The following is a 904,640-nucleotide window of genomic DNA, read 5'->3' as shown; positions in this document are numbered from 1 at the left end:
CCTGGCAGAACGTCGGCACCGATTTCAAGTTCGGCACCGACGGCCAGATGCAGCCGGTGATCGGCCAGATCACGTTGAGCGGCCTGACGGTCAGCGGCGTCAGCCTCGGCAACGTCACGATGGCGTTCGGCACCGGCGGCCTGACCCAGTTCGCCGACACCAATGGCAACGCCCAGGTCAACCAGTTGCAGCAGGACGGCTACGCCGCCGGCCAGTTGAAGAGCGTCTCGGTCAGCAACCAAGGCCGCGTCGTCGGCAGCTACTCCAACGGCCGCAACATCGATCTGGCCGAAGTCAGCGTCGCGACCTTCAACGGCGCCGACTTCCTGAAGCGCATCGACGGCGGCGCGTTCGAAGTCACCAACGAATCCGGCCAGCCGCTGTACGGCAAGGGCGGCAGCATCTCCGGCGCGTCGCTGGAATCGTCGAACACCGACATCGCCGACGAATTCACCAAGCTGATCGTCACCCAGCAGGCTTATTCAGCCAATACCAAGGTGATCACGACGGCGAACACGATGGTGCAGGATCTCCTGAACGTGATGCGATAATCCGCGCGGCATTCGCCCGCGGTTTTTGAGAGCGGTAGTCAGTCATGAGTCTAAACGACGCACTCTCCATAGCAATGGCCGGCCTGCGTGCGAACCAGGCCGCGATGTCGCTCGTCTCGTCGAACGTCGCCAATGCGGAGACGCCCGGCTACGTCAAGAAGACCATCAACCAGGTCGCGACCAATGCCGGCTATGGCAGCAGCGTCACCATCGTCGGCGTCAACCGCGAACTCGACCAGTACATCCAGGCGCAGTTGCGCACCGAAACATCCGGCGCGGGCTATGCCTCGCTGCGGTCGAACTTCCTGCAGCAGTTGCAGGGCATGTATGGCAATCCGGGCTCGACCGGGACGCTGGAGGCGGCCTTTGCAGGCCTGACTACCGCGGTGCAGGCGCTGGCGACCAGCGCCGACAGCCAGTCGGCGCGGATCGGCGTCGTCAACGCAGCCGCGGTGCTGTCGCAACAGCTCAATTCGATGACACAGGGTATCCAGAGCCTGCGCGGCGCGGCCGAGACCGACATCCGCGGCTCCGTCGACGACGCCAACGCGCTGATGAAGCAGATTGCGACCATCAACAACTCGCTGGCAGCCAATCCGGCCGGTGGTACCTCGACGGATTCATCCACGGCGGCACTGCTCGACCAGCGCGACCAGTATATCACGAAGCTGTCCGGTTTGATGGACATCCGCGTCACCACCAACGGTGCCAACCAGGTCACGGTATTCACCGGCTCCGGAGTGCAGCTGGTCGGCCAGGAAGCCGCGACGTTGTCGTTCAACGCGCAAGGCACGGTGACGCCGAACACCGAGTGGAGCGCCGATCCGTCGAAGAGCAAGCTCGGTTCGGTGATCGTGTCGTTCGCCAATGGCGGATCGATCGACCTCACGGCCACCGGCGCGATCAAGTCGGGCAAGATCGCCGCCTATACCGAACTGCGCGACAAGACGCTGGTCGAGGCGCAGGACCAACTCGACCAGTTCGCGGCGCAGATTTCCAGCGCGCTGTCGGACAAGACCACGGCGGCCACGATCACGATTCCGACGGCCGGCTCGCAGACGGCGACGCTCGACGTGTCGGGGATGCAATCCGGCAACGTCGCCCATCTGTCGTATACGGACGCCAGTAACGTCAAGCACCAGATTTCGCTGATGCGGGTCGACAATCCCAGCGTACTGCCGTTGTCGAATAATGTGACGGCGGACCCGTCCGACGAAGTGTACGGCATCGACTTTTCGGCTAGTCCGGCGTCGATCGTGGCGCAGATCAATACCGCGCTGAACGGCCGGCTGACAGTGACCGGCGCGTCGCTGTCCGCGCTGACGGTCCAGAACAACCCGACGCTGACCACGCTGACGGCGGCGTCGGTGACCACCACGGCGTTGCCGGGGTCGCTCACCTCAGGCAACCCGCAGGTGGCGCTGTTCACCGATACCGGCTCTTCCTACACCGGCGCAATCAGCGGTTCGGGATCGCAGATTACCGGCCTTGCCGGACGTCTCACGGTCAACAGCGCGCTGTTGGCGGATCCGTCCAAGCTGGTGCTGTACGGCCCGACCACGGCCGCCGGCGATACGACGCGCGTCGATTTCATCATGTCGCGGCTGACCAAGGCGACGTTCCAGTACACGCCGTCCGACGGTGTGGGCAGCGCCAGCGCGCCTTTCAAGGGCACGCTGCTGAGCTACATGCAGCAGTTCACCAGCGCGCAGGGCGCCCAGGCCAGCGCGGCGAAGCAACTGGCCAGCGGCCAGGATGTGGTTCTTGCAACGCTGCAGGGAAAGATGACGACCACCTCGGGCGTCAATATCGACGACGAGATGGCGCACCTGCTTTCGCTGCAGAACGCCTACTCTGCCAATGCGCGCGTGATGTCGACCGTGAACGACATGTACAAAACCCTGATGCAGGCTTTCTGAGGTAACAGTCATGACCATTAGCGGCGTCAGCGGACGGACATCCTACATCGGCTCGGGCATTCTCGACCTGCGCAGCCAGCTCGATACGCTCACCCTGCAGCTGTCGAGCGGCAAGGTGTCCACCACCTATGAGGGGCAGGGCAGTGGCCGTAGCCTCGCCATCACCCTGCGTTCGCAGATCACCGCGATCGCCGGCTATTCCGATACGGCCGTGAACCTGAACACCCGGATCGGCGTCGCCAACCTGTCGCTGCAGCGGCTCGCGCAAATCGGGTCGACCGTCAAGGGTGCGGCGGTCAGCGCCGGCACGACGCTGGACAATACCGGCCAGACCGCCGGGCAGAAGACCGCGAACCTATCCTTCGTCGACTCGGTCGACATGCTGAACACCAAGTCCGGCGACCGCTACCTGTTCTCGGGCCGCGCCACCGACACGGCGCCTGTGGCTTCGTCCACCGATATCATGGACGGCGACGGCATCAAGGATGGCCTGAAAACCGTCATCGCCCAACGCAAGACGGCGGATCTCGGCACCGGGCTGGGGCGCCTGGCGATCGCGCCTCAGGCCGTTGGTTCGACGGCGGTAGCGATTTCCGAGGAGACGCCGGCAACCGTGTTCGGCATGAAGCTGACCAATGTCGCCTCGACGTTGACCGGCGCGACCGTGACCGGACCGACCGGGACCCCGGCGGCGATCTCGGTCAATCTCGGCGCCACTAATCCGAACCCCGGCGACAAGGTCAAGTTCACCTTGACGCTGCCGGACCAAACCCTCGAGACCATCGAGATGACAGCGGTCGCCGCGGGCACGACGCCGCTGCCATCCAACAGCTTCGAGCTCGGCGCCACCACCGACATCACCGCCAGCAATCTCAACGCCGCGCTGACCACATCGGTCGGAGGTCTCGCGAAGGGCACGATGGTGGCGGCCTCGGCGATCGCGGCCGGGGACAGTTTCTTCGACACGCCGCCGATGCGAGTCGGCGCGGGCGGAGCCTCGGCCACCGCGCTGGTCGATGGCTCGGCCGACACCGTGAGCTGGTACAAGGGTGAACCCGACATTCCGGCCAACGGCTCGGCCCGCGGCTCGGCCGTCGCCCAGGTCGACCAATCGATCACCGTGAATTACGGCGCCCGTGCCGACGAGCAGGCGCTGCGCTCGCAGCTGCAGACGGTCGCCGTCTATGCGGCGTTCTCGATCGACGTTACCAATCTGACCAATCCGGCCATCGCCAAGGCCGCCAATGCCCAGGTCGCCGCGCTGAACCAGCGGGTAGCGCTGAACCTGGCCCCGGTGGCGGGCACGCAATCGATCCAGGACATCCAGGCCGACTTCGCTGGCGCGTCAGTATCAATCAAGGCGACGACGGACCGTCAGACCCAGACCAAGGCGCTCAGCGAGACGCTGCTGAATTCCATCGAAGGCATCGATGATAACGAGGTCGCCGCCAAGATCCTGGCCCTGCAGACCGCGCTGCAGGCCTCGTATAAGACGACCTCGACGCTGTACCAGATGAGCCTGGTCAAGTTCCTCTAGGCGTTAGTCTCGTCATTGCCGGCGTCGCGTCACATGGATGCATCACAGGTCCGGCTACGCCGCAGCCTGGCTGTCGCACCAAATGCGCCACATCTCGCGATAGGCGGTCTCGATATCCCGGGCGAAGCCCGAAAAATCCATCATCGGGCTGCGCGCCATCATCTGCCGCAGGTCTCGTCGCAAGGCTCGCCGCCGGTCGAGATCGGCCGCCAGCGCCACGGCGCGCGCGACATAACCTTCTTCGTCGGTCGCGATCAATTCGGGCAGCCCGATGTTTTCCAGGATAGAGGCGCATAGCCGGGCGGTGAAATACCCACCGGCCAGCGCCACCACCGGAACGTTCATCCACAACGCATCGAGCGTCGTGGTGCCGCCGTTGAACGGAAACGGGTCCAGCGCGATATCAATCCTGTCGTACAGCACATACTGGTTCGAACGCTTGCGGGGTTCGAGGATGACGCGGTCGACGGGCAGGCCCAGGCGCGCCAGCCTGGTCAACGTCTGTGCTTTGAAGTCGGTGCCGTCGATGCCAATGATTTCCAGCAGCAGTCGCGAATCCGACACGCGCTCAAGAATCTCCGCCCATCGCTCCAGCGTGCGATCGGTGACTTTCGAGAAATTATTGAAGCAACCGAAGGTGACGTGAACGTTGTCATCGCTGGGAACATGATCGATCGGGGCGGAGATATCCCGGCGCGGCTCGTAGCAACAGAACGATTTCGGCAGCCGCCAGAGCGTTTCGGTATTGTACCGCTCCGTCATGCCGACCGGATCCGTGTGGGGGTCGGTGATCCGGTAGTCGATCGCGCTCACCCCGGTGGTGGTGGTGAAGCCCAGCCATGTGGCCTGCACCGGCGCTGGCTTGCGGGCAAACACCAGCAGCCGATTGGCAGCCATATGGCCAGACATGTCGATCAGGATATCGATCGCATCGCTCTCGATCAGATCGGCTGCGGCATCGTCATCGAGATAGCGTATATTTTGCCAGCGATCGAAATGCGGCTTCAGGCGAGCCGTCACCTCGTCCTCTTCGGAGATCGTGGTGTAGGCAAAAATCTCGAAATGGCGTTTGTCGTGGTGCGTCAGTAATGGTTCGAAGAAGTAGTTCACGGCATGGCTGCGGAAGTCGCCGGAAACATAGCCGATCCGCAGCTTGCGGTCAGGGTCTATGGCGTTGCCGAAGGGACGATGGCGGAGCAGGGCGGCTGATATGTCGCGGTCGAACAGACGGGCCTGATCGACCACCACTTCGTGCGGAACATCGGCGTAGCCCAGCATCATGATCAGGTTGTTATGCGCGCTGACAAGGTCAGGCTTGGTGGCGACCGCCGCGCGGTAGTTTTCAATCGCCTCGTCATTGCGACCCTGGCCCTTCAGGTTTCCGGCAAGGTTGTTCATGGCTTCCGCATAGTCGGGCCTGATCGACAGCGCGTGCCGATAAGCTGTTTCCGCCTGCTCGATTTCACCGAGATCGGAGTGGGCGTTGCCCTTGTTGTTGTAAGCTTCGACCAGTTGCGGATCGAGGCGAATGGCTTCGGAAAATCGTGCGATCGCCTGCGGAATCTTGCGTTGCTCGAGCAGAATGGCGCCGATGTTGTTGTTCGCCTTGGCCATATCGACCCCGAGCGCGATCACCCGGTCGTAACACGCGATCGCCTGGTCGAGCCGGCCGGCGTCCTTGTGCAGATTGCCGAGATTGATGAACGGGTTCGCAAAGCCCGGCTTGAGTTCAACGGCTCGCTCGAAATGACGCAGCGCCTCATCGCGCCGGCCGATACCGAGCAGCGTCGTTCCCAGATTGTAATGCGCTTCAGCGAAATCAGGATGGATTTCCAACGCGCGCTGAAAGCTTTCGATAGCGGCAGTCGTCCGCCCATTGTCGCGCAGCAGCGTGCCCAAATTGTTATGGGCGAGCGCCAAACCAGGGTCGAGTACGATGGCGCGCTCGTAACACTCTGTCAACTTGGTGATGTCCGATGTCTTGCGGAAGAAATTGCCGAGATTGTTGTGGGCCACGGCGTGCCCGGGCATTCGCCTGATATTGTCCTGGTGCTGTGCCAGCGCAGCATCCAACTGGCCGTCTTCCATCAAGACGTTGGCAAGATTGTTTCGGGCATCGAAATAGTCGGGGTCCAGTTCGATCGCGCGGCGCAACGAGCGAATGGCTTCCTGGTGACGTCCCAGGCCGGCAAAGGCGCTACCAAGATTGCTGTGGAACGACGCAATAGCGTCGTTCTGGGCCATGGCGCGGTTGATCCATTCGACAGCGGCTTCCATCCGCTCGTCCTGGATCGCCAGCACCCCCATCATGTGCAGCGCATCGATGTGGTCGGGCGCTTCGGCGAGAACCAGCTGCAGGATTCTGAGCGCTTCCGCCAGCCGCCCGGCCTTCTGGCACGCCACCGCTTGCTGGATCGCTTCGGCGTGTCCGATCCGGGCTCGCAGTTCCATCGCCTCCGGACCGTTCAGGCCGCGGCTGGCGGCGCGGTCCAGAATGTTTCGGGCATCGCTGCTGGCGCCGGTGAGCAACAGGGCCTCGGCAAAGGAAAACCAGTACTGGCCTTCGGCGGGGTTGGCCTGCAGCGCCGCCGTCAGGAGCTTCAGCGCATCGTGGGGTCTGCCGCGCCGAAGGCTGATGAGGCCGAGCCCATGATTGGCAGCGGCGTCGTCGGGATTCGAGCTGAGAACGCTGCGAAACAGCCGTTCGGCGTCGGCAAACCGGCCGGCGCCAACATGCGCCAGCGCCTTGCGAATCGCCTTGTTATCGGACCGCAGCGTTACATTCATGAGAAGACCAGCAAGCGAGAGAGATGGCGCAGCATAGGCGATTCTCTCGCAAAGCGTGCTGCCTGCGTCATATCTCAATACCGCAGGTTTGAAGCGTGCCGCGCTCGAGGCGTGCCGCTCGTCCGTTTCGCGCCGTCCCTGCACACGGCGGTCATGCGATCCTGAAGGATTTTGTCGCAGTCGCTGAAGTCGATTTGTAGTATTCACGTACTGCCCGCTCAAAAAAAGAGAATGAGCGGTGAAATTTATTTTTCGCAGGCGCCGTCATGCCTACCGTCAATTTGGTCATGAGATACCACAAAACCCCAATCCGCATGAGAGACGCGAATGGGCAGGCCGGTTGATTCAATTGCAGAAAAGACGTCCGTCGATGAGGTCGGGGTACCCTGATCCGTAAAATGTGTAGTTGAGTTGCCCGCGCGGAGCGTGACAAACTTGCGCGGTCCGTTTTACGCATTGTTAGAGTCTGACGATCATCTTCCGTGCAGCGATCAAGAAGATCGTAGTTCAGTTTACCAGGAAGGTATCTAACATGGCCGGCATTACCCTTACGTCTGCAGTCCGTCAGAATTTGCTCTCGCTGCAGTCCACTGCATCGCTTCTGTCAGAAACCCAGAACCGCCTCTCGACCGGTAACAAGGTCAACTCGGCGCTCGACAACCCCACCAATTTCTTCACCGCCTCGTCCTTGAATTCGCGTTCGAGCGACATCAACAATCTGCTCGATGGTATCGGCAACGGCGTGCAGATCCTGCAGGCCGCCAACACCGGCATCACCTCGATCCAGAAGCTCGTGGACTCCGCCAAGTCGATCGCCAACCAGGCGCTGCAGACCACGGTGGGCTACACCAAGTCCTCGATCACCAGCCTCGCCACCACCGGCGCGACTGCTTCCAACCTGCTCGGCCCCTCTGGCGCTCCGACGACTGCCGCTTTCACCGGCGCAGCCGCCGTCAACAACCTGACCACTCCCGGTACGCTGACCGGTGCGACCAAGTTGTCCGGCGGTGCCAACTCCGACTCGTTGACGACCAGTTTCGCCGCCAACGACACGCTGACCGTCAACGGCCAGACGCTGACCTTCAAGGCTTCGGGTGCTTCCGGTGCCAATGAAATCAACATCACCGACGACGTGACTGCGCTGCTCGGAAAGATCGACGGTCTGACCGGCGCAACGGGTTCGACCGTGACGGCTGGCAAGCTGGTCATCAACACCGGCACCGCTTCGGACCTGACGATCACCAGTTCCGCTGCAGCGCCGCTGGCTGCTCTTGGTCTCAGCACCGGTGTTACGCAGGCCCGTACGGCTGGTTCTGCTCCGGCTCTGCAGGGCAAGGTCCTGACAATCGGTGCAACGGGCGGCGGTACCGCTTCCTCGATCACCTTCGGCACGTCCGCCGGCCAGGTCGATACGCTTGACAAGCTCAACACCGCTCTGTCGACGAACAACCTGCAGGCCAGCATCGATACGACCGGCAAGCTGACCATCACCACCACGAACGATGCGGCTTCGGCCAACATCGGCACCGTCGGCGGTACTGCGTCGACCACTTCCACTGTCGGCTTCAACGGCCAGAGCGTCGTCAACGCCGTCAAGGATCCGACCTCGCAGGCGACGCGCGCCAGCCTGATCGCCCAGTACAACCAGGTGATCGATCAGATTGAAACGACGGCGAAGGACTCGTCCTTCAACGGCGTCAACCTGCTCAACAACGACACCCTGAAGCTGACCTTCAACGAAACCGGCACTTCGAAGCTCAGCATCTCCGGCGTCTCGTTCGGCCCCGGCGGTCTCGGCCTGTCGAAGCTGACGGCGGGTACCGACTTCACCGACAACGCGGCGGCAAACAAGACCCTTGCCTCGCTGACCACCGCCTCCACCACGCTGCGCTCGCAGGCCTCGAGCTTCGGTTCGAACCTGTCGGTCGTGCAGATCCGTCAGGACTTCTCGAAGAGCCTGATCAACGTGCTGCAGACCGGTGCGTCGAACCTGACGCTCGCCGACACCAACGAGGAAGCGGCCAACAGCCAGGCGCTGTCGACCCGCCAGTCGATCGCGGTGTCCGCGCTGTCGCTCGCCAACACCGCCCAGCAGGGCGTGTTGCAGCTGCTGCGCTGATCTCGGCGAACAATATCAACGAAGACCGGGCGGCGGGGGAAACCCCGCCGCTTTTTCGTGAGGTGTTCGTGCCGGACCAGAGAAGCCGCGGCCGAATTAGGGTTCTGTTAACTACGTTACTCCGATGGAGAAAAACCCGACAGGCTATTCTACAGATCGAATTACCTACTAAGCTACTGCTCTACCTGCGTATTCGCTAATCGGCCCGGAACAGGGGGCGCGCAATGCCGACAAAGCCCGCGTCGGATTTTACGCTGCGTTAATTTTTGTAGTCGCATCGTACCTTCAGTGCCCAAGAAGGGCGCGTTTCGAATACCAGGAAGGTACTCAATTATGTCCGGCATTACCCTTACGTCTGCAGTCCGCCAGAACCTGCTCTCGCTGCAGTCCACTGCATCGCTTCTGTCAGAAACCCAGAACCGCCTCTCGACCGGTAACAAGGTCAACTCGGCGCTCGACAACCCCACCAATTTCTTCACCGCCTCGTCCTTGAATTCGCGTTCGAGCGACATCAACAATCTGCTCGATGGTATCGGCAACGGCGTGCAGATCCTGCAGGCCGCCAACACCGGCATCACCTCGATCCAGAAGCTCGTGGACTCCGCCAAGTCGATCGCCAACCAGGCGCTGCAGACCACGGTGGGCTACACCAAGTCCTCGATCACCAGCCTCGCCACCACCGGCGCGACTGCTTCCAACCTGCTCGGCCCCTCTGGCGCTCCGACGACTGCCGCTTTCACCGGCGCAGCCGCCGTCAACAACCTGACCACTCCCGGTACGCTGACCGGTGCGACCAAGTTGTCCGGCGGTGCCAACTCCGACTCGTTGACGACCAGTTTCGCCGCCAACGACACGCTGACCGTCAACGGCCAGACGCTGACCTTCAAGGCTTCGGGTGCTTCCGGTGCCAATGAAATCAACATCACCGACGACGTGACTGCGCTGCTCGGAAAGATCGACGGTCTGACCGGCGCAACGGGTTCGACCGTGACGGCTGGCAAGCTGGTCATCAACACCGGCACCGCTTCGGACCTGACGATCACCAGTTCCGCTGCAGCGCCGCTGGCTGCTCTTGGTCTCAGCACCGGTGTTACGCAGGCCCGTACGGCTGGTTCTGCTCCGGCTCTGCAGGGCAAGGTCCTGACAATCGGTGCAACGGGCGGCGGTACCGCTTCCTCGATCACCTTCGGCACGTCCGCCGGCCAGGTCGATACGCTTGACAAGCTCAACACCGCTCTGTCGACGAACAACCTGCAGGCCAGCATCGATACGACCGGCAAGCTGACCATCACCACCACGAACGATGCGGCTTCGGCCAACATCGGCACCGTCGGCGGTACTGCGTCGACCACTTCCACTGTCGGCTTCAACGGCCAGAGCGTCGTCAACGCCGTCAAGGATCCGACCTCGCAGGCGACGCGCGCCAGCCTGATCGCCCAGTACAACCAGGTGATCGATCAGATTGAAACGACGGCGAAGGACTCGTCCTTCAACGGCGTCAACCTGCTCAACAACGACACCCTGAAGCTGACCTTCAACGAAACCGGCACTTCGAAGCTCAGCATCTCCGGCGTCTCGTTCGGCCCCGGCGGTCTCGGCCTGTCGAAGCTGACGGCGGGTACCGACTTCACCGACAACGCGGCGGCAAACAAGACCCTTGCCTCGCTGACCACCGCCTCCACCACGCTGCGCTCGCAGGCCTCGAGCTTCGGTTCGAACCTGTCGGTCGTGCAGATCCGTCAGGACTTCTCGAAGAGCCTGATCAACGTGCTGCAGACCGGTGCGTCGAACCTGACGCTCGCCGACACCAACGAGGAAGCGGCCAACAGCCAGGCGCTGTCGACCCGCCAGTCGATCGCGGTGTCCGCGCTGTCGCTCGCCAACACCGCCCAGCAGGGCGTGTTGCAGCTGCTGCGCTGATCTCGGCGACTCAGACCAACCAAGACCAGGCGGCAGGGGAAACCCTGCCGCCTTTTTCGTAGCGATATACCGCTGAGAGGCCCGGAAAGCTCAATGCTTTCCGGGCTTTTGCCGTTTTGGGACAGTATCTGCGGGCGCTTAAGGAGCTGTTAACCATAAATTAAAGGGTGCCTGCTCATAGTCGGGCTAAGTAGGAAGCAGGCAGGCCGAGAATCGGCCGCGTTTGATCCGGTGACATCCCCCAGGGATGCGTCGAGATCCCTCTTCCAGAAGGGCGTCAACATCACCGGCTGCGTCGTGGCGATCTCCTTCGCCTTGGACGTTTGCAAGCGTCGCGCGACTGAAGGTCGACGTGCCGCGAGGATCAGGAAGGTTACAACATGTCAGGCATCGTTCTCTCGGCGTCCGTTCGTCAGAATTTGCTCGCGTTGCAAAACACGGCAGAACTGTTGTCGACCACCCAGAACCGGCTATCGACGGGCAAGAAGGTCAACAGCGCCCTCGACAATCCCACGAATTTCTTCACCGCAGCCGCGCTCGACAGCCGCTCCGGTGACATCAACAATCTGCTCGACGGTATCGGCAACGGCGTCCAGGTGCTGCAGGCGGCCAACACCGGCATCACCTCGCTGCAGAAGCTGGTAGATACCGCCAAGTCGATCGCAAACCAGACGCTGCAGATTCCGGTCGGCTATGGCGCCAAGTCGACCATCACGACGCCGATCAATCCCGGCGCGACGGCTGACAACATTCTGGGAACGTCCGCCAAGCTCGACAACACCTATGTCGGCACCGCCGCCAACAACAAGCTAACGGTGCCCGCCGCCATCACCGGTGCGACGCTGCTGTCCGGGGGCGCCAACACCGACTCGGTCGCGAACAGCTTTGCAGCGGGCGATACCATCACCGTGAACGGCCAGAGCCTGACTTTCAAGGCTTCGGCGGCCTCGGGCAACAATGAGATCAACATCACCGACAGCGTTACCACGCTGCTGGCAAAGATCGATACGCTGTCGGGCGGCACCGGCTCGGGCGTCACTGCCGGCGCCATCACGTTGCACACCGGTACGGCGTCGGATTTGACGATCACGAGTTCGAATACAACCGCGCTGGCCGGGCTTGGACTGGGCACGTCGGTGTCCCGCGCACGAACCGCAGGCCCGACCGCGCTCGGCGGGCCGCCGGCGCTGACGCTGTCGATCGCGGCAACCAACTCGTCCAGTGTGGCGAGCAACATCACGTTCGGCACCGCCAGCGGCCAGGTCTCGACGCTCGCGCAGCTCAACGCCGCGCTGGCCCCGAACAACCTGCAGGCTGTCATCGATCCGACCGGCTACATGACCATCACCACGTCGAACGATGCGGCGTCATCGACGATCGGCGCCATCACCGGCACCGCCGCCGGCGTCGGCAAGCTGTTCAACGGCCTCGCCGGGTCCGCGCCGGTGACCGACTATGCCTCGCAGACTTCGCGCGCCAATCTGGTCGCGCAGTACAACAACATCATCGATCAGATCACCACGACCTCGCAGGACGCCTCGTTCAACGGCATCAACCTGCTGGCGGGCGATCAGCTCAAGCTGGTGTTCAACGAGACCGGCAAATCGACGCTGAACATCGCCGGCACCACGCTGACGCCGGCCGGCCTCGGCCTGCGCGCGATGACCAAGGGCACCGACTTCCTCGACAACACCTCGGCCAACAGCACGCTCAACGCGCTGAACATCGCCAGCAGCGTGCTGCGCTCGCAGGCCTCGGCACTCGGCTCCAACCTGTCGATCGTGCAGATCCGTCAGGACTTTGCCAAGAACCTGATCAACGTGCTCGGCACCGGCTCGTCGAACCTGACGCTGGCCGACACCAATGAGGAAGCGGCCAACAGCCAGGCGCTGTCGACGCGGCAGTCGATCGCGACCTCCGCGCTGGCGCTTGCCAACACCGCGCAACAGGGCGTGCTGCAGCTGCTGCGGTAACGCAAGACGTGCCGCGACAGGCGCGCGCCGCATAGAGGCTCGCCGTCGTCGCGCGGCGGGCACGCGCGGCACCACCGTCTTCCACTTTTGGCTTCAACTGTACGTCTGATCGATGGTACAAGGATGCACCGCCGTGCGGTGCCCATCATCGATCCGCCGTGCTTCGAATCCCGGAGGTCGCGCGGGAGAAGGAGACCGGAATGCCCTTGCGAGTCGAACTGAAACCATTCGAACGAATTGTCATCGGGCAAAGCGTCATTACCAATTCGGATACCCGCACCGCATTCCTGATCGATGGCGATGCGCCGATCCTGCGCGAGAAGGATATCCTCACGCCGGAGACGGCGAATACGCCGGTGAAGCGGATCTATCTCTGCGTTCAGATGATGTATCTAGAGAACGACATCCCGAAGTACCAGGATCTTTATTTTGGTTTCATCGGCGAATTGATCGAGGCGGTTCCGAGCTTTCGCGAGCAAATCGAGGAAGTGAGTAAGCTAATTTTAAGTGGCGCTCTTTACAAGGCTCTTAGAGAATTGCGCGGGCTTATGAAGCGCGAAGACGACCTCCTGAGGTAATTCATGTCGACAGGTGCCAACGCCTACGCTCGTACCGCCCAGACCACAGCTTCTCCCCGGGACATCGAGGCGCAGGCGCTGCTGATGGCGGCACGCAAGCTTCAGGAAGTCATGGCCAACTGGGCCACGACCGACGAGGGTCTCGACGACGCCCTGATGTTCAACCGCAAGCTCTGGTCGATCTTTCTCGGCGAAGCGATGGATAACGCCAGCCCGCAATCGGTCGAGGTTCGCCAGAACATCGCCAACATCGGCATCTTCGTCCTCAGCCAATGCGCCGCCCTCAAGGTGAAGCGCGAGGTCGAGAGCCTGCAGCCACTGATCGACATCAACCGCAATATCGCCGCCGGCCTCAGCGGTCGCGGCTAACTCTCGCGCCACGCACGACAGATGAACCGACCGTTAACGGTCCGTATTGCTTAGTGTGTGCTGGTATTTCTTGCGACGATTTCGATCGTTGCGCATCGGCAGGACAACGCGATGGCCGACATCATGAGCATCCTCTCCGCGGGCTACAAGACGGCCGTGCCGACGACGACCGGCAAATACGTCGCCGTCGATCCCGACAAGTTCAAGGGAAGCTGGGAAGGCACCTACGCCAATAAGAAGACCTTCAAGGTCGATGTGCTGCAGGTCGACGGGTTTCGCGCTCAGGTGAAATATAGCAGCGCCGGAACGGTCAAATTTCAGCAGGTGCTGATCAAGGACAATGCGTTCCGGATCGGTGATACGAAGGTTCAGGTGACGGGCACCAACAAGGCGACTATCAAGAACGCCGTGACGGATCCGGTGACCGGCAGCACCTTCCTCGATACGGCTTACGCCAAGCGAAGCTAGGCCGGCGCTTCACGCCGTGCGATCGGTCTCGATCCGCCGGTCCTGCTGTTTGGAATCCATCTCGCGCAGATAGGCGCGAGCGCGCAGTCGGGACTGTTCCGGGTACTGGTTGATGACCTGGTTGGTCGTCTTGTCGATCGACACGAAAACGATCGCTGCAGCGTCTTTGTCGATGATGACGCCTTGCGAGATTCGATTGCTGTCGACCTGCCGGTTGCTGCTCGGAGACACTCCGGGACGCGGTAAAGCATCCGATGCGCCGACGGTCCTGTCCGGCGGGAGTTCGGTAGGCACGGCTGCGCGTACCGCCTCGGGAGCAGGTCTAACCAGCGGCGCTGCCACCGGCGCCCCCGCCGGTTTGATGCTAAAGTCGGTACCCATGTCAGCCCTCCTGGCCTCAATAGATCAATCCCGACCCCTATCCCAGCGGGCAGTATGTAGCAATCACGTAAATCGAGCGATGCTGAAATCCAGAAGATTTTAGTCAGTATAAAGGTATTCCGGCATCCATAAGGTGTTCTTTTTCGATACTACATGGTGCGGTTGACGACGATCGGCGTGCGGTTGACGCGGCCCGGTTGCGCGTTGCGGCCCATGGCCGTGTAGGTCTGCGGAATGTTGCGCTTCTGGATTTCGGTGTTGACGCCGCGCACGATTCCTTCCGACACGGCATGCGCGGTGGCCAGCACGGTGAGATTGACCTGCAGCATGGCCCGGAACACGTCATGGTGGCGATGCAGCGCCGACAACAGATCGGGCGTGGTCTGCGCCAGGTATTTCTGGCTCGCCTTCAGCAGCGTGATCATGGCGATGTAGCGTCGCGAAAGCTCGTTCTTGTTCTGCTCGAGCTTCAGGGCCTCGCGCACCTTGCCGGCACGCACCAGCTCGGTCTCGCGCTCGATCACGGCGAGCAGGGCGTTCATCACTTCCATCATCGCTTCGGCAAGCTTGCGGGCCTCGGCGGGGGTCGCTGCCGGCGGCGGCGGTGCGGCGATGGCGACGGGTTCGGGCTGGCGTTGGGCGTTGTTCATGGCGGTGTCCTTCGGCGTTCCTGGATCAGGCGGCGCGGTTGGCTTGCTGCAGGATGAGGGTGCGGAACACGTCGTTGGAAATGCCGACGCCGCCGGCCTTGGCGAAATTTTTCGAATATTGCTCGGTCAGCATCGAGCGCCACGGGCCGGTGCCGGCCGTGTTGCCGAACGGGCCGTCGGCCTTGATGCCCGATGTCATCTGCGAAAACATCGAATTCAGGAACATCGCCTCGAAATCCTGCGCCTGCGCCTTGGCCTTCTTCTGCACCTCCGGCGATACTTTCGTCAGCGCGTCGGTGAGCGTCAGGTCAGGCCGGCCATTGATGGTCGGATGCGCGGTCGTGTAGGGGCTGAAGTTGTTGGCGAGCATCACATCACCTCGATGTCGGCCTGGATCGCGCCGGCGGCCTTGATGGCCTGCAGGATGCCGATCAGGTCGCGGGGACCGATGCCGAGGCCGTTGAGGCCGTCGACGAGTTGCTGCAGCGACACGCCGTCCTTGACCAGCGCCAGCTTCTTGCCGTCCTCGCTGACGCCGACGCGGGTGCTCGGGGTTGTGACGGTGCGGCCGTTCGACAGCGGCGCGGGCTGGCTGACATTGGCGCCTTCCGAGATCGTCACGGTGAGGTTGCCCTGTGCCACCGCCACGGTGGCGACCCGGACGTCGCGGCCCATCACGATGATCCCGGAGCGCTCGTCGATGATGATCTTGGCGGCCAGATCCGGATCGACCTGCAACTGCTCGATCTCGGTCAGCATGGCGACGACGTTGCCCTTGAATTCCGGCGGGATGGTCAACTGCACGGTCGAGGGATCGATCGGCTCGGCGCTCTTGGAGCCAAGAAAATCGTTGACGGCGGCGGCGATCCGCTTGGCGGTGGTGAAGTCAGGGTTGCGCAGCGCCAGCCGCACTGTGGGCAGGCGGTTCAGCGCGAATTCGATCTCGCGTTCGATGATGGCGCCGTTGGCGATGCGGCCGACGGTCGGCACACCGCGGGTGACGGAGGCGGCGGCGCCTTCGGCGGCAAAGCCGCCGATCGCGACCGAGCCCTGGCCGACCGCGTAGACATTGCCGTCGGCGCCGAGCAGGGGGGTGACGAGCAGGGTGCCGCCCATCAGGTTCTTGGCGTCGCCGAGGGCGGAGACGGTGACGTCCATCCTTGTACCCTGGGTGCCGAAGGCGGGCAGGTTGCCGGTGACCATCACGGCGGCGACGTTGCCGGTGCGGATGGTGGCGCCGCGGATGTTGACGCCCATGCGCTCCAGCATCGCCTGCAGCGACTGCTTGGTGAACGGGATGTTGTTGAGGGTGTCCCCGGTGCCGTTGAGGCCGACGACCAGGCCGTAGCCGATCAGCTGGTTCTGGCGGACGCCTTCGATATTGGCGAGATCCTTGATCCGCGAGGTCGCCCCCGCCGAGCCGACGGCCAGCGCCAGCGCAAGAAGCGCCGAAACGGCTGTCCAACAGAATCGCACCGAACGTAAGATAGGCATCCTCTGCTCCCCGCTGAGGTTTGGGCCGGACCTGTCGCCACTCCCATGACGACGATCCAGCATTAACTATGCGAGCGCCGTGCCAGTCCCTCGGGAGTGGTCAAGCGATTGATAATGCTGATTATTAGCTGAATTGGCGCGTGCGTTCGGCCGTCTGGGCCGCGGCGAAACTGCCGCCGACGGCAGATTTTGCCGGGTCGTTCATGATTGATTAACCATAAAAGACGACCTTTCCGGAGCGGGTTCCGTTTACGCTGCCGAGTCATGATCCCGGCGTGCAAACCGCTCCGCGCGGCCAACCCGGCCTTTCATTCGCTGGATATGTCGATGCGCATTTATGGTCCGAACGGCACCACCCTGGGTTCGCCTTCGTCGAGCACGAAGCGCACCGGCTCGACCGGATTCTCGCTGCCTGATACGGCGGCGGCGTCCGAGACCCGCCCCGCCGTGGCGCCGCGTCCGGCCAACAGCCTTGATGCGCTTTTGGCCATGCAGGGCGTCGAGGACGCCACCGAGCGGCGCAAAAAGTCGGTCGCCCGCGGTCGCGGCGCGCTGGATGTGCTCGACGAACTGAAACTCGCCATGCTCACCGGTTCGTTCGACGCCAATACCGTCGCCAGGCTTCGCGCCGCGGCGGCGGACCTCAAGACATCGTCCGGCGATGCCGGACTTGATTCGGTGCTGTCAGAGATCGAACTACGGGTCGAGGTCGAACTCGCCAAGGCCGGCCAGGTCTGATCGGCGGCACGCCTAAAGTAGCAGGCGCTTGCGTGGTTCCCTCCCGGAAAGCGGGGGCGGACGGTAAATAGGTGCTCCGGACGATATTGTCTGTCACATGGCGGAGCTATATAAGCTGCGGCGCGGCAGATCCTTTCCGCCGCCTAGCACGGAAATGGATTGGCCTTGGACAAGTTGAAAAGCTATCGCCCCTCCGAAAAAGAGCCCTTCATGAATGATCGGCAGCGCGAATATTTTCGCGGCAAGCTGCTGGCCTGGAAGGAAGAGATTCTGCGTGAGTCGCGCGTGACCCTGCAGACGCTGCAGGAAGAAAACGTCAATCACCCAGACCTCGCGGACCGTGCCTCCTCGGAGACCGACCGCGCCATCGAGCTCCGCGCCCGCGATCGCCAGCGCAAGCTGATCTCCAAGATCGATGCTGCGATGCAGCGGATCGACGATAATACCTACGGCTATTGCGAGGAGACCGGCGAGCCGATCTCGCTGAAGCGCCTCGAGGCCCGCCCGATCGCCACGCTGTCGGTCGAAGCGCAGGAGCGCCACGAGAAGCGCGAAAAGGTCTATCGCGACGAATAGTTTTCTTTCTTCAACGGCCGCCCATCGGGCGGCCGTTTTTCGTTGGGCCGGCCGTCGTGGCGGAGCGCGACGTCGCTCAGGTGGCGCGTTTCAGCAACTCATACACCACCGGATTGTCGGCACAGCTCTTGAACCCGCATTCGAGCAGGGTGGAGAGGACATTCGCGGCGGTCAGCGCGATCACCAGCCAGACCGCCACGGTCGCGAAACGGCCGGTCGAGGGCGGCGAAGCGTCATGCGCGAATTGTCGGTCGGACAGCAGGATGGTGGCCAATAGCGCAATGGCCAGACCGAACCCGATGAAGGCCCACGTGTAATAGTGATAACCGAGCAATGCCGTGCCGTAGCCGGCGTCGCCGGGCAGGATGTGCAGCAAGATCTGGCGGCCCGAGACGACGGCGCCGATCACCGCGGCGAGCATCGACAGGGCGTAATGACTGGTTCGCAGGCCAAAGCGGATGTTGAGGATCGGACCCACGGCGAGCAGCGCGATCATCACGCGCTGCAGCAGGCAGAGCGGGCAAGGCAGCTCGTGCAACACCAGTTGCGCAGCGAACGCCCCTGCCAGCATCAGCGCCACGCCATAGAGGCTCAGGACATTGAGGGCGACGGCGCGGGCGGGTGTAAGCTGCATCAGAATGACAGTTTCAGGACATCGGTCGCATGATGGAGATAGACCGCACCACAGGCGATCAGCACGGCGCCAAACAGCGGCAGCGCCACGGCACGAGCGCCACGCCACGCAGCCAGCATGACGACGGTAATGGCGAGAAACAGCGCGGTGAATTCCATGATGGCTCCAGGTAACAATCTTTATGACCGATTCGCGCCGCTTGCTGTGCGGCTATGAAGCCGCAAGCGGCCGCTGCAACGGCGTCGCGCTCGATGCGCGACGGCGAGCCGTTTCGATCCGGATGTGCGGAATCGTGTCGGGGGCAGCGCAGGCGATCTAGTGACCCGGCTTCGCGGCCTTGCCGCGCAGCCGGCTCCACACCGGTGCGATGACATAGTTGGCGACCGGGATAAGGGCGGTGCCGAGCAGCAGGCCCACTACGCCCGAGCCCGCCGCGGTAACGATCCAGTGGACCGCTGCCGACGCGGCAGGTACCGCTGCCGCTGCAGGGGCCGCGAGCCCTTTGATGACATGCTCGATCTGCGGCAGGCCGTATTCCATGAGGCCGTGGACGATGATGCCGCCACCGACCCAGATCATCGCGGCGGTGCCGACCACGCCCAGCGCGCGCAGGAAGTAGGGCATGCCAAGCACAAGCGCGCGGCCGAAGCCGGCCTTGGCGAGGCTCCAGGCCGACGCCTTGTCGCTCTTGGCCAGCGCCAGGCCGACGTCATCGGCTTTAACGATCAGCGCGACGCCGCCATAGACAACCAGCGTGATGCCGATGCCGACGAGGGCGAGGACCACGGCGCGGGTCAGGAACGGTCCGGCGGGAATCGCCGCCAGCGTGATCGCCATGATCTCCGCCGACAGGATGAAATCGGTCTTGATGGCGCCGGCCACCTTGTCGTCCTCCATCGTCTTGGGATCGATCGCCAGCGTCCGCACCTCGCCGGCAGGCGCCTCGTGCGGCATCACGGCTTCGACCACCTTCTCGGCGCCCTCGAAGCACAGATAGGCGCCGCCGAGCATCAGCAGGGGCGTGATCGCCCATGGCGCGAACAGGCTCATCAAGAGGGCGGCGGGCAGCAGGAACAGCAGCTTGTTACGTAGCGAGCCGATCGCGATTTTCTTCACGATCGGCAATTCGCGTGAGGCATCGAAACCGGTGACATAGCGCGGCGTCACCGCGGCGTCGTCGATTACCACGCCGGCCGCCTTGGCGCCGGCCTTGGCAGCCTGGCCGGCGATGTCGTCCACCGAGGCCGCCGCCACTTTGGCAAGGCCTGCGATGTCATCGAGGAGGGCGATCAGTCCAATGCTCATGGAAACCTCTGGCTGGGATCGTCCGCAACATGCATCGAGCGCCCGCTATCAAACGCCTTAGCTCGCGACCTGTTCAATGAAAACCGCGGAGGCCGGCCAAGTTGTCGCAACCGCGGGCTCGGTCCGGCGCTGCCGCCGCTCTCGGCGGGGCGGCCCCATGTGCTGGAATGAGGCTTGCTTCTTGCCCGGCGGGCTGCAATCTGGCTGCCTCATTCCCTGCCACTCCCAAGAGATCATCCCCTATGAGCCAGCTCCTTGTCCACGTCGGCGCCTTCACCTTCAACGCCAAATTCGAGGAGGAACTGGCGCCGAAAACCGTCGCCGCCTTCAAGAAGGCGATGCCGTTCGTCAGCCAGGCGATCCACGTGCGCTGGAGCGGCGAGGGCGTCTGGATGCCGCTCGGCGACCTCGATTTCGGCGTCGGCTACGAAAATCACACCAGCTACCCCGCGCCCGGCCATATCATCCTGTATCCCGGCGGCATCAGCGAGACCGAGATCCTGCTCGCCTATAGCGGCGTGCACTTCGCCAGCAAGATGGGCCAGCTCGCCGGCAACCATTTCATCACCTTGACCTCCAACCTCGATAAACTCCCGGAAATGGGCAAGACCGTGCTGTGGAAGGGCGCGCAGGACGTGCGTTTCGAGCTGGTGTGATGACCACGGAATACCCCCGCGATCTGCGCGGCTACGGCCGCAATCCGCCCGATCCGAAATGGCCGGGCGGCGCCCGCATCGCCGTGCAGTTCGTGGTCAATTTCGAGGAAGGCGGCGAGAACAACATCCTGCACGGTGACCCTGCCTCGGAGGCGTTTTTGTCCGACGTGCTCGGCGCGCAGCCATGGCCGGGGCAGCGCCACGCCAATATCGAATCGATGTTCGAATATGGCTCGCGCGCCGGCTTCTGGCGGCTGTGGCGGATGTTCGGCGAGCGCAAGCTGCCGACCACGGTGTTCGGCGTCGCCACCGCACTTCTGCGCAATCCCGAGATCGTCGCGGCGATGCAGGAGTCGCACTGGGACATCGCCAGCCACAGCCTGAAGTGGATCGAGCACAGGAATATGTCCGAGGTCGAGGAACGGCACGAGATTGCCGAGGCGATCCGGGTGCACAGGCAGGCCACCGGCGCCGCGCCGCTCGGCTGGTACACCGGGCGCGGCTCGATCAACACCATGCGCCTGCTGATGGAAGCCGGCGGGCTGAAGTATCTCTGCGATTCCTATGCCGACGACCTGCCGTACTGGATCAAGGGACCGAACGAGCCGCATCTGGTGATCCCGTACAGTCTCGACGCCAATGACATGCGCTTCATCAACCCGCAGGGCTTTGGCGGCGGCGACGAGTTCTACACCTACCTGAAGGACTCGTTCGACGTCTTGTACGCCGAAGGCCAGACCTCGCCGAAGATGATGACCGTGGGCCTGCATTGCCGCGTCGTTGGTCGGCCGGGCCGTGCGGCGTCGCTGGCGCGGTTTCTCGATTACATCATGAGTCACGACAAGGTCTGGGTGCCGACGCGCCTTGATATCGCCGAGCACTGGCACACCCATCTGAAACATCTCGCCGCGGACGCCCGCGCCATCGGATAACACCATGACCGAGACAACGCTCGCCGAGCTGAACACCTGCAGCAAGCCGGATTTCGTCGCGGCGCTGGCGAATATCTTTGAGTACTCGCCGTGGATAGCCGAAAAGGCAGCGGAGCGTCGGCCGTTCGCCGGCGTGACCGAACTATTCGCGGCGATGCGCGAGGTGGTCGAGCAGGCCGCGCCCGGTCAGCGGCTGGCTCTGATCAAGGCGCATCCCGATCTTGCCGACAAGACCAAGCAGGGCGACATGCTGACGGCGGAATCCAGCGCAGAGCAGAACAGCGTCGGGCTCGATCGCCTGTCGGAGGCGGAATATCAGGCGTTCGACCGGGTCAACAAGGCCTACCGTGAGAAATTCGGCTTTCCCTATATCGTCTGCGTGCGTCGCCACACCAAGGATTCCATCCTGCGTGATTTTGCGCGTCGGCTGCCGAACGATGCGGCGATCGAGATCGCGGCTTCGATTGCGGAGATCTGCAAGATCGCGGCGCTGCGCACCGACCTTTTGGTGTCCGGCGAGCATCCGCTGAAAGTGCATGGCCGGCTAACGACCCATGTGTTGGATACGCACAGCGGCAAGCCTGCCGCGGGAATCGCGGTCGACTTAGTCGAACTGTCCGACCTCGGCACGAGCCGCATCATCGCGCGGACCGTCACCAACCATGACGGCCGCACCGATGCGCCGCTGATCGGCGGCCGCCCGGTGCCGATCGGTCGCTATGAGCTGCGCTTCAGCACGGCGAGCTACTTTGCGGACAGGAACGTCCCGCTGTCCGATCCGCCATTCCTCGACGTTATCCCGCTGCAATTTTCGGTGTATGACCCGGAAGGCCATCTACACGTGCCGCTGCTGGTCACGCCGTGGAGCTACGGGACGTATCGGGGGAGCTGATCGCGGCGCAGTCTTTTCCCTCAATGCGTCGCTGCCGCCGCCACGCCCGCGGCTTCCGCCTCGGCCTGCTCCTTGCTGCCGATGCCGTTGAAGAAGGCGTTCAGCAGCACGGCGACCAGCGCGCACAGCAAGATGCCGGCTTCCAGCAGCGGGTGCAGGTCGTGTGGCAGGTTCTTGAAGAAGTTCGGTGCCACTAGCGGGATCAGGCCGAAGCCGACCGAGATGGCGACGATGAACAGGTTGCGCTGGTTGGTCTTGAAATCCACGGCCGTGAGGATCCGCGCGCCAGTGGCCGCCACCATGCCGAACATCACCAGACCGGCACCGCCGAGCACGACCAGCGGCACCGATTCCACCAGCGCGGCCATTTTCGGCAGCAAGCCGAGCAGCAGCATGATGACGCCGCCGGCGATGGTCACCCAGCGCGAGCGTACGCCGGTGATGCCGACCAGGCTGACGTTCTGCGAGAACGACGTGTAGGGAAAGGTGTTGAAGATGCCGCCCAGCACGGTGCCGACGCCGTCGGCGCGCAAGCCCTTGGTCAGGGCGTCACGGTCGATGGTCTTGCCGGTGATCTCGCCGAGCGCCAGGAACATGCCGAGCGATTCGATCATCACCACGATCATCACGATGCACATGGTGATCACCGGAATCACATGAAAGGTCGGCATGCCGAAGTGGAACGGCAGCACGCCAACGGCCCAAGGCGCGGTCGCCACCTTGTCGAGATGCATGACGCCGAGGGCGCTGGCGAGCACGGGCCGGCGATGATGCCGAGCAGCACCGAGACGTTGGCCAGAAAGCCGGTGCCCCATTTGATCAGTGCCAGGATCACGCACAGCACTCCTCGTGCCAGATCGGTTGCGCAACTCGCCGAGGGCTGGCACGAAGGTTGCTGGTCGCTGACCATTGCCACGGACGTGTCCATTCACGCTTAATGGCTTCGTCGCCGATTTTTCTGGAGGTTCCCCGCGTGCCGCTGATCAAGAACACATATGGCAAAGGCCGCGTCCGTGTGATGCGCGTTCACCGTGACGGCGACCGGCACGAGGTCAGCCAGCTTTCGATCAAGGCGATGATCGAGGGCGACTTCGGCCGAGCCTTTACCGACGCCGACAATTCGACCTCGACCTCCACCGACACCATCAAGAACATCGTCAACGTCACTGCGCGCGAGAATCTCGGGCTTTGCACCGAGGAATTCTGCCTGGTGCTGGCGCAGCGTTACCTGGACCTCTATCCGCAGGTCACCGGCGTCTCCGTCACGGCGCATGAAACCAAATGGAGCCGGCTGTCGATCGACGGCACGCCGCATCCGCACAGCTTCGTGCTCGACAGCAACGGCAAGCCGACCGTGGAGGTGACCGGCAATCGCGACGGGCTGGCGATCAGTTCCGGGCTCGACGGCTTCACCTTCATGAAATCGACGCAGTCGGGCTGGGAGAATTACTACACCGACAAATATTCGACGATCCAGCCGACTGACGACCGGATCTGCGCAACCTCGATGGTGGCGACGTGGAAATGGTCTGGCACGCCGGCGAGCTATGCGGCAGCCAATGCGAAAATCCTCGAGACGCTGCTCAAGGTGTTCTCGACCACCTATAGCCCGAGTGTGCAGAACAGCCTGTTTCATATGGGGGAGGCGGCGCTGGCCGCGGTGCCGGAGATCTCCGAGATCAGCATGTCATGCCCGAACATCCACTACCTCTTGATGAACCTGCAGCCATTCGGGCTGGACAACAACAACGACGTGTTCCTGCCGACCGACGAGCCGCACGGCCAGATCGAATGTACGGTGGAGCGGTAGGATCTTTCTTCCCTCTCCCCTTGTGGGAGAGGGTGGCCGCGCGCCAGCGCGGACGGGTGAGGGGTAAACACAAACTCCGAGCCCAATAACCCCTCATCCGACGCGGACTTCGTGCGCGCCACCTTCTCCCACAAGGGGAGAAGGAAGAGGCCACCTGGTTTGGCGTTCCAGCTACTTCCCATACTTCGCATGTAATGCCTGAAAGATCCTGTCCGGCTTGAACGGGACCTGGGTGAAGCGGATCCCTGTCGCATCCGCCAGCGCATTGCCCATCGCGGGCGCCACCGGATTGTACGGGCTCTCGCTCATCGACTTGGCGCCCAGCGGGCCGATCGAATCATAGGTCTGCGCGAAGTACACATCGGTGCGCGGCACGTCGGCGAACGATGGCAAATGATAGTCGCGGAATTTCGGGTTCACCACCCGGCCGCCATCGTCGATCACCATCTCCTCGTACAGCGCCGCACCGAGCGCCTGCGCGACGCCGCCTTCGATCTGGCCGCGCAGCTGCATCGGATTGGCGACGGCGCCAGCGTCCGCTGCCTGGACGCTCTTGAGAATCCTGATCTCGCCGGTGCCTTTGTTCACAGCGACGCGAAAGCCCTGGACGTTGAAGGCGACCGAGCGCGGCGTGCCGCCGGAGGTGCCATCGGCGCGGCGCGTGCCGTCGTTGGCCTGGATCGCGACGGCCAGTTTTCGCGCTGCATCCAGCGTGGCGTTTCCCGCGACAAACGTGCCGGCGCTGCCATAGGCGCCGGTGTCGTGGCCGCCATGGGCCGTGTCGGATTGCCGGAGGTGGATCTGCTCGACCGTGCAGCCCAGCGCGGTGGCGGCAATCTGGCGGTGCACGGTGGCCGTGCCGTTGCCGAATTCGGCGGTGCCCACGGTGAGGTCGAAATCGCCGTCGTCGCGGATCTCGATCGTCACGTCGGCGATATGGCCGCCGGGCGGCACGGTGTCGATCATGGTGAGCGCGATGCCGTCGCCGGTCAGCCAGTCCGACGAGAGATCGTGCGCGGTCGGTTCCTGCATGGCGTGTTCGACGAGGTCGAGGCACTGGTCGAGTCCGTAGCTGCCGTACAATACATCGGCATGCTGCGGGCCTGTCGCCGAGATCATCGGATCGCCCGGTTTGACGACGTTACGACGACGGAATTCATACGGGCTGAGGCCAAGCTGGCGCGCCAGTTCGTCGATCACCGATTCCACCGCAAACTGCGTCTGCGGCAGGCCGTAGCCGCGAAATGCGCCGGACGGCAGGGTGTTGGTGTAGGCTGCGACGCCATCGACTTTCTTGTTGTCGCACTTGTAGACGCTGATGCATTCGCTGCAGGCGTGAAACAGAACGGGGCCGGCATGGTTGCCATAGGCGCCGGTGTTGCTGAGCACATCGAGATGCAAGGCGGTCAGCTTGCCATCGGCGTCGGCGCCGGCGCGAATCCTGACGCGCATCGGATGCCGCGTGGCGGTACCGATGAACTGTTCCTCGCGGGTCAGCTCCCACTTCACCTTGCGTCCGGTCTTCAGCGCGCACAGCGCCAGAATGTCCTCGACGAACATTTCCTGTTTGCCGCCGAAGCCGCCGCCGACGCGCTCGCAGAACACCCTGATTTTTTCGGTCGGCAGATCGAACAATCCTGCCAGCGCGCGCCGCGTCAGGAACGGCACCTGCGTGCTGGAGCGGATGTTGAGCAGGCCGGTATCGTCGACCCAGGCCATGCCGCCATGGGTTTCGAGGTGGCCGTGCTGGACGCGCTGGGTGACGAAAATGTTTTCGTAGGTGACCGCGGACGCCGCCAGAGCTGCTGCGACATCGCCGACCTCGGCATGGGTCTGCGCCACGATATTGCGCGCGGACTCGGCTACGCGGTGCGCAGGCGTCTTGTCGGGATGGATCAGCGGCGCGCCGTCGGCAATCGCCAGTTCGGGATCGAACACCGCGGGCAAAATGTCGTAGACCACCTTGATGCGGCGGCAGGCCTCCTCGGCGATCGCCTCGCTGTCGGCGACGACGGCGGCGACTTTCTGGCCGATGAAGCGCACGACATGGTCGAGGATGCGAGTGTCCTCGGGGTCCACCTCGGTGACCTCGTGCCGCGCGGTCGAGAACAGTCTGGTCGGCGCGTCCTCATGCGTCAGCACGGCGTGGACGCCCGGCATGGCCAGGGCCTCGCTCGCGTCGATCGTGACGATGTTGGCATGCGGGTGTGGCGAGCGCAGGATCCTGATCTGCAAGACGTCGTCCATCGCGATATCGAAGGTGTAGCGCGCCGCGCCTTTCACCACGAGCGGACCGGCGGGCGCCGGCAGGCTGCGGCCGAAGGCGGTGCCGGGCTCGGCGTGCTCGACATAGGTCTTGCCATCAAGCGCATCCGCAATCGCGCGATAGCCGGTGCAGCGGCATAAATTGCCTTTCAGCGCGTGACCCAGGTCCTGGCGCTGCGCCTGGTTCAGCGAGACGCAGGTCATGATCATGCCCGCGGTGCAGAAGCCGCACTGGAACGCCTGCGCGTCAAGAAACGCCTGCTGCATCGGATGGGTGTCGCCGTCGGGCGCAAGGCCCTCGATGGTGGTGACGGCGTGGCCGTCGGCGCGAAACGCCGGGATCAGGCAGGAATGTACCGGCTCGCCGTCGATCAGCACCGTGCAGGCGCCGCAGTCGCCGGCATCGCAGCCCTTCTTGACGCCGTAATGGCCGAGCTCGCGCAAAAAGGTGCGCAGGCACTGGCCGGCGCGGGGCTGCTCTGTGAAGTCGTGGTCGTTGATCCGGTAGCTCATGGCGTGCCGCCGAGTTCGGCACGGATCTCTTCGGCAAAACGCAGCGTCATGTGCTTGCGCCAGGCCGGCTTGCCGTGGACATCGGTGTGATAGAGATTGTCGGGAATGGCATTCAGGATCGCTTCGTGCAGTTGCTCCGTTCGAGGCATTGTCGCGAATCCGAGCTGGACTGGCCGCACGGTCGAGCCCGTCACGGTAAGCAGCAAGCCGTTTTCCTTGACGGCGCCGATCAGCAGCGCGGCGGAGCGACCGACCGGGGTGAGCGCGATCTGCCGGAACGCGGAGCGGCGCCGCAGGGCGGCAAGCGGGATGTCGAGGCTGCGCAACAGGTCGCCCGGCGCCAGCGCATTGCGCTGGTCGCCCAAAATGAAATCGGTGACGGGCAGCCGGGTCTCGCTGCCATCGGCATTCCAGATCGTGCACTGGCCTTCGAGCGCCGCGGTCAGCGAGATCATCGGGCCGGCCGGCAGCGAGCAGCACAGATTGCCGCCGATCGTCGCCGTCTTCCAGATCTTGAACGACGCCAGAAAAGCGCGGCAGCACTGGTTGATGAGCGGCGCCGCGATCCAGTCCGGCGGGCAGGCCAGCGCATCGAGCTGGGCGACGGTGCAGGTCGCGGCGATCTGTAGATGGCTGTCGGTGATGGTCAGCGCGGGCCAGTTGAGGTCGGCAAGGTCGATCAGTCGCGTGAGATGGGCCTGCGGTTCGGAGAACAGCCAGGTGCCGCCCGCCAGCCACGCGTCGCCGGCCGTCCATTGGGGCAACTGTTCCCGCGCTTGCGGGCGCGCCACCGACGTGACCGTGTTCAGATCCATGGATAGGTTCGCGCTTTCACTTCAGGGCCGCTTTTGCACGACGTCGGCTTGATGGGCTAAGTCTTTGCAAGACCGACGCCAACTCGAGCCGATCCATTGAGTATTCTTGGCCGGACTGTGAATTGCAAGGCGGCCGGCTACGGCGCCGAGGAAGAGGACGAACGCATGACGGCGACCTGGATCAAAAACCCGCTGGCCATTCTCGCCGAGGGCGCCGAAGGCGGCCTCGTCGTCAGCGGCGGGCGAATCGTCGAAATGGTTCCGGCGGGCGGCACGCCGAAGATGCCGGGTGTCACGATGTTCGATGCCTCCGAACATGTCGTACTGCCGGGGCTGATTAACACCCACCACCATTTCTACCAGACGCTGACGCGGGCGCTGCCGGCGGCGCTCGACCGCGAACTGTTCCCATGGCTGCAGGCGCTCTATCCGGTGTGGGCACGGCTGACCCCCGAATCGCTCGAACTCGGCGTCACCGTGGCGATGACCGAATTGCTGCTGTCGGGCTGCACCACCACCACGGACCATCATTACGTCTTCCCCGCCGGGCTGGAACAATCCGTCGACATCGAGGTCGGCGTTGCGCGGAGGCTCGGCATGCGCGTGCTGCTGACGCGCGGATCGATGAACCGCTCGGTGAAGGATGGCGGGCTGCCGCCGGACAGCGTGGTGCAGGACGAAGATACGATACTGGCCGACAGCGAGCGCGTGGTGGCGAAGTTCCACGAGCGCGGCGAGGACGCCATGGTGCAGATCGCGCTGGCGCCGTGCTCGCCATTCTCGGTGACGACCTCGCTGATGCGATCGACCGCCGCGCTGGCGGAACGGCTCGACGTGCGGCTGCACACCCATCTCGGCGAGACGCAGGACGAGAACCGCTATTGCGAGGAGATCTACGGCTGCCGGCCGCTGGATTATCTCGAACAGACCGGCTGGCTCAACCATCGCACCTGGCTGGCGCATGGCATCCATTTCGATGCGCCGGAGATGGTGCGGCTCGGCAAGGCGAAGACGAGCATCAGCCATTGCTCGTGCAGCAACCAGCTATTGGCTTCGGGCGGCTGCCCGGTCTGCGAGATGGAAGATGCCGGCGTGTCGATCGGGCTCGGCGTCGACGGTTCGGCGTCGAATGATGGCTCCAATTTGATGCAGGAGGTGCGTACCGCCTTCCTGCTGCAGCGCGCCCGCTACGGCGTCGGCCGCGTCAGCCACAAGGACGCGCTGCGCTGGGCGACCAAGGGCTCGGCTGCCTGTGTCGGCCGGCCGGAACTGGGCGAGATCGCGGTCGGCAAGATGGCGGACCTCGCGTTGTTCAAGCTCGACGAGTTGCGCTTCTCCGGCCACGGCGACGCGCTGGCGGCCTTGGTGCTGTGCGGGGCGTATCGCGCGGACAGGGTAATGGTCGGCGGGGCGTGGCGGGTGATCGATGGCGCGATTCCGGGGATGGACGTGGGCGATCTAATCCGACGGCATAGTGCTGCGGCAAAGGCGATGCAGGCGGGGTAGGGGCTCTTTTTTCTTCCTTCTCCCCTTGTGGGAGAAGGTGGCACGGCCGAAGGCCGTGACGGATGAGGGGGCTTTGGCTCGGAGTTCGCTGTTACCCCTCACCCGTCTCGACCGCTACGCGGTCGATCCACCCTCTCCCACCTAGCGAAGCTTCGCTTCGCGCAGGGGAGAGGGGGGACTGCAGCTTGAGTGGCTGGTATCGAAAGTGCGCCGTTATTTCCCCGGCACCTTGTCGTCGATGCCCTTGACGTAGAAGTTCATGCCGAGCACCTGGCCGTCGGCGAGATGGTCGCCGCCCTTGCATTCCACTTCCTTGCCGTCCTGGCCCATGATCGGGCATTTGAACGGATTCAGCGTGCCGGCGACGATCGCGGCCTCGGTCTCAATCGCCAGCTTCTTTACGTCGTCGGGCATGTTGGTGTAGGGCGCCATCACTACCATTACCTCCTTCAAGCCGTGCCAGGTGTTTTCCGACTTCCAGCTGCCGTCGAGCTCGGCCTTGACGCGCTGGATGTAGTACGGCGCCCAGTTGTTCATGATCGAGGTCAATTGCGTCTTCGGGCCGAACTTGATCATTTCGGAATCCTGCCCGAAGGCCAGCTTGCCGCGCTCGGCAGCGATCTGCATCGCGGCGGGGCTGTCGGTGTGCTGCATGATCACGTCGGCGCCCTGGTCGATCAGCGCCTTGGCGGCGTCGGCTTCCTTGCCCGGGTCGAACCAGGTATTGGCCCAGATGATCTTGACCTTGATGTTCGGGTTGACGGTCTGCGCGCCCAGAATCGTGGCGTTGATGCCGGCGATAACTTCGGGGATCGGGAACGAGCCAATATAGCCGAGCGTGCCGGATTTCGACATCTTGCCGGCGATCACGCCCTGAATATAGCGACCTTCATGGAACTTGCCGGAATAGGTCGACATGTTCTTGTCGCGCTTGTAGCCGGTGGCGTGCTCGAAATGCACATTGGGATGCCGCTTGGCGACCTTCAGTGTCGGCTCCATGTAGCCGAACGACGTGGTGAAGATCAGCTTGTTGCCGGCGCGCGCGAGCTGCTCGATCGAGCGCTCGGAGTCCGGGCCCTCGCTGACGTTTTCGAGATAGGTGGTTTCGACCTTGTCGCCGAATTCCTTGATCATCGCGAGGCGGGCGAGATCATGCTGGTAGGTCCAGCCGAGATCGCCGATCGGGCCGAGATAGATGAAGCCGACCTTGAGTTTTTCGGCGGCCTGCGCGCCGTAGATGCTGGCGGCGCCGGCCAGCAGGGCGGCTGTTGCAGCAAGGATAAACTTTTTCATGCGTTTCTCCGATGACCGAGGGTTTGTTGTTGGTACGAAGTGCGCGTCCCCACCGCGCGCGCTTCGGGTTTATCGATCGGGAACGAACACCGTCCCCAAGGCTGCGGGCGCGGTCGAACCGCCGGTTCGCGCCCGTGAGATCAGAACCAGCACGATGATGGTGGCGAGATAGGGCATCGCCGACATCAATTGCGACGGCACGCCGACGCCCCAGCCCTGCGCGTGCAATTGCAGGATCGTCACCGCGCCGAACAGATAGGCGCCGATCAGCAGCCGGCCCGGCCGCCATGACGAGAACACTACCAGCGCCAGCGCGATCCAGCCGCGGCCGGCGGTCATGCCGGGAATGAAGAACGGCGTATAGGCCAGCGGCAGATAGGCGCCGGCGAGGCCCGCGCAGCCGCCGCCAAACATCACCGCATAGAGCCGGATGGTGAGCACGGGATAGCCCAGCGCATGCGCGGAGGCGTGGTTGTCGCCGGCCGCGCGCAGGATCAGCCCGGCGCGGGTGCGGTACAGGAACCACCAGACGGCGATCACCAGCAGCAGCGAGAGGTAGACGAAGGCGTCCTCGCCGAACAGGATCCGGCCGACGAAGGGGATGTCGGTGAGGCCCGGGATGTAGAGCTTGGGTGCCGGCGTGATGCGCTCGCCGACGAAGCCGGCGCCGATCAGGCCGGAGGTGCCGACGCCGAGAATGGTCAGCGCCAGCCCGGTGGCGACCTGGTTGACGGCGAGGCCCAGCGCCATCAACGCGAACACCAGCGATAGTGCGACGCCGGCGGCGATGCCGCACAGCGCGCCAATGAGGATCGAGCCCGAATACAGCGCGCCGCCGAAGCCGCAGGCCGCACCCATGATCATCATGCCCTCGACGCCGAGATTGAGCACGCCGGCGCGTTCGGTGATCAGTTCGCCGGTGGCAGCCAGCAGCAGCGGCGTCGACGCCGCCAGCACCGCCAATATGATGGCCTCAAGCAATCCCATCGGCGGCCTTTCGCTGCGGCATGACGAGCTTGATCCGGTACAGGATGAGCGAGTCACAGGCCAGCACGTAGAACAGCAGGATGCCCTGGAACACCTTGGTCATGTCGAGCGGGATCTTCATCGCAATCTGCGCCTGTTCGCCGCCGATGAAGGTCAGGGCCAGGAACAGTCCAGCAATTAATATTCCAACCGGGTTTAGTCGCCCGAGAAACGCGACGATGATCGCGGTGAAGCCGTAGCCCGGCGAGATGCCCGGCTGCAGGTGTCCGATCGGGCCGGCGACCTCGATGATCCCGGCGAGGCCGGCCAGCGCGCCGGAGATCGCGAAGGTCAGCAAGATCAGCCGGTTCGACCGGAAGCCGCCGAACCGCGCGGCGCGCGGGGCGGCGCCGACGACGCGGATCTCGAAGCCCTTGATGGTGCGGCCGAGCAGCACGGCCGCGGCGGCGACGACGACCAGCGTGATGACGACGCCGAGATGCAGTCGCCCGCCCTCGAAGATCAGCGGCACGGTGGCTACGGGGTCGAATTCAGCGGTCGTCGGGAAGTTGAAGCCATTGGGATCCCGCCACGGCCCGCGCACCAGATAATCGAGAAACAATTCGGCGACATAGACCAGCATCAGGCTGACGAGGATTTCGCTGGCGCCGAACCGCACCCTGCAGATTGCCGGGATCAGCGCATAGAGCGCGCCGGCGGCCGCGCCGATCAGCAGCATCATGGGCATCACCCAGATTCCGGCATCGGTGCCCTGCGTCTTCACCGCGAGCCAACTGCCGGCGACCGCGCCGATCAGGAGCTGGCCCTCGGCGCCGATGTTCCAGACATTGGCCAGGTAACACATCGACAGGCCGATCGCGATCATCGCCAGCGGCGCGGCTTTCACCGCGATCTCCTGCAATGAGTAGCTGTCGGTCAGTGGCGTCACAAAATACACGCCGAGCGCGGTGATCGGATTTTTGCCAAGCAGTAGAAACAGCACGCTCATTGTTACGATCGTCAGGCCGATCGCGATGACAGGCGACACCAGCGCGATGGCGGTGGATCGCTCGCTGCGCTTCTCAAGCACCAATTGCATCAACGGGCTCCTTCGGTGCAAGCGTACTGCCGCCCATCAACAGGCCGAGCATTTCGCGGCTGGCGTCCGCAGCCACCAGCGGCTCGGAGAGGCGGCCGTGGAACATCACCGCGATACGGTCGGCGATCTCGGCGAGTTCGTCGAGGTCCTGGCTGGTAACGAGAATGGCGCAGCCGGCGCCGGCGAGATCGAGCAGCGCCTGGCGGATCACCGCGGCGGCACCCGCGTCGACGCCCCAGGTCGGCTGGCTCACCACCAGCAAAACCGGATTGCGCAGGATCTCGCGGCCAACGATGAATTTCTGCAAATTGCCGCCGGACAATGATGCGGCTTCCGGATCGCGCTTGGCCTTGCGGACATCGAATGCCTCGGTCGCGCGATCGACAGCGGACAGCGTGGCGCCGATATTGATGAAGCCGAGCTGCACCATGCCGGACGCCGCATGGCCGGTGAGCAGGGCATTTTCCGAAAGCCGCATCCGCGGCGCGGTGCCGTGGCCGAGCCGCTCTTCCGGCACGAAGGCCGCGCCGAGTTGGCGCCGGCTGGTGATCGAGAGATGGCCGGCGGCGTGTCCGTCGATCACGATGGTGCCGGGGTCCTTGGTCTGCCGCTCGCCGGAGAGGGCGGCAAACAACTCGTCCTGGCCGTTGCCGGCGACGCCGGCAATCCCCAGGATTTCGCCGCCCTTCAATTCAAGTGAGATGTTCTCGAGGTACACGCCATGCGGTTCGTCGGGCGCGAGGTTGAGATCGTTGACGACCAGGCGCGGCACCGTGGTCGTGCGGCCGGCGGCGGCGCGCACCTGCTTGATCTCGGCGCCGACCATCATCCTCGCCAGTGACGCCGCGGTTTCTTCGCGCGGGTTGCAGGTGGAGATCTTCTTGCCACCGCGCAGGATGGTGGCGGTGTCGCACAGCCGCTTCACCTCGTCCAGCTTGTGACTGATGTAGAGGATCGAGCGGCCCTCCGACTTCAGACGATCCAGCACCACGAACAACTGGTCCGCTTCCTGCGGCGTCAGCACCGCGGTGGGTTCGTCCAGGATCAGGAATTTCGGGTTTTGCATCAGCACGCGGACGATCTCGATGCGCTGGCGCTCGCCGACCGAGAGTTGCCAGACCTCGCGCTTGGGATCGAGCGGCAGGCCGTAGGTGCGGGAGACCTCCTCCAGCCGCGCCGACATCGCCTTGAAGGATTCCCGGCCGTCGAGCCCGAGCGCGACGTTCTCCGCCACGGTCAGATTGTCGAACAGTGAAAAGTGCTGGAACACCATGCCGATGCCGCGGGCGCGGGCATCATGCGGACCGGTCAGCACCATCTTCTCACCCTGCCAGAGCATCTCGCCTTCGCTAGGCTGGATCAGGCCGTAGATGGTTTTCACGAATGTCGATTTGCCTGCGCCGTTCTCGCCAAGCAGCGCGTGGATCTGCTGCGGCCAGATCTCGATGTCGATCGCATCGTTGGCGAGGAAACTGCCATAGCGCTTGGTCAGACCGACGGTCTGCAGCAGCGGCGTTTGTCCGGTCCACAGATGGGAAGGCATCGGATCGAGCATGCACAACCAGGCGTTGGAGAAGCGAGTGGGTAATTGTGTGCTAAACCGGAATGCAGCGTAAATCTCTAAAAAGCGTCATCATGTGCACAGCGTTTCAGCAAATCTCACGTTCTGCATCAATTGTCGGCGTCAAACCCGCACAGGGTGTGTCAAGCGGCGGGGTCCGTGCCTCAGTCCTTGCTGCAGCAGGCGTGGTGCCGCGCGGACGGCGACGCCGCTAGCTAGTCCTGCGTCGCCCAGAAACCTTCATGCTGGGCTGCGGCTTCGTCCTCCAGCAGCGGGCCGATCACCTCGATCGTCTTCTGGCCCGCCGCGAACACCGTGCGGCAGGGCAGGTCGAGCGTGGGGTTTTCCGGATGCGCCCCGGTGATGGCTTTCAATCTGGATTCGCCCAGGCCAAACACGACGCGGCCGATGCCCACCCAGTAGATTGCACCAGCACACATCGCGCACGGTTCGGCCGATGAATAAAGCGTGCTGCCCGCCAGCACCGCGGCCGACAGGCTGGTCGCTGCGGCCGAGCACAACAGCCTTTCTGCATGGGCGGTGCCGTCATGCGAGGGCATGAAGCCGTTCTCTGTTTCCAGCAGCAACTGGCCTTCGGAATCGACCAGCACGGCACCGAACGGGTGGTTGCCGTTGGCCACCGCGCGGTGGCTGGCGTCGAAGGCGCGGCGGAGATAGAACTCGTCACGCGTGGACTGATCGTTCATTGTCTCTCCTGTCCTCTGTTCGCTGAAAGGCGCTCGGACACTGCGGATTGGCCTGAGCCAATAGCCGAATTATACTGAAACGTCCCTCACCGCGGCAATGTCGCGGGCCACCAAAGAAGCATGATTGCCATGGAAGCGAAAGTCGCCCCGATCGTGTCGCTCGGCGCCGAGATCGTCGAACGCATCCATAGGCTGGCGGCGATTTCGGAGACGGCGGACGTTATCACGCGCGTCTTCCTCACGGCCGAGCACCGGGCCGCGGCGGAGCTGCTGATGGGCTGGATGCGCGACGCGGGAATGACCGCACAGCTCGACGCAATCGGCAATGTCTGCGGACGCTACGAAGGCGACCGGCCGGGCCTGCCGTGCCTGATGATCGGCTCGCATTTCGACACCGTCCGCGACGCCGGCCGCTGGGACGGGCCGCTCGGGGTGATCGCCGCCATCGCCTGCGTCGGCGACCTCAACCGGCGCGGCAAGCGGTTGCCCTTCGCGCTGGAAGTGACCGGCTTTGCCGATGAGGAGGGCGTGAGATTCGCCTCGACGCTGCTCGGCAGCCGCGCCGTCGCCGGCACCTTCAATGAAAGTGCGCTGGGCAGCAAGGACCGCTCGGGCCTCACCATGCGTGAGGCGATGGTCGCGTTCGGGCTCGACCCCGAGCACATCGGTGCCGCGGCGCGGGCGCGCAGCGAACTGCTGGGTTATGTCGAGCTGCATATCGAGCAGGGGCCGGTGCTGGAAGCCAAGCAGCTTCCGGTCGGCGTGGTCACCGCGATTGCCGGGGCGACGCGGCTGGCGGTGGAGCTGCGCGGCATGGCCGGCCACGCCGGCACCGTGCCGATGGCGCTGCGTCGCGACGCGCTGGCGGGGGCGGCGGAATGCATCGTGGCGATCGAGGAATTCTGCGCCAGCGACCGGGACGGGCTGGTCGGCACGGTCGGCTACATCAACGCGATGCCGGGCGCGACCAATGTGATTCCAGGCATGGTGTCGTTCACCATCGACATGCGCAGCCCGCGCGATTCCTTTCGCAAGCTGGCGGTCGCCGACGTGGTGCGCCAGATCGAGGAGATCGCCAGGCGCCGGCATCTGGCGCTGGAGATCAACGTCACCCATGAGAACCGCACCGTGCCTTGCGCGGCTTGGTTGCAGCAGCAGGTCGCCGAGGCGGTGAAGGACGAGGGCTACCCGGTGTTCGAATTGCCGAGCGGGGCAGGCCATGACGGCATGGCGATGATCGACATCGCTGACGTGGCGATGCTGTTCGTGTGCTGCCGCGGCGGTATCAGCCACCATCCCGCCGAGCACGTCGAGCCGGCGGATGTCGAAGCCGGCGCGCGCGTGCTGCTGCGGCTGATCGAGAATTTCCGGGCGAACGCCTGACACCACTATCCTCCGCGCGTCGTCGACGCAGGCTCGTGCCCGTTGACATTCGCGCGGCGGCTCCCGAAGCTGGTCTTAACGAGTAAAAAAATCAGGAGGATGCGGTGGGCGACAGCGAGTTTTTCAAACAGGGCCTCGAGGTCCGGCGCGACGTGCTGGGCAAGGACTATGTCGATGGCAGCCGTGCGAAGGCCGACGATTTCATGATGGCGTTTCAGGACATCACGACGTCGTGGTGCTGGGGCTATGCCTGGACACGGCCGGGGCTCGATCGCAAGACCCGCAGTATGCTCAATCTGGCGATGCTCACGGCTCTCAAGGCCCCGAACGAGCTGAAGCTGCATGTCAAGGGCGCGCTGACCAACGGCGTCACCGTCGAGGAGATCAAGGAGATCCTGCTGCATGCCACGGTGTATTCCGGCATTCCCGCAGGGCTTGAGGCGTTCAAGGCCGCACATGAGGTGCTGAAGGCGGAAGGCGTGTTGAAGGACGCCGGGTGAGCGCCGCTTTCCACGGCGTCTTTCCGTATCTGGTCTCGCCCACGGACGCCGACGGAAGGATCCGCACCGAGGTGCTCGGCCGGTTGTGCGATGAACTGATCGGGGCCGGCGTGCACGGCCTCACGCCACTCGGCTCGACCGGCGAGATCGCCTATCTTGGCCGCGAGCAGCGCCGCACGGTGGTGCAGGCGACGATCGAAGCCGCGCAGGGGCGCGTGCCGGTGGTGGCCGGTGTTGCCTCGACATCGACGGTGGACGCCGTGGCGCAGGCGAAATCGTACCAGAAACTCGGAGCCGACGGCATTCTCGCGATTCTAGAGGCGTATTTCCCGCTCAAGGACGCCCAGGTCGAATCCTATTTTCGCGCCATTGCGGATGCCGTCGATATCCCTGTCGTGATCTACACCAATCCGCAATTCCAGCGTTCCGATCTGACGCTCGACGTCGTCGCGCGGCTCGCCGAACATCCGCGGATTCGCTACATCAAGGACGCCTCGACCAATACCGGGCGGCTGCTGTCGATCATCAACCGCTGCGGCAGCGAGCTGCAGGTGTTTGCGGCCTCCGCGCACATTCCCGCGGCTGTGATGCTGATCGGCGGCGTCGGCTGGATGGCCGGTCCGGCCTGCGTGGCGCCGAAGCAGAGCGTGGAATTGTACGACCTGTGCAAGGCGCAGCGCTGGAACGAGGCGATGGCGCTGCAACGCCGGATGTGGCGGCTCAACGAAGCCTTCGCACGTTACAATCTGGCCGCCTGCATCAAGACCGGGCTGTCGATCCAGGGCTATGAGGTCGGCGATCCCCTCGCGCCGCAGGCGGCGCTCACGGCGGATGAACGCCGGGTCATCGAAGCGGTGCTGCGGGAGCTCGGCTGACCTGCGGCGGGGATGTTGGCTGCCGCGCGGCTTATGGGTTAGAACGCAGTGCAGCCTGTCTGCCAAAGGACCTCCTGATGAACATTCTGCCCGGTAATCTGCGTTTCGGCGCTGGCCTCTCGCCCAAGCGCCTTGAGGACAAGCGACTTCTCACCGGGAAGGGCCTTTTCATCGACGACAAGCCGGAAGACGGCGCGTTGTGGCTGCATGTGCTGCGCTCGCCGCATGCCCACGCGAAAATCATCTCGATCGATTGCGCCGCTGCGAAAGCGATGCCCGGCGTCACCGCCATCTACACCGGCGCGGACCTGGTCGCCGAAGACGTAGGCACGCTGCCGACGCTGCCGATCTTCAAGCGGCCCGACGGCTCGCCGGCGACCTTTCCGCCGCGCCGTTTGCTGGCGCACGAGATCGTGCGCTATGCCGGCGAAACGGTCGCCGCCATCGTCGCAACCTCGCGCACGGCCGCGCAACTCGCCGCCGAAGCGATCGACGTGCAATATGAGGTTATGCCGGCGGTGGTAGATCTTGCCACGGCGACCGAGCCCGGCGCGCCGAAGGTGTGGCCGGATGCCCCGGACAATATCGTCGCCGTGATGAGCTATGGCGACGCCGCCAATGTAGATGCCGCCTTCGCTGCGGCGAAGCACGTCGTCTCGCTCGACGTCACCAGCCAGCGCCTGGTCCCCTCGGCGATGGAGCCGCGCAGCACGATTGCCGAAGTCGACAAGAAGTCCGGCAAACTCACGCTGTTCGTGCAGAGTCAGACGCCGGCCTCGACCCGCGACATCCTGGCGGATTCGATCCTGAAGCGGCCGAAGGACAGCATCCGCGTGGTGGTCGGTGATATCGGTGGCGGCTTCGGCCAGAAGACCAGCCTGTATCCGGAAGACGGCATCGTCGCCTATGCGGCGGTCAAGCTCGGCCGCACCATTCGCTGGCGCGGTGACCGCACCGACGATTTCGTCGGCGGCACGCATGGCCGCGACCTCACCTCGATCGCCGCCATCGCACTCGATGCGAAAGGCCGCATCCAGGCCTATCGCGTCAAGTCGGTCGGCGGCACCGGCGCCTACATGTCCGGCACCGGCGTGATCATTCCGCTGGTGCTCGGACCCTTCGTGCAGACGAGCGTCTACGATTTGCAGAACGTGCATTACGACATCAAGGCGGTGATGACGCATACCGCGCCGGTCGGCGCCTATCGCGGCGCCGGGCGACCCGAGGCAGTGTTCATCATGGAGCGGCTGATGGACGCCGCGGCACGGCAGATCGGCATGGATCCGCGCACGATCCGCAAGGTCAACTACATCAAGCCGGCGCAGTTTCCCTACAAGAACGCGGTCGGCCAGACCTATGACAGCGGCGCTTTCGCGCATATGCTGGAGCGGGCGTCCGAACTGTCCGACTGGGATGGTTTTGCCGCCCGCAAGAAGGCGGCGAAGAAGAAGGGCCTGCTCTACGGCCGCGGCCTGACCAGCTACATCGAATGGACCGGCGGCCCCGGCACCAAGGAAACCGTGAAACTGCGCGCGACCGCCGAGGGCCGCGTCATCCTGCATTCCGGAACGCAGGCGATGGGGCAGGGGCTGCAGACCGCCTATTCGCAGCTGGTCGCGGAATCGCTAGGCATCGGCATGGACAAGATCGACGTGATCCAAGGGGATACCGACGTCATCGTCGGCATGGGCAGCGTCGGTTCGCGCTCGCTGTTCGTCGGCGGCACCGCGGCGGTCGTCTCGGCGCAGGACATGATCGCCAAGGCGCGCGAGAAGGCGTCGCATTTGCTGGAAGCCTCCGTCGACGACATCGAATATGCCGGCGGCTACCTCACCGTGGTCGGCACCGACAAGAAGATCGGCCTGTTCGAGATCGCCAAGGCCGAGAGCGGCGCCGAGCTCAGCGTCGAATCCACCGGCGTGGCCGACGGCCCGACCTGGCCGAACGGCACGCATATCTGCGAAGTCGAGATCGATCCGGAGACCGGCATCACCAATGTGGTGAAGTATACCACGGTCGACGATGTCGGCGTCGCGGTGAACCCGATGCTCGTCATCGGCCAGGTGCATGGCGGCGTCGTGCAGGGCATTGGCCAGGCGCTGTATGAAGGCGTGCATTACGATGCGGAAGGTCAGTTGCTCACTGCGACCTATCAGGACTACTGCATCCCGCGCGCCGCCGACGTGCCGCCGCTGTCGGTTACGCTCGATGGCTCGGCGCCCTGCGTGACCAATCCCCTGGGTTCGAAAGGCTGCGGCGAGTCTGGCGCGATCGGCGGGCCGCCCTGCATCACCAACGGCGTGCTCGATGCGCTGAGCGGCTATGGCATCACCCAGCTCGACACGCCGCTATCGCCGCTGAAAATCTGGGACGCGATCCGGAGCGCCGGCCCCCAAGCTTAAAAAAATACAACAAGAAACCACCGGAGAGGAACACCATGAAGAGCTATCAGGTCGCTGAATTCGAGGCACCGCTGGTGCTTGCCGAGATCGACACGCCGCAGCCGACCGGCACGCAGGTGCTGGTTCGCGTCAAGGCCGCGGGCGTATGCCACAGCGACCTGCATATCTGGGAGGGCGGCTATGAGCTCGGCCACGGCCGCAAGAGGCTGTCGCTGAAGGACCGCGGCATTTCGCTGCCGCGGACGATGGGCCATGAAACGGTCGGCGAGGTCGTGGCGTTCGGCCCGGACGCGCAGAACGAGCCGGGCGTGAAGATCGGCGACATCGCGCTGGTCTATCCCTGGATCGGCTGCGGCAAGTGCGCGGTGTGTCTGGCCGGCGACGAGAACATGTGCCTGAAGCCGAACTGTCTCGGCGTGCATTGCGACGGCGGCTATTCCGACCACATCCTGGTGCCGCATCCGCGCTATCTGCTCGATCTGCAGGGGCTCGATCCCGTCACCGCCGCGCCCTATGCCTGCTCCGGCGTCACGACCTACAGTGCGTTGAAGAAAGTCGAAAGCGATCTCGGCAATCCGATCGTGATTTTCGGCGCCGGCGGCCTCGGCCTGATGGCACTCGCGCTGCTCAAGGCGATGGGCGGCAAGGGCGCCATCGTCGTCGATATCGACGCCCGCAAGCGCGAGGCTGCGATCAAGGCTGGCGCGCTGGGTGCTGTCGATGGCAACGCGCCGGACGCGCTGGAGCAACTCGCCAAAGCCGCAGGCGGGCCTATCCTGTCGGTGATCGATCTGGTCGGTACGCCCTCGACGACGCAACTCGGCTTCGATGCGCTGTCGAAAGGCGGCAAATTGATCATGGTCGGGCTGTTCGGTGGCGGCGCCACCTGGGCGCTGCCCTTGATCGCGATGAAGGCGTTGACCATCCAGGGCAGCTATGTCGGCAATCTGCGTGAAACCCGTGAATTGCTCGAACTGGTGCGGACCAGGCACGTCGCGCCGATCCCGGTGATCCCGCTGCCGTTTGCGCAGGCCAACGCAGCGCTGGACGATCTTCGGGCCGGCAGACTTATCGGCCGCGCCGTGCTGACGCCGTAATTCTCACTGGATGGAAAATGCGCCGGCGGCGCGCCGGTCACTCATTCCTGTGATCGCAAGGAAGGCCGGCCCGCCGCCGCGCGTGTCAGCGCGCGCGGGGCACAGCGCAGAACTTCTCAGTGGCTGAGAAAGCTATCCAATTTAGCGAATCAGAGAAGATAGCCTGCGGCTTAGGCGGGCAATTTCTCTTCGTCCGCGATCGACTCCATCAAAGCGACCATCTGGCGCTGAACGGTCTGGCTCTTGATTCGGCTATACGCGCGCAGCAGGCGCAGGCTGAAGGCGCTGTCGAGAAACAGCAGGCTTTCGACTTCGCGCGTCTTGCCGTCGCCGTCGTAGAAGAACGTCACCGGGACGTCGAGCGCGGTCGCAATTTGCTGCAAACGTGCTGCACCAACGCGATTCACGCCTTTTTCGTACTTCTGGACCTGCTGGAAACTGACGCCCAATTGCTCGCCCAAATCCGCCTGCGAGATTTTCTGCTCGACACGACGAAGGCGGATTCTTTTGCCCATCTCGATGTCGGGTTTGCCGGCGCTGCGCTGCTTCATTCGTCACCATTCAGTTTGTTGATACGGAAAATCTGATATTTTCTTGTTTGCTTTTTTTGTCGCCTGGTCCTCAACCTTCGGCCAATCGCCCATCCTTATACACAGCCTGAGCGCGAGGGGATGGAAGAATTCATCTTTCAACCACCGAAATTCAACAGGGTAAAGGATTCGACGATCAACAAGATCATGTCGTAACTCGGAGGTAACGGGTTGCAGCGTCAAAACCGCAGATAGGTCGATGTGAATCACTATGCCGAATGCCAGAATTCCCGCTCACTGCGAAATGTAGCCCGGAAGCAATTCCAGTCCTGTCCTTTTTGACACAGTCCAGACTACCGATGTGTCTCACCCCACGCGCATGGATTCAGCTGGAGCATCGCCGGAACCGTCACGTTTATCCTTAGCGTCTGGCGGGCAGCCTGCTACATCACGTTCTCGTGCATTCGGTTCCGTTCAAGCTAGCCGCGACCGGTTGGTTTCAAATTATGTCCGCGCGCAACCGAGCACCGCAGGCGATTATGCCACCACTGATAGCAGCGGCATTGTGCTGGCAGTCTGCGGTATCCAGCATGAGACCGTACCAATTCACTCGGCGTCGCAATTTTGCCCAAAGAACTTATTGCATACCGATGCTGTCAAAATCACGGCGTCGTCACGGTCGTCAAATATTACTGTCGGTGATGGCTGCATAAATCATGCTGCGCAGTTCGCGGCGCACCTGAGTGGCGCTGGATGGTAGTAACTGGGTCATCAGGATCGCGATCATGTCTTCGGCTGGATCGATCCAGAACGCGGTGCCCGCGGCGCCGCCCCAGGCATACTCGCCGGCGCTGCCGGCGATCATCGCCCGGGCTGGATCCATAGTTACCGAAAGGCCGAGGCCAAAACCGATCCCGGCATAGTTGGCTTCTGAGAACATCGACGTCGACATCTCCGTAAGATCACGGTGTCCTGGCAGATGGTTAGCCGTCATCAGCGCCAGCGTCTTCGGGCCGATCAGGCGCACGCCGTCCAGTTCGCCGCGATTCAGCAAGGCGCGGCAGAAGGTGAGATAGTCGGCCATGGTCGAGCACAGCCCGCCGCCGCCGGAGATGAACGATGGCGGCGTCAGGAATGAACTGGTGGCGGGATCGTCCTGAAGCACCTTGCCGCCGCGGCCATCGACGGCGTAGCAGGCCGCCAGCCGGTGCGCCTTTTCGGCAGGCACATGAAAACCTGTATCGGCCATGCCCAGCGGATCGAAGATGCGCTGCTGCAGGAATTGGTCGAATGGCTGCCCCGCAATCTTCTCGATGAGATAACCAAGCACGTCGGTGGATACCGAATAATTCCAGGCGTCGCCCGGCGAGAATTCCAGCGGGATGGTCGCAAGGTCGGCGACCATCGAGGCCATGGTGCCGGCCTTCTCGATCTCGCCGATCTTGAGCGCGCGGTAGGCGGCATCGACATTGGTGCGCTGCTGGAAGCCGTAGGTCAGCCCCGACGTATGGCGCAACAGGTCGATCACCAGCATCGGCCGCGCCGGTGGCCGGGTCAGAAACGGCGCCGTTACGCCGCTGCGGTACACGCCGAGATCTTTCCATTGCGGAATGTACTTGTGCACGGGCTCGTCGAGCGCGACGCGGCCTTCCTCCACCAGCATCATGAAGGCCACCGAGGTGATCGGCTTGGTCATCGAATAGATCCGGAAGATGCTGTCCTCACCCAACGGGATGTTGCGCTCGACATCGGCGAGGCCCTGCACGGCATGGTGCGCGATGCAGCCGCGTCGCCAGACCAGGAGCTGCGTGCCGGCAAAGCGACCGGCGTCGATGTAGTTGCGCTTCAGATGGGCATCGACGCTAGCCAACGCTGCGCCGGACATGCCGGCCTGTTCGGGCGAAGACGCGGAGAGCGAGTTTCGGGACTGCATCGCAATATCACTCCAGTATGTTGTCGAGCCCGAGCGCGGGACAGGGGACATGAACGAGCGGATTGGCCTTGCGATCTTACGCGTTGGCCACGATTACCATACTGTCTGGCGCTTTTCGCCGCGTCGGCGACATCGCCTGACCCGTCGCTCAGGCTCCCTCGCTCCAGTCGCGCTGGCCGAGGTCGTGCATGCTCTCCAGGAAGAATTGGTCGAATTGAAACGGCGGTTCGGGCGCCTGGCCGGCTTTTGCCATCACCGCATTCAGCTCCGCCCCGAGTTCGCCGACGCGCTCGGCGAAAATTGCCAGGCCGTCACGCTCGGGGCTTCCGACCACTTCGAACAGGCTCGCCTTGGTGACGTCGATTCGCCGGGCGACGACGCCGATGCCCGCATTGAGCGCATCGGTGCGCAGCGCGTCGAGTTTTCGCCCGAGCATGTCGAAATGTTGGATCGCCGCGGCGGCGTTGGCCTTTAGGTCGGCCTCGGCCTGCGACAGGATGGCGGCTGCCGATACCGCGAGCGCAGCCTTCAGCGTGGTCGCGGCGTCTCGCAGTGCTGCGGGAATCGGATCGGGATATGGGGCGGATAGGGGCATTCGCGGGTCCGTTCGATCGGGAGTTCGCTCTCTCTTAGCACCGATGCCGGTCTCCTGTGGCGGCGCATCACGGCATCGTGCCGCCGCCTGCCTGCTTCGGGTGCGTCGCACAAGAATTGAGCGTTGCGCAAGTTTTGGGTGCGCCGGCGCCTGGCACTGTTCTTCGGCCGAATACCTAAGCTTATGTAAAAAATCAGCTTTCAACGCGTATCCATTGTGGCACGAAGTTTGAATAGTTCTTACTGACGCCATTGTAGCCGTCACCATCCATCACACGCCGCACTGCCATCATGGGGGCGTCCCCCAGACGCGCCGCTATGTCTGTTCGCCTTCCGGTCCGAAGCGCGCTGCGACGTAACGGGGTGGAAATGGCGATGCTGGCCTTCAGGCTTGAAAGGACGATCGCGACGATGACGAAGTCAGTGACCCCATTGCCCCGCAAGTTGAGCCGCCGCCAATTGCTGAAGGCCGGCGCCGGGACCGCAGCCCTGCTGGCCGCCGTGAAGCTGAATTTCCCCGCCGGCGCCTTCGCGCAGGGCGCAGGCCCCGAAGTGAAGGGCGCCAAGCTAGGCTTCATCGCGCTGACCGATGCGGCCCCGCTGTTCATTGCCAAGGAGAAGGGCATTTTCGCCAAATACGGCCTGCCGGAAACCGAAGTCCTGAAGCAGGCGTCGTGGGGCACCACGCGCGACAATCTGGTGCTCGGCTCCGAAGGCAACGGTATCGACGGCGCCCATATCCTGACGCCGATGCCCTATTTGATTTCCGCCGGCAAGGTCACGCAGAATAACGTGCCGACGCCGATGTACATCCTGGCGCGCCTCAATCTGAACGGCCAGAGCATCTCGGTCGGCAAGGAATATGCCGAGCTCAAGATCGGCCTCGACACCGCGCCGTTCAAGGCGGCGATCGAGAAGAAGAAAGCCACCGGCAAGTCGGTCAAGGCGGCGATGACCTTCCCCGGCGGTACGCATGATTTGTGGATCCGCTATTGGCTGGCTGCCGGCGGCATCGATCCCGACAAGGACATCGAAACCATCGTGGTGCCGCCGCCTCAGATGGTCGCCAACATGAAGGTCGGCACGATGGACTGCTTCTGCGTCTGCGAGCCGTGGAACCTGCAGTTGATCCACCAGAACATCGGCTACACCGCGCTGACCACCGGCGAACTCTGGAACAAGCATCCGGAGAAGTCGCTCGGCATGCGCGCCGCCTGGGTCGACAAGAACCCCAGGGCCGCCAAGGCGCTGCTGATGGCGGTGATGGAAGCGCAGCAATTCTGCGAGAAGTCGGAAAACCGCGACGAGGTCGCCGCGATCAACGCCAAGCGGCAGTGGATCAACTGCCCGGTGGAAGACGTCACCGACCGCGTCAGGGGCAAGTTCGACTACGGCACCGGCCGCGTCGTCGAGAATTCGCCGCACATCATGAAGTTCTGGGACGACTTCGCCTCCTACCCCTACCAGAGCCATGACCTGTGGTTCATGACCGAGGACATCCGCTGGGGCAAGTACGACGCCGGCTTCGACTCCAAGGCGCTGATCGCCAAGGTCAACCGCGAAGACCTCTGGAAGGAAGCCGCCAAGGAGATGGGCGTCACTGCGATGCCGACCTCGACCTCGCGCGGCAAGGAGACCTTCTTCGACGGCAAGGTGTTCGATCCGGAGAACCCCGCAGCCTACCTGAAGTCGCTCGCCATCAAGCGCGTCGAGGTCTGAACCGTTCAGCCGCGACTTGCCCGACGATGAACTGAGCACGGAGACATTGCGATGAACATGCAAGCCATCAACACCGAAACCGCGGCAGCTTTGGCAAACCCGAAATCCGGTGCGGCCATCGCCGCACCGAAGGCGGGTTTGCCGGTCGTCGCGATGTCTCCGGCGAGACCTGCCGGTCCCGGCAAATTCCGCAAGATGGCCGGCGAGGTCGCGGTTCGCGTGATCCCGCCGCTGGTGGTTTTCGTGCTGCTGATGGTGTTCTGGGAGCTGGTGTGCCGGCGCGCGGGATCGACCCTGCCGCCGCCGTCAAAGGTCTATGCCGACACCAAGGAGTTGATCTTCGATCCGTTCTTCGACCGGGGCGGCATCGACAAGGGCCTGTTCTGGCATCTCTCCGCCAGCCTGCTGCGCGTCGCCTACGGCTATTCGCTGGCCGCTATCGCCGGCATCGCCTTGGGCACGCTGGTCGGCCAGTCGGTCTGGGCGATGCGCGGGCTCGATCCGATCTTCCAGGTGCTGCGCACCATCCCGCCTTTGGCCTGGCTGCCGCTGGCGCTTGCCGCGTTCCGCGACGGCCAGCCGTCGGCGATCTTCGTGATCTTCATCACCTCGATCTGGCCGATCATCATCAATACTGCGGTCGGCATCCGCAACATTCCGCAGGACTATCGCAACGTCGCGGCCGTGGTGCAGCTCAACCCGATCGAGTTCTTCACCAAGGTGATGCTGCCGGCGGCGGCGCCCTATATCTTCACCGGCCTGCGTATCGGCATCGGGCTTTCCTGGCTGGCGATCATCGCGGCAGAAATGTTGATCGGCGGCGTCGGCATCGGCTTTTTCATCTGGGACGCCTGGAATTCTTCGCATATCAGCGAAATCATCCTGTCGCTGTTCTACGTCGGCATCATCGGCTTCATTCTCGACCGCATGATCGCCGGCTTAGGCAACCTCGTCACCCACGGCACTTCAGTCAGTTGAAATTTGGGTCAGCCAAGGAAACGATCATGAAGCCCTATCTGAAGCTCGATCACATCGACAAGGTTTTTACCCGCGGCAACGTATCGTCCGAGGTGCTGAAGGACATCAACCTGACGCTGGCCAAGGGCGAATACGTCTCGATCATCGGCCACTCCGGCTGCGGCAAGTCGACGATGCTCAACATCATCGCCGGCCTGACCACCGCGACGATGGGCGGCGTACTGCTGGAGGACCGCGAGGTCAATTCGCCGGGGCCGGACCGCGCCGTGGTGTTTCAGAACCACAGCCTGCTGCCGTGGCTCACCGTCTATCAGAACGTTCAGCTCGGCGTCGACAAGGTGTTCGCCCGGTCGAAGAGCAAGAAGGAACGCGAGGCCTGGATCGTGCATAATCTCAACCTCGTGCAGATGACCCACGCCAAGGACAAGCGGCCTTCGGAGATCTCCGGCGGCATGAAGCAGCGCGTCGGCATTGCGCGCGCGCTGGCGATGGAGCCGAAGGTGTTGCTGCTCGACGAGCCCTTTGGTGCGCTGGACGCGCTGACCCGCGCGCATCTGCAGGATTCGGTGATGGCGCTGCACCAGAAGCTAGGCAACACCATCGTCATGATCACCCATGACGTCGACGAGGCGGTGTTGCTATCGGACCGCATCGTGATGATGACGAACGGCCCCAGCGCCACGATCGGCGAAGTGCTCGACGTGCCGCTGGCGCGGCCGCGCAGGCGGCTCGAGCTCGCGACCGATCCTGTCTATCTGAGCTGCCGCAAGCGCGTGCTGGAATTTCTGTACGAGCGCCACAAATTCGTCGAGGCGGCGTAGGGGCGCTCCACGCAATGGCATCTCCCCGTCATTGCGAGGAGCGAAGCGGCGCGGCAATCCAGAGAGCCGCAAACTAGGCAAGGCTGGATCGCTTCCTCGCCAAGAGGTTCCTCGCAATGACGGTGAAAGCGACAGAGCCGCGTTTCATTCTTGCTTCCTGAGGGTATGGGTCCCCGCTTTCGCGGGGACGACAGTGGAGAGAGGGAGACCACCATGACGCCGCAGCAGACCGAATTGATACAGCAGAGCTTCGCCAAAGTCGTCCCGATCGCCGATCAAGCGGCGGTGCTGTTCTACGATCGCCTGTTCGAGATCGCGCCTGATGTGAAGCCGATGTTTCACGATGCCGATATGGCCGAGCAGCGTCGCAAGCTGATGGAGACGCTCGGCATCGTGGTGACCGGGCTGTCGCGGCTGGAAACCGTGCTGCCCGCCGCTAGCGCGCTGGCCAAACGGCACGTCGGCTACGGCGCCAAGGACGAGCACTATCCGATCGTCGGATCTGCCTTGCCATGGACGCTGGAGAAGGGTCTCAGCGAGGCCTGGAACCCCGAACTCGCAGACGCCTGGACGACCGCCTACGGCACGCTGTCGGGCTACATGATTTCCGAGGCGCATGGTGCGCAGGCGGCCGAGTAAGGAAAAAACGTGAGCGAAGCGCTGGTCATCATCGGCAACGGCATGGCGGCGGCAAAGCTGGTCGACGAGCTCGCACAATGCGCGCTCGGCCGCTATGCCATCGCGGTGATCGGCGACGAGCCGCGGCTGGCCTATAACCGCGTGCTGCTGTCCTCGGTGCTGGCCGGCGAGGCGACCCATGACGAGATCGAGCTGCGCCCGGCATCATGGTGGCGCGACCGCGGCGTCACGCTGAAATACGGCGCAACGGCAGTTTCGATCGACATGACCGCACGCGAAGTCCGGACCTCGACCGGCAAGCCTGTGCCGTTCTCGAAGCTGGTGTTTGCCACCGGCTCCTCGGCGCTGCGGCTGCCGGTGCCCGGCGCCGAGCTCGCCGGCGTGCACACGTTTCGTGACAGCCACGATGTCGATGGGCTGCTCGACCTTGCCGCACAGAACAAGCGCGTCGTGGTGGTGGGTGGCGGGCTGCTCGGGCTGGAGGCGGCATACGGCCTCGCCAAGGCCGGCGCGAGCGTGACGCTGATCCATTTGATGGACCGTTTGATGGAGCGACAGCTCGATGCCGCTGCCGCCGCGCTGCTGAGAACACTTGTGGAGCGCAAGGGCGTCACGGTGCTGCTTGAGGCCAACACGGCCCGGATCTGTGGCGATGGATCCGTGCAAGGGGTTGAACTGACGGACGGTCGCCGGCTTGAGACCGATGCCGTGATCTTCGCGGCGGGCATCCGGCCCAATGCGTCGCTGGCGAGAGAGGCCGGCGTGCCAGTCAATCGCGGCATCGTGGTCGATGACCGGATGGCGACCGGAACCGAGAACATCTTTGCGCTCGGCGAATGTGCCGAGCATCGCGGCACTTGTTACGGGCTGGTCGCGCCGGCCTATGAACAGGCCAAAGTGTTGGCGCAGCATCTCGCAGGCGGCAGCGCTGCCTATGAAGGCAGCGTGCTCGCCACCAACTTGAAAGTGTCCGGCGTCAGCGTGTTCTCGGCCGGTGACTTTGTGGCGGCCGCAGGCAGCGAGACATTGCTGCTCAACGACATCCGCCACGGCATCTACAAGAAGCTGGTGATCGCCGAAGGCCGGCTGACGGGCGCGGTGCTCGTCGGTGATACCCACGATGCGTTGTGGTATCTCGAATTGATCCGCAGCGGTGCCGATGTCGCCCGGCTTAGAACGAACCTGATGTTCGGCCGCTCGCTCGCCGAGGCCGCGTGATGACGGCGATGGACCCGAACCTTCGCGCCACCAAGACGAGTTGTCCCTATTGCGGCGTCGGCTGCGGCGTGCTGGCCACGCCCGACGGGACCGGTGGTGCGGTGATCGCCGGTGATCCCGAGCATCCCGCCAATTTCGGCCGGCTGTGCTCGAAGGGCTCCGCGCTCGGCGAGACGCTAGGTCAGAGCGAACGACTGCTGCATCCGATGATTCGTGGTGAATCCGGCGCAATGCAGCAGGTGGCGTGGGGCACCGCGCTGGACCATGCGGCGGATCGCTTTCGTGCCATCATCAGGCAACACGGTCCGGACTCGGTGGCGTTCTATCTGTCCGGGCAATTGCTGACCGAGGATTATTACGTCGCCAACAAGCTGATGAAGGGATTCATCGGCAGCGCCAATGTCGATACCAATTCGCGGCTCTGCATGGCGTCGTCGGTCGCCGGCCACAAGCGCGCGTTCGGCGCCGACACCGTGCCGGGTTGCTATGAAGATCTCGACGAGGCCGACCTGCTGGTGCTGGCCGGCTCCAACGCCGCGTGGTGCCATCCGGTCTTGTACCAGCGCATGCTCGCCAATAAGCAGGCGCGCGGCGCCCGCATCGTGGTGATCGATCCGCGCCGCACCGGTACGGCGGGCGACGACGACCTGTTCCTCGGCCTGAAGCCCGGCACCGACACGGCATTGTTCAGTGGATTGCTGGCATACCTCGCGGACAACGGCGCCCTCGATCAGGACTATATCGACGCACATACGATGGGCTTCGACGCGGCACTGGCCCGCGCGCGAAACATCGCCGGCAGCGTGGCGGCAACGGCGTTGGCGACCGGCCTGCCGGAGACCGATGTCGCAGCCTTCTTTCACCTGTTCCGCAATACGCCGCGCGTCGTCACGCTGTATTCGCAGGGCGTCAACCAGTCGGCGCAGGGCACCGACAAGGTCAACGCCATCCTCAACTGCCATCTGGCGACGGGGCGGATCGGGCGGATCGGCATGGGCCCGTTCTCGCTGACCGGGCAGCCGAACGCGATGGGCGGCCGCGAGGTCGGCGGCCTTGCCAACCAGCTCGCCGCGCATATGGGGTTTACCCCGCCGGAAATCGATCGCGTCCGCCGGTTCTGGAAGGCGCCGCGCGTCGCCACGCACGAAGGCCTCAAGGCGGTGCAGATGTTCGAGGCGATCGCCCGCGGCGGAATTAAGGCGCTCTGGGTGATCGGCACCAACCCCGTCGTGTCACTGCCCAACGCGGATGCCGTGCGCGCGGCCGTCGGCACGCTCGACCTGTTCGTGGTGTCGGAGAATGTGCGGTCCAACGACACCGTGAACGCCGGCGCGCATGTGCTGCTGCCGGCTCACGCTTGGGGTGAGAAGTCCGGCACCGTTACCAATTCGGAACGCCGGATATCGCGGCAGCGCTCGTTCCTGAAGCCGGCCGGCGAGGCGATGCCGGACTGGTGGATTTTAAGCGAGGTCGCCAGACGTCTCGGCTTCGGCGCGGGCTTCAACTACAGCTCGGCGGCAGACATCTTTCGCGAACATGCCGCGCTGTCGGCGTTCGAGAACAATGGCCGCCGCGATTTCGATATCGGCGGGCTGGCCAAAGTCTCCGACGACGGCTTCGACAGCATGGCGCCGGTGCTGTGGCCGCTACGCGAAGGCACCACGCAGCCGCAGCCGCGCTTTTTCGCCGAAGGCGGATTCTACGCCAAGGATTTTCGCGCGCGCTTTATCGCCGTGGAGATGCCCGCGCTGCGCAGCGCGACTTCGGCGACACGGCCGTTGCGATTGAACACCGGCCGCATCCGCGACCAGTGGCACACCATGACCCGCACCGGCCTCAGCCCGCGGCTAGGCCAACATCTGCCGGAGCCGTTTGTCGAGATCCATCCGGATGATGCCGTGCCGGCCGGAGTCAGCGAGGGCGGCTATGCGAATCTCACGACCGATTACGGCACCTGCGTCCTGAAGGTGGTCATCAGCCCGCGCCAGCAGCGCGGCCTGCTGTTCGCGCCGATCCACTGGAATGACGAAACCGCGTCCTTTGCGCGAGTCGGCGCACTGGTGGCGCCGTTCGTCGATCCGTTCTCCGGCCAGCCCGAAAACAAGGCAACGCCGGTGTCGATCGCGCCAATGGCCTATGCGCAGCGCGGCTTCGTGCTGTCACGCAGGCCGCTGGACTTGCCTGAGCAAGCGCTGTGGACGCGGATCGCCGTCGCGGGCGGCGTCGGCTATGTCATCGCGCACAATTCCGATGTCGCGACGTGGAAGGAATGGCTTCAGCCCTTGCGCGGCGACGACGTTGCCGAGTTCGAGGACACCGCCCGCGGCGTGTTCCGTGCGGCGTCGTTCGTCGATGACAGGATCGAGACCTGCCTCTTCATCGGTCCTGCAATGGATGGCGTGGACTGGGATTCGGTCAAGACGCTGTTCGCCGCGGAGGCGGTCAGCGACGACCAGCGCCGCATGCTGCTGTCCGGCAAATCCGTCGATGGCCATGCCAGCGCCGGCCCCATCGTCTGCGCGTGCTTCGGCGTCGGTCGCACCACGATCTGCGATGCCATCGCCGCGGGGGCAGGCAGTGCCGCAGAGATCGGGGCGCAGCTCAAGGCCGGCACCAATTGCGGCTCGTGCATTCCGGAACTGAACCGGCTGATTGCGGGGGTGGCTAAGCCAAAGCAGTTGGTGGCGGTGAACTGAAAGAAATTGTCATTCCGGGGCGCGAGGGCGCAGCCCGAGCGAACCCGGAAGCCCGAGATGCCTTGATGAACATGTCGAGATCCCGGGTTCGTTCGCGGCTGGCGCCGCGCCCGCCCCGGGATGACGACGCCAAGAGCGCCGTCACTTCACCGCGCCCGCCGTCAATCCTGCCACGATCTGGCGTTGCGCGAACACCGTCAGCAACAGCACAGGAAAGGTGACGATCAGTGCCGCCGCTGCCAGCGGGCCCCAGCTCAATTGGTCGAACGAGATCATGTTGTAGACCGCCACCGGCAGCGTGCGGGTCTCGCGGCCGGCCAGCACGATGCCGAAGACGAAGTTGTTCCATGAGAAGATCACCGCCAGAATAAAGGCCACGGCGATGCCAGGCCGCGCAATCGGCAAGGCGACGTGGCGAAACACCTGCCAGCGGGTGGCGCCGTCGATGATCGCCGATTCCTCGAGCTCCATCGGCGTGGTCTCGAAATAGCCGATCATGATCCAGATGACGATCGGAACGGTCACCACGAGGTGGATGATGATCTGCGGCCAAAGCGTGCCCAGCAGGCCCAGCCACTGGAACAGCAGGAACAGTGGAATGAGATAGGAAAGCCCGGGTGTGATGCGCGCGATCAGGATGACCACCGCCGCTTTGCGGGCGCGCATGCGAGCGATGCCGTAACCCGCGGGCACGCCGACGATCAGTGCGAACAATGTCGCGGCGCCGGTGACGATCAGCGTGTTGAAGAAATACGTCGCGAACCTTTTTGACTCCAGCACTGCGGCGTAGTTGCCCCAGTTGAAGCGGTCGGGGATGAACACCGGCGGATAGGATGCGTTGTCGATCTCGAACTTGATCGACAGCGAGAACATCCAGAGGAAGAACAGTATCGCCGGCGACACGATGACGAAGATTGCGAACGTCAGGCCGATTCGGTGTAGAAGGGTTCTCATCAACCGCTGCCCCCGGTGTCGTTCCAGTGGGTGCGCTGGCGCAAATGCAACAGCGCGCCGGCCAGCACCACGATCAGCGCGAAGAAAACTACCACGATCGCCGAGGCGTAGCCGACGTCGTAATAGACGAAGGCGACGCTGTAGAGATAAAGGTTGATGGTCTCCGACGCGCTGCCGGGTCCACCTTGCGTAATGGCAAAGATGATATCGAAGCTTTTCACGGCATCGATCATTCGGATCATCGCCGCGATGAACAGGAAAGGCATGATCATCGGCAGCGAAATGTAGCGAAAGGTCTGCCACGGCGTGGCGCCGTCGATCTGCGCACTTTCATAAGGCTCTGACGGGATTGCGGACAGGCCACCCAGCACGATCAGCATCACCAGCGGCGTCCACTGCCACGTTTCCACCAGCACCAGGGACGGGATCGCGGTCGCCGGGTGGAACACCCACAGCGATGGCGGCAGCCCGACCAGCGACAGCAGATAGTTGAGAATGCCGAGCTGCGGGTGGAACATCATGGTCCATACCAGAGCGATAGCCACCGGGGTCGCCATCATCGGCAGGATGAACAGCCCGCGGAAGAAGCCGCGCAGCGGAAACTTTGTATTGAAGATGACCGCCGCCATTGTGCCGAGAATGAGCGGTAACGCCACCGATAGCGCAGTATAGACCAGCGTGTGCCAGACCGACTCGACGAACCGTGCATCGGTCGGCAAGCGCAGGTAGTTTGCAAAGCCGACGAAGGCAGGCTGCGAGCCGACTTTCCATTCGTGCAGGCTCATCCAGATCGTGTAGATCCAGGGAAAGATGATCACGGCCAGTACGACGATCATCGCCGGGATGACGAACGGCCAATAAGAGATCGGCCGCCACTGCTCAGTTGTCAACTTGGCCTCGACCGCGGCCGGCCGGACGGCTGTCAGTTCGCTCACGTTTTTTCGCTGCGCTCCAGAATCGGCCTGAACTGGTCGTGGGCCTTCTTCAACTCGGTCGCCGGGTCTGCTCCGGACAACGTGGCGGTGACTGCAGCCCCGACCAGATCCCGAAATTCGGCGACAGGTACGATCACGGGAAGGCCGAGCTTGCTGATCTTGGCCGAGGCGATCACCGAATCCAGCCACTCCTGGTTCTTGACGCCCTTGCGCACGGTCTCGTCGTTGAGGATCGAGTTGCGGAACGGCACGCCGCCGCCACTCTGCAGCAAACGGGCCCCCATGGTCTTGGAGACCGCCCACTGGCAATACAGGTAGGCGGCTTCCTTCTTCGTGCTGGTCTTGGCAATGCCGATGCCGTCGCCATAGGCAGCAGAGAACTGGCCCTTGGGGCCGGCTGGAACGACGGTGTATCCGATCTTGCCGACCACGCGCGATGCATTCGGATCCTCGATCGGCGGCGCCCAGCCGACGCCGTCGATCCACATCGCGGCGCGGCCCTGGGTCAGCGTGGCCATGGACTCCATCCAGTTGAATCCGGCGACCCCGGGAGGCGCGGTCTTGGTGAGCAGCCGCTGATACATTTTGGTGGCCTCGATGGCCTCCGAGCCATCGGTCAGAATGTTGCCCTTGGCGTCGAGGAATTCGCCGCCGTAATTCAGGAAAAAATTGGTCCACAGCGTCATGTTGGCATTGCGCAACCCGCGGCCGGTGAAGCCATAGACGCCGTTCGCGGGATCGTTGAGTTTTTCGGCAGCGGCCGCCATCTCGTCGAAGGTCTTTGGTACGGCAATGTTCTTTTTGGCGAACATCTCCTTGTTGTAGTACAGGATGAAATAATCCACCGACCACGGCAGCGAGTGCATCTCGCCCTTTTCGTTCTGCGCGAATTGCAGGCCGCCGGCGGAAAAGTCATCCACCCGCAGGTCCGGCGCGGTCAGGTTCGGATCCTTCAGGAAGCTACTGAGGTCTGCGAGCCAGCCGGCCTTTTCGAACTGCCGCTTCTGCACGTGATAGCTGACGTGGACGACGTCGAAGCTGGGTTTGCCGGAGGTGAGCTCTATGACGGCCTTCTGGCGCTGCTGCTGCTCGGGGATGACTTCCGATTCGACCTTTATGCCGGTCAGCTCGGTAAACTCTCCTGCATATTTTTGAAGCAGGTCGCCGCGCGGCCCCTTGATCAGGTTGGCCTCGATCGTGGTGCCGGCGTATTTCTTCCAGGCGGGATCGGCGAAGGCTGGAATTCCGGTGAGACCGAGCGCGCCGGTGGCGAGCGTCCCCTGCACAAAGGCACGACGGGTCGGGCCGTGAAAAGCCATGTGTCATCCTCCCTGGACTGCCGGACCCGGCGTCAATGTTGGGTCGCTCCTCGTTGCCCGAGGATGCGCCGGAAGGATTCATAGCACGATGGAGTAGGGGAGCAAGGTCGAGATGGAGAGACGGCGCGTGTCGTTGCGCGCTCAACTCAAACGAAAACCTGCGGTCCGACATTAAACCACTCGGACAGCCATTTAATCTGCCGGACGTTGAGGTCGCGCTTTCCACTGAGGATTTCTGATAGCACGCCCTGGCTTCCCACTTCCGGGAGATCGCGCTGGCTGAGCCCGTGCTGATTCATCAGAAGCCGCAACGTATCGGGCGGCGAAGCCTGCGCAGGAGCCATATGGACATCCTCGTAGTCGCCGATCCGCTCGCCGAGCAGCGCGACGAGGGAGGACAGCGGATCCTTTTCATCGGCGCCGCCCGCATCGAGCAATGCGTTCAACGCGGACAAAGCCGCCTTGTAGTCGCGCTTGGTCTTGATGGGATGCAACGGGATACGGGCAGAGATTGCGTTCAGATGCCCGGTAATGTCGGCGACCTCATCGAGGGTCAGTATCAAGGCGTCCATGAATCGTACTACTTGTGGGTGAAGACATACCTCACGTAGAGCCGCTGCTTGTCAAAATGAAGCGCGGCGACGATCCGGTATTTATTGCCGCCGATATCGAAGACGTAGAAATTTTCAACGCGGTCGACGGAGTTGAACGTCTTCCTGATGTCGGAAAATCCTGCGAAAGCCCGCGACTCGATGATGCGGCGCCAGACCTGTAGCGGCATTCCCGCAGCCGGATGCCTAGCCGTGAAGGCGACAAGAGCGCTGGTCGAAATAAACCTTATTTCAAAGCGTATCTCAAATTGAGATAGACGCAAGGGTCCTCCGAAGAATCTACGCCTTCCTGTGACTAGCGTTCACTGCGATCGCGGCCGCTGCCGTACGGTTCTCAACGCGGAGCTTGGCGCAGATCTGTTCCAGATGTTCATCGACCTTACGCGGGCTAAGGCCCAGGATCTGGGCGATATCACGGTTGCTCTTGCCCTTGCTGAGCCATGACAACACCTCGCCTTCGCGACCGGTGAGGCCGAGGTCGCGGCTGAACTCCGACGGCAGATAGGCAGCATTGTCCTTAACCCGACCCGCGTGCCCGGCCTCGCTAACCCGCCGTTCGGCCCGACCGCCCATATGGGCCGGCTGAAAGGCGACGCCCGCGACAAGGCCGCGGCCGAGGGCGCCCGCACCGTGCCGCCGCGCGAGCATGGCGGCAATTGCGACATCCAGGATCTGTCGCGCGGCTCCAAGGTGTACCTCCCGGTCTATGTGCCGGGTGGCGGTCTCTCGATGGGAGACCTGCACTTCAGTCAGGGCGATGGCGAGATCACCTTCTGCGGCGCCATCGAGATGGCCGGCTGGCTTCACATCAAGGTCGATGTCATCAAGTACGGCGCGTCGAAATACGCTATCAAGAATCCGGTGTTCAAGCCGTCGCCGATGACGCCGAACTACAATGACTACCTGATCTTCGAAGGCATCTCGGTCGACGAGGCCGGCAAGCAGCATTACCTCGACGTCCACATCGCCTATCGCCAGGCGTGTCTGAACGCCATCGAATATCTGAAGAAGTTCGGCTATCCCGGCGCCCAGGCCTATTCGATTCTCGGCACGGCGCCGGTGCACGGCCATATCTCCGGTGTCCTCGACGTGCCCAACGCCTGCGCCACACTATGGTTGCCGACGCAGATCTTCGACTTTGATATCAACCCGTCGTCAGCCGGACCCATCAAGCACATCGACGGAAAAATCCAGATGCCGCTGTCGCCGGACAAATAGCACCTTGGGCTGCGGGACACTTGTCGCCGTCTCGTAGCCTCTTTTTTCACCGCACTATCCGCGTCATTGCGAGGAGCCCTTGCGACGAAGCAATCCAGTCTTTGCGTGCTGAAGCAAAGAACTGGATTGCCGCGTCGCTTCGCTCCTCGCAATGACGGGGATAGGTCCTTGCTTCAGCGTTGGATACTCACATGCCGGTCTATGAATATCTTTGCAATGATTGCGGCCCGTTCACCGAGATGCGGCCGATGGCCGAATGCGAAGAGCCGCATGACTGCCCGCAATGCGCTGCCGAAGCGCCGCGGGTGATGCTGATGGCGCCGGCGTTCTTCTGCATGCCCGCGGACAAACGCAAGGCCCACGCCACCAACGAACGCAGCCGCCATGCGCCGAAGAGTTCCGCGGAATACAAGGCCGCGCATGGCGCCGGCTGTGGCTGCTGCTCCGGCAAGAAGCCGTCGCGGCTGGTCAAGCAGACGTGATCGGGAGCGAAAAGCTCCCGACGGCGCGGCCGTGGATGATCAGCCACTGAGCCCCAAATGTCGTCCCGGCGAACGCCGGGACCCATAACCCCCGTCCTTCGTGAGGTGCGATGGCCTCAGCGTTTCGGCAAAGCAGGCCTGCACGGCGTTTGGATCCCGGATATGCGTTCGCTGACGCTCACTTATCCGGGATGACAGGGGAGATGGCGGCGACACGTATGGCAGAATCCGCTAGATACTGGTCCCCGTCGTCGAACATCGGACGCACGGTGCAGCGGAGGCGTGCGTGCGGCAGCAGAAATTCGGCAACGGCCCCAACGTCTCCGTCATCGGGCAGGGCACCTGGTACATCGACCGCGGCGATCTCGCCGCCGCGACGGCGGCGTTGCGTCACGGCCTCGACCTCGGCATGACCCATATCGATACCGCCGAGATGTATGACGACGCCGAACTGGTCGTGGCCGATGCCATCCAGGGCCGGCGCGACGACGTGTTCCTGGTTTCCAAGGTGCTGCCAAGCAACGCTTCTAAGCGCGGTACGATCCAGGCGTGCGAGCGTTCGCTGCAACGTCTTGGCACCGACCACCTCGATTGCTATTTGCTGCACTGGCGAGGCCAGACGCCGCTCGCCGAGACGGTCGCCGCCTTCGAGGAACTGAAAGCCGCCGGCAAGATCCGCTCTTGGGGCGTCAGCAATTTCGACGCCGACGATCTTGCCGCCGTGGCAAAGGTCGCGGACAAGGGCGCGATCGCCTGCAACCAGGTGCTGTATCACCTGCAGGAACGCGCCATCGAGCACCGCGTCATTCCATGGTGCGAACAGCATGGTGTGGCCGTCGTCGCCTATTCGCCGTTCGGTCACAATGAGTTCCCGAGCCCGCGTTCGCCGGCGGGACAAGTGCTGGCCAGCATCGCTGCCGCGCATCAGGCGACGCCGCGCCAGGTCGCGCTGGCGTTCCTGACGCGGCAACCTGCGCTATTCGCGATCCCGAAAGCCTCCTCGGCCGCGCATGCCGCCGATAATGCCGCGGCTGGCGAACTGCAGCTCAGTGCCGGAGAACAGGCCGAGATTGACAAAGCCTTTCCGCTCGGTCGCGAGCCGTCGAGCCTGCCGATGCTGTGATGGCCGCCGGTTGGTCTGTTGCGGGGCGGCGGTAACCGCGAATGGGCAGCCGGGTGCATATTAGCTGCCTGATATCGGCAGTTGTCGCGAAACCGGGATCGTCGTCTGGTGCTCTGGCATCTGATTCGGGCTGGCGCTGTGCGGCGAGCCCGCAGCCCACGATTGGTTTCCCGTGACCACCCATGTTCCGCCGCCAAAGTCCGTTGTCCGCGCCGGGGTGAAGGGCCATGCCGATCGGCCGTTCCGCGGTATCGCGATGGTGATGGGCTCGACCATCTTCCTGGCGTCATCGGACGCCATGGCGAAATATTTGTCGCGCGATCTGCCGGCGATCGAGATCGCTTGGCTGCGCTTCACGGTCTTCGTGCTGATCATGCTGCCGGTCGTGCTGGTCACGCCGGGCGCGATGCGCTCGACGCGGCCGGTGTTCCAGGTGCTACGCGGCGTAGCGATGCTGTCGTCCTCCATCTTCTTCATCCTCGCGCTCGGCGCGCTGCCGATCGCCGAAGCCACCGCCACGGCCTTCGTCGCGCCGATCTTCGTCACCGGCCTGTCGATCGTCTTTCTCGGCGAGAAGGTCGGGCCGCGGCGCTGGGCGGCGACCATTGTCGGGCTGATCGGCGTGCTGGTGATCGTGCGTCCGGGCAGCGCGGCATTCCAGACGACGGCGATCCTGCCGATCCTGTCGGCGCTGGGATGGGCCGGTGCGCTGGTGCTGACGCGGCGCATTACCGGACATGACAGCGCCGTCACCACGATGGCCTTCGCGGCATTGGTCGGTTTCCTGATCCTGTCGGTGTTCGTGCCGCTGGTCTGGGTCAATCCGGGCTGGCGCGAACTCGGCATCGGTTGCGCGATCGGCGTGTCGTCGACCATCGGCCACTGGATCGTGGTGCGCGCCTTCCGCTATGCCGACGCCTCGGTGCTGGCGCCGTTCTCCTACAGCCAGCTGCTGTGGGTCTCCATCCTTGGCTTCCTGATCTTCGGCGAGCTACCGGACCTGTGGACGCTGGGCGGTGCGGCGATCATCATCTCCAGCGGCGTCTATACCGCGCACCGCGAACGCGTCCGCCGCGCCGCCATCGCGATGCCGGCGGAGCCCTATCCAGGCGCGTAGCCGGCCGTCCCCCGAAGCCCCGCACTCAGACCGGCAGGGCGATCGTGTACTTCACCTGACTGAGCGCGAAGCTGGATTCGATCGAGGCGATGCCGTCGAGCCGCGTCAGCCTAGTCTTCAGGAAGGTCTCGTAGGACGCCAGGTCGGCGGCGACCACGCGCAGCAAATAGTCGCGGTTGCCGGTCATCAGGTAACACTCCAGCACTTCCTCCCAGCCCGAAATCGCCCTGGCGAAACGCTCGAGGTCTTCTTCCTTCTGCCGCACCAGCTTGATCGAGATGAACACGCTGACGTGAAGGCCCAGCGACTTCTGGTCGACCAGCGCCATGTAGCGGCTGATCACGCCGCGCTGCTCGAGCAGCTTGACCCGGCGGTGGCAGGGCGAGACCGACAGCCCGACCTGTTCGGCAAGGTCCTGCATGGTGGTCCGGCCATCGGCCTGCAACACCCCGAGAATCTTGCGGTCGATGGCGTCGAGCGAAGTCATGGAAAGAATTCCCGAGATTGAGGGTTGTGGCGCCCAGTTTATCCCAATTTACTGCCACTTGTCGCCGATAATTGAGAAGTTTCGCGCGGGCGCGCTGCTAGACTGGCAGCAACAACACCCACCAAGCGAGAGCGCCATGCCGATCGAGCCCCGCCGGCTGCAGACCCTGACCGCGCTGGCGCGCAAGGTGCTGTGGCTGTCGTCCTGGACCATTCACAACGCCAACCACATCCGCCCCAACGCCGATGGCCTCAAGGTCGGCGGCCATCAGGCCTCGTCCGCGTCCCTGGCGACGATCATGTCGGCGCTGTACTTCGCGGTGCTCAAGCCAGAAGACCGCGTCGCGGTGAAGCCGCACGCCTCGCCGGTGTTCCATGCCATCCAGTATCTGTTCGATCACCAGACGCGGGACAAGCTGGAGAGTTTCCGCGGCTTCAAGGGCGCGCAAAGCTATCCGTCGCGCACCAAGGACATCGACGACGTCGACTTCTCCACCGGCTCGGTCGGGCTCGGCGTGGCGCAGACGCTGTTCTCGTCATTGGTGCAGGACTACGTCAGCGCGCATGGCTGGCTGAAGGACCGCCGCGAAGGCCGCATGATCGCATTGGTCGGCGATGCCGAGATGGACGAGGGCAATATCTTCGAGGCGCTGCTGGAAGGCTGGAAACATGGCCTGCGCAACACCTGGTGGATCGTCGACTACAACCGCCAGAGTCTGGATGCCGTGGTCCGCGAGGGGCTGTGGGAAAAATTCGAATCCATGTTCCGCAATTTCGGTTGGGACGTGGTGATCGTGAAATACGGCCGGCTGATGCAGACGGCGTTCGCGGAGCCCGGCGGCGAGGCGCTGCGCCATTGGATCGATAACTGTCCGAACCAGATGTATGCGGCCTTGTGTTTTCAGGGCGGCGCCGCATTTCGCAAGCGCCTCAGTGACGAGATCGGCGATCAGGGTCCAGTGTCACGGCTGATCGAGGCGCGCTCCGATGAGGAGTTATTGGCGCTGATGTCCAATCTCGGCGGCCACGACATGGCCAGCATGGTGGAGGCCTTCGAGGCGATCGATCATGACCGCCCGGTGTGCTTCATCGCCTACACCATCAAGGGCGTCGGCCTTCCGTTCCAGGGCCACAAGGACAACCATGCCGGCCTGATGACGCCGACCCAGATGGAGAAGTGGCGCGAGACGCAGCACATCCGGCCCGGGCATGAGTGGGACAAATATGAGGGGCTGACTCAGGATGCGAGCCTGCTCGACGCGTTCCTGAAAGACGTGCCGTTCATCCAGCAGGGCAAGCGCCGCCTGAACGCGCCGGCGATCGAGGTGCCCGCGCAGCTCGCCTTCAAGCCGGCGCCGTCGATGTCGACGCAGCAGGGCTTCGGCCTAGTGCTGCATGAACTGGCGCGCGGCGACACGGAGTTGGCGTCGCGCATCGTCACGGCGTCGCCGGACGTCACCGTCTCGACCAATCTCGGTGCCTGGGTCAATCGCCGCGGGCTGTTTGCGCGCGCGGAGAAGGCCGACCTGTTCCGCAGCGAAAAGATCCCCTCGACTTTCAACTGGGATTTTTCGCCGAAGGGCCAGCATCTCGAACTCGGCATCGCCGAGAGCAACCTGTTCCTGCTGATGTCGGCATTGGGCTTGTCGTCGTCGATCAACGGCGTCAGGCTGCTGCCGATCGCGACCTTGTACGATCCGTTCATCAGCCGCGCGCTCGATCAGCTCAACTACGCCTGTTATCAGGACGCCCGCTTCATGGTGGCGGCGACGCCGTCCGGCGTGACGCTGGCGCCGGAAGGCGGCGCGCACCAGTCGATCGTCACGCCGCTGATCGGCCTCGCGCAGGATGGGCTGGCCGCGTTCGAGCCGGCCTTTGTCGATGAGTTGGCGGTGATCATGGGCTGGGGCTTTGCGCATATGCAGGCGGATGACGGCGGCGCGGTCTATTTGCGGCTGTCGACGCGGACGATCGAGCAGCCGCAGCGGATGATGACGCCGGAATTGCAGCAGGGCATCACCGACGGCGCTTACTGGCTGCGCAAGCCTGGCGCCAATTGCGATCTGGTGATTGCCTATACCGGCGCGGTGGCACCGGAGGCGATCGAGGCCACGGGCCTGCTCGGCGACAGCCACCGCGACATCGGCCTGCTGGCGATCACCTCGGCCGACCGGCTGCAGGCCGGCTGGACGGCCGCGCGAAAAATCCGCCGCGGCCGGCGCGACAAATCGCATCTCAGCCATATCGAGAAACTGCTGGCGCCGCTGCCGCGCGATTGCGGCATCGTCAGCGTGATCGATGGCCATCCGGCGACGCTGGGCTGGCTCGGCAGCGTCGGCGGCCACCGGCTCGAAGCGCTGGGGGTCGAGAGCTTCGGCCAGACCGGCACCATCGGCGATCTCTACCGCCACCACGGCATCGACGCCAATGCGATCATCGATGCGGCCGAAGGCCTCAGCGGCGTTCCGGTGCTGCACCGGAAGATGGCGGTGTAGGCGAGACGGCTGATGCTCAGCGCACCTCTCCCATAGGGAGAGGTCGGATGGCGGAGCGTAGCGAAGACATCCGGGTGAGGGGTTACGGACTATCGATGGCGCGGCGCCCCCTCACCCGGCGCTTCGCGCCGACCTCTCCCCGGCGGGGAGAGGTGAAGAGACCGTCTCAGAACGCCTTGAACGTGATGATCGTGTGGGTGTCCTGGATGCCCGGGATGGTCTGCACCTTTTCGTTGACGAAATGGCCGATGTCGGTGGCGTTATCGACGTAGAATTTCACCAGCAGATCGTAATGCCCGGCCGTCGAGTAAATCTCCGAGGCGATCTCGGCTTCGGCCAGCGCATTGGCGACGGCGTAGGACTGGCCAAGCTTGCACTTGAACTGGACAAAGAAGGGGACCATCGGGATTCTCCGCAACGTATTCGATTTCGCCGCCATCAAGCCCAAAACGGGGGGCCGTGGCAAGCCGCGGCGGCGCCCGGTTGCCGCTCCGGGCTCGCCGGGCTAGGACTCATGGATCAGGCGGTATCCGCCGGCTTTCAAGCGAGTTTCCATGCCCACGCCCGTAGCATTGACGATTGCCGGTTCGGATTCCTCGGGCGGCGCCGGCATTCAGGCCGATCTAAAGACCTTTGCCGCCTGCGGCGTCTATGGCGCCTCGGCGATCACGGCGCTGACGGCGCAGAATACACGCGGCGTCACCGGCGTGTTCCCGGTGCCGGCGGGGTTCGTCACCGAGCAGATCGATGCGGTGTTCGGTGATCTCGAGGTCGGCGCCGTCAAGATCGGCATGGTGTCGCAGCAGGACGTGATCGCTGCGATCGCCGCCGGGATCGTGCGCTGGACGCCGAAGCATGTGGTGCTCGATCCAGTGATGGTCGCCACCTCCGGCGATCGCCTGCTGGCGCCCGAGGCCGTCGAGGCGCTGCGCGCACAGCTCATTCCGCTCGCCGATCTCATCACGCCCAATCTGCCGGAGGCCGCCGCTTTGCTCGACGCGGCGATCGCGGTGAGCGAGACGGAGATCGAGGCGCAGGGAAGGCGGCTGCTGACGCTCGGTTGCAAGGCGGTGCTGATCAAGGGTGGCCACGGCACGGGTGCGCAGAGCATCGATTATTTCGTCACATCCGATGCCACGCTGGCGCTGCCGGCGCCGCGCGTCGAGACGCGAAACACCCACGGCACCGGATGCTCGCTGTCCTCGGCCATCGCTGCGGCGCTGGCGAAGGGGAAGTCGCTGGAGCGCGCGGTGCGGTTCGGCAAGGCCTATGTCAGCGCGGCGATCGAGGCCGCGGATCGCTTCACGGTCGGGCACGGCCACGGGCCGGTGCACCATTTTCACAAGTATTATTAGCGCTCTTTTGTAGCCCGGATGAGCGGAGCGACATCCGGGGAAAGCGCTTCTACCAGACTGTCGACCCCGGATTTCGCTGCGCTCCATCCGGGCTACGAAGGTGCGCTGCGACATCCTGTCGTCGCTTTGTCGCACTCGCTTGATACCACCCGGTCAGCCAACGAGGTGTCCGATTCTCCCGGACCCGCTGAACGGATGGGCGCATGACGACGCTGGATCTAGATACGTCGGTAGTCGCGAACGCCTATGCGAAGTGGGCGCCGATCTATGATGCGGTGTGCGGTCCGGTGATGCTGAAGGGCCGTCGCGCGGCGGCTGCGGCGGCTCGCAGCGTCGGCGGCAAGATCCTCGAGGTCGGCGTCGGCACCGGCCTGTCGTTCGACGACTACGATGCCACGACCGAAATCACCGGCATCGACCTCAGCGCGCCGATGCTCGACAAGGCCCGTGCCAAAATGGCCAGCGGGCGCTATCCGTGGGTCCGCTCGGTGCAGCAGATGGATGCGCATGCGATGGAATTCGCTGACGCGACGTTCGAATGCGTCGTCGCCCAATTCGTCATCACGCTGGTGGAAAATCCCGAGCAGGTGCTGTCGGAGTGCCATCGCGTGGTGAAGCCGGGCGGTCGCATCATTCTGGTCAACCATCTGTATTCCGAGACCGGCCTGGCCGCCGCGGTCGAGCGCTGGGCGGCGGTAAAGACCCGCGCGATGGGGCTGCGCCCGGAATTTCCCTTCGCGCGGCTGCAGGCGTGGTCGCAGGCCACCTCGCAATCCATCCTGGTCGAGCGGCGCAGACTGGCGCCGTTCGGCATCTACACCCTGGTAACGTTCGAACGCGAGGAACAAGCGGCCTAGCGTCACCATGGTGTCATGAGACTCCGCTAGTCGCTCTTTATGGAAACAGACGTGATGAGTGAAGGCAACGAACGACGCTTTCGCACCTTGTTTATCTCCGACGTCCATCTGGGCGCACGGGGATCGCAGGCCGACCGGCTACTGGATTTTCTGCGCACCCACGACGCCGACACCATCTATCTCGTTGGCGACATCGTCGATGGCTGGGCGCTGAAGTCCGGCTGGCACTGGCCGCAATCGCATAATGACTTCGTGCAGAAGATGCTGCGCAAGGCCCGCAAGGGCGCCAAGATCATCTATGTGCCCGGCAATCACGACGAATTCCTGCGCAATTACTACGGCACCCATTTCGGCGGCATCGACGTGGTCGAGACCGCGATTCACACCGGCGTCGACGGCAAGCGCTATCTGGTGATCCACGGCGATATCTTCGATCTCGTGGTGCAGAATGCACGCTGGCTCGCCCATCTCGGCGACAAGGCCTATGATTTCGCGATCCAGATGAACCGGCTGGTCAACGCCTTCCGGCGCTGGTTCGGCGTTCCCTACTGGTCGCTGTCGCAATGGGCCAAGCTGAAGGTCAAGAACGCCGTCAACTTCATCGGCGCGTTCGAGGAGACGCTGGCGACGGAAGCCCGCCGGCAGGGCGCCGACGGCGTGATCTGCGGCCACATCCACACCGCCGCCATCCGCGACAATCACGGCGTCCGCTATATGAATTGCGGCGACTGGGTCGAGAGCTGCACCGCGCTTGCCGAGCATGAAGACGGCCGCTTCGAGATCATCACCTGGACCGATCCGCTGCGGCGCGCCGTGCCGGTGCGTGCGGTCGCCACCAGGGCGGCGTGATGCGCGTCCTCGTCGCCACCGACGCCTGGCACCCGCAAGTCAACGGCGTCGTGCGGACGTTGACGATGATGGCGGAAGCCGCGAAGGGCCTCGGCGTCGAAGTGAGTTTTCTGACGCCAAAATCGTTTCGTACCTTCGCGCTGCCGAGCTACGCCGATTTGCGCGTCGCCTTTCCGGGACGTCGCAAGATTGCGCGGCTGATCGAGGAGGCTCGGCCCGACAACATTCACATCGCCACCGAAGGCCCGATTGGATTTGCCGTGCGGGCCTATTGCCGGCGCCGCCGCATTCCCTTCACCACGAGTTTCCACACCCGCTTTCCGGAATATATTTCGGCGCGGCTGCCGATCCCGGAATCCTGGATCTGGGCGGGGTTGCGTCGCTTCCATGGCGCCAGTTCCGCGGTAATGGCCGCGACGCCGGCGCTGGCCAACGAGTTGCGCGGCCGCGGCTTTCGCAACGTCGTGCTGTGGTCGCGCGGCGTCGATGCCACGCTGTTCCATCCCCGCCCGGTCGATCTCGGATTTCCGAAGCCGATCTTCCTGTCGGTCGGCCGCGTCGCCGTCGAGAAGAATCTCGAAGCCTTCCTCGACCTCGATCTGCCGGGCAGCAAGGTTGTTGTCGGCGACGGCCCGGCGCGAGCCATGCTGGAAGCAAAATATCCCAAGGCGATCTTCCTCGGCGCGCTGCAGGGCGAGGCGCTGGCCGCGGCCTATGCCGGCGCCGACGTCTTCGTGTTTCCCAGCAAGACCGACACCTTCGGGCTGGTGCTGCTCGAAGCATTGGCGAGCGGCGTGCCGGTCGCGGCATTCCCGGTGACGGGACCGCGCGACGTGATCGGCGCCGCCCCGGTCGGCGTCCTCAGCGACGACCTGCGGGAGGCCTGCCTCGGCGCCTTGCAATTGCTGCCGCAGGCCTGCCTGCGGTTTGCCGCTTCTCACACCTGGGAGGCCTCGGCCCGGGCCTTCATCGGCAATATCAGCCGGGTCCGCGCCGAGCCGGGCGGAAATGCCAAACCGTCGCCGGAGCATCCCGCGATCGCGACTTGATCGCCTGCGACGGCGCGCGATACAAAGCGGCATGACACATGCCCCAATGCCGATCTCCGTCGCCGATATCGATGCCGCAGCCGAGGTGATTGCGCCCTATGCGGTGCGGACGCCGTTGCTGACCTCGCCTGCGCTCGATGCGCTGACCGGCGGGCGCATCTTCATCAAGCCCGAAGTGCTGCAGCGGACCGGCTCGTTCAAGTTTCGCGGCGCCTTTAACAAGCTGGCCTCGATCCCGCAGGCCGCGCGCGGCGGCGGCGTGGTGGCGTTCTCGTCTGGCAACCACGCGCAGGGCGTCGCCGCGGCGGCGCAGATCCTGGGCATGCAGGCGACCATCGTGATGCCCGCCGATTCGCCCGCCTCCAAGCGCGAACGAACCCGCGGCTATGGCGCCGAGGTCGTGTTGTACGATCGCTATACCGAGGACCGCGAAGCCATCGCCAGCGCGATCGCTGGCAAGCGCGGCGCGACGCTGGTGCCGCCCTATGACGATCTGTTTGTGATGGCCGGGCAGGGCACCGTCGGCCGCGAGATCGCCGAAGACCTGGCGGTCTTGGGCGTGGCGCCGGATATCGTCTCGGCGCAAGCATCGGGTGGCGGGCTGATCGCCGGCATTGCCCTATCGGTGAAGGCGAAGTTTCCGGAGACGTCGATCATTGTTGCGGAGCCGGCCGGCTTCGACGACCACACGCTGTCGCTGCGTGCCGGCCAGCGCGTGGCGCATCCCAATGATGGCAAGACGTTCTGCGACGCGCTGATGGCCATGATGCCCGGCGAATTGACGTTTGCAGTCAACAGCCAGCTGCTTGCCGGCGGCGTCAGTGCGACGGATGAAGAAGTTGCCAAGGCGATGGCCTTCGCGTTCCGCGATCTCAAGCTGGTGGTCGAGCCCGGCGGCGCGGTGGCGCTGGCGGCCTTGATGACCGGCAAGATCGATGCTCGCGGCAAGGTCGCGGTGATCGTATTATCCGGCGGCAATGTCGATGCGGATCTGTATGCGAATGTGATCAACGCGAATTGGCCAGGCAATTGATCTTCTGGATCTAATTTCGCCGTTAGGCAGCACGGCCGACATGGACGGAGTTGCGCAGGGGGAAGTGCTGCGATTGCCCCGCAACGGACGTGCGGGCAGAGACAGCCCTGCATCGACTTCTTGAGACAGCCGGCCAGAGTTATTGCGGTCTCTTATGGTTTGCTAAGCGGGATAGCTCGGCGAAGTCCCTCAATCAGATTAGCTAGATTCGGGTCGGGTGGCCCGACCGTCGCGAGTTGTTCCGCGTAGCCGAGCGCCGCAGCTGCATCCCCGGCGTTGCGGCTGAACGAGACGAGGGCCTGAAGGACCTCGCGATCGGTCGGATGGTTGCGCAGCGCTTCCTTCAAGACGGTCATCGCTTCCTCATAACGGCCAGCGGAATGCAGCGCGACGGCATAGACGTAGCCATAGCGCGGCTGGTTCGGCTCGAGTTCCCTGGCTTGACGCAACTCGTCGAGCGCACTTTCGGGCCGTTTCAGTCGTGTCAGTACCAGGCCCAGCGCATGGTGGAGGGCTGCGTCGCGCGGTGAGACCGCGAGCGCCGTGTTCAGGACTATTTCGCCTTCACCGTCCCGGCCGCGTTGCCGATAGAGATCTGCGAGGTTGATCGCCGCCGTGGTATGGAGCGGACTGAGCCTGAGGGCAGCCCTGTATTCGTCCTCGGCTTCCTGCATCCTGGCCCGCCGCACAAGAAAATCCCCGAGCGTGGTCCGGGCTTCCGGTCTCATCGCGTTGGCGCGCTGATCGGCGATGAATTCGGCCGCGGCCTTATCAAAGCCTGCACGATCCGGTGGAGGCTGGCTTGCGGAAGCGACGCCCGCGAGCAAAGAAACCGCTCTGATGCGAACGCCCCGGACGGGATCTGACAACAGCGGTGCCACAAGCGACCAGACCGGCTCACCGGGCAAGTTTTGCAGCATGTTAAGGGCGCTGATCCGCACCATTGGATCGGGATCGACGAGCGCCGTGCGGGCCGTCGCGACGGTCTTCGGTGTAGCGCGCGAGGCCAGTTCGTCGAGTGCGCTGGAGCGCGCCACGGCCGGCGCCTGGCGATCTGCCGCCAACACCGAGAGCAGCGCGGCGGCGTCGGCCTGGTCGCTGCGGGCGGCGTGAAATGCCGCACCAAAAGCCTGGAATCCCTTGCGGTCTGGCCCGAACCATCGTTCGACGGCAGCAGCCGACCATTGCGGTGACTTGTCACGGTGGCAGTCGTTGCAGGCGTTCGGCGTTCCCAGCGTGACCGAAAGATCGGGGCGAGGGACCCTGAAGCTGTGATCGTGTCTGGTATCGACCACCATGTATGTTCGGACCGGCATGTGGCAGGAAATGCAAGTCGGCGCCGCGTCGCCCGCGGCGTGACGGCGATGTTTCAAGTCGGAATATTTGTCGGGCGCGTGACATTGCAGACAGACAGCCTCGCCCGACAGCCGAAGCTTTGCGCTGTGCGGATCGTGGCAGTCGCTGCAGGTGACGCCGGCAGCAAACATCTTGCCTTGCTTGAACGGCGTATAATTATACGGCTCCTCGATGTCGCGGATCTGCCCGTCGGCATGATAGGTGCCGCGCGCGAGCGGCTCAACCACGTGGGTTTGCGAGAGCCATTCACCGGGTATCCAGTCCTCATGAGACCCGGCCCGCCGGGCGTGACAGAGGCCACAGGTCTCGACTTCCTTGCGGAGCGTCGCCGGCTCCGCGGAGCGCCGTGCGTTTCCGGTCCGGTGATCGATTGGCCAAGTGATGCCGGATCGCTCGTCAAAACGAACCAGCAGTCCCTTGCTAGGGTCCTGGCGCTGGCGAAATACCCACCGGCTGCTTTGCTCGCGCGCCCAGGCGGCGTGGCGCGAGCCCTGCCCATGACAGGCCTCGCAACCCACGCTGATCTCCGCCCACGTCGTGGCAAAGCGGTCCGTCCGGGCATCGTAATTCTTGCGCAGGCCGGTCGAGTGACATTCCGCGCACATGAAATTCCAGTTCTGGTTCAGCCTGGTCCAATGCAGAACATCGTCGTGCTTGATTTCCTCGGCCGGAGACAGGTGCAACCAGCGTTGTCCACCGCTGTCCTTGGACCGACTGTCCCAAGCGATCGGAAGCGCCTGAATGCGACCGTCAGGGAATTCAACAAGATATTGCTGCAGCGGATCGACGCCAAAGGTGTATTTCGCCTCGAAGATGGCAAGCTTGCCATCGGGGCCGTCGGTCTCGACCAGGAATTTGTTGTCCTTGCGAAAGAAGCGCGAGCGAATTCCGTAGTGGTCGAAGCTTACATCGTTGAAATTTCCGAGCACAGTAGCGTCGGTCGCATGTTGCATCGCCGCCTTATATTGCGATGCATTCCACAGCTTGGCCTCCCCCTGGTGACAGCCAGCGCATGTCTCACTCCCGACGAAGGTCGCGACCGAAGACTCTTTTCGGTTCAAGGCCCATTCGCTGCCGCCGAGGAAATAGAGAACAGCGCAGAAGGCGAACCCAACCGCCGCAATGACTGTCACCGCAGTCCATATCGCGCGCTTCGGCATCAACTCGCCATCTGAGTTCACTGGAGCTCGCGCTGACGCCAATACCACCGGCGACGGCTCTCCAGACGGCCCTCTCTCCGATCCAGATTTAGAGACTGATCTGCGTTTTCTGCGTGCCACGACACCGCCTAGCGCTGAGAACGGAAGGCTATGACCAAGCCGTTCCCACGAAGATCGTCCGTATCATCGGCTAACTCGGCTTCAAGTCAAGCATCGGCGCAGAGCGCTCGCGCCGGATCGTTGACACACGTCAATGTTAGGTCGTTCGGATCGTAGCAGTTTGAGAAAAAATGAAACTGGAGGTACCCAAGATGAAGCTATCAGTCGCATTTTCGGCATTTCTAACGACTGTGGTCGTCACGGGATTTGTAGCAGCGAGCACGGTAGACGCGCATGCAGTAGTATATTGCCAGTACGTTGCATACCCCGTCGGATGCATTGTGAGACCCGGCGTCGTGCTAGGGCCGCGACCGGTGGCGCGCGCTGTCGTCACTCCCGGCGTTGCGGTGCGGCGAACGCCGATGAATCGCGGCGGTCCCGTCAATCGCATTGGCCGTCGCTGATTGCTGATTCCGGTCAGTGTGTCCGTTGCCGAACTGACGAGACGCGCGAATGCGCATACTATTACTGCATATTGCGAAAAAACTTTTTGTTTATCTACATTCTGGAGGTCGCTGATATGAGACGTATTTTTATCACGTCTATCGTCGCGCTGCCCTTGCTCGCGCCATTGGGAATTCCTGCGAATGCGCAGCAAACAAAATCTCCAAGTGTCGTGTATCCGACCGATCGAACCGTGCTCCCGATTCCGGAGCCGCAGTATCCGCACTCCACTGAGTTCGACGCCCGAAATGCAACGCCGCCGCCCCGGTTCGAAGTAAAGCCACCTGCAGCAGCGCCCAACGTTCTCATCGTTCTGATCGACGATATGGGCTTTGGGCAATCCAGTGCTTTCGGCGGTCCGATCAGCATGCCGACGGTAGATCGTCTGGCTGGTGAGGGTCTTCGCTACAACGAGTTTCATACCACGGCGCTCTGTTCGCCGACCCGATCGGCGCTGCTGAGCGGCCGTAACCATCACATGAACAATTTTGGATCGATTGCCGAAACTGCGACGACCTTTCCGGGCCAGACCGGGCAGCGCCCGAACAGCGTAGCCACTGTTGCAGAGATGTTGAGGCTCAATGGCTACAGCACCGCTCATTTCGGAAAAAACCACGAAACCGCGGCATGGGAAGTAAGCCCATCCGGCCCGACCGACCGGTGGCCCACCCGTCAGGGCTTCGACAAGTTTTACGGATTCATGGGCGGCGAGACCAACCAATGGGCGCCGCTGATCTATGACGGAATGACCCAGGTCGAGCCGTCGAAAGATCCCAAGTACAACTTCATGACTGACATGACAAACAAGGCGATCGACTGGATGCAGTACCAGAAGTCGCTGACACCCGATAAGCCGTTCTTCATGTACTTTGCGCCCGGCGCTACCCATGCCCCCCACCACGTGCCGAGGGAATGGATCACCAAGTACAAGGGAAAATTCGACCAGGGCTGGGACAAACTCCGCGAGGAAACGTTGGCCCGTCAGATACGTCTCGGCGTGGTTCCGGCTGGTACCAAGCTCGCTCCCAAACCCGAAGCCATCAAGGATTGGGTGACGTTAAGCCCTGACGAGAAAAAACTCTTCGCGCGCCAGATGGAAGTGTTCGCCGGCTTTGCCGAATATGCCGATACCGAAATCGGACGGCTGGTCAATGCCATCCAGGCGACTGGGCAACTCGATAACACGCTGGTGTTCTACATCCTCGGCGACAACGGCGCGAGTGCGGAAGGCGGCATGAACGGGTTGTTCAACGAGATGACCTATTTCAACGGTGTACAGGAGACGGTCCAAGACATCCTCAAGCACTACGATGAACTCGGCAGCCCGATGACCTACAGCCATTACGCGGCCGGATGGGCGGTCGCTGGTGACACGCCCTTCACATGGACCAAACAGATCGCCTCAAGCTACGGCGGGACCCGCAACGGCATGGTGGTTCATTGGCCGAAGGGAATCGCGGCGAAGGGTGAGGTGCGGTCGCAATGGCATCATGTCATAGACATTGTACCGACCATCCTCGAAGCCGCGAAGCTGCCGGAGCCGAAGAGCGTGAACGGAACGGTGCAAACGCCGATTGAAGGCGTGAGCATGGCCTATAGCTTTGCCAACGCCAGGGAACCGAGCACGCACACTACCCAGTATTTCGAGATTTTCGGCAATCGCGCCATCTACAGCGATGGTTGGCTCGCCGGCACAATCCACCGGGCGGCGTGGGAAACCAAGAATCGCAGGCCGCTCGAGCAAGATGTCTGGGAATTGTACGACACGCGGTCGGACTTCAGCCTTGCGAACGATCTGGCCGCCAGGAATCCCGACAAGCTCAAGGAGCTTCAGGAGCTCTTTCTGAAAGAAGCGGTCAAGTATTCGGTGCTGCCGCTCGACGATAGAACCTTGGAGCGTCTTAATCCGGCTCTTGTCGGACGGCCCGACCTGATGGCCGGCCGCACCTCGCTGACGGTGCACGACGGCATGCTCGGAATGTCCGAGAATGTCTTCATGAATACGAAGAACCGCTCGCACACGATCACCGCCGATGTGGAAATTCCGAAGGCAGGAGCTAGCGGGGCCATCCTTGCGCAGGCCGGCCGGTTCGGCGGCTGGAGCCTTTATATCAAGGACGGCAAGCCGACATACACTTACAATTTCCTCGGTTTGCAGCGATTTACGGTAGCAGCCAAGCAGGCGTTGCCTGCAGGGAAAGCCACGATCCGCTTTGAGTTTGCCTATGACGGCGGCGGCATCGGTAAAGGCGGGATCGGTTCGCTGTTTGTCAACGGCAAGCGTGTCGCCACCGGACGTATCGAACGTACCCAATGCTGTGGATTCTCCGCCGATGAAGGCGCCGATGTTGGCGCCGATGAAGGCACGCCGGTCACCGAAGCCTACAAGGTGCCTTTCAAATTCACCGGCAAGATCAGCCAGGTGACGATCGAGTTGAAGGAAATGAAAAAGGCCGATGGGGAAGAAGCCGTGCGGGCCGGAAAGGAAGCCGTCTTGAAGAAGGGGTTGTCCGATTGATGAGACGCGCAGCGTGCCCTGACCGGATTCTTGGCGCCGCGCATACCTTTTAGAATTGGGAGTTGGCTGGCGTTTGAAAGGCAGGATGGCGATGAAATCGATTGGACTGACATTCTCCGTACTATCGTTGATGGCGCTCTCCGGATTTCCTGTACATGGCCAGCAGTACAAGATGCAAACGCCGGTCCCTCCAGGCGTCGCTATTCCCGACAAAGTGGAAACCCGCCTTGGGACTCTGAGTTTCTTCGGCGGCTTCCCTGACGCGGCGACCGTCGACAAGCTATACGATAATCTCGACTTCCAGCGAGCTGTCCAGGCCTATCTGCTCGCGCTTCCCGTGGTGAATCAGGTCGCCAACCGCGACAACATTCTGCAGCTCGGCCCCGCCAACAGGACTGTGCCGATCTGGGAGAAGCTGGTCGACTCTCGTACCACTGAACTCACTGCCAACAACAACACACCCTATACCTGGTTCTGGCTGAACCTTCGTGACGGGCCTGTTGTCGTCGAAGCGCCCCCCAAGGTGCTCGGGCTGGCTGATGACATTTGGTATAACTGGAATGGTGACATCGGCCTCACCGGTCCGGATCGCGGAGCAGGTGGGAAATATCTCTTCCTGCCGCCGGGCTACAAGGGTGAGGTGCCGAAAGGCTACTTCATCATTCGTCCAAACTCGTTCAGCGTCTGGACGGCATGGCGGACTTTCCTGGTGAATGGCGATCCGAAGCCGGGTGTAGAGGCCGTCAAGAAATTCACGAAGATTTACCCGCTCAAGCAGGCGGCCAATCCGCCAAAGCTGACTTTCATCGATATGTCCGGCAAGCCGTTCAACATGGTCGGACCCGCGGACTATCGGTTCTGGGAGCTTCTCAACAAGGTCGTGCAGGACGAGCCAACTGACAGCGTCGATGCGACGACGCTCGGATTCTGGGCGTCAATCGGTATTGCGAAAGGCAAGCCGTTTGCGCCCGATGACCGCATGAAGAAAATGCTGACGGAAGCCGCAGTCGTTGGCGACGCTACAGCGCGCACCATCATGTACAAGTGGCGCGGGCCAGACGGCTATTATTACCCTGACAGCAAGAGCAATTGGCGGCTTGGCTTCATTGGCGGCTATAAGTTCGCGGAAAAAGGTGCCCGCCAATTGAACGGCTACTCGGGCTTTTTCTTTTACGCCACAGGGGTCACACCAGCGATGGATTCAAGAACCGTTGGTGAAGGATCGCAATACATGGCGGCGTTCGTCGATTCGAAGGGCGATGCGCTTGATGGCGGCAAGTCGTACAAGTTGCATTTGCCGCCGAACATTCCGATCAAGAACTTTTGGTCGGTGATCCTCTACGACAACCAGACCCGGTCGATGATCCAGATCGACCAGCAATTCCCGACAGTCGGCAGCCAGACCGAAGGCCTCAAGGTGAACGCCGACAGTTCGGTTGACGTCTTCTTCGGCCCGACGGCTCCCGCGGGACTGGAAAAGAACTGGGTGCAGACGGCCCCTGGGACGAGCTGGAATACCCTTCTGCGCCTCTATGGGCCGACACAGCCGTGGTTCGACAAGACTTGGCGGCCCGGAGAAATTGAGTTGCAGAAGTAGCTTCGTCTTCGCTGACAAGGGTTAAAAGGTGGCGCTGAAGCAGAGGCCGATCCGATTGATCGCACAGAGTCTGAAAGCAGTTGATTGTGTACCAAAGGGATTAGCTAAGACCGTTAAATCTGAAAGGCGATAACCATGAAACGCGACCTTCTTAGCTGGCCACGGCTGATTGGCGCTGTTGCCGCCGCACTTGCCTTGCTTGCTCCGAAAATGTCTGTCGCCGACGAGAACGGCATTTCGTTCTGGTTGCCGGGGCTGTACGGCAGCCTTGCTGCAACACCGACGACGCCAGGATGGTCCATAGGCGCGATCTACTACCATGCGAGCCTGGATGCATCGGGCGCCACTGCGGCGTCGCGGCAATTCCAGGCCGGACGGCTTTCGCCGAACGTCAATATCAATCTGAATGTGGCATTGGGCGCTCAGGCCGACCTCGTGCTCCTTGCGCCGACCTACACCTTCGCGACCCCGATTCTCGGCGGCCAGTTGTCGGCAACGCTCGCCAGCGTCTACGGCAGGAACGCTGCCAGTCTCTCGGGTACCCTGACGTCTGCCGTTGGCCCCATCGTGACCACGCGAAATGGATTTCTGGAAGACGATCTCACATCCTATGGAGACCTCTTTCCGACCCTGAAGCTGAAATGGAATAACGGCGTTCACAACTATATGGCCTACGCTGCTGGCGGCATACCGGTCGGAGACTACAGTCCCGGCCGTCTCTCCAATATCGGTCTCGGTCACGGTGCGCTCGACCTCGGCGGAGGTTACACCTACTTCAATCCCGCAACCGGGATCGAGTTTTCCGGCGTCGGCGGCTTGACCTACAACTTCAAGAACCCGGATACGCAGTACCAGAGCGGCGTCGATTTCCATTTCGACTGGGGAGCGTCGCAATTTTTGTCGAAGCAGGTCTTCGTCGGCCTCGTCGGCTACGCCTATCAGCAGATTACGGACGACTCAGGACAGCCGGCCATTCTCGGCAGCTTCCGCTCCCGGGTTTTCGGTGTCGGCCCGCAAGTCGGCTATATTTTCCCGATCGCAAGTAATCAAGCGTTTCTCGGACTGAAAGGATATGGCGAGTTTGCCGCCGAAAACCGGCCATCCGGCTGGAACACCTGGCTGACGTTCGCGATCTCGGAGGCCGTCCCCGCCACCACAGTGACGCCGACCAAACATCTGGTGCGGAAGTAGTCCACCGCAGCCCGTGCACTTCCGACCGACTATGAAAAGAACGCGATCTTTTCGGACTGGCTCATGCGGCGGATCGCGGCCAGCGGATCGGCGGCCGGCGCGTTGGGGTTGGAGATCACGCCACTGGCGATCAGCGCCGCACCCAGCGAGGGATGATAGGCAGGCTCGGCCTGAGGCTTTGGCTGAGGCGCGGGCTCCGGGATCGGTTCGGGCGCCGGCGCCAAGGATACGATTGCGGGGATTGGTGTCGGCATGACGGCCGGCAGTCTGGCGGCAACGGCTGTGGGGGGCGCAATTTCCGGCTCGTCGATCTGCAACTCGTCGATCTCCGGAGCATCCATCTCCGGCTCGAGCGTATCGAGCTCCGAGGTTTCCGGCTCGCTCGGGTCCTGCACGGCCATTTCCATCGCTACCCGGTCGAGCACCGCGAGATCATAGGCATCGGCTTCGAGCGCCGTCTCCAACGCCGTCTCGGCTTCGGCGACGGCACTTTCACCGGCCAGTTCTGCCCGCGACGTTTCGGCGATGCTCACGGCTAGCTCGGCCGTCGATTCCGCGATCGGTGCGATGGCGGCCGGGGCCATTTCAACGGCCGGCGCGATCATCCGCTCGACCGCCGGCTCGGGCATGGCCGCCTGCTCGATGACAGACTCCGGCAGCTCCGCGGCTTCGGCGACAAGATCGGGCGCCGGCGCCTTGAACAGCGGGGTGACCGAGGCCCGCGCTTCTTCCGGCGTCGGCATCTCGGCGGCGGGTGGGGTATCGGCTTCTGCGCCCGCGGCCGTCGTGCGGCCGTCAGCGAGCTGTTCGATCGTCTGCATCAAGACGTCGTAGCTCGCCAGCACCGCTTCGCGGCCGTCGTCGCCGGCATTTGGCTGGCCGGCCTCGATCGCCGTAACCTGGGTGTCCAGCAGATCGCAGATCCGCACATCGGCGCCGCATTCGCGCAGCGTCCAGGCGATCTCGCGCACGATGCGCGCGCCGTTGCGGGCGGCCGTCAGCGTGTCGTCGATGTCATGGCGCGGCAGCGACTCGATCGCGGTGGCCTTGGCCTGGCGCAGGGCGGAACGGATGCTGCCCAGCGCCTGGCTCAGGCTGAGGCCGGCGGGCGTCTGCTTCTGCGCCTTGAGGCCGGCCTCGATCCGGGCCACGGCTTCGAGCACCATGCCGGTGTCGGCGTGGCGGTTGCGCTTGGCGTATTCATTGAGAAACCAGCGGCCCCGCGCGGTCTCCATGAAGGCCTCGCGGATCGCATCGTAATCCGCCTCGCCCGGGACGTTGGGTCGGGCGGAAATCGGCGACAGGGCAAATGCTTCTTCGGCCATGGATCAACTCGCGGCGCAGAACTTTACGCGATATGTAACGATCACCACGATCCCTAGCGAATCGCAATGGACTGATGATAGCCGAATCCGCGCCCCCGATCGCTTCGCAAATGGCTGGCCGGCGCTTCGCCACGCGGCTGGCACTGTTCTACGGCGCGGTGTTCGGCTCCGTCGGCACTTACCTGCCATTCTTTCCGGTCTGGTTGAAGGCAGTCGGCATCGATCCGTCCTGGATCGGGCTGATCACCGCGGTGCCCTCCGTGACCCGCTTTACGGTGCTGCCGTTCATCACCGGGCTGGCCGAGCGACATCGCGCGTTGCGCGGCGCCATGATCGGCACGGCATTCCTCACCGCGCTGGGTTTTTCGGTGGTCGGCCTGCTCGAGACGCCGATCCTGATCCTGATCGCCTTTGCGCTCACCGCCTGCGCCTGGACGCCGCTGGTGCCGCTCACCGACGGCTACGCGCTCAAGGGCGTCGCGCGCTATGGCCTGGATTACGGGCCGATGCGTCTGTGGGGCTCGGCGGCCTTCGTGGTCGGCGCGCTGGCCTGCGGCCTGCTGGTCGAGGTGATTGCGGCCAGACATCTGATCTGGATCATCGCCGGCATGGCCATGCTGGGCGCGCTGGCCAGTCTGCGGCTCGAGCCGGTCTCGACACCCGGCCCGGCGCGAACGGCGGTCTCGTCCAGGTCGCTGCTGCGCGAACGTGGCTTTCTCACCATCATGGCGGCCTCGGCGATGATCCAGGGCAGCCATGCTGCCTATTACACTTTCGCCTCGATCACCTGGCAAAGCACCGGGGTAGGCGGACTGACCATCGCCGGCCTGTGGTCGCTCGGTGTGCTGGCCGAGATCGTGGTGTTCGCGGCCTCGCCGCGCTTTACTTGGGCCCCGCCGCTGCTGGTGGTGCTGGGCGGCCTGTGCGGCCTGATCCGCTGGGTGATCACCGCGCAGCAGCCGGACATCGCAGTGCTCGCGGCCGTTCAGGCGATGCACGGCCTGACCTTCGGGCTGACCCAGGTCGGCATCATGGGGCTCTTGGTGCGGCATGTGCCGGGCCACTTCACCGCCACCGCGCAGGGTTATCTCACCGCCTGCACGGGCATCGTGATGAGTTCGGCGGCGATCGTCTCCGGCCTCATCTATGCGCGCTACGGGCAGGGCGCCTATTACGCGATGGCGGCGCTGGCGCTGGCGGGGGCCGCTGCGATGTGGTTCGGGCGGCACCGCGCCGATGCGCCCTATGTCGCCCGCGATCAGCCCCAGAGTGCAGCGTCGGGCGGATAGACGGTGCTTTCCTCGTAGCGCAGCCCGTCGTCACGGTCGGCGGCGAGTAGCAGCGGACCGTCGAGATCGACGAACCGCGCCTGCGGCGCCAGCAGCATGGCCGGCGCCATCGACAGCGAGGTCGCGACCATGCAACCGACCATGATCTCGAAGCCCAGCGCTTCTGCCGCATCCGCCATCGACAGCGCCTGGGTCAGGCCGCCGGCCTTGTCGAGCTTGATATTGATGGCATCGTAGCGCCCGCGCAGCCCGGCCAGCGACGACAATTCATGCACGCTTTCGTCGGCGCAAACCGCCATCGGCCGGCGAACATGCGCGAGTGCGTCATCCTGTCCGGCCGGCAGCGGCTGCTCGACCAGCGTGACGCCGGCTTCCTCGCAGGCGGCGAGATTGCGTTCGAGGTTCTCCGGGGTCCAGGCCTCGTTGGCATCGACGATCAGCTGGCTCTCGTGCGCTTCGCGACGCACAGCCTTGATGCGGGCGGCATCATCGTCGCTGCCGAGCTTGATCTTGAGCAGCGGGCGATACGCCGCTTTGGCGGTCGCCGCCGCCATCGCGTCGGGGGTGCCGAGCGAAATCGTATAGGCGGAGGTGCAGGGGTGCGGTTCGTTCCGGCCCAGCACGTCCCAAATCCGCCTTCCGGCCGTCTTGGCTTCGAGGTCGAGCAAGGCGCAATCCAGCGCGTTGCGGGCGGCGCCGGCTGGCATGACGGTCTGCATCGCCAGCCGGTCCAGCCCGGCGCCGAACCGGTCCTGCATCGCCAGGATCGCGGCCAGCGTCGCCTCCGGCGTCTCGCCGTAGCGCGCATAGGGCACGCATTCGCCGCGCCCGGTCACATCGCCGCGGCGGATCTCGGCGACCACGGTGACCGCCTCGGTCTTGGCGCCGCGGCTGATGGTGAAGGCACCGGCGATCGGCCAGTGTTCGATCCGGGCGGTGAGAAGGGTGAGGTTCGGCATGTCGATACCAGGCAAGGTGTGGTCTCCGAAGGAGCCCTATCGGATCACCTTTAACGTTAACAAAATAGAACTATCCATTGCGTATAGGTATGTCTGGACCGGCCGTGAACTTGTTTGGGACGCATTATCCGTGTCTGTCAGGGCGGAACCGGCCCCAGCGGCTTGAAAATCGCGGGTGCGGACGAAATCCAGGAGCAAAGTGTGAGCGGCGGGCCGAACCTTGAACAGATCGCCAGGGGCGATGGGCTGGCGCTGTGCGCTTCGGGATCGTGGACGGCGCGGTTCGCGCCGGATCTCGAGCAGATCGTCTCCGACGCCGAAAAGCTCACCGGCAGCCGCCCCAATATCTTCATCGACGTCTCGGAGGTGTCCAAGCTCGACACCTTCGGCGCTTGGCTGATCGAGCGCCTGCGCCGCAGCCTCACCAATGGCGGGGCCGAGGCGGAGATCGCCGGGCTGTCGGCGAACTATTCCAGCCTGGTCGACGAAGTCCGCCGCGTCCAGCCGGCCGGCGCCCCGGAGCCGACGCCGTCGGCGCTGACCGCCATGCTCGACCGCATCGGCCGTGCCGTGTACGGCGTCGGCGCCACGGTGATCGCGCTGGTCGGGATGATCGGCGCGGTGCTGGCTGCGCTGACGCGGGTCACCCTGCATCCGTCGCGGTTCCGCTTCACCTCGATGATCCACCACCTCGAACAGGTGTGCTGGAACGCGGTGCCGATCGTGGTGCTGATCACCTTCCTGATCGGCTGCATCGTCGCGCAGCAGGGCATCTTCCACTTCCGCCAGTTCGGCGCCGACGTGTTCGTCGTCGACATGCTCGGCGTCCTGGTGCTGCGCGAACTCGGCGTGCTGCTGGTGGCCATCATGGTCGCCGGCCGCTCCGGCAGCGCCTACACCGCCGAACTCGGCTCGATGAAAATGCGCGAGGAAATCGATGCGTTGCGCACCATGGGGTTCGATCCGATCGAGGTCCTGATCCTGCCGCGCATGATCGCGCTGGTGATCGGCCTGCCGATCCTGACCTTCCTCGGCGGCATTGCCGCTTTGTACGGCGGCGGGCTGGTGGCGTGGGCCTATGGCGGCGTCGATCCGGAAGCGTTTCTCGCCCGGCTGCGCGATGCGATCTCGATCAACCATTTCACCGTCGGCATGCTGAAGGCGCCGGTGATGGCCGCCGTGATCGGCATCGTCGCCTGCGTCGAGGGTCTCACCGTGCAGGGCAGCGCGGAGTCGCTCGGTCAGCACACCACCTCGTCGGTGGTGAAGGGTATCTTCTTCGTGATCGTGATGGACGGCGTTTTCGCGATCTTCTTTGCCGCGATCGGGATCTGACATGCCGGCTGCGACACACGAACCCATCATTCGCGTCAACGGCCTCACGGTGAAGTTCGGCGAGCGCCGCGTGCTGGATGGCCTCGACCTCGACGTGGCCCGCGGCGAGATCCTCGGCTTCGTCGGCGCCTCCGGCGCCGGCAAGTCGGTCCTGATGCGGACCATCATCGGGTTGGTGCCGAAGCTGTCCGGCCAGATCGACGTGTTCGGCATCGACCTCGACGGCGCCGATACCAAGGAGCGCCGCGGCGTCGAGCGGCGCTGGGGCATCCTGTTCCAGCATGGCGCGCTGTTCTCGTCGCTCAGCGTGCGGCAGAACGTGCAGTTCCCGATCCGCGAATACCTCAAAGTATCGGAGCGCCTGCTCGACGAGATCACCATCGCCAAGCTGGCGATGGTGGGTCTCAAGCCGGAGGTCGCCGACCGGATGCCGTCGGAACTGTCCGGCGGCATGATCAAGCGCGTCGCGCTGGCCCGCGCGCTCGCGCTAGATCCGGAGATCGTGTTCCTCGACGAGCCGACCTCGGGCCTCGATCCGATCGGTGCCGGTGAGTTCGACGAACTGGTGCGGACGCTGCAACGAACTTTGGGCCTGACCGTATTCATGGTAACCCATGATCTGGACAGCCTGCATACCGCTTGCGACCGCATCGCGGTTCTCGGCGACGGCAAGATCATCGCGCACGGCACGATGAACGACATGCTGGCGTCGGAGCATCCCTGGCTGCGTGAATATTTTCACGGCAAGCGCGCACGCGCTGTCCTCGTTTAGTTACTGGAGTTGGTTTGATGGAAACGCGGGCGAACTTCGTCCTGATCGGAACATTCACGCTGGCGGTGATTGCCGCGGCGTTCGGCTTCGTGCTGTGGTTCCAGAATCTGCACTCGACCAAGCTGCGCACCCCGCTGCGGATCGTGTTCGAAGGCGCGGCCTCGGGCCTGCGCAACGGCGGCAGCGTCAATTTCAACGGCATCCGGGTCGGCGAGGTCGTATCGGTCAAGCTGGACAATCCTAGGCGCGTGGTCGCGCTGACGATGGTCGAGAACAACGCCCCGATCCGCAAGGACACGCTGGTCGGCCTGGAATTCCAGGGCCTCACCGGCGTGGCCGCGATCTCGCTGAAGGGCGGCGACGAAGCGGCGCCCGCCGTGCCGACCGACACCGATGGCGTCCGCGTGCTCACGGCGGATCCGGATTCGGTGCAGGACATCTCGCAGGCCATCAAGGCGACGCTGCAGAACGTCAACCGCATGGTCAACGAGAACCAGGAATCGCTGAAGAACTCGCTGCGCAACGTCGAGACCTTCACCGCCACGCTGGCGCGCAACTCCGAAGTGATCGACGGCATCATGCTGAAGATCGACAGCGTGATGGGCAAGACCGACGGCATCATGAGCAAGGCGGACGGCGTCGTCGCGCGCACCGACAACATCCTGCTCGGCCTCGATACGCTGGCCGGCGGCAAGGATGGCGGCCAGCTGACGGCGGCGGTGAAGTCGTTCTACGAGCTGACGGAAAATCTCGACAAGCGCTCCGGCGCGCTGATCCTCGACGGCCGCCGCACGCTCGCCGACATCAGCCGCGCGGTGAACAATCTCGACCGCAATCCGACGCGCCTGCTGTTCGGTGCCAGTACCGGTTCTGGCACCCAGCCTGCGCCGGCCGCGGCGCCGCCGTCGCAGGCGGCTGAACCTGCTCCGCCAAGAAGGCGGCGACAATAATTTGGGGTGACGCATGGATGAGATGGACCGATACACCATCAGTAACGGCCGTGTCACCGCGACCATCAAGGCCAATGGCGCCGAACTCTGCTCACTGAAGAACATCAACGGTTTTGAAGTTCTGTGGCAGGCCGGTCCGGAATGGCCGCGCCACGCGCCGATCCTGTTTCCGATCGTCGGCCGCCTCAACGGCGACGTGCTGCGCCACCGCGGCCAGACCTATGCGATGACCCAGCACGGCTTCGCCCGCGACCAGCGCTTCGCCTGGGCCGGGCAGGGACGTACCTCCTGCTCGCTGGTGCTGCGCGACAACGAGGCCAGCCGCGCCAAATACCCTTTCGCGTTTCAGTTCGACGTCACTTACGCGATCGAGGGCGACTATCTCGTCATCACTTACGCGATCACCAACTCCGGCCACGAGATGATGCCGGCCTCGATCGGCACTCATCCGGCGTTCAACTGGCCGCTGATGGCGGGCGCCGACAAGGAGGATCATTGCATCACCTTCGGCACCGCCGAGCCGGCGCCGATCCGTCGCCTCACGGACGGGCTGCTGCGCGCCAGGTCTGAGCCGACGCCGGTGCAGGGCGGCGCGCTGGCGCTGTCGGAAGCGCTGTTTGCGCAGGACGCGGTGATCATCGACCAGCTTGCCTCGACCTCGCTGAGCTATAGCGGGCCGGGCGGCCCGACCATCCTGATGGACTGGCAGGGTTTCCACGAGCTCGGCATCTGGTCGAAGCCGTCGGGCGCGCCGTTCATCTGCATCGAGCCGTGGCAGGGCTGGGCGAGCCCGGTGGACTTCGACGGCGAGTTCGCCGACAAGCCCGGCGTGATGCACATCGCGGTGGGCCAGACGCGGAATTTCACCCAGCGCATCGGGTTTTTGTAGGCGCGATTGCTTCGGCAATTGGAGCGCGAACGACTCCGCGAGCGCGGATCTTTTCCCATCCCCCTTGCGGGGAGGGTGGCGCGTTGAGATCCACCGGGTCCGGCTTCGCCGGCCCGATGATAAATTCCGCGAACAAACGTGACGGGTGGGGGTAGCCACAAGCTCTGTCGCCCCGTGGCACCCCCACCCCGGCCTCCACTCTCGATGATGCTATTGCATCATCGCTCGTTCGGCCGACCCTCCCCGCGAGGGGGAGGGGGACCATGCGCCGCGGCGCGTTCCATGTTTTCGAATGTCTACGACACAAAAAAGCGGAGGCATCGCTGCCTCCGCTTTTGCATTTGATAGTTGCGCCGAACTTAGCCCAGCCGGCCCGCGGAATGCGCGAGCAGCGTGTAGACGAGCCCGGTTTCCGAGGTCAGGTGGCTGCGCAGCGCCGCCGGGCCGCGTTCGTCGCGGGCGACTTCGTCGAGCAGGCGTTCGAACTCGGTGATGTAGCGGTCCACCGTCTGCTTGAATGGGCGGTCGGCGCGGTACTTGCGGCTGACTTCGTCGAACGCCTTCTGGCCGGCCGGCGTGTAGAGCCGCTTGCTAAACGCCTTGCGCTCACCGCGCTGGTAGCGATCCCACATCTCGGCCGCCAGCGTACGGTCCATCAGCCGGCCGATGTCGAGCGACAATGAATCCAGCGGATTGGCAGAGGCGGCGGGCTGCGGCGCCGGCGCGCGACGCGGCGGCTCGCGGTCTTCCTCGCCATGGTCGGCGCGGCCAAGCAGGTCCGACAGCCAGCCGTCACGGCCCTCGTCGGAGCCTGAGGGGGCGACCGGCGGCGCTTCGGTGCGGCGCGGCGCGGGGCCGCCGATATCCGGCATCGGCAGGCTCGAAGAGCTTCCCATCGCCGGCCGCGGCGCCGGACGCGGGGCCGGCTCGTTGCGGGCCACCGGCTCGCTGCGCGCGTTGGCGATAGCCATCACCGGCTCTTCTTCTCGCATCACGCTGGCCCGATTGGTCTGCACAACATCGGCGCCGCGGCCGTGGCGGGCGACGATCCGGTTCAGTTCGGCCAATGCCTCGATCTGGTCGACTATCACCTTGCGCATCTGCGCGGTGCTTTCGGCGGCCTCCTGCGGCATCTCGAACACGCCGCGGCGCAATTCGCTGCGGGTGTTCTCCAGCTCGTTATGCATTTCGGCGGCCATCGACTTCATGCTCGCCACCATCGAGGCGAACTTGTCGGCCGACTGCTTGAACATCGCATCGGCTTCCTGGGTGCCTTGCTGGTAGATCTCGGCCATCGCCTGCGAGGTCAGGCGACGCTCTTCCTCGGCGGCGCTGCGCACGGCCTCGAACTGGCGGTTGATCGCGGTCGAGCCGGCGCCGGCGGTTTCGGCGACGACGCGGGCGATGTCACGGGCGCGCTCCTCGGCGGCGGCCAGCGATTCATCGAGCAGGCCGGTGAAGCGGGTCAGGCGCTGATCGAGGTCGTTGGTGCGGGCGTCGATGGTGGTGACCAGCGATTCCAGCGCCGCCTTGCGCTCGTTTACCGAGACCGAAGTGGTGCGGTTGCTCTGCTCGACCAGGCTCGAGGCATCGACCAGCGCGCGGCCGTGGCTTTCGAACTCGGTCGACAGCGAACTCAGATCTTCCAGCGCGCGCGAGGTCTTCGCGGTGAAGGTGGTGAGTTGATCGTCCAGCATCTGCGTCGCCACGCCATTGCGCGAGGTGACGTCGTTCATGGTCGAGACGAAGTCGGCGACGCGGGTGACCAGCGCACGCTCCAGCGAGTTGAGGTTGTCGTGCGCGCCGGTCAGGACTTCCTGCAGCAGGATGTTGCCCTCGCGCAGCCGCTCGAACAGCGCAACGGTATCGGTGCGCAGGATCTTGCTGGTTTCCTGCATCTCGGTCACGGCCGCGATCGACACCTGGCGGGACTGCTCGATCGCCGCACGCGAACTGGACTCGAGGTCCTTCAGCGACTTGTTGACGGCGCCGGAGGCCAGTTCGCCGGCAGTGGTGATGCTGCGCGCGACATCCGAGGAGTTCGTCACCATCGATTGCGCAAAGGTGTGGCCGCGGCTCTCGATCGCCTTCAGCGCATCGGCGGTGACGCGATCGATATCGATCGTGAGCTGATTGGCCTTGGAGCCGAGCGCCTCGACCAGCGAGCCGCGCTTGGCATCGACCATCTGCGACAGCCGGTCGGTCTGCTGCTGCACGTAAGAGACGATCTCGTCGGTCTTGCCGGTCATCGTGGTGCCGAAGCTGCCCGAGGCGGCGAACACCGAACGCTCGATCTCCGACGAGGTGGTCTTGATCTTGGTGCTGATCTCGTTGGAAGCGGCGACCAGCGAGGTCTGCGCGGCGAGGGCGCTGGCCTGGATGTTTTCCGTCGTGCTGGCGGTGGTGGCCGAAAGCAGACGCTGCATCTCGGCGGAGATTGCCTTCATCTGTTCGGCGGTATCGGCGGAAGAGGTGGTCAACGAGGATTGCGCGTCGCGGGCGCTGCCGACGATCGAGGCGGCAGCATCCGCGCCTGCGGCGGCGAGGCTGCGCTCGACGTCGATCGCCAGCGACCGGACCTGGGTGGTGGCGTCCGAGGAGGCATTGACCAGCGTGGTCTGCGCTTCGCGGGCACCGGCAACGATGGACTCCGCGGTGGCGTTGCCGGCCGCGGTGAGGCTGCGTTCGACGTCCGCGGCGAGGTTGCGAACGTGGTCGGCGGCTTCGGTGGAGACCTCGGCCAGCACCGACTGCGCTTGGCGGGCGCTGGCGATGATTGCATCGGCGGTGGTGCTGCCGGCGCCGGTCAGGCTGCGCTCGATGTCGGCGGCGAGGTTGCGGACGTGGTTGGTAGCTTCCGACGAGGCGTCGATCAGCGACGTCTGCACATTGCGGGTGCTGGCGAGGATCGACTCCGCGCTGGCGTTGCCGGCAGCGATCAGCGTGCGTTCGACATCGGCGGCCAGTGTCCGGACCTGCTGCGAGGTGTCGGTCGAGGCGGTGACCAGGGTGCTCTGCGCGGCGCGGGCGCCGGCGAGGATGGAGTCGGCGGTCGCGGAGCCGGCGGCGGTCAGGGTGCGCTCGACGTCGGCCGACAGCGACTGGATCTGCTGGGCGACCTCGGTGGTGGTGGCCAGCAGGGTAGACTGCGCGTCGCGGGCGCCGCTGGTGACGGACATCGCGGTGGCGGCGCCGGCCGCGGTCAGGGTGCGCTCGACATCGGCCGACAGCGACTTGATCTGCGCCGACGCCTCGGACGAGGAGTCGATCAGCGTGGCCTGCGCTTCGCGGGCGCTGGACAGGATCGAGCTCGCAGCATTGGCGCTGACGGTCGATAGCGTGGTCTCGACATCGGTCGCCGTCAGGCGGAGCTGGGAGCCTACATCGCCGGCCACCGACAGCAGCGAATCCTGCGCGGCGCGGGTACCGGCCTGGATGGTTTCGCTGGTCGATACCACGAGCTGCGTGAGCGAGCGTTCGGCGCTCTCGACATGGCTCTTGATCCCCGTCGAGAGTTCTTCGGCGCGGGCCATGAGCTGGTCGCTCGCGGTGCGGCCGGAGGTTTCGATGCGTCCGGCGACCGCCTCGATGCGCGAGCCGAGCAGCTCCTCGAACTGGCCGACGCGGGTATCGATCTCGGTGGCGACGACGCCGATCCGGCCCTCGAAGCCGTGGTGGATCGCCTGGAAGCGCGCCGTGACGCTGTCGGTCAGGTGATTGCTGCGATCGTCGATCGTCTCGCTGACGCTGGCGATGCGTCGGTCGATGGCTTCGATCGCCTGCGTGGTGCCTTCGGTCAGGGTCGTGGTGAAGTAGCTGAGACGATCGTCGATCGCATGGATCGCATGCACGGCGCCTTCGGTCAGCGACGACGTCAGATGGGTGAGGCGGGCATCGACGGTGCTGACGGCGTGGTTGGTGCCTTCGGTCAGCGTCGAAGTGAGGTGGGTCAGGCGGGCATCGATCGAATTGACGGCCTGGACCGCGCCATCCGACAGCGACACCGAGAGATTCTCAAGGCGGTTGTCGATGGTCTCGGTCACCGACTGCGCGCGGGCATCGAAGGCCTGTTCGAGGTTCTTGAGGCGGCCATCGACGGTCTCGTCGAAGGTCCGGATCTTGTCGTCGAGCGAGGCGTCGAGCGTGGTGACGCGCGAACCGAACACGGTCTCGAACTCCACGAGGCGGGCATCGAGCGTCGCGGAGAGCGCGCCGCTGTTCGAGGTGACGCGGGTGTCGAAGGTGTCGACATAGGTCTTCAGCGTTTCGTTGATGTCCTGGGTGCGCTGGCCCAGGCGATCGACGACTTCGCCGCCGAAGGTTTTGACGGTGCGGTCGAATTCGGAGATGTGGCGGGTGATCAACGCACCCAGCGTGCCCGAGTCGCGCGAGAACTTCTCGGCGAGTTCGGAGCCCTGGTCGCGCACCAGTCCGTCGAACGCGCTCATCTGCAAAGCCAGCGAGTCGTGCGCGGTTTCGGTCTGGCTGACGACCTTGGCGACCAGCGCGTTGACGGTGACGTCGAGCGCTTCGGAAGCCTTGTCGCCGCTGTTGAGGACCTGGGTCGCCAGCCGGTTGCCGGCCTCGTCGATCTTGCTGACCAGATCGCCGCTGCGCAGCTCCAGTTCCAGTAGCAGCGAGTCGCTCGAATTACGCAGCGAATCGTGCATGAGTTCGGTGCGGTCGGAGACGCGATCGACGATGCCGGTGGAGCGTGCCTCGAAATCGCTGGTGATGCGGTCCAGGCGCTCGTTCAGCATGTCGTGGACGCGATCGGCAAGGTCGACGAATTCGTCGTGGACGTGGCCGGTCTTGAAGTTGAGGCTGGAGGTCAGGCGTTCGCTGGCATCGAGCACGGCGCGCGTGGTTTCCGCGCTGGCTTCCTCGAGCCGGTCGAGGAGGTCGCCGCCGCGCTCGCCGAGCGCCAGGATCATGTTGTCGCCGGCGTGGCTCAGCGCCTGGGTGATGTGGGTGCCGCGCTCTTCCAGCGCGCCGGTGATCGACTTGGCGACCTCATCGACGCGCGAGGCGATGGCGTCCGAGATCAGCGCGATGTCGTGGCGCAGATCGATCTGCACGCCGGAAATCGCCGAGCGCACCTGCTCGGCCTGGCCGACCAGGTTGTCGCGTTGATGCGCGATGTCCTGCAGCAGCGCGCGGATGCGGACTTCATTGTCGGAGTAAGCGCGTTCCAGCGCGGAGACTTCGTTGGTGACAAGCGCTTCGAGTTCGCCGGCGCGCGCGATCGCGCGTTCGACGCCGTCGCCCATGGCGGCTACTTCGCGGCGGATCGCCTGGCCGACGGTGACCATCGAATCGCTGGCGGCCCCTTCGGGTTCGGAGAACCGGATTGCGACCTGCGCCATCGACTGCGCGATCATGCGCAGTTCCTGGCCGCGCCACGCCAGACTGGCGAGGAAGTAGAACAGCAGGACCGGCGCGAAGAACAAGACGGCAAGGCCGGCCAGCGCCAGCGTGCCGCCGGAACCCTGGCCGATGAAGGCCTGCAGCGACGGCAGGAACGCGACGGTGAGCAACCCGGCGCCGGCCACCCAGACGCCGGCAAACAACGTCGCCAGCGTGTAGACGTTGCGGGCGGGGCGGCCCTTCTGGATCGCCTGCAGGATCTGGCCGATGGTCTCGCGATCGTCATTGGCCGGGCGGCGCGAAAACCGCGCCTCGTCGGGCGCGTCGAAACTCGGCCGGTCGGTGATGCGCGGCTCAAAGGCGCTCTCGTCGTAGGCGGAACTGGAAATCGGACTGTCGTGGCGAACCGCCGGAGCATCGCGATCGACCGGCGCGTCGCTGATGTTCAAGGCTTCCTGAATGGCAGACAGCGCAACTTCCGTCGGATCCTTGGCCTTCTTTGTGTTGTTTGCCATCTTCGTCCCACGCCCCTTGTTTACGCATCCGGAACACCGCGCAATTCTCGCTACACAAGGGAACTTGCCCCATGTACCCCGCGAGAGATTGCCGCGAACGGCCGGTCGCTCGGCTTGTCCGCTATTCCCGCAAACATCCTATTGGCTTGGTCGCGCGAATGAAATGGATTCGGTTAAGACATTCTTAATCATCGTTAACAGGACAGACCGGTAACGCATTGCCGCCGCTGGATTAACGCCGATCCAAGCGCAATCGTGGCGAGTTTTCGGCAAAACCGCGTCCAAGCTGCGGCATGTACGTGAAACGTTCCGTTAACCAATTCCGTGGTTCGCTGCCAAAATCGCAGCGCGTGTGCGCCGCGGCGGATCATCCGGGGCATAACATGGCGTTGCACATCGAACAGGTCCAATGGATGCCGTCGCCGCCGCTCGCCCCCGATGATGGTCCGATCGACCTTGCGCACCTGCGCCGCATGACGCTCAGCGACGCCAGCCTCGAGCGCGAAGTGCTGGCGCTGTTCGCCGCGCAGTCCGTCGGCCTGATGCGGGAATTGTCCGGCATGCCCGGCAATGTCGGCGAACTCGCGCACAAGCTCAAAGGTTCGGCGCGCGCAATTGGCGCGTCACGGGTGGCGGACGCCGCCGAGTGGCTGGAAACCGCCGGCCATGATGCCGCGCAGGCGCTGCGGGCGCTGGACGAGGCGGTTTACGAGGCGCGGGCGGCGATCGACGGTATTCTCAAGCGCTCCTGAACGCACAGCAGCTTTTCGCGCAGGCCCGCTGGCGCGATCCGGATCGAGCCGTTATACGACAATCGTATCTTCCTTCCGGCAGCGCGAGCATCATGGCCAAGATAAACTTCATCGACCATTCCGGCGAAACCCGCAGCGTTGACGCCGAAGTCGGCTCCACGGTGATGGAGGTGGCGATCCGCAATTCGATCCCGGGTATCGAAGCCGAATGCGGCGGCGCCTGCGCCTGTGCGACTTGTCACGTCTATGTCGATGAAGCCTGGCGCGAGAAGGTCGGCGCGCCGACGCCGATGGAAGAGGACATGCTGGACTTCGGCTACGACATCAAGCCGAACTCGCGGCTGTCGTGCCAGATCAAGGTCACCGATGCGCTCGATGGCCTCGTCGTCATCACGCCGGAGCGTCAGGCCTAGTTTCATTTGACGGAATGCCGCGGCGATCAGGTCGCCGTGGAATGATGCAGCATCCAGGGTTGGAAACGCGCGATCACCGCATCGGGGATCGGCGTCGGCTGCCGGCTCTCGAGACCGACCATCACGGTGGTCGATGTCGCCGAGGCCACGCATTTGCCTTCCGAGAACACCACTTGCGAAAACGTCGCCGAGGTCCGGCCGAGCTTGCTGACGCCGAGGCCGAGTTCGATCGTGCCCGGCCAGTGCAGTTCCGCACGATAGTGGATGTCCAGCCGGACCAGTACCCAGCTCAACCCCGACGGCATCAGCCCGTGGCGCGGATCCTTTACCAGCATCACCCGGCTGGTCTCGAAGTAGCTGGCATAGACCGCGTTGTTGACGTGCTGGTTGGGATCGAGATCGGCGAAGCGCACATTGTCGCTGAGGCGGTAAGGAAAGTCCTCGAGCAGAGGTTGCGGCGCGCGGGCAGGTGCATTCACGAAAACGTCTCCAGTCTATAGTTCTTCAGATCCCGTTCGAGCGGGGATGAGACCGGATCCGCCGCATGATGTGGCGAAGCCGTGGCATGTCACAATTGGAAATATGCGGTAATCTTGTAAAAGCCATTAAATCCCTCCACCCTGCTACCAGCATTGATAGTGGATGTAACCGCTTGGACGTGGTTACGCTTTCCAAGGGGATGATTATGATACGAGTTCAATCCCGGCTGGCCGTCACGGTCGCTTCCGGTATCGCCGTTCTGGCCACCCTCGCCAGCCCGTTGAAAGCTGCCGAACCGACCGCTGCGGGTCTCTGGCAGAAGGTCGAAAAAGGCAAGCCGGTGGCATGGTTTCTCATGATCGACCGCGGCGGCGTCTTCGAAGGGGCGATTGCCAAGACGTTTCCGAAGCCCGAAGAGCCCGCCAACCTCACCTGCGTCAAGTGCGTGGACGACCGCAAGGATGCGCCGGTGCTCGGCATCTCCTTCATTCGCGACATGAAGCAGGACGGGCTGAAATACGAGAACGGCAACATTCTCGATCCGCGCGATGGCAAGATCTACAAGGCCAAGATGAGCGTCAGCGAAGATGGCCAGGAGCTGACCGTGCGTGGCTTCTGGGGTATTTCGTTGCTGGGCAAGAACGAGGTCTGGTTTCGGCTGCCCGACACCATGACCGCGCAGCTCGATCCCGCCGTGATTGCAAAATACCTGCCGGCCCAGGCCGCTGCGATGAAGCCGGTCGCTCCGACCAAGCCGACGGTGGCTGTCGTCAAGAAGAACGTGGCGCCCGCTGCCCCGCACTGAGTCCGTTGCCCCCGCTGTGCTAGCCCGCGCCTGCGCCGAAGCCGTAGCCCGGATGCCAATCCGTGGCCGACTCATCCACCATGAAAGCTGTGCCCCGGATTACGTCGCCCCGCCGCAGGGCGGCGGGACTACTTCATCCGGGCTAGGCCTTTAATACTACCGGGTCTGCACCGGCTCGCCGAGCGGCTCGCTGGTGACTTCGGCCTCCGCGCCGAGCCTCAGCACGGCGGCGGCGGCGGGCAAAGCGGCGTCGGCCATGGCCGCGTGGCCTTCGGCGGTCGGATGGATCGCGCCGCCATAGACTGCCGACAGGATGCCCCAGGTGGCGTCGTGGATATCCGCCGGCTGGATCGTCGCCGAGATGCCCTGCGGATATGTCATCGCCGCGAAGTAGCTGTCATTGGCGTCGCGGATCCAGCGGGCGCGCGGCAGATAGGCGCGGAACTGGCTGGCGCCCAGGCCGCACAGCATCGGCTGCGAAGATGCGGCCACGATGTCCGGATCGAAGCTCTGGCCCTTCGGAGAGAAACAGGCGCGGTCGAATTCCGGATCGGTCGATGCGCGGGCGCAGAAACCGTGCGTCGCAAAGGCTTGCTGGTGCGCATCGACATAGGTCATGCGATCGGCTTGCGGGTTGCGGCACAGCACGCCGCCCTGGCACAGCGCAATGGCCTTGAGCTGTGGCAGAAACTCGCTCTCGACGAAATTGGCGACGTTGGCGAGCCGCCGCGGATTGGCATTGAACGCGGGGTGCACGTCGAAGCCGGCAGGGCCGCCGGGGCAGGGCGCCCCATTCGAGAACGTCGGGTTGGCATAGGCCGTGAAGATCACGCGCGACAGGTCGCCGGACAACAGCGGCTTCAGCGCCTCGCGCAGCTTGCCGAATCCGGCCGGCAGTTCGCGCACCAGCGCGCTGCGGGAATCGTCGACCGATCCAAGGATGCCGCCGCGCTTGAACAGTGCGCGCTCGGTATCGTTTTCGACGATGACGTCAGCGACGAGATTGGAGAAGCCAATGTCATTGGCGCCGATCGACAGCAGTACGAGATCGAGCTTGCGGCCGGGCTGGCGTTTCTTAACGGCCGCCATCGCCTCGCGCAATTCCGTCATCTGCGCGGCGACACTGCCCTGGCAATTGGTCGATGTCTTGGTGGTCAGGCATTCCTTGGCCTGCTGCTTGCCGAGCAGCCCTTCGGCAATCGTTGCACCGGAGCAGGCGAGCGGCAGATAGGTCACGGCGATGTGCGGGTATTGCACCGCCATCGCGATCGCGGTGCGGGTCTGGTAGCTGTATAGCGAGCGATGGCACGGCGCGCTCAGCCACTGCGCGCCCTGGGCCTGCCAGGCCTGTAGCGATTCATAGCTTTCACAGGCGCGTCCGCCCTTGAATCCGGCGCGGCTCGGCCGATAATATTGTCCCGTGTCGGAACCGATATAGGAACGGTAGCAGAAGCCTTCGTCCGACAGCGCCACCGGGCGGTCCGGATTGCCTTCGCCGGAGGCGATGGAATCGCCAAGGCCGGCGATCAATACGTCGCGCACCGTGATGTCGGTGGTGACGCGCTGCGGCGCCTCGGCGCCGGAGGTGACATCGACGATCGCCACCGTGCGCTTGCCGTAGACAGCGCGGAAGTTCACCGGCTCGGCGCAGTCGAAATTGGATTGCCGGGGGCCGTCGCCATCATCGAACGTCCAAGCGCACACCGCGCCGACCGGCACTTCGCCGGTGAGCCGCACCGTGACCGGATGCTCGGTCGGCGTCAGGTAGCTTTCCTTGACGCTGTCGCGGGTGCAGGGCTCGCTGAACTTGCCGGCCATGTCGACACACAGCCGACCCACCGTATTGCGCGCCCAGCCGCGGCCGTCGCTCTGGACGCCCAGCGTCTGTTCGGACGCCAGGATGGTCTGGTTGCGCAGCGTGTCGGCGTGGAGCTGGAAATCGCGCTCCTCGCGGAACAGCCGAAAACGATTGCGGACTTCCCAACTGATCTGCATCGAGCCCGTGGTCCCCTGTGCGGCGGCCCATTCGACCGGCAGGGCTGCGCAGGCGGCTAGCAACAGAAGGGAGTGGAGCACGAGACGTCGGATGCGAACAAAGGTCATAACGCGTTTCAACGTCACATATGGGGCGGAAGTAAGAGGCGCTGACCAGTGAGTGATATCGAGCCGGGTTTCAGAGCTGAGCCTGGCGTTTCGTCGGCCGGGTCGGAACCGTGGCCGCTGCCGTGGTGGCGAGCGCTTCGGCCTGTGCGACGGCGCGGCCCCGTTGCCATGGGAGCACGACGTTCAGCCAGAGCTCGCGGGTTCCCATGATGGCGATCGCAACGGCGAACGGAATCATGAAATACAGGATCCGGAACATCACCAGGGTCGCCACCAGTTGTTCCCTGCCGAACTGCGGCAGCGCCACCAGCATCGCGGCGTCGAACACGCCAAGGCTTCCCGGCGCATGGCTGGCAAAGCCGAGCAGGGTGGCCAGGATGAACACCACCGCCAGCGAGACGAAATCGATGCCGGGCTCGTTCGGCATCAGCAGGTACATCGCCAGCGCACAAAATCCGAGATCGACGACGCCGATCAGGATCTGCAGCAGCGTGACCCGCGCCGAGGGCAGCACGACCTTCCAGCCGTTCTGGCCGAGTTCGCGGCGCTGCTTGCCGACCGACAGCCAGACCATGTAGGCGGCGATGCCGGCGAGGCCGGCGGCGCCGATCAGCCGGTTCACGGCATCCGGCAGCATGTTCATCGCCGACGCCGCCGCCGGATGCCAGATCATGCCGATGCCCAGCACGAATGTATTGCCGAGCCAGAACGTCAGGCCGGAGATGAAGCAGATCTTGGCGACGTCGATGGCGCTGAGCCCGTAATCCGAATAGATCCGGAACCGGATTGCGCCGCCGGTAAAGACGGTGGCGCCGAGGTTGTGGCCGATCGTGTAACTGGTGAAGGAGGACAGCGCCGCGATCCGGTAGGGGACGTGATTCTTGCCGAGCGTCCGCAAGGCGAAGAAGTCGTAGAACGTCAGGGTGCCGAAGGCGCCAAGCACGCACAAGGCGGCGAGCGCGATCTGGAGCGGCGGCTTTTCAGCCATCGCCGCCAGGATCACCGCCAAGTCCACGCCCTTCAGCGTGCGTACCAGATGCGTAATCGCCAGGCCGATAATGATGACGCTCGCCACCACACCGAGCCGTTTCCAGCCGATGTGCTGCCTGAAGCCGCGCCCGAACGCGGTCAGCATACGTTGCATTCGTCCTCCCGGCGGAGCGCGAACAGGTGGAAAGCTGATCGGGTCAGAAGATGGCAATGGGCGACCAGTTCACTCATACGCGACGTTCATTCATGTCCGGAAACCCTTACGGCAAAAACGGCGCGTTGTGCAGTCCTTGACAAGCCGGGTTGGTGTCCGCTGCCGCGCCATCTTGCCGCTGCCGGCGATCCGGTTCGTCATATAGGCCCGAAAAGCGCTATTCCCTGCCGCAAATCAAAGCCCGCCAGGAACATCGATCGGTTCCGATCGCACGGACGAACGGCCGCGATCTTTTGTTACGCCTTGCGCAAGGCGAAGTGTGCGCCGCAAAACGCCATCAGGCCGCCGAGTAGCAGAGCAGCGAGACCGGCCACCACGCCCGCAACGGTCGGCACCGGGCTCGGCGCCGAGGCTGCCTGTCCGGCACCGGCAAGGACCAGGACACCGACCGTAATCAGAAACTGGCGCATCCGCGGCGGGATCGCGCCGCCCGCGGCGCTGTGCAGCAGCGTGGCGGTCACGTAGCCACCGACAAAGCCCATCGCGGCGATCAGCCACCAGGCGACCGCGGCGCCGGCCGGCATGAAGTCGCGGGCATCGCTGCGCCACAACCCGCCGAGGTCGAGCCCGAACCGCTGACCCAGCATGTGCACGGCCAGCGCCAGCAGCAGTCCTGACATCATTGCGCCGGCGAGGATCAGGTGGCGCGGAAAGGGGCTGGTCTCGGCCATCGGGGAACCCTGCTGCGGGGCGCGTCGCCTTGCGCGCACGGCCCTCTCCATGGCTTGTAAGGGACGTCGTGGCGCACAGGCAAGCGCCCCCCGGCGGCGACGATAGGACAGGCTCTGTTCAGGACGCTTTTCACGGCAAGGAACGCGCCGGTGGCCGAGGCTGCCGAGCCGGGCCATGCCTATGCCTACAAGGCGTCGCTGATCGGCGCCGCGCATCGCTATGAGCTGACCGCTGACGGGCTGTCGTGGCGCACCGGCCGCCGGACCGGGCTGTGGCGCTATGGCGACATCGCGGAGGTGCGGCTGTCGTACCGGCCGATGGGGATGCAGGTGAAGCGGTTCCGCGCAGACCTGCGCCACGACGATGGCAGCCGGATCGTGATCATGTCGACCTCGAAGCAGACGGTGGCCCTGATGCAACCGCAGGCCGAATACCGCGATTTCATCTTTGAATTGCACCGGCAAATGGCGGCGGCAGCAAGCACGGCGTCGCTGCGCGCCGGACTGCGGCCGGTTCTGTACCGGGCGATCGTGGCTGCGTTGGTGCTGGTCGCTTTGGCCATGGCGGCGTTGCTGGTGCGCGCGCTCGTGACCGGCGAATTCGCGGGCGCGGCGTTCCTCATCGGCTTCTGTATATATGCGGGTTGGCAGCTCCGCGGCGTGCTCCGCCGCAACCGGCCGCGGGACTACACGTTTGCAGATGTGCCTGTTGATCTGCTGCCGTGAGCTGCTATCTGCTGGTTCAAGCGCGTGCGGCCTGGATGTAGTGGGTGAAGTTCGTGGAGCTGTAGCCTGCTTTGAGAGCTGCGACATGCAGGGCAACGTCCGCTGTGAGAAGATGGACGTCATGTTTTGCGAATTCTAGAAGCGCGCAGTCGGTCAACCCAAGCCATTTGAACTCCGGGCGTCTCGCGGCGTCGGCACTGACGATGTACTTTTCTTTGGCGCGCGACAGGAAGATGGAGAATTTATTCAGAATACTGCGCGCGTGTTCATCACCCTCAAAGCTGAGTAGGTTGGAAGCTTCGGAAAGTGCATTTGGGATGACGGCGACTTCAGGGATACTCCGAGATAAATTCCGTCAACAACCTGAAGTCATCGATTGTGTAAGCCCGTGTTCTCTTGTGATTGATCACAGCTTTCTCGTCAGCCAGTCCTACGACAAGCAATACGATCAGGTTTGTATCGATCAGCAGAGTTGAACTCATCTAATCCTCGGAAACGGCCTTCCGCTGCATGGCTTTGACTTCGCCGTTTCGATCGTCAACGACAATCGTGCGATAGGCGCGCTTGTGAAGGGGGGGGCTCCGTAGCAGCAATGGCGAGCAGATTATTGAGTGGGCTTCTAGGGGAATTCCAGGGCCTCGAGAAGCCAAGGGTAATCTTCCAGACGCGCTTCTCGTCGTTGTATTCGACCTCTTCCAGACCGAGGTTTGAGGGATGCTCATCCTCCATCACATCCATTATCCAGGTCTTGGCGGCCCTGACGGCCTCTTTCACATCCATGACGCTCTCCGGAACCGAGCTATTTAAGACTTACAATAGCTCACCTGTAAAAGACGGGAAGTCTATTTTCCCTGTTGTTTAGTGCCGTCAGGCCGCCCCGCGTCCGACGCCTTCATACACAAACCCCGCCGCCGCCATTTCCTCCGGCCGGTACACATTGCGCAGGTCGACGATGACAGGCTGCTTCATGGTCGCCTTCAGCCGGGGCAGATCGAGCGCGCGGAATTGGACCCATTCGGTGACGATCACCAGCGCGTCGGCACCTTTGGCGCAGTCATAGGCGTCCTCGCAATAGGTGATATCGGGCAACTCGCTTTTCGCCGGCTCCATGCCGACCGGATCGTAGGCGCGCACGTTCGCGCCCATGTCGAGCAGGCCGGTGACCAGCGGGATCGACGGCGCCTCGCGCATGTCGTCGGTGTCCGGCTTGAAGGTGAGACCCAGCACCGCGACGGTCTTGCCGCGCAAATGGCCGCCCAGCGCATGCGAGACTTTTCGCGCCATCGCGCGCTTGCGGTTGTCGTTGACGGATAGCACCGCCTCGACGATGCGCAGCGGCGCGTCATGGTCGAGCGCGATCTTGACCAGCGCGCGGGTATCCTTGGGAAAGCATGAGCCGCCGAACCCCGGGCCGGCATGCAGAAATTTCGAGCCGATGCGATTGTCCATGCCGATGCCGCGGGCGACGTCCTGGACGTCGGCGCCGACCTTTTCTGCGAGATCCGCGATCTCGTTGATGAAGGTGATCTTGGTGGCGAGGAAGGCATTCGCCGCGTATTTTATCAGTTCGGCGGTGCGGCGCGCGGTGTACATCACCGGCGCCTGGTTCAGCGACAGCGGCCGGTAGATCTCGCCAATCGCCTTGCGCGCGCGATCGTCGGAGGTGCCGACGACGATGCGGTCGGGAAACTTGAAGTCGCGGATCGCCGCGCCCTCGCGCAGGAATTCGGGATTGGAGGCGACGGCCACGTCGGCGTCGGGGTTGGCCTCGCGGATCAGCCGCTCGACTTCGTCGCCGGTGCCGACCGGCACGGTGGATTTGGTGATGACCACCGTAAAGCCTCTGACCGCCGCGGCGATTTCCTTGGCTGCCGCGTAGACATAGGACAGATCCGCATGGTCGTCGCCGCGCCGCGACGGGGTGCCGACGGCGATGAACACGGCGTCCGCTTCGGCGACCGGTTTGGTGAGGTCGGTGGTGAAATCGAGCCGGCCGGCCTTCACATTGGCGGCGACCAGCGCATCCAGGCCGGGCTCGAAGATCGGGATCAGGCCGCGATGCAGCGCCTCGATCTTGGAGGCATCCTTGTCGACGCAGGTCACATGATGGCCGAAATCGGCAAAACAGGCGCCAGACACCAGGCCGACATAGCCGGTGCCAATCATCGCGATACGCATAAGAAGACCTGAATCTGGAGGTGTCGGGCAGGGTCGATGCGTCGGGTCTTAGCAGATGCGGAAGTCTGTCACACGACGCTGCATCAAAATAACGGCGGATATCATCAGTGGGCAGGACGTGCTAGAGAGTGGGCCAGACCTCTTTCTGCCCACTCCCGTCTCTTTGAGAATTCCGCGCCATGAAACACGACCAGCTGCTCGGCCAGATTCAGGACTATTGCCGCCAGGTCGATATGGCGGAATCGACGTTTGGCCGCCGCGCCGTCAATGACGGCAAGCTGGTCAACCGGCTGCGCGAGGGCAAGCGCATTACCATCGACACGCTCGACCGTATCCACGCCTTCATTGCCGCCTCGCTGCCGGAAGGTCTGACGCCGCCGCGGCGGCCCGATCTTCCGCTGGAAAGGCGCGATCCGCGCAGCAATTTCCGCTTCTTCGAAAACCGGCAGAAATATCTGCTGTTCGTCCATACCTGCTCGGAAAAGCGGGTGATTGCCGAGCGGGTCGGGCTGGAACTCGGCAATATCCACCCGCGCCCGCCGGCGCTGCGGGTGTTCGATGCCGGCGTCGGCGACGGCACCGTATTGGCACGGGTGATGCGAACCATGCACGGCCGTTTCCCGCACATGCCGTTCTATATCGCCGGCAAGGAATTGAGCCTGGAGGACGTCCGGCTGACGCTGGACAAGGTGCCCGACCGGTTGTTCGAGCATCCCGCCACGGTATTCGTGCTGACCAATATGCATTACGCCGAGGCGCCCTGGCTGACGCCGGCGTCGCCTGCGGCGGCGGCCGGCATGATCTGGCATGAAGTGGCGCTTCGCGGGGCGTCGTCCGGCGAATTCGAGACGCAGATTGCCGAACTCGGCGGGTTTCTGGAGGATAATTGGCGCGCCAGCATCAATCCGCGCTCGGGCATGCCGACCTATGAGCGGCCGGTGGCGCTGGTGGTCTACCGCGAGGATCACCGCTTCCTGCTCGATTCGATCATCCCGCGCGCCGGTCGCACCGAGGCGAATTTCGACCTGATCATTGCCTCGCAGCCCTATCGGGCCAAATCATCCGTGACCTTTCGGGCCAAGCGGATCATTGCCCCCCTGGCCCGGGCGTTGCGCGCCGGGGGACGGCTGATCGGCATCCATTCGCATGGGCAGGACCCAGGTATGGAGATCGTGCAAGCCGTCTGGCCCAAAGAAAACCCTTTCGCTGTGAGCCGTCATGAGCTATTGCGCGCAGTGAAATACGAGCTGGGCTCCGCGGGGCGCGATTTGAACTTCAATGCCTATTCCGACCACCGGTCGATTTTTCGCTACGCAATGGAAGCATTGCCGAACGAGGTCACCGGCCTGATCGGAACATCGACGGCTTTTGCAGCATGGAACGCGGCGGTCTACGTGGCCCAGATCGAAGACGACCGCTTGACGGAAGTCACCCAGAGCGGCCGCTACCTCGATGCGACACGAGAGGTTCTGCGCAAGCATAACGGGCTCTGGTTCTACGACGAATCCTACGTCATCTCGCGGCGTCGCGACTGACATTTCTGGACAATTTGACGAAAGGCCGCCGATGCATGGCGGAACAAAGGGGTTAGTTGATGCGCGCGTCTTATCTCTTCACCAGTGAATCCGTCTCCGAAGGTCATCCGGACAAGATTTGCGACCGGATTTCCGACGAAATCGTCGACCTGTTCTTCCGCGAAGGCGCGAAGGCCGGCATGGATCCCTGGGCGATCCGGGCCGCCTGCGAAACGCTGGCCACCACCAACAAGGTCGTGATCGCCGGCGAGACCCGCGGTCCCGCCTCGGTCACCAACGAGCACATCGAGGCCGTGGTGCGCGCCGCGATCAAGGACATCGGCTACGAGCAGGCCGGCTTCCACTGGAAGACCGCCGACATTGAGATCCTGCTGCATCCGCAGTCGGCCGACATCGCGCAGGGCGTCGACGCGCTGCAGCCCGGTACCAACCAGGAAGAGGGCGCCGGCGACCAGGGCATCATGTTCGGCTACGCCACCAACGAGACCGCCGAGCTGATGCCGGCCCCGATCTTCTACGCGCACAAGATCCTGCGCCTGATCTCGGAAGCCCGTCACGCCGGTATCGAGAAGGTGCTCGGCCCGGACTCCAAGAGCCAGGTCACCGTGCAGTACGAGAACGGCAAGCCGGTCGGCGTGCGCGAGATCGTCGTCTCGCACCAGCATTTGGTGGAAGACATGACTTCGAGCCAGGTGCGTGACTGCGTCGAGCCCTACGTCCGCAAGGCGCTGCCGGAAGGCTGGATCTCCGACAAGACGATCTGGCACATCAACCCGACCGGCAAGTTCTTCATCGGCGGTCCCGATGGTGACGCCGGCCTGACCGGTCGCAAGATCATCGTCGATACCTACGGCGGTGCTGCCCCGCACGGCGGCGGCGCGTTCTCCGGCAAGGATTCCACCAAGGTCGATCGCTCGGCCGCCTATGCCGCACGCTACGTCGCCAAGAACATCGTTGCCGCCGGCCTCGCCGACAAGGCGACGCTGCAGCTCGCTTACGCCATCGGCGTGGCGCGTCCGCTGTCGATCTACGTCGATACCCACGGCACCGGCAAGGTCGCCGATGAATTGATCGAAAAGGCCGTCGCCGAATCGATGGACCTGACGCCGCGCGGCATCCGCAAGCACCTCGACCTCAACAAGCCGATCTACGCCCGCACCGCGGCCTATGGCCATTTCGGCCGTACGCCGGATGCGGATGGCGGCTTCTCGTGGGAGAAGACCGACCTTGTCGACAAGCTGAAGGCTGCGGTTTAACGCGACTGCTTCATCATACGCCGATGCGTTAGCGTAACGTTCAGGGTGTTTGGAAGTTGAAGTAAGCTTTGGCGTCACGACCATGTACGACGCGCTCTCCCCCTGTTGCGGGGGAGGGCTGACGCGGACGACCACCGCAACGACCGCAGCGATTTCGGTATCTGCCTCCTCCGCCGAAGGGGAGCGGCCAGACCGCCACGAACTGCCCCAATTCGCTACCTATTGATAAGTCCAGATAACTCCGTTCCAGGAACAGATCACATGACCACCGCGCCCAAGGGTTTCACCGACTACATCGTCAAGGACATCGCGCTCGCGCCGTTCGGCCGCAAGGAAATTTCGATCGCCGAGACCGAGATGCCGGGCCTGATGGCCACCCGCGAGGAGTTCGGCCCGCAGCAGGTGCTGAAGGGCGCCCGCATCGCCGGCTCGCTGCACATGACGATCCAGACCGCCGTGCTGATCGAGACGCTGGCTGCGCTCGGCGCCGACGTGCGCTGGGTATCATGCAATATCTATTCGACGCAGGATCACGCCGCCGCGGCGATCGCCGCCGCCGGCATTCCGGTGTTCGCCATCAAGGGCGAGAGCCTGGAAGATTACTGGGACTACACCGCACGGATGTTCGACTGGCATGGCGGCGGTCATCCCAACATGATCCTCGATGACGGCGGCGACGCCACGATGTACGTCCACCTCGGCCTGCGCGCCGAGAACGGCGACACCGCCTTCCTCGACAAGCCGGAATCGGACGAAGAAGTGATCTTCTTCGCGCTGCTCAAGAAGCAGCTCAAGGAGAAGCCGAAGGGCTACTTCAAGGGCATTGCCGAGAGCATCAAGGGCGTCTCCGAAGAGACCACCACGGGCGTTCATCGCCTGTACGACATGCAGAAGTCCGGCAAGCTGCTGTTCCCGGCCATCAACGTCAATGACAGCGTCACCAAGTCGAAGTTCGACAATCTGTACGGCTGCCGTGAATCGCTGGTCGACGGCATCCGCCGCGGCACCGACGTCATGATGTCCGGCAAGGTTGCGATGGTCGCCGGCTTCGGCGACGTCGGCAAGGGTTCGGCGGCGTCGCTGCGCCAGGCCGGCGCCCGCGTCATGGTGTCCGAAGTCGATCCGATCTGCGCGTTGCAGGCGGCGATGGAAGGCTATCAGGTCGTGACCATGGAAGACGCGGCGCCGATCGCCGACATCTTCGTCACCGCCACCGGCAACAAGGACATCATCACCATCGAGCACATGCGCGCGATGAAGGATCGTGCCATCGTCTGCAACATCGGCCACTTCGACAACGAGATTCAGATCGCGCATCTGAAGAACATGAAGTGGGACAACATCAAGCCGCAGGTCGACGAGATCACCTTCCCGGACGGCAAGCGGATGATCCTTTTGTCGGAAGGCCGCCTGGTGAACCTCGGCAACGCGACCGGCCACCCGTCCTTCGTGATGTCGGCCTCCTTCACCAACCAGACGCTGGCGCAGATCGAACTCTACGCCAACAACAAGGACGGCAAGTACAAGAAGGAAGTCTACGTGCTGCCGAAGGCGCTGGACGAGAAGGTTGCGCGCCTGCATCTCGCCAAGATCGGCGTGAAGCTCTCCGAACTCAGCCCCGAGCAGGCCGCCTATATCGGCGTCAAGCAGCAGGGCCCGTTCAAGACCGACCAGTACCGCTACTGAGTCCAATCGCTTCGGCGATGGATCACTGAACGACAAAGCCCCGGAGCGATCCGGGGCTTTTTGTTGGCTCGTACTATCCCAGAGCTCCCATGTCGTCCCTGCGAACGCAGGGACCCATAGCCTCCGGGTTTCGGCTTCTGCCGAGCTATTGCCGGCTGAGATCGATCAAGGCGACAGCGTGTATGGGTCCCTGCGTTCGCAGGGACGACACGGAGTGTCAGCGCACGATGCGCGGCTTCAACGCGGCCACGGCCTTCGCGGCAGGGGCTACGGACAGCTCCGCGCCCTCAGCCGCATAGGGCGCCAGCACATCCAGCAGATCGCGGCCGCGCGCCGGCGTCGGCGTCACCAGCGCGCGGGTCGCGACCTGGTCGAGATGCGAGTGCATCAGCGCCATGGCGCCGGCGGCGTCGCTGCGCTCCAGCGCGTCGATGATGCCGATATGCTCGTTGACGCCGCATTCCGACGAATGCGGCCGGCTGTACAGCGACAGCGTGAGGCAGCAGCGATAGGCGATCTCGCTGACATAGCGCACCATGACCGGGCTGTTGGTCATGGTCGCCAGCAGCACATGGAATTCGGTGGCCAGGCGAATTGAGACAGCGTCTGGGCCCTCGCGTGCGGCGCTCTCGGCCTCGACATGGGCTTTGAGGCGCGCCACCTGCGCCCTGCTGAGCCGGCCAGCGAGCTGGCGCATCACCAGCCGTTCTAGCTCCATGCGGATGTCGAAGGTGTCGCGGGCGTCCTGCCAGCTCGGCGTCACCACCACGGCGATGCGGTTGCGGCGCAGTTCGACCAGGCCCTCGGAGGCGAGCTGGCCGAGCGCATGGCGGGCGATGGTGCGGCTGACGCCGAAGCGTTCGCCGAGCGCGTCCTCGGGCAGCTTGGCACCGGGCTCGAGCGCCTGTTCGATGATCGCGCGCCGCAGCGCGCGACAGATCGTCCCGACTTTGTCCGATGATTTCAATGGCTTCGCCGTATCCAACGCCATAGGCTCCAAGGTGAGCGCGACAGCCGGCAGGCCGGTGCCCGAATTGCATGCACGTTGTCGAGGCACTGCCCAACAAACTTCCAGCGGTATCAGCGATAATCCGAAACGATCCGGAATTCCAGCGGAAGCAGGCTGGCATCGCAATTGCATGCACTTTAAGCCATGAACAGTATGCAAACTGCCGTGGCGCCTGCCGCGCCCGTCAAATCCGGACCGATCGCCGTCGAACTATCGGCGACTTCCGTGACCTTCGGCCGCGGCCCGACCGCGACCCCGGCGCTGGCCGAAACCAACATGATCATCCCTGACGGCGAGTTCCTCGCGCTGGTCGGGCCGTCCGGCTGCGGCAAGTCGACGATCCTGCGGCTGGTCTCAGGCCTGGTACGGCCGACCTCCGGCGTGGTGATCGTCGGTGGGCGTGAAGTGGCGGCGCGGGCGCTGCGGGTCGGCATGGCATTCCAGAACCCGACCATGCTGCCGTGGCTGACCATCGAGCAGAACATCATGCTGCCGCTGAAGATCGTCGAGCCGTTTCGCTCGCAGTTCAAGAAGCAGCGCAAGCTGGCGTTTCGCGACAAAGCGCATGCGCTGCTGGCGCAGGTCGGGCTCAAGGGCTTCGCCAACAAGTTTCCCTGGCAATTGTCCGGCGGCATGCTGCAGCGGGCCAATCTGTGCCGTGCGCTGATCCACGAGCCGCGCATGCTGCTGCTCGACGAGCCCTTCGGCGCGCTCGACCAGTTCACCAAGGAAGAGCTGTGGACCATCCTGCAGAACCTCTGGCTGGCCCATAAGCCCACCGTATTGCTGGTGACGCATGATTTGCGCGAGGCGGCGTTCCTGGCCAGCCGGATCTGCGTGATGAGCCCGCGGCCGGGGAGGGTGATCGACGACAGCAAGGTCGATTTTGCGCGTCCCCGCACCATCAAGATGACCTTCGAGCCGGACTTCGTGGCGCTGAACCAGCGGCTGCGCGACCTGATCGTCGTCGCTCGCGCCGACCCGGCGGATGAAACCTCGGAGGCGACGTCATGAATCTCGCATTGCGCCAGAAAGTCTCGTCCTTCGCGCTGATCGCGATCTTCTTCATCGGCTGGCAGTTGTTCTGCATGGCCTCGGGCATCTCCGACCTCGTGCTGCCGAAGCCGACCGAGATCGTCACCACGCTGATCGCCAAGTTCCCGATCTTGTGGCCGCACATTCTGCAGACGCTGGGCACCACGATGGCCGGCTTCGTGCTCGGCGTCGGCCTCGGCGTCGCGCTCGGCGCCATCATCGGCGTGTCGAAGGTGGCCTACGACACCGCCTATCCGCTGCTGGTCGGGTTCTCGTCGATCCCGAAGGTCGCTGTGGTGCCGATCTTCGTGCTGTGGTTCGGCTCCGGCAGCGTGCCGGCGATCCTCACCGCGCTGTCGATCTGCTTCTTCCCGATCGTCGTCAACATCGCGACGGGGCTTGCTACCACCGAGCCTGAACTGGAAGACGTGTTGAAAGCGCTCGGCGCCAGCAAGCTCGATATCCTGTGGAATGTCGGCCTGCCGCGCACCATGCCGTTCTTCTTCGCCTCCTTGAAGGTCGCGGTCAGCTACGCCTTCGTCGGCGCGGTACTGGCGGAGACCGTGGCCTCCAACCGCGGCATCGGCAATGTGATGATGAGCGCGTCGTCGAACTTCAACGTGCCACTGGTGTTCGCCTGCCTGTTCATTCTCGCGGTGCTCGGCGTCGCGCTCTACGTCGTCTTCTCCCTGATCGAGGCCCGTGTCACCGGCTGGGCCACGCGTAAGAACGATCTCGTCGTCACCTAACTCACCACCACAACCCAGGAGAATGTCATGTTGAAGCGATTGAGTGCGGTTCTGGTCGGCAGCGTTCTGCTCACGAGTGCTGCGTCTGCCCAGGAGACCACGATCAAGTTCACGCTCGGCTGGAAGACCCAGGGCTCTGACGCCGCGTTCTTCTACGCCAAGGACAAGGGCTACTTCAAAGAAGAAGGCCTCAACGTCGTCATCGACCAGGGCGAAGGCTCCGGCGCCACCGTGACCCGCATCATGTCGGGCGCGTGGGACGCCGGCTTCGGCGACGTCAACGCCATCATCCAGAATGCCTCGACGCGGCCGGCCGACGCGCCGGTCATGGTCTACATGATCTGGAACCAGCCTCCCTTCGCGATCGTCGCCAAGAAGACCAGCAACATCAACTCGATCAAGGATTTCGAGGGCCGCACGCTGGGCGGCGCGCAGGGCACCCCGACGACGCGTCTGCTGCCGGTATTCATCCAGAAGAACAGACTGGAGGCCGACAAGATCAAGGTCACTAACATGGCGCCTAACCTGCAGGAGCCGATGCTGATCAAGGGCGACATCGACGCCGCTTTGGTGTTCAACATCACCAGCTACTTCAACCTGGTGCTGAACCGCCAGGATCCCGACAAGGACTTCAAGTGGTTCTCGTTCGGCGACTACGGCATGGACCTGTATTCCAACGGCGTCATCGTGTCGCAGAAGATGATCGCGCAGAATCCGAAGGCCGTCGCTGGCCTGGTGCGCGCCATCAACAAGGGCATGATCGCGGTCGCCAAGGACCAGAACGCGGCGATGGCCTCGGTGGTCGCCTTCGACAATCTGATCGATGCGCCGGTCGAGAAGCGCCGCCTGCAGTACTCGTTCGACAAGCTGATCGTCTCGCCGGAGATGAAGGAAATCGGCGTCGGCGACATCAAGGACGACCGCATGACCCGCGCCATCGGCATGGTGGTCGAAGGCTACGACCTCAAGCGCACGCCGGTGGTCAAGGAAGTGTTTTCGCGCGAATTCCTGCCGCCGCGCGCCGAGCGTGAGCTGACCTACACCGCGAACTGAGACGGCGCTCGGGAATGACCACGCGCCTGCTCGCGACGAATATCTTCACCGGCACCGATCGCGGCGTCGTGTCATCTGCAGCCGTCTGCTACGACGGCGGGATGATTACGGACGTCGCGGCCGATGCCGGGGAGGCGTCGGGCAATACGCTGGTCATTCCGGCGCTGATCAACGCCCACGACCATGCCCGGCCGTCGATCACCTCGTTCGGTGCGTCGGGCATGCCGCTGGAAACCTGGATCGCGCGCTCCGCCTTCGGCACCCCGCCGGATCCCTATCTCGCGGCGGCGGTGTCGCTGGCGCGCTCGGCGCGGGCGGGCTGCGGCGGCGTGATGATCCACTACACGCGGCCGAGCGGCACGATGCCGATCGTCGATGAGGCGGTCGCCATCGCGAAAGCCGCTTCCGATGTCGGCGTGCGGCTGGCTTTCGCGCTGGCAGTGCGGGACCAGAACCCGATCGTCTATGGCGACGAGACCGACGTGCTGGCGACATTGCCGGCAGCGGCGCGAAGCACGATCGAGGAGATGTTCGTCCGGCCCGCTACGAAGCCATCGGACTATATCGAGCGTGTCGAAGCCATCGATGCCGCGATTGCCGGGCCGATGGTCGACGTGCAGTTCGGCCCGGCCGGTGTGCAATGGTGCTCGCGCATGCTGCTGGAGGCGATCGCGGAGCGTTCCGCGGCCACCGGGCGGCGCGTCCACATGCATTTGCTGGAGACCATCTACCAGCGCGCCTGGGCGGATCGCGCCTTTCCGGACGGCATGGTGCGCTATCTGCGCGACATCGGCCTGTTGTCGCCGCGGCTGACGCTGGCGCATGGCATTCACGCCCGGCCCGACGAACTCGACATGATCGCGGAATCCGGCGCGACCCTCGTCACCAATTTTTCGTCCAACCTCCACCTGCGCTCCGGCCGCGCACCTATCGCCGATGCGTATCGTCGCGGCTGCGCCGTCACCTTCGGCATCGACGGCGTGGCGCTCGACGAGGATGACGACGCGATCCGCGAGATGCGATTGGTACGGATGTTCCACGATGGCGAAGGGTTCGAGCGCACCTGGAGCAATGCCGGGTTTCTCGAGCTGGCGGTGCGCAACGGTCGCCGCGCGATCGGCGCGCCGGGCAGCGGCGCGCTGCAGTCGGGCAACGCGGCGGACTTTGTCGTGCTCGACATCGGCCAGCTCGACCGCGACGCCATCCTGCCGGTCGATCCGCTCGCCATGCTGTTTGCGCGCGGCAATACGGGCTGCGTGCGCGACGTCGTGGTCAATGGCTGCGTCATCAGCCGCAACGGCCAGCCGACCGGGGTCGATCTTGACGCGATGGAAACCGAACTGCGAAAGATGTACCGCGCCAATGTGCCGCGTTACCGCGAATTCGAGCAGGCGTGGACGCCGTTCGAAGGCGTGGTATCGCAGTGGTTTCGCAGCCAGGGCTGCTGCTAGATTAGCTTTTTGAGGAGATTCGACATGGCCGACCCGATCGACGAAACCGCGCAGGCCGCCGATATTGTGGAGCGCTATCTCGTGGCGTCGATGATCCCCGACCCGGAGACAGCAGCGACCTTCATGAGTGACGACGTTCGCATCACCTTTACCGGCGGACGGAAAATGTCGCATCCGCGCGAGACCGCGGGCTTCAATGCCAAGCGCTACAAATGGGTGAAGAAGAAGATCGAGCGCAGCGACGTCTCCCCCGGCGTCAGCGAGACCATCGTCTACAATATCGGCACGCTATATGGCGAATGGCCGGACGGCACGCCGTTCGAGGGCAATCGCTACGTCGATCGCTTCGTGGTTCGCGGCGGCAAGATCGTCGAGACCGATGTCTGGAACGACAGCGCCGAACGCATTCTGACCCGTCACGGCATCGACGGCTGACGCTTCACCACCACAGATAGGTTTTTCATGTTGTTCGACTACGTGCTGCGCAATGGGCGCATCGCCGGTGCTGGCGCCGATCCCGTCGATATCGCGGTTGCTGACGGCCGCATTGCCGCGATCGAGGTGCACTCCACGATGGCGGCGCGCGACGCCTCGCGCGACATCGCGCTAAATGGCCGGTTGCTGGTGCCGGGCTTCATCGAGACGCATATCCATCTCGACAAGTCCTGCATCTCGGAGCGCTGTACCTGCCGTACCAATACGGTTTCGGAGGTGATCGCTTCGGTGGCCGCCGCCAAACGCGATTTCACCGAGGAAGACATTTACGAGCGCGGCAGCCGCACTCTGCAGAAGGCGATCGTGCAGGGCACGACGCGGATGCGGACCCATGTCGAGGTCGATCCGCGCATTGGTCTCATGGGCTTTCACGCCGTCGCAAAATTGAAACGCGATTTCGCCTGGGCAATCGATCTCGAACTCTGCGTGTTTCCGCAGGAGGGCCTGCTCAACGATCCCGGCTGCGACGAACTGCTGGTCGAGGCCTGCGAGACCGGCGCCGGTTCGATCGGCGGCGCGCCCTATATCGACAGCGATCCCAACGGCCAGATCGCGCGCATCTTCGAACTCGCCAAGCGCTACAATCTCGACATCGATTTCCATCTCGATTTCGATCTCGATCCCTCCTGGATGCATCTCGACGACGTCTGCCGGCAGGCCGACGCCTATGGCTGGGGCGGCCGCGTCGCGATCGGCCATGTCAGCAAGCTCTCGGCGCTGGCTGCGCCGGCGCTGAAGCAGGTCAGCTTGAAACTGGCGCGCTCCGGCGTCGCTTTGACGGTGCTGCCGGCGACCGATCTCTATCTGATGGGCAGGGGCTCCGACCACCTTGTGCCGCGCGGCGTGGCGCCGGCGCATCTCCTGCTGGCGGACGGCGTGACCTGTTCGATCTCCACCAACAACGTGCTGAACCCGTTCACGCCGTTCGGCGATTGCTCCTTGGTGCGGATGGCCAATCTCTATGCCAACGTCGCGCAGGCCGGCCAGGCGGATGAACTCGCGGCCTGCCTCGACATGGTGACGTCGGGGCCGGCGAAGCTGATGAATTTGACGGACTACGGAATCGTGGTCGGCAATCCGGCTGACATCGTCGTACTGGACTCGATGAGTGCCTCGGCCGCCATAGCCGAACTCGCGCAGCCGCTGATGGCCATGAAAAACGGCCGCATGAGTTTCACGCGGCCGGTGCCGGAAATTTACTGGCCGCAGTAGATCGCTTAGTGCAGCGACGCGCCGGCTTCGCGCTCCCTCTCCCCGTCGGGGAGAGGGCTGGGGTGAGGGGGCGCCGGCCCATCATTGGAAACGAAGAGCCCTCACCCGACCGGCTACGCCGGTCGACCTCTCCCCAACGGGGAGAGGTGAACGGAGTGCTGTCGCTAAAGTAAGTTTATACAGCGTTCTACTTCGCGGCTGTGATCTCGAACTTCAGCGTGCCGATGCCATCGACGCCGCATTCGACCTTGTCGCCGGGCTGCAAGGCGGCGACGCCGGCCGGGGTCCCGGTGAGAATCACGTCGCCGGCGCCGAGTTCGACCTGCAGCGACAGCTTCGCGATGATCTCGGCGATGTTCCAGATCATCTCGGAGAGATCACCCTTCTGCCGCTCGGTGCCGTTCACCGACAGCCAGATCTTGCCCGCGGAGGGATGGCCGACCTTGGCGGCCGGCACCAGCGCGCCTGTGGGCGCCGACATGTCGAACGACTTGCCGATCTCCCAGGGCTGCTCTTTCTTGCGCGAGATGGTCTGCAGGTCGCGGCGGGTGAGATCGACGCTGACGCCGTAGCCCCAGACATGGTCAAGCGCCTTGTCGGCGGAAATGTTGAGCCCGCCGCTCTTCAGCGCGACCACCAGCTCGACCTCGTGCTGCATGTCCTTCGTCAGGGTCGGGTAAGGGATGCTGCTGCCATCCGGCACGACCATGTCGGCATGTTTGGCGAAGAAGAAGGGAGGGTTGCGCTCGTCATTGCCGAGTTCGCGAATGTGCTCGAGATAATTGCGACCGACGCACCAGACGCGGCGGACCGGAAACTTCTTGTCGTCGCCCTGAATGGCGATGGCGGCCTGCGGCGGCGGATCGATCACGAAGGATGTCGTCATGGACGGTCTTTCACAGATTTGAACAGGGGAGTTACGTTACGTCGGCGCGTCGAGCGGGGCCAGCGAACTGGCATCCCGATGCTGCAATCGGAAGAACGAGGCGTAGCGGCCATTCTTCCTCAGCAGATCATCATGCCGGCCGCTCTCGACGATCTCGCCGCCTTCGACCACCAGGATGGCGTCGGCGTGCATGATGGTGTGCAGCCGATGCGCGATCACGATGGTGGTGCGGTTGCGGCAGAGATGCTCGATGGCTTCCTGCACCGACTTCTCCGATTCCGAATCGAGTGCCGCGGTGGCCTCGTCGAGCAGGATGATCGGCGCGTTCTTCACCAGTGCGCGGGCAATGGCAACGCGCTGGCGCTGGCCGCCGGAAAGCTGCGCGCCGTGCTCGCCGACCGGTGTCTGGTAGCCCAGCGGAAAGCCCATGATGAAATCATGCGCGCAGGCGGCCTTGGCCGCGGAGATGATCTCGTCTTCGGTGGCGCCGTCGCGGCCGAACGCGATGTTCTCGTAGATCGTGCCGCGGAACAGATAGACGTCCTGGCCGACATAGGCGGTCTGCTGCCTGAGAGAGCGCCGCGACACCGTGGAGATCGACTGGCCGTCGATGGTGATGTCGCCCTCGTTGAGGTCGTAGAGCCGCAGCACCAGCGCCAGCACGGTCGACTTGCCGCCGCCGGAGGGGCCGACCAGCGCCGTGACGCGGCCGGGCTCGGCGACGAAGCTCATGCGGTTGAGCACGATCTCGTTGGGACGATAGCGGAAGGTGACGTCGTGCAGCTCGACGCGGGCCTCGTTGAGCTTCAGCGCCGGCTTGTGGTCGTCATTCGGCTCCGAGGCCGGGCTGTCGACGATCTCGAGCAGCATCTGCGCGCCGATCAGGCTGGAATTCAGATCGATGTTGAGCCGCGCCAGCCGCTTGGCCGGCTCGTAAGCGAGCAGGAAGGCGGTGAGGAACGAGAAGAACTGGCCCGGCGTGGCGCCCATCGCCACCACGCGGTAGCCGCCATACATCAGCGATCCCGCAATCGCAAAGCCGCCGAGCGTCTCCATCAGCGGGCTGGAGCGGTTGGAGACCTGCGCCATCTTGTTGGCGTTCTTTTCCACCGCGGTGATGCTGGCTTCCATGCGCTCCTGCATGGTCTGCTCCAGCGTGAACGCCTTGACGGTGCGGATGCCCTGCAGCGATTCCTGCATCGTCTCCATGATGTCGGCGGTCCCGGTGAACTGGGTGCGGGCGAGGCCCTTGATGCGGCGCACCAGCTTGCGCAGGATCAGCATCGCCGGCGGCGCGATCAGGAAGCCGAACAGCGCCATATAGGGATCCTGCATCAGCATCACGCTGACCAGCGCGATCAGCGACAAGAGATCGCGGCCGATGGCATTGATCAGCAGGCTGAGCACCTGCGTCACCGACGCGGCGCCGGCATTGAGCCGGTTGAGGAATTCCGAGGAGTGCCGCTCCGAGAAGAAGCCGATGCTCTCGCTCATCAGCTTGGCGAACAGCCGGCGCTGGTTGTTGGCGAGAATAGCGTTCGAGATTTGCGACAGGATCACGGTATGGCCGTAGGTCGCAGCCCCCTTCAGGATGAAGATCAGCAGCGTGACGCCGGACAGGATCGCGATGCCGCGGACATTCTTGTCGACATAGGCCTGGTTGATGACCTCGCCGAGCAGATAGGCCGCGCCCGCCGTGGTGGCGGCCGAGACGCCCATCAGCGCGAAAGCGAGCAGATAGCGGCGCCAGTAGGCGGTCGCCTGTTCCATGACCAGGCGGCGAATCAGGATCAGCGCGCCATACGGGTCGTCGGTAATTTTCTTGCGAGAGATGGTGGCCATCCGCGTTCCAGCGACGGGCGCGGGCAGGGATTTGCCGGGGCGCCGGAGCAGGCTCTGAAGCAGCCGTCTCATTGCCCGCTAAATCGGTGACTTTCAAGCCGAAACCCGTCGGGGGGACCCGGCGGACGCGGCCAATCAGGCGGATTTCGCCAATCTTTCAACGCCATGGCGGTCCTGGTGGAGCTTTTCCTCCCATGCCAGCGCGTGCCGGGCGATGGTCGCAAGATCGTCGTAGCGCGGCGTCCAGTCCAGCGTGGCGCGGATCCGGCTTGTGTCGGCGATCATGGTGACGATGTCGCCGTCGCGGCGCGGCGCGTATTGCACGGCAAAGTTTCGGCCCGAGGCCCGGCGCACCGCCTCGATCGTTTCCAGCACGGAATGGCCGCGGCCGTAGCCGCAGTTCAGGGTGGTCGAGGGGCCGCCCTGGCGCAGGTAATCCAGCGCCGCGCGATGCGCCTCGACAAGGTCGCTGACATGGATGAAATCGCGGATACAACTGCCGTCCGGGGTCGGGTAATCGGTGCCGAACACGTCGATCTTGCTGCGCTGGCCGGTGGCGGCCTCGACCGCCATCTTCAGCAGATGCGTGGCGCCAACGGTGGCCAGCCCGGTGCGGCCGAGCGGATCGGCACCGGCGACGTTGAAATAGCGCAGCACGACGAAATCCATGCCATAGGCCGGCGCGATGTCGTGCAGCATGATCTCGGTCATCAGCTTGGACGAGCCATAGGGCGACAGCGGCCGGGTCGGCGCATCCTCGGCGACCGGGGTCTTATCGGGGTTGCCATAGACCGCCGCGGTCGAGGAAAAGATGAAGCGGCGCACGCCGGTCTTGACGGCGACGTTGAGCAAATTGCGCGTCGTCATGGTGTTGTTGCGGTAATAGCTGAGCGGATCGCGCATCGATTCCGGCACCACGATCGAGCCGGCGAAATGGATGATGGCATCGACGCCATGCGCGGCGATCACGCCCTCGACCAGGTTCTCGTCGGCGACGTCACCGATGAACAGCGGCACGCCTTCCGGGAGGTACTGCGAGAAGCCGGTCGACAGATTGTCGATCACGATCACGCTCTCGCCGGCTTCCACCAGCGTGTGAACCATGTGACTTCCGATGTAGCCGGCGCCGCCGGTGACAAGAATGGTCATTGCTCGTTCCCACTTTTCAATGTCGGACGCAGGCTAGCCATTCCCGGGTGAAGAGTGGGTTTCGACGGATGGTAACTGGCGGCTATGCTTAAGGATGGGTATAGCGGGTGCGTCGAAATGGAGTGATGTGTGCCGATCGCGAGCAAAATGGCCGACAGGCTGCAGGTGGTTGTCACCAACCTGCACTGGCGCTATTCCGGCGTGACCGCCACCAACCGGATGGTGGCCCCGCATCTGGCGAGCCTGATCCGCGCCGACTGGCTCGGTTCCGACGCGCCCGAGGGCATTGCGCGGCTAGGCTGGCGCGATCTGCTGCGGCTGTGGCTGCGCCGCCAGCCCTTGATCTGGCACGCAAGGCGCAATGACGAGATGATCGCGGGCGTCCTGTTGAAGGCGCTGGGCTGGCCCTTCAAGCTGCTGTTCACCTCGGCTGCGCAGCGCCATCATAGCTGGATCACGCGCTGGCTGATCCGGCAGATGGACGCCATCATCGCGACATCAGAGATTTCGGCGTCCTATCTGAAGCGGCCGGCGACCGTCATAACCCACGGCGTCGATACGCAGACCTATGCGCCGGCCCCCGACCGCGCTGCGGCCTTTGCACAGGCCGGTCTGCCGGGCCGCTACGCGATCGGCTGCTTCGGCCGCGTTCGCGCGCAGAAGGGCACCGATCTGTTCGTGGACGCGATGTGCCGGCTGTTGCCGCTGTACCCGGATTTCACGGCGGTGATCGTCGGCGAGATCACGCCGGAGCACAGCGGCTTCGCCAATGGTCTGCGGCAGCGCATCGCCGCGGCAGGCCTGCAGTCGCGCATCATCATCCTCGGCGAGTTGCCGATCGCCGACGTCCAGCGCTGGTACCAGCGGCTGACGATCTACGCCTTCACCTCGCGCAACGAAGGCTTTGGCCTGACGCTGATCGAGGCGATGGCCGCTGGCGCCGCGCTGGTGGCGACGCGGGCGGGCGCTGCGGAGATCGTGGTGGAAGACGGCGTCAGCGGCGTGCTGGTGCCGATCGACGATGCCGCAGCACTGGCGCAGGCGATCGAACCCTTGATGCGCGAGCCTGCGGCCGCCGAGGCGATGGGGGCGCGCGCGCGAACGCGCGTTCTGGAGCAGTTCAGCGTCGAGGCGGAAGCAAAGGCGATCGCCGAGGTCTACAAGACGTTGATCTAGGCGCGGTCCGTTCCCCGGACGCGATGCGATACGAAGTATCGCCTCGCAGATCCGGGGCCACGCTTGGCGCGGAAGCAACCGGGATCCCGGATCTGCGCAGCAGCGTGAAGAACGCTGCAGCGCGTCCGGGAAACGAGACGCAGGCTAAACCTTCGCCAGTATCTCCGCGACGAACGCATCCAGATCGCCGCCGGCGAACAGGTAGCCCGGCAGCTTCGCCGCTAAGGCCGCCTCGATGTCCGTGTCGCGGTCGCCTATCACGAAGCTGCCGGCGTGCTGCACCGGCCAGTGCTGCATCAGGTCGAGGATCATGCCCGGGCTCGGCTTGCGCCAGGGGTGGTCTTCGAGATAGCCGGCGACCGAACCGCCGGGATAATGCGGGCAGTAGCGGACGTCGTCGATGCGGGCGCCCTGCGTGAGCAGCTCGGCGCGCATCCAGTCGTGCAGCCTGTGCAGGTCCGCTTCAGTGAACAGGCCGCGCGCGATGCCGGACTGGTTGGTGAACACGAACACATGGTAGCCGGACTCGTTCAGGCGGCGGATCGCCCGGGCCGCATTGGGCATCCAGCGGATCGCTTCCGCCTGGAAGACATGATGGTCGTCGTGATTGATGACGCCGTCGCGGTCGAGGAAGGCGGCGGGTTTGGCTTGACTCATTGCTCGCCCATTCCATTCGGGAAGTCGGCCAGCACGCGCGCGGTGATGTCAGCGACATCGGTCGCCGGAATGTCGCGCATGCAGGCGTGGTTGTTGGCGGTGCAGACCGGGCGGTGGCACGGCTGGCACGGCACGAAGGTTTTGGTCTGGACCGTCGCCGCCAGCGGATTGAGCGGCCCCCAGAGCTGCGGCGAGGTCGGCCCGAAAATGCCGATGGTCGGCGTGCCCAGCGCAGCCGCGATATGCATCAGCCCGGAATCATTGGTGACGGCGACGCCGGCGGCGGCCATCGCCACCACGCCGTTGCGCAGGTCGGTGCCGGTAAGATCGCGCACTTTCGGGCCGCCCGCGGCCGAAATCTCATCGGCCAGGCCTTTTTCGCCGGGGCCGCCGATCACCCAGACGTCGAGCCCGCGTTCGACCAGCAGTTTTGCGGCCTCGGCATAATAGCTCCAGCGCTTGGAGGGGCCGACCGAGCCCGGGCCCAGCGCCACCGCGGGGGCGGTGCCAAGGCCGTGCGCCTCGCGCCAGCGGGCGATCTCCTCGGCCGGCACGCGCAGCTGCGGCACCGGCCATTCCGGTGGCAGCCTGGTGCCTTCCGGCAACGCCAGCGCGCATTTCTTGTCGATCATGCGCGGCAGCTTCTTCTCGCCCCAGCGCCACTGGTTGATCAGCCCGAACCGGACCTCGCCGACAAAGCCGACGCGCTCGGGAATCCCCGCCAGCGCTGGCGCCAGCGCCGATTTCCAGGTCCGCGGCATCACCAGCACGGTGCCGTAGTTTTCCGCGCGCAGCTTCGCCGCCAGTTCCCACTGCTTCGCCAGCGCCAGCCGGCGGCGCGGCAGGTCCCACAACACGCCACGGCGCACGCCGGGCATGTAATCGACCAGCGACTGCACCTGCTTGTTGACGAGAATATCGACCGGCCGGTTCGGCCAGCGCTCCTTGAGCACCCTCACCACCGTATGGCCGCGGACGAAATCGCCGATCCACATATAGGGAATGATCAGGATCGGATTTGTGTCGTCCGGATCCACCCTCACGCCATCATATTGTGAATTCTGATTCATGAAATCAACTGCGCTGTCGCAAATGTTGCCAAAGTCGGTAGCTTTTCCGGTCCCGCAGGACAAGCCACCCGGAGAATGCTTCCCGAAGTGTCGCCTATCGTCACCCCCATGGCCGCCGGGACGTTGCCTGCGGGCCGGTACTGGGGCAAAGGTGGCGGCGCAAAACAGAGGCGGGGATTTCATGCTGCTGGTGACCGGAGGGGCCGGTTTTATCGGATCGAACGTCGTGGCCGCGCTCAATGACGCCGGCCGGGCGGACGTCGCGGTGTGCGATTTTCTCGGCCATGATGGCAAATGGCGCAACCTCGCCAAGCGCCAGCTCGCCGATGTGGTGCCGCCGGGCGAGCTGATGGCCTGGCTGGCCGGCCGCAAGCTTGATGCCGTCATCCACCTCGGCGCCATTTCCGAGACCACCGCCACCGACGGCGACCTCGTCATCGAAACCAACTTCCGCCTCTCGATGCGGTTGCTGGACTGGTGCACGCAGAACGCCGTGCCCTTCATCTACGCCTCCTCGGCATCGACCTATGGCGATGGCGCGCAGGGTTTTCGCGACGACGACAGCGTCGAGGCGCTGAAGGCGCTGCGGCCGATGAACCTGTACGGCTGGAGCAAGCATCTGTTCGACATGGCGATCGCCGAGCGCGCGGCGCGCGGCGAAAAGCTGCCGCCGCAATGGGCCGGGCTGAAATTCTTCAACGTGTTCGGGCCGAACGAGTACCACAAGGGCTCGATGATGTCGGTGCTGACGCGGCGCTTCGATGACATCAAGGCCGGCCGCGGCATCCAATTGTTCAAGTCGCACCGCGACGGCATTGCCGATGGCGACCAGCGCCGCGACTTCATCTCAGTCGAGGACGTCGTCCGCGTCATGATGTGGCTCTTGGCATCGCCGCACATCAGCGGCATCTTCAATGTCGGCACCGGTGAGGCACGCAGCTTCAAGGACCTGATGCAGGCCGCCTATGCCGCGCTCGGTACGGCGCCGCTGATCAGCTACATCGACATGCCCGAGCAGATTCGCGACAGCTACCAGTATTTTACGCAAAGCGAAGGCGACCGGTTGCGCGAGGCCGGCTATAATGGCGGCTTCACGTCGCTGGAGGATGCGGTCGGCGCTTATGTCAGGGGCTATCTCGATCAGCCCGATCGCTTCCGCTGAACGCAACAGGTACCCGTTTGATGTTCGATTTCGACGCCCTGTCGCATGCGATTGCCCGCCAGACCGTCCTGTGCGTCGGCGATCTGATGCTCGACGAATTCGTCTATGGCGAGGTGTCGCGGATTTCGCCGGAAGCGCCCGCACCGGTGATCGCGGTCCAGCGCAGCGAGATCACGATCGGCGGCGCCGGCAATGTCGCGCGCAACATCGCGGCGCTCGGCGCCACCTGCATTTTTGTCGGCCTGATCGGCGACGACGAGGCCGGGCGGGTGCTCACGGACAAGCTCAAGCAGGAGGACCGCATCGAGGCGCTGCTGGTCACCGATCCCTCGCGGCCGACGACGCGAAAAGTGCGCTTCGTGTCGGAGCATTTCTCCACCCATATGCTGCGCGCCGACTGGGAGCAGGCCTCGCCAGCCTCGGCCGCGATCGAGCAGCGGCTGATCGACACCATCCTGCCGCAGCTTGCGCGCGCCGACATCGTGCTGCTGTCGGACTACGCCAAGGGCGTGCTGACCGCGCGGGTGCTGCGCAATGTCATCGACGCGGCCAGGAAGCTCGGCAAGCGCGTCATCGTCGATCCCAAGAGCGCGAATCTGGCGATCTACCGCGGCGCCACGCTGCTGACGCCGAATCGCAAGGAATTTGCCGAAGCCACCCGCAGCCGCGCCGACACCGATGCCGGCATCGCGACCGCCGCGCAGGAGGCGATGATCCTTGCGGATTGCGAGGCGATGCTGATCACCCGCAGCGAGCACGGCATGACCTTGGTGCCGCGCGACGGTGCTGCGATCCACGTGCCCGCATTGCCGGTGAAGGTGCGCGACGTGTCCGGCGCCGGCGACACCGTGGCGGCGATGCTGGCGGTGGCGCTGGCCGCAGGCGCGGATTTCGAGACGGCGTTGCGCGCGGCCACCGCGGCTGCCGCCGTCGCCGTCGGCAAGACGGGCACCGCGGTGGTGACGCCCGGCGAATGGCGCCGCAAGATCCTGCCGCATGCGTTTCTGGCCGCCGAGGAAAAGATCGTCGCCGCCGCCGATCTCGACGCGCAACTGGCGGAATGGCGGGCGCAGCAATTGCGCATCGGTTTCACCAATGGCTGTTTCGACATATTGCATCCCGGCCACGTCAAGGTGCTGACCGCGGCGCGCGCGACCTGCGACCGGCTGATCGTGGGCCTCAACTCCGACGCCTCGGTGAAGCGGCTGAAAGGCCCCGAACGCCCGGTGCAGGACGAGCGCGCCCGCGCCGAAGTTCTGGCGGCGCTGGAGGCGGTCGATCTCGTCGTGATTTTCGAAGACGACACGCCGCTCGCGCTCATTACGCAGATCGCCCCGGCCACCCTGGTCAAGGGCGGCGATTACACCCGCGAGCAGGTGGTCGGCCACGAAGTCGTCGCCGCCAATGGCGGCGAGGTCATCCTGGTCGATATCCTCAAGGGTTTCAGCACGACCTCGCTGGTCGAGCGCGCCCGCGGAGGGCAGCGATGAACGACAATCACTTGTTAGATCGGTTTGCGTCCTGATGTCCCGGATTTTCAACTTCACCTGGCGTAACTGGATCATCGCGCTGCATGACGCGCTGGTCACGGCACTCGCCGTGATCCTCAGCTTCGTGCTGCGCTTCGACGGCGAGAACCTGTGGGACCGGCTGCCATTGCTGCTGACGATCCTGCCGTACTTCCTGATCTTCAGCTTTTTCGTCTGCTACATGTTCAGTCTGACGACAACGAAATGGCGGTTCATTTCGCTGCCGGACCTGTTGAACATCCTTCGCGCGGCTTCCGTGCTGTCGGTGGCGCTCTTGGTGCTCGACTACATTTTCCTGGCGCCGAACGTCTACGGCACCTTCTTCCTCGGCAAGACGACCATCGTCATCTACTGGTTCATCGAGGTCGCCTTTCTCTCGGGGCCGCGGCTGGCCTATCGCTATTTCCGCTACACCCGCACCCGCAATCTGGCGCGGACCATGGACGCGGCGCCGACGCTGCTGATCGGCCGCGCCGCCGATGTCGAAGTGTTTCTGCGCGGCGTCGAGAGCGGCGCGGTGAAGCGACTGTGGCCGGTCGGCATCCTGTCGCCGTCGCCATCGGACCGCGGCCAGACGTTGCGCGGCGTGCCCGTGCTGGGCGGCATCGACGACCTGCCCAACGTGGTCGAAGACTTCAACGGCCGCGACCGGCCCATCGAGCGCGTGGTGATGACGCCGTCGGCGTTCGAGACCGATGCGCAGCCGGAATCGGTGTTGATGCGAGCGCGCAAGCTGGGCCTGATCGTCAGCCGGCTGCCGTCGCTGGAAGAGAGCCGCGACACGCCGCAGCTGGCGCCGGTCGCGGTCGAAGACCTGCTGCTGCGCCCCAGTGTCAAGATCGACTATGCCCGGCTGGAAAACTTCGTGCGCGGCAAGGCGATCGTCGTGACCGGCGGCGGCGGCTCGATCGGCTTTGAAATCTGTGACCGCGTCATCACCTTCGGCGCGGCACGCCTGCTGATCATCGAGAATTCCGAGCCGGCGCTGCACGCCGCCACCGAAAAGCTCGCCGCCAAGGTGACGCATGCGGTGATCGAGGGCCGGATTGCCGATGTCCGCGACCGCGAGCGCATCCACGCGTTGATGCTGGCGTTCAAGCCGGAAGTCGTGTTTCACGCCGCGGCGCTGAAACACGTGCCGATCCTCGAGCGCGACTGGGGCGAGGGCGTCAAGACCAACATCTTCGGCTCGGTCAATGTCGCCGACGCCGCGCTGGCGTCTGGCGCTGATGCCATGGTGATGATCTCGACAGACAAGGCGATCGAGCCGGTGTCGATGCTCGGCCTGACGAAGCGCTTTGCCGAGATGTACTGCCAGGCGCTCGACGGCGATGCCTCCAGCGGCAGCGAAGCCAAGTCGCCGATGCGGCTGATCTCGGTGCGGTTCGGCAATGTGCTGGCGTCCAATGGCTCGGTGGTGCCGAAGTTCAAGGCGCAGATCGAGGCCGGCGGCCCGGTGACCGTCACGCATCCCGACATGGTGCGCTACTTCATGACCATCCGCGAAGCCTGCGACCTCGTGGTGACGGCGGCGACGCACGCCATGAACGCGCAGCATTCGGACGCCTCTGTCTATGTGCTCAGCATGGGGCAACCGGTGAAGATCGTCGATCTCGCCGACCGCATGATCCGGCTGTCCGGCCTGCAGCCGGGCTACGACATCGACATCGTGTTTACCGGCGTGAGGCCGGGCGAACGGCTCAACGAAATTCTATTCGCCAAGCAGGAGCCGACATCGGAAATCGGCATCGCCGGCATTCTGGCGGCGCGGCCGCACGAACTGCCGCTGGATACGCTGAAGACCTGGCTGGCGACGCTGCGCACGGCCATCGACGCCGACCAGCACGAGGCCGCCGTGGCGATCCTCAAGGACGCCGTGCCGGAATATCAGGCGGGGGCGGAGTAGCTGGGTAGCCCGGATGACAATCCGGGGCCGGCCTGTCCGTCGTTGGCGTTTTACCCGGATTGCATCGCCTTACGCTCCGCGTACGCCGATTTCATCCGGTCTATAGGTTAACGTGGCGTCAAAAACGCCCGCAGAACCATAGCAACCGCAATGGCGCCCAGCGCCAGCAGGATCACGTTCGCCATGGTCGACGTGAAAGACACCGAAAACCCCGCCAGCACCGCCAGAGCGATGTTCAGCCCGAACACCGTTCGCACCACCTCGATCACCGCAAAGCCGTTATCCGTCGCGCGCTGATAGAAGTGCGAGCGATGGGCCATCCATACCGCCTCGCGCCTGGCTGCCCGGCGCAACAGCGTCAAGGTCGCGTCGGCAAGATAATACAGCGGCAGCAGGATCGCCGCGACGAGGTGGCCGGCAAAGGCCAGTTCGACGAAGCACCAAGCCAGCAGCAGCCCGATCGGCAGACTGCCGACATCGCCGAGAAAAATCTTCGCCACCGGCCGGTTGAACGGCGCGAAGCCGAGCATGGCCCCGCCAAGCGCGCCCGCCACCAGCGCGGCCGCCGGCGACAGCGCGCCGAACAGGCCGAACAGCGCCAGCGCCGCCGTGACCGGGATCACTTCGGCGGCCGTGATCCAGTCCAGCCCGTCCATGAAGTTGACGAGGTTGACGAACCACAGGCCGGCGACCAGCAGCACGAGGCGTTCCAGCCATAGCGGGCAGGCCGGTACGATCTGCAGACCGGTGGGCAGGGCGTAGAGTACCGCGCCGACCGCCGCGGCCTGCAGCAGCAGTCGCGGCGCCACCGGAATTGGCCGGATATCGTCGATCGCGCCGATGACCGCCATCAGCACCGTGGCGGCAAACAGAACGCCCAGCGACGGCAGCGCCTCAGGCAAGGCCATGGCGATGGTTGAGCCGGCCACGGCCAGCGCCGCGGCGATCACGGCCACGCCGCCGCCCTGCGGGGTCGGGATCCTGTGCGAAGAACGCGCATTCGGCCGGGCCAGCGCATAGCGCGCCAGCAGCGGGCGGATCGCGATCAGGATCACCGCCGACAGCAGGGCCGCAGCGACCACGGCGCCCGCAAGCGCGATCATGACAAGTGAAGACATCGGGACATACACAGGCGAAGAATGAGATGGATCGGCAGGCTGCCGCTGTTCTATCGCGTTTTGCCGGGATAGCCACTGCCCGGGAGCCGCCTTGGGGCCGTCGCATTGCCAACATCTCCGCCGGCTACCTCTTGCAGTGTCGCCGATCGCGGCTAGAAGGACGGGGGGCCGTTCTGCCGACCGTTGCCGGTCGAGGCGCATTCTCTGGAGAATCGATGTCGGACTCATCCATCCTCGTCACCGGTGCCGCGGGCTTCATCGGCTTCCACGTCGCCCGCCAGTTGCTGGCGGAGGGGCATCGCATCGTCGGGCTCGACAGCCTCAATGATTATTACGATCCGGCGCTGAAGCTGGCGCGGCTCAAGCTGCTGCAGGACCATTCGCAGTTCGAATTCATCAAGGCCAACCTCGCCGACCGCCCGGCGATGGCCTCGCTGTTCGCCGAGCGAAAATTCCCGGTGGTGATCCATCTCGCAGCCCAGGCCGGCGTGCGCTATTCGATCGACCAGCCGCATGCCTATGCCGACGCCAACCTCGAAGGCTTCCTGAACGTGCTGGAGGGCTGCCGGCACAATGAATGCCAGCATTTGATCTATGCATCGTCATCGTCGGTGTATGGCGCCAACAAGAAGAAACCGTTTGCGGTCACCGACCGCGTCGACAACCCGATCAGCCTGTACGCCGCGACCAAGAAGGCCAACGAACTGATGGCGCATTCCTACAGCCATCTGTACCGGCTGCCGACCACGGGCTTGCGCTTCTTCACGGTGTACGGCCCGTGGGGCCGGCCGGACATGGCGATCTTTCTGTTCACCAAGGCGATCCTCGACGGCGTGCCGATAAAACTGTTCAACCACGGCCACATGCGCCGCGATTTCACTTACGTCGATGACGTCGCCGCGGTGATCGGGCGGTTGATCGGGCATGTGCCGACGGGCAGCGACGATGCCGCGCCGGCGCGGCTCTACAATGTCGGTAACCACAGCCCGGAAGACCTGTTGCATGTCGTCACGGTTCTGGAGAAGCAACTGGGGCGCGAGGCGTTGAAGACCATGCTGCCGATGCAGCCCGGCGACGTGCCCGAGACCTTTGCCGACGTCGACGATCTGATGCGCGACGTCGGCTTCAAGCCGGACACCTCGATCGAGGACGGCATCCGGCATTTCGTGACGTGGTATCGCGGCCATTACGGCATCTAGCAGGGGACTGGTCAGGCCATGAACAAGCGTATCATTCCGTTAATCATGTGCGGCGGCGCCGGCACGCGGTTGTGGCCGTCGTCGCGCGAGGGCCGGCCGAAGCAGTTTCTGCCGCTGTTCGGGCCGCGCTCGACCTTCCAGGACACCATGCGGCGGGTCTCGGACGCGGAGCTGTTCGAGCGGCCGATCGTCATCACCAGCGCCGCCTATCGTTTCATGGTGCGCGAGCAGCTCGCCGAGATCGGGCTGGAGGCCGACGTGCTGCTGGAGCCGATGCGGCGCGATTCCGGTCCGGCGATCGCGGCGGGTGCCGCCTTCGCGCAGACCCGCGACGAGCAGGCTGTGGTGCTGGCGCTGGCCGCCGACCACGTCGTCAAGGATACGCCCGCTTTCGTCGCGGCCTGCCGGCAGGGGCTCGCCGTGGCAGACGAGGGTCATATCGTGACCTTCGGCGTCAAGCCGGAACGGCCCGCCACCGAATACGGCTATATCAGCCCCGGCGCGGCGATCGCCGGCGAGGTCCACAAGGTCGCAAAATTCGTCGAGAAGCCGGATCTGGCGACCGCGACAGAATACATCGCCAGTGGCTATCTGTGGAACAGCGGCAACTTCATGTTTCGCGCCGCGATGCTGCTGGAGGAATACGCCCGCGTCGATGCCGACAGCGTGCAGACAATTACTGAGGCGGTCGCCCGGGCCGGCCGCGATCTCGGCTTCGTCACGCTGGACAATGAGGCGTTCGGCCGAGCCCGGTCGATCTCGATCGACTATGCCGTGATGGAAAAGACGAAGCACGCCGCCGTGGTCCCGGTGTCCTGCGGCTGGTCGGATGTCGGCTCGTGGCTGGCGGTATGGGAATTGTCCGACAAGGACGGCTCGGGCAATGCTGCGCAGGGCACCGCGGTGTTCGAGGATTCGCGCAACTGCAACGTGGCGACCGACGGCGTCGTGGTGGCACTGGAGGGGGTCGATGACCTCGTCGTGGTGGCGACGCAGGATGCCGTGCTGGTATCGCGGCAGAAGGACGCCAACGGCCTGAAGCGGCTGGTGGCCAAGCTGAAGCTCACGGCGCCCAAGGTCACCGAGGATCACCTCAAGGTGCATCGTCCCTGGGGCTCGATCCAGGCGCTGGAAGACGGCGAGCGCTATCAGGTGAAGCGCCTCGTCGTGCGCCCCGGCGAACGATTGTCGCTGCAGATGCACCACCACCGCTCCGAGCACTGGATCGTGGTCCGCGGCACGGCAAAGGTGACGCTCAACGACGCCGAGAAGATCGTGCACGAAAACGAGTCGATCTATATCCCGCTCGGCGCCACGCACCGTCTGGAAAACCCCGGCAAGATCCAGCTCGAGCTGATCGAGGTGCAGACCGGCAGCTATCTCGGCGAGGACGACATTGTGCGTATCGAGGACGACTACAAGCGGGTCTAGTTAGGCGTGGCTGGCAGCAACGGCCGGCAGCCACGTCAGGCGCGATAGCCTTCCGGATTGGTGCGTTGCCAGTTCCAGGCATCGCGGCACATGTCGTCCAGACCGCGCGTGGCCTGCCAGCCCAGAACGTCGGACGCCAGCTTTGGACAGGCGTGATAGCTGGCGATGTCGCCCTCGCGCCGCGGCGCGAACTCCACCGGAATTGCGCGCCCGCTCGCTTTGGCGAAGGCTTCGACCATCTCGAGAACGCTGCTGCCGCGGCCGGTGCCGAGATTGAGTCGGACGAGCTCCTGCGTCTCGAGGCACTGCAGCGCCTGCAAATGTCCTGTTGCCAGGTCCATGACATGGACGTAATCGCGGATGCCGGTGCCGTCCGGCGTGTCGTAGTCGTTTCCGAATATCTTGAGCGACGGGCGGCGCCCGACCGCGACCTGCGCAATGAACGGCATCAAATTGTTGGGCACGCCATTTGGATCTTCGCCGATCAGGCCGCTCTCATGGGCGCCGACCGGATTGAAATAGCGCAGGATTGCGACCCGCAGCGCCGCGGAAGAAGCGGCGATGTCGCCCAACATGTCCTCGGCCATTTTCTTCGTTCGGCCATACGTGTTGAACGGCGCGAGCGGGTGGTCTTCCTGCAGCGGCAGCGATTGCGGTTCGCCGTACACCGTCGCGGATGAGGAAAACACCAGGTTGCGGACATTGGCGATCCGCATGGCTTCGACAAGATGCAAGGTACCGGCGACATTGGTGTCGTAATACAGCGCCGGCTGGCTCGCCGACTCGGCAACCGATTTCAGGCCGGCAAAGTGAATGACGGCGTAACAGCGATGGCCGGTCAGTGCGGCGACCAGCGCCTCGCGGTCCCGCACGTCGCCGGTCACCAGCGCCGGCGTGACGCCGGTGATGCGCCGGATCCGGTTCAGGACCTCGGGATGGCTGTTGCAGAAATTGTCGTAAATGACGACGGCATGGCCATGCCGGATCAATTCCACGCAGGTGTGCGATCCGATGAAACCGGCTCCGCCTGTGATCATCACGGTCATCGCTGCAGTCTAGAGCAAGCCGTCCTCATTGGTACAATTTGAGGATTTTAACCTTACTGTTTGCGGGGCTGAGCTGGTTGTTAGGGGAGCGTCTGCGTGGCTGGCCTCCATTCGGATGGCGGGATCCGCCTGCATCAGCGCGCCGCCAGCAGCCGTTTCTCCCTGTAATTCTTTGAATCAAAACGTGTTTGGATGATTGACGGGCACCATCGCCACATTTGTGGCACCATGCTAGGAGATCCCGTGCGCCGAAGGGCGCTTCTGTTCGGGGTTTGAGCGATGGTTTCCAAGATCGGCGACAAGTTAACGGCTGCGGGTTCACATGGCCTCGATGCGGACCGCGTGCTGCGTGTCGGCGTCGTCGGTGCCGGCGTGATGGGCACCAACCACGGCCGCGTCATGGCCGGGTTGCCGGGCATCGAGCTGGTCGGCATCGTCGATCCCCTTGCCGAGCATCGCGCCCGCGCCGCCAAGATGATCGGCTGCCCGACCTTCACGGATCTCGATCAACTGCTCGAGGCCGGCGTCGATGCGGTGACGATCGCCGCGCCGACCCATCTGCACCATCAGGTGGCGCTGGCCTGCATCGCCCGCGGTATTCATGTGCTGGTCGAAAAGCCGATTGCCTCCACCGTGGCCGAGGGCCGTGAAATCGTCGAGGCCGCCCGCCAGGCCGGCGTGACGTTGATGGTCGGCCATGTCGAGCGCTTCAATCCCGCGGTCGCCGCCGTCAAGCAGGCGATCAAGGGCGAGGACATTCTGTCGATTGCGATTACCCGCGTCGGACCGTTTCCGCCGCGGATGTCGGACGTCGGCGTCGTCATCGATCTTGCCGTGCATGACATCGACCTGATCCGCTGGTTCACCGAATCCGACATCGTCGATGTGCAGTCGCAGCTTGCCTCCGCCATCGCCGAGCGCGAGGACATTGCGCTGCTGCAGTTCCGCACCGAGTCCGGCGTGCTGGCGCATATCAACACCAACTGGCTGACGCCATTCAAGGCGCGCACCGTCACCGTGGCGACGCGCGGCAAATATGTCATGGGCGATCTCCTGACCCGTCAGGTTACCGAATGCTTCGGCTTCCAGACCGATGGCTCCTACTCGATGCGGCATCTGCCGGTCGCACAGGACGAGCCGCTGCGTGCCGAATTGACGGCGTTCCTCGGCGCCATCCGTACCGGTGGCGTGCCCGCCGTGACCGGCGAAGAGGGCGTCGCCTCGCTCGAAATCGCGATCCAGTGCCTGGACGCGCCTAAGAAGCCCGCCGCCACCGCGGCCCGCCCGGCGCCTCGCAAGGTCGTCGGCTAGCCATCCCGTCCGGCGCGCCCGCGCGCCGCTGTCCACCGTAAATTTCTGCAGGCCTCCCATGAACCAGCATACCCGCGTCACTCCCGTCCCGTTCATCGACATCGGCGCGCAGCGCCGCCGGCTTGGCCCGGCGATCGACGAGGCGGTGGGTCGCGTCCTGACGCATTGCCAGTTCATCGGCGGCCCGGAAGTCACCCAGCTCGAAGCTGCACTCGCCGCCTATAGCGGCGCCAAGCATGTGATCAGCTGCGCCAGCGGCACCGATGCGCTCTTGATGGTGCTGATGGCCAAGGGGGTGGGCCCCGGCGACGCGGTGTTGTGCCCGTCCTTCACCTATTGCGCCACCGGCGAGGCCGTGGCGCTGACCGGCGCGACGCCGGTCTTCGTCGATGTCGACGAGGCTACCTACAATATCGACATCGCCTCGCTGAAGCGCGCCGTCGTCACCGCCAGACAGCTCGGCCTTAAGCCCAGGGCAATCATTCCCGTCGATCTGTTCGGCCAGCCTGCCGATCACGATGCCGTCGCAGATGTCGCCCGGGCAGAGGGCCTGTTCGTGCTCGACGATGCCGCGCAGGCATTCGGCGCGACCTACAAGGGCAAACGCCTCGGCACGGCGGCGCTCGCCACCGCCACCAGCTTCTTTCCTGCCAAGCCGCTCGGTTGCTATGGCGATGGCGGCGCCATCTTAACCGATGACGATCAGCTGGCCGACGTCCTGCGCAGCATCCGCGTGCACGGTCAGGGCACCGACAAATACGACAATGTCCGCCTCGGCCTCACCGGTCGCCTCGACACCATCCAGGCCGCGGTGCTGCTGGAGAAGCTGAAAATCTTCGACGACGAGATCGCCGCGCGCAACAAGGTGGCCGAGCGCTACGCCCGCAGCCTCGGCAACATCGTCACCGTGCCCCGCGTCACCGAAGGCAACACCTCGATCTGGGCCTGCTACACCATCCGCCTGCCGAAGGGCACCGACCGTGCCGCCTTCGCCGCCGCGCTGCAGGCGCAGGGCGTGCCGTCCGCGATCTATTACGTGAAATCCGTGCACATGCAGACCGCCTATGCCGGCTATCCGGTCGCCGACGGCGGCCTGCCGGTCTGCGAGGCACTGTCGTCGGACGTCATCAGCTTGCCGGTGCACGCCTATCTCGACGAGCCGACCCAGGAGCGGGTCATCAAGGCCGTGCGCGACGCGCTGGCGTAACGCGACCGAGCGTCGCTGCGAGAGTCCCCACCCCGGCCCTCTCCCGCTTGCGGGGGAGGGCCGGGGTGGGGGCCGCCACATACTCAGCAAATTCATTTGGCCTCCGCGCCGCATGCTGTAGAAGCGGCTGATGCTCGGACGTATTTTCACCGTTGGCGGATACACGCTGCTGTCGCGGATCACCGGATTCGCGCGCGATATCCTGCTTGCGGCGATCCTCGGCGCCGGCCCCGTCGCCGACGCCTTCTTCGTGGCGCTGCGGCTGCCGAATCATTTTCGCGCGATCTTTGCCGAAGGCGCCTTCAACGCCGCCTTCGTGCCTGCCTATGCCCACGTCCATGGTGAAGGCGGCCCGGCTTCGGCGCGGTTGTTTGCCAACCGCATCTTCACGTTGCTGTTCGTCTCGCAGGTCGTGCTCCTCGCGATCGCACTGGCATTCATGCCGCAGGCGATGAGCCTTCTCGCGCCGGGCTTTTCCGACGAGCCCGAGCAGCGACGGCTGGCGATCGAACTGACGCGCATCACTTTTCCCTATCTGCTCCTGATCACTTTGGTGACGCTGTATGGCGGCATGCTCAACGTCGTGAACCGCTTCGCCAGTGCCGCCGCCGCCTCGATCTTCCTCAACATTTCGATGATGGCCACGCTGGCGCTCGCCGTGTTCTTTCCGACCGCCGGTCATGCCGCCGCGTGGGGCGTGCTGATCTCCGGCTTTCTGCAGTATTTTCTGCTGGCCGGCGATCTCTCCCGCCATGGCGGCCTGCCGCGCTTCGCACCATTGCGGCTCGATGAAGACGTCCGTGCCTTCTTCCGCGCGCTGGGACCTGCGACCCTGGGCTCGATGGGCACGCAGGTGGCGCTGTTCGCCGACACCATCATCGCCACCTTTCTGCCGGTCGGTGCGCTGTCAGCGCTGTATTATGCCGACCGCCTCAACCAGTTGCCGATCGGCGTGATCGGCATCGCGATCGGCACCGTGCTGCTGCCGGAAATGTCGCGGCGGATCACCTCCGGCGATCATGCCGGTGCGATGGCCTCGCAGCGCCGCGCCTTCGAATTCACGCTGTTGTTCTCGGTGCCGTTCGTCGCCGCCTTCCTGGTGGTGCCCGACGTGATCATGCGGGCGATGTTCGCCCGCGGCGCCTTCACCAAGGCCGATGCGGTGGCGGCCGGCGCCACGCTGGCGGCCTATGCGATTGCGCTGATCCCGTTCGTGCTGATCCGCAGCGCGGTGGCAACGTTCTATGCCCGCAAGGATACCGCGACGCCGGTGAAGGCGTCGCTGACCGGCATTGCCGTCAACGTGCTGTTGAAGATCCTGCTGATGGGATCGCTGGCGCAGGTCGGGCTGGCGCTGGCCACCGCGGTCGGGGCTTGGGTCAACCTGCTGCTGGTGATCGGCTTTGCGGTCCGCGCCGGCTATCTCGAGTTCGATCGCGGCTTCATTGTGTCGCTGGTCAAATTCCTGCTGATCGGCCTCGCGCTGGCGGCTGCGCTGTGGGGGGCCGCGCGATATGCCGCGCTGCAACTCGCTTCCTGGACGACGTTGCGCGACGAGGCGGCGCTCGGCGTGTTGATCACCGTCGCCGTGGTCGTCTATGCCACGCTGGTGCTGCTGCTTTTCGGTCGCAAATGGCTACGGTCGCTGGTGCGAAGCTAGGCCGCAATTGCGCTATGCTGATTTCGGCTGCACAATAGAACAAATCTAAGTGCAGTCGGAGGAAGTATGGCTCCCATCAAGTTCGGCGTCGGCCAAAGCGTGTTGCGCAAGGAAGACGATGCGCTGATCCGCGGCCATGGCCGCTACACCGACGACCATGCGCCGCAGACCCTGCATGCCTTGATGCTGCGCTCGCCGCACGCGCACGCAAGCTTTACGCTCGACGCCACGCGCGCCCGCGCGCTACCCGGCGTCGCCGCGATCCTCACGGCCGACGACGTCAAGGATCTGGGCGGATTGCCGTGCCTGTTCAATCTGCCGGACACGCCCTTCACCGGCCCGGACTATCCGATCCTCGCCGCCCGGGAAGTGCGCCATGTCGGCGACGCCGTGGCCTTTGTGGTCGCCGATACCATCGATCAGGCGCGCGACGCCGTCGAGGCGATCGAGGTCGATTGGACGCCGCTGCCGTCGGTCAACGGTCTCGCCCATGCCGTGAAGAAGGATGCGCCGCAGGTATGGAAAAAACATCCCGGCAATGTGCTGTTCGACGTGCCGATCGGCGACAAGAAGGCCGTCGATGCGGTGTTCGCCAAGGCGCCGCTCACGGCCGAGGTCAGGATCGTCAATCCGCGCGTGATCATCAACTACATGGAGACCCGCGCCGCGGTCTGCGAATATGACGCCAAACGCGATCACATGACGCTGACGATCGGCAGCCAGGGCAGCCATCGGCTGCGCGACATCCTGTGCGATAACATCCTCAAGATCCCGCATGACAAGATGCGGGTGATATGTCCGGATGTCGGCGGCGGTTTCGGCACGCGGCTGTTTCCGTACCGCGAATATGCGCTGGTGGCGGTGGCGGCAAAGAAGCTGCGCAAGAACGTCAAATGGGCCGCGGACCGTGCCGATCATTTCGTCGGCGACGCGCAGGGCCGCGACAACGTCACTTATGCCCGCATGGCGCTGTCCGAGGACGGCAAATTCCTGGCGATGGATGTCGATCTGATGGCCGACATGGGCGCCTATCTCTCGACCTTCGGGCCCTACATCCCGCATGGCGGCGCCGGCATGCTGCCGGGGCTCTATGACATCCAGAAATTCCACTGCCGGGTTCGCACCGTGTTCACCCATTCGGTGCCGGTGGACGCCTATCGCGGCGCCGGGCGGCCCGAGGCGGCCTATGTGGTCGAGCGTCTGGTCGATGCCTGCGCGCGCAAATTGGGCATGACGCCGGATGCGATCCGCCGCAAGAATTTCATTTCGCCCAAGGCGATGCCGTACACGACCGCCACGGGCAAGGTCTACGACTCCGGCGACTTCACCGCGCATATGAAGCGGGCGATGGACGTCGCCAACTGGAAAGAGTTTCCGAAGCGCGCCAAGGCGGCGAAGAAGCTCGGCCTGGTGCGCGGCATCGGCATGGCGACCTATGTTGAGGTCTGCGGCACGATGGGCGACGAGACCGCCAATGTCGCGCTCGACCAAAGCGGTGACATCACCATCCTGATCGGCACGCAATCGACCGGGCAGGGACATCACACCGCTTATGCGCAGATCGTCGCCGAACAATTCGGCGTGCCCCCCGACCGCGTCCATATCATTCAGGGCGATACCGCCAAGGTGGCCACCGGCCTCGGCACCGGCGGCTCGGCCTCGATCCCGACCGGCGGCGTCAGCGTGCAGCGCGCCACGCGCAAACTCGGCGACTATCTCAAGGAACTGGCCGCCGACGTGCTGGAGACCAGCCTCGGGGATATCGAAATTTCCGACGGCACCGCCCGCGTCGCCGGCACCGACCGCGCGATCAGCTTCACCGACCTCGCCAAAAAGGCCGACCCGTCGAAGCTCAATGCCTCCGAAACCTTTTCCAGCGCCGACGGCACCTTTCCGAACGGCACCCATCTGGTCGAGGTCAAGATCGATCCCGCGACTGGCAAGATTGCCATCGTCAATTACGTGATCGTCGATGATTTCGGCGTCACGCTGAACCCTCTGCTCTTGGCCGGGCAGGTTCACGGCGGCACCATGCAGGGGATCGGCCAGGCGCTGATGGAGCAGGCGGTCTATGATCCGAACGACGGGCAGCTGGTCACCGGCAGCTTCATGGATTATGCCCTGCCGCGTGCGGCGGATGGCGCCTCGATCTCGTTCGAGACGCACAACATTCCCTGCACCACCAATCCGCTGGGCGTAAAGGGGGCCGGCGAGGCCGGCGCGATCGGCTCCTGTCCCGCGGTGATGAACGCCATCATCGAGGGCCTGCACCGCGAATACGGCATCTCCCATATCGACATGCCCGCCACGCCGGAACGTGTCTGGATGGCGATCCGCGAGCACGACCGGCTGCATAATCTTTGAAAAGCTCGCCGGGAATAGACGCCCGGCGGCGGTGTTTGGTTGTCAGTTGCGCCTTCGTCTTAATCGAATTCCAATGGGGATAAACGCATGAAACGCTCGATCATCGTTCTCGGGGCTATGTTGCTGGGTGCCAGCGCCGTCATGGCGCAGCAGGATATCGTCAAGGATCGTCAGGCCACGATGAAGGCCAACGGCCGCGCGCTCGGCGGCACGCTCAGCGCCATGGCCAAGGGCGACAAGCCCTACGACCAGGCCGCGGTCGACGCCGCGCTCGTCGTGCTGGACGATACCGCCAAGAAGCTCCCGGCGCTGTTTCCGGAAAGCACCAAGGGCATGAAGGCGGAAGGCGACTACAGCACCTCGCCGAAGCTGTGGGAAGACAAGGCCGGCTTCGACGCCAAGGTCGCGAGCTTCACCAAGGTCGTCACCGAAGCCAAGGCCAAGATCAAGGATCTCGACAGCCTGAAGGCGAATGTCGGCGGCATCGGCAAGGAATGCGGCAGCTGCCACGAGGCGTTCCGGCTGAAGATCTGAGACCGATCTCCATAGACAGACAAACGCAACTGTCGTCCCGGACAAGTTCGCGTTAGCGAACGCAAATCCGGGACCCATGCCCTCCGAAGTCATTCGGCAACAACAGTTTAGTCTCTCTGCTCTCAATCGATGAGATGAAGGCTATGCATCCCGGCTTGCGCTCACAAGCTCGCTTGCCGGGATGACATAGTTATTACTGTTACTTCGTCACCTGGCCGCGGATCTCGCCGCCTTTGTTGGCCTCGGTGTGCACGTTGACGTAGTACTTGCCGGCGACGAGGTCGGCGGCCTGTGCGTCTGTCAGCGTCACGCTGCCTTCGCTCGGGCTGGTGGCGGGCGCGATCGGCACCGCGACGCCGGCGTTCTTGCCGGGCTCGGCGGGGCCATGAAAATGCGCCATCGTCGCCGGACCGGTCAGGCCCGAATAGCTCAGCTTCCAGGTCAGCTTCTTGGTGGCCGGGTCGAAATCGATGTCGGCGGTGCCAGTACCGGTGCTGGTATTGGCCGGCACCTCGCTGGCGCTGTTCAGCGTGGCTTTCATTTTGTCGGCAAAGGCCGGTGCGGATATCGCGATGGTCGTCAGCGCGAGCGTGGCGAACATGGTCTTGGCAATGGACATGGTTTTCTCCCTGTAGATGTCGTTATAGGAACGTCCGCCCTTCGGTTTTATTCCCACGATATAAGAGTCGCGGATCACGATTTCGTTCCGCACATCGCCGCCGCGTTCGGCATAATAGGGAATCGTGATCATGGGGGCGGACCGGTCGTGCTGAAACGGATTTTCGCAGTTGCGGCAGCCGCCATCGCGATCGGCCTTGCGCTGTTCTGGTGGCTGACGATTCCCGCCACCGTCGCCGCCAGCGCGCTGGGGTCGTACACGCCGGATCCCGCCAAGGGCCAGGCCGTGTTCTACGCCGGCGGCTGTGCATCGTGTCACGCCACGCCGGCGCAGCCCGACCGGCTGCGGCTCGGCGGCGGCCTGCCGATCGGCTCGCCATTCGGCACCTTTCACGTGCCGAACATTTCGTCGGATCCGCAAGACGGCATAGGGAACTGGAGCGAGGCGCAGTTCGTGACGGCGATGCAGAAGGGCACCTCGCCGGACGGCGCGCACTACTTCCCGGCGTTTCCCTACGCCGCCTATCAGCACGCCAAAGTCGAGGACATCCGCGACCTGTTTGCCTACCTCAAGACATTGGCCCCGGTCGCCGGCCGTGCGCAGCCGCATACCGTTCCGTTCCCGTTCAACATCCGCCGCAATATCGGCGTCTGGAAGCTGCTGTTCCTCGACGCCGATCGCCGGATTGCGGACGCCGCGCGCAGTCCGCAGTGGAACCGGGGCTCCTATCTGGTCAATGCGCTCGGCCACTGCGCGGAGTGCCACAGCCCGCGCAACGCGCTGGGCGGCATCGTCGCGAAGCAGCGCTTTGCCGGCGGTCCCAATACCGAGGGCGAAGGCTGGGTGCCGAACATCACCCAGAAGGGCCTCGCCGACTGGAGCGAGAAGGACATCGCCTACCTCCTGGAAACCGGCCAGACGCCGGAAGGCGACACCGTCGGTGGCTCGATGGCCCCGGTGATCCGCAACACCTCGAAGCTTTCGGCCGAAGATCGCCTGGCGATGGCGACCTACCTGAAGTCGCTGCCGGCCGTGGAAGGGCCGCCCCGGCCGAAGAAGAAGGGGTAGGGCAGAACAGCATCCTTCGAGGCTCGCCAAAGACGGCGAGCGCCTCAGGACGACGGCGCTGGAGCCTGCGCATGGATTCGCCGCGAGCCATGCTGCATCGGTAGTTTTCCCGGCGGCGCTCGCGTGGTTCTGTAGAAATACATTCCACGATCCCCGAATCCCCGATCCCATGAACATCCTCAAGGCCGTGTCGCTGAAGATTGCCAGCACGCTGGCCTTTGCGCTGATGGGCGCGCAGGCCCGCTATCTTGGCTCGACGCTGCCGGTCGGCGAGATCGTGTTCGCCCGCGGCCTGTTCGCGCTGATCCCGATCGTGCTGTTCTTCGGCTGGCGTGGCCAGTTGCGCGGCGCCCTGAAAACCGAACGGCGCAAGGCGCATCTGGTGCGCGGCGCCTTCAGCGTGGTCGGCACGTTCTGCACCTTCGGCGCGCTGGCGCGGCTGCCGATCGCCGACGTCACCGCGATCGCCTTCATCGCGCCGCTGATCACCGTGGTGTTCGCGGCGGTGATCCTGAAGGAGCACGTCCACGCCTATCGCTGGTCGGCAGTCGGCGTCGGCTTCTGCGGCGTGATCCTGATGCTGTCGCCGTATTTCGGCAACCATGCCGCGTTGACGACATCGATGATGATCGGGCTGTCGCTGGCGCTGCTCAATGCCGTGTCGTCCGGCGGCGCGACGATTCAGATCAGGCGCCTGACCGCGACGGAATCCTCCGCCGCGATCGTGATCTTCATGACGCTGACGGTGATGGCGGTATCGCTGCTGACGGCGCCGTTCGGCTGGCGGATGCCAGCCACGGGCCCGGAGATCGGATTGCTAATCGGCATCGGCATCGCCGGCGGGCTTGGCCAGATGCTGTTCACCGAGAGCTATCGCTTCGCCCCGGCCTCGTTCCTGGCACCGTTCGATTACACCGCGATGCTGTGGGCGTTCCTGCTGGGGTTCTGGATGTTCGGCGAGGTGCCGACACCCTACGTCGTCGGTGGCGCGGTGATCGTGGCCGCAGCCGGCATTTTCGTCATCCTGCGCGAGCGCCATCTCGGCCTGAAGCGGCTGCGCGACACGCCGATGTCGCCGATCTCCACGATGGCCGACGACGAAATCGACCCGGACGCGCCGGTGAACCGACCGTTGAAGACGATCCGCGAAGTCGCCTGACGGAATATGCTGCATTGCACCGCGCGATGCGGTCGCAAGCGCCCCTGCGGCATGGCAGAAGCGGGGTTGCCGGGCCTTGCTCCGGCCACGCCGCTGCTTTTATATGCGCCGTCGCGCTCACGCGGCGCCCCGCGTATGGCGGGTCCAATTCGCGCGACGACGGGCAAGGTGCTTGCCCGATGTCACGTGCCTTCCGACGACGCTTCCGACAATCAAAGAGGTTACCAATGGTCAACCGCCTGCAGTTCTACATCGACGGCGCCTGGGTCGACCCCGTCGTCCCGAAGACGACCGATGTCATCAATCCGGCGACCGAAGACGCGCTGTACCAGATTTCGCTGGGCTCCAAGGCCGACGTCGACAAGGCGGTGATCGCCGCGCGTCGTGCTTTCGAGACGTTCTCCGTCACCACCCGCGAGGAGCGCATCGCGCTGTTCGAGAAGATCATCGCTGCCTACAAGGCGCGCATGAAGGACATCGCGGTCGCGGTCTCCGACGAGATGGGCGCGCCGCTGCCGATGGCCGAGAAACTCCAGGCCGGCGCCGGCCTCGGCCATCTGGTCGCCACGCTCGACGTGCTGAAGACCTACAAGTTCGACGAGATGCACAATGCCGCGATGATCACCCGCGAGGCGATCGGCGTCGTCGGCATGATCACGCCGTGGAACTGGCCGCTGAACCAGATCGCCTGCAAGGTCGCGCCCGCACTCGCCGCCGGCTGCACCATGATCCTGAAGCCGTCGGAATTCACCCCGTCCTCGGCGCTGATCTTCGCGGAAATCCTGCATGAAGCGGGCGTGCCGAAGGGCGTGTTCAATGTCATCAACGGCATGGGCACCGACGTCGGCGTGGCAATGTCCGAGCATCCCGACATCGACATGATTTCGTTCACCGGCTCGACCCGCGCCGGCATCGACGTCGCCAAGCGTGCTGCCAACACCGTCAAGCGCGTCAGCCAGGAACTCGGCGGCAAGTCTCCGAACGTGATCCTCGATGGCGCCGACTTCGTGAAGGCCGTCACCGGCGGCGTCGCGCACATGTTCAACAACTCCGGACAGTCCTGCAACGCGCCGTCGCGGATGATCGTGCCGCAGGCCAAGATGAAAGAGATCGCGGCCATCGCCAAGGCGCAGGCCGACAAGACCAAAGCCGGCGATCCCCGTGCCGACGGCACCGTGATCGGCCCGGTGGTCAATCGCGGCCAGTGGGAGAAGATCCAGGGCCTGATCCAGAAGGGCATCGAGGAAGGCGCCACGCTGGTCGCCGGCGGCCCCGGCCTGCCGGAAGGCGTCAACAAGGGTTTTTACGTCCGCCCGACCATTTTTGCGGATGTCACTGAAAACATGACCATCGCGCGCGAGGAGATCTTCGGGCCGGTGCTGGTGATCATGGGCGCCAAGGACGAGTCCGAGGCGCTGCGCATCGCCAACGACACGCCCTATGGTCTGGCCGGCTACGTTTCCGCCGACACCATCGAGCATGCCCGCAGCTTCGGCCGCAAGATCCGCGCCGGCAACGTCAACCTGCAGGGCGCCCCCAACGACCGCACCGCGCCGTTCGGCGGCTACAAGCAGTCCGGCAATGGCCGCGAATGGGGCAAATACGGCCTCGAGGACTTCCTCGAGGTCAAGGCGATTGCCGGCTACGACGCCGCGTAAGCCGAGCCACTAACGAAACGCCGGCGCGGAGCAGTCCACGCCGGCGTTTTTGTTTTTATTCTGCGAGAGAATCTCACCTGTCATCCCGGACAAGTGAGCGAAGCGAACGCAGATCCGGGATCCATACCCTCCGAGCTTGAGGCGAAGAAGCAGGCGGCTGTCACAGCGTCTCATTACGTCGGCACGGCGTATGGGTCGCGGCTCGCGCTCGCAAGGGCTCGCTTGGCCGGGACTACAGCGGAGATCATCCTCCCACCGCCCCCTGGGTGTTGACATAGAGCGCGTAGATCGACTGGCTCGACGCCATGAACAGCCGGTTGCGCTTGAGCCCGCCGAAACACAGATTGGCGCAGCGTTCGGGCAGGCTGATGCGGCCGATCAGATCGCCGTCGGGCGCGAACACGAAGACGCCGTCGAGCTCGGCATTGCCCATGCCCCAGCCGCACCACAAATTGCCATCGATGTCGCAACGCATGCCGTCCGGCGTGCCTGGGCCCGCATCGATCAGCACGCGCTTGTTCGTGATCGTGGTACCGTCCGCGCTGACGTCATAGGCCAGAATCTTGCGGTTCGGCGCGCCGCGAGATTCGACGACGTACAGCAGCTTTTCATCGGGCGAGAAGCACAGCCCGTTGGGGCCGAGCACGTCGTCGGCGACGATGGTCGGCTGCAACGTCTCGCCATCGATCCGATAGACGTTCTGCCCGATCTCGGACGGCGCCTTGTGGCCTTCGTAATCGCTCATCAGGCCGAATGGCGGATCGGTGAACCAGATCGAGCCGTCCGATTTCACCACCACGTCGTTCGGCGAGTTGAGCCGCTTGCCCTCGAAGCGGTCCATCAGCACGGTAATGCTTCCGTCATATTCGGTGCGGATCACGCGGCGGCCGCCGTGCTCGCAATGGATCAGCCGGCCCTGGCGGTCGCGGGTGGCGCCGTTGGCGTAGTCGGAGGGTTTTCGATAGTTGCTGACCGCGCCGGTCTCCTCATCCCACCGGATGATACGGTTGTTGGGAATATCGCTGCAGAGCAGATAGCGGCCATCGCCAACCCATACCGGTCCCTCCGCCCAGCGCAGCCCGGTGGCGATGCGCTCGATGGCGGCGAGCTTGATCCAGTATTTCTCGAAACGCGGATCGACCGCCTGGATTGCGGGGTCGGGATAGTAACTGGCCGGCTGCCAGCCGCGGCACGGTTTTATATCGGACATCATTGGTCCTTCGTTGTCTTTCCTCGCCTGGCGCTTGCTACCATTGGCGTGTTTGCGCGGCAAGCAAGTCTCCGCCATACTTGCCGTAACGTTGCAAGCAACGAGGAACGGGAATGCCAAGGATTTTGATGACGGGCGCGTCGGGCGGCATCGGCACGCGGCTGCGCGAGTTGCTGCCGAAGATCTATCCGGATCTGGTGCTCAGCGACCTCACCGAGCCCGCCAACTTGTCATCTAACGAGACCTTCAAACAGGCCGATCTTGCCGACCTCGCGGCCGTGGAATCAATCTGCGAAGGCGTCGACGGCATCCTGCATTTCGGTGGCTTCTCGGTCGAGGGCCCGTGGGACACCATCCTGCAGGCCAATATCATCGGCACCTATAATCTGTTCGAATCCGCGCGAAGACAGGGTGTCAAGCGCGTGGTGTTCGCATCGTCGAACCACACGATGGGCTTCTATCCGCGCCATAGCCGGATCGGCACCGACGTCACGCCGCGGCCGGACAGCCGCTACGGCGTCAGCAAGGTGTTCGGCGAAGCCGTCGGCGCGCTCTATGCGGACAAGCATGGATTGGGCGTGACCTGCCTGCGGATCGGCAATTTCGGCGATCGACCGCTCGATCAGCGCCGGCTATCGATCTTCCTGACGCCGGAGGATCTGGTGCAGCTGTGCCAGATCGGGCTGGAACATCCCGGTATCCATTTCGAGGTATTTTACGGCGCTTCCTACAATGAGCGGGCCTGGTGGGATAATTCCCGCGCCTATGAATTCGGCTATCGTCCATCCGGCCGCGCCGAAGACTTTCGGGAGCACGCGACGGCGGAGCAGGCGAAGCTGCCCGCCGATCCGGTCGGCGATTTCTATCAGGGCGGGGCGTTCTGCAGCACCGAATTCGACGGCGACGCCAGCCGCGTCTGGAAGCCGTAGGGGGCAAAGGCGCTGTTGCGCCGTGCCCACCTTTGATCGCCAAGCGCGCGGTGGTGGGCACGCTACGCTTTGCCCACCCTGCGGCCATGCGTTGACTTCTCTCTCTGCGGCTTCATAACAAGCGTTCAAAACAACAGGCGGGAAACGCGATATGGCCGATGGATTGCGCAAGGGTCTCACCAGCTATGGTGATGCAGGTTTCTCTCTGTTCCTGCGCAAGGCCTTCATCAAGGCGATGGGCTATTCCGACGACGCGCTGGATCGCCCGATCGTCGGCATCACCAACACCCACAGCGACTACAATCCCTGCCATGGCAACGTCCCGCAGATTATCGAAGCTGCCAAGCGCGGCGTGATGCTCGCCGGCGCGCTGCCGATGGTGTTCCCGACCATCTCGATCGGCGAAAGTTTCGCGCATCCGACCTCGATGTATCTGCGCAACCTGATGGCGATGGACACCGAGGAGATGATTCGCGCCCAGCCGATGGATGCGGTGATCGTGATCGGCGGCTGCGACAAGACGCTGCCGGCGCAGATCATGGCAGCGCTCTCCGTCGATCTGCCGACGGTGGTGATCCCGGTGGGACCGATGGTGGTCGGCCATCACAAGGGCGAGGTGCTGGGCGCCTGTACCGACTGCCGTCGGATGTGGGGCAAGTTCCGCGCCGGAGAGATCGACCAGCAGGAGATCGATGCGGTGAATGCGCGGCTGGCGCCCTCGGTCGGCACCTGCATGGTGATGGGCACGGCCTCGACGATGGCCTGCATTACCGAGGCGATGGGGCTGTCGCTGCCGATGAGCGCCACCATTCCCGCGCCGCATGCCGAGCGGTTTCGTTCGGCGGAAGCCAGCGGCCGGGTCGCGGCGGAACTCGCGAAAAACAAGGGGCCGAAGCCGAGCGAGGTGCTGACGCCGGCTTCGTTCCGCAATGCGCAGGTCGTGCTGCAGGCGATCGGCGGTTCCACCAACGGGCTGATCCACCTCACCGCGATGGCCAACCGCTCGGTGCACCGCATCGACCTCGCCGCCTTCGACGAACTCAGCCGCGAAGTGCCCGTCCTGATCGATCTCAAACCGTCGGGCGATCACTACATGGAGCATTTTCATCACGCCGGCGGCGTGCCGAAGCTGATGGCGCAGCTTGGCGATCTGATCGATCTCGACGCCAGCACGGTGTCAGGCGCGATCTTGCGCGAGATCGTGGCGCAGGCGGAGGATGTGCCGGGACAGAACGTCATCCGTTCGCGCGACAATCCGATCAAGCCGGAAGGCGCGATGGCGGTGCTGCACGGCAACCTCGCGCCGCGCGGCGCGGTCATCAAGCATTCGGCGGCGTCGCCGAAACTATTGCAGCACACCGGGCGCGCCGTGGTGTTTGAATCCGTGGAAGACATGACGCTGCGCTGTGACAGCGCCGATCTCGACGTCACGGCCGACGACGTGCTGGTGCTGCGCAACGCCGGGCCGAAGGGCGCGCCGGGCATGCCGGAGGCGGGCTACCTGCCGATCCCGATGAAGCTGGCGCGGGCAGGGGTCAAGGACATGGTGCGGATTTCGGACGCGCGGATGAGCGGCACCGCGTTCGGCACCATCGTGCTGCACATCACGCCGGAGAGCGCGGTCGGCGGGCCACTGGCGCTGGTCCAGAATGGCGATTTGATCCGGCTGGATGTCGCCGCGCGCCGCATCGATCTGTTGATCGACGACGCCGAGATGGCGAAGCGCCAGGCCGCGCTGCCGGCGGCGGTAACACCGGACTGGGCGAAGCGCGGCTACGCGCAGCTATTTTACAACACGATCCTGCAGGCCGACGATGGCTGCGATTTCGACTTCATGACGCGGGAAGGGAAGAGCGAGGGCTAGCGCGCGTCTCTCCCCTTGTGGGAGAGGGTGGATCGAACCGCAAAGCGGTTCGAGACGGGTGAGGGGTGCCACAAGCGCGGAGCCCGCCATCACCCCTCATCCGTCGCGGACTTCGTCCGCGCCACCTTCTCCCACAAGGGGAGAAGGAAGTAAGAAAAAAGCTACACCGCCGCGGCGAATTCCTGCCTGACGGCGGCGATATCCGGCAGCGTCGGCAGGCCGGCTTCGTTGCCGAGCCGCTGGATCTTGTAGGTCGAAGCCGCGCGCGCGAAGTCGAAGTGCTCGGCCCAGCTCTGGCCGGGATTGGCGAGATAGGAATACACATAGGCGCCATGAAATACGTCGCCGGCGCCGTTGGTATCGATCACGCGGTCGCGTGGGATCGATAGCGCCGGCAGCGTGCGCACCGTGCCGCTCTCGTCGTACCACAGCAGTCCGCGCTCGCCCTGGGTGATGCCGCCGACGCGGCAGCCGCGGCTCTTCAAATAGTCCAGCATTCGCTCCGGCGTGAGGTCCATCTGTTCGCACAACCGCTCGGCGACGATCGCGACGTCGATGAATTCCAGCAGCTCATGGGTATTGGTGCGCATGCCGCCGCCATCCAGCGACGTCAAAATGCCAGCCTCGCGGCACAGCTTGGCGTAATGAATCGCTGCGTCGGGCTGGTGGCCGTCGACATGCAGCGCGCGGCATTTGCCGAGGTTGAGCAGCGGAAACGGATGGATATGTTCGTCGTCGCGGCAGCGCACGATAGCGCGTTTGCCATCCTTCGGCATAATGAACGACAGTGACGAGCTGGCGACCTTGCGCGGGTGAATCTCGATGGCATATTTCGCGCTCATGTCCATGAACATGCGGCCGAGCCAGTCATTGGCCACGGTGGCGATCAGGTCGGGCACGATGCCGAGCTTGGCGCAGCAGAACGCGGCGGTGACGGCATTGCCGCCAAACGACACTGCATAGTCGGATGCCACGTGCTTCTCGTCGCCGGTCGGCATATGGTCGGTGATGAAAGTGACGTCGATATAGGTCTGGCCGATGAAGAGCGCCTGCATGTCGTGTCCGTCTCCCGAGAGGGTCGTCCGACCCATCGTCGTCATGAGTCATCGCCATGCCACTTTAGCAGCCGACAGCATGACGGCCACTCAATTGTGCGTTGCAGGATTTCGCTGGATGCGCGGTTTCGAGCGCCTTACCCTGCCATTCTGGCCCAGGCGACCCCGATAGGCAGAACGGCCCCCCGAGGGAGATAGTCATGACGGTTTATTCCGGCCCGGTTTTCGAGATGGCGGTCAACCAGTTCGGCGTCATCGCCGACCATCTGGAGATTCCGCTGGACGAGCGCGACCGGCTGTTGCTGCCGAAGCGGGCCATCGTTGTGTCGTGCCCGATCCACCGCGACGATGGCACCGTCGCTGTCTATGAAGGATACCGGGTGCAGCACCACCTGACGCTGGGCCCCACCAAGGGCGGCACGCGCTTTGCCAGAAGCGTCGATCTCGGCGAGGTTGCGGCATTGGCGATCTGGATGAGCTGGAAATGCGCGCTTGTCGGTCTGCCCTATGGCGGCGCCAAGGGCGGCATTGCAGTCGATCCCTCCGCGATCTCCAGGCGTGAGCTGGAAGCGCTGTCACGGCGCTATATGCAGGAGATGATCCCGTTCGTCGGCCCGCACACCGACGTGATGGCGCCGGACATGGGCACCAACGAGCAAGTGATGGCCTGGTTCATGGACACCTATTCGATGTATCAGGGCCGCACCGTGACCGAGATCGTCACCGGCAAGCCGGTGGCATCCGGCGGCACGCTGGGGCGGCGCGAAGCTACCGGGCGCGGCGTCGCGCATCTCGCCCGGCGCGTGCTCAGGGAGCTGGCGATCGATCTAGACGGCGCCACCGCCGTGATTCAGGGATTCGGCAATGTCGGCTCCTATGCCGCGCTGGAGCTGCATCGCTTTGGTCTGAAGATCATCGCCGTCAGCGACCACACCGGCGCACTGTACAACCATTCCGGGCTCGATATCGCCGCCTTGATGCGCCACACCGCGGCACATGGCAGCCTCAAGGGCTATTCCAGCGAGCTGCAATACGACCCTGCCGACATCTTCACGCTGCCCTGCGACGTGTTGGTACCGGCCGCGATGGAGCGCGCCATCGATGGGCCGATGGCCGAGAAGTTGCGCTGCCGGGTGCTGGCGGAGGGCGCCAACGGCCCGACCACGCCGGAGGCCGATCTGGTGCTGGAGAAACGTCAGGACGAGATTTTCCTGCTGCCCGATATTCTCTGCAACTCAGGAGGCGTGGTCGTCAGCTATTTCGAATGGGTGCAGGACCTGCAGCAATTGTTCTGGGAGGAAGAGGAGGTGATGCGGCGGGAATATCAGATCCTCGACCGCGCCTTCGACGCGATGGTGATGCGAGCCCGGGTCGACTGCATCCCGCACCGGACCGCCGCGATGGCGATCGGCGTCGAGAAGGTGCGCGCCGCCAAGAATACGCGCGGACTGTTTCCGTGAGGTAGCCCGGATGGAGCGAAGCGCAATCCGGGGCCGGCCTGTTGTCACGATCGCTTTCCCCGGATGTCGCTGCGCTCATCCGGGCTACACGTGGTCGGGCGCGCGTGCTACATTAGAATCTAATCATCGCGCGACAGGTCACCGCATTGCCCAAAGTAACAGCCGGATCGAGCAAGAAAGTATTGAAGTGGCAGCGCGATCCCGAGGGCATGCGGATCCGCATCCTGGAGGCTGCGAAAAAGGAATTCGCCGCGCACGGACTGGCCGGCGCGCGCGTCGATCGTATCGCCGCGGAGGCGGGCGCCAACAAGCGCATGCTGTATTATCACGTCGGCAAGAAGGACGATCTGTATCTGGCGGTGCTGGAAGCCAGCTATGAGAAGATCCGCAATGAGGAGCGCACGCTCGATCTCGAACACCTCGCGCCGCCCGATGCCATCGAGAGCCTGATCGCCTTCACCTGGAATTACTTCATCCGCAACCCGGAGTTCCTGGCGTTGCTCAATACCGAGAACCTCGAACAGGCCAAGCACCTGAAACGCTCCGACAAGGTGAAGTCGATGCACTCGCCGTTCGTTGAGATGATCCGCACGGTGGTCAATCGCGGCGTCGCGTCCGGCGACTTCAAGGTCGCGATGGACCCGGTGCAACTCTATATCTCGATCGCCGCCCTGAGCTTCTTCTACCTCGCCAACAACGCCACGCTGAGCGTGATTTTCGGCCGCGATTTGCTGGCGCAGCCGGCAAAGGACGAGCGACTCGCCCACATGGTGGCGCTGGTCCTGGCGGCGCTGACCGGCCGCTCGGTGGCCGAATTCCTGGCGCCGACGCCGCCGGCCGCATTGCCGCCCTCCCGGAAAACCGCCTGATTTCATTCAATAATCTGGTTTAACGGGCGGCCCAATTGACATTGGGAAAGGTCTGGATAGTATTTATCCAACAAGTTAATTGTTCCGCAAAAACGGTATCAGGGAGAGGCATGTGAGTGAAACCAAGGGCCGAGGCGCCGCAGCCCGCGTGCTGAATGCCGCCTGGCTGCGCCCGTTCATTCTGCTTGTCATGATCATCGTGGCCTGGGATCTGGCGATCCGCCTGTTCAACATTCCCGCCTATCAGATCCCGGCGCCCGGCGATGTGGTCAAGGTGCTGTGGACCGACTGGCCGGAGCTGCTGAGCCAGACCTGGCCGACGACCTACGCGACCATCGCCGGCTTCCTGTTGTCGGCGCTGTTCGGCATTCCCATCGCGATGCTGATCGCCGGCTCGCGCACGGTGGAAAGCTACGTCTATCCGCTGCTGGTATTCTCGCAATCGATCCCCAAGGTCGCGATCGCGCCGTTGTTCGTGGTGTGGTTCGGCTTCGGCATCGTGCCGAAGATCATCGCGGCCTTCCTGCTCGGCTTCTTTCCCGTCGTTGTCTCCGCCGTGCAGGGCTTCAAGTCGGTCGATCCCGACATGGTCGATCTGGCGCGCGCCATGAAGGGCAGCCGTTTCAGCGTGTTCTGCGCCGTCAACCTGCCGCACGCGCTGCCGGCGATCTTCTCCGGCCTCAAAGTCTCGGTGACGCTCGCCGTCGTCGGTGCGGTAGTCGGCGAATTCGTCGGCTCCAATTCCGGCATCGGCTATGTGCTGCAGCGCTCGATCGGCACCTTCGATCTGCCGACCATGTTTGCGGCGCTCGTCATTCTTGCGCTGCTCGGCGTCCTGTTGTTCTGGATCGTCGATCGCATCGAACGTTTTACGATTCCCTGGCATGTCAGCCAGCGCGCGGACGTCTTCATCGCCGCTTAGGGGCGGCGCCAAACTGTCAAACAAGCGGCCCGCTCAAGGGCTGCATTTTCAAGGGAGGCTAACATGCTGAAATGGATTACGACCTGCTCGACCGCGCTGATCTGGACCGCGATCGCCACCGCAACGCCGGCGGCCGCCGCCGACAAGGTGACGCTGATGCTGAACTGGTACGTCTACGGCGAGCACGCGCCCTTCTATTATGGCAAGGCCAAGGGCATCTATGAGGCCGAGGGCATCGATCTCGACATCCAGGAAGGCCGCGGTTCGGCCGCGACCGTGCAGGCTGTCGCCGCCAAGTCCGTGAACTTCGGCTATGCCGACGTCCCCACCATGATGCGCGCCGCCGTCAAGGGCGCCCCGGTGATCGCCACCGGCGTGCTGCTGCAGACCACCGCGATGTCGGTGATGGGTTTTGTCGACAAGAACATCAAGAAGCCGGACGACATCAAGGGCAAGACCGTGGCGATCACGCCGGCGGATTCGATGACCCAGATCTGGCCGCTGTTCCTCAAGAAGGCCGGCCTGAAGGAATCCGATTTCAAGACCGTGGCGGGCGACGGCCAGACCAAGCTCAACGCCGTCATCAACGGCCAGGCCGATCTGCTGCTCGGTTACGTGATGGACCAGTCGATGAAGATCAAGGACGCCACCGGCAAGGACGTCTATCCGATCAAGTTCGCCGACTACGGCATTCATCTCGTGTCGTCGGGCATCGTCACCAACACCGATTACGCCAAGGCCAATGCGGATCTCGTCAAGCGCTTCATGTCGGCCACCACCAAGGCCGTCGAAGCCGCGTCGAAGGAGCCGAAGGCCGCCGCGCAGTCGATCCTCGATGCCAACCCGAAGGGCGGCAAGATCGAGACCCTGACCCAAGGATTCGAGCTGACCATCCCGTTCTACTCGACACCGGAAACCAAGGGTAAGCGCCCGTTCCAGGTCACCGACCAGAACATGAAGGATTCGGTCGAGCTGATGGTCGAATATGGCGGCCTGGAAGCCAAGGCCAAGGAAAATCCGAGGGCGTTCTACACCAACGATTACCTGCCGAAGTAAACGCAGGCCGTCATTGCGAGGAGCGAAGCAATCCAGAAGCCACAAGCAAGAACTGGATTGCTTCGTCGCAAGGGCTCCTCGCAATGACGAACACGATGACGTGCCAAGGACCGATTTTGATGACTGCAGCGACGATGAAGGCCAAAGGGTTGGATATGAGCGTGGATCCAGCGACCGCACATCTTCGCGTGGTGTCAGAGCAGCCCGTCAACACGGCGTCGGGGATCAATCTCTCCGGCGTCTCCAAGACCTACGGGACCGGCGACGGCCGCGTGCAGTCGCTGCGTCCGCTGGACTTTCACATCGACGAGGGCAAGTTCTTCGTTGTTGTGGGCCCGTCCGGCTGCGGCAAGTCCACGCTGCTCAAGCTGATCTCGGGGCTGCTGCCGCCGACCACCGGGGAAATCCTGGTCGACGGCAAGAAGGTTACCGAGCCGCATGGCGACGTCGGCATCGTGTTCCAGAATGCGCTGCTGCTGCCGTGGCGCAACATCCTGTCGAACGTGATGCTGCCGATCGACATGAAGAAACTGCCGCGCGAGAAATTTCTCGAGCGGGCAAAATCGCTGCTGAAGATGGTCGGACTCGAGGGCTTCGAGAACAAGCTGCCGTGGCAATTGTCCGGCGGCATGCAGCAGCGCGCCTCGATCTGCCGCGCGCTGGTGCACGATCCGAAGATCATGATGATGGACGAGCCGTTCGGCGCGCTCGATGCCATGACACGCGAGAAGATGAATGTCGAGCTGTCGCGGATCCAGCGGCAGACCGGCAAGACCATCCTGCTGATCACCCATTCGATCCCGGAAGCGGTTTTCCTCGCCGACAAGGTGCTGGTGATGACCGAGCGGCCGGGCGGCATCGAGGCGATCTACGACGTGCCGCTTGGCCGCGATCGCAACCTCGACACCATGGCCAACCCGGTGTTCACCGAACTGGTGGCGCGCGTTCGCAAGCATTTCTTCACCCAGAGCGCGCTGGACTAAGGCTGCTCAAGATGACCGCTCCCCGCATCGCCTTGCGCGAGATCGCGCTGTATGAACGCCCGGTTGCGTTCGTGCGGCCGTTTCGTTTTGGCGCGGTGACGGTCAATGCCGCGCCGCAGGCCTTTGTGTGCGTCGTCATCGAGCTGGAAGGAAAAGGTGTCTTCACCGGCGCCAGCGCCGAGCTGATGGTGCCAAAGTGGTTCGACAAGCGCCCGCATCTGGCGATCGCCGACACCGTCGATGAGCTCCGGCGGTCGCTGGCAATCGCCCGCGATTTGTATTTGGCTCACACCGGGTTTCACACTGCGTTCGACTTTCACGCGGCCTGCATAGGCGACCAGCTCAAGGCCTGCGCCGAGGCCGACATTCCGCCGCTCGCCGCCGCCTTCGGTCCTGCCGAAATCGACAAGGCGATCTGCGATGCGCTGCTGCGCGCGCTGGATCTGAATTTCTTCGACGGCATGGCGGCCAATGTCGCCGGCCTTGACGCTCGGCTGGCGCCGGATGTCGCAAGCGATGACGTCACGGCGTTCCTCGCCGGCCGCACGCCGCTGGGGCGCGTCGCGCTGCGCCACACGGTCGGTCTCGACGACGCCATCGACGGTCAGGGTGGTGTCGCCGACGCAAATGAAAACAGCGGCGCGCGCTATTTCAAGCTGAAGATGAACGGCGATCCCGAAGCCGACGCCGCACGGCTGACGAAGATCGGGAACGCGCTCGCTACGCTGCCCTACGACTACAAGCTGTCGCTCGACGCCAATGAGCAATATGCGGACCTCAGCGCGCTCGGTGCGCTGGTCGATCGCCTCGACCATGACGCGGCACTGAAGCCGATCGCGTCAAAGCTGCTCTATATCGAGCAACCGATGCCGCGCGATATCACGCGGGCGTCGCCGCTCGGCGCGTTGTCTAAGCGCAACTTCATCATCGACGAGGCCGACGATAGCTGGGATGCATTTCCGGCCGCGAAGGCGCTCGGCTATCGCGGCATCTCGTCAAAATCCTGCAAGGGGTTCTACAAGTCGATCGTCAATGCCGCGCGCGCGGCGAAGTGGAGCGAAGGCGGCAACGCCTACTTCATCACCGGCGAGGATCTGACCTGCCAAGCCGGGCTCGGCGTGCAGCAGGATCTCGCACTGGGCGCGCTGATCGGCGTGACCCATGCCGAGCGCAACGGCCATCATTACGTCGATGGGTTTGGCACGGCGCCCGTCGCGGAAGCTGAAGCATTCCTCGAAGCCCATCCCGACCTCTATCGCCGCGATGGCGATGTCATCCGGCTTCGCATTCACGACGGCGATCTCCTGACGGGATCGCTGACCTCTGCCGGATTCGCATCCGGCGCCCATCCGGACTGGGCGGCGCTGTCGCCGCTTGCGCGTCCGACTACCAAAATGCTCCTGGAGAACTGACTATGGCTGTCCACCGTCTCGGCATCATCATGAACGGCGTCACCGGCCGCATGGGCCTCAACCAGCATCTGGTGCGCTCGATCGTCGCGATCCGCGCGCAGGGCGGCGTGACCCTCAAGAATGGCGACCGCATGATGCCGGATCCGATCCTGGTCGGCCGCAACGCTGAGAAGATCGAGGGCCTCGCGAAGAAGTACGGCATCGATCGCTGGACCACCGATCTCGACAAGGCGCTGGAGAACAAGGATGACACCATCTTCTTCGACGCCGCGACGACGCAGGCGCGGCCCGGCCAGCTCAACAAGGCGATTGCCGCCGGCAAGCACATCTATTGCGAGAAGCCGATTGCGACCAATCTCGCGGCGGCGCTCGACGTGATCCAGAAGGCCAATGCCAAGGGGCTCAAGCACGGCACCGTGCAGGACAAGCTGTTCCTGCCCGGCCTGAAGAAGCTGGCGATGCTGCGCGACTCGGGCTTCTTCGGCAAGATGCTCTCGGTGCGTGGCGAGTTCGGCTACTGGGTGTTTGAGGGCGACTGGCAGGAAGCGCAGCGCCCCTCGTGGAACTACCGCGCCGAAGACGGCGGCGGCATGATTTTGGACATGGTCTGCCACTGGCGCTACGTGCTCGACAATCTGTTCGGCGAGGTCGAGAGCCTGACCTGTCTCGGCACCACCGACATTCCGGCGCGCTGGGACGAGCAGGGCAAGAAGTACAAGGCCACGGCTGACGACTCCGCCTACGCCACCTTCAAGCTGAAGGACGGCGTCATCGCGCATATGAACATGTCGTGGGCGACGCGCGTCTATCGCGACGATCTCGTCACCTTCCAGGTCGACGGCACGCATGGTTCGGCGGTCGCTGGCCTCACCGAATGCATGATCCAGGCCCGCCAGGCGACGCCGCGGCCGGTGTGGAATCCCGACGAGAAGCGCACCCACGATTTCTACGCCGACTGGCAGAAGGTGCCGGACAACGCCGTCTACGACAACGGCTTCAAGGAACAGTGGGAGATGTTCATCCGCCACGTCTGCGAGGATGCGCCGTACAAGTATACGCTGCTGGAAGGCGCCAAGGGCGTGCAGCTCGTCGAATGCGCGCTGGAAAGCTGGAAAGAACGCCGCTGGGTCGATGTGCCCAAGCTCTCGGTCTGAGGTTACGCCATGAACAAGCCAGTCCAACCGATGTCTACCTTGTCGCTGAAACTGCCGAAGGCCGATCGTTCGATCGAGACCTATAGGCTTGCTGCCTCGCGGGCATTCCCGTCCAAGCTCGAGGGCTCGCTGAATCGCATCGCGTTCTCGGCCGCCCATGTGGTCGCCGATCCGCTCGCGGAGTGCGATCCCTGGGTGTCCGGCAAGATCGACTGGGACCGCACCATCGCGTTTCGCGAACACGTCTGGGACCTCGGTCTCGGCGTTGCCGAGGCGATGGACACTGCGCAACGCGGCATGGGCATGGACTGGCCGACCTCGCTCGAACTGATCCAGCGCTCGGTGGCGGCCGCGAAGCCGCGCAATGCGCTGGTATTCTCCGGGGCGGGGACCGACCATCTCGCGGTAGAAGATGCCAAAACACTGGACGACGTGATCCACGCCTATGAAGAGCAGATCGCGGCGATCGAGAAGGCCGGCGGCCGCATCATCCTGATGGCGTCGCGCGCGCTGGCCAAGCTCGGCAAGAGCGCCGAGGACTATGGCAAAGTGTACGACCGCGTGCTGTCGCATTGCAGCCAGCCGGTGATCATCCATTGGCTCGGCGACATGTTCGATCCGGCGCTGGCGAATTACTGGGGCACGACCAGCCTCATTGAGGCGATGGACATCGCGGTCGACGTCATCAACCGCAACGCCGCCAAGGTCGATGGCGTGAAAGTCTCGCTGCTCGATGCGCAGCGCGAAATCGACATGCGGCGCCGGCTCAAGCCGGAAGTGAAGATGTATACCGGCGACGACTTCAACTACGCCGAACTGATCGCCGGCGACGACAAGGGCTTTTCGCACGCGCTGCTCGGCATTTTTGATGCCATCGCGCCTGCGGCGTCCTACGCGCTGTCGCGGCTCGCGGCCGGCGACGAGAAGGGCTTTCATGACGTGCTCGGACCCACGGTGCCGCTGTCGCGCCACATCTTCAAGGCGCCGACGCGGTTCTACAAGACCGGCATCGTGTTCATGGCCTATCTCAACGGCCACCAGGACCACTTCACCATGATCGGCGGGCAGGAGAGCACGCGCTCGACGCTGCATCTGGCCGAATTGTTCCGGCTGGCCGATCGAGCCGGTTTGTTGGCGAACCCCGAACAGGCGACGCAGCGCATGAAGGCGATTCTTTCGGTGCGCGGGGTCGAGGCCTGATGCGCGATTTCTCGGGGGATCATCGCTGGCTGTCGCTGAACACGGCGACGGTACGCAAGCAGGGCGACTTCGTGGCGATCGCGCAGGCTTGCGCGAAGCACGGCATCCGCGGCGTCAGTCCGTGGCGCGACCAGGTCGCGACCGTCGGGCTCGACAATGCCGTTAAGGCGGTCCGCGACAATGACCTCGAACTGTCCGGCTATTGCCGCGGAGGGATGTTTGTCGGCGATGCCTCGCGCCATGCCGAGATCCGCGACGATAACCGCCGCTGCGTCGACGAGGCGGTGGCGCTGGGTGCGCCCTGCATCGTGCTGGTGGTCGGCGGCCTGCCGCAATATTCGCGGCCGGGAAGCGCGCCGTCGAAGGACATCATCAATGCGCGGGCGCAGGTCGATGACGGCATTGCCGAGATGATGGAATATGCAAAGCAAGCGAAAATGCCGCTGGCGATCGAGCCGCTGCATCCGGCCTATGCAGCGGACCGCGCTTGCGTGAACACCACCGAGCAGGCGCTCGACATCTGCGACCGGCTCGATCCGAACCGCACCGGCATGCTCGGTGTGGCGCTCGACGTCTATCACATCTGGTGGGACCCGCAGCTGCTGCCGCAGATCGCCCGCGCTGGCCGGGACCGCCTGCTGGCGTTCCACGTCTGCGATTGGCTGGTGCCGACCACGGATATCCTGAACGACCGCGGCATGATGGGCGACGGCGTCATCGATATCAGATCGGTGCGCGCCGCTGTGGAAGCGGAGGGCTTTGCCGGCTATTCGGAGATCGAGATCTTCTCGCACGATTGGTGGGAAAGACCGATCGACGAGGTGCTGGCCACCTGCATCGAACGGCACAAGAGCGTGGTGTAGTTCTTTCTTACTTCCCTCTCCCCTTGTGGGAGAGGGTGGCCGCGCGAAGCGCGGACGGGTGAGGGGTGCCGCAAGCTCCGCACGCTATAACCCCTCATCCGACTCCGACTGCGTCGGCGCCACCTTCTCCCACAAGGGGAGAAGGAAGAAGTACAGCGCGCGGTGCTATTACCTTACATCTTCGCGCCGATCTCGGCGTAGTTGCCCTTGGCGTCCCATTTGTAGACGACGTAGTCGATCGCCTTGATGTCGCCCTTGGCGTCGAAGGCCATCTTGCCGAGTACGGTGTCCCACTCGCCGGCCTTGATCGCATCGACGACCTTCTTCGGGTCCGTCGAGCCGACCTTGGCGACCGCCTGCGACCACACCTGGAACGCGGCGTAGGTGTACATCGTGTAGCCTTCGGGATCGATGTTCTTGGCCTTGAACTTCTCGACGATCGCTTTGGCGGTCGGCTTGTTGCGGGGGTCGGGGCCGAAGGTGAACAGCGTGCCTTCGGCGGCCGGGCCGGTGATCGAGGCAAATTCCTTGTCGTTCATGGCGTCGCCGGCCATCATCGCGGTCTTGAGGCCCTGGTCGCGCATCTGGCGCAGGATCAGGCCTGCTTCCTGATGGTAGCCGCCGATATAGACCAGATCGATATTGTCGCGCTTCAGGCGCGAGACGATCGAATTGAAATCCTTGTCGCCCTTGTTGTAGCTCTCGAACATCTTCTCGGTGACGCCGGCCTTGTTGAGCGCCTTCTTGGTCTCGTCGGCGAGACCCTTGCCGTAGGTGGTCTTGTCGTTGAGGATCGCAACGTTCTTGCCGGCGAAATTCTTGGCGATGTAGTCGGCGGCAATCAAGCCCTGCTGGTCGTCGCGGCCGCAGACGCGCAGCACATTCCACAGCTTGCGCTCGGTGAACAGCGGGTTGGTCGAGGCCGGCGTGATCTGCAACACGTTGCCGTCGGCATAGGCTTCCGAGGCTGGGATCGAGGACGACGAGCAGAAATGTCCGGCGACGAATGGCACGCCGCCCGAGGCGATCTTTTCGGCCACCGAGCGCGCCTGCTTGGGATCGCAGGCATCGTCGGAGACCTGCAGAGCCAGCTTCTTGCCGAGCACGCCGCCGGCGGCGTTGAGATCGACCACGGCCTGTTCGGCGCCGTTCTTCATCTGCCGGCCGAAGGCGGATTCGCCGCCGGTCATCGGGCCGGCGACGGCGACGTTGATGGCCTGCGCGAAAGCGCCCTGCGATAGCAGCGCTGTTGAAAGTAATGAGGCGGCGAAGGCCAGGCCAAGGAGCTTGATGGGTTTCATGATGATCCTCGCGAGGTGGGTCGGCCGGGGCCGGGGCAATTGCGCTGGTATTGTCCGCTGAATTCGCGGGTGTGTCATCGGCAAAGTTCGTATAGTGCGGCGCTTGGCCGCGCATTTCGTAACAAAGGCGGATCAGGCCTTCCGCCCGCCTTCGAGATAGGCCGAGCGGATTTCCGGCGCCTGCAGCAATTCGGCGCCGGTGCCTGACAAGGTAATCAGTCCGTTGACCATGACGTAGCCGCGATGCGCCAGGCGCAGCGCATGGTTGGCGTTCTGCTCGACGATCAGCACCGTCAGATCGCCGGTCTTGTTGAGCACGCGGATCGCCTCGAAAATCTGTTTGGCGATCAAGGGCGCCAGCCCGAGCGAGGGCTCATCCAGCAGCAGCAGGCGGGGCCGGCTCATCAGCGCGCGGCCGATCGCCAGCATCTGCTGTTCGCCGCCGGAGAGTGTGCCGCCGCGCTGGAACAGGCGTTCCTTGAGCCGCGGAAACAGCGTCAGCACTTTCTCCAGGCTTTCGGCGCGCTCCGCCGGGCTGCCCTCGATGACGTCGGCGCCCATCTGCAGGTTTTCCGCCACGCTCATGCGCGGGAAGATGCGGCGCCCTTCCGGCGACTGCGCGATACGCATTCGCGCGATCTCATGGGTCGGCAGGCCGGTGATATCATGGCCGTCCACTTCGATGGTGCCGGCGCGGGCGCGCGGCCGGCCGAAGATGGTCATCATCAGGGTCGACTTGCCAGCACCGTTGGCGCCGATCAGCGCCACGATCTCGCCCTTGGCAATTGTGAGATCGATGCCGCGCAAGGCTTCGATCTTGCCGTAGGAGGCGTAAAGGCCGCGGATATCGAGCATGGGGGTCGTCACGCGCCGCCCTCCATCATTGCGATGGCTTCGTCCTCGTCGGAGCCAAGATAGGCGGCGATCACCTTGGGGTCGTCGCGGATCTGCTGCGGCGTGCCGTCGGCGATCTTGACGCCGTAGTCCAGCACGACGATGTGGTCGGAAATTTCCATCACCACCGACATGTCGTGCTCGATCAAGAGGATCGAGGTGCCGTGCTCGGCGCGGATCCTCAGCAGCAAGTCGCTCAGCGCCGCGCTTTCGCGGGCGTTGAGGCCGGCAGCGGGTTCGTCGAGGCAGAGTAGCGCCGGCTCCGTACACATGGCGCGTGCGATCTCAAGGCGGCGCTGGTCGCCGTAAGGTAGTTCGCCGGCGGCGTCGTCCGCGCGGGCCAAGAGGCCGATCTGGTCGAGCCAGTAGCGCGCCAGGTCCATCGCCGCTTTCTCCGCAGCACGGTAGGACTGCGCTCCGAACAGGCCGAGGAACGTATAGCCGGACGCTTTCATCAGCGCGTTGTGCTGCGCCACCATCAGGTTCTCCAGCGCGGTCATGCCGGGAAACAACCGGATGTTCTGGAAGGTGCGTGCGACCTTGGCCAGCTTGGAAATGCGAAAGTCGTTAAGCTTCTCCAGCCGCATCTCCTGGCCGGCATGGTTGAGCCGCATGGTGCCGGCGGAGGGTTTGTAGAAACCGGTGATGCAGTTGAAAACGGTGGTCTTGCCGGCGCCGTTCGGGCCGATCAGCGCGGTGATCTTGCCGCGCTCGGCGCTGAAAGAAAGATCCTTGACGGCGACGATTCCGCCGAAGCGCATCGCCAGGTTCTCGACGCGGAGGATGTCGTCGCGGCTCATGCGCGGGCATCCTCGACGAGTTCGGCGGAGATCACCTTTTCCTGCTGCAGAAACATGGTAGGGGCGCGGTGGCCGATCAGGCCGCGCGGCCGCCAGATCATCAGCAGCACCATCGCGACGCCGAACACCAGCATGCGGTACTGGTCGAGGCCGCGGAATAATTCGAAGCCGCCGATCAGCGCCACGGCCGCGAGCGCCACGCCGAGCTGCGAACCCATGCCGCCCAGCACGACGATCGCCAGCACCAGGGCCGATTCCTGAAACGTAAAGCTCTCCGGGCTGATGAAGCCCTGCCGCGTCGCAAAGAACGCCCCCGCAAAGCCGGCGAACATCGCGCCGGTGGCAAAGGCGGTGAGCTTGGTCGTGGTGGTGTTGATCCCCAGCGCACGGCAGGCGACCTCGTCCTCGCGCAGCGCCTCCCAGGCACGGCCGATCGGCAGCCGGCGCAGCCGGATCGTGACCCAGTTGGTCACCAGCGCCAGCGCGAGAATGACGTAGAACAGGAACACGATGCGGTGCGTCGGCGAGAACGCGATGCCGAGCAGGGCGGCGAGGCCGTCGGGGCCGGGCGTCAGCGGGATGCCGAAGAAGCTCGGGCGCGGGATGCCGCTGATCCCGTTGGGACCGCCGGTGAGATGCTGCCAGTTGATGATGACGAGGCGGATGATCTCGCCAAAGGCCAGCGTGACGATGGCGAGATAGTCGCCGCGCAGCCGCAGCACTGGAAAGCCGAGCAGCACGCCGAAGAACGCCGCCAGGATGCCCGCCAGCGGCAGGCAGATCCAGAACGACAGGCCATAGGTGGTCGCCAGCAAAGCGTAGGAATAGGCGCCGACGGCGTAGAAGGCGACATAGCCGAGGTCGAGCAGGCCGGCGAGGCCGACCACGATATTGAGGCCCCAGCCGAGCATCACATAAGTGAGGACCAGGATACCGAGATCGAGAATGTAGCGCTGGTCGTAGAAGATCACCGGGACCAGCAAGGTGAACACCAGCAGCACCGGCACAATGGCGCGGCGGCCGATCGCCAGCGCCCTTGTCGCGCCATCAGGCACGATGCGAATCGTCTCGACCGGCCCCCACCAATAGCGCAGCAGCTCGACCACGATCGAGCCACCGAACACTCCGGCGACCATCAGGCCGAGATCGCCGAACCGCGTCCACCAGATCAACTGCCCGGAGGGGCCGGCCTCGGTGCGGATGCCGATCATCAGCGAGAACAGCACCAAGGCGACGATCGCCGAGATCAGCGCCTTCTTGAAGATGAACGCGACATCCGGGCCGCGCGTGGCTTGGGCTGTGGGCACGGTTGCTGCCACGTTGCCCATCAAACTTTTTCGACTTCCGGCCGGCCGAGCAGGCCGGTGGGAAGGAAGATCAGTACCACGATCAGGATCGAGAACGCCGCGACGTCTTTATATTCCGTGGAGAAGTACGCCGCCCACATCGTCTCGATCAGGCCGATCAGCAACCCGCCGAGCATCGCGCCGGGCAATGATCCGATGCCGCCCAGCACCGCGGCGGTGAACGCCTTGATGCCGGCGACGAAACCCATGAAGAAATCGACCAGGCCGTAATACAGCAGGTACATCATGCCGGCGACGGCGGCGAGCGCCGCGCCGATCACGAAGGTCATCGAGATGGTGCGGTCGACATCGACACCGAGCAAAGCGGCCATGGTCTGGTCCTGCTCGCAGGCGCGCATGTCGCGGCCGAGCCGCGTCTTCGCCACCAGCCAGGTGAAGATGCCGAGCAAAATCACGGTGGTGACGACGACGACGATCTGCACGTTGGAAAGTTGCACCGCGAAGCCGCCGGCGCCTTCATGCAGCGTGTAGCCGCCGGTGATGATCGGCGGCACCGGCTTGACGCGCGCGCCCTGCGCGATCTGCGAATAGTTGATCAGCACGAACGACATGCCGATAGCCGACAGCATCGGCGCGAGGCGAAACGAATGCCGCAGCGGGCGGTAGGCGATGCGCTCGATGGTCCAGCCATAGAGCGCCGTGACGGCCATCGACACCAGCAGCACCAGCAACAGGATCACCGGGACGGCGGTCAGGCCGATCGAGACCAGAATCAGGAAGGTGATCAGGGCAATGAAACCGCCGATCATGAAGATGTCGCCATGGGCGAAATTGATCATGCCGACGATGCCGTAGACCATCGTGTAACCGATCGCGATCAGGCCGTAGATCGAGCCGAGCACGAGGCCGTTGATCATTTGCTGGGCGAAATAATCCATGCGCTGCCGTGTTCGCGTGAGGGCGAGATCCGTCTCCGATGCCGGAGACGTTGCGTCGCCGATCAATTTCTAACAGTGCGATGGGAGGCGGGCAACCGGCCCGGCTGCGGCTAAGTAGATCTGTACATGACGATTTTCGCGCCGGCCGGGCTGATTTCCGGGGCCGCGGGAGGGGAACGGGCTCCAGTTAGGGTTAACAAATGGTTTAGATTGTCGGTCGAATGCCGCCGGCCTTATGTTCCGCTGCGGCCTGTCGCCGCCCAGGACGGCGGCCCGCGACATGATCCAGAACTGGCGAATCTCGAGTTTCAACGGCGCGCTGCTGGCGTGTTATTTCATCCCGACCTGGACCATCGCCGCCTTTCGCATCATGATCTCGCCGCTGCAGGGCGTCTATGAGCGCCCCAACGTCGCTCTGGTGCTGTTCCTCAATGACCACCTGCAGCTCGGCACCATGAGCACGGTGCGCTACGCTTGGCTGATGGCGCTGGGCAAGCTGACCGTGGTGGCGTTCTTTGCGGTGTTCCTGATGTTCACGACGCGCGCCTCGATCCGCCAGAGCGGCGGTTGCGACGAGGCGCTGTCGATGGCGCTCGGGCTTGGCAGCTTCGTCAGCTTCGCCAGCATGATCATGGCCGCCAAGGTCGGTCAGGCTGCCGTGGTGCAACTGCACGCCACCGAGCTGCTGCTGATGCTCGGCACCGTCGTGCTGATCGTGTTCGAGCCGCCGCTGCTGCGCCTGCCCGCGGCCGGGGGCCGCGCGCAGCCGGCGCGCGACACCGGTTTCTATGGCTTGAGCAGCCCGAGTTCCTGAATGATGCTGGCGGCTTCCTTGGTGGCGTGGTTGGCCGCCGGCACGCCGCAATAGATCGCCTGCTGCAGCAGGATCTCCTTGATGTCGTCCGGCGTGAAGCCGCCTTCGGCCAACGCCGCACGGACGTGCAGCCGGAACTCGTCCCATTGCCCGAGCGCCACCATGGTGCCGATCACCAGCACCCGCCGCGTCCGTTCCTCGAAATGCGGCCGCGTCCATATCTCGCCCCAGGCGTAGCGGCTGATCAGATCGAGAAAGTCGGCGTTGAAGGCATTCTTGCCGGCCGCCGATTTGTCGACCCAGGCATTGCCGAGAACTTTGCGGCGTTGGGCGGTGCCGTTGTCGGCGCGTTGTTTGTCGTCCATGTCATTTTCCGTTTTGATCCTGGGATAACACGCCGGCGTTGCGCCCCCTCTCGCCGTTGGGGAGAGGGCTGGGGTGAGGGGACACCGGCCTGTCGATGGCGCCCAACCCCCTCACCCGACCGGCTTCGCCGGTCGACCTCTCCCCGGCGGGGAGAGGTGAGAGCGCGCGCGCCGCGAACGATTCATCGCTGCGTGAGGAACCCGACCACGGCGTCGGTGAAGGCATGCGATTGCTCGACGTTGGAGATGTGCGCGGCATCCAGGATGGTCAGGCTGGCGCCGGGGATCTGGCTGCGGATGTATTCGCCCGCGGCGACCGGCGTCGCCATGTCCTGGCGGCCGGCGATCACCAGCGTCGGGCTTTTGATTTTGGGTAGCAACGAGCGCTGGTCGAGCGTGCTGAGCGCCTCGCAGGCGGCGAGGTAGCCCTCGACCGGCGAGGCCAGCAGCATCGCCTTGAGATGCGCGGTGACGGCCGGTTCGCGCTCGCGGAAATCGGCGGTCAGCCAGCCCGCGATGACGGCGTCGGCGACCCCGGCCAGGCCGCCTTCGCGAACCGCCTTGATGCGGTTGTGCCAGTTGGTCGGGTCCGGATAATAGCTCGACGTGTTCGACAGGATGATGCGGTCGAAGCGCTCCGGCGCGTTGGCGCCGAGCCATTGCCCGACCATGCCGCCCATCGACAAGCCGCACCAGTGCACGCGGTCAATGTTGAGGTCGTCGAGGATCGCCAGCACATCCTTGCCATAGCGCTCCATCGAGGTGGTGCCGGCCGGGCCGGACTTGCCGTGGCCGCGACGGTCGTAGCGCACCACGCGGAACAATTTGGTCAGCGTCGCCATCTGCGGCTCCCACATCTGCATCGTCGTGCCGAGGGAGTTCGACAGCATCAAGGTCGGGCCGCCGTCGCGGCCTTCGACCGATACGTTGAGCAGGCATCCGTCGGCGTCGATCATAGGCATGGGGCGTCTCCGTATTTTTTAATGGTTGAGCGAGGCGAGCAGGCGGTCGATCAGGGCCTGCGAGGCACCCTGATAGGACATAGGCTCGAAGAGTTTGGCGAGTTGCGCCGCGTCGAGTTGCGCGCAGACAAGGGCGTCCTCGATCAGGACGTCGCGCAAATGTTTCTTGTCCGCGAGCGCCCGCCGGGTGGCGGCCTCGACCACATGATGGGCGTCGCTCTTGCCGAGCTTTTCGGCGAGCGCGAAGGTCACGGCTTCGGCCATGATCAGCCCGTGGGTGGCATCGAGATTGCGCCGCATCCTGTCGGCATCGACCTCAAGCCCCTCGGCGATATCGACGATGGCGGCGAGCGCGCCGGAGGTGACCAGCAGCAGCGTCGGCAGCGTCGGCCATTCGGCGTGCCAGGGGCCGGCGCTGCGCTCATGGTCCTGCACCTGCGCCGCCAGAATCGTGGCGACGAGATTCGGCGCCATGGTCGCGGCGGACAGCGCGATCGCGGAGGCCACCGGGTTGCGCTTGTGCGGTAGCGTCGAGGAGCCGCCGCGGCCTTCGCCGGCGGGCTCGAATGCCTCGCCGACATCGGTCTGCATCAGCAACGACACGTCGCGGGCGATCTTGCCGCAAGTGCCGGAGAGAATCGCCATGACGGACGCGATCTCGGCGATGCGGTCGCGGTGGGTGTGCCACGGCGCTTCCGGCAGCGGCAAATTGAGCTCCTGCGCCAGCCGGTCGGCGACGGCGAGGCCGTGGTCGCCCAGCGCGGCCAGCGTACCGGCGGCGCCACCGAACTGCAGCGCCAGGCCTTCATGGCGCAGCCGCCGCAGGCGCAGCCGGGTGCGGTGCAACGCGGCGGCATATTCGGCGAGCTTGAGGCCGAACGGCATCGGCAGCGCGTGTTGCAGCCAGGTGCGGGCGACCGCGGCGGTGTCGCGGTGCTTTTGCGCGAGCACCGCGAAGCCGGCGACGGCGCGGTCGAGATCCGCCAGCAACGCGTCGATCGCCGCGCGCAGGCCGAGCATGGTGGCGGTATCGATGACGTCCTGGGAGGTCGCACCCCAATGCACGTAGCGGGCGGCGTCCTTGTCGGCTTTCGCAACTTCGGCGGTCAGCGCCTTTACCAGCGGGATCGCCAGATTTCCGGCGCGGGTCGCGGCCAAGGCTAAGTCGGCGATGTCGAATCGGGAGGCCGAGCAGGCGGCTTCGATGGCCGCCACGGCGCTGCCGGGAATGACGCCAGTGGCTGCCTCGGCCCGCGCCAGTGCGGCCTCGAAATCGAGCATGTGCGTGAGCGTGGCAGCGTCATCGCAGACGGCGCGCATCGCGGAGCTGGACAACAGCGGGGCCAATAAAGGGGAGAGGGAGGTGCTCATTTGCGCGCGACCTAATCATCCCCGGCCGCCGCTGCCAAGTGCGCCGCATGTTGCGGTGCGATGATGCATTGCTTCTGCGCAGGAGGTACCCTTTCCTTTGTGCCGCCCGTGGTTTACTTGGGATCACCCGTCAGTTTGGGACGGCGACAATTCAGGAGATGTCCGATGGCCATGACGATGTCAGGCGAAGTGCAACTCGCTGCACCGCGCGAAGTGGTTTGGGCCAAGCTCAACGATCCCGCCGTGCTGAAGGCCTGCATCCCCGGTTGCGAGGAGCTCGAGACCACCGAAGAGGGCGGCTTTCGCGCGACGGCCAAGATCAAGGTCGGGCCGGTATCGGCGCGGTTCAAGGGCAAGGTGACGCTCAGCGACCTCGATCCGCCGAACGGCTACAAGATCACGGGCGAAGGCGAGGGCGGCGTCGCCGGCTTCGCCAAGGGCGGCGCCGTGGTCGGCCTCACCGACCAGGATGGCGGGACGCTCCTGACCTACAATGTCGAGGCACAGATCGGCGGCAAGCTGGCCCAGCTCGGTCAGCGCCTGATCAACGGCTCGGCCAAGAAGATCGCCGACGAGTTCTTTTCCAACTTTGCCAAGGCCGTTCAGGGCGAAGCCGAAGCTTAGCTCACGCCATCAGCAACGGAGGATCACCTCTCCCCGTTGGGGAGAGGTCGGCATCGCGCGCAAGCGCGTTGCCGGGTGAGGGGGCGGCGCTCCGTCGATGGATCGTGACCCCTCATCCGGATGTCTTCGCTGCGCTTCGCCATCCGACCTCTCCCTATGGGAGAGGTGAAGAAGGTCCGAGTTTACGTTCGCCAAAACACATAGCTCGCCATCCCGGCATGAGGTTGCTCATTGCCGGGATGGGCCATAATATGCCTTTGGAATGGTTTTAATGACGCGAGGCCACGCGATGGCGGCGCGGATGAAGAGAGTGCATATGGCCAAAGTATCCATGATCGTGAACGGCAATCCCGTCACCGGAAACATCGACCCGCGCACGCTGCTGGTGCAGTTCCTGCGCGAGAATCTGCGCCTGACCGGGACGCATGTCGGCTGCGACACCTCGCAATGCGGCGCCTGCGTCGTGCATCTCGACGGCAAGGCCGTGAAGTCCTGCACCACGCTCGCCGTGATGTGCGAGGGCCAGGAGGTCAGGACCATCGAAGGTCTGGCCGCCGACGGCGCGCCGCTGCACCCGATGCAGGAAGCGTTTCGTGAGCATCATGGCCTGCAGTGCGGCTTCTGCACGCCCGGCATGATCATGACCGCGGTCGATCTGGTGCATCGCAAGGGCCACGACCTCTCGGATCATTTGATCCGCGATGAGCTCGAAGGCAATCTCTGCCGCTGCACCGGCTACCAGAACATCGTCGAATCGATCGCTGCCGGCGCGAAAGCGATGGCGAATTCCGACCTCGCCTAACCGTACGACGATCAGGGACACCCCAGGGAAACCTCATGTACGAATTCAAATATCATCGTCCGGAAACCGTGCGTCAGGCCGCCAATCTCCTGCTCAAGAATGAAGACGCCAAGCTGGTCGCCGGCGGCCACACGCTGATCCCGGTGATGAAGCAGCGCCTCGCCGCGCCGCCGCACATCGTCGATCTCTCGCGCGTCCCCGGTCTCGACGGCATCGAGATGCAGGGCCGTTCGCTGGTGATCGGCGCGCTCGCCAAGCATGCCGCCGTGGCCGACTCCGCGCTCGTTCAGGAAGCCTTCCCGGCGCTCGCCGAACTGGCCGCGCTGATCGGCGATCCCGCCGTGCGCCACAAGGGCACCATCGGCGGCTCGCTCGCCAATAATGATCCGACCGCGGACTATCCCGCCGCCGTGCTCGCGATGGGGGCCACCATCGTCACCAACAAGCGCAAGCTGAAGCCGGAGGAATTCCTGCAGGGCCTGTTCACCACGGCGCTGGAGCCCGACGAGATCATTACCAAGGTGCAGTTTCCGCTGCCGAAGAAGGCCGCCTATATCAAGTTTCGCAACCAGGCCTCGCGCTACGCGCTGGTCGGCGTGTTCGTCGCCAAGCGTCCGTCGGACGTCCGCGTCACCGTGACCGGAGCCGGCTCCGATGGCGTGTTTCGGGTCGAGGCGTTCGAACAGGCGCTGCAGAAGCGGTTCTCGCCGAAGGCGCTGGACGGGATCACGGTGCCCGCCGAAGGCCTCAACAGCGATCTGCACGGTAGCGCGGAATATCGCGCCCACCTGATCGGCGTGCTGGCCAGGCGCGCGGTCGAAGCCGCCAACGCCCGGACCTGATCCGTCAGGTCCGTCCTACCCCGACTATTTCTGCGAGATCGGTTTTCCCATGACGGCGACAGCGGCGATCCCTACCTCCGTCGATGCGACGCTCGAGATGCTGACCTCGCGCGGCTACCTCGCCGAGCGCTCGCTGGCGACGGTGGTGTTTCTGGCGCTGAAGATGGGCCGGCCGCTGTTCCTGGAAGGCGAGGCCGGCGTCGGCAAGACCGAGATCGCCAAGGTGCTGTCAGCTGCACTCGGTCGCAAGCTGATCCGGCTGCAGTGCTATGAGGGCCTCGACGTCGCCTCCGCGGTCTATGAGTGGAACAGCGCGGCGCAGATGATCGCGATCCGGCTGGCCGAAGCCGCCGGCGATACCGACCGCGACCAGCTCTCCAGCGACATCTTTGCCGAGCGCTATCTGATCAAGCGCCCGCTGCTGCAGGCGCTGGAGCCCGACGTGGGCGGTGCGCCGGTGCTCCTGATCGACGAACTCGACCGCGCCGACGAGGCGTTCGAGGCCTATCTCCTGGAAATCCTCAGCGACTTCCAGGTCACGATCCCCGAATTCGGCACCGTGAAGGCGCCGGCGCCGCCGATCGTGATCGTCACCTCGAACCGCACCCGCGAGATCCACGACGCCCTGAAGCGTCGCTGTCTGTATCACTGGGTCGATTATCCCACCGCCGAACGCGAATTGGCGATCGTGAAGTCGCGGGTGCCGAACATTTCCGCCAAGCTGTCCGCGCAGGTGGTGAAGTTCGTGCAGGCGCTGCGCAATCAGGATTTCTACAAGTCGCCCGGCGTCGCCGAAACGCTGGACTGGGCGACGGCGTTGACCGAACTCGACGCGCGCTCGCTGACACCGGAAGTGGTCGGCGACACGCTGGGCGCGCTGCTGAAGTATCAGGATGACATCCAGCGGATGCAGGGCGACAATCTGCAGAAGGTGCTGAAGGAAGCCACCAGCGATTGATACAACTGTCATTCCGGGGCGCGGGCGGCGCGAGCCGAACGCGAACCCGGAAACCTGAGATGTTCTGCAGCAAAACATTCCGGGATCCCGGGTTTGCTCGCAGCTTGCGCTGCTCGCGCCCCGGGATGACAATGGACAGGCCATGACCATCGATCACCTCAACCCGCCGACGGGCCTGATGGCCGACAATATCACCGGCTTTGCGCGCGCACTGCGCGCCGCCGGCCTGCCGGTCGGACCGGGCGCGGTGATCGATGCGCTGAACGCGCTGCAGGTGATCGAGATCGGCAACCGCGCCGACGTGTTCGCGACGCTGCAGGCGATCTTCGTCAAGCGCCACGAACATGCGTTGATCTTCGCGCAGGCCTTCGACCTTTTCTTCCGCGCTGCCGAGGAATGGAAGCACTTGCTCGATTCCGTGCCGCTGCCCGACCAGGCGAAGAAGCCGCCGCCGCCGGCCTCGCGCCGCGTCCAGGAGGCGATGGCCAAGCCGGCGATGCGCGACGCCGAGGAGCAGCCGCCGCAGGAGCAGGAGATCAAGCTGTCGGTGTCCGACCGCGAGGTCCTGCAGAAGAAGGATTTTGCGCAGATGTCTGCGGCCGAGATCGCGCAGGTCACCCGCGCCATCGCGCAGATGAGCCTGCCGCAGGCCGAGCTGCGCACGCGACGCACGCAGCCGGACAAACGCGGCCTCAAGCTCGATTTGCGCCGCACGTTGCGCAGCAGTCTGCGAACCGGCGGCGACATCGTCGAGATCCGTCGCCTCGGCCTGATCGACCGACCCGCGCCGATCGTGGCGCTGCTCGATATCTCCGGCTCGATGAGCGAATATACAAGGCTGTTCCTGCATTTTCTGCATGCCATCACCGACGCCCGCAAGCGCGTCTCGGTGTTCCTGTTCGGCACGCGGCTGACCAATGTCACACGCTCGCTGAAGGCGCGCGATCCGGACGAGGCGCTGGCGAGCTGCTCGTCCTCGGTCGAGGACTGGGCCGGCGGCACGCGGATCTCGGAGTCGTTGCACACGTTCAACAAGCTCTGGGGCCGCCGCGTGCTGGGCCAGGGCGCCATCGTGCTGCTGATCTCCGACGGGCTGGAGCGTGAGGCGGATGCCCGCCTGACCTTCGAGATGGACCGGCTGCACCGTTCCTGCCGGCGGCTGATCTGGCTCAACCCGCTGCTGCGCTTCGACGGCTTCGAGGCCAAGGCGCAGGGCATTAAAATGATGCTGCCGCACGTTGACGAATTGCGTCCCGTACATAATTTGAGTTCGATCGAGGGCCTGATCAAGGCGCTGGCCTCCCCGCCATCGGCGCACCATCGCAGCCTGATCCGCCCCGCTGCTTGAAAGAGGCCACCATGCTCAACCGCGACGAAGACATTTTGCAGGCCGCAGAGGCCTGGCAGAAGGCGGGCCACGGCGTAGCGCTGGCCACTGTGGTCGAGACCTGGGGCTCCGCGCCGCGCCCGGCCGGATCCAGTCTGGTGATCAACGATGACGGCACGTTTCTGGGCTCGGTGTCCGGCGGCTGCGTCGAGGGCGCCGTCGTGACGGAAGCGCTCGACGTGATCGCCTCCGGCGCGCCCAAGCTGCTGGAATTCGGCGTCGCCGACGAGACGGCCTGGAATGTCGGCCTGTCCTGCGGCGGCACGATCCGGGTGTTCGTCGAGAAAGTCGGCCAGTCGTGAAGCTCGAGACCTTAAGTGCCGTCAACGCCGAGCGCGCCGCGCGCCGCCCGGTGATGGTGATTACCGATGTCGCCAATGGCGACCAGCGGCTGGTGAAGGCGGCCGACTTCGCCGCCGATCCGCTGCATGCCGAACTCGACAAGCAATTGCGCATGGGCAAGAGTGCGATGGTGGAGGTGGACGGCAAGAAGCTGTTCCTCAACGTCTACGCGCCGACCGCGCGGCTGATCATCATCGGCGCCGTCCATATCAGCCAGGCTTTGGCGCCGCTGGCGCGGTCGCTGGATTACGATGTCACCGTGATCGACCCGCGCACGGCGTTCGCCAGCCCGGAGCGCTTTCCGGACGTGTCGCTGGTGGCGGAATGGCCGGACGTGGCGCTGCCGCCGCTCAACGTCGATCACTACACCGCGTTCGTCGCCGTCACCCACGATCCGAAGATCGACGATCCCGCGCTGCTGCACGCATTCGAGCGCAATTGCTTTTATATCGGCGCGCTCGGCTCGCGAAAGACGCATGCCAAGCGCGGCGACCGCCTGAAGGCGCAGGGCGTGTCGGAGGCCGACTTTGCGCGCATCAAGGCGCCGATCGGCCTCAACATCGGCGCGGTGTCGCCATCGGAGATTGCGGTCGCGATCATGGCCGAAATCACTGCCGAACTGCGGCTGCCGAAGGGGAATCCAACGGATTCCCCTCAAACGAGCGCGGCGTGAAGTTCGGGCCGGCCAGCCCGGATGAGGCCCTGGGCGGCGTTACGGTCCATACGTTGCGGCAAGGCGACCTTGTCCTCAAGAAAGGCACCACCGTCGGTCCCGTTGAGGTCGCTGCGCTGAAGCGCGCCGGCGTCAGCGAAGTCGTCGTCGTGCGATTGGAGGACGGCGATGTCTCCGAGGACACAGCGGCTGCCTCCGTCGCGCAGGCGGTGGCGGGCGAGGGCGTCCATGTCGAGCGCGCCTTTACCGGCCGCGCCAATCTGTTCGCCGAACATGCCGGCGTGCTGGTTGTCGACCGTGCCATCGTCGACCGCATCAACGCCGTTGACGAGGCGATCACGTTTGCCACGCTCGCCGCTTACAAGCCGGTCGTGGAAGGCGAGATGATCGCCACGGTGAAGCTGATTCCCTTCGGCACCGCCGGCGCGTTGCGTGACGCCGCCGTGAAGGCGGCGTCGGGCGGCGCGTTGCGGGTCGCGCCCTACACGGTCCACAAGGTCGGCGTGGTTTCGACGCTGCTACCCGGCCTATCGCCCAAGGTCATCGACAAGACCCTGCGCGTCACCGCTGAGCGCCTCGCGCCGGCCGGCGCCAAGATCGTCGCCGAGCGCCGTGTCGCGCACGATAAGCGTTTGCTGGCAAATTCGATTCAGGAACTGCTCGGCCTTGGCGCCGAACTGGTGATCGTGTTCGGCGCCTCCGCCATCGCCGACCGTCGCGATGTGATCCCGGTCGCGATCGAGCGGGTCGGCGGCGCGATCGAGCATTTCGGCATGCCGGTCGATCCCGGAAATCTCCTGCTGATCGGCAGGATCGGCGCCGTGCCGGTGCTGGGCGCGCCGGGCTGCGCGCGTTCGCCGGTGGAGAACGGGTTCGACTGGGTGCTGATGCGGCTGCTTGCCGGCATCCCGGTGACGCGCGCCGATCTGACCGGCATGGGCGTGGGAGGATTGCTGATGGAAATCATCACCCGGCCGCAGCCGCGCCTGCCGGTGAGCAGCGACGGCAGCCGCAACGTCGCCGCCATCGTTCTGGCCGCCGGCCGCTCGACCCGGATGGGCGGACCCAACAAGCTGCTGGCCGAACTGAATGGCAAGACGCTGGTGCGGATCGTCGCCGAGCAGGTGGCGGCTTCGAAGGCCAGCAGCGTCACGGTGGTGACCGGCCATCAGGCCTCAGAGGTCGAGACGGCGCTGGCCGGGCTCACGGTCAAGTTCGTGCACAATCCGGATTTCGCCGAAGGCCTCGCCAGTTCGGTGAAAGCTGGTATCGCCGCGCTTCCGGCGGATGCCGACGGCGCCGTGATCTGCCTGGGCGACATGCCGCTGATCGACACCCGCCTGATCGACCGGCTGATCGAGGCCTTCGCGCCCGACCAGGGCCATCTGATCGCGGTGCCGGTCAACGAGGGGCGCCGCGGCAATCCGGTGCTGTGGTCGCGCCGCTTCTTTGCCGAGCTGATGACGCTGGATGGCGACATCGGCGCGCGCCATCTGATCATGAAGCATGCGGAGGTCGTGGCTGAAGTGCCGGTCGAGGGCCATGGCGCCTTCCTCGATATCGACACGCCGCAGGCATTGGCCGACGCGCGGCGCGGCTGATCGGCATTGGCGATCCGTTCACCAAGTTGAAACGCCTGTTGTGTAGCTTGTAGCGATATTGAACCTCGGGGGAGGGATATTTGTCGTATCGGGCTGCGCGGTTTCGCGCGTTTTTTGTCGCTGCTATCATGGTCATGCTGACGCCGCAGGCCTCATTCGCCGCGGGTGCGCTCGCCGTCGGCCAATGTGGCGCCTATGGTCAGGCCTTCGATTTTGCCGGCCAGGCCGCGGCCACGGCTGCCGCGAAAAAGCAGTGCAAAGGCGATTGTACCACCGTCAACATGAGCCGGGCCTGTGCGGCGTTTGCCGTCGACATGGCAAATCCCTGCGGCGCGCATGCCTATGCGGTGGCGCCGAAGATCTCGGCTTCGCTCAATGCGGCCACCAAGAAGTGCTACGAGTTCGGCGGCAAGGAATGCGTCATCCGCGCCTGGGCGTGCGACGCCAAGGGCTAGGTCTTTCAGTGGCCGGCCTGATCAGTTCTCGTGCAGCAGCGCCCGCGGCGGGCGCAGCAGCAGGGAGATCCGCGCATAGACGCCGTCGCGCTGAAAACTGTCCGCGATGTGACCGGCCGCGATCGTCCATTCATAGTCACCGGTGCGCAGTCCCGTGAGATGCGCGCCGATGCGGGTTTGCCGGCTGTAATGATCGCGCGATCGTGCCGCTTCCGGCCCGATCCAGAACCGGTCGAACAGCCGCCATCCGGCCGCGGCCCGCGCGCTGATGGCGTCGTCGATCGACGAGCCGGACAGCGAGCCTTGAAGCATCAGCAAGGTCGTCGGCTCCCACCAGACGTCGGTGGTGAAGCGCGTGCCGAGGCGGGCGCGGGGTGTCGCCAGGCGGCCATTGACTAGCAGGAAGTCGGCCTGGACTTCATAACCGACGAGGAATTGAACATCGGCGTGGTTGCCGCTAAATTTCAGGCCGGCCATCAGCGAGCCGCGCGTGATCTCGGTCACGTAACGCTGTGTCGGTGTGGTGTAGCGATCGAGATTGTCCGACAAGGCCGCCCGCAGGATGAAGCCGTCTCTGTGGATGCCCATCGGCGCCCATTGGAAACCGGCAAACCCACCCAGGCCGTTGCGCCAGATATCGAAGCCGGCGAAGTAGATCAGCCGGTCCGGCATCCCGCCGGTCAGGAAATCGAGCCGGCTTGTGCCGGACAGCACGGGGGCAAGAAAGCTTTGCCAGGCCGGCTTGCTTGGCTCGGCCAACTCGATCTCTTCCTCATCGTCGTTGTCGGCGGCCTCCTGCGCGGAAATTCTCGGCACGCAAAGGCTCAGGGCAGCAACGCAGACGCCGACGGCGCATAACGTTGCTCTCCGGAACATCCACCGTACCCCACGCCACAAAAATGCAACCAGAGGTTATTAAAGCTGTGGACAAGTGAGGCGTCTACCGCCGCCATGCGAACGATGCAGGAACGTCGGTAAAAATATCCGAATCGGGCGCGTCAGGTCAGCCGGTCGATCAGCGCCATGGCGCCGGCGGGGGCGCGGACTTTGGCCTCGTGGATCACATAGGTGAAGACGTCGCGCGGCTGTTTCTTTGGCGTGGCGTCGGTGATCCGGGGCAGGTCGGTCGGCTCGCCGCCGGAGGCCCAGGTCTCCAGACGCTTCGCCCAGGCATCGAGAGCCTTCGGCGGATAGCAGGTTTCGATGCTGTCATCGCCCTTTTGCAGTCTCGAATAGACGAAGTCACCGGTGACATCGGCGATGGCGGGGTAGGTGGCGTGTTCGGAGAACACGACCGGGGTGTTGAACTGGCGCAGCAGCGCAATGAATTCCGGTACGCAAAAACTGTCGTGCCGGACCTCGACGACACGGCGCAGACGGCGGCCGTCGATCTGGCGCGGCAGCAGGTCGAGGAAGGCGCCGAAGTCGCTCGGATCGAACTTCTTGGTCGGCGCGAATTGCCAGAGCACCGGGCCGAGCTTGTCACCGAGCTCGAGCACGCCGGAATCGTAGAACCGCTGCACGCTTTCGCCGGCCTCGGCGAGCACGCGGCGATTGGTGGCGAAGCGCGGCCCCTTCAGCGAGAATACGAAATCATCCGGCACTTCGCTTGCCCATTTGCGAAAGCTCTCCGGCTTCTGCGAGCCGTAAAAGGTGCCGTTGATCTCGATCGAGGTAAGTTTCGAGGCGGCGTAACTGAGCTCCTTGGCCTGGGTCAGCTTCTCCGGGTAGAACACGCCGCGCCACGGCGCGAAGGTCCAGCCGCCGATGCCGATGCGGATGGTGCCGGCCTTGCCGGCCGACTTGACCGCTGACTTAGCTGCGGTCTTGGCTCCAGCCGTGGCCGGGGGGACGACGTTCGGACTGCGCTTCAAGGCGCTCTTGCCGGGAGTCTTAGGTTCGGTCTTCGTCTTGGTCTCTGATTTTGCTGGCTTTTTCGCTGTTTTTTTTGCCACGTCGATTGCCCCTTGCGCAATGCCCCACCAACCCCTATCTTGTTTTTAACGGCGACGTCGATGCTTTAACAAGCCTCCGGCGCTGGGACGACCCTAGGATAGCTCGGTAGCGCCGGATGTACGCGCACCATGTTGTTCGGGGTCGTTGGCATTTCTGGGCTAGTTTTTAGCCTTCCCCACCTCCCTTCATTCGGCCTGACCTGCATCAAGTTCCGGTGCGCTATCTCGTCCTCGCCTTGGCACGGTCCGGCGTGGCGGATATAGGCTGTGTTATGAATGAAGCCATCAGACCGGAACCCGGACAGCTCCTGCAGGCGGGGGCTCCGCTGCAGCTGTCCGTCATCGTTCCCACCTTCAACGAGAGCGGCAATGTCGCGGTGCTGGTGCAGCGCCTCGGCGTTGCGCTGGCCGGCATCGCCTGGGAGGTCATCTTCGTCGATGACAACTCGCCGGACGGCACCGCCGACGTGGTGCGCGGGCTGTCGCAGCGCGATCCGCGCGTTCGCTGCATCCGGCGGATCGGCCGCCGCGGCCTGTCCGGCGCCTGCATCGAGGGCATGCTGGCTTCCAGCGCGCCCTGCGCGGCCGTGATCGACGGCGACCTGCAGCATGACGAAACGCAACTGCCGAAAATGCTCGGCCTGATCGAATCGGGTGCCGCCGAACTGGTGATCGGCAGCCGTTACATCGACGGCGGCAGCGCCGACAGTTTCAACAGCCAGCGGCTCGGCGCCAGCAAGTTCGCCACCGCCGTGGCGCAGCGCGTGCTGCGCGTCAAGATCGCCGACCCGATGAGCGGCTTCTTCATGATCCGCCGCGATCGTTTCGAACAACTGGCGCCGCAGCTCTCGATCCAAGGCTTCAAGATCCTGCTCGACGTGGTAGCGACGGCGCGCGGCGATCTGCGGATCATCGAGGTGCCCTACACCTTCGGCTCGCGGCTGCATGGCGAGAGCAAGCTGGATTCGATGGTCGCCCTGGACTTCCTTGGCCTGGTGCTGGCCAAGCTCACCAACGACGTAGTGTCATTGCGCTTCTTGCTGTTCGCGCTGGTCGGTTCGATCGGCCTGTGCGTGCATTTTGCCGCATTGTATGTCGCGCTCGAAGTGTTCCTGCTGCCATTTGCCGAAGCGCAGGCCTGCGGCGCGCTGCTGGCGATGACCAGCAACTTCCTGCTCAACAATTTCCTGACCTATCGCGACCAGCGGCTGAAGGGCTTTGGCATCCTGCGCGGATTGCTGCTGTTCTATCTCGTCTGCTCGGTCGGCCTCCTCGCCAATGTCGGCGTCGCCTTCTCGGTCTATGACCAGGAGCCGATCTGGTGGCTGGCGGGGGCGGCCGGCGCGCTGATGGGCGTGGTGTGGAATTACGCCATGTCGGGCCTGTTCGTCTGGCGCAAGCGGTGATGGTGAGATGACGCCGGCGGAAACGCGGCTGGTGCGTGGCACGGCTGCGGTGGTCGCGGGTCTCGTGCTGCTGCGCCTGATCGCGGCGGCATGGACGCCGCTGACCTTCGACGAAGCCTATTACTGGATGTGGTCGAAGCACCTCGCCGGCGGCTATTATGACCATCCGCCGATGGTCGCGATCGTCATCCGGCTCGGCACGCTGCTGGCCGGCAATACCGAATTCGGCGTGCGGCTGGTGTCCGTGCTGCTGACTTTGCCGATGAGCTGGGCGGTGTACCGCACGGCCGAGCTATTGTTCGGCGGCACGCGGATCGCCGCCAGCGCCGTGCTGCTGCTCAACGCCACCATGATCGTATCGGTCGGCACCATGATCGTGACGCCGGACGCGCCCTTGTTGGTCGCCTCGAGTTTCGTCTTGCTGACGCTGGCGAAGGTGCTGGCGACCGGTCGCGGCCTCTGGTGGCTTGGCGTGGGCCTGGCGGTCGGTGCCGCCCTGCTGTCGAAATACACCGCGATGTTTTTCGGGCCGGCGATCCTCATCTGGCTGGTCGCGGTGCCGAAGCTGCGCCGCTGGCTGGTCTCGCCATGGCCCTATCTCGGCGGGCTGGTCGCGCTTGCGGTGTTCTCGCCGGTGATCTTGTGGAACGCGGACCACCAGTGGGTGTCGTTCATCAAGCAACTTGGACGCGCCCGCATTGACAGCTTCAGTGCGGCCTATGTGGCAGAACTGATCCCGACGCAATTCATGTTCGCCTCACCGCTGGTCTTCATCCTCGGCGCGATGGGACTCTACGCGCTGATGCGGCGCGATGGCGGGGCGTGGCCGTCACGGCTGCTGATCAGCGCAACGCTGTGGACCATCGTGCTGTATTTCGTCTGGCACGCCTTCCACGCCCGGGTCGAGGCAAACTGGTTCGCGCCGGTCTATCCGTCGGTCGCGATCGCGGCCGCGGTTGCGGCGCATCTGGCGATCTGGCAGCCACGCGAGCGCCGCACGGTGGATTTCTGCCTGCGCTGGGCAGGCCCCGTCGGCGTGGTGATGTTCACCGCTTTGGTGGTGCAGGCCAACACCGGGCTGCTGTCGGGCTATCGCCGCGACGCCAGCGTGCGCAGCATTGGCGTCGGCTTCAAGGAACTGGCCGGCGAGATCGACGCGGCGCGCCTCCGCACCGGCGCGACCTGCGTGCTGGCGCCCGATTACGGCACCGTCGGCTGGCTTAGTTTCTATCTGCCGGAGGGAACCTGCGTTGTTCAGTCAGGTCAGCGGATTCGCTGGGTCAACATGCCGGAGCCTTCGCCCGCGCAGCTTGCGGGGCCGCTGCTGCTGGTCGGCGAAGCGAATGCGGCGCAGCAGCCGGAATGGCAGGCGCGTTTCAGCCAGATCGAGAAGATCGCCACGCTGACCCGCAAGCGCGGTGCGTTGGTCATCGAGGATGTCGACCTCCATGTGCTGGCGGGTGCCCGCGGCGATCCGCTGGATCGATCGCTTCCGCCGGAACTGGAATTGCCAGCCGCGCGATAAAAGTCGCGCCGATGATGAACCTTTTGCGATGTTCCCGGCGACTAATCCCCGCGATGACACTCATTGGGGCGGGCATTGGAATGGAAAACTCAAATTTCGAAACAAGTCATTTTGCCGCGAACAGCGACCGCGAGACGACGGCAAGCGCGGACGTCGCGGAAGTCGGAGGCCTGCGCGGCGCGCGTATTGCCAGCGTGCTGGCGCAGATCAATGACGGCTTTGCCGACCAGCAATTCTCGACCCGCACGGTTGCAGAACGGCTCGGGCTCTCGGTGCGCTATGTTCAGGACCTGCTGCAGGGGTCCGGCCTCAGCATCACCGACCGTATCATGCAGCTCCGTCTCGACAAGGCACGCACCATGCTGACCGACGATCGCAACTGCAGCCTCAAGATCAGCGATGTCGCGACCAGTTGCGGCTTCAACGAGCTGTCGTATTTTCACCGCAGCTTCCGCCGCCGCTTCGGGGCCTCGCCGGCCAGGTTCCGCGTCCAGTCGATGAACGGCTAGGCACGTCGCCGTCACTTTTCCCCGGATGCGACGCTGCATCGATGTGGCATCGCATCCGTTGCCAGCAACCGTTCTCCCAAGAGCGGTCCGATCCCGCGGCGCAGTTCCGTTTCGGCAGTTCGCCGGGCGCGCGCGATCTGATGCGGTCCCGCCCCCCGACCGCGCGCCCAGGCCCGCGGCGCCCCCGATCTGCGGAGCCTGATCATCGATCGGGCAGGGTGGTGGACGACCCTCAAAGCCGATTTCAGAACCCATCCGGTCCGGATTATTACAGTCCAGCCATGACTCCGCCCGGATTGTCCGGCATTCGGTGAATGGTTCCGGGAATTTGAGATTTCGGAGCACGACGCTGCCGAGGATCTGCCGAGACTTCATAAGCCTTTAACTAAAATTCGACCTAATGACGCTGCGACCTCGGGTGACTGTCTGCTGACTTCGGTCCGGCAATGCACGCAGGGAAGCCTATGAAATTGCCCTGGACGACCTGCGTATGAACACCCGAACTGCTGCCTTCTACGGAGTCACGGCCGTCCGCGGCCAGCGTTCCCGGAAATCCAAGGCAAAAATTCGCCCGCTCAGCTTTCTCAGCGGTGTCACGCTGGCGCTGGTCGCCCTCGGCGGCGCCTGGTCGCTGCAGGCGCGACTCTCGGGCGCCAACGTGCCTGTAATCGCTGCGGCGGCCGATCTCGGCGATGCCGCAACCCAATCATCCTTCGCCGAACGCTTCGACCAAACAACCTTTGTCGAGCGCTTTTCGCCGGTCATCACGGCGGCGGCTCCGGCCGCACCGACCAAGGCCGAGCGCAAGGTCGCCTGGTTCGATCCCACCTATTCGCTCGGCGCCCCGCCGGAACGCTTTGCCCGCCCGGCGCCCGTCGAGCCGCAGGTCGCAACGGCCGCTCCCTCGCCGAAGGAAGTGGTTTCGCCGGCGCCGACCGTGAAGCAGCTGGTCGCCAGCATTCCCATGCCGTCGCAGCGCCCCTCGGAATTGCGCACGGCGCCGGTGCCGGCCGTCTCCGGGCATGAGTCGCTGGTGGCGCGCGCCCGGGCCGCCGTACTCGCCAGTGGCGCGGCGCGTAACCCGACGATGTTCGAGAAATTGTTCGGCGTGGGCTCGCCCGAGAAGGCGACCGGCACCCAGCTCGCCTTCGCCGGCTCCGATGGTGGCATCACCAGCGACGGCAAGGACGCCGTGGCCGCCGCCCCCTCGTCCGACCGCCAGACTGCCGTCTATGATATCTCGGCCAAGAAGGTCTACATGCCGGACGGCAGCAGGCTGGAAGCGCATTCCGGCCTCGGCGGCCGGCTCGACGATCCGTCGGGCGTCCGCGAAAAAATGCGCGGTGCCACTCCACCGCACGTCTACGACCTGAAGCCGCGCGAAGCCCTGTTTCATGGCGTGGCGGCGCTTCGCCTGACCCCGGTCGGCGGTGAAGCCGCGATCTTTGGTCGCACCGGCCTGCTGGCGCACACTTACATGCTCGGTCCCAACGGCGACAGCAACGGCTGTGTCTCGTTCAAGGACTATGCTGCTTTCCTGAAGGCCTATCGCAACGGCGAGGTAAGGCGGCTGATCGTGGTCGCGAGCCTGAACTGAACCGGCGGCCCTGTCTTTCGCCGTGCTCGGTCCAATGGATGACTTGCTGGGCGCGTGGCATCCTGAATACAATCCCGGGTAACGATGCGCTGGATGTGGATATTCGCATCCGGTGACATGCATGGCGCCGCCAACGAGCGGCACCGCACCGGGAGGAACCGCCGTGATCCTGAAATCCGTTCGCACCTTGATGTTCGCCGCCGTGGCGGGCCTGGCCGCGCTGTCGCAGGCCCAGGCGCAATGGCCGCAGAAACCGGTCACCTTCATCGTGCCGTTCGCGGCCGGCGGCGGCACTGACGCCTTCGCGCGGCCGCTGGCGCAGCAACTCGACATCCAGCTAGGCAAGCGCGTACTGATCGAGAACCGCGCCGGCGCCGGCGGCACCGTGGGCGCTTCGCTAGCCTCCAAGGCCGCGCCTGACGGCTACACCTTCTTCATGGGCGCCGCGCACCACGCCATCGCGCCGTCGCTGTATCCCAACCTCGATTACGACATCGAGAAGGACTTCATCCCGCTGGCGCTGATCGCCCGCCCGCCGCAGGTGATCGTCGTCAACCCGGAAAAGGTGGCGGCCAAGACGCTGGCCGAATTCATCACCTATCTGAAAGCCAACCCCGACAAGGTGAACTACGGTTCGGCCGGCGCCGGCACCACGCATCACCTTGCCGGTGAGCTGTTCAAGAGCCTGACGGGCACCAAGCTGCTGCACGTGCCGTATCGCGGCGCGGGGCCGGCGATGCAGGACCTCATCGCCGGACACGTCCCGGTGGTGTTCGACGGACTCGGTTCCTCGGCCCCGCAGATCAAGAGCGGGCAGTTGCGCGCGCTGGCGATCGCCGCGCCCAAGCGCGTCGCCGCGTTCCCCGATATTCCGACGGCCGAGGAAGCCGGCCTGCCGGGCTACGAAGTCGCAACCTGGTACGGCCTGTTCGCACCGAAAGGCACACCGCCGGAGATCGTCGATCGGATGAAGAAGGAGCTGGCCACCGCACTGCAGGCGCCCATGATCAAGGACGCCTGGGAGCGCAACGGGTCCGACGTGCCGGACGTCTCCGGCGCGGCGTTCGGCAAGATGGTGTCGAGCGAAGTGACGCGCTGGCGCAAGGTGGTGACGGACGCCGGCGTCAAGCTGGACTGAGCGGCAGGCAGCGCGACCCGATCATTTGTAGTGTGGCAAATAAACCGCGCCGCCGCGCGTGAGACGCACGGTCAAGCCTATCATCGTGGCGTCGGATTGCCCCAGGCGGGGCGAATAACCTAGTGATCGCGTACCTACTCGATCACTGGGGAACACCATGAACAAGCTTCTTCTTGCTACCACTGCCATCTTCGCTCTGGCCGTCACAAACGCATCGGCGGCCGATCTGGCTCCGCGCTCCTATACCAAGGCGCCGGCACCGGTCGCCGTCGGCTACAACTGGTCCGGCTTTTACGCCGGTGTGATGGGCGGCTACGGCTGGTCGGATCGCGTTCGCCTCGACGGCTTCGCCGTCAGCACCAACGAGATCAACGGCGGCTTTGGCGGCGGCACGATCGGCTATAACTGGCAGACCCCCGGCAGCATGTGGCTGTGGGGCCTCGAAGTCGATGCCGCTGGCAGCGCGATCAAATATCGTGAAGCCCTGCTGCCGAACCTGATCTTCGAGGACAAGGTGCGCGCCTTCGGCAGCGTCACCGGTCGCGTCGGCATCACCGCCGGAGCCGCGCTGTTCTACGCCAAGGGCGGCTATGCCTGGGCCAACAACCAGGTGTCGCTGAGCATCCCGGGCGTCGCGAGCGCCTCCGAGAGCAAGACCCTGTCGGGTTGGACCATCGGCGGTGGCCTCGAATACATGGTCGCACGGAACTGGTCGGTGAAGGGCGAATACATGTATGCCGACTACGGCAACGGCCGCTACGGCAAAGCCGCGACCGGCTTCACCGATCTCGGCCTCTCCACCCACACCGTCAAGGGTGGCATCAACTACCACTTCAACTAGCGTTTTCTTCACTACGCGATAGCCGCGACACGGGAGCGTCGCGGCGATCGTCAGGACTACTCCAGAAAACTTCAGCCCGGCCGCGTCATCAGCGGTCGGGCTTTTTTTTCGCTGGCGCCGGGCCTGGATCGCAGGCCCGGCGTCTAACCGTCAGCGGCAGACGCGGGTCTTGGTGACGACGCGGCGGCCCATCGGCCCGCGGCGCACCACTGTGCGCATGGTGCAGACCGGCCCGCGGCGAATCACGGTGCGACGCATGTAGCGCGCGGCCGAGATATCCGTGCTGCTCGAGATCCCGGTCGGCGTGGGCGTGGCAGCGGATGCCGGCGCGACCAACGATGCAAGGCCGAGGGCCATGGCCGCGGCGAATCCAAAGGCGATTTTCTTCAAGAGCGTTCTCCTCAGTTAAAACCCGGTGCCGTTCGGCGCGAACGGCCGCAGCCCTCTATTGCGGCTGGCGGATGAATCATTGCTGAACGCTTCATGGCAGGAAAAAGTTGCAATGGTCGCGGTCGGTCTTGGCCGGCACGGACTTCAGACGTAAATTTTGATGCAACCGCTTTGCGTTGGGTCATGACAGCCACATGGCCTGGAAGTAATATCGCCGCACTCAAATCTACTGTCGCACTCGCTGCGACGAGTCAGCCGCGCTAAAGTCGCGAAAGGTTCGTCCAGCCGTTGGAGGTCAGATGAAGGAACCCAGATCAGCAGCCGAACTCGAGGCAACGATCCTCAGTCAGATGACGCCGCATGAGGCTCCGGAAGGCGCCATCGTCAGCATCGTGCGCGACGGCGACAGCTGGCGCCCGGCCGTGCAACTCGGCCATGACGTGCCGGAGCACGCCGAGTGGATCGCCAAACTGGTGCAGGTCGCGGATCATCTGAAGGCGAAGTATGATTTGATGGATTAGGTGGCCCGGGCGCGTAGCCCGGATGAAGCGAAGCGAAATACGGGATCCAGACGTGACGGTCAGGCCAGCTCGATTTGCATCCAGGTCACGGATTACCAAGCTGGAGCAGAAAACTTGCGATGGTACACTATCGCCGAAACTGGATCCCGGGCGGGACGTTCTTCTTGACGGTTGCATTGGCCGACCGGCGCTCCTCTGTGCTGGCAGATCATATCGCACTGCTACAGATGGCGTTTCGCAACACAAAGAACCTCAAGCCGTTTGCCATCGATGCCGTCGTGATTCTGCCCGAGCATCTCCATGCGATCCTGATCTTGCCGCCGAGCGACGCCGATTATTCAGGACGTTGGAAGAGCATCAAGGCCTGGTTTACGCGCGGCGTTGTAGCCATTGGCGAGGCGCCGCCGCGCGATCATCGCGGCGAGTATCTGCTGTGGCAGCGGCGGTTCTGGGAGCACACGATCCGGGACGATCAGGATCTGGAGCGCTGCACGAGCTACATTGACTATAGCCCGGTCAAGCATGGCTTGGTCTCGACGCCGGCGGCATGGCCCTATTCATCGCTGCATCGCTATGTCCGGGCGGGGCTGTTGCCTGCCGATTTGGGCGGACTCGGAGGCGATGACAGCGGCCATTTTGGCGAGCGAGAGGATTAGCCGCTAGCCCGGATGAAGCGCAGCAAAATCCGGGATTCGGAGGCTGCGGGAGGGCCGGCCCCGGATTGTCAGCCGGGCTACAAAAAACCCCGGCATCGCTGCCGGGGTTTCGTCGTCGATCTCGCCGCACTCACAGGCCCATGCGGGCAGCTCCGATCGGTCTGTCGCGGCTCACCGCGGAGGCGGGCATGGCTGGCCGTTCGGCAGCGTGCATGGCTTGCCGGCAGGCGAAGCCGGGCGGGCCGCAGCCGGTGGAGGCGGCGGTGCCGGCCGCGCCACGGGAGGTGGCGGTGGCGGCGGTGCCGGCCGCACCACGGGAGGTGGTGGCGGCGGAGGCGGTGCAGGTCGCGCCACCGGAGGCGGCGGTGGTGCCGGTCTTGCCACGGGTGGTGGCGGCGGCGCAGGCCGTGCAACCGGGGGCGCTGGCGGCGGTGGTCGCACCACAGGCGGTGGCGGTGCCGACGGTCGCGCCGCAACCGGGGGCGGTGGTGGCGGTGCTGCCGGTCGCGCCGCAGCCGGAGGAGGCGGTGGCGTTGGGCGTGTTGCCGGTGGCGGTGGCGGTGTCGGGCGCGCTGCCGCTGGAGGCGGCGCGATTGGGCGGGCGGCTGCCGGCGGAGCCGGTGGCGCCGCGGGCGGGGTAGGCTTTGGAGCGGCCGATGGTGCCGCCGGAGCCGGCGGCGAAGCGGCCGGCGGCAGCGGTTGGCCGTTGGCGCCGGGCAAGGCCGATCCCGGTCTTGCGGCGTTCAGCGGAGCGGCAGGCGTCACAGGCGACGGGGCTCCGGCCTGGCCGGGTCTTGCGCCACCTGCCGGCGCCGCCGGAGCCGGCGGCGAACCGGGCACGGGCGGCAGCGGACGGCCGTTGGCACCGGGCAAGGTCGACCCCGGTTTTGCGGCATCCGGCGTTGCGGCAGGTGTACCGGCGGCCGGGCGAGGCTGGCCGTTTGCACCGGGCGGCGGTGGCGTTGCAGGCGACGGTCCACCCGGCACGGGGCGTGCGCCCGGCGCTGCGCCGGGGACGGGCGGAAGCGGCTGTCCGTTGGCGCCGGGGAGCGCGGTGTTTGGGGCGTTGCCATTCGGCGTTGCCGGAGCCGGGCCGCCCGCTTTCGCGCCAGGCGGCGTTGCACCGGGCGCGCCAGGGGCGGGCGGAAGCGGCTGGCCGTTGGCCCCCGGCAAGGTCTGCGCCGCCGGCCTGCCATTGGCAGGGGGCACGCCCGGCGCGCCGGGCGGATTGGCCGGATTGGCGCCGGATAGCGGCGTTGCTCCGGCCGGTGCCATCCTGGAACCGGTGGGTGGCACAGCGCCGGGCGCGGGCTTGCCGTCCGGCGTGGTCGCGCCGGGTGCGGGTGTCGTCTGCGCCTGCGCCGGCACCGGTTGTGCCGACAGCGCCGGTTTGAACATCTGGGCCGGGGGCGGATTGGGGGCCAGCGCCGCCTTGGTCGCGACCGACGGTGGCAGCGACGGCGCGAGCAAGGCCGCGGCGCCGACACCGGCAACACCGGCCGCGAGCACGCCGGCCGCAACCGGCGCGGCCGGCGACCCGGCCGGAGCGGGCGCCTGTGCGGCCGCCGCTACCGGGGCTGCCGGCGGCGTCAAGACCTGAGCCTGTCCGGCGGGATTGGTGATCGTCACCGCTTGGGTGGTGTTGTTGATCACCACGGCGTTGTGGATGTTGTTGTAGATGATGTTGCTCGGCGGCGGCGCGATGTCGCGCGGCGGCCGGACCCAGACCGGCACCGGCTGATAGTTCGGCACCGGCAGGACATAGGCGTAGACCGGCGGCGGCGGCGGTGGCAGATCGTCGAAATAGACCGGGCGTCGCGGCAGGAAGAACACCGGCGGCGGCGGGGGCGGCGCAAAACCGAAATCCGGATCGTCGAACATCAGCACCGGCCGCTGGATGTAGATGACTTCTTCCGGCGGCGGCGGCGGAATGTCGTAGGCCATCACTGTGAAACTGGGCGGCGGATCGTATGCCGCCGAGAGATAGCTCAGCCGGCGCCGTGCATCGTCGGAATGCGCGCCGCGCGGGTAGCGCCGCAGATAGGACCAGTAGGCCGGCGGCGTGTTGACGTTGCGGGTGCGGCGCCAGGTGATCGCCTCGCGGCGTGCGGCGACGATGGCGCGCACGCGCCGTGCCATCGGATCGCGGGGATAGGCGTCGAGAAAGGCTTCGTAGTCCTCCAGCGTGTCGCGATCGACCGCGGCGAGATAGGCCTCCTGGGCGCTGAAATCGCGCACCGGGCGGGAGCGCACCATTATGGCCTGCTCGCGCGACACCGTCGGCGGCGGCGCGTCGGGGGCGCGTTCGAAGAAGAAGAACGGCGCCGGCAGCTTCGACACGTTCCACGGCACCTGCGCGCCCTTGGTGGTCTCGTTGACGCGCAGCCGGATGCGGCTGAACAGATCGTCGCTGCTCAGGCCGCCTTCGCGCATCATCTCGGCCAGCGCCTGGGCATAGGCCGAATAGGGGCCGGGCTCGGCGGGCGCCACGGTGCCGGGCGCGGCGTTGAACGCCACCAGCATGCCCGGCTCGGGATCGACCAGCGCCAGTCCGCCGGACAGCGGATTGCCGGTCCTGGCGAAGGGATTGGCGCGCGCCAGATCGAGCACCACCATGCTGGCCTTCAGCTTCAGCGCCGCCAGCGGCACCATATAGTCGGACAGTCGGATGGCTTCCGCCGAGACATTGACGTCACGGGTGATTTTGGCGTCGATCGGCGCGAAGTAGTTCTCGCCTTCGAGCTGCAGACCGTAACCGCCGAGATAGACGAAGGCGACGGCGTCAGGTCCGGCCGAGGCGGCCTTGTCGAGGAATTCCCGGAAGGTGCGGCGCAGCGTGTCCTGGTCGAGGTCGCGCGCGCCGGTGACGTCAAAGCCGGCGGCCTGCAGCGTCTGCGCGATCAGGCCGGCATCATTGGCCGGCGTCGGCAGCGCGCCGGCCTGATAGTTGGCATTGCCGATCACCAGCGCGATGCGCCGTTCGGCGGGGGCGGCCCGCGAGGGGCTCTCCGAGGCCACGATCAAGGCCAGCACGACAGCAAGGAATTTCAGCATCCACGTCATGGCGGCTCCGCGCGTTCTGGAATCGTGCCTCTAGTCTCTAAGGAATGCGTTGAATGATTACTGAATGCAACAGGTCGAAACTATGGCTGGCGCGGGGAGCGGGGTGAATGGGCGGATGTGGCGGGCCATTGCGCCGCTGCCGCCCATTGAACCTCGCTCCTGCTCGGCGCGCGGGTCGCGCTTTGGATCGTGAACCGGTGGCAATCGTCCCCGAAGCCGCAGGACGCGCGGCCGTTGTTGGCGTGAGGCTGGTGGTGGATGAGCTTGCAGGCTCGATCGTAGCCCGGATGAAGCGAAGCGAAATCCGGGACGCACAAATTATGTCCACGCGGGTCCCGGATTGCGCTTCGCTCCATCCGGGCTACGGACGACTAACAAGACGCGACGCCGCCTTTCTGTCGCTTTTGCGAAATCCAGGATATGCTCCTGTCATGGTGCTCTACCGGCGAAACTTGATCCCTGGCGGGACGTTTTTCTTTACGGTGACGCTGGCCGACCGGCGATCATCGGCCTTGGTTAATCATGTCGGCATTCTCCGGGCCGCATTCCGCAACGCCCGCAGTCTCAAGTCGTTCGCCATCGACGCCGTCGTGATCCTTCCCGATCATCTGCATGCGATTCTGACATTGCCCGAAGGCGATGCCGACTTCCCCGGACGCTGGAAAAGCATCAAGGCCGGGTTTACGCGCTGTGTCGCTGCGTCCGGCGTCTCTGTGCCGCGAAATCGTCATGGCGAATACCGGTTGTGGCAGTCCCGCTTCTGGGAGCACACAGTCCGCGACGACGCTGATTTCGAGCGCTGTGCCAACTACATTCATTTCAATCCCGTCAAGCACGGCCTCGTGACGGCACCGGTGGCTTGGCCATATTCGTCGTTGCACCATTATGTCCGCAAAGGCCTGTTGCCGGCAGACTGGGCCGGCGATGGATGCAACGATGGCGCCGGCTTCGGAGAGCGCGCCGAATAATATGCCGGGCTGTAGCTGTAGCCCGGATGAAGCGCAGCGAAATCCGGGTTCACAGGTCGCGGTCACCGCTCCCGGATTGCGCTGCGCTCCATCCGGGCTACCGACAAACAAAAACCCCGGCATCGCTGCCGGGGTTTTCTTAATTGTCAGTTGCCTGGTTGGCTTGGACTTAGAAGTCCATGCCGCCCATGCCGCCGCCCGGGGGCATGCCGCCGCCGGCGCCGCCCTTCTTGGGCAGTTCGGCGACCATGGCTTCCGTGGTGATCAGGAGACCCGCAACCGAAGCTGCGTTCTGGATCGCGGCACGGACCACCTTGGTCGGATCGATGATGCCCTTCTTGAGCATGTCGCCGTAGGTGCCGGTCTGCGAGTCGAAGCCGAACGCGTAGGTCGCGTTCTCGAGCACCTTGCCGACGATGACGGAGCCGTCTTCGCCTGCATTGAGCGCGATCTGGCGAGCCGGGGCCGAGAGAGCGCGACGCACGATTTCAACGCCGGTCTTCTGGTCGTCGTTCGCGGTCTTGATCTTCTTCAGCTGTTCCGAAGCGCGCAGCAGAGCGACGCCGCCGCCGGGGACGATGCCTTCCTCAACCGCAGCGCGGGTCGCATGCATCGCGTCGTCGACGCGGTCCTTGCGCTCCTTGACTTCGATCTCGGTCGCGCCGCCGACGCGGATGACGGCAACGCCGCCGGCCAGCTTGGCGAGACGCTCCTGCAGCTTCTCACGGTCGTAGTCCGAAGTGGTCTCTTCGATCTGCGCCTTGATCTGCGACACGCGGGCTTCGATGTCGGCCTTCTTGCCGGAACCGTTGACGATCGTCGTGTTCTCCTTGTCGATCATCACCTTCTTGGCGCGACCGAGCATGGCGAGCGTGACGTTCTCCATCTTGATGCCGAGATCTTCCGAGATCGCCTGGCCGCCGGTCAGGATCGCGATGTCCTGCAGCATGGCCTTGCGGCGATCGCCGAAGCCCGGAGCCTTGACGGCTGCAACCTTCAGGCCGCCACGCAGACGGTTGACGACGAGGGTGGCGAGAGCTTCGCCTTCGACGTCTTCCGCGACGATCACGAGCGGCTTGCCGGTCTGCACGACGGCTTCGAGCAGCGGCAGCATCTCGTTGAGGTTGGAGAGCTTCTTCTCGTTGATCAGGATGTAGGCGTCATCGAATTCGACGCGCATCTTGTCGGCGTTGGTGACGAAGTAGGGCGAGATGTAGCCGCGGTCGAACTGCATGCCTTCGACGACGTCGAGTTCGGTCTCGAGCGACTTGGCTTCTTCAACCGTGATGACGCCCTCGTTGCCGACCTTCTTCATGGCGTCGGCAAGGAACTTGCCGATTTCGCTGTCGCCGTTGGCGGAGATGGTGCCGACCTGGGCGATCTCTTCGTTCGAGGTGACCTTCTTGGAGTTCTTGACGAGGTCGGCAACCACGGCTTCCACAGCCAGGTCGATGCCGCGCTTCAGATCCATCGGGTTCATGCCGGCGGCAACCGACTTGGCGCCTTCACGGACGATCGCCTGGGCGAGCACGGTCGCGGTGGTGGTGCCGTCGCCGGCGAGATCGGCCGACTTCGACGCGACTTCACGGACCATCTGAGCGCCCATGTTCTCGAACTTGTCTTCAAGCTCGATTTCCTTGGCGACGGTGACGCCGTCCTTGGTGATGCGGGGCGCGCCGAACGACTTGTCGAGCACGACGTTGCGGCCCTTGGGGCCGAGCGTCACCTTGACGGCGTTGGCGAGAATGTCGACGCCGCGCAGCATCTTGTCGCGGGCATCAACGCCGAATTTGACTTCTTTAGCTGACATGTTTTGCTTCCTTGGAAATTAGGGGGAGAAGGCGGGAGGCGCTGATTAAGCGACCTTCTTCTTGGCGGCGGGGGCGGCGATGTCGGTCAGCACGCCCATGATGTCGCTTTCCTTCATGATCAGCAGGTCCTGGCCATCGATCTTGACCTCGGTGCCCGACCACTTGCCGAACAGGACGCGCTCGCCGACCTTGAGGTCGATCGGGATCAGCTTGCCGGCTTCGTCGCGGCCGCCGGGACCGACGGAAACGATCTCGCCCTGCGAGGGCTTCTCTTTGGCGCTATCCGGGATGATGATGCCGCCAGCGGACTTCTCTTCAGCGTCGATGCGCTTGACTACAACGCGATCGTGCAGCGGACGGAATTTCATGCAGTCCTCCTAAGTTTCTGTAAAAGTTCGATATTTCGGAATTTTGGCAGTCGAGGCCGACAAGTGCCAGCACGACTGTTCCGGACATAGGCCGAACGTTCCCGCTCGGCAAGGCCTTCTAGCAGTTTTTTTGGCACTCAAATATGACGGCTGCCAATTTGCCCCAACGCCGTTAATGGGGCGCCAGAGGGCTGCTAGCACTCGCGGTAAGTCATTGCTAACATTGAGGCTTTCAACGCATTGTTAAACTTTTAAGCTTGTGATGGGGTTGTTGTGTGCGTCACACTTCAGACATCGCGTCGTCAGGGCGAAGTGGAATCCGGTTCGCGGTCGGGCGTTGCGGTCACAGGAGAGCAGAGCGTCGAGGTCCTACCGGAAGCCACTGAGGCCGAATGCGCTCTGTCTTTGGAGGTTGCAATGGGTTCGCGAAGTGCAGTTTCTGACGATTTCAGGAAGCAGGTGCTCGGCTATGGACTGACGACCGCGCAGATCCTGTACCGGATGCCCGACCATCCCGCTTTGCTGCAGAGCTACGTCTGGCAGGATTACGACCTGTTTCCGAAATTCCCGGCCCTGAAGGATTTTCTGGCGTTCTGGGAGGAGAAGCTGGATGGCCCCTTGTTCGCCGTCACCGTCGCGCATTCCAAGCTGATCAAGCCGGCCGAACTGCGCGCCATCGACGGCGTGTTCCGGCTGCATTGACGCTGCGGCGCAAGGCCCGAGCGCAGCTGCGCGCGCTTCGGTCTATTCCGGGGCCGTGGCTCGGCGGTTGCGACATGATGCGAATTACCGCTGTGATCAACTGCGGCTAACCTCCTGCGAAGGGCGCGAGGCGCATTGGCGCAGCGTTGTTCAACAGGGGGTTCGCAATGGCGAAGCAGGCGATGTCAAAGGCTTCAAGTCTCAAGACCGCGGCGCGAACCGCCACGACGAAAAAACCGGGCGCATCCACGCGTGCGGTGTCCGCGAAAAGCGCGTCGCGCAAGCCGCTGAAAGCCAAAGCCGCCGCTGCGAAATCAACCCTGCGACGTTCGAAGCAGCGGGTTGCCGTCAGCCATTATCGCGAAGACGATTTTCAGACCAATGGCCTGCGCGCCTACGTCAGGTATCGCGACCTCGGCATCGCCGCCGCCACCCACGGCCTGGCGCAGGCACATGTGATCCGCCTGATTGGTCCCTGCAATCCGGACGAAGTCTCCAAGCTGCATTTTCACGACATCGAATTTCAGATGGTCTATGTGCTGAACGGCTGGGTGAAGACCTATCTCGAAGGGCAGGGCGAGACGCTGATGCAGCAGGGCAGCTGCTGGACACAGCCGCCGAAAATCAAGCACCTGATCCGCGATTACTCCGATAATTGCGAACTGCTTGAGATCATCCTGCCGGCGGAATTCAGGACCACTGAGATCACGCGCTGACGTCGTCGTTGCGCCGCATCACGTTCAGACGTGCCGCGGCAGGCGCTGGCCGGGCATCAAATCGTATGGCGCACGCCAGCCGGGTAGCTCCGCAACACGGCCGAGCCACGCTTGCACCGCCGGATGCGTGCTTGCAAAATCGTAGCCGGTTTCTTCCTTGGGAAAGAACAGATAGCCGATCATCGACAGGTCGGCGATCGTCGGCTTGTTGCCGACCATGAAGTCGCGATGCCGCAGATGCGCATCGACGATCGCCAGGAAACCGTCGAGCCGGCTGCGCAGAAACTTGAGCACTTGCGGGTCGGCATTCGGCATGAAGGCGCGCATGAAGCGATAAGTCGCCATGAAGCTGGTGAGCTTGTGGTTGTCCCAGAACAGCCAGCGCAGGATTTTGAAACGCTCTTCATCGCTGTTGCCGCCGAAGCAGCCATAGCGTTCGGCCAGCGTCAGCAGGATCGGCGCGGTCTGGGTCAGGCGCGTTTCGAAATCTTCGAGCACGGGAATTTCGCCCATCTCGTTGACCTCAGCGCGCCATTCCGGCGTGCGGGTGACGCCGCCGCCGAAGTCAGTCCACACCAGTTCAAAGTCTGCGCGCACAGCGTCAGCATCAGCGCGAGCTTGTAGCTGTTGCCGGACTCCGGGAAGTAATGCAGCCGGTATTTAGTCACTGTCGTTCTCCAGCATAGCAGCGCGACGTTGTCGATGAAGCTGAGCGGCGACACCGTCTTCGATGCTCTGTCGCGGACCGGCGCGGCGATGGCGACGATGAGCGCCGGATCGTTGGCGGTTCACTTCGCCAATTGGTTGCCTTAGCGGGTCAACTTTCACCGAGGTTTAAGGAGTTGATGGGAAGATAATCAGAATGCGCATCCATTTCCGGAGAGGCCGGGCCGGACGCCCTGCCGGTTCCACCGCTTCGATTTCGACTTCCACAACCAGGACCCACCGATGTTAGTTTTAGATTCCCCGATATCCTGGCGTGCGGAAGGACGCGGCACTGTCGATCACGCCGAGCGATCAGGCGCATTGCCATTGCGCCCGAAACTTGCGTTTGCCGGCGCCGAATATGAACTGAATTTTATTCGATATTACCACGCCTTTTACTATCGCTACGCGCAGGCCAGCCTCATCGTCGGTATGGTTTTGATCTTCGGCGATTTTCTGGTGGACCATCTGGCGTTCCAGAATGCATCCGCAAATACCTATCGCCTTCAGCTGTGCCTGCCGATCCTCGGCATTGGAATCGCCTATTCCTTTACGTCCACGGCCAAACGGCATTGGCAATTCGTCATGTGCGCCTTCATCGCGGTGGTCGCCTGCAGCCTGTTTTGGGTCCTGCTGGAAATCGACAGCCAGGGCGGCATGGGTCTCAGCTCCTGGGTTGGCATCCTCAATTTCGTCTTTCTTGAGTTCTATTGCTTCGTCATTCTTGGCGTCCAGTTCCGATACGCGCTTGCGGCGGGACTCATCATTCTCCTGATGTTTGAATGCGCGCTGCTGCTGGCGTCCGGTAAAGACCTGAGCACGCTCTTCTACTGGTCCTATCACGTCGTCACCGCCTTCATTCTGGCGGCGGGCATCGGCTGGTGGCGCGAATTCCTGTTGCGTAAGGATTTTTCGGCGCAAACGGCCCTGACGGCGGCGAAGGATTTCCTGAAGAACCAGAACGGGCTTCTCGAAATCGAAGTTGAAAAACGCACCCGCAAGATTCTCGATACGCAGGATGTGACCATCGAAATCCTGGCGTCGCTGGCCGAGACCCGCGACAACGAAACCGGCAACCACATTCGTCGCACCCAGCATTATGTCAGGGCGCTGGCTCGGCAATTGCAATTTCACCCTTCCTTCGCCGACTATCTGGTCGATCATCAGATCGATACGCTCTTCAAATATGCTCCGCTCCATGACATCGGTAAGGTTGGCATTCCCGACAGCATCCTGCTGAAGCCGGGTAAGCTTGACCCGGACGAATTCAAGATCATGCAGACCCATACGACGCTCGGCCACAACGCCATTGAAAATGCCGAAAAGCGACTTGGGACGAAGATTGAGTTTCTCGCCTGCGCAAAGGAAATTGCGCTGTTTCATCATGAAAAATGGGACGGCAGCGGTTATCCGAACGGGCTGGAGGGTCACGCCATTCCCATCTCTGCGCGCCTGATGGCGGTGGCCGATGTTTACGACGCATTGACCTCCAGCCGTGTCTACAAGGACGCCATGCCGCATGACCAGGCGATCGCGATCGTCGTGGAGGGCAGGGGCAGGCACTTCGACCCGGATATCGTCGATGCCTTTATTCAGATCACCGATCAATTCAAGGATATTGCAGTTCGTTACGCGGATTGAGAGCGCCTACGTAGGCGGGCTCACGGCGGCTAGCTGAGCACGCCGACGACGGCGCCGATCAGGCATGTCGTCAGCGTCCCCGAGACAACCGACTTGAGGCCGAGCGCGGCGATTTCGTCGCGCCGCTCCGGTGCCATCGTGCCAAGTCCGCCGATCATGATCCCGAGGCTGGCGAAATTGGCGAAACCGCACAGCGCATAAAGCATGATCAGCCGCGAGCGCGGATCGAATGTGGTGGGCGGCAGCTTTGACAGCTCCACATAGGCGATCAGTTCGTTGAGGATGGTCTTGATGCCCATCAGGCTGCCTGCGGTCATCGCCTGATCCCACGGCAGGCCCATCAGCCAGCACACCGGCGCCATCACGATGCCGAGCATGCGCTGCAGCGTGATGGCGGCGCCGCCGACATTCGGCAGCAGGCCGAGCGCGGCGTTGGTGAGATAGACCAGCGCCACCAGCACCAGCAGCAGCGCGACGATGTTGAGCAGCAGCTCAAGTCCCGCGACCGTGCCCCTGACGATGGCGTCCATGGTGCCGGAGGCGGTGGCGGTGGGATTTTCCAGCGCGCCGCCGGTCCGCCTGTCGGCGGTTTCGGGCACCATGATCAGGCTGATCACGATGGCCGCCGGCGCACCGAGCACCGAGGCGATGACGAAATGCGCCGGTGCGTCCGGGATCAGCGGCGCCAGCAGCGTGGCATAGAGCACCAGCACGGTGCCGGCGATCCCCGCCATGCCGCCGGTCATCACCAGAAACAGCTCGCTGCGCGTAAGCTGGGCGAGATACGGCCGGATGAACAAGGGCGTCTCGACCATGCCGAGAAAGATATTGGCGGCGGTCGACAATCCGACCGCACCGCCGACGCCGAGCGTGCGTTCCAACAGCCACGCCATGCCGCGCACGATTGGCGGCAGCACACGCCAATAGAATAGCAGCGTGGTCAGAACGCTCATGACCAGCACGATCGGCAGCGCCTGCAGCGCGAGGATGAAATCCGACCCCGGCGTCTTGGGATCGAACGGCAGCACGCCGCCGCCGAGATAGCCGAACACGAAGGAGGTGCCGGCGCGCGTCGCCGACGAGATTACGTTGACAGCGTTGTTGATGGCACCGAAGGCGTGCGCGACGATCGGCAGCTTGAGCAGGATGACGGCGGTGAGAAATGTGGCGACAAGGCCGATGGTGGCCTGCCTGAGCGACACCGCGCGGCGGTTCTCACCCAGCACCCATGCGAGCATGAGCAGCGCGAACACGCCGAACGCCGATTGCAATTGCAGCATGACACCCCCGAAGCCGCAACGATTATGGCCGCAGCGGCCTCAGGTGTGCAATGGCAAGGCCGGCTGAGGCCTAACCGCGCCCGACGAACGGCATCTTGGTCGCCATCACGGTCATGAACAGCACGTTGGCGTCGAGCGGCAGGCCGGCCATGTAGGCGACCGCGTCGCCGACGGCCTTGGCGTCCATGCGCGGCTCCTGCTTGGAGGTGCCGTCGGGCTGCAGCACGCCGGGGCCGTTGACCATGCGGTCGGTCATCGGTGTGGCGGCATTGCCGATGTCGATCTGGCCGACCGCGATGTCATAGGCACGGCCGTCGAGGTTGGTGGCCTTGGTGAGGCCGGTGATGGCGTGCTTGGTCGAGGTGTAGGCCGCCGACAACGGTCGCGGCGCATGCGCGGAGATCGAGCCGTTGTTGATGATGCGGCCGCCATGCGGAGTCTGGTCCTTCATGATGCGGAAGGCGTGCTGGGTGCACAGGAACGGTCCGGTGAGGTTGGTGTTCACCACCGCCTGCCAATGGGCGAAGCCGAGATCTTCGAACGGTACGGCCGGTGCGCCCATGCCGGCATTGTTGAACAGCAGGTCGAGCCGGCCGTAAGTGTCCCTGATTTTGGCGAACAGCACCGCGATCGAGGTGGGGTCCGCCATGTCGGCGGTGACCGGCAGGCTCTGGCCGCCCTCGGCTTCGCCGAGCTTTTGTGTTTCCTGCAGCAATTCCAGGCGGCGCCCGGCGAGCACGACGGTGAAGCCGATCTTCATCAGCGCGAGCGAGGCGGCGCGGCCGACGCCGGTGCCGGCACCGGTCACGAGTGCAATCTTGTGGGTCATAGTGTCTTCCCTTATCGTTTTTTCTGGATTAGTTCGCGGCGCATGAAGCGGGCCTGCGCATCGTAGCTGCGCAATTGCCCGTCGAGCTCGGGATCGACGACGATATCAAAACCCTGCCGGCGCCAAAAATGAACCGAATTGTTGACGGCAACAAGCGTCATGTTCGGTAACTGCAACGCGCTCGCGTGAGCCGCAAGCGTCGCGACGATCGCGGCGGCCGCGCCGGATTTTCGTGAGGCGGGAAGCAGTGCCAGATCATGGATATAATAGGTCGAGGCGGCCGTGGCTGGATGGCGGAGGACCGCGTTCAGCTGCGGCGGCTGTCCATCGTACCAGGGATGGCTGAGCACGTACCCGACCGCGCCGGCGTCGCCATGCAGCGTGAAGCAGCCGGCCGGATGCAGCGCCAGGCGATCGGCAAACACCGCAGCCTCTTCCGGAAAGTCCGGATGAATGACATCGGCCAACGCCAGCACGGCCGGCAGGTCGGCCGCCGTCATCGCGCGCCAGTGCGACGTGGTTACCGGCGTCAATGCGTTCAGCCTTCCTTCTTGTAGGGCGGGCGCGGGATGTTGTGGTGCGCCTGGCGCAACGCGGCCGACCAGCGCGACCGCAGGTCGTGGAAATAGGGCTCGCCGGCCTCGATGCGATGGTTGAGGTCGGCCTCGCAGGTGTCGGTGCGCACGACCAGCACGTCGATCGGCATGCCGACGCCGATGTTGGAGCGCATCGTCGAATCCATCGAGATCAGGCTGGTCTTCAGCGCCTCATAGAGTTCGACCTCGTAATGCACGGCGCGGTCGAGCACCGGCTTGCCATATTTGTGCTCGCCGATCTGCAGATAGGGCGTATCGGTGGTGCATTCGATGAAGTTGCCGGCCGGGTAGATCATGAACATCCGCATCTTGCCGCCCTTGATCTGACCGCCGAACAGGAACGAGACGTTGAACTTGATTTCCTCGGCCTCCAGCGCCTCGCCTTCAGTGGCGTTGACATGGCGGATGGCACGGCCGATCCGCTGCGCGGCCTGGAACATGGTCGGCGCATTGAGCAGCGTCTCGTGCTCGCCGGTCTTGGGATTCTCGAACCCCTCGCTGAGCGTGGACAGCACCGACTGGCTGATCGCCAGGTTGCCCGCAGAGGCCACCGCCATCACGCGGTCGCCGGGCTGGTCGAAGATGTGCAGCTTGCGGAAGGTCGAGACGTTGTCGAGCCCGGCATTGGTGCGCGTGTCGGCGATCATCACCAACCCGTCCCGCACCAGGATTCCGCAACAATAGGTCATCGAATGTCCTTGCCCGACCAGAGGGTCGACAGAACACTGATAGGTCATTCAGACGGCGCGTAAAACCCCGGAATGCTGGCTTCCTTCCGCTTTACGGCGTCCCGAGCCGCGCGAAATCCCGATCCAGCTCGGCGAGCGCGCCGTCGATGCGCTGCCGCCTTGCCTGGATCCATTGATCCTGCTCGGCCAGCGACTGCTTCGCTTCGGCCACCATCCGCGCCATCTCGGCGGGCTGCGGCCCGCCGGCGGTCGCGCGATGGCGGATGATCGCCACGGGGTCCAGGGCTGCGCGGAATTCCGCCTCGCTCAAGGGCAGTTCGCCGCCGGCCACCTTCATCTCCGTCAGCGTCGTGGAAAAGATCCGCCGGGCCTCCTGATAGGGGAAATCGCTCGGTCGGATGTCGTGCGCCTTTGCGTAGTCGACGACCTCGGAGGCGAAATGATGCCCGACGCGGAACGGCAGCTTGTACTGCCGCATCAGCACGTCGGCCACTTCCTGGGATGCGGTCCAGTCGCTGTTAAGTTCTTCCAGCGCGCGCTCCGGATTGACCGCGAGGGCGCCGAGGATGCGGTCCCAGCCGGCCAGCACGCGCGTGGCGCCGCCGACCACTACGGCATTGTCACCGACGTTCTTGGCATCGTTCATGCCCGGCGGGATGTTGTGCGCCTGGATGGCGCGACCGATCCCCAGCGATACGACGCTGGATGCTTGCCCGCGCACGTCGTTCAGCAGCCCGGGATTGCGCTTCTGCGGCATGGCGCTGGAGACATAGGTGTTGCCGCCGCCTTCCTGCAGCAGAATCCAAGGGCGCGGCTGGGCGTATTGCACCATGACGTCCTGGATGTAGGCGCCGGCGTGGAGGGCGATCGCGGTGGTCACCGCGCCGAGCTCGACCGGGATCTCGGTGGCCGAGATCTGCGCGGCGTCATAGGCGTTGTCCACGGTCGCGGCAAAGCCGAGGTAGTTGGCCATGCGGGGGCGGTTGAGCGGCCAGCTCGTCCCGTTCAGCACGGTTGTGCCCATCGGCGAACGGTCAAGCCGGGCGTAGAACTGGCGCAGCCGCTCGGCATCGCGCTGCAGGCCCGCCACATGGCCGAGCAGGTAGTGCCCGTAGCTGTTGGGCTGGGCAGCGACGCCATTGGTGTAATTGGGAACGATTGTTCCGGCGTGCTTTTCGGCGAGCGCCACCATGGTGGCTGTCGTCTTGCGCAGCTGTTCGGCCAGCGTCAGCACTTCGTCGCGAATGATGGCGGCGCGCACCGTGGCCAGCATGTCCTGACTGGAACGGCCGGCATGCAGCAGCGTCGCCTCGACGCCGGCAGCCTCGATCAGCAACGGCTCGAAGGTGATGACCAGGGTGGGCCGCTTGCCGCCCGGCTTCTCGCCAGCGTGCAGCACCGTGCGCAGGCCGGCCGCGATGCGCGGCGCCACCGCGCGATCCAGCAGGCCTTCGTCGGTATTGATGACGGCGCTGGCCTTGTTGATCTCGCCCAGCCAGAAGAACTCGTCACGCCTGGGTCCGGATTGTGCCTCGGCCCCGACAGTTGTGAGCGAGATCAATAGTGCTCCAAGGCAGATTGCCGTCTTCTGCATGTTTCCTCGCTTGTGACGGCACTTGGGCGCGCCGTTCATGCGACAGTCGCGACTCCCGGCGCGGCTGCGCCCAGGCATCGATCAACCGTCAGGTTAACGATTGTATCAAGACTGGCTCTGCCACTGTCCCTGTCGGCCGGCCTGATCGACCTTGACGGAGACCATCAGGGTTTCCATGCCGCCGCCATAGCGGGTGCCGCGCACCGGGGCGGCGCCGAGATAATCCAGGCCGATGGCGACGCGGGCATGCGCGTCGGTGGTGCAGATCGCATTCGCCGGATCGAAGCCGACCCAGCCCAGATCGGGCACAAAGGCTTCCGCCCAGGCGTGGCCGGCCTGCTGCTCGACCATGCCGTCGCTGCGCAGAAAATGCCCGGCGACGAAGCGGCAGGGTACGCCGCCGGTGCGGGCGCAGGCGATGAAGATGTGGGCGTAATCCTGGCAGACGCCGCGCTTGCCGGTGAAGGCCTCGATCGCCGAGGTGCCGGTATTGGTGGGGTCGCCGTCGAACGTCATGTGCTCGTTGATCGCCATCATCAGCGCGTGCAGGTAACCCAGCACGTCGGTGTCGGGCTGCGGATCGAGCTCGCGGGCGAAGGCGGCCATCGCCGGGTTGGCCTTGGTGAGGCTGGTCTGGCGCAGGAAGAAGCTCGGCGGAAAGCGCTCGTCGGTACCCTTCAATACGCCGCCGGTGTCCTGGGTTTCGATCAGGCCTTCGCAATGGATGGTCAGGTCGGCGATCGGCCCGTGCGTCAGCACGTGGGTGACGTTGCCGTAAGCGTCTTCATGCAGGTCGAGCCGCGAATCGGTGGAGACGTCGATCTGCCATTCCGCGACGTATTGACCGTCATGGCTGCCCGGCGTCATGCGCAGGATCTGTATCACGCCCGATGCCGGCGGCTCGTAGCGATAGGTCGTCGTATGGGCGATACGCAGGCGCATGATGTTTACTCGTCATTCCGGGGCGAGAGCGCGAAGCGCGATCGAACCCGGAATCTGCATTGATCTATTTGCTCGGGATTCCGGGCTCGCGGTCGGCTGGCGCCGCCCGCGCCCCGGAATGACAATCAATCATATCAGATATTGCTTGGCGATGATCTCGCCGAGCCGGCTGTTGTCCGCAATGAATTCCTGGATGAATTCATGCAACCCGTGCTGGAAGATATCGTCCATGTTGCTGTGTTCGAGCCGGTTGCGCACGCCGCGGGCATGGCGCTGCGCGGCGCCCTGGCGGCCGTAGGAGACGCCGATCTGGTCGAGGTTACGTACCAGATTGCCGTAGCAGGAGGCGAGCGAGCGCGGCAGCGTGTCGTTGAGGATCAACAGGTCCGCGATCAGCCAGGGTTTCAGCGTTTCGCGATAGACCCAGTGATAGGCGGTCAGCGCCGATACCGAGCGCAGGATCGATGTCCACTGGTAATAGTCCAGCGGGCCGCCGACGTGTTCTTCTTCGGGCAGTAGCAAGTGATATTTGACGTCCAGGATTCGTGCAGTGTTGTCGGCGCGCTCCAGATGCAGGCCAAGGCGTGAGAACCAGTAGGCATCGTTGCGCAGCATGGTGCGATAGGCCGAGCCATCGAAGCGCAAGGAGGTTTCCTGCACGAAGCGCAGGAAGCGCGCCAGTTGCTCGCGGGTCTTGGCACCATTGCTCCAGATCTCCTGCAGTTCGATCCAGGCACCATTAATGGTGTCCCACATCTCGCCGGTCAGGGCGGTCCGCACCGAGCGCGAATTCAGCCGGGCATTCTCGATGCAGTTGCGGATCGAGGACGGGTTGGCGGTGGAGAAGGAGAGATATTCGACGACGTTCTTCTCGTCGGCTTCCTCGTAGATCTCGTAGAACGCCGCCGAGACGCCGGCGGTGAGCAGGGCCGAATCCCATTCGTTGGTCTGGCCGACATAGGCATTGGGCAGCGCGGTGACGCGCAGCGTCGCCTCGATGGTCCGCGCGAGATATTCGGCGCGTTCGACGTAGCGGGCTAGCCAGTACAGGTTCTCGGCGGTGCGCGACAGCATGCGGGGTAATACTCGTCTGAAATCGGTTTGCGCGTTTGGTGTCGAAGTCGCTCGGTGGGACGAATTACTCGTCGAGAATCCAGGTGTCCTTGGTGCCGCCGCCCTGGCTGGAATTGACCACCAGCGAGCCTTCCTTCAGAGCCACGCGGGTGAGGCCGCCGGGCACGATGGTGACGCGGTCGCGGCCGGTCAGCACGAACGGCCGCAGGTCGACGTGGCGCGGCGCCAGGCCCGAGGCGGTGCAGGTCGGGCAGGTCGACAGCGCCAGCGTCGGCTGGGCGATGAAGCCTTCCGGCTCGCGCTTGAGCTTGTCGCGGAACGCCTCGATGGTCGCCTTGCTGGAGGCAGGTCCGATCAGCATGCCATAGCCGCCGGAACCGTGGACTTCCTTGACGACGAGGTCAGCGAGGTTGTCCAGCACATAAGCGAGGTCCTTCGGCTCGCGGCAGCGCCAGGTCGGCACGTTCTTCAGGATCGGCTCCTCGCCGAGGTAGAATTTCACGATCTCCGGCATGTAGCTGTAGATCGCCTTGTCGTCGGCGATGCCGGTGCCGACGGCATTGGCCAGCGTGACGTTGCCGGCCATATACGCCGACATCAGGCCGGGCACGCCGAGCGCTGAATCCGGGCGGAACGACAAAGGATCGAGGAAGTCGTCGTCGACGCGGCGGTAGATCACGTCGACGCGCTTGAGGCCCTCGGTGGTCCGCATGAACACTTCGTCGTTCTTGACGATCAGGTCGCGGCCCTCGACCAGCTCGACGCCGAGCTTGTCGGCCAGGAATGAGTGTTCGTAATAGGCGGAATTGTAGACGCCGGGCGTCATCAGGGCCACGGTCGGCTCCGAATTGGCGCTATCAGGAGCCACCGAGCGCAGGCAGGACAGCAACTCGTCCGGATATTTCTCGACCGGGGCGACGCGGTGCCGGGCGAACAGGTCGGGGAACAGCCGCATCATGATTTCGCGGTTTTCCAGCATGTAGGACACGCCGGACGGGGTGCGGGCATTGTCCTCCAGCACGAAGAACTCGTCCGGATTGGTGCGGACGATGTCGATGCCGGCGATGTGGACATAGACGTCGTGCGGCACCTGCTGGCCGTTCATTTCCGGGCGAAAGACCTCGTTCTGGAAGATCAAATCGTCCGGGATCAGCCCGGCGCGCAAGATGTCGCGGCCGTGGTAAATGTCGCGCAGGAACATGTTGATGGCGCGGGTGCGTTGCTTCAGGCCTCTTTCCAGCAGCGTCCATTCCTTGCCGGAGATGATCCGCGGGATCACGTCGAACGGAATCAGACGTTCGGTCGATTCGGAATCGCCATAGACGGCAAAGGTAATGCCGATCCGGCGGAACAATAGTTCCGCCTCCTGCCGGCGATATTCCAGGGCGTCTGGCGGCGTCTCCTTCAACCAGCGCGAGAGTTCTGCATAGGCTGGGCGGAGATCGCCGAGCGGGCCATTCATTTCGTCGAACGCAACTGCCATGAATCCTGACTGCTTTTCGAGTTCATGCCGGAGAATGCATGATGAAACAGGATGCTAGCAAGGGCCGGGCCAGCGCGATATGCATTCGAGCTGGGCAATTCGTAGCAGGGCACCAGTGAGGTGCCTGAAAAATCGGCGGGAAGCTGCACGTTTCGGCAGCAAAAGCCCGTGACATCAAGGCCTTGCCTGCGCATGGTCGCGGGGAACGGTGAGGAAATATCGATGAGCGACATAGTCACGGCAGGCATTCTGGTGATCGGCGACGAAATTCTGTCGGGCCGGACCAAGGACAAGAATATCGGTTTTATTGCCGAATACCTGACCAATATCGGCATCGACCTCAAGGAGGTCAGGGTGGTCTCCGACGATGAGCCGGAGATCATTGCCGCGCTCAACGCGCTGCGCCAACGCTATGATTACGTATTCACCACCGGCGGCATCGGGCCGACCCATGACGACATCACCGCCGACGCGGTGGCCAAGGCGTTCGGCGTCAAGATCGACCACCATCCCGAGGTGGTCGCCCGCTTCAAGGAGCGGTTCGGCGACGATCTCAACGAAGCCCGCCTGCGGATGGCGCGAATCCCTGATGGTGCCGACCTGATCCAGAGCGCCACCATCCTGGCGCCGGGGTTCAAGATCGAGAATGTCATCGTGATGGCTGGCGTGCCTTCGATCATGCAGGCGATGATGGACATCGTGTCGCCGAAGTTGAGATCCGGCGTGCGGATGCTGTCAGACACGGTGCGTGCCGACGCCCGCGAAGGCGATCTCGGCGGTCCCCTGGGCGAGATCGCCAAGGCGCATCCGGATGCGATCATCGGCAGCTATCCGTTCATCGACGACGCGCAAAAGCCGAACGTCAATCTGGTGGTGCGCTCGCGCGACCAGGCCAAGTTGGATGCGGCGATGGCGGCGGTGAAAGAGATGCTGGTGGCGCTGCATGCACCGAAGATCGGAAATTGAGGAACTGACATGGCTGAACATCCGGAAATGAGCGCCCAGGAGCGCGCCGGCAAGGCGTTTCCGGTCTCGTGGGATCAATTCCACCGCGACTGCCGGGCGCTGACCTGGCGCCTCAACAGCGCCGGTCCGTTTCATGCGATCATCGCCATCACCCGCGGGGGCCTGGTGCCGGCCGCGATCGTGGCGCGCGAACTTGGCGTCCGCATCATCGATACCGTCTGCATCGCCAGCTATGAGCACACCACGCGTGGCGAACTCCAGGTGCTGAAAGGCATCTCCGCCGATGCGGCAAAGCTCGGCGGCGGCACCGGCAAGGGGCTCTTGATCATCGACGACCTCGTCGATACCGGCAAGACTGCGCGCATCGTGCGCGACATGCTGCCCGACGCCCATTTCGCCACGATCTACGCCAAGCCGATGGGCCGGCCGCTGGTCGACACCTTCATCACCGAAGTGTCGCAGGACACCTGGATCTTCTTTCCGTGGGACCTCGGCCTGTCTTTCCAGCCGCCGATGCGGGACGGCGCGGCGTAAGCCTTTCACCTCTCCCCGTTGGGGAGAGGTCGAGCGGGCGAAGCCCGGTCGGGTGAGGGGGCCTATCGATAGGCCGGTACCCCCTCACCCCAACCCTCACCCCAACGGGGAGAGGGGGCGCAGCAGCGTTTGCCTGATAGTTAGAGTTTCAACTGTCGGCATTGCGGAGTGATTGACCATGCCGCTGCAAAACCGCGTCACGCCGTTTGGCGACATCGTCGCGACACCTGAGCGCGGGATGTTCACCGGCAACCGCGGCATCATCCACGATCCCTCAACAAAAACACTGCTCAATAAACGCTGGAGCAATCCGGCGTGGATCACCTGCGTCTGTGAGTTCCGCGGCCGCCGCCGCGAGGTGATGGCGACGCGAAGCTGGACCGAGCTGTTCTTCCTCGACGAGGCCACCGCGCTCGCCGCCGGCCACCGTCCGTGCTTTTATTGCCGCCGCGACGAGGCGAATGCGTTCCGCGCTGCATGGGAAGAGGGCAACGGCATCAGCCGCGTGCGGGCGAGCGAGATCGATGCGGTGCTGCATGTGGAGCGATTGGATGGCCGCAAGAAGCGATTGCATGCGCTGCCATGTGCGATCGACGCGTTGCCCGACGGCGCGATGCTGGCTATGAACGGCGAAATTTACATGATCTTGCAGGGCAGGCAGCTGCGATGGACATTCGTCGGCTATCATGCCGTTGACATCAAACTGGTTGATGCACCTCTGTTGACGCCGCCGTCGACGCTGAAAGCGCTTCGCGCCGGCTATCGCCCGCTGCTGCATGCGAGCGCGCAACCATAGAACTCGTCATTCCGGGGCGCGGACGGCGTGAGCCGGCCGCGAACCCGGAATCCCGAACTGTTTTGAACATGCCGAGGTTCCGGGTTCGCTCGCGCTGGTGCGCTCGCGCCCCGGAACGACAGTCTGGGGCTTACCCCAACCGCTCCCGCGCGAGCTTCGCGCCCGCACCCAGCGCACGCAGCTTCGCTTCCGCGATGTCGCGATGCATCGGCGCCATGCCGCAATTGGTCGTGGCGACGATGTTCGCCTTCGGCACATGCTTCATCACCGCCTCGATGGTGGCCACCACATCCCCCGGCGTCTCGACCGCGTCGCTGGCGACGTCGATGACGCCGGCCTGCACGATCTTGCCCTTCAGCAGGGACAGCAATTCCAGCGGCACCCGCGAGTTGCGACATTCGATCGCGACCTGCTGGATCGGACTGGCGTCAATCGCCGGAAAGATCTGCTCGTACTGCCGCCACTCGCTGCCCAGCGTGTCCTTCCAGTCGGTATTGGCCTTGATGCCGTAGCCGTAGCAGATGTGCACGGCGGTCTGGCAGGTCAGTCCCTGGGCCGCGCGCTCCAGCGCCTTGACGCCCCAGTCGGCCGCTTCGTCCATGAACACGTTGAAGGCCGGCTCGTCGAACTGGATCATGTCGACGCCGTCGGCCTGCAGCGCCAGCGCTTCCTGGTTGAGCAGCTCGGCGAAGGCGAAGGCCATTTTCACGCGGTCGCCGTAGTAACTGTCCGAGAGCGTATCGATGATGGTCATCGGACCGGGCAGGGTGAACTTCAACTTGTTCTTGGTATGCGCGCGCGCCGCCTGTGCTTCGAAGGCATGGACGCGGCCCTTCAGTTGCAAGGGCGCGACCACCTGCGGCACCATCGCCTTGTAGCGGTCCTTGCGGATGCCCATCTCGACCTTGTTGGCGAAGTCGATGCCACCGACCTTTTCCAGGAAGCCATGGACGAAATGCTGCCGCGCCTGCTCGCCTTCGGTGACGATGTCGATGCCGGCGTCCTCCTGCACCTTGACCGCCAGCAGGGTCGCGTCGCGCTTGGCGCGCGCCAGTTCGTCACCGGAAGAACGCCAGGTCGGCCACAGCTTGTTGGGCTCGGCCAGCCATTCGGGCTTCGGCAGCGAGCCGGCGATCGTGGTCGGGAACAGCATGGCGTCTCCTCATGGTTTCTATTTGCCACCTATCTGCCATGTCCAGCCCGGCGCGTATAGGCATTGGCGCGCCGGCCAAGCGGCGCTAGGATCGATGAAAACAAGATGGGGAAACCATGATCGACCTGCATTACGCACCGACGCCGAACGGCTGGAAGATCTCCATCATGCTGGAGGAATGCGGGCTGCCCTATACGTTGGTGCCGATGCAGCTCGGCCGCGGCGACCAGCTCCAGCCGGAATTTCTCAAGCTCAGTCCCAACGGCCGGATGCCGGCGATAACAGACCATGCGCCCGCCGACGGCGGCGATGCGGTGAGCATTTTCGAGAGCGGGGCGATCCTGATCTATCTGGCGGAAAAAACCGGCCGTTTCCTGCCGACCGATTTGCGCGGGCGCCTCGAGGTGCTGCAATGGCTGATGTGGCAGATGGCCGGGCTCGGCCCGATGCTCGGCCAGAACGGCCACTTCCTGCTCTATGCGCCGGAGAAGATTCCCTATGCGATCGATCGCTACACGCGCGAGGCAAAGCGATTGTACGGCGTCCTGGACGCGCATCTCGAGGGCCGGGACTATATCGCGGCGGACTATTCCATCGCCGACATGGCGTGTTTTCCCTGGATCATGACCCACAAGGCGCAGAGCCTGACGCTGGACGACTATCCGAACATCAAGCGCTGGTACGCGGGTTTGCGTGCGCGGCCGGCGCTGCAGGCGGGCCTCGCGGTCGGCAAGCAGGCGCGGCAGCCGATGGACGAGCAAGCGCGCAAGATCATGTTCGGCGTCGACGCGCCGGCGCACGCGCAGCAGCAGCAATCTTAGCTGTCATTCCGGGGCGCATCGCGCGCGAGCGCGACGGCGAACCCGGAATCCCGAGATGTTTTGAACACGTCGAGATTCCGGGTTCGCGTTCGGCTGACGCCGCCCGCGCCCCGGAATGACAACACCGAGGAAACCCCGATGATCGAATTCTTCTTCGACTGCTCCAGTCCCTGGACCTATCTCGCGTTCCACAATATCCAGCCGTTGGCCAAAGAGTTCGGTGAGGACATCGTCTGGCGCCCGATCCTGGTGGGCGGCATCTTCAATTCCGTCAATCCAACCGTCTATGAATCCCGCAAGACGCCGGTGCCGGCCAAGGCGCGCTACATGAAGAAGGACCTCGCCGATTGGGCGCGCTCGTCGGGTCTGGCGATCAAGATGCCGCCCACGGTGTTTCCGGTGAACAGCGTCAAAGCGATGCGCGGCTGCATCTTCATGGCACCGGACATGGTGCCGTTTGCAAAGGCGGTATTCGAGGCCTATTGGGCCGACGACCGCGACATTTCGCAGGACGAAGTGCTCGGCGACATCTGCACGCGCGTGGGAATCGATCCCGCCAAATTCTTCGTCGGTATTGCGGATCAGGCGATCAAGGATCAGCTCAAGGCCAATACCGACGAGGTGATCGCGCGTGGCGGCTTCGGTTCGCCGACGATCTATCTCGACAAGACGGATATGTACTTCGGCAATGACCGGCTGCCGCTGATCCGCGAGGCGCTGCAGCGCCGACGCGCCGGCGCATCAGGCTCTGAAAGCGCCGCTTGATGCCGAGAGCCGTCGTTTGCCGCGCGCTCGGTCCGCCCCAAGATTTGCGCATTGAGGAATTTACCTCGTCGCCATTGCAGGGCGGGCAGGTTCGCGTCGCGGTGCGCGCTGCCGGCATTAACTTTCCGGACATCCTGATGACGGCCGGCGCGTATCAGCTCAAGCCGGATCTGCCGTTCACGCCGGGCATGGAAGCGGCGGGCGATGTCAGTGAGGTGTCTGGCGACGTCACCGGCGTGAAGCCCGGCGATCGCGTCATCGTCAAGCTGCGCCATGGCGGCTATGCCGACCAGGTGATCGCGACCCCGTCGCAAATCACGCCGCTGCCATCGACTTTTGATTATGCGGAAGGCGCCACGTTTCTTGCCGCCCATGGTACGGCCTATCATGCGCTGGTCGATCGCGCCCAGATAGGGCCAAGCGAAGTCTTGTTGGTCCACGGCGCGGGCGGCGGCGTCGGTCTCGCCGCAGTGGAGATAGGCAGGCTGCTTGGCGCAACGGTCATTGCGGCTGCTTCATCGGAGGACAAGCTCGCGGTCGCGAGGACGCGTGGATCGGATCACAGCGTGCTCTACGGCATTGAGCCGTTTCGCGATGCCGTGAAGCGGATCACCGGTGGCCGCGGCGTCGATGTGGTGTTCGATCCGGTCGGCGGCGAGGTGTTCGAGCAGAGCCTGCGCTGCATCAACTGGGGCGCGCGGCTGCTGGTGATCGGCTTCACCGGCGGGATCGGCATGGCGAAGACCAATCTGGTGCTGATCAAGGGCGCCAGCGTGCTCGGCGTGCGCGCCGGCGAGGCCGCGCGGCGCAATCCGGCAGTGGGCGAGGCACGCATCAAGGCGCTGCTGCAATGGGCGGAGCAGGGCAAGGTTCGGCCCAACGTCTCGCATCGGCTGCCACTGGAAGATGTGGCGCATGCGATGCGGCTGCTGATGAATCGCAAGGCGATCGGGCGCGTGGCGCTGATGATGTGAACGCTCGTCGTTCCGGGGCGCGAGCGCACCAGCGCGCGCGAACCCGGAACCTCTACATGGGACGATGAGCATCCCGGGATTCCGGGTTCGCTCGGGCTGCGCCCTCGCGCCCCGGAACGACAGGCGAGGGCTACTTGTATTCCCGCTCTTCCCACCACGGGAAATAGTCGGGCATGTCCGTGCTGACCTTGTTCCTGAAGTCCGCCGGGCGCTTCTCCAGAAACGCGATCACGCCTTCCTTGACGTCCTCGGAACGACCTCGTGCATAGATGCCGCGGCTGTCGATCTTGTGGGCCTCCATCGGATCGTCGGCGCCCATCATGCGCCACATCATCTGGCGGATCAGCGCCACGGACACCGGCGCCGTCTTGTCGATGAACGTTCGCGCCAGCGCGCGCGCCGTCGGCAGCAACTCGTCGGGCGGCACCACCTGGCTGACGAGGCGGCCTTCGAGGGCTTCGGCGGCGGGAAACACCCGGCCGGAAAAACACCATTCCAGCGCCTGCGAAATGCCGACCAGCCGCGGCAGGAACCAGCTCGAGGCGGCTTCCGGCACGATGCCGCGCTGCGAGAACACGAAGCCGAAGCGGGCATTCTCCGAGGCGATGCGGATGTCCATCGCCAGCTGCATGGTGGCGCCGATGCCGACCGCGGGGCCGTTGACCGCGGCAATCACCGGTTTCAGGCATTTGAAGATGCGCAACGTGACCTGGCCGCCGCCATCGCGCACTTTGTCGTCGCTGTAATCGACGCTGCCGTCGGCATGGCGTTTGACGGGGCCTTTGCGGGCATCACGGTCGAACGTGTCGGCGCCGGACGACAGATCCGCGCCGGCGCAAAAACCGCGGCCGGCGCCGGTAACGATGATGGCGCGGACGTTGTCGTCGGCGTCGGCGGCATCGAACGCCGCGATCAGCTCGGCCTGCATGGTGGCATTGTAGGCGTTGAGTTTGTCCGGCCGGTTCAGCGTGATGGTGAGGATCTGGTCGGCGACGTCATAGAGAATGGTCTCATAGGCCATGCTGGTTTCGCTCCCGGTATATTTTTGTTTTTAGTTTGTCATTCCGGAGCGCGAGGGCGAAGTCCGGGCGAACCCGGAATCCCGAGATGTTTTGCGTTGAACATGTCGAGATTCCGGGTTCGCTCGCGCTGGTGCGCTCGCGCCCCGGAATGACAGCTTGGGAAGAGTTGTAGCAGACGACGGGTGATGTGCCAGCCGCGTGCGACCTGGTCGCAGGCGGCGAGCTGGCAAGCGCGGCGGCGCTGCGATCGTACGGTGCCGCCGTTTGTGCAGGTCGCCAGCCTTAGACCGCGACCGGCAGCCGGGTTTCGATCAGGCGGGCGAACATGCTGGCGCCGATCGGCAGGATCTTGTCGTCGAGATAATAGCCGGGATTGTGCACCGGCACCGAGCCTTCCTGGCCGAGCCAGAAATACGCGCCGGGCACCGCCTGCAGCATGTCGGCAAAATCTTCCGAACCCATCTTCGGCCGCACCTTGGTGAAGACGTTGTCGTCGCCGACGATGGTGCGCGCGACCTCCTCGATTGCCTTGGCCTGTTCTTCCTGGTTGATCAGCACGCTGAAGCCGTCGCGGATATCGACCTTGATCTCGACATCGAAGGCGGTCGCCATGCCGGCGGCCAACGTACGCATCCGCTCGCGGATCTGCAGGCGGATCTTCTCGTCGAAGGTTCGCACGGTGCCGCACAGTTTGGCGTCGCCGGGGATCACGTTGTAGGCTGAGCCGGAGTGAATCTGGGTGATCGACAGCACCGCCGACTTCAGCGGATCGACATTGCGGCTGACGATGGTCTGCATGGCCTGGCCGAGGGTCATCGCGATGACCACCGGATCCTTGGAGCGCTCCGGCATCGCGCCATGCGCGCCGTAGCCGGTGATGGTGATGTCGAAGAAGTCGGCGGCGGCCATGCCGGGGCCGGGGAAGATCGCGATCTCGCCGTGGTTCATATCGGGCGCGTTGTGCAGGCCATAGATCTCGTCGCAAGGAAACTTGTCGAACAGCCCGTCCTTGATCATCGCGCGCGCGCCGCCGAGGCCTTCTTCGGCGGGCTGGAAGATGAAGTGCACGGTGCCGTCGAAATTGCGGGTCTCGGCGAGGTAGCGCGCGGTACCGAGCAGCATGGTGGTGTGGCCGTCATGGCCGCAGCCGTGGAAGCGGCCGGGAATCGTCGAGCGCCATTTCAGGTTGGTGTTTTCTTCCATTGGCAGCGCGTCCATGTCGGCGCGCAGGCCGATGCGCTTGGTGCCGGAGCCGTTGCCGCGGAGCACGCCGACGACGCCGGTGGTGCCGAGGCCGCGGTGCACCTCGACGCCCCAGCTCTCGAGCTTCTCGGCGACGATGCCGGAGGTGCGGACTTCCTCGAAGCCGATCTCCGGATGCGCGTGCAGGTCGCGGCGGATCGCGGTGAGTTCGTCGGCGAAACCTTCGATGCGGTCGAGTGTGGGCATGGGACTATCCGTTTGCAGGCGCGAGGGCGGGCGAGGGGGTGGTCGGCGTAAAGGGCTGGCCGTTGGGCTTGAGACGAATGCCCGGACGCAACCGGGTCCACGGCAGCACCGAGGTATCCGCCGGCATCGCGCCTGGCGCGGCGCAGATCAGCAGGGAGCCTGCGATCGGCTCGAAATCGGCGCGGAAATGCACCGAACTCTTGTTGACCAGGATGGATTCGGTGGTCGGCTCGATGCCGACGAAGCGGTACATCGCCTGGTCGGCGAGCTGCGCCTTGTGCGAGGAGATCACGACGCGGACATCGTCGATGCGCAGGCAGGCCGAGGGGCCCATGTCCATGTCGCGCCCGCCGTAATAGGGACCATTGGCGACGAAGATGCCGTCGGACAGTTTCTCGACCGTGAAGGTCGCTTCATAGGGCGCGTCGCCGGGAATGCCGGACTTGCCGCCGAGCGACAGCGTCACGCTGGCGCCTTCGCCGGCGGCGTGCGCGGCCGCAGCCGAGACGGGATCGTAGATCACGCCGATCGAGGCCTTGGTCGCCTTGTTGCGTACCAAAGCGGCGAGCATGCCGGTGGTGTCGGAATCGCCACCGGCGCCGGGATTGTCCTGGGTGTCGGCGATCACGATCGGCTTGCTCGCCGTCTTCGCCAGTTCCATCGCATGCCGCACGCCTTCGTCGGGCGTGTAGATCCTGCCGTCGAAATCATCCTCGTGGCCGCTGACCAGACGCACCACGGTATCGGCGGCGGCGTCGGCATCGGCTTGCGTCACGCCATAGGCGAACACGCTCGGGCAGCAATGCGGGAAGTCGGCGGCCGGAAAGCCCGGGCAGAACGACAGCGTCGGGACCTGATCGTCCTCGAGGACTGTGAGCATTTCGTAGATGCCCTTGGTCGGCTGGTCGTTGGTGCACTGCCAGCTGATCGGAATCAGGAACGGCAGCTGCCGGAACGCCTTGGCGAACTTGTTGCCGGCGAGCAGCAGGGCCATGTGGCGCGCGGCGGCGCGGCCGGTGTCGGCCATGTCGACATGCGGATAGGTGCGATAGGCGATCAGCGCGTCGGTGTTCTCGACCAGTTCGGGCGAGATGTTGCCATGCAGGTCGAGGCTGACGACGAAGGGAACGTCGGGGCCGATCACGGCGCGGACGCGGGCCGCGATCTCGCTCTCGCCGTCGTCGAGATGTTCGGTGACCATCGCGCCGTGCAGGTCGAGATAGACGGCGTCGAGCGGCAGCGCCGCCTGGATGCCGTCGACCATCTCGGTGACGATGCGCTCATAGGCGTCTTTCGTCACATGCGCCGACGGGCTGGCGCCGCAGGCGATGGTCGGCACCAGCTCCCAGCCGCGCGTCTCCGCGTCCTCGACAAAACCGGCGAGGCCGACATTGATGCCGCGCATCACGCGCAGCACGTCGGAGCCGTGCGTCATCGCCGGCCAGCCGCCGCCGTGTACGAAGGAATCATACGTCGCCTTGGTCGGCGCGAAGGTGTTGGTCTCGTGCAGGAAGCCGCCGACAGCGATACGGGTCATGAATGTCCAATCTAGGTCATCATTCCGGGGCGCAGCAGACGGCGTAGCCGGCTGATGCGAACCCGGAATCTCGGAGTGTTCATCGTCCCACGTCGAGGTTCCGGGTTCGCTCGCGCTGGTGCGCTCACGCCCCGGAATGACAGAGTGGGGTTAGATCGCCGCGGCCACCGACTCGACCGCGACCGGCCGGAAGTTGGCGAAATCCCATCCCCGTCCGGGCGCCGCGTCAAGCAGCTGTCGGGTATAGGCCTGTTGCGGATTTGTGAGGACTTCGCCGGCCGGACCCTGTTCCACCACGACGCCGTGCTGCATCACGGCGACATCGTCACAAATTTGCGCTGCGACGCGCAGATCGTGGGTAATGAACAGGATGCCGATGCCGAGCCGGGTCTGGATGTCGTCGAGCAGCCGCAGCACCTGGGCCTGCACGGATACGTCGAGCGCGGAACACGCCTCGTCCGCCACCAGCACGTCGGGCTCCAGCGCCAGCGCACGCGCGATCGCGATGCGCTGGCGCTGGCCGCCGGAGAACTGGTGCGGATAGCGCGACACGGCGTCGGCCGGCAGATCGACCAGTTCGAGCAGTTCGCGCGCGCGCGCCATCGCGACCTTGTGCGACGTGCCGTAATTGATCGGGCCCTCCGCAATCGATTCGCCGATGGTGATGCGCGGATTGAGCGAGCGGTACGGATCCTGGAAAATGATCTGGATCTTCTTGCGGTGCGGACGCAGCGCGGACCGCGACAGGTCGGAGATCTCGCGGCCGGCGAGGCGGATGCCGCCGGAGGTCGGATCGATCAGCCGCACCAGGCAGCGCGCCACCGTGGACTTGCCGGAGCCGCTCTCGCCGACGATGCCGAGCGTGCGGCCCTTGCGCAGCGTCAGCGTGACGTCCTTGGCGGCCGCGACTTCGCGGGCTTTGCCGAAGAAACCACGCTCGCGATAGACCTTGCCGAGTTCGTTGGCTTCCAGCACGATCGGGTTGAAGCCCGCTTCGACGCGCGCGTGGCGCGGCACCAGGCTCGGCACCGCCTGCAGCAGGTTGCGGGTATATTCCTCCGTCGGCGCGCGCAGGATGCCGTCGAGCGTGCCGGTTTCGACCAGCCGGCCCTGGCGCATCACGGCGACGCGATCGGCGATCTCGGCGACCACGCCCATGTCGTGGGTGATGAACAGCACGGCGGTGCCATGGTCCTTCTGCAAATCGCGCATCAAGGACAGGATCTGCTTCTGCGTGGTGACGTCGAGCGCGGTGGTCGGCTCGTCGGCGATCAGCAGCTTGGGCTCCAGCACCAGGGCCATTGCGATCATGATGCGCTGGCGCTGGCCGCCGGACAGGCGGTGCGGATAGGATTTGAAAATCCGGGTCACGTCGGGCAGGCGGACCTGGTCCATCATGTCGAGGATGCGCTTCTTGCGCGCCGTCGAATTCAGGTCGGTATGGGTGCGCAGCACCTCGTCGATCTGGTTGCCGACCGGGACGACGGGATTGAGCGCCGTCATCGGCTCCTGGAAGATCATCGCCATCGTGGTGGCGCGCAACTGCCGCAGCCGTCGGTCGCTGGCCTGCAATACATCCTCGCCGACCAGCTTGATGCTGCCGCCGGTCGCCTTCAGCGAATCCCGGGGCAGCAGGCCCATCGTCGCCAGCGAAGTCACCGACTTGCCGGAGCCGCTCTCGCCCACCACGCACAGTGTTTCGCCCTGGCGGACCTGCAGCGAGATGCCGTCGATGATCCTTTTGCCTTTGCCGTCCTTGCCGACGCCGACAATGAGATTGTCGACTTCGAGCACCAGCGGGCTGGTGTTGACGGCCTTGCCGAGCTGTTGGGTCAGTTGATCGTTCATCGGTGCGTTCACGTGGTCGTTCACTTGCCGGCCTCCCGCTGCTTCATGCGGGGATCGAGCGCATCGCGCGCCGCGTCGCCGATCAGGTTGACGGAGAGGATCGCGATCGACAGCAGCAGGCCCGGCCAGAAGATCAGCGACGGCTTGATCTGGAAGAAGGCGCGGCCCTCGGCCATGATGTTGCCCCAGGTCGGCGTTTCCGGGCTGATGCCGGCGCCGAGGAACGACAGGATCGCTTCGGTGAGAATGGCGGAGGCCGCGATGTAGGTACCCTGGACGATCAAGGGCGCCACGGTGTTCGGCATCAGATGCCGCCACATGATCTTCGGCAGGCTGGAGCCGAGCGAGATCGCGGCTTCCACATAGGGCTCCTCGCGCGCCGACAGCACGACGGAGCGTACCAGGCGCGCGACGCGCGGGATTTCCGGGATCGTGATCGCGATCATCACGGTGGTCAGGCTGGCGCCGGACAGCGACACCACGGCGATGGCGAGCAGCACGCTCGGCATCGCCATCAAGCCGTCCATCACGCGCATCAGGATGGCATCGACCCATTTGAAGAAGCCGGACACCAGGCCGATCACCAGACCGATGGCGACGCTGATGCCCGCGGCGCCGAGGCCGATCAGGAGCGAGATGCGGCCGCCATAGAGAATGCGCGCCAGCACGTCGCGGCCGTAGGCGTCGGTGCCGAGCAGGTATTTGGAGCTCGACGGCTTCAGCCGCTCTGCCGGCAGCAGCAATTGGGGATCATGCGAGGTCAGCCACGGCGCGAAGATCGCCGACAGGATCACCAGCGCAAGGCATGCCGTCGCCACCGCGATGATCGGCGTCGAGGTGAGGAAGCCGAGGGACGGCCCGGCGCGCGTCGGCAGGGCCGTGTTGGGAAGTGTTTCGGTCGCCATTGACGGATTCCTAGTAACGAATTCTGGGATCGAGCAGCGAATACGCAAGATCGATCAGCAAATTGACCAGGACGTAAATGCCGGAGGTCAGCAGGATCATCGCCTGGATCACGGGGAAGTCCCGCGCCAGGACCGCGTCCACCGTCAGCCGCCCGACGCCGGGCAGGTTGAACACGCTCTCGGTGACGACGACGCCGGAGATTAGCAGCGCAAAGCCGGTGCCGATCACGGTGATGACGGGCACGGCCGCATTGCGCAGCGCATGGCGCAGCAGAACGCCGGACTCGTTGATGCCCTTGGCGCGCGCGGTGCGGACATAGTCCTCATTGAGCACGCCGAGCATCGCGGCGCGGGTCATGCGGGCGATCAGCGCGACATAGATAAAGGACAGAGCGATCGTCGGCAGGACGATGCGTTCGAAGAACGGCCCGAATCCCTTGAAGATACTCCGGAAGCCCTGCACGGGGACCCAGCGCAATTCGATCGCGAAAATCTGGATCAGCACATACCCGATCACGAACACCGGGACCGAGAAGCCGATCACCGACAGTGCCATCACGAAGCGGTCGATCCAGGTGCCGTGCTTCCACGCCGCGATGACGCCGAGCGGCACGGCGACAAGAATCGATACCAGCATGACGCTCAATGCGACTGATATCGAGGGTTCGACGCGCTGGCCGATCATCTGCATCACCGGCACGTTGGAGATCAGCGAGGTGCCGAGATCGCCGTGCAGCAGCCGGCCGATCCAGGAAAAGAACTGTGTATAGAGCGGCTCGTTGAGGCCGAGCTGGGTGCGGATGCGATCGAGCTGTTCCGCCGTCGCATTATCGCCAGCGAGAATCGCTGCGGGATCGCCGGGCGTCAGCCGCAGCAACAGGAACACGAACAGCGCGACCACGCCCATGACGGGAATGGCGGCGAGAACGCGACGAATGAGGTAGCCAAGCATGGACGTTCCTAACAGGCGCAGGCCGACGTCGACGACGTCTGGCAGCGCGGGTTCGGAAGCGATTTGGGCTCGTTGCAGATATTTTTCATGGTTCTCACTGTCGAAACGGACTTTATGCAGCGGAGCAAGAGCTGTGCCAGTGTTTTAGCCTTGGATTGCCGTCCGTGCACCGCCTATGGCGCGCAGACTGCCTTTTCCTTGTGCATCAATCCAGCGTCGCCAGCAAACCGGCCATCAGGCGACCGCGCTGCACAAGGCTGTCGATTTCGATGTATTCGCCAAGCGTGTGCATGTCGGCGCCGACCACGCCCAGGCCGTCGAGTGTGGGGATACCCATCGCGCCGGTGAAATTACCGTCGGAGCCACCACCAGAGCTCTCATGGCCGAGATCGATTCCGAGATCCCGGCCGATGGCACGGGCTTTTTCGTACAGCGCCATCGTGCCGGCGTCGGGCTCCCAGACCGGGCGGGTCACGCCGCGCGTCACCTTGAAGGTCACGTCGTTGGTGGTGCCGTTCAGCGCCATCATGCGCTCGATGCCTTTGTCGAGATCGGCCTGGCGCTTGGCCATGCTCAGCGCCTCGCCGGTGCAGGACGAGGCAACGCAATTGACCCATCGTCCGCCATGCACGACGCCGACGCTGAAGGTACAATCCGGCCCGGTCATCTCGTCGATGGCGATGATCTGGCGGGCCATCTCGCGAATCGCGGAGCGTCCGTTGGACAACGTCGCGCCGGAATGGCTGGGCTTGCCGATGGCCTCGAGATTGAAGCGCGCGATCGCATAGCGGCCGGTGACGACGCCGCGGCCGCCGCGGCCGGCGGGCTCCGGCACCAACACATATTTGTTGCGCGCGGCTTCCGCCTCGATGATGTCGCGGGTCGACGGCGTGCCGACTTCCTCGTCCGGCGTGAACAGCACGGTGATCGGCAGCGGCGTGGTGAAGGACGCGCGGGCGAGCTGGCGGATCGCTTCGAGCGAGAGGTAATTGCCGCCCTTCATGTCGCAGATCGCGGGGCCGTAGCACTTCGATCCTTCGCGGCGCCAGTTCAGCTTCTCGATGGTGCCGACCGGATGCACGGTGTCCATGTGCCCCGCGATCAGAATGCCCGGCTCGCCGAATTTCGGATGCGGAAAGCGCGCGCGAACGCAGCCGCCGAATCCCTGGCGCCCTGCGATGCGCTCAACGGTCGCACCCATGATCGCCATGTCGCGCGCGGCAAGATCGAGCATGCTGTTGACGGCATTGGCGTCCCACGTCGGGCTTTCGCACTCGACCCAGACGCGCAGCCCTTGCAGCATCGCATCGACATCGAACGGCAGGTTGGCGGGATTCATCGGCAACTTCCTTGTGGATGAGAATATCACGCGTCGTCGCACGGGTTCGCGCGAAGCCGCACGCGAAGCCGTACGGCGAGGTCTAGCAGCACTGGATTTGAATTGGCAAATCGGCGGCGCGCGTGTGAAGTGCATTGCATCAATACCGCATTGACGTGCCGCGTGCTTGATGCAAGTCTTTGATGTCTAAAAGATAAAGACAGCGTGCCAACGCCGCCTAAAAATCTATCGCGTTGCATAATGAATCATCCACCGATGATGAGTTTCCAATCAGGAGAGACCGATGTCTTACATCTCACGCTGGCGGCAGTCCGCAGCGTTTTCCAAAGTGACGCTGTCCGGCGTGCTCGTCGCGGCTGCATTGGCACTGCCGGCGTTCTCGCTGCCGGCGCTGGCAGCCGGCAAGACCATCACCGCGGTGATGCATTCCGATCTGCGGGTCATCGATCCGGGCATCACCACGGCGTACATCACGCGCGATCATGGCTACATGGTTTACGACACCTTGCTGGCGATGGACGCGAACTTCAAAGTTCAGCCGCAGATGGCGAGCTTCAAGGTCTCTGACGACAAGCTGGTCTACACCTTCACGCTGCGCGATGGCCTGAAGTGGCATGACGGTCCGCCGGTTACGGGAGAAGATTGTGTTGCCTCGCTGAAGCGCTGGGGCAAGAATGACGGCATGGGCCAGAAGCTCATGGACTTCACCAAGAGCATCGAGGCGCCCGACGCCAAGACCATCGTGCTCACGCTCAAGGAACCCTACGGCCTGGTGATCGACTCGATTGCCAAGCCGTCGTCCCTGGTGCCCTTCATGATGCCGAAGCGTCTGGCCGAAACGCCCGCCGGCAAGTCGATCGCCGAGCAGATCGGCTCCGGTCCGTTCAAGTTCGTGCAGGCTGAATTCCAGCCCGGCGTGAAAGCGGTCTATGAGAAGAACAAGGACTACGTGCCGCGCTCCGAGCCCGCGAGCTGGGCCGCCGGCGGCAAGGTGGTCAAGGTCGATCGCGTCGAGTGGATCACGATGCCCGACGCGCAGACCGCGGTGAACGCCCTGCAGTCCGGCGACATCGACTTCATGGAGAACGGCCCCTACGATCTGCTGCCGGTTCTGTCCAAGGACAAGGAGCTCAAGATCGAGGTCCTCAATACGCTCGGATACCAGACGCTTGGCCGGATGAATTTCATTTATCCCCCGTTCGATAACGTCAAGGTTCGCCGCGCCGCGTTCCTGGCGATGAACCAGAAACCGGTGCTCGACGCGCTGGTGGGCAATCCCGAATACTACAAGATCTGCGGCGCGATGTTCGGCTGCGGCACGCCGAATGCGACGGACGCCGGTATGGAAACCGGAATCAAGGGCAGCGGCATGGCGGAAGCCAAGAAGGCGCTGGCCGAGTCCGGTTATGACGGAACCCCCGTCGTGATTATGGCGCCAACGGACGTCACGACGCTGAAGGCGCAGCCGATCGTGGCAGCCCAGCTGCTGCGCGATGCTGGCTTCAAGGTCGAGGTGCAGGCCACGGACTGGCAGACGGTGGTCACCCGCCGCGCCAGCCAGAAGCCCGTCAAGGAGGGCGGCTGGAACATGTTCTTCACCAACTGGGTCGTCGCGGACATTCTGAACCCGGTCTCCAACGTCTCGACGCAGGGCCGCGGCAAGACCGGCGGCTGGTTCGGCTGGTATGACGACGCCAAGATGGAAGAGCTGCGCGACAAGTACGCCCGCGCCGCGACGCCGGAAGAACAGAAAGCCGCCGCTGCGGAAGTGCAGGCCCGGGCGCTTGAACAGGTCGCGTATCTTCCGCTCGGCGAGTATCAGGTGCCGAGCGTATGGCGCACCTCGCTGACCGGCGTGTTGCCGGGCGCCGCTACCCCGGTGTTCTGGAACATCGACAAAAAGGACTGATCCGCGCCGCTTCGGCGGAGGATTGATCCTGCGGCTGCGCCGGCCCGAGCGATCGGGCCGGCGCAGTGCGTTTGGGACATGCGATGGAGCTATTTGCGGCGTCGCGGATTGGCTGTAGAAGCGTTGCCAAGATCGGGCATCGCTTTCCTCTGGTCCCGCACGAGACATCACATGACGAACAGCGGCAGCAAATACACCGCCACCACCTATGGCGAGCGCGTCGAACAGGCGATCGGGGCGGGCGACGTCGATGCCTTGATCGAATTCGCCTATGGCTATCCGTGCCGTTGCACCAAGCTGAAGGGCGAGCCGCTCTGCGTCTGCCAGATGCAGGCCAAGGCCTTGCGCGAAAAGGTCGTGCCGTTGCCGCTGTTCAGCGGCAAGATCGAGCGCACGTAAGGCTCGGCCGCCAGCAATTGAAAAACATGCGTTGACCCCGCTGCCGAAAAACGTGAAGTAGGCCCGGCGCGGACGTGGCGGAATTGGTAGACGCAAGGGACTTAAAATCCCTCGATGGCAACGTCGTGCGGGTTCGATTCCCGCCGTCCGCACCAAGCACCACCCCGGCCTCAATCCGGTCACCGGCCGGTGCTTTACGCAACCTCAACGTTGTCGGGGTACCAAACTGGATGATCGATTTACATTCCCCCTGGGTCGCACGCGCGGCCATCGTGGCGCTGGGCATCGGCCTGGCCGGATGTGCCGGCATTGGTGACAGCTTCATCTCCGGAGCCTTCGTCGATCCCGCCAAATATGAGCTTTACGACTGCAGCCAGCTCGACACCGAGCGCAAGACGATGGCCAGGCGCACCGCGGAGCTGCAGGGGCTGATCGACAAGGCGCGGACCGGCGCCGCAGGAACGGTGGTCGGCGAGGCGGTGTATCGCAATGATTACATCTCGGCGCGGGCGTCGGCGAAGCTGGCGGAAGAGGCCTGGCAGCGCAGCAAATGCACGGAGACCGCGCCGCCGATCCTGTCGCCGGCAGCCGCCGCGAAGCCGACACGGCCTCGCTAACGCCAGCAAACTCTTTCCTTCACGGCACCCAGTCATAGATCCAGTTCTGCCGGGCCTGCAGCGCCGGCGCGCCGAGCGCCCGCATCGCCAGATCGCGCGCCAGCGCCATCGGTCCCTGCAGATGATAGATCTGGCCGGATTGCCGCGCGGTGCGCTGCACCCTTCCGACCCGCGGCGCGCGCAGCGCCGCATAGCGCGCCAGCGCGGCCGGAACGGTCTCGGGCTCTCGAGCGGCATCCGCCAGGCATTGCGCCAGCACGGCGGCATCCTCGATCGCCATGCCGGCGCCCTGGGCGGCGAACGGCAGCATGGCATGGGCGGCGTCGCCGAGCAGGGCCACGGGGCCTGCGTTCCAGACGCCGCCATCGGGCAGTGTCGACAGCGGCCAGCGCCGCCATTCGGCGACGGCGCCGATCAAAGCCAGCGCCGGCGCCGGCCAGCGCGAAGCCCGGAAATGGTCCGCGATCTTGGTCGCGCTTGAGTCGGCGTCGTCGAGCCGGCCGGGCATGATGACGACCACATTGACCTGCTCGCCGGAGGACATCGGGTAGGCCACCAGATGCGCCCGCGGCCCCATCCACAATTGCACGCGGCGTGGCGGGAAGGCGCAGGGCAGGCGGCTGTTCTCGATAGAGCCGCGCCAGGCGACCTGTCCGGAGAAGGTCGGCTGCACGGCGGGAAACAATAGCTGCCGCACCTGTGAGCGGACCCCGTCGGCGCCGATCAGCGCCAGCCCCGGCGCCTCGCCGGGAATTTCCACGGAGCCGTCGTCAGCGATGCTGAAACCGCTGAACGGGTGGGCGAGTTGCAATTCAATCTGCGAATGATCCTGCACGGCGGCCAGTAAGGCGGCCTGCAGGTCGGCGCGGTGCATGACCCAATAGGATGCCGTGTCAGACGCGGCGAAGGGCAGGCGGCTCACTTCACCGCCGCTGCGCGCCGTCATGATGCTGACGGCCTCCGGCCTCGTTGCAACCCCCGCAAGGCGGGGGCCGAGGCCGAGCCCGATCAGCACGCGGCTGGCATTGGGCGACAATTGCAGCCCGGCACCGACCTCCTGCAGCCGCTCAGCCTTTTCGTGGATGCAGACCGAAAAGCCCCGCTCGGCCAGCGCCAGTGCGGCGGTCAGCCCGCCGATGCCGGCACCGGCGATGACGATGCGGCGCGATCCTGACACCGACCGGGATCAGGCGACCTTGTCTTTCAGCACGCATTCCGGCGGGCGAGCCTCGCCGGCGCCAAGGTCCGCTGCGAAGCGGTACAGGGTCGAGCAATAAGGGCAGATGATCTCGTTGTCGTTGCCGAGGTCGAGGAAGACGTGCGGATGGTCGAATGGCGGGTTGGCGCCGACGCACATGAATTCCTTCGAACCGATCTCGATGATCGGGACGCCGGCATCATTGTGGAAGTGCGGAACGACGTGGTCGGCCATCTTGATCTACCTCTGCTCGCAATGGCGGCGAACCAGTTGCCGCGCGCCATTCAGTGCGACGCACCATAGTGTCCCCCGAAGATGATTCCTAGGGAGCCGGAAGCAGCCCTGACCGTCGCCTGCGGGCCGACTGCAAGTCGGTGCGATGGAGCAAATTCGACACAATCCCGTTGGGTTAGAGAAGCCCTTCTTTCGTCGGGGCGGTTGTGTCTAAAAAACGGCATACCATCTCTGCTCGGGATGCATGATCAGGACTGGCGGATGCGATACCGGCTCGACACGGCACTGACGGGGGTTGCGGTCTGCGCGACCATCGGCCTGTTGCTGTTGCCGCAGGCCCGCGACGCCGGCGCCGTGCTGGTGGCGCAGGACGATCCCGTCGCGCTGGCCGACGCGCAGGTTTCGGCAGCCATGCGGACCGATCCCGGCGTGCTGGCTCGCAATATCGAAGAAGCGTTGGCCGCCAAGGATGCCGATCTGGCCAATAGCTTCGTCGAGCTCGCCGCCGCCAGGCAGGTACCTCTGTCCGCAGATGTGACCAAGCGTGTCGCTGACGCCGTCACCGAGCAGAACTCCGCGTCGAATTTCGCCGCCAAATTCGCCAGTGGTTTCGTGACCGGGCAGGCCGACGATATTGGCAGCATGTCCGGCACGGTCGCCGGCGACCTGTTCGTCTACGGCGACATTCGCGACGTCGTCCGCGAGGGCAAGCATCTGGCGATGGGCGAGGACGCCGATCATCTGATTCTCGGGCTGGCTGCCGCGGGGCTCGCCGTCACCGCGGCGACTTACGCCACCGTGGGCGGCGCCACGCCGGTGCGGGCAGGGCTGTCGCTGGTGAAGGACGCCCGCAAGGTCGGCCGGCTCGGCGAAGGACTGACGGCCTGGGTGGGACGCTCGGCTCGCACTATCGTCGATACGCCGGCGTTAACCGGTGCGCTGGCCGATGCCTCGATGCTGCGGCCGGGCAAGACCATCACCGCGGTCAAGGCCGCCTTTCGCGGCGACAAGGCCGGCGATCTGGTCAAGCTGGCGCAGGATGCCGGCCGCGTCGGCGAAAAAGCCGGCGTGCGCGGCGCGATGGATACGCTGCGCATCGCGCAGGGGCCGAAAGATGTCGCGCGCATCGCCAAGCTGGCCGAGAAAAATGGCGGCCAGACCCGCGCGATACTCAAGATGTTCGGTCGCGGCGCCATCCTGCTGGCGGTCGGCGCCTTCAACATGACGATGTGGGTATTCTGGGCATTGCTGACGCTGTTCGGCTTCGTCTGCTCGATCAAGGCGGCGACCGAGCGCGTCACTTGGTCGTGGCTGCAACGCTCCCGAGCACGCAAGGCGCGCCGCGTGCTGCAATCGCGCCATGAAATGGCCTTGCGACCGACTCTGGCGGCGGCCTCGCTGCACGGCTAAACTGTGCCTCCCGCCGACCACCCAACACCCTCACCATCATAAACGGAATATTGGATGCCGAGTTTTCACAACGGCGCTGTTGAGATTGCCTATCTCGATGAAGGCGAAGGCGAGCCGATCGTCCTCGTGCACGGCTTTGCCTCCAGCAAGAACGTCAACTGGGTGTATCCGACCTGGGTCTCCGAGCTGAAGAAACACGGCAAGCGGGTCATCGCGCTGGATCATCGCGGCCATGGCGAGTCCACCAAACTGTATGACCCCGAAGACTATCATCTCGGACTCATGGCCGGTGACGTCCGCGCGCTGATGGCGCATCTGGGGATCTACCGCGCCGACATGATGGGCTATTCGATGGGCGCGCGCATCACCGCGCTGCTGGCCGCGAACAATCCGGAACTGATCCGCAGCGCCATCATCGCCGGTCTGGGCATCGGCCTGGTGATCGGCGGCGGTCCCGGCGAGAATGTCGCGATAGCGTTGGAAGCCGATTCGCTCGACGACGTCAGCGATCCCGTCGGCCGCACCTTTCGCGCCTTCGCCGACCAGACCCGTTCCGATCGGCTGGCGCTCGCCGCCTGCATGCGCGGCTCGCGCCGGCTGATGACAAGGGAAGAAGCCGCCGACATCAAGGTACCGACCCTGATCGCGGTTGGCACCATCGACGAGATCGCCGGCTCCGCGCAGGAGCTGCAACAGTTGATCCCGGGCTCCGAAGTGCTCGACATCCCGAACCGCGACCACATGCGCGCGGTCGGCGACCGCGTCTACAAGGAAGGTGTGCTGGCGTTTCTGTCGCGCCGGCCCTGAGGCTGGCCGGCCACCCTTGAATTGGCCGGCCGACAGCCCATTTCGGAGGCAGGCCTTGCACGCAGGCAATTCGTGTCCGATTAGGGAATGCCTGCAGAGTCAACGGCTTGGAAGGTGTTCTCGGGTTGACTGATGTTTCATCCGGCCGCCTTGCGCTTCGCGACAGCGCCGCTGGTTGTGCTATACTGCACGACCAAAGACAGAGATTTGCGAGTCCATCATGGCCGTGCAGAGCGTTAATTCGCAGACGACGAAACTGGCAACGCTGGATCCGATCTGGGATCGGATCCGCGCCGAAGCTGAAGACATCGTGCAGCGTGAGCCGGAGCTGGCGTCGTTTTTGTATTCGACGGTGCTCAACCATACGCGCCTGGAAGACTCGGTGGTGCATCGTGTCGCCGAGCGGCTCGATCACTCTGCGCTGTCGGGCGACCTGATCCGCCAGACCTTCGACGAGGCGCTGCGCGACGAGCCGGATATCGGCAATGCGTTTCGTGCCGATCTGGTCGCGGTGTTCGACCGCGATCCGGCAACCACGCGCTTCATCGATCCGCTTTTGTACTTCAAGGGCTTTCACGCCATCCAGTGCCATCGCCTTGCGCACTGGCTGCTGAACAAGGGCCGCAAGGACTTTGCCTGGTACCTGCAGAGCCGGGCGTCCGCGGTGTTCCAGACCGACATCAATCCGGCCGCGAAGATCGGCCGCGGCATCTTCCTCGATCATGCCACCGGCTTCGTCGTCGGCGAGACCGCGGTGATCGAGGACGATGTCTCGATCTTGCACGGCGTCACGCTCGGCGGCACCGGCAAGGAGAACGAGGATCGCCATCCGAAGATTCGCCGCGGCGTGCTGATCGGTGCCGGCGCCAAGATTCTCGGCAATATCGAGGTCGGCCATTGCGCGCGCATCGCCGCGGGCTCGGTGGTCGTGAAGCCGGTGCCGCACAACGTCACCGTGGCCGGGGTGCCCGCCAAGATCGTCGGCGAGGCCGGCTGTGCCGAGCCGTCGCGCACCATGAACCAGATGCTCAACGCGACCGGGCTGTGATTTTCGCGCCGCCTTGAACGGCGCTGGTGATTTCTCGACAAACAGCCTAGCCGCGGGCGTCGTCTCGCATTAAAGCTTCGCCATCAGCCCACCCCCCATCAATTGCATTGGAGACACCTGTGGACGTTCAGGAAGTCAGAAAGCTCGACGCCTATCTCAAGCGCGTGTTCGGCAACCAGAAGCTCCGCGTCGTGCCGCGGCCCAAAAAGGACGACTCGGCCGAAGTTTATATCGGCGAGGAGTTCATCGGCGTGCTGTTCGTCGATGACGAGGACGAAGATCGCTCGTTTCAGTTCCAGATGGCGATCCTGGAAGAAGACCTCGTCGACAACGGCTGAGCCTTTTCCCCTCCCCCTTGCGGGGAGGGTGGCCGCGCGTAGCGCGGTCGGGTGGGGGTAGCCCCACGGAAAACCGGTGCGTGGGGCTACCCCCACCCCGGCCTCCACTTCCAACGATGCTGCGCATCGTTGTCGTTCGGCCGACACTCCCCGCAAGGGGGAGGGATGTTACGACCGCCGTCCGTTCCCCCAATGCTACCCCCGCGGACCCGCCAGCTGCGTCGTCAGCGTGTCCATCGCTTCGCCGACGTCGCGCCATTGCGCCAGCCATGCGCGCGGGAAGCGGAAGCTGAGATCGGCGCCGTTGATGCGGCGTTCGCTCAGGCACATGCCGGGCGTCTTGCCGTCGCGGGTGCAACGCGCCACCAGAGCGGACTCATTCCCGATAAACAGGTCTTCGTTGCTGTAGGGCGTGGCATCGCGAAATGGCCGCGTCGCCAGTCCGTCCTGCGGCGCCATGACCTGATCGCTGTAGCGCGGATAGATCGTGCGCAGCCGCGTCTCCGGCGACATCACGTCATGATGTGCCGAGATCGACAGGAAGATGCGGTCGATCGGCTGCGGTGCCTCCTCGAACGCCTCGACGCTGACATGGCGTGGCACGTCGGTGGCCTGCAGCGACGGATACAGATAGCTCAGATCGACGCGTTCCTGCGGGCCCGAGTGCTTCTGCACCTTGCGGCGAAACGCGTGGCTGTCGACGTTGAACAGCGTGCCGCCGACGCTGACCGGGATCCGGTCGGGATCGCCGGCGCGAGCGCTCTGCCAGGTCGGCCACAAGAGATAGCCGATCAGCGCGATCGCGCCGAACGCCAGTGCCGCGCCGATCATGACCGGAACGAGGTGGCTGCGGGACTTGCGGCGGCGTCGCCGTATCGGGGATTGGGTCGGATAGGTGAGGGTCATGGGTACGCAGGTAAGAGACAGAACCTGGCGCCAATCAACCGCAAAACCCCCAGCACAGGGTTAACGCCGGGGCGATTTATTCGCCAGGAGTGGTAGCCATGGATTGCACCAAGGTCGCGCATTAACCTTCCATTAAGGATGTCGTGGCGCAGAACCCTGGATTTTGCGATCAAGGCGCGTTGTCGTGTGTAGGAAAGATCCTCGATGTCGCCGCAAGCGTTGAATTCCCTGTTTGAGCTGTGCATCGGCTTCGCACTGGCGGGCCTGCTGACCAGCGGATATCAGGCGCTGCTTCAGCGCCCCGCCGGCTTCGCGCTGCTGCAGCATCGCGCCAGGCCCACGGCCTTCGCCGCCGTGCCATTCCTGGTGTTCGCCGCGCCCTTCATCATCATGCGCAACACGCTGCTCGGCCGCCGCGTGGTCCAGCAATATCGCATCCGGTTCGTGATGATGGCGACCGTGCTGGCCGGCTTCTGGAGCCTGATGTCCGGCACGTTCGTGGTCATGACGCTGCGGGCCCTGGGCCTGCTGGCATAATCGCTGCAATCCATGCCAAGGTCTCCCGAAAGGGAGAACAAGAAACCATGGCGATCTACGAACTCGACGGGCAGGGCCCCGAACTTCCCGCCGACGGCAATTTTTTTATCGCCGACAGCGCAGAGGTGATCGGCAAGATCCGTCTGAAAGCTGCCGCCAGCGTCTGGTTCGGCGCCGTACTGCGCGGCGACAATGAATGGATCGAGATCGGCGAGGGCTCCAACGTGCAGGACAACTGCACCTGCCACACCGACAAGGGATTCCCGCTGACCATCGGCACCAACTGCACGATCGGGCACAACGTCATCCTGCATGGCTGCACCATCGAGGACGGCGCGTTGATCGGCATGGGGTCGATCGTGATGAACGGCGCGGTGATCGGCCGCAACAGCGTGGTCGGTGCGGGCGCGGTGATCACCGAAGGAAAGCAGTTTCCGGAAAATTCGCTGATCATCGGCGCGCCCGCACGCGTCGTTCGTACGCTGTCGCCCGAGCAGATCGCTGCGATGGGCAGCGCCGCGAAATTCTACGCGGCGAATGGCCCGCGGTTCAAACAGGGCATGAAGAAAATCGGCTGACGGGATTTCTTATCATCGCCACGCGACAGGCGCGCTGCCGCGTGGCGACCGCATGATGAAGAAGCATGAGGGCTACGTGCCCTCCGACTCCTGAGCTTCCATGGCGACGGCTATGCGTTCGTGGCCGGCGCTCCATAATGCATGTTCCTGGCTGCCATCCTGATATGGATTGGCCTCGGCCGGAATTCCGTCGCGGGCGGCGCGCTCGCCTTCGTCAGTGGGGTCTCGTTCGGGATCGGTCATGGGATGCCTTCCTGTCACTCGGGTGGTCGGATCATTCTTTCGCGCAAACGGATGTCTTACATACGGGGCGACTGTCGCCAATGCGGCTGTTTTCTCGACTTATCATAGACCTTATCGACACGACGGTTCAGCGCCTGCGCCACGCCGAGCCTGGCAAAACTGACCGGACCCCCGTGATCGGCCGCCTCGATCAGGCAGTGCATCGCGGTCTGCCATTCCTCCGCCTCATGCTCGGCTGCCGGCAGCCGCGTGATGTAGGCGCCTGCGTCGCGCAGACTGACCAGCACGGCGCCATCCGGCACCTCGATCGGCTCTCGAAACTGCTTGTCCCACGACATCGGGAAACTCCACGCAACGCTTTACACACTGAGTTCAAACCCTTCGGCAAGATTTTGTTCCGATCGGGAACCTGCGCCCGATGACGCGGTTGGCGTGCAAAGGAGATTCCGATGTTCAAAGCCTCCAAGCCAATGATTTTCGCCGCTGTTGCCGTTCTACTGTCGTCCATGGCGGCTTTTGCCCAGACCGGTGGGGGCGCCGGTGGCGCATCGGGAGGCGCGACGGGTGGTGCGGCGGGCACCAACAGCGCCGGCACGGCGAATTCGAGCGGCGGCATGGGCCGGACGACCGGCGCGGGGCCCGGGGGGGCGCCTGCGGTGGACGGCAAGCCGGCCACGGGCGACGCCAACGTCGATGCCCAGGACCGTGCCGTCGATCGCAAGGTGAAAAGCATCTGCAAGGGCTGTTGAACGGCGACGGCCGTCGAGCGCAGCGCGGTAGCGCGGATGTGAGCGGCCCGCGGCCCGATCGCATAGCTATTCGTCGCAACGATCCTATCTAACCGATACAAATCTACCGTAGCGGATGTGTTGGAGAATGGTGATGTTGCGCAAGATGGTGTTTGGGATGATGGCCGCGGCGGTTCTTGCCTTGGCGGCGCCGACCGAGGCTTCCGCGCGCGGTGGATATGGCGGCCACGGTTTTCACGGTGGAGGTTTCCACGGTGGCGGATTCAGGGGCGGCGGCTGGGGCGGTCGCGGCGTCGGCATCGGGCTGGGTCTGGGGCTTGCCGGCGCGGGCCTGTACGGCGGCTACGGCTACGGCCGCTACGGATATGGCGGCTATCCCTATGCCATTGGCGGCTATGATGACGAAGGTGGCTGCTATCTCGTGCGCCGTCGGATCATGACTCCGGCGGGCTACCGCGTGCGGCGGGTCGAAGTGTGCGAGTGATCGCTCTCCAGACACGCTGATGTGATCTTGCAACGGCTCCGGCATACCTCTGCCGGCGCCGTTTTGCGTCGGGCCTTGTCGGCTTGTGTTAGAATGGCCGGATGCTGGCGAACCTCGACGCACCCCATCTGACCCTGATGTTCTGCGGCATTGTATTGGCGCTTACGCTGGCGCTGGTCTGGCTGCTGTTCGAACTCGATCGCCGGTTCGGCAAACGCATCTCCGCCAGCGCGCTGGCGCGGTTTGGCTATTTGCCGGACGGCCGCCGGAAGCGCTGACCCAGCAGCGCGAGCCCGCGTCGCGCTTATCGGACGTCCCCCCCAAAAAAAGTTGCGGCCAGCCTTGGGGGAAGGCTGGCCGCACGCGATCCGGTCTGGGACGGGGAGGGGTGGGGAAGTGACCGGGTCGCGTATCTCGAAAAATTCGATATCAGCGGGCGCTGGCGGTGGCGACGGCAGGACGGTTGTCTCCGAGCGAAACCCAGACGTTCGGGTTGGACTGCGACTGCCGCTTGACGAAGCGGTAGCCGGTCTCGGTCCACGACACGACGTTCTCATTCTGGTTGTCGAGCACGTATTCGCCCTTGTCGGTCTTCACCGTCAGCACCGCATGTCCGTCGCCCTTCTTGTCGCGTACCACGGTGATCAGCAGTGCCTCGCGCGGCCAGCCCGCATCGATCAGCATCTTGCGCTTCAACAGCACGTAGTCTTCGCAATCGCCGTAGCCGTCGTCTGGCAGCGACCACTTCTCGACCACGCCCCAATGATCCTGATCGGTCATCGGCTTGATGGTCTCGTTGACCCAGCGGTTGACGCGCAGCAAATCCTTCCACGCCGTCTGCGTGATAACGATGTCGCGCGCTTGGGTAGCAGCCCCGCGGCAATCAGCGGGATTGTCCGCGCAGAATTCGATCCAGCCGATCGGCGAGCGCGTCGTGTCGCCCAGGCTTGCATAGCGTGCGTCGCCGGCATTCGCCGTAACTGAAAATCCGATCAGGAAAGCAGCAATCGCCATTCCTGTAGTTCGCCCCGTGATACCAAACATTGTGGCCCCCGTTTCTTGTTGGGACCATGTTTTGCACAGAGGCTTTGCGGCGCCGCTAAATCGGCCAACTACAATTGAGACGAATACGCTTCAAACACGCTACGTTTTCGAAACTATAGTTCGGGCTTTCTGGAGCCGAATTTAACCTTGCCGATTTGATTCAAACTTTACGCATTAAGCACGCCGCGCCGGGAAATGGCGGCTTTGCGGCGCAACCGTGGCTCGGCGTTAACGGGTAAGGCAGTTGTCAAACATGAAGAAGGCGGTATCCCGGGACAGGGATACCGCCTTTCAATCGCAACCAGATTGGGGTCAGGGAGGCTTGGTCGTTTACCCGGCGTTGACGCTGTCTTCCAGTGTCTCGGCGAGCTGCTCGTGAATGAACTCGATCGCGAAGCCTTCCTCGAGATGGCGGACGACGCGGGACTGCACCCGGCCGAGCGACACATGGCTGTGCAGCGGCGGACGCTTCTCCGCCGCGATGGCGGCGCCGGACAGCGACAGGTCGATGATCCGGCAGGTCATCTGGGTGCTGTCCTCGAGCGTGAGGACGCAGATCGGGTTGCGCGGCACGATACGGTCGTGGCGGCGGTCTTCCGGCAGGTTGAGGATGTCGCGGTTGGCAAGCCAGGTCAGCTGCGCCGCCAGCTTGTCGCGCTTGCGCGGGGTGGCGCCGACGGTCATCGCAAAGCCATTGTCGATGATGCGGGTCACCTTGCCTTCGACGCGGCCGATATGATCGAGATAGGCGATCACGCGATCGCCGATATTGCCGATGCCGGGGCCGAGCAGGGCCAGGCCGCCAGGCGACATATTGATCACCTGGCAGGGAAACTCGCGGCGGTCCGGCAGCATGTAGCGGCCGAGAAGGTGGACCTTCACGCGCTGGAAACGTCGCTTTTCTTCTGCCGCGGGCAGAATCGATCGTGGTTGCGCGAGCGCCATATGCCGTGCCGGTCAGCGGGTCGAGGGTAACACAACTCTACGTGGCTCAGGGTTAATGATGCGTTAGCAATCACGTCGTTTCATCGCCGATGGGTGTGAAGACGGCGCGCGACGCCAGACCGGATCGCTCAACGCAGCCCCTCATAGATCATCAGTCCGTGGGCGACCTTCAGCTTGCGCAGCGCGCGCGGTGCGAAGCGTTGCGGCGGGTGGGCGAGATAGCGGAACGAGGTCAGGCTGAAATAGCCGAGCCGGCCGCCGGCCTCGCCGAGCGGCGCCAGCAGGCCGGTCAGGCTGGTCGGGGTGTGGGCGCGCATGTTGAACGGCAGTAGCAGCAGTTCCAGTTGCACCTTGCGGCCGTCGTCGGTCACCGCGGTGACGCCGGCCACGGCCGCCAGCAGTTCCTCGGCCACCACGGTGACGATCTCTTCAATGTCGCGACGGTTGTCCGGCGCAAACAGCATCGGGAACGCCTGGCCCTTGAGGTCGCGGTCGAGCAGGGCGCAGACCCGCGTGCCGGCGACGCGGAACGGGAAACCGGCCGGCTTGTCGTAAGACAACACGAAAATATCGCCGAGCAGTTCGCGCACCGGACCGGGCTCGATGTCGCTGCGCTCCGGGGCGCGCGCGTCGCCGCGCTTGTCGTCCCAATAGGCAAAGAACTCTTTGCTGGATGGATGCTTCATCAACGCTCGCCTTGACCGGCAAATGGTCCGTGCGGGACATTTCTGTCCCGAATCCAGGCACCTCGTGCCCGCTACATCTTGTGCAGGTCAGACATTGCATCGTCCATGCCGCAGCCGCGTTTTCCACGGCGTTAACTTTAATTGCAGATGTTAACGTTTATTTAAGCATGATGGTGGCGTAGCGCTGGTGTTCGCGTAGTATGGTCGCGTACTACACATCGGCGCGGTACCTTGATGAGGCGCCGCGGTTGATACCAGGGTGGCTGACAACAGGTTTGGTCATCGCGCGCGATGCCTGGGACGGGGCAATTCGGATCCCGGGCAGGCATCCGCGGAAAGATCGATCCAGGTGAAGGGGGGGCGTCTCAGCGCTCTCCCTTTTTCTTTTTGGCGTTTGGTCGCTGAACCGGCGATGCGTATCGTATCCGGATTCAGCGTCGCAATGCATCGGGCCGCTCGTGCGCTGCCGCAGATATCACTATAATAGAAGATGCTAGAAATACTATTTACAATCTCTGATTGTAAATCCATGATTGACGTGCGGCGATCGAACCGGGGAGCGCGCATGACAACGGCAGACACCAGCCAGTCAAAGTATGCCGGGCCTGTCTGGCGCGGGGTTGATTACAGCCCGACCTGGACGGCATGGGTGGTGGGGGCCGGAGCGACGCAGACCGGCGATTCGGATTTCGCCAACGATGCCTTTCAGTCGCTATGGGCGGCCAATTTCATGGCCGCTCCAGGCGGCGACACCAGCCTCCCGACCGACAACGGCAACAACTATCGCAACGATCTGCAAATCATCGCTGATGCGGGGCTCAACCTCGTTCGCCTGTATAACTGGGATATGGCCCGGGGCACGACAGCAACATCCAATGTCGGACTGGACCACATCAACTTCCTCGATGCCGCTGCCGGCTTTGGCCTCAAGGTCGTTGTACCGGTGTCCGACTGGTTTCTATCGGATGATCCCAATGCCTGGAATTTTACCCCGGCGCCGCTTCCGTCGAACTACGATTTTGCGAATGCACCTGCAGCCATTCAGACGGATTTCAGCCAGTTCGTCGCCAGCGTGACGGACCCGACGACCGGCAAGATACATTCTGCCGTTCATTCCATTGATGTCGGAAATGAGGGCGATATTGGCCAGGGTTTGAACGGCCAGACCACGCCATCCAGCTTCTTGTACCGCACCATCTGGTGGATCGTGAATTTGCACCAGCAGATCAACGGCGGCAGCCCCGGTCCGGACGGCAGCCCGGCGGTGAATGGTGCAACGCCGGTGGTGCCTTCGACCGCCACCTTCTCCAATGGCGACCAGGGCCTGGGCATCGGGAGCTGGTTCAACTGCCTCATCGCCGGCGTGGCCGCCAACCAGCAGACGCCCACGGAAATGGATGGCCACAGCAGTTTCGACGTGGCCGTGACCGGGCTCAAGGCTGCGGATCCCGCCTGGGAGCAGTATTACTATAACAGCACGAATATCAGCCAGGTCTCGACGGCAACTCCTTTCGGCAACACCCTGGCCGCGACGCTGGCGCTGTACGATTCCGGCGCTTCCCCTTGGCCTGGCGCGGATTGCACGGTTCCGTTGCTGCTGATGGAGTTGTTCACCCCCAACCGTACCGCTTTTCCCGAGCCTGCGGATCAGGCGGTTGCGGCGGTGGGGCAGGTGACCGATCTTGAAAGCTATCTGGCCCAGAACAGCGCCGGCACAGCGAGCAGCAGCACCTATCTGATGGGCTACAATTATTTTGAATTCAATGATGAGCAGCAGGTCAAGCTGACCGGGCTCTACCAATACGGGGCCACTTTCAATCCGGCGGCAACGGGGACGACGAGTGTCTTCTACAGCCCCTATCAATTCCCCATCATGGCATTTCCGGTCTATTCCCTCGTCGCCACGCCCGGGCCGAATGGCAGCGGCACGCTGATCGATGCTTTGACCCAATGTGTGCCGGGAAACATCGTCGCTGTTTTCGGCGAGACGGGCAATTGGCAGGCGACCTTCTATACCGGTGCGCCGATCCCCTCCTGGGTGACCACGGGCATGAGCGTGTGGGGCGCCAACATTCCCGCCAGCACCACCGTCAACGTGCCGACACCAGGCCCGGGCGCGGTGGACATGACGGTCGTATTGGTCTGTGCCGGGTCGCAGGCCAGCAACCCGTTCACGGTCGAGACGGTGACGCTGAGCTTCTATTGAACGCTTGTGCGCCACAGCCGGCATTGCTGACATGCGATCCGTCCCGGCCCGCTGCGGCCATCGCGCGCTTGCTTCGCCGGCGTAAACCCGCCTATTTGGGCGATCGCTCGCATGAGCCCGCTGACCAGGCCCTTGACCGTTGGAATCCACCGTCCCCCCGCGTGAGCCCATCCTGACCCTGCCGGGGGCGCTGACCGCCTATGTGGCGCTGCTGGCGCTGATCCATGTCGGCCGGCTGTTGCTGCCCCCGGAACTCGACGACCTCGTCATCGAAATGTTCGGTTTCATCCCCAAGCGTTACGACCAGACGCTGCTGGCGATGCCATTTCCGGGCGGCGCCGGCGCCAAGATCTGGACCTTCGTCAGCTACTCGCTGCTGCACGCCAATCTCAGCCATATCGGCTTCAACGTGCTGTGGCTGCTGCCGTTCGGCAGCGCGCTGGCGCGGCGCTTCGGCGCGGTCCGGTTCTTCGTCTTCATGGCGGTGACGGCCGTCGGCGGCGCGGCCGCGCATCTGCTCACGCATGAGCACGAGCTGGCGCCGATGATCGGCGCTTCGGCCTCGGTGTCCGGCGCGATGGCCGCCGCGATCCGCTTCGCCTTCGTGCGCGGCAGCTTCCTGTCGTTCAACCGCGGCGATGCCGACGAGGCCGCGCGCGTCCCGGCGCAGCCGCTGCTGCGCGCGCTGCGCGATCCGCGCGTGCTGGGATTTCTGGGCGTCTGGTTCGCGGTCAATATCATCTTCGGGGTCGGCGCGATCGCGATCGGGGCCGAAGGCGCCAGCGTCGCCTGGCAGGCGCATATCGGCGGCTTCTTTGCCGGGCTGCTGCTGTTCTCGCTGTTTGACCCGATCCCGCGCAGAAGGCCTGGCGCCGGCGTTGCGGCCCCAGACAGGCCTGACCTGCGCTGAGCGCAGGCCGCCGCCTTGCGGGGTCGGCAGGATTGATCCACATTGCCGAAGGGACAGGTGACCTTGGCGGGGCGATGTTACGCTTTTCCGCGGCGTTGTTCTTTGACTGCCCGGGATCTTGAGTGCCCAAGAATAAGAGACGCCCACCCAAGGGCGAATTCGACTTCAGGAGGCGGCGATGACGGTACGTGCAATCCTCGATTCCAAAGGCCACCAGATTATCCACGTCGGGCCGGACGACACATTGTCGGTGGCCATCAAGCTGCTGTCGGAGCGCAAGATCGGTGCGGTCTTGGTGATGTCCGGGCAGCACCTCGACGGCATCCTGTCGGAACGCGACATCGTCCGCGTGATCGGCGAGCGCGGCGCCTCTGCGCTGGACGAACCGGTACAGGCGGTGATGACGCGCAAGGTCATCAGTTGCAAGGCGACCGACACCGTGGGCGCGCTGATGGAGATGATGACTTCCGGCAAGTTCAGGCATCTGCCCGTCATGGACGGCGACAAGATGGTCGGGCTGATCTCGATCGGCGACGTCGTCAAATGGCGGCTGCGCGAATTCGAGCATGAGCAGGAAGCGCTGCGTGACTATATCGCGACGGCCTGATTGCACGTGGGGACGGCTTGAATTGAACGGCGCATGCGTCTGCGCTAGGGTTGGATCCTCCATCCCAGCATGAGCCGACTGAAATGGCGTTTGCGTCCGTCGATCCTATACTTGGCCTTTCTCCTTCGGACCGCGACCATCGAGAGTAGCCGCGGCAAAACCCGGACGTTCAGGTTTCGATCAGCGCCTCGTGCGTGGACTGGGGGGCGACTTCCCCGATCGCTTCGCGGATCGAATCGATCGCGCGTTCGGCGGCGCGGGAGCCGTGCGCGATCAATTCGTCGGCACGGTGGAAGTCGAACCAGCCGATATGACCGATGCGGGGCGCGATCAGCATGTCCGGCGGATCGCCGGCAAGGCGCGCCCGGGTGATGCGGTCCTGCATGATGTTGAAGGCATCGACCATCACCGAGGAAATGCCGGGCCGGCCGCGGCTGCCGAAGAACTCGCGTTTCATGGTGCGCTCGGCGGAGAACAGCCGGCTGAAGCCGCGCTTCGGCGGCTCCTCCGGCTCGATCTCCGGTTCGATCGGACGCGCGTGGGCGCCGTGCGAAAAGATCGTCGTACTATGGCCGAACACGTCGTTGCTGAGGTTGACGGCAATCATGATTTCCGCGCCGAGCGCGCGCGCCGCCGATACCGGCACCGGATTGACCAACGCGCCGTCCACCAGCCAGCGGTCGCCGACCAGCATCGGCGAGAAGATGCCGGGCAGGGCGTAAGACGCGCGCATCGCGTCGACCAGCCGGCCATGCGTCAGCCAGATCTCGTGGCCGGTGCGGACTTCGGTCGCCACGCTGGCGAATTTCAGCGGCAGGTCCTCAATCACGGTGTCGCCGAGCGAGGCCTCGAGCTGGGCGGCCAGCTTGTTGCCGCCGATCAGGCCGGAGCCGTTGAGGCGGATGTCGAGGTAGCCGAGGATGTTGCGCGGCTGCAGGCCGCGCGCCCATTCTTCCAGCGTGTCGAGCTGGCCCGCCGCGTAGGCGCCACCGACCACGGCGCCGATCGAGGTGCCGACCACGACGTTGGGGACGATGCCGTGGGCCAAAAGGGTGCGCAGCACGCCGATATGGGCAAAGCCGCGCGCAGCCCCGCCACCCAGCGCCAGCCCGATCACGGGGCGGCGGACGCTGCCGAGACCTGGTCTGCCGAGACTTGGTCTGCCGAGACCTGGGCTGCCAATTCCCGGCTTGTCACGGCCATTCGCGCCGTTTTCGTTGCGCCCCATCAGATTCTCCAGCACGAACTCACTCCTCAGCCGGCCTGATTCAGTCGACGGCCGCATATTTATTCGGCCCGGCCGAATGACGCCAGACGGTACCGCATTCATGATTTATGCCGCCGAACATCGCCTTAGGCAGTAAATACGACGCCGTGGCGACACGTCCGCCGGACGGCGTACATTGCCGGTGGATCTCGCGGCATTGTGTAGGGTGCCAAGTGCAGGCTTGAATTTGCCGCGTTTTCGGTGAAAAGCAGGGCGATGATGGCACTGGGCGATGATTTGGTAAGAGCCGGAAGGGGCCAACGCTTGGCATGCGCGCTGGCGCTGGCCTTGCTGTCGACTTTTCCAGCCGGTCCTGCCTTGGCCCAGTTTTTCAGCGATCGTCCGCCGCCGGTGCCGCCGGGCTCGATCCCGGGCGTCGAGTCCGGCCCGGCCATCAGCTTGGCACCACCTTCGGGGCCGGCTTCCGCGCCTTTGCTGCCGGCGCCTTTGACCCAGCCGCCGGTCGCCGCCGTGACGCCGCCGGTGCCGTCGCCGCTCCCCGTCAGCCCGGCTGCGCCCGCGCAGGGCGTGCTGGCGCTGACCGCTCGCTACGGCAAGGACATGTCGGTGATCGGCAACGGGCTGGTGTGGCGGGTCTATTCCGACCGGCCGGACGAAACCGGCGCCTTCAAGCTGATCCGCGAAGACCGTGGCGCGACCCCCAATATCGTGCTGCCGCCCGGCAGCTACGTGGTGCATGTCGCGATGGGGCTGGTCAGCGCAGTGCGCCCGGTGACGATCAAGACCGACACCGATCGCGAATCCTTCGTGCTGCCCGCCGGGGGCCTGCGCATCGAGGGCCGCGTTGGCTCCTCTAAAATTCCGCAGAACCAGATCTCGTTCAGTATCTACAAGGGCAGCCAGTTCGAGGCCGGCGAACGCGCGCCCTTGCTGCCGAGCGTGCCCGCCGGCGACGTCGTGCTGCTGCAGGAAGGCACCTACTACATCGTCTCCAACTACGGCGACGCCAATTCGACGGTGCGCTCCGACATTCGCGTCCAGGCCAGCAAGCTGACCGACGTCACCATCTCGCACCGTGCGGCCGTGATCACGCTGAAGCTGGTCGGCGACAAGGGCGGCGAGGCGCTGGCCAACACCGCGTGGTCGGTGATCACCCCGGCCGGCGACGTCATCAAGGAATCGATCGGCGCCTTCCCGCGCGTCGTGCTTTCCGAAGGCGAGTACCGGGCCATCGCCAAGAACGAAGGCAAGGTGTTCGAGCGCCCGTTCAAGGTGGTCAATGGCGTCGACGGCGAAATCGAAGTCGTCGCGCGCTAGCGCAGAAGAACGACAACAAGTATCAATAGCCGTCGATATGTCATGCTACTGTCATGGTTCTGAATTCGTCCTAACCATCACGCGACTTTAAAAATTCATAATGCTGGATTGCGCGTCACGGCGGCGGATCGTTTACATCACGTTAAGCAGCATGACCCGAATACCGTCTGCACCACAAGGATGCAGAAAGGAACGTCGTGACTGCGGTCAGACAATACGCCGGGCAACCGGATAGCAAGTTGCAGGGTGACGTTCCGGTGCTGCAGCGCAAGTGGCACGCCGCAGTTCGGCCTGGCCAGAATTTGCCGGGCTATGAAGAGGTGATGCTCGGCAGCCTCGGGCGCCTGGCCGATCACATCGTACTGCTGGTGGGCGACGGCGCGTCATGGCGGGTGTCGCGGAGCGGCCGTTACGTGCAGCACTGGCTCGGCGACGAGCGCTGGGACATCCCGCTCGATACGCTTTCGCCGGATTGCGCCACGGCCCTTTCGGAGGCTGCAGGCTGCGCGCTACAGACCGGTCGGCCGCGCATCTCCTCGGTGCATTGCGTCCGTAACGGACTGGTACAGACCTACGAAATGCTCGCGCTGCCGACCGCGTCGCGCTGGGGCAGTACGCTGATCGGAGTCTACGTCAATGAGCACGGGCCGCGCTACAATCTCGTCGATGCGATCTTTTCGGCCACCAATGAAGGCATCGTGACGCTGGCGGCGATCCGCAACTCTGCGAGCCAGGCTTTCGACTTCCAGATCGTGCACCTGAACGATGGCGCGGCAAGACTGTTGAAGGCGCCCTCGACCGGGCTGCAATGGTGCAGGTTGAGTGCTGGCGGCCACGCGCTGTGCCTGCCGGACGTGCTGCAATGGCTGCTATCGATGATCTCGCGCGGGACCAGCGACCAGTTCGAGATCGACAGCGCCGACCGCAACCTGCGGCTCAGCGCTACCGCGTTCGGCGATCTGTTATCGCTGACGATCACGGACGTCACCGACATCAAGCGCCGCGAGGAATCGTTCCGGCTGCTGTTCGATGCCAACCCGATGCCGATGTGGGTGTTCGATGCGGAGACGTTGCACTTTCTTGGCGTCAATGACGCTGCAATTGCGCATTATGGCTATGATCGCGCCACCTTTCTTACCATGGAGCTCCGGCAGATCTGGCCGGAGGATGAATGGGACGCGCATACGAGGTCGCTGCAGGAGATCGGCGATGCCTATCAGTCTGAGCGCAACTGGCGGCACATCAGGGCGAATGGCAGCGAGATCCAGGTTCTGACCTACGGCCGCCGGGTGTCGTTCGAGGGCCGCGACGGCTTTCTCGTCGCCGTGGTGGACATCACCGAGCGTCGCAAGGCGGAGGCCCGCGTCGCGCACATGGCGCATCACGACGGCCTGACGGGCCTCGCCAACCGCGTGATGTATCAGGAGCGGCTGAACCAGGCGCTGCAGCAGGCGCGCTCGGATGCCGAAGGCGGCATCGCGGTGCTGTGCATCGACCTCGATCTGTTCAAGAACGTCAACGATTCCTTCGGTCACCCGATGGGCGACCGGCTGCTGACCATGGTGGCCGCGCGGATGCGCGCCAATGTCCGCGGCAGCGATCTGGTGGCGCGGCTCGGCGGCGACGAATTTGCGATCGTGCTGGCCGGCGAGATTGCGCCCAACGACGCCAATGATTTCGCGCTCCGGCTGATCCATACGCTGAGCGAACCCTATGACATGGACGGCATCGAGATCGTGATTGGCGCCAGCGTCGGCATCGCGCTGTCGCCCGGCGACGGCGACAACAGCGAAGAGCTGATGCGCAACGCCGACATGGCGCTGTACCGCGCCAAGAACGACGGCGGCGGCGTGCATCATTTCTTCGAGCGCGAGATGGATCTCCAGGCGCAGAAGCGCCGTGACATGGAGATCGACCTGCGGCGCGCCTTTGCCAATGGCGAGTTCGAGTTACACTACCAGCCTTTGGTCGATCTCGCCGCGGACCGCATCACCGGCTTCGAGGCGCTGTTGCGCTGGAAGCACCCGGACAAGGGCATGATCTCGCCGGCGGACTTCATCCCGGTCGCCGAGGACATCGGCCTGATCGTCACGCTCGGCGAATGGGTGCTGCGCAAGGCCTGCGTCGAGGCCGCGAAATGGCCGGACGATATCAAGATCGCCGTGAATCTCTCACCGGTGCAATTCCGCAACCGCAATCTGGTGCAGGTGGTGATCGCGGCGCTGGCCTATTCCGGCCTGTCGCCGCTTCGGCTGGAACTGGAGATTACCGAGTCGCTGTTCCTCGCCGAAACCGAAGCCAATCTAGCGGTGCTTCACCAGTTGCGCGCGCTCGGCGTCCGCATCTCGATGGACGATTTCGGCACCGGCTATTCGTCGCTCAGCTATCTCCGGAGTTTTCCGTTCGACAAGATCAAGATCGATCGCTCCTTCATCAAGGATCTGGTCGGTCGCTCCGATTGCATCGCCATCGTGCGAGCGATTTCCGGGCTCGGCCGCAGCCTCAACATCACCACGACCGCCGAAGGCGTCGAGACCGTCGACCAGCTCGACTGGCTGCGCGCCGAGGGCTGCACCGAGGTGCAGGGCTTCCTGTTCAGCGCCGCGAAGCCGGCGTCCGAGGTGGAAGAGTTGTTGCGCCGGTTCGGCGCGCGGGCGTCGGAAGCGGCGTAGCGCCCGACATTGTCGTTCCGGGGCGCCAGCGCGGCAGCGCGAGCGAACCCGGAACCTCGATGTGTTTTGCGATGAACATTTCAGGATTCCGGGTTCGGTCGCAGCTCGCGCTCCTCCCGCCCCGGAATGACAGCTAGAATCTGGTGACCAACTTCGCCAGCTCCGGCCGAGGCCGGTCTTCGTTCGGCTTGGTCGGCTTGCCGATGTGGATGAAGCCGGCAATCTTTTCGTGGGCACCAAGGCCGAGGCCATCGAGCATGGCACGGTCGTAGGAATACCAGCCGGTCAGCCAGTTGGCCCCGAAGCCGAGCGCGGTGGCGGCGGTGACGAGGTTCATGCAGCTCGCGCCGGCCGACAGCTCCTGCTCCCACGGCGGCACCTTTGGATGCGGCTTGATGCTGGAGACCACCGCGATCACCAGCGGCGCTTCCATCAGGCTGTTCCTGGCGCCGTCGAGATCGGCGGCCGAGGCCTCCGGTTTACTGCGCGACAGCGCTGCGGCGATGACGTCGCCGGCGCGCGCACGCGCATCGCCCTCGAATACGATGAAGCGCCACGGCGCCAGCTTGCCGTGATCCGGCACCCGCGCGCCGATCGTCAGGATGGTGTCGATTTCGGCGGGGGAGGGGCCGGGGCCGCTCATCTCGCGCGGCTTGACGGAACGGCGGGTCTTCAGGAAGTCGATGATGTCGGGCACGGCGATCTCTTCGGCAATGGGACTGCCGATACCAATACCACGCGAAACTGCCCGCGTTGAGGCGGGCCGCGATCATTTAGATCGAATGTGACCGCGCGATCGCGTGATCGCCCGGCCGTTCAATCGCTTAGCCCCTGGCCGGCATCTTGCCGGCGCGGTCGAGCAGATCCTTCGCGAGATCCTCCAGGATCTCGCGCGTCGCCAGAAACAGGCTGTGGCCCTGGTCGGTCTCGAACGCCAGCGCCACGACATGCGGGCGGTTGGGATCCGGGATCAACTGATAGGCCAGGATCGGGTAGGCGGGGATTTCCTGTTCGTCGGTCATGCCGCGTCCCTCGCCCGCTTGACGTCCGGCGGCGTGGCTTCCTCGACCAGTGAGGCCAGCGCGTCGGTCAGCGACATCACGGTCTGCTTTTCGCTGCCGAAGCGGCGGATCGAGACCTGGCCGGTTTCGGCTTCCTTCTTGCCGACCACCAGCATCACCGGGATCTTCATCAGCGAGTGCTCGCGGACCTTGTAGTTGATCTTCTCGTTGCGCAGGTCGATCTCGACGCGCAGCCCGGCTTTTCGCGCGGCGGCGGCGACGGTCGTCGCGTAGTCGTCGCCTTCCGAGGTGATCGTGGTGACCACGATCTGGGTCGGGGCCAGCCACAGCGGGAAGTTGCCGGCAAAATGCTCGATCAGGATGCCGATGTAGCGCTCCATCGAGCCGCAGATCGCGCGATGCACCATCACCGGCGCCTTTTTCGAACCGTCGGCATCGATGTAGAACGCGCCAAAGCGTTCCGGCAGGTTGAAATCGACCTGCGTGGTGCCGCACTGCCAGTCGCGGCCGATCGCGTCGCGCAGCACATACTCGAACTTCGGCCCGTAGAACGCGCCTTCGCCGGGCGAGATTTCGGTCTTGATGCGGTTGCCGCCCTGCGCCGCGATCTCCGACAGCACGGTGGCCATCACGCGCTCGGCGTGGTCCCACATCTCCTCGGTGCCGACGCGCTTTTCCGGTCGCGTCGAGAGCTTGACCGTGAGGTCGCCGTCGAAGCCGAAATCGGCATAGGTCGACAGAATGAGCTCGTTGATCTTCATGCATTCGTCAGCGAGCTGCTGCTCGGTGCAGAACACATGCGCGTCGTCCTGCGTGAAGCCGCGCACGCGCATCAGCCCGTGCATGGCGCCCGACGGCTCGTAGCGATGCACCACGCCGAATTCGGCGATGCGCAGCGGCAGGTCGCGGTAGCTCTTCAGGCCGTGCTTGAAGATCTGCACGTGGCCCGGGCAGTTCATCGGCTTCAGTGCGAACCAGCGCTTGTCTTCCGCCTCGTCGCCGGCGGACTGCGCCGCGAACATGTTTTCGCGGTACCACTCCCAGTGGCCGGAGGTCTCCCACAGCGACTTGTCGAGAATTTGCGGCGCGTTGACTTCCTGATAGTCGCTGCCGAGCCGGCGGCGCATATAGGCGACCAGCGCCTGGAAGATGGTCCAGCCCTTGGCGTGCCAGAACACGACACCGGGGCCTTCCTCCTGGAAGTGGAACAGGTCGAGCTCGCGGCCGAGCTTGCGGTGGTCGCGCTTCTCGGCCTCCTCGATCTGGTGCAAATAGGCGTCGAGATCTTCCTGCTTCGCGAACGCCGTGCCGTAGATTCGCGTCAGCATCGGGTTGTTGCTGTCGCCGCGCCAATAGGCGCCGGCCACCTTCATCAGTTTGAAGGCGGTGCCGACCTTGCCGACCGAGGTCATGTGCGGGCCGCGGCAGAGGTCGAACCAGTCGCCCTGCTTGTAGACCTTGATGGTCTGGTCGGCCGGGATCATGTCGACCAGCTCGACCTTGAACATCTCGCCGTTGTCCGAGAACACCTGCTTGATGTCGTCGCGCGACCAGATTTCCTTGGTGAAGGGTTTGTCGCGCTGGATGATCTCGCGCATCTTCTTCTCGATCGCGGCAAAGTCTTCCGGCGTGAACGGGTCGTTGCGGAAGAAGTCGTAATAGAAGCCGTTCTCGATCACCGGGCCGATGGTGACCTGGGTGCCCGGCCACAGCGCCTGCACGGCTTCCGCCAGCACATGGGCTGCGTCATGCCGGATCAGCTCCAGCGCGCGCGGGTCGTCGCGGTTGACGAATTCGATCTTGGCGTCGCGCTCGATCGGGTCGGAAAGGTCGGTCACCACGCCGTCCAGCGCCATCGCGACGGTGCGTTTGGCGAGCGAGGGCGAGATCCCCTTGGCGATCTCGAAGCCGGTGATGCCGGCGGCGAATTCGCGCGCGGCGCCATCCGGGAAGGTGACGGTGATCTGGGCGGCGGGCGGCGCCGGCGGGGTGAGGTTGGCGAGGCCGAATACGAATCCGGGCGGGTTGCTGTCGGGCATTTTCATCTCCTGTGGCTCACTCCTGCACACGGGCGCAGGTAAGCAGAAGCGCGGTATAGCAGCCGAATGTGGCGTTGCAACAGGGGTTGGAGCGCCTGATTTGACTTGGATGCGGCTGCATCCTTAGACTAGCACATCTTGCCCGCGCCTCGCCCCTACGCCCCCACCGCCCTCATGATCGGCAATTTCGTCACCGGCATCGCTTTGCTGGCGCCGACGGCGATGTTGCACGAATTGTCCGACGGGCTCGGCGTCACCATTCGCGAGGCCGGGCTGCTGATTACCTTCGGCGCGATCGTGCTGTGCGTGGGTTCGCCGGTGACCGCGTGGCTGACCAGCCGGATCGAGCGGCGGCATTTGTTGATGGGCGCGGTGGCGGTGATTGCGGCGGCGGATTTCGCCTCCGCCTTCGCGCCGAATTATGCCGTGCTGCTCGTGATCCGGCTTTTGATGGCCGCGGTGGCGGCGCTGTACACGCCGCAGGCCGCCGGCACGGTGGCGCTGATCGTGCCGCCCGGGAAACGCGGCGGCAGCATCGCCTATGTGTTTCTCGGCTGGACGCTGGCTGCCGCCATCGGCCTGCCGCTGGTGACCTTCATCGCCAGCCGCTATGGCTGGCGCGAGGTCTATGCCGGCATCGGCGCGCTGAGCGTTCTCAGTCTGCTGCTGCTGGCCTGGCGGCTGCCGCGCGGGCTTTACGGCACGCCGGTCGATCTTGCGACCTGGACCGAACTGGCGCGCAACCGCCTCGTCGTGTTGCTGCTGCTGATCACCACGCTGCAGATTTCAGGACAATTCGTGATCTTCACCTTTCTCGCGCCGCTGCTCGGACAATTGACCGGGGCAGGGCCCGACGCGGCCAGCGCGGTGTTCGCGATCTACGGCCTCAGCGGCCTCGTCGGCATCCTGACCGCGACACGCATCGTCGATGGCTGGGGGGCGTTCAACTCCTCGCTGCTGGCGACGGCGCTGGTGCTGTCCGGCATGACGGTATGGTCGTTCGGCGCGGGCTCGCTTGCCGTGATGGCGGTCGGCGTCGCGATCTGGGGCATGGGTTTTGGCGCCACCAATTCGATGCAGCAGGTGCGCCTGGTTGGCGCCGCGCCGGCCGCTGCCAGCGCGTCGGTGTCGCTCAACACGTCGGTGCTCTATGTCGGGCAGGCGATCGGCTCGGCGATCGGCGGGATGCTGTTTGCCGGGGGACAGTTTCGTGCCGCCGGTTTTGTCGCGATGGGGTTCATGACGACGGCGCTGATCGCCGTGATCGTCAGTCGTCGCGTGGTGGCGACGGCGCAATCCTAGTCACTCGCGCACATCATGCACGCCGCGCCAGCGCGCATAGCGCCACGGCAGATACCACCGCGCCGTGGCTGGCGCTTGCGCCGGCACGTTGTCGATGCCGTGGGTGCCCCACGGATTACAGCGCAGCAGCCGCGCCAGCGTCATCCAGCCGCCGGCCCACAGCCCGAACCGCCCGATCGCCTCATCGCCATAGACCGAGCAGGTCGGCAGATGCCGGCAATGGTAGCCGACCAGCGGCGATAGCGTGTGGCGATAGATCCAGATCGCGCCGCGACCGGCGTTGCGCGGCAGGCGCATCAAAGTACCCGCGCAATGCGCGCAATCCGCTGAATGTTTCATAGGCGCATTGCTATCAGATTGGACGCGTTTTGCACGGTGCATCGGCACGCGCTCGAGCGGGCTATGCAAACGGGACACACTTGCCAGCAATCCGATCGCGATGCGGCAATTGAACTGGACGCCGGTAAGGGACCGGTTACGTTTTTGCATAACAATGATGTGACAGAATCGTAAACGTTGTTTGGGGCCCGTACCACTGCTCGGTAGAGCGCAGGGAAGGAACCGATGTGAGACACGTGACGTCGCTTCGCTCGGGCCGTCTGGCACTGTTTCGTGCCGCCGCCTTTTGCCTCGCTCTTCCCGGCCTGCTGGCCGTGGTCGGCGCTCCCGCTTATGCCGGCGCCGTCATGGAAGAACGCAAGCTGCCGATGCGCTTCACCTGGATTGCCTGTGAGCCGGACTGCCGCGGCTGGATCGGCGCGGTCGGAATCATCACCGGTGACACCGTCAAGGATTTCGAGGAATTCGCCCGCGGACGCGAACTGGCCGGCGCCACCGTGGTGCTGGATTCCAGCGGCGGCTCCGTCAATGACGCGATCCGGATGGGCCGGCGCTGGCGCAGGATGGGCCTGCTGACCACGGTCGGCACTACGGTCGAACTGCAGACGCTGTCCGGCCTCAAGCCGGCGGTGGTGCCGCAGGCCTATTGCGAGTCGATGTGCGTGTTCCTGCTGCTCGCCGGCAAGACGCGTTTCGTGCCCGACCAGGCGCATGTCCGTGTCCACCAGATCTGGATGGGCGACCGCGCCGACGATCCGCGCGCGGCGACCTATACGGCGCAGGACCTGATGATCGTCGAGCGCGATATCGGGCGGCTGGCGAAGTACACCTTCGACATGGGCGGCACCGACGATTTGCTGTCGCTGTCGCTGAACGTGCCGCCGTGGGAAGAGCTGCATGAATTGACGCCGGATGAATTGCTGACGACCAACCTGGTCACCACGCATGACGTGGCGGCGGTGCTGCCGCCCGGCAAGCCCGACGTGCCGATGGCCTCGCTGACGCCGAAGGTGGTACAGGACCGCTTCGTCAGCGCCATCGACGACTCGAAGACGCCGGTGGCGTCGATCGAGCCCGTAACGTCCAGGCCGACCAAGACCGCTGAGGCGACGGTACCGACCGGAGGCGCGGCGGTCACGCCGGCGAGGTAAGGATTCAGGCCGGCGCGTTGCTGGCGGCCTTGGCTTCGATCTGGCCGATCGCGTCGACCACAGCATCGAAGGTCAGCAGCGTCGAGGCGTGGCGGGCCTTGTAGTCGCGCACCGGCTCGAGCAGCGCGATATCCGCCCATTTGCCGTCCGGCGGCGCGCCGTTTTCCTTCAGCATTTTTCGCACCGTCTCGCGCAACGCGCGCAGTTCTTCCGCGGTCGAGCCGACCACATGGCTGGCCATGATCGCGGATGATGCCTGACCGAGCGCGCAGGCCTTCACGTCATGCCCGAAATCGGTCACGACGGGACCGTCCATCGTGAGGTCGATCTTCACCGTCGAGCCGCACAATTTCGAATGCGCGGTGGCTGTCGCGTCGGGCGCTGGCAGGCGACCCAATCGGGGGATATTGCCGGCGAGGGCGATGATGCGCTTGTTATAGATGTCATTCAGCATAAAGGGCGCCTTGACCGTGAAACCGCGGGTTCCCTCGCCCGTACCTTGGCAGCCGGGAACCCATCCCTATATAGGATGGTAGCGGCGCAAGAAAATGCCTGCCGTGCTCCGGATCGCCGGAAATTGAGAATTCAATTCGGCAGGGCTGATGTTATTGTTGGGGTTTCAGGCGTCCGGTGGCTGTGCCATCTCCGTCTGCCCGGTGACACTCCGGTCCCAGGGACCGGTCGAACGGAGTTTATATGAACGCGATGATCAAGCCGCTGCGCGGCAAAGCCCCCGAGCCGAAGCCGGGCTTCCAGCCCTCCGAACTCGATCCGGCAGAATTCCTCGCCCCGGCGGTGAATCCCGACCAAATGCGGCCGTCGCGCGCCGAGGCCGAGCAGGCGGTGAAGACCTTGCTGGCCTATGTCGGCGAAAACCCGCAGCGCGAGGGCCTGCTGGATACGCCGCGCCGGGTGGTCGAGGCCTATGACGAGCTGTTCCGGGGCTATTACCAGAACCCCTCCGAGGTGCTGAACCGCACCTTCGGCGAGACCGCGGGATATGATGATTTCGTGCTGATCCGCGACATGGGCTTCACCTCGCATTGCGAGCATCACATGATGCCCTTCTACGGCAAGGCGCATATCGCTTATACGCCCGTCGAGCGTGTCGTCGGCCTGTCGAAGTTGGCGCGGCTGGTCGATATTTTCGGCCACCGCCTGCAGACCCAGGAACATCTGACGGCGCAGCTCGCGGCTGCTGTGGACGAGGTCCTGAAGCCGCGCGGTGTCGCCGTGATGGTCGAGGCCGAGCATACCTGCATGTCGGCCCGCGGCATCCGCAAGGAAGGCTCGCGCACCTTCACCACCCGCTTCACCGGCAATTTCCGCGACAACCCGGCCGAGCAGGCGCGGTTCATGGCGATGATCAACATGCCCTCGCGCTAGGCGCTTCTTCCTCCCTCTCCCCTTGTGGGAGAGGGTGGATCGAAGGCGCGAAGCGCATTCGAGACGGGTGAGGGGGGGCCGCAAGCTCTGAGCCTCGCGACTACCCCTGATCCGTCACGGCCTTCGGCCGTGCCACCTTCTCCCACAAGGGGAGAAGGAAGAGGCCTCCGATTTTTTGAAAGAACCCCCGTGTCTCACGATCACGACCTCGAAGAATCCCTCGTGCTGCGGCCGAAATTCGACGCGGCCGGCCTCGTCACCTGCGTCGCCACCGATGCCGGCAATGGCGACGTGCTGATGGTCGCGCACATGAATGACGAGGCATTGCGCAAGACCATCGAGACCGGCGACGCCTGGTACTACAGCCGCTCGCGTAAGGCGCTGTGGCGCAAGGGCGAGAGCTCGGGCCATGTCCAGCGCGTGGTCGAGATGCGGATGGACTGCGACCAGGACGCGATCTGGATTCGCGTCGAGCAGCAGGGCGGGGCGGCCTGCCACACCGGCCGGCGCTCGTGCTTCTACCGCGCCATCACCCGAGGCGATGACGGTGCCGCCAAAGTGTCGTTCGTCGATGCCGGCCAGGTGTTCGATCCCGGACAGGTCTACCGCCAGGGTTCGTGACGCGATGTTGCTGTTAACTGCTCGTTAACCACATTGGCCCGATGGTCGTTGCAGCTTGGCGCCCTGACGGTGCCGGGGGCAGCACACATGGTCGACGCGACCAGTATCACATCGGCGATCGATACCACGCGCAGCCGGGTCACCGGCGCGATCAAGTCGGCTGCCGAAACCACCGGCACCAGCTTCGAATATCTGCTGTCCGCCGCCAAGATGGAATCCAACTTCAATCCGCAGGCGACGGCCTCGACCTCGTCCGCCAAGGGGTTGTTCCAGTTCATCGAACAGACCTGGCTCGGCACCGTCAAGGAAGCCGGCAATGCGCTGGGCTACGGCAAATATGCCGACGCCATCAGCAAGTCCGAATCCGGCAGCTATTCGGTCAGCGATCCCGCCGCGAAGGAAGCGATCCTGAAGCTGCGCGACGATCCGGTCGCCAGCTCGGCGATGGCCGGCGTGCTGACGCAGTCCAACGGCTTCAAGCTGACCGGCGCGATCGGCCGCCGCCCGACCGACGCCGAACTCTACATGGCGCATTTCATGGGCGTCGGCGGCGCGACCAAGCTGATCACTTCCGCCGAAAACAATCCGACGGCGTCGGGCGCGGCGCTTTTTCCCAATGCCGCCGCGGCGAACACGTCGATCTTCTACGACCAGGGCGGCCGGGCGCGCAGCGTCGCCGATGTCTATTCGGTGCTGTCGACGCGCTATGCTGCGGCCGCCGGTTCGCCGGTGACGCGCACCGCGCTTGAGACCGCCGGCGCCACCGGGGTTTCGGGAAGTGCTGCGGCGACGGCCACCGCGCCGGCCGCCAGCGCCGCCTATCTCGCCAGCTTCCCTGACCTGCGCAATGTCCAGGTCGCCAGCTTCGCGTCGGATACGTCCTCGGTGCCGGCAGCGACCTCGGTCGCGACGCAGGATGGCCCGATCTTCCGCACGCTGTTCCAGGCCGGCGACCGCGCGCAGCCGGTCTCCCAGGCGGTGCAGACGCTGTGGGGCAATAACGGCTCGCTGACCTCGGCGGCTCAGCCGGCCGTCGCGACGCCGCGCCCGCTTGATCTGTTCAGCGATCGCTCCGGCACGTTCAGCAACTAACTACACTTCGACTACACGATTCAATCCGTCATCGTCATCCTGAGGTGCTCGCCGTCTTCGGCGAGCCTCGAAGGATGCGGCCATGAAACGCCTTCGCTTGCGGCGCATCCTTCGAGGCCGTCGCTGCGCGACGGCGCCTCAGGATGACGGCGGAGTATGGTGCAGACGCCCCTGCACCCTTAACGAAACGTCAACAAACGCAACCGGTTATGGTGAACCCTTTGTTAAGTGGCATGGTTTATTTTGTCTGACAGTGGCATCGCGTTCCGGTGTCGATTTGTTGCGTTGGCCGGCAGAACCATGATCGTTCGGCAGTTCATTTCCTGGGTACGTACCGCGCCGGCGAGTGACCGCGCGGAAGCGACGCGCTCGCTGGCGCGGGCCTGGATCTTCTCCGATCTCACCGACGACGATCGCGCCGCCGCCGAAGGCGCGCTGCTGATGTTGCTCGACGATCCCTCGCCACTGGTGCGCCAGGCGATGGCCGACGTGTTTGCGCACGCGCCGTCCGCGCCCGCCGCGATCGTGCAGGCGCTGGCACTCGACCAGACCTGCGTGGCGTTGCCGGTGCTCGAACATTCTCCGCTGCTGATCGACGCCGACCTCGTCGATATCGTCGCCACCGGCGACAGCGAGTTGCAATGCGCGGTGGCGCGCCGCGTCACGCTCCCGGCGTCGGTCTGTGCTGCGATCGCCGAAGTCGGCTCCGCGGCCGCAGCGCTGGAGTTGATCGAAAATCCCTATGCCGAGATGGCATCGTTTTCCTGGGACCGCATCGTCGAGCGGCACGGCCATCTCGCCGCGATCCGCGAATCCATGCTGGTGCTGGACGACCTGCCGGCGGCCACCCGGCTGGCGCTGGTCGCGAAACTTTCCGACACGCTGACCCGCTTCGTGGTGGCGCGCAACTGGCTGAGCGCCGATCGCGCCGGCCGCATCGCCGACGAGGCGATGGCCCGCTCCACCGTCAATATCGCGGCGCGTTCGCGCGGCGACGAGATGCGCGACCTGGTGCGGCATCTGCGCCAGGCAGGCACGCTCACCGTCGGCTTGATCCTGCGCGCGCTGTTGTCGGGCAATATCGAGCTGTTCGAGCACGCGCTGGCGGAATTGTCCGGCGTGCCGCTCGGCCGCGTGTCGGGCATTGTCCATGACGGCGCCGGCCATACGCTGAACGCGCTGCTGCTGCGCGCCGGGCTGCCGGAATCTACCTATCCGGCGTTCCGCGCCGCGCTGGAGGCGCGCGACGAGATCGGCTTCATCGGCAGCGTCGGTGGCGCGGTGCGGCTGCGCCGCCGGATGGTCGAGCGCGTGCTGACGGTCTGCGAGACCGACGAGGCGGCGTCCGCCCCGCTATTGATCCTGCTGCGTCGTTTCGCGACGGAGTCGGCGCGCGAGGAAGCCCGCGTGTTCTGCGACGAACTGGCCGAACAGGCGCGGGCGTTCGAGTATCAGCCGCTCGCGGCGTAACCTTCAAAACTCTTGCGACATGCTCACTAACTTCATCCTGAGGTGCTTGCCCGAAGGGCAAGCCTCGAAGGATGCGGCGACGGACGCTTGCGGTGCATCCTTCGAGGCCGCCGCTATGCGGCGGCGCCTCCAGCCGAAACGCAATTGCGTTTCGGTGGGGATGACGGCGGAGATTGAGGAGTCGGAAACGGAAAACCTAGCCCGCCGGCACCAGGCTCGGCGCGGCGATCGTTTCGAGGTAGTCGGGACGGTGCTTGTTGACCAGCATCAGATAATCATCGGCGACGGCGCGCAGCTTGCGGCTGAGGGCCTGCGCCACGCCGGCGGTCTCGATCGTGTTGTGCTCGCGCACGATGGCCTGGATCGCCTCGATATGGTGCCGGATCAGATCGGCCGGTACCTGGTCGAAACTGGGGGCGTGTTCGACGATCCGGCACAGGCTTTCCGCCGCGGCCCCCGCGCTGGGAAAGCCGAACGTGGCGGCGTCGCCCTTGATGTCGTGCGCGGCGCGAAACAGCTCGTCGCGACCGGACGCGGTGACGCCGTCTCGCTCCAGCGCGGCGTGGGCTGCGGCCAGCCGGTCGCATTCGACGCGCATCCAGTTCTTGAACTCGCCGGACAGGCCCGCCAGCGCCTGTTCGGCGCGCGCTACGGGGTCGTCGGTCTCGCGGTCCTCGGTGCGGCGGATGGCACGGCGCAGCGTGTTCTGCGGCGTGATGATCTGGTGATCGGCGAAGGCCTCGATCTTCGGCGCCAGCGTCTTGTCCCGCGACATCTTGAGCTTCTCCAGCGAGGCGCGCATCATCCGGCGACGCGCGCTTTGTCCATCAGCGACGGCTGTTGCAGCACCTCGGCCTCGCCGCCATTGCGGCGCTCCGGCCCGATATAGGCCACCGTGGTGTTGCGCCGGCGGTCCGGCCCGAAATAGTTCTTGGTCTTGATGAAGGGGCGGGGATGCGCGACCACGCTCATGATGCGCAGGTACAAGGCCTTGGCCGAGATCGGCTTGGCGAGAAATTCGGTGACGCCGGCATCGCGCGCCACGGTCACGCGGCGCTTCTCGGAATGGCCGGACAGCATGATGATCGGCGCGTAGGGATTGCCCTTGGAATCCGGCTGCCGGATCATCTGCGCCAGCTCCAGCCCGTCGAAGATCGGCATCGACCAGTCGGTGATGACGATGTCGGGCACGTAATGGCTGTACATTTCCAGCGCGGTCGCGCCGTCTTCCGCTTCATAGACTTCGCGTGCGCCAAAGGAATGCAGCAGCGTCCGCAAGATCCGCCGCATGTGCGGATTGTCGTCGCAGACGAGGAAGCGCAGCTTGTTGAAGTCGATACGGAACATGTGGGGCCCGGACGGAGGCGGTTACGTGGTGTTAACTATAGGGCGCCGGGATTAAGGAAGGGTTGAGGGGGAGGAGCAGGGCGGACGCGGCACTCCCCGTCATTCCGGGGCGCGAAAGCGCAGCTTGAGCCAATCCGGAATCCCGAAGTTGGACGGATAGCGGTCAGGCTGGCCGCAGTTCGATTTGCGGCTGAACTAGCAAAACTGGAGCTGCCTGGGACGACGCGCGTCGCAGGCGCCGTCGCCCCCCTCAATACCCGAACTGCTCGCTCAATATCCGTTCCTCCAGGCTGTGGCCGGGATCGAACAGCATCCGCATCTTGATGGTCTTGTCGGAGATGATCTCGACGCGGCGGACGTCGCGGGCTTCGTCGTGGTCGGCGACGGCGGCGACCGGGCGCTTGTCGCCTTCCAGCACCTCGATCACCACGAAGGCGGTGTTGGGCAACAGCGCGCCGCGCCAGCGCCGCGGGCGGAAGGCGCTGATCGGCGTCAGCGCCAGGAGCGGCGCATTGATCGGCAGGATGGGTCCCCCCGCCGACAGGTTGTAGGCGGTCGAGCCGGCCGGCGTTGCCACCAGAAGGCCGTCGGCGATCAGCTCAGACAGCCGCTCGCGCTCGTCGATCAGGATGCGCAGGCGCGCGGCCTGGTAGGTCTGGCGAAACAGCGAGACCTCGTTGATGGCGTGGTGGACGTGAACCTCGCCGTGCACGTCGGTGGCGCGCATCAAGAGCGGATGGATCACGGTGTCCTTGGCGGCATCCAGCCTCGCGTGCAGGTCGACCGTCGAGTATTCGTTCATCAGGAAGCCGACGGTGCCGCGATGCATACCGTAGATCGGAATATCCGAGCGCATGTAGTCGTGCAGCGTCTTCAGCATCAACCCGTCGCCGCCGAGCGCCACGATGACGTCGGCTTCAGCCGGATCGGCATTGCCGTATCTGGCCGCAAGCTGCGTCAGCGCGGTCTGCGCCTCGACGCTGGGACCGGCGACGAAGGAGATCCGGTCATGTCGGACAGGCGGGGTCATGAATCGCGGGCCTTTGCGGCTGCTTGACGCGGGACGATGGCGCGGGCGTCGTCTAGCGGCGTTGCCGGGGATTGTCGAGCGGGCAGTTGAGGCGCTGGAAGTCGGGATGTCGAGCGCGGCCGCGGGGATGCGTTAACGGCGCGCGGGCCGTCCGTGGCCATAGCGCCGCTCCATGTCGGCGATCACGGCCTTTTCCGGCCGCAGTTTGGAGCCGGCCAGCCAGACCTCGATGACCTTGCCGGCCTTGCTGCGGCTGCGGCGCACGGCCTGGCCATAGCTGGCGTAGCCGGCGGCCTGCACGATCCGGCCGGTGTCGCGACCGGTCACCTCGATCTCCGTGGCGTCCATGAACGGATTGCCCATCACCGGACTGCCGACCAGCACGCGGTTGCCCATCGGCACCAGATCCGTCGCGCCGGACGCCGTCCACCAGCGCCCGGTCCAGTCGCGGACGCGGCGGGTCGGTGCGCCGTTCTTTGCAAAGGCGCGCAGGATATGCAGGGCGCCGTCGAGCCAGAACCACGCCCAGCCATCGCTGGCATTGCTGAGCACGACGATCGTGAGATCGCAGGCGGGTATCATTGCGGTGCGCGAGATATAGCCCTGCAGCCCGCCGCTGTGGCCGAACCAGTCCCAGCCGGCGAGGCTGCCGCTCATGATGCCAAGGCCGTAATAGTTCTCGACGGTCGAATCGGGATTGCGCCAGTGCCGGCGTGTCATCTCGCGCCGGCTGGCCGGCGACAGCACGCTGTTCTTCGCCTGCGGCGAAAGCTGCGCGAAGAAGCGCGCGACATCCGCCGCCGTGCTGACGAAGCCGCCGGCCGGCGTGATGGCGTGTTGCGGAATGTCGCCGGGCACCACGAGGCGGCGGCCGAGCGGCAGCAGCGGCGTGTGGCCGCCGGCCATCGGCGCCGCCCGCGCCAGCGGCGTGGCGGCCTCCGTCTCGCGCAGGCCCACGGTCTCGACGATCTCGCGCTCGATCCAGGTCCGGTAGGGCTCATGGGTGATGTTCTCGATCACCATCCCGAGCAGCCCGAACCCGATGTTGGAATATTTCAGCCGCGTGCCCGGCGCGATCGCCGGCGGCACGGCGAGTTCGGCCAGCAATTCGCGGGGGCTGAGGAAGGGCCGCTGGCCGGTGAACTGCCCGGCATCGGCGCCGTCGCGCGTCAAGCCGGCGCTGTGCGACAGGATCTGGCCGATCGTGGTGTCGGCGACCTGCGGATGCAGGCCCTCGACATAGTGGCCGACGGGATCGTCGAGCCGCAGCCTGCGACGCTCGCGCAGCTTCATGATGCCGGCCGCGGTAAAACTCTTGGAATGCGAGGCGATGCGAAACCGGTGCCGCGGCGTCATTTTCTCGCCGGTGACCAGATTGGCGTGACCGAGGGCAAACTCCGAAATGATTTTGCCGCGATGCGCGATGGCGATGATGCAGCCGGGTTGCTGCGAGCTGCGGATCTGGAAGTCCATCCAGAGACGAAAGTAGTCGATCGCAGGCTGGACCCACGGCTCCATCGGCAACTCCCGTCTGTTCGCCGGAGATTACGGCAGGGCGTCACGCAGGCAAAAAGATACCGGCACACCCCAAGATGCGCCGGTAAAATCAGCGTTGCAATGGCTCGTTAGTAGGTCGTGGCGGAGCCGGCCAGCGCCGAGGCCAGCGACTGGTATTCGGCCGAGCCGGTGCCGGCCAGTGCGCCGATCCTGGTCAAATGATATTGCGCCTGGTCGCGGTTGCCCTGTTCGATCTGCCACAGGCCGTAATACTGCCAGGTGCGGACGTGGGCGGGATCGGCCTTCAGCGCGCGTTCGTAATAGGCCTGGGCGAGCTGGTAGTCACCGAGCTTGCGGTAGGAATAGCCGATCAGATTGGCGACGTCGGCGCGCTCGTCATGGCCGAGCGCCTTGAGCTGCGCGATTGCGCTCGTGTAGTCGTTCTTGTCATAGACCGTGGCATAGGCGGCGCGGTAACGCGCGAGGAAGGCGGTGTCTTCCAGCCGCGGACCGTTCTCGGCGCCCTTCTTCTTGTCCTTGGTTTTGCCGTCGGAGGCCGGCGGCGAGGAGGGGGTGTCGGTCCCTGCGGCAAGCGCGGTGGACAGAGGCGCCGTCACCAGCGCCATCGACAGCATCGCCAGCGTGGTCATCTTGATCGCAGTCCGGGTCATGCACGCGCTCCGTTTTTCTGATGAGATAATCTGGCACTAATGCCATTGATTGCAAACACCGGCTGGGCTCCGTCATTCCCGCGGGACGTCGTGCGAGGTGACGAAGATGTCACGCAGATGAACGAATACCGACTGGCGCCTTCAGAACCGGTTCAGCGCGCGGCGCCTAGGGTGGTGACATGAAGCGACGCCCGGCCAACCGACCGGTCACCTTCGTGAATGTGCACAGGAGACCACCATGTTGAAGAAATTGTCCGCCGCTCTGATCCTGGCTTCGCTGCTCGCCGCTCCGGCGATGGCCGCCACCCCCGAGAAGACGGCGCCCGCGCCGATCACCAAGCCGGTGGCCGCGACCGATGCCAAGCTGCAGGCGAAGCCGGCGGTGCGAACCGCTCATGCCAAGATGGCACGCCATCATCACCGTCACGTCCGCCACCACTACCGCGCCCACAAGAAAGTGGGTCTGCACAAGACCTTCAAGCACACCACGCACGTCGCCGTTAAGCATTCCCGCCGCGGCTGAGCCGTCGCGACCACGCCGATCGACCTCCGGCCCGCCGCCTTGCAGCCCAAGGCGCGGGCCGGATTGCGTTGCGGCGCGATGACGGAGATGCGAATTCCATTTCGGCGCCCGAACGTCTAGGGAAGGGCGGGCAATCGGGCATGGGATAACGGGTAGGTACGTGCGAATTTTTGCGAAACACGCCGCGATTTTGCTGCTTCCGCTGTGGCTGGCGGCCTGTGGTGGCGGCCCGTCCGGCGGCATCTCCTTCACCGACGATCCCGGCACCGCCGCGCAGCCGTTTCCGTTCAATTACAGGACCGATTTGCTGGCGTTCCTGCGCAGCTATCTCAACAATCCGGTCGGCGTGCGCGACGCGGCGATGGCGCCCCCGGTGCAGCGCACGGTGGGCGGCCGGCTGCGCTATGTCATCTGCGTCAACTATACCGCCATGGACGGGGACGGTAAGCCGCTGGCTCCGCAGCAGCTCGCGGTGAGCTTTGTCGACGCCCGGCTCGACCGCGTCGTCGAGGACACCGCCGCCGCCTGCGCCGGTGCCAGCTACGCGCCGTTCCCCGAGATGGAAAAGATGACGCGGTAGCTCTTCTTCCCTCGCCCCGCCCGGCGAAGCGCAGCTTCGCTAGGCGGGGCGAGGGAAGCAGCCTCACATGAACGCTTTCGCGATGGCATCGAAGCCGCGGCGCCAGGCGCGGGCGATTTCGGGATCGACCGGCGCGTCCTCGCAGGCCATCCGCACGATCACCAGCTCGGCGTCGGGGTTGATGTAGATGAACTGGCCATGGATGCCGAAAGCCATCAGCACGTTGCGGTCGCGGTCGATGCGATACCACTGGCTGCGGTAGCTGGCGCCCGGAAACAGCTCGGCGAATTCGCCGCGCGCCCAGGCTTCCGCATTTCCCTGCTGATTGATGTCGTCGATCCAGGCGCCCGGCACCACCTGGCGGCCATGGGCCACGCCGCGGCGGCGGATCATCTCGCCGAACCGGGCGACGTCATGCGCCGTTGCACAGATGCCGCCGGCGGCGCGCATCGCGTCCTTCGAATCCACGGTGATATAGGCGTCGTGCTGCGCGCCCATCGGCGCCCACAGATAGTCGCTGAGGATTTCGGCATAGGGCCGGCCGCAGGCGCGCTCATAGACCCAGCCGAGCACGTCGGTATTGGTCGAGACGTAATGAAACAGGCTGCCATGCCTGTTGCCGTCGGGCTGCTGCTCCGCCAGGAAGCTGCGCAAGTCGGTCGGCTTCTCGCCGGCGAGCTGCGGATCCCAGCCGGCGGCGCGCCGGTAGCGAAACACATTGCTCGTCGGGTCGACATAGTCCTCGGTGAAGGAGATGCCGACCGACATGTCGAGCAGATGGCGCACGGTGCAGTCGCCGCCATAGACCGACGACGCCAGTTCGGGGATGTATTCGGTCACCGGATGGTCGGGATCGAGCACGCCCCGCTCGACCAGGATGCCGCCCAGCGCGCCGCAGATCGACTTCGAGACCGAGAACACGATATGCGGCGTCGCGGCGTCCATGTCGGTGCCGTACCATTCGGCGGCCAGCCGACCCCGATGCAGCACCACCAGCGCGTCGGTGTGGGTGGCAGGCAGCGCGGCGGCGACCATGGTCTCGTCGCCGTCGTGGCCGGTGAACCGGATCTGGCCGACGTCGCGCAGGCTGATTTCGAACGACACCGGCTGCGCGCCGCGGGCGATATTCGCGGTCGGCAGCAACCGGCGGACATTGTGAAAGCCCCATTGGCTGAACGGCGCGCGGCGCCAGTTCGACAGCGTGACCTGCGCGCCATGCGCCGGGGGAAACTCGTTCATCAGATCGTTCGCAGCCATGGGCACTCCAAAGAAGATTGCAGCATCAAATTTGCGTGAGGGTTGAACCTATCCTTCATCCTCGATGCCGCAAACTGAAAGGAACCGAAAGTGTTGCGGGTTTGTCGCACTCGGCTTCGATCGCGTTGCAGAGTGCTGCCGCAAGGCAACCAAATTGCCGCCACGATGTTTTTCGATGGTCATTCGGTAACTAGGGGAACCATCATGAAGAAGCTTCTGCTCAGCGCCTCGGCCATCGTCGCGGTTGCCGCGCTTTCCACCTCCGCCTTCGCTGCCGATCTCGCGGCGCGCCCGTACACCAAGGCTCCGGCCTATACCGCTCCGGCGCAGGTCTACAACTGGACCGGCTTCTATGTCGGCGGCCATCTCGGCGGCGCCTTCGGCGACAGCGCGAGCATCGGCGGCGACGGCGGCCGCTTCATGGGCGGCGTGCAGGGCGGCGCCGACTACCAGTTCGCCACCAACTGGGTGATCGGTATCGAAGCCCAGTATTCCTGGATGGACAGCAACAACACCGGCCGCCTGTTCCCGAACGGCACGCTGGTCACCGCCAATAACGACCAGCTCGGCTCGGTCACCGGCCGCCTCGGCTATGCCTGGGGCCCGGCGCTGCTCTACGCCAAGGGCGGTTACGCCTGGAAGGGCAGCAACGACATCGGCGTGAGCAACGCGGGCATCGCGCAGCCGTTCGCTACCTCGGGCAACGCCAAGGACGGCTACACCGTCGGCGGCGGTCTGGAATACATGTTCGCCCCGAACTGGTCGGCCAAGGTCGAATACCAGTACTATAATTTCGGCAACACCACCGTGACCTCGCTGGCGATCCCGACCCCCGGCAACAGCGCGAGCTACAACAACGACGAGCACACCGTCAAAGCCGGCCTCAACTATCGCTTCGGCTGGGGTGGCCCGATGGTCGCCAAGTACTGAGACACGTACTGAGACACGTACTGAGATCGTTCACATCTCTGACGAAAAGGCCGGCTTCACGCCGGCCTTTTTTGTGCGCGTTCGCCGCATGTCGGGCCGGCGGGCAGGGGCCGAGAATCGAAAGTAAACGAGTCCTGAATCCCCGGAAAAATAAGCCGCGAGACTCCTTGACCAGAATCGCCCGATGCTGTTTTGGCCATGAGAATCATCGACAACATCCTCAACGAGACCCTGCAGGTCGGCCTCACCGCCGCCCTGTTGTTCGCCTGCGCCATAAACGCCGCGCTGCTGTGGACGTGGCTGTAGGGCAGGGCTGCCCGGTCAGCCGTAATGATAGCGGCACTGGATGATCTCAAGCGCCTGTTGATCGGCGCTGCCGGTGACGCGGTAAACCAGCCGGTGCTCTCCCGAAATCCGCCGCGACCACCAGCCCTTCAGGCCATGTTTCAGCGGCTCGGGCTTGCCGAGACCGCGAAACGGATCGCGCCGAATGTCCCTGATCAGGGTGTTGATCGCGGCCAGCATCTTCGGGTCGGCGGCCTGCCAGTGCAGATAGTCGTCCCAGCCGTGATCGCTCCACAGGAGCTTCACGGCAGCCTTATATCGGGCCGGCGGTTGGCTCCGCGTCCGATGGCGCGCGCTCGGTGAGCCGCTGGTCGTCCGCCTGGTCGATCGATTGCGCCAGCCGGGCAGCATTGGCGGGGCTGGTCAGCAGATGCAGCGTTTCGATCATCGCCTCATATTCATGTTCCGACATCAGCACCACGCTGCGAGCATTCTGCCGCGTGACATGGAGCGCGGCCCGGCTGTCGCAGACCTCGTCCATGTAGCGCGCCAGGTTGCCGCGCAACTCGCTGTATGAAACGTGGGTCATGGCCATCCTCCAACGTACAGATATTTGTACGAGTGAGGCGGAATGTCAAACCATTGCCGACTTGCACCGTGTTGTCCGTCGGGTGTGGCTCTTGCGGACGGAGTCTGGTATCTGACGCCGTGAATGCCGGGCCGGTCCCCGTCCCGGCGCTCGGCGGGCTCGGGACATCAGCCCAAGGCCTTGAAATTGTTGCCGGTTTAGCTCAGCGGTAGAGCAGCGGTTTTGTAAACCGAAGGTCGGGAGTTCAATCCTCTCAACCGGCACCATTTCAACCGGTCTGGGCCCGGCACGATCTCAGAATCGATATCAGTTACAGGGATGTGCGCGGCCGTCCTGGCCGCGATAGGCGGCGGCCGACTGGTCGCAGCGGACCCTCAGCGGACCGTCATAATAGGCATAGGTGCCGGGCAGGATGCCGGGGCCGTAATTATGGCTGAAGCTGATCCGGTAGGGCTGGCCGGGGGCGGCGTAATACATCGGGCCGTGCGCGGCATGATGATGCCGATGGTGATGCCGGGCGTGTCCCGCCAAAGCAGGCGTCGACAACACGGCGAAGGCGACGAGCGCGGCACTGAGCAATTTCATGGAACATCTCCGGGACAGGCAATGGGCAACCCTTGTCAGGGCGTTCGGTTCCGCTGGTGTAATTGTCCCTGCGGAGGGCAGGGCTCGCTCAAATCATTAACGATATACGCGGTGTCTTGACGCGTTTGAACTTCCGGAAACGCCGGTGCGTTAGGCTTACTAGCAGAATGCCGAGCGGATTTAACCCATGCCGCGATGGCTTGGGCTAGCCTATCACCGGAATACAGGACATTGCCATGCGCCTCGTTGCAGCGTTGTTGATCGTGATCGGGACCAGCCTGCCGGCCATGGCGGGCGACGGGTTCAATATCGTCATTCCCGGCAGGACAGGCGTGCCAATCATCATCAACGGCATCGATGCCTCCTATGCCGTGATCGAGGGTGACCGCGGCCTGTCGCGCGGCATCCACGTCCAGCCGACCGTCTACGGCGGACGTTACGTCGATCCGGTGCCGAATGTCGGCCACTATTACCCTAGCGCCGGTCGCCAGCCGGGCTACGGGCGGCTCGAGATCGAGCCGCCGAAGAACCGCAAGCTGCCAAAGCCGGCAGAGAGTTACCACGAGAGTTGGTCGGCGGCGTCGCCGCCGCCCGCGCCACAGCAGGTCGTGCCGTTTGATCCGCCGGCGGTGATCGTGGCCCCGCCGGATATCCGACGTCGATAGTCACTTCGTTCAACTTAGTTCAACCAAGAAAATGTCCAACCAGGAGAGCGTTTATGCGTAACATGATTTCCAAATTGATAGTTGCCGCGGCTCTGGTCGCCGCCAGTGCAGCGCCGGCGATGGCTTGTGGCGGCCTGTTCAACAGCGGTTGCTCGCCATGCGGCCAAGCCTATGTAAGCCCCTGCGCCGGCGCAGGCTATGGCGCAGGATACGGCGGCGGCTATGGCTATGCCGGCGTCGCCGGCTATGAGCGGCTGCCGGATCCGAGCCGCTATCATTACGCCAATCAGGGGCCGAGCTTCAGCGGCCCGGGCAATTACGCGCCGGTGCCGACCTATCAGGAAACAGCCCTGAGCGGACCGCGCGGCTATGATCGCCCAAACTACGGCTATTACGACGGCGGCCCCTACGGCAACGCGATCAACCACACGTCCTGGGCGCAGCCGGCCTATCGCGGACCGGCCGTCTACAGCTATCCGCCCCGGATGCGCGCCAGCTATCGCCACGGCTACCGCATGGCGCCGCGCTACGGCTACGCCCCGCGTGGCTACGCGCCGCGTTATGGCTATCACCATCATCGCCGCCACGTCGCCGGCCCGCGCGTGATGTATGCGCCGCGTCACGCCCATCCGCAGCATCATCGCCGGATGTACTGATCCGCTTCAGCCAGTGAAACGCCCGCTCGCAGCGATGCGAGCGGGTGTTTCTGTTTCGGGATATCAGCGCATCAGGCCGAGCTGGCTGGCGCCGATATAGAGCGCCAGCACGGCCGCGTTGGAGACGTTGAGGCTCTTGATGGCGCCGGGCATGTCGAGCCTGGCCACGACGCTGCAGGTATCGCGCGTGAGGCGCCGCAGGCCGCTGCCTTCGGCGCCCAGCACCAGCGCCAGCGGCTGGCGCAGCGGCACAGCCGACAGCGTCTCGCTGCCCTCGCTGTCGAGTCCGACGGTCAGGAAGCCGAGGTCGTTCAATTCGTCCAGCGCGCGGGCGAGGTTGGTGACGGTGATGATCGGCACCAGCTCCAGCGCGCCGGAGGCGGATTTCGCCAGCACGCCAGTGGCCTCCGGGCTGTGCCTGGCGGTCGTGACGATCGCCTTGACGTTGAAGGCCGCGGCCGAGCGCAGGATGGCGCCGACATTGTGCGGATCTGTGATCTGGTCGAGCACCAGCACGATGCCGTCCTGGGTCAGCGAGTCCAGATCGGGCGATTCCAGCGGGTCGGCTTCCGCCAGCAGGCCCTGGTGCACGGCGTCGGGGCCGAGCCGGTCGGCGATCTCGCGCGGCGGCACGATGGTAGGCTCGATCCGTGTGTCGATCTTGTCGTCGGCCAGGCGCCGCGCGGCATTCTCGGTCAGCCACAATTTGCGGATCTTGCGCTCCGGATTAGCCAAGGCTGCCGTGACGCTGTGCCAGCCATACAGGATGGCCGGGCCGTCGCCCGATTCGCGCCCGCGCCGCGGCGGACCGCGGTCGCGGCCCTTGCCGCCGCCGCGCGCGAACCGCGGCTTTCGATCTCGGTCATTCATGCCAGTCGCCTGCGTCAATCTTCGTGGTCGGGTGAGGTCGGTTAGGCAATTCCGCCGCCGGTGTCGAGCGCAATCCATCGGGCGGCGTTCAGGCGCTGCGGCATCTCGGTGGAACGCCGGGCCTCGCCGCACGTTCTCCGTCGATGGATGATGCCACGGAAAACGAGCTGCTTGCCGCCATTGTCGCCGTCAGCCTCGCCGGATTTTTGACCTTCGTGCTGTGGGCCATTTTCGGCTGAGCCGTCGGCACCGTACGCGGCGAGGCGATCCGGCTGACCTATGCCATCGCGTCGGCGCCCTTGTGGCCATCGCCGGACGGCTTGCCATCCAGTGGGATCACGCTGATGTCACCGCTTCCTTCGATATAGGCCGATTTGACTTGCTTTGGATCGTCAATGCCCTGGCTGCGCAGCAGCGACATCAGCTCTTCGTCCGTGACCAGCTCCCGCCGCATGTTTCGCCGCAAGACCTGTCCATTTTCGATCAGTTTGACTTTCGGTGAACTCACCAGGAAGCGCAGGCGCGGCACCCTGAAGCTCAGCCATTGCAGGCCGTAGCTCCAGGCCATGACCGTGCCGATCAAAAGGGCTGCCTCGGTCACCGACCCGTTCTTGCCCATCGCATCGGTGGTCGCCTCGACGATCAGAACGATCACCAGAATGTCGGGAATGCCGACGGCGCCGGCCTGCCGGTTCAGGAAGAAACGCAGCACCAGAAACAGCAACAGATAGATCAACGTGCCGCGCACGATCACTTCGGCCAGCGGGTTCTGCGGGACCAACAAGGAGCCCCAGTCGACGGCTTCAAACACGCGAAAGTGGTCCTTTGTGCATTCTGCCGCCTTGGGGCGATCTGGCCGATTCGTTCGGTGCCGGAACGATAGGGCGTCGTTCGCTCATTTGCTGCAGCCGTTGCCGCAGGCAGGCGCCGTGCAGTCGGGCCAAGCCCGCGACGCGATTCGAGCGGGTTCCGGGCCGACGCGGCCGCTCCGGCAAATGCACCGAACACCGCAAAAGCCGCTCTCGCCGCCGCCCCGCAGGGCTAATTCTTCAATGAAAACAGGATGGTGGGGGAAGAAGGACTCGAACCTTCGAAGTCATAAGACGGCTGATTTACAGTCAGCTCCCTTTGCCACTCGGGACACTCCCCCGCTCCACGCCATCGACCTCAGCCCGCCAAGAAGCGGCTGGACGGCCATGGATGACGCTAAAACGAACGCCCGATGACGGGCTCCCGGTTGGCGGTTTATTGGGGGAAGGGCGGGGCAAAGTCAACCGAGCCGGCGATGAATCTGCCGGCAACCGATTAACGGGAACCGGCCCCGCATCCCCCAGCCTGAATGTACCAAACCGGCTTCGCCAGCCATTATGCGGCTCAACCTTCCGGTGCCAACGGGCTGGCATGCTGGCACGCCAATGGCAGCCTCGATTCGGCCCTACGCCAGCGCATTGTTCGCGATCACCTGCCGATAGAACTCCGCGCTCAGCTTCGGCGTTCGTTGCTGTGTTTCAAAATCGACATGGACCAGCCCGAAGCGTTTGTCGAACCCGTCCGACCATTCAAAATTGTCGATCAGGCTCCACTGAAAGTAGCCCGCGACGGGCACGCCGTCGGCGGTGGCGCGTTGTAGCTGGGTCAGATAGTTGCGCAGATACATGATGCGGTCGAGATCGGCGATGCTGCCATCGGCCAGCACACGGTCGGTGGCCGAGGTGCCGTTCTCGCTGATATAGATCTCCTTCACGCCCCACACTTTGGCGACGTTGCGCGGCCCCCAATACATGGCTTCAGGCCCGACCCGCAGCCAGTCGGATTCCATATGCGGAAACGACGCCGGAAACGGCAGCAATGAAAAGCCGGCCGCCGTATCGCTCGCCGTCACGTAATGCTGCGGCATGTAGATGTTGAGGCCGAGGAAATCGAGCGGCGACGCGATGACCTTCATTTCCTCGGCGGTGAAGCGCGGCGCGTCGGCGCCGGCATAGGCGAGGAAAGCGTCGGTGTAGCGGCCCTCCAGGATCGCGGTGAGATAGCCGGCATTCATCTCGCGGGTGGCGATTTCGGAAGCGCGGATATTGGCCGGGGTCTCGATCGCCGGAACGCAGGAGACGACGTTTTCCGCAAGGCCCACGCGGGTGCCGGCGCGGCCTTGCGCACGGATCGCCTGCACGGCGAGGCCATGACCGAGCGCCACGTGATGGCGGATCTGGTTGGGCACCGGCTGCGGCCGCTTCAGGCCAGGCGCCAGTTCGACCGGGCCTGGGCCGTAGCCGAAGTCGATGAAGGTGGCGGCTTCGTTGATGGTGAAGCGTTCTTGACGCGATCGGTGATCTTCGACGCGACGTAGCCGGCGTAGTCGGCAAAGGCCCTGGCGGTCTCGACGGACTCCCAGCCGCCGAAGCGGTCCTGTAGCGCCTGCGGCAGGTCCCAGTGATACAACGTCGCAAACGGTGTGATGCCGTTGGCCAGCAATTCATCGATCAATCGGTTGTAGAAGTCGAGTCCTTGGGGATTGGCGGCGCCGGTGCCGTCGGGAAATACCCGCGGCCAGGCGATCGAGAAACGATAGGCGGTTGTGCCCAGCGCCTTCATCAGCGCGACGTCTTCCTTGTAGCGGTGGAAGTGATCGCTGGCGCGGTCGCCATGCGCGCCGCCCCGGATCTTGCCCGGTATGTGCGCGTAGGTGTCCCAGACCGAACGGCCGCGTCCGTCTTCAGTCGCCGCGCCTTCGATCTGATAGGCCGACGTGGCCGTGCCCCAGACAAAGCCGTTCGGAAACGACCTGGTTGCCGGCTTCTTGTCCGCAAGAGCCATCGCCGGCGTGGCGGCAACGGCTCCCACCGCCAGCGCGCTGCCCGCCAATCTTCGTCGTGTCAATTGTTAGGTCAACGGGTCTCCAGTCGGTCAATCGTTCGCCAGATGCGGGCGGCTTAGCGTGCCGGTCAGATGGGCACACCATAATAGTCGTCAAGGCCCTTGGTGCGCGTCGTATCCGCCCAATTCCATTCGCCGTTGGCGGCCTTCGGCGCGCCCTTGATCTGGTCGATGGTCACCAGGGTCTGGTAGCCGCCGAGTTCGACATTGTACTTCAGCGACGGCCACGGCAGCGGATAGTGATCGTCGCCAATGCCGAGAAAGCCGCCGAACGACACGACGGCGTAGGATACCCGGCCGCTGCTCTTCTCGATCATCAGGCGCTCAATGCTGCCGATCTTGTTGCCGTCGGCGTCGAACACCGCGGAGCCCTGTACCTTGTCGCTGCCGATCAGGCTGACGGTTTCGTCTTCGTTGGTCATGAGGTTTCTCCCTGTGCGAATGCGCGAGAAGAAAACCTGTGGTCGCTACAATCGTTCCGGCCTTCACGGCACTGAAACATTATGCCGCGCGTGCATTAGCGACGCCTCGTTAACCGCCGCGAATCTTTTGCTATTTATCTTGTTGTCTTTCGTCGCGACATGCGTATACTTTTTTTCTTCGGCACAGCGTCGCGCTATGTTTAGCGCGCGCCGCGTTACATAGCATCCATGTCAACGGGCCCGTCTTCTTAGGCGGGCCGTTGCCATTTGAGGGGGCCTTTTGCGATGACTCGCTCCAACCGGATCGACCATATACGGCTGACCTCGCACCCGGCGCCGGGCGCGAAACACGACTTTCCGATCCGATGGGGCGCGCCTGATGCGCGCGAGCGCGGGCCGGTGATTGGTACTGTGTCGCGGCCACAGGATCGCAATGTGATAGGCACGCATGGCGGCTCCTATTCGGTGTATCGCGCACTCGCCGTCTCCTCCGGCGCGCTCGATCCGATGCGTCGGCCGGACCTCACCAATACGTTTCCCGCGGCCACCATCGGTCCGTTCGAACAGTGGATCGATCCCGCGAAGATCGTTTCGCTGGATCCCTTCGGCCATCTTGTTGCCGAGAATTTTGCGACCGAGATCGCCGAGGGTGTGGACATCCGCCCGAGCATCGCTATCACCCGTGCGCGGCTCGATCTGATCGAATTGCAAAGCGCGATCGCCGCCGGCCGGCTGAAGGTCGATAATGACGTCGTGCATGCCAATGGCAGTGTGTCGGTCGTGAAGATCGCGATCGATCCGGTCTGGCATCTGCCGGGACTGGCGGCGCGCTTCGGCACCACCGAGAACAATCTGCGCCGGCAATTGTTCGAACAGACCGCGGGCATGTTTCCCGAACTGGTGACGCGGCCCGACTTGCACGTCTTCCTGCCGCCGATCGGCGGCATCACGGCCTACCTGTTCGGCGACGTGACCAAGCTGCCGGACCACACCACGAAAATCACCTGCCGCGTCCATGACGAATGCAACGGCTCCGACGTGTTCGGCTCCGACATCTGCACCTGCCGGCCCTATCTGATCCATGGCATCGAGGAATGCGCCAAGGCCGGGCAGGCCGGCGGTCTCGGCGTCATCATCTACAACCGCAAGGAAGGCCGCGCGCTTGGCGAGGTCACCAAATTCCTGGTCTACAACGCGCGCAAGCGCCAGGAAGGCGGCGACGCCGCCGCGCAATATTTCGAGCGCACGGAATGCGTCGCCGGCGTACAGGACGCGCGCTTCCAGCAATTGATGCCGGACGTCATCCACTGGCTCGGGCTGAAACGGATCGACCGTTTCATCTCGATGAGCGACATGAAGCACGATGCGCTGACGAGCCAGGGCGTCGAGATCGTCGAGCGGGTCTCGATCCCGGACGACATGATCCCTGCCGACGCGCATGTCGAGATGACCGCGAAGAAGGCCGCGGGCTATTATTCGCCGGAGCCGGTGCTGCCGCAGGATCTGCAGGACTCCGTTGGCCGTTCACTGGAAAAATATTGAGAGCTTTGCGGTGAATTCCTTGTCTCCGGATACCTCGGCCGCTCTGTCGCTCTTGTCCGCCCGCGCGGTGCGCGAGCGGGCGCATCGTCTGCTGGCGATCGGCCTCGACGACAAGCTTGCCCACTTCCGCATCGACCTCGGCCGCATGGACGCCGCGGTGGACCTCGTGCTGGCGACGACGCGCGCGGCCTATCCCTCGCTCGACGTGCCCTTCCATTCGCGCTGGCGGCATTTCGTCACCGGCGGGGACAACCGTTGGGCCGCGCTGGCCGACGCGACCGCCTGGAAAGACAAAGCCGCGCGCGCGCGCGCCGAGTTCGATCTCGCAATCGTCAGCGTCTTTCTGGATGCCGGCGCCGGTCCAAGCTGGCGCTATCAGGATCCGAAAACCGGGCAGGCGATCGGCCGCTCGGAAGGGCTGGGGCTGGCCAGTCTCGCGATGTTCGCCAGCGGCGCGTTCTCCGCCGATCCGGCGCAGCCATTGCGCGCCGACGCCTCGGTTCTGCAGAAGCTCTCCGTCGCCGATCTGCAAAACGGCATGCAGGTTTCCGACGCCAATCCGCTGGTCGGCATCGAGGGGCGCGCCGACCTGCTGCGCCGGCTGGGCTCGCTGGTGGCGTCGAAACCGGACGTGTTCGGCATGATTGACACGCCGCGGCCCGGCGGGCTGTTCGACCAGATGGTGATGCTGGCGCATCAAGGCAAGCTGCCGGCGCCGACCATCCTCTCGGTGCTGCTGCAGCGGCTCGGCCCGATCTGGCCGTCGCGGTTGACGCTCGGCGGCATCGCGCTCGGCGACTGCTGGAAGCACCCGGCGCTGAAGTCCGACGATGCGACCTCTGAACTGATGCCGCTGCACAAGCTCTCGCAGTGGCTGTCCTATTCGCTGATCGAACCGCTGCAGATCGCGGGCATCGAGGTCACCAATATTGACGGCCTCACCGGTCTCGCCGAGTATCGCAATGGCGGGTTGTTCGTCGATATCGGCGTGCTCAATTTTCGCGATTACGCCGACGCGGAACGCGAGCATGACGTGTCCTCGACGCTGGTGGTGGAATGGCGTGCGCTGACGGTGGCGCTGCTCGACCGCCTCGCCGAAGGCATCCGGGAGAAGCTGCAGCTTGACGCGACCTCGCTGCCGCTGGCCAAAATTCTCGAGGGCGGAAGCTGGGCCGCCGGGCGCGTGCTGGCGCGCGAACGTCGCGCCGATGCCTCGCCCCCCATCAGGATCATCAGCGACGGTACTGTGTTCTAATCGAAGGAAGTGCAATGGACGGCGTTACGATCGTTACCCACCCGCTGGTGCAGCACAAGCTGACGCTGATCCGCGACAAGACCCGCTCCACCAAGGGGTTTCGCGAACTGCTCAACGAGATCGGCATGTTGCTGTGCTATGAGGTGACGCGCGACCTGCCGCTCACCGACGTCGAGATCGAGACGCCGCTGACCAGGATGACCGGCAAGGAAATCGCCGGCAAGAAGCTGGTGTTCGCGCCGGTGCTGCGCGCCGGCCTGTCCTTCGTCGAGGGCATGATCGATCTGGTGCCGTCGGCGCGCATCGCGCATATCGGCCTGTACCGCGATCCCGAGACCTTTACCGCCGTCGAATATTTCTTCAAGGCGCCGACCAATCTCGAGGAGCGGCTGGTCATCGTGATCGATCCGATGCTGGCCACTGCCAACACCGCGGTGGCGGCGATCGACCGCATCAAGGAGCGCGGCGCCCGGGACATCCGCTTCGTCTGCCTGCTGGCGGCACCCGAAGGCATCGAGCGGCTGCGCGGCCATCACCCGGATGTGCCGATCTGGACCGCGGCGGTCGACGAGAAGCTGACCGACCACGCCTATATCTGGCCCGGCCTCGGCGATGCCGGCGATCGCGCTTACGGCACGCGCTGACGGCAGGATGCCGCGAATTCCGCCAGCGTGACGGGCTCGCGTCCCAGCAGCCAGCGCAGCACGTTGGGATTGCCCTTCAGCCCGTCGCCAGCATAGCTGACGAACATTTTCGTCAGCGCTGTCACGGCATGCTCATCCATCCCGGCGATACGCGCGCGCGCCTGCCATGCCTTGACAGATTCGGCCTCGGCCCGAACCTCGCGCCCGAGGGCGGCGGCAAACGCTTCGGCAACATCGATCGGGCTCAGCGGCGACGTGCCGGCCAGTTCGTAGGTGGCATTGGCGTGGCCGTCCTCGGTCAGCACTTTTGCGGCGACCTCGGCGATATCGCCGAGATCGATCAGGCTGAGCGGCGTCTCAAGCGGGTAGGGCACGCGGTACACGCCGTCGGTCGTGATCCGATCGAGTTCGCTCAGGATGTTCTGCATATAGGTGGTGGGCTGCAGGATGGTCCAGTCCAGTTCCGAACTGTACAGCATCTCCTCGACGCGCATCTTGGACCAGTGGTGCGGCATCACCTCGACATGCGGGTGCAGCACGGAATGATAGACCAGCCGCGGCACTTCGGCGGCCTCCGCCGCGGCGATCACGGCGTCGGCAAAAGCCACTTCATGCAGGCTGACATTCGGACAGACGTGGTAGACTGCGTCTGTCTCGTGCATCGCGCGCAGCAATGCGGCGTCGTCGTCGAGCGCGCCGATCACGACATCGGTCGCGCCGAGCCGGAGCAGCGCCTCGCGTTGCGCGGCGCTGCGCACAAACGCACGCACCGATGCGCCGCGCGCCGCCAGCGCGGCGATGATGGCCCGGCCGGTTTTGCCACTGGCGGCGGTGATCAGGATCATGGCGGGTTCCTCATGCGGGTCAGTACGAGCAGCCGATTCGGGCCAGCGATTTCCAGCAATTCACCGGCTTTCGCTGCAAGGTCAAGCGGCTCGTCCATGAACGCGCCGGCTTTGCAGGGCGGCGCGTTTTCGGTTTGCCGCGCGATCCAGTAGCCGTTGCGCCATACCCGCGCCGTGGCGTGCATACTGGCGTTGCGCAATGCCGTGACGCATACTGCGTTCCGAACGATCGACCGCTGTAAGGCTGTGGCCCTGGTTGATTTCAGGGCCGCTTGCCGGCCGAGCCTGGAAGTGATGACTGATGCGTGATGTGATCGTTGTCGGCGGAGGTTCGGCCGGTGCCGCCGTGGCTGCCCGTCTCTCCGAAGATGCCACCCGGCGCGTATTGCTGCTGGAGGCCGGTCTCGACTGGCGCGCCGACGAGGCGCCGTGGGAGATCCGCACGCCGAACCCGATCCCGATCATTCACCGTCGCGAATTCCAGGAGAAATGGCAGTGGCCGAATCTCCTGACGCGGCGCGTCGCGGAGCAGGAGCCGCGCTTCTACTGGCGCGGCAAGGGGCTCGGCGGGTCCTCGATGATGAACGGCCAGATCGCGATCCGCGGCGTCGCCGACGCGTTCGACGAATGGGCCGCCAATGGCTGCACCGGCTGGTCGGCGAAAGAAGTCATGCCGCTGTTTTCGGTGATCGAGGACGATTTCGAATTCGGCGACCGTCCCGGCCATGGACGCGGTGGTCCGCTGCCGATCTACCGCGCGCCGCCTGAGAAGTGGGGCGAGATCGATCGCGGGTTGCGCGATGCCGCGCTCGCGTCGGGTTATCACTGGTGCGACGACGTCAACGGTCCGGACGGCGAGGGCGCCGCCTGCTATCCGATCAACAGCCGCGATAGCCGTCGCATCACCACCAATGAGGCCTATCTTGAGCCGGCGCGCGGTCGCGCCAATCTGGAAATCCGCGGCCGGGTGCTGGTCGATCGCCTGCTCCTGACCAATGGTCGCGCCACCGGCGTCGTGGTCCACGCCGAAGGGCAGGGCAGCACGGAGATTCACGCGCGCGAGATCGTATTGTGCGCTGGTGCGATCCACAGCCCGGCGATCCTGCTGCGCTCGGGCATCGGCCCGGCCGATGAATTGCAGGCGATGGGCATTGAGGTCGTGCAGGACCTGCCGGTCGGAAAACACTTTTTCGATCACCCGCTGCTGCGCGCCACCGTGCAACTGCGCGAGTAATTGCGCCCGTCCGATCCCGACACCCGCCACACCAATTGCTGCGCGACCTATTCGTCGGGGCTGGCCGATGGCGGCAGGCGCGACATGATCCTGGTCGCCTTCAACCACCGCGGCATCGGCGTGCCTGGCGCGGTGGCGGCCGGCCTGTTCAACGCTTTTTCGCGCGGTACGCTGAAGCTCGCCTCGCGCGACGCGTCGATCGATCCGGTGGTCGAGGAAAACATGCTGGCTGACCCGCGCGACATGCTGCGCATGGTCGATGCCGTCAGGCGCATGGCGGTGCTGTCCACCCAGCCGGCGCTGGCTGGCATCGCCGACTGGATCCGTCTGGCCGACACCGACCTCACACTGCCGCAGGCGGCGGCGCTGCCGACCGCCGAACTGGAAGCGATCCTGCGCCGCGAGACCGGCGACATCCAGCACGCCGCCGGCACCTGCCACATGAGCGGCTTTGCGGACGCAAGTGGCGTGGTCAATCCGGACGGCACCGTGAAGGGCATCAAAGGGCTGCGCGTGGCAGATGCCTCGATCATGCCGTCGGACTGCCGCGCCAACACCCACCTCACAACGGTGGTGATCGGCGAATATGTGGCGAAGATGATGAAGCAGGCGATGGCGAAAGCCGAGCCCGCGATGGTGGTGTAAGCCGAACCTCATGTCGGCGAGAGTCGGAGTGAGGGAGATCAAAGCTCCGTCATTGCAAGGTCAGGGAAAGCCGTTCGGCTTTCCCCTTAGCGAAGCGACGCGGCAATCCAGAAACCACAAACTCCGCAAGAACTGGATTGCTTCGTCGCAAGGGCTCCTCGCAATCACGATCGAAGCGACCGAGCTGATTGCACGAGATTTACCAAGAAGGAAGTTTCATGACCACCACCCACGAACTCCAGATCACCGAGTGGCTGGCCTCGCAGAGGCAGCCGATGATCGACCTGCTGCGCGACGTCGTGAACATCGACTCCGGCTCCTACGACAAGGAGGGCGTCGATGCGGTGGCGGCGCGCTTCGAGCGGCATTTTGCCGAGCATGGCATCGAGAGCTGGCGCGAGCCGCATGAGGTCTATGGCGACGCTCTGCATGCGCAAATCGCCAAGCCCGGCAGCAACGAGAAGCCGATCCTCTTGATGGGCCACCGCGACACCGTGTTTCCGAAAGGCGAGGCGGCTCGCCGCCCCTTCACCATCGAGGGCACGAAGGCCCACGGCCCGGGGATCGCCGACATGAAGGCGGGGCTCGTCATCAACGTGTTCGTCGCCGCTGCCCTGCAGAAATTCGGCGTCGCGCCGTTCCCGATCCGGATCCTGATCACCGCCGACGAGGAGATCGCCTCGCCGTCGTCGCGCCCGATCATCGAGCGCGAGGGCCGCGCGGCGCGCGCGGTGTATAATTCCGAGCCGGGGCGCCCGACCGGCAACATCTGTACCAGCCGCAAGGGCGGCGTGTTCATGCGCTTCGAGGTGTTCGGTCGCGCCGCGCATTCCGGCAATAATTTTGCCGACGGCATCAGCGCGATCGGCGAGCTCGCGCACAAGATCGTGGCGATCCATGCGCTGACCGATATCGCCCGTGGCATCACGCTGAATGTCGGGCTGGTGCAGGGCGGCCAGTCGATCAACACCACGGCGCCGCACGCCGAGGGCCAGATCGACCTGCGCTATGTCGAGCCCGCCGACCGCGCCACCACGCTGGCGGCGATCGAGCGGATCATGGCGACGCCGACGGTGTCCGGCACCACGGCGAAGCTGCATCTCAACGGCGAGTTCCTGCCGCTGATGCAGAGCCCGAGCTCGAAGGCGCTGTTCGACATCTATCGCGGCGCCGCGGGCGATGCCGGCCTGCCGACGCTCACCGGCGAATTCGCCGGCGGCTGCGCCGATTCCGGCTTCACGGCCTCGGTGGGCACGCCGACCCTGTGCGGCCTCGGCCCGGTTGGCGGCAATGTCCACACCGCCCAGGAATGGCTCGACCTCGACAGCATCGTCCCCCGCGCCACCACGCTGGCGCTGGCGATCCTGCGCAGCGAGGCGAAATAGCGCGAAATCGCCGGTTTTGCCGCCGCCGGGGAGGCAAATTGCCGCCTTGCGGGTGTTGAGGCGAATCCGGCGACGTGATACCTGATCGCCAGCGCGGGTGTAGCTCAATGGTAGAGCAGCAGCCTTCCAAGCTGAATACGAGGGTTCGATTCCCTCCACCCGCTCCACTCCCCTATCATGCTGCGTTGATGGCCGCTTCCAGCCGATCGAAGGGCGGCCGCATGTCGCGGACGCGGAGGGCGATGGCGTTGCCGATCGCCGCGGCGACGGGATCCGCGGCGCATCCGTCGGGGCGTTCGACGATGGTGGTCTAGACTCGCCCGGCGCGCCATCATGGCTCAGGCCTTCGATCGTGACGATGTCGCGGTTCGCCACCATGTACAGCGGCGTGGTGCAGGACTGGATCGGCCGGCGTCCAGCAGCACCGTGCAGGGCGCCGCAATTGCCTTGCGCGCAGCCGGCGCGCATTCCCTTCAGATCGAGATCTTGCCGCAACGCCATTAAATTTTGCGCGCAGATCCTACTTCTTCAGGAACTCGCCCGTCTGCAATCGCAGCCAGTGCATGAAGCTGCGAGCCTTTCGGCCGAGCGGCCGATGTTTCGGCCAGGCGACGTAATGCGCGAGCTGGCGTTCGAACGGCGCGTTGAACAGCGGTATCAGCGAGCCATCGTTGATCTCGTTGCGCAGCAGATAGAGCTGGCCCATGGCCACGCCGACGCCCTCGACCGCGGCATGATAGGTCAGCACGGAGCTGGGAAAGCTGATTCCGGCGTCGGTCAGGAGATCCGGACGGTTCACCGCCATCAGCCAGTCCGGCCAGTCGGCGCGGCGGTAGTGGGAGTGCAACAGTTGCACGCGGCGGAGGTCGTCGGGTTCGACCATCCGGTGGGACTTCAACAGCTTCGGGCTGCACATCGGCTGGATCAGGTCCTTGAACAGTAGCTCGCATTCCACGTTCGGCCAGTGGCCCGCGCCGAACTGGATGGCGAGGTCGACCTTGTCCTTCTCGAAATCGATCGGCGCCACCACATTGCTGATGTTCAGCTTGATATGCGGATAGGCGACGTAGAACGAGGGCAGCCGCTGGATCAGCCATTTCGCCGCGAAGGTGGTGTAGACGCGGATCTTCAGCGGCTCGGCGCGGCCCGTCGTCATCAGCCCCGCGGTGGCGTTGGCGATGATCGCGAAGGCCGGCGCGATCTGGCGCTGGAACTGCTCGCCCTCCGAGGTCAGCCGCAGACCCTGCCTGTCGCGCTCGAACAGTCGCACGCCGAGAAAGCTCTCCAGCGTGTTAATCTGCCGGCTGATCGCCGGCTGGGTGACGCGCAGCTCCGCCGCCGCGCGGGTGAAGCTGAGCAGCCGGGCGGCGACGTCGAAAACATGCAGCGGATTGAGCGGCGGCAACATGGCGGTGCACCATTACAAAAGGTCATGACTTGATAACCTTTGTGCAGTTGCCGGTCAAACCGCAGGCTGGGAAACAGGCCATCCCATAACGGCGGCGTTGATCCATGAATTTTGAGCTTTCTGAAGAACAGCAGTCCTTCGCCACCTCAGTGCGACGCTTTGCGGAGGCCAACCTGAAGGACGGCGCGCTGGCCCGCGCGCACGACCCGCAATTCCCCTTCGCGACCGCGAAGCTGCTGGCGAAGCAGGGGTTGCTCGGCATTTCCTTCAGCGAAGAGGATGGCGGCGCCGGCGGCACGCTGTTCGATTCGGTGATCGCGATCGAGCAGGTCGCCGCAGTCTGCCCGCGCAGCGCCGACATCGTGCAGGCCGGCAATTTCGGTCCGATCCGCACCTTCGTCGAATATGCCACGCCGGAGCAGAAGGCGCGCTGGCTGCCCGATCTGCTGGCGGGCAACACCTGCATCAGCCTCGGCATGAGCGAGCCCGACGCTGGCTCCGCGGCAACCGAGCTGAAGACCAGCGCGACCGAGGACGGCGACGGTTACCTGATCAACGGCAGCAAGGTGTTCGGCACCCACAGCCCGGATGCCGCAGTCTATCTGGTTTACGTGCGCTTCGGGCCCGGCGTCGGCGGCATCGGCTCGGTGATCGTGGAGCGCGATACGCCGGGCTTCACGGTCGGCAAGCCGTCGGCCTTCATGAGCGGCGAATCCTGGAGCCAGCTGTATTTCGAGAATTGCCGCATCCCGAAGGAGAATGTCCTGCTCGGCATTGGCGGCTTCAAGAAACAGATCTCCGGCTTCAACGTCGAGCGGCTCGGCAATTCGTCGCGCTCGCTGGCGCTCGGCCGCTACGCCTTTAACCTGGCGCGCGAGCACGCGCTGATCCGCAAGCAGTTCGGCCGGCCGCTGTGCGAATTCCAGGGCCTGCAGTGGAAATTCGCCGACATGGCGCTGAAGCTCGATTCCGCGCAGATGCTGCTGTACCGCGCCGCCAGCATCGAGAGCGGCCTGCCGTCGCCCTACAACACGGCGATCGCGAAACTCGCCTGCAACCAGGCCGGGTTCGACGTCGCCAACGAGGCGGTGCAGATCATGGGCGGGCTCGGCTACAGCCAGGACTCGCTCGCCGAATACTGCATGCGCCGCACCCGCGGCTGGATGATCGCCGGCGGCTCGACCGAAATCCTCAAGAACCGGATTGCCGAAGACGTATTCGAACGCAAGTTCGACCAGCGCGGAAATGCTGCCCGTGCGGGATGACCTGACAAAGCCGACGCTCGGGCAGGCGCTGCTGGCCCCGCGCAGCATCGCGCTGGTCGGCGCGTCCGATGATGTCACCAAGACCTCGTCGCGGCCGCTGCAGTTTCTGCGACGCGCCGGTTACAAGGGCATGGTCTATCCGATCAATCCGCGTCGGCCCACCGTGCTGGGTGAGAAGGCGTGGCCGTCGCTCGCAGCTTTGCCGGAAGTGCCGGATCACGTCTTCATCCTGACGCCGACCGCGGATGCCGTTGCCGCCGCAGAGGAATGCGCGCGGCTCGGCGTTGCCGTGGTCACCATTCTGGCCGCCGGGTTTTCCGAAGGCGGCGCGGAGGGGAAGGAACTGGTCGCACGCCTGCAGGCGCTGTGCGCGACGACGTCGCTCCGCATCCTCGGCCCGTCCAGCCTCGGCGCCATCAATCTGCGCGCCAAGACCATCATCACCGCGAACGCCGCCTTCGCCGAACCGGACCTGCCGAGCGGCAGCATCTTCGTCGCCTCGCATTCCGGCAGTCTGCTCGGCGCGCTGGTGTCGCGCGGCAAGGCGCGCAACATTGGCTTTGCCGGACTGGTCTCGGTCGGTAACGAGATCGATCTCAGCCTCGGTGAAATCTGCTCGGCGACGCTCGATGATCCCGAAGTCACCGGCTACATGCTGTTTCTCGAAAGCATCCGCCACGCCGATGCGCTGCGCACCTTTGCGATCGGCGCGGCCGCGCGCGGCAAGCCGGTGGTCGCCTACAAGCTCGGGCGCTCCGCGGCGGCCGCCGAACTGGCGCTGTCGCACACCGGCGCGCTGGCCGGCGAAGACGACGTCGCCGCTGCCTTCCTCGCCGATTGCGGCATCGCGCGCGTGTTCAATTTCGAAACCCTGCTCGAGACGCTGCCGCTGCTGCAGCGTCTCCCGGCGCGCCCGGCGGGCCCGCGCAGCATGCGCGTCGGCGTCGTCACGACGACCGGGGGCGGCGCCGCGATGGTCGTGGATGAGTTGGGCATCCGCGGCATCGATGTCGTCAAGCTAAGCCATGAGACCTATGATCGGCTGACCGAGGCCGGCGTCGCCGCCGGGCGCGAGCGCATTATCGACCTCACGCTGGCCGGCACGCGCTACGACATCATGAAGGCGGCATTGGAGACCATGCTGGCCGCGCCGGAATTCGATGTGGTGGTGGCCGTGATCGGATCCTCCGCACGCTTCCAGCCGGAGCTTGCGGTGAAGCCGGTGATCGAGAGCGCGTTGTCGCAGAAACCGCTGGTGACCTTCCTGGTGCCGGAGGCGCCTGAGGCGCTGGCGATGCTGACGGCTGCCGGCATCGCTAACTTCCGCACGCCGGAATCCTGCGCCGACGCGATCCAGGCGGCGCTGCAGCGCCGGTCGCCGAGTGCGATGCCCAAACCGCGTGTCGTCGCGGCGAACACCCCGAGGCAGCTCGACGAACTCGCGGCCTACGAACTTCTCGCCAAGCACGGCATGCGGCACGCGCCTGCCGTTGCGATTGCCATCGATGCCACCGCCACCGAATTGCCATTCGCCTATCCGGTGGCTGTCAAACTGCTGTCCGAGGAAATCGCGCACAAGACCGAGGTCGGCGGCGTGGTCCTCAACGTCGCAGATGCCATGCAGCTCGAAGCCGCGATCCGCAAGATCGCAGACAGCGTGCGCGCGCATCGCCCCGATGCCAACGTCTCGCAGGTGCTGGTGCAGCCGATGACCTCCGGCCTCGGCGAAATGCTGCTCGGCTACCGCGTTGATCCCGAGGCCGGGCCGCTGGTGCTGCTCGCCGCCGGCGGCATCTATACCGAGATCTACCGCGACCGCAGCATCCGCTTGGCGCCGGTCACGCTCGACGGCGCGCGGGAGATGATTTCGGAACTCGCGATCACCAGCGTGTTCCAGGGCTTCCGCAACAAGCCGCACGGCGATCTAGAGGCGCTGGCGCAGGCCATCGTGGCGATGTCGCAACTCGCGCTCGATAACGACGTCACCGTGCTGGATGCCGAAATCAATCCGCTCATCATCAATCCGGTGGGCCAGGGCGTCGTCGCGGTCGACGCGCTCGTGGCCCTCGCCGGAACGGAGGAAACATGATCGAAGAACTGCAAACCAGGGTCAATGCCGACGCGATGCTGGTGCAACGCGGCCGGTTCCTGACCACCACCTTCCTGCTCGAGGTCGGCGCGATAGCGTGGCTGATTGCCATCGCGGAAGGCAAGATCGTCTCAGTCACCCGCGGGCCGTTCGTGATGCCGTCGTGGTCGTTCGCGCTGCGCGCCTCCGAGGAGGAGTGGTCGGCGTTCTGGACTGCCAAGCCGCAGCCGGGGCATCACGACCTCATGGCGCTGATCAAGCGCCGCACCCTGAAGGCCGAAGGCAATCTGCAGGTCTTCATGGCCAACCTTCGATACTTCAAGGAAGCGCTGGTGAAACTGCGCGAGACGGGAGCCGCTCGATGACCGTGACCTTCGAGCCGACCATCGGCCGCTATCTGCATCTCGACCTGTTCGGCCGCCAGCATCGCATCTATGTCGAGGAAGCAGGCCACGGCACGCCGCTTTTGTGCCTGCACACCGCCGGGGCCGACGGCCGACAGTATCGCGCGCTGATGAATGATGCGCGTGTCACGGCGAAGCATCGGGTCATTGCCTTCGACATGCCGTGGCACGGCAAGTCGTCGCCGCCGGAAGGCTGGCACAACGAAGAGTACCAGCTCACCTCGGCGCAATATACCACGATGATCCTGGAGATCTCGGCGGCGCTTGAGCTCAACCGGCCGATCGTGATGGGCTGCTCGATCGGCGGCCGCATCGTGTTGCATCTGGCGCTGGAGCACCCCGAAGCCTTCCGCGCGATCATCGGCCTGCAGGCCGGCGCGCATGTCGATCCGTATTACGACCTCAACTTCCTGCACCGCCCCGACGTGCACGGCGGCGAGGTCTGTGCCGCCATCGTCTCCGGCCTGGTCGGCCCCGATGCGTCGGACAAGGAGCGCTGGGAGACGCTGTGGCACTACATGCAGGGCGGCCCCGGCGTGTTCAAGGGCGACCTTTATTTCTACAAGCTCGACGGAGATATCCGCGAGCGCGTCGCGCAGATTGATACCACGAAGTGTCCGCTGTTTCTGCTGTCGGGCGAATATGACTATTCCTGCACGCCGGAAGAGACGCTTGCCGTGGCGAAGTCGGTCAAGGGCAGCCACGTCCAGATCATGCAGGGCCTCGGCCACTTCCCGATGAGCGAGGATCCCGAGAAGTTTCTCGGCTACCTGCTGCCGGTCCTCGACAAGATCAAATGAGCCGGGCGAACCGGTTCAACACGCATCGACACAAAAACAACACTGGGAGCGAAACGTGAAATTGCAGAAATTGCTGGCGACCGTTGCGGTCATGTCATTCATTACCTCGGCGTCGGCCGAGATCTCCAATGGCACCGTCAAGATCGGCGTGCTGACCGACATGTCCGGCCCCTATGCCGACAATGTCGGCGCCGGCTCCGTGCTGGCTGCCAGAATGGCTGTTGAAGACTTCGGCGGCAAGGCCGCGGGTATGCCGGTCGAGCTGGTTTCGGCCGATCACCAGAACAAGGCCGACATCGGTCTCGCGCTAGCGCGGAAGTGGTACGATACCGAAGGCGTCGATACCATCACCGAGGTCGTGTCGTCCGGCGTGGCGCTCGCCGTGCAGCAGCTGTCGCGCGACAAGGACAAGGTGTTTCTGGCCACGGGGCCCGGCACGCCGGATCTGACCGGCAAGGCCTGCTCGCCGGTCGGCATCCACTGGGCCTACGACAATTATGCGCTCGCCAATGTCGCCACCGCGCCGCTGGTGCAGAAGGGCCTGAAGTCCTGGTACTTCCTGACCGCGGACTATTCGTTCGGCCAGGCGCTGGAAGCCGAAGCCGCCAAGGTGGTCACGGCCAATGGTGGCACCGTGCTCGGCTCCGCCAAGCACCCGCTGAATTCGTCGGACTTCTCGTCGTTCCTTCTGCAGGCGCAGGCCTCCAAGGCGCAGGTTATCGGCCTCGCCAATGCCGGCTCCGACATGATGACCGCGATGAAGCAGGCCAACGAGTTTGGCATCACGGCGGGCGGCCAGAGCATCGCGGCACTGCTGGTCAACCTGCCGGACATTCATGCGCTCGGCCTCGCCAGCGCCAAGGGCCTTATCTTCGCCGACAGCTTCTATTGGGACGCCAATGACAAGACCCGCGAATGGAGCAAGCGCTTCATGGCCCGGTTCGGCGGCAAGGCGCCGGGCAGCCTGCAGGCCGCCGTCTACGGCGCGGTCACGCACTATCTGAAGGCGGTCGATGCCAGCAAGAGCGATGCCGGATCGGTCGTCGTGCCGGAAATGAAGAAGACGCCGATCAACGACTTCTACACCACCAACGCCTCGATCCGCGAAGACGGCCGGGTGATCCGCGACATGTACCTGCTGCAGGTCAAGGAGCCCTCCGAGTCCAAATATCCGTGGGACTACTACAAGACCCTCGCCACCGTTCCCGGCGACAAGGCGTTCCGTCCCATCAAGGACGGCAACTGCCCGCTGGTCAGCGTGGCCAAATAAGAGCCGGCATACGAAGCGACCTTCCAACTCGGGCACGGCATTCGCCGTGCCCGTTTCTTTCTGGAGACGAAGATGGCCGATTATCCTGCGCTGAAGCTGCTGATCGACGGCCGATGGTGCGACGGCGCCGGTCGCGCCACCGAGCCTGTGCTCAATCCATCGACCGGCGCCGTGCTCGGAGAATTGCCGCATGTCACCGGCGCTGATCTCGACCTTGCGCTGGCATCGTCGGCGCGCGGCCACGAGGTCTGGCGCAAGACCTCGCCGGTCGAGCGGGGCCGAATCCTGCAGCGCGCCGCGGCGCTGCTGCTGGAGCGCGCCGAAAATATTGCGAGCCTGATCACGCTCGAACTCGGCAAGCCGATCGCGGAATCGCGCGTCGAGGTCGAGACGGCGGCGGCGATCTTCAACTGGAATGCAGAGGAGGGCCGCCGCGCCTATGGCCGCGTGATCCCGTCGCGCAGCTCGAACATCCGGCAGATCGCGGTTCGCGAACCGCTCGGTCCGATCGCAGCCTTCGCGCCGTGGAACGCGCCGGCGATCACGCCCGCTCGAAAGATCTCCAGCGCGCTGGCCGCCGGCTGCTCCGTCATCATCAAGCCGTCGGAAGAAACTCCGGCAACGACGCTGGCGATCGCCGGCGCCTTGCAGGAGGCTGGCCTACCGGAGGGCGCGCTCAACGTCGTGTTCGGCGATCCCGCGATGATCTCCGCGAGACTGGTCGGCTCCAGCATCGTTCGCGGCATCTCCGTCACCGGCTCGACGCAGATCGGCAAGCAACTCGGCGCGCTGGCCGTGCAGACCATGAAGCGTATGACGCTCGAACTCGGCGGCCACGCGCCGGTGGTGATCTTCGGCGATGTCGATCCGGAGGCGGCGGCCTTGTCGGCCGTAGCCGCCAAGTTTCGCAATTCCGGGCAGGTCTGCACCTCGCCGACGCGGTTCTTCGTGCACGAGTCAATCCACGATCGCTTCGCAGCCAGTTTGTCGGAGCTGGCAGACAAGATCACCGTGGGCGACGGCTTTGCAGCAACGACAAAGATGGGCCCGCTCGCCAATGCGCGGCGCGTCGAATCGATGGAGCGGTTTGTGGACGATGCGCGCGCGCGTTCCATTGCCGTGACCGCCGGCGGCGAGCGCTGCGGCAATCAGGGCTTCTTTTATCGGCCGACGGTGCTGACGAATGTCGACGATGATTGCATGGCCTCGAACGTCGAGCCGTTCGGCCCGCTGGCGGTCACGGCGCCGTTCCGGACCGTCGAGGACGCGATCCGACTGTCGAACCGGCTGCCCTTCGGTCTGGCGTCCTACGTCATGACCAATGACATGCGGAATTCGTCCGTCATGGCCGAGGTGATCCAGAGCGGCAACGTCATCATCAACCACTGGCAGGCCTCGCTGCCCGAAACGCCGTTCGGCGGCTACAAGGACAGCGGCGTGGGTTCGGAGGGCGGTGTCGAAGGCCTGCAGGAATTCCAGACGACCAAATATGTCAGCCAGTTTTCCGGCTAATCGGCGTCGCTGTTCCGTTTCTGCATCTCCTCCAGCAGCGCCGCCACCAGCCCCTTCTGCTCCGCCGGCAGCCCGCGATCCTTCGCCGCCTGTTCGAGCGCGAAGGTCGCCTCTGTGTGAATGCGGAAATGGCCGGCGTTCTGCTCGACGCCGCCCGGGGCGTCGCCGAACACCACCTGCTGGCAGCGCGGCAGCGATTTCGAGGTGAAGGCGCGGCAGGATAGCGGGCGCACCTCGTAGACCGTGCAGCGATCGTCGTTGCCAAGTAGCGCGCAGCGCAGCCGTAGCCGGCTGGGTTCCGGCGCGTCGCGCAGGGCGGCGGCGGCCTCCGCCAGCCGTGCCAGCAGCGCGGCGCGCGCGGCCGGCGGGAAGGTCGCGGCAATATGGTCGGCGATCAGCGCGGCGCTGCCGGGCGGCAGCTGGACGTAGAGGTGGCAGCACGGGCTGCAGCCGCTGGCGCAAGCCATGGCCGGCTGGTTGGAGATATGGTCGCGGAAGCTTGATGCGGCGGCCTCGGCGATCGCGGTCGCGTCGCGCGCGGCCTCGGCCATGGTGCCGGATTGGGCCAGCGTTTCCCGAAGCGTCGCCGCCAGCCCGGAGAAAATCCCCTCATAGCGCCCGGCGAGCGAGCGCATCAAATTGCCGACGTCTTCGATCTCCGCCGCGACATGGCGGCTTGCCTGCTGCGAATCCATGCGATGCGTCCGGTTGCGAACCCGCAATAGGCTGGCCGGGCCCGTTCGTCACGGACTATCTGCGCTCACGCCCGCGGCTTGGCCCGCCCAGCGCCAGCACCGACACACCGACGATCCGGGCGATGATCCCCGCGACATCATGGAGATCGCAGGCGCCGTCGGACATCTTGGCCAGCCGCTCGCTGTCGCGGATGGTCTGGTGCGCCATCGCCAGCGCGAAATGGATGCCCCAGTAGATGTCGGCGTCCTCATGGTCGGGCAGGGTGCGGCGCATCGCCGCCGCAAAACGCCGGAGGTGATCGACCTCACGGTTCTTGATCTTGCGGATCGGCGGAACCGCCTCGATCGAGGCGCGGATCATGAAGCGCGCGGCGTCCGAACGCTGCTTCTCCGGGCCGAGGCAGCCGCGCAGCGTTGGGCCGACCAGAGCGGTGAAGATCGCCGCAAGCTCGGCGCGGCCCTTCCCCGCTTCCTCCGCAGCCTTCAGCTCGTTGAGCCGCTCGCGGTTGGTGACCAGACCGCGGGACACGAACAGTTCGGCGATCAGTTCGTCCTTCGAGCCGAAATGATAGTTCACCGCGGCAAGGTTGACGGACGCCGCGGCGACGATGTCACGCATCGTCACATCCGCGAAGCCGCGGGCGGCATAAAGTTGCTCAGCCGCGGAAAGGATCGCCGTTCTTGTGTGGTCTGCCGCCATGAGTGGGCCCTATGCGCCGGGCGCGGGACGGGGAGATTGCAATTCAAACGCTTGTATGAAACTATCGTTTGACCAGCCGCGAATGTCAATTGCCTGCGGGCAGCTGGAAGCGTCGCGGTCATGTCAGTGTCGGTCCTGCTCGCAACTGCAATAACAACAAAAACGCTTGCGGACCTTCACCGACCGGACAACAGTGCCGCCAAATTCGTTCGAAAAAAGATGAGGAACGCCCCATGGATTTCAATCTCTCGAATCGCCAGCGCGAATGGCTCGATCGTGTTTCCTCGTTCATGGACAAGCACGTGCGCCCGGCCGTGCCGGTCTACAAGCAGCAGGACGCCGAAGGCGAGCGCTGGAAGGTGATCCCGATCGTCGAGGAGCTGAAGGCCAAGGCGAAGGCCGAGGGGCTGTGGAACATGTTCATGCCGCCATCGTCGCATGAGGACGAGGAATTCCACGGCGCGGGACTGAGCAATCTGGAATACGCGCTGCTCGCCGAACAGATGGGCCACATCGGCTGGGCCTCCGAAGTGTTCAACTGTTCCGCGCCGGACACCGGCAACATGGAAGTGTTTATGCGCTACGGCTCGAAAGAGCATAAGCAGAAGTGGCTGAAGCCGTTGATGAACGGTGAGATCCGCTCGGCCTTCCTGATGACCGAGCCGGACGTGGCGTCGTCGGACGCGACCAACATTGAAACCTCGATCGTCCGCGACGGCGACGAATACGTCATCAACGGCACCAAGTGGTGGTCGTCGGGCATGGGCGATCCGCGCTGCAAGATCATGATCGTGATGGGCAAGACCGATCCGTCGGCGCCGAAGCATCAGGCGCAGTCGCAGATTCTGGTGCCGGTCGATACCAAGGGCGTGACCATCGAGAAGATGCTGCCGGTGTTCGGCTTCGACGACGCACCGCATGGCCATGCGCGGGTCAAACTGGACAATGTCCGTGTGCCCGTTAGCAACATCCTGCTCGGCGAAGGCCGCGGCTTCGAGATCGCGCAGGGCCGCCTCGGCCCCGGCCGCATCCATCACTGCATGCGGACCATCGGCAAGGCCGAGGAGGCGCTGGAGAAAATGGTCAAGCGGCTGTCGTCGCGCACCGCGTTCGGCCGCAAGATCATCGAATTCTCGGTCTGGGAGCAGCGCATCGCGGAAGCCCGCACCGACATCGAGATGAACCGCCTGCTGTGCCTGAAGGCCGCCGACATGATGGACAAGGTCGGCAACAAGACCGCGCAGCTCGAGATCGCGATGATCAAGGTGTCCGGCCCGAATATGGCGCTGAAGATCATCGACAACGCGATCCAGGCCTATGGTGCCGCCGGCGTCTCCGACGATGCCGGGCTCGCCCGCGACTACGCCTCGATGCGCACCATGCGGCTTGCAGACGGTCCGGACGAAGTCCACAACCGCGCCATTGCGCGGCTCGAGCTGCGCAAATATGCCAATGCGCCGGACGTCTCGGTCGAGACCATGGCCGGCCGGCACTGACGGGGGTTCGGCGTGACTGAAAACGTGCGCAACGACGACGATTATTCCGGCACCAAGCCGGTCGAGGAGCGGCATCGCATCGATGAGCTGCGCCTCGACGGCTTCCTGCAGGAACACGTCGAGGGTTACCAGGGTCCGCTGACCGTCCTGCAATTCAAGGGCGGTCAGTCGAACCCGACCTACCGGCTGAACACGCCGGGTCGCTCCTACGTCATGCGTCGCAAGCCGTTCGGCAAGCTGCTGCCGTCCGCCCACGCCGTCGATCGCGAGTTCAAGGTGATCGCAGCATTGGGCAAGCAGGGCTTTCCGGTGGCCAAGGCTTACGCGCTGTGCATGGATGACGGCGTGATCGGCTCGGCGTTCTACGTAATGTCGATGGAAGACGGTCGCATCTTCTGGGATCCGGCGCTGCCGCAATTGCCCAAGGAAGAACGCCGGCCGATCTTCACCGACAAGATCGAGACACTGGCGAAGCTGCATATGTACGAGCCTGACCAGATCGGGCTCGGCGACTACGGCAAGCCCGGCAACTACTTTGCAAGGCAGGTCGATCGCTGGACGAAGCAGTACAAGGCGTCCGAGACGCAGTCGATCCCGGAGATGGACCGGCTGATGGAATGGCTGCCGACCTCGGTGCCGCAGCAGGAGCGGGTGTCGGTGGTGCATGGCGACTACCGCATCGACAACATGGTGTTCCATGCCACGCAGCCGAAGGTGCAGGCGGTCTTGGACTGGGAGCTGTCGACGCTGGGCGATCCGATGGCCGACTTCACCTATCTTCTGATGCAGTGGACCATGCCCGGCCTCGCCGGCCTCGATCTCAAGGAGCTCAACATCCCGACGATGGAAGAGGCTGCCGAGATCTATTGCCGCGCGACCGGTCGCTCCAGCGTGCCGGACCTGAACTGGTACTACTCCTACAACCTGTTCCGTCTCGCGGGCATTCTGCAGGGGATCGCCGGCCGCATCCGCGATGGCACCGCGTCCTCGGCCAAGGCGATGGAATCGGTCAAGCGCACCGTGCCGCTCGCCAAGGCGTCGTGGGACTACGCGCAGAAGGCCGGCGCGAAATAATAACAAGTTGAATGCAGGGTGGGCAAGGCGCAAGGGCGCCTTTGCCCACCCTGCAGCCGCTGCCGGCGACGACCTGGAAACATCTTGGCTCTTTCTCCCAACATCCGCGGCGCCGTGCTGATGACGGCGGCAATGGCCGGCTTCAGTCTCAATGACGCGCTGACCAAATTTCTCTCGCTGCAGATGAATTTCGGCCAGGTCATGCTGCTCCGCGGGGTGTTCGCCTGTGCGCTGATCGGCGCGCTCGCCTATCATCAGGGCGCGCTGCGGCCGTGGCGCATCCTGCTCAAGCGATCCGTCGCGTTGCGGGTGTTCGGCGAGATCGGCGGCACCACCACGTTCCTGGCCTCGATCACGCATCTGCCGCTCGCCAATACGTCGGCGATCTTCCAGTCGCTGCCGCTGGCGATCACGATGGGCGCCGCCTTGTTCTTCGGCGAACGGGTCGGCTGGCGGCGCTGGATGGCGATCGCGGCGGGCTTTGTCGGCGTACTCATCATCGTGCGGCCGGGCGTCGAGGGCTTCAACCAGTTTTCGGTTCTGGCGCTGGTCTCGGTGGCGTTCTGCTCGGTGCGTGATCTCGCCACCAAGCGCATCCCGGCGGAAATACCCGCTCTGTTCGTGACCTTCCTCACCACTTTGGTGGTGACCACCGTCGGTGGCATCCTCGTGGTCCCGCTCGGCGGCTGGTCGCCGCCGTCGTCGTCCGCACTGGGCCTGCTGGTGCTCGCTGCGGTGCTGGTGCTGATCGGCTACCAGTGCGTGATCCTCGCGCTGCGCGCCGGCGACATTTCCGCGGTGGCGCCGTTTCGCTACTTCCAGCTGCTATGGGCGATGCTGCTCGGCTATCTCGTATTCGGCGACGTGCCGGACGCCATGATGATCCTCGGTGCGTCGGTCATCGTCTTGTCCGGCCTCTACGCCTTCCACCGCGAACACGTCCGCAACCGGCTGCAGGCGACCAACGCCGCCGCGCTGCCGCCTGACGGGCTTTAGCCGCTTCCCGCAACGGGTGGATGCCGCATGCGATTCAGGCACTAAATGACGTTGCCTGTTGCTTGACCTTCACTGCCGTGCGGTTAAGAGAGCGTGTTGCGCCGCACACTTTTGCGGCTGTTTCTGACCCGCCCGGAATTCGCCTTGCCGCTCTCTCCCAATCTGCGCGGAAGCCTGCTGATGGCGATCGCATGGCCGGCTTCAGCGTCAATGATGCCGTCGCCAAATATCTCACCACGCAGATGAATTTCGGCCAGGTGATGCTGCTGCGCGGGTTGTTCGCCTGCATCCTGATCGGCGCCCTGGCCACGCACCGGGGCGCGCTGCGCCCGCTGCGAACGCTGTTCGTGCCCGCCGTGACGCTGCGGGTTTGCGGCGAGATCGGCGGCTCGGGCCTGTTCCTCGCGGCGATTTCCTATCTGCCGTTGGGAAACGTCACCGCGATCGTGCAGTCGCTGCCGCTGGCGATGACGCTCGGCGCCGTGCTGCTGCTCGGCGAGCCGGTGGGCTGGCGCCGCTGGTTGGCGATCGCCGCGGGCTTTATCGGTGTGCTGATCATCGTGCGGCCGGGCGCAGATGGCTTCAACCTGTACAGTCTGCTGGCGGTGGTTTCAGTGGCGTTCTATGTCATGCGCGAGCTCGTCACCAAGCGCATCCCGCCGGAAATTCCGACGCTGTTCATCATCTTTCTGACCACCATCGCGGTGACCGCGGCCGGCGCCGTTCTGGTGTTCCCGCTCGGCGGCTGGCGTGAACCGTCGCTTGCGTCGACGGCTCTCTTGGCGCTGGCGGCCGTGACGACGCTGATCGGCTATCAATGCGCGATCCTGGCGCTGCGCGCCGGCGAGATCTCCGCCGTGGCGCCGTTCCGCTACTCGCAGATGCTGTATGCGATGCTGTTCGGCTATCTCGTCTTTGCCGAAGTGCCGGACAACGCGATGCTGATCGGTTCCACGATCATCGTGCTGTCCGGCATCTACGCCTTCCACCGCGAGCGCATCCGCAACCGCCTGCTGGCCACGACGGCCGCGGCGACGGATGCGGTGTAACTTAATCTGACTCGACGGCGGTGATGGCCTCCCTCCCCCTTGCGGGGAGGGTCGGCCGAACGACGTCGATGCGACAGCATCGGCGGAAGTGGAGGCCGGGGTGGGGGTGCCACAGGCGAAGGAGTTTGTGGCTACCCCCACCCGACCGCGCTTCGCGCGGCCACCCTCCCCGCAAGGGGGAGGGAGAAGAAAGCACGAGCTAAATCGGTTTCCCCGAATACGGCATCGACGCCGTCAGCCCGCCGGTCTCAGCGAATTCTATGACGGATTGTAACGACCTGTTTTGTTTGTTGACCGCAATGCCTGCTACGGACGGTGGTGCTTTACTGCAATCTAAAATAGAAAATTGATGGGCTAAAGAACGCGACGATGCGGGCACGGGGAGCGCGACTACATGCGTGATTCAATCTCGTCCGATGAGCAATCGCCGCGATATTTCGGCTGGCGCATCGTCGCCGCCTTGTTCCTGGTCGAACTGTCCATCTTCGGTTTCGGCCTATACGGTCACGGGATCTACGTCACCGAATTGCGCCGCCTCAACGATTGGCCGACCGGGCTGATCGCGAGCGGCACGACGCTCTCCCTGGTGCTGGGCTCGCTGCTGTCGATGTTCGTCAGCGATCTGCTGCGATGGCTGGGGCCGCGCTCGTTGGTCCTGGCCGGTGTCGCCGCGCTCGCAACCGGCTTGGCGCTACTTGGATCGGCGACTTCGGTCCTTCAGCTATATATCGGCTTCTCGGTGCTGGCATTGGCCTGGGTCGGTCTGGGAGCCGTCACGGCCGCTGCTATTGTCGGCGCATGGTTCGACCGCAAGCGCGGCCTTGCGATCAGTCTGACCTATTCGGGCGCGACTTGCAGCGGCATCGTGCTTGCGCCGGGGCTGGTACTGCTGGTTGGATCGATCGGATTTCAGCAAGCGCTCTGGCTGGCGGCCGCTGCAACGCTGATCGTGCTGATACCTGTCGTGGCGACCATCGTTCGGTTTCCGCGAGCGGCAGAACGGCTGGTGGCAAGTACTAACCCGACATCGGCGACGTTGTCGCGCTGGAGCCTGCTGCAGGACGCGGCCTTCTGGTCGCTGACCGCACCTTTTGCATTGGCGCTGTTCGTGCAGGTCGCTTTCATCGTGCATCAGATCGCCATCCTGATTCCATCGATCGGGTTTCAACGCGCAGGCGTCGCGGTGTCGCTGACCACGGCGATGTCGCTCGCCGGGCGAATTGGCCTCGGTCTATTCGCCGATCGGATCGACCCGCGGCGCGTCGCCGTGTTGTCGATATTGAGCCAGTCCGCCGCGCTGGCGGTGATCGGACAATCCAGCGACGACAGCGCGCTGCTGGTTGCCTGCGCCGTGTTCGGCTTCTCGATCGGCAACCTGATCACGCTGCCGGCGCTGATCGTCCAACGCGAGTTTGCGCCGGGCGCGTTCAGTGTCGTGCTGGGCCTGTCGATGGGCGTCGCCGGCGTCATTAACGCCTGCGGGCCCGCGGCGATGGGCCTGTTGCGCGACCTGAGCGGCGGCTACACCACGCCGATCTTCATCGGCGTCGTTATCCAGGTCGCCTCGGCGCTCGGACTTTTGCTGAAACCCGCGATCGTCAGGCGCATGGCCTGACGGCTCGCCGGAGCCGTCAGATCGGTTTCCCCGAATACGGCATCGACGCCGTCAGCCCGCCATCGACCGGGATTGCCTGGCCGTTGACGTAGGAGGCGTCGTCACTCGCCAGGAACAATCCCATCGCGGCGAGTTCATGCGGCTGGCCGGCGCGCTTCAACGGATTGAGCTGGCCGATCTTGCTCTCGGTGCCGCGGTCTTTCGCATTGTCGAAAATCGGCCTGGTCATGCCGGTTTCGATCAGTCCGGGGCACACCGCATTAATCCGTACGCCGGTGCCGGACAGCGAATAAGCGGTGGTCTGCACCAGGCTGATCACGCCGGCCTTGCTCGCGGCATAGGGGTGTCCCGACGCGCCGGACTTCAGGCCCGCGACGGAGGCGGTGCAGACGATCGAGCCGTAGTGCTGCGCCACCATATGCGGCATCGCATATTTGATCGCGAGGAACGGCCCGATCAGATTGATGCGCAGGATCTCCTGCCACTGCTCCACGGTCTGGTCCGCCAGCGGCACCAGCCCGCCGGAGATGCCGGCGTTGGCCCAGATCGCGTCCAGCCTTCCATAGGTGGAAACCGCCTTGGCGATGAAGGCCTGCACGTCGCTCTCGGAACCGGCGTCGGCCGTCACGGCTTCGATGGTGCCGCCGGCATCGCGGACCAGCGTCGCGGTCTCCTGCACAGAGTCGCTGCGATCGACCACGATCAGTCTCGCGCCTTCTTTGGCGAACAAGAGCGCTGCGGCGCGGCCGATGCCACTGCCGGCGCCGGTGATCACGACGGATTTGCCTTCGAGGCGGCCCATGGGTTGCTCCCTGTGTTGTTCTTGTCGGCGTGCCGCCGCGTGGAATTCGCAATTCGCATGCATCTTGAAGAGGCTTGAGACGTTGCGCGCACTGACGTACAGCGGTTGAAACAGTATTGAAGAGGGATTGCGATGTCCAACGCCGAGAAGCCATTCGTCGCGCAGCACAGCGTTCCCCAAGGCGTCGTCGCGACCAGGTGGTGGTGGGTGCGCCATGCGCCGGTGCGCAGCGACGGCGGCAACATCTACGGCCAGAAGGACATGGACTGCGATTGCAGCGATCGCGTTGTCTTCAATGCAGTGAGCCGCATCCTGCCGCGCCAGGCGGCGTGGTTTGCCAGCAATTTGAAACGCACGCACCAGACCGCGGATGCGATCTGGGCCGCCGGGTTTCCTAAGCCGGATACCATGCTGCAGGAGCCGGATCTGGCCGAACAGCATCTCGGCGACTGGCAGGGCATGAACCGCGCGGCGTTCTTCGCCAGCCGTCCGATCGCGGTCGGCAGCTACTGGTTCGCGCCGATCGATGAGCCGTCGCCGAACGGCGAGAGTTTCATGGATCTGTACACCCGCGTGCGTCGCGCCATCGAGCGCATCAATATCAGCCATGCCGGGCAGGACATCGTCGCAGTCGCGCATGGCGGCACCATCAAGGCCGCGATCGGCCTGGCGCTCAACGACCAGCCGGACCGCGGCCTCGCCTTCACCATCGACAATTGCTCGGTGACGCGGCTCGACCATCTTGCCAGCGACGGCCATGCCGGCTGGCGGATTCCGATGGTCAACCAGCAGCCGTGGATCGCGGACGCCTCGCACGCTGCGATGCATCAGCCGGCCGGGCCGGAAGTGGTGCCGACCAAGCTGGCGTGATACCGGCGGCGCTACTCCACCGCCGCGTAGACCAGGCCGCGGATCAGCGTGCGGAAATATTCGCGCTGGCCCGGGCCCTGCGACATGAACACGGCGAACAGGTCCTCGACAGGATCAATCCAGAAGAACGTGCCGGCCACGCCGCTCCAGAAGAACTGGCCCTTCGATCCCGCGAACGGCGCCAGGCCTTCGTCGGTGCGTACTGCAAAGCCGAGGCCGAAGCCATGGCCGGGCGGCAGCAGCGGGCTGTCGGCCTTGACGCCCGCGGCGAGATGGTTCGATGCCATGAAGGCCAGTGTCTTGCGGCCGATCAGGCGGGTGCCGTCCAGCGTGCCGCCATTGAGCAGCATCTGGCAGAACCGCGCATAGTCCATCGTCGTCGAGACCAGCCCGCCGCCGCCGGATTCCATCTTGGGAATCTCCAGCGGATCGAACAGCGCGACCTTGTCGCCGGTCCAGGGATCCTTATCGAATGGCTGGGCCAGCCGTCCGGCATGCTCTGCCGCGGCGTGAAAGCCGGTCTCGGCCATCTGCAGCGGCGCGAGGATGCGTTCGGTCAGGAACGCGCCCAGCGTCTGGCCGGCGACGACCTCGACGACGCGGCCAAGAATGTCGGTGGAGCGGCTGTAATTCCATTCCGCTCCGGGCTGGCAGATCAGCGGCAGGCCGGCGACGATTGCGGCGTGTTCGGCGTTGGTGAGGCTGCGGTCGCGCAGCCGCGACTTCTGGTACATCCGCTGCACCATGCCGTTGCCGGTGATCTCATAGGTCAGGCCGGAGGTGTGCCGCAGCAGGTCCTGGATGGTGATCGGGCGCTGCAGCAGCGCCAGTTCCAGCTGGCCGTGGCACTCGACCCCGACGCGGGTATCGGCGAACTCCGGGATGAATTTCGCCAGGGGATCGCTGAGCAGCAGATGGCCATCCTCGACCAGCATGAGGATGCCCAGCGAGACGATCGGCTTGGTCATCGAGAAGATCCGGAACAGGCTGTCCCGGGCCATCGGCGTGTCCGCCTCCGGCGCCTGCCGGCCAAAGCTCTCGAAATAGCCGACCTTTCCGCGGCGGCCGACCAGCATGGTGACGCCGGGCGCGGTTCCCTTGTCGATCTCGCGGCGGAAGGCGTCCGACATGGCGTCCAGGCGGGCAGGGGACAGGCCGATCGTCTGCGGGGCGGCCATCGGCAGTGCCGGCGTCCGCGGGGCAGGGGTCTGCGCAGGGGCCTGGCGCGCACTTTGAACTGTCATGTTTCGTCTCCCGTTCCCCGGTGATTGATCTTGTCCTTGGCCGGCCTACATAGGGGGCTTCACCGGCATGCTCGGGCGAGAATGGCAGCCAAGTTCGCACTTGAACAGGGCCGTTTTCCCTTGTAACCAGCCGCCGGTTCGGTGCTGCGCACGGGCGCGGCGTAACTAAGGTGGATCATGGCCAAGGCAAAATTCGAACGTAACAAGCCGCATTGCAACATCGGCACCATCGGTCACGTCGACCACGGCAAGACCTCGCTGACCGCGGCGATCACCAAGGTGCTCGCTGAGTCCGGTGGCGCGACGTTCACGGCGTATGACCAGATCGACAAGGCGCCGGAAGAAAAGGCCCGCGGCATCACGATCTCGACCGCCCACGTCGAGTACGAGACCGCCAACCGCCACTATGCGCACGTCGATTGCCCCGGCCATGCCGACTATGTGAAGAACATGATCACCGGTGCGGCTCAGATGGACGGCGGCATTCTCGTCGTCTCCGCCGCCGACGGCCCGATGCCGCAGACCCGCGAGCACATCCTGCTGGCCCGCCAGGTCGGCGTGCCCGCGCTGGTCGTGTTCCTCAACAAGTGCGACATGGTCGACGATCCGGAACTGCTCGAACTGGTGGAAATGGAAGTTCGCGAACTTCTCTCCAAGTACGACTTCCCGGGCGACGACATTCCGATCATTAAGGGTTCGGCGCTCGCCGCTCTCGAGAACTCGGACCAGAAGCTCGGTCATGACGCAATCCTCGAGCTGATGAAGGCGGTTGACGCCTACATCCCGCAGCCGGAACGCCCGATCGACCAGCCGTTCCTGATGCCGGTCGAAGACGTGTTCTCGATCTCGGGCCGTGGCACCGTCGTCACCGGCCGCGTCGAGCGCGGCATCGTCAAGGTCGGCGAGGAAATCGAAATCGTCGGTATCCGCGACACCCAGAAGACGATTTGCACCGGCGTGGAAATGTTCCGCAAGCTGCTCGACCAGGGTCAGGCCGGCGACAATATCGGCGCGCTGCTGCGCGGCACCAAGCGTGAGGAAGTCGAGCGCGGCCAGGTGCTGTGCAAGCCGGGTTCGGTGAAGCCGCACACCAAGTTCAAGGCCGAGGCCTACATCCTGACCAAGGAAGAGGGCGGTCGCCACACCCCGTTCTTCACCAACTACCGTCCGCAGTTCTACTTCCGCACCACCGACGTGACCGGTGTGGTCCATCTGCCGGAAGGTACCGAAATGGTGATGCCGGGCGACAACATCGCGATGGAAGTGCACCTGATCGTGCCGATCGCGATGGAAGAGAAGCTGCGCTTCGCCATCCGTGAAGGCGGTCGCACGGTTGGAGCCGGAGTGGTCGCGTCGATCATTGAATGATCGACGGACACTCCGAAAGCTCCAACCGAATTAAAGATTCCCAAGTGCGGCCTACCGCACTTGGCTGCGGTGCAGGCGTGGTGGCGTCGATCATCGAATAAGACGATTACCGGATGGCGGGCGACGAATCGGGCAGATGCCCTGGTTCGTCGCCCGCCATTTGCGTTTTGGCCGCCTTGCCTCTTGCAAATCAGGCGCGGTCTATGCTTCAAACGGCGCGAAACGGCAGCGATGCCGTTTGCTTAGGGGTGTAGCTCAGTTGGTAGAGTACCGGTCTCCAAAACCGGTTGTCGTAGGTTCGAGCCCTACCGCCCCTGCCAGTCATCTCATTGATAAAGCTAAATAATCTTGGTCTGCAAATGTTCTTCCGTGTGGCGTTGCTACCGGAATGCTACCCAATCGGGTTCTTTCTGCCGCTTTTCGCCAGTTTGAACGCATCGTCCACCCTCGACGCGGCATCTTCCTGCATGCCGGGGATGACATGCGAATACAGATCCAGCGTGATCCCGATGTTGCTGTGGCCCAGCCGCTCGCTGGCGACCTTGGGATGGACGCCGGACTGGAGCAGGTGCGTCGCATGTGCGTGCCGCAGATCATGGAACCGGCGCCGAATCACCTCACTGCCAGAGATGAGCTTGACCCATGCCTGGGTGATGGCGCGCGGCTTGAGCGCGGACCCGTCAGCCTGGGCGCAGACGAAGCTGGCGTCAGTTAGCTTTTCCCCCAACTTCAGGAGGCCTTCGCCTTGCCGGACGCGGTGGGCCTTCAGTTCGTCTACCACGGTGCCAGAGAGCGCTAGGGTGCGCCCGGCGCCGCTCTTAGGGACTTTGTACCGGACGCCGGCCTTAGTCTGCTCGGCGCTCTCGGCAACCGATATCTGTCCGGCGACAAGATCCACGTTCCTCCACCGAAGGGCGGCAATCTCGCCGCGTCGCATGCCGCATAGGACGGCCAGCAGCGCCGGCACGAACATGTCAGTGCCCTTCATGGCCTCGATCACGTCAACCGTTTCAGGGAGCCCATAGGTCAGCATGGGCTTCTTTTCGACCTTGGGCGGGTCCACCGCGTCCGCCGGGTTCCGGGAGAGGATTTCCCAGCGAACCGCCTGCGATAGCGCCTGCTTCAAGATCCTATGCATATGGTGGACGGTGCGAGGGGACAGTCCGCCCGATCCGTCCCGGCGGCCTTCGGCTAGCGCCTTGGTGTATGCCGCAGAGATCGCAGCCGGCCGGAGCGCGGATAGAACTGTGCCGCCGATCAGCGGGACGATGTTTTTCTTGGCAATCTCCTCGTACCGCTCGTGGGTCCGGGGCGAAACCCGGGCCTTTATGTCGTCAATCCAGCGATCGAGGAACTGAGCGACGGTGGTTTTGCTGGGCTCCAGATAGTTGCCGCCCTTCAGCTCGGAAATCAGGCGGGCACATTCGACCTGGGCCTGCCGTTTGGTGCCGGCGAAACTGTGCCACTTGCGCTTGCGCTGGCCGGTGGCGGCGTCGCGCTGATCGAGGATGATTGCCCAGTGGCCGGGCGAGCGTTCGCGAATAGAGCCCTTCATTTTTCTTCCCCTCCAAGTTTGTGCAGATCGGCAAGTGAATATCGTGGGCGAGAGCGCTCGGCGTCTTCCTTGGCCCGCAAATCGTCAACGTAAGCCAAGGTTTTGGCAACGGCGGTATCGGTCGCGCGTTTCACAACAAAGTCGATGAAGAACGATTGGCCGAGCCGCCACTCAATCTCTTCACTCATCGAGCGTCCGCTCGCTGCTGCCGCAGCCGACATATGTTCGTGAAGTTCGTCGGTGCCACGAAAGGTGAAATTGCGACGCTTCTTGTCGGCTGCCGGGACAGCCGGCCGGCCTCGTGGACGTTTTTCTTTGTCTGCCATCCTACCTAATCCATTTCTGTACTATAAAGCACTAAATATCACGTGCTTTAAACCTTGACAAGGGGCACTCAAGGCCTATTTTAAATTATCGCACTGATTTGTGCGTGCTTTAAATAGACCGGAGGCCACGAAGATGAATCAGGAACTGTCTCAGTTACTTTCCAGCCCCACCGCCGACGTACCCGACGTAGGTCGTATTTGTTTTGGATTGAGTAGGAACGGCAGCTACGACGCTGCGAAGCGAGGAGACTTTCCGACCATTAAGGTAGGCCGGTTGCTCAAAGTGCCGACCGCCGCACTGCGTCGGCAACTCGGCATGGAGGCAGCATGAAAAAGGCCCGCTTTGAGGGCGAGCCGATTTCGAATGATGTCTGCCAGGACAATTCGGAACATAGCGCAGCCACCCGCGAATATCAAGTATCCAGAATTACCCGCCGCTGCGCCATCAGCGCTGCGATGGCTGCCATTATTGCCCCTCTGGTCTTTGGGGAGGGCCGCGCATGAGCGATCGAACAGAATACATGCTGTCCGCGCTTCGCGTCGGGAGCATCCGCGCCAAACTCTTCGAGACAGAGATCAACTCAATTGGCGTTGCCCTGAAAGCCGGGCTCATCAGCGCCGAAGACGCTGCTGCATGGATAACTGAGATCGGCGCTGCCGGCCTTGTCGCACTCAAGCCGGAGGGCTAGTCCTAATGTCGATAATCTTTGAAGCAAACGGAATGACGGTGTTGCTGCCGGAGACGGTGTCGATTTCAAATTCAGCCGATAAGACGCGAGAATTTATCAAAAAAAATCCGGCTGTCCGCTCGCAGTATCTTTTTCCACTCTTTGACGCCGTGGCTACGTTCGCCGTTTCTTTGGCGCTCGTTCCGCAAGGTTGCGAGACGTTTGAGCTACCCCGCAATCCGTGGATTGTCTACATCGGCGACGATATGCATTTTGCATGGGGTCCGCAAGCTTTCGGCGCGGCAGCGTTGGATGCCGCCATTCTGGCGGCCGACAACTGTGTTCTTATCACCAGCGGTCCTGATCCGTTTCCTTATCGTTATGCCGCCACGATGGCTGTAAAGCCCCGAAAGAACGTGCTTCTGATCGAGTCGCTGCCTCACCAACAGGAAGCTTGGCGGCAGCGTATCGAAAAGGTGAGAGGCAAAAAGGAATTGCCGATCTTCTGCTGCATTCCGTTGGCTGTAGCGCGTCAATCTGGATGGGAAGCGCGACAATCAGGATGGCAATTTAGCGGTCGCGGCGTGGGGATGATTGTCGCGGCCTGACGATAACGCAAGCGATAATCGCGTGCTGTAGAGTTGATTGTCGTGGAGCGACAATCAGGATGACGCTTTGATTGTCGCGCGCGTTGGCGGTCGTCCGGCTCCACGAGCCTTGTCGAGAGCCTCTTTCCGGCGATAGCTGTCGACATTCATTTCGAGGATCGTGGCGTGATGGACGAGGCGGTCGATCGCCGCGAGGGTCATAGCTTGATCCGGGAAGATTTTTCCCCATTCACCGAATGGCTGATTGGCGGTGATCAGCATCGAGCGGCGTTCGTAGCGAGCGCTGATCAACTCGAACAGAACGCTGGTCTCCGCTTGATCCTTGGTCACATAGGCCAGATCGTCGAGGATCAGCAGGTGATATTTGTCGAGTTTGGCGATCGCCGCTTCAAGCGTGAGATCGCGGCGCGCGATCTGGAGCTTTTGCACGAGATCGGTGGTTCTGGTGAACAACACGCGCCAACCGTTTTCGATCAGGGCCATGCCGAGCGCCGCTGCCAGATGCGATTTGCCGCCGCCAGGGGGACCAAAACACAACAGATTGGCGCCCTTGTCGAGCCAGGCGTCACCGGCGGCGAGAGCCTGCACCTGCGCCTTTGAGATCATCGGCACGGCATCGAAGTCGAATGCAGCGAGGGTCTTGCCCGGCGGCAGGCGGGCTTCATCCAGATGACGCTCGAAGCGACGACGGTTTCGCTCCACCATCTCCTGTTCAGCCAGGGCCGCCAGGAAGCGGGCGGCGGGCCAGCCTTCCTTATCGGCGGTTTCCGCCAGGGCGGCCCAGATCAGCTTGATGCCGGGCAGACGCAGTTCGCTGAGCAGCAATTCGACACGGGCGGCGTCGATCTTGACGGTCGCGTTCATGCGGCTTCTCCCACAGCCGCGGCAATCTGGTCGTAGATAGCGAGCGAGGGCAGCGTGACGACGACGACCGGTAGTGCCATGCCCTTCGGTCGGAAGCGTTCGATCAGCGCCTTGAGATCCGGCAGGATGCCGTCGTCGAGCGTGGCTTGCAGCACGGCACCGAGCTCCGCCTCGCAGGCCCGTTCATGTGCGAGCGCCAGAAGCCCGACCATGGCACGGCAGGCTGGTCTTTCGCCAATGCCGGCGAGCAAGGCGTCGAACGCACGGGCGTAGACGCGGCGGGGGAACAACTGGTCGCGATAGACCAGATTGAGCAGCGCCATCGGTTTGCGGCGCAGCGAATGGATGACATGGCGATAGTCGATGACGTGGCCGTGTTTGCCGTTGGGCTGGGTTCGCCCGCGTCGCAAGGTGATGATGTGCGTGGCGCCCTGGAAGCATTCGAGCCGGTCGTCATAAAGACGTACGCGCAGCCGGTGACCGATCAGGCGGGATGGGACCGAGTAAAACACCTTGCGCAACGTGAAGGCGCTGGAGGTCGTGACGTCGACGTTGACCTCCTCATAATCGGCGGTCTTGCGCACCGGCAGTTTCTTCAGCGCCGTCCGCTCCTGATCGATACGCTTGGCATTGCGCGCGTTGCCGCGGCCAACGATCTCGTCGACAAAACCCCGCCAGGCCGCAAGATCGTCGAAGTCGCGTGAGGCACGCAGCAGCAGGGCATCGGCCAGCGCTCTCTTGAGATGGCCATGCGCACTTTCGATCGAGCCGTTCTCATGCGATACGCCGGGATTGTTGCGGGTCGGCGTCATGCCGTAATGGCCGCAGAACGCCTCATAGCGCGTCGTCAAATCCTCCTTGGCATCGGCTCCGAGATTGCGGAACGCGGCCGACAGGCTGTCGCTGCGGTGCTGCTCCGGAACCCCGCCCAGCGACCACAGCGCGTTCTGCAAGCCTTCCGCCAGCGCGACAAAGCTTTCGCCACCGAGCACGACGTGGGCGTGTTCGAAGCCGGAGAAAGGCAGCCGGAAGTGATAGAGCCGGCAGTCCAGCAACTGGCCCGCAATGGTGACGCCGAGATCGGCGACCTCGGTGAAGTCCGACAACCCCATGCGACCCGGCGGATGTTCCTGACGGAAGATCACCTCCCGATCCGGCCCGTTCACCGCCCGCCATGCCCGAATGCGCCGCTCGAGCGTCCGCCGCGTTCCAGAACCCAGTTCCGGATGCCGCCGGCATAGTTCCTCGAACACGGCGATCGGCCGCAATCCGGGGGCGGCCCTCAGTATCGGCAGAACTTCGTTCTCCCAAACGTCGATGAACGGATCGGCTCGACGGCGTGCGCGGCGCGCCTTCTTCTGGGTCGGAAGTCGGGGATCCTTCTCGTATCGGTAGGCGGCGGAGGTGCTGAAACCAGCCTTTGCAGCGGCGACGGCTGGCGAATGGTTGCGACGCAAGCTCATGAAAAGCCTCATTTGTTGATCGGTGACATGCCGGCCGGCCAAAGCACTGGTCCTCTCGAAGGAGAAGCCGATGCTTTACCAGCCGCCGTTACCGCCAATGAGGCCCCTTCGGGCCGACACGCCGCTGCTGGGGTGCCTCCGGTCGGGCTACGCCCTCCCTTCGTCACCCCAGCAGCGGCGCATTCTCATCCTGATTGTCGCGGGATTCTCATCCTGATTGTCGCGCTACAGTTGGCGGAGGCGTGCGCATGAAGGAAAAGTCAGCTTACCTTTTCGACGCGCTCAACGCGGCCGCAAATGGTTTTCTTGTGCTTCCCGCTCACGCGCGCACTGGCGCTCCCTTCGTGCCAGCAGACGAGGCCAGTACCGATCCGGAGATCATCCGGGGATGGTGGGATAAGTACCCAGACGCCGTACCAGCGATCTTGCCGCCGAAGCCTAACAAGATCACGGCCACCCCGTTCGTTGGCCGCGACCCAAAGGAAATTCCCCGACGGGAGTTTCTCTACGGATCGCATTTGATCCGCAAGTACGGCTCCGCGAAGTTTGCAGCCGGCGGCGTTGGAAAGTCAATCTTGGCTCTGACTGAGGCAATTGCGCTTGCGACCGGCCGGGCACTCCTAGGGATCGCTCCACGCCAGCGTTGTCGTGTCTGGTATTGGAACGGCGAAGACCCTCTTGAAGAAACGGAGCGCCGTGTCGCGGCGATACGTCTTCGCTACGGCATCGAGGCCTCCGAACTCGAAGGTTGGCTTTTCCTCGATAGTGGTCGCGATCAGGAAATCGTCATTGCTGATCAGGATTCAAAATCCGGCGCTAAAATTGCCACCCCAGTCGTCAATGCCGTTGTCGATACGATTTTCGCCAACCAGATCGACGTGATGATAATCGATCCCTTCGTGTCGTCCCATCGCGTCACCGAAAACGACAACATGGCGATGGACCTCGTCGCCAAGAAGTGGACCAGCATTGCTGGCACCACAAACAGCGCAATCGAGCTGATACACCATACTAAAAAGACACACGGAGCGGAGGCCACAGTCGAAGACGGTCGCGGCGCCGTGGCACTTCTAGCGGCTGTCCGATCCGCGCAAATCATCAATAAAATGACCGCAGACGAGGCTGCCAAGGCGGGCGTTGAGAACTTCCGGGCCTATTTCAAGGTTGAAAACGGGAAGGCCAATCTCGCTCCGCCGGCTGAGGGGAAGGATTGGTACCGCATCGTTTCCATCGAGCTTGGGAATGGCAGCAAGGGTCCGCTGCATTACGACGGGGACAGTGTTGGCGTGGTGGAGAACTGGATGTGGCCGGATCACACGGCAGGCGTCACGGGAGCTGACTTCGACAAGGCGGCGGCAATCATCCGGGCTGGGAAATGGAGGGAAAGCAACCAAGCCAAAGACTGGGTTGGCCGCGCTGTCGCCAAGGCACTCGCTCTCAACATCGACAACAAAGCTGACAAGGCCAAAACGACCGGCTTGGTTAAATACTGGCTCGCAGCAGGCAGTCTCGTTGTCGTCGAAGATTTGGACGAAAAGCGGATGATCAAAAAGTTCGTGCAGGTGGCAAATGAAGACTGATTTGCCGCACCTTGATTTATCGCCAGGTCTTGCCGCGCCCCACCCCCACACCCCTAAGGGGGGTGGTGGTGCGGCAGAGGCAGTGCCTAACTTGCCTAGCCTTTGCCGCACCTCAAGTGCGGCAGGTGCGGCAGGCGAATTGAAGGGCATGCCGCCGGCTGTCTTCAGGAAGCTCAAGAGGGAGCTGCGGGAAGAACGAGGGCGCAGGGAACGGGCGGAAGCTGAGAGAGACGCGGTTCAGATGGCGTTCGAAAAGGTGCTGGATGGACTGCAGAAGAGGGGGCAAGGTGGGGAATAGAGGGCCACAGCCGGCCGGTGATAACGCGAGCGGCCCCGCGCTTGTTGACTTGCGCGGTCGCGGCAGGCTTCAGCGTCGCATCTGGTACGCCTTCATGACCTATCCTGATCGCGAGATGACGACGGCCGAACTGGCGCGCTGGTGTTATCCCAGGATGGAGGACGAACCACTCCGGAAGCACCGCTGGGCAATCGTTCGGGCGGCGTCGAGAGTGGCAACAAGGGTGCGGCGTGATCGGCCTGGTGGCGTCGTTTTCAGGATCTTTGGTAGCAATCCGGTAGCAAATGGGGCTTTGGACGACGACTATTGCGAGTCGGATCAATAGCTTAGAAGATGGCGTTTACCGGTTTATCAATTCGGTTCGGGGAGTTTCATGGCTGATCCAATGACAATCGTTGCCGGTCTCGGCTACGCGAAGGCCGGTTTTGACACACTCCGTGCTGCCATCGGTCTCGCAAAGGACGCCAAGGATCTTCTGCCTGACGATGCAAAGAGCGCCGCGATAACGGCAACGCTTGAGCAAGCGGAAAGGGATGCGAAACTGGGCGAGGCAGAGGTTGCCAAGGCACTCGGATATGATCTGTGCAAGTGCCAATTCCCGCCGACGCCGATGTTGACGGTCGGAATGCATGCTGGCCGGCCGAAGACTGGCCCGGTGTTCGAATGTCCAAGATGTGGGTTTAATACAGCCCATCCCTTCTCGTACGAGCGAACCGCGCCGCCCTTTGAGGCTTAGACGTAGAAAACCCGCCGGGTGAGAAGGCCGGCGGGCTTAGTCTGTAGTCGCGGTATGAGTACGAAGCCCGCTTGGTGTCAGGATGCCAGCGGGTGGTTAAAACAAGGTTGCCGCCCGCCTCGCAAGCCTCATGCTGGCCCGCAGCACGAACCTAGCGGCATAGAGCCGGATCAGACGCATACCGTCCTCCACGCGATGCTGCGCCGCATGCTCGCCAGCGAGGCCTCTCGGTAGTTCTGCCATTCGGGTCCGATCGAGCACCAGGCCGCGTCCGGCAGATCGGCCAGATAATCTAACTGAGTCCGGCTATCCTCGACGGTCGGCGTGCAGGCCAACAGGACCGCTCGCAGGGTGAAGGGTGTCGCCATTTGGCGGTGGACTGCTATTGCAACTCCGGGCAGCACGTTGACCGGGACAAGGCCGGCAGCGCACAGTTCTATGACGGCGGCAGCATCGAGGTCGCGAGGGTCCCCCGACATCATTCCACACCTCCGCGCTGGTAGCTGCCGCGCGGCCGGGTCTGTTCGAGTAAGCCGTCCAGGTCGCCAATGCCGGTGTCGGAACATTCGCGGGGGTCGCTGTCCTCGGCCGGGTCATCGTCCTCGTCGTCCTCCATCGGGCTGGAGCAGAGCCGGGTTCCTGCGGGATATGAGGCGTCATCCTGGTCGCCATCGTCTTCAAGTTCGGTCATCACGTAGGTGTCGCTGGCGTCGAGGAACGACAGCAGCCGCTCGATCTCGTCGCGGGCTTGGCGTCGAAGCTGGCGGAGCAGATCAACAGACGCGAGCCGGGCGGCTTCCTGCTCGGCAAGACGGGGCGGAAGTGCAGACGTGTTTGTGGGTGGCGTGCTATGCACGCTGTTAGCCTGATCCATTGGGATGCATCCTCATGGTTGGGTTAGAGCCGAGGAGGAGTTGCAGCTTCCCCTCGGCTTGCTTTTAAGCTATCATAAAATCATGACCTTACAAGATAAAAAGATAGCAAAAAAGCGCGGGCGGCCTGCAACTGGCACCGGACGTACGATCGGCGTGCGGATAAAGTCCGAATTGGCAGCGCAGATCGATGGATGGCGAGCCGCCCAGCGGCCAATACCGTCGCAGCCAGAAGCCATTCGCCGACTAGTCGAGACCGGGCTGAAGGCGAAAGAGAAATGAACAATAACGAGCGCCGCGACATGAAGTGGATCATCGCCGCATTTGTGCTGGTGATTGTCTCCGTCGCAATCTCATTTATGATTGTCCGTTAAATCCCACCCATCGGGGCGCTTTCGCGCGTCATCGCTTGCCAACTTCCCCAGGTTGCGCTTGGATACCACCGGGTCTGGGGAGTTCTTTCAAAAATGCGGATTCTATGGGTACCGGCAATTGCTGCCGTTCTAGCTGGCTGCGCGTCCGCTTCGTCGGACATCACAGCGGCCTACGTTTCGCCGGTCATGTACCAGCAATACACCTGCCCGCAGCTCGCCATGGAGGCTCAAGGGATCTCTCAGCGCGCAGCGTCATTGTCTGGCGCGCAGGACCAGAAACGCACCAATGACACTCTCGCGACAGCAGCCGCCGTGGTCATTTTCTGGCCTGCCGCGTTCTTTGTTGGCGGGGATAAGCAGACAGCAGCCGAGCTTGCGCAGATGAAGGGGCAAATGGTCGCCATCGAACAGGCCAGCGTCATGAAGAAATGCGGGATACAATTTCAGGGTCAGCGCCCGCCGGGTACGTAGGAGCGCTTCTAGGATAGGCAATTAGTTGGCGTGCAGTTTCTTGACTATTTCGCAAATCAGCATTAGATTTTTGTTAGTTGATTTGCATTCATAGAGACGCGCCCTCTGGTTTGGCGTTTTCGATCTGGCCCTCGTTAACGGGCTAAGCGGAGAGGCAACCGCAAAAACCTCTTTCGGAACATTGCGCCGCCGTTTAGGGCGCTCGCCAGATCAGTCTGGCGCCCGGAAGAGCGCGCCTATGCACCCCCAGGTTTTACGTGAGCTTTCTCAGTCGAAAGTGAACCCTGAATTTGCCTCTGCAATCAGGGAAATTGAATCAACTGTCGCCTATGCAGCGAAGATGCATAAGGCGGGCAAACTGTCCAAGGCAGAGATGGCCGACCTAGAGGGCCACCTTTGGGGACAGTATATCTCGGCGCTGCCGGTCGATGATTTCCACGAAATGATGAACGACGGCCGGCTTGATCAACTGATGGCCTTGGCCAGCCATGAGGACAGCCGCAACGGGTCCGACGTTGAGCAGGAACGTGCCGCAGTCCTCCATAAGGTCAAGGCGGATGCGTTGGACGAAGCATGGTTGTCGCAAAAGATCGACGCACAGACATATGCCGAGTTGTCGCGGGAGCATGTCGGCCGTTTGGAAGTGTCGGACGACAAGTCTGCCGATGGCGACTATGACGCCGCCGCAAGCGAGGTTTTCGCCAGCCGTCATGATCGCGATCCAAGCCAAGAAAACATCCTGGAGAAGTGGCTTTCGAAGAATTCGGACGGGCCGAATAAGGCGTCCGAAAAGCTGACTTGGAATTACGACCAGAGCGACGAAATCGAGCGTGATCAGCACGGTCGAGACAAGGACGGTTATATCGACCATGACGCCATCCCGAACGAGGAGGCGTAATCATGGCTTCCTTTTGGGATACTCTTTTCGGCGGCGCTGCCGAAAAGGAAGCGGCAGACAAAAACCGCGCGCTTTATTCACAGTATCAGACCGACGGCACGAAGAACCTTGGCAACGGCCTGACGCAATCGCTTGGTTCGCTTGGCACCGGATACGGCGATGCTAATAGCCAGCTTGGGCAGAACCGGGACGTATGGTCCGGCTACGGCGCCACGGCAAACGGCGCGCTCGATAGGGGGCTTTCGTCCTCGCTTGGTGCGCTCGGTCAGGCGCGGTCCGATTATGATCCGTTGGCAGCGCTGGGCCAGAAATACGGGCAGGGCACGTCGCTCTATATGGACTCGCTGGGCGCCAATGGCGCGGCGGGCAATCAACACGCGGTTGACTCCTTCCACGCCGGGCCGGGCTACCAGTTTCAGGTCGATCAGGGCAATGACGCTATTAACCGCCGTCGCGCGGCTGGCGGGATGCTCAATTCCGGTAACGCCGACATTGACGCGATGAAGTTCGGGCAGGGTCTCGCCAACCAGGAATACGGCAACTGGCAGACCAAGCTGGGCGGGTTTATGTCGCCCGAATTGCAGGCCACGTCAGGAGCCGCAGCGGGCCGCGCTGGCGTCAATGGGCAGATCGCAGGGCTATACGGGCAGGACGCCACAAATCGCGTGGGCGTGGCTGGCAGCGTGGCTCAAGGGCAGGCTGGCGCTAACTCGGCCATTGCAGGAAATCTGGCTTCGCTCGGCGCGGGGCAGGCGGGTTTGTACAGTCAAAATGCTTCAGATTTGACCAATCTGGCCGGCTCCGTGACGAGCGGGAACGCGCAAGCAAACAATGCAGAGGCCGCCGGCAAAGCGGCCGGTGCCAAAAATCTTCTTGGTGCTGGAATGTCGCTTGCGACCTTGGCTGCCGGGGGAAATCCCTTCGGCGGAAGTCTCACCGGATCAGGCTTCAGCGGATTAGGCAACACACCGGCGTCTGCTGGCAACTCCGGCGGATTGTTCGCGCGATTGGCTGCGAATGCTCCCGGCAGCGGCAGCGGAATGTTTTTCAATAACTCTCCATGGAGTGTTGGCTAATGCCGATAAACAGCCTTCAGCTTCCTTCGTACGCCGCACCTCAGTCGCTCGATTTCACGTCGTTGGCTAACCTTGGGCAGGTCTATAAAAAATCTCAAAATGAGCAGAAGTTGGCTGAGCTCGGCCAGCAGCTCTCGAACGGATCAATCGACTATCGGACCGCCGCCGGTCAAGTAGCGGGTATGGGCGATATCGGAAGCACTCTAAAGTTCCTTGCCCTTGCAGATGAAAGGAAGCGGCTCGACGACGAGCGTGCTGCGCACCAGGGATTTGCCACCAGCATCGGAGGCATCTTTGGCGGCAATAATCCGGGCGCACCGCCATCGGGTGGGGCAGAACCCCCCGTCAGCCCCACCCCTGCGAGAGAGCGGTCAATAGCACCCCTGCCACTTGGCGGCAGAGCGCCTGTTGCATCGTCTTCGAAAGTATGGGGCGATGATGAGGCCGTTGCTGCCGGCTTGTACGATCCTTTGCCTAACCAGGCGGGCCGTGCATCCCCATCTTCGCTTGGTCAACCCCCGCAAGGCATGGTTCAGGCTGGCGGAATGCCGGCCCAGACTGTTGCACCGTCGCCTTCTAACAATTTCGAGGGCTTGAACGCTTCTCACATTCCAACGCTGGTGCAGGCAGCAATGCACCCCCACCTGCCTGCCGCTGATCGGGAGGTTGCAAAAACTCTGCTCACGAGAGCGCTGGACGGAAGCAAGCCCGACGAAAAGGTGAAGCATCTGCAAGAGCTGGCGCGCGTCAGCGGCTTTCAGGGTACGCCGCTTGAACTTGAAATGCAGCTACGTCGCGCGAGCAAGACCGATGTAACCACCAACATCGACCAGAAAGGCGAGACGGAGGAAGCAAAGGCCGCCGGTAAGGCAGCCGGCGAACGCCGCGCTTCAATGTTCGGTGCTGCCCAGAGCGCCACCACCAATTTGGCGGGTCTCACAAGAGTGCAGACGTTGCTTGATCAGATCGATCAGGGCAAGCTTGAACCGGGGCGGATGACGATCTCTGCATGGGCAAAGTCGCTCGGCGTGAACGACGATTTTGCAAAGTCTCTCGGTCTTAACCCTGAGAAAGTGGGCACTGCCCAGGCGGTGCAGTCGCTCGTCAACGAACTGGTCATTGGAAAGCTCGGTCCAGGTGGATTTCCGTCTAACAACTTCAGTGACAACGATCGTCAATTTCTGACAGATATTTTCCCGAAACTCGGCAACGATACCCGTGCTAACAAAATCATGATTGAGGCTGCCCGCCGCACCCAGAACGCCAATATCGAGCGAATGCTAGACTATCAGTCATGGAAGGATGACCCGACAAACAAGAGCAAGAGCTTTGAAGAGTTCGAGTTCGGCAGGGGACAGCGTGTTTCAAAGATGGATCGCTTTGGTGATTTGCGGAAACAAGCAGAACCGTTCCTGCAGAGTGCAGCACCGACCGGAAGCATCAACGGCATTGATTGGCGGGTGAAATAATGGCGACACTGGAAATTCAGGGCAAGGAAGTCGAAGTCAACGACCGGTTTTTGAAGCTATCGCCTCAAGAGCAGAACGCATTTGTTTCTCAGATTGCGTCCTCGCTCGGCGTCAAGCCTGGCAATGCTGGCGACTCCAAACCCTCAGCCGCCCGCTCGCAAGTTGAAGATGTAGTCAAGGGCATCGGCGGCGGCTTGGTGCGTGGCACTGCAGGCACCATCGGCATGGTGACGGACACCTTGCCGGCCGGCATCAACTGGCTTGCGAATAAGGGCGAGCAGCTTGCCAACTGGGATACGCCCGAGGATCAGGCCCGTCGTGTGGTAGAACGACGACAGAACGTGACCTTTCCGGGCGCATCTGAAGCGCTCAGCACAGGTAACATTCAACACGGTATCGAGACTGTCACCGGGCCCGCCTATGAGCCGACTACGCGCGCCGGCAAGATTGCGAGCCGCGCCGCAGAGTTTGTCCCCGGCGCCATGATCGGAGCGCCCGCCAACATCATGCGCAACGCTGTGGCATTCGGTGCGGTCCCAGGTGCTCTCTCCGAGATCGGCGGACAGACTTTTGAAGGAAGCTCACTTGAGACCCCGGCTCGCATTGCAGGCGGGCTCGCAGGCGGAGTTGGCGCCGCCATCGCAATGCGACCTAACACAGCTGAAAACATGGTCCGGTCCGCAGTAGGCCGGGCGACCTTGCCGCAGATCGACGCCGCAGAGCAGCTTTTCAATCGCGCTCAGCAGATGGGCATTCCGATCAGCCGTCCTGAGGCGCTTCAGTCGATCACGAATGGATCAACCAAGCTTGGCGACTTGCAGCATACCCTCGAGGGTATGGGCGGAATGAAGGAGTTCTATTCGCAGCGGCCGGCGCAGAACGAAGCCGCTGTTGGTCGCACGCTCGATACCATTGCTTCACCGAATCCTAATCCATCAAAGATCGGGCATACTGCCGGTGCTGCCGGCGAAAACGTCGTTACTCAGATCCGCTCGGCGATCAACAACTACACGCGGCCAATGTACGATGCCGGCGGCCAGCATCTTGTCCCGCCCCAAGTTCACGCGGCTATGATGGGCGATCCGCTTTTTGCGGAAACGTTCAATAATATCCGCCGCGACCCCGCGCTGAATGCAATGGTCCAAAATGCGCCAGATCGTTCGGTGCGAATGTATGATGCCGTTGCCAAAGAACTGGAACAGCGGTCGCAGAATGCTGCCCAGCCATTAAACCCACAGGCAAGCCAGGCGGTCGCGTCGGTGACGGGCAGGCTTGGCGGCGACATCAAGGATCTTGCAGTTGCTTCGGAACATGCATCAGCCAATGGTCCGTCTTCATATCAGGCGGCATTGGCAAATCAGACGCGGTTGCGACAGCAATATCTTCAGCCGGTACTGGATGGTCCGATAGGCAAGATTGCCGGACAGGACACGACCACCAAAGCAGCGGTTGAAGCGCTATTTCCGGCTAACCCGCTGCCGAATTCGCAAGATGAAATAGCGCAGACTATGCGCGCTCTTTCCCGTCAGCGCCCCGGTGTTGCGAACGATTTGGTCCGCTCCCATGCCGAGATGACCTTCAACGAGGCTGCACAGCGATTGGTATCTGGTGGTCCCAATCAATCCGGTGGCGCGAAGTTTGCGGCTACACTTCGCGGCAATCAGCAACAGGCGGCTAACCTGGAGGCTTCTGTCCTAGCGCTGCCGAATGGTCAAACCGTATGGCAGGGCTTCAATGAACTGCTGAACGTGATGGAAGCGCAGCAATACAGACAGGCGACGGGCTCGCGGACAGCTTTCAAAATCCCGGGGGTTGAGGATCTGAAGTCCGGTGGTGCAATTAATAATGCCGCCCAGGTTGTCGGCGGCGCCGGTCTGTCACTTCCTCGAAAAATCACCAATACAATTCAGAACTGGAACGTTGGCCGCAACGTTGACGAACTCGCCGACCTCCTGACTTCACCGGAGGCTGCCGACCGCTTTCGGCAATTGGCGAGGCTTCCGCGCGGAAGCACTCAATATATCTCAGTGCTCGGCAGGATTTCGAACATCGCAAACGAAAGCAGGCGTTCGAAAGACGGAGAAAGCAACGATGAGCGACGATAGCAAGCCGATCAAGGCCGGTCAGTTTGTGGCTGGTAATAGCGGGGGTGGGCGAAAGAAGGGCGCACGCAATCGACTGCACGCTGATTTCGTTGTCGGCTTGCAGGAGCACTTTGCGGAGAAGGGCGCAGCGGCCATCGAGATTGTCTATCGGGAGAGCCCGAGGGATTACCTGAAACTGATTGCGAGTGTTCTGCCCAAGGAATTCATCCTTGAGGATGGGCGCCTGGAAAGCATGGGAGACGAAGAGCTTGCAGAATACCTTGCCGAAATTCGACGCATCAAATCTGCCGGAGCTGGAGAAGATCGAAGCGATACTGGCGGCAGAGCAAAGCCGGCGCTTAATTGAAAACCGCCTTCGCTCCTATTCGCCCTATCCCAAACAGCGTGCATTTCACGCCGCTGGCAAAGTGCACCGGGAGCGGCTTTTCATGGCCGGCAACCAGCTTGGCAAGACGATGGCTGGCGGATCGGAGGCGGCAATGCATGCGACCGGCCGCTACCCGGACTGGTGGGATGGCGCAACGTTCAATGAGCCAACGGTTTCGTGGGTGGGCAGTCCCACAGCACTGACGCTCCGCGACAACCCGCAGCGCATTCTCCTGGGCCGCGTCGGCCAACATGGCACCGGCACAATTCCAAAGGATGCCATCCGCGAAGTCGTGCCAGCTCGCGGCGTTGCCGATCTGATGGACACGATCATCGTTAAATGGGGCGGCGGTGGTGACACTCAGGCTGCCGACAGCATCATTGGCTTGAAATCATACGAACAGGGTCGCGAGAAGTGGCAGGGCGAAACGCTGCATTGGCTGTGGTTCGACGAAGAGCCGCCGCCGGCCATTTACACGGAAGGCCTGACCCGAACAAACGTGACGCAGGGGCCGACATGGCTAACCTTCACGCCGTTGCTGGGCGCGTCGGAGGTTGTCCGACGTTTCCTCCTGGAAAAGTCGCCAGATCGCCACATCACGCAGATGACGATCAACGAGGCTGAGCACTATACCGAGGAAGCCCGCGCCAAGATCATTGCCAGCTACCCTGTCCATGAAAGGGACGCTCGAGCTAAGGGCATCCCGATTTTAGGCTCTGGCCGCATCTTCCCGGTTTCAGAAGATACCATCACCGTCGCGCCCTTTGACATTCCCGAACACTGGCACCGGATCGGCGGCATGGATTTCGGGTGGGATCATCCCTTTGCTGCCGTCGAGCTCGCTTGGGATGCCGATCAGGACATCGTTTACGTGATCAAGGCACACCGTCTGCGGGAGGCAACCCCGGTGGTGCACGCGGGCGCCATCAGGATCTGGGGTGCGCTGCCTTGGGCGTGGCCACGAGATGGCCGGCGGGAGACGCTAGAAGGTGCTGGCGTGGCGTTGGCGGATCAATACACAGCTCAGCACCTCAACATGCTGCCAACGCATGCGCAGTTCGTTGACGGCTCGGTGTCCGTCGAGGCCGGCTTAATGGATATGCTGACCCGCATGGAAACCGGGAAGTTCAAGGTATTCGGCACGCTGCTCGATTGGTTCGAAGAGTTCCGGCTTTTCCATCGGAAGGACGGCAAGGTGGTCAAAGAGGGTGACGATCTGATCTCGGCCACCCGCTACGCCATCATGATGCTGCGCTTTGCCGACCAGATTTACCGAAAGGCCCAGCCCCGTCGCCGCCGGTTTTTTGCGGCAGGATGGATGGGGCAATAAGTGCTACCGCTTTGCTACCCAACTGCCTGCGATGGGCTGGGACAAAGCGGGAATAGAGCGGGTTTCAAGATGGCCGAAACCCTTGTAACTCAGGCTCAACGGATCAGGACGCTACTAGCTAGTATCAGGGGAGGCGAACTTCAAAACCGGTTGTCGTAGGTTCGAGCCCTACCGCCCCTGCCATTTCATGGTCCGGTCCCTGGACCCCGTTCCGATCCGGCCTTCGCGGCTGACCGGCGTGCTGCCTTTCCCGATTATCTCCGATATCCGTGACGCCGGCGGCTGCGTTTCCGTGCGCGACGCCGCATCCATCAGAAAGCTACCGGCGCGTGGAACGCGTTCCACGATTGGTTGTTGGCCGCGCATCATTTAATGGAGAGAATTCATGCGCGCGCTTTGCTGGCACGGAAAAGGCGATGTCCGGGTCGATACGGTTCCGGATCCGAAAATTCAACACCCCCGTGATGCCATCATCAAGATCACCGCCTGCGCGATCTGCGGCTCGGATCTGCATCTGCTCGACGGCTATCAGCCGACCATGGAAGAGGGTGACATTCTCGGCCATGAAAACATGGGCGAAGTGATCGAGCTGGGCTCGGAGGTCACCAATCTCAAGATCGGCGACCGTGTCGTAGTGCCGTTCACCATCAGCTGCGGCCAGTGCTTCTTCTGCAGGAAGGGCCTGTTTTCCTGCTGCGACCGCACCAATCCCAATCACGAGATGGCCGAAAAAGCGATGGGCCAGTCGCCGGCCGGCCTGTTCGGCTTCAGCCACATGCTCGGCGGCTATTCCGGCGGCCAGGCAGAGTTTTTGCGCGTGCCAATGGCCGATGTCGGCCCGATCAAGGTGCCGGACAACGTCACCGACGAGCAGGCGCTGTTCCTGTCGGACATCTTCCCGACGGGCTACATGGCCGCCGTCAACGCCCAGATCGAGGACGGCGACACGGTGGCGATCTGGGGCTGCGGTCCGGTCGGTCAGTTCGCCATCCGCTCGGCCTTCATGCTCGGCGCTGGCCGGGTGATCGCCATCGACGAGGTCCCGGAGCGGCTGGCGATGGCGCGTGCCGGCGGTGCCGAGACGATCGATTTCTCGCAGATCGACGTCCATGACGAGTTGATGCGCCTGACCGACAAGCGCGGCCCGGACAGCTGCATCGACGCCGTCGGCGCCGAGGCGGCTGGTCATGGCGCCATCGATGCGGTGATGGACAAGATCAAGGCGGCCACCTTCCTGGCCACCGACCGCGTCCATGTGCTGCGCCAGGCGATCATGGCGTGCCGCAAGGGCGGTACCGTCTCGGTTCCGGGCGTCTATGTCGGCATGGGCGACAATATCCCGATCGGCGCGGGCATGAACAAGGGCCTGACCATCAAGACCGGCCAGACCCATGTGCAGGCCTATACCAAGCCGCTGCTCGAGCGGATCATCAAGGGCGATATCGACCCGAGCTTCGTCGTCACGGACCAGGCCAGCCTCGAGGACGCGCCGGAGATGTACCGCAAGTTCCGGGACAAGGAAGACGGCGTGATCAAGGTGGTGATGCGCCCCGGCCTGTAACCGGGATCAGCCGTGCAGGGCGACGCGATTCGGGAGGGCAGCGGTATCCGCTGCCCTCTTGGTGTTCAGGCCCGTGTCACGCCGACGGCATGGTATGGGTCGGGAACGGCTCATTGGGCCCATCTCGCGGCACGCGGGGGCAGGGACAGTCGCCATATCTGCCCTTGTCTTGACCTTTTGCGGTTGTCGCCTTACAAAGCCGCACTCGCTGTCGGCCCGTTCTACGGACTTCCGACGCGGCTTTGATTTCCCCAGACATACGGGCCCGCTTGGTGCCCCATCCTGAAGATAGGGTGCGGGCGCAAGAGGGCTGTCTGGATTCCCGAAACCTAACAGTCGTCTCACGACGGATGCGGACAGTAAACGATGGCGTTCAGCCCGTTCAAATTCCTGCAGGAAGTGCGCACGGAGACCAACAAGGTCACCTGGCCGTCGCGGCGCGAAACCATGATCACGACCATCATGGTGTTCGTGATGGTGGCGCTGTCGTCGATCTTCTTTTTCGCAGCGGACCTGATCATCCGCTATCTCGTGACGTTTTTGCTCGGCATTCACTAACTCGGAACTGAATTATGAGCATGCGCTGGTATATCGTTCACGCCTACTCCAACTTCGAAAAGAAGGTCATGGAGTCGATCAAGGAGCAGGCCAAGCAACGCGGCCTGGAAGACCTGTTCGAGCAGATCCTGGTGCCGACCGAGAAGGTCACGGAAGTGCGCCGCGGCCGCAAGATGGACACCGAGCGCAAGTTCTTCCCCGGTTACGTGTTGGTGAAGATGCAGCTCACCGACGAAGCCTTCCACCTGATCAAGAACACCCCGAAGGTCACGGGCTTCCTCGGCGCGGAAAACAAGCCGATGCCGATTTCGGAGCCCGAGGCGATGCGCATCCTGCACCAGGTGCAGGAAGGCGTGGAGCGCCCGAAGGCGTCGGTGTCGTTCGAGATCGGCGAGAACGTCCGCGTGGCCGATGGCCCGTTCGCGTCGTTCTCCGGTGTGGTCGAGGAAATCGACGAGGCGCGTTCGCGCGTCAAGGTGGCGGTGTCGATCTTCGGTCGCGCCACGCCGGTCGAACTGGAATTCGGTCAGGTCGAGAAGGTCTGATCGGACGAAGCGCGAGGTTCGCCTCGCGTAGCTAAAGTGCGAAGCACGTCTTCGCATGAGACCTGTGGGAGGAAGAGGGCGGTCGCCAGCCGCTCGTCGACCCAACCACGGGACCTGCAACCGCCGGCCTTCGCCGGCACAACAGGAGTGACACATGGCAAAGAAAGTGACCGGATACCTGAAGCTTCAGGTGCCGGCCGGCGCGGCGAATCCTTCGCCCCCGATCGGTCCCGCGCTCGGTCAGCGCGGCCTCAACATCATGGAATTCTGCAAGGCGTTCAACGCGCAGACGCAGAAGGACGAAAAGGGCACCCCGATTCCGGTGGTGATCACGATCTTCGCCGATCGTTCGTTCACCTTCGCCCTGAAGACCCCTCCGATGTCCTTCTTCATCAAGAAGGCCGCCGATTTGAAGTCCGGCTCCAAGCTGCCGGGCCGCGACAAGGCGGGCTCGGTGACCAAAGCGCAGGTGCGCGAGATCGCCGAAACCAAGATGAAGGATCTCAATTGCGACAGCATCGAGTCAGCCATGAGCATGGTTGAGGGCTCTGCCCGTTCGATGGGTGTCGAGGTGGTGGGGTAACGATCATGGCAATTGGAAAACGTTTGAAGGCCGCCCGCGAGGGCATCGATCGTGAGAAGCTCTACACGATCTCCGAAGCGATCAAGATGATCAAGGAACGCGCGAAGTCGAAGTTCGACGAGACCATCGAAGTGTCGATGAATCTCGGCGTCGATCCGCGTCACGCCGATCAGATGGTTCGTGGCGTCGTCTCGCTGCCGAATGGCACCGGCCGCACCCTGCGCGTCGGCGTGTTCGCCCGTGGGCCGAAGGCTGACGAAGCCCGTGCCGCTGGCGCCGACGTCGTCGGTGCCGAGGACCTGGTGGAGAAGGTGCAGAATGGCGAAATCAACTTCGACCGCTGTATTGCTACCCCTGACATGATGCCGCTGGTCGGTCGCCTTGGTAAGGTGCTCGGTCCGCGCGGCATGATGCCGAACCCGAAGATCGGCACCGTGACGATGGACGTCACCGGCGCGGTCAAGGGTGCCAAGGGCGGCTCGGTCGAGTTCCGCGTCGAGAAGGCCGGCATCGTGCAGGCCGGCATCGGCAAGGCCTCGTTCTCGGAAGAGAAGCTGGTCGAAAACATCAAGGCGCTGGCCGATGCCGTCGCCAAGGCGAAGCCCGCGGGCTCGAAGGGCACTTACGTGCAGCGCGTCGCGGTGTCCTCGACCATGGGTCCGGGCATCAAGGTCGAGCCGAGCACCGTGCTCGTCTAAGCCTTAAGCCAGGCTGACTATCAAAGGGGCGGGACCGGGCAACCGGTTCCGCCCCTTTCGTTTGACCGGGGAGGTGCGGACCGCGAAATTATCGTTGCATTAACCATGCGGTCGCAAGCTTGCGCCACGCGCCGCCTTGCCCGGCGCATCCGGCAGGGCAATGGCGCCGTGTCATGGCTGACATTCTGACCTTCGTAAGGAATACTCCGCGATCGGCGCGCGCCCGACGGGCAGCTAAAGATGCCGGCGAAATCGTTGTCTTCCCCGGCGCCAGTGTCGGGATGCTCCAGGCGCTGTGGGATCGTCCGGAGGACGAACTCGTCGCCACCGCCCTCGACGGTCGCACCGACAATTGATGACAATTGATTCTGTGATTTTTGGCGGGCGCGTCTCGCCGCGAGCCCAGCACCGGCGTCACCCGGCCATGATCGCGGGGCGGGGTGCTTTCCTGCCGGATCTCTCCTAGACATATCGAACGTACAGGCGGCCTTGCGGTGTTCGGCACTGCAGGGCCCTGAGGGGCGGAATCGCACAGCCGGTTCCGCCCTCTTGTTTGATATTCAAGGGAATGCTCGATGGCCGACAAGGTTCTGATCTATTCGCGGTTCCCCAAGACCTTGATGAAGCGGATCGGCGATCGCTTCGACCTGATCGATGCCGCCGGCAAGAAGCCGGCCGAGATGTTTTCGGCGGACGAACGGAAGGACGTCCGCGCGTTGATCACCGCCGGCGGCCAGTCGCTGAGGGGCGACGTGATGGATTCGCTGCCCGCGCTCGGCGCGATCATCTGCTACGGCACCGGCTATGACGGCGTCGACTTCAAGGCGGCCGGCGAACGCGGCATCGTGGTCGGCAACAGCCCCGGCGCCAATGCCGCCTCGGTCGCCGACCTCGCGCTGACCCTGATGCTGGCGGCGACGCGGCGCATTCTGCCGGCCGACGACTATCTGCGCGAGGGCGGCTGGTCGTCGGCGAAGCCATCGCCGCTGATGGCGCCGCTGCCCGGCAATCCCGGGCGGAAAGTCGGCGTCTACGGCATGGGCGAGATCGGCCGCAAGATCGCCTCGCGCGTCGCGGCGTTCGAAACCGAGGTCGCCTATTTCAGCCGCAGCCAGCACGACGTTCCGTACCGGTACATGGCCTCGCTCGAGGCGCTGGTGGAATGGTGCGACGTGCTGATGGTGGCGGTGCGCGCAGGGCCGGACACCCAGCACATCATTGATGCCGACATGCTGAAAAAGCTCGGCCCGAACGGCTATGTGGTGAACATCTCGCGCGGCTCGGTGATCGACCAGGCGGCGCTGGTCGCGGCGCTGACCGACAAGACGATCGCGGGTGCCGGCCTTGACGTGTTCGAGAAGGAGCCGCACGCGCCGGACGCGCTGACCGCGCTGCCCAACGTGGTGCTGACGCCGCATATCGGCGGCCACACGCTGGATTCGCATGTCAGCATGCAGGACTGCGTGATCGCCAACCTCACCGCTTATTATGCAGGCAAGCCGCTGCCACACCCGGTCGTGGTGTGATCTTGGCGCGACGCGCCCAGATGGTCCGCGCCGCAAGATCCGCACGCGATACTTTCGTGAACGATCGGTACACAACTATGTGAGTGTCTGAATTCGCAATCCCGTTGTAGAGGTCCTTGGCAATCTAGAACCTATCGAATGTAGGCGTACATTCGATCGACCAAGGACATCAGCGATGGCTGCGTTCGCGCTCAAGATAAATGGTCAGACCCGTCAGGTCGACGTCGACCCCAATACACCTCTGCTCTGGGCGATCCGCGACGGCGCGGGTCTGATGGGCACCAAATATGGCTGCGGCGTCGCGCAATGCGGCGCTTGCACGGTCTATGTCGACGGCCAGCCGATGCGATCCTGCTCGCTGCCGGTCTGGGCGGTAGGCAGCAGCGAGGTCACCACCATCGAGGGCCTCGATAGCAAGGAGGCCAAGGCGGTGCAGGCGGCCTGGGCGGCGCTCGACGTGCCACAATGCGGCTACTGCCAGTCCGGCCAGGTGATGAGCGCCGCAGCCTTGCTCAACCTCAACCCGAAGCCATCCGACGATGACATCGACCTGGCGATGAACGGCAACATCTGCCGCTGCGCCACCTATGTCCGTATCCGCGCTGCGATCCACAGCGCTGCCAAGACGCTGGAGGGTTGAGCCATGACCGTGCATGACAAGGCTATCACCACGCTGTCGCGTCGCTCGCTGCTGAAGGCCGGCGCTGGCCTCGCCATCGGCGCCTATATCGCGCGCGGCGGCCGTGCCTTTGCACAGGCTCCGGCCGCGCCGGCCTATAACATCGCGCCGAACACCTTTGTGATCATCAGGCCGGACAACACCGTGACGGTGCTGTGCAAGGGCCTGGAGTTCGGGCAGGGGCCGTTCACCGGCATGGCGACGCTGGTCGCCGAGGAACTCGACGCCGACTGGTCGCAGATGCGCGCCGACCACGCGCCGTCCAATCCGGCCTTGTACAAGAATCTCGCTTTCGGCCTGCAGGGCACGGGCGGCTCCACCGCGATTGCCAATTCCTACATCCAGATGCGCCAGGTCGGCGCCGCCGCGCGCCAGATGCTGGTCGCTGCCGCCGCCGATGCGTGGCAGGTGCCGGCCGATCAAATCACCGTCGAGAACGGCGTGATCAAACATGCGTCGGGCAAGCAGGGCCGGTTCGGCGAGTTCGCCGACAAGGCGATGGCGATGCCGGTGCCGGCGGATCCGAAATTGAAGGACCCGGCGCAGTTCAAGCTGATCGGCAAGGAGGGCGCGGTGAAGCGCCTCGACAGCGCCGACAAGGCCAACGGCCGTGCGTTCTTCACGCTCGACATCAACGAGCCCGACATGCTGACGGTTCTTGTCGCGCGCTCGCCGAAGTTCGGCGGCACGGTCAAGTCGTTCGACGCCACGGCCGCCAAGGCGATCGCCGGCGTGGTCGACGTCAAACAGGTGCCGACCGGCGTCGCGGTCTACGCACGCGGCTTCTGGCCCGCCAAGACCGGCCGCGACGCGCTGAACATTGTGTGGGACGACAGCAAGGCCGAGACGCGCGGCTCCGCGCAATTGCTCAGCGAGTTTCGCGCGCTGTCGAAGACGCCGGGCAAGCTGGTCCGGGCGGAAGGCCAGTTCGAGCAGTCGATGGCCAAGGGCGGCCGTGTCGTCGAAGTGGAGTATGTGTTCCCGTATCTTGCGCATGCGGCGATGGAGCCGCTCAACGCCTACCTGAAATGGGATGGCGACAGCGCCTATGCGCGCTACGGCTGTCAGTTCCCGACCCCCGATCACCAGGCGATCTCGAAAGTGCTCGGCCTGCCGATGGAGAAGGTGAAGATCGAAGTGCTGATGGCCGGTGGCAGCTTTGGCCGCCGCGCCCAGCAGACGACGCACCAGGCCATCGAGCTGGCCGAAGTCGCCAAGGCGATCGGGCCGGGCCGCGGCGTCAAGCTGGTCTGGACCCGCGAGGACGACATGCGCGGCGGCTATTACCGGCCTTACAGCATCCACCGCATGCGCGGCGCGGTGCGCGACGGCAAGATCGAGGCCTGGAGCGACACCATCGTCTCGCAATCGATCATGAAGGGCTCGTTCTTCGAAGCGGTCATGTTCAAGGATGGCCTCGACCCAACCTCCTATGAGGGCTCGCACGACATTCCCTACGACGTCGACAACTTCCAGTGCGACATGCACCAGGTCGACGTCGGCGTGCCCGTGCTGTGGTGGCGCTCGGTGGGCCACACCCATACCGGCTATGCGGTCGAGGCGTTCGTCGATGAACTGCTTGAAGCCGCCGGCAAGGATCCCGTCGAGGGCCGTCTCGAACTGCTCAGCAAGAAGCCGCGCCATGCCGGCGTGCTGAAGGCGGTTGCCGAACTCGCCGACTGGAAGAACTACAAGGTGCCGGACGGCCGCGCCCGCGGCGTCGCGGTGGTCGAGAGCTTTAACACCTTCGTCGCGCAGGTCGTCGAATTGTCGATCGGCGAGGACGGCCCGAAGGTCCACAAGGTGTGGTGCGCGGTGGATTGCGGCGTTGCCGTCAACCCCGACATCATCCGCGCGCAGATGGAAGGCGGCATCGGCTTCGGCCTCGGCCATATCCTCTATGCCGAGCAGACGCTCGACGCCGGGCGTCCGGTCAACGGCAATTTCGACACCTATCGCTCGCTGCGCATCAACGAGATGCCGGCGATCGAAGTGGTTATCGTGAAATCCACCGAGAAGCCGAGCGGCGTCGGCGAACCCGGCGTTCCGCCGCTGGGACCGGCGGTCGCCAACGCGATGGCCAAACTTGGAGTAGGGCGTCCGCGCCAATTGCCGATCGTACCGGGAGCTTCCGCATGAGCCTGTTCAGGAACTCGATGCTGGCACTCGTCGCCGGCACCCTCGCAGCCGGCCTGCTGGCTTTCGTCGCCCCGGGTTTTCAGGCCGACGCGGCCACCGGGTCCGCGGCCAATGCCGCTTCGCTGCAGCCGGTCTCGGCCTTCGCCGGCATCAAGAACAAGAACGAGCGTTCGCTCGCGCTGTTTCAGGAAGTGGGCCGGGTGATCCAGTCGCCGCGCTGCATGAACTGCCATCCGGCGACGGAGCGTCCGACCCAGACCGACAAGATGCGCCCGCACATCCCGCTGGTTGTCCGCGGTGAGGGCGGGGTAGGCGCCGCCAGCGGCTTGGCCTGCGCAACCTGCCACCACGAGGCCAATTTCGATGCCGCCAACGTGCCGGGTAATCCGAAATGGGCGCTGGCGCCGATCGAGATGGCCTGGCAGGGCAAGACGCTCGGCCAGATCTGCGTCCAGATCAAGGACAAGGAGCGCAATGGCGGCAAGGACATGGCTGCCTTGATCAACCATATGGCGGAAGACGAACTGGTCGGCTAGGGCTGGAACCCCGGCGGCAACCGCACCCCTGCACCGGGCACGCAAAAGCAGTTCGGCGAGCTCTTCAAGGCCTGGGCCGATTCCGGCGCGGTGTGCCCGAAGGGGTAGCTGAACTTGTAGGGTGGGCAAAGGCGCCCTTGCGCCGTGCCCACCTGCCGAAGAAGTGGTGGGCACGCGCCATCGCGCTTCGCGCGCTGGTGACTTTGCCCACTACGGTCTGCGATCCAAGAGCATTTGCCCCGTTGCCGTCGCTTCGCTAAACGACGGCGATGACATCCTTGCTCGCGCCCCATTCCGCCGATGCGCTGCTGTTCGACATCGGCCGCGTCGTGATCGATTTCGACGTAGACCTGACGCTGGCCGCCTGGGCCGCTCATGGCGACTGTCCGCTGGCTGAGCTTGCGACGCGTTTCGTTAGCGACGAGACGTTCTGGCGCTACGAGACCGGCAAGTTGTCGGATACGGAATTTTTCGCACTGGTCAGGACCTCGCTCGGAATCGAGATTTCCGAGGCGCAACTGCTGGAAGGCTGGAACGCGACCTTCATCGGCGAGATGGCCGGCATCGCGCCGCTGCTTTCACGGGCGGCGCAGCACCTGCCGCTATACGCGTTCTCCAATACCAACCGCGCGCATGTGGAGCATTTCTCGCAGCATTATGCCGAGGTGCTCAGGCCATTCCGTGAGATATTCCTGTCCTCGACCATAGGGTTGCGAAAGCCCCAAGCGGAGGCCTACCGCCATGTGGTCGAGGCGATCGGCGTCCCCGCCGGCCGCATCGTGTTCTTCGACGATTTAAGCGAGAATGTCGAAGCCGCCCGGGCGGTCGGGCTCCAGGCGGTCCATGTCCGCTCGTCGGCCGACGTGGCGACCGCGCTCGACGCGCTGGGACTGTAGGGCTGGTTCCGCGGCGGGCATCCCCAGCATAAAACGTGCCGCGGAACAAATTTGCCCTTGGCAATTGCAGCGCGACTCGTTAAACATCCGGCTTCCGGACGTGCTGGCGACAGCTGGCACGTCTGTGTTCGCATCCGACAACCCACATCGTCAGGAGACCATTCTTTCAGGCTGTCCGCATGGATTGCTCGACGGAAAGGCCAACCGACGCGGGTTCACGAGGCGGGCAGGGGTCTTGGGGCAGCCAGCAATGGCAAGCCGATGATCTCGATCCTGTCCAAGACTGCTGGCGCCCAAGATAAACTAGCGAGAGAAACGCAAGTTTTTCAACGGCTTAATCCTCAAGCCAGCATAGACGGGTGAAGACCGGATCGTCAGCGCCGCGCAAGCGGCGTACCGCGTATCCAGTTCGAACCTCGACACTCCCCTGCTGGTGACGGCGCGGGAAGGGCAGGCTTTTCAAATATCGTCTCGCCCGACGTGTCTCATAGATCGTGTGTCTTGAGGTCAGGTTGCGGGCGGGTCGGTGGGTGTAACCCGGCGGTCCTGCCATGCAGAGGCCGCCAACCGGAGAGAGCTTGCTGTGGAAAGAGCGGCAAAAAAGGACGCGGTCGAAGCGCTGAACGGTCTGTTCAAGACCACCAGCGTTGCGGTCGTCGCCCATTATTCCGGCCTCACCGTCGCCCAGATGCAGACTCTGCGTACGCAGATGAAAGCCGCTGGCGCCTCGGTCAAGGTCTCGAAAAACCGTCTCGCCAAAATTGCTCTTGAAGGCACGGACGTCGTTGCCATTGGGTCCCTTCTGAAGGGTCCCACCGTGATCGCCACTTCTGACGATCCGGTAGCGGCACCGAAGGTTGCCGTCGAATTCGCCAAGGCAAACGAGAATTTCGTTATTCTCGGCGGATCGATGGGTAAAACCGTCCTGAGCGTCGACAGCGTCAAGGCCCTGGCCGCGCTGCCCTCGCTCGACGAACTGCGCGCCAAGATCCTGGGTCTCCTCGTGGCACCCGCGACCAAGATCGCTCAGCTGTCGACTGCGCCTGCGTCCAAGCTCGCACGCGTTGTTCAGGCCTATGCCTCAAAGAGCGAAGCGGCCTGACGCCCTTCGCATTCAAACCCTGGTTCGAACTAGATACGCTTAAGGAAACAAGACAATGGCCGACCTCAATAAGATCGTTGAAGAACTCTCGAGCCTGACCGTGCTCGAAGCTGCCGACCTCGCCAAGCTGCTCGAAGAAAAGTGGGGCGTGTCTGCCGCTGCTGCCGTCGCTGTTGCTGGCCCTGCCGGCGCTCCGGCTGCTGCCGCTGAAGAGAAGACCGAATTCACCGTCATGCTGACCGCTGCCGGCGACAAGAAGATCGAAGTCATCAAGGAAGTCCGTGCGATCACGGGTCTCGGCCTCAAGGAAGCCAAGGACCTGGTCGAAGGCGCTCCGAAGGCTGTCAAGGAAGGCATTGCCAAGGACGAGGCCGAGAAGGTCAAGGCTCAGCTCGAGAAGGCTGGCGCCAAGGTCGAACTCAAGTAAGACTTCAAAACGATCCCGGGAGGCGAGCTTCGGGTCGCCTCCCGGACCTTTTATGTCCGTACACAGGAATGTGTGGGGATTTCTTGGAACAACCCTCGAATCTCCATTATTGCCATCCCATATCGGGACGACAGCACGAAAGCACGGTTTGACAGCAGGAATGACGACGTTTCTGTCTAAGCCGTTGGGAGATATGCAATTTCGGGCTTTTTCAGTCCGTAACTAGACGGTTCAGACGGGCAGGGTGCAGCCAGGCATCCCGCGCGTCGTTTTGCGTTCTGCGATTCGCGCCTTCGATTTCAGGACTTTGGTCCTGATATTGGGCGCAACGACCGGAGCGTTTGGAAATTCAACCCGGGGGCGACGCCAGTCGCGCTTCGGAAGGTTCGCCCGTTACGGGCGACGCAATGAGAGGCCAAGATGGGTCAGCAGACGTTCACAGGTCGCAAGCGCGTTCGCAAGTTCTTCGGTCACATCAAGGAAGTCGCAGAAATGCCGAACCTCATTGAGGTTCAGAAGGCATCCTACGACCAGTTCCTGATGGTTGACGAACCCGAAGGTGGACGCCTCGACGAGGGTCTGCAGGCGGTATTCCGGTCGGTGTTCCCGATCTCGGACTTCTCCAGCACCTCGATGCTGGAATTCGTTCGCTACGAATTCGAGCCGCCGAAATACGACGTCGACGAGTGCCGCCAGCGCGGCATGACCTATGCTGCGCCGCTGAAGGTGACGCTGCGCCTGATCGTGTTCGATATCGATGAAGAAACCGGCGCCCGCTCCGTCAAGGACATCAAGGAGCAGGACGTCTACATGGGCGATATCCCGCTCATGACCATGAACGGCACCTTCGTCGTCAACGGCACCGAGCGCGTCATCGTCTCGCAGATGCACCGTTCGCCGGGCGTGTTCTTCGACCACGACAAGGGCAAGACCCATTCCTCGGGCAAGCTGCTGTTCGCCGCCCGCGTCATCCCCTATCGCGGCTCCTGGCTCGACATCGAATTCGACGCCAAGGACATCGTGTTCGCCCGCATCGATCGTCGCCGCAAGATTCCGGTGACGTCGCTGATGTTCGCGCTGGGTCTGGACGGCGAAGAAATTCTCTCGACGTTCTACAACAAGATCGAGTTCAAGAAGATCAAAGAAGGCTGGCGCGTGCCGTTCGACGCCGCGCGTTTCCGCGGCTACTCGACCGTCAACGATCTGATCGATGCCGACACCGGCAAGGTCGTGCTCGAAGCCGGCAAGAAGCTCACCGTGCGTGCCGCCCGTCAGCTCGTCGAAAAGGGCCTCAAGGCCCTGTTGATGACCGACCATGATCTGGTCGGCAATTACCTCGCCGAAGATCTCATCAACAACAAGACCGGCGTGATCTACGCCGAAGCCGGTGATGAGATCACGGGCAAGGAAAAGACCAAGGGCGACGATAAGGAAATCGAGCTGTTCATCGGTACGACGCCGATGAAGGAGCTGGTTGAGGCGGGCTACAAGGACCTGCCGCTGCTCGACATCGACCACGTCAACATCGGTGCCTACATCCGCAACACGCTGGCCGCCGACAAGAACATGACGCGGGAAGACGCGCTGTTCGACATCTACCGCGTGATGCGTCCGGGCGAGCCGCCGACCATCGACTCCGCGCAGAACATGTTCCAGTCGCTGTTCTTCGACAGTGAGCGCTACGACCTCTCCGCGGTCGGCCGCGTCAAGATGAACATGCGCCTCGAGCTGGACGCGCCGGACACCCATCGCACGCTGCGCAAGGAAGACATCCTCGCCGTCATCAAGACGCTGGTGGACCTGCGCGACGGTAAGGGCGAAATCGACGATATCGACCATCTCGGCAACCGTCGTGTGCGTTCGGTAGGCGAGCTGATGGAAAATCAGTACCGCGTCGGCCTCCTGCGCATGGAGCGCGCCATCAAGGAGCGCATGTCGTCCGTCGACATCGACACCGTGATGCCGCAGGACCTGATCAACGCGAAGCCGGCGGCTGCCGCCGTTCGCGAATTCTTCGGCTCGTCGCAGCTGTCGCAGTTCATGGATCAGACCAACCCGCTGTCGGAAATCACCCACAAGCGCCGTCTCTCGGCGCTTGGACCGGGCGGTCTGACGCGCGAGCGCGCGGGCTTCGAAGTCCGCGACGTTCATCCGACGCATTACGGCCGCATCTGCCCGATCGAGACGCCGGAAGGCCCTAACATCGGTCTGATCAACTCGCTCGCCACCTTCGCGCGCGTCAACAAGTACGGCTTCGTCGAAACGCCCTACCGCAAGGTCAAGGACGGTCGCGTCACCGACGAGGTCGTGTACCTCTCGGCGATGGAAGAGGGCCGCTACCACGTCGCGCAGGCGAACGTGGCGCTCGACGCCAAGGGCAAGTTCACCGAAGACCTGATCATCTGCCGTCACTCCGGTGACGTGCTGCCGGTCACGGCCGACAAGGTCGACTACATGGACGTGTCGCCGAAGCAGCTTGTTTCGGTTGCCGCGGCGCTGATCCCGTTCCTCGAGAACGACGACGCCAACCGCGCGCTGATGGGCTCGAACATGCAGCGTCAGGCCGTGCCTTTGGTGCGCGCCGAAGCCCCGTTCGTCGGCACCGGCATGGAAGCCGTCGTGGCGCGTGACTCGGGTGCTGCGATCGCGGCGCGCCGTTCGGGCGTCATCGACCAGATCGATGCGACCCGCGTGGTTATCCGCGCGACTGAAGATCTCGACCCCACCAAGTCGGGCGTCGATATCTACCGTCTGATGAAGTACCAGCGCTCCAACCAGTCGACCTGCATCAACCAGCGTCCGCTGGTTCGCGTAGGCGACAAGGTGGCCAAGGGCGATATCATCGCGGACGGTCCGTCGACCGATCTCGGCGAATTGGCTCTCGGCCGCAACGTGCTGGTCGCGTTCATGCCGTGGAATGGCTACAACTTCGAGGATTCCATCCTGCTCTCCGAGCGGATCGTGAAGGACGACGTGTTCACGTCGATCCATCTCGAAGAGTTCGAAGTCATGGCTCGCGATACCAAGCTCGGGCCTGAGGAAATCACCCGCGATATTCCGAACGTGTCGGAAGAAGCGCTGAAGAACCTCGACGAAGCCGGCATCGTCTACATCGGCGCCGAAGTCCGCGCCGGCGACATCCTGGTCGGCAAGATCACCCCGAAGGGCGAAAGCCCGATGACGCCGGAAGAAAAGCTTCTGCGCGCCATCTTCGGTGAAAAGGCGTCCGACGTTCGCGATACCTCGCTCCGCGTGCCGCCCGGCGTGCAGGGCACCATCGTCGAAGTCCGCGTCTTCAACCGGCACGGCGTCGACAAGGACGAACGCGCTTTGGCGATCGAGCGGGAGGAAATCGAACGCCTCGCCAAGGATCGTGACGACGAGCAGGCCATTCTTGACCGTAACGTCTACGGCCGTCTTGCAGACCTGCTCGAAGGCAAGGTCGGCATTGCCGGTCCGAAGGGCTTCAAGAAGGACAGCAAGGTCACCCGTGCCGTGCTCGAAGAGAGCCCGCGTTCGCAGTGGTGGATGTTCGCCACTTCGAACGACAAGCTGATGACCGAAATCGAAGCGATGCGGAAGCAGTACGACGAGTCGAAGAAGGGCCTTGAACAGCGCTTCCTCGACAAGGTCGAGAAGCTGCAGCGTGGCGACGAACTGCCGCCCGGCGTGATGAAGATGGTCAAGGTCTTCGTCGCGGTGAAGCGCAAGATCCAGCCCGGCGACAAGATGGCCGGACGTCACGGCAACAAGGGCGTGGTGTCGAAGATCGTTCCGATCGAAGACATGCCGTTCCTTGAAGACGGGACCCATGCGGACATCGTGCTGAACCCGCTCGGCGTGCCGTCGCGCATGAACGTCGGTCAGATTCTCGAAACGCATCTCGGCTGGGCTTGCGCCGGCATGGGCAAGCGGATCGGGCAGACCATCGACGCCTACTACGCGAAGCAGGATCTGAAGCCGCTCAAGGACACGCTGAAGAAGATCTACGGCGACGACGAAGTCATCAAGTCGCTGGACGATGCCGAACTCCTTGAGTTGGCTCGCAACCTGAAGCCCGGCGTGCCGATTGCAACGCCGGTGTTCGACGGGGCGAAGGAAGCCGACATCGAAGAGATGCTGAAGATGGCAGGCCTGGATGCGTCCGGTCAGTCCACCGTCTATGACGGCCGGACCGGCGACCAGTTCGATCGCAAGGTGACGGTTGGGTACATCTACATGCTCAAGCTGCACCATCTCGTGGACGACAAGATCCACGCGCGTTCGATCGGTCCGTACTCGCTGGTTACCCAGCAGCCGCTGGGCGGCAAGGCACAGTTCGGCGGACAGCGTTTCGGCGAAATGGAAGTGTGGGCGCTCGAGGCTTACGGCGCGGCGTATACGCTCCAGGAAATGCTGACCGTGAAGTCGGACGACGTCGCGGGCCGTACCAAGGTCTACGAAGCCATCGTGCGCGGCGACGACACGTTCGAGGCCGGTATTCCGGAATCGTTCAACGTGCTGGTCAAGGAAATGCGCTCGCTGGGTCTCAACGTCGACCTGCACAACTCGAAGCAGGCGCCGACCCCGTCGGAAGCAGCCGAATAATCTGACAGCGACTGCCCGGCCTTCATGGCCGGGCATCCGCGCTCTGCCCGGACGTGAGCAGAGTGCGTGGCGACCCTGAGAAATTCGAATTTGCTGCTGGTGGCGACCGGCACGCGAGGAGAAGACTATGAACCAAGAAATTATGAATCTCTTCAATCCGACGACGCCGGCTCAGGTCTTCGACCAGATCCGGATTTCGATCGCGTCTCCGGAGAAGATTCTGTCGTGGTCCTACGGCGAGATCAAGAAGCCGGAAACCATCAATTACCGTACCTTCAAGCCCGAGCGCGACGGCCTGTTCTGCGCCCGCATCTTCGGGCCGATCAAGGATTACGAGTGCCTGTGCGGCAAGTACAAGCGCATGAAGTACAAGGGCATCATCTGCGAGAAGTGCTCGGTCGAAGTGACCTTGTCGCGCGTCCGGCGCGAGCGCATGGGCCATATCGAGCTCGCAGCCCCCGTTGCCCACATCTGGTTCCTGAAGTCGCTGCCGTCGCGTATCGGCCAGCTGCTCGACATGACCCTCAAGGATCTCGAGCGGATCCTGTACTTTGAATACTACGTCGTTCTCGAGCCGGGTCTCACCGCGCTCAAGGACCGTCAGCTGCTGTCCGAAGAAGAGTATCTTCGCGCGCAGGACGAATATGGTCAGGACAGCTTCACCGCCATGATCGGCGCCGAGGCGATCCGCGAACTGCTGAAGGGCCTCGAGCTTGAAAAGCTCGACGTCCAGCTGCGCGTGGATATGAAAGAGACCGAATCCGAGATCAAGCACAAGAAGCTCGCCAAGCGCTTGAAGATCGTCGAGGCCTTCCGCTACTCCGGCAACAAGCCGGAATGGATGATCCTGACCGTCGTGCCGGTGATCCCGCCGGACCTGCGTCCGCTGGTGCCGCTCGATGGCGGCCGCTTCGCGACCTCCGATCTCAACGATCTCTATCGCCGCGTCATCAACCGCAACAACCGCTTGAAGCGCCTGATGGAGCTCCGCGCGCCGGACATCATCATCCGCAACGAAAAGCGCATGTTGCAGGAAGCCGTTGACGCATTGTTCGACAACGGCCGTCGCGGACGCGTCATCACGGGTGCCAACAAGCGCCCGCTGAAGTCGCTCGCCGACATGCTGAAGGGCAAGCAGGGCCGCTTCCGGCAGAATTTGCTCGGCAAGCGCGTCGACTATTCCGGCCGTTCGGTCATCGTCGTCGGTCCCGAGCTGCGTCTGCATCAGTGCGGCCTGCCGAAGAAGATGGCGCTCGAACTGTTCAAGCCGTTCATCTACTCGCGGCTCGACGCCAAGGGTCTGTCCACCACGGTGAAGCAGGCGAAGAAGCTCGTTGAAAAAGAGCGTCCCGAAGTCTGGGACATCCTCGACGAGGTCATTCGCGAGCATCCCGTGCTCTTGAACCGCGCGCCGACGCTGCATCGTCTGGGCATCCAGGCGTTCGAGCCGGTGCTGATCGAAGGCAAGGCGATCCAGCTGCATCCGCTGGTCTGCGCGGCCTTCAACGCCGACTTCGACGGCGACCAGATGGCCGTCCACGTTCCGCTGTCGCTGGAAGCGCAGCTGGAAGCGCGCGTCCTGATGATGTCGACCAACAACATCCTGCATCCCGCGAACGGTCAGCCGATCATCGTGCCGTCGCAGGATATCGTGCTCGGCCTGTACTATCTGTCGGTGATGCGTGACGGTCTGCCCGGCCAGGGCAAGCTGTATCATGCGGTGGCGGAGATCGAGCATGCGCTGCATGCGAAGGTCATCCACCTCCACACCAAGATCAAGTATCGCTGGGAAGGTCTCGACGAGAACGGCAAGCCGGTTACCCGCTGGTATGACACCACGGCTGGCCGCACCATGCTCGGCCAGGTCCTGCCGAAGTCGGCGAAGATGCCCTTCGACATCATCAACAAGCTGATGACGAAGAAGGAAATCTCCAGCGTCATCGATCAGGTCTATCGTCACTGCGGTCAGAAAGAGACCGTGATCTTCTGCGATCGCATCATGGCGCTCGGCTTCTACAACGCCTTCAAGGCGGGCATCTCGTTCGGCAAGGACGACATGGTCGTGCCAGCGTCGAAGTGGAAGATCGTCGACGGCACCCGTGCGCTCGCGAAGGACTTCGAGCAGCAGTACAACGACGGCCTGATCACCCATGGTGAGAAGTACAACAAGGTCGTCGATGCCTGGTCGAAGGCCGGTGAAGAAGTCGCCAAGGAGATGATGAAGGAGATTTCCTCCGTCAAGAAGGACGCGCACGGCGTCGAGCAGCAGATCAACTCGATCTACATGATGTCGCATTCCGGTGCCCGCGGTTCGCCGGCCCAGATGCGTCAGCTCGCCGGCATGCGCGGCCTGATGGCCAAGCCGTCGGGTGAGATCATCGAGACGCCGATCATCTCGAACTTCAAGGAGGGCCTGTCGGTTCTCGAATACTTCAACTCGACTCACGGTGCCCGTAAGGGTCTCGCCGATACCGCGTTGAAGACCGCGAACTCCGGTTACCTGACCCGTCGTCTCGTCGACGTGGCGCAGGACTGCATCATCACGCAGTCGGATTGCGGCACCAAGCTCGGCATCAAGATGCGCGCCATCATCGACAGCGGATCGGTGGTTGCATCGCTGGCGTCGCGTATCCTTGGCCGTTCGGCCTGCGAAGACATTCGCGATCCGAACACCAACAAGATCCTGATCAAGCGCAACACCCTGATGGAAGAGCGCGACGTCGATCTGCTGCAGCAGGCCGGCATCCAGGAAGTGAAGATCCGTTCGGCTCTCACTTGCGAACTGGTCAACGGCATCTGCGGCACCTGCTACGGGCGCGATCTCGCCCGCGGCACGCCGGTCAACCACGGTGAGGCCGTCGGCGTCATCGCGGCGCAGTCGATCGGTGAACCCGGTACCCAGCTCACCATGCGTACGTTCCACATCGGTGGCGCCGCGCAGATCAACGAGCAGTCGGTCATCGAATCCAACTTCGACGGCAAGGTCACGATCAAGAACGAAGCCATCGCCAAGAACGGCGAAGGTCACATGGTGGCGATGGTCCGCAACATGGTCATCGCGATCTCGGACGCCGACGGCACCGAGCGCGCCGCGCATCGTATTCAGTACGGCGCGCGCGTGCACGTGGCGGAAGGCGACACCATCAAGCGCGGCCAGCGCATCGCGGAATGGGATCCGTACTCCCGTCCGCTGCTGACCGAAGTTGAAGGCGTGATCGGCTTCGAGGATCTGATCGACGGCCAGTCGATCGCCGAGACGCTCGACGAGTCCACCGGTATCGCCAAGCGCGTCGTTACCGACTGGCGTTCGTCGCGTGCCGGCGCGGATCTGCGTCCTGCCATTGTCATCAAGGGCAAGGACGGCAAGATCCTCAAGCTCGCCCGTGGCGGTGAAGCCCGCTACATGCTGTCGCCCGACGCCATTCTGTCGGTCGATACCGGCGCCAAGGTGAAGACCGGCGACATTCTCGCCCGTGTTTCGACCGAAAGCGCGAAGACGCGTGACATCACCGGCGGTCTGCCGCGGGTGGCCGAACTGTTCGAGGCGCGCAAGCCCAAGGACGCGGCGATCATCGCGGAAATCGGCGGCACCATCCGCTTCGGTCGCGACTACAAGAACAAGCGCCGGATCTCGATCGAGCCGATCGACAAGAACGAGGAGACCCGCGAGTACCTCATTCCGAAGGGCAAGCACATCCATCTGCAGGATGGTGACATCGTCGAAAAGGGCGACTTCATCGTCGAAGGCAATCCCGCGCCGCACGACATTCTGGCGATCAAGGGCATCGAGGAACTCGCTGCCTACCTGGTCAACGAAATCCAGGAAGTCTACCGATTGCAGGGCGTGCTCATCAACGACAAGCACATCGAAGTGATTGTTCGTCAGATGCTGCAGAAGGTCGAGATCACCGATCAGGGTGAGACCGACATGATCTCGGGCGAACAGATCGACAAGATCGAATTCGACCAGCTCAATGCGCGCGCCAAGGAAGAGGGCAAGAAGATCGCCACGGGAACGCCGGTACTGCTCGGCATCACCAAGGCGAGCTTGCAGACCCGTTCGTTCTTCTCGGCAGCGTCGTTCCAGGAGACCACGCGCGTGCTCACCGAAGCTGCCGTCAACGGCAAGGTGGATCCGCTCGAAGGCCTCAAGGAGAACGTCATTGTCGGCCGGCTTATCCCGGCAGGCACCGGCGCCTCGATGGCGAAGATCCGCGAAGTCGCAGTCAAGCGCGACAAGATGATCCTCGACGAGCGCGAAAAGCAGGCGACGATCGTTCCGGACGCTCCGGATGCCGAAACCCTGATGCTGCCGCCCGCCGAGTAAGCGAAGCGAACTATCAAACAGTAAAAGGCCCGCGAAAGCGGGCCTTTTTCATTGTGGAGGGCGCAACGCGCGCTGCGCCCGCGTACTTGTGCGCGCCAGTCTAGACGGCGGCGACCGGGGCTTCGCGCCGTTTTGGCGTCTCCGATGTCGCGATCTTCAAGGCCCAGGCCGGGCTGCTCGACGACACCGACCTGATCACGCTGGCCTGCCAGATCATGGTCGATGGCCACGGCGTCGCGTGGTCGTGGCATCAGGCGGTCGAACGCATGGCCGGCCAATTGGCGTCGCTCGACAATCCGTTGCTGGCGACGTGGGCATCGGACCTGCGCGACATCGGGCGTCGCGTGCTGGCCCAGATCGATCCGCCGATGGCCGCGACGATGGCCGCCGGCATGACGCCGCCGCTCGCGGCGGCGCTGGCGACGTGGCTGTTCCGCGGCCGTTTCAGCGTGGAAGAGCGCGAGGCCGGCGGGGCCGCCGCCGTACTCGGCCTGGCATTCGTGACCGAGGGCGTCATTCCGTTTGCGGCGCGGGATCCCTTCCGGGTGATCGCGGCCCTGATGGTCGGATCGGCGCTGACCGGGGCCATTTCGATGGCCGCCGGCGCAGAGCTCAAGGTTCCGCACGGCGGGATCTTTGTGCTGCCGATCCCCGGCGCAGTGACGCATGTCGTGGCCTATGGCGCAGCCATCTTGTGCGGAACGCTGGTAAGCGCCATTCTGGTCGGGCTGCTGAAGCGTCCGGCGGTGCAATCCGCCTGAGGGCGTAACCGGTCAAGCCGGCAACCCGGCGTGGCTGGCGCGGCGTTCCACACGCCTTTGTTCATCTTTCCTTCAGGTGGAAAATGATCATGCTTTGAAATGTTTATTGCAGGATGCGCCAATTCACTGATTGGTCGCATTTCGCTTTAGAGCAAAATCCGATACAGCGAGCGCGGCCGGTATGGTTCGTCTGATCCGGCGCGTGAGAGAAACCGATGCTTGATCTTGCAATTGTAGGTGGTGGTCCCGGCGGCCTGATGAGCGCCTGGTATCTCAAGCGGAAGCTCGGCGATCTGTGCCGCATCACCATCTATGAATCGTCCGACCGCGTCGGCGGCAAGATCCTGACCAAGAAATTCGACTCCGCGCCGGCGATGTACGAGGCCGGTGTTGCCGAGATCTACGATTATTCGATGACCGGGCCGGACCCGCTGCGCGAGTTGATTCAGCATTTCGGCCTGCAGACCATTCCGATGGATGCCGAGCAGGTGCAGCTCGACGGCAAACTGCTCAACGACGTGCCGGGCATGCGCAAGACCTACGGGCCGACCACCGCCAATGCGATCGAGGCGTTTCGCGATCTGTGCAGCACGATGGTGTCGCCGGTCGAATATTACGAGGGCGTCGGCGCCCATGACAACGAGCATCCCTGGGCGTGGATGACCGCCGAGGAACTGCTCGACAAGGTCGTGCCGGATGCGACCGCCAAGCGTTTCTTGAAGGTGATGGCGCGTTCCGATCTGGCGACCGAGGCCCACAACACCAACGGCCTCAACGCGCTCAAGAATTTCGTGATGGATATCGAGGGCTATATCGGCCTGTACTCGATCCAGAACGGCAATGAGCAGCTCATCACCTGTCTGCAGTCGGAGGTCGATGCCGACGTCCAGCTCAACCACCGTGTCCTGAAGGTCGGCAAGACCGAGGCCGGCCGCTACCAGCTCGACATGATGAACGGCAAGGGGCCGGAGACCCGCGAGTTCGACCTGGTGTTGATGTGCCTGCCGCATTCCTGGCTGGCGACGATGCGCTGGGGCGGCGAGCAGCTGCGCAAGTCGATGGTCAAGCACATCTCGTATTTCGACCGGCCCGCGCATTACCTGCGCATCTCGATCCTGTTCGACACGCCGTTCTGGGGCGAGCAGATTCCCGGCTCCTGGTTCATGTCGGAAGCGTTCGGCGGCTGCTGCGTCTACAATGAGGGCTCGCGCCATGATGTCGGCACGCACGGCGTGCTGAACTGGCTGATCGCGGGCTCCGACGCGCTGGCCTTTGCCAACCTCAACGACGAGGAGCTGATCGACGCGGCGCTGAAATCGCTGCCGGTCTCGTTCGGCAATGCGCGCGCGCATTTCATGGAGGGCAAGACCTATCGCTGGCTGTCCTCGGTCAATGCGATCCCCGGCGGCCTGCCGGCGCGCGATGTCATGACCAACCACCGGCCGGAACCGAAGAACCATCCCGGCCTCGTGCTGGTCGGCGACTATCTGTTCGATTCCACGCTCAATGGCCTCTTGGATTCCTCCGACGCGGCCACCGACATCATTCTCACCGAGATGATGCGGCTGCGGCGTGCCCGCGGCGACGGCGGGCCGGTTGCCTCCGACAAGATCGATCGCGACTATTTCGAGAATTACCGCGGCCTCGGCCCCTATAGCGAGGTGTGGAGCCGCTTCACCGATCCCGACTATCTGATGAAGCTGATCCAGATCGTCTGGGACCAGCCGAAGGCCTACCGGCTGCTGGTGGCGGGCTCGGCATCCGGCGAACTGGTCGGCGCGCTGCGCGACCGTGGCATCGACGCCTGGGGCATCGAGAGCAACAAGGTGATCCACGCCCGGACGCCGAAGGCGCTGAAGAAGTACAACCAGCTCGGCTCCGTCACCGACCTGCCGTTCAAGGATGAGCGCTTCGATTTCGTGTTCGAGACCTGTCTGTGCCACGTCGCCGAGAAGCAGGTGCCGAAGGCGGTGCGGGAACTCAACCGCGTGGTCAAGACCGGCGTGGTGTTTGGCTCGGTGACCTCCGACATGGCGCCGGCGCTGATCGACCGCTACGACCTGTTGCGCGGCGTCCGGAAGCTCGGCACCTGGTGGGAATGGTCGGAACTGTTCTTCGGCAACGGCTTCGATCTGTCGATGCACCGCCGTGACTGCACGGCGGAGGTCTGGGAAGCCACGCTGGCTGCCGACCGCGGCCCCGGCCACTGGTACGCCGACGCCGACAGCCTGCGCTATTCGTTCTTCGACAAGATGGATGACGAAGACTGAGCGGGCGAGGCGCTTCCGCCAGGATCTGCATGCGTTGACGCGCTCACCTGTCCCCATGTCGTCCCCGCGAACGCGGGGACCCATACACACCGTCTTCTCGGCTCAGCGCTGCAGGCCGCAGCGTTCCACCTTGATCGGCTGAGGCTATGGGTCCCCGCGTTCGCGGGGACGACATGGGGATGGCGCGAGGACCCCGGCGGCCACATCGCTTGCGGCTCGTCCTTGCCACGGCATGCGCGTCACATCCCCTATACCCCTCCCGTTGCTTTGCCGATTGCATTCTGATCGCATAGGATCATGGGGACTGCGGCACGCGCCGCAGCAATGATTCCTGCGGTCGCACGACCGTGCAGCAACGGTTTGTTTCATGGCGTCCCAGCCACCAAAGCCACCTTCCGACGATTCCTCGCAAGGCGAGCCGGCGTCGCCGCTCGACGACAAATTCGCGCTGCCGGTCGGCGCGGCCGCGACGCCGGTTCCCGGCATCAAGCCGCCATTGGCCAAGGGCCTGGGGGTCGACAAGGCGGCTAAATCCAAGCCGGTCGCCGAAGATGACGACGAGGAAGATGACGACGATGATGATGACGAGGATCTCGTCGTCTTCACCGCACGCGAAGCCGCCGGCGCGCTTGGCACCATTCTGGCGTTCACCCGGCCGTTCCTGACGAATTACCGCAAGATGATGGTTTTTGTCGGCCTCGGCGTTCTGGTCGAGACGCTGTTCAACGTCATCATGCCGCTCAGCCTGAAATATCTGATCGACGATGCGCTCGGCGAAGAGGACTTCGAGGCGCTGGTCATCATCCTGTCGGTGCTGGGGGCGGCCGGCATCATCACCTCGATCGTGGCGATCTGGTATGAGCGCTGGGACGCGCGGCTGGCGGCAACCGTCATTTCCGACGTCCGCGTCCGCCTGTTCGAGCACGTGCAGAACCTGCCGTCGGCCTATTTCGCCCGCACCAAGCGTGGCGAGATCCTGTCGCGCTTCTCGATCGACATGGCGGCTTACGAGACCTCGATCAAGACCTTCGCCAATAGTGCGATGCTGCCGTTTCTCGAACTGATCGCCGGCATTTTGCTGATGCTGTATCTGAACTGGCAGCTCGCGGCGGTGGCCCTGCTGATCTTCCCGATCACCCTGATCGGCCCGCGCATCCTGACGCCCAAGGCCGTGCAGGCCAATTACGACCAGAAGCTCACGGAATCCGCGCTGCTTGGTGCCGTTCAGGAGAACGTCGCGGCGCAGGCGGTGGTCAAGGCGTTCAGCCTGCAGCGCCGCACGCTCGGCTGGTTCCGGCTGCGCAACAACGAGGCCCGCGACCGCGTGTCACGCGCGATCTTTCTCTCCACCATGGTGGAGCGCTCGGTCACCATCTCGGTGCTGCTGCTGCACCTCGTCGTGCTGGCGATCGGCGCCTATCTGGCCACCAAGGGCCAGATCACCGTCGGTACCTTCGTGACCTTCGAGAGCGCGTTCTGGGAGGTGTCCTACAACATCGCCCATGTCATGCACTTCATCCCGGTGTCGATCCAGTCGGCCGCGGCCGTGCGCCACATCAACGAGATGCTCGATGAACCGACCCGCGGCGCCGACCGGGCAGGGGCGCCCAATCTGCCGCGCATCGTCAACGACATCACTTTTGACCACGTCTCCTTCAAATACGAAGGCAGCCAGACGCCGGTGCTCGACAATCTGACCCTTAAGCTCAACGTCGGAAAGACCATCGCGATTGTCGGACCCTCCGGCTCCGGCAAGAGCACGCTGCTCAATCTGATCCTGCGGCTCTACGTGCCCGACGAGGGCCGGGTGAGTATCGATGGCGTCGATATCCGCAAGGTAACGCGGGAGTCGCTGCGCTCCAGCATGGCGGTCGTATTCCAGGAAAACATGCTGTTCAACATGTCGATCCGCGAGAACATCCGGCTGGGCAAGGAAGGCGCCACCGACAAGGAAGTCGAGGACGCGGCTAAGAAGGCCGAGATCCACCGCTACATCATGAGCCTGCCGCAGAAATACGACACCTCGGTCGGTGAGCGCGGTGACACATTGTCCGGCGGCCAGCGCCAGCGGATCGCCATCGCCCGGGCCATCGTCCGCAATCCCTCCGTATTGCTGCTCGACGAGGCGACCTCGGCGCTCGACCAGACCACGGAGGCCGCGATCAACAAGACGCTGCTCAAGCTCGCGCGTGGCCGCACCATGATCTTCTCGACCCACCGCCTGACCTCGGTGGTGGAGATGGACGAGATCATCGTGATCTCCGGCGGCCAGGCGATCGAGCGCGGCTCGCATGTCGAATTGCTGGCGCTGAACGGGACCTACCGCAAGCTGTGGGACGATCAGGGCCTGGCACCGCATGGCGCCGCCGCTGCGGACGATGACGATGACGACGAGGATGACGACGACTGAGTCGCAATTTCCTCGCAATCAGGTGTGAAAAGGCCCCAATGTGCGGAACCGGGCACGGGGTGGAGCGTTCATCCGCCATTCCGCCCCCGGTGCATCGGCGCCACTGAGCAATTGGCCCGATGATCTTTGTCTGGCTCGTTCGAAGAGCCCCTAGACATGAGTTCAGATCAGCCCGCGACACCCAACGTCCTGATCGTCGAGGACGAGATGGTGCTGCGCATGCGCGCGGTCGATATCGTCGAGGACGCCGGTTTCAACCCCGTCGAGGCCGTCAACGCGGACGAGGCCATGAGCATCCTGGAATCCCGCTCCGACATTTCGCTGTTGTTCACCGACATCCAGATGCCCGGCTCGATGGACGGGCTGAAGCTGGCGCATGCGGTGCATGACCGCTGGCCGGGGATAAAGATCATCCTGGTTTCCGGCCGGATCAATCCGACCGACGCCGAAAAGCCAGAGGACAGCCGCTTTTTTGGCAAGCCGATCGGCGTCACGCAGATGATCGCCCAGTTGCAGGAGATGATCGGGGGCGGCGTGCTGGCGATCGTGCCCACCGCTGCCGAGGTCGCGCCCGTCGTGGTCGTGCCGGAGCACCAGCCGACCGCCCAGGAATTCCTCACCGCTGAGAACGACAGCCTACGTTTGCTGCTAGAGCAGGCCTCGTTCGACGCCAAGGTTCTGCTGGCCCAGTCCGGCATCGATGCCAAGGAGCGCGAGGCCGCCGACAAGCTGCAGAAGCTGATCCTGGAAGAGCTGCATCACCGCATCAAGAACACGCTGGCGACGGTGAGCGCGATCGCCTCCCAGAGCCTGCGCACCGCGCCCAGCCTCGCGCACGGCCAGCAGGCGATCGAAGGCCGGCTGCTGGCGCTCGGCCGCGCCCATGACCTGCTGCTGCAGGTGTCCTGGGCCAATGCCGGCCTCGACCACATCATCCGCGGTGCCACCGAGGCCTATGACAGCCAGAGCGAGGGACGGTTCACCATTACCGGCCCGGACATCAAGATGTCGTCCGGCGCTGTGATCGCGCTGGCGATGACCCTGAACGAGTTGTGCACCAACACCACCAAGTTCGGCGCATTGTCGGTTCCGACCGGCCGGGTCGCGATCGATTGGACCATCGACACGGCGACCGAGCGGCTGAAGCTGGTCTGGCGCGAAACCGGCGGCCCGCTGGTGCAGGCGCCGACCCGGCGCAGCTTCGGCACCAAGATGATGGGCTCACTCGGCCAGCAGCTCTCCGGCCAGGTCAAGCTCAGCTATGAGCCGTCGGGGTTCGTCTATGAGCTCGACGTGCCGCTGAGTTCCCTCGTTCCCAAGGTGTAGTCCGTAGCCCGGATAAGCGCAGCCTGCCCGCATGGCGGGGCGGAACCATTCGTGGCCGGCCCTCATTGAGCCTCTGCTCCGGACAGCAGCCGCGCGCCGCTGCGCGCCATGCCGCCTTACCCGGCCAACGGCTCCGCGCATACGATTCCCTATCGATTCCCCAAAACGCATCCGGTTCTACCGATTCTGGCCGATCCTGTTCCGATCGCGCTCAAACTGGCTCGAAAACGTCGTCCGGCGTTCATCAATCGGTAATGTTTTTGCGGTGCGGATTTTGCGGTGGATGTCACGCAAACCCCATGAATCCGGCATGTTTTTGCAGCATCCGACATGCTAGAAGCCCTGCTGTCAGAAGCGTTTCTCGGCTCGCGCTTTAGTGTTGACTTGGGTAACCCCCGGGGATAAAACCCGCGCACTCACCGACAGGCGGTGAGCTTCGTAAGTGTCGGAACGGACCACCCTCTAGCGTCCTCCAAGATCAGTCTTGAGGGACCCAGCCTTTCGGGGCAGGAGCGGGCACCAACCTCGATCCAAGAAGCTCAAACGCTGTCGCTTAAAGCTAGGCAATGTCAAAACGTCCGTCTTTTGAGCAAGTTCTCAACAGACAGATCAGATTGCATGACCTCGGTACAGACTATCAGGCGCAAGCCCGTTAGTCACGATCGCGGTCCTCTGTGGCGTGAAACGCTTTCTGCTCAGGTATGAGCGGTTGGCGTGATTTCGTTTTGCGTGAATCTTTCTTTGATCTGTGAGTGGATCGATGGGGCAGGTGGCCCCAAACAATTTGCGAAGCCGTTATGGCTTCGCCTGAACAAGGGTGAAGGCGAAGATGCCGACGATCAACCAGCTGATCGCAAGTCCGCGTGTCGTTCAGAAGTCGCGCAAGAAGGTGCCGGCGCTGCAGCAGTCGCCGCAGAAGCGTGGCGTTTGTACGCGCGTCTACACCACGACCCCGAAGAAGCCGAACTCGGCGCTTCGTAAGGTCGCCAAGGTGCGTCTGACCAATGGCTTCGAAGTCATCGGGTACATTCCGGGCGAAGGTCATAACCTTCAGGAGCACTCTGTGGTGATGATCCGCGGCGGTCGCGTCAAGGATTTGCCCGGCGTGCGATACCACATTCTCCGCGGCGTGCTGGATACCCAGGGCGTCAAGAACCGTAAGCAGCGCCGTTCGAAGTACGGCGCGAAGCGTCCGAAGTAACGGGGATTATCGATGTCTCGTCGCCATTCTGCTGAAAAGCGTGAAGTCAACCCGGATCCGAAGTTCGGGAACATCATCATCACCAAGTTCATGAATTCGATCATGTACGACGGCAAGAAGTCTGCCGCTGAAAGCATCGTCTACGGTGCCTTGGAGATGATCGAAGGCAAGACCAAGCAGGGCCCGCTGCCAGTTTTCGAGCAGGCCCTGGAAAACGTGATGCCGACGATCGAAGTTCGTTCGCGTCGCGTCGGTGGCGCCACCTACCAGGTGCCGGTCGAAGTCCGCAGCGTGCGCCGTCAGGCGCTCGGCATTCGCTGGCTGATCACCGCCGCCCGTGCCCGCAACGAGAAGACCATGACCGAGCGTCTCTCGGCCGAGTTGCTCGATGCGTCGAACGGTCGTGGTAACGCCGTGAAGAAGCGGGAAGACGTGCACAAGATGGCGGAAGCCAACCGCGCGTTCTCGCACTATCGCTGGTAACGGCGAAACAACGGATTTAAGGACGAGCCCATGCCCCGCGTACATGCCATCGAGGATTACCGAAATTTCGGTATCATGGCGCATATCGATGCCGGTAAGACCACGACCACCGAGCGTATCCTGTACTACACCGGCAAGAGCCACAAAATCGGCGAAGTGCACGAAGGTGCAGCGACGATGGACTGGATGGAGCAGGAGCAGGAGCGGGGCATCACGATCACGTCCGCAGCCACCACTGCGTTCTGGAACGGCAAGCGTCTGAACATCATCGACACTCCCGGCCACGTCGACTTCACGATCGAAGTCGAGCGTTCGCTGCGCGTGCTCGACGGCGCCGTCGTCGTGCTCGACGGCAACCAGGGCGTCGAGCCGCAGACCGAGACCGTCTGGCGTCAGGGCGACAAGTATCGCGTTCCGCGCATCGTTTTCGCGAACAAGATGGATAAGACCGGCGCTGACTTCTACAAGTGCCTGCAGGACATCATCGACCGTCTCGGCGCCAAGCCGATTGCGATCCAGCTGCCGATCGGCGAGGAGAGCAACTTCAAGGGTCTGATCGATCTGGTCCGCATGAAGGGCGTCATCTGGGAAGACGAAGCCCTCGGTGCGAACTTCAAGGACATCGAGATCCCGGCCGACATGGTCGAGAAGGCCAAGGAATATCGCGAGAAGATGGTGGAAGCCGCCGTCGAGCTCGACGACGATGCTCTGGCCGCTTTCCTCGATGGCGTTGAGCCCGATGAAGCCACCCTCAAGCGCCTGATCCGCAAGGCCGTGCTGACCAGCGCGTTCTATCCGGTTCTGTGCGGTTCGGCCTTCAAGAACAAGGGCGTGCAGCCCTTGCTCGACGCGGTCGTCGATTATCTGCCGTCGCCGGTCGACGTTCCCTCCATCGTCGGCGTTGACGACGAGGGCGGCGAAGTCATCCGTTTGCCGAACGACAGCGAGCCGCTCGCGCTGCTCGCGTTCAAGATCATGGACGATCCGTTCGTCGGCACCATCACGTTCTGCCGCATCTATTCCGGCACGCTGATTTCCGGCACCGGCGTCGTCAACTCGACGCGCGAGCGCAAGGAGCGCATTGGCCGCATGCTGTTGATGCATGCGAACAACCGCGAAGACATCAAGGAAGCCTATGCCGGCGACATCGTCGCTTTGGCCGGCCTGAAGGAAACCCGCACCGGTGACACCCTGTGCGATGCCCAGAAGCAGGTCATCCTCGAGAAGATGGAATTCCCTGAGCCCGTCATCGAGCTCGCGATCGAGCCGAAGACTAAGGCCGACCAGGAGAAGCTCGGCGTCGCTCTGGCGAAGCTGGCGGCGGAAGATCCGTCGTTCCGCGTCTCCACCGACCTTGAGTCCGGCCAGACCATCCTCAAGGGCATGGGCGAACTGCATCTCGACATCAAGGTCGACATCCTTCGTCGTACCTACAAGGTCGATGCCAACATCGGCGCGCCGCAGGTGGCGTTCCGCGAGAAGATCACCAAGCGGGCCGAAGTCGATTACACCCACAAGAAGCAGACCGGTGGTACCGGCCAGTTCGCGCGGGTCAAGTTCGTCGTCGAGCCGGGCGAGCCGGGCTCGGGTTTCATCTTCGAATCCAAGGTCGTCGGTGGTTCGGTTCCGAAGGAATACATCCCCGGCGTCGAAAAGGGCCTCAACTCTGTGCTGGGTTCGGGCGTCGTCGCCGGCTTCCCGGTCGTGGACGTCAAGGTTTCGCTGGTTGACGGCGCCTACCATGACGTCGACTCGTCGGCCCTGGCCTTCGAAATCGCTTCCCGCGCCGCTTTCCGCGACGCGCTGCAGAAGGGCAAGTCTGTCCTGCTCGAGCCGATCATGAAGGTCGAATGCGTGACCCCGGAAGACTACACCGGTTCGGTCATCGGCGATCTGAATTCGCGGCGCGGCCAGATCCAGGGTCAAGACATGCGCGGCAATGCCAACGTGATCAATGCGATGGTGCCGCTCATGAACATGTTCGGTTACGTGAATACGCTGCGCTCGATGAGCCAGGGGCGCGCGACCTTCACAATGCAGTTCGACCACTACGCCGAAGCTCCGGCGAACGTGTCGGCTGAAGTCCAGAAAAAGTTTGCCTGATTGTCGTTAGCGACAGTTAACGACTGAACGGAGAGAATCATGGGTAAAGCTAAATTCGAACGCAACAAGCCGCATTGCAACATCGGCACCATCGGTCACGTCGATCACGGCAAGACCTCGCTGACCGCGGCGATCACCAAGGTGCTCGCTGAGTCCGGTGGCGCGACGTTCACCGCCTACGACCAGATCGACAAGGCGCCGGAGGAAAAGGCCCGCGGCATCACGATCTCGACCGCCCACGTCGAGTACGAGACCGCCAACCGCCACTATGCGCACGTCGATTGCCCCGGCCATGCCGACTATGTGAAGAACATGATCACCGGTGCGGCTCAGATGGACGGCGGCATTCTCGTCGTCTCCGCCGCCGACGGCCCGATGCCGCAGACCCGCGAGCACATCCTGCTGGCCCGCCAGGTCGGCGTGCCCGCGCTGGTCGTGTTCCTCAACAAGTGCGACATGGTCGACGATCCGGAACTGCTCGAACTGGTGGAAATGGAAGTTCGCGAACTTCTCTCCAAGTACGACTTCCCGGGCGACGACATTCCGATCATTAAGGGTTCGGCGCTCGCCGCTCTCGAGAACTCGGACCAGAAGCTCGGTCATGACGCAATCCTCGAGCTGATGAAGGCGGTTGACGCCTACATCCCGCAGCCGGAACGCCCGATCGACCAGCCGTTCCTGATGCCGGTCGAAGACGTGTTCTCGATCTCGGGCCGTGGCACCGTCGTCACCGGCCGCGTCGAGCGCGGCATCGTCAAGGTCGGCGAGGAAATCGAAATCGTCGGTATCCGCGACACCCAGAAGACGATTTGCACCGGCGTGGAAATGTTCCGCAAGCTGCTCGACCAGGGTCAGGCCGGCGACAATATCGGCGCGCTGCTGCGCGGCACCAAGCGTGAGGAAGTCGAGCGCGGCCAGGTGCTGTGCAAGCCGGGTTCGGTGAAGCCGCACACCAAGTTCAAGGCCGAGGCCTACATCCTGACCAAGGAAGAGGGCGGTCGCCACACCCCGTTCTTCACCAACTACCGTCCGCAGTTCTACTTCCGCACCACCGACGTGACCGGTGTGGTCCATCTGCCGGAAGGTACCGAAATGGTGATGCCGGGCGACAACATCGCGATGGAAGTGCACCTGATCGTGCCGATCGCGATGGAAGAGAAGCTGCGCTTCGCCATCCGTGAAGGCGGTCGCACCGTCGGTGCAGGCGTCGTCGCAAGCATCATCGAGTAATAGGCCGGGGCAGGGAATAGCGGATGTCCGCTATTCCCGACCTGACGCGAAGTTAAGTCGACAAAGAAAGACAACGGCATGAACGGCCAGAATATCCGCATTCGGCTCAAGGCGTTTGATCATCGGATTCTCGATGCTTCGACCCGCGAGATCGTCAGCACGGCGAAGCGCACCGGTGCACAGGTTCGCGGGCCCATCCCGCTGCCGACCCGCATCGAGAAGTTCACCGTCAACCGTTCGCCGCACGTCGACAAGAAGAGCCGCGAGCAGTTCGAGATGCGCACCCACAAGCGCCTCCTGGACATCGTCGATCCGACCCCGCAGACCGTCGATGCTTTGATGAAGCTCGATCTGGCCGCCGGTGTCGATGTCGAGATCAAGCTCTGATCCAGCCCGCTTAAAGCGGATTGAGTCACAGACGAATTTTTTTAGGTCCAGTCCCGTCAAACGGACAGAAAGAACAGGAAGCACGCCGATGCGCTCCGGAGTGATCGCACAAAAGGTCGGAATGACACGGGTCTTTACGGAGACCGGTGAGCACATTCCAGTGACCGTGCTAAAGCTGGGCAATTGCCAGGTGTTAGGTCACCTCACCAGCGAGAAGAATGGTTACGTTGCGTTGCAACTCGGTTCGGGCACGCGCAAAACCGTTTATTTGCCGAAGGCTGAACGCGGCCAGTTCGCGGTCGCCAAGGTTGAACCCAAGCGTAAGGTCGCGGAATTCCGCGTGTCGGAAGACGCGCTGATCCCGGTCGGCGCCGAGATCCAGGCGGATCACTTCGTGGTCGGTCAGTTTGTCGATGTCACCGGTACCTCGGTCGGTAAGGGTTTTGCCGGCGGTATGAAGCGCTGGAATTTCCGCGGTCTGCGCGCCACCCACGGCGTCTCGGTATCGCATCGTTCGATCGGTTCGACCGGCGGACGTCAGGATCCCGGCAAGACCTTCAAGAACAAGAAGATGCCCGGTCACATGGGTGTCGACAAGATCACCACGCTGAACCTGCGTGTTGTGCAGCTCGATGTCGAGCGCGGCCTGATCCTCGTCGAAGGCGCCGTTCCCGGCTCCAAGGGCGGCTGGATCGCGGTTCGCGACGCCGTCAAGAAGGCTCTTCCGAAGGAAGCGCCGAAGCCTGGCAAGTTCCGCCTGGTTGGCGCCGAGCAGGAAGCCCCTGCCGAGGCACCTGTCGCCGAGAAGGAGGGCGTGTGAGATGAAATTGAACGTCACCACGCTTGAGGGCAAGGACTCAGGTTCGATCGAGCTGTCGGATGCCATCTTCGGTCTCGACCCGCGCGTCGACATCATCCAGCGTTGCGTCAACTGGCAGCTCGCCAAGCGCCAGGCTGGCACGCACAAGACCAAGGGTCGCGCCGAGATCTGGCGCACCGGCAAGAAGATGTACAAGCAGAAGGGCACCGGCGGTGCGCGTCACGGTTCGGCCCGTGTCCCGCAGTTCCGCGGCGGTGGTCGCGCCTTCGGTCCGGTCGTGCGCTCTCATGCGTTCGATCTGCCCAAGAAGGTTCGCGCGCTGGCTCTGAAGCACGCTCTGTCTTCGAAGGCCAAGGACGGCGGCTTGATCGTGATCGAGAACGCCACCCTGGAAGAAGCCAGGACCAAGGCCCTGATCGGTCATTTCTCGGGCCTCGGCCTGACCAATGCGCTGATCGTCGATGGCGCCGAAGTCCACACCGGTTTCGCCATGGCGGCCCGCAACATTCCGAACATCGACGTGCTGCCGATCCAGGGCATCAACGTCTATGACATTCTGCGCCGTCACAAGCTGGTTCTGACCCGTGCGGCACTCGATGCGTTGGAGGCGCGCTTCAAATGAAGAACATTGACCCGCGCCATTACGACATCATCGTCGCCCCCGTGGTGACCGAGAAGGCGACCGTTGCGTCCGAATTCAACAAGGTTGTGTTCAAGGTCGCGATCAAGGCCACCAAGCCGCAGATCAAGGAAGCCATCGAGAAGCTGTTCGATGTCAAAGTGAAGAGCGTGAACACGCTGGTCCGCAAGGGCAAGCAGAAGGTGTTTCGTGGCAACTTCGGTTCGCAGTCGGACGTCAAGCGTGCGATCGTGACCCTCGAAGAGGGCCACCGCATCGACGTCACGACCGGGCTATAAGGCGGATATCCGATGGCACTTAAAAAATTCAACCCGACGACCCCTGGCCAGCGCCAGCTCGTCATCGTCGATCGCTCGGGCCTCTACAAGGGCAAGCCGGTCAAGACGCTTACCGAAGGCAAGCACTCCTCCGGCGGTCGTAACAACACCGGTCGCACGGTCGTTCGTTTTCGCGGCGGCGGTCACAAGCAGACCTACCGTATCGTCGATTTCAAGCGTACCAAGGTCGATATGCCTGCAAAGGTCGAGCGACTCGAGTACGATCCGAATCGCACCGCCTTCATCGCGCTGCTGAAGTACGAAGATGGGACGCTGTCCTACATCCTCGCGCCCCAGCGTCTCGCCGTCGGTGACACCGTGATTGCCGGAAACTACGTCGACGTGAAGCCGGGCAATGTCATGCCGCTCGGAAACATGCCGATCGGCACCATCATCCACAACGTCGAGCTGAAGATCGGGAAGGGCGGCCAGATCGCCCGTTCCGCCGGCACTTACGCCCAGCTCGTCGGCCGCGACCATGACTATGTGATCGTTCGCCTGAATTCCGGTGAGCAGCGCCTGGTTCACGGCCGTTGCACCGGGACAATCGGCGCCGTGTCGAACCCCGACCACATGAATACCTCGATGGGCAAGGCCGGCCGTATGCGCTGGTTTGGTCGTCGCCCGCATAACCGCGGCGTGTCGATGAACCCGGTCGACCATCCGCACGGTGGTGGTGAAGGCAAGACCTCGGGCGGCCGTCATCCGGTTACCCCGTGGGGCAAGCCGACCAAGGGCAAGAAGACGCGCTCGAACAAGTCGACTACGAAGTTCATTCTCATCAGCCGCCACAAGCGGAAGAAGTAAGGATCGCCGGACATGGTTCGTTCAGTCTGGAAAGGCCCGTTCGTCGAGAGCTCGCTGCTCAAGAAGGCAGAAGTTGCTCGCGCGTCAGGGCGTCACGACATCATCAGGATCTGGAGCCGTCGCTCCACGGTCCTGCCGCAGTTTGTCGGTCTTACCTTTGGCGTTTATAACGGCCAAAAGCATGTACCTGTTGCCATCAATGAAGAAATGGTCGGTCACAAGTTCGGCGAGTTCTCGCCAACCCGTACCTTCCACGGTCATTCGGGCGACAAGAAAGCCAAGAAGGGCTGAGGACTAAGTTATGAGCAAGCCAAAGCGCGAACGGAGCCTCCCGGATAACGAGGCCAAGGCGATCGCCCGCATGTTGCGCGTGAGCCCGCAGAAGCTGAACCTGGTGGCGCAGATGATCCGCGGCCGGAAGGCTTCCGCCGCGCTCGCCGACCTGCAGTTTTCGCGCAAGCGCATCGCCGTCGACGTCAAGAAGTGCCTTGAGTCGGCGATCGCAAATGCCGAGAACAACCACGACCTCGATGTCGACGCGCTCGTCGTCTCCGAGGCCCATGTGGGCAAGGGCATTGTCATGAAGCGTTTTTCCCCGCGCGGCCGCGGCCGTTCGGGACGCATCTTCAAACCATTCGCGCAGCTGACGATCGTTGTTCGTCAGGTTGAAGCGGCGACAGCTTAAGGGCGCGGGAGAGTACGATGGGTCAGAAGATCAATCCAATCGGTCTGCGTCTTGGCATCAACCGTACGTGGGATTCACGTTGGTACGCCGGCAAGAACGAATACGGCAAGCTGCTGCACGAGGATGTCAAAATCCGCGAAGTGCTGCACAAGGAACTGAAGCAGGCGGCTGTCGCCAAGATCATCATCGAGCGTCCGCACAAGAAGTGCCGCGTCACGATCCACTCGGCACGTCCGGGCGTCGTGATCGGCAAAAAGGGCGCTGACATCGACAAGCTTCGCAAGAAGGTGTCGGACATCACCGCTTCGGACGTCACGATCAACATCGTCGAAATCCGCAAGCCGGAACTCGATGCGACCCTGGTCGCCGAGTCGATCGCGCAGCAGCTTGAGCGCCGCGTGGCGTTCCGCCGCGCGATGAAGCGGGCGGTGCAGTCGGCGATGCGCCTCGGTGCCGAAGGCATCCGCATCAATTGCTCGGGTCGCCTTGGCGGCGCGGAAATCGCGCGTATGGAATGGTATCGCGAAGGTCGCGTGCCGTTGCACACGCTGCGCGCGGACATCGACTACGGCGTCGCCACCGCGTTCACGACGTTCGGCACCTGCGGCGTCAAGGTCTGGATCTTCAAGGGCGAAATCCTTGAGCACGATCCGATGGCCCAGGACAAGCGCATGGCCGAGGGTGACAATTCCCGCCCGCGTCGCGACGCTGCTTAATCAGAAGGTTTGAGGGCGTAAGCCATGATGCAACCAAAGAAGACCAAGTTCCGGAAGGCGCATAAGGGCCGGATTCACGGCGTGGCGACCTCCGGCGCAACCTTGGCGTTCGGTCAGTTCGGCCTGAAGGCGATGGCGCCCGAGCGCCTCACCGCCCGTCAGATCGAAGCCGCGCGCCGCGCGCTGACCCGTCACATGAAGCGTGCCGGCCGCGTCTGGATCCGCATCTTCCCGGATCTGCCGGTCTCGAAGAAGCCTGCCGAAGTCCGCATGGGTTCCGGCAAGGGTACGCCGGAACTGTGGGTTGCGCGCGTCAAGCCGGGCCGGGTGCTGTTCGAGATCGACGGCGTCACCCAGCAGACCGCCAAGGAGGCGTTCACGCTGGCCGCCGCGAAGCTGCCGATCAAGACGCGCTTCGTCACGCGCATTGCCGAGTAAGGGTAAGATCATGGCCGAGATGAAAACCGCCGATATCCGAGCGATGAGCCAGGACCAGATGGACGACGCCGTCCTCGGTCTGAAAAAGGAACGCTTTAATCTGCGATTCCAGCGTGCTACTGGGCAGTTGGAGAATACGACTCGCCTGCGTGAAGCGCGTCGTGACATCGCACGAATCAAGACCATCGCCGCGCAAAAGCGCGACGTGAAGTCGAAGTAAGGGGCCGAACATGCCGAAACGTACACTTCAGGGCGTGGTCGTCAGCGACAAGCAAGCCAAGACGGTTGTCGTCCGCGTCGATCGTCGCTTTACGCACCCGATCTACAAGAAGACCATTCGGACCTCGAAAAACTATCACGCGCACGACGAGAACAACGAGTTCAAGCCGGGCGACATGGTGTGGATCGAGGAGAGCAAGCCGATCTCCAAACTGAAGCGCTGGACGGTTGTCCGGGGCGAACAGAAGAAGACCGCCTAAAGCGCGACTTGCGCATTTCATCTACGCGCGACTTTGCGCATAAATCAGAGGACGAGGTGCATCAATGATTCAGATGCAGACCAACCTCGACGTGGCCGATAATTCAGGCGCACGCCGTGTCATGTGCATTAAGGTGATTGGTGGATCCAAGCGCCGGTATGCTACTGTTGGCGACATTATTGTCGTATCGATCAAGGAAGCCATCCCACGCGGGAAGGTCAAGAAGGGCGACGTGATGAAGGCCGTCGTGGTTCGTGTCCGCAAGGACATTCGCCGCGCTGACGGTTCGGTCATCCGCTTCGACCGTAACGCTGCCGTGCTGATCAACAATCAGTCGGAGCCGATCGGTACCCGTATCTTTGGGCCCGTGCCGCGCGAGCTGCGCGCCAAGAACCACATGAAGATCATCTCGCTTGCGCCGGAGGTGCTGTAATGGCTGCCAAGATTCGCAAGGGTGACAAGGTCATCGTGTTGAACGGTCGCGACAAGGGGCGCACCGGCGAAGTGTTCGAGGTTCGTCCGACCGAAGGCAAGGCGCTGGTTCGCGGCGTCAACCTCGTCAAGAAGCATCAGAAGCAGACCCAGGCCCAGGAAGGCGGCATCATCTCGAAAGAGGCGCCGATCCAGCTGTCCAACATTGCCATCGTCGGCAAGGACGGCAAGCCGACCCGCGTCGGGTTCAAGATTCAGGCGGATGGCACCAAGGTTCGGATCGCCAAGCGCTCGGGAGATCAGATCGATGTCTGAAACCGCTTATATTCCGCGTCTTCGTGAACAGTTCGACCAGGAGATCCGTGGCAAGCTGACCGAGCAGTTCGGTTATCAGAATGTCATGCAGGTTCCGCGTCTTGACAAGGTCGTGCTCAACATGGGCATCGGCGAAGCCGTCAACGACCGCAAGAAGGCCGAGACGGCAGCTGCCGATCTCGCGCTGATCGCCGGCCAGAAGCCGGTGATCACGATCTCGCGCAACGCCATCGCGACCTTCAAGCTGCGTGAAAACCAGCCGATCGGCGCCAAGGTGACCCTGCGCAAGGTCAAGATGTACGAGTTCATCGACCGCCTGATCAACGTCGCGCTGCCGCGCGTCCGAGATTTCCGCGGCCTGAACCCGAAGAGCTTTGACGGCCGCGGCAACTACTCGCTCGGCATCAAGGAACACATCATTTTCCCCGAAATCGACTTCGACAAGATGGGGGAGACGTGGGGCATGGACATCACGGTCTGCACGACTGCAAAGACCGACGATGAGTGCCGCGCGCTGTTGACCGCCTTCAATTTCCCGTTCCGGCAGTGAGAAGCTGACAAGCTTTTCAAACGCGGTAACCCAGGAGCCAAGCATGGCAAAGAAGAGTTCGATCGAGAAGAATAACCGTCGGAAGCGGATGACCAAGAACGCTGCGCCCAAGCGCGCGAAGCTCAAGGCCATCATCGCCGACAAGACCCTGCCGATGGAAGAGCGGTTCGCCGCAACGATGAAGTTGTCCGAAATGCCGCGTAATTCGTCGGCGGTCCGGATCATGAATCGTTGCGAGATCACCGGCCGTCCGCATGCGGTCTATCGCATTAACAAGCTCAGCCGTATCGCGCTGCGTGACCTGGGCTCTCGCGGCCTGGTTCCCGGGCTCGTGAAGTCGAGCTGGTAAGGGGATCGCATCATGTCAACGCACGACCCGATCAGCGACCTCATCACCCGCATCCGCAACGCTCAGATGCGCGTCAAGCCGAAGGTTTCGACCCCCGGCTCCAAGATGCGCGCAAATGTGCTCGAAGTGCTGAAGAACGAGGGCTACATCCGTGGCTACGCCAGCGTCGAGCATTCGAGCGGCCGTAGCGAGCTCGAAGTCGAGCTCAAATATTTCGATGGCGAACCGGTCATCCGTGAAATTCAGCGCGTTTCGAAGCCAGGACGTCGTGTTTACGTCTCGGTGAAGAACCTGCCGCGCGTGAAGAACGGTCTTGGCATTTCGGTTTTGTCGACACCCAAGGGAATTATGGCTGACCACGAAGCGCGCGAAGCGAACGTGGGCGGCGAAGTTCTCTTCACGGTGTTCTGAGGAAGGATTAGCCATGTCACGAGTTGGCAAAAAGCCAGTCACGGTCACCGCGGGCGTCACCGCTACCGTCGATGGCCAGGTGGTCAAGATGAAGGGCCCGAAGGGCAACCTTCAGTTCATCGTCCACGACGACGTCGAGGTGAAGCTCGACAACGGCTCCATTACGGTGAAGCCGCGGATCGAGACCAATCGCGCCCGCGCACTCTACGGTACCGCCCGCGCGCAGATCGCAAATCTGCTCGAAGGCGTCACCAAGGGCTTCGAAAAGAAGCTGGACATCACCGGCGTCGGCTATCGTGCCGCTCTCCAGGGCAAGAAGCTGCAGCTCGCGCTCGGCTACAGCCACGATGTCGTCTATGATATCCCGGAGGGGATCTTGATCACGGTGCCGAAGCCGACCGAGATCTTCATCTCCGGAAACGATTCGCAACGCGTTGGTCAGGTGGCCGCGGAGATCCGCAGCTATCGTCCGCCGGAGCCCTACAAGGGCAAGGGCGTGAGATATTCCGACGAGTTTATCTTCCGCAAGGAAGGCAAGAAGAAGTAACGGAGCCGGACATGTCGAAACTCAAGATTACGAATGCCCGGCGCAAGCAACGCGTGCGGCTCTCGCTTCGCCGGACCGCCAATGGTCGTCCGCGCCTGTCGGTTTTCCGCTCGTCGAAGCATATCTACGCTCAGGTGATCGACGATTTGAAGGGCGAGACGCTTGCGTCGGCTTCCTCGCTGGAAAAGACGATGCGCGAATCCGGCAAGACCGGTGCGGACGTCGATGCCGCGAAGGCGGTCGGCAAGCTGCTCGCCGAGCGTGCGGTCAAGAATGGCGTCAAGGAAGTCGTGTTCGATCGTGGTGGCTATCTCTACCATGGTCGCGTCAAGGCGCTTGCGGATGCGGCTCGTGAAAGTGGCCTCAGCTTCTAAGCGACGACACTTTCATTGATTGAACGGACACAGGATTGGGGCGTGAGCCTCTCAAGGATTGGAAAACACCATGGCAGGTGAACGCGAGCGCGGTGGCGGCCACAGGGGCGGCCGGGAAGAGCGCGACAGTGAATTCGTCGACAAGCTGGTCCACATCAACCGTGTGGCCAAGGTCGTCAAGGGCGGCAAGCGCTTCGGTTTCGCAGCGCTGGTCGTGATTGGCGATCAGAAGGGCAGGGTCGGTTTCGGTCACGGCAAGGCACGTGAGGTTCCCGAAGCGATCCGCAAGGCCACCGAATCGGCCAAGCGCAACCTGCTGCGCGTCGCTCTGCGCGAGGGTCGCACGTTGCACCACGATATCGCCGGCCGCCACGGTGCGGGTCGCGTCTATCTGCGTGCAGCCCCGGCCGGTACCGGCATCATCGCCGGCGGCCCGATGCGCGCCGTGTTCGAAACGCTCGGCATCCAGGATGTGGTCGCCAAGTCGATCGGTTCGTCGAATCCCTACAACATGGTTCGCGCCACTTTCGATGCGCTGAAGCATCAGGATTCGCCGCGTTCGGTCGCCGCCCGTCGCAACATCAAGGTGTCCACCCTGCAGTCGCGCCGCGTTGGCGGTGACGCTGAAGTGGTCGCTGAGTAATCACGACTTTTGGAGTTACCACGATGGCAACCGCCGCAAAGATGATCAAGGTCGAGCAGATCGGCAGCGCAATCCGCCGCCATCACTCGCAGCGCGCGACCCTGATCGGGATGAAGCTCAATAAGATCGGTCGCGTCTCCGAGCTGGAGGATACTCCTTCGGTTCGCGGCATGATCGCCAAGGTTCAGCACCTCGTCCGCGTGGTCGAGGATAAGTAAGCTCACGTCGCCTCCAGGCAGCCGCAGATCGGCTGTGCCAGGTGACAACCGACGCTCCTTCGAGGCCCGGATATCGGGCTTCAGGGCGGCGGTCCGATAAAGGGAAGAGAACGATGAAGCTCAGCGATATCGCCGATAACGCCGGCTCCCGCAAAAAGCGTATGCGCGTCGGCCGCGGTATTGGTTCCGGCAAGGGCAAGACGTCCGGCCGTGGCGGCAAGGGCCAGACCGCGCGTTCGGGCGTGCGGATCAAGGGCTTCGAGGGCGGCCAGATGCCGTTGCATCGTCGTCTTCCGAAGCGCGGCTTCAACAACATCTTCCGCCTCGACTTCACCGAGATCAACCTGGACCGTCTCCAGGATGCGATCGACAATAAGGTGATCGACACCGCGGGCGTCATCAACGCCGAATCGCTGGTCAAGGCTCGCGTCATCCGTCGCGCCAAGGACGGCGTCCGTCTGCTCGGCCGTGGCGAGATCAACGTCAAGCTGACCGTGGAAGTGCATGGCGCTTCGAAGTCTGCCATCGAGGCGATCGAGAAGGCCGGCGGCACCGTCAAGATCCTCAACCCGAAGCCGAAGAAGGCCGAAGGCGAGGCCGCTTAATCATCTGCGTCACCGTCTGCGACCGCAGACGGTCTTGCGCGTTTCGGCGGTAGAATTTATCAATGCCGAGCACCAATTAATGTCCGGCGTCTGCCGAATGCCCCGCTGGTCGGGGCATTGTGGCGCGAGGGGCGCGGAAGAAGGTCACTATGGTCTCTGCAGCAGAACAATTAGCCGCAAACCTCAACTTTTCGGCGCTCGGCAAGGCCGATGAACTGAAGAAGCGCATCTGGTTCACCCTGGGTGCGCTGCTGGTTTATCGGTTCGGCACCTATATTCCGCTGCCGGGCATCGACCCCACCGCATGGGAAGCTGTGTTCAAGCAGCAGGCCGGCGGCATTCTCGGCATGTTCAACATGTTCGCCGGCGGCGGCATCAACCGCATGGCGATCTTTGCGCTGAACATCATGCCGTATATTTCGGCATCGATCATCATCCAGCTATTGACCACCGTGTCGCCGAAGCTCGAGGCCCTCAAGAAGGAGGGCGAGTCCGGCCGCAAGATGCTCAACCAGTACACCCGCTACCTGACAGTGATCCTGGCGCTCTTCCAGTCCTATGGTATCGCCGTCGGTCTGCAGGGCGCGGGCAATGTCGTCAGCGAACCCGGCATGTTCTTCCTGCTCTCGACCACGGTGACGCTGACCGGCGGCACCATGTTCCTGATGTGGCTGGGCGAGCAGATCACCTCGCGCGGCATCGGCAACGGCATTTCGCTTATCATCCTGGCCGGCATCGTCGCCGAGCTGCCCTCTGCGATCGCCAACATGCTCGAGCTGGGCCGCCAGGGCGCTCTGTCGACCGGCCTGATCCTGCTGGTCATCATCATGTCCGTCGTCGTGATCGCCTTCATCGTGTTCATGGAGCGCGCACAGCGCCGGCTGCTGATCCAGTATCCGAAGCGCCAGGTCGGCAACAAGATGTTCGAGGGTCAGTCCTCGCATCTGCCGCTCAAGCTCAACACGTCCGGCGTGATCCCGCCGATCTTCGCCTCCTCGCTGCTGCTGCTGCCGGCGACCATCGCCAGCTTCAATGCCGGCAAGGGGCCGGAGTGGTTCCAGTGGATCACTACGCAGCTTGGCCACGGCCGTCCGCTGTTCCTGATCACCTATATCGGGCTGATCGTTTTCTTCGCGTTCTTCTACACGGCCATCGTGTTCAACCCGACCGAGACCGCCGACAATCTCAAGAAGCATGGCGGCTTCATCCCGGGCATCCGTCCGGGCGAGCGCACGGCCGAATATATCGACTTCGTGCTGTCGCGCGTCACCGTGCTCGGCGCCGCTTATCTGGCTATCGTCTGCCTGATCCCGGAGATCCTGATCTCCTATGCGTCGGTGCCGTTCTACTTCGGCGGCACGTCGCTGCTGATCGTGGTTTCCGTCACGATGGATACGGTCGCGCAGGTGCAGGGCTATCTGCTGGCGCACCAGTATGAAGGCCTGATCCGCAAATCGAAGCTGAGGGGTCGGCGCAAATGAGGCTGATTCTTCTCGGGCCGCCGGGGGCGGGCAAGGGAACGCAGGCACAGCGTCTCGTCGAGCGTTACAACATCGTTCAGCTTTCCACCGGCGACATGCTTCGCGCCGCCGTCGCCGCCGAGACCGAGATCGGCCTCAAGGCGAAGGACATCATGGCCTCGGGCGGCCTGGTACCGGACGCGGTTGTTGTCGGTATCATTTCCGACCGGATCGAACTGCCGGATGCCGCCCATGGCTTCATCCTGGACGGCTTCCCGCGCACCGTGCCGCAGGCCGAAGCGCTCGATGCGCTGCTGAAGTCCAAGGGGCTGAAGCTCGACGCCGCGATCGAATTGCGCGTCAACGAGAGCGCACTGCTGCAGCGGGTTGAGGCGCGCATCGCGCAGATGACCGAGCGCGGCGAGACTGTGCGCAATGACGACACGCCGGAAGTGCTTTCCCAGCGGTTGTCGAACTACCGCGCGTCGACCGAGCCGTTGGTGCACTACTACTCGGACAAGCGGAAGCTGATCACCATCGACGGCATGATGTCGATCGAAGAAGTGACGCTCGAAATCAACCGCGTGCTCGATGCGATCGCCGATTCGGACAGCGCGGAGAAGACCGTGCGCAAGTCCGCGAAGAAGAAGGTCGCCGTAAAGCGCGAATCGGCCGCCAGGCCGGCGAAGAAAGCGGCGAAAAAGTCCGTAAAGGCGCCGGCAAAGAAGGCCAAGCCGGCCAAAGCAGCCAAGAAGGCGGTGAAGAAAGCCGTCAAGAAGGTCGCCAAGAAGGCTGCCAAGGCGCCGAAGAAGGCCGCGAAATCGGTCGCCAAAGGTAAAACCGTGAAAAAGTCCGCGAAAACCGCAAAAAAAGCGGTTTTCGGGGCGAAGAGGGCGGCCAATTCCGTCAAGAAGACCGCGAAAAAGCGAGCCAAACGCTAGTCGAGGTTGACGGAACGAAGTCGAATACTTTAATAAGGCCCGTAATCCAGTCGGATGTTTGTCAGACGATGCCGGGCCCCACCAAGTTCAGGGGGCGGGCGTCGTGTTCGCGTTTTGCGGAGACCCGCCCGACAACCCCGACAGAATGAATATAATGCCGCTCCGTGATGGACCGGTGACAGGAGAGAAGTCTTGGCCCGTATCGCCGGTGTAAATATCCCGACCAACAAGCGCGCCCTCATTGCGCTTCAGTATATTCATGGCATTGGCCAGAAGAACGCCGCTGACATTCTCGAGAAGGTCAAGATCCCGACCGATCGTCGCGTCAACCAGCTGTCGGACGCCGAAGTCTTGCAGATCCGCGAAGTCATCGACCGTGACTACATGGTCGAAGGCGATCTTCGTCGCGAGACCGGCATGAACATCAAGCGCCTGATGGATCTCGGCTGCTACCGCGGCCTGCGCCATCGTCGCGGCCTGCCGGTTCGCGGCCAGCGCACCCACACCAATGCGCGTACGCGCAAGGGTCCGGCCAAGTCGATCGCCGGCAAGAAGAAGTAATTTCGCAAGGATCATAGCGGAGGAGGGCGGACAGCATGCTGTTCGCCATTCACCGTTGAGGTGTAGCCGCTGGCATTACGGCGGCGTTTGAGATCACATAGAAAGGTTACACATGGCCAAGGAAGCCACCCGCGTCCGTCGTCGTGAACGCAAGAACATTGCATCCGGCATCGCTCACGTGAACTCCTCGTTCAACAACACGACCATCACCATCACCGACGCACAGGGCAACACCATTGCCTGGTCGTCGGCCGGTACGATGGGCTTCAAGGGCTCTCGCAAGTCGACCCCTTATGCCGCGCAGGTCGCTGCGGAAGACGTGTCGAAGAAGGCGCAGGAACACGGCATGCGCACGCTGGAAGTCGAAGTTGCGGGCCCCGGTTCGGGCCGTGAATCGGCGCTCCGCGCGCTGCAGGCGTCGGGCTTCACCGTGACCTCGATCCGCGACGTCACCACGATCCCGCACAATGGCTGCCGCCCGCGCAAGCGTCGGCGCGTCTAAGGATTTGTTGCGAACGCGGGTGGCATCGGCCGCCCGCGATTGTTTTTGTTGATTTGATATCGCGCGGACGAACCGCGATCTCCAAAGCCTGAGGTTTACCGGCATGGGTGATACAGTAACGATCCAGAAGAATTGGCAGGAGCTGATCCGGCCGAACAAGCTGCAGGTGACCCCTGGCAGCGATCCAACCCGTTTTGCGACCCTCGTGGCCGAGCCGCTCGAGCGCGGCTTCGGCCAGACGCTCGGCAATGCGCTGCGCCGCATCCTGTTGTCGTCGCTGCAGGGCGCGGCCGTGCAGGCCGTGCAAATTGACGGCGTGCTGCACGAGTTCTCCTCGATCTCCGGCGTGCGTGAAGACGTCACGGACATCGTGCTGAACGTCAAGGACATCTCGATCAAGATGCTCGGCGAAGGCCCGAAGCGCATGGTCATCAAGAAGCAGGGCCCGGGCGCCGTGACCGCTGGTGACATCCAGACCGTCGGCGACGTCACCGTGCTTAACCCCGACCTGCAGCTCTGCACCCTCGATGAGGGCGCCGAGATCCGCATGGAATTTACCGTCGCCGCCGGCAAGGGCTACGTTGCCGCCGAGTTCAACCGTCCGGAAGACGCGCCGATCGGCCTGATCCCGGTCGACAGCCTGTACTCGCCGGTTCGAAAGGTTTCGTACAAGGTCGAGAACACCCGCGAGGGCCAGATCCTCGACTACGACAAGCTGACCATGACGATCGAGACCAACGGCGCGCTGACGCCGGATGACGCGGTGGCTTACGCCGCGCGCATCCTGCAGGACCAGCTCAACGTGTTCGTCAATTTTGAGGAGCCCCGCAAGGAAGTCGCGCAGGAGATCATTCCGGATCTCGCCTTCAACCCGGCGTTCCTCAAGAAGGTCGACGAGCTCGAATTGTCGGTGCGTTCGGCGAACTGCCTGAAGAACGACAACATCGTCTACATCGGCGATCTCGTTCAGAAGTCGGAAGCCGAAATGCTCCGCACGCCGAACTTCGGCCGCAAGTCGCTCAACGAAATCAAGGAAGTGCTCGCCCAGATGGGTCTGCACCTCGGCATGGAAGTGCCCGGCTGGCCGCCGGAAAACATCGACGAGTTGGCCAAGCGCTTCGAAGACCACTACTAGAAACGAATGGCGGATGGCCGGCTAACGCCGGCCGTACTGCCGCGGGCGAACACAGGCAGCCCACCTGAAACATGTCCGACGAACCGTCGTGGCAATTGAATAGGATTAGATATCATGCGTCACGGTAAGGTTCATCGTAAGCTCAACCGCACCGCCGAACACCGCAAGGCGATGTTCGCCAACATGTGCGCGTCGCTGATCAAGCACGAGCAGATCATCACCACGCTGCCGAAGGCCAAGGAACTCCGTCCGATCGTCGAGAAGCTCGTCACGCTTGGCAAGAAGGGTGGCCTGCACATGCGCCGCCAGGCGATCAGCGAAATGAAGGACCAGGATCAGGTTCGCAAGCTGTTCGACGTCATCGCCAAGCGCTATGCCGACCGTCAGGGCGGCTACACCCGCATCATCAAGGCCGGCTTCCGCTACGGCGACAACGCCCCGATGGCGCTGATCGAATTCGTCGACCGCGATCCCGATGCCAAGGGTCTCGATTCCGGCCCGACCCAGGAAAAGAAGTCGGAAGCCGCGTAAATCAGCTTCTTCTTTCGTGTTTCGGAAAAGCGGCGCCCTCGGGTGCCGCTTTTTTGTTGCGTCCGCACACTCCCATATCGTCGACCGGCTTGACCGGGTACCCCAGTAAACATAGGCCCGAGTGTACTGGATCGCCCGGTCCCAGCGCGCAAGTGCGCGCCGGGACGGGCGATGACAGTTGTACTTGTTGCTGGATACGAGGCATCACCCGCGCGTGAGCGCGATTGCGCTCCGTCCCGCGCGTTCCGATATCAGCTCCATCATCACATGGAGCGACGCAATGAAGATCGATCTCACCGGCAAGACCGCCCTCGTGACCGGCTCGACCGCCGGCATCGGCCACGCCATTGCCAGAGGGCTTGCTGCCACCGGCGCGGAGGTCGTCGTCAATGGCCGCACGAAGCCCAAGGTCGATGCCGCCGTCGCGGCGATCGCCAAGGCGTTGCCGGGCGCCAAGGTGAAGGGCGTGGCCGCCGACGTCTCGACCGCGGCAGGCTGCCAGGCGCTGGTCGAAGCGCTGCCGGACGTCGATATCCTGATCAACAATGCCGGCATCTTCGAGCCGAAGGGCTTCTTCGATATTCCCGACGAGGACTGGACGCGGTTCTTCGAGGTCAACGTGATGTCCGGCGTGCGGCTGTCGCGCGCCTACATGCAGGGCATGCTGAAGCGCAACTGGGGCCGCATCGTTTTCATCTCGTCGGAATCGGGTCTCAATATTCCGCGCGAGATGATCCACTACGGCATGACCAAAACGGCGCAACTGTCGGTGTCGCGCGGCCTTGCCGAACTCACCAGGGGCACGGCGGTGACGGTCAACTCCGTGTTGCCGGGTCCGACATTGTCGGAGGGCGTCGAGACCTTCATCAAGGATCTGGCGCGGCAGCAGGGCCAGTCCGAGGACGAGGCCGGCGTCAACTTCGTCAAGCAGAACCGCCCGACCTCGCTGATCCAGCGCCTCGCCAGCGTCGACGAAATTGCCAATATGGTGGTCTATGTTAGTTCCAAGGAAGCCTCGGCGACCAACGGCGCCTCGCTGCGCGTCGAAGGCGGCATCGTGCAGACGATTGCGTAGGATGCCGGACAGGCTTGCCAGTCCGCCAAACGCCGACCTCATGCCATGGAGACCCCCGCAGGGGCGCTGCTCGGCAGGAGGACGAAATAGGGGCGCTGCTTGCTGTGGCGTTCCCCGGCACGGGTGATAGCGCGCGTCAGCCGTCGCAAGTTGCCGGCGGCATGAAAAAGAGAGGCGCGCCGGGCAGACCGCCTCTCTTTGTAACACAGCTTTGATAACTAGCTAAAAACCGCGTCGATGGCTGGATCTACCAGCCTTCGAGCACGATCTTGCCGACCGACTTGCCGGACTCGATCTGCGCATGCGCGCGCTTCAGATTTGCGGCGTTGATGGTGCCGTAGGTCTGGTCGAGCGTGGTGCGCAATACGCCCTTGTCGATCATGTCGGCGACGTCGTTCAGCAGATGGTGTTGGCCGATCATGTCTGCGGTCTGGAACGAGCTGCGCGTGAACATCGATTCCCAGTGCAGCGATCCCGCCTTGCCCTTGAGCAGCGAGAAGTTGACGCTCGCGGGATCGTCGATCAGACCGATCCTGCCCTGCGGCGAGAGGATGTCGGCCAGCGCCGGAAAGTGATCGTCGGTGTTCGTCAGGCTGGCGATCAGTGCGACATCAGGCAGCTTCAGCGCCTTGATCTGATCCTTCATCGGCCTGGAGTGATCGATCACCGCGTGGGCGCCGAGGTCCTCGCACCACTTCACGGTCTGCGGCCGCGACGCCGTGGCGATCACGGTGAGGCCGGTGAGGCGTCGCGCGAGCTGGATCAGGATCGAGCCGACGCCGCCGGCGCCGCCGGTAATCAGCAAAGAGCGCGGATCGACACTGCGGCCGGGCAGGGCGCCGAGCCGGTCGAACAGCAATTCCCACGCGGTGATGGAGGTCAGCGGCAAGGCTGCGGCCTGCGCGAAGGACAGCGTCTTCGGCTTGGTGCCGACGATGCGCTCGTCGACCAGATGGAATTCCGCATTGGTGCCCTGGCGCAGGATGGAGCCGGCGTAGAACACCTCGTCGCCCACTTTGAACAGCTTGACGTCCGGCCCGACCGCATCGACGATGCCAGCGGCGTCATAGCCGAGGATCTTGTGCTCGCCTGCGGACGGGGCGGCACGCTTGCGCACCTTGGTGTCGACGGGATTGACCGACACCGCCTTCACCGCGACGCGGATGTCGCGCCCGACAGGCTTCGGCGTGGCGGTCTCGAAATCGACCAGCGACTGGGCTTCTTCGATCGGTAGTGATGCGGTGTATCCAACGGCCTTCATGGCAAGCTCCCTGATTGTTGATCTCTAGGTGCCGCGTCGGCGGGTGGTTTGCAAGCGCATCCGCTCAATAAGTGCAGGAGCGACCTTGCGGCCGCTCCTGCACTTGTCGTTGGCCGGAATAAGTCCGTTAGAAAGCCACCTGCGTACGCATCGTGTACACGTCGTATTTGGCGCCGATGTCGAGGCTGGCGGCGGTGGCCTTGTCGACCTGGCCGTGGATCCAGTTGAACATGAAGCGGACGTTCGTGTTGACGTACCAGTTGACGCCGACCGTGGTGTTCTTCAATTCGCCGCCGCGGATGTTCTGGTCGTTCAGGCTCATCTGGCTGTAGCGCGCCGCCACTTCCCAGGCGCCGTAATCGCCGGACTGCAAGTGCGCCGGCTTCGCCGGATTGATGCCGCCATAGGAGCCGGTCACCGGATTGTACTTCCGCCGTTCGCCGGTGAGCACATAGCTCGCCTGCGCATAGCCGCCGTTGAAGTGCGCGTCGGCGAAGCCTGCCTGCCGCTCGACATTATAGTCGAAATATTCGCCCTGGGCGTAGAAGCTGCCGATCTGGCCCGCGGCCTCGCCGGAGAACACCTGCACGCCCTTGACGTTGGTCAGGAAGCTGTTGGCGTTGAGCAGCGCATTGGTCGCCGGATCAATCCGGCTTTCGATGCGTTCGCTGAACGATGACAGATTGTTGACGCCGGGCGCGCCGCCGGTGTCGAACAGGAACTGCGCATCGGCGCCGATGATGAACGAGCCGACCGCATTGTTGACCGGCACGAAGACGCCGCGCGCGGTGGCGCCGGTCTGCGCCCGCAGCGTATGCGACACGGTCGATGACGGGCCGGTGAAGTACGAGCCGACCCACCAATTGTCGCCATTGGCGTGGAAGCCGACGGCGGAGCGGAAGTCGCCGGCGGCGACGTTGGTGGCGATCACCTGCGACGAGGCGCGTTCGATGAAGGTGATGTTGTTGGAGCTGGTGGCTTCGTCGAGCGTATACGGCACATCCATATAGCCGGCGTCGATATAGAGGTTCTTGATGCCCTTATAGGTAACATACGCATTCTCGAGCGCCGACGGGCTGTCCGGCGTGCCGCCGAAATCATAGACCAGCGCATAGTCCCAATCGCCGGCGAAGGTGCCGAGCACGCCGATGCGGGCGCGGCGGGCATTGACGCCGTTCTGGGCGTTCTGCGGCGCGGTAAGGCCGCTGTTCGGCCGGTAGTCATAGCCGCCGACATCGAGATGCAGCCGGCTGGTGATGGCAACGCAGTTGCGGTTGTCGTCGGTGCAGATCGTCGGGCGGTTGCCCGGCATCTTTACATAGGCGCCGCTGACCGGCAGAACTGGCCCCTTGGTGGGGTAGGCGGCTTGGGCGTTGGTCACGTTCACCCGGGCATCGACCTTGGCGCTGGCGGTCGTCGCCTTGGCACTGGCGGAGGCAGCAGCCGTGGTGTTGGCCTGGGTCTGCTTCTGCAGCCGGTCGAGCTTTTGCTCCATCAGCTTGAGCTGCGCCTTCAGCAGCGCGATCTCGCTGTCGCCGGCCGATTGCGCCTGCGCCGGCAGCGCTGCCATGACTCCGAAAAGTCCGGCCGCCGTAGCGGCCCCGAGTCTTGTGATCGACATCGAAATCATCCCTCGTTAACGATGGGACGATTGGTCGCGCCGATCGGACGGCAAGGGAAGCGACTTGCCGGGTTCCGGGCGGTTCTGGGTCCGTTTTGCGACGTAGTGTGGCTTTCGTGAGCGATACCGGACATTATCGATGCGCCTGGCATGGCGATCCTCCTGTGATCGTTACGTGGCTTCGGCCAGGCGTTGGTACGAGGGGGTCCGAACTGCCGCCGAGCCTGCGAATCCGCAGCGCTCTGGCAGCCTGATTCGCAGCAAACCCACCCTTTGATTGCCAGGCCGGGCGGCCTATATTCCCTGCGATTTCCTTAACGAGGCCTGCATCTTGACCCATCTCCGTTTCGCGACCGCGTTCGCCCTTTGCGCCGCCCTGCTGTCCGCGGGCGGCGGTCAGGCGCAGGAACGCCGGGTGCCGGCCTCGCCGACCGAATTGCGGATGTCATATGCGCCGATCGTGCAGCGGGTGCAGCCGGCCGTGGTCAACGTCTACGCCGCCAAGACGGTGCAGGTTCGCAATCCGCTGATGGAGGATCCCTTGTTCCGCCGTTTCTTCGGCGGCCAGGGCATCCAGCCCGAGCAGATGCAGCGCTCGCTCGGCTCCGGCGTGATGGTCGATGCTTCCGGCCTCGTCGTCACCAATAACCATGTCATCGAGGGCGCCGATCAGGTCAAGATCTCGCTGTCCGACAAGCGCGAGTTCGAGGCCGAGATCGTGCTGAAGGACAGCCGCACCGATCTGGCGGTGCTGCGCATCAAGGACGGCAAGGAGAAATTCCCGACGCTGGACTTTGCCAATTCCGACGACCTCCTGGTCGGCGATGTCGTGCTGGCGATGGGCAACCCGTTCGGCGTCGGCCAGACCGTGACCCACGGCATCATCTCGGCGCTGGCGCGTACCCAGGTGGGGATCACCGACTATCAGTTCTTCATCCAGACCGATGCCGCGATCAATCCCGGCAATTCCGGCGGCGCGCTGGTCGACATGGCGGGCAAGCTCGTCGGCGTGAATACCGCCATCTTTTCGCGCTCCGGCGGCTCGCAGGGCATCGGCTTTGCGATCCCCGCAAATATGGTGCGCGTGGTCGTCGCTTCCGCCAAATCGGGCGGCAAGGCGGTGAAGCGGCCGTGGCTCGGCGCCCGCCTGCAGGCGGTGACGCCGGAGATCGCCGAAACCATTGGCCTCAAGACGCCGTCCGGTGCCTTGGTCGCCAACATCACGCCGAACAGCCCCTCGGCCAAGGCCGGGTTGAAATTGTCCGACCTGATCGTGGCGATCGACGGGCAGGTTGTCGATGATCCCAACGCCTTCGACTATCGCTTCGCCACCCGCCCGCTCGGCGGCACCGCGCAGATCGACGTGCAGCGCGGCGGCAAGCCGTTGAAGCTGACCATCGCGCTGGAAACCGCGCCCGATACCAATCGCGAGGAGATCGTTATCACCACGCGCTCGCCGTTCCAGGGGGCGCGGGTCGCCAACATCTCGCCGGCGCTGGCCGACGAGTTGCGTCTGGATTCCTCGATCGAAGGCGTCGTCGTCACCGAACTCGCTGACAATGCCGCCGCAGCCTCCGTCGGCTTCCAGAAGGGCGACGTCATTCTCGCGGTGAACGATCAGAAGATCACCCGCACCGGCGATCTGGAAAAAGCCACCCGCGACCGCTCCCGCATCTGGCGCATCATCCTGGTCCGCGCCGGCCAGCAGATCAACGTCACGCTCGGCGGATGACGATCATCACGCAAGCCGCGCCGCGACTTCTTTCCCTCCCCCCCGGCGAAGCGAAGCTTCGCGGGGTGGGGAGGGTGGCCCGGCGAAGCGTAGCGAAGCCGGGTCGGGTGGGGGGGCTGCCACAAGCGCCGTCGCCTGTGGCACCCCCACCCGACTCGCCTTCGGCGAGCCACCCTCCCCGCAAGGGGGAGGGAAAGGACTCGCGGCGATCGCCGGGGGCGAAGCAGGCATACACATGAGCCCGAAGCGCCCAGCCACGTCACCCAATCTGTTCGCCGCCGCAGGCCTGGAACATGACGCGCCGCGTCCGCTGCCGGAGCGGTTGCGGCCGCGCGTGTTGTCCGACGTCGTCGGCCAGGATCACATCCTTGGCCCCGATGGCGCGCTGACGCGGATGCTGGAAACCCGCACGCTGGGGTCATTGGTGTTCTGGGGCCCGCCCGGCACCGGCAAGACCACCGTCGCGCGGCTTCTGGCCGACGCCACCGAACTGCACTTCGAGCAGATCTCGGCGGTGTTTTCCGGCGTGGCCGACCTCAAGAAAGTCTTCGAGGCCGCGCGAGCGCGCCGCGAGATGGGCCGCGGCACGCTGCTGTTCGTCGACGAGGTGCATCGCTTCAACAAGGCGCAGCAGGACTCGTTTCTGCCTGTCATGGAAGACGGCACCGTGGTGCTGGTCGGCGCCACCACCGAGAACCCCTCGTTCGAGCTCAACGCCGCGTTGTTGTCGCGCGCGCGCGTGCTGGTGTTCCAGTCGCTCGACAGCGCGGCGATCGAACGGCTCTATGCCCACGCCGAGAACGTCGAGGGCAAGAAGCTGCCGCTCGACGAGGAGGCCCGCGCCGTGCTGGTGCGGATGGCCGATGGCGACGGCCGCGCCGCGCTGACATTGGCCGAGGAAGTCTGGCGCGCCGCGCGCGCCAATGAGATGTTCGACGCCGTGCAAGTGCAGGAGATTCTGCAGCGCCGCGCGCCGATCTACGACAAGTCGGCCGACGGCCATTACAATCTGATCTCGGCGCTGCATAAATCGGTGCGCGGAAGCGATCCTGACGCAGCGCTGTACTATCTCTGCCGCATGCTCGACGCCGGCGAGGACCCGCTGTTCCTGGCGCGCCGTGTGGTGCGCATGGCGGTGGAGGACATCGGCCTTGCCGATCCGCAGGCGCTGGTGATCTGCAACGCCGCCAAGGACGCGTTCGATTTCCTCGGCCATCCCGAGGGCGAGCTGGCGATCGCGCAGGCCGTCGTCTACATCGCCACCGCACCTAAATCCAACGCGGTCTACATGGCCTACAAGGCCGCGATGCGTGCGGCAAAAGAGGGCGGCTCGCTGCTGCCGCCGAAACACATTCTGAATTCGCCGACCGCGCTGATGAAGTCCGAAGGCTATGGCGGCGGCTATCAATACGACCACGACACGCCCGACGCGTTTTCCGGCCAGGACTACTTCCCGGAAGCGATGGGCCGGCAGAAATTCTACGATCCGCCGGAGCGCGGTTTCGAACGCGAGATTCGCAAGCGGCTGGACTACTGGGACAAGCTGCGCCGCGAAAAGAACGAGTAGGGTGGGCAACCGTAGGGTGGGTTAGCGCAAAGCGCGTAACCCGCCGCCTATCGCGGATTACCATGACCGCGGCGGGTTACGGCGCTGAAGCGCCTAACCCGCCCTACAAAGAAGCTGCGCCACGCGCGCACGGGAGCCGCAACGAATGATCCATCTTCGCATCTATGCCGCTGTTCTTGCGGCTCTGTTGCTGGCCATGCCTGCCCGCGCCGAAATGGTCGACGTCGCACCCGGCGTGCAGGTCACCAAGCGCAGCTACAAGGCGCCGCTCAATGAGCAGCCGTTCTATGGCTTCGTTCCCAAGGACGCCACGCAGCGCGCGGCCGACGAGCAATTCGTGTCAACGCTGGTCGCCGCCACCGGCAGCCGCGACAAGGCCTTCGAGGAAGCCAGCACGCGCGCCTGGCGCGCGGTGCTGGCGGGCCGGGCCGGGGATGCGTTGATGCGGTTCAACCAGGCCTGGCTGATCCAGCCGGAGCCGAGTGCGGTGTATCACGGCATGGCGGTGGCCTTGTTGATGCGGCACGCCGATCCGGTCGCCGCCGAAGAGCTGTTCGACATCGCGCGCCGCCAGCCGAAGCCGCTGAAAATGCTGAACGCCGATTACGGCCGCTTCCTGCTGGTCGCCAAGCGTCCGGTCGAGGCGCAGAAGGCGCTGGAGCAGGCGGTGATCGACACGCCGGATGTCGGCGACGCCTGGTCGAACCTGGCGCAGGCCCGTCTGCAGAACGGCAACCGCGACGCCGCCTGCACGGCGGCCGACGAGGCCACGCGACGGCGCCCGTCGGCTACCGCGTTGAAGGAACTCAAAGTGCTGCGCGTGGGCGCGAAATGCTAGCGGGCCGCCGGTTGGCCATCGGCTCGCCGACGCGTATAATGCGGGTGCACGTTTCACATCGGATCGGATCGATGCTGACAGTCAACTTCATGCGGGCCGTCCTCGTCGCAATGCTCGGCATGGCCGGTCAGGCGGCGCAGGCGCAGGTCGCCCCGGTGCCCTATGGCATGCCCGGCGGGCTGATCGGCTTCGGCGGTCACTGGGCCGGCAGCGCTGCGACATTCGATAGTTCAGTGCCGGGCATCGACTCCCGTTATGTCGATCCGTCGTCCGACTGGCGCGCGAATTTTCGCACCGGCATGTTTTCCGGCGCCGAGGCCGGCCACTTCGGTCTGAACGGTTCCGGCGTAGGCGCGGCCCCGTCGGATTTCGGCGCGCTGTCCTATCAAAGCGCGGTGAGCGGCTACAATTTCAAGGGCGCGGGCGATTTGCCGGTGACGGTCTATGCCGGCTTCGACGCGCTGACCTACCGGCCCGGCATCGGCAGCCCGCTGGCGCCGTTCTCCAGCGACGCCAGCATCAACGCCGGCTACCGCGCCCGCGCCGGCATCGCGTTCCAGCCCGCGGCCAATGTCACGCTGTCATTCGAGGCCAGCGTCACCCAGCAGGGCTCCGGCGAAACCAACATCAACTCGCCGCTGCTGCCGGCGCTGTCGCCGTTCTCGGGCGTCCGCCGCTGATCCGGGCGGCGGGAGGCGTGAACCGCATCCTCCCACAGTTTTCGGATTGCAGCGCCAGTATGAGTATCAGTGCTTGTCGGAGCCATGTTTGGGCTGCACCGACCACGCCGGCGGCTCATCCTTTTTGTCGGCCTTGGCCACCTCAGCCGTCGCCTGGACCTTGCCGGGGGCATGGTGGGTAGGCGCGTAGATCGCATAGACCTGCATCGGCTCTTTTCCGGTGTTGGTGATGTTGTGCCAGGTCCCCGCTGGCACGAGTACGCACCAGCCGTCGGATACGTCTTTTTCAAACGTCAGCTGGTCCTTTGTGGCGCCCATCCGCGCGCGGCCGTTGCCCGAGTTGAGGCGCAGGAATTGATCGGTCTCCGGATGCGCCTCAAGGCCGATGTCGCCGCCGGGCGGGATCGACATCAGCGTCACCTGTAGATAGCGCCCGCTCCAGGCGACGGAACGATAGTCCGTATTGTCCTTGGTTGCTTGTTCGATATTAAACGCTTGCGGCTGGGGTCCAATATCCTGGATCCTGTCAACGCTGTTGCTCATGACTTGCATCCTCAAGATTGCTGCGACTTAACCGTCTCGCGTCCGGTTGTACGGGACTAATTGATGGTGTTGGCAACGGTTCCGATTTGCGGGGGCGTGATCGACGATCAGGACGGTGGATGCGGGTATGGGCTTGACAATATACCTATAAGATTATAATCTTTACACCATCCCGTCCGCGAGGGGCGCTTCATGAGGCGTCTGGAGTGGGGCGGGAGGCGGCGCCTGCGGGCGGGGGAGGACGTATCCCCGCGCACTCGGGAGGCTGGAGGTCACCGTACGGGCCCACTACGGGGCTCTGCCGCTCTTTGTCGGCTGGACGCGGACAGGGAAAGGCGGGGAAATCCCGCCGGAAGCTGTCCCGGAAGCACGGTCCCCCGGCCCAAAATCGTCGCGGTGGCGCGCCGAGAGGCGACGCGACCTGGCTCCGTCGCCGACGGCGGAGCGGATCGCGACAAACCACCCCCACGCGCCTTCAGGCGCGCCGCCACCCCTCATGTTTGAGGGGCGGGAATTGCGCAAAACCCGGGCTCATCGAGCCGCGGGATCGCAAACACTTGGCCGATAAGCCAGTTTCACAGTGACCCTGAGCGCCATATGCGCTACGCACAGCGATTATCCCGGAGCTGTATTATGAGCCGTCGCGACAAGAAGCCCCTCGTCAAATCCCGTGGACCCGCCGGTCCGCGCGGCAAGGGTGGGCGCCCGAAGACTGCCGGCACCACGACGTCCGGCGCCAAGCCGGGCCGTCCTAAAGCCGCGCGGTCCGATGGCGAGCGGCAGGAGCGGCCGTCATTCGGCAAGGCCGGCCGCATCAAGAGCGATCGCCCGATGAGCGCGCGCCCGCCGCGCGAGCGCGCCTCCGAGCGGCCGGAGCGTTCCGAGCGTCCGCAGGGCTCGGAGCGTCCCGCGCGCTTTGAACGGTCCGAGCGCCCGCAGCGCAGTGAGCGTCCCGCCGAGCGCGGTTTTGGCGATCGCGCGCAGAGCGCGCGCCCGTCGCGCGAGCGTTCGGCCGCCCGTCCCGAGCGGGCCGAGCGCCCGGAACGATCGCCGCGTCCGGCGTTTCGGCCCCAGCGGCCCGAACCCGCCGCCGAGCGTGGCCGGGGCGATCGCCCCACCTCCGCACGTCCGTCGCGCAACCGCATCGATGCGGCTCTGGATCGCCACGAATGGGGCGATCCGCGCGAGCCCCGCGACACCCGTTTCGAGACCCCCGAACGTGGCGAACGCCAGGCGCGCAGCGCGCGCCCCGAGCGCGCCACAAGCCGTCCGGAACGAACCGAGCGCCCGCAGCGCACCGAACGCTTCGGTAGCGAGCGCCCCGGCAATGACCGTCCGCCGTCGCGCGGCGGCCGGCCGGTGCGCGAGTCGCGCGAGCGCGAGCCCAAGCGCGAGCGTCCGCCGTTCGATCCCGATACCTTCGTGCCGGAGCCCAAGGTCGTCGTGCCGAAGGCGCCGCTGCCGACCGCAGTCGAGATGGCCGTCGTCACCGCCGACGAGGCCGGCATGCGCGTCGATCGCTTCCTCGAGGCGCGCTTTGAAGGCCTGTCGTTCTCCCATATCCAGCGCATCGTCCGCAAAGGCGAGCTGCGCATCAACGGCAAGCGCGCCGATTCCAAGGACCGGCTGGAAGAGGGCCAGACCGTCCGCATTCCGCCGCTGAAGCTCGACGCGCCGAAGGTCGGCGGCGGCGTGCTCTCCGAAGCGGCGCAAAAGACGCTCGATGCCATCAAGGAGATGATCCTGTTCGAGGACGCCGACGTGATGGTGCTGAACAAGCCGGCCGGCTTGGCCGTGCAGGGCGGCTCCGGCACCGTGCGGCATGTGGACGGCATGCTGGAAGTGATGCGCGACGCCAAGGGCCAGAAGCCGCGCCTGGTGCATCGCCTCGACAAGGACACCGCGGGCTGCCTGCTGATCGCCAAGACGCGCTTCGCCGCCACCAAGCTGACCGGCTCGTTCCGCGAGCGCTCGGCACGCAAGATCTATTGGGCGCTGGTCGCCGGTGTGCCGAAGCCGAAGCAGGGCCGCATCTCGACCTATCTCGCCAAGGAAGAGAACGAGGAAGACACCATCATGCGCGTCGCCCAGCACGGCGACGAGGGCGCCAGCCACGCGGTGACGTATTACGCGGTGGTCGAAACCTCCGCGCAAAAACTCGCCTGGGTGTCGCTGAAGCCGGTGACGGGACGGACGCACCAGCTGCGCGCGCACATGGCGCATATCGACCACGCCATCATCGGCGACCCCAAATACTTCAACAAGGAAAACTGGCAGCTGCCGGGTGGCATCCAGAAGAAGCTGCATCTCCTGGCGCGGCGCATCGTCGTGCCGCATCCGCGCGGCGGCTTCATCGATTGCTCCGCGCCGCTGCCGCCGCACATGCTGCAGACCTGGAATCTGCTCGGGCTGGAAGCCGACCGCTTCGACCCGATCGAGAACGCCCCGGAAGAGTAGGGGCCGAGCGGTGTCCGTCTCCACAGCGCCCGATTTCGACGCCGGTTTTCGCGCGCGGCTGCACGATCTGTTCGTGTGGCGCCGCGATGTCAGGCGCTTTCGGACCGACGCATTGCCGCAGGGCGCGATCGAGCGGCTGGTCGAAACCGCCTGCCTGTCGCCGTCGGTCGGCCTCAGCCAGCCGTGGCGCTTCGTCATTGTCGATGACGCCGCTCGTCGCGCCGCGGTGCTGGCGAATTTCACCGCCTGCAATGCCGACGCGCTGGCCAGCTTCTCCGGCGATCTGGCGAAGCTCTATGCCACGCTGAAGCTCGCGGGCCTCAGCGATGCGCCGTGCCATGTCGCTGTCTATGCCGATCGCGCCACCGAGGTCGGGCACGGCGTCGGCCGTCGCACCATGCCGGAAATGGCGGATTATTCGGTGGTCGCGGCGATCTCCACGCTGTGGCTTGCGGCGCGCGCCGAAGGCATCGGCATGGGCTGGGTCTCGATCCTCGATCCCGACGCCGTCACCCAGGCGCTCGACGTCCCCGCCGACTGGCGGCTGATCGGCTATTTCTGCATCGGCTATCCCGTGATGGAATCCGACAGCCCCGAGCTGGAGCGTGTCGGCTGGGAACAGCGACGCCCGCTCGCCGATCACATCATCAGGCGCTGACGCGCGCCGCACTTGAGTTGGTGCGCCGGCATGATCACATGCTATCCATGATCAAAATTCTGCTGCAAAGCCTTTCGATGGTGATGATCCTTGCGGGCACGGCGTCCGCGCAGATCCTGCCGCCCGGCGGGGCGATCCTGACGCCGCCGCCCCCCGCCGCCCCGCCACCGCCGAGTATGGCCGTTCCGGTGGTTCCGAAACTGGATCAGATGCCGACCACGTCGACGGCGCCACGCGCGCGTGGCTCGTTCGGCGATCGCGTCACCGATTGCCTGCAGGACGGCGCGGCCGCAGGTCTTGGCCCAAACGATCGCGCGGCCTATTCGCGCGCCTGCGCCAACCGCTGAGTTGGCGCAGCGATGCGCTTGCACTAGGTTGATTCCATCAACAGGACCATAAAACGCGATGCGTGAATTGTTTGACGAAGTCTACGGGCAGGGCGGGCTCGATCCGGAAGAGGCGGTGCGCCAGTCGACGCGCGGGCCGCAGCGCAAGCGCTTCTATGCGCGCGCCGGAATGGTCGAGGCGCCCGAGGGATTTGCGATCACACTGGACGACAAGACCGTGCGAACGCCGTCGCGCAAGCCGCTGACAGCGCCCGAGCGCAGCATCGCGGAAGCCATCGTAGCCGAATGGGAAGCGCAGCAGGACACCATCAATCCGACGACGATGCCACTGACGCGGCTCGCCAACAGCGTCATCGACGCGGTCGGCGACAACGTCACCGCGGTGAGTGACGACATCGCCAAATATTTCGGCACCGATCTGTTGTTCTACCGCGCCGGCCATCCGCAGGAACTGGTGGCGCGCGAGGCGCAGGCGTGGGATCCGGTGCTGTTCTGGGCCGTCGAGGATTTTGGCGCACACTTCATGCTGGCCGAGGGCATCATCCATGTGCAGCAGCCGGAGAGTTCGATCGCCGCGGCCCGCGCGACGCTGCCGAACGATCCGTGGACCGTCGCGGCGCTGCATCTGGTGACGACGATCACCGGCTCGGCGCTGCTCGCACTGGCCTTGCTGCGCGGCCGGCTCGATGCCGATCAGGTCTGGGCCGCGGCCCATGTCGATGAAGACTGGAACATCGAGCGCTGGGGCGTCGACGGCGAAGTGGCGTCGCGCCGTGCGGCCAAGCTGATCGATTTTCGCGCCGCGGCGCGCGTGGTTGCTGCGCTGGCGCCGCGCGCCGGTTAACGAGGGCTTAACAACGCCGCGCTATCGTTGGTCTCCCGCACCCGGCGAGAGCATCATGGTACTCGGCGTCACTCCAGTCTCACCATACGTCGCCGTCAAAGGCGTACAGGGCGATGTCGGCTTCCGCTCGGGCAGCATCGTCACCGCGCGCGTGGTGAAACTTTTGCCGGACAATCAGGTCCGCATCGCGATCGGTAACGTCGCCGTCGATGTCTCTTCCGAAGTGCCGCTGCAGCCCGGCCAGACCCTGCAGCTCGCGGTATCGCAGGCCGCCGACGGCGTCCGCCTCGCGGTGGTGACGCCGCAGCCGGGATCGACCTCGCAGGCCGGCACGCCGCAAGACAGCGTGACGCTGGCGCCCGAGGCGCAGCTCACGCTGGCCAATGTGCTCACCACATCCAAGGTGACACTGACCGCGCCGGAAGAAGCGGCGGTGTCCACGGCCGCGCAGGTCGCCGCGACTCAGCAGGCCGGACTTGCGACCTTGTTTGCCAATCTCGGCGACGCCGCCGCGTTGCAGAAGCTGCCATTGCCGTTGCAGCAAGCGGTCGCCAACCTGCTGGCGCAACGGCCGCCGCTCGATCAGAATTTGACCGGCGACGAGCTGAAGGCCGCGTTCCAGAACTCCGGCCTGTTTCTCGAAGCATCATTGGCATCCGGCACCGCGCCGTCCGCGACGATGCCCGACATGAAGGCCGCGCTGATCGTGTTCCGGCAATTGCTGTCGAGCGCGCTCGGCGGCCATGTCGCGACCAACGGCGCGGCGTCCTTCGTCGCGACGTCGGAGCAGGGCATGCCGTCAGCGCCCGGCGTCAGCGTCGTCACGGCTGCGCCCGGAACGCCGTCGCCGTCGATCATGCCGGGAATGCTGACGCCGGACGATGTGTTGCAGCAGGCCGGGTTGTTCGCCGTCGAGGATTTTGTCGACTTCACGGGCAAGGCGCAGATGATTCCGCCGCCCGCTAGTTCGCCGGAAATGGCGGCCCGCGTCGCGGCGAGCGGTGCCACGCTCAGCCAGTTGCAGGAAGCGTTGCAGGCGCCGCATCTCGCCGGCAACGGAATCGACGCCGCGCTCGACGAGGGCGCGCTGCTCAATTTGGTGTCGCCGAATGGCAAGCCGCCATCGTCGCTGCCGTCCGAGCTGCTGCTGCGCGGCAGCGTGCCGCCGCCGCCGTTGCGCGGCGCGCTGCCGAGTGCGCAGCCGATGCCGTTGTCCACGCTGCAGCCGAACGCGCCGGTGGCGGTCACGCTGCATCATCTGCTTGCCGATACCGACGCCGCGATCGCCCGCCAGACGCTGCTGCAGGTGGCGTCGTTGCCGGATCGCACTGACGCCACCGCGTCACGGCTCGATGCGGCCGCGCCGCGCTGGAATTTCGAGATCCCGTTCGCGATGCCGCACGGCACCGCGGTGGCGCAGTTCGAGATTTCGCGCGACGGCGGCGGTGATAGCGAGGCCGAAGCCGCGCAGCGCGTCTGGCGCGCGCGGTTCTCGCTCGATGTCGAGCCGGCCGGCCCGGTGCATGCGCTGGTCTCGCTGTCGGGCGACAAGACCTCGGTGCGGCTGTGGGCCGAACGCGCGGCCACCGCGCAGCAATTGCGCGCCGGCTCTTCGCAGCTCGGCCAGGCGCTGTTGCGCGCCGAGCTGCAGCCCGGCGATATCGTGATTCAGGACGGCGCGCCGGTGCAGCCCGCACCAGCTTCGGCCGGCCATTTTGTGGACCGCGCGCTGTGATCGTCGATACCAAGCGCCTGGTCGCGGTCGCGCTGCATTACGACAAGACCGGCGCGCCCATCGTCACAGCGAAGGGCAAGGGCACGATCGGCGCCAAGATCATCGAGATCGCGAAAGCCCACGATATTCCGATCGAGGAAAACGAGGTGCTGGCCGGCGCGCTCTCCAATGTCGATATCGGCGAGGAAATTCCCGCCGAGCTCTACAAGGCGGTGGCCGAAGTGCTGGTCTTCGTGCTGCGGCTGTCGGGCAGGGTGCGCTGACGCTGTCATGATTCCACCACGATGCCGCGCGCATCTGCGCGCTCCATTGCTGACAGGTATTCCCGTGATTACTCGCCGCCACGCGCTCGGCCTGCTGACCGCCACCGTTGCTTCGCCGGCCTTCGCCCATGTCGCGCCCCAGCGCAGCGAGATCCGCGACAGCCTTGCCAAGCGCTTCACGGACGCCGGCACGGTCGGCACCTTCGTCGGCTACAAGGTCGACGACTATCTGATCGTCGCCAGCGACAAGGAGCGCTCCGGCGAGGCCTTCCTGCCGGCCTCGACCTTCAAGGTCCCGAATTCGCTGATCGCGCTGGAGACCGGTGTGGTCGGCGATCCCGACAAGGACGTCTTCAAATGGGACGGCATCACCCGTAATTTTCCCGGCTGGAATCAGGATCACACGCTGCGCTCGGCGATCGCGGCGTCGGTGGTGCCGGTCTATCAGGAGATCGCGCGGCGCATCGGCGCTGCGCGGATGCAGAAATATCTCCGCGACTTCGACTACGGCAATGCCGACATCAGCGGCGGCATCGACCAGTTCTGGCTGACCGGCGCACTGCGCATCGACCCGATGGAGCAGGTCGATTTCATCGACCGGCTGCGCCGCGGCGCGCTGCCGGTCTCGAAGCGCAGCCAGGATCTGGTGCGCGACATCCTGCCGGTGACCCGCGTGGGGGACGCCGTGATTCGCGCCAAGACCGGGCTGCTCGGCGCCGAAACCGGCCGGCCGTCGCTGGGCTGGCTGGTCGGCTGGGCCGAGAAGGGCGACGCGCAGACCGTGTTAGCGCTCAACCTCGACATCCGCGAGCCTCGCCACGCCGCAGACCGCATGGCGATCGCGCAGGCCTGCCTGACCGACATCGGCGCGCTCTGAGCGGCGCGCCGCGGTGCGGAATTTTCGACCGTTTCCACCGCCGAAAACCCCATGCTACAACCCCAGCCAAAGGCGGCGACCAATCGCCGGACAAACGGGCTGGAGCAGATGAAAGACATTCTCGACACCCTCGAAGACCGTCGCGCCGGTGCGAAACTCGGCGGCGGCGAAAAGCGCATCGAATCCCAGCACGCCAAGGGCAAGCTGACCGCGCGCGAGCGGCTCGAGCTGTTGTTCGACAAGGGCTCGTTCGAGGAATTCGATATGTTCGTCGAGCACCGCTCGGTCGAATTTGGCATGGAGAAGTCCAAGATCCCCGGCGACGGCGTGGTGATCGGCTGGGGCACCGTCAACGGCCGCAAGACCTTCGCCTTCGCCAAGGATTTTACCGTGTTCGGCGGCTCGCTGTCCGAAACCCACGCGCAGAAAATCTGCAAGATCCAGGACATGGCGATGAAGGCCCGCGCGCCGATCATCGGGCTGTACGACGCCGGCGGCGCGCGCATCCAGGAGGGCGTCGCGGCACTCGCCGGCTATTCCTACGTGTTCCGCCGCAACGTGCAGGCCTCCGGCGTGATCCCGCAGATCTCGGTGATCATGGGGCCGTGCGCCGGCGGCGACGTCTATTCACCGGCGATGACCGACTTCATCTTCATGGTGAAGAACACCAGCTACATGTTCGTCACCGGGCCGGACGTGGTGAAGACCGTGACCAACGAGGTCGTCACCGCCGAAGAACTCGGCGGCGCCAGCGTGCACGCGACGCGCTCCTCGATTGCCGACGGCGCGTTCGAGAACGACGTCGAGACGCTGCTGCAGATGCGCCGGCTGATCGACTTTTTGCCGAGCAACAACCAGTCAGGCGTGCCCGAATGGCCGAGCTTCGACGACATCGAGCGCGTCGACATGTCGCTCGACACGCTGATCCCCGATAATCCGAACAAGCCCTATGACATGAAGGAGCTGATCCACAAGGTGGTGGACGAGGGCGACTTCTTCGAGATCTCGGAGACGTTTGCCAAGAACATCGTCACCGGCTTCGGCCGCATCGCCGGCAAGACAGTGGGCTTCGTCGCCAACCAGCCGATGGTGCTGGCCGGCGTGCTCGACAGCGACGCTTCAAGGAAAGCCGCGCGCTTCGTGCGTTTCTGCGACGCCTTCAACATTCCGATCGTCACCTTCGTCGACGTGCCGGGCTTCCTGCCGGGCACTGCGCAGGAATATGGCGGGTTGATCAAGCACGGCGCGAAACTGCTGTTCGCCTATTCGCAATGCACGGTGCCGCTCGTCACCGTGATTACGCGTAAGGCCTATGGCGGCGCGTTCGACGTGATGGCCTCGAAGGAGATCGGCGCCGACATCAACTACGCCTGGCCGACCGCGCAGATCGCCGTGATGGGCGCCAAGGGCGCAGTGGAGATCATCTTCCGGCAGGACATCGGCGACGCCGAGAAGATCGCCGCGCGCACTAAGGAATATGAGGACCGCTTCCTGTCGCCGTTCATCGCCGCCGAGCGCGGCTATATCGACGACGTCATCATGCCGCACTCCACCCGCCGCCGCATCGCACGGGCGCTGGCGATGCTGAAGGACAAGGCCGTGGATGTGCCGATGAAGAAGCACGACAACATGCCGCTTTGACGAGTAGGTTCTGCCAGCAGGGCCGTGAGAGTCGGGGAGTGCGACGCCGACTGTTTTGCGGTGGGGTCCTTACCGCGCATTCTTCTACTCTGCGGACGGTACGGAACCGGCGCATGTCCATGTCCGCAAGGGAGACATGGAATTGAAGGTTTGGCTGCACGACTTGACGATCGCGGTCAATATCGGCTTCCGGCCGCATGAGATCGGCGCTATCATCAGGCAGCTCTGAATGCGTCAAACTGAACTGATGGATGCCTGGAATGAGCACTTTGGAAATTGACGTCGGTGATCTCCGCGCGCGTTCTGTCGAGTGCAGCGCGACCGATTTGATCGTGACATTGCGGGATGGGCGGAAGATTGCAACGCCGCTTGACTGGTATCCCCGCTTGAACGCCGCATCAGCTGCGCAACGCGCTAACTACGAAATCATGCCGATGGGAATTCATTGGCCCGAGATCGACGAGGATCTGAGCATCGCGGGGATGTTGCAGGGCAAGTCGGCGGTAAGGGCGGGCTAACGCCTGGCGCGCCCAAAACGGCTAATACCACGGCCTCCCATCTCCGCTTCGTGTTACAGAGCGGTTCAACCACTCTGGACCACTCCATGCCCCACACCGAAGCGTTGTTGTTTCCGCTGGCCATGATCGCGCTGGTGGCCGAGGCCATGACGGCGGCGCTGGCGGCCGGGCGGCGCAAGATGGACTGGCTTGGCGTCGCCATGCTCGGCTGCATCACCGCGCTCGGCGGCGGTTCGGTGCGCGATGTGCTGCTCGGCCATTATCCGCTGTGGTGGGTCTCCAGTCCCTCTCTGCTTCTGGTGACGGGCGGGGCGGCGCTGCTGACCATTGCGCTTGCGCGTTTCGTGCACCGCTTCCACGCGCTGTTCCTGGTGCTCGACGCCATCGGCCTCGTCGTCTTCACCATCATGGGCTGCAACGTCGCGCTCGGCATGGGCCAGCCGCTGCTGATCGTGGTGGTGGCGGGCATGATCACCGGCTGCGTCGGCGGCGTCCTGCGCGACGTGCTGTGCAACGACGTGCCGCTGCTGTTTCGCAGCGAGCTCTATGCCAGCGTCTCGATCGTTACCGGGCTGCTTTACATCGGCGGCAGCCGGCTCGGCATCAGCCCCGACCTCGTGACCGCCGTAACGTTCCTGGTCGGGCTGACGTTCCGGCTGCTGGCGATCCGGCTCAAGCTGGAAATGCCGAAGTTCGTCTATGACAGCGACGGCCGCTGAAACGCGGCCATGAATTCCCGCCGTCGACGGCCATCGATCCGGCGCTAGTTCATCCCCATGCAGCTCGCATAGAACGTCGTGGTCGAAGGCCAGTCCGAGAACATGCCGCGGATGCCGACCTGCCGGGCGAGCACGTCGAGCACTGTCAATGTGTCGCCATCGCGGTCGATCGCTGATTTGACGGAGGAATGATAGAAGCCGCCGCCTTTGCCGAGCGGGCCGTCGCGCTCCAGCGACCAGCCGATCAAATCGAGGCCGGCTTCTTTCGCGGCTTTGGCGTAGGCGGAGGGGACGATCTCGTTCTTGTCATTCAGCGCCAGCATGGTGGTGATCGGCGGCGCCAGGATCCTGACGCCCTGGGCGCGCAGCTCCGGCATCGACGGCTTCCAGGTTTCGGGCCTGTTGGGATCGAGGCCCTGCTTCTCATAGCGGTCCTCGAGGTAGACGGCCTGCGCCGCAAAATCGGGCGCGGTCTTCACCCAGTACAGGATGTCGGCGAGGGAAAAGCTTTGCGCGAACACGTCGGCGGGCGGAATGCCGGCCTGGCGATAATCGTCGAGCATTTGCGTGGCGTATTTTTCCTGGGTGTAATCGCCGTCGAACGGCATCGGCACTTCCGCGGCCTTCAGCTCCGGCGTGAATTTGGCGCCGAGGCCTTTGATCAGCGCGATGCTGTCGGCGTGGGTCATCAGCGTGCCGGACGCGGCGTAGAGGTCGGTGCGCCAGCGCGGCGTGCCGTTCTGATAGTCCGCAGGCGTCGTGGCGTTGGGGTTGAAGCCGTCCATCTTGGCCGACAGCGTCCTGAACTCTGCCAAAGTGATGTCACTGGTGCAACATTTGGCCGAGGCCTTGCGGCCGGTGGCGGGATCGGCAGGGACGAAACCTTGCGAGCATTTCGCCGCCAGCGCCGGCACCGAGAGGATGTTGGTGGTGGTGTGCAGATCGCATTGCGAATGCCGGCACACCAGCTGGCGGTCTTTCGTAAACGTGACGTCGCATTCGATCACGCCGGCGCCCATTCGCGCTGCGGCGAGATAGGATTCCCGGCTGTGCTCCGGAAATTGCAGCGGTGCGCCGCGATGGGCGATCGAGAAGGCGGTCTTGTGGAACGGCCCGGTGCATTGGGAGAGCTGGGTCTTGAGTGGACCGTCCTTCATCTTGTCGACGAGGTAGAACGGGCGCGGTCCGATCTGCGCCTCGCGCGGCAGCGGAATATCCTGTGCGACTGCAACACCCATCAGGGTCAGCAACCAGAGCGCAGACGGCAAAGCGGTGCGGGGAACGACCGGCATGGTAATCTCCGTAGGACATGATGGGCGGATAAGACCATGGCTGTGTGACGTTCGTGTGCGCGTTCTGACGGTTGCTTTTACTGCAGCGGTTTCTTTTGCGATGTCATTCGCAGATCAGAACGGGCGGCAGCGGCGGGGATCGTCGGAAACTACGGATTCGTGCCTCGACGACCGAGCCAAAAGCCGATTCGATCTGTACAAAAACTGAATGATAGCGGCACCGCGGGATTGACCACGGCGCCGCTGCGGTCATTTCGCCGTGGCGCTGAGAAACGCCAGCATCAGCTCGTTGAACTTTGGCGCGGCGTCGAGAAAGACGAGATGGCCGGCGTCGGGCAACACCTCGACCCTGGCCTTCGGCATCTTGGCGGCGGCGGCCTTCGCGAGGTCGGCGTTCTGGCCCATCTTCGGGCGCAGCACTTCGGGCGCCAGCGGCTTGCCCGGCGCATTGAAGTCATCGCCCCCCATCACGAACAGCGTCGGCTGCGCGATCAGCGGCACTTCAAGCGCCACCGGCTCGCGATAGATCATCTGCGAGGAACTGACGAAGGCATGCAGCCAGCGCGGATAATCCGCGGCGCCCTTGATGTTGAATCGTGCGTCGATCAGCGGCGTCACCTGATCGGGCTGCAGCTTCATCGCATAATTGACCTCAAGTTGCTTGCGATAGCCGTCGGCGGTTAGCTTATCCTCGGTCTCGATGATCTTTTCGGTCGGCGTCGGCGGCACGTAGAGCCGGTAGTCCTCCAGGCCGATCGGCGCTGCCAGCAGCAGATGGTCGATATGGTCGGGATAGGCCCGTGCCAGTCGCACGGCGAGCATGCCGCCCAGCGAATGCGCGACCACGTCGAATTGCGGGATCGCCAGATGGTCCATCAGCGCGATGGTGTTGCGAGCGAGATTGTCGAAATGCAGTTCGCCTGACGGCTTGGAGGATTTTCCGAAACCGATCTGGTCCGGCACCACCACGCGGTAGCCGGCTTCGCTGAGCACGCCGATCACCGGTGCCCAGTAGCTGGAGGGAAAGTTACGGCCGTGCAGCAGCACCACGGTGCGGCCGTTCGGCTTCGCCGACTTGATGTCCATATAGGCCATCTTGAGCGGCTCGCCCTCATTGACCACCGGCAGCATCTGGACCGGATAGGGATAGGCGAAGCCTTCCAGCCCGATTCCGTAGGGCTCGCGCACCGGATCGGCGGCGTGGGCGGTCAGGGGCAGGGTGGCGAGCATGGCGGATAGCAGAAGACGTTTCATCGGGCGGACTCCGGGGATTGGTGGCGCCGGTGTGCTGCCGATTTGCGGCGACATGAAGCCTTCGCGGATCACAAACGCGAACCAGGCGGCGAACCGCGCGGTTCGGGTGATCATCCAATTTTAAGGCGTCGCTGCGACAGTGTGATTCGCACAGCCCTGCAGTCCATGCGAGCGAATAACCGGGTACGGCTTTTCATGTTCGACACCATCATCCTGCTGACCGGCCCCGCCGAACATTCGGTGTTCACGACGCTGCTGCGCGGGCACAATCCCGGCCTGACCGTTCTGCCGGTGTTCACCGCCGACGATCTTGCGGTGATCGAACCGGAGTGGCTGTGTCGGGCGCGGCTGATCGCCTTCACCTCCAGCGTTCCCGTGCCCGGCGCCGTGCTCGATCAACTCGGCTATGGCGCCTATCATTTCCATCCGGGGTCGCCGCAATATCCCGGCAGCTCGCCGGCCCGAGCCGCCCTCGATGACCGCGCAACCGAATTCGGCGGCACCGTGCACCGCCTGGTCGCGCAAGCCGATGCCGGCAGCATTGTCGATGTCGAACGTTTTGCGATCACCGACGACGCCAGTGTCGCCGGCCTCGAAGAGCAGGCCTATACGACACTGGTGACGATGTTCTGGCGGCTCGCCGGCGTGCTTGCAAAACAGCCCGCGCCGCTCGTGGTGCGTGCCGAGCGCTGGGGCGCAACCCGCAACACCCCGGCACGTCGCGCCCGTCCGCCCGGCCCGATGATGGCGGACACCGCCAGCAGCGTCATCACGCTCGCCGCCAGCCATGAACATGGACTCGTTCCGCGCATCGGCCAGGGCTTGCGACCGCGCGCCAGCATCCCGGAGACCGAGACCGAGCCGGCCTGATTGTCCGGGCTCGACACGTAGCCGCGATGCTTGAACCGTCGAGCCGCGGAGGCGGCGTGCGTGACTCAGCCATCGACGTCCTTGAGCTCGCTGAGTTTGCGGTGTGCGGTACCGCGGCCGTATCATCATCCGCGCTCGGAACCGGACGGTACGCCACCGGACACAACCATATACGCGCGACATTCCGATATTGTTGACGACGGCTGGAACGACTTGCCGCGTTGGACGTTACTGCATTTCACCGCCTTACGGGATTGGCGCGAATAAGCGACGACCGGCATGGCGGCTTGGGGCAGAGGCAATTGATGGATGACTAGTGACAGCGATCGGTTTGCAACCGGCGTTCCGGGTCTCGATACCATTCTAGGCGGCGGCGTATTCGACGGCGGGATTTACATCATTCAGGGCGCGCCAGGCGCCGGCAAGACGATCCTTGGCAATCAGATCTGTTTTGCGCAGGCGGCGATGGGCCGCAACGCGCTCTACATTACGTTGCTGGCGGAAAGCCATGCGCGGATGATCGGCCATATGCGCCGCCTGAAATTCTTCGACGAAGCCGCGATCCCGGACCGGATGTCCTATGTCGGCGCCTTCAAGACCCTCGATGATGACGGGCTGCGCGGACTGCTGGACGTCGTCCGGCGCGAGGTTCGTACCCGCAAGGCCAGCATCGTCGTGCTCGACGGCCTTATCACCGTGCATGAAAAGGCCGGGTCCGATCTGGAATTGAAGAAGTTCATCCACGAATTACAGACCCAGGCGTCGTTCAGCAACTGCACCATGTTCCTGCTCACCAGCGCCTTCGATGCCAATACGCATCCGCCCGAGCACACGATGGTGGATGGCCTGATCGAGTTGCGGTCGTCGCTGCATGGCCGTCGCGCCGAGCGATCGCTGCAGGTTCACAAGCTGCGCGGCAGCTGGTTCATGGGCGGCAAGCATTCCTACCGCATCACGGAGAATGGCCACGCAATCTACCCGCGCGTCGAGGCGCTGCTGGAGACGCCGAGCGTCTGGGACAGCGCGGACGGGCCTAAGGTCTCGATAGGCATTCCCGGCGTCGATGCCATGTTCGGCGGCGGGGTCGATACCCATTCGGTGACGGTGGTGCTCGGTCCGTCCGGCTCCGGCAAGACAACTTCCGGCCTGCAGTTCCTGACCGGTGGTCCGGCCGATGAGCCGGCGATGCATTTCGGTTTCCACGAGAACCCGCGCGCACTGACCATCAAGGCGGAGACGCTGAAGCTGCCCCTGACCGAGCGTGGCGATCTGATCAGCCTGCTGTGGCGGCCGCAGACCGAAGCGATCCTCGACGAGGTCGCCACCGAATTGCTCGGCGCCATCAAGGCGCGCGGCGTGCGCCGGCTGGTGATCGACGGCATCGAGGGCTTCTCCAAGTTGACCGACGAGAAGGGCCGCATGGGTTCTTTTTTATCGGCGCTGTGCAACGAGTTGCGCGCGCTCGGGGTTACCACCCTGGCAACGGCGGAAACCGAACATGCCGGCGTGACGCCCGGTCAGCCGCTCAAGGGCATGAACCAGACCGGCCTTTCCGCGGTCGCCGAGAACATCCTCTCGCTGCAACTGGCAGCGCTGCGCTCGGAAAATCACAGGCTCATGACGATCCTGAAATCGCGCGATCGACGAACCGATATGCGGATGCGCCGCTTCGAGATCGGCGAGGGCGGCATCCGGCTCGACGACGATTATCTCCAAGCAGAGAGAATTCTCAGGGATATTTCCAGCCAAGGTCCGGCCACAGCTCCATCGGCGGATCTCAAATTGACTGGAGAATAGGGTGCGTACAGTCCTGATTGTCGAGGACGAATGGGCGATCGCCGACTGGCTGGAAGTCCTGTTGAGCGAAAATGCCTTCAACGTCCTCGTCGCCGGCAACGGCCGTGAGGCGCTCGACATCCTGCACCGGGAAACGCCTGACCTGGTGCTGACCGATTTCATGATGCCGTTCCTCGACGGCGCCGGCCTGATCACCGCGATGGCTGCAAACGAGAAACACCGCGACATCCCGATCGTGATGATGACGTCGCTGCTCGAACATGTCGCCAAGGAACGCGCCGGCAAGTTCCGGGCCTATTTGCGCAAACCGTTTCGCGAGGCCGATCTGATGAAAGTGATCGGCGAGATTTTTCCGGCCTAGCATCGTTGCCTGGGTAAAATTCCTGCGCTGGCGGCCGTCGTCCACATGAAAACGTGTATGATAACCTGAAAGTATTGCGCTGCACGCACTTACTTCCTTGCGAAAACCGCCATCTTGGCGAAATATCGCAGTCTCCGTTTCGTTATTTTCATCACGAAATTGCGTTCTTGATGCGCCGGCTCACTTGCCGAGAATTTTGGTGCGTTGCTCTCGATATCCAACATAGAATGTTTCCACGGGAGTCGAAGGGCACCCAATCGACACGCAATAAAGCCGGGGCGATACGATCCTGGCGGCAGTGAAGAGGATGCGATGGGAATCAACCAGGGCCCGATCAGTCTCGATCAGAAATATACGCAAGGTTCAGGTCATATATTTTTGACCGGCATCCAGGCTCTCGTGCGTTTGCCCATGGCGCAGATTCGCCGCGACCGTGCGCAAGGGCTCAACACCGCCGCCTTCGTCACCGGCTACCGCGGCTCGCCGCTCGGTGGCTATGACCAGCAATTGATGGCGGCGCGAAAACATCTCGAACAGTACGGCGTCAAGTTTCAGCCCGGCGTCAACGAGGATCTCGCAGCCACCGCGATCTGGGGCACGCAGCAGCTCACGCTCTCGCCCGGCGCCAATTACGATGGCGTAGTCGGCATCTGGTATGGCAAGGGCCCTGGCGTCGACCGCTGCGGCGACGTGTTCCGCCATGGTAACGCGGCCGGTTCGGCGAAATTCGGCGGCGTGCTCTGCCTCGCCGGGGACGACCACGGCGCCAAGTCCTCGACGGTGCCGCATCAGTCCGACCACGCTTTCATGTCGGCCTTGATGCCCTATCTCTATCCGTCGTCGATCCACGAGATGATCGAGATGGGCATGCTGGGCATTGCGATGTCGCGCTACTCCGGCTGCTGGGTCGGCATGAAGGTGATCACCGAGACGGTGGAAACTACCGCCGAGATCGACCTCGCCAACGAACTCAAGCCGTTCAACATCCCGACCGACTTCGAAATGCCCGCCGGCGGCCTCAATCTGCGCTGGCCGGACGATCGCTATGACCAGGACCGCCGGCTGCAGGACTACAAGGGCTTTGCCGCGATCGCGTTTGCTCGCGCCAATCACATCAACCGCATCACGATGGATTCGCCGAACGCGCGATTCGGGATCATGGCCTCCGGCAAGAGCTATGAGGACGTGCGCCAGGCTTTGCGCGAACTCGGCGTCACCGAACAGGTCGCCGCAAAAATCGGACTGCGGCTTTACAAGATCGGCATGCCTTGGCCGCTGGAGCCGGAGGGCGTGCGCCAGTTTGCCGCCGGACTCGAGGAGATCTTCATCGTCGAGGAACGCCGCGAGATCGTCGAGAACCAGGTCAAGCAGGAGCTGTTCAATTCGCCCGGCCTGCGTCCGCGCATCGTCGGCAAGATGGACGACAAGGATCACCGCTTCCTGCCGTTCGCCGAAGAACTCAGTGTCGCCAGGGTCGCGACCTCGCTGGTCGACCGCTTGCTGGCGATGGAGATCGATCCGGAGATCGCGGCGTTGCTGCGCGCCAAGGCCGACTGGTTTCACGGTCGCGATGCCTCGCAGGTGCAGGCGGTGGTGCCGATCACCCGCACGCCGTATTTCTGTTCGGGCTGCCCGCACAACACCTCGACCAAAGTACCGGAAGGTAGTCGGGCGCTGGCCGGCATCGGCTGCCACTTCATGTCGCTGTGGATGGATCGTTCGACCGAGACCTTCACCCATATGGGCGGGGAGGGCGTGCCGTGGACCGGCATTGCGCCGTTCACCTCCGAGAAGCACATCTTCGCCAATCTCGGAGACGGCACCTACTTCCATTCCGGCTCGCTGGCGATCCGGCAATCGATCGCCTCCAAAGCCAACATCACCTACAAGATTTTGTATAACGACGCCGTGGCGATGACCGGCGGGCAGAAGCACGACGGCGAACTGTCGCCGCAGCAGATCACCTTCCAGCTCCACGCCGAAGGCATCCGCGACATCTATCTCGTTTCGGAAAATCCGGATGCGTATCCGGCGAAAGATATCGCACCCGGCGTCAGGCTGGCGCATCGCGACGAACTCGACAATGTGATGAAGACCTTGCGCGAAGTGCCGGGCTGTTCGGCGATCGTGTTCGTGCAGACCTGCGCGGCCGAAAAACGCCGCCGCCGCAAGAAGGGCATTCTGGAAGATCCGCAGCGTCGCGTCGTCATCAATCCCGCCGTCTGTGAAGGTTGTGGCGATTGCTCGGTGCAGTCGAACTGCATCTCGGTGGAGCCGCTGGAGACCGAACTCGGCCGCAAACGCACCATCAACCAGTCCTCCTGCAACAAGGACTATTCCTGCCTGCGCGGCTTCTGCCCGTCCTTCGTCACCGTCGATGGCGGCAAGATGCGGCGCAAGGCGCCGGTCGAGCTCGGCAGCATCGGTGCACTGCCGGAGCCGTTGACGCGCCCCGGGCTTGAGCGGCCGTACAATGTCGCGGTTGGCGGCGTCGGCGGCACCGGTGTGCTGACGATCGGCGCGCTGCTCGGCATGGCCGCGCATATCGAGGGCAAGGCCAGCATGATCCTGGATATGTCGGGCCTCGCGCAAAAGGGCGGCGCGGTGCTCAGCCATGTCAGGCTTGCATCTACCACGGAGGAGGTGACCTGTTCGCGCATCGTCACCGGCACCGCCGATCTGCTGATCGCCGCCGACGAAGTCGTCGCCGTTGCGAAGGACACCATCGGGCTCTGCGAGTCCGGCCGCACCTTCGGCGTCGTCAACACCCATCTCATTCCGATCGCGGATTTCGTGCGCAACCGCGATTTCAATTTCCAGTCGCGCAAGGTGAACGACGTGCTGGAACGGTCGTTGCGCCCGCAGTCCACATTCCTGGATTTCACCAAGGCCGCCGAAGCGCTGCTCGGCGATTCCATTGCTACCAACATGATGATGATGGGCTTTGCCTATCAGCAGGGCCTGCTGCCGCTGCAGGCGGCGTCCATCGAGCAGGCGATCGAACTCAACGGCGTGTCGATCAAGATGAATATGCTGGCGTTCCAGCTCGGCCGTCTGGCGTCCGCCGATCCGGCGCGGCTTGCGTCGATGCAGAAGGGCGCCGACGAAACCGTTGCGCCGAAGACGCTGGATGAAATGTCGCTCGACGAGATCATCGGGCATCGCAGCGCGATGCTGACCGACTATCAGAACGCCCCGCTGGCGGCGCGTTACCGCACGCTGGTCGATCGCGTTCGCCATGCTGCGATGCAGGGCGGTTATGACGACGAACTGCCGCGGGCCGTGGCGATCAATTACGCCAAGCTGCTCGCCTACAAGGACGAGTATGAGGTCGCGCGGCTTTACACCGACGGCAAATTTGCCAGACAGGTCGCCTCGCAATTTGAAGGTGATTACAAGATCAGCATCAACCTCGCGCCGCCGATGCTGCCCGGCAAGGACGCCACCGGCCGCCCGAAGAAGCGCGCGTTCGGCGCCTGGATTCTGCCGGCGTTCCGCGTGCTGGCCCGCCTGCGCGGGCTGCGCGGCACGGTGTTCGATCCGTTCGCCGGCACCGCCGAGCGCAAGATGGAGCGCGACCTGATTGCGGGGTACGAGAAGGACGTCGATACCGTGCTCGGGCTGTTGTCGCCGCTGACGGTGGATACCGCGGTGGCGCTGCTGTCGCTCCCCGACCAGATCCGCGGCTACGGCTTCATCAAGGATGCCTCGGTGGCGGCGGCCAGAATCCGCTATGCGGAATTGGCGCGCGATCTGGTGAACCCGCCGCCGGCGCCGCGCCAGATCGCGGCGGAGTAGGGCGCCATTCCGCTCCGCGAAATCTGCTTCCGCAAAGCCGCCGCGCGTTTGCGCGGCTTGCCAATGGGGCGATGACGCGCCAAGACTTTCTGCGGGAACGAAACACCACGGAGAATTTCTTGACCATCAAAGGCAAGGCGTACATCGCCGGGATCTACGAGCATCCGACCCGGCACGCACCCGACAAATCTCTCGCGCAATTGCATGCCGAAGTCGCCAAGGGCGCGCTCGAAGACGCCGGGCTGACACACAAGGATGTCGACGGCTACTTCTGCGCCGGCGACGCGCCGGGCGGGTTGTGGCCGATGGTCGACTATCTCGGCCTCAAGCCGCGCCATGTGGATTCCACCGAAACGGGCGGCTGCTCCTACATCATCCATCTCGGCCATGCCGCGCAGGCGATCGCCGCCGGCAAATGCTCGATCGCACTCGTGACGCTCGCCGGCAAGCCGCGCACCAGCGCAATGCCGCCACGCATACAGGGCGCCGAGGCCGACTTCGAGACGGCGTTCGGCGCGACCACCCACAACGCCTATGGGATGTGCGCCATGCGGCACATGCACGACTACGGCACCACCAGTGAACAGCTCGCCTGGATCAAGGTCGCCGCCTCGCATCACGCGCAATACAATCCCCATGCAATGCTGAAGGATGTCGTCACCGTCGAGGACGTCATCAACTCGCCGATGATCTCCGATCCGCTGCACCGGCTCGACTGCTGCGTTGTCTCCGATGGCGGCGGCGCGATGATCGTGACGACGCCGGAAATTGCCAGGAGCCTGAAGAAGCCGTTGGTGCGCCTGATCGGCCATGGCGAGGCGATGAAGGGCCCGCGCGGCGGCAAGGATCTCGACCTGACCTACTCGGCCGGCGTGTGGTCCGGTCCGCGCGCCTTCGAGGAGGCCGGCGTCACGCCGCAGGACATGAAGTACGCCTCGATCTATGACAGTTTCACCATCACCGTCCTGATGCAGCTCGAGGATCTCGGCTTCTGCAAGAAGGGCGACGGCGGCAAGTTCGTCTCCGACGGCAACCTGATCTCCGGCGTCGGCAAGCTGCCCTTCAACACCGATGGCGGCGGGCTGTGCAGCAACCATCCGGTCAACCGTGGCGGCATGACCAAGATCCTCGAAGCCGTGCGGCAGCTGCGCGGCGAAGCCCATCCCAAGGTGCAGGTTCCGAATTGCGATCTCGCCATCGCGCATGGCACCGGTGGCCTGCTCGGCGTGCGCCATGCCGCCTCGACCGCCATTCTGGAGCGCGTGTAATGACTGAAGCCAAGAAGTACCCGACCCCGGTCGGAAATCCCGAAACGCAGCCGTTCTGGGATGCCGCGAAGGAAGGCAAGTTCCTGATCAAGCGCTGCAAGGCGTGTGGCGAGGCGCATTTCTTTCCGCGCTCGATCTGCCCGTTCTGTTTTTCCGACGAGACGGTATGGGAACAGAGCTCCGGCGAGGCCGAGATCTACACCTTCAGCCACATGCGCAAATCGGCGACCGGCCCCTACGTGATCGCCTATGTCACCCTGAAGGAAGGCCCCTCGGTGCAGACCAACATCGTCGATTGCGATCCGGCGACGGTGAAGATCGGTCAGAAGGTCAAGGTGGTATGGAAGCCGACCGATGGCGCGCCACTGCCGTTCTTCACGCCCATGTAGCTTCTTGTTTCCCCTCCCCCTCGTGGGGGAGGGTGGCACGGACGAAGTCCGTGACGGGAGAGGGGGCGCCACAAGCGTTGACGCCCGTGGCACCCCTCTCCCATCACAGTCCGGAACGGCGACAGCGCAGCCCTCTCCCACAAAGGGGAGAGGGCACCACGACTGGCGCCGCGAAGAAATAAAAACAGAGGAAACCACCCCATGCCGATCAACTACGATGCGATGATGGCGATGACCAATTTCGGTCAGCCCTACGCCTACACCGACCGCGACGTGATGCTGTACGCCTATGGCATCGGCCTTGGCGCCGATCCGATGGACGAGCGTGAGCTCTCCTTCGTCAACGAGGCCTATTACACAGAGCGCCCGCTGAAAGTGGTGCCGACCTTCGCCTCGGTGGCAGCTTGGGGCGCCGGTCCCGGCGAGATGAATCTCAACAAGGTGCTGGTGGTCGATGGCGAGCGCGACATCACCTTCCACCGGCCGATGCCGGCCGCCGCCAGGATCACTGCCGACTCGTCCGTCCTTGACGTATTTGACAAGGGCAAGGAGAAGGGCGTGGTGATCCGCCACAAGACGGTTTTGCGCGACGAGAGCGGCGCCGAACTCGCGACCCTCGTAGCGTCGCGCTTCGCCCGTGGCGATGGCGGCTTCGGCGGTCCCGCCGGCAAGCAGCCCGAACCGCACGCGATGCCGACCCGCGCGCCGGACCAGAGCGTCGAGATCTCGACCCGGCCGGACCAGGCGCTGGTCTATCGGCTCTGCGGCGACCGCAACCCGCTGCATTCCGATCCGGATTTTGCCAAACGCGCCGGCTTCCCGCGCCCGATCCTGCACGGCATGTGCACTTATGGCCTGACCTGTCGCGGCGTGCTGCAGACCTATGCCGATTACGACCCCGCCGCGTTCAAGCAGCATGCGGTACGGTTCTCGTCGCCGGTCTATCCCGGTGAGACCGTGACCATGGACCTGTGGAAGGACGGTAGCGTGGTGTCGTTCGAGGCCAGGGTGAAAGAGCGCAACGTTACCGTCATCAAGAGCGGCCGCACCGTGCTGGCCTGACGCGGAAGCGGGCAGGACAAGCCCGCTCTTTCGCTCTAGAATGCCGCATCATTCACCGAGGCCCATCATGAAACTGACCCCCAAAGCCGCCGGCACCTTCGCCATTGCCCCGACGCCGTTCTTTGAAGACGGCCGCGTCGATGACGGCTCGATCGACCGTCTGACCGACTTCTATGCCGAAGCCGGCTGCGACGGCATCACCGTGCTCGGCATCATGGGCGAAGCGCCGAAGCTGGAAGCCGCGGAAGCCGAGGCGGTGGCCAAGCGTTTCGTCAAGCGCGCCGCCAGCAAGATGCAGATTATCGTCGGCGTGTCGTCGCCGGGCTTCGCCGCGATGCGCTCGCTGGCTCGCGCCTCGATGGACGCCGGCGCCGCGGGCGTGATGATCACGCCGCCGCCGACGCTGCGCACCGACGACCAGATCACCACCTATTTCAAGCAGGCCGAGGAAGCCATCGGCGCTGACATCCCGTGGGTGCTGCAGGACTATCCGCTGACGCTGACCGTGGTGATGACCCCTGCGGTGATCCGCAAGATCGTGATGGACTCGAAGTCCTGCGTGATGCTGAAGCACGAGGACTGGCCGGGCCTGGAGAAAATCACCGCGTTGCGCGGCTTCCAGAAGGACGGATCGTTGCGCGAGCTGTCGATTCTCACCGGCAATGGTGGCCTGTTCCTCGACTTCGAGATGGAGCGCGGCGCCGACGGCGCGATGACCGGCTATGCCTTCCCGGAATTGCTGGTTGATGTGGTGAACTTCCAGAAGAACGGCGAGCGCGACAAGGCGCACGACCTGTTCGACGCGCATCTGCCGCTGATCCGCTACGAGCAGCAGCCGGCCATCGGTCTCGCCGCCCGCAAATACGTGCTGCACAAGCGCGGCGTGATCGCCTCGCCGGCGCAGCGCAAGCCGGGGTCGAGCATCACGGTCACCGCCAAGGCCGAGATCGACTACCTGTTGTCGCGCGTCGCCCGCTTCGACAAGCGCGCCAACCTGCAGCCGCAGTCCAGCGCGGCGGAATAGGTGTAGGGCGGGTTAGGGCGCCCTTGCGCCGTAACCCGCCATCACAAGGTACGATCGGGGCAATGGTGGGTTACACGCAAGGGCGCTAACCCACCCTACGCATCGCGCATCATCAAGAATGCCGTTCAGGGAGTTCTCATCATGCCCACCGAGCCCGGCGTTGCACGGCCTGCGTCCACCATCCTGCTGTTGCGGCAGGGCGACGCCGACGCCATCGAAGTGTTCATGATGCTGCGGCACTACCAGATCGAGTTCGCCTCCGGTGCGCTGGTTTTTCCTGGCGGCAGCGTCGATCCCGGCGACCAGGATATCGTCGCACGGCCGGAGCTCTATGCCGGCGTCGATGGCGATGACGAGGCAACGCTGAAGTTTCGTATCGCCGCGATCCGCGAGACTTTTGAAGAAAGCCGCATCCTGCTCGCGCGCCCGCGCGGCTCGGCTGAACTGATCGACGCGAAACGCGCCGGCGAGATCGCCGACGCCCATCGCGATGCGCTCAATGACGGCCAGGTCAAGTTCGCCGATATCCTTGCCGACAATGGTCTCGTGCTCGCGCTCGATCTGCTGGTGCCCTATGCTCACTGGATCACGCCGGAGGGCATGAAGAAGCGCTTCGACACCTGGTTCTATCTCGCCGAAGCGCCGCCCGAGCAGGTTGGCCTGCACGACGGCAAGGAGGCGACCGACTCGATCTGGCTGTCGCCGCGCGAGGCGCTGGAGGGCGGCGCCTCGGGGCGCTTCACGCTGCCGTTTCCGACGACGCGCAACCTGATCAAGCTCGGCCGGCAACCGGGCGTGGCCGCGGCGCTCGACGGCGCGCGCGCAAACACAATAGTCACGGTGATGCCGGTCCTAGCCCGGGACGGCGACAAGCGCACGCTGCGGATTCCGCTCGAGGCCGGCTACGACGGCGAAGTTTTCGAACTGACCGGCGCGCCGTAGCAGACGCTCGCGCGGAACTATCCACGTCATTGCGAGGAGCCACTTGGCGACGAAGCAATCCAGTTCTTTCCACGCGTGCCGCTTTCTGGATTGCCGCGTCGCTTTGCTTCTCGCAATGACGGGGAAAGGCCTGGGTAAATCTATCCCGCCTTGGCCTGCTTCGCGCCCGCGTTTTCCCAGAACGGTTTTCGCAGTTCGCGCTTCAGCACCTTGCCGGCGCCGGACAGCGGGAACGGCTCCTGGCGTACCTCGACGCTGCGCGGGCATTTGTAGCCGGCGATCCGGTCCCGGCAGAAGGCGATGATCTCCGCGGCATTCACGGCATGGTCGGGCTTGGTGATGACGAAGGCATGCACCGTCTCGCCCCATTGCGGATCGGGGATGCCGATCACCGCGCATTGCGCCACCGCCGGATGCTGCGCGACGGCGTTCTCGACCTCGATCGAATACACGTTCTCGCCACCGGAAATGATCATGTCCTTCATCCGGTCGACCAGATAGATATAGCCCTCGTCATCCCTGTAGCCGCCGTCGCCGGTGTGCATCCAGCCGTCGATCACGGCCTTCGCGGTCTCTTCCGGCCGCTCCCAGTAGCCCATCATCACATTGGCGCCGCGCACCGCGACTTCGCCGACCACGCCGTTCGCCACCGGCCGGCGGTCGGCATCGACGATTGCTACCTCGCAGCCGACCGCGGCGCGACCACAGGCGCGCTGCCGACCTTTCGCGAACGCCGCCTCGCCAAAATGCTGGTCCCACGGCAGATGCGTCGCCAGCGGCGATAGCTCGGTCATGCCGTAGAGCTGGTGGAATTCTGTCCCCGGCATGCCGGCCATCGCGCGCTTCAGCAGCGTCTCGTTGATCGGGGACGCCCCGTACATCATCTGCTTCAGCGAACTGAGATCTGCCTCGGGAAAAGCGGGGTGATCGACCAGCATCTGGATCATGGTCGGCACGATTAGCGTTGCCGTGACCTTCTCGCGGGCGATGGTCGCCAGCACCAGTTCGGGATTGAAGACGCGGACGATGACGTTGGTGCCGCCGGACAGCAGCAAGGCGAACATCGCGCCGCCATTGGCGACGTGAAACATCGGCGCGGCGTTGAGATAGATCGTGCCCAGCGGCACCAGCCCTTCGGCCAGCATGTGCAGCGAGTTGACGACGATGTTGCCGTGGCTGAGCATCACGCCCTTGGAGCGCCCCGTGGTGCCGCCGGTGTAGAAGATGCCGGCGAGGTCGTCGCGGCCCCGCATGGCGTCGGCGACGGGTTCGCTGTCGCGGATCAGTTGCTCGTAATCATGCGCCCCGGCGGGGCCTGCCGCGTCGTCGGCATGGATCAGCGCGAGCGGCATGGCCTTCGCCAGATCGACGCCCATCGCGGCAAAGGCGCTATCGACCACCAGCGCGCTGGCGCGGCAGTCCAACAGCGAATCGGCGATCTCGGCGTGGCTCCAGCGGACATTGGTCGGCACCACCACGGCGCCGGCTGAGGCAATGCCGAGATAGAGTTCGAGATAGCGGTCAGAATTCAGCATCAGTACCGCCACGCGGTCGCCGGCACCGATGCCGAGCGTCTGCAGCGCCCCGGCCAGCCGGGAGACGCGCTCGCCGACCTCACGCCAGGTGCGCCGCCGCTCGCCGTCGATGGTGGCCATGCCCTCGGGATTGACCTGTAGCGCCCGGCGCAGGCCCTGGGTGATGTTCATGGAATTCTCCCTATCACGGCGCTGCGGATGCTGGTTGCATCTCTGGCCGGCGGCGATCATAGCCGCGGTCGGGGATGCCGCAAGCGGCCAGCGGGCGCCGTAACGCTGCGTCGCACCACAGGTCACGCCACGAGAATTGTGCTGAACTGTTGACGCCGCGCGCGCCGTGCGTAGCATTCGCACAGGCCCGCCAGAGGCCATTGGGAGTGAAGCATGCAGCGACTTGCCGGTCAGCGCGCGTTTGCGCGCCAAAAAATCATCGACACCTTTTTCTCCGGGACTTCCTTTTCGAAAACCTTTCTTGCCGCCGCGGCCGTGCTCGTCGTTCTGTCATTCGGCAGCATCGCGCAGGCGCAGACCAAGGGGTCGCCGGAACACATTACTGCGGTCACCGGGGCGATCGATAGCGCCGCAATTATCGCCAATGGCGCTAATTCCAAAGACTGGCCGAGCTACGGCCTCGACTACGCGGAAACGCGCTTCAGCAAGCTCAACCATATCACGGCCGATAATGTGAAGAACATCGGGCTGATGTGGACCTACAATCTGGAATCGATCCGCGGTGTGGAAGCGACGCCGCTGGTGGTGGACGGGATCATGTATGTCACCGCGCCGTGGAGCATCGTCCACGCCGTGGACGTGCGTTCCGGCAAGCGGATCTGGAGTTTCGATCCGCAGGTCAGCCGCGAAAAGGGCTATCGCGGTTGCTGCGACGTCGTCAATCGCGGCGTCGCGCTCTACAAGGGCAAGGTGTTCGTCGGTGCCTATGATGGCCGCCTGATAGCGCTGGATGCGGCAAGCGGCCGGAAGGTCTGGGAGAAGGACACCATCATCGACAGCAAGATGTCCTACACCATCACCGGCGCGCCGCGGGTGTTCAACGGCCGCGTTGTGATCGGAAATGCCGGCGCCGAATACGGCGTGCGCGGCTACGTCACGGCCTATGATTCCGAGACCGGCGACCAGGCATGGCGCTGGTTCGTGGTGCCTGGCGATCCCTCGAAGCCGTTTGAGGACGAGTCGATGGCGGCGGCTGCCAAGACCTGGGACCCTGCCGGAAAATACTGGATCAATGGCGGCGGCGGTTCGGCCTGGGACAGCATCACTTTCGATCCCGAACTCAACATGGTCTATATCGGCACCGGCAACGGCTCGCCTTGGAATCGCAATCTGCGCAGCCCCGCGGGCGGCGACAACCTGTATCTCGGCTCCATCGTCGCGCTGAACGCCGACACCGGAAAATATGTCTGGCACTATCAGGAAACGCCGGGCGATAATTGGGACTATACCTCGACCCAGCCGATGATCCTCGCCGACCTGACGATCGACGGCGCGGCACGAAAAGTCGTGCTGCACGCGCCGAAGAACGGCTTCTTCTTCGTTATCGACCGCACCAATGGCAAGTTTATCTCGGCGAAGAACTTCGTCGATGTGAACTGGGCGTCGGGTTACGGGGCCGACGGGCGGCCGATCGAAAATCCGGAGGCGCGCACGCCCGACAAGTCGTTCGACAGTATTCCCGGCCCGTTCGGCGCCCATAATTGGCACCCGATGTCGTTCAATCCGCAGACCGGCCTCGTCTACCTGCCGGCACAGGGTGTGCCGCTCAATCTAACCGGCGAGAAGAACTTCGTGCAGAACGCGCCGGCGCCGATGAAATTCGGCGGCACCACCGGCTGGAACGTCGGCTTCGCGCTCAATGCCGAGCCGCCGAAGAACCTGCCATTCGGCCGGTTGCTGGCCTGGGATCCAGTTAAGCAGAAGGAGGCCTGGCGTGTCGAGCATATCGCGCCGTGGAACGGGGGCACGCTGACGACCGCGGGCAATCTGGTGTTCCAGGGCTCCGCGGATGGTCGCTTCGTGGCCTACAACGCTTCCACCGGCGAGAAGCTTTGGGAGACCCCGGTGGGCACTGGCGTCGTGGCGGCGCCGGCGACCTATATTGTTGATGGGGTGCAGTATGTCTCGGTCGCGGTCGGGTGGGGTGGCGTGTTCGGCATCACCCAGCGCGCCACCGAGCGGGAAGGGCCGGGCACGGTGTATACCTTCGCCATCGGGGGCAAGGCGCCGTTGCCGGCCTTCACCCAATATCAGACCTCCAACCTGCTGAGCGGCGTCAAATACGATCCGAAGGACGTTCCGGAGGGAACCGCAATCTACGTCAGCAGTTGCGCGACCTGCCATGGCGTGCCTGGGGTCGACAAGGGCGGTAACGTCCGCAATCTTGGCTATGTCGCAACCGAGACCATCGCCAACCTGAAGAACTTTGTGTTCAAGGGCCCCTTCATGGACAAGGGCATGCCGGACTTCACCGGCAAGCTGACGGAAGCGGATGTGGTGAAGATCCAGGCCTTCATCCAGGGCACCGCCGACGCGATCCGGCCCGAGTGAGCCCGAAATAACCATAGGCTGGGCGGCTTGCTTGCGGGTCGTCCAGCCAGTTTCCCCCTGCGGCGAAGTCATAGTATATTGCGGCGGTCTGGAGCCCGTCCGAACCGATGGCCAATGAAGTGATGCCGTTCATGCAGCGGGTCCGATCGTCCTCGCTGTCGATCGGACAACTGACCTTTGGCGGATTCCTGCTGGTGCTGGCGGTAATCCTGGTGACCGGCATCAACAGCGTGGTCGCGATCCGTGACATCGGCAACACCTTCGCCGAACTGCAGCGGCTGCAGCGCGTCGGCGATCTCGCCGAGGAAATCGACCGCCGCATGAACGGGCTGCGGCTGGCGGCGCGCGATGTCGTCACCGATTCCGACGTTCAGCCGGAAAAGGTGACGCAGGCCGCGGTGACGTTGGGCGAGTTGCTCAAGAACACCCGGATCGATCTGGCGCCCGAGCAGCGTGAGATGATCGATGGCGTGGCGGCCCGGCTGGACAGCTACCGCGAGGGCATCGAGCGCGTCTCGGCGCTGATCGCGCAGCGCGCCACCCTGGTCGCGGCGTTGCCGCCGCTGCGTGAAAAATTCGAGGCGGCCATCGAACAGACGCCGAACCGCGGCACCGCCCGCAGCCTGTTCCGGGCGCAGAACGAGGTCAATGCCGCGCTGCTGGCGCGCGATCCCGACGGCGCCGAACGGGCGGCGCAGCGGATGCGCGACCTGCCGATCGACGACGACGCGCTGCACGCCGCGGCGGACGCCTATGCCGACGGCATCATCGCCATCGCCGCCACCGAAAGCCGGATCGCCGACCTCGACCGCGACGTGCTGGGCACCGAGGGACGGCTGATCAGCCGCGTCACCGAATTTCTGCGCGAGCTCAGCGCCCGGCGCGGACGGGTGCTGTCGCGCGATTTCGCCGGGACGCTCAACGAGGCCAAATGGCAAAGCATCGCGCTGGGCTCGGCCGGCGTGCTGATCGGGCTGCTGGCGGCCCTGTTTGTGGTGCGGCGTATCGTCAGGCCGCTAAAAGCCATTGCCAGATCGATCCGGGCGCTGGCCGGCGGGGTGCCCAACACCGCCATTCCCGCCACCGACCTCGACAACGAGATCGGAGACATCGCGCGGGCCGCGGAAGTGTTCCGCCACACGCTGGTCGAGGCCGATGCCGCGCGCGAGGCCGCCGTGCACGCGCTGGCCGTGCAACGGCTTGCCGAAGAAAGCTACCGCAAGCTGTTCGAGGGCTCGGTGGATGGCATCTATGTGACGACGCCGGCCGGCGCATTGCTCAACGCCAATCCGGCGCTGGCGCGGATGATGGGCTACGAATCGCCGGGAGAGCTGATCCGCGCCACGCTCGACATCAGCCGCACCATTTATGTCGACCCCTCGGCGCGCGCCGAATACATGATGCGGATGCAGCGTGACGGCATGGTGCGCGAATTCGAGTACCAGGTCCGGCAGCGCCACTATACCATCCTGTGGCTGTCCGACAGCGCCACCGCGGTGCGCGACGAGAACGGCGAGGTGGTGCGCTACGAGGGCACGGTTCGCGACATCACCAACCAGAAGCGCGCCGAGGCGGCGATCCGGGAAGGCCGCCGGCTGCTGCAGCAGGTCATCGATACCGTGCCCGCCGTGATCAACGTCAAGAACCCGGATCTGCGCTACGTGCTGATGAACCGCTACATGGCCGGAATCTTCGGCATCGAGCCCGGCGAAGCGATCGGCCGCACCACGGCCGAGCTGATGTCGAAATACGATGCCGGCAAGACCAGCGAACCGGACAAGCAGGTGCTGGCGACCCGCCAGGGGCTCGGTTTCTATGAAGAGGAATACCAGGATGCGTCCGGCGCAATGCGGCAATGGCTGGTCAACAAGCAGCCAATGCTGAGCGCCGATGGCAGACTGGAGAACATCGTCACGGTGGCGCTCGACATCGGCGAGCGCAAGCGCAGCGAGGCGGAGATGCGCAAGGCCAAGGACGCCGCCGAAGCCGCCTTGCGTAATCTGCGCGAGACCCAGAACTCGCTGATCGAAGCGGAAAAGCTGGCGGCGCTCGGGCGGCTGGTCGCCGGCGTGGCGCATGAGGTCAACAACCCCGTCGGCATCAGCCTGACGGTGGCGTCGTCACTGGAGCGCAAGATTGCGCTGTTCGGCGAGGAGGTCGCGCGCGGCGAGCTGCGCCGTTCCAGCCTCACCGACTTCATCGAATCTAATCGGGACGCGGCGCAGCAATTGGTCGCGAACCTCAATCGCGCAGCCGAGCTGATCCAGTCCTTCAAGCAGGTCGCCGCCGACCGCAACTATTCCGATATGCGGATGTTCGACCTCGCCGACCTGACCGAACAGGTGGTGATGAGTCTGAAGCCCGGACTGCGCAAGCAGAACCTGGCGCTGTCGGTGGATTGCCAGCCGAACCTGATGATGAATTCCTATCCCGGCCCGTACGGCCAGGTGCTGACCAACCTGTTTCTCAACACGGTAGCCCATGCGTTTCCCAATGGCAGTGGCGGCGCGGTCGAGATCAAGGTGCGCGATAGCGGTGCCGACCATGTCGAGGTGCTGTTTTCGGACAACGGTATCGGCATGAGCGCAGAGATCCGCCGCCGTGCCTTCGATCCGTTCTTCACCACGCGCCGTGACCAGGGTGGCACCGGGCTTGGCCTGCACATCGTCTACAGCATCGTCACCAACCGGCTCGGCGGCCGATTGCATCTGCACTCCGAACCCGGCAAGGGCACGCGGGTACAGATCATCCTGCCGCGCACCGCGCCGCTGGAATTGGCGGCGGAGTAGGGCGCGCGCGTGCTCTGTGTTTCTGCGGGCTCGCCGCTGATAGTCTGGCCCCGCCCTGTCCACGTCGTCCCCGCGAACGCTGGGCATATCGTCGTTCCATCGCAACACCTTAATCTGGTGTTGCACTTCGTTTGAGAACCCAAGGGATCCATAACCTCTGTCCGTTCTGATAGCAGGATGCCGTCAGCTACAGCTAGGCACAATTCTCCGGCGGGTATGGGTCGTAAGTCTCGGTGCCTCGATTAAGATCGGGCGATCGGGGCGGGCGTTGCGGGGTTTATGGGAGGTCCCGGATCGGCGCTCGCAAGCTCGCTTGTCCGGGACGACAGGAGAATAGCTATTCGGTATCCGCCAGCTTTCTGAGCGTGGCGCGAAAAATCTGGCTGGCCTTGCCGACCAGCGCCGTGCCGTTCATCGTGGCCGAGGTATCCGTGAACGTGCCGGAGACGCCGATGCCGACCGGCTGGTTCTGGCCACCGAACAGCGGACTCTGCAGGGGGCTCGGCGTGTGCTGCCTCACCGTCACTTCGCCCTTGAAGGTGTTGGTTTCGGCATTGCTGACATAGCTGCCGACATAGAACAGATAGGCGTCGCCGCCCAGGATCTGGCCGTCGCGAAACACGACAACGCCGCTTCCCTTGCCAGACCGTCCGTCCAAAAGATCGACGTGAATCGAATAAAGTGCGTTTTTCATAATATACCGGTGGTGACCCGTCCCCTGGCCACAGTGCATTATGCAAATACCAACTATCAACGTCAACGCGATGTGCTGAAATGCAGCACGCCCTTACTATCCGCAGTATGACATCGCGCCCTGCGTTGGAGGTTTGTCGCATGGGCTTGGCTAACACCGTATTAGTACGACCCCGCCAATTATAGCAATGCCGGCGGAAAGTTATCGCCCGCGCAATCGCTGCAGCGCGAAAGAGTTGCTACGATGCCGCCGCCGTCGAATCGCTTACCTTCATTTCAGGCGAGGCTGCCGCCTGTGACAGTAAGCAGCGCGTTTTCGGTTATCGTGTGCACCTTTGCGTGAGCGATACGAAACATTACGGGCCTTGGCCCGGGACATGCCTAAAAAACAGACTGCGCTGGCCGGGAAGCTGGAGCGAGCACATGAGCGACGGGATGTCTTCCGGCGCCGACGCGCCGTGTTTGCGTACCACGCATGAGCAAAAGGACCGCCGCCGCCGATGGCGTCTGCCGGAGCATCGGCCCTGGCAGTGGCGCTGCTCTCGCTGACGCTGTACTCGCTCGCGGCGCGCGATCTCGGGCAATATGCCGGCACCAGCCCGGAACTGAAATCCTGGTTCGACAGCCTGCTCAGCGGCAAGGGGCCGTGCTGTTCGGATGCCGACGGCAGTGCGGTCAGCGATGTCGACTGGAAGTCTAGCGGCGGGCATTACCGGGTGCGGCTTGATGGCGTCTCGTTCGACGTACCCGACGAGGCCGTGCTGACCGGTCCGAACCGGGTGGGCCGTACCATGGTATGGCCGCTGGTCGGTACGGCCGGAACCACAATCCGCTGCTTCCTTCCGGGCAGCATGACCTGAACCTCAGGCGGCGCGGCGGATCTCGGACAGTACGCCGATCAGCGATATAGCCGCCAGCACGATGACGGCAGTGCCATAAATTTCCAGCGTCAGGGTCATGCCTAGCACCGGCACGGCCAGCCCGGCGGCGATGGTCGGCAGGCTGAAGGCGAGGTAGCAGATCACGAAGATCACCGAGAGCAGGCCGGCGCGCTGATGCGGCAGCGCCAACGGGACCACGGTGCGAATGCCGCCGAAGAAGCCGGCGCCGAATCCGAGACCGGCGATGACCGTTCCTCCGATCAGCAGGCCGACCGACTGGGCGTGAACGCCGCCCAGCGTGATCGCCACGCCGAGGATCAGCGCGGACATGCTGCGGATCAGGATCGTGGTGCCCGGCCATGGCCGCGCTGCCAGCATCGCTCCGGCACCGCTGAAGGTGAGCACGGCGACGGCGACGCCGCCCAGCAGCAGCGACGATGATCCGCTCACGCTGCGCAGCAGCGACGGCATCAGCGACATGTAGAATCCGCACAGCGCCCATAGTGCGATGTTGCCGGGCGACACCAGCAGCAGCGCCGCGCGCGCTTGCGGGGGCACCATGACGGTCGGCCGCAGCGAGGCCCAGGCGCCGGGGCGCTGGACGGCGGTTTCCGGCATCCACCCCACCAGCGCGGCCTGCAGCAGCATCACGGCCAGCAGGATCAGGTAGCCGAGTTGCGTCGGCATCGGCGCGTAGGTCACCAGCAGGCCCGAGATCAGCGCGCCGGCTCCGGTACTTGTCACCGGCGTGACGCTGTTTAGCAGGGAGCCATGGCTGCGGTTGGAATCGATGATCGCAGCTCCAATCGAGCCGAACGCGATGCCGACGCCAAACCCCTGGATGATGCGCGCCGCCAGCAGCGCCGCCACGGAATCGGCCGCTGCAAACACCGCCATCGACAGCGCGCAGACGATCAGCGAGGCGAACATCATCGGCCGGCGCCCGACATGGTCCGACAGCCCGCCGACCGTGAGCAGCGCGATCAGGAGGCTGATGGCATAGACGGAGAACACTGTCGTCACCATCACCGGCGACAAGCCCCAATGTTCGGCATAGATCCGATACAGCGGCGTCGGTGCGCCGGCCGAAGCCGCAATGGCGCTGAGCGAGGAGATCTGCAGGACGATCGCGGCGCGGGACGTCATCCGGACTGGCGGGACGTCGAAAGGGGCGGGCATGTGGCGAGCGAACCTGGAGTGAGGACGTGGAACCCGTTGCGCCGCCGCTACCCTTCGAAGGATCTTGCTGCTTGCGGCGTCCAATTCAGGGCCGGGAGGTCAATCATGCCCAGCGCGCGCGAGCATCACAACCGCGGCTGGCTCGGGCGCCCCGCGCGCGATTGCATGGCTCCGGCGGCTGCCGCCCCTTAACAGCTGGCGAATCCTTCCTATACTAGGATGGTCATCAACAACGAAAGGAGGTGGTCCAGTGTCTTATTCCAAACGCTGTCACCTCGCTGAGGTCGCCGGCTAGGATCACGCTTTGATCCCTGCAAGGCGCCTTGGCGCCCGGTTCAGCGAGACAGGGAAGGGCGCACCGAGCGATCGGGGCGCCCTTTCTTTGTGGCCCTGCTTTTTGAAGTCCTCGGACTTGAACCGGCGCGCGCCTGTGGCACAGTGCGGCCTCGCTTGGGCGGGAGTGAGCGATGTCGAAGACGCCGCGTGAACTGGCGACCCGCATGGCGTCCCGCCGCGAAGCCCGCAACGACGACGGCTTCATTCGCGAATCCTACACGCTGCCCCGCGACAACGCCCGCGCGGCGGCACGGGCGTTTCTCGACCGGTTTCCGAAGCAGGCCTATATGAGCGAGGTCGAGCGCTGGCGCGAATTGCCGGACGGCGCGATCGAATTCACGATGCGGCGGCTGCCGACGGCGGATTAGCGACCGCGATCAATGGGCGATTGCACGGCTGCATCAACCCTGCCGGTCGTCGCCGTCCGGCGGTGTGATCTGCAGTTCCAAGAGCGCCAGGGTCTGCAGCATCACCGGGTTGCGCTCGCCCTCTTTGGCGCTGCGCAGGATGCTTTCGGCAAGCGACCGGAGCTGCCCGTTGGGTACCGGGGGCGGCAGGCTCGCCACGGCGCCGGACAGCGCCCGGGTCATCGCCAGAATGATGTCGGGTGAAACGGCTGCGTTGGAAAAGTTCTTTATGGCAGCCTCCCGGGCGGTTCGGCGATATGCAACTGTCGCTTCTCGACAAAGCTGCCGGGCGGGGAATGTTCCGGGCGAAAACCCGCCTTCGGCCGGTTCCGGGGGGCTGGCTTTTGCTGCTTTGACCGCTATGGTGCGGCCGTCGCACTCGTAGCTCAGCTGGATAGAGCATCGGATTTCGATTCCGAGGGTCGGGCGTTCGAATCGCTCCGAGTGCACCATTCCGCGTCCTCCCGGATCGACGCGAGCACCGCCGGCGCATGCGCCGTTAAGGATCCATCGTGACTGACTATATCAGAAAAATCCTCGACACCCGGGTCTATGACGTCGCGGTGCAAACGCCGCTCGATCCGATGGTGCGGCTCAGCGCGCGGCTGGGTTCGCCCGTGCTGCTCAAGCGCGAGGACCTGCAGCCGGTGTTCTCGTTCAAGATCCGCGGCGCCTATAACAAGATCTCGCGGCTGACGGCCGAGGAGCGCGCCGCCGGCGTGATCTGCGCTTCGGCCGGCAACCACGCCCAGGGCGTGGCGCTGTCGGCGCAGCGGCTCGGCATCAAGGCGACCATCGTGATGCCGGTCACCACGCCGCCGATCAAGATCGACGCCGTTCGCTACTGGGGTGGCAACGCCGTTCTGTTCGGCGACACCTTTGACGAGGCCGCAGCGCATGCCAGGCAGTTGCAGGCCGAGGGAGGCCTGACCTATGTGCATCCCTATGACGATCCGGACGTGATCGCCGGCCAGGGCACCATTGGCATGGAGATCCTGCAACAGCACCCCGATCCGATCGAGGCGGTGTTCGTGCCGATCGGCGGCGGCGGGCTCGCCGCCGGGGTGGCGTCCTTCATCAAGTTCCTGCGGCCGGAAACCAAGGTGATCGGCGTTGAGCCGTGCGATGCCGCCTCGATGAAGGCGGCCATCGCCGCCGGCGAGCGCGTCATCCTCGACCGCGTCGGGCTGTTCGCCGACGGCGTCGCGGTGCGTCAGGCCGGCGTGGAAACATTCCGGCTGTGCCGCGATCTGCTCGACGACGTCCTGGTCGCCGACACCGACGAGATGTGCGCGGCGATCAAGGACGTGTTTGAGGACATGCGGGTGCTGGCGGAGCCCGCCGGCGCGCTGGCGCTGGCCGGGCTGAAAAGCTACGCCGCCGCCAATCCCGTGCGAACCGGCGCGCTGGTTGCCATCAATTCCGGCGCCAACATGAATTTCGATCGCCTGCGCCATGTCGCCGAACGCGCCGAGGTCGGCGAGGCCCGCGAGATCCTGCTCGCCGTGACGATCCCCGAACAGCCCGGCAGCTATCGCCGTTTCATCGAGACGCTCGGCAACCGCACCATCACCGAATTCAACTATCGCTACGCCGATGCCCGTGACGCCAATGTCTTCGTCGGCATGAAGCTCGACGATGCCAAGCACGCCAAGCCGGCGCTGATCGCGCAGCTCGAAGGCCTTGGCTACAAGGTGCTGGACATCAGCGCCGACGAGACGGCCAAATCGCACGTCCGCTATATGGTCGGCGGCCGCGCGCCGCCGGCGCTCGGCGACGAGATGATTATGCGCTTTGAATTTCCGGAGCGCCCCGGCGCGTTGCTGAAATTTCTGGACCAGATGGGACCGGACTGGAACATCACCCTGTTTCACTACCGCAACCACGGTGCCGACTACGGCCGCGTGCTGGTCGGCATGCAGGTGCCGCCCGCCGACCGTGCCCGCCTGACGGAGCGTCTCGCCTCGCTGGGCTATCCCTATGAAAACGAAACGGCGAACCCGGTGTACCGGATGTTCCTGACCTGAGTTGCGCCCAGTCCGGGTCGGACAGCAGCGCGGCGCTCTGACGATCCATAGGGATAAGGCGCGATCATCAAGCCGGGTGTTGTCGTGGCGCGAACCCTCAGCTAGATTATTCCGCAAGCGGAATATAATTCCGCAAAACGGAATAGGGCGGCGGCGCGCACGGGAAGCTCACAGGGCTCAACCCGCGGCAAGCGTCGCCCGCAGGGGAACGCACTATGGGACGACGCTCGGAACGGCTTAGCAAACAGGGCATGCTTGCCAGTGATCTGACAGGCGACGGCGACGTGATCCAGGTCGTGTCGCGCGCGTTCGACATCCTGCGCTGCTTCGAAGGGCATGACGCGCGGCTGGGTAATCTTGAAATTTCCAGGCGCTGTGGCCTGCCGCGCTCCACGGTGTCGCGGCTGACGCACACGCTGACACGGATGGGCCAGCTGGCCTATCTGCCCGGTGACCAGAAGTATCGCGTCGGTCCAAGCGCGGTGGCGATGAGCACGTCGATGATGCGCGGCCTGCAGGTCCGCAACCTGATCCGGCTGCGGCTGCAGGAAGTCGCCGAGCAGATCCCCGGCACCATCGGCTTCACGATCCCCGACCGCTTTCATATGGTCTATCTCGAATATGCCCGCGCCGATCACGCGCTCGGCCTGCATTCCGTCACTGGCAGCCGGATCGCGATGGGCCGCTCCGCCGCCGGCCACGCTTATACGGCGGCGCTCGATGAAGATGTCGGCAATTCCCTGATGACCGAGATGTCGCGCGAGATGCCGGAGGATTCGAACATCCTGCGCAGCCGCATCGAGGGCAATCGGGCCTCGCTGCGCGAACATGGCTATGTCACGGCCGGCGGCATTTTCAGTCCGCATATCACAGGCATCGCGGCGCCGATCTGGTCGCCGCAGTATCAGACGTTTGTCGTCGTCACCATCGGCCTGCTGGCATCGATGTACGACGAGGCGCGCCTGCAGCAGGAAGTGGCACCGGTGTTGATGCAACTGGCCAGCGCGATCGATGCGATGGTGCAAAATGCCGAAAGTGGCCTGACGTCGGCGCCAGTCGCCGTCGCGCCGCCGCGGTCGAAGCAAATTCCCTTGGAGAGCGTGAATGATCTGGAAGCCGGAGCTCGAGGACCTCGCCCGGCGCGAAGCGTTCGCGCGGGAGATGGGCGGCGCTGACAAGGTCAAGCGACAGCATGACCAGGGCCGGCTCACGGTTCGCGAGCGCATCGACAAGCTGATCGATCCCGGAAGCTTTCACGAAGTCGGCGCCGTCTCCGGCGTCGGCGAATATGATGCGTCCGGCGAACTCACGCATCTCACGCCGGCGAACTGCGTGTTCGGTCGCGGCAAGGTCGAGGGTCGTCCGGTCGTCGTGGTCGGCGACGACTTCACCGTGCGCGGCGGATCGGCCGATGCGTCGATCTCGGCCAAGCCCTTGATGGCCGAAGAGATGGCGCATGATTTCCGGCTGCCGATCATCCGCGTGATCGAAGGCTCCGGCGGCGGCGGCTCGGTCAAGACCATCGAGACCAAGGGCGCGGCCAATTTGCCGGGCGGCGTCGGCGGCACCCGCTGGTACTGGTACACGACGGCGAATCTGGCGCAGGTGCCGGTGGTCGGCCTTGGGCTTGGCTCGGTCGCCGGGCTTGGCGCCGCGCGGCTGGCGTCGTCGCATTATTCGGTGATGACGAAGAACTCGGCGATGTTCGTCGCCGGTCCCCCGGTGGTGGCGCGGATCGGGGCTTCGCTGGAGAAGAAGGCGCTCGGCGGCGCCGACATCCAGACCCGCGCCGGCGGCGTCGACCACGCGGTCGAGACCGAGGAAGAGGCGTTCGCCTGCGCGCGAAAGTTTCTCTCTTATCTGCCGTCGTCGGTCTACGGCCTGCCGCCGACCACGGTCTGTACCGACGATCCCGAGCGCGCCGACGCCCGCTTGTTGAACGCGGTGCCGCGTGACCGAAAACAGGTCTACAAGATGCGTCCCATCATCGACGCCGTGGTCGATCGCGGCTCGTTCTTCGAGATGGCGGCGAATTTCGGCCGGCCGGTGATCACGGGCTTTGCGCGCCTGGAAGGCCGCGCCGTGCTGGTGCTGGCGAGCGACCCTTTCCATTACGGCGGCTCGTGGACGGCGGACGCCTGCCAGAAGGTGGTGCGCTTCGTCGATCTTGCGGAGACATTCCATCTGCCCGTTATCTATCTGATGGACTGCCCCGGCTTCATGATCGGCCTGGATGCGGAGAAGGCGGCGACCATCCGTCACGGCGTCCGCGCGATGGCGGCGGTCAACCAGACCACGGTGCCGTGGTGCACCATCATCATCCGCAACGCCTTCGGCATCGCCGGCGTGGTGCACCAGCCGGCCAACCGGTTCTCGATGCGCTACGCGTGGCCGTCGGCCAGTTGGGGCTCGCTGCCGCTGGAGGGCGGCATCGAGGCGGCGTACCGCGCCGAGATCGATGCGGCCGACGACCCCCGTGCCAAGCAGCAGGAGATCGAGGACCGCCTCAACAAACTGCGATCGCCGTTTCGTTCGGCCGAAAAATTCTGGGTCGAGGAAGTCATCAATCCCGTGAAGACCCGCTCGCTGCTGTGCGAATTCGCCAGACTCGCGGAGCCGCTGCGCATGGCCGGCCCGACGCGGCTCGCGATGCGGCCGTAGTCAAAGTTGTCGTTCCGGGATGCGGCAGACGGCGAAGCCGGCTGGCGGAGACCTCAGCCACTCCAATTGGAGTGGCGGGGAACCTCGACGTGTTCATCGCATCACATCGGGATTCCGGGTTCGCTCGCGCTGTTGCGCTCGCGCCCCGGAAGGTCATGTTTGTGTCTGGCTAAGCCGCCACCACCTTCTTGTCCCGCGATATCAGCAGCACGATCACCGCCGCGACGATGCACAGCAGGCCGGCGGCGAAGAACGCCGGCAGATAGCTCAGCAGCACCGTGCGCGATAGTCCGGCACCAAACGCGGCAGTGGCCGCGCCGAGCTGGTGGCCCGCAAAAATCCAGCCGAACACCAGGCCTGCGCGTTCCGGCCCGAACTTCGCCGCCGTGAGCCGCACCGTCGGCGGCACCGTGGCGATCCAGTCGAGCCCGTAGAACAGCGCGAACAGCGACAGGCCGTAGAAGGTGAAGTCGGTGAACGGCAGCGCCAGCAGCGAAAGCCCGCGCAGGCCGTAATACCAGAACAGCAGATGGCGGTTGTCATAGCGGTCCGACAGCCAGCCGGACGCGATGGTCCCGATGAAATCGAACACGCCCATCGCGGCGAGCAGGCCGGCTGCCTGAATCTGCGGGATGCCGAAATCCAGGCACATCGGGATCAGGTGCACCTGGACGAGGCCGTTGGTCGAGGCGCCGCAGATGAAGAAGGTCGCAAACAAGATCCAGAATACCCGGGTCCGGGCGGCATCGCGCAACGCACCCAGCGCCGCAGCCATGATCGGCGCGGTGTTGGGGGCCGGGTGCACGATAGGCGCATCGCTGGCGTCGCCATAGGGCCGCAGGCCGAGGTCGGCCGGCCGGTCGCGCATCACAAGCGCCACGCCGAGGGCGGCCACCGCCAGCATCACGCACATCAAGACCAGCGCCCAGCGCCAGTCGGCGCGCTCGGTGATGCTGGCCAGCAGCGGCAGGAAGATCAACTGCCCGGTCGCCGCACTCGCCGTGAGGATGCCGATCACCAGCCCGCGGCGCTCGTTGAACCATCGCGTCGCCACCGTGGCGCCGAGCACCAGAGCGGTCATGCCGGTGCCGATCCCGACCGCCACGCCCCATAGTGCCACCAACTGCCACAGTTGCGTCATGCCAAGCGACAGCAGCAGGCTGACGACCACCACGAGCAGGGCAATCAGCGTGATATGGCGCAGTCCGTAGCGGTTCATCAAGGCGGCGGCGAACGGCGCCATCAGCCCGAACAGCACGAAGCGGATCGACATCGCCGAGGAAATCTCCGCCGTGCTCCAGCTGAACTCCTTCTGCAGCGGCACGATGAACACGCCGGGGGCGCCGACCGCGGCGGCGCTGACCAGCGCCGTCACGAAGGTAACGGCGATCATCGCCCAACCGTAATGGATGTTGCGGCGGGCGAGGGCAGCGGCGAGCCATCCGGAGATCATGATTTTACCTGTCGGCCGATGAGGCAGTTTGCATGATGTTCATCATATGATCCGCCGTCGGATATGCAACTTCTATCACTGGCCAAATTGGCATGACGCGGATGCGTCTAGCGCTTGCGGTCGATGAAGCCCTGCATCAGCCGCTGCGGTTCGCCGGTGAGATAGGCCTGGCCGAACACGCCGACGCTGAGATTGACCGACTCCTTCAACGGCAGTTCTTCCCATTGCTTCATCAATGCTTTTTGCGACCGCATCGCTTCGGGCGCGCATTCCAGGATGGCCGCGACGGTGCTTTCGACGGCGGCATCGAGGCCGCCTTCGGTCGCGACGACATCGACCAGGCCCCAGCCCAGCGCGGTCGGGGCATCGATGGTCGCCGCCGTCATGATCAGCCAGCGGGCACGGCCCCAGCCGATCAGCCGCGGCAGCAGGGCGGCGTGGATCACCGAGGGGATGCCGACCTTGACCTCCGGCATGGCGAATTTGGCGTCGTGCGCGGCGATGCGGAAGTCGCACGCGGCGGCGAATTCCAGCCCGCCGCCGAGGCACCATCCGGGGATGCGCGCGATCACCGGCGCCGGAAAGGCGCGGGCGGCCTCGCAAAGGTCGCGCAGCCCCGTGATGAAAATCTCGGCGGAGGCCTGATCGAGCGTCGCCATCTCCTTGATGTCGGCGCCGCCGATCATGCTTTTCTCGCTCTCGCCCGCAACGATGAGCGCGCGAATGGCGCGTTCCGTCGCCAGCGCCTTGAGCCCCTCGCGGACGTCCCTGATCGCAGCAGAATTGAGGATGTTGAGCGGGCCGGCGTTGCAGATCGTCAACCGGACGACGCCGCGGGGATCGCGGTCGATGCCGCAATGGGGATTAAGCATGTGCATGGGATTTCCTCGGCGTGACTGTGCCGGCGTTGTCCGCCGGTCACATGGTGCCAATTCCCGGCCAAATGCCCGCGATGTCAAGCGACGGCCGTTGCGGAGGGCTATGCGACGTATTAATATGATCGCTATCATTCCTTAGACCGGCCAATTGATCGCCTTCCGGAAAGCTGGAACACCGATGCGCTATTCCAAGGAGCACAAGCTCGAAACCCATGCGCGCATCGTCAAAAAGGCGTCGGTGCGGCTGCGCGAAAAGGGCGCGCACGGCATTGGCGTCGCCGACCTGATGAAGGACGCAGGTCTCACGCATGGCGGGTTCTACGCGCATTTCGATTCGCGCGAGGCGCTGGTGGTCGAGGCGTTCGGCTATGCCATGGACCGTTCGATGGAGCGCTGGCGGCACCTGGCCGGGCAGGCGGCACCGCAGGACCGGCTCGCCGCCATCGTCGAGGCCTACCTGTCGCCGCAGCATCGCGACAATCCCGGCCATGGCTGCGCCGTGCCGGCGCTCGGCGCCGAGATCGCTCGCGAGAGTCCGAAGACGCGAAAGGCATTTGCCGCCAAGCTCGACCAGATGATCACGATGATGGCCGAACAGTTCACTGCCGAGGCCGGAAAATCAGCGCGCCAGCAGGCGATGGCAGCGCTGGCCACCATGATGGGCACGCTGGTGATGGCGCGGGTTGCCGGCTCCGGCGAATTGTCTGAGGAACTGCTCAGCGCCGGCCGCGATGCCGTGTTGGCCCGCATCCCGGCAGTGAAGAAGCCAGCCGCGCGCGCCTCAAAACCTGCCGCAAAAGTCTGATTCCGGCCTGCGAATGCGACCTTCGTCGTAGGCGCCTTACCGCGGTGCGCCCGCATTTTCGCACGTCGGCTGCGCGCGCAAGGCCTTCCCAAATCCGGCAAAGCCTGTGCAACATGCCGGCAAAATAAAACCGGGAGGTACGCATGCGGAACATCGGTCATTTCATTGGCGGCCGTGAGGTCGAGGGCACGTCGGGACGTTTTGCGGACGTCTATGAGCCGATGACCGGCGACGTCCAGGCGCAGGTTGCGCTGGCCTCCAAGTCCGAAATGCGCGCCGCGGTAGAGAATGCGATCGAGGCGCAAATCGCCTGGGGCGCAACAAATCCGCAGCGCCGCGCCCGCGTGATGATGAAGTTTCTCGAACTGGCGCAGCGCGACTACGACAAGATGGCCGACCTCCTGGCGCGCGAGCACGGCAAGACGGTGCCGGATGCGAAGGGCGACATCCAGCGCGGCCTCGAAGTGGTGGAGTTCGCCTGCGGCGTGCCGCATCTGATGAAGGGCGAATATACCGAAGGCGCCGGACCCGGCATCGACATCTATTCGATGCGCCAGCCGCTTGGTGTCGTTGCCGGCATCACGCCGTTCAACTTTCCGGCGATGATCCCGATGTGGAAGTTTGCGCCTGCGATCGCCTGCGGCAACGCCTTTATCCTGAAGCCCTCGGAGCGCGATCCCGGCGTGCCGATGATGCTCGCCGAACTGATGATCGAGGCCGGCCTGCCGCCCGGCATTCTCAACGTCGTCAACGGCGACAAGGAGGCGGTCGATGCCATCCTCGACGATCCCGACATCAAGGCCGTCGGCTTCGTCGGCTCCTCGCCGATCGCGCAATATATCTATGAGCGCGCCGCGGCGACCGGCAAGCGGGCGCAATGCTTCGGCGGCGCCAAGAATCACGCCATCATCATGCCCGACGCCGACATGGACCAGACCGTGGATGCGCTGATCGGCGCCGGCTATGGCTCCGCCGGCGAACGCTGCATGGCGATCTCGGTCGCAGTCCCGGTAGGCCAGGCCACCGCCGACCGGCTGATGGAGAAACTGATCCCGCGCGTAGAGGCGTTGAAGATCGGTCCATCCACCGATCCCTCCGCCGACTTCGGACCGCTGGTGACCCGCGCGGCGCTGGAACGCGTCAAGGACTATGTCGAGGTCGGCATCAAGGAGGGCGCGACGCTCGCGGTCGATGGCCGCGGCTTCACGATGCAGGGCTATGAGAACGGCTTCTACATGGGCGGCTGCCTGTTCGACCATGTCACGAAAGACATGCGGATCTACAAGGAGGAGATCTTTGGCCCGGTGCTCTCCGTGGTCCGCGCGCACGACTACGCCGAAGCGCTGGCGCTGCCGTCGGATCACGACTACGGCAACGGCGTCGCGATCTTCACCCGCGACGGCGACGCCGCGCGCGACTTTGCAGCACGGGTCAATGTCGGCATGGTCGGTATCAACGTGCCGATCCCGGTGCCGATCGCCTACTACACCTTCGGCGGCTGGAAGAAATCCGGCTTCGGCGACCTCAACCAGCACGGCCCGGATTCGATCCGCTTCTATACCAAGACCAAGACCGTCACCGCGCGCTGGCCAAGCGGCGTCAAGGAGGGCGCGGAGTTCTCGATCCCGACGATGAAGTGATGCAAGGCGAATTCGCGTGAACCTGTTCGCCCTCAACGAAGACCAAATCGCGGTCCGCGACATGGCGCGCGACTTTGCCGCCGAGAAGATCGCGCCCTTCGCTCTGCAATGGGACGAGGAAAAGTTCTTCCCCGTCGATACCATGCGCGAGGCGGCAGCGCTCGGCATGGGCGGGATCTATATATCAGACGATGTCGGCGGCTCGGCGCTGACGCGATTCGATGCGGCGTTGATCTTCGAGGCGCTGGCGCAGGGCTGTCCGACGGTGTCGGCCTTCATCTCGATCCACAACATGGCGTCGTGGATGATTGATGCCTATGGCAACGCGGCCCAGCGGCAGCAATGGTTGCCGAAACTATGCAGGATGGATCTAATTGCGAGCTATTGCCTGACCGAGCCGGGTTCCGGCTCGGACGCGGCGGCCTTGCGCAGCCGCGCGGTGATCGATGGCGATCACTATGTCCTCAACGGCCAGAAGCAGTTCATCTCCGGCGCCGGACGGGCTGATCTCTACGTCGTGATGGTGCGGACCGGGGATGAGGGCCCCGGCGGGGTCTCGACCCTGGTGGTCGAAGCCGAAACGCCCGGCCTGTCGTTCGGCGGCAATGAGCGCAAGATGGGCTGGAACGCGCAGCCGACCCGTGCGGTGGTCTTCGAGAACGCCCGCGTGCCGGTCTCCAATCGGCTGGGCGACGAGGGCATCGGTTTCAAGATTGCGATGGCCGGGCTCGACGGCGGCCGGCTCAACATCGCCGCGTGCTCGCTCGGCGGCGCGCAATCCGCGCTCGACAAGTCGCTGGGCTACATGAAAGAGCGCAAGGCGTTCGGAAAACGGCTCGACGAATTCCAGGCGCTGCAATTCCGGTTGGCGGACATGGCGACCGAGCTGGAAGCCGCGCGCACTTTCGTGTGGCGTGCCGCCGCCGCGCTCGATCGCAAGGACGCGGACTCGACCATGCTGTGCGCGATGGCCAAACGCTTCGGCACCGATGTCGGTTTCGAGGTCGCCAACCAGGCGCTGCAACTGCATGGCGGCTATGGCTATCTCAGTGAATACGGCATCGAGAAGATCGTGCGCGATCTGCGCGTGCACCAGATCCTCGAAGGGACTAACGAGATCATGCGGCTGATCGTGGCGCGAAAGTTGATCGAGGGTGCGCGATGCATGCACCGATGATCGAGCCCGACCTGATCGTGCGACGCGAAGGCGCGGCCGGCGTGATCCGGCTGAACCGGCCGAAGGCGCTGAATGCGCTGACGCTGGAGATGACGCGCGGGATCGCCGATGCGCTCGATGCCTTCGCGGCCGATCCGAAGATCGCGCTGGTGCTGCTCGAAGGCGCAGGCGAGCGCGGGCTATGTGCCGGCGGCGATATTCGCGGGCTGTATGAAAGCGCCAGGATCAAAGGCGATCTCGGAAAGATATTCTGGCGCGAGGAATACATCGTCAACGCGCGGATCGCGAACTATCCAAAGCCCTACGTCGCCTATATGGACGGTTTTGTGATGGGCGGTGGTATAGGTCTCGCCGGCCACGCCAGCCACCGCGTGGTGACCGAAAATACCAAGGTGGCGATGCCAGAGGTTGGGCTCGGCTTCTTCCCGGATGTCGGCGGCACCTGGCTGTTGTCGCGCGCGCCGGGCGAACTCGGCACCTACTTCGGATTGACCGGGCTGACGATGAACGGCGCTGATGCCGTGGTTTGCGGGCTGGCCGATGTGTTGATCCGCACGACCGATTGGGCGGCATTGAGAGAAACGCTGACAACGGCCGCAGCCGGGACCGATGCCGCAGGCGTCATGGCGACGTTGAAGCGATTTGCGTCGGCGAGCGAAGTCGGCCCGGTCACAAAGCGGCGCGACCTGATCCACCGCGCCTTTGCGCATGACAGCGTCGAGGAGATTATCGCCGCGCTTGAGCAGGACGGGTCCGACTTCGCGCAGGCGACGTTGCAGGCACTGGCAGATAAGTCGCCGCGCGGTCTTAAGGTGACGCTGAAGCTGCTGCGCCTGGCGCGGACGTCAAGTTCGCTGGAAGAGTGCCTGAAGCGCGAGTATCTGGCGGCGCTCGAAGTGTTCGACAGCGCCGACTTCGTCGAAGGCGTGCGGGCCGCGATTATCGACAAGGACCGAAATCCGGCATGGCAGCCGCCGGATCTGGCGGGTGTGACGCCGGATATCGTGGCGCGCTATCTGGCGAAACGCGATGTCGAGCTGACTTTTCCCTAAGGCGGCTCGGCGTCGCACGGGAATTCAATCAAGAAAAAAGCACGAGGGCAGGACATGACCACCATCGCATTCATCGGTCTCGGCAACATGGGCGGCCCGATGGCCGCCAATCTCGTCAAGGCCGGGCACACAGTCCATGGCTTCGACCTGACGCCGGCGTCGTGCGAACAGGCCAAGGCGGATGGCGTGACGATCGCTGCCACTGCAGCGGACGCCGTGAAGGGTGCCGACGTCGTCGTCACCATGCTGCCCGCCGGCAAGCATGTATTGTCGGTGTGGAGCGAGATCATCCCGGCGGTGGGCAAGGGCACGCTGATGATTGATTGCTCGACGATCGACGTCGAGAGCGCGCGCAAGTCGCACGAACTTGCCGCCGCGCAAAAATTGCCGTCGGTTGATGCGCCGGTGTCCGGCGGCACCGGCGGCGCCAAGGGGGCAACGCTGACTTTTATGGCCGGCGGCGCGGCTGATGCCTTCGCAGCGGCCAAGCCGATCCTGGGAGCGATGGGCAAGAAGATCGTGCATTGCGGCGAGGCGGGGGCGGGGCAGGCGGCCAAGATCTGCAACAACATGATCCTCGGGATTTCGATGATCGGCGTCAGCGAAGCCTTCGTGCTGGCGGAAAAGCTCGGCCTGTCGCACCAGGCGCTGTTCGACGTCGCCTCAACCTCATCGGGCCAGTGCTGGTCGCTGACCTCCTATTGTCCTGTACCCGGCCCGGTGCCGACCTCGCCGGCGAACAACGAGTACAAGCCGGGCTTCGCGGCGGCCCTGATGCTGAAGGATTTGCGATTGTCGCAGGAAGCGGCCAAAGCCGCGGGGGCCTCGACGCCGCTCGGCGCGCATGCCGAGAGCATCTATGAGAATTTCGACAAGGCCGGCCATGGCGGGGTCGATTTCTCGGGAATCATCCAGCAGCTGCGCCAACTGGCTGCGAAGTAGCAGAGCGCATAATGACCACCTTCCAGCAAGCCCGCGCCTTCCTGCTCGAACACCGCACCGACTACGATACGGCCGTCGCCGGCTTTCGCTGGCCGGACCCGGTCGATTTCAACTGGGCGCTCGACTGGTTCGACGCCGAACTGGCAAGCCAGCCGGACAGCCGCGATCGCGCCGCGTTGTGGATCGTCGATGCCGCCAGCAACCGTGAGACCAAACTATCCTTCGCGACGCTGGCGAAGCGCTCCAACCAGGTCGCTAACTTTTTGCGCGCGCAAGGATTGAAGCGCGGCGATCATCTGCTGCTGCTGCTCGGCAATGTCGTGCCGCTATGGGAGACCATGCTGGCGGCGATCAAGCTCGGCGTCGTCGTGATCCCCGCGACGACTCTGCTGACCCCCGACGAATTGCGCGACCGGCTCGATCGCGGGCGCGCGAAAATCGTGATTGCTGCGCCGGATCAGGTCGCAAAATTTGCTGACGTTGGTGGGCCGAATATCATTCGTGTGGTGGCGGGCGACGCGCAGGACAGCTGGATTCCCTTCGCGCAGGCCGCCGATTTCCCCGACACCTTCACGCCGGACGGCCCGACCAAAGCCGACGATCCGCTGCTGCTGTACTTCACCTCTGGCACGACTGCGAAGCCGAAACTGGTGCGGCACAGCCAGCGCAGCTATCCCGTCGGCGCTCTGTCGACGATGTACTGGCTCGGCCTGCAGCCCGGTGACGTCCATCTCAACATCTCCTCGCCTGGCTGGGCCAAGCACGCCTGGAGCTGCCTGTTCGCGCCGTGGAATGCCGGCGCGACCGTGTTCGTGGTCAACCAGCCGCGCTTCGATGCCAAGGGCCTGCTGGCGACCATCGGCCGCTGCGGCGTCACCACGATGTGTGCGCCGCCGACGGTGTGGCGGCTGTTCATCCAGGAGAAGCTTTCGACCTTCAAGGTCGCCTTGCGCGAGGTTTGCGGCGCCGGCGAGCCGCTCAATCCGGAGGTGATCGATCAGGTTCGCAATGCCTGGGGCCTCACCATCCGCGACGGCTACGGCCAGACCGAGACCACGGCGCTGGCCGGCAATTCGCCGGGGCAGAAGGTCAAGATCGGCTCGATGGGCCGGCCACTGCCAGGCTGGCAGGTCCGCATCACCGACATCGACGGCGAGCCGGCGAAGGAGGGCGAGGTCAGCCTGCCGCTCGGCACCGACCGGCCGGCGGGGCTGATGCAGGGCTACCAGGCCGACGACGGCAGCGTCAGCGGCGCGGACGGCGCGATCTATCGCAGCGGCGACGTGGTGTTTGCCGATGATGACGGCTACCTCACCTTCGTCGGCCGCTCCGACGACGTGTTCAAGTCTTCCGACTACCGCATCAGCCCGTTCGAGCTGGAAAGCGTGCTGCTGGAACACGAGGCCGTCGCCGAGGCCGCGGTGGTGCCTAGTCCCGATCCGATCCGGCTAGCGATCCCGAAAGCCTATGTGATGCTGGTTGAAGGCTGCGAGCGCAGCGCCGCCACGGCGCTGTCGATCTTCGAGCACCTGCATGTCCGCCTCGCGCCGTTCAAGCGCATCCGCCGCATCGAACTGGTGACGGAGCTGCCTAAGACGATCTCCGGCAAGATCCGCCGCGTCCAGTTGCGCCGTCTCGAACACGACAATGACCGCGACGACGCCCTGCGCGGCGTCGAATTCCGCGAGGAAGACTTTCCGGCGCTGCAGGCGGCGCGGCCGACGGGGTTACCGGAGACGTGACCATCTATCCGGCGCATAGCTGCAGCGCACAATTTCGCTTGGCCAATGGCCCCGCGCTGTGGAATGTGCGGCCGGAAACCAGCGAGGATGGCAAGATTCAATGACGTCTCTTATGCAATACGACACCTATATCGGCATGGTCGGACAGGACATCGGCGTGTCGGCCTGGCACCTTGTCGATCAGAAGCGGATCGACGTGTTTGCCGACGCCACCGAGGATCATCAATTTATTCATGTGGACCCCGTTCGCGCCAAGGCGACGCCGTTCGGCAGCACGATCGCGCACGGCTTTCTCACCACGTCGCTGATTTCGGTGTTTTCCTACGAGGCGCTGCCAAAGCTTGCGGACGTCGCGATGAACATCAATTACGGCTTCGACCATTTGCGCTTCGTGTCGCCGGTGAAGTCGGGCTCGCAGGTGCGCGGACATTTCGTCCTGAAGGAAGCGTCGTGGCGCAAGCCGAAAGAGCTGTTCACCCGCGTCGGCGTCAGTGTCGAGATCGAGGGCGGCGCCAAGCCCGCTCTGGTCGCGGACTGGCTCGCGCTCACCTATTTCAACTGAGGGAGCCACTCATGAGCATTCGATTTGACGGCCGCGTCGCCATCGTCACCGGCGCCGGCAACGGGCTTGGCCGCGCGCACGCGATGGGCCTGGCCAAGCTCGGCGCCAAGGTCGTGGTCAATGATTTCGGCGGCGCGCGCGACGGCACCGGTGGCTCGCTCTCCGCCGCGGACAAGGTGGTCGAGGAAATCCGCCAGCTCGGCGGCATTGCGATTGCGGATGGTGCCGACGTCTCGAATTTCGAGCAGGTCACGATGATGGTCGATCGCGCGACCGCGGAGTGGGGCAGCGTCGATCTGATGTGCGCCAATGCCGGCATCCTCAGGGACAAGTCGTTCGGCAAGATGGAGCCGGCGGATTTCGCGAAGGTGCTCGACGTGCACCTCACCGGCACGTTCAACTGCTGCAAGGCGGTGTGGGACGGCATGCGCGCGCGCAATTTCGGCCGCATCGTGCTCACCACCTCGTCGTCGGGCCTGTATGGCAATTTCGGCCAGTCGAATTACGGCGCAGCCAAGACCGGCATGATCGGGCTGATGAACGTGCTGGCGGAGGAGGGCCGCAAGACCGACATCCGCGTCAACACCATCTCGCCGACCGCGGCAACGCGCATGACCGAAGAGCTGCTGCCGCCGGACGCGCTGGCGCTGTTGAAGCCGGAATCGATCACCCCCCCGGTGCTGTATCTGCTCAGCGAGAACGCGCCGACCAGGACCATCATGGGCGCGGGCGCGGGTTCGTTCGCGGTCATCAAGCTGCTGGAGAGCGAAGGCGTCAATTTCGACGAAAGCGAATGGAGCCCGGATACGATCGCCGCGCATTTCGCCGAGATTTCTGATATGGCAGGCGCCAGGGCGCTGGAAGGCGCGTTCCAGCAGACCCAGAAATACGTCCAGCAGGCCGCGACCCGGCTGGGCATCAAGGTCTAACTCTCGATCGGACGATCATCGTGACCGACGTTGTGCAACAGGACGTCGCGGTGATCGGCGCCGGGCCGGCCGGGCTGATGGCCGCCGAGGTGATCGCGCAGGCGGGCACGCGCGTCACCGTCTATGACGCGATGCCGTCTGCCGGCCGCAAATTCCTGATGGCCGGGCGCGGCGGGCTCAATCTCACCCATAGCGAACGATTGCCGGCCTTCGTGGCGCGCTACGGCGCGGCGATGCCGCAACTGGCTAAAGCCATCGAGACATTGCCGCCGGACATGTTGCGCGCCTGGAGCGAGTTGCTGGGGCAGCCGACCTTCGTCGGCTCCAGCGGCCGGGTGTTTCCGCAAGCGTTCAAGGCGTCGCCGCTGTTGCGGGCGTGGCTGCGAAGACTGGATCAGTCCGGCGTGCAGTTCGCCATGCGGCATCGCTGGACCGGCTGGGACGGCGACGGACGGCTGCTGTTCGACACATCGGAAGGTCCGCGCGTGATCGCCGCCAAAGCCACCGTGCTGGCGCTGGGCGGCGCGAGCTGGCCGCGGCTCGGCTCGGATGGCGCGTGGGTCAAGACGCTGGCCGCCCGCGGCATCGATGTCGCCCCGCTGCGGCCGGCGAATTGCGGTTTTGCGGTCGCCTGGTCGGACGTCTTTCGCAACCGCTTCGCCGGCTATCCGCTGAAGGCGATGGCGCTGTCGTTCGGAGGGCAGGTGGTGCGCGGCGAGGCGATGCTCACCCGCACCGGCATCGAGGGCGGCGCGATCTATGCGCTGTCGGCGCCATTGCGCGACGCCGTCGCGGCGAGTGGCACGGCCACGCTGCATGTAGCGCTGCGTCCCGACATGACCGCTGCCGAGCTGATCGCCAAGCTCTCGGCGCCGCGCGGCAAGCAGTCGCTGTCGACCTTCCTGCGCAAGGCCGTGCATCTGCCGCCGGTCGGCATCGCACTGCTGCAGGAGGCCGCGATCGTCTCGGGCACGTCGCTGGCATCGCTGTCGACCGCCAGCCTCGCTGCGCTGATCAATGCGGTGCCCATCGTGCTGAGTGGCATTGCGCCGATCGCCCGCGCGATTTCGACCGCCGGCGGGATCGCGTTCGACGAGCTCGACGCCGACTACATGATCACGGCCTTGCCGGGCGTGTTCGCCGCCGGCGAAATGCTGGACTGGGAAGCGCCGACCGGCGGCTACCTGCTGCAGGCCTCGTTCGCGACGGGCGCCGCCGCGGGCAGGGGCGTGGTGAAGCGGCTGAAACGCTAGCGGAGTTTCCCCCGCGCCGCGACCGGCAGCGTGCCGATCACTTCCTCGCCGCGCACCATCACCACCTCGTCGAACATGTTGACGACCACGCAGATATGGTTCGGCACGATGCGGACGACGTCGCCGACATTGGGACGGGTGTTGCTGCGGGTCAGGTCGAGGAAGCCGTGCTCCTCGGCGAACTTGGCGATTTTCGCTTCGGGATGTTCGAGGATCAGGCCGTGGCCGTCGAGCCCGCCGGTATCCGAGGTCAGCGTCTTGGAGCCGGCGTCGACGATGCCGCGGTCCGGTCCGGCGCGGCTCACCACCGTCGCATAGACGTTGGCGGCGCAGTCGTCCCAGGCCGCCGCGCCCGCTTCGACCTGCATGCGGTCGTTGTAGATATAGGTGCCGAAGCGATGTTCGGTGGCGCCCTTCAGGGAGCCGACATTCTTCAGGTTCGGCGTGCCGCCGGTGGAGACGATGCGCGGCTCCAGCCCGAGCGCGCGGACGCCGGCCAGCGCCACGTCGAAGAATGTCTGCGCGTCGGCCCAGCCGGTCTCGGTCGGATACAGCATGAAGCCGGCGAAGACGAGGCCCTCGCTGGCGTCGATCAGTCTGGCGAGTTCGATGGCTTCCGCCGGCGTCTCGACGCCGGCGCGCTTGCGCCCGGTATCGCATTCGACGACGACGTCGAGTGGCAGGCCGGAGAGTGCGGCGGCCTTCTTCAGCCCCTCGACGACGGTGGGGTTGTCGGCGGCGACGGTGATCTTCGCCTTGGCCTGTAATGCTGCGAGCCGCACCATCTTCTCGTCGCCGATCAGATTATAGCTGATCAGGATGTCGTCGATCCCCGCGTCGGCCATGATCTCGGCCTCGCCGAGCTTCTGGCAGGTGATGCCCTTCGCACCCGCCGAGATCTGCAGCTTCGCGAGCATTGGGCTCTTGTGCGTCTTGATATGCGGCCGGTTGGCGACGCCTGCGGCATCGCACACCGCCTGGATGCGCGCGATGTTGCGCTCCACGCGGTCCATGTCGATCACCAGCGACGGCGTGCCGAAGTCACGGGCGATCAAGGCTGCGAGGGCGGTTGTCATCGAAAATTTCTCCGGCATTTCATCCGTCATTCCGGGGCGGGACAGCGCCGAAGGCGATGGCCCGAACCCGGAATCTCGTCATAGTGGAGTCTCACTTCGGGATTCCGGGTTCGCGTTCGGCTGGCGCCGCCCGCGCCCCGGAATGACGAATGTGGCTCAGGCGTTCTCGATCTCTTCGCGCAGCGTCTCCAGCTCCAGCCACTTTTCCTCGGACTCGGCCAGACCCTTCTGCGCGGCGGACAGCGCCGCGGACACGGTGTCGAACTTCTTGCGATCCTTCTTGTAGAGGTTGGGATCGTCGAGATGCCGCTGCTGCTTGGCGATGTCGGCCTGGAAACTGGCGATCGCCTTCGGCAGCGTGTCGAGCAGGTGCTTGTCCTTGAAGTTCATTTTCTTCTTCGCCGCCGGCTTGGCGGGGGCGGACTTGCCGTTGCCGCTGCTTTTGCCGGTTTCGACCGCCGCGGTCGTCGCCTTCTCGCGCTTCAGGTCGGCGCCGCGCTGCGCCAGCATGTCGGTGTAGCCGCCGGCATATTCGGTCCACTTGCCGTTGCCTTCCGGCACGATCACCGAGGTCACGACGCGATCGAGGAAGTCGCGGTCATGGCTGATCAGGATCACGGTGCCTTCATAGTCACCGAGCATGTCCTCGAGCACGTCGAGGGTTTCGAGATCGAGATCGTTGGTCGGCTCGTCCAGGACCAGCACGTTCGACGGCTTGGCCAGCGCGCGGGCCAGCATCAAGCGGCCGCGTTCGCCGCCGGAGAGAACCTCCAGCGGGGTTCGCATCTGCTCCTGCGAGAACAAAAAGTCCTTCATGTAGCTGACGACGTGCTTCGGCGTGCCGTTGACCATGACGTGGTCGCCGCGGCCGCCGGTGAGGGCTTCGGCCAAGGTCGTTTTCGGCGACAGGCTTTCGCGGTGCTGGTCGAGCGTCGCCATCTCGATATTGGCGCCGAACCGGATGGTGCCGGAGTCGGGGGCTTCGCCGCCGGTCAGCATGTTGATCATCGTGGTCTTGCCGGCGCCGTTCGGGCCGACGACGCCGATGCGGTCGCCGCGCTGGATGCGGATCGAGAAGTCGTCGACGATCTTGCGGTCGCCATAGGTGCGGCAGATGCCCTTGGCTTCGACGATCAGCTTGCCGGACTTGTCGGCCTCCGACGCCGCGAGGTTGGCGCTCCCCGTGACGCCGCGATAATCCTGCCGCTGCGCGCGCAGATCGTGCAGGCCGGCGAGGCGCTTGACGTTGCGCTTGCGGCGGCCGGAGACGCCGTGGCGCAGCCAGTGCTCCTCGTTGACGATCTTGCGGTCGAGCTTGTGCTGGTCGCGCTCTTCTTCGGCCAGAATATCGTCGCGCCATTGTTCGAAGGCGGAGAAGCCGCGGTCGATCTGCTTGATCTGGCCGCGGTCGAGCCAGGCGGTGGCACGCGACAGATTCGAGAGGAAGCGGCGGTCATGGCTGATGATGACCAGCGCGCAGCGCCGCGAGGCCAGTTCGCCTTCCAGCCATTCGATGGTGGTGAGGTCGAGATGGTTGGTCGGCTCGTCGAGCAGCAAAATGTCGGGCTCGGGCGCCAGCACGCGGGCCAGCGCCGTGCGGCGCGCTTCGCCGCCGGAGAGGTTCGAGGGATCTTCCTCACCGGTCAGACCAAGCTGCTCCAGCAGGTACATCGCCTGGTAATGGTCGTCGCCGGCGCCCATGCCTGCCTCGACATAGGCGAGCGTGGTGGCGAAGCCGGTGAAGTCCGGCTCCTGCGGCAGGTATTGCACGGTGGCGCCGGGCTGCACGAAGCGGCTGCCCTTGTCGTAGTCGACCAGGCCGGCGACGATCTTCAGCAGCGTCGACTTGCCGGAGCCGTTGCGGCCGATCAGGCAGACGCGCTCGCCCTGCGACACCGACAGTTCGACGCCGTTCAGCAGCGGGGTGCCGCCGAAGGTCAGGTTGATTTCTTTGAGCTGGATCAGCGGGGGAGCCATGAATTCCGTTCAATCTGGTTTCGGCGCGGGCGCAACGGCCGGCGCGCGCTGGATGCGGCGGATCGTTTGATCCAGCGCGGAGAGGAACGCCGAGCGGTCGCGCGGCGAGAATGATTTGGGACCGCCGGTGACTTCGCCCGACGACCGCAGATCGGTCATCAGGTTGCGCACGGCGAGGGTCATCCCGATCGAGGCCTCCGAGAACGGCTTGCCGTTCGGCGCCAGCACCTCGGCGCCGGCCTTGACGCAGCGGCTGGCCAGCGGGACATCGGACGTGATCACGATATCGCCTTTTCCGGCGCGTTCCGCAATCCAGTCGTCGGCGGCGTCCATGCCGGAACCCGCCGCGATCCGCTCGATCGAGGGATCCAGCGGTATCCGGATGAACTGGCCGGCCACCACGCTGACCGGCAGGCCAAAGCGCGCGGCGACGCGATAGATCTCGTCCTTGACCGGGCAGGCGTCGGCATCGATGTAGATTCGGGTGCTCACGGGGGCGCGGGTGCTCGGGTCGGTCATCGGTTTGCGGGGGAGCCGGCACCGGACAGGCGACCGTACGCTGGCTGCTGCAAGGCGTATCATCTTGTGCACCTGCGAACAAAACATATCGCAGCTTTCGGGAGGAATCGTGGCGAAACCGGCCGAACCGCCCCGACGGGCGGCCGAAGCCTGCCGGAAACCCGGCGCCGGGGTGCGGTTGCACCCCTCCGACCCCGAATTCAGACAGAACGCCATGCGACATGCCTCCGCGGTCTCGCGGCTCCAGGAGCCCGAGTTTTGCCGGAAAATCCCCTCGAACCACGAGGGGAGGCGGCGCGCCGACAGGCGCTAAGGGTGGTGCTGGGTGACGCGATCCGCATCGCTGCGAACCGCGACGCCTGTGAGCGCGCCACCGCGGCGTCTTCAGGCGCCGGGACCGTGCTTCCGGGGACGTGGCGTGGTCTGGGGCAACGCGCCCGTCCACCCGGCGGTTTCCCGCCGCCGCCTATCCCGCGTCCAGCCGACAAAGAGCGGCAGACCCCCGTAGTGGGGCCGGACGGTGACCCGGGCCTCCCGAGTGCGCGGGGATACGTTGTCCCCGCGCCCGCAGGCGCCGCGTCCCGCTCCGCTCCAAGACGCCTCATGAAGCGCCCCCTCGCGAACGGGACGAGGGAGCTAATAGTCCTAGATAGGATAATTGTCAATATGCTCTTGTCAGCGCGGTCCGAAGCCCGGCGTTCCGCAATGCCTCGCATCCGTGTCTCGGCATCCGTGTCTCGCCGATTGTCATCGCCACGCGGCCTGCCGATAATCTTGAACTTGGCGCCGCTCCGCGCTATAACACCCAGTGTTAGGGATCGGCTTCGTGCGGATTTTCAAGACCAAGGCATTTGCCCGGCTCGCGCGTCACCATGATGTTGTGGATGCCAGTCTCATCAAGGCCGTGGACGACGCGGCGCGCGGTCTGGTGGAGGCCGACTTGGGAGGCGGCATCATCAAGCAAAGGGTCGCGCGCCCTGGCGCGGGGAAATCGGGCGGGTTTCGCGTGATCCTGGCTTTCCACTCGGAAACGAGGTCGGTGTTCATGTATCTGTTCGCCAAGAGTGACCAGGACAATCGACGACAATCAACTCGTCTCGTTCCGGGAATTGGCGCGCGCCTGGTTGAAGGCCTCTGACGAGGCCATCGACAAGGCCAAGGCTGAAGGCAGAATTCTGGAGGTGCAACGTGAGAAAAGCAGCAGCTAAACCAGGTCGGGCGCCGGTGACAAAGCGAAAGGCTGCAACGGGGATGTATGAGGCGCGTCGCCCACGCAAGGTTCATGCGGCCGTTCGGCCTGATGAAGATCCGGACAGTATCGACTCGGTGTTGCTTGAGACGGCGCGGGATATGCTCGAAGCCGATCTCATGGATCGCGCAGGCTATGAAAAGATCACAATGCGGCATCTAAAGAGCAGTCATGCGATTGGCGAGATCGAGGCGATTTCGGCCGAGCAGATTCGTGCCATGCGAGAGCGCGCGCGAATGAGCCAGGGTGTTTTCGCGCAAGTGCTGAACATCTCGCCCGGGTACGTATCGCAACTGGAGCGGGGATTGAAGCAGCCCGAAGGGGCGACCCTCAAGCTTCTCAGCATGATCCAGCGCAAGGGCATCGATGCGCTGCTGTAGTGAAAAGCTGATCATTCAAACTGATGAAGCGCGCTGTAGGATACGCCTGTGGTTTCAAATTTGTCGGGGGGGGGGGGAATGTCGGAGATTTCAGACGGTCTAGATGCGCTGCGTAACGTAATGAGTTTGCGGGACATTGCTAGCTACATTGAGCGCACCGCAAGATGGGTGGCCCCTGAAACCTTCAAGCTTTTGCCCGTCTGGTTTCCCGAGCATGCGCGTCGCACGCCTTTTTACAAGGGCAACTGGTCGGAGCCGCAAATGAACAGGAACCGGGAAACTGGCAACTCGGTGCATAAGTTCGAAGGAAATGTGAACGCAAATGAAGCTCTTACTCTTGCGCTTGGTCTGAAAAAGAGACTTCGGCCAAACTGGTCTTGCTGCCATATCTGGGGCATCGACGATCCGACTTACCAGCTCTCGAATGTTGTCGTAATGGACCGGCGCTTCTACTCCTGTGTGGGCAATATGGTACTGCTGCCGACGCCACTGAAAGCCTTTACCGATACAATGCCAGAGATAAAGGCAATGCTGCGCATCTGCGCGCGTAACCTCTATGGCTGGCAATGCGACCACGATAATTTGCTGGCGACAAACACAGCGCTCGATGCTTGGGCAGACTGGAGCGCCTATCCGACCAGCTGGCCCCGAACGCCCGCCGAAAAACTGCCGCTGGGTGTAGTTTCGATGACCGCAAGCATCGAAGCTGCCGCGCGAAAGCGCAAAGCGGGCATCCGACATGATCTCAGCCATGCCGGAAGCTTCTACCCGCGAGCGGAAGTAAAGGCGGTCCTCGCTTACTGGAACATCTCAGTTTAGCAGAGCGACTGGTGTGTTGCTCCGGACTGACATCCGCAGCTAGGCGCCGACATGATCGATCAATGCGGCCGGACTGGTCTTCCCATCGGAATCGCCATCACGTCGATATCTCGACCGAAGCCGGCAAGGCCAGTCGCCTAATTAGGTCCACTGGTCAGTCCATTCCGCGGTAACCGCCGGGACCATTCGTCGTCATTCCGCCGCGGCATCGCCGTCCTTCTTGACGCCGCGTGCCATGATTGTTAGCGCGCCGTCCGGCAGCTTGCGCTGCAGAATTTTTGCTTCCTCCCACGGTGCCCGCAGCCAGGTGTCGACCTCGTCGGGTGTCGTCAGGATCACCGGCATCGCCTTGGGATGCACGGCGCCGACCTCGGCGTTCGGCTCGGTGGTCAGGAAGCCAAAGAGGTCAGCCGTCACCGCGCCCTCGCGCACCTTGCGGACGGATGTCCAGTTGGTCCACAGGCCCGCGAAGCAGACCAGCGGGCGGCTTTCGTCGAGCGCGAACCAGATGTCGCCGCCGGCATCCCTGTTGAATTCGCTGAAGGACGACATCGGCACGAGGCAGCGGTGCTCGACGCCGAGCCACGGCTTCCAGTGCCGGCTGGTGACATTGCGGATGTTGGTGGTGCCCTTGTCGGGCTCCAGCCGCAGCAGCTCGTTGAAATCGACCTGCTTGCCCTTCGCCTCGAGTTTCGCCGCCCGTTTGCTGGTCGCGTCGAACAGCGCTTTTGACGAGGACGGCATGCCCCACCTCGCCAGAGCGAGTTCGCGGCCGTCGGCAGTATTGCGCACGATCGGCGCCGGATAGTCCGGAAAGATACCGGGCATCGGCGGCAGGTTGCCGGCGCTGTCGCGGTCAACATGGAACAGGGCACGGATCGCGGCCTGGCCTTTGGTCAGGGAATACAGGTTGCACATGAGATTATCCTGAAGGGTCCGGCCGGCAGCGTCCAGACCGCCACACCCTCTGGCGGCTATGCTGCTCTTACGTCGCTCCACAGCCGATCGCGGATAATAGTCTCAAGCTCATTGAGAAGTCTATTGCCCACCCTTTCAAGCGCATCACGTTGTGGCCGCTCTCCATACTCCTCAAGTTCGTATTTAATGCGATGCTCACTAAGCGCGTCCCAACTTAGGTCTCCAATCGCCACGAACCTTGCCTTGATGTCTGCCGACATGAATATCCCCTGCTTTAATATCAGGGCATGATGTTCCCGAAGCTTATCTGCTGCCTTTCCATGTCGCAGCCAAAAGATGGCCTTTTGAAGCGCCTTATTTCTATTGTCGCTCGATTTAATTTCAATTTCGCTAGACTTCGAGAATTCGTTGTCTAAGAGGCTGACTGAAAAAGAAGCTGAGTGATTTCAGCCAGTTGTGATTCCTTCGGATTTGCGAAGATTCGAGGGAGAGCACGATGGTCTGGACTGAAATCACCCGCCGACACTATAGGCGGGCGAGCTTGCGATATGAAAGCGATACGACGGATGCCGAGTGGTTTGTGATGGAGCCGCTTCTGCCGCCTGCTTCGGCGCTCGGTCGCCCGCGTGCGACAGATATGCGAACGGTGATGGATGCGATCCTGTATATTGCGTCGACCGGCTGCCAATGGCGGCAGTTGCCCAAGGATTTCCCGCCCTACTCGACGGTGCAGGGCTATTTCTACGCGTGGTCGCGCGGCGGACTGTTTGCGTCGCTGAACTACACGCTCGTGATGGCCTCGCGCGAGGCGGCTGGCCGAGAGGCGAGCCCAACGGCCGGAGTGATTGACAGCCAGTCGGTGAAAACCACGGAAAGCGGCGGCCCCCGGGGCTATGATGCAGGTAAGAAAATCAAGGGCCGCAAGCGCCACATCGTCACCGACACGCAAGGAAACTTGGTCGGGCTGGTCGTGCACGAAGCCAGCATTCAGGACCGTGATGGTGCCCCGTGCGTTCTTGCTTCGATACGTTATCGCTATCCGTGGCTGCGCCATATTTTTGCCGATGGTGGCTATGCCGGAGATAAGCTGCGTCAAGCTTTGAAGCGCATCGGCAATTGGACGATAGAAATCATAAAACGATCCGACAGGGAGCAGGGCTTCGAAATCCTACCGCGCCGATGGGTCGTCGAACGAACGTTCGGATGGCTCGGTCGCTGCCGCAGATTGGCAAAGGACTTCGAGACCACAATCGCCAGCGCCGTTGCCTGGGCGTTCGTCGCTCACATTCGCGTCCTTATAAGACGGCTTGCAAAAGCCTGAAATCAAACGAATTCATTATGAGTCAGACTCTGAGATGAGCCAAATCCGATCCAAACGACGTCACCTTTACCTAGAAACTTCCCGAAAAATGCATAGATGTCGAAAGTCCCGCCGGAATTAGTCCAAGTTGCCAAGTGGCACCAATCGGAATCGTGTTCGTTACGAGCTAGCTTTGAATTTCGTCGCTTCAGGCCGCGCATTTCAAGGCGTAGTGCCAACTCAGTCGCAAGTCGTTGTCGAGTTGTCGCCTTAGTCGTTAAAGCCATTAGTTGGTCCTTTGTGAATGGAACTGGCGCGTCGGAATAGTTTAAGTTGCTTCGATTGGGACTTGCAAGCGACATCGTCGCAACTTCATCTTGATAACAGGCCTCACTGGCACCAGTACGATCAGTCAGCTTAGGCCGGATGGGCAATGTAACTCCACGTTTGCTGGTCTTTAGGCCCCGCATATCGCTGCGCTCATGTGGGCTATTACTAGGCTTCCGGATTTGCTGCGTCGTCCGACGTATCAGCGATCATTGTCCATGAGCGCGCCAGGCTAAAATGGCGGCTACAGCAGCCGTCACGGTCGCCAATCACTCCGCCGTTTCCTGATGACGGCGAGCGCCTAGTCGCCTTTGAATTTATTGATTTCGACATAAGAAGTGTTGCGCTTTCGTTGCCCACGAGCGCGCAAGCGCCGTAGCTTCGTAGGATAGGAGATCAATTTGGATTGTTAATGTTGGTGCTCTTGATCGGGGCTTGGACAGCGCCGATTATCTGGGCGTATTGGAAGGGCATCTCGGCCGTTCGTCATGCAACGATCCCGCTAATTGCGGTTTCTTTTTTCTCATCAGCCGTTGTCGGCGCGCCCTACGGTTGGTTCTTTTGGTTGCTGGCATAACTCTGCGCGGTGCTCGCAATGGGGGCCAAAAGGTGCGTCATATTCTTCGCTCAAGATTACGGAATAAGAGCCTCCGCCGCCTTGAACAGATCTTCCAGGCTTATTGCAGTGATCCAGCATCGGCTCTCGGAGAAGCCGTCAGTCGGATCGTCGCCCTTGCGCTGGCGTCGGCGATGCGTACCATCCCGGGCAACAGCGAACGCTCAAGCTCGCAGCTTCGGGAGAAAACATGACCAAACGGCTGGAACCGTACCGCGTGGAGGCGTTCAACACCGCCAAGGCGTCGGAAAACAAGATGCATGACGATCGCGTGGCGCAGAAATTCGGCTTCAGCGGCGCTCTGGTGCCCGGCGTCGACGTGCTGGCCTATATGATCCATCCGGCGGTCGAGGCCTGGGGCCGCGCGTTCCTGGAACGCGGGCTGATCGAGGCGCGCTTCACCCGGCCGGTCTATGACGGCGAGACGGTGCTGGTCACGGCCGAGCCGGACGGCGAGGGGCTGGCGTTGCAGGTCGAGGGCGGCGACGTCCGCGCCACAGGCTTGGCGTCGCTGACGGCGCGGCTGCCGGCTTTCGCGCTGGCGGATTATCCGGAGGTCGAGCCGGCGGCGGTGCGGGCGCCGGTGGATGCGCGTTCCTACGAAGTGGCCAAATGGCTCGGCAGCGCGCCGCGCTGCTGGCCGCAGGACGCCGCCGCGGAATATCTCGACGAGATCCGCGAGGCCGATCCGATCTATGCGCGCGAAGGCATGACGCATCCCGGCGTGCTGCAGCGAATCATGAACAAGGTGCTGGTCGACAATGCCATCCTGGGGCCGTGGATCCATGTCGGCAGCCGGATGCAGCTCTTGGCGCCGGCGAGGCTCGACGATGAGCTGGTGGCCCGCGCGCGCGTCACCGCGAATTACGAGAAGAAGGGGCATCGCTTCGTCGAGTTGGACGCGCTGATCGTCGCCAACGGCACCACGCCGGTGGCGCATTGCCAGCATGTCGCGATCTACCAGCCGCGCGAGCAGGTGGCGAAGCAGGACGCATAGCCCGGATAAGTCACCGCGCGCATCGCGCGCGGTGACGCCGTCCGGGGACAGCCGGGATGCGGATGGGTCGGCCCCGGATTGTCATCCGGGCTACACGCCGACATTGTCGATCAATCGCGTGTTGCCGATTTTCGCGGCGACCAGCAGGCGCAGCGGGCCGTCCTTGAGCGAGGCGACGGGCGCCAGCGATTCGGCGTGGCGGGCTTCCACATAGTCGAGCGCGAAGCCGCCCTCGGTGATAGCGTCGGCCGCCGCTTTCATCGTCGCCTTGATGTCATCGCCGGCTTTCAACCGCCTGGCCGCGTCCTTCAGCGAGCGGTACAGCACCGGGGCGGCGGCGCGCTGCTCGGCGCTGAGATAGACATTTCGCGAGGACATCGCGAGGCCGTCGCGTTCGCGCACCGTGGGCGCGCCGGTGACCTTGACGCCGAGGTCAAGGTCCCGCGCAATCCTTGTCACCACCTTCAGCTGCTGAAAATCCTTCTCGCCGAAGAACGCCATGTCGGGCCGGGTCTGGGTGAACAGCTTGCCGACCACGGTGGTCACGCCGCCGAAGAAATGCGGGCGGAAGCGGTCCTCGAGCCCAGTGGTCGCCGGCCCCTCGGTGAGGATCTTGGTGGCGAAGCCTTCCGGGTACATCGTCTTCACGTCGGGATTCCACACCAGGTCGACGCCCTCGGCGGCGAGTTTGGCTAGATCGGCCTTCCAGGTACGGGGGTAGGCGCCGAAATCCTCATTGGGGGCGAATTGCGCGGGATTGACGAAGATCGAGACGACGACGCGGCTGGCGCGGCGCTTCGCCAGCCGCACCAAAGCGATGTGACCGTCGTGCAGCGCGCCCATGGTCGGCACCAGCGCCACCGTCGCCTTGCGCGCGCGAAGCCCCTCCAAAGCGCGGCGGAGGGCGGGCAGGGTGCGGGCGATCAGGGGAGAGCGGGGCATTGGGGACGCGATCCTGGAAATGGCAGTGAGTCGGCTGCGGGGCCGCTGCCAACCTATCAAACGCGGGGGCGGCACGACTACCGCCAACAGGACCGGCATTCTGCCAACAGGAACCCGTGAGGGCGGATACCGTTGTTATGATGCCCGATTTGGGAGGTCCATCCCTGCCGGGAGACTAAAATAGTCGTTAGAATTGTCTGTAATTAATGACGTCGCCATTGAGCAGATGCACAATAAAAGGATGCGGCGCACAATGTTATGGCGGGCAAATCACACATTTTGACCTTCCTGTCATCGCGCTGTGACATATATATTGAAAAAGCCATCGGAGAGTCTGTCACCTAACTTACCGTAGCCGGCGAACGCCACTAGGGACCAACATGAAGCGCGGAATTCTTATCCTGCTTTCAGTTTGCGTACTGACCACCGTCGCGTATTTCACCGCGAGCAAGTGGGCGATCCGCCATGAGACGCTGACGTTCTACGACAAGGTTCGCGACCGCCCGGTCGAGATCGACGTGGCCGTTCGCCGCGACAAGGAAATGCAGGCCAATGCCGGCATGCTGACGCTGCCGGTCGCCATCCTCAACCACGGCAACACCGTCAAATTTACTGAGTACTCTTTCCTCGCCAACGTGTTCGCCGCGCGCGGTTACATGGTCGTGAGCATCCAGCACGATCTCGCGACGGATGCGCCGCTGGTGACCAAGGCCGGCGAGCTCTATGTCGGCCGGCTGCCGGTCTATAAGCGCGGCGTCGAGAACATCATGTTCGCGATCTCCGAGCTGAAGAAGATCCAGCCGAATTCCGATTACGATCACCTGACGATGGTCGGCCATTCCAATGGCGGCGACATCTCGATGTACTTCGCCAAGATGCATCCGGACGAAGTGCGCAAGGTCGTGACGCTGGATAATCTGCGCGTTCCGTTCATGACCGACGGCAAGACCAAGATCCTGTCGTTCCGCTCGCAGGACGCGGTGTTCAAGCCCGATCCCGGCGTCGTGCCGGATGCCGACATGTGCGAGAAGCTCGGCATCACGGTGGTCGATACCGGGGCGCAGCATACCGACATGAGCGACCGCGGTCCCGACGTGTTGAAGAGCAAGATTCAGGGCCTGCTCGACAAGTTCCTTGAGGACGACAACAAGCTGCCGGTGGTGAAGAAGCCGAAGGCGGCCGCGCCGACGCCGCTGAGCAGTGCCGCCGATCCTGCGCAGGGCCAGGTCGCGCAGTATCGACCGGGCGTGAACTGAGACGGTTCACTTCCCGTCGTTTTCTGCTAAACTTTCGAAATGTCCAAGCTCCTTGAAGAAGCTCTCATCGAAGTGCGCAAGCTGCCGCCGTCCGAACAGGATGGGGCAGCAGGGGCGTTGATCCACTATCTTGCGAGCCGGCACAATTCGCTCTTGAGCGATGATCAACTCGCCGAGGTAAGACGTCGCCGTTCCGACCCGGACCAGGTATTGGTATCGAACGAGCAAGCTCGCGAATTTATCCGGCGTCTCGTTTCCTGATCGCCGGAGATGCGGATCTCCTAAGACGATCGGGCGCTCGCTGATATTGCAAAGATTTACCGTTGGATCGCTTATGAGACACCGGCCGTCGCAGGCAAAGTGGTCTGGCGATTGTATGCGAGTATCGAAAGGTTGACCGACTTCCCCGACAGCGGTCGTCCCGGCAATGACCCCGGCACTCGAGAATGGATCGTTCCGAAAACACCGTACCTTGTCGTTTACGAAGTATTCGAGTCGTCGGATGAGCTGCGCGTCTTGGCCATCTTTCACCAGGCACAGGACAGGCAAAGTTCGAAATAGGACGTGTCGACGCACGCCATTGACCGGGTCACCTGCACTCGCCACATAGACAAAGCAATGTGCGCAGCGAGCCCCATGTCCCGCGACCCAACCATCCCCAAATCCGCCACTGACGCCCTGACGGCCCGGCCGTCGGCCGCTGCCGACATCGCCGCGTTCGTCGCCAAGGCCAAAGCGATGGCGCCGCAGGCCGGCGGGCGCGGGCGGCTGGTGTTTGCGCTGGATGCTACGATGAGCCGGCAGCCGACCTGGGACATGGCCTGCGCGCTGCAGGCCGACATGTTCCGCGAGGCCGCCTCGGTGGGCAGCCTCGACATCCGGCTGGTCTATTTCCGCGGCATGGCGGAGTGCCGCGCCACGGGCTGGATTTCGGACTCTGCCGAGCTGGCGCGGCTGATGGGCCGGATCAGTTGCCAGGGCGGCCAGACCCAGATCGGCAAGGTGTTGTCCGAGACCCGGCGCGAGGCGGTGGCCTCGGGCGTCCGCGCGCTGGTGTTCGTCGGCGACGCGATGGAGGAATCGGTCGATGAGCTCTGCGCCCGCGCCGGCGAGCTCGGCCTGCTCAAGGTGCCGGTCTTCATGTTCCAGGAGGGCCATGACCCCGCGGCCGAGCAGGCGTTTCGCGAGATCGCGCGATTGACGGGCGGGGCGTGGTGCCGGTTCGATCCGGGCGCTGCCGCGCAGTTGCGCGAGCTGTTGCGGGCGGTGGCGGCCTACGCCGCCGGCGGCCGGGCGGCCCTGATGCGGCTGTCGCAGACCGCGCCGGGTGCGGCAAAGCTGCTCGGACAGATGAAGTAGCGCACAGCTTTCGCTTCGGCCCGCAACCGCCTATCTATGCCCTATGCCTACTCTGATCGCCGGCGCGCTCGCCGTATTCGTCATTTACATGCTGCTGCAGATGTTTCGCGCGGCGAACCCGGCGATTCTGGCGCGCGGCGTCAAGATCGGCGGCGGCGTGGTGGCGCTGGCGGTGGCGGCTTTTACCGGCATCAAGGGGGAACTCGCGGTGGCGATCCCGCTCGGCATTTTTGGCGCCGGGCTGCTCGGCTGGTCGCCGTTCGGCACCGCCGGTTTCAGCAATATCGGCGGGATGTTCGGTGGGCGAGGGGCCAAGTCGGCCGGGCAGACCTCGCAGGTCCGCTCGCCTTATCTCGAGATGACGCTCGACCATGACAGCGGCGCACTGACCGGCGTCATTCTCGCAGGGCCCCACGCCGGCCAGTCGCTGGAGGCGTTCGACCTGCCGCAGCTGGCCTCATTGATGGCCGGCTCCGATGCCGAGAGCGTGGCGTTACTTGAATCGTATCTGGACCGCAGGTTTCCCGCCTGGCGTCAGGACGCGCAGCCTGACGGGGCAGGGCGGCACGACCGCGCGGCGTCGAGCGGCAAAATGACGGACGAGGAGGCCTATCAGATCCTTGGCCTGCAGCCGGGGGCGGGGCGCGAGGAAATCAGCCACGCGCATCGGTCGCTCATGAAGAAACTGCATCCCGACCAGGGGGGCTCGACGTACCTCGCGGCTCGGGTAAACGAGGCCAAGGACACTCTGCTTCGCACGCATCGCAACTAACTCCGAACGCTAACAACGCTGTTCTGAGCTTCTGGTCTCTGCAGGACGCCCCATCGCCCGCCGTTGTCCGGCGTGGTCGATCATCCCTTGCCTCCGTTCTAGCCGCGAAGTCTTGACGAGAGGTTTGCGTGGGCCCGATTTGTTTACCGTGAAACGCAAGATGGCCGGGACATCGTCCCGGCCATCCAAACAAGGTAAATGAAGGGTTTCTGCGCTCAGTTCTTGATGGTGATGCAGGAGATCTCGGAGCGCTTCAGGGTCTTGCAGACCGCTTCCGCCTGATCCTTGTCGAGGCCGGCGAAGCGGGCGCGGTACAGCTTCTTGTCGCCCTTCGACACCACCGTCTCGGTGAACGGATCGGCCTTGCCGAGCAGGCCGCGGGCCTGTTCACGGGCGGCGTCGAGGCGCAACTTGGCCTCGCCTTCGCTGTCGAGCGCGCCGACCTGGATGATCCAGCCGCTATGCGTAGCGATCACCGGCTTGATGGCGCCGTTCTGCTGCAGCGCCTGGGTCACCGGGGCGTTGCGCGGCGCGGGGGCCGGCTCGGCATAGGCCATCGCCTGGTTCTGTGCATGGTTGGCGGGCAGCACGCCGAGAATGCCCTGGCCGGTGCCGAAATTGGCGGGCTGGCGCGGCATCTCCGAGCGCTGGTACAGCGAGTTCGAGGTTTCCGCGCTGCGGCCGGCTTCGTTGCGTGTCACGGTATTGGTGACGGGCGGGGCTTCCGGGGCGGCCGAGGCCGTCTTGAACTGGCCGGACTTGACCTGCACGGTCTTGACCCGCACCGGCTTCATCGGATCGGACGAGCCCGGGATCAGCGCCAGCGGTGCGCCTTCGATGACGCCGCTGCTGAGCATGGCCGGCTCCGGCTTGCGCGGCGCCGGCAAGGCTGCGGTTGCCGCCGCCATCACCGATGGCTTCACGACCACGGGGGGAGCTGCGCGGACCGGCGTCTCGATCGTCTCGGGCGCGGCGGAGGCGACCTGCACGGCGCCGTTGACCTGCTTCATCTGCGTCGGGCGCGCATCGGCCTGCGCTTCGGCGACCTCGCTCGCGGCCTCGTTCGGATTGCGTTCGGTGATAGCGGCAACGGTGCGGCGCGTGCCGCCCTTTTCGAAATTTTCGGCCAGCAGGTTGCGCATGATGTTGTCGCGCGAACCACCGGAGCGGCCTCCGAGCACGACGCCGACCAGATGGCGGTTGCCGCGGCGCATCGAGGACACCAGGTTGAAACCAGAGGCGCGGGTGTAGCCGGTCTTGATGCCGTCGACGCCTTCGACGCTGCCGATCAGGCGGTTATGGTTGCGGATCACGCTGCCGCGCCAAGCGAAGGCGCTGGTCGCAAAGTAGCGATAATAGCGCGGGAAGCGGTCCTGGATCGCGCGGCCGAGCGTCGACTGGTCGCGGGCCGTGGTAACCTGCTCGTCGTTCGGCAAGCCGTTGGCATTGCGGTAGACGGTGCGGCTCATGCCCAACGCGCGCGCCTTGCGCGTCATCAGCTTGGCAAAATCGTCCTCGTCGCCGGCGATGGCTTCGGCGATCACCACGGAAGCATCATTGGCCGAACGCGTCACCAGGCCCTTGATGGCGTCTTCGACGCGCAGCGTCTGGCCGGGGCGCAGGCCGAGCTTGGTCGGCGCCTGCTCGGACGCGTATTTCGAAACATCCATTTCGGTATCGAGCGTCATCTTGCCGGATTCAAGTTTCTCGAACAGCAGATAAAGCGTCATGATCTTGGTCAGCGAGGCCGGGTGTCGCAAGGCGTCAGGATTGTTGGCGGACAGGACCGCGCCCGTGTTGCCATCGACCATGATCGAGGCGAACGCCGGGCTATAGCCGCCGCCGGTGGCGACACGGTGGCCGGAGCGATGGCGACGCCTGGCATCGGCGGGATCGGTGGTGAGGGCGATGGTCGCAATGAGCGTGGCCAGTCCGAGCGCGCAAATCCGCAGCGTGCGCGATGAAGCCAAAGTTGTGCGAAGCATGAACTTCCCCGTCCCGATCTTCCGTCTCATCACCGGTCCGTGAGGCTAAATTAAGCCCACGATCCATGATGCGTCGCCGTTCACGCGCTGCGCCTGAACACTCTCTCGACCGTGTCGCGGTCACTGTCGTTTCAGCTAAGAGATTGTGTCCATGCGGTTATTGGCCTCTCAGCCGAACGCAGCACTCCAAGGAATGAGGTTAGGACCGGCGAGTTTCCAAAAGGTTAAGCAACTCTTGCAGGGCAGCCGCGCATTTGTGCTCAATATTAATGTTGTGCAGTGCACAATAACATTTGACTGGATTGTGCGGTGCGATATACATGGGCGTAGTCAGAGGCCGGGCGACCGGAAACGGCTGACTTGTCAGTCTGGAAAGGGATCCACCATGATCAACGTCGAAGAAATGCAGAAATACGGCAAGGAACAGTTCGACAGCGTCGTCGCCTCGGCCGCCACCATGCAGACCAGCGCGCAGGCGATCGCCTCCGCCGTCAGCGATTACACCAAGAAATCCTATGAAGACGGCAATGCCTTCGTCACCAGGCTGTCGGGCGTCAGGTCGCTCGACAAGGCGATCGAGGCGCAGACCGAATACGCCAAGTCGTCCTACGAGGCGTTTGTCGCGGAATCGCACAAGATCAGCGAACTTTATGCCGACCTCGCCAAGCAGGCCAGCAAGCCGTTCGAAGGTTTCATCGCCAAGATGACGCCCGCCCGCTGAACCGTCACCACGCTTTATCAAAACGCCCGGCCGGATGGCCGGGCGTTTTAGTTGGCGCGTGCGCTACTTCGCGACGCGCAGTTGCGACAGCGAGTTGTAGATCGAGTTGAACGCCGTCACGGTCTGTGACGCCGCGGTGACCAGATAGAAATTGCCGCTATTGCTGGCGCAGTATTGCAGCACACTGGACGTCGGGTCGGCCGGCGATCCCGTATTGACCTGAATCGTGTAGATCGTAACGCCCGCCGCCTTGATGTTGTCGCACAAGGTCTTCTGGCGGTCGTCGATCATGGTGCCGGTCTGCGAGCTGCCATTGCCATATTCCGGCCAGCGGTTTTCCGTGTTGAGACCGTCCGACAGCAGGATGATCGCCTTCACATAGGTATAGTTTACCTCCTCGGCGGGGGCATTGAACGGTGCCGTCTGGCCCAGAGACTGCCACGCCAGCGCCATGCCGATTGGCTGGTTGGTGCCGCCGGTGCCCTGCATGGCATCAATGCCGGATTTCAGCGTGCTCCAGTCATAGCTCAGCGGCGTCACCGTCTGCAGGAGCGGCGAGTTGCCGGGCGCACAATAGGAATCCTGGTTCTCGTAATACTGCTCGGCGGGGAATAGTGATGCCGTCGTGCCCGTAACCGGCGCGCTGTTCTTGGTGTCGTAATCCTGGGTACGGTCTGCGATGCAGCCGCTCCATGTATTCCGGTTGTTCGGCGTCCAGACGTGGGTGTAGGTCGGCTGCTTGCAGACCTTGCTATTGTTGTTGCCGCTGCATGTGCAGGCGCTCGAGAAGCCGTTGCAGCTCGCATAATATCCCGAACTGACGGTGACGGTCGTACTGGAGGCGACGCTCGTGTAGCAACCGTTGATCAGGTAATGATAGGCGTATTGGTAGCTCGACCTGTCGGCGCCAGGGCAAATCAATCCGCTCGACGGGATGCTGCTGACGACGCTGGTGCTGGTGCCGCTGGCCATGCAGGTGAAGCCGTCGTAGTTCATCGACCAGGGGCACGACGAACCTGGCCCGATCTGCGACCAGTTGCTCGGCTTCTTGGCCGAGGTGTTGAGGTCCGGCGCTTCGGCCTCCCAGTCAGTCCAGTCGATCCAGCTGGCGTTATAGTTGCTGGCGCCCATATTGACGTCCTTGGCGAAGGGGACGACGGAGATGTAGACGTCGCCATTGGTCTTGGAGAGCGCGCTGAGCTGGTCGACCAGGCTTTTCGCCGCCGTCTTGAGCGCGGGCAGCTTGCCGTCCTGGTTCATCGAGCCGGTATTGTCCAGCGCCATCGCGACCCGCATGCGGGCATTTCCCCAGGTGGTGGTCGATGACGAATTGATGGCGAGACGCGGGAAGCCGACCACGTTCATGAATTCGGTTGGTACCGATCCGGCGCCCGAGACCTGAACGGTCGCCCCTTTGCCGGTGTTGGGGGTGTAGACGGCGGAAACCGTGATCGCCGGTGCGTTCGGGTTGGTGTACAGCGCGTTGAAATAGACGCTGGCCTTGGCCGTGATGTCCGCGGCCGTCATGCTGGGCGTCACCGCGAGGTCCTTGGAGACCATCAGCGCTGCCGAATCCAGCGCCACCTGCATGGAGGACCGGGCCGAGGAGGCGCGGGTATAATCCACGGCGGCGCCGACAAAGCCGAGCAGGGGGGCGAGCACGATGGCGAACATGACGGCAACATTGCCGCCTTCCGCAGGCAGGAAACGCTGCAGGAAATTCCGGGCCAGACGTGACGTCGATCGGTTAGACATGAATACCGCCGCGATTGAAGATACGGAGATGTCGCAGGCTGCGGTTAAACAGACGGTAAATCCTGCCCCGGGATTTCGTAAAAAAGCCCTCTATTTATCCAAAAGGTTGTGGTCGTTTGGCCTTGAACGTTAACCGGGGGTGAACGGGGTCCCCGGGGTTTTGCCGCTGGCGGTGGTCGGGTATGCTTGCAGAGAGCCGGTACGAAACCCATATTCGTTTCGTCGGCCGGCCGACAAGGCGCTGCCATTTCGGGCTGCGACGGTGCCGCCCACTCCTTCGGAGATTTCGACGACACGCCATGTTGCAGATAACCTCAGAATTAAATCCGTTGGGCCCGCCGATGGCCGCCTCAGATCCCGTTCGGATGGCCGGCGAGGATAACCGGTCGGGAACGCCCGGTGGGCCGAACGCATCGGTCATCACCAAGGTAAAGCCGAAGAGCAAGCGCCCCAATCTCTACCGGGTGCTGATCCTGAACGATGACTACACGCCGATGGAATTCGTCGTTCACGCGCTGGAAAAATTCTTCCAGAAAAACGTCGAGGCGGCGACCGAAATCATGTTGCATGTCCACCACCACGGTATCGGCGAGTGCGGCGTGTTCACCTACGAAATCGCCGAGACCAAGGTGACGCAGGTGATGGACTTCGCCCGCAAGCACCAGCATCCTTTGCAATGCGTGATGGAAAAGAAGTAACCTCTGCCGGTTGCTTCGATTTGAGTCCCCGAACGGGAACGGGATTTGTATTGTTTCAGGCAGGCGCCTGCGGGATGGCCTGTGGGCCGGCACCGCATCGACGATGCCGGCGCAGGAAGCTTGCCGGCTGCGGGCAAAACGACACGCCAACGGAACCGACCTTTCGCCACAAGCTTGCATACCTATATGTGAGAAAGGTTCTTGTTGCCTGAGGCGGCAACGCCCATCATGATGATGGGGGCCAAAGAGGACGCGGAATGCCAACTTTTTCACAAAGCCTCGAACAATCGCTGCATCGCGCTCTCTCGATTGCGAATGAGCGTCATCACCAATACGCCACGCTGGAACATCTGCTGCTGTCGCTGGTGGATGATTCCGACGCGTCGGCAGTTATGCGGGCCTGCAGCGTCGATCTCGACAAGCTGCGCACCAGCCTGGTGAACTATCTCGAAACCGAATTCGAAAACCTGGTGACGGACGGCGCCGACGACGCCAAGCCGACCGCCGGTTTCCAGCGCGTGATCCAGCGCGCGGTGATCCATGTGCAGTCGTCCGGCCGCGAGGAAGTGACCGGCGCCAACGTGCTGATCGCGATCTTCGCCGAGCGGGAGAGCCACGCCGCGTATTTCCTGCAGGAGCAGGACATGACGCGCTACGACGCGGTCAATTACATCAGCCACGGCATCGCCAAGCGTCCGGGCGTTTCCGAAGCCCGCCCGGTGCGCGGCGTCGACGAGGAAACCGAGACGGCCAAGGGCGGCGACGAGTCCAAGAAGAAGGGCGAGGCGCTCGATACCTATTGCGTCAACCTCAACAAGAAGGCGCGGGACGGCAAGATCGACCCGGTGATCGGACGCAGTGCCGAGATCAACCGTGCGATCCAGGTGCTGTGCCGTCGCCAGAAGAACAATCCGCTGTTCGTCGGCGAAGCCGGTGTCGGCAAGACCGCGATCGCCGAAGGCCTGGCCAAGCGGATCGTCGATTCCGACGTGCCGGAAGTGCTGGCGGCGGCCACCGTGTTCTCGCTGGACATGGGCACGCTGCTGGCCGGCACGCGCTACCGCGGCGACTTCGAGGAACGCCTGAAGCAGGTGCTCAAGGAACTCGAGGCGCATCCGAATGCGATCCTGTTCATCGACGAGATCCATACCGTGATCGGCGCCGGCGCCACCTCCGGTGGCGCGATGGATGCTTCGAATCTGCTCAAGCCTGCCCTGGCTTCAGGCGGTATTCGCTGCATGGGCTCGACCACTTACAAGGAATACCGTCAGCACTTCGAGAAGGACCGCGCCTTGGTGCGCCGGTTCCAGAAGATCGACGTCAACGAGCCGACCATCGAGGATGCGATCGCGATCCTGAAGGGCCTGAAGCCGTATTTCGAGGACTATCACAAGCTCAAATACACCAACGAGGCGATCGAGGCGGCGGTGCAATTGTCGTCGCGCTATATCCACGACCGCAAGCTGCCGGACAAGGCCATCGACGTGATCGATGAGTCGGGTGCGGCGCAGATGCTGGTGGCCGAGAACAAGCGCAAGAAGACGATCGGCATCAAGGAGATCGAGACCACGATCGCGACGATGGCGCGGATCCCGCCCAAGAGCGTGTCGAAGGACGATGCCGAGGTGCTGCGTCATCTCGAGACCACGCTGAAGCGCGTGGTGTTCGGGCAGGACAACGCCATCGAGGCCTTGTCGGCATCGATCAAGCTGGCGCGTGCCGGCTTGCGTGAACCGGAGAAGCCGATCGGCTCCTATTTGTTCTCGGGCCCGACCGGCGTCGGCAAGACCGAAGTGGCCAAGCAACTCGCTGCCTCGCTCGGCGTCGAGCTGATCCGCTTCGACATGTCCGAATACATGGAGCGGCATACGGTATCGCGCCTGATCGGCGCGCCTCCCGGCTATGTCGGCTTCGACCAGGGCGGCCTTTTGACCGACGGCGTCGACCAGCATCCGCATTGCGTGGTGCTGCTCGACGAAATCGAGAAGGCGCATCCCGATCTGTACAACGTGCTGCTGCAGATCATGGATCACGGCAGGCTGACCGACCACAACGGTAAGCAGGTCAACTTCCGCAACGTGATTTTGATCATGACCACCAATGCCGGCGCCGCCGACATGGCGAAGGCGGCCTTCGGCTTCACGCGCAGCAAGCGGGAAGGCGAGGACCACGAGGCGATCAACCGGCAGTTTGCGCCGGAATTCCGCAATCGTCTCGATGCCATCGTCTCGTTCGCGCATCTCAATGCGGACGTGATCGGCATGGTGGTGGAGAAGTTCGTGCTGCAGCTCGAGGCCCAACTGGCCGACCGCGATGTCACGATCGAACTGTCCGAGCCCGCCAAGGCCTGGCTGGTCACGCACGGCTATGACGAGCAGATGGGCGCGCGTCCGATGGGCCGCGTGATCCAGGAGCACATCAAGAAGCCGCTGGCCGATGAACTGCTGTTCGGCAAGCTGAAGGACGGCGGCCACGTCCGCGTGGTGCTGGTTTCCGACGAGGCCGTGCTCGGTGTCGCGCAGGAGCGCATCGGCTTCGAATATGTCGATGGCCCGGTGACGCCGAAGCCCGAGAAGCTGCCGGGCAAGCGCGCCACCGCGCGCAAGCCGAAAACGGGCGGTCCCGGCGGATCGAAGGGTCCGGCGAAGGAGCCCTTGAAGGCCTAGGCAGCGCGAAGCCTGTCAAACGAAAAGGCTGGCGAGAAATCGCCGGCCTTTTTGGTTTGAGTTGAGCTGTCATTCCGTGGCGCGAGAGCGAAGCTCGAGCGAACCCGGAATCTGGAAATGTTCATCGTGCCATATCGAGGTTCCCCGCCGCTCCAATTGGAGTGGCTGAGGTTCGCTCGCGCTGATGCGCTCGCGCCCCGGAACGACAGTTTCAATTACTGCCCCAGCAGATCGTTGATCCGGCGCTGCAACTGGCGTTTCTTCTTCTCGCTTTTGCGCAGCCGCTCCGCGAGATCCGACTCCGGCAGCGCCTGGTCGGCGGGATCGGTGAACGCGACGCCGACGATATTGTCGCGCCACCAGATGATTTTCGCCAGGAACGACTTGCCCTTGCGGGCGATCGCAAGCTGAATCCGGTCCTTGGGCAAGCGCGCGCCGCTCTTGAATTCGAGCCGGGCGCCACGCTCGGAAATATCGCGTATCACGCATTCTTTCGGCGTCTTGGCATCGCTGGACGCGATGCCGCCAAAGATCACCCCATCACGCATCCCTTTGCGCCGCTCGTCCATGATGCGTTCCCCGTTTCGAACGGGACACTAGCGAGTTCCGCGCAGCAAGGAAGATCGAGGCGGCTTCGATGCGCTGTTAACGTAAACGCAGGATTGTCCTGCGTCTGGAATCAGGCCGCGGGCTCTCGCAGCGTTCGGGCGACGGCCTTTTGGGCGTCGAACTCGGCCCGGCGCCGCGCCAGTTCAGCCGGCGAAAGCAGCGCGACATTGTTGTAATCGCGCTTCCATGCGGCATCCAAAGCCCAGCGCAGCGGCGATTGCACGGTGGTCTGCGGTCCCACCGCGGATTCCAGCACGCGCATCGCCAGGTCCAAGGTGAAGTCCTGCGATGCCGCGTCGTGCGGTCGGCCGGCGGCATTGCCGAGCGGGAAATCGCTGAACAGGAAGCGCGGCACGGCGGCGTGCTCGACGATGTCCTTGGCGCAGCCCATCACCACCGTGGCGATGCCGTTTGCCTCCAGATGCCGGGCGGTCAGGCTGATGGTCTGGTGGCAGACCGGGCAATTCGGCACCAGTACGGCGACATCGACACGGTCGGCGCGGCAGCGCGCCAGAATCTCCGGCGCGTCGGTCTCCGTGGTGACGCGGTGGCTGCGGTTGGTCGGCGCACCATAAAAGCGCGGCGCGATCTTGCCGATCCGCCCGGACGCGGCAAGCCGATGCAGCGCGGGCAGCGGGAACCAGCTATTGCTGTCGGTCGCGGTCGTGTGCACGCGGTCATAGGCGATGTGCGAGATGCGCAGGTCGTGCGTCTGCGAGCTGTCGCCGTCATACACCGAATAGAATTTGGCGCCGCCATTATACGCCGCACCGGGACCCTGATCGCCGCGCGCGGGATCGAACGGCGCCGCCGTGGTGATGATGGCGACGCGCGATTGTGCCAGCGGCTTCTGCAGCGGCTGGAACGGCGCGTCACTGTGATGGGCCCAGCGGTAAGGCGTATCGTAACCGATCGCGCGATAATACTCGCGGGTACGCGCCATATAGGGGATCGGCACGTCGTCGTCGGCTGCAAAGCCTTGCGCAGTCTCGTCCATGCCGTCTCTCCCGCTTCCGCCGCATTTGATCCATAGCTATCGGCTGCGATCCCGCTGTCAAGAAGCCCAGGACTTGATGAACCGCCCCCTTGCGATCCTTGGCCGCATTCTTTGCATCGCCATGATGCTTGGCACGCCGTCGCAGGCGCAGGAGGCACTGCCGTCAAGCGAACTTGCCAAGCCCGGCGCGGATCGCATGATGCCGGCGGCGGCGCCGGATGTTTCGCGCATGACCGACACCCGCGAGTCGATGTGCCTGATGATCGAATCCGCCGCCCGCGCCAACGAGCTGCCGCTGGAATTCTTTGCCCGCGTGATCTGGCAGGAGAGCCGGTTTCAATCCAACGCCGTCGGTCCCGTGACCCGCAGCGGTCAGCGCGCGCAGGGCATCGCGCAATTCATGCCGGGCACCGCGAATGAGCGCCGGCTGCTGGATCCGTTCGATCCGGTGCAGGCGCTGCCGAAGTCGGCGGAATTTCTCAGCGAGCTGCGCGCGCAATTCGGCAATCTCGGCCTCGCCGCCGCCGCCTACAATGCCGGGCCGCGCCGCGTGCAGGAATGGCTGGACGGCAAAGGCTATATGCCGTTCGAGACCCGCAACTACGTCTCCGCGATCACCGGTGCGACGGTCGAGGACTGGCAGGCGGCTGGTCGCAATGGCCGGGCGCCGGAGCGGTCGCGCAGCTCGAGCTGTCGCGAATTGATGGCGCTGCTGCAACGCGCGCCCAATCCGTTCGTGACGCAACTCGAAGCTCGCGTGAAACTCGGCGAGGCGCGCGCGTGGGGCGTGCAGCTCGCCGCCGGCTTCAACCGCGACCGCGCGCTGGCAAGCTATGCCCGCGCCATGGTGCGGCTGCGCCCGCTGATCGGCGATCGCGATCCCAATCTGCACGGCGGGGTGTTGCGCAGCCGGGGCACGCGGATGTTCTACCAGGTGCGGATCGGCGAGGACACGCGGGCCGCCGCCGACGCACTCTGCCATCAGATCCAGCGCATCGGCCAGGCGTGCCTGGTGCTGCGCAACCGGGGCTGAAATCAGCGCTCGCAGCTCAGTTGCTCGACGCGTCGCGTCAGTGCCTTGTTGGCGCGCTCCATGGCTCGAACGCGCAACGCCCAGTTTAGCGTCATCTGCGTGGGGACGCTTCGATGATCGCGAAAAGCAAAGCCCGCGCGACCGGAGCGCCGCCATATCAGGCGTGCCCGGAAGGCGAGGCCTTTGTGAGGGATGGTGAGATCGAATTCACCCGCCAGAAGATCGACGTTGCCGAGATCGACCAAGGCACCGCGATCCGAGTAATTGCGAATGGTGCAGTCAAGTTTCGAGCGACGTTCGTTGAACGCGACGCTCCCTCCATAATATACTCGGCTGCGGAATGTACTGCGTCGATCGAGCATGGCATCACCCCAGGTTACCGCTAGAACTACCTCAGGTAGCGTCACTTTGAGAAGCCGAGGCGCGGTAAACTGTTTCTTAAGGTAAATCGCCGGCTTGACCGGGGCCGGCTTTGCCGCCCATGAGACGGCGTAGGAAAAATCGCAAAGGTTGCTCGTGGCACTGCCGGCATTGGACTCGACGGACTGGCAGGGCAGCGCAAAGGCCTATGCACTCGGCCTGCGTGCCATTTTTTCCACGATCCTGACGCTGGTGCTGTTCGCCACCTATGTCGGCATCGGCGCACTCGCGCATGACACGCGTTTCAGCCTGCTGTGGGCGCTGGCCTCGACGCTGTTCGTATGGGCCGGACCGGCACAGATCATTCTGATCTCGACGCTCGGCTCCGGGGCCACTGTCGTTCAGGCGGCGCTGGCCGTGGGCGTCAGCGCGATCCGGCTGTTTCCGATGGTCGTCTCGGTGCTGCCGATGCTGCGCACACCGGACACCCCGAAGCGCAGGCTGATCCTGCCGACGCATTTCATCGCGGTGACGCTGTGGGTGGAATGTTATCGCCTGCTGCCGCAGGTGCCGCGCGAGCGTCGCATCGCCTTCGTCAACGGGCTCGGCACCGGCCTTGTCGCGCAGGCGATGCTGGCGACCTGGGTCGGCTATCACCTCGCGGCCAATCTGCCGCCTTTGTTCGGCGCAGCCATCCTGTTGCTGACGCCTCTCGCCTTCCTGCTGTCCACCGCGCGCAACTGCAAGCAATTGTCCGACGTCGTGGCGCTGGTGCTCGGCCTGGTGCTGTTTCCGCTGGTTTCGCTGCTCAACACCGGCGTGGATATCATGATCTCCGGCGTCTCGGCCGGCTCCATCGCTTATGGTGTCCACTGGTGGCGACGGCGATGAGCGACTTCATCGGAGACTGGCACGCGCTGGCCGTGCTGCTGCTGGCAGGGTTTCTGCCCAATGAAGTCTGGCGCATGCTCGGCCTCTGGCTCGGCGGCGGCGTCGACGAGGAATCCGAATTGCTGGTGTGGGTGAGGGCGGTGGCGACCGCGATCCTCGCCGGCGTCATCGCGCAGATCCTGGTCTTGCCGCCCGGCGCGCTGGCCACTATCCCCGCCGAGTTGCGCTACGGCGCCGTCGCGGTCGGCCTTGCCGTTTTCATGGCGTCGAAGCGATCGATCTTTTTCGGCGTGGCGTCCGGCGAGCTGGTGATGGTCGCCGGCAAATACTGGCTGGGCTGACGACTCAGCTTGCGTCCCCCTCGGCGTTCGCTAGTCTGCCGCCAACAAAAACAAGACATCGGGTGAAACCATGACATCACGCGCCAGCTCCGTCTTCATTTCGTGCTGGGCGCTTGTCGCCCTCATGCTGGCGACGCCGGTTCGCGCCGCGGAATATCCGGTTCGGCCGATCAAGCTCGTAGTTCCCTATGCCGCCGGCGGTCCGACCGATGTGCTGGCACGATTGGTCGCGGACTATCTCGGCCGCGATCTCAAGCAGGCCACCGTGGTCGAGAACAAGCCGGGCGCGCAGGGCGCGATCGCGGCCGAGGTCGTGTCGCGCGCCGAGCCCGACGGCTACACGCTGTTCGTCACGGCGGCGTCGATCATGGTGCTCAACCCTCTGCTCTACAAAAAGCTGCCCTATGACGCGCAGAAGGATCTGCGCATGCTGACGATTGTGACCGACCTGCCGGTGGTGATGGAGGTGCATCCTTCGGTGCCGGCGAAGACGGTGCAGGAGTTCGTCGCCTACGCCAAGGCCAATCCCGGCAAGCTCAATTTCGGCTCGGCCGGCACCGGCGGCACCATCCATCTCGCCGGAGAAATGTTCAAGCAGATCGCCGGTGTCGACATGACCCACATCCCCTACAAGGGCGCGGGACCGGCGCTGACCGATCTGTTGTCCGGCAATATCCAGGTGATGTTCGACACGCTGTCCACTGCGCTGCCGCCGGTCAGAGCGGGCATGCTCCGCCCGCTCGGCGTGTCGTCGGCGCAGCGCAGTCCGGATCTGCCGGATGTCCCGACCGTGATCGAAAGCGGTTATCCGGACTATCAGGTCGGCGTCTGGTTCGGCCTGGCCGGACAGGCGAAGCTGCCGGAGGACATCGTGAAGAAGATCATGGCGAGCATGGACCGCGCGCTGGAGGATCCGGCGTTTCGCGCTTCGCTGGAGAAGATCGGCTTCCCGGTGCTGCGCCCGAAGACGCCGACGCAGATCGCGGAATTCGTTGACGAGGACCGGGCGCGGTGGTCGAAGGTGATCAAGGCGCAGAACATCTCGCTGGATTGAAACGGGATTGACCGATGGTTCGTGAAAGCGAGATCCGCGACGGCGAGAGCGCCGTCGATGCGCCGAAGCCTGTTCATGCCGGGCTGGTCTATATCGGCCGCATCCGCACGCCCTGGACGTCGCGGCTGGAGACGCCGCGGCAGGGCCGCCACGACGGCCCGGTATGCCGGCTGGAAATCTTCGAGCCCTGGGTGCCGGCGTTGCAGGGGCTCGATCTGTTCGAGCATCTCGAAGTGATCTACTGGCTGCATCTGTCGCGCCGCGACCTGGTGCTGCAAAGCCCGAAGAATGACGGCCGCGCGCGCGGTACCTTCTCGCTGCGCTCGCCGGTGCGGCCCAACCCAATCGGCACCTCAATGGTGAGGCTGATCGGCATCGAGGGTCCGACGGTGTTCGTGCGCGGCCTCGACTGTCTCGACGAGACGCCGCTCCTGGATCTCAAGCCCGACCGCTGCGAGTTCACCCCGCTGGCGCCGCCGCAGCCCGGCGATTTCCAGACGGGGTAGGTGGCGTTTTTTCACCTCGCCCCGCAAAGAGCGGGGCGAGGGGGCGCAGGGCCGGTGCGATCCGGTTACAGCGCCGCCAGCGCCGCGATCAGCTTCGTCGCATTGTCTTCCAGCACCTTGGGATCTTCCTTGCGCGTCGCGGGCGGCAGCAGGCCGACATTGTCGTGGCGGGGCATCACATGCATGTGCAGGTGGAACACGACCTGGCCGCCGGCTGCTTCCGAATATTGCGCGATGGTCATGCCGTCGGCGGCGAAAGCCGTTCGGGCCGCCGCTGCGATCCGGTGCGCGGTGCGGGCGACGTGGCCGTAATCGTCTGCCGTGATATCGAAAATGTTGCGCGCCGGCGCCTTGGGAATCACCAGCGTATGGCCGGGCGTGCGCGGCATGATGTCGAGGAAGGCGAGGGTGTGGTCGTCTTCATACACCTTGTAGCAGGAGAACTCGCCGCGCAGGATCTTGGCGAAGATGTTGCTGGGGTCATACGCGGTCATGGTGCCTCCCGGAGAATTTCGGCGACTGTCGCCGCCAACCTTGAATCGGTCAACCCGTACCGGCGCGTCAGGTCGGTTCTTCGTGGGTGCTGTGAATGTCACCCTTGCGGAACGGGCCGGCCTCGGTCAGTTCGCGCACCGCTTCCGCCACATGCGCGCGCTCATGTTTCAGATAATCCGCCACCGCGCGGCGGAAGCCGGGGTCGGCGATGTAATGTGCGGAGTAGGTGGTCTGCGGCAGGTATCCGCGCGCGATCTTGTGCTCGCCCTGCGCGCCGGCCTCGACGGTCTTCAGCCCGCGCTGGATCGCAAAGTCGATCGCCTGATAATAGCAGACCTCGAAATGCAGGAACGGGTGGTGCTCGACGGCGCCCCAGTGCCGGCCGAACAACGTGTCCGAGCCGATGAAGTTGATGGCGCCGGCGATCCAGCGGCCCTCACGCTTCGCCATGATCAGCACGACGTCGCGGGCCATGGTGGCGGCGATCTCGCTGTAGAAGGCGCGGGTCAGATAGGGCCGGCCCCATTTGCGCGACCCGGTCTCCATGTAGAAGGCGAAGAAGGCGTCCCACGCATCGTCGGTGATGTCATTGCCGGTCAGCGCGTGGATGGTGATGCCGTTCGCCAGCGCGTCGCGACGCTCGCGCTTGATCGCCTTGCGGTGGCGCGAGTTCAGGGTGGCGAGGAAATCGTCGAACGAGGCATAGCCGGGATTGTGGAAGTGAAACTGCTGGTCGGTGCGCTGCAGGAATCCCTTTTCGGCGAGAAACTTCCACTCGTTCTCTCGCGCAAAGGTGACGTGCACCGACGACGCGTCGGTCGCGTCGCACAGTCCGATCAGCCCGCCGGCCAGCGCCTGGCCGATGCGGTGGGCATCGGCGGGATCGCGGATCAGGAGGCGCGGGCCGGTCGCCGGGGTGAACGGAACCGAGGCCTGCAGCTTCGGATAATACTGGCCGCCGGCGCGCTCATAGGCGTCGGCCCAGCCGCGGTCGAACACGTACTCGCCCTGGGAATGCGATTTCAGATAGCACGGCACCACGCCGACGATGGCGGCATCGCGCTTCGCGATCAGGTGCCGCGGACCCCATCCGGTGCGCGCGCAGGCCGAATTCGATTTCTCGAGCGCGAGGAAGAAAGCGTGCGAAATGAATGGGTTATACGTCAAAGCCGAGGTGTTGGTGCGGGGCGTTGAAGGCGCGCACGAGGCTAGCGTGTCCAGCGATTCGAGTTCGCCAGCGTCGGCGCCGGAGGTGGCGCAGGCATCCCAGTCCACGGCCGGAATCTGGCTGATGGAGGAGACGGCTTCCAGCGTTATGTCCGACGAATTCATCAAGGCCCGGTCAGTTGCGATCGGCCATCGCGATGACCGTCCATAGATTTGTGCATCGCGGAGGTCAGCGCAAGGGCGGTCACGGTTCGGGGACGAAGCCCTCGAAAATCATCTGGTCGGCATGAGCCCTGGCGACAGCGCGCTGTTCCGGGGTGCGCACTGTCCAGGTCAGCAGCGCGCAGCCGAACAGATGACGCGCTATCCACGGCGCCGGGGCCGGCAAATCCTTCACCCAATAGGCCACGAAATGCGGCCGGGTGGTGAAAGCATGGCGAAGGCTTTGCATGCCGCGGCGCTGGGCCGGTGTCAGTTCCAGCCACTCGCCGTCGTCGTAGCGCCGCTGCGCGGTGATGCCGCGCGGCAGCGCCGGCAACAGCTGGCGCAGCGCCAGCACCTGGTCGGGATCGAACGACATCACGGCCACTGGGCCGGAATAGGATTTCAGGATTTCCGCCATCCGGCCAACGAGCTGGCGGTCGCCGTCGAAGTGACTTTTCACTTCCAGCACCAGCCCGACCCGGCCATCGACCAGCGCGCAGAGATCGGCGAGCGACATCATCCGCTCGTCGGTGTCCTTGAACGCCACCTGCTTCAGCTCGGCGGCGGTGTGGCTGCGCAGCGAGCCGGAGCCGATGGTGAGCCGGCCGAGATCGTCGTCGTGGTGGACCATCGCCTCGCCATCGGCGGACAGTTGCAGGTCGACCTCGATCGAGAAGTTGCCGGCGATCGCGGCGGCGATGGCGCCCGGCATGTTCTCGACCACGCCGCGGGCGCGGTCATGCAGGCCGCGATGCGCGACCGGGCGGGCGGTGAGCCAGGCGGGAGCGTGCATCGCAGGTTCTCTGGTTAGGCGACCTCGAACACGCCGTCGACCTCGACGGCGCAATCGGCGGGCAGGGAGGCCACGCCGACCGCGGCCCGGGCATGCCGGCCCTTGTCGCCGAACGCCGCGACCATCAGGTCGGAAGCGCCGTTGATGACCTTCGGCGCATCGACGAAGTCGGGGGTGGAGTTGACGAAACCGCCGAGACGGACCAGGCGCACCACCTTGTCGAGATCGCCCAGCGCGGCCTTGACCTGGGCCAGCAGGTTGATGGCGCAGCCCCGGGCGGCGTTGACGCCCTGGTCGAGCGTGACGCCGGCGCCGAGCTTGCCCTTGGCGATCAACTGGCCGTCCGCGCCCATGCAGATCTGGCCGGAGACGAACAGCAGATTGCCGGTCCGCACGAAGCCGACGTAATTCGCCACCGGGCTGATCGGCTCATGGATCGTCACACCGAGGGCTGCCAGTTTCTGCTCGACCGTTCCTGCCATTACCGTCTCCGTTCTGAAAATTGCGTCCGAACCGTCCGCGTGCCGCGTCGGGCGGCCTGTTTCACCCATCGCGTCCTGTCATGCAAGCAACCACGGGTGACGCCCGGCGCCGACAGGGAACGCCTCGGTAGCATCAAATTCACGACAATGGACCGGCATATTTCGGTCGTCGCCAATTCCGGCCGCAGTTGCGGCGCAATGGGGCGCTCTTTAGTATCGTCACTCAGCAGTCAGGGAACCCGCATGCGCCGATCAGCCTCTCTTTCCTGCATTCAAGCCGGTGCCGTGGCGCTGGCGCTGATGGGTCTCGGCGGCGCGGCGAAGGCCGCGGCCCCCGTGCCGTTCATGGCGCATCAGGCGCTGTATGAATTGAAGCTGCTGAAGTCGCGCGGCAATGCCAGCGTCAATTCCGCCAGCGGGCGCATTCTGTATAATTTCACCGGCAGCGCCTGCGAGGGCTACACCTCGGATTTCCGCCAGGTCTCGGAGCTGGAAACCGGCGAGGGCAAGAACACGCTGAGCGATTTGCGCTCGACGAGCTGGGAAGACGGCGCCGGCAAGAGCTATCGTTTCAAGATCGACACTCGCATGAACGACGGCGACCCCAGCGTGATCGACGGCATCGCCGAGCGCGAGGGCGATCACGTCACCGTCAAGCTCAAGCAGCCGGTGGTGAAGACCCTCACGCTCGATGGCTCGACCGTGTTTCCGACCGAGCAGATCCACCGCATTATCGCCGCGGCGCGCGACGGCAAGTCGCTGCTTGAGCTCAAGGTCTATGACGGCTCCGACACCGGCGAGAAGGTCTACAACACGCTGACGGTGATCGGGGCCGCGATCCCCGGCGACCGCGCCGGTGCCGAGCCCGATGCCTCGACCACGTCCGACGCGATGAAGCCGCTGACCCGCTGGCCGGTGACGGTGAGCTATTATGACGAAACCGCCAAGCCGAACAGCGGCGAGCAGACGCCGGTCTATGCGATGTCGTTCGAGCTGTACGAAAATGGCGTGTCGCGCTCGCTGGTGCTGGACTACAATGATTTCGTGATCGGCGGCACCATGGGCAAGTTCAACGTGAAGGACAGCAAGCCCTGCAAGTGATGAGCGTAGCCCGGATGACAATCCGGGGCCGGGCCATCCACTATTGATGCTGTTCCCGGATTGCGTCGCCTCGCCGCCATGCGGCGCGTCGACTTCATCCGGGCTACAAGTTACGAACTCTTTACCGGCCCCTCATAGGCAATGCCGCGGATCACCGCCGCGTCGCCGAACTTCTTGCGCAACCCGTCCATCGCGCGCTCGGCATCGGCGGAGCGGCGGTCGATCATGTCGGTGTCGCCGGCCTGCGAGCCCGGCTGCAGCGCGCTGACGCCGGTGCCGATCAGGCGGAAGGCGGTGCCGTCGATCTCCTTCGCAAGCATCTCGCGCGAGATCGCAAAGATCTTCGCCGCGAGCTGGGTGGGGGAATGGATCGATTGCGAGCGGGTGCGCTGGCGGAAATCCGCGGTCTTCAGTTTCAGGGTCACCGTGGTGCCGGCCACTTCCCCGCTCTTCAGTCGCGACGATACCTTCTCCGACAGCCGCCACAGGATCTTCTCCAGTGTGGCGAAGTCGCGGATGTCCTCATTGAAGGTGGTCTCATTGGAGATCGTCTTGGCGTTACGATCGGCCACAACCTTGCGGTCGTCGATGCCGCGCGCCAGCCGCCATAGCCGGCGGCCTTCGCCGCCGAACTGCTTCATCAATTCAAGCTCGTCGGCCTTCTGCAGGTCGCCGATCTTGCGGAAGCCACGCTGCGAGAGCCGTTCGGCGGTGGCGGGGCCGACGCCGAAGATGAAGCCGACCGGGCGGTCGGCCAGCATCGCGCAGGCATCCGCCTGGTCGAGCACGGCGAAGCCGCGCGGCTTGTCGAGATCGCTAGCGATCTTGGCCAAAAACTTGTTCACCGACAGGCCCACCGAAACCGTGATGCCGATGTTGCGCTCGATCTCTGCGGCAAACTTCGCCAGCACCTTGGCCGGGATCATGCCGTGGACGCGTTGCGTGCCGGCGAGATCGAGGAAGGCCTCGTCGATCGACAGCGGCTCGACCAACGGCGTCAGCGCCTGCATCGCATGGCGCACCTCGCGGCCAACGCGGACGTACTTGGCCATGTCGGGTTTGACCACCGCGGCTGCGGGGCACAGTTCCAGCGCCTTGAACATCGGCATTGCCGAGCGGATACCATAGGTGCGGGCGATATAGCAGGCGGCCGACACCACGCCGCGCTTGCCGCCGCCGATGATGACCGGGCGGTCGGCCAGTTCCGGATTGTCGCGCTTCTCCACCGTGGCGTAGAAGGCGTCGCAATCGATATGGGCCATCGTCAAAGCGGGCAGGGCATGGTGGCGCACCAGCCGCGGCGAGCCGCAGGCGGTGCAGCGCCTCGCGGCGATATTCTGGTCGGCAAGGCAATCCCGGCAGAAGCAGCGCGGTCCGCTCGTTTCTGTCGGGGCGGGAATCACGGGATGTCGCGCTCGAGCCTGGGATCGCCGAGTGCCTGCCGGGCGGCTGCAATGGTCGTCGGATGCAACTGGGACGAGGCCGAAAACGCCTGCACCGTCTCGTCGTCGCGCAGCACGAAATCCAGCACGCTGACGAGAAACTGCGGGTCCTTGGCGGCGGAGCGCAGCGTCTCCGGGCCGATTCCGCTCTCGGACAGGAACAAACCCAGCCGCTCAGGCTCGCCGGCCACGAAGGATAGCGCCTGAATGGCAACGATTTCAGCGACTTGTCCCGGGTGCTGGGAGCGCTTTTTTAGCATGGCTGTTTGCCTTTCCGTAACTAATCGTCTCTAGTTTACCATCATGCCCGAGTCACCGGGGCGTTGCCAGCAACTGGCCGATGCCGACGGACAACGGGCGCTCCGGCAGGGGTGGTCGGGGACACTCCGGGCCGCAACTGAGTTCCCCTTGCAGGTTGTATCGCGCGTGCGGCAGAGCAATGTCGTTCGGCGCACATCGAGAACGTTATCGTTCAGGATTGGAGGGCGGGATGGCTAAAACCGTCCTGATCGTGGAAGATAATGAGCTCAATATGAAGCTCTTCCGCGATCTGCTTGAAGCGCATGGCTATCTGACCATCGGTACCAGCAATGGTTACGAGGCGCTCGAGATCGTTCGCAAGCAACGTCCCGATCTCGTGTTGATGGACATCCAGTTGCCGCAGGTGTCCGGCCTCGAAGTGACACGCTGGATCAAGGACGATCCGGGGCTGCGCATGATACCGATCGTCGCCGTCACCGCCTTCGCCATGAAGGGCGATGAAGAGCGCATCCGCGAGGGCGGCTGCGAAGCCTATTTATCCAAGCCTATTTCAGTCGGCAAATTTATCGAGACCGTTCGTCGGTTTATCGGTTAGGGGGTCTCGATGTCCGCGCGTATCCTGGTCGTCGACGACATCCCCGCCAACGTCAAGCTGCTCGAAGCCCGTCTCTCGGCCGAATATTTCGACGTTACCACCGCATCGTCGGGCGCCCAGGCGCTGGAGATCTGCGCGCGCTCCGAATGCGATCTGATCCTGCTCGATGTGATGATGCCGGACATGGACGGCTTCGAGGTCTGCCGCAGGCTGAAGGCCAATCCGAAGACGCATTTCATTCCGGTGGTGATGGTCACCGCGCTGGACAGTCCGGCCGATCGCGTGCGCGGCCTCGAGGCCGGCGCCGATGATTTCCTGACCAAGCCGGTGGCGGACGCCGTGCTGATTGCGCGGGTCCGTTCGCTGACGCGGTTGAAGATGATGACCGACGAGTTGCGGATGCGCGCCATCACCTCGCTGGAGATTGGCGTGCAGGCGCCGGAGCGCTCGGCGGTGGCCGATCCGGGCATGGGCGGGCGCATTCTGCTGGTCGATGACCGGCCGTCGTCCTATGAGCGGCTGGCGCCGATCCTGAGCGCCGAGCACCATGTCGATGTCGAACCCAATCCTGCGGACGCCCTGTTTCATGCAGCGGAAGGTAATTACGACCTGCTGATCGTTTCGCTCGGCCTGGAGAGTTTCGACGGCTTGCGGCTGTGCAGCCAGGCGCGTTCGCTGGAGCGCACGCGGCAGGTGCCGATCCTGGCGATCGCGGATGCCGACAATGATGCGCGGATGCTGCGTGGCCTCGAAATCGGCGTCAACGACTACCTGTTGCGCCCGGTCGACAAGAACGAGCTGCTGGCGCGCGCACGGACGCAAGTCAGGCGTCGCCGCTACACCGACCATCTGCGCGACAATGTGCAGAACTCGATCGAGATGGCGATCACCGACGGTCTCACCGGGCTGCATAATCGCCGCTACATGGAGAGCCATCTCGAAACGCTGGCGGAGCAGGCCGCAAACCGCGGCAAGCCGCTGGCGGTGCTGATGCTCGACATCGACTTCTTCAAGTCGATCAACGACAACCACGGCCATGATTGCGGCGACGACGTGCTGCGGGAATTCGCCGTGCGGATCCGCAAGTCGATCCGCGGCATCGATCTGGCGTGCCGCTACGGCGGCGAGGAATTCATCATCGTGATGCCGGAGACCGACCTCAAGGTCGCCGGCATGGTCGCCGAACGTCTGCGCCGCGCCATTGCCGGCGAGCCCTTCGCGATCGACAAGGGCAACAAGCACATCGAGGTGACGATCTCGATCGGTCTGTCGACGCTGGAAATCAAGGGCGAGCCGGTCGCCGACGTCCTCAAGCGCGCCGACGTGGCTTTGTATCGCGCCAAGCATGACGGTCGTAACCGGGTGGTCTCGGCGGCGGCTTGAGTTTCCTTTTCTTACCCTCCCCTGGAGGGGGAGGGTCGAATAGATCGCACGGAGTGCGATCTATTCGGGGTGGGGTGAGTAGCGAAACGACGGAGCTTCGCCATTCACCCCACCCCGTCTCGCATCGCGCTGCGCGCGACTGCTCGCCGACCCTCCCCCTCCAGGGGAGGGTAAGAAGACGGCGCAGCCGTCTGAACTTCCCACAACGAAAAACGGAGCCTTTCGGCTCCGTTCGATCGTCAGCAGCTGAAAACATCGCTTACTTGATCTTGGATTCCTTGAACTCGACGTGCTTGCGCGCGACGGGGTCGTACTTCTTCTTGACCATCTTGTCGGTCATGGTGCGCGAGTTCTTCTTCGCAGTGTAATAAAAGCCGGTGTCCGCGGTGGAAACGAGCTTGATCTTGATGGTGACCGCCTTGGCCATGTGAAAACCTCTGATGTCAGGAATCGGTGACAGCCAGAGCACTGGCCGCGTTGCGCGCAACCTAGCCTCGAATGCCCCAAAGTCAAGGTTGGCGGTCCGGAAAAGCGCCCATCCGGCGTCTCAGGCGGGAAAGAAGCGGTTTTTCGGTCGGGGCAGGCCCGGATTGTCCCGTAGCGTGGCACCTTCCTCTTCGGCGCGGAAGATTCCGCGTCGTCGCAGTTCCGGCACCACTCGATCGACGAAGGCATCCAGGCCCTCCGGCAGAAACGGGAACAGGATGCGGAAACCGTCGCAGGCCTCCGTCACCAGCCATTCTTCCATCTGGTCGCCAATGGTCTGCAGCATGCCGACGAAGGTTGCGCCGTAGCCGCCTCGCCCTGCGCGAGCAGGCGCGCCGCAAGGTCGATGACGTGCGGACGGCGCTCTCGCTGGTATTGGTTGGCGGGATCCCGGGCAGGGGGCAGGAAAAAATCCTACATGCCGATTGCGACATCGTCGAACGCGCGCGGCGCAACTGACGTTTCGCCCTTCCAACTTCCTGATGCTGATACCGAAAGATTGCGACGCCAGCGGCCGGAAGAATCCGGCGCTCACGCGGGAAGAAGATTGTTGCGGTTCAAGCAAGGCAAGGTGGACTGCCGCGACGGCGGCGGACAACGGGAGATCAGGCGTCGCTCGGTCCTGCAGCGGTCAGAACATCGTGGTGCGCGATTCGCTCGCCATCAGCTCTTCGTTTTCCGCAAGCTGGATCCACGATACCGCCAGGTCGAGCATCGCGCGGACCTTTTCGTGGTCGTCCTCCACGCTGGCGCGCTGGCCGAGCGCGGATGCTTTCTGGCGGTATCGGAGCGAATCCGGCGTGAAGGTCGAAACATCGACGACGTCTTCGAACGAATGCATTTGCCCCATTGTCGTTAGCTCCTCGCCTCCAGAGGTGTGTAAGTGGCAGCGGCAAACGATTGGGTTAAAATAACTGTGAAAATAGATCGCAGTTCAATATTAGCACTCAGCCTTCGCCGGGTAGCATATCAAGCTGCATCTTGCCACTATACCAATGGAAAAACGGCAGAGGCGCATGATGGTTCAATGGACCAGTACTTAGCCGCTTCTGCAATTGATTCAGAACATTTTTTGTCATCGCGTGGGCATCGGCCAGATGTTCGGAGCCGAGTTCGACCCATAGCAACTCTACCAGTTCCGCGTCGGCGTGTATGACGCCTTCGATACGATGTGCGATAGCGGACACATCAGCGGTAAAGAAGCGTGTATCGAACCGCTTGATCCGGCCGGGCGGCGTGATGGCGCGCGCGATCAGAAACAGTCCGGACGGATCGGGCAGCAGGCCGGCATCGTTGAACGCCGACCATGCGCCAGACAGTTTTTTGGGCTGGCCTTCGACCTTGCGGCCGAGACAGAGCCCGGTTTCCTCGCAAGCTTCCCGGATAGCGGCGACGGCCAGAGAACGCGCGCGCGAAGGGGCGGTCTTCGGACTACCCTTGGCGAGATTGGCTTCGAGCTCGGGCGGGAGGGGGGCTGCGATCGGGATCTTGCTGTCGGTCTTGTCGACACTGCCACCAGGAAAGACGTACTTGCCGGGCATGAACACGACATTGGCGTGACGCTTGCCGACCAGCACTTTCGGGATTGTTCCGGACCGGTCGACCAGCATCAACGTCGCGGCGTCTCGCGGACGCTTGTAGGGATGGTGATCTGCTTCCTTGCCGAGCTGTACGTCGCTCATGCCGCCCTCGTTTTTGATTTTCTTGATTGATGTCTAAACAGGACGGCCAGCGTATCAGTCGTGGTCGCCGTCGCCAAATCCGTGCATGCGGAACGCCCATTGCAGGCCGACCACCGCGCCCTTGACGGGTTGCAACAAAGCAAGCGACGCGATCAGCGTGAATGGCAGGTAGATGGATAGTTGCAGCCAGATCGCCGGCGAATAGTCGGTCTCGATCCACAGGATCACCGGTACCAAGAGGTGGCCGACGATCACGATGACGAGATAGGCCGGCAGGTCGTCGGCGCGGTGCGCGGAAAAATCCTGCGCGCAGACCGAGCAGTGATCGTCGACTTTCAGGAAGGCGCGAAACAGTTTGCCTTCGCCGCAGTTCGGGCAGCGGCCGATCAAGCCGCGCTTCATTGCGGTCCACACGTTGCGCTTGGCACTGGGGTCCAGCGCGGAGGTCCAGGTTTTTTCTGGCAAGGTTTTTGTCGGTGAATCGTTCATGACGACTTCCTCTTCTTCGTGGGCTTGCCGGCATTTGCTGGGCCGGTGGTGCTGGCACCCCCATTGCCGGCTTCGGCCTTGGCCTTCAATCGGGCATTTCGTCCAAGCTTGATCTTCTTCGGCGGCTTGGCCGGCTTGGATGAGGGGCCCTTCGAAGTTCCCTTTGTCGACTTGCCGCCCGGAGCCCGGCCAATACCGGCTGACCGATCTCCTTCGGACCCGCGGCGGGGGCCTTTGCGCTCAACGCGGCCTTCCGAAAGTAGTTCAAATCGCAAAGCGCCGGCCACCGGCGCCGCTTCCACCAGGCGGACATCGACGACGTCCCCGAGCCGGTGCATAGCGCCGCTGCGCGTGCCGACCAGCGCGTGGCGCGCCTCGTCATAGTTAAAATATTCGGTGCTGAGCGTGCGGATCGGGATCAGGCCGTCGGCGCCGGTATCGGAGAGCTTCACGAACAGCCCGGCGCGGGTGACGCCGGAGATGCGGCCCTGGAAGGTCGCGCCGATACGGTCGGCGAGGAAGTGCGCGATCAGTCGGTCCGAGGTTTCGCGCTCGGCCTTCATGGCGCGGCGTTCGGTGACGGAAATCTGCGCGGCGACTTCCGCCAGCGTCTCCGGCGTCTCGGTGTCCGGCAATTCGCCTTCGCCGAGGCCGAGGCCGCGGATCAGCGCGCGATGCACGATAAGATCTGCGTATCGCCTGATAGGAGAAGTGAAATGAGCGTAGCGGCGCAGGTTGAGGCCGAAGTGTCCGTAGTTGTCGGAGGAGTATTCGGCCTGCGCCTGCGAGCGCAGCACGACTTCGTTCACCAGCGGTTCGGAATCGTGGCCCTTGACCTTGGCCAGCACGCCGTTGAACAGCGACGGCCGCAGCGCACCCTGCTTGGCGAACGGCAGGTCGAGCGTCTTGAGGAATTCCTGCAGGTTGTGAACCTTCTCCTGCGAGGGCTCGTCATGCACGCGGTAGATCAGCGGCAGCGCTTTCTTTTCCAGCATCTCGGCCGCAGCGACGTTGGCCAGGATCATGAACTCTTCGATGAGTTTATGCGCGTCCATGCGTTCCGGCACGATAACGCGATCGACGGTACCGTCGGGCTTCAAGAGGATCTTGCGTTCGGGGATGTCGAGGTCGAGCGGATCGCGTTCGTCGCGCGCCAGTTTTACCACGGCGTAAGCGGCGTACAGCGGCTTCAGGATCTGCTCGAGAATGGGGCCGGTGGTGTCGTCGGGATGGCCGTCGATCGCCGCCTGCGCCTGCGCGTAGCTCAGCTTGGCGGCCGAGCGCATCAGGATGCGGTGGAAGGTATGCGAGCGTTTGCGGCCATCAGGGCCGATCACCATGCGCACCGCGAGCGCGCCGCGCGCTTCGCCGGGCACCAGCGAACACAGGTTGTTGGAGATCCGCTCCGGCAGCATCGGCACGACGCGGTCGGGGAAATAAACCGAGTTGCCGCGCGTCAGCGCGTCGCGGTCGAGCGCCGAACCCGGCCGCACGTAGAACGCGACATCGGCGATCGCCACGGTGACGATCCAGCCACCGTCGTGGTCGGGATCGGGCTCGGCATAGACCGCGTCGTCATGGTCCTTGGCGTCCGGCGGATCGATCGTGATCAGCGGCACGGCGCGCCAGTCCTCACGGCCGGAAAGTGTAGCAGGCTCGGCCGCTTCGGACTCGGTGATCGCGGCGGCGGAGAATTCTTGCGGGATTTCGTGGCTGTGGATCGCAATCAGGCTGACGGCCTTTTCGGTCGATAGCGAGCCGAGCCGCTCCTTCACCTTGCCGGAGGCCAGGCCATAGCCGCGGGTATGGATCAGGTCGACGCTGACCAGGTCGCCGTCTTCGGCGCCGTTGCGGTCGCGCTCGGCAATGTTGAGCTCGCCGCGGCCGGCCTGCTTCTTGTCGACCGGGATCAGCCGGCCGCCGCCGCCCGGCAGCTCGCGGAAAATGCCGAGCAAGCGTGCCTTGGCCTTGTCGACGACCTTGATGACCCGGCCGCGATAGGCGGTGGCGTCGCCTTCCGCCTCGATCTGCTCGATGCGCAGCATGGCGCGATCGCCGACGCCGGCCGCGGTGCCGGGCAGGGGACGGCGCGGGGTGTGGATGCGGATCTTTGGCGTCGCGCCCTGGGTGGCCTCGTCCCACTCGGTCGGCGTCGCCAGCAACTCGCCGTCGCGGTCTCGCGTGACAATATCGACCAGCATGGTCGGCGGCAGCACCGCCGCCTCGTGCACCCGTCGTCCCTGCTTGGCAATCACGCCTTGCTCGGCGAGCTCGCGCAGAATCTGTTTCAGCTCGATGCGGGCGGCATTCTTCAGGCCGAATTCCCGCGCGATCTCGCGGGTGCCGATCTTGCCGGGGTTGGTACGAACGAACGCGACGATCGCATCCCGGGTTGGAAAGCCGTTATCCCGTTTCTTGCTCACAATTATCCGTTCTTGCTGGCGCTTTTCTTCGCAGCAGGTTTTGCGACCTTCTTGGCCGGCGAGGTTTTCGCCGTCACCGGCGCGCGCGCCGGACTGGCGGCCGCGCTTTCGGCCTTCGGCTTGGCAGCCGCTTTCTTGGCAACGGCCTTCTTGGCCGTGGCCTTCTTCTTCGGTGCCGCCTTCTTGGCAGGCTTGGCATCCGCGTCGTCAGATTTTGCCGCGGCCTTCTTGGCCGGTGCTTTCTTGGCGACGGCCTTCTTGGCGGCGCGCTTCGGCTTCTTGCCGCCGCCCTTGGCGGCGCGCTCGTCGATCAGCGCGATGGCTTCTTCCAGCGTGATGGTCTCCTGCGTCTTGTCGCTGGGGATCGTCGCGTTGACGCCGCCGGCGGTGACATAGGCGCCGTAGCGCCCGCCCTTGACGGCCACGCCGCCGAGCGTCGGATGCTCGCCGAGCGGCTTGCCGGGATCGGCGCCGAACTTGCGACCGCTCGGACCCTTCAGGATCTTCTCGGCAATCAGCGTCACGGCGCGGTTGAGCCCGATGTCGAACACTTCGTCGCCGGCTTCCAGGCTGGCATAGGTTTTTTCATGGCGCACGAACGGCCCGAAGCGGCCGAGGCCTGCGGTGATCGGCTCGCCGGTCTCCGGGTGCTTGCCGACTTCACGCGGCAGTGACAGCAGTTTCAGCGCGAGATCGAGTTCGACATCGCTTGGCGACGTATCCTTCGGAATCCCGGCGCGCTTCGGCTTCTCGCCCTCGGCGTAGTCCTTGACGTCGCCGAGCTGGATATAGGGTCCGAACCGGCCGGCCTTCACGGCGACGTCGCGATCGGTCAGCGGGTCCTTGCCGAGAATACGGTCGGCCGTCGCGCCGGAATCCGCCGCGAGCGGGCGGGTGTAGCGGCACTCCGGGTAATTCGAGCAGCCGACGAAGGCGCCGAACTTGCCGGCCTTGAGATTCAATTTGCCGGTGCCGCAGGTCGGGCACTGGCGCGGATCGCCGCCGTCTTCGCGCGGCGCATAGATGTGCGGCCCGAGCATGTCGTCGAGCGCGTCCAGCACCTGGGTGACGCGCAGGTCCTTGATCTCGTTGACCGCGCCGATGAAGTCGGTCCAGAAGTCGCGCAGCACCTCTTGCCAGGAGATCTCGTTGTTGGAGATGCGGTCGAGGTTCTCTTCCAGCGCCGCCGTGAAGTCGTACTCCACGTAGCGCGCGAAGAAGTTCTCCAGGAAGGCGACGACGACGCGGCCCTTGTCCTCGCCGTAGAGGCGCTTCTTCTCGAGCCGGACGTAGCCGCGGTCCTTCAGTACCTGCAGGATCGACGCATAGGTCGAGGGCCGGCCGATCGAAAGCTCTTCCATCCGCTTCACCAGGGACGCTTCCGAGAAGCGCGGTGGCGGTTCGGTGAAGTGCTGGGTTACGGCGAGATTCTCTTTCTTCAGCGTCTCGCCTTCGCTCATGGCGGGCAGGCGGCGCGAATCCTCGTCGTCGGTGTCGTCGTCCTTACCTTCCTGGTAGACCGCGAGAAAGCCGTCGAACTTCACCACCTGGCCGGTGGCGCGCAATTCCAGCACGCGGGCGCCGGCCTTGGCGGAGATGTCCACCGTGGTGCGCTCCATCTCGGCGGATTCCATCTGGCTGGCGATGGTGCGGACCCAGATCAGCTCATAGAGCCGCGACTGGTCGTTATCGAGACGGCCGCGCAACGAGGCGGGGCGGCGCGACAGATCTGTCGGGCGGATCGCTTCATGCGCCTCCTGGGCGTTCTTGGCCTTGGTCGAGTATTGCCGCGCGACGTCGGGAACGTATTTCTTACCGTAGTCTTCGCCGATCACTTCGCGGGCCTGGATGATCGCCGAGCCGTCGATCTGCACGCCGTCGGTTCGCATATAGGTGATGAGACCGGTGGTCTCGCCGCCGATGTCGATGCCTTCATAGAGCCGCTGCGCGATCCGCATGGTGTGCGCCGGCGCGAAGCCGAGCTTGCGGCTGGCTTCCTGCTGCAGCGTCGAGGTCGTGAACGGCGCCTGCGGATTGCGGCGTGCGGGCTTGGCTTCGACGGTGGTCACTTCGAATTTGGCGGCGTCGATCGCCTTGCGGAAATCCTCGGCTTCCTCGCCGGTGCCGATGTCGAGCCGCTGGATCTTCTTGCCGTCGGCGCCGATCAGGCGCGCTTCAAAGCTCTCGCCGCGCGGCGTCGCCAGCGTGGTGACCAGCGACCAGTATTCGCGGGGCACGAACTTTTCGATTTCGAGTTCGCGGTCGCATACCAGCCGCAGCGCGACCGACTGCACGCGGCCGGCGGAGCGTGCGCCGGGCAGTTTCCGCCACAGCACCGGAGACAGCGTGAAGCCGACCAGATAGTCCAGCGCGCGGCGCGCCATGTAGGCGTCGACCAGCGCGCCATCGATCTGGCGCGGGTTCTTCATCGCTTCCGTCACCGCCTGCTTGGTGATGGCGTTGAACACGACGCGCTCGATCTTGTGGTCCTTGATCGCACGCTTCTCTTTCAGCACTTCGAGCACGTGCCAGGAGATTGCCTCGCCTTCGCGGTCCGGGTCGGTCGCGAGGATCAGTTTGTCGGCGCCCTTGAGCGCCTTGGCGATGTCATTAAGGCGGCCGGCAGCCTTGGGATCGACCTCCCAGATCATCTGGAAATTGGCATCCGGATCGACCGATCCGTTCTTGGCAGGAAGGTCGCGCACATGGCCGAACGACGCCAGCACCTCGTAGTCAGGCCCGAGATACTTGTTGATCGTCTTGGCTTTGGAGGGCGACTCGACAATGACGATATTCATGTCATTCCAATAGCTTAAGGGAGAAAGACGGGCCGGGATCGCGAGAGTCGCGGCGGCCGTTTCGCGGCGAACATGGGTGTGAAGGGGGTCTGTGTCAAATTTTGTGTTGGAACTCGGGCGCAGCAATGCAACCGAACCTATCTCAAAAGTTGTTATATGCATCCAATGGTTGCATTTTCGACAGGAGTTGGATTAGGCTTTTCATCGGCCGTTCGCGACCGCTCGGGAAGGACATGCAATGCCGTCACCATCCGGAAACGATGCTTCGCACCGCCGCGGGCCGTCCGGGGACGGTGGCCCGGAGGAGGCAGCGCTCTATATAAAGAGTACCATCGTGGATCTGTCGCAGATGGCGCGGCGACACGGCCACGACATGCTCGGCTATCTGCTCGACATGGCGGTGATGGAAGCCGACGAGGTCGCGCGGGATCGCTTCAAAGGGTAGCGAGGTTCAGATCATCGACACCAGCCCGCCGCCGTGGCGCTCCAGCCTGCCGGCCAGTTCAAGCTCCAGCAGCACGGTCCGCACGATCGCGGGCGAGGCGCTGCTGAGCCGGATCAGGTCGTCGATGCCGACCGGGCTTGGGCCGAGCAGGGCGACGATCCGCGCGCGGTCGCTATGGTCGGGCTCGTCGAACGACGCGATCTCTTCCGGCTCGCGGCCGGGCAGTTCGACCGGGCGATCCATGATCGGTGTGACCGCGTTGATGACATCCGCGGCCTCGGTGACCAGGGCGGCGCCCTGCTTGATCAGGTCATTGGTGCCGGCGGCGCGCGGGTCGAGCGGCGAGCCCGGCACGGCGAACACCTCGCGACCCTGTTCGGCAGCGATCCGGGCGGTGATCAGCGATCCCGACCGGTGCGCCGCCTCGATCACCACGACGCCGAGCGAGACCCCGGAGATTAGCCGGTTGCGGCGCGGAAAATCCCGCGCCCGCGGCACATGGCCCATCGGCATTTCCGAGATCGCGCCGCCCTTTTCGAGCAGCGCATAGAGCAGGTCCTCGTGCTCCGGCGGATAGATCCTGTCGTGGCCGCCGGCCAGCACCGCCAGCGTGCCGGAGCGGAGGCTGGCGCGGTGCGCCGCCTGGTCGATGCCGCGGGCGAGGCCGGAGGCAATGACGAAGCCGGCGTCGCCGAGATCATGCGCGAGCCTTTCGGCGAATTTCAGCCCGGCGCCGGAGGCGTTGCGCGAGCCGACGATGGCGATCATCGGCCGCATCGCGGCTTCAAGGCGACCGCGCACGCCGAGTAACGGCGGCGCGTCGTCTATCCCGGCCAACCGCGGCGGATAGCCGGCCTCGCCGGGCGCCAACAGCGAAACGCCGAATTTTCGCGAAGCGGCCAGCTCTCGCTTGGCATCGTCCTCGCCAAAAATCCGGCCGGGCCGGGCGGCACCGCCGCGCCGTGCCAGATCGGGCAGACGCTCAAGCGCCGCACGCGCGCTGCCGAAATGATTGACCAGCGACCGGAAGGTGCGCGGCCCGACATTGTCACTGCGGATCAACCGCAACCAGTCGATCCGCTGGGCGTCGGAGAGATGAATGGTGGTGGGTTGGTTGTTGTCCACGCGGCCCCCTGCGGGACAGCATCGCGCAACTTAAAAGTGCGCGCAACCATTTCGGCTCGCCATGGCGAGGGGTTTCACGGCTTCGACGGCAGGCTTCTTTACGGCTCGCCGGCCGAAGTCGTCTCGAAAAGTCCGGTCGGAAAACCGTCGAGACTGACCTGGTTCTTCTCCCGCCAATAGGCTTCGATCCCGTCGACGCCCTTGGCCCTGGCCCAGGCATCCATCTGGGTGCGTTCCTCCTGGTATTCGAACAGCGGCACGCCGTAGCCGCAGGAGGTCTGCACCAGATCGAAATCGAGGCGGACCATCTGGCGGGCACCAAGCGGCACATCACCCTTGAACTGTTCCTGCAAAAGGCTGCCGAATTCATCGCTGTCGCGGTGAATGACGCGCCCCTTGCCAAACAGCCGCATGATCAGCGGCGGGCCGGCGACGGCGCAGAACATGATCGTCAGGCGGTCGCTGATCCGTAGATGGGCGGCGGTTTCGTTGCCGCTGCCGCTGCGGTCGAGATACATCGCGGCATTGTCGCCCAGAACCCGGAACATGTCGGTGCTGCGAGGCGACATGTTGACATGTCCGGTCGGCGCCGCCGACGCGGTGAAGAACATGTGTTGGGCCGCAATGAAGCGATGGTGATGCGGTTCGAGAGTCGGAAAAAATTTGGCCATGACCGATCATAGGAACAGCTCCGCGAGCTGCCAAGATCGGCATTGCAAAGAGTTTGTGACAGGCTCGGCGTAGAATTACGGACCAGGCTTGCGGACCGCCACGGCGGCTTCGTTGCGACGCAGGAAGGGGAGTGTGAACGGCGCGTCGTAGTTCAGCGCATAGGTGTCCCCGACGGGCCGCCATTGCGAGGTTTTCAGGAGCTCAAGCAACTCCGCCTGCCGCTCGGCGAAATCGCGGCCCGAGCCGGAGAACCGCAAGGCGGCGATGGTTTCGGCCGGCACGGTTATGATCTGTACCCGCTGATCGGCCGGCGCCGGCGCGGTCTGCAGCGTGTAGATCGCCGGAAGAAAGAACTGCATCTGCACGGCGCCACTGGTTTCCGCGGCCTGTACCGGCGTCGTCATGGCAAGTCGGCTGGGCCGCACGTCGACCGGCGTGGTCATGGCAATCCGGTCTGCCGCTCCGCCGGCGCCTGCGTTTGCACCGGCAATATAGTTGAACAACAATTGAAACGCTTCGCTGCGCCCGGCATTGCCGGGCCTGGCGACCACCGCTTGCGCCGTCAGGCGCGGACCGTAGCTGCGGATTTCGACGCGGTCGCCGATCCGCTCGATCACCTCAAAGCGCGGCTCCTCGTACAGCCGGATGCCGAACACGCCGAGCGCGGACTCGATCGCCAAGGTCGCGTAATAGCTGAAGGCCTGCCACATACTGCAATCTCCACCGCGCGACATGCGCGATCGTGCCTCGGCGCTTGTTGATTCAAGGTGGGAGCGGGGTCGACGATGGTCAAGCGGCTTCGCCTGGTGCGGTCGCGCGGCTAGGTCTTCGCGCCGATCTTGCCTTCGGTGCCGGCCTGCAGCCGCTTGATGTTTTCGCGGTGCATGAACCAGAGCAGGGCGGTCAAAATCGTCGTCAGCACGGCGAGTTGAGGTGCCTTGGCCCACCACAGGAAGATCGGCGTGATGACGCTGGCGGTGAGGGCCGCGAAGGACGAGTAGCGCGAGGCGAAGGCGGAGGCGAGCCACGCCATGCAGAAGATCAGCGCGGCCGGCCAGAACAGGCCGAGCATGATGCCGATATAGACCGCCACGCCCTTGCCGCCCTTGAAGCCGAGCCAGACCGGGAAGAGGTGGCCGAGGAACGCGAACAGCCCGGCGACCATCGCCGCGTCCGGGCCGCCGACATTGCCGGCGATGATCACCGCTACGGTGCCCTTCAATGCATCGAGCAGCAGCGTCGCCGCGGCCAGCCCCTTGCGGCCGGTGCGCAGCACATTGGTGGCGCCGATATTGCCGGAGCCGATGGTGCGGATGTCCTGCGTGCCGGCAAGCTTGGTCAGCACGAGCCCGAACGGGATCGAGCCGAGGAAATAGCCAAGCGCTGCGGCAAAAACATAAACGACAATCATTGCGACCTACACATGTTCATACACCGTGCGTCCGCCGACAATCGTACGCGCGACGCGACCGGTAAAGCGGGCCTCGTCGAACGGCGTGTTCTTGCTGTGCGACTTCAGGTCGGCGGGATCCAGCACCCACGGCACGTCGGCGTCAATCACAATGACGTCGGCAACGGCGCCGGGGCGCAGCGTGCCGCCGGGCAGTCCGAGCAGTTCGGCCGGCCGCGTCGACATCGCCCGGATCAGCGTGGTGAAATCCAGTTCGCCGCTGTGGATCAGCCGCAGCCCGGCCGACAGCATGGTCTCGAGTCCGATCGCGCCGGGGGCTGCTTCGGCGAACGGCAGCCGCTTGGTCTCGACGTCCTGCGGATTGTGGTCGGACATGATGACGTCGATCAGGCCGGAGGCGACCGCGGCGACCAGCGCCTGGCGGTCGTCCTCGGTGCGCAGGGGCGGCGACAGTTTGAGGTAGGAGCGATACGGCCCGATATCGATCTCGTTCAGCGTGAGATGGTTGATCGAGGCCGAGGCGCTGACGCGCAGGCCAGCGTCGCGGGCGCGCTGCAGCACCTCGATGGATTCGATGCAGGTGAGGGACGCCGCATGATAGCGGCCACCGGTCAGCGCGACCAGCCGCATGTCCCTCTCCAGCATCATCGCTTCGGCCGCGTTGGGAATGCCGATCAGGCCGAGCCGCGAGGCACGCTCACCCTCGTTCATCACGCCTTCGCCGACCAGATCGGGATCCTCGGTGTGATGCACGATCAGCGCATCGAAGTCGCGCGCGTAAGTGAGTGCGCGGCGCATCAGCTGCGCATTGGTGATGCTCTTGTCGCCATCGGTGAAGGCGACGGCGCCGGCGGCCTTCAACAGGCCGATCTCGGTCATTTCTTTTCCGGCCATGCCCTTGGTCAGCGCGGCCATCGGATGGATGTTGACGATCGCGGTGTCGCGGGCGCGGCGCAGCACGAAGTCGACCGTCGCGGAATTATCGATCACCGGCGAGGTATCGGGCTGACAGATGATGGTGGTGATGCCGCCGGCGGCGGCGGCGCGGCTGGCGGAGGCGAAGGTCTCGCGGTGGCTGGCGCCGGGCTCGCCGACGAAGGCGCGCATGTCGACCAGGCCGGGCGCCACGATCATGCCGGCACAATTGACGATGTCGGTGCCCTCCGGCACGCCGGCTGCGCCGATGCCGCGGCGGGCATCGCGGATCACGCCATCGGCGATCAGCACGTCGCCGATACCGTCCATCTTGCGCGACGGATCGATCAGGCGGGCATTGGCGAGCAGGATAGGGCGGCGGTCGGTCAGCATGATGTCACGCATTCGGGAGGTTGCGCGCGAGCGCTTCAAGCACGGCCATGCGGACGGCGACGCCCATCTCGACCTGCTCGCGGATCAGCGACTGCGCGCCGTCGGCGACGATGGAGTCGATCTCGACGCCGCGGTTCATCGGGCCGGGATGCATCACCAGCGCATCCGGCTTGGCATAGGCCAGCTTCTTCTGGTCGAGGCCGTAATACTGGAAGTACTCGGCGGTGGAGGGCACGAACGAACCGTTCATGCGCTCGCGCTGCAGCCGCAGCATCATCACGATGTCGGCGCCTTCCAGCCCTTCGCGCATGTCGCGAAACACCTCGACGCCCATGCGCTCGATGCCCGGCGGCAGCAACGTAGAGGGCGCCACCACGCGGACGCGGGCACCCATCCGGTTCAGCAGCAGGATGTCGGAGCGGGCGACGCGCGAATGCAGCACGTCGCCGCAGATCGCGACGATCAAGCCCTCGATGCGGCCCTTGTTGCGGCGGATTGTCAGCCCGTCCAGCAGCGCCTGGGTCGGATGCTCATGCGCGCCGTCGCCGGCATTGATGACGGAGCCATCGACCTTGCGCGCCAGCAGTTCGACCGCGCCGGAGGCGTGGTGGCGCATCACCAGGATGTCGGGATGCATGGCGTTCAGCGTCATCGCGGTGTCGATCAGCGTCTCGCCCTTCTTGATGGAGGACGATGACACCGACATGTTCATGACGTCGGCGCCGAGCCGCTTGCCGGCCAGCTCGAACGACGACTGCGTGCGGGTCGAATTCTCGAAGAACAGATTGACCTGGGTTCGACCGCGCAACGAGGTGCGCTTCTTGTCGACCTGGCGGTTCAGCTCGACATATTCCTCGGACAGATCGAGGAGGCCGGTGATGTCCGCGGCGGAAAGGCCCTCGATGCCCAGCAAATGCCGGTGAGCGAGGACGAAACTGGATTTCGGTGCAAGGGTCATTAAAACGAAAGCTATAGGCAGAGTCCAAAACCGGGGCAAGCGCCAAACGGCCGGTTCCGAATTATCCCCCGGTCTGTCAGCGGTCCTGACGCTTCGGATGATCGCGTGAATTCGTGGCGAATCTTGCGTAAAAGCGAGCATATCGCTGCAGCCGGGAATGTTTCATGAACCACGCCACCACCCCTGAGACGCTGAACCAGTCGCCGCCCTATGAGGATGTCGATCTGTTCGCCTCCGACCGGCCGCTGGTCGAGGCGGTGGCCTTCAACGAGGCGTCGTCGGCCTATGTCGATCATTCGAACTTCGGCCAGTTGTTCGGCTCTGCCGCGATGGCGGAAACCGCCCGGCTGGCCAACGAAAACACGCCGAAGCTGAATACCCATGATGCCCGCGGCAACCGCCGCGACGAGGTCGAGTTTCATCCGGCCTATCACGAGCTGATGGCGCACTCGGTCGCGGCCGGGCTGCACAACTCGACCTGGGGAAAGACGGGCGCGCCCGCCGGCAAGGCCTCGGAAGTGTCGCGAGCAGCCAAATTGTTCATGGCTGCGCAAGTCGAGACCGGGCATCTCTGCCCGCTGACCATGACGCGCGCGTCCGTCGCGGCACTGGCGTCGCAGCCCGACCTGCTGGCGCAGGTGATGCCGGTGCTCTCCAGCCGCAGCTACGATCCGTCGTTTGCGCCGTGGTCGGGCAAGACCGGCATGACGCTCGGCATGGGCATGACGGAGAAGCAGGGCGGTACCGACGTCCGCAGCAACATCACATCCGCCACGCGCGACGGCGACGCCTATCTGATCCGCGGCCACAAATGGTTCATGTCGGCGCCGATGTGCGACGCCTTCCTGGTGCTGGCGCAGGCCGAGGAGGGGCTGTCGTGCTTCTTCATGCCGCGCTTCCGGCCGGATGGCTCGGTCAACGCGCTGCAGTTCCAGCGGCTGAAGGACAAGCTCGGCAATCGCTCCAATGCGTCCTCCGAAGTCGAGTTCAACGACGCCTATGCGCTCCGCGTCGGCGACGAGGGCCGGGGCATCCGCACCATCATCCAGATGGTGCAGCTGACACGGCAGGATTGCGCGGTCGCCTCCGCCGGGCTGATGCGCTCCGGCCTGGTGCATGCGCTGCATCATGCGCGTCACCGCAGCGTGTTTCAGAAGCATCTGGCCGACCAGCCGCTGATGCAGAGCGTACTCGCCGACATGGCGCTGCAGGTCGAGGCCTCGACCGCTCTGGTGATGCGGTTGTGCCGCTCTTTCGACCTCGCGCCCGAACTTCCAGCGGAAGCGGCGTACATGCGGCTGATGACGCCGGCGATCAAATACTGGGTCTGCAAGAGCGCACCGGGCTTCCTCTATGAAGCGATGGAGTGCATGGGCGGCAACGGCTATGTCGAGGAAGGCATTCTGGCACGACACTATCGGGAAGCTCCGGTCAACGCGATCTGGGAGGGCTCCGGCAATGTGATGTGCCTCGACGTGCTGCGCGCGCTGTCGCATGACGGCGAGGCGGCCACCGCCGTGCTGCAGGAACTGGTCGACGAGACGCGGGGCATGCCGGGCGCCGGAGAATCCGCGGCGTTCGTGATCGGCTGCCTGCTGCGGCCGGACAGCGAGCGCGTGGCGCGGCAGGCGGTGGAAACACTGGCGGTGCTCGCCGCCGCGGCGGCGCTGAACATCGTCAATCCCACCCATGCCGAATTGTTCGCGAAGACCCGGCTCGGCGGTTCGCGCCACGCGATGCTTGGCACCGCCGAGCTCTCCGAGGCGCAGAGCCGGACGTTGCTCGACCGCGCTTTGCCGCAATGAGTTCGCAGGATATTCCGGCGGAGCTTGCGCCACCCGACCTGTCGAAGCCGCCGCGGATCTGGAAGTTCTGGGGCACCAGCCTGTGGGGCCTGTTTGCTTTCGCCGCGCTGTTTCTCGGCCAGGTCACGGTGGTGCTGTATCTCGTCCTGATGAAGGACGCGCCGTTCGACCTCACGCTGCTGACGCGCACGCTGTCGAGCGGCACGGCGATCGCGCTTTCGGTGATCATGGGACTGCCGGCGGTATGCGCCGCGCTGTGGCTGGCGACACGGCTGGCGCGGATGCGGTTCGCGGCCTATCTCGCGCTTGATGGCACCTCGTGGAAGAATTTTGCTGTCGGCGCGCTCGGCCTGATCCTGCTGGTCGGATTGTGGGAGCTGATCTCGCGCGCAATGGGCCGCGATTCCTCGCCGGGCTTCATGATGGACGTGCTGAAATCGGCCCGCGCCGATGGCGCGCTGTGGCTCCTGGTGCTCGCCTTCTGCGTGGCCGCGCCGATGACGGAAGAGTTCTTCGTCCGCGGTTTTCTCTATCGCGGCTGGTCGGAATCGTTCTTGCGGCCGTGGGGCGCCATCGCGCTGTCGTCGCTGGTGTGGACCGCGATGCACCTGCAGTACGACTGGTTCTTCTTCTGCGAAATTTTCACCATCGGCCTGTGGCTCGGCAGGCTGCGCTATCGCTACAACTCGACGTGGCTGACGGTTTTCGTGCACGGCCTGAATAATCTTGCGGCGACGGTGCAGACGTTGTGGATCGCGACGTATTCGTGAGATGAGGGGACCACCTTCCCATCCCCGTCATTGCGAGGACCCCTTGCGACGAAGCAATCCGGTTCGTTCGGCGCGTGCGGTTTTCTGGATTGCCGCGTCGCTTCGCTCCTCGCAATGACGGGGAGGGGCCGGTGTGGCTCAGCGAATGTCCGGCGAGCGCGCCAGCGTAGCGAGACGATCCAGCGCGCCCTGCAGGATGAAGATTGCGGCGTGCTCGTCGATAACCTTGGCGCGCTTGGCGCGGCTGACGTCGTTGGCGATCAACTCGCGCTCCACCGCCGAGGTTGACAGCCGCTCGTCCCAGAAGGCGATCGGCAGCTCGGTCAGTCTCGAAAAATTGCGCGCGAAGGCGCGGGTCGATTGCGCGCGCGGACCTTCCGAGCCGTCCATGTTGATCGGCAGGCCGAGCACGAAGCCCGCGATATTGCGCTCATCGGCAAGCTTGACCAGCCGGGCTGCGTCGGCCGTGAACGCCTTGCGCTCGACGGTCTCGACGCCGGTGGCCAGCCGGCGGTCGGGGTCCGACACCGCGACGCCGATGGTCTTGGTGCCGAGATCTAGGCCGATCAGCGCCCCGCGCGCCGGCAAGTGCGCGGCGGCGTCGATCAATGGTAGGATGAGTGCAGGCATGCGCCCGCATAGCATGCGGCCGCGCAAAAAGGAAAATCCCGGCATGGACGCCCTGACGCTATTCGGATTGTTTGCCGTCACGGCCATGCTGGTCTGCTACGCGCTGGAGGCGCGCAGCCCGTGGTACGTGCTGGCCTTTGCCGGAGCGTGCGGCCTCGGCTCGCTGTATGGATTTTTGCAGGGCGCCTGGCCGTTCGGGCTGGTGGAAGCGATCTGGGCCGGCGTTGCGCTGCGCAAATGGCTGCTGATCAGGCCACGGCAAATCGCATAGCCCGGCTCTTGCGATTGTGGTACGCAGCAACCGGCCGGGCAATGATGCCCGCGCCGATCCCCGACATCATTGAATGAGCGCACCTATGTGGCCGAACCGCAGGTTGATCGAGCTGTTGAAGATCGAGTTTCCCATCGTGCAGGCGCCGATGATCGGCCCGGTCGATACCGACATGGTGATCGCGGTGGCTGAGGGCGGCGGGTTGGGGTCGCTGCCTTGTGCGGCCGTTTCGGTCGAAAAGGCCCGCGAGCAAATCGGCATCATCCGGCAGCGCGTGTCGGCACCGCTCAACATGAACTTCTTCTGCCACACCGGCGTCGAGCCAGACGCTGCCCGCGAAGCCGGCTGGCGGCAGCGGCTGTCGGCCTACTTCAGCGAACTCGGCCTGCCGCAGGATGCGCCGAGCAACGTCGCCAACCGCGCGCCGTTCGGCGAGGAGATGTGCGCGCTCGTCGAGGAGCTGAGGCCCGAAGTGGTCAGCTTCCATTTCGGCCTGCCGGCGCCGGCCTTGCTCGCGCGCGTCAAGGCGGCGGGCTGTCTTGTGATGTCGTCGGCGACCATCGTGCGCGAGGCCGTCTGGCTCGAGCAGAACGGCGCGGACGTCATCATCGCGCAGGGAGCGGAAGCGGGCGGCCATCGCGGCATGTTCCTGACGCAGGACATCACCACGCAGCCCGGCCTCTTCGCGCTGCTGCCGCAGGTGGTGGACGCAGTGAAGGTGCCCGTGATCGCCGCCGGCGGGATCGCCGACGGCCGCGGCATCGCGGCGGCGTTCGCGCTGGGCGCCGCCGGCGTGCAGCTTGGCACCGCTTTTTTGCGCACGCCGGAGTCCAAGGTCAGCGGACCGGCCCGTGCGGCGCTGGCCGAATCGGCCGATGACGGCACCGTGATTACCAACGTCATGACCGGGCGGCCGGCGCGCGGCGTCATCAACCGGGTGATGCGCGAGGTCGGGCCGATCTCGCCGGACGCGCCGGCGTTTCCGCACGCCGCGGTGGCGCTGGGGCCGCTGAAAACCGCCGCCGAGAAGCTGGGCCGCACCGATTTCACCAATCTGTGGGCCGGGCAGGCGGTGCACATGGGTACCGAATGGCCCGCAGCCGAACTGACCCGGGCGCTGGCGGCCTCGGCGCTGGCGCGGATGGAGCAGCTCGCCGGCTGATCCGCGCCCGCGGTTGCGGCGCGAAACCTCCGTCTGCTATACGGCGGGCTGAAATCCGCCCGAGGCTCCCCATATGTCCGTCGATGCCGCCACCGTTCGCCGTATCGCGCAGCTTGCGCGGATCGCGGTCACTGACGCCGAGGTTCCCCATCTGCAGGGCGAGCTCAACGCCATGCTGGCCTTCGTCGAGCAGCTGCAGGAAGTGAATGTCGACGGCGTCGAGCCGATGACATCGGTGATGCCGATGGAGATGAAGAAGCGCCTGGACGTGGTCAATGACGGCGAGATCGTCGACAAGGTGACGGCGAACGCGCCGGACGAGCAGGACCATTTCTTCCTCGTCCCCAAAGTCGTCGAATAACAGCGGGACCATCGCATGTGCATGCTTTGCGACGATGAAAAGTCCTACCAGCTCTACATGGACTATCTCGATGCCCTCGAGAAGCAGGGCAAGATTGTCGATGTCGACCAGGCGATGGACGCCGTGCTCGACCAGCTCGAGGCCGCCGACAAGGCGAACGAAAAACTCCGCCGCGACGCGCCGGAAAACGACAAGACGCTCTCTCCGTTCTTCTGCAGCCCGGTCAATAAATAGATGACTAATCTTACGTCGCTGACGCTCGCGGAGGCCCGTGACGGCCTCGCGAAAAAATCCTTCACGTCGATTGAGCTGACCGACGCGCATATCGTGGCGGTCGAGAACGCGCGCGTGCTGAACGCCTATGTGCTGGAGACGCCGGTGCATGCCCGCGCGATGGCCGCGGCGGCCGACGCCAGCATCGCCAAGGGCGAGGCGGGGCCGCTGGCCGGCATTCCGCTGGGCATCAAGGACCTGTTTGCGACCAAGGATGTCCGCACCACCGCGTGTTCGAAAATCCTCGGCAATTTCATTCCGCCCTATGAATCCACCGTCACCTCGCAGCTCTGGCGCGACGGCGCGGTGATGCTCGGCAAGCTCAACAATGACGAGTTCGCGATGGGCTCGGCCAACGAGACCTCGGCCTTCGGCCCGGTGGTCAATCCGTGGCGCCGCGAAGGCTCCGACGTCCAACTGGTTCCCGGCGGCTCGTCGGGCGGTTCGGCCTCCGCCGTGGCGGCCGGCCTGTGCCTTGGCGCGACCGCGACCGACACTGGCGGCTCGATCCGTCAGCCTGCGGCCTTCACCGGCACGGTGGGGATCAAGCCGACCTATGGCCGTTGCTCGCGCTGGGGCGTCGTGGCATTTGCGTCGTCGCTCGATCAGGCCGGGCCGATCACGCGCACGGTGCGCGACGCCGCGATCCTGCTGCGCTCGATGGCCGGCCACGATCCCAAGGATTCCACCTCGGTGGATCGCGCGGTGCCGGATTATGAAGCTGCGGTCGGCCGCTCGGTTAAGGGCATGAAGATCGGGATCCCCCGCGAGTACCGGCTCGACGGGATGCCGGCGGAAATCGAGAAGCTCTGGAAGGATGGCGCCGCGCAGCTCAAGGCTGCCGGTGCGGAACTGGTCGATGTGTCGCTGCCGCACACCAAATACGCGCTGCCGGCCTATTACATCGTGGCGCCCGCCGAGGCCTCGTCGAACCTGGCGCGCTATGACGGCGTTCGCTATGGCCTGCGGGTGCCCGGCCGCACGCTCGGCGACATGTATGAAAATACCCGCGCCGAAGGCTTTGGCGCCGAAGTCCGCCGCCGCATCATGATCGGCACCTATGTTCTCTCGGCCGGCTATTACGACGCCTATTATCTGCGCGCGCAAAAGGTCCGCACGCTGATCAAGAAGGATTTCGAAGAGTGCTTCGCGTCAGGTATTCACGCGATCCTGACTCCGGCGACGCCGTCCGCGGCGTTCGGGATCGGCGAGAAGGGCGGCGCCGATCCGATCGAAATGTATCTCAACGACATTTTCACGGTGACGGTGAACATGGCCGGGCTGCCCGGCATCGCGGTTCCCGCCGGTCGCGACGCGCAGGGTCTGCCGCTAGGGCTGCAACTGATCGGCCGGCCGTTCGACGAAGAGACGCTGTTCTCGCTCGGCGAAACCATCGAGCAGGCCGCCGGTCGCTTCACGCCGCCGAAATGGTGGTGAAGGTTCGGACCAAGTGTTGCTGCTTTGACATTGCGTTTCGATCGGCGTTTGGTCATGGGTTATCCATGAGAGTGGACATCGTATGAGCGCCGACGACGGACAGCCGTCCTCCCAGCAGGTCGATCAGATTCTGGGGTCGTCAAAGATTGCGCTGGCGATCGAGAGCGATCGCTACAAGCATCTGCTTGACCATGTGCCGGTGGCGATCGCGATTTCCCGCGGGGCCGGCAATCAGCAGCACATTGTCTATGCCAACAAGGCGTTCGAACTCCAGATGTCGATGATGGCTGGCGATGTCGAGGGCCAGGGCTGGACCTGTCTCGATGGTTTCGTGAACGAAGACGATTCGACCAAGACGCTCGGCGAGGCGATCCGCGACGGCGAGGATTTTATCGGCGTGTTCCGGCCGTCCGGGCCGGTGGATCGCCTGGTCATCGTGCAGGCCTATGCCTCGGTGATCGAGAGCGAGAACGGCGTGGAAAACTTCCGCATTGCCGCTCTGGTCGATGTCGGCGGTCGCGAGCGTGCGCAGATCGAGCAGTTCGAGAACCAGATCCGCGACCGCGACATGCTGATGCGCGAGTTGCAGCACCGCGTGAAGAACAATCTGCAACTGATTACCGCGCTGGTGCGCCTCGAGGCGCGCTCGGCGGCGGAGGGTGAGGCGGTGGCGCTGGCGCGGCTCGCCAGCCGGATCGACGCGCTGACCGTGCTGTACCGGGCGCTGTCGGCTGAAGACGCCACTGCGGATATCGATCTCGGCCAGTACCTTGCCGACGTCGCGCGCGCAGTGATGGCGGCCAATGCGCCTGAGGGGATCGAGATCGACCTGCAGGTCGGCTTTTGTCCGATGTCGATCAACATCGCCATGCCCGCCGGTCTCCTGGTCAACGAGATGCTGACCAACGCCCTGAAATATGCATTCGTCGGCCGCGCCGGCGGGCAGATCAAACTGATCTGCAAGCTCGAGGGCGGTCACGTCACCGTCGTGGTGTCGGATGACGGCGTCGGTCTCGGCGAGGACCAGGAATGGCCGTCGCCGCGCAAGCTCGGCGCGCTGATCCTGCAGACGCTGAAAGAAAATGCGCCGAACGTGAAGTTCAACGTCGCGAGCATGCGCGGGCAAGGCACCTGGTTCACGCTGGTATTCGATGCCGCGCCGGGCACGCAGCCGAACTAATCGTGATCAGGTGCGTTAGCCTTCCAATAACCATGATCCGGACGCATATGCGGTTTCCACGCCATTTGCATCAAATGGCAATTGTTTTCCCTGAGATCTGTTGAGAGCTTTCCGAACGTCCGGGCGTCGCTGGCCTGGCCGATCCGGTTAGTCTGCGGACATTGTCGGCTGAAGGCGCGAGAGCGAAAAATTGATGAGCAGGTTGGGGTCTCTCGGGGTCGTCGTTGCGACCGCCGCTTTGCTGCTCGGCTGTGCTTCGGTGCACAACATTCCGATCAACGTGCCGCTCGGCGTCGAGGGCGTCGCGGAGAACATAAGACCGACGGTCGAGGACGCCGCAGCTGCGGACGACCTGCTGATCGGTCTGGCGTTCTCCGGCGGCGGTACCCGCGCGGCGGCGTTTTCGTTCGGCGTGTTGCAGGAGATGGAGAGCACGCCGATGCCGCGCGCATCGGACAAGATGCTCGACCGCATCGATTTCGTTTCCGGCGTCTCCGGCGGTTCGGTGACCGCCGCCTATTTCGGCCTGAAGAAGCGCGACGCGCTGGCCGATTTCCGCGAAAAATTCCTGCTGCAGAATGCGGAAGAGGGCCTGCAGACCGAACTGTCGCTCGACACCATCGGCCGCGCCTTCGGCGGTGGCATCAACGACTCCAAGGCGTTCACTAAATGGCTCGACGCCCATCTGTTCAAGAACGCGACCTTCGGTGAATTCCGCAGCGCCGGCTCGCCGCGGGTGTGGATCAACGCTTCCGACATCTACAACCACGTGCCGTTCGTGTTCGACACCACGGCGTTCTCCTCGATTTGCAGCGATCTCACCAAGTATCCGCTGTCGAGCGCGGTCGCGGCTTCTGCCGCCGTGCCGATCGCCTTTGCGCCGGCGGTGGTGAAAGCCTTCCCCGGCACCTGCGCCGACCCGCTGCCGCCGTGGATCGAGAAGGCCGCAGCCAACCGCAACTCGTCGCCGATGCTGTCCTCCTATGCCAAGGCCGTGTTGCGCTACCGTGACGGGGCGGTGCCCTACATCAAGCTGATGGACGGCGGGCTGGTCGACAATTACGGCATCTCCGGCTTCACCATCATCCGGGAATCCTCCGACAATCCCTATGCGCCGCTGACCGCCGCGCAGGCGGTCAAGGTGCGCCGCGCCATGTTCCTGGTGATCGACGCCAAGGCCGGTATTTCCGGCAACTGGGTCAACACCGTGGAGGGCCCGACCGGCGTCGACATGCTGAAGGCCGCGGTGGACACCACGATGGATGCCAGCGTCGGCGCCAGCTATTCGGCGTTCGACCGCACCATGAAGGACTGGCAGGCGGCGATGATCAAATGGCGCTGCGGCCTGTCCGGCGCGGAGCGAGCGCGGCTGGGGGCAAGGCCCGGCTGGAATTGCAAGGACCTCAACTTCTTCATCGGTCGCCTCGGCTTCGACCAGCTCGACACCACGCGCGCCGCCGCCCTCGAAGCGGTGCCGACCCGCTTCCAGTTGCCGCCGCAGCAGGTCGACGACGTCATCGCCGCCGGCCGCGAGACGCTGCGCATCAGCCCGATCTTCCAGGCGTTCGCCCGCGGGCTGTGAGGCCAAGTATAATGCCGCAGGGGGTTTTCCCGGAACTGCTGCCGGAGTAAAAGCGCGCTCATGAACGCACCTGTCAAACCGTCGAAACTCATCAAGGGCGCCACCGGCGACTGGGAAATCGTGATCGGGCTGGAAGTCCACGCCCAGGTCACTTCCAACGCCAAGCTGTTCTCCGGGGCCTCCACCGAATTCGGCGGCGCGCCGAACAGTCATGTCTCGCTGGTCGATGCGGCGATGCCGGGCATGCTGCCGGTCATCAACGAGGCCTGCGTGGCACAGGCGGTGCGCACCGGGCTCGGGCTGAAGGCGCAGATCAACCGGCGCTCGACCTTTGACCGCAAGAATTACTTCTATCCCGACCTGCCGCAGGGCTACCAGATCAGCCAGTACAAATCGCCGATCGTCGGCGAGGGCGAGGTCGTGGTCGAATTGGCCGATGGCGACAGCATCACGGTGGGCATCGAGCGGCTGCATCTGGAGCAGGACGCCGGCAAGCTGCTGCACGATCAGAGCCCGACGATGACCTATGTCGACCTCAACCGCTCCGGCGTGGCCTTGATGGAGATCGTATCCAAGCCCGACATGCGCTCGGCCGAGCAGGCCCAGGCCTATGTGGCCAAGCTGCGCACCATCCTACGCTATCTCGGCACCTGCGATGGCGACATGGAGAAGGGCAGCCTGCGCGCCGACGTCAACGTTTCCGTCCGCAAGCCGGGCGCCGCATACGGCACCCGCTGCGAGATCAAAAACGTCAATTCGATCCGCTTCATCGGCCAGGCCGTCGACGTCGAGGCACGGCGCCAGATCGGCGTGCTGGAAGATGACGGCACGATCGACCAGGAGACGCGGCTCTACGACCCCAACAAGGGCGAGACCCGCTCGATGCGCTCCAAGGAAGAGGCACACGACTACCGCTATTTCCCGGATCCCGATTTGCTGCCGCTGGAGTTCAGCGAGGACTATGTCGCGGCCTTGAAGGCCGATCTGCCGGAATTGCCGGACGAGAAGAAGGCGCGCTTCATCTCCGCGTTCGGCCTGTCGCCCTACGACGCGGCGGTGCTGGTATCGGAGCGCGAGAGCGCCGACTTCTTCGAAGCGGTGCTGGGTGGCCTCGGTGACAAGGCCCGCGACGGCAAGCTCGCGGCCAACTGGGTGATCAACGAACTGTTCGGCCGTCTCAACAAGGAAGGCCAGGACATCGCGTCGTCGCCCGTGAAGGCGAACCAGATCGCCGCGATCGTCGATCTGATCGGCCAGGGAGTGATCTCCGGCAAGATCGCCAAGGACCTGTTCGAGATCGTCTGGACGGAAGGCGGCGACCCGCGCGCGCTGGTCGAGGCGCGTGGCATGAAGCAGGTCACCGACATGGGGGCGATCGAGAAGGTCGTCGACGAGATCATGGCCGCCAATCCGGACAAGGTGGCGCAGGCCCAGGCCAAGCCGGCCCTGATGGGCTGGTTCGTCGGGCAGGTGATGAAGTCTTCCGGCGGGAAGGCCAATCCGCAGGCGGTCAACGACCTCCTGAAGTCCAAGCTCGGCATCTAGACCGGCCGCAACGACGACGCCGGCGCCATGTGCGCGGCGTCGTTTTGCGTTTTGCGCCGTGCGCCGTCGTAACGACGGCGCGGCCGATTACCACCATCAATCCGGCAGTACCTGCCGAATCAGCCCTCGGCGATTCGGGAAAAAGTGCGGTTGTGTCGGGATGCGTTAAGGGGCTAACGCGATTTTCTCGAAAATTAATTCGTTGCCAAAAATCGCGACTCAGAGTCCGCAACGTGTGTCGGCTTCGACATGGAGAGACTCGCGATCGACAGTCGTTTGTATAGTTTTCTGATATCAAGAATTAAAAATATCTGTGTGGCACAGTCATTTCCTGCAATCTTGACAAACGCCGACGTCGGGTTTTCGGGTGTTTCCGGCGATCGCGAAAGCGCGATAATGCGAGTTATGACTGAGCGCGTGGGGCTTCTGCGACTTTGCGTCATCAACACTTCCTTAAGCGGGACGCTGTTTTTTTGAATTTGTTGGTGTATTCGGAATGTAGTGCATTTCGATTCCCGGATGCACGCAGCGATCAAGTCATCTCACACCAGTCGGAGACGATCATGGCCAAGAAAGCTAAGGCGAAGAAGGCAGTGAAGAAGGCGACGAAGCCCGCCGTGAAGAAGACCGCGAAGAAGACCAAGAAGGTCGCGAAGAAGAAGTAACTTCTGCTTCCCAAAGACTGCCGGCGCTGCCGGCGACGTCACACCGGCCTCGTTGAAGTCTGCTTCTCGAAGCGGATTACGAAGTGCAGGCCAGTTGACGAAGGAGGGTGTCGGCGAGACATCAGGTCAACGGCTGGACCGTACTTCAGGGCAGGGCGTGCCTTCCCGATCGGTCCCGCAAGAACGCAGTATTCGTATTGGTGTTCTGTTCGGTGTGGACCCTTGGTCCGCGGTTTCATCGGCGATCGTCCCATGAGGCCTGATCCTGACGTGTTGCCGACGCCCTCGTCTTTCCGCCGGCGCGGTTGATCCCCCGGCCTGTCTGAATTTCCCGCCGCGCCCCGCTATCCCCGAATGATATGGCCAGTGCTGCACGGGTCCTTGTCCGGCGATACTTCCCCCGACATCAATTCGCCAGCCGTGTAGGCACGTCCAGCGTCTCCCTGGATCGATGGTTACGGCATCGCCAAGCAGCAAGGTGAACCGAATCCGCAGCATCGTCCGAAAGCCCTGGTTTTACAGGCTTTCCCGGCGATGACGCCGTCGCGCCCGCGACCGCCTTCAGCTTTCGTTCATCGCGATGCTTAAACTGCTCTTCAAATTTTCCGGGTCATAGTGGTCTCAACAAGCCGGCAAACGGCGGTTGGGATTGCGTCGAAAAACGGACAGGGGCCGCGCTCGGATCAGGGCGGCAAGAGCAAGAAACAAGGAAGAACGATGTTTCAGGGCCAGATCGATTTCGCTGCCGCCACGCCGGTCGAAACCTCAGCCATTCAGGACGTGCTGTTCGAGCGCGGGCTTTACTGGGCCAGCGGACGTTCCGGCTTCGTCGATCTGATCGCGGCGCACAAATGGTTCAACCTCGCCGCCCTCAAGGGCCGCGCGGATGCCATCGAGATGCGCCGGGAAGTCGCTTTGACGATGTCCGACGTTGAGATCGCAACGGCGCAGCGCGATGCACGCGCCTGGATGGCCGGCAATAACTGATCTGGTTACTTGGACGGCGTGACCGACGACACGTCGTCCTTGTCGAACACCGACTTGCATCCGTCGCTCAGGCTGTCTCTCTGCCTGCACATGCAGGCCGTCACCAGTTCGACATTCGGAATTTCAGAGCTGCACAGCCGGAATGCATCACCGGTGCAGAGCCGACGCTTTTCGGCGTAAACGCTTTCGGCGGAAGCGGGCACGGCTATCAACGCGGCGACAAGGGCGAGCCAGCCTATCGTTCGGACGTGCGAGGGATGCATCTGCATGGGGCGCTCCGTCGGTGCACTGCCGCAACCTTGCGACATATGACTAACCCGGTGCGCGCCTGCTTGGTTCCCGAAGCCGGCTTTGCGCCGGTCGCGCGGCATCATGCCTTCGACAAAAACCAGCCGGCGGCCTTCAACGGGATTGAGCGCCGAGCAGTATTGCGAATGTTGCACAGAAAGTGTGGCGGAGCCGGAGGGATTCGAACCCTCGATACCCGGTAAAAGGTATGCCGCTTTAGCAAAGCGGTGCCTTCAGCCACTCGGCCACAGCTCCAACCCGCTCGATATGCCCGACGCGAGAGCGCGCCGCAAGCGCCAGTTCGCAACTGTCGACATTCTGTCGGTGATATCCGGCAATCGCGCGCTTAGCCGCCGCGGCTCACCCCCGTCCTGTGCAACCGGGCCACCTGCGGAATCCGCCGCGAATCGCTCGCCATCACCGTGGAAATAGTCGCCTTATTTGAAGGGCGGGTGCTTCTCGCAATTGCACGCATGGCGGGCTGTCCGCCGCGGGCTCACGGAACATTTAAATACCAGCGCATAAACAACGGCTTATGGGCGTGGCCCGATCACTGCTTAGTGTGATTTGAGCAACACCGCCAAGCAAACGGCCGAAACCCGGCCGCATTGCGGCAGTCTGTCGTTGCGAAGCGGGGGCAGTTAGGAGATGTTCACGGTGCGACGTAGGGGGGCATCCCGAGGTCGTCCCGTAAGGGCGGTTCGTTCTGAGTTGGGTTCGCCGAGCGGCGGGCATGTTCAGAGGCTTGAAGCGCCTTGCGGGTTGTCAGGGACAAAGGGGCTAGTCTTCAGGGTGAAACACCCGGTGGCGGAACCTTCCCTCAAGCAACTTGGAGGTTTACATGAAGACGATTAAAGCCCTGATTTTGGGCTCGGCTGCGAGCTTGCTCGCAATGGGCGGCGCTCAGGCCGCCGATCTTCCCGTGAAGGTCAAGGCAGTTGAATACGTCAAGGTCTGCTCGCTCTATGGCGCAGGCTTCTACTACATCCCCGGCACGGACACCTGCTTGAAGATCGGCGGCTTCATCCGCATCGATACCAGCTTCAACTCGTCGGGCACCTACGCGGTTCCGTTTTTCCAGGGCGCTGGTCTCACCAACCTGCGTAACAAGGACTACTTCCAGGGCCGCGCGCGCGCCAACCTGAACATGGACACCCGCACCGCGACCGAATACGGCGTCGTCCGCACCTTCGTGAACACCCAGTTCCAGTGGTCGGATGCTTCCGACGGCATCGCCGGCGGCAACAACGAAGTCGACTTCGCCTTCATCCAGTTCGCCGGTTTCACCATCGGTAAGGCCGTGTCGCAGTTCGAGACCCAGTGGGTTCTCTCGCGCCCGACGCAGTCGTCGGGCGTCACCGGTGGTTCGGACACCACGACCGGTATCCCGCAGCTCGCCTACACCGCTTCGTTCGGCAACGGCTTCTCGGCCACGATCTCGGCTGAAACCCCGCGTCCCTACCGCGTCGCCGGCATCTATGACGGCAACGACGCGATCGGCGTCCCCGGCATCACCGCCTACGCCAACTCCAACGCCGGCCAGCAGATTCCCGACTTCGTCGGCAATTTGCGTCTCGACCAGGCCTGGGGTTCGCTGCACTTCGCTGGCGCCGTGCACCAGGTTTCGGCTTCCTATAACGGCCTTGCTGGTACCGCGACCGGCGAGAACACCGGTCATCCCGATGACAAGTTCGGCTACGCTCTGATCGCCGGTATCGAGATCAAGAACCTGCCGACCGGCGTTGGCGACAGCATCAAGGTTGACGTCACCTACGCGAACGGTGCAAGCCGTTATGTGTTCGGTGGTACGTCCAACACCAGCGGCACCGGCTACGGCATCTTCAACGGCAACGGTGCGGCCTTCGGCCAGTACATGGATGCCGTGTTCGCCAGCCCGGGTGGCGCTGTCCCCGCCGCCGACCTGCAGCTGTCGACAGACTTCGGCGCTCGTATCTTCTTCGAGCACTACTGGAACCCGGCATGGCGCACCTCGCTGTACGGCGTTTACGCCCGCCACGAGAACACCTCTACGGGTAACGCCATCCTGCTGCAGCGTTACAATGCGACCTTCGCTGGTGGCATCACCGGCGATGCAAACTTCTCGATCTATCAGGTTGGTTCGCGCACCTCCTGGACCCCCGTCAAGAACCTGACGTTCTCGGCTGAAGTCCAGTACGCCTGGATGGATACCGGTCTGTCGGGCACCATTACCCCGACCGGCTTCACCAACCGCACGAACCCTGTGGTTCTCGGCAGCCAGGGCACCCTGGTTGGCTCGGTTCAGGCCCTCCGCTCCTTCTAATCTGATCGTCTAACGACGGTTGAGTTGGATACGAAAACCCCCGGCAGGAAACTGCCGGGGGTTTTTGCTTGTGGAGATGAGGAGTGGGGCGGATTAGGCGCAGCCGTAATCCGCCACCGGAATGATGGGCGGCGGATCGATCATGAGAGCTATTCGGTGCTGCCGCGCTGCAGGTCGGCTTCGATCTGCAGCTTCGAGCCGCCGCCGAAGCGGGCGCGGTAGACCTGCAGGTTCTCCATGATCCGCTGCACGTAGTTGCGGGTCTCGGAGAACGGGATCGATTCGACCCAGTCGACCGCATCGACCTTGGGATCGCGCGGGTCGCCGTAGCGCTCGACCCATTTGCGCACGCTGCCGCGGCCTGCATTGTAGCCGGCAAACGTCATGATGTAGGAGCCGCGATAGTCCTCGAGCAGGCCGCCGAGCTCCGCGGCGCCGAGCGTCGCGTTGTAGACCGAGTCGGTCTTCAGCCGGTTGAGGTCGTAGGTCCCGCCGTGCCGCTTGGTGACGTATTGCGCCGCCCCCGGCGTCACCTGCATCAGCCCGTAGGCATTTGCGGGCGATACCACCGCGGGATTGAACGCGCTTTCCTGCCGCGCGATCGAATACACCACCGCGCGTTCGACCTCCGGGCCGATTGGCTTGAACGGCGGGATGCCGGTCATCGGATAGGCGTAGAAATCGAACGGCAGGCCGCGGTTCAGCGCCGCCTTGCCGAGCAGTAGCATGCCGCGGGCGTCGGAATTGCGCGAGGCAATTTCGCCCAAGCCCACCAGCGCATCGGGATCGCCGTTCTCGCCCATGTCGCCGAAGATCGGAATCGCGATCTCGCGCTCGTCCAGCGCATAGAGCAGGGCCACCGCGCGGACGATTTCGAGCCGCTCGACGCCGCGGCCGCGCGCGCCCGGCGCGCCGTTGATCTCGAGCTGCGGCAGGCCCAGCTTGGCGCGGGCGAGCTGGCCGTAATAGCTGGTCGATTGCTCGGCGGCCGATGCGTAAGCCTGTCGCGCCTCGGCGCTGCGGCCCATCGCTTCGGCGGCGCGGCCCTGCCAGTAGCCGGCGCGCGCCAGCGCGGTCGGGTTGACGGAGCCGACCCCGATGCGCGCGAAATGCTGCGCGGCCGTCGCGGGATCTTTCAGGAAACGCAACGCGATCCAGCCGGCGGTGAATTCCTGTTCGGTCTTGTAGATGTCGCGGGCGGGCAGGGCGGCGTCGCGGGCGATGATATAGGCCGAGCGGTGCTCGCCGACATCGAGCATTTTTCGCGCCAGCAGCCGGCGCTCGATCCACCATTCGTCGAGATTGTGCAGTCGCGCCGGATCTCGCGGCGCCGCGATCATCAGACGCGCCGCCTCGCCAAAATTCTCGTCGCGGCGTAGCTGCTGGATTTTGGCGAATATGTAGCCGGGATCGCTGTGCAAGTCGCCGGGCACCGCCGCGAGCAGGGCCTTGGCGTTCGGCTGCTTCTTGGTGATCGCGATCCGCGCGCGCGCAAGCGCCATCTGGCCGCCGCCGAGCCGCTGCGCGGCGCGCAAGGCGGCATCGGTGTCGCTGCCATAGAGCAGCATATCCATCCGTGCCTTGTGGTCGCCGCCCGACAGCAGGGCCCCGAACAGATCGAGCACCATCGCTTCGGTGTCGCCGGAAATCGAATCATTGCGCCAGGCGTCGCGCACCAGACGCTCGGCCTGCGCGCGGTCGCCGCGCGCGATCATGGCCCGCGCCAGCGAGAACTTGCCTTTGGCCGACAGCGGTTTCTCGTCCTGGAAATAGGCCAGCACGGCGTCGTCGTTGCGGCGATCGTCCCACAGGGCTGCCTCGGCGCGGCGGCGCAGGAAGGTCTGCGACGGCCAGCTCGGATTGGCGGCCAGGAAGGCACGGTAGCGCTCTACCGAGGCACCGTTGTTGTCGCTGCGCAGGATCAGCCACTCGGCGAGTTTTCGCGCGACGGGATCGCCGATGCCCTGCGCCACCTGCGAGGCATCGACCGGCTTGCGGTTGCGGATCAGCTCGATGACGTTCTCGACCGCTTCGGCGTCGGCCTGGGGCGTGGACGACGTCGCGGCCATCGCAGCGGGCGCAATCGCGCGCTTCGTCGGCGCCGGCAATGCGGCATGCTGGCGCGTCGCGGGCTGGATCGCGGGGGCACGGCTGGCCTGATCGGCGGCGACCGGCTTTGCCGGCGTGGAGGAGGGGATGGCGGCGGTGGTCGCCGGAACCACATTGCGCGAGATCGGCCGCGGTTTCGGCAGCGGCACGCCCGATGCAGCCTCGACCGTCAGCGCCGCAACGCTCGCGCCCAGCATCAGGGTGGCGCCGAGCGCCTTCCATCGGGTGGTGGTGGGGGCCAGTCGCTTCACGGCATTCCCTCGTGGCGAATCACGGCAGTTGCCGATCACCACCGCTGTATTTGATTGAATTTATGGACAAACCGTCAAGATTTGCCTGCTTCGGCCTGTCTGCCCGATCACAGCGGCAAAATCGCGGCTGAAACGCCCGCGGGCGGTCTTTCGTCTGCCTCGCAGACCCGTTAGAAGTTGCTGTTCGATCAAGGGTTCAGCAGACGGCGCAGGCCGCAGCGCGTTCGGAGAATGACATGGCAGCCAAGACAGATTTTCGGGGGTCCTACACTGCCTTGGTCACGCCGTTCAAAGATGGCGCGCTGGACGAGGCCGCGTTCCGCGCGCTGGTGTCCTGGCAGATCGACGAGGGCACCAACGGCCTGGTCCCCGTCGGCACCACCGGCGAGAGCCCGACGCTGAGCCATAAGGAACACATGCAGGTCGTCGAATGGTGCATCGACGAGGCGCGCGGCCGCGTTCCGGTGATCGCCGGCGCCGGCTCGAATTCCACCCGCGAGGCTGTCGAACTGGCCAAACATGCCGAGAAGGCCGGCGCCGACGCCGTGCTGGTGGTCACGCCATATTACAACAAGCCGACCCAGGAAGGCATGTACCAGCACTTCAAGGCGGTGAACGACGCGATCGGCATTCCGATCCTGATCTACAACATCCCGCCGCGCTCGGTCGTCGATATGTCGGTCGCCACCATGAGCCGGCTGTACGAGTTGAAGAACATCACGGGCGTCAAGGATGCCACCGCCAATCTGGCCCGCGTCTCGCAGCAGCGCCACGCGATGGGGCCGGACTTCATCCAGTTGTCCGGCGAGGACATGACCGCGCTGGCCTATATGGCCGCCGGCGGCCATGGCTGCATTTCGGTCGTCGCCAATGTCGCGCCGAAGCCCTGCGCCGAGCTGATGGCGGCAGTGCTGAAGGGGGATTATGCCGCAGCCCTCAAGATCCAGGATCGGCTGGTGCCGCTGCATGACGCGATCTTCATGGAGCCGGGTCTGGCCGGCGCCAAGCATGGCCTGAAGCTGCTCGGCCGCGTCCATGAAGAAGTGCGTCTGCCGCTGATGAAGGTCACGGAGCCGACCGGCGCGGTGATCCGCGACGCCATGGTGCACGCCGGGCTGTTGAACTGAGGTCACGGCGTTTGGCCGTGATTGCGACCCTGACCATATTGACCTGACCATATTGAAGAGAGGAATTGCAAGTGCTGAAGGAATTTCGTGAATTCGCGATGAAGGGCAACGTGGTCGATCTCGCTGTCGGCGTGATCATCGGTGCGGCGTTCGGCGCCATCGTGACCTCGATGGTCGGCGATATCATCATGCCGATCGTCGGTTCCATCACCGGCGGCCTCGACTTCTCGAATTACTTCACCGGCCTGTCGAAAGCCGTGACGGCGACCAATCTCGTCGACGCCAAGAAGCAGGGCGCCGTGCTGGCCTGGGGCAACTTCCTCACTTTGACCATCAACTTCATCATCATTGCCTTCGTGCTGTTCATGGTGATCCGCTTCATGAACAAGGTGAAGCGCAATGACGCGGCCAAGCCCGCGGAGCCTGCCAAGCCGACCCGTGAAGAAGAGCTGCTGACCGAGATCCGCGACCTGCTCAAGAAGGCCTGACGGCTGCTTGAAGCGCGCGTTATCGACCTTATGTTTTCGAGATAACGCCCAGAGCGAGTGACGATGGCCGAGAAGAAAGACCCCCCGATCAAGGTGATCGCGGAAAACCGCAAGGCGCGGTTCAACTACGCCATCGAGGACACGCTCGAGGTCGGCATTGCGCTGACCGGCACCGAGGTGAAGTCGATCCGTAACGGCAAGTCGACGATCGCGGAGTCCTACGCCGACCCCAAGGACGGCGAGATATGGCTGATTAACTGCAACATCCCGGAATATCTGCAGGCCAACCGCTTCAACCATGAGCCGAAACGGCCACGCCGGCTGCTGCTGCACCGCAAGCAGATCAACAAGCTGATGGGCGCGGTCGAGCGCCAGGGTATGACGCTGGTGCCGCTGAAAATGTACTTCAATGAGCGTGGCCGGGTGAAGCTGCAACTGGCGCTCGCCAAGGGCAAGCAGTTGCATGACAAGCGGGCCAGCGAGAAGGATCGCGACTGGGGCCGCGAAAAGGGACGCTTGATGCGGTCGCGGGGGTGAGCATGGTGACGAAGCAGACCAATCTTCTCGAAGTCGACTGGAGCCAGATCCCGGCGCCGCAGGATGACGGCGCCGCGGCGCATCTCGTGGGCATGACCGTTCCCCCGATCAGCCTGCGCGCGACCAACGACACCGCCGTGGTGCTGTCCGAACTCCGGGGCCGCACGGTCGTGTTCGCCTATCCGCGCACCGGCGAGCCCGGCAAGATCTCGCTGGTCGATGATTGGGACATGATCCCGGGCGCGCGCGGCTGCACGCCGCAGACCTGCGCCTTCCGCGACCTGTTCGCCGAGTTGAAGGCCGCCGGCGCGAAGCAGGTGTTCGGCCTCTCGACGCAGAGCAACGCCTACCAGACCGAAATGGCGTCGCGCCTGCATCTGCCGTTTCCGGTGCTGTCGGACGAGGCGCTCGAATTGGCCGAGGCGTTGCGTCTGCCGGTGATGGAAGTGGCCGAACTGACCTTGATCAAGCGCATGGCGCTGGTGATCGACGATGCGAAAATCACCCAATTGTTTTACCCGGTGTTTCCGCCAGACCGGAACGCCGGCGACGTGCTGGAATGGTTGAAGGCCAATCCGGTCTAGCTCACTTCGTTGCCCGGATGACAATCCGGGGCCGGCCGCTCCAAACGACCGCTTTCCCCGGATTGCGTCGTCGCGCGGCGTTGCGGCGTGCCGACATCATCCGGGCTACTCCTCTGCCAGATCCGCCTTCACCCTTGCGAACACGCTGCGGAACATCTCCGGCGTCAGCACCCGCGTATTCGTGTTGTAGCGCGAGCAGTGATAGCTATCGTACAGCTTGAATCGGCCGGCGTCGTGCACCGCGCCATGGGCGAACGGCGCCAGCACCGCGCGGATGCCGAGCGTCTTCAGCATCGTGTCGTGGGCGACGCGGCCGAGCAGCACGATGGCGCGCAGCCGCGGCATCGTCTCCATCGTGGCGATGAGGAACGGCCGGCAGGTGGTGATCTCGACGGGCAGGGGCTTGTTCTGCGGCGGCACGCAGCGCACCGCATTGGTGATGCGACAGTCCTGCAAGGTCAGGCTGTCATCGGGCCGCGCCAGGAACTGGCCGGTGGCAAAGCCGAACTCGATCAGCGTCGCGTAGAGCAACTCGCCGGCGTAGTCGCCGGTGAACGGCCGTCCGGTGCGGTTGGCGCCGTTGACGCCGGGCGCCAGGCCGACGATCAGCAGCGCGGCGTCGGACCGGCCGAACGACGGCACCGGCGAATTCCACCCTTGCGGATCGCGGGCCCGGACCGCGTGGCGATAGTCTACCAGCCGCGGGCAGAGCGGGCAGTCGCGGTCGGGATCGGTGGGAATGCCGGCGACAGCGCCAAGCGTCGTCGCCGGCATGGGATCAGTCTTCGAATTCGTCGTCGGCGGCAGACGGCGCGGTGGTGGCGGCCGTGCGCTGCAGGAATTGCGGGGTCTGGTGGCGCGGCGCCGGGCGTTCCGCCGGATCGCGGCCAAGCTTGGACTGCAGTTCCATCAAGTCGGTGAACACGTCGGCCTGGCGGCGCAGTTCGTCAGCGATCATCGGCGGCTGGCTGGAGATGGTCGAGACCACGGTGACGCGGACGCCGCGGCGCTGCACGGCCTCCACCAGCGAGCGGAAGTCGCCGTCGCCGGAAAACAGAACGATCTGATCGACATGCTCGGCCAGTTCCATCGCGTTGACCGCGAGTTCGATGTCCATGTTCCCCTTGACCTTGCGGCGGCCCGAGGCGTCGATGAATTCCTTGGTCGCCTTGGTGACCACCGTGTAGCCGTTGTAGTCGAGCCAGTCGATCAACGGCCGGATCGAGGAATATTCCTGATCCTCGATGATCGCGGTGTAATAAAATGCCCGGACCAGCTTGCCGCGACTCTGAAATTCCTTGAGCAGGCGCTTGTAGTCGATGTCGAAACCAAGTGTTTTCGCCGTGGCATAAAGGTTGGCGCCGTCAATAAAGAGCGCGATCTTGTCAGATGAGGGGGACATCAAGTTTCTCACGTGGTTTGTTGTTGCTAACGTTCTTGGCACGGCAACAATTTCGTCGTGCGTTTACAATAGAACCGCCCACGTGCGGCGATCCGTTTGGTCCAACCGTCGCACAAAAGGGTGAGAACGGGGCCATCGTCGCCCTTATGACTATGCAATAAAGCCCTTTTGGTGGTCGCTGGCCTGGTTTTGCAGGGGCGGAATTCAGTACCTCGCGGCCCCCTGCGGGGTATCATGATGAGGTATCAGATGGTAAGTGATTGGCCAATCACCAAATTGGTTCTTGCGAAATCTGCAAAGCCCCTATACCTAACCCGGATAATCATCATTTCTGGCCCCTTTAACAGCGGAGCGACATTTAATGGCGCGCGTCACCGTCGAAGATTGCATCGATAAAGTCGACAACAGGTTCGACCTGGTTCTGCTGGCGGCCCACCGGGCCCGCATGATCTCGTCGGGTTCACAACTGACGATTGATCGCGACAACGACAAGAACCCCGTGGTGTCGCTGCGCGAGATCGCCGATTCGACGATATCGCCGGAAGATCTCCGCGAGGAACTGGTGCATTCGCTGCAGAAGTTCGTCGAAGTCGATGAGCCCGAGCCCGACACGATCCCGCTGATCGGCTCCGCCGGTGCCAGCGTCGATGCCGACGACACCGAAGTCGCTGTCGAGCGCATGACCGAAGAAGAACTGCTCAAGGGTCTCGAAGGCCTGGCCCCGCCGGAACAGCAGCCCGAGGAAGACGAATAAGCGACGGTATCTGCATCGTTCGCCAACCCTCGCGAACATCAAATTTTCGACAAGGCCCGGACGATCGTCCGGGCCTTTGCTTTTGCGGACACTTTCAGGGCAAACTCGGGACTCATAATGATTTCGCTCCAGCATGGGCGATGAAATGAGGGATTGATGGCGACGCGCCGTAATTCGCGGCAGATGGAAGCGGCGAGCGACAGCATCGCAGCCGCGACGTCGTTGACGCCTGCCACCCCGGCCGCTGCCGAAGTGACTGTGGCGCCTGGGACCGCTGCCACGCCCGTGACCCCCGCCAAAGTGCCGCGCGCCTCGCGGGCCCGCATGATGCGGCAATACGATCTGGTCGAACGGGTCCGCTCGTACAACCCGAATACCGACGAGGACATGCTCAACCGTGCCTATGTCTACGCCATGGTCGCCCATGGCGAGCAGACGCGGGCGTCGGGCGACCCTTATTTCACCCATCCGCTCGAAGTGGCGGCGATCCTCACCGACCTCAAGCTCGACGACGCCACCATCGTGGCGGCGCTGCTGCACGACACCATCGAGGACACCGAGGCGACCCGCGCCGAGATAGACCGGTTGTTCGGCGCCGAGATCGGCGCGCTGGTCGAGGGCCTGACCAAGCTGAAGCGGCTCGAACTGGTATCGCGCGAGGCCAAGCAGGCCGAAAACCTGCGCAAGCTGCTGCTGGCGATCGCCGACGACGTCCGCGTGCTGCTGATCAAGCTTGCCGACCGTCTGCACAACATGCGGACGATGGAGTTCATGCCACCGGCCTCGCGCCGCCGCATCGCCGAGGAAACGCTCGACATCTATGCGCCGCTGGCCGGTCGCATGGGCATGCAGGAAATGCGCGAGGAACTCGAGGAGCTGTCGTTCAAGGTACTCGATCCCGAGGCCTATGCGGTGGTGACGGCGCGGCTGGATGCATTGGCCGAGCGCAACCGCAATTTGATCGGCATGATCGAGGCCCAGCTTTCCACCAATCTGGAGAAGCGCGGCATCCCTGCGCGGGTGTCGGGCCGGCGCAAACGGCCATTTTCGATCTGGACCAAGATGGAGCGCAAGTCGGTCGGCTTCGAGCAATTGTCCGACATCTTCGGCTTCCGCGTGGTGGTGAAGGACACCGAGGCCTGTTACCGCGCGCTCGGCGTGGTGCACACCACCTGGCCCGTCGTGCCCGGCCGCTTCAAGGACTACATCTCGACACCGAAGCAGAACGACTACCGCTCGTTGCACACCACCGTCATCGGACCCGGCAACCAGCGTGTCGAGCTGCAGTTTCGCGACGAGGACATGAACGCGATCGCCGAATACGGCATCGCCGCGCATGCGTTCTACAAGGACGGCATCGGCTCGCCGACCGAAATGTTGAAGCGCGAGTCCAACGCCTTCTCCTGGTTGCGCCACACCATCGGCATCCTCTCCGAAAGCTCCAATCCCGAGGAATTTCTGGAGCACACCAAGCTCGAACTGTTTCACGACCAGGTGTTCTGCTTCACCCCGAAGGGCAAGCTGATCGCGCTGCCGCGCAACGCCAATGTCGTCGACTTCGCCTATGCCGTGCATACCGACGTCGGCAACAGCGCGGTCGGCTGCAAGATCAACGGCAAGTTCGCGCCCCTGTCGTCGGAATTGCAGAACGGCGACGAGGTCGAGGTGTTGACCTCTGCCGCGCAGCAGGCGCCGCCGTCGGCCTGGGAATCGCTCGCCGTCACCGGCAAGGCCCGCGCCGCGATCCGCCGCGCTACCCGCACCGCGGTGCGCGACCAATATGCCGGGCTCGGTCGCCGAATCGTCGAGCGATTGTTTGCCCGCGCCAAGATGGAATATGCCGACGACCAGTTGAAGGGCGCGCTGCCGCGGCTGGCGCGGACTTCGATCGACGATGTGATGGCCTCGGTCGGCCGCGGCGAGCTGCGCGCCGCGGACGTCGCCCGTGCGATGTATCCCGACTACAAGGAAGAGCGGATCGGCCGCTTCGCCGCCACCAACCGCAAGGCCACCGCGGACCGGGTCAAGACGCCGGACGGCGCGGGCCGGGTCACCTCGATCATTTCCGTTGGCGGTCTCAATCACGACCTGCCGGTGAAGTTTGCGCCGAATGGCGGCGCCGTGCCGGGCGACCGCATCGTCGGCATTGTCACGCCGGGCGAGGGCATCACCATCTATCCGATCCAGTCGCCGGCGCTGAAGGATTTCGAGGAGGAGCCGGAGCGCTGGGTCGATGCGCGCTGGGACGTCGATGAGACCTCGCCGCAGCGTTTTCCGGCGCGGTTGTTCGTGCAAAACGTCAACGAGCCCGGCAGCCTTGCGCAGATCGCCCAGGTGATCGCCGACCATGACGGCAATATCGACAATATCAGCATGTACCGCCGCTCCCCGGATTTCACGGAGCAGAACATCGATATCGAGGTCTATGACCTCAAGCATCTGAGCGCTATCATCAACCAGTTGCGCGCCAAGGCCGTCGTCGCCAAGGTCGAGCGCGTCAACGCCTAGCGTCTTCTTCCAGCCTCCCGGATTGCCGTCATGACCAAGACCTCGCCGCTGCGCCTCGGCGTCAACATCGATCACGTCGCCACGCTGCGTAATGCGCGGGGCGGCACGCGGCCCGATCCGGTGCGGGCGGCGCTGGCCGCCATCGCGGCCGGCGCCGACGGCATCACCGCGCATTTGCGCGAGGACCGCCGCCACATCCGCGACGCGGATATGGTCAGGCTGAAGGCCGAAATCTCCAAGCCGCTGAATTTCGAGATGGCGGCGACGCCGGACATGGTGCGGATTGCGCTGGCGACCAAGCCGCATGCGGTCTGCCTGGTGCCGGAACGGCGCGAGGAACTGACCACCGAAGGCGGGCTCGACGTCGTCGGCCAGCGCGAGTCGCTGGCACCATCGATCGCCCGCTTCAACGACGCCGGCATTCGCGTTTCGCTGTTCATCGCCGCCGATCCCGGCCAGATCGAGATGGCCGCCAGGCTCCGCGCGCCGGTGATCGAACTGCACACCGGCGCCTGGTGCGACGCCATCGAGGATGGCAACGCGGCGAAAGCCGCCAGCGAGTGGCAGCGCATCGTCGTCGGCGTCGAACTGGCGGAGGCGGCCGGGCTCGAAATCCATGCCGGCCACGGGCTGGACTACGCCACCGCCGAAACCATCGCCGCGTTGCCGCAGATCCGCGAGCTGAACATTGGCTACTTCATGATGGGGGAGGCGCTGTTCGTCGGGCTGGCCGAAACCGTCCGCCTGATGCGGGCGGCGATGGCGCGGGGGCGGGGGGCCGGGGCATGATCCTCGGCATTGGCAACGACCTGATCGACATCACGCGGGTCGCCAAGGTGATCGAGCGGCACGGCGAGCGCTTTCTGGAGCGGGTCTTTACCGAGGCCGAGCGCGCCCGTGCGCAGCGCCGGGCGGGCAATGAGAAGATGCTGATGGCCACCTATGCCAAGCGCTTTGCCGCCAAGGAGGCCTGTTCCAAGGCGCTCGGCACCGGCATCCGGCAGGGGGTCTGGTGGCGCGACATGGGCGTGGTCAATCTGCCGGGGGGCCGGCCGACGATGCGGCTGACCGGCGGCGCGCTGGCCCGGCTTCAGGCCATGACCCCGGCGGGGTTCGAAGCGCGGATCGACCTCACCATTACCGACGACTGGCCGCTGGCGCAGGCGTTCGTCATCATTTCGGGGGAGCGGACAGCCGAGGGCTAAGCTTCCAATAAATCGATTATTGCATATTTTTCAGTTAATTAGCCGATTTTATGGGGCCGGGGCCAGCTTTGTCGCGATTGCGGCCTCGCCGACAACCCGCTAAAAGCCGGCATCCGTCTTCAGCCGGGTCGAATGCGCCTGGACCCTCTGGGTTTGCGCCGCAATTCGCTCTAAACATCAGAATCAGAGCCTTTTCTCATCGCGTCGCCATTTTCGCGTGAGACAATCCACCAGCGGCGCGGCGATCGCGACGGGAATCGGGAAAGCCATGAGCGTGACATCCGGAACCAAGACCGAAGGCGGTATCGGCGAGACCATCCGAGTCGTGATCAACGCGCTGTTGATTGCGCTGGTGATCCGGACCGTCCTGTTCCAGCCGTTCAACATCCCGTCCGGCTCGATGAAGGCCACCCTGCTGGTCGGTGATTACCTGTTCGTCTCGAAATATTCCTACGGCTACAGCCATTATTCGATCCCGCTGTCGCCGCCGATCTTCTCCGGGCGGATTTTCGGCTCCGAGCCCGCGCGCGGCGACGTCGTCGTGTTCCGGCTGCCGAAGGACGACAGCACCGACTACATCAAGCGCGTGATCGGGCTGCCCGGCGACCGCATCCAGATGAAAGAGGGGCTGCTCTACATCAACGAGAAGCCGGTGCAGCGCGAGCGGCTGACCGACTTCGTCGGCGAGGATCCATGCGGCTCGGACGCCACCGCGCGCGTCAAGCGCTGGAAGGAAACGCTGCCGAACGGCGTGACCTATGAGTCCTTGGATTGCGTCGATAACGGTTTCTACGACAACACCAACATCTACACCGTGCCGCCCGGCAACTTCTTCATGATGGGCGACAACCGCGACAATTCGACCGACAGCCGCGTGCTATCCGCGGTGGGTTACGTGCCGTTCGAGAACATCGTCGGCCGCGCCCAGATGATCTTCTTCTCGATCGCCGAGGGCGAACAGGCCTGGCAGATCTGGCGCTGGCCGACGGCCGTGCGCTGGAGCCGCATCTTCTCCATCGTGCGATGAAGGAAGATAGCAACATCCCCACCGAGACCGCGCCGCGCGCCGACGAAGTGAACCCGCCTGCCGCGGCCGCGCCGGAATCCGCCGCGGTCCGGAAGAAGCGCAAGAGCGCCGCGCTCAAGGCGGCGGCGGCCGAGATCGAGACCCGGATCGGCTACGTCTTCAAGGACCCAGCCCTGATCGCCACCGCGTTCACGCACGTCTCGGCACTGAAGTCTGCGCGCAACCGCGGCGACAGCTACCAGCGGCTCGAATTTCTCGGCGACCACGTGCTCGGCCTCGTGGTATCCGACATGCTGTACCGTGCCTTTCCGGGCGGCGACGAAGGCGAACTCTCCAAGCGCCTGGCCGACCTCGTGCGCAAGGAAACCTGCGCCGATGTGGCGCGCTCGCTGGGCCTGCTCGAGGGCATCAAGCTCGGCTCGGTCGGCGTCGGCGCCGGCGCTCGCTTACGCAAATCCGTGCTCGGCGACATCTGCGAAGCGGTGATCGGCGCGATCTTCCTCGATGGCGGCTATCCCGCCGCGGAAGAATTCGTCCAGCGCAACTGGGTCGAGCGGATGCGCAAGCCGGTCAGGCCGTTGCGCGACGCCAAGACCGTGTTGCAGGAATGGGCGCAGGGCCGCGGCCTGCCGACGCCGGTGTATCGCGAGGTCGAACGTTCCGGCCCGCACCACGATCCGCATTTCAAGGTCGCGGTGGATGTCCAGGGTCTCGCCCCGGCCGAAGGCGAGGGCGGCAGCAAGCGCGCCGCCGAGAAGGCCGCAGCCCAGGCGATGGTCGCGCGCGAAGGCGTCAGCAGTGGCGGCAACGAAGGATGATGCTGTGAACGAAGCCGAACACGACGAAGAGATTCATGACGCGCCGGATGCGATGCCGGCGGATACCCGCTGCGGCTTCGTGGCTTTGATCGGCGCGCCCAATGTCGGCAAGTCCACTTTGGTCAATGCGCTGGTCGGCTCCAAGGTCACCATCGTGTCGCGCAAGGTGCAGACCACGCGCGCGCTGATCCGCGGCATCGTGATCGAGGACCACGCCCAGATCATTCTGGTCGATACCCCCGGCATCTTCCTGCCCAAGCGCCGGCTCGACCGCGCGATGGTCAAGACCGCCTGGAGCGGCGCGCATGATGCGGACCTCGTGTGCATCCTGCTCGACGCCCGCGAGGGAATCGATGAGGAGGCCGATGCGATCTTCACCAAGCTGGAGAGCGTCAACCACCCGAAATTCCTGGTCATCAACAAGGTCGACATCGTCTCCAAGGAGAAGCTCCTGAAGCTGGCGCAGGCTGCCAACGAGCGGATGAAGTTCGTCGAGACCTTCATGATCTCGGCGATGACCGGCGACGGCGTCGACGATCTGCGCAAGCGGCTGGCGAAGGACGTGCCGGAAGGCCCGTATCATTATCCCGAAGACCAGATGTCGGACGCACCGATGCGGCATCTCGCGGCCGAAATCACCCGCGAAAAGATCTTCCGCCAGCTGCATCAGGAACTGCCGTACCAGTCGACGGTCGAGACCGATAGCTGGACCGAGCGCAAGGACAAGTCGATCCGCATCGAGCAGACGATCTTCGTCGAGCGCGAAAGCCAGCGCAAGATCATGCTCGGCAAGAACGGCGCGACCATCAAGTCGATCGGCGCGGATTCGCGCAAGGAGATCGCCGAGATCGCCGGCGTGCCGGTGCACCTGTTCCTGTTCGTCAAGGTGCGCGAGAACTGGGGCGATGACCCCAACCGCTACCGCGAAATGGGCCTCGAATTTCCGAAAGAATAGCAGTCGACCTGATGGCGATGACCAGCAAACACGGCCCGATCCATTCGTCGAAGGACCTGCCGAAGAATGTCTTCTATTTCGAGGTTCTGCTCTGCGCATCGCTGACGCTGGATGCGCTATCGATCGCGTTTCAGGACCGCAGCACCACCGACGGGATCAGCGAGAGCACTATCATGGCCGCGAACATCGTCGCCGCCTCGATACTGCTTTTGTTCGTGTTTCTGGTGCATCTTGCCTCGCGTGGCCGCAAGAGCTGGCCGCGCTGGCTGCTGACGGCGTCGCTGGTGTTCTCTTTGCTTTCGCTGTCGCAGATCCTGAGCGTCTACGGCCTGCAGTTCGACAGCTTCATCGAAATCATCTCCTCCGCGCTGACCGGGGCAGGGCTGTACTACGCTTTCACCGGCGACGCGAAAGACTGGTTCAACGCGTGAGCCGTAGGATGGGCAGAGGCGCTCCTTGCGCGGTGCCCACCGCAACCGCCATGGTGGGCACGCTTCGCTTTGCCCACCCTGCGCACAGTTAAACTTTCCCCGCCCGGTTCAGCGCGGCATCGACGCCTGCCGCCAGCGCGGTGAGATTCGAAGAGGGCGCTCGCCCCATCGCCACGTCGCTTATATCGTCCACCACATCGGAGAAATTGCCGGCGGACAGCGTGATGTTGGGCATCGGCGCCGACATCGCGACGCGCCCGCTGCCGAGCGTGGCGACGAGGATCCGCGCGTTTTTACTCTTCTTGGCCAGCCGCCGCACGGCATACTGGATCATAGCGTCCGATGGCTTGCCGACGTAGCAGATGCACAGCGCCTGCGCTTTCGACAGGTCCAGCGAGAAGAACCGCGCGATCGACAGCGCATCGGCCTGCTCGGCGGCGGCGCCGATGCCGCGTTTCTTCAAGAGTTGCGCCAGGACCAGCGAGGCGGCCTCGTCGAGCTTTCCGGCACCGGGCAGGCACATCACGGCTTCCGGCGCCTCCCACGCGGCTGGCAGGTGGTCGGGCTCATCCGCCGCCACCACGGCATCGAGCCGCGCCAGATCCGAGCGATGGTCGACCGTGGCGGGTTTGTCCTCGACGACGATGTCCTCATGGCTGTCGAGGTCCTCGACGACCTCGCTGACGGTGTCGAGGATGCGATCGATGCGGTCCGCGGGCAGTCGGCCAAGGCCCATGTCCGCTTCGGCCAGACGCAGGCCCGGTAGCAGAATGGTGTCGTGATAGTCCGCGAGCGACGCACCTTGCAGATAGGTCTGCGCCTGCTGCGACGCCTCGACGGGATCGCCGGCGAGCATCCGCTGATAGACGAGTTGCGGCGGCGTCAGCGCCGGCTGGTTGCCGAGCAGCACGTCGAAAAATTGCAGCCGGTCGACATGTTTGCCGACCACCACCAGGCAGATCGTCAGCGGCGTCGCCAGCACCAGCCCGATCGGTCCCCACAGCCAGGTCCAGAACGACGCCGACAGCACGATGGCGACCGGCGACAGGCCGGAGCTGCGGCCATAGACCAGCGGCTCGACGATCTGCCCGGCGATCAGTTGCAGCGTCGCGAACAGAGCGGCGGTCGCCATTAGCATGCCCCAGCCGGATCCGACCGCGGCGGCCAGGATCAACGGAAACACCGCCGAGATCGGCGAGCCTACATAGGGCACGAAACGAAGGATGGTCGCGACCAGCCCCCATAGCGGGGCGGAAGGTACGCCGATGACCTGCAGCCCGATCCCCACCAGCAGTCCGAAGGCGGCATTGACGATCATCTGGTTGAGAAACAGCTTGCTCAGTCGTTCGCCGGCGTCGTCGAGCGCGGCCGTTGTGCGCTGCATGTCGTGCGAGCCGGCAAGGCGGATGAAGCGGTTTCGCAGATCCTGACGCTGCAGCAGGATGAAGATCACGAAGATGACGACGATCCCGGTCGTGGTGAGCGGCTGGATCAAGGGCTGGATGATCGCCACCAGCGTTGACAGCGTGCCGGGATCGGGCTGGCGGATTTCAACCAACATGGGTTTGTCGACCGGCTGCCGGCGCAAGCCGTCGAGCGCCGCACGGCCGGCGTTGGGGTTCTGCAATTCGCTGTCGAGTTCGCGCAGCACTTTCGAGGCGCGCTCCAGCGTGCCGGAGCCGCCGGTGGCGAAGCCGCGCAGGCCGTGGATTTTTTCGCGCAGGGTCTGCTGGTATCCGGGCAGCTCTTCGGCCAGCCGGTTGGCCTGCGAGACCATCAGCCCGCCGAGGCTGAATACGATCGAGAAGCCGATAAACACCGCGACCAGCACCGACATCGTGCGCGGCACCCGCCACGCCTGCAGCCGGATCACGAACGGCGCCAGCACGAAGCTGAACAGCACGGCCAGTGCCACCGGCACCAGGATCTCGCGGCCGAAATACAGGCCGGTCACGATCAGGGCCGCCATCGCCATGTTGATGAGCGCCGTCCCCGGCGGTTTGGGGAGGCGGATCGGAGCAATATCTACCAAGGGAGGTTCCTGTGTCCGCAATTGGACGACGCATCTAAGCCATTTTTCAACCGCGCTGCATCACAAACGTTCCTCCGCGCTGGCAACCGCTTGTGGTAAAACATCGCCATGGAATGGACCGACGAAGGCATCGTGCTGGGGGTGCGTAAGCATGGCGAGGCCTCGGCCATTGTCGAGCTGTTGACCCGCGACCACGGCCGCCATCTCGGCATGGTGCGCGGCGGCGCGGGGTCAAAGATGCGGCCGATGCTGCAGCCCGGCAACTCGGTGCGAGCGACCTGGCGGGCGCGGATCGACGAGCAGCTCGGCTACTATTTGATGGAAGCGACCAAGATGCGGGCCGCGACGGTGCTCGGCTCCGGCCACGCGGTCTATGGCGTCACCCATCTGGCCTCGCTGGCCCGGCTGCTGCCGGAGCGCGACCCGCATGAGGACATCTACGAGATGCTGGAACGCATCCTCAACGACTTTGACGATGTCAGCGAGGCGGCGATCCATGTGGTGCGTTTCGAACTGGCAATGCTGGCCGAACTCGGCTTCGGCCTCGATCTGGAAAACTGCGCCGCCACCGGCGTCACCACCGACCTTATCTACGTCTCGCCGAAGTCCGGCGGTGCGGTGTCACGCACGGCAGGTGAGCCCTGGCGCGACCGCCTGATGCGGCTGCCGCCGTTCTTGCGCGAGAGCGGCGAGGGCGGTCGAAACAGCTGGTCCGACCAGGACCTGCAGGACGGCTTCGACCTCACCGGCCGGTTCCTAATGAGAAACGTGCTGGAACCGCGCGGGCAGGGCCATTCGGATGCGCGGGACGGTTTCATCCATGCGGTGGCGAAGCACCTGCAGCGGCTAGACTCTGCGTCTGGTTAATGGGCTGGGCAACCACGTCAGTACGTTCGGCGTTGCTTGCAGGAGGGGCAGCTGCATTTGACATCTAGCGGTGCGAAATAAACAAGTCCGTGTATGGACGCCGCCGACCGTATCGAACTTCGGTGCAATGATATCGAAAAGTGAGGCATCCTCTTTTTCGAAATAGCGACGGATCGCATGCGCAATAAGGTCTGCAAACTGGATCAGCCTTGTGGCTATGGAATCCACGAACATCGGGACGTCGGCCAGATTGTAAATCTGTCCCCACCGATGCCCCGACTTACGAAAATTCAAGGCAAGCCCTTGGAGGGATGTTTCGTAGGACGACTTGTCCAAAATGATCAATCCGCGCTGTGTATCACCCGCTTTGTGCAGTCTGCCGAGAAAGCGATCGAAGCGATTGCAGAGCTGCTCGAAGGCGTATTCCATAGGATCATTGGGCGACAATGCGGCTTTGTGAATCGCTGCGCCAAAGATGGTTACGTGGTTCGACACCCGCAGAACGCCGAGGGCTTCCTGATAGGCCTTGAAGCGATCTGCTTTGCTGATGCCCCGCCAGTGCTTTTTGCCGCTCAGAATATCTGAGCCGCGAAATTCGAGATTTTCTGCATTGTCCGGCCAAAATTGTTTGGCGATATCGTCCATCTTGCCGGCAAACCAGTGCGGTTGGCGCTCGAACACCGAAAGTCCGGCCAACACAATGTGCCGGTCAGATGCGTTGGTGACGGAGCCTGAATCGTCGAGATACAGCAGATGCATGACAAAAAAGGCGGCCGGGCAGGACAGTACGTCCCGTCGGTCTGCGTATGCAGACCATCCCAACTACAACTTTAAATATACTTTATTAGGTAAGATTTGCAAGTGCTTTACTGAGATTCATTTCTTGCCCGATTCGCATTCTGCGGCTAACCCCTGCGCATGGGAAAAAGACTGATTCCGCCGCAAGAGCCGGCTGAGATCCACGAAGTGCAGCTGCGTGACGCGCTCGAGGAGCGCTATCTCGCTTATGCGCTATCGACCATCATGCATCGCGCGCTGCCGGACGCCCGCGACGGGCTGAAGCCGGTGCACCGCCGCATCCTGTATGGCATGCGGCTCTTACGGCTCGACCCCGGCACGCCGTTCAAGAAATCCGCAAAAATCGTCGGCGACGTGATGGGCTCGTTCCATCCGCACGGCGACCAGTCGATCTATGACGCGCTGGTGCGCCTGGCGCAGGACTTCTCCTCGCGCTACCCGCTGGTCGACGGCCAGGGCAACTTCGGCAATATCGACGGCGATAGCGCTGCCGCCTACCGCTACACCGAAGCCCGCATGACCGACGTCGCGCGGCTGCTGCTGGAGGGCATCGACGAAGACGCCGTCGAGCTGAAGCCGAATTACGACGGCCAGACCAAGGAGCCCTCGGTGCTCCCCGGCGGTTTTCCGAACCTGCTGGCCAACGGCGCGCAGGGCATCGCCGTCGGCATGGCGACCTCGATCCCGCCGCACAATGTCGCCGAACTGTGCGACGCCGCCTTGCACCTGATCGAGAAGCCGGACGCCAAGTCGAAGGCGCTGCTGCGCTGGGTCAAGGGCCCGGATTTCCCGACCGGCGGCATCATCGTCGACAGCAAGGAAAGCATCGCCGAGGCCTACATGACCGGGCGCGGCTCGTTCCGCACCCGCGCCAAATGGGAGAAGGAGGAGGGCGCCCGCGGCATGTGGACCGTGGTCGTCACGCAGATCCCGTGGCTGGTGCAGAAGTCGCGGCTGATCGAGAAGATCGCCGAACTGCTCAACGACAAGAAGCTGCCGCTGCTCGGCGACATCCGCGACGAATCCGCCGAAGACGTGCGCATCGTCATTGAGCCGAAATCGAAGACGGTCGATCCCGAACTGGTGATGGAATCGCTGTTCCGGCTGACCGAACTCGAGAGCAAGATCCCGCTGAACCTCAACGTGCTGGTCAAGGGAAAGATTCCGAAGGTGCTCGGCCTCGCCGAATGCCTGCGCGAATGGCTCGACCATCTGCGCGACGTCTTGCTGCGCCGCTCCAATTATCGCAAGGGCCAGATCGAGCATCGTCTCGAAGTGCTCGGCGGCTATCTGATTGCGTACTTGAACATCGACAAGGTGATCAAGATCATCCGCTCTGAGGATGAGCCGAAGCCGGTGCTGATGAAGACCTTCACGCTTTCGGACGTGCAGGCCGAGGCAATCCTCAACATGCGGCTGCGCAGCCTGCGCAAGCTGGAAGAATTCGAGATCCGCACCGAAGACAAGAAGCTGCGCGACGAGTTGCGCGGCATCAACGCGATCCTGAAGTCCGAGACCGAGCAGTGGGGCAAGGTCGCCGAGCAGGTGCGAAAAGTCCGCGATATGTTCGGGCCGAAGACGCCGCTCGGCAAGCGCCGCACGATGTTCGCGGATGCGCCGGAGCACGATCTCGCTGCATTGGAAGAGTCGCTCGTCGAGCGCGAGCCGGTCACGGTGGTGATCTCCGACAAGGGCTGGGTGCGCACGCTGAAGGGCCATGTCGCCGATACATCGGGTCTCGTCTTCAAGACCGACGACAGGCTCGACAAGGCATTCTTCGCCGAGACCACCTCGAAGCTGATGCTGCTCGCGACCAACGGCCGCTTCTATGCGCTCGACGTGTCGAAGCTGCCCGGCGGCCGCGGCCATGGCGAGCCGATCCGCATGTTCATCGACATGGAAGGCGACGCCGCCATCGTGTCGCTGTTCGTCCACAAGGGCGGCCGCAAGTTCCTGATCGCCAGCCACGACGGACAGGGCTTCATGGTCAATGAGGATGATTGCGTCGGCAACACCCGCAAGGGCAAGCAGGTCCTCAATGTCGACATGCCGAACGAAGCCAAGGCGCTGACCGTGGTCGAGGAAGGCAACGACAGTGTTGCGGTGATCGGCGAGAACCGCAAGATGCTGATCTTCCCGCTGGCCGACGTGCCGGAGATGAGCCGCGGCCGCGGCGTGCGGCTGCAGAAGTACAAGGATGGCGGGCTCTCCGGCGTCGCCACCTTCACCGCTAAGGCCGGCCTGTTCTGGCGCGACGGCGCCGGCCGCGAGTTTTCGGCGACCATGAAGGAACTGGCCGAATGGCGCGGCAACCGCGCCGACGCCGGCCGGCTGCCGCCGAAGGGCTTCCCGAAGTCGAACAAGTTCGGCCGCGGGATGGAGTAGGGCGCAAGGTAGCCCGGATGGAGCGAAGCGAAATCAGGGGCCGGCGATTCAATATGGACGGTCTTCCCGGATTGCGCTTCGTTCCATCCGGGCTACGGACTTCAGCGCTACCCCAGCGCGACTTCTTCCGCCTGGCTCGCCAGCACCTTGTCGATGCGGCGGCCGTCGAGGTCCATCACTTCGAAGCGCCAACCGTGCGCCACGACGTGATCGCCCTCGTCGGCGATCTTGCCGAACTCCTGCAGCAGGAATCCCGCGAAGGTCTGGTACGGTCGCTGTTGCAGCGGCAGCTCGATGTGCAGCAGCTCGGCAAAGTCCACCGCCGGCATCCAGCCCGCGATCAGGTAGCTTCCGTCGTCGTGCAGGAAAAAGGACCCGTCTGGCAAGACTACCTAACGAATGGGTGTAGCTATCGTTATAATTGCAATGTAAAAAATGTTCGCTACGAGGTGCCGAATACAATTCAGTAGCAGGAAAACGTATGACACTTGCATTTCTAAAGTTCGCTCGCTTCTTGGTGCCGTCTGACGTGCCCCCACCAAATTAGGCCAGTTTGACCTGGAATTTTCCATTTATGATCCCCTGACGGGGACGAGGAGAGTTCCATGAAGGCATCGAAGTTTTCAGAAGCGCAGATCGTATTCGTTTTGAAGCAGGCGGAAGATGGCTCGGCAGTCGCGGAGGTCTGCCGCAAGGCCGGGATCAGCGAGGCTACTTTTTACAACTGGCGGAAGAAGTATGCAGGCCTGATGCCCTCGGAGATGAAGCGCTTGCGTCAGCTGGAGGAAGAGAATGGCAAGCTGAAGCGGATCGTAGCTGACCTGTCGCTGGACAAGGCCATGCTGCAGGATGTGCTCTCAAAAAAACTCTGAGGCCTGACCGCAAGCGCGAGCTTGTCGACAGGGTGTGCGGCGACTGGAAGGTCTCGATCAGGCGGGCCTGTTCGACGCTCCGGATCGATCGCGCACTTTACGGCTACAAGTCGAAGCGTGGCGACCAGGCCGCTCTCAAACACCGGATCAGGGAGATCTGCGAGACGCGGGTGAGATACGGCTATCGCCGGGTCCATGTCCTACTGCTGCGTGAGGGCTGGGACGTCAACGTCAAGCGTGTCTACCGTCTTTATAGGGAGTTGAGCCTGCAATTGCGCAACAAAACGCCGAAGCGTCGCGTGAAGGCCAAGCTGCGTGAGGATCGAACAGATGCTGTCCAGGTCAACGAGACCTGGGCAATGGACTTCGTGCACGACCAGCTCGCCACGGGCCGCAAGATCCGCGTGCTGACGATCGTCGATACCTTTAGCCGCTTCTCGCCAGCCGTCGATCCGCGTTTCAGTTATCGTGGCGAGGATGTCGTGGTCACCCTAGAGCGCATCTGCAAGACCGTTGGCTATCCGAAAACCATCCGTGTCGACCAGGGATCAGAGTTCATCTCTCGCGATCTCGATATCTGGGCTTATCAGAAGGGCGTCGTGCTGGATGTAGCGCGACAATCAGGATGAGAATCCCGCGACAATCAGGATGAGAATGCGCCGCTGCTGGGTTGACGAAGGGAGGGCGTAGCCCGACCGGAGGCAGCCCAGCAGCGGCGTGTCGCCCGAACGGGCCTCATTTGGCGGTAACGGCGGCTGGTCAAAGATCGGGTTTCTCCTTTGAGAGGACCAATTCTTTGGCCGGCCGGCATGTCACCGATCAACAAATGAGGCTTTTCATGAGCTTGCGTCGCAACCATTCGCCAGCCGTCGCCGCTGCAAAGGCTGGTTTCAGCACCTCCGCCGCCTACCGGTTCGAAAAGGATCCCCGACTTCCCACCCAGAAGAAGTCGCCCCGCGAACGCCGCCGCGCTGATCCATTTGCCGATCTTTGGGAGAACGACATCCTCCCGATGCTGAACGCCGCCCCAGGCTTACGGCCGATCGCCGTGTTCGAGGAACTATGCCGCCGACATCCGGAGCTGGGTTCTGGAACGCGGCGGACGCTCGAGCGGCGCATTCGGGCATGGCGGGCGGTGAACGGGCCGGATCGGGAGGTGATCTTCCGTCAGGAACATCCGCCGGGCCGCATGGGGTTGTCGGACTTCACCGAGGTTGCCGATCTCGGCGTCACCATTGCAGGCCAGTTGCTGGACTGCCGGCTCTATCACTTCCGGCTGCCTTTCTCCGGCTTCGAACACGCCCATGTCGTACTCGGTGGCGAAAGTTTTGTCGCGCTGGCGGAAGGCTTGCAGAACGCGCTGTGGTCGCTGGGCGGGGTGCCGGAGCAGCACCGCAGCGACAGCCTGTCAGCCGCGTTCCGCAATCTCGGCGCTGAAGCCAAGGAGGATTTGACGACGCGCTACGAGGCGTTCTGCAGTCATTACGGCATGACGCCGACCCGCAACAATCCCGGCGTGTCGCATGAGAACGGCTCGATCGAAAGTGCGCATGGCCATCTCAAGAGAGCGCTGGCCGATGCCCTGCTGCTGCGTGCCTCTCGCGACTTCGACGATCTTCCGGCATGGCGTGGTTTTGTCGACGAGATCGTTGGCCGCGGCAACGCGCGCAATGCCAAGCGCATCGATCAGGAGCGGACGGCGCTACAGAAACTGCCGGTCCGCAAGACCGCCGATTATGAGGAGGTCAACGTCGATGTAACGACATCAAGCGCCTTCACGTTGCGCAAGGTGTTTTACTCGGTCCCCTCCCGCTTGATCGGTCACCGGCTGCGGGTGCGTCTCTATGACGACCGGCTCGAATGCTTCCAGGGCGCCACCCACATCGTCACCCTGCGGCGCGGGCGAAGCCAGCCCAACGGCAAACACGGCCACGTCATCGACTATCGTCACGTCATCCATTCGCTGCGCCGCAAACCGATGGCGCTGCTCAATCTGGTCTATCGAGACCAGTTGTTCCCCCGCCGCGTTTACGCTCGTGCGTTCGACGCCTTGCTCGCCGGCATTGGCGAAAGACCAGCCTGCCGTGCGATGGTCGGGCTTCTGGCGCTCGCACATGAACGGGCCTGCGAAGCGGAACTCGGTGCCGTGCTGCAAGCCACGCTCGACGACGGCATCCTGCCGGATCTCAAGGCGCTGATCGAACGCTTCCGACCGAAGGGCATGGCACTACCGGTCGTCGTCGTCACGCTGCCCTCGCTCGCCATCTACGACCAGATCGCAGCAGCCGTGGGAGAAGTCGCATGAACGCGACCGTCAAGATCGACGCCGCCCGTGTCGAATTGCTGCTCAGCGAACTGCGTCTGCCCGGCATCAAGCTGATCTGGGCCGCCCTGGCGGAAACCGCCGATAAGGAAGGCTGGCCCGCCGCACGCTTTTTGGCCGCGCTGGCTGAACAGGAGATGGTGGAGCGAAACCGTCGTCGCTTCGAACGTCATCTGGATGAAGCCCGCCTGCCGCCGGGCAAGACCCTCGCTGCATTCGACTTCGATGCAGTGCCGATGATCTCAAAGGCGCAGGTGCAGGCTCTCGCCGCCGGTGACGCGTGGCTCGACAGGGGCGCCAATCTGTTGTGTTTTGGCCCGCCTGGCGGCGGCAAATCGCATCTGGCAGCGGCGCTCGGCATGTCCCTGATCGAAAAGGGTTGGCGCGTGTTGTTCACCAGAACCACCGATCTCGTGCAAAAGCTCCAGATCGCGCGCCGCGACCTCACGCTCGAAGCCGCGATAGCCAAGCTCGACAAATATCATCTGCTGATCCTCGACGATCTCGCCTATGTGACCAAAGATCAAGCCGAGACCAGCGTTCTGTTCGAACTGATCAGCGCCCGCTACGAACGCCGCTCAATGCTCATCACCGCCAATCAGCCATTCGGTGAATGGGGAAAAATCTTCCCGGACCAAGCCATGACGCTGGCGGCGATCGACCGCCTCGTCCACCACGCCACGATCCTCGAAATGAATGTCGACAGCTATCGCCGAAAAGAGGCTGTCGACAAAGCCCGCGGAGCCGGAAGGCCGCCAACGCGCGCGACAATCAAAGCGTCATCCTGATTGTCGCTCCACGACAATCAACTCCACGACACGCAATTATCACTTGCGTTATCGTCAGGCCGCGACAATCATCCCCACGCCGCGACCGCTAAATTGCCATCCTGATTGTCGCGCTTCCCATCCAGATTGACGCGCTACAGCTGGACTTCTCGCGGCCAGGCAAGCCGACGGACAACAGCTTCATCGAATCCTTCAACGGCAAGTTCAGAAGCGAATGCCTGAACACGCACTGGTTACTGAGCCTTGACGACGCACGGCAGAAAATGGAGGATTGGCGTAGAGACTACAACGAAGTCCGGCCACATAGCGCGATCGGTAACAAGGCGCCGATATCGCTGTTGAATGGCTCATCGGCGCCCCCGCCGGCATGAGCCTAACCCCGGAAAATTCCAGCTCCGGCTGGCCTAGTTTTGGGGAGCACTTCACGGCAGCCATCATTTTGATTTACGCTAAGCTATTGGGGGGGGGTCACAGGGTGGTGGACCACCACATTGCCAGACTTTAGCAAGGCTGAATTTCTGCCCTCAATAATTGTGCCAGGAGCACTTGATTATATAACTCCGTTCCGGCGTTGGGCAAACGCAACGCATCATAAGAAAATTAGTGAAAGTATTAGACAAGGGCTGGTGTCAATCAGCGGTTATCCCGACCAACCCGAGCGTTATACTTGGAAGAATTTAAGGTCGTTATTTTTCACCCTTATCGACCAAGATGAAAGCTTGAAGCAGAAAAGAAGTCTCGCCTACGCTAACGGTGCTGTCTGGTCCTCTTGTGCGGACTCGACGGTTATAGCGTTGATTTTCTTTCTCGTGGCGTTGGCATTTTACTTTATAGGGTTGGAGGAGGCGTTTCCTGCAGCTATGATTTTCTTGATTATTGTTGCGGTTTCTATATTCGGTTCGATCGTCTGTACTAAAAGGCAAGTGGAAATTGCAATAGAGCAGCTTGAGATAATTGGGTTGAAATACAGGACCAGTGTAGAAAAAAGACTCAATGCTCTTGACCAATGATCCGGTGTTGAAAGCGATCGATAGCACGGTTGAAGCAATACGCCAGCGTGCGACAGCTAATTGGATACTAGCGTTCTCAGGTGGAAAGGATTCATCTGCTGCTCTAAAGATATTTTTGGCTGCTTATAAAAAAGCTCGCATTTCCTTGGCTAGCGTAACAGTAATATACTGTGATACTGGAGTTGAGAATCCGATCTTAGAGTCTGACTCATAATGAATTCGTTTGATTTCAGGCTTTTGCAAGCCGTCTTATAAGGACGCGAATGTGAGCGACGAACGCCCAGGCAACGGCGCTGGCGATTGTGGTCTCGAAGTCCTTTGCCAATCTGCGGCAGCGACCGAGCCATCCGAACGTTCGTTCGACGACCCATCGGCGCGGTAGGATTTCGAAGCCCTGCTCCCTGTCGGATCGTTTTATGATTTCTATCGTCCAATTGCCGATGCGCTTCAAAGCTTGACGCAGCTTATCTCCGGCATAGCCACCATCGGCAAAAATATGGCGCAGCCACGGATAGCGATAACGTATCGAAGCAAGAACGCACGGGGCACCATCACGGTCCTGAATGCTGGCTTCGTGCACGACCAGCCCGACCAAGTTTCCTTGCGTGTCGGTGACGATGTGGCGCTTGCGGCCCTTGATTTTCTTACCTGCATCATAGCCCCGGGGGCCGCCGCTTTCCGTGGTTTTCACCGACTGGCTGTCAATCACTCCGGCCGTTGGGCTCGCCTCTCGGCCAGCCGCCTCGCGCGAGGCCATCACGAGCGTGTAGTTCAGCGACGCAAACAGTCCGCCGCGCGACCACGCGTAGAAATAGCCCTGCACCGTCGAGTAGGGCGGGAAATCCTTGGGCAACTGCCGCCATTGGCAGCCGGTCGACGCAATATACAGGATCGCATCCATCACCGTTCGCATATCTGTCGCACGCGGGCGACCGAGCGCCGAAGCAGGCGGCAGAAGCGGCTCCATCACAAACCACTCGGCATCCGTCGTATCGCTTTCATATCGCAAGCTCGCCCGCCTATAGTGTCGGCGGGTGATTTCAGTCCAGACCATCGTGCTCTCCCTCGAATCTTCGCAAATCCGAAGGAATCACAACTGGCTGAAATCACTCAGCTTCTTTTTCAGTCAGCCTCTTAGACGCATACGTTCGCGGCCTTTTTGGTAAATTAAATCAAGAATTGGGTGGATTATCCGCAAGTTTTAAAACGCATGTACTTAAGTCCCCACTACACGATAGATTCTTTGTGAAAATAATTGGCAGGGGTTATCCGCCTCCGACGAATAATTTTCGATGGTGCACAACGGGTCTGAGAATAAAGCCTGTTTCTGCTTTTATTGCGCGCCATGATCCCGCAAATACAGTTGTTATACTCGGCCTACGCGCTGCCGAGAGTCAGCAAAGGGATCGCTCCCTAGCTAAAAGCGCCAATCTGTATTGGCAAAAGCAACGTGAGGGTAAGGGGGATTATGACCTCTTCCTTCCGATTGTCGAACTGAATGTGTCCGAGGTCTGGGATGCCATCTTCGGTCTTTCGACGCCGACATCACTAGCAGTCCGCTGAAAAACCCAAAATCCGACTATTTTCTTTCCAGCGGACAGGCGCGATGGTGGTGTAGTTAGCTGATCGGGCGTCGCGCGTCGTCGCCTGGACGGCGTGGAAGCTATGCGGCGAGCAGTTTTGGAATGCGGATCAGGTTGTAGGCGATTAGGTTGAGCATGAAGTCGGCGGCGACAGCGCCGATGCCGCGATGTTTGGTCTTGCGCATCGTGCCGTGTTGCTTGCCCCATCCGAAGATGCATTCGATCATCGCGCGCCGTGTCTGCGACATACCATAGCCCTCGTGGCGGGTGGTTCGCTCGTCGATCGCGCTGCGACGGCTGCGGCCGGTCTTGCCGATTGTATTGTTCTGCGTCACATGCGGCGTCACCTCGATGGCGCGCAGATTGGCGACATGATCGGCGGTGTCATAGGCCTTGTCCGCGCCGGCGGTGATGCGCCGGCCGGCCTGTTTGGCCTTGGCCTTGAGCATCTTCTCCGCGGCGCGACGCTCGGCGGTGCCGCTGGCATGCGTCACCATCCCGGCGACCGCCAGACCATTGCGGTTCTCCATGGTGGCATGGCCCATGTAGCAGAGCCTGGCCTCGCGGCCGGTGGCCTTGCGGTAGAGCCGGCTGTCGGGATCGCTGGTGGAGGCATGGGTGTCGTTTTTGCGGGTCTGGCCATGGAAGTTGGTGCCGTCGTCGCCGTCACTGCCGTCCTTGGGGCGGAAGCTCTTGTGGGAAGCCCAGGCTTCGATCAGCGTGCCGTCCACCGAGAAATGCTCGTCCGACAACAGCGCCTTGACCTCGGCGAGGTTCAGAAGCCTGGTCATGAACTTCGTGAACACGTCGCCGTTCTGCAGTCGCTCGCGGTTCTTCGTGAAGGTGGTCGGGTTCCAGACCCGGTCGTCCGGCGACAGCCCCACGAACCAGCGATACAATAGATTGTAGTCCAGTTGCTCCATCAGCTGGCGTTCCGAGCGGATGCCATAGAACACCTGCAGCAGCAGCGCGCTGAGCAATTGCTCAGGCGGGATCGACGGACGACCTTCCTTCGCATAGAGGCTGGAAAAGCTGCGGCTCATCTCGCCCAGCACATCACGGACTAGCGCCCGGACTTTCCTCAGCGGATGGTTCTGGGGCACCCGCGCATCCGGCGAGATATATGAAAACAGCCCGCCTTGATCCTCGAATGTCCCGCGCATGCCGACCTCCACCGATTCTCGACCAAATTGAATCAGGAAATGAACGCCGCCGCGAGGGATTTTTCAGCAAACTGCTAGATCCGTCGACGCTCGAAACTCTATATCGAGGCGCTTCTGGCGAGTGCCCAATCATTAAATCGCCTCAAGCTCCCCCATGTTCATCCGGTCGGTTCGGTTGCTGGACTTGCACTGTAGTGAGAAAGGATAAATCGGCTAAAGAGTTGATCAGAGCGGGGCATCTTGAACTGCTGCCCTTCCTGAACTTTCGCGACTGGCTATCAGAATTTCGAAATAATCCCTCTAAGAGGTGGGAGAAGCGAAGAAGCGGAAATGAGGGTCTTGGCCCTTTTACTCTGGAAGCTAGGCGCGAAATTCTGAAACGGGTGGACGATTTGGAGGATCTAACACGAACGCAGATTATAAGTCCTGATGAGCGAGGACTGATAGCAAGCCTTTGGAATATGGATCGCTTTCCACGTCTAAGTTCGAAAGGCGCAATTTGAGTGGCGGTGCATTCGGAGTCGATATAGTGAGCGATGCAACTACCCCAGCGCAACTTCTTCCACCTGGCTCGCCAGCACCTTGTCGATGCGGCGGCCGTCGAGGTCCATCACTTCGAAGCGCCACCCGTGCGCCACGACGTGATCGCCCTCGTCGGGAATCTTGCCGAATTCCTGCAGCAGGAACCCCGCGAAGGTCTGGTACGGTCGCTGTTGCAGCGGCAGCTCGATGTGGAGCAGCTCGGCAAAGTCCACCGCCGGCATCCAGCCTGATATCAGATAGCTGCCATCTTCCCGCTGATGGTACGGCGCTTCGGCCGGTCCGTCCTCGGTATGGAACGAGCCGACGATCGACTCCAGAATATCGGCCGAGGTCACGACGCCCTGGAACACGCCGTATTCGTCGTGCACGAGGCCCATATGTACCGGCGAGTCCCTGAGGATGGCGACGACGTCGCGGGCATCCACCGAGTCCGGGATCACCGGCGCCTCGCGCACCAGCGCGCGCAGGTCCGGCGTCTGGCCGGACAGATACACATCGAGCAGGTCCTTGGCCTGGATGATGCCCACCGCGGAATCACGATTGCCGTCGAACACCGCAAAGCGCGAATGGCTGCTGTCGCGCAGCTGCGCGAAAATGTCGGCGATCTCGTCGGCCAGGTCGATCATCGCCACTTCATGGCGCGGCGTCATCACCGCGCCGACCGGCAGGTCGCCGAGCCGCATCACGCCGGCGATCATTTCCTTCTCGCCGGGTTCCAGCACACCCGCCGTTTCGGCTTCGGTGACCAGCGAGCGGATTTCGTCTTCGCTGATCTTTTCCTCCGCGTCGCCGCGCTGGCCGAGCAGCCACAGCAATGCCTTGCCGGAACGATCCAGCAGCCATACGAGCGGCAGCGAGATCTTCGCCAGCAGCACCATCGCCGGAGCGACGCGCACGGCGACCGCCTCGGGATCGCGCAGCGCGATCTGCTTGGGAACCAGCTCGCCGATGATCAGCGACGCATAGGTGATCAGGCTGACGACGATGCCGACGCCCAGCGTATCGGCGAGGCCCTTGGAGACGCCGACGCCGAGCAGGAACTCGGTGAGCCGCTGGCCCAGCGTCGCGCCCGAGATCGCGCCGGACAGCACGCCGATCAGCGTGATGCCTATCTGAACGGTGGAAAGGAATTTTCCGGGATCGGACGCCAGCGCCAGAGCGCGGCGGGAGCCCCTGACGCCTTTCTCCACGAGAGCGGCGAGGCGCGCCGGACGGGCCGATACGATCGCCAGCTCGGACATCGCGAGCAGGCCGTTGATGACGATCAGGACCGTGATGATCCCGAGTTCGAGAGATAACACGTGTTTTCCTTCTTGGATGATGACAGTCATGATAGCGCATCATCCTGTCGCTGCGTAGCCGTTGACCTGAGCCCCAAGCTTCATCCAGCGATGGGAAGAATCCTTTGATCATTTGAGCCTGTGTGGCTCGGTGATGCAACGGGACGGGGCGCGGAGCCCCAAATCAGCTCATGCGGTCCGTCCCGTTGCATGTCGGACGCGTGGAGCTTGGCATAGGTAGCCGGTGGAAGATTGCCGATCGCGCTGTGAGGGCGGACGGTGTTGTAGTCGTCCTGCCATTCAGCAAGGACTTCGCGGGCATGGTTGAGGGACGAGAACAACGTCTCGTTCAGGAGTTCGTCGCGCAGGCGCCCATTGAAGCTTTCTACGAATGCGTTCTGCTGCGGCTTGCCTGGTGCGATGTAGTGCCATTCGATCCTGGTCTGCTGTGACCATCGCAAGATGGCCATGCTGGTAAATTCGGTACCGTTATCGCTGACGATCGTTAGCGGGGGACCACGCCGGGCGATCACCGCATCGAGCTCTCGGCCGACCCTTGTGCCCGAGAGCGACGTATCGGCAACCAATGCGATGCACTCGCGGGTGAAGTCGTCCACCACGGCCAGCATGCGGAAGCGCCGGCTGTCGGTCAGCGTGTCGCTGACAAAGTCGAGCGACCAGCGATGGTTGGGACCTTGGGGCAACGTCATCGGAGCCCTTGTTCCCAGCGCTTTCTTGCGACCACCACGCCGTCGAACCTGAAGCCGCTCCTCGGCGTACAGACGCCGCAGCTTCTTGTGATTGATCGAAACGCCATCGATGCGCAACAGTAGGAGCAGGCGACGGTAGCCAAACCGCCGTCTGATATTGGCCAGTTCGCGCAACCTCGCGCGAATGACAACATCGTCGGGCCGCACGCTGCGATAGCGTACCGAGGTTCGATCCGCTCCGATGACCGCACACGCCCGCCGCTGGCTGACCTCAAAACTTGAACAAAGGTGAGCCACAGCTTGTCGCTTCGCGACGGGCGTCATCATTTTTTTGAATTGAGATCCTTCAACATGGCGTTGTCGAGCATCGCTTCGGCCAGCAGCTTTTTTAGCTTGGCATTCTCGTCGGTCAGAACCTTCAGGCGGCGGGCCTCCGACACATCGAGCCCACCATACTTCGCCTTCCATTTGTAGAACGTCGCGCTGCTGATCCCGTGCTTGCGACAAACGTCCCCGGTCTTTGAGCCTGCCTCGTGCTCCCGCAGGATCGCGATGATCCGCTCTTCCGTGAACCTCGACTGCTTCATCTCCGTCTCCCTTCAGGTGACGGATTCTACCCATTTTTGGCGGAAGTTCAGGGGCTCAGGTCACCGTGCGAATGTCAAAAGTCATCGGTTCAGCAGGTTGTGCTTGATGCACAGGTCGCTTGAGAGCGCGCTGCTATTCGACGTTGACGACTATTTCCGGGCGGCATGGCATATCGGCAGCGACGACCTGCGCAACTTCCCGGGATCGCCGCTAATAAAGCGCTTCGAAGCAGATCTCAGCGCGATCTGCCAGGCTAACGCGCGTCTGGTTCCGCAATTCCCGAAGCAGTGTTCGGGATGCGCTGCGGCACGGCGCGCAGCAGCAGCAGCGCCAGCAGCGCCGACAGGCTAAGCGCCGACGACACGATCAGCACGCGGCTACCGATCACGTCGATCAACAGGCCGAACGCCAAGGGGGCTGCCGCCTGCGCCATCCGCGACGGCGCGCCGAGCAGCCCCAGGCGATAGCCGTAATCTCTGGGCCCGAAGATCGCCAGCGGCAGCGTGCCGCGCGCGATGGTGAGGACGCCGTTGCCGGCGCCGTGAAACAGCGCGAACACGCCGGCCGCGCCGCCGCCGAACAGCGCCAGGATGCCGACGCCGAGCGGATGCGTCAGGCACGCCAGCCGCGTCGAGAGCAGCGGATGATAGCGGCTGAGAAAACCGGCCTCGAAGATCCGCGCGATCACCTGCGCGGGCCCGATCAGCATGCCGGCGCTGATCGCCTGCAGCGGCGTGGCGCCGGCGGCCTCCATGATGCGCGGCAGATGCGCCGCCATCGCGCCGGTGACGGTCCATGCCGCGGCAAAGGCAAAGGCCAGCAACACCATGGTGCGGTCGATCGGCACCTGCGGCTTGATCGCGGTCACGGCCGCGGCCTTGGCGCCCTTGATGGCGGGAAGGAAGATCAGGTTGAGCGGCAGGCCGAGCAGAATATGCGCCGCTGCCCAGGCAAAACACGTCTCGCGCCAGCCGATCGTCGACAGGCCCCAGGCCGTCAACGGCCAGCCGACGGTGCTGGCGAGGCCTGCCAGCAGCGTGATCCCGGTGATCGAGCGCCGCGCCTCGTTGCCGTAGATTCTCCCCAGCGCCGCGAAGGCGGCGTCATAGAGCCCGAGCCCCATGCCGATTCCGAGCAGCAGCCACGCCACGATCAGAACCGGGATCGAGCCGGCGAGGCCGAGCACGGCGAGCCCGGCTGCCAGAATGATGTTGGAGGCCGACAGCACCTGGCGGCCGCCGAACAGATCGATCTGCCGGCCGACGCGCGGGCCGAGCAGGGCCGAGATCACCAGCGACGCGGAGAACGCCGCGAACAGCCAGTTGCTGGAAATCCCGAGATCATGCGCGATCGGATCGGCGAGAATGGCGGGGAGATAGTAGCTGGACGCCCAGGCCAGCGTCTGGGTCGTGCCCAGGGCCAGGATGATCGGAAGCTGGCGCGGGCTCATTGAGGCGGCTTCATGGTCAGGGACATCCGCAGCTTGGCGCTTATTGGCGTGCCGCTGTCGCATTCGCGCGCATCGGCGCAGCATTCGCTGACCAGAAAATCCACCAGACCGTTCATGACGGCATAGTTGGCATGGCACAGCAGCGTGGTGGACTCGCGCACCTGAGTGATCAGACCGGCGACCACCAGCGTCTTGATGTGATGCGAAAGCGTCGACGGCGCGATTTTCAGCCGGTCCTGCAAGCGCCCGACCGCCAGGCCGGAAGCGCCGGCGCGGACCAGCGCGCGATAGATCCGCAGCCGCGTCGGGTTGCCCAGTGCTTCGAGTTTCGCGGCGGCATCATCGACTTTCATCGGCGCAATCTGGCGGCGGCAGGTCTGTTCGTCAAACGATATTTCTAGAATATTCGAACAAAGCCTATACCGGATCGTTGACTGCGCGACGCGACAAATCCGAATCGCCGCATGAGACGATGGATGTCATCGTCGCATGGGCGGCTTGCCAGGGTTCTGCGAACGGAGGCGAGCCGGCCCCGCCTCGCCTCGGTGGAAGCTCTAACTGCCGTACAGATAGTTCGGCAGCCACAGCGTCAGGCCGGGCCACAGATACATCAGCACCATGCAGAGGATGACGATCAGCATATAGGGCATCATGCCGGAGAAGATCTGGTTCAGCGTGACATGCGGCGGCGCCACGCCCTTCAGGTAGAAGGCCGACATCGCCACCGGCGGCGACAGGAAGGCGGCCTGCAGGTTGACGAACACCAGCACGCCCCACAGGATCGGGTCGATGCCGAAATGCTTCAGCATCGGCAGGAAGATCGGGACGAAGATCACGATGATCTCGGTCCATTCCAGCGGCCAGCCGAGAACGAAGATGATCGCCTGCGACAGGATCATGAACTGGATCGGCGACAGGTTGAGCGATAGCACCCAGCCTTCCAGCAGCGCCTGGCCGCCGAGGATGGCGAACACCGCCGAGAACAAAGCCGAGCCGACGAACAGCCAGCACACCATCGAGGTCGTCTTGGCGGTGAGGAACACGGCCTCCTTGGTGCGCTTCCAGTCCAGCGTACGCGCCTGGAACGCCAGCAGGAATGCGCCGGCCGCACCAACCGCGGCGGATTCAGTCGCGGTGGTGATGCCGAGCAGGATCACGGCCAGCACCACGGCCGTCAGAATGCCGAGCGGCATCACCGAGATGGTCAGGAGCCGCAGCACCTCGAACTGCTCGGCGCCCATCGTCCAGTAGTAATAGAACAGCAGCAGCGCGGAGACCGCGGCGATGAAGGCGAACCAGCTGTAGAATTGCGGCGGCGGCCCGGCATAGGCCGGCGCCTTCGATGCCTCGTTTTGCAGATCGGCGCTGCCCATCTGCTGCAGCACTTCCGGTGCATTGTCGCGCGCGTCCGACGACGATCCGCCGCCGAGCTCCTCGAGCTTCTCCTCCGCCGGCTCGCCGGAAGAGGGCAGGGCCTCGGGGGATCGCATCCGCTCGGTGGCCTCGATGACGGTCGCGGACTGCACGTCCGGCTGCTGATGGATCACGACAAACCACCACGTCGCCCACAGCGTCGCCACGGCGAGCACTAGCGGCACCAGCGCGAAGCCAAGATTTTTCAGAAGGTCGCCATAGCGCAACCGCGCGCCGTCGATGCTCAGCGCCATCGCCTTCGACGGCGCCACGGCCGCGCCGAGCAGCGCCGGCAGCATGCGGAGGGAATAGTTTTGCTGCAGCTCGCGCACCCATGGCCGCACCGGCACGCGGGTCTCGCTTTCCGGCAGCTTCGGCGCGATCTTCGGGTTCAGCAACGCCCAGCCGATGACGTAGACCAGATAAAGGAAGGCCAGAAAGAAGCCGGGAAACATCGCGGCGGCATAGAGCTTGACGACGGACTGACCGGCCACCGCGGCATAGACGATGATCATCACCGAGGGCGGGATCAGAATGCCCAGCGTGCCGCCGGCGGTGATGACGCCCGACGCGAGTTTCACGTCATAGCCCGCCTTCAGCATCGGGTTGAATGCAATCACGCCCATCAGCACCACGACGGCGCCGACCAGCCCCGACGCGATGCCCCAGAAGGTGCAGACCACCAGCGTTGCCACGGCGAGCGAACCCGGCACGCGGCGGAACGCGAGCTGGATCGAATAGAACATCTTGTCGACCAGCGCGCCCCTCTCCATCACATATCCCATCAGCACGAACAACGGGATCGAGATCAGCACGTCATTGGTCATCGCGCCGTAGGTGCGCTGGACCATCAGGTCGAAAATGTGATTGTCCGCCCACGGCTGGTCGGCCCGGTGATAGGCGAAGAAGCCGAAGAACATCCCCAGCCCCATCAAGGTGAAGGCGGTGGGAAAGCCCATCATGATCACTACCACGATGAGGCCGAGCATCAGGAGCCCGAGTGCCGGATCGCTCATCGGATGCTGTCCCCCATGCCGCGCTGCCTGGCGGCTTCCTCGATGTCCTGCGCATGCGCGATGGCGTTGCGGCGGGTCTCCTCGTCGACGTGCTCGCTGGCGGCGAGCTGCTCCTCGACGACGTCGATCTCGGAGACGTCCTTCAGTCGGCTCGGCCACACGCCGGTGCGCAGGCAGATGATCGCGCGCATGATCTCGGCCGCGCCCTGCAGCAGCAGCAGCGCGCCCGCCAGCGGGATCATCGCCTTGAAATGATAGACCGGCGGCCCGTCGGCGGTGACGTTGGAATGTTCGCGGATGCGCCAGCTATCGCCGGCATAGTCCCAGCCGGCATAGGCCAGCGCGGCGATGCCCGGCAGGAAGAAGACGATGTACAGCACCAGGTCGAGGGCAGCCTGGGTGCGTGGCCGCATCGAGCTGTACAGGAAATCGCCGCGGACATGGCCGTTCTGCGCCAGCGTATAGGCGCCGCACAGCATGAACAGCGAGCCGTACATCATGTTCGAGGCGTCGAAGATCCACGCCGTCGGCATGTTCATGATGTAGCGCTTGAACACCTCGACGCAGACCAGCGTCATCAGCCCCATGATCAGCCACGCGGCCGCCTTGCCGGCAAAGGTGCTGATGCCGTCGATCGTGTGCAGGAGGCGCTGGGCATTCATGGGGCAGGCCATTTCACGAGAGCAGTGCTTCTTCACCCTTCCCCTCCAGGGGAGGGTAGAAAGGCCCGAACTTTACAGACAATACGATAGCATCACCCGGAATGCGCCATCCCGGATGATGCGTCTGTACGATCAGTCCGGCATCAGGTCTTCTTCTTGGCGTTGGCGCCGAAGTAATGATTGTAGGCCATGCGCCGGTTTACCACCGTATCCTGCTCCCATTGCGTGGTGCGCTTGGCAAAGGCCTGCTGGGATTCCGAGATCTCCTTGAAGAGAGGGTTCTCCGCCGATTTCTTGGCGACCACCTCGTCGTAGATCTCGAGCTGTCTCAGCAGCACCGAGTCCGGCGTCTTGTAGAACTTCACCTTGTCCTTGGACTGCAGGTCGGCGTAGTCCTGCGAGTAGCGGTCGATCGCCTTCCACGACATGTCCTGGCCGGCGGCATCTGCCGCGCTGGCAATGATCGCCCGCATCTTTTCCGGCAGCGCGTCGTACTTGGTCTTGTTGAACAGGATCTCGAACTGTTCGGCGTTCTGGTGATAGCTCTGCAGCATGCAGGTTTTTGAGACGTCGGCGAATCCGAGCAGGCGGTCCGACGAGGCGTTGTTAAATTCCGCGGCATCGAGCAGGCCTCGGTCCATTGCCGAGACGATCTCGCCGCCGGGCAAAGCGTTGACCGCGGCACCCAGCCCGGTGAACACGTCGATCGAAATGCCGACGGTGCGGAATTTGACGCCCTTGAGGTCGTCGGCCTTGGTGATCGGCTTCTTGAACCAGCCGAGCGGCTGTGTCGGCATCGGCCCATAGGGGAAGGACACGACGTTGGCGCCGATCGAGGCGTAGAGCTTCGACAGCAACTCCTTGCCGCCACCATATTTGTGCCAGGCCAGCAGCATGTTGGCGTCCATCGCATAGGCGGGACCCGAGCCCCACAGCGCCAGAGCGGTCTGCTTGCCGTAGTGATACACCATCACGCCGTGGCCGCCGTCGAGCGTGCCCTTGGAGACCGCGTCGAGCAGGCCGAACGCCGGCACCACGGCGCCGGCCGGCAGCACCTCGATCTTCAGGTCGCCGCCGGTCATGTCATTGACCTTCTTGGCGTAGTCCTGCGCGTATTCGTGGAAGATATCCTTGGCGGGCCAGGTGCTCTGCCAGCGCATGCTGATCGGGCCCTGCTGCTGGGCAATCGCCGGCGCGGTAATCGTGGCCGCGGCGGCGCCGGCTGCGGCGGTTTTCAGAAAGCGGCGGCGCGTGGAAGTCGTGTCCCTGCTGGTCATGTCATCCTCCCCGGTGAAGCCGATCCTGGTTGGCCGGCCTTTTGCTTGCTGGCCAGACAAAGGCCTGCGTCCGGGTTTGGCAAGATTGTTCGCCTGTCTGCGACGCTTCGACGCGGGAGAACTTGAACTATCAAATCTGCTGCGGTGCGGTAGTGATAGTCGAACTATCTGTCGTGCGCGTTAGGCCGATGCCTCGCCGACCATCTCCGGCTGCCGGTCCAGCGCGACGGCGGGCGAGGTCAGGATGACGACAGCCTGCCAGGCAAAGCCGGCGACGGCGAGGTACAGGCAGGCTTCCGCATCGTAGTACCCGCCAACCACCGCCGCGAGGCCGGCACCGATCGGGCGCGCGCCATAGCTTAAAATGTTGATGGCGGAGACGCGGCCGAGCAGGCTGGGCGGCGTCACCGACTGCCGTAGCGTGGTCGTCGCGATCACCCACAGGATCGGACCGGCGCCGAGCAGAAAGAAGCTCAACCCGGCCAGCACCGGTGAGGCGATCCATGTCGTCAGCGCCATCACCAGCGAGGCAACCAGGCCGGTGACCGGCCCGAGCGCGATGCAGAGGCCGAACGGCAGCCGCCGCATCACCCTTGTGGCCAATAGCGCACCGATCACCATGCCGCCGCCATACATCGAAAGCACGGCGCCGATGCCGACGGCGCCAAGGCCGAGATGGCGAACGGCGTAGGGCACGAACACCGCCAGGATGAGGAAGGCGGCGGCACCGAAGATGAGTTGGGTGACGAACACCGGCCGCAGCAAGGGATGGCGGGCGACGAAGGCCAGCCCCTCTGCGATGTCCTGCAGCGGTCGCCGCCGTATGACGCGCGCGCGAGCAGGTTCGTGGATGCCGGACAGCAACAGGACGGCTGCGATCGACAGCGCCGCCGCAACGCCGAAAGCCGGTGCAGCGCCGACAAGCCCGACCAGCACGCCGCCGAGCGCCGGTCCGCCGGCAAAGGCGATGGTGCGCGCCAGTTCGATCCGCGCATTGGCCGCGGCGAGTTGCGGGGATGCGACCAGCGACGGCACCAGCGCGGGCGCGGCGACGCTGTAGACCACCGTGCCGCACACCGCGACAAAGCCGAGCAGCGCCAGCCACGGCAGCGTCAGCAGGCCGGACCAGATCAGCGCCAGGATCGTCAGCAGCGAGGCCGCGCGCATCGCCTCTGCCGACGCCATCAGGACGCGCCGCGAGATGCGGTCGGCAAGCAGGCCGGCGGGGATCGCGAACAGCACGAAGGGCAGCGTCAGCGCGGTCTGTAACAGGCCGGTCTGGCCCTCGCCTGTGCCCAGCAGCAGCACCGCGACGATCGGCGCCGCCGCCAGCGCCAGTTGCTCGGCCGATTGCGCCGCGAGGTTCGACCAGGCGAGGCGGTTGAAGGTAGCGGGCAGGCGAGGGGGCAAGGGCATGGCGGATCCGATCTGTTGCTCGCACCCTGCCGCGCCGGGCAGGCTCGCGGCCACCCGATTACCGAACCGGTAGCAATCGCCTTTGATCGAGAATCGTGCTTGTCCAGCTAGGCCCGCTTCTTCTTCGGCGGCGCCGGCGTCTCGAACTTCACCTTGCCGCGGCTGATTTTCGACTTCAGCATGTCGTTGATCCGGGTTTGCCATCCCGGACCCGTCGCGCGCAGCGCCTCGAGCACGTCGCCGTCGAGCCGCAGCTTGACCGGCACCTTGGGGTTCTCGATCCGGGGCCGGCCGACCATGTTCTTGAACTGTGCCAGAATCTCGGGGGGTAACTCGGATGCCGGCCGCGCCCGTGCAAAATCCTCTGCCGTCCAGTCCGGGTTCTCGTCATGGATCGCTGGGTCGAACTTGGGTTTCTTTGACATGGCGCTTCATCTCCTTCGCATGTGCGCGTCGCAGACTGATCGGACGAACCTTGCCGCTGCACCTCGCGTCGAAATTCTCAGTTCTTCCGCGACCGGCGGGCGTCGGGATGGCTGACCAGGACCGCGCCGGGGGCGGGGCTGGTCGCTTCGAACAATTCATCACAGACGTAATCGTTGAAGATGGTGGTGCCGTCGTCGGTATAGGTCGCGCCCTCGGCGATCGGGAATGCCGTGTCATATTCCAGATCGATGGTCAGCGATCGCTTCGCCCGGTAGGTCTTGCCGCTCATTGTGGTGCTCCGATTCCTGTTGTGAGCGTTCTAGCAGCTTTTGATCTCGATCAGGGCCAGGTGCCCAGGATGCAGGATCATCTGGTCGGGCATCGAATCGAAATCCGAAGGTCGGTCACGCAGATGCAGTTGCAAATGAGTTGCAATAAGCCGGAATTTCCGCCATCCTTTTGCGATGGACGCCAAAGCCCCCGCCATTCCCGCCGATCCTACGAATCCGCTGCCCACCGAGGTGGTCGGTAAGCCCGGCGGCTGGCGTACCGCGCGTGGCGATCCCTCGCTGCTGGGCATGTTCGCCTCGGTCAAGGTCGCCAAGAACGGCTCGTTCTTCCGCAAGCTGCTGGCGTTTCTCGGGCCGGGCTATCTGGTCGCGGTCGGCTATATGGACCCCGGCAACTGGGCGACCTCGCTCGCCGGCGGCTCAAAATTCGGCTACGCGCTTCTGACCATCGCGTTGCTCTCCAATCTGATGGCGATCGTGCTGCAGTCGCTGTGTTCGCGGCTCGGCGTCGGCGCCGGGCGCGACCTCGCGCAGGCCTGCCGCGACGCCTTTCCGCGCGCGGTGTCGTGGTTGCTGTGGATCTCGGCGGAGATCGCCATCACCGCGACCGATCTGGCCGAAGTGATCGGGACTGCCATCGGCCTCAATCTGCTGTTCGGCATTCCGCTCGAGATCGGCGTCGTCATCACGGCGGCCGACGTGTTCCTGATCCTGGCCCTGCAGGCGTTCGGCTTCCGCTGGATCGAGGCCTTCGTGGTGACGCTGCTCGGCGTGATCGCGGCGTGTTTCGCGGTGCAGATCGCGATGGCCGATCCGAACTGGGGCGAGGTGATCCGCGGTTTCGCGCCGACCACCGAGATTCTGCACAATCGTGAAATGCTGTTCCTCGCGCTCGGCATTCTCGGCGCGACGGTGATGCCGCATAATCTCTATCTGCATTCCGGGCTCGTGCAGACCCGCGGCTATGGCGACAGCGTCGCGGAGAAGAAGGAAGCGATCACGCTTTCGACCTGGGATTCCACCATCGCGCTGTGTCTGGCGCTGACCATCAATGCCTCGATCCTGATCCTCGCGGCCGCCACCTTCCACAAGGCCGGCCGCCACGATGTCGCCGAGCTCGAACAGGCCCACACCTTTCTGGCGCCGATGCTCGGCTCGACGCTGGCGCCGACCCTGTTCGGCATCGCGCTGTTGTGCTGCGGATTGAACTCGACGATCACCGCGACGCTGGCCGGTCAGATCGTGATGGAGGGATTCATCAAATTCCGCATGGCGCCGTGGCTGCGCCGCATGGTCACGCGGATGATCGCGATCGTCCCGGCGGTCGGCGTGACGATCTGGTACGGCGAGAAGGCGACCGGGCAGTTGCTGATCCTCAGCCAGGTGGTGCTGAGCCTGCAACTGCCATTCGCCGTGGTGCCCCTGGTCCTGTTCACCGCAAGCCGGAGCAAGATGGGCCCGTTCGTCGCGCCGCGCTGGGTCACCGCATTGGCTGCGCTGACCGCGGCCATCATCATCGCGCTGAACCTGAAGCTGGTGTTCGATTTCGTGTTGGGGTAGCCCGGATGACAATCCGGGGCCGGCTGATTAAACGAGAGAACTGCCCAAGCCAATTCCGCACGCAAAAGATGAAGGGACTGACAACTACCGTTATCCCAGTGCAGTGGTTCACAGGACCAGGGCATTGGCCGTGGCAGCAGCCAAACAGGAGCACAAAGGTGAGGCCGTAGATATCGTCCCGATCCACTGGGCCGATAGCGAATCCAAGATTCGCTGGTGATGAAATAATGGAATCATTTAGTAAGTCATCTATCCGCTGAAACGCTGGCCCCCGGATTTTGCTGCGCTTCATCCGGGCTACGGATCACTCTTGCGGCTCGCTGATGCTCTCGCCACCGGCATCGACGCGCATCCAGCCGGAGGGCGCCAGCCGCTGCTGCGGTAGATAGCGGCCCTTGTAGTCCATTTTCTTGGAACCTTCGATCCAGTAGCCCAGATAGACATAAGGCAGCCCGAGCCGGCGCGCGCGGGCGATGTGGTCGAGGATCATGAAAGTGCCGAGCGAGCGGCTCTCTTCGGCCGGCTCGAAGAACGAATACACCATCGACAGACCGTCGGTCAGCACGTCGGTCAGCGCTACGGCGATCAGATCCCCGCCGCGGCCGGTGATGCCGCTGTCGGGACCGCGGCGGCGATATTCGATCAGCCTGGTCTCGACATGGCTGTCCTCGACCATCATCGCGTAGTCCAGCACGGTCATGTCGGCCATGCCGCCATTGCGGTGGCGCTGGTCGAGATAGGCGCGGAACACGGAATACTGCTCCGAGGTCGGCACCGCGCTGCGCTGCTCGCCGATGATGTCACTGTTGCGCGCCATCACCTTCTTGAAATTACGCGACGGGCGGAATTCATTGGCGATCACGCGGATCGAGACGCAGGCGCGGCACTGGTCGCAGGCCGGGCGATAGGCGATCGACTGCGAGCGCCGGAAACCGCCATGGGTCAGGAGGTCGTTGAGATCGCCGGCCTTGTCGCCGACCAGATGGGTGAACACCTTGCGCTCGTGCCGGCCCGGCAAATAAGGGCAGGGCGACGGCGCCGTCAGGTAGAATTGCGGAGTGTCGCGGGAGTGCTGGGTCACGGTTGGCGTCAGTCTCCGAAGCAGGTGGTGCCAGCATCGCGCTGCCCGGGCCGACGGTCAATCCGTCGGCCGCTTTGCCGAATATAATCGTTCAATAGGTCCGGCCTGCCGGCTGCGCCATCCGCGCCTGGGCGGAATTGTTGACGACCACGGTGCCGAGCACGAGGTCGTGCAACAGCTGACGACGGCCATTGAGCAGGCCGACCACCAGCACCAAGGGCGTCAGGAACGAGATCGAGGCCCAGAACAGCACCGCATGCGCGCAGCCGAGCAGGAAGTAGCCCGGCGTGCCGGTGAAGGTTCGCATCTGCAAATCCATCGTCCGCATCCCCCAGGTGGCGGAATGCGGGCCGCCGAGCGACATGCCGTAATACAGGATCGGCCAGATCACCGTGGCCGGTGACACCAGCCAGAACAGTCCCCAGCCGAGCCCGAGCGTGACCAGCCCGAACACCGCGATGAAGATCACCGCGAGAACCACCGGGATGGAGATCACCACGAGATCGATCAGGAAGGCGACAAGGCGCCGTGTCAGCACGCCACTGAACAGCTGCGGATTCGCCCACGGATCATAGGCGCCGCCAGGCTGCGGGCCGCTGCGCCAGGTGGTGTTCGAATTGTTGTCGGACATCACGGTTCTCCGCCTGCACCATCGCAGTCCTGACAAATGGATATCGGCGAACCCCGGCGCAAGACGCCGGCATCGTTGCAGAGGAGAGCCGGCTCTTTCTTCCCTCTCCCCCGCGCGAAGCTTCGCTTCGCTAGGTGGGAGAGGGTGGATTGAACCGCGTAGCGGGTCGAGACGGGTGAGGGGTAGCCACAAGCTCTGAGCCTGGCAACTCCTCATCCGTCACGGCCTTCGGCCGTGTCACCTTCTCCCACAAGGGGAGAAGGAAGAAAAAAGCCGCGGCTAGCGCTCGCGGCGCAGTTTCTCGGCGGCGGCGGGCGCAAAGTAGCTCAGTACGCCGTCGGCGCCGGCGCGCTTGAAGGCGAGCAGGCTTTCCATCATGGCGCGGTCGCCGTCGATCCAGCCGTTGTTGGCGGCGGCCATGATCATCGCGTATTCGCCGGACACCTGATAGGCGAAGGTCGGTACCGCAAAGGTGTCCTTCACGCGGCGGACGATGTCGAGATAGGGCATGCCGGGCTTCACCATCACCATGTCGGCGCCCTCGGCGAGATCGAGCTCGACCTCGCGGATCGCCTCGTCGGAATTGGCGGAGTCCATCTGGTAGGTGCGCTTGTCGCCGGTCAGCATCTTGGCCGAGCCGATCGCGTCGCGGAACGGGCCATAGAAGGCGGAGGCGTATTTCGCGGCATAGGCCATGATCTGAACGTCGAGGAACCCGGCGGCATCGAGCGCCGTGCGGATCGCACTGACCCGCCCGTCCATCATGTCGGACGGCGCGATGATGTCGCAGCCGGCCTCGGCCTGCACCAGCGCCTGGCGCACCAGCACGGCGACGCTCTCGTCGTTCAGGATCCGGCCGTCGTCATGCAGCAGGCCGTCATGGCCGTGGCTGGTGAAGGGGTCGAGTGCCACGTCGCACAGCACGCCGAGATCGGGAAATTCCTTCTTGATGGCGCGCACGGTCTGGCAGACCAGATTATTGCCGTTCCAGGCTTCCGAACCGATATCGTCGCGCAGCGAGGCCTCGGTATAGGGAAACAGCGCGATGCAGGGAATGTCGAGCTTCATGGCGCGCTCGGCGTCGCGCACCGCCTGATCGACCGTCAGGCGCTGCACGCCGGGCATCGAGGCGACGTCGGCGCGCTTGTTGTCGCCGTCGATCACGAACAACGGCCAGATCAGGTCGTCGGTGGTGAGGACGTTTTCGCGCACCATGCGGCGCGCCCATTCCGACTTGCGGTTGCGGCGCGGCCGGCTGACGAGATCGAGCGACGGGGCGGTGTAGACGGAGGGACGCGGGGAGGGCTCACGCAGGTCGATGGGACGCCCGAATTTGATCGCCATGATGCCGTCTCTCCCGAACTTTCGAATTCGACTTTTTCTAGTTCTAGCATGTGACCGGTGTTTCGTCACCGCGATCATGGAATGGCTGGGTGATTGATTTTGCGGCCCCGAAGGCCCACAAAACCAGCCATGACTCGCACCATCTCTCCAGTTCCCGCTCCCGAACGGCCGCGGCATGTCTGAGCCCGCCGCACGCGACACCTCGCGGGACATCTCGTCGCGGGATCTGGCGATGTCGGTCGCGGCGATCTCCTCGACCCGCGAAATCTCCGAAGAGAACGTCTGGACCCGCCGGCTGGTGCTGTTTCTGCGCATCATGGCCGTGATCTCGATGGCCCAGGGCCTGTACCACTGGGCGCAGGTCACCGGCTTCGTCGGCACCGAGGACGAGGCCTTCGAGGTGCAGACCATGGCCTGGCAGACGGCCACGGTCTATTTCGCGGTCATCGAACTGGTCGGCGCCGTCGGGCTGTGGCTGGCGACGCCGTGGGGGGCGGTGGTCTGGCTCACCACCGTGGTCTCGATGGGTGTGATCGAGCTGATGTTCCCCAATATCTACGGCGGCAATCTGGTGATCGTCGGACTGCAGGCGGTATTTCTCGCCGCCTATCTGGCGCTGGCCTGGATGGCCGCCCGCGAACGGCCGCCATAGGTACCGTCGCTGCCGCACGACAGGCCTCGCAGAAGGCCGTGCTTGATAATCCAGGGAGGTTTCCATGAACCCGCTTTATTCCGGCGGCACCGCCGGCAGCCTGATCGTCAGCGCCATCGCGCGCCACGGCGATCGCCCCGCGCTGGCCGATGGCACCGTGCGCTGGAGCTACCGCGAGTTCGGCGATGTCGTCGCCCGCTTCATCACGCTGTTTCGATCGATCGGCCTCAAGAAGGGCGACGCACTCTGTGTGTTGTCCGGCAACCGCGCCGACGCCTGGGCGGCGATTTCCGCCTGCATGGTGATGGGGCTGCGCTACACGCCGCTGCATCCGATGGCCGCGGAAGACGATCATGCCTTCATCGTCGAGGACGCCGAAATCGACGCGCTGATCGTCGAGGCCGGCAAGTTTGCCGCGCGCGGCCTGGCGATCCAGGCGCGCGTCCCCGGCCTCAAGCATCTTCTCTCCTTCGGCGCGCTGGAAGGCGCGCGCGACCTGCTGGCCGAGCTGCCGGACGCCGTGCCGGCGCCGCTGGTCGACGACAGCGCGTTCGGCGACACGGCCTTCCTCGCTTATACCGGCGGCACCACCGGCCGCTCCAAGGGCGTGATGCTGCCGCACCGCGTGCTGGTGGCGATGTCGCTGGCGATCGTCGCGGACTGGGACTGGCCGGCCGAGATCCGCTATCTCGCCGCGACGCCGATCAGCCACGCGGCGGGCATCACGCTGTTTCCGGTGATGCTGCGCGGCGGCTTCAGCCGGCTGGTGCAGGGTTTTGACGCTGAGACCTATTGCCGGGCCGTGCAGGAGGACAGGATCACCGCGACCTTCCTGGTGCCGACGCTGATCTATGCGCTGATCGACGCGCCGGCCTTGCGCGAAAAATACGACCTCAGCAGCCTGCAGACGATCGTCTACGGCGCGGCGCCGATGTCGCCGGACCGGCTGCGCGAAGGCATCGCAATCTTCGGCAATGTCTTCGTGCAGCTCTACGGCCAGACCGAAGCGCCGCAGATCATCACCACGATGCGCAAGATCGATCATGACGATGCAAAGCCCGGGCGCCTCGGCTCCTGCGGCCGCGCCAATGCGATGGTCGAGGTCAAATTGTTCGATGCCGAGATGCGCGAAGTGGCATTGGGCCAGCCCGGCGAGATCTGCGTACGCGGCTCGCTGGTGATGGATGGCTACTGGAAGCGGCCGGAGGCGACCGAGGAAGCGCTGCGCGGCGGCTGGCTGCACACCGGCGATGTCGCGGTGAAAGATGCCGACGGCTATTTCTACATCGTCGACCGCACCAAGGACATGATCATCTCCGGCGGATTCAACATCTATCCGCGCGAAGTCGAGGACGCCTTGATGGCGCATCCTGCGGTGGCGTCGGCCGCGGTGATCGGCATTCCCGACGACAAATGGGGCGAGGCGGTGAAGGCCTTCGTCGTGCTGAAGCCCGGCGCCAACAATTCCGCCGCCGAGTTGCAGGCCCATGTGAAGGACAAGCGCGGCGCGCCGTGGTCGCCGAAGACGATCGACTTTCTCGCCGAGATCCCCGTCACCGGCCTCGGCAAGCTCGACCGCAAGGCGCTGCGCGCGCCGTATTGGGAGGGCAGGGTGCGCGGGGTTGCGTAACGCGCCCAATCTTTTTGCGTAAAACTGTCGAATAATTTTCGGCATTTTTTCGGTAAGATTTGAGTCACCCTAACGCCGCGGTCATCTCCGTTACCCCAACCTTTAAGATTTGAAGGATGCTGTTTCGCTATGGGCCAGAATCCGCGGACAAAGCTGGAACACGAGCTCCGCAGCGTGAATCAAAGATTGCAAGAAGCCCTTTATTCATCGGCTTAATACGCGATTCACTGTCTCAAATTCATGATCTCTTTATTGTCTTATTTAAGCGGTTCTTCAAACGCTGACCCTTACGTTGAGACCATCAGACGGGACAAAAGTTTCGTCAAATAAGTCGCAAAAAGCGACGAAGCGATAACAGGGGTTAGTGTCATGATGAAAGCCGTATCGACGGTTGAGAACGTGGATCTCGTTCCCGGACAGGCGCCGGTGCAGCCGCTATATCTCGAAGCGCTCACGCTGGTGGAGCGTCTGCATCGCCGCCTGCTCGACGTGATCAAGGACGAGTTCGACCGCCGCGGTCGTGCTGATATCAATTCGGTGCAGGCGCTTCTGCTGTACAACATCGGCGACAAGGAATTGACCGCCGGCGAGCTGCGCACCCGCGGCTACTATCTCGGCTCGAACGTGTCGTACAATCTGAAGAAGCTCGTCGAACTCGGCTTCCTCGATCACCAGCGCAGCCGCGTCGATCGCCGCTCGGTCCGCATCCGCCTGACCGCGCAGGGCCAGGAAATCCGCCACATCGTCGACGCGCTGTATCGCAAGCACGTCAAGACCGTTGAGCAGGTCGGCGGCATCTCGAACGAAGAATTCGCCACGCTCAACAAGTCGCTGCATCGCCTCGAGCGTTTCTGGACCGACCAGATCCTGTATCGCCTTTGAGAACGAACTGAGGAAACGCACCAAGGCGCTGGCGCGGAGCGTGTATGCTTCGCGACCGGCTCCGGCCCCGAGGCCGGCCATGTGCCGCTCTCATCCGAGAAGTGCGACCACCCAATCACCACACGCCGGGCAACGGCGGACCTCCGATCTGACGACCTTGATCGGCCCGCCTGGAAACAGCGGGCCGATTGTCGTTTGAGCGACGTGGTCTCCGGCGGCGCCGGAGATCGCGCCGCCAAAAATGTTTCCGCCGACGGAACTTGTTCCAGCCTCCGCGCCTTATCGCTTCGAACCGGAGGAACTTGCCATGTTGGTCGAGCGCGGATTGAAGGTGATGAACGTCGAGGCGGTGGGCGATGCCTACGCCATCGCTGCCAACTATCTGCGCAGGAGCGGCGCCATTCCCGACAGCCAGATCACGCATGATCGCCTGCTCGAACTTATCGTGCAGATGTTTCACCGCGGCGAAGGCAACAAGATCCGCCTCGCCAATCGCGCCATCGCATCGTTCGAATCCACCCAGCTCGTCGCCTGATGTCCGGAGAAGACAATCCGATGCAGACCGCCATCGACCGCATCATGCACACCTACGAAATGATGGTGAGCCGGACCCAGAGCGCCAACGACGAAGCGCGCGCCAAGGTGTCGAGCTACATCCAGTCGCTGTTCGATGGCGGCGAGAAGGACGAACACCGCCTGACGGTGTGCGGACTGACCTATCTGCGCGAACTCGATGGCAGCAACGATCCGGTCAAGGCCGGCTTTACCGGGATGTGAACCGGCGCGCCGTCGCCTGCTTGGCAGGATGTTTGACGGTAGGCCAAACGGCGCTTGGCTGATGATCAGTAATGCCGTTTGTGCAATCGGTCGCAGTCCTCGCTAGAGAGTGCCGAGCCGCGACCTGCGACTTCAGTCGCTTTCCCAAGATTGCATGGGCGCAACAAATGTTGCGCTGGGGCCACAGTTCCCCGGGATTTAACCGTCCGCCTAACTGATCCTTGCGTGCGCCGCGATTTAGCCACACGCCTCCATGAAATCATTTGACGTCCGCAGACCACCGCTGGCGCGCGCGAGCGACGGAAACGTCGGCTTGTCGGCGCGGCAGGTTGGGAAACCAGGTTCGAGATGAACGCCACGACGCCATCCAGGTCTAACCGATCCGCGCCGCAAGGCCGCGCCGCGATCGTGCGTTGCGGGCCTGATGAGCCGACGGATGGCCATCCCGGTCGCGCGCTGGCGGCTATTTCCGAAGGTGTCGATGTCTTCAAAAAGACTCCTTGCGTCGCGGATTTGAAACCGCGTGGCCGTGATCTCGCCAAACACATGCGTGATTTAGGGATCATGGAAAATCCGGACGGCCGCGCTGTCGATCATTGGACGTTGGACCGGAAACGGTCCGTCGACGGGCGGGCGACCAGGCTTCGACCACATGCGAGCCTTCCTGCATCTGTAGCGTCCGGCAGTTTGCCGGGCCGGTCGGAGCGGCCGTCGGTCGCGCTGTTACCGGCCCCGGCAGGGCGCACGAGAAACCATGTTATGCGGATTATCGAGCGTACATTTCTTGTCGCAATCGTCCTGGGGGCCGCGTCGGTGGCCACGCCATCGCTGGCCTTCGACGGCGCCCCGGTCGGATCGGACGCGACCATCCCGATGGTTTCCGCGCTGCCCGGTACGGCTCCCATCCTGAAAAAGTCGGCCAAGCCCGAGACCACGCTGACCGCGTTGCAATATGCGGCCGAGGGCGGCCATCCGATCGCGCAGTGGAAGCTCGGCCGGATGTATGCCGACGGCAACGGCGTGGCGCAGGACGATTTGCGCGCTTTTGACTATTTCAGCCGCATCGCCAATGCCCATGCCGAGGACAGCCCGTCGGCGCCGCAGGCCACCATCGTCGCCAATGCCTTCGTGGCGCTCGGACGCTATTACCTCGACGGCATTCCGAACTCGCGCGTCAAGGTCGACACCGAGCGCGCCCGCGAGATGTTCTCCTATGCCGCGTCCTATTTCGGCAATGCCGACGCGCAATACGACCTGGCCCGCCTGTACCTGAAGGGCATCGGCGCGCCGCGCGACACCAAATACGGCGTGCGCTGGCTCGGCCTCGCCGCGCAGAAGGGCCAGCACCAGGCCCAGGCGCTGCTCGGCCAGATGCTGTTCAACGGCGAGGCGCTGCCGCGCCAGATGGCCCGCGGACTGATGTGGCTGACGCTGGCCCGCGACAACGCCGCGCCCGACGAGGTCTGGATCCAGGAAAGCTACAACCGGGCGATCAGCAAGGCGTCCGAGGACGACCGCGCGATGGCGCTGCAGATGATCGAGCACTGGGTGCAGGGCCGCAAGGACTGATCAGCCTTTGACCCTGCGGAGCGGCGATCACGCCGCCTCCAGATCCAGGTCGATCCACACCGGCACGTGGTCCGACGGCTTTTCCCAGGCGCGGACATATTTATCGATGCCGACGTCGACGAGCTTGTCGCTGGCCTGTGGCGACAGCAGCAAATGGTCGATGCGGATGCCCCAGTTCTTCTGCCAGGCGCCGGCCTGGTAATCCCAGAACGTGTACTGGCCGGGTTCGTCGGTGACGGCGCGCAGCGCGTCGGTCATGCCGAGGCCGAGCAGGGACTGGAAGCTCTCCCGCGTCTCCGGCTTGAACAGCGCGTCATTGGCCCAGGCGGCAGGGTTGTGCACGTCGGCCGGGGCCGGGATCACGTTGAAGTCGCCGGCCAGGATCAGCGGCTCCTCGGTCTTCAGCCGCAGGCGGGTGAATTCCTGCAGCCGGGACATCCATTTCAGCTTGTAGGGGTACTTCTCGGTATCGACCGGATTGCCGTTCGGCAGGTAAAGGCAGGCGACGCGCACCACGCCGGATTTCAGCGACACCACGCCTTCGATGAAGCGCGCATGGGTGTCCTCGTCGTCGCCGGGCAGGCGAGGCGTGGCTTCCTCCAGCGGGTACTTCGAGAGCAGCGCCACGCCATTGAAGGTCTTCTGGCCATGGGTGATGACATTGTAGCCGAGCGCCTCGATCGCCTCGCGCGGAAAGGCCTCATCGACGCATTTGATCTCCTGCAGGCACACGATGTCCGGCGCGCAGTCGCGCAGCCAGGTAAGCAGGTGGTCGAGCCGCTGACGGACGGAGTTCACGTTCCAGGTCGCGATCCGCATGGCAGTGTTTCCCGGTGATAATGATGGCGAAATCTTGTTTGTGTGCATACCATGCACCGTCGCGCCGTGATAGGCTGGGCCAAAGCGCATAAGTCGCTGTCGGGGGCTGGAGCATCGGAGAGGCCCGGGCATTCGGCTGTATTGACGTGGGATGTGATGAAAAAAAGTACATCGATCGCCTTGATCCTGGTTGTCGGCGCCGCGGCGGCCGCAGCCTATCTGACACGCGCGTCGTGGAGCGGCGGCAATACCAGCGCCAAGGCGCCGCCCCGCGTTCGCGTCGTCGCCGTCGACCTTGCCAAGGCCGAGCGCAAGCCGGTCCCGGTCGATGTCGATTCGATCGGCATGGTAACGCCGATCTCCAGCGTCGCATTGAAATCCCGGGTCGAGACCACCATCCTCGCCGTGCACTTCGAAGACGGCGCCAGGGTGAAGGAGGGCGACCTCCTGTTCACCCTCGACTCGCGCCAGATCGACGCCCAGATCGAGCAGGCCGAGGGCACCCTGATGAAGGACCGCGCCCAGCTCGCCGGCGCCGAGCGCGACGTCCGGCGCTTCAGCGACCTGATCGGCAAGGGCGCCACCACCCAGGTCAATGTCGACAATGCCAAGACCGCGTCCGACATCCTTGCCGGTACCATCCAGGCCGACCAGTCGGCGCTGGACAATCTCAAGGTGCAGAAGAGCTTCACCCAGATCCGCGCGCCGTTTGCCGGCCGCATCAGCCAGGCCAACGTCAAGGTCGGCAATTTCGTGCGCCCGGCCGATACCACGCCGCTGGCGATCATCAACCAGATGGCGCCGGTCTACGTCTCCTTTGCGGTGCCGCAGCGCGTGCTCGCGGATCTCCGCGAGGCGATGGCGGCGGGCTCGACCAAGGTGATCGCGACCATTCCGCAGAGCGGCCGGTCGGAAGACGGCAAGGTCGCGATGGTCGAGAACACCGTCGATTCGACCACCGGCATGGTTACCGTGCGCGGCATTATGAACAACCCGTCGGAGACGCTGTGGCCGGGCATCCTGGTGCAGACCAAGCTGATCGTGCGCAGCGAGGATGGCGTGGTGGTGCCGACCGTCGCCGTGCAGCGCAGCCAGACCGGCAATTTCGTGTTCACCGTGAAGGACAATATCGCCCATGTGCAGCCGGTCACGGTCGATCGCACCGCGCAGGGCATGTCGGTCATCAGCTCCGGCCTGACGGGCACGGAGGATGTGGTGGTCGACGGCCAGTTGCTGCTGACCGAGGGCACAAGGGTCGAGGCGCGCGCCCGCAAGGCCGGGGCCTGAGCCATGACGCTTTCCGAACTCAGCATCCGCCGCCCGGTGATGACCACGCTGCTCACCGCGACGATCATCGCGTTCGGTATTTTCGGATTCCGGCTGCTGCCGGTGTCGGCGCTGCCGAAGGTGGATTTTCCGACCATCGCCGTGACCGCCACACTGCCCGGCGCCAGCGCCGACACCATGGCGGCGTCGGTCGCGGGCGTCATCGAGCGCCAGCTCTCGACCATCGCCGGCATTTCCTCGATGTCGTCGAGCTCGTCGCAGGGCACCACCGGGATCACGATCCAGTTCGACCTCAACCGCAACATCGATGCCGCCGCCCTGGACGTGCAGACCGCACTGACCATCGCGCAGCGCCGGCTGCCGATAGAGATGACGATCCCGCCAAGCTTCCGCAAGGTGAACCCCGGCGACTTCCCGGTGCTGTTCGTCGCCTTGAGCTCATCGACGCTGCCGCTGTCGGCGGTCAATGAATTCGGCGACATCACCATCGGGCAGGCGCTGTCGCAGATCACGGGCGTCGCCCAGGTCGTGATCTACGGCTCGCAGAAATTCGCCATTCGCGTCCAGGCCGATCCGGAAGCCGCCGCGGCACGCGGCCTGTCGCTGGAGGACATCCGCACCGCGGTGTCGCGGGCCAATTCCTCGACCCCCGTCGGTACCCTGAACGGACCGAAGCAGGATATCTCGCTGCAGGCCTCCGGCCAGATGAACAAGGCGTCGGATTACGACCAGATCGTGGTGGCGTGGCGCAACGGCTCGCCGGTCAAGCTCAACGAGGTCGCCAAGATCTATGACGCGGTCGAGAACGACAAGGTCGCGACCTGGCTGAACGGCAAGCGCGCCATCGTGCTGGCGATCCAGAAGCAGCCCGACGCCAATACGGTCGCGGTGGTCGATGGCGTGCGCGCCAAGCTGCCGTCGCTGCAGGCGCAGCTACCGCCCTCGATCGAGGTCAGCGTGATGATGGACCGTTCGGTCTCGGTGCGCGAGGCCGTGGCCGACGTCGAGGAGACGCTGCTGATCGCCGTGGTGCTGGTGATCATCGTGATCTTCCTGTTCCTGCGCTCGGCCTCGGCGACCTTCATCCCGGCGCTTGCCGTGCCGATCTCGTTGTTCGGCACCTGCGCCGTGATGTACATGCTGGACTACTCCATCAACAACATGACGCTGCTGGCGCTGACGCTGTCGGTCGGCTTCGTGGTCGATGACGCCATCGTCATGCTGGAAAACATCGTCCGCCACATCGAACACGGCATGAAGCCGTTCGACGCCGCCTTGAAGGGCGCGCGCGAGATCGGCTTCACCATCATCTCGATCACCTTCTCGCTGATCGCGGTGTTCATCCCGGTGCTGCTGATGGGCGGCATCGTCGGCCGCGTGTTCCGCGAATTCGCGGTCACCGTGGCGGTCGCCATCATCGTCTCCGGCTTCGTGTCGCTGACGCTGACGCCGATGCTCTGCGCGCGCGTGCTGAAGGCGCATGATCCGCACAAGAAAGAAAACATCGTACTCCGGCTGTTCGAGCGGATGTTCGCCGCCTGGCTGCGCGGCTACGAATGGGCGCTCGACCACGTGCTGGCGCACAAGTTCCTGATGCTGATGCTGACCATCGCCACGCTTGGCGGCACCGTCTATCTCTACATGATCGTGCCGAAGGGCTTCTTCCCGCAGGAGGATACGGGCTTCCTGACGGGGATTACCGAGGCTGCCACCGACACCTCGTTCGAGGCGATGACGACCCGGCAAATGGCACTGGCCGAATTGCTGAAATCCGATCCGGCGGTCGACTACATCAATTCGACCGTCGGTTCCGGCGGCCCCAATCCGACCGCCAATTACGGCCGGCTGTTCATCGCGCTGAAGCCGCAGAAGCAGCGCGAGCCGGCGCCGGTGGTGATTGCCCGGCTGCGCCAGAAGGCCACTGCCATTCCCGGCCTGCAGGCGTTCTTCCAGAGTATCCAGAACCTCAGCGTCGGCGGCCGTCCGTCGAAGAGCCAGTATCAATATGTGCTGCAGGGCAGCGACACCGAGACGCTGTACCGCGTCTCGCCGGAGATGCGCGACCAGATCGCCAAGGTGCCGGGCCTGCTCGACGTCACCACCGACCTCTATATCAAGAACCCGCAGATGACGGTCGATATCGACCGCGAGAAGGCCGCGGTCTACGGCATCACCGTCGATCAGGTCCGCAACCAGCTCTACAACGCCTTCGGCGCACGGCAGGTCGGCACCATCTACATGCCGACCAACGACTACCAGATCATCCTGGAGGCGCAGCCGCAGTTCCGCATCGATCCCAGCGACATCTCCAGGCTCTACATGAAGACCGGCAACAACCAGACCATCCCGCTCAGCGCGGTGGCGCGGCTGGTGCCGACGGTGGGTCCGCTGCAGATCAACCATCAGGGCCAGCAGCCGGCAGTGACGATCTCGTTCAACCTGCAACCCGGCTATTCGCTGGGCTATGCGGTCGACCAGATCACCCGCATCGAGGCGGACTCCAAGCTGCCGGTGACGATCGCAACAGGATTCTCCGGCACCGCGCAGGTGTTCCAGGATTCCTTGCGCGGGCAGGGCGTCCTGATCCTCGCCGCGGTGTTTGCCGCCTTCGTCATCCTCGGCATTCTCTACGAGAGCTTCATTCACCCCATCACCATCATCTCCGGCCTGCCGTCGGCCGGCATCGGCGCGATCCTGACGCTGATGCTGTTCAAGATGGAAATGTCGGTGATCGCGATGATCGGCATCGTCATGCTGGTCGGCATCGTCAAGAAGAACGCCATCATGATGGTCGATTTCGCGCTGGAGCGCCGCCGCGTCGGGCTCTCCGCCGAGCATGCGATCCGCGAGGCCGCTTTGCTGCGTTTCCGCCCGATCATGATGACGACCTTTGCTGCGATCTTCGGCACGCTGCCGATCGCGCTCGGCGCGGGGGCCGGCGCCGAACTGCGCCAGCCGCTCGGCATCGCGGTGGTTGGCGGCCTCTGTGTCTCGCAGATCCTGACGCTGTTCATCACCCCGGTGATCTACATCTATCTCGACCGCATCGACCGCAAGCTGAAGCGCCGCCTGAATCCGCAGGAGCACGAGGCGTTCGACGAGGAGCGGCCGCGCGCCGTGGCGGCGGAGTGATGCAATTGCCCTGGGCCTCGGCTCTGGTTGCACTGACCTTTCTCGCCGCGCCGGTGCGCGCGGCCGACGAGCCGATCGAGATTTTCGACGCGCATCTGCACTATAATTTCGAGCCGACGCCGACCTTTCAGCCCGACGAGGTGCTGGCGCTGCTGAAGAAGCACCGCGTCACCGGCATTCTGGCCACCAGCCGTCCCAACACCGGCACCCATGTGCTGATGGGCGCCAAGGCCGAGGGCAAAGCCAGCGACCTGCAGGTGGTGCCCTTCATCCGGCCTTACCGCGTCCGGCCCGATATCCAGACCTGGTTCAACGATCCCGTGATCTTCGATCTGGTGCAGGACGAGTTCAAGCGCGGCTACTACCGCGGCGTCGGCGAATTCCATCTGCACGGCAAGTCCGCCGACACCGAGATGGTCAGGAAGACCGTCGATTTCGCCGTCGCGCATGATCTCTATCTGCACGCCCATTCCGATGCCGAGGCCATCGAGATCCTGATGCGGCACAATCCGCGGGCGCAGATCATCTGGGCGCATACCGGCTTCGGCCTGTCGGCGGATCGCGTCGCCGCGATGCTGGCGAAATATCCGAAGCTGTGGGGCGAGCTGTCCTATCGCAGCGGCATCGTCGACGGCGCGGGCCGGCTCACGACGGAATGGCGCGCTTTGTTCGAGAAATACCCCGACCGCTTCCTGCTCGGCTCCGACACCTGGGTGCCGGAACGCTGGTCGAGCTACGGCGACACCATGGAAGGCTACCGCGCCTGGCTGGCGCAGCTGTCGCCGGCGATCGCGAAGCAGATCGCCCATGGCAATGCGCGGGCGATGTTCGCGGAGAGATAGAGACAGTGGGTCGCACTCCTTTCCTTCGCTCTCCACTCAGAGGCAAAGGTGCCGCGCGTACAGCGGACGAGTGAGGGGGGGCCGCGAGCTCCGGGCCTATCGTCCACCCCATTCGTCGCGGCCGCGCCGCGCCGCCTTCCGCCGCAAGGTGACGTAGGAAGAAGCGCTGACGTCATCCGGCCACGGCATCCACCATGAAAAGTTCCTTTGGTATTGTTAAACCTCTAAGGTTGTGCTTTTCATAAGCAACCTTAAGTTTAAAATGGGGCCGGGGCGTTCACATGACCAACATTTGCTACCAGATCACCATGGGAACCGGGCTGGCGCTGGCTATCGATGGCAACAGCCACCAGGCCGGCAGCCAGCTGATCCTAAAAACCGCATCTACCAGCGATCCTGACCAGCTGTGGAGTCTTGTGGCCTATCCTGCGACCCGCGGACTCATACTGCTCAATCCGTATCGCGGGCTGTATGCGGCCCCGGCGTCGGGAGACAATGGAGCGGCCGTTCAGCTGTTCGATCTGCCTGAAAATCTGACGTTCGACGATGCGCACACCTGGGAAGTGGCGAGCGACTCGCCGTATCCGGTGCGGATCGTCGGCAACAACGACCAGAACCTCAATGCAGCAGGCAGCGACTGGCAGCCCATCAGCACCCCTATCATCGTCTGGAAATGGGACAGCGGTCTGAACGAAGTGTGGACGTTCAAGCCCGTCAAAACCGGCTAGCCCAAGGCGAACCAGCCTAAGGAGTCATCGCCGCCGGCCGGCGCGAGACATAAACTCTTGCGCCTTGAGATCCCTACTCAGATCGAAAAACTCGTCCCGCAGCCGCAAGAGGCCGTGGCGTTTGGATTGACCACCCGGAACGACGCGCCGATCAGATCGTCGACGAAATCGACTTCGGAGCCCGCCAGAAATGGCACCGATGCGGAATCGACCAGCACCACGGCGCTGTCGCGGTTGATAACAAGGTCATCCTCGGCCTTGGCGCGATCGACGTCGAATTTGTAGGAAAAACCTGAGCAACCGCCGCCCTCGACGGAGATGCGCAGCATGGCGCCATCGCCCTCGGTCCTGAGGATTTCGCCGATCCGGCGGGCGGCCCGCTCGCTGATGGTGACGCTGGTGGCTGTCATGATGTGACTCCTGCGGGACGCTCAGGAAGTTTGAATAACCCGCTCCGCATAGTTAAGTGCGTTGGACAGCGGAATCAATTGGATAAGGACAAAACACCGTGGCGGTTGGAATGGCGGCGCCGCGCGCGCCGTATGCCTGCGACCCCCTGCGTAGCCGGGGACGGTTGGTCGCCGAGCCGGAAAGCGCCACCCGCAGCGCCTTCCGGCGGGATTGCGACCGCGTGATCCATTCGACCGCCTTTCGCCGCCTCAAGCACAAGACCCAGGTGTTCGTGTTCCATGAGGGCGACCATTATCGCACCCGGCTGACCCACACGCTGGAAGTCGCGCAGATCGCCCGTGCCATCGCCCGCCAGCTCGGCCTGGACGAAGACCTCACCGAGACGCTGGCGCTGGCGCATGACATCGGCCACCCGCCGTTCGGACACGCCGGCGAGCGCGCGTTGGACACCTGTCTCGCCGAGCACGGCGGCTTCGACCACAACGCCCAGACGCTGCGCGTCGTCACCGCGCTGGAGCATCGCTATCCCGATTTCGACGGGCTCAACCTGACCTGGGAAACGCTGGAGGGCGTGGTCAAGCACAACGGGCCGCTGACCGACCCGGCGGGGGCCGCGCTCGGCCATTATGCCGGTCCGGGCCTGCCGCGGGGGATTACCGAATTCAACGATATCTGGGACCTCGAGCTTTCCAGCTATGCTTCGCTCGAGGCCCAGGTCGCGGCGCTCGCCGACGACATCGCCTATGATGCCCATGACATCGACGACGGCCTGCGGGCCGGGCTGTTCACCGTCACCGATTTGCGGGTGATGCCGCTCGCCGCCGACATGATCGACGACATCGACGCGCGCTATCCCGGTCTCGACGAGGTCCGGCGCGGCGCCGAACTGGTGCGCGAACTGATCTCCTATCTGCTCGGCGCCGTGGTCGGCGAGTCGACGCGGCGGCTGGCCCAGGCGCAGCTCGGCTCGGTCGAGGCAGTGCGCCGCCATGGCGAGGGGCTGATCGCGTTTCCCCGCGAGGCCGAGAAGGCCGAGGCCGGCATCAAGGCGTTCCTGAAGGCGCGGATGTACCGCCACGCCCGGGTGATGCGGGTGATGGGCGAGGCCGAATGTATCCTGTTCGACCTGTTCGCGCGCTACCAGAGGGCGCCCGAGGACCTGCCGCCGGAATGGCTGCCGACCGGTTCGGTGCCGGAAAGCGATGCCGACCGCGCCCGCCGGATCGGCAATTTCATCGCCGGCATGACCGACCGTTATGCCATCACCGAACATATGCGGCTTTTCGATTCAACTCCCGAGTTACGTTAGAATATTGGCGCAGGATATTGATTGTGCTGCTTAATATACGCCAGATTAATCCTGTATCTTGGCTTTGAAAAGATTGGCGATCCGGCTGCGAAACCGCTAATCATCCGCTTCTTCTTCCAGCCGGAATCGTCCGGCGCAGTTCTGGTTTGCACGCATGGCCTCCGCACCGTCTCCGCATCTGTTCGCCATCATGCTCGCGCGCGTCCATGCGGTCTGCCGCGCGCTGGCCGACGAAGGCACGCTGCCGGCCGGGCTCGATCTGTCGCGCGTCGTGGTCGAGCCGACCAAGGATGCCTCGCACGGCGATATGGCCAGCAACGCCGCCATGGTGCTGGCCAAGCAGGCCAGGCTGAAGCCGAAGGACCTCGCCGAAGCAATCGCCGCGAAACTGCGCGACGACGATCTGGTCGCCTCCGTCGATGTCGCCGGTCCCGGCTTCATCAACCTGACTTTGAAGACCGCGGTGTGGGCCGAGGCGCTGCGCGCCGTGCTGCGCGACGGCGACGCCTACGGCCGCCTCGCGACCGGCGTCGGCGAGAAGGTCAATGTCGAATACGTCTCGGCCAATCCGACCGGGCCGATGCATGTCGGCCATTGCCGCGGCGCGGTGTTCGGCGACGCGCTGTGCAGCCTGCTGGCCACCGCCGGCTTTGATGTCTGCCGGGAATATTACATCAACGACGCCGGCGCCCAGGTCGACGTGCTCGCGCGTTCCGCTTTCCTGCGCTACCGCGAGGCGCTCGGCCAGGACATCGGCCCGATTCCGGAAGGCCTGTATCCCGGCGATTATCTGGTGCCGGTCGGGCAGGCGCTCGCCGCCCAATATGGTGACCTGTTGCTGCTCCAGCCGGAGTCCGAATGGCTGCCGGGCGTGCGTGACACGTCGATCGCCATGATGATGGAAATGATCCGGGGCGATCTCGCCGCCCTCAACATCCAGCACGACGTGTTCTTCTCCGAGCGCTTGCTGATTTCCGGCGATGTCGACAAGGTCGCCGACACCATCGAATTCCTGCGCGCCAAGGGCGACGTCTATGAGGGCCGGCTGCCGCCGCCGAAGGGCGTGCCGGTCGAGGATTACGAAGACCGCGAGCAGACTCTGTTCCGGGCCACCGCCTATGGCGACGACGTCGATCGGCCGCTGAAGAAGTCGGACGGCGGCTATACCTATTTCGCGTCCGACATCGCCAACCACAAGAACAAGTTCGACCGCGGCTTCCGCAACATGGTCGACGTCTGGGGCTCCGACCACGGCGGCTACATCAAGCGCGTGCAGGCGGCTATCAAGGCGGTGACCGCCGGGCAGGGCACGCTCGACGTCAAGATCGTGCAACTCGTCAAACTGCTGCGCAATGGCGAGCAGGTGAAGATGTCGAAGCGCTCCGGCGATTTCGTCACTTTGCGCGAGGTGGTCGACGAGGTTGGCCCCGACGCGGTGCGCTTCATGATGCTGTTTCGCAAGAACGATGCGGTGCTCGATTTCGACCTCGCCAAGGTCCGCGAGCAGTCGAAGGACAATCCGGTGTTCTACGTCCAGTACGGCCACGCCCGCGGCCATTCGATCTTCCGCAACGCCCGCGAAATGCTGGCTGACCTGCCGGAGGAGACCGAAGCCCGGGTCGCCTATCTGAAGGACGCGCCCGTCGAGCGGCTCGACGACGCCGCCGAGCTCGGCCTGGCGCGGCAACTGGCGTTGTATCCCCGGATGATCGAATCCGCCGCGCTGGCGCACGAGCCGCACCGGATCGCTTTCTACCTCTACGACCTTGCCAGCGCCTTCCATGCGCTGTGGACCCGGGGCCGCGATATGCCTCATTTACGCTTCATTATCACTAATGATGCAGAACTTACCAAAGCGCGACTGGCACTGGTCCAGAGCGTCGTCTCGGTCCTGGCATCGGGCCTCGCCGTTCTCGGCGTCACCGCGCCAGACGAGATGCGGTAGACAGGGGACGGCCGTCTGATGGGGATCTGTGGCGGCTCACACTAGCGGCCGATCGTTGACAAGCGGGTTGGCGGCTTTCCCGAAGGGGACGCAAATTGACTATGGCTGATCATCGATACCACGACCGACCCTTCCCCTCAGACGATCACAGTCGCGATGCGTCGCGACCGCGCAGCGACGCCGATCCGTTGGCCGAACTGGCGCGGCTGATCGGTCAGAGCGATCCGTTCGCCAATACCGGGTACGGCAGCCAGTCGCGCCGCGCCGAGCCGGTGCCGCCGAAGCCGGAAGATGATGCCGATGGCGCTCCGAGCGGCCCGCCGCCGTGGATGAAGCGCGTCGCCGCGCAGGAAGCCTATCAGCCGAACACCCATCAGCCGGAAGTCACGGATCAGCATGAACCCGATACGGCCTACAAGGTGAATCGCTACGCCCCCGAGCCGGCGCCGGAAGCCGACTACCATCCGGCGCCAAGCTTCGCTGCTGCGCATCCCGATCCCTACGCCGAACAGCACTACCAGGAGCCCGCCGATCCCGCGCGCTATGATGACGCGCTGTATGGCCGGCCCGATCCCGGCTACGAGCAGCCGCAGAGTCAGAATTATGCAGAAGACCCCTACGCCTATCAGGATGCCTATGCCGACGAGCCGGCACCGAAGCGTCGCGGCGGGCTGATGACCGTGGGCGTCGTGCTGGCGCTGGCCGTGGTCGGCACTGGCGCGGCCTTCGCCTATCGGACCTATATCGGCTCGCCGCGGTCGGGCGAACCCCCGGTGATCCGGGCCGACACCGGCCCCAACAAGATTGTGCCGCCGTCATCGACCGACGCGAACGCCAAGCTGATCCAGGACCGGCTCGGCGCCGCGCCGGAGAAAATGGTGTCGCGCGAGGAGACGCCGGTGAATGTGCAGGATGCCAGCAAGGCAGGTGGCCCGCGCGTGGTATTTCCGCCGCTGAACCAGAACGCCAATCCACCCTCGACCGCCAGCGTCGCGCCGGCCGGCAAGCCGATGGTCGGCGCCCCCGCACAGGGCGGCGATGAACCGCGCAAGATTCGCACCTTTGCCGTGAAAGGCGACCAGACGGACCCGAACGCCACCCCGGCCGCCCGCCAGGCGCCGGCGCGCCTGACCGGTACGCCGCCGGCCGCCGCGCCGGCCCGGCCGGCCAATGCGCCGATTTCGCTGTCGCCACAGGCCGCTCCGGCTCCTGCCGCCCCCGCCCGCGTCGCCAACAACGCGCCGCAGGCCATAGCGCCCGCGACCACCGCTGGTGGCGGCTATCTGGTGCAGATCGCGTCGCAGCGCTCGGAGTCGGAAGCCGCGGCCTCGTTCAAGGCGCTGCAAGGCAAGTACCCGTCGGTGCTCGGGTCGCGCACGCCGACGATCAAGAAGGCCGATCTCGGCGAAAAGGGCACCTATTATCGCGCGATGGTGGGGCCGTTCGGCTCGTCCGAGGAAGCTGCGCAGATGTGCGGAAGCCTGAAATCTGCCGGCGGAAGCTGCGTCGTCCAAAGGAATTAACGGCCGTTTCCTTGACCCTGGGCGCCGATGGGGGCTAATCGGCCTCATGACCAAACGTGCCTTCATCACCGGCGTATCCGGACTGGAACTGACCGCCGAAGAGCGCGCGTTTTTGCGCGCGGAGCGGCCCTGGGGTTTCATCCTGTTCAAACGCAACATCGACAATCCCGCGCAAGTCACGAGATTGGTTGAAGAATTGCGCGAGAGTACAGGCGATCTCGATGCCGTCGTGCTAATCGATCAAGAGGGCGGCCGGGTGCAACGCCTCGGCCCGCCGCACTGGCCGGTGTATCCGCCCGGCGCCGTGTTCGGCACGCTCTATGACATCGAGCCGGCGCTTGGCCTTGAAGCCGCGCGGCTGTCGTCGCGCCTGATCGCCGCCGATCTGGTGGATCTCGGCATCACCGTTGACTGCCTGCCGCTAGCCGATGTCCCGGTCGAGGGCGCCGACGCCGTGATCGGTAACCGCGCCTATGGCACCACGCCGGACAAGGTCGCGGCCATCGCCCGCGCCGTGACGACCGGGCTGGAGCAGGGCGGCGTGCTGCCGGTGCTCAAGCACATTCCCGGTCACGGCCGCGCTACCGCCGACACCCATTTCAAATTGCCGGTCGTGGATACCTCTGCGGCGGAACTCGAAGCCTTCGATTTCGCCGCATTCAGGCCTTTGGCCGATTTACCGATGGCGATGACTGCACATGTTGTGTTTAGCGCCCTCGATCCCGAACAACCGGCGACGACATCTGCGACAATCATTGCTCAGGTGATTCGCGGCTCGATCGGGTTCCAGGGTTTGTTGATGAGTGATGACGTGTCCATGAATGCGTTGGCCGGATCGATCGCGGAGCGAACTCGCGCGATCGTGGCGGCCGGCTGCGACGTCGTCCTGCATTGCAACGGCAAGCTCGACGAGATGCGCGCCGTCGCCGCCGAGACCCCGATCCTCGCCGGCCAAGCGCTGGAACGCGCCAAAGCGGTGCTGGCGTCGCGCCGGCAGCCGGATGCGTTCGACCGCGTCCAGGGCCGTGCCGATCTCGATGCCCTGATCGCCCGCGCCGAGGCCCGCGCATGAGCGCTGAAATCCTGTCCTTCGAAACCGGGCGTCCCGCGGAAATCGTCGAGGACGATGAGCCCTCCCTAGTCGTAGACGTCGAGGGCTATGAAGGCCCGCTCGACCTGCTGCTCGCTTTGGCGCGGCAGCAGAAGGTCGACCTGCACAAGATCTCGATCCTGGCGCTCGCCGACCAGTATCTCGTCTTCATCGAAGCCGCGCGAAAAATCCGCCTGGAACTGGCTGCCGACTACCTTGTGATGGCGGCGTGGCTGGCGTTCCTGAAGTCGCGGCTGTTGTTGCCCGAGCCGCCTTCGGCCGAGGGCCCGAGCGCCGAGGACATGGCGACGGCGCTGGCCAACCGGCTGCGCCGGCTGGAGGCGATCCGCGAGGCCTCCAACCAGCTGATGACCCGGCCGCAGCTCATGCGCGATATTTTTCCGCGCGGCGCGCCCGAGGCGATCGCCGAGGTCAAGCATCCGAAGTTCACCGCCACGCTTTATGATCTGCTGTCGGCCTATGCGACGCAGCGTCAGGCCCGCGTGCTGACCAAGGTGCATCTGGCGCGCCGCACCGTGTGGTCGCTGTCGGAGGCTCGCGCCTCGCTGGAGCGCCTTGTCGGCATGGCCGAGGACTGGAGCCGGCTCGACGAATATCTGCTGGCCTATGTCGTCGATCCCGCCCAGCGCGCCACCGTGATGGCATCGAGCTTTGCGGCTGCGCTCGAGATGGTCCGCGAGGGCACGCTCGATCTCAGCCAGAAGGCGGCGTTCGCGCCGCTGTATTTCCGCAAGCCCCCGCCGCGTTCCGCGACGGCTGCGCTGGTGGAGCCGGACGTTCCGGCCGAGTAGTGGAAGAAGGAGATCCCGACATGGCAAGCCTCGCCGAGAAAATCATCGACGATGCCGAGGATCCGATCGTGCAGGCCGACGATCAGCCGGAAGCACGTCCCGAGGAACTGCGTTTGCTCGAAGCGCTGCTGTTCGCCTCCAGCGAGCCGCTCGACCAGGCCGCCTTGGCCAAGCGCATGCCGGACGGCGTCGACATCAAGTCCGCGCTGGCGCGGCTGCAGGCCGATTATGCGATGCGCGGCGTCAACCTGATCCGCGTCGCCAACAAATGGACGTTTCGCACCGCCGGCGACCTGTCCTGGCTGATGACCCGCGAAACCACCGAAACGCGCAAACTGTCGCGCGCCGCGGTCGAAGTGCTGGCGATCGTCGCCTATCACCAGCCGGTGACCCGCGCCGAGATCGAGGACATCCGCGGCGTCGTCACCTCCAAGGGCACGCTCGACGTGCTGCTGGAGACCGGCTGGATCCGGCCGCGCGGCCGTCGCAAGACGCCGGGCCGCCCGCTGACCTTCGGCACCACCGATACGTTCCTGTCGCAGTTCAGCCTGGAAGCGCTCGGCGACCTGCCGGGCCTGGAAGAGCTGAAGGGCACCGGCCTGCTGGATTCGCGGCTGCCCGCGGGCTTCAGCGTGCCGAACCCGTCCGACGATCCCACGTTGCGCGAGGACGAGGATCCGCTGGAAGACGGCGAACTCGGTCTGTCGCTGCCTGAACCGGAGCCTGAATTCCCCGGACTGATCGAAAAAGCGGTCGACGCCCTCGAACTGGAAATTGCCGAGCGGCAACTGGTCGATCCGGAAACCGTCGAGGCTGAAGCCGGCGATGTCGTTGGCTTTGCCGAGGTCGAGGAAATCGTCGAAATCGAGGTGGTCGAAGCCGAACTGGAAGTCGGGGACGACCTGGCCGAGTTGGCTGAGGACGCCGACGTGTCCGAAGAGGCGGATGCCGGGCTGGAAACCGCCGAACCTGAACTGGGTGATGCCGACACCATCGAGGCGGAGATAGACGCCGCCGAGACCGCCGAGATCGAGGCCGAGGCGCCCGAATCGGCCGAGCTTGAGGCCGATGGACTGGAGGAGACCGAAGCGGTCGATCCGGCGCCGCGCCTCGGCGAGGCCGGTTCTGACGAGCCGGAAGAAGACACCGAACGCTGATTCCGGGCCGTTAACGCTCGCGGCGACGCGCGGCGTTATGCGCGATTTCACGGGGGCTTAGGTCCTTGTTTTTGACATGCCCGCGTCCTACGTTCCGGTCAGATTGACGGCCGGGCGACCGGCCGCGTGTGGAGGGTTTCAGGATGGGTTCACTCAGCATTTGGCACTGGATCGTGGTGATCGGGGTGGTCCTGTTGTTGTTCGGCCGCGGCAAGATTTCCGACCTGATGGGCGACGTCGCGCAGGGCATCAAGGCCTTCAAGAAGGGCATGGCCGACGACGACAAGACGGTACCGCCCGCCGAGAAGCCGATCGAGCCGGTCCGCACCATCGATCAGCCGCCGGCGCCTGCCGCCACGCGCCCCGCCGACGTCGGCACCAAGGTTGGCTGATCTGGCTGCCTGTTGCAGCGGGCTGCCCGTTGCAGCCGGATCGCGCCGGACCTATGAAAGGGACGCGGGACGCCTCGTCTCGCGTGAGCGGAAGAATTCATGTTCGACATCGGGTGGAGTGAACTGGTCGTCATCGCGGTGGTCGCGCTGATCGCCATCGGCCCGAAGGAATTGCCCGGCGTGCTGCGCATGGTCGGGCAGTGGATGGGCAAGGCGCGCAAGATGGCGTCCGAGTTCCAGGGCCAGTTCAACGAGGCGATGCGCGAAGCCGAGATGGAAGACGTCAAGAAGGCGTTCGACGACATCAAGGACACCGCCTCCGGTTTTACCAAGACCAACATTCTGACCTCGCTGACCAAGGACGTCAGCGACGCCATAACGATCGACAAGATCGAGAATATCGATACGCCGCCGGTCATGCCCACCACGCCGGAGCTGCCGACGGCGGAGACCTTCGTCGAGGCCGAGGCACACAATCCGCAGATGGAGCCGCTGGCGATCACCTCGGAAGTGCAGGCCGCCGCTATCGAACCGCCGGTTGCTGCCATGCCCGCGGTCCAAACGTCTGCCAGCGACGTCGCCGCTGTCCAGCCCGAAACGGCCAACCCCGACGTGTTGAAGGACGCGAGAGCGTCATGAGCGCGGAAGACATCGAAGCCTCGAAGGCGCCGTTGATGGATCACCTGATCGAGCTGCGTTCGCGGCTGATCAAGGCGCTGCTGGCCTTCGCCATCGCGTTCATCTTCTGCTTCTTCTTCGCCAAGCAGATCTACAATGTGCTGGTGTGGCCGTTCGTCTGGGTAGCCGGTCCCGAGAATTCGAAGTTCATCTACACCGCGCTGCTGGAATATTTTTTGACCCAGCTGAAGCTCGCGATGTTCGGCGCCGGCTTCATCTCCTTCCCGATCATCGCGGCGCAGGTCTACATGTTCGTGGCGCCCGGGCTCTACAAGCACGAGCGCGGCGCCTTCGTGCCCTATCTGATTGCGACGCCGTTCTTCTTCGCAGCCGGCTCGTTGCTGGTATATTTCATGGTGCTGCCGATGCTGATCCGGTTCTCGCTGGGCATGCAGCAGACCGGCAGCAGCGACACCGCACAGATCGCGCTGTTGCCCAAGGTCGGCGAATATCTGTCGCTGATGATGTCGCTGATCTTCGCCTTCGGCATCGCGTTCCAGTTGCCGGTGATTTTGACGCTACTCGGCCGCATCGGCGTGCTGACGTCGCAGCAATTGAAGGACAAGCGCCGCTATTTCATCGTCATCGCCTTCGTCATCGCCGCAGTGCTGACCCCGCCCGACGTCATCAGCCAGGCCTCCTTGGCGATCCCGCTGATGATCCTGTACGAGGGCTCGATCATCGCGGTGAAGATCGTCGAGCGGAATGCCAAGAAGGCCGCGGCGAAGGCGGCGGGTGCGGGCACGGACGTGACTCCGGCGGAGTAGTCGGTTGCATCTTTAGGTTGCGTTTCGTAATCTGCCGGGTAGGTAGGCGGCGGGAAGTGACCTTGGCATGGGCTTTTGATACACTCGGTTACTCAAAGCGGCTGCGGGATGCCGGCGTGCAAACCAATCACGCCGAGGCCCACGCGGAAGCGACGCGGGATTTCGTCATGACCGAATTGGTGACAAAAACCGACCTGCTTGTCGCCATGTCGGATTTCGACGCAAGATTGCTGGCCACCCGGAACGATCTTCAAGCAGCGATAGAGAAATCCGCGCTGCAGGTAACGATACGTCTAGGCGGTATTGTCGCTTTGGGCGTCGGCCTTTTGGCGGCCTTGCAACGCATTCACTGATGGCTTGTCCCGCCATTTGATGTTCCCAATCACCGGCGTTCGGGGTACTCAGGGCCACGTTTGCCCAGGACCCCCGCCATGCACGACATCAAATCGATCCGCGACAAACCCGAGGCCTTTGACGCCGCACTGAAGCGGCGCGGGCTGGCGCCGCTGGCTGCGTCGCTGCTGGCGATCGACGAGACCCGGCGCACGGCGATCCTGGCGTCCGAACTGGCGCAGGCGCGGCGCAATGCGGCCTCCAAGGAAATTGGTGACGCCAAGAAGAACAAGGACGACGCCCGCGCCAACGCGTTGATGGCCGAGGTCACCGAACTCAAGACCACGATGCCGGCCATGGACGCCGCGGCGAAGGCGGCTGAGGAGCAACTCAAGACCGCGTTGGCCGAGATCCCGAACCTGCCGCTCGCCGAAGTGCCCGAAGGTAGCGACGAGCACGGCAACGTCGTGCATCACCATTTCGGCGCCAAGCGCAGCTACGCCTTCGCGCCGAAGCCGCATTACGATCTCGGCGAAGCCATGGGCTTCATGGACTTCGAAGCCGCCGCCAAACTCAGCGGCGCGCGCTTCGTCGTGCTGAAGAGCGGGCTGGCGCGGCTAGAGCGCGCGCTTGGCCAGTTCATGCTCGACCTGCACACCAATGACCATGGCTACATGGAAGTGAACCCGCCAATGCTGGTGCGGGACGACGCAATGTTTGGCACGGCGCAGCTACCAAAATTCAGCAATGACCAATTTCGTGTCGAAACTGAAGAAGTGCAGCGCAAGCACGCCTACAAAACTTTTGAGCAGGATAAGATGGCCATTCTTGATTACGTTGAAAAGAACGGTATCGAAGCTGCAAAAATAGAGCGCTTGGAGATCGGAGATTTTGTGTATGACCACAATCCCGATCGAATGTGGCTCATCCCCACCGCCGAAGTCCCGCTGACCAACCTCGTCCGCGAATCCATTCTCGACGAAAAAGAACTGCCGCTGCGCATGACCGCGCTGACCCAGTGCTTCCGCGCCGAGGCCGGCGCCGCCGGACGCGATACGCGCGGCATGATCCGGCAGCACCAGTTCACCAAGGTCGAACTGGTCTCGATCACCACGCCGGACAAGTCGAGCGAAGAGCACGAGCGCATGCTGTCCTGCGCCGAGGAAGTGCTGCGCCGGCTCGACCTGCATTACCGCGTGATGACGTTGTGCACCGGCGACATGGGCTTCGCCTCGCAAAAGACCTACGACATCGAAGTATGGATGCCCGGGCAGGGCGAGGGCGGCGCCTATCGCGAGATCTCGTCGTGCTCGGTGTGCGGCGACTTTCAGGCCCGCCGCATGGACGCGCGCTACCGCGCTGCCGACGGCAGACCGCGCTTCGTCCACACGCTGAACGGCTCCGGCACCGCGGTCGGCCGCGCGCTCATTGCCGTGATGGAAACCTACCAGCAGGAAGACGGCTCGATCGTCGTCCCCGACGTGCTGCAGCCCTATATGGGCGGACTCAAAGTAATTGGAAAAGGCATCTGAGCGCATGCGAATTCTCTGCACCAATGACGACGGCATTCACGCGCCCGGCCTGAAGATCCTCGAACAGATCGCCAAGGAACTGTCCGACGACGTCTGGGTGGTGGCCCCCGAGATGGACCAGTCCGGCGTCTCGCATTCGCTGTCGCTGAACGATCCGCTGCGGCTGCGCGAGATCGGCCCGCGGCACTTTGCGGTGCGGGGCACGCCTACCGATTGCGTCATCATGGGCGCGCGCCACATCCTCTTGGACAAGCAGCCCGACCTGGTGCTGTCCGGCGTCAACAAGGGCCGCAACGTCGCCGAGGACGTGGTCTATTCCGGCACCATCGCTGGCGCCCTGGAAGGCACCATTCTCGGCTTTCCCTCGGTCGCGCTGTCGCAGGAATTTTCCATGGAAACCCGCCACGCGCCGCTGTGGGATACCGCGCTGAAATTCGGGCCCGACGTGTTGCGCAAGGTGATTGCGGCCGGCGTGCCGAAGAACACGGTGATCAACGTCAACTTCCCGGCCTGCGCGGCCGATGACGTGCAGGGCGTCCGCGTCACGCGGCAGGGCAAGCGCAACCAGGGTTTCCTGCGCGTCGATGAGCGCAAGGATGGCCGCGGCAATCCGTATTTCTGGATCGGCTTCGAGCGCATCGCGGTGGTCGACATGCCGGCGGAAGGCACCGACCTGGCCGCGCTCGCGGCGAAGTACGTCTCTGTCACGCCGCTGCGGCTCGACCGTACGGACGAGGCCTTTTCCGAAGCGCTGACGGCGGCGATGAAGTAGGGCTGCTACGGCGTTTGCGGCGCATCCTTCGAGCCCGTCGCTTCGCGACGGCGCCTCAGGATGACGGCGGAGTTTGTTGCGACGGGTCTCGTCTTGCTGTCCCGCCCGCCGCCGTCATCCTGAGGTGCTCGCCCGCAGGGCGAGCCTCGAAGGATGGATGTTCAGCTAAACCGCCACGCCCTTCAGCGTATCCGCCAGCACCTGCGCCAGCGTTTCCATCTGGAACGGCTTCTGCAAGGTCGGGCGGTCGCGGAATTCTTCTGGCAGGCCCTGCGCGCCGTAACCGGTGGCGAAGATGAAGGGACGGCCGCGCGACTGCAGCACCTCGGCGACGGGTGAAATCACCTTGCCGTTGACGTTGACGTCGAGGATCGCGATGTCGAACTCGGTCGAGCCGGCCAGGCGAATGGCCTCGTTGATCTCGCCGGCCTCGGCCGCCACGCTGTAGCCGAGCTCCTCGAGCATGTCGGCAACCATCATCCGGATCATTACCTCGTCCTCGACGAGGAAAACTGATCCGCCCGGCGGTTTGGTGGCAGTCATGGCCGGCTTCCTTACTTGATTATCGAATCAAAATAGCAGATCGCAGTTCCGAAGCCAGCCGCCGGCGGGGGCGCCTTGCGAGAACGGCTGCCTGGCTCGGATCCGCCCGGAACCATGGGCAATGGAGGCCCTTCGCAAGATAACACCCCGTTACGGCTTCGGACAGCGAAACGGAAGAATAAATCGTGAACTGGCTTACCGTGTTCTGAAGAATTGCGTCAATCTATCTGCGCTAGGTTGCGCGCTCGAATTTGCGTTGCGTGAGGCTGCCATGATCACCGTCGGACATCCGCCCGAACAAATGATGTTCCAGCTCAGCCTGCGGCGGCGCGGCATCAGTGACCGGAGCGTGTTGCGGGCCATGGAGGCCGTGCCGCGCGACCAGTTCGTCGCCGCCACCGACCGGGAACACGCTTGGCAGGACACCGCTCTGGCGATCGCCTGCGGCCAGACCATCAGTCAGCCCTTCGTGGTCGCCTACATGACCGAACAGTTGCAGGCGCAGCCGGAACACCGCGTGCTGGAAATCGGCACCGGCTCGGGCTACCAGGCCGCGATCCTGTCGAAGCTCGCCCGCGACGTGCTGAGCATCGAGCGGTACCGAACCCTGGCGGATTCCGCCCGCGCCCGGCTGGAGCGCCTCGACCTGCACAATGTCGAAGTCATGCTGGGCGACGGCTATGCGGTGCCGGCCAGTGTCGGCTCGTTCGACCGCATCATCGTGACGGCTGCGATGGAGGAGGTGCCCGACGCGCTGCTCGGCCGGCTCGAGCCGGAAGGCATCTTGATCGCACCGGTCGGCCCGCAGGCCGGCGTGCAGACGTTGATCCGCTATCGCAAGACCGGCGACTTGTATGAGCGCAGGGCCCTGGTCGATGTGCGCTTTGTACCGGCGTTGAAGGGCGTTGCGCGCGAGATGTGAAAAAGTTCAGCGCACCGCCGGCTTCCTGCCCGCAGGGTTAAAGGCTTGGTAATACCGACAGTGTTTACTCAAAAGAGTGATTTTTTGTTGCGTATGAGTGAGTAACCCATGTCCAGCGTTGTCGAGTTGCTTTGCTCCCGCCGGGCCCCGCAGGTCGCGGTGCTGGCGCTGATGTCGATCGGTTTTGCCGGCTGCAGCGCCGACATGCAGACGCGGTTGTCGCAGAATCCCTCTTTTGAGCCCGGCCAGTCGCGCGGTTTTGGCTGGCAGGGTGATACCACCGGTTCGGTATCGCAGCCGCGTCAGCAGGCACAGCCGCCGGCGCCGCGCGAGATGCCGCAGTACCAGCGCCCGGCCTACAACCCGCCGCCGACCTATCAATCCTCCGCGCTGCCGCCGCCGATCGCGGCGCCGCAGTCCTATCCGTCCACCCCCGTCGCATCCGCCCAGCCGGTGACCGGCGGCGGCCGCGGGATGGGCTCCTACACGCCGCCTGCCGCGCCGATCGAGACCACGGCCTCGGTCGCGCCGCGCTCGGTGGCGGCGACCAATGGCCAGGCCCGCGACGGCGGTACCAAGATCATCGTCGGCACCTCCGATACGCTGGAGACGCTGGCGCGTCGCTACAACGTGTCGTCGGCTGCGATCCTGCAGGCCAATGGCTACAAGGGGCCGCGCGCGCTGTCGCCGGGCCAGAGCCTGGTGATTCCACGTCAGGGCACTCCGGCCGTGGCCGCCGTGCCCGCCGCTCCGGCGCGTCCGGTGGCGATCGCCGCTGCCGCGCCCGCACCGGCCGCCGCTTCGGTTCACTTCGTCAATCGCGGCGATACGTTGATGAGCATTTCCCGTCGCACCAATGTGCCGGTCGCCGATCTGGCCCGCGCCAATGGCCTGGCGCCGAATGCCGGCCTGAAGCTCGGCAGCAAGATCACGGTGCCCGCCGCTACCCGGGTTGCTGGCGCACCGCCGGCGCCGCTCGGCGCGACGGCTCCTGCCGCCGTGGCCGCAGCCCCCGCCGGCACGGTGGTGTCCGCGCCCGCGACCCGCGTCGCCACCAATGAACCCGTGCAGAAGGCCCGTCTCGCCCAGACCTCCACGACCCCCGAGGAAGTCGCCGCACCGGAATCCCCGGTCAAGGCGGCGGATGCCACCGGCGCGCTGCCGACCTTCCGCTGGCCGGTGCGCGGCCGTGTCGTCACCGCCTACGGCGCCAAGACCAACGGCAAGGCCAATGATGGCATCAACGTCGCGGTGCCCGAGGGCACGCCCGTGAAGGCCGCCGAAGACGGCGTCGTCGCTTACTCCGGCAACGAACTGAAGGGCTATGGCAATCTGGTTCTGGTTCGCCATTCCAACGGCTATGTCACCGCCTACGCCCATGCCAGCGAGCTGATGGTCAAGCGCGGCGAAACCATCAAGCGCGGCCAGGTGATCGCCAAGTCCGGCCAGTCCGGCGAAGTGAGCTCGCCGCAGCTCCACTTCGAGATCCGCAAGGGCTCCTCGCCGGTCGATCCGAACCAGTTCCTCAGCGGTGGCTAGGCAAGCTGAACTATACAACGCAAAATGCCCGGCTCACGCCCGGCATTTTTTGTAGCCCGGATGATAATCCGGGGCCGGCTCGTCCACGTCCATACTGTTCCCGGATTGCGTCAGCGCGCCGTGCTACGCACGGCTCGCTGACTTCATCCAGGCTACAAGTTACTTCCCCGCCAGCCGCACGCCCATCCGGCCGGCCAGTTCCTGCGTGAACTGCCAGGCGACGCGGCCGGAGCGCGAGCCGCGCGTCGTCGACCATTCCAGCGCCTCGCGCTGCAATTCGTCGGCATCGAGCTTGATGCCAAAATGGCTGCAATAGCCGCGCACCATGTCGAGATATTCGTCCTGGCTGCATTTGTGGAAGCCGAGCCACAGCCCGAAGCGGTCCGACAGCGAGACCTTCTCTTCGACCGCCTCGCCGGGATTGATCGCTGTGGAGCGTTCGTTCTCGACCATCTCGCGCGCCAGCAGATGGCGGCGGTTCGAGGTCGCATACAGGATGACATTGTCCGGCCGGCCCTCGATACCACCCTCCAGCACCGCCTTCAGCGATTTGTAGGAGGCGTCGTTGCCGTCGAACGACAGGTCGTCGCAGAACACGATGAAGTAGAAGTCCGAGGCGCGGATCTGCGCCATCAAGGCCGGCAGGCTTTCGATGTCCTCGCGGTGGATCTCGACCAGCTTGAGCCGGCCATCGACGCCCTTCATGGCGTTGACGCGGGCATGTGCGGCCTTGACCAGCGAGGACTTGCCCATGCCGCGCGCGCCCCACAACAGCGCGTTGTTGGCGGGCAGGCCGGTGGCGAAGCGTTCGGTGTTCTCGATCAGCATGTCGCGCATCCGGTCGATGCCGTGCAGCAGGCCGATGTCGACGCGGCTGACCTTCGGCACCGGGGCAAGGCGGCCGTCGGGGTGCCAGACGAAGGCGTCGGCACGCTTCAGCGAATCGGCATTGTCGAATTTGGGGGAGGCAGCGGCCATGCCGGCGGCGATCGCTTCCAGCGCCCGGGCGATACGCTCGTCCATCGCCGGCGCTTTGGCGGCACGGGGACGTTTTGCCGCGGCGGCCTTGCGGGCCGGGGCAGGACGCTTCGGAGAGGGCTTGGCAACCCGGCGTGGGGCGGTTTTAGCGGGTTTTTTGGACATTTTGGTCCTTCCTGTCGGGGCACCCATAACGAGCCCGGCGGCCCGCCGCAAGCGCTTCAAATGTGAGGCAAATCAGCGCCGGGCGACGTTGCAATTGGGGCCGCGGTGGTTATAGTCCGCGCGAATTTGCCAAACTGGCCGAACGCCGCTGCGTCGCCGGTTTTTCCCATGTTTTCAGGTTTTCACGAGGAATACCCCGATGTTCATTACCCCTGCGTTTGCCCAGGCTGCAGCCGCCGGTGGCGATACCGGTTCGATGCTGATGTCGCTGCTGCCGTTCGCGCTGATCTTCGTGATCATGTATTTCCTGATTCTGCGCCCGCAGCAGAAGAAGGTGAAGGACCACGCCGAGCTGGTGAAGAACATCCGCCGCGGCGATACCATCGTCACCTCCGGCGGTATGGTCGGTAAGGTCACCAAGGTCGTCGACGACGAGCAGATCGAGTTCGAGATTTCCGACGGCGTCCGCGTCCGCCAGATGCGGACCATGATCGCCGGCGTCCGCACCAAGGGCGAGCCGGCCAAGGACAAGGCCGAGAAGGCCGACATCAAGGCCGTCAAGGACGACAGCACCGCGAGCTGATGCGTTCCAGCGAGCTAACGCTGCGCGCGTCGCCATCTCACCGAATCTGACGGGTCAACTCGATGTTGTATTTCACGCGGTGGAAGGCGCTGGCGGTCATTCTCACGGCGCTGGCGGTCTGCCTGTGCGCGGTTCCGAACTTCTTTCCGGAGTCCCAGGTCAAGACCTGGCCGAAATGGGCGCAACGCCATCTGGTGCTCGGGCTCGATCTGCAGGGCGGCTCGCATATCCTGCTCGAGGTCGATTCCAATTCGGTCAAGAAGGACAAGCTCGATCAGGTTCGCGATGATACCCGCCGCACGCTGCGCGAAGCCCGCATCGTCTATACCGGCCTGAGCGCGCGTAATGATTCCGTCGAAGTCCGCATCACCAAGGAAAACGAAGTCCAGACCGCGCTGACCAAGCTGCGCGAGCTGTCGCAGCCGCTCGGCGGCCTGCTGGGCTCCAACGGCCAGCGCAGCCTCGAAGTGTCCGACGCCGGCGGCGGCCTGATCCGGCTGACCGTGCCGCCCGCCGCGATCGCCGACCGCGTCCGCCAGTCGGTCGAACAGTCGATCCAGATCGTCGAGCGCCGCGTCAACGAGCTCGGCACCGTCGAGCCCCTGATCCAGCGCCAGGGCGCCGATCGTATCCTGGTTCAGGTCCCCGGCCTGCAGGATCCGACCCGGCTGAAAGAACTGCTCGGCAAGACCGCGAAGCTCGATTTCCGCATGGTCGATTCCAACATACCGGCCGATCAGGCGCAGGGCAGGGTGCCGCCGGATTACGACCTGTTGATGAGTTCGCAGTCGCCGAAGGTGCCCTATGTCGTCAAGAAGGAGGTGCTGGTGTCCGGCGCCGATCTCGTCGACGCGCAGCCCGGCTTCGACCAGCGCTCCAACGAGCCGATCGTGTCGTTCCGCTTCAACTCATCCGGCGCGCGCAAGTTTTCCGACGCGACCGTGAAGAACGTCGGCCAGCCCTTCGCCATCGTGCTCGACAACGAGGTAGTGTCGGCTCCCGTCATTCGCGAACCGATCACCGGCGGCTCCGGCCAGATCTCCGGCTCGTTCACCGTGCAGCAGGCCAACGACCTCTCGATCCTGCTGCGCGCGGGCGCGCTGCCGGCGCCGCTCACCATCATCGAGGAGCGCACCGTCGGTCCCGGCCTCGGCGCCGACTCGATCGCCAAAGGCGAACTCGCGGCCTATGTAGGCTCTATCCTCGTCATCATCTTCATGCTGCTGACCTATCGTTTGTTCGGCCTGTTCGCCAACATCGCGGTGGCCATCAATGTCGCGATGATTTTTGGCGTGCTGTCTTTGCTGAATGCGACGCTGACCTTGCCCGGCATCGCCGGCATCGTGCTGACCGTCGGCATCGCGGTGGATTCCAACGTGCTGATCTATGAGCGCATCCGCGAGGAACTGCGCGGCGGCCGCACCGCGATCTCGGCGATCGACGCCGGCTTCAAGCGCGCGCTGTCGACCATTCTGGATTCCAACATCACCACCTTCATCGCCGCCGCGGTGCTGTTCTACATCGGAACCGGTCCGGTGCGCGGCTTCGCCGTGACGCTCGGCATCGGCATCCTCACCACGGTCTTTACTGCCTTCACCGTCACCCGCCTGATTGTGGCGACCTGGGTGCGATGGAAGCGGCCGACCAGCGTGCCGATTTGAGATTGCGGAGCTCGCTGTGACACAAATGGTTCTTTACGGCCTTGGGGCCCTCATCGTCGTTCTCAGCATCGTCGCTGCGATGGACTGGTTGCCGGCTTTGCGTATCGTCCCTGACGATACCAAGTTCGACTTCACGCGCTTTCGCCGGATCTCGTTTCCGATCTCGGCGCTGCTGTCGATCCTCGCCATCGTGCTGTTCTTCACGCACGGGCTGAACTTCGGCATCGACTTCAAGGGCGGCACGCTGCTGGAAGTGCAGGCCAAGTCCGGCACCGCCGACATCCCGGCGATGCGCTCCACGCTGGCTGCGCTCAACCTCGGCGAAGTGCAGATCCAACAATTCGGCGGCCCCGCCGACGTGCTGATCCGCGTCGCCGAGCAGCCCGGCGGCGACGCCGCGCAGCAGCAAGCGGTGCAGAAGCTGCGCGCCGCCTTCGGCGACAGCGTCGAATACCGCCGCGTCGAAGTCGTCGGCCCGCGTGTTTCCAGCGAATTGCTGGCCTATGGCATGCTCGGCCTGATGGTCGCGATCCTCGGCATTCTCGTCTATCTCTGGTTCCGCTTCGAATGGCAGTTCGCGCTCGGCGCGATGATCGCTAACGTCCACGACATCGTGCTGACGATCGGCTTCATGTCGATCAGTCAGGTCGAGTTCGATCTCACCTCGATTGCGGCGCTGCTGACGATTCTCGGCTATTCGCTGAACGACACCGTCGTCATCTATGACCGTATCCGTGAAATGCTGCGGCGCTACAAGAAGATGCCGATGCCCGACCTGCTCAACGAGTCGATCAATTCGACGCTGTCGCGCTCGATCATCACCCACGTCACGGTGACGCTGGCGCTGCTGGCTCTGCTGCTGTTCGGCGGCAACGCGATCCACTCGTTCACGGCCGTGATGATGTTCGGCGTCGTGCTGGTCGGCACCTACACCTCGATCTTCATCGCGGCGCCGATCCTGATCTATCTCGGCGTCGGTGAAAAGCGTGACACCGCGCCGGACACTCCGAAGAAGAAGTAGCCATGCCGGTCCCGCCCGAAGCGCCGCATCTGCCGCGATCTGCCGCGATCGACGGCTATGGCCGGGGCGGGTTCGAGTTCGACACCATGTCGCATGTTGGCTCGCTGCTGTGCCTGCCGGATGCGATCTGGGCATGGGGGGTGACCCGAGCGACCGACATCGACCGCGCCTCGCTGAAGCGCGTGTTCGAGAATGCAGCCTCCATCGACACGCTGATCATCGGCACCGGCAACGAGGTGTGGATCGTGCCGCGCGACCTGCGCGAGGCGCTGCGCAACGTCCATGTCGTGATCGACGCGATGCAGACCGGACCTGCGATCCGCACCTATAATGTGATGATGGGCGAGCGCCGCCGCGTTGCCGCGGCTTTGATCGCGGTGCCATGAGCGCCGACAGCGATTCCGCCGCGTTCTGCGCGCAACTGGTGCGCAGCCAGGATTTCGAACGATACGCCGCGACCTTGTTCGTGCTGGCCGAACACCGCCGTTCATTGCTGGCGCTGTACGCCTTCAACGCGGAAGTGTCCCGGATTCATGAACATGTCAGCCAGCCCCTGCCGGGCGAGATCCGGCTGCAATGGTGGACCGACATGCTGGCCGGCGCCGGCCATGGCGACGTCGAGAGCAACCCGGTTGCCGCCGAACTGCTGCTGGCGATCCGCGCTCATGAATTGCCTGTCGATCGGCTCACGAAGCTTGTCCAAGCCCATGTGTTCGATCTCTACAACGATCCCATGCCAGACCTTGCGGTGCTGGAGAGCCACATCAACGACACGTCATCGACGCTGCTGGCGCTGGAGGCGCGCATTCTCGGGCACCATTCGGACGCCATCGAGCAGGCCGCCGACCATGGTGGCCTGGCGCAGGGCGTGGTCCGGCTGATCGCCACGTTGCCCTATGATTCCGCACGACGGCTGATGTTCATCCCGCAAGACATGCTGATCCGGAACGGCGGCAGCGCCGAGGAAGTCTATGCCGGAAAACTCACGCCGCCGATCCGCGCCACGCTGGACCAGTTGATCTCAGGCGCGCAGGCGCAACTGGCCACGGCGATGGCGCTGTTGCCGGCGATGCCGGCCGAGGCGCGCCGCGCCTTCCTGCCGCTGGCGCTGGTGGCGCGCGATCTCAAGCGGGTCAGCGTCGCCGGGCACGATCCGTTCGTGCTGAACGTGCCGTCGCGGCTGCGCACGCTGTGGACGTTGTGGCGGGCGTCGCTGTCGAAGGTGTTTTCGTAAGTCTCGACGGTTTACTAATCTATCCGCCGTCATTGCGAGGAGCGAAGCGACGAAGCAATCCAGCTCTCGCCGAGCTTGCCGCTCTGGATTGCCGCGTCGCTTCGCTAAGGGGAAAGCCATAGGCTTTCCTTGACCTCGCAATGACGGCTGATAGGTCTTAGCTTACGCCGTCGGCGTCTCGAAATTGAACCGGTCGCGCAGGTTCTTCCGCGATTCCAGGATGCCTTTCAGGAACATCCGATCCGCGTCCGAGGTCATCAACGGCTCGATCAGGTCGAGCTGGTTCATTGCCACCAGTTGCAGGATCTCGGTGCGGATATTTCCCGCCGCATCGCGCGGCAGCGCGGACACCACCTGCAGATGCTCCGGCGGCTTCGGGCCTTTGGCGGATACCAGCGACGCCTGCAGCGGCGCCTCCAGTGCGACATCGTCGGCCTCGACGAAGGCATACAGCCCGACGCCACTGCGGCGATCGGCGAAGGCCACGATCGACACGTCGCGTACCGCGGGATGGCGGCGGATCAGCTCGGCGAGCGGCGGGGCGTCGTTGACCAGGCGGCGGCCGCCGCCTTCACGGTCGGTGAAGTTGAAGATGCCGCGCGTGATGCCGCGATAGACCTTCTTGCCGGTCATCAGCCAGATCCGTGCGAAGCCGGATTTCTTCGCCAGAACCTTCTTCTCGCTCGGCGTCAGCAACTCCGGCGCGTAGGAGCGCTTGTGCTTCAAGAGATGGCGCAGGTCCTCATAGGCGGCGATGCGGAACAGCCGGGAGCGCGACTTGAAGCAGACCGCGAGCTGGAAGTCGGTGACATAGGCCAGGCCATCGGTGCCGCGCAGCCAGTTCTGTTCTTTCGCCAGATCATTGTGGCAGACGCCCATACGGTGCAGCTTGCGCAGCGCGAGTTTCGCGGATTTGAAATAGCGCGCGTCGCCATAGGGCTTGGCGAGATGCAGCGCGACGCCGTCGATGAAGCCCCGCACCAGCGCCTGCTCGCCGGCCCACAGCAATTCCGGTCCGACACGGAGATCGCGGGCCAGCGTCAGCGCGCGGCGCTCGCGCGTGAACAGATGCTGGGCGACGACATAGGACCACCACGGCACCTGGTCGAGCCGGCGCAGCACCGCGTCGACCTCGCTGCCGTTGGCGCGGTAGCGTCCGCGCTCGACGGTCGAGAACACGTCGCGCTTTAGCAGCACGCCTTCGGTCCAGTGGGCGGACAGCGCGGCGGCGTCCTGTTTCGGCAAACTCATGACTCGGTCCTGAATGTGATGCGCGCGTTACGCGGCGGCAGCGCGGGCGGGCAGGTGGGCGGCTATCCAGCCGTCCATGTCGGCCAGGGCGCGCGCGCTCATCGCCTGCTTCTTGGCGACGGTCTTCTCGTTGCCGCGCAATCTGCCGCCTTCGGCGTTTCGGGTCGGCGCCTGCGCCAGCGGCGGGAACAGGCCGAAATTGATGTTCATCGGCTGGAACGAGCGCGGACCGGCATCGATGGTCTCGATATGGCCGCCGGTGATGTGGCCGAGCAGCGAACCCAGCGCCGTGGTCGGCGGCGGTGGTGCGAGCGAGGTGCCGCGCGCTTCGGCCGCAGCATAGAGCCCGGCAATCAGCCCGACGCTGGCGGATTCGACATAGCCTTCGCAGCCGGTCATCTGGCCGGCAAAGCGCAGCCGCGGCAGCGCACGCAGCCGCAGCGTCTCATCGAGCAGCTTTGGCGAATTCAGGAAGGTGTTAAGATGCAGGCCGCCGAGCCGCGCGAACTCCGCGTTCTGCAGGCCGGGAATCATCCGCAGCACGTCCATCTGCGCGCCGTATTTCAGCTTGGTCTGGAATCCGACGATGTTGTAGAGCGTGCCGAGCTTGTTGTCCTGGCGCAGCTGCACGATGGCATAGGCCTTCACGGTGGGGTCGCGCGGATTGGTCAGGCCGACCGGCTTCATCGGGCCGTGGCGCAGCGTCTCGCGGCCGCGCTCCGCCATCACCTCGATCGGCAGGCAGCCGTCGAAATAGGGCGTATTCTTTTCCCATTCCTTGAAGTCGGTCTTTTCGCCGGACAACAGCGCGTCGATGAAGGCTTCGTACTGGTCGCGGGTCATTGGGCAATTAATGTAGTCGGCGCCGGTGCCGCCGGGCCCGACCTTGTCGTAGCGCGACTGGAACCAGGCGGTTTCCATGTCGATGGAATCCTTGTGGACGATCGGTGCAATCGCATCGAAGAACGCCAGCGCGTCCTGATCGGTGACGCCGCGAATCGCCTCGGCCAATGGTGCGGAGGTCAGCGGGCCCGTGGCGATGATGACGTTGCCCCACTCGGCGGGCGGCAGGCCGTCGATCTCGGTGCGGTCGATGGTGATGAGGGGATGTTCGGTGAGCGCACGGGTGACGGCGTCGGAAAAGGCGTTGCGGTCCACCGCCAGCGCGCCGCCGGCGGGCACCTGGTTGGCGTCGGCACAGCTCATGATCAGCGAGCCAAGCCGGCGCATTTCAGCGTGCAGCAGGCCGACCGCATTGTTCAGTGCGTCGTCGGAGCGGAATGAATTCGAACAGACCAGTTCGGCCAGACCCTGCGTGAGGTGGGCCTCGGTCATCCGGTGCGGCCGCATCTCGTGCAGCACGACGCGAATGCCGGCGTTGGCGACCTGCCACGCCGCTTCAGAACCGGCAAGGCCGGCGCCAATGATGTGAACGTGGTCGCTATGGTTCAGGGCTGTTGTCATGGCCCCGCATGTAGCGCGTTTTGCCGCGAAGTGGAATCCGCTTCGTCACCGGCAAGGGGGTTGTCCGTATCCTTGATGGCTTCACGAGAGCGTCCGCAATAAGCGGGCGCTGGTCGTGAGGCATCAAAGCGGCGGATTAGCCCTGGTAGGCGCCGGAAGCGACGCGCCGAATTTCGGAACGGTCGAGACCGATGTCGGACAGTTCACGATCGCTGAGTTGCGACAGCTCGGCCACGTTGCGCTGATAGTCACGAAACGCCTGGATCATACGGATGAAAGAAACGAGCATCTTGCTCTCCTGCAGTGTGGCGGTTCATCTCTTGAACCACCGTCGTCGTTGAAATGAATATAGATGATCATCCGCTGTTTAGCAGTCGGAATGTTGCGGTGCAGCTAGGCGTATGTTGCATAGCTCGCGCAAGGGATGATTAACCTATTGGCGCAGTGCCCGGAGTATGACGCTTCGCTGCGCAAAAAAATAACATCGGCTGGAAAAGCCGAGTTAGTTAGTCGATTAAATGATCGTGTCGTTGAAAGAGCCGCGAATCCGGCGGCGCCGCCGCTTCGAATTGGGGCGCGCGGCGCCTCCTGTTGCCGGCGGAAGGCAAACGAAATCGGAACTCTGCTACGATGAGATATGCGAAATTCACATGGTCAATTTAAAATGATTCTCAATTCAGTTTATCTGCCAGGCGGCCAAACCTAATTATCGTCGCGGCGCCACTGGAACAGCGACACCGGGAAATCCGCCGCCGAACGCTTGATCTTCACGCGCGGCGGGATCACCGGCGCCTCGGGATTTCGCTCGACCACCTTGCGGTACAGATGCCAGGTGGCGTGGCCGAGCAGCGGCACCACCACCGCCAGCCCGAGGAACAGCGGCAGCGAGCCCAGCACCAGCAGCACCGCGACGATCATCCCCCACATCGCCATCGTCGCCGGATTGGCCGCCACCGCGCGTAGCGACGTGGTGATGGCGTCAGCAACGCTGGCGTGGCGATCGAGCATCAACGGAAACGACACGACACTGACGCACAGCGCCGCCAGCGCAAACAGGAAGCCGGTGCCGCAGCCGAGCGCGATCAGCGTCCAGCCCTGCGGGGTCGTCAACACCTGCGAGACGAAGTCCGGGATCCCCGATGCCGGCGCATGGCCGAAGGTCGCGACATAGATCGCCTGCGCGGTCGCGATCCAGGTCACGAACAGCACCAGCAACATCGCGCCCAGGCCCAGCATGGCGCCGAACGAGGGGGAGCGCAGCACGTCGAGCGCATGGCCGGCGGAGGGCGTGTCGCCGATCTCGCGGCGGCGGCTGAGTTCGTAGAGGCCGAGGGCGGCGAACGGACCGATCAGCGCAAAGCCGGCAGCGAGCGGAAACAGCAGCGGCAGGATCGAATAGCCGAGCACGGCGCGCGCCAGCACCAGGCCGACCAGCGGATAGATCAGGCACAGCATGATGGCGTGGCTGGGCACCGCCTTGAAATCCTCCCAGCCGAGCCGCAGGGCGTCGATCAGGTCGGCCGAGGTGAGGCGGTGGATGGCGGGACCGATGGCGTCCGCGTGGCGTCGGGCATATTGGGTGGCATTGCCGGGATAGGGTTGGACCATGACGTGACTCCCTGTGCGCGCCCTCGTTGCGGGGCCGCTGTCGGATTCGTCACGATCAAACCAGACGCGAGAGCAAGGTTTGCCGCGACCTGTGCGGGAAGCCTACGCCAATCTGCAGCCGACGCCGCTCACGCTTCAGTGAGCGCGGCCGACCGCGCTGCAGCAATACCTTGCCGTCACAGCGACGCAACGCAGGCGTCGCATTGGCAGGCGACGATAGTAGCGCTAAAATCACTGCAGGTCGGCGATTGGCCGACCGGCCGGGAACCATCCGCCACGCAAGTTCTTCAATTAGTCCATTAAGTCTACTGGGAGCGACAATATGAGCATTTTCGGAAAAATCATGGGCGCCATCTTCGGCACCAGTGCCAGCGCGACGCCGGGCTCCACGCCAGCCACGAACTCCGCGCCGGCTCCCGGTTCGGCCCCTGCGGGCGCCGCGCCCGGACCTGGGTCGGCTGACAGCGTCGATGTCGCCGCCATCCTCGACAAGGCCGTCGCCGCCAAGGGTGAGAAGCTGGAATGGAAGACCTCGATCGTCGACCTGATGAAGGCGCTCGACATCGATTCCAGCCTCACCGCGCGCAAGGAGCTCGCCAAGGAGCTCGGCTACACTGGGGACACCAATGATTCCGCGACGATGAACATCTGGCTGCACAAGCAGATGATGGCCAAGCTTGCCGCCAATGGCGGCAAGCTGCCGGCTGATATCAAGCACTAAGCCTGGTTGCACGATTGCCGAAAGGCCCGCGCTCGCGCGGGCCTTTTTCGTGATAGGAACCATCAAGCCATAAAAATACGGAGGACGACCATGGACCGCATCGACCGCAGGACGATTCTGACCACCGGGACGCTGGCACTGGCGGGTGTTGCCGCCGCACAAGGCTCATCCGCCCACGCTCAGGCCGGGCCGAAAAGCATTTTTGCTGTCGATGCCGTCACCATTCCGATCGTCGGGGAGAGCGACGTGTTTCCGGTGCGCCGGATCTATTGCATCGGCCGCAACTATGCAGCGCATTCGCGCGAGATGGGATCGGACCCGACGCGCGAGCCGCCGTTCTTCTTCCAGAAGCCCACCGACGCCATCCAGAACGTCAAGGTCGGTGAGGTCGCCGATCATCCCTATCCCTCGTTGACCAAGAACTATCATTACGAAGTCGAGCTGGTGGCGGCGCTGAAATCCGGCGGCACCAACATTCCCGTCGAGAAGGCGCTCGATCATGTCTATGGCTACGCGCTCGGCCTAGACATGACCCGCCGCGACCTGCAGCGCGCGATGGGCGACGAGAAGAAGCCGTGGGAGATCGGCAAGAGTTTCGACCACGCCGCGGTGCTGGGGCCGATCCATTCGGTGAGCAAGACCGGCCACTTCGCCAAGGGCGCGATCTCGCTTTCGGTCAACGGCACGGTGAAGCAGAATTCCGACCTCGACAAGATGATCTGGAGCGTCGCCGAGCAGATCGCCAAACTGTCCGAAGCCTTCGAGCTGAAGGCCGGCGACATCATCTATTCCGGCACGCCGGAGAATGTCGGGCCCGTCGTGAAAGGCGACGTGTTGCTGTGCAAGCTGCAGGGCCTGCCGGACATGTCGATCAAGATCGTGTGAAAAACACTGTCGTTCCGGGGCGCGAGCGCATCAGCGCGAGCGAACCCGGAACCTCGAACTGTTCAGCACGCTCTCATATCGGGATTCCGGGTTCGCTCGGGCGGTGCCCTCGCGCCCCGGAATGACAAATCAGCCCACCAGATCCGAAACTTCCGGATGCTGCTCAAGATAATCCACTACGAACGAACAGCCGGCGACCACCTTGAAGCCGTCCGCGCGGATCAGCACCAGCGCGCCCTTGACCAGCTCTGAAGCGATGCCGCGGCCGCGCAGCGACGGCGGCGTCTCGGTGTGGGTGATGACGACACGGTCGCCGGCCAGGCGATAATCCGCAAAAGCGACCGCGCCATCAATCTCGAGTTCGAAGCGCGAGCGGGCCTTGTCGTAGCGGACGTTGGCGGCGAGGGCGTCGGTCATGCTGTATTCCTTGGAGCAGGTAACGTGAAGGCGGTATGTCCGTCCCTTAGAGATCGGAATACCGGCCGGACTTTACAAGATTGCCCGCGCGCCACCCGGCCATGCTAGGATGCCGCATCGCGCGCCGGTCCACCGGCGCGTTTTCATTTCAGGGCTTGTGCCCGCACCTGTCTGGATTTCGCCATGAGCAACGCGCCCAATCAAAAAGGCCCCAACACCAAGAAGAAGCAGAAGTGCAAGAATTGCGAGGGCAAGGGCCTGCTGAAGAAGGGCGACAAGGTGCTGAAGTGCCAGCGTTGTCACGGCACGGGATTGAGGTAGGCGGATGCGTTTCTTCCCTCCACCGCGCGCAGCTACGCTGCGCTCGGCGGAGGGAAGCAGGCGCTCACATATAGCCGAGCAGCTTCCACCAGACGCCGCCGACCAGCACCAGGATGGTGAGGTTGACCACGCTCATCACCCAGCCAGCGATCCACCATTCGTTGAGGGTGACATAGCCGGAGCCGAAGATGATCGGCGCGGTGCCGGTGGCGTAATGCGTCAGCGACATGTTCAGCGAGGACGAGAACGACAGCAGCAGGCCGAGCAGCAAGGGCGGCGCGCCCAGCGCGATGCCGGCGGCGAAGAAGGCGGCGAACATCGCCGTGACATGCGCCGTGGTGCTGGCGAAGAAGTAATGCGCGTAGAAATAGACGATCACGAGGATCGCGGCCGAGGCCTTCCAGTCCAGCCCCATACGGGTGATGCCGCCCTGGATCGACACCGAGAACCAGGTGGTCAGGCCGAGCTTGCCGAGGAAGGTCGCCATCATCACCAACGCGGCGAACCACACCAGCGTGTCCCAGGCGCTCTTCGCCTTCAGAATGTCTTCCCATTCCAGCACGCCGGTGATCAGCAGGATCGCGAGGCCGGCAAAGGCCGTGGTGGTGGGATCGAGGCCGAAGCCGGGGCCGAGCAGCCAGGCGGGCACGCCGGCCCACACCGCAAGCATCAGGACCAGCACGCCGAGCGTGACGATCTCCGGCGTCTGCATCGGGCCGAGCTTGTCGAGTTCGGCGCGCGCCATCGTGCGCGCGGCCGGCGTCTCCTTGATCTCCGGCGGATAGAGATAGAACAGCACGATCGGCATCACCAGCATCATCACCAGGCAGGGCAGCAGCGCGGCGAGCGCCCACTGGCTCCAGGTGATCGAGACAGCGGAGCCGGTGGCCTGCGCGATCAGCGCGACGCAGAGCGGGTTCGGCGCGGTGGCGGTGATGAACATCGCCGACGAGATCGGATTGGCGTTGTAATTGACCAGCGCCAGATAGCGGCCGATCGTTTTCTCCGTGCCCTTCTCGGGGCTGGAGCCGAAGCTGTCGGCGATCGAGCGCATGATCGGATGGATGATGGCGCCGCCGCGCGCGGTGTTGGACGGCGTGACCGGCGCGATCACCAGTTCTGAGGCGACCAGACCATAGGCGACGCCGAGCGTCTTCTTGCCGAGCAGCATGACGAAATAGAAGCCGATGCGGCGGCCGAGCCCGGTCTTGGTGACGGCCAGCGCCACCATCACCGCGATCACGATCAGCCAGATCAGCGGATTGGCGAAGCCCGACAGCGCGTCGGCCAGGGCGGCTACCGGCTTGCCGGGATTGGTGACGCCGGTGATTGCGACCAGCGCGATGGCCAGGATCGACAGCGCGCCGAGCGGCATCGCCTTGCCTATGATGGCGACAATGGTGCCGACGAACAGCGCCAGCAGGTGCCAGGCATTGGGCGAGACGCCGGCCGGCACCGGAATGACGAACCAGATCAGCAGCGTCACCGCAAGCACCACGGCGGAGGGCATGAGCTTGGGAAGCTTGAGACTTTGCATCGGATCCTCGAAAGCGCAGAACGGTCGCGTTCGAGACGGGAATCCCCGGATCAGTCACGGCCATGGATGCCGATGGTCTAGCGGAGAAGGGGAGAGGCCAACGTGATCTACCGCAATGCGGGAAGGGGTTGATCACTTAGGAGGAATGCGCGTTGGGCTGGTGGTGCGGAGCGCCTGCACGGGGGCGTACAGGTTAGTCGCTCGCTGACGTGTCGCGCCAGATCTGCGCGCGCTCGCGTCGCACGAATTTCCTCTTCAACTGTCAAACAGCCAGCCGCTCGCGTTCTCGCGACGCCAGGCGCCCGAGGTGTGCGGCAGTTTCCCCCCTTGAACCCACGAGGGGAGGCACCGCGCCGACAGGCGCGGGGTGGTGGATGGGGCGCGATCCGCCTCACGACGAACCGCGGCGCCTGTCAGCGCGCCACCGCGGTGATTTTGGGCCGGGGGACCGTGCTTCCGGGGACTTGGTTCCAGGCGGTTTCCCGCCGTTCTCCTATCCCACGTCCAGCCGACAAAGAGCGGCAGAGCCCCGTAGTGGGCCCGGACGGTGACCTCCAGCCTCCCGGGGCGTGCTTGCGAGGCACACGCGCGGGACACCGCATCCTGCTCCGCTACCAAGACGCCTCATGACAGCGCCCCCTCGCGAACAAGACGATCGGCTTATAATCCTATATAAGAATAACGTCAATGTATTTGTGCGGGCATCGTGCACGTTGACCCTATGCCGAGATCGGCTTCAGCTCAAACAGACGAGCATATTTTGCAGCTTCGGGGATGTCGTTTCGACGCAGGGCCGAACGAACTGCATCCAGCTTCTTCGCGTCATTGGCGGACATCGTTGGCGACCAGCTCTCGTCGCTGTAATGGAATTCGATTTCCACTTCGGCCGCATACTTGCCTTCGTGAATGAGCTCCATGTGTTTCCGCGTTTCTCGATCCATTGGACCTTGCCAATCTGGACGGGGCCGGGCCGTTATGCTGACAGTCCGCCCGCAATCCGCTATGCATATCTAGGGTGGGCCATGTCAGAGCTTTTGACAAGAATTACAACTGATCCCGACCTGATGCATGGCCGTTCGTGTATCAGAGGTCTGCGCATCACTGTTTCGGACGTGCTGCATCTGTTGTCCGCCGGGCAGTCCCGCGATGACATCCTGCTCGACTACCCCTATCTCGAAGCAGAGGATATCGACGCTGTCCTGGCGTTTGCAGCGCGTCGGCCAAAGCCGCTTGCGTAGGGCGGATTAGGCGAAGCCGTAATCCGCCGCTGATGATGGCGGATTACGGCTTCGCCTAATCTGCCCTACGGGCTTGCGTGATCCAGAACCATCCGAACCGCACGGGCCCGGACCTCGGGTGAAAACTTGTTTGTCGTCTTGCTTGTCATGGCTCCATCCTCTCAGAAGTTGGAGCCTCCGATCAACCCGGGGCGGTTCAGAGGCAGATAAGAGCCGTCTCGCTCGGGCCACAAACATGCGGCTTCGCTAATTGCCATGCGCCATAAACGCAAATCACCCAAAAGAACCGACGAACCGATCCACTTCGTAATCGACCAAAGCTCTCGAAAAATTCGGCGGATTCCGCTCCGAAGTCTATCCATAGGCAAAATGCTCAGCAGTGAGAGGCCGGCTCAGGCTGTAACAATGCGAGTAGCCCGCGTGAGCTTAGCGATATGCGGGGAAGTCCGAGGCCAGAAACTCCCGCATGTCGCTGCGCTCATGCGGGCTACGCTTGCTGCAAATTATAGGCAACCTGTTTCAACGTTGTAAGCATTTCCCCCTCACTCCGCCGCCTCGTCCACCTTCCGCTTCTTCGGCTTGGCCGCCTTGGCCAGCACCGGCTTGAGGTAGGTGCCGGTGTGGCTGCGCGGCGCTTTGACGATGTCTTCGGGCGGGCCCCAGGCGACGATTTCGCCGCCGCCGTCGCCGCCTTCGGGGCCGAGGTCGATCACCCAGTCCGCGGTCTTGATGACTTCGAGATTGTGCTCGATCACCACCACCGTGTTGCCCTGCGAGACCAGCTCGTGCAGCACTTCGAGAAGCTTCGCGACGTCGTGGAAGTGCAGGCCGGTGGTCGGCTCATCCAGGATGTACAGCGTGCGGCCGGTGGCGCGCTTGGATAGTTCCTTGGCCAGCTTGACGCGCTGCGCCTCGCCGCCGGACAAAGTCGTGGCCTGCTGGCCGACGTGGATGTAGTCGAGCCCGACGCGCTGCAATGTTTTAAAAGTTTCGCGGACGCGCGGCACGGCCTTGAAGAAGTCGGCGGCTTCTTCGACGGTCATGTCGAGCACGTCGGCGATCGACTTGTTCTTGAACAGCACTTCGAGGGTTTCGCGGTTGTAGCGCTTGCCCTTGCAGGTGTCGCAGGTGACGTAGACGTCGGGCAGGAAGTGCATCTCGATCTTGATGACGCCGTCGCCCTGGCAGGCCTCGCAGCGGCCGCCCTTGACGTTGAACGAGAAGCGACCGGCCTCGTAGCCGCGCGCCTTGGATTCCGGCAGGCCGGCGAACCATTCGCGGATCGGCGTGAAGGCGCCGGTATAGGTCGCGGGGTTGGAGCGCGGCGTGCGGCCGATCGGCGACTGGTCGATCTCGATGATCTTGTCGATGTGCTCGAGCCCCTCGATGCGGTCGTGCGGGGCGGCGCCCTCGCTGGCATTGTTGAGTTTTCGCGCGATCGCCTTGTAGAGCGTGTCGATCAGCAGCGTCGACTTGCCGCCGCCGGAGACGCCGGTGACGGCGGTGAACAGCCCCAGTGGGATCTCCGCCGAGACGTTCTTCAGATTGTTGCCGCGGGCGTTGATCACCTTGATGGTGCGGCGATGGTTCGGCGGCCGGCGCACCGGCACCGGCACCGACATCTCGCCGGTGAGATATTTTCCGGTCAGCGAATTCGGATTGGCCATCACCTGCTTCGGCGTGCCCTGCGCCACGATATGGCCGCCATGCGTGCCGGCGCCCGGGCCGACGTCGACGACGTAGTCGGCGGCGAGCACGGCGTCCTCGTCATGCTCGACCACGATCACGGTGTTGCCGAGGTCGCGCAGCCGGCGCAGCGTATCGAGCAGCCGCGCATTGTCGCGCTGGTGCAGGCCGATCGAGGGCTCATCCAGCACGTAGAGCACGCCGGTGAGGCCGGAGCCGATCTGCGACGCGAGGCGAATGCGCTGGCTTTCGCCGCCCGACAGCGTGCCGGAGGCGCGCGCCAGTGTCAGATAGTTGAGGCCGACGTCGAGCAGGAAGGAAAGGCGCTCGCGGATCTCCTTCAGGATGCGCAGCGCGATCTCGTTCTGCTGCTTGTTGAGCATGGTGGGTACGGTGGCGAACCATTCGCCGGCCTTGCGCACCGACATTTCCGAGATCTCGCCGACATGCTTGCCGCCGATCTTGACGGAGAGCGCCTCCGGCTTCAGCCGGTAGCCCGAGCAGGCGTCGCACGGCACGTCGGAAAAATACTTGCCGAGCTCTTCGCGCGCCCATTCGCTTTCGGTCTCGCGGAAGCGGCGATCGATATTGGTGACGACGCCCTCGAACGGCTTCTTGGTGTCGTAGGCGCGCACGCCGTCCTCGTAGGAGAACTTGATCTCGTCGTCGCCGGAACCATGCAGGATGGCGTTCTGCGTCTTCTTCGGCAGATCTTTCCACTTGGTGTCGAGCGTGAACTTGTAGAACTTGCCGAGCGCCGTCAGGGTCTGGATGTAATAGGGCGACGATGACTTCGCCCATGGCGCGATCGCGCCCTTGCGTAGCGTCAGGTCCTTGTCGGGGATCACCAGCTCGGCATCGATGGTCTGCTCGACGCCGAGGCCGCCGCATTTCGGGCAGGCGCCGTAGGGGTTGTTGAACGAGAACAGCCGCGGTTCGATCTCGGGGATGGTGAAGCCCGAGACGGGGCAGGCGAATTTCTCCGAAAACAGGATGCGCTCGGCGCCGGTCTTGTCGTGGATCTTGGCGACCTTCTTGTCGGCCTTCTTGTTGTCTTCGACAGGCGCGGACGGCGGCGCGTCGGCATATTCGATCACGGCCAGACCTTCGGCCAGTTTCAGCGCGGTCTCGAAGCTCTCGGCGAGGCGCTGGCCGATATCCGGGCGCACCACGATCCGATCGACGACGACGTCGATGTCGTGCGGAAATTTCTTGTCGAGCACCGGGGCCTCGGCCAGTTCATGAAAGCTGCCGTCGATCTTGATGCGCTGGAATCCCTTCTTGAGGTATTCCGCCATCTCCTTGCGATATTCGCCCTTGCGGCCGCGCACCACCGGCGCCAGCAGATAGAGCCGTGTGCCTTCCGGCAGCGCCAGCACACGGTCGACCATCATCGACACGGTCTGGCTCTCGATCGGCAGGCCGGTGGCCGGCGAGTAGGGCACGCCGACCCGCGCCCAGAGCAGGCGCATATAGTCGTAGATCTCGGTGACGGTGCCGACCGTCGAGCGCGGATTTTTCGAGGTGGTCTTCTGCTCGATGGAAATGGCGGGCGACAGGCCGTCGATCTGGTCGACGTCCGGCTTCTGCATCATTTCCAGGAACTGGCGGGCATAGGCAGACAGCGATTCGACGTAGCGGCGCTGGCCCTCGGCATAGATCGTGTCAAAAGCCAGCGAGGACTTGCCGGAGCCGGACAGGCCGGTGAACACCACCAGCTTGTCGCGCGGGATCTCGAGATCGACGTTCTTCAGATTGTGCTCGCGCGCGCCGCGGATGGTAATGTTGCGCAGCGCCGAGCCGACCGGCTGCCGCTTGGCCTTGATGATCTCGTCCATGACAAATCCCCGGCGCATCAGGCGCGCCGAATCCGGGCTGGTATCGCCGGGCATGCCGGGATCAAACGCCAATTGACTGACTTCGGAACATAGGAAGAACGAGGGGAGATTTCCAGTGCCCGGCGAAAATCATCAACGGATTGTTGGCGATCGGGTTGCAGGGGTGGGCAGGACGACCGCGTCCCCGCAAACAGAAAGGCCGGCTCGAGAGCCGGCCTTCGTATCGAAACTGCGGTTGGCTCAGTAGCGGCCGACGGCGGGGCCGCCCCAGCGGTAGTTGATGCGGGCGGTGACAAGATCGACATCGCCGCTGATCCGGTCGTTGGCGTAGAAGACGCCAGCCGGGGTGGTGAAGCGGGCATCGCGGCCATCGAGGAAGATGTGGTCATAGGCCACCGCGAACGACCAGTTCGGGGTGAAGCCATATTCCAGCCCGACGCCGATCACGCCGCCCCAGCGGGTGTTGCTGCTGGCCGTCGCCAACAGCAATCCCGTTGCGGCGTTGACCGAGGAGTACTCCTCATTGACCACGGCGGCGCCGCCCTTCACGTACAGCAGCGTGTTGTTCCAGGCATAGCCGATCTGACCGGTGAACAGCCCGAAGGCATCGATCTTGGAGCGGTTCGCGATCAGCGGGAACGGGGTGCTGACATTTCTGCCCTTGAAGTCAGCCCAGTTGCCCTGGGCTTCCAGGCCGTAGACCCAGGAAGCGTTCTGCCAACGGTAGCCGATCTGGCCGCCCGCGGTGCCGCCGTCGGCGTCGTGACAGCCTTCGCCGACGTTAGCCGCGCCGGTCGGAACGCCCGCAACGGTCGACGGGATGAAATCCCAGCACTTGCTGGCCGAGCCGTAGCCGCCGTTACCGCCGATGTAGAAACCCGACCAGTCATAGACCGCGGCGATCATCGGCGGCGCTTTGGTATAGGTCCGCCGGGCGAGGTCGGCGGCGGAAGCAGAAGTCGCTGTGCCCAAGGCAGCCAGTGCGACGGTGGCGAGGAAAAGTTTTTTCATTTCAAATTCTCCTGTTCATGTCGCTTCGTTCCCCCGAAGCGATCCCCAAGGCGCGAGCGCCGTATTCGACTCCATCGCGAACTTTGTACCTTAGAGTTGCAGCGCTGTCCGTCACCGCAAAGCCACAGTCGCCGCGGAAATGGCGCGGCTTCTAAGTTAATGAACTATTTCGCATTTTTCTTCGCACTGCAGTGAGGTGTTACGTCAATACTGCTGTCCGAAATGTCAGAAGTCGCTGCGGTGCGCGAATATCCATAAGTCAAGCCGGGCGTTTTGATAGTACGGCCTTGGCTTAAGAACAAAAATAGAACATAGTGGCGCCGATCGCCGTGGATAAGTCGGGGATCGGCGACCTGTCGGGATGCCGGACCGTATAGGATGATGCCGCAGCGGTTGCGGACCGGCCTTGTGGCTGGCGCGATAGCGCAACAGCAATTTCAGTGTGAGTTCAGGAGAGCGGTATGGCGGGCAGCGTAAACAAGGTGATTCTGGTCGGTAATCTGGGCAAGGACCCGGAAGTGCGCCGGATGCAGAACGGCAACCCGGTCGTCAATCTCACCATCGCTACGTCCGACACCTGGCGCGACAAGGCGAGCGGCGAACGCAAGGAAAAGACCGAGTGGCACCGCGTGGTGATCTTCAGCGAGGGTCTCGCCAAGGTCGCCGAGCAGTATCTCAAGAAGGGCGCCAAGGTGTATATCGAAGGCGCGCTGCAGACCCGGAAGTGGACCGATCCGCAGGGCGTCGAGAAGTACTCGACCGAGATCGTGCTGCAGGGCTTCAACTCGACGCTGACGATGCTGGACGGCCGCGCCGGCGGCGGGGCAGGCGCGGGCGGCGGCGGTGACAGCTATGGCGGCGACGACGGCGGCAGCTTCGGCGCCAGCAGCCCGTCGCAGCCGCGCCGCGTCGCGGCGAGCTCGCCGGCCGGCGGTGGCGGCGGCGGTGGTCGCGGCAGCGACATGGACGACGATATCCCGTTCTGATCGCGATTATCAGTTCAGCATTCGAGACACCGGCGCTGCGAGGCGCCGGTGTTTTTCGTAGCCCGGATGACAATCCGGGGCCGGCCCATCCATCCGGTTGAATATCGAGCAGTCCGTTGGTGGGCCCCGGATTGTGATCCGGGCTACACATCAGGCGGAACGCCGGGCTTGACGATGGAACCATCGATGTAAATAGTATTTACATCGATTTCGTTTTCCGGAGTTCCCATGTCGATCGATCCGCTGCTCGATGCCGTCCGCCCGGTCCCGCTGCACGCCTTGGCGGCTTTGGCGGCCTTCGTGCTTGGCGTGGTGCTGCTGGCAGCCCCGAAGGGCAGGCTGCCGCATCGCACGCTGGGCTGGATCTGGGTCGCGCTGATGCTGACCGTGGCGATCAGCGCGCTGTGGATCCAGGGCCATAGCTTCCGGCTCTGGCGCAGCTTCGGGCCGATCCATTTATTGTCGATCGTGGTGCTGGTGACGGCCCCGCTCGGTGTCTGGTACGCGCGCCGGCACAAGGTCGACGCGCATCGCTGGACGATGATTTCGATTTTCACCGGCGCGCTGGTGATCGCCGGCGCGTTCACGCTGGTGCCGGGGCGGATCATGCATGCGGTGGTGTTCGGGCCATAGCCAAGGCGAAGCCCGGCCGCGGGCCGATTCGCGGGTCCCGCGATGGCCGATCGGCAGGTCCGCGGCAAGCCGCGATATCCGGCTCTAAGTGGTTGGAAAAGCGAGGCTAAAATCCAGCTGCGGGGAGCGCACGGGGGTGGCTTGCCGGGCGTTGATGCGCTATATGATTCCCAGCAGAATCTCACCGGAAATCATCCTTGGCCGACACAGACGACAAGAAACCCGGGGAGCCGCCGGCGCCCTCGGATATCCGTCCCGTTTCCATTCTCGACGAGATGAAACGCTCGTATCTCGATTACGCGATGAGCGTGATCGTGGCGCGCGCGTTGCCCGATGCGCGCGACGGCCTCAAGCCCGTGCATCGCCGCATCCTGTACGCGATGTACGAGAACGGCTTCGAATGGAACAAGCCGTACCGCAAGTCGGCGCGTACCGTCGGCGACGTCATCGGTAAGTATCATCCGCATGGCGACCAGTCGGTCTATGACGCGATGGTCCGCATGGCGCAGACCTTCTCGATGCGGGTGCCGTTGATCGACGGCCAGGGCAATTTCGGTTCGGTCGACGGCGATGCCGCCGCCGCGATGCGATACACGGAATCGCGCCTGACCAAGATCGCGCAGTCGCTGCTCGACGATCTCGACAAGGACACGGTCGACTACCAGGACAACTACGACGGCTCGTTTCGCGAACCGCGCGTGCTGCCCGCCAAGTTTCCCAACCTGCTGGTGAATGGCGGCGGCGGTATCGCCGTCGGCATGGCCACCAACATCCCGCCGCACAATCTCGGCGAAGTCATCGACGCCTGCATCGCGCTGATCGACGACCCCTCGCTGACCATCGACGACCTCAACAAGATCATTCCCGGCCCGGACTTCCCGACCGGCGGCATCATCCTCGGCCGCTCCGGCATCCGCCAAGCTTACCTCACCGGCCGCGGCTCCGTCGTGATGCGCGGCAAGGTTTCGATCGAGCCCGCGCGAAAAGACCGCGAAGCGATCATCATCTCGGAAATCCCCTACCAGGTGAACAAGGCCACCATGGTCGAGCGTATCGCCGAACTGGTGCGCGACAAGAAGATCGAGGGCATCTCCGACCTGCGCGACGAATCCGACCGTGATGGTTTCCGCGTGGTGATCGAGCTGAAGCGCGACGTCGTCGCCGACGTGGTGCTGAACCAGCTCTACAAGTTCACCCCGTTGCAGACCAATTTCGGCTGCAACATGGTGGCGCTCGACAATGGTCGCCCGCTGCTGATGAACCTGCAGGATCTCTTGCGGATATTCGTCGCGTTCCGCGAGACCGTGGTCACCCGGCGCACCAAATTCCTGCTCAACAAGGCGCGCGACCGCGCCCATATCCTTGTCGGCCTCGCCATCGCGGTGGCGAATATCGACGAAGTCATTCGTGTGATTCGTACCTCGCCGGATCCGGCGACCGCGCGCGACATCCTGATGGAGCGGCACTGGCCGGCGCAGGACGTGGCCACGATGATCACTTTGATTGACGATCCGCGCCATCGCCTCGCCGAAGACGGCACCGCGCGATTGTCGTTCGAGCAGGCGAAGGCCATTCTCGACCTGCGTCTGGCCCGCCTGACGGCGTTGGGCCGCGAGGAAATTTCCGAAGAGCTCGACAAGCTCGCGGTCGAGATCGCCGACTATCTCGAAATCCTGCGCTCGCGCGCCCGCGTCCAGACCATCATCAAGGACGAACTCACCGCGGTTAAGTCGGAATTCGCGACGCCGCGCAAGACCGTGATCATCGAGCAGGAAGGCGAGGTCGAGGACGAGGATTTGATCCAGCGCGAGGACATGGTGGTGACGGTGTCGCACCATGGCTACGTCAAGCGCGTGCCGCTCTCGACCTACCGCGCGCAGCGCCGCGGCGGCAAGGGACGTTCCGGCATGGCGACGCGGGACGAGGATTTTGTCGCGCGGCTGTTCGTCGCCTCGACGCATACGCCAGTGTTGTTCTTCACGTCGCGCGGCCAAGTCTATAAGGAGAAGGTCTGGCGGCTGCCGATAGCGCCGCCGAACGGCCGCGGCAAGGCGCTGATCAACATCCTGCCGCTGGAGCAGGGCGAGCGCATCACCACCATCATGCCGCTGCCCGAGGACGAGGCGACCTGGGAAACGCTCGACGTGATGTTCGCCACCACCGGCGGCAATGTGCGGCGCAACAAGCTGTCGGACTTCGTCGATGTCCGTCGCTCCGGCATCATCGCGATGAAGCTGGACGAGGGCGAGGAGATCGTCGACGTGCAGATCGCCACCGAGCACGACGACGTGCTGCTGACCGCCGCGGGCGGCCAGTGCATCCGCTTCCCGGTTACCGACGTGCGCGTATTCCAGGGCCGCTCGTCGATGGGCGTGCGAGGCATCTCGCTGCCGGCCAACGACAAGCTCATCTCGCTCACCATCCTGCGGCATCTCGATGCCAATTCAGAGGAACGCGCCGCCTATCTGCGCCGCGCCAATGCGGTGCGCCGCGGCGGCAATGACGAACGCGGCGTGGTCGAGGAAGAGGCTGCCGCCACGGCGGCCGAGTCGGAGGAGGCGACGGCGGCGATCGAGCTCGGCGAGCAGCGTTATGTCGAGATGTCGGCGTCGGAGCAATTCGTGCTGACGATCACCGAAAACGGCTACGGCAAGCGCTCGTCGTCGTTCGAGTACCGGACCACGGGGCGCGGCGGCAAGGGCATCGTCGCCATGGCGGTAAACGGCCGCAACGGCAAGCTGGTGGCCTCGTTCCCGGTCGAGGACGACGACCAGATCATGCTGGTGACCAACAAGGGCCAGTTGATCCGCTGCCCGGTTGGCGGCATCCGCATCGTCGGCCGCTCCACCCAAGGCGTCACGGTGTTCAACACCGCGGACGACGAGCTGGTGGTGTCGGTCGAGCACATCGGCGAGGCCGCCGAGGTGGAAGATCCGGAAGCCGGCAACGGCGCCCCGGTGGCCGAGGGCTGAGGCCTCTCCCCGTCATTGCGAGGAGCCCTTGCGACGAAGCAATCCAGTCTTTGCTTGCCGCCTTCTGGATTGCCGCGTCGCTTCGCTCCTCGCAATGACGGGGAGGGGGCAGTGACCTACCCAGGAATCAAAAAGCCCCCGGCGAAACCGGGGGCTTTTTGATGGGATGTTGCGGTGCGAAGGTTACTTGCGCTCGGCGGTGACGAGGCGGGCTTCGCGGATCTTGGCGGTCCGGGTTTCGGCGCGGCGCAGGCAGGAGGCCTCGAAGTTCGGCCAGGCTTGCTCGGAGCAGCTGCGGCCAACCGGCTTGATGTCGAGGCGGTCGCCCTTCGCCAGGGCCACCGGCACGGACGCCTCGACCTTCGGGGCGAAACCCGGGAGAACGGTGAGAGCGGCGGCGATGAAAGCTGCAACGGCAATGGCGGAAATAGCTTTGATCATGACGGTCCCCTGTCGGATGGGCCCTGAGGCCCGGTGTTTTTTCCCTTTCCTGCCTGAATAATCAGGGCCGGTTTCAGGAAGTTGTCGTCGCCACACAATCGGGTTTCATCCCATCCCCCTGTGTGTCGTTCATTTCTCGGCGACGACACATGGGCTCGGAAAGTCCAGTGTTTTCAGCGTCGTCGCGATCTCCCGGAATAGACGCGGTGACCCCCGCTCCGGTTCGATTCAGTGCTGAAAATAAACACCGGGGTGATAGACGATTTCGCGGGAACCAACCCGGCTTGCGGCTTTAAGCCAGGCGCGGTAGACGAAGCCATGCCCCGTATCGCGCTCTATCCCGGCTCCTTCGACCCCGTCACCAACGGCCATCTCGACGTGGTCCGCCATGCCGTCGGCCTGTGCGATCGCCTGATCGTCGCGATTGGCGTGCACCCCGGCAAGAAGCCGTTGTTCACCACGGAAGAGCGGCTGGCGATGGTCGAGAACGTGTTCGCGCCGATCGCCTCCGCTAGCGGTTGCGCGTTCGATTGCACCACTTACGACAACCTCACCATCACCGCGGCCGAGCGGGCAGGCGCCACCATCCTGATCCGCGGCCTGCGCGACGGCACCGACCTCGATTACGAGATGCAGATTGCCGGCATGAACGAGACGATGATGCCGTCGGTGCAGACGGTATTTCTTCCGGCGTCCGTCGGTGTCCGCCCGATCACCGCCACACTGGTGCGGCAAATCGCAGCGATGGGCGGCGACGTCTCGGCCTTCGTGCCGCCGGCGGTTGCCAAGAGCTTGAAATCAAAGTTCGCTTGATTTCAAGTTCGCTGAAAAACCAAGTTTGCCTGAAGTCCACTGCCGGTTGACCGGCTTTCTCTGATCCGGAGTTCCCATGATCCGCATTCTCGCATTTGCTGCGGCGCTGCTTGTCGCCGCGCCCGCTCTGGCCCAGGCGCCCGCCGCGACCGCGCCGCTGCCCGCCGGCCTCGACAAGGCCAATGCCATCGTCATCGATACCACCAAGGGCCGTATCGTGTTCAAGCTGCGTGCCGATCTGGCGCCGAAGCATGCCGAGCGCATGAAACAGCTCGCCCGCGAAGGCTACTACAACAACGTGCCGTTCCATCGCGTGATGGACGGCTTCATGGCGCAGACCGGCGACGGCCAGAATTTCAACGGCACCGGCGGCTCGAAATATCCGAACCTGAAGGCCGAGTTCTCGCCGACCCCCTACAAGCGCGGCATCGTCGGCATGGCCCGCAGCGCCTCGGAAGATTCGGCGAATTCGCAGTTCTTCATCATGCTCGGCGAGAACCCCGGCCTGAACGGCAAATACACCGTGGTCGGCGAAGTCGTGTCCGGCATGGACGTCGTCGACAAGATCAAGAAGGCCCCGGCCGGCTCGCAGAGCGGCGCCGTCACCGATCCCGACAAGATGATCAAGGTCCAGGTCGCCTCCGACATCAAGTAACCGGCGATGCTTCGCCGCCTCCAACCTTCCGTCTAACGAAAGAGATTCACCATGGCTGCTACCGAAAACACGCTGATCCTCGAAACCACCCAGGGCAATGTTACCATCGAGATGCGCCCCGACCTGGCACCCGGCCATGTCGCCCGAATCAAGGAGCTGGTGCGCGAAGGCTTCTATGACGGCATCGTGTTCCACCGCGTCATCGAAGGCTTCATGGCGCAGACCGGCTGCCCGCAGGGCACCGGCACCGGCGGCTCCGGCCAGAAGCTGAAGGCCGAATTCAACAATGAGCCGCACGTCCGCGGCACGCTGTCGATGGCTCGCGCCGCGAGCCCGGATTCCGGCGACAGCCAGTTCTTCATCTGCTTCGACGACGCCTCGTTCCTCAACAAGCAGTACACGGTGTGGGGCAAGGTCACCGAGGGCATGGAGAATGTCGATAAGATCAAGCGCGGCGAGCCGGTGCAGAATCCCGACAAGATCATCAAGGCCCACATGGCCGCGGACGCCGCGGCGTAACCCTCGCAACCATCAGACGACGTCATGCCCGGCCATCGCGCGAAGCGCTGCTTCGCTAGATGTGCCGGGCATCCACGTTTTAGGAACCGCGACAGCGCCATGCGCACCGACCTTTTCGATTTCCATCTGCCGCCCGAAAACATCGCGCTGCGCCCCGCCAGCCCGCGCGATTCAGCGCGGCTGCTGGTGGTGCAGCCGGGCGCTGAATTGCACGACCACACCGTCGCCGACCTGCCGGACTGGCTGCGGCCCGGCGACCAGCTCGTGGTCAATGATACCAAGGTGATTTCCGCCCAGCTCGCCGGCCGCCGCATCGGCCGCGAGCCGGAGACGAAGATCGACGCCACGCTGATCAAGCGGCTCGACGGCGCGCGCTGGCAGGCGCTGGTGAAGCCCGCCAAGCGGCTCGTGCCCGGTGACACCATCCGCTTCGGCAGCGAGGGTCGCGTCTGCCTGCTCGGCCATCTCGATGCCGTGGTCGAGGCCAAGGGCGACGCCGGCGAGGTCACGCTGGCCTTCGTGTTCCACGGCCCGGCGCTCGATCAGGCGATCGCCGAACTGGGCGCGCCGCCGCTGCCGCCCTATATCGCCGCCCGCCGCACGCCGGACGCGCGCGATACCGAAGATTACCAAACCATGTTCGCGACGAAGGACGGCGCGGTGGCGGCGCCGACCGCCGGCTTGCATTTCACCCCGGCGCTGGAGGCGGCCCTCAAGGCACGCGGCGTCGGGCTGCACCGGGTGACACTGCATGTCGGTGCCGGCACCTTCCTGCCGGTCAAGGTCGACGACACCGCCGAACACAAGATGCATTCGGAGTGGGGCACGATCTCGCGCGAGACCGCGGATGCGCTGAACGCCGCGCGCGCGGCCGGCGGCCGTGTCGTCGCGGTCGGCACCACCTCGCTACGGCTGCTGGAGAGTGCGGCGACCGAGGACAACGTGATCCATCCGTTTGCCGACGACACCGCGATCTTCATCACGCCGGGCTACCGGTTTCGCGCCGTGGACCTGCTGCTGACCAATTTTCATCTGCCCAAATCGACGCTGTTCATGCTGGTCTCGGCCTTCGCCGGCTTCGAAACCATGACGAAGGCCTATGCACACGCCATCGCGTCGGGCTATCGGTTCTATTCCTATGGCGACGCCAGCCTGCTGTTTCCGGATAAACGCTCCTCATGACCGTTGCCAATCATTTCGAACTGTTAGGTACCGATGGCCCCGCACGCCTCGGCAAACTGACCACGCCGCATGGCGAGGTTCGCACGCCGGCCTTCATGCCGGTCGGCACGCTCGGCGCCATGAAGGGACTGCACTGGCGCGAAGTGCGCGACGCCGGCGCCGACATCGTGCTGGGGAATACCTATCATTTGATGCTGCGGCCTGGTGCGGAGCGGATCGCGGCGCTTGGCGGCCTGCAAAAGTTCACCACCTGGAACGGACCGATGCTGACCGATTCCGGCGGCTTCCAGGTGATGTCGCTGGCGCAATTGCGAAAAGTCACGGAGCAGGGCGTCACCTTCCGCTCGCATATCGACGGCGCCAAGTTTGAGCTCACGCCGGAGCGCGCCATAGAGATCCAGCGGCTGCTGAATTCCGACATCGCGATGCAGCTCGACGAATGCGTGCGGCTGCCGGCCGAGCACGCCGACATCGACCGCGCCATGCAGCTGTCGTTGCGCTGGGCCGAGCGTTGCAAGCGCGCCTTCGAGAGTGCGCCCGATGGCTACATGCTGTTCGGCATCGGCCAGGGCGGCGACGTGCCGGCGCTGCGCCGCTCAAGCGCGCAGGGTCTGGTCGACATCGGCTTCCACGGTTACGCGATCGGCGGCCTTGCGGTTGGCGAGCCGCAGGACGTCATGCTGGCGATGATCGAGGAGGTGGTGCCGATCCTGCCAAGCGACCGCCCGCGCTATCTGATGGGCGTCGGCACGCCGGACGACATGCTGGAGGCGGTGGCGCGCGGCGTCGACATGTTCGACTGCGTGATGCCGACCCGCAACGGCCGCCACGGCATGGCCTTCACCCGCCACGGCCAGCTCAACATGCGCAACGCCCGGCACATCGACGATCCCCGTCCGCTCGACGAGGAAAGCCCGTGGCCGGCGACGCGGGATTATTCGCGCGCCTACATCCACCATCTGGTGCGCTCCGGCGAAACGCTAGGCGCGATGCTGCTGTCGGAAATCAACATCGCCTACTATCAAAGCCTGATGCAGGGCATCCGCGCGGCGATCGCGGAAGGCACTTTCGCCGAATTTCGCGAACGCACCCGTGCCGGCTGGGCGCAGGGCGACATCGCGCCGCGCTGATCGGGCTCAGCCGCGCGACGCCGCTTCCCTGGAAAGCCGATCCGCCTCACGCTGCGCCATGTCTGCCCGCAAGCGAGGTACGCCCCAATCGCTGGAGCGGGATCGGCTGCACCGCGTGCTGGCACATCCGATCCCGCCAAGTGCGGCTTACTCCGGCTGGATGCCGAGACTCTGGATGGCCTTGCCGGTACTGGCCAGCTCGGCGTCCAGGAATTTTTTGGCCCCGCCGGGCGTCACCGCATCGCCGACGCGGAGGTCGAAGCCGAGGGTGGGCGCGCGCTCCTGAACTTCCGGTGAGTTGATGGCGCGTGCGACTTCGGCACTGAGTTTCTGGACGATCTCCGGCGGTGTGCCGGCCGGCGCCATGAACATGAACCAGCCCTGCAGGTCGACGCTCTGCAAGGTTTCTGCAATGGCCGGCACGTCCGGCAGCGAGGCGATCCGCGCGCTGCCGGCGACGGCCAGCGGGCGCAGCGATTTGGATGCGATGAAAGGCTCGGCCACCGAGGCGGACTGGATCGTGACCTGAATGCGCCCGGTGACGATGTCCTGCACGGCATTGGTGTTGGTGTTGTAGGGCACCAGCACGAAACCGGTTCCGGCCTGCTTGTTGATGGATTGTGCGATCAGGCCGGAGATGTTGCGCGTGCCGTCGATCGCCATGGTCAGCGAGCCCGGGGTGGCTTTCTCCAGCGCGATCAGCTCCGCCAGGGTGTTGGCCTTGACGTCGGGATTGACCAGCAGCACATGGTTGCTGCGCGCCACCATCGCCACCGGCACGAAATCCTTGATCGGATCGTAAGGCAGCTTCTTGAAGGTGTAGGGATTGGTCACCAGCGCGGCCGAAGTGGCGAACAGGAATGTGTAGCCATCCGGCGCGGCGCGCGCGACGGTCTGGGTGCCGACCAGATTGGCGGCGCCGGTGCGGTTTTCGACGACGAATTGCTGCCCGAGCGCCCGGCCGATTTTGTCGACGATGATGCGGCACAGCACGTCCGGGCTGTTGCCGGCGGCCTGCGATACCACGACGGTGATGGGCCGCGTCGGCCATGATTGCGCATGCGCCGGTGGAGCTAGTCCGAGCACGGCGCCGGTCAGCAGTGCAAGGTAAGTCGGCTTGAGCATGGTATCCTCCTGGATGGTATGGCCTGCGATTTGGTATCGCTTGAGGCATTTTCGATCGGGATAGTCGAGCGCTGCTGCGACGGCCTGCGTGCAGGCCGTCGCTAACGCATCAGATTTCGTCGGCGACGCCGTTGCGCAGCACGCCGAGTCTGTCGATCTCGACTTCGACGATATCGCCGGGCTTCAGCCACAGCGGCGGGGTGCGCTTGGCGCCAACGCCGCCCGGCGTGCCGGTGACGATCACGTCGCCGGGCTCCAGCCGCGTGAACGACGAGCAATATTCGATCTGGCGCGGAATATCGAAGATCATCTGATCGATGGTTGCGTCCTGCACGATCTGGCCATTGATGCGGGTCTGCAGCCGCAACGGCTTGACGTCGCCGAGTTCGTCCGGCGTCATCATCCACGGCCCGAACGCGCCGGTCTCCGGAAAATTCTTGCCGGGCGTGAACTGATGCGTGTGACGCTGGAAGTCGCGCACGCTGCCTTCATTGTAGCAGGCGTAGCCGGCGATATGGCTCCACGCGTCTGCCCGGGTGATGTGGCGGCCGGGTTTGCCGATGATGATCGCGAGCTCGCCCTCATAGTCGAGATGGGTCGACAGCTTCGGCCGGATGATGTCGGCGAGATGTCCAGTCTGGCTGTTGGCGAAGCGGCCGAACACGGTGGGGTTCTCGACTTCGGAGCGGCCGGTCTCCTTGCGGTGCGTCTCGTAGTTGAGGCCGATGCAAAGGATCTTGTCGGGGTTTGGGATCACCGGCAGCCAATGGATGGCGGCCGTCGGGTAACGCTTGGCGTCGCGCGCGGCGTCGGCCACGGCCGCCAGCGCATCGGCCGCGATGGCGGATTTCAGATCGGGATAGCGGTCCTTCACGACCGAGCCAATGTCGAGCGCGTCGTCACCCTCGATCAAACCCCAGGTGCTGTTGCTGCCGATCTTGAAGCTTGCCAATCTCATGGTTTCGTCCTCGTTGGAGAAATCGCGTGGCGGCGATGGATGTGTGAAACGTCACAGCTTCGTTGGCGGGTCATTGCAAAGCGATCGCCAACTGGCCGAGCTGGTCGTCAAGCATTGCCAGATCGCTGACGACGCCGAAGACGTAATGATCGGGGCGCACCAGTGCCGCGACGCAGCCGTGGCGTTCGAACCAGCCGGCAACGACGTCGTCTTTTTCGACCAGCGCAGTGTTGTCGCTGTCCGGGCCGATCCGGATCGGGCGCACGCCCAGTCGCGCAAGTTCTGCCTGCTGCGCCGGAAAAAGCTCCGGGCCGCTTCGCGCGTCCAGTACCAATCGCCATCCGGTGCCCGCGACGACATCGAGCAACTGCACACCCGTTGCCGCGCGGATCCAGGGCTGCGGAAACAACGTGCCGTGCGCCGGATGAAGCGGATGCGCCAGCAGGCCGGCCTGCAGCGGTGGCACGATTTCCTGGCGGGTCACGGTGCGTGGCTGACCGCCGCCCTCCGCGAGGATGCGAGCGTCGCGCGCATCGGCCGCGACCGGATCGCGCTCGCAGATCACATGGCCGATCGCCTTGATCCGCGACGTCAGCTCGCGAACATGCGTGCTGCGTTCCTCGCCGTAACTGTCGAGCACTACGTCGCCGGAGCGGCCCGTGAGAACACGGTCGAGCTTCCATGCCAGATTGACGACGTCGCGAATGCCCTGGCACATGCCCTGGCCGATGAAGGGCGGCTGCTGGTGCGCTGCATCGCCGGCGAGGAAGATGCGGCCCTGTCGCCATTGCGCGGCGACCAGCGCATGAAAACGGTAGCTCGCCGCGCGCCATAGCGTGGCATCGTCGGGCGTGATCCATCGCGCCAGCAGCCGCCACACCTCGACAGCGGTTTCCATCGTCGACGGATCTTCGCCGGGCAACAACATGATCTCGAAGCGCCGGTGGTTGCCGGGGCAGATGATGAACGACGTCGGCCGCGACGGCTCGCAAAACTGCGCGGAGGTGTCGGGCAGCTTGCCGAGCGCACCATCATTGACCTGCAGGTCAATCACCAGCCAAGGCTCGTCGAATACCAGATCCTCGAATCCGATGCCGAGCTGCCGCCGCACCGGGCTCGAGGCGCCGTCGCAGGCGATGACATAGTCCGCGGTAACCGTCCGCGTCGCGCCGCTGTCGTCGCGCAGCTGCAGCGTGACCTGATGCTCCGACTGCTCGAAGCCGACCAGTTCCGTGCCCAGTTCGGCCGTCACGCTGTCATAGGCCGCGGCGTGGTCGCGCAAGGCCGCCTCGACCGGCGGTTGCGTGAACACCATGCTCGGCGTGTAGCCGAGCGGGTAGGGCTCGGCGACCATGTCGATGCGACGGATCAACTGGCCCCTCGCGCCAAAATGCTGCGAGGCCGAGAACGGCGCGATGAACGGCATCACCGCGGGGGCGGCGCCGAGATTGTCGATCACGCGCAGGATCTCATGATCGATCGCGATCGCCCGCGGCAGGTCATAGACGTCGCGCTGGCGGTCGATCGCCAGCGTGCGGATGCCGCGGTCGCCGAGCAGGCTGGCCGCAATGGCGCCGGACGGGCCATGGCCGATGATGGCGACCTGAAAGTCGCTGCGGGCTGGTGGCGATGAAAGCGTCACTCATAACTCCTGGTACATCTGGCGCTGCGGCGCTCGCGTTTATTGTGCGGCGAACGGCACGGCGAGCTGCGCCGCCTTGACGTAATCGGCCTTGGGCGAGGCAATGCCCCAATGATCGGTACGTCCGGGCGGCCAGCGCCACTCGGACGGGCCACGCACCACATAGTCGTCGTCGACCTGCAGCACCTCGGCGGTGTATTCGATGACGACGCCGAGGGGATCGATGAAATAGGCAAACACGTTGTCGCCCGGCCCGTGGCGGCCGACGCCCCAGGCGATCGGATGTCCATGGTCGATCATGCGGCCGGAGCCGCGCATGACGCTCTCGAGGTCCGGCATCAGGAAGGCGACGTGATTGAGACCGTTTACAGGTGCTTCGGCGATGACGATCGCGTGGTGATCGGCGTTGCAGCGCACGAAGGCCATCGCCTTTGATCGGTCGGTCAGCCGAAATCCGAGCGCGCGCTGGTAGAAACCCGCCAGGCTATCGAGGTCGGTGCTGTTGATGTTGACATGGGCAAGCCGCACCGGCCGCGTGCCGTCCGGCTGCGCGACATGTTGCGCGTCACCGTGCACGAAGCGAAGCGCACCACCGTCCGGCAAGCGAATGGTCATGACCGTACCGCCGTCGGGGCCCGGATTGGCTGACGGGCCGGACAGCAGCGTCGCGCCATGCTCGCGGCAGGCGGCGGCGATAGTTTCAAACTGCGCGTCGGACTCAAGTCGGAAGGTGACTGCACGCAGCGCGGGGCCGTCGCCTGCGCGCAAGGCGACGACATGATGATCGGTGCCGCTGGCGCGCAGATAGCTGACACCGTCCTGGCGCGTGACGAGGTCGAGGCCCCACACCGAGGTGTAGAAGGCTTCGGACCGCGCCAGGTCCGGCGTATCGAGATCGACGCTGCGAAGGGCGGTGACGGGAAAATGGGTCATGGCGAAACCTGTTCTCCGAGGCCGAGGAATCGGCGCGCGTTGTCGCGCACGACCAGTCGGCGGGTCGCCTCGTCGGCAATGGCGGAGGCGGCCCGGGCCACCGGGGTGCGGTCATGGAAGGCGAAGGGATAGTCGGTGCCGAGCATGATCTGCGTATCGCCGAACTTCGCGATCAGATGCAGCAGCGTCGGATCGTCATAGACCAGCGCGTCGTAATACAGCCGGCGCGCCTGTGCGACGGGCGCCTCCTGAACGCTCTCCTGCAGCACGGGAAACACCTGCCAGCCTTCCTGCAGCCGCGGCAGCAGCGACGCCAGCGTACCGCCGCCATGGCTGAAGGCGATGCGCAGGCCAGGCCTTCGCAGCAACAGATTGGAGGTGATGACCGAGGCGGCGGCGAGGCCAATGTCGGTGGGGTAGGCCAGCACCTGCTGCAATTGCGCAGGTCCGACCAGTCGGTCCATGCCGGCGGGACGCAGCGCATGCACGAACACCGCCATGTCGAGCTTCTCGACTTCGGCGAAGAAGCCGTCGAACTCCGGCGCGCCTACCGGCTTGCCATTGATGTTGCTGCCGATCTCGATGCCGGCGAAGCCGAGACCGTGCTTCAGCCGGTGCAGTTCGGCGATTGCGAGATCGATGTCCTGTAGCGGGACGGCGCCGAGGCCGGTCAGCCGGCCGCCGGAATGCGACACCATCTCGGCGATCTGGTCGTTGATGTAGCGCAGCAGATCATTCGCCGCGGCCGGCTCCATCCAGTACGACAACAGCTCCGGCATGGGCGAAATCGCCTGCCGACCCAGTCCCATCTCCGCCATGTCGGCGACACGCTTGCCGACATCCCAGCAGCGGTCCGATACCGTGCGGTAGATGCGCCCGGCCATCATGACATGCTTGTGGCACGGCTTCGCCTCGGCCATCGACGGCCAACCGGCGGGCACTGCCGCGCCCATGTAGGAGGGGAACGACGCCGGGACGACATGCGCGTGAACGTCGATCCCGCAAGTGCAGGGGGACAGGATGCTCATGACGAACGACGCCGGCCGCGGGTAGCGGCGGTTCCTTCGCTGGCTTGCACCTCACCCGGCATTGTCATCCCCAACGTAGTCTTTGATGTTGCCGACCAGTAACCTATAGAAATACGCCAACGCAACCATAATTTATAAATTTTAGGTTGGCTTCGGTATGTGTATAGAAATAACGGCGGATGGGGCTGATATCGAGGAAAATTGGCGTGGAGAAGGTTTCAGCATTGCGCCTGGTGTCGGGGGCACCATCCACCCAAGCGAGCACGGTCTACGACCGCCTGCGCGAAGACCTGCTGTCGGGCCGGCTCGAACCCGGCCGTAAACTGCAGATGCGTTTCCTGACCGACCTCTATCAGACCGGGCAGACCCCGCTGCGCGAGGCGCTCAACCGGCTGACGGCTGATGGCCTGGTCGAGGGGCGCGAGCAGCGTGGCTTTTATGTCGCCGCGATCAGCCGCAGCGAATTGGCGGAGCTGACCAAGACGCGGTGCTGGGTCGAAAGCCTGGCGTTACGGGAATCCATGGCGGCATCGACGCCGCAATGGGAGGAGCAGCTGCTTCTGGCGCAGCATCGCCTCAGCCGGTCGCCGCGTTCGCTCAACGCCGAGCAGTTCGAAGACAATCCGGAATGGGAGCGCCTGCACCGCGCCTATCACAAGGCGCTGATCGGCAATTGCGGTTCGCAGTCCCTGATCGCGTTCTGCGGCCAGCTTGCCGACCAGCTCTATCGCTATCGGCGGCTGTCGATCCGCAAGGTGTTTTCGTCGCGACAAGTGGCCGACGAACACCAGGCGATCATGGATGCCGTGTTGAGCAAGGATGCAGACGCCGCGGTGGCGATGCTCACGGCGCATTATAGTCGGACGGCGGAAGTCCTGCTGCAGGACCGGCAGATATTTCCCGAACTAAGGGATGGCGCGGACCGCGGCTGATGCGGAGCGCCGTCGCGGCAAAGCCGGAAACCTTTCAAGCCGGCCTGTCGCTCTGTGTTCATGTCAGGTCCCGGGCCTGCTATCCTCACAGCGCCTCGTTCAGCCGCAGCCTGTCGGCCAGTTTATCGGCGGTCTCCTTGCGTTCGCTGTAGCGGTCCGTCAGATGCGCCGAGGCTCCGCGCGTCAGCAAGGTGAATTTCACCAGCTCCTCGGCGACGTCGACGATGCGGTCATAATAGGGCGACGGTTTCATTCGCCCGGCGTCGTCGAACTGCTCATAGGCCTTGGCCACCGACGACTGGTTCGGGATCGTGATCATCCGCATCCAGCGTCCCAAAACGCGAAGCTGGTTCACGGCGTTGAAGGATTGCGATCCGCCGCTGACCTGCATCACCGCCAGCGTCTTGCCCTGGGTCGGCCGGACCGCGCCGATCGAGAGCGGAATCCAGTCGATCTGGGTTTTCATGATGCCGGTCATGGCGCCGTGGCGTTCGGGGCTGCACCAGACGTGCCCCTCCGACCACGCCGACAGCTCACGCAGTTGCTCCACTTTCGGATGCGTCGCCGGCGCGTCGTCGGCAAGAGGCAGACCGGACGGATCGAAGATCCGGGTCTCGGCGCCGAAGGCTTGCAGCAGGCGGGCGGTTTCCTCGACGGCGAAACGGCTGAACGACCGCGCGCGCAGCGACCCGTATAGCAGCAGGATCCGCGGTCGGTGGCCAACGACAGGCGCCTGCTGCAACAGGCTGGAATCGGCCGGTTGGAAGGCGGCGGGATCGATGTTCGGCAGGTCACGCAGCATCGACGATCTCACCGTCTTCTTTCGTGAACCGCCCGATATGCGGGTTCGGCAGGATGGCTAGCACCTGTTCGGACGGCCGGCACAGCCGGACGCCGAGCGGCGTGACGACGATCGGCCGGTTGATCAGAATCGGATGGGCAAGCATGGCATCGATCAGTTGATCGTCGCTGCGTTGCGGGTCATCCAGTCCCAGCTCTGCATAGGGCGTTCCCTTTTCGCGCAGAAGGCTGCGAACCGAGATGCCCATCGCGGCGATGAGGTCGTGAAGCTTTTCCCGGGATGGCGGGGTCTTGAGATATTCGATCACCTCGGGCTCGATGCCGCTCTGCCGGATCATCGCCAGCGTGTTGCGGGAGGTTTCGCAGGCGGGGTTATGATAGATCGTAACGGTCATCGATGAACCTCCGGATGGTGGCAAGATGTCAGCTCGAATAGGTGATCAGCAGTAAAGGTTTCAAGGCTTCCGCGTCGCGCCCGCGGCGATGGCGTCAAGGCGGTTGCATCGTTCCGAGAAGCTATATATCGTTTATCGACGATTAACGATAGGGGCTTTGCATGATGATCGCCGCGCGTGTCCGGAGCGAGCCGGCCCTCGATGAAAACGCAGCGCTTGCGGCGGTGGCGAAAGCGCTTTCGCACCCGGCGCGCATCGCCATCCTGCAACTGCTCGCCCGACGCGATACCTGTGTCGGCTGCGATATCGTCGAAGAGATCGGGCTGGCGCAGTCCACCACGTCGGAACATCTGCGGATACTCAAGGCCGCCGGCATCATCGTCGGCGAGATCGAACGGCCCCGGGTGTGCTATTCGCTCAACGTCGAAGCGCTTCAGCCGTTGCGGCAGTTCCTCGGCCTGTTGCGGGTGCCCGGCGGCGCGGCTGCCCGATGATTGCGGCTCTCGTCATCTTCCTTGCAACCATCGGTCTGGTGATCTGGCAGCCCAGAGGATTGGGTATCGGCTGGAGCGCGGCGGCGGGTGCGGCGATCGCCTTGCTGACCGGCGTCGTGTCGCTGGGCGATATTCCCGTCGTCTGGCACATCGTCTGGAACGCGACCGCGACCTTCGTCGCGATCATCATCATCAGCCTGCTGCTGGACGAGGCCGGGTTCTTCGAATGGGCCGCCCTGCATGTCGCGCGGTGGGGCGGCGGCCGCGGCCGCAAGCTGTTCGTGCTGTTCGTGCTGCTGGGGGCCGCCGTGTCGGCGCTGTTCGCCAATGACGGCGCGGCCCTGATCCTGACCCCGATCGTGATCGCGATGCTGCTGGCGCTCGGCTATAGCGACAGGTCCACGCTGGCTTTCGTGATGGCCGCGGGCTTCATCGCCGATACCGCCAGCCTTCCGTTAGTGGTTTCCAATCTGGTCAACATCGTCTCGGCCGACTTCTTCAAGATCGGATTCGGTCGCTACGCCGCCGTGATGGTGCCGGTGGACATCGCGTCGATCGCCGCCACGCTGGCAGTGCTGCTGTTGTTCTTCCGGCGCGACATTCCTGCCAGCTATGATGTGGCGCAGCTTCGCATCCCGGCGGACGCCGTCCGTGACCGGGCCACGTTCCGGGCCGGCTGGGTCGTGCTCGGTCTTCTGCTGCTCGGCTTCTTCGGACTGGAGCCGATCGGCGTGCCCGTCAGCGTGGTGGCGACGAGTGGCGCCGTGCTGCTTCTGGTGATCGCCGCCCGTGGCCACGTCATCAGCACGAAGAAGGTGCTGCGCGATGCACCGTGGCAGGTCGTGATCTTTTCTCTCGGCATGTATCTCGTCGTCTACGGGCTTCGCAATGCCGGGTTGACGGCCTATCTCGCCGGCGTGCTGGACCGGTTTGCGGAAGGCGGCGTCTGGGGTGCCGCATTCGGTACCGGCATTCTCACCGCCTTGCTGTCCTCGGTCATGAACAACATGCCGACCGTGCTGGTGGGCGCGCTATCGATCGACGCCTCGAAGGCGACGGGACTGGTGAAGGAGGCGATGATCTATGCCAACGTCATCGGCAGCGACCTCGGGCCCAAGATCACGCCGATCGGGTCGCTGGCCACGCTGCTATGGCTTCACGTTCTGGCGAAGAAGGGTGTCAAGATCGGATGGGGATACTACTTCAAGGTCGGAGTAGTGCTGACGCTTCCCGTCCTGCTGGTGACGCTCGCGGCGTTGGCGATCAGGCTGACCGTAGCGCCGTAACGCGCGCGCGGCGCAAGGTGAACAAATGGCGGGACTCGTTACGTCAGGCGCTCACTCCAGCAACGGCCATTCCCTTGGTAGACATCAATGACACAGCACCAGAGCCGGCAACGCGACGTCCTGATTATCGGCGGCGGGCAGGCGGGCCTGGCGGTGGGATACTTCCTGAGGCGCAGCGGATTGTCATTTTCCATCCTCGATGGTGAAGACGGCCCCGGTGGCGCGTGGACCCATGCATGGTCTTCGCTGACGCTGTTTTCGCCCGCGCAGTGGAGTTCGCTACCCGGCTGGCCGATGCCGGCAGGCGATCACGTCTATCCCCAACGTGAAGAAGTGGTTGCCTATCTCTCGCAATATGAAGAGCGCTACCAATTGCCGGTCGAACGCCCGGTCCAGGTGACGGCCGTGCATTCGACGCCGGATCATTTGAGCGTGGAAACCGACCGCGGCGAATGGACCGCGCGCGCCGTCGTGAGCGCGACCGGAACGTGGCGGGCACCGTTCATCCCGGACTATCCCAATCAGGCGCTGTTCGGGGGAACGCAGCTCCATTCCGCTGACTACAAGGATCCGCAGAACTTTGCGGGTCAACGCGTGTTGATCGTGGGCGGCGGCAACAGCGGCGCTCAGATCCTCGCCGAAGTGTCAAAGGTGGCCAAGGCGATTTGGGTGACGCTGCGCGAGCCGACGTTTCTTGCGGACGACGTGGACGGCCGGGTTCTGTTCGCGCGGGCGACCGCCAAATGGGAGGCCTTGCAGGGCGGTGGAGCGGCGGCGCCGGTCGGCGGCCTCGGCGACGTCGTCATGATCCCGGCGGTGAAGGAGGCGAGGGCGAGAGGGATCCTCACCTCGGTGAGACCGTTCGTCCGCTTCACCGCGTCGGGGGTGGTCTGGGAAGACGGCACGGAAAGCCATGTCGATGCGGTGATCTGGTGCACGGGCTTTGCGCCCGCGCTCGAACATTTGCGGCCTCTGAATATCGTCGGAAGCGATGGCAGGGTTGTTGTCGCAGCTACGCGGTCGGTGGCCGAACCGCGGCTGTGGCTGGTCGGCTATGGCGACTGGACCGGCTTCGCCTCGGCGACGCTGATCGGGGTCACTCGAAGTGCGCGCGAGACGGCGCGCGAAATCGAGGTTGAACTCGGTTCGCAGTAACCAGCCGACATTCGCTGCCCGTTGAAGCTTAGTCCGAATGGCGACACGACCGGCCTTCGGTTTGACAGGGAGTACCGATCGTCAGGGCAACCGAACAAAGGGGGGCGTTTCGCAAGGGCTTATGACGCAAACGACCGTGTGCCCCGGAAGGCCGCTTGCCGGACGTCATCATCGATCGCCGGGCGGCGATCACCTGACGATGTGATCTTCAGATTAGTTGCAGACGATCTTCTTTACCGCGTGCTTGGTCACGAACCCGTAGCCGCAGGTATCGCAGGTCCAGAGGTAGCTCACCACATCGTCGGTCACGAAGGCGGAGGCTTCGGCGGCGATCATGGTATCGGCACAGACCGTGCAGGTCGGCAACTCGCTGCCGCGCGGGAAGGGATGAGACGGCTTGGTCGAACGGGCAGCAAGTGCTGGCATCGTGACCTCCTCGGCGTTGACTTCATCATCTATCATTAGCGAGTTTAAGCTGATTTGTTTGACCTTGTCGCAACACAAATGCGTTGGTTTTACGATTTTTGATTTCGATCATGTTTTGCGATGCAGCGAAGTGCTTGGTATGGCGGCTTTGCTCGACGCATCACGGTTAGTTCATCCTCGCCGTCGCAGCGCACAAACCCGCTCAGGAGACTCATCATGGATACATCTGCAGAGACAACCGGCCATCGTCCCGGTCGCGGCCGTGTGTTCGGCAGCGTCATGGAAGCGTTCGGCGATACCCCGATCGTGCGGCTGGTGCGGCTGCCGCAGCAGCACGGCGTGGACGCGACGATCCTGGCCAAGCTGGAATATTTCAATCCTGCAGCCTCCGTGAAGGACCGTATCGGCGCCGCGATGATCGTCGCCATGGAAAAGGCCGGAATCATCAATGCGGCCACCGTGCTGATCGAGCCGACCTCGGGCAATACCGGTATCGGTCTGGCCTATGTCGCGGCATCGCGCGGCTACCAGTTGAAGCTGGTGATGCCGGATTCGATGTCGGTCGAGCGCCGCAAGATGCTGGCCTATCTCGGCGCCGAGCTGGTGCTGACGCCGGCCGCCGAGGGCATGAAGGGCGCGATCGCCAAGGCCGAGGAACTGCTCCGCACCATCCCGAATTCGGCGATGCCGCAGCAATTCAAGAATCTCGCCAATCCCGAGGTGCATCGCCGCACCACCGCCGAGGAGATCTGGAACGATACCGGTGGCGATCTCGATTTCGTCGTGGCCGGCGTCGGTACCGGCGGCACCATCACCGGGATCGGCCAGGTGCTGAAGCCGCGCAAACCGACGCTGAAGATGGTGGCGGTGGAGCCGGAGGAGAGCCCGGTGCTGTCCGGCGGGACGCATTCGCCGCACAAGATCCAGGGCATCGGCGCCGGCTTCGTGCCCGACATCCTCGACCGGTCGGTGATCGACGAGATCGTCAAGATCAACAGCGCCACCGCGCTGGAGACGGCGCGGGCGCTGGCGCGGCAGGAAGGCATTCCGGGCGGCATCTCGTCAGGCGCGGCGATTGCGGCGGCGTTGCAGATCGGCAAGCGGCCGGAGAACGCCGGCAAGGTCATCCTGGCGATTGTGTCGTCTTTCGCCGAGCGCTATCTCTCGACGGTATTGTTCGAAGGAATCTGATCGAGATGGCCCAGACCCCACGTCGCCCCCGCACGCAACAGGACGCCCGCAGCGAGGCAGAGGCGGCGTTCAAGCAGACCACCACGAGGCCCGTGGAGGAGCCGGTTGCGAAACCGGCGGTTCCCGGTGTGCGCGAACTGGTCTCGCTGCGGATCGATCAGGATGTGCTCGAGCACTTCCAGCAAGACGGCCCGGGTTGGCAGGACCGCATTAACGACGCGCTGCGCAAGGTGGCTGGCAAATAGCCGGCCTGGCGCGACCGGTCAGGTCGCGCTGCGGACAGGGGCGGGGTCGGCGCTGCGCAGGTTGAGCAGGTTGCCGGCCAGGATCAGCACCGCGCCCAGCACGGTGTAGATGTCGAGCCGTTCGGCATACAGCAGCCAGCCGATCGTCGCGCTGAGCGGCACCCGCAGGAAATCCATCGGCACCACCACGGTCGCATCCGCATAGAGCATCGCGCGTGCCATGCAGAAGTGCGAGAACGTGCCGCAGAACGCGATGATCATCAGCCACATCCAGGCATAGGGCGTCGGCCATTGCCAGACATGCAGCGCCGGCAACAATCCGGCGGTGGACTGCACGATGATCATCCAGAGCACGATGGTGAGCGTCGAATCCGTGCGCGTCAGCGATTTGGTCAGGGTGATCGAGATGCCGAAACCGAAGGCGGCGGCGAGCGCCACCATCTGCCCGATATTGATCGCGCCGGCGGTGGGGCGAACGATCACGACGACGCCGATCAGGCCGAGGACGATCGCGGCGATCTTGGCGGCCGTCATCCGCTCGCCGAGAAAGAACGCCGCCATCAAGGCGATCCAGATCGGCATGGTGAATTCGATCGAGACCAGCTGGCTCAGCGGAATCAGGGTCAGGGCGAAGAACCAGCCGATCTGGGCGGCGTAGTGAACCAGGTTACGGGTGATATGGCTGAACGGCCGCGCGGTTCTCAACGTCCCGAGCCCGCCGTTGAAATGCAGGATCGGCACTAGCATCAGCAGGCCCAGCACCGAGCGGATTTCCATCACCTGAAAGACATTGAGTTCGCGCAGCGTCTCGCGCCCGGCCACGGCGACGAACAGCATCAGGATCAGCCACCCCGACATCCACAGTGCGGCGCGCGATTTGGAAGGCGTGCGATCCATCGTTCGGAAAACCGGTTGCTGCATTGCTAAGGTCGGCAATGTCAACGTCATGAAAGGGCACGTTGTATCGGCGACCGCAGGTGGTTTGGCAACGCGCAAATCCGCCGGGCTGCGATGCGCAGAGCGGCACAACGAAAAGCCCCGGCTGCGGAACAGCCGGGGCTTCGTATTCTATCTGCGACGAAAACTCAGCTGCGGTTGAGGGCGATGTTGGCGCCCTTGAACGATCCGTCCGAGGTGATGGCTACGTTCTGCTTGTTGCCATTGGTCGTCATGACCAGCTTCGCAGTGAAGGCCGGCGCCGATACGGTCACGTCGAACTGACCGTTGCCGGCGCGGCCCTGCAGCGAACCATTCACGCTACGCGTGGTCTCGGCCCAGGTGCCCGACAGCACGCCGGCCTTGGCGATGACATCGCTCTTCAATTCGAACTTGTAGCTGTCGCTGGCGCAGAGCAGGGCCTGATTGAGGCCATTGCCTTGGCTGCTGACGGCGTAGGTTGCCTTGCATCGGATCCGTTCCTTGGCGCCGCCTTCCAGAGAGATAGTGCCGGAGCCCGACCAGACGCCGGCCATGCCGGCGAAGGGCGCCGACTGGGCGAAAGCGGCCGGAGCGGAAACGCCAAGTGCTGCGCCGATGAGGCCGGTCCGCAGCAGCAATGAAGCAGAGCGAGAGATCATGATATCTTTCCAGGTTGAGATTATTGACGCGAAGCTTCCCAGCGTCCGCTACATGGAACGCCGCCCGATGCGCCGTTCCACTTGCCCGTTCCCGTGTTCCCGGACAACTGGCCATTGGCATAGGCCGGGCCGATCGAAACCTTGACGAGCCCCTGAGGCCCGACCTTGCCGGAGACATCGGCGCCGGGGGCGGTGATCCGGCCATCGGTGACGGTGAGCGGGTACCGTGATGTGGGTTCGCAGGTTCCGGATTGGGTGATGATCGTCACATGCCAAAGGCCATCATACGAAGCCTCGGACATGGCGGGTGCGGACAGGGCACAGAAGCCCATGAAAACGGAGCTGAGACAAAGTGATTTGATGCGGTCGAGACGCATGTATTCGATTCCTGATCTGATGAGGATCCACCATATCCGGGAGCAATGTGTCAAAACATTGCTGCACTGCGTCTGCCCCGGGCAGGTTTTGACCGAGACCGACACTTGTTGGCCGTGGAGATTTAAGGCCTGCCGCTACGACCACTTTTGTTACAACTCAATCGCCTTCCCGGTCTTCGACCGCGCGCAAGCCTGCGAAGGCGGCCAGTGCAGCGTCGCTCGCGGACTGCAGCGTTCCGCGGAGATGTCCGAATTGGTCGGGCCAGCCGGTGAGCCGCAGCAGCGCCGCCTGCAATGCATGGTCCGGCGCACCGATCTGCTGCATCACCGTGCCGAATGCCGGCGGATCGAGATGACGGGCGAAGAATTCCAGCGCCTGCAGCAGCTGCGGCAGCAACGCCACGATGTCGTCGACCACCGCGTCGGTCATGATGCGATTGTTAGCCCCCACTCCTGATAGTCCTGCCATACCCGCCGCAGCCCTCGTCGCCTCGCTTAACAGGCCACGGAGACGCATGCCGAGATCGGACGGTAATACCCGCCCAGAGCTTACCATCGGCATGGATCGATTCGAGGTCGTTTCCAATCAGGTTCGATTTGACCCGCCTCAAGACCTTTGCGTGCCGGGACAATACTCGCGGCAGCCTGATCCGGCGCATCTGCTGTGACCAGGCGCGGGTCCAAACTAACACCTCTGCCTGACCGTCCCTGCGACGCTGTCGCCCTTCGAGGTCCGCACGCGCTCGCACCTCAACGTCACGGCCCTGTCCTCGTAGTTCTGCGTGGTCCCGAATTAACGCGCCGGCAATGTGCAGTCACACTAGGTTGGGGGCGCAATCGATCACTGCGGATCCGCGGTGACGGACAAGGCCGTCGAGGCAGGCGTGCGCCGCTCGCGGACTGGCCAGTACAAAGGGGAGTAGCGTGGAAATTTCGGCCGACAATCTCGCCGTCAAGCCCGTGCAATGGAAACGTTACACGCCCGCCATTCTGGCGGCGGTCGTCGGCACACTGATTGCGCTGGGCGCATCTTTTGCCGTCTCGAGTTGGGAATCCAGGCTGGACGAACTCAAGCTGCAGGAGATCGCCGAGGACTACCGGCAGACGCTGAATTCGAGTATCGAGAATGCGACCAATATCCTGTTCACGCTGAGGGCCAATTACAGTTCGGCCGATCGGCCGATCGGCCGCACCGAATTCCAGGCCTACGCCAAGGACCTCCGCAGCCGGCTTCCCGGTCTTCGCAACACCGGCTGGGCCCCCCACGTCACCCGGCAACAGCGCGCGGCGTTCGAGCAGGCGGTGCGCGAGGAAGGATTTGCCGATTTCGAAATCTGGGAGCGCGACGAGAAGGGGAACCGCATTCGCGCGCGCGATCGCGACGAGTTTCTGCCGATCCTGTTTCCCGACCCGCAGGAATACACCAAGCAGATTATCGGCTTCGACATGTATTCGGAACCGATCCGTGCGCATGCCACGGCGCGTGCGCGCCTGACCGGGCGGCCGTCGGCAACGCCGCCGATCAATCTGATCACCAAGGAGGAACCCGACGGCTTCATGGCTTTTGTTCCGGTTTACCCCAAGTTTGCGGGTCCGCATGATCCGCAGCGGATCCCGGATGGCTTCATGTATGGCGTGTTCGGCACCGCGCCGATGATCGAGAACATCCTCGGCGCGAAAACGCTTCCGGCCGGTCTCGATATCTACTTCCTCAACCCGAAGGCGCCGGCCGGCCAGCGCGGCATTTTTTGGTATCCGTCGCGAACGCGGCTGCAGCCGGCGGCCGCTCCAACTGAAGACAGCATGCGGGCGGCTCGGCACTGGAGCGGCCAGATCCGCATTGCCGACCAGGAATGGACCGCGATCTTTGCGCCGACCGGCGAACTTGCCGGCGGCCGGTTGAGCTGGCAGGCGATCATCGTTTTTGGAGTGGGGCTGCTTATCACGGCGATGATCATCATCTACTTGCTGGTATCGCTGAAGCGGACCGTCCGGCTCGAAAGATTGACCGGCGAGCTGCGCGAGGCCACCGCGAAACTGCAGCGCGAAAGCGTCAAGGTCACCCGACTGGCGAGTATCGATTCGATGACCGGCCTCGCCAACCGCGCGACCTTTAGCGCCCGGCTGGCCGAGACCTTCGCGGCGGCCAGACGGGATGACAGGCACTTTGCGGTGTTCTGTCTTGATCTCGATCACTTCAAGGAAGTCAATGATACGCTCGGCCATCCCTCCGGCGACCTGTTGCTGCAGATCGTGGCGGAACGACTGCGCGCCGTGGTCGGCATCCATGACCTGATCGCCCGGCTCGGCGGCGACGAATTCGCGATTCTGGTGGTCGATGCATCGGATCGCCCACTGCTCGCCAGCATCGCGGCGCGGATCCGGAATGCCCTGAAGCGGCGCTACGACCTCGACGGCGAGGAAGCACAGGTCTCCGCCAGCCTCGGAATCTCGATTTACGATACAGAGACCGCGTCGCCGGACGCCATGTTGGTCGAGGCCGACCTTGCGCTTTATCAGACCAAGCACGACGGCCGCGACGGCTACAGTTTCTATTCGACCAGTCTCGAACGCAAGGCGCGCGACCGCCTGGCGATGAGCGAGGAAATTCGTGCAGCGATCGCCAACGACGAGCTCGAGGTTTACTATCAGCCGCAGGTTGAGATTAGTTCCGGCCGGATCGTCGGCATGGAAGCCTTGCTGCGCTGGAATCATCCGCAGCGCGGGCTGCTGCTGCCGGCGTCGTTTCTGCCGATCGCCGTGACAACCGGCGCGATCCATTCGATCGGCCAATGGGTGCTGGAACAGGTCTGCCAGCAGATCGGCCGCTGGCAGCGCGAAGGTATCGACCCGCCGCGGCTCGCCATCAGTATTTCCGCAGCACAACTCAAGGTCGTCAACACGCTTGACGAGCAGATCCGGGAAACCGCGGCCCGCTACGCCATCGATCCCGGCCGAATCGAGATCGAGCTGACCGAAGCGGCATTGATCGAATCGAACAAGATCAGGACCGATATCATTCCGGACCTGCAAGCACTGGGGATCAGCGTCGCGATCGACGATTTCGGAATCGGCTATTCGTTGCTCGCCTTGCTGCGTACCCACCCGCTGGACCGGCTCAAGATCGCGCGGCAGTTCATGCCCAATTTGCTGACCGAACCCGGCGACGCCGCGATCGTCCGCGCAGCGCTGGTGCTGGCGCGCGAGTTCGGCATGGAAGCGATCGCCGAAGGCGTCGAGACCGCCGATCAACTGGCGTTTCTGCTGAGCGCCGGCTGTCGTTTCGCGCAGGGGTCATACTTCAGCCGCCCGGTGCCGGCGGACGAGGCCAGCGCACTGTTGCAGGCCGGCAGCATCAGCCGCCCCCCGGCGGCGAAGCCGGCCGACAGCGTGCGGTTGCTGGTCGGGTGAGAATACGCGGCATCGACCCGTGCGAGCCAGCTTTCATGGAGGTCGTGGGGAACGGTCGCCTCGGTCGCGGACTGCAGCGGACCGCGCAAATGCGCGAACTGGCCGGGCCAGTCGGCGAGTGGCGCAAGCGTCGCATGCAACGGCTGCTCCGGCATACCGATCTAATGCATCACCGCGCCGAATTCCGGCGGGTTGAGATGACGGGCGACAAGGCCGAGCGCCTCGAGCGATTGCAGCAGCGGCGGTAGCAACGCCACGATGTCGTGGATCACCGGGTCGGTCATGTTGCGCTTGTCAGTCCCGCCATGCAAATCGGCGCTGAAGCATGTCACCTCCACCGCAAATTGGATCAGTAGCTTGACGTGCCGATCGGCGTCGGGGCCCCGCGCCGATTCACAGCATAGTGCCGCAAGAGCTCTGGGATGCCGCCAAAGCGCGGCAGGTCGAATTGACCGACCTCTACAAGAAGCAGACGGACGGCTGTCGCGCAGCGGTCCGGCGCATCATGGCCGCCAATGGCGGGTTGAACGCCACCCACCGGCCCCGAACGCTGCTGTCCGGCCTTGTGTTTTGTAACTGTTGTGGATCGCCGCCGAGCCCATCCGCGCCTATGTGCAGGAAACCAACCGCCTCAATCGCGAGCACCGAACCTCAGCCGACACCACCCGCCGCGAGCTTTCCGACACCGAGAAAGCTATCAAGGAGATCGTCCACGTCATCGAGCAAGGTGAATATCAGCGGGCCCTGTCGGCCCGGCCAACCGAGCTTGAGGCCAGACAGGACGAACTCAACACGCGGCTGTCGGAGGCTCCCGCCCCCCCGGCGACAAGCGCGGCAAGTTTCGGATCACCCTGCATGGCGATCTCGACACCATCCTCGACTGGATCGACAGCACAGGAAAGTCAGGCCACAGACCTGCACCTGATACCGCTTCATGCCGGTTGTCGGTCTCGGTCAAAACACGGGGATCTCCCTGGTAACATAATCGCCGATCACGGCGTTGGTTCCGCCGCAGTCAGACACTCCGGGCCTCCGGCGGCGCTCAGGCGAGCCTTGGCGCCTTGGTGGCGAATTGCTCGTCCTGCGCAATCGCCGGCAGGCTGCCATGGGCCACGGCGTGGTCGATGATCTCGCCGAGCAGCTTCTGGCCGAGTGGGGCGAGTGCGCGCTCCCACAATTCGCGGGCGGTTTCGCCCTTTTTGACGAAACAGAATTCCTGCAGCGCGATGGCGCCGCCGTCCATCGTGTCGGCGAGGTGGTAGATGGTCCCGCCCGCGACCGGATCGCCCTCCTTGATGGTCCATTCGACGGCGGCGATGCCGCGATGCCGCGGCAGCAGCGACGGATGATAACCGATGCCGCCCATCCTGGAGGCGGCCAGGGCGTCCTTGCCGATCCGGGCATGGCTGTGCGCGGTGACGATCAGGTCGGTGCCCTCGGCGATCTCGGACGCGACGACGTTCTTCGGGTTGGCCTGGACGGTCACCGGAATGCCGGCGGCCTTGGCAGCTGCCGCCAGCCGGTCCTCGGCGTCGGCGACGACCACCCGGGCGATCTCGACATCGTGGGTCCGCAGCATCTCTAGGGTAATGACGCCGAAATGTTTGGAGCCGACGAGCGTAATCCGCATGGAGTGGTGTCCGGTGTTCAAACGGTTTTGTCATCGCCCGGAAGCAAGCGATCCGGGAATGGTGGGCGGGATGGGACTCGAACCCATGACCAGTCGATTAAAAGTCGAATGCTCTACCAACTGAGCTACCCGCCCCCAAGGGGGTGAATAGAGAGAGGGTCCGCGCGGGTCAAGAGCGCGGACCGTCGTTGTGGACATCGAAGCGCCGATTGGCGCCGCCGTCAGCCGTCGCGACGGATTTCCGAAGGCACCGGCTGCGACACGTCGATCGCCGGCATCGCCACCGGGCGCAGGCCGATCAGCTCGGCGGTGCGTACCGTGGTGTTGCGCCACCAGGCGAAATCATTGGTTCGCGAATTTTCCAAGAGCGCAATCGCCACCGCCGACAGGAACGGCAGGCTCTGCAGCACCAGCACGCCCGCGAAGATATAGATCTCGTGCACCTGCTTGAAACTGTTGGAGGCGATCAGAACGCCGGCGCCGACCAGCAGCAGCACGCCGATCACCGCCTCCCAGAACGCCTGGAACTCGATCGACATGTTGGACAAGCCGCCCTTGGAGGTGACGGTGAACGGCAGGTGCTCGGTGATCAGGCCGTTGGCGACCGCGCGCGACACCGTCCACTGCACCGACATCGCCGCGATCATGGCGCCCAGCATCTGCCAGGTCTTCACATGGACCCGGAGCTTGTACAGCGTGATGAAGTGCACCAGCGACACCACGAAGGAGGCGATGATCGGCAGCGTCAGGATCTTGTCGGGGATGGCGATGTCAGCGAACGCGACGATCGGCACCCAGATCAGATTGAGGATCGCCACCACCACGCCGAGGCTTTCGGCGCCGAGCCAGTTCAGCCAGCCGAGGCCGAATTCGCGCTTCTGGTCCTGGGTCATGCGGCTGGCGCCGGGCAGGAAGCGGCGCCAATGCTTCTTGATGATCTGGAACCCGCCATAGGCCCAGCGATGGCGCTGCTTCTTGAACGCCTCATAGGTGTCCGGCAACAGGCCGTAGCCATAGCGGACGTTGGTGTAATGCGTCAGCCAGCCATGCTGCATGATGGCCAGGCCAAGGTCGGAATCCTCGCAGATCGTGTCGCCGGCCCAGCCGCCGGCCATGTCCATCGCCGATCGCCGGATCAGGCACATCGTGCCGTGGACGATGATGGCGTTGACCTCGTTGCGCTGGACCATGCCGATGTCGAAGAAGCCGGCATATTCGCCGTTCATGATGTAGTGCATCAGCGAACGGTTCTGGTCGCGATGGTCCTGCGGCGCCTGCACCAGCCCGACGTTGGGGTCGTTGAAGGCCGGCACCAGGTCCTTCAGCCAATTCGGCTCGACCATGTAGTCGGCGTCGATGATGCCGATAATTTCGGCATCGACCGAGGTGCGCTCCATCGCGATGCGCAGCGCGCCGGCCTTGAAGCCTTCGACTTTCAGCGCGTTGATGAAGATGAAGCGCTCGCCGAGCAGCCGGCAGTAATCCTGGATCGGCTGTGTGAAGGCCGGGTCGGGCGTGTTGTTGATGATCACCACGCATTCGAAGTTCGGATAGTCGAGCGCCGCGACCGCATCGAGCGTCTTCTTCAGCATCTCCGGCGATTCGCGGTAGGCCGGGACGTGGATCGACACCTTCGGGAACACGCCACCGGGCGGGATCGCGATCAACGAGGTCTGGGCCGGGGTGAGCAGGCGGCGCGGCGCGTGGCCGAAGGCAATCGCGGAAATTTCCTCGATCCGCGCCATCGCGATCAGGATCAGCGGCACCAACAGGGTCAGGCCCAGCGTCAGGGCGAAGGTGGAGCCCCAGACGAAGTAGTGGGTCTGCTGGTAAGCGAAAATGTAGGCGACCCAGGCGCCGACGCCGTTGGCGGCCGCCGACAGCACCAGCGCCTGCATTGGCGTCGGTGTCACCAGTTGCAGGATCGGCAGCGACAGCAGGATGCCGACCAGCAGCGCGATGCCCATCAGTTTCCAGTAGGCCGCGTCGACCACCGGGCCGCTCCAGGCGAATTTCGGCTCGCGCGCGGCGTTCAGGATACCCCAATACGGACCGACGCCGCCTTCGAAGAATTTCCAGGGCTGATCGATCGCCTCGACGATGTTGTATTCCATGCCGATGGCTTCGGCGCGGCTGACGAAGGTGCGCAACGTCACCGCCTGCTCGAACGGGCCGGGGATCGCGCTCTTGAGATTGTAGCCGGCACTCGGCCAGCCGAATTCGGCGATCACGATCCGCTTGCCGGGAAAGGCGTCGCGCAGCTTCTGATAGATGATCAGCGCCTGATCCACGGCCTGCTTGTCCGAAAACCCTTCCCAGTAGGGAAGGATATGCGCCGCGATGAAATCGACGGAGGAGGCCAGTTCGGGGTTCTCGATCCAGATGTTCCAGATCTCGCCGGTGGTGACCGGCACGTTGACCTGGCTCTTCACCTTCTGGATCAGTTTGACGAGATCTTCGACCTTTTGCTCGCCACGAAACACCGTTTCGTTGCCGACCACGATGCCGTTGACGTTGCGGTTGCGCTTGGCCAGTTCGACCGCGGCCACCATCTCGCGTTCGTTGCGATCGACGTTCTTGTCGATCCAGGCGCCGACCATGACCTTGAGGCCGGCCTCGTTGGCGATCGGCGGCACCAGTTCGACGCCACCGGTCGAGGAATACAGACGAATGCCGCGGCTGATGCCGGCCAGCGTCTTCAGATCCGAACGGATCCGTTCGGGATTGGGAATGTTGTCAATGTCGGGATGCGCCGTGCCGTCGAACGGCGCGTAGGAGACGCTGGGGAGAATGCCCTTGAAGTCCGGTGCTTCCTGCCTCTCGCGCAAAACTCCCCAGAGGGCGGCGTGAGCGGCAGTGACGAACAGCAAGACGGCGACGACGGCGCGCATCGCGAATAAACCATGACGGGGCGAGCGTGGCCGGTCTGCGGACCCGTCCCCTAGGTCCAACCAGTACGATGGCAGCGATTTCGGATCGCTGCCACACGAATTAACTACTCTTATGACGCCGTGGCGTTTTCAGGGCGATCGTTGCCAACGGGAAACAAATTGCCGCCGTCCGACGCCGCCTTATTACTTCGGCGCGTCGGCCGGCTTGGGCTCCGGCGCCGCACTGGGCGCCGGGGCGGCACCGCCGCTCGGCGCGGGCGTGACGGGGATGATCGAGGCATTCTGCGGCTGCGCGCTCGGATTGATCCAGCATGCGTGGACGCGGCCGTTCAGGCTGTCCGGCACTTTCGGATCGAGCGCACCGAACCGGACCAGGCAGCGGAACGTCGCCTGCACATGGCCGCCGGGGCAGCCGAACCGGTCATACAGATCGAGATGCCGGAACGCGGTATCGAGATCGTCGCGCCACATCAGCACCACGACGCGCCGGCCGAGCCAGACGCATTCCGGGTTGCCGGCGGGGCCGTTGATGGAATTGGTCGCTTCGACGAATTCGTCGGTCTTCTTCTGGCTGTCGCGGGCGACATCGGCCGGGGTGGGTGCGTTGGCCGCTGGCTTCTGCTCCTGGGCTGCGCTTTGCGCGACGGCGCCGCTGACGCCAAGCAGCATGGCCAGGCCAGAGACGGCGACGCCGCGAACAACCGACTTTTGGAACCCGAACACCAGTCGACGCATGAAGTCCCCGATAAGGTTGTCTGCCAGAGCGCCGATGACGCCCGTGTCAGATGCCGCTTAATTAGGTCCCCAATACGGCGGAGACCGCGCTTGAATCCCATGACGGACATTTTGGATTTTGTCCAGCAATGTACGAAGTTTGTGATCAATCCGCGAGCAACTGCGACGACGTGGCTGTGATTGCCTGCAAGCTGCTCTTGGCAGAACGGCGATGACGGGCTAATCGACGGACGTCTATGGAGGACGGAACCGATTTCCTATCGCACGCCGCTGGCGCTTCTCCTGTTATCCCTTTGCTCGATCGCGGCGGTTTGGTGGTGGCTGGCCACACCCGTCTCGCTGGCGCGCGCGCCGATCGATCCCGCCGACAAGCTGGAATGCGTGTCCTACGCGCCGTTCCGGGGCGAGCAGACCCCGCTCGTTCCCACCACGATGATCTCGACCGAGCAGATGGCGCAGGATCTGGCCCAACTCGCCAAGATCTCGAAATGCGTGCGGACCTATTCGATCGAGAACGGCCTCGATCAGGTCCCGGAACTGGCCAGCAAGGTCGGCCTGAAGGTGATCCAGGGGATCTGGCTCGGCAGCAACCGGCTGAAGAACCTCGCCCAGATCGCCATCGCGGTGCAGCTGACCAAGGAATATCCGAACACCATCAGCGCCGTCGTGGTCGGCAATGAAGTGCTGCTGCGCGGCGAAATGACCGCCGCGGATCTGGCCGCCAACATCCGGTCGGTGAAATCGCAGGTCAAGGTTCCCGTCACCTATGCCGATGTCTGGGAATTCTGGCTGAAGAACCGCGAACTCTATGACGCTGTGGATTTCCTCACCATCCATATCCTGCCTTATTGGGAAGACTTCCCGATCCGGGCGAAGAACGCCGCCGCCCATGTCGATTCGATCCGCAAGCGCGTCGCGGTCGCGTTCCCCGCCAAGGAAATCCTGATCGGCGAGACCGGCTGGCCGAGCGCCGGACGGATGCGCGACGGCGCGCTGCCGTCGCGGGCCAACCAGGCGCGCGTGGTGTCGGAAATCCTCGATCTCGCCAAGAAAGAAAACTTCCGCGTCAATCTGATCGAGGCCTATGACCAGCCGTGGAAACGCAATCTCGAAGGCACGGTCGGCGGCTATTGGGGCCTGATCGATGCCGATGCCCGCGCGCTGAAATACCCGGCCGGTGTGCCGATCACCAACTATCCGGCGTGGAAGCTGCAGATGGGCCTCGGCCTGGGACTGAGTTTCCTGACCTTCGCCGTCGGCATGCTCGCGCTGCGCAGGCGTCCGTGGACGCCGCGGCTGCTGGCCTGGATCACCGTGGCGATCTCGGCGACCTCCGCCGGCATCCTGCTCGGCGTCGCCTTTGACAAGCTGGTCTATGAGAGTTTTGGCACCGGCGTGGTGCTGCGCTGGGGGGGCTTGCTGGCGGCCGGCGTGGCCTCGCCGCTGCTCTGCGCCTATTTCACGATGTCCGGCCGCGCGCTGCCGACGTTCCTCGAACTGTTAGGCCCCAAGCCGTACCGGACGGGCTCGTTCCTCACCGTGCTGCTCGGGCTGACGCTGGCGGTGACGGCGCTGGTCGGCGCGGAAACCGCGCTCGGTTTCGTGTTCGATCCGCGCTACCGCGATTTCCCCTTCGCCGCGCTGACGATGGCCGTGGTGCCGTTTGCCGGACTGATGCTGGTCAACCGCCCGCAGCACGGCGATCGCCCGATCGCCGAATCGGTGTTCGCCGGCGTGCTGGCGCTGTCGGTGGTCTACATCGGCTTCAACGAGGGGCCGGACAACTGGCAGTCGCTGTGGACCTGCGCGATCTACCTGTTGTTAGCCATTACGCTGTGGCGGGCGCGGGCCGTGCAAATCCCAGAATAAGCAGCCCGATCGCCAGGCCCGACAGGCCGATATTGTACAAGACGATGCCGAAGCCGGCGGCGACGATGGCGCCGGTCAACAGCACGATCGACGGCCGCATCAGGTTGAGCACCGCGATCACCACCGCCGCGATGCCGAACACCGAACTCTTGAACAGCGCGGTCATCAACAGCCGCGTCTTGCACAGCATGGTCGGCAGGCCTGCGTCGCAGGCCAGCGCCACGGACGACAATTCGATCGCCATGTAACGCAAATAGATCGCATAGCCGACGCTGACGAAGCCGACGATGAGAAGCCACTGAACCTGGCGGGCGGTGAGGCGGAACGGATCTTTTTTCATGGCCTGACTATGGTTCGGATCGCGCTGCGGGACAACCCGGCAGTCGGGTGGAGGTGTTTCGCTGCTAGCGCAGGCCGAGGATCGAGCTCAGCGTGGAGGCCGGCTTCGGCGGCGGTGCCGGCTCTTCGGCGGGCGGCGGCGGCGGGGCGCGCTCGGTGCGTTCCTGCTTTGGCGCGGCGCGGCGGCGCGGCGGCGGTGCCGCTTCCGGCCGCGCGTCGTTCTTCAGCGCCAGCCGCTGGCCGTCGAACACCGCGGTTTCGCAGGCCCGCTTGCTTTCGATCAGCACGGCGCAGAGCCGGGCGGCGGCGGCCGCGTCGCCAAGCGGGCCGGCAATTAGCCGCAGTTGCATGCCATAGCCGCCATTGCGCTCCCGGATGATCATGACCGGGCGCAGCCCGTTCAGTTCCCTGGTGCTGGCGAGGCCGCGCCATAAGGCGCGAAGACCTTCCACCGAATTGGCGCCGCCGAGATCGACGCCGAATTCGGTCCGCGGCACCGGCGTTGCGCCAGGCTCCGAGATCGCGGCCGGCTCGGGTGCTATGGGATGAACGGAAGCCGTGGTGTCCGGTGCCTTGGCGGGTTCAGGCGATGGCGGTTCGATGAGACGGGCGGCGGTGGCGTCGGGGGGCGCCAAGATCGATTTCGGGGCCATCAGCGGCGCGGAAGCCGCTATCGAAGCGGCAGCGGACGGCCGCGGTGGCTCAACCGGCGCGACGACGGTCACTGGCGCGATCGACGGCGGTGGCGACGGCGGCATCGAAGGCGCGGGCGCCATCGACGGTACGGCATTGACGTGCAGGACAGGTTCGACGGTGGCAGCCGACAGGGCGGCAGCCGACAGGGTGGCAGGCGGCAGGGCAGGTGGGAGGGCAGGCAGGGCCGGGGGAGCCGTTGCCACGGCCTGGCGCTTGATCGAGCCGGTCACCGATTCGAGCCCCTGTTCGATCGAAGTGACGCGGGAATACAGCCGGTCGCGGTCGCCGTTTAGCGTCTCGATCGCCTGCGACAGCCGCCGGGCCTCGTTCTGGGTCTCTTTGGCAACGAACTGGATCTGCTGCGACTGCTGCGCCATCAATTGGGCGGAAGCGCCCTGTTCGCGGCGGAGCTTTGAGTGCGACTGGCTGGCCAGCACGGCCACGATCACGGCAGCCACGGCGCCGGCGCCCCACGAACCCAGCCGCCACAGCGTGCGGCGGTCGAACGTATCTTCTTCCGCCACAAGCCCCGTCAGCCAGCCCCCGGCAGGCTCGGCCGAAAGCGTATCGGCCCATTTGTCGCGATCGTCTGCCATACCCGCCTTGGTGCTTCCCGGGCGCCCGCTGCGCCCATTCGAATCACACTTCAACAATACAGGAAACCACGGCGTAACCTGAGTTCCGCGCGCGATGGATGCGGTAAAACCGCTTTCCTCTTTGCTCGAAAACGCTTTATGGAGGGCGGCTGCGCGCTGCGCGCACAACACGGGGATTCGGATGACCGGCAGAACCAGCCTGACCATCGTGCTCGCCGCCGGCGAGGGCACACGGATGCGTTCGTCGACGCCGAAGGTTCTGCATCAGGTCGCCGGCCAGTCGCTGCTCGCCCATGTGCTTGGCGCTGCCCCGGCCGGCCCTGGATCGGCGCTCGCCGTGGTGGTCGGCCCGGACCACCAGCCGGTAGCCGATGAGGCGACGCGCGCCCGGCCGGATGCGGCGACGTTCATCCAGCGCGAACGGCTCGGCACCGCGCATGCCGTGCTCGCCGCCAAACAAGCCATTGCCAACGGCGCCGATGATCTGCTGGTCGCTTTCGGCGATACGCCGCTGATCTCGGCCGAGACGTTTGAACGTCTGCGGGCGCCGCTGAAGGCCGGCGCGGCGCTGGCGGTGCTGGGCTTTCGCGCCAAGGATCCGACCGGTTACGGCCGGCTGCTGGTCGAGGGCGACCAGTTGGTGGCGATCCGCGAACATGCCGACGCCACGCCCGCGGAGCGAGCGGTCGATCTGTGCAATGCCGGGATGATGGCGTTCGACGGCAGGACCGCGCTGGCCGTGATCGAGAAGATCGGCAAGGCGAACAGCAAGGGCGAATACTATCTGACCGATGCGGTCGAAGTGGTCCGCGCGATGGGCCTGCAGGCCTGCGTGATCGAGACCGCCGAAGACGAGGTCCGCGGCATCAACACCAAGGCGCAGCTCGCCGAGGCCGAGGCGATCATGCAGGCGCGATTGCGCAAGGCGGCGCTCGACGCCGGCGTCACCATCATCGCGCCCGAAACCGTCTATCTCGCCGCCGACACCAGTTTCGGCCGCGACGTCACGATCGAGCATTACGTGGTGATCGGGCCGGGCGTCAGCATTGCCGACGGCGCGGTGATTCACGCCTTCTCGCATCTGGTGCAGGCCGCGATCGGCCGGAATGCCTCGATCGGCCCCTATGCGCGGCTGCGGCCGGGGACCAAGGTCGGGGACGGCGCGCGGATCGGCAATTTCGTCGAGACCAAGGCCGCGATCCTGGAGGCCGGGGTCAAGGTCAATCACCTCACTTACATCGGCGACACCCATATCGGGGCCGGCGCCAATATCGGCGCGGGCACCATCACCTGCAATTACGACGGCTTCAACAAGCACAAGACCTCGATCGGCGCCGGCGCCTTCGTCGGCTCGAACTCGTCGCTGGTGGCGCCGGTGACGATCGGCGCCGGGGCTTATATCGGCTCCGGCTCGGTGATTACGCGCGATGTGCCGGACGACGCGCTGGCCTTCGAACGCAGCCCGGTGGCGGTCAAGGATGGCTGGGCGAAGCGGTTTCGCGACGAGCGGATGGCGGCCAAAAAGCCGAAATGAGCCTGGTCATGATTCCTCGTCGGAGAATAATTCGCGTTTCAGCCGCCAGCCGCGACGCACCGCGCGGTTGACGGGCTCGTCCGGTGCATGCGGCTGCCGGATCAACTTGCGCAGGATCTCGGCGCTGCGCACCGGCGGCGGCCAATGCGCCAGCCGGCTCTGGGACGGCGACCTGGGTTCGCGAGGATCTCTCATGGCGCTACCTCCGGTATGGAGAAGCTCCGCCAAAGCCGTTAATGAGCTGTTAAACCCGCCGCGCAAAATCCGGGGCAGATCCGCCGAAATCTGTCTCAATCGGCAATAATAATTGAGTAACAAGACCTTGGCGTTTCTCGCTAAGAGAGGCCGGAGTCTTCTGGCACTTTAATACCTCGGAGAGATGTACCCGCATGTGCGGCATTGTCGGAATTTTGGGACGCGGTCCCGTAGCGGACCAGATCGTGGATTCGCTGAAGCGGCTGGAATATCGCGGCTATGATTCCGCTGGCGTGGCGACGCTGGAGGGCGATCATCTCGAGCGCCGCCGCGCCGAAGGCAAATTGAAGAACCTCGAAGCCACGCTCGCCCAGTCGCCGCTGACCGGCCATATCGGCATCGGACATACCCGCTGGGCCACGCACGGCAAGCCGACCGTTGCCAACGCCCATCCCCATGCCGCGGGCGGCGTCGCCGTCGTGCATAACGGCATCATCGAGAATTTTCGTGAGTTGCGGATGCAGCTCGAAGCCAAGGGCGCGGTGTTCGCCAGCGAGACCGATACCGAGGTGGTCGCCCATCTGGTCAATTCCTTCGTCATGAACGACGCCTCGCCGCAGGAAGCCGTCAAGCAGGCGCTGCCGCTGCTGCGCGGTGCCTTCGCGCTGGCCTTCATCTTCGAGGGGCACCCGAACCTGATGATCGGCGCCCGCAAGGGATCGCCGCTCGCGATCGGCTATGGCGACGGCGAGATGTATCTCGGCTCCGACGCCATCGCGCTGGCGCCTTTTACCGATGACATCAGCTATCTCGAGGATGGCGACTGGGTGGTCCTGAACCGCAAGGGCGCGGTGGTGCACGACGAGCACGGCAAGGTCGTCAAGCGCGAGATCCTGAAGTCGGGCGCCTCAAGCTTCATGGTCGACAAGGCGAACTACCGCCACTTCATGGCCAAGGAAATCCACGAGCAGCCGGAAGTCGTCGGCCACACGCTGGCGCGCTATGTCGACATGGCCAGCGAGCGCGTCTCGCTGCCGGTCAAGCTGCCGTTCGACTTCAAGGACATCCAGCGCATCTCGATCACCGCCTGCGGTACGGCGAGCTACGCCGGCTACGTCGCCAAATACTGGTTCGAGCGGCTCGGCCGCGTGCCGGTCGAGCTCGATGTCGCCTCCGAATTCCGCTACCGCGAAGCGCCGGTGCGCAAGGGCGATCTGGCGATCTTCATCTCGCAATCCGGCGAGACCGCCGACACGCTCGCAGCTCTGCGCTATGCCAAGGAACAGGGCATGCACACGCTGTCGGTGGTCAATGTGTCGACCTCGACCATTGCGCGCGAGAGCGAGACGGTGATGCCGACGCTGGCTGGCCCGGAAATCGGCGTCGCCTCGACCAAGGCGTTCACCTGCCAGCTGATGGTGCTGGCCGCGCTCGCGGTCGCTGCCGGCAAGGCGCGCGGCGAACTCTCGGATGCGGACGAAGCCAAGCTGGTGCATGGCCTGGTCGAGATTCCGCGCCTGATGGCCGAGGCGCTGACCACCGAGCCCTTGATCGAGAAGCTCGCCCGCGACATCGCCAAATGCCAGGACGTGCTCTATCTCGGCCGCGGCACGAGCTACCCGCTGGCGCTGGAAGGCGCGCTGAAGCTGAAGGAAATTTCCTACATCCATGCCGAGGGCTATGCCGCCGGCGAGCTCAAGCATGGGCCGATCGCGCTGATCGACGAGAACATGCCGGTGGTGGTGATCGCGCCGTTCGACCGGGTGTTCGAGAAGACCGTGTCAAACATGCAGGAAGTCGCGGCGCGCGGCGGCCGGATCATCCTGATGACCGACGCCAAGGGCGCGGAGGAGGCCACAGTCGAGTCGCTGGTGACCATCGTCATGCCCGACATGGCGTCGACCTTCACGCCGATGGTCTATGCCATTCCGGTGCAGCTCCTGGCCTATCACACGGCCGTCATCATGGGCACCGACGTCGACCAGCCGCGTAATCTGGCAAAATCGGTCACGGTGGAATAGGGCGCATCTGCGGGACGCCGGGAAATCCCGGCCGTCAACGGCTCTTTGCCGCGCGGCAACTTTGCACCGCAGCGGCGAAAAGCTGCTAGGATGTCGGCGAACGCGAACGGCGCCACCATGCGCGCCGCGCCCCTGGATTTGGAACGCTGATGGACCGCAACGACCTGCCGCCGACGATGCCCGTCGGTGATCCCGTGCCCGAGACGCCGCGCGGCTTCATGGGCCGCATCCGCACCTACTTTCTCACCGGCCTGATCGTCGCCGGCCCGGTCGCCATCACCTTCTACCTGACCTGGTGGTTCGTGACCTGGGTCGATGGCCTGGTGCGGCCATTCGTGCCCGAGGCCTATCGGCCGGAACAGTATCTGCCCTACAACATCCCCGGCTCCGGCCTGATCGTCGCCTTCGTGGCGCTGACGCTGCTGGGCTTCCTCACCGCCAATTTGATCGGCCGCACGCTGGTCGATCTCGGCGAAAAACTGCTCGGCCGCATGCCGGTGGTGCGCGCGATCTATCGCGGGCTGAAGCAGGTATTCGAGACGCTGTTCTCGGGTTCCGGCTCGAGCTTCCGCAAGGTCGGTCTGGTCGAATTCCCGTCGCCGGGGATGTGGTCGATCGTGCTGATCTCGCAGCCCCCCAGCGTCGAGATCAGCAACAGCCTGCCGGGCCAGGACGAATACATCTCGGTGTTCCTGCCGTGTGCGCCGAACCCGACTACCGGCTTTTTCTTCTACGTGCCGAAGAGCAAGATCATCGACATCGACATGTCCGCCGAGGATGCCGCGACCCTGATCATGTCGGCCGGCGTGGTGCAGCCTGGCTCCGACCCGCAGAAGAAGATCGCGGCGCTGGCCGAGATGGCAAATGCCGCGCGCGTGGCGAACACCGGCGCCGTGGCGCAGGAGCCGGCGAAGGTCGAGTAGTCGCCCCTGCGGGCCGGTCCCTACCTGCGCCGCCGCCATCGGCGCCAGATCGTCACCGCCAGGACTTCGAGGGCGATAAGCACGACGATCAGCAGCAGGGCGTCCGACGCCGGGTCAGCGCGGCTGGTACCGATGAAATAGCCCATGATGATGAGCGGCGCTGTCCAGATTACGCTGCCGATGAAGGTACCAATCAGGAAACGGCTGATTGACACCCCGATTGCGCCCGCTGGAACCGCGAGAAAGACCCGCATGGCCGGGATGGTCTGGCCGATGGTCGAGATCGTCAGCAGGTTGCGGTGAAACGCATTGACCGCAAATTGATAGCGCGTTGGCGAAAGATGGATCCAGGGTCCGAAACGCGAAACAAGGGCGTTGCTTCGCGTTTCGCCTAATTTACGTCCGGCGCCGTACCAGCATAGCGAGCCGGCCGTTGAGCCCACGGCGGCCGCGAGTAGCGCGAGCACCGGATTGCCATTGCCGGCAGCGAGGACAACGCCGGTGACGACAAAGAGCAGATAGGACGGCACGACCGGGCACAGCTTTTCAGCCAGGCCGATCAAGCCGATGCCAAGCGGTCCCGCGCCGATGCAAGCGACGAGCGCATCCGGCAGGTGCGCAGCAGCGAAGTTCATGGCGTCACTCCGGCGTTCGGCGCGCGGCGTACGATGCGGTAAACTGAGGCAGGCGGGACGTTCAGCAAGACGCGTCCAACGCAGGAGGCGTGCAGTCCGAGCCGTTCGAGAAGTTCATGATGGACGGGACTGCTCACGCCATAGGTGAACTGGTACATCACGCCATCTTCTTTCAGGCTACTGAAGACGCCGCGCAGGATTGCCTCGACCTTGGTCGGCGTGATGTTGAGCAACGGCAGGCCGCTGACGACGGCGCCAAAGCTGTTGTTCTCGAATACCTTGTGAGAATTGATCCAGGCGGCGTCCATCCAGAGGACACGCGCGGCGGGAAACCGCAACTGCAGCGTCCGTATGAAGTCGGATCCATATTCGATGAGCGTGAGATCCCGCTCACTGACGCCACGCGCCAGCAATGCTTTGGTGAAGACGCCCGTTCCCGGCCCGAGTTCGAGGACCGGTCCGGTCGCGGCGTTGATTTCCTGTGTCATCATCTTGGCCAAGCCGGTCCCTGACGGAGCGATTGCGCCAACCATTCGAGGTGACAGGGCGAGTGTCCGTAAAAACAGGAGGAGGCTGCGTGCGGTCATGAAGACGGTCCATTGCAATGTGACGTCACCGACGATCGTCGGTGTCGCAGCCGGTATGCAGGTTGGAGATTGTGTGAACATTACATGCCGCAGGATCAGAGCATGTCGCGCGCCGTCATGACCGGACGTTCTTAGAGGTGCGGCCTTCGCTGGCCGAACGAAATCGTCACGCAGGCGCCGCCCTCGTCGCCGTCGTCGATCACCACCCGGCCGTCGTGCAACCGAGCAATTTCCCGAACCAGGTTGAGTCCCAGCCCCGCTCCGCGTGTCGCCGCACTGGAGCGATAGAAGGGCTCGAATACGCGCTCGCGATCGGCCGGCGCAATGCCAGCACCGCTGTCGGTCACCGATATGCTCGACGGCGTTACGCGAACCACGATCCTGCCGCTGCGGCCGCCGTACTGGATCGCATTTTGGATGAGGTTGGCGATCGCTCGCTGCAGGGCGCCTTCATCGCCGAGCATCTTGGCGTGGGGGACCGTGGTCTCGAACGCGATCTCGTAGCCGGCCCCGATGGCCAGCGGGGCGAGGTCGGCGGTCACATGACGCGCGATACCGACCAGATCGACGATGGCGTGCGAGGCTGCCGTCTGCTCCAGTCGCTCGACGTCAAGCAGTTGATCGGCCAGCACCGAGAGGCGCTTCACGTCTTCGAGCAAACGCGTGGTCTGCGGCCCCGGCGCGAGGGTTTCGATGCGGGTCTGCAAAATGGCGATCGGCGTCCGGACTTCATGCGCCGCATTGGCCAGGAAACGCTGGCGGCGCTCGACACCATCATCGAGACGCGCCAGCGCGTCGTTGACCGCCCGGACCAAGGGAGCAATTTCTTGCGGCACCTGATCGAGCGAAAGTCGGGTGGCGCGCCGGTCGATGTCGATGCGGACAGCTTCCGCCGCGGTTTGGCGCAGCCCGTCCAGCGCGCGTCGCACCACGATCGGCGTCGCCAGCAGCGTCGTCACCGCCATCATGGCCCCGATCGGCAAGATGACGCTGGCCAGCACTTTGACGACCGCGGTGGCCAGCCATTGCCAGGGCAATGTCGCGCCCGAGCCGGTCAGAATCTGGACCGCGCCGGCCGGGGTTTCCAGCCAACGCATGCGCGCCGGGGCGCGCGGCGCGTCGCCGACGGTCCAGCCGAGACGCGCCTGTCCGATCTCGTCGAGAGCGCCACCAATCCGCGCAAATTCTGCAGGTATCTTGCCTACCGATGCGACATGACCGCTGCGGTCCCGGACCTGAAACCAGAGATCCGGACTTTCCGCGTAAAGATTTGACAAAGCCGGGGTCTCGCGGATCACGATGCCGCCCGAGGTATCGCGCGCAATCGCGTCGCTGATCGCGTCGAGCGTCCGATCTTCCGGCTCCGGTGCAACCAGATAGCCGCCGGCCCACAACGCGGCGAACACGACGGCTACCAAGATCGCGAGCACGGTCGCCTGCAGCACGATCAGGCGGCGGACCAGCACCCAGCGCAGCGAATTCCGCGTCAGCGTGGTCATGACTGGCTGTTGATCAGGTAGCCGATGCCGCGGATCGCGTGAATCTCGATGCCGGCGTCGGCATCGGCAAGCTTGCGCCGCAGCCGCGAAACATGAGTATCAAGCGCGTTCGACTGGATCTCGTCATCAAAGCCGTAGACCGCGTCATCGAGCACTGAACGGGCGACGGTCCGGCCGGCGCGACGCAGTAGCGCTTCAAGCACCAACAGCTCCCGGCGCGGCAAGTTCAGGGCGACCCCGGCGACGCTGGCCTGCCGATGGGCGCCGTCATAGGCGAGACGACCCAGTTTGAGAGTTTCGTCGGGTAGATCGCCCGGTCGGCGCAGCACCGCCCGTAGGCGCGCCAGCAACTCTGCGATTGCAAAAGGCTTGCTCAGGTAATCGTCAGCGCCACCGTCAAGCCCGGCGACGCGGTCGGCAATCTCGCCTCGCGCTGTAAGTACGATGATAGGGGTCTGCAATCCCGATGCGCGAAGTTTTGGAATCAGCTTGAGCCCGTCGCCATCCGGTAGTTGGCGGTCGAGCAGGACCGCACTGTAGGTGGCAATGCGCAGCGCTTCCTCGGCGAGACCGAGGTCGGCGACCAGATCGACGACCATGTCGTGATCCCGGAGGGCTGTCGCCAGTGCTGCCGCCATTTCGGGTTCATCCTCCACCAGGAGAACGCGCACAGCCAAGGTTCCTTCTCGATATTGTTCGGAAACTGCCTGCCTAACATTGCGCGAACATTACGGATCGATCAATTCCGCCTTCTATCCCGCGCCGATCAGCGGCAGCGCTTCGTCGCGCTCGTAGAGATACAGCAGGCACCGCAGCGCCTCGCCGCGCTCGCCTTTCAGTTTCGGATCGTCCTGCAGGATGCGCAACGCCTCGTCGCGGGCCTGTGTCACCAGTTGCGCGTGCACCTCGGGGCGCGCGATGCGGAAGCCCGGCATGCCGCTCTGCCTTGTGCCGAGCACGTCGCCTTCGCCGCGCAGTTTCAGATCCTCTTCGGCGATGCGGAAGCCGTCGGTGGTGTCCTTGATCACCTTGAGCCGCTTGGCGGCGATCTCGCCGAGCGGCTCGCGGAACATCAGCAGGCAGTTCGAGGCTTCCGAGCCGCGGCCGATGCGGCCGCGTAGCTGGTGCAGCTGCGACAGGCCGAAGCGTTCAGCGTTCTCGATGATCATGATGGTGGCCGCCGGCACGTCGACGCCGACCTCGACCACGGTGGTGGCGACCAGGACCTGCGTCTCGCCGGCGGCAAAGCGCGCCATCGCCGCGTCCTTGTCAGCGCCGCGCATGCGGCCGTGCACGAGGCCCACCTTGTCGCCGAACAATTGCTGCAGGCTGTCGAAGCGCTCCTCGGCATTGGTGAGCTTCGGGCCGTCCATTTCGGACTCCTCGACCAGCGGCACGATCCAGTACACCAGCTTCCCGGCGGCGATCTGGCGGCCGACGCCGTCGATCACTTCCTTCAGCCGGCTGCTCGACATCGTGCGGGTCTCGATCGGCTGCCGGCCGGCAGGCTTTTCGCGCAGCTCCGAGACGTCCATGTCGCCGAAATACGTCAACACGAGTGTTCGCGGAATTGGCGTGGCCGACAGCACCAGCACGTCGACGGCGCTGCCCTTGTTGGTCAGCGTCAGCCGCTCGCGGACGCCGAACCGGTGCTGCTCGTCGACCACCGCCAGCGCCAGCGATTTGTAGATCACGTCGTCCTGGATCAGTGCATGCGTGCCGACCAGCATGTCGATCTCGCCTGCGGCCAAGCGAGCGAGAATGTCCTTGCGCTCGCGGCCCTTCTCGCGGCCGGTCAGGATCGCGACGCGCATGCCGGCGCGTTCGGCCAAGGGCGTGATCGTCTTGATGTGCTGGCGCGCGAGAATCTCGGTCGGCGCCATCAGGGCGGTCTGCTTGCCGACCTCGGCGACGGCGGCGGCGGCGAGCAGCGCCACCACGGTCTTGCCGGAGCCGACGTCGCCCTGCAGCAGCCGCAGCATCCGCATCGGCTTGGTCAGGTCCTCCGCGATCGCGGCGGACGCCTCCTGCTGCGACTTGGTGAGCGCATACGGCAGGGCGTCGATAATCTTGTGCCGCAGATGGCCGTCGCCGGCATTGCGGTCGCCGGCCGGACGGCGCACCTGCGCGCGAACCAGCGCCAGCGCCAGTTGCCCGGCGAGCAACTCGTCGAAGGCAAGGCGCGACCAGAACGGACCCTCCGGCAGGACGTCGGTCATCTCATTGGGCACATGAACGCGATGCAGCGCCTCCCACAGCGACGGGAAACTGCAGCGGCGCAGCACTTCCGGGCTGATCCATTCCGGCAGCTCCGGCAGCTTGGTCAGCGCCAGCCCGACCGCCTTGCGCAGGGCGCCGATCGCCAGCCCCTGCGTCAGCGGATAGACCGGATCGATGCCGCTGAGTTTCGCAAAGCCTTCCTCGTCGATGACGCGGTCGGGATGGGTGATCTGCAGGACGCCGTCGAACAATTGCGTGGTGCCCGAGACGAAGCGCTTCTCGCCGACCGGCAGGATCTTCTCGACCTGTCCGGGATAGGCGCGGAAATAGGTGATGACCACGTCGCCGGTGTCGTCGGAGGCATAGACCAGATGCGGCACGCGGGCGCGGCCGGCGGGCGCCGGGCGATGGCGGTCGACGGTCACTTCCAGCGTCACCATCTTGCCGATCTCGGCGTCGCGGATCTTGGGCCGGGCGCGGCGGTCGATCACGCTGACCGGCAGATGCAGCAACAGGTCGGCGATCCGCGGGGTCTCGTCGCGGCCCAGCAAAAAGCGCAGCAGCTTGTCCATCTTCGGGCCGATGCCGGGGATGGTGGTGACCGGAACGAACAGCGGATTGAGCAATTCAGGGCGCATTGCGACTCAGGCGATCGGTTCGGGCTCATGGGCCGGCGGTATGGCCGAGACTTGAATGCATTTTGGGACGAATGCAATGCGAGAACAGGTGCTGACAGCACCGGGCCCGGGGGCTATATCAGCCTGCCCGGCACGTCCGGGTTTTTGGCGTTGCACGGGATGGACCTATGACCGGTACGACACGATCGAGCGGCGGCCTGGATGATCGCCGCAAGCGGCTTCTGTTCCGCTGCTGGCACCGCGGCACCCGCGAGATGGACCTGATCCTGGGCACCTTCGCCGACGCCGAGATCGGCCTGCTGGCGGATCTGGAACTGACCCAGCTCGAGGCGCTGATCAGCCTCGAAGATCCCGACCTCTATCCGGCCTTCGTCGGCGAAACCCGGCTGGCGCCGGAGTTCCATACCCCCTTGTTCGAGCGCATCAAGAGCTTCCGGAATATGGACAAGCCTCTATGAAGGCGCCGACCGTCTCTCCCGCGGCGCAGCTTGCGCCCGGGCGCGCACTGACTTTTGCCAATGTCGCCGAGGGCGCCGAGGGCCTGATCGTCTCCGACCTCGCCCGCGCCATCGCCGCCCGGCCGAAGCCGCCGGCGGTCAGCCTCGCGGTGGTCTGCCGCGACGGCACAAGGATGCAGAATCTCGCCCGGGCGCTGGAGTTTTTTGCGCCCGACCTCGGCGTGATGCAGTTTCCGGCCTGGGACTGCCAGCCCTATGACCGCGTCTCGCCGCATGGCGGCGTGCTGGCGCAGCGGCTCACCGCGCTGGCGCGGCTGTCGCGCCTGACCGGCAGCGAGAAGCCGCTGATCGTGCTGACCACGGTCAATGCCATCGTGCAGCGGGTGCCGGCGCGCGAGGGCGTTGCGGCGCAGGCGCTGTCGGTCGCGCCCGGCAATGTCGTGCCGATGGACTCGATCATCAGTTGGCTGGAGCACAATGGCTACAACCGCTCCTCGACGGTGCGCGAGCCCGGCGAATACGCCGTGCGCGGCGGCATCCTCGACCTGTTCCCTGCCGGCCTCGACCAGCCGGTGCGGTTCGACTTCTTCGGCGACAGCCTGGAATCGATCCGCAGCTTCGATCCCGAGACCCAGCGCACCCATTTCGACATGCGCGCGCTCGACCTGGTGCCGATCTCGGAATTTCAGCTCGTCACCGAAACCATCAAGCGCTTCCGCATGGGCTATGTCGCGCAGTTCGGCGCGCCGGAGCGCGACGATCTCTTGTACGAAGCCGTCAGTGAGGGGCGCCGCCATCCCGGCATGGAGCACTGGCTGCCGCTGTTCCAGCAGCGGATGGATACGCTGTTCGACTATCTGGACGGCACCCCGATCGCGATCGAGCCGGAAGGCGAGGCGGCGGCCTCCGAGCGTTTTCGCCAGATCACCGACTATTACGAGGCGCGCCGGGAGGCGATGGGAATTCCCGGCGGCGGCGCGGTGTACAAGCCGCTGCCGCCCGACCGGCTTTATCTCACGCAGGACGAATGGCAGGATCGTCTCACCGGCGTCGCATTGGTGCGGCTGACGCCCTATGCCGTGCCCGAGCAGAGCGCGGGCTTCGTCGATGCTGGCGCCCGCGCCGGGCGAAACTTCGTGCCGGAGCGCGCCGATGCCTCGGTCAATGTGTTCGCGGCCGTGGTCGCGCATATCGAGGCGCTGCAGGCGGCGCGCAAGAAGGTCGTGGTGGCGCTGTGGAGCGAAGGCTCGCGCGACCGCATGGGCAGCATGCTCAAGGACCACAAGCTCCTGAACCTGCAGAGCGTGAACTCCTGGCGCACCGTGCTGGCGACGCCGCGCAACCAGACCATGCTGGCGGTGGTCGGCATGGAGTCCGGCTTCGAGACCGACCAGATCGCCGTCATCAGCGAGCAGGACATTCTCGGCGATCGCCTGGTTCGCCCGCGCAAGGCGACGCGCAAGCTCGACAACTTCATTTCCGAAGTCACCTCGCTCGCCGCCGGCGACATCGTCGTGCATGTCGAGCACGGCATCGGCCGCTTCGTCGGTCTGCAGACGCTGCAGGTCGGCGGCGCGCCGCATGACTGCCTCGAGCTGCGCTACGCCAACGAGACCAAGCTGTTTCTGCCGGTCGAGAACATCGAACTGCTGTCGCGCTACGGCTCGGATGCCACCAATGTCGAACTCGACAAGCTCGGCGGCTCCGGCTGGCAGGCGCGCAAGGCGAAGCTGAAGAACCGGATTCGCGAGATTGCCGGCGAGCTCATCAAGATCGCCGCCGAACGCCATCTGCGCGAGGCGCCGAAGACCGTCGTGCAGCCGCATCTCTATGACGAGTTCTGTGCGCGCTTCCCCTATGAGGAGACCGAGGACCAGCAGAGCGCGATCAATGCAGCGCTCGGCGACCTTGAAAGCGGTCGGCCGATGGACCGCCTGATCTGCGGCGACGTCGGCTTCGGCAAAACCGAGGTGGCGTTGCGCGCGACCTTTGCCGTGGCCCTGGAAGGCAAACAGGTCGCCGTCGTGGTGCCGACCACGCTGCTCGCGCGCCAGCATGCCAAGAACTTCACCGAGCGCTTCAAGGGCTTTCCGGTAAATGTCGCGCAGGCCTCGCGGCTGGTGACGCCGAAGGAAATGAGCCAGACCAAGAAGGGCATCGCCGACGGCACGATCGACATCGTGGTCGGCACCCATGCGCTGCTCGGCAAGGCGATCAAGTTCAAGGATCTTGGCCTCGTCGTCGTCGACGAGGAGCAGCATTTCGGCGTCACCCACAAGGAGCGGCTGAAGCAGCTCCGGGCCGACGTCCATGTGCTGACGCTGTCGGCGACACCGATCCCGCGCACGCTGCAGCTCGCCTTGAGCGGCGTCCGCGATCTGTCGATCATCGCCTCGCCGCCGGTCGATCGCCTTGCGGTCCGCACCTTCGTGGCGCCGCACGATCCCCTGATGATCCGCGAAGCACTGCTGCGCGAACGCTACCGCGGCGGTCAGGCGTTCTACGTGGTGCCGCGCATCGACGACCTTGCCGACGTCAAGGACTTCCTCGACAAGCACGTTCCGGAGATGAAGGTCGCCGTCGCGCACGGCCAGATGGCGCCGACGGTGATCGAGGACATCATGTCCGCCTTCTATGACGGCAAATACGACGTGCTGCTGTCGACCACCATCGTGGAATCCGGACTGGACATTCCGACCGCCAACACCTTGATCGTGCACCGCGCCGACATGTTCGGCCTGGCGCAGCTCTACCAGTTGCGCGGTCGCGTCGGCCGCTCCAAGCTGCGGGCCTATGCGCTATTCACGCTGCCGGCGCAGGCCAAGGTCACCGCGCAGGCGGAGCGTCGGCTGAAAGTGCTGCAGTCGCTGGAGACGCTGGGCGCCGGCTTCCAGCTCGCCTCGCACGATCTCGATATCCGCGGCGCCGGCAATCTGCTCGGCCAGGAACAGTCGGGCCACATCAAGGAAGTCGGCTTCGAACTGTATCAATCGATGCTGGAGGAGGCGATCCTCGCCCTCAAATCCGGCATCTCCGAGCCGGTCGAGGACCGCTGGTCGCCGAGCATCACGGTCGGCATGCCGGTGCTCATTCCGGAAGACTTCGTCAACGACCTCGCGGTGCGTCTGTCGCTGTATCGAAGGCTCGCCGATCTCGAGACCGACGACGAGATCGACAATTTCGCCGCTGAGCTGCGCGACCGTTTCGGCGTGCTGCCCGACGAGGTGCGCTATCTGTTCAAGATCGCGGCGATCAAGGCGTATTGTCGGAGGGCCAATGTCGAGAAGGTCGATGCCGGCCCGAAGGGCATGGTCATCACCTTCCGCGAGAACAAGTTCGCGCAGCCCGATCGGCTGGTGTATTTCATCCGTTCCTACGGCAACGCCGCCAAGGTGCGTCCGGACATGAAGGTGGTGTTCCTGCAGGAATGGGATACGCCGGAAGAACGCCTCGAAGGCGCGACCGAGATCATGCGTGCGCTGGCCAATCTGGCGGAGAAGAGAAAGGCGGCGTAACCGTTGCAGCTACGATCTCCGCCGTCATCCTGAGGTGCTCGCCCGAAAGGGCGAGCCTCGAAGGAGGCATGTTCGGCGCTCGCGGCACATCCTTCGAGGCCGTCGCTTCGCGACGGCGCCTCCAGCCGAAACGCAATTGCGATTCGGCGGGGATGACGGCCGAGTTTGTTGCAGCTAAACGAAAAAGGCCGCCGGCATTGCTGCCGACGGCCTTCGTTCGTTGAAGTGCTAAGCTTATTTCGGATACTTGAATTCCGGAGCCGCCTTCAGCGCGTCCTTGGTGGTGTTCATGGTCGCCATCCACTTGTTGTTCTTCTCGTCATATTTGACGTTGACGGAAGAGGGGGCGACAGCGACGTAGTGCTCACCCATACCCAGGAAACCGCCGACCGACAGGATCATGGCTGCGATCTTGTCGTTCTTGAAGGCCAGATCGGTGATCTCGCCGACGGTCTCGTTCTTCTGGTTGGTGATGTTGAGACCCTTCAGCTTCGAGCTGAACATCTCGTCCTTGGCCACGGTCGAGAACTTGGCATCCGCAGGCGCCATGCCCGTCGTCGTGGTGGTGGTCGTCGCGGTCTGGGCGAGAACCGGGGTGGCGAGAAGGGCGAGCGAAGCGGTGATCAGTGCGAGCTTTTTCATGGTCGTCTCCATTGTAGATGCTTTACAATGCAGACCTGTATTAGTCGTTCCGAATTGAGTTCGGAATTTTACGAGGCTTCGCGCTGCGCGGCTTCGCCATGCAACCGCGCCAGGATCGATTTGGCGGTGTCGGTCGGCAGCAGCACCGCGAGCGTGAGGTTGGGATCGTTGCGCGGGTCGCGTTTCGGGCCGTGCATGGTGTGCTTCATCACGCTGGACAACCGCTTGGCGATCATGTGCGCGTTGCGCAGATCGGTCTCGGCGAACACCACGATGATCGAACCGTCGTCGCGCAGCGTGCCGAAATCCATCTTGCGCATCAGCCGGCTCAGAATGCGCGAGGCATCGTGGCGGACGCGCTCCGGAATCGAGTCGAACGAGAACCGCACGGCAGACAGGCCGCCGCCGCGCGATTGCGTCTGATAGACCGCGGTGGCGAGGTCGCGTTCGAACGCGGCTTGCGTCAGCAATCCGGTCGCGGCGTCGAGCAGCCCATCCGATTCGATCGCCTTCAGGCTGCGGTTCAGTCGCACTTCCAGCGCGTGCTGGCGGATCAGCGGCAGTGCGACCGCCGCGACTTCGGCGGCGTCGCCGGCGGTCATTTCGAGATTGGCGAGGTTATAGCTCGGCAAAAGACCCGGCGCGCTGACGACCACCGGCAGGTTGCGGAACCGGGCGTCCTCGGCCAGCACGGTGAGGAAGGCATCGACGACCCGCAGGCTGAAGCCTTCGCCGATCACGATGCCGTCGAGGTCGCGGGTGTTGAGATGCTTGGCGGCGGATTCGATGCTGAGCGCGCCGACCAGGCCGACCCGTTCGCCGAGCGCCACCGACAAAGCGGGATAGCCGGCGCCACGGCCGATCAGCATCACCGTGGCGTCTTCGAGCGGGTCAGGCGTCTGCAACGGCGTGCGGGAGACGTTCTCGGGGGTGAGGCGGCGCATCACCGTGGCATGCAGCGTGCGGACCCGCAGCGCATTGCGCAGCCGTGCGCTCAGGCGATCGAAACTGCCGGCGGTGGATGTGAAGGGAATCGCCTGGCCCGGCAAAGCGGTGGTCGGGTCGATCGCGATCAGCGGCACGTAAGGCTGCTTGGCGCCGAGGCGCTTCGCCAGCGCCTGGAAGATCGGCATGTCGGCCCCGGCGGCCGAAACCAGCACCGCCGCGGGCTGTACGCGCGCCACCGCGTCGAGCGCTTCGCCCCACGTCGAATCGATCAGCGGAAACATTTTCGTCGCGGCCAGCGCCGACGCGAAAGGCGCGGGCTGCTGGCTGGAGACGACGATGATGGCGGCCTGATCGGACATGCTGGCTTCCGGTACGCAAAGCGGGATGGCGCAGGCTAGCCGGGCGTCGTTAATGTCGCGTCAATTCAATTGGCGGAATGCGCTCAATCGGCCGCGGCGCGGTCACGAAAGGCTTCCACCATCAATGGGTTGAGGCCAAGTTCCGTGAAGGCGTCGCGGGCCCGTGAATTGTCGCTGGCGCGGCCTGCGAGACGATAGCCGCTGAGCCGGTCGGGCAGCGCGGTGAGCATGGCGTGCGGACCGAGCCGCTTGGCCCATTCGCTGAGATCCTGCGACAGGAAGCGATATCCGCCGACGGCCATGATGCCGGTCGGCGGTGCGGTGATGCACAGCGCGCCGCTGGAGCGATCGAGCCGCGCGGCAAAGCCGGTATCGACGTAATCGACGGCCTTGCCGGCGAGCAGCGAATTGCCGGATTCGGACGTCGAGGCATAAGCGACCGCGGGGACCATCGGGCCGCGCAGGCCGAGCGTGCCCTTCGGCGTGATCAGGATCTCGCCGGCGATCGAGGAACTCGCCAATGCACGCGGCGCGCCGTGGGCTCCTGGCATGATGATGGTGGGCAGGCCGTCGGCGGCGCGATGGGCGCCGAACAGGCCGGCTTCGCCGAACAGATAGAGGTCGGTGAAGTCCGCCTGCGGATGAGTCCAGGCCGGGCTGCTGGCGACCTGTTCCGGCGCACGCCACAGGCCAAGCACATGGCGCAGCGTCGGCGTGCGGTCGAGCAGGCCAGCCTCCGCGAGCTTCTGCGCCAGCGGCGCCGGTGCCACCAGCACGTCGCAGGCCGCGGCGTTGATCTCGCGCTCCAGCGCGTCGGCATCAAACGGATGGTGCAGCGCCAGCACGCCGCCGGACAAAAGCCACGGCACTAGCGAGCAGGCGAGGCTGGCGAAGGATGAGGGCAGCGTCGCCGACAGCAGCGTGGCGCTCTGCGGCAGGCCGCTTTCGAGAAATACCGAGAGCCCGCCGGAGATCAGATGCAGATGCGAGCGCGGTACCGCGCGAAATCCGTCGGCGGTGACGTCGAAGGTCACGATCGCGGCGCGCCGCGCGTCGGGGGGAACGATGCCGGGCTGCGTGAAATCGGAGGCCATCACCTCGTCGAGCGAGACCATGCCTTCCGGCAGGTCGGTGCCGAACCCGCCGACATAGCGGATCGAGAAGGCTTCGGCGGCGGCGTTCATGGCGAGATCGGCGTGGCTCACGCCGTCGATCTTGCTGGAGGTGACGATGGCGCGCGCGCCCGCCCGGTTCAGCGCGATGGTGAGATCGGCCTGCCGCCACAGCTGCGGCAGCAAGGCCACAATCAGCCCGGCGCGGTGCGCCGCCAGCAGCGTCAGCACGAATTCCACGGTGTTCGGCATCTGCACCGCGATCACCGAATTGGCCGGCAGGCCGTAGGCGATGAAGTGCGCCGTGAGTGCGGCGATCGCGCGGTCGGCCTGCGCGAAGCTCAGTCGCTTCGGCGCCGTCGCGGTGACGCGCAGCTTGTCGGCGGGATCGATCAGCGCCAGCGCTTCCGGCTGGCGGACGAGGACGCGCTGGAACAGGCCATCGAGGGTCGGCGAGGCGGCGTTCGGGGCTGTTGTCACGGGGTTACTTCCGATCCGGAATTTGGGTCCACCAGCTCTCCGGGAGATAACCCGTTAGCGCCGATGCCTGTGGCCGTTCTATCCGATTCCATCGCGCAATCCATTGTTCGCGAACGTGGTACAGCGGTATGGCGTAGAATCCGGCGATCAACACGCGGTCGAGCGCGCGCACCGCATCGACGAACGGCGCGCGGTCGCGCGTCACCAGCATGGTCGCGATCAGGGCGTCGATCGCCGGGTCCTTCGCGCCCATGTAGTTGCGGGTGCCGGGCAGGGAGGCCGCCTCGCTGCCCCAGTAGAAGGATTGCTCGTTGCCGGGCGACAGCGACTGGTCCCAGCGGTTCTGGATCATGTCGAAGTCGTAGGAAAGCTTGCGCTGGTCGAACTGCACGGCGTCGATCGCGCGCACGTTCATCGCGATGCCGGCCCGCTTGAGGTCGCGGGCATAGGCCAGCGCGATGCGCTCCTGGTCGCGGCTGGTGACCAGGATCTCGAAGGCGAACGGCGCCCGGCTGGCGCGCTTGCGCAGCACGTTGTCGTCGAGGTCGAAGCCGGTCTCCGCCAGCAGCTCGAGCGCGCGGCGCAACGTTTCGCGGTCGCGACCGGAGCCATCCGAGACGGGCAGGCGATAGAGGCCGTCGAGAATGTCGGCCGGCATCTGCGCCGCATAGGGCTCCAGCAGAGCGCGCTCGCGCGCGTCGGCCGGGCGCGCATAGGCGGAGAGTTCAGAGCCCGGGAAGAAGCCGGCGGAGCGGGCATAGAGGCCGAAGAAATAGCTGCGGTTGATCCATTCGAAATCGAACAAAAGCGTCATCGCCTGCCGCACGCGGATGTCGGCAAAGATCGGGCGCCGGGTGTTGAACACCAGGAATTCGGATGGCTTCGGCAGGCCGGTGGTGATGGCATCGCGGATCACCTCGCCGGATTTCACGGCGGCGAAGTTGTAACCGTCGTGCCAGCGCAACGGTTCGTACTCGACGCGAAAGTCATAGAGCCCGCGCTTGAACGCCTCGAAATGCCCATTGGCCTCGCGAAAATAATCGAGCCGGATCTCGTCGAAATTCCATAAGCCCCGATTGACCGGCAGGTCGCGCCCCCAATAGTCCGGGTTGCGCGTCAGCGTCACCGTCGCTCCCGGTTTCACCGCGCTGACGCGGTAGGGCCCTGACCCCAGAGGCGGGGCCATCGAGGTTTCCTCGAACGTCTCGGCGTTGATGGCGTGCCTGGGCAGCACCGGCATCAGGCCGAGGATCAGCGGCAGCTCGCGGTCCCCCTGGCCGCCGAAGTCGAAGCGCACGGTGCGCGCATCCAGCACCTCGGCCTTCGCGACCTTGGCATAATATTGCCGGTGGTTGGGCCGGCCCTTGTCACGCAGCAAGGCCCAGGAGAAGACGACGTCGTCGGCCGTCAGCGGCCGGCCGTCCGAGAAGGTGGCGCGCGGGTCGAGTCGGAAGGTGACGAAGCTTCTCGCGTCGTCGGTCTCGACGCTCTGCGCGAGCAGGCCGTACAGCGTAAAGGCCTCGTTCTGGCCGCGCGTCATCAGACTCTCGACCACGAAGCCGCGCATCTGCGGCACGGCGAGGCCGCGGACGATGAAGGGGTTGAGGCTGTCGAAGGTGCCGTGCACGCCGTAGACCAGCCGGCCGCCCTTGGGGGCTGCGGGATTGACGTAGGGCATCGCGGTGAAGTTTGCGGGCAGAGCCGGTTCGCCGTGCATCGCGATGGCGTGGCGCGGTTCGGCGGCCAGTGGTGCGATGGTCCAGACCGCCAGCAGGGACCAAACCACAGCGAAGCCGGCCGCGCGCGGCCAGCGCCAAATCGCCTGAGCTTTGATCCGGTTTGATTCGCGACAGCTCACTTCCGAACTCTAGCATGGCTGCTATCAATCAGGCCCCGTCATGCAGCAAATGCGGTTGTCGCCATTGATCTTTTCGCCCGCCGCTGTATTGAAGGCGTGCAATTGACGAGGACGGCGCGGCCGGTCACGTATCTGCCTTAATTGGCAACGAGACACCCGCCAACGGGTCAGATGAAGCCCCGCCTCCGGGATTCGGGCGCCACCGTTCAGAAAGGGTTTTCCGCAATGAATTTCCGTGTCTTGGCTGCGTCGGTGTTGCCGCGCCGGCGGGTTTTCGCCACGCTGGCGGCGACCGCGCTGACGGCGACCGTGCCGGCCCCCGACGCTTTCGCCCAGGCGCCCGCGCCCGGCGCGCCGCCTGCCACGGCTCCCAAGGCGGCCCCGAAAGTGGCCCCGAAAGCCGCCCCCAAGGGCGCACCGGCCCCCGCCGCCCAGGCGCCCGCCGCGCCCGCGACCCCCGAGCAACAGGTGCAGTTGATCTATGCGCCCTGGACCAAGTTCTGCCTCAAGGGCCAGGACGCCAATGCCAAGCAGGTCTGCTTTACCGGCAAGGACGGCCGCATCGAATCCGGCCAGCCGGTGATTGCCGCGGTCATCATCGAACCTGAAGGCGAGCCGAAGAAGATCCTGCGCGTGACGCTGCCGCTCGGCATGCAACTCGTGCACGGCACCCGCGTCATCATCGACGCCAACGCGCCGGCGCAGAGCCCGTACGTGATCTGTTTCGCCAATGGCTGCATGTCGGACTACGAAGTCACCCCGGAATTGCTGGCCAATCTGAAGAAGGGCCAGAACCTGATCGTGCAGGCGATCAATTCGAACGGCGCGCCGCTGACGCTGCCGCTGCCGCTGGCGGAATTCGCCAAGGCCTATGACGGTCCGCCGACCGATCCGAAGGTGTTCGAGGAAACCCAGAAGAAGCTGCAGGAAGAATTGCAGAAGCGCGCGGCCGAAGCCCGCGCCAAGCTGGAAGCGACCCCGCCCGCCGGCGCCGCGCCGGCCAATCCGGCCGCCAAGTAAGCGATCGCGACATAGAATGCGAAAAGGCGCCCGGTCGGGCGCCTTTTTTCTGGCGTAGCCCGGATGAAGTCAGCGCGCCGCAGGCGTGGTGACGAAATCCGGGAAAGCAGATGTTGGGAAACGCCGGCCCCGGATTGTCATCCGGGCTACGATCTCACGCCTTGTTGCGGGCGGCCAGCGCCAGGCCGATCAGCGAGGAGCCGCCGATCACCATGTTGATGCCGACCAGCAGGCCGATCGCCCATTCCGCGGAGCCCGGCAGGCCGGAGATGATGAAGAAGGCGATTAAGAGATCCATTGCGCCGGAGAACGCCATCCAGCTCCAGCGATCGGACAGCTTCTGGCGGTGCTGCAGCGCATACATGATGGTGGTGACACCTTCGGCGATGAAGTAGGCGCCGACCACCAGCGTCAGCGTCAAAAGGCCCTGCACCGGCTTGGCCAGCAGGATCATGCCGGCGCCGATGCCGAGCACTGCGGAAGCCAGCGACCACCAGAAACCCGGCGACGAGCGCGCCCAGAACGTCATGGCCAGGCCCGCCGCGCCGGAGATCAGGAACATCCAGCCCAGTATGACGGTGATGGCGATGCCGGCGATCGGCGGCACCAGGATTGCGGCGAGGCCGAGAATGACCAGCACGATGCCCTCGATGAGGAACGCCTTCCAGTGCGCGCGCACCGCGCCGCTCATCTTCGATTGCAGGGCGTCGAGATCGGGGGGGAGTGTCATGGAAAAATTCCTGATGGCGTCCACGATGTGCCGGACAAGCGGATAATATACCGTGCCGCAGCGACGTATTAAAGATTACTTCACGGCGCGGATCGAAAGATGCGCAGCCGATCGCGGCCGAGCACATAGGCGGCGCTCGCCAGCAGCAGCAGGACGAGGCCTAAGCCGATCGAGGCCAGCCCGAGCGGCACCAGCAGCATCGTCACGCTGCGGTCGGGCTCGCTGAGCCAGTGCCGCAGCGACGACAGCAGGAACGAAATGCCGGCGAAGCCCGCAATGCCGCCGGCGATCAGCAGCGCCCAGGTCACCCGCAGCGGGTGCCGTGACGCATCGCCTTGCGTCGCATGGTGGTTACCGATCCGGCGCAGCAGACGTGCCGCCAGGGCGATGGTGCCGAAGCCGACGATCATGCCGGCGCCCTCCAGTGCCCGACGGGTCAGGCCGACAAATTCCGGATTCTGCTGCAGCACCAATAGCGGCAGGTCGAAGGCGGCGTGCAGCGTCCATGGCGCCAGCACGATCAGTGCGCTGCTGCGAAAATAAGCCAGGCGATCGCGGCGGCGCGCGCCGAGCGCGTGCCCGGCACGGGCGATCCCGATATAGGCGCCGGCAATGATACCGAGCGCGCCGTGGAACGGCACCGTCAGCACGCTGCGCAGCACCGCCAGCGAACGCCACATCTCGGGATATTGCAGGAGGTAGACGAGGTTCTCGTAGGCTGCGAAGCCGAGGCCTGCGGCGGCGCCGTAGACCACGGCGTCCATTGGGTCGGCGGCGCGGCGCTGCCGGCTGGCGACCAGCAGGATCACGGCGATCTTGACGGTCTCCTCGGGGGCCGCGATCCCGAATACGGCGTGCAGCAGCAGGGCCAGCGCGGGATCGTCGGTCATGCCGCTGATGCCGGCGAACAGGGCCCGGGCGTAGCCCAGGATCGAGATACTGGCCGCGCCGAGCCCGAAGGCGGCCCATACCAGCGCCGGCGATCGCGGCCGCTCGTCGGCGGCAATCACCAGCCATAGCGCCAGCAGCGCTGGCGCCACGGCGGCAAAGCCGATGACGGTGGGAAGCGATTCGAGCAGGTACATGCGCGAACAAGTATAGTCGGCATTGAAGGATGCGACACCGCACCTAGCTCGAAGGGCAGGGAACCATTTGCCGTCCGGCCGATTGGGCTTCGAACCTCTAATGCGAGAGACAGCCATGACGAACGACGCCACGACCCCTCCCTACATCTACGAAGGCGTCGATCCCGTGCCCGAGCCGAAATCGACCCTCGCCGAAGTGTCCGACACCGTGAAGGAGACCGTGCACCGGATCGGCGACGCCATCGAAACCGGCAAGAAGCCGGGCATGCCGCTGAGCATCCTTGCCAATATCGCCCGCGAAGCACCGCTTGGCTCGCTGCTGGTTGCGTTCCTGCTCGGCGTGGCCGTGGCGCGCCGCCGCTGACGGCGCGTTACGGCTCTGTGCTCGCCGCCAGGATCGACGACCGACCGGTGGTCGGAATCTGAAACACCGACTTGCAGCCGGCACTGAGCGATGCCCGCTTTTGCACCATGCAGGCGGTGATGCGGTCGATCGAGGGAATTTCCGAACTGCAAAGCCGCATGGCGTCGCCGGTGCATAGACGTTGCTGCTCTGCGCTGTAGGCGTGGCCGAATGTCGTCATCGCGCCCAGCAGGAGGGCGCTCGCAAGAGCCAGTTTGGCGGTGGAAGCGAAATCGCTCATGACGGTCCCTCCCGATCGACGAGGCGCCGGCCTCGCCGCCGACGAGGCATCCCGCCGGCTTCAGGAATTGGTCGCGCCGCCCGGAAACCGCGTTCGATGCAAGAGAGATTTTTTGCGGGAGACTATGTTGCTGGAGGTGTCGCTTTGGATATCTTCTTGTTGAGGTGGCCGGTCTCGTAGTCGCGACGGAGCTGGCTCAGCGAGGTCTCGTTCAGCTTTGGCAGCACCTCGTCCAGCGTCGCCGTATCGAGCAGGCCGGCGGCGAAAAACTTGCCGTAGATCTTGCGCAACGTGGCCAGCGTCGTGGCGCCGTGCTTCTGGCTGATCTGGGCATCGTGGTTTTCGAGTGTCGCGTGTTTCATGTGTCGCTCCCTTTGGGAGGGATGACCGGCATCTGAACGATGCGGGCAGCATCCGACACGGCAGCGTAGGCTTCTGGCCCGCGCGGACAAGCGGAATTTGACGAAGGACGAAGGATCAAAGCGCGCAGTCGTCGTGCTCGACGATCGCGGCGGTCGATCTAACTACGCGTGTTGCGCTTGCGTTGTGCGGTTGCTTTCTGGCGGCCCTTGGCAACCGGTCCGCGAGCTCTGGCGCGCGGCCGTTCGCGGGCCTCAGGCTGGCTTGCTTCCGGCGGGATCGCCGCAAAGGATTGCCTCAGATTATCCAGCGTGCTGGTGAGCATACCGACCTGTTCGTTCAATTTGCGAGTCTCGGATTGCTGCGCCGTCAGCAATCTCGTCATGACCTGCAACTGGTCCTGTACCAGCTGTAACTGGTCGATCGATTGCTGCTGGGTTTCCTCGAGGCCCTTGGTCTTTTCGACCAATTGTTCGGATGCCTGGGCGACGCGGGCCTGGTTGACGCGAGCGGTGACGACGCGGTCCTGCTCGGGTGCCCCCGCATAGCCGCGCCAGATCGCCACGCTCGCAACGCCCGCCACCAGCAATACCAGCACGGCGGCGGTGATGGCGATGGGTTGTGTGCCGATTCGCCACGCGCCGCTTCGGTATTCAGGAGCGCGGCCGGCAGGTTGTCTGGATGTGACATCGATCATTGGAGGTGAAGTCCAAATGTGAACGATAGTTCCGAACGCCGCTCGGCATTATATCGCCGGATGGACGAAAGACAACGGTTGCGTTCCGGCGGCCGTCACCGCGGAGGTCGCATTGCCACGCGTAGCCGGCTGCCAATTCAGGCGACAGAGCCGCGCCGGGGCAGGGCGGATCAAGACACGAGACAACAGTGGCAGGGAAAATGATTCTTCTTAGCGGAGGTATGCTTTCTATATCAATCAACGACGTGATTAGCGGGTTGGGGAAATCTCACTGCATTGTATTTCAATACTTTTCAGCGCGGTCCCCCCCCAACAACGCCCTGATGCCCAATACGGATCAGGCGGTGGGGCCTCAGGCCGGTGCACCAAATCTGGCGGGAGACGTTGGCTTGTCTTTCTCACTAGATAAAATCGATTTGGCGGCTTATTAAACGGCAATGCAAACATGTTGTCCGAGATGTAAAACGATAGCCCGCTCCAGTAACGGGAATGATTGGGAAATTCTGAATCCGGCCTGTCCGGAACTATCGGGCACCCAATGGTCAGATCAGCCGGAGTTCTGTCCGATCCTGTCGCAGGTGGTGGAGCACGAAGTGGTGCTGCCAGGTATCGCTCACCGAGAGATCGTTGCAGCTGAAATTGATCGGCTAAGGGTTGTGAAAGTCGGCCGATAAACGCCGCCCAGCCTTTGAGCGCAGCGGTTTTCCTGAGCGCTATTCCCCCTGTCAAAGCTGCCGCGAGCTGTCAAAGCTGCCGCGAGGTCGCATCGATCTGGAAAAGAACCGAAACAAGCCGTCACCAACCCCGTCGTTCAAGTTTGGTTAACTGTTGGAAAGCCTATTGAAAACACCACCATGAAAGTTTGGTGGTGCTCCCTAGCGGAATCGAACCGCTCTCTCCACCGTGAAAGGGTGGCGTCCTAACCGATAGACGAAGGGAGCAAAGGGTGACCGTCCGGCAATCCGAGAGAATCGCCAAGGCCGCCATTCGCGAGGTTATCACGAATAATACCGCAACATCAAAGCCTGGAAGCCAGTCTGCCTGCGGGCCGTGGCCGAACCGGGTGGAGGGGTTTGGCAACAGCGGCCGAACGTATAGTGGCGTTTGTGCGGGGGAGCAAGCGGTCTGCGACGGTGATTTTACTCCGCCGCAGCATGGCTGACATTTTTTCGCTGCATCGCGGTGGTTCTGCTAAAAGCGGATCGGCTTTGGCGCCGCGGAGAGGCAAGATGGCGGTCACGAAGAAGCGGGATGTGCGGCGCTCGGTGCAGCAGGAGGGCTGGATCACGCTGGATGGCGGATTCGCGGCTCGCCAGTGCAAGGTGCTGGATCTTTCCGCGACAGGCGCCAAGATCGTGCTCGAAGACCCGTCCGCGATAACCAGCTCGAAGTTGCGACTGGCGTTTGCCCGTGATGCGCGCACCGGGCGTGACTGCGAAGTGGTATGGCGCCGCGGCAAGACGCTCGGCGTCCGCTTCGTCGTCTAGGTCACGCCGCGTGAACCCCGACATTCTCATTCCGGTCTTGATGGGCTGCGCGCTGTTGTGGTGGATCGGCCGCGGTATCGGCTGGACGGCCAAACTCGCCGTCGCCGCCGTCACGCTGGCCGTGATAGCCGCGGTCCTGCTGTTCGAACGCGGCCTGCCGTAGCGGAAGCAGCGTCATGACATCGGTGGCGCGACGAATTCCTGAAAGCCGGGGCGGGCGGAAATCAGCGCAAACCAGCGATCGAGATGCGGCAGTGCCGGCCGCGTGACCCCCTCGACGCCGAACCAGCGCCGCGCATAGGTCCCGATCGCGACGTCGGCGAGGCTGAGGCCTGCGCCTTCGATAAAGTCGCCGGTGGCCAACTGACGATCGACGATCCGCCACTGCACGGCGGCGGCGTCGGCCGCCTGCTGCATCGCGCCGAGGTCGCGTTCGGCGGGCGGCGTTCGCACCAGTCCCCAGAACAGCGGTCGCTCGATCGGCTGCAGTGTCGACAGGGTCCAGTCCAGCCAACGCTCGATGCGCGCGCGGGTCCTGGGCTGGGTCGGATAAAGAGCGGCGGGGCTGGTGTCGGGATGGGTCAGCACGATGTAGCGCATGATCGCGTTAGATTCCCACAGCACGAAATCGCCATCGACCAGGGTGGGAATGCGTCCGTTCGGGTTCATCGCCAGATAGTCGGAATCCGTGGTGCGGCCATATTGCATGCCGGCGTCGGTCCGCGTGAAGCCGGCGTCGCATTCGCGGCAGCACCACAGCACTTTCTGCACGTTGACCGAGTTGGCGCGGCCCCAGATCTGCAACGCAGGGGATAGAGCGGTTGGCATGACAGTCCTCGCAACAGCATGATTGAACGGGTGGTGCCATCCATCGTCGCTGTTCGCAAGCCGTCGTGCCATCCCCCCAAAAGAATCAGGCCCCGCGCGAGCGGGGCCTGATGATCGACGGCGTCAGCAAAGAATCAGCGACCGAAGAACAGCCACAACAGAATAATCACCGGAATCGGCACACCGATCAGCCACAATAAAAGTCCGCGTCCCATCGTCGTCTCCATGATTGAGTTCTCATCATGAACGCGACAGCTCGCTTCGGGTTCCCGTGGGTGATAGAGGTTTTCCTACCAGTGGCCGGTGTTGGCCATCGACATCCAGGGTTCCTGCGGCGGCCGCGCCTTGCCCTTTTGCAGCAGTTCGATCGAATGCAGATCGGGCGAGCGGATGAAGGCCATCTCGCCGTCGCGCGGCGGGCGGTTGATGGTGATGCCGAGCTTCATCAGCCGCTCGCAGGTCGCGTAGATATCATCGACCTCATAGGCGAGGTGACCGAAGAAGCGGTCCTCGCCGTATTTCTCCTCGTCCCAGTTCCAGGTCAGTTCGACCAGCGGCGCGCCGCGGCCCTCGGCCCTGGCCAGCAGCGCCTCATCGTCTGCGGCGCACAGAAACAGCAGCGTGAATCTGGCCTTGTCGTTGTCGATGCGTCGGACTTCCTTGAGACCGAGCGCCTCGGCATAGAATTTCAGCGCCACGTCGAGATTACGGACGCGAAGCATGGTGTGCAGATAGCGCATGTGAAGGCTCCGGATGGTTCGGGGTTGTCAGCGCTGCATAGCAGATCGCGACGGGCAGGGGCAGGTGGTGCACCGGGGAGCGGTGTTGCAAGTCCGTCGCAGGCCGCACGATGCTGGCGCGACCGCACTTGCGAACTCAGATGAAGAACAGTCCGATCGCCACCACCACCATCGCGCAGATGCCGAACTGAATGAAAGCCTGAATCCGGCGCTCGCCTCGGGCGAACTGGGCGTGCGATTTGCCCGTCATGAATTCGTGCAGCAGGTGGCGGTCGGACATGGATGGCTCCGTTTCTGACTGCATAGAATCTGCGTCGCGAGTCGCCGTCAACCGAAACCGGCTGTGGACAACGGGGACGGTTCAGAAAACGAAATGGCTGTGCCACAGGGTACCGCCTTGAAACCGCAGCGATCGCGTCGCGACTCGTCCGGGCCGCCTTCAACCACATGGCGAACCGCAGCGCGCGCCGGTGCCGTGTCGCCGGTCGGATGTCATCGAACGCCAACATGTTAGCGCAATTGCGCAGGCCCGATAACCTTTAAAACTTAGGTTAAAGCACGAGTCCGATTGCTCGCCCGCACGCAAGCGGTAGGCTTCGTCGGGCGAGGTGCATCATGTCCAGTTCGTTTCATAATGCCGACAAGCAGACCCATCGCCGCGTGATGATTGTTGGAGGCCTGTTCTGCGCAGCTTTCGTGCTGTTCAGCTTCTTCGCTCGCCCGCAGCCGGACAACACCTACGTGTTGCAGAAGGCAGACCGGATCGTGCGGACGGCCGGATCGCCGTCGCCGGCCCGTTGAAACCGACGCATCATACGTCGGAATAATTCCGCGGCAGCACATGCACGTCGCTGATCGGCAGTTTCATCACGCCGGCCACCGCCTGCGCGACCTGTTTCGGATAGGCTATACTGATCGCGATGGCCGCGTCGGCACTGGGCACATAGACGTGGACGACGTCTTCAAAGATCACCCCGCACTCGAAGCCGAGAAACAGCGCGTCATATGCCTCGGCCCCCAACAGCATGTTGAGCTTGGCCTGGATCGCCAGTTGTTCGTTGAAGGCAGGGAGCATGGTCTGATCAAAATCATGGGCGATGAAAAAGCTACGCGCAGGCGACGTCGGAGTTTCGCGTGACGTCCCGGCAAACCGCCGGCTCAAAAATGTTCGAGAATAATATGCTACATATATCCGGATCTCGGGTCGAGAGCAATGCGATGCCTGCCGTCTCGCACGAAGATTTGCCGCGACAGTGCACGGCTGCGCATTGCCCGCTTTGTTCAGTTGCGACTTGCTACCAGACGTAGCCGGGGCTTGATCGACTGCTCCAGGTCGTCCGCCAGGCTGAGCACGCGAGGATCCTTTGAAGTGGCGGCGCAGACCGAAAACTGGCGCACCGAGCGTGCGAGTGCGGCGCGTTCATCTCTGCTGCGGGTCACATCCGGATGCGACAGTCGCTTTACCATTTCGCCGAGCTGGACAAGCAATTCGTCGATGATGCCGTCGATCTTCTGGATGTGCTTAATCACGCTAAACTCCACTTGGCGGTGCGTCGCTCGGACGACGCGGAGGGCTTAAAGCATTGCCGGGAAAATGGTCGTTTACGTGCCTCGTTCCCTCATCGAGTCGCTCATGGCTAATGCATTGTTAACGCGAGTACAGCGAACGCCTTGCGAACATGGAACCCCATCTGAAATTTGACGGCCGCGGAAACCATCAAATTTCGTTCGCGTTATCGGCAGGGGTACGAAATAGGAGATCGCGATGTTCCTGAAAAAGACAGTCTTGATGATGGCGACCGTGGCGACGCTGGGCGCCACCGTGATGGCCGCGCCCGCAGAAGCCCGCGGTCGCGGGTGGGGGCCGGGGCCGGCCATCGGGTTTGGCATCGCCGCTGGCGCGCTGGCTGCCGGGGCGTATGGCGCCTATGGCCCGTACGGCTACGGCTACCGTCCATATTACGCCCCCCGTCGCTACTACCGTCCGGCCTATTATGGCTACGCCCCCCGGCCGTATGCCTATTACGGTCCGCGCTATCATCGGCCCTACGGCTATTGGTAAAACCATTCGCAAACGCCCGGGGCATCGCCCCGGGCGTTTTTCGATGCGCACACGTCACGCCCGCGTCTCAACCCGCCATTGCAGGCAAACTCACTCAGGATCGCGAGGGGTGGCGAATTCGTTCCAGTCGGTGGCTCGAACTTTCTCAATCGTGACGTCGTAGTAATCGTCGCGCTCGCGCTGGAACTTGGCCTGGGTCTCACGGAACATCGCGATGCGCTGCTCGATCGCCGCGCGATCGGCCGAAATCCTGTCTTCGTCCATCTCAAATTCCCGAACTGATTCACATCGCTCTAGATTGAAGCCGAATGCGGCGCCAATCTGCCGAGACGATGGCGGGCGGTGGACAATGCGGAGGCGATCCGCTCACGCCCGATCAAAGGCGCAAGCTCCGGGTTCGGAAGCGCAGTGAACGCTGGTCTGGTCGGTAGCAGGCCCAACAAAAACCCGCCCCACGATCGTGGAGCGGGTTCTATCTCACCCGGAAGGCGAATGTCCGATTAGCGAGGGCCGTTGTCGAACGCGTCTCAGCCGGCAGCGACCAGTTCGAGAGCCTGGTCGAAGTCCCGCATGCGCTCGGTGATCCAATTTTCGTCGGGAGATGACAGCATCAGCATCTCCCGTTCTGCTCGGCGGCAAAATTCCGGATCCGGGTCGATGCTCTTCCACAGTTCGATGCGCGCCTGCAAATCCATTTCGCTCTCCTTTGTGCGCCGTAACTATGCCCCGCCAAAGCAGGAGGTCCGATGAAGACCGAATGACATTTCATCACCGATGTTCTTACTTTGTTCTAGTCAATATCCGGACGTCTGTCCATCTCAAGCCGCGCGTTTTCCCGCCACATTGAAGTCGATCCGACGTCTTATCTTCGCTGACGAAAGCGCCGGGCCGGGGCGTGGCGAATGGCGCACAGCCTGGCGAATTCGATGGGCGATTGCGCACAGCGTTTGAATCTCGCCGTGCCGATCGGTTATAGACGGGCGATCGGGGCGGGCCCCATTGGGTGCAGGGGGACGGCATGGACAAGCAGGCGATGCGCGCGGAAGCCGAGCGGCTGATCCGCGAGACGATGGAGCGCAAGAAGCTGGTCGTGAAGCAGGGTGACACCCGCATCATGGCGGTGTGCGGCAAGTGCGGCGCGCCGAACAAGGTGACAGCGCCCAAGGGCGTCGCCCGCGTCGATTATGTCTGCAAGGAATGCGGACACAAGCAGCACACGCTCTGAAAACGAGAAAGGACGACGCTCACGCGCAACTTTGCTTTGGCAATTGCGCGCCGATCGGCCATCATTCTCGCAAGCTGGCGCATGGCGTCATGCAGAAAATCCGGGAGCGAAACCTTAACGAGTGGGCAGTTATAAGATGCTGCCGGGTGTTGGGGATTGGTGATGCGTACGTGGCTGTTGGGTGTTGCGGGATGTTGGCTCGTGGCGACGCCGTCGCTGGGGCAGACTATTCGGAGTTCGGAACCGTTTTTGCTGGCGCCCTATGAGGTCGCGCTGGTCCAGGATGGTTCATGTTCGATCGGCCAGGTCCTTAAGGTGACCGGCGCGATCCGCGGCCTTCGCCGCAAGAAAATCTGCATCCCGATCGGCGCCATCCAGGCGTCCATCGACGCCGACCGTTAGACGGCATTCGAAGCATTCGGCCAATTCGCCTTTAAGCATTGAGCGACCGCGGGCTTGGCGGGCGGCGCAGCGTTGTTATCCTGCCGTGATGATCCTGCTGGTGCCCGTATCCACTGTCTTGGCGTCCATGCGTGGCGTGCAGCCGGCGCAGGTGATCGATTCCGCCGATGCCTCGCAGCGCGATTACTGGGCGTACCGGCTCAGCGTGTCATCGCAGGATTTGAGCGCAGCCATTGAAGAAGTCGGCCCGTCGGTCGCAGCGGTGCGCCGGCATCTCGGCAAATAGCGCAAAAGCGAAAGCCCCGCCGGGGGAGGACGGGGCTTTCTGAAGTTAGAGCATTGGGGGAAGACTGCTCCGGCCTTACAACCGGCCGCTGCCAGGTTCGTTCCCGAGGCCGCGGCGAATTTTTGCCTGCATGGTTTCGTAATAGGCTTCGCGCTCCGCGTTCATCCGGGCCTGGCGGGCGCGGAACGCCGCCACCCGTTGCTGGATGTCGGTCCGCTCGGAAGCTGGCGGCCGTCGGACCGCCGGCGGCGCTGCGGTTGCAATCGGCACCGGCGTCGAACCAGCGTCCGTTGCCGGCGCCACGGTCAACTTCTCCGCCGGCGCTGCGGCTGCGGCGATCGGCTTAACCCTGTCCCGTAGCAGTCTTTCGATATCCCCCGAGGTCGGAACCTGCGGATGCGCTGCGGCGACCTGCTGCACGAATGCCTGGGTCTGCGCCATCAACCGGTCACGTTCTTCCATCCACGATGGCATGCTGCTCACCTCAAGCCCTGGCTGCATTTCAGCGAATCGACATCCGGACGTCAATCCAAAACCCCCGGCGTGGATAATTGCAGCTGCACCTGCCTCGGCTTTGCCTTGGGGCTTGCGGCGCAGGCGGCTTGCCGTTAGCCCAAGACAAAGGGAGAACATCATGGCCAAAATCGATCTGGATCAGTTGAGCATCGAAGAGCTCGCGACGTTGCGTGATCAGGCCAGCGACAAGCTGGCGGAGAAGGTGGCGGCCCGGCAGGCCGAGCTGGAAGCCGAGCTCGAAAAGCTGGCGCAATACGGCAAGTCGGTGAAGAAGTCGCAGGCCACGCCGGTGGCGAAGCCGAAGAAGGACGATGGCGGCAAGGACGAGCCGTCCAGGGGCGTTCCGGACGCGGCCTGACGCCCGATACGCGGCCGGTGACACCCACCGGCGGCGCTGCGCGTTAACACCGTCCAACAGCCAACGGATTTCCCGATGATAGCAGCGGACCTGCGCAGCGGCGTCGAACGGCTTGGCGACATGATCGCGCAGGCATCGACCATCGTGCCGTTCACGGGGGCGGGAATCTCCACCGAAAGCGGCATTCCCGACTTTCGCTCGCCCGGCGGGCTGTGGACCAGCAACCGGCCGATCCCGTTCGATGAATTCGTCGCCAGCCAGGACGCCCGCGACGAAGCGTGGCGGCGTCGCTTTGCGATGGAAGCCACCTTCGCCGCAGCCACGCCGACGCGCGGGCACCGCGCGCTGGCGGCGCTGTACAAGGCCGGCAAGATCCCCGGCCTCATCACCCAGAACATCGACAATCTGCACCAGGCCTCTGGTATCAAACCCGCCGACGTCATCGAACTGCACGGCAACACGACCTATGCAGGCTGCATCGGCTGCACGAAGCGTTACGAACTGGCATGGGTGAAGAGCGAATTCGATGCCAGCGGGCATGCGCCAGACTGCACGCGGTGCGGCGAGCCGGTGAAGACCGCGACGATTTCGTTCGGCCAGCAGATGCCGGAAGATGAAATGCAGCGCGCGGCCGACTTGTCGGAACGCTGCGACCTGTTTCTGGCGATCGGATCCTCGCTGGTGGTCTGGCCGGCGGCAGGATTTCCGCTATTGGCGAAGCGCTTTGGCGCCAGGGTGGTCATCATCAACAACGAGCCGACCGATCAGGACGAGCACGCCGATCTCGTGCTCCGCTTCGACATCGGTGAAACGCTGGGACCGTTCGTAGGTAATTGAATCGCGCTGATTCGTCATCGTGCAAGGTTGTTCATAGCCGCAATCGCGTTCGTTTTTTGTCTTTGCCGGGCAACCGACAGTGTTATCTTCGGCTGCGAGATTCGCGACGCGTCATCATGAATTGTCATCGATGGGCACGCGGGGGCGCTGTCATATCAGACAGCCCGCACATCATTGTGGGATCCGGGGTCATGGGGTCGGACGGATTTGAGTCCAAAGGGTCGGAGGGCATGATACCGGGTTTTACCGGTTCATCCAGGACGTCGCCGACAGAATTTAACGCGACTGATGACCGTCATGCGCTGGACCCGTTTGTGGGCCTGGGCGACGGTGCGGCGGCGGATCTGGTCGAGATCAGCGGCGTGATCAAATGGTTCGATGCCTCCAAGGGATACGGCTTCATCATCCCGGACAATGGCGCTGCCGACGTGCTGCTGCATGTCACGGTGCTCCGCCGCGACGGCTACCAGACCGCCTATGAAGGCGCGCGACTGGTGGTCGAATGCGTGCAGCGGGCGAAGGGCTATCAGGCCTTCCGCATCGTCTCGATGGACGAGTCGACCGCGATCCATCCGGCGCAGATGCTGCCGGCGCGCACCCATGTCAGCGTGACACCGACCAGCGGGCTGGAGCGGGCGCAGGTGAAATGGTTCAACCGGCTGCGCGGTTTCGGCTTCCTGTCGTGCGGTGAGGGCACCCCGGACATCTTCGTCCACATGGAGACGCTGCGCCGTTTCGGCATGACCGAGTTGCGTCCCGGCCAATATGTGCTGGTGCGCTTCGGGCCCGGTTCCAAGGGCATGATGGCGGCCGAAATCCAGCCGGAAACCGGCGCGCCCGGCCTGTCCTCGCACTGATCCTTTATTCGTGATGGCTTGCGCCGCTATCACGCGGCTGTGCGTATCGGTGGCTGGTATTTGTCACCGCCGTCAGGCTAGGGTCGCGCGCCCGGCGCCTGGTCCGGGTTTGCCTGGATAGCGTTCATGAGCCTGCTGCGTTCTTCCCGCCTTCGCGCCCCGCTATTGGCTGCCGCTGCCATGCTGGCCTGGCTCTTCGCCGCCGGCCTCTCGCAGGCCGCCGAGATCCAGCCGCTGGAGATCGTCACCAAGGCCGGCGTGAAGACGTTCACGGTCGAGATGGCCAAGACCGAGAAGGAACGCGAGACCGGGCTGATGTACCGCACGGAACTGGCCGACGGCCGCGGCATGCTGTTCGATTTCAGCCCGGAGCAGCAGGTCTCGATGTGGATGAAGAATACCATCCTGTCGCTCGACATGATCTTCATCGGCGCCAACGGACGCATCCTGCGCATCGCAGAGAATACCGAACCGCAATCGCTGAAGATCATCTCCTCCGGCGGCCCCGCCAAGGGCGTGCTGGAAGTGGTCGCCGGCACCGCCAGGAAGTACGGCATCGCCCCCGGCGATCAGGTTGTGCATCCCCTGTTCGGCAAAAAATGAGGGCAGGGCAGACGCGCCTTGCTGGTCCGCCCTTAAGCGTGTATCGACACCGAACGTCGGGGTATAGCGCAGCCTGGTAGCGCGGCAGTTTTGGGTACTGCAGGTCCAAGGTTCGAATCCTTGTGCCCCGACCAGTTACGTTAAAGACGAGCAATTTCAATCACTTAGGTGGTTTTAGGCCTCTTAAAAACGGCGCTACTCGTAACAGTTCGGCGTGTGCCACTTGCGGGTTGCGACTTAATCCAAACACAATTCAACGATAGAATTTTATCACACCACATTTTGACCTAGTTCTGGAAATCCCAGCGGGTCAGTCGGCGCTAAGCCATTAGGTGTCATCCCGACGGACCGAAGCGTGTCGCGTCAGCATCCGATCATTTCAATGCTGATGAAAAGACACCCGATCTATGTCCGCGACCCGGCAATCCCTCGCGTCACGATTCCAGAAATTTGTAGGCCTTGAAACCAAGGCTGGTCTCGCTTCGCCCGACGCGGCGTTGTTCGAGCTGTTCGGCGCGTTGCCATCGGCGTCTGGCATCCGCGTCACGCCCCTGACCGCCATGACCTGTGCGCCGGTCGCCTGCGCCGTGAACGCGATCTCACAGGCAATCGGTCAGCTTCCAATTCACGTCTACCAGCGCGGCGCTGATGGCTCGAAAGTGCGCGCGCCTGAGCATCCGGTGTCTCGCCTTTTGCACTCGGAGCCAAATCCATGGACTCCAGCTTCGAAATTCAAAGAGGAACTGGTCCGAGATGCCTTACTCTACCGTCACGGCGGCTTCGCTGAGATTGTCCGCGTTGATGGCGGAAAGCCCTTTGAGCTGATCCGCATCAATCCAGAGACCACGCCCGTCACTGTCGGCATGTCGCAGGACGGCCCGGTCTACAGCGTCCAAGAGAGCGGCAAAGCGCGGCCGATCGATCGCCAGAACATCCTGCACCTTCCGTCGCCGTCACTCTCCGGCATGGGCTTGGCGCACGACGCACGCGAAGCCATCGGCCTCTTGCTCGTTCTGGAGCGCCACGCCAATCAGCTGTTCGCTAACTCGGCACGCCCCAGCTCCATTCTGACCGTTAAGGGCACCGGCTCCGTTCCGCCGTCTGCCGATATGCTTGCCAAGATCAAAAACGCTTGGCTGGCGGCATTCGGGAACGGCAAGTCGGGCGGCGCCGCCGTACTTCCTTCAGAGGTTGATTGGAAGCCCGTCACGTTGTCGTCGGTAGATGCCGAATTTTTATCCACCTTCCGTTTTTACATTGAACAGGTTTCTCGCCACTTCCGCGTCCCACCGCACATTCTCTACGAGCTAGGCCGTGCGACGTGGGGAAACTCTGAGGAAATGAACCAGCAGTTCCTCGACGGCACGCTAATGCATTGGATTTCGGCGTTCGAAGGCGAGGTGCGCCTCAAGCTCTTCGACCGCGAGGAACGCGATACTTTCTACGCTGAGTTTCTGACCGATGGATTTGTCCGCGCTAATTACAGCGCGCGCATGGAAGGCCTTTCAAAAGGAATTGCGGCCCGTTTGATCAATCCGAACGAAGCCCGTGCAGTGCTCAACATGCCTCCATACGTCGGTGGCGATGAATTTTTCAATCCGCATGTACAGACTGCGGCAGTCGCGTCATGACAGACACGTCGCACTCCGCATACTTCGGCGATGCCGAATACACCTTCAAGTTCACGCCTGAATTACTGTTCGAACTGGAGCGCAAAACAGGCGCCGGGATCGGTCAGCTTTGCACGCGCGTCTTTGCGAACGCCTTCACTCATACTGACCTCTTAGAGACTATCCGCTTGTCGCTGGTCGGCGGCGGCGTCGCACCGAAACGCGCCGACGAAATGATTGCGACTTACGCCATCGGCCGGCCGCTCTTAGAAATTCAGCCGCTCGCCACCGCCATTCTTGAAGTTCTTTGGCTCGGCAAACCGAAGCATGAGGCCAAGCGTGGATAAGCTCGAAATCAAAGCGACGCTGTCGGTAGACGACGCCGGCACAATTACCGGTATAGCTTGGCCGTTCGGCTCGGCCGACAGCAGCGGCGACATCATCACCAAAGGCGCGTTTGCGTTTGCCGTCACCTCGATGCCGATGCTGTTCAATCACAGCCCGAACGATCTGGTCGGCACTTGGGATGAAGTAGCAGAGACCAGCGAAGGGCTGATCGCCAAAGGCAAGCTGCACATGGAGCAGCCCCGCGCCCGCGCGGTGCACGGCATGATCAAGGGCGGTCTCGTTAGTGGGCTGTCGATCGGCTTCAAGACAAAAACAGCGACCAAGCAAGGCCGCAACCGCATCATTTCCGCGCTCGACCTTTTCGAAATCAGCATCGTCCGCGACCCCATGCACAAGCGCGCTCGAATTTTGAGCGCGAAATCCGACATCACGGCAAATGCCGAGATCGCCGCCGTCATCATCCGCGCCTCGGCAACGCTTCGAAAGGACTACCTGTGAAAAATTCTGCTCTGGCTCTCGAGTTTAAGGACGACGATACCGACCCGGTAGCCGCCGTGACCGCTGCGCTCGCTGGCTTCAAGACCGAGCTTGACGGCCGGCTGTCGGCTATGGAAACCAAGGCGTTCGACCCGGCCGCATTTGCGAAGCTGGTCAGCCGCATCGATGGTGTGGAAGCCAAGGCGAACCGTCCCGGCGTCACCGGCGACAACGACAACGACGACGCCAAGCTTGAAACAATGGCGTTCGAAAGCTACATGCGTCGCGGCGACCGCGCCGACGAACTGACCCTCAAGACGTTGCGCGTCAGCAATGATCCGCAGGGCGGCTACTTCGCACCGCCGGAAATGTCGACCGAGTTTCTGAAGAACCTTGTTCTGCTCTCGCCGGTGCGCGGCATCGCCAGCGTGCGCACGACCGGCAGCCCGTCTGTCATCTATCCGGCTCGCACCGGTGGAACGAACGCCAAGTGGAAGGGCGAGCTCCAGGAGTCGGAAGCCTCCGAACCGTTGTTTGGTCAGGCGGAAATCGTCGTCCGCGAGGTCAACACCTTCACGGACATCAGCAACCAGCTACTTGCTGACGGCGGCGGCGCCCCGGAACGCGAGCTTCGTGAAGCCCTGTCGGAAGACTTCGGCGCGAAGGAAGGCACCGCGTTCGTCAATGGCGATGGTGTCATTGCTCCGCAGGGCTTCATGACCCATCCCGACATCGCATTCACCGCAAACGGCCACGCGACGAACCTGAGCGCCGATGCACTGATCACGCTCATGTACGCGATACCGGCTGTCTACCGCGCCAACGCTGTCTGGGCCATGAATGGCAACACGGTCGCGGTCATCCGCAAGATGAAGGACGGTCAGGGCAACTACCTCTGGCAGCCATCGTATCAGGCTGGTCAGCCGGAAACGATCCTCGGCAAGCCCGTGGTTGAACTGCCCGACATGCCCGATGTCGGCGCCGGCCTGATGCCGATCGCTTTTGGCGATTTCAATCTCGGCTATCGCATCATCGATCGGCTGGACCTCTCCATTCTGGTCAACCCGTACACCCGCGCGACCGAAGGCGTCACCCGGTTCCATGCGACCCGTCGCACCGGCGCTGGCGTCATTCGCCCGGCCACCCTCCGCAAACTCAAAATGGTCGCTTAAAGCACCAGTTAGGACGACCACTATGCGCGACAATCTCCACAACAACGCCTTCCGCGTTGCCATCTCCCCGCCGGCAGCCGCCGTCGCGGACAATACCGCCATCGTCGGCAACTGGATTGATCGGCTGGGCTTCGAAGCCCTGACGTTCGGCATCCTGACCGGGACGCTGGTAGACGTCGACGCCACCTTCGGCGTTCTGATCGAAGACGCCAACGCGACGGACCAGTCCGACGCGGCGGCGGTATCCGACATCGATCTGATCAGTCAGACCGATGGCGTTGCACCGGAAGTCGCTGCTGGCTTCTCGTTCGCCGCCGACGTTGCCACTCGCAAGATTGGCTACATCGGCGTGAAGCGCTTCGCCCGCATCACTGTGACGCCCGCCGGCAACACCGGCGCCGCCCCGATCGCTGCTGTGGCTGTTCTCAGCCACGCCAGCCAGCGCCCGGTAGTTTAAGCAAATGCAGCTCGCAACAAACGACGTAGAAATAACCGTAGGCAGGGAAACCCTATTTCTGCGTCCGACGTTGCGGGCTGCCTTCCGCTTGGAGCAAAAGTACGACGGCTTCGACAAGCTGATCCGTGCGCTCTTCACCGGCCGCCTGTCGGCCTACGGCGACGTGATCAAAGAAGGGACCGGCCAGCGCTCAGCACTGACCGACTACCTCGACAACGCGGGCGACACCCCTCTGGCCGTCAGCCTCGATTTACTGGTCGGGCCGATGTGCGATTTCATCGTCAGCCTGACGGGTGACGCTGAAGCCGCTGTAGAGGCCAGCAAGGGCTCGCCGATCTCATTCAAGGAATATCACACCCGGCTGTTCCGCATTGCCACCGGCTGGCTCGGCTGGTCACCTGACGAGGCATGGAACGCCACACCGGCCGAAATCCTCGAAGCCTATCAAGGGCGCACCGAAATGCTCGCTGCTGTTTTCGGCGGCAAGCAGGAAGGCGGCGACAAGACGCTCGACGCGACAAAGGGTGAAGTAAGCGGCGCTGTCCGCGCCGAACTCAATGCTCTTGGCGACCTGACAAACACGACTATGGCTGAGGTGCGAGGCTGATGCCCATTCGTGCGCCTCGCATCTGTAGCTGTGGCAACCGCATCGCCGGCAATGCCGTGTGCATCTGTCGCCAACGCGCCAAGGCTGAGGCTGACAAGCGGAGGCCATCAGCAGCAGCACGCGGCTACGACGGCAAGTGGCAGCGCGAAAGCAAAGCATACCTCGCACGGCCTGAGAACGCTCATTGCTCGTGCGGCTGTGGTCGCCTCGCGAACATGGTCGACCACATTATTCCCCATCGCGGCGACATGAAGCTGTTCTGGTCGCGCTCCAATTGGCAGCCGATGGCAGCATCGCCTTGCCACAATAGCCGCAAGCAATCTCTCGAACGTCAAAACTCCAACCATTAGGATTATGAAATGGCAGCTATTCGCCTTCTCAAACACAAAGGCCACACCGATACGATCGCAGGTTGGGCCCGGCGGCTCGGCATGAACCCGGATACGCTACATCGTCGTCTCTTCAACGGTTGGACTATCGAGCGCGCCCTGTCGGCTCCAGTTCGTCCCCGTAGAGAACTTGGACGTGTGAAGGCGAAGCGCGGTCAGGTGATTTCGCCAGGCTCAATGATCGCAACCATGAAGCGTAACAGCCTCGCGGAGCAACGCGAGCTAACTCGTCTTCTTCGACAATTTAGCCGCGACTTCGCAATAATAATGCAGCGTTCGATGGGGCGGGGGGTGGTCGGCAACCTGCCGGCCGATGCCTCGGACCGGTCCCTCTCCTCGACGCAAGAGCGGACCTAATTGGAGTTTTTCTGAAATGACGATCTCGCTCGCCGACCTCAAGGCCCATCTCAATATCGCCTCTGACGACGATGACGACTTGCTCGAAAGCAAGCTCACGGCAGCCTCGGAATGGATCGCGCGTTACACCGGCGTGCCAGTGGACGCGCCCGACACGCCGGCACCGTTTGACGAAGCAACCCGGCAGCTCGCGGCCCATTTGTTCGAGAACCGTGAGGCTACGCTTGTCGGCGTGACGGCTCAGGCGTTGCCGTTCGGTTTCCTCGACCTGCTTAATCCATACCGGGAATGGGCATTTTAATGGCTTATGAGCCGTCTTTGGCCATTCAACAGGCCGTTGGTGCACGTCTTGCGGCGTCCGCTGCCGTGACCGCACTGGTCTCAGCAGACGGCATCTTTGACCGCAGCGGGCGCCCTGAGCTGGACCGTTGCATCATCATCGGTGAAGGGCAGTCGGTCTATGACGACTTCTACGGAACCGCCTATGCGACGTTGCATGTCTGGGTGAAGGAAGCCGGCCTCGCGACCTCGAAAGAGATTGCCGGCGCCTGCCGCGACGCCCTGAAGGATCGCCCGTGGTCTCTCGCGGGATTCACAAGCCATGATCTCCGGGTGACGAACACCCACTTCATGCGCGATCCCCAGGGCGAATACTCTCATGGCGTCGTCACCGTCCGCGCCATAGTGCAGGAGCGCGCGTAATGAGGGCGGGCGACCTAACTGAGACCATCACGATTGAACGCGCCGGCACCGCTCTGGACGCGAACCGTGCGCCCGTTGAGACATGGGCGCCGCTGGCGACTGTCCGCGCCGGCATCGTCACAGCCTCGACGGAAGAGTTTATGCGTGGACGCGGCGCGTCGTCTGAGACCTCAATCGTTTTCCGTCTTCGATTTATGGAGGATCTATGCCTCGCTGACCGAGTGATTTACTACGGCGACGCGTACAATATTAAAGACTTGCGCGAGCTAGGCCGCGCCCGTGGCCTCGATATCCGCGTCGAGCGAGCCGGCCCATGAGGGGCGTGAAGCCCGCTATCGTTGTTGCGGGAACCATCTACAGGACCCCTTCGGCTCCGGCTTGGCTGTCCCGGCTTGGTAAAGCCGAATGGAAGAAAGTTGCGACCATTCTGGTTGAGCGCCGGCACCTTACCGACGCTGACCTTGGCACGCTCGCGGCTTATGCCGACGCCGTTGCTCAGCTCGCGGAATCTACCCAGATTGTGAACCGGGAGGGCATGGTCATCGAGACCAAGGCCGGCCTGCGAAAGCACCCCGCCATTTCAATTCAGATGAACGCCCGGAACCAGATTCGTCAGCTCGCCGTTGAGCTGGGTTTGACGCCGGTGTCGCGCTCGCGCCCCTCCATTAGGGAGGACGGCAATGCTGACGACGACTTATCCCCATTGGCTCTATGATGGTTCGGCCATCGATGATCCGCTCGGCTTTGGCGAGCGCGCGGTCGAGTTCTTCCGCCGTCTCAAACACCCCAAAAGCCGGCTGCCGAACAAGTCATTCCAACTCGACCCGTGGCAGGAGCGCATCGTTCGGCGCATCTACGGCCCGCGCAAGCTCGACGGCTCCCGTATCGTCAGCACGGTCGTCATGCTCCTGCCTCGCGGCAATCGCAAAACGTCCTTCGCGGCCGCGCTCGCGTTGCTGCACACCATTGGACCTGAAAAAGTGGTGAACGGCGAAGCCATCTTCGCAGCAAGCGATCGGCAGCAAGCCGGCATTGGCTTCAAAGAAGCGCTCGGCATTGTACAGGCCGAACCCAAAGTGCTGTCTAAGCTAAAGGTCTATGACGCGCACAACTCGGCAAAGAAGATCGTATATCCGCGCGGCGCGACGCTGGAAGTCATCGCGTCGGAGGCGGGCGGACAGCACGGTCGCACGCCGGCATTCGTCCTGGCTGATGAGCTTCATGTTTGGCCGAACAAATATCTATGGGAAGCCCTGACAACGGGCCTCGACAAACTCGACGACCCGCTGCTGATCGTCGCCACGACCGCCGGTCGCGGGCAAGAAAACATTGCATGGGAGATTGTCGAGAACGCCCGCAAGGTCGCGCGCGGCGAGATCGACGACCCTTCTATCCTGCCGGTCTTGTTCGAAGCGGACCCGAAGTGTGACTACGCCGACGAAAATGTTTGGCGTAGCGTCAACCCCGGCAGCGCGCACGGCTACCCCAGCATTGAAGGTTTCCGGCGCCACGTTCGCCGCGCGAAGAACAGCCCCAGCGAGCGCGACAGCCTTCGACAATTGAAGCTCAATATCTGGTTGGAAAACAGCACCAGCCCGTTTGTCGATATGGCGATCTATGACGAAGGCAGCGCGCCGGTCGATCCAGAAGTCTGGCGCGGCCAGCCGTGCTGGATTGGCGTTGACGTGTCGAAAACGACCGATTTGACGGCTGTCGTCGCCTGTTTCAGGCAAGATGACGGTTTCGTTGTGCTTCCGCAGTTCTTTTGCCCGGAGGACAATATCCTCGCTCGCTCTGAGCGCGACGGCGTCAACTATGTCGAGTGGGGCAAAGAAAAGCTGATCACGCCGACGCCCGGCAATGTCATCGATTACGTCATGGTCGCCGACGCCATCATTGCGCTGTGCGAACGCTATGAGGTTCGTGAAATCGGCATCGACGTCACATATGCGCAGGCCATCATCGCCATCCTAACCGAACGCGGCCTGCCGGTTGTTATCCTACAGCAGGGCTGGAAAACTCAGTCGCCGGCCTTGAGCGAGCTTGAGCGCGCCATCATCGGCCGCAAGTTCCACCATGGCGGTCACAAGGTGCTGCGCTGGAATTTTTCGAACGTCGTCATCTATACCGACAGCAACGAGAACCGCACCATTCACAAGGGCAAATCGACCGATCGCGTTGATGGTGCGTCGGCGACATGGATGGCCGTTAGCCGCGCCGCTGCCGGCAACAGCAATCTCTCGTTTTTGAATGATCCGAACGTCACGCCGGAAGACATGGTGCTGCCATGACCGCTGACGAACTCCAGACCTATCTCGCAAGCATTCCCGACAAGGTGCTGAGCGAAGTTGCCGACGTGCTGCAACAGCAAGCGAAACGGTTGTCGGATGCTCAGCGCGCCGCATTGCAGGGGCAGGAAGCGACGCCCGCCGAAACCGGACATCTTGAACAGAGCTGCCGCGTCGAAACGGGAGAAGATCCGCTCGACGTGCATGTCATCGCAGGCGGCGATCTGACCGAAACCGAAGTTCGGACCGGCAGCGGCGAGCCCTATGACTATGCGCTCGGCTTCGAGTTCGGAAACAGCCGGCAAGCCGCGCGACCTTTTTTCTATTCGACTTACAGAGCAATGAAATCAGAAATAGACACCGCGATCGCGGAAGCAACCCAGAAAGCCCTAGATGACTGACACCAACACCACGCCTAAGCCTATGATCTGGGCCGGCGGCGAGCACGCCTTTTCCCTCAATCACCCTTGGGTGCGGAACTCGCTAAATCTGCGGGGCTTGGCTGGAGACTACGGCAGCACACCGGCGGCGTGCTTCAAGCGCTTCGAGCAGGGCATCTTCAGTTCGGCAGACGTGGAGCGCGTCATCTTGCTCGGCTTGATCGGCTCTGGCCTCTCTTCCAACGAGGCCGAAGCGCTGGTCGATAAGTTCGTCCGCACCCGGCCGGTATTGGATAACAGCGCGACCGCATTTTCGGTGCTGGCGACGCTGTTCACCGATGCCGCAAGTCTAGGGGAGGCCGCGTAATGGCTAAGCGTCCTTCGCTCGATATCGCGCTCGGCTCGCCGGACATTGAAGCCTTCAAGTCCAAAATGTCGGAAGCATCAAACCACGTCGGCACGGTCGCCCGCCAAATGGCAAAGCGGTTCCTCGACATGAACGACGACCTCAAAGCCGGCTTGCTGGCATCCGCGTCGACTATGGCGCTCGGCATGGTTGGCAGGATTGCGCTTGTGGTCGGCAGCTTCAAGCTGATGTCCGATGCGATCGGCGCCACGCGCGAACAGCTTAAGGAGATGGTCGCTATCGCGGACAAGTCGCAAAATCTTGGCCTGTCACCGGCGTTTTTCCAGTCTTGGATGACGGAATCGCAAAAGCTCAAATTAGAGGTCGGCGACCTTGAAGGCGCGCTGTCGAATGCTTTCAACGCAACGAAAGAAAAGTCGCCGGTCGACGTGGCGAAATGGGAGACCGGGAAGGAAGAGATCAACGGCGTCGAGAAAGCGCTGAGGGTCTATAACGCGACTGTCGCGAAAGCCGCTGGGGTTCAGCTCGACGGCCTTGTCATGTTCCGCGATGCCGATACGCAGGAAAAGAAGATCCTCGCGGTTCTCGCCGCGATGGTCCAACTGGAAAGCATCGGTCAAAAGGCGGCGGCGCTCGACCTTGGCGAGAAAATGTTCGGTTCGCAGTTTGTCGACCGCATCCGGCAGGGCAAGACATCGGCGGAAAGTATGCTTTCCAGTATGAACGCCGCTGCCGCTGCATCGGACTTCATCTTCTCGAACGATCTGGTCGTTCGAGCCAAGGCCGTAGACGAGCAGCTCCAGCTCGCCGAAGGCCGGCTAACCCGCTCGCTTAAGCCGACCTTCGAAGATTTGGCCGGCACCATCCTGACGATCAAGGGCTACTGGTCGGACATTGTCGACTTGATCGGCAAGGCTGTCGAGGTCACGAATAGGCTCGGCATCACCAGCGAGACGGCACGTAAGAAAGATGAACTCGCGGCGGTCAACACTGCGATCAAGAATGGCACTGGCATATGGGGCGTTCCGCAGGTGCCGGAAGCCGTGACCGGCGCGCTCGGCATGATCTCCCCGCAGGAACGGCTTAGGCAGCGCCGCGACCGGCTGCAAGGCGAGATCGAAAGCGCTGAGCGGCAGCCCAACACATTCCCCGAACTGCCGAAGGCGTCACGCGGCACCGGCGCCGCACCGACGTTGAAGCCTACCGGTGACACCGGGCCGGACAAGCTCGAAACCGCGACAGACGGCATCGCGAAGCGGACGGCAGCCCTCCAGGCCGAAGCCGCCGCGATCGATCTCGGCACGGAAGCGCGGGAACGTGCAAAGGTCACGGCTCAGCTCGAAACGATCGCCAAGCAGGCGAACGCCGCTGCCGGCAAGGGCGAGAACCTTGTCACCGACGAACAGCGCCAAAAGATTGACGAGGTGGCGGCGGCTTATTCGAATGCCGCTCAGGCGATGTCTAAGGCGAAGGTCGCGAGCAGCATCAAGTTCGACGGACAGACCGCCATGCTCGATCCGTCTGACGTGGCGATCGCCCATCAACTCCGCGACATCTACCCGAACGTTGCCGCGGCGCTCGGCAGCGTCGAGGCGGCAGCCATGCGTGCGAACGAAGCCATGAAAGGCATCGCCGGCACTATGTCGTCCACCATGACGGCCGGGCTGACCGACATCCTCGACGGCACAAAGTCCGTCAGCGCTGGCTTCGCCGACATGGGGAAGGTGATCCTCCGCGCGCTGGAGGAGGCGATGATCAAGGCGCTGATCGTCGGGCCAATCATGCGCTCGCTTGGCGGCGGCTTCGGCTTCTCCACCGGCGGACTTGTCGGCGACTTTATCGGTCCCGTTCTCGGCCATGCTGCCGGCGGCATGATCAGCGGCCCCGGCACCGGCACTAGCGACACCATTCCAGCGCGCCTTTCGGCCGGCGAGTTTGTCGTAAAGGCGTCGGAAACCGCAAAGCACCGTGCGCTGCTCGAAGCGATCAACGGGGGCCGTATCCCCAAGTTTGCAGACGGCGGCGTTGTAGCCGCTCCTGAGGCCGGCTCAGCGCCTATCGTGGGCGGTCAGACGACAATCGCGCCGACGATCAACGTCACCGTAGCAGGGTCGGCCGGCGCATCACCGAAAGATCATGCCGCGATGGGTGCCGCGATCGCAAAATCAGCCGAACAAAGTATGCGAGCGATGATCATATCTGAGCTACGGACCCAAATTCGACCCGGCGGGATACTGCGATAAGGCACACCGGGACAATATAGCGAGCAGCGCGTCAGCGTTGATAAGGTTTCTTAGGCGACGTCGATAATAAAATCGACCGGTCTTGCGCTCGATAATTTACAATGAGCTTGAAACAAAAAAGGCCAGCGCCCGACGCGCTGACCTCTTATTCAAAGGAGCCTACCGCATGTCCGTGCGTTCGACCCGCCACGATTCTAGTGCCAAACATTCTCAAGTTCAAGCAGGACGTGTCGTTCGGCCCGTTCGCCGAACCTACCCAGAAATTGTCAATTCAGTAAAATCTAGGCGTACCGTTTCGCTGTTCTGTGACGCTCACTTCATGCAGCAACTGCAGGCACATTCTGCATCAAGCGCAAGTGCCAAACCGGTAGGGACTTCAGTTAGTATATCCCACCCCCTTTCTACTGATCTCTCCACACCCTCTTTAAGCCTAACCCACCCCGTGGACGCCTCAGTGTTCAAGCGTCGTTCTAAGCAGGCTCCATGGTGGAAATCTCTTAATGGTGGCGAACCTCTCTCCAAGCCGGCACGCCAGTACAAAAAGCCGGCGGCGTGGCGTGACATCACCGACACCCTTCATGTCCACTATCTCCACCTGGCCCTTACCACGATGGGTCCGGTCTATTCCTTCAGCTTGAATCTGAGGAGCGACATAGAAGTCCGTGCGCTCGCTCAGCCCGCTTCCCTTGATTGGCTACGTCGGCGACTGGTAAGGCGCCTGACGACTCTCCTAGGGCGTCCTGTGGCCCTCTACGTGGTGGCCGAGGAAGAGGGGCACCGGCGCCGGCTTCACCTCCATGGTGAAATGCAGGTCAACGCTGACGAAGTCGTTACGGCAAGAGATGCCCTTCGGCTCGCGGGCGGCGAATGGGATCAAGCACGCCAGCACCAGTCCCACACTCAATGCGATCCTGATTCCGGCTGGGCTGGTTACGTCGCAAAAGAGTTTTGGCGCTTCGGCCCGATTGTTCGGCCTTGGCTGACGGCGCTAAATTCCAGCTACCGAGTCCGGTTCAATGGCGGGCAGGTGTCGCGAACGATGTTGCTTGGAGGACTTGCCGGCAAAATCTACCGAGAGCACCGAGCGCTAATTACCGAAGCGATCTAGTCCTTTCGGTACGCTCGCGGAAAGTCATGGCGTCTTCGTGCCAGACCTCGTCTCTATGATAATAATAATAGATGACGTTAGCTAAAACGGGAGGTCATCGTCCACATTTGTAACTACTTCTATGTTTCGGCCGTTCACTTTAATCGACTTTCCGGTTGCTTTTTCGAGGAATTTTTCTAGGCGACGGTTTTGGTTCGTGAGGTAAATGCTGTTGTGCAATTGATCGTTATTTTTGAACCCGGCTTGTATAGAAGCGAATTGCGCATCGTCTAAAAAGTCAACGAAAGACTGCAAGGTGTTAAATCGATCTCGGGCTGCGTCCCAATGCGGGGCCGCTAGAAACGCTGAAAGCAGCATTTCGTGAAATCTGGTTTTTTGGCCAAGGTTATTGGCTATAATGTCGATAATTCTTCGAGCTGTCTCGCTCGGCTGATTTGCTCTCCCCTTCATTGCTTGTTTATCTGCAATAAATCCAATCGGGTCTTTACTATCCACTTTTACGGTAATTATAGGGATACCCTTGCCCAGGGCATATCCAACCTCTTGATTTGTCCAGGCGCTGGCGTGGAAATCGTCGGTGAGGAACACCAACATTAGCTCCATCGTTGCAAGGCCCTTTTCGATTTCCCGTTGCCATGTAGACATAGGTTGGATGGTGTCATGGGCAACGAAGGCGCTCACACCGTACTGTTCCAGACAATCAGCAAGCGCCCGGGCATCGATTTTTTTTGTATCCCTGTGACTCACAAAAAGGCGAACGAAGCCCTTTTTCCAGAAAGCCACGGTGTCAGGGTTTACTGCCACGACGCTGGCCAGATTAGTTGCTCGCTGAAAGTCAGGATCGGCTTCGTCCGCCAATTCGATTATTACCGCTTCGACATATTCATTTTCTATCGCAGCCGAGCAGACGTTTAAGTCCTCCTTCAGGCGATTTGCGATGTTATTCTGTTCGGCGAATGGGATCCTGCTTAAGACGCTCTCCGGCAGAAAAAGCAGAACGGCGTGACCGTATGTGCCGCCGTTCCAGCCGTCTGCGGTGATCTCTTCGTTTATCGCGATCTTTGCAGACTGTATCAATTCGTGGTCTAGAACGCGACCGGCACGCACATACTCCAAGTCCAGTCGGCGAAAGTAAGACGGCAGCTTCGAAGGCAGATAATGCTTGTTAGACACGGCGTGATTCTTTTCCTGAGGTCATGGCCCTGCAAGCGACGTGCACCGCCTGACTGTGCACTATTTATGCACGGTTGTTTCCCCGGTGAGCTGCACGGTTAATGCACGGTCAGATGCATGGTCAGATGCATGGTTATTTTGCGGTATTATCGGGCGCTTAGTCCGACCGTGCAATGGGGATCAGACTTGTCGGACTGATCGGCATTGGTGAAACTCGGAAGCCATGCCTGCCGCACCTTTCATAAGGCGCGGGCTCCACAGTCACCGGTGAATGCCGAGCGAGGATCGATGACAGCAGAAAATAACATCTGATATCGAGTTGCCGCTCTAAATTGGTCCGTGCACTCAAAGTAAGTCAGTGTTGACTTATTGTCGTTTGAAAACAACCACTTGCCAACATTCATCGAAAGTGCGAATCGACTTGGGCGGGCTTTGCCGCTTAGGGATTTGGAATGACCACTGAAATCTATATCGGCACGGCTCGATTCCAACGCATCGCAGCAGCAATCGCAGCACTGGAGCCGTGCTGGTTTTCCGGCGTGGTGACGGCCGATCAAGTTAAGCTGGCGCTCGGCGAGCATGGTGACATCTGGCCGGATAGCATTCGGCGCGACGTGGATTGCGCGGTATGATCCGGCTTTCTGTGCTGAGCGTTACCGCTTGTCTTTTAGCCGGTTGTGCGGCCCCGCATCTTTCGGAATCACCCACGGACATGCGCGGCGTTGACCCGGTCAAATACGCTGCCGATCTCGCGGCTTGCCGCGCAGAGAAGGAAGCGTCTGGGCCGATCTGGTTCGGGGCACCGATCGCGCGCTGTATGCGAGCGCGTGGGTACACCGTCCACCAGAACCTAGCGTAACTAAGTACGATTGACTTGCAATATGATTACCCTCGCGCTTTAGATGCGCGGGGGACTTTTTATGAAATTGGATTCAATGCGGTTACGCGTAGCTTTCTTCGTCGCAGTGCCGCTAATGCTGGCTGGCTGTGGCGGCGGTCATGATCGCTATGCGGCGCCCGGCATCGACACGCGGAACCTGGATCAGGCGAAATACAACAACGACCTCGCGGACTGCACCCAGCTCAAGAAGGACCACGGCTTCGTCGGCGACGGCGGGATGATCGGCGATTGCCTGACGCAGCGCGGCTACAGGGTCACTGACCCCAAGGGCTAATTCGGGAATAATCAATACTGCGGCCGCCTGAGCAATTCGGGCAGCCGCGATATTGCCTTTGCTATCTTCCTTGCTTCCTCTCGCGACAAGTGATCGCCGGCGTATTGATAGCGTCGCGCGTGTAAGTCTTCCCGGTGAGGCACGGTCAGCAGGAACAGCCCGGAAGCGTCCCGCACCGTGAATCCTCCATCATCTTCGGCCATCGTCCACGGCGCTGGAAACCGGCGTAGGTTGTCCATCACGCCCTACGGGATGCAGGGGTGCCGTTGATTGCTTTGTTAGTGCCGGGGTATTTCCGGCGCTGTTCGCCGACCAGCGTGTCCCGCTCAGCCACCAGCCCGTCTACCTTCTCCTGCATCCGCGCGAGCAGGGTTTCCGCCGCGCCAATATCGATCCCGGCACGCTGTAGCCGGAGCATGTCCTTTCGCTGGCGCGTTATCTGCCGCCGCATGTGTTCAATTTCATTGCGGGTTGCGTCGAGTCCCATAGCCATCGTCCTGATTACGATTTATAAGAACGAAACAAGAACGCAGAGTCAAGCGGCGCGCGTAACGCCGCGGTGTTCATTTTCTTACGCGGGAAGTACCTGTCGGTCCCTTGCACCATTCGGTGTCTCACGCTCTAGTTGCGTGGGGAGATTCCAATGCAAACCAAGTATCAAATTTTCGTATCATCGACATTTCGCGATCTAATTGACGAGCGCCAAGATGCATTAAAATCGATACTCGATTTGGGTCACATTCCGGCTGGGATGGAAGGTTTCCCGGCTATTGATATGGAGCAGCTCAAATATATCAAGAAGGTTATCGATGAATGTGACTACTACGTTTTAATCATTGGCGCTCGCTACGGCTCGACTGGAGTCGACGGAATAAGCTTTACTGAAAAAGAATACGAGTATGCGGTTGAATCGGGCAAGGTGGTCCTAGCATTCGTGCATGAAGATACGTCAATTTTGCCGATGGCAAAGGTTGAGACTGATCCTGAGGCTGTCGCAAAACTTGCCGAATTTCGATCACGGGTGGTGACCGGCCGAATAGTCAGGGAATGGCAAAATCGAGAGAGCCTCAAATACGCGATCTTGACCTCCTTAGTTGCGGCAATCTCGGAGCAGCCTGCAGTAGGGTGGATTAGAGCAAGCGCCGCAGCGAGTGAAGACCTGCTGGCACAAATCAACGAGCTTCGACTCCGCAACGAAGAGCTTCTCAAGTTAACGTCTCGGCTGAAAAGCGAACTGAAGCCGCAGATTGGTAACATCGCCTCTCTCGATGCTCCATATCAAGTGCAGCATTATTATTTAGATAGAGGTGCGCATCGAAATGGTTATTCAACAATGACGTGGAGACAAATTTTTTCTGGAGTTGGTCCAGACATTGTCAAGCCAAGATCTCCGGCAGTCATTGCAATAAGCTTGTCAAAATTCATGGAGGAGAAACGGTTCTCCAGCAGGAAAGTATTTCTCCAAGCCGCGACGGTAAATCAGATCAAAATACAATTGTCCGCGCTTGGCTTGATACGTAATTTTCAGGGAAACAATACGGAAGGTGCAATCAGCGAATGGATTCAAATTACAGAACTCGGAAGTCGGATTCTGTATGAGACGATGGTTATCAAGGCGTCCGGCGCCAACGTTGTCGATGATGAATTAGCATCATCGGACTTGCCTGTTGCCGTTGTCGAAGAATGAAATGAGTTCGCCAAAACCGGATGGGAACAATGGAACGGTTAAGAAGCGAGATAGGCATCTACCATATTGTCGCCCCGCATCATTAGTTTTCCAAAGAAGGAAACGACACCGCCTCAATCATCTTGACGCGCTCGCTTAGGATGCCTTCAGGCAGGTTGCCATATCGCCCGGTCATCGTCTCTTTCGCATGGCCTAGTATAGGACCGCCAAACTGTTCGTCTAGATAGCCACAGCGGCGGAAAGCATCGGCCATGCCGTGCCGTAGGCTGTGCACGTTGACCGAGCTATCGACCTTAGCGCCGATTTTGCGAAAGTAGCGGTTCAAAAAGCGGGAAGGGGTTGCCGAGTAGAAGCCTCGAATATCGGGCTGCAGTTCTGGAAACAGCCTCGCGTGACCGAGCGCAACCATGGCGCTGTGATAGTCAATCAAGCCAAGCCTGATCAGCTCTCTATGGATCGGGACGACGCGCTGTGACCCGGCTGTTTTAGTCGACTTGGAGATTGAGCCTTCGCGCGTGATATGAAAAATCCAAACGCCGTGCAGTAGTCGAACATCGGCCGTCAGAAGCTGAGCGATCTCACCAAGCCGGGCGCCCGTGTAGAGGCAGATGTAGGGAATCCAATATCGCCAGTCTCGAACCGCAATCTCGCCATGCAAATGCTCGCTACCATCGCCGGCACAAGTCTTGAAAAGCGGCGAGTGGAATATCGTCTTAAGCTGGCTATCCGAGAATGAAGAACCTTTTCTCTCGTCGTCAACCGACAGGAACATGCCGCGCATGGCGTCCTGCTCAATGTACTCATGGTTGAGCAGCCATTCAGCAAACCCCGCGATTGCCGACAGGTATTTGTTGATCGTATTTTGGCTGATGGTCGGCCTTTTGTGTATCGCGTTCGCTTCAATGATTTTGACGAACGACAGTCCGTCGAATGCTTTTATCGACAGAGCCTTCACCGGCCAGAGCGCCAGCTTGTGTTTCCAGTTTCTGACTGCCTTTTTATTGATGGCGGATACGTGCGAGGTGGCGCCGACAAAGTCGACGAACAGTAGCAAAATTTTGCGGTTCTGCTCCCAAGTGTCGGTAGTGACGCTGCCGCGCTTTTCGGCAGCGAACCGGTCATGAAGCTCCAAGATGGTCTCGCCCGGTGCCGCGAACCTTTTGCCAATGGTTGCGTCGGGCGGGCTGACCAACGGATCGGAGGGCGTTCCGCCCCAATTGCCCGAATCACGCTCTGCCGCCCTCAGTAGGTATTCCAATTCGGCCCGTTGCAGCCGTTGGCAGAGATCGCGATAGGCGAGGGTGCCCTTGCCGATCAGGAGCCGGTCGCGGGCGATCACGTCGTCTGCCGCCCATTCCGTTAGAGCCGTTTCACCGGATGCCAGGTGGTTGCGCAGCACCTTTATCCGAATCGCCCGCGAATCAGTTGCCGTCTGAGCCTCAGTGCTCATGACCTGCAGCTCTAGGGTTGCATCCAACTGGACCAGCGGGTCATCGGACCAAGCCACGGCCCCAGCGGTAATCTGGGTCTGCAACGCAACCTTGGCGTCTTCTACCATTTGGCCGGTCGCGATACCGGCTCTCTCTTTCGAGTCGTAGGTCAGGTCGGCCTCGTAAAGGTTCCAAGCGGCCAATTGCAAATCCGCCGCCGTCGGCTCCCGTCGCCTTCGCAACTCCGCAAATTCAGCGCGCCATCGAATCAGAACAGGCAGGACTTTTTCACGGGCCAGCTTTGGGTCACTGGTGCCCAGCGACTTCCAATATTCCTTCTTCATGACCACGGATTGGAGATCCGGCGGGACGCCCAAGCGTGCGTAATAGCGGGCGCTGCCCGACCGGCGGGCGATATTTGATCCGAGTGACATGGGAATCCCAGTAACACCAATTCGTAACAGGTACTCGTAACAGTTCTAAGAGCTAAGCCTATGTGGAGCAAGGGCTTATTGATTTTATTGACTTAATGGATGGGTATATTCGCATCCTTGTGCCCCGACCATGCTTCCGGCGGCCACGCCGTTGCGCTATAGGCGGCATCGCTGGCCGCGACGTTTTCTCCCATGGCTTTTTGTGATCTCCGCCGGAACCCGTTTCTTTTGTCGCGGTTACTGCCGTCAAAGGAGACCCGCTATGGCCCACACCCTTTCCAACGACCAGATCGATCAACTGAAATCGCTGCACACCGCGTCCATCGACGCGCGAAACGGATATCAGGAGGCTCTTGAGGACGCCGAGGGCCGGGGGCTCACGACGCTGTTCCGTGACATGATCGCCGTTCACAATCGTCATGCCGATGAACTGGGAGCCGCGCTGACGGACGCCGGCGAGAAACCCGATGAGGGCGGTTCGTTCATGAGCACGGTGCACCGCACGATCATGTCGGTGCGCTCGCTGTTCGACGGTCTGGACGAGAGTGTGCTGCCCGGCCTGATCGACGGCGAGGAGCGCAATGTCGGCAAGTACGAGGATGCCAAGAAGCTTGGCTTTCCAGCGTCACTGTCAGGCCATCTGGCGAAGCAGCGCGCCGAGCTGGTCGACAAGATTGCTGCGATGAAGGCCTGGAAGGTTCAGGCGGGGGTCTGACCGATCCGCAGTAGTTAACGATTGGTTGTGAATGTCGATCTACCGTCCCGCGTTGACTGACATGCGGGATGGATCATGAAGCGGACCCTGGTTTTGATGAGCGCCTTGCTGGCCCCGGGCGGCATCGAGGCCGCACCCGGCCAGGTTACCTCGGGCGGCCCCTTGGCGCCGCTGGCCGCCAGCGCACCTGCCGAACAGCCGTCGGCTCCGAGCGCCGCGCCTGCTACCAAGGCTGCGACGGTGCCGTCTGCCAAGCCTGCAGCAACTTCCAAACCCGCCGCAGTGAAGCCGTCTGGTACTACGGCGGCCATCCAGGCCGTGGTGAACGCGCCGGTTCAGCCCGCGGTCGCGCCGCTCGAACAACCGCCCGCGGCGCCCTCGGCTGCGGCCCCCGCAACAACACCGGCCAAGCCTGCCGACAAGGCGGCATCGAACGCCCCGGTCGCCACGCCGGAAAGCCGCTCGGCGGCCTTGCTCGCGCAATCCTCCGAGCCCACCTTCGATGCCGGATCCGCGCAGCGGATCGGCGAGGCGATCGACGCCTATTCCACGATCGCCAAACTCGGCGGCTGGCCGCAGATTCCGGCCGAGGCGAAATTCGCGCTGGGCAGCGCCGGCGCGCATGACGAGATGCTGCGGCTGCGTCTGGTGATGACCGGCGATCTGGCGCCGTCGGAAGCCAAGGGACCCTACAACGCCGGACTGGCTGCCGGCGTGAAGCGTTTCCAGGCGCGACACGGCCTCGCCACCACCGGGACGATCGGCCCGCGGACGCTGACCGCGCTCAACGTGCCGGTCGAGAAGCGGATCCAGCAGCTCGAGGCCTCGTTGCAACGCATCGCCGCGATCGGCTTCCGCTTCGGCCAGCGCTACGTCGTCGTCAATCTGCCCGCGGCCTTTGCCGAGGCGGTCGAGAATGACAAGGTGGTGCGACGCTACCGCGTCATCCTCGGCAAGGCCGACAAGCCGTCGCCGACGGTCACCGCCGAGATCAACAACGTCAATTTGAACCCGACCTGGACCGTGCCGGCCTCGATCACCAAGAACGAGATCGCCGCGCATATGCGCAAGGATCCGACCTATCTCAGCCGGTTGCACATGCAGGTGCTGGACTTCAAGGAGAACGTGCTCGATCCCGCCAGCATCGACTGGGCGGCGGAGAAGCTGCCGAACATCTTCGTGCGCCAGGAGCCCGGCTCCTGGAACGCGCTCGGGCAGTTGAAGATCGACATGCCGAACGCCTATGCGGTCTACATGCACGATACCAACCAGAAGAATTTGTTCAGCGAGGACGTCCGGTTCGAATCGCACGGCTGCGTGCGCGTCGACAATGTCCGCGATCTCGCGGCCTGGCTGCTGCAGGAGACGCCGAACTGGGAGCGCCCGCAGATCGACGCGGCGATCGCCACGGGCGTGAAGCAGAGCGTCAAGCTAGAAAAGAAGGTTCCGGTCGCCTGGATCTATCTCACCGCTTGGATGACGCGCGACCAGATCGTGCAATTCCGCGGTGACGTCTACGACCAGGATGCCCAGCTCGTCGAAGCGACGGCGGAAGAGAAGGCGTTCTTCGACCAGGCGGCAAAGAGCCGGACGAACTGAGGGGCGAGTGCCGCAGAGTCTTTCGTCGTATCTGGCAAGTTGACCCGATCTCCCCATGGTTCGGCCATGAAGTCCGCTCACGACGGTGCTGCTGCGCGACGCAGCCGCTCGTACGCAACCATTCGGTCGACCGCGCGTTCAAGATGCCCAACGAGGAGTTTGAAATGAAGTTGAAATTGATGATCGCCGGTTTGGTTGCGCTCGGCGGCGTGGCGGTTTCCACCGGTTCTGCATCCGCCATGCCAAACGGCCTGGCCTTGCAGGGCGGCGCGAGCCAGTCCGGTCAGGTCGAGCAGGTTCGCCTGGTTTGCGATGAATACGGTCGCTGCTTCCGTCGCCCGAACTACGGCTACGGTCCGCGCTACGGCTATGGCCGTCCGGGTCCGCGCTACGGCTTTGGCGGCGGCTACGGCGGTCCGCGTCGTGGCGGCTGGGATCGCGGCTACGGCTACGGCGGCGGTCGCTGGTAAGCGCACCTGAGTTTCAGACGGCGGGGAGGGCGGTTGCCCTCCCTTTTTCTTGAGCAGGTCGCTGCGAGCGATGCTCAGCCTTGCTTTGGATCGGTTGTCGCCGACGCGCTGGTCGCCGACGTCGTGGTCGCTGGCGCCACGGCAGCGGCCGGCTTAGGCAGCGGCTTGTCCTGCTTCTTGGACCACGAGATGTAATAGGCCACCAGCGTCATCAGCGCGAGGCCGGCGGCGCTGACGAAGATCTGCGAGGCCAGCGAGCCCGAGCTCATCATCAGCAGGAAGTGGCCGACGAAGGACAGGAACACGCCGACGCAGAATACGGCGAGCGACTGCTGGCCGCATTTGATCAGCGGCTGGAACACGCGCCATTCCAGCCCGCGCCATTCCTTGGGCACGAAGCGCGTCACGAAGAACGCGATGATGACGAAGTGCAGCACGCGGTACGGTGCGAGATTGGTCTTGTCGTTCGGGTTGAAGGCATCGAACAGCCAGTCCGGCATCATGTGGCCGTAGTCCGGAAACCGGCCGGCCATCGTCATCACCAGCGAAAACAGCAGATAGGCGACGCCGAAATACAGCAGCACCTTCGACTTGATTACCGAGCGCGATTCGACGGCGCCGCCGAGCGCGAACCAGGCGCCGAACACGAACAGCAACTGCCAGGTATAGGGGTTGAAATACCACTCGCCGGACGGATAGGCGGACAGGTTCCAGCCGAACTGCCGCGCGGCAAAGTACAGCGCCAGCGACCCCAGCATGGTGAGGTCCGGCTTGCGCAGCATCAGCCACAGCACTGGGGGAAAGAAGCCCATCAATATGACGTAGAGCGGCAGCACGTCCAGATTGAGCGGCTTGAACTTGAGCAGCAGGCCCTGGCTGAGGGTCTGGATCGGATTGTCGACGAGGCCGGCGACGTTGAATTCGTTGATGATGTCGGGGTCATTGTAGCGCTGCGCGACATAGCCGATGGCGGCGATATAGATCACGAACAGGATGACGTGGGCGACGTAAAGCTGCCAGACCCGCTTGAACAGCCGGGTCGCGCCGACGATGAAGCCGCGCTCCAGCATCATCTTGGCGTAGACGAAGGAGGCGGTGTAGCCGGAAATGAACACGAACAGATCGGCCGCGTCCGAAAAGCCGTAATTCCGGGTGGTGACCCAGTTGACGACGTTGTCCGGGATGTGGTCGAGGAAAATCGCCCAGTTGGCGATGCCGCGGAACAGGTCCAGCCGGAGGTCGCGGCCCTTCGGGGGGAGTGTGGCGTTTATTTCCATGAGGGCCGTTCGTGCTGATCGGGACCGGGCAATATCGGGCAATACAGCGAACTAAGCAGCTTCTTGCCCCGATTGTCACGACGCCGTGGAAAGAATATACCAAATCACAGGATCCGCCCGATGGCGGAATCGCAGGCAATCCGCGACGAATCAGTATAGTGGCGGCGCCGATTCTACCAATTCGGCGCAATGTCGCATCTCAAGAGGCCGTCTGTTCATGACCGCACGCATCTTCAAGGCCGCCAAGAACGCCATGCAGGCCGGGCTTGCCAAGACCCGCGAATGGCAGCTCGATTACGAGCCGGAGCAGGCGCGGGTGATCGAGCCCTTGATGGGATGGACCTCCTCGGGCGACATGAAGCAGCAATTGTCGCTGCATTTCCACAGCAAGGAAGAGGCGATCGCCTATTGCGAACGCGAAGGCATCGCCTATCAGGTGATCGAGCCCAGGGTGCGCGCGCCCCGCACCATCGCCTATTCCGACAATTTCGCGTTCCGGCGGTCCGAGCCCTGGACGCACTGAGCCACCTGCCAGCGTAAAGCGGGGTTGCGCCCCTCTGGCGCGCAATGACACCATCACGACGGTCGATCAACGGCCGCGTGCCACAAGAAAATAATGCGGGAAACGGAAGACGATGTCGCTTCGCTCGACCATTGATCCCGGATCAATCGATTTCAGGCGCAACGTCGAGGCCATGCAGGCCCAGGTCGCCGAATTGCGTGACAAGCTCGGCGCGGTCGCCGGCGGCGGCGGCGAAGCTTCGACGGCCAAGCACCGGGCGCGCGGAAAAATGCTGGCGCGCGAGCGCGTCGATCTCTTGATCGATCCCGGTACCGCCTTCCTCGAATTGTCACCGCTGGCCGCCCACGGCCTCTATGGCGGCGACGTCCATTCCGCGAGCGTCGTCACCGGCGTCGGCCGGGTTTCGGGGCGCGAATGCATGATCGTGGCCAATGACGCCACCATCAAGGGCGGCACCTATTATCCGATGACCGTGAAGAAGCATTTACGCGCGCAGGATATCGCGATGCAGAACCGGCTGCCCTGCATCTACATGGTGGATTCCGGCGGCGCCTTTCTGCCGCAGCAGGACGAGATATTTCCCGACGAGCGCCACTTCGGCCGCATCTTCTACAATCAGGCGCAGATGTCGGCGGCCGGCATCGCCCAGATCGCCATCGTAATGGGCTCCTGCACCGCCGGCGGCGCCTACATGCCGGCGATGTCCGACGAGAGCATCATCGTGCGCAACCAGGGCACCATCTTCCTTGGCGGGCCGCCGCTGGTGAAGGCCGCGACTGGCGAGGTGGTCACCGCGGAAGAACTCGGCGGCGCCGACGTGCACTCGCGGCAGTCGGGGGTCACCGACCATTATGCGCAGAACGATGGCCACGCGATCGGCATTGCGCGAAGGATCGTGGCGACGCTGAAGCAGCCGGAGCGTGCCGCCTTGAACATGCAGCCGCCGCGCGATCCGCTGTATCCAGCGGACGAGCTCTACGGCGTGATCCCGGCGGACGCGCGAAAACCGTTCGACATGCATGACATCATCGCGCGGATCGTCGACGGCTCGGAGTTCGACGAGTTCAAGAAATTGTACGGCACGACGCTGATCACGGGCTTCGCGCATATCTGGGGTTTTCCGGTCGGCATCATCGCCAATAACGGCATCCTGTTCAGCGAGAGCTCGCTGAAGGGCGCGCACTTCATCGAGCTGTGCTGCCAGCGCAATATCCCGCTGGTGTTCCTGCAGAACATCACCGGCTTCATGGTCGGCAAGAAATACGAGGCCGGCGGCATCGCCCGCGACGGCGCCAAGCTGGTGACCGCGGTCGCCACCGCCAACGTGCCGAAATTTACCGTGGTCGTCGGCGGCTCCTACGGCGCCGGCAATTACGGCATGTGCGGTCGCGCCTACTCACCGCGCTTCCTGTGGATGTGGCCGAATGCCCGCATCTCGGTGATGGGCGGCGAGCAGGCCGCGATGGTGCTGAGTACGCTGCGCCGCGACAACATCGAGGCCAAGGGCGGCTCGTGGTCGGTCGAGGAAGAAGAAGCCTTCCGCAAGCCGACGCGCGACCAGTTTGAAAGTCAGGGCAGCCCGTATTACGCCACCGCGCGGCTGTGGGACGACGGCGTGATCGATCCCGTCGACACGCGACTGGTGCTGGGATTGGGCCTGTCGGCCTCGGCCAACGCGCCGATCGAGCCGACGCGCTTCGGCCTGTTCAGGATGTGATGATGGCCGCACCCGCGCTCTACCGGAAATTTCGCACATTGCTGATCGCCAACCGCGGCGAGATCGCCTGCCGCGTCATCCGCACCGCCCGCGCCATGGGGCTGCGCACCGTCGCGGTCTATTCGGAAGCCGACGCCGGCGCGTTGCACGTCACGGAAGCCGACGAGGCCGTGCTGATCGGGCCGGCGCGGGCCCGCGATTCCTATCTCAACATCGCCAACGTGCTTGAGGCTGCAAAAAAGACGGGAACGGAGGCAATCCATCCCGGCTACGGCTTTCTGTCGGAGAGCGCCGAATTCGCGCAGGCCTGCGCCGAGGCGGGCCTCGTCTTCGTCGGCCCGACCGCCGACATGATCGTCGCGATGGGCTCGAAATCGGGCTCCAAGCAATTGATGGAGAAGGCCGGCGTGCCGCTAGTGCCGGGCTTTCACGGCGAGGCGCAGGACGAGGCGACGCTGGCGGCGGAGGCCGCCAAGATCGGCTTCCCGGTGCTGGTGAAGGCCTCGGCCGGCGGCGGCGGGCGCGGCATGCGCGTGGTGCGTTCGGCCGGCGAACTCAGCGATGCCATCGTCAGTGCCAAGCGCGAGGCCAAGGCGGCATTCGGCGACGACCGCATGCTGATCGAGAAGTACGTCGACAATCCCCGCCACATCGAGGTGCAGGTCGTCGGGGACTCTCACGGTAATCTGGTCTCGCTGTTCGAGCGCGAATGCACGCTGCAGCGCCGCCACCAGAAGGTGATCGAGGAAGCGCCGTCGCCGACGCTCAACGCCGAGCAACGCGAAGCCGTCTGCGCTGCCGCGCGAAAGGCGGCGGGCGCGGTCAACTATGTCGGGGCCGGCACCATCGAGTTCGTCTCCGACGGCTGCGAGGTGTTTTTCATCGAGATGAACACGCGGCTGCAGGTCGAGCATCCTGTCACCGAACTGATCACGGGCATCGATCTGGTCGAATGGCAGTTGCGCGTCGCCTTTGGCGAGACGCTGCCGCTGACGCAGGATCAGATCACGCTGAATGGCCACGCCATCGAGGCGCGCGTCTATGCCGAGAACCCGCACAAGAATTTCATGCCGTCGGTCGGCCGCATCACCACCTGGCGCACGCCGGCCGAAAGCCATGGCCTGCGCATCGACGCCGGCTATCGTGAAGGCGACAGCGTGTCGCCGAACTACGACGCGATGCTCGCCAAGGTGATCGCCTTTGCGCCGACGCGTGAGGCGGCGATCGACCGGCTCAACCGCGGGCTGGAAGACACCGACATCCGCGGCATCGTCACCAACATTCCGTTTTTGTCCGCGCTGCTGACGCATCCGCACGTCCGCGCCAACACCATCGACACCGGCTTCATCGAACGCGAGCTGTCCGCGCTGACGCCCGCCGCCGCGGCGCCCGGCGATCTTGAACTATGCGCGGCCGTGGCAGCGATCCTCCGTGCGGAGCAGGCGCAGGTCACAGCGCCTTCGCCGTGGCAGACCGCCGGCTGGATGCCGGTCGGGCGCCGCCATCGCGTGTTCAAATTCCGCCACGGCGACAGCGTGCATCAGGTGACGCTGGCCTATGGCAGCGGGCCGGCGCAGCTCCTGATCGGCGATCGCGGCTTCGTATTTACGACGTCCGCCGGCGAGACCGGCCAGTTCGATCTCACCCGCGATGGCGCGCGGTCGCGCGTTCATGCGGTGATCGAGGGCCACGAACTCTATCTGCGCACCCGCCATGGCCGTTTCGACATGCATTGGGTCGATCCGTTCGGCGGCGACGACGAGGAGCATGTCGGTGACGACAGGATCGTGGCGCCGCTGCCCGGCACCGTGGTGGCATTGCTGGCGGAGGAGGGCGCGCATCTGGAGAAGGGCGCGGCGATCCTGACGCTGGAAGTCATGAAGATGGAGCAGACCTTGCGCGCGCCGTTCGCGGGCGTGCTGACCAGCCTGCGCTGCCGCGTCGGCGACATCGTCCAGGAAGGCGTCGAACTCGCCATCGTCGAACCCGCAGAAGACAAGACACCATGAGCGACGCTGTCCGCATTGTCGAAGTCGGTCCACGCGACGGGCTGCAGAACGAAAAGACACCGGTCTCGGTCGAGGACCGCATCGCTTTCGTGAAGGCGCTGGTCGGCGCCGGGCTGCATACGGTGGAGGTTGGCTCGTTCGTGTCGCCGAAGGCGATCCCGAAGATGCAGGGATCCGATCGGGTGTTTCTCGGCGTGAAGGATCTGCCCGGCGAATTCCACGTGCTGGTGCCGAACGAGAAGGGCTATGAGGCCGCCAAGGCCGTCGGGGCCGAAGTGGTCGCGGTGTTCGCCTCGGCCTCCGAAGGTTTTTCCCGCGCCAACATCAATTGCTCGGTGGCGGAATCCATCGAGCGCTTCCGGCCGGTGATCTCGCGCGCCCAGGCCGACGGCATCCGGGTCCGCGGCTACGTGTCCTGCGTGCTGGGCTGCCCCTATGACGGCGAGGTCGATCTGCAGTCGGTGGTCGATGTCACCACGACGCTGTGGGACCTCGGCTGCTACGAAGTATCATTGGGCGACACGATTGGCGTCGGCACGCCGAAAAAGGCCCGCGCGCTGCTGCGCGCCTGCGCCGAAGCGGTGCCGATGCACGGCCTCGCGATGCATTTCCACGACACCTACGGGCAGGCGCTGGCCAACATCTACGCGGGGCTGGAGGAGGGCTGTCGCGTCATCGATTCCGCCGCCGGCGGTCTCGGCGGTTGTCCCTATGCGCCGGGCGCGACCGGCAATGTCGGCACCGAGGACGTGGTCTACATGCTGGAAGGGATGGGGATCGCGACATCCGTCGACATGGAGAAGCTGTTGGCCGCGACCAACACGATCAGCGCGCTGATCGGCCGCGCGCCGGTCAGCCGCGTCGCCTCGGCGCTGAATGCACGCCGGAAGTAGGCCGTAGGGTGGGCAAAGGCGCGCTTGCGCCGTGCCCACCACCTTCGTGAGCTTCACAAGCGGTGGGCACGCCGCGTCGCGCTCCGCGCGCCGCGGCTTTGCCCACCCTTCCTATGGCTTACTTGCGCTTCTTGCGGGCGGCGTAGCGGGCGTCGCGGGCGGCCTTCTTTTCGGCTTCCAGCGCCAGTTCGGCGGCGGCGGCTTCTTCCTTCTCCCGCACCAGTCGGGCGGCTTGTTCGGCGGCTTGTTCGGCTTCGCGAATCTTCTGCGCGGCCTTCTCGGCGTCGCGGACCAGCTTGGCCTTGGCGCGCAAGGCTGCCTGGGCTTCGCGCTCGGCGGCGCGCGCCTTCACGGCCGGATCATCGGGACCTGGCTGCGACTTGAACTTGGTCAGAATGTTCTTCTTGGCTTCCATGGCCGCCTTCTGGCGATCTGCGAAGCTGGGTTCCTTGAATCCGCTCATGAACGAGGCCTTGTCGCTTTCTTCGTTTGGGGTGGGGCGGGCGCGGCAGCTCACAGGCGATCACCCGGCGCGGCCAAACTCTGCTGCGGTTTACAGCCCATGGCGTCACAACGCATCAACTATCTGCGATTTTCCGCAAGCTTGCCCGAAAAGCGCCGTGGCAATCGCCTGTCATCGGGCGAATGTGGAAGCAATTCCTTAACCTTTGACCGCGTGGTAAAATATGACCTCTGTTCGTTCTCCAGGAACAAACGAGCATTCGATGAACCGCATGACATGCTCGATCGTCTCATCAGGAACCTTTGGCCGGGCGCGATGTTTTTAGAGAAACCGGAGTTCCGCCATGCGTGCCGCCGCAGACCATGTTTTCCGCAGCTTCCGCCAACCACCATTTACGCAGGATGTGATGTCCGCCGCGGCGGGTGAGGACGCGACGCCAAACCATGCGGCGCGCCTTGCGGCCCAACTGCTGGAAAATTATTGCGACCATCTGGCCGAGCGAAGCCCGGAGACCGCGCACGCTCTGCGCTGATTCCCGGTGGGCCGCATGACGGGGCTTGCGCCGACGCGCGCGGTCGGGGCATGACTGTCCGCCGATCATCCTGTCCCGGAGACATCATGCGACATTTTAAGCGCGCGAGCGCCGCGGCAGCCATCGCCTTGACCGTGGCACTTGGCTCCCTTTCGATCGACAGCTCCCAATCCACCGCAATGGCGCAGGCCAAAGGAAAATCCATGACCACCGCATCAGGCCTCCAAATCGAAGACACCGTCGTCGGCACCGGCGCGACCCCGGCCAAGGGCCAGACCTGCGTGATGCACTACACCGGCTGGCTCTATGAGAACGGCGTCAAGGGCAAGAAATTCGACTCCTCGGTCGATCGCAACGAGCCGTTCGAATTTCCGATCGGCATGTCCCGCGTCATCAAGGGCTGGGACGAGGGCGTCTCCACCATGAAGGTCGGCGGCAAGCGCACGCTGATCATTCCGCCGGACATGGGCTATGGCGCGCGCGGCGCCGGCGGCGTGATCCCGCCGAATGCCACGCTGGTGTTTGACGTCGAGCTGCTCGGCGTCAAGTAAACGTCACCTCAGCGAGACCAACGAGCGCGCGGCCATCCGGCTGCGCGCTTTTTTTGCGTCGCATCACTGTGACGACAGAGCGCGATGAAGTTGCTGAGGGCTTATAGGCTTGAGATGAACCGCTTCTCTCACAGCCGTCATTGCGAGGAGCCCTTGCGACGAAGCAATCCAGCTCTTGCCGAGTTTGCGGCTTTCTGGATTGCCGTGTCGCTTCGCGCCTCGCAATGACGGGCTGATGGGCCGTTTCAATTCAAAATAATCAGAGCTTCTTGATCGCGCGCTTGGCGGCGGTCTCGGCGGCTTCCTCGGTGTCGCAATCGTCCTCGGTGACGAAGCCGAGCATCGTCTTGCCCTTGATCGTGTTGCTGGCGCTGACCTTGGGGCTGATCGATGCCCGCCACAGGCCGGGACGGCGCTGGAACGTCAGGATCGAAAACTGCGACAGGTCGGCCATGCGCGGGATCTCGGTGCGGAGGAGGGGCCGGCGGACCGGCCTGCGCGGTGTAGCGCGTCGCTGCCACGGCCGCAATCCGGGCCTGTCGCGGCAGTTAACGCAGGCTGGCGAACTGCGCCGGCGGCGCGGTGCGCAGTTCCAGCCCGCCGGATTGCTGCGCGGCGAGCAGGAACGCCGCCATCGCCAGCGGCAGCGCCAGGAATCTCGTGATGCAGTGAATTGACCGCATATCACGGCCTCCCGGGATGACTACTTGAGGTAGTATCATCCCGGTTTATGGTTAACCGGCCGTTACGAAGGCGCCGGGGTTAGTTGGTGGTGACGGTCTGGATCACGCTGGCGGTGGGCCGCGCATTGCTGCTGCGCACCGGGCCGGCCTTGCTCTGCATCAGCGTGGCGACCGCGGCGTCATATTGCGGCAGCGAGACGAAATTGTCCTTGGCCTTCATGTGCACGACCTTGTAGCCGCCGGCCTGCAACTGCCGCAGCAGCTCGGGCAGCGCCTGCGCGGTCGACTTCTGGAAGTCGTGCATAAGGATGATGCCCTTGCCGGTTTTCTTCAGCTTGGCCATCACGCCGGAGATCAGCACCTCCGGCTTGTGGATGCGGAAATCTTCCGAATCGACGTCGATCGAGAACGCCGCGACGTTGCGCTCGCCGAGATAGGTGGTCAGTTCCTTGGTCTGGCGCAGCTGCGGGAAGCGGAAGAACGGCGAGATCGGCTGGCCGGCCGCCAGCACGACGGCGCTGAAACCCTTTTCGATCTCGTCCTTGGCTTCCTGCACCGGCTTGATGGCGAGGTTGACGTGGCTCCAGGTATGCGCGCCGACCGTATGGCCGCGCGCCAGCACCTGCCGGAGGATTTCGGGATGCCAGGAGGCATGCTTGCCGACCGGGAAGAACACCGCCTTGAGGCACTGCGCGTCGAGCGCGGCCAGCACGGCCGGGGTGTTCACCGGCCACGGGCCGTCGTCGAAGGTCAGCACGACTTCGCTCGGCTGCAGGAAATCATAATCGCGGTATTGCGACAGGCCGAGGCCGGGGCCGCCGGTCGTATCGATCTGCACGGTGCGCGAGATGCCCATCGCGCCCGGAACGTTGCAGGATGCCTGCACCGGGGCCGGCGCTTCGCGCGACGGCGTGGTCGAGGCGGGCTGAACCGTGGGGGCGGGGGCCGAGGTCTTGTCGGCTTCCGCCTTCGGCCAGCGCGCGGAGATCGCGCCGGTGGTCAACTCGCCCTGATCGCCCTTGGCCGCCACATTGGCGACCGGCGCCGATGACGACATAAATTTGCTGGCGCCAAACCCGACCGCCGCCACCGCTAGAACGCCGCCCGCCGCCAGAACCGCTACCCTACGCATCACCAACTCCCGCTGCGGACATACTCACCGCCAAGATTACGTTCGGTGAAAATGGTTAAGCGGGGGTTGCGGGCGGCTGGGGCGGGGATGAAATGTCGCATCCCCGGCGGGACTTAGTAATAATTCGGGAAGAGTTGGTCGAGAAAGCTGCGCTGGTGCTCGACGTACACGCCGGGCTCGCCGGTGCGCAGATCCTGCACATAATGCGGCGGCGCGTTGACGTAATAGGTCGGCGGCACCTGGCGGATCGCATAGGCCGGATGGGTATGGACATGCGCGCGGTGACTGCGCGCGCGGTACGGCGCGTCGCGATAATCGGCGGCGGACGCCGCGGTCGAGCACAGCGCAGTGGCGATGATGAGAAGATGAACGGGGCGCACGGGATACTCCAACAGGTCGAGGGCCGGATCGCCGGAGGGTAGAGCGGTTTGGTTAAGGAACGCCGTAAGCGGCCGGTGCGGCCGGATCCGGGGGGCCGTCGCCGGCGTCGGCCGCCGAGTGGCGGCTCGGGCGTGGGGGGAGGCGGACGGCGCGGAGGTCCGCCCGCTCGAGCGCCCCTCGAGCAAGAGCCTGCAACCTGTGAAAAGCCGCTGTCCGGCCGGGCTCGGACGCTGATTTTTCCAGAAGGCGGTGCTAGAAGACCCCGACGGTCCCATAGCTCAACTGGATAGAGTAACGGATTTCTACTCCGTGGGTTGCAGGTTCGAATCCTGCTGGGATCGCCAGTCTTTTCAGAACCTAGCCCGGGCGCCTGTCGTCGCTCGCCGGGGTACGATCCGACTAGGCTTGCTTCAAAACGAAGCATTGCAGTGAGATCCGTATCCAGAGCAGACTGAAGACCGCATTTTGAGAGATGAACCGGCTATCCTGCCCCTCACCCACCGGGCGGAACGGCCTGCCTGACATAGACAGAGCGAGCTCAATTATGTTCGACGAAATCGGTTTTCCACGCGGCGCCGAGTCGGACGATGCCGGGCTGCCTGCGCTTTATCATTTTGTCTACTGCAGCCGTGCCGCCGACGGCGTCGATGACCTAGAGGTCGGACGTATTATCGAGCGGGCCCAACGCCACAACCGCGCGCACGGCATCACCGGAATGCTGGCTTTCGGCAGCGGCGTCTTTTTCCAATGGATCGAGGGGCCCGCCGCCGAGGTACAGAAGTTAATCGCAAGCCTGCATGGCGACTCGCGCCATTACGATATCGTCGCTCTGGACCAGAGTGAAGAGAAGCGCGAGCGTCTGTATCCGAACTGGGGGATGGAGAAGGTCGAAGCCGAGGATATCCGCGCGGTGCTGGAGGACGCGCTCGAAAGCGCCGAAGACGATAACAACGTCGCGACACTGAAGCGTATTCTCGATCAACTAGCCTCGGGGCCGTTTGATCCGCTTCCGTTCAGCACCCAACAGCCTGCTTGATATCGTTTAGGCTCGGCCTAAAAAGCCATCCCTATCGCGGCCCTTTGGCGCGGCTGCCTTGATGCTGAGGCGTCACATGGTTGAATATCTCAAACAGAGATCATGAGATCGACGGTGTGCAGTTGATACCGAGCGCCAAGATGCGGCGTGCCACCGCCCCTCAATACTCCACCATTTTCTTGTAGATCCAGCGGCGGCCGTCGTGGCGGCGCCAGACCTGGCCGCGCAGCAGCTGGCCGTCGATCGAGCGGCGGGGAAGCGTGACATGCCAGAGGTGCCAGATCGCCGCCCAGGTCGGGTGCGGCCGCAGTTTCAGGATCCGGTAATGCGCCTGCTGGCTCGTCATCATGTCTCGACCTTGCGGGATGAGGCGGCGCGCCGGCGCAATATGATCGCCGGGGTCTGCCGCCATTGGCCGGCTGAATGCCCGGCCGCCAAACCTACCGTGGCGTCGGCAGGGCGCAACGAAAGCCGGGTGTTAAACTAACCGGTCAACCTTACCGGGCCGCGGGGCGGCCGGCGGCGGACGGGCAGGCCGGCTGCCGCGAAATGGCCATTGGCTATCTGCGCGAATGCCTGCTACGGGTGTTCTGACATAACCAGGAGAGTTAACGTGACGACAGGCGTGGTAAAGTGGTTCAACGCAACCAAGGGCTTCGGATTCATTCAGCCGGACGACGGCAGCAAGGATGTCTTCGTGCACATCTCGGCTGTTGAGCGCGCAGGCCTCAGCTCGTTGAACGAAGGCGACAAGGTCTCCTTCGAAGAGCAGGAAAACCGTGGCAAGACCTCGGCCGAGAACCTTCGGGTCGGCTAAGGTTTCGACCTAGATGCGTTACCAAGCCCGCCTTAACCGGCGGGCTTTTTCGTTTACTCTGGGCTTTGCCGCTGTTTACCCGGCTTTTCGGCCCCCGGGGACCGGTTTCTGACGGGCCTCGATTCGCGCCTTTCCGGCTCGACGCCTCCGCCGAATCACCGGGCTTCCAACCTATCCCGCCGGCGCGCTGAAACTTCCGCCAGGATTTCGCCCGGACGCCGCGAACCTGTCGCGTGGCCATGCGACCAATGCACACATCAGCTTTGCGTTCGAAACCGGGGGACGCCATGATGCGCGAAAAGCCGGTCGCGGCTCTGGTCCGTTCGTCACAGCGATTCGCACCGAACGCCGTTCGTCTTCGTCCGTGCAGGGAGTTTTCGATGATTGCTCTGGTTCGCGCCGTCAGCCTTTGCGCGGCGCTGGTGTTCGGGATGGTGCAGGCGGTGGCCGCCGACAAGGCATTCCGGCGCGATGACCTGGCGGATTCCGCCATCAAGCTGGAGGCGCAGATCAAGAGCGAGGCCGGGCCGGTGTCGAAACCGGCGGCGACGCTGCGCAGCGATGCCGACGCCGCGTTCCGGCGCAACGATACCCGCGCCGGACTGACCACGCTCGGCCAGATCGTGGCAACCGCGCCGGAAGACAGCGCCAACTGGCTGCGGCTGGCCAAAACGATCTTCCAGATCCGCCCGGCGACCTCCACCGAAACGACCTTCCTGCTGGAGCGTGCCTCGACCGCGGCCTACATCGCCTATCAGCGCGCCGGCAATCCCGGCGAGGAGGCGGAGGCGCTGGCCGTGCTCGGCCGCGCGATGGCCGACCGCAAATTGTAGCGCCCGGCGCTCGATACGCTGCGGCTGTCGCTGGAGCTGCGCGAGGTCGCCGACATCCGCGGGCAATATGAGAAGCTGCGCGACGAGCGCGGCTTCAAGCTGCTGGATTACACCGTGGATTCGGATTCCGCCTCGCCGCGGGCCTGCTTCCAGTTCTCCGAAGACCTCGCCAAGCGCGTCGATTTCGCGCCGTTCCTTTCGCTGGCGGGCAGTGACCGGCCGGCGATCACCAGCGAGGACAAGCAGCTCTGCGTCGAAGGCCTCAAGCATGGCGAGCGTTACAACATCAATCTGCGCGCCGGCCTGCCGTCGACGGTGAAGGAGACGCTGCCGAAATCGGCCGAGTTCAACATCTATGTCCGCGACCGCAAACCCTTCGTGCGCTTCACCGGCCGCGCCTATGTGCTGCCGCGCACCGGCCAGAAGGGCATTCCGCTGGTCTCGGTCAACACCCAGGCGGTGACCGTCAACGTGTTCCGGATCGGCGACCGCAACCTCATCAACACCGTGATCGGGAGCGACTTCCAGACCGCGCTGAGCAGTTACCAGCTCGACAGCCTGGGCTCCGAGCGCGGCATCAAGGTGTGGAGCGGCGAACTGGCGACGGCGCTGACCCTGAATGCCGACGTCACCACGGCATTCCCGGTCGATCAGGCGATCGGCGAGCTGCAGCCCGGCGTCTATGTGATGACGGCGGCGGCGAAGGGGCCGGGCGCCGGCGGCAATGACGAAGACGGCTCGCTGGCGACGCAGTGGTTCATCGTCTCCGACATGGGCCTCACGGCGTTTTCCGGCAATGACGGCATCCATGTCTTCGTCAATTCGCTGGCCTCGACCGCGCCGGTCGGCCGCGCCGAGGTTCGCCTCGTCGCGCGCAACAACGAGATCCTGGCGACCAAGAAGACCGACGATTCCGGCCACGTCCTGTTCGAGGCAGGGTTGGCGAAGGGCGAGGGCGGGCTGTCGCCGGCGCTGCTCACCGTCACCAGCGAGAAGGCCGACTACGCCTTCCTCAGTCTCAAATCCAACGCCTTCGATCTCTCGGATCGCGGCGTCTCCGGCCGCGCGGTGCCGGCCGGGGCCGACGCCTTCGTCTATGCCGAGCGCGGCGTCTACCGCTCCGGCGAGACGGTGTATCTCACCGCGCTGCTGCGCGACGGGCAGGGCAATGCCGTGACCTCCGGCCCGCTGACCTTGGTGGTGGAGCGACCGGACGGCGTCGAGTTCCGCCGCGCCATATTGCCCGACCAGGGCGCCGGCGGCCGCAGCCTGACGCTGCCGCTGAATTCCGCGGTGCCGACCGGCACTTGGCGGGTCCGCGCCTTCACCGATCCGAAGGGGTCCACGGTCGGCGAGACCAGCTTCATGGTCGAGGATTACGTTGCCGACCGAATCGAATTCGATATTTCCAGCAAGGACAAGCAGATCTTTGCTGACAAACCGGTCGAGCTGAAGGTCGATGGCCGGTTCCTGTATGGCGCGCCGGCCTCGGGGCTGGCGCTGGAAGGCGACCTCTTGGTCGCGCCCGCCGCGGGCCGGCCGGGATTCGCCGGTTACCAGTTCGGCGTCTCCGACGACGAGACCGAGAGCAACGAGCGCACCCCGATCGAGGATCTGCCGGAATCCGACGCCAATGGCGTGGCGACGTTCCCGGTCAGCCTGCCGAAGCCGCCATCCTCGACCCGGCCGCAGGAAGCGCAGATATTCATCCGCATGACCGAGGCCGGCGGCCGCGCCGTCGAGCGCAAGCTGGTGCTGCCGGTCGCGCCCTCTGCTGCGATGATCGGCGTGAAACCGCTGTTCAAGGACAAGAACGTTGCCGAGGGCGACAAGGCCGGCTTCGACGTGGTGTTCGTTGCGCCCGACGGCACCGCCCTTGCGCGCCCCGGGCTGCGCTATGAGCTGCTCAAGATCGAGTCGCGCTACCAGTGGTATCGCCAGAATTCGACGTGGGACTACGAGCCGGTGAAATCCACCAGGCGCGTCGCCGATGGCGAGATCAACGTCGCCGCCGCCACGCCGGCCCGCATCGAGCTGCAGCCGCAGCCCGGCCGCTACCGGCTCGACGTCAAATCGGCCGAGGCGGACGGCCCGATCACCTCGGTGTCGTTCGACGTGGGCTGGTATTCCGACGGCAGCGCCGACACGCCGGATTTGCTGGAGACCTCGATCGACAAGCCTGAATATGTGTCCGGCGACACCATGACGGTGTCGGTCAACGCCCGGACCGCGGGACGCCTCACCATCCATGTGCTCGGCGACCGGCTGCTGACGACGCAGAGCGTCGAGGTTAAGGAAGGCCCGGCGCAGATCAAGCTGCCGGTCGGCCGCGACTGGGGCACCGGCGCCTATGTGGTGGCGACCTTGCGCCGGCCGCTCGACGCTGCCGCCTTGCGGATGCCGGGGCGGGCTATTGGCCTGAAGTGGTTCGGGATCGACAAGAAGGCGCGCACGCTGGACGTCGTGTTGTCGCCACCGGCGCTGGTGCGGCCGAGCACGACGCTCAAGCTGCCGGTCAAGCTCGGCGGGCTGGCGCCCGGCGAGGACGCCAAGATCGTGGTCGCAGCGGTCGACGTCGGGATTTTGAATCTCACCAACTACAAGCCGCCGGCGCCGGACGATTACTATCTCGGCCAGCGCCGCATGACCTCGGAGATCCGCGACATCTACGGGCAATTGATCGACGGCATGCAGGGCACCCGCGGCCAGCTCCGCACCGGCGGCGATTCCGCGGGCGCCGAGCTGCAGGGCTCGCCGCCGACGCAGAAGCCGCTGGCGCTGTATTCGGGCATCGTCACGGTGGCCGCCGACGGCACCGCGCAGATCGAATTCGAGATCCCGGAATTCGCCGGCACCGCGCGCGTGATGGCGGTGGCCTGGACCGCGACCAAGCTCGGCCGCGTCACCACCGACGTGACCGTGCGCGACCCCGTCGTGCTGACGGCGACGTTGCCGCGCTTCCTGCTGAGTGGCGACAAGGGCACGATGTCGTTCGACCTCGACAATGTCGAAGGGGCCGCGGGCGATTACACGATCTCGGTGAAAACCTCCGGCCCGGTGAAGGTCACCGGCAACCCCGCCACCACCGTCCGGCTCGCCGCCAAGCAGCGCTCGTCGATGGCGCTGGCGATCGATGCGTCGGGAGCAGGGACCGCGCAGCTCGACGTCGATATCAAGGGGCCCGGCGGCCTGACGCTGGCCCGGCACTATGCGCTCGACGTCAAGGCGGCGACACAGATCCTGGCACGGCGCTCGATCCGCACGCTGGCCAAGGGCGAGAGCCTGACGCTGACCTCGGATATGTTCTCCGACCTCGTGGTCGGCACCGGCGGCGTGTCGCTGTCGGTCAGTCTGTCGACGGCGCTCGATGCGGCGACCATCCTGAAGGCGCTGGATCGCTACCCCTATGGCTGCTCCGAGCAGATCACCAGCCGGGCGATGCCGCTGCTCTATGTCAACGATCTCGCCGCGGGTGCTCATCTGGCGATGGATACGTCGATCGACCAGCGCGTTCGCGACTCCATCGACCGGCTGCTGGCGCGGCAGGGTTCGAACGGTTCGTTCGGCCTGTGGTCGTCGGGCGGCGACGATTCCTGGCTCGATGCTTACGTGACCGACTTCCTGACCCGGGCCCGCGAAAAGGGCTTTGCGGTGCCGGACGTGCTGTTCCGCGCAGCGCTCGACCGTATCAGAAACTCGGTCGTCAATGCCGAGGAGCCGGAGAAGGACGGCGGCCGTGATCTCGCCTACGGCCTCTACGTGCTGGCCAAGAACGGCACCGCGCCGGTCGGCGACCTGCGCTACCTCGCCGACACCAAGCTGGACAAGCTGGCGACGCCGATCGCCAAGTCCCAACTCGCCGCCGCGCTGGCTCTGGTTGGCGACAAGACCCGCGCCGAGCGCGTCTATGCCGCGGCGGTGGAAAGCCTCGCGCCAAAACCGGTGCTGAGCTTCGGCCGCACCGATTACGGCTCGGCACTGCGCGACGCGGCGGCTCTGGTGTCGCTGGCCAGCGAAGGCAACGCGCCACGGGCGACGCTGACGCAAGCTGTCCAGCGCGTCGAGGCCGCGCGCGGCCTGACGCCGTTCACCTCGACGCAGGAGAACGCCTGGCTCGTACTGGCGTCGCGCGCGCTGGCCAAGGAAGCCAACACGCTGGCGCTCGACGTCAATGGCTCGCCGGTGAAGACGGCGCTGTACCGCAGCTACAAGGCGGCGGAGATGACGGGCCAGCCGGTCAGGATCACCAATACCGGTGATGCGCCGGTGCAGGCGGTGGTGTCGGTCTCCGGCTCCCCGGTCACGCCGGAGCCTGCGGCTTCCAACGGCTTCAAGATCGAGCGCAACTATTTCACGCTCAGTGGCGAAGCGGCCAATCCGGCCAAGGCGAAGCAGAACGATCGCTTCGCGGTGGTGCTGAAGATCACCGAGGCGAAGCCGGAATACGGGCACATCATGGTGGCCGATTATCTCCCCGCCGGCTTCGAGATCGACAACCCGCATCTGGTGTCGTCCGGCGATACCGGCACACTGGACTGGATGGAGGACGGTGCGGAGCCGCAGAACACCGAATTCCGCGACGACCGCTTCACAGCGGCGATCGACCGCAAGAGCGACGACAAGGCAGTGTTCACGGTCGCCTACGTCGTGCGCGCGGTGTCGCCCGGCAAATACGTGCTGCCGCAGGCCTTTGTCGAGGACATGTACAACCCGTCGCGCTATGGCCGCACGGGGACGGGCGCCATCGAGGTCGCGAAGGCGAAATGAGCACCGTCACTCCCGATGGCGCGGAGCCGCCGCCACACGCGCCGTCATGGCCGGGCCTGTACCGGCCATCCACGGCAGCGCGTGAGGTCGTGGATGGTCGGCATAACGCCGGCCATGACGGGCGCGGAGGGCGGCGTCTCATCAAAACGACAGCGATCGCTGCGGCAGTCGCCGTCATTGTCGGCGTAGTAGCCGCCGCCTGGGTGCACTCCCTCGGCCCGCTGCCGCTCGCGCAGGCCAAACAGATTTCTACCACCGTCGTCGACCGCAACGGCAGACTGCTGCGCGCTTATGCGATGGCCGACGGCCGCTGGCGGTTGCCGGTCAACGCTAAGACTTCCGTCGATCCGACCTATCTCGATCTGCTGCAGACCTACGAGGACAAGCGCTTCCAACAGCATCACGGCGTCGATCCGCTGGCGCTCGGCCGCGCCGCGCTGCAATTCGTCAGGCGCGGCCAGATCGTGTCCGGCGGCTCCACCATCACCATGCAGCTCGCTCGACTGCTGGAGCCGCGGCAGCAGCGGTCGGTGACCGCCAAGATCCGCCAGGCGGTGCGCGCATTCCAGCTCGAGCAGCAGCTCTCCAAGGACGAGATCCTCGACCTCTATCTCGAACTCGCGCCATTCGGCGGCAATCTCGAGGGTATCCGTGCGGCGTCGATTGCCTATTTCGGCAAGGAGCCGAAGCGGCTGTCGCTGGCGGAGTCCGCGCTGCTGGTGGCGCTGCCGCAATCGCCGGAAACGCGCCGGCTCGACCGCCATCCCGCCACGGCGCGGATCGCGCGCGACCGCGTGCTGGATCGCATGGTGCGCGAGGGCCGGGTGTCCGCGGCGGATGCATCGCAGGCCAAGGCGGTCGCCGTGCCGAAGCTGCGCAAGCCGATGCCGGTGCTGGCGCCGCATTCGGCGGACCAGGCGATCGCAACCATCAAGGACCGGCCGATCATCCGGTTGTCGCTCGATGCCGGCATCCAGCGCGCGCTGGAGAGCCTCGCGCGCGACCGCGCCGCGGCGCTGGGATCGAACATCTCGGTCGGCATCATCGCGGTCGACAACGACAGCGGCGACATCCTCGCCCATGTCGGCTCGCCGGATTATTTCGACGACCGCCGCGCCGGCCAGGTCGACATGACCCGCGCGGTGCGCTCGCCCGGCTCGACGCTGAAACCCTTTATCTATGGCCTCGCCTTCGAGGATGGCTTCGTGCATCCGGACAGCCTGATCGAGGATCGCCCGGTCCGCTTCGGCGCCTACGCGCCGGAGAATTTCGACATGAGCTTTCAGGGCACGGTGCCGGTGCGCAAGGCGCTGCAATTGTCGCTGAACGTCCCGGCGATCGCGCTGCTCGACCGCGTCGGCGCCAGCCGGCTGTCGTCGCGGCTCCGGCAGGCCGGCGGCCATCTGATATTGCCTTCCGGCGAGGCGCCGGGGCTGGCGATGGGTCTCGGCGGCGTCGGCATTACGCTGCGCGATCTGGTGCAGCTCTATGCGAGCCTGGCGCGTGGCGGCAGCGGCAAGCCGTTGCGCGAAATCCTGCAAGCCGATGGCGGCGACGACCGCGAGATGCTGCGGCTGATGGACCCGGTCGCGGCCTGGCAGGTCGGCCATGTGTTGCTCGGCACGCCGCCACCGGAGAACGCTGCGGCCAATCGCTTAGCCTTCAAGACCGGCACCAGCTATGGCTACCGCGATGCCTGGTCGGTCGGTTTCGACGGCCGCATGACGATCGGCGTCTGGGTCGGCCGTCCCGACGGCGCGCCGGTGCCCGGCCTGGTGGGGCGCACCGCCGCGGCCCCGATCCTGTTCGATGCCTTTGCCCGCACCGGCAAATTGCCGCAGCCGCTGCCGAAGGCGCCGAAGGGCGCGCTGATCGCCAGCAACGCAAAACTCCCGCTGCCGCTGCGCCGGTTCCGGCCGTTCGGCGACCTGATCCGGCCCGGCGGCGAGCAGGCGCTGCGCATCCAGTTCCCGCTCAATGGCTCCCGGATCGACGCCGGTTCGGGCGAAAACCCGCTCGCGGCGATGCCCGTCAGGGTCGCCGGCGGGGTCGCGCCGATGACCATGCTGGTAAATGGCACGGCCGTCGGCGAGATCGATGGCCGCAGGCAACGGCTGATCGATCCGCCCGGGCCGGGCTTTGTCCGGCTCACCGTGATGGACGCCATGGGCGCGGCGGACACAGTTGTGGTCAGAATTCAATAGTTGGGCGACCGGCGGTTGTCCGGATGGCGGTTTCGGCGTAAGCGACAGTCATGTCCGAGACCTATGCAAGACCCCGCTTTGGCGCGCCGCGCGAGCCGAAAACCCGCGTCAATCCGGGCCGCGGGCTGGTGCGCGTGCTGGATTTCGTCACCAGGAGCCACGCCTGGTCGATTGCGTTCCTGACGCTGGTCGGGCTGCTGTTTTTCTTGCCGGGCTTTTTCAACATTCCGCCGATCGACCGCGACGAAGCCCGCTTTGCGCAGGCTACCCGGCAGATGGTCGAGACCAATGATTTCGTCGATATCCGCTTCCAGGACGAGGTGCGCTACAAGAAGCCGGTCGGCATCTACTGGGTGCAGGCCGCGGTGGTGGAAACGGCCGGCGCGCTCGGCCTGCCGCGCGCCCAGGCGCGCATCTGGCTGTACCGGGTGCCGTCGCTGATCGGCGCAATCGGCGCGGTGCTCTTGACCTACTGGACGGCGCTGGCCTTCGTGACGCGGCGCGGCGCGGTGCTGGCCGGGCTCATCATGTGCAGTTCGGTGCTGCTCGGCGTCGAGGCGCGTCTGGCCAAGACCGACGCGATGCTGCTGCTCACGGTGGTCGCCGTGATGGGAGCGATGGCGCGGGTCTATCTGGCGTGGCAGCGCGGCGAGGAATTCGCGAAGCCTTCATGGTCCGAGCCGGTGATTTTCTGGACGGCGATGGCCGGCGGGATCCTGCTGAAGGGGCCGCTGATCCTGCTGTTCATCGGGTTGACGATCCTGGCGCTGGCGATCATGGACCGTTCGGCCGCCTGGCTGTGGCGGCTGCGGCCGGGCATCGGCGTGGTATGGACGCTGCTCCTGGTGCTGCCATGGTTCGTCGCGATCTTCGTGAAGTCCGGCGACGCCTTCTTCGCCAATTCGCTGGGCGGCGACATGCTGAGCAAGCTGGCCGCGCAGGAGTCGCACGGCGCGCCGCCCGGCACCTATTTCCTGCTGTTCTGGGTGACGTTCTGGCCCGGCGCACCGCTGGCCGGGATGGCCGCGCCGGCGATCTGGCGGGCGCGTCGCGAGCCCGGCGCGCAATATCTGCTGGCCTGGCTGGTGCCATCCTGGATCGTGTTCGAACTGGTGATGACCAAGCTGCCGCATTACGTGCTGCCGCTGTATCCGGCGATCGCCATCCTGATCGTCGGCGCGCTGGAGCGCCGGGTGCTGGCCCGCTCCTGGCTGGCGCGCGGCGCCTCGTGGTGGTTCACGGTTCCGGTGCTGACCGCGGTGCTGGTCCTGATCGGGGCCATCATGGTGGTGCGCCATCCGGTGTTCCTGGCCTGGCCGTTCGCCGGCGCGGCGTTGTGCTTCGGCCTGCTTGCGTGGTGGATGTATGATGACAACCACGCGGAGCGCTCGTTGCTCAATGCGGTAGTCGCGGCACTGTTCATGAGCGCGTCGTTCTACGGCATCGTGATGCCGGCGATGAAGCCGCTGTTTCCCAGCCAGGAGATCGCGCGGGCGCTGCGCAATGTAGTCTGCGTGGGACCGCTCGCGGCGGCTGCCGGCTACCATGAGCCGAGCCTGGTGTTCATGACTGGCACCAAGACATTGCTCACCGACGGCTCCGGCGCCGCCGATTTCCTCGGCCAGGGCAGTTGTCGCTTTGCGCTGGTCGAGGCGCGCTCGGAACGCAGCTTCGCGCAGCGTGCCGACGCTATCGGGCTGCGCTACGACGTGGCGACGCGCATCGAGGGCTATAATTTCTCGCAAGGGCGCGCGGTCTCGGTGGCGATCTATCGTTCCGAAGGCACCCGGTAATGCCCGCGAAGGAAGCGGCCGAGCCGGCCGGCTATGTCGCGCGGCTGATCCGCTTTGTCGGCCTGTCGCTGGCGCAATTGGTGCGTTCCCCCACCCATTCGCGCCGCGCCGAGGCCGGCCGGCACTGGGCGCGGCGCTCGCTCGGGCTCACGCTCGTCGCGGCCGCGGCCATCCTGGCGCTGATGTTTGTGATCGATGCCTATGAGATCGCGCTGATGCCGCCGCGCGGAACCGAATGGCTGTGGCCGGTGCGCTCGATCACCGCGTTCGGTAAGTCGGAATATGTGCTGTGGGCACTGTTCGCGGGGCTGGTGCTCGTCGCGCTGGCGGCGCCGCGGTTGCACGGCCTGTCGCGGGCGACGCTGGCGAGCTTCGGCACCCGGCTTCAATATGTCTTCTTCTCGGTGCTGTTCGCCGTTCTGGTTGGCGAACTGCTGAAGGGCGTGATCGGCCGCGGCCGTCCGTTTGTCGGCGGCGAGGCCAATCCATTCAATTTCCAGCCTTTCGCCTGGAGCGAGACCTATGCCAGCTTCCCCTCCGGTCATGCCACCACCGCTTTTGCGCTGGCCTTCGCGGTCTCCGCGCTATGGCCGCGGCTGCGCACCGTCATGTTCGTCTACGCGCTGGTGATCATCGGCAGCCGGCTGCTGCTGCTGGCGCATCATCCGAGCGACGTCGTCGGCGGCGCGCTGAATGGCGTGATCGGCGCGATGGCAGTGCGATACTGGTTCGCGGCCCGACATCTGGCGTTCACGATCCACCGCGACGGCCGCATCGAACCGCTGACCGGACCATCGGCCGAACACCTCAAAAGGGTTGCCCGCGGCGTCATCGCCCCATAGAAGCGGGGCTTGCTGCGGGCCGCCAAAGGCGGGTTCCGCAGCGCCACCCAACCCAAGAGCCCTGATTTGTCGTCTTTTGACACCATTCCCGTCGATGTCTCGATCGTCGTTCCGGTTCGTAACGAGCAGGACAATGTCGCGCCCGTGATCGCAGAGATCGGCGCGGCGCTCGACGGCCGCTTTGCCTATGAGATCATCTACGTCAATGACGGCTCGACCGACGCTACGCCGCAGCGGCTCGTCGAATTGATGCGAGCGCGCGCCAATCTGCGCCGCATCGACCATGCCGTCTCGTCGGGCCAGTCGGCGGCGGTGCGCAGCGGCGTCCGCGCCGCGCGCGGCGCCATCGTCGCAACGCTGGATGGCGACGGCCAGAACAATCCGGCGTTTCTGCCGGATTTGATCGCCGCCGTGCAGGCCGGGGCAGGCCGGGTCGGCCTCGCCGCCGGCCAGCGCGTCGGTCGCAAGGACACCGGTTTCAAGAAGATGCAGTCGAAGATCGCCAACCGGGTGCGCAGCGCGGTGCTTAGCGACGGCACCCGCGACACCGGCTGTGGCCTGAAGGCGTTCCGCCGCGACGTGTTTCTGTCGATGCCATATTTCGATGGCCTGCACCGCTTTTTGCCCGCACTGGTGCGCCGCGAGGGTTTCGAGATCGCCTATGTCGATGTGATCGACCGGCCCCGCCATTCCGGGATTTCGAATTACGGCTTCTTCGATCGGTTGTGGATCGGCATCATGGACCTCGCCGGCGTGTGGTGGTTGATCCGCCGCAAGCGCCCGACGCCGGTCGCAACCGAGTACAAATAATGCTGATTCAATATGGCCAAGAGCTGGGCGACTATCTCTACGATGTGTTTGTCGCCAAGTTCGATTTCTGGCTCGCCTTCGGCTTGGTGGCGCAATTGCTGTTCACCGCGCGGTTCCTGGTGCAGTGGATCTCCAGCGAGCGCGCAGGCGCCAGCGTGGTTCCGATGGCGTTCTGGTTCTTCTCGATGGCCGGCGGGTTGATGACGCTGGTGTACGGCATCGCCAAGCGCGAGCCGGTGATTATCCTCGGCCAGGCGTTCGCCACTGTCATCTACGTCCGCAATATCATGCTGATCATCAAGAACCACGCCAAGGGTTCGAAGACGCTGGACAGCTGATCAGCTTGCGGCGGCTTGCTCGCTGCGTTCGGCGACGTTCATCCACCACTGCCGGACCACGTCCGGGCTGGTGAGCTGGATCGTCGCGGAGGCATCGATCTGCGTCTTGCGATAGCGGCTCGCGGTGATGCCGAACCGGGCACGGAAGCTGCGGCTGAAATGCGCCTCGCTCTTGAAGCCGAGATCGGCAGCAAGCCGCGACAGCCGGCGCGTCTCGAGCGGATCGCTGAGCGCGGCCTGGACGGCGAGCAGCCGTCGCTCCTGGACATAGCGCATGATGCCGCCGTGACTGGCAAACAGTCGATACAGCGAGGCGCGCGAAATTTCGAGCTCCAGCGCCAGCCATTCCGGCGACAATTCCGGCAGCGCCAGATTGTCGCGTATCACGGCTTCCATCAGCGCCAGCACGTTGGCATCGGCATTCCTCTGTTCGACCAGCGAATCGTCCGGAGCCGGCGCGAGCAGTCTTTTAAGGAAGGCCACGGTGTCCGCGACCGTTGCTGCAATATCGTCTTCGCGCAACTGGGCGCCGCGTTCATGGAGCCCCTGAATATGCGCCGCCGGCAGGTCGTTGCGGAACGGATCAAGGCGCGGTTTCAGGTTTTCCAGCGCTCCGTCGCCCAGCAGCTTGCGGGGCACGATCAGCGACAGGGTGGTGGATGCAAAAGCCCGGGTTTCGATCGGGTAGGCCAGATCGATGATCGCGACCTTGCCGGGGCCGATCGCCGTCTTGTGCCCGGAGACGGTGCCGTTGAAGCCGCCGCTCAAATAAAGATGCAGCAAGATGTGGCCCGGGGTCGCACTGATTCGCTGCGCCTCCCGGATGAAATCCTGCGCGTTGAAGATCACCTTGGCGATGATGATCTGGCCAACAATCACACCTGACGCCGACCCCGTCGGGGTTTTCCTGGAGGGGCCGCATGCACGCGGCTCAAATAACGGTGAGATCACCGCGCTCCAGGTCTCAAAGGCGTTCGCCGCGTCCAGCCCGGTGGTGACGTAATAAAGTCGCGGAAGGCTGGACATGCGTAAACCGGAAATCTGCTGCACCGAGCGCCGAGAACTTTTGTTTCGGCTCCACCGAGACGAGCGATTCTGGTTCGTCCGGTCGAATGCTGCCATGTTGCATATGGCAACGCCGGATGTCAGCCCTGTATCTGCAGGACTTTAGTTGTGGTGAACTTTTCCTGACGTGCGGATCATTCCGGTTCGGCTTCGCCTGTGGCGCCGAACTACGTTTCGCATGCTGCATTGTCCCGCCGGATCGAACTGAGACGCTGGGTCAAGTCAAAGCGCACGCGGGAAGCCCCAGCCTCAACATCGCGCTGTCTATCAAACGCGCCGCCGTATTAGAACGCAAAACAGGCTGCGGTTTGCGACTGCCTGTCGTCAACCGAACTGTCACATCGGTACTTCTCGAAACTGCGTGCGCCGGGCGTCCTGCGACGTCCAGCGCTGGTGATGGAGTTGGTTACTATGCGTGCATATCGGCGCTATCGCGATCTTTCGAAGCTGCTGTTGTGCACGACGATATTAAGTAGCGCTGCCGTTCCAACCGCGTTGCACGCGGCAGGACCGGATGCGGTGAACCCGTCCCGGGCCGCTAGAAAAACGAATGGATCGCTGACCGCCGATCAGCAGCGTGAACTGGCCGGCGCGCTGCGACAGGGAGAGCGCACCCTCATCGCGCTCGCCTATGACAATACGTACCGTCAACCCGGCCTTCGCGACCCGATCGTCCGCCATGTCGCCCGCTTGGCTCCTGCGGCCTTGCGGGATGTCACCACCGCTGCCGATTTGGGGGTTCTGACCTCAGGCCAGCCCATGACACTGGCGCCGAACGCCGCCCAGATCCTGGCAACAAGAAGCATCGGCGCCTCGGGCGTCGGTGCGAGCGCCTATGAGGCGGCGTCCAGCCCCGTGAACGTGCCGCGCGCGGCGGCGGGTTTGCCGTCCACCTTTCTGCAGACATGGAATCTGGATCTGATTCAGGCCCAGGCCGCCTACAACCGCGGCTTCACCGGCCAGGGCGTGACCGTCGCTGTTGGCGACAGTGGATTTGACGTTACCAACGCCGCGCTCGTCAACAAGATGAACATTGCGCTGGGACGGAACTATCTCGTTCAGGCCGGCGGCACCTATAATCCCGCGGAGCTTACCCCGCAGGTCGCCACCGAGACCGACATCCATGGCTCGCACGTGGCGGGCATCATCGCCGCGGCGAAGGTTGCCGGCGTCGATATGCATGGCGTGGCCTACGACAGCAACATCATTCCGATCCGCACCATCGTGGCGCGTGGCGCAAACTACACTTACGGGCCTGGCATCGATCCCAACGCCGCGCCGCTGGATTACGTCGCATCGCTGCGCGACGTGATGACCTATAATGCCAGCTATGGACCCAACGCTCCCGACGCGCCGCAAACCGTGTGGTCGCTGGGCACCGGTCCGAACGAGACCGAAGCCCGTGCGGTTCTCAACGTTCTGAAGGCCGGCAAGATCATCGTGGCGGCGACCGGCAACGATCGCAAGGATCACCCGATCGCTGCGAAAAACCCGAGCGGCATGGCGCTTTATCCCTACATTCAGCCTGCGCACGCCGCGACAGGCGTCTATGACGATGGCGGCACCGGTCTCGATCTGGCGCTTTATCAGCAACAGGCCGGCCTGATCATCGGCGTGATGTCTGTCGCCAGCACCAAGGCGCCAGCCTGGTATTCGAACTATTGCGGCGTGACGGCGAGCTGGTGCGTGGCAGCGCCGGGCGGCGACGATGGCGTCGGGCAGATGGTGTATTCGACCGTTCCCAACAACACCTACGGTTTCGCGCAAGGCACCTCGATGGCGGCGCCGACGGTGTCCGGCGCGCTGGCGGTGCTGATCCAGGCCAATCCGACCTATAACGCGCAGGACCTGGCCCGCTTGCTATTCTCGACCACCGAAGATCTCGGCGCTGCCGGTCTCGACGCCATCTTCGGTTACGGCCTGATCCGGCTCGACCGGGCGACGGACGGTCCGACGGCACTCGCCGCCAATGCCAATGTCGCAGTCGCCGCCGACACCACTGCTTACTGGAGTCGATTGCTGACGACGCAAGGCGACTTCACCAAGTCCGGCGACGGCATTCTGACGATCGCCGGCCGCACCAATGCCGGTGGCAACGTGTTCGCAGCGATGGGCACGCTTGCCGTCGACGGCACGCTGGGCCTGACGGTCGGCAAGACGCTGAACGTCGCGCAACCCGCGACGCTGGCCGGCTTCGGTACCGTGAACGGCAACAGTTTCATCGCCGGCACATTGTCGCCGGGCAAGATGGCCAACATCGGTGACCTCGTCGCCAACAATGTGGTCGCGCCCGGCACCGTGCTGGCCGGCAATTCGGTGGGTTCGCTGACTTTCAACGGCAATGTCACGCTGGCCTCGACCGCCACGACCAGGATCGATATCGACGGTACCCTGAATGTGCCGGGCGGGCCGGGCACCTATGACAGGATCTACGTCACCGGGGCCGGCAACGTATTCTGGGCGGCCGGGACCTTGACGCCGGTGCTACGCGGCAGCGTCGGCACCGTCAGCAATTACACGCCAGCGATCGGCACTGATTTCGCCTTCGTGCAGGCCACCGGTGGCGCCCGCACCGCCGGCACCTTTGCGTCGCTGATCCAGCCGACCTCCGGCCTGCCGGCCAATGGTCGCTTTGATCTTATCTACGGGACCACCGCGATCACGCTCACGGTGACGCCCGCCAGCTTCTCTGGACTGGCCAATGTCGATCAGCTCGGCGCGGGTTCGCGGTCGGTCGCGGCCATTCTCGACAGTGAGCGCGCCGGCGCAGGCGCGATGCCGACGGCGAACGAAAAGGCCCTGTTCGACGCGTTGTATAATCTCGACACCGAGGCGCAATTCGACAAGGCGCTGTCGCAGCTCGGCGGCCCCGGCCAGCCGGCGGTTTCGAGCGCGCCGTTGCAGGCCTTTGCCGGCTTCCTCGGCGCGGTCGGCGACCGCCAGGATACGCTCGCGCTGGGCGGCCAGCAGGGCCAGAACGGCGCTGCGCAGTCCTTCGCAATGTCCTATGCCGGCCGCAATGTGATGAGCGCCGAGACGGCCGCCAGCAATGCCTTCGCCAGCCTGACGCCGGCGGAGAACCCGCAGGACGGCTGGAGCGTTTGGGGGCAGGGCTTTGGACGCAGCAGCCGGGTCGGGGATTCCGGCGAACTGGCCGGCTCCAAGGCGGTCAGCGGCGGCTTTACCGTCGGCGCCGATCGCGTCTTCGCCAACAACCTGATCGCCGGCGGCGCGTTCGGTTTCGCGCGGACGTCGGCGACCTCGACCGACATTCGCGGGACCTCCGACACCTATGCCGGCGCCGCCTATGCGAGCTGGACGCCGGGCGCAGCCGTGGTGGATTTCCGTATCGCCGCCGGTCCCAGCCAGATCTCGACCACCCGCCAGATCATGCTGACGAGCTCCGCCCTGCAGGGCAGCACCAACGGCATCGGTCTCGGCACCTCGCTGGAAGCCGGCTACCGGATCGCACTGGCACCGGACGTATCGCTGAAGCCGTTTGCCGGTGTCAGCTGGCAGGGCTTCCGGCGCGACGGCTACAGCGAAAGCCAGTTGCCGTTTGGCCTCGTCTACGCCGCGCAAACCTACGACAAGCTGACCACCACGGCCGGTCTGGCCGCCAGCGCGCGGCTGCGCACGTCCGATGGTGCCACGCTGATGCCGGAACTGAAGCTCGGCTGGGGCTATGACCTGCGCGATACCACGCTGGTCAGCAGCGCCGCCCTGCTGGATGAAAGCTTCAGCGTTTCAGCCGCGCAGCCGGGCCGCAACGCCGCACTGGTTGGCGCCAAGATCTCCGGCTGGCGGAGCGAAAACTTCCGGCTGTTCGCCGCCTATAATGGCGAATTCCGCGGCAATGCCGAGAGCCACCAGCTCTCCGGCGGGGCGCGGTTGAGCTGGTAGCATCGACGGACCCGTTGAGGTCACGGAACGAGCGCCGCCTGCCTAATGCTGCCGTCCAGGGGGGCAGGCGTCAGCGCGCAGCCGCGCGGAGCGCGGCGAAGCCGCGTTCCAGGTCGGCCTTGAGATCGTCCGTGCTTTCCAGCCCGATATGCAGCCGCAGCGCCGGGCCGCCCGGCGCCCATTCGGTTGCGGTGCGATAGGTCGCGCAGTCGAACGGGATCACCAGGCTTTCGAAGCCACCCCACGAATAGCCCATGCCGAACAGTTTGACGGTGTCGAGCAACGCATCGACGGCCGCCTGAGACACCGGCTTCAGGGTAATGCTGAACAGCCCGGAGGCACCGGTGAAATCGCGCTGCCAGATGGCGTGTCCGGGATGGCTCGGCAACGCCGGATGCAGCACGGCGAGCACTTCCGGCCGTGTCGCCAGCCACTGCGCCATCTCGAGTCCGGAGCGCTGGTGATGCGCCAGCCGCACCGCCATCGTGCGCAGGCCGCGCAGCGCCAGGAATACGTCGTCCGGCCCGGCGCAGACGCCGAGCAGCTTGATGCCTTCGTCGACCAGCGGCCAGGCGCGGGCGTTGGCCGAGATGGTGCCGAACATGATGTCGGAATGGCCGCCGATATATTTGGTGGCGGCCTGGATGCTGATGTCGACGCCCTGTTCGAGCGAACGATGGTACAGCGGCGTCGCCCAGGTATTGTCGTCGATGACGAGAGCGCCATGCGCGTGGGCAATCCCGGCTATCAAGGGCACGTCGGGCATCTCGAAGGATTGCGAGCCCGGCGCCTCGACCATCACCACGCGGGTGTTGGGTTTCAGCAGCTCCTTGATGCCGGCGCCGATCAGCGGATCGAAATAGCTGGTTTCGATGCCGAGCCGCTTCAACATGCCGTTGCAGAAATTGCGGGTCGGCCGGTAGGCGCTGTCGCTGACCAGCAGGTGATCGCCGGATTTGAGTACCGAGAGGAGGGTGGTGGAGATCGCCGACAGGCCGGACGGCACCAGGCCGACGCCGGCGCAGCTCGGGCCTTCCAGCGCCATCAGGGCTTCCTGCAGCGCCTTGGTGGTCGGCGTGCCATGGCGGCCGTACTGGAACTCGCCGCGATGGGCATGCAGCGCCTCGGCGCTCGGGTACAGCACGGTCGAGCCGCGCACCACTGGCGGGTTGACGAAGCCCTTTTGCGACACGGTGTCGCGACCGGCGGTGACCAGTTCGGTCTCGATGGCGAGGGAAGCGGTGCCGTGATTGTCGTTTGAAGCCATCATGGATCCGTCGCAGGTGGGAGAAGTTGGCCACAGCCCGAGGGCGCGGGACGTCCGGCAGGCGGGCTGGCTCGGACGCCCCACCTAACAGGACCGGGAAGATCACCGTCAACCCCTTGACCGCGCTGCCGGATCGTTCTGTGATAGCGCGCTGTTCCTCGCTGCCTGTCGCGGGGCCTGCCACGAATTCCAGTGAATTGCCCGATCAACGGTCCCGCTTTGACCGATTCCCGGTCCGGCCGGGCTTTGCGTTGGCCGTCGGGATCGTTAGGTTGCCCTTTTGGCGCGGCGATCAAGCCAATGCTCCGGACGTCCCTGAAAGGCTTTGCCATGAAACGCGCAATTTTGCTTTGCACCCTCGCCATGGCCGGGCTTTCCGCGCAAGCGGCCTCGGCGCAGACCCTGAAGACTGTCAAGGACCGCGGCATGCTGTCCTGCGGCGTGAGTTCCGGCCTGCCGGGCTTCTCGGCGCCCGACGACAAAGGCAATTGGGCCGGCTTCGACGTCGACATCTGCCGCGCCGTGGCGGCCGCGATCTTCAACGATCCGACCAAGGTCAAATATGTGCCGCTGTCGGCCAAGGACCGTTTCACCGCGCTGCAGTCCGGCGAAATCGACGTCTTGTCGCGCAACACCACCTGGACGCTGTCGCGCGACACCTCGCTCGGCGTCAACTTCGCCGGCATCACCTATTATGACGGCCAGGGATTCCTGGTGCGCAAGTCGCTGAAGGTCAACTCCGCCCTGGAACTGAACAGCGCCTCGGTCTGCGTGCAGACCGGCACCACCACCGAGCAGAACGTTGCCGACTACTTCAAGGGCAACAACATGAAGTACGAAGTGATCGCGTTCGGCACCGCCGATGAAACCGTCAAGGCCTATGAGGCCGGACGCTGCGACGTGTTTACCTCCGACGTCTCCGGCCTCTATGCCGAACGCCTCAAACTCGCCGTTCCCGCCGACCATGGCGTGCTGCCGGAAGTGATCTCCAAGGAGCCGCTGGGGCCGCTGGTGCGCCATGGCGACGACCAGTGGCTCGATGTCGTCAAATGGACGCTGTTCGCGCTGCTGAATGCCGAGGAGCTCGGCATCACGCAGAAGAATGTTGATGACATGGCGAAATCGGACAAGCCGGAGTTGAAGCGCGTGTTCGGCACCGACGGCAATCTCGGCGAGACGCTCGGCCTGACCAAGGACTGGGTGGCGCGCATCGTGAAGGCGACCGGCAATTATGGCGAGGTGTTCGACCGCAACATCGGCGCCGGCTCCAAGCTCGGCATCGCCCGCGGCCTCAACGCGCTGTGGAACAAGGGCGGCATCCAGTACGCCCCGCCGATCCGCTGAGCCTGCCGCAGCAGCCGCCAGCGGCCATGACCACTGAAGCAAGACCGCCGCCGTCGCAGTTCGCCGCAAAGCTGCGACGGGCGCTGGGCGGGCAGGCGGGCTGGAGCGGCTTTGCGGCGCAGATCCTGTTCGTCGCCCTGTTGGTCTGGATCGGCTACGAGATCGTCGCCAACACGCGCGTCAACCTCGCCGCGCAGGGCATCGCCTCGGGTTTCGGCTTCCTCGCCAACACCGCCGGCTTCGGTGTCAGCCAGTCGCTGATCCCGTATTCCGAAACCGACAGGTACACGCAGGTCTTTCTCGTCGGCCTCGTCAACACGCTGGTGGTGTCGGTGATCGGAATCTTCTTCGCCACGATCATCGGCTTTGCGGTCGGGCTCGGGCGGATGTCGCCGAATTGGCTGCTGGCGCGGATGGCCGGCGCCTATATCGAACTGATCCGTAACCTGCCGCTGCTGTTTCAACTGTTGTTCTGGTATCTTGCCGTGCTCGCCACGCTGCCGAGCCCGCGACAGAGCATTTCGCTGTGGAACAGTTTCTTTCTCAGCAATCGCGGCTTTGGCGTGCCGAAGCCGATCGCAGCCGCGGGCTTCGATGCGTTTGCGGTCGCGATCGTCCTTTCGATCATCGCTGCGCTGCTGTTGCGCGTCTATGCGCGACGAACGCTGTTTCAGAGCGGCCGCGTGATCCGGATATGGCCTTATGCCGCCGCGCTGCTGATCGGTTTGCCGGTGCTGGCCGTGGCGCTGTTCGGCAGACCGGTGACGTTTCAATATCCCGAACTTCGCGGCTTCAATTTTTCCGGCGGCTCGCGCGTGATTCCCGAATTTGTCGCACTGGTGCTGGCGCTGTCGACCTACACCGCGGCCTTCATTGCCGAGATCGTTCGCGCCGGCGTGCAGTCGGTGCACAAGGGGCAGGCTGAGGCGGGAGCGTCGCTGGGCCTAAGTCGCGGCGCTACGTTGCGGCTGATCGTGGTGCCGCAGGCGCTGCGCGTGATCCTGCCGCCGCTCACCAACCAGTATCTCAACCTCACCAAGAACTCGTCGCTGGCCGTGGCTATCGGCTATCCCGATCTGTTCTCGGTGTTCGCCGGCACCACGTTGAGCCAGACCGGCCAAGCGATCGAGGTGATCGTCATCACGATGGGCGTCTATCTCGCCATTTCCCTGATCACCAGCGCCATCATGAGTCTTTACGGCTGGCGTTTCGGCCGGACGCAGCCCGCATGAGCGAGCCCGCCTTCATCTCGAACCAACTGATCCCCGAGCGCGCCGCGCCCGTGAAGACGACCGGCGTAACCGGCTTCGTTCGCAACCGCCTGCTCAATTCACCGACCAACGTGCTGCTGACCATGACCTGCCTCCTGCTGTTGTGGTTCAGCATCGTTCCCGCGGTGAAATTCCTGCTGATCGACGCGGTCTGGACGGGCCGGGATCGCACGGCATGCCTTGCCGAAACCACCGGCCGGGCGGTCGGCGCGTGCTGGCCGTTCGTGCAGGCCAAGTTCAGCCAGTTCATCTATGGCTTCTATCCGCAGCCGGAGCGCTGGCGCGTCAACCTGACGTTTGGACTCGCAGCGCTGCTGTTGCTGCCGCTGCTGATTCCGAAACTGCCGGCCAAGAGCCTGAACGCCGGGCTGTTCTTCATCGCCTTCCCGATCGTGGCGTTCTTTTTGCTCTATGGCGGCGGCATCAGGGGTTTCGGCATCGCATGGAGCGAGGCCGCTCTGGCCAGCTTTGCCAACGCACTGGTCGACGGCGGCCAGCAACTCGCGCAAGCGACATCGCTGCCGATGCTGTCGGCAGTTCTTCGCGGGCTGGGCGGGTTGATCGAACTGACCGGCTACGGTTTGGCGATCCTTTTGTGGCCGCTGACGTTCCTGCGGAAATTCATCGAGAGCTCCAGCCAGCCGGTATGGGCCGACTTTCTCGCCACCGCACTGATCGTGTCAGCGATCATGTTTCTCGTCGGCGGCGGTTTTCGCAATGGCTGGCGGGCGCTGATCGCGAGCCTGACCACTTTCGCGGGGATCGCGATGGTGATCGCGATCCTGCGGCTCGACCGCCAGGGCCTGCCGGTCGTCGCCACGCGGATGTGGGGCGGGTTGCTGGTCACGATGGTGGTGTCGGTCACCGGTATCGTCGCCTCGATGCCGGTCGGCATCGCGCTGGCGCTGGGCCGGCGTTCCACCATTCCGCTAATCCGGGTGTTCTGCGTCGCCTTCATCGAATTCTGGCGCGGCCTGCCGTTGATCACGGTGCTGTTCTTTGCGACCTACATGCTGCCGCTGTTTCTGCCCGGCAATTTCACCGTCGATGGTCTGGTCCGCGTGCTGATCGGCATCGCGCTGTTCGCCGGTGCCTACAATGCCGAAGTGATCCGCGGCGGCCTCAACGCGATACCGCGCGGGCAGGCCGAGGCGGCGAGTGCACTGGGTCTGTCCTATCGGAAAACTACCGGTCTCGTGGTGATGCCGCAGGCGCTGCGCCATGTCATTCCCGGTCTCGTCAACTCCTTCATCGCGATGCTGAAGGACACCTCGCTGGTGTCGATCGTGGCGCTGTTTGACCTGCTCGGGCAGTTGCGCGCGTCGTTTGCCGATCCGACGTGGTCGACGCCCAGCACGTTATTCACCGGCTTTGCGTTCGCCGGCATGATCTACTTCGTGTTGTGTTTCGGCATGTCGCGCTATTCCCTGTTCGTCGAGCATCGTCTCAATGCTCACCGGCGCAATTGAGTCTCATGGCCATGACTGCGAACCCGATCGTCTCCATCGCCGGCCTCAATAAATGGTTCGGCGATTTCCATGTGCTGCGCGACATCGATCTCGATGTCGGGCGCGGCGAGCGCATCGTGATCTGCGGACCGTCCGGCTCCGGCAAATCGACGTTGATCCGCTGCATCAATGCGCTGGAGGAGTTTCAGGAAGGCTCGATCAAGGTCGACGGCATCGAGCTCGGCCCCAATTTGCGCCGCGTCGACGACGTCCGCCGAGAAGTCGGCATGGTGTTCCAGAGCTTCAATCTGTTCCCGCACCTCACCGTGCTGGAAAACTGCACGCTGGCGCCGATCTGGGTGCGCAACATCCCGAAGAAGGACGCCGAGGAAGCGGCGATGAAATATCTCGAGCGCGTCCGGATACCGCAGCAGGCCCATAAATTTCCCGGCCAGCTTTCCGGCGGCCAGCAGCAGCGCGTCGCGATCGCGCGCGCGCTGACGATGAACCCCAAGGTGATGCTGTTCGACGAGCCGACATCGTCGCTCGATCCCGAGATGGTCAAGGAAGTGCTCGACACCATGGTCGACCTCGCCGAGGAGGGCATGACCATGCTGGTGGTGACGCACGAGATGGGCTTCGCCAAGCAGGTCGCCGACCGCGTTGTTTTCATGGACGCCGGGCAGATCATCGAGGCCGACACGCCGGACGAGTTCTTCGCGCATCCCAAGCATGAGCGGACGAAGCTGTTTCTGGGGCAGATTTTACGATAGTTGCCCAGGGCCTTCATTTTGAGGGAAGGTTGCCGCGACATCGTGGAACCAAAGCGCGGCCAGGACGTCGCTATGCTGAATATCACCTCAATTGCGTCTTTCCAGCCCCCGCCACCGAGGCCAGCGTTTCTATGATCTTGTGCCGAAAACCATCTCAGTTCTGGCGACGGGCGCCATGACACCCAGGATCGCCATCATCGGATCCGGTCCGACCGGCATCTATACGCTCGCCGGTCTGGTGGGCCCCGGACTGCCGCTCTCCATCTCGATCTTCGAGGTCGAGGCGGACGCCGGCAAGGGCACGCCCTATCATCCGGACATCAACGACCAGGCCATGCTCGCAAATATCGCCAGCATCGAACTGCCGGCGATCTGCGAGACGCTGGTCGAGTGGCTGCGTCGACAATCGGACGCGGAATTGCAGCGCCTCAACGTCGCCCGCGACCGCATCAGGGAGCGGGAATTCTACCCCCGGGTCGTGCTCGGCGAATTTTTCCAGTCCCAGTTTCAGCAGTTGATCGCCAAGGGCGTGGCCAACGGCCACACCATCGACGTCAAGTCGCGCCACCGAGTCGTCGATATCCGGCTGCAGGAAACCGAGATCCAGCTCACCGTCCCCATGCCGGACGGCGACCGCAAGGACTACGCGTTTGGTCATGTCGTCATGGCCACCGGGCACAACTGGCCAGAGTCGACCGAGATCAAACCGGCATTCTTCATGTCGCCATGGCCGGCGCCGGCCCTGAAGAAGATCGGACCGTGTTTCGTCGGCATTCTCGGCACATCGCTGAGCGCCATCGATGCGCTGATCACCGTGTCCACGGCGCACGGCGTGTTCTATCTCGACGCGGGTGGCCAGCTTCAGTATCAGGGCGCGGCGGACAGCGAGGCGTTCCACGCCGCGCTGATGTCGCGCAAAGGCTTGCTGCCCGAAGCCGATTTCTACTGCGAGTATCCCTACACGCCATTGCAGATCTGCACGGGTGAAGCCGTTGCCGCGCTGATCGCGCGCGGCAGCGCCAACCTGCTGGATGACGTCTTCGACCTGTTCAAGCGCGAACTGGTAGCGTGCGATCCCGATTATGCGGCAAAGATCGGGCTGTCGTTGCTGACGGTGGATACGCTGGCGTCGGCCTATTTTGCCGAGCGCGAGGCCCGCGATCCCTTCGTCTGGGCCGCGGCTAATCTCGCGGAGGCCGAGCAGAACAAGGCCAATGAACACACCGTGCCGTGGCGCTACGCGATCCTGCGCATGCATGAGATCGTCGCGCGCGCGGTACCGCATCTCGACCAGGACGACCTCAAGCGTTTCCACGCAAAATTCAAGTCGGTCTTCGTCGACGACTATGCCACCGTTCCGCACCAGTCGATCCAGCGGCTGCTGGCGCTGCGGCGGGCGGGCAAGCTGGAAATTCTCAAACTCGGCAGCGACTACAAGCTCGACACCGAAGGCGTCACGCATGGCGCGGTGGTCCGGTTCGACGGCAAGACAGTCGCGTTTGATGCCTTCGTCGACGCGACCGGCCAGGCGTCCATGTCAGCGACCGATATGCCGTTTCCGAGCCTGATGGAGCAGGGGGTCATCAAGCCCGCCGCCACGCCGGAGGGGGCGGCGTTGATCACTGCCGAGACGGAGGAGGCATTCACGCGCACCGGCGGCGTCGATCTCGACGAGGCGTTCAGGCCAAAATTCTCCGACAATCTGTGCAATCGGCTGTATTGCGCGGCAATTTCCTTTCTGCTGCATAAGCTGCCGTTCGTTCAGGGCATCACCAGCTCCCACGAGATAGGCGAAATTGTCGCGCGCGCGATTCTCGACGAGACCGGTGGCGATCAGCGGGCAGGAGCCGGTGCGCTGGAGAGTGCCTGATCGGGCGTATCGTCGATGAAGACGTCGTCGCCCTCATTCAGGGTGCCCGTGACATCCACCGTGCAATTGATCCCGAGATGACGTTTGTTGTGTCGCAGGATGCTCCGGAGAACTTCCGGATCGTCTTCAACGCCGGGCTGCGCGATAAACGTAATGCCGCAACGTGTCGTTTCCTCCTCGGCCCGCAATCCGACTGCGCCGAGGCGCAGGCTCTGGCCGATCCAGTTCTTCTCCACGAAGCCGGTGGCTTGAACGGTCTCGATCAGTACCGTGGGACGGAAGCGTCGCACGTCGATCGCGTCGGTCTGCCGCACTTCCGCAAGCCGGCGCAGTGACGCCGTCGTGAGCACATGCACGGGGAAATGCGGATGGCGCTGCCCCGTCCGCGGAAAATCAGTGTAGCCGTCGATCGCTTCGTGAGCCGCAAGCACGGCGTCAAAGCCGAAGTAATCCGACAGCAAACCGTTGAGCGCCCGGTCGTCCACCGGGCGACACAGTCCGTCTGGAAAAGTGATGGTCGGCAATTGTCCGGCGATGCTGTGGGCCTGCAGATGAAGCGCCGTGCGCCATCGCGCGTGCTTCTCCGGCGCGGCCGGCAGCCCGGTTTCGCCATCGATCAGGCCGAATTGGCGATCGTCAACGACGCCGTCCATGGTCAGGCTGGCACTTGCCACCCGCTCACCAGCCAGTGAACTCACCGGGTAGCGCCATATCTCGGCAATTCGTCCGATGAGCTTCAAGGCTCAAACCTGCTCGAACGGCACCGTGAACGCGCCCTTGCGTTGCAGCCACTCCGGCGTCGGCAGGTTTTTCTCGCGCATGAAAGCGGGGTTGAACAGTTTGGACTGGTAGCGGCTGCCGCCGTCGCACAGGATAGTCACGATGGTGTGGCCGGGACCCATCTGCTTGGCCAGCTGGATCGCGCCGGCGATGTTGATGCCGCTGGAGCCGCCGAGGCAGAGGCCCTCGTGCTGCACCAGGTCATAGACGACGGCGACGGCTTCCTCGTCCGAGACCAGGAATGCGGTATCGACCTGAGCGGTCTTGATGACGGGCGTCACGCGGCCGATGCCTATACCTTCGGTGATGGAATCGCCGGGCGTGGACTTGGCTTCGCCATGCTTGAACCAATTATACATCGCAAAGCCCTGCGGATCGGCGCAGGCGATGACGATCTTGGCGTTCTTTTCCTTGAGGGACCGACTTACGCCGGCCAGCGTGCCGCCGGTCCCGACAGCACAGATAAAGCCATCCACCTTGCCGCCGGTCTGCTGCCAGATCTCGGGTCCCGTCGACTCATAATGCGCCTTGGCGTTGTCGAGATTGTTCCACTGGTCGGCGAACAGGACGCCGTTTGGCTCCGTCTTGCGCAACTGATCCGCCAGCCGCCGTCCAACATGCTGATAGTTGTTCGGATTGGCGAATGGCAGCGCCGGCACCTCGACCAGTTCGGCGCCGTTGAGCCGGAGCGCGTCCTTCTTTTCCTGGCTCTGCGTCTCCGGGATCACGATCAGCGTGCGATAGCCGCGCGCGCTGGCGACGACGGCCAGGCCGATGCCGGTGTTGCCCGCGGTGGCCTCGACGATCAGGCCGCGAGGCCTGAGATCGCCGCGTTTCTCGGCCTCCAGAATCATCCATTTGCCGGCGCGGTCTTTCACCGAGCCGCCCGGATTCATGAATTCGGCCTTGCCGAGGATGGTGCAGCCGGTGAGGTCGGACGCGGCCTTCAGCTTGATGAGCGGCGTGTTGCCGATCGCCTCGATGACGTCTTGGTCAAAATTCATGATGCGGAATTCTTGGGGTTCGGGCCAGACAGGTCGCGACCGTAATGGAGGGGGCGGAGGCAGACAAGGGAGCGAACGATTCCGCTGCCGTCGCACCTATATGGGGTCAATTCGCCTTCGCGAACACCACCTGACGAACATCAATATTCCCCGACAGGAACCCGGCCTCGCAATAGGCCAGATAATACTCCCAGAGCCGGCGGAACCTGTCGTCGAAACCGAGCGGCGTCAGGCTCGGCCAGGCCTCACGAAAATTGTCGCGCCAGGTCGCCAGCGTTTTGGCGTAATCCAGCCCGAAGATGCGTTCGCGCACAACCGGCATGCCGAATTTGTCGCCAAGCGCCTTGAGGATTTCGGGCGATGGCAGCATGCCCCCCGGAAATACGTAGCGCTGAATGAAGTCGACCTCCGCCCGATAGGCCTTGAACAGCTTGTCCTGGATGGTGATGGCCTGGATGCCGACCAGCCCGCCCGGCCGAAGCCGGTCTCGCAGTTGCGAGAAGTAGTGCGGCCAGAACTGCTCGCCGACCGCCTCGATCATTTCGATCGAGGCGATGCGGTCATATTGGCCGCGCTCGTCGCGATAATCCTGAAACTTGATCTCGACACGGTCGCTGAGGCCGGTCTCCATCATCCGCTGCTGTGCGAAGTCGCGCTGCTCGCGGCTGATGGTCAGGCCGGTGACATGGGCGCCATAGTTTTTTGCGGCATATTCGGCAAAACCGCCCCAGCCGCAGCCAATCTCCAGCACGCGATGTCCGGGCTGCAGGTCGATCGCCTCGGCAAGGCGCTTGTACTTGTTGTTTTGCGCGGCGGTGAGGTCCTGGGTGCCGTCCTCAAAGATCGCCGAGGAATAGGTCATGCTGGGATCGAGCCAGGCCGAATAGAACGCATTGCCGATGTCGTAATGGGCGTAGATGTTCTTCTTCGCCTGCCTGCGGGTATTGCGGTTGAACCAGTGCCGGACGATCTGCACGAAGCGCATCACCGGGTTGTCGCCGAGCATCGCCTTGATCAGATCGTGGTTGACGCAGAACAGATACAGGAACTGGGTCAGGTCCGGCGTGTCCCATTCGCGGTGCAGATAGGCCTCCGCAATGCCGATGTCGCCGCCGTTGAGCAGCCGAGAGGCGAAGCCATAGCCGTAGATCGTCATCGCAGCCGAGGGACCGGGTTCGAGGCCGCCGAGCCGCACCTGGCGGCCGTCGGGGAGCGTCACATCGAGCGTGCCGCGGCGCAGCTTCGAGCCGAAGCCGAATGCCATCCGCACGATCCGTGGCAGGTCGGATAGTCTGGCGTCGACATTTTCCGGCGTGAGGACGATCAGTTTCGAAGCGAGGTACTCAGACATGGAAGATCCATCGAATTGCGTGGCTCTGTGTCCGAGTTGCACGTGGACTGAAGGTGAGGCCGCAGCCCTAACGAAGCACAGCGCCCGGCTGCGTGGCGGGCTTGGGACCGCGCGCAGCAGATGACGCCCGACTATAATCATTGCTTTCGGCGCTCGCCAAGACGGTATTTGCATCGGGCGGCGGCCGCTGCACCAGCCGGGCCCCCTTGATCCACAGCCGCAGGGCTTCCCAGTGAATCGCGGCTATGATCTTGAACGTCACCATCGGCAGCGCCAGGAACGATTTGAGCAGCGCGGCGGTCGTCAATGCGCGGCGCCGGCCATTGAAGGTCGCGGCGAGGATCGGGCCGTCGGTGTCGGTTTCCAGGATGCGCAGCTTGACGCAATGTCCGGGCGGCAACACCCGGAAGTGATAACGTAACGGCATTTCCAGAAACGGCGAGACGTAGAACAGCTTGTCCTGCTGCTGCCGGATGCCGGCCTCGGTGTGCTCGCCGGGCCGCACCGGCAGCACGTAGGCGTGGATGTCGCCGAACGTGTTGCGCACCTCATAGATGATCAGCGCGAGCTCGCCATCGCTGGTGTAACAGAAATACGCCGACAGCGGATTGAACGTATAGCCTAGCAGGCGCGGATAGCTCAGCAGCATCACACGGCCGCCGGTAAGGTCGATGCCGTGTCCGGCGGCGCAGGACTGCGCGTAGGCGCGCAACGACGAGCCGTCGCGCGGGCCATGGTCGGTTTCGCGAAAGCTGTACAGGGCGGCCCGGTTGACCCCGAACAAAGGCGTCTGCCGGTCGGCCTCGTCGAGCCGGTCGAGATCGATCAGCAGGCTCATGACGCGGTAGCTGAAGCGATGGCCCATCGGCTTCAGCCTTGCATGCATGACGTCGCCGAAATACAGCGCGGCCGGGGCGGCTGCAGCTGCTTCCACGCTGGCGACAGGACCGGACATCTCTACTCCGCAGCTTCGGACAGTTCAGGCGGTATCACGCGCCACGGCACCGTGGCGCCCAGCGCCTCGGCGACCGCCAGACCGGAGCGCAGCCCGTCCTCATGGAAACCATAGCCGGTCCAGGCGCCGGCAAACCAGGTGTGACGCTGGCCCTGGATCTCGCCGAGCCGCTTCTGAGCGGCGAAAGCTTTCGCATTGTACTGCGGATGTTCGCACATGTAGCGGCCGAAGGTCAGGGCCGGGTCGGGCGCGAAGGGCGGGTTGAGGCTAACGAACAGCGGCTTGTCGTCGGCAATGCCCTGCAAGCGGTTCATCCAGTACGTCACGGCGACGTCGTTCACCGTGCTGCCCTCGCGGTTCCAGCGCAGGAAATTCCACGATGCCCAGGCATTCCTGCGTTTCGGCATCAAGCGGGTGTCGCGGTGCAAATAGACGACATTCGGCGAATAGCCGATGTCGCCGAGAATGGTGGTCTCCTCCTTGCTCGGATCGGCCAGCATCGCCAGCGCCTGATCGCTGTGCGATGCGACGACCACATGGTCATAGGTTTCGGCGCGGCCATGGCTGTCGTGCACAACCACGCCCTGCGCGGTACGCTCGATCGACGTCACTGCGCAACCGAGCCGCAGATGGTCGCCGAATGCGGCCATCAGCTTCTCGACATAGGTCTTGCTGCCGCCGCGCACGGTGCGCCATACCGGGCGGTCATATTGCAGCAGGCGGTGGTTGCTGAAGAAGGCGATGAAGTTCTCGGCCGGAAAGTCCAGCATCTCTGCCGCTGGCGCAGACCAGATCGCGGCCCCCATCGGCGCCAGATAGTCTGTCAAAAGGCGCGGCGCGAACTTGCGCCACGCAAAGTATTCGCCGAGCGACTTGCCCGCGAGCAGGCCGGCGTCGCGATCCTTGATGCTCTGCTCGTTGAAGCTGAGAATGTCGCGCAGCATCCGCAGGTAGGACGGCGAGAACAGGTTCTTGGGTTGCGCGAACAGGCCGCGCGCGGTTTCGGCCCAGCTGTCGCCGCCGCCCTTCCACTCGAACTTGCCGCCATCGGCAGTGACCGCAAAGCTCATGCAGCTTTCCACTGTCTCGACGCCGAGATGGGCGAACAGTTCGGTCAGATCGGGGTAATTCAGCTCGTTGTAGACGATGAAGCCGATATCGACGGCGATCGCCGCGCCGTCATAATCGATCGTGACGGTGTGGCTGTGGCCGCCGGGGCGCAATTCGCGGTCGTAGACCGTCACGGGATAGCGCTTCGACAATGCCCAGGCCGCGGCATTGCCGGCGATTCCCGTTCCGATAACTGCAACGCGCATTCCAGTCCCCTGTGCCCCATCCAAATGTACCAGCTACGTTGGTATCCCGTTGAGGTTTCAATATCTTCCGCGGGAGCCATGGCACGTCCATAAGACGGGTTACCGGCATTGAGTGGCTACATGAAATCTTCGTAAGTCTGCCATTCGGGGTGGCGGCGTCAATGGCCATCAAGGTACCGGCTTATAAAGGGAATTCGTGGGAATCGAGCCGGAATCCCGGCGTTGAAGCAGGATGACGCTTGCAGCCGCTGTGGCGGAAGAACACTGTCCGCGCACGAATCGGACCGCTACAGTGGCGGCACGATTGTTTGAATCACCCGGTGACCGTGTCGCAGCCTGCATCGTCCAAGACCCCATCTGACTACGTGCAGCGTCCGCAAGACATGCCGGTGAAGCGCCTGTCGCCGGTCTGGCGCACAGTCGTTGCGTTCGCGATCGCTGCCAGTTCGACCGGCTGCATCCTGACCTCCGACTTGCCGGACCCCGCGCTGGACGTGCCCCGGGGCTACAAATTCTCCGGATCGGCCCAGCCCGACCGCGCCACGCCATCGCTTGACTGGTGGCGGGGGTTTCGTTCGCGCGAATTGACGCAGCTGATGGAAGAAGCCCAGGCGGTCAATCTCGACATCGCCGCGGCGTCGTCGCGGATCCGGCAGGCCGACGCGCAGGCGCGGATCACGGGCGCAGCATTGCTGCCGAGCGTCAGCGGCGGCGGGCAGGAGACCTATTCGCGCAATTCCGGCTCCAGCTCGAGTGGCCTGACCAATAGCGGACGCGAGATCGTCACCTATTCGTCCTCGCTGTCGGCGAGCTACGAGCTGGATTTCTGGGGCAAGAACCGCGACGCCGCATTGTCCGCCGAGGAAACCGCCACCGCCAGCCGGTTCGACCGCGACACCGTTGCGCTGACCACGCTGGCCGCGGTCGGCAATGCCTATTTCCAGGTGCTGGCCGCGCAGGACCGCATCAAGACGGCCGAGCGCAACATCGCCAGCGCCCAGCGCATTCTGGACGCGATCCAGTCCCGGCTGAGTGCCGGTACCGGCACCGATCTCGACCTCGCGCAGCAGCAGAGCGTGCTGGCCAATCAGCGCGCCGCGGTGCCGCTGCTGCGCCAGACGCTGCAGCAGAATTCCAACGCGCTGGCGCTGCTGGTGGCGCGGCCCCCGGCCAGCATCCGCATCAATGGCGGTTCGCTGAACGCGATTTCGTCGCCGCGGGTGACCGCCGGCCTACCGTCGGACCTGCTGACGCAGCGGCCGGATATCCGCCGCCAGGAGGCCCGGCTGGCGGCTGCGACCGCCAATGTCGGTAGCGCGCGGGCGCAGTTCTTTCCCACCATCCAGTTGACCGGCTCCGGCGGCTACCAGAGCGCCGCGCTGGCCTCGCTGTTTCAGCCCAACGCGGCGTTCTTCAACCTGGTCGGCGGGCTGACCCAGCCGATTTTCGATGGCGGCCGGATCCGGGGCAATTTCAACCTGACCCAGGCGCAGCAGGACGAATTGCTGCAGACATATCGCAAGACCGTGGTGTCGGCCTTCACCGATGTGGAGAACGCACTGGTGGCGATCCGGCAGACCACGGAGCGGCTGCGGCTGCTGCGCGAGGTACTGACGGCGTCGCGGCGCGCCTTCGAACTGTCCGAACAGCAATTGCGCGCCGGCACCGCCGACATCGTCACCGTGCTAAATACCCAATTGACACTGTTTCAGGCCGAGGATGCGCTGTCGCAGGCGCAGTTGTCGCGCTTCCTGGCGATCATCAGCCTGTATCAGGCGCTGGGCGGCGGCTGGGAGCCGAATATGGAGAGACCGGTCAATGCTCTTTAAGCCGGAAGCGAACGAGGCGAACGCGTCCGGCACCGCAGCCCGTATCCGCGGCGGCGCGCGGCGCCGCACGGTCTCGATATTCGTGACGCTGCTGATCCTCGGCGGGCTTGGCTATATCGGCTGGACCGTGTGGCAGCAGAAGCAGACCGCCGCCACGGGACGCGGGCCGCGGCCGGACATGACCGTGCCGGTGCTGGCGGCGACGCCGAAGATCCAGGACGTGCCGGTCTATCTCGACGGCGTGGGCTCGGTGAAGGCGCTGAACAACGTAACGGTGCGCGCGCAGGTCGACGGCAAGCTGATCAAGGTCAATTTTGCGGAAGGCCAGGACGTCAAGGCCGGCGACGTGCTCGGCGAGATCGATCCGGTGCTCTACAAGGCGTTGTACGACCAGGCCGTCGCCAAGAAGGCGCAGGACGAGGCAACGCTGGCGAATGCGAAGCTCGACCTCGCCCGCTACCAGCAGCTTGCGGCCACCAATGCCGGCTCCAAGCAGCAGGCCGATACGCAGAAGTCCGTCGTGGCGCAGCAGGAGGCACTGGTGAACTCCGACCAGGCGGCCATCGACAACGCCGCGGCGACCCTGAGCTACACCAAGATCATCGCGCCGTTGTCCGGCCGCGCCGGCCTGCGCCAGGTCGACCAGGGCAATATCATCCGATCTTCCGACACCACCGGGCTCGTCATCATCACCCAGTTGCAGCCGATCGCCGTGCTGTTCAGCCTGCCGCAGCAGCAGATCGTGCGCGCCAATGCCGCGGTCGCCAAGGGACCGCTCACCGTCGACGTGTTCGGCAATGACGGAGTCACCGTGGTCGACACCGGCACGCTGACCGGCATCGACAACCAGGTCGATATCACCACCGGCACGGTCAAGATCAAGGCGGAATTTCCCAACGCCAGATTCCAGCTATGGCCCGGCCAGTTCGTCAACGTCCGGCTCAAGGTCGAGACGCTGCCGCAGGCGATGGTGGTGCCGACCTCCGCCGTGCAGCGCGGTCCTGCCGGCACGTTCTCCTACGTGATCGGGGAGGGCGATATCGTCAAAGCCGTGCCGGTCACGGTGACGCAGCAGAACGAGACCGACGCCGTGATCGCCAAGGGGCTTTCGCCGACCGATCGCGTGGTCACCACCGGCTTCGCCAATCTGGCCGACGGCTCGAAAGTCAGTGTCGGTACCAACAGCGCCGAGCCGACCGCCGATCTGGCGCCGCGCGCGCGCGGTAGCAAGCGCGGCGAGGGCGGCGAGCGTCGCGGTAAGCGCGGCGAGGGCACGCCGTCAGGTGACCAGAAGGGCCAGACCGGCCTCGCACCCGCGCCTCCCAGCACGCCCGCACCTGCCGGAGCCAAGTAACCATGATGGCGCGCTTGCGCTTCCTTCTTCCCCTCTCCCACCGGCGAGGCGAAGCTTCGCTGGGCGGGAGAGGGTGGATCGAAGCTCCGCGTAGCGGGGTTCGAGACGGGAGAGGGGGGCGACGCGGAACGCTGGCATCGGCGTTTGCCGCTCCACCCTCTCTCCCGTCCGCGCTGCGCGCGGCCACCCTCTTCCGCCAACGCCGCTTTGCGGCGCCGGGGGAGAGGGGAAGAAAGAGCGCGCAGCCATGAGCGTCTCCGAACCCTTCATCCGCCGGCCGGTCGCGACCTCCTTGCTGGGGATCGCGCTCCTGATCGGCGGCGCGCTGGGCTATTGGGCTCTGCCGGTGTCGGCGCTGCCGCAGGTCGATTTCCCGACGGTGCAGGTCTCGACGCAACTGCCCGGCGCCAGCCCGGACGTGATCGCCTCGCTGATCACAGCGCCGCTGGAGCGCCAGCTCGGCCAGATCCCGTCGATGACCTCGATGACCTCGACCAGTTCGTTCGGCGTCAGCTCGATCTCGCTGCAGTTCGATCTCAACCGCGACATCGACGGCGCCACGCAGGACGTGCAGGCCGCGATCAATGCCGCGGCCGGCGTGCTGCCGAAGAACCTGCCGTACCCGCCGGTCTACGCCAAGGTGAACCCGGCCGACGCGCCGGTGATGACGCTGGCGCTGACCTCCGACACCATATCGCTGCGGGCGATGAGCGACATCTCCGACACGTTGCTGGGCCAGCGGCTCAGCCAGATCTCTGGCGTAGGTCGCGTCGCGGTGCTGGGCGGGCTGAAGCCGGCGGTGCGGGTGCAGGCCGACTTGTCGCGGCTGGCCGCCTACGGCATCTCGATGGAGGATTTGCGCACGGCGATCGCGGGCGCCAACGTGTCCGGCCCGAAGGGCTCGCTCGACGGCGCGCAGCAGGCCTACACCATCGCCGCCAACGACCAGATCGCCGCCGCCGATGCCTACCGGCCGATCATCGTCGCCTACCGCAACGGCGCCCCGGTGACGATCGGCGACATCGCGCAGATCGTCGACGGGCTGGAAAACGACCGCACGGGCGGCTGGTACCAGGGCACGCCGGCGGTGATCATCGAGATCCAGCGCCAGCCCGGCGCCAACGTCATCGAGGTCGTCCGGCAGATCAACGAGGAAATCCCCAAGGTACAGCGCGCGATGCCGGCCGGCATCAAGCTGTCGGTGGTGTCCGACCGCACTGTCACCATCCGCGCCTCGGTACACGACGTGCAGTTTACGCTGGTGCTGTCGGTAATTCTGGTGACGCTGGTGGTGCTGCTGTTCCTGCGCTCGCTGCGCGCGACGCTGATCGCCGGCGTGGCGCTGCCGCTGTCGCTGATCACCTCGTTCGGCGTGATGTATTTCGCCGGCTTCAGCCTCGACAATCTCTCGCTGATGGCGCTGACCATCGGCACCGGCTTCGTGGTCGACGACGCCATCGTGATGATCGAGAACATCGTCCGTCACATGGAAGACGGCGAAAGCCCGATGCAGGCGGCACTGTCCGGCGCCAGTGAAATCGGCTTCACGGTGATCTCGCTGACGGTGTCGCTGATCGCGGTGTTCATCCCGCTATTGTTCATGTCCGGGCTGGTCGGCCGCATGTTCCGCGAATTCGCGCTGACGTTGACCATCGCGGTGGTGGTGTCGGCCGTCATATCCCTCACTCTCACGCCGATGATGTGCTCGCGGCTGCTGAAACACACCCATGACGAGTGGCAGGTGCCGGGCCTGGCGGCCATCAGCCGCTTCATCGACCGCATGGTGGCGTTCTATCACCGCACCCTGCTGTGGGTGCTGAAGCATCAGCCGGCGACATTGGTGGTGACGTTCCTGACCGTCGCCGCGACGCTCGGCCTGTATATCATCGCGCCCAAAGGCTTCCTGCCGCTGCAGGACACCGCCTCGATCATCGCGGTGACCGAAGCCGGCGCCGACGTGTCCTTCGCTGAGATGCAGAGCCGGCAGGCCGCGGTGGCGACTATCATTCAGGCCGACCCCGACGTCACCGGCGTGGTCTCGGTGATCGGCGGTGGCACCGTCAACCCGACTACCAATGTTGGCCGGCTGGTGCTCAACCTGCGGCCGCGTGGCGAGCGCCCTGACGAGATTACGAAGGTGATCGACCGGCTGAAGCAGAGCGTCGCCAGCATTCCCGGCATGACGGTCTACTTCCAGCCGGTGCAGGATATCCAGATCAGCACCCAGGCCAGCCGCTCGCAGTACCAGTACACGCTGACCGGCACCGACGCGGCGCAGGTCAGGCTATGGTCGGAAAAACTGGTCGCCGAACTGCGCCGCGATCCGATGTTCCGCGACGTGTCGTCGGAGAACCAGGCCGGCGGCCTGCGCGCCGCGCTTGACATCAACCGGCAACGCGCCGGACAGCTCGGCGTCAGCCTGCAGGGCATCAACGACACGCTGAACGACGCCTTCGCGCAGCGCCAGATTTCGACGATCTACGGCCAGGCCAACCAGTACCGCGTCGTGCTGGAGGCGCTGCCGAGCCAGCAGCGCGATCCCGACGTGCTGTCGAAACTCTATCTGCCGGGTACCGCTGGCGCGCAGGTGCCGCTGTCGGCGGTGGCCACGTTGACGCGCACCACGGCGCCGCTGTCGATCTCGCATCAGGCGCAGTTTCCGGCGATCTCGCTGAGCTTCAACCTCGCTCCCCGCGAGGCGCTCGGCGATGCCGTCGAGGAGGTCAAGAAGATCGAGCAGCGCATCGGCATGCCTGGCAGCATCAACGGCTTTTTCGCCGGCGACGCCGCGGAATTCTCCAAGTCGCTGTCCGGCCAGCCCTGGCTGATCCTCGCCGCCTTAGTGACGATCTACATCGTGCTTGGCGTGCTCTATGAGAGCTACATCCATCCGATCACCATTCTGTCGACGCTGCCCTCGGCCGGCGTCGGCGCGATCCTGGCCTTGATGGCGACTGGGCAGGACCTCTCGGTCATCGGGCTGATCGGCATCATCCTCTTGATGGGCATCGTCAAGAAGAACGCGATCATGATGATCGACTTCGCGCTCGACGCGGAGCGGCATCACGGCCGGACGCCGGAGGAGGCCATCGTCGAGGCTTGCCTGCTGCGCTTCCGCCCGATCATGATGACCACGCTGGCGGCGTTGTTCGGCGCGCTGCCGCTGGCAGTTGAAAGCGGCACCGGCGCGGAATTGCGGTTCCCGCTCGGCGTCTCGATCATCGGCGGCCTGGTCCTGAGCCAGATCCTGACGCTGTACACCACACCGGTGATCTATCTGGCACTCGACCGCATCAACCGCCGCTTCGAGAAGGCGCCGGATGTGATCGTGCCGCCGACGTCGCCGGTCGCGGGAGCGGCGAGGGGGGCGCCGTAATGGCCGTCTCGATCTCCGAGCCCTTCATCCGCCGGCCGGTCGGCACCACGCTGCTCGGCATCGGGCTGTTTCTGATCGGCGCGGTCGCCTACCATCTGCTGCCGGTCGCGGCCGTGCCCAACGTCGATTTCCCGATGATCCGGGTGTCGGCAACGCGGCCGGGGGCGGCGCCGGCCATCATGGCCGCGACGGTCGCGGCCCCCCTGGAGCGCCGGCTCGGCGTGATCGCAGGCCTCGACCAGATCACCTCGACCTCTTCGCTGGGCTCGACCTCGATCCAGCTTCAATTCGCCATCGGCCGCAGCGTCGACCGCGCCGCGCGCGACGTGCAGGCCGCGATCAACGCCTCATTGGCCGACCTGCCGACCGACCTGCCGGCGCTGCCGAATTTTCGCAAGGCCAACCCGTCGGCCGCCCCGGTGTTCATTCTGGCGCTGACCTCGAAGACGATGTCGGCCAGCGCGATCTACGACGTCGCCGATACGGTGATCGTGCAGCGCCTTTCGCAGGTGCCGGGCGTCGGCGAGGTCACCTCCAGCGGCGCCGACCAGCCGGCGGTGCGGATCCAGCTCAACCCGATCGCGCTGTCGAATGCCGGCATCTCCACCGACGATGTCCGCACCGCGATAGTCAACGCCAATCCGCTCGGGCCTGTCGGCATCTTCAATGGCGGGCGGCAGAGCGAAACGCTGTCGATGAACCCGCAGATGCGGACCGCGGAAGAGTTTCGCGACATCATCGTCAAGAGTGCCAGCGGCAACTTTTTGCGGCTGTCGGATATTGCCGACGTGCAGGACGCCACCCGCAACAGCCGCTCGATCGCCTGGTTCAACAAGCAGCCGGCGGTATTGATCCAGATCACCAAACAGGGCGACGCCAACGTCATCGACACCGTCGATAGGGTCAAGGCGCTGATCCCCGATCTCAAGCAATGGATTCCTGCCGGCATCGAGATCTCGGTGCTGACCGACCGCACCGGCACGATCCGGGCCTCGGTCGAGGACATGGAGTGGACGCTGGTGGCAACCGCCGCGCTGGTAATGGCGGTGGTGTTTCTGTTCCTGCGGCGCGGCATTCCCACCATCGCGGCCGGCGTGTCTGTGCCTCTGGCGCTGGCCGGCACCTGCGCCGGGATGTGGCTGGCCGGGTTCTCGATCAACAACCTGTCCTTGATGGCGCTGGCGATCTCGGTCGGCTTCGTGGTCGATGACGCCATCGTCATGATCGAGAACATGTACCGCAACCTGGAGGAGGGCATGGCGCCGCTGCATGCCGCGCTCGAGGGTGCGCGCCAGATCGGCTTCACGGTGCTGTCGATCTCGCTGTCGCTGATCGCGGCGTTCACGCCGCTGATCTTCATGGACGGTTTGGTCGGCCGTCTGCTGCGCGAATTCTCGCTGACGCTGACGTTTTCGATCATCGTCTCCACCGTGGTGTCGCTGACCGTGACGCCGATGATCTGCGCGCGGTACATCAAAACCGGGATTTCCAGCACAGAGACAAGGTTCGACCGCATCGTCGAGGGCACGCTGTCGCGCGTCGTGGCGTTCTACGAACGCTCGCTGCGCGTCGTTCTCGGCTTTCCGCTGCTGACGCTCTTGGTGTTCTTCGCCACCATCGCGCTCACGGTCGTGCTGTACATCAAGACGCCGAAAGGACTGTTCCCCAGCGACGACTCGGGCTTCGTGATCGGATCGACCCGCGCCTCGGCGGACACCTCTTTTCAGGCCATGCTGGGCCTGCAGCAACGCCTCGCTGACATCGTGCTGGCCGATCCCGCCGTCGCCGGCGTCGGCTCGTCGCTGGGCGGCTCCGGCGGTCCGGGCGGTGGCGGGGCCAGCCGCGGCATCATGTTCATCAGCCTGAAACCGCCGGAGGAGCGCAATGGCGCCTCGACCGACGATGTCATCAACCGGCTGCGCCGCGAACTCGGCGTGGTGCCGGGGATCCGGCTGTTCATGTTTGCTGCGCAGGATTTGCGTGCCGGCGGCCGGCAGAGCGATTCCAACTACCAGTACACCCTGACCTCGACCGATCTCGATCTGCTGCAGAAATGGGCGCCGCTGGTCGGCAAGCGGCTGGAGACCGTCGAGGGCATCACCGACGTCTCCAGCGACCGCGATCCCGGCGGCCTGCAATTGACGCTGGCGATCGACCGCAAGACCGCGTCAAGCCTCGGCGTGAAGGTGCAGGACATCGACAACGCGCTCAACAATGCGTTCTCGCAGCGCCAGATCTCGACGATCTACACCCAGCGCAACCAGTATAAAGTGATCATGGAGATCGACGGCAAGTTCCAGAACGATCCCTCCGACCTCGACCGTATCTTTGTGGCCGGCGCGGGTGGCGCGCAGGTGCCGCTGTCGGCCGTGGTGCGCGCCGAACGGACGCTGGCGGCGCTGTCGGTGGCGCATTCCGGCGGATTTCCCTCGACCACCGTGTCGTTCAACACGTTGCCCGGCGTGCAGCTCGACGCCGTGACCGGCGCCATCCAGCGCGCGGTCGATGAATTGCACATGCCGGAAGGCATCCGCGGCGGCTTCGACGGCAGCGCCGGCGACTTCAGCAAGACCTCCGGCCGGCAGCCGCTGCTGATCCTGGGCGCGCTGATCGCGATGTATATCGTGCTCGGCGTGCTCTATGAGAGCCTGGTGCACCCCTTGACCATCATCTCGACGCTGCCTTCGGCGGGCCTCGGCGCGCTGCTGGCGCTGCAGATCACCAATACGCCGCTCACCGTGATCGCCTTCATCGGCATCATCCTCTTGATCGGCATCGTCAAGAAGAACGGCATCATGATGGTGGATTTCGCCATCGACGCGGAGCGCCATCGCGGGCTGTCGCCGGCCGAAGCGATCTTCGAGGCCTGCAGCGTGCGGTTCCGGCCGATCCTGATGACCACGCTGGCGGCGGCCTTCGCCGCCATACCGCTGGTGGTGGCGACCGGGCCGGGTACCGAATTGCGCCGGCCGCTCGGCATTACCATCATCGGCGGGCTGCTGATCTCGCAGATCCTGACGCTGTACAGCACGCCGGTGATCTACCTCCTGATGGACCGGCTGCGCCGCCGGCCGCGACCGCTGGCGCTGCCCGCGCCGGCCGAATAGGCATCTCCGGGCCGTCACGGTGGTTGAAGCGGGGGGCCGCGCGGCGTATAGCGGGCCATGTCCAAGATTTCAGAACTGAAAGCCGGTGAGCTAGATGCGATCCCGGAATGCCCGCGTTGCATGAAGCCGGTGCCTCTGTGCATCTGCGACAGCATTCCGACCATCGAGAGCCGCATCGGCCTGCTCATCCTGCAGCACCCGCAGGAACAGGACCGTGCGCTCGGCACCGCCCGCGTGACCGCCGCGCATTTCAAGAACGCCGTGGTGAAGGTCGGGCTGTCGTGGCCGAGCCTGGCCAAGGCGCTGGGCCGGCCGATCGCCGACCCGTCGCGCTGGGCCGTGCTCTATCTCGGCTCCGCAAAAGTCTCCGATTTCGAGACCGACCGCGATCTTCTGGCCATCGACCGCAAGGGCGAAGCCGAGGAGAACCAGCGCGCGCTGCTCAAGGAGATCCAGGGCATTGTGCTGCTCGACGGGACCTGGAGTCAGGCCAAGGCGCTGTGGTGGCGCAACGCCTGGATGCTGAAGTGCCAGCGGGTGATTCTCGGGCCCGCCAAGCCGTCGCTGTACGGCAAGCTGCGCAAGGAACCGCGCAAGGACGGCCTCTCGACGATCGAGGCCGCCGGCATGTTGCTGTCGAATCTGGAAAAGCGCCCGGAGATCGCGGAGACGCTGAATGCCAGCTTCGTCCGCATGCTCGCGAAATACCAGGAAGCCCAGAGCGTGATGCCGGAACTGAAGCCGAAGAAGCGCGACTGGCGCCGCAAAAAGAGCGCCTGAACCCGGCCTGCGCTGCAACGGCGGAGCCAGCCACCCTTCTCGGAAACGCATTTTGATCGTGTCGGCCCGATCCGGGGCGGCACGGCAATGCCTACGCCACGCCCAATCGCCGCTGCAATCCTCGCAACGTGCTTCAGCTTTTCACAATATGTGTTTGAAAGGATGGAGGCCACGTCGTCCTTCAACTACAGGACCAGCCTGGTCTAGCGCCGTCTGATTCGTTTCAAAACCTCGTAAATTACAGGCCATATCTAGTCTAGACAGGTCTAGGCTGGTCCACTACGTTCCAAGTCTGATTTGTACGTATATTTGACTCGGAGCCTCCGGTGGGTCGCGCTGCTAATAAGCTTTCGGTGAAGTTCTGCGAGAAGATGCTGCCCCCCGGCCTATATGGTGACGGCGGCGGATTGTATCTGCAGGTTTCGAGTTCGAGCACCAAGGCATGGGTGTTCCGCTTCATGATACGCGGTCACGCGAGGAAAATGGGGCTTGGCGATTTTGAACGGGTGAAGCTCGCTGACGCCCGCAAGAAGGCCCAGGCTGCGTACAGTTTAGTCGTGGACGGGATCGACCCTATCGCTGCCCGCGATGCGGTGCGGGCCTCGCAGGCCGTGGACACCAAGGCCCTCACCTTTAAGGAATGCGCCACGCAGTGCATTGCCGACCGGGAGGAAGGTTGGAAGAGCCCCCGGCATGCTGAGCAATGGACATCAAGTCTAGAGCGGTATGCCTATCCGACCATCGGGCATCTGCCAGTTAGCGATGTCAGTCTGGCGCTGGTGCTCAAAGTTCTCAAGCAACAAGTAAATAAAAAAGGCAACAAAACCGAGCTAGGGCAGTTTTGGTCGGAAAAAACAGAAACCGCGAGCCGGGTCCGAAACAGAATTGAGAACGTGCTGGATTGGGCAAAGGTGCATGGACACCGGTCGGGGGATAATCCGGCGCGGTGGACGGGCTTCATTGATCAGGTGCTGCCGGCACGCGAGCAGGTATCGCCTGTAACCCATTATCCGGCCATGCCCTACGCCGACTTGCCGAATTTTATGAAAAAGCTGCGAGCCAACGATTGTGTGAGTGCACGGGCGCTCGAACTGACCATCCTGACCGCGATGCGGACCGACGCGACTATTGGCGCCACGCTGCCAGAGATGGATCTGGAGAAAGCGACATGGACGATTTCAGGCAAGCGGCTCAAGGGCCGAAAGGGGAAGGAGCGGCGGGATCTGGTAATTCCACTGACGGCGCGAGCCGTGGCATTCCTCAAGGAGGTGTCCAGCGAGGGCGGATTTGTCTTCCCGGGCGGGAAGCCGGGCAAAGGCCTGTCGAGCGCCGCGATGGATCAACTCCTGAAGGGCATGGGATATCCCGGCACGGTCGCCACGGTTCACGGCTTTCGGTCCACCTTCAAAGACTGGGCAACTGAGCAAACGGACTACCCAACCGATCTGGTCGAGTATGCCTACGCTCACACCGTCCCCGACAAGACAGAGGCTGCCTATCGCCGAGGCGACATGATCGAAAAGCGGCGCCGGCTGATGGAAGACTGGGCTGCGTACTGCGATGGGCGGGTATGATGATCATCCGCAGTTATGACGGCATCACGCCAAAAACCCTCCACGAACAATTGCGGGACTTTGCGTCTTATGCGGAGCTTCCGTGGCGTCGACAGGCGCGGCTATGCTTTCTGCTAATCGACTTGCGCGTCATGTATGACTGCCGCGAGCAAGAAGCGAATGCGGTAAAGAATACAGCCGTTGCCGCTAAGATAGGGGAAATGCTTCAGAGCATTAAGCGCATCGCAGATTTCAGTAAGTCGATCGACAACGGCGACGCTCACGCGTCCGCAGCAATGCTGGCTGTCGCGCAGATGGGAGAGATCTGGGCAAAGCACTATTCCGAAACGCTACCGGTCAATTTCAAACCTTCGCGCATCGCAGGTGCGGACCATCTAATAGACTACGGATCGGCAGAGGTGATCAGCAGCTTTTTTGGAATCGCAGCAACAGTTCATCGGATCGCGTCCGATGCACAAAAGGTGATTGCCGCTGAAATTGATGAGAGGCCAGATCAATCCGGAATTGTGTGGGCGGCCGGATCAAGGCTGCCGAGCCTGTACGAAAAGTTTATGGGCAGATTTTCAATCCGAACCGAGACGACTACGGACGGCATTTCCTTTGTTCGCAAGGCGCTGCAGGCAACCGCCATCCGCGATGACATCAGCGTCGAAACTGTCCGTTCCCATTACAAGACCGCTCGCCGGGTTAAAGCTCCGTAAAATTTCTGAAAGCCTAACCCGTGAGCCGCCCGCCCAAAAACATCATGTTCGACCCATAGGCCATCCCGGCCTAATGGAGTTTGATATGGTTCGGAAGGCACTTCGGCTTCCTGCTGTTCTCGATGCGTTAGCCTGCAGCAAGGCCACCTGGTACGCGGGCATCAAGAAAGGCGTCTACCCAAAAGGCAAGAAGCTTAATCCAGACGGCAACATTGTTGTCTGGTTCGATGATGAGATTGCTGCCATTCAGGCCGCAGCCCTCCAGACGGAGGCCGCTTGATCTCATGACCAAAGAAAAAGCCCGCCAGTGGGGCGAGCTTCTTCCGAATGCTGATGTCTGCCAGGACAATTTGGAGTATGTCACAGCCACCAGAGAATATCAAGTATCCAGAATTACCCGCCGCTGCGCGATCAGCGCTGCGATGGCTGCCATCATTGCCCCTCTCGTCTTTGGGGAGGTGCGCTAATGACTAACGTTGCAGCGATCAGGATTGAACCTGACTTCAACGCCGCAAAACAGGATGCCCAGCGCAATATCGCCAACGCCCGCATTTGGGCATTCGAGGATGAGTGCAAACGGCTTGGCGCAATGCTCGCTTACGAGCGAACACGACAGACGGAAATCTGTGACTTCCTCTACACCGTCGCAGAAGCGAACGGGCTGGTTATCGCACACGGTGACGGGCTGATTCACAAGATGATTGTGGCTGGCCTGGAAGGCGGTGACGAATGAGCATCACCATTGAAGCCGAAGGCATGACCGTTCTGTTGCCGGAAATGCCGCTTGTCACGATTGAACCGGACAAGGCTAGAGCCGCGATCAAACGAGACCGGGCTATCCGCCGATCGCATCTGTTCCCACTATTTGACGCAGTTGCGAACTTTGCATGCTCGTTTCTGATCGCGCCGCAGGGATGCGAAACTTTCGAGCTGCCGCGCTCTCCTTGGATCCTCTACCTAGGCGATGACCTGCATTTTGTTTGGGGACCAAGAGCCTTTCCGGCGGACTCGCTGGACAAGGCGATAAACGAAGCCAGTTACGCCGTCATAGTCTCGAGCGGACCTGAACCGTACCCCTATCGAATGGTCGCCACTATGGCCGCCAAACATCGCAAGAATGTCTTGCTGATCGAAACTCGACCCAACCAGAGCAACGCATGGAAAGAGCGGATCAAGGCTATTCGAGGCAGCAACGAACTGCCCGTCACTCATTGCATGACCCCGCCGGAGGCCGCATGAAAGTGGAACGGGTGGGAGTTTATGACGCGCTTAACGCAGCCGCCAATGGGTTTGCCGTATTGCCGGCAGACGCCCGCACAGGCGAGCCGCTTTTGGATATCTCAAAGGCCAGCAGCGACCCGGAAGTAATTCGGGCATGGTGGGATCAATACCCCGGCGCAGAGCCGGCTTGCATCCCGCCGAAGGCCAAAGAGTTGAAGGCAACGCCATACGTCTGGCGTGACCCTGCAGACATGCCCCGCAGAGAGTTTCTTTATGGAACCCATCTGATCCGCAAGTTTGCCTCTGCCAAGTTTGCGGCGGGGGGTGTCGGCAAGTCTGCTTTGGCACTGGCTGAAGCAATCGCACTTGCCACCGGCCGCGCATTGCTGGGTGTGGCGCCGGCAAAGCGGTGCAAGGTCTGGTACTGGAACGGCGAAGATCCCCAGGAAGAGACCGACCGTCGCGTCGCCGCTATCTGTCTGCATTTCGGCATTGACGGTACCATGCTCGAAGGATGGCTCTGGACCGATAGCGGCAGAGATCAGGAAATCATTATTGCTACCCAAAACCCGAAAAGCGGGACTTCTATCGCTATCCCCATGGTAAAATCGTTGGTCGATACCATCCTCGACAATGAAATCGACGTGGTGATTATCGACCCCTTCGTTTCATCGCACCGCGTGACCGAAAACGACAATGGCGCCATGGATATGGTGGCTAAGAAGTGGACAGCGATTGCAGGTGAAACGAACACCGCAATTGAGTTGATCCACCACACCAAAAAGACCGGTGGTGCCGACGCCACGGTTGAAGACGGACGAGGGGCAGTAGCCGTTCTCAACGCCGTTCGATCAGCTCAGGTGCTCAACAAGATGAGTGAGGCCGACGCGGCAAAGAGCGGAGTTGCTAATCACCGATCCTATTTCAGTGTCGATAACGGCAAGATCAATCTAGGCCCGCCCCCCGAGGGGAAGGACTGGTATCAGATAGTGCCTGTATCGCTCGGAAACGGCCCCAGCGTTGCGCCAGCCGGTGACAGTGTGGGTGTGGTCACGCGGTGGAAGTGGCCCGACCCCTTGGACGGCATTAGCGGCTCAGACTTCGAGGCTGCCGCAGTAGAGATCGGCAGGGGGCGCTGGCGAGAAAGCAACCAGGCAACCGATTGGGTTGGGCGCCCCATCGCTAAGGCATTGCGCCTAGACCTCGACAGCAAACCGGATAGGGCAAAGGTCAACGGCCTTGTTAAAATCTGGATAGGTCAGGGCAGTCTTGTTGTGGTTGAGGATCAAGACGAGAAGCGAATGACGCGTAAGTATGTGCAGGTGGCGGCATGATTTGCCTCACCTCACTCTTCAATGTTTTCTCGCCACGCCCCACCCCCACACCCCTAAGAGGGGTGGTGGTGTGGCAACTGGCTGCCTCAGTCTGCCGAACTTTGCCTCACCTCAGGTGTGGCAGGTGTGGCAGGCAGGGGGGCTGTCGCATGACTATGGCGAGAGAGGATGTTTGAGGTACGTGCGGAGCCGGGTTCCAACGCAGTTTTTTTCTGGCGAGAGGCTTTGACTGCATTCAGTTCCACCTCGCATTAATCGCTTGCGGCGGATCATCCGTCCTCAATTGACGAAATAAACTCAAATAAAATCAATCGCATCGTCTTATGCAGTCTTACTGCGTACATCTCTACGCACAAACAAACTTGGAATAACGCTCCTTTTTCGCTATACTGGCCGCAGTCTATTTGATGCGGAGCGCGATGAATGCCGGCAGATGCCGCCGAGATAGAAGCCAAGCCTGACGGCGGTAAAGGCAAGGTGCGGCTGCTGTGCATCGATGATCTAGACGGCCGAACCCGCGCCGCTCAGTTGGTCAGCAGGACCATCGACGCCATCACCTCCGACCTCGGCGGCGCCGACCACCTCAGCACTGGCGAGCAGCTACTGATCCGCAAGGTAGCCATCACTGCCGCCATGTCGGAAGACCTGGCCGCGCGCTGGCTGATGGGCCAGCAGATCGACCCGGCGCTGTTTGCCACGCTTGGCAATGCCGAGCGCCGCTTGCTGGAGACGTTAGGCCTCAAGCGGGTTGCCCGCGACCTCACCCCCTCAATTGACCACTACGTGAACCGAAAGGTTGGCACCTGATGTCAGATACTCTCACAATCGACCAGGCCGCATCCTCCATGGAGGACGACTACACGACGCACGATCTGGTCCCGGCAGAGCAGAGCGAGCATGCGCCTACTTATGACCCCGGCACGTTGGAAAGCGGAGAGATTACTGCCGGCGGCCTGTCACTGGAGCAGGCTGTCGACGAGTTTGACGAGGATGGTGCCCCTGTCACGGTGTCAAGGGGACAACCTGTCGTCGTCACCGTTGGCGGCCAGCCGCTCACCATGGCTGATCTGGTCAACGGGTATGTCCAGGGCGTTGCCCGGCAGGATGCAGTCACCGGCCTTTACGAAGACTATGGCAAGGTGGTCGACGCCGCTCAGAACGTGGTCCAAGGCGCTCTGGCGCTCGCTGGCTACATCAATTCCAAGCTGCCCGGCCTGCCCAGCGCTGAGCTGAGCGTGGCTGATCCGGTTGCGTACACCCGGCTTAAGGCCGTTCACGACGAGACGCACGGTATCGTCCAGCAGATCCTGCAGATGGCCAGCCAGGTAGGGCAGAGCACCGCCACAGTGGCGAGCCAGCACCATGCCGGCCGAATGGCACGCGAAGGCAGAGCCCTGCTCAAAGCCTTCCCTGAGTGTGTCGACGAAGCCGAGCGCGAGAAGTTCTTGGGAAGGGTGCGAGAGGCAGTCTATGCCTGCGACTTCAGCGATAGCGAGTTACGCGACGTTGTCGACCATCGTCTGTTCCGGCTGGCACACCTTGCATCGATCGGACTGGAAAAGACGGATCGTCCAGCCCCGCGTCCACGACAGCAGCCCCGGCCAGCAAAACGGACCACCAGCAACCTAGATCGTCTCAGCAGAAGCGGAACGCTTGCTGACGCCATGGCGGTGGACTTTGACTGATACCGCCATCTCATTCGCCGATGCCTGCCTAGACCCCAACTTGTTTGGCGACGTGTTCACTGGCCCAACGTGGGCTAATTGGCGCGTTATTGACAAGGCAATCTTTGGGTTGCCGCTGGATGAGAATGAACTGCGGGTGTTCCACGGCCTGACGGGGCGCACAGAGGCCCCGGAAGCGCAGGCGGAGGAAGTGTGGCTTGTCATCGGGCGCCGTGGCGGCAAAAATGTGAAAAGCGCCGCGTTGTGTACCTATCTTTCAACCATTGGCGTGGAGGCATACGGTTGGCGGAAAAAGCTAGTTGAAGGCGAAACCGGCGTTGTCCAGTTGCTCGCGGTAGACCGCGATCAGGCCGGGATTGCATTTGGTTACATTCGCGGTTTCTTTCGGAAGCCAATCTTTCGTAAGATGGTTACGCGCATTACGTCCGATAGTATCGAGCTAAATAACGGCTTTGCGGTGGAAGTGACGACCGCCGACCAGCGCCGGGTGCGAGGCCGCACCGTGGTCGCTGCGGTTTACGACGAAGTCGCTTTCTGGCGATCGGAAAACAGTACCTCTCCAGATATCGACGTGCACCGCGCGGTAAAGCCGGCAATGGCAACCATGCCTGGTGCTATGGTTATTGCGATTTCCAGCCCCTATGCGCGCCGTGGGCTTTTGTGGAAGCGGTATCAAAAATACTACGGAAAGCCAGGCAAGGTTCTAGTTGTCCAAGCGCCAACATGGATCATGAATCCCGCCATAACGCGCGATGGCAATCTAGTCAGCGAGGCATACGCCGACGACCCAGAATCGGCCAGCGCCGAATTTGGGGCAGAGTTCCGTTCCGACCTTGAATCCTTAATCAACATTGAAGCTGTGCAGGCTTGCGTTGTGGATGGCGTTTTCGAGCGACCGCCGGAACGGTTGCACAGCTATGTAGCCTTTACAGATCCAAGCGGCGGAAGCGCCGACTCCATGACCCTGGCGATTGCCCATAAGGAAGGCGATACGGCCATTCTCGACTTGATACGCGAGATTAAGCCACCTTTTTCGCCAGAGGCTGCAGTTGCCGAATTTGCCGAGGTCATGAAGCGATACCGGATCAGTACCGTCTATGGCGACCGCTACGGCGCAGAATGGGTGGCCGAGGCGTTCCGAAAGCAGAGTATCAACTACCAGCATTCCGAGCGGGTTAAATCTGCGATCTATCTCGACATGCTACCGCTACTTAATTCGCGCGGCGTCGATTTGCTGGACGATGACCGCCTTACCCGACAGTTGACCAGCCTCGAGCGGCGCGTCGGGCGCGGTACCGGCCGCGATATCGTGGACCATCCCAAAGGAATGCACGATGACGTAGCGAACGCCGTTGCCGGCGCGGTTACGCTCGCGGCTCTTAGCAGCCCATCCAACCCGGCCACAGCACGCGCTTGGAAGTTCAAGCCACGTATGGTCGCATAGAAAGGAAGCCTTATGACCAATATCCACGATGTTACAGTGCTGCATCTTACTACCGGCAACATCAAAACGATGGACTATGACCGAGCGCACAAGCTTATCGCCTTTGGCGAGTGGATCGAAACCGTTCCCGAAGATGCCGAGCGGGCTAAGGAATGGCGCGCGGCGCTTCGCGAACGGGTTACGGCAGAGGCCAAGCTGCAAAACATCGATATGAAGCCCTTCGATGCTTACGCGGCATGGTGCGAGGCCGCCGGATTGCCAGTCTTGCCGGCCTCCGAGGGACAGATTGTCTTGTACCTCCTGCAGCTTCATCGCGACGGGATGCCGCAACATGAAGTGCGCTATTTGCAGCGGTATATCACCGTGGTTCACGACTTCGCGAAGCATCCGCCGCGCCATATGCTCAAGACCGTATGGAATGCGTTCATGCGCGCGCTGGTCTACGCTAAAGCCGCCTTGCGAGATGATGTCCAATTGCTCGACATGCCCCAAGCCGTGCCGGGCAAGGCTATCGACATGTTTCCTGACGGCAAGGTGCCGCTTCGGTGGAACGATGTCGCGGCGTGACAAAATTTCCGCGCTGCTGGAGAGCAGCACTTTCCCGGGAGAGCGGGAAGCAGCTCGGCGCGCGCTCCAGCGCCAACACGACACTGCTGATGTTTCCGTTTTCCCGCAATTCTGCCCGCAACCTGTCGGCGGCCCCGAATGGCAACATGAAATACAGAAGTGGACCGCGATGCTGCAATTTTGCACTTCGCACCTTGGGACGCCGGGGCTGTCAAATGCGGAGATCGTCTTGATACGCAACTGGACCAAAAGCCGGGGTGATCCATGGCAGGCGGGCGCCCGCGATCTCATGAAGGTTTACGAAAAACTTAAAAAGCAGGTGGTACAATGATTGAAAATCACTGCCTGGTGCCTTTCGAGCGCTCGGAAGCAATGACGCTCAAGCAGGCCGCCGAGATTGCCGGTCGAACCGTCAACACGATCCGCAACTGGTGCGAAGCGCGCGCCATCGGTCGAATGATCGCCGGCCGGTGGTATGTCAGCCGCGCTGCCTTGGCGATGTTCCTTGATGGAGACCACGCGGCGCTCGCTGCGTACTTCGAGGGAGACCGCACGTCTTCGGTAGTCGCAAAGTACCTAAATAGGTACGCTGTTTGCTCTCAGAACGCACAATAATATCATTACTAGCAAGACGTACTAACCGAACTCTGTAAGCCAGATGTAACTACAGTATAAGGTTTACAAGGAGGTGATCACCATGAGAGCAGATCGTCTAAAATACGAAGACTTGCTGCAGGTTCGCACGCCTGCATCGTTATCGACGGCAATCCGCATCGCGGCAACGCGCAAACTCACCACTTCATCTGAATACGTTCGCCAGTCCGTAATCGACCGGCTGAAAGCTGATGGCGTCGAGCTGTCGGCGGCGGTTTAATCATGCCAGGAGGAATTATGGGCGGCAAGAGTTCACAGACTACCGATAGCAGTTCGAGCCAGAACGGCTTGACCAGTATGCTTTCCAATCGGTCTGACAATCAGATCGGTAGCACGTCAGCCACGAAGAACCCGTGGGAAAACGCGATGCCGACGATCAACGGCATCTTGGGGCAGCTTAACCCGCTTATTTCTAATAGCGGCATCAACTCCACCCAACAGTCCGGTATCGATCAGCTCAAAGCCAACGCTTCCAACGGCAACCCGTTTGCCAGCCAGATCGGCGGTGTCGCGAACAATCTTTTGAGCGGCGGCGGTGCAACCGGGCAGGCCGGCAACATCGCCGGTACCCTGGATGATCTAAAAGCGCGCCTTGGCTCCTATGCCAACGGCCTTCAAATCGGCAATAATCCAGGCCTCAAGGCGCAGTTGGATCAGGCCGGAAGCGACACTGCAAACAATATCAACGGCAGCTTTGCCGCCGCCGGTCGCGACTTCTCCGGATATAATCAGAATGCTGTGGCGCGCGGCGTCACTGCTGCACAGGCGCCTATCATCGCAAACCAGTATAACCAGGACGTTGCAAACCAGATCAGCGCGGCGGGCACTCTCTACGGAGCCGGCAACACAACGGCAGGTATGCAGTCGGGTCTGGCGCAGCAGGGCCTGGCAAATCAGCAGGCCGGCATCTCGGCGGCCGGTGCCGCAAACGACGCCAACAACTACGGCGCCAATTCGCTGATTAGTGCCGGCACGCTTCAGCAGCAGCTTCCGGCTCAAGCGCTCAGCCTGCTTGCGCAGATCGGGCTTCCCATTGCAGGGCTTGGCGGGACGGCTACCGGATCTACCAGTCAGAACGGGAACTCGACCGCAACGGCAAATGGCACTTCGAAAATCAACGCAACCGGTACCAGCACGACGACTAAGCAGCCGAGCCTGATGGAAACGATGCAGGGCTGGGGCGATGTCTTCAATTCGTTTTTTCCGAAAGGGAAGTAGGTCAGCATATGGGCATTCTCGACGCTCTATTCGGCGGCAATTCTCCGATCGGGCCGGCGGCGCAGCCATCGCAGGCTAGTGGCCCCGGCTTTGGCGATCATCTCATTTCCGGCTTGCAGAGCTTTGCCAATAGCGGCGGGCTAGGTTCTGCAATCATCAATGGCGGTATCGGTCTCGCTACCGGACAGCGCGCCGATCCGGGTGGACGCACTCAGGCTGCATTCTCGCAGATCATGAGCGCCCCCGGCGATCAGCAGACAAAGATTGCTCAGCTTACTAATGCTTTCATTGCATCCGGCGATATCGACTCGGCAAAGAAGCTGTACGATCTTGCCAATGGCGGCATCACGGACAAGATCAAGAACTTTAATTTCGGTCAGCAGAACCCAGCTTTCGCGGAAAGTCTGAAGAAGGAAGACGCGCCCAAATATTCGATGAACCCGGTATTCGGCACTGACGAGGCTGGCAACCCGGCCATGGTCCAGCTTAGCAATCATGGCGGCTCGCAGCCTGTGCCGTTGCCGAAGGGCTTTGCGATCTCAAAGAGTCCGCTTCAGATCAACACCGGCACCGGCACATCGCTGGTAGATCCGATCACACGGCAGGAAATCAGAAACGTTCCGAAGGATGTCGGCGGTGTTGTCGAACAGGAAGCGGACGCCAAGAACCGAGTTGATGGAAAGTCGGCGCTGCCGCAGATTGTGGACGCCTCAAACCTCATGATGAAGACGATCGACCAGATTGACAACCATCCCGGCAAAGGCTGGTCACTCGGCAAGTATGCCATGTTGCCGACCATCCCCGGCACCGAACAGGCTAATTTTAGAACTCAGCTAGGCCAGTTGCAGGGTCAGACCTTCATGCAGGCCTACCAGACTTTGAGGGGTGGCGGCGCGATCACTGATATTGAAGGCGCCAAGGGCACCGCCTCGATTGCGCGGCTGAACGATGCGCAGACGCCGGACGCTTTCAACTCAGCATTGAAGGATCTTAAGGAGGTCATCAATACCGGAATGCTGCGAGCGCACGGCAAAGCAAGGGCATCGGCCGGTGTTCAGTCGCCGGCAACGGCCGCAACGCCTGATCCGCTGGGAATCCGCTAATGCCGACCATTGCAGAGATCCGTCAGCAGTTCCCCGACTATGCCGATATGAGTGACAGCGCGTTGGCCGACGCTCTGCACAAGAAGTTCTATTCCGATATTCCTAAGTCGGATTTTGAAGCCAAGGTAGGTATCAAGCCTGCGGAGCCTGACGTGGGCAGGGGCACGGCGATCGGGCGCGGCGTGGCGCAAGGTCTTACGCTTGGCGGTTACGATGAAATGCGAGGGCTTGCAGAGGCGGGCGGCATCAAGCCGGACGAGCCAATGTCGCTCGGCAGCTTGCTTCGCGGCGGCTATCGCTACATGACCGGAACGGGGACTGAGGGTTACGAGGCAGGCAGAGGTCGCGCGGCAGCCGAATATAAAACGGCTGAGCAGCAATATCCCGGCTCGACTATGGCCGGCAATCTCGGCGGCGCCGTTGCAGGCGTGTTGCCGCTTGGCGCCGTCTCTCTTGGCGCAAGAGCGGCAGGCGCCGGCACTGGCCTTGGCCGGACAATTCTCGGATCGGTGATCGATGGAACGGCGCTGGGTGCCGCACAAGGTGCGCTGAGTGCCGATCCCGGCTCGAGGGTTGGCGGCGCAATTGGCGGCAGCGTACTTGGCGGAGTGGTTGGAGGTGCGGCACCGGCAGTGCTGAGCGTTACCGGACGCGCTCTGTCCCCGATCATGGCGAACTTGATGGCGTGGCGGAATCCAGCCGGCTACGCGGAACGGCAGGTAGGGCGGGCTATCTCGGAAAGCGGTCGCAGCGTTGACGATATCGCGCGGGAAATCGGTGATGCGAGCGCAGCGGGGCAGGGCCAGTTCATGCTGGCCGACGCTCTCGGCAATCCCGGTCAGCGTATGCTCTCGACCGTAGCCAGAGCGCCCGGGGAAGGCCGTACAGCGGTCGTGAACGCTTTAGAGAACCGGCAGGCGGGGCAGGGCCGACGCATCTCCAATGCCATCATGGAGGGCTTTGACAGCCCGCAAACGGCTATTCAGACGGAAGCCCGAATGACGGCAGCGCGTACCACTCGTGCCGATGCTGAATATGGGGCGGTGCGCAACGCTTCGGAGCCTGTCGATCTAGTCGGCCCGATCAATCATCTCGACCGCACCATCGGAACGTGTAGCGCGTCAATCTGGATGGGAAGCGCGACAATCAGGATGGCAATTTAGCGGTCGCGGCGTGGGGATGATTGTCGCGGCCTGACGATAACGCAAGTGATAATTGCGTGTCGTGGAGTTGATTGTCGTGGAGCGACAATCAGGATGACGCTTTGATTGTCGCGCGCGTTGGCGGCCTTCCGGCTCCGCGGGCTTTGTCGACAGCCTCTTTTCGGCGATAGCTGTCGACATTCATTTCGAGGATCGTGGCGTGGTGGACGAGGCGGTCGATCGCCGCCAGCGTCATGGCTTGGTCCGGGAAGATTTTTCCCCATTCACCGAATGGCTGATTGGCGGTGATGAGCATTGAGCGGCGTTCGTAGCGGGCGCTGATCAGTTCGAACAGAACGCTGGTCTCGGCTTGATCTTTGGTCACATAGGCGAGATCGTCGAGGATCAGCAGATGATATTTGTCGAGCTTGGCTATCGCGGCTTCGAGCGTGAGGTCGCGGCGCGCGATCTGGAGCTTTTGCACGAGATCGGTGGTTCTGGTGAACAACACGCGCCAACCCTTTTCGATCAGGGACATGCCGAGCGCCGCTGCCAGATGCGATTTGCCGCCGCCAGGCGGGCCAAAACACAACAGATTGGCGCCCCTGTCGAGCCACGCGTCACCGGCGGCGAGAGCCTGCACCTGCGCCTTTGAGATCATCGGCACTGCATCGAAGTCGAATGCAGCGAGGGTCTTGCCCGGCGGCAGGCGGGCTTCATCCAGATGACGTTCGAAGCGACGACGGTTTCGCTCCACCATCTCCTGTTCAGCCAGGGCCGCCAGGAAGCGGGCGGCGGGCCAGCCTTCCTTATCGGCGGTTTCCGCCAGGGCGGCCCAGATCAGCTTGATGCCGGGCAGACGCAGTTCGCTGAGCAGCAATTCGACACGGGCGGCGTCGATCTTGACGGTCGCGTTCATGCGGCTTCTCCCACAGCCGCGGCAATCTGGTCGTAGATAGCGAGCGAGGGCAGCGTGACGACGACGACCGGTAGTGCCATGCCCTTCGGTCGGAAGCGTTCGATCAGCGCCTTGAGATCCGGCAGGATGCCGTCGTCGAGCGTGGCTTGCAGCACGGCACCGAGTTCCGCTTCGCAGGCCCGTTCATGTGCGAGCGCCAGAAGCCCGACCATCGCACGGCAGGCTGGTCTTTCGCCAATGCCGGCGAGCAAGGCGTCGAACGCACGAGCGTAAACGCGGCGGGGGAACAACTGGTCTCGATAGACCAGATTGAGCAGCGCCATCGGTTTGCGGCGCAGCGAATGGATGACGTGACGATAGTCGATGACATGGCCGTGTTTGCCGTTGGGCTGGCTTCGCCCGCGCCGCAGGGTGACGATGTGGGTGGCGCCCTGGAAGCATTCGAGCCGGTCGTCATAGAGACGCACCCGCAGCCGGTGACCGATCAAGCGGGAGGGGACCGAGTAAAACACCTTGCGCAACGTGAAGGCGCTTGATGTCGTTACATCGACGTTGACCTCCTCATAATCGGCGGTCTTGCGGACCGGCAGTTTCTGTAGCGCCGTCCGCTCCTGATCGATGCGCTTGGCATTGCGCGCGTTGCCGCGGCCAACGATCTCGTCGACAAAACCACGCCATGCCGCAAGATCGTCGAAGTCGCGAGAGGCACGCAGCAGCAGGGCATCGGCCAGCGCTCTCTTGAGATGGCCATGCGCACTTTCGATCGAGCCGTTCTCATGCGACACGCCGGGATTGTTGCGGGTCGGCGTCATGCCGTAATGACTGCAGAACGCCTCGTAGCGCGTCGTCAAATCCTCCTTGGCTTCAGCGCCGAGATTGCGGAACGCGGCTGACAGGCTGTCGCTGCGGTGCTGCTCCGGCACCCCGCCCAGCGACCACAGCGCGTTCTGCAAGCCTTCCGCCAGCGCGACAAAACTTTCGCCACCGAGTACGACATGGGCGTGTTCGAAGCCGGAGAAAGGCAGCCGGAAGTGATAGAGCCGGCAGTCCAGCAACTGGCCCGCAATGGTGACGCCGAGATCGGCGACCTCGGTGAAGTCCGACAACCCCATGCGACCCGGCGGATGTTCCTGACGGAAGATCACCTCCCGATCCGGCCCGTTCACCGCCCGCCATGCCCGAATGCGCCGCTCGAGCGTCCGCCGCGTTCCAGAACCCAGCTCCGGATGTCGGCGGCATAGTTCCTCGAACACGGCGATCGGCCGTAAGCCTGGGGCGGCGTTCAGCATCGGGAGGATGTCGTTCTCCCAAAGATCGGCAAATGGATCAGCGCGGCGGCGTTCGCGGGGCGACTTCTTCTGGGTGGGAAGTCGGGGATCCTTTTCGAACCGGTAGGCGGCGGAGGTGCTGAAACCAGCCTTTGCAGCGGCGACGGCTGGCGAATGGTTGCGACGCAAGCTCATGAAAAGCCTCATTTGTTGATCGGTGACATGCCGGCCGGCCAAAGAATTGGTCCTCTCAAAGGAGAAACCCGATCTTTGACCAGCCGCCGTTACCGCCAAATGAGGCCCGTTCGGGCGACACGCCGCTGCTGGGCTGCCTCCGGTCGGGCTACGCCCTCCCTTCGTCAACCCAGCAGCGGCGCATTCTCATCCTGATTGTCGCGGGATTCTCATCCTGATTGTCGCGCTACAGGAACGCAGCCGGGGCAGGTCATCACGCCGGCCAACGACAGTATTGAGGCCATTCTGACCCCGTTCCGCCAGCGTCTAGCACGGGTAAACCCCGACGACTTCGAGGCTGTGCAACGCATTCGCTTCGATATGTCCGATGCGGCACAGAACGCGGCACAGAGCGGTTACGGCAATCGGTCCCGAATGATCGGCAACGCCGTTCGCGAACTTGATACCGCGATGGAAGGGGTGTCTGCCGGATATCGGCAGGCCAACCGTAACTTTGCCCAGGCCAGCCGTAATATTGAGGCGGTCGATACGGGGCGCGCCGCTTCGCAGCGTGGCCGCACTGAGGACATTCTGCCGGCGTTCCGTGCGCTGACACCGCAGGGCCAGGCGGGCTTCAGGGCTGGCTATGCTGACCCGCTGGTGGAAGCTGCACAGGGCGCCGCGCACGGTGTCAACAAAGCCCGGCCGCTGATGAACGACGCTTTCCGCGATGAGGTTGCGGCAATTGCACCGATGCGAACGCAAACGCTGATGAATCAGCGCATTGCCCGCGAAAATACGATGTTCGAGACGCGCAACCATGCCCTTGGAGGATCTAGGACCGCTGACAATCTGGCGGATCAGGGCGGCATGGCGGTTGATCCCGCTTTTATCGGGCACGTTCTCACCGGCAACATGACCGGCGCCGTCCGGTACGCCTTGCAGGCCGGCAGTAACGTGATGACCGGCAACACGCCATCTGTGCGGCGGGAGGTCGCCAACATCCTTACTCAGAACGGCCAGACATTCTCCCGCCCAGAACTTAACCGGATGGTGGAGGATGTCGTGGCGAGAGCAGAGCACATGCAGAACATCGCCCGCAGCATGGCGCGGGGGACAGCTGCGGGCATCGGCGCGTTCTCGAATCAGCAGTAGCAAGGAATACAATGGACACCACTCAATCGATCGCGCTCGAAATCAGCGCCATGATCCGTGCCAGCTCGCAAGGGCGGGAGGTGCAGAACGATAATGTCCTCGACGCGGTTTTGCGTATTCTGGAAAGTGACGCTCACAGTCCGGCAGACGCACTGGCACTGGCGACATTTGCGCGGCGCATTCTGGCGAGCGTCGTTACCGATGCCGAGAACTCACAATATCAGCAGATCGCCTTGCTGTTGCTGGGGAAGGCCGAAGGTGCCCTAGAGGCAGCGACGGGCAAAAGCCGGTTAGCCTTTGAAGGCGAGTATGCCGAAGGTGCGTACAGAAATTGAATTAGGCTTATTCGTCATTTTTAGCTACTGCGCTTCATGCCTAATCTGCGAGCGCACATACTTCCTACCATGTCGGTGCCAGTTGCTCGGCTTATCAACCCGTTAGAGCCGACCTGATCTTCCGTCGTGAGCCTGGTAACGATGCCAGATGGCGACGCGATGACACTCACTTTGCAGAACGTGGTCGATGAGCTACCTGAGGCATTAGCTCCGTTCACGGTCACGTACGCATTCGTGCTCGAGTCAAGCTGCCAGACATACGAAGTTTCGCCGCTATTCATTTTGAATAGGGATGAAGGAGGACCAAATTCGACGACCAAGTTGTCTACGGGCTTGCCGTTGTATTGGTCGCCTAGTCGCTGAGCTACCTCTTGCCGAGAGACACCGCCAGCGCAACCAGAGAGTAAAATGGCAAGCCCGGCAACCCAAAGAGTGCGCATTCAAATCCCCATGCCCAAAGTGATCTAATCTCAACCGGCAAGCCAGCGCAAGGCACCGGAGAAGTGCGACAGCGCCCGAAAGGGAATTACGCTTTTGTTCTGAGGCCGATCTCCATCAGCGCGCGCATCGCTTCCGGTCGAGTGAAAGATGCTGGTTGCTTGTCGATCCACTGATCAAGCGCTGCAAGCTGTTCCGGCTGCAATCGAACGCCGACCAGCGCCCCTTTTACGGCAGAGCGCTTCCAGCGGGGGGTTGTGTTATCACTACTTGATTTGATCATGTGGCTGTGATAACACAAAAACAAGCCGAGGGGAAGGTTGCAACTTCCGCCCCGGCTCTAACCCAAGCCACAAAGGACGCGGAATCCAATGACCCAGGCTGACAGCGTGCATAGCACGCTTCCCACAAACACGTCTGTACTTCCGCCCGCCAGCAACAGCCCTGCGAGCCCCGTACAGGGGCTTTATTATCCGACGCCCGTTACCCCCGAGGATGCCTTCAAGGCCATTGGACGACTCCGCAGGGCCGCCAGAGACGAGATCGATCGGCTACTGGCCTTTCTCGATCAAACCGACCCCTACATGTTCTTTGAGCTGGAGGACGCGGTAGACGATGGCGCCTGCGATGAAGACGAACTCGATGGCGTCAACGCCCACCTTCACGGTGAAGGCGAGGATGACGAGGAAGCGGACCCGAGTGGGGACGAGGCTAGCGGCATTGCCGATATGGACGGACTAGCCGAGCAGGTTGGCGGCCACTATGGCCGATCTGGCGAGGTGCTGTGATGGCAGATCCCCGCGAACTGGACGCCGCTGCAGTCATCGAGCGATGCGTAAACGGCTTCATCCCGGTCAATGTCCTGCCCGATGTTGCAATCGCTGCACACCGGCAATTGGCCACGCCGTTCACGCTGCGAGCGGTCATTCTGGCCTGCACTCCGACCGTCGATGATAGCCGGGCCTTACTCGACTATTTGGCGAATCTGCCTGACGGCGCGTGGCGTTCTTTGGGGATGCCGATCCCATATCAGGACTTTAGAGAGTCGACGTTGGCAGCGCTTCGGCGCTCAATCGCATGGAGGACGGTGTGCGTCTGATCCGACTCCTGCATGCGTTTAAAACTGGCCCGATGGGCGCTGCAGGCTAGTATGCGGCTGCCGTTGCTGAGCCGTCTGGTCCTTTATTAAGGACTGGCTGCCAATAAGCTTACAAGCGGGCTTCCTAACTCACACCGCGACTATAGACTGAACCCGCCGGAGCCCCCCCAGCTCGGCGGGTTTTTCATTGTACGTTGAAATGTGCGCAGAGCTGACGCCGACCAAAAAGTATCAACAATATCAATAGCTTGGATGACTAGATGGAGGCCACGTCGGGAATCGAACCCGAATAAACGGTTTTGCAGACCGGCGCGTAACCACTCCGCCACATGGCCCCATCGGCGGCTTTGTTACAGTCGGATGGCCGTTTAGGCAATGCCCGACTGTATTTTTCCCGGCGCCGTTTCGGCGCCGAGAGCGTCGTCGTTCAGCAGGACGCGCCCCAGCCATCGGGGAAGGGGACCAGCGGCCATTCGAGGCCATTGTCATTGGCGGCGGTCGGCACCGGCGCCAGGAACATCGCCTGGCTGCGCAGATCGTCCAACGCCTCGGCTTCGATTTCGGTGCGGACCGCGTCCAGCAAGAGGTCGAGTTCGGCTTCGCTCATTTGATTGCTCCTTGTTGGATGCAATCTGGCGAAAGAACTCTGCTGGCGCGTTGTGCGGATCGTTCAAATTTTACCAATCCACCTGCACTGCGAAGGATGGTTACCTCGCCGTGCACGCGTCCCTATAAATTCGATCGATCAGGACCGTTACAGCTCGATTGGCACCGCCAGACGGCCGATCAGGCCGGCCAGCTCATCGAGATGCTCGTCGTCGGGTGTGGCGTCGGTCTGGTGATGATCGACCACGGCAGCGAGCCGCAGCAGGCATTCATCGTCGCTAATGAAGGGCAGGGCGTAATGATCGGCGGTAGGGGCGCTGTGAAGGGCAGACATGTGGTCACCTTGTGCGATTCGGAGTTGGGGGCCGGTTGTCGTCTCGCGCCGCTCAATTTTAGATCGGATTGCGACGTTTTGGCGATGACGTTGTGTCGTGCTGTGCCTCAAGTTCCCGATTTTGTGGTCGTTCATGATTTCAGAATCACGAAAAACCCCCGGTAAATCACGGTAATGCGATCCTTTTCGTTTTATACCGCGTGGCAGGCGGCACTTTGCATTTCCCGCTTTGCAAGCCCGGATCGCTTTGTTATACGCTGCGACGAGCGAGGCTTGCTTCGCTGTTCCCTGGTAGCTCAGTGGTAGAGCATTCGACTGTTAATCGAATGGTCGCTGGTTCGAATCCGGCCCGGGGAGCCAAATTTTTTCAAGGACTTCAGAAGTCCTCATTCCCCAGACGATCACGATATTGGTTAAGCCTTCGGAAACCGCGGGTGCGTCAGCTGTTGAAGAAGAAAATATAGATCACCGCGAACGCCACCACCACGAGACCGAGGCTCCAGACCAGCACGTTGCGCGTCGTCGGGCCGCGTTCGGCGCCGCGCGCCTTGATGGCCGATTTTACCTCTGTGCCGTTGGCATCTTTCGACATGGTGTTTGCTCCCTGGCATGAAAGGGGACGCCCGGAAAAACGAGCCGTCCGCCGCACGATTGCAGTGCATGTTGCCGACCCAACCGGCCGGGCAGGCGATCGTTCCCGTGTCGCTTCCGTGCCCGTCCGCCATCAGACTTCTTGCCACCGGCTTGCCCCTGCCGTAATTCCATCGAGCAACTCCAGCCGCATGCCAAGGGATCGCCCATGTCCGAATATTCAACCGCGCGCCAGAAGATGGTTGATGGTCAGGTGCGTCCCAGCGACGTCACCAATCTGCGCATCCTCGAAGCCCTTTTGGCTGTGCCGCGCGAGGACTTCGTCCCCGCCAGCCAGCGTGCGATGGCCTATCTCGACATCGACCTCGACATCAGCGCGCCGGGCGGCGCGAAGCGCTTCCTGATCAAGCCGGTGGTGCTGGCCCGAATGCTGCAGGCCGCCGAGGTCACCGCGACCGACAATGTGCTGGTGGTCGGCTGTGCCACCGGCTATTCCGCCGCCGTCGTCGCGAAGATCGCCGGCCGGGTCACCGCCACCGAGGAAGACCCGTCGCTGATCGGCAAGGCCACGCGTTGCCTGGCCGATCTCGACCTGGGCAATGTCGTGTTCAAGGCAGCGCCGGCGGCCGAGGGCTTCGCCGCCAACGGGCCCTATGACCTCATCGTGCTGGTCGGCGCGACCGAAATCATCCCCAGCACCTTGTACCAGCAGCTCGCGCCAGGCGGCCGGCTGGTCGGCGTGTTCGCCATGACCCAGCCGCAGCGGGCGATGATGGTGACCCACAGCCAGGATGATTACGGCACAAGGGCGCTGTTCGACGCCGCCGTGCCGGTGTTGCCGGGGCTGGAACGGCTGCCGGCATTCGTATTCTGAGCTGGCCGGGCCCGTTCCGCGGTAAGATCGCCTGCGCCCAATTCAAGTGTGGCCGGGAAGTCCCAGCGGGCAAGTTTCCACCGGGATAACGCCGCGGGAGGTTCCGTCCGGCAGGTCGGCGGCATAAGGTGAGTGGAGACTCACAGACGGGAAGCCGGTCTGGCCGCCGCAGTGCGCGATTTGGATCGGTGAACGGAATGAACGGATTACCTGGGATGGCTGGCGTAAAAATTCTCACCGGAGCCGCTGCGGCGGCGCTTTTGCTGGGATTTGTTGGCACGTCGCCGGTGCTCGCGGAGACCATCGAGGTGTCGCTGGTGCGCGCCTATCAGAACAATCCGCAGCTCAACGCCCAGCGCGCCTCGGTGCGCGTCACCGACGAAAACGTGCCGCAGGCGCTGTCGGGCTACCGTCCGCGCGTCTCGGTCACGGCCAGCGGCGGCTATCAGTATGCCGATGCGATCTCGGGCGGTGTGAATGTCCACGGCACGCAGATCCCGCGCGCCGTTGGCGCGACCATCAGCCAGACCGTGTTCAACGGTCAGCAGACCGCGAATCGTACCCGGGCGGCCGAAGGCCAGGTGTCGTCGGCCCGCGAGGGCCTGCGCGTGCTCGAGCAGTCGGTGCTGCTGTCCGCCGCCACGATCTACATGGACTATCTGCGCGACGCCGCGATCGTCGAAGTGCAGCGCAGCAATACCCGCGTGCTCGAGCAGACGCTGAAGCAGACGCGCGACCGCTTCAATGTCGGCGAAGTCACCCGCACCGACGTGGCGCAGTCCGAAGCCCAGCTCGCCGCCGGCCGCACCCAGCAGCTCACCGCCGAATCCAACCTCACCACGACGCGCTCGAACTTCCGCCGCATCATCGGCATCGAGCCGAACGCGCTGCAGGCGGGGTCGCCGGTCGATCGTTTCCTGCCGGCCAATCTGCCCGGCGCGATCGATCTCGGTCTCACGGAAAATCCCAACGTCACCGCGGCGATGTTCGGCATCGACGTCAGCTACCTCAACGTGAAGGTCAACGAGGGCGCGCTGTTTCCGACCGTGACGCTGCAGGCCAACGTGCAACAGGCTTACGAACAGACCTTCGCGATCTCGCGACAGTTCAGCGCGTCCGGCGTGGCGCAGATTTCGGTGCCGATCTACCAGGGCGGCGCGGAATATTCGCTGATCCGGCAATCCAAGGAAACCCTGGCGCAACAGCGTCTGGTGCTCGAACAGACCCGTGACCAGACCCGCGCCAGCGTGGTGCAGGCCTGGGGCCAGTTGCAGGCCGGCAAGGCGCAGGTATCATCCGCGCAGGCGCAGGTTCAGGCGTCCGAGATCGCGCTGAACGGCGTGCGCGAGGAAGCCCGCGCCGGACAGCGTACCACGCTCGACGTGTTGAACGCGCAGCAGGCGCTGGTGAACGCGCGCAACTCGCTGGTGATCGCGCAGCATGATCGCGTGGTCGCATCCTACGCCGTGCTCAATGCGGTCGGCCGACTGTCGCCAGCGGTGCTGAAGCTCTCGACCACGGTCTATGACCCGAGCGTGCATTACCACCAGGTGCGCGATAGCTGGGTCGGTGTCCGCGCCCCCGACGGTCGCTGATTAACGCATCCTTATCCGATGACATCAGTCGGGGGCCGCTTCGGCGGCCCTTTGCTTGCAATCGATTGTTGCGATGACGTACCTTTTCCCGAGGTGACAGAACGATTCGTAGTGTGATGGCGTGACGTGGCTGTCTCTGCGATCGGCGGCGCCTGATCTGGGGACAAGTCGGGCGCGCGACATGAAAACTCCGCCTTCGCCAGCGAGAACCGCCAAAGACGGGCCCGTCTGGTGTAATACTTTGAGAGCGTTGATGATGCGGAGTCGGAAATGACGCAGCCTGCAAAGGTCCAGGAACCCTCGATGGAGGAGATTCTGGCGTCGATCCGGCGGATCATCGCCGACGACGAAGCCAAGCCGGCTGTGGCGGAGACAGCCGCCGCGCCGAAGCCGGCGCCGCCGGCGGCAGTACCTGCAGCGAAGCCCGCCATGAGCAATATCCCGCCGTCGGTCAATCCCGCCGCCCAGGCAGCGGCCGCCAAGGCACCGGTCGCGCCGAAGCCGGCACCGCCGCCGATGCCGGCGCCTGCGGCGAGCAACAGCCAGGACGACATCGACGCGATGCTCGCCGGCTTCGACTCCGCTCCGGCCGAAGAAGAGGTTCAGCCGCCCGAGCCCGAGCCCGAAGTGTTCGAACTGACCGACGAGATGGTGCTGCCCGAGCCCGAGCCCGAGCCCGAGCCGGCACCGTCCTTCCAGCGCGTCGAACTGCAGGACGACCTCGAATTCGCGGAAGCGGTGGCCGCTCCCGCCGAGCGGCCTCGCACGCCGATGTTCGATCCGCCGTCCTACGACGCGCCGCAGCAGCCGTCGGCGCAGATGCTGTCGCAGACCACCGTGTCCGCGGTGGAATCCGCCTTCCACACGCTGGCCAACACCGTGCTCAGCAACAATGCGCGGACGCTGGAGGATCTCGTCAAGGAGATGCTGCGGCCGATGCTGAAATCCTGGCTCGACGACAATCTGCCGGGTCTGGTCGAGCGCATCGTCAAGGCCGAGATCGAGCGCGTTTCGCGCGGCGGGCGGTAATCCGTCCAACCTGGATATTGGCGATGGCGCTCTGTCACCTCTCCCCGTTGGGGAGAGGTCGGATTGAGAAGCAATCCGGGTGAGGGGGCTGCGCGTAGCCGACGCGCATTGGCAGCCTGCTGTTGACTTGACCCGTGACGGCGGGTTTCTAGCGGTCTAGGCATGCGCCTCTGCCAACGCGCCCAAACTCCTGACCTGATTGCATTGTCATGATCGAAAAGACCTATCAGCCCGCCGATATTGAAAGCCGCATGGCCGCCGCCTGGGAACAGGCCGGCGCGTTCAAGGCCGGCCGCGCCGACCGCGTCGACGCCCAGCCCTATACGATCGTGATCCCGCCGCCGAACGTCACCGGCTCGCTGCATATGGGCCACGCGCTCAACAACACCCTGCAGGACATCCTGTGCCGCTTCGAGCGGATGCGCGGTCGCGACGTGCTGTGGCAGCCCGGCACCGATCATGCGGGGATCGCGACCCAGATGGTGGTCGAGCGCCAGCTGATGGAGCGCAAGGAGCCCGGCCGCCGCGACATGGGCCGCGAGAAGTTTCTTGAGCGTGTCTGGCAGTGGAAGGCCGAGAGCGGCGGCGTCATCGTCAACCAGTTGAAGCGCCTTGGCGCCTCCTGCGACTGGTCGCGCGAGCGCTTCACGATGGACGAGGGCCTGTCGCGAGCCGTCGTCAAAGTATTCGTGCAGCTGCACCGCGAGGGCCTGATCTACAAGGACAAGCGCCTGGTGAACTGGGACCCGAAGCTGCTGACCGCGGTGTCGGACATCGAAGTACAGCAGATCGAGGTCAAGGGTCACCTCTGGCACCTGCGCTATCCGCTGGAAGGCAAGACCTTCAATCCGGAAGATCCGACCTCGTTCATCGTCGTCGCCACCACGCGGCCGGAGACGATGCTGGGCGATTCCGCCGTGGCGGTGAATCCGGACGACGAGCGCTACACCCATCTGATCGGCAAGCACGTCGTGCTGCCATTGGTCGGTCGCCTGATCCCGATCGTCGCCGACGAATATTCCGATCCGGAGAAGGGCTCCGGCGCGGTGAAGATCACGCCGGCGCACGACTTCAACGACTTCGAGGTCGGCCGCCGTCACAACCTGCCACAGATCAACGTCCTCGATATCGAAGGCAAGATAGCGCTCGTCGACAACGAGGACTATCTGCGCGGCCTGCCAGTCGGCTCCGAGCAACTGGTCGACGAGCTGCACGGCCTCGATCGTTTCGTCGCGCGCAAGAGCATTGTGGCGCGGCTGGAGGATTTCGGCTTCCTCGAAAAGATCGAGCCGCACACCCATGCGGTGCCGCATGGCGATCGTTCCAACGTCGTGATCGAGCCCTATCTCACCGACCAGTGGTATGTCGACGCCAAGACGATGGCGCAGCCGGCGATCGCCGCGGTGCGCTCGGGCGCGACCGAGTTCGTGCCGAAGAACTGGGAGAAGACCTATTACGAGTGGATGGAGAACATCCAGCCGTGGTGCATCTCGCGCCAGCTGTGGTGGGGCCATCAGATCCCGGCCTGGTACGGCCCGGACGGCCGTGTGTTCGTCGCCGAAACCGAAGAAGAGGCCGTCGGCAATGCGCTCGGCTATTATGTCGAGCAGGAAGTGATCACGGCAGAGCAGGGCCATGACATGGCGCTGGATCCGGCGTTGCGCGAAGGCTTCATCACGCGCGACGAGGACGTGCTCGACACCTGGTTCTCGTCGGCGCTGTGGCCGTTCTCGACGCTGGGCTGGCCCGACGACACCACCGACGTCGAGCGCTACTACCCGACCAACGTGCTGGTCACCGGCTTCGACATCATCTTCTTCTGGGTTGCCCGGATGATGATGTTCGGCCTGCATTTCATGAAGGAAGTGCCTTTCCCGACCGTCTACATGCACGCCCTCGTCCGCGACGAGAAGGGCGCCAAGATGTCGAAGTCGAAAGGCAACGTCATCGACCCGCTGCAGCTGATCGACCAGTACGGTGCCGATGCGCTGCGCTTCACGCTGGCCGCGATGGCCGCCCAGGGCCGCGACATCAAGCTGGCGACGCAGCGCGTCGAAGGCTACCGCAACTTCGCGACCAAGCTGTGGAATTCCTGCCGCTTCGCCGAGATGAACGAGTGCTTCGTGCCGCCGGGGTTTGAGCCGACCAAGGCGACCGAAGTCGTCAACCGCTGGATCGCGCACGAGACCGCGCGCGCCACGCGCGAGGTCACCGAGGCGATCGAGGCGTATCGCTTCAACGATGCCGCGGGCGCCGCCTATCGCTTCGTCTGGAACGTGTATTGCGACTGGTACATCGAACTCGCCAAGCCCGTCATGATGGGCGAGGGCAGTCCCGCCCGGACCGAGACCCGCGCCATGGTCGCCTGGGCGCGCGACGAGATCCTGAAGCTGCTGCATCCTTTCATGCCCTTCATCACCGAAGAGCTGTGGGCCGTGACCGCGCCGCGCTCGGGCCTGCTGGCGCTGGCACCGTGGCCGCTGAAGCCGCGCGGCCTCACCGTGGAGCAGGAGGCGCTGATTATTTCGTCGGCGTCCAGCGACCCGCTGCTGGTGCCGATCATGCTCGCCGAGCCCGAACTGCAGGCCGATTTCAAGGATGACGCTGCCGAGGCCGAGATCGGCTGGGTGGTGGACCTCGTCACCGCGGTGCGTTCGGTGCGCTCCGAGATGAACATCGTGCCGGCGACGCTCACACCCTTGGTGCTGGTCGGCGCTTCCGCCGAGACCCACTCCCGCGCGCTGCGCTGGAGCGACGTGATGAAGCGGCTCGCCCGGCTCGGTGAGATTTCGTTCGCCGACCGCGCCCCGGACGGCGCAGTGCAGCTTCTGATCCGCGGTGAAGTGGCCGCCCTGCCGCTGATCGGTGTGATCGACCTCGGCGCCGAACAAGCCCGCCTCGCTAAGGAGCTAGCGAAGGCCGAGGCCGACATCAAGCGCGTCGATGCCAAGCTCTCGAACGAGAAATTCGTCGCCAACGCGCCGGAAGAAATCGTCGAGGAAGAAAAGGAAAAGCGCGCTGAGGCCGTGGCGCGCAAGGCCAAGGTGCTGGAGGCGATGGAGCGCCTGAAGGGCGCGGTGTAATGCTGGGCTCGTTGTAGGGTGGGCAAAGCGTAGCGCGCCACCACCCTACGTCGGCGCTCGATCGATGGGCGGTGGGCACGGCGCAAGAGCGCCTTTGCCCACCCTACAGATTTGGCGCTTTCGGAAACGCCCTGCTGAAAAACCGTGAGCCCTTCAGCCCGAAGCGCCATGGCAGCTCGACGCCCTTGGTGATCCCGATTCGCACGCCGATCACCATCTGCGGTTCGGCCTGCCGGGCATTAAGCGCGAACGGCTTGCGATCCAGCGGCGCGCCGTCGTGGGCGCCGGTGATGCCGAGCGCCGCGCATAATTTGCCCGGCCCCGAGCACAGCGACCTCACATCCTGCAGCCCGCGGCGAAGCTGCATGGCCGGGATGCCGGCCTCCGGCTGGATCGCGCGGACCAGCACCGCGCTGGCTGATCCCTCCGCCTCGCAGACGAAATTGACGCACCAATGGATGCCGTAGGAGCGATAGACATAGGCAAAGCCGGGCGGGCCGAACATTACGCCGTTGCGCGGGGTCCGGCGGACGTAGGAGTGCGAGGCGGGATCCGTGTGGTGATAGGCCTCGACCTCGACGATGGTGCCGCCGGCGCCGCCGAACAGCATCGTGGCGCCGACCAGCTCGGGCGCCACCTCGTGGACGCTGCGGTCGAAGAAATCGCGCGTCAGGGCAGGGCCGAGCAACTTTGTTTTTGATCCAGGTTTTTGAGCCATTCTGCCCGGTATGCTAGGATGCAATGCTGCGCAAGGCGAGAGCGGGTTGCGGGAACGTGCCCGGCAGACTAGCTAGAGCGTCAGCCAGATTGGACAGTTTATGGTCGTCGTCCTCGATACCGTCTCCCACACCCCGTTGCGCCCGCGTCACCCCGAAAAGGTGAACCGGCCGGATGCGTTTTCGCCGCAGAAACCGGACTGGATCCGGGTCCGCGCGCCGACCAGCCGCGGCTATGGCGAGACCCGTAAGATCGTCAAGGAAAACGGCCTCGTTACCGTGTGCGAAGAGGCCGGCTGCCCGAATATCGGCGAGTGCTGGCAGAAGAAGCACGCCACCTTCATGATCATGGGCGACACCTGCACCCGCGCCTGCGCGTTCTGTAACGTCAAGACCGGGATGCCGGGCGCGCTCGACGCAGCCGAGCCCGAGCATGTCGCGCTCGCGGTGTCGAAGCTCGGGCTGCATCACGTCGTCATCACTTCGGTCGATCGCGACGACCTCGCCGATGGCGGCGCCGAACATTTTGCGCAGACGATCAAGGCGATCCGTGCGGCATGCCCGACCACCACGATCGAGATTCTCACGCCGGACTTCCTGCGCAAGCCGGGCGCGATGGAAATCGTGGTCGAAGCCAAGCCGGACGTGTTCAATCACAACCTGGAAACCGTGCCGTCGCAATATCTGACGGTGCGTCCGGGCGCGCGCTACTTCCATTCGCTGCGCCTGCTGCAGAAGGTCAAGGAGCTCGACGCCACCATCTTCACCAAGTCCGGCATCATGGTCGGTCTTGGCGAGGAGCGCCCCGAGGTGCTGCAGGTGATGGACGATATGCGCTCGGCTGACATCGATTTCCTGACCATCGGCCAGTACTTGCAGCCGACGCTCAAGCACCACGTGGTGTCGCGCTACGTCACGCCGGACGAGTTTTCGGGCTATGAAAAGGTCGCCTATACCAAGGGCTTCCTGATGGTATCGGCCAGCCCGCTGACGCGCTCGTCGCATCACGCCGGCGATGATTTCGCCAAGTTGCAGGCCGCCCGCGCGGCCTTGAAGCGCTGAATTCGCCATGCCGCAGTTTTCAAACAAGCGCCGCGTCCACCACAGCGCGGCCCAGATGTTCGACCTCGTCGCCGATTGTGAGCGCTATCCGGAATTCGTGCCGCTGTGCAAATCGCTGAAGATCCGGCAGCGCACGCCCAAGCCGGATGGCACCGAGGTCGTCATTGCCGACATGACGGTGTCGTTCAAACTGGTCCGCGAGACGTTCAGTACCCGCAACACGCTCGATCGCGTCGGCGGCAGGATCCTGGTGGAGTATCTGCAGGGTCCGTTCAGCCATCTCGAGAACCGCTGGACGTTCGAGCCGCGGTCCGAGACCGAGTGCGATGTCGGCTTTTTCATTTCCTATGAATTCAAGAGCCGCATGCTCGGCATGCTGATGGGCACGATGTTCGATACCGCGTTCCAGCGTCTGTCGTCGGCGTTCGAGAAGCGCGCCGATCAGGTGTACGGCGTGAAGCGCTCGCCGGCGACGACCTAAACTCTCGTCGTCCGGCGTTCGCCGGGACGACGGCCGAGAGCGCGGTGTTACTTCGCTGGCTTCGGCTTGACCGGCGCTTTCACCAGCCGTCGCTTCACCGCCGTGCGCCGCGGCGATCGCGCCACACGCGGCTGCGCGAGACCTGCGACCGCGCGCTTCTTCGCTGCCGGTTTTGGCCCACGCGCCAGTTCGGTCAGCATCCGCAACGCTTCCAGCACCGAGCGCGCGCGCACTTGGCTGCGGCCGATCGCACCGAAGCGGCATTCCTTGTGAACGATGCGGCCGTCGCGCGCAGCGACGGCGAAATGCACGAGGCCGACCGGCTTGCCGGGCGTCGCACCACCGGGGCCGGCGATGCCGGTGATCGAGACCGCCAGATCGACGTCGGCTTCTTCCAGCGCGCCGACCGCCATCTGCATCGCGGTCTCCTTGCTGACCGCGCCGAAGCTCTCAAGCGTGGTCGCCTTGACCCCCAGCATCGCGCGCTTGGCGTCGTTGGAGTAGGTGACGAAGCCGCGGTCGATCACGTCGGATGAGCCTGGGATCTCCGTCAGCGCCGCGGCGACGAGGCCGCCGGTGCAGGATTCGGCGGTCGCGATCGTCAGCTTGCGGCCGCGGCAGAGATCCAGCAGCGCGCGCGACAGGGCCCTGGGATCGCTGCCGCTCATGTCATTCCGTCCAGGGAAGGCGGATGGTGGCCGCCGCGGTCGCGGCGATGCCTTCCTCGCGGCCGGTGAAGCCGAGCCGCTCACTGGTGGTCGCCTTCACTGCGACGCGGGACAGCGCCACGCCGGTGATCTCACTGATGCGCGCACGCATCGCGTCGCGCAGCGGGCCGATCTTCGGCCGTTCGCAGATCAGCGTCACTTCGAGATTACTGATGCGCCCGCCACGCGCGGTGACGCGCTCGACGGCGTATTTCAGGAAGGCGTCGGAGGCAGCCCCCTTCCACTTGTCGTCAGACGGCGGAAAGTGCGAGCCGATGTCGCCATCCGCCAGCGCGCCGAGGATCGCATCGACCAGCGCATGCAGGCCGACGTCGCCGTCGGAATGCGCCAGGAAGCCGCGGGTGTGCGGCACGCGGACGCCGCAGATCATCAGATGATCGCCGTCGCCGAAGGCGTGCACGTCGTAGCCGGTGCCCATGCGGATATCGCCGAGGGCCGCCGCGAGGCGGGCTTCCTCGCGTACAAAATCTTCCGGTGTGGTGAGCTTCATGTTTGCAACATCGCCTTCAAAGGTTGCCACCGTCAATCCCGCCCATTCGGCGAGTGCGGCGTCGTCGGTGAAATCGTCGCGACCTTCGCGCGCGGCCCGACGATGCGCCTCAAGGATGACATCGAAACGAAACGCCTGCGGTGTCTGCGCGATACGCAAGCGCGCCCGCTCCGGCGTCGCCTCGACATGGCCGGTGTCGCCGACCTGCTTGATGGTGTCGGTCACCGGCACCGCAGGCACCGCCGCGCCGGTCTGCGTCGCCGCTGCGATGGCACGCGCAATCAGGGCCGGGGTGACGAACGGACGCGCGGCGTCATGGATCAGCACGATATCCGGCGCGTGGCCGGCCAGCGCCTCCAGGCCGGCATGAACCGAGGCCTGCCGCGTCGCGCCGCCGGCGGTCGGCGGCTGGTAATGCAGTTCGGCCACTGCCTCGTTGAACATCACCGTGTCGTCGGGATTGAGCACCGGCTGCACCGCGAACACGTCGGGGTGCCCGCAAAAGGGCTCCATTGCCCGTGAGATCACCGTGCGGCCGGCGATGCTGCGATATTGCTTGGGGCCGCCCGAGCCGGCACGGAGGCCACGGCCGGCGGCAACGATAATGGCAGCAGTTTTCAGGGTTTCGGTCATTTTATTCAGCTGATTGAGGGGTAAGCAGGAGGCGCACAGCCCATAGCACGGGCCGCCGCGCCTGCAGTAAGATTACATTCTCGTGGGCCATTAATTACGCATTGCTGCGCTGCACTTGCAAAAGCAACAGACCTGTCTAAACTGTAGGCAAGGTAGTTGACTGCACAACAAACGTGCGCATTATGCCCCTTGTTCGCAATGTAGCGGACGCAGAGAACGACGAGCAGGTCATTGACCACCGCCCCGCATGCCCATCAGCCATTGCGCATAGGCGACATCGAGATCGGCAACCGCGTTTTGCTGGCACCGATGACGGGGATCACCGATGTGCCGGTTCGCCGGCTCGTGGCCGAGCTCGGCGCCGGGCTGGTCGTATCAGAAATGACCGCTAGCGCCGATCTGGTGAATGGCAAGCCGTCCTCGGTCCTGCGCTGCGAGGCCACCGGGCTCGGGCCGCATGTCGTGCAGTTGGCCGGCTGCGAGGCGCGATGGATGGCCGAAGGCGCGCGGATCGCCGAGGCTTCCGGCGCCGACATCGTCGATATCAACATGGGCTGTCCGGCCCGCAAGGTGACCGGTGGCACCGGTCAGTCCGGCTCGGCGCTGATGCGCGACCTCGACCACGCGCTGAAGCTGATCGAGGCGACGATCGCGGCCGTCAAGGTGCCGGTCACGCTGAAAATGCGGCTCGGCTGGGACGACCACACGATCAACGCGCCGGAGCTGGCGCGTCGCGCCGAGCTGGCCGGCGTGCAACTGATTACCGTGCATGGCCGCACCCGCTGCCAGTTCTACAAGGGCGAGGCCGACTGGGGCGCCGTCCGCGCGGTGCGCGAAGCGATCGCGCTTCCGCTTATCGTCAACGGTGACATCACCTCCCACGACAGCGCGGTCACCGCGCTAGAAATGTCCGGCGCCGATGCCGTGATGGTGGGGCGGGGCGCCTATGGGCGGCCCTGGCTGCCCGGCCAGATCGCGCGGCAGTTTGAGACCGGGGTGGCGGAGCCTGCGCCGACGCTCACGGTGCAGCTCGGCTATATCCGTCGGCTCTATGACGACATTCTCAGCCATTACGGCGTCCACATCGGCCTGCGTCACGCGCGAAAACATCTCGGCTGGTCGCTGGACGCCGCCGCGATCACGCAGCTCGCGCCGGAGGCCGTGCTGAAGCGTTGGAAGCAGACCATCCTGACCTCGGAAAATCCCGCCGCCGTGCATCGGCTACTCGACGAGGCCTATACCGATTTTGCATGGAGTGCCGCCGCATGACCGCCGTTGCAGGCCGCCGTCCCTTACCGGGCGACAGCGAGGCTATTCTCAACGCCTTGCCCAATCCGGTACTGCTGATCGCTCCCGACGGGAAGATTGTCGATGCCAACATGGCCGCCGAATCCTTCTTCGAGATTTCTGCCCAGTTCCTGCGGCGCCAGTCGCTGAAGGAGCTGGTGCCGTTCGGCAGTCCGCTTCTGGCGCTGATCGAACAGGTTCGTGACAGCAACTCGCCGGTCAATGAGTTCAAGGTCGATCTCGGCACGCCGCGGATCGGCCGCGACCGCCAGGTCGATCTGCACGTCGCGCCGCTGACGGAGCGCCCCGGCCATATCGTGGTGATGCTGCAGGAGCGCACCATTGCCGACAAGATGGACCGCCAGCTCACCCATCGCAGCGCGGCGCGCTCGGTGATCGCACTTGCGGCGATGCTGGCGCACGAGATCAAGAACCCCTTGTCCGGCATCCGCGGCGCCGCGCAGCTTCTGGAGCAGGCGGCATCGTCCGAAGACCGCATGCTGACGCGGCTGATCTGCGACGAGGCCGACCGCATCGTCACGCTGGTCGATCGCATGGAAGTGTTCGGCGACGACCGCCCGGTGGCCCGCGGCCCGGTCAACATCCATTCGGTACTCGACCACGTGAAGCGCCTCGCGCAGTCCGGCTTTGCGCGCAACATCCGTTTCATCGAGGACTACGACCCGTCGCTGCCGCCGGTGCTGGCCAATCAGGACCAGCTGATTCAGGTGTTTCTCAACCTGGTCAAGAACGCCGCCGAGGCGGTTGCCGAACTCGGCCATGACGGCGAGATTCAACTTACCACCGCGTTTCGGCCGGGCGTGCGGCTCTCGGTGCCCGGCAAGAAGTCGCGCGTCTCGCTGCCGCTGGAGTTCTGCGTCAAGGACAACGGGCCTGGCGTGCCGGAAGACCTGCTGCCGAACCTGTTCGATCCCTTTGTGACGACAAAGCCCACCGGAAGCGGCCTGGGTCTTGCATTGGTTGCGAAGATCGTCGGCGACCATGGCGGGATCATCGAATGCGAATCGCAACCGCGAAAGACGACGTTCCGGGTGCTGCTGCCGATGTACAATCCTGCCAAGCAGTTTGATGACAAGAACCTTGATCCGAGCAACGGCGATGTCCCGGCGACATCGGCGCACACCTCACATGATGCACGATGAGGACTAAGTAATGGCTGCAGGTAGTATTCTGGTTGCGGATGACGATACCGCCATCCGCACCGTCCTGAATCAGGCTCTCTCGCGCGCCGGTTACGAGGTCCGCCTGACCGGGAACGCCGCCACGCTGTGGCGCTGGGTTAGCCAGGGCGAGGGCGATCTGGTGATCACCGACGTGGTGATGCCAGATGAGAACGCTTTCGATTTGCTGCCGCGGATCAAGAAGATGCGGCCGAACCTGCCGGTCATCGTGATGAGCGCGCAGAATACTTTCATGACCGCGATCCGCGCCTCGGAGCGCGGCGCCTACGAATATCTGCCGAAGCCGTTCGACCTCAAGGAGCTGATCGCGATTGTCGGCCGCGCGCTGGCCGAGCCGAAGGAGCGCGTCGCCAGCCATGCCGACGACGGCGAGTTCGACTCGATCCCGCTGGTCGGCCGCTCGCCCGCGATGCAGGAAATCTACCGCGTCCTCGCGCGGCTGATGCAGACCGATCTGACGGTGATGATCTCCGGCGAGTCCGGCACCGGCAAGGAACTGGTGGCGCGCGCCCTGCATGATTACGGCAAGCGCCGCAACGGCCCGTTCGTCGCCGTCAACATGGCGGCGATCCCGCGCGACCTGATCGAATCCGAACTGTTCGGTCACGAGCGCGGCGCCTTCACCGGCGCCAACCAGCGCGCCTCCGGCCGCTTCGAGCAGGCCGAGGGCGGTACGCTGTTCCTCGATGAAATAGGCGACATGCCGATGGAGGCGCAGACCCGCCTGCTGCGCGTGCTGCAGCAGGGCGAGTATACCACGGTTGGCGGTCGCACCCCGATCAAGACCGACGTGCGTATCGTAGCGGCGTCCAACAAGGACCTGCGCATCCTGATCCAGCAGGGCCTGTTCCGCGAAGATTTATTCTTTCGTCTCAACGTGGTGCCGCTGCGTCTTCCACCTTTGCGTGAACGTATCGAGGACCTTCCCGACCTGATCCGGCACTTCTTCGCGCTGGCCGAAAAGGATGGCCTGCCGCCGAAGAAGCTCGATGCGCTGGCGCTGGAGCGGATGAAACAGCACCGCTGGCCCGGCAACATCCGCGAGCTGGAGAATCTCGCCCGGCGTCTCGCCGCGCTGTATCCGCAGGACGTCATCACGGCCTCCGTGATCGACGGTGAACTGGCGCCGCCGGCGGTGGTGGCCGGCGGCAGCCAGCAGACCAGCGTCGATAATCTGGGCGGCGCGGTCGAGGTCTATCTCGCCACGCATTTCGGCAGCTTCCCGAACGGCGTGCCGCCGCCGGGTCTCTATCACCGCATCCTGCGCGAGATCGAAGTGCCGCTGCTCACCGCCGCATTGGCGGCGACGCGCGGCAACCAGATCCGCGCCGCCGATCTGCTTGGTCTGAACCGCAACACCCTGCGCAAGAAGATTCGAGACCTCGACATTCAGGTGTATCGCACGGGGGGGTAGTCGATTTCGCTCGAACTCTTCCATCCGAAAGCCATGAGAAACCCCGCAAGGGCGTTTTTCGCGGCTTTCGCGCGCCGTGGAATTGTCGTAATTGAGCAACAATGTTGTACGATTGCATCAGTGCGCTGTCGGTGCATCGATAGCGGCCAGGCGTTCACGCTCACCAAAATTCCGGAATGACCAGCGCAGCAACGTCCGCAAACATGATGACCGGCGCCGCAACGCCGGCCCCCGCCGATCCATTGTCGGCGACGGAGCCGCGGCGGTCACCGCTGCGCCGATGGTTCGTGCCGGCCGCCGTCGTGCTGGCGCTATTGTCGGCGTTCCTGACCTTCGTGGTGCTGAACGGTCTGGCGCCGATCTCGCCGACCCACGAGGTGGTGGTCACCTTCCTGCTGATCAATGCCGGCACCGTCTTCCTGCTGCTGCTGATCATTGCCCGCGAGGTCTGGAAAGTCGTGCAGGCCCGCCGCCGCGGTCGCGCCGCGGCACGGCTGCATGTCCAGATCGTCAGCCTGTTCTCGGTGATCGCGGTGATTCCTGCGGTGCTGGTGTCGATCGTCGCCAACGTCACGCTGGACCGCGGCCTTGACCGGCTGTTCTCCGGGCCGACGCGTGCGGTGATCCAGAATTCGCTGATCGTCGCCAATGCCTATTTGCACGAGCACGCGCAGTTGATCCGCGGCGACATTCTCGGCATGGCCAACGACATCTCGCTGGCGCGGCCGCTGTTCGACCAGGACCGCGGCACCTTTCTCAGCGTGCTGAAAGCCAGCGCCGCGTCGCGCAATTTGCCGGGGGCAATGATCCTCGACAAGGACAGCAATCTGATCGAGCCCGCCAATACCGGCATGAAACAGGCGTTCACCACGCCGGCGCCGGAGTTTCTCAAGAACGTCGATGACAGCGAGCCGCAGATCGCGGTGTTCATCGAGGCGAATTATGTCGCTGCCGTGATCCGGCTGCGCGCCTTCGACGACACGTTTCTCTACGTGGCGCGGCTTCTCGACCCCCGCGTCGTCGCGCAACTGCGGCAGACCCAGGCCAGCGTCGCCGAATATGCCGACATCGAGGCGCGGCGCCTGGGCATCCAGGTCGCCTTCGTGCTGATGTTCACCGTGATCGCCCTGACGGTGCTGATGTCCGCGGTGCTGATCGGGCTGAATTTCGCCAACTGGCTGGTGGCGCCGATCCGCCGCCTGATGGGCGCGGCCAATGCGGTATCGGCCGGCGACCTGCATGTCCAGGTGCCGGTGATCCAGTCGGAGGGCGACCTTGCCCATCTCGGCGAGACCTTCAACACGATGACCCAGGAGTTGCGCACCCAGCGCGACGAACTGGTGTCCGCCTCCGACGTCATCGACAGCCGCCGCCGTTTCATCGAGGCGGTGCTGTCGTCGGCCAGCGCCGGCATCATCGGCGTCGACGGGGCAGGCCGGGTCGGCATTCTCAACCGCTCCGCCGAAAAGCTGATCGGCCATTCGGAGTCCGAGACGCTCGGCCATTCGCTGTCGGAGGTGGTGCCCGAGCTCGACGAGATGATGCAAAATGCGCGCGAGGGCTCGCAGCGGCTGGTGCAGGGCCAGATCACGATTACCCGCGACAGCCAGGAACGCGTGTTGTCGGTGCGGATCAGCGCCGAACAGACCAGCCAGTCGCGCGACAGCTACATCATCACGCTGGACGACATCACCGAACTGGTGTCCGCGCAGCGCACCTCGGCCTGGGCCGACGTCGCCCGCCGCATCGCGCACGAGATCAAGAACCCGCTGACGCCGATCCAGCTCTCGGCCGAGCGCATCAAGCGCAAATTCGGCAAGGTGATTATCGCCGACAAGGCGATCTTCGAGCAATGCACCGACACCATCATCCGCCAGGTCGACGACATCCGGCGCATGGTCGATGAATTCTCGAAGTTTGCGCGGATGCCGAAGCCGGTGATCGAGGGCGAGGACGTCGCCGACACCGTGCGCCAGGTCGTGTTCCTGATGCGCGTCGGCCATCCCGACGTCGAGATTGAGACCGAAATCCGGGACGAGCCGATGCGGGCGCGATTCGACCGCCGGCTGATCTCGCAGGCGCTGACCAACATCATCAAGAACGCCACCGAGGCGATCGAGGTGGTGCCCGCGGAAACGCTCGGAAAGGGTCGCATTGAGGTCATCGCTTTCAGGGAGAACGAAGACATCGTGATTGACGTGATCGACAATGGCATCGGCCTGCCGACCGTCAGCCGCTCGCGGCTGCTGGAGCCCTATGTCACGACCCGCGAGAAGGGCACCGGCCTCGGGCTGGCAATCGTGGGTCGGGTGCTGGAAGATCACGGCGGCCGAATCGAACTCAACGACGCCTCGAACATTCGTCCGGGCGCCCGCGGCGCCTGGATGCGATTGCGGTTTGCGATTTCGGGGCAAAAGCCGGACGCCGAAGCCACCGAACCTGAAGCGCCGCCAGCGAACAAACCAACACCCGAAACCGTCTCCGGCAGCTGACAGACAGAGCTTGAATCATGGCCAATGACATTCTGATCGTCGATGACGAAGCCGACATCCGCGACCTTGTCGCGGGCATTCTCGACGACGAGGGATTCTCCACGCGCACGGCGCGCGACAGCGATTCGGCGCTCGGCGAAATCTCCAATCGCCGGCCCAATATGGTATTCCTCGACATCTGGCTGCAGGGCAGCAAGCTCGACGGGCTGCAACTGCTTGAGCAGATCAAGCGCGACCACTCCGAATTGCCGGTCGTGATGATCTCCGGCCACGGCAACATCGAGACCGCGGTCGCGGCGATCAAGCGCGGCGCCTATGACTTCATCGAAAAACCGTTCAAGGCCGACCGGCTGATCCTGGTCGCCAACCGCGCGCTGGAAACCTCCAGGCTGAAGCGTGAGGTCAAGGAGCTGAAGCAACTGGCGCCGGTGGCGAGCTCGCTGACCGGCCGTTCCGCCGCGATGAACCAGTTGCGCCAGACCATCGATCGCGCCGCCAAGGCCAACAGCCGCATCCTGATCGTCGGCCCCTCCGGCGCCGGCAAGGAACTGGCCGCGCGCACGCTGCACAACGCCTCCCAGCGTTCCGAAGGCCCGTTCGTCGTCATCAATGCGGCGGCGATCACGCCGGAGCGGATGGAGCTCGAACTGTTTGGCATCGAGCAGTCGAACGGCGAACAGGCGCGCAAGGCCGGCGCGCTCGAAGAGGCCCATGGCGGCACGCTGTTCCTCGACGAAATCGGCGATCTGCCGCGCGAGACCCAGAACAAGATTCTTCGCGTCCTTGTCGATCAGACCTTCACGCGGGCAGGGGGCACCACCAAGGTGCATGTCGACGTCCGCATCATTTCCTCGACCGCGCGTAATCTCGAGGAAGAGATCGCGGAGGGTCGTTTCCGCGAGGACCTCTATCATCGGCTGTCCGTGGTCCCGATCCGGGTGCCGCCTTTGTCCGAGCACCGCGAGGATATTCCGGATCTGATCGAATATTTCATGGAGCAGATCTCGGTCGCCACGGGTCTACCCAAGCGCCAGATCGGTCAGGACGCGATGGCCGTGCTGCAATCGCACGTCTGGCCCGGCAATGTCCGCCAGCTCCGCAATAACGTCGAGCGTGTCATGATTCTCGCCGGCGGCGGCCCGGAGGTGATCATCACCGCCGACATGCTGCCGCAGGATGTCGGCTCGATGGTGCCGTCGATGCCGACCAGCAATAATGGCGAGCACATCATGGGCCTGCCGCTGCGCGAAGCCCGCGAAGTGTTCGAGCGCGATTATCTGATCGCGCAGATCTCGAGGTTCTCGGGTAACATCTCACGCACTGCCGAATTCGTCGGCATGGAGCGCTCGGCGCTGCACCGCAAGCTCAAGGCCCTCGGCGTCGGTTAAACACCACTCCCACCATCGCATCCCACCATCGCACCAGCCATCAACGGGAAGTCCCATGTCGCGCATTGCCTATGTGAACGGTCATTACACCCCTCTGCGCGACGCCGCCGTCAACGTCGAGGACCGCGGCTACCAGTTCGCCGACGGCATCTACGAGGTCTGCGAGATCGTCGGCGGCAAGATGGTCGATTTCCCTCGACACATGGCGCGGATGCAGCGCTCATTGCGCGAATTGCGGATCGCCGAAGCGATGCCGCTGGCCTCGCTCAAGGTCGTGATGCAGGAGGTGGTCCGCCGCAACCGCATCCGCTACGGCATCGTCTATCTGCAGATATCGCGCGGCGTCGCGCATCGCGACCACGGCTTTCCGGCGCCCGAAGTGAAGCCCAGCTTGGTCGTCACCGCCAAGTCGCTGAATTTCGCCAGGAACCAGGCCCAGGCCGAGCGCGGCGTGAAGGTCATCACCACCGCCGAGAATCGCTGGCCGCGGGTCGATATCAAGACCGTGGGCCTGTTGCCCAACGTGCTGGCGCGCCAGGAAGCGCGCGACAAGGGCGCCTATGAGGCCTGGTACGTCGACGGCAACGGATTCGTCACCGAGGGCGCCTCGTGCAATGCTTGGATCGTGACCAAAGACGGCAAGGTCGTGACCCGCACGGCTACCTCCGGCATTCTCGCCGGCATCACCCGCGCGGTGCTGATCGACGTGCTGGCAGCGATGCAACTAACGCTGGAAGAGCGCAATTTCACGCCGGACGAGGCGTATCACGCAACCGAGGCTTTCGTGTCCTCGGCTTCCCAGATCGTCATGCCCGTCGTCAACATCGACGGCCACGCCATCGGCGACGGCAAGCCGGGCGGTATTGCCAAGCGGTTGCGTGAGGAATTCCATAAGTTTGCGGCCATTTCCTGAGAATTGACCGGGTTTTGGGCCGGCGCCAACTGTTCTGACTTGCCTAAAAAGCGCGCCTGCCATCTAATCATTTCGTCGTGTGCCCGGAGGGGGATCTCAGGGGAAAGCACGGCAGCGAGGAGATGCCCCGTAGAGGGCGGGCCTGGTTTAAAAATAAAAGATGCAATCAGACTGCGGGATAAAAACAATGGCGGCCGACCGCGCACAAAACCTACAAGACACGTTCCTCAATCACGTTCGCAAAACAAAAACGCCTTTGACGATCTTTCTGGTGAACGGAGTGAAGCTTCAGGGGATCGTCACATGGTTCGACAATTTCTGTCTGCTGCTCCGTCGCGATGGCCATTCGCAGCTTGTCTACAAGCACGCGATTTCGACCATCATGCCGGGTGCACCGATTCAGTTGTTCGAAGGCGGCGAAGATGCACCAACGTGAGATTGATTTAATTGGAACATAAAAGCTTCGATGGGGCTGCCGACCGACCACGGCCGGCGCCGGGTGAATCGACGGGACGGGTGGTTGTCATCGGTCCCTATCTGCGGGAACGGCGCGGCAATGCCGATACGCAGGCGGACAGCCATGTCCGCGATTCCGAAGCGCGGCTCGAGGAAGCCACTGGCCTCGCCCGTGCCATCGGCCTGACCATCGCCGAAGCCGTGGCGGCGCCGCTCGGCCAGATCCGCCCCGCGACCTATCTCGGCAAGGGCAAGGTCGAGGAAATTCTCGGCCTGATAACCGGCCACGACATCGAGCTGGTGGTAATGGATTGCGCTCTGTCGCCGATCCAGCAGCGCAACCTCGAGAAGGAATGGAACACCAAGGTGCTCGACCGCACCGGCCTCATTCTGGAAATCTTCGGCCGCCGCGCCAAGACGAAGGAGGGCACGCTGCAGGTCGAACTCGCCCATCTCAATTACCAGCGCAGCCGTCTGGTGCGGTCCTGGACCCATCTGGAGCGCCAGCGCGGCGGCTTCGGCTTCATGGGCGGCCCCGGCGAGACCCAGATCGAGGCCGATCGTCGCCTGATCGGCGATCGCATCACGCGCATCGAGAACGAGATCAAGAAGGTTCAGGCGACGCGCCGGCTGCACCGTGCCGGGCGGCAACGCGTGCCATATCGGGTGGTGGCGCTGGTCGGCTACACCAATGCCGGCAAGTCGACGCTATTCAACCGTCTGACGCATGCCGACGTCACCGCCGAGGATATGCTGTTCGCGACGCTGGACCCGACGCTGCGCGCGTTGACGCTGCCGCATGGCGGCAAGGCGATGCTGTCGGACACGGTCGGCTTCATCTCCAACCTGCCGACGCAACTCGTGGCCGCATTCCGTGCCACGCTGGAAGAGGTGCTGGAAGCCGATATCATCCTGCATGTCCGCGACATCGCGCATGAGGATGCGGACGCGCAGCAGAGCGACGTCGACAAGGTGCTGCGGCAACTCGGCATCGACACCGACGCCAGCGAACGTATCCTGGAAGTCTGGAACAAGATCGACCGCTTCGATGCCGATCAGCGCGAGAACATCGCCAACATCGCCGCCCGCCGTCCGCCGGAGAAGCCGTGCTTCCTGGTCTCGGCGGAAACCGGCGAGGGCGTTGATGAATTGCTGGCGGCGATCGAGACCCGACTGGCCGCGACGCGCATCACGCTCGACCTGTCGGTCGATGCTTCCGACGGCGCCGGCGTAAGCTGGCTGCATCGCAACGCCGAAGTACTGGTGAAGGAGCTGCACGAAGGCCAGTTCGACATGGTTGTGCGGGTCGACGAGACCAAGCGTGACATCGTCATGAACAAGTTCGGCGCCGTGCTGCATCCGGTGGATGACGCGACGGCGTAAGCACGGCTTGCTTTTGATCGTAGTAAAGTTTGCTCGCAACAGTGCGAGCGGTGGCGGCTCTTTCTTTTCCCTCCCCCCTTGCGGGGAGGGTAGCCCGGCGCAACGAAGAGAAGCCGGGTCGGGTGGGGGTGCCACAAGCGCCGTCGCCCGTGGCAACCCCCACCCCGGCCTCCACTCTCGATGATGCTATCGCATCATCGCTCGTTCGGCCGACCCTCCCCGCAAGGGGGAGGGAGACCACTGGCCTCGCGCTACACAAAATTAGCTGAAGTGTAGTTGCAATCTAGTCTCGCTCACCCGGCCGGGACGACAGCCTCGGTCTTTTTCGCCTCGTCCCACAACGCATCCATCTCTTGCAGCGACGCATCCTGCAGCGTGCGGCCCTGCGCCGCCAGCGCCTGTTCGATATAGCCGAAGCGGCGCTCGAATTTCACATTTGTGCCGCGCAGTGCGAGATCGGGATCGGCGCCGACATGGCGCGCGAGATTGACCAGCGCGAACATCAGGTCGCCGGTCTCGGCCGCGACTTCTTGCGCATCGCCACGATCGAGCGCGGCCTCGATCTCGTCGGCCTCTTCGCGGATCTTTGCCAGCACCGCACGCGGGTCGTTCCAGTCGAAGCCGACGCTGGACGCTTTCCGCTGCAACGCCATCGCCTGGGTCAGCGACGGCTGCCCGGCCTTGATCGAGGCGAGCAAGGAGGAGGGCGCAGCCTTGCCCGCTGGCTGCCGCGCCGCGCGTTCCGCCTTCTCCTCGGCCTTGATCCGCGCCCACGCGCCTTTCACCTCCGCCGGCGTGAGCTTGCCGTCCTTGTCGGCAAACACATGCGGATGCCGCCGGATCATTTTTCGCGTGATCGCCTCGACGACGTCACCGAACGCAAACGCATTCTGCTCCTCGGCCATGCGGGCATGAAACACCACCTGCAATAGCAGGTCGCCGAGCCCTTCGCAGAGATCGCCAAGATCGTGCCTCGCTATGGCGTCGGCGACCTCATAGGCTTCCTCGATGGTGTACGGCGCAATGCTGGCAAAGTTCTGTTCGAGGTCCCACGGGCAACCGGTGACGGGGGTGCGCAGCCGCGCCATGATGTCGATCAGGCCGGCAATATCGCGGGAAGGGGTCATGAGGCACCGAAGCTGGGGGAAGACCCGTCCGGTATGCCGCAGGCAGAAGTAAAAGTCATCGTGGACCGGATTGCGCTTCGCTCCATCCGGGCTACAAGTTCGCCATGACCGACACATTCCCCGACCAAACCGCCCTGGTGCTGTTCTCCGGCGGCCAGGATTCCGCCACCTGCCTGGCCTGGGCGCTGGCGCGCTTTGCCCGCGTCGAGATGCTGGGTTTCAGCTATGGCCAGCGCCATCTGATCGAACTCGACAGCCGCGAAAAGCTGCTTGACGGCCTGCGCGCGCTTGATCCCGATTGGGCGGCCAAGCTCGGCGACAGCCACACGCTGGATATCCCGACGCTGAGCGTGATCTCCGACACCGCGCTGACGCGCGACGTCGCGATCGAGATGGGGGCAGGCGGCCTGCCCAACACCTTCGTGCCCGGCCGTAACCTCGTCTTTCTGACCTTTGCGGCGGCGCTGGCCTATCGCCGCGGCATCACGCACATCATCGGCGGCATGTGCGAGACCGACTATTCCGGCTATCCCGACTGCCGCGACGACACCATCCGCGCGCTGCAGCAGGCGCTCAACCTCGGCATGGACCGGCAATTCCATCTGCACACGCCGCTGATGTGGCGCGACAAGGCGGCGACCTGGGCGCTGGCCGATGAACTTGGCGGGCAGGGCCTCGTTGACCTGATCCGTGAGCATTCCCACACCTGCTATCTCGGCGAGCGGGGCGCCCTGCACGACTGGGGTTACGGCTGCGGCCAGTGCCCAGCCTGCGAGTTGCGCGCCAAGGGCTGGCGTGAGTATTCGGCAACCGCGGCGTAAAGCCCGCTGTGCGTTGCATACGCTAGGGTGCAAATAGAGCTGGCGTCTTTTGTGGACTAAGCTAGTGCTAGCGAATGGCGTACTCAAGATCACGATTGCCGGCGCTTGCGACCCTTGCCGTGATGCTGGCCGGCGCCGGCGCCGCGCACGCCGCCAACGGCGCCTATGCCGTGGACGCCGCGGATATTTCCGACGTTGGTAGCTGCAAGGTCGAGAGCTGGCTCGCTACCGCCACGAATTCGGATTTTTCGGCCGTCGCCAATCCGTCCTGCGTGGCGGAAATCGTGCGCCCGGTCGAACTCAGCGTACTGACCAACCGGTTTCGTGCCGACGGCGACTGGGGCACCAGCGTCACGCCCAAGGCCAAGATCAACCTGATCCCGACCGGAATTGGCAAATTCGGCGTCTCGGCGCTGGGCAGCGTCGCTTTTGACGCCCAGACCGGCCAGACCACGGCGCTGTTCGCGGAAATCCCGGCGACCTACCGGCTGTCGGAAGTCATGCGGATCAATCTCAATGCCGGCTGGCTGTGGGACCGCACCGTCGATCGGCATTATCTGACTTATGGCATCGGCTTCGACTGGAAGCTGACCGATCTGTTCCAGTACACGATCGAGATGTACGGGCAGGCCGGCCCATCCGAAATTCGCAGCGTCGTGCAGCCCAAATTGCAGACCGGCATTCGTTACCGACCGAACGAGATCTTTTCCATCGACGTGATCTACGGCCACAACATCACCGGCGAAAACGCCGACTGGATCACGGTCGGCACGACGGTCCGCTTTCAGCCGACTGACAGAAAGCCCGAGCGCTCCGGGCATCTGTAAACGGACCGAGCGAGCGCGGGCAGGCGGCCTGGTATGGGCACGACAGGTGACCACGCGGCGGGTGGCATGACTTTGCGCGCGATCCGCGAAGCCATCCTCAAATTCCTGTCAATACGTGATATGATGGAACTGTAGAAGTTTCCCTATCCATTTCCACGGAGAGGACGATGCAACGACATGGATTGGCCTTGCTGATATCGCTGGCATCCGCGACCACCGCTGCTGCAGGGGCCGCTGACGAGGCCAACGCGGTGATCGACCAATGGTCTGCGAAATACAGCGCGAATGACACTGCGGGATTGCTGGATCTCTATGCCGCGGACGCGGTCTTGCTCGGCACCACCAGTCCTGTGATTTCGGAAGGGCGCGACGCCATCAAAGAGTACTTCAAGGACCTTCCCGGCAGCGGACGAAAAAATACGATCGTGGAGAGACGCACCATCGTCCTGGACCAGAACGCCGTCGTTGGAACCGGATTTTATCGTTTCGCCAGAGCTGCGGAAAACGATGCGCCGCGACCGTCGCGGTTCACGATGGTTGTTGTGAGGCGCGAGGGCCGCTGGATGATTTTGCATCATCACTCGTCACCGCTGTCGGCGGTTCGGCAGTAGCCGCGCGCCAAACGCCACGTGTACGGAAACGGTGGCATCACGCCGGCGGCCGCTACGGCATGCAGTCTGTCCGGTCGGTGCCACGCCATCGGACGGACGACGACAGGCACGAGCCGCGCAACAGACATGAGCTTTGACAAGAGGGTGTCGGGCGGGGCAGAACGGCAAGTTCATATCCCGGATTCGCATAAGGTATATTATGGAATATATTATCCTCAAATGATCTCAAGGACTTAGTTCAAATTGCGGACAAAGCCAATGGTTGCAGCCTCGTTGCGTGCGGCAGCCTCGCCGCTGCCGTCCATATGGCTGACCACCGAATGGGTTCGGCACCGGCGCTGCCTGGCTGCGTTCGACGCCGCTGCGCCAGCATCGCGCGCGTTGCCATCGTCGTGACCACCTTGCCACGGCGGACTGGCTACCATCCAAAGCCGAAACAACTTGACCGCTCATCGATACCATGATGACCAGACAGCAAGGGATCCCTGAGATCCCAGCCAACAATAAAAGTCAGGGAGAATCCGCATGAGCATTTCACGTCGTACGATATTGAAAGCGTCTGCCGCAGCGACTGTGCTGGGTGGCGTCGGCATGCCGTTCGTGGCGCGCGCCCAGAGCGCCGAATTCGTCTACAAATATGCCAACAACCTGCCCGACACCCATCCGCTCAACGTCCGCGCCCGCGAAATGTCGGCGGCGATCAAGGCCGAGACCCAGGGCCGCGTCGATTTGCAGGTTTTCCCGAACAACCAGCTCGGCTCCGACACCGACATGCTGAGCCAGATCCGCTCCGGCGGCGTCGAGTTCTTCACGTTGTCCGGCCTGATCCTGGCGACCCTGGTGCCGGCGGCCTCGATCAACGGCATCGGCTTCGCGTTCCCGGATTACGACACCGTCTGGAAGGCCATGGACGGCGATCTCGGAGCCTATGTGCGCGGCGAGATCACCAAGGCGAACCTCGTTGTGATGGACAAGATCTGGGACAACGGCTTCCGTCAGACCACGTCGTCGTCGCGGCCGATCAATGGCCCCGAGGACTTCAAGGGCTTCAAGATCCGGGTGCCGGTATCGCCTTTGTGGACCTCGATGTTCAAGGCGTTCGATGCGTCGCCCGCCTCCATCAATTTCAGCGAAGTGTATTCCGCGCTGCAGACGCGGGTCGTCGAGGGCCAGGAAAATCCGCTGGCGCTGATCTCCACCGCCAAGCTGTACGAAGTGCAGAAATACTGCTCGATGACCAACCACATGTGGGACGGTTTCTGGTTCCTCGCCAACCGCCGCGCTTGGGAAAAACTGCCGGCCGACCTGCGCACCATCGTGGCCAAGAACATCAACGCCGCCGCGGTCAACGAGCGCGTCGATACCGCCAAGCTCAACGCCAACGTGCGCGAGGACCTGACCGCCAAGGGCCTGATCTTCAACCAGCCCACCGTGGCGCCGTTCCGCGACAAGCTGCGCCAGGCCGGGTTCTACGCGGAATGGAAGGGCAAATACGGCGAGCAGGCGTGGGAGCTGCTGGAGAAATCCGTCGGCAAGCTGGCGTAGCGCTTCATGGCCCATGCCGATATCGCGGCTCCGGAGGCGGGCGAGGTGACCGCGGAGGTCCCTCGCCCGCGCGCGTTCCTTACCTCGCTGGAGTCGATTCTGGCGCGGCTGGTCGAGGTGCCGGCCGCGCTGCTGGTGGTCGCCGAGATCATCATTTTGTTCGCCGGAGTGGTGGCGCGCTACGTGGTGCACCGACCACTGGTGTGGTCGGACGAACTGGCGTCGATCCTGTTCCTGTGGCTGGCGATGCTGGGCTCGGCGGTCGCGTTCCGGCGCGGCGAGCACATGCGGATGACGGCTTTGGTCGCCATGGCCGGGCCGCGGATTTGGGCTTTCCTCGATGTCGTCGCCACCATCTCGGCGCTGGCCTTCCTGCTGATGATCGTCGCGCCGTCCTACGAATACGCCTATGAGGAAAGCTACATCACCACGCCGGCGCTGCAGATCGCCAACTCGTTCCGCGCCGCCGCGCTGCCGGTCGGCATCACCATCATGGCATTGTTCGCCCTGCTTCGCCTCGCCCGCTACGGCGACCGGCGCACGATGCTGTTGGCGCTGGCGACGGTGATCGCCATCATGGGCGCGTTCTGGCTGGCGCAGCCGCTGCTGCGCACACTCGGCAATCTCAACCTGATCATCTTCTTCGTCGGCGTGGTCGGCCTGTGCGTGTTCGCCGGCGTGCCGATCGCCTTCGGCTTCGGTCTGGCCATCTTCGGCTACATGGCGCTGACCACCAACACGCCGATCATGGTGCTGGTCGGTCGCATGGACGAGGGCATGAGCCATTTGATCCTGCTGTCGGTGCCGCTGTTCGTGTTCCTGGGTCTCTTGATCGAGATGACCGGCATGGCGCGCGCGATGGTCGCGTTTCTCGCCAGCCTTTTGGGCCATGTCCGCGGCGGACTGCATTATGTGCTGATCGGCGCGATGTATCTGGTGTCCGGGATTTCCGGCTCCAAGGCGGCCGACATGGCCGCGGTGGCCCCGGTGCTGTTCCCCGAAATGAAGGCGCGCGGCGCCAAGCCCGGCGATCTGGTCGCCCTGCTCTCGGCGACCGGCGCGCAGACCGAAACCATCCCGCCGAGCCTGGTGCTGATCACCATCGGATCGGTCACCGGCGTGTCGATCTCTGCGCTTTTCACCGGCGGGCTGCTGCCGGGCGTCGTGCTGGCGATCACGCTCGGCGCGCTGGTGTGGTGGCGCTACCGCGACGAGGATCTAAGCCACGTCACACGGGCGTCGGGCCGCGAGATCGGCCGAGCCTTTATCATCTCCCTGCCCGCCATCGCATTGCCGTTCGTGATCCGCGCCGCCGTGGTCGAGGGCGTGGCCACCGCCACCGAAGTCTCCACCATCGGCATCGTCTATGCGGTGCTGGCCGGCCTGCTGATCTATCGCCAGTTCCCGGTGAAGCGGCTGATGCCGATGCTGATCGACACGGCGTGCCTGTCCGGCGCGATCCTGCTGATCATCGGCACGGCGACCGGCATGGCCTGGGGTCTGACGCAGTCCGGTTTTTCGCGCGCGCTGGCCGCCGCCATGACCGGCCTGCCCGGCGGCGGCGCGACCTTCATCGCGGTTTCGATCGTCGCCTTCATCATCCTCGGCAGCGTGCTCGAGGGCATTCCGGCGATCGTCCTGTTCGGGCCGCTGCTGTTCCCGATCGCCCGGCTCGTCGGGGTGCACGAGGTGCATTATGCGATGGTCGTGATCCTGGCGATGGGCATCGGACTGTTCGCGCCGCCGTTCGGCGTGGGGTATTATGCGGCCTGTGCCATCGGGCGAGTCGATCCGGCGGAAGGCATCCGGCCGATCCTTGGCTACCTGCTGGCGCTGCTGGCCGGATTAATCATTGTGGCGATCTTTCCGTGGATCTCGATCGGGTTTCTCTAAAAGATCGCTATTCCAGCTAGTTAATCCGACTTTAAGAGAATCGACTTGAGCTTTCTTGACTCGCTGCCAATCAGATGAATTTATCCGTGTAAGCTACTGCGATTAAAGGAGATTGTTATGGTTGAGTCGCAAGGTGCCTACAGTATCGGCCTTGACCAGAACAAGGCTAACTTCGTCCCGCTGTCGCCGCTGAGCTTTCTGGCGCGCAGCGCGGCGGTCTATCCGGACCACACCAGTACGGTCTATGAGGGCCGCCGCTTCACCTGGGCGCAGACCTATCAGCGCTGCCGGCGGTTTGCTTCGTACCTCGCTGCACGCGGCATCGGCCGCGGCGACACAGTCGCCGCCATGCTGCCGAACCTGCCGGCGATGAACGAAGCCCATTTCGCGGTGCTGATGGCCGGCGCCGTGCTCAACGCGCTGAACATCCGGCTCGACCCCGCCTCGATCGCGTTCCAACTCGACCATGGCGGCGCAAAAATCCTGCTGGTCGATCCGGAGTTCGCCGCCGTTATTACCGACGCGCTGGAACTGATGACGCAGCCGAAGCCTGTCGTGATCGACGTCGATGACGTCGCGTTCGGCCCGTCGGCCGGCATTGGCGAGATCGAATATGAGGACGCCGTAACGTCCGGCGATCCCACCTTCACCAGCCCCTACCCGCTCGACGAATGGGACGCCATTGCGCTGGGTTACACGTCTGGCACCACGGGCAATCCGAAGGGCGTGGTGACGCATCACCGTGGCGCCTATCTCAACGCCGTCTCGAATATCCTCGCCGCTGGCCTCGGCCAGCACCCGGTCTATCTGTGGACGCTGCCGATGTTCCATTGCAACGGCTGGTGCTTCCCGTGGACGCTGGCGGCTACCGCCGGCATCAACGTCTGCCTGCGCAAGGTCGATCCGACCAAAATCTTCGCGCTGATGAAGGAGCATGGCGTCACCCACATGTCCGGCGCGCCGATCGTCTACGCCACGCTGATCAATGCGCCGGATGCGCCGACCTACGCCGGCGGCCGGATGGTGCAGGGCTCGATCGCCGGCGCGCCGCCGCCGATGGCGGTGCTATCGGGCGCCGAGAACATCGGCATCAAGCTGACCCATGTCTACGGCTTGACCGAAGTCTACGGCCCGGCCTCGGTCTGCGCCGAGCAGCCCGGCTGGGACGAGTTGCCTCCCGCCGAGCGCGCCAGGCTGAAGCGCCGGCAGGGCGTGCCCTACCCGCTGCAGGAAGCCGTCACCGTGCTCGATCCCGAAACCATGCGGGAAGTGCCGCGCGACGGCGAGACCATCGGCGAGGTGATGTTCCGCGGCAACATCGTCATGAAGGGCTATCTGAAGAACGAGAAGGCGACCCAGGAGGCGTTCGAAGGCGGCTGGTTCCACACCGGCGACCTCGGTGTGCTCGACGAATTCGGCTACGTCATCATCAAGGACCGCTCCAAGGACATCATCATCTCCGGCGGCGAGAATATCTCGTCGGTCGAGGTCGAGGACGTGCTGTACCGCCATCCCGCGGTGCTGTTCGCCGCCGTGGTGGCGCAGCCCGACGCCAAATGGGGCGAGGTGCCCTGCGCCTTTATCGAGCTGAAGGCGGGGGCGAGTGCGACCGAAGCCGACATCATCGCGTTCTGCCGCGAGCACATGCCGGGCTTCAAGACACCGAAGAAGGTGGTGTTCTCGGCGATTCCGAAGACGTCCACGGGCAAGATTCAGAAGTTCATGCTGCGCGATCAGGCGAAGTCGGCGACGGCGATTTCGGGGTAGAACAGATACATTGTCGTTCCGGGGCGCGAAGGCGCAGCCTGAGCGAACCCGGAACCTCGAGATGGGACGATGAACATGTCGAGGTTCCGGGGTCGCTCGCTGCTGGCGCGCTCGCGCCCCGGAATGACAGTTTGGGGCTACTCGATCACCAGCCGCATTCCGTCATACGCAGGCACCACGCCGTCCGGCAGTTGCTGCTGCAGTTCCTCGTAATCCACATCCGCGGTCATGTTGGTGATCACCGTCCGCTTCGGCTTGAAGCGGGCGACCCACGACAGCGCGTCGGGGATCGAGAAATGGCTGGGGTGCTGGGTGTAGCGCAGCCCGTCGATCACCCAGAGATCGAGGCCCTCGAGCGCCGGCCAACTCTCCTCCGGAATGTCGTGGACGTCGGGCGTGTAGGCGGCGTTGCCGATCCGGTAGCCGAGCGCCGGGATGTTGCCGTGCTGGACCAGGAACGGCGTCAGCGTCAGCGCGCCGCCGGGACCCTCGATGGTGCGGCTCTCGCCGGCCTCGATCGATTTCTGTTCGAGGATCGGAGGGTAGTCGCTGCCCTCCGGCGACGTGAAGCAATAGGAGAACCGCGGCAGGATGTCCCTGGCGGTCGCCTGGTTGAGATGAAACGGAATCCGCCGGCGCTGATGGATGACCACCGAGCGCAAATCGTCGATCCCATGCGTCTGGTCGGCGTGCTCATGGGTCAGGAACACCGCGTCGATGTGATAGACCTGCGCGTCGATCAACTGCTCGCGCAAATCCGGCGAGGTGTCGATCACCACGCGGGTGATGCCGTGTTCGCCCTCTCGCTCCGCCATGATCGAGCAGCGGCGGCGGCGGTTCTTCGGGTTGGTCGGATCGCAGGCACCCCAGCCGAGCGCCGGGCGCGGCACGCCGGCCGACGAGCCGCAGCCGAGAATGGTCAGCGTCACCGTCATGACGCGGCATCCGGCGGCGGCACCTTGCTGAACAGCCGGAAGAAGTTTTCCGTAGTCTGCTTCGATATCTCTTCCAGCGAGACGCCGCGGGTTTCCGCGAGCACCTTCGCGGTCTCGACGACGTAGGCCGGCTCGCAGCGTTTGCCGCGGAATTTGCCGGGCGCCAGATAGGGCGCGTCGGTCTCGACCATGATGCGGTCGGCCGGCAGCTCGGCGGCAAGGTCGCGCAGTTCCTGCGACTTCTTGAAGGTCAGGATGCCGGTAAAGGAGATCGACAGGCCAAGCTCGATCGCCTGCATCGCGAGCTCGCGTCCGCCGGTGTAGCAATGCAGCACCGCGCGGAAGGCGCCCTTCCCCATCTCGTCCTGGAGGATACGGCCGCATTGCTCGTCGGCGACGCGGGTGTGGATCACCAGCGGCAGGCCGGTCGCGCGGGCTGCTGCGATATGCGCGCGAAAGCCGCGCTCCTGCGCTTCGTTGAAATCGGTGCCGTAGAAATTGTCGAGACCCGCTTCTCCGAGTGCAACGACCTTCGGATGCTTGGTCAGCTCGATCAGTTCTTCCGCCGTGATGCCGTCCTCCTCATCCACATGACCGGGGTGCGTGCCGACCGAGCAAAAGACGTTGGGGAAACGCTCGGCGATCGCCAGCAGTCTCGGAAACTGCTTCACCCGTGTCGAGATGGTGACGAGACGGCCGACGCCGGCCGCCTCCGCGCGTGCGACGATGCCGTCAAGTTCGTCGGCAAAGTCCGGGAAGTCGAGATGGCAGTGACTATCGACCAGCATGCGATCAGGCCGCCGGAGTCGGTTCGACGTAGCGCGGAAACACGCCGGTCGGCGTCGGTAGCGTCGCGCCGGACTTCAGCCGCGTCGCCAGCGCCGCGAAGTCGCGCGCGTCCGCGGCCACGCCGAGCACGTCGAGCAGCTTGCCCGCACTGTCCGGTATCGCCGGCTGCGCCAGGATCGCGACCTGCCGCACCACTTCGGCGGTGACGTACAATACGGTGCCCTGCTTCTTCGGATCGGTCTTGGCCAGCGCCCACGGCGCCTCGCCGGCAAAATAGCGGTTGGCTTCCGCGACCACGTTCCACACCGCGTTCAGCGCCTGATGGATCTGCTGCGTCGCCATCGCAGCGCGCGCCAGATCGAGCATGCCGTCGGCCTGCGCCAGGATGGCCTTGTCGTTGTCGCTGAAGTCGCCGGGCTCCGGCAGCACGCCGGCATATTGTTTGGCGATCATCGACAATGATCGCTGCGCCAGATTGCCGAGGTCGTTGGCGAGATCGGCATTGGTGCGGTTTACGATGGCCTCGTGATTGTAGCTGCCGTCCTGGCCGAACGGCACTTCGCGCAGCAGGAAGTAGCGCAGCTGATCGACGCCGTACTGCACAGCCAGATTGAAGGGATCGACGACATTGCCGACCGACTTCGACATCTTCTCGCCCTTGTTGAACAGGAAGCCGTGCGCATAGACGCGCTTCGGCAGCGCGATGCCGGCCGACATCAGGAATGCCGGCCAGTACACCGCGTGGAAGCGGATGATGTCCTTGCCGATGATGTGCGCGTCCGCCGGCCAGTAGCGCCAGTTCGCGTCGCCCTTGTCGGGGAAGCCGACGCCGGTGATGTAGTTGGTCAGCGCATCGACCCAGACATACATCACGTGCTTGTCGTCGCCGGGCACCTTGACGCCCCAGTCGAAGGTGGTGCGCGAGATCGACAGGTCCTTGAGGCCGCCCTTGACGAAGCTCATCACCTCGTTGCGGCGGGTGTCCGGGCCAATAAAGTCCGGCTGCTCCTCATAGAGCTTGAGGAGCTTGTCCTGATAGGACGCGAGCTTGAAGAAGTAGCTCGATTCCTCGACCCATTCGACCGGCGTGCCCTGCGGTCCGCGGCGCACCTTGTCCTCGCCGACTACGGTCTCGTCCTCGGCGTAGTAGGCCTCGTCGCGCACCGAGTACCAGCCGGCGTAAGAGTCGAGATAGATGTCGCCATTGTCCGCCATGCGCTGCCAGATCGCCTGGCTGGAGCGATGGTGCTGTTCCTCCGAGGTGCGGATGAAGCGATCGTAGGAAATGTTGAGGACGCGGTCCATGTCCTTGAACTGCGTGGCGTTGCGCGTCGCCAGCTCCGACGGCGTCAGGCCTTCCTTCACCGCGGTCTGCACCATCTTCTGGCCGTGCTCGTCGGTGCCGGTCAGGAAGAACACATCCTTGCCATCGAGCCGCTGGAAGCGCGCCAGGGCATCGGTCGCGATCGCCTCATAGGCGTGGCCGATATGCGGCACGCCGTTGGGATAGGCAATCGCGGTCGTGATGTAATAGGAGCCGCGGGAATTATTGGTCGCATTCGCCATGACTGCGAAGGCCTTTCATCGCATGTGAAGACAGCACCGGAGCGGCGCGCCGAGATCAGCGCACTGCTTCCGCGAGAAGCCCGAACACCGAGAAAACCAGCGGTTTTCGCTCGAGATTGTAGGATTCGGTCTCGCGCGCGGCACGGTTGATCTTTTCCCATACCTCCGCCAGCCGCGCAAGACGCGGCAGGTTGGCGTTGGCATGGGCGCCGTCGGACCGCATCTGCTCGCCGACCCAGCGATCGACGCTGTCGACGAAGGCCGCCAGGATCGCGCGGTCGCTGCCGCCGAGCGCATCGCCCAGCGCGTGCAGTTCGCGCGGATCGACATGCGGCAGCGTATCGAGCAGGGCAGAAGTGCGCTGGTGCAGTTTCAGTGCGCCGCCGCCAAGCAGGTTGATCGCCCGCGACACCGACCCCTCGGCCGCCTGTGCGGCCTCTTCCAGCAGAGGATCGTGCTGGTCCATCCCGCCGGCCAGCGCGGCGGCATGGACGACGTCGTCGATGGCCAGCGGCCGGAGCGCGAGCTTTCGGCAGCGCGACTGGATGGTCGGCAGCAGCCGCGCGGGCGAACTGGAGAGCAGCAGGAAAAGCGAGCGCTGCGGCGGCTCCTCAAGCACCTTCAAAAGCGCGTTGGCGGCATTGGCGTTCATCTCGTCGACGGTATCGACGATGCACACCCGCCAGCCATCGACCGCCGCGGTCGAGCCGAAGAACGGCACGGTCTTGCGGACCTCGCCGACGGCGACGAAGGTCGGCATCACGCCCTTCTCGTTGACGGTGCGCTCCAGCACCAGCAGCCCGCCATGGGCACCGGACGCGACCTGGCGGGTCACCGGATGCAACGGGTCGATCTCAAGCGTCGTGGCCGCCTGCACCTTGGCAGATAGCGGATCGGAATTTGCGAGCACGAAGCGCGCCATCCGGTAGGCCAGCGTCGCCTTGCCGATGCCCTGCGCGCCGGACATCAGCCAGGCATGCGGAATGCGCCCGCCGCGATAGGCATCCAGCAGCGTCTGCTCGGCGGTGTGATGGCCGAACAGAGCGGTGGTCTCGCGCGGCAGCGGCACGGCCACCTGCGGCTCACTGGTGCGGGCGGCGCTCATGCGGATACGGTCTCGGGTTGGGTAAGCAGCCGCTCGGTCAGCGTCGCCCAGATTTTGCCGGCAACGATGTCGGCGTCGGTATTGGCATCGATCAGCACGCAGCGTTGCGGGGCGTTGACGGCGATCAGTCGAAACGCCTCGCGCAGCTGCTGGTGAAACAGCACGCCCTCGGCCTCGAAGCGATCCGGGGTGCCCTGCCCGCGGCGCGCGGCGGCGCGTTGCATGCCGATCTCGACGGGGACGTCGAGAATGATGGTGAGGTCCGGCTTGAGGCCGCCGATGGTGACGCGCTCCATGGCGTTGAGCAGCGCAGGCGGGACGGAGCCCAACTGGCCCTGATAGGCGCGCGTCGAATCCGAAAAGCGGTCGCACAAAACCCAGACGCCCTGCGCCAGCGCCGGCTCGATCACGGCGTGGACATGGTCGTCGCGCGCGGCGGCAAACAGCAGGGTTTCGGCTTCGGCGCCGAGCAGCTTGCCCATGCCGGACAGCACGACATGGCGGATGATTTCGGCACCGGGCGAACCGCCGGGCTCGCGGGTGACGATGGCGCGAATGCCGGCGGCGTCGAGCCGGTCGGCGAGCAGCCGGATCTGCGTCGACTTGCCGGCGCCTTCACCGCCTTCGAAGGAGATGAAGCGGCCGCGCGAAGCGGCGCATTGGGCATCCATCATCGTCACAGCTTCGCGACGCCGGCGCGGAACAGGCCGACTGCCAATTCGCTGGCGCCGTCGATCGCGCGTTGCGTCAGCGAGCCGGTGCCGACGGCCTCCGCGGCATAGATCGGCGTCTCCACCGCGACATTGGAGCCGCGCATCACGCGAATAATGCCGACCGGTCGGCCGGCCTCGACCGGCGCTCGCACCGGGCCATTATAGACGATGCGCGCGATCAATTTGTCGCTGCCGTTCTTCTGCACCATCACCTTGACCGGCTCCTTGCTGGCGAGCGCCACCGAGCCGGCGTCGCCGCCAAACACCTTGGCGTAGCCGACCGGCTGGTTGGCCGCGAACAGCGCGCGCGCCTCGAAGTTCTTGAACCCCCACTCCAGCAGCTTCTTGGCTTCGGTGACGCGGTCGTCGGGATCGTCCATGCCGTTGATCGCCACGATCAGCCGCATGCCGTTCTGCACCGCGGAGGCGGCCATGCCGTAGCCGCCCTCCTTGGTATAGCCGGTGACCAGCCCGTCGGCGCCTTCCAGCGTCGCAAGCAGCGGATTGCGGTTGGTCTGGCGGATCTTGTTCCAGGTGAATTCGCGCTCGGCGTAGAGCTTGTAGAATTCCGGATAGGTCTGGATCATGTGCCGCGTCAGGCGGCTCATCTCGCGCACCGACATTTTGTTGTCGGGATCCGGCAGGCCGTTGGAATTGACGAAATTCGACTTCGTCAGGCCGAGCTCGCGCGCGCGCGCGGTCATCTTCTCCGCAAAGGCCTTTTCGCTGCCGCTGATGCCTTCGGCCAGGATCATGCCGGAATCATTACCGCTCTGCACGATCATGCCGCGCAGGAGATCGCTGACCGGCACCGCGCTCTTCAGCGCGGCGAACATGGTCGCGCCGCCGGCCGGCGCGCCTCCCTTGCGCCAGGCGTTCTCGCTGACGCGGTATTCGTCGGTCAGCTTGATGTCGCCGCGCGCCACCATGCTGAACACCAGCTCGGCGGTCATCAACTTGGCCATGCTGGAAGGCTGGCGCAGTTCATCGGCGTTCTTCTCGAACAACACGCTGCCGGAACTCGCCTCGATCAAGATCGCGGTCGGCGCGTCGGTGTCGTAGCCGCCGTCTTCCACTGCCTTCCTGGCGCCCTGCACGCTTTGATTCGCAGCATAGGCCGCCCCCGACAACAGCAGACCGGCTGCAAGCAGGCCGGTCAGCAGGAAGCGCCAGCGCGAGAGCGCAGTCGGAAACGGGAAAAGCGCGGTGATGGTCGGTGCCATGAGGTGTCCTGCAGGCCCAACGTCTTACCAGCAACATCCCGGGCAAACAACGCAAGCGGCAGGGTCAATCGACCCTGCTTCGTCACGGTATCGGGATCAATAAAGCCCGCGGCCGGACAGGATATCGCGGGCCTCGTCGGCCGGCGCCCGCTCATTGGCCGGCTCCGGCGCGGCATAGCGGCTGTCGTTCTCGTAAGACACCGCGCGGCGATTCTCGACCATGCGGGGATTGGCGCGGACGCGGCCCGAGGCGGACATTTCCGACGTCGCATTGATCGACGCCACATCGGCCGAGGTGTGACCCAGCGAATACGGCCGTCCCTCGGGCATCGGAACGTCGCCGCGGGCAACGCGACCCGGCGTCGGCATGTCCGGCACGAAGGAGCGCGCGGAGGCGACGCGGACCATCGAGGGCGACGGCGCCGGCTCGCCGGTGCGCAGGGTGGCCACCAGCTGGCGGTCGTCGGAGCCTTCCAGCGGCGCGCGGCCGACATATTCGACGCGCACGCGGGCAATGCCGTGGCCCTTGAATTCCAGCAGGTCGGCGGCGCGGTTGGAGACGTCGATCAGGCGGTTGCCGTGATACGGGCCGCGGTCATTGACGCGCACGATCAGCGACTTGCCATTGCTGATGTTGGTGACGCGCGCATAGGACGGGATCGGCAGCGTCGGATGCGCGGCGGTCAGCGAGGCCATGTCGAACACCTCGCCGTTGGCGGTCAGGCGGCCGTGGAAAGCGTCGCCATACCACGAGGCCATGCCTTCGGCGCGATAATTGACGTCTTCTTCCGGCACATAGGTGCGGCCGGCCACCGTATAGGGCTTGCCGATCCGATAGGTGCCGCCGCCCTTCGGCACGGGTTCCCCAGCCGCAACCACGCGCGGGCTGGTGGAAACGCCATATTTCGGGTCGAGCTTGCTCATCTTGCCTGAGGACGCGCAATTGGCGAGCGCCAGGCAGGCACCGACGGCCGCAGCCGCCCGTGCGGCACGCCTCAGCCGATATGATTCACGAATCCCCATAAGCCCCAATACCATTCCGGCGGCCGGCTGCCCACTCGGGCGTGCGCGATCCGCAAATCTCGATACGACCCCACAACCGCATCAAGTCATGAAGATATCGCGGATCAATCACGGCGGAAATGCGGCTGAGGCAAGTATGGTAAATGAAAGCTGACCGGCCGGACGCCGCCGAATCAAGCTACTCGGTAGTGTCCCGCGGCACGCGCCGTTTGTTTCAATCCCACAGGAGCCAGCGATGAACGAACGGCTGACGACATTGATGAAGGCGCGCGAGCGCATGGTCGAGGACCGCGACGGCTTTGCAAAGGTGCTGGCGGCGCCGTTCGACCGCGACAAGGCCGAGCGCGCCCGCAACCGTTTTATCGAAATCCAGTCGCTGGTGGACGCCATCGACCGCGCGATCGCCGGCGAGCGGATCGCCCCTGCCCTTGCCGGATGATGGTCGGAGTAAAACACCCGCAACGCATGCCGCGCTGGAATGACGAACGGTCGTTCGGTCAGGCCCGGCTAGACTTCAGGCAACATCCGAAAGGCTGAGCGAATGGCGTTGTAGATAGATTTTAAGTTCGCGCTCGACAACCCTGTACTGATGCAGCGTATCCGCGTCGCGCATCCGGCGGGCCAGTCGCCAACCCTCGATATTGCCGCCTTCGATGGCATGCTGCCGCAGATCATAGGCCGCGTTCTGCAAGCAGTACGCGCGACGTCCGATCGGAACGATATTCGCCGATGTTGGCCAGATGGTCATTGCAAGTCCCTCGTTTCACGGAAGCAACGGGCAGCCCCCCCGCGAAGGTTGCATGAAACGGTCGAGATAAGTCTCTGGTAGCAAAAAAGGTGCGCTGACACCGTTCGCAGAAACGAAAAAGCCGCGCCAACCCGAAGGTTGACGCGGCCCTGGCCGTTCTGTTGCAAGGTGGACCAACCCCGAACGGTTACGCCGCGAGGCGCACTTCGTTCATGCGAACGTTATCGTTTGCATTTAGGTTTTGACCCGATAACGGCGGTATCATGCCGGGAACAATTCATACCTTCTTTGCGACCATCGATCCTATTTCGCCCCCGCCTGAACAGCACTTACATCCCGCCTTTCGGCCAGAATCGCCTCACCCAAGTGAGACGTGAGCTGCTGAGGTGGAGGCGCCGGGTACTGCCCCCGGGTCTGTCCGCAGTCCGCTATGAGTTTCAGCGCCATCGTCTTTCGACAATTCAGATATAGCGGCGGATCTGGGCAAAAGCTAGATGGCAGCCGAGCGGCTCGCATCTTCCCGCGGGGAATATTCCTTTATGCCGCGCGCATTGCTAGCTTCAGTTACGCCGACACACCGTCAGCGCCTGCAAGGACCGACCGATGTCGCTATCATCCGCCAAGAACTATGCGCTGCGGGCTGCCAAGTCGCAGGACCCGAAGGAAGCCGCAGACCTGCTCTCGAAAGCGATTCTCGAACTGGCAACCTCGATCGAGGCGGCTGAGGCCAAGATCAAGAAGATCAACAAGTCCGGCTAGGCCACACGCCCGCAAACATGGCCTGGCGCCGTGATTTACCATTGTGGCGGAGCGCTCGGCTAATTATGACAGCAAGAGACGAGTATCTCGAAAAGCGAAGTGAGTAGCCTGTGGCCGACCCCATCGACGTTGGACCCCCGCTCTTGCAACTGGGCGGCGGCAGATCCCGAAAAGGCGTTGTGCTGGCAGTCGTGCTCGTGGTTCTCGGCGCCGCCGCGGTGTTCGGCTGGCTCAGTCTGAGCGACCAGCCCACGGATGGTTCCTCGGCCAAATCCCCCGCCTCGACCGCAAGTGTAGGCGATTCCGTCGCCGCAACGGAGTTCGTGGCGTTTCAGGCCCAGACGGCCGCCTCGCTGCAATCCGCCACGCAATTGCTGGCCAGCCAGCAGGCCGAGCTGAAACGATTGTCCGAGCAACTCGCCGGCCTCACCGCCCGGATCGATACTCTGCAGAGTCAGCTCGCCACGCCGGCGCCTGGCGCGGCCCCGACGGCTGCGTCGTCACCGCCGGCCGCTGCCCCCCGCGCGCCCACCGCGCCGCGCAAGCGCCCGGCTCCGGCTCCGGCCGGCGCCATTTCGGTCGGCGGCGCCCCACTGCCGGGCGCTGCGCCGGCACGCTGACATCGCGGGTCCGTTGCAACGGCGGGCCGGGCCCGTGAAAAGTCTGTCGCGACGCTGGATCTGAAAATGCCGCGTCGCGCGTGGCGGCTATTTGGACGACGTTTTGGCCTTCTTGGTAGCGGCTTTCTTGGCTGTCGCTTTCGGCGCGGCTGACTTGGACGTCTTCTTGGCGGTCTTGCTGACGCCGGGCTCGACGCTGGGCTCAGCACTGGCTTTGGCAGCCGGGGCTGCGTCGAAAACCTCGGCGCCGCCTGCGGTCGCGATCTCGGCACGCTCGGCAACCGGGGCGGTGGCCTTCGGGGGCGGCTTCAGTGACGCCTTGGCCTTGGCCGGCTTGTCCTCGCCCGCGGCGGCGGTCGGCTCCGGCTTGCGCCTCGGCGCCTCGGTCGGCTTGCTGGTTTCCTGCTTCAGACGCCTCTGTTCGGCTTCGAACTTGGCCTCGCGCATCTGCCGCAGGGCATCGGCACGCGGGGTGGGATTGGCCATGGCGGTCTCCTTTCGTTTGGAATCGTCATGGTCCCTTTAGCACGGCGCGCGTGCCGCTTGTCCGGGCCAAATTCGGCATCCCCCGCAACATCCCCGCTTTCCCTCCGCCCTGCCCTTTGCTAAGCGCATGAACGCTGGAAGGGTGGCCGAGTGGTTTAAGGCAGCGGTCTTGAAAACCGCCGTGCCTGCAAGGGTACCGTGGGTTCGAATCCCACCCCTTCCGCCACAGCGCCGGCGATCCTGTCTATGATGAGGTGAACTGGAACACTCACCGCCCCTCAGAACGGCACCGATCCCCGCCCGCGGAAACTCCAGATCTGCACGTTGTTGCCGATGCCGCCGAGCTCGGCGCCGAAGGCGACCGCAGCGCCGTTGCCGAACCGCGCAGCAAGGCCGCCGGTGGCTCGCGCCGACCAGCCGTCGATGAACGGCGTCGAGGTCAACGCACCGCCGCCCGCCAGCGTCACCGAGGCGGCGTCGTCGCCGGTGAAGTAATAGTCGGCGTAGATGCCGGCATAGGGCGAGATCGTCAGCGCGGCATCGAACAGCCAGGGATAGGCGACGGCGAAGCCGGTCGAGGCGCGGCCGGTGAAGAAGCTGCGCTCGGCCTGCGGCGTGCCTAGCGAGTCCGTATAGGCGTTCTGCTGCTCCCACAGCGCATAGACCCGCGCCGAGGGCTCGATCGCAAAGCCATAGGCCTCGGTACTGCCGGTCAGGCCGCCCGACACCAGCCAGCGATCACCGTTGAACTTGCCGGTGGCGGTGCCCGCCGTGCCGTCATAGCCCAGCCCGGTATAGGCGACGGCCGCGTCGAAACGCAGCCCGGCGGCGAACTTCCAGCCGAGATAGGAGCCGACGGTCCAGCCGTCGCCCTTGAGGCGGCCGTTCAGCGTGTCCGAGCGATAGTCGAATACTTCGTAGCCGCCGACCACGCCGACCAGGAAATTCGGCGTAAGCCGGTGCGTCAGGCCGAGCAGCCCGTTGACCTGGGTGCCGTACAGCACCGAGGGCCCGCTGGAATGCCAGTTGCTGATGCCGCTGCCCCTGATGTCGCCCCACAGCAGCCAGTCCTTCGGTTCGACAGGAGGCCGCGGCGCCCTGGCCTTGACGAAGCTGCGATCGATCGCGGCGAAGGCATCATCGACGCGGTTGCCTTCGCCGCGCGACACGCCGCCCCGGCCTCGTGTGGCATAGGCGGCGGTGCCGTAGTCGCCATTCCAGCGCTGGCTGACGGTGCGCTCTGCCGTCGTCGTCGTCTCCTGGTCGGGATCGGCGGAGAAGTTGAACCGCACGCCGCCGGCACCGGGCGTCGTCATCGGGCCGGCGCCATTGCTGAACCCTTCGCCGATCGCGCTGTCGATTGCGCCGGAGATCGCCGAGCCGGAATTCTGCGCCACCGTCCGGGTGGCGACGATCTGCAGCGCGCGCAGTTTCAGACTGTCCTGCGGCGTGTTCACCGCCTGCAGCAGCGGCGCCGATGTGCTGGCGGCGAAATTCGCGTTGCCGGCATAGGCGGCGGTGATGGTGTGGTTGCCAATCGCCAGCGCCGAGGTCGTGAAGGCGGCGACGCCGCCGGTCAGCGATGCGGAGCCGATCGCCACGCCGCCGTCGCTGAACGTCACCGTGCCGGTCGGCATCGCGCCGTTGGCGCTCACCGTCGCGGTGAAGGTCACCGCCTGCCCGGCCTCGCTGGGATTGCGCGACGAGGCGAGCGACGTGGTCGTGACGGGGACAATGTAGCTGTAGAGGCCGGCGCCGGTCGCCGTGCCGCCGGGCGTCGTCACCGTGATATCGACCGCGCCGGCCGCATGCGCCGGCGTCGTCGCGGTGATCGAGGTTGCGCTGCCGACAGTGAAGCTGGTCGCCGCGGTGCCGCCGAAGGTCACGCTGGTCGCGCCGGTGAATGTGACGATCACCGGCAGCAATTTCACCGGGGCGACCGCCGTAACCATCGGAGGCACGGCGGTGACCACGTTCACCGTCGCAAGCGCCACCTCGATCACAGCGACAACGGCGGCGCATGCCATGACGACCGAAGTTCCGCCCGCGGTCGGACCGCTGGTCGGTGCAATCGACGTCACCGTCGGCGCCGCGACGTAGGTGAACTGGTCGGCCGCAGATGTCGCGCTGGTGCCGCCGACGGTCGTGACGCGAACATCGACGGTGCCGGTGCCGGCCGGCGACGTCGCGGTGATCTGGGTGGCGCTATCGACGGTGAAGCCGGTCGCAGGCGTAGCGCCGAACACCACCGCGTTGACGCCCGAGAGGTTGGTGCCGGTGATAGTTACCGACGTGCCGCCCGCCGCAGGACCGCTGGTCGGCGCGATCGACGTCACCGTCGGCGCTGCGACGTAGGTGAATTGATCGGCCGCCGAAATGGCACTGGTGCCGCCGACGGTGGTCACCGTGATGTCCACCGTACCGGTGCCGGCCGGTGACGTGGCGGTGATCTGGGTCGCGCTGTTGACCGTGAAGCCAGCCGCCGCTGTAGCCCCGAAATTCACCGCCGTGGCACCGCTGAGATTGGTGCCGGTGATGACGACCGACGTGCCGCCCGATGTGGGCCCCGCCGTCGGCGAGACCGCGGTCACGGTTGGCGCTGCGACGTAGGTGTACTGATTGCCGGCGCCGGTCGCCGAGGTCGCCGAATTATTGGTGACGGTGACGTTGACCACGCCGGTGCCGGAAGGTGCGACCGCGGTGATCTGCGTCGCGGAGTTTACCACGTAGCTGGTGGCATTGGTGGCGCCGAACCTGACGCTCGCCGCGCCGGTGGTGCCTGTAAAGCCGGTGCCGGTGATCACGACCGAATTGCCACCCGCCACCGTGCCGGAGGTCGGGTTGAGCGCCGTCACCGCCGGTCCCGCGATGTAGGTGTACTGGTTGCCGGCACCCGTGGCCGAGGTTGCCGAGTTGTTGGTGACGGTGACGTTGACCACGCCCGTGCCGGCAGGTGCCACGGCGGTGATCTGCGTCGCGGAGTCCACCACGTAGCTGGTGGCATTGGTGGCGCCGAACCTGACGCCCGCCGCTCCGCTCGTACCGGTGAAGCCGGTGCCGGTGATCACCACCGAATTGGTGCCGCCCGCCGGACCGGAGGTCGGATTGAGCGCCGTCACTGTCGGTGCCGGAAGGTAGGTGTATTGAGTGCCGGCGCCGGTCGCCGAGGTCACCGCGTTGTTGGTGACGGTGACGTTGACCGTACCCGTGCCGGCGGGTGCCACGGCGGTGATCTGCGTCGCCGAATTCACTACGTAACTCGTCGCGTTGGTGGCGCCGAACTTGACGCTTGCCGCGCCGGTCGTGCCGGTAAAACCGGTCCCGGTGATCACCACCGAATTGGTCCCGGCGGCGGGACCGGAGGTCGGGTTGAGCGACGTCACCGTCGGCGGCAACGGAAGGTTCGTCACCGCTATCGGATACGACGTATCGGTAATGGCGTAAACATTGCCACCATTTGCCAATGAATACGCACAGGGCGCGCTAAGCGGACAACTTTGCGAAGCGTAGAAGAGCGGGATGCTGGCCGAGTTCGATGATCCCATCGTTGTCAGTTGAATCGTGTAGTCGAAGTAGACAGAACCATCGGTCGAGCCCGGCGTGACCAGGAAAACAACGCCATTGCCGCCATTGATGGACGCCGGCGTACCGCCGCCGGGGTTGCCGACCATCGGATAACCGGTCTGGGAGTCGAAACCGAGAGTCGTGTACAAGCCTGCCCGGATCGGTTCCGAGCATGACGATACATCGAGCGTGACCGATTGTCCGACGGTCTTGCCGGTGAAATCGACCGAGGTCTGGCAGGCTGCCTGCGCAGTCGCGCTGCTTAGGCAAAGCATCGCGGCGGCTGTCGAAAGGGCCAAAGCGGCTGTGCATCGGGCCGGTGCGCCAGCCGACGCCGGACGCAGCCGGGAGAAGCCGAAAAAAATTCGGATTGAACGGGCCGTGAGACGTCTTCCTGCCGCCAGCAGCAGCTTCAAAACCATCATTCGGCCCATCTCGAAAATGAGTACCGCAGGATCGTCCCGCCCCGAGAAACTCAACGCTGACGCGCGGATCGCACTTGCCATTCCCAAGCCGACATTCAGTGAGTGTTAACTTTGGTAAGCAGCAATCGATGGATGCGGACCTGCATCACGACTGCATTCGCCTACTAATTGCAAGATGGCGGGACACAATCTTTCCCAAAAAATCGTCGGTTACATCCCCTTCGTCGGATTTCGTTGCGTGCAGGCCACAGTCGCCTGCGCGCCCTCATCGACCTACGACAGGCATCAGCCTGCTTGTGCGCTCCCGTTCAGGTTGTTGGTGTATTGACAAAATTCATGAGGTTGCGAATATTTGGAGGTATTAGCTACCTGCATTGTTTCGCCCATTATTTCGATAGCCGCCTGGAAGGTACATCGATGCCTTTGACGCCCTTTGTCGGACAGATCATGCCGGCAGCATTCGGGTTTGTCCCGAGAGGCTGGGCCGCCTGCAACGGCCAAATTCTATCCATCCAGCAAAACCAGGCTCTGTTCTCGCTGCTTGGCGTTACCTATGGCGGCGATGGTCGGATAACATTCGCTTTGCCCGACCTGCGCGGTCGCGCCATCGTCGGGTCCGATTTCACGTCGGTCGCCTGGGGGGAAATCGCCGGTTCGGAAACGGTAGGCATGACGACCGAGCAACTGCCGAGGCACACCCATTCCCTGCAGGCATCGACGACCGCCGGCCCTACGGGCCGCCCTGCCCCACCTGTCGGAAAACTGTTCGGGGTCAATAGCGCGACCTCGCCCGCGTTGATCTTCGCCCCGGCCGGCAGCAACGAGGTGGTGTTGTCGTCGGGGACCAACGTCCCGCCGACCGGCGGCAACCAGCCGCACAACAACATGCAGCCTTACCTCACGATCAATTACGTGATCGCGCTCAACGGAATGTTTCCGTCGCGCTCTTGAGCCGCGGTCGCGCCGCCCTTCATCGAAGCAGTGGGAGTATCCGGATGTCTGACCCTTTTGTCGGAGAAATACGTTTGTTCGGTTTTCCGCGCATTCCGACCGGCTGGGTGGCCTGTGATGGCGCTGCTCTACCCATCTCGGAGTACGATGTACTCTACACGCTGATCACCACCACCTATGGCGGCGACGGCGTCACGACGTTCTGCGTCCCGGATCTGCGCGGTCGTGTGCCGCTATCGCAAGGTACCGGTCGCGGATTGACGACGCGCGTGCTTGGCGAACCCGGCGGTGAAGAGCGGCATACTCTGACGTCCGGCGAAATGCCGAGCCATGGCCACGCCCTGCTTTCCAGCACCAACGTCGGCACGACGGCCACGCCCGGCGCCGCGGTTCACCTCGCCACCTCCAGCAACGCCGCGACCCAACCCTACGCACCGCTGGCCAACGTCACCGGGTATAACGTCATGGCGTCTTCGATCGGTATCACCGGGGACGACCTGTCCCATGACAACATGATGCCGACGTTGACCGGCAATTATTGCATCTGCACGGCGGGCGTGTTTCCGCAGCAGAGCTAGTTCGTTTCAACCGCCAGGGATTGTGGATACGCGCCTGGCGGCGTTCTCGCATCGTCTACCGACCGCTCCCGATGGCTCGTGCCTGCAGGGACGGCGCATCGCAGGGAGGCTGTCATGTCCGATCCGTTCATTGGGGAAATTCAGGCGTTCGCCTTCGGCTTCGTACCGAAGGGCTGGGCCCTCTGTGACGGCAGCCTGCTGCCCATCCAGAGATACAGCACGCTGTTTTCCCTGATCGGCTCGCTCTACGGCGGCAACGGCACGACCACTTTCGCGCTGCCCAACCTGGTCGGTCGTGTCGCCATCAGTCAGGGCCAGGGGCCTGGCCTTGTCGATTATGCCATTGGCGACGTACTCGGCAGTTCGACGGTATCGGTCACACAGCAGGAGATGCCGGCCCATCTCCACCCGATGCAGGTCGGCACCACCGCTGCCACCAACAGCACGCCCGGTCCCACCGGCGGCTCCAACGTCGCCATCGATCCGAGCTTCAATGGCTTCATCGCGCCGCCGTCCAACACCACGTTTGCAACGTCGGCCGTGGTCCCGGCCGGCGGATCGCAGTCCCATCCCAACGTGCAACCGACGCTGGCGATAGCCTATTGCATCGCGCTGCAAGGCGTGTTCCCGAGTTTCAACTGAGGCATGTCGGCTGGCAGAACGGCGGCACTGGCCGGTCAACTCCGGCTCGCCCACCCCGGCAGCCGCATCCGCACACATGCTGCGGCGGATGACGAATTCTGCCGGTCCCTGTTTCGCGAGGAGCGCGCCGCGCAGTTTTCGCCCCTGGACCTCGGCGACGGCGCCCTGAGGGCGATGCTCGATCAGCAATTCGAGGCGCAGCGGATGGCCACCACCCGCCGCTTTCCCGACGCCGAGGCCTTCATCATCGCCCATGCGGGGCGCGATGTCGGCCGGCTGATCGTGACATTCCGGGCCGGATCGCCCGCCGCTTCCGAGGGCACCGCCTCACGGCCGTCGGACAGCCCTACCCTGCACCTGATCGATCTTGCGCTTGCGCCGGCCGCCCGCAATTGCGGCATCGGCAGCGATGTCATCAACAGCCTGGCCCGCGCGGGACATGCCCTCGGCGCGAAGCACTTCACGCTGTCGGTGCTGCAATCCAACGAGGCGGCCCGGCGGCTCTATGGGCGACTGGGTTTCTCGACGGCCGCAGATGGCGTCTACAGCGCAATGGTCCGGCATCTGGAATGAGCGAGGCGGCAGGATTCGCGCCGCGGGGCCGGGTCTGCCGCTGCCGGCGCTGCCGCAGGGGCGAGGCCCGTAGCTGCTCTGACCGTCCAATTCGTTAAGCACCAGCCATCTTTGTCCATATCGGCGGGGCTTCAGAGCCCTAATCCGGCGATCAAGGCAAGGCTGTGTCCCTGCGGTGACAGCCATTTGCCGGCCACCCCGCTAGAAAGCGTGATCGTCCATCGATCGGGACGGAAAGGTATTCTAATGAAACTCCTGGTTCTCGCCGTCGCGTTTGCAGCATCGGGCGCGGCTTCCGCCGCAGCCGCCGATCTGTCGTCGCGCGCCTGGACCAAGGCGCCCGCGGCGCAGGAAGCGGGCTTCAACTGGGGCGGCTGGTATGTCGGCGGCCACGCCGGCGACGCCTGGGGCCGTTCTGACACCTCCAGCGCGTTCATCAACGGCACCGCACCGATCGCCAACCAGCAGGCCGTAGCTGCGGCCTCGCCACGGCTCGAGCCCGACGGCTTCACTGGCGGCGGCCAGGTCGGCTATAACCATCAGGTCGATCGCTGGCTGTTCGGCGTCGAGGCCGATGCCAGCTACTTCGGGCTGAAGCAGGCCCGCACTGCCGCCGCACCGTTCCCGATCGGCATCAGCACGTTCAGCACGACCAATTCGGTGTCTACCGACTGGCTGGTGACGCTGCGTCCGCGTGTTGGCTACGCCGTCGATCGCACGCTGTTCTATGCCACGGGCGGTCTCGCCCTGACGGAGATGAAGAGCAGCAGCGGCTTTGCCGATTCGACCGGACAGAACCAGACCGCGGGCCTGACCAAGGTCACGGCCGGCTGGGCCGCCGGCGCCGGCATCGAACACGCCTTTACCAATAACTGGTCAGCCAAGGTCGAATATCTGTATTCGGATTTTGGCAAGCAGTCGTTTTCAAGCCCGATCTTCGCCGGCCAGACGCCGACGGCTGGCTTGATCGCCCATGACGTCGATCTCAAGGTCAGCACCGTGCGCGGCGGTTTGAACTATCACTTCGGTGGCGCCCCGGTCGCGCGCTACTGAGACAGCCGTCCAGAAAAAAGCCCCCGTTCGCGGGGGCTTTTTTCGTCTGGAACTCGGATTTCAGCCTGCCAGCGCCATCGCCGGAAGTTCGCCGGACTGCTGCTCGATCGTGATGATCCAGCGCAGCGGCCAGCAGGTCAGGTCGGGACTGACCATCTTGATATAGCCGGAAATAAAGACGTCCCCGTCGTCCCCGCGCTTGAAATGTTCATCGACCATCCGACCGTGAAGATGCGCCATCCGGCAGCGGCGCATTTGCTCGTAGTTGGTCGTCTCGTACTTGGTCACGAAGTTTCTCTCCACGCATGGTCTCGACCGCGAAAGTGTCGCCGACTCACGGTTAACAAAGGCTGAACCGCAATTGGGGCGGTAGCACGATAAGCGGCGGAAAATACACAGAAGCCCCCGACTTTGCGCGATCGGATTTACCGACGTTTGAAGAATTCGCACCACAATCTGCGGATATTGATCGGGAGATACCGATGCTTTCAATAGCCGCCATCCTGACCTTGGCTGCCGGGGTATTCTATGCCGCAAGCACCAACACCACGGGATGGGCGATGCAGGTCTGTCGCTACGGCGACTTCTTCTGCGTCAACCCGTCCTCGCTGATGATCGCCGCCGTACTGTCACTGATCTGGGCGTTTTTCCTGCGCGTCGATCGGTTGTAACTCATCAAGTCCCGAGACCGCACAGCGCCCGATCGGATATGTCTGCGTTGGCGGCCGGCAGTAGCAGGGTGTTAAATCGCAGATGATGATCGCAAGAAAACTGCGCACATCGCGGTCATCGCTGCACCATATTACCAAACAGCAGAGGTGTGCCAGTGCATCGACGTAGATAATCGAGGTATAGTTCTGAACCAAATCGCGCGATCGCTGCTACCAACACGACACAGGAAGTACTTCGATCAGTTTTTAGTAGCTCTACATTTTCCAGTCCAGGATTACGTGATGCCCAGACGATACCAACCGTTGAACATTCCGATCGAAATCGTCCGCACCGTCGTTGCGATTTCCGAAACAGGAAGCCTCACGAAAGCGGCGGAGAAGCTCGGGCTGAGCCAGCCCGCCGTGAGCTCACAGATCAAACGGATTCAGTCGATGGTCGGCGGTGCGCTGTTTGCGCGGACCGCCAACGGCACCACGGCGACACAGCTCGGCAAGCTGGTGCTGCATCAGGCGCGCCGCATTCTTGAAGCCAACGACCAGATGCTGCGCCTTGGCGGCGCCGCGCATCTGCCGCAGCCGGTGCGGCTGGGGCTGAGTACATTGTTCGTACGTGAATTCCTTGGTCACCAAACGGCGCAGAGCCTGACCGACGTCGTCATTCAGACCGACAATTCTGTTGGCATCACCAAGGGGCTGATCGACGGCTATATCGACATCGCCTACATCCTGGAAAATCCTGAGATGACCAGTGAGATCGCCCATCTCATCGTCAACGACACCGATGAGGAATTCGTCTGGGTGCGGTCGCGCGATTTCGTACTGAGTCCGGATTCGCCGATCCCGATCCTGACCTGGCCCGGCGACGACCTGATGATCCGCACGCTGACGCGGCAGGGCATCGCCTACAAGGTCGTGTTCAACAGTCCCGACTACCACGCCAAGCTAGCGGCGGTGGAGGCCGGCATCGGCATTGCTGCGATTCCGCGTCGCCTGATTCCGCCGTCGCTGGTATGGGCACAGGAATATTATCTGCCCGAATTGCCGCCCATCAAGGCACTGCTCTGTGCGCGTTCGAATCTCGAAAGCAGCCAGGGCCGCAAACTGCTTGAAGACATAGCCACCCTGTTCTTCAAGGCGCAGGTGCCCACGCTGATCTAGCGCGCGCCCGCTTGTTTGACTTCGGCACGAGATAATGCGCGTCCCATTCGCGGCGCGGCACTTCACCGCCGAGCTGATAGGCGAACGTCACAACGTCCAGACCGTCCGCATTGGTCTTGCAGGTATAAGAAAGCCGGTACCATTTCCCGTTGCTGCGGATTGCTCCGCCAGGCGCGGTGATCTTGCTTCCGCGCAAAATGGGATCGGTGAAGGCGTAAGCCACGAACTCGTCGGGTTCGAACCCTTTGTGCTCCCGTTGCACCGCGCCCATCGCGCGTGCGTCGCAGCGTTGCTCGATGCGCGTCTCGGACGACAGCTTCAGCATCTGCGCGATTTGCGCTTTGGCGGCATGGACTGGCCCCGCGCTCATCATGGTGGCGGCGGCCAGTGCACAGGCAATCGTTTTCATGAAATCAGACCAGCTTGGAGATTGCGGAGAGCGCAGGTCTTAGCACGTCCATCGCGTGCAAAAACCCCGCCGGGCTAGCGGCGAGGTCACGATGATCCTATCGGTTCAGCCTATGCGGTCGTAGGTCAAAAGCTGGTGGAATTCGGAGGGTGCAAACTGACGGCCGCCGAGGCCGGAGATTCGCACCCGCCAACCGGCGTCGTTGAGCACCCGGGCCTGGGCCACAGCGACGTCCGGAATGATTCGGTGCGTCACCATGCTCTGGTCGTTCCGCGTGGCGTGAATGGTGAAGATCTCACCCCGCCCCGACATCATGTCCACAGCCGGGGCAGTGTCGCTATTCGAGATCATGGTCGCCAACGGAATTCTCCATCGCTCGCCGTGTATCGGAACAGGGTGCAACCGCATGATTAACAGAAATTTAACGCCGCGGTCTGAACAGCAACACGTTCGCGTGTTGCTGTTCAGTGGCGGCTAGTTCTTGCTGTCGCCGTCCGGCTTGCTCCTGGCGGGCTGCGTGGCGCTGACGGGGTCCGAGGCGGGGAACGAGCCTTCCAGACCGGCCTTCAGTTCGCCATGCTTCTTGCGGTCGGCCTTGGCGGCTTCTTCGATGCTGACGGCGTGCTTGTCGTGCGGGGCGGGATCAAATTTGTCGGTCATGGTGTTCTCCAGTGTCGTGATGAAAACACCCCGGACGCCAACAGGTTCCATCCCGGTTCCCTGGCCTCAGTCGAGCCCGCGTTCGCGGCTCAGGCGGACCATTTCCTCGATAAACAACGCTTTCTGCCGGGCATCGAGACTGGCAAACAACGGTTCTGCGGCATCGGCTACATTGCGCTGGTCGACCGCCCGGTCATTGAGGAACTGCGCCTCATTGCGCATCTGCTCGATGATATCATCCGGCGGGTCGCGCTTGGCGCGGGCGATGCGCAATTTAAGGCGGTCGGCGCCGTTGTTGCCGAGATAATGCATCGCACTGTTGAAGCCGGCCCAGTTTTTCTCCTGCTCCGGCGTCAGGTTCAGCGCAGTCTTGATGCGGGCGATATTCGCATCGCTGTTGGCGACGACCTGCTCGGCCGTCAGCTCCGGCTCGGAGCCCGGCGCGGCCTGCGCGGCCTCCCTGGCCTTCTTGAGCCGGGCATTGCGCGCCGCCTTCGTCTCCTTCGGTTGCCGGGTGCCGGCCTGCGCCGGGCCACGCACGGTGGTATTGTTGGCGGGCACGCCGAGCACGCCGCCGACCACACCCACGACGCCGCCGATGGCGCCTCCCAGCACGCCGCCGATCGGACCCGCTGCCTTGTTGCCCTGCGCCGCGCCCCGCTGCACGCCCTGCACCAGCCCCTGCGCGTGGACGACCACCGAACCGGTCAGAAGCATGATGGTGGCGACACCGAGCGCACCACGCCATCCGGCGCGCCGCGGCGTCGGTCGGATCAGTCGGGTCATGAGAGCATCTCCATTACGTCGCGCCCACCAATCGCCGGCACGCCCGAATCCTATCGTTTCCGAAGACGGCGAGTCGATGGCCGCCATGCCACACCCGGATGGACCTTGGTGCAATAGGCCTGTTAGAAACGCCGGGCGCGGCCGACATCGGCAAGACGCTCAAAAGCAAACGCGGGACGGAACGAGATGACCACAAACAAGAAGAAACTGCTGATTACCGAATCGCTGTCGCCGCAGGGCCGCGCGTTGTTCGATGAGCGCGGCGACATCGAGACGGTCGAGTTCCCCAATTTGATCTCCGCCACAGATTTCAACGCGCTGCTGCGGCAAGAGGCGCCGGTGCACGGCGTGGCGCTCGGCGCGACGCGCTTTGGCGAAGCGGAGCTCGAAGCCTCCGGCGACATGAAGGTCGTGGCGCGGATCGGCGTCGGCTATGACGCCGTCGACGTCGAGGCGCTCAACAAGCGCAAGGTGCCCTTGATGATCGCCGGCACGGCGAACTCGCCCTCCGTCGCCGAGCAGGCGCTGTTCATGATGCTGACGCTGGCCAAGCGCGCGGTCGAGCTGCATGCGCTGGTCAAGGATGGCAACTGGAGCACGCGGTTCGGCATGCTGCCGTTCGATCTGTTCGGCAAGACCGTGCTGGTGGTGGGCTTCGGCCGGATCGGCACGCGCACTGCCCGGCGCTGCCTGGCCATGGAAATGACCGTGCAGGTCTATGACCCCTACGTCTCCGCCGAGACGATCCGGGAAGCCGGCTGCGAGCCGGTCAGCGACCTCGACGCGGCCCTGCCGCACGCCGATTTCGTCACCTTGCACTGCCCGAAGACCAGCGACACGATCGGCCTGTTCGATGCGCCACGCATCGCGCGGATGAAGCCCACGGCCTATCTGATCAACACCGCGCGCGGCGGCATCGTGGTGGAGACGGCGTTGTACGACGCGCTGGTCGCTAGGAAACTCGCCGGCGCCGGCCTCGACGTGTTCGAGGTCGAGCCGCCGCCGCTCGGCCACAAACTGTTCGAGCTGCCCAACGTGATCATCGCCCCGCACGTCGCCGGCGTCACGCGCGAGGCGCTCGATCGCATGGGGCTGCAGACCGCGCGCAACATGCTGAGCGTGCTCGACGGCGAGCCGATCCGGCCAAACGCCGTCAATGCCGACGTGCTTGACGCATGAAACCATGCGATAATCGCGTTTTTTCGGAGGTAGCCTAGTTGACTCAAAACGATCCGACCGATCATGCCCTCGCGGCGATCGCGAGCATTCTCGATCACTCGCACGAGAAGCCCGACAGCAAAGCTGAGGTCGTGCCGCTGACGGAAGTTGCAGCGGCTGCCGTGGCTCGCGAGCCCGCGGTCCTGACGCCGGAGATCGACGTCGACAGCTACAGCAAGCTTGGCCCCGGCCCGCTCGACGCCATCCGCTTTCGCTGGACGGCCCGGCGCGACGACGAGGGGCAGTACTTCGTCGACGAGACGATAGGCCCGAGCTCGCGTCCGCTGGTGCTTGGCCCCATGCCGCGGCACGAAATCGTCGGTTTCATCGATGCCCGGGAAGCCAGCGCCCGCCGCCGCTTCGAGGCCCTGAAGAACGAAATGACCTTCGGCAAGCGCATGCCGGATTATGATCGCGAGGCGAACGGCGAGAGCTGAACGAATCTGGCTGTTCTGAACATTCCCAGATTCCGGGTTCGCTCGCGGCTGACGCCGCTCCCGCCCCGGAATGACAGTCTAAGTATCAGACCCTACGTTGCCGCCATACTCGCTATCGCTGACCTTCTCCATCCAGGTGGCGAAGCTGCCGTCGAGCGCTTCCTGCATCGCGATGTGCGCCATCGCGTGGTCCGGCGCCGCGCCGTGCCAGTGCTTCTCGCCCGGCGGAATCCATACGGTGTCGCCGGGCTTTATCTCGAGGATCGGCCCGCCTTGCGTCTGCACCCGGCCGACGCCGGAGACGACGTACAGGGTCTGGCCGAGCGGATGGGTGTGCCAGGCGGTGCGCGCGCCGGGCTCGAACGACACCCTTGTTGCGGCAAGCCGCGCCGGGGCTTCGGTGGCAATGATCGGGTCCTGCCAGACCGTGCCGGTGAAGTAGTCCTGCGGCGCCCGAACGGTGGGACGCGAATTGGCTGCATGAATCTTCATCGGCACGGCCTCGCTGTTGTGATGCGTTACTTCTTCGACGCGGCGTAGCGCGCCTTGGTCTCGGCGTTCATCGGATAGAGGCCTGGCAGCGTCGCGCCGTTGTTGACCTCGTCGACGATCCACGCCTCCATGCGCTCCTGCTCCGCGCCCTCGGCGAGGATCAGGTCGAGGAACGCCTTCGGGATCACCACGGCGCCATCCTGGTCGGCGACGATCACGTCATCCGGGAAGATCGCAACGCCGCCGCAGCCGATCGGCTCGCCCCAGCCGACGAAAGTGAGACCCGCGACCGACGGCGGCGCGGCGTAGCCGGCGCACCATACCGGGAGGTTGGTGCCGAGCACGCCTTCCAGATCGCGCACCGCGCCATCGGTGATCAAGGCCGCGACGCCGCGCTTCTGCATGCGGGCACAGAGGATGTCGCCAAAAATACCGGCGTCGACGATGCCCATCGCATCGACCACGGCGATGCAGCCTTCCGGCATGGCTTCGATGGCGGTGCGGGTCGAGATCGGCGACGACCATGATTCCGGCGTGGCGAGATCCTCGCGGGCGGGCACGAAACGCAGCGTGAAGGCCGGGCCGACCAGGCGCGGCTGGCCCGGGCGCAGCGGCTTGGCGCCGCGCAGCCAGACGTTTCGCAAGCCCTTCTTCAACAGGACCGTGGTGATGGTCGCCGTGGAGACCTTGGACAGGGTGGCGATGGCTTCGGGGGTCAGGGACATGCGCGGGGGCTCTTTGGGTGCGAGATAGACAGGCGGCGCATCTTGCGGCGGAAAGCCGCCGCGTCAACCCCGCACAATCGTCGTGGAGCAATGCGTCGATCAATCCTGCTTATCGCGAACACACGTTTTAATTAATTGAAGTCGCTCGCTTATTCGCAGATTGCGAATTCCACTGTTCGGCAAAACGCGCTATGCACGCACTGTCCCGAGACTGATGTTGTGAGGCCATGGCCGACCCGCTCACCCCGCCCCGCATCCTGCCGTCTGGCGATGCCGCCATTACCGTCGAATTCAGCCGCACCATCGACGCGGATGCCAACCGCCGCGTGCTGGCGCTGGACAAGCTTGTCGCGGGCGCCGCCCTTGCCGGCGTGACCGAGACGGTGCCGACCTATCGCTCGCTGCTGGTGCATTACGATCCGCTGCAGATCGACTTCGAGGCGCTGGGCGCGCAACTTACCGAGCTGGCGCTCAGGCCGCTGCCCGAGCAGACCGCAACGCGGCGCTGGCGCATCCCGGTTGCCTATGGCGGCGACAATGGCATCGATCTCGAAGACGTTGCCAAAACGCTCGCCATTACGCCCGACGAAGTCGTGTCGCGGCATGTCGGCGGCGACTACCGCGTGGCGATGATCGGCTTCACGCCGGGCTGGTCCTATCTCTCCGGCCTGCCCGCCTCGATGCAGATCTCGCGGCGCAAGGACCCGCGGCTGCTGACGCCGCCCGGCACGATCTCGATCGGCGGAATCCAGACCGGCGTGCAATGTCTTGCGGGCCCCAGCGGCTGGCATCTGCTGGGCCGCACGGCGGTCCGCACCTATCAGCTCGGGCGCGACCCGATCTTCCTGCTCGAACCCGGCGACGCCATCAGCTTTATTGCCGTCGATGAAAAGACCTTCGCCGAACAGGAACGCGCGGCCGAGGCCGGTGAGTTTGTCGCCGAGGTCGTATCATGAGCCGGCTCGTCGTAACTTCGGTCAGCCCCGGGACTTCGGTGCAGGACGCCGGCCGGTTCGGCGCGCAGCGCTACGGGCTGGTGCCCTCCGGCGCGGTCGATCGGCTGGCGTTGGCCGCCGCCAATGCGCTGGTCGGCAATGCGCTGTTTGCAGCCACGATCGAACTCGGACCGCTCAATACCGTGCTGACGGCGCGCGACGGTGCCGTGCGCGTGGCGCTGACCGGCGCCACCCGTCCAGCCGACGTCGGCGGTGTGCCGCTGGCCCTGAACAGCTCGATGACCCTTGCCGACGGCGAGAGTCTGACGCTCGGCGTCGCGCGCGCCGGCACCTTCGGCTATCTCGCGATCGAGGGCGGCGTCACCGGCGAACCGATGTTCGGCAGCCTTGCGGTCAACGCCCGCGCCGGGCTCGGCAGCCCCTATCCGCGACCATTGCAGGCCGGCGACGAATTGCAGGTGACGGCCGCCCGCAGCGCCAGCGAGAAGCGCATCGATCTGCCGGCGCCGGCCGACGGCCCGATCCGCGTCGTGATGGGCCCGCAGGATGACGAGTTCGGCGACGACAAGGACCTGTTCCTGAACAGCGAGTGGAAGATCTCGGCGATGTCTGACCGGATGGGCTATCGGCTCGAAGGCCCCGCCGTCAGGCATCTGCATGGCCACAACATCGTCTCCGATGGCACCGTCAACGGCTCGATCCAAGTGCCGGGCGCCGGCACGCCGATCGTGCTGATGCCGGATCGCGGCACGTCGGGTGGCTATCCAAAAATCGCTACCGTGATTTCTGCCGATCTCGGCCGCTTCGGCCAGACCCAGCCCGGCCGCGGTTTTCGTTTCAAGGCTGTCACGATGGCCGAGGCGCAAGCCGAATACCGCGCCTTTGCTCAACTGCTGCAAAGCCTGCCCGGCCGCGTCCACGACGCCGATAATTTGACGATCGACATCGAGGCGCTGCATTCCACCAATGTCGCAGGCGCCGCGATCAGCGCGACGGACGCCTGGACCTGGCAGAGCCAGCCGATAGCGCAAGACTAGTTCCCTTCCCGCAACGATGAGCATGACCATGAACATTGATCTCAACTGCGATCTCGGCGAGGGCTTTGGCGCCTGGGAGATGGGCAACGACGCCGCCATGATCGAACTGGCCACCTCGGTCAACATCGCCTGCGGTTTTCACGCCGGTGACGCCGACACCATGCGCAAGACCGTGCAGCTTGCAAAAGCGCGCAACGTCTCGATCGGCGCACATCCCGGTTACCGCGACCTGCACGGTTTTGGCCGCCGTCCGATCGCCGGGCTCACCGCAAACGAGATCGAGAATCTGGTGGCCTATCAGATCGGCGCGCTGCAATCGGTTGCCGCGCTTGAGGGCTACAAGGTCACCCATGTGAAGGCGCATGGCGCGCTGTCCAACGTCGCCTGCGAGGACGACATGACCGCGCGCGCGATCGCCTCCGCGATCAAGGCGGTCGACCGCAACCTCGTTTTCGTCGTGCTGGCGAATTCGAAACTCGTCGATGCCGGCGAAGCCGCCAACCTGCCGATGGTCCACGAAGTATTCGCCGACCGCGCCTACAACGAGGATTCCACGCTAGTGTCGCGCAAGAAGCCGGGCGCGGTGCTGCACGATCCCGCTCTGATTGCCGAGCGCGTCGTGAAGATGGTGCAGGACGGCGCGGTGGCAGCGATCACTGGCAAGGTGATCAAGCTGCGCTCTGACACGGTCTGCATCCACGGCGACACGCCCGGCGCCGTCGAGATTGCGCAACGCATTCGCGCCGAGCTGAAGGAAGCGGGGATCGACGTCAAGCCGTTCAAGGTGGCGGGCTAACTTATCTCACTACGACGCGCCTGCGTCGCGCTCCCTCGCCCCGCCCTTGCGGGGAGAGGGCTGGGGTGAGGGGCACTTGCGAGTGAAACACTTAGTTGCCCCTCACCCGTCTCGAATGACGTGCGGTCCTTCGAGCCACCCTCTCCCCGCAAGATGTTCAGCCCGGACAGATCCCTGACAGGTGTTCGGAGACATAGCTGACACATCCATACTGGCTGGAATGCCCTTTTTCAGGAGGCTTCCATGCCATGGCGAGAGGTGTCGGTGATGGATCAGCGGCGCGAGTTTGCCCTTTTGGCGAGGCAGGAGGGCGTCAACCGGCGGGAGTTGTGCCGGCGGTTTGGGATCAGCCCGGACACCGGCTACAAGTGGATGGAGCGGGCTAAGGCCGGCGATGCGGAGTTCGCCGATCGGTCGCGGCGGCCGCATGTCAGTCCGCGACGCAGCGATGCGGCGATCGAGGCGCAGGTGCTGGCCGTGCGCGATGCCCATCCCGCGTGGGGCGCGCGCAAGATCGCATCCTGCCTGTAACGCGCCGGCGTGTCGCCGCCGGCAACTTCCACCGTGCATGCGATCCTGTCCCGCAACGGCCGCATCATCCCGCCGCCGGGTGGGCGGGCACAGTTGCTCGGGCGGTTCGAGAAGGAGGCGCCGAACCAGCTGTGGCAGATGGACTTCAAAGGCCGCATGCCACTGGAGAACGGCTCGGCGAGCCATCCGCTGACCGTGATCGACGACCACTCGCGCTATTCGCTGTGCATCGGCGCTTGCGCCAACGAACAAAGCACAACGGTGCAGCAGCACCTGACCTGCACCTTCCGCCGCTACGGCATGCCGGATGCGCTGTTCGTCGACAACGGCTCGCCATGGGGTGACAGCGGCGGCTCACGCTGGACAGCCCTGCGGGTCTGGCTGCTGCGGCTCGGCGTCGATATGATCTATGCTAGGCCCTATCATCCGCAAAGCCGCGGCAAGAACGAACGTTTCCACCGCACGCTCAAGGCCGAGGTGTTCGCCCTGCGGCGCTTCCGCAACCTGCTGGAGGTTCAGCGTGCCTGCGATGCCTGGCGCACCGTCTACAACTGCCAACGCCCTCATGAGGCGCTCGACATGGACGTTCCCGCCTCGCGCTACAAGCCCAGTGCGCGACCGATGCCGGACAAGCCGGCCGAGATCGAATACGCCGACGGCGAGATCGTCCGCCGCGTCTCCGACGATCGGTGCATCAGTTTCAGGAACAGGCCTTGGCGCGTGCCAAAAGCCTTCCGCGGCGAGCGCTTGGCAATCCGCCCTAAGGACCGCGACGGCCACTACGGTGTGTTCTTCGGAAGCCGGCAAGTCGGCGAAATCGACTTGACCGGCAGCAAAAGTGTCAGTGATGTATCCGAACAGGCGTCAGCTATGTCTCCGGGCTGAACAAAGAGCGGGGCGAGGGAAACAAGCGCTACTTCATCGCCATCGCACAGTTGCCCTGCTCGATGGGGCGGAACGCTTCGGCGGCCGGGATGGTCTCGATCAGCTTGTAGAAGTCCCACGGCGCCTTGGATTCCTGCGGCGTCTTGACCTGGAACAGATACATGTTGTGGATGTGGCGGCCGTCGGCGCGGACCTTGCCCTCGCCGAACAGCGGATCTTTCGACGGCAGTTCCTTCATCTTGGCGACCACCGCCTGCCCGTCCGATGAATCGGCCGCCGCAGCAGCGCGCAGGTAATGCAGCGTGCCGGCATAGACGCCGGCCTGATTGGCGGTCGGACGCCGGCCGTTCATCTGAGCCGCGAAACGATCGGCAAACTTGCGGGTACCCTCGTCGGTGTCCCAATAGAAGCCTTCGGTCAGATACAGTCCCTTGGCATCCTTCAGGCCGATCGCGTTGACGTCGCTGAGCTGCATCAGCAAAGCCGCCAATTCCTGGCCGCCGGCCTGCAGGCCGAATTCCGACGCCGTCTTGACCGAGTTGACGGTGTCGCCGACCGCATTGGCGAAGGCCACGATCTTCGCCTTGCTCGACTGCGCCTGCAGCAGGAAGGACGAGAAGTCGGACGTGCCCGTCGGATGCCGAACGGCGCCCAGAATTTTGCCGTTCTCCGACTTGATGACGTCGGAGGCGTCCTTCTCCAGCGCGTGGCCGAACGCATAGTCGGCGGTGACGAAGAACCAGGTGTCCTTCTTGGCGCGCAGCAGCGCCAGCGCGGTGCCATGCGCCAGCGCCCAGGTGTCGTAGGTCCAGTGCACGGTGTTCGGCGAGCACTTCTCGCCGGTCAGAAGCGAAGTGCCCGGCCCCGACGCCACGAAGGCCGTCTTGCTGCCGCGCACCACTTCCTGCACGGCCAGCGCGACCGACGAGAACGGCACGTCGAGAATGACATCGATCTTGTCGATGTCGATCCAGCGCTTCGCCAGCGATGCGCCGATGTCGGCCTTGTTCTGGTGATCCGCCTGCATCAACTCGACCTTGAGGTCCGGCTTCTCGGCCTTGAAATCCTCGATCGCAAGTTTCGCTGCGACGACGGAACCGGGGCCGGTCGAGTCCGCGGCAAAACCGCTGAGGTCGGTCAGCACGCCGAGCTTGATCGTCTTGTTCGGAATCTCCGCGCTGGCTGGTGATAGCGACGTCAGCACGGCGGCCGTGCCGGCGAGCAGCAACATTTTCATCTTGTTCATCTGGTATCCTCCCAATGGTCGTTTTGTTGTTCGTTGGTGTCGTCGTACGGCTAGCCCCGCATCTTGCTCAGAACTTCCTGCGCCACGTCGATGCGAACGGTCTTCTGCTCGACCAGCACCCTGGCGACCGCATCGACTTCGTCGCCGACGCCGCCGGCCATGATCGCGACGTTCTGCGCATGCAGCGCCATGTGGCCGGACTGAATGCCGACCGTGGCCAGCGCCTTCAACGCCGAGAAATTCTGCGCCAGGCCAACCGCTGCGATGATCCGGGCCAGCCGTTCCGCGGTGGTGACGCCGAGGATTTTCAGGCAGGCCTGGGCGGTTGGATGGATCTTGGTCGCGCCGCCGATCAGGCCGACCGCGAGCGGCAGTTCTATCGAGCCGCTGAGATCGCCGTCCTTGTTGATCTCGTAGCGCGTCAGGCTGGTGTAACGGCCGTCGCGGGCGGCATAGGCGTGCGCCCCCGCCTCGACCGCGCGTGTGTCGTTGCCGGTCGCCAGCACGACGGCGCTGATGCCGTTCATGATGCCCTTGTTATGGGTGGCCGCGCGATAGGGATCGGCGGCGGCAAAGTGGTAGGCGCTGAGGATGCCGTCGCGCACGCTTGCGCCGCCGATCTCATCGAGCTTCCACACCGCATGCGCGCGCGCCAGCCGCCGGTCGGCGAGATTGGAGAGGATGCGCAGGAACACCCGGCCGCCGGTCCAGCCGGCGATGTGCGGCGCGATCTTCTCGGCCATAGTGTTGACGGCGTTGGCGCCCATCGCGTCGCGGGTATCGACGATCAGGTGGGTGATCAGCATGGTGCCGCCCAGCGTATCGAGGATGCGCACCTCGACATCGCGAAAGCCGCCGCCGAGCTTCACCAGCAGCGGATCACAGCCGTCGCAGATCGCGCGGATCTCGTCGCGCCGTTCCAGCAGCCGCAGCCGCGCGGCGTGCGGATCGGGCACATCGACCGCCTGCACCTGCGCGATCATCAGCGTCCCCGACACCGAGGTCGTGAATCCCTGATCGTAAGTCTGGCGCGACGCGTTGCAGACGGCGGCGACGACGGAGGATTCCTCGGTCGCCATCGGGATCAGAACGTCTTCGCCGTCGATCTTCACATTCGTGGCAATGCCGATGGGAATGTTCATCGTGGCGATGACGTTCTCGATCATCTTGTCCGCCAATGGCACCGGCAGGTTGCCCATGTCGGCGAGATGCCGCGTGGTCGCGTCGTCGAGCCCGGCGAAGGCGGCCACGAGGTCGAGGCGCTCCTGCGGCGACTTGCGGTGAAAGCCGCCGATCCGCGACGAGCGGTTGTGGCCGTGCTGGGGGATGGTCATCAAGCGTCTCCGGTCCGATGCCTCTGGGGGCTTTTCGGTTGCGGAAACTGTACGGTGAGAGGGGTACGCCGCAAGGAACGCTTTGCACTATTTGGCTAAGGTCCGTACCATCGGTGCAATGGGTACAGTTCAGCAGCCTGACCGGGGGAACAGCCGCTCGCGGGTCGAAACCATCGTGGACGAGGTCATTTCCCGCATCGAGCGGGGGCTGATCCGGCCCGGCGAACGCCTGCCCTCGACGCGCCACGCGGCACTCGCCTTCGCGGCCTCCAAGAACACCATCGTCGATGCCTATGATCGTCTGGTTGCCGCCGGCCAGATCGAGAGCCGCCCCGGCTCCGGCTTCTACGTGTCGCTGAACCGGACGAAGGGCACGCAGACGCCTGAGCCTGCGCGCATCGACGCGGTCGACAGCGTCTGGCTGCTGCGCGAACAGCTCGAGAAGCGCTACGAGGTTCGCGTCGGCGATGGCCGGCCGCCTCCGGCCTGGATGGAGGGCGCCGAGATCGGCCAGTTGCGGCCGGTGAGCCGGCCCGGCCAGCGCACCCTGCCCGAGAGCTATGGCAGTCCCTACGGCCTGCTGGCGCTGCGCGAACGTATCGCGGGCTTCCTGACCGAGCGCTCGATCGCGGCTGCGCCGGCGCAGGTGTTGTTGACCCAGGGTGCCAACGACGCGCTCGACATGATCGTGCGCCAGTTCGTCGAGCCGGGCGACGCCGTACTGGTCGACAGCCCCGGCTACTATCCGCTGTTCGGCAAGCTGCGGCTGGCGAAGGCGCAGCTGATCGGCGTCCGCCGCACGGTCGACGGTCCCGATCCCGACGATCTCGCCGCCAAGGCTGCGGCATCAGGCGCCAAAATCTTCTTCACGCAGTCGCTGGCGCAGAATCCGACGGGCTGCTCGATCACCCTGCCCGTGGCGTACCGCGTGTTGCGAACCGCCAGCGAACTGAACTTGCGGATCGTGGAATCCGATCCGTTCGCCGACGTGCTGGCGAATGCGACGCCGCGGCTGGCGGCGCTCGACCAGCTCGACCGCGTGACCTATGTCGGCACCTTCGCGAAAACCCTGTCAGCCAGCCTGCGCTCCGGCTACATCGCGGGCAATACCGACGTGATCGGCCAGCTCGCTGATCTCAAGATGATCACGCGTGCCAACTCTTCCGGCTATGTCGAGCAGATCATTTTCGATCTGATCACCAGCGGGCGCTACCGCGGCCATCTGAAGCGCCTCACCGGACGGATCGAGGAAGCCACGCGCCAGGCATTTGACACCTTGCAGCAGATCGGCCTGCCGGTGTTCGGCCAGCCGCGCGGCGGATTTTACATGTGGTGCGGATTGCCCGAGCACATCAACGACACGCAGCTATCGCGCATCGCCGCCGAGCAGAGCATCCTGCTGGCGCCCGGCTCCGCCTTCAATCCGGACGGGTCGTCATCACCGCCAGCCATGCGTGTCAACATCGCCCATGTCGGCGACCCGCGCTTCCGAGATTTCATCGCCGAACATTGCGCGTGACGCCCGTGCCTCAGCGATCGTTCAGCATGCCCTCGTGCGGCAATCCCTCGATCGGGCATTCCTCGACGCCGACCGTGGTGCGGGTGAAGGCCTCGACATTGTCGCGGGCCTTTTCGGGATCGTTGACCCAGGTCGAATAGAAATCGAACGGGCAGCCCGAGACGCACTTGTTGCTCTCGCCGGAATTGATGGTGCCGGTGTAGCCGCGGTGCAGCAGCTTGAACAGATGGTTCTCCGATTGTCCGGTGCGCCGCGCATCGCGGATCAGCGATTTCGACAGCGCCGCATACTGGATGCCGTAATCCTCCTCGCCGCATTCGCCGAGCGTGCGGCCGTCGAAGCCGATGATCGCGGAGTGGCCGAAATACGAGTAGACGCCGTCGAATCCGGAAGCGTTGGCAACGGCGACATAGACGTTGTTCGCCCAGGCCATCGCCTTGGCCATCAGCACATGCTGGTCCTTGGCCGGATACATGTGGCCCTGGCAGCGCACGATCAGTTCGGCGCCCTTCAGCGCGCAGTCGCGCCAGATCTCGGGATAGTTGCCGTCGTCGCAGATGATCAGCGAGACCTTCAGGCCTTTTGGGCCTTCCGACACATAGGTGCAGTTGCCGGGATACCAGCCCTCGATCGGCACCCACGGCATGATCTTGCGATATTTCTGCACGATCTCGCCCTGATCGTTCATCAGGATCAGCGTGTTGTACGGCGCCTTGTTGGGATATTGTTCATGCCGCTCGCCGGTCAGCGAGAACACGCCCCACACTTTCGCCTTGCGGCAGGCGACTGCGAAGATGTCGATCTCCTCGCCCGGGACCTGTGAAGCCGTCTCGTACATCTCCGCGGAGTCGTCCATGATGCCCTGCGTCGAATATTCCGGGAAGATCACCAAGTCCATGCCGGGCAGTCCGGACTTCATGCCGACGATCATGTCGGCGATCTTGTGCGCGTTGGCCAGCACCTCGGCCTTGGTATGCAGCCGCGGCATCTTGTAGTTCACGACGGCGACGCCGACCGCGTCCTTGCTGGATGAAATATCGCCGTGATGCGTGATACTGTCTCCGTTCGGCGGCGATCCTGTGCCGACGAGGAGAGACAGGCCATACGTGGATTTACGGATGGGATAATTCCGAGCCAAGGCTGTCATTCCGGGGCGCGGGCGGCGTAAGCCGAACGCGAACCTAAGCCACTCCAATTGGAGTGGCGGGGAATCCAGATGTGTTGAACATGTCGAGGTTCCGGGTTCGCTCGCGCTGATGCGCTCGCGCCCCGGAACGACAGAGTTCGCTGCTACAACCCAGCGCCCTTGCCGATCGCGTCGCTGAACGATCTATCGACCAACGTCGCGGCATCGAGCTTCTGCGTGATCAGCCCGGCGCGCAGATAGAGGTCGATCGTCTTCTGCTCGTCCGCCACCACGCCATCATCGATCGGTGCGATACGGATTTTTGCACGCGTGAGCCAGTTCAGCGGCACCGACGGCGCCACGTTCATCAGCTTGCCCCAGGTCTCCGAATAGCTCTGCCCGTTGCTGAGAGCCCAGGCGCGCGCCTTGGTGAGCCGCTGCAGATAGTCTTCCAACTCCGGCCGCTTGTCCTTGATCGCGGTTGGTGTCGCGACCTGCAGGCTGAGTCCGGAGGTCAGGCCTTCTGCCGTCAGGATGCGGCGCGATTGGAACAGCACCTCCTCCTGGCTGACATAGGGCTCCCAGGTCGACCACGCATCGACCGAGCCGCGGCTGTAAGCGACCTTGGCGTCGGCGGGCGCGAGAAATACGAGCTGAATGTCGGCAGGCGTCCAGCCCCTCGACTCCAGCGCAGCGAGAATGAGCTGATGTCCGATCGAGCCGCGGCCGGTCGCGATCTTCTTGCCCTTCAACTCGTCAAAACTCTTTATCGCAGACTCTTTCGGCACCAGCACCGCCAGACCGTCCTGTGTCTGCCGGATCGCGCCGATCGCCTTGACGGGCACGTTGGCGGCCGCTGCGAAGGTAAACGGCGCGTCGCCGACCAGCCCGGTCTCGATTGCACCGGCGCCGAGTGCCTCGAGCAACGGCGCTGCCGCGGCAAACTCCTTCCACTCGATCTTGTACGGCATATCCTTTAGGACTCCGGAGGCTTCCATCACGGCGCGCGAATTGCCCTTCTGGTCGCCGACGATCAGCGTGGTTTCGGCACGGGCGGAGGACAGCGATGCCGCAAGCATTGCTGCGACGAGGATAAGTTTTTTCATCAGGCTGCAACTTCCTTGGGAGCACCGCGACCCGCGATCAGTTCGCGGGTACGGGGAATGAGATCACGACCGTAGTCGATGGCGTCGATCAGGGGATCGAAGCCGCGGATCAGGAAATGGCTGACGCCGAGATCGTAATAGTCGCCGAACACTTCTGCGACCTGCTCGGGCGTGCCGACCAGCGCCGTGGTGTTTGAGTTGGCGCCGGTCAGCGCAGCCATCTCGGTCCACAACCGCTTGTCGATGCGGGTGCCCTGCTCCGCCAGCGCCAGCAGCCGCTTCGCGCCAGCGGTGGCATGGCCGTCGGCCGGCTTGCGATAGCCGGTCTTGTCCTGCAGCGCGGTCGCGCGGGGCAAAATGTCATCGGCCTTGGCCCAGGCCTTCTCCTCGGTATCGGCGATGATCGGCCGCACCGACAGGCTGAAGCGCGGCGGCGGCCGGCCGTGCCTGGCTGCCGCAGCGCGGACGCGCGAAGTGACGTCGCGGACCTGGGCGTAGGATTCGCCCCACAGCGCAAAGCTGTCGGCGTGCTTGCCGGCGACCTCGATCGCGGCGTCAGACGCGCCGCCGACGAAGATGTGGATCGGGCTATACGGCTTGACCTGCGCAAAGCCATTCTCGACCTGGTAGTACTTGCCCATGTAGGTGAACGGCTTCTCGCTGGTCCATTCCTGCTTGATGACGTCGAGCCACTCGTCGGTGCGGGCGTAGCGCTCATCCTTGTCGTCGAGCGTATTGCCGTCCTGGCGCAGCTCGGTGGCATTGCCGCCGGTGATGACGTGCAGCGACACGCGGCCCTTGGAGAGCTGGTCGATGACGGCGAGCTGGCGCGCCAGCAGCGTCGGCGAGGTGAAGCCCGGCCGCTGCGCGATCATCATGTTCAGCCGCTCGGTGACGCCCAGCGCGTGCTGCGCAACCTGCAGGCCGTCCGGCGTGATCGAATGAAACGCCAGCAGCGCGCGGTCGAAACCGGCGAGCTCATGTGCCTTGGCAACGGTCTCGATGTAGCCGGGATCGAGCACCGGGCCGGAGCGCACGCGCGTCTCGGAAGAATCGTTGTTGGTGATGAAGCCGATAAATTCGATGGACATGGGTTGTCTCCCTTGATGGGTTGAATTACAGGCCGAGGGCAAGGCGGCCGGCGCCGAGGCGCGTGGCGTCGTCCTGCGGGGTGTGGACGCGACCGCACATCACATCACGGAAATGCCGCTCGAGCGGATTGGTTCGGCTGAGGCCGTGATTGCTGGTCAGCGACAGGGCTTCCTCGACGGCTGCAGGAACTGCACGACCCAGTCGCGCGCGGCGCGCGCCACGCCGTCATAGACGGCGCCGACCAGCACCGCCTGTAGGGTCGCCTGCGTCAGGTCCGGTCCGCCCCACTCCGACGGCTTTCGCACATCGATCTCATGATCGAGCGGAAATACCACGTCGTCGAACACGACGTCGTGGCTCCCCGAGGCGCGCAGGCCGAGATGATCCCAGGTCTCATTGATCGTCGTGCCCGGCAGGCCGGCGGGCACCAGGAACATGCCGACACGCAGCTCCGGCTCGTCAGTCTTGGCCCACACCGTGTACCATTTCAGAATCGGCGCGCCGGTCGAATAGATCTTGCGCCCGTTGAGGCGCCAGCCGGTCGCGGTACGCGTCGCCGTCGTTGCCGGCAGACCGCCGCGCGAAGGCGAGCCCTGCTCCGGCTCCACGCGCAGCGCATTGACCAGCGCGAGCCCGTCGATCGTTTCTTTCGCCAGCTTGCGCGCCAGATGCGTGGGCCAGCGCTCGCTGTCCGCGATCACCAGATGATGGATGTAATGCATCGCCAGCACGAGGCCGGTCGCGGCGTCGGCCTGGGCGACGATGTTGACCACCTGCGCCGCCTCGCGGACGCCGACGCCGCCGCCGCCCAGCACGAACGGTACCGTCAGCGCCAGCAGGCCGGCATCCGATAGCTCCTGAAAGTTCTCAAACGGAAAACTCGCGGCGCGGTCATGCAGCGGCGCGCGCTCGGCGAAGCCCGGTGCGAGCTGTTGCGCACGTTCAATCGACGAGGCTGCATCGTCGGCCGTTTCCGGCTGGCGCCTGATGCTCAGATTCACTCGAAGTCCATTCTCGAAAAGAGGTCGTTCCGAACGCGTCAGAACGGGCGCACCGACAACGTGCCGAACACGATGGCGACGAGCAAAGCGAACGCGCTATAGAAGCAGAAGGTCGCAAATCGCCTCGCTGAGCGCCGCGGCTGCGCGCGGAGTTGGCTATACATACGGGTTTCCGCGGACAGTTCGCGCATCATGCCTCTCCAGCGCTTCATCGTGCGACTAAGGAAATGCCGAACTGGGCTTGATGCAAGAGGCTCCGCGAAATAGCGATGCCGACCCTGCCGACGCAGGCGTGCGCAGGCAAAAATACTCTCTCACGGGCGCCTGCGAGCATTCTATTTGGCAGTATTTTTCAGGAGTCAGCCGTCGCCATCGCCGGGACGCTGCGCGCAAGATGGCTGGTCAGTTTTCGCGTGACGTCACGGCGCAGCGTGTTGAACTCCACTGATGCGACATCGCGCGGGCGCGGCAGGTCGATGTCGATCTCGCAATCGATCCGGCCGGGGCCCGCGGTCATCACCACCACGCGATCGGCGAGCAGAACCGCCTCCTCCACCGAATGGGTGACGAAAATCACCGTCAGCCCGGTCGTCCGCCAGATCTCGACCAGTTCTTCCTGCAGCTTGCTGCGGGTCAACGCGTCGAGGGCGCCGAACGGCTCGTCCATCAGGAGGATGTCGGTGTCGTTGGTGAGCACGCGCGCAATCGCGACGCGCTGCTTCATGCCGCCGGACAGTTCGTGCGGATAGCGATCGGCGAAGGCCGTGAGCCCGACCATCGCCATGAATTTGTCGGTCAGTTGCGCCACGATCTTCGAGGCGATGCCGCGCTGCTTCGGCCCGAAGCCGATATTGTCGCGCACCGTCAGCCACGGAAACAGCGCGTAGTCCTGGAACACCATGCCGCGTTCCGGTCCGGGCTTGTCGACCGGAAAACCGTACATCGCGACTGAACCATGCGTCGCCTTCTCGAAACCGGCGATGATGCGCAGCAGCGTGGACTTGCCGCAGCCAGAGGCGCCGAGCAGGCAGATGAACTCGCCTTTGCGGATGGTGAGATTGACCCCGCGCAGCGCTTCCACCGGGCCGCCCGACGACTGGTAGAATTTCTGCACCGCGGAGATGTCGAGGATGGTCGGTTGATCAGCCATGCTGAGGGCTCCAGCGTAGGAAGTAATGGCTGAGGGCCAGCAGGATGCGGTCCGATACATAGCCGGTGACGCCGATGATGATCATGCCGGTGATGACGAGATCGGTGCGCGACAGCGTACGGCCGTCCATGATGACGGCGCCGAGCCCTTCGGGCACGCCGGTCATCTCGCCGACCACGATCAGGATCCAGGCAAAGCTGGCGCCGAGCCGCAGCCCGTTGAAGATGCTGGGCAGCGCCGCCGGCAGCACGACGGCGCGAAACAGTTTCGATCCGCTGCAGCCGAGCATTTCGGCGGCTTCGAACAACCTGATATCGACCGACTTCACGCCGAACACGGTGTTGAGCAGGATCGGATAGAACGCGCCGAGAAACACCAGGAATACCGCGGAGCGCGGACCCAGGCCGAAGAAGATCATCGACAGCGGCAGCCACGCCGTCACCGGGATCGGCCGCAGCAGCGACAGCGTCGGATCGAGCAGCGCGCGCAGCAAAGGAATGCGGCCGATCATCAGGCCGAGCGGAATGCCGAGCGCCGCCGCGCACAGAAAGCCGCCATAGACACGCTGCACGCTCTTCCAGAAGTGGATCGGCAGGCTGGCGCTGTAGGCGTCGTCATAGATTCCGCCGAAGGCGAAATCCCACATCATCACGGCCACGCCCCAGGGCGACGGCACCAGCCGCGTCCCGGTCCAGCGCACCATCGCGTCCCAGAACAGCAGCAGGCAGACCGGCACGATCCATGCGAGGCCGATCGTGCGCAGCCGCTGTGCGATGCGCCCGCGGACGACGGGAAGCGGTGCGGGTGACACTACGACGTTCGCCTCGGGCAGATCGTCGACCGCGGATTGCAACGTCACGTCGCGGCCAGTGCCTGTACGAAGCTTGGGTCGATGAAGGTCTTGTAGTCCGGCAATTGGCGGATCTGCTTCTTGGCGAGCATCTGGCTGCCGTAATAATTGGCCTGCTTCAGGAACTGGTCGTCGATCTTCCAGGTCAGTTCGACATTGGGGGCGGCCTGCTCGATCGACGGCTTCTGCTGGCCGAGCTTCTGCATCGCGACGGCCACGAACGCCTCGAGGTCTTTCATCGCGTATTCGGTGGCCTGGCGATGGATCTTGAGCAGCGTCTTGACCAGTTCCGGGTCCTTCTCGATTTGCGCGCGGCCGGTTGCGAGCACCATGTTCAGCGAGCCGGTCGGCGTCGAATAGGGATATTCGACGATCACGCCGACGCCGTTGGCGAGGCTGATGCCGGGGCCGGGCTCTGCGCCGACATAGGCGTCGATGTCGCCGCGGGCCAGCGCCGGCGCCATGTCGCTGAATGACAGCCGGATCGCTTCGACGTCCTTGACTGTCATGCCCTCTGCCGCGAGCCGATCGAGGATCACCACCTCCTGGGTCGAGCCCGGCAGGATCGCGACCTTCTTGCCCTTCAATTCCTTGATCGTGGTGATGCCCGACGCCTTGCTGGCGACCACGGCCATGCCACGATTGCAGGCGGCGGCGATGACCACGACCGGCTCGCCATTGGCGCCGCCGAGCGTCGCAGCCGCGAGGCCGAAGATGCCGAAATCGACGGTACCCGTCGCCACTGCGTTCTTGCCGTCGGTCGGTGTTTCGAACGGGATCACTTCGATCTTGACGCCGGCCGGCGCAAACTTCTCATAGAAGTAAGGCGTGATGCCGTGGATCAGCTTGAGCGTGCCGATCTTGATGGTGCGATCGGCGGCGAAGGCCTTGATGCTGGTGGTGGACAGTGCCGCCGCGGTGGCGGTGAGGCGAATGAACTGTCGTCGGCTTGTGGTGTGCATCTGATGCTCTCGCTGCGGCTGATCCCAGGTGTCAGCCGCGAATGATATGCAAGAGCCGTGCCCGGCGATGCACTTGTAGTGTGGGCAAAGGGCCCTTGCGCCGTGCCCACCATTGCCTCGCCCGCCGTCATGGTGGGCACGCCTGCTTTGCCCAACCTACGCGGTACTTGCGTCAATATACGTCGAGCTGGAAGCGGCCCTTCTTCTTGAGGTCGCCGACGAACAAGGCGGCCTCGTCGGTGGTTCGCGCGCCATATTGCGCGACGATATCGACCAGCGCGCGTTCGACGTCCTTGGCCATCCGCTTGGCGTCGCCGCAAATATAGACATGTGCGCCATCGGCCAGCCAGGTCCAGAGGTCGCGCCCGACTTCGCGCATGCGGTCCTGGACGTAGAATTTCTCGTTCGCGTCGCGCGACCACGCCAGCGAGAGCCGGGTCAGGAATCCCTCCGCCTTCATCGCGTTGAGCTCATCGGCATAGAAGAAATCCGAGACGCTGCGCTGGTGACCGAAGAACAGCCAGTTCCTGCCGGGTGCCGCCGTTGCCTTGCGATCATGCAGAAAGGCACGGAATGGCGCGATGCCGGTGCCGGGGCCGACCATGATGATCGGCACGCTGGGATCCTCGGGCAACGCGAAGCCATGCGCCTTCTGCACATAGACCTTCAGCTCGTCGCCGGGCTGGATACGGTCGGCGAGAAAGCTCGAGGCCAGGCCATGCCGCTTGCGCTTGCCGACGACATAGCGGACGACATCGACCGTCAGCGACAGTTTGCCGGGCGTGGCGTTGTGCGACGAGGAGATCGAATACAATCGCGGCTGCAGCGGCTCCAGCGCCTCGATGAAGGCCTCGGGATGCGGCCGCACATGCGGAAACTTCTGCAGCGCCGCCATCACGTCGAGCGACGCGGCATCGCCGTCGGGATCCTCGCCCTGCGCGAGTGCGCGCGCCTTTGCACGGTGCGCGCCGCCGGTGAGGTACGAGATCAGTTCGAACAGGCTGTCCGGCGCCGGCGCCAATGACACGTCGTAGCGCAGCACCTCGCGCAGCGTCTTGCCGCGGACTTCGGTGGTGTGCGAGGCGCCGAGCAGCGCGATGATCTGATCGACATGGCCGAGGTCGTTGGACGCGAACACGCCGAAGGAATCGCCGACGACATAATCGAGCCCGCAGCCCGACAAGTCGAAATCAATGTGCCAGGTTTCCTTCTCGGAGCCAGCGCCGTTGAGCAGCCGGCGGCCGAGAAAGATTGCCGGCGCCGGATTGTCGCGCGAGCGGCCTAGCGTGGCGGGATCGGGCGCAGCGATTTCGACCGGCTCGGTGGTTGATGGCTTCGCCGCGGGCGCGGCAGCGCCAGTCGCTGGCGACTTCTCCATTTCCTCGTTCAGCGCCTTCAGCATCCGCGCGGTTTCCTTGCCGCCGGGGACACAGAGATTGAGGCGCGGCTCGGCACGGCCGGCGATGGCATCGGCATAGTCGTTGCAGTTGTAACCGCACTGGCCGCAATCCTGCTGCGCCATCGCGGCCATCATCTTGCGCCGCATCGGGCGACCTTCGGCGAGCTTCATGCGGTCCGGCAACGGCAGGGTCTGGTCGTGCCACGGCGCGCCGTCGTCTTCTTCCGGCGTAATGGTGGCGCCCTGCCCGGCCGACAACGGCGCAGGCGCATTCGATAAGAGCCCCGCAAAGAACCCGTTCAGCCAGGAGCGCTGCGCCTCGGAGAATGGTGCGGACGGCGGGATGATCTCGATTCTTGGCGGCGGCGTCATCTGGTTCATGCGGACACCTGTTCGGCAAGCTGGCGCAGCTTCTCGCCATCGTGGCGGCGCGCGAAGGTCAGGAAGGTTTCGTCCAGAGAAGCACGGTTCGCCATGTAGGCCTTCAGCAATTTCTCGACGACTACCGGCGCGTCCTCGGCCTTGACGTCATGATAGACTTCCTGCCCCACATCCGCCGCCGGCCCGAAGCCGCCGCCGGTGAAGACGTGAAAGCCGTCCACGGTGTCATCGCCGTCGCCTACTGCGACGCGCGCGCCGATCATGCCGATGTCGCTGATGTAATGCTGCGCGCAGGAATGATGGCAGCCGGTGAGATGGATGTTGATCGGCGTGTCCAGGGTCACCCGCGGATCGACCCAGTCGGCGATTTCAGCCGCGGTGCGCTTGGTGTCGGCATTGCCGAACTTGCAGCCGGCGCGGCCGGTGCAGGCGATCAGGCCGGCACGGACTTCCGTGGTCTTGATAGCCAGGCCGATCGCCTCGATCGCGGCCGTGGCCAACGCCACCTTGTCGTCCGCCACGCCGGGGATCAGCAGGTTCTGCCAGACCGTGAGGCGAATATCGCCGTCGCCGAGATCGGCGGCAATTTTCGACAGTCCGCGCATTTGCTCGCAGGTCACTTTACCGAGCGGCAGCGCGACGCCGATCCAGTTCAGACCGGCCTGCTTCTGCCGGTGCACGCCGATATGCGCATTGCGATCGACCTCCGGCCGCGGCAGCAGCGCTTCCGCGGGCACGCGCGTGAAAGCATGGCCGAGCTTGTCTTCCACAAGCACGAGAAACTTTGCCATGCCCATGCCGTCGATGACGTATTTCAGCCGCGCCTTGAGCCGGTTGGTGCGGTCGCCGAGATCGATGAAGACGCGCACAATCGCATCCGACACCTTCGTTGCATCGGCCGGACGGACGATGATGCCTGTGTCCTTGGCAAAATCCTTGTGGCCGGTGATGCCGCCGATGCCGAGCTTGAACCAAGCGCCCGGCTCGACGCCAAAACCTTCCTTCACTTCAACCGCGCCGAACGCGATGTCGTTGGTATCTTCCAGCACCGCGATCTTGCCGGCACCGTCGAAGGCGACGTTGAATTTTCGCGGCAGGCCGAACAAGGTGCGGTCGTTGAGAATGTGATAGTGCCACTCGCGCGCATAGGGCCGCGTATCCAGCAGTTCCTGCGGATCGATGCCGGCGGTCGGCGTGCCCGTGACGTTGCGGATATTGTCGGCGCCGGAGCCTCGCGAGCACAGGCCGAGATCCTGCACGCCCTCGATCCAGGCGACCGCATGTTTCGGCGGGATCTCGCGCATCTGCAGATTGGCACGCGTGGTGACGTTGGTGAACGGGCCGCACAACTCGTCCGCGAGATCCGCAAGACCTGCGAACTGCCAATGCTTCAGAATGCCGTTCGGGATCCGCAGCCGGCTCATGTAAGAATCCTGCGTGGGACCGACATAGAACAGCCCGTAATAGCGCCAGCGAAAATTGTCCGCGGGCGACGGCCGCGCGTCGATCGCCGCCTGCTCCTTGAGGCGCGGATAGGCGTCGAACGGATGTTCCTCGCGCTTCCACTTTTCCTGATCGACCAGCTTCCTGCCGGACGCAATGACGCGGTCCTGCGCCCGGAGATGCGGCGCCTCCGGTCCGACCGGTTCGGCCGCGGCCTTCGCTGCCGCGCCGCCGAGGCCTTTGCCAACGCGGCTGATCTGCAGGCCGGTCGAAAATCCTTCGAGGTAGCGCTTCTGTTCGTCGGTAAAATCAAGCGAGACGGGGTCGATTTTCATCGCGCAAAAGACTCCTGCAGCCACTGTCGTGGGCATCAACGGGGAACGGAATGTGACCGCGCAGGTCCAGCTCAGCGCCTCGCGCCGGCATGAAGTCAGGGTGCGGTCCGATCAGCCTCGTTGCTGCGGAAATCCATCGGAACGTGGCCGGCGCGCATCAACGAACGCCGGCAGGTCAGTGCATTCAAGTCCTGTGCCAAAATGAAATGGGAGAAAAACGCCCCTCGATCAACGCCTTGGCAAGCGTGTCGGGGGCAAAGGACGAGTTGGAGTGCCAGCCTTTTGCACCGCACGCACAATAATTAGTCGGCTTGGCGGCACGCTCGACATCGTTCCCCGGACGCGGTGCACCGCGCCGCCGTTTGGCGGTGTGGTGCGCCGCAGATCCGGCAACTGTAATTTGCCCATCACGCGCGGAAGGGCTGTTGTTCCCTGATGATGGCGTTGAGGGTGAGCAGCAGTTTTCTGGCTACGGCAATGAGAGCGACCTTGGCCGGCTTCCCGGCTTTTCGCAGCGCCTGGTAGGTCTGTGCGAAGCGCGATCTCGTCCGGGTGACATACACTGCCGCCATGTAGAGTGCTTCGCGAACCCTGCGCCGGCCGCCGTGAATCCGCCGGGTACCGCGAAACTTGCCGCTGTCGGTGTTGAATGGCGCCAGTCCCGCCAAGGCCGCGATGGTCTTGGGCGAGCGTGAGCCAAGCTCGGGCATCAACGCCAGCAACGTGGCCGAGCATACCGGGCCGATGCCCGGCACCGACTGCATCAGGCGCCGGGCATTATGCAACGCCTGCTGCTGTGCGATCAGGGTGGCGATCTGCCGGTCGAAGTTCCGGACCTCCGCATCGAGCCAGGCGATGTGGGCCGAGAGGCTCGCGGCCAGATCCTTGGCGCCCTTGAGACGGGTGCGTTCCTGCTTGCGGAAGGCAACGAGCTGGTCGCGGCGCTTGTGCAACTCGGCCAACTGCTCGCGTGCTGGATCGGCCATGCCATCGGCGCCGGGGCGCAGGCACTGCGCCATGGCGGCCAGCATCCGCGCATCGATGGCGTCGGTCTTGGCGAGGAAGCCCGCGGCGCGGGCGAAATCGCGGGCGCGAGCCGGATTGACCCGGGCAAAGGCGATGCCGGCGGCGCCCAAGGCGTGGCGCAGTGCCTTGTCGTAACGGCCTGTGGCCTCGAACAGCACGAATACGTCGCTGCTGGACCACCCGGCGAGCAAGCCTTCGATCGCTTCCGGGCCGTTATCGACGCGGCGGACCGCGCCGACGCTGCCGTCGTACACATCAAGAAAATCCTTCGAGATATCGATTCCAACGAAGCCAGGATGTATCTTCATGGGGCCTGTCCCTGTGCTGCGAGGTCCGCCGCAGACGGCCTCGATCAACTGTTCAGGTGTGGGTATTAGCGAAGCGGGCGGGTGCCGAGCCGGATCACGGTCTTCTCGACCTGGGACCCAACGGCATACCGCCCGCACCCCATCATGACAGATCCTGACTACACAGGGCCCCGGTGGGGCGCTAAAAAAACCGGGATCCCGGATCTGCGAAGCGGCACTTCGCGCCGCATCGCGTCCGGGAAACGGCAAACCGTTTCATGCCGATGGCGCGAACGCCGGACAGTCAGATATTCGCCCCCAGATCGACGATCTGGTCGTGCAGCACGGCGCTCTTCCGCAGCATGGTCTCGATGCGGTCCACCGCTTCCCGCACGCTGGCCTGCGAGGTGTCGATCGCCAGTTCGACCGCCTCCGGCGCCTGGTACTCGTTGGAGATGCCGGTGAAATCCTGCAGGGTCCCGGCGCGGGCCCGGGCGTAGTGGCCTTTGGGGTCGCGCTGCTCGCAAATCGCGGCGGGGGTCGAGACGTAGATTTCGCGAAACGCGCTATCGACCATCCGACGGGCTTCCGCGCGGTCGCCGCGCGACGGCGACACGGCGGCGACGATCGCGATATGGCCGTTGCGCGCGAGATGACCGGCGACCTCCGCCAGCCGCCGGATGTTCTCGCGGCGATCATCGGCGGAAAAGCCGAGGTCGCGGTTGAGGCCGGCGCGCAGCGTGTCGCCGTCGAGCAGGATCGGCGAGCCGCCGATGTGAAACAGGCGCTGTTCCAGCGCCAGCGCCAGCGTCGACTTGCCCGATCCCGGCAGGCCGGTGAACCACAGCACGGCGCCATTGTGGCGATAGCGTCCCGTCCGCTCTTCCGGCCGCAGCGCGGACCGTACCGGCACGATGTCGCGCGGTACCGCGCGGCCGGCATCCACCGTGAGCACCAGCCCTCCCCCCGCAATGCGGCCATTGACCTCGATCACCAGCCGTCCGGTGCGCGGGTTGTCGGCATGACAATCCGCTGCCACCGGCTGGGCCAACGTGATGTCGATCTCGCCGACATGGTTGAGCGCGATTTCCCGGGTCTCGACATGGGCGAGCTTGCCGGGATCGATCGCCTTCTCGATCGCGACCACGGTGGCGCGGACTTCGCGGACGCCGAGCCGCAGCAGGATCGAGGCGCCGGCCTTCAGCGACTGCTCGTGCAGCCAGAAGATGCGGGCCCGCAGCCGCCGCGTTTCAGTCGGTACGGAGCCTGCATGCGCGATGACGTCGCCGCGCTCGATGAACAATTCGCGGTCCAGCGTGATGCCGACCGATCGCCCGGCGCCGAGCGCGCCCTCGATCGGCCTGGCCGACCATTGCTCGACCGACTTGACGCGCGCCACCTTGCCGGCGGGCATGATGACCACCTCGTCGCCGATGGCGAGGTGTCCGGCCTCGACGCGACCGGCGACGATGCGGCGGTCGTCGAATTTGTAGATCGCCTGCACCGGCAACCGCAGCGGCAATTGATCGAGCGCCAGCGCCGGGGTCAGCGCGTCCAGCGCCTCGACCACCGTCAGCCCGTGATACCAGCCGATCCGGTCGGTCAGTTCGGCAACGCCGTCGCCATCCCTGGCCGAAATCGGAATGATCGCGGCAGGAGCCACGCCGAGCGCGATCAGATGCGCGGCGATCTCCTCGCTGATCTCCGTAAAGCGGGCCTCGCTGAAATCGAAGCGGTCCATCTTGTTGACGACAACGGCGACCTGCTTCACGCCGAGCAGATGCAGCAAATAGGCGTGCCGCCGCGTCTGATCGCGCACGCCTTCCAGCGCGTCGATGATCAGCACCGCGGCGTCGGCCTGCGACGCGCCGGTGATCATGTTGCGCAGGAATTCGGCGTGGCCGGGCGCATCGATCAGAACGACGTCGCGCGCCTTGGTGCGAAAGCGGATCTGCGTGGTGTCGATGGTGATGCCCTGGTCGCGCTCGGTCTGCAGCGCGTCGAGCAGGAACGACCATTCGAACGCCATGCCGCGCCGCGCGCTGACCGCCTTCAGCATTTCCAGCTTGCCGTCGGCCAGACTTCCGGTCTCGTGCAGCAGCCGGCCGACCAGCTTCGACTTGCCGTGATCGACATGGCCGACGATGACGATCCGCAATTGCGGGCGCGTGGTGCCGTTGGGCATGACGAGGCTCGATGGATTAACGGGTTGGTTCATGCATCACCTACAGGTAGCCGGCGACGCGCAGCCGCTCGAACGCATCTTCGGTTTCGTGGTCGAGCGCGCGCCCGGCGCGTTCGGGAACGGTGCTGCCGTCGAGCTCGATCAGGATCTCAGCGATCGTGCTGGCCGTGGACGCGACCGGGCTGGTGATGTCGGCATCGCCCAGCGAGCGATAGCGCAGGCCATCCTTCGCCAGATAGAGCGGGATGATCGGGATGTTTTCGCGCGCCGTGTAGGCCCAGATGTCGGCCTCGGTCCAGTGCAGGATCGGATGGACGCGCAAATGCGCGCCATCGGGCGGCGAGGCGTTGAACTGGTCCCAGAATTCCGGCGGCTGGTCGCGCACGTCCCATCCGCCGTCGAGACCGCGCGGCGAGAACACGCGCTCCTTGGCGCGCGTCGCCTCCTCGTCGCGGCGGATGCCGGCGATCAGCCCGTCGAAGCCGTGTTTGGCGAGCGCCGACTTCAGGCCTTCGGTCTTGCGCGCCGCGGAGCGCGCAGCCGGCGGCAGCGTGGGGTCGATGCTTTCGATCGGCGGGCAGTTCTCGAGGATCAGATCGAGCCCCCACTCCACCGAGTATTTGTCCCGGAAGGCGTACATCTCCGGAAACTTCTTGCCGGTATCGACATGCATCGCCGGGAACGGCACGCGGCCGAAGAAGGCCTTGCGCGCCAGCCAGATCATCACATTGCTGTCTTTGCCCAGCGACCACAACAGCGCCAGCTTCTTGAGGCGTGCGAAGGCTTCGCGCAGGATGTAGATGCTCTGCGCTTCCAATTGATCGAGGTGGTCCATCGACACCACATCGGTCTGAGAGCGCTCAGGATTGGACAGTCCCATGGCTGGTCTCCGGGTCAAAAAAGCCGTCCGGAGAATCGTCTTTGCTCACGAAGCGGAATGCTCGGAGAAATTGAATCTCTGGAACTCGATCTGCAGGGTTAAAAAATCTACATTGCATACTGCCAATAGATAGAATATTATTCTATTTATTGGCAGTATATGACTGATATATAGAACTATCTTCTATTCAAGAAAATACATCGAGAGGTGCTGGGATGACGGCTCCGCCAGCGATTGAACATGTGGCCGCATGGCAGCAGGCGCTGCACGCGGCCTCCCCCGCTGACATCATTGCGGCGGCGCTGCGGGCGGTCGGCCGCGAGCATCTGGCGCTGGTGTCGTCGTTCGGGACGGAATCGGCCGCGCTGCTGAAGGTGATGGCCGATGTCGATCCCGCCATTCCCGTGCTGTTTCTCGATACCGGCTGGATGTTCGAAGAGACGCTCGCCTATCGCGACGATCTGGTGCGGCGGCTGGGGCTGCGCGATGTGCGGACCATCCACCCCGCGCCCGACACGCTGGCGAGCGAAGACCCCGAGGGCGACCGCTGGTCGTCCGACCCCGACTCCTGCTGCCGGATCAGGAAGGTGGAGCCGCTGGCGCGTGCGCTGGCGCCGTTCCGCGCCTGGATCAATGGCCGCAAACGATTTCAGGGTGCGTCGCGCGCCGCCATTCCCGTTGTCGAGCCAGACGGAGAGCGGTTGAAGTTCAATCCGTTCGCCAACATCGATGCAGAAGATATCCGGTTGATCTACGCCTCGGCAGGCCTGCCGCCGCATCCGCTGGTCGTCTCGGGCTTTGCGTCGGTCGGCTGCATGCCCTGCACCAGCCGCACCGCCCCCGGCGAGGACCCACGCGCGGGGCGCTGGCGTGGCCGCGACAAGACGGAATGCGGCATCCACGTCCCGCCCCCTGAAAGCGCGCCCTAGCCCTTCATATTGGCGATCTCGAATGACGCCAGGTGTACAGCAAGATTTTCGGGATTGAATGGCGGTCCGGCAAAGGCACCGATCGCGTCGCCGGTCACATTGGCATGCACCGCCAGACCCAGCGCCGCATCATAAAGATCCGGCCGGAATACCGCCTCGGCAATCTGCTGCGCCTCCGTGCTGAACGGCGCCTGGCCCCAGCGCACCATCTGGGCATAGAGCCAGGCGGCCTGCGTCGGATCGGGCCGCGCGGCGCCGTTACGGGCAAACGAAATGTAGTTCGAGCTCGCGCGCGGCGAGGCGCCCGTCGCCTGCACCAGCCGTCCTTCGAGCACCGTGCGGATGATGCCGGCATCGGCATCGACGCGGTCCGGCCGCGCCAGCAGCGCCGACACCTCGTCGCGGTTGCCGGGCTCCTCGATGAACTCCGCCGCCTTCTGGTGCGCCCGGATCAGGGCGGCCACCGTGTCCGGCCGCTCCTCGGCCCAATGGCCGCGCACCGCCAGCACCTTTTCGACGGCGCTCTGCAGGATGTCCGGGCCGAAATGCAGGATGCGACCGATGCCGCGATCGACCGCCACCGCATTCCACGGGGCGCCGACGCAGAAGCCATCGACAAGGCCGCTGGTCAGGCTGCCGACCATGAAGGGCGGCGGAAGCACTACAAGTTGCACGTCCTCGTCGGGATCGACGCCGCCGGCGGCCATCCAGAACCGCAATTGATAGTTATGGGTGGAATAGGGAAACGTCATGCCGAAGGTCAGGGCCGGCTCGCCGCGGCGACGCCTTGCCGCGACCAGGCGCGCCAGCGCCTGCGCGGTGGCGAGCGGATCGGTGATGTCGCCCTGCAGATGTTCTGAAATCTGCGCATGCAGCGCCGGTGACACCGTGATCGCATTGCCGTTGAGATTGAGCGTGAACGGCACCATGATCGGCACCTTGACGTGGCCGAGGCCGAGGCTGGAGGCGATCGCCACCGGCGCCAGCAGATGCGCGGCGTCGAACATGCCGATGTTGAGCTTGTCGCGCACGTTCGACCACGACACTTCGCGAACCAAGGTGACGTCGAGCCCCTCGTTTTTGGCAAAGCCCTTGTCGACCGCGACGATCAGCGAGGCGGCGTCGATCAGCGGAATGAAGCCGATATGCAGCGGTTGACCGGTCATTTCAGCAACTCCGCAGCGGTGATGATCGACTGCGCGATGTCACCGATTTTCTTCTTTTCGCGCATCGCGGTAGAGCGCAGCAATACATACGCCTCCTCTTCGCTGAGGCCCTTCAGCTTCATCACCAGGCCTTTGGCGCGGTCGATGATCTTTCGGTCTTCCAGCGCCGATTTGGTGCGTTCCAGCTCGTCCTGCAGTTTAGAGAAGGCGTTGAAGCGCGAGATGCACAGGTCAAGGATCGGCTTGATGCGCTCCTTTTTCAGCCCGTCGACGATGTAGGATGATACCCCGGCATCGACCGAGGCGCGTGCCGACTCTGAATCGCTCTGGTCGACGAACATCGCCACCGGCCGGCGCACGGCGCGGCTGACCTGGAACATCTGCTCGAGCACGTCGCGGCTGGGATTTTCGAGGTCGATCAGGATGACGTCGGGATCGAGCGCATAGATCCGCGCCAGTAGATTATGCATCTGGTGGATGTGCTGGACGTCGATATAGCCGGCCTCGCGCAATCCCTCTTCGAGAATCGCGGCGCGGATCGGGCTCTCATCGACAATCACGATTTTCGGCGACGATTCGTTCGGCATTGCGGCCCTGGTTCCCTGCGGACTACCCATAACACGGCTCCTGCCTGCTTAAAGCCTTGTATTTATGGGCAAATAGGCCTAGTTGCTGCCTCTCAATCAGGCAGATCAAACATGCAACAGGCCGCTGCGCCCAAAATTTCCTTTGTGTCGCTGGGATGCCCCAAAGCGCTGGTGGATTCCGAACGCATTATCACGCGGCTGCGCGCCGAAGGCTATGAGCTGGCGCGCAAGCATGACGGCGCCGACATCGTCATCGTCAACACCTGCGGCTTCCTCGACAGCGCCAAGGCGGAGTCGCTGGGCGCGATCGGCGAGGCGATGGCGCAGAACGGCAAGGTGATCGTCACCGGCTGCATGGGTGCGGAGCCCGAGCAGATCGAGGCCGCCTACCCCAACGTCCTCTCCATCACCGGCCCGCAGCAGTACGAGAGCGTGCTCGACGCCGTGCACCGCGCGCTGCCGCCGGTCTACAATCCGCATCTCGATTTGATGCCGCCGCAGGGCATCAAGCTGACACCGCGGCACTATGCCTATCTGAAGATTTCCGAAGGCTGCAACAACCGCTGCAGCTTCTGCATCATCCCGAAGCTGCGCGGCGATCTCGTCTCGCGGCCGGCCAACGAGGTGCTGCGCGAGGCCGAGAACCTGGTGAAGGCCGGCGTCAAGGAATTGCTGGTGGTATCCCAGGATACATCGGCCTATGGCGTCGATACCAAATATGCGACCTCGATCTGGAAGGACCGCGAGGTCCGCGCCAAATTCTATGATCTCGCCAAGGAGCTCGGCGAGCTCGGCGCCTGGGTGCGGCTGCAATATGTCTACCCCTACCCGCATGTCGACGAAGTAATCGGGTTGATGAACGCCAACAAGAACGTGCTGCCCTATCTCGACATTCCGTTCCAGCACGCCGCCCCCGACGTGCTGAAGGCGATGAAGCGCCCGGCAGCGCAGGACAAGACGCTGGCGCGGATCAAGAAGTGGCGCGAGGAGTGCCCGGACCTGACGCTGCGCTCGACCTTCATCGTCGGCTTCCCCGGCGAGACCGAGAGCGACTTCCAGTATTTGCTCGACTGGCTGGAGGAAGCACAGATCGATCGCGTCGGCGCGTTTAAGTATGAGTCGGTTGCTGGTGCGCCGTCCAATGCGCTCGGCAACGCCGTGCCGGAAGAGATCAAGCAATTGCGCTGGAACGCGCTGATGGAGCGCCAGCAGAAGATCTCCACCCGCCGCCTGAAGCGCAAGGTCGGCACCCGGCAGCAGGTGATCATCGACGAGGTCGGCCCGACAGTATCGAAGGGCCGCTCGAAATCCGACGCGCCGCAGATCGACGGTGCGGTCTACGTCTCGGCCCGCCGGCCGCTGAAGGTCGGCGAGATCGTTACCGCGAAGATCGAGCGCGCGGACGCCTATGATCTGCACGGAACCGTGGCGGGGTTCTGAACTCTCAGTGACGCGCTTTTTCCCTTCTCCCCTTGTGGGAGAAGGTGGCGCCGACGAAGTCGGCGTCGGATGAGGGGCCACTAGGCTCGGAGCGAGTTGCACCCCTCACCCGTCTCGAACCGCTTCGCGGTTCGATCCACCCTCACCCACCTAGCGAAGCTCCGCTTCGCGCGGGGGAGAGGGAAGAAAGAAGCTACGGCTTCAAAATCGACGCCCCGGTCGTCTTGCGCGCTTCCAGATCGATATGCGCTTTTGCCGCATCCTTCAGCGCGTAAGCATGGTTGATAGGCACATGCAGCTTGCCGTCGATCACCGCCGAGAACAGCGTGTCGGCGCCTTCCAGCAGTTCCGAGCGCTTGCCAACATAATCGTTCAGCTTCGGTCGCGTCGCGAACAGCGAGCCGTGATTGTTGAATTCGGCAATTGAGAACGGCGGCACCGGGCCGGACGCATTTCCGAAACTCACCCACATGCCGCGCGGCTTCAGGCAGGACAATGAACCCGGGAACGTGGTCTTGCCGACGCCGTCATAGACCACGTCGCACAACTCGTTGCGGCTGATCTGCTTGACACGATCGACGAAATTTTCCTCGTTGTAATAGATGACGTGATCGCAGCCATTGGCCAGCGCCAGTTCGCCCTTCTCCTTGGAGCCGACGGTGCCGATCACATGCGCGCCCATCGCCTTCGCCCACTGGCACGCCAAGAGGCCGATGCCGCCGGCGGCGGCGTGGATCAGCACGCGGTGATGCGGTTCGATCTTGAAGGTCTTGTGCAGCAGGTACCAGACCGTGAGGCCCTTCAGCATCAGCACCGCGCCCTGTTCGTAGGTGATGCGGTCCGGCAGTTTCACGCAGCGATCGGCGGCGAAGACGCGCTCGGTGGCGTAGCTGCCGAGGTTGGAATAATAGGCGACGCGGTCGCCGGGATGGAAACCCGTCACGCCGGGTCCGACCGCGATCACCTCGCCGGCGGCTTCGTTGCCGGCGATGAACGGCGATGTCGGCGCCTTGTAGAGGCCGGTGCGGAAATATACATCGATGAAATTGACGCCGATGGCGTGCTGGCGGATGCGGACCTCGCCGGGACCGGGGGCTGCGACCTCGACGGTCTCGTAAACGAGCGCCTCGGGGCCCCCCACCTTATGAACGCGCACAGCCTTGGTCATCGCTTCGCTCTCCAGAAGTATCTGGTTCCCAGCGATAGCCGACGCGCCGGTGTTGTCAACTGCGCGGCCTGAGCAGCCGCAGCATGGCGTCGGCGCCGACGATGTAGAGCGCGATGCCGCACAGCGCGGCGCTGACCGGCCAGGCGACGACGAAGTCCTACGCGATGGCAATGATCGCCAGCACGGCCCAGATCGCGATCAGCGCCAGATTGAGCCGCCGCCAGCGCGTCACACGCACCGGATGAATGACGTGGAACGGCACGAAGGTGAGCACCACCAGCGCCAGCACGGTCAGGCTGGCGAGGATGGGCGATGGCTTCAGCAGAAACAGATAGAACGCCGCGGCATTCCACAGCGCGGGAAAGCCGCGAAAATGATTGTCGGACGTTTTCATCCGCTTGTCGGCGAAATACAGCGCGCTGGAGACGACGATGGCGACGCCAAGCACGGTCGCGCTCCACGGCGCGAGCAGCCCGCTCTGCATGATGGCATAGGCCGGCACGAACACGTAGGTGATGAAATCGACCACGAAATCCAGCGCGTCGCCCGACCAGTCGGGCAGCACGCGGCGGACATTGAGCCGGCGCGCCAGCGGGCCGTCGATGCCATCGACGACGAGCGCCAGGCCGAGCCATCCGAACATCGTCGACCAGTCGCCGCGCACCGCCGCCATCATCGCCAGCAGCGCGATACCCGCGCCCGCGGCCGTGAAGACATGCACGGCGAACGCCGCGGCCTGGGCGGTGCGGGAGGCTGGCGGTGGCGGGCTGAGGGCGTCCATGGGCTGGGTCATGCTAGCAGCAATCGGGAGCCGTTGCCCAGCGGCGGATGCGACGCCGCAGGGCTGGCCGGCGCGAAAGCCGGCTTGAAATATGCCGCGCAAACGCCGATGCTCTTCTAATGACTGAAAGCTTCCTTCCCTACGACGTCGCCGTGGTCGGCGGCGGCCCTGCCGGCCTCGCCTCGGCCATCGCGCTGGCAGACGCCGGCGCCCGCGTCGCACTGGTCGCGCGTCGCGCCGCCTATGCTGACAACCGCACCACCGCGCTGCTTGGCGGTTCCACCGATTTCCTCGAACGGCTCGACGTCTGGCGCCGCTGCGCGGGGCAATCGGCGGCGCTGACCACCATGCGGCTGGTCGACGATACCGCGCGTCTGATCCGTGCGCCGGAAGTAAAATTCGTGTCCGGGGAAATCGGCATGGAGGCGTTCGGCTACAACATCGCCAACCGCGACCTGACGGCTGCTCTGGAATCCCGCGCCGACGAACTGCCCGGTCTCAGCCGCATCGAAGGCGATGCCGATACGGTCCGCACCGGCGACAGCGACGTCGTGATCCACACGACGCAGGGCACCTCGCTGTCGGCGCGTCTGGTCGTCGCCGCCGACGGCCGGCAATCGCTGTGCCGCGACGCTGCCGGCATCGAGGTCAAGCGCAAGCCGCTCGGCCAGTCCGCCCTCACCTTCAATCTCGCGCTCGGCCGTCCGCACCGCAACGCCTCGACCGAGTTCCACACCCCGTTCGGCCCCTGCGTGTTCGTGCCGCTGCCGGACCAGCGCTGCAGCGTGGTCTGGGTCTCGAAGCCGAAAGAAGCCGAGCGGCTGATGGCGCTCAGTGACGATGATCTCGCCGCCGCCGTCGAGAAGCAGTCGCATTCGATTTTCGGCCGCGTCACCGTCGAGCCCGGCCGCTCGCTTTTTCCGCTCGCCATCGAGACGCCGAACAAGGTTGCGAAAAACCGCGTCGTGCTGGTCGGCGAGGCAGCGCATGTGGTGCCGCCGATCGGCGCGCAGGGTCTCAACATGGGCCTGCGCGACGCCGACGACATCGCCCGCATCGTCAGCGACGCGATGCGTTCGGCCCAGGACCCCGGCGCCGAAGCCGTGCTGGGGCAATTCGAGCGGGCAAGGCGCAGCGATATCGCCAGCCGCACCTTCGCCATCGACATGGCCAATCGCTCGCTGCTCAGCGAGTTGCTGCCGGTGCAGGCGGTGCGCAGCGTCGGCATGCAACTGATCGGCGCCATCGCCCCGCTGCGGCGCCTCGCGATGCGCGAGGGCATGTCGCCGTCGCGGCGGCGGAGCTCCTAGGGAAACGCGATCTGCCCGGTCTTCAGCAGATACATCACCGATGTCAGCGAGATCACCGACACGAAGGTGCCAACCAGCACCGCGACCGAGGCCGGCTCGATCCAGGTGTCGTATTGCCGGGCGATCACGAACACGTTGAGCGCCGGCGGCAGTGACGCTAGCAGCACGGCGGTCGCCGCCCATTCCGGCGGGAACGGCCCGGCCAGCAGCAGCAACGCGAACACGATCAAGGGATGCACGATCAGCTTGACGCCGATCAGCGCCGGAACCTCCCACGGCACCCGGGCCAACGGCCGCAGCGCCACGGTGACGCCGAGCGTGAACAGCGCCACGGGGGCGGCCGAATTCTGCAAGAACGACAGCATGCCATCGATCGCCACCGGCATCTGGACGTGGAAGGCCGCCGCCAGCGCGCCGAGATAGGCCGCGACGATCAAAGGATGCAGCACGATGTGCTTGATGACGATGCCGATGGTTGGAAGCCACGGCCGCCTGTCGCCGGCGGTCAGGGCCATGGCCAGCGGCACGATCGAGAACAGGAAGATGCTGTCGAAGCAGAACACCAGCGCGGTCGGCACCGCTGCCTGGCTGCCCAGTACCGCCAGCGCCAGCCCCGGCCCCATATAGCCGATATTGCCATAGCCGCCCGATAGCCCGGCCATCGCCGCCTCGCGCAGCGTCAGCCGCCCGATCGCCTTGCCGACCCAGGCCGACAGGAAGAACGCGCTCGCCGTTGCCGCCGTGGTGGCGATCACGAATGGCAGGTTGTTGAGTTCCTCGAACGGCGTCTTCGCCATGATGCGGAAGAACAGCGCGGGCAGCGAGACGTAGAGCAGGAAGAAGTTCATCCAGGCGAGGCCGGCTTCGGGCAGGCTCTTCACCTTGCCGCAGGCAAAGCCGATGAAGATCAACCCGAAATACGGCAGCGCCAGGTTGAGAACATCCATCATCGGATTGCGTTTTTCTTCATTCTTGGCCCTATGTGGTTGGATACCCAATGATCTGCACTTTTGAGCCAGAGTTCTGGCGAACACAGGATTAACACCCTATCGACAGGCTGAAAAAGGCTTAGTCTTGGGTTTCACGCTCTCGACCCTCATTCGCGTCCTGCAGCCACTCACAAAGCAGAAATTGGCCATTCTGACTTCGCGCCATGTCGAGACGCCAAGAGGCAAGAGGTCATTCGGATCGCCTATCTTTCAAATCCAGTTGACTAAAAGGCCTCAGACCTAAGGCCTGGCACATTGCCGCGGCTTCTCAAATCTCAATGATCGTAAAGAACATATAGCGAACAGTTAGACGACCAATGAGGAATTGAAACGGTGCTGAGTATTCTGAAGAGAGGTTTGTAGAAACAGGGTTTGATGGCTGGGTGGGCTACGTCTTTGTCAACTAACGACGCGGCCACCGTCGGCCGAGCAATAAACGACATCCTCGCGAGTACTCCCCACACGCACACTGTCGGCAGCGGAACTTTCATCATTGCATTTGTGCAAAAAGGCGTAGCTGACGCCATCGATGTCGGGAGTTGAGGCCAGGTTGTGAATCGGCTTGGCCTTTGCCCCCGATCGGCGCCCAAGGCTGACCCCACACGAGATAACTGAAGCGCTGCAAATTACTTCAGATTTTTCCTTAGCACGGGGGCCCGTGTCGGGCGCCGGGGGGATATTCGGAGCCGAGACACAGCCATTCTCGGAGGAGATGACCATACGCGATTGCATCATCGGATGACGTCATTTTTCGCGGCCGAACTGGCGGGCGTGGTATCTTGCCACTTGCTTACCTGGTTGATCGTGGACCATCTGAATGCAGTGTCACCGGTTCCGGTACTGGATCAGTTCGCGGGCGGCAAAATGCCGCTTCGCTCCCTGTGGCCCCGTTGGCGCTCTATTCAACGAAAAGTGCGCGTTCTGATTGATGCACTGCTCCGCGCGGTCCAACAGCATGGGGCGGTCTTACAGCCTTGAGAATCGGTAGCCTGAAAGTTGACAAGTCAACGGAGAACCGGCGCTTCTTAGCGCTCGGTTGGATTGAAGTGGCTCACAAGGTGGCGTCCATATGCGCCGTAGCCCTTCTGTAGTTCGGGCGATGCAGCGGCGAACGCAGTTACCTGCTGAGGAAAGCGCGTCTCGATCATAAATGCCAGGGTCCCTTCCAGTTTCTGGGGTTTGAGATCGGCGTTGCTCGCGGTCTCGAATGCCTCGGCGTCTGGCCCATGCGGCAACATGCAGTTATGCAACGACACGCCGCCGGGAAGAAATCCTTCAGGCTTCGCGTCATAGCGGCCGTACACCAAGCCCATGAATTCGCTCATGACGTTCATATGGTACCATGGCGGGCGGAAGGTGTTCTCCCCGACCATCCATCTTTCGGGGAAGATCACGAAGTCGATGTTCGCCGTGCCGGGCGTTTCCGAGGGCGATGTCAGCACCGTGAAGATCGACGGATCTGCGTGGTCAAACAGGACTGGCCCCACGGGCGAGAATTTCCGAAGGTCGTACTTGTAGGGCGCGTAGTTGCCATGCCACGCCACGACATCCAGAGGTGAATGCTCGATTTCAGCACCCCAGATGGTGCCACCCCATTTCACTGCAAGATGCGATCGAACTTCTTTGACTTCGTATGCCGCTTCCGGCGTCAGGAAGTCGCGAGGATTTGCCAGACAATTCGCACCGATCGGCCCCCGCTCCGGAAGCGTGAAGGCGCCTCCGTAATTTTCGCAAACGTAACCGCGCGCGGACTTATCCAGCAGTTCGACCCGGATCTTCACTCCGCGCGGAATCACGACAATCTCGCCGGGCTCAACATCGATAACGCCAAATTCCATACAGAAGCGCAGCCGCCCATCCTGCGGCACGACCAACATCTCGCCATCCGCATTGTAGAAGTATTCGTCGACCATCGAGCGCGTCGCCAGATAGACGTGGGCACCCATGCCTGCCTGCGTTCCGGCGTCCCCCGCCGTTGTCATGCTGCGCATCCCTTCGATGAACGATAACGACTCCAACGTCATCGGCAGCGGATCCCAACGCAGCGGCGCAATCGGCATGTCGACCTCACGGGCCGGCGCCGTCCGCCACAAACGAGCATCCATTTTCTGGAAGTCGGACCAGTGCGCCACGGTGGGCCGAATGCGATACAGCCAGGACCGTTCATTCGTCTTGCGAGGCGCCGTAAACGGCGAGCCGGAGAGTTGCTCGGCGTATAGTCCGTAAGGGCACTTCTGCGGTGAGTTGCGGGCGACCGGAAGCGCTCCCGGAAGCGCCTCCGTCTCGCAGCCGTTACCAAATCCCGACATGTATCCGGGAAAGATTGCGGTTGGTCGCCTGAGTTCCGGGGTAGCCGGATTGGCTGTAAACATATTCATCTTGCGCTCCCTGTTGCTACCCTTCAAATGGGCCTACTCTGCAAATTAATATCATATCATATCATATGAGATGAACGTCAATGACTCGGCAACCTGCAAAGCGCTCATCTTCCAATCTCTCGCTCGGCGAGTTTTTGCCGTACCGCCTTTCGGTCGTCGCAGAGACTGTGAGCGCGCTCATCGCCAAGGGCTATGAGCGGCAATTCGGAATCACAATTCCAGAGTGGCGGGTTCTCGCGGTCATCGGAGAGAACGGCAAGCTGACAACGCAGCAGGTCATAGACCATACGCGAATGGACAGGGTACGCGTCAGCCGCGCCGTCATTCGGCTCGCCGACAAGGGTTTCCTCGCCAGAATTGCGAACCCTGCGGATGCCAGAGCCCAGATCCTCGCTTTTTCGCCGGCCGGTGCCGAGATTTACCAGCAGATCATTCCCTATGCGCGGACTATCCAAAGGAAACTCGTCGATTCGCTAAGTCCAGACGAGGCCAAGCAGTTGGTCGTGATCCTTCAGAAACTTGATGTATGCGCGAAGCTGTTGGACGAGACGACGTATCCTGAACTCTAGACGGGCGAATTGCCTGAGCCAGCCTTGGTGATTTTCTCTGGCTTTAGACGTTTTCCGGACTGGCGTGGCTCCTTCACGGGAATGCTGATATCCGACGCTTCAAGTTCCGGCATGTAGCCCAGATGCCGCGACAGTTTCTGGATCTCACCAACGATCCCGAGAAGCTTGCGATTGCCCGAATTGACGCTGAGTTCAGCGGCCGGACCGATCACTGTCATTCCGAACTGCATTTTCTGGCTTTGATCAAACACCGGGACGCTGACGGCGTTAACGCCGGGTACCGGTATGCCCGCCGTGACTGCGTAACCCTGCCGTCGGATCTCGGCGAAATCCTCGATCCATGATGCAGGAATTTTTTTATCCGCGTGACCGTTCGCCTTCTGCTCCAGGCGCAGCGCTTTGTTCAACAACGGTCTGACGACCTCGAACGGAAAGAACGCGGAAAACAGGCGTCCAGTCGCCGTACCCCTCACCGTATAAAGAGCGCCGACGCGCAGATTTACATGGACGGGGTAAGCTGCTTCATGGACCTGCACAATGGTCGGACCGTGAGCCCCCCACACGGTCACGGTGACCATAAAGCCGGTTTCTTCGGAAAGCCCGCTCGCGACATCACTTGCAATCCGCAACGGGTCGAGTGCCCGCATCCGGACCAGCCCGAGCTGAAGTGCCATTGGACCGAGGAGATAGCGCCCGCTCGTCGTTTCCTGTTCAACAAGGCCCATCTTACGATAGCTTACGAGATAGGAGTGGGCTTGGGCGGCCGTCATGTCAGCCTTTGATGCAAGATCACGCAGCATCGTTGGTCGGCCGAGTTCGATCAACGCATTGAGTATTCGTCCGCCAACCTCGATCGACTGGATTCCCCTGCCCTCGACGGCCATCTGATTTTCCTCAAAGTTTGTCCGTGCTTCGGTCGACCATGCTATACAGCCCCCATCCGACACGGCAATTTCTGTAACACATTAACTCGCCACGATTGTACCCTCGACGCTCCCGAATCCGATCCGGTATCCATCACCTTGGCAAAAACCTAGAATATTCACGGAATCGCCGTCCTCCAGGAACGTTCTTCGGGTGTGCTCGGCCAGCTCGACAGGCTCAGTGCCGTTCCAGCCTATCTCCAGCAAGCTGCCCCGCTGGTGCTTCTCCGATCCGCTGATCGTACCTGAGCCAAGCAGGTCACCCACATTCATGGTGCATCCCGATGACGCGTGGTGAACAAGCTGCTGCACGGAAGACCAGTACATATATTTGAAGTTCGTGTTCGAGATCGTGACGTAATCCTTCATGCGTGCTGCACGAAGCCCCACCTCAAGGCGCAGATCGTAATTGTTTGCCTTCGTCTGGCGGAGATAGGCCAGCGGTTCCGGCTCCTGCGCCGGGCCGTGCAGACGGAACGGTTCGAGCGCCTCGCGCGTCACGATCCAGGGACTGATAGAGGTCGCGAACGCCTTGGCCTGAAACGGTCCCAGCGGCACATACTCCCATTGCTGGATGTCGCGCGCGCTCCAGTCGTTCAGCAGGACGAAACCGAAGATCATCGCTTCGGCCTGGCATTCGGTCAGTCGCTCCCCCATGCGCGAGGATTGCCCAATGACGACACCGATCTCCAGCTCGAAGTCGAGGCGCTTGCACGGGCCGAACCACGGCACGTCCGCCGATGGCGGCTTGAGCTGGCCGTGTGGCCGCAGGACCTCTGTGCCGCTGACGACCACAGTCGAGGCCCGGCCGTTGTACCCGATCGGCATGTGCAGCCAGTTGGGTTGCAGGGCATTGTCCTTGCCGCGGAACATGACGCCGACATTGGTGGCATGCTCCCTGGAGGAATAGAAATCCGTGTAGCCGGAGACCGCGAGCGGGAGATGCAGTTTCGCCTTCTCAAGCGGAATCAGGGCCCGCTCGCGCAAGGCTGTGTCGTCCCGCAGTTCGGGATTGTCATGACGCAACAAGGCGCTGATGCGCGCACGCGTCTCAGTCCAGGCGACCGGTCCAAACGCCATGAACGGGTTGACGCTCGGTGAGGCGAAGACGTCGGACAGGCCCTCCCCCAGCTTGCCGGCTCTTTCCATCTCGGAAAGATCGAGAACGAACTTGCCGATGGCGACACCAACCCGCGGCGAAGGCGTCGCGGCCGTCGAGAACACGCCATACGGAAGGTTCTGGATCGGAAAATCCGACGACGGAACGACTTCCACGAAGGACCGGAGGCTGGGATCGTTGGGGTGCATGAAGCGAAGTCCTGGAGTGAGAGTTATTCGGCGTCCGGCTGCCTGCCAGGCTCGGCCGCAGTGAACGCATCGAGCATGGCCGATGCCGCGTCTATTTCAAGGATGCGGGTATAGAGAGACAGGTCGACTCCGAAACGGCGTGCGTTGAACACCTGCGGAACGATGCAGATATCCGCCAGTGTGGGCCGGTCACCCAGAGCGAACGGCCCGGGCAACCGCGCAAGACGTTCCTCGATCGCCTCGAAGCCACTCACGATCCAGTGTCGCGACCACTCGGCCCGCTCATCGTCGCTGACACCCAGCTCGATCAGGCGATTCAGCACGCGCAGATTTCCCACCGGATGGATGTCGCAACAGACAACCAACGCCAGTTCACGAACGATCGCGCGGGCTTCGACGGCCTCGGGAAGCAAGGGCGGGTTCGGATACATCTCATTGAGATATTCGATGATGGCAAGGGATTGAGCGAGGTGGAAGTTGCCATCCGTCCAATATGGCACCAGCCCGGCCGGGTTGATATTGCGGTACGCCGGCTGGGCCTGCTCGCCCTTTCTCAGATGGATGAACCTGTTGTCGGCGCTGAGGCCCTTCAGGCCCAGGGCAATGCGGACGCGATAGGCGGCGGTCGACCGGAAATAGCCATAGAGAACAGCTTCAGCGATCTTCGTCATATATTCTACTCCCGTTCGCCGCCAACAGTCACGCAACCATCCGTGCGCCAGACGTCTGATTTCGACCGGCGCGGTGCTTCACGCCTTTTGCAGGGAGTGCCACATCTGTTGATCGCGCTCTGCCGTCCAGATCACCGGATCGTCGATCCCGGAGGCTTCGTCGAACGCCCGCGAGACGTTGAATGGCAGGCAATGTTCGTAAATGGCAAAGCTCGAGAATTTCGGATCCATCACCTCTCGCGCGGCTGCCATCGTCTGCTTGAGGTGCCACCCCTTCGCGACCGCGGATTCCGCGGCACCATAGAGCGACGTCACGAAATCCCGTGTCATCGCAATGGCATCACGGCCCGTCGCAAGGCCCTTGAGCGCGTCACCGCGCCCGGGCGCGATTGCCTTCGGATTGAAGTCACGGATCTCGTTGAGCGTAGCTGGCCATTCGCGCAAGTGGGCGTCCCCGCAGTAGCAGGCCGAATGATATTCGATCAGGTCGCCGGAGAACATGACCTCCGCATCCGGAACCCAGGCGACGATATCGCCCGACGTGTGCCCGGCGCCGAGCTGCATCAGCCGCACCTCGCGCTTGCCGAGGTAGATCGACATCTCGCCTTCGAACGTCAGCGTGGGCCAGGTCAGCCCCGGAATGCTCTCTGAGCCCTGGAACAGTCGCGGAAACCGACCGAATTCCGAATCCCAGTCCTGCTGGCCACGCTCCGCCACGAGCCGATGGGTCTCCGAGGATGCGACCACAGCCTGCGCCTCAAACGCGGAGGCGCCGAGAACACGCACCGCGTGATAATGCGACAGCACGACATATTTGATCGGCTTGTCGGTCACGCTGCGCACGCGTTCGATGACCTTGTTGGCAAGCGCAGGCGTGGCCTGCGCGTCGAACACGATGCAGCCATCGTCGCCGACAATGACCGCCGAGTTTGGATCGCCTTCCGCCGTAAAGGCGAACAGATCGGTGCCGATCTCGGAAAATGTTATCTTCTTTTCAGCCATATCGGTGGTGGAGGCAAAGCCTGTCGTCGTCATTTCTGTAGTCCTTATGGGTGTGTCGGTATCACGGACGGCATGCCAAAAACCTACTCCGTAGCTGCCGATTTAGTCGTTGCCGACCACGTTTAGTGTGATGCGCCGAGGTACGCCCTGCGTACCTCGGGGTGCGCAAGCAATTCCGATCCAGATCCGGTGATGGTGATCCGTCCACCATCGAGCACATAGGCACGATCGGCAAGTCGCAGTGCCTGATTGGCCATCTGCTCAACCAGAAGAATCGTCATCCCCCGCGCCCTCAGGCCGCGAATGATGGAGAAAATCTCCTTGATGATCAGCGGCGCCAGTCCCAGCGAGGGCTCATCGAGCAAAAGCAACCGGGGCGCACCCATCAGCGCCCGCGCAATCGCCAGCATCTGCTGTTCTCCACCCGACAGCGTCGCCGAAATCTGGTCGCGCCGCTCGCGGAGACGCGGGAATAGCTCGTACTGCTCTTCGACCGCAGTCTGCATCGCGGCCTTGCCCAAACGCCGGGCATAGGCGCCCAGTTCAAGGTTGTCCCTGATGGTCTGGTCGGAAAATACCTGGCGCCCCTCCGGCGACAGGGCGATACCGATCTCTACGCGACGGTGTGGCTCCATCCGCGTGATTTCCGTATTGTCGAAAACGATCTGCCCGCTGCTCGGCAGCATCAATCCCGCGATCGACTTGAGAAGCGTCGTCTTTCCGGCGCCATTGGCCCCGACGATCGCGACGACCTCGCCTTCCTTCACCTCGATGCTCGCTTGCGAGACGGCCTCGATCGGCCCGTAGGAGACGTTGATGTTTTCGACCTGGAGCATTTGCTGTCTCACGGTGCTGATGCGGCCGAGGCGATCGGCACGCATTCTTCGTCCGGATCGTCAACGCCGAGATACGCCTCGGTGACCTTGCTGTTATTCTGAACCATGGACGGGGTACCCTCGGCGATCTTCTCGCCGTAATCGAGCACGATGATGTAGTCGGCGATCTTCATCACCAGATCCATGTGATGCTCGACCAAAAGCATCGTGATGCCCTGGTCGCGGATGCGCACGAGAAGATCGCCGAGCTCAGCAGTCTCCTGGGGATTCAATCCCGCCGCTGGTTCGTCGAGCAACAGCAGATCCGGCTCCGTCGCAAGCGCACGAGCCAATTCAACACGCCGCTGCAGACCGTAAGCCAGTCCTCCCGCGTTCTTGTCGGCGAAATCCGCCAAACCGACGAACTGCATAATGGCCTCAACATTGCCGAGCGCCTTTGCTTCCTCGCGTCTGGCAGCCGGCAGTCCGAGCAGAGACAACCAGATCCCGTTCGTCATGCATCGATGCTGGCCAACCAGGATATTGGTACGAACGCTGAGATCCTTGAACAATCGAAGGTTTTGAAAGGTTCGGGCGATGCCTCTCGCACAGATGGCGTGAACGGGCTTCTGCGCGATGCTTTCGCCGCGGAAAGTGATCGTTCCCTTGTCCGGCCGCACGATGCCCGACAGGATGTTGATGAACGTGCTTTTCCCGGCTCCGTTCGGTCCTATGAGCGCGTGGATGCTGCCGCCTGTCAGGGTCGCATCGAGATTCTGCGCCGGCTTCACGCCACCGTAGGACTTCGAAATACCCTGCGCCTGCAAGAGAACCGCCGACCGATCGGCTTTCACTTTATGTGCCAGTCCGCCGACGGCCGGAAGCGGAGGTGCCGGCGATGCCGCCCGCTGGCGTCCAAATTTCGAGAGGACATCATCCAGGAACCCAGCCAACCCGCGCGGCATCACATAAAGGGCGAACAGCAACAAGGCTCCGTTCGCAAAATGCTCGGCCCAGGTCCAGCGTGCCAGGACGCTATTGAGTATTGTCAGGAAAACCGCGCCCAGCAACGGACCAGCGAGAGAGCCACTTCCGCCGAACATCACCAGCAGCAGGATGAAGATCGACAGGTTGAAGTTGATGAAGTCCGAATTGATATACTGGTTCTGTTGCGCGACCAGAGCGCCTGCAAGGCCGCAGGTCGCCGCGGCGATCACGAATGCGATGATCTTGTAACGCAGTACGGGAACGCCCATCGCAGAGGCCGCAATCTCGTCCGCCTGGATCGAGAGAAGTGCCCGGCCAAAACGGCCGGTCAGCAGGTTGCACAACAGCAGGTACACCGCGAGCGAGGCCAGGATGCCAAACCATACCCACTGCTTCATGTCGAATGGAGAACCATTGAACGTTAGCGACTTGATCGCGTAGATGCCCATGGCCCCGCCGAACACGTCCGAGGTCTCGGTCACGAATTTTTCGACCACGATTCCAAACGCCAGCGTCACCATCGCCAGGCTCGGCCCTCTGACGCGCAAGGACGGCGCGGCGATCAGGATACCGAACAACGCTGATATAACGACCGCAACAATCAAGGCCAGCCACGGGTTCATGTCCCAGGACGTGGTGAGAAGAGCGGCCGAGTATGCGCCTGCGGCGAAGAGGCCAGCTTGTCCAAGAGATTTCTGACCGGCATAGCCCACGAGGACGTTGGTGCCGACGGCGCAGAGAAAATAGACGCAAATCGAAAACATAACGCGGAGATAGAAGTCGTTGCCAATGATTCCGACAATCAAAGCGGCCACGACAGCCAGACCGATGGCGACCAGTGTTCCTCGCATCGGATCAGACCTTATCGAACGAGCGCGATCCGAACAGCCCGTTGGGCCAGACTGAAAGCACGAGGATGATCAATGCAAAAATAACGATCTCACGCCACTGGGCCTGCCACAGCGCAACACCCTGCTCCAGAAGTCCGAGAGCGAATCCCCCGAAAATGCAGCCCCGCGGGTTGTCCAATCCGCCCATGATGGCTCCTGAGAAAGCCTTCAAGGCGATCCCCAGGCCCATGAAAAGCGACGCCGATGCGATCGGCGCAACCAGCACGCCACCCAAACCGGCCAGCGCACTGGAAAGCACGAATGCACCGATCATGACAGCCGTCACGTTGATCCCCATCAGCGATGCGACCGCCGGATTATGGGCGACCGCGCGCATTGCCTTGCCTATCCGCGTTGCGCGCATCACGACATCAAGTGCGACCATCAGGACGACGGCCGTCACGAACACGAGAACTTCCTGGGGGCGGACCCCTGCTCCCGCAATCCGCAGCACGTCGTCGCCGAAAGGCGAAGGCAGCTTCACGGGGGCTGGCCCCCAGACAGCAAGTCCAATGCTCTGGAGGATGACGCCGAAACCGATCGTGCTCATCACCCACGACATCCCCGGCTTTCCCGAGAACGGTCGTATCGCAGCAAGGAAGATCACGATGCCGAGCACACCGGTGACGCAGCCCACGGCAAGCGCCGCAATCGGATAGTTTAATCCGGCGGAAGCGCTGCCGGCCAACCCGGCAACACCGGAACTGCCGTGATCGGCCGATAGCAGGTAGAGAACCGTCACACCAAGGAAGGCCCCGAAACCGATAAATTCACCCTGCGAAAAATTGAGTGTCTTCGTCGTCGTGAATGTGATGCTAAAGCTCAAGGCGATCAGAGCGTAAACTCCTCCCACCGCCAAACCACTCATCAGGACCTGCAGATATGTTGCAAGCACTCGCGCCCCTCCCTCTTGGCTGAACCAGACAGTCGAGGCCGTCAGGCCGCCAACCGCACTATCCCTTGAAGTCTTCGGGCTTAAGGGACGCAACGACCTCGTCGTTGTAGGCGGCCAGCTTGCCGCCACGCCAGCATGTCCAGCGCTGATCCGCGGCCGTCAGTGCGTCATGCTCGGTCTTGCTGAACGGCTTGTTGTAGGATTTTGCATAACCATCGAACGGCTTCTTCAGATCCTCCAGCGCTTCACGCACCTTCGGCCCCGCGGTTGTGCCTGCCTGCTGGATCGCGGCAGCGAGCAACATTGTGGAATCGTAGCCATGTACCGCAAAGGAGAACGCGGAGTCGGCGTCGATCTTCGGCCGAATCCGGTCGAAAAACTTCTGCTGAAACGGCGTGCGAGCTTCGGAAACCGTCCGCAGGAAAATCGGCTTCTCGGCGAGCGCCGGTCCTGCCGCGTTGATAAAGCTCAGGTTGTCCGCGGCCCAGCTCGTCAACACAATCGGGAAGTAGTCAATCTTCTCCATGCTCCGCATCAATTGGCCGATGGGAGTGCCCTGCGCCCAGACGAGCACGGTGTCCACTCCCGCCGCCTTCATCTTGCCGAGCTGGGAGGTCATGTCGGTGTCGTTGACGTTGAACTTTTCGTTGGCGACCGGCGTGATGCCCTGCAGAACGGCGATTTCCTGCAAGTCCTTGAGGCCGCCCTGGCCATACCCCGTCGTCTCGGTGAGAAATCCTACGTTTTTGACGGCCTTGCTTTTTTTGGCATAGCCCATCAACGTGACGATCTGCGTGCGATCGACGCTGCCGACGCGAAACATGTAGTTGTCAGCTCCGGGACTCATCGGCTTCACGATATCCGTAGCCGATCCGATGCACCCCATCACCGGAATCTGCTTCTGGTTCGGAATTTGCCGCCATGCGAGCGCGTTGCCCGAATTCGTCGGACCGAGCACGGCAACGACCTTTTCGTTGTCAATCAGATCGGACATGTTTTGAATCGACTTCGGCGGCTGCGAAAGATCGTCGCGCACGACCAAGGTGAAGTCGTAACCCAGGCCTGTGCCCTGCGTCTTGAGATCATCGATCGCGGCCTGGATGCCGACCACCGCAGCCCGCCCGGACTGTGCCGATGGCGAAGCCGAAAGGTCACCATTAAATCCGAGCTTGACCGGCCCGTCGGCCCAGGCCCGCCCAGCCGTCAGAGCTCCAAGAGAGGCGGTGAATATTCCCGAGATCGCAAGCTTGTTGAAGCCACGGCGACTGGTCGTCCTGATTGACGTCATTGTTTCTTCTCCCCTGTTGCTACCGCCGTCTCCGAACACAGGCCTTTCACAAGAGGCGCAGGATTTCGGGCGGCTGATTGTTGTCGCGCTCGGCCGGCTTGAACGCCGTCTCGTTGATCGTCGTCTTCACTATCAAGCGGTCCTCTCCCGCGCAATGGGAGCAGAGGCCGTTTTGCAAAATAAATTTGTTATTACCGAACTTATTCGCTATAGCAGAATTTGTCCCGTTCGGAAGCGGCGGCCAAAAATGCGTGAAATGAGGAGGAAGCAATGCTTCTTGACGCCAGAGTTGCGCTCGTTACCGGCGCTGGACAGGGCAATGGCGAAGCAATTGCCCTAGGCCTCGCTGCCGAAGGTGCCCGCGTGATCGTGACTGATATCGCAGCGCACTCAGCGGAGACGACCGCGCGGCGTATCCGCGATTCGGGCGGACAGGCCTGGGCGTTCCGGCTGGATGTTACAGACGCGACCGAGTGCGAGGATCTGGCAAAAGAGATCGCAGCATCCGTCGGAGACGTCTCGATCGTCGTCAACAATGCCGGCATTTGTCCGCGACACACGATCGACAGTCCCGACCTTTTTGCGCATTGGAATGCCGCGCTGGATGTCAATCTGCGGGGCACGTTGAACGTCTCCGTCGCGTTTCTCCCGGCATTGCGAAAAACCAAGGGCGCAATCATCAACATCGCGTCGATCGCGTCATTTGTCTCGACCGCGACCTCAGTCAGCTACCCGGTCTCGAAAGCCGGCGTCAGAGCCCTGACCCAGAGCATGGCGCATGAACTCGCCAAGGATGGCGTACGGGTCAATGCCATTGCACCCGGCACCTTCGCCACAGCCATGACAGAGGCGACGCGCTCCAATGCGGAGAGATCGGAGCGCTTCCTGGCGAGAATTCCCATGGGCCGCTATGGCGACCCTAAAGAACTGGTCGGGCCGACCGTCTTCCTGGCCTCGACCATGTCCAGCTACGTTACAGGCACGACGCTTGTCGTCGATGGCGGCTACCTAGCACTGTGAGAGTCACATGATCGTCAGAATGGGACTTTCAAAGAAGCTGCCCGGCCTTTCAACCGCAGAATTCCGTCGTCACTGGCGCGAGGTCCACGGACCGCTCGCCGCAAAGATGCCGGGGCTGCGCGCTTATCACCAGAACCATATCGTTGACAAAACCCAGCTGGCGATCGACCATGATCGCGGCAATTGGGATCTCGATGGGATCTCCGAACTCTGGTTTGACGATCTCGCATCGATGGACCGTGCAATCGCCTCCGACGCCTACCCGCCAACGGTGGCAGACTCTCCCAGGCTGATTGCGGCGACAACGGTGATCGTGGCCGAGCAAACCGTCGTGGTGCCGCGGGCCGATAGTCCGCTGATCAAGCGAATATCCATTCTCGAGAGACGAAAGGGAATGTCGCGAGACGAGTTTCGTACTGAATGGCTCGGCAAACATGCCGCGATGGTCGCTGATTTCCCCCTGCTTGCGGGTTACACGCAGAACCTGGTGATCGGTCGTGGCCAGGCGCCGGGTATCGACGACGACACGGGGGAGCCGCCATTGGACGGCATCGTCGAGATGTGGTTCCGGAACCAGCAGGATCTTTGCGCAGCGTTCAGGTCGCCGGCAGCCGACACGTCTCAAGCGCATGCGCTCCATTTTCTGGAGACCATCACGGCCTTTCTCGTCGAACCCCACGTCGTTATCTGAAATGCCAAGGACCAACGCACGCCTCCTGTTTTCTCCGCTGACGCTGCGCGGGCTGACGCTTCGCAACCGCATCGTCATTTCGCCGATGTGCCAGCACGCCGCGGACCAGGGAAAGGCAACCGACTGGCACCTCGTTCATCTCGGCAAGTTTGCGATGGGAGGCGCGGGCCTTATTTTCACAGAGAGCACGGCGGTGTCTCCGCATGGTCGCATCGGCATCGACGATCTCGGCCTTTGGTCAGATGATCAGATCGAACCACTCAAGCGTGTCATCGATTTCGTCCATGACCAGGGAGTGCCGGTTGGCGTGCAGTTGGCACATGCCGGGCGCAAGGCGGGTTCCCAGCCGCTCTGGGAGGGCGGGCAAGCGTTCACGCTTGAAGATATGCATTTTCCCGACGGCACGCCATGGCGGCGGATCGGACCGAGCCCGGTGGCAGCCGGTCCCGAATGGAGCGTTCCGGAACCGCTCGACGAGAGCGACATCCGGGACGTGGCCGACCAGTTCGCCGCTTCCGCCGCACGCGCTGTCGCCGCGGGCGTTGATGCCATCGAACTGCACTTCGGCCATGGATATCTGCTCGCCAGCTTTCTTTCGCCAATCTCCAACCATCGGTCCGATGCATATGGTGGAAGCAGAGACAACCGTATGCGCCTTGCATTGGAGATAGCAGAGCGCGTCCGTTCCGGGATACCGGATGGCATGCCTCTGTTCTGCAGACTATCCGCAATCGATGGCGCGGAAGGGGGATGGTCGGTGGATGATTCGGTGCATCTTGCGCGGGATCTTTCCAACGTGGGTGTTGACGTCATTGACGTGTCGTCCGGCGGCCTTTCCGAAGAAACACGCCGGAGCAACGTACCCCGCGGACTCGGTTTCCAGGTTGGCTTCGCCAATGACATCAAGCGCGGTGCGGGCGTCGTGACCCAGGCTGTGGGGATGATCGTCGATGGACGGCAGGCAGAAGACATCCTGCAGTCCGGCGCGGCCGACCTGGTCGCGATCGCCCGCGAGGCGCTCAATGATCCCTATTGGCCGAGGCGAGCAAGGGAAATGCTTGGGCTGGATCCCGATTACTCGGATTGGCCGGCTCGCTATGGGTCATGGCTTTCGCGACGCGACAGTCAGATCGGTGATGAACTCCGGGCGCGTCGCGAATTCATAAGAAGCTCGGCAGGCAACAATGCCGACAATGACAAAGGAAACTAGGATGGCGCAGACCGTCGATTGCGATGTACTCGTTGTAGGTTCTGGCGCGGGCGGCTTTGCCGCCGCAGTCGCGGCCCAGGCACGAGGCTTGAAGGTCATCGTCGCAGAGAAGGAGAAATGGGTCGGCGGCACGACCGCTCTCTCGGGCGGCTTCATGTGGGTGCCGAACAACCCGATATCCCGGGCCGATGGAATCGAGGACACCGTGGACGCCGCGCGGACCTACCTGCGGCATGAGGCCGGCAACCACTTCAACGCGGAGAATGTCGAAGCATTTCTCCAGGAAGGTCCGGAGGCCATTGCGTTCTTCCACGAAAAGACCGCGCTGCAATTCGAACCGGCATCGGCATTTTCAGACTATCATCCGGACGCGCCGGGCGGCCGCGCCGGCGGGCGCTCGATCAAGGCACTTCCCTATCGCGCCCAGGGGCTCGGAAAAGAGCTCAACAGATTGAGCCCCCCGCTTCCCGAACTCACATTCGTGGGCCTCATGATCGGGTCCGGTCCTGAACTCAAGCATTTCTTCAACGTCACGCGCTCGCTGAAGTCGGCCGCCTACGTTGCGCAGCGATTGCTGGCGCATGCGCGCGATCTCGCGCTCTACCAGCGCGGCATGTTGCTGACAAACGGCAATGCCTTGGTCGCCCGTCTGTTCCGAAGCGCACTGGATCTGGGAGTCGATGTCTGGACGGATTCGCCGGTAGCCAGATTGATACGCGAAGGAGACGCCGTGACGGGCGCCGTCATCAATACGAAGAGCGGTGACATCACGGTCAGAGCGAAACGAGGCGTGGTCCTGGCAGCCGGGGGGTTCCCGCAAGACATGAGCCGGCGACGAGAAATGTTTCCGCACGACCGCAGCAATGACGGGCACTTTTCGCCCGCGCCGAAAGGAAACACGGGCGACGGGTTGCGGCTCGGCGAGGAAGTCGGCGCTGTTGCCGAGAAGGGCTATCCCAACGCCGCAGCCTGGGTGCCGGTATCGCGCGTCCCGCGACGCGACGGCAGCTATGGCGTATTCCCGCATTTCATCGACCGCGCCAAGCCCGGCCTGATCGCCGTGCTGCCGAACGGCAAGCGCTTCGTCAATGAAGCCAACTCCTATCACGATTTTTGCCAGGCACTGTTCGCGGCGGTCGGCACCGACGCCGCCGCCCGGGCGTATCTCGTCGTCGATCAGCCGTTCCTCACCCGATATGGCTTGGGCTTCGTCAAGCCGTTCCCCGTTCCGGTTGGCGGCAATATCCGGTCGGGCTATCTGAAGACCGGAAAAACCGTTGCAGAGCTTGCCCGCGCCGCGGGTATCGATGCCACGGCTCTCGAAGCAACTGTGGATCAGTGGAACAAAGACATCGCCAATGGAGAGGACAAGGCCTTCGGGAAAGGTACGACCTCCTACAATCGGTTTAATGGAGATCCGGATTTCGAACCCAATCCATGTCTGGCGCCGCTTGCAACGGGCCCATTCTATGCCGTCGAGGTTGTTGTTGGCGATCTCGGCACCTTTGCGGGTCTGCGCGCAGATCGGTACAGCCGGGTCACCGATCATGAAGGCCGACCGATCCCGGGCCTTTACGCAGCAGGCAACGATCTGAACAGCATTATGGGAGGCAACTACCCCGGAGGCGGCATCACCTTGGGGCCAGCGCTTACATTCGGCTATATCGCAGCCAAACATCTCGCGGAGCATTCTCACAACGTGAGATGCTAAGTATATCGCTGACCGCTGTAAACGGGTCCTCGGGACCATCGCCTCGAAAGTTTCAGGATCGAAGGCGAACCGAAGGTCTTCACGGAAGCAGCGTACAGGCCATATGGGACGGCACCTCCTCATAGTCGGTTCATAAAGCCACGACGGACTAAATCGCGGAAAGCTTTCGCCCATAAAACACGATAAAATTTCGCTGTGAATCGGCAAGGCATCTGTCCCCAATCAGCGCCGAACATTTACCCCACTCGTGTGTGGGCACTGATCGACAGCGATGATCAACGGTCACCGCCTGCCTGCCGGTTCATCCTTCGGGCAGTTTACGGCCTGCCTACTGTGCGCATGAGCCGATCTTGAGATCGGTGCATGCTGCCCGTTTTGCGGATGCCTCTTCGGAATATTGAGCCCGCGACGGCGCGATCGCGTGATCAACGCTCTGGATCGTTGAACGTCGAGGCTCCTAACGTCGCCAAACGCAACCCAATCCAAGCGACAGCGCCCACGAAGCCTTCCGTGTACCAAAGCTGACTTTAATCCCCCCAAGGGCACAACTTTGAGCACAAGATGAACAGAACTTCGGGTCGCGCGAATTTCGGCCTCAAGATTGCATTGTCTTATCAACGCTTTGCCGGATGCCTTGTGCAGACCTTTGAGTTTCCCACCACTATGGTTGGTGGGATACCCAATGTTCCGCACTTTTGAACCAAAGTTCTGGCGGACACAGGAATAGCACCCTATCGGCAGGGCAAAAAAGGCTGAATTTAGAGGTTGCGCGCTCTCGATCCTTATTCGCGTGCTGCAGCCAATCACAAGCAGAAGTCGGCCATTCTGACTTCGCGCCATGTCGAGACGCCAAGAGCCAAGAGGCCATTCGGATCGCTCATCTTTCGAATCTGGTTGATCAAAGGCCTCAGACTTGAGGCCTGCGCAATACCGCTGCTTCTCGAATTCGAATTGAATCCGGTTAACTACATAGAACATATGACGAACAATTGGGTAGCCAGGGAGGGGTGTACTGCTCTGCGACAGCCCGATCGTGCTTCTCGATGAACCCGTCGAGCATCTGGTTACCGATCAGGCATCGCAGCTTCGGAACAGCGTTCTGTCGCGGTTGAATGACCGGCTTGCGATCTATTCGCACACATGGACGCGATAATGCGCCAGCAGTCGTTCGGATTTCTCTCGGCGCGGAACGGGAAGAATAGGTGCCGGCGATATTCGAGGAGAGCGCGAAGCGCGGACTCAAAGAAGCAGAACTCTCGAAAGCATCGCGGTCACGGAGCCTTGCGCGCGGTGAGGCCTATGACAGCCGACATCCCGCTATGGGCAGCACCTTCGTGCAGTTCGCGCTCCTCTTCCGTGATGGTGATGTCGCGGAGCGAACCGAAGGCCTCCTGCAGCATTTCACGCGTGTAGAGATTCTCGACAACCTTCGGACCACCCGTGCCGTACTCCAGTTGCTTTGGCGTGTAGCCCTGGACGATGACCAATCCGTTTGGCTTGAGGCTCCGAAGGACGCCGCGCCATTTTTCTGCGCGCCCCGCCGGCGAACTGAACTGCGTAAAGATATCGATCACGACGTCAAACGTCTCTGCCGGATAATCCCAAGCCTGGACGTCCGCCCTGATCAACACGATCTCGACGCCGCGCTCCTTTGCCAGCGAGGCGGCCTTGACCTGCGCCGCTTCGGAAAAATCGAGTGACACGACGTCGAGCCCCTGCTCGGCCAGCCAGACGCCATTGCGTCCCTCACCGTCGGCAATCGCAAGCGCCTTGCCAGATCCGGGCAACAACATCTTGCAGGACGCCAGAAAATGGTTCGGCTGCTTGCCGAAGATGAAATCCGTCCCGCCGAAACGAGTCTCCCAGACATCGTGCTCGCTCATCTGTGCTCCGCTTGCTTTGTGGTTGCCATGCCGGCCTGATGATTTAACGGATCGATCGGATCGGCCAGAAAATCAGTGAATCCCGCCACACCGTGGTCACGGATCAACCGAAGATATCGGTCGTCATGCCCACGTACCAGCCGGCCGCCTCGCGCGCCTGCTTGGCGCGCAGCTCGGCGCCCTCTTCCAGTTGCGACGTGTAGGGATCGATCATCACGATCCTGCCGTCGCGCGGCTCGTAGCGGGCGCCGTTCTTGACGGCGTCGTTCGGCGCTATCGTGCTCCAGCAATGATTGGTGAAGCGAACCGGCAGACGGCGCCCGCCCGCAAGCTCGGCGCGCAGCACCATGGCGGTCATCTTGGCTTCATTGTTGGCGTCGAAGCCGGATTTCGGGAATTCGCCGCCGGTCGCGGAGTCGCCGATCACATGGATCGCGGGATCGATCCGCGAAGCCATCGTGCCGGCATCGACCGGGCAGAAGCCGCTGTCGTCGGCGAGCCCGGCATCGCGAGCGAGTCGGCCGGCGATCTGCGGCGGGATCACGTTGACGAGCGTCGCTCTGTGGGTTTCGAAATCGGTGGTCACGGTCATTGCCTTGATATCGACCGCCTTGATGCCGCCGTGGATGGCCGGATCCTGCCATTCGATCATGCCGCCATAATGCCGCTCCCATCCGTCGATGAACAGCGTCTGCATCGCGAAGTGGTCCTTGGTATCGAGGATCACGATCCGGGCATTCTTCACCCCACGGGCCTTCAGCGCATAGGCCATCATCGAGGCGCGCTCATAGGGCGCCGGCGGGCAGCGATAGGGTAGCGGCGGCGCGATGATGACGATGACGCCATCGTCGCTGACCGCGTCGAGCTGTTGCTTCAACAGTTTGAATTGCTCGGCGCCGCGATAGCCGTGCGGCATCCGCTCCGCGGCTTCCGGAGAATAGCCAGGCACGGCGCCCCAGCGGAAGTCGATGCCGGGCGACAACACCAGACGGTCGTAGGAGATGCGAGCACCGCCGTTGGTGCTCACCTGCCTGGCATCGCGATCGATCGCGGTGACGCTGTCGAACACCATGCCGACACCGGCGGCGGCAATCGCCTCGTAGCCGAAATTCAGCGTCTCGAACGGCTTCAGCCCGCCGAGATACAGGTTCGACGTGAAAGGCGTGGTGTAGATCCGGTTCGGCTCGATCAGCGTGACATGCATGGAGTCGTCGCCATGGCGCAGATAGCGCGCCGCGGTCGCCCCACCGGGTCCGCCGCCGACCACGACGACGCGCGGCTTCACCTGCGCGATCGCCGGACAGGCCAGCAGCGCCGTACTCCCCGCCAGACCGCGCAGTACGCTGCGCCGGCCAATCCCGATGGGCTTGCTCACGTCAACTCTCCATGGACGGCGCCCGCGACGCGCGACATCGCGGACGCTTGGGATCAGGCAAAAATGTCGGCGACGATGCCGGCGTACCAGCCCATGTTTTCCTCGGTGGTCTGCACGCGAACGCCGGCGTCCTCGCCGGGCTTCGAGACGAAACCCTCGACCTCGGCGATGGCACCCTCCTTCGGCTCGTAGCGCCCGCCGACCTTGATCGTGTCGTCGGTCTGGATCACCGACCAGCAGGTGTTGGCATAGCGCGCCGGGAAGGTACGGCTGCCGGCTAGCTCGCCGCGCACTGCCATCGCCACCACCTTGGCCTGGCTGTTGGCCGCGAAAGCCGATTTCGGCATCGCGCCGGCGATCGAGGCGTCGCCGAGCACGTAGATATTCGGATCGATCGCCGACCGCATGTTGGCAGCGTCGATCGGGCAATAGCCGGTCTGGTTGGTGAGGCCGGCGTCGCGGGCGATCTTGCCGGCCATCTGCGCCGGGATGACGTTCACCAGATCGGCCTTGATGGTCTCGAAATCGGTCGTCACCGTCATCGCCTTGGCATCGATCGACTTCACCCCGCCGTGCATCTTCGGGTCCATCCACTCGATCATGCCGGGATAATGCTTCTGCCAGCCTTCCTGAAACACCGCCATCTTGGAAAACCTGTCCTTCGGATCGATGATGACGATCTTCGACCGGGTGTGACCCTTGGCCTTCAGCACATGCGCCATGCACGATGCCCGCTCATAGGGCCCGGGCGGGCAGCGATAGGGATTGGGCGGCGCCAGCATCACGATGGTCGCGCCGTCCTGCAGCGCATCGAGCTGCTTCTTCAGAAGCTGCATCTGCGGTCCGGGCTTCCAGGCGTGCGGCATGATCTCCGAGGCGGCTTCGGAATAGCCGGGCACCGACTCGAATTTGATGTCGATGCCGGGCGATACCACGAGCCGGTCATAGGCGAGCGTGCTGCCGTCGGCGAGCCGCACCTGCTTCTTGTCGCGGTCGATCGCGGCGGCGACCTGGCGGACCTGTTTCACGCCGTAGGCGTCGAGCTTGTAGGCATGGGTAGTGGATTCCAGGCTGCGCAAACCGCCGAGCACCAGATTGGAATGAAAGCAGGTAGTGAACTTTTCCAGCGGCTCGATCATGGTGACGTCGATGGCGCCTTGTGAATCCTTGGCGACATATTTCGCCACCGTGGCGCCGCCGGGACCGCCGCCGATCACGACGAGGCGCGGCTTGGCCTGGGCGCGCAGCACGCCCGGCATCGCGACGAGGCCGGCAACTAGCCCGGCAGAAAATTGGCGACGGCTGAGTGACGTCATGGTGCTCCCCTTCTGTGAATGTGCCGCATGGCGCGGCGTTGCTTTCATCTCTGGCTTTTTTCGGCGTGCGGTCCGATGCTGCCGAAGTAGCTGGCAAGCGCGGCGATCTCCTCGTCGGTAAACTTCACGGCGATCGAGCGCATCACCGCGTTCTCGCGCGACTTGTCGCGATATTCACCGAGCGCCTGCACGAAATCAGTCTCGGGCCAGCCGACAATCGGCGGAATGCCGTCGTAGCGGCCGCTGATCTGGTGACAGGTGACGCACTCGCTCGACAGATATTCGCCAAGCTCCCGGTCACCGGCGCACAACGGCGCAACTCCGCACAGCATGATCGCGGCACCCAGTGCGACCGGTGACAGCTCGCGGCCGCCCGTCATGTCGAGGCCCGCCGGCCAGGCCCGGATCGGCTGTCTGGATATCTCGCGGTCAACATTCCCTCGAGGCTCATGTGCGTTTCCCGGTAGCGTGCCGGCTTGCTGCCGAACTATTTTAACGTCAGCGCAGGCGCGATCTCGCCCGCCACATCCTTGTCCATTATAACATGCGTGACCAGCGCGCCCAGCCACATCGCCGCCAGCGCAAGCCAGGCGGTGACAGCGAAGATCGCACCGCCTGTGACGCCGGCACCGACCGCGCAGCCGCCGGCCAGCATGCCACCAAATCCCATCAGGAAAGCGCCAGCAGCATAACGCCGCATGCTCGGTCCGTCATGAAATCCCTGCAGCTGCCAGTCGCGGGCGAGCAGCGAGGCGATCAGCGCACCGGCGAATACGCCGGGCACTAGCCCGATGTCGAAGCCGAGCGGCACCGAGGGCGAATTGATCAACCCCATCAGCGTATCGGCCGACGGGCCGGTGAAGCTGACGCTCTTGATGGTGATCGGGCTGAAGGAATGCTGCGACAGCGTGTAGGTGATCAGCCAGCCCGCGAACACCGCAAGGCCGACGCCGATCGCGCTCAGCGCGGTGACGGCACCAACCCGGGCGCGGCGCGCCAGCCAGCATGCAAAGGCAAGTCCGGCCAATCCCAATACCGCACCGAGCACAGCGTCCGCATTGAGCACCGAGAGCAGGTTGCGCGACGGGCCACCCTGCACGGTCCAGAGTTCCGACAGGCTCTCCCGGGCCGGCGACAGCACGCCGCGCAACGAGGCCTGCGCCACGATGGTGAGGATCAGGCCGGTCACCAGCGCCCGAAGATTGCCGGTCGCCGACAGAACGAGCAGACGACTGGCGCAGCCCCGCGCCATGATCATGCCGGCACCGAACATCATGCCGCCGATGATACTGCCGGACAGCGAGCCGCGCGCGGCGAGTTGCCGCGCCTCGCTGACGTCGAGCGCGCCGATGGCGATCGCCGCCTGGGTGGCGGCAAGCGCGGCCGAAAACGTCAGAAGCCAGATCGCCAGCTTGGGACCGAACTGGCCTTGCGAAAACTCGATGACCGCCGCGCGGAGGCAGAACTTGCTGCGTTGCGCGCAAGCACCGAATGCAAATCCGACCAGCAATCCACCGGTCGTGAGCGCGGCCGTGTCGCCGAAACGTTCGATGAGCGATTCGATAATCACTGGCGCACCTGTAGGCCGCGCAACACCGATCTGTAAGCTCGCCGCAGCATGATGTGACATTGTGCGCCCAATCACCGGTCCGGCATTGATCTGAAGCAACCCGTTCAACTCATAACGGCATTCCGTGACTTGCTACCTCACACGACGCGGATCCCGGTCCGCGCCGTTCGCGATCAATCCACCTTCGGCCCGGCCTTGGAGTCCGGCGTGACGTCGACCGACATCGCGCGCCCGATCACCTTCGGCGGCGGCCGGCAATTCTTCATGCAGGGATCGCGCTGCCAGAAGTGCTTCTCGCTGACGTCGCGATCGTCCACGAAGAAGCCGCCGGCATTGGGCATTTTGACCTTGGCCAGATTGCTTTCGTTCAACTCATAGTTCTCATCCTTGATGACGTCGCTCATGCTGAGGATGTAGGCGACCAGCGCATAGACCTCGTCGCTGGCGAGCGAACGCGCATTGCCGAGTGGCATCGCGCGCTGGATATAGTCGAAGGCGGTGGTGGCGTCCGGCCAGAACGAGCCGACGGTCTTGTCGGGGCGATCGGCGGTCAGCGTGCCGAGGCCGCCGGACAGCACCGGCCAGCGCCCGACGCCCTGGCCGAACTCGCCGTGGCACGACGCGCATTTCTCCTGAAAGATCTCGTCGCCCTGCTTGGCGGTGCCCCTGCCCTTCGGCAGGCCGACGCCATCCGGCCGGACGTCGTCGTCCCAGGCGCGGACTTCCTCAGGCAATGCAGGCCGGCCAAGCCCGAGCTTGGCAGGCAAGGTGACCGCGGCCTTCTGCGTCGAGGCTTTCGCCGCCGTCTGCTGCGCCCCAGCCGGTGCATGCACGAGAGCGACTCCCGAGACCGTAAGGACGCCGGCGAGAAGGAGACTAACCGATCTCGACATTTTCAGTCTCCCCGTCGGGCCGCACCAGCCAGGTCTGGATACCATTGTTGTGATAGATCGAGTTGACGCCGCGCACCTTGCGCAACTCGTCCTTCGAGGGTTGCACGTAGCCGGTCTCATCGATGGCGCGGGACTGAATCATGAGCTCCTGTCCGTTCCAGTCGAAATCGACGTAGAACCGCACGATCGACTTATCCAGAACCGGACCGTCGAGCCGCGCCGTTTGCCAGTTGCGGCCGCCGTCCAGCGAGACGTCGACGCGCTTGACCGTACCGCGCCCCGACCAGGCGATACCGGTCAGCACGTTGCGGCCCTTGAATTTCAGCGGTGCCTGCGGCGACGGATTGGTCACCACCGACTTGGCGTCCATCACAAAGGTGTATTTGCGCGAGCGGCCGTCGGCCATCAGGTCGGTGTATTTGGAGGTTTCCTCGCGGGTCTGCCACGGCTGGTCGCCGGCCTCGATCCGGCGCAGCCACTTCACCCAGAGATTGCCCTGCCAGCCCGGGATCACCGCGCGCAGCGGATAGCCGTTCTCCGGCCGCAGCGCCTCGCCGTTCATCGCAAACGCGATCAGCACGTCGTCCAGCGCCTTCTCGATCGGCAGCGAGCGGTTCATGCCGGCGGCATCGGCGCCTTCCAGCATCAGCCACTTCACGTTCGGCTTCAGTCCGGCCTCGTTGAGCAACACCTTGAGCGGCACGCCGGTGTACATCACGTTGTGGATCATACCGTGGGTGAACTGGCAGCCGTTGAGCTGGGCACCGCGCCATTCCATGCCGGAATTCGCCGCGCATTCCAGGAAGTACACCTTGTTCACCCGCGGCATCCGCTTGATGTCGTCCATGGTAAACACCAGCGGCTTGTCGACCAGGCCGTTGATCATCAGCCGGTGGTCGGCCGGATTGATCTCGGCGACCCCGCCATGGTGCCGCTCGAAACACAGGCCCGACGGCGTGATGATGCCGTCGATTTCGTGCAGCGGCGTGAAGTTCACCGAAGATTCCGGCGACGCCGTCAGCCAGGAGACGTCGCGGCGGACGATATGCTTTTCGTATTTCGACGGCATGCCATACGGTCGCTTGTCGACGCCTTCGCCGAGATAGCGGCTCCAGTCCTGTACTTCGGTGATCAACGGATCCGGCTTCGGCGCTTCGGCTTTCGCCAGCTGCGGCAGCATCGCGCCGGCGCCGGCAAGTCCCGCCGCGCCGAGAAAGCGGCGGCGATTTAAAACCTCGGCAATTGGCTTGTCACTCATGCGGCATGCCCCACTGTTATTGTGATACGTGAATATGTTGCGCGTGATCGTGATGTTGTGTGCGATGGCTTCATGTCAGGCTCCCGTGACCTTCACGGCGGTGTTCGCATCGATTTTTACGCTGCCGACGCGCCCGACATGGGCCGCCACGACGTCCCAGATCGGCGGGCCCTGCGTGTTCTCGTTGATGCTGGCCCAGCCGGAAACGGTGTACGTCTTCGATGCCTCGATCGGCTGGCCGGATTTGAGGTGCGTGAGACTGCTGATGCGCGAGCCCATCGGCTTGCCGACATCGATCGCGTAGCCCATGCCGCCGGTCCGCACCATGTCGCCGCCACCCTGGAAGTAAGGGTCGGGATGGAAGATGTTGTCGGCGATGTCTTCCAGCACTTCCTTGAGCTGCGCTCCGGTCATCTGGTTGCGGTAGCAGTTCGGATAGGTGATCGCCGTGGCGTTGGTGATATTTTCCCAGGTAATATTGTCCTCGGGCAGCAGCGTGCCGCCCCAGCGGAAGCCCGGCGACAGCGCGATCTCGGTGTCGCGTTCGGCCAACATCGCGTTGCAGATCAGGTCGTCGAAAGTGCCGTTGAAATTGCCACGGCGATACAATAGCGAGTCGGTCTTGCCGATCACCCGCGCCAGATCCTTGGCATAGGGCGCCCGCACCTGCTCGACCAATTTCGCCATCGCCGGATCGGGTTTGATGGCGTCGGCGAACACCGGCATCAGCTTGAAGCGGATGTCGGCCACCTTGTTGTCCTTTACCGCGATATCGAGCCGCGAGACGAACTTGCCGTGCGAGCCCGACGCCACCAGCACCGTGTTGCCGACGCGGACGAGTCCAGGCATCGCGTCATGGGTGTGGGCGGTCAGGATCACGTCGAGGCCTTTGACCCGCCCCGCCAGCTTGCGATCGACGTCGAAGCCATTATGCGACAGCAGCACCACGATCGAAGCGCCTTCGGCGCGCGCCTCATCGACCTGCTTCTGCATGTCTTCCTCGCGAATGCCGAATTCCCACTTCGGAAACATCCAGCGCGGATTGGCCACCGCAGTGCGCGGCAGCGCCTGCCCGATCACCGCGATCTTCGCGCCGCCGCGCTCGAACATCTTGCGCGCCTCGAACACCGGCTCCTGCCATTCGTTGTCGCGGACGTTCTGGGCGAGGAAGGCGAAGGAGGCGGAGTCCGCGATCTGTTTGACGCGCTCGGCGCCATAGGTGAATTCCCAATGCCCGACCATGGCATCGACCTTCAGCGCCGACATGACGTCGACCATGTCCTGGCCCTTGGTCTTCAAGGACGTCCAGCTGCCCTGCCAGGTGTCGCCGCCGTCGAGCAGTAGCACCTTGTCGGCACCGCGTTCCGCACGCACCGCGCCAACCAGCGTCGCGATGCGGTCCATGCCGCCCATCTTGCCGTAGTTGCGGGCCATCGCGGTGAAGTCGTCCGCGGTCAGCGCAAAAGCGTCGGCAGAGCCGGTGGCAATCTTGAAGTAGCTGCGGAATTCAGAATCCGTCAGGTGCGGCGGCAAACCCTTGGCTTCACCGACGCCGAGATTGACCGACGGCTCGCGGAAATGCAGCGGCATCAGCTGGGCGTGGATATCTGTCACGTGCAGGATCGTGACCGTCCCGAGCGGCTCGAAGCGGGTGATGTCGGCTTGCGACAGGCGCTGCTGAGCAGCGACCCGTCCCAGACCGCCAAGACCGCTGCCGGCCAGCAAAGCCGACGCAGCCGCAGTCGCCTGCAGGAATTCCCGCCTCGATATCATCGTCCCACCCTTGCCAGTCTGGCTTTGCCAGCAGATTCAGAAGGAAGCTTTTATTACTTCCTGTCGACTGCGCTTCTCAAGTGCGCCGGGTCACGCCGCGACGGTCAATTTGCTCTTGGAAACGTAGTTCGAGCCGTCGTCGTCCTTCCACGTGAAGGTGAATTCACCGCTTTCAGCGGCCTTGTAAAAAAATGACTGATAGGGATTGGCGGAGATCGCCGGATTCCATTCGGCCTCGAACACCGTCTTGCCGTTGAACTCGGCAATGAACTTGTTGATGATCTTGCGCGGCACGATCTTGCCGGCGGCGTCCTTGCGCTGCCCTGATTCCATCTCGTGCGAGATCAGCGTCTTGATCTCGAACAGTTCGCCTGGCTTGGCCTGGGCAGGAACGCGAACGCGTGGTGTCGGTTGCGTAGCCATCGGGATTCCTCGTTCTTAATTCTACACAGCTTCGTGGACGAATTGATCAGCCGCCGCAGCCGCCGATCGTCACCTTCACATTGGCCTTGGCCATATGCAGGTTTCCGTTCGACATTTCCGCGATGCAAATGATGTTCTGGGTCTGCGCCAGCCGCATCCGCGTCGAGGCGGAAGCCTTGCCGCAGGCGGGCGTGAACTTGTAACTCACGATACCTGGCAGCGGGTTTCCATCCGCGAAGACATGCACGGCCTTGACGTAGTCCGCCTCCGTCATCGGGCTCTCGACATCCACGTTGACGGGAACGACGAGCCCGTTTTCCGCAATCTCGGGTACGTCGAGCTTGATCTTGCCGCTGTCGAATTTCTTGTCGCCGTAAAGCTTCTTGATTTCAGCGGCGACCGCCTGCTCGTCGGCAAAGGTCATTCTTGGAGCAAGTAGCGCTGCGAGCCCTAGAATCGAAGCGAAAGCAAGCGTCTCACGACGGGTCGTTTCAACCGACGTCCAAACCATATGGCATCCTCCAGCAGGATATCTTGGGGTATCCCTGACAACGGAATCGCTTGACGATTCCAGATTTGATCTATCAAGATCTGCAAACATCATTATATTGTTTTTCTTGAATGTAAAGATCTCCGAAAAAATTCGGAGCGAGGACCGCACAAGACGGTCATGCAATTGGGAGGTAGAGGAATGGTACGAGCCGCAATCGGTTCTGCGCTTTTCGCCATGGTGCTTTGCACAATATCATTGGGCGCATCAGCACAATCCGCGCAGGATGCCAGTGAGAAGGAAATCGAGCGCTATCGCGCGATGATCTCGGATCCAATGTCCAATCCCGGTTTTCTCGCGGTCGATCGCGGCGAGATTTTGTGGAGCGAGAAGCGAGGCAGCAAGAACGCATCGCTCGAGCAATGCGATCTCGGGCTTGGTGCCGGCAAGCTGGAAGGCGCCTATGCGAAGCTTCCGCGCTATTTCAAGGACGCCGACAAGGTGATGGACCTCGAGCAGCGGCTGCTGTGGTGCATGCAGAACGTCGAGGGTCTCGATACCAAGGACGTCGTGACCCGGCGGTTTTCCGGGCCCGGCCGCGCCTCCGACATGGAGGATCTGGTCGCCTATATCGCCAACAAGTCCAGCGACATGAAAATCGACGTGCAATTGAGCCATCCCAAGGAAAAGGAAATGGCTGCCGTCGGTGAGGAGTTGTTCTACCGGCGCGGCGGGGTGATGGATTTCGCCTGTGCCACGTGCCATGCGGACGAAGGAAAGCGGATCCGGCTGCAAGGCCTGCCGAACTTCTCGAAGCCCGGCAAGGAGGCGCAGGACACCATGGGCTCATGGCCGACATACCGCGTCTCGCAGGGCGCGCTGCGGACCATGCAGCACCGGCTGTGGGACTGCTACCGACAGCAGCGCTGGCCGGTCCCCGAATACGCCTCCGACAGCATCACCGCGCTCACCGTGTTCCTGAACCAGCAGGCAGCCGGCGGCAACATCACCGTCCCGTCGATCAAGCGCTGAGGGAGCCTCCGATGAAAACGACTTTGCAGATTGCGCTTGTGATCACCGCCGGCGTCACGATGCTTTCGCCCACGGCATTCGCGCAGAACACTCAGCCGAAGGCGGTCACCGTCGCCCCTGCTGTTGTTGACGCCTACCTCAAGTCGACCTTCGGAAAGGCGCAGCCCGAATGGCAGGCACGTATCGAACCCGATGAAACGCTGACGACCTGCAATCAGTACCGCAACGATGTGCCGTCGGCCGAAGCCGACAAGATCGTCGCGCGCGAACTGACCCGGGTCGTGCTGCCGGCAGATGGCAATTTCCTTGGCGACTGGAAGGAAGGCGCGAAAATCGCCAACAACGGGCGCGGCGGGCAGTTTTCCGACGACGACAAGACCGTCAACGGCGGCAATTGCTACGCCTGCCACCAGATGGAGCGCACCGAAGTCAGCTACGGTACGCTCGGACCGAGCCTCACCTCCTATGGCAAGGACCGCAAATTTGGTGCCGACGAGATCAAGCAGGCCTATACGAAGATCTACAATTCTCAGGCCGTGCTGGCCTGTTCGAACATGCCGCGTTTTGGTGCCAACAAATTCCTCACCGAAAAGCAGATCAAGGATCTCGTTGCATTCCTGTTCGACCCGGCGTCACCGGTCAACAAGTAGCCGCCTCACGCCTCAAACGCGGATGCCGGTCAAAGAAAAGGATTGAGCATGACCATTCGAAGCTTGTTGACGGCGGCGGCACTGCTTGCACTGACGGCGGTATCCGCCCAGGCGCAGGACGCACTCGTCACCTACAAGGTACTGAGCCCGGAACTCGCCCTCGACTCCGCCCGGGCTGCACTCGGCGAGTGCCGCAAGCGCGGTTATCAAGTCGCGGTGGCCGTGGTCGATCGCTTCGGCGTGACGCAGGTCATGCTGCGTGACCGCTTCGCCGGCGCCCATACTCCCGCCACGGCGACTGGCAAGGCCTGGACGGCCGCTTCGTTCCGGACTGGCACCGGGGACCTGCAGGCGATCAGCCAGCCCGGCATGCCGCAGGCCGGCATCCGCAACCTGCCCGGCGCCGTCGTCATTGGCGGCGGCATGGTCGTCGAGGCCGGCGGCTCGCTGATCGGCGCCATCGGCGTCTCCGGCGCCCCCGGCGGCGAAGCCGATGAAGCCTGCGCCAAAGCCGGCATCGACGCAATCAAGGACAAACTCGATTTCTGAGCGGCAGGCGTGTGAGCCTGAGGCGCCATCGCGTCAGGCCTGCTTGCGCAGCCAGTCAGGAAACGACAACGCCTCGTAGCCCTTCTCGCGCACGTAGCGGAACATGGCGAGAAACTCCGAAGGCTCGAGCAGTCCGGGCATCCGGGCAACCTCGCGCGCCTGCCCGCTCTTGCCGGTGAGGCCGTCGATCTTGTTCGGCAAAAACTGGATCGTCGGGGTAAAGCGAATACCATAGGCCTCGCCAAGCGCCTTCTCGGTCAGCTTGCGTCCGTCGAAATCGGTCACCGCCCGTGATCCGATGTGATTGAGGTGCAGCACCTCGAAATTGTCGCGGACATAGCTCTCGATTTTCGGATCCATCAGATGGACTTCATGCATCCGCTTGCACGCCGGGCACCCCTTGAGGCCCCACATGATCGCGAGGCGCTTGCCCTTCGATGTGGCGCCGGCGAGGTCCTTGGAGAGGTCGAGAAAACTCTCTAGGTACCAGTCCATCTGGTACAGGCCGTCGTCGCCGAGCTTTGCGGCGGCTTTCACCGGCGTCGGAGCGAAGCCCATCGTACAAAGGCCGAGACCGGCAACGACGTTCCTTCGTGTCAGCAGGTAGGCGGGATTCAGCATCGGCGTCTTCTCCCTGTTCATCCGTTCAGCCAATCGACGAGAAAGCGGGAAACGCCTGCAACAGCCAGCCAGCTATGAGCGGCATCGTCCCAGTCAAAAACAGAATTCCGGTCAGCACAAGTGCGGAGCCGATCATCTTCTCGACAAGGTTCATGTGATGGCGCAGCCGCGCCAGCAGCCGGACGAAGCGGTCCGCAAACAGGGCAGCCAGCAGGAAAGGAATGCCAATCCCGAACGCATATACGCCAAGCAACAAGGCGCCCCGCCCGGCCGATCCCTCGACGCCGGCGACCATCAGGATCGCGGCCAGCACCGGCCCGACGCAGGGCGTCCAGCCGAAGGCAAATGCCAGCCCCACGAGGTAGGCACCGAGAAAGCCGGCTGGCTTTCGTACCGCTTGAAAACGAGCTTCACGAAACAGCAGGCCAATCCTGAATACGCCGAGAAAATGCAGGCCAAGGACCAGGATCACAGCGCCGGCAATCATTCCAAGGGTATCGAAATGCGCCGTGACGGCCTTGCCGATCAGCGAGGCCGACGCGCCCAGCGCCACGAACACGGTCGCAAAGCCGAGCACAAAAGCGACGGACATCGCCACCACATGCCAGTTCGGGCCCCTGCCCTGACGCTGCTCTGCTTTGGTCAGATCGTCGAGGCTGATGCCGGCCAGAAAGCAAAGATAGGGCGGCACCAACGGCAGGATGCACGGGGACAGGAACGATAGCAGTCCCGCCCCCAACGCTCCAACCAAGGAAATATTTGAAATCACAGCGATACCAACTCTGGTAGATACATGCGAATTCGTGTATGTGTATCACATGATTGGCAAAATGCTCCTGAAATCGTGGCTCATCGCGTGCTGTGTGCTCACTCTGTGTCTCGTGCCGGTCGCATCGCAAGCAGCCGAGCTGCTGATGTTCGAGCGCGACGGCTGCGTATGGTGCCAACGTTGGGATCGCGAGGTCGGCCAGATCTACGGCAAGACCGATGAAGCCAGGTTGCTTCCGTTGCGGCGCATCAATATCGACAAGCAGTCCGACGCAGGCACCGTGCTGACATCGGCGGTGCGCTACACGCCGACTTTCGTGGTGGCCGATCAAGGTCGCGAAATCGGCCGCATCACCGGTTTCATCAGCGACGATGCGTTCTGGGGTTTGCTCGGCCCATTCGTGACCCGACTGCAGTCGCAGCGCCTGACCGAGCACTCGCAGCTGGGCCAGCCTTCCACCAACACTTCGAACGGCATGAAAACGCCATGACATCTATCATCTCAAGCGATCTCGAGAACGAACTTCGCGACGGCGCGGAATATTCGCCCGAACTCGATCAGTTGATGCGCAAGGCGCGCAAGGCGAGCAATTTCCTGAAGGCCGTTTCGCACGAAAACCGCCTGTTGCTGCTGTGCCTGCTCGCGGAACGCGAACGATCCGTTTCCGAACTGGAAAACATCCTGTCGATGCGGCAGTCCGCCGTTTCCCAGCAACTCGCACGCCTGCGCTACGACGGGATGGTCGATACGAGGCGCGACGGCAAGACGATCTACTACAGCCTCGCCAATGAAGACGTCCGGCGCGTCATCTCGGTGATCTATGACATCTTCTGCGCGCCGCCTGCGCCGAAAGCGAAAAAGAAATAGATCTGCCGGTGGCAGGTGAATGACGGGGCATCGTCAACGCGACGCCAGCCCTGCTCCGAACCCGGGAGTGACGCCATGCAGAACCTGTCTGGCTGGATGCTCGCGCTGGTTGGCTTTGCCATCGGCGCGGCGGCAGGATTTTTCGTGCGTCACGCCAGACTGTGTTCGTTCGGCGCGATCGAGGACGCGTTGGTCGGTGGCGACAGCCGCCGCCTGAGAATCTTCGGACTTGCCCTCGGCGTTGCAATCGTCGGAACGCAGGCGCTCGTCATCGGCGGGCTGCTTGATCCGATGCAAACCAGCTACACGCCGTCGGCTATCCCCATCTTCGCGATCGCCATCGGCAGCGTCATGTTCGGTATCGGCATGGCCTGGGTGGGAACCTGCGGTTTCGGCTCGCTGGTGCGGCTGGGGGCCGGCGACCTGCGCAGCCTCGTCGTTCTGATCGTGCTGGGTGCCACCGCCTATGCGACGTTGCGCGGCGTCTTTGCAAACTTTCGCATCGTCATCCTTGAGAGCCTTGCTGTCGCGATGCCGGATGAGATCCGCTCCGACCTCGCCTCTCTTGCTGCACGCATGCTGGGATTTGACGTCCGCGCGATCATCGCAACCTTCATCGGTGGCGGACTGTGCCTGCTCGCATTCAGCCATAAAAAGCTTCGTCATTCGCCGCGCCTGCTGTCGGGCGGCGTGGCCCTGGGCATGCTGACGGTAGCGGGCTGGGCGGCGACGTCATGGATCGGAGACGAATTCGCTGCGCCGATCCGTCCGCAAAGCCTGACCTTCGTGTCCACCGTCGGGAAGGCCTTCTACTCGGCTCTGCTGAGCACCGCCGGTTTTGCCGATTTTGGCGTCGGCTCCGTTCTCGGCGTGGTCGCCGGCGCCTTCCTCGCGGCGTGGCGCGCCGACGAATTGCAATGGGAAGCCTTCGACGACGACCGTGAGATGCGGCGTCATCTCGGCGGAGCGGCGCTGATGGGCATTGGCGGCATCCTGGCCGGTGGCTGCACCATCGGACAGGGCATCACCGCCGGCTCGATGCTGTCGCTGTCCTGGCCGTTCGCCGTGGGCGGCATGATGATCGGCGCGCGGCTGGGAATTGCGACACTGATTGACTGTGCTCCGAGAGAGTTGCTGGCGCGCGGCTGGGCCAGTCTGCTGGGAAGACCCCACCCCTCGAAATAGCAGACCCGATCAAGGCCGGAGATAGCTCCAGCCATTCTCCTGAAGCTCGATCAGCCGCACCGCGCCGGACGGCACCAGTTCGGCCTCAGGGATGAGGCTGACCGCACGTCCCTCCCGCTTCTCCATGCCCTCCTTGGTATTGTTGCAGGCCGAGACCCTGATGCCGGACGGGAAGCTGGCGTCGACGATCTGCTTGATCCGATCTTTCACCGGCGATGTGTCGGCGCGCAGCATGTGAAGGCCTGGGCCGTAGGTCACGATTTCGATTTCTACCGTCTCGCCCTTCGACTTGTACTGCTCCATGATGTTGGTGGCGTTGTTCAGCGCAAGATTCATCACGTCGGCATCGTTCTGGTCGACCTGGATCGCGACACGATGCTGCTTCGGCTCGGCAGCAGTACCCGGGCCGGCATTCGCGACCAGCAACGCCACGGCGACGACTGCAGTGCACAAGAATTTCATCTCATCTCTCCTTCAAGGACGCACAAGCGTGTAGCCGTTTTCGGTCAGTTTCAGCAGTTGCGCAACGCCGGCCTCGACTTCCTTGGCGTACGGATTGATGTCCGGCCGCTTTCCGGTGTCGCGTTCAATCGTGTCCAGCGTATTGCCGCACACCGAGAAGCGGACGCCCTGGCTCACCAGACTATCCACGAGCTGACGGTGCTCGTTGCCCGTTCTGAGCAGGTGGATACCCGGACCGAACGTCACGACTTCGATGGCCACCTTGTCGGGGCCGTAGAATTTCAGGATGTTGCTCGCCACGCTGAGCACGAGCCGCTCCTTTCTGGCATCGGAGTCCGAGAGCTGCAGCGCCAGGAAATGCTCGGCGAAGGGCTTGTCTTCGGAGGATGCCCCGGATGCGGGTCTGGTCTGCGAGGCCGCAGGAAACGCCGCGGCGGCTCCCACAGCGGCAACCAGTAATCCTGCCAGAAAATAGCGCGAAAGCATCCGGGTTCGTCCTCCCATGACCGGCTTCTTCAGAGCCTGCCATGACGGTCTAGCCCATTCCGCGAGATGCGACCAACACTTCAACGCAGGCTCTCCGCAGCCGCATTGTTGCTATTGAGTCACCAGAGCCGGCGCCGGCACACGTCGTCGCAGGCCCACGGCTGCACCGGTGAGAATGCCGGCGACGGCGATCACCGACGAGAGCGAGAGCGTCGAGAGCCCTGTCAGTCCCTGCCCGACCGAACAGCCATAGGCCATCGCGCCGCCGATCCCCATCAGCGCCGCGCCCGATATCGAACGCATCATGTGATCGGCCGACGCATAGCCTTCGACGCGAAAGCGTCCCGTGAGCAGCGACGTCGCGAGGCTGCCGGTCAGCACGCCAACGACGATGGCTATTCCAAAGTTCAGCGTGAGACCGGTCGAGAGCATCGCATATTGCAGCGTGTCGGCGACCGGCGCGATGAACGTCAGCGATGTCACCGGGATCGGGTTGAATTCGTCCGCACCGAGCCAGCCCGTGGCCAACCATCCCGCTATTACCAGTAATCCGACGGCGAGGCCGGCGGTGATCTGCGCAGGAGAACGACGGAACTGGCGGTCGGAAAAGGCAAAGGCGAAAAGCGTGCCGCTGCCGATCAATGTCGCAAGGATGCGCGCGGCCGTGTCGCCGAGTCCGATCGACGCGAGCAACGCCGGCGCCGACACACTCGCCGGGGAAATCTGCGTCCATTGAATGATCGCGAGGCGCGATGGCGCCAGCAGGCCCTTCAGCGTCATCTGGGCGGCAATTCCGAGGATCACGAGGACCACGAGAGACCGCAGATTGCCCTTGCCCAGCAGCACCAGTGCACGCGATGCACAGCCGTTCGCCAGTACCATTCCAAGGCCGAACAGCAGGCCACCTGCGAAGATCAGCGGCGCGGAAAATGCCGGCTGCAGATACAGCGACTTTCCGATATCCACGATGTCCGCCGCGGCGAGAAACTGGGTGCCTGCGATCGCCACCGCCAGAGCGAGCGCATAGCTCCGGATACGGCGGCCGTCATGTGCGCTCCAGTCGCGAAGACTGCTCGTGAGACAGAAGCCGCTCAGCAGGCCGATCACGCCGAAGGCAACGCCGATCGCAAACCCGGCGGTAACCGCAATATCGATCATGGCAAATCCTCGGACAGTCTGAATTCATCAATATTGGCAGAGATTTACGTGCGGTAGCCCGGATGGTCCAGCGCTTGTCGGAATTAAGGAGGAAGTTGCCACAGGCAGGCTGGAAAGAGTGGCTTTTGCCATGCGCGTGTTTGTTTGAATAAAATTCCTCTCCCAACAAGATCATCGCGCGACCAACCCGGTACGCCTCAAGGGCGAGCCCCATGTTGTCCGAGCTACATGACTGAATGGGTTTCCCACCGTGGTCAAACGCGTGGACGGGGCCGCATAGCCGTCGCAAATCGGTCATTTGCCTCTAGCATCGGCCACAATCCTGGTCTATTCGACCAGAATGATTATTGCCCGCACCGCCAAGTTCCAGATCGGCCAGATCGTCCGGCACCGGATCTTTTCGTTCCGGGGCGTGGTGTTCGACATCGATCCGGAGTTCAACAACACCGAGGAATGGTGGCTGTCGATCCCCGAGGACGTGCGCCCCCGCAAGGACCAGCCGTTCTACCACCTGCTGGCGGAAAATTCGGAATCCGAATATGTCGCCTATGTCTCGGAGCAGAACCTGCTGCCAGACGATTCCGGCGAACCGATCCGCCACTCGCAGGTCGCCGAGATCTTCATCAAGGACAAGTCCGGCAGCTACCGGCCGCGCAATCCGTCGCTGAATTGATCGCCCGTAGCCCGGATGCCAATCCGGGGCCGGCCCATCGACATGACTGCTTTCCCCGGATTGCGTCGCCGCGCCGCTGAAGCGGCGCGCCGACTTCATCCGGGCTACCTGTGTCTCAACACCCCTTGCAGATGCCCTTGATCATGCGGTCGAGTTCTCGGTCCTGCGCGTCGATCTTGCCGGGATCGTTGCTGCCGGTCTCGGGAACGTCGCCGGCGCGAGGCTGGCGGTGGCCGACCGGCGCGTCAAGTCCTGGTCGCGGCTGAACGCCCTGCTGGGCCCGCTTTACAGACGCCGGCGGCGCGTTGCGGGTCGAGTCCTGGGCGTGCGCCAGCGATCCGCAGAACAGCATCAGACAAACGAGCGTTACGATCCGTTTCTTCATGGGGCCTCTCCGACCGGTCAGGCGCCAACGCTCAGGCTTTGGGCGGATAGAGGTGAACGTCGCCGCAGTAATCCGTGACACGATAGACCGATTCCGCCGTCGCTTCATGTGCGGCGTCGGACGTAGCCGACAAATATTCGGGACCGACCGGCGCCTTGCCGAAGCCGCCGGGAATATCGAGCACATAATCGGGCTGGCAAAGTCCGGAAACATTTCCGCGCAACGCGCGCATCAAGGCCTGGCCCTGCGCGATCGTGGTGCGCAGATGCGCGGTGCCCGGCGCCAGATCACCGTGGTGCAGGTAGTACGGCTTGATGCGGCATTCGACGAACGCCCGCATCAACGCTTCCAGCGTCGCCGCGCTGTCGTTGACGCCGCGCAGCAGCACCGACTGGCTGACCAGGGGAATGCCGGCATCGACCATCCTGGCGCAGGCCGCCCGCGCGGCTTGTGTCAGCTCGCGCGGATGATTGGCGTGCAGCGCGACCCAGGTCGCCGCGCCCGGCACTCTCAGCGCCGCTACCATCTCGGGCGTGACGCGGGCAGGATCGGCGACCGGCACGCGGGTGTGCAGGCGGATGATCTTCACATGATCGATGGCGGCGAGATCGGCCATGATTTCCGCCATCCGCCGCGGCGACAGCATCAGGGGATCGCCGCCGGTGAGGATCACTTCCCAGATCTCGTCATGCGCGCGGATGTAGTCCAGCGCGCCGGCATAGGCGTCGCCTGACAGCGCGGTCTCCTTGCCGGGCCCGACCATCTCGCGGCGGAAGCAGAACCGGCAATATACCGCGCAGACATGCACCAGCTTGAACAGCACGCGGTCGGGATAGCGATGCACGATGCCGTCGACCGGCGAATGCGTGTGGTCGCCGATCGGATCGGCATTCTCGTTCGGCTGCGCTACCAGCTCGTCGACCGAGGGAATGTATTGGCGCGCGATCGGGTCAAAGGGATCGCTGGTATCGATCAGCGCCGCCACCGCCGGCGTCACCGCCACGGCGTAACGCGCGGCGACCTTCTCCAGTCCGGCCTGGGCGTCGGCCGGCGCGAGGCCGTGCGCGATCAGTTCGGCTGGCTGCCGCAACGTCGTTGTGACCTTCATGGCGCGCCTGCCGGCGGCGTCCACACCACCTGGTCGATCCGTGTCGCGCCCGCAGCCAGCATCACCAGCCGGTCGAAGCCGAGCGCGACGCCGGCGGCGTCGGGCATCGCGGCCACCGCCTCCAGGAAATCTTCGTCGAGCGGATAGCGCTCGCCGTAGCGGCGCTGCTTCTCGTCCATGTCCGCCGTGAAGCGACGGCGCTGCTCGTTGGCATCCGTCAACTCGCCAAAGCCGTTGGCGAGCTCGACACCGCAGGCATAGACCTCGAAGCGTTCGGCGACATCGGAATCATGTTGCGTGGTCCGCGCCAGCGCGGCCTCCGGCGCCGGATATTCGTACAGCACCGTCAATCGCCCCTGCCCTAGTCTCGGCTCGACGTGTTCGACCAGCACCTTGCTGAAAATGTCCGACCAGGTGTCATCTTCGGCGATCCGCACCTTGCCGGATGCCGCAGCGGCCAATGCGGCACGATCGCCCTGGTGGCCGGAAACGGTCGCGAGCAGATCGATGCCGGCGTATTTCTCGAACGCGCCCGCCACGGTCAGCATCTCCGGGTCGGCGAACGGATCGGCGGCGCGTCCGCGAAACGAGAACTGTTTCGTGCCGGTCGCCTTGGCGGCATGGGCGATGACGGCGACGCAGTCGGTGATGACCGCCTCATAGCCGGCATTGGCGCGGTACCATTCCAGCATGGTGAATTCCGGCAGATGCAGGTCGCCGCGCTCGCGGTCGCGGAACACGCGGGCGAACTCGAAGATCTGCTCCTCGCCCGCCGCCAGCAGCTTCTTGCAGGCGAATTCCGGTGAGGTCCGCAAATAGCGCGTCAGATGCGCGCCGTCGCGATCGATCAGCTCGGTCTTTGCCGCGTGCAGATGGGTCTCGTTGCCCGGCGAGACCTGCAAGACGCCGGTCTCGACCTCGATAAAGCCCTGCTTCCCGAACCATTCCCGGGTCGCCCGGGTGACGTTGCCGCGCGCCAGCAGGAAGCCGCGGCGGTCCTGGTGCCGCGCGGGGCTCCACCACGGCGATGGTCGGTCGTGCCCGGCCATCAGAGTACCGCCCCGGAAGGCCGCAAAACGCTGGCATCGACGGGCAAAATCAGTATGTTGCGCGCAGACAACGCTTCGCTGGCCACAGGACACCCTCGTCCGGATCGGTCCCGGGCCTGAATTTTAGGAAACACACCTGTGAAAGTCATCGCCAGTTCTATTCGCAAGGGCAACGTGATCGAGCAAGACGGCAAGCTCTACGTGGTTCTGACCGCCGAGAACATCCATCCCGGCAAGGGAACTCCGGTCAGCCAGATCGAAATGCGCCGAATCAGCGACGGCGTGAAGATCTCGGAGCGTTACAAGACCACGGACGCGGTGGAAAAGGCGACCATCGAAGACCAGAACTTCAATTACCTCTACAAGGACGCCGACGGCTTCCACTTCATGAACAACGACAATTACGACCAGGTGTCCGTGCAGAAGGACGTGATCGGCGATGCCGAGGCCTATCTGACCGAGAACATGACCGTGAAGCTCTCGCTGCACGGCCTGGTCCCGGTCTCCATCACCATGCCGCAGCGCGCCACGGTCGAAGTCGTCGACACCGAGCCGGTCACCAAGGGCCAGACGGCGTCGTCGTCCTACAAGCCGGCGATGCTGGCCAACGGCATCCGCACCCTGGTGCCGCCGCACATCGGCACCGGCACCCGCATTGTCGTCATGACCGAAGACAACTCCTACGTTGAACGCGCCAAGGACTGAGCTGCCAAAAGTACAACTGTCGTCGCCCGGCTTGGTCGGGCGACGACAACTGAGAGGTAGGCGGCGACCTCGACCATCCGCGACGCCGTACGCCCTCGCGCTGCCCATTTCGCGGCGCTACTCTGGGACATGACCCAGAACGATTCCCAACACCGCCTCTCCCGCCGCGCGATGCTGCAGTCAAGCCTCAGTGCCGCCGCCGCTCTGGCATTGCCCGGAGCTGCCTTTGCCGCTCCAGTAGGCTTCGACGCCTGGCGCGACGGCTTCCGGTCCCGCGCGCTGGCCAAGGGCGTCTCGGACGCCACCTATTCCCGCGTGATGGGCCGCATCGAGCCGGACATGTCGGTGTTCAAATCGATGCAGAAGCAGCCCGAATTCCACGAGCAGCTCTGGCAATACGTCAACCGCCGCGCTTCCGACTGGCGCATCACCGCCGGCAAGGAAGCGCTGCGCAAGCACGAGGCGTTGTTCGGCCGGATCGAACAGGACTTCGGCGTCGAGCGCGGCACGCTGCTGGCGCTGTGGGGCGTGGAATCCGCCTATGGCGATCCGATCGTGCAGCAGAACCATATGCGCCCGGTGTTTCCGTCGCTGGCCGCACTGGCGTGGAACGAACCGCGCCGGCGCAGCTATTGGGAAACCGAACTCATCAACGCGCTGAAGATCGTCGACAAGGGCTGGGGCACGCCGGAGGAGATGCGCGGCTCCTGGGCCGGCGCGATGGGCCATACGCAATGGATGCCGGAAGTCTGGCTCAATGTCGGCATCGACTATGACCGCGACGGCCGTGTCTCGCCGTTCGGCAGGCCGGATGATGCGCTGGGCTCGTCCGCGCGCTTTCTGGTCAACCGCGGCAAATATCCGCGCGGCGAACATTGGGGCTACGAGGTCCGCGCCGAGGGCGCGGCATCGTCGGAGAGCAGCCGCAGCTTCGCGTCGTGGTCGGCAGCCGGCGTCACCCGCGCCGATGGCAAGCCGTTCCCGCAGCCGAGCGCCACCGCCAAGCTATGGATTCCGGTGGCCGGCGGCCCTAGCTTCCTGCTCGGCCAGGGTTTCTACGCCGTGCGCAGCTACAATCCGTCGATGAACTACGCGTTGGCGATCTGCCATCTCGGCGACCGCATTCTCGGCGCGCCGCCGTTCCTGCAGCCGTTCCCGGGCTCCGAGCGCATCCTGACGTTGGCCGAAGTGCAGGAAGTACAGACCCGCCTGACCCGCGCCGGTTTTGATACCGGTGGCACCGACGGCCGCGTCGGCAATGATACCATGAAGGCCGTGCGCGACTATCAGACGAAGATGGGCCTGCTGCCGGCGGATGGTTATGGCGGGCTCAAGGTGCTGGCAAGGTTAAGGCAGGGCGGCTAGCTGGCGTCACGCGGCCCTCTCGGCCGTCATTACGAGGAGCCCTTGCGACGAAGCAATCCAGTTCTTGCCGAGCTTGTGGCTTCTGGATTGCCGCGTCGGTTCGCTAAGGCGAAAGCCGATTGGCTTTCCCCTGACCTCGCAATGACGGAGAGAGGTGTGTGCTTCTTACCTGATCCTCGCCGGCCCGTCGTCCGGCACCGCGATGTCGATCACCCGCAACTGCACGCGCTCATTGCCCTGCCAGCGGTCCACGGCCAGCGAGCCCGCGACATGCAGTAGCTGGCCGCGATGCGCGAGCAGTGCGTTACCGAGCTTCTGGCCGACCGAGCGAAAGGCGATGCCGTTGACGATGGTGCCGTCACTCGACTTGAAGCGCAGCCGCAGATGCGCCTGACCGACCTCATCGGCATAGACCAGTTGATGCGACGGCAGCGCGACCACCGGCTCCGGATTGCCGGCGCCAAACGGCCCTGCCCGGTTCATGGTCGCGACCAGCTCCGGCGTGACGCCGCGCGCGGTGACGGCGCCGTCGATGAACAGCTCCTTCTCGTTGCGCGATTTCGCTACGTCTGGGGCCAGCGCGCTTTCGATATAGGCGCGGAATTCGGCGAGCCGTTCCTTGCGCAGCGTGATGCCGGCTGCCATCGCATGGCCACCGCCTTTTATAAGCAAGCCGTCCGTCACCGCCTGCCGCACGGCCTTACCGAGATCGACACCGCTAATCGAGCGGCCCGAGCCGGTGCCGATTCCGCCCGGCTCCAGCGCGATCGCAAAGGCCGGCCGCGAAAACTTCTCCTTCAGCCGCGAGGCGACGAGCCCGACCACGCCGGGATGCCAGCCTTCAGCGGCGGTGACGACCACCGAGCCCTTGTCCTCGAGGCCAAGCGAGGCCATCGCCTCGGCTTCCGCCTGCGCCTCGGCCATCTGTTCGATGACGCGGCGCTCGACATTGAGCCGGTCGAGTTCGGCGGCAATCCTTGCCGCTTCCGAGATGTCACCCTCCAGCAGCAGCCGCACGCCGAGGTCGGCGCGGCCGATACGGCCGCCGGCATTGATGCGCGGCCCCAGCATGAAGCCGAGATGCCACGCCTCCGGCGGGCCGTTGAGCCGTGCCACATCCATCAAGGCGGTGTGGCCGACATGGTCGCGGCGGCGCAGCGCGATCAGGCCCTTGGCGACGAAGGCGCGGTTGAGCCCGGTCAGCAGCGCGACGTCGGCGACGGTGCCGAGCGCCACATGATGCAGCATGTCGAGCAGGTTCGGCTCCGGCCGGGTCGCGGTCCAGAAGCCGCGCTGGCGCAGCTCGCGGTTGACAGCCACCAGCGTGATGAAGACGAGGCCGACCGCGGCAAGATGGCCAAGGCCGGAGATGTCGTCGAGCCGGTTGGGATTCACCAGCGCCTCGACGTCTGGCAATTCGTCGCCGGCCTGATGGTGATCGATGACGACGACCGACATGCCGACCTTCTTCGCTTCCGCCAGCGGCTCCAGGCTGGTGGTGCCGCAATCGACGGTCACCAGCAGCGTCGCGCCGTTGTCCGCCAGCATGCGGATGGCGTCGGTGTTGGGGCCGTAGCCTTCAAAGATGCGGTCGGGAATGTGGATCTGCGGATCGAGGCCGCAATGCCGCAGATGCCAGGCCAGCAGTGCCGACGAGGTCGCGCCGTCGACGTCGTAATCGCCGAAGATCGCGACCTTCTCGCCGTTCACCGCGACATCCGCGATGCGCTTGGCGGCGGCTTCCATCTGCGTCACGGTAAAGGGATCGGGCATCAGCTTGCGGATGGTCGGGTCGAGAAAATCCTCGACGGCGTCGAGCTCGACGCCGCGCCCGGCGAGCAGCCGCGCGAGCATTTCCGGCAGTTGAAACCGCTGCACCATCGCCAGCGCCCGCGCCGCGCCGCGCTGGTCGACCCGGTCGCGCCAGGTCTTGCCGGTCGCCGACAGCGTCACGCCGAGAAAGGCGGGCCTGGATTCAACGGGAATGATGGTGGGTGACATGATGCCCGGACATAAGCACGAAGCGCGGGCGAGGCAAACCGGCCGCCGCCGGTTGCCACCAGCTCAGTCTCGTCGCCACCAGCTCCGCTCCCGTCATCCTGAGGAGCTCGCCGAAGGACGAGCCGCGAACGATGCGGCCACAGGCGTTTGCGGCGCATGCTTCGAAGCCGTCGCGTGTATTGCAGCCAGGTCGCTATTGGCCGAAGTGCCGGAGAACGTTGGCTGCCACGAAAAGCGCGACCGCCAGAAAAACGAGCTGCTTCTTGCTCGGCATCTCAGCACCCCATCCGTGTCGCCAGGTCGCCGAAATCATCCGCCACCACGTCCCATTCGCCGTCGGCCTTGAAGTCGCGGCTCTGGTGCGGGCCGTATTCGGTGATGCGCGGCACGAAGGCGGTCTTGAGGCCGAGTTTTTGCGCAGCGTCGAGGTCGTTGTTGTGGGCGGCGACCATCATCACCTGCCCGGGCTCCAGATTGAGCAGCCGCGCGGCGCCGAGATAGGTCTGCGGGTCCGGCTTGTAGTGCTCGAACAATTCCGCGGACATGATCAGGTCCCACGGCAGCCCGGCGAATTTGGCCATGTTGGTGAGCAGCGCGACATTGCCGTTCGACAGCGGGCTGATGATGTATTTGGTCTTCAGCCGGGTCAGGCCGCCGACCGAGTCGGGCCAGGGATGCAGCCGGTGCCAGCCCAGCGTGAAATGGTGCAAATCGTCCGCGGTGAGGCCGCTGATGCGGAATTTCTGCACCAGGTTCTCCAGCGACTTGCGATGCAGCGTGTCGAGCTTCTTGAAACCGAGTTCGGGATGATGCCGCACCACGTCCATGGCCGGCATGTAGGCCTGCCGCCAGGCATCGACCAGTTGCGTCCAGTCCGCACTGACGCCATTGGCACCGCCCCATTGGCCCAGATCGGCAATCAGGCTGGAGCGCCAGTCCACCACCGTGCCGAACACATCGAACACCAGCGCCTTGACGTCGTGCAACTCGCTCATGCGTTTCGCTCCCGAAGTTTCTTGTTTTATCATTCACCTCTCCCCGTCATTGCGAGGAGCCCTTGCGACGAAGCAATCCAGTCTTTGCTTGTGGTTTGCTGGATTGCCGCGTCGCTTCGCTCCTCGCAATGACGGCTGAGGGTATTCGCTAGTCTAAAACACTTTCCGGTATTGAATGAAGCCGGAATTGTCGGCGATCCGGTCGTACAATAGCCGCGCCGTCGCATTGTCGTTCTGCGTCAGCCAGTGCACGCGGCTGCAGCCATCGGCACGGGCACGGTCGTACACCGCCTCGATCAGCGCGCGCCCGAGCCCTAGCCCGCGCGCGCTGTCGTCGACATAGAGGTCCTGCAAATAGCAGTAATCACCCGGCGTCCAGGACGAGCGGTGGTACAGAAACTGGACGATGCCGGTAAGCTTGCCGTCGACATAGGCGCCGAGCAGGAACATCGCTTCCTTCGGGTCGTGGAAGCGCGCCCAGGCCGTGTCGGTCGCGAGCTGCGGCAGCGTCGCTTTGTAGAAAGTCAGGTAGCCCTGCCACAGCGGCTCCCAGTCGGCTCGCTCATCGGCGCCGACCGGACGGATTACGACGTTTGCGGTCATGCTACCAAACTCAATCGAGGTGGAATTTTTCGAACTGGCGGTGCTCGGCCTTGATGATGCGGACGGTGCCGGTCACCGAGCGCATCACGATGGTCTCGGTTTCGATCACATGCTTGCGGAACTTGACGCCCGACAGCAGCGAGCCGTCGGTGACGCCGGTGGCCGCGAACAGGCAGTCGCCGCGCGCCATGTCCTCGATGCCGTAGATCATCTTCGGATCGGTGATGCCCATCTTCAGCGCGCGTTCGCGCTTCTCGTCGGTGTCGAGGATCAGTCGGGTCTGCATCTGGCCGCCGATGCAGCGCAGCGCTGCCGCAGCCAGCACGCCTTCCGGGGCGCCGCCGGTGCCGATGTAGAGATCGATGCCGGACTTCTCGGGGTTGGCGCAGTGGATCACGCCGGCGACGTCGCCGTCGTCGATCAGGCGCACCGCAGCACCCGTGGAGCGGATCGCGGCGATCATGTCGACATGGCGCGGACGGTCGAGCACCAGCACGGTGATGCCCGTCATCGGCACGCCCTTGGCCTTGGCGAGACGGCGGACGTTCTCTTCCGGCGAGGCGTCGAGCTCGATGACGTTCTTGTCGTAGCCCGGGCCGATCGCGATCTTCTTCATGTAGACGTCAGGCGCATGCAGCAGCGTGCCGCCGTCGGCCATCGCCATGGTGGCGATCGAGCCCGGCATGTCCTTGGCGCACAGCGTGGTGCCTTCCAGCGGATCGACGGCGATGTCGACCTTCGGGCCGGCATTGATGCCGACCTTCTCGCCGATGAACAGCATAGGGGCTTCGTCGCGTTCGCCCTCGCCGATCACGATGGTGCCTTCGATCGGCATCTTGTTGAGCTCGCGGCGCATCGCATCGACGGCGGCCTGGTCGGCCGCTTTTTCCTGGCCGAGGCCGCGCAGGCGCGCCGCCGACACCGCGGCGCGCTCGGTCACGCGAACGATCTCCAGCGTCAGGATGCGTTCCAGCAGTTGCTGCGGCGGCACGGTAATATGGGTCGACATCGTAGTCTCCTTCAAACGTCACAACGGGTCAGTGGACCCGTAAATGTCTCAAACGAATCGTCAGTTTTTCTCGATGCGGATCACCTGCGGCTTGCCGCTGATGACCTTGTCGCTCTGCACGGCGGCCAGCGCGCGGCGCATCGCATCTTCGGAGGTGGCATAGGTGATCAGGATCACCGGAACCGGCTGGGATTTCTTCTTGCCATCGATCGGCTCGATCATGCCGTCGGGATGACGCTGCACGATCGATTCCAGTGAGATCTTCTGCTCCGCAAGCCGCGTCGCAATCCTTGCTGCGGTGCCGGCCAGGTCGCGCGCCATCAGCCGGATGTAATAGCCGCCAAGATGGCGCTCCATCGGCGCCTTGGTGGTCGCGTCGAGCTTCGCCACCGGCCGGCCGAACGGCAGCGCGCGCACGCCGCGGGCGACATCGGCGATGTCGGCCAGCACCGCGGAGGCGGTCGCAGCACCTCCGGCGCCGGGCCCCACCAGCGTGATCGGCGAGATGCCGGCGCCGTCGATCGTCACCGCATTGGTCACGCCCATCACCTGCGCAATCGAGGATTTCAGCGGCACCATGGTCGGATGCACGCGCTGTTCGATGCCGGTCGCGGTACGCACCGCGACGCCGAGCAGCTTGACCCGGTAGCCGAGTTCGGCGGCAGCGCGCAGATCGGCGGCTGCAATCGAGGTGATGCCCTCCACATAGACCGCGCTCTGCGCGACCTTGGTGCCGAACGCGAGGCTGGCCAGGATCGCCAGCTTCTGCGCGGTGTCGTGGCCGTCGACGTCGAACGACGGATCCGCTTCGGCATAGCCGAGCCGTTGCGCGTCCTTCAGACATTCTTCAAACGACAGGCCCTCCTGCTCCATCCGGCTCAGAATGTAATTGCAGGTGCCGTTGAGGATTCCATAGACGCGATTGATGCCGGTGCCGGCCAGGCCCTCGCGAAGGGTTTTCACGACCGGAATGGCGCCGGCCACGGCGGCCTCGTAATTCAGCGCGCCGCCGTGTTTTTCGGCCAGCGCCGCCAGTTTCAAGCCGTGCTTGGCGATCAGCGCCTTGTTGGCGGTGACCACCGACTTCCCGGACGACAGGGCGGCCTCGATCGCCGACAGCGCGGGATCGCCAACGCCGCCCATCAGTTCGACGAAGCAATCGACTTCCGGGTCGGTGGCGACCGCCATCGGATCCCTGGCCCAGCGAATGCCGGAGAGATCGACATTGCGCTTCTTGGCCTTGGACCGCGCCGTGACCGACACGACCTTGACGCCGCGGCCGGAGCGCGCGGCCAGGACCTTGCTCTGCTGTTCGATGAGGCGGACCACCTCGGCGCCAACGGTGCCGAGGCCGGCGATACCCACGCGGAGGGGTGCGACCATGTAACTGAAAACCTATTCGGAAAGAGCCTAGCGCCGGGTGGCGAGAGGAACCACGTTGTGCAACGTTTCGAGCCCGCTTTCAAGGAAGCGCCGAACGCCGCGCGCGGCTTGGCGGATGCGCTGCTCGTTTTCAACCAGAGCGATGCGGACGTAGCCCTCGCCATGCTCGCCGAAGGCAACGCCGGGCGACACCACCACGCCGGATTTCTCCACCATCAGGGTGGCGAACTGCATGCTGCCCAGTTCCGCGAATTTCGGCGGCAGCGGCGCCCAGGCGAACATCGAGGCGGACGGCGCCGGAACGTCCCAGCCGGCCTTGCCGAACGTCTCCACCATGACGTCGCGGCGCCGCTTGTAGGTCTCGCGCATCTCGCGGATGCAGTCATCCGGCCCGTTCAGCGCCGCGGTGGCCGCGACCTGCACCGGGGTGAAGGCGCCGTAATCGAGATAGGATTTGACCCGTGCGAGCGCTGCGATGATGCGCTCGTTGCCGACCGCAAAGCCCATCCGCCAGCCGGCCATCGAGAACGTCTTGGACATCGAGGTGAACTCGACGGTGACGTCGATTGCGCCGGGCACCTGCAGCACCGAGGGCGGCGGGTTGTTGTCGTCGAAATAGACCTCGGCATAAGCGAGGTCCGACAGGATGTAGATCTCGTGCTTCTTAGCGAACGCCACCAGGTCCTTGTAAAAATCCAGGCTGGCGACCTGCGCCGTTGGGTTGGACGGGTAGCACACGATCAACGCGATCGGCTTCGGGATCGAGTGGATGATGGCGCGTTCGACCGCGGCGAAGAATTCCGGGCCGGGCTCCGACGGCACCGAGCGGATCACGCCGCCGGCCATCAGGAAGCCGAAGGCATGGATCGGGTAGCTCGGATTGGGGCACAGCACGACATCGCCCGGCGCGGTGATGGCCTGCGCGACGTTGGCGAAGCCTTCCTTGGAGCCGAGCGTGGCGACGATCTGGGTGTCGGGGTTGAGCTTCACGCCGAAGCGGCGGTCGTAATAGGCGGCCTGGGCCTTGCGCAGCCCGGTGATACCGCGCGAAGCCGAATAACGGTCGGTGCGCGGCTTGCCGAGGGTTTCCTTGAGTTTCTCGATGACGTGCGGCGGCGTCGGCAGGTCCGGATTGCCCATGCCCATGTCGATGATGTCGGCACCGGCATTGCGCGCGGCCGCCTTGGCCCGGTTGATCTGCTCGAACACGTAAGGCGGCAGGCGGCGAATGCGGTAGAATTCTTCCATAACAAGGGCTCCCGAACCGCTCGGTGCGGTTGAATCGCTTCTTTTTACCACGGAACCCCAGTGACACCAGCCATGTCGGGGCGGTTTTGCTTACTTCCGGCCGGGAGCGGCCGGGGTTGCGACGGCCTGGCGGTCGCGGGCGGCGATCAGCTCGGCCTGGATCTTGGCCTGTTCGGCCGGCGCCATGGCGGTGCCTTCGCGCGAGGTGGGGAGATCGTGCACGGGGAGATATTCGCCGGGCTGGGCCGGCCGCGCCGGCGCGCCGGCGGGCGTGCCGACCATCGGCAGGTCGGCGATGGTCGAGGCGCAGCCGCCAAGCGTCAGCGCCAGCAGCAGCAACGCCGTCGGCATCCCTGCCCGGCCGCTGTGACCTGCCGGTCCGAATGTCCTAATCCGCTTCACGCCTTGCTCACCTATCCAACCCATTACGCGTTCGTCGCAATGCAGCATAAACCAAAATGGATCGAAACGATTAACGCCCCGCGAACGAGGCAGGCTTGGACCTGCAATATGACAAAACAAAGGGGAGCCGGCGAGCGGGCGCCTTGTCGCAGTGCAACACATCGAATCCTGCGACATCGCGCGAACTGTGCCATCATCCTGCTGCGTGCTGATCTGTCGTCACCGGACATGAAATGAAGTTTGTTGCCCCATGAGTGAAGTCGCAGTCGAAACCAAGGCCCCGAACACCTTCGATCCCGAGGCTTTCGCGTTGAACATCGCCAAGGCGATGGAGAGCAGCGGTCAGGCCCTCGCCGCCTACCTCAAGCCGCGCGAAAACGGCGAGGCGCGCGACAAGCCGCCGAACGAGGTCAACGAGATCATCAAGACCTTCAGCACGGTCGCAAATTACTGGTTGTCCGACGACAAGCGCAGCGCCGAACTGCAGATCAAGCTCGGGCGTGCCTATCTCGATTTGTGGGGTTCGGCGATGCACCGCATGGCCGGCGAAGAGGCCAGGCCGGCGATCGAGCCGCCGCCGCGCGACAAGCGGTTTGCCGACCCGGAGTGGAAATCGAACCAGTTTTTCGACTTCATCATGCAGGCCTACCTGCTGACCACCAAATGGGCGCAGGAACTCGTTGATAACGCCGAGGGGCTGGACGAGCATACCCGCAAAAAGGCCGAATTCTACGTCCAGCAGATCGCCAATGCGCTGGCGCCCTCCAATTTCGTCATGACCAACCCGGAAGTGCTGCGCGAGACGGTGGCGTCCAACGGCAGCAATCTGGTGCGCGGCATGGGCATGCTGGTCGAAGACATCGAAGCCGGCCACGGGTCGCTGCGCATCCGGCAATCCGACCCGGCCAATCTCGAGGTCGGTGTCAACATGGCGACCACCGCGGGCAAGGTGATCTTCCAGAACGAAATCATGCAGCTGATCCAGTATCAGCCGGCCACGGAGAACGTGCTAAGCACGCCGCTTTTGATCGTGCCGCCATGGATCAACAAGTTTTACATCCTCGATTTGAAGCCGGAAAAATCCTTCGTTAAATGGTGTGTCGATCAGGGCATCACGGTGTTTCTGATTTCCTGGGTCAACCCCGACAAGCGGCTCGGCAACAAGACCTTCGAGGACTACATGAAGGAAGGCCCGCTCGCGGCGATGGACGTCATCGAGCAGGTCACCGGTGAAATGACCGTGCACACTGTCGGCTATTGCGTCGGCGGCACCCTGCTTGCCACGACCCTGGCCTGGCTCGCCGAGAAGCGCCGCGTCCGCGTGGCGTCCGCCACCTTCCTGGCCACACAGGTCGATTTCAGCCATGCCGGCGACCTCTTGGTGTTCGTCGATGAGCAGCAGATCTCGGCGCTGGAAAAGGACATGCAGGCCACCGGCGTGCTGGAAGGCAGCAAGATGGCCATGGCCTTCAACATGCTGCGCTCCAACGACCTGATCTGGGCCTATGTCGTCAGCAATTATCTCAAGGGCAAGCAGCCCTCGGCGTTCGACCTGCTGCACTGGAATTCCGACGCCACCCGGATGCCGGCCGCCAACCACTCGTTCTACCTGCGGAACTGCTACCTTGAGAACAAGCTGTCGTCGGGCAAGATGGTAATCGACAACACGCGGCTGGATCTCTCCAGGGTCAAAGTGCCAGTCTATAATCTGGCGACCCGCGAGGATCACATCGCGCCGGCAGAGTCCGTGCTGTACGGCTCGCAATTCTTCGGCGGCCCGGTCAAATACGTGCTGTCCGGCTCCGGCCACATCGCCGGCGTAATCAACCCGCCGGCCGCCGGCAAGTATCAATACTGGACCAACGACGCCAGTCACGCTGAAACGGTCGCCGACTGGATGAAGACCGCGCAGGAACACGCCGGCTCATGGTGGCCGAACTGGCGGGAATGGCTGTCCGGCATCGACGGCGAACAGGTTCCGGCACGCAGCGTCGGCACCGAAGCGCTGCCGCCGCTGGAGGATGCGCCGGGCAGCTACGTGCGGGTGCGGGCGTAGGCCTCCCCCGCTGTCGTTCCGGGGCGCGAGCGCATCGGCGCGAGCGAACCTCAGCCGCTCCATTTGGAGCGGTGGGGAACCTCGACATGGTCAGCGCAAATCAGCCCGGGGTTCCCTTGTCTCCATCGGCCGGCTTCGCCGTCCGATGCATCCCGGAACGACAACAGGGAACGCCGCATTGGCGGCGTCGCATCAATTGTCTATGGTTGCCGCATCGCGCCGGCATTTTCCGCCCAAGCGATTCCTGATCGCCCTCTCCGCGCTCGCGGACCTACCCTCTGAAAGGAACCGCGGATGACGCGCGAATTGTTCTGGCTGACGCTGACCGTGATCCTCACCGGCCTGCTCTGGGTGCCCTATGTGCTGAACCGCATCATGGTGCGCGGCGTGTCGGGCGCCATGGCCAATCCGTCGCGCACCGACAAGCCGCAGGCGGAATGGGCGAACCGGTTGATGTTCGCGCATGACAACGCGATCGAGAACCTGATCGTGTTCGCGCCGCTCGTGCTGATCCTCAACGCCGCCGACGTCTCGACGCCCACCACGGTGCTGGCCTGCGCGGTGTTCTTCTGGTCCCGGCTGGTGCACCTGATCGTCTATACCGCGGGCCTGCCGGTGCTGCGCACCCTCGCCTTCGTGGTCGGTTTCGCCGCCCAGGCCGTCCTCGCCGTCGCCATCCTGCGGCTGGCCTAGGCCTGTAACTCTCCCCGCCCGGCGCGGGGAGAGCTCGAACCCCGAGCGCCCATGCCCGAATTCGCCCATCTGGAAACCGTCGTCCAGGAAATTGCCGAGGAGATGGCCGCGCGGACCGACCGCGGCGAGGTCGCCAGCTATATTCCGGAGCTTGGCAACGTCGACCCCAAACACTTCGCCCTGGTCGTCACCGATGCCGAGGGCAACATGGCGGCCGGCGGCGACGCCGACGTGCCGTTCTCGATCCAGAGCATCTCGAAAGTGTTCACGCTGACGCTGGCGCTCGGCATGGTCGGCGACCGCCTGTGGCGCCACGTCGGCCGCGAGCCGTCCGGCAACGCGTTCAACTCCATCGTCCAGCTCGAGCGCGAGCGCGGCGTGCCGCGCAATCCCTTCATCAATGCCGGCGCCATCGCCGTGACCGACGTGATCCTGTCCGGCCACCAGCCGCGCGAGGCGATCGGCGAGATCCTTCGCTTCATGCAGTTTCTGGCCGGCGATCCCTCCATCATGATCGACGAAAAGGTGGCGGCGTCCGAAAAACGCACCGGCTTTCGCAACACCGCGCTGGCGAATTACATGAAGTCGTTCGGCGTGATCGAAAACCCGGTCGATTTCACGCTCGGCGTCTACTTCCACCACTGCGCGATCTCGATGAGCTGCCGGCAATTGGCGACCGCGGGACGCTTCCTGGCTTATTCCGGGCGCAATCCCTCGACCGGGCTTTCGGTCGTATCCGCGGAGCGAGCGCGGCGCATCAATGCGCTGATGCTCACCTGCGGCCATTACGACGGCTCCGGCGAATTCGCCTACCGGGTCGGCCTGCCCGGCAAGAGCGGCGTCGGCGGCGGCATCCTGGCCATTGCGCCGGGCAAGGCTTCCATTGCGGTATGGGCGCCCGGTCTCGACAAGGCCGGCAATTCGCATCTTGGCCGTATCGCGCTGGAAGCGCTGACCAAGCGGATGGGCTGGTCGATCTTCGGCGTCTAGCACCGCCCAACAAAAAGGGCCGAAACCTGAAAGTTTCGACCCTGACTTGCCTGCGATGGCGACGGTGACGTGGGAGACGATCCGGTGACGGGCATCAGTGGTCGCGGGTCCGCTTGGCATCCTGCTGGATCGCCGCGTCGTGGTACCAGCCTTCGCCGCAGACGGTTGGCGTCACGTGCGGGGCGATCCGTTCGAGATGGCTCCGTGCGTCGTTGCGAAGCCCATGGGCTGCAGCGCGGCCACCGATCGGGAACTGATAGATTTTCGCGCTCTGGTGCGGGGTATTGGTCGGCATCTTTCATCTCTCCTTTCGCATCTGGTTTGCGATTGCTCTGCGCATCAACGCGACAGGCCCCGTTTTAGCAGATGGCGCACTTCATATGTGCGATCTGCCTCGTTAAAAGCAGCAATTGCCGACATTATGCGCAGATCGTCGGGATGCGGGTTCGAGCGGCAGCCTACAATCGCGGATCTTTGCCATTGCACGTAAAGAATGAGCGGTTGGACGGCAGAAAGGTTCCGAAAGAATCCACGCCATCCCCGCAACTGCGCAAAATTTGCACAACGCCACATTGGCAAGCACCCCCGTGCGGATTGTCGCAGGGCATTTTCGTGCACGACTCGGCCAGCATCGCGGCCCCGCCCGTCCGCCAACCAACCACCCTCACGACTTTTCAGGGGCTGGTCAGGCGGACTTTGGCGCTTGGCATATAAAATGCTTTAAAGAAGCGCGGCCGCCGGCGCCGGGTATGTTTGACGCCGGCAGGCCCAGGGAATTCCTCACCCCTCGTAACGTCAACTCATGAGAGATCCGCATGACCAAGTACAAGCTCGAGTATATTTGGCTCGATGGCTACACGCCGGTTCCGAACCTGCGTGGCAAGACCCAGATCAAGGAATTCGATGAATTTCCGACCCTCGAGCAGCTGCCGCTGTGGGGCTTCGACGGCTCCTCCACGATGCAGGCCGAAGGCAGCAATTCCGATTGCGTGCTGAAGCCGGTCCGCGTGTTCCCGGACGGCGCGCGCGAGAACGGCGTGCTGGTGATGTGCGAAGTCATGATGCCCGACGGCAAGACCGCGCACCCGACCAACACCCGCGCCACCATCCTCGACGATGACGGCGCATGGTTCGGCTTCGAGCAGGAATACTTCTTCTACGAGGACGGCCGTCCGCTCGGCTTCCCCGAGGCCGGCTATCCCGCGCCGCAGGGCCCCTATTACACCGGCGTCGGCTACAAGAACGTCGGCTCGATTGCTCGCGAGATCGTCGAAGAACATCTCGACCTCTGCCTCGCCGCCGGCATCAACCACGAAGGCATCAACGCCGAAGTGGCCAAGGGCCAATGGGAATTCCAGATCTTCGGCAAGGGCTCCAAGAAGGCCGCTGACGAAATGTGGATGGCCCGCTACCTGTTGCAGCGCCTGACCGAGAAGTACGGCATCGACATCGAGTATCACTGCAAGCCGCTCGGCGACACCGACTGGAACGGCTCCGGCATGCACGCCAACTTCTCGACCGAGTACATGCGCACCGTCGGCGGCAAGGCCTACTTCGAGGCTCTGATGGCGCAGTTCGGCAAGAACTGGGAAGCGCACATCGAGGTCTACGGTCCGGACAACCACCTGCGCCTGACCGGCAAGCACGAAACCGCGCCGTGGAACAAGTTCAGCTACGGCATCGCGGACCGCGGCGCCTCGATCCGAGTCCCGCACTCATTCGTCAACAATGAGTACAAGGGCTACCTGGAGGATCGCCGTCCGAACTCGCAGGGCGACCCCTACGCCATCGCCTCGCAGATCCTGAAGACCATCTCGGAAGTCTCGACCGAAGGCAAAGCCTCGGCCGCCGCGTAAGCGAAACTTCATCGATACGGAAACGGCCCGGACCAAAGTCCGGGCCGTTTTGCTTGTCGGTAGCCCGGATGGAGCGCAGCGCAATCCGGGAACCAGCCTTCGTGACGGATGGGCCGGCCCCGGATTGTCATCCGGGCTACGGATCACTCCAGCCCGAGCATCAGCCGCATATTCTGCACCGCGGCGCCCGACGCGCCCTTGCCGAGATTGTCGAGCCGGGCGACCAGCACCGCCTGCCCCAGCGCGTCATTGGCAAACACATAGAGCTCCAGCCTGTTGGTCTCGTTGAGCGCCTCCGGCTCGATGCGGCCGTTCTTGATCGCCACGTCATCGAGCGGCATCACCACCACGTTGGCGCTGCCCGCATAGCGTTTCGCGAGCGCATCATGCAGCATTGCGCCGCTCGGCCTGCCGGGCAGCATGTCGAGGTGCAGCGGCACCGACACCAGCATGCCCTGCCGGAAATTGCCGACCGACGGCACGAAGATCGGCCGCCGCGCGAGATGCGAATAAAGCTGCGTTTCCGGCAGATGCTTGTGCTGCAGGTTGAGGCCATAGAGCTCGAAGGCCGGCGCCGAGCCGTCCTCATAGCTCTCGATCATCGACTTGCCGCCGCCGGAATAGCCGCTGACCGCGTTGACGGTCACCGGATGGTCGGCCGGGATCAGCCCGGCATCGACGAGCGGTCGCAGCAGCGCGATCGCGCCCGTCGGATAGCAGCCGGGGTTCGACACCTTCCGCGCCTGGCGGATCTTGTCGGCCTGATCCGGCGCCAGCTCGGCGAAACCATAGACCCAGTCCGGCGCGACGCGGTAGGCGGTCGAGGCGTCGAGTACCTTCGGCCCCTTGGCGCCCATGGCGTCGATCAGCGCCACCGTCTCTTTCGCAGCATCGTCGGGCAGGCACAGGATGACGAGGTCGACCTCCTCCATCAGCGCGCGCTTGGCGGCGACATCCTTGCGCTTGTCGGGATCGATGATCTTCACCGCAACATCGTTCTGGTGCGCCAGCCGCTCGCGGATGCCGAGCCCGGTGGTGCCGGCTGCGCCATCGACGAACACGGTCGGCGTCGCGAGGCGGGTGGCGGTGGCCGGAGCCGTCGTCTTCGTATCGCTGCTCATCACGTGGTTCCTTCCAGGGTCGGCATAGCATCCAATTGTGTCACTTCATCCGCGAACAGCACCGGTCGTAGCACGCGCATCTCGCTGGCCAGCTTTTGCGAAGCCGCATCCGGCTGCACCGACAGCGCGCCCGCCACCGCGGCATAGTCGGCGTCGGATTTGTGCTGGTTCAGCTTGAAGCTGCCCTCGACCTCGTCCACCGTCAGCACGACACCGACAATCGCCTTCTTCATCGCGTCCAACCGCCCGGCCGTCATCTTGCTCGAGCTCCATGGCGGCTTCGGCAACAGCCAGTCTTCGAATTTGCCGGACAGCGCGTCAAGGTGAGAACCCAGTTCATCGTCGCGAAGCCGCCGCACCGGCCCGGTCAGGTGGACCGCCTGATACAGCCAGGTCGGTACCTGGTCCGACGAGACATACCAGTCGGCGGAGACATAGGCATCGGCGCCGTTCACCGCCATCACCCACGGCGTCGCGCCGTCGGCCAGCCGGAGCAGCGGATTCTGCCACGCCATATGGAAGGCGAGACGCGGCGTGCCGTCGGCGCTGTAATCGAGCGCGAATGGCAGCGCCGAGGCGACCGGCTTGTCGCCATCCCACGCGCACGCCGTGCCGAAGCCGCGCGCGGCTGCAAACGCCAAGGCCGCGGCGCGGTCGGGCTTGAATCGGGGTGGCGTGTACATGGCGGCCTCCTGTCGGGTGAGGAGCCGTCGGATCGGGACTGCGGGGAGTGTCGAGCGATACCGCGGACCAAATCCGGCGGCAGGGGCGACGATCTAAACGCGAACGCCGTTAGCTGCCGCGAGGATGCGGCGGCGGCGGGCGATGATGGTCAACGCGTTGATCATGGGCGCGGTCATAAGACCGCGCCCGGATTTCGTCAAGACGATCAGATCACCGGGCTCCACGGCGCCGGCACCAGACGGTAGCCGCTGCCGTCCTTCTCGACGAAGCCGTTGGCGGGGAACGGATAGTGGAAGCCCTGCACCCGCATCCGGTCGGCGACCAGCATGTCGTAAACCTTGCGCCGCGTCGCCTCCGCCTGCGCCGGATCCTGGTCGAACATCAGGTGCCAGCCGGGATTGGCCACGAACAGCGACGGGTGGTTGGTAACGTCCGACTGGATGAAGACCTTGTCGGAGCCCGACGACAGCACATAGGAGGTGTGGCCCGGCGTGTGACCGACCGATGACACGGCCAGCAGGCCGGGTGCTACGTCCTTGCCCCACTCATAGGGCGTGACCTTCTTCTTCAAACCGGCCTCGAACACCCGGCGGATATTCTTGAACTGGTCGGCCATCCGGCCGGCCGACGCCCGGCTCATCTCGCCGTCGTCCATCCAGTATTTCCACTCCGCCGCCGGCACCAGCACTTCAGCGTTGGGGAACGCCGCCGTGCCGTCGGCGGTGACCAGGCCGTTGATGTGGTCGCCATGGAAATGCGAGATCACCACCATGTCGATCGCCTTGGCATCGAAGCCCGCAGCCGCCATGTTGCTGGCGAACTGCCCGACATTGCCCTTGCTGGAGGCGAAGGCGCCGGGGCCGTTGCCGGTGTCGATCACCACCAGCTTGCCGCCGGTGTTGATGACCAGCGGCGCGAAATGGATGGTCATCTTGTCCTTCGGCATGAAGGCCTTTTCGAGCGCGGCGTTTACTTCGTCCTTCTTGGCGTTGAGCACCAGCGTGTCGGCGAGCGGAAACGTGTTGGCGCCGTCGGAGATGGCGTTCACCTGGGCGTCGCCGATCTTGTAGCGATAGAAGCTCGGCGCCTGCTTGTCGGCGAGCGGCGCGGCAGCTCTCGCAGGCGCGGTCGGGAGCAGCGGTGAAGCGGCGAGCGCAGCAGCGCCGACCAGCGCGTGACGTCGTGACAGTTCCATGATGCAGACTCCGGTGATTCAAGGGGACGCGCGTGGTGGGCGCCATCGGTGGTATCAACAACGGCGCGACCGACTTATTCCGCGGCCGGTCCGTGCCGTCAATTGCGCCAGGCTCAGCCGCGTTGCAACATCAACCCCACGCCATGCGACATGGCGTCGCCGAACAACAACAGCACGCCCGACCACACCAGGGCCGACAGCACATTGGCTGCCTGGAAGCGCCAGTAAGGCATTTCGAAAATGCCGGCGGCCAGGGGCACCGAAGCCCGCAGCGGCCCCGAGAATCGCGCCAGGAAAATCCCCGGCACCCCCCATTTGTTGACGAACGCCTCGCCAAGCGGCAGCAAATTTGGGAATTTCGTCAGCGGCCACACATTGGCGACGCGGTGCTTGTAGTGGGCCCCGATCCAGTACGACAGCCAGTCGCCCAGCGCCGCCCCGATGCCGCCGGCCAGCCAGATCGGCCAGAAGCTGATGCCGCTGGCCCCGATCAGCGCGCCGATCGCCACCAAGGCGCCCCAGGCCGGTATCAGCAGCGAGACGAAGGCCAGCGACTCGCCGAACGCCAGCAACAGCACCACCGGGGCGGCCCAAGCTTGGTGCTGGCGCACGAAATCGATCAGCTCGTGCATCCAGCCTTCCATTCGAAATATTCCCTTCGCGGCCACCCCGCCTGCACGGCAGTACCGCTTAACTTCTGAATGTGAATCCCCATATGAGACGTAGACGGCGGCCCCGATCACAGCAAGTCACATCGCCCACGGCGCGACGCCCTGCCTAGGGACTGGCGGAATGCGACAGCTCCAACGCCTGCTTCCGGGCAAACACGACGGCCGGCGTGACCGTCGGCGGCACCACCCGCCGCGATCCGGTCTCCCAGACTGGTCACATTGGCAACGTAACCGTGGCATAGTTACGGAGCCGATTCGCCAAATGGCGCTCCCGAACGATGAGTCAAGACCTTAACAAACATGTCGAAGCCCTTGAAATCGAATGCTAAAGTGGACCTGTTTGGCGCCGACGCGCCGAAGGCCGCAGCCCCCGCGAAGCCGGCGCCCCGCGCTACATCGGCCGAGGACGGGTATACCGCCGCCGACATCGAGGTGCTCGAAGGTCTGGAGCCGGTGCGGCGCCGGCCCGGCATGTATATCGGCGGCACCGACGAAAAGGCGCTGCACCATCTGTTCGCCGAAGTGATCGACAACTCGATGGACGAGGCACTGGCAGGCCATGCCTCCTTCATCGAAGTGGAACTGGCGGCGGACGGTTACCTCACCGTTTCCGACAATGGTCGCGGCATCCCGATCGACCCGCATCCCAAATTTCCGAAAAAGTCGGCGCTCGAAGTCATCATGTGCACGCTGCATGCCGGCGGAAAGTTCGACTCCAAGGTCTACGAGACCTCCGGCGGCCTGCACGGCGTTGGCGTCTCCGTGGTCAATGCGTTGTCCTCGCTTTGCGAGGTCGAGGTCGCGCGCAACCAGCAGCTTTACAAGATGACCTTCGCTCGCGGCATCCCGCAGGGCAAACTGCAAGACCTCGGCAAGATCCATAACCGCCGTGGCACCCGCATCCGCTTCAAGCCCGACACCGAGATCTTTGGCGACAAGGCGGCCTTCAAGCCGCAGCGCCTGTTCAAGATGGCGCGCTCCAAGGCGTACCTGTTCGGCGGCGTCAAAATCCGCTGGAAGTGCGACCCCGAACTTCTCAAGGGCGTCTCCGACGTCCCGGCCGAGGACGAATTCCACTTCCCCGGCGGCCTCAAGGACTTTCTGGGCGCCGCGATCCACAATGATACGCTGGTGCATCCCGACATCTTCTCCGGCAAGTCCGGCCGCAACGGCGCGCATGGCGCCTGCGAATGGGCGGTGGCCTGGACCGCGGATGCCGACGGCTTCATGTCGTCCTACACCAACACCGTGCCGACGCCGGACGGCGGCACCCATGAGGCCGGCATGCGCAGCGCGCTGCTGCGCGGGCTGAAGGACCACGCCGAGCGCGTCGGCCAGGGCAAGCGCTCCGGCTCGATCACCTCGGAAGACGTCATGGTCGGCGCCGCCGTGATGCTGTCGGTGTTCGTGCGCGAGCCGGAATTCCAGGGCCAGACCAAGGACCGCCTCGCCACCGCCGAAGCGCAGAAGATCGTCGAACAGGCGATCAAGGACCCGTTCGACCACTGGCTGTCCGGAAATCCCGTGCAGGCCAACAAGCTGCTGGAATTCGTGCTGGAGCGCGCCGACGAGCGGCTGCGCCGCCGCGCCGAAAAGGAAACCTCCCGCAAGACCGCGGTGAAGAAGCTGCGGCTGCCCGGCAAGCTCGCCGACTGCACCAATACCGCCACCGAAGGCTCCGAACTGTTCCTGGTCGAGGGCGATTCCGCTGGCGGCAGCGCCAAGCAGGCGCGCGACCGCAAGACCCAAGCCATTCTCCCCCTGCGCGGCAAAATCCTCAACGTGGCCTCCGCCACCAAGGACAAGATCACCGCCAACGCGCAGATCTCCGACCTGTTGCAGGCGATCGGCTGCGGCACCGGCGCGCAGTATCGCGAAGAGGATTTGCGCTACTCCCGCATCATCATCATGACCGACGCCGACGTTGATGGCGCCCATATCGCGTCCCTGCTGATCACCTTCTTCTACCGCCAGACGCCGAAGCTGATCGACGAGGGCCATCTGTATCTGGCCGTGCCGCCGCTCTACCGCATGACGCATGGCAGCAAGACCATCTACGCCCGCGACGAAGCGCATCGCGACGCGCTGCTGAAGAGCGAATTCAACGCCAATGCCAAGGTCGATATCGGCCGCTTCAAAGGCCTTGGCGAGATGATGCCCGCACAGCTCAAGGAAACCACGATGGACCCGGCCAGGCGCACCATGCTGCGCGTCAACCTGGCCGACATCGATCGTGACGGCACCGCGGATTCCGTCGAGCGCCTGATGGGCACCAAGGCCGACGCCCGCTTCGCCTTCATCACCGACAAGGCCGAATTCGCCAGCGACGATCTGCTGGACGTGTAGCAGGAGGATGGCCCGATATCGGCATGGCAGGAAGTGAAACTACCTGCGCCAGTGCCCGTATCTCACCCATGCGCATCCCATTCCTCACCCTCGGGCTTCTCGCCCTGTTCGTCGGCTTGCTCTGGATCGGCCAGGGCACCGGGCTGATCGCCTGGCCACGGTCGAGTTTCATGATCAGCCAGATGCAGTGGGCCTATTACGGTGCTGCGCTGGCGGCATTGGGCATCGGCCTGATGGTGCTGGCTCGACGACCGCCGGCCTGACGCCCCCTTCCCCCGGCTCCCTACTCTTGCGATGATGCCGGCTACGCGCGCGGCAGAACGCGCGACAGCATCGGGGACGAAATCATGACCAGCCAACTGTTTGATCTGGCCGGCCGCGTGGCGGTCGTCACCGGCGGAAATGGCGGCATCGGGCTTGGCATGGCGCGTGGCCTCGCCGCCGCAGGCGCTGCCATCGCCATCGTCGGCCGTAACGAAGCCAAGTCGAACGCCGCAGTCGCTGAACTTGCAGCGATCGGCGCCAGGGCGATCGCCATCACCGCTGACGTCACCGATCAGGCCGAGGTCGAAGCCATGGTCGCCCATGTGCTGGAGGCCTTCGGCCGGCTCGACATCCTCGTCAACAACGCCGGCATCAACATCCGCAAACCGCCGCACGAACTGGCGCTGGCGGACTGGCGCCAGGTGCTCGATACCAACCTGACCAGCGCCTTCCTGTGCTCGCAGGCGGCGCATAGCGCCATGAAACAGGACGGTGGCGGCAAGGTGATCAACATCGGCTCGATGATGTCGATTTTCGGCGCCAGCTATTCGCCGGCCTATGCCGCCAGCAAGGGCGGCATCGTGCAGTTCACGCGGTCCTGCGCGGTGGCATGGGCGCCCGACGGCATTCAGGTCAATGCGATCCTGCCGGGCTGGATCGACACCGAACTGACGCAGAATGCGCGCCGCGAGGTCGACGGCCTGCATGACAAGGTGCTGGTCCGCACGCCCGCCGCGCGCTGGGGCGCCGCCGACGATTTCGCCGGGATCGCCGTATTCCTCGCCTCCGCCGCGTCGGACTTCGTCACCGGGACGGCGATTCCGGTCGATGGCGGCTTCTCGGTGATGGGGTAGCACCCTAACCACCATCATCTCGATCGAACAGCCGGCTCGTTCCGCGACGCTCTGCTGACGCCAGCGTGGGCGGCCGCTTCAGCGCCCCGGCTGTGTCGGACTCGCAACACATCTCGATCTTGAACGCCTCCAGACGAATGTCGGAGCGTTCTCGCGTTGCCATCTCCCATTACCACCTGTAGTTTTAAACTTGAAGGCGGAACGGTACCGAAGGCACATGACCTTTAGCTGGGGGAGACTGCGAAACACAGGCCCGACCTGGGGCGCGTTGGCTCTTGCCGTTGCCGTGGTGGCAGCCGGCAGTTCACCGGCGGAGGCCGTCTGCACGCCCGCCGCTTCCAGCGCCATCATCGCTACCTGCTCGGGCTCCACCATTAACCAGGGCGGCGGCACCAGCAACAACAGCGACAACGTTCTCTATTTCGGTTACGGGACCGGGATCGAAACCGGTATCACCGTCAATGTGCTCGGCGGGTCCGGAAACTCCGTCGAGGGAACGAGCGTCGGCCTGGCGTTCGGCGACGCCACGATCAACGTCGGTGCCGGGGCTAACGTGATCGGCAACACCGCGATCCGGACCTTTTCGGGCGATGCGTTCGTCACCAATTGGGGGACGCTTACCGGCGGGGACGATGGTATCGCAGCCAGCGGCGCGGCCATTGTCACCAATGAGGGCACCATCTTCGGCGGCCGCTACGGCATCTCTGCCATCGGCGGCGGCTCGTCGGTGTTCAACGCAGGCACCATCTCCGGCGGCAGCGCAGCGATCCGCTTCGGCGGGTCCGGCAACACACTGACGCTGGCGCCGGGCTCGATCATCACCGGCGATGTCCTGGGCACCGGCAACGACACGTTCCAGTTCGGCGGGACCGGCAGCGGCGCGTTCGATATGGCGCAGTTCGGGACGCAGTACAACGCATTCGGCACGATCAACAAGATCGGCAGCTCGACGTGGACGTTGACCGGCTCGGCGAGCGGGTTTACGGGCCCGGTCAACATCAACCAGGGCACGCTATCGATCTCCAACCTCGACGCGGGAAATTTCGATTCGCTCGGCTATGGCATTGTGACCATGGCCGGCGGCACCCTGCGGACCACCGCCACCGGCACGCTGGTCAACGATCTCATCTTTGCACCGGGCGCCAGCACCCTCGCTGCGGCGACCGGCACGACGCTGACGATCGGCACCAAGACCAGCAATTTCATGCTGGACGCCGGCGCCACGGCGGTGTTCGGCACGCCGACCGACGCCGGCACGATCCTGTTCAGCGGCTCGTTCTTCAGCCCGTCGGTCAATACGAGCTCCGCCGTGGTCGTCGCCGGCGGCACGTTGCGGGATTACCAGTCCGGTCTGTGGCAATTACTGTTCGGAACCGGATCGGTCACCGTCAATTCGGGCGCCACGCTCGATTATGCCGACGCGCCCCTGCAGATCATCAACAACCTGAGCGGCGCCGGCACGGTCGATACCGGCGCCACGGGCAGCAACCAGCTGGTGTTGCTGGGCGACCCCGGCCGTACCAATCTGTTCTCCGGCGTTATCGCCGGATCGCATCCGGTGCAGATCGACGGCGGAAGATACATCTTTTCCGGAGCCAACACCTACAGCGGCAATACTTTCATCTGCTCTTGCGCAACCTTGCAGATCGGCAATGGAGGCACCACCGGCTCGATCGTGAGCAGCTTCGTCCTCAACGGCGGCGAACTCACCTTCGATCGCTCCAACACCTATGTGTTCGGCGGCATGATCGTGGACTTCGGCCCCGACGCCGGTCATGTGACCCAGGCAGGCACCGGCACCACGGTGCTCACCGCCGACAACACCTATACCGGCGGCACCACGATCAGCGCCGGCACCCTGCAGCTTGGCAATGGCGGCACCACGGGCGCAATCCTCGGTGACGTCGTCAATAACGGTACGCTGACATTCAACCGCAGCGATGCGTTCGCTTTCAACGGAAGCATCTCGGGCACCGGCGGCATCGCCAAGCTCGGCAGCAATGATGTCACCCTCGGCGGCAGCAACGCCCTTACCGGTGCGATCGACGTGTCCGGCGGCCGGCTGATCGCCGGCAGCGCCACCGCGTTCGGTACGCCGGGTGCCGTCAGTATTGCCGCCGGCGCGACCATCGACCTCAACAATTTCGACGCGACCTTCGGCTCGCTCAGCGGCGCCGGCACCGCGGCGCTGGGATCGGCAACGCTGACCACCGGCGGCAGCAACGCCAGCACGGTTTTCTCCGGCGCCATCACCGGCAGCGGCGGCCTGACCAAGGTCGGCACCGGCAATCTGAACCTGACCGGTATCAGCAACTATAGCGGGCCGACCGCGGTGAATGGCGGCACGCTCAGCGTCAACGGAGCGATCGGTTCGGCGGTCACGGTCAACACCGGCGGCACGCTCGGCGGCAATGGCACGGTCGGCAGCACCACGCTCAACGGCGGCACACTGTCGCCGGGCAATTCGATCGGCCAGCTCACCGTGCAAGGCAACCTCGTCTTCACGGCGGCCTCGACCTACATGGTCGAGGTTGCCGCCGCCGCCGCTGACCGGACCAACGTCACGGGCACCGCGACGCTCGGTGGCGCCACGGTGATCGCCAACTTCGTTTCCGGGACCTATGTCGTGCGGCAATACACCCTCATCAATGCTGCTGGCGGTGTGCTCGGAACGTTTGGCAACCAGGTGACCACCAATCTGCCGGGCAGCTTCAAGACCAGCCTTTCGACCGACACCAACAATGCCTACCTCAACCTGACGCTGGACTTCACGCCGACGCGCAACGGCGGGCTCAATGTCAACCAGACCCGTGTCGCCAATGCGCTGACTGGCTTCTTCGATCGCACCGGCGGAATTCCGTTGGTGTTCGGCGGCCTGTCGCCGGCCGGCCTGACGCAGGTCTCCGGCGAGCCCGCGGTGGCTGCGCAGCAGTCGACCTTCGAGGCGATGAACCTGTTCCTCGGCCTGATCAGCGACCCTTTCATTGCCGGCCGCGGCGATGGCCCGTCGCGTAACGGGTCCGCCTCGGCTTTCGCCATGGAGCCACAGGCCTATGTTGCAAGCGGCCGCAAACGCCCGGCGTCCGAACACGACGCCTATCGGCTGATGACCAAGGCCCCGCTGCCCGCCTTCACACCAGGCTGGAGCGTTTGGACGTCCGGATTCGGCGGCGCACAGACCACCGACGGCAACGTCGGGCTCGGCTCCAACACCACCACCAGCCGGCTCGCCGCCGGCGCGGTCGGCGCCGATTTCCGCTTCTCGCCGGACACGCTGGCCGGCTTCGCCATGGCGGGCGGCGGCAGCACCTTCAATATCAACGGCCTGGGCGGGGGGCGATCCGACCTATTCCAGGCGGGGGGCTTCATCCGTCACAATTCCGGCCCGGCCTACCTCACCGCCGCCGCCGCCTATGGCTGGCAGGACGTCACCACGGAGCGCTCGCCGGTCGGCGCAGGCCCGGCCCAGCTTCGTGCGCAGTTCGACGTCAATTCCTGGTCCGGACGCGTCGAGGCCGGCCGCCGCTTCGCGCCGCCTTGGGCCGGGCCTTCGGCGGGCGTCACGCCCTATGCTGCAGGCCAGTTCACCACCTACGACGCCCCCGCTTATAGCGAACAGAGCGTCGCCAGCGGCGGCATGTTCGCGCTGAACTATCAAGCCGCGAGTGTCACCGCGGCCCGCTCCGAACTCGGCCTGCGCACCGACGCGTCATGGGCTGTGAGCGACGCGCGCCTCACCTTGCGCGGCCGCGCCGCCTGGGCACACAATTACACCACCGATCGGGCTTTGACGGCGACGTTCCAGTCGTTGCCCGGCGCAAGCTTCATCGTCAACGGCGCTGCACCCGCGCGCGATGCCGCCCTCACCACCGCCGCCGCCGAGATTAAATTCTCCACCGGCATCGCCATTGCCGCAATCTTCGAAAGCGAGTTCTCCGAAGCAACCCGCTCCTACGCCGGCAAAGGCGTGGTGCGTTACGCTTGGTAGCCCGGCGGTTACAAACAGTTCGATCGGCGCTCTGGCCCAATGAGACTTGAACTTGGGACTTGGGACGCGGGGAGATGGCGCGTGACGGCCAAAACGGTAAGGTTTCCCGTGGTTGCTGGCCCAGCCGCGTCGGACTTCGTCACCGGCACGGCGATTCCGGTGGATGGCGGTTTTTCGGTGATGGGGTAACGACTTTGCACGCGGACTCTGCCATCAAATTGTCCGTAATCCGGCGTCAAGCAGCCGGCACGTTGCCACCACCGAGGAGACGACTTTGAAACTCATCTTGCTGACAGCCGCGCTGCTGATTCCGGCCTCCGCCGGCCTGGCGCAGGATGCCGCGCCGTCTCCGTCGCAAGCCCCGGCTGTCCGTGCCGCCCCGCCCGCGATGCGCAAGCCGGCTCCGGTCAACGCCGCTGCGCCAGCGCCGAAAGCACCCTCCATCACGGAGATCAGCCAGATTGACGGCATCCGCCAGGTCGATGCGGCAACCTATGAGATCGATGGCAAGTCACCGAACGGCACGATGGTGATGCTACGCATGAACGCCTTCGTGATGCAGGATCTCGGTCGACGGCTGGGCACCTTCGGGCCCTGATGCCCCCATCACGCAAGCGATTCCGCAGAGCCATCGGCATCTCAAAACCGAAGTGACTTTCCATGCACAAGACCATCGCCCTCGCCGCCCTGTTTTGCGCGTCAACCGCCGCCGCACAGCAGCCGACGCCACGGGGCGCCCCGATCGCTTCGATCAATGACGGCCTGATCAAATGCCTGTCGATTCCGGACGGGACCAAAGCGCGGCTGGATTGCTACGACGCCGTGATTGCGCCCTTGTCGAAGACCAAGCCCACATCGAGGGACGTCGCGGCCTGCCGGTACTATACCGAGCAGGACCAGCGGCTGGCCTGCTTCGACGACTTCGCACACAGCATCCCGCAATATTCAAGGCGCTGATCGCCCGCCGACAGCGCGGGACGTGCCGAACAGCCGTCACTTCCCCTGAAACGCCGCCATTTTCGCCCCGGATGGCGTTTCCCGCATTGACTTTGGCCCATTCCCGCCTATCTTCCGCTGCGACGCGGCCCGGTATCGAAACGCGATACCTCGAGTAAGCCGCCTGTCTGCGCCCTTTGATTCCCCGTGCATTTTAGCGTGCCGCTCCGGGGTAAAGCGCGACAGTGTTTTCCGTGAATCCAAGCGGCGGTTTCTTCCAGAGGCATGGTCCCGAAAAGAGGTCTTTCCGGTTTTCGGCAGAGATCATGCCCCCATAACAGAGGCTCAATGTCCTTTTCCCATCTCGGCCTGTCCGACAAGGTTCTCGCCGCCGTCGCGGCCACCGGCTACACCACGCCCACCCCGATCCAGGAACAGGCGATCCCCCATGTGCTCGCACGCAAAGACGTGCTCGGCATCGCCCAGACCGGCACCGGCAAGACCGCGGCCTTCGTCCTTCCCATGATGACCATGCTGGAAAAGGGCCGCGCCCGCGCCCGGATGCCACGCACCCTCATCCTCGAACCGACCCGCGAGCTCGCGGCCCAGGTCAAGGAGCAGTTCGACAAATACGGCGTTGGCCAGAAGCTCAATGTCGCGCTCCTGATCGGCGGCGTCTCGTTCGGCGACCAGGACACCAAGCTGACCCGCGGCGTCGACGTGCTGATCGCCACCCCTGGCCGGCTGCTCGACCACACCGAACGCGGCGGCCTGCTGCTGACCGGCGTCGAATTGCTGGTGATCGACGAAGCCGACCGCATGCTCGACATGGGCTTCATCCCGGACATCGAGCGGATCTGCAAGCTGGTGCCGTTCACCCGCCAGACGCTATTCTTCACCGCGACGATGCCGACCGAAATCCGCCGCATCACCGAAACCTTCCTGCACAACCCGGTGAAGATCGAGGTCTCCAAGCCGGCCTCCACCGCGATCACCGTGACCCAGTCACAGGTCGCTGTTGGCCGCGAGCCGCACGAGAAGCGCGAAGCGCTGCGCGCCCTGATGCGCGACGCCACCGACCTCAACAATGCGATCATCTTCTGCAACCGCAAGCGTGAAGTGGCGCTGCTCGCCAAGTCGCTCGAGAAGCATGGTTTCAGCGTCGGCGCGCTGCATGGCGACATGGAGCAATCGGCCCGCACCGCAGCCCTCGACCAGTTCCGCAAGGGCGAGCTGCCGATCCTGGTGGCCTCCGACGTCGCCGCCCGCGGCCTCGACATTCCCGCCGTCAGCCACGTCTTCAATTTCGACGTCCCGCATCATCCCGATGATTACGTCCATCGCATCGGCCGCACCGGCCGCGCCGGACGCTTGGGCACTGCGATCTCGCTGGTCGCCCCTTCCGACGTCAAGTCGATGGCCGCGATCGAGAAACTGATCGGCCAGCCGATCCCGAAGGCCGAGAGCGGCGTCAGCATCAATGAGCCCGTCGACGGTCCGATCGCCAGCGAAGCCTCATCCGCCGAGCCGGCCCGTCCCGCTCGCCAGCGCACCGGCAACCGCGAAGCCAATGCCGAGCAGCCGCGCAGCGCCGGCCGGGGCCGCGACCACGCCCGTGGCGGCAAGCGCGAAGGTTCGGGCAACCGGGAAGCCGCTGCGAAGCGCGAACCGTCGGGCGAGCGCAAGCCGCGCCGCGAGCGCGAACCGCGCCGGTCGGAGGCCGGCGAACGCGAGATCCGCCCCGCCGCCGCGGTGCAATCAAGGATTGCGGAACCTTCTTTTACCGCTCCAGTGCCACCGGCGCCGTCGCGTACTCCTTCCATCGGCCGTGCCGAGGCGCCGCGTTCGCGTCGAGAGGAGGCGGCTGAACCGGCCGATCACTCGCATCTCCCGGCCTTCCTGCTGCGCCCCGTCCGGGCTCGCGTCTAAGTAGAGTTGCACCCTCGTTTACCGGTCCTTCATCCCCGTCGCCTACTCTGAATGCGTATTTTAATTAAAGCGCATTTGTACATTTCGGCAATGTCGCCGATAGGCGACGGGGGCACAGAACGTGACCGCTATAACGGATGATCAGGAACGGACCCTCGGTTTCGCCGACATCGCGCTCGGCCAGATCAAGTCGCTCCGTCAATTGGCGATCCCGCGCAATTACGAGATCTGGTACGTCTATGCGACGGGCTACAATTCGTCGCTGAACCGCGTGATCAACGAGACGCTGGCACGCAACGGCTGCCTGACCGAGGTCGATCTCGACCAGATTCACGACACCTATTTATCGCAGCTCCGCAGCACCGACCGCATCGATCACGTCGGCGCCCGCGTTATCAGCGAAATCGATGACGTCATGGCGCTGATCAACGACGCCCTTGGCCTGACCGAAAGCTTTGGCGCGACGCTGCAGGGGGCCAGCGAAACGGTGTCCCTGGCCAAGGACCGGGACCAGTTGAAGGCGGTGATCGAGGGCCTGGTGAAGTCCACGCGCGAGACCCGCGACGCCAACAAGGCGCTGGAAGAGCGGCTCAACTCCTCCAAGAGCGAAGTCTCGAACCTGCAGAAGAACCTGGAAGCGATCCGGGCCGAGACCCTGAACGATCCGCTCACGGGCCTTGGCAACCGCAAATATATCGACCGCGCCCTGTCTTCCATGATTGCGATCTCGCATCAGCAGAAGGAGCCGCTGTCGCTCCTGATGCTCGACATCGACCATTTCAAATCCTTCAACGACAATTACGGCCACCTCACCGGCGACCAGGTGCTGCGCCTGGTCGGCCAGTCGCTGAAGCAGACCATCAAGGGCGCCGATATAACGGCGCGCTATGGCGGCGAGGAATTCGCCGTCGTGCTGCCCAATACATCGCTGCGCCAGGCCCTGACCGTGGCCGACCATATTCGCCGCGCGGTGATGTCGAAGGAACTGAAGAAAAAATCGACCGGCGAAATCCTTGGTCGCGTCACCATCTCGATCGGCGTCTCGCTGCTTCGGGAAGGCGATGAAATGGACTGCCTGATCGGGCGCGCCGACGCCTGCCTCTACGCCGCCAAACGCAACGGCCGCAATCGCGTGATCTGTGAAGTCGATCCGGAATATTCGGCGGAGATACAGGTGCAGGTGGCTTAGGCGCTGAGCCCTCGATCTAACTCGAGGATTTGCGCGTCTTCGCCTTCTTGGCCTTCTTCGCAACCTCCCCCTGTAGCGCGACAATCAGGATGAGAATCCCGCGACAATCAGGATGAGAATGCGCCGCTGCTGGGTTGACGAAGGGAGGGCGTAGCCCGACCGGAGGCAGCCCAGCAGCGGCGTGTCGCCCGAACGGGCCTCATTTGGCGGTAACGGCGGCTGGTCAAAGATCGGGTTTCTCCTTTGAGAGGACCAATTCTTTGGCCGGCCGGCATGTCACCGATCAACAAATGAGGCTTTTCATGAGCTTGCGTCGCAACCATTCGCCAGCCGTCGCCGCTGCAAAGGCTGGTTTCAGCACCTCCGCCGCCTACCGGTTCGAAAAGGATCCCCGACTTCCCACCCAGAAGAAGTCGCCCCGCGAACGCCGCCGCGCTGATCCATTTGCCGATCTTTGGGAGAACGACATCCTCCCGATGCTGAACGCCGCCCCAGGCTTACGGCCGATCGCCGTGTTCGAGGAACTATGCCGCCGACATCCGGAGCTGGGTTCTGGAACGCGGCGGACGCTCGAGCGGCGCATTCGGGCATGGCGGGCGGTGAACGGGCCGGATCGGGAGGTGATCTTCCGTCAGGAACATCCGCCGGGTCGCATGGGGTTGTCGGACTTCACCGAGGTCGCCGATCTCGGCGTCACCATTGCGGGCCAGTTGCTGGACTGCCGGCTCTATCACTTCCGGCTGCCTTTCTCCGGCTTCGAACACGCCCACGTCGTGCTCGGTGGCGAAAGCTTTGTCGCGCTGGCGGAAGGCTTGCAGAACGCGCTGTGGTCGCTGGGCGGGGTTCCGGAGCAGCACCGCAGCGACAGCCTGTCGGCCGCGTTCCGCAATCTCGGAGCCGATGCCAAGGAGGATTTGACGACGCGCTATGAGGCGTTCTGCGGCCATTACGGCATGACGCCGACCCGCAACAATCCCGGCGTATCGCATGAGAACGGCTCGATCGAAAGTGCGCATGGCCATCTCAAGAGAGCGCTGGCCGATGCCCTGCTGCTGCGTGCCTCACGCGACTTCGACGATCTTGCGGCCTGGCGGGGTTTTGTCGACGAGATCGTTGGCCGCGGCAACGCGCGCAATGCCAAGCGTATCGATCAGGAGCGGACGGCGCTGAAGAAACTGCCGGTGCGCAAGACCGCCGATTATGAGGAGGTCAACGTCGACGTCACGACCTCCAGCGCCTTCACGTTGCGCAAGGTGTTTTACTCGGTCCCATCCCGCCTGATCGGTCACCGGCTGCGCGTACGTCTTTATGACGACCGGCTCGAATGCTTCCAGGGCGCCACGCACATCATCACCTTGCGACGCGGGCGAACCCAGCCCAACGGCAAACACGGCCACGTCATCGACTATCGTCACGTCATCCATTCGCTGCGCCGCAAACCGATGGCGCTGCTCAATCTGGTCTATCGCGACCAGTTGTTCCCCCGCCGCGTTTACGCTCGTGCGTTCGACGCCTTGCTCGCCGGCATTGGCGAAAGACCAGCCTGCCGTGCCATGGTCGGGCTTCTGGCGCTCGCACATGAACGGGCCTGCGAGGCGGAGCTCGGTGCCGTGCTGCAAGCCACGCTCGACGACGGCATCCTGCCGGATCTCAAGGCGCTGATCGAACGCTTCCGACCGAAGGGCATGGCACTACCGGTCGTCGTCGTCACGCTGCCCTCGCTCGCTATCTACGACCAGATTGCCGCGGCTGTGGGAGAAGCCGCATGAACGCGACCGTCAAGATCGACGCCGCCCGTGTCGAATTGCTGCTCAGCGAACTGCGTCTGCCCGGCATCAAGCTGATCTGGGCCGCCCTGGCGGAAACCGCCGATAAGGAAGGCTGGCCCGCCGCACGCTTTTTGGCCGCGCTGGCTGAACAGGAGATGGTGGAGCGAAACCGTCGTCGCTTCGAACGTCATCTGGATGAAGCCCGCCTGCCGCCGGGCAAGACCCTCGCTGCATTCGACTTCGATGCAGTGCCGATGATCTCAAAGGCGCAGGTGCAGGCTCTCGCCGCCGGTGACGCCTGGCTCGACAAGGGCGCCAATCTGTTGTGTTTTGGTCCCCCTGGCGGCGGCAAATCGCATCTGGCAGCGGCGCTCGGCATGGCCCTGATCGAAAACGGTTGGCGCGTGTTGTTCACCAGAACCACCGATCTCGTGCAAAAGCTCCAGATCGCGCGCCGCGATCTCACGCTTGAAGCGGCGATCGCCAAACTCGACAAATATCACCTGCTGATCCTCGACGATCTGGCCTATGTGACCAAGGATCAAGCGGAGACCAGCGTTCTGTTCGAGTTGATCAGCGCTCGCTACGAACGCCGCTCGATGCTGATCACCGCCAATCAGCCATTCGGTGAATGGGGAAAAATCTTCCCGGATCAAGCTATGACCCTCGCGGCGATCGACCGCCTCGTCCATCACGCCACGATCCTCGAAATGAATGTCGACAGCTATCGCCGGAAAGAGGCTCTCGACAAGGCTCGTGGAGCCGGACGACCGCCAACGCGCGCGACAATCAAAGCGTCATCCTGATTGTCGCTCCACGACAATCAACTCTACAGCACGCGATTATCGCTTGCGTTATCGTCAGGCCGCGACAATCATCCCCACGCCGCGACCGCTAAATTGCCATCCTGATTGTCGCGCTTCCCATCCAGATTGACGCGCTACATCCCCCTTAACCGCCACTTTGCGCACCCTGTTCCGCTTCACCCGCGCCGCGCGCTCCGCGGCGACGTGGGCCGTCCGCGCCCATTCGGTGACTTCATCAGGCTCGTCGTACAATCGCTCCGGCAATTGCCAGTACGAGCCGATGGTTCGCACCTTGCCCTTCATTTCGTAGCTGAACGGCCCGCAGCCCTCCGCCTCGAAGCGCGGAATGCTGTTCTCGTCGGCACGCAGATAGATGGCGTCGCGCAACACAAGCGCGAAGTTCACGTCGTCAGCGGACACGCCGTAGCCGGAGAACATCCGGCGTATCACGACCGGCCCGAAGCCGGCGAACAGCTCGATGAGGAAATCGCGGTCCATGAGGGAAGTGTAGGATGCCGTTGGCGATCGAGGAAGCGATCAACCCGAATGTCGTCCCGGCAAGCGAGCTTGCGAGCGCAAGCCGGGATCCATAGCGTCTGTCTGGTCGGTGAAGCGTCGTAGCCTAATCCTGTGCGATCAACAGGCTCGGAGTGTATGGGTCCCTGTGTAGTCAGGATCTGTCATGATGGGGTGCGGGCGGTATGCCGTTGGGTCCCAGGTCGAGAAGACCGTGATCCGGCTCGGCACCCGCCCGCTTCGCTAATACCCACACCTGAACAGTTGATCGAGGCCGTCTGCGGCGGACCTCGCAGCACAGGGACAGGCCCCATGAAGATACATCCTGGCTTCGTTGGAATCGATATCTCGAAGGATTTTCTTGATGTGTACGACGGCAGCGTCGGCGCGGTCCGCCGCGTCGATAACGGCCCGGAAGCGATCGAAGGCTTGCTCGCCGGGTGGTCCAGCAGCGACGTATTCGTGCTGTTCGAGGCCACAGGCCGTTACGACAAGGCACTGCGCCACGCCTTGGGCGCCGCCGGCATCGCCTTTGCCCGGGTCAATCCGGCTCGCGCCCGCGATTTCGCCCGCGCCGCGGGCTTCCTCGCCAAGACCGACGCCATCGATGCGCGGATGCTGGCCGCCATGGCGCAGTGCCTGCGCCCCGGCGCCGATGGCATGGCCGATCCAGCACGCGAGCAGTTGGCCGAGTTGCACAAGCGCCGCGACCAGCTCGTTGCCTTCCGCAAGCAGGAACGCACCCGTCTCAAGGGCGCCAAGGATCTGGCCGCGAGCCTCTCGGCCCACATCGCCTGGCTCGATGCGGAGGTCCGGAACTTCGACCGGCAGATCGCCACCCTGATCGCACAGCAGCAGGCGTTGCATAATGCCCGGCGCCTGATGCAGTCGGTGCCGGGCATCGGCCCGGTGTGCTCGGCCACGTTGCTGGCGTTGATGCCCGAGCTTGGCTCACGCTCGCCCAAGACCATCGCGGCCTTGGCGGGACTGGCGCCATTCAACACCGACAGCGGCAAGTTTCGCGGTACCCGGCGGATTCACGGCGGCCGGCGCAGGGTTCGCGAAGCACTCTACATGGCGGCAGTGTCTGTCACCCGGACGAGATCGCGCTTCGCACAGACCTACCAGGCGCTGCGAAAAGCCGGGAAGCCGGCCAAGGTCGCTCTCATTGCCGTAGCCAGAAAACTGCTGCTCACCCTCAACGCCATCATCAGGGAACAACAGCCCTTCCGCGCGTGATGGGCAAATTACAGTTGCCGAATCGGCGTTCGCTTCGCGAACTTGTCCGGGACGACATACGGAGAGTGCTTCTCAATCCAGCTTGGCCGCCGTCAGTTGCACCGACTCGCCGCAGCCGCAGGCGCCGGTCTGGTTGGGATTGTTGAAGATGAACTGCGACTGCATCTTGTCGGACTTGTAGTCCATCTCGGTGCCGAGCAGGAACAGCACCGCCTTCGGCTCGACCAGGATCTTGACGCCCTTGTCCTCGACCACTTCGTCGGTGGCGCGGATGTCGTGGGCGTATTCCACCGTGTAGGACTGCCCGGCACAGCCGCCATTCTTGATGCCGACACGCAGGCCGACGATTTCGGAATCGGCGCGTTTCGTCAGTTCCTGGATCCGGGTCGCCGCGGCATCGGTGAGCCGCATCACCTGCGGGCGAGGACGGGGCTTGGGCTTCGCACTGGGTGTTGTGGGGGTCATGTTGGTCATGTGTTCAGTCCTTACGGCCCTTCAAGGCCGCCATTGCCGTCTCACGCAAACGCAACGTCACCACATATTCAGAACGAGGCGCGCCTCGTCGGTCATCCGGTCCGGCGTCCAGGTCGGTTCCCAGACGATGTTGACGGTGACGACACCGACGCCGGGCACGCTGGCCACGGCGTTCTCGACCGTCATCGGCAGTTCTTCCGCGGCCGGGCAGTTCGGCGTCGTCAGCGTCATCTCGACTTCGACGCTGCGATCGTCCTTGATGTCGACCTTGTAGATCAGGCCGAGCTCATAGATATCGGCCGGAATTTCCGGGTCATACACCGTCTTCAGGGCCGCGACGATCTCGGTGCCGAGACGCTCGGTCTCGTCGGCCGACAGCGCCGAGGTGGTCTGCATCTGGCTGGACTTGATGTCCGTGTCCGCAGCAACAGTTTTGGCTTCGGCGGTGTCGGTCATGAAAACAACTCCTGGGCCTTGATCAGCGACTGCGTGAGGTGGTCGATCTCGTCGCGGGTATTGTACATCCCGAATGAGGCACGGCATGTCGCCGTCACCTTGAATCGCTCCATAAGCGGCATCACGCAATGCGTCCCTGCCCGCACCGCGATGCCCTGGCGGTCGATCACCGTGGCGATGTCATGCGGATGCGCGCCTTCGATGGCAAACGAGATCACCGGGCCCTTGTTCTTCGCCGAACCAAGGATGCGCAGCGAGTTGATCTCGCGTAGCCGGCCTTCGGCGTAGGTCAGAAGATCGTGCTCGTGCGCAGCGATGCGCTCCTTGCCGATCGAATTGACGTAGTCGATCGCAGCCCCCAGGCCGATCGCCTCGACGATCGCCGGCGTGCCGGCCTCGAACTTGTGCGGCGGATCGCCATAGGTGACCCATTCCTGCGCCACTTCGCGGATCATCTCGCCGCCGCCGGCATAGGGCCGCATCGCGACCAGATGCTCGTATTTGGCGTACAGCACGCCGATTCCGGTCGGGCCGTACAGCTTGTGGCCGGTGAAGACGAAGAAGTCGGCATCCATCGCCTGCACGTCGATCGTCATATGCACGGCCGACTGGCTGCCGTCGACCAGCACCGGGATGCCGCGGGCATGCGCCATCTTGATGATTTCGGCGACCGGCACCACGGTGCCGAGTGCGTTCGACATCTGCGTGATCGCGACGATCTTGGTCTTGTCGGTCAAGAGCTTCTCGAACTCGTCGATCAGGAAGTTGCCTTCGTCATCGACCGGCGCCCACTTGATCACGGCGCCGTGTCGCTCGCGCAAAAAGTGCCACGGCACGATGTTGGAATGATGCTCCATGATGGAGAGCACGATCTCGTCGCCGGCCTTGATGTTGACGCCGCCCCACGACGACGCGACGAGGTTCAGCGCGTCAGTGGCGTTTTTGGTGAAGATGATCTCCTCGGGCCTGCCGGCGTTGAGGAAGTGCTGAACCTTGGTGCGCGCGCCTTCATAGCCTTCGGTCGCCGCATTGGCGAGGTAGTGCAGGCCGCGGTGCACGTTGGCGTATTCGGTCTTGTAGGCCAGCATCATGCGATCGAGCACGGCGTTCGGCTTCTGCGCCGAGGCAGCGTTGTCGAGATACACCAGTTGCTTGCCATAGACCTTCATCGCCAGCGCCGGGAAATCCGCGCGGACCAGATCGACGTCGTAGGAACCGTTGGAGACGGCGGGGTGCAGATCCATGCTCATGCCCTTGCTGCCAGCCAGCGCTCGGCGGCCGATATCGCCAGTTCACGCAGATCGTCGTTGACGATCGATTCGATGGCCTCGCCGACGAACGCCTGGATCAGCAGCGCCTGCGCCTGCTTCTCGGTCATGCCGCGGGCGCGCAGATAGAACAGCAGGCTGTCGTCGAGCGCGCCGGTGGTGGCGCCGTGGCCGCACTGCACGTCGTCGGCAAAAATCTCCAGCTCCGGCTTGTTGTAAGCCTCGGCCTCGTCGGACAGCAGCAGCGCGCGCGTCATCATCTTGGCGTCGGTTTTCTGCGCCGGCTGATGCACGTTGATGCGGCCCTGGAACACCGAACGGGTGCTGTCGTCGAGCACCGCGCGAAACACTTCGCGGCTCGCGCAGTTCGGCGCCACGTGATTCATGACCAGCGTGGTGTCGGCATGCTGGCGACCGTTCAGCAGGTTGACGCCGTTGGTCTCGACCTGCGCGTGCTCGCCATGGATGCCGATCACCGCCTGGTAACGGCTGACGATGGTACCGGTATTCATGCCAAAGGTGTTGAAGTGTGCCTTGTGGCCGAGCGTGATGACCTGCGACGAGATATTGAACGCCTCGCGGCTGTCCTCGGTGAGACGGACATGGTCGAGCCGTGCGCCGTCGCCGATATGGACCACCAGCGAGTCGTGGACCTGATAGATGTCCGCGCCTTCGGCGCAGATGTAGCTCTCCACCAGGGTCGCCGCAGCGTCCTTGCCGAGCGACAGCATCGAGCGCGTGAACATCGCGGACGGCGCGCCGCCGCTGGCGATGTGGATCACATGGATCGGTTGGGAGATCCGGGCGCCATCCGCCACGGCAATCACGACACCATCCGTCATCATCGCGCTGTTGAGCGCGATCATCGGATTGGTTGTATCCATCGCGAACAGCTGCGCGTGAAGCGCGGCGTTGTCGGTCTCGAGGACATCGCGCAGGGTGAGGATGCTGAGACCGGCATCGAGCCGGCCTATGTCCGAAAGCTTTGGCGCAAACACGCCATCGACCAGCACCAGCTTGCGCACGCCGTCGATCGCATGCAGCTCCAGCGCTTCGGTGGCGCGCAGCAGCGCGGCGGCATCCGGCGCCGCCGCCAGCGGCAGCACGGCGCGCATCAGCACGCGCAAATCGGTGTATTTCCAGTCCTCGATCCGCCGGTGCGGCAGGCCGATCCGCTCATAGGCCTCGAAGGCCTGACGGCGGGTGTCGGCAACCTTGCCTGCGCCGGGCAGTCGCGGGCGCGCGAGGGCAAATGCCTCGCCTAGCGCCGTGCCTGTATCTGTCTTTGCCAATGCTACGTTCATCACAAAATCCGTTCGTGCGCTGCTTAAGCGGCCACGTCCTCATACTGCGCGTAACCGGTGGCTTCGAGCTCGAGCGCCAGTTCCTTGCCGCCCGACTTCACAACCCGGCCCTTCGACATCACGTGGACGACGTCCGGCACGATGTAGTTCAGCAGGCGCTGGTAATGCGTGATCACGACCATTGCGCGCTCCGGCGAGCGCAGCGCGTTGACGCCGTCGGCGGCGACGCGCAGCGCGTCGATGTCGAGGCCGGAATCCATTTCGTCGAGGATGCACAGGCTCGGCTGGAACAGCGCCATCTGCAGCACTTCATTGCGCTTCTTCTCGCCGCCGGAGAAGCCGACATTGACGCCGCGCTTCAGCATGTCCATCGGGATGTTCAGCGAGGCCGCAACTTCGCGGACCTTCTTGAGAAAATCCGGCACCAGGAATTCGCTTTCGCCGCGCGCCTTGCGCTGCGAATTGAGCGCGGTGCGCAGGAAGTTCATGGTGGTGACGCCGGGAATTTCGACCGGATACTGGAACGCCAGGAACACGCCCTTGGCGGCGCGCACGTCGGGCGCCATGTCCAGCAGGTCTTCACCCTTGAACAGGATCTCGCCGCCCGTCACTTCATATCCCGGCTTGCCGGCGATGACGTGTGAGAGCGTCGACTTGCCGGAGCCGTTCGGCCCCATGATGGCGTGCACTTCGCCGGGGTTCACGGTGAGCGTCAGGCCGTGGAGGATTTCATTGTCCTCGACACGAACCTGCAGATTGTTGACTTGAAGCAATGCGGTCATCGTTAGCTATCCTTCTTGCCCGGCGCGCTAGTTTCAGGCGGCGCTGCGGCATACACGTTCGATTTGGGCGGGCTAGCGGAATTCGTTGAGCCCAACAGACTGAATAGTTCTCCGTAGGGCGACAGCAGCAGAACAAAGAAACCCAGTGCTCCGAACCCGCAGATCGTTCCCCCTAGGACCCTCGCGTTTTCCAGACCAACGACGCCACCGAAGAGTGCGACGATCGCGCCTGAAAACGCCAGGAACAACGTGATTGCAAACGGAAGACCCAGAACAAATCCAAGTATCTTCCGCATGTTGTCACCCCACGCTTCCTTCCAGCGAGATCGAGATCAGCTTCTGCGCTTCCACAGCGAATTCCATCGGGAGTTGTTGCAGCACGTCCTTCACGAAGCCGTTGACCACGAGACCGACGGCCTCTTCCTGCGACAGTCCGCGCTGCACGCAGTAGAACAGCACATCTTCCGAGATCTTGGACGTGGTCGCTTCATGCTCGAACAGCGCCGAGGAGTTCTTCGCTTCGATGTACGGCACGGTATGCGCGCCGCACTTGTCGCCGATCAGCAGCGAGTCACACGCGGTAAAGTTGCGCGCGTTGGTCGCCTTGCGGTGCGCGGTGACGAGGCCGCGATAGGTGTTCTGCGACACGCCGGCGGCGATGCCCTTCGAGATGATGCGGCTCGTTGTGTTCTTGCCGAGGTGGATCATCTTGGTGCCCGAATCGACCTGCTGGTGGCCGTTCGAGATCGCAATCGAGTAGAACTCGCCGCGCGAATCGTCGCCGCGCAGGATGCAGCTCGGATATTTCCAGGTGATCGCGGATCCCGTTTCGACCTGGGTCCAGGAAATCTTGGAACGGTCGCCGCGGCAGTCGCCGCGCTTGGTGACGAAGTTGTAGATGCCGCCCTTGCCCTCGGCATTGCCGGGATACCAGTTCTGCACCGTCGAATACTTGATCTCGGCATCGTCATGGGTGACGAGCTCGACCACGGCGGCGTGCAACTGGTTCTCGTCGCGCTGCGGCGCGGTGCAGCCTTCGAGGTAGCTGACGTAAGCGCCCTTGTCGGCGATGATAAGCGTGCGTTCGAACTGGCCGGTATTGCGCTCGTTGATGCGGAAATAGGTCGAAAGCTCCATCGGGCATTTCACGCCCGGCGGCACGTAGACGAACGAGCCGTCGGAGAACACCGCAGAGTTCAGCGTGGCATAGTAGTTGTCGGAGGTCGGCACCACGGTGCCGAGATACTTGCGCACCAGTTCGGGATGCTCACGGATGGCTTCCGAGATCGGCATGAAGATCACGCCGGCCTGCTTCAGCTCCTTCTGGAAGGTGGTGGCGACGGACACCGAATCGAACACGGCATCGACCGCGATGCGGCGCTCGCCTTCAGGGCGCACCACGCCTTCGAGCATCTCGACTTCGCGCAGGGGTATGCCGAGTTTCTTGTAGGTCTCGAGGATATCCGGATCGATCTCGTCCAGCGAGCCGATCGTCTTCTTCGGCTTCGGCGCCGAATAGTAATAGAGATCCTGGAAGTCGATCTTCGGGTAGCCGACGCGCGCCCAGGTCGGCTCTTCCATCGTCAGCCAGCGCCGATAGGCCTCGAGCCGCCACTGCAGCATCCAGTCCGGTTCGTTCTTCTTGGCGGAGATGAAGCGGACGATTTCTTCCGACAGCCCTTTCGGGGCCTTGTCGGACTCGATGTCCGTGACGAATCCATAGCGATATTGATCGACATCGATCTGGCGAACCCGATCGACGGTCTCTTGTACGGCAGCCATTTTACCCTCCGCTCGCGGTTTCAAGGACCGCGGTGGATCAATTAGAAAACTTGTACGCTTCTTTACGATGTTCCCAAGAGGAAATCACCTGCTTAGAACCGTTCGAGCTGTGTTTCGTCGCTCTGTCTAAGTAGGGTGCCGGATAGCTTTCGCCAAGCCTCCAGACAACGATCGACGTCGCTTTCGGTGCTGGACCAGCCCAGACTGAGCCGCACGGCGGCCTGGGTGTACTCCGGACCGTACCCCATCGCCTGCAGAACGTGCGACGGCTGGACCTTGCCCGAAGAACAGGCAGACCCGGACGACACCGCGATACCTTCAAGGTCGAAGCCGATCACGGCGGTCTCCGCCCGCAGGCCGGCGACGCCGAACAGCGTCGTGTTCGGGAGCCGCCGGACCGAATCGGAGAACACCATCGTGCCCCGAATCTGCCGCAGCCCGTCCTCGAGCCGCTGACGTAGTCCGGCTAAGCGCTCCATCTCACTTATACCAGCCATGGCGGCCTTTACGGCAGCGCCGAAGCCGGCGATGCCGGGGACGTTCTCGGTCCCGGCCCGACGCCCCAATTCCTGGCCACCGCCGCGCAGCAATGCGTCCAGCCCCGCAACGCCGTCCGCCAGCACCAGCGCGCCGACACCCTTGGGGCCTCCGACCTTATGTGCAGAAACCGATAGAAGATCGGCTTGCAACAGCTTGATATCGATTGACATCTTACCGAACGCTTGCACCGCATCGACGTGCAGCAAGCCACCCGCCTGATGAACCAGTTCCGCGATCTCGGCGACCGGCTGCAGCGCGCCGGTTTCATTGTTGGCCAGCATCACCGACACCAGCGTCGGCGGACCGCCGGCCAGCAGCACGCGCAGTCCATCGGGGTCAATCACGCCGTCCCGGCCAACGCCCAGAACCTCGATGGCTTCTGGCGCAAACCGCCCGCCGGCCAGCACCGAGGCGTGCTCGATCGCCGACACGATCAGCCGCTCCACCGGGCTGCCCGGCTTGCGGAACGGTCCCGGCGTCAGCGCCAGCACGTTGGCCTCGGTGCCGCCGGAGGTGAACACGACGTTGCGCGAATCCGCCCCGACCGCCGCCGCGACCGCATGGCGGGCGTCCTCGACCAGCCGGCGCGCCTGCCTGCCCTCGGCATGGACGGAAGATGGATTGCCAGCGAGATCCCAGGCCCCCGACATTGCCACACGCGCCTCGGGGCGCAGCGGCGTGGTGGCGTTCCAGTCGAGATAGACGCGCGCACGGGCCAATGAGTTCGATGCCTTCTTTTTGGTTTGATGAGATGGCGGGCGCATGTTCGCGCTTCGCCATCATAGGTTCAATTGTTGGCGAAAACCTGTCGATCCACTCTAGCGCGGCGGGAAGGGAAACCCGACCCTAAAACGCCGCGGTCGCTGTTTTCCGCGTTGACGCAGTGCAACATCGCCCCTAACAGTCCGCCCTCTCGAAAAGCTAAGCCCGTCCAGGCGCAGCCTCGTTCAGCGCTGGAGGCGCCGCGTGACCATGACCATGACCTTCGCCGATCTCGCTTTGGCGCCGCTCCTGCTACAGGCACTGTCCGAGCAAGGCTATACCAACCCTACTCCGATCCAGGCCCAATCGATCCCGATGCTGTTGCAGGGCCGTGACATGCTCGGCATGGCTCAAACGGGCACCGGCAAGACCGCGGCCTTCGCGCTGCCGCTGCTGCATCGCCTGGCAGCAAATCCCCGCCCGGCGCCCAAGGGCGGTGCCCGCGTCCTGGTGCTCGCGCCGACGCGCGAACTGGTTTCGCAGATTGCGGTGGGCTTCGAGACGTTCGGCCGCCATCTGCAGCCGCGCGTGACGACGATCTTCGGAGGCGTCAGCCAGTTCCACCAGGTCAATGCGCTTGAGACGGGCGTCGATATCATCGTGGCGGCGCCAGGGCGCCTGCTGGATCTGATCGAACAGGGCCTCTGCGACCTTTCAGGACTTGAAGCTCTGGTGCTGGACGAGGCCGACCAGATGCTCGACATGGGCTTCGCCAAGCCGATCGAACGCATTGTCGCGACCCTGCCGAAGGATCGGCATACCATGCTGTTTTCGGCCACCATGCCGAAATCCATCGCCGCGCTGGCCGAGAGCCTGCTGCGCGATCCGGCAAAGGTCGAGATCGCCCCGCCCTCGACCACCGTGGACCGGATCGAGCAGTCCGTGATGTTCATGGACGCCGCCCACAAGAAGGCGGCGCTGCTGGCGCTGCTGCAGACGAAGGAGATCGGCCAGGCCGTCGTCTTCACGCTGCAGAAGAACATTGCCAACGAAGTCTGCGCTTTCATTACGGAAGCAGGCATCACGGCCGAAGCGCTGCACGGCAACAAGTCGCAGGGCCAGCGGGAGCGCGCGCTGGACGCCTTCCGAGCCGGGACCGTGCAGGTGCTGGTGGCGACGGATATCGCGGCGCGCGGCATCGATGTCGACACCGTGACGCATGTGTTCAACCACGACCTGCCGAGCCTGCCGGAAAGCTATGTCCACCGCATCGGCCGCACCGGTCGCGCCGGACGCAGCGGCTTTGCCATCACTTTGTGCGACGCCGAGCAGCGCGCTTGGCTGCATGATGTGGAGCGGGAAATCGGTCGCGCCTTGACGGTTCATCACGATCACGAATGGCATTGCGAAGTGGCGCGCCACTCGACCGCGCCCGCGCCGGTGCTGGGGGGCGGGCCGGCCAAGCAGGTCAAGACCCAGCAGGTACGCGAGCGCAAGATCTGGACCGAGGAAGAGAAGCTTGCGGCACGCAACGCGGCCAAGGTTGCCTGACGGGAACTCGATCGGCCCCCGATCCGCCTGCCCGTCGGCGCGAAGCTGCGACACCCTGTTCAAGATGCTTGCTTTTTGCCCTGGGCCTCATGGTAGAACGCGGCCTCAGCTTCACCCGGCGCCGCCCGTTGCGCCCGATCCGCCACCTTAGACGCAGGACTCTCCGAGCCCGGGCTTGCAAGCCCACCCGCCGAACCCTGCGCGAAGTCGGTTGATTACCTCAAGGATCATCCATGCCCGAAGTCATTTTCACCGGACCTGCCGGCCGCATCGAGGGCCGTTATCATCCGGCCAAGCAGAAGAACGCGCCGATCGCGATGGTGCTGCACCCGCATCCGCAGTTCGCCGGCACGATGAACCACCAGATTATCTACCAGTGCTATTACGCCTTCGTGCACCGTGGCTTCTCGGTGCTGCGATTCAATTTCCGCGGCGTCGGCCGCAGCCAGGGCTCGTTCGACCATGGCACCGGCGAGTTATCGGATGCCGCGGCGGCGCTCGACTGGGCACAGACCATCAACCCCGAAGCCCGTGCCTGCTGGGTCGCCGGCTTCTCGTTCGGCGCCTGGATCGGCATGCAGCTCCTGATGCGCCGCCCCGAGGTCGAGGGCTTCATCTCGATCGCGCCGCCGGCCAATCTCTACGACTTCTCGTTCCTGGCGCCCTGCCCGTCCTCGGGCCTGATCGTGCATGGCGAGAAGGATGCCGTGGTGCCGCCGAAGGACGTCAACACGCTGGTCGAGAAGCTGAAGACCCAGAAGGGCATCGTCATCGACCAGCACATCATCCCCGGCGCCAACCACTTCTTCGACGGCAAGCTCGAGCCGCTGATGGAATCGGTCACCGGCTATCTCGACATGCGCCTGGCGAACGTCCGCTAAAGCGGCGTCTGTAGCCCGGATGAAGCCGGCGATGGCGCGAAGCGCGATCGCTGGTGAAATCCGGGTCCGGCCCGTCCATCACAAACGCTTTCCCCGGATTGCGTCGCCGCGCCCAAGGGCGCGTCGACTTCATCCGGGCTACGATCACCCCGGCCTCGCCACCACGCCGCCGGTCATCGGGATCGGTACGCCGGTGGTGGCCGGATAGCTGATCGGCAGGCCCTTGAGCCCGCGCACGGCCAAAAATCCGAACGCCTGCGCC

Annotated in this window: 858 protein-coding genes, 14 tRNA genes, 1 other RNA gene and 19 pseudogenes (2 of these 892 cut by a window edge); 534 read left to right on the top strand and 358 right to left on the bottom strand. The window is 63.8% G+C overall.

Going from position 1 to position 904,640, the window contains the following annotated elements; genetic code table 11:
* The 3 genes in view from FNL56_RS19815 to FNL56_RS19805 are tightly spaced (at most 44 nt apart) and all read left to right on the top strand, a layout consistent with a single transcriptional unit that may run on beyond the window.
* Positions 1-551, top strand: the final stretch of a protein-coding gene (locus tag FNL56_RS19815) for a flagellar hook-basal body complex protein (RefSeq protein ID WP_143574685.1). The gene continues 1,297 nt to the left of window position 1, outside the view; the window shows 551 of its 1,848 coding nt (coding positions 1,298-1,848); its start codon lies beyond the left edge, outside the window; the stop codon is at positions 549-551.
* Positions 552-595: 44 nt separating this feature from the next.
* The gene (gene flgK / locus FNL56_RS19810) at positions 596-2,470 is read left to right on the top strand and encodes a flagellar hook-associated protein FlgK (protein ID WP_143574684.1); all 1,875 of its coding nucleotides are present in this window, start codon (positions 596-598) and stop codon (positions 2,468-2,470) included.
* Between the two features lie 10 nt (positions 2,471-2,480).
* On the top strand, positions 2,481-4,007 hold the full coding sequence (locus tag FNL56_RS19805; protein WP_143574683.1) for a flagellar biosynthesis protein FlgL: 1,527 nt from the start codon (positions 2,481-2,483) through the stop codon (positions 4,005-4,007).
* Positions 4,008-4,061: 54 nt separating this feature from the next.
* Here the strand turns inward: FNL56_RS19805 and FNL56_RS19800 are convergent, their stop codons facing one another.
* A complete protein-coding gene (locus tag FNL56_RS19800) occupies positions 4,062-6,938 on the bottom strand; it encodes a tetratricopeptide repeat protein (RefSeq protein WP_143582252.1) in 2,877 nt (958 codons plus the stop codon).
* 388 nt (positions 6,939-7,326) lie between these two features.
* Between FNL56_RS19800 and FNL56_RS19795 the strand changes: the two genes are divergently transcribed.
* The 6 genes from FNL56_RS19795 to FNL56_RS19770 all read left to right on the top strand — a co-directional run bounded on the left by FNL56_RS19795 (position 7,327) and on the right by FNL56_RS19770 (position 14,221).
* The gene (locus FNL56_RS19795; RefSeq protein ID WP_143574681.1) at positions 7,327-8,913 is read left to right on the top strand and encodes a flagellin N-terminal helical domain-containing protein; all 1,587 of its coding nucleotides are present in this window, start codon (positions 7,327-7,329) and stop codon (positions 8,911-8,913) included.
* 333 nt (positions 8,914-9,246) lie between these two features.
* Positions 9,247-10,833, top strand: a complete 1,587-nt coding sequence (locus tag FNL56_RS19790; protein WP_143578136.1) for a flagellin N-terminal helical domain-containing protein — start codon at positions 9,247-9,249, stop codon at positions 10,831-10,833.
* Positions 10,834-11,213: 380 nt separating this feature from the next.
* Positions 11,214-12,806 carry a flagellin N-terminal helical domain-containing protein gene (locus FNL56_RS19785; protein WP_143574679.1) on the top strand — a complete coding sequence of 531 codons (1,593 nt, stop codon included), beginning with the start codon at positions 11,214-11,216 and terminating at the stop codon, positions 12,804-12,806.
* A 200-nt stretch (positions 12,807-13,006) separates the two neighbouring features.
* Positions 13,007-13,384, top strand: a complete 378-nt coding sequence (gene flbT, locus FNL56_RS19780) for a flagellar biosynthesis repressor FlbT (RefSeq protein ID WP_143574678.1) — start codon at positions 13,007-13,009, stop codon at positions 13,382-13,384.
* A gap of 3 nt (positions 13,385-13,387) precedes the next feature.
* Positions 13,388-13,753 carry a flagellar biosynthesis regulator FlaF gene (gene flaF / locus FNL56_RS19775; protein ID WP_143574677.1) on the top strand — a complete coding sequence of 122 codons (366 nt, stop codon included), beginning with the start codon at positions 13,388-13,390 and terminating at the stop codon, positions 13,751-13,753.
* Between the two features lie 111 nt (positions 13,754-13,864).
* On the top strand, positions 13,865-14,221 hold the full coding sequence (locus tag FNL56_RS19770; protein ID WP_143574676.1) for a hypothetical protein: 357 nt from the start codon (positions 13,865-13,867) through the stop codon (positions 14,219-14,221).
* A gap of 9 nt (positions 14,222-14,230) precedes the next feature.
* Here the strand turns inward: FNL56_RS19770 and FNL56_RS19765 are convergent, their stop codons facing one another.
* The 4 genes from FNL56_RS19765 to FNL56_RS19750 form a co-directional block, all read right to left on the bottom strand.
* Complete coding sequence (locus FNL56_RS19765) at positions 14,231-14,602, bottom strand: hypothetical protein (protein ID WP_143574675.1); 372 nt, start codon at positions 14,600-14,602, stop codon at positions 14,231-14,233.
* A gap of 149 nt (positions 14,603-14,751) precedes the next feature.
* Positions 14,752-15,252 carry a hypothetical protein gene (locus FNL56_RS19760; protein WP_143574674.1) on the bottom strand — a complete coding sequence of 167 codons (501 nt, stop codon included), beginning with the start codon at positions 15,250-15,252 and terminating at the stop codon, positions 14,752-14,754.
* A gap of 25 nt (positions 15,253-15,277) precedes the next feature.
* A complete protein-coding gene (gene flgJ / locus FNL56_RS19755) occupies positions 15,278-15,622 on the bottom strand; it encodes a flagellar assembly peptidoglycan hydrolase FlgJ (protein WP_143574673.1) in 345 nt (114 codons plus the stop codon).
* The gene (locus FNL56_RS19750) at positions 15,622-16,746 is read right to left on the bottom strand and encodes a flagellar basal body P-ring protein FlgI (RefSeq protein WP_143574672.1); all 1,125 of its coding nucleotides are present in this window, start codon (positions 16,744-16,746) and stop codon (positions 15,622-15,624) included. Before FNL56_RS19750 ends, flgJ begins: the two co-directional genes overlap by 1 nt.
* A 327-nt stretch (positions 16,747-17,073) precedes the next feature.
* On the opposite strand from FNL56_RS19750, the gene FNL56_RS19745 reads away from it, so the two are divergent.
* Together FNL56_RS19745 and dksA are read left to right on the top strand one after the other, a co-directional pair.
* Entirely contained in the window at positions 17,074-17,484 is a 411-nt protein-coding gene (locus FNL56_RS19745; RefSeq protein WP_143574671.1) for a flagellar assembly protein FliX, read from the top strand.
* Positions 17,485-17,694: 210 nt separating this feature from the next.
* On the top strand, positions 17,695-18,060 hold the full coding sequence (gene dksA, locus FNL56_RS19740; RefSeq protein WP_246660730.1) for an RNA polymerase-binding protein DksA: 366 nt from the start codon (positions 17,695-17,697) through the stop codon (positions 18,058-18,060).
* A gap of 76 nt (positions 18,061-18,136) precedes the next feature.
* Here dksA and FNL56_RS19735 read toward each other — a convergent pair whose 3' ends face one another.
* A complete protein-coding gene (locus tag FNL56_RS19735; protein ID WP_143578135.1) occupies positions 18,137-18,694 on the bottom strand; it encodes a disulfide bond formation protein B in 558 nt (185 codons plus the stop codon).
* Entirely contained in the window at positions 18,694-18,852 is a 159-nt protein-coding gene (locus tag FNL56_RS27820; RefSeq protein ID WP_168202975.1) for a DUF5993 family protein, read from the bottom strand. The genes FNL56_RS19735 and FNL56_RS27820 overlap by 1 nt, the downstream gene beginning before the upstream one ends.
* Before the next feature lie 23 nt (positions 18,853-18,875).
* Here FNL56_RS27820 and FNL56_RS27815 point away from each other — a divergent pair, with 23 nt between their 5' ends.
* Positions 18,876-19,013, top strand: a complete 138-nt coding sequence (locus FNL56_RS27815) for a hypothetical protein (protein WP_168202974.1) — start codon at positions 18,876-18,878, stop codon at positions 19,011-19,013.
* Here FNL56_RS27815 and FNL56_RS19730 read toward each other — a convergent pair.
* On the bottom strand, positions 19,010-19,999 hold the full coding sequence (locus tag FNL56_RS19730) for a DUF808 domain-containing protein (protein WP_143574668.1): 990 nt from the start codon (positions 19,997-19,999) through the stop codon (positions 19,010-19,012). The two genes, FNL56_RS27815 and FNL56_RS19730, sit on opposite strands and share 4 nt — an antisense overlap.
* A 242-nt stretch (positions 20,000-20,241) precedes the next feature.
* On the opposite strand from FNL56_RS19730, the gene FNL56_RS19725 reads away from it, so the two are divergent.
* The 3 genes from FNL56_RS19725 to uraD are packed head-to-tail and all read left to right on the top strand — an operon-like array spanning position 20,242 to position 22,479.
* Complete coding sequence (locus FNL56_RS19725) at positions 20,242-20,655, top strand: DUF3830 family protein (protein ID WP_143574667.1); 414 nt, start codon at positions 20,242-20,244, stop codon at positions 20,653-20,655.
* Positions 20,655-21,587: an allantoinase PuuE gene (puuE, locus tag FNL56_RS19720; protein WP_168202973.1), complete on the top strand. Its 933-nt coding sequence runs from the start codon at positions 20,655-20,657 to the stop codon at positions 21,585-21,587. Before FNL56_RS19725 ends, puuE begins: the two co-directional genes overlap by 1 nt.
* A 4-nt stretch (positions 21,588-21,591) precedes the next feature.
* Positions 21,592-22,479 (top strand): 2-oxo-4-hydroxy-4-carboxy-5-ureidoimidazoline decarboxylase, encoded by an 888-nt coding sequence (gene uraD, locus FNL56_RS19715; RefSeq protein WP_143574665.1) that lies wholly within the window; start codon positions 21,592-21,594, stop codon positions 22,477-22,479.
* 20 nt (positions 22,480-22,499) lie between these two features.
* On the opposite strand, the pseudogene FNL56_RS19710 reads toward uraD, so the two are convergent.
* Positions 22,500-23,335 (bottom strand): annotated as a pseudogene (locus FNL56_RS19710) (solute carrier family 23 protein); the annotation flags it as partial.
* A 117-nt stretch (positions 23,336-23,452) separates the two neighbouring features.
* Between FNL56_RS19710 and pucL the strand changes: the two are divergent.
* On the top strand, positions 23,453-24,289 hold the full coding sequence (gene pucL / locus FNL56_RS19705) for a factor-independent urate hydroxylase (protein WP_143574664.1): 837 nt from the start codon (positions 23,453-23,455) through the stop codon (positions 24,287-24,289).
* Between the two features lie 171 nt (positions 24,290-24,460).
* On the opposite strand, the gene FNL56_RS19700 is transcribed toward pucL, so the two are convergent.
* Both FNL56_RS19700 and FNL56_RS19695 read right to left on the bottom strand, forming a co-directional pair.
* Positions 24,461-27,067 carry a molybdopterin-dependent oxidoreductase gene (locus FNL56_RS19700; protein ID WP_143574663.1) on the bottom strand — a complete coding sequence of 869 codons (2,607 nt, stop codon included), beginning with the start codon at positions 27,065-27,067 and terminating at the stop codon, positions 24,461-24,463.
* Positions 27,064-27,882: an FAD binding domain-containing protein gene (locus FNL56_RS19695; protein ID WP_143574662.1), complete on the bottom strand. Its 819-nt coding sequence runs from the start codon at positions 27,880-27,882 to the stop codon at positions 27,064-27,066. The genes FNL56_RS19700 and FNL56_RS19695 overlap by 4 nt, the downstream gene beginning before the upstream one ends.
* Before the next feature lie 165 nt (positions 27,883-28,047).
* On the opposite strand from FNL56_RS19695, the gene FNL56_RS19690 reads away from it, so the two are divergent.
* Complete coding sequence (locus FNL56_RS19690; protein ID WP_143574661.1) at positions 28,048-29,388, top strand: 8-oxoguanine deaminase; 1,341 nt, start codon at positions 28,048-28,050, stop codon at positions 29,386-29,388.
* A gap of 213 nt (positions 29,389-29,601) precedes the next feature.
* Here the strand turns inward: FNL56_RS19690 and FNL56_RS19685 are convergent, their stop codons facing one another.
* The 5 genes from FNL56_RS19685 to FNL56_RS19665 form a co-directional block, all read right to left on the bottom strand.
* A complete protein-coding gene (locus tag FNL56_RS19685) occupies positions 29,602-30,681 on the bottom strand; it encodes a BMP family ABC transporter substrate-binding protein (RefSeq protein ID WP_143582251.1) in 1,080 nt (359 codons plus the stop codon).
* 69 nt (positions 30,682-30,750) lie between these two features.
* Entirely contained in the window at positions 30,751-31,668 is a 918-nt protein-coding gene (locus FNL56_RS19680; RefSeq protein WP_143574659.1) for an ABC transporter permease, read from the bottom strand.
* Positions 31,655-32,746 (bottom strand): ABC transporter permease, encoded by a 1,092-nt coding sequence (locus FNL56_RS19675; RefSeq protein WP_143574658.1) that lies wholly within the window; start codon positions 32,744-32,746, stop codon positions 31,655-31,657. Before FNL56_RS19675 ends, FNL56_RS19680 begins: the two co-directional genes overlap by 14 nt.
* On the bottom strand, positions 32,730-34,301 hold the full coding sequence (locus FNL56_RS19670; protein WP_143574657.1) for an ABC transporter ATP-binding protein: 1,572 nt from the start codon (positions 34,299-34,301) through the stop codon (positions 32,730-32,732). Before FNL56_RS19670 ends, FNL56_RS19675 begins: the two co-directional genes overlap by 17 nt.
* Positions 34,302-34,522: 221 nt before the next feature.
* On the bottom strand, positions 34,523-35,014 hold the full coding sequence (locus FNL56_RS19665) for a nucleoside deaminase (protein WP_143574656.1): 492 nt from the start codon (positions 35,012-35,014) through the stop codon (positions 34,523-34,525).
* Between the two features lie 129 nt (positions 35,015-35,143).
* On the opposite strand from FNL56_RS19665, the gene FNL56_RS19660 reads away from it, so the two are divergent.
* The 5 genes from FNL56_RS19660 to FNL56_RS19640 all read left to right on the top strand — a co-directional run bounded on the left by FNL56_RS19660 (position 35,144) and on the right by FNL56_RS19640 (position 41,271).
* Entirely contained in the window at positions 35,144-36,397 is a 1,254-nt protein-coding gene (locus FNL56_RS19660; RefSeq protein WP_168202972.1) for an allantoate amidohydrolase, read from the top strand.
* A 104-nt stretch (positions 36,398-36,501) separates the two neighbouring features.
* Positions 36,502-36,897, top strand: a complete 396-nt coding sequence (locus FNL56_RS19655) for a carboxymuconolactone decarboxylase family protein (RefSeq protein WP_143578134.1) — start codon at positions 36,502-36,504, stop codon at positions 36,895-36,897.
* The gene (locus FNL56_RS19650) at positions 36,894-37,772 is read left to right on the top strand and encodes a dihydrodipicolinate synthase family protein (RefSeq protein ID WP_143574653.1); all 879 of its coding nucleotides are present in this window, start codon (positions 36,894-36,896) and stop codon (positions 37,770-37,772) included. The genes FNL56_RS19655 and FNL56_RS19650 overlap by 4 nt, the downstream gene beginning before the upstream one ends.
* A gap of 77 nt (positions 37,773-37,849) precedes the next feature.
* Entirely contained in the window at positions 37,850-40,174 is a 2,325-nt protein-coding gene (locus FNL56_RS19645) for a xanthine dehydrogenase family protein molybdopterin-binding subunit (protein WP_143574652.1), read from the top strand.
* A gap of 35 nt (positions 40,175-40,209) precedes the next feature.
* Positions 40,210-41,271, top strand: a complete 1,062-nt coding sequence (locus FNL56_RS19640; RefSeq protein ID WP_143574651.1) for an alcohol dehydrogenase — start codon at positions 40,210-40,212, stop codon at positions 41,269-41,271.
* Positions 41,272-41,441: 170 nt separating this feature from the next.
* Here FNL56_RS19640 and FNL56_RS19635 read toward each other — a convergent pair whose 3' ends face one another.
* From FNL56_RS19635 to FNL56_RS19625, 3 genes are all read right to left on the bottom strand, one after another.
* Positions 41,442-41,822 carry a helix-turn-helix domain-containing protein gene (locus tag FNL56_RS19635; RefSeq protein ID WP_143574650.1) on the bottom strand — a complete coding sequence of 127 codons (381 nt, stop codon included), beginning with the start codon at positions 41,820-41,822 and terminating at the stop codon, positions 41,442-41,444.
* Positions 41,823-42,483: 661 nt separating this feature from the next.
* Positions 42,484-43,734, bottom strand: coding sequence for a serine hydrolase domain-containing protein (locus tag FNL56_RS19630; RefSeq protein ID WP_143578132.1), 1,251 nt, complete (start codon positions 43,732-43,734; stop codon positions 42,484-42,486).
* 148 nt (positions 43,735-43,882) lie between these two features.
* On the bottom strand, positions 43,883-44,329 hold the full coding sequence (locus FNL56_RS19625; protein ID WP_143574648.1) for a hypothetical protein: 447 nt from the start codon (positions 44,327-44,329) through the stop codon (positions 43,883-43,885).
* Positions 44,330-44,739: 410 nt separating this feature from the next.
* Between FNL56_RS19625 and FNL56_RS19620 the strand changes: the two genes are divergently transcribed.
* The 6 genes from FNL56_RS19620 (at position 44,740) to FNL56_RS19595 (ending at position 52,399) form a co-directional block, all read left to right on the top strand.
* Entirely contained in the window at positions 44,740-46,047 is a 1,308-nt protein-coding gene (locus tag FNL56_RS19620) for a CmpA/NrtA family ABC transporter substrate-binding protein (RefSeq protein ID WP_143574647.1), read from the top strand.
* Between the two features lie 51 nt (positions 46,048-46,098).
* Positions 46,099-47,025 (top strand): nitrate ABC transporter permease, encoded by a 927-nt coding sequence (gene ntrB / locus FNL56_RS19615; protein ID WP_168202971.1) that lies wholly within the window; start codon positions 46,099-46,101, stop codon positions 47,023-47,025.
* Positions 47,026-47,051: 26 nt separating this feature from the next.
* Positions 47,052-47,846 (top strand): ABC transporter ATP-binding protein, encoded by a 795-nt coding sequence (locus tag FNL56_RS19610; protein WP_143574646.1) that lies wholly within the window; start codon positions 47,052-47,054, stop codon positions 47,844-47,846.
* A 213-nt stretch (positions 47,847-48,059) separates the two neighbouring features.
* The gene (locus FNL56_RS19605; protein ID WP_143574645.1) at positions 48,060-48,485 is read left to right on the top strand and encodes a globin family protein; all 426 of its coding nucleotides are present in this window, start codon (positions 48,060-48,062) and stop codon (positions 48,483-48,485) included.
* A 9-nt stretch (positions 48,486-48,494) separates the two neighbouring features.
* Positions 48,495-49,703, top strand: a complete 1,209-nt coding sequence (locus FNL56_RS19600; RefSeq protein ID WP_143574644.1) for an NAD(P)/FAD-dependent oxidoreductase — start codon at positions 48,495-48,497, stop codon at positions 49,701-49,703.
* Positions 49,703-52,399 carry a nitrate reductase gene (locus tag FNL56_RS19595; protein WP_143574643.1) on the top strand — a complete coding sequence of 899 codons (2,697 nt, stop codon included), beginning with the start codon at positions 49,703-49,705 and terminating at the stop codon, positions 52,397-52,399. The genes FNL56_RS19600 and FNL56_RS19595 overlap by 1 nt, the downstream gene beginning before the upstream one ends.
* Before the next feature lie 141 nt (positions 52,400-52,540).
* On the opposite strand, the gene FNL56_RS19590 is transcribed toward FNL56_RS19595, so the two are convergent.
* The 6 genes and pseudogenes from FNL56_RS19590 to FNL56_RS19565 form a co-directional block, all read right to left on the bottom strand.
* Entirely contained in the window at positions 52,541-53,353 is an 813-nt protein-coding gene (locus tag FNL56_RS19590) for a carbohydrate ABC transporter permease (RefSeq protein ID WP_168202970.1), read from the bottom strand.
* The gene (locus FNL56_RS19585; RefSeq protein ID WP_168202969.1) at positions 53,353-54,288 is read right to left on the bottom strand and encodes a carbohydrate ABC transporter permease; all 936 of its coding nucleotides are present in this window, start codon (positions 54,286-54,288) and stop codon (positions 53,353-53,355) included. Before FNL56_RS19585 ends, FNL56_RS19590 begins: the two co-directional genes overlap by 1 nt.
* The gene (locus FNL56_RS19580) at positions 54,285-55,607 is read right to left on the bottom strand and encodes an ABC transporter substrate-binding protein (protein ID WP_143574642.1); all 1,323 of its coding nucleotides are present in this window, start codon (positions 55,605-55,607) and stop codon (positions 54,285-54,287) included. The genes FNL56_RS19585 and FNL56_RS19580 overlap by 4 nt, the downstream gene beginning before the upstream one ends.
* A gap of 146 nt (positions 55,608-55,753) precedes the next feature.
* Positions 55,754-56,179: a helix-turn-helix domain-containing protein gene (locus tag FNL56_RS19575; RefSeq protein WP_143574641.1), complete on the bottom strand. Its 426-nt coding sequence runs from the start codon at positions 56,177-56,179 to the stop codon at positions 55,754-55,756.
* 8 nt (positions 56,180-56,187) lie between these two features.
* The gene (locus FNL56_RS19570; protein ID WP_246661461.1) at positions 56,188-56,481 is read right to left on the bottom strand and encodes a type II toxin-antitoxin system HigB family toxin; all 294 of its coding nucleotides are present in this window, start codon (positions 56,479-56,481) and stop codon (positions 56,188-56,190) included.
* Positions 56,482-56,497: 16 nt separating this feature from the next.
* Positions 56,498-56,716 (bottom strand): annotated as a pseudogene (locus tag FNL56_RS19565) (helix-turn-helix domain-containing protein); the annotation flags it as partial.
* A 12-nt stretch (positions 56,717-56,728) separates the two neighbouring features.
* On the opposite strand from FNL56_RS19565, the pseudogene FNL56_RS19560 reads away from it, so the two are divergent.
* The 4 genes and pseudogenes from FNL56_RS19560 to FNL56_RS19545 form a co-directional block, all read left to right on the top strand.
* Positions 56,729-57,436, top strand: a pseudogene (locus tag FNL56_RS19560) (acetamidase/formamidase family protein); the annotation flags it as partial.
* Between the two features lie 191 nt (positions 57,437-57,627).
* Positions 57,628-57,968 (top strand): annotated as a pseudogene (locus tag FNL56_RS19555) (FmdB family zinc ribbon protein).
* 236 nt (positions 57,969-58,204) lie between these two features.
* Entirely contained in the window at positions 58,205-59,041 is an 837-nt protein-coding gene (locus FNL56_RS19550) for an aldo/keto reductase (protein ID WP_143574639.1), read from the top strand.
* A gap of 172 nt (positions 59,042-59,213) precedes the next feature.
* Positions 59,214-60,158 carry a DMT family transporter gene (locus FNL56_RS19545; protein WP_441351238.1) on the top strand — a complete coding sequence of 315 codons (945 nt, stop codon included), beginning with the start codon at positions 59,214-59,216 and terminating at the stop codon, positions 60,156-60,158.
* A gap of 25 nt (positions 60,159-60,183) precedes the next feature.
* Here the strand turns inward: FNL56_RS19545 and FNL56_RS19540 are convergent, their stop codons facing one another.
* Positions 60,184-60,645 carry an Lrp/AsnC family transcriptional regulator gene (locus FNL56_RS19540; RefSeq protein ID WP_143574638.1) on the bottom strand — a complete coding sequence of 154 codons (462 nt, stop codon included), beginning with the start codon at positions 60,643-60,645 and terminating at the stop codon, positions 60,184-60,186.
* Between the two features lie 136 nt (positions 60,646-60,781).
* On the opposite strand from FNL56_RS19540, the gene FNL56_RS19535 reads away from it, so the two are divergent.
* Positions 60,782-63,139: a transketolase gene (locus FNL56_RS19535; protein WP_143574637.1), complete on the top strand. Its 2,358-nt coding sequence runs from the start codon at positions 60,782-60,784 to the stop codon at positions 63,137-63,139.
* 166 nt (positions 63,140-63,305) lie between these two features.
* Here the strand turns inward: FNL56_RS19535 and FNL56_RS19530 are convergent, their stop codons facing one another.
* Positions 63,306-63,542, bottom strand: a complete 237-nt coding sequence (locus tag FNL56_RS19530) for an Lrp/AsnC ligand binding domain-containing protein (RefSeq protein WP_068735543.1) — start codon at positions 63,540-63,542, stop codon at positions 63,306-63,308.
* A 151-nt stretch (positions 63,543-63,693) separates the two neighbouring features.
* On the opposite strand from FNL56_RS19530, the gene thiD reads away from it, so the two are divergent.
* From thiD to FNL56_RS19505, 5 genes are all read left to right on the top strand, one after another.
* A complete protein-coding gene (thiD, locus tag FNL56_RS19525) occupies positions 63,694-64,494 on the top strand; it encodes a bifunctional hydroxymethylpyrimidine kinase/phosphomethylpyrimidine kinase (RefSeq protein WP_143578131.1) in 801 nt (266 codons plus the stop codon).
* Between the two features lie 203 nt (positions 64,495-64,697).
* Positions 64,698-65,351, top strand: coding sequence for a class I SAM-dependent methyltransferase (locus tag FNL56_RS19520; RefSeq protein ID WP_143574635.1), 654 nt, complete (start codon positions 64,698-64,700; stop codon positions 65,349-65,351).
* Positions 65,352-65,405: 54 nt separating this feature from the next.
* Positions 65,406-66,200, top strand: coding sequence for a UDP-2,3-diacylglucosamine diphosphatase (locus FNL56_RS19515; protein ID WP_246661016.1), 795 nt, complete (start codon positions 65,406-65,408; stop codon positions 66,198-66,200).
* A complete protein-coding gene (locus FNL56_RS19510; RefSeq protein WP_143574633.1) occupies positions 66,200-67,249 on the top strand; it encodes a glycosyltransferase family 4 protein in 1,050 nt (349 codons plus the stop codon). The genes FNL56_RS19515 and FNL56_RS19510 overlap by 1 nt, the downstream gene beginning before the upstream one ends.
* Before the next feature lie 31 nt (positions 67,250-67,280).
* Positions 67,281-68,282 carry a threonine ammonia-lyase gene (locus tag FNL56_RS19505; RefSeq protein ID WP_143574632.1) on the top strand — a complete coding sequence of 334 codons (1,002 nt, stop codon included), beginning with the start codon at positions 67,281-67,283 and terminating at the stop codon, positions 68,280-68,282.
* A 152-nt stretch (positions 68,283-68,434) separates the two neighbouring features.
* Here the strand turns inward: FNL56_RS19505 and FNL56_RS19500 are convergent, their stop codons facing one another.
* A complete protein-coding gene (locus tag FNL56_RS19500; RefSeq protein ID WP_168204676.1) occupies positions 68,435-70,798 on the bottom strand; it encodes a tetratricopeptide repeat protein in 2,364 nt (787 codons plus the stop codon).
* Between the two features lie 679 nt (positions 70,799-71,477).
* Here FNL56_RS19500 and FNL56_RS19490 point away from each other — a divergent pair.
* The 3 genes from FNL56_RS19490 (at position 71,478) to FNL56_RS19480 (ending at position 76,707) form a co-directional block, all read left to right on the top strand.
* Positions 71,478-73,919 carry an arylsulfatase gene (locus FNL56_RS19490; RefSeq protein WP_143576269.1) on the top strand — a complete coding sequence of 814 codons (2,442 nt, stop codon included), beginning with the start codon at positions 71,478-71,480 and terminating at the stop codon, positions 73,917-73,919.
* An 85-nt stretch (positions 73,920-74,004) separates the two neighbouring features.
* The gene (locus tag FNL56_RS19485; protein WP_246661459.1) at positions 74,005-75,516 is read left to right on the top strand and encodes a DUF1254 domain-containing protein; all 1,512 of its coding nucleotides are present in this window, start codon (positions 74,005-74,007) and stop codon (positions 75,514-75,516) included.
* 135 nt (positions 75,517-75,651) lie between these two features.
* Positions 75,652-76,707 (top strand): SphA family protein, encoded by a 1,056-nt coding sequence (locus tag FNL56_RS19480; RefSeq protein ID WP_143574631.1) that lies wholly within the window; start codon positions 75,652-75,654, stop codon positions 76,705-76,707.
* A 29-nt stretch (positions 76,708-76,736) separates the two neighbouring features.
* Here FNL56_RS19480 and FNL56_RS19475 read toward each other — a convergent pair whose 3' ends face one another.
* On the bottom strand, positions 76,737-78,032 hold the full coding sequence (locus tag FNL56_RS19475; protein WP_143582250.1) for a hypothetical protein: 1,296 nt from the start codon (positions 78,030-78,032) through the stop codon (positions 76,737-76,739).
* 74 nt (positions 78,033-78,106) lie between these two features.
* Between FNL56_RS19475 and FNL56_RS19470 the strand changes: the two genes are divergently transcribed.
* Positions 78,107-79,321, top strand: a complete 1,215-nt coding sequence (locus tag FNL56_RS19470; RefSeq protein ID WP_143582249.1) for an MFS transporter — start codon at positions 78,107-78,109, stop codon at positions 79,319-79,321.
* Here FNL56_RS19470 and dgcA read toward each other — a convergent pair.
* Positions 79,291-80,280, bottom strand: a complete 990-nt coding sequence (dgcA, locus tag FNL56_RS19465; protein ID WP_143576267.1) for an N-acetyl-D-Glu racemase DgcA — start codon at positions 80,278-80,280, stop codon at positions 79,291-79,293. The genes FNL56_RS19470 and dgcA overlap by 31 nt on opposite strands.
* 201 nt (positions 80,281-80,481) lie before the next feature.
* On the opposite strand from dgcA, the gene FNL56_RS19460 reads away from it, so the two are divergent.
* The 4 genes from FNL56_RS19460 to FNL56_RS19445 are packed head-to-tail and all read left to right on the top strand — an operon-like array spanning position 80,482 to position 84,226.
* Positions 80,482-81,615 carry an ABC transporter permease gene (locus tag FNL56_RS19460; RefSeq protein WP_143582248.1) on the top strand — a complete coding sequence of 378 codons (1,134 nt, stop codon included), beginning with the start codon at positions 80,482-80,484 and terminating at the stop codon, positions 81,613-81,615.
* Position 81,616: 1 nt separating this feature from the next.
* Positions 81,617-82,387, top strand: a complete 771-nt coding sequence (locus FNL56_RS19455; RefSeq protein ID WP_143574627.1) for an ABC transporter ATP-binding protein — start codon at positions 81,617-81,619, stop codon at positions 82,385-82,387.
* Between the two features lie 17 nt (positions 82,388-82,404).
* Positions 82,405-83,337: an MlaD family protein gene (locus FNL56_RS19450; protein WP_143574626.1), complete on the top strand. Its 933-nt coding sequence runs from the start codon at positions 82,405-82,407 to the stop codon at positions 83,335-83,337.
* A gap of 13 nt (positions 83,338-83,350) precedes the next feature.
* The gene (locus FNL56_RS19445) at positions 83,351-84,226 is read left to right on the top strand and encodes an aldose 1-epimerase family protein (protein ID WP_143574625.1); all 876 of its coding nucleotides are present in this window, start codon (positions 83,351-83,353) and stop codon (positions 84,224-84,226) included.
* A gap of 359 nt (positions 84,227-84,585) precedes the next feature.
* Here the strand turns inward: FNL56_RS19445 and FNL56_RS19440 are convergent, their stop codons facing one another.
* Positions 84,586-90,108, bottom strand: a complete 5,523-nt coding sequence (locus tag FNL56_RS19440; protein WP_143574624.1) for a hypothetical protein — start codon at positions 90,106-90,108, stop codon at positions 84,586-84,588.
* A 383-nt stretch (positions 90,109-90,491) separates the two neighbouring features.
* Between FNL56_RS19440 and FNL56_RS19435 the strand changes: the two genes are divergently transcribed.
* Positions 90,492-90,860, top strand: coding sequence for an Hpt domain-containing protein (locus FNL56_RS19435; RefSeq protein WP_143574623.1), 369 nt, complete (start codon positions 90,492-90,494; stop codon positions 90,858-90,860).
* A gap of 92 nt (positions 90,861-90,952) precedes the next feature.
* Positions 90,953-91,273: a 2Fe-2S iron-sulfur cluster-binding protein gene (locus FNL56_RS19430; RefSeq protein WP_143574622.1), complete on the top strand. Its 321-nt coding sequence runs from the start codon at positions 90,953-90,955 to the stop codon at positions 91,271-91,273.
* Positions 91,274-91,299: 26 nt separating this feature from the next.
* On the opposite strand, the gene FNL56_RS19425 is transcribed toward FNL56_RS19430, so the two are convergent.
* Positions 91,300-91,752, bottom strand: a complete 453-nt coding sequence (locus FNL56_RS19425) for an acyl-CoA thioesterase (protein WP_143574621.1) — start codon at positions 91,750-91,752, stop codon at positions 91,300-91,302.
* 206 nt (positions 91,753-91,958) lie between these two features.
* Between FNL56_RS19425 and FNL56_RS19420 the strand changes: the two genes are divergently transcribed.
* The gene (locus FNL56_RS19420; RefSeq protein ID WP_143574620.1) at positions 91,959-92,558 is read left to right on the top strand and encodes a DUF2147 domain-containing protein; all 600 of its coding nucleotides are present in this window, start codon (positions 91,959-91,961) and stop codon (positions 92,556-92,558) included.
* Between the two features lie 156 nt (positions 92,559-92,714).
* Here FNL56_RS19420 and FNL56_RS19415 read toward each other — a convergent pair whose 3' ends face one another.
* The 3 genes from FNL56_RS19415 to FNL56_RS19405 all read right to left on the bottom strand — a co-directional run bounded on the left by FNL56_RS19415 (position 92,715) and on the right by FNL56_RS19405 (position 96,536).
* On the bottom strand, positions 92,715-94,661 hold the full coding sequence (locus tag FNL56_RS19415) for a hypothetical protein (RefSeq protein ID WP_143574619.1): 1,947 nt from the start codon (positions 94,659-94,661) through the stop codon (positions 92,715-92,717).
* A gap of 70 nt (positions 94,662-94,731) precedes the next feature.
* On the bottom strand, positions 94,732-95,805 hold the full coding sequence (locus FNL56_RS19410; protein ID WP_143582247.1) for a lysylphosphatidylglycerol synthase transmembrane domain-containing protein: 1,074 nt from the start codon (positions 95,803-95,805) through the stop codon (positions 94,732-94,734).
* A gap of 296 nt (positions 95,806-96,101) precedes the next feature.
* On the bottom strand, positions 96,102-96,536 hold the full coding sequence (locus FNL56_RS19405) for a hypothetical protein (RefSeq protein WP_143574617.1): 435 nt from the start codon (positions 96,534-96,536) through the stop codon (positions 96,102-96,104).
* A 150-nt stretch (positions 96,537-96,686) separates the two neighbouring features.
* Between FNL56_RS19405 and FNL56_RS19400 the strand changes: the two genes are divergently transcribed.
* Positions 96,687-97,262 carry a hypothetical protein gene (locus tag FNL56_RS19400; protein WP_143574616.1) on the top strand — a complete coding sequence of 192 codons (576 nt, stop codon included), beginning with the start codon at positions 96,687-96,689 and terminating at the stop codon, positions 97,260-97,262.
* A gap of 537 nt (positions 97,263-97,799) precedes the next feature.
* Here the strand turns inward: FNL56_RS19400 and FNL56_RS19395 are convergent.
* A complete protein-coding gene (locus FNL56_RS19395; RefSeq protein WP_143574615.1) occupies positions 97,800-98,042 on the bottom strand; it encodes a hypothetical protein in 243 nt (80 codons plus the stop codon).
* Positions 98,043-98,129: 87 nt separating this feature from the next.
* Positions 98,130-99,440 carry a UDP-glucose dehydrogenase family protein gene (locus FNL56_RS19390; protein ID WP_143582246.1) on the bottom strand — a complete coding sequence of 437 codons (1,311 nt, stop codon included), beginning with the start codon at positions 99,438-99,440 and terminating at the stop codon, positions 98,130-98,132.
* 179 nt (positions 99,441-99,619) lie between these two features.
* Here FNL56_RS19390 and FNL56_RS19385 point away from each other — a divergent pair, with 179 nt between their 5' ends.
* The 3 genes from FNL56_RS19385 to ahcY all read left to right on the top strand — a co-directional run bounded on the left by FNL56_RS19385 (position 99,620) and on the right by ahcY (position 103,917).
* Positions 99,620-100,975 (top strand): hypothetical protein, encoded by a 1,356-nt coding sequence (locus FNL56_RS19385; RefSeq protein WP_143574613.1) that lies wholly within the window; start codon positions 99,620-99,622, stop codon positions 100,973-100,975.
* A gap of 59 nt (positions 100,976-101,034) precedes the next feature.
* Positions 101,035-102,231 carry a methionine adenosyltransferase gene (gene metK / locus FNL56_RS19380; protein WP_143574612.1) on the top strand — a complete coding sequence of 399 codons (1,197 nt, stop codon included), beginning with the start codon at positions 101,035-101,037 and terminating at the stop codon, positions 102,229-102,231.
* Between the two features lie 261 nt (positions 102,232-102,492).
* The gene (ahcY, locus tag FNL56_RS19375; RefSeq protein ID WP_143574611.1) at positions 102,493-103,917 is read left to right on the top strand and encodes an adenosylhomocysteinase; all 1,425 of its coding nucleotides are present in this window, start codon (positions 102,493-102,495) and stop codon (positions 103,915-103,917) included.
* Between the two features lie 217 nt (positions 103,918-104,134).
* Here the strand turns inward: ahcY and FNL56_RS19370 are convergent, their stop codons facing one another.
* Complete coding sequence (locus FNL56_RS19370; protein ID WP_143578128.1) at positions 104,135-104,908, bottom strand: GntR family transcriptional regulator; 774 nt, start codon at positions 104,906-104,908, stop codon at positions 104,135-104,137.
* Between the two features lie 162 nt (positions 104,909-105,070).
* Between FNL56_RS19370 and FNL56_RS19365 the strand changes: the two genes are divergently transcribed.
* The 6 genes from FNL56_RS19365 to FNL56_RS19340 are packed head-to-tail and all read left to right on the top strand — an operon-like array spanning position 105,071 to position 110,921.
* On the top strand, positions 105,071-105,940 hold the full coding sequence (locus FNL56_RS19365; protein WP_143574609.1) for an ABC transporter ATP-binding protein: 870 nt from the start codon (positions 105,071-105,073) through the stop codon (positions 105,938-105,940).
* Positions 105,937-106,710 carry an ABC transporter permease gene (locus FNL56_RS19360; RefSeq protein ID WP_143574608.1) on the top strand — a complete coding sequence of 258 codons (774 nt, stop codon included), beginning with the start codon at positions 105,937-105,939 and terminating at the stop codon, positions 106,708-106,710. The genes FNL56_RS19365 and FNL56_RS19360 overlap by 4 nt, the downstream gene beginning before the upstream one ends.
* A gap of 27 nt (positions 106,711-106,737) precedes the next feature.
* On the top strand, positions 106,738-107,763 hold the full coding sequence (locus FNL56_RS19355; protein ID WP_143574607.1) for an ABC transporter substrate-binding protein: 1,026 nt from the start codon (positions 106,738-106,740) through the stop codon (positions 107,761-107,763).
* Between the two features lie 14 nt (positions 107,764-107,777).
* Entirely contained in the window at positions 107,778-109,214 is a 1,437-nt protein-coding gene (locus FNL56_RS19350) for an amidohydrolase family protein (protein ID WP_143578127.1), read from the top strand.
* A gap of 24 nt (positions 109,215-109,238) precedes the next feature.
* Positions 109,239-109,649 carry a nuclear transport factor 2 family protein gene (locus FNL56_RS19345; protein WP_143574605.1) on the top strand — a complete coding sequence of 137 codons (411 nt, stop codon included), beginning with the start codon at positions 109,239-109,241 and terminating at the stop codon, positions 109,647-109,649.
* Between the two features lie 27 nt (positions 109,650-109,676).
* A complete protein-coding gene (locus FNL56_RS19340; protein ID WP_143574604.1) occupies positions 109,677-110,921 on the top strand; it encodes an amidohydrolase family protein in 1,245 nt (414 codons plus the stop codon).
* A gap of 187 nt (positions 110,922-111,108) precedes the next feature.
* On the opposite strand, the gene FNL56_RS19335 is transcribed toward FNL56_RS19340, so the two are convergent.
* The 3 genes from FNL56_RS19335 to galE (FNL56_RS19325) all read right to left on the bottom strand — a co-directional run bounded on the left by FNL56_RS19335 (position 111,109) and on the right by galE (FNL56_RS19325) (position 114,798).
* Positions 111,109-111,807 (bottom strand): fumarylacetoacetate hydrolase family protein, encoded by a 699-nt coding sequence (locus FNL56_RS19335; protein ID WP_143574603.1) that lies wholly within the window; start codon positions 111,805-111,807, stop codon positions 111,109-111,111.
* Positions 111,808-111,843: 36 nt separating this feature from the next.
* A complete protein-coding gene (locus FNL56_RS19330) occupies positions 111,844-113,649 on the bottom strand; it encodes an ABC transporter ATP-binding protein (RefSeq protein ID WP_143582245.1) in 1,806 nt (601 codons plus the stop codon).
* A gap of 135 nt (positions 113,650-113,784) precedes the next feature.
* A complete protein-coding gene (galE, locus tag FNL56_RS19325) occupies positions 113,785-114,798 on the bottom strand; it encodes a UDP-glucose 4-epimerase GalE (protein ID WP_143574601.1) in 1,014 nt (337 codons plus the stop codon).
* A gap of 147 nt (positions 114,799-114,945) precedes the next feature.
* On the opposite strand from galE (FNL56_RS19325), the gene FNL56_RS19320 reads away from it, so the two are divergent.
* Positions 114,946-115,974, top strand: coding sequence for a glycosyltransferase family 4 protein (locus tag FNL56_RS19320; RefSeq protein ID WP_143582562.1), 1,029 nt, complete (start codon positions 114,946-114,948; stop codon positions 115,972-115,974).
* 144 nt (positions 115,975-116,118) lie between these two features.
* Here FNL56_RS19320 and FNL56_RS19315 read toward each other — a convergent pair whose 3' ends face one another.
* Both FNL56_RS19315 and waaF read right to left on the bottom strand, forming a co-directional pair.
* Entirely contained in the window at positions 116,119-116,631 is a 513-nt protein-coding gene (locus FNL56_RS19315) for a D-glycero-alpha-D-manno-heptose-1,7-bisphosphate 7-phosphatase (RefSeq protein ID WP_143574600.1), read from the bottom strand.
* Complete coding sequence (gene waaF / locus FNL56_RS19310) at positions 116,628-117,701, bottom strand: lipopolysaccharide heptosyltransferase II (RefSeq protein WP_143574599.1); 1,074 nt, start codon at positions 117,699-117,701, stop codon at positions 116,628-116,630. The genes FNL56_RS19315 and waaF overlap by 4 nt, the downstream gene beginning before the upstream one ends.
* 181 nt (positions 117,702-117,882) lie before the next feature.
* Here waaF and rfaD point away from each other — a divergent pair, with 181 nt between their 5' ends.
* Genes rfaD through FNL56_RS19295 form a run of 3 tightly spaced genes read left to right on the top strand, consistent with a single transcriptional unit; the run spans position 117,883 to position 122,298 of the window.
* Entirely contained in the window at positions 117,883-118,863 is a 981-nt protein-coding gene (gene rfaD, locus FNL56_RS19305) for an ADP-glyceromanno-heptose 6-epimerase (protein WP_143574598.1), read from the top strand.
* 20 nt (positions 118,864-118,883) lie between these two features.
* Entirely contained in the window at positions 118,884-120,353 is a 1,470-nt protein-coding gene (gene rfaE1 / locus FNL56_RS19300; RefSeq protein ID WP_143578125.1) for a D-glycero-beta-D-manno-heptose-7-phosphate kinase, read from the top strand.
* A gap of 34 nt (positions 120,354-120,387) precedes the next feature.
* Positions 120,388-122,298 (top strand): polysaccharide biosynthesis protein, encoded by a 1,911-nt coding sequence (locus tag FNL56_RS19295; protein WP_143574596.1) that lies wholly within the window; start codon positions 120,388-120,390, stop codon positions 122,296-122,298.
* A gap of 107 nt (positions 122,299-122,405) precedes the next feature.
* Here the strand turns inward: FNL56_RS19295 and FNL56_RS19290 are convergent, their stop codons facing one another.
* Positions 122,406-123,416, bottom strand: a complete 1,011-nt coding sequence (locus FNL56_RS19290; protein ID WP_143574595.1) for an MraY family glycosyltransferase — start codon at positions 123,414-123,416, stop codon at positions 122,406-122,408.
* Between the two features lie 215 nt (positions 123,417-123,631).
* On the opposite strand from FNL56_RS19290, the gene FNL56_RS19285 reads away from it, so the two are divergent.
* Positions 123,632-124,615, top strand: coding sequence for an NAD-dependent epimerase/dehydratase family protein (locus tag FNL56_RS19285; protein WP_143574594.1), 984 nt, complete (start codon positions 123,632-123,634; stop codon positions 124,613-124,615).
* A gap of 18 nt (positions 124,616-124,633) precedes the next feature.
* A complete protein-coding gene (locus tag FNL56_RS19280) occupies positions 124,634-126,046 on the top strand; it encodes a mannose-1-phosphate guanylyltransferase/mannose-6-phosphate isomerase (protein WP_143574593.1) in 1,413 nt (470 codons plus the stop codon).
* 35 nt (positions 126,047-126,081) lie between these two features.
* Here FNL56_RS19280 and galE (FNL56_RS19275) read toward each other — a convergent pair whose 3' ends face one another.
* Positions 126,082-127,092, bottom strand: a complete 1,011-nt coding sequence (galE, locus tag FNL56_RS19275; RefSeq protein ID WP_143574592.1) for a UDP-glucose 4-epimerase GalE — start codon at positions 127,090-127,092, stop codon at positions 126,082-126,084.
* Positions 127,093-127,371: 279 nt separating this feature from the next.
* Between galE (FNL56_RS19275) and FNL56_RS19270 the strand changes: the two genes are divergently transcribed.
* The 5 genes from FNL56_RS19270 (at position 127,372) to FNL56_RS19250 (ending at position 134,168) form a co-directional block, all read left to right on the top strand.
* Positions 127,372-128,403, top strand: coding sequence for a Gfo/Idh/MocA family protein (locus FNL56_RS19270; protein ID WP_143574591.1), 1,032 nt, complete (start codon positions 127,372-127,374; stop codon positions 128,401-128,403).
* Positions 128,404-128,461: 58 nt separating this feature from the next.
* Entirely contained in the window at positions 128,462-129,610 is a 1,149-nt protein-coding gene (locus FNL56_RS19265) for a DegT/DnrJ/EryC1/StrS family aminotransferase (RefSeq protein WP_143574590.1), read from the top strand.
* Between the two features lie 130 nt (positions 129,611-129,740).
* Positions 129,741-131,270: a murein biosynthesis integral membrane protein MurJ gene (gene murJ / locus FNL56_RS19260; RefSeq protein ID WP_143574589.1), complete on the top strand. Its 1,530-nt coding sequence runs from the start codon at positions 129,741-129,743 to the stop codon at positions 131,268-131,270.
* 66 nt (positions 131,271-131,336) lie between these two features.
* Positions 131,337-133,634, top strand: coding sequence for a xanthine dehydrogenase family protein molybdopterin-binding subunit (locus tag FNL56_RS19255; protein ID WP_143578124.1), 2,298 nt, complete (start codon positions 131,337-131,339; stop codon positions 133,632-133,634).
* An 87-nt stretch (positions 133,635-133,721) separates the two neighbouring features.
* Positions 133,722-134,168 carry a c-type cytochrome gene (locus FNL56_RS19250; RefSeq protein WP_143578123.1) on the top strand — a complete coding sequence of 149 codons (447 nt, stop codon included), beginning with the start codon at positions 133,722-133,724 and terminating at the stop codon, positions 134,166-134,168.
* A 199-nt stretch (positions 134,169-134,367) separates the two neighbouring features.
* Here FNL56_RS19250 and FNL56_RS19245 read toward each other — a convergent pair whose 3' ends face one another.
* Complete coding sequence (locus tag FNL56_RS19245) at positions 134,368-134,769, bottom strand: CHRD domain-containing protein (RefSeq protein WP_246661015.1); 402 nt, start codon at positions 134,767-134,769, stop codon at positions 134,368-134,370.
* Positions 134,770-134,934: 165 nt separating this feature from the next.
* Between FNL56_RS19245 and FNL56_RS19240 the strand changes: the two genes are divergently transcribed.
* The 3 genes from FNL56_RS19240 to FNL56_RS19230 all read left to right on the top strand — a co-directional run bounded on the left by FNL56_RS19240 (position 134,935) and on the right by FNL56_RS19230 (position 138,672).
* Positions 134,935-135,855 (top strand): c-type cytochrome, encoded by a 921-nt coding sequence (locus tag FNL56_RS19240; protein WP_143574585.1) that lies wholly within the window; start codon positions 134,935-134,937, stop codon positions 135,853-135,855.
* A 169-nt stretch (positions 135,856-136,024) separates the two neighbouring features.
* Entirely contained in the window at positions 136,025-137,014 is a 990-nt protein-coding gene (locus FNL56_RS19235) for a DMT family transporter (RefSeq protein WP_143574584.1), read from the top strand.
* A gap of 227 nt (positions 137,015-137,241) precedes the next feature.
* Positions 137,242-138,672 carry an aldehyde dehydrogenase family protein gene (locus tag FNL56_RS19230; RefSeq protein WP_143574583.1) on the top strand — a complete coding sequence of 477 codons (1,431 nt, stop codon included), beginning with the start codon at positions 137,242-137,244 and terminating at the stop codon, positions 138,670-138,672.
* Positions 138,673-138,916: 244 nt separating this feature from the next.
* Here the strand turns inward: FNL56_RS19230 and FNL56_RS19225 are convergent, their stop codons facing one another.
* Positions 138,917-139,882: an SMP-30/gluconolactonase/LRE family protein gene (locus FNL56_RS19225; protein WP_143574582.1), complete on the bottom strand. Its 966-nt coding sequence runs from the start codon at positions 139,880-139,882 to the stop codon at positions 138,917-138,919.
* Positions 139,883-139,995: 113 nt separating this feature from the next.
* On the opposite strand from FNL56_RS19225, the gene FNL56_RS19220 reads away from it, so the two are divergent.
* Together FNL56_RS19220 and FNL56_RS19215 are read left to right on the top strand one after the other, a co-directional pair.
* Positions 139,996-140,811 (top strand): NAD-dependent epimerase/dehydratase family protein, encoded by an 816-nt coding sequence (locus tag FNL56_RS19220; protein ID WP_143574581.1) that lies wholly within the window; start codon positions 139,996-139,998, stop codon positions 140,809-140,811.
* A gap of 151 nt (positions 140,812-140,962) precedes the next feature.
* Positions 140,963-142,675, top strand: a complete 1,713-nt coding sequence (locus tag FNL56_RS19215) for an IlvD/Edd family dehydratase (protein ID WP_143582244.1) — start codon at positions 140,963-140,965, stop codon at positions 142,673-142,675.
* 161 nt (positions 142,676-142,836) lie between these two features.
* On the opposite strand, the gene FNL56_RS19210 is transcribed toward FNL56_RS19215, so the two are convergent.
* Positions 142,837-143,730, bottom strand: coding sequence for a sugar kinase (locus tag FNL56_RS19210; RefSeq protein ID WP_143574579.1), 894 nt, complete (start codon positions 143,728-143,730; stop codon positions 142,837-142,839).
* A 200-nt stretch (positions 143,731-143,930) separates the two neighbouring features.
* Here FNL56_RS19210 and FNL56_RS19205 point away from each other — a divergent pair, with 200 nt between their 5' ends.
* The 9 genes from FNL56_RS19205 (at position 143,931) to FNL56_RS19165 (ending at position 153,649) form a co-directional block, all read left to right on the top strand.
* Positions 143,931-145,190 carry a Glu/Leu/Phe/Val family dehydrogenase gene (locus FNL56_RS19205; protein WP_143574578.1) on the top strand — a complete coding sequence of 420 codons (1,260 nt, stop codon included), beginning with the start codon at positions 143,931-143,933 and terminating at the stop codon, positions 145,188-145,190.
* A gap of 209 nt (positions 145,191-145,399) precedes the next feature.
* On the top strand, positions 145,400-146,059 hold the full coding sequence (locus tag FNL56_RS19200) for a TetR/AcrR family transcriptional regulator (protein WP_143576265.1): 660 nt from the start codon (positions 145,400-145,402) through the stop codon (positions 146,057-146,059).
* A 190-nt stretch (positions 146,060-146,249) separates the two neighbouring features.
* Positions 146,250-146,981: an ABC transporter permease gene (locus FNL56_RS19195; protein WP_441351305.1), complete on the top strand. Its 732-nt coding sequence runs from the start codon at positions 146,250-146,252 to the stop codon at positions 146,979-146,981.
* A 63-nt stretch (positions 146,982-147,044) separates the two neighbouring features.
* Entirely contained in the window at positions 147,045-148,037 is a 993-nt protein-coding gene (locus tag FNL56_RS19190) for an ABC transporter substrate-binding protein (RefSeq protein ID WP_143574576.1), read from the top strand.
* 155 nt (positions 148,038-148,192) lie between these two features.
* A complete protein-coding gene (locus tag FNL56_RS19185; RefSeq protein WP_246661014.1) occupies positions 148,193-149,020 on the top strand; it encodes an ABC transporter ATP-binding protein in 828 nt (275 codons plus the stop codon).
* An 11-nt stretch (positions 149,021-149,031) separates the two neighbouring features.
* The gene (locus FNL56_RS19180; protein WP_143582243.1) at positions 149,032-150,432 is read left to right on the top strand and encodes a hypothetical protein; all 1,401 of its coding nucleotides are present in this window, start codon (positions 149,032-149,034) and stop codon (positions 150,430-150,432) included.
* Between the two features lie 2 nt (positions 150,433-150,434).
* Positions 150,435-151,586, top strand: coding sequence for a Gfo/Idh/MocA family protein (locus tag FNL56_RS19175; RefSeq protein ID WP_143582242.1), 1,152 nt, complete (start codon positions 150,435-150,437; stop codon positions 151,584-151,586).
* A gap of 9 nt (positions 151,587-151,595) precedes the next feature.
* Positions 151,596-152,786, top strand: a complete 1,191-nt coding sequence (locus tag FNL56_RS19170) for a dihydrodipicolinate synthase family protein (RefSeq protein ID WP_143574573.1) — start codon at positions 151,596-151,598, stop codon at positions 152,784-152,786.
* Complete coding sequence (locus FNL56_RS19165; protein WP_143574572.1) at positions 152,786-153,649, top strand: sugar phosphate isomerase/epimerase family protein; 864 nt, start codon at positions 152,786-152,788, stop codon at positions 153,647-153,649. Before FNL56_RS19170 ends, FNL56_RS19165 begins: the two co-directional genes overlap by 1 nt.
* Positions 153,650-153,822: 173 nt before the next feature.
* On the opposite strand, the gene FNL56_RS19160 is transcribed toward FNL56_RS19165, so the two are convergent.
* The 5 genes from FNL56_RS19160 to FNL56_RS19140 all read right to left on the bottom strand — a co-directional run bounded on the left by FNL56_RS19160 (position 153,823) and on the right by FNL56_RS19140 (position 158,889).
* Positions 153,823-154,950 (bottom strand): branched-chain amino acid ABC transporter substrate-binding protein, encoded by a 1,128-nt coding sequence (locus FNL56_RS19160; protein WP_143579106.1) that lies wholly within the window; start codon positions 154,948-154,950, stop codon positions 153,823-153,825.
* Positions 154,951-155,082: 132 nt separating this feature from the next.
* The gene (locus tag FNL56_RS19155) at positions 155,083-155,805 is read right to left on the bottom strand and encodes an ABC transporter ATP-binding protein (protein ID WP_143576263.1); all 723 of its coding nucleotides are present in this window, start codon (positions 155,803-155,805) and stop codon (positions 155,083-155,085) included.
* An 8-nt stretch (positions 155,806-155,813) separates the two neighbouring features.
* Positions 155,814-156,644 (bottom strand): ABC transporter ATP-binding protein, encoded by an 831-nt coding sequence (locus FNL56_RS19150; protein WP_143582241.1) that lies wholly within the window; start codon positions 156,642-156,644, stop codon positions 155,814-155,816.
* Positions 156,641-157,972: a high-affinity branched-chain amino acid ABC transporter permease LivM gene (gene livM / locus FNL56_RS19145; protein WP_143574569.1), complete on the bottom strand. Its 1,332-nt coding sequence runs from the start codon at positions 157,970-157,972 to the stop codon at positions 156,641-156,643. Before livM ends, FNL56_RS19150 begins: the two co-directional genes overlap by 4 nt.
* Positions 157,972-158,889 (bottom strand): ABC transporter permease subunit, encoded by a 918-nt coding sequence (locus tag FNL56_RS19140; protein ID WP_143574568.1) that lies wholly within the window; start codon positions 158,887-158,889, stop codon positions 157,972-157,974. Before FNL56_RS19140 ends, livM begins: the two co-directional genes overlap by 1 nt.
* 280 nt (positions 158,890-159,169) lie before the next feature.
* Between FNL56_RS19140 and FNL56_RS19135 the strand changes: the two genes are divergently transcribed.
* On the top strand, positions 159,170-159,703 hold the full coding sequence (locus FNL56_RS19135; RefSeq protein ID WP_210245411.1) for a hypothetical protein: 534 nt from the start codon (positions 159,170-159,172) through the stop codon (positions 159,701-159,703).
* Here the strand turns inward: FNL56_RS19135 and FNL56_RS19130 are convergent.
* The 3 genes from FNL56_RS19130 to FNL56_RS19115 all read right to left on the bottom strand — a co-directional run bounded on the left by FNL56_RS19130 (position 159,676) and on the right by FNL56_RS19115 (position 162,401).
* Positions 159,676-160,068 carry a carboxymuconolactone decarboxylase family protein gene (locus tag FNL56_RS19130; RefSeq protein WP_143574567.1) on the bottom strand — a complete coding sequence of 131 codons (393 nt, stop codon included), beginning with the start codon at positions 160,066-160,068 and terminating at the stop codon, positions 159,676-159,678. The genes FNL56_RS19135 and FNL56_RS19130 overlap by 28 nt on opposite strands.
* Positions 160,069-160,250: 182 nt before the next feature.
* Complete coding sequence (gene pcaD / locus FNL56_RS19120) at positions 160,251-161,030, bottom strand: 3-oxoadipate enol-lactonase (RefSeq protein ID WP_143574565.1); 780 nt, start codon at positions 161,028-161,030, stop codon at positions 160,251-160,253.
* 18 nt (positions 161,031-161,048) lie between these two features.
* Complete coding sequence (locus tag FNL56_RS19115; protein WP_143574564.1) at positions 161,049-162,401, bottom strand: 3-carboxy-cis,cis-muconate cycloisomerase; 1,353 nt, start codon at positions 162,399-162,401, stop codon at positions 161,049-161,051.
* A gap of 165 nt (positions 162,402-162,566) precedes the next feature.
* Between FNL56_RS19115 and FNL56_RS19110 the strand changes: the two genes are divergently transcribed.
* The 9 genes from FNL56_RS19110 to FNL56_RS19070 all read left to right on the top strand — a co-directional run bounded on the left by FNL56_RS19110 (position 162,567) and on the right by FNL56_RS19070 (position 170,085).
* Positions 162,567-163,025, top strand: a complete 459-nt coding sequence (locus FNL56_RS19110; RefSeq protein ID WP_143574563.1) for an SRPBCC family protein — start codon at positions 162,567-162,569, stop codon at positions 163,023-163,025.
* Positions 163,026-163,341: 316 nt separating this feature from the next.
* A complete protein-coding gene (locus tag FNL56_RS19105) occupies positions 163,342-163,827 on the top strand; it encodes a (2Fe-2S)-binding protein (protein ID WP_143574562.1) in 486 nt (161 codons plus the stop codon).
* 35 nt (positions 163,828-163,862) lie between these two features.
* Positions 163,863-164,669 carry an FAD binding domain-containing protein gene (locus FNL56_RS19100; protein ID WP_143574561.1) on the top strand — a complete coding sequence of 269 codons (807 nt, stop codon included), beginning with the start codon at positions 163,863-163,865 and terminating at the stop codon, positions 164,667-164,669.
* Between the two features lie 49 nt (positions 164,670-164,718).
* Positions 164,719-165,627, top strand: coding sequence for an AAA family ATPase (locus FNL56_RS19095; protein ID WP_143574560.1), 909 nt, complete (start codon positions 164,719-164,721; stop codon positions 165,625-165,627).
* Between the two features lie 142 nt (positions 165,628-165,769).
* Entirely contained in the window at positions 165,770-166,975 is a 1,206-nt protein-coding gene (locus tag FNL56_RS19090; protein ID WP_143578121.1) for a vWA domain-containing protein, read from the top strand.
* Positions 166,976-166,986: 11 nt separating this feature from the next.
* Positions 166,987-167,316, top strand: coding sequence for an XdhC family protein (locus FNL56_RS19085; protein WP_143574558.1), 330 nt, complete (start codon positions 166,987-166,989; stop codon positions 167,314-167,316).
* The gene (locus FNL56_RS19080; protein ID WP_143574557.1) at positions 167,313-168,029 is read left to right on the top strand and encodes an XdhC family protein; all 717 of its coding nucleotides are present in this window, start codon (positions 167,313-167,315) and stop codon (positions 168,027-168,029) included. The genes FNL56_RS19085 and FNL56_RS19080 overlap by 4 nt, the downstream gene beginning before the upstream one ends.
* Complete coding sequence (locus FNL56_RS19075; protein ID WP_143578120.1) at positions 168,026-169,630, top strand: NTP transferase domain-containing protein; 1,605 nt, start codon at positions 168,026-168,028, stop codon at positions 169,628-169,630. The genes FNL56_RS19080 and FNL56_RS19075 overlap by 4 nt, the downstream gene beginning before the upstream one ends.
* Before the next feature lie 128 nt (positions 169,631-169,758).
* Complete coding sequence (locus FNL56_RS19070; RefSeq protein ID WP_143576262.1) at positions 169,759-170,085, top strand: DUF4189 domain-containing protein; 327 nt, start codon at positions 169,759-169,761, stop codon at positions 170,083-170,085.
* Positions 170,086-170,106: 21 nt separating this feature from the next.
* Here the strand turns inward: FNL56_RS19070 and bcsS are convergent, their stop codons facing one another.
* Together bcsS and FNL56_RS19060 are read right to left on the bottom strand one after the other, a co-directional pair.
* Positions 170,107-170,901, bottom strand: coding sequence for a cellulose biosynthesis protein BcsS (gene bcsS / locus FNL56_RS19065; RefSeq protein WP_168202967.1), 795 nt, complete (start codon positions 170,899-170,901; stop codon positions 170,107-170,109).
* Positions 170,902-171,083: 182 nt separating this feature from the next.
* Positions 171,084-171,866, bottom strand: coding sequence for a DUF72 domain-containing protein (locus FNL56_RS19060; RefSeq protein WP_168204712.1), 783 nt, complete (start codon positions 171,864-171,866; stop codon positions 171,084-171,086).
* A 446-nt stretch (positions 171,867-172,312) separates the two neighbouring features.
* Here FNL56_RS19060 and FNL56_RS19055 point away from each other — a divergent pair, with 446 nt between their 5' ends.
* From FNL56_RS19055 to FNL56_RS19030, 6 genes are all read left to right on the top strand, one after another.
* Positions 172,313-173,446 carry a glycosyltransferase gene (locus FNL56_RS19055; RefSeq protein WP_143574554.1) on the top strand — a complete coding sequence of 378 codons (1,134 nt, stop codon included), beginning with the start codon at positions 172,313-172,315 and terminating at the stop codon, positions 173,444-173,446.
* A gap of 7 nt (positions 173,447-173,453) precedes the next feature.
* A complete protein-coding gene (locus FNL56_RS19050) occupies positions 173,454-174,971 on the top strand; it encodes a glycosyltransferase family 39 protein (protein ID WP_143582240.1) in 1,518 nt (505 codons plus the stop codon).
* An 80-nt stretch (positions 174,972-175,051) separates the two neighbouring features.
* Positions 175,052-175,480: a helix-turn-helix domain-containing protein gene (locus FNL56_RS19045; RefSeq protein WP_168202966.1), complete on the top strand. Its 429-nt coding sequence runs from the start codon at positions 175,052-175,054 to the stop codon at positions 175,478-175,480.
* Between the two features lie 490 nt (positions 175,481-175,970).
* On the top strand, positions 175,971-177,077 hold the full coding sequence (locus FNL56_RS19040; RefSeq protein ID WP_143574551.1) for a tlde1 domain-containing protein: 1,107 nt from the start codon (positions 175,971-175,973) through the stop codon (positions 177,075-177,077).
* A 163-nt stretch (positions 177,078-177,240) separates the two neighbouring features.
* Positions 177,241-178,215 (top strand): Bug family tripartite tricarboxylate transporter substrate binding protein, encoded by a 975-nt coding sequence (locus tag FNL56_RS19035; protein WP_246661592.1) that lies wholly within the window; start codon positions 177,241-177,243, stop codon positions 178,213-178,215.
* A gap of 157 nt (positions 178,216-178,372) precedes the next feature.
* Positions 178,373-179,056, top strand: coding sequence for an outer membrane protein (locus tag FNL56_RS19030; protein ID WP_143582239.1), 684 nt, complete (start codon positions 178,373-178,375; stop codon positions 179,054-179,056).
* Between the two features lie 150 nt (positions 179,057-179,206).
* Here FNL56_RS19030 and FNL56_RS19025 read toward each other — a convergent pair whose 3' ends face one another.
* Entirely contained in the window at positions 179,207-179,446 is a 240-nt protein-coding gene (locus tag FNL56_RS19025) for a hypothetical protein (RefSeq protein ID WP_143574549.1), read from the bottom strand.
* A 299-nt stretch (positions 179,447-179,745) separates the two neighbouring features.
* Between FNL56_RS19025 and FNL56_RS19020 the strand changes: the two genes are divergently transcribed.
* Together FNL56_RS19020 and FNL56_RS19015 are read left to right on the top strand one after the other, a co-directional pair.
* The gene (locus FNL56_RS19020) at positions 179,746-179,967 is read left to right on the top strand and encodes a hypothetical protein (RefSeq protein ID WP_143574548.1); all 222 of its coding nucleotides are present in this window, start codon (positions 179,746-179,748) and stop codon (positions 179,965-179,967) included.
* Positions 179,968-180,086: 119 nt separating this feature from the next.
* On the top strand, positions 180,087-180,623 hold the full coding sequence (locus FNL56_RS19015; protein ID WP_143582238.1) for an REP-associated tyrosine transposase: 537 nt from the start codon (positions 180,087-180,089) through the stop codon (positions 180,621-180,623).
* A 171-nt stretch (positions 180,624-180,794) separates the two neighbouring features.
* Here the strand turns inward: FNL56_RS19015 and FNL56_RS19010 are convergent, their stop codons facing one another.
* Positions 180,795-183,686: a caspase family protein gene (locus tag FNL56_RS19010; protein ID WP_143574546.1), complete on the bottom strand. Its 2,892-nt coding sequence runs from the start codon at positions 183,684-183,686 to the stop codon at positions 180,795-180,797.
* Between the two features lie 431 nt (positions 183,687-184,117).
* Here FNL56_RS19010 and FNL56_RS19005 point away from each other — a divergent pair, with 431 nt between their 5' ends.
* Entirely contained in the window at positions 184,118-184,654 is a 537-nt protein-coding gene (locus FNL56_RS19005; protein ID WP_143582560.1) for an REP-associated tyrosine transposase, read from the top strand.
* Between the two features lie 169 nt (positions 184,655-184,823).
* Here FNL56_RS19005 and groL read toward each other — a convergent pair whose 3' ends face one another.
* Both groL and FNL56_RS18995 read right to left on the bottom strand, forming a co-directional pair.
* Positions 184,824-186,464 carry a chaperonin GroEL gene (gene groL, locus FNL56_RS19000; protein WP_143574545.1) on the bottom strand — a complete coding sequence of 547 codons (1,641 nt, stop codon included), beginning with the start codon at positions 186,462-186,464 and terminating at the stop codon, positions 184,824-184,826.
* A 45-nt stretch (positions 186,465-186,509) separates the two neighbouring features.
* Complete coding sequence (locus FNL56_RS18995) at positions 186,510-186,833, bottom strand: co-chaperone GroES (RefSeq protein WP_143574544.1); 324 nt, start codon at positions 186,831-186,833, stop codon at positions 186,510-186,512.
* Between the two features lie 417 nt (positions 186,834-187,250).
* Between FNL56_RS18995 and FNL56_RS18990 the strand changes: the two genes are divergently transcribed.
* Both FNL56_RS18990 and FNL56_RS18985 read left to right on the top strand, forming a co-directional pair.
* A complete protein-coding gene (locus FNL56_RS18990; protein WP_143574543.1) occupies positions 187,251-187,535 on the top strand; it encodes an usg protein in 285 nt (94 codons plus the stop codon).
* Positions 187,536-187,717: 182 nt separating this feature from the next.
* Positions 187,718-188,251: a cupin domain-containing protein gene (locus FNL56_RS18985; RefSeq protein ID WP_143578118.1), complete on the top strand. Its 534-nt coding sequence runs from the start codon at positions 187,718-187,720 to the stop codon at positions 188,249-188,251.
* A gap of 24 nt (positions 188,252-188,275) precedes the next feature.
* On the opposite strand, the pseudogene FNL56_RS18980 reads toward FNL56_RS18985, so the two are convergent.
* Positions 188,276-188,919: pseudogene (locus FNL56_RS18980) on the bottom strand (glutathione S-transferase family protein).
* Between the two features lie 280 nt (positions 188,920-189,199).
* On the opposite strand from FNL56_RS18980, the gene FNL56_RS28045 reads away from it, so the two are divergent.
* Positions 189,200-190,597: an HD-GYP domain-containing protein gene (locus tag FNL56_RS28045; RefSeq protein ID WP_210245409.1), complete on the top strand. Its 1,398-nt coding sequence runs from the start codon at positions 189,200-189,202 to the stop codon at positions 190,595-190,597.
* A 29-nt stretch (positions 190,598-190,626) separates the two neighbouring features.
* On the opposite strand, the gene FNL56_RS18970 is transcribed toward FNL56_RS28045, so the two are convergent.
* From FNL56_RS18970 to FNL56_RS18930, 9 genes are all read right to left on the bottom strand, one after another.
* Complete coding sequence (locus FNL56_RS18970) at positions 190,627-191,877, bottom strand: NupC/NupG family nucleoside CNT transporter (protein ID WP_143574541.1); 1,251 nt, start codon at positions 191,875-191,877, stop codon at positions 190,627-190,629.
* A gap of 70 nt (positions 191,878-191,947) precedes the next feature.
* The gene (locus FNL56_RS18965) at positions 191,948-192,706 is read right to left on the bottom strand and encodes an SDR family oxidoreductase (protein ID WP_143574540.1); all 759 of its coding nucleotides are present in this window, start codon (positions 192,704-192,706) and stop codon (positions 191,948-191,950) included.
* Positions 192,707-192,717: 11 nt separating this feature from the next.
* Positions 192,718-193,239 carry a GNAT family N-acetyltransferase gene (locus FNL56_RS18960; RefSeq protein WP_246660725.1) on the bottom strand — a complete coding sequence of 174 codons (522 nt, stop codon included), beginning with the start codon at positions 193,237-193,239 and terminating at the stop codon, positions 192,718-192,720.
* Between the two features lie 5 nt (positions 193,240-193,244).
* The gene (locus tag FNL56_RS18955; protein ID WP_143574539.1) at positions 193,245-193,991 is read right to left on the bottom strand and encodes a proteasome-type protease; all 747 of its coding nucleotides are present in this window, start codon (positions 193,989-193,991) and stop codon (positions 193,245-193,247) included.
* 91 nt (positions 193,992-194,082) lie between these two features.
* Positions 194,083-195,585 (bottom strand): argininosuccinate lyase, encoded by a 1,503-nt coding sequence (locus tag FNL56_RS18950; RefSeq protein ID WP_143574538.1) that lies wholly within the window; start codon positions 195,583-195,585, stop codon positions 194,083-194,085.
* A 105-nt stretch (positions 195,586-195,690) separates the two neighbouring features.
* Complete coding sequence (locus FNL56_RS18945) at positions 195,691-196,527, bottom strand: transglutaminase family protein (protein ID WP_143574537.1); 837 nt, start codon at positions 196,525-196,527, stop codon at positions 195,691-195,693.
* 129 nt (positions 196,528-196,656) lie between these two features.
* Positions 196,657-197,601, bottom strand: coding sequence for an alpha-E domain-containing protein (locus FNL56_RS18940; protein ID WP_143574536.1), 945 nt, complete (start codon positions 197,599-197,601; stop codon positions 196,657-196,659).
* 64 nt (positions 197,602-197,665) lie between these two features.
* Positions 197,666-199,084, bottom strand: coding sequence for a circularly permuted type 2 ATP-grasp protein (locus FNL56_RS18935; protein WP_143574535.1), 1,419 nt, complete (start codon positions 199,082-199,084; stop codon positions 197,666-197,668).
* Positions 199,060-199,323, bottom strand: coding sequence for a hypothetical protein (locus tag FNL56_RS18930; protein WP_143578116.1), 264 nt, complete (start codon positions 199,321-199,323; stop codon positions 199,060-199,062). Before FNL56_RS18930 ends, FNL56_RS18935 begins: the two co-directional genes overlap by 25 nt.
* Between FNL56_RS18930 and FNL56_RS18925 the strand changes: the two genes are divergently transcribed.
* The 3 genes from FNL56_RS18925 (at position 199,307) to FNL56_RS18915 (ending at position 201,380) form a co-directional block, all read left to right on the top strand.
* Positions 199,307-200,050 carry a competence/damage-inducible protein A gene (locus tag FNL56_RS18925; RefSeq protein WP_143574534.1) on the top strand — a complete coding sequence of 248 codons (744 nt, stop codon included), beginning with the start codon at positions 199,307-199,309 and terminating at the stop codon, positions 200,048-200,050. The two genes, FNL56_RS18930 and FNL56_RS18925, sit on opposite strands and share 17 nt — an antisense overlap.
* A 9-nt stretch (positions 200,051-200,059) precedes the next feature.
* Positions 200,060-200,584, top strand: coding sequence for a xanthine phosphoribosyltransferase (gene gpt / locus FNL56_RS18920; protein ID WP_143574533.1), 525 nt, complete (start codon positions 200,060-200,062; stop codon positions 200,582-200,584).
* 178 nt (positions 200,585-200,762) lie between these two features.
* Positions 200,763-201,380: a hypothetical protein gene (locus tag FNL56_RS18915; protein WP_143574532.1), complete on the top strand. Its 618-nt coding sequence runs from the start codon at positions 200,763-200,765 to the stop codon at positions 201,378-201,380.
* A gap of 130 nt (positions 201,381-201,510) precedes the next feature.
* On the opposite strand, the gene FNL56_RS18910 is transcribed toward FNL56_RS18915, so the two are convergent.
* Positions 201,511-202,533 carry a methionine synthase gene (locus FNL56_RS18910; protein WP_143574531.1) on the bottom strand — a complete coding sequence of 341 codons (1,023 nt, stop codon included), beginning with the start codon at positions 202,531-202,533 and terminating at the stop codon, positions 201,511-201,513.
* Between the two features lie 116 nt (positions 202,534-202,649).
* Here FNL56_RS18910 and FNL56_RS18905 point away from each other — a divergent pair, with 116 nt between their 5' ends.
* The 3 genes from FNL56_RS18905 (at position 202,650) to FNL56_RS18895 (ending at position 205,093) form a co-directional block, all read left to right on the top strand.
* Complete coding sequence (locus tag FNL56_RS18905; RefSeq protein ID WP_143574530.1) at positions 202,650-203,354, top strand: glutathione S-transferase N-terminal domain-containing protein; 705 nt, start codon at positions 202,650-202,652, stop codon at positions 203,352-203,354.
* A gap of 138 nt (positions 203,355-203,492) precedes the next feature.
* Entirely contained in the window at positions 203,493-204,119 is a 627-nt protein-coding gene (locus FNL56_RS18900) for a 2-hydroxychromene-2-carboxylate isomerase (protein WP_143574529.1), read from the top strand.
* Complete coding sequence (locus FNL56_RS18895; RefSeq protein ID WP_143582237.1) at positions 204,119-205,093, top strand: NADPH:quinone oxidoreductase family protein; 975 nt, start codon at positions 204,119-204,121, stop codon at positions 205,091-205,093. Before FNL56_RS18900 ends, FNL56_RS18895 begins: the two co-directional genes overlap by 1 nt.
* A 130-nt stretch (positions 205,094-205,223) precedes the next feature.
* On the opposite strand, the gene FNL56_RS18890 is transcribed toward FNL56_RS18895, so the two are convergent.
* From FNL56_RS18890 to FNL56_RS18860, 7 genes are all read right to left on the bottom strand, one after another.
* On the bottom strand, positions 205,224-206,114 hold the full coding sequence (locus tag FNL56_RS18890; RefSeq protein ID WP_143574527.1) for a crotonase/enoyl-CoA hydratase family protein: 891 nt from the start codon (positions 206,112-206,114) through the stop codon (positions 205,224-205,226).
* Between the two features lie 283 nt (positions 206,115-206,397).
* Positions 206,398-207,564: a M20 aminoacylase family protein gene (locus FNL56_RS18885; protein WP_143574526.1), complete on the bottom strand. Its 1,167-nt coding sequence runs from the start codon at positions 207,562-207,564 to the stop codon at positions 206,398-206,400.
* Between the two features lie 4 nt (positions 207,565-207,568).
* Positions 207,569-209,101, bottom strand: coding sequence for a M81 family metallopeptidase (locus FNL56_RS18880; RefSeq protein WP_143574525.1), 1,533 nt, complete (start codon positions 209,099-209,101; stop codon positions 207,569-207,571).
* Between the two features lie 150 nt (positions 209,102-209,251).
* Positions 209,252-210,949 carry an ABC transporter ATP-binding protein gene (locus FNL56_RS18875; RefSeq protein ID WP_143574524.1) on the bottom strand — a complete coding sequence of 566 codons (1,698 nt, stop codon included), beginning with the start codon at positions 210,947-210,949 and terminating at the stop codon, positions 209,252-209,254.
* Between the two features lie 20 nt (positions 210,950-210,969).
* A complete protein-coding gene (locus FNL56_RS18870; protein ID WP_143578112.1) occupies positions 210,970-211,854 on the bottom strand; it encodes an ABC transporter permease in 885 nt (294 codons plus the stop codon).
* Positions 211,855-211,864: 10 nt separating this feature from the next.
* The gene (locus tag FNL56_RS18865) at positions 211,865-212,806 is read right to left on the bottom strand and encodes an ABC transporter permease (RefSeq protein ID WP_143574522.1); all 942 of its coding nucleotides are present in this window, start codon (positions 212,804-212,806) and stop codon (positions 211,865-211,867) included.
* 205 nt (positions 212,807-213,011) lie between these two features.
* Complete coding sequence (locus FNL56_RS18860; RefSeq protein WP_143574521.1) at positions 213,012-214,145, bottom strand: M20/M25/M40 family metallo-hydrolase; 1,134 nt, start codon at positions 214,143-214,145, stop codon at positions 213,012-213,014.
* Positions 214,146-214,428: 283 nt separating this feature from the next.
* Between FNL56_RS18860 and FNL56_RS18855 the strand changes: the two genes are divergently transcribed.
* The 4 genes from FNL56_RS18855 to FNL56_RS18840 all read left to right on the top strand — a co-directional run bounded on the left by FNL56_RS18855 (position 214,429) and on the right by FNL56_RS18840 (position 217,070).
* On the top strand, positions 214,429-216,054 hold the full coding sequence (locus FNL56_RS18855) for an ABC transporter substrate-binding protein (RefSeq protein ID WP_143574520.1): 1,626 nt from the start codon (positions 214,429-214,431) through the stop codon (positions 216,052-216,054).
* A gap of 171 nt (positions 216,055-216,225) precedes the next feature.
* Positions 216,226-216,453 carry a hypothetical protein gene (locus tag FNL56_RS18850; protein WP_143574519.1) on the top strand — a complete coding sequence of 76 codons (228 nt, stop codon included), beginning with the start codon at positions 216,226-216,228 and terminating at the stop codon, positions 216,451-216,453.
* Positions 216,454-216,521: 68 nt separating this feature from the next.
* Positions 216,522-216,608 (top strand) — tRNA-Leu (locus tag FNL56_RS18845).
* Between the two features lie 75 nt (positions 216,609-216,683).
* On the top strand, positions 216,684-217,070 hold the full coding sequence (locus FNL56_RS18840; RefSeq protein ID WP_143574518.1) for a twin-arginine translocation pathway signal: 387 nt from the start codon (positions 216,684-216,686) through the stop codon (positions 217,068-217,070).
* 19 nt (positions 217,071-217,089) lie between these two features.
* Here FNL56_RS18840 and FNL56_RS18835 read toward each other — a convergent pair whose 3' ends face one another.
* Both FNL56_RS18835 and FNL56_RS18830 read right to left on the bottom strand, forming a co-directional pair.
* Positions 217,090-218,247 carry an FAD-dependent monooxygenase gene (locus FNL56_RS18835; protein ID WP_143582236.1) on the bottom strand — a complete coding sequence of 386 codons (1,158 nt, stop codon included), beginning with the start codon at positions 218,245-218,247 and terminating at the stop codon, positions 217,090-217,092.
* Between the two features lie 9 nt (positions 218,248-218,256).
* Positions 218,257-218,502, bottom strand: a complete 246-nt coding sequence (locus tag FNL56_RS18830; RefSeq protein ID WP_143574516.1) for a zinc-finger domain-containing protein — start codon at positions 218,500-218,502, stop codon at positions 218,257-218,259.
* Positions 218,503-218,763: 261 nt separating this feature from the next.
* Between FNL56_RS18830 and FNL56_RS18825 the strand changes: the two genes are divergently transcribed.
* From FNL56_RS18825 to FNL56_RS18810, 4 genes are all read left to right on the top strand, one after another.
* Entirely contained in the window at positions 218,764-219,912 is a 1,149-nt protein-coding gene (locus FNL56_RS18825; RefSeq protein WP_143582235.1) for a hypothetical protein, read from the top strand.
* A 54-nt stretch (positions 219,913-219,966) separates the two neighbouring features.
* The gene (locus tag FNL56_RS18820; protein WP_143574514.1) at positions 219,967-220,719 is read left to right on the top strand and encodes an alpha/beta fold hydrolase; all 753 of its coding nucleotides are present in this window, start codon (positions 219,967-219,969) and stop codon (positions 220,717-220,719) included.
* A 220-nt stretch (positions 220,720-220,939) separates the two neighbouring features.
* The gene (cysE, locus tag FNL56_RS18815; protein WP_143574513.1) at positions 220,940-221,767 is read left to right on the top strand and encodes a serine O-acetyltransferase; all 828 of its coding nucleotides are present in this window, start codon (positions 220,940-220,942) and stop codon (positions 221,765-221,767) included.
* A 119-nt stretch (positions 221,768-221,886) separates the two neighbouring features.
* Positions 221,887-222,105 (top strand): DUF3126 family protein, encoded by a 219-nt coding sequence (locus FNL56_RS18810; protein ID WP_143574512.1) that lies wholly within the window; start codon positions 221,887-221,889, stop codon positions 222,103-222,105.
* A gap of 195 nt (positions 222,106-222,300) precedes the next feature.
* Here FNL56_RS18810 and FNL56_RS18805 read toward each other — a convergent pair whose 3' ends face one another.
* Positions 222,301-223,011, bottom strand: a complete 711-nt coding sequence (locus FNL56_RS18805; RefSeq protein WP_143574511.1) for a hypothetical protein — start codon at positions 223,009-223,011, stop codon at positions 222,301-222,303.
* A 204-nt stretch (positions 223,012-223,215) separates the two neighbouring features.
* Between FNL56_RS18805 and FNL56_RS18800 the strand changes: the two genes are divergently transcribed.
* Entirely contained in the window at positions 223,216-223,548 is a 333-nt protein-coding gene (locus FNL56_RS18800) for a DUF6949 family protein (RefSeq protein WP_143574510.1), read from the top strand.
* Positions 223,549-223,595: 47 nt separating this feature from the next.
* Positions 223,596-224,126 carry a gamma carbonic anhydrase family protein gene (locus tag FNL56_RS18795; RefSeq protein ID WP_143574509.1) on the top strand — a complete coding sequence of 177 codons (531 nt, stop codon included), beginning with the start codon at positions 223,596-223,598 and terminating at the stop codon, positions 224,124-224,126.
* Between the two features lie 72 nt (positions 224,127-224,198).
* On the opposite strand, the gene FNL56_RS27810 is transcribed toward FNL56_RS18795, so the two are convergent.
* Together FNL56_RS27810 and FNL56_RS18790 are read right to left on the bottom strand one after the other, a co-directional pair.
* On the bottom strand, positions 224,199-224,369 hold the full coding sequence (locus FNL56_RS27810; RefSeq protein ID WP_168202965.1) for a hypothetical protein: 171 nt from the start codon (positions 224,367-224,369) through the stop codon (positions 224,199-224,201).
* A gap of 56 nt (positions 224,370-224,425) precedes the next feature.
* The gene (locus FNL56_RS18790) at positions 224,426-224,707 is read right to left on the bottom strand and encodes a hypothetical protein (RefSeq protein ID WP_143574508.1); all 282 of its coding nucleotides are present in this window, start codon (positions 224,705-224,707) and stop codon (positions 224,426-224,428) included.
* A gap of 111 nt (positions 224,708-224,818) precedes the next feature.
* Here FNL56_RS18790 and FNL56_RS18785 point away from each other — a divergent pair, with 111 nt between their 5' ends.
* From FNL56_RS18785 to FNL56_RS27805, 3 genes are all read left to right on the top strand, one after another.
* Positions 224,819-225,118: a hypothetical protein gene (locus FNL56_RS18785; RefSeq protein WP_210245408.1), complete on the top strand. Its 300-nt coding sequence runs from the start codon at positions 224,819-224,821 to the stop codon at positions 225,116-225,118.
* A gap of 133 nt (positions 225,119-225,251) precedes the next feature.
* Complete coding sequence (locus tag FNL56_RS18780) at positions 225,252-225,602, top strand: hypothetical protein (RefSeq protein WP_143574507.1); 351 nt, start codon at positions 225,252-225,254, stop codon at positions 225,600-225,602.
* 101 nt (positions 225,603-225,703) lie between these two features.
* On the top strand, positions 225,704-225,880 hold the full coding sequence (locus tag FNL56_RS27805; protein WP_168202815.1) for a hypothetical protein: 177 nt from the start codon (positions 225,704-225,706) through the stop codon (positions 225,878-225,880).
* 151 nt (positions 225,881-226,031) lie between these two features.
* Here the strand turns inward: FNL56_RS27805 and FNL56_RS18775 are convergent, their stop codons facing one another.
* The 3 genes from FNL56_RS18775 to FNL56_RS18765 all read right to left on the bottom strand — a co-directional run bounded on the left by FNL56_RS18775 (position 226,032) and on the right by FNL56_RS18765 (position 228,277).
* Positions 226,032-226,616, bottom strand: coding sequence for a transglutaminase-like cysteine peptidase (locus FNL56_RS18775; RefSeq protein ID WP_441351237.1), 585 nt, complete (start codon positions 226,614-226,616; stop codon positions 226,032-226,034).
* Between the two features lie 360 nt (positions 226,617-226,976).
* The gene (locus FNL56_RS18770) at positions 226,977-227,591 is read right to left on the bottom strand and encodes a PilZ domain-containing protein (protein WP_143578111.1); all 615 of its coding nucleotides are present in this window, start codon (positions 227,589-227,591) and stop codon (positions 226,977-226,979) included.
* A 128-nt stretch (positions 227,592-227,719) separates the two neighbouring features.
* A complete protein-coding gene (locus tag FNL56_RS18765; protein WP_143574504.1) occupies positions 227,720-228,277 on the bottom strand; it encodes a PAS domain-containing protein in 558 nt (185 codons plus the stop codon).
* Positions 228,278-228,842: 565 nt separating this feature from the next.
* Between FNL56_RS18765 and FNL56_RS18760 the strand changes: the two genes are divergently transcribed.
* From FNL56_RS18760 to FNL56_RS18750, 3 genes are all read left to right on the top strand, one after another.
* Complete coding sequence (locus FNL56_RS18760) at positions 228,843-230,483, top strand: hypothetical protein (protein WP_143574503.1); 1,641 nt, start codon at positions 228,843-228,845, stop codon at positions 230,481-230,483.
* A 139-nt stretch (positions 230,484-230,622) separates the two neighbouring features.
* A complete protein-coding gene (locus FNL56_RS18755) occupies positions 230,623-231,393 on the top strand; it encodes a rhomboid family intramembrane serine protease (protein WP_143574502.1) in 771 nt (256 codons plus the stop codon).
* Positions 231,394-231,571: 178 nt separating this feature from the next.
* Positions 231,572-232,000: a CBS domain-containing protein gene (locus tag FNL56_RS18750; RefSeq protein WP_143574501.1), complete on the top strand. Its 429-nt coding sequence runs from the start codon at positions 231,572-231,574 to the stop codon at positions 231,998-232,000.
* Positions 232,001-232,169: 169 nt separating this feature from the next.
* Here FNL56_RS18750 and FNL56_RS18745 read toward each other — a convergent pair whose 3' ends face one another.
* On the bottom strand, positions 232,170-233,243 hold the full coding sequence (locus FNL56_RS18745; RefSeq protein ID WP_246661457.1) for a patatin-like phospholipase family protein: 1,074 nt from the start codon (positions 233,241-233,243) through the stop codon (positions 232,170-232,172).
* 240 nt (positions 233,244-233,483) lie between these two features.
* Between FNL56_RS18745 and FNL56_RS18740 the strand changes: the two genes are divergently transcribed.
* Together FNL56_RS18740 and FNL56_RS18735 are read left to right on the top strand one after the other, a co-directional pair.
* Positions 233,484-234,545 carry a hypothetical protein gene (locus tag FNL56_RS18740; protein ID WP_143574500.1) on the top strand — a complete coding sequence of 354 codons (1,062 nt, stop codon included), beginning with the start codon at positions 233,484-233,486 and terminating at the stop codon, positions 234,543-234,545.
* 197 nt (positions 234,546-234,742) lie between these two features.
* Positions 234,743-237,217, top strand: a complete 2,475-nt coding sequence (locus FNL56_RS18735) for a putative bifunctional diguanylate cyclase/phosphodiesterase (RefSeq protein WP_143574499.1) — start codon at positions 234,743-234,745, stop codon at positions 237,215-237,217.
* A gap of 133 nt (positions 237,218-237,350) precedes the next feature.
* Here FNL56_RS18735 and FNL56_RS18730 read toward each other — a convergent pair whose 3' ends face one another.
* The 3 genes from FNL56_RS18730 to thrS all read right to left on the bottom strand — a co-directional run bounded on the left by FNL56_RS18730 (position 237,351) and on the right by thrS (position 240,278).
* Positions 237,351-237,914 (bottom strand): nitroreductase family protein, encoded by a 564-nt coding sequence (locus FNL56_RS18730; RefSeq protein ID WP_143574498.1) that lies wholly within the window; start codon positions 237,912-237,914, stop codon positions 237,351-237,353.
* Positions 237,915-238,041: 127 nt separating this feature from the next.
* Positions 238,042-238,239, bottom strand: a complete 198-nt coding sequence (locus tag FNL56_RS18725; RefSeq protein WP_143574497.1) for a hypothetical protein — start codon at positions 238,237-238,239, stop codon at positions 238,042-238,044.
* The gene (gene thrS / locus FNL56_RS18720; protein WP_143574496.1) at positions 238,236-240,278 is read right to left on the bottom strand and encodes a threonine--tRNA ligase; all 2,043 of its coding nucleotides are present in this window, start codon (positions 240,276-240,278) and stop codon (positions 238,236-238,238) included. Before thrS ends, FNL56_RS18725 begins: the two co-directional genes overlap by 4 nt.
* A 174-nt stretch (positions 240,279-240,452) precedes the next feature.
* Between thrS and FNL56_RS18715 the strand changes: the two genes are divergently transcribed.
* Entirely contained in the window at positions 240,453-241,580 is a 1,128-nt protein-coding gene (locus tag FNL56_RS18715) for an MFS transporter (protein WP_143576254.1), read from the top strand.
* Here the strand turns inward: FNL56_RS18715 and yidD are convergent, their stop codons facing one another.
* On the bottom strand, positions 241,581-241,919 hold the full coding sequence (gene yidD, locus FNL56_RS18710) for a membrane protein insertion efficiency factor YidD (RefSeq protein WP_143574495.1): 339 nt from the start codon (positions 241,917-241,919) through the stop codon (positions 241,581-241,583). It lies immediately after the preceding gene.
* Between the two features lie 227 nt (positions 241,920-242,146).
* On the opposite strand from yidD, the gene FNL56_RS18705 reads away from it, so the two are divergent.
* Entirely contained in the window at positions 242,147-243,070 is a 924-nt protein-coding gene (locus tag FNL56_RS18705; protein WP_168202964.1) for a hypothetical protein, read from the top strand.
* Between the two features lie 4 nt (positions 243,071-243,074).
* Here the strand turns inward: FNL56_RS18705 and FNL56_RS18700 are convergent, their stop codons facing one another.
* Positions 243,075-243,524, bottom strand: coding sequence for an iron-sulfur cluster assembly scaffold protein (locus tag FNL56_RS18700; protein WP_143582234.1), 450 nt, complete (start codon positions 243,522-243,524; stop codon positions 243,075-243,077).
* Between the two features lie 242 nt (positions 243,525-243,766).
* Here FNL56_RS18700 and folE point away from each other — a divergent pair, with 242 nt between their 5' ends.
* The 4 genes from folE (at position 243,767) to FNL56_RS18680 (ending at position 247,639) form a co-directional block, all read left to right on the top strand.
* A complete protein-coding gene (gene folE, locus FNL56_RS18695) occupies positions 243,767-244,456 on the top strand; it encodes a GTP cyclohydrolase I FolE (protein WP_143574493.1) in 690 nt (229 codons plus the stop codon).
* Between the two features lie 189 nt (positions 244,457-244,645).
* A complete protein-coding gene (gene hisI, locus FNL56_RS18690) occupies positions 244,646-245,077 on the top strand; it encodes a phosphoribosyl-AMP cyclohydrolase (RefSeq protein WP_143574492.1) in 432 nt (143 codons plus the stop codon).
* 87 nt (positions 245,078-245,164) lie between these two features.
* A complete protein-coding gene (locus tag FNL56_RS18685; RefSeq protein WP_143574491.1) occupies positions 245,165-246,169 on the top strand; it encodes a transglycosylase SLT domain-containing protein in 1,005 nt (334 codons plus the stop codon).
* A gap of 300 nt (positions 246,170-246,469) precedes the next feature.
* A complete protein-coding gene (locus FNL56_RS18680; RefSeq protein WP_143574490.1) occupies positions 246,470-247,639 on the top strand; it encodes a DUF2336 domain-containing protein in 1,170 nt (389 codons plus the stop codon).
* 196 nt (positions 247,640-247,835) lie between these two features.
* Here the strand turns inward: FNL56_RS18680 and FNL56_RS18675 are convergent, their stop codons facing one another.
* The 5 genes from FNL56_RS18675 to FNL56_RS18655 all read right to left on the bottom strand — a co-directional run bounded on the left by FNL56_RS18675 (position 247,836) and on the right by FNL56_RS18655 (position 252,184).
* On the bottom strand, positions 247,836-248,414 hold the full coding sequence (locus FNL56_RS18675; protein WP_143576253.1) for an Hpt domain-containing protein: 579 nt from the start codon (positions 248,412-248,414) through the stop codon (positions 247,836-247,838).
* A gap of 26 nt (positions 248,415-248,440) precedes the next feature.
* Positions 248,441-248,986, bottom strand: a complete 546-nt coding sequence (locus FNL56_RS18670) for a response regulator (RefSeq protein ID WP_143578110.1) — start codon at positions 248,984-248,986, stop codon at positions 248,441-248,443.
* A gap of 250 nt (positions 248,987-249,236) precedes the next feature.
* Positions 249,237-250,016, bottom strand: a complete 780-nt coding sequence (locus tag FNL56_RS18665) for an NAD kinase (protein WP_143574488.1) — start codon at positions 250,014-250,016, stop codon at positions 249,237-249,239.
* Positions 250,017-250,148: 132 nt separating this feature from the next.
* The gene (locus FNL56_RS18660; protein WP_143574487.1) at positions 250,149-251,534 is read right to left on the bottom strand and encodes a serine hydrolase domain-containing protein; all 1,386 of its coding nucleotides are present in this window, start codon (positions 251,532-251,534) and stop codon (positions 250,149-250,151) included.
* 107 nt (positions 251,535-251,641) lie between these two features.
* Positions 251,642-252,184: a tetratricopeptide repeat protein gene (locus tag FNL56_RS18655; protein WP_143574486.1), complete on the bottom strand. Its 543-nt coding sequence runs from the start codon at positions 252,182-252,184 to the stop codon at positions 251,642-251,644.
* Positions 252,185-252,422: 238 nt separating this feature from the next.
* Here FNL56_RS18655 and FNL56_RS18650 point away from each other — a divergent pair, with 238 nt between their 5' ends.
* The gene (locus FNL56_RS18650; RefSeq protein WP_143574485.1) at positions 252,423-252,707 is read left to right on the top strand and encodes a His-rich protein BRANT; all 285 of its coding nucleotides are present in this window, start codon (positions 252,423-252,425) and stop codon (positions 252,705-252,707) included.
* Between the two features lie 160 nt (positions 252,708-252,867).
* Positions 252,868-253,287: a hypothetical protein gene (locus tag FNL56_RS18645; RefSeq protein ID WP_143574484.1), complete on the top strand. Its 420-nt coding sequence runs from the start codon at positions 252,868-252,870 to the stop codon at positions 253,285-253,287.
* Positions 253,288-253,350: 63 nt separating this feature from the next.
* Here FNL56_RS18645 and FNL56_RS18640 read toward each other — a convergent pair whose 3' ends face one another.
* Positions 253,351-254,544: a serine hydrolase domain-containing protein gene (locus FNL56_RS18640; RefSeq protein ID WP_143574483.1), complete on the bottom strand. Its 1,194-nt coding sequence runs from the start codon at positions 254,542-254,544 to the stop codon at positions 253,351-253,353.
* Positions 254,545-254,748: 204 nt separating this feature from the next.
* On the opposite strand from FNL56_RS18640, the gene FNL56_RS18635 reads away from it, so the two are divergent.
* Positions 254,749-255,474, top strand: a complete 726-nt coding sequence (locus FNL56_RS18635; protein WP_143574482.1) for an outer membrane protein — start codon at positions 254,749-254,751, stop codon at positions 255,472-255,474.
* A 321-nt stretch (positions 255,475-255,795) separates the two neighbouring features.
* Here the strand turns inward: FNL56_RS18635 and FNL56_RS18630 are convergent, their stop codons facing one another.
* A complete protein-coding gene (locus tag FNL56_RS18630) occupies positions 255,796-256,065 on the bottom strand; it encodes a Txe/YoeB family addiction module toxin (RefSeq protein ID WP_143574481.1) in 270 nt (89 codons plus the stop codon).
* 7 nt (positions 256,066-256,072) lie between these two features.
* On the bottom strand, positions 256,073-256,348 hold the full coding sequence (locus FNL56_RS18625; RefSeq protein ID WP_143574480.1) for a type II toxin-antitoxin system Phd/YefM family antitoxin: 276 nt from the start codon (positions 256,346-256,348) through the stop codon (positions 256,073-256,075).
* A 191-nt stretch (positions 256,349-256,539) separates the two neighbouring features.
* Between FNL56_RS18625 and FNL56_RS18620 the strand changes: the two genes are divergently transcribed.
* Positions 256,540-256,614: transfer RNA gene (locus FNL56_RS18620), tRNA-Thr, on the top strand.
* Between the two features lie 40 nt (positions 256,615-256,654).
* Here the strand turns inward: FNL56_RS18620 and FNL56_RS18615 are convergent.
* Complete coding sequence (locus tag FNL56_RS18615) at positions 256,655-256,933, bottom strand: hypothetical protein (RefSeq protein ID WP_143574479.1); 279 nt, start codon at positions 256,931-256,933, stop codon at positions 256,655-256,657.
* Between the two features lie 236 nt (positions 256,934-257,169).
* Here FNL56_RS18615 and FNL56_RS18610 point away from each other — a divergent pair, with 236 nt between their 5' ends.
* Both FNL56_RS18610 and FNL56_RS18605 read left to right on the top strand, forming a co-directional pair.
* Positions 257,170-257,598 (top strand): hypothetical protein, encoded by a 429-nt coding sequence (locus tag FNL56_RS18610; protein WP_143574478.1) that lies wholly within the window; start codon positions 257,170-257,172, stop codon positions 257,596-257,598.
* A 53-nt stretch (positions 257,599-257,651) separates the two neighbouring features.
* Complete coding sequence (locus FNL56_RS18605) at positions 257,652-258,254, top strand: hypothetical protein (protein ID WP_143574477.1); 603 nt, start codon at positions 257,652-257,654, stop codon at positions 258,252-258,254.
* A gap of 63 nt (positions 258,255-258,317) precedes the next feature.
* Here the strand turns inward: FNL56_RS18605 and rlmB are convergent, their stop codons facing one another.
* From rlmB to FNL56_RS18575, 5 genes and pseudogenes are all read right to left on the bottom strand, one after another.
* Positions 258,318-259,124, bottom strand: a complete 807-nt coding sequence (gene rlmB, locus FNL56_RS18600; protein WP_143574476.1) for a 23S rRNA (guanosine(2251)-2'-O)-methyltransferase RlmB — start codon at positions 259,122-259,124, stop codon at positions 258,318-258,320.
* A gap of 277 nt (positions 259,125-259,401) precedes the next feature.
* Positions 259,402-259,935: a DUF421 domain-containing protein gene (locus FNL56_RS18595; protein WP_143574475.1), complete on the bottom strand. Its 534-nt coding sequence runs from the start codon at positions 259,933-259,935 to the stop codon at positions 259,402-259,404.
* Positions 259,936-260,188: 253 nt separating this feature from the next.
* Positions 260,189-260,274: transfer RNA gene (locus FNL56_RS18590), tRNA-Tyr, on the bottom strand.
* Between the two features lie 285 nt (positions 260,275-260,559).
* Positions 260,560-262,001, bottom strand: a pseudogene (locus tag FNL56_RS28450) (GH1 family beta-glucosidase).
* A 65-nt stretch (positions 262,002-262,066) separates the two neighbouring features.
* A complete protein-coding gene (locus tag FNL56_RS18575; protein ID WP_143574328.1) occupies positions 262,067-262,420 on the bottom strand; it encodes a PRC-barrel domain-containing protein in 354 nt (117 codons plus the stop codon).
* A 285-nt stretch (positions 262,421-262,705) separates the two neighbouring features.
* On the opposite strand from FNL56_RS18575, the gene FNL56_RS18570 reads away from it, so the two are divergent.
* The 3 genes from FNL56_RS18570 to upp are packed head-to-tail and all read left to right on the top strand — an operon-like array spanning position 262,706 to position 265,861.
* Positions 262,706-263,962 (top strand): GTP cyclohydrolase II, encoded by a 1,257-nt coding sequence (locus FNL56_RS18570; RefSeq protein WP_143574327.1) that lies wholly within the window; start codon positions 262,706-262,708, stop codon positions 263,960-263,962.
* Between the two features lie 19 nt (positions 263,963-263,981).
* Positions 263,982-265,217 (top strand): URC4/urg3 family protein, encoded by a 1,236-nt coding sequence (locus FNL56_RS18565; protein ID WP_143576233.1) that lies wholly within the window; start codon positions 263,982-263,984, stop codon positions 265,215-265,217.
* A gap of 14 nt (positions 265,218-265,231) precedes the next feature.
* On the top strand, positions 265,232-265,861 hold the full coding sequence (upp, locus tag FNL56_RS18560) for a uracil phosphoribosyltransferase (protein ID WP_143574326.1): 630 nt from the start codon (positions 265,232-265,234) through the stop codon (positions 265,859-265,861).
* Here the strand turns inward: upp and FNL56_RS18555 are convergent.
* Positions 265,846-266,706: an SDR family oxidoreductase gene (locus FNL56_RS18555; RefSeq protein ID WP_143574325.1), complete on the bottom strand. Its 861-nt coding sequence runs from the start codon at positions 266,704-266,706 to the stop codon at positions 265,846-265,848. The two genes, upp and FNL56_RS18555, sit on opposite strands and share 16 nt — an antisense overlap.
* Positions 266,703-266,891, bottom strand: coding sequence for a hypothetical protein (locus FNL56_RS18550; RefSeq protein WP_143574324.1), 189 nt, complete (start codon positions 266,889-266,891; stop codon positions 266,703-266,705). The genes FNL56_RS18555 and FNL56_RS18550 overlap by 4 nt, the downstream gene beginning before the upstream one ends.
* A gap of 116 nt (positions 266,892-267,007) precedes the next feature.
* Between FNL56_RS18550 and FNL56_RS18545 the strand changes: the two are divergent.
* The 3 genes and pseudogenes from FNL56_RS18545 (at position 267,008) to FNL56_RS18535 (ending at position 270,137) form a co-directional block, all read left to right on the top strand.
* Positions 267,008-268,585: pseudogene (locus tag FNL56_RS18545) on the top strand (GMC family oxidoreductase).
* Between the two features lie 218 nt (positions 268,586-268,803).
* The gene (locus FNL56_RS18540; protein WP_246660705.1) at positions 268,804-269,970 is read left to right on the top strand and encodes a M20 family metallopeptidase; all 1,167 of its coding nucleotides are present in this window, start codon (positions 268,804-268,806) and stop codon (positions 269,968-269,970) included.
* 93 nt (positions 269,971-270,063) lie between these two features.
* Positions 270,064-270,137: transfer RNA gene (locus tag FNL56_RS18535), tRNA-Gly, on the top strand.
* 353 nt (positions 270,138-270,490) lie between these two features.
* Here the strand turns inward: FNL56_RS18535 and FNL56_RS18530 are convergent.
* Positions 270,491-271,378: a LysR substrate-binding domain-containing protein gene (locus FNL56_RS18530; RefSeq protein WP_143574323.1), complete on the bottom strand. Its 888-nt coding sequence runs from the start codon at positions 271,376-271,378 to the stop codon at positions 270,491-270,493.
* A 104-nt stretch (positions 271,379-271,482) separates the two neighbouring features.
* Here FNL56_RS18530 and FNL56_RS18525 point away from each other — a divergent pair, with 104 nt between their 5' ends.
* From FNL56_RS18525 to FNL56_RS18500, 6 genes are all read left to right on the top strand, one after another.
* The gene (locus FNL56_RS18525; RefSeq protein WP_143574322.1) at positions 271,483-272,643 is read left to right on the top strand and encodes an acyl-CoA dehydrogenase family protein; all 1,161 of its coding nucleotides are present in this window, start codon (positions 271,483-271,485) and stop codon (positions 272,641-272,643) included.
* Positions 272,633-274,732 (top strand): acetate--CoA ligase family protein, encoded by a 2,100-nt coding sequence (locus FNL56_RS18520; RefSeq protein ID WP_246661455.1) that lies wholly within the window; start codon positions 272,633-272,635, stop codon positions 274,730-274,732. The genes FNL56_RS18525 and FNL56_RS18520 overlap by 11 nt, the downstream gene beginning before the upstream one ends.
* Complete coding sequence (locus tag FNL56_RS18515; RefSeq protein ID WP_143574321.1) at positions 274,729-275,097, top strand: hypothetical protein; 369 nt, start codon at positions 274,729-274,731, stop codon at positions 275,095-275,097. Before FNL56_RS18520 ends, FNL56_RS18515 begins: the two co-directional genes overlap by 4 nt.
* Complete coding sequence (locus tag FNL56_RS18510; RefSeq protein WP_143574320.1) at positions 275,094-275,936, top strand: alpha/beta fold hydrolase; 843 nt, start codon at positions 275,094-275,096, stop codon at positions 275,934-275,936. The genes FNL56_RS18515 and FNL56_RS18510 overlap by 4 nt, the downstream gene beginning before the upstream one ends.
* 61 nt (positions 275,937-275,997) lie before the next feature.
* Positions 275,998-277,206 carry an ABC transporter substrate-binding protein gene (locus tag FNL56_RS18505; RefSeq protein ID WP_168203088.1) on the top strand — a complete coding sequence of 403 codons (1,209 nt, stop codon included), beginning with the start codon at positions 275,998-276,000 and terminating at the stop codon, positions 277,204-277,206.
* A 72-nt stretch (positions 277,207-277,278) separates the two neighbouring features.
* Positions 277,279-278,718, top strand: a complete 1,440-nt coding sequence (locus FNL56_RS18500) for an NAD-dependent succinate-semialdehyde dehydrogenase (RefSeq protein WP_143582232.1) — start codon at positions 277,279-277,281, stop codon at positions 278,716-278,718.
* On the opposite strand, the gene FNL56_RS18495 is transcribed toward FNL56_RS18500, so the two are convergent.
* Together FNL56_RS18495 and FNL56_RS18490 are read right to left on the bottom strand one after the other, a co-directional pair.
* Positions 278,715-279,413 carry a YkgJ family cysteine cluster protein gene (locus FNL56_RS18495; RefSeq protein ID WP_143574318.1) on the bottom strand — a complete coding sequence of 233 codons (699 nt, stop codon included), beginning with the start codon at positions 279,411-279,413 and terminating at the stop codon, positions 278,715-278,717. The two genes, FNL56_RS18500 and FNL56_RS18495, sit on opposite strands and share 4 nt — an antisense overlap.
* Before the next feature lie 55 nt (positions 279,414-279,468).
* Complete coding sequence (locus FNL56_RS18490) at positions 279,469-280,113, bottom strand: TetR/AcrR family transcriptional regulator (protein WP_143574317.1); 645 nt, start codon at positions 280,111-280,113, stop codon at positions 279,469-279,471.
* 233 nt (positions 280,114-280,346) lie between these two features.
* Between FNL56_RS18490 and FNL56_RS18485 the strand changes: the two genes are divergently transcribed.
* The 5 genes from FNL56_RS18485 (at position 280,347) to FNL56_RS18465 (ending at position 286,343) form a co-directional block, all read left to right on the top strand.
* The gene (locus FNL56_RS18485) at positions 280,347-281,609 is read left to right on the top strand and encodes an acyl-CoA dehydrogenase family protein (protein WP_143574316.1); all 1,263 of its coding nucleotides are present in this window, start codon (positions 280,347-280,349) and stop codon (positions 281,607-281,609) included.
* Between the two features lie 12 nt (positions 281,610-281,621).
* Positions 281,622-282,683 (top strand): phosphotransferase family protein, encoded by a 1,062-nt coding sequence (locus FNL56_RS18480; protein WP_143574315.1) that lies wholly within the window; start codon positions 281,622-281,624, stop codon positions 282,681-282,683.
* Between the two features lie 84 nt (positions 282,684-282,767).
* Positions 282,768-283,679, top strand: a complete 912-nt coding sequence (locus FNL56_RS18475; protein WP_143574314.1) for a DMT family transporter — start codon at positions 282,768-282,770, stop codon at positions 283,677-283,679.
* A gap of 191 nt (positions 283,680-283,870) precedes the next feature.
* Positions 283,871-284,728, top strand: coding sequence for a DMT family transporter (locus FNL56_RS18470; RefSeq protein WP_246660703.1), 858 nt, complete (start codon positions 283,871-283,873; stop codon positions 284,726-284,728).
* Between the two features lie 394 nt (positions 284,729-285,122).
* Complete coding sequence (locus FNL56_RS18465) at positions 285,123-286,343, top strand: MFS transporter (protein ID WP_143578084.1); 1,221 nt, start codon at positions 285,123-285,125, stop codon at positions 286,341-286,343.
* A 16-nt stretch (positions 286,344-286,359) separates the two neighbouring features.
* Here FNL56_RS18465 and FNL56_RS18460 read toward each other — a convergent pair whose 3' ends face one another.
* Positions 286,360-287,145 carry an SDR family NAD(P)-dependent oxidoreductase gene (locus FNL56_RS18460; RefSeq protein ID WP_143574312.1) on the bottom strand — a complete coding sequence of 262 codons (786 nt, stop codon included), beginning with the start codon at positions 287,143-287,145 and terminating at the stop codon, positions 286,360-286,362.
* Positions 287,146-287,277: 132 nt separating this feature from the next.
* On the opposite strand from FNL56_RS18460, the gene FNL56_RS18455 reads away from it, so the two are divergent.
* Positions 287,278-288,015: a histidine phosphatase family protein gene (locus FNL56_RS18455; RefSeq protein WP_143574311.1), complete on the top strand. Its 738-nt coding sequence runs from the start codon at positions 287,278-287,280 to the stop codon at positions 288,013-288,015.
* An 11-nt stretch (positions 288,016-288,026) separates the two neighbouring features.
* On the opposite strand, the gene FNL56_RS18450 is transcribed toward FNL56_RS18455, so the two are convergent.
* The gene (locus FNL56_RS18450) at positions 288,027-289,259 is read right to left on the bottom strand and encodes a serine hydrolase domain-containing protein (RefSeq protein ID WP_143578083.1); all 1,233 of its coding nucleotides are present in this window, start codon (positions 289,257-289,259) and stop codon (positions 288,027-288,029) included.
* Between the two features lie 177 nt (positions 289,260-289,436).
* Between FNL56_RS18450 and tuf (FNL56_RS18445) the strand changes: the two genes are divergently transcribed.
* Complete coding sequence (gene tuf, locus FNL56_RS18445) at positions 289,437-290,627, top strand: elongation factor Tu (RefSeq protein ID WP_143574309.1); 1,191 nt, start codon at positions 289,437-289,439, stop codon at positions 290,625-290,627.
* A gap of 244 nt (positions 290,628-290,871) precedes the next feature.
* Positions 290,872-290,947, top strand: a tRNA-Trp gene (locus tag FNL56_RS18440).
* A gap of 71 nt (positions 290,948-291,018) precedes the next feature.
* On the opposite strand, the gene FNL56_RS18435 is transcribed toward FNL56_RS18440, so the two are convergent.
* Complete coding sequence (locus tag FNL56_RS18435) at positions 291,019-292,182, bottom strand: site-specific integrase (protein WP_143582231.1); 1,164 nt, start codon at positions 292,180-292,182, stop codon at positions 291,019-291,021.
* Positions 292,179-292,508: a hypothetical protein gene (locus FNL56_RS18430; protein WP_143582230.1), complete on the bottom strand. Its 330-nt coding sequence runs from the start codon at positions 292,506-292,508 to the stop codon at positions 292,179-292,181. Before FNL56_RS18430 ends, FNL56_RS18435 begins: the two co-directional genes overlap by 4 nt.
* A 327-nt stretch (positions 292,509-292,835) precedes the next feature.
* On the opposite strand from FNL56_RS18430, the gene FNL56_RS27795 reads away from it, so the two are divergent.
* Genes FNL56_RS27795 through FNL56_RS18420 form a run of 3 tightly spaced genes read left to right on the top strand, consistent with a single transcriptional unit; the run spans position 292,836 to position 293,784 of the window.
* Complete coding sequence (locus tag FNL56_RS27795) at positions 292,836-293,012, top strand: hypothetical protein (RefSeq protein ID WP_168204675.1); 177 nt, start codon at positions 292,836-292,838, stop codon at positions 293,010-293,012.
* Complete coding sequence (locus tag FNL56_RS18425; protein ID WP_143582229.1) at positions 293,009-293,197, top strand: hypothetical protein; 189 nt, start codon at positions 293,009-293,011, stop codon at positions 293,195-293,197. The genes FNL56_RS27795 and FNL56_RS18425 overlap by 4 nt, the downstream gene beginning before the upstream one ends.
* 32 nt (positions 293,198-293,229) lie before the next feature.
* The gene (locus FNL56_RS18420) at positions 293,230-293,784 is read left to right on the top strand and encodes a hypothetical protein (RefSeq protein ID WP_143582228.1); all 555 of its coding nucleotides are present in this window, start codon (positions 293,230-293,232) and stop codon (positions 293,782-293,784) included.
* A 54-nt stretch (positions 293,785-293,838) separates the two neighbouring features.
* On the opposite strand, the gene istB (FNL56_RS18415) is transcribed toward FNL56_RS18420, so the two are convergent.
* Positions 293,839-294,648 carry an IS21-like element helper ATPase IstB gene (gene istB / locus FNL56_RS18415; RefSeq protein WP_143581761.1) on the bottom strand — a complete coding sequence of 270 codons (810 nt, stop codon included), beginning with the start codon at positions 294,646-294,648 and terminating at the stop codon, positions 293,839-293,841.
* Complete coding sequence (gene istA, locus FNL56_RS18410; protein WP_143581760.1) at positions 294,645-296,153, bottom strand: IS21 family transposase; 1,509 nt, start codon at positions 296,151-296,153, stop codon at positions 294,645-294,647. Before istA (FNL56_RS18410) ends, istB (FNL56_RS18415) begins: the two co-directional genes overlap by 4 nt.
* A gap of 206 nt (positions 296,154-296,359) precedes the next feature.
* Here istA (FNL56_RS18410) and FNL56_RS18405 point away from each other — a divergent pair, with 206 nt between their 5' ends.
* Entirely contained in the window at positions 296,360-297,691 is a 1,332-nt protein-coding gene (locus tag FNL56_RS18405) for an AAA family ATPase (RefSeq protein WP_143582227.1), read from the top strand.
* Positions 297,692-298,362: 671 nt separating this feature from the next.
* Positions 298,363-298,725 (top strand): hypothetical protein, encoded by a 363-nt coding sequence (locus FNL56_RS18400; protein WP_143582226.1) that lies wholly within the window; start codon positions 298,363-298,365, stop codon positions 298,723-298,725.
* 170 nt (positions 298,726-298,895) lie between these two features.
* On the opposite strand, the gene FNL56_RS18395 is transcribed toward FNL56_RS18400, so the two are convergent.
* Positions 298,896-299,207, bottom strand: coding sequence for a hypothetical protein (locus tag FNL56_RS18395; protein ID WP_143582225.1), 312 nt, complete (start codon positions 299,205-299,207; stop codon positions 298,896-298,898).
* A complete protein-coding gene (locus FNL56_RS18390) occupies positions 299,204-299,599 on the bottom strand; it encodes a hypothetical protein (RefSeq protein WP_143582224.1) in 396 nt (131 codons plus the stop codon). The genes FNL56_RS18395 and FNL56_RS18390 overlap by 4 nt, the downstream gene beginning before the upstream one ends.
* A gap of 40 nt (positions 299,600-299,639) precedes the next feature.
* Between FNL56_RS18390 and FNL56_RS18385 the strand changes: the two genes are divergently transcribed.
* The 59 genes and pseudogenes from FNL56_RS18385 (at position 299,640) to FNL56_RS18100 (ending at position 355,573) form a co-directional block, all read left to right on the top strand.
* Positions 299,640-299,879, top strand: coding sequence for a hypothetical protein (locus tag FNL56_RS18385; RefSeq protein ID WP_246661591.1), 240 nt, complete (start codon positions 299,640-299,642; stop codon positions 299,877-299,879).
* Between the two features lie 185 nt (positions 299,880-300,064).
* On the top strand, positions 300,065-300,442 hold the full coding sequence (locus tag FNL56_RS18380; RefSeq protein ID WP_143582223.1) for a hypothetical protein: 378 nt from the start codon (positions 300,065-300,067) through the stop codon (positions 300,440-300,442).
* A gap of 238 nt (positions 300,443-300,680) precedes the next feature.
* Positions 300,681-301,340, top strand: a complete 660-nt coding sequence (locus tag FNL56_RS18375) for a hypothetical protein (RefSeq protein WP_143582222.1) — start codon at positions 300,681-300,683, stop codon at positions 301,338-301,340.
* A gap of 2 nt (positions 301,341-301,342) precedes the next feature.
* Complete coding sequence (locus FNL56_RS18370; protein WP_143582221.1) at positions 301,343-302,416, top strand: hypothetical protein; 1,074 nt, start codon at positions 301,343-301,345, stop codon at positions 302,414-302,416.
* Entirely contained in the window at positions 302,416-303,885 is a 1,470-nt protein-coding gene (locus tag FNL56_RS18365) for a hypothetical protein (RefSeq protein WP_143582220.1), read from the top strand. The genes FNL56_RS18370 and FNL56_RS18365 overlap by 1 nt, the downstream gene beginning before the upstream one ends.
* The gene (locus tag FNL56_RS18360; protein WP_143582219.1) at positions 303,885-305,990 is read left to right on the top strand and encodes a hypothetical protein; all 2,106 of its coding nucleotides are present in this window, start codon (positions 303,885-303,887) and stop codon (positions 305,988-305,990) included. Before FNL56_RS18365 ends, FNL56_RS18360 begins: the two co-directional genes overlap by 1 nt.
* Positions 305,977-306,336 (top strand): hypothetical protein, encoded by a 360-nt coding sequence (locus FNL56_RS28445; RefSeq protein ID WP_246661590.1) that lies wholly within the window; start codon positions 305,977-305,979, stop codon positions 306,334-306,336. The genes FNL56_RS18360 and FNL56_RS28445 overlap by 14 nt, the downstream gene beginning before the upstream one ends.
* Positions 306,251-307,687, top strand: coding sequence for a terminase large subunit domain-containing protein (locus FNL56_RS18355; protein ID WP_246661589.1), 1,437 nt, complete (start codon positions 306,251-306,253; stop codon positions 307,685-307,687). The genes FNL56_RS28445 and FNL56_RS18355 overlap by 86 nt, the downstream gene beginning before the upstream one ends.
* A gap of 385 nt (positions 307,688-308,072) precedes the next feature.
* Positions 308,073-309,248: a zinc-dependent alcohol dehydrogenase gene (locus FNL56_RS18350; protein WP_143582217.1), complete on the top strand. Its 1,176-nt coding sequence runs from the start codon at positions 308,073-308,075 to the stop codon at positions 309,246-309,248.
* Positions 309,249-309,614: 366 nt separating this feature from the next.
* Positions 309,615-309,806 carry a preprotein translocase subunit SecE gene (gene secE / locus FNL56_RS18345; protein ID WP_143574307.1) on the top strand — a complete coding sequence of 64 codons (192 nt, stop codon included), beginning with the start codon at positions 309,615-309,617 and terminating at the stop codon, positions 309,804-309,806.
* Between the two features lie 14 nt (positions 309,807-309,820).
* Positions 309,821-310,351, top strand: a complete 531-nt coding sequence (gene nusG, locus FNL56_RS18340) for a transcription termination/antitermination protein NusG (RefSeq protein WP_143574306.1) — start codon at positions 309,821-309,823, stop codon at positions 310,349-310,351.
* 154 nt (positions 310,352-310,505) lie between these two features.
* On the top strand, positions 310,506-310,934 hold the full coding sequence (rplK, locus tag FNL56_RS18335; RefSeq protein ID WP_143574305.1) for a 50S ribosomal protein L11: 429 nt from the start codon (positions 310,506-310,508) through the stop codon (positions 310,932-310,934).
* 5 nt (positions 310,935-310,939) lie between these two features.
* Positions 310,940-311,632 carry a 50S ribosomal protein L1 gene (gene rplA, locus FNL56_RS18330; RefSeq protein WP_143574304.1) on the top strand — a complete coding sequence of 231 codons (693 nt, stop codon included), beginning with the start codon at positions 310,940-310,942 and terminating at the stop codon, positions 311,630-311,632.
* A gap of 173 nt (positions 311,633-311,805) precedes the next feature.
* Positions 311,806-311,988, top strand: coding sequence for a hypothetical protein (locus tag FNL56_RS18325; protein ID WP_143574303.1), 183 nt, complete (start codon positions 311,806-311,808; stop codon positions 311,986-311,988).
* Between the two features lie 219 nt (positions 311,989-312,207).
* Positions 312,208-313,158 carry a 2-hydroxyacid dehydrogenase gene (locus tag FNL56_RS18320; protein ID WP_143574302.1) on the top strand — a complete coding sequence of 317 codons (951 nt, stop codon included), beginning with the start codon at positions 312,208-312,210 and terminating at the stop codon, positions 313,156-313,158.
* Positions 313,159-313,333: 175 nt separating this feature from the next.
* The gene (locus FNL56_RS18315) at positions 313,334-313,798 is read left to right on the top strand and encodes a (2Fe-2S)-binding protein (protein ID WP_143578081.1); all 465 of its coding nucleotides are present in this window, start codon (positions 313,334-313,336) and stop codon (positions 313,796-313,798) included.
* Positions 313,799-313,801: 3 nt separating this feature from the next.
* Positions 313,802-315,976, top strand: a complete 2,175-nt coding sequence (locus FNL56_RS18310; protein ID WP_143574300.1) for a xanthine dehydrogenase family protein molybdopterin-binding subunit — start codon at positions 313,802-313,804, stop codon at positions 315,974-315,976.
* A pseudogene (locus tag FNL56_RS18305) lies at positions 315,973-316,620 on the top strand (Isoquinoline 1-oxidoreductase subunit). The gene FNL56_RS18310 and the pseudogene FNL56_RS18305 overlap by 4 nt, the downstream one beginning before the upstream one ends.
* A 161-nt stretch (positions 316,621-316,781) precedes the next feature.
* The gene (locus tag FNL56_RS18300) at positions 316,782-317,408 is read left to right on the top strand and encodes an HAD-IA family hydrolase (RefSeq protein WP_143574298.1); all 627 of its coding nucleotides are present in this window, start codon (positions 316,782-316,784) and stop codon (positions 317,406-317,408) included.
* Positions 317,409-317,991: 583 nt separating this feature from the next.
* Complete coding sequence (gene rplJ / locus FNL56_RS18295) at positions 317,992-318,510, top strand: 50S ribosomal protein L10 (protein WP_143574297.1); 519 nt, start codon at positions 317,992-317,994, stop codon at positions 318,508-318,510.
* Positions 318,511-318,565: 55 nt separating this feature from the next.
* Complete coding sequence (gene rplL / locus FNL56_RS18290; RefSeq protein WP_143574296.1) at positions 318,566-318,937, top strand: 50S ribosomal protein L7/L12; 372 nt, start codon at positions 318,566-318,568, stop codon at positions 318,935-318,937.
* Between the two features lie 420 nt (positions 318,938-319,357).
* Positions 319,358-323,524: a DNA-directed RNA polymerase subunit beta gene (rpoB, locus tag FNL56_RS18285; protein ID WP_143574295.1), complete on the top strand. Its 4,167-nt coding sequence runs from the start codon at positions 319,358-319,360 to the stop codon at positions 323,522-323,524.
* Positions 323,525-323,651: 127 nt separating this feature from the next.
* Positions 323,652-327,851, top strand: coding sequence for a DNA-directed RNA polymerase subunit beta' (gene rpoC / locus FNL56_RS18280; protein ID WP_143578079.1), 4,200 nt, complete (start codon positions 323,652-323,654; stop codon positions 327,849-327,851).
* 110 nt (positions 327,852-327,961) lie between these two features.
* Positions 327,962-328,612, top strand: a pseudogene (locus FNL56_RS18275) (fructose-specific PTS transporter subunit EIIC); the annotation flags it as partial.
* 215 nt (positions 328,613-328,827) lie between these two features.
* Positions 328,828-330,882 (top strand): FAD-dependent oxidoreductase, encoded by a 2,055-nt coding sequence (locus FNL56_RS18270; RefSeq protein WP_143578078.1) that lies wholly within the window; start codon positions 328,828-328,830, stop codon positions 330,880-330,882.
* A gap of 367 nt (positions 330,883-331,249) precedes the next feature.
* Positions 331,250-333,292 (top strand): ABC transporter ATP-binding protein, encoded by a 2,043-nt coding sequence (locus tag FNL56_RS18265; protein WP_143574291.1) that lies wholly within the window; start codon positions 331,250-331,252, stop codon positions 333,290-333,292.
* Positions 333,293-333,448: 156 nt separating this feature from the next.
* Positions 333,449-334,618 (top strand): HWE histidine kinase domain-containing protein, encoded by a 1,170-nt coding sequence (locus tag FNL56_RS18260; protein ID WP_143574290.1) that lies wholly within the window; start codon positions 333,449-333,451, stop codon positions 334,616-334,618.
* 829 nt (positions 334,619-335,447) lie between these two features.
* Positions 335,448-335,819, top strand: a complete 372-nt coding sequence (gene rpsL / locus FNL56_RS18255) for a 30S ribosomal protein S12 (protein ID WP_011473880.1) — start codon at positions 335,448-335,450, stop codon at positions 335,817-335,819.
* Positions 335,820-335,831: 12 nt separating this feature from the next.
* Complete coding sequence (gene rpsG, locus FNL56_RS18250) at positions 335,832-336,302, top strand: 30S ribosomal protein S7 (RefSeq protein WP_143574289.1); 471 nt, start codon at positions 335,832-335,834, stop codon at positions 336,300-336,302.
* Positions 336,303-336,332: 30 nt separating this feature from the next.
* Positions 336,333-338,405 (top strand): elongation factor G, encoded by a 2,073-nt coding sequence (fusA, locus tag FNL56_RS18245; RefSeq protein WP_143574288.1) that lies wholly within the window; start codon positions 336,333-336,335, stop codon positions 338,403-338,405.
* Positions 338,406-338,444: 39 nt separating this feature from the next.
* On the top strand, positions 338,445-339,635 hold the full coding sequence (tuf, locus tag FNL56_RS18240) for an elongation factor Tu (RefSeq protein WP_143574287.1): 1,191 nt from the start codon (positions 338,445-338,447) through the stop codon (positions 339,633-339,635).
* 78 nt (positions 339,636-339,713) lie between these two features.
* Positions 339,714-340,022: a 30S ribosomal protein S10 gene (gene rpsJ / locus FNL56_RS18235; RefSeq protein ID WP_013166261.1), complete on the top strand. Its 309-nt coding sequence runs from the start codon at positions 339,714-339,716 to the stop codon at positions 340,020-340,022.
* An 88-nt stretch (positions 340,023-340,110) separates the two neighbouring features.
* Positions 340,111-340,842 (top strand): 50S ribosomal protein L3, encoded by a 732-nt coding sequence (gene rplC, locus FNL56_RS18230; protein ID WP_143574286.1) that lies wholly within the window; start codon positions 340,111-340,113, stop codon positions 340,840-340,842.
* Position 340,843: 1 nt separating this feature from the next.
* Positions 340,844-341,464, top strand: a complete 621-nt coding sequence (gene rplD / locus FNL56_RS18225; protein ID WP_143582216.1) for a 50S ribosomal protein L4 — start codon at positions 340,844-340,846, stop codon at positions 341,462-341,464.
* Complete coding sequence (locus tag FNL56_RS18220) at positions 341,461-341,760, top strand: 50S ribosomal protein L23 (protein ID WP_143574284.1); 300 nt, start codon at positions 341,461-341,463, stop codon at positions 341,758-341,760. Before rplD ends, FNL56_RS18220 begins: the two co-directional genes overlap by 4 nt.
* Positions 341,761-341,772: 12 nt before the next feature.
* Positions 341,773-342,606 (top strand): 50S ribosomal protein L2, encoded by an 834-nt coding sequence (rplB, locus tag FNL56_RS18215; protein WP_143574283.1) that lies wholly within the window; start codon positions 341,773-341,775, stop codon positions 342,604-342,606.
* Between the two features lie 12 nt (positions 342,607-342,618).
* Entirely contained in the window at positions 342,619-342,897 is a 279-nt protein-coding gene (gene rpsS / locus FNL56_RS18210; RefSeq protein WP_143582215.1) for a 30S ribosomal protein S19, read from the top strand.
* A gap of 10 nt (positions 342,898-342,907) precedes the next feature.
* Complete coding sequence (rplV, locus tag FNL56_RS18205; RefSeq protein WP_143574281.1) at positions 342,908-343,291, top strand: 50S ribosomal protein L22; 384 nt, start codon at positions 342,908-342,910, stop codon at positions 343,289-343,291.
* Between the two features lie 17 nt (positions 343,292-343,308).
* A complete protein-coding gene (gene rpsC / locus FNL56_RS18200; protein ID WP_143574280.1) occupies positions 343,309-344,007 on the top strand; it encodes a 30S ribosomal protein S3 in 699 nt (232 codons plus the stop codon).
* 24 nt (positions 344,008-344,031) lie between these two features.
* Positions 344,032-344,445, top strand: coding sequence for a 50S ribosomal protein L16 (rplP, locus tag FNL56_RS18195; RefSeq protein ID WP_143574279.1), 414 nt, complete (start codon positions 344,032-344,034; stop codon positions 344,443-344,445).
* 10 nt (positions 344,446-344,455) lie between these two features.
* Entirely contained in the window at positions 344,456-344,665 is a 210-nt protein-coding gene (gene rpmC, locus FNL56_RS18190) for a 50S ribosomal protein L29 (protein WP_143574278.1), read from the top strand.
* A gap of 10 nt (positions 344,666-344,675) precedes the next feature.
* A complete protein-coding gene (gene rpsQ, locus FNL56_RS18185; protein WP_143574277.1) occupies positions 344,676-344,924 on the top strand; it encodes a 30S ribosomal protein S17 in 249 nt (82 codons plus the stop codon).
* A 64-nt stretch (positions 344,925-344,988) separates the two neighbouring features.
* On the top strand, positions 344,989-345,357 hold the full coding sequence (gene rplN, locus FNL56_RS18180) for a 50S ribosomal protein L14 (protein WP_143574276.1): 369 nt from the start codon (positions 344,989-344,991) through the stop codon (positions 345,355-345,357).
* A complete protein-coding gene (gene rplX, locus FNL56_RS18175; protein WP_143574275.1) occupies positions 345,357-345,671 on the top strand; it encodes a 50S ribosomal protein L24 in 315 nt (104 codons plus the stop codon). The genes rplN and rplX overlap by 1 nt, the downstream gene beginning before the upstream one ends.
* Positions 345,664-346,221 carry a 50S ribosomal protein L5 gene (rplE, locus tag FNL56_RS18170; RefSeq protein ID WP_143574274.1) on the top strand — a complete coding sequence of 186 codons (558 nt, stop codon included), beginning with the start codon at positions 345,664-345,666 and terminating at the stop codon, positions 346,219-346,221. Before rplX ends, rplE begins: the two co-directional genes overlap by 8 nt.
* A gap of 43 nt (positions 346,222-346,264) precedes the next feature.
* Positions 346,265-346,570 (top strand): 30S ribosomal protein S14, encoded by a 306-nt coding sequence (gene rpsN / locus FNL56_RS18165; protein ID WP_143574273.1) that lies wholly within the window; start codon positions 346,265-346,267, stop codon positions 346,568-346,570.
* Positions 346,571-346,582: 12 nt separating this feature from the next.
* Positions 346,583-346,981, top strand: coding sequence for a 30S ribosomal protein S8 (gene rpsH / locus FNL56_RS18160; protein WP_143574272.1), 399 nt, complete (start codon positions 346,583-346,585; stop codon positions 346,979-346,981).
* Positions 346,982-346,994: 13 nt separating this feature from the next.
* Positions 346,995-347,528 (top strand): 50S ribosomal protein L6, encoded by a 534-nt coding sequence (gene rplF / locus FNL56_RS18155; protein ID WP_143574271.1) that lies wholly within the window; start codon positions 346,995-346,997, stop codon positions 347,526-347,528.
* An 11-nt stretch (positions 347,529-347,539) separates the two neighbouring features.
* On the top strand, positions 347,540-347,902 hold the full coding sequence (rplR, locus tag FNL56_RS18150; protein WP_143574270.1) for a 50S ribosomal protein L18: 363 nt from the start codon (positions 347,540-347,542) through the stop codon (positions 347,900-347,902).
* A gap of 70 nt (positions 347,903-347,972) precedes the next feature.
* Entirely contained in the window at positions 347,973-348,545 is a 573-nt protein-coding gene (gene rpsE, locus FNL56_RS18145) for a 30S ribosomal protein S5 (RefSeq protein WP_143574269.1), read from the top strand.
* Positions 348,546-348,568: 23 nt separating this feature from the next.
* Positions 348,569-348,763, top strand: coding sequence for a 50S ribosomal protein L30 (rpmD, locus tag FNL56_RS18140; protein WP_143574268.1), 195 nt, complete (start codon positions 348,569-348,571; stop codon positions 348,761-348,763).
* Positions 348,764-348,876: 113 nt separating this feature from the next.
* On the top strand, positions 348,877-349,368 hold the full coding sequence (rplO, locus tag FNL56_RS18135) for a 50S ribosomal protein L15 (protein ID WP_143574267.1): 492 nt from the start codon (positions 348,877-348,879) through the stop codon (positions 349,366-349,368).
* Positions 349,369-349,517: 149 nt separating this feature from the next.
* On the top strand, positions 349,518-350,849 hold the full coding sequence (gene secY / locus FNL56_RS18130; RefSeq protein ID WP_143574266.1) for a preprotein translocase subunit SecY: 1,332 nt from the start codon (positions 349,518-349,520) through the stop codon (positions 350,847-350,849).
* Entirely contained in the window at positions 350,846-351,769 is a 924-nt protein-coding gene (locus FNL56_RS18125) for an adenylate kinase (RefSeq protein ID WP_143574265.1), read from the top strand. Before secY ends, FNL56_RS18125 begins: the two co-directional genes overlap by 4 nt.
* 192 nt (positions 351,770-351,961) lie before the next feature.
* Positions 351,962-352,330 (top strand): 30S ribosomal protein S13, encoded by a 369-nt coding sequence (gene rpsM / locus FNL56_RS18120; protein ID WP_143574264.1) that lies wholly within the window; start codon positions 351,962-351,964, stop codon positions 352,328-352,330.
* Between the two features lie 112 nt (positions 352,331-352,442).
* Entirely contained in the window at positions 352,443-352,832 is a 390-nt protein-coding gene (rpsK, locus tag FNL56_RS18115) for a 30S ribosomal protein S11 (protein ID WP_143574263.1), read from the top strand.
* 103 nt (positions 352,833-352,935) lie between these two features.
* Positions 352,936-353,967 (top strand): DNA-directed RNA polymerase subunit alpha, encoded by a 1,032-nt coding sequence (locus FNL56_RS18110; RefSeq protein WP_143574262.1) that lies wholly within the window; start codon positions 352,936-352,938, stop codon positions 353,965-353,967.
* A 114-nt stretch (positions 353,968-354,081) separates the two neighbouring features.
* Positions 354,082-354,498, top strand: coding sequence for a 50S ribosomal protein L17 (rplQ, locus tag FNL56_RS18105; protein ID WP_143574261.1), 417 nt, complete (start codon positions 354,082-354,084; stop codon positions 354,496-354,498).
* Between the two features lie 280 nt (positions 354,499-354,778).
* Entirely contained in the window at positions 354,779-355,573 is a 795-nt protein-coding gene (locus FNL56_RS18100; RefSeq protein WP_143574260.1) for an SDR family NAD(P)-dependent oxidoreductase, read from the top strand.
* Between the two features lie 247 nt (positions 355,574-355,820).
* Here the strand turns inward: FNL56_RS18100 and FNL56_RS18095 are convergent, their stop codons facing one another.
* A complete protein-coding gene (locus FNL56_RS18095) occupies positions 355,821-356,834 on the bottom strand; it encodes a zinc-binding alcohol dehydrogenase family protein (protein WP_143574259.1) in 1,014 nt (337 codons plus the stop codon).
* Between the two features lie 127 nt (positions 356,835-356,961).
* Positions 356,962-358,404 (bottom strand): OprO/OprP family phosphate-selective porin, encoded by a 1,443-nt coding sequence (locus FNL56_RS18090; RefSeq protein ID WP_368039313.1) that lies wholly within the window; start codon positions 358,402-358,404, stop codon positions 356,962-356,964.
* A gap of 427 nt (positions 358,405-358,831) precedes the next feature.
* Here FNL56_RS18090 and FNL56_RS18085 point away from each other — a divergent pair, with 427 nt between their 5' ends.
* The 4 genes from FNL56_RS18085 (at position 358,832) to FNL56_RS18070 (ending at position 363,272) form a co-directional block, all read left to right on the top strand.
* Positions 358,832-360,187, top strand: coding sequence for a DegQ family serine endoprotease (locus FNL56_RS18085; protein ID WP_246661010.1), 1,356 nt, complete (start codon positions 358,832-358,834; stop codon positions 360,185-360,187).
* Between the two features lie 235 nt (positions 360,188-360,422).
* Entirely contained in the window at positions 360,423-361,754 is a 1,332-nt protein-coding gene (locus tag FNL56_RS18080; protein ID WP_143582214.1) for a replication-associated recombination protein A, read from the top strand.
* A 145-nt stretch (positions 361,755-361,899) separates the two neighbouring features.
* Entirely contained in the window at positions 361,900-362,592 is a 693-nt protein-coding gene (locus FNL56_RS18075) for a tetratricopeptide repeat protein (RefSeq protein WP_143574256.1), read from the top strand.
* 71 nt (positions 362,593-362,663) lie between these two features.
* Positions 362,664-363,272, top strand: a complete 609-nt coding sequence (locus tag FNL56_RS18070; RefSeq protein ID WP_246660702.1) for a hypothetical protein — start codon at positions 362,664-362,666, stop codon at positions 363,270-363,272.
* 66 nt (positions 363,273-363,338) lie between these two features.
* On the opposite strand, the gene FNL56_RS18065 is transcribed toward FNL56_RS18070, so the two are convergent.
* The gene (locus FNL56_RS18065; RefSeq protein WP_143578077.1) at positions 363,339-363,815 is read right to left on the bottom strand and encodes a cupin domain-containing protein; all 477 of its coding nucleotides are present in this window, start codon (positions 363,813-363,815) and stop codon (positions 363,339-363,341) included.
* Between the two features lie 1,143 nt (positions 363,816-364,958).
* Here FNL56_RS18065 and FNL56_RS18060 point away from each other — a divergent pair.
* The 11 genes from FNL56_RS18060 to FNL56_RS18010 all read left to right on the top strand — a co-directional run bounded on the left by FNL56_RS18060 (position 364,959) and on the right by FNL56_RS18010 (position 373,874).
* On the top strand, positions 364,959-366,272 hold the full coding sequence (locus FNL56_RS18060) for an RluA family pseudouridine synthase (protein WP_143576227.1): 1,314 nt from the start codon (positions 364,959-364,961) through the stop codon (positions 366,270-366,272).
* 10 nt (positions 366,273-366,282) lie between these two features.
* Complete coding sequence (bluB, locus tag FNL56_RS18055; RefSeq protein WP_143574254.1) at positions 366,283-366,930, top strand: 5,6-dimethylbenzimidazole synthase; 648 nt, start codon at positions 366,283-366,285, stop codon at positions 366,928-366,930.
* A 47-nt stretch (positions 366,931-366,977) separates the two neighbouring features.
* A complete protein-coding gene (locus tag FNL56_RS18050; protein WP_246660701.1) occupies positions 366,978-367,277 on the top strand; it encodes a hypothetical protein in 300 nt (99 codons plus the stop codon).
* 58 nt (positions 367,278-367,335) lie between these two features.
* Complete coding sequence (locus FNL56_RS18045) at positions 367,336-368,121, top strand: ATP12 family chaperone protein (protein ID WP_143574252.1); 786 nt, start codon at positions 367,336-367,338, stop codon at positions 368,119-368,121.
* 55 nt (positions 368,122-368,176) lie between these two features.
* Complete coding sequence (gene fliK / locus FNL56_RS18040) at positions 368,177-369,856, top strand: flagellar hook-length control protein FliK (RefSeq protein WP_143574251.1); 1,680 nt, start codon at positions 368,177-368,179, stop codon at positions 369,854-369,856.
* Positions 369,853-370,119: an EscU/YscU/HrcU family type III secretion system export apparatus switch protein gene (locus tag FNL56_RS18035; protein ID WP_143574250.1), complete on the top strand. Its 267-nt coding sequence runs from the start codon at positions 369,853-369,855 to the stop codon at positions 370,117-370,119. Before fliK ends, FNL56_RS18035 begins: the two co-directional genes overlap by 4 nt.
* A gap of 64 nt (positions 370,120-370,183) precedes the next feature.
* Positions 370,184-370,996, top strand: coding sequence for a class D beta-lactamase (blaOXA, locus tag FNL56_RS18030; protein WP_143582556.1), 813 nt, complete (start codon positions 370,184-370,186; stop codon positions 370,994-370,996).
* 108 nt (positions 370,997-371,104) lie between these two features.
* On the top strand, positions 371,105-372,637 hold the full coding sequence (locus FNL56_RS18025; RefSeq protein ID WP_143576226.1) for an acyl-CoA carboxylase subunit beta: 1,533 nt from the start codon (positions 371,105-371,107) through the stop codon (positions 372,635-372,637).
* Between the two features lie 55 nt (positions 372,638-372,692).
* A complete protein-coding gene (locus FNL56_RS18020; protein ID WP_143574248.1) occupies positions 372,693-372,866 on the top strand; it encodes a DUF4160 domain-containing protein in 174 nt (57 codons plus the stop codon).
* A 31-nt stretch (positions 372,867-372,897) separates the two neighbouring features.
* Entirely contained in the window at positions 372,898-373,155 is a 258-nt protein-coding gene (locus FNL56_RS18015) for a DUF2442 domain-containing protein (protein WP_143574247.1), read from the top strand.
* An 86-nt stretch (positions 373,156-373,241) separates the two neighbouring features.
* Positions 373,242-373,874, top strand: coding sequence for a trimeric intracellular cation channel family protein (locus tag FNL56_RS18010; protein ID WP_143574246.1), 633 nt, complete (start codon positions 373,242-373,244; stop codon positions 373,872-373,874).
* A gap of 44 nt (positions 373,875-373,918) precedes the next feature.
* Here FNL56_RS18010 and FNL56_RS18005 read toward each other — a convergent pair whose 3' ends face one another.
* Together FNL56_RS18005 and FNL56_RS18000 are read right to left on the bottom strand one after the other, a co-directional pair.
* Positions 373,919-375,112 (bottom strand): glycerophosphodiester phosphodiesterase family protein, encoded by a 1,194-nt coding sequence (locus tag FNL56_RS18005; protein ID WP_168203087.1) that lies wholly within the window; start codon positions 375,110-375,112, stop codon positions 373,919-373,921.
* 303 nt (positions 375,113-375,415) lie between these two features.
* On the bottom strand, positions 375,416-376,420 hold the full coding sequence (locus FNL56_RS18000) for an alpha/beta fold hydrolase (protein ID WP_143574244.1): 1,005 nt from the start codon (positions 376,418-376,420) through the stop codon (positions 375,416-375,418).
* Between the two features lie 195 nt (positions 376,421-376,615).
* Here FNL56_RS18000 and FNL56_RS17995 point away from each other — a divergent pair, with 195 nt between their 5' ends.
* The 9 genes from FNL56_RS17995 to FNL56_RS17955 all read left to right on the top strand — a co-directional run bounded on the left by FNL56_RS17995 (position 376,616) and on the right by FNL56_RS17955 (position 387,931).
* A complete protein-coding gene (locus FNL56_RS17995) occupies positions 376,616-377,290 on the top strand; it encodes a methionyl-tRNA formyltransferase (RefSeq protein ID WP_143574243.1) in 675 nt (224 codons plus the stop codon).
* A 309-nt stretch (positions 377,291-377,599) separates the two neighbouring features.
* Positions 377,600-379,087: an RAD55 family ATPase gene (locus FNL56_RS17990; protein WP_143574242.1), complete on the top strand. Its 1,488-nt coding sequence runs from the start codon at positions 377,600-377,602 to the stop codon at positions 379,085-379,087.
* Position 379,088: 1 nt separating this feature from the next.
* Positions 379,089-379,448, top strand: coding sequence for a response regulator (locus FNL56_RS17985; protein WP_168204674.1), 360 nt, complete (start codon positions 379,089-379,091; stop codon positions 379,446-379,448).
* A 312-nt stretch (positions 379,449-379,760) separates the two neighbouring features.
* On the top strand, positions 379,761-383,246 hold the full coding sequence (locus tag FNL56_RS17980) for an indolepyruvate ferredoxin oxidoreductase family protein (RefSeq protein WP_143574240.1): 3,486 nt from the start codon (positions 379,761-379,763) through the stop codon (positions 383,244-383,246).
* Positions 383,247-383,365: 119 nt separating this feature from the next.
* The gene (locus tag FNL56_RS17975; protein ID WP_143574239.1) at positions 383,366-384,514 is read left to right on the top strand and encodes a thiolase domain-containing protein; all 1,149 of its coding nucleotides are present in this window, start codon (positions 383,366-383,368) and stop codon (positions 384,512-384,514) included.
* Complete coding sequence (locus FNL56_RS17970) at positions 384,514-384,903, top strand: Zn-ribbon domain-containing OB-fold protein (protein WP_143574238.1); 390 nt, start codon at positions 384,514-384,516, stop codon at positions 384,901-384,903. Before FNL56_RS17975 ends, FNL56_RS17970 begins: the two co-directional genes overlap by 1 nt.
* Positions 384,904-385,104: 201 nt before the next feature.
* A complete protein-coding gene (locus FNL56_RS17965; protein WP_143574237.1) occupies positions 385,105-385,965 on the top strand; it encodes a MaoC family dehydratase in 861 nt (286 codons plus the stop codon).
* A 67-nt stretch (positions 385,966-386,032) separates the two neighbouring features.
* Positions 386,033-386,989 (top strand): dihydrodipicolinate synthase family protein, encoded by a 957-nt coding sequence (locus FNL56_RS17960; protein ID WP_143582213.1) that lies wholly within the window; start codon positions 386,033-386,035, stop codon positions 386,987-386,989.
* 141 nt (positions 386,990-387,130) lie between these two features.
* Positions 387,131-387,931 (top strand): NUDIX hydrolase, encoded by an 801-nt coding sequence (locus FNL56_RS17955; RefSeq protein ID WP_143574235.1) that lies wholly within the window; start codon positions 387,131-387,133, stop codon positions 387,929-387,931.
* A gap of 140 nt (positions 387,932-388,071) precedes the next feature.
* Here FNL56_RS17955 and FNL56_RS17950 read toward each other — a convergent pair whose 3' ends face one another.
* Positions 388,072-389,637, bottom strand: coding sequence for a long-chain-fatty-acid--CoA ligase (locus tag FNL56_RS17950; RefSeq protein WP_143574234.1), 1,566 nt, complete (start codon positions 389,635-389,637; stop codon positions 388,072-388,074).
* 213 nt (positions 389,638-389,850) lie between these two features.
* Between FNL56_RS17950 and FNL56_RS17945 the strand changes: the two genes are divergently transcribed.
* Positions 389,851-392,028: a PQQ-dependent dehydrogenase, methanol/ethanol family gene (locus tag FNL56_RS17945; RefSeq protein ID WP_143582212.1), complete on the top strand. Its 2,178-nt coding sequence runs from the start codon at positions 389,851-389,853 to the stop codon at positions 392,026-392,028.
* A 107-nt stretch (positions 392,029-392,135) separates the two neighbouring features.
* Positions 392,136-394,817, top strand: a complete 2,682-nt coding sequence (locus FNL56_RS17940; protein ID WP_143574232.1) for a PAS domain S-box protein — start codon at positions 392,136-392,138, stop codon at positions 394,815-394,817.
* Between the two features lie 337 nt (positions 394,818-395,154).
* On the opposite strand, the gene FNL56_RS17935 is transcribed toward FNL56_RS17940, so the two are convergent.
* Positions 395,155-395,511 carry a GrlR family regulatory protein gene (locus tag FNL56_RS17935; protein ID WP_143578072.1) on the bottom strand — a complete coding sequence of 119 codons (357 nt, stop codon included), beginning with the start codon at positions 395,509-395,511 and terminating at the stop codon, positions 395,155-395,157.
* 499 nt (positions 395,512-396,010) lie between these two features.
* Between FNL56_RS17935 and FNL56_RS17930 the strand changes: the two genes are divergently transcribed.
* Entirely contained in the window at positions 396,011-396,370 is a 360-nt protein-coding gene (locus FNL56_RS17930) for a hypothetical protein (protein WP_246660700.1), read from the top strand.
* A gap of 3 nt (positions 396,371-396,373) precedes the next feature.
* Here the strand turns inward: FNL56_RS17930 and FNL56_RS17925 are convergent, their stop codons facing one another.
* Positions 396,374-397,570, bottom strand: coding sequence for an MFS transporter (locus tag FNL56_RS17925; RefSeq protein ID WP_210245407.1), 1,197 nt, complete (start codon positions 397,568-397,570; stop codon positions 396,374-396,376).
* A 467-nt stretch (positions 397,571-398,037) separates the two neighbouring features.
* Between FNL56_RS17925 and FNL56_RS17920 the strand changes: the two genes are divergently transcribed.
* On the top strand, positions 398,038-398,274 hold the full coding sequence (locus FNL56_RS17920; RefSeq protein WP_143574230.1) for a hypothetical protein: 237 nt from the start codon (positions 398,038-398,040) through the stop codon (positions 398,272-398,274).
* Between the two features lie 33 nt (positions 398,275-398,307).
* Here the strand turns inward: FNL56_RS17920 and FNL56_RS17915 are convergent, their stop codons facing one another.
* Positions 398,308-398,496, bottom strand: a complete 189-nt coding sequence (locus FNL56_RS17915) for a hypothetical protein (protein ID WP_441351236.1) — start codon at positions 398,494-398,496, stop codon at positions 398,308-398,310.
* Positions 398,497-398,688: 192 nt separating this feature from the next.
* Between FNL56_RS17915 and FNL56_RS17910 the strand changes: the two genes are divergently transcribed.
* The 4 genes from FNL56_RS17910 to FNL56_RS17895 all read left to right on the top strand — a co-directional run bounded on the left by FNL56_RS17910 (position 398,689) and on the right by FNL56_RS17895 (position 403,001).
* Positions 398,689-398,765, top strand: a tRNA-Arg gene (locus FNL56_RS17910).
* 60 nt (positions 398,766-398,825) lie between these two features.
* Positions 398,826-400,340 carry a threonine ammonia-lyase, biosynthetic gene (ilvA, locus tag FNL56_RS17905; protein WP_143574228.1) on the top strand — a complete coding sequence of 505 codons (1,515 nt, stop codon included), beginning with the start codon at positions 398,826-398,828 and terminating at the stop codon, positions 400,338-400,340.
* 215 nt (positions 400,341-400,555) lie between these two features.
* On the top strand, positions 400,556-401,515 hold the full coding sequence (locus FNL56_RS17900) for an IclR family transcriptional regulator (RefSeq protein WP_143574227.1): 960 nt from the start codon (positions 400,556-400,558) through the stop codon (positions 401,513-401,515).
* Positions 401,445-403,001 carry an acyl-CoA carboxylase subunit beta gene (locus FNL56_RS17895; protein ID WP_143574226.1) on the top strand — a complete coding sequence of 519 codons (1,557 nt, stop codon included), beginning with the start codon at positions 401,445-401,447 and terminating at the stop codon, positions 402,999-403,001. Before FNL56_RS17900 ends, FNL56_RS17895 begins: the two co-directional genes overlap by 71 nt.
* 169 nt (positions 403,002-403,170) lie before the next feature.
* Here FNL56_RS17895 and FNL56_RS17890 read toward each other — a convergent pair whose 3' ends face one another.
* Both FNL56_RS17890 and FNL56_RS17885 read right to left on the bottom strand, forming a co-directional pair.
* A complete protein-coding gene (locus FNL56_RS17890; RefSeq protein ID WP_143574225.1) occupies positions 403,171-404,454 on the bottom strand; it encodes an MFS transporter in 1,284 nt (427 codons plus the stop codon).
* A 107-nt stretch (positions 404,455-404,561) separates the two neighbouring features.
* Positions 404,562-405,332, bottom strand: a complete 771-nt coding sequence (locus FNL56_RS17885) for an enoyl-CoA hydratase (RefSeq protein ID WP_143574224.1) — start codon at positions 405,330-405,332, stop codon at positions 404,562-404,564.
* A gap of 178 nt (positions 405,333-405,510) precedes the next feature.
* Between FNL56_RS17885 and FNL56_RS17880 the strand changes: the two genes are divergently transcribed.
* From FNL56_RS17880 to FNL56_RS17840, 9 genes are all read left to right on the top strand, one after another.
* Entirely contained in the window at positions 405,511-406,137 is a 627-nt protein-coding gene (locus FNL56_RS17880; protein ID WP_143574223.1) for a TetR/AcrR family transcriptional regulator, read from the top strand.
* A 143-nt stretch (positions 406,138-406,280) separates the two neighbouring features.
* On the top strand, positions 406,281-407,777 hold the full coding sequence (locus FNL56_RS17875; protein WP_143574222.1) for a CoA-acylating methylmalonate-semialdehyde dehydrogenase: 1,497 nt from the start codon (positions 406,281-406,283) through the stop codon (positions 407,775-407,777).
* A gap of 16 nt (positions 407,778-407,793) precedes the next feature.
* Positions 407,794-408,954 carry an isobutyryl-CoA dehydrogenase gene (locus FNL56_RS17870; protein WP_143582211.1) on the top strand — a complete coding sequence of 387 codons (1,161 nt, stop codon included), beginning with the start codon at positions 407,794-407,796 and terminating at the stop codon, positions 408,952-408,954.
* Positions 408,939-410,006, top strand: a complete 1,068-nt coding sequence (locus FNL56_RS17865; protein WP_143582210.1) for an enoyl-CoA hydratase/isomerase family protein — start codon at positions 408,939-408,941, stop codon at positions 410,004-410,006. Before FNL56_RS17870 ends, FNL56_RS17865 begins: the two co-directional genes overlap by 16 nt.
* Positions 410,007-410,060: 54 nt before the next feature.
* Positions 410,061-410,948 carry a 3-hydroxyisobutyrate dehydrogenase gene (gene mmsB / locus FNL56_RS17860; protein WP_143574219.1) on the top strand — a complete coding sequence of 296 codons (888 nt, stop codon included), beginning with the start codon at positions 410,061-410,063 and terminating at the stop codon, positions 410,946-410,948.
* A gap of 11 nt (positions 410,949-410,959) precedes the next feature.
* Positions 410,960-412,690 (top strand): AMP-binding protein, encoded by a 1,731-nt coding sequence (locus FNL56_RS17855; protein ID WP_143574218.1) that lies wholly within the window; start codon positions 410,960-410,962, stop codon positions 412,688-412,690.
* Positions 412,691-412,790: 100 nt separating this feature from the next.
* On the top strand, positions 412,791-413,252 hold the full coding sequence (locus FNL56_RS17850) for a MaoC family dehydratase (RefSeq protein ID WP_143574217.1): 462 nt from the start codon (positions 412,791-412,793) through the stop codon (positions 413,250-413,252).
* Between the two features lie 11 nt (positions 413,253-413,263).
* Positions 413,264-414,181, top strand: a complete 918-nt coding sequence (locus tag FNL56_RS17845) for an SDR family NAD(P)-dependent oxidoreductase (protein ID WP_143582209.1) — start codon at positions 413,264-413,266, stop codon at positions 414,179-414,181.
* A gap of 20 nt (positions 414,182-414,201) precedes the next feature.
* Positions 414,202-415,434, top strand: a complete 1,233-nt coding sequence (locus FNL56_RS17840) for an NAD(P)/FAD-dependent oxidoreductase (protein WP_256365910.1) — start codon at positions 414,202-414,204, stop codon at positions 415,432-415,434.
* On the opposite strand, the gene FNL56_RS17835 is transcribed toward FNL56_RS17840, so the two are convergent.
* The 3 genes from FNL56_RS17835 to FNL56_RS17825 form a co-directional block, all read right to left on the bottom strand.
* The gene (locus FNL56_RS17835) at positions 415,431-416,510 is read right to left on the bottom strand and encodes a D-TA family PLP-dependent enzyme (RefSeq protein WP_143574215.1); all 1,080 of its coding nucleotides are present in this window, start codon (positions 416,508-416,510) and stop codon (positions 415,431-415,433) included. The genes FNL56_RS17840 and FNL56_RS17835 overlap by 4 nt on opposite strands.
* Before the next feature lie 156 nt (positions 416,511-416,666).
* Positions 416,667-418,487 carry an ABC-F family ATP-binding cassette domain-containing protein gene (locus FNL56_RS17830; RefSeq protein ID WP_143574214.1) on the bottom strand — a complete coding sequence of 607 codons (1,821 nt, stop codon included), beginning with the start codon at positions 418,485-418,487 and terminating at the stop codon, positions 416,667-416,669.
* 9 nt (positions 418,488-418,496) lie between these two features.
* Positions 418,497-419,006: a YaiI/YqxD family protein gene (locus tag FNL56_RS17825; protein WP_143574213.1), complete on the bottom strand. Its 510-nt coding sequence runs from the start codon at positions 419,004-419,006 to the stop codon at positions 418,497-418,499.
* Between the two features lie 826 nt (positions 419,007-419,832).
* Between FNL56_RS17825 and FNL56_RS17820 the strand changes: the two genes are divergently transcribed.
* From FNL56_RS17820 to FNL56_RS17810, 3 genes are all read left to right on the top strand, one after another.
* A complete protein-coding gene (locus tag FNL56_RS17820; RefSeq protein WP_246660699.1) occupies positions 419,833-420,144 on the top strand; it encodes a type II toxin-antitoxin system RelE/ParE family toxin in 312 nt (103 codons plus the stop codon).
* 50 nt (positions 420,145-420,194) lie between these two features.
* Positions 420,195-420,635: a helix-turn-helix domain-containing protein gene (locus tag FNL56_RS17815; RefSeq protein WP_246661588.1), complete on the top strand. Its 441-nt coding sequence runs from the start codon at positions 420,195-420,197 to the stop codon at positions 420,633-420,635.
* A gap of 78 nt (positions 420,636-420,713) precedes the next feature.
* Positions 420,714-421,454: a hypothetical protein gene (locus tag FNL56_RS17810; protein ID WP_143574212.1), complete on the top strand. Its 741-nt coding sequence runs from the start codon at positions 420,714-420,716 to the stop codon at positions 421,452-421,454.
* A gap of 192 nt (positions 421,455-421,646) precedes the next feature.
* Here the strand turns inward: FNL56_RS17810 and FNL56_RS17805 are convergent, their stop codons facing one another.
* Both FNL56_RS17805 and FNL56_RS17800 read right to left on the bottom strand, forming a co-directional pair.
* On the bottom strand, positions 421,647-422,372 hold the full coding sequence (locus tag FNL56_RS17805) for an SOS response-associated peptidase (protein WP_143574211.1): 726 nt from the start codon (positions 422,370-422,372) through the stop codon (positions 421,647-421,649).
* Between the two features lie 56 nt (positions 422,373-422,428).
* On the bottom strand, positions 422,429-422,632 hold the full coding sequence (locus FNL56_RS17800; protein ID WP_143578046.1) for a hypothetical protein: 204 nt from the start codon (positions 422,630-422,632) through the stop codon (positions 422,429-422,431).
* Between the two features lie 236 nt (positions 422,633-422,868).
* Between FNL56_RS17800 and FNL56_RS17795 the strand changes: the two genes are divergently transcribed.
* From FNL56_RS17795 to FNL56_RS17785, 3 genes are all read left to right on the top strand, one after another.
* Positions 422,869-423,693, top strand: a complete 825-nt coding sequence (locus tag FNL56_RS17795) for an IS5 family transposase (RefSeq protein WP_143577461.1) — start codon at positions 422,869-422,871, stop codon at positions 423,691-423,693.
* A gap of 741 nt (positions 423,694-424,434) precedes the next feature.
* Positions 424,435-424,809, top strand: a complete 375-nt coding sequence (locus FNL56_RS17790; RefSeq protein WP_143574208.1) for a hypothetical protein — start codon at positions 424,435-424,437, stop codon at positions 424,807-424,809.
* The gene (locus FNL56_RS17785; protein ID WP_143574207.1) at positions 424,806-425,612 is read left to right on the top strand and encodes a MaoC/PaaZ C-terminal domain-containing protein; all 807 of its coding nucleotides are present in this window, start codon (positions 424,806-424,808) and stop codon (positions 425,610-425,612) included. Before FNL56_RS17790 ends, FNL56_RS17785 begins: the two co-directional genes overlap by 4 nt.
* A 90-nt stretch (positions 425,613-425,702) precedes the next feature.
* On the opposite strand, the gene panC is transcribed toward FNL56_RS17785, so the two are convergent.
* The gene (gene panC, locus FNL56_RS17780) at positions 425,703-426,554 is read right to left on the bottom strand and encodes a pantoate--beta-alanine ligase (protein ID WP_143582208.1); all 852 of its coding nucleotides are present in this window, start codon (positions 426,552-426,554) and stop codon (positions 425,703-425,705) included.
* Positions 426,555-426,934: 380 nt separating this feature from the next.
* On the opposite strand from panC, the gene FNL56_RS17775 reads away from it, so the two are divergent.
* The 5 genes and pseudogenes from FNL56_RS17775 to FNL56_RS17755 all read left to right on the top strand — a co-directional run bounded on the left by FNL56_RS17775 (position 426,935) and on the right by FNL56_RS17755 (position 429,941).
* Complete coding sequence (locus FNL56_RS17775) at positions 426,935-427,810, top strand: alpha/beta fold hydrolase (protein ID WP_143574205.1); 876 nt, start codon at positions 426,935-426,937, stop codon at positions 427,808-427,810.
* A 39-nt stretch (positions 427,811-427,849) separates the two neighbouring features.
* Positions 427,850-428,071 carry a hypothetical protein gene (locus tag FNL56_RS17770; RefSeq protein WP_143574204.1) on the top strand — a complete coding sequence of 74 codons (222 nt, stop codon included), beginning with the start codon at positions 427,850-427,852 and terminating at the stop codon, positions 428,069-428,071.
* A 39-nt stretch (positions 428,072-428,110) separates the two neighbouring features.
* Positions 428,111-428,371: pseudogene (locus FNL56_RS17765) on the top strand (type II toxin-antitoxin system RelE/ParE family toxin); the annotation flags it as partial.
* A gap of 75 nt (positions 428,372-428,446) precedes the next feature.
* Positions 428,447-429,169 (top strand): VWA domain-containing protein, encoded by a 723-nt coding sequence (locus FNL56_RS17760; protein WP_143574203.1) that lies wholly within the window; start codon positions 428,447-428,449, stop codon positions 429,167-429,169.
* Between the two features lie 43 nt (positions 429,170-429,212).
* On the top strand, positions 429,213-429,941 hold the full coding sequence (locus FNL56_RS17755; RefSeq protein WP_143582207.1) for a DnaJ domain-containing protein: 729 nt from the start codon (positions 429,213-429,215) through the stop codon (positions 429,939-429,941).
* 215 nt (positions 429,942-430,156) lie between these two features.
* On the opposite strand, the gene FNL56_RS17750 is transcribed toward FNL56_RS17755, so the two are convergent.
* On the bottom strand, positions 430,157-431,926 hold the full coding sequence (locus FNL56_RS17750; protein ID WP_143574201.1) for a D-alanyl-D-alanine carboxypeptidase: 1,770 nt from the start codon (positions 431,924-431,926) through the stop codon (positions 430,157-430,159).
* A 385-nt stretch (positions 431,927-432,311) separates the two neighbouring features.
* Here FNL56_RS17750 and FNL56_RS17745 point away from each other — a divergent pair, with 385 nt between their 5' ends.
* Positions 432,312-432,647 (top strand): phasin family protein, encoded by a 336-nt coding sequence (locus FNL56_RS17745; protein WP_143574200.1) that lies wholly within the window; start codon positions 432,312-432,314, stop codon positions 432,645-432,647.
* A 63-nt stretch (positions 432,648-432,710) separates the two neighbouring features.
* Here FNL56_RS17745 and FNL56_RS17740 read toward each other — a convergent pair whose 3' ends face one another.
* Positions 432,711-434,402, bottom strand: a complete 1,692-nt coding sequence (locus FNL56_RS17740) for a pilus assembly protein (RefSeq protein WP_143582206.1) — start codon at positions 434,400-434,402, stop codon at positions 432,711-432,713.
* A gap of 365 nt (positions 434,403-434,767) precedes the next feature.
* On the opposite strand from FNL56_RS17740, the gene clpS reads away from it, so the two are divergent.
* On the top strand, positions 434,768-435,100 hold the full coding sequence (gene clpS, locus FNL56_RS17735) for an ATP-dependent Clp protease adapter ClpS (protein WP_168204711.1): 333 nt from the start codon (positions 434,768-434,770) through the stop codon (positions 435,098-435,100).
* 257 nt (positions 435,101-435,357) lie between these two features.
* A complete protein-coding gene (gene clpA, locus FNL56_RS17730) occupies positions 435,358-437,766 on the top strand; it encodes an ATP-dependent Clp protease ATP-binding subunit ClpA (protein WP_143574197.1) in 2,409 nt (802 codons plus the stop codon).
* Between the two features lie 215 nt (positions 437,767-437,981).
* Here the strand turns inward: clpA and FNL56_RS17725 are convergent, their stop codons facing one another.
* Positions 437,982-438,335 (bottom strand): PilZ domain-containing protein, encoded by a 354-nt coding sequence (locus FNL56_RS17725; RefSeq protein ID WP_143574196.1) that lies wholly within the window; start codon positions 438,333-438,335, stop codon positions 437,982-437,984.
* 110 nt (positions 438,336-438,445) lie between these two features.
* Positions 438,446-439,372 carry a glycine/sarcosine/betaine reductase selenoprotein B family protein gene (locus tag FNL56_RS17720; RefSeq protein ID WP_143574195.1) on the bottom strand — a complete coding sequence of 309 codons (927 nt, stop codon included), beginning with the start codon at positions 439,370-439,372 and terminating at the stop codon, positions 438,446-438,448.
* Between the two features lie 196 nt (positions 439,373-439,568).
* Here FNL56_RS17720 and FNL56_RS17715 point away from each other — a divergent pair, with 196 nt between their 5' ends.
* Entirely contained in the window at positions 439,569-440,405 is an 837-nt protein-coding gene (locus FNL56_RS17715; protein ID WP_246661556.1) for a lytic transglycosylase domain-containing protein, read from the top strand.
* A gap of 2 nt (positions 440,406-440,407) precedes the next feature.
* Here the strand turns inward: FNL56_RS17715 and FNL56_RS17710 are convergent, their stop codons facing one another.
* Positions 440,408-440,767, bottom strand: coding sequence for a PilZ domain-containing protein (locus FNL56_RS17710; protein ID WP_143574193.1), 360 nt, complete (start codon positions 440,765-440,767; stop codon positions 440,408-440,410).
* A 154-nt stretch (positions 440,768-440,921) separates the two neighbouring features.
* Between FNL56_RS17710 and FNL56_RS17705 the strand changes: the two genes are divergently transcribed.
* The 4 genes from FNL56_RS17705 to tsaA all read left to right on the top strand — a co-directional run bounded on the left by FNL56_RS17705 (position 440,922) and on the right by tsaA (position 443,557).
* Complete coding sequence (locus FNL56_RS17705) at positions 440,922-441,656, top strand: AzlC family ABC transporter permease (protein WP_143576222.1); 735 nt, start codon at positions 440,922-440,924, stop codon at positions 441,654-441,656.
* Positions 441,653-441,997 carry an AzlD domain-containing protein gene (locus tag FNL56_RS17700; RefSeq protein WP_143574192.1) on the top strand — a complete coding sequence of 115 codons (345 nt, stop codon included), beginning with the start codon at positions 441,653-441,655 and terminating at the stop codon, positions 441,995-441,997. The genes FNL56_RS17705 and FNL56_RS17700 overlap by 4 nt, the downstream gene beginning before the upstream one ends.
* A gap of 70 nt (positions 441,998-442,067) precedes the next feature.
* Positions 442,068-443,051 (top strand): Bug family tripartite tricarboxylate transporter substrate binding protein, encoded by a 984-nt coding sequence (locus FNL56_RS17695; protein ID WP_143574191.1) that lies wholly within the window; start codon positions 442,068-442,070, stop codon positions 443,049-443,051.
* 14 nt (positions 443,052-443,065) lie between these two features.
* Complete coding sequence (tsaA, locus tag FNL56_RS17690; RefSeq protein WP_143574190.1) at positions 443,066-443,557, top strand: tRNA (N6-threonylcarbamoyladenosine(37)-N6)-methyltransferase TrmO; 492 nt, start codon at positions 443,066-443,068, stop codon at positions 443,555-443,557.
* Between the two features lie 65 nt (positions 443,558-443,622).
* On the opposite strand, the gene FNL56_RS17685 is transcribed toward tsaA, so the two are convergent.
* From FNL56_RS17685 to FNL56_RS17670, 4 genes are all read right to left on the bottom strand, one after another.
* The gene (locus FNL56_RS17685; protein ID WP_143574189.1) at positions 443,623-444,051 is read right to left on the bottom strand and encodes an HIT family protein; all 429 of its coding nucleotides are present in this window, start codon (positions 444,049-444,051) and stop codon (positions 443,623-443,625) included.
* Positions 444,052-444,118: 67 nt separating this feature from the next.
* The gene (locus tag FNL56_RS17680) at positions 444,119-445,384 is read right to left on the bottom strand and encodes a GNAT family N-acetyltransferase (protein WP_210245528.1); all 1,266 of its coding nucleotides are present in this window, start codon (positions 445,382-445,384) and stop codon (positions 444,119-444,121) included.
* Positions 445,385-445,463: 79 nt separating this feature from the next.
* On the bottom strand, positions 445,464-446,216 hold the full coding sequence (locus FNL56_RS17675; protein WP_143574187.1) for a glycerophosphodiester phosphodiesterase: 753 nt from the start codon (positions 446,214-446,216) through the stop codon (positions 445,464-445,466).
* A gap of 14 nt (positions 446,217-446,230) precedes the next feature.
* On the bottom strand, positions 446,231-446,698 hold the full coding sequence (locus FNL56_RS17670) for a RidA family protein (protein WP_143582204.1): 468 nt from the start codon (positions 446,696-446,698) through the stop codon (positions 446,231-446,233).
* 243 nt (positions 446,699-446,941) lie between these two features.
* Here FNL56_RS17670 and FNL56_RS17665 point away from each other — a divergent pair, with 243 nt between their 5' ends.
* The gene (locus tag FNL56_RS17665) at positions 446,942-447,799 is read left to right on the top strand and encodes a cell envelope integrity EipB family protein (RefSeq protein ID WP_143574185.1); all 858 of its coding nucleotides are present in this window, start codon (positions 446,942-446,944) and stop codon (positions 447,797-447,799) included.
* 110 nt (positions 447,800-447,909) lie between these two features.
* Here the strand turns inward: FNL56_RS17665 and FNL56_RS17660 are convergent, their stop codons facing one another.
* Positions 447,910-449,202: a DNA polymerase IV gene (locus tag FNL56_RS17660; protein ID WP_143574184.1), complete on the bottom strand. Its 1,293-nt coding sequence runs from the start codon at positions 449,200-449,202 to the stop codon at positions 447,910-447,912.
* Positions 449,199-449,501, bottom strand: coding sequence for a DUF3572 domain-containing protein (locus FNL56_RS17655; RefSeq protein WP_143574183.1), 303 nt, complete (start codon positions 449,499-449,501; stop codon positions 449,199-449,201). The genes FNL56_RS17660 and FNL56_RS17655 overlap by 4 nt, the downstream gene beginning before the upstream one ends.
* A 230-nt stretch (positions 449,502-449,731) precedes the next feature.
* Here FNL56_RS17655 and FNL56_RS17650 point away from each other — a divergent pair, with 230 nt between their 5' ends.
* Together FNL56_RS17650 and FNL56_RS17645 are read left to right on the top strand one after the other, a co-directional pair.
* Positions 449,732-450,097, top strand: a complete 366-nt coding sequence (locus FNL56_RS17650) for a response regulator (protein WP_143574182.1) — start codon at positions 449,732-449,734, stop codon at positions 450,095-450,097.
* Between the two features lie 9 nt (positions 450,098-450,106).
* The gene (locus FNL56_RS17645) at positions 450,107-451,480 is read left to right on the top strand and encodes a PleD family two-component system response regulator (protein WP_143574181.1); all 1,374 of its coding nucleotides are present in this window, start codon (positions 450,107-450,109) and stop codon (positions 451,478-451,480) included.
* A gap of 259 nt (positions 451,481-451,739) precedes the next feature.
* Here the strand turns inward: FNL56_RS17645 and rpmG are convergent, their stop codons facing one another.
* The 13 genes and pseudogenes from rpmG to FNL56_RS17575 all read right to left on the bottom strand — a co-directional run bounded on the left by rpmG (position 451,740) and on the right by FNL56_RS17575 (position 465,277).
* The gene (gene rpmG, locus FNL56_RS17640; protein ID WP_143574180.1) at positions 451,740-451,907 is read right to left on the bottom strand and encodes a 50S ribosomal protein L33; all 168 of its coding nucleotides are present in this window, start codon (positions 451,905-451,907) and stop codon (positions 451,740-451,742) included.
* Positions 451,908-452,027: 120 nt separating this feature from the next.
* Positions 452,028-452,364 (bottom strand): annotated as a pseudogene (locus FNL56_RS17635) (LLM class flavin-dependent oxidoreductase); the annotation flags it as partial.
* Positions 452,365-452,597: 233 nt separating this feature from the next.
* Positions 452,598-452,816 (bottom strand): hypothetical protein, encoded by a 219-nt coding sequence (locus FNL56_RS17630; RefSeq protein WP_210245406.1) that lies wholly within the window; start codon positions 452,814-452,816, stop codon positions 452,598-452,600.
* A 97-nt stretch (positions 452,817-452,913) separates the two neighbouring features.
* Positions 452,914-453,648, bottom strand: a complete 735-nt coding sequence (locus FNL56_RS17625) for an NUDIX hydrolase (protein ID WP_143574178.1) — start codon at positions 453,646-453,648, stop codon at positions 452,914-452,916.
* A gap of 54 nt (positions 453,649-453,702) precedes the next feature.
* Positions 453,703-454,137, bottom strand: coding sequence for a DUF983 domain-containing protein (locus FNL56_RS17620; RefSeq protein WP_143574177.1), 435 nt, complete (start codon positions 454,135-454,137; stop codon positions 453,703-453,705).
* Entirely contained in the window at positions 454,134-456,560 is a 2,427-nt protein-coding gene (gene rnr, locus FNL56_RS17615; protein ID WP_143582203.1) for a ribonuclease R, read from the bottom strand. The genes FNL56_RS17620 and rnr overlap by 4 nt, the downstream gene beginning before the upstream one ends.
* Positions 456,561-456,562: 2 nt before the next feature.
* On the bottom strand, positions 456,563-459,358 hold the full coding sequence (gene topA / locus FNL56_RS17610) for a type I DNA topoisomerase (protein WP_143574175.1): 2,796 nt from the start codon (positions 459,356-459,358) through the stop codon (positions 456,563-456,565).
* Between the two features lie 451 nt (positions 459,359-459,809).
* Complete coding sequence (dprA, locus tag FNL56_RS17600) at positions 459,810-460,928, bottom strand: DNA-processing protein DprA (protein WP_143574173.1); 1,119 nt, start codon at positions 460,926-460,928, stop codon at positions 459,810-459,812.
* 98 nt (positions 460,929-461,026) lie between these two features.
* Positions 461,027-461,599 (bottom strand): pyridoxamine 5'-phosphate oxidase family protein, encoded by a 573-nt coding sequence (locus FNL56_RS17595; RefSeq protein WP_143574172.1) that lies wholly within the window; start codon positions 461,597-461,599, stop codon positions 461,027-461,029.
* A gap of 75 nt (positions 461,600-461,674) precedes the next feature.
* The gene (locus tag FNL56_RS17590) at positions 461,675-462,310 is read right to left on the bottom strand and encodes an SOUL family heme-binding protein (protein ID WP_143574171.1); all 636 of its coding nucleotides are present in this window, start codon (positions 462,308-462,310) and stop codon (positions 461,675-461,677) included.
* A gap of 110 nt (positions 462,311-462,420) precedes the next feature.
* A complete protein-coding gene (gene plsY, locus FNL56_RS17585) occupies positions 462,421-463,011 on the bottom strand; it encodes a glycerol-3-phosphate 1-O-acyltransferase PlsY (protein WP_143574170.1) in 591 nt (196 codons plus the stop codon).
* Between the two features lie 6 nt (positions 463,012-463,017).
* The gene (locus FNL56_RS17580) at positions 463,018-464,319 is read right to left on the bottom strand and encodes a dihydroorotase (RefSeq protein WP_143576221.1); all 1,302 of its coding nucleotides are present in this window, start codon (positions 464,317-464,319) and stop codon (positions 463,018-463,020) included.
* A 4-nt stretch (positions 464,320-464,323) separates the two neighbouring features.
* Complete coding sequence (locus tag FNL56_RS17575) at positions 464,324-465,277, bottom strand: aspartate carbamoyltransferase catalytic subunit (protein WP_143574169.1); 954 nt, start codon at positions 465,275-465,277, stop codon at positions 464,324-464,326.
* Positions 465,278-465,441: 164 nt separating this feature from the next.
* Between FNL56_RS17575 and FNL56_RS17570 the strand changes: the two genes are divergently transcribed.
* Both FNL56_RS17570 and FNL56_RS17565 read left to right on the top strand, forming a co-directional pair.
* Positions 465,442-467,082: an acyl-CoA dehydrogenase family protein gene (locus FNL56_RS17570; protein ID WP_143582202.1), complete on the top strand. Its 1,641-nt coding sequence runs from the start codon at positions 465,442-465,444 to the stop codon at positions 467,080-467,082.
* Positions 467,079-467,852, top strand: a complete 774-nt coding sequence (locus FNL56_RS17565) for a CPBP family intramembrane glutamic endopeptidase (protein WP_143582201.1) — start codon at positions 467,079-467,081, stop codon at positions 467,850-467,852. The genes FNL56_RS17570 and FNL56_RS17565 overlap by 4 nt, the downstream gene beginning before the upstream one ends.
* A gap of 138 nt (positions 467,853-467,990) precedes the next feature.
* Here FNL56_RS17565 and ruvX read toward each other — a convergent pair whose 3' ends face one another.
* Positions 467,991-468,482 (bottom strand): Holliday junction resolvase RuvX, encoded by a 492-nt coding sequence (gene ruvX, locus FNL56_RS17560; protein WP_143574166.1) that lies wholly within the window; start codon positions 468,480-468,482, stop codon positions 467,991-467,993.
* Positions 468,483-468,525: 43 nt separating this feature from the next.
* Between ruvX and FNL56_RS17555 the strand changes: the two genes are divergently transcribed.
* The 9 genes from FNL56_RS17555 to FNL56_RS17515 all read left to right on the top strand — a co-directional run bounded on the left by FNL56_RS17555 (position 468,526) and on the right by FNL56_RS17515 (position 477,945).
* Positions 468,526-468,753: a hypothetical protein gene (locus FNL56_RS17555; protein WP_143576220.1), complete on the top strand. Its 228-nt coding sequence runs from the start codon at positions 468,526-468,528 to the stop codon at positions 468,751-468,753.
* Between the two features lie 85 nt (positions 468,754-468,838).
* Entirely contained in the window at positions 468,839-469,915 is a 1,077-nt protein-coding gene (locus FNL56_RS17550; protein WP_143576219.1) for an NAD(P)H-dependent flavin oxidoreductase, read from the top strand.
* 73 nt (positions 469,916-469,988) lie between these two features.
* Entirely contained in the window at positions 469,989-470,276 is a 288-nt protein-coding gene (gene gatC, locus FNL56_RS17545; RefSeq protein WP_143574165.1) for an Asp-tRNA(Asn)/Glu-tRNA(Gln) amidotransferase subunit GatC, read from the top strand.
* Between the two features lie 15 nt (positions 470,277-470,291).
* Positions 470,292-470,510, top strand: coding sequence for a hypothetical protein (locus tag FNL56_RS17540; RefSeq protein ID WP_143574164.1), 219 nt, complete (start codon positions 470,292-470,294; stop codon positions 470,508-470,510).
* Positions 470,511-471,986 (top strand): Asp-tRNA(Asn)/Glu-tRNA(Gln) amidotransferase subunit GatA, encoded by a 1,476-nt coding sequence (gene gatA, locus FNL56_RS17535; RefSeq protein ID WP_143574163.1) that lies wholly within the window; start codon positions 470,511-470,513, stop codon positions 471,984-471,986. It begins immediately after the preceding gene.
* Positions 471,987-472,068: 82 nt separating this feature from the next.
* On the top strand, positions 472,069-473,166 hold the full coding sequence (locus FNL56_RS17530) for a histidine kinase dimerization/phosphoacceptor domain -containing protein (protein ID WP_143574162.1): 1,098 nt from the start codon (positions 472,069-472,071) through the stop codon (positions 473,164-473,166).
* Between the two features lie 193 nt (positions 473,167-473,359).
* On the top strand, positions 473,360-474,748 hold the full coding sequence (locus FNL56_RS17525) for a patatin-like phospholipase family protein (protein ID WP_143574161.1): 1,389 nt from the start codon (positions 473,360-473,362) through the stop codon (positions 474,746-474,748).
* Between the two features lie 60 nt (positions 474,749-474,808).
* Positions 474,809-476,293: an Asp-tRNA(Asn)/Glu-tRNA(Gln) amidotransferase subunit GatB gene (gatB, locus tag FNL56_RS17520; protein WP_143582200.1), complete on the top strand. Its 1,485-nt coding sequence runs from the start codon at positions 474,809-474,811 to the stop codon at positions 476,291-476,293.
* Between the two features lie 1,382 nt (positions 476,294-477,675).
* A complete protein-coding gene (locus tag FNL56_RS17515) occupies positions 477,676-477,945 on the top strand; it encodes a hypothetical protein (RefSeq protein WP_143574159.1) in 270 nt (89 codons plus the stop codon).
* Between the two features lie 5 nt (positions 477,946-477,950).
* Here the strand turns inward: FNL56_RS17515 and FNL56_RS17510 are convergent, their stop codons facing one another.
* Both FNL56_RS17510 and FNL56_RS17505 read right to left on the bottom strand, forming a co-directional pair.
* Positions 477,951-478,214 (bottom strand): hypothetical protein, encoded by a 264-nt coding sequence (locus FNL56_RS17510; RefSeq protein WP_143574158.1) that lies wholly within the window; start codon positions 478,212-478,214, stop codon positions 477,951-477,953.
* Between the two features lie 182 nt (positions 478,215-478,396).
* Positions 478,397-478,488 (bottom strand) — tRNA-Ser (locus FNL56_RS17505).
* A 586-nt stretch (positions 478,489-479,074) separates the two neighbouring features.
* Here FNL56_RS17505 and FNL56_RS17500 point away from each other — a divergent pair.
* Positions 479,075-480,535 carry a porin gene (locus tag FNL56_RS17500; protein ID WP_143582199.1) on the top strand — a complete coding sequence of 487 codons (1,461 nt, stop codon included), beginning with the start codon at positions 479,075-479,077 and terminating at the stop codon, positions 480,533-480,535.
* Between the two features lie 149 nt (positions 480,536-480,684).
* Here the strand turns inward: FNL56_RS17500 and FNL56_RS17495 are convergent, their stop codons facing one another.
* Entirely contained in the window at positions 480,685-482,841 is a 2,157-nt protein-coding gene (locus FNL56_RS17495) for a lytic transglycosylase domain-containing protein (RefSeq protein ID WP_143576218.1), read from the bottom strand.
* Between the two features lie 290 nt (positions 482,842-483,131).
* Here FNL56_RS17495 and dapA point away from each other — a divergent pair, with 290 nt between their 5' ends.
* The 4 genes from dapA to FNL56_RS17475 all read left to right on the top strand — a co-directional run bounded on the left by dapA (position 483,132) and on the right by FNL56_RS17475 (position 485,631).
* Positions 483,132-484,022 carry a 4-hydroxy-tetrahydrodipicolinate synthase gene (dapA, locus tag FNL56_RS17490; protein WP_143574156.1) on the top strand — a complete coding sequence of 297 codons (891 nt, stop codon included), beginning with the start codon at positions 483,132-483,134 and terminating at the stop codon, positions 484,020-484,022.
* Between the two features lie 71 nt (positions 484,023-484,093).
* Positions 484,094-484,510, top strand: coding sequence for a large conductance mechanosensitive channel protein MscL (gene mscL / locus FNL56_RS17485; RefSeq protein WP_143582198.1), 417 nt, complete (start codon positions 484,094-484,096; stop codon positions 484,508-484,510).
* A 63-nt stretch (positions 484,511-484,573) separates the two neighbouring features.
* Positions 484,574-485,047, top strand: a complete 474-nt coding sequence (gene smpB / locus FNL56_RS17480) for an SsrA-binding protein SmpB (protein ID WP_143574154.1) — start codon at positions 484,574-484,576, stop codon at positions 485,045-485,047.
* Positions 485,048-485,049: 2 nt separating this feature from the next.
* Positions 485,050-485,631, top strand: a complete 582-nt coding sequence (locus tag FNL56_RS17475; RefSeq protein WP_143574153.1) for a peroxiredoxin — start codon at positions 485,050-485,052, stop codon at positions 485,629-485,631.
* Positions 485,632-485,736: 105 nt separating this feature from the next.
* Here the strand turns inward: FNL56_RS17475 and FNL56_RS17470 are convergent, their stop codons facing one another.
* Together FNL56_RS17470 and FNL56_RS17465 are read right to left on the bottom strand one after the other, a co-directional pair.
* Positions 485,737-486,405 (bottom strand): uracil-DNA glycosylase, encoded by a 669-nt coding sequence (locus FNL56_RS17470; protein WP_143574152.1) that lies wholly within the window; start codon positions 486,403-486,405, stop codon positions 485,737-485,739.
* 4 nt (positions 486,406-486,409) lie between these two features.
* Entirely contained in the window at positions 486,410-487,033 is a 624-nt protein-coding gene (locus tag FNL56_RS17465) for a LabA-like NYN domain-containing protein (RefSeq protein WP_143574151.1), read from the bottom strand.
* 361 nt (positions 487,034-487,394) lie between these two features.
* On the opposite strand from FNL56_RS17465, the gene rpoZ reads away from it, so the two are divergent.
* The 8 genes from rpoZ to FNL56_RS17425 all read left to right on the top strand — a co-directional run bounded on the left by rpoZ (position 487,395) and on the right by FNL56_RS17425 (position 494,731).
* Positions 487,395-487,787 (top strand): DNA-directed RNA polymerase subunit omega, encoded by a 393-nt coding sequence (rpoZ, locus tag FNL56_RS17460; protein ID WP_143574150.1) that lies wholly within the window; start codon positions 487,395-487,397, stop codon positions 487,785-487,787.
* A 156-nt stretch (positions 487,788-487,943) separates the two neighbouring features.
* A complete protein-coding gene (locus FNL56_RS17455) occupies positions 487,944-490,295 on the top strand; it encodes a RelA/SpoT family protein (protein WP_143574149.1) in 2,352 nt (783 codons plus the stop codon).
* 30 nt (positions 490,296-490,325) lie between these two features.
* Entirely contained in the window at positions 490,326-491,084 is a 759-nt protein-coding gene (locus FNL56_RS17450) for a pyridoxine 5'-phosphate synthase (protein WP_143582197.1), read from the top strand.
* Positions 491,081-491,500, top strand: a complete 420-nt coding sequence (acpS, locus tag FNL56_RS17445) for a holo-ACP synthase (RefSeq protein ID WP_143574147.1) — start codon at positions 491,081-491,083, stop codon at positions 491,498-491,500. The genes FNL56_RS17450 and acpS overlap by 4 nt, the downstream gene beginning before the upstream one ends.
* A gap of 268 nt (positions 491,501-491,768) precedes the next feature.
* The gene (gene lepB / locus FNL56_RS17440; RefSeq protein WP_143574146.1) at positions 491,769-492,527 is read left to right on the top strand and encodes a signal peptidase I; all 759 of its coding nucleotides are present in this window, start codon (positions 491,769-491,771) and stop codon (positions 492,525-492,527) included.
* Entirely contained in the window at positions 492,524-493,345 is an 822-nt protein-coding gene (gene rnc, locus FNL56_RS17435) for a ribonuclease III (RefSeq protein ID WP_143574145.1), read from the top strand. Before lepB ends, rnc begins: the two co-directional genes overlap by 4 nt.
* 52 nt (positions 493,346-493,397) lie before the next feature.
* The gene (gene era, locus FNL56_RS17430; protein WP_143576217.1) at positions 493,398-494,300 is read left to right on the top strand and encodes a GTPase Era; all 903 of its coding nucleotides are present in this window, start codon (positions 493,398-493,400) and stop codon (positions 494,298-494,300) included.
* An 11-nt stretch (positions 494,301-494,311) separates the two neighbouring features.
* Positions 494,312-494,731, top strand: coding sequence for a hypothetical protein (locus FNL56_RS17425; RefSeq protein ID WP_246661587.1), 420 nt, complete (start codon positions 494,312-494,314; stop codon positions 494,729-494,731).
* Between the two features lie 88 nt (positions 494,732-494,819).
* Here FNL56_RS17425 and FNL56_RS17420 read toward each other — a convergent pair whose 3' ends face one another.
* A complete protein-coding gene (locus FNL56_RS17420; protein WP_246660696.1) occupies positions 494,820-496,763 on the bottom strand; it encodes an AI-2E family transporter in 1,944 nt (647 codons plus the stop codon).
* 108 nt (positions 496,764-496,871) lie between these two features.
* Here FNL56_RS17420 and recO point away from each other — a divergent pair, with 108 nt between their 5' ends.
* The gene (gene recO / locus FNL56_RS17415) at positions 496,872-497,630 is read left to right on the top strand and encodes a DNA repair protein RecO (protein ID WP_143574144.1); all 759 of its coding nucleotides are present in this window, start codon (positions 496,872-496,874) and stop codon (positions 497,628-497,630) included.
* On the opposite strand, the gene FNL56_RS17410 is transcribed toward recO, so the two are convergent.
* Positions 497,610-498,389, bottom strand: a complete 780-nt coding sequence (locus tag FNL56_RS17410; protein WP_143582196.1) for a DUF3800 domain-containing protein — start codon at positions 498,387-498,389, stop codon at positions 497,610-497,612. The two genes, recO and FNL56_RS17410, sit on opposite strands and share 21 nt — an antisense overlap.
* A 159-nt stretch (positions 498,390-498,548) precedes the next feature.
* On the opposite strand from FNL56_RS17410, the gene parC reads away from it, so the two are divergent.
* Positions 498,549-500,813, top strand: a complete 2,265-nt coding sequence (gene parC, locus FNL56_RS17405) for a DNA topoisomerase IV subunit A (RefSeq protein WP_143582195.1) — start codon at positions 498,549-498,551, stop codon at positions 500,811-500,813.
* Positions 500,814-500,920: 107 nt separating this feature from the next.
* On the opposite strand, the gene FNL56_RS17400 is transcribed toward parC, so the two are convergent.
* Entirely contained in the window at positions 500,921-501,199 is a 279-nt protein-coding gene (locus FNL56_RS17400; protein ID WP_246660695.1) for a transporter associated domain-containing protein, read from the bottom strand.
* A 219-nt stretch (positions 501,200-501,418) separates the two neighbouring features.
* Between FNL56_RS17400 and FNL56_RS17395 the strand changes: the two are divergent.
* The 5 genes and pseudogenes from FNL56_RS17395 to FNL56_RS17375 all read left to right on the top strand — a co-directional run.
* Positions 501,419-502,302 (top strand): annotated as a pseudogene (locus FNL56_RS17395) (IS3 family transposase); the annotation flags it as partial.
* A gap of 179 nt (positions 502,303-502,481) precedes the next feature.
* Positions 502,482-503,990: an IS21 family transposase gene (gene istA / locus FNL56_RS17390; protein WP_143577665.1), complete on the top strand. Its 1,509-nt coding sequence runs from the start codon at positions 502,482-502,484 to the stop codon at positions 503,988-503,990.
* A complete protein-coding gene (gene istB / locus FNL56_RS17385; RefSeq protein ID WP_143581712.1) occupies positions 503,987-504,796 on the top strand; it encodes an IS21-like element helper ATPase IstB in 810 nt (269 codons plus the stop codon). The genes istA (FNL56_RS17390) and istB (FNL56_RS17385) overlap by 4 nt, the downstream gene beginning before the upstream one ends.
* Positions 504,797-504,936: 140 nt before the next feature.
* Positions 504,937-505,167 (top strand): annotated as a pseudogene (locus tag FNL56_RS17380) (integrase core domain-containing protein); the annotation flags it as partial.
* A 120-nt stretch (positions 505,168-505,287) separates the two neighbouring features.
* A complete protein-coding gene (locus tag FNL56_RS17375; protein ID WP_143582194.1) occupies positions 505,288-505,806 on the top strand; it encodes a hypothetical protein in 519 nt (172 codons plus the stop codon).
* 229 nt (positions 505,807-506,035) lie between these two features.
* Here the strand turns inward: FNL56_RS17375 and FNL56_RS17370 are convergent, their stop codons facing one another.
* The 12 genes from FNL56_RS17370 to FNL56_RS17315 form a co-directional block, all read right to left on the bottom strand.
* Positions 506,036-506,860 carry an IS5 family transposase gene (locus FNL56_RS17370; protein ID WP_143577461.1) on the bottom strand — a complete coding sequence of 275 codons (825 nt, stop codon included), beginning with the start codon at positions 506,858-506,860 and terminating at the stop codon, positions 506,036-506,038.
* Positions 506,861-507,469: 609 nt separating this feature from the next.
* Positions 507,470-508,552 (bottom strand): IS5 family transposase, encoded by a 1,083-nt coding sequence (locus tag FNL56_RS17365; RefSeq protein ID WP_143577452.1) that lies wholly within the window; start codon positions 508,550-508,552, stop codon positions 507,470-507,472.
* A 542-nt stretch (positions 508,553-509,094) separates the two neighbouring features.
* The gene (locus FNL56_RS17360; protein WP_143582193.1) at positions 509,095-510,396 is read right to left on the bottom strand and encodes a hemolysin family protein; all 1,302 of its coding nucleotides are present in this window, start codon (positions 510,394-510,396) and stop codon (positions 509,095-509,097) included.
* An 80-nt stretch (positions 510,397-510,476) separates the two neighbouring features.
* Positions 510,477-511,672 (bottom strand): IS3 family transposase gene (locus FNL56_RS17355; RefSeq protein ID WP_441351235.1). Its coding sequence is split into 2 segments (ribosomal slippage): positions 510,477-511,411 and positions 511,411-511,672, totalling 1,197 coding nucleotides; the frame shifts between segments, so codons are not numbered across the junction.
* 254 nt (positions 511,673-511,926) lie between these two features.
* Positions 511,927-513,123, bottom strand: coding sequence for an MFS transporter (locus FNL56_RS17350; protein ID WP_143574138.1), 1,197 nt, complete (start codon positions 513,121-513,123; stop codon positions 511,927-511,929).
* Positions 513,120-513,476 carry an ArsR/SmtB family transcription factor gene (locus FNL56_RS17345; protein WP_143574137.1) on the bottom strand — a complete coding sequence of 119 codons (357 nt, stop codon included), beginning with the start codon at positions 513,474-513,476 and terminating at the stop codon, positions 513,120-513,122. Before FNL56_RS17345 ends, FNL56_RS17350 begins: the two co-directional genes overlap by 4 nt.
* Positions 513,477-513,677: 201 nt before the next feature.
* On the bottom strand, positions 513,678-515,552 hold the full coding sequence (locus tag FNL56_RS17340; protein ID WP_143574136.1) for a TRAP transporter large permease: 1,875 nt from the start codon (positions 515,550-515,552) through the stop codon (positions 513,678-513,680).
* Complete coding sequence (locus FNL56_RS17335) at positions 515,549-516,214, bottom strand: TRAP transporter small permease subunit (RefSeq protein WP_143574135.1); 666 nt, start codon at positions 516,212-516,214, stop codon at positions 515,549-515,551. The genes FNL56_RS17340 and FNL56_RS17335 overlap by 4 nt, the downstream gene beginning before the upstream one ends.
* A 143-nt stretch (positions 516,215-516,357) precedes the next feature.
* Complete coding sequence (locus FNL56_RS17330) at positions 516,358-517,491, bottom strand: TRAP transporter substrate-binding protein (RefSeq protein WP_143574134.1); 1,134 nt, start codon at positions 517,489-517,491, stop codon at positions 516,358-516,360.
* A gap of 180 nt (positions 517,492-517,671) precedes the next feature.
* Complete coding sequence (locus FNL56_RS17325; RefSeq protein WP_143574133.1) at positions 517,672-518,907, bottom strand: MFS transporter; 1,236 nt, start codon at positions 518,905-518,907, stop codon at positions 517,672-517,674.
* 107 nt (positions 518,908-519,014) lie between these two features.
* A complete protein-coding gene (locus FNL56_RS17320) occupies positions 519,015-519,332 on the bottom strand; it encodes a BrnA antitoxin family protein (protein ID WP_143574132.1) in 318 nt (105 codons plus the stop codon).
* Positions 519,333-519,409: 77 nt separating this feature from the next.
* Positions 519,410-519,622, bottom strand: coding sequence for a hypothetical protein (locus FNL56_RS17315; protein ID WP_143574131.1), 213 nt, complete (start codon positions 519,620-519,622; stop codon positions 519,410-519,412).
* A gap of 175 nt (positions 519,623-519,797) precedes the next feature.
* On the opposite strand from FNL56_RS17315, the gene FNL56_RS17310 reads away from it, so the two are divergent.
* Positions 519,798-521,183, top strand: coding sequence for an Nramp family divalent metal transporter (locus FNL56_RS17310; RefSeq protein WP_143574130.1), 1,386 nt, complete (start codon positions 519,798-519,800; stop codon positions 521,181-521,183).
* Between the two features lie 304 nt (positions 521,184-521,487).
* Here FNL56_RS17310 and FNL56_RS17305 read toward each other — a convergent pair whose 3' ends face one another.
* From FNL56_RS17305 to hemB, 3 genes are all read right to left on the bottom strand, one after another.
* Positions 521,488-522,264 carry an arginyltransferase gene (locus FNL56_RS17305; RefSeq protein WP_143574129.1) on the bottom strand — a complete coding sequence of 259 codons (777 nt, stop codon included), beginning with the start codon at positions 522,262-522,264 and terminating at the stop codon, positions 521,488-521,490.
* A 91-nt stretch (positions 522,265-522,355) separates the two neighbouring features.
* Positions 522,356-522,895, bottom strand: coding sequence for an RDD family protein (locus FNL56_RS17300; RefSeq protein ID WP_143574128.1), 540 nt, complete (start codon positions 522,893-522,895; stop codon positions 522,356-522,358).
* 279 nt (positions 522,896-523,174) lie between these two features.
* On the bottom strand, positions 523,175-524,239 hold the full coding sequence (gene hemB, locus FNL56_RS17295) for a porphobilinogen synthase (RefSeq protein ID WP_143574127.1): 1,065 nt from the start codon (positions 524,237-524,239) through the stop codon (positions 523,175-523,177).
* Positions 524,240-524,414: 175 nt separating this feature from the next.
* On the opposite strand from hemB, the gene FNL56_RS17290 reads away from it, so the two are divergent.
* The 6 genes from FNL56_RS17290 (at position 524,415) to FNL56_RS17265 (ending at position 529,749) form a co-directional block, all read left to right on the top strand.
* Positions 524,415-524,891 carry a DUF6163 family protein gene (locus tag FNL56_RS17290; RefSeq protein ID WP_143574126.1) on the top strand — a complete coding sequence of 159 codons (477 nt, stop codon included), beginning with the start codon at positions 524,415-524,417 and terminating at the stop codon, positions 524,889-524,891.
* 64 nt (positions 524,892-524,955) lie between these two features.
* Positions 524,956-526,521 (top strand): AMP-binding protein, encoded by a 1,566-nt coding sequence (locus FNL56_RS17285; protein WP_143574125.1) that lies wholly within the window; start codon positions 524,956-524,958, stop codon positions 526,519-526,521.
* A 369-nt stretch (positions 526,522-526,890) separates the two neighbouring features.
* Positions 526,891-527,403 carry a transcriptional regulator LdtR gene (gene ldtR / locus FNL56_RS17280; protein WP_143574124.1) on the top strand — a complete coding sequence of 171 codons (513 nt, stop codon included), beginning with the start codon at positions 526,891-526,893 and terminating at the stop codon, positions 527,401-527,403.
* A gap of 307 nt (positions 527,404-527,710) precedes the next feature.
* Entirely contained in the window at positions 527,711-527,938 is a 228-nt protein-coding gene (locus tag FNL56_RS17275) for a hypothetical protein (protein ID WP_143574123.1), read from the top strand.
* Between the two features lie 20 nt (positions 527,939-527,958).
* On the top strand, positions 527,959-528,180 hold the full coding sequence (locus FNL56_RS17270; RefSeq protein WP_143574122.1) for a hypothetical protein: 222 nt from the start codon (positions 527,959-527,961) through the stop codon (positions 528,178-528,180).
* Between the two features lie 759 nt (positions 528,181-528,939).
* Positions 528,940-529,749: a tetratricopeptide repeat protein gene (locus FNL56_RS17265; protein WP_143574121.1), complete on the top strand. Its 810-nt coding sequence runs from the start codon at positions 528,940-528,942 to the stop codon at positions 529,747-529,749.
* A gap of 27 nt (positions 529,750-529,776) precedes the next feature.
* Here the strand turns inward: FNL56_RS17265 and xth are convergent, their stop codons facing one another.
* Positions 529,777-530,568 carry an exodeoxyribonuclease III gene (gene xth, locus FNL56_RS17260; protein WP_143578035.1) on the bottom strand — a complete coding sequence of 264 codons (792 nt, stop codon included), beginning with the start codon at positions 530,566-530,568 and terminating at the stop codon, positions 529,777-529,779.
* Positions 530,569-530,724: 156 nt separating this feature from the next.
* On the opposite strand from xth, the gene FNL56_RS17255 reads away from it, so the two are divergent.
* The 4 genes from FNL56_RS17255 (at position 530,725) to FNL56_RS17240 (ending at position 536,557) form a co-directional block, all read left to right on the top strand.
* Complete coding sequence (locus FNL56_RS17255) at positions 530,725-531,855, top strand: efflux RND transporter periplasmic adaptor subunit (RefSeq protein WP_143578034.1); 1,131 nt, start codon at positions 530,725-530,727, stop codon at positions 531,853-531,855.
* Between the two features lie 3 nt (positions 531,856-531,858).
* Complete coding sequence (locus FNL56_RS17250) at positions 531,859-534,987, top strand: efflux RND transporter permease subunit (protein ID WP_143574118.1); 3,129 nt, start codon at positions 531,859-531,861, stop codon at positions 534,985-534,987.
* Complete coding sequence (locus tag FNL56_RS17245) at positions 534,987-535,829, top strand: amidohydrolase family protein (RefSeq protein ID WP_143574117.1); 843 nt, start codon at positions 534,987-534,989, stop codon at positions 535,827-535,829. Before FNL56_RS17250 ends, FNL56_RS17245 begins: the two co-directional genes overlap by 1 nt.
* A gap of 281 nt (positions 535,830-536,110) precedes the next feature.
* Positions 536,111-536,557: an RICIN domain-containing protein gene (locus FNL56_RS17240; RefSeq protein ID WP_143574116.1), complete on the top strand. Its 447-nt coding sequence runs from the start codon at positions 536,111-536,113 to the stop codon at positions 536,555-536,557.
* A 77-nt stretch (positions 536,558-536,634) separates the two neighbouring features.
* Here the strand turns inward: FNL56_RS17240 and erpA are convergent, their stop codons facing one another.
* Entirely contained in the window at positions 536,635-536,967 is a 333-nt protein-coding gene (erpA, locus tag FNL56_RS17235; protein ID WP_143574115.1) for an iron-sulfur cluster insertion protein ErpA, read from the bottom strand.
* Positions 536,968-537,065: 98 nt separating this feature from the next.
* Here erpA and FNL56_RS17230 point away from each other — a divergent pair, with 98 nt between their 5' ends.
* The 13 genes and pseudogenes from FNL56_RS17230 to surE all read left to right on the top strand — a co-directional run bounded on the left by FNL56_RS17230 (position 537,066) and on the right by surE (position 549,278).
* Positions 537,066-538,277, top strand: coding sequence for a deoxyguanosinetriphosphate triphosphohydrolase (locus tag FNL56_RS17230; protein ID WP_210245405.1), 1,212 nt, complete (start codon positions 537,066-537,068; stop codon positions 538,275-538,277).
* 154 nt (positions 538,278-538,431) lie between these two features.
* Positions 538,432-540,222 carry an arginine--tRNA ligase gene (gene argS / locus FNL56_RS17225; RefSeq protein WP_143578033.1) on the top strand — a complete coding sequence of 597 codons (1,791 nt, stop codon included), beginning with the start codon at positions 538,432-538,434 and terminating at the stop codon, positions 540,220-540,222.
* A gap of 101 nt (positions 540,223-540,323) precedes the next feature.
* Positions 540,324-541,745, top strand: coding sequence for an SPOR domain-containing protein (locus FNL56_RS17220; protein ID WP_143574113.1), 1,422 nt, complete (start codon positions 540,324-540,326; stop codon positions 541,743-541,745).
* A 46-nt stretch (positions 541,746-541,791) separates the two neighbouring features.
* Positions 541,792-542,817, top strand: coding sequence for a beta-N-acetylhexosaminidase (gene nagZ / locus FNL56_RS17215; protein WP_143578032.1), 1,026 nt, complete (start codon positions 541,792-541,794; stop codon positions 542,815-542,817).
* Positions 542,814-543,647: a segregation and condensation protein A gene (locus tag FNL56_RS17210; protein ID WP_143574111.1), complete on the top strand. Its 834-nt coding sequence runs from the start codon at positions 542,814-542,816 to the stop codon at positions 543,645-543,647. The genes nagZ and FNL56_RS17210 overlap by 4 nt, the downstream gene beginning before the upstream one ends.
* Positions 543,648-543,667: 20 nt before the next feature.
* Positions 543,668-544,804, top strand: a complete 1,137-nt coding sequence (scpB, locus tag FNL56_RS17205) for an SMC-Scp complex subunit ScpB (RefSeq protein WP_143582192.1) — start codon at positions 543,668-543,670, stop codon at positions 544,802-544,804.
* A 143-nt stretch (positions 544,805-544,947) separates the two neighbouring features.
* A complete protein-coding gene (locus FNL56_RS17200; RefSeq protein WP_143574109.1) occupies positions 544,948-545,196 on the top strand; it encodes a twin-arginine translocase TatA/TatE family subunit in 249 nt (82 codons plus the stop codon).
* 99 nt (positions 545,197-545,295) lie between these two features.
* On the top strand, positions 545,296-545,835 hold the full coding sequence (gene tatB / locus FNL56_RS17195) for a Sec-independent protein translocase protein TatB (RefSeq protein ID WP_143582191.1): 540 nt from the start codon (positions 545,296-545,298) through the stop codon (positions 545,833-545,835).
* A complete protein-coding gene (gene tatC / locus FNL56_RS17190) occupies positions 545,832-546,641 on the top strand; it encodes a twin-arginine translocase subunit TatC (protein WP_143574107.1) in 810 nt (269 codons plus the stop codon). Before tatB ends, tatC begins: the two co-directional genes overlap by 4 nt.
* Positions 546,642-546,703: 62 nt before the next feature.
* Positions 546,704-546,994, top strand: a complete 291-nt coding sequence (locus FNL56_RS17185) for a hypothetical protein (RefSeq protein ID WP_143574106.1) — start codon at positions 546,704-546,706, stop codon at positions 546,992-546,994.
* Positions 546,995-547,072: 78 nt separating this feature from the next.
* A pseudogene (locus FNL56_RS29005) lies at positions 547,073-547,744 on the top strand (serine--tRNA ligase); the annotation flags it as partial.
* A gap of 108 nt (positions 547,745-547,852) precedes the next feature.
* A pseudogene (gene serS, locus FNL56_RS29000) lies at positions 547,853-548,506 on the top strand (serine--tRNA ligase); the annotation flags it as partial.
* Positions 548,507-548,510: 4 nt separating this feature from the next.
* Entirely contained in the window at positions 548,511-549,278 is a 768-nt protein-coding gene (gene surE / locus FNL56_RS17175) for a 5'/3'-nucleotidase SurE (protein WP_143574104.1), read from the top strand.
* 165 nt (positions 549,279-549,443) lie between these two features.
* On the opposite strand, the gene FNL56_RS17170 is transcribed toward surE, so the two are convergent.
* Positions 549,444-549,821: a response regulator gene (locus FNL56_RS17170; RefSeq protein ID WP_143574103.1), complete on the bottom strand. Its 378-nt coding sequence runs from the start codon at positions 549,819-549,821 to the stop codon at positions 549,444-549,446.
* A gap of 271 nt (positions 549,822-550,092) precedes the next feature.
* Between FNL56_RS17170 and FNL56_RS17165 the strand changes: the two genes are divergently transcribed.
* Together FNL56_RS17165 and FNL56_RS17160 are read left to right on the top strand one after the other, a co-directional pair.
* A complete protein-coding gene (locus FNL56_RS17165; RefSeq protein WP_143574102.1) occupies positions 550,093-550,743 on the top strand; it encodes a protein-L-isoaspartate(D-aspartate) O-methyltransferase in 651 nt (216 codons plus the stop codon).
* A 108-nt stretch (positions 550,744-550,851) separates the two neighbouring features.
* On the top strand, positions 550,852-552,282 hold the full coding sequence (locus FNL56_RS17160) for a LysM peptidoglycan-binding domain-containing M23 family metallopeptidase (protein WP_143574101.1): 1,431 nt from the start codon (positions 550,852-550,854) through the stop codon (positions 552,280-552,282).
* Between the two features lie 159 nt (positions 552,283-552,441).
* Here the strand turns inward: FNL56_RS17160 and FNL56_RS17155 are convergent, their stop codons facing one another.
* Positions 552,442-553,425: an ATP-binding protein gene (locus FNL56_RS17155; protein ID WP_143574100.1), complete on the bottom strand. Its 984-nt coding sequence runs from the start codon at positions 553,423-553,425 to the stop codon at positions 552,442-552,444.
* A gap of 199 nt (positions 553,426-553,624) precedes the next feature.
* On the opposite strand from FNL56_RS17155, the gene yajC reads away from it, so the two are divergent.
* The 5 genes from yajC (at position 553,625) to FNL56_RS17130 (ending at position 557,924) form a co-directional block, all read left to right on the top strand.
* Positions 553,625-554,008: a preprotein translocase subunit YajC gene (yajC, locus tag FNL56_RS17150; RefSeq protein WP_143574099.1), complete on the top strand. Its 384-nt coding sequence runs from the start codon at positions 553,625-553,627 to the stop codon at positions 554,006-554,008.
* Between the two features lie 62 nt (positions 554,009-554,070).
* Complete coding sequence (gene secD, locus FNL56_RS17145; protein ID WP_143578031.1) at positions 554,071-555,669, top strand: protein translocase subunit SecD; 1,599 nt, start codon at positions 554,071-554,073, stop codon at positions 555,667-555,669.
* A 25-nt stretch (positions 555,670-555,694) separates the two neighbouring features.
* Positions 555,695-556,690: a protein translocase subunit SecF gene (gene secF / locus FNL56_RS17140; RefSeq protein WP_143576212.1), complete on the top strand. Its 996-nt coding sequence runs from the start codon at positions 555,695-555,697 to the stop codon at positions 556,688-556,690.
* Between the two features lie 2 nt (positions 556,691-556,692).
* Positions 556,693-557,076: an Mth938-like domain-containing protein gene (locus FNL56_RS17135; RefSeq protein WP_143574097.1), complete on the top strand. Its 384-nt coding sequence runs from the start codon at positions 556,693-556,695 to the stop codon at positions 557,074-557,076.
* A complete protein-coding gene (locus FNL56_RS17130) occupies positions 557,073-557,924 on the top strand; it encodes a phytoene/squalene synthase family protein (RefSeq protein ID WP_143574096.1) in 852 nt (283 codons plus the stop codon). The genes FNL56_RS17135 and FNL56_RS17130 overlap by 4 nt, the downstream gene beginning before the upstream one ends.
* Positions 557,925-558,086: 162 nt before the next feature.
* On the opposite strand, the gene FNL56_RS17125 is transcribed toward FNL56_RS17130, so the two are convergent.
* The 4 genes from FNL56_RS17125 to FNL56_RS17110 all read right to left on the bottom strand — a co-directional run bounded on the left by FNL56_RS17125 (position 558,087) and on the right by FNL56_RS17110 (position 562,247).
* Positions 558,087-559,175, bottom strand: coding sequence for a serine/threonine protein kinase (locus FNL56_RS17125; RefSeq protein WP_143574095.1), 1,089 nt, complete (start codon positions 559,173-559,175; stop codon positions 558,087-558,089).
* A gap of 27 nt (positions 559,176-559,202) precedes the next feature.
* Positions 559,203-560,639 carry a methylenetetrahydrofolate--tRNA-(uracil(54)-C(5))-methyltransferase (FADH(2)-oxidizing) TrmFO gene (gene trmFO / locus FNL56_RS17120; RefSeq protein ID WP_143578030.1) on the bottom strand — a complete coding sequence of 479 codons (1,437 nt, stop codon included), beginning with the start codon at positions 560,637-560,639 and terminating at the stop codon, positions 559,203-559,205.
* A 136-nt stretch (positions 560,640-560,775) separates the two neighbouring features.
* Positions 560,776-560,928, bottom strand: coding sequence for a DUF1127 domain-containing protein (locus FNL56_RS17115; RefSeq protein WP_143574093.1), 153 nt, complete (start codon positions 560,926-560,928; stop codon positions 560,776-560,778).
* 413 nt (positions 560,929-561,341) lie between these two features.
* A complete protein-coding gene (locus tag FNL56_RS17110) occupies positions 561,342-562,247 on the bottom strand; it encodes a DUF2189 domain-containing protein (RefSeq protein ID WP_143574092.1) in 906 nt (301 codons plus the stop codon).
* A gap of 322 nt (positions 562,248-562,569) precedes the next feature.
* Between FNL56_RS17110 and FNL56_RS17105 the strand changes: the two genes are divergently transcribed.
* Both FNL56_RS17105 and FNL56_RS17100 read left to right on the top strand, forming a co-directional pair.
* On the top strand, positions 562,570-562,968 hold the full coding sequence (locus FNL56_RS17105; RefSeq protein WP_143574091.1) for a DUF3597 domain-containing protein: 399 nt from the start codon (positions 562,570-562,572) through the stop codon (positions 562,966-562,968).
* A 90-nt stretch (positions 562,969-563,058) separates the two neighbouring features.
* Entirely contained in the window at positions 563,059-563,853 is a 795-nt protein-coding gene (locus FNL56_RS17100) for a fumarylacetoacetate hydrolase family protein (protein WP_143574090.1), read from the top strand.
* A 129-nt stretch (positions 563,854-563,982) separates the two neighbouring features.
* On the opposite strand, the gene FNL56_RS17095 is transcribed toward FNL56_RS17100, so the two are convergent.
* The gene (locus FNL56_RS17095) at positions 563,983-564,270 is read right to left on the bottom strand and encodes a GNAT family N-acetyltransferase (RefSeq protein WP_143574089.1); all 288 of its coding nucleotides are present in this window, start codon (positions 564,268-564,270) and stop codon (positions 563,983-563,985) included.
* Between the two features lie 183 nt (positions 564,271-564,453).
* On the opposite strand from FNL56_RS17095, the gene FNL56_RS27785 reads away from it, so the two are divergent.
* Positions 564,454-564,591: a hypothetical protein gene (locus tag FNL56_RS27785; protein WP_168202959.1), complete on the top strand. Its 138-nt coding sequence runs from the start codon at positions 564,454-564,456 to the stop codon at positions 564,589-564,591.
* A gap of 64 nt (positions 564,592-564,655) precedes the next feature.
* On the opposite strand, the gene FNL56_RS17090 is transcribed toward FNL56_RS27785, so the two are convergent.
* Together FNL56_RS17090 and FNL56_RS17085 are read right to left on the bottom strand one after the other, a co-directional pair.
* Entirely contained in the window at positions 564,656-566,128 is a 1,473-nt protein-coding gene (locus tag FNL56_RS17090; RefSeq protein ID WP_143574088.1) for a DASS family sodium-coupled anion symporter, read from the bottom strand.
* 719 nt (positions 566,129-566,847) lie between these two features.
* Positions 566,848-567,045, bottom strand: a complete 198-nt coding sequence (locus tag FNL56_RS17085; RefSeq protein ID WP_246661586.1) for a hypothetical protein — start codon at positions 567,043-567,045, stop codon at positions 566,848-566,850.
* A 105-nt stretch (positions 567,046-567,150) separates the two neighbouring features.
* Here FNL56_RS17085 and FNL56_RS17080 point away from each other — a divergent pair, with 105 nt between their 5' ends.
* Complete coding sequence (locus FNL56_RS17080; protein WP_143574086.1) at positions 567,151-567,366, top strand: DUF433 domain-containing protein; 216 nt, start codon at positions 567,151-567,153, stop codon at positions 567,364-567,366.
* A gap of 542 nt (positions 567,367-567,908) precedes the next feature.
* Here FNL56_RS17080 and uvrA read toward each other — a convergent pair.
* A complete protein-coding gene (gene uvrA / locus FNL56_RS17075) occupies positions 567,909-570,890 on the bottom strand; it encodes an excinuclease ABC subunit UvrA (RefSeq protein ID WP_143576211.1) in 2,982 nt (993 codons plus the stop codon).
* 240 nt (positions 570,891-571,130) lie between these two features.
* Positions 571,131-571,901, bottom strand: a complete 771-nt coding sequence (locus FNL56_RS17070; RefSeq protein WP_143574085.1) for an outer membrane protein — start codon at positions 571,899-571,901, stop codon at positions 571,131-571,133.
* A 461-nt stretch (positions 571,902-572,362) separates the two neighbouring features.
* Between FNL56_RS17070 and FNL56_RS17065 the strand changes: the two genes are divergently transcribed.
* From FNL56_RS17065 to gyrA, 3 genes are all read left to right on the top strand, one after another.
* Entirely contained in the window at positions 572,363-572,887 is a 525-nt protein-coding gene (locus FNL56_RS17065) for a single-stranded DNA-binding protein (RefSeq protein ID WP_143574084.1), read from the top strand.
* A 228-nt stretch (positions 572,888-573,115) separates the two neighbouring features.
* A complete protein-coding gene (locus tag FNL56_RS17060) occupies positions 573,116-573,520 on the top strand; it encodes a DUF2306 domain-containing protein (protein WP_143574083.1) in 405 nt (134 codons plus the stop codon).
* A gap of 197 nt (positions 573,521-573,717) precedes the next feature.
* On the top strand, positions 573,718-576,492 hold the full coding sequence (gyrA, locus tag FNL56_RS17055; protein ID WP_143574082.1) for a DNA gyrase subunit A: 2,775 nt from the start codon (positions 573,718-573,720) through the stop codon (positions 576,490-576,492).
* Between the two features lie 183 nt (positions 576,493-576,675).
* Here the strand turns inward: gyrA and FNL56_RS17050 are convergent, their stop codons facing one another.
* Complete coding sequence (locus FNL56_RS17050) at positions 576,676-576,933, bottom strand: hypothetical protein (RefSeq protein ID WP_143574081.1); 258 nt, start codon at positions 576,931-576,933, stop codon at positions 576,676-576,678.
* A gap of 318 nt (positions 576,934-577,251) precedes the next feature.
* Between FNL56_RS17050 and coaD the strand changes: the two genes are divergently transcribed.
* The 5 genes from coaD to tgt all read left to right on the top strand — a co-directional run bounded on the left by coaD (position 577,252) and on the right by tgt (position 581,232).
* The gene (gene coaD / locus FNL56_RS17045) at positions 577,252-577,746 is read left to right on the top strand and encodes a pantetheine-phosphate adenylyltransferase (RefSeq protein ID WP_143574080.1); all 495 of its coding nucleotides are present in this window, start codon (positions 577,252-577,254) and stop codon (positions 577,744-577,746) included.
* A gap of 76 nt (positions 577,747-577,822) precedes the next feature.
* Positions 577,823-578,401 (top strand): peptidylprolyl isomerase, encoded by a 579-nt coding sequence (locus tag FNL56_RS17040; protein WP_143574079.1) that lies wholly within the window; start codon positions 577,823-577,825, stop codon positions 578,399-578,401.
* Between the two features lie 51 nt (positions 578,402-578,452).
* Positions 578,453-578,920, top strand: a complete 468-nt coding sequence (locus FNL56_RS17035) for a peptidylprolyl isomerase (protein ID WP_143574078.1) — start codon at positions 578,453-578,455, stop codon at positions 578,918-578,920.
* A 99-nt stretch (positions 578,921-579,019) separates the two neighbouring features.
* Entirely contained in the window at positions 579,020-580,102 is a 1,083-nt protein-coding gene (queA, locus tag FNL56_RS17030) for a tRNA preQ1(34) S-adenosylmethionine ribosyltransferase-isomerase QueA (protein ID WP_143574077.1), read from the top strand.
* The gene (tgt, locus tag FNL56_RS17025) at positions 580,099-581,232 is read left to right on the top strand and encodes a tRNA guanosine(34) transglycosylase Tgt (RefSeq protein ID WP_143574076.1); all 1,134 of its coding nucleotides are present in this window, start codon (positions 580,099-580,101) and stop codon (positions 581,230-581,232) included. Before queA ends, tgt begins: the two co-directional genes overlap by 4 nt.
* 147 nt (positions 581,233-581,379) lie before the next feature.
* On the opposite strand, the gene FNL56_RS17020 is transcribed toward tgt, so the two are convergent.
* The 5 genes from FNL56_RS17020 to FNL56_RS17000 form a co-directional block, all read right to left on the bottom strand.
* Entirely contained in the window at positions 581,380-582,357 is a 978-nt protein-coding gene (locus tag FNL56_RS17020; protein ID WP_143574075.1) for a Bug family tripartite tricarboxylate transporter substrate binding protein, read from the bottom strand.
* A gap of 109 nt (positions 582,358-582,466) precedes the next feature.
* Positions 582,467-583,315: a fumarylacetoacetate hydrolase family protein gene (locus FNL56_RS17015; RefSeq protein WP_143574074.1), complete on the bottom strand. Its 849-nt coding sequence runs from the start codon at positions 583,313-583,315 to the stop codon at positions 582,467-582,469.
* 70 nt (positions 583,316-583,385) lie between these two features.
* Positions 583,386-584,957, bottom strand: coding sequence for a bifunctional 3-(3-hydroxy-phenyl)propionate/3-hydroxycinnamic acid hydroxylase MhpA (mhpA, locus tag FNL56_RS17010; protein WP_143578029.1), 1,572 nt, complete (start codon positions 584,955-584,957; stop codon positions 583,386-583,388).
* 39 nt (positions 584,958-584,996) lie between these two features.
* A complete protein-coding gene (locus tag FNL56_RS17005; protein ID WP_143574072.1) occupies positions 584,997-585,890 on the bottom strand; it encodes a VOC family protein in 894 nt (297 codons plus the stop codon).
* The gene (locus tag FNL56_RS17000; protein WP_143574071.1) at positions 585,887-586,918 is read right to left on the bottom strand and encodes an amidohydrolase family protein; all 1,032 of its coding nucleotides are present in this window, start codon (positions 586,916-586,918) and stop codon (positions 585,887-585,889) included. Before FNL56_RS17000 ends, FNL56_RS17005 begins: the two co-directional genes overlap by 4 nt.
* Before the next feature lie 206 nt (positions 586,919-587,124).
* Here FNL56_RS17000 and FNL56_RS16995 point away from each other — a divergent pair, with 206 nt between their 5' ends.
* Positions 587,125-587,850: a GntR family transcriptional regulator gene (locus tag FNL56_RS16995; protein WP_246660693.1), complete on the top strand. Its 726-nt coding sequence runs from the start codon at positions 587,125-587,127 to the stop codon at positions 587,848-587,850.
* A gap of 85 nt (positions 587,851-587,935) precedes the next feature.
* Here the strand turns inward: FNL56_RS16995 and arsH are convergent, their stop codons facing one another.
* A complete protein-coding gene (gene arsH / locus FNL56_RS16990) occupies positions 587,936-588,652 on the bottom strand; it encodes an arsenical resistance protein ArsH (protein WP_143574069.1) in 717 nt (238 codons plus the stop codon).
* On the bottom strand, positions 588,642-589,046 hold the full coding sequence (arsC, locus tag FNL56_RS16985; protein ID WP_143574068.1) for an arsenate reductase (glutaredoxin): 405 nt from the start codon (positions 589,044-589,046) through the stop codon (positions 588,642-588,644). Before arsC ends, arsH begins: the two co-directional genes overlap by 11 nt.
* 161 nt (positions 589,047-589,207) lie before the next feature.
* Here arsC and FNL56_RS16980 point away from each other — a divergent pair, with 161 nt between their 5' ends.
* The 3 genes from FNL56_RS16980 (at position 589,208) to FNL56_RS16970 (ending at position 591,981) form a co-directional block, all read left to right on the top strand.
* The gene (locus FNL56_RS16980) at positions 589,208-589,540 is read left to right on the top strand and encodes an ArsR/SmtB family transcription factor (protein WP_143574067.1); all 333 of its coding nucleotides are present in this window, start codon (positions 589,208-589,210) and stop codon (positions 589,538-589,540) included.
* A complete protein-coding gene (locus tag FNL56_RS16975; RefSeq protein WP_441351304.1) occupies positions 589,540-590,826 on the top strand; it encodes an arsenic transporter in 1,287 nt (428 codons plus the stop codon). Before FNL56_RS16980 ends, FNL56_RS16975 begins: the two co-directional genes overlap by 1 nt.
* An 87-nt stretch (positions 590,827-590,913) precedes the next feature.
* Positions 590,914-591,981, top strand: a complete 1,068-nt coding sequence (locus FNL56_RS16970; protein WP_143574065.1) for an ArsO family NAD(P)H-dependent flavin-containing monooxygenase — start codon at positions 590,914-590,916, stop codon at positions 591,979-591,981.
* Between the two features lie 213 nt (positions 591,982-592,194).
* On the opposite strand, the gene FNL56_RS16965 is transcribed toward FNL56_RS16970, so the two are convergent.
* Positions 592,195-592,407 carry a hypothetical protein gene (locus FNL56_RS16965; RefSeq protein ID WP_143574064.1) on the bottom strand — a complete coding sequence of 71 codons (213 nt, stop codon included), beginning with the start codon at positions 592,405-592,407 and terminating at the stop codon, positions 592,195-592,197.
* 216 nt (positions 592,408-592,623) lie between these two features.
* Between FNL56_RS16965 and cysK the strand changes: the two genes are divergently transcribed.
* Complete coding sequence (cysK, locus tag FNL56_RS16960) at positions 592,624-593,598, top strand: cysteine synthase A (RefSeq protein ID WP_143574063.1); 975 nt, start codon at positions 592,624-592,626, stop codon at positions 593,596-593,598.
* A gap of 5 nt (positions 593,599-593,603) precedes the next feature.
* Positions 593,604-593,843 carry a BrnA antitoxin family protein gene (locus tag FNL56_RS16955; RefSeq protein ID WP_143574062.1) on the top strand — a complete coding sequence of 80 codons (240 nt, stop codon included), beginning with the start codon at positions 593,604-593,606 and terminating at the stop codon, positions 593,841-593,843.
* A gap of 18 nt (positions 593,844-593,861) precedes the next feature.
* Here the strand turns inward: FNL56_RS16955 and FNL56_RS16950 are convergent, their stop codons facing one another.
* From FNL56_RS16950 to FNL56_RS16935, 4 genes are all read right to left on the bottom strand, one after another.
* Positions 593,862-594,740, bottom strand: a complete 879-nt coding sequence (locus FNL56_RS16950; RefSeq protein ID WP_143574061.1) for a DMT family transporter — start codon at positions 594,738-594,740, stop codon at positions 593,862-593,864.
* A gap of 188 nt (positions 594,741-594,928) precedes the next feature.
* A complete protein-coding gene (locus FNL56_RS16945; protein ID WP_143574060.1) occupies positions 594,929-595,420 on the bottom strand; it encodes a hypothetical protein in 492 nt (163 codons plus the stop codon).
* Between the two features lie 20 nt (positions 595,421-595,440).
* Positions 595,441-595,797, bottom strand: coding sequence for a hypothetical protein (locus FNL56_RS16940; RefSeq protein WP_143579074.1), 357 nt, complete (start codon positions 595,795-595,797; stop codon positions 595,441-595,443).
* A gap of 157 nt (positions 595,798-595,954) precedes the next feature.
* Positions 595,955-596,227, bottom strand: a complete 273-nt coding sequence (locus FNL56_RS16935; protein ID WP_143574058.1) for a hypothetical protein — start codon at positions 596,225-596,227, stop codon at positions 595,955-595,957.
* A 494-nt stretch (positions 596,228-596,721) separates the two neighbouring features.
* Here FNL56_RS16935 and FNL56_RS16930 point away from each other — a divergent pair, with 494 nt between their 5' ends.
* Positions 596,722-599,208, top strand: a complete 2,487-nt coding sequence (locus FNL56_RS16930; RefSeq protein WP_143582188.1) for a bifunctional diguanylate cyclase/phosphodiesterase — start codon at positions 596,722-596,724, stop codon at positions 599,206-599,208.
* A 161-nt stretch (positions 599,209-599,369) separates the two neighbouring features.
* On the opposite strand, the gene FNL56_RS28625 is transcribed toward FNL56_RS16930, so the two are convergent.
* The 5 genes from FNL56_RS28625 to FNL56_RS16910 all read right to left on the bottom strand — a co-directional run bounded on the left by FNL56_RS28625 (position 599,370) and on the right by FNL56_RS16910 (position 604,464).
* Positions 599,370-599,492, bottom strand: coding sequence for a hypothetical protein (locus FNL56_RS28625; protein ID WP_256365909.1), 123 nt, complete (start codon positions 599,490-599,492; stop codon positions 599,370-599,372).
* A gap of 758 nt (positions 599,493-600,250) precedes the next feature.
* Positions 600,251-600,838: a formyltransferase family protein gene (locus tag FNL56_RS16925; protein ID WP_143574056.1), complete on the bottom strand. Its 588-nt coding sequence runs from the start codon at positions 600,836-600,838 to the stop codon at positions 600,251-600,253.
* A 59-nt stretch (positions 600,839-600,897) separates the two neighbouring features.
* Positions 600,898-600,973 (bottom strand) — tRNA-Lys (locus FNL56_RS16920).
* Positions 600,974-601,059: 86 nt separating this feature from the next.
* Positions 601,060-603,729 carry a glycosyltransferase gene (locus FNL56_RS16915; protein ID WP_143574055.1) on the bottom strand — a complete coding sequence of 890 codons (2,670 nt, stop codon included), beginning with the start codon at positions 603,727-603,729 and terminating at the stop codon, positions 601,060-601,062.
* 183 nt (positions 603,730-603,912) lie between these two features.
* Positions 603,913-604,464, bottom strand: a complete 552-nt coding sequence (locus tag FNL56_RS16910; protein WP_143578026.1) for a beta-1-3, beta-1-6-glucan biosynthesis protein — start codon at positions 604,462-604,464, stop codon at positions 603,913-603,915.
* A gap of 222 nt (positions 604,465-604,686) precedes the next feature.
* On the opposite strand from FNL56_RS16910, the gene FNL56_RS16905 reads away from it, so the two are divergent.
* Positions 604,687-606,333 carry a glycoside hydrolase family 17 protein gene (locus tag FNL56_RS16905; protein ID WP_143576210.1) on the top strand — a complete coding sequence of 549 codons (1,647 nt, stop codon included), beginning with the start codon at positions 604,687-604,689 and terminating at the stop codon, positions 606,331-606,333.
* On the opposite strand, the gene FNL56_RS16900 is transcribed toward FNL56_RS16905, so the two are convergent.
* Together FNL56_RS16900 and FNL56_RS16895 are read right to left on the bottom strand one after the other, a co-directional pair.
* Positions 606,293-606,673, bottom strand: coding sequence for a hypothetical protein (locus FNL56_RS16900; protein WP_143574053.1), 381 nt, complete (start codon positions 606,671-606,673; stop codon positions 606,293-606,295). The two genes, FNL56_RS16905 and FNL56_RS16900, sit on opposite strands and share 41 nt — an antisense overlap.
* A 64-nt stretch (positions 606,674-606,737) precedes the next feature.
* Complete coding sequence (locus tag FNL56_RS16895; RefSeq protein ID WP_143574052.1) at positions 606,738-607,964, bottom strand: hypothetical protein; 1,227 nt, start codon at positions 607,962-607,964, stop codon at positions 606,738-606,740.
* A gap of 181 nt (positions 607,965-608,145) precedes the next feature.
* Between FNL56_RS16895 and glmU the strand changes: the two genes are divergently transcribed.
* The gene (gene glmU / locus FNL56_RS16890; RefSeq protein WP_143574051.1) at positions 608,146-609,498 is read left to right on the top strand and encodes a bifunctional UDP-N-acetylglucosamine diphosphorylase/glucosamine-1-phosphate N-acetyltransferase GlmU; all 1,353 of its coding nucleotides are present in this window, start codon (positions 608,146-608,148) and stop codon (positions 609,496-609,498) included.
* A gap of 6 nt (positions 609,499-609,504) precedes the next feature.
* Here the strand turns inward: glmU and FNL56_RS16885 are convergent, their stop codons facing one another.
* Positions 609,505-609,693 carry a hypothetical protein gene (locus FNL56_RS16885; protein ID WP_143574050.1) on the bottom strand — a complete coding sequence of 63 codons (189 nt, stop codon included), beginning with the start codon at positions 609,691-609,693 and terminating at the stop codon, positions 609,505-609,507.
* A 194-nt stretch (positions 609,694-609,887) separates the two neighbouring features.
* On the opposite strand from FNL56_RS16885, the gene glmS reads away from it, so the two are divergent.
* Complete coding sequence (glmS, locus tag FNL56_RS16880; protein ID WP_143574049.1) at positions 609,888-611,714, top strand: glutamine--fructose-6-phosphate transaminase (isomerizing); 1,827 nt, start codon at positions 609,888-609,890, stop codon at positions 611,712-611,714.
* 149 nt (positions 611,715-611,863) lie between these two features.
* On the top strand, positions 611,864-612,637 hold the full coding sequence (locus FNL56_RS16875; RefSeq protein ID WP_143574048.1) for a DUF502 domain-containing protein: 774 nt from the start codon (positions 611,864-611,866) through the stop codon (positions 612,635-612,637).
* A gap of 20 nt (positions 612,638-612,657) precedes the next feature.
* On the opposite strand, the gene FNL56_RS16870 is transcribed toward FNL56_RS16875, so the two are convergent.
* The 5 genes from FNL56_RS16870 to recG all read right to left on the bottom strand — a co-directional run bounded on the left by FNL56_RS16870 (position 612,658) and on the right by recG (position 618,216).
* The gene (locus FNL56_RS16870) at positions 612,658-613,272 is read right to left on the bottom strand and encodes a DedA family protein (RefSeq protein WP_143574047.1); all 615 of its coding nucleotides are present in this window, start codon (positions 613,270-613,272) and stop codon (positions 612,658-612,660) included.
* Entirely contained in the window at positions 613,269-613,763 is a 495-nt protein-coding gene (locus tag FNL56_RS16865; protein ID WP_365948078.1) for a class I SAM-dependent methyltransferase, read from the bottom strand. Before FNL56_RS16865 ends, FNL56_RS16870 begins: the two co-directional genes overlap by 4 nt.
* 227 nt (positions 613,764-613,990) lie before the next feature.
* Complete coding sequence (locus FNL56_RS16860; RefSeq protein ID WP_143574045.1) at positions 613,991-615,358, bottom strand: sensor histidine kinase; 1,368 nt, start codon at positions 615,356-615,358, stop codon at positions 613,991-613,993.
* Positions 615,355-616,029 carry a response regulator transcription factor gene (locus FNL56_RS16855; RefSeq protein ID WP_143574044.1) on the bottom strand — a complete coding sequence of 225 codons (675 nt, stop codon included), beginning with the start codon at positions 616,027-616,029 and terminating at the stop codon, positions 615,355-615,357. Before FNL56_RS16855 ends, FNL56_RS16860 begins: the two co-directional genes overlap by 4 nt.
* An 81-nt stretch (positions 616,030-616,110) precedes the next feature.
* On the bottom strand, positions 616,111-618,216 hold the full coding sequence (recG, locus tag FNL56_RS16850; protein WP_143578023.1) for an ATP-dependent DNA helicase RecG: 2,106 nt from the start codon (positions 618,214-618,216) through the stop codon (positions 616,111-616,113).
* 167 nt (positions 618,217-618,383) lie between these two features.
* On the opposite strand from recG, the gene FNL56_RS16845 reads away from it, so the two are divergent.
* Together FNL56_RS16845 and mfd are read left to right on the top strand one after the other, a co-directional pair.
* Complete coding sequence (locus FNL56_RS16845) at positions 618,384-618,674, top strand: FAD assembly factor SdhE (protein WP_143578022.1); 291 nt, start codon at positions 618,384-618,386, stop codon at positions 618,672-618,674.
* The gene (gene mfd, locus FNL56_RS16840) at positions 618,671-622,189 is read left to right on the top strand and encodes a transcription-repair coupling factor (protein WP_143574041.1); all 3,519 of its coding nucleotides are present in this window, start codon (positions 618,671-618,673) and stop codon (positions 622,187-622,189) included. The genes FNL56_RS16845 and mfd overlap by 4 nt, the downstream gene beginning before the upstream one ends.
* Positions 622,190-622,423: 234 nt before the next feature.
* On the opposite strand, the gene FNL56_RS16835 is transcribed toward mfd, so the two are convergent.
* From FNL56_RS16835 to FNL56_RS16820, 4 genes are all read right to left on the bottom strand, one after another.
* Positions 622,424-622,831 (bottom strand): PRC-barrel domain-containing protein, encoded by a 408-nt coding sequence (locus FNL56_RS16835; protein WP_143574040.1) that lies wholly within the window; start codon positions 622,829-622,831, stop codon positions 622,424-622,426.
* A gap of 68 nt (positions 622,832-622,899) precedes the next feature.
* Complete coding sequence (locus FNL56_RS16830; protein ID WP_143574039.1) at positions 622,900-624,138, bottom strand: GGDEF domain-containing protein; 1,239 nt, start codon at positions 624,136-624,138, stop codon at positions 622,900-622,902.
* Positions 624,139-624,221: 83 nt separating this feature from the next.
* Entirely contained in the window at positions 624,222-625,730 is a 1,509-nt protein-coding gene (locus tag FNL56_RS16825) for a class I adenylate-forming enzyme family protein (protein ID WP_143574038.1), read from the bottom strand.
* A 4-nt stretch (positions 625,731-625,734) separates the two neighbouring features.
* Positions 625,735-627,516, bottom strand: a complete 1,782-nt coding sequence (locus tag FNL56_RS16820; RefSeq protein WP_246661454.1) for an extracellular solute-binding protein — start codon at positions 627,514-627,516, stop codon at positions 625,735-625,737.
* Between the two features lie 297 nt (positions 627,517-627,813).
* Between FNL56_RS16820 and FNL56_RS16815 the strand changes: the two genes are divergently transcribed.
* Positions 627,814-628,608 (top strand): invasion associated locus B family protein, encoded by a 795-nt coding sequence (locus FNL56_RS16815; RefSeq protein WP_143582187.1) that lies wholly within the window; start codon positions 627,814-627,816, stop codon positions 628,606-628,608.
* Positions 628,609-628,762: 154 nt separating this feature from the next.
* Here the strand turns inward: FNL56_RS16815 and FNL56_RS16810 are convergent, their stop codons facing one another.
* Positions 628,763-629,338 (bottom strand): HdeD family acid-resistance protein, encoded by a 576-nt coding sequence (locus FNL56_RS16810; RefSeq protein ID WP_143574036.1) that lies wholly within the window; start codon positions 629,336-629,338, stop codon positions 628,763-628,765.
* Positions 629,339-629,418: 80 nt separating this feature from the next.
* Positions 629,419-630,423, bottom strand: a complete 1,005-nt coding sequence (locus FNL56_RS16805) for a PrsW family glutamic-type intramembrane protease (RefSeq protein ID WP_143578020.1) — start codon at positions 630,421-630,423, stop codon at positions 629,419-629,421.
* A gap of 115 nt (positions 630,424-630,538) precedes the next feature.
* Between FNL56_RS16805 and FNL56_RS16800 the strand changes: the two genes are divergently transcribed.
* The gene (locus FNL56_RS16800; RefSeq protein WP_143574034.1) at positions 630,539-630,787 is read left to right on the top strand and encodes a hypothetical protein; all 249 of its coding nucleotides are present in this window, start codon (positions 630,539-630,541) and stop codon (positions 630,785-630,787) included.
* A gap of 7 nt (positions 630,788-630,794) precedes the next feature.
* Here FNL56_RS16800 and FNL56_RS16795 read toward each other — a convergent pair whose 3' ends face one another.
* From FNL56_RS16795 to FNL56_RS16780, 4 genes are all read right to left on the bottom strand, one after another.
* Complete coding sequence (locus tag FNL56_RS16795) at positions 630,795-631,067, bottom strand: hypothetical protein (protein ID WP_143578019.1); 273 nt, start codon at positions 631,065-631,067, stop codon at positions 630,795-630,797.
* A 122-nt stretch (positions 631,068-631,189) separates the two neighbouring features.
* Positions 631,190-631,429, bottom strand: a complete 240-nt coding sequence (locus tag FNL56_RS16790) for a hypothetical protein (RefSeq protein ID WP_143574032.1) — start codon at positions 631,427-631,429, stop codon at positions 631,190-631,192.
* Between the two features lie 158 nt (positions 631,430-631,587).
* Positions 631,588-632,124 carry a hypothetical protein gene (locus FNL56_RS16785; protein WP_246660691.1) on the bottom strand — a complete coding sequence of 179 codons (537 nt, stop codon included), beginning with the start codon at positions 632,122-632,124 and terminating at the stop codon, positions 631,588-631,590.
* 866 nt (positions 632,125-632,990) lie between these two features.
* A tRNA-Glu gene (locus FNL56_RS16780) sits at positions 632,991-633,065 on the bottom strand.
* A gap of 288 nt (positions 633,066-633,353) precedes the next feature.
* On the opposite strand from FNL56_RS16780, the gene FNL56_RS16775 reads away from it, so the two are divergent.
* Positions 633,354-633,611, top strand: a complete 258-nt coding sequence (locus FNL56_RS16775; RefSeq protein WP_143574031.1) for a PilZ domain-containing protein — start codon at positions 633,354-633,356, stop codon at positions 633,609-633,611.
* 10 nt (positions 633,612-633,621) lie between these two features.
* A complete protein-coding gene (locus FNL56_RS27780) occupies positions 633,622-633,774 on the top strand; it encodes a hypothetical protein (protein ID WP_168202813.1) in 153 nt (50 codons plus the stop codon).
* A gap of 11 nt (positions 633,775-633,785) precedes the next feature.
* Here the strand turns inward: FNL56_RS27780 and FNL56_RS16770 are convergent, their stop codons facing one another.
* The 3 genes from FNL56_RS16770 to FNL56_RS27775 all read right to left on the bottom strand — a co-directional run bounded on the left by FNL56_RS16770 (position 633,786) and on the right by FNL56_RS27775 (position 635,459).
* Positions 633,786-634,439 carry a glutathione S-transferase family protein gene (locus tag FNL56_RS16770; protein ID WP_143574030.1) on the bottom strand — a complete coding sequence of 218 codons (654 nt, stop codon included), beginning with the start codon at positions 634,437-634,439 and terminating at the stop codon, positions 633,786-633,788.
* Positions 634,440-634,729: 290 nt separating this feature from the next.
* On the bottom strand, positions 634,730-635,179 hold the full coding sequence (locus tag FNL56_RS16765; protein ID WP_143574029.1) for a VOC family protein: 450 nt from the start codon (positions 635,177-635,179) through the stop codon (positions 634,730-634,732).
* A 136-nt stretch (positions 635,180-635,315) separates the two neighbouring features.
* A complete protein-coding gene (locus FNL56_RS27775) occupies positions 635,316-635,459 on the bottom strand; it encodes a hypothetical protein (RefSeq protein ID WP_168202958.1) in 144 nt (47 codons plus the stop codon).
* Between the two features lie 335 nt (positions 635,460-635,794).
* Between FNL56_RS27775 and FNL56_RS16760 the strand changes: the two genes are divergently transcribed.
* Positions 635,795-635,980 carry a hypothetical protein gene (locus tag FNL56_RS16760; protein WP_143574028.1) on the top strand — a complete coding sequence of 62 codons (186 nt, stop codon included), beginning with the start codon at positions 635,795-635,797 and terminating at the stop codon, positions 635,978-635,980.
* A 10-nt stretch (positions 635,981-635,990) separates the two neighbouring features.
* On the opposite strand, the gene FNL56_RS16755 is transcribed toward FNL56_RS16760, so the two are convergent.
* The gene (locus tag FNL56_RS16755; protein WP_143574027.1) at positions 635,991-636,254 is read right to left on the bottom strand and encodes a hypothetical protein; all 264 of its coding nucleotides are present in this window, start codon (positions 636,252-636,254) and stop codon (positions 635,991-635,993) included.
* A 206-nt stretch (positions 636,255-636,460) separates the two neighbouring features.
* Entirely contained in the window at positions 636,461-636,709 is a 249-nt protein-coding gene (locus FNL56_RS16750) for a hypothetical protein (protein WP_368039312.1), read from the bottom strand.
* A gap of 235 nt (positions 636,710-636,944) precedes the next feature.
* Between FNL56_RS16750 and FNL56_RS16745 the strand changes: the two genes are divergently transcribed.
* On the top strand, positions 636,945-637,241 hold the full coding sequence (locus FNL56_RS16745) for a hypothetical protein (protein WP_441351234.1): 297 nt from the start codon (positions 636,945-636,947) through the stop codon (positions 637,239-637,241).
* Positions 637,242-637,331: 90 nt separating this feature from the next.
* On the opposite strand, the gene FNL56_RS27770 is transcribed toward FNL56_RS16745, so the two are convergent.
* Together FNL56_RS27770 and FNL56_RS27765 are read right to left on the bottom strand one after the other, a co-directional pair.
* A complete protein-coding gene (locus tag FNL56_RS27770; protein WP_168202812.1) occupies positions 637,332-637,505 on the bottom strand; it encodes a hypothetical protein in 174 nt (57 codons plus the stop codon).
* A gap of 263 nt (positions 637,506-637,768) precedes the next feature.
* Positions 637,769-637,936 (bottom strand): hypothetical protein, encoded by a 168-nt coding sequence (locus tag FNL56_RS27765; protein ID WP_168202957.1) that lies wholly within the window; start codon positions 637,934-637,936, stop codon positions 637,769-637,771.
* 323 nt (positions 637,937-638,259) lie between these two features.
* On the opposite strand from FNL56_RS27765, the gene FNL56_RS16740 reads away from it, so the two are divergent.
* From FNL56_RS16740 to FNL56_RS16730, 3 genes are all read left to right on the top strand, one after another.
* Positions 638,260-638,466 carry a hypothetical protein gene (locus tag FNL56_RS16740; protein ID WP_143574026.1) on the top strand — a complete coding sequence of 69 codons (207 nt, stop codon included), beginning with the start codon at positions 638,260-638,262 and terminating at the stop codon, positions 638,464-638,466.
* Between the two features lie 201 nt (positions 638,467-638,667).
* The gene (locus FNL56_RS16735; protein WP_143574025.1) at positions 638,668-638,868 is read left to right on the top strand and encodes a hypothetical protein; all 201 of its coding nucleotides are present in this window, start codon (positions 638,668-638,670) and stop codon (positions 638,866-638,868) included.
* 88 nt (positions 638,869-638,956) lie between these two features.
* Positions 638,957-639,154, top strand: coding sequence for a DUF3606 domain-containing protein (locus FNL56_RS16730; RefSeq protein ID WP_143576205.1), 198 nt, complete (start codon positions 638,957-638,959; stop codon positions 639,152-639,154).
* A 75-nt stretch (positions 639,155-639,229) separates the two neighbouring features.
* Here FNL56_RS16730 and FNL56_RS16725 read toward each other — a convergent pair whose 3' ends face one another.
* Positions 639,230-639,790, bottom strand: coding sequence for a hypothetical protein (locus FNL56_RS16725; RefSeq protein WP_143574024.1), 561 nt, complete (start codon positions 639,788-639,790; stop codon positions 639,230-639,232).
* Here FNL56_RS16725 and FNL56_RS16720 point away from each other — a divergent pair.
* The 22 genes from FNL56_RS16720 (at position 639,789) to FNL56_RS16615 (ending at position 654,830) form a co-directional block, all read left to right on the top strand.
* On the top strand, positions 639,789-640,028 hold the full coding sequence (locus FNL56_RS16720) for a hypothetical protein (RefSeq protein WP_143574023.1): 240 nt from the start codon (positions 639,789-639,791) through the stop codon (positions 640,026-640,028). The genes FNL56_RS16725 and FNL56_RS16720 overlap by 2 nt on opposite strands.
* A 75-nt stretch (positions 640,029-640,103) precedes the next feature.
* Positions 640,104-640,865 (top strand): SIR2 family NAD-dependent protein deacylase, encoded by a 762-nt coding sequence (locus FNL56_RS16715; protein WP_143574022.1) that lies wholly within the window; start codon positions 640,104-640,106, stop codon positions 640,863-640,865.
* Between the two features lie 191 nt (positions 640,866-641,056).
* Positions 641,057-641,722 (top strand): cold-shock protein, encoded by a 666-nt coding sequence (locus tag FNL56_RS16710; RefSeq protein WP_143574021.1) that lies wholly within the window; start codon positions 641,057-641,059, stop codon positions 641,720-641,722.
* A 180-nt stretch (positions 641,723-641,902) separates the two neighbouring features.
* Positions 641,903-642,325 carry a DUF192 domain-containing protein gene (locus tag FNL56_RS16705; protein ID WP_246661005.1) on the top strand — a complete coding sequence of 141 codons (423 nt, stop codon included), beginning with the start codon at positions 641,903-641,905 and terminating at the stop codon, positions 642,323-642,325.
* A gap of 57 nt (positions 642,326-642,382) precedes the next feature.
* Positions 642,383-642,459: transfer RNA gene (locus FNL56_RS16700), tRNA-Pro, on the top strand.
* 273 nt (positions 642,460-642,732) lie between these two features.
* A complete protein-coding gene (locus tag FNL56_RS16695) occupies positions 642,733-643,956 on the top strand; it encodes a phage portal protein (RefSeq protein WP_143582186.1) in 1,224 nt (407 codons plus the stop codon).
* The gene (locus FNL56_RS16690; RefSeq protein ID WP_143582185.1) at positions 643,953-644,282 is read left to right on the top strand and encodes a gene transfer agent family protein; all 330 of its coding nucleotides are present in this window, start codon (positions 643,953-643,955) and stop codon (positions 644,280-644,282) included. Before FNL56_RS16695 ends, FNL56_RS16690 begins: the two co-directional genes overlap by 4 nt.
* Complete coding sequence (locus FNL56_RS16685) at positions 644,233-644,781, top strand: HK97 family phage prohead protease (RefSeq protein ID WP_368039311.1); 549 nt, start codon at positions 644,233-644,235, stop codon at positions 644,779-644,781. Before FNL56_RS16690 ends, FNL56_RS16685 begins: the two co-directional genes overlap by 50 nt.
* A complete protein-coding gene (locus FNL56_RS16680) occupies positions 644,778-645,932 on the top strand; it encodes a phage major capsid protein (protein ID WP_143582184.1) in 1,155 nt (384 codons plus the stop codon). Before FNL56_RS16685 ends, FNL56_RS16680 begins: the two co-directional genes overlap by 4 nt.
* A gap of 22 nt (positions 645,933-645,954) precedes the next feature.
* Positions 645,955-646,389 (top strand): hypothetical protein, encoded by a 435-nt coding sequence (locus FNL56_RS16675; protein ID WP_143582183.1) that lies wholly within the window; start codon positions 645,955-645,957, stop codon positions 646,387-646,389.
* 4 nt (positions 646,390-646,393) lie between these two features.
* Positions 646,394-646,996, top strand: a complete 603-nt coding sequence (locus tag FNL56_RS16670; protein WP_143582182.1) for a phage tail assembly chaperone — start codon at positions 646,394-646,396, stop codon at positions 646,994-646,996.
* Positions 646,996-647,346: an HNH endonuclease gene (locus FNL56_RS16665; protein ID WP_143582181.1), complete on the top strand. Its 351-nt coding sequence runs from the start codon at positions 646,996-646,998 to the stop codon at positions 647,344-647,346. Before FNL56_RS16670 ends, FNL56_RS16665 begins: the two co-directional genes overlap by 1 nt.
* Positions 647,347-647,355: 9 nt before the next feature.
* The gene (locus FNL56_RS16660) at positions 647,356-647,742 is read left to right on the top strand and encodes a hypothetical protein (RefSeq protein ID WP_143582180.1); all 387 of its coding nucleotides are present in this window, start codon (positions 647,356-647,358) and stop codon (positions 647,740-647,742) included.
* A 16-nt stretch (positions 647,743-647,758) separates the two neighbouring features.
* On the top strand, positions 647,759-648,043 hold the full coding sequence (locus FNL56_RS16655) for a head-tail connector protein (RefSeq protein WP_143582179.1): 285 nt from the start codon (positions 647,759-647,761) through the stop codon (positions 648,041-648,043).
* Between the two features lie 17 nt (positions 648,044-648,060).
* Entirely contained in the window at positions 648,061-648,444 is a 384-nt protein-coding gene (locus FNL56_RS16650; RefSeq protein WP_210245404.1) for a DUF3168 domain-containing protein, read from the top strand.
* Positions 648,444-648,761: a phage head closure protein gene (locus tag FNL56_RS16645; protein ID WP_143582177.1), complete on the top strand. Its 318-nt coding sequence runs from the start codon at positions 648,444-648,446 to the stop codon at positions 648,759-648,761. The genes FNL56_RS16650 and FNL56_RS16645 overlap by 1 nt, the downstream gene beginning before the upstream one ends.
* Positions 648,758-649,159: a phage terminase small subunit P27 family gene (locus FNL56_RS16640; protein WP_143582176.1), complete on the top strand. Its 402-nt coding sequence runs from the start codon at positions 648,758-648,760 to the stop codon at positions 649,157-649,159. Before FNL56_RS16645 ends, FNL56_RS16640 begins: the two co-directional genes overlap by 4 nt.
* Positions 649,125-650,735, top strand: a complete 1,611-nt coding sequence (locus FNL56_RS16635; protein WP_143582175.1) for a terminase large subunit — start codon at positions 649,125-649,127, stop codon at positions 650,733-650,735. The genes FNL56_RS16640 and FNL56_RS16635 overlap by 35 nt, the downstream gene beginning before the upstream one ends.
* Positions 650,732-651,133: a hypothetical protein gene (locus FNL56_RS16630; protein WP_143582174.1), complete on the top strand. Its 402-nt coding sequence runs from the start codon at positions 650,732-650,734 to the stop codon at positions 651,131-651,133. Before FNL56_RS16635 ends, FNL56_RS16630 begins: the two co-directional genes overlap by 4 nt.
* The gene (locus FNL56_RS16625) at positions 651,126-651,479 is read left to right on the top strand and encodes a gene transfer agent family protein (protein WP_143582173.1); all 354 of its coding nucleotides are present in this window, start codon (positions 651,126-651,128) and stop codon (positions 651,477-651,479) included. The genes FNL56_RS16630 and FNL56_RS16625 overlap by 8 nt, the downstream gene beginning before the upstream one ends.
* Positions 651,479-653,722, top strand: coding sequence for a hypothetical protein (locus tag FNL56_RS16620; protein WP_143582172.1), 2,244 nt, complete (start codon positions 651,479-651,481; stop codon positions 653,720-653,722). Before FNL56_RS16625 ends, FNL56_RS16620 begins: the two co-directional genes overlap by 1 nt.
* 454 nt (positions 653,723-654,176) lie before the next feature.
* Positions 654,177-654,830: a hypothetical protein gene (locus tag FNL56_RS16615; RefSeq protein WP_143582171.1), complete on the top strand. Its 654-nt coding sequence runs from the start codon at positions 654,177-654,179 to the stop codon at positions 654,828-654,830.
* Positions 654,831-654,911: 81 nt separating this feature from the next.
* On the opposite strand, the gene FNL56_RS16610 is transcribed toward FNL56_RS16615, so the two are convergent.
* The gene (locus FNL56_RS16610; RefSeq protein ID WP_143582170.1) at positions 654,912-656,003 is read right to left on the bottom strand and encodes a toll/interleukin-1 receptor domain-containing protein; all 1,092 of its coding nucleotides are present in this window, start codon (positions 656,001-656,003) and stop codon (positions 654,912-654,914) included.
* 452 nt (positions 656,004-656,455) lie between these two features.
* On the opposite strand from FNL56_RS16610, the gene FNL56_RS16605 reads away from it, so the two are divergent.
* Positions 656,456-656,635 (top strand): hypothetical protein, encoded by a 180-nt coding sequence (locus FNL56_RS16605; RefSeq protein ID WP_143582169.1) that lies wholly within the window; start codon positions 656,456-656,458, stop codon positions 656,633-656,635.
* Between the two features lie 303 nt (positions 656,636-656,938).
* The gene (locus FNL56_RS16600) at positions 656,939-657,178 is read left to right on the top strand and encodes a hypothetical protein (protein WP_210245403.1); all 240 of its coding nucleotides are present in this window, start codon (positions 656,939-656,941) and stop codon (positions 657,176-657,178) included.
* 238 nt (positions 657,179-657,416) lie between these two features.
* Here FNL56_RS16600 and FNL56_RS16590 read toward each other — a convergent pair whose 3' ends face one another.
* Positions 657,417-657,665 (bottom strand): hypothetical protein, encoded by a 249-nt coding sequence (locus FNL56_RS16590; protein WP_143582167.1) that lies wholly within the window; start codon positions 657,663-657,665, stop codon positions 657,417-657,419.
* A gap of 156 nt (positions 657,666-657,821) precedes the next feature.
* Between FNL56_RS16590 and FNL56_RS16585 the strand changes: the two genes are divergently transcribed.
* A complete protein-coding gene (locus FNL56_RS16585) occupies positions 657,822-658,865 on the top strand; it encodes a DUF4062 domain-containing protein (RefSeq protein WP_143582166.1) in 1,044 nt (347 codons plus the stop codon).
* Positions 658,866-658,947: 82 nt separating this feature from the next.
* Here FNL56_RS16585 and FNL56_RS16580 read toward each other — a convergent pair whose 3' ends face one another.
* The gene (locus FNL56_RS16580; RefSeq protein WP_143582165.1) at positions 658,948-660,729 is read right to left on the bottom strand and encodes a site-specific integrase; all 1,782 of its coding nucleotides are present in this window, start codon (positions 660,727-660,729) and stop codon (positions 658,948-658,950) included.
* Between the two features lie 262 nt (positions 660,730-660,991).
* On the opposite strand from FNL56_RS16580, the gene FNL56_RS16575 reads away from it, so the two are divergent.
* The 3 genes from FNL56_RS16575 to FNL56_RS16565 all read left to right on the top strand — a co-directional run bounded on the left by FNL56_RS16575 (position 660,992) and on the right by FNL56_RS16565 (position 663,513).
* Positions 660,992-661,444 carry a ferritin-like domain-containing protein gene (locus FNL56_RS16575; protein WP_143574019.1) on the top strand — a complete coding sequence of 151 codons (453 nt, stop codon included), beginning with the start codon at positions 660,992-660,994 and terminating at the stop codon, positions 661,442-661,444.
* A gap of 75 nt (positions 661,445-661,519) precedes the next feature.
* Positions 661,520-663,043: a L,D-transpeptidase family protein gene (locus FNL56_RS16570; RefSeq protein WP_246660690.1), complete on the top strand. Its 1,524-nt coding sequence runs from the start codon at positions 661,520-661,522 to the stop codon at positions 663,041-663,043.
* Positions 663,044-663,207: 164 nt separating this feature from the next.
* Complete coding sequence (locus tag FNL56_RS16565; protein WP_143574018.1) at positions 663,208-663,513, top strand: hypothetical protein; 306 nt, start codon at positions 663,208-663,210, stop codon at positions 663,511-663,513.
* A 74-nt stretch (positions 663,514-663,587) separates the two neighbouring features.
* On the opposite strand, the gene FNL56_RS16560 is transcribed toward FNL56_RS16565, so the two are convergent.
* Positions 663,588-664,790 carry an OpgC domain-containing protein gene (locus FNL56_RS16560; RefSeq protein WP_143574017.1) on the bottom strand — a complete coding sequence of 401 codons (1,203 nt, stop codon included), beginning with the start codon at positions 664,788-664,790 and terminating at the stop codon, positions 663,588-663,590.
* Positions 664,791-665,007: 217 nt separating this feature from the next.
* Between FNL56_RS16560 and FNL56_RS16555 the strand changes: the two genes are divergently transcribed.
* From FNL56_RS16555 to FNL56_RS16540, 4 genes are all read left to right on the top strand, one after another.
* A complete protein-coding gene (locus tag FNL56_RS16555; RefSeq protein WP_143574016.1) occupies positions 665,008-665,313 on the top strand; it encodes an ETC complex I subunit in 306 nt (101 codons plus the stop codon).
* 112 nt (positions 665,314-665,425) lie between these two features.
* A complete protein-coding gene (locus FNL56_RS16550) occupies positions 665,426-667,030 on the top strand; it encodes a carboxyl transferase domain-containing protein (protein WP_143574015.1) in 1,605 nt (534 codons plus the stop codon).
* Positions 667,030-669,039 carry an acetyl/propionyl/methylcrotonyl-CoA carboxylase subunit alpha gene (locus FNL56_RS16545; RefSeq protein WP_368039310.1) on the top strand — a complete coding sequence of 670 codons (2,010 nt, stop codon included), beginning with the start codon at positions 667,030-667,032 and terminating at the stop codon, positions 669,037-669,039. The genes FNL56_RS16550 and FNL56_RS16545 overlap by 1 nt, the downstream gene beginning before the upstream one ends.
* Positions 669,036-669,932, top strand: a complete 897-nt coding sequence (locus tag FNL56_RS16540) for a hydroxymethylglutaryl-CoA lyase (protein WP_143574013.1) — start codon at positions 669,036-669,038, stop codon at positions 669,930-669,932. Before FNL56_RS16545 ends, FNL56_RS16540 begins: the two co-directional genes overlap by 4 nt.
* Positions 669,933-670,050: 118 nt before the next feature.
* Here FNL56_RS16540 and FNL56_RS16535 read toward each other — a convergent pair whose 3' ends face one another.
* On the bottom strand, positions 670,051-670,395 hold the full coding sequence (locus FNL56_RS16535; RefSeq protein WP_143574012.1) for a DUF6481 family protein: 345 nt from the start codon (positions 670,393-670,395) through the stop codon (positions 670,051-670,053).
* Between the two features lie 343 nt (positions 670,396-670,738).
* Between FNL56_RS16535 and FNL56_RS16530 the strand changes: the two genes are divergently transcribed.
* Together FNL56_RS16530 and FNL56_RS16525 are read left to right on the top strand one after the other, a co-directional pair.
* Positions 670,739-670,927, top strand: a complete 189-nt coding sequence (locus FNL56_RS16530) for a hypothetical protein (protein ID WP_143574011.1) — start codon at positions 670,739-670,741, stop codon at positions 670,925-670,927.
* 86 nt (positions 670,928-671,013) lie between these two features.
* Positions 671,014-671,478, top strand: coding sequence for an FKBP-type peptidyl-prolyl cis-trans isomerase (locus FNL56_RS16525; RefSeq protein WP_143574010.1), 465 nt, complete (start codon positions 671,014-671,016; stop codon positions 671,476-671,478).
* 259 nt (positions 671,479-671,737) lie between these two features.
* Here FNL56_RS16525 and FNL56_RS16520 read toward each other — a convergent pair whose 3' ends face one another.
* The 4 genes from FNL56_RS16520 to FNL56_RS16510 form a co-directional block, all read right to left on the bottom strand.
* Entirely contained in the window at positions 671,738-671,932 is a 195-nt protein-coding gene (locus FNL56_RS16520) for a hypothetical protein (protein ID WP_143574009.1), read from the bottom strand.
* Positions 671,933-672,026: 94 nt separating this feature from the next.
* Positions 672,027-672,161 (bottom strand): hypothetical protein, encoded by a 135-nt coding sequence (locus tag FNL56_RS28620; RefSeq protein WP_256365908.1) that lies wholly within the window; start codon positions 672,159-672,161, stop codon positions 672,027-672,029.
* 79 nt (positions 672,162-672,240) lie between these two features.
* On the bottom strand, positions 672,241-673,293 hold the full coding sequence (locus FNL56_RS16515) for a polysaccharide deacetylase family protein (protein ID WP_143574008.1): 1,053 nt from the start codon (positions 673,291-673,293) through the stop codon (positions 672,241-672,243).
* Positions 673,294-673,406: 113 nt separating this feature from the next.
* Positions 673,407-673,673 (bottom strand): hypothetical protein, encoded by a 267-nt coding sequence (locus FNL56_RS16510; RefSeq protein WP_143574007.1) that lies wholly within the window; start codon positions 673,671-673,673, stop codon positions 673,407-673,409.
* 268 nt (positions 673,674-673,941) lie between these two features.
* Between FNL56_RS16510 and FNL56_RS16505 the strand changes: the two genes are divergently transcribed.
* Positions 673,942-674,018: transfer RNA gene (locus FNL56_RS16505), tRNA-Arg, on the top strand.
* Between the two features lie 200 nt (positions 674,019-674,218).
* Positions 674,219-674,710: a BLUF domain-containing protein gene (locus tag FNL56_RS16500; RefSeq protein WP_143574006.1), complete on the top strand. Its 492-nt coding sequence runs from the start codon at positions 674,219-674,221 to the stop codon at positions 674,708-674,710.
* 160 nt (positions 674,711-674,870) lie between these two features.
* Here FNL56_RS16500 and FNL56_RS16495 read toward each other — a convergent pair whose 3' ends face one another.
* Positions 674,871-675,056 (bottom strand): hypothetical protein, encoded by a 186-nt coding sequence (locus FNL56_RS16495; RefSeq protein ID WP_143576203.1) that lies wholly within the window; start codon positions 675,054-675,056, stop codon positions 674,871-674,873.
* A gap of 267 nt (positions 675,057-675,323) precedes the next feature.
* Here FNL56_RS16495 and FNL56_RS16490 point away from each other — a divergent pair, with 267 nt between their 5' ends.
* The 7 genes and pseudogenes from FNL56_RS16490 to FNL56_RS16460 all read left to right on the top strand — a co-directional run bounded on the left by FNL56_RS16490 (position 675,324) and on the right by FNL56_RS16460 (position 687,114).
* Positions 675,324-675,527 (top strand): cold-shock protein, encoded by a 204-nt coding sequence (locus tag FNL56_RS16490; protein WP_143574005.1) that lies wholly within the window; start codon positions 675,324-675,326, stop codon positions 675,525-675,527.
* Positions 675,528-675,907: 380 nt separating this feature from the next.
* Positions 675,908-681,127: pseudogene (locus FNL56_RS16485) on the top strand (alpha-2-macroglobulin family protein).
* On the top strand, positions 681,124-683,331 hold the full coding sequence (gene pbpC / locus FNL56_RS16480; protein WP_143578015.1) for a penicillin-binding protein 1C: 2,208 nt from the start codon (positions 681,124-681,126) through the stop codon (positions 683,329-683,331). Before FNL56_RS16485 ends, pbpC begins: the two are co-directional and overlap by 4 nt.
* 50 nt (positions 683,332-683,381) lie before the next feature.
* Complete coding sequence (locus FNL56_RS16475) at positions 683,382-685,124, top strand: ArnT family glycosyltransferase (RefSeq protein ID WP_143574002.1); 1,743 nt, start codon at positions 683,382-683,384, stop codon at positions 685,122-685,124.
* On the top strand, positions 685,124-685,966 hold the full coding sequence (locus tag FNL56_RS16470) for a phosphatase PAP2 family protein (protein WP_143574001.1): 843 nt from the start codon (positions 685,124-685,126) through the stop codon (positions 685,964-685,966). Before FNL56_RS16475 ends, FNL56_RS16470 begins: the two co-directional genes overlap by 1 nt.
* A gap of 66 nt (positions 685,967-686,032) precedes the next feature.
* Positions 686,033-686,776, top strand: a complete 744-nt coding sequence (locus tag FNL56_RS16465) for a glycosyltransferase family 2 protein (RefSeq protein ID WP_246660689.1) — start codon at positions 686,033-686,035, stop codon at positions 686,774-686,776.
* Positions 686,776-687,114: a lipid-A-disaccharide synthase N-terminal domain-containing protein gene (locus tag FNL56_RS16460; RefSeq protein WP_143574000.1), complete on the top strand. Its 339-nt coding sequence runs from the start codon at positions 686,776-686,778 to the stop codon at positions 687,112-687,114. Before FNL56_RS16465 ends, FNL56_RS16460 begins: the two co-directional genes overlap by 1 nt.
* Here FNL56_RS16460 and FNL56_RS16455 read toward each other — a convergent pair whose 3' ends face one another.
* On the bottom strand, positions 687,115-688,140 hold the full coding sequence (locus tag FNL56_RS16455) for a helix-turn-helix domain-containing protein (RefSeq protein ID WP_143578014.1): 1,026 nt from the start codon (positions 688,138-688,140) through the stop codon (positions 687,115-687,117).
* Positions 688,141-688,647: 507 nt separating this feature from the next.
* Positions 688,648-688,860 carry a hypothetical protein gene (locus FNL56_RS28435; protein ID WP_246660688.1) on the bottom strand — a complete coding sequence of 71 codons (213 nt, stop codon included), beginning with the start codon at positions 688,858-688,860 and terminating at the stop codon, positions 688,648-688,650.
* 78 nt (positions 688,861-688,938) lie between these two features.
* On the opposite strand from FNL56_RS28435, the gene FNL56_RS16450 reads away from it, so the two are divergent.
* The gene (locus FNL56_RS16450) at positions 688,939-692,082 is read left to right on the top strand and encodes an autotransporter domain-containing protein (protein WP_246661585.1); all 3,144 of its coding nucleotides are present in this window, start codon (positions 688,939-688,941) and stop codon (positions 692,080-692,082) included.
* A 70-nt stretch (positions 692,083-692,152) separates the two neighbouring features.
* On the opposite strand, the gene metC is transcribed toward FNL56_RS16450, so the two are convergent.
* Positions 692,153-693,352: a cystathionine beta-lyase gene (gene metC, locus FNL56_RS16445; protein WP_441351233.1), complete on the bottom strand. Its 1,200-nt coding sequence runs from the start codon at positions 693,350-693,352 to the stop codon at positions 692,153-692,155.
* 327 nt (positions 693,353-693,679) lie between these two features.
* Here metC and FNL56_RS16440 point away from each other — a divergent pair, with 327 nt between their 5' ends.
* The 5 genes from FNL56_RS16440 (at position 693,680) to FNL56_RS16420 (ending at position 700,055) form a co-directional block, all read left to right on the top strand.
* On the top strand, positions 693,680-694,693 hold the full coding sequence (locus FNL56_RS16440; protein WP_143573997.1) for an amino acid ABC transporter substrate-binding protein: 1,014 nt from the start codon (positions 693,680-693,682) through the stop codon (positions 694,691-694,693).
* Between the two features lie 26 nt (positions 694,694-694,719).
* Positions 694,720-695,925, top strand: a complete 1,206-nt coding sequence (locus FNL56_RS16435; protein ID WP_143582163.1) for an amino acid ABC transporter permease — start codon at positions 694,720-694,722, stop codon at positions 695,923-695,925.
* Entirely contained in the window at positions 695,922-697,433 is a 1,512-nt protein-coding gene (locus tag FNL56_RS16430; protein ID WP_143582162.1) for an amino acid ABC transporter permease, read from the top strand. Before FNL56_RS16435 ends, FNL56_RS16430 begins: the two co-directional genes overlap by 4 nt.
* Positions 697,434-697,444: 11 nt before the next feature.
* Positions 697,445-698,185: an amino acid ABC transporter ATP-binding protein gene (locus FNL56_RS16425; protein ID WP_143576200.1), complete on the top strand. Its 741-nt coding sequence runs from the start codon at positions 697,445-697,447 to the stop codon at positions 698,183-698,185.
* Between the two features lie 175 nt (positions 698,186-698,360).
* Positions 698,361-700,055 (top strand): FAD/NAD(P)-binding protein, encoded by a 1,695-nt coding sequence (locus FNL56_RS16420; RefSeq protein ID WP_143573994.1) that lies wholly within the window; start codon positions 698,361-698,363, stop codon positions 700,053-700,055.
* On the opposite strand, the gene FNL56_RS16415 is transcribed toward FNL56_RS16420, so the two are convergent.
* The 5 genes from FNL56_RS16415 to FNL56_RS16395 form a co-directional block, all read right to left on the bottom strand.
* Entirely contained in the window at positions 700,019-700,795 is a 777-nt protein-coding gene (locus FNL56_RS16415) for an MOSC domain-containing protein (RefSeq protein ID WP_143573993.1), read from the bottom strand. The two genes, FNL56_RS16420 and FNL56_RS16415, sit on opposite strands and share 37 nt — an antisense overlap.
* Positions 700,796-700,798: 3 nt before the next feature.
* A complete protein-coding gene (locus FNL56_RS16410; protein ID WP_143573992.1) occupies positions 700,799-701,839 on the bottom strand; it encodes a cysteine synthase A in 1,041 nt (346 codons plus the stop codon).
* A gap of 106 nt (positions 701,840-701,945) precedes the next feature.
* On the bottom strand, positions 701,946-703,190 hold the full coding sequence (locus FNL56_RS16405) for an SAM-dependent methyltransferase (protein WP_143578011.1): 1,245 nt from the start codon (positions 703,188-703,190) through the stop codon (positions 701,946-701,948).
* A gap of 67 nt (positions 703,191-703,257) precedes the next feature.
* On the bottom strand, positions 703,258-704,145 hold the full coding sequence (locus FNL56_RS16400; RefSeq protein ID WP_143573990.1) for a DUF1365 domain-containing protein: 888 nt from the start codon (positions 704,143-704,145) through the stop codon (positions 703,258-703,260).
* Between the two features lie 2 nt (positions 704,146-704,147).
* Positions 704,148-705,461 carry an NAD(P)/FAD-dependent oxidoreductase gene (locus FNL56_RS16395; RefSeq protein ID WP_143573989.1) on the bottom strand — a complete coding sequence of 438 codons (1,314 nt, stop codon included), beginning with the start codon at positions 705,459-705,461 and terminating at the stop codon, positions 704,148-704,150.
* A 383-nt stretch (positions 705,462-705,844) separates the two neighbouring features.
* Here FNL56_RS16395 and FNL56_RS16390 point away from each other — a divergent pair, with 383 nt between their 5' ends.
* From FNL56_RS16390 to FNL56_RS16295, 22 genes are all read left to right on the top strand, one after another.
* Positions 705,845-707,290, top strand: a complete 1,446-nt coding sequence (locus tag FNL56_RS16390; RefSeq protein ID WP_143576199.1) for an efflux transporter outer membrane subunit — start codon at positions 705,845-705,847, stop codon at positions 707,288-707,290.
* A complete protein-coding gene (locus tag FNL56_RS16385) occupies positions 707,280-708,644 on the top strand; it encodes an efflux RND transporter periplasmic adaptor subunit (protein ID WP_143573988.1) in 1,365 nt (454 codons plus the stop codon). Before FNL56_RS16390 ends, FNL56_RS16385 begins: the two co-directional genes overlap by 11 nt.
* 247 nt (positions 708,645-708,891) lie before the next feature.
* The gene (locus FNL56_RS16380) at positions 708,892-712,020 is read left to right on the top strand and encodes an efflux RND transporter permease subunit (RefSeq protein WP_143578010.1); all 3,129 of its coding nucleotides are present in this window, start codon (positions 708,892-708,894) and stop codon (positions 712,018-712,020) included.
* A complete protein-coding gene (locus FNL56_RS16375; RefSeq protein ID WP_143573986.1) occupies positions 712,020-715,127 on the top strand; it encodes an efflux RND transporter permease subunit in 3,108 nt (1,035 codons plus the stop codon). Before FNL56_RS16380 ends, FNL56_RS16375 begins: the two co-directional genes overlap by 1 nt.
* 57 nt (positions 715,128-715,184) lie before the next feature.
* Entirely contained in the window at positions 715,185-715,907 is a 723-nt protein-coding gene (locus FNL56_RS16370) for a tRNA-uridine aminocarboxypropyltransferase (RefSeq protein WP_143573985.1), read from the top strand.
* Positions 715,908-716,233: 326 nt separating this feature from the next.
* A complete protein-coding gene (locus FNL56_RS16365) occupies positions 716,234-717,481 on the top strand; it encodes a tyrosine-type recombinase/integrase (protein ID WP_246661584.1) in 1,248 nt (415 codons plus the stop codon).
* Complete coding sequence (locus FNL56_RS27760) at positions 717,481-718,182, top strand: hypothetical protein (RefSeq protein WP_210245402.1); 702 nt, start codon at positions 717,481-717,483, stop codon at positions 718,180-718,182. The genes FNL56_RS16365 and FNL56_RS27760 overlap by 1 nt, the downstream gene beginning before the upstream one ends.
* Before the next feature lie 85 nt (positions 718,183-718,267).
* The gene (locus FNL56_RS27755) at positions 718,268-718,462 is read left to right on the top strand and encodes a helix-turn-helix transcriptional regulator (RefSeq protein WP_168202954.1); all 195 of its coding nucleotides are present in this window, start codon (positions 718,268-718,270) and stop codon (positions 718,460-718,462) included.
* A gap of 4 nt (positions 718,463-718,466) precedes the next feature.
* Positions 718,467-718,649 (top strand): hypothetical protein, encoded by a 183-nt coding sequence (locus FNL56_RS16355; protein WP_143582160.1) that lies wholly within the window; start codon positions 718,467-718,469, stop codon positions 718,647-718,649.
* Positions 718,649-718,915 carry a hypothetical protein gene (locus FNL56_RS16350; protein WP_143582159.1) on the top strand — a complete coding sequence of 89 codons (267 nt, stop codon included), beginning with the start codon at positions 718,649-718,651 and terminating at the stop codon, positions 718,913-718,915. The genes FNL56_RS16355 and FNL56_RS16350 overlap by 1 nt, the downstream gene beginning before the upstream one ends.
* Positions 718,912-719,421: a hypothetical protein gene (locus FNL56_RS16345; protein WP_143582158.1), complete on the top strand. Its 510-nt coding sequence runs from the start codon at positions 718,912-718,914 to the stop codon at positions 719,419-719,421. Before FNL56_RS16350 ends, FNL56_RS16345 begins: the two co-directional genes overlap by 4 nt.
* Complete coding sequence (locus FNL56_RS16340) at positions 719,418-720,737, top strand: AAA family ATPase (RefSeq protein WP_143582157.1); 1,320 nt, start codon at positions 719,418-719,420, stop codon at positions 720,735-720,737. The genes FNL56_RS16345 and FNL56_RS16340 overlap by 4 nt, the downstream gene beginning before the upstream one ends.
* A 423-nt stretch (positions 720,738-721,160) precedes the next feature.
* Positions 721,161-721,544, top strand: coding sequence for a hypothetical protein (locus FNL56_RS16335; protein WP_143582156.1), 384 nt, complete (start codon positions 721,161-721,163; stop codon positions 721,542-721,544).
* On the top strand, positions 721,544-722,422 hold the full coding sequence (locus tag FNL56_RS16330; protein ID WP_143582155.1) for a hypothetical protein: 879 nt from the start codon (positions 721,544-721,546) through the stop codon (positions 722,420-722,422). The genes FNL56_RS16335 and FNL56_RS16330 overlap by 1 nt, the downstream gene beginning before the upstream one ends.
* Entirely contained in the window at positions 722,415-723,866 is a 1,452-nt protein-coding gene (locus FNL56_RS16325; protein ID WP_143582154.1) for a hypothetical protein, read from the top strand. The genes FNL56_RS16330 and FNL56_RS16325 overlap by 8 nt, the downstream gene beginning before the upstream one ends.
* A 12-nt stretch (positions 723,867-723,878) precedes the next feature.
* Positions 723,879-724,433: a hypothetical protein gene (locus FNL56_RS16320; protein ID WP_143582153.1), complete on the top strand. Its 555-nt coding sequence runs from the start codon at positions 723,879-723,881 to the stop codon at positions 724,431-724,433.
* On the top strand, positions 724,420-724,764 hold the full coding sequence (locus FNL56_RS16315) for a hypothetical protein (RefSeq protein ID WP_143582152.1): 345 nt from the start codon (positions 724,420-724,422) through the stop codon (positions 724,762-724,764). Before FNL56_RS16320 ends, FNL56_RS16315 begins: the two co-directional genes overlap by 14 nt.
* On the top strand, positions 724,761-725,048 hold the full coding sequence (locus FNL56_RS16310) for a helix-turn-helix domain-containing protein (protein ID WP_143582151.1): 288 nt from the start codon (positions 724,761-724,763) through the stop codon (positions 725,046-725,048). Before FNL56_RS16315 ends, FNL56_RS16310 begins: the two co-directional genes overlap by 4 nt.
* A gap of 82 nt (positions 725,049-725,130) precedes the next feature.
* Positions 725,131-725,307: a hypothetical protein gene (locus FNL56_RS27750; protein ID WP_168204670.1), complete on the top strand. Its 177-nt coding sequence runs from the start codon at positions 725,131-725,133 to the stop codon at positions 725,305-725,307.
* 146 nt (positions 725,308-725,453) lie between these two features.
* Positions 725,454-726,305, top strand: coding sequence for a tail fiber domain-containing protein (locus FNL56_RS16305; protein WP_143582150.1), 852 nt, complete (start codon positions 725,454-725,456; stop codon positions 726,303-726,305).
* 8 nt (positions 726,306-726,313) lie between these two features.
* Entirely contained in the window at positions 726,314-727,408 is a 1,095-nt protein-coding gene (locus FNL56_RS16300) for a hypothetical protein (RefSeq protein ID WP_143582149.1), read from the top strand.
* Positions 727,408-728,571 carry a hypothetical protein gene (locus FNL56_RS16295; RefSeq protein ID WP_143582148.1) on the top strand — a complete coding sequence of 388 codons (1,164 nt, stop codon included), beginning with the start codon at positions 727,408-727,410 and terminating at the stop codon, positions 728,569-728,571. The genes FNL56_RS16300 and FNL56_RS16295 overlap by 1 nt, the downstream gene beginning before the upstream one ends.
* An 88-nt stretch (positions 728,572-728,659) precedes the next feature.
* On the opposite strand, the gene istB (FNL56_RS16290) is transcribed toward FNL56_RS16295, so the two are convergent.
* Positions 728,660-729,469 (bottom strand): IS21-like element helper ATPase IstB, encoded by an 810-nt coding sequence (istB, locus tag FNL56_RS16290; protein ID WP_143581712.1) that lies wholly within the window; start codon positions 729,467-729,469, stop codon positions 728,660-728,662.
* Entirely contained in the window at positions 729,466-730,974 is a 1,509-nt protein-coding gene (gene istA, locus FNL56_RS16285; protein ID WP_143582147.1) for an IS21 family transposase, read from the bottom strand. The genes istB (FNL56_RS16290) and istA (FNL56_RS16285) overlap by 4 nt, the downstream gene beginning before the upstream one ends.
* A gap of 153 nt (positions 730,975-731,127) precedes the next feature.
* On the opposite strand from istA (FNL56_RS16285), the gene FNL56_RS16280 reads away from it, so the two are divergent.
* Complete coding sequence (locus tag FNL56_RS16280; RefSeq protein WP_143582146.1) at positions 731,128-732,066, top strand: hypothetical protein; 939 nt, start codon at positions 731,128-731,130, stop codon at positions 732,064-732,066.
* 11 nt (positions 732,067-732,077) lie between these two features.
* Positions 732,078-732,401 carry a hypothetical protein gene (locus FNL56_RS16275; RefSeq protein WP_143582145.1) on the top strand — a complete coding sequence of 108 codons (324 nt, stop codon included), beginning with the start codon at positions 732,078-732,080 and terminating at the stop codon, positions 732,399-732,401.
* 526 nt (positions 732,402-732,927) lie between these two features.
* Here the strand turns inward: FNL56_RS16275 and FNL56_RS16265 are convergent.
* Positions 732,928-733,122, bottom strand: coding sequence for a hypothetical protein (locus FNL56_RS16265; RefSeq protein ID WP_143582143.1), 195 nt, complete (start codon positions 733,120-733,122; stop codon positions 732,928-732,930).
* Positions 733,123-733,210: 88 nt separating this feature from the next.
* Between FNL56_RS16265 and FNL56_RS16260 the strand changes: the two genes are divergently transcribed.
* Together FNL56_RS16260 and FNL56_RS16255 are read left to right on the top strand one after the other, a co-directional pair.
* Positions 733,211-733,627 carry a hypothetical protein gene (locus FNL56_RS16260; protein ID WP_143582142.1) on the top strand — a complete coding sequence of 139 codons (417 nt, stop codon included), beginning with the start codon at positions 733,211-733,213 and terminating at the stop codon, positions 733,625-733,627.
* Entirely contained in the window at positions 733,627-733,938 is a 312-nt protein-coding gene (locus FNL56_RS16255) for a hypothetical protein (RefSeq protein WP_143582141.1), read from the top strand. The genes FNL56_RS16260 and FNL56_RS16255 overlap by 1 nt, the downstream gene beginning before the upstream one ends.
* Positions 733,939-734,199: 261 nt before the next feature.
* Here the strand turns inward: FNL56_RS16255 and FNL56_RS16250 are convergent.
* The 3 genes from FNL56_RS16250 to FNL56_RS16240 all read right to left on the bottom strand — a co-directional run bounded on the left by FNL56_RS16250 (position 734,200) and on the right by FNL56_RS16240 (position 734,878).
* Positions 734,200-734,273 (bottom strand) — tRNA-Cys (locus tag FNL56_RS16250).
* 92 nt (positions 734,274-734,365) lie between these two features.
* Entirely contained in the window at positions 734,366-734,545 is a 180-nt protein-coding gene (locus tag FNL56_RS16245; protein ID WP_143573984.1) for a hypothetical protein, read from the bottom strand.
* A gap of 147 nt (positions 734,546-734,692) precedes the next feature.
* Positions 734,693-734,878, bottom strand: a complete 186-nt coding sequence (locus FNL56_RS16240; protein ID WP_143573983.1) for a hypothetical protein — start codon at positions 734,876-734,878, stop codon at positions 734,693-734,695.
* Positions 734,879-735,163: 285 nt separating this feature from the next.
* Here FNL56_RS16240 and FNL56_RS16235 point away from each other — a divergent pair.
* Positions 735,164-735,238, top strand: a tRNA-Asn gene (locus FNL56_RS16235).
* 79 nt (positions 735,239-735,317) lie between these two features.
* On the opposite strand, the gene FNL56_RS27745 is transcribed toward FNL56_RS16235, so the two are convergent.
* Positions 735,318-735,470, bottom strand: coding sequence for a hypothetical protein (locus tag FNL56_RS27745; RefSeq protein ID WP_168202950.1), 153 nt, complete (start codon positions 735,468-735,470; stop codon positions 735,318-735,320).
* Positions 735,471-735,677: 207 nt separating this feature from the next.
* Between FNL56_RS27745 and FNL56_RS16230 the strand changes: the two genes are divergently transcribed.
* From FNL56_RS16230 to FNL56_RS16215, 4 genes are all read left to right on the top strand, one after another.
* Positions 735,678-736,343 (top strand): protein-L-isoaspartate O-methyltransferase family protein, encoded by a 666-nt coding sequence (locus FNL56_RS16230; RefSeq protein ID WP_143573982.1) that lies wholly within the window; start codon positions 735,678-735,680, stop codon positions 736,341-736,343.
* Between the two features lie 215 nt (positions 736,344-736,558).
* The gene (locus tag FNL56_RS16225) at positions 736,559-737,938 is read left to right on the top strand and encodes a TolC family outer membrane protein (protein ID WP_143573981.1); all 1,380 of its coding nucleotides are present in this window, start codon (positions 736,559-736,561) and stop codon (positions 737,936-737,938) included.
* A gap of 270 nt (positions 737,939-738,208) precedes the next feature.
* Complete coding sequence (locus FNL56_RS16220) at positions 738,209-738,967, top strand: PopZ family protein (RefSeq protein ID WP_143573980.1); 759 nt, start codon at positions 738,209-738,211, stop codon at positions 738,965-738,967.
* A gap of 209 nt (positions 738,968-739,176) precedes the next feature.
* The gene (locus tag FNL56_RS16215) at positions 739,177-742,050 is read left to right on the top strand and encodes a valine--tRNA ligase (RefSeq protein ID WP_143578007.1); all 2,874 of its coding nucleotides are present in this window, start codon (positions 739,177-739,179) and stop codon (positions 742,048-742,050) included.
* A 103-nt stretch (positions 742,051-742,153) separates the two neighbouring features.
* On the opposite strand, the gene FNL56_RS16210 is transcribed toward FNL56_RS16215, so the two are convergent.
* Positions 742,154-742,768, bottom strand: coding sequence for a DNA-3-methyladenine glycosylase (locus tag FNL56_RS16210; RefSeq protein WP_143573978.1), 615 nt, complete (start codon positions 742,766-742,768; stop codon positions 742,154-742,156).
* Between the two features lie 100 nt (positions 742,769-742,868).
* Here FNL56_RS16210 and lipA point away from each other — a divergent pair, with 100 nt between their 5' ends.
* Both lipA and FNL56_RS16200 read left to right on the top strand, forming a co-directional pair.
* Positions 742,869-743,828 carry a lipoyl synthase gene (lipA, locus tag FNL56_RS16205; protein WP_143573977.1) on the top strand — a complete coding sequence of 320 codons (960 nt, stop codon included), beginning with the start codon at positions 742,869-742,871 and terminating at the stop codon, positions 743,826-743,828.
* A gap of 7 nt (positions 743,829-743,835) precedes the next feature.
* Positions 743,836-744,309 carry a type II toxin-antitoxin system RatA family toxin gene (locus tag FNL56_RS16200; RefSeq protein WP_143573976.1) on the top strand — a complete coding sequence of 158 codons (474 nt, stop codon included), beginning with the start codon at positions 743,836-743,838 and terminating at the stop codon, positions 744,307-744,309.
* A 47-nt stretch (positions 744,310-744,356) separates the two neighbouring features.
* Here the strand turns inward: FNL56_RS16200 and FNL56_RS16195 are convergent, their stop codons facing one another.
* Positions 744,357-744,977, bottom strand: coding sequence for a CinA family protein (locus FNL56_RS16195; RefSeq protein ID WP_143573975.1), 621 nt, complete (start codon positions 744,975-744,977; stop codon positions 744,357-744,359).
* A 1-nt stretch (position 744,978) separates the two neighbouring features.
* Positions 744,979-746,160: a bifunctional 2-C-methyl-D-erythritol 4-phosphate cytidylyltransferase/2-C-methyl-D-erythritol 2,4-cyclodiphosphate synthase gene (locus FNL56_RS16190; protein ID WP_143573974.1), complete on the bottom strand. Its 1,182-nt coding sequence runs from the start codon at positions 746,158-746,160 to the stop codon at positions 744,979-744,981.
* 231 nt (positions 746,161-746,391) lie between these two features.
* Here FNL56_RS16190 and dusB point away from each other — a divergent pair, with 231 nt between their 5' ends.
* The 8 genes from dusB (at position 746,392) to hflX (ending at position 756,695) form a co-directional block, all read left to right on the top strand.
* A complete protein-coding gene (gene dusB, locus FNL56_RS16185; RefSeq protein WP_246661453.1) occupies positions 746,392-747,429 on the top strand; it encodes a tRNA dihydrouridine synthase DusB in 1,038 nt (345 codons plus the stop codon).
* Positions 747,426-748,610 (top strand): two-component system sensor histidine kinase NtrB, encoded by a 1,185-nt coding sequence (locus FNL56_RS16180; RefSeq protein ID WP_143573973.1) that lies wholly within the window; start codon positions 747,426-747,428, stop codon positions 748,608-748,610. Before dusB ends, FNL56_RS16180 begins: the two co-directional genes overlap by 4 nt.
* Before the next feature lie 10 nt (positions 748,611-748,620).
* Positions 748,621-750,063: a nitrogen regulation protein NR(I) gene (ntrC, locus tag FNL56_RS16175; RefSeq protein ID WP_143573972.1), complete on the top strand. Its 1,443-nt coding sequence runs from the start codon at positions 748,621-748,623 to the stop codon at positions 750,061-750,063.
* 206 nt (positions 750,064-750,269) lie between these two features.
* A complete protein-coding gene (locus FNL56_RS16170; protein WP_143578597.1) occupies positions 750,270-752,555 on the top strand; it encodes a sensor histidine kinase NtrY-like in 2,286 nt (761 codons plus the stop codon).
* 17 nt (positions 752,556-752,572) lie between these two features.
* Positions 752,573-753,943, top strand: coding sequence for a nitrogen assimilation response regulator NtrX (gene ntrX, locus FNL56_RS16165; protein ID WP_143573971.1), 1,371 nt, complete (start codon positions 752,573-752,575; stop codon positions 753,941-753,943).
* A 55-nt stretch (positions 753,944-753,998) separates the two neighbouring features.
* Positions 753,999-754,856 carry a D-amino-acid transaminase gene (locus FNL56_RS16160; RefSeq protein ID WP_143573970.1) on the top strand — a complete coding sequence of 286 codons (858 nt, stop codon included), beginning with the start codon at positions 753,999-754,001 and terminating at the stop codon, positions 754,854-754,856.
* Between the two features lie 187 nt (positions 754,857-755,043).
* On the top strand, positions 755,044-755,292 hold the full coding sequence (gene hfq / locus FNL56_RS16155; RefSeq protein ID WP_143573969.1) for an RNA chaperone Hfq: 249 nt from the start codon (positions 755,044-755,046) through the stop codon (positions 755,290-755,292).
* 11 nt (positions 755,293-755,303) lie between these two features.
* Positions 755,304-756,695: a GTPase HflX gene (gene hflX / locus FNL56_RS16150; RefSeq protein ID WP_143573968.1), complete on the top strand. Its 1,392-nt coding sequence runs from the start codon at positions 755,304-755,306 to the stop codon at positions 756,693-756,695.
* Positions 756,696-756,988: 293 nt separating this feature from the next.
* On the opposite strand, the gene mazG is transcribed toward hflX, so the two are convergent.
* Complete coding sequence (gene mazG / locus FNL56_RS16145) at positions 756,989-757,822, bottom strand: nucleoside triphosphate pyrophosphohydrolase (protein ID WP_143582140.1); 834 nt, start codon at positions 757,820-757,822, stop codon at positions 756,989-756,991.
* Positions 757,823-757,926: 104 nt separating this feature from the next.
* On the opposite strand from mazG, the gene queC reads away from it, so the two are divergent.
* The 6 genes from queC (at position 757,927) to FNL56_RS16115 (ending at position 765,286) form a co-directional block, all read left to right on the top strand.
* Positions 757,927-758,643 carry a 7-cyano-7-deazaguanine synthase QueC gene (queC, locus tag FNL56_RS16140; RefSeq protein ID WP_143573966.1) on the top strand — a complete coding sequence of 239 codons (717 nt, stop codon included), beginning with the start codon at positions 757,927-757,929 and terminating at the stop codon, positions 758,641-758,643.
* Positions 758,644-758,765: 122 nt separating this feature from the next.
* Complete coding sequence (locus tag FNL56_RS16135) at positions 758,766-759,470, top strand: hypothetical protein (RefSeq protein WP_441351303.1); 705 nt, start codon at positions 758,766-758,768, stop codon at positions 759,468-759,470.
* Positions 759,471-759,658: 188 nt separating this feature from the next.
* Complete coding sequence (locus FNL56_RS16130) at positions 759,659-760,081, top strand: SgcJ/EcaC family oxidoreductase (protein ID WP_168202949.1); 423 nt, start codon at positions 759,659-759,661, stop codon at positions 760,079-760,081.
* Between the two features lie 525 nt (positions 760,082-760,606).
* A complete protein-coding gene (locus tag FNL56_RS16125; RefSeq protein ID WP_143573963.1) occupies positions 760,607-761,626 on the top strand; it encodes a TRAP transporter substrate-binding protein in 1,020 nt (339 codons plus the stop codon).
* A 6-nt stretch (positions 761,627-761,632) separates the two neighbouring features.
* Positions 761,633-763,519 carry a TRAP transporter large permease gene (locus tag FNL56_RS16120; protein ID WP_143578005.1) on the top strand — a complete coding sequence of 629 codons (1,887 nt, stop codon included), beginning with the start codon at positions 761,633-761,635 and terminating at the stop codon, positions 763,517-763,519.
* 117 nt (positions 763,520-763,636) lie between these two features.
* Positions 763,637-765,286 carry an acyl-CoA synthetase gene (locus FNL56_RS16115; RefSeq protein ID WP_143578004.1) on the top strand — a complete coding sequence of 550 codons (1,650 nt, stop codon included), beginning with the start codon at positions 763,637-763,639 and terminating at the stop codon, positions 765,284-765,286.
* 137 nt (positions 765,287-765,423) lie between these two features.
* Here the strand turns inward: FNL56_RS16115 and FNL56_RS16110 are convergent, their stop codons facing one another.
* From FNL56_RS16110 to FNL56_RS16080, 7 genes are all read right to left on the bottom strand, one after another.
* The gene (locus FNL56_RS16110; protein ID WP_143573960.1) at positions 765,424-766,221 is read right to left on the bottom strand and encodes an MBL fold metallo-hydrolase; all 798 of its coding nucleotides are present in this window, start codon (positions 766,219-766,221) and stop codon (positions 765,424-765,426) included.
* Complete coding sequence (locus FNL56_RS16105) at positions 766,218-767,009, bottom strand: TatD family hydrolase (protein WP_143573959.1); 792 nt, start codon at positions 767,007-767,009, stop codon at positions 766,218-766,220. The genes FNL56_RS16110 and FNL56_RS16105 overlap by 4 nt, the downstream gene beginning before the upstream one ends.
* Before the next feature lie 4 nt (positions 767,010-767,013).
* Complete coding sequence (gene metG, locus FNL56_RS16100) at positions 767,014-768,576, bottom strand: methionine--tRNA ligase (RefSeq protein ID WP_143578002.1); 1,563 nt, start codon at positions 768,574-768,576, stop codon at positions 767,014-767,016.
* Positions 768,577-768,631: 55 nt separating this feature from the next.
* Positions 768,632-769,681: a DNA polymerase III subunit delta' gene (locus FNL56_RS16095; RefSeq protein WP_143573957.1), complete on the bottom strand. Its 1,050-nt coding sequence runs from the start codon at positions 769,679-769,681 to the stop codon at positions 768,632-768,634.
* Positions 769,678-770,355, bottom strand: a complete 678-nt coding sequence (gene tmk / locus FNL56_RS16090) for a dTMP kinase (protein WP_143573956.1) — start codon at positions 770,353-770,355, stop codon at positions 769,678-769,680. Before tmk ends, FNL56_RS16095 begins: the two co-directional genes overlap by 4 nt.
* 2 nt (positions 770,356-770,357) lie before the next feature.
* Positions 770,358-771,617 (bottom strand): D-alanyl-D-alanine carboxypeptidase family protein, encoded by a 1,260-nt coding sequence (locus FNL56_RS16085; RefSeq protein ID WP_143573955.1) that lies wholly within the window; start codon positions 771,615-771,617, stop codon positions 770,358-770,360.
* 96 nt (positions 771,618-771,713) lie between these two features.
* Positions 771,714-772,640 carry a septal ring lytic transglycosylase RlpA family protein gene (locus tag FNL56_RS16080; RefSeq protein WP_143573954.1) on the bottom strand — a complete coding sequence of 309 codons (927 nt, stop codon included), beginning with the start codon at positions 772,638-772,640 and terminating at the stop codon, positions 771,714-771,716.
* A 235-nt stretch (positions 772,641-772,875) separates the two neighbouring features.
* Between FNL56_RS16080 and FNL56_RS16075 the strand changes: the two genes are divergently transcribed.
* Positions 772,876-773,079 (top strand): hypothetical protein, encoded by a 204-nt coding sequence (locus tag FNL56_RS16075; RefSeq protein ID WP_143573953.1) that lies wholly within the window; start codon positions 772,876-772,878, stop codon positions 773,077-773,079.
* 75 nt (positions 773,080-773,154) lie between these two features.
* On the opposite strand, the gene FNL56_RS16070 is transcribed toward FNL56_RS16075, so the two are convergent.
* Together FNL56_RS16070 and ssrA are read right to left on the bottom strand one after the other, a co-directional pair.
* Positions 773,155-773,388 carry a hypothetical protein gene (locus FNL56_RS16070; protein WP_143573952.1) on the bottom strand — a complete coding sequence of 78 codons (234 nt, stop codon included), beginning with the start codon at positions 773,386-773,388 and terminating at the stop codon, positions 773,155-773,157.
* 145 nt (positions 773,389-773,533) lie between these two features.
* Positions 773,534-773,885, bottom strand: a transfer-messenger RNA (tmRNA) gene (gene ssrA / locus FNL56_RS16065).
* A 106-nt stretch (positions 773,886-773,991) separates the two neighbouring features.
* On the opposite strand from ssrA, the gene FNL56_RS27740 reads away from it, so the two are divergent.
* Positions 773,992-774,147 carry a hypothetical protein gene (locus FNL56_RS27740; protein ID WP_168202948.1) on the top strand — a complete coding sequence of 52 codons (156 nt, stop codon included), beginning with the start codon at positions 773,992-773,994 and terminating at the stop codon, positions 774,145-774,147.
* A gap of 179 nt (positions 774,148-774,326) precedes the next feature.
* The gene (locus FNL56_RS16060; protein WP_143573951.1) at positions 774,327-774,767 is read left to right on the top strand and encodes a SlyX family protein; all 441 of its coding nucleotides are present in this window, start codon (positions 774,327-774,329) and stop codon (positions 774,765-774,767) included.
* Positions 774,768-774,854: 87 nt separating this feature from the next.
* Here FNL56_RS16060 and FNL56_RS16055 read toward each other — a convergent pair whose 3' ends face one another.
* On the bottom strand, positions 774,855-775,253 hold the full coding sequence (locus tag FNL56_RS16055) for a hypothetical protein (RefSeq protein ID WP_143578001.1): 399 nt from the start codon (positions 775,251-775,253) through the stop codon (positions 774,855-774,857).
* Between the two features lie 136 nt (positions 775,254-775,389).
* Between FNL56_RS16055 and FNL56_RS16050 the strand changes: the two genes are divergently transcribed.
* Positions 775,390-775,479, top strand: a tRNA-Ser gene (locus FNL56_RS16050).
* A gap of 52 nt (positions 775,480-775,531) precedes the next feature.
* On the opposite strand, the gene FNL56_RS28995 is transcribed toward FNL56_RS16050, so the two are convergent.
* The gene (locus FNL56_RS28995) at positions 775,532-778,966 is read right to left on the bottom strand and encodes an IPT/TIG domain-containing protein (protein WP_246661583.1); all 3,435 of its coding nucleotides are present in this window, start codon (positions 778,964-778,966) and stop codon (positions 775,532-775,534) included.
* Between FNL56_RS28995 and FNL56_RS28430 the strand changes: the two genes are divergently transcribed.
* The 6 genes from FNL56_RS28430 (at position 778,959) to FNL56_RS16020 (ending at position 783,039) form a co-directional block, all read left to right on the top strand.
* The gene (locus FNL56_RS28430; protein ID WP_246661582.1) at positions 778,959-779,351 is read left to right on the top strand and encodes a hypothetical protein; all 393 of its coding nucleotides are present in this window, start codon (positions 778,959-778,961) and stop codon (positions 779,349-779,351) included. The genes FNL56_RS28995 and FNL56_RS28430 overlap by 8 nt on opposite strands.
* 308 nt (positions 779,352-779,659) lie before the next feature.
* Positions 779,660-780,193 carry a phage tail protein gene (locus FNL56_RS16040; protein WP_143576193.1) on the top strand — a complete coding sequence of 178 codons (534 nt, stop codon included), beginning with the start codon at positions 779,660-779,662 and terminating at the stop codon, positions 780,191-780,193.
* A 44-nt stretch (positions 780,194-780,237) separates the two neighbouring features.
* Entirely contained in the window at positions 780,238-780,771 is a 534-nt protein-coding gene (locus FNL56_RS16035; RefSeq protein ID WP_143573935.1) for a phage tail protein, read from the top strand.
* A 114-nt stretch (positions 780,772-780,885) separates the two neighbouring features.
* The gene (locus tag FNL56_RS16030; RefSeq protein ID WP_143573934.1) at positions 780,886-781,413 is read left to right on the top strand and encodes a phage tail protein; all 528 of its coding nucleotides are present in this window, start codon (positions 780,886-780,888) and stop codon (positions 781,411-781,413) included.
* A 3-nt stretch (positions 781,414-781,416) separates the two neighbouring features.
* Complete coding sequence (locus tag FNL56_RS16025) at positions 781,417-781,986, top strand: GNAT family N-acetyltransferase (protein WP_143582138.1); 570 nt, start codon at positions 781,417-781,419, stop codon at positions 781,984-781,986.
* Positions 781,987-782,232: 246 nt separating this feature from the next.
* Complete coding sequence (locus FNL56_RS16020; RefSeq protein WP_143577993.1) at positions 782,233-783,039, top strand: outer membrane protein; 807 nt, start codon at positions 782,233-782,235, stop codon at positions 783,037-783,039.
* Positions 783,040-783,099: 60 nt separating this feature from the next.
* On the opposite strand, the gene FNL56_RS16015 is transcribed toward FNL56_RS16020, so the two are convergent.
* Positions 783,100-783,327, bottom strand: coding sequence for a hypothetical protein (locus FNL56_RS16015; protein ID WP_143573931.1), 228 nt, complete (start codon positions 783,325-783,327; stop codon positions 783,100-783,102).
* Between the two features lie 194 nt (positions 783,328-783,521).
* Here FNL56_RS16015 and FNL56_RS16010 point away from each other — a divergent pair, with 194 nt between their 5' ends.
* Complete coding sequence (locus tag FNL56_RS16010; protein ID WP_143573930.1) at positions 783,522-783,710, top strand: hypothetical protein; 189 nt, start codon at positions 783,522-783,524, stop codon at positions 783,708-783,710.
* A gap of 282 nt (positions 783,711-783,992) precedes the next feature.
* Positions 783,993-784,868 (top strand): LysR family transcriptional regulator, encoded by an 876-nt coding sequence (locus tag FNL56_RS16005; RefSeq protein ID WP_246661449.1) that lies wholly within the window; start codon positions 783,993-783,995, stop codon positions 784,866-784,868.
* Here the strand turns inward: FNL56_RS16005 and FNL56_RS16000 are convergent.
* The 4 genes from FNL56_RS16000 to FNL56_RS15985 form a co-directional block, all read right to left on the bottom strand.
* On the bottom strand, positions 784,840-785,277 hold the full coding sequence (locus tag FNL56_RS16000; protein ID WP_246661581.1) for a DUF930 domain-containing protein: 438 nt from the start codon (positions 785,275-785,277) through the stop codon (positions 784,840-784,842). The genes FNL56_RS16005 and FNL56_RS16000 overlap by 29 nt on opposite strands.
* Positions 785,278-785,382: 105 nt before the next feature.
* Complete coding sequence (locus FNL56_RS15995; RefSeq protein ID WP_143573929.1) at positions 785,383-785,637, bottom strand: hypothetical protein; 255 nt, start codon at positions 785,635-785,637, stop codon at positions 785,383-785,385.
* Between the two features lie 114 nt (positions 785,638-785,751).
* A complete protein-coding gene (locus FNL56_RS15990; RefSeq protein ID WP_143573928.1) occupies positions 785,752-785,937 on the bottom strand; it encodes a hypothetical protein in 186 nt (61 codons plus the stop codon).
* A 66-nt stretch (positions 785,938-786,003) separates the two neighbouring features.
* Positions 786,004-786,714 carry a Spy/CpxP family protein refolding chaperone gene (locus FNL56_RS15985; protein ID WP_441351302.1) on the bottom strand — a complete coding sequence of 237 codons (711 nt, stop codon included), beginning with the start codon at positions 786,712-786,714 and terminating at the stop codon, positions 786,004-786,006.
* A 195-nt stretch (positions 786,715-786,909) separates the two neighbouring features.
* Between FNL56_RS15985 and FNL56_RS15980 the strand changes: the two genes are divergently transcribed.
* A complete protein-coding gene (locus tag FNL56_RS15980; protein WP_143573926.1) occupies positions 786,910-787,902 on the top strand; it encodes a hydroxyacid dehydrogenase in 993 nt (330 codons plus the stop codon).
* 38 nt (positions 787,903-787,940) lie between these two features.
* Entirely contained in the window at positions 787,941-788,378 is a 438-nt protein-coding gene (locus FNL56_RS15975; RefSeq protein ID WP_143573925.1) for a hypothetical protein, read from the top strand.
* 78 nt (positions 788,379-788,456) lie between these two features.
* Here FNL56_RS15975 and FNL56_RS15970 read toward each other — a convergent pair whose 3' ends face one another.
* Positions 788,457-788,870, bottom strand: coding sequence for a (R)-mandelonitrile lyase (locus tag FNL56_RS15970; protein ID WP_143573924.1), 414 nt, complete (start codon positions 788,868-788,870; stop codon positions 788,457-788,459).
* Positions 788,871-788,896: 26 nt separating this feature from the next.
* On the bottom strand, positions 788,897-789,595 hold the full coding sequence (locus FNL56_RS15965; protein ID WP_143573923.1) for a ribonuclease activity regulator RraA: 699 nt from the start codon (positions 789,593-789,595) through the stop codon (positions 788,897-788,899).
* A gap of 227 nt (positions 789,596-789,822) precedes the next feature.
* Between FNL56_RS15965 and FNL56_RS15960 the strand changes: the two genes are divergently transcribed.
* The 4 genes and pseudogenes from FNL56_RS15960 (at position 789,823) to FNL56_RS15945 (ending at position 793,800) form a co-directional block, all read left to right on the top strand.
* The gene (locus FNL56_RS15960; protein WP_143573922.1) at positions 789,823-790,551 is read left to right on the top strand and encodes a 5-oxoprolinase subunit B family protein; all 729 of its coding nucleotides are present in this window, start codon (positions 789,823-789,825) and stop codon (positions 790,549-790,551) included.
* On the top strand, positions 790,548-791,588 hold the full coding sequence (locus FNL56_RS15955; RefSeq protein ID WP_143573921.1) for a biotin-dependent carboxyltransferase family protein: 1,041 nt from the start codon (positions 790,548-790,550) through the stop codon (positions 791,586-791,588). The genes FNL56_RS15960 and FNL56_RS15955 overlap by 4 nt, the downstream gene beginning before the upstream one ends.
* A gap of 22 nt (positions 791,589-791,610) precedes the next feature.
* Positions 791,611-792,384 (top strand): 5-oxoprolinase subunit PxpA, encoded by a 774-nt coding sequence (locus tag FNL56_RS15950; protein ID WP_143573920.1) that lies wholly within the window; start codon positions 791,611-791,613, stop codon positions 792,382-792,384.
* A gap of 243 nt (positions 792,385-792,627) precedes the next feature.
* Positions 792,628-793,800 (top strand): annotated as a pseudogene (locus FNL56_RS15945) (IS481 family transposase).
* Between the two features lie 28 nt (positions 793,801-793,828).
* On the opposite strand, the gene FNL56_RS15940 reads toward FNL56_RS15945, so the two are convergent.
* Both FNL56_RS15940 and FNL56_RS15935 read right to left on the bottom strand, forming a co-directional pair.
* Entirely contained in the window at positions 793,829-795,037 is a 1,209-nt protein-coding gene (locus tag FNL56_RS15940; RefSeq protein WP_441351301.1) for an ABC transporter substrate-binding protein, read from the bottom strand.
* 59 nt (positions 795,038-795,096) lie between these two features.
* The gene (locus tag FNL56_RS15935; RefSeq protein WP_143573918.1) at positions 795,097-796,380 is read right to left on the bottom strand and encodes a hydroxymethylglutaryl-CoA reductase, degradative; all 1,284 of its coding nucleotides are present in this window, start codon (positions 796,378-796,380) and stop codon (positions 795,097-795,099) included.
* Between the two features lie 175 nt (positions 796,381-796,555).
* Here FNL56_RS15935 and FNL56_RS15930 point away from each other — a divergent pair, with 175 nt between their 5' ends.
* Positions 796,556-797,899 carry an aminotransferase-like domain-containing protein gene (locus FNL56_RS15930; RefSeq protein WP_441351232.1) on the top strand — a complete coding sequence of 448 codons (1,344 nt, stop codon included), beginning with the start codon at positions 796,556-796,558 and terminating at the stop codon, positions 797,897-797,899.
* A gap of 10 nt (positions 797,900-797,909) precedes the next feature.
* On the opposite strand, the gene FNL56_RS15925 is transcribed toward FNL56_RS15930, so the two are convergent.
* From FNL56_RS15925 to cysD, 13 genes and pseudogenes are all read right to left on the bottom strand, one after another.
* Positions 797,910-798,953, bottom strand: coding sequence for an aliphatic amidase (locus FNL56_RS15925; RefSeq protein ID WP_246661003.1), 1,044 nt, complete (start codon positions 798,951-798,953; stop codon positions 797,910-797,912).
* A gap of 236 nt (positions 798,954-799,189) precedes the next feature.
* Positions 799,190-800,131 (bottom strand): ABC transporter substrate-binding protein, encoded by a 942-nt coding sequence (locus tag FNL56_RS15920; protein ID WP_143573915.1) that lies wholly within the window; start codon positions 800,129-800,131, stop codon positions 799,190-799,192.
* Entirely contained in the window at positions 800,131-801,222 is a 1,092-nt protein-coding gene (locus tag FNL56_RS15915) for an LLM class flavin-dependent oxidoreductase (RefSeq protein WP_143577989.1), read from the bottom strand. Before FNL56_RS15915 ends, FNL56_RS15920 begins: the two co-directional genes overlap by 1 nt.
* Before the next feature lie 25 nt (positions 801,223-801,247).
* Positions 801,248-802,212, bottom strand: a pseudogene (locus FNL56_RS15910) (acyl-CoA dehydrogenase family protein).
* Between the two features lie 50 nt (positions 802,213-802,262).
* Entirely contained in the window at positions 802,263-802,418 is a 156-nt protein-coding gene (locus FNL56_RS27735; protein ID WP_168202811.1) for a hypothetical protein, read from the bottom strand.
* Positions 802,419-802,576: 158 nt separating this feature from the next.
* Positions 802,577-803,374, bottom strand: a complete 798-nt coding sequence (locus tag FNL56_RS15905; protein WP_143573913.1) for an ABC transporter ATP-binding protein — start codon at positions 803,372-803,374, stop codon at positions 802,577-802,579.
* Positions 803,367-804,206, bottom strand: a complete 840-nt coding sequence (locus FNL56_RS15900; RefSeq protein ID WP_441351300.1) for an ABC transporter permease — start codon at positions 804,204-804,206, stop codon at positions 803,367-803,369. Before FNL56_RS15900 ends, FNL56_RS15905 begins: the two co-directional genes overlap by 8 nt.
* A gap of 23 nt (positions 804,207-804,229) precedes the next feature.
* Positions 804,230-805,186: an NrtA/SsuA/CpmA family ABC transporter substrate-binding protein gene (locus FNL56_RS15895; RefSeq protein ID WP_143573911.1), complete on the bottom strand. Its 957-nt coding sequence runs from the start codon at positions 805,184-805,186 to the stop codon at positions 804,230-804,232.
* A 172-nt stretch (positions 805,187-805,358) separates the two neighbouring features.
* Complete coding sequence (locus FNL56_RS15890) at positions 805,359-806,966, bottom strand: sulfite reductase subunit alpha (protein ID WP_143573909.1); 1,608 nt, start codon at positions 806,964-806,966, stop codon at positions 805,359-805,361.
* Positions 806,963-808,744 (bottom strand): NirA family protein, encoded by a 1,782-nt coding sequence (locus FNL56_RS15885; RefSeq protein WP_143573907.1) that lies wholly within the window; start codon positions 808,742-808,744, stop codon positions 806,963-806,965. Before FNL56_RS15885 ends, FNL56_RS15890 begins: the two co-directional genes overlap by 4 nt.
* Positions 808,745-809,151: 407 nt before the next feature.
* Positions 809,152-810,078 carry an IS110 family transposase gene (locus FNL56_RS15880; protein ID WP_143578592.1) on the bottom strand — a complete coding sequence of 309 codons (927 nt, stop codon included), beginning with the start codon at positions 810,076-810,078 and terminating at the stop codon, positions 809,152-809,154.
* Between the two features lie 283 nt (positions 810,079-810,361).
* A complete protein-coding gene (gene cysC / locus FNL56_RS15875) occupies positions 810,362-812,275 on the bottom strand; it encodes an adenylyl-sulfate kinase (RefSeq protein ID WP_143577988.1) in 1,914 nt (637 codons plus the stop codon).
* A 7-nt stretch (positions 812,276-812,282) separates the two neighbouring features.
* Complete coding sequence (gene cysD / locus FNL56_RS15870) at positions 812,283-813,122, bottom strand: sulfate adenylyltransferase subunit CysD (protein ID WP_143582137.1); 840 nt, start codon at positions 813,120-813,122, stop codon at positions 812,283-812,285.
* A gap of 215 nt (positions 813,123-813,337) precedes the next feature.
* On the opposite strand from cysD, the gene FNL56_RS15865 reads away from it, so the two are divergent.
* Positions 813,338-814,051, top strand: coding sequence for a phosphoadenylyl-sulfate reductase (locus FNL56_RS15865; protein WP_143573901.1), 714 nt, complete (start codon positions 813,338-813,340; stop codon positions 814,049-814,051).
* Here FNL56_RS15865 and FNL56_RS15860 read toward each other — a convergent pair.
* A complete protein-coding gene (locus FNL56_RS15860; protein WP_143573899.1) occupies positions 814,048-815,217 on the bottom strand; it encodes a CmpA/NrtA family ABC transporter substrate-binding protein in 1,170 nt (389 codons plus the stop codon). The genes FNL56_RS15865 and FNL56_RS15860 overlap by 4 nt on opposite strands.
* Complete coding sequence (locus tag FNL56_RS15855) at positions 815,214-815,804, bottom strand: ANTAR domain-containing response regulator (protein WP_143573897.1); 591 nt, start codon at positions 815,802-815,804, stop codon at positions 815,214-815,216. The genes FNL56_RS15860 and FNL56_RS15855 overlap by 4 nt, the downstream gene beginning before the upstream one ends.
* A 111-nt stretch (positions 815,805-815,915) precedes the next feature.
* On the opposite strand from FNL56_RS15855, the gene rimO reads away from it, so the two are divergent.
* Complete coding sequence (gene rimO / locus FNL56_RS15850; RefSeq protein ID WP_143573895.1) at positions 815,916-817,244, top strand: 30S ribosomal protein S12 methylthiotransferase RimO; 1,329 nt, start codon at positions 815,916-815,918, stop codon at positions 817,242-817,244.
* Between the two features lie 193 nt (positions 817,245-817,437).
* Here the strand turns inward: rimO and FNL56_RS15845 are convergent, their stop codons facing one another.
* Both FNL56_RS15845 and FNL56_RS15840 read right to left on the bottom strand, forming a co-directional pair.
* Positions 817,438-818,412 (bottom strand): quinone oxidoreductase family protein, encoded by a 975-nt coding sequence (locus FNL56_RS15845; RefSeq protein ID WP_143573893.1) that lies wholly within the window; start codon positions 818,410-818,412, stop codon positions 817,438-817,440.
* A 55-nt stretch (positions 818,413-818,467) separates the two neighbouring features.
* Positions 818,468-819,193 (bottom strand): annotated as a pseudogene (locus FNL56_RS15840) (CDP-alcohol phosphatidyltransferase family protein).
* 119 nt (positions 819,194-819,312) lie between these two features.
* Between FNL56_RS15840 and FNL56_RS15835 the strand changes: the two are divergent.
* On the top strand, positions 819,313-820,503 hold the full coding sequence (locus FNL56_RS15835; protein ID WP_143577986.1) for a UbiH/UbiF family hydroxylase: 1,191 nt from the start codon (positions 819,313-819,315) through the stop codon (positions 820,501-820,503).
* On the opposite strand, the gene FNL56_RS15830 is transcribed toward FNL56_RS15835, so the two are convergent.
* Both FNL56_RS15830 and hmgA read right to left on the bottom strand, forming a co-directional pair.
* On the bottom strand, positions 820,500-821,453 hold the full coding sequence (locus tag FNL56_RS15830) for an AEC family transporter (RefSeq protein ID WP_143573887.1): 954 nt from the start codon (positions 821,451-821,453) through the stop codon (positions 820,500-820,502). The genes FNL56_RS15835 and FNL56_RS15830 overlap by 4 nt on opposite strands.
* A gap of 1,064 nt (positions 821,454-822,517) precedes the next feature.
* Positions 822,518-823,870 (bottom strand): homogentisate 1,2-dioxygenase, encoded by a 1,353-nt coding sequence (hmgA, locus tag FNL56_RS15825; protein ID WP_210245401.1) that lies wholly within the window; start codon positions 823,868-823,870, stop codon positions 822,518-822,520.
* Positions 823,871-823,950: 80 nt separating this feature from the next.
* On the opposite strand from hmgA, the gene FNL56_RS15820 reads away from it, so the two are divergent.
* Positions 823,951-824,439, top strand: a complete 489-nt coding sequence (locus tag FNL56_RS15820; protein WP_143577985.1) for a MarR family winged helix-turn-helix transcriptional regulator — start codon at positions 823,951-823,953, stop codon at positions 824,437-824,439.
* Here FNL56_RS15820 and FNL56_RS15815 read toward each other — a convergent pair.
* The 8 genes from FNL56_RS15815 to FNL56_RS15780 all read right to left on the bottom strand — a co-directional run bounded on the left by FNL56_RS15815 (position 824,436) and on the right by FNL56_RS15780 (position 833,218).
* The gene (locus FNL56_RS15815; protein WP_143582136.1) at positions 824,436-825,323 is read right to left on the bottom strand and encodes an IclR family transcriptional regulator; all 888 of its coding nucleotides are present in this window, start codon (positions 825,321-825,323) and stop codon (positions 824,436-824,438) included. The two genes, FNL56_RS15820 and FNL56_RS15815, sit on opposite strands and share 4 nt — an antisense overlap.
* 81 nt (positions 825,324-825,404) lie before the next feature.
* The gene (gene fahA, locus FNL56_RS15810) at positions 825,405-826,670 is read right to left on the bottom strand and encodes a fumarylacetoacetase (RefSeq protein WP_143582135.1); all 1,266 of its coding nucleotides are present in this window, start codon (positions 826,668-826,670) and stop codon (positions 825,405-825,407) included.
* 23 nt (positions 826,671-826,693) lie between these two features.
* Positions 826,694-827,341: a maleylacetoacetate isomerase gene (gene maiA, locus FNL56_RS15805; RefSeq protein WP_143573879.1), complete on the bottom strand. Its 648-nt coding sequence runs from the start codon at positions 827,339-827,341 to the stop codon at positions 826,694-826,696.
* 78 nt (positions 827,342-827,419) lie between these two features.
* The gene (locus FNL56_RS15800; RefSeq protein ID WP_143582134.1) at positions 827,420-828,376 is read right to left on the bottom strand and encodes an MBL fold metallo-hydrolase; all 957 of its coding nucleotides are present in this window, start codon (positions 828,374-828,376) and stop codon (positions 827,420-827,422) included.
* 89 nt (positions 828,377-828,465) lie between these two features.
* Complete coding sequence (locus FNL56_RS15795; protein WP_143576188.1) at positions 828,466-829,179, bottom strand: ABC transporter ATP-binding protein; 714 nt, start codon at positions 829,177-829,179, stop codon at positions 828,466-828,468.
* 8 nt (positions 829,180-829,187) lie between these two features.
* On the bottom strand, positions 829,188-830,996 hold the full coding sequence (locus FNL56_RS15790) for a branched-chain amino acid ABC transporter ATP-binding protein/permease (RefSeq protein WP_143582133.1): 1,809 nt from the start codon (positions 830,994-830,996) through the stop codon (positions 829,188-829,190).
* Between the two features lie 4 nt (positions 830,997-831,000).
* A complete protein-coding gene (locus tag FNL56_RS15785) occupies positions 831,001-831,930 on the bottom strand; it encodes a branched-chain amino acid ABC transporter permease (protein ID WP_143573873.1) in 930 nt (309 codons plus the stop codon).
* A gap of 58 nt (positions 831,931-831,988) precedes the next feature.
* Positions 831,989-833,218 carry an ABC transporter substrate-binding protein gene (locus tag FNL56_RS15780; protein WP_143573871.1) on the bottom strand — a complete coding sequence of 410 codons (1,230 nt, stop codon included), beginning with the start codon at positions 833,216-833,218 and terminating at the stop codon, positions 831,989-831,991.
* 270 nt (positions 833,219-833,488) lie between these two features.
* Here FNL56_RS15780 and FNL56_RS15775 point away from each other — a divergent pair, with 270 nt between their 5' ends.
* The 4 genes from FNL56_RS15775 to FNL56_RS15760 are packed head-to-tail and all read left to right on the top strand — an operon-like array spanning position 833,489 to position 837,850.
* Positions 833,489-834,238 carry an SDR family NAD(P)-dependent oxidoreductase gene (locus FNL56_RS15775; protein ID WP_143573869.1) on the top strand — a complete coding sequence of 250 codons (750 nt, stop codon included), beginning with the start codon at positions 833,489-833,491 and terminating at the stop codon, positions 834,236-834,238.
* 7 nt (positions 834,239-834,245) lie between these two features.
* Positions 834,246-834,929 (top strand): EthD domain-containing protein, encoded by a 684-nt coding sequence (locus tag FNL56_RS15770; protein WP_143577982.1) that lies wholly within the window; start codon positions 834,246-834,248, stop codon positions 834,927-834,929.
* 1 nt (position 834,930) lies between these two features.
* Positions 834,931-836,139, top strand: a complete 1,209-nt coding sequence (locus FNL56_RS15765; protein WP_143573866.1) for an NADH:flavin oxidoreductase/NADH oxidase — start codon at positions 834,931-834,933, stop codon at positions 836,137-836,139.
* A gap of 1 nt (position 836,140) precedes the next feature.
* The gene (locus FNL56_RS15760; RefSeq protein ID WP_441351231.1) at positions 836,141-837,850 is read left to right on the top strand and encodes an FAD-dependent oxidoreductase; all 1,710 of its coding nucleotides are present in this window, start codon (positions 836,141-836,143) and stop codon (positions 837,848-837,850) included.
* Positions 837,851-839,121: 1,271 nt separating this feature from the next.
* Here the strand turns inward: FNL56_RS15760 and FNL56_RS15755 are convergent.
* From FNL56_RS15755 to soxY, 10 genes are all read right to left on the bottom strand, one after another.
* Positions 839,122-839,733: a class I SAM-dependent methyltransferase gene (locus tag FNL56_RS15755; RefSeq protein WP_143573862.1), complete on the bottom strand. Its 612-nt coding sequence runs from the start codon at positions 839,731-839,733 to the stop codon at positions 839,122-839,124.
* A 103-nt stretch (positions 839,734-839,836) separates the two neighbouring features.
* Complete coding sequence (locus FNL56_RS15750) at positions 839,837-841,108, bottom strand: NAD(P)/FAD-dependent oxidoreductase (protein ID WP_143582132.1); 1,272 nt, start codon at positions 841,106-841,108, stop codon at positions 839,837-839,839.
* A 53-nt stretch (positions 841,109-841,161) separates the two neighbouring features.
* The gene (locus FNL56_RS15745) at positions 841,162-842,424 is read right to left on the bottom strand and encodes an NAD(P)/FAD-dependent oxidoreductase (RefSeq protein WP_143582131.1); all 1,263 of its coding nucleotides are present in this window, start codon (positions 842,422-842,424) and stop codon (positions 841,162-841,164) included.
* Positions 842,425-842,468: 44 nt separating this feature from the next.
* Positions 842,469-842,804, bottom strand: a complete 336-nt coding sequence (locus FNL56_RS15740; RefSeq protein ID WP_246660677.1) for a c-type cytochrome — start codon at positions 842,802-842,804, stop codon at positions 842,469-842,471.
* 107 nt (positions 842,805-842,911) lie between these two features.
* Positions 842,912-843,994, bottom strand: coding sequence for a YeeE/YedE family protein (locus FNL56_RS15735; RefSeq protein ID WP_143573856.1), 1,083 nt, complete (start codon positions 843,992-843,994; stop codon positions 842,912-842,914).
* A 173-nt stretch (positions 843,995-844,167) separates the two neighbouring features.
* Positions 844,168-844,887 (bottom strand): c-type cytochrome, encoded by a 720-nt coding sequence (locus tag FNL56_RS15730; protein ID WP_143573854.1) that lies wholly within the window; start codon positions 844,885-844,887, stop codon positions 844,168-844,170.
* Positions 844,871-846,145 (bottom strand): sulfite dehydrogenase, encoded by a 1,275-nt coding sequence (gene soxC / locus FNL56_RS15725; RefSeq protein WP_143573852.1) that lies wholly within the window; start codon positions 846,143-846,145, stop codon positions 844,871-844,873. Before soxC ends, FNL56_RS15730 begins: the two co-directional genes overlap by 17 nt.
* A 75-nt stretch (positions 846,146-846,220) precedes the next feature.
* Positions 846,221-847,918, bottom strand: a complete 1,698-nt coding sequence (gene soxB, locus FNL56_RS15720) for a thiosulfohydrolase SoxB (RefSeq protein WP_143573850.1) — start codon at positions 847,916-847,918, stop codon at positions 846,221-846,223.
* 90 nt (positions 847,919-848,008) lie between these two features.
* Complete coding sequence (gene soxZ, locus FNL56_RS15715) at positions 848,009-848,341, bottom strand: thiosulfate oxidation carrier complex protein SoxZ (RefSeq protein ID WP_143573848.1); 333 nt, start codon at positions 848,339-848,341, stop codon at positions 848,009-848,011.
* 46 nt (positions 848,342-848,387) lie between these two features.
* Entirely contained in the window at positions 848,388-848,852 is a 465-nt protein-coding gene (gene soxY, locus FNL56_RS15710; RefSeq protein WP_143576187.1) for a thiosulfate oxidation carrier protein SoxY, read from the bottom strand.
* Between the two features lie 180 nt (positions 848,853-849,032).
* On the opposite strand from soxY, the gene soxA reads away from it, so the two are divergent.
* From soxA to FNL56_RS15695, 3 genes are read left to right on the top strand one after another with little or no spacing between them, the layout of a single operon-like run.
* Positions 849,033-849,863: a sulfur oxidation c-type cytochrome SoxA gene (gene soxA, locus FNL56_RS15705; protein ID WP_143573846.1), complete on the top strand. Its 831-nt coding sequence runs from the start codon at positions 849,033-849,035 to the stop codon at positions 849,861-849,863.
* A gap of 59 nt (positions 849,864-849,922) precedes the next feature.
* Positions 849,923-850,513: a sulfur oxidation c-type cytochrome SoxX gene (gene soxX, locus FNL56_RS15700; RefSeq protein WP_441351299.1), complete on the top strand. Its 591-nt coding sequence runs from the start codon at positions 849,923-849,925 to the stop codon at positions 850,511-850,513.
* 48 nt (positions 850,514-850,561) lie between these two features.
* A complete protein-coding gene (locus FNL56_RS15695) occupies positions 850,562-851,062 on the top strand; it encodes a GlcG/HbpS family heme-binding protein (protein WP_143573842.1) in 501 nt (166 codons plus the stop codon).
* Positions 851,063-851,095: 33 nt separating this feature from the next.
* On the opposite strand, the gene FNL56_RS15690 is transcribed toward FNL56_RS15695, so the two are convergent.
* Both FNL56_RS15690 and FNL56_RS15685 read right to left on the bottom strand, forming a co-directional pair.
* Positions 851,096-851,683, bottom strand: coding sequence for a SoxW family protein (locus FNL56_RS15690; protein ID WP_143577980.1), 588 nt, complete (start codon positions 851,681-851,683; stop codon positions 851,096-851,098).
* Positions 851,684-851,708: 25 nt separating this feature from the next.
* On the bottom strand, positions 851,709-852,452 hold the full coding sequence (locus FNL56_RS15685; protein ID WP_210245400.1) for a cytochrome c biogenesis CcdA family protein: 744 nt from the start codon (positions 852,450-852,452) through the stop codon (positions 851,709-851,711).
* A gap of 40 nt (positions 852,453-852,492) precedes the next feature.
* Between FNL56_RS15685 and FNL56_RS15680 the strand changes: the two genes are divergently transcribed.
* The 3 genes from FNL56_RS15680 to FNL56_RS15670 are packed head-to-tail and all read left to right on the top strand — an operon-like array spanning position 852,493 to position 854,504.
* The gene (locus FNL56_RS15680; protein WP_246661553.1) at positions 852,493-852,942 is read left to right on the top strand and encodes a thioredoxin family protein; all 450 of its coding nucleotides are present in this window, start codon (positions 852,493-852,495) and stop codon (positions 852,940-852,942) included.
* Complete coding sequence (locus FNL56_RS15675; protein ID WP_143573839.1) at positions 852,939-853,319, top strand: ArsR/SmtB family transcription factor; 381 nt, start codon at positions 852,939-852,941, stop codon at positions 853,317-853,319. Before FNL56_RS15680 ends, FNL56_RS15675 begins: the two co-directional genes overlap by 4 nt.
* A gap of 15 nt (positions 853,320-853,334) precedes the next feature.
* Entirely contained in the window at positions 853,335-854,504 is a 1,170-nt protein-coding gene (locus FNL56_RS15670; RefSeq protein WP_246661448.1) for a YeeE/YedE family protein, read from the top strand.
* 9 nt (positions 854,505-854,513) lie between these two features.
* Here the strand turns inward: FNL56_RS15670 and FNL56_RS15665 are convergent, their stop codons facing one another.
* From FNL56_RS15665 to FNL56_RS15655, 3 genes are all read right to left on the bottom strand, one after another.
* Entirely contained in the window at positions 854,514-854,966 is a 453-nt protein-coding gene (locus FNL56_RS15665; RefSeq protein WP_143573835.1) for a DsrE family protein, read from the bottom strand.
* 12 nt (positions 854,967-854,978) lie between these two features.
* Positions 854,979-855,452: a DsrE family protein gene (locus FNL56_RS15660; RefSeq protein ID WP_143573834.1), complete on the bottom strand. Its 474-nt coding sequence runs from the start codon at positions 855,450-855,452 to the stop codon at positions 854,979-854,981.
* Positions 855,453-855,563: 111 nt separating this feature from the next.
* Positions 855,564-856,610 carry a YeeE/YedE family protein gene (locus FNL56_RS15655; protein WP_143573832.1) on the bottom strand — a complete coding sequence of 349 codons (1,047 nt, stop codon included), beginning with the start codon at positions 856,608-856,610 and terminating at the stop codon, positions 855,564-855,566.
* Positions 856,611-856,950: 340 nt separating this feature from the next.
* Here FNL56_RS15655 and hspQ point away from each other — a divergent pair, with 340 nt between their 5' ends.
* Entirely contained in the window at positions 856,951-857,283 is a 333-nt protein-coding gene (gene hspQ, locus FNL56_RS15650; RefSeq protein ID WP_143573830.1) for a heat shock protein HspQ, read from the top strand.
* Between the two features lie 115 nt (positions 857,284-857,398).
* Here hspQ and FNL56_RS15645 read toward each other — a convergent pair whose 3' ends face one another.
* The 3 genes from FNL56_RS15645 to epmA are packed head-to-tail and all read right to left on the bottom strand — an operon-like array spanning position 857,399 to position 859,825.
* The gene (locus FNL56_RS15645; RefSeq protein ID WP_143577978.1) at positions 857,399-857,668 is read right to left on the bottom strand and encodes a hypothetical protein; all 270 of its coding nucleotides are present in this window, start codon (positions 857,666-857,668) and stop codon (positions 857,399-857,401) included.
* Positions 857,669-857,699: 31 nt separating this feature from the next.
* Positions 857,700-858,776, bottom strand: coding sequence for a lysine-2,3-aminomutase-like protein (locus FNL56_RS15640; RefSeq protein ID WP_143577977.1), 1,077 nt, complete (start codon positions 858,774-858,776; stop codon positions 857,700-857,702).
* The gene (gene epmA / locus FNL56_RS15635; RefSeq protein WP_143573824.1) at positions 858,773-859,825 is read right to left on the bottom strand and encodes an EF-P lysine aminoacylase EpmA; all 1,053 of its coding nucleotides are present in this window, start codon (positions 859,823-859,825) and stop codon (positions 858,773-858,775) included. The genes FNL56_RS15640 and epmA overlap by 4 nt, the downstream gene beginning before the upstream one ends.
* A gap of 138 nt (positions 859,826-859,963) precedes the next feature.
* On the opposite strand from epmA, the gene efp reads away from it, so the two are divergent.
* Entirely contained in the window at positions 859,964-860,530 is a 567-nt protein-coding gene (efp, locus tag FNL56_RS15630) for an elongation factor P (RefSeq protein ID WP_143573822.1), read from the top strand.
* A gap of 129 nt (positions 860,531-860,659) precedes the next feature.
* Complete coding sequence (locus FNL56_RS15625; RefSeq protein ID WP_143573820.1) at positions 860,660-861,895, top strand: lytic murein transglycosylase; 1,236 nt, start codon at positions 860,660-860,662, stop codon at positions 861,893-861,895.
* Between the two features lie 165 nt (positions 861,896-862,060).
* Here the strand turns inward: FNL56_RS15625 and recJ are convergent, their stop codons facing one another.
* The 7 genes from recJ to FNL56_RS15590 all read right to left on the bottom strand — a co-directional run bounded on the left by recJ (position 862,061) and on the right by FNL56_RS15590 (position 869,485).
* Positions 862,061-863,896: a single-stranded-DNA-specific exonuclease RecJ gene (recJ, locus tag FNL56_RS15620; RefSeq protein ID WP_143582130.1), complete on the bottom strand. Its 1,836-nt coding sequence runs from the start codon at positions 863,894-863,896 to the stop codon at positions 862,061-862,063.
* Positions 863,897-864,171: 275 nt separating this feature from the next.
* Positions 864,172-864,891, bottom strand: a complete 720-nt coding sequence (locus tag FNL56_RS15615) for a haloacid dehalogenase type II (RefSeq protein WP_143573816.1) — start codon at positions 864,889-864,891, stop codon at positions 864,172-864,174.
* Between the two features lie 153 nt (positions 864,892-865,044).
* On the bottom strand, positions 865,045-865,494 hold the full coding sequence (locus tag FNL56_RS15610; protein ID WP_143573814.1) for a GNAT family N-acetyltransferase: 450 nt from the start codon (positions 865,492-865,494) through the stop codon (positions 865,045-865,047).
* A 10-nt stretch (positions 865,495-865,504) separates the two neighbouring features.
* Entirely contained in the window at positions 865,505-866,503 is a 999-nt protein-coding gene (glpX, locus tag FNL56_RS15605; protein ID WP_143573812.1) for a class II fructose-bisphosphatase, read from the bottom strand.
* 60 nt (positions 866,504-866,563) lie between these two features.
* Positions 866,564-867,886 carry a homoserine dehydrogenase gene (locus tag FNL56_RS15600; protein WP_143573810.1) on the bottom strand — a complete coding sequence of 441 codons (1,323 nt, stop codon included), beginning with the start codon at positions 867,884-867,886 and terminating at the stop codon, positions 866,564-866,566.
* 27 nt (positions 867,887-867,913) lie between these two features.
* Positions 867,914-869,134, bottom strand: a complete 1,221-nt coding sequence (locus tag FNL56_RS15595; protein ID WP_143573808.1) for an LL-diaminopimelate aminotransferase — start codon at positions 869,132-869,134, stop codon at positions 867,914-867,916.
* Between the two features lie 90 nt (positions 869,135-869,224).
* Positions 869,225-869,485 (bottom strand): hypothetical protein, encoded by a 261-nt coding sequence (locus tag FNL56_RS15590; RefSeq protein ID WP_143573806.1) that lies wholly within the window; start codon positions 869,483-869,485, stop codon positions 869,225-869,227.
* 301 nt (positions 869,486-869,786) lie between these two features.
* Here FNL56_RS15590 and FNL56_RS15585 point away from each other — a divergent pair, with 301 nt between their 5' ends.
* The 3 genes from FNL56_RS15585 to FNL56_RS15575 all read left to right on the top strand — a co-directional run bounded on the left by FNL56_RS15585 (position 869,787) and on the right by FNL56_RS15575 (position 873,275).
* Positions 869,787-871,592: a PHA/PHB synthase family protein gene (locus FNL56_RS15585; protein ID WP_143577976.1), complete on the top strand. Its 1,806-nt coding sequence runs from the start codon at positions 869,787-869,789 to the stop codon at positions 871,590-871,592.
* A gap of 294 nt (positions 871,593-871,886) precedes the next feature.
* Positions 871,887-872,285 carry an MAPEG family protein gene (locus tag FNL56_RS15580; RefSeq protein WP_143573803.1) on the top strand — a complete coding sequence of 133 codons (399 nt, stop codon included), beginning with the start codon at positions 871,887-871,889 and terminating at the stop codon, positions 872,283-872,285.
* 51 nt (positions 872,286-872,336) lie between these two features.
* Positions 872,337-873,275 (top strand): glutaminase, encoded by a 939-nt coding sequence (locus tag FNL56_RS15575; protein WP_143573801.1) that lies wholly within the window; start codon positions 872,337-872,339, stop codon positions 873,273-873,275.
* Between the two features lie 94 nt (positions 873,276-873,369).
* On the opposite strand, the gene FNL56_RS15570 is transcribed toward FNL56_RS15575, so the two are convergent.
* The gene (locus tag FNL56_RS15570) at positions 873,370-873,570 is read right to left on the bottom strand and encodes a DUF2735 domain-containing protein (RefSeq protein ID WP_143573799.1); all 201 of its coding nucleotides are present in this window, start codon (positions 873,568-873,570) and stop codon (positions 873,370-873,372) included.
* A gap of 520 nt (positions 873,571-874,090) precedes the next feature.
* On the opposite strand from FNL56_RS15570, the gene FNL56_RS15565 reads away from it, so the two are divergent.
* Complete coding sequence (locus FNL56_RS15565) at positions 874,091-875,131, top strand: glutamine synthetase beta-grasp domain-containing protein (protein WP_143573797.1); 1,041 nt, start codon at positions 874,091-874,093, stop codon at positions 875,129-875,131.
* Positions 875,132-875,274: 143 nt separating this feature from the next.
* Here the strand turns inward: FNL56_RS15565 and argC are convergent, their stop codons facing one another.
* From argC to FNL56_RS15545, 4 genes are all read right to left on the bottom strand, one after another.
* Positions 875,275-876,252, bottom strand: a complete 978-nt coding sequence (gene argC / locus FNL56_RS15560; protein ID WP_143573795.1) for an N-acetyl-gamma-glutamyl-phosphate reductase — start codon at positions 876,250-876,252, stop codon at positions 875,275-875,277.
* A complete protein-coding gene (locus FNL56_RS15555; RefSeq protein WP_143582129.1) occupies positions 876,252-876,935 on the bottom strand; it encodes an FMN-binding negative transcriptional regulator in 684 nt (227 codons plus the stop codon). Before FNL56_RS15555 ends, argC begins: the two co-directional genes overlap by 1 nt.
* 206 nt (positions 876,936-877,141) lie before the next feature.
* Entirely contained in the window at positions 877,142-878,131 is a 990-nt protein-coding gene (locus FNL56_RS15550; protein ID WP_143573791.1) for an MBL fold metallo-hydrolase, read from the bottom strand.
* Positions 878,132-878,244: 113 nt separating this feature from the next.
* Complete coding sequence (locus FNL56_RS15545) at positions 878,245-878,775, bottom strand: DedA family protein (RefSeq protein WP_143573789.1); 531 nt, start codon at positions 878,773-878,775, stop codon at positions 878,245-878,247.
* A gap of 327 nt (positions 878,776-879,102) precedes the next feature.
* On the opposite strand from FNL56_RS15545, the gene parE reads away from it, so the two are divergent.
* The 10 genes from parE (at position 879,103) to istB (FNL56_RS15495) (ending at position 892,883) form a co-directional block, all read left to right on the top strand.
* Positions 879,103-881,148 carry a DNA topoisomerase IV subunit B gene (parE, locus tag FNL56_RS15540; protein ID WP_143573787.1) on the top strand — a complete coding sequence of 682 codons (2,046 nt, stop codon included), beginning with the start codon at positions 879,103-879,105 and terminating at the stop codon, positions 881,146-881,148.
* A gap of 68 nt (positions 881,149-881,216) precedes the next feature.
* Positions 881,217-881,411 carry a hypothetical protein gene (locus FNL56_RS15535; protein WP_143573785.1) on the top strand — a complete coding sequence of 65 codons (195 nt, stop codon included), beginning with the start codon at positions 881,217-881,219 and terminating at the stop codon, positions 881,409-881,411.
* Between the two features lie 84 nt (positions 881,412-881,495).
* Entirely contained in the window at positions 881,496-882,266 is a 771-nt protein-coding gene (locus tag FNL56_RS15530; protein WP_143577974.1) for an SDR family NAD(P)-dependent oxidoreductase, read from the top strand.
* A 217-nt stretch (positions 882,267-882,483) separates the two neighbouring features.
* Positions 882,484-886,254 carry an autotransporter domain-containing protein gene (locus tag FNL56_RS15525; RefSeq protein WP_143582128.1) on the top strand — a complete coding sequence of 1,257 codons (3,771 nt, stop codon included), beginning with the start codon at positions 882,484-882,486 and terminating at the stop codon, positions 886,252-886,254.
* A gap of 274 nt (positions 886,255-886,528) precedes the next feature.
* The gene (locus FNL56_RS15520; protein WP_143573779.1) at positions 886,529-886,852 is read left to right on the top strand and encodes a hypothetical protein; all 324 of its coding nucleotides are present in this window, start codon (positions 886,529-886,531) and stop codon (positions 886,850-886,852) included.
* 62 nt (positions 886,853-886,914) lie between these two features.
* Positions 886,915-887,211, top strand: a complete 297-nt coding sequence (locus tag FNL56_RS15515; RefSeq protein WP_143582127.1) for a hypothetical protein — start codon at positions 886,915-886,917, stop codon at positions 887,209-887,211.
* Positions 887,212-887,538: 327 nt separating this feature from the next.
* Entirely contained in the window at positions 887,539-889,119 is a 1,581-nt protein-coding gene (locus tag FNL56_RS15510; RefSeq protein WP_143579022.1) for a DEAD/DEAH box helicase, read from the top strand.
* Positions 889,120-889,240: 121 nt separating this feature from the next.
* The gene (locus tag FNL56_RS15505) at positions 889,241-890,308 is read left to right on the top strand and encodes a GGDEF domain-containing protein (RefSeq protein ID WP_143582126.1); all 1,068 of its coding nucleotides are present in this window, start codon (positions 889,241-889,243) and stop codon (positions 890,306-890,308) included.
* A 260-nt stretch (positions 890,309-890,568) separates the two neighbouring features.
* Positions 890,569-892,077, top strand: a complete 1,509-nt coding sequence (istA, locus tag FNL56_RS15500) for an IS21 family transposase (RefSeq protein WP_143582125.1) — start codon at positions 890,569-890,571, stop codon at positions 892,075-892,077.
* Positions 892,074-892,883: an IS21-like element helper ATPase IstB gene (istB, locus tag FNL56_RS15495; RefSeq protein WP_143581761.1), complete on the top strand. Its 810-nt coding sequence runs from the start codon at positions 892,074-892,076 to the stop codon at positions 892,881-892,883. The genes istA (FNL56_RS15500) and istB (FNL56_RS15495) overlap by 4 nt, the downstream gene beginning before the upstream one ends.
* A 54-nt stretch (positions 892,884-892,937) precedes the next feature.
* Here the strand turns inward: istB (FNL56_RS15495) and FNL56_RS15490 are convergent, their stop codons facing one another.
* The gene (locus FNL56_RS15490; protein WP_143582124.1) at positions 892,938-893,381 is read right to left on the bottom strand and encodes a TfoX/Sxy family protein; all 444 of its coding nucleotides are present in this window, start codon (positions 893,379-893,381) and stop codon (positions 892,938-892,940) included.
* Between the two features lie 330 nt (positions 893,382-893,711).
* Between FNL56_RS15490 and FNL56_RS15485 the strand changes: the two genes are divergently transcribed.
* The gene (locus tag FNL56_RS15485) at positions 893,712-894,638 is read left to right on the top strand and encodes an IS110 family transposase (RefSeq protein ID WP_143582549.1); all 927 of its coding nucleotides are present in this window, start codon (positions 893,712-893,714) and stop codon (positions 894,636-894,638) included.
* A 72-nt stretch (positions 894,639-894,710) separates the two neighbouring features.
* Here the strand turns inward: FNL56_RS15485 and FNL56_RS15480 are convergent, their stop codons facing one another.
* The 7 genes from FNL56_RS15480 to FNL56_RS15450 all read right to left on the bottom strand — a co-directional run bounded on the left by FNL56_RS15480 (position 894,711) and on the right by FNL56_RS15450 (position 902,008).
* Positions 894,711-895,112 carry a HesB/IscA family protein gene (locus FNL56_RS15480; protein WP_441351230.1) on the bottom strand — a complete coding sequence of 134 codons (402 nt, stop codon included), beginning with the start codon at positions 895,110-895,112 and terminating at the stop codon, positions 894,711-894,713.
* 57 nt (positions 895,113-895,169) lie between these two features.
* Positions 895,170-895,568: an SUF system Fe-S cluster assembly protein gene (locus FNL56_RS15475; RefSeq protein ID WP_143577972.1), complete on the bottom strand. Its 399-nt coding sequence runs from the start codon at positions 895,566-895,568 to the stop codon at positions 895,170-895,172.
* Complete coding sequence (locus tag FNL56_RS15470; protein WP_143573768.1) at positions 895,565-896,812, bottom strand: cysteine desulfurase; 1,248 nt, start codon at positions 896,810-896,812, stop codon at positions 895,565-895,567. Before FNL56_RS15470 ends, FNL56_RS15475 begins: the two co-directional genes overlap by 4 nt.
* A 2-nt stretch (positions 896,813-896,814) precedes the next feature.
* Positions 896,815-898,140 carry a Fe-S cluster assembly protein SufD gene (sufD, locus tag FNL56_RS15465; protein ID WP_143573766.1) on the bottom strand — a complete coding sequence of 442 codons (1,326 nt, stop codon included), beginning with the start codon at positions 898,138-898,140 and terminating at the stop codon, positions 896,815-896,817.
* Positions 898,141-898,163: 23 nt separating this feature from the next.
* Positions 898,164-898,922, bottom strand: a complete 759-nt coding sequence (gene sufC / locus FNL56_RS15460; RefSeq protein WP_143573764.1) for a Fe-S cluster assembly ATPase SufC — start codon at positions 898,920-898,922, stop codon at positions 898,164-898,166.
* Positions 898,923-899,222: 300 nt separating this feature from the next.
* Positions 899,223-900,704: a Fe-S cluster assembly protein SufB gene (gene sufB / locus FNL56_RS15455; RefSeq protein ID WP_143573760.1), complete on the bottom strand. Its 1,482-nt coding sequence runs from the start codon at positions 900,702-900,704 to the stop codon at positions 899,223-899,225.
* A gap of 92 nt (positions 900,705-900,796) precedes the next feature.
* Positions 900,797-902,008, bottom strand: coding sequence for a cysteine desulfurase family protein (locus tag FNL56_RS15450; RefSeq protein WP_143573759.1), 1,212 nt, complete (start codon positions 902,006-902,008; stop codon positions 900,797-900,799).
* Positions 902,009-902,216: 208 nt separating this feature from the next.
* Between FNL56_RS15450 and FNL56_RS15445 the strand changes: the two genes are divergently transcribed.
* The gene (locus tag FNL56_RS15445) at positions 902,217-903,497 is read left to right on the top strand and encodes a DEAD/DEAH box helicase (protein ID WP_143576183.1); all 1,281 of its coding nucleotides are present in this window, start codon (positions 902,217-902,219) and stop codon (positions 903,495-903,497) included.
* A 233-nt stretch (positions 903,498-903,730) separates the two neighbouring features.
* Entirely contained in the window at positions 903,731-904,378 is a 648-nt protein-coding gene (locus FNL56_RS15440) for an alpha/beta hydrolase (RefSeq protein ID WP_143573757.1), read from the top strand.
* A 144-nt stretch (positions 904,379-904,522) separates the two neighbouring features.
* On the opposite strand, the gene FNL56_RS15435 is transcribed toward FNL56_RS15440, so the two are convergent.
* Positions 904,523-904,640: the final stretch of an anhydro-N-acetylmuramic acid kinase gene (locus FNL56_RS15435; protein WP_143576182.1), read on the bottom strand. The gene runs 986 nt beyond the window's last position; 118 of the gene's 1,104 nt are visible here — the last part of the coding sequence; its start codon lies beyond the right edge, outside the window; the stop codon is at positions 904,523-904,525.

Origin of the sequence: Tardiphaga sp. vice304, assembly GCF_007018905.1 — a bacterium.
Taxonomy (GTDB): domain Bacteria; phylum Pseudomonadota; class Alphaproteobacteria; order Rhizobiales; family Xanthobacteraceae; genus Tardiphaga.
This window is presented reverse-complemented; position numbering and strand designations above follow the sequence as displayed.

Coding starts and splice junctions, on each gene's coding strand:
- flgK (WP_143574684.1), top strand. CDS start 596: ATGAGTCTAAACGACGCACTCTCCATAGCAATGGCCGGCCTGCGTGCG.
- FNL56_RS19805 (WP_143574683.1), top strand. CDS start 2,481: ATGACCATTAGCGGCGTCAGCGGACGGACATCCTACATCGGCTCGGGC.
- FNL56_RS19795 (WP_143574681.1), top strand. CDS start 7,327: ATGGCCGGCATTACCCTTACGTCTGCAGTCCGTCAGAATTTGCTCTCG.
- FNL56_RS19790 (WP_143578136.1), top strand. CDS start 9,247: ATGTCCGGCATTACCCTTACGTCTGCAGTCCGCCAGAACCTGCTCTCG.
- FNL56_RS19785 (WP_143574679.1), top strand. CDS start 11,214: ATGTCAGGCATCGTTCTCTCGGCGTCCGTTCGTCAGAATTTGCTCGCG.
- flbT (WP_143574678.1), top strand. CDS start 13,007: ATGCCCTTGCGAGTCGAACTGAAACCATTCGAACGAATTGTCATCGGG.
- flaF (WP_143574677.1), top strand. CDS start 13,388: ATGTCGACAGGTGCCAACGCCTACGCTCGTACCGCCCAGACCACAGCT.
- FNL56_RS19770 (WP_143574676.1), top strand. CDS start 13,865: ATGGCCGACATCATGAGCATCCTCTCCGCGGGCTACAAGACGGCCGTG.
- FNL56_RS19765 (WP_143574675.1), bottom strand. CDS start 14,602: ATGGGTACCGACTTTAGCATCAAACCGGCGGGGGCGCCGGTGGCAGCG.
- FNL56_RS19760 (WP_143574674.1), bottom strand. CDS start 15,252: ATGAACAACGCCCAACGCCAGCCCGAACCCGTCGCCATCGCCGCACCG.
- flgJ (WP_143574673.1), bottom strand. CDS start 15,622: ATGCTCGCCAACAACTTCAGCCCCTACACGACCGCGCATCCGACCATC.
- FNL56_RS19750 (WP_143574672.1), bottom strand. CDS start 16,746: ATGCCTATCTTACGTTCGGTGCGATTCTGTTGGACAGCCGTTTCGGCG.
- FNL56_RS19745 (WP_143574671.1), top strand. CDS start 17,074: ATGCGCATTTATGGTCCGAACGGCACCACCCTGGGTTCGCCTTCGTCG.
- dksA (WP_246660730.1), top strand. CDS start 17,695: ATGAATGATCGGCAGCGCGAATATTTTCGCGGCAAGCTGCTGGCCTGG.
- FNL56_RS19735 (WP_143578135.1), bottom strand. CDS start 18,694: ATGCAGCTTACACCCGCCCGCGCCGTCGCCCTCAATGTCCTGAGCCTC.
- FNL56_RS27820 (WP_168202975.1), bottom strand. CDS start 18,852: ATGGAATTCACCGCGCTGTTTCTCGCCATTACCGTCGTCATGCTGGCT.
- FNL56_RS27815 (WP_168202974.1), top strand. CDS start 18,876: ATGACCGATTCGCGCCGCTTGCTGTGCGGCTATGAAGCCGCAAGCGGC.
- FNL56_RS19730 (WP_143574668.1), bottom strand. CDS start 19,999: ATGAGCATTGGACTGATCGCCCTCCTCGATGACATCGCAGGCCTTGCC.
- FNL56_RS19725 (WP_143574667.1), top strand. CDS start 20,242: ATGAGCCAGCTCCTTGTCCACGTCGGCGCCTTCACCTTCAACGCCAAA.
- puuE (WP_168202973.1), top strand. CDS start 20,655: ATGACCACGGAATACCCCCGCGATCTGCGCGGCTACGGCCGCAATCCG.
- uraD (WP_143574665.1), top strand. CDS start 21,592: ATGACCGAGACAACGCTCGCCGAGCTGAACACCTGCAGCAAGCCGGAT.
- FNL56_RS19700 (WP_143574663.1), bottom strand. CDS start 27,067: ATGAGCTACCGGATCAACGACCACGACTTCACAGAGCAGCCCCGCGCC.
- FNL56_RS19695 (WP_143574662.1), bottom strand. CDS start 27,882: ATGGATCTGAACACGGTCACGTCGGTGGCGCGCCCGCAAGCGCGGGAA.
- FNL56_RS19690 (WP_143574661.1), top strand. CDS start 28,048: ATGACGGCGACCTGGATCAAAAACCCGCTGGCCATTCTCGCCGAGGGC.
- FNL56_RS19685 (WP_143582251.1), bottom strand. CDS start 30,681: ATGAAAAAGTTTATCCTTGCTGCAACAGCCGCCCTGCTGGCCGGCGCC.
- FNL56_RS19680 (WP_143574659.1), bottom strand. CDS start 31,668: ATGGGATTGCTTGAGGCCATCATATTGGCGGTGCTGGCGGCGTCGACG.
- FNL56_RS19675 (WP_143574658.1), bottom strand. CDS start 32,746: ATGCAATTGGTGCTTGAGAAGCGCAGCGAGCGATCCACCGCCATCGCG.
- FNL56_RS19670 (WP_143574657.1), bottom strand. CDS start 34,301: ATGCTCGATCCGATGCCTTCCCATCTGTGGACCGGACAAACGCCGCTG.
- FNL56_RS19665 (WP_143574656.1), bottom strand. CDS start 35,014: ATGAACGATCAGTCCACGCGTGACGAGTTCTATCTCCGCCGCGCCTTC.
- FNL56_RS19660 (WP_168202972.1), top strand. CDS start 35,144: ATGGAAGCGAAAGTCGCCCCGATCGTGTCGCTCGGCGCCGAGATCGTC.
- FNL56_RS19645 (WP_143574652.1), top strand. CDS start 37,850: ATGAACATTCTGCCCGGTAATCTGCGTTTCGGCGCTGGCCTCTCGCCC.
- FNL56_RS19640 (WP_143574651.1), top strand. CDS start 40,210: ATGAAGAGCTATCAGGTCGCTGAATTCGAGGCACCGCTGGTGCTTGCC.
- FNL56_RS19635 (WP_143574650.1), bottom strand. CDS start 41,822: ATGAAGCAGCGCAGCGCCGGCAAACCCGACATCGAGATGGGCAAAAGA.
- FNL56_RS19630 (WP_143578132.1), bottom strand. CDS start 43,734: ATGCAGTCCCGAAACTCGCTCTCCGCGTCTTCGCCCGAACAGGCCGGC.
- FNL56_RS19625 (WP_143574648.1), bottom strand. CDS start 44,329: ATGCCCCTATCCGCCCCATATCCCGATCCGATTCCCGCAGCACTGCGA.
- FNL56_RS19620 (WP_143574647.1), top strand. CDS start 44,740: ATGACGAAGTCAGTGACCCCATTGCCCCGCAAGTTGAGCCGCCGCCAA.
- ntrB (WP_168202971.1), top strand. CDS start 46,099: ATGAACATGCAAGCCATCAACACCGAAACCGCGGCAGCTTTGGCAAAC.
- FNL56_RS19610 (WP_143574646.1), top strand. CDS start 47,052: ATGAAGCCCTATCTGAAGCTCGATCACATCGACAAGGTTTTTACCCGC.
- FNL56_RS19605 (WP_143574645.1), top strand. CDS start 48,060: ATGACGCCGCAGCAGACCGAATTGATACAGCAGAGCTTCGCCAAAGTC.
- FNL56_RS19595 (WP_143574643.1), top strand. CDS start 49,703: ATGACGGCGATGGACCCGAACCTTCGCGCCACCAAGACGAGTTGTCCC.
- FNL56_RS19590 (WP_168202970.1), bottom strand. CDS start 53,353: ATGAGAACCCTTCTACACCGAATCGGCCTGACGTTCGCAATCTTCGTC.
- FNL56_RS19580 (WP_143574642.1), bottom strand. CDS start 55,607: ATGGCTTTTCACGGCCCGACCCGTCGTGCCTTTGTGCAGGGGACGCTC.
- FNL56_RS19575 (WP_143574641.1), bottom strand. CDS start 56,179: ATGGACGCCTTGATACTGACCCTCGATGAGGTCGCCGACATTACCGGG.
- FNL56_RS19540 (WP_143574638.1), bottom strand. CDS start 60,645: ATGACTTCGCTCGACGCCATCGACCGCAAGATTCTCGGGGTGTTGCAG.
- FNL56_RS19535 (WP_143574637.1), top strand. CDS start 60,782: ATGCCGATCGAGCCCCGCCGGCTGCAGACCCTGACCGCGCTGGCGCGC.
- FNL56_RS19530 (WP_068735543.1), bottom strand. CDS start 63,542: ATGGTCCCCTTCTTTGTCCAGTTCAAGTGCAAGCTTGGCCAGTCCTAC.
- thiD (WP_143578131.1), top strand. CDS start 63,694: ATGCCCACGCCCGTAGCATTGACGATTGCCGGTTCGGATTCCTCGGGC.
- FNL56_RS19520 (WP_143574635.1), top strand. CDS start 64,698: ATGACGACGCTGGATCTAGATACGTCGGTAGTCGCGAACGCCTATGCG.
- FNL56_RS19515 (WP_246661016.1), top strand. CDS start 65,406: ATGAGTGAAGGCAACGAACGACGCTTTCGCACCTTGTTTATCTCCGAC.
- FNL56_RS19510 (WP_143574633.1), top strand. CDS start 66,200: ATGCGCGTCCTCGTCGCCACCGACGCCTGGCACCCGCAAGTCAACGGC.
- FNL56_RS19505 (WP_143574632.1), top strand. CDS start 67,281: ATGACACATGCCCCAATGCCGATCTCCGTCGCCGATATCGATGCCGCA.
- FNL56_RS19500 (WP_168204676.1), bottom strand. CDS start 70,798: ATGCCGAAGCGCGCGATATGGACTGCGGTGACAGTCATTGCGGCGGTT.
- FNL56_RS19490 (WP_143576269.1), top strand. CDS start 71,478: ATGAGACGTATTTTTATCACGTCTATCGTCGCGCTGCCCTTGCTCGCG.
- FNL56_RS19485 (WP_246661459.1), top strand. CDS start 74,005: ATGGCGATGAAATCGATTGGACTGACATTCTCCGTACTATCGTTGATG.
- FNL56_RS19480 (WP_143574631.1), top strand. CDS start 75,652: ATGAAACGCGACCTTCTTAGCTGGCCACGGCTGATTGGCGCTGTTGCC.
- FNL56_RS19475 (WP_143582250.1), bottom strand. CDS start 78,032: ATGGCCGAAGAAGCATTTGCCCTGTCGCCGATTTCCGCCCGACCCAAC.
- FNL56_RS19470 (WP_143582249.1), top strand. CDS start 78,107: ATGATAGCCGAATCCGCGCCCCCGATCGCTTCGCAAATGGCTGGCCGG.
- dgcA (WP_143576267.1), bottom strand. CDS start 80,280: ATGCCGAACCTCACCCTTCTCACCGCCCGGATCGAACACTGGCCGATC.
- FNL56_RS19455 (WP_143574627.1), top strand. CDS start 81,617: ATGCCGGCTGCGACACACGAACCCATCATTCGCGTCAACGGCCTCACG.
- FNL56_RS19450 (WP_143574626.1), top strand. CDS start 82,405: ATGGAAACGCGGGCGAACTTCGTCCTGATCGGAACATTCACGCTGGCG.
- FNL56_RS19445 (WP_143574625.1), top strand. CDS start 83,351: ATGGATGAGATGGACCGATACACCATCAGTAACGGCCGTGTCACCGCG.
- FNL56_RS19440 (WP_143574624.1), bottom strand. CDS start 90,108: ATGGCAAACAACACAAAGAAGGCCAAGGATCCGACGGAAGTTGCGCTG.
- FNL56_RS19435 (WP_143574623.1), top strand. CDS start 90,492: ATGGCGTTGCACATCGAACAGGTCCAATGGATGCCGTCGCCGCCGCTC.
- FNL56_RS19430 (WP_143574622.1), top strand. CDS start 90,953: ATGGCCAAGATAAACTTCATCGACCATTCCGGCGAAACCCGCAGCGTT.
- FNL56_RS19420 (WP_143574620.1), top strand. CDS start 91,959: ATGATACGAGTTCAATCCCGGCTGGCCGTCACGGTCGCTTCCGGTATC.
- FNL56_RS19415 (WP_143574619.1), bottom strand. CDS start 94,661: ATGACCTTTGTTCGCATCCGACGTCTCGTGCTCCACTCCCTTCTGTTG.
- FNL56_RS19410 (WP_143582247.1), bottom strand. CDS start 95,805: ATGCAACGTATGCTGACCGCGTTCGGGCGCGGCTTCAGGCAGCACATC.
- FNL56_RS19405 (WP_143574617.1), bottom strand. CDS start 96,536: ATGGCCGAGACCAGCCCCTTTCCGCGCCACCTGATCCTCGCCGGCGCA.
- FNL56_RS19395 (WP_143574615.1), bottom strand. CDS start 98,042: ATGGATGTGAAAGAGGCCGTCAGGGCCGCCAAGACCTGGATAATGGAT.
- FNL56_RS19390 (WP_143582246.1), bottom strand. CDS start 99,440: ATGCGTATCGCGATGATTGGCACCGGCTATGTCGGCCTGGTGTCTGGC.
- FNL56_RS19385 (WP_143574613.1), top strand. CDS start 99,620: ATGAAACACGACCAGCTGCTCGGCCAGATTCAGGACTATTGCCGCCAG.
- metK (WP_143574612.1), top strand. CDS start 101,035: ATGCGCGCGTCTTATCTCTTCACCAGTGAATCCGTCTCCGAAGGTCAT.
- ahcY (WP_143574611.1), top strand. CDS start 102,493: ATGACCACCGCGCCCAAGGGTTTCACCGACTACATCGTCAAGGACATC.
- FNL56_RS19370 (WP_143578128.1), bottom strand. CDS start 104,908: ATGGCGTTGGATACGGCGAAGCCATTGAAATCATCGGACAAAGTCGGG.
- FNL56_RS19365 (WP_143574609.1), top strand. CDS start 105,071: ATGAACAGTATGCAAACTGCCGTGGCGCCTGCCGCGCCCGTCAAATCC.
- FNL56_RS19360 (WP_143574608.1), top strand. CDS start 105,937: ATGAATCTCGCATTGCGCCAGAAAGTCTCGTCCTTCGCGCTGATCGCG.
- FNL56_RS19355 (WP_143574607.1), top strand. CDS start 106,738: ATGTTGAAGCGATTGAGTGCGGTTCTGGTCGGCAGCGTTCTGCTCACG.
- FNL56_RS19350 (WP_143578127.1), top strand. CDS start 107,778: ATGACCACGCGCCTGCTCGCGACGAATATCTTCACCGGCACCGATCGC.
- FNL56_RS19345 (WP_143574605.1), top strand. CDS start 109,239: ATGGCCGACCCGATCGACGAAACCGCGCAGGCCGCCGATATTGTGGAG.
- FNL56_RS19340 (WP_143574604.1), top strand. CDS start 109,677: ATGTTGTTCGACTACGTGCTGCGCAATGGGCGCATCGCCGGTGCTGGC.
- FNL56_RS19335 (WP_143574603.1), bottom strand. CDS start 111,807: ATGACGACATCCTTCGTGATCGATCCGCCGCCGCAGGCCGCCATCGCC.
- FNL56_RS19330 (WP_143582245.1), bottom strand. CDS start 113,649: ATGGCCACCATCTCTCGCAAGAAAATTACCGACGACCCGTATGGCGCG.
- galE (WP_143574601.1), bottom strand. CDS start 114,798: ATGACCATTCTTGTCACCGGCGGCGCCGGCTACATCGGAAGTCACATG.
- FNL56_RS19320 (WP_143582562.1), top strand. CDS start 114,946: ATGGCCGACAGGCTGCAGGTGGTTGTCACCAACCTGCACTGGCGCTAT.
- FNL56_RS19315 (WP_143574600.1), bottom strand. CDS start 116,631: ATGAGTCAAGCCAAACCCGCCGCCTTCCTCGACCGCGACGGCGTCATC.
- waaF (WP_143574599.1), bottom strand. CDS start 117,701: ATGAATCAGAATTCACAATATGATGGCGTGAGGGTGGATCCGGACGAC.
- rfaD (WP_143574598.1), top strand. CDS start 117,883: ATGCTGCTGGTGACCGGAGGGGCCGGTTTTATCGGATCGAACGTCGTG.
- rfaE1 (WP_143578125.1), top strand. CDS start 118,884: ATGTTCGATTTCGACGCCCTGTCGCATGCGATTGCCCGCCAGACCGTC.
- FNL56_RS19295 (WP_143574596.1), top strand. CDS start 120,388: ATGTCCCGGATTTTCAACTTCACCTGGCGTAACTGGATCATCGCGCTG.
- FNL56_RS19290 (WP_143574595.1), bottom strand. CDS start 123,416: ATGTCTTCACTTGTCATGATCGCGCTTGCGGGCGCCGTGGTCGCTGCG.
- FNL56_RS19285 (WP_143574594.1), top strand. CDS start 123,632: ATGTCGGACTCATCCATCCTCGTCACCGGTGCCGCGGGCTTCATCGGC.
- FNL56_RS19280 (WP_143574593.1), top strand. CDS start 124,634: ATGAACAAGCGTATCATTCCGTTAATCATGTGCGGCGGCGCCGGCACG.
- galE (WP_143574592.1), bottom strand. CDS start 127,092: ATGACCGTGATGATCACAGGCGGAGCCGGTTTCATCGGATCGCACACC.
- FNL56_RS19270 (WP_143574591.1), top strand. CDS start 127,372: ATGGTTTCCAAGATCGGCGACAAGTTAACGGCTGCGGGTTCACATGGC.
- FNL56_RS19265 (WP_143574590.1), top strand. CDS start 128,462: ATGAACCAGCATACCCGCGTCACTCCCGTCCCGTTCATCGACATCGGC.
- murJ (WP_143574589.1), top strand. CDS start 129,741: ATGCTCGGACGTATTTTCACCGTTGGCGGATACACGCTGCTGTCGCGG.
- FNL56_RS19255 (WP_143578124.1), top strand. CDS start 131,337: ATGGCTCCCATCAAGTTCGGCGTCGGCCAAAGCGTGTTGCGCAAGGAA.
- FNL56_RS19250 (WP_143578123.1), top strand. CDS start 133,722: ATGAAACGCTCGATCATCGTTCTCGGGGCTATGTTGCTGGGTGCCAGC.
- FNL56_RS19245 (WP_246661015.1), bottom strand. CDS start 134,769: ATGTTCGCCACGCTCGCGCTGACGACCATCGCGATATCCGCACCGGCC.
- FNL56_RS19235 (WP_143574584.1), top strand. CDS start 136,025: ATGAACATCCTCAAGGCCGTGTCGCTGAAGATTGCCAGCACGCTGGCC.
- FNL56_RS19230 (WP_143574583.1), top strand. CDS start 137,242: ATGGTCAACCGCCTGCAGTTCTACATCGACGGCGCCTGGGTCGACCCC.
- FNL56_RS19225 (WP_143574582.1), bottom strand. CDS start 139,882: ATGTCCGATATAAAACCGTGCCGCGGCTGGCAGCCGGCCAGTTACTAT.
- FNL56_RS19220 (WP_143574581.1), top strand. CDS start 139,996: ATGCCAAGGATTTTGATGACGGGCGCGTCGGGCGGCATCGGCACGCGG.
- FNL56_RS19215 (WP_143582244.1), top strand. CDS start 140,963: ATGGCCGATGGATTGCGCAAGGGTCTCACCAGCTATGGTGATGCAGGT.
- FNL56_RS19210 (WP_143574579.1), bottom strand. CDS start 143,730: ATGCAGGCGCTCTTCATCGGCCAGACCTATATCGACGTCACTTTCATC.
- FNL56_RS19205 (WP_143574578.1), top strand. CDS start 143,931: ATGACGGTTTATTCCGGCCCGGTTTTCGAGATGGCGGTCAACCAGTTC.
- FNL56_RS19200 (WP_143576265.1), top strand. CDS start 145,400: ATGCGGATCCGCATCCTGGAGGCTGCGAAAAAGGAATTCGCCGCGCAC.
- FNL56_RS19195 (WP_441351305.1), top strand. CDS start 146,250: ATGATCATCGTGGCCTGGGATCTGGCGATCCGCCTGTTCAACATTCCC.
- FNL56_RS19190 (WP_143574576.1), top strand. CDS start 147,045: ATGCTGAAATGGATTACGACCTGCTCGACCGCGCTGATCTGGACCGCG.
- FNL56_RS19185 (WP_246661014.1), top strand. CDS start 148,193: ATGAGCGTGGATCCAGCGACCGCACATCTTCGCGTGGTGTCAGAGCAG.
- FNL56_RS19180 (WP_143582243.1), top strand. CDS start 149,032: ATGACCGCTCCCCGCATCGCCTTGCGCGAGATCGCGCTGTATGAACGC.
- FNL56_RS19175 (WP_143582242.1), top strand. CDS start 150,435: ATGGCTGTCCACCGTCTCGGCATCATCATGAACGGCGTCACCGGCCGC.
- FNL56_RS19170 (WP_143574573.1), top strand. CDS start 151,596: ATGAACAAGCCAGTCCAACCGATGTCTACCTTGTCGCTGAAACTGCCG.
- FNL56_RS19165 (WP_143574572.1), top strand. CDS start 152,786: ATGCGCGATTTCTCGGGGGATCATCGCTGGCTGTCGCTGAACACGGCG.
- FNL56_RS19160 (WP_143579106.1), bottom strand. CDS start 154,950: ATGAAACCCATCAAGCTCCTTGGCCTGGCCTTCGCCGCCTCATTACTT.
- FNL56_RS19155 (WP_143576263.1), bottom strand. CDS start 155,805: ATGCTCGATATCCGCGGCCTTTACGCCTCCTACGGCAAGATCGAAGCC.
- FNL56_RS19150 (WP_143582241.1), bottom strand. CDS start 156,644: ATGAGCCGCGACGACATCCTCCGCGTCGAGAACCTGGCGATGCGCTTC.
- livM (WP_143574569.1), bottom strand. CDS start 157,972: ATGGGCAACGTGGCAGCAACCGTGCCCACAGCCCAAGCCACGCGCGGC.
- FNL56_RS19140 (WP_143574568.1), bottom strand. CDS start 158,889: ATGGATTATTTCGCCCAGCAAATGATCAACGGCCTCGTGCTCGGCTCG.
- FNL56_RS19135 (WP_210245411.1), top strand. CDS start 159,170: ATGATCCAGAACTGGCGAATCTCGAGTTTCAACGGCGCGCTGCTGGCG.
- FNL56_RS19130 (WP_143574567.1), bottom strand. CDS start 160,068: ATGGACGACAAACAACGCGCCGACAACGGCACCGCCCAACGCCGCAAA.
- pcaD (WP_143574565.1), bottom strand. CDS start 161,030: ATGCCTATGATCGACGCCGACGGATGCCTGCTCAACGTATCGGTCGAA.
- FNL56_RS19115 (WP_143574564.1), bottom strand. CDS start 162,401: ATGAGCACCTCCCTCTCCCCTTTATTGGCCCCGCTGTTGTCCAGCTCC.
- FNL56_RS19110 (WP_143574563.1), top strand. CDS start 162,567: ATGGCCATGACGATGTCAGGCGAAGTGCAACTCGCTGCACCGCGCGAA.
- FNL56_RS19105 (WP_143574562.1), top strand. CDS start 163,342: ATGGCCAAAGTATCCATGATCGTGAACGGCAATCCCGTCACCGGAAAC.
- FNL56_RS19100 (WP_143574561.1), top strand. CDS start 163,863: ATGTACGAATTCAAATATCATCGTCCGGAAACCGTGCGTCAGGCCGCC.
- FNL56_RS19095 (WP_143574560.1), top strand. CDS start 164,719: ATGACGGCGACAGCGGCGATCCCTACCTCCGTCGATGCGACGCTCGAG.
- FNL56_RS19090 (WP_143578121.1), top strand. CDS start 165,770: ATGACCATCGATCACCTCAACCCGCCGACGGGCCTGATGGCCGACAAT.
- FNL56_RS19085 (WP_143574558.1), top strand. CDS start 166,987: ATGCTCAACCGCGACGAAGACATTTTGCAGGCCGCAGAGGCCTGGCAG.
- FNL56_RS19070 (WP_143576262.1), top strand. CDS start 169,759: ATGGTCATGCTGACGCCGCAGGCCTCATTCGCCGCGGGTGCGCTCGCC.
- FNL56_RS19055 (WP_143574554.1), top strand. CDS start 172,313: ATGAATGAAGCCATCAGACCGGAACCCGGACAGCTCCTGCAGGCGGGG.
- FNL56_RS19050 (WP_143582240.1), top strand. CDS start 173,454: ATGACGCCGGCGGAAACGCGGCTGGTGCGTGGCACGGCTGCGGTGGTC.
- FNL56_RS19045 (WP_168202966.1), top strand. CDS start 175,052: ATGGAAAACTCAAATTTCGAAACAAGTCATTTTGCCGCGAACAGCGAC.
- FNL56_RS19040 (WP_143574551.1), top strand. CDS start 175,971: ATGAACACCCGAACTGCTGCCTTCTACGGAGTCACGGCCGTCCGCGGC.
- FNL56_RS19030 (WP_143582239.1), top strand. CDS start 178,373: ATGAACAAGCTTCTTCTTGCTACCACTGCCATCTTCGCTCTGGCCGTC.
- FNL56_RS19020 (WP_143574548.1), top strand. CDS start 179,746: ATGAAGGAACCCAGATCAGCAGCCGAACTCGAGGCAACGATCCTCAGT.
- FNL56_RS19015 (WP_143582238.1), top strand. CDS start 180,087: ATGGTACACTATCGCCGAAACTGGATCCCGGGCGGGACGTTCTTCTTG.
- FNL56_RS19010 (WP_143574546.1), bottom strand. CDS start 183,686: ATGACGTGGATGCTGAAATTCCTTGCTGTCGTGCTGGCCTTGATCGTG.
- FNL56_RS19005 (WP_143582560.1), top strand. CDS start 184,118: ATGGTGCTCTACCGGCGAAACTTGATCCCTGGCGGGACGTTTTTCTTT.
- groL (WP_143574545.1), bottom strand. CDS start 186,464: ATGTCAGCTAAAGAAGTCAAATTCGGCGTTGATGCCCGCGACAAGATG.
- FNL56_RS18995 (WP_143574544.1), bottom strand. CDS start 186,833: ATGAAATTCCGTCCGCTGCACGATCGCGTTGTAGTCAAGCGCATCGAC.
- FNL56_RS18990 (WP_143574543.1), top strand. CDS start 187,251: ATGGGTTCGCGAAGTGCAGTTTCTGACGATTTCAGGAAGCAGGTGCTC.
- FNL56_RS18985 (WP_143578118.1), top strand. CDS start 187,718: ATGTCAAAGGCTTCAAGTCTCAAGACCGCGGCGCGAACCGCCACGACG.
- FNL56_RS28045 (WP_210245409.1), top strand. CDS start 189,200: ATGTTAGTTTTAGATTCCCCGATATCCTGGCGTGCGGAAGGACGCGGC.
- FNL56_RS18970 (WP_143574541.1), bottom strand. CDS start 191,877: ATGCTGCAATTGCAATCGGCGTTCGGCGTGTTCGCGCTGCTCATGCTC.
- FNL56_RS18965 (WP_143574540.1), bottom strand. CDS start 192,706: ATGACCCACAAGATTGCACTCGTGACCGGTGCCGGCACCGGCGTCGGC.
- FNL56_RS18955 (WP_143574539.1), bottom strand. CDS start 193,991: ATGACCTATTGTTGCGGAATCCTGGTGCGGGACGGGTTGGTGATGATC.
- FNL56_RS18950 (WP_143574538.1), bottom strand. CDS start 195,585: ATGCAGAAGACGGCAATCTGCCTTGGAGCACTATTGATCTCGCTCACA.
- FNL56_RS18945 (WP_143574537.1), bottom strand. CDS start 196,527: ATGCGCCTGCGTATCGCCCATACGACGACCTATCGCTACGAGCCGCCG.
- FNL56_RS18940 (WP_143574536.1), bottom strand. CDS start 197,601: ATGCTGTCGCGCACCGCCGAGAACCTGTACTGGCTAGCCCGCTACGTC.
- FNL56_RS18935 (WP_143574535.1), bottom strand. CDS start 199,084: ATGGCAGTTGCGTTCGACGAAATGAATGGCCCGCTCGGCGATCTCCGC.
- FNL56_RS18925 (WP_143574534.1), top strand. CDS start 199,307: ATGAGCGACATAGTCACGGCAGGCATTCTGGTGATCGGCGACGAAATT.
- gpt (WP_143574533.1), top strand. CDS start 200,060: ATGGCTGAACATCCGGAAATGAGCGCCCAGGAGCGCGCCGGCAAGGCG.
- FNL56_RS18915 (WP_143574532.1), top strand. CDS start 200,763: ATGCCGCTGCAAAACCGCGTCACGCCGTTTGGCGACATCGTCGCGACA.
- FNL56_RS18910 (WP_143574531.1), bottom strand. CDS start 202,533: ATGCTGTTCCCGACCACGATCGCCGGCTCGCTGCCGAAGCCCGAATGG.
- FNL56_RS18905 (WP_143574530.1), top strand. CDS start 202,650: ATGATCGACCTGCATTACGCACCGACGCCGAACGGCTGGAAGATCTCC.
- FNL56_RS18900 (WP_143574529.1), top strand. CDS start 203,493: ATGATCGAATTCTTCTTCGACTGCTCCAGTCCCTGGACCTATCTCGCG.
- FNL56_RS18895 (WP_143582237.1), top strand. CDS start 204,119: ATGCCGAGAGCCGTCGTTTGCCGCGCGCTCGGTCCGCCCCAAGATTTG.
- FNL56_RS18890 (WP_143574527.1), bottom strand. CDS start 206,114: ATGGCCTATGAGACCATTCTCTATGACGTCGCCGACCAGATCCTCACC.
- FNL56_RS18885 (WP_143574526.1), bottom strand. CDS start 207,564: ATGCCCACACTCGACCGCATCGAAGGTTTCGCCGACGAACTCACCGCG.
- FNL56_RS18880 (WP_143574525.1), bottom strand. CDS start 209,101: ATGACCCGTATCGCTGTCGGCGGCTTCCTGCACGAGACCAACACCTTC.
- FNL56_RS18875 (WP_143574524.1), bottom strand. CDS start 210,949: ATGAACGATCAACTGACCCAACAGCTCGGCAAGGCCGTCAACACCAGC.
- FNL56_RS18870 (WP_143578112.1), bottom strand. CDS start 211,854: ATGGCGACCGAAACACTTCCCAACACGGCCCTGCCGACGCGCGCCGGG.
- FNL56_RS18865 (WP_143574522.1), bottom strand. CDS start 212,806: ATGCTTGGCTACCTCATTCGTCGCGTTCTCGCCGCCATTCCCGTCATG.
- FNL56_RS18860 (WP_143574521.1), bottom strand. CDS start 214,145: ATGAATCCCGCCAACCTGCCGTTCGATGTCGATGCGATGCTGCAAGGG.
- FNL56_RS18855 (WP_143574520.1), top strand. CDS start 214,429: ATGTCTTACATCTCACGCTGGCGGCAGTCCGCAGCGTTTTCCAAAGTG.
- FNL56_RS18850 (WP_143574519.1), top strand. CDS start 216,226: ATGACGAACAGCGGCAGCAAATACACCGCCACCACCTATGGCGAGCGC.
- FNL56_RS18840 (WP_143574518.1), top strand. CDS start 216,684: ATGATCGATTTACATTCCCCCTGGGTCGCACGCGCGGCCATCGTGGCG.
- FNL56_RS18830 (WP_143574516.1), bottom strand. CDS start 218,502: ATGGCCGACCACGTCGTTCCGCACTTCCACAATGATGCCGGCGTCCCG.
- FNL56_RS18825 (WP_143582235.1), top strand. CDS start 218,764: ATGCGATACCGGCTCGACACGGCACTGACGGGGGTTGCGGTCTGCGCG.
- FNL56_RS18820 (WP_143574514.1), top strand. CDS start 219,967: ATGCCGAGTTTTCACAACGGCGCTGTTGAGATTGCCTATCTCGATGAA.
- cysE (WP_143574513.1), top strand. CDS start 220,940: ATGGCCGTGCAGAGCGTTAATTCGCAGACGACGAAACTGGCAACGCTG.
- FNL56_RS18805 (WP_143574511.1), bottom strand. CDS start 223,011: ATGACCCTCACCTATCCGACCCAATCCCCGATACGGCGACGCCGCCGC.
- FNL56_RS18800 (WP_143574510.1), top strand. CDS start 223,216: ATGTCGCCGCAAGCGTTGAATTCCCTGTTTGAGCTGTGCATCGGCTTC.
- FNL56_RS18795 (WP_143574509.1), top strand. CDS start 223,596: ATGGCGATCTACGAACTCGACGGGCAGGGCCCCGAACTTCCCGCCGAC.
- FNL56_RS27810 (WP_168202965.1), bottom strand. CDS start 224,369: ATGACCGATCCCGAACGAGACCCCACTGACGAAGGCGAGCGCGCCGCC.
- FNL56_RS18790 (WP_143574508.1), bottom strand. CDS start 224,707: ATGTCGTGGGACAAGCAGTTTCGAGAGCCGATCGAGGTGCCGGATGGC.
- FNL56_RS18785 (WP_210245408.1), top strand. CDS start 224,819: ATGTTCAAAGCCTCCAAGCCAATGATTTTCGCCGCTGTTGCCGTTCTA.
- FNL56_RS18780 (WP_143574507.1), top strand. CDS start 225,252: ATGTTGCGCAAGATGGTGTTTGGGATGATGGCCGCGGCGGTTCTTGCC.
- FNL56_RS27805 (WP_168202815.1), top strand. CDS start 225,704: ATGCTGGCGAACCTCGACGCACCCCATCTGACCCTGATGTTCTGCGGC.
- FNL56_RS18775 (WP_441351237.1), bottom strand. CDS start 226,616: ATGGCGATTGCTGCTTTCCTGATCGGATTTTCAGTTACGGCGAATGCC.
- FNL56_RS18770 (WP_143578111.1), bottom strand. CDS start 227,591: ATGGCGCTCGCGCAACCACGATCGATTCTGCCCGCGGCAGAAGAAAAG.
- FNL56_RS18765 (WP_143574504.1), bottom strand. CDS start 228,277: ATGAAGCATCCATCCAGCAAAGAGTTCTTTGCCTATTGGGACGACAAG.
- FNL56_RS18760 (WP_143574503.1), top strand. CDS start 228,843: ATGACAACGGCAGACACCAGCCAGTCAAAGTATGCCGGGCCTGTCTGG.
- FNL56_RS18750 (WP_143574501.1), top strand. CDS start 231,572: ATGACGGTACGTGCAATCCTCGATTCCAAAGGCCACCAGATTATCCAC.
- FNL56_RS18740 (WP_143574500.1), top strand. CDS start 233,484: ATGATGGCACTGGGCGATGATTTGGTAAGAGCCGGAAGGGGCCAACGC.
- FNL56_RS18725 (WP_143574497.1), bottom strand. CDS start 238,239: ATGACCGACGAACAGGAAATCCCCGCCTACCCGATCCTGGCCTATCAG.
- thrS (WP_143574496.1), bottom strand. CDS start 240,278: ATGCCCGACAGCAACCCGCCCGGATTCGTATTCGGCCTCGCCAACCTC.
- FNL56_RS18715 (WP_143576254.1), top strand. CDS start 240,453: ATGATCGGCAATTTCGTCACCGGCATCGCTTTGCTGGCGCCGACGGCG.
- yidD (WP_143574495.1), bottom strand. CDS start 241,919: ATGAAACATTCAGCGGATTGCGCGCATTGCGCGGGTACTTTGATGCGC.
- FNL56_RS18700 (WP_143582234.1), bottom strand. CDS start 243,524: ATGCTGAATGACATCTATAACAAGCGCATCATCGCCCTCGCCGGCAAT.
- folE (WP_143574493.1), top strand. CDS start 243,767: ATGAACGCGATGATCAAGCCGCTGCGCGGCAAAGCCCCCGAGCCGAAG.
- FNL56_RS18685 (WP_143574491.1), top strand. CDS start 245,165: ATGGTCGACGCGACCAGTATCACATCGGCGATCGATACCACGCGCAGC.
- FNL56_RS18680 (WP_143574490.1), top strand. CDS start 246,470: ATGATCGTTCGGCAGTTCATTTCCTGGGTACGTACCGCGCCGGCGAGT.
- FNL56_RS18675 (WP_143576253.1), bottom strand. CDS start 248,414: ATGTCGCGGGACAAGACGCTGGCGCCGAAGATCGAGGCCTTCGCCGAT.
- FNL56_RS18670 (WP_143578110.1), bottom strand. CDS start 248,986: ATGTTCCGTATCGACTTCAACAAGCTGCGCTTCCTCGTCTGCGACGAC.
- FNL56_RS18665 (WP_143574488.1), bottom strand. CDS start 250,016: ATGACCCCGCCTGTCCGACATGACCGGATCTCCTTCGTCGCCGGTCCC.
- FNL56_RS18660 (WP_143574487.1), bottom strand. CDS start 251,534: ATGGAGCCGTGGGTCCAGCCTGCGATCGACTACTTTCGTCTCTGGATG.
- FNL56_RS18655 (WP_143574486.1), bottom strand. CDS start 252,184: ATGACCCGGACTGCGATCAAGATGACCACGCTGGCGATGCTGTCGATG.
- FNL56_RS18650 (WP_143574485.1), top strand. CDS start 252,423: ATGTTGAAGAAATTGTCCGCCGCTCTGATCCTGGCTTCGCTGCTCGCC.
- FNL56_RS18640 (WP_143574483.1), bottom strand. CDS start 254,544: ATGGCTGCGAACGATCTGATGAACGAGTTTCCCCCGGCGCATGGCGCG.
- FNL56_RS18635 (WP_143574482.1), top strand. CDS start 254,749: ATGAAGAAGCTTCTGCTCAGCGCCTCGGCCATCGTCGCGGTTGCCGCG.
- FNL56_RS18625 (WP_143574480.1), bottom strand. CDS start 256,348: ATGACCCACGTTTCATACAGCGAGTTGCGCGGCAACCTGGCGCGCTAC.
- FNL56_RS18615 (WP_143574479.1), bottom strand. CDS start 256,933: ATGAAATTGCTCAGTGCCGCGCTCGTCGCCTTCGCCGTGTTGTCGACG.
- FNL56_RS18610 (WP_143574478.1), top strand. CDS start 257,170: ATGCGCCTCGTTGCAGCGTTGTTGATCGTGATCGGGACCAGCCTGCCG.
- FNL56_RS18605 (WP_143574477.1), top strand. CDS start 257,652: ATGCGTAACATGATTTCCAAATTGATAGTTGCCGCGGCTCTGGTCGCC.
- rlmB (WP_143574476.1), bottom strand. CDS start 259,124: ATGAATGACCGAGATCGAAAGCCGCGGTTCGCGCGCGGCGGCGGCAAG.
- FNL56_RS18575 (WP_143574328.1), bottom strand. CDS start 262,420: ATGACCAACGAAGACGAAACCGTCAGCCTGATCGGCAGCGACAAGGTA.
- FNL56_RS18570 (WP_143574327.1), top strand. CDS start 262,706: ATGACTCGCTCCAACCGGATCGACCATATACGGCTGACCTCGCACCCG.
- upp (WP_143574326.1), top strand. CDS start 265,232: ATGGACGGCGTTACGATCGTTACCCACCCGCTGGTGCAGCACAAGCTG.
- FNL56_RS18555 (WP_143574325.1), bottom strand. CDS start 266,706: ATGATCCTGATCACCGCCGCCAGTGGCAAAACCGGCCGGGCCATCATC.
- FNL56_RS18550 (WP_143574324.1), bottom strand. CDS start 266,891: ATGCACGCCACGGCGCGGGTATGGCGCAACGGCTACTGGATCGCGCGG.
- FNL56_RS18540 (WP_246660705.1), top strand. CDS start 268,804: ATGACCACCACCCACGAACTCCAGATCACCGAGTGGCTGGCCTCGCAG.
- FNL56_RS18530 (WP_143574323.1), bottom strand. CDS start 271,378: ATGTTGCCGCCGCTCAATCCGCTGCATGTTTTCGACGTCGCCGCCCGG.
- FNL56_RS18525 (WP_143574322.1), top strand. CDS start 271,483: ATGAATTTTGAGCTTTCTGAAGAACAGCAGTCCTTCGCCACCTCAGTG.
- FNL56_RS18515 (WP_143574321.1), top strand. CDS start 274,729: ATGATCGAAGAACTGCAAACCAGGGTCAATGCCGACGCGATGCTGGTG.
- FNL56_RS18510 (WP_143574320.1), top strand. CDS start 275,094: ATGACCGTGACCTTCGAGCCGACCATCGGCCGCTATCTGCATCTCGAC.
- FNL56_RS18500 (WP_143582232.1), top strand. CDS start 277,279: ATGGCCGATTATCCTGCGCTGAAGCTGCTGATCGACGGCCGATGGTGC.
- FNL56_RS18495 (WP_143574318.1), bottom strand. CDS start 279,413: ATGGATTCGCAGCAGGCAAGCCGCCATGTCGCGGCGGAGATCGAAGAC.
- FNL56_RS18490 (WP_143574317.1), bottom strand. CDS start 280,113: ATGGCGGCAGACCACACAAGAACGGCGATCCTTTCCGCGGCTGAGCAA.
- FNL56_RS18485 (WP_143574316.1), top strand. CDS start 280,347: ATGGATTTCAATCTCTCGAATCGCCAGCGCGAATGGCTCGATCGTGTT.
- FNL56_RS18470 (WP_246660703.1), top strand. CDS start 283,871: ATGGCCGGCTTCAGCGTCAATGATGCCGTCGCCAAATATCTCACCACG.
- FNL56_RS18465 (WP_143578084.1), top strand. CDS start 285,123: ATGCGTGATTCAATCTCGTCCGATGAGCAATCGCCGCGATATTTCGGC.
- FNL56_RS18460 (WP_143574312.1), bottom strand. CDS start 287,145: ATGGGCCGCCTCGAAGGCAAATCCGTCGTGATCACCGGCGCCGGCAGT.
- FNL56_RS18455 (WP_143574311.1), top strand. CDS start 287,278: ATGTCCAACGCCGAGAAGCCATTCGTCGCGCAGCACAGCGTTCCCCAA.
- FNL56_RS18450 (WP_143578083.1), bottom strand. CDS start 289,259: ATGACAGTTCAAAGTGCGCGCCAGGCCCCTGCGCAGACCCCTGCCCCG.
- tuf (WP_143574309.1), top strand. CDS start 289,437: ATGGCCAAGGCAAAATTCGAACGTAACAAGCCGCATTGCAACATCGGC.
- FNL56_RS18435 (WP_143582231.1), bottom strand. CDS start 292,182: ATGAAGGGCTCTATTCGCGAACGCTCGCCCGGCCACTGGGCAATCATC.
- FNL56_RS18430 (WP_143582230.1), bottom strand. CDS start 292,508: ATGGCAGACAAAGAAAAACGTCCACGAGGCCGGCCGGCTGTCCCGGCA.
- FNL56_RS27795 (WP_168204675.1), top strand. CDS start 292,836: ATGAAAAAGGCCCGCTTTGAGGGCGAGCCGATTTCGAATGATGTCTGC.
- FNL56_RS18425 (WP_143582229.1), top strand. CDS start 293,009: ATGAGCGATCGAACAGAATACATGCTGTCCGCGCTTCGCGTCGGGAGC.
- FNL56_RS18420 (WP_143582228.1), top strand. CDS start 293,230: ATGACGGTGTTGCTGCCGGAGACGGTGTCGATTTCAAATTCAGCCGAT.
- istB (WP_143581761.1), bottom strand. CDS start 294,648: ATGAACGCGACCGTCAAGATCGACGCCGCCCGTGTCGAATTGCTGCTC.
- FNL56_RS18405 (WP_143582227.1), top strand. CDS start 296,360: ATGAAGGAAAAGTCAGCTTACCTTTTCGACGCGCTCAACGCGGCCGCA.
- FNL56_RS18400 (WP_143582226.1), top strand. CDS start 298,363: ATGGCTGATCCAATGACAATCGTTGCCGGTCTCGGCTACGCGAAGGCC.
- FNL56_RS18395 (WP_143582225.1), bottom strand. CDS start 299,207: ATGATGTCGGGGGACCCTCGCGACCTCGATGCTGCCGCCGTCATAGAA.
- FNL56_RS18390 (WP_143582224.1), bottom strand. CDS start 299,599: ATGGATCAGGCTAACAGCGTGCATAGCACGCCACCCACAAACACGTCT.
- FNL56_RS18380 (WP_143582223.1), top strand. CDS start 300,065: ATGCGGATTCTATGGGTACCGGCAATTGCTGCCGTTCTAGCTGGCTGC.
- FNL56_RS18375 (WP_143582222.1), top strand. CDS start 300,681: ATGCACCCCCAGGTTTTACGTGAGCTTTCTCAGTCGAAAGTGAACCCT.
- FNL56_RS18370 (WP_143582221.1), top strand. CDS start 301,343: ATGGCTTCCTTTTGGGATACTCTTTTCGGCGGCGCTGCCGAAAAGGAA.
- FNL56_RS18365 (WP_143582220.1), top strand. CDS start 302,416: ATGCCGATAAACAGCCTTCAGCTTCCTTCGTACGCCGCACCTCAGTCG.
- FNL56_RS18360 (WP_143582219.1), top strand. CDS start 303,885: ATGGCGACACTGGAAATTCAGGGCAAGGAAGTCGAAGTCAACGACCGG.
- FNL56_RS28445 (WP_246661590.1), top strand. CDS start 305,977: ATGAGCGACGATAGCAAGCCGATCAAGGCCGGTCAGTTTGTGGCTGGT.
- FNL56_RS18350 (WP_143582217.1), top strand. CDS start 308,073: ATGCGCGCGCTTTGCTGGCACGGAAAAGGCGATGTCCGGGTCGATACG.
- secE (WP_143574307.1), top strand. CDS start 309,615: ATGGCGTTCAGCCCGTTCAAATTCCTGCAGGAAGTGCGCACGGAGACC.
- nusG (WP_143574306.1), top strand. CDS start 309,821: ATGAGCATGCGCTGGTATATCGTTCACGCCTACTCCAACTTCGAAAAG.
- rplK (WP_143574305.1), top strand. CDS start 310,506: ATGGCAAAGAAAGTGACCGGATACCTGAAGCTTCAGGTGCCGGCCGGC.
- rplA (WP_143574304.1), top strand. CDS start 310,940: ATGGCAATTGGAAAACGTTTGAAGGCCGCCCGCGAGGGCATCGATCGT.
- FNL56_RS18325 (WP_143574303.1), top strand. CDS start 311,806: ATGGCTGACATTCTGACCTTCGTAAGGAATACTCCGCGATCGGCGCGC.
- FNL56_RS18320 (WP_143574302.1), top strand. CDS start 312,208: ATGGCCGACAAGGTTCTGATCTATTCGCGGTTCCCCAAGACCTTGATG.
- FNL56_RS18315 (WP_143578081.1), top strand. CDS start 313,334: ATGGCTGCGTTCGCGCTCAAGATAAATGGTCAGACCCGTCAGGTCGAC.
- FNL56_RS18310 (WP_143574300.1), top strand. CDS start 313,802: ATGACCGTGCATGACAAGGCTATCACCACGCTGTCGCGTCGCTCGCTG.
- FNL56_RS18300 (WP_143574298.1), top strand. CDS start 316,782: ATGACATCCTTGCTCGCGCCCCATTCCGCCGATGCGCTGCTGTTCGAC.
- rplL (WP_143574296.1), top strand. CDS start 318,566: ATGGCCGACCTCAATAAGATCGTTGAAGAACTCTCGAGCCTGACCGTG.
- rpoB (WP_143574295.1), top strand. CDS start 319,358: ATGGGTCAGCAGACGTTCACAGGTCGCAAGCGCGTTCGCAAGTTCTTC.
- rpoC (WP_143578079.1), top strand. CDS start 323,652: ATGAACCAAGAAATTATGAATCTCTTCAATCCGACGACGCCGGCTCAG.
- FNL56_RS18270 (WP_143578078.1), top strand. CDS start 328,828: ATGCTTGATCTTGCAATTGTAGGTGGTGGTCCCGGCGGCCTGATGAGC.
- FNL56_RS18265 (WP_143574291.1), top strand. CDS start 331,250: ATGGCGTCCCAGCCACCAAAGCCACCTTCCGACGATTCCTCGCAAGGC.
- FNL56_RS18260 (WP_143574290.1), top strand. CDS start 333,449: ATGAGTTCAGATCAGCCCGCGACACCCAACGTCCTGATCGTCGAGGAC.
- rpsL (WP_011473880.1), top strand. CDS start 335,448: ATGCCGACGATCAACCAGCTGATCGCAAGTCCGCGTGTCGTTCAGAAG.
- rpsG (WP_143574289.1), top strand. CDS start 335,832: ATGTCTCGTCGCCATTCTGCTGAAAAGCGTGAAGTCAACCCGGATCCG.
- fusA (WP_143574288.1), top strand. CDS start 336,333: ATGCCCCGCGTACATGCCATCGAGGATTACCGAAATTTCGGTATCATG.
- tuf (WP_143574287.1), top strand. CDS start 338,445: ATGGGTAAAGCTAAATTCGAACGCAACAAGCCGCATTGCAACATCGGC.
- rpsJ (WP_013166261.1), top strand. CDS start 339,714: ATGAACGGCCAGAATATCCGCATTCGGCTCAAGGCGTTTGATCATCGG.
- rplC (WP_143574286.1), top strand. CDS start 340,111: ATGCGCTCCGGAGTGATCGCACAAAAGGTCGGAATGACACGGGTCTTT.
- rplD (WP_143582216.1), top strand. CDS start 340,844: ATGAAATTGAACGTCACCACGCTTGAGGGCAAGGACTCAGGTTCGATC.
- FNL56_RS18220 (WP_143574284.1), top strand. CDS start 341,461: ATGAAGAACATTGACCCGCGCCATTACGACATCATCGTCGCCCCCGTG.
- rplB (WP_143574283.1), top strand. CDS start 341,773: ATGGCACTTAAAAAATTCAACCCGACGACCCCTGGCCAGCGCCAGCTC.
- rpsS (WP_143582215.1), top strand. CDS start 342,619: ATGGTTCGTTCAGTCTGGAAAGGCCCGTTCGTCGAGAGCTCGCTGCTC.
- rplV (WP_143574281.1), top strand. CDS start 342,908: ATGAGCAAGCCAAAGCGCGAACGGAGCCTCCCGGATAACGAGGCCAAG.
- rpsC (WP_143574280.1), top strand. CDS start 343,309: ATGGGTCAGAAGATCAATCCAATCGGTCTGCGTCTTGGCATCAACCGT.
- rplP (WP_143574279.1), top strand. CDS start 344,032: ATGATGCAACCAAAGAAGACCAAGTTCCGGAAGGCGCATAAGGGCCGG.
- rpmC (WP_143574278.1), top strand. CDS start 344,456: ATGGCCGAGATGAAAACCGCCGATATCCGAGCGATGAGCCAGGACCAG.
- rpsQ (WP_143574277.1), top strand. CDS start 344,676: ATGCCGAAACGTACACTTCAGGGCGTGGTCGTCAGCGACAAGCAAGCC.
- rplN (WP_143574276.1), top strand. CDS start 344,989: ATGATTCAGATGCAGACCAACCTCGACGTGGCCGATAATTCAGGCGCA.
- rplX (WP_143574275.1), top strand. CDS start 345,357: ATGGCTGCCAAGATTCGCAAGGGTGACAAGGTCATCGTGTTGAACGGT.
- rplE (WP_143574274.1), top strand. CDS start 345,664: ATGTCTGAAACCGCTTATATTCCGCGTCTTCGTGAACAGTTCGACCAG.
- rpsN (WP_143574273.1), top strand. CDS start 346,265: ATGGCAAAGAAGAGTTCGATCGAGAAGAATAACCGTCGGAAGCGGATG.
- rpsH (WP_143574272.1), top strand. CDS start 346,583: ATGTCAACGCACGACCCGATCAGCGACCTCATCACCCGCATCCGCAAC.
- rplF (WP_143574271.1), top strand. CDS start 346,995: ATGTCACGAGTTGGCAAAAAGCCAGTCACGGTCACCGCGGGCGTCACC.
- rplR (WP_143574270.1), top strand. CDS start 347,540: ATGTCGAAACTCAAGATTACGAATGCCCGGCGCAAGCAACGCGTGCGG.
- rpsE (WP_143574269.1), top strand. CDS start 347,973: ATGGCAGGTGAACGCGAGCGCGGTGGCGGCCACAGGGGCGGCCGGGAA.
- rpmD (WP_143574268.1), top strand. CDS start 348,569: ATGGCAACCGCCGCAAAGATGATCAAGGTCGAGCAGATCGGCAGCGCA.
- rplO (WP_143574267.1), top strand. CDS start 348,877: ATGAAGCTCAGCGATATCGCCGATAACGCCGGCTCCCGCAAAAAGCGT.
- secY (WP_143574266.1), top strand. CDS start 349,518: ATGGTCTCTGCAGCAGAACAATTAGCCGCAAACCTCAACTTTTCGGCG.
- FNL56_RS18125 (WP_143574265.1), top strand. CDS start 350,846: ATGAGGCTGATTCTTCTCGGGCCGCCGGGGGCGGGCAAGGGAACGCAG.
- rpsK (WP_143574263.1), top strand. CDS start 352,443: ATGGCCAAGGAAGCCACCCGCGTCCGTCGTCGTGAACGCAAGAACATT.
- FNL56_RS18110 (WP_143574262.1), top strand. CDS start 352,936: ATGGGTGATACAGTAACGATCCAGAAGAATTGGCAGGAGCTGATCCGG.
- rplQ (WP_143574261.1), top strand. CDS start 354,082: ATGCGTCACGGTAAGGTTCATCGTAAGCTCAACCGCACCGCCGAACAC.
- FNL56_RS18100 (WP_143574260.1), top strand. CDS start 354,779: ATGAAGATCGATCTCACCGGCAAGACCGCCCTCGTGACCGGCTCGACC.
- FNL56_RS18095 (WP_143574259.1), bottom strand. CDS start 356,834: ATGAAGGCCGTTGGATACACCGCATCACTACCGATCGAAGAAGCCCAG.
- FNL56_RS18090 (WP_368039313.1), bottom strand. CDS start 358,404: ATGGCAGCGCTGCCGGCGCAGGCGCAATCGGCCGGCGACAGCGAGATC.
- FNL56_RS18080 (WP_143582214.1), top strand. CDS start 360,423: ATGAGCCCGAAGCGCCCAGCCACGTCACCCAATCTGTTCGCCGCCGCA.
- FNL56_RS18075 (WP_143574256.1), top strand. CDS start 361,900: ATGATCCATCTTCGCATCTATGCCGCTGTTCTTGCGGCTCTGTTGCTG.
- FNL56_RS18070 (WP_246660702.1), top strand. CDS start 362,664: ATGCTGACAGTCAACTTCATGCGGGCCGTCCTCGTCGCAATGCTCGGC.
- FNL56_RS18065 (WP_143578077.1), bottom strand. CDS start 363,815: ATGAGCAACAGCGTTGACAGGATCCAGGATATTGGACCCCAGCCGCAA.
- FNL56_RS18050 (WP_246660701.1), top strand. CDS start 366,978: ATGATCAAAATTCTGCTGCAAAGCCTTTCGATGGTGATGATCCTTGCG.
- FNL56_RS18045 (WP_143574252.1), top strand. CDS start 367,336: ATGCGTGAATTGTTTGACGAAGTCTACGGGCAGGGCGGGCTCGATCCG.
- fliK (WP_143574251.1), top strand. CDS start 368,177: ATGGTACTCGGCGTCACTCCAGTCTCACCATACGTCGCCGTCAAAGGC.
- FNL56_RS18025 (WP_143576226.1), top strand. CDS start 371,105: ATGAAAGACATTCTCGACACCCTCGAAGACCGTCGCGCCGGTGCGAAA.
- FNL56_RS18015 (WP_143574247.1), top strand. CDS start 372,898: ATGAGCACTTTGGAAATTGACGTCGGTGATCTCCGCGCGCGTTCTGTC.
- FNL56_RS18010 (WP_143574246.1), top strand. CDS start 373,242: ATGCCCCACACCGAAGCGTTGTTGTTTCCGCTGGCCATGATCGCGCTG.
- FNL56_RS18005 (WP_168203087.1), bottom strand. CDS start 375,112: ATGGGTGTTGCAGTCGCACAGGATATTCCGCTGCCGCGCGAGGCGCAG.
- FNL56_RS18000 (WP_143574244.1), bottom strand. CDS start 376,420: ATGAAACGTCTTCTGCTATCCGCCATGCTCGCCACCCTGCCCCTGACC.
- FNL56_RS17995 (WP_143574243.1), top strand. CDS start 376,616: ATGTTCGACACCATCATCCTGCTGACCGGCCCCGCCGAACATTCGGTG.
- FNL56_RS17990 (WP_143574242.1), top strand. CDS start 377,600: ATGACTAGTGACAGCGATCGGTTTGCAACCGGCGTTCCGGGTCTCGAT.
- FNL56_RS17980 (WP_143574240.1), top strand. CDS start 379,761: ATGGGAATCAACCAGGGCCCGATCAGTCTCGATCAGAAATATACGCAA.
- FNL56_RS17970 (WP_143574238.1), top strand. CDS start 384,514: ATGACTGAAGCCAAGAAGTACCCGACCCCGGTCGGAAATCCCGAAACG.
- FNL56_RS17965 (WP_143574237.1), top strand. CDS start 385,105: ATGCCGATCAACTACGATGCGATGATGGCGATGACCAATTTCGGTCAG.
- FNL56_RS17960 (WP_143582213.1), top strand. CDS start 386,033: ATGAAACTGACCCCCAAAGCCGCCGGCACCTTCGCCATTGCCCCGACG.
- FNL56_RS17955 (WP_143574235.1), top strand. CDS start 387,131: ATGCCCACCGAGCCCGGCGTTGCACGGCCTGCGTCCACCATCCTGCTG.
- FNL56_RS17950 (WP_143574234.1), bottom strand. CDS start 389,637: ATGAACATCACCCAGGGCCTGCGCCGGGCGCTACAGGTCAATCCCGAG.
- FNL56_RS17945 (WP_143582212.1), top strand. CDS start 389,851: ATGCAGCGACTTGCCGGTCAGCGCGCGTTTGCGCGCCAAAAAATCATC.
- FNL56_RS17940 (WP_143574232.1), top strand. CDS start 392,136: ATGGCCAATGAAGTGATGCCGTTCATGCAGCGGGTCCGATCGTCCTCG.
- FNL56_RS17935 (WP_143578072.1), bottom strand. CDS start 395,511: ATGAAAAACGCACTTTATTCGATTCACGTCGATCTTTTGGACGGACGG.
- FNL56_RS17930 (WP_246660700.1), top strand. CDS start 396,011: ATGGCGTCTGCCGGAGCATCGGCCCTGGCAGTGGCGCTGCTCTCGCTG.
- FNL56_RS17925 (WP_210245407.1), bottom strand. CDS start 397,570: ATGCCCGCCCCTTTCGACGTCCCGCCAGTCCGGATGACGTCCCGCGCC.
- FNL56_RS17920 (WP_143574230.1), top strand. CDS start 398,038: ATGTCGAAGACGCCGCGTGAACTGGCGACCCGCATGGCGTCCCGCCGC.
- FNL56_RS17915 (WP_441351236.1), bottom strand. CDS start 398,496: ATGACCCGGGCGCTGTCCGGCGCCGTGGCGAGCCTGCCGCCCCCGGTA.
- FNL56_RS17900 (WP_143574227.1), top strand. CDS start 400,556: ATGGGACGACGCTCGGAACGGCTTAGCAAACAGGGCATGCTTGCCAGT.
- FNL56_RS17895 (WP_143574226.1), top strand. CDS start 401,445: ATGATCTGGAAGCCGGAGCTCGAGGACCTCGCCCGGCGCGAAGCGTTC.
- FNL56_RS17890 (WP_143574225.1), bottom strand. CDS start 404,454: ATGATCTCCGGATGGCTCGCCGCTGCCCTCGCCCGCCGCAACATCCAT.
- FNL56_RS17885 (WP_143574224.1), bottom strand. CDS start 405,332: ATGCACATGCTTAATCCCCATTGCGGCATCGACCGCGATCCCCGCGGC.
- FNL56_RS17880 (WP_143574223.1), top strand. CDS start 405,511: ATGCGCTATTCCAAGGAGCACAAGCTCGAAACCCATGCGCGCATCGTC.
- FNL56_RS17875 (WP_143574222.1), top strand. CDS start 406,281: ATGCGGAACATCGGTCATTTCATTGGCGGCCGTGAGGTCGAGGGCACG.
- FNL56_RS17865 (WP_143582210.1), top strand. CDS start 408,939: ATGCATGCACCGATGATCGAGCCCGACCTGATCGTGCGACGCGAAGGC.
- mmsB (WP_143574219.1), top strand. CDS start 410,061: ATGACCACCATCGCATTCATCGGTCTCGGCAACATGGGCGGCCCGATG.
- FNL56_RS17855 (WP_143574218.1), top strand. CDS start 410,960: ATGACCACCTTCCAGCAAGCCCGCGCCTTCCTGCTCGAACACCGCACC.
- FNL56_RS17850 (WP_143574217.1), top strand. CDS start 412,791: ATGACGTCTCTTATGCAATACGACACCTATATCGGCATGGTCGGACAG.
- FNL56_RS17845 (WP_143582209.1), top strand. CDS start 413,264: ATGAGCATTCGATTTGACGGCCGCGTCGCCATCGTCACCGGCGCCGGC.
- FNL56_RS17835 (WP_143574215.1), bottom strand. CDS start 416,510: ATGACAACCGCCCTCGCAGCCTTGATCGCCCGTGACTTCGGCACGCCG.
- FNL56_RS17830 (WP_143574214.1), bottom strand. CDS start 418,487: ATGGCTCCCCCGCTGATCCAGCTCAAAGAAATCAACCTGACCTTCGGC.
- FNL56_RS17825 (WP_143574213.1), bottom strand. CDS start 419,006: ATGACCGACCCGAGCACCCGCGCCCCCGTGAGCACCCGAATCTACATC.
- FNL56_RS17810 (WP_143574212.1), top strand. CDS start 420,714: ATGTCGGAGATTTCAGACGGTCTAGATGCGCTGCGTAACGTAATGAGT.
- FNL56_RS17805 (WP_143574211.1), bottom strand. CDS start 422,372: ATGTGCAACCTGTATTCCCTGACCAAAGGCCAGGCCGCGATCCGTGCC.
- FNL56_RS17800 (WP_143578046.1), bottom strand. CDS start 422,632: ATGTCGGCAGACATCAAGGCAAGGTTCGTGGCGATTGGAGACCTAAGT.
- FNL56_RS17795 (WP_143577461.1), top strand. CDS start 422,869: ATGGTCTGGACTGAAATCACCCGCCGACACTATAGGCGGGCGAGCTTG.
- FNL56_RS17785 (WP_143574207.1), top strand. CDS start 424,806: ATGACCAAACGGCTGGAACCGTACCGCGTGGAGGCGTTCAACACCGCC.
- panC (WP_143582208.1), bottom strand. CDS start 426,554: ATGCCCCGCTCTCCCCTGATCGCCCGCACCCTGCCCGCCCTCCGCCGC.
- FNL56_RS17775 (WP_143574205.1), top strand. CDS start 426,935: ATGAAGCGCGGAATTCTTATCCTGCTTTCAGTTTGCGTACTGACCACC.
- FNL56_RS17770 (WP_143574204.1), top strand. CDS start 427,850: ATGTCCAAGCTCCTTGAAGAAGCTCTCATCGAAGTGCGCAAGCTGCCG.
- FNL56_RS17760 (WP_143574203.1), top strand. CDS start 428,447: ATGTCCCGCGACCCAACCATCCCCAAATCCGCCACTGACGCCCTGACG.
- FNL56_RS17755 (WP_143582207.1), top strand. CDS start 429,213: ATGCCTACTCTGATCGCCGGCGCGCTCGCCGTATTCGTCATTTACATG.
- FNL56_RS17750 (WP_143574201.1), bottom strand. CDS start 431,926: ATGCTTCGCACAACTTTGGCTTCATCGCGCACGCTGCGGATTTGCGCG.
- FNL56_RS17745 (WP_143574200.1), top strand. CDS start 432,312: ATGATCAACGTCGAAGAAATGCAGAAATACGGCAAGGAACAGTTCGAC.
- FNL56_RS17740 (WP_143582206.1), bottom strand. CDS start 434,402: ATGTCTAACCGATCGACGTCACGTCTGGCCCGGAATTTCCTGCAGCGT.
- clpS (WP_168204711.1), top strand. CDS start 434,768: ATGGCCGGCGAGGATAACCGGTCGGGAACGCCCGGTGGGCCGAACGCA.
- clpA (WP_143574197.1), top strand. CDS start 435,358: ATGCCAACTTTTTCACAAAGCCTCGAACAATCGCTGCATCGCGCTCTC.
- FNL56_RS17725 (WP_143574196.1), bottom strand. CDS start 438,335: ATGGACGAGCGGCGCAAAGGGATGCGTGATGGGGTGATCTTTGGCGGC.
- FNL56_RS17720 (WP_143574195.1), bottom strand. CDS start 439,372: ATGGACGAGACTGCGCAAGGCTTTGCAGCCGACGACGACGTGCCGATC.
- FNL56_RS17715 (WP_246661556.1), top strand. CDS start 439,569: ATGATGCCGGCGGCGGCGCCGGATGTTTCGCGCATGACCGACACCCGC.
- FNL56_RS17710 (WP_143574193.1), bottom strand. CDS start 440,767: ATGCTCGATCGACGCAGTACATTCCGCAGCCGAGTATATTATGGAGGG.
- FNL56_RS17700 (WP_143574192.1), top strand. CDS start 441,653: ATGAGCGACTTCATCGGAGACTGGCACGCGCTGGCCGTGCTGCTGCTG.
- FNL56_RS17695 (WP_143574191.1), top strand. CDS start 442,068: ATGACATCACGCGCCAGCTCCGTCTTCATTTCGTGCTGGGCGCTTGTC.
- tsaA (WP_143574190.1), top strand. CDS start 443,066: ATGGTTCGTGAAAGCGAGATCCGCGACGGCGAGAGCGCCGTCGATGCG.
- FNL56_RS17685 (WP_143574189.1), bottom strand. CDS start 444,051: ATGACCGCGTATGACCCCAGCAACATCTTCGCCAAGATCCTGCGCGGC.
- FNL56_RS17680 (WP_210245528.1), bottom strand. CDS start 445,384: ATGAATTCGTCGGACATAACGCTGGAAGCCGTCTCCTCCATCAGCCAG.
- FNL56_RS17675 (WP_143574187.1), bottom strand. CDS start 446,216: ATGCACGCTCCCGCCTGGCTCACCGCCCGCCCGGTCGCGCATCGCGGC.
- FNL56_RS17670 (WP_143582204.1), bottom strand. CDS start 446,698: ATGGCAGGAACGGTCGAGCAGAAACTGGCAGCCCTCGGTGTGACGATC.
- FNL56_RS17665 (WP_143574185.1), top strand. CDS start 446,942: ATGCGCCGATCAGCCTCTCTTTCCTGCATTCAAGCCGGTGCCGTGGCG.
- FNL56_RS17655 (WP_143574183.1), bottom strand. CDS start 449,501: ATGCTAAAAAAGCGCTCCCAGCACCCGGGACAAGTCGCTGAAATCGTT.
- FNL56_RS17650 (WP_143574182.1), top strand. CDS start 449,732: ATGGCTAAAACCGTCCTGATCGTGGAAGATAATGAGCTCAATATGAAG.
- FNL56_RS17645 (WP_143574181.1), top strand. CDS start 450,107: ATGTCCGCGCGTATCCTGGTCGTCGACGACATCCCCGCCAACGTCAAG.
- rpmG (WP_143574180.1), bottom strand. CDS start 451,907: ATGGCCAAGGCGGTCACCATCAAGATCAAGCTCGTTTCCACCGCGGAC.
- FNL56_RS17630 (WP_210245406.1), bottom strand. CDS start 452,816: ATGGGGCAAATGCATTCGTTCGAAGACGTCGTCGATGTTTCGACCTTC.
- FNL56_RS17625 (WP_143574178.1), bottom strand. CDS start 453,648: ATGAGCGACGTACAGCTCGGCAAGGAAGCAGATCACCATCCCTACAAG.
- FNL56_RS17620 (WP_143574177.1), bottom strand. CDS start 454,137: ATGAACGATTCACCGACAAAAACCTTGCCAGAAAAAACCTGGACCTCC.
- topA (WP_143574175.1), bottom strand. CDS start 459,358: ATGAATATCGTCATTGTCGAGTCGCCCTCCAAAGCCAAGACGATCAAC.
- FNL56_RS17595 (WP_143574172.1), bottom strand. CDS start 461,599: ATGGCCAAATTTTTTCCGACTCTCGAACCGCATCACCATCGCTTCATT.
- FNL56_RS17590 (WP_143574171.1), bottom strand. CDS start 462,310: ATGTGGCAGGCCTTCAGCTATTACGCGACCTTGGCGATCGAGTCCGCG.
- plsY (WP_143574170.1), bottom strand. CDS start 463,011: ATGATTGTCGTTTATGTTTTTGCCGCAGCGCTTGGCTATTTCCTCGGC.
- FNL56_RS17580 (WP_143576221.1), bottom strand. CDS start 464,319: ATGCTGACCGACCGCCGCCCTATCCTGCTCGCCAATGCCCGCCTGATC.
- FNL56_RS17575 (WP_143574169.1), bottom strand. CDS start 465,277: ATGACCCTTGCACCGAAATCCAGTTTCGTCCTCGCTCACCGGCATTTG.
- FNL56_RS17570 (WP_143582202.1), top strand. CDS start 465,442: ATGAACCACGCCACCACCCCTGAGACGCTGAACCAGTCGCCGCCCTAT.
- FNL56_RS17565 (WP_143582201.1), top strand. CDS start 467,079: ATGAGTTCGCAGGATATTCCGGCGGAGCTTGCGCCACCCGACCTGTCG.
- ruvX (WP_143574166.1), bottom strand. CDS start 468,482: ATGCCTGCACTCATCCTACCATTGATCGACGCCGCCGCGCACTTGCCG.
- FNL56_RS17555 (WP_143576220.1), top strand. CDS start 468,526: ATGGACGCCCTGACGCTATTCGGATTGTTTGCCGTCACGGCCATGCTG.
- FNL56_RS17550 (WP_143576219.1), top strand. CDS start 468,839: ATGTGGCCGAACCGCAGGTTGATCGAGCTGTTGAAGATCGAGTTTCCC.
- gatC (WP_143574165.1), top strand. CDS start 469,989: ATGTCCGTCGATGCCGCCACCGTTCGCCGTATCGCGCAGCTTGCGCGG.
- FNL56_RS17540 (WP_143574164.1), top strand. CDS start 470,292: ATGTGCATGCTTTGCGACGATGAAAAGTCCTACCAGCTCTACATGGAC.
- gatA (WP_143574163.1), top strand. CDS start 470,511: ATGACTAATCTTACGTCGCTGACGCTCGCGGAGGCCCGTGACGGCCTC.
- FNL56_RS17530 (WP_143574162.1), top strand. CDS start 472,069: ATGAGCGCCGACGACGGACAGCCGTCCTCCCAGCAGGTCGATCAGATT.
- FNL56_RS17525 (WP_143574161.1), top strand. CDS start 473,360: ATGAGCAGGTTGGGGTCTCTCGGGGTCGTCGTTGCGACCGCCGCTTTG.
- gatB (WP_143582200.1), top strand. CDS start 474,809: ATGAACGCACCTGTCAAACCGTCGAAACTCATCAAGGGCGCCACCGGC.
- FNL56_RS17515 (WP_143574159.1), top strand. CDS start 477,676: ATGTTTCAGGGCCAGATCGATTTCGCTGCCGCCACGCCGGTCGAAACC.
- FNL56_RS17510 (WP_143574158.1), bottom strand. CDS start 478,214: ATGCAGATGCATCCCTCGCACGTCCGAACGATAGGCTGGCTCGCCCTT.
- FNL56_RS17500 (WP_143582199.1), top strand. CDS start 479,075: ATGAAGACGATTAAAGCCCTGATTTTGGGCTCGGCTGCGAGCTTGCTC.
- FNL56_RS17495 (WP_143576218.1), bottom strand. CDS start 482,841: ATGCTGGGCGCGAGCGTTGCGGCGCTGACGGTCGAGGCTGCATCGGGC.
- dapA (WP_143574156.1), top strand. CDS start 483,132: ATGGCAGCCAAGACAGATTTTCGGGGGTCCTACACTGCCTTGGTCACG.
- smpB (WP_143574154.1), top strand. CDS start 484,574: ATGGCCGAGAAGAAAGACCCCCCGATCAAGGTGATCGCGGAAAACCGC.
- FNL56_RS17475 (WP_143574153.1), top strand. CDS start 485,050: ATGGTGACGAAGCAGACCAATCTTCTCGAAGTCGACTGGAGCCAGATC.
- FNL56_RS17470 (WP_143574152.1), bottom strand. CDS start 486,405: ATGCCGGCGACGACGCTTGGCGCTGTCGCCGGCATTCCCACCGATCCC.
- FNL56_RS17465 (WP_143574151.1), bottom strand. CDS start 487,033: ATGTCCCCCTCATCTGACAAGATCGCGCTCTTTATTGACGGCGCCAAC.
- rpoZ (WP_143574150.1), top strand. CDS start 487,395: ATGGCGCGCGTCACCGTCGAAGATTGCATCGATAAAGTCGACAACAGG.
- FNL56_RS17455 (WP_143574149.1), top strand. CDS start 487,944: ATGGCGACGCGCCGTAATTCGCGGCAGATGGAAGCGGCGAGCGACAGC.
- FNL56_RS17450 (WP_143582197.1), top strand. CDS start 490,326: ATGACCAAGACCTCGCCGCTGCGCCTCGGCGTCAACATCGATCACGTC.
- acpS (WP_143574147.1), top strand. CDS start 491,081: ATGATCCTCGGCATTGGCAACGACCTGATCGACATCACGCGGGTCGCC.
- lepB (WP_143574146.1), top strand. CDS start 491,769: ATGAGCGTGACATCCGGAACCAAGACCGAAGGCGGTATCGGCGAGACC.
- rnc (WP_143574145.1), top strand. CDS start 492,524: ATGAAGGAAGATAGCAACATCCCCACCGAGACCGCGCCGCGCGCCGAC.
- era (WP_143576217.1), top strand. CDS start 493,398: ATGCCGGCGGATACCCGCTGCGGCTTCGTGGCTTTGATCGGCGCGCCC.
- FNL56_RS17425 (WP_246661587.1), top strand. CDS start 494,312: ATGGCGATGACCAGCAAACACGGCCCGATCCATTCGTCGAAGGACCTG.
- recO (WP_143574144.1), top strand. CDS start 496,872: ATGGAATGGACCGACGAAGGCATCGTGCTGGGGGTGCGTAAGCATGGC.
- FNL56_RS17410 (WP_143582196.1), bottom strand. CDS start 498,389: ATGCATCTGCTGTATCTCGACGATTCAGGCTCCGTCACCAACGCATCT.
- parC (WP_143582195.1), top strand. CDS start 498,549: ATGGGAAAAAGACTGATTCCGCCGCAAGAGCCGGCTGAGATCCACGAA.
- istB (WP_143581712.1), top strand. CDS start 503,987: ATGAACGCGACCGTCAAGATCGACGCCGCCCGTGTCGAATTGCTGCTC.
- FNL56_RS17370 (WP_143577461.1), bottom strand. CDS start 506,860: ATGGTCTGGACTGAAATCACCCGCCGACACTATAGGCGGGCGAGCTTG.
- FNL56_RS17365 (WP_143577452.1), bottom strand. CDS start 508,552: ATGCGCGGGACATTCGAGGATCAAGGCGGGCTGTTTTCATATATCTCG.
- FNL56_RS17350 (WP_143574138.1), bottom strand. CDS start 513,123: ATGAGCCCGCGCCAGCTTCCGATCATCCTGGCCCTGGGCACGACCCAG.
- FNL56_RS17345 (WP_143574137.1), bottom strand. CDS start 513,476: ATGAAAGTCGATGATGCCGCCGCGAAACTCGAAGCACTGGGCAACCCG.
- FNL56_RS17340 (WP_143574136.1), bottom strand. CDS start 515,552: ATGAGCGATCCGGCACTCGGGCTCCTGATGCTCGGCCTCATCGTGGTA.
- FNL56_RS17335 (WP_143574135.1), bottom strand. CDS start 516,214: ATGAATGCCCAGCGCCTCCTGCACACGATCGACGGCATCAGCACCTTT.
- FNL56_RS17330 (WP_143574134.1), bottom strand. CDS start 517,491: ATGACCAGCAGGGACACGACTTCCACGCGCCGCCGCTTTCTGAAAACC.
- FNL56_RS17325 (WP_143574133.1), bottom strand. CDS start 518,907: ATGCCCTTGCCCCCTCGCCTGCCCGCTACCTTCAACCGCCTCGCCTGG.
- FNL56_RS17320 (WP_143574132.1), bottom strand. CDS start 519,332: ATGTCAAAGAAACCCAAGTTCGACCCAGCGATCCATGACGAGAACCCG.
- FNL56_RS17315 (WP_143574131.1), bottom strand. CDS start 519,622: ATGAGCGGCAAGACCTACCGGGCGAAGCGATCGCTGACCATCGATCTG.
- FNL56_RS17310 (WP_143574130.1), top strand. CDS start 519,798: ATGGACGCCAAAGCCCCCGCCATTCCCGCCGATCCTACGAATCCGCTG.
- FNL56_RS17300 (WP_143574128.1), bottom strand. CDS start 522,895: ATGTCCGACAACAATTCGAACACCACCTGGCGCAGCGGCCCGCAGCCT.
- hemB (WP_143574127.1), bottom strand. CDS start 524,239: ATGGCGATCAAATTCGGGCGTCCCATCGACCTGCGTGAGCCCTCCCCG.
- FNL56_RS17290 (WP_143574126.1), top strand. CDS start 524,415: ATGTCTGAGCCCGCCGCACGCGACACCTCGCGGGACATCTCGTCGCGG.
- FNL56_RS17285 (WP_143574125.1), top strand. CDS start 524,956: ATGAACCCGCTTTATTCCGGCGGCACCGCCGGCAGCCTGATCGTCAGC.
- ldtR (WP_143574124.1), top strand. CDS start 526,891: ATGATGAAAGCCGTATCGACGGTTGAGAACGTGGATCTCGTTCCCGGA.
- FNL56_RS17275 (WP_143574123.1), top strand. CDS start 527,711: ATGTTGGTCGAGCGCGGATTGAAGGTGATGAACGTCGAGGCGGTGGGC.
- FNL56_RS17270 (WP_143574122.1), top strand. CDS start 527,959: ATGCAGACCGCCATCGACCGCATCATGCACACCTACGAAATGATGGTG.
- FNL56_RS17265 (WP_143574121.1), top strand. CDS start 528,940: ATGCGGATTATCGAGCGTACATTTCTTGTCGCAATCGTCCTGGGGGCC.
- xth (WP_143578035.1), bottom strand. CDS start 530,568: ATGCGGATCGCGACCTGGAACGTGAACTCCGTCCGTCAGCGGCTCGAC.
- FNL56_RS17255 (WP_143578034.1), top strand. CDS start 530,725: ATGAAAAAAAGTACATCGATCGCCTTGATCCTGGTTGTCGGCGCCGCG.
- FNL56_RS17250 (WP_143574118.1), top strand. CDS start 531,859: ATGACGCTTTCCGAACTCAGCATCCGCCGCCCGGTGATGACCACGCTG.
- FNL56_RS17245 (WP_143574117.1), top strand. CDS start 534,987: ATGCAATTGCCCTGGGCCTCGGCTCTGGTTGCACTGACCTTTCTCGCC.
- FNL56_RS17240 (WP_143574116.1), top strand. CDS start 536,111: ATGACCAACATTTGCTACCAGATCACCATGGGAACCGGGCTGGCGCTG.
- erpA (WP_143574115.1), bottom strand. CDS start 536,967: ATGACAGCCACCAGCGTCACCATCAGCGAGCGGGCCGCCCGCCGGATC.
- argS (WP_143578033.1), top strand. CDS start 538,432: ATGGCCTCCGCACCGTCTCCGCATCTGTTCGCCATCATGCTCGCGCGC.
- FNL56_RS17220 (WP_143574113.1), top strand. CDS start 540,324: ATGGCTGATCATCGATACCACGACCGACCCTTCCCCTCAGACGATCAC.
- nagZ (WP_143578032.1), top strand. CDS start 541,792: ATGACCAAACGTGCCTTCATCACCGGCGTATCCGGACTGGAACTGACC.
- FNL56_RS17210 (WP_143574111.1), top strand. CDS start 542,814: ATGAGCGCTGAAATCCTGTCCTTCGAAACCGGGCGTCCCGCGGAAATC.
- scpB (WP_143582192.1), top strand. CDS start 543,668: ATGGCAAGCCTCGCCGAGAAAATCATCGACGATGCCGAGGATCCGATC.
- FNL56_RS17200 (WP_143574109.1), top strand. CDS start 544,948: ATGGGTTCACTCAGCATTTGGCACTGGATCGTGGTGATCGGGGTGGTC.
- tatB (WP_143582191.1), top strand. CDS start 545,296: ATGTTCGACATCGGGTGGAGTGAACTGGTCGTCATCGCGGTGGTCGCG.
- tatC (WP_143574107.1), top strand. CDS start 545,832: ATGAGCGCGGAAGACATCGAAGCCTCGAAGGCGCCGTTGATGGATCAC.
- surE (WP_143574104.1), top strand. CDS start 548,511: ATGCGAATTCTCTGCACCAATGACGACGGCATTCACGCGCCCGGCCTG.
- FNL56_RS17170 (WP_143574103.1), bottom strand. CDS start 549,821: ATGACTGCCACCAAACCGCCGGGCGGATCAGTTTTCCTCGTCGAGGAC.
- FNL56_RS17165 (WP_143574102.1), top strand. CDS start 550,093: ATGATCACCGTCGGACATCCGCCCGAACAAATGATGTTCCAGCTCAGC.
- FNL56_RS17160 (WP_143574101.1), top strand. CDS start 550,852: ATGTCCAGCGTTGTCGAGTTGCTTTGCTCCCGCCGGGCCCCGCAGGTC.
- FNL56_RS17155 (WP_143574100.1), bottom strand. CDS start 553,425: ATGTCCAAAAAACCCGCTAAAACCGCCCCACGCCGGGTTGCCAAGCCC.
- yajC (WP_143574099.1), top strand. CDS start 553,625: ATGTTCATTACCCCTGCGTTTGCCCAGGCTGCAGCCGCCGGTGGCGAT.
- secD (WP_143578031.1), top strand. CDS start 554,071: ATGTTGTATTTCACGCGGTGGAAGGCGCTGGCGGTCATTCTCACGGCG.
- secF (WP_143576212.1), top strand. CDS start 555,695: ATGGTTCTTTACGGCCTTGGGGCCCTCATCGTCGTTCTCAGCATCGTC.
- FNL56_RS17135 (WP_143574097.1), top strand. CDS start 556,693: ATGCCGGTCCCGCCCGAAGCGCCGCATCTGCCGCGATCTGCCGCGATC.
- FNL56_RS17130 (WP_143574096.1), top strand. CDS start 557,073: ATGAGCGCCGACAGCGATTCCGCCGCGTTCTGCGCGCAACTGGTGCGC.
- FNL56_RS17125 (WP_143574095.1), bottom strand. CDS start 559,175: ATGAGTTTGCCGAAACAGGACGCCGCCGCGCTGTCCGCCCACTGGACC.
- trmFO (WP_143578030.1), bottom strand. CDS start 560,639: ATGACAACAGCCCTGAACCATAGCGACCACGTTCACATCATTGGCGCC.
- FNL56_RS17115 (WP_143574093.1), bottom strand. CDS start 560,928: ATGCTCGTTTCTTTCATCCGTATGATCCAGGCGTTTCGTGACTATCAG.
- FNL56_RS17110 (WP_143574092.1), bottom strand. CDS start 562,247: ATGGTCCAACCCTATCCCGGCAATGCCACCCAATATGCCCGACGCCAC.
- FNL56_RS17105 (WP_143574091.1), top strand. CDS start 562,570: ATGAGCATTTTCGGAAAAATCATGGGCGCCATCTTCGGCACCAGTGCC.
- FNL56_RS17100 (WP_143574090.1), top strand. CDS start 563,059: ATGGACCGCATCGACCGCAGGACGATTCTGACCACCGGGACGCTGGCA.
- FNL56_RS17095 (WP_143574089.1), bottom strand. CDS start 564,270: ATGACCGACGCCCTCGCCGCCAACGTCCGCTACGACAAGGCCCGCTCG.
- FNL56_RS27785 (WP_168202959.1), top strand. CDS start 564,454: ATGAGCAACGCGCCCAATCAAAAAGGCCCCAACACCAAGAAGAAGCAG.
- FNL56_RS17090 (WP_143574088.1), bottom strand. CDS start 566,128: ATGCAAAGTCTCAAGCTTCCCAAGCTCATGCCCTCCGCCGTGGTGCTT.
- FNL56_RS17085 (WP_246661586.1), bottom strand. CDS start 567,045: ATGGAGCTCATTCACGAAGGCAAGTATGCGGCCGAAGTGGAAATCGAA.
- FNL56_RS17080 (WP_143574086.1), top strand. CDS start 567,151: ATGTCAGAGCTTTTGACAAGAATTACAACTGATCCCGACCTGATGCAT.
- uvrA (WP_143576211.1), bottom strand. CDS start 570,890: ATGGACGAGATCATCAAGGCCAAGCGGCAGCCGGTCGGCTCGGCGCTG.
- FNL56_RS17070 (WP_143574085.1), bottom strand. CDS start 571,901: ATGAAAAAACTTTTCCTCGCCACCGTCGCACTGGCTGCCTTGGGCACA.
- FNL56_RS17065 (WP_143574084.1), top strand. CDS start 572,363: ATGGCGGGCAGCGTAAACAAGGTGATTCTGGTCGGTAATCTGGGCAAG.
- FNL56_RS17060 (WP_143574083.1), top strand. CDS start 573,116: ATGTCGATCGATCCGCTGCTCGATGCCGTCCGCCCGGTCCCGCTGCAC.
- FNL56_RS17050 (WP_143574081.1), bottom strand. CDS start 576,933: ATGATCAAAGCTATTTCCGCCATTGCCGTTGCAGCTTTCATCGCCGCC.
- coaD (WP_143574080.1), top strand. CDS start 577,252: ATGCCCCGTATCGCGCTCTATCCCGGCTCCTTCGACCCCGTCACCAAC.
- FNL56_RS17040 (WP_143574079.1), top strand. CDS start 577,823: ATGATCCGCATTCTCGCATTTGCTGCGGCGCTGCTTGTCGCCGCGCCC.
- FNL56_RS17035 (WP_143574078.1), top strand. CDS start 578,453: ATGGCTGCTACCGAAAACACGCTGATCCTCGAAACCACCCAGGGCAAT.
- queA (WP_143574077.1), top strand. CDS start 579,020: ATGCGCACCGACCTTTTCGATTTCCATCTGCCGCCCGAAAACATCGCG.
- tgt (WP_143574076.1), top strand. CDS start 580,099: ATGACCGTTGCCAATCATTTCGAACTGTTAGGTACCGATGGCCCCGCA.
- FNL56_RS17020 (WP_143574075.1), bottom strand. CDS start 582,357: ATGCTCAAGCCGACTTACCTTGCACTGCTGACCGGCGCCGTGCTCGGA.
- FNL56_RS17015 (WP_143574074.1), bottom strand. CDS start 583,315: ATGAGATTGGCAAGCTTCAAGATCGGCAGCAACAGCACCTGGGGTTTG.
- FNL56_RS17005 (WP_143574072.1), bottom strand. CDS start 585,890: ATGACCCATTTTCCCGTCACCGCCCTTCGCAGCGTCGATCTCGATACG.
- FNL56_RS17000 (WP_143574071.1), bottom strand. CDS start 586,918: ATGAGCATCCTGTCCCCCTGCACTTGCGGGATCGACGTTCACGCGCAT.
- arsH (WP_143574069.1), bottom strand. CDS start 588,652: ATGCTGCGTGACCTGCCGAACATCGATCCCGCCGCCTTCCAACCGGCC.
- arsC (WP_143574068.1), bottom strand. CDS start 589,046: ATGACCGTTACGATCTATCATAACCCCGCCTGCGAAACCTCCCGCAAC.
- FNL56_RS16980 (WP_143574067.1), top strand. CDS start 589,208: ATGATGATCGCCGCGCGTGTCCGGAGCGAGCCGGCCCTCGATGAAAAC.
- FNL56_RS16970 (WP_143574065.1), top strand. CDS start 590,914: ATGACACAGCACCAGAGCCGGCAACGCGACGTCCTGATTATCGGCGGC.
- FNL56_RS16965 (WP_143574064.1), bottom strand. CDS start 592,407: ATGCCAGCACTTGCTGCCCGTTCGACCAAGCCGTCTCATCCCTTCCCG.
- cysK (WP_143574063.1), top strand. CDS start 592,624: ATGGATACATCTGCAGAGACAACCGGCCATCGTCCCGGTCGCGGCCGT.
- FNL56_RS16955 (WP_143574062.1), top strand. CDS start 593,604: ATGGCCCAGACCCCACGTCGCCCCCGCACGCAACAGGACGCCCGCAGC.
- FNL56_RS16950 (WP_143574061.1), bottom strand. CDS start 594,740: ATGGATCGCACGCCTTCCAAATCGCGCGCCGCACTGTGGATGTCGGGG.
- FNL56_RS16945 (WP_143574060.1), bottom strand. CDS start 595,420: ATGATCTCTCGCTCTGCTTCATTGCTGCTGCGGACCGGCCTCATCGGC.
- FNL56_RS16940 (WP_143579074.1), bottom strand. CDS start 595,797: ATGCGTCTCGACCGCATCAAATCACTTTGTCTCAGCTCCGTTTTCATG.
- FNL56_RS16935 (WP_143574058.1), bottom strand. CDS start 596,227: ATGACCGACGCGGTGGTCGACGACATCGTGGCGTTGCTGCCGCAGCTG.
- FNL56_RS28625 (WP_256365909.1), bottom strand. CDS start 599,492: ATGACCGACCCGGTGATCCACGACATCGTGGCGTTGCTACCGCCGCTG.
- FNL56_RS16925 (WP_143574056.1), bottom strand. CDS start 600,838: ATGCGGATTACGCTCGTCGGCTCCAAACATTTCGGCGTCATTACCCTA.
- FNL56_RS16915 (WP_143574055.1), bottom strand. CDS start 603,729: ATGCGCGCCGTCGTCGCCGTCTTGCTGTTCGTCACTGCCGCTCACGCC.
- FNL56_RS16910 (WP_143578026.1), bottom strand. CDS start 604,464: ATGCGTCGACTGGTGTTCGGGTTCCAAAAGTCGGTTGTTCGCGGCGTC.
- FNL56_RS16900 (WP_143574053.1), bottom strand. CDS start 606,673: ATGAAAAAAGATCCGTTCCGCCTCACCGCCCGCCAGGTTCAGTGGCTT.
- FNL56_RS16895 (WP_143574052.1), bottom strand. CDS start 607,964: ATGGCAGACGATCGCGACAAATGGGCCGATACGCTTTCGGCCGAGCCT.
- glmU (WP_143574051.1), top strand. CDS start 608,146: ATGACCGGCAGAACCAGCCTGACCATCGTGCTCGCCGCCGGCGAGGGC.
- FNL56_RS16885 (WP_143574050.1), bottom strand. CDS start 609,693: ATGAGAGATCCTCGCGAACCCAGGTCGCCGTCCCAGAGCCGGCTGGCG.
- glmS (WP_143574049.1), top strand. CDS start 609,888: ATGTGCGGCATTGTCGGAATTTTGGGACGCGGTCCCGTAGCGGACCAG.
- FNL56_RS16875 (WP_143574048.1), top strand. CDS start 611,864: ATGGACCGCAACGACCTGCCGCCGACGATGCCCGTCGGTGATCCCGTG.
- FNL56_RS16870 (WP_143574047.1), bottom strand. CDS start 613,272: ATGAACTTCGCTGCTGCGCACCTGCCGGATGCGCTCGTCGCTTGCATC.
- FNL56_RS16865 (WP_365948078.1), bottom strand. CDS start 613,763: ATGATGACACAGGAAATCAACGCCGCGACCGGACCGGTCCTCGAACTC.
- FNL56_RS16860 (WP_143574045.1), bottom strand. CDS start 615,358: ATGACCACGCTGACGCGGAATTCGCTGCGCTGGGTGCTGGTCCGCCGC.
- recG (WP_143578023.1), bottom strand. CDS start 618,216: ATGCGCCCTGAATTGCTCAATCCGCTGTTCGTTCCGGTCACCACCATC.
- FNL56_RS16845 (WP_143578022.1), top strand. CDS start 618,384: ATGACCGGTACGACACGATCGAGCGGCGGCCTGGATGATCGCCGCAAG.
- mfd (WP_143574041.1), top strand. CDS start 618,671: ATGAAGGCGCCGACCGTCTCTCCCGCGGCGCAGCTTGCGCCCGGGCGC.
- FNL56_RS16835 (WP_143574040.1), bottom strand. CDS start 622,831: ATGAAAAAGCTCGCACTGATCACCGCTTCGCTCGCCCTTCTCGCCACC.
- FNL56_RS16830 (WP_143574039.1), bottom strand. CDS start 624,138: ATGTCCGATCAGGCCGCCATCATCGTCGTCTCCAGCCAGCAGCCCGCG.
- FNL56_RS16815 (WP_143582187.1), top strand. CDS start 627,814: ATGAATTTCCGTGTCTTGGCTGCGTCGGTGTTGCCGCGCCGGCGGGTT.
- FNL56_RS16810 (WP_143574036.1), bottom strand. CDS start 629,338: ATGACACTCCCCCCCGATCTCGACGCCCTGCAATCGAAGATGAGCGGC.
- FNL56_RS16805 (WP_143578020.1), bottom strand. CDS start 630,423: ATGTACCTGCTCGAATCGCTTCCCACCGTCATCGGCTTTGCCGCCGTG.
- FNL56_RS16800 (WP_143574034.1), top strand. CDS start 630,539: ATGACGAACGACGCCACGACCCCTCCCTACATCTACGAAGGCGTCGAT.
- FNL56_RS16795 (WP_143578019.1), bottom strand. CDS start 631,067: ATGAGCGATTTCGCTTCCACCGCCAAACTGGCTCTTGCGAGCGCCCTC.
- FNL56_RS16790 (WP_143574032.1), bottom strand. CDS start 631,429: ATGAAACACGCGACACTCGAAAACCACGATGCCCAGATCAGCCAGAAG.
- FNL56_RS16785 (WP_246660691.1), bottom strand. CDS start 632,124: ATGATCGATGTCACATCCAGACAACCTGCCGGCCGCGCTCCTGAATAC.
- FNL56_RS16775 (WP_143574031.1), top strand. CDS start 633,354: ATGGCGGTCACGAAGAAGCGGGATGTGCGGCGCTCGGTGCAGCAGGAG.
- FNL56_RS16770 (WP_143574030.1), bottom strand. CDS start 634,439: ATGCCAACCGCTCTATCCCCTGCGTTGCAGATCTGGGGCCGCGCCAAC.
- FNL56_RS16765 (WP_143574029.1), bottom strand. CDS start 635,179: ATGCGCTATCTGCACACCATGCTTCGCGTCCGTAATCTCGACGTGGCG.
- FNL56_RS27775 (WP_168202958.1), bottom strand. CDS start 635,459: ATGTCCGACCGCCACCTGCTGCACGAATTCATGACGGGCAAATCGCAC.
- FNL56_RS16760 (WP_143574028.1), top strand. CDS start 635,795: ATGTCCAGTTCGTTTCATAATGCCGACAAGCAGACCCATCGCCGCGTG.
- FNL56_RS16755 (WP_143574027.1), bottom strand. CDS start 636,254: ATGCTCCCTGCCTTCAACGAACAACTGGCGATCCAGGCCAAGCTCAAC.
- FNL56_RS16745 (WP_441351234.1), top strand. CDS start 636,945: ATGTTCCTGAAAAAGACAGTCTTGATGATGGCGACCGTGGCGACGCTG.
- FNL56_RS27770 (WP_168202812.1), bottom strand. CDS start 637,505: ATGGACGAAGACAGGATTTCGGCCGATCGCGCGGCGATCGAGCAGCGC.
- FNL56_RS27765 (WP_168202957.1), bottom strand. CDS start 637,936: ATGGATTTGCAGGCGCGCATCGAACTGTGGAAGAGCATCGACCCGGAT.
- FNL56_RS16740 (WP_143574026.1), top strand. CDS start 638,260: ATGGACAAGCAGGCGATGCGCGCGGAAGCCGAGCGGCTGATCCGCGAG.
- FNL56_RS16730 (WP_143576205.1), top strand. CDS start 638,957: ATGATCCTGCTGGTGCCCGTATCCACTGTCTTGGCGTCCATGCGTGGC.
- FNL56_RS16720 (WP_143574023.1), top strand. CDS start 639,789: ATGGCCAAAATCGATCTGGATCAGTTGAGCATCGAAGAGCTCGCGACG.
- FNL56_RS16725 (WP_143574024.1), bottom strand. CDS start 639,790: ATGATGTTCTCCCTTTGTCTTGGGCTAACGGCAAGCCGCCTGCGCCGC.
- FNL56_RS16715 (WP_143574022.1), top strand. CDS start 640,104: ATGATAGCAGCGGACCTGCGCAGCGGCGTCGAACGGCTTGGCGACATG.
- FNL56_RS16710 (WP_143574021.1), top strand. CDS start 641,057: ATGGGGTCGGACGGATTTGAGTCCAAAGGGTCGGAGGGCATGATACCG.
- FNL56_RS16705 (WP_246661005.1), top strand. CDS start 641,903: ATGCTGGCCTGGCTCTTCGCCGCCGGCCTCTCGCAGGCCGCCGAGATC.
- FNL56_RS16695 (WP_143582186.1), top strand. CDS start 642,733: ATGTCCGCGACCCGGCAATCCCTCGCGTCACGATTCCAGAAATTTGTA.
- FNL56_RS16690 (WP_143582185.1), top strand. CDS start 643,953: ATGACAGACACGTCGCACTCCGCATACTTCGGCGATGCCGAATACACC.
- FNL56_RS16675 (WP_143582183.1), top strand. CDS start 645,955: ATGCGCGACAATCTCCACAACAACGCCTTCCGCGTTGCCATCTCCCCG.
- FNL56_RS16670 (WP_143582182.1), top strand. CDS start 646,394: ATGCAGCTCGCAACAAACGACGTAGAAATAACCGTAGGCAGGGAAACC.
- FNL56_RS16665 (WP_143582181.1), top strand. CDS start 646,996: ATGCCCATTCGTGCGCCTCGCATCTGTAGCTGTGGCAACCGCATCGCC.
- FNL56_RS16660 (WP_143582180.1), top strand. CDS start 647,356: ATGGCAGCTATTCGCCTTCTCAAACACAAAGGCCACACCGATACGATC.
- FNL56_RS16655 (WP_143582179.1), top strand. CDS start 647,759: ATGACGATCTCGCTCGCCGACCTCAAGGCCCATCTCAATATCGCCTCT.
- FNL56_RS16645 (WP_143582177.1), top strand. CDS start 648,444: ATGAGGGCGGGCGACCTAACTGAGACCATCACGATTGAACGCGCCGGC.
- FNL56_RS16640 (WP_143582176.1), top strand. CDS start 648,758: ATGAGGGGCGTGAAGCCCGCTATCGTTGTTGCGGGAACCATCTACAGG.
- FNL56_RS16635 (WP_143582175.1), top strand. CDS start 649,125: ATGCTGACGACGACTTATCCCCATTGGCTCTATGATGGTTCGGCCATC.
- FNL56_RS16630 (WP_143582174.1), top strand. CDS start 650,732: ATGACCGCTGACGAACTCCAGACCTATCTCGCAAGCATTCCCGACAAG.
- FNL56_RS16625 (WP_143582173.1), top strand. CDS start 651,126: ATGACTGACACCAACACCACGCCTAAGCCTATGATCTGGGCCGGCGGC.
- FNL56_RS16620 (WP_143582172.1), top strand. CDS start 651,479: ATGGCTAAGCGTCCTTCGCTCGATATCGCGCTCGGCTCGCCGGACATT.
- FNL56_RS16605 (WP_143582169.1), top strand. CDS start 656,456: ATGACCACTGAAATCTATATCGGCACGGCTCGATTCCAACGCATCGCA.
- FNL56_RS16600 (WP_210245403.1), top strand. CDS start 656,939: ATGCGGTTACGCGTAGCTTTCTTCGTCGCAGTGCCGCTAATGCTGGCT.
- FNL56_RS16590 (WP_143582167.1), bottom strand. CDS start 657,665: ATGGGACTCGACGCAACCCGCAATGAAATTGAACACATGCGGCGGCAG.
- FNL56_RS16585 (WP_143582166.1), top strand. CDS start 657,822: ATGCAAACCAAGTATCAAATTTTCGTATCATCGACATTTCGCGATCTA.
- FNL56_RS16580 (WP_143582165.1), bottom strand. CDS start 660,729: ATGTCACTCGGATCAAATATCGCCCGCCGGTCGGGCAGCGCCCGCTAT.
- FNL56_RS16575 (WP_143574019.1), top strand. CDS start 660,992: ATGGCCCACACCCTTTCCAACGACCAGATCGATCAACTGAAATCGCTG.
- FNL56_RS16570 (WP_246660690.1), top strand. CDS start 661,520: ATGAAGCGGACCCTGGTTTTGATGAGCGCCTTGCTGGCCCCGGGCGGC.
- FNL56_RS16565 (WP_143574018.1), top strand. CDS start 663,208: ATGAAGTTGAAATTGATGATCGCCGGTTTGGTTGCGCTCGGCGGCGTG.
- FNL56_RS16560 (WP_143574017.1), bottom strand. CDS start 664,790: ATGGAAATAAACGCCACACTCCCCCCGAAGGGCCGCGACCTCCGGCTG.
- FNL56_RS16555 (WP_143574016.1), top strand. CDS start 665,008: ATGACCGCACGCATCTTCAAGGCCGCCAAGAACGCCATGCAGGCCGGG.
- FNL56_RS16550 (WP_143574015.1), top strand. CDS start 665,426: ATGTCGCTTCGCTCGACCATTGATCCCGGATCAATCGATTTCAGGCGC.
- FNL56_RS16545 (WP_368039310.1), top strand. CDS start 667,030: ATGATGGCCGCACCCGCGCTCTACCGGAAATTTCGCACATTGCTGATC.
- FNL56_RS16540 (WP_143574013.1), top strand. CDS start 669,036: ATGAGCGACGCTGTCCGCATTGTCGAAGTCGGTCCACGCGACGGGCTG.
- FNL56_RS16535 (WP_143574012.1), bottom strand. CDS start 670,395: ATGAGCGGATTCAAGGAACCCAGCTTCGCAGATCGCCAGAAGGCGGCC.
- FNL56_RS16530 (WP_143574011.1), top strand. CDS start 670,739: ATGCGTGCCGCCGCAGACCATGTTTTCCGCAGCTTCCGCCAACCACCA.
- FNL56_RS16525 (WP_143574010.1), top strand. CDS start 671,014: ATGCGACATTTTAAGCGCGCGAGCGCCGCGGCAGCCATCGCCTTGACC.
- FNL56_RS16520 (WP_143574009.1), bottom strand. CDS start 671,932: ATGGCCGACCTGTCGCAGTTTTCGATCCTGACGTTCCAGCGCCGTCCC.
- FNL56_RS28620 (WP_256365908.1), bottom strand. CDS start 672,161: ATGCGGTCAATTCACTGCATCACGAGATTCCTGGCGCTGCCGCTGGCG.
- FNL56_RS16515 (WP_143574008.1), bottom strand. CDS start 673,293: ATGCGTAGGGTAGCGGTTCTGGCGGCGGGCGGCGTTCTAGCGGTGGCG.
- FNL56_RS16500 (WP_143574006.1), top strand. CDS start 674,219: ATGTTCGACGAAATCGGTTTTCCACGCGGCGCCGAGTCGGACGATGCC.
- FNL56_RS16495 (WP_143576203.1), bottom strand. CDS start 675,056: ATGACGAGCCAGCAGGCGCATTACCGGATCCTGAAACTGCGGCCGCAC.
- pbpC (WP_143578015.1), top strand. CDS start 681,124: ATGAGCACCGTCACTCCCGATGGCGCGGAGCCGCCGCCACACGCGCCG.
- FNL56_RS16475 (WP_143574002.1), top strand. CDS start 683,382: ATGTCCGAGACCTATGCAAGACCCCGCTTTGGCGCGCCGCGCGAGCCG.
- FNL56_RS16470 (WP_143574001.1), top strand. CDS start 685,124: ATGCCCGCGAAGGAAGCGGCCGAGCCGGCCGGCTATGTCGCGCGGCTG.
- FNL56_RS16460 (WP_143574000.1), top strand. CDS start 686,776: ATGCTGATTCAATATGGCCAAGAGCTGGGCGACTATCTCTACGATGTG.
- FNL56_RS16455 (WP_143578014.1), bottom strand. CDS start 688,140: ATGTCCAGCCTTCCGCGACTTTATTACGTCACCACCGGGCTGGACGCG.
- FNL56_RS28435 (WP_246660688.1), bottom strand. CDS start 688,860: ATGGCGGACGATCGGGTCGCGAAGGCCGGGTTGACGGTACGTATTGTC.
- FNL56_RS16450 (WP_246661585.1), top strand. CDS start 688,939: ATGACACTGGCGCCGAACGCCGCCCAGATCCTGGCAACAAGAAGCATC.
- metC (WP_441351233.1), bottom strand. CDS start 693,352: ATGATGGCTTCAAACGACAATCACGGCACCGCTTCCCTCGCCATCGAG.
- FNL56_RS16440 (WP_143573997.1), top strand. CDS start 693,680: ATGAAACGCGCAATTTTGCTTTGCACCCTCGCCATGGCCGGGCTTTCC.
- FNL56_RS16435 (WP_143582163.1), top strand. CDS start 694,720: ATGACCACTGAAGCAAGACCGCCGCCGTCGCAGTTCGCCGCAAAGCTG.
- FNL56_RS16430 (WP_143582162.1), top strand. CDS start 695,922: ATGAGCGAGCCCGCCTTCATCTCGAACCAACTGATCCCCGAGCGCGCC.
- FNL56_RS16425 (WP_143576200.1), top strand. CDS start 697,445: ATGACTGCGAACCCGATCGTCTCCATCGCCGGCCTCAATAAATGGTTC.
- FNL56_RS16420 (WP_143573994.1), top strand. CDS start 698,361: ATGACACCCAGGATCGCCATCATCGGATCCGGTCCGACCGGCATCTAT.
- FNL56_RS16410 (WP_143573992.1), bottom strand. CDS start 701,839: ATGAATTTTGACCAAGACGTCATCGAGGCGATCGGCAACACGCCGCTC.
- FNL56_RS16405 (WP_143578011.1), bottom strand. CDS start 703,190: ATGTCTGAGTACCTCGCTTCGAAACTGATCGTCCTCACGCCGGAAAAT.
- FNL56_RS16400 (WP_143573990.1), bottom strand. CDS start 704,145: ATGTCCGGTCCTGTCGCCAGCGTGGAAGCAGCTGCAGCCGCCCCGGCC.
- FNL56_RS16395 (WP_143573989.1), bottom strand. CDS start 705,461: ATGCGCGTTGCAGTTATCGGAACGGGAATCGCCGGCAATGCCGCGGCC.
- FNL56_RS16390 (WP_143576199.1), top strand. CDS start 705,845: ATGCCGGTGAAGCGCCTGTCGCCGGTCTGGCGCACAGTCGTTGCGTTC.
- FNL56_RS16385 (WP_143573988.1), top strand. CDS start 707,280: ATGCTCTTTAAGCCGGAAGCGAACGAGGCGAACGCGTCCGGCACCGCA.
- FNL56_RS16380 (WP_143578010.1), top strand. CDS start 708,892: ATGAGCGTCTCCGAACCCTTCATCCGCCGGCCGGTCGCGACCTCCTTG.
- FNL56_RS16375 (WP_143573986.1), top strand. CDS start 712,020: ATGGCCGTCTCGATCTCCGAGCCCTTCATCCGCCGGCCGGTCGGCACC.
- FNL56_RS16370 (WP_143573985.1), top strand. CDS start 715,185: ATGTCCAAGATTTCAGAACTGAAAGCCGGTGAGCTAGATGCGATCCCG.
- FNL56_RS27760 (WP_210245402.1), top strand. CDS start 717,481: ATGATCATCCGCAGTTATGACGGCATCACGCCAAAAACCCTCCACGAA.
- FNL56_RS27755 (WP_168202954.1), top strand. CDS start 718,268: ATGGTTCGGAAGGCACTTCGGCTTCCTGCTGTTCTCGATGCGTTAGCC.
- FNL56_RS16355 (WP_143582160.1), top strand. CDS start 718,467: ATGACCAAAGAAAAAGCCCGCCAGTGGGGCGAGCTTCTTCCGAATGCT.
- FNL56_RS16350 (WP_143582159.1), top strand. CDS start 718,649: ATGACTAACGTTGCAGCGATCAGGATTGAACCTGACTTCAACGCCGCA.
- FNL56_RS16345 (WP_143582158.1), top strand. CDS start 718,912: ATGAGCATCACCATTGAAGCCGAAGGCATGACCGTTCTGTTGCCGGAA.
- FNL56_RS16340 (WP_143582157.1), top strand. CDS start 719,418: ATGAAAGTGGAACGGGTGGGAGTTTATGACGCGCTTAACGCAGCCGCC.
- FNL56_RS16335 (WP_143582156.1), top strand. CDS start 721,161: ATGCCGGCAGATGCCGCCGAGATAGAAGCCAAGCCTGACGGCGGTAAA.
- FNL56_RS16330 (WP_143582155.1), top strand. CDS start 721,544: ATGTCAGATACTCTCACAATCGACCAGGCCGCATCCTCCATGGAGGAC.
- FNL56_RS16320 (WP_143582153.1), top strand. CDS start 723,879: ATGACCAATATCCACGATGTTACAGTGCTGCATCTTACTACCGGCAAC.
- FNL56_RS16315 (WP_143582152.1), top strand. CDS start 724,420: ATGTCGCGGCGTGACAAAATTTCCGCGCTGCTGGAGAGCAGCACTTTC.
- FNL56_RS16310 (WP_143582151.1), top strand. CDS start 724,761: ATGATTGAAAATCACTGCCTGGTGCCTTTCGAGCGCTCGGAAGCAATG.
- FNL56_RS27750 (WP_168204670.1), top strand. CDS start 725,131: ATGAGAGCAGATCGTCTAAAATACGAAGACTTGCTGCAGGTTCGCACG.
- FNL56_RS16305 (WP_143582150.1), top strand. CDS start 725,454: ATGCCGACGATCAACGGCATCTTGGGGCAGCTTAACCCGCTTATTTCT.
- FNL56_RS16300 (WP_143582149.1), top strand. CDS start 726,314: ATGGGCATTCTCGACGCTCTATTCGGCGGCAATTCTCCGATCGGGCCG.
- FNL56_RS16295 (WP_143582148.1), top strand. CDS start 727,408: ATGCCGACCATTGCAGAGATCCGTCAGCAGTTCCCCGACTATGCCGAT.
- istB (WP_143581712.1), bottom strand. CDS start 729,469: ATGAACGCGACCGTCAAGATCGACGCCGCCCGTGTCGAATTGCTGCTC.
- FNL56_RS16275 (WP_143582145.1), top strand. CDS start 732,078: ATGGACACCACTCAATCGATCGCGCTCGAAATCAGCGCCATGATCCGT.
- FNL56_RS16265 (WP_143582143.1), bottom strand. CDS start 733,122: ATGATCAAATCAAGTAGTGATAACACAACCCCCCGCTGGAAGCGCTCT.
- FNL56_RS16260 (WP_143582142.1), top strand. CDS start 733,211: ATGACCCAGGCTGACAGCGTGCATAGCACGCTTCCCACAAACACGTCT.
- FNL56_RS16255 (WP_143582141.1), top strand. CDS start 733,627: ATGGCAGATCCCCGCGAACTGGACGCCGCTGCAGTCATCGAGCGATGC.
- FNL56_RS16245 (WP_143573984.1), bottom strand. CDS start 734,545: ATGAGCGAAGCCGAACTCGACCTCTTGCTGGACGCGGTCCGCACCGAA.
- FNL56_RS16240 (WP_143573983.1), bottom strand. CDS start 734,878: ATGTCTGCCCTTCACAGCGCCCCTACCGCCGATCATTACGCCCTGCCC.
- FNL56_RS27745 (WP_168202950.1), bottom strand. CDS start 735,470: ATGTCGAAAGATGCCAACGGCACAGAGGTAAAATCGGCCATCAAGGCG.
- FNL56_RS16230 (WP_143573982.1), top strand. CDS start 735,678: ATGTCCGAATATTCAACCGCGCGCCAGAAGATGGTTGATGGTCAGGTG.
- FNL56_RS16225 (WP_143573981.1), top strand. CDS start 736,559: ATGGCTGGCGTAAAAATTCTCACCGGAGCCGCTGCGGCGGCGCTTTTG.
- FNL56_RS16220 (WP_143573980.1), top strand. CDS start 738,209: ATGACGCAGCCTGCAAAGGTCCAGGAACCCTCGATGGAGGAGATTCTG.
- FNL56_RS16215 (WP_143578007.1), top strand. CDS start 739,177: ATGATCGAAAAGACCTATCAGCCCGCCGATATTGAAAGCCGCATGGCC.
- FNL56_RS16210 (WP_143573978.1), bottom strand. CDS start 742,768: ATGGCTCAAAAACCTGGATCAAAAACAAAGTTGCTCGGCCCTGCCCTG.
- lipA (WP_143573977.1), top strand. CDS start 742,869: ATGGTCGTCGTCCTCGATACCGTCTCCCACACCCCGTTGCGCCCGCGT.
- FNL56_RS16200 (WP_143573976.1), top strand. CDS start 743,836: ATGCCGCAGTTTTCAAACAAGCGCCGCGTCCACCACAGCGCGGCCCAG.
- FNL56_RS16195 (WP_143573975.1), bottom strand. CDS start 744,977: ATGAGCGGCAGCGATCCCAGGGCCCTGTCGCGCGCGCTGCTGGATCTC.
- FNL56_RS16190 (WP_143573974.1), bottom strand. CDS start 746,160: ATGACCGAAACCCTGAAAACTGCTGCCATTATCGTTGCCGCCGGCCGT.
- FNL56_RS16180 (WP_143573973.1), top strand. CDS start 747,426: ATGACCGCCGTTGCAGGCCGCCGTCCCTTACCGGGCGACAGCGAGGCT.
- ntrC (WP_143573972.1), top strand. CDS start 748,621: ATGGCTGCAGGTAGTATTCTGGTTGCGGATGACGATACCGCCATCCGC.
- FNL56_RS16170 (WP_143578597.1), top strand. CDS start 750,270: ATGACCGGCGCCGCAACGCCGGCCCCCGCCGATCCATTGTCGGCGACG.
- ntrX (WP_143573971.1), top strand. CDS start 752,573: ATGGCCAATGACATTCTGATCGTCGATGACGAAGCCGACATCCGCGAC.
- FNL56_RS16160 (WP_143573970.1), top strand. CDS start 753,999: ATGTCGCGCATTGCCTATGTGAACGGTCATTACACCCCTCTGCGCGAC.
- hfq (WP_143573969.1), top strand. CDS start 755,044: ATGGCGGCCGACCGCGCACAAAACCTACAAGACACGTTCCTCAATCAC.
- mazG (WP_143582140.1), bottom strand. CDS start 757,822: ATGACCCCTTCCCGCGATATTGCCGGCCTGATCGACATCATGGCGCGG.
- queC (WP_143573966.1), top strand. CDS start 757,927: ATGACCGACACATTCCCCGACCAAACCGCCCTGGTGCTGTTCTCCGGC.
- FNL56_RS16135 (WP_441351303.1), top strand. CDS start 758,766: ATGCTGGCCGGCGCCGGCGCCGCGCACGCCGCCAACGGCGCCTATGCC.
- FNL56_RS16125 (WP_143573963.1), top strand. CDS start 760,607: ATGAGCATTTCACGTCGTACGATATTGAAAGCGTCTGCCGCAGCGACT.
- FNL56_RS16120 (WP_143578005.1), top strand. CDS start 761,633: ATGGCCCATGCCGATATCGCGGCTCCGGAGGCGGGCGAGGTGACCGCG.
- FNL56_RS16115 (WP_143578004.1), top strand. CDS start 763,637: ATGGTTGAGTCGCAAGGTGCCTACAGTATCGGCCTTGACCAGAACAAG.
- FNL56_RS16110 (WP_143573960.1), bottom strand. CDS start 766,221: ATGACGGTGACGCTGACCATTCTCGGCTGCGGCTCGTCGGCCGGCGTG.
- FNL56_RS16105 (WP_143573959.1), bottom strand. CDS start 767,009: ATGCTGGTCGATAGTCACTGCCATCTCGACTTCCCGGACTTTGCCGAC.
- metG (WP_143578002.1), bottom strand. CDS start 768,576: ATGGCGAATGCGACCAATAATTCCCGCGGCTCCTATTACATCACGACC.
- FNL56_RS16095 (WP_143573957.1), bottom strand. CDS start 769,681: ATGAGCGCCGCCCGCACCAGTGAGCCGCAGGTGGCCGTGCCGCTGCCG.
- tmk (WP_143573956.1), bottom strand. CDS start 770,355: ATGATGGATGCCCAATGCGCCGCTTCGCGCGGCCGCTTCATCTCCTTC.
- FNL56_RS16085 (WP_143573955.1), bottom strand. CDS start 771,617: ATGGCACCGACCATCACCGCGCTTTTCCCGTTTCCGACTGCGCTCTCG.
- FNL56_RS16080 (WP_143573954.1), bottom strand. CDS start 772,640: ATGGGGATTCGTGAATCATATCGGCTGAGGCGTGCCGCACGGGCGGCT.
- FNL56_RS16075 (WP_143573953.1), top strand. CDS start 772,876: ATGAACGAACGGCTGACGACATTGATGAAGGCGCGCGAGCGCATGGTC.
- FNL56_RS16070 (WP_143573952.1), bottom strand. CDS start 773,388: ATGACCATCTGGCCAACATCGGCGAATATCGTTCCGATCGGACGTCGC.
- FNL56_RS27740 (WP_168202948.1), top strand. CDS start 773,992: ATGTCGCTATCATCCGCCAAGAACTATGCGCTGCGGGCTGCCAAGTCG.
- FNL56_RS16055 (WP_143578001.1), bottom strand. CDS start 775,253: ATGGCCAATCCCACCCCGCGTGCCGATGCCCTGCGGCAGATGCGCGAG.
- FNL56_RS16040 (WP_143576193.1), top strand. CDS start 779,660: ATGCCTTTGACGCCCTTTGTCGGACAGATCATGCCGGCAGCATTCGGG.
- FNL56_RS16035 (WP_143573935.1), top strand. CDS start 780,238: ATGTCTGACCCTTTTGTCGGAGAAATACGTTTGTTCGGTTTTCCGCGC.
- FNL56_RS16030 (WP_143573934.1), top strand. CDS start 780,886: ATGTCCGATCCGTTCATTGGGGAAATTCAGGCGTTCGCCTTCGGCTTC.
- FNL56_RS16025 (WP_143582138.1), top strand. CDS start 781,417: ATGTCGGCTGGCAGAACGGCGGCACTGGCCGGTCAACTCCGGCTCGCC.
- FNL56_RS16020 (WP_143577993.1), top strand. CDS start 782,233: ATGAAACTCCTGGTTCTCGCCGTCGCGTTTGCAGCATCGGGCGCGGCT.
- FNL56_RS16010 (WP_143573930.1), top strand. CDS start 783,522: ATGCTTTCAATAGCCGCCATCCTGACCTTGGCTGCCGGGGTATTCTAT.
- FNL56_RS16005 (WP_246661449.1), top strand. CDS start 783,993: ATGCCCAGACGATACCAACCGTTGAACATTCCGATCGAAATCGTCCGC.
- FNL56_RS16000 (WP_246661581.1), bottom strand. CDS start 785,277: ATGAAAACGATTGCCTGTGCACTGGCCGCCGCCACCATGATGAGCGCG.
- FNL56_RS15990 (WP_143573928.1), bottom strand. CDS start 785,937: ATGACCGACAAATTTGATCCCGCCCCGCACGACAAGCACGCCGTCAGC.
- FNL56_RS15980 (WP_143573926.1), top strand. CDS start 786,910: ATGACCACAAACAAGAAGAAACTGCTGATTACCGAATCGCTGTCGCCG.
- FNL56_RS15970 (WP_143573924.1), bottom strand. CDS start 788,870: ATGAAGATTCATGCAGCCAATTCGCGTCCCACCGTTCGGGCGCCGCAG.
- FNL56_RS15965 (WP_143573923.1), bottom strand. CDS start 789,595: ATGTCCCTGACCCCCGAAGCCATCGCCACCCTGTCCAAGGTCTCCACG.
- FNL56_RS15960 (WP_143573922.1), top strand. CDS start 789,823: ATGGCCGACCCGCTCACCCCGCCCCGCATCCTGCCGTCTGGCGATGCC.
- FNL56_RS15955 (WP_143573921.1), top strand. CDS start 790,548: ATGAGCCGGCTCGTCGTAACTTCGGTCAGCCCCGGGACTTCGGTGCAG.
- FNL56_RS15950 (WP_143573920.1), top strand. CDS start 791,611: ATGACCATGAACATTGATCTCAACTGCGATCTCGGCGAGGGCTTTGGC.
- FNL56_RS15940 (WP_441351301.1), bottom strand. CDS start 795,037: ATGAAAATGTTGCTGCTCGCCGGCACGGCCGCCGTGCTGACGTCGCTA.
- FNL56_RS15935 (WP_143573918.1), bottom strand. CDS start 796,380: ATGACCATCCCCCAGCACGGCCACAACCGCTCGTCGCGGATCGGCGGC.
- FNL56_RS15920 (WP_143573915.1), bottom strand. CDS start 800,131: ATGAAAAAACTTATCCTCGTCGCAGCAATGCTTGCGGCATCGCTGTCC.
- FNL56_RS15915 (WP_143577989.1), bottom strand. CDS start 801,222: ATGTCCATCGAATTTATCGGCTTCATCACCAACAACGATTCTTCCGAG.
- FNL56_RS27735 (WP_168202811.1), bottom strand. CDS start 802,418: ATGATGCGCGAACTGTCCGCGGAAACCCGTATGTATAGCCAACTCCGC.
- FNL56_RS15905 (WP_143573913.1), bottom strand. CDS start 803,374: ATGGCTGATCAACCGACCATCCTCGACATCTCCGCGGTGCAGAAATTC.
- FNL56_RS15895 (WP_143573911.1), bottom strand. CDS start 805,186: ATGCACACCACAAGCCGACGACAGTTCATTCGCCTCACCGCCACCGCG.
- FNL56_RS15890 (WP_143573909.1), bottom strand. CDS start 806,966: ATGAACCAGATGACGCCGCCGCCAAGAATCGAGATCATCCCGCCGTCC.
- FNL56_RS15885 (WP_143573907.1), bottom strand. CDS start 808,744: ATGAAAATCGACCCCGTCTCGCTTGATTTTACCGACGAACAGAAGCGC.
- FNL56_RS15880 (WP_143578592.1), bottom strand. CDS start 810,078: ATGAAGATACATCCTGGCTTCGTTGGAATCGATATCTCGAAGGATTTT.
- cysC (WP_143577988.1), bottom strand. CDS start 812,275: ATGAACCAACCCGTTAATCCATCGAGCCTCGTCATGCCCAACGGCACC.
- cysD (WP_143582137.1), bottom strand. CDS start 813,122: ATGGGACTGTCCAATCCTGAGCGCTCTCAGACCGATGTGGTGTCGATG.
- FNL56_RS15865 (WP_143573901.1), top strand. CDS start 813,338: ATGACGGCTCCGCCAGCGATTGAACATGTGGCCGCATGGCAGCAGGCG.
- FNL56_RS15860 (WP_143573899.1), bottom strand. CDS start 815,217: ATGACCGGTCAACCGCTGCATATCGGCTTCATTCCGCTGATCGACGCC.
- FNL56_RS15855 (WP_143573897.1), bottom strand. CDS start 815,804: ATGCCGAACGAATCGTCGCCGAAAATCGTGATTGTCGATGAGAGCCCG.
- rimO (WP_143573895.1), top strand. CDS start 815,916: ATGCAACAGGCCGCTGCGCCCAAAATTTCCTTTGTGTCGCTGGGATGC.
- FNL56_RS15845 (WP_143573893.1), bottom strand. CDS start 818,412: ATGACCAAGGCTGTGCGCGTTCATAAGGTGGGGGGCCCCGAGGCGCTC.
- FNL56_RS15835 (WP_143577986.1), top strand. CDS start 819,313: ATGACTGAAAGCTTCCTTCCCTACGACGTCGCCGTGGTCGGCGGCGGC.
- FNL56_RS15830 (WP_143573887.1), bottom strand. CDS start 821,453: ATGATGGATGTTCTCAACCTGGCGCTGCCGTATTTCGGGTTGATCTTC.
- hmgA (WP_210245401.1), bottom strand. CDS start 823,870: ATGAATATGTTTACAGCCAATCCGGCTACCCCGGAACTCAGGCGACCA.
- FNL56_RS15820 (WP_143577985.1), top strand. CDS start 823,951: ATGACTCGGCAACCTGCAAAGCGCTCATCTTCCAATCTCTCGCTCGGC.
- FNL56_RS15815 (WP_143582136.1), bottom strand. CDS start 825,323: ATGGCCGTCGAGGGCAGGGGAATCCAGTCGATCGAGGTTGGCGGACGA.
- fahA (WP_143582135.1), bottom strand. CDS start 826,670: ATGCACCCCAACGATCCCAGCCTCCGGTCCTTCGTGGAAGTCGTTCCG.
- maiA (WP_143573879.1), bottom strand. CDS start 827,341: ATGACGAAGATCGCTGAAGCTGTTCTCTATGGCTATTTCCGGTCGACC.
- FNL56_RS15800 (WP_143582134.1), bottom strand. CDS start 828,376: ATGACGACGACAGGCTTTGCCTCCACCACCGATATGGCTGAAAAGAAG.
- FNL56_RS15795 (WP_143576188.1), bottom strand. CDS start 829,179: ATGCTCCAGGTCGAAAACATCAACGTCTCCTACGGGCCGATCGAGGCC.
- FNL56_RS15790 (WP_143582133.1), bottom strand. CDS start 830,996: ATGCGAGGAACACTGGTCGCCATCGGTCTGGCTGTCGTGGCCGCTTTG.
- FNL56_RS15780 (WP_143573871.1), bottom strand. CDS start 833,218: ATGACGTCAATCAGGACGACCAGTCGCCGTGGCTTCAACAAGCTTGCG.
- FNL56_RS15775 (WP_143573869.1), top strand. CDS start 833,489: ATGCTTCTTGACGCCAGAGTTGCGCTCGTTACCGGCGCTGGACAGGGC.
- FNL56_RS15770 (WP_143577982.1), top strand. CDS start 834,246: ATGATCGTCAGAATGGGACTTTCAAAGAAGCTGCCCGGCCTTTCAACC.
- FNL56_RS15765 (WP_143573866.1), top strand. CDS start 834,931: ATGCCAAGGACCAACGCACGCCTCCTGTTTTCTCCGCTGACGCTGCGC.
- FNL56_RS15760 (WP_441351231.1), top strand. CDS start 836,141: ATGGCGCAGACCGTCGATTGCGATGTACTCGTTGTAGGTTCTGGCGCG.
- FNL56_RS15755 (WP_143573862.1), bottom strand. CDS start 839,733: ATGAGCGAGCACGATGTCTGGGAGACTCGTTTCGGCGGGACGGATTTC.
- FNL56_RS15745 (WP_143582131.1), bottom strand. CDS start 842,424: ATGACGTCACTCAGCCGTCGCCAATTTTCTGCCGGGCTAGTTGCCGGC.
- FNL56_RS15740 (WP_246660677.1), bottom strand. CDS start 842,804: ATGACGGGCGGCCGCGAGCTGTCACCGGTCGCACTGGGTGCCGCGATC.
- FNL56_RS15730 (WP_143573854.1), bottom strand. CDS start 844,887: ATGTCGAGATCGGTTAGTCTCCTTCTCGCCGGCGTCCTTACGGTCTCG.
- soxC (WP_143573852.1), bottom strand. CDS start 846,145: ATGAGTGACAAGCCAATTGCCGAGGTTTTAAATCGCCGCCGCTTTCTC.
- soxB (WP_143573850.1), bottom strand. CDS start 847,918: ATGATATCGAGGCGGGAATTCCTGCAGGCGACTGCGGCTGCGTCGGCT.
- soxZ (WP_143573848.1), bottom strand. CDS start 848,341: ATGGCTACGCAACCGACACCACGCGTTCGCGTTCCTGCCCAGGCCAAG.
- soxY (WP_143576187.1), bottom strand. CDS start 848,852: ATGGTTTGGACGTCGGTTGAAACGACCCGTCGTGAGACGCTTGCTTTC.
- soxA (WP_143573846.1), top strand. CDS start 849,033: ATGGTACGAGCCGCAATCGGTTCTGCGCTTTTCGCCATGGTGCTTTGC.
- soxX (WP_441351299.1), top strand. CDS start 849,923: ATGCTTTCGCCCACGGCATTCGCGCAGAACACTCAGCCGAAGGCGGTC.
- FNL56_RS15695 (WP_143573842.1), top strand. CDS start 850,562: ATGACCATTCGAAGCTTGTTGACGGCGGCGGCACTGCTTGCACTGACG.
- FNL56_RS15690 (WP_143577980.1), bottom strand. CDS start 851,683: ATGCTGAATCCCGCCTACCTGCTGACACGAAGGAACGTCGTTGCCGGT.
- FNL56_RS15675 (WP_143573839.1), top strand. CDS start 852,939: ATGACATCTATCATCTCAAGCGATCTCGAGAACGAACTTCGCGACGGC.
- FNL56_RS15665 (WP_143573835.1), bottom strand. CDS start 854,966: ATGAAATTCTTGTGCACTGCAGTCGTCGCCGTGGCGTTGCTGGTCGCG.
- FNL56_RS15660 (WP_143573834.1), bottom strand. CDS start 855,452: ATGCTTTCGCGCTATTTTCTGGCAGGATTACTGGTTGCCGCTGTGGGA.
- FNL56_RS15655 (WP_143573832.1), bottom strand. CDS start 856,610: ATGATCGATATTGCGGTTACCGCCGGGTTTGCGATCGGCGTTGCCTTC.
- hspQ (WP_143573830.1), top strand. CDS start 856,951: ATGATTATTGCCCGCACCGCCAAGTTCCAGATCGGCCAGATCGTCCGG.
- FNL56_RS15645 (WP_143577978.1), bottom strand. CDS start 857,668: ATGAAGAAACGGATCGTAACGCTCGTTTGTCTGATGCTGTTCTGCGGA.
- FNL56_RS15640 (WP_143577977.1), bottom strand. CDS start 858,776: ATGAAGGTCACAACGACGTTGCGGCAGCCAGCCGAACTGATCGCGCAC.
- epmA (WP_143573824.1), bottom strand. CDS start 859,825: ATGGCCGGGCACGACCGACCATCGCCGTGGTGGAGCCCCGCGCGGCAC.
- FNL56_RS15625 (WP_143573820.1), top strand. CDS start 860,660: ATGACCCAGAACGATTCCCAACACCGCCTCTCCCGCCGCGCGATGCTG.
- recJ (WP_143582130.1), bottom strand. CDS start 863,896: ATGTCACCCACCATCATTCCCGTTGAATCCAGGCCCGCCTTTCTCGGC.
- FNL56_RS15615 (WP_143573816.1), bottom strand. CDS start 864,891: ATGAGCGAGTTGCACGACGTCAAGGCGCTGGTGTTCGATGTGTTCGGC.
- FNL56_RS15610 (WP_143573814.1), bottom strand. CDS start 865,494: ATGACCGCAAACGTCGTAATCCGTCCGGTCGGCGCCGATGAGCGAGCC.
- glpX (WP_143573812.1), bottom strand. CDS start 866,503: ATGTCGACCCATATTACCGTGCCGCCGCAGCAACTGCTGGAACGCATC.
- FNL56_RS15600 (WP_143573810.1), bottom strand. CDS start 867,886: ATGGTCGCACCCCTCCGCGTGGGTATCGCCGGCCTCGGCACCGTTGGC.
- FNL56_RS15595 (WP_143573808.1), bottom strand. CDS start 869,134: ATGGAAGAATTCTACCGCATTCGCCGCCTGCCGCCTTACGTGTTCGAG.
- FNL56_RS15590 (WP_143573806.1), bottom strand. CDS start 869,485: ATGCCGACGGCGTTGCTGCTGCTGGCGCTGACGCTTGGCGGCTGCGCC.
- FNL56_RS15585 (WP_143577976.1), top strand. CDS start 869,787: ATGAGTGAAGTCGCAGTCGAAACCAAGGCCCCGAACACCTTCGATCCC.
- FNL56_RS15580 (WP_143573803.1), top strand. CDS start 871,887: ATGACGCGCGAATTGTTCTGGCTGACGCTGACCGTGATCCTCACCGGC.
- FNL56_RS15575 (WP_143573801.1), top strand. CDS start 872,337: ATGCCCGAATTCGCCCATCTGGAAACCGTCGTCCAGGAAATTGCCGAG.
- FNL56_RS15570 (WP_143573799.1), bottom strand. CDS start 873,570: ATGCCGACCAATACCCCGCACCAGAGCGCGAAAATCTATCAGTTCCCG.
- FNL56_RS15565 (WP_143573797.1), top strand. CDS start 874,091: ATGACCAAGTACAAGCTCGAGTATATTTGGCTCGATGGCTACACGCCG.
- argC (WP_143573795.1), bottom strand. CDS start 876,252: ATGAGCAGCGATACGAAGACGACGGCTCCGGCCACCGCCACCCGCCTC.
- FNL56_RS15555 (WP_143582129.1), bottom strand. CDS start 876,935: ATGTACACGCCACCCCGATTCAAGCCCGACCGCGCCGCGGCCTTGGCG.
- FNL56_RS15550 (WP_143573791.1), bottom strand. CDS start 878,131: ATGGAACTGTCACGACGTCACGCGCTGGTCGGCGCTGCTGCGCTCGCC.
- FNL56_RS15545 (WP_143573789.1), bottom strand. CDS start 878,775: ATGGAAGGCTGGATGCACGAGCTGATCGATTTCGTGCGCCAGCACCAA.
- parE (WP_143573787.1), top strand. CDS start 879,103: ATGTCGAAGCCCTTGAAATCGAATGCTAAAGTGGACCTGTTTGGCGCC.
- FNL56_RS15535 (WP_143573785.1), top strand. CDS start 881,217: ATGCGCATCCCATTCCTCACCCTCGGGCTTCTCGCCCTGTTCGTCGGC.
- FNL56_RS15530 (WP_143577974.1), top strand. CDS start 881,496: ATGACCAGCCAACTGTTTGATCTGGCCGGCCGCGTGGCGGTCGTCACC.
- FNL56_RS15525 (WP_143582128.1), top strand. CDS start 882,484: ATGACCTTTAGCTGGGGGAGACTGCGAAACACAGGCCCGACCTGGGGC.
- FNL56_RS15515 (WP_143582127.1), top strand. CDS start 886,915: ATGCACAAGACCATCGCCCTCGCCGCCCTGTTTTGCGCGTCAACCGCC.
- FNL56_RS15510 (WP_143579022.1), top strand. CDS start 887,539: ATGTCCTTTTCCCATCTCGGCCTGTCCGACAAGGTTCTCGCCGCCGTC.
- istB (WP_143581761.1), top strand. CDS start 892,074: ATGAACGCGACCGTCAAGATCGACGCCGCCCGTGTCGAATTGCTGCTC.
- FNL56_RS15490 (WP_143582124.1), bottom strand. CDS start 893,381: ATGGACCGCGATTTCCTCATCGAGCTGTTCGCCGGCTTCGGGCCGGTC.
- FNL56_RS15485 (WP_143582549.1), top strand. CDS start 893,712: ATGAAGATACATCCTGGCTTCGTTGGAATCGATATCTCGAAGGATTTT.
- FNL56_RS15480 (WP_441351230.1), bottom strand. CDS start 895,112: ATGACCAACATGACCCCCACAACACCCAGTGCGAAGCCCAAGCCCCGT.
- FNL56_RS15475 (WP_143577972.1), bottom strand. CDS start 895,568: ATGACCGACACCGCCGAAGCCAAAACTGTTGCTGCGGACACGGACATC.
- FNL56_RS15470 (WP_143573768.1), bottom strand. CDS start 896,812: ATGGATCTGCACCCCGCCGTCTCCAACGGTTCCTACGACGTCGATCTG.
- sufD (WP_143573766.1), bottom strand. CDS start 898,140: ATGAACGTAGCATTGGCAAAGACAGATACAGGCACGGCGCTAGGCGAG.
- sufC (WP_143573764.1), bottom strand. CDS start 898,922: ATGACCGCATTGCTTCAAGTCAACAATCTGCAGGTTCGTGTCGAGGAC.
- sufB (WP_143573760.1), bottom strand. CDS start 900,704: ATGGCTGCCGTACAAGAGACCGTCGATCGGGTTCGCCAGATCGATGTC.
- FNL56_RS15450 (WP_143573759.1), bottom strand. CDS start 902,008: ATGCGCCCGCCATCTCATCAAACCAAAAAGAAGGCATCGAACTCATTG.
- FNL56_RS15445 (WP_143576183.1), top strand. CDS start 902,217: ATGACCATGACCTTCGCCGATCTCGCTTTGGCGCCGCTCCTGCTACAG.
- FNL56_RS15440 (WP_143573757.1), top strand. CDS start 903,731: ATGCCCGAAGTCATTTTCACCGGACCTGCCGGCCGCATCGAGGGCCGT.